Origin of the sequence: Bradyrhizobium sp. CCBAU 21365 (assembly GCF_015291305.1) — a bacterium.
Lineage (GTDB): Bacteria > Pseudomonadota > Alphaproteobacteria > Rhizobiales > Xanthobacteraceae > Bradyrhizobium > Bradyrhizobium elkanii.
In genome coordinates this window covers 7,029,009-7,941,158 of the sequence record NZ_CP030036.1, presented here as the reverse complement: position 1 = coordinate 7,941,158, position 912,150 = coordinate 7,029,009, and the positions used below count along the sequence as shown (strand labels likewise).

Annotated in this window: 854 protein-coding genes, 4 tRNA genes, 20 pseudogenes and 1 riboswitch (2 of these 879 running past the window's edge); of the genes and pseudogenes, 475 read left to right on the top strand and 403 right to left on the bottom strand. The window is 63.7% G+C overall.

Annotated elements, in window-relative coordinates; all coding sequences use genetic code 11:
• The 4 genes in view from ssuD to XI02_RS37380 are tightly spaced (at most 8 nt apart) and all read left to right on the top strand, a layout consistent with a single transcriptional unit that may run on beyond the window.
• Positions 1–869, top strand: the 3' portion of a protein-coding gene (ssuD, locus tag XI02_RS37395) for an FMNH2-dependent alkanesulfonate monooxygenase (RefSeq protein WP_016844330.1). Its footprint begins 313 nt before the window's first position; the window shows 869 of its 1,182 coding nt (coding positions 314–1,182); its start codon lies beyond the left edge, outside the window; the stop codon is at positions 867–869.
• Positions 866–1,672, top strand: a complete 807-nt coding sequence (locus XI02_RS37390) for an ABC transporter permease subunit (protein WP_016844331.1) — start codon at positions 866–868, stop codon at positions 1,670–1,672. Before ssuD ends, XI02_RS37390 begins: the two co-directional genes overlap by 4 nt.
• Before the next feature lie 8 nt (positions 1,673–1,680).
• Positions 1,681–2,520: an ATP-binding cassette domain-containing protein gene (locus tag XI02_RS37385; RefSeq protein ID WP_172649059.1), complete on the top strand. Its 840-nt coding sequence runs from the start codon at positions 1,681–1,683 to the stop codon at positions 2,518–2,520.
• A 7-nt stretch (positions 2,521–2,527) separates the two neighbouring features.
• Positions 2,528–3,118, top strand: coding sequence for a flavin reductase family protein (locus XI02_RS37380; RefSeq protein ID WP_016844336.1), 591 nt, complete (start codon positions 2,528–2,530; stop codon positions 3,116–3,118).
• Positions 3,119–3,144: 26 nt separating this feature from the next.
• On the opposite strand, the gene XI02_RS37375 is transcribed toward XI02_RS37380, so the two are convergent.
• Positions 3,145–3,522 carry a hypothetical protein gene (locus tag XI02_RS37375; RefSeq protein ID WP_016844337.1) on the bottom strand — a complete coding sequence of 126 codons (378 nt, stop codon included), beginning with the start codon at positions 3,520–3,522 and terminating at the stop codon, positions 3,145–3,147.
• A gap of 168 nt (positions 3,523–3,690) precedes the next feature.
• Between XI02_RS37375 and XI02_RS37370 the strand changes: the two genes are divergently transcribed.
• Entirely contained in the window at positions 3,691–3,846 is a 156-nt protein-coding gene (locus XI02_RS37370; RefSeq protein WP_016844338.1) for a hypothetical protein, read from the top strand.
• Between the two features lie 39 nt (positions 3,847–3,885).
• Here XI02_RS37370 and XI02_RS37365 read toward each other — a convergent pair whose 3' ends face one another.
• The 7 genes from XI02_RS37365 to XI02_RS37335 all read right to left on the bottom strand — a co-directional run bounded on the left by XI02_RS37365 (position 3,886) and on the right by XI02_RS37335 (position 10,517).
• Complete coding sequence (locus XI02_RS37365) at positions 3,886–5,271, bottom strand: sigma-54-dependent Fis family transcriptional regulator (RefSeq protein ID WP_172646881.1); 1,386 nt, start codon at positions 5,269–5,271, stop codon at positions 3,886–3,888.
• Between the two features lie 54 nt (positions 5,272–5,325).
• A complete protein-coding gene (gene fliN / locus XI02_RS37360; RefSeq protein WP_016844340.1) occupies positions 5,326–5,676 on the bottom strand; it encodes a flagellar motor switch protein FliN in 351 nt (116 codons plus the stop codon).
• A gap of 20 nt (positions 5,677–5,696) precedes the next feature.
• Positions 5,697–6,320, bottom strand: coding sequence for a FliH/SctL family protein (locus XI02_RS37355; protein ID WP_172646882.1), 624 nt, complete (start codon positions 6,318–6,320; stop codon positions 5,697–5,699).
• A complete protein-coding gene (gene fliG / locus XI02_RS37350) occupies positions 6,320–7,405 on the bottom strand; it encodes a flagellar motor switch protein FliG (protein WP_018273552.1) in 1,086 nt (361 codons plus the stop codon). The genes XI02_RS37355 and fliG overlap by 1 nt, the downstream gene beginning before the upstream one ends.
• A gap of 1 nt (position 7,406) precedes the next feature.
• Entirely contained in the window at positions 7,407–9,032 is a 1,626-nt protein-coding gene (gene fliF, locus XI02_RS37345; protein WP_069276660.1) for a flagellar basal-body MS-ring/collar protein FliF, read from the bottom strand.
• Positions 9,033–9,205: 173 nt separating this feature from the next.
• Entirely contained in the window at positions 9,206–9,481 is a 276-nt protein-coding gene (locus tag XI02_RS37340) for a DUF1153 domain-containing protein (protein WP_002714638.1), read from the bottom strand.
• Positions 9,482–9,656: 175 nt separating this feature from the next.
• Positions 9,657–10,517: a LysR substrate-binding domain-containing protein gene (locus XI02_RS37335; RefSeq protein WP_016844352.1), complete on the bottom strand. Its 861-nt coding sequence runs from the start codon at positions 10,515–10,517 to the stop codon at positions 9,657–9,659.
• Between the two features lie 80 nt (positions 10,518–10,597).
• On the opposite strand from XI02_RS37335, the gene mdcA reads away from it, so the two are divergent.
• The 3 genes from mdcA to XI02_RS37320 are packed head-to-tail and all read left to right on the top strand — an operon-like array spanning position 10,598 to position 14,340.
• Positions 10,598–12,253, top strand: coding sequence for a malonate decarboxylase subunit alpha (gene mdcA / locus XI02_RS37330; RefSeq protein ID WP_172646883.1), 1,656 nt, complete (start codon positions 10,598–10,600; stop codon positions 12,251–12,253).
• A gap of 12 nt (positions 12,254–12,265) precedes the next feature.
• Positions 12,266–13,525: a malonyl-CoA decarboxylase gene (locus tag XI02_RS37325; protein ID WP_172646884.1), complete on the top strand. Its 1,260-nt coding sequence runs from the start codon at positions 12,266–12,268 to the stop codon at positions 13,523–13,525.
• A 35-nt stretch (positions 13,526–13,560) separates the two neighbouring features.
• Positions 13,561–14,340 (top strand): alpha/beta fold hydrolase, encoded by a 780-nt coding sequence (locus tag XI02_RS37320; protein ID WP_172646885.1) that lies wholly within the window; start codon positions 13,561–13,563, stop codon positions 14,338–14,340.
• 57 nt (positions 14,341–14,397) lie between these two features.
• On the opposite strand, the gene XI02_RS37315 is transcribed toward XI02_RS37320, so the two are convergent.
• Positions 14,398–15,618, bottom strand: coding sequence for an OpgC domain-containing protein (locus tag XI02_RS37315; RefSeq protein ID WP_172646886.1), 1,221 nt, complete (start codon positions 15,616–15,618; stop codon positions 14,398–14,400).
• A 123-nt stretch (positions 15,619–15,741) separates the two neighbouring features.
• Positions 15,742–15,924 carry a hypothetical protein gene (locus tag XI02_RS37310; protein ID WP_100213813.1) on the bottom strand — a complete coding sequence of 61 codons (183 nt, stop codon included), beginning with the start codon at positions 15,922–15,924 and terminating at the stop codon, positions 15,742–15,744.
• A gap of 512 nt (positions 15,925–16,436) precedes the next feature.
• On the opposite strand from XI02_RS37310, the gene XI02_RS37305 reads away from it, so the two are divergent.
• Positions 16,437–17,414: an AraC family transcriptional regulator gene (locus tag XI02_RS37305; RefSeq protein ID WP_172646887.1), complete on the top strand. Its 978-nt coding sequence runs from the start codon at positions 16,437–16,439 to the stop codon at positions 17,412–17,414.
• Positions 17,415–17,568: 154 nt separating this feature from the next.
• On the opposite strand, the gene XI02_RS37300 is transcribed toward XI02_RS37305, so the two are convergent.
• From XI02_RS37300 to XI02_RS46515, 3 genes are all read right to left on the bottom strand, one after another.
• Entirely contained in the window at positions 17,569–17,769 is a 201-nt protein-coding gene (locus tag XI02_RS37300; RefSeq protein ID WP_016844357.1) for a hypothetical protein, read from the bottom strand.
• A gap of 196 nt (positions 17,770–17,965) precedes the next feature.
• The gene (locus tag XI02_RS46520; protein WP_018273550.1) at positions 17,966–18,187 is read right to left on the bottom strand and encodes a hypothetical protein; all 222 of its coding nucleotides are present in this window, start codon (positions 18,185–18,187) and stop codon (positions 17,966–17,968) included.
• Between the two features lie 5 nt (positions 18,188–18,192).
• Entirely contained in the window at positions 18,193–18,348 is a 156-nt protein-coding gene (locus tag XI02_RS46515) for a hypothetical protein (protein WP_370142595.1), read from the bottom strand.
• A gap of 214 nt (positions 18,349–18,562) precedes the next feature.
• Here XI02_RS46515 and XI02_RS37295 point away from each other — a divergent pair, with 214 nt between their 5' ends.
• From XI02_RS37295 to XI02_RS37285, 3 genes are all read left to right on the top strand, one after another.
• Entirely contained in the window at positions 18,563–18,697 is a 135-nt protein-coding gene (locus XI02_RS37295) for a DUF3606 domain-containing protein (protein ID WP_069276657.1), read from the top strand.
• A gap of 1 nt (position 18,698) precedes the next feature.
• Positions 18,699–18,875 carry a DUF2934 domain-containing protein gene (locus XI02_RS37290; RefSeq protein WP_172646888.1) on the top strand — a complete coding sequence of 59 codons (177 nt, stop codon included), beginning with the start codon at positions 18,699–18,701 and terminating at the stop codon, positions 18,873–18,875.
• A gap of 115 nt (positions 18,876–18,990) precedes the next feature.
• The gene (locus XI02_RS37285) at positions 18,991–19,335 is read left to right on the top strand and encodes a DUF1236 domain-containing protein (protein WP_016844361.1); all 345 of its coding nucleotides are present in this window, start codon (positions 18,991–18,993) and stop codon (positions 19,333–19,335) included.
• A 103-nt stretch (positions 19,336–19,438) separates the two neighbouring features.
• Here the strand turns inward: XI02_RS37285 and XI02_RS37280 are convergent, their stop codons facing one another.
• The 3 genes from XI02_RS37280 to XI02_RS37270 all read right to left on the bottom strand — a co-directional run bounded on the left by XI02_RS37280 (position 19,439) and on the right by XI02_RS37270 (position 22,349).
• A complete protein-coding gene (locus XI02_RS37280) occupies positions 19,439–19,657 on the bottom strand; it encodes a hypothetical protein (RefSeq protein WP_143029745.1) in 219 nt (72 codons plus the stop codon).
• A gap of 360 nt (positions 19,658–20,017) precedes the next feature.
• Positions 20,018–20,731, bottom strand: coding sequence for a flagellar hook assembly protein FlgD (locus tag XI02_RS37275; RefSeq protein WP_016844363.1), 714 nt, complete (start codon positions 20,729–20,731; stop codon positions 20,018–20,020).
• 10 nt (positions 20,732–20,741) lie between these two features.
• Complete coding sequence (locus XI02_RS37270) at positions 20,742–22,349, bottom strand: flagellar hook-length control protein FliK (RefSeq protein ID WP_172646889.1); 1,608 nt, start codon at positions 22,347–22,349, stop codon at positions 20,742–20,744.
• A 359-nt stretch (positions 22,350–22,708) separates the two neighbouring features.
• Here XI02_RS37270 and mnmA point away from each other — a divergent pair, with 359 nt between their 5' ends.
• The 4 genes from mnmA to XI02_RS37250 all read left to right on the top strand — a co-directional run bounded on the left by mnmA (position 22,709) and on the right by XI02_RS37250 (position 25,181).
• Entirely contained in the window at positions 22,709–23,905 is a 1,197-nt protein-coding gene (gene mnmA / locus XI02_RS37265; RefSeq protein ID WP_069276530.1) for a tRNA 2-thiouridine(34) synthase MnmA, read from the top strand.
• Between the two features lie 25 nt (positions 23,906–23,930).
• Positions 23,931–24,569 carry a class I SAM-dependent methyltransferase gene (locus tag XI02_RS37260; protein WP_016845103.1) on the top strand — a complete coding sequence of 213 codons (639 nt, stop codon included), beginning with the start codon at positions 23,931–23,933 and terminating at the stop codon, positions 24,567–24,569.
• Between the two features lie 53 nt (positions 24,570–24,622).
• A complete protein-coding gene (locus tag XI02_RS37255) occupies positions 24,623–24,988 on the top strand; it encodes a hypothetical protein (RefSeq protein WP_026193332.1) in 366 nt (121 codons plus the stop codon).
• Positions 24,989–25,104: 116 nt separating this feature from the next.
• A tRNA-Met gene (locus XI02_RS37250) sits at positions 25,105–25,181 on the top strand.
• A 188-nt stretch (positions 25,182–25,369) separates the two neighbouring features.
• Here XI02_RS37250 and acpS read toward each other — a convergent pair.
• Entirely contained in the window at positions 25,370–25,732 is a 363-nt protein-coding gene (gene acpS, locus XI02_RS37245) for a holo-ACP synthase (protein WP_244981128.1), read from the bottom strand.
• 132 nt (positions 25,733–25,864) lie between these two features.
• On the opposite strand from acpS, the gene XI02_RS37240 reads away from it, so the two are divergent.
• The 6 genes from XI02_RS37240 to XI02_RS37215 all read left to right on the top strand — a co-directional run bounded on the left by XI02_RS37240 (position 25,865) and on the right by XI02_RS37215 (position 29,530).
• Entirely contained in the window at positions 25,865–26,215 is a 351-nt protein-coding gene (locus tag XI02_RS37240; protein WP_172646890.1) for a hypothetical protein, read from the top strand.
• On the top strand, positions 26,212–26,559 hold the full coding sequence (locus XI02_RS37235; protein WP_172646891.1) for a helix-turn-helix transcriptional regulator: 348 nt from the start codon (positions 26,212–26,214) through the stop codon (positions 26,557–26,559). Before XI02_RS37240 ends, XI02_RS37235 begins: the two co-directional genes overlap by 4 nt.
• Positions 26,560–26,562: 3 nt before the next feature.
• On the top strand, positions 26,563–27,588 hold the full coding sequence (locus XI02_RS37230) for a protease inhibitor I42 family protein (protein WP_172646892.1): 1,026 nt from the start codon (positions 26,563–26,565) through the stop codon (positions 27,586–27,588).
• A complete protein-coding gene (locus tag XI02_RS37225) occupies positions 27,585–28,262 on the top strand; it encodes a C1 family peptidase (protein ID WP_172646893.1) in 678 nt (225 codons plus the stop codon). The genes XI02_RS37230 and XI02_RS37225 overlap by 4 nt, the downstream gene beginning before the upstream one ends.
• Before the next feature lie 34 nt (positions 28,263–28,296).
• Positions 28,297–29,019: a hypothetical protein gene (locus XI02_RS37220; protein ID WP_244981001.1), complete on the top strand. Its 723-nt coding sequence runs from the start codon at positions 28,297–28,299 to the stop codon at positions 29,017–29,019.
• 307 nt (positions 29,020–29,326) lie between these two features.
• Positions 29,327–29,530 carry a hypothetical protein gene (locus XI02_RS37215; protein ID WP_172646895.1) on the top strand — a complete coding sequence of 68 codons (204 nt, stop codon included), beginning with the start codon at positions 29,327–29,329 and terminating at the stop codon, positions 29,528–29,530.
• Positions 29,531–29,622: 92 nt separating this feature from the next.
• Here the strand turns inward: XI02_RS37215 and XI02_RS37210 are convergent, their stop codons facing one another.
• Both XI02_RS37210 and XI02_RS37205 read right to left on the bottom strand, forming a co-directional pair.
• Positions 29,623–30,303 carry a uracil-DNA glycosylase gene (locus XI02_RS37210; RefSeq protein ID WP_172646896.1) on the bottom strand — a complete coding sequence of 227 codons (681 nt, stop codon included), beginning with the start codon at positions 30,301–30,303 and terminating at the stop codon, positions 29,623–29,625.
• Positions 30,300–31,529, bottom strand: coding sequence for a nucleoside triphosphate pyrophosphohydrolase family protein (locus tag XI02_RS37205; RefSeq protein WP_172646897.1), 1,230 nt, complete (start codon positions 31,527–31,529; stop codon positions 30,300–30,302). Before XI02_RS37205 ends, XI02_RS37210 begins: the two co-directional genes overlap by 4 nt.
• A gap of 114 nt (positions 31,530–31,643) precedes the next feature.
• On the opposite strand from XI02_RS37205, the gene XI02_RS37200 reads away from it, so the two are divergent.
• Together XI02_RS37200 and XI02_RS37195 are read left to right on the top strand one after the other, a co-directional pair.
• Complete coding sequence (locus XI02_RS37200) at positions 31,644–33,842, top strand: thymidylate synthase (RefSeq protein WP_172646898.1); 2,199 nt, start codon at positions 31,644–31,646, stop codon at positions 33,840–33,842.
• 81 nt (positions 33,843–33,923) lie between these two features.
• Positions 33,924–34,142 carry a hypothetical protein gene (locus XI02_RS37195; protein WP_172646899.1) on the top strand — a complete coding sequence of 73 codons (219 nt, stop codon included), beginning with the start codon at positions 33,924–33,926 and terminating at the stop codon, positions 34,140–34,142.
• Positions 34,143–34,246: 104 nt separating this feature from the next.
• Here the strand turns inward: XI02_RS37195 and XI02_RS37190 are convergent, their stop codons facing one another.
• The 4 genes from XI02_RS37190 to XI02_RS37175 all read right to left on the bottom strand — a co-directional run bounded on the left by XI02_RS37190 (position 34,247) and on the right by XI02_RS37175 (position 36,658).
• Positions 34,247–35,191 (bottom strand): hypothetical protein, encoded by a 945-nt coding sequence (locus XI02_RS37190; protein ID WP_172646900.1) that lies wholly within the window; start codon positions 35,189–35,191, stop codon positions 34,247–34,249.
• 266 nt (positions 35,192–35,457) lie between these two features.
• A complete protein-coding gene (locus tag XI02_RS37185) occupies positions 35,458–35,772 on the bottom strand; it encodes a hypothetical protein (protein WP_172646901.1) in 315 nt (104 codons plus the stop codon).
• Positions 35,773–35,861: 89 nt separating this feature from the next.
• Complete coding sequence (locus tag XI02_RS37180) at positions 35,862–36,482, bottom strand: ParA family protein (RefSeq protein WP_172646902.1); 621 nt, start codon at positions 36,480–36,482, stop codon at positions 35,862–35,864.
• Positions 36,455–36,658, bottom strand: a complete 204-nt coding sequence (locus XI02_RS37175; RefSeq protein WP_172646903.1) for a hypothetical protein — start codon at positions 36,656–36,658, stop codon at positions 36,455–36,457. Before XI02_RS37175 ends, XI02_RS37180 begins: the two co-directional genes overlap by 28 nt.
• 707 nt (positions 36,659–37,365) lie before the next feature.
• On the opposite strand from XI02_RS37175, the gene XI02_RS37170 reads away from it, so the two are divergent.
• Positions 37,366–38,070 (top strand): hypothetical protein, encoded by a 705-nt coding sequence (locus XI02_RS37170; protein WP_244981002.1) that lies wholly within the window; start codon positions 37,366–37,368, stop codon positions 38,068–38,070.
• A 474-nt stretch (positions 38,071–38,544) separates the two neighbouring features.
• On the opposite strand, the gene XI02_RS37165 is transcribed toward XI02_RS37170, so the two are convergent.
• The 5 genes from XI02_RS37165 to XI02_RS37145 form a co-directional block, all read right to left on the bottom strand.
• On the bottom strand, positions 38,545–39,576 hold the full coding sequence (locus tag XI02_RS37165) for a 3'-5' exonuclease (RefSeq protein ID WP_197971356.1): 1,032 nt from the start codon (positions 39,574–39,576) through the stop codon (positions 38,545–38,547).
• Positions 39,573–41,831: an AAA family ATPase gene (locus tag XI02_RS37160; RefSeq protein WP_172646904.1), complete on the bottom strand. Its 2,259-nt coding sequence runs from the start codon at positions 41,829–41,831 to the stop codon at positions 39,573–39,575. Before XI02_RS37160 ends, XI02_RS37165 begins: the two co-directional genes overlap by 4 nt.
• Before the next feature lie 170 nt (positions 41,832–42,001).
• On the bottom strand, positions 42,002–42,460 hold the full coding sequence (locus XI02_RS37155) for a hypothetical protein (protein ID WP_172646905.1): 459 nt from the start codon (positions 42,458–42,460) through the stop codon (positions 42,002–42,004).
• 116 nt (positions 42,461–42,576) lie between these two features.
• Positions 42,577–43,155, bottom strand: a complete 579-nt coding sequence (locus XI02_RS37150) for a hypothetical protein (protein WP_172646906.1) — start codon at positions 43,153–43,155, stop codon at positions 42,577–42,579.
• Positions 43,155–43,607: a hypothetical protein gene (locus tag XI02_RS37145; protein ID WP_172646907.1), complete on the bottom strand. Its 453-nt coding sequence runs from the start codon at positions 43,605–43,607 to the stop codon at positions 43,155–43,157. Before XI02_RS37145 ends, XI02_RS37150 begins: the two co-directional genes overlap by 1 nt.
• 73 nt (positions 43,608–43,680) lie before the next feature.
• On the opposite strand from XI02_RS37145, the gene XI02_RS37140 reads away from it, so the two are divergent.
• Positions 43,681–43,968, top strand: a complete 288-nt coding sequence (locus XI02_RS37140; RefSeq protein WP_172646908.1) for a helix-turn-helix transcriptional regulator — start codon at positions 43,681–43,683, stop codon at positions 43,966–43,968.
• A gap of 49 nt (positions 43,969–44,017) precedes the next feature.
• On the opposite strand, the gene XI02_RS37135 is transcribed toward XI02_RS37140, so the two are convergent.
• The 6 genes from XI02_RS37135 to XI02_RS37110 form a co-directional block, all read right to left on the bottom strand.
• A complete protein-coding gene (locus tag XI02_RS37135) occupies positions 44,018–44,179 on the bottom strand; it encodes a hypothetical protein (protein WP_172645831.1) in 162 nt (53 codons plus the stop codon).
• 300 nt (positions 44,180–44,479) lie between these two features.
• Complete coding sequence (locus tag XI02_RS37130) at positions 44,480–44,686, bottom strand: hypothetical protein (protein WP_172646909.1); 207 nt, start codon at positions 44,684–44,686, stop codon at positions 44,480–44,482.
• A gap of 8 nt (positions 44,687–44,694) precedes the next feature.
• Positions 44,695–45,207, bottom strand: coding sequence for a hypothetical protein (locus XI02_RS37125; protein WP_172646910.1), 513 nt, complete (start codon positions 45,205–45,207; stop codon positions 44,695–44,697).
• Between the two features lie 16 nt (positions 45,208–45,223).
• Positions 45,224–45,691, bottom strand: coding sequence for a hypothetical protein (locus XI02_RS37120; protein ID WP_172646911.1), 468 nt, complete (start codon positions 45,689–45,691; stop codon positions 45,224–45,226).
• 156 nt (positions 45,692–45,847) lie between these two features.
• Positions 45,848–46,096, bottom strand: coding sequence for a hypothetical protein (locus XI02_RS37115; RefSeq protein ID WP_172646912.1), 249 nt, complete (start codon positions 46,094–46,096; stop codon positions 45,848–45,850).
• Between the two features lie 306 nt (positions 46,097–46,402).
• Entirely contained in the window at positions 46,403–46,630 is a 228-nt protein-coding gene (locus XI02_RS37110; RefSeq protein WP_172646913.1) for a transcriptional regulator, read from the bottom strand.
• Between the two features lie 902 nt (positions 46,631–47,532).
• Between XI02_RS37110 and XI02_RS37105 the strand changes: the two genes are divergently transcribed.
• The 6 genes from XI02_RS37105 (at position 47,533) to XI02_RS37080 (ending at position 53,134) form a co-directional block, all read left to right on the top strand.
• Positions 47,533–47,712 carry a hypothetical protein gene (locus XI02_RS37105; RefSeq protein WP_172646914.1) on the top strand — a complete coding sequence of 60 codons (180 nt, stop codon included), beginning with the start codon at positions 47,533–47,535 and terminating at the stop codon, positions 47,710–47,712.
• Positions 47,713–47,722: 10 nt separating this feature from the next.
• Positions 47,723–47,971: a hypothetical protein gene (locus XI02_RS37100; RefSeq protein WP_162136847.1), complete on the top strand. Its 249-nt coding sequence runs from the start codon at positions 47,723–47,725 to the stop codon at positions 47,969–47,971.
• On the top strand, positions 47,952–48,386 hold the full coding sequence (locus XI02_RS37095; protein WP_014493202.1) for a hypothetical protein: 435 nt from the start codon (positions 47,952–47,954) through the stop codon (positions 48,384–48,386). The genes XI02_RS37100 and XI02_RS37095 overlap by 20 nt, the downstream gene beginning before the upstream one ends.
• A gap of 196 nt (positions 48,387–48,582) precedes the next feature.
• Entirely contained in the window at positions 48,583–49,521 is a 939-nt protein-coding gene (locus XI02_RS37090; RefSeq protein WP_038959692.1) for a class I mannose-6-phosphate isomerase, read from the top strand.
• Entirely contained in the window at positions 49,518–51,803 is a 2,286-nt protein-coding gene (locus XI02_RS37085) for a glycosyltransferase family 4 protein (protein ID WP_172646915.1), read from the top strand. The genes XI02_RS37090 and XI02_RS37085 overlap by 4 nt, the downstream gene beginning before the upstream one ends.
• A 32-nt stretch (positions 51,804–51,835) precedes the next feature.
• Positions 51,836–53,134 (top strand): glycoside hydrolase family 130 protein, encoded by a 1,299-nt coding sequence (locus tag XI02_RS37080; protein WP_172646916.1) that lies wholly within the window; start codon positions 51,836–51,838, stop codon positions 53,132–53,134.
• 60 nt (positions 53,135–53,194) lie between these two features.
• Here XI02_RS37080 and XI02_RS37075 read toward each other — a convergent pair whose 3' ends face one another.
• The 5 genes from XI02_RS37075 to XI02_RS37055 form a co-directional block, all read right to left on the bottom strand.
• Positions 53,195–53,488: a hypothetical protein gene (locus XI02_RS37075; RefSeq protein ID WP_244981003.1), complete on the bottom strand. Its 294-nt coding sequence runs from the start codon at positions 53,486–53,488 to the stop codon at positions 53,195–53,197.
• Positions 53,489–53,879: 391 nt separating this feature from the next.
• Positions 53,880–54,881 (bottom strand): sensor histidine kinase, encoded by a 1,002-nt coding sequence (locus XI02_RS37070; protein ID WP_172646917.1) that lies wholly within the window; start codon positions 54,879–54,881, stop codon positions 53,880–53,882.
• Between the two features lie 977 nt (positions 54,882–55,858).
• A complete protein-coding gene (locus XI02_RS37065; protein WP_038959688.1) occupies positions 55,859–56,536 on the bottom strand; it encodes a Crp/Fnr family transcriptional regulator in 678 nt (225 codons plus the stop codon).
• 182 nt (positions 56,537–56,718) lie between these two features.
• Entirely contained in the window at positions 56,719–57,186 is a 468-nt protein-coding gene (locus XI02_RS37060; RefSeq protein ID WP_225895067.1) for a hypothetical protein, read from the bottom strand.
• 418 nt (positions 57,187–57,604) lie between these two features.
• Positions 57,605–57,769 carry a hypothetical protein gene (locus XI02_RS37055; RefSeq protein ID WP_168388416.1) on the bottom strand — a complete coding sequence of 55 codons (165 nt, stop codon included), beginning with the start codon at positions 57,767–57,769 and terminating at the stop codon, positions 57,605–57,607.
• Positions 57,770–57,941: 172 nt separating this feature from the next.
• Here XI02_RS37055 and XI02_RS37050 point away from each other — a divergent pair, with 172 nt between their 5' ends.
• A complete protein-coding gene (locus tag XI02_RS37050; RefSeq protein WP_244981004.1) occupies positions 57,942–58,946 on the top strand; it encodes an alpha/beta fold hydrolase in 1,005 nt (334 codons plus the stop codon).
• 103 nt (positions 58,947–59,049) lie between these two features.
• On the top strand, positions 59,050–60,207 hold the full coding sequence (locus XI02_RS37045; protein ID WP_244981005.1) for an AI-2E family transporter: 1,158 nt from the start codon (positions 59,050–59,052) through the stop codon (positions 60,205–60,207).
• Positions 60,208–60,270: 63 nt separating this feature from the next.
• Here XI02_RS37045 and XI02_RS37040 read toward each other — a convergent pair whose 3' ends face one another.
• The 6 genes from XI02_RS37040 to XI02_RS37015 form a co-directional block, all read right to left on the bottom strand.
• The gene (locus XI02_RS37040) at positions 60,271–61,362 is read right to left on the bottom strand and encodes a PAS domain-containing sensor histidine kinase (RefSeq protein ID WP_245164226.1); all 1,092 of its coding nucleotides are present in this window, start codon (positions 61,360–61,362) and stop codon (positions 60,271–60,273) included.
• A 29-nt stretch (positions 61,363–61,391) separates the two neighbouring features.
• Entirely contained in the window at positions 61,392–62,183 is a 792-nt protein-coding gene (locus XI02_RS37035) for an alpha/beta fold hydrolase (protein WP_172646919.1), read from the bottom strand.
• 114 nt (positions 62,184–62,297) lie between these two features.
• Entirely contained in the window at positions 62,298–62,696 is a 399-nt protein-coding gene (locus tag XI02_RS37030) for a low affinity iron permease family protein (protein ID WP_172646920.1), read from the bottom strand.
• 86 nt (positions 62,697–62,782) lie between these two features.
• Positions 62,783–63,139: a response regulator gene (locus XI02_RS37025; protein ID WP_172646921.1), complete on the bottom strand. Its 357-nt coding sequence runs from the start codon at positions 63,137–63,139 to the stop codon at positions 62,783–62,785.
• A gap of 121 nt (positions 63,140–63,260) precedes the next feature.
• Complete coding sequence (locus XI02_RS37020) at positions 63,261–63,632, bottom strand: signal transduction histidine kinase (RefSeq protein ID WP_172646922.1); 372 nt, start codon at positions 63,630–63,632, stop codon at positions 63,261–63,263.
• Positions 63,633–63,659: 27 nt separating this feature from the next.
• Complete coding sequence (locus XI02_RS37015) at positions 63,660–64,061, bottom strand: hypothetical protein (protein WP_172646923.1); 402 nt, start codon at positions 64,059–64,061, stop codon at positions 63,660–63,662.
• Positions 64,062–64,477: 416 nt separating this feature from the next.
• On the opposite strand from XI02_RS37015, the gene XI02_RS37010 reads away from it, so the two are divergent.
• Entirely contained in the window at positions 64,478–64,681 is a 204-nt protein-coding gene (locus XI02_RS37010) for a hypothetical protein (RefSeq protein WP_240536842.1), read from the top strand.
• Positions 64,682–64,896: 215 nt separating this feature from the next.
• On the opposite strand, the gene XI02_RS37005 is transcribed toward XI02_RS37010, so the two are convergent.
• The 7 genes from XI02_RS37005 to XI02_RS36975 form a co-directional block, all read right to left on the bottom strand.
• The gene (locus XI02_RS37005) at positions 64,897–65,706 is read right to left on the bottom strand and encodes a transglutaminase family protein (RefSeq protein WP_172646924.1); all 810 of its coding nucleotides are present in this window, start codon (positions 65,704–65,706) and stop codon (positions 64,897–64,899) included.
• A gap of 135 nt (positions 65,707–65,841) precedes the next feature.
• On the bottom strand, positions 65,842–66,726 hold the full coding sequence (locus XI02_RS37000) for a transglutaminase family protein (protein ID WP_194483266.1): 885 nt from the start codon (positions 66,724–66,726) through the stop codon (positions 65,842–65,844).
• A gap of 226 nt (positions 66,727–66,952) precedes the next feature.
• Positions 66,953–67,720 (bottom strand): DUF1236 domain-containing protein, encoded by a 768-nt coding sequence (locus XI02_RS36995; protein ID WP_244981006.1) that lies wholly within the window; start codon positions 67,718–67,720, stop codon positions 66,953–66,955.
• Between the two features lie 86 nt (positions 67,721–67,806).
• Positions 67,807–68,076 (bottom strand): hypothetical protein, encoded by a 270-nt coding sequence (locus tag XI02_RS36990; RefSeq protein ID WP_172646926.1) that lies wholly within the window; start codon positions 68,074–68,076, stop codon positions 67,807–67,809.
• Between the two features lie 48 nt (positions 68,077–68,124).
• Positions 68,125–68,478 (bottom strand): CsbD family protein, encoded by a 354-nt coding sequence (locus XI02_RS36985; protein WP_014493227.1) that lies wholly within the window; start codon positions 68,476–68,478, stop codon positions 68,125–68,127.
• Positions 68,479–68,628: 150 nt separating this feature from the next.
• Positions 68,629–69,135, bottom strand: a complete 507-nt coding sequence (locus XI02_RS36980) for a hypothetical protein (protein ID WP_049803101.1) — start codon at positions 69,133–69,135, stop codon at positions 68,629–68,631.
• A 50-nt stretch (positions 69,136–69,185) separates the two neighbouring features.
• Positions 69,186–70,262 carry a fatty acid desaturase gene (locus XI02_RS36975; RefSeq protein WP_172646927.1) on the bottom strand — a complete coding sequence of 359 codons (1,077 nt, stop codon included), beginning with the start codon at positions 70,260–70,262 and terminating at the stop codon, positions 69,186–69,188.
• 432 nt (positions 70,263–70,694) lie between these two features.
• On the opposite strand from XI02_RS36975, the gene XI02_RS36970 reads away from it, so the two are divergent.
• Positions 70,695–70,895 (top strand): hypothetical protein, encoded by a 201-nt coding sequence (locus XI02_RS36970; protein ID WP_014493230.1) that lies wholly within the window; start codon positions 70,695–70,697, stop codon positions 70,893–70,895.
• Between the two features lie 56 nt (positions 70,896–70,951).
• Here XI02_RS36970 and XI02_RS36965 read toward each other — a convergent pair whose 3' ends face one another.
• Together XI02_RS36965 and XI02_RS36960 are read right to left on the bottom strand one after the other, a co-directional pair.
• A complete protein-coding gene (locus XI02_RS36965) occupies positions 70,952–71,725 on the bottom strand; it encodes a sensor histidine kinase (protein WP_172646928.1) in 774 nt (257 codons plus the stop codon).
• 89 nt (positions 71,726–71,814) lie between these two features.
• A complete protein-coding gene (locus XI02_RS36960) occupies positions 71,815–72,198 on the bottom strand; it encodes a response regulator (protein ID WP_172646929.1) in 384 nt (127 codons plus the stop codon).
• A gap of 854 nt (positions 72,199–73,052) precedes the next feature.
• Between XI02_RS36960 and XI02_RS36950 the strand changes: the two genes are divergently transcribed.
• A complete protein-coding gene (locus XI02_RS36950) occupies positions 73,053–73,343 on the top strand; it encodes a DUF1488 domain-containing protein (protein WP_244981007.1) in 291 nt (96 codons plus the stop codon).
• 223 nt (positions 73,344–73,566) lie between these two features.
• Here XI02_RS36950 and XI02_RS36945 read toward each other — a convergent pair whose 3' ends face one another.
• The 5 genes from XI02_RS36945 to XI02_RS45655 form a co-directional block, all read right to left on the bottom strand.
• Positions 73,567–73,881 (bottom strand): hypothetical protein, encoded by a 315-nt coding sequence (locus tag XI02_RS36945; protein WP_028343627.1) that lies wholly within the window; start codon positions 73,879–73,881, stop codon positions 73,567–73,569.
• Between the two features lie 156 nt (positions 73,882–74,037).
• Positions 74,038–74,241 carry a hypothetical protein gene (locus tag XI02_RS36940; protein ID WP_172646930.1) on the bottom strand — a complete coding sequence of 68 codons (204 nt, stop codon included), beginning with the start codon at positions 74,239–74,241 and terminating at the stop codon, positions 74,038–74,040.
• Between the two features lie 101 nt (positions 74,242–74,342).
• Positions 74,343–74,855, bottom strand: coding sequence for a hypothetical protein (locus tag XI02_RS36935; protein ID WP_039153443.1), 513 nt, complete (start codon positions 74,853–74,855; stop codon positions 74,343–74,345).
• Positions 74,856–75,828: 973 nt separating this feature from the next.
• The gene (locus tag XI02_RS45660) at positions 75,829–76,152 is read right to left on the bottom strand and encodes a hypothetical protein (RefSeq protein WP_244981008.1); all 324 of its coding nucleotides are present in this window, start codon (positions 76,150–76,152) and stop codon (positions 75,829–75,831) included.
• A 317-nt stretch (positions 76,153–76,469) separates the two neighbouring features.
• A complete protein-coding gene (locus tag XI02_RS45655; protein ID WP_338028917.1) occupies positions 76,470–76,799 on the bottom strand; it encodes a hypothetical protein in 330 nt (109 codons plus the stop codon).
• A 105-nt stretch (positions 76,800–76,904) separates the two neighbouring features.
• Between XI02_RS45655 and XI02_RS36920 the strand changes: the two genes are divergently transcribed.
• The gene (locus XI02_RS36920; RefSeq protein ID WP_305826058.1) at positions 76,905–77,345 is read left to right on the top strand and encodes an ATP-binding protein; all 441 of its coding nucleotides are present in this window, start codon (positions 76,905–76,907) and stop codon (positions 77,343–77,345) included.
• Here XI02_RS36920 and XI02_RS36915 read toward each other — a convergent pair.
• Both XI02_RS36915 and XI02_RS36910 read right to left on the bottom strand, forming a co-directional pair.
• A complete protein-coding gene (locus XI02_RS36915) occupies positions 77,269–79,338 on the bottom strand; it encodes a recombinase family protein (protein ID WP_028344307.1) in 2,070 nt (689 codons plus the stop codon). The two genes, XI02_RS36920 and XI02_RS36915, sit on opposite strands and share 77 nt — an antisense overlap.
• Entirely contained in the window at positions 79,331–79,507 is a 177-nt protein-coding gene (locus XI02_RS36910) for a hypothetical protein (RefSeq protein WP_155258785.1), read from the bottom strand. The genes XI02_RS36915 and XI02_RS36910 overlap by 8 nt, the downstream gene beginning before the upstream one ends.
• A gap of 306 nt (positions 79,508–79,813) precedes the next feature.
• Here XI02_RS36910 and XI02_RS36905 point away from each other — a divergent pair.
• Positions 79,814–80,332, top strand: a pseudogene (locus XI02_RS36905) (ATP-binding protein); the annotation flags it as partial.
• 1,125 nt (positions 80,333–81,457) lie between these two features.
• Here XI02_RS36905 and XI02_RS36900 read toward each other — a convergent pair.
• Complete coding sequence (locus XI02_RS36900; RefSeq protein WP_028170261.1) at positions 81,458–81,649, bottom strand: CsbD family protein; 192 nt, start codon at positions 81,647–81,649, stop codon at positions 81,458–81,460.
• 1,000 nt (positions 81,650–82,649) lie between these two features.
• Here XI02_RS36900 and XI02_RS36895 point away from each other — a divergent pair.
• Positions 82,650–83,052: pseudogene (locus XI02_RS36895) on the top strand (transposase); the annotation flags it as partial.
• A gap of 472 nt (positions 83,053–83,524) precedes the next feature.
• Here XI02_RS36895 and XI02_RS36890 read toward each other — a convergent pair.
• Positions 83,525–83,851 (bottom strand): annotated as a pseudogene (locus tag XI02_RS36890) (transposase); the annotation flags it as partial.
• Between the two features lie 58 nt (positions 83,852–83,909).
• Positions 83,910–84,035, bottom strand: coding sequence for a DUF1003 domain-containing protein (locus XI02_RS45650; protein ID WP_244981009.1), 126 nt, complete (start codon positions 84,033–84,035; stop codon positions 83,910–83,912).
• Between the two features lie 414 nt (positions 84,036–84,449).
• Between XI02_RS45650 and XI02_RS36880 the strand changes: the two genes are divergently transcribed.
• Entirely contained in the window at positions 84,450–84,803 is a 354-nt protein-coding gene (locus XI02_RS36880; protein ID WP_232208625.1) for a hypothetical protein, read from the top strand.
• A 100-nt stretch (positions 84,804–84,903) separates the two neighbouring features.
• On the opposite strand, the gene XI02_RS36875 is transcribed toward XI02_RS36880, so the two are convergent.
• Entirely contained in the window at positions 84,904–86,268 is a 1,365-nt protein-coding gene (locus XI02_RS36875; RefSeq protein WP_172646932.1) for a trehalose-6-phosphate synthase, read from the bottom strand.
• A gap of 261 nt (positions 86,269–86,529) precedes the next feature.
• Positions 86,530–86,778, bottom strand: a complete 249-nt coding sequence (locus XI02_RS36870; protein ID WP_018273528.1) for a hypothetical protein — start codon at positions 86,776–86,778, stop codon at positions 86,530–86,532.
• 209 nt (positions 86,779–86,987) lie between these two features.
• Here XI02_RS36870 and XI02_RS36865 point away from each other — a divergent pair, with 209 nt between their 5' ends.
• Positions 86,988–87,263 (top strand): hypothetical protein, encoded by a 276-nt coding sequence (locus XI02_RS36865; RefSeq protein WP_018648614.1) that lies wholly within the window; start codon positions 86,988–86,990, stop codon positions 87,261–87,263.
• A gap of 28 nt (positions 87,264–87,291) precedes the next feature.
• Here the strand turns inward: XI02_RS36865 and XI02_RS45645 are convergent.
• Positions 87,292–87,629 (bottom strand): annotated as a pseudogene (locus XI02_RS45645) (IS701 family transposase); the annotation flags it as partial.
• Between the two features lie 186 nt (positions 87,630–87,815).
• On the opposite strand from XI02_RS45645, the gene XI02_RS36860 reads away from it, so the two are divergent.
• The 3 genes from XI02_RS36860 (at position 87,816) to groL (ending at position 90,523) form a co-directional block, all read left to right on the top strand.
• On the top strand, positions 87,816–88,085 hold the full coding sequence (locus XI02_RS36860; RefSeq protein WP_092216775.1) for a hypothetical protein: 270 nt from the start codon (positions 87,816–87,818) through the stop codon (positions 88,083–88,085).
• A 343-nt stretch (positions 88,086–88,428) separates the two neighbouring features.
• Positions 88,429–88,743, top strand: coding sequence for a co-chaperone GroES (locus XI02_RS36855; protein ID WP_092216776.1), 315 nt, complete (start codon positions 88,429–88,431; stop codon positions 88,741–88,743).
• 139 nt (positions 88,744–88,882) lie between these two features.
• On the top strand, positions 88,883–90,523 hold the full coding sequence (groL, locus tag XI02_RS36850; protein ID WP_172649067.1) for a chaperonin GroEL: 1,641 nt from the start codon (positions 88,883–88,885) through the stop codon (positions 90,521–90,523).
• A gap of 154 nt (positions 90,524–90,677) precedes the next feature.
• Here groL and XI02_RS46510 read toward each other — a convergent pair whose 3' ends face one another.
• The 4 genes from XI02_RS46510 to XI02_RS36830 all read right to left on the bottom strand — a co-directional run bounded on the left by XI02_RS46510 (position 90,678) and on the right by XI02_RS36830 (position 93,993).
• On the bottom strand, positions 90,678–90,938 hold the full coding sequence (locus tag XI02_RS46510; protein WP_172646933.1) for a hypothetical protein: 261 nt from the start codon (positions 90,936–90,938) through the stop codon (positions 90,678–90,680).
• A gap of 193 nt (positions 90,939–91,131) precedes the next feature.
• Entirely contained in the window at positions 91,132–91,296 is a 165-nt protein-coding gene (locus tag XI02_RS36840; RefSeq protein WP_018646276.1) for a DUF3309 family protein, read from the bottom strand.
• 510 nt (positions 91,297–91,806) lie between these two features.
• Entirely contained in the window at positions 91,807–92,166 is a 360-nt protein-coding gene (locus XI02_RS36835) for a hypothetical protein (protein WP_244981010.1), read from the bottom strand.
• Between the two features lie 963 nt (positions 92,167–93,129).
• Entirely contained in the window at positions 93,130–93,993 is an 864-nt protein-coding gene (locus XI02_RS36830) for a transglutaminase family protein (RefSeq protein ID WP_172646934.1), read from the bottom strand.
• Between the two features lie 397 nt (positions 93,994–94,390).
• On the opposite strand from XI02_RS36830, the gene ppk2 reads away from it, so the two are divergent.
• Complete coding sequence (gene ppk2, locus XI02_RS36825; protein WP_370142616.1) at positions 94,391–95,080, top strand: polyphosphate kinase 2; 690 nt, start codon at positions 94,391–94,393, stop codon at positions 95,078–95,080.
• 18 nt (positions 95,081–95,098) lie between these two features.
• Here the strand turns inward: ppk2 and XI02_RS36820 are convergent, their stop codons facing one another.
• From XI02_RS36820 to XI02_RS36810, 3 genes are all read right to left on the bottom strand, one after another.
• Positions 95,099–95,293, bottom strand: coding sequence for a hypothetical protein (locus XI02_RS36820; RefSeq protein ID WP_038935057.1), 195 nt, complete (start codon positions 95,291–95,293; stop codon positions 95,099–95,101).
• Positions 95,294–95,734: 441 nt separating this feature from the next.
• Complete coding sequence (locus XI02_RS36815) at positions 95,735–97,582, bottom strand: site-specific integrase (RefSeq protein ID WP_240536847.1); 1,848 nt, start codon at positions 97,580–97,582, stop codon at positions 95,735–95,737.
• Between the two features lie 99 nt (positions 97,583–97,681).
• A complete protein-coding gene (locus XI02_RS36810; protein ID WP_172646935.1) occupies positions 97,682–99,349 on the bottom strand; it encodes a recombinase family protein in 1,668 nt (555 codons plus the stop codon).
• An 899-nt stretch (positions 99,350–100,248) separates the two neighbouring features.
• Between XI02_RS36810 and XI02_RS36805 the strand changes: the two genes are divergently transcribed.
• From XI02_RS36805 to XI02_RS36790, 4 genes are all read left to right on the top strand, one after another.
• On the top strand, positions 100,249–100,572 hold the full coding sequence (locus XI02_RS36805) for a DUF736 family protein (RefSeq protein WP_018273524.1): 324 nt from the start codon (positions 100,249–100,251) through the stop codon (positions 100,570–100,572).
• Positions 100,573–101,693: 1,121 nt separating this feature from the next.
• Positions 101,694–103,706, top strand: coding sequence for a ParB/RepB/Spo0J family partition protein (locus XI02_RS36800; RefSeq protein ID WP_172646936.1), 2,013 nt, complete (start codon positions 101,694–101,696; stop codon positions 103,704–103,706).
• A gap of 712 nt (positions 103,707–104,418) precedes the next feature.
• Positions 104,419–104,730: a DUF736 domain-containing protein gene (locus XI02_RS36795; protein ID WP_172646937.1), complete on the top strand. Its 312-nt coding sequence runs from the start codon at positions 104,419–104,421 to the stop codon at positions 104,728–104,730.
• Positions 104,731–105,237: 507 nt separating this feature from the next.
• Positions 105,238–106,326, top strand: a complete 1,089-nt coding sequence (locus XI02_RS36790; RefSeq protein ID WP_172646938.1) for an IS110 family transposase — start codon at positions 105,238–105,240, stop codon at positions 106,324–106,326.
• Positions 106,327–106,738: 412 nt separating this feature from the next.
• Here XI02_RS36790 and XI02_RS36785 read toward each other — a convergent pair.
• The 8 genes and pseudogenes from XI02_RS36785 to XI02_RS36750 form a co-directional block, all read right to left on the bottom strand.
• Positions 106,739–108,013, bottom strand: a pseudogene (locus tag XI02_RS36785) (IS66 family transposase); the annotation flags it as partial.
• Positions 108,014–108,017: 4 nt separating this feature from the next.
• Positions 108,018–108,881, bottom strand: coding sequence for an IS21-like element helper ATPase IstB (gene istB / locus XI02_RS36780; RefSeq protein WP_172647601.1), 864 nt, complete (start codon positions 108,879–108,881; stop codon positions 108,018–108,020).
• A pseudogene (gene istA, locus XI02_RS36775) lies at positions 108,778–110,380 on the bottom strand (IS21 family transposase). The gene istB (XI02_RS36780) and the pseudogene istA (XI02_RS36775) overlap by 104 nt, the downstream one beginning before the upstream one ends.
• 102 nt (positions 110,381–110,482) lie before the next feature.
• Positions 110,483–111,682, bottom strand: a pseudogene (locus XI02_RS36770) (IS66 family transposase); the annotation flags it as partial.
• A 48-nt stretch (positions 111,683–111,730) separates the two neighbouring features.
• Entirely contained in the window at positions 111,731–112,078 is a 348-nt protein-coding gene (gene tnpB, locus XI02_RS36765; protein WP_172646942.1) for an IS66 family insertion sequence element accessory protein TnpB, read from the bottom strand.
• Positions 112,075–112,476, bottom strand: coding sequence for a transposase (locus XI02_RS36760; protein ID WP_172646943.1), 402 nt, complete (start codon positions 112,474–112,476; stop codon positions 112,075–112,077). Before XI02_RS36760 ends, tnpB begins: the two co-directional genes overlap by 4 nt.
• 740 nt (positions 112,477–113,216) lie before the next feature.
• Complete coding sequence (locus XI02_RS36755; RefSeq protein ID WP_172646944.1) at positions 113,217–113,519, bottom strand: HigA family addiction module antitoxin; 303 nt, start codon at positions 113,517–113,519, stop codon at positions 113,217–113,219.
• Positions 113,520–113,537: 18 nt separating this feature from the next.
• Positions 113,538–113,816, bottom strand: a pseudogene (locus XI02_RS36750) (type II toxin-antitoxin system RelE/ParE family toxin).
• Between the two features lie 354 nt (positions 113,817–114,170).
• On the opposite strand from XI02_RS36750, the gene XI02_RS45630 reads away from it, so the two are divergent.
• The 6 genes from XI02_RS45630 to istB (XI02_RS36715) all read left to right on the top strand — a co-directional run bounded on the left by XI02_RS45630 (position 114,171) and on the right by istB (XI02_RS36715) (position 118,525).
• Positions 114,171–114,548 (top strand): hypothetical protein, encoded by a 378-nt coding sequence (locus XI02_RS45630; RefSeq protein WP_244981012.1) that lies wholly within the window; start codon positions 114,171–114,173, stop codon positions 114,546–114,548.
• 42 nt (positions 114,549–114,590) lie between these two features.
• A complete protein-coding gene (locus tag XI02_RS36740) occupies positions 114,591–114,962 on the top strand; it encodes a hypothetical protein (RefSeq protein WP_244981013.1) in 372 nt (123 codons plus the stop codon).
• Positions 114,963–115,323: 361 nt separating this feature from the next.
• Complete coding sequence (locus XI02_RS36730) at positions 115,324–115,563, top strand: hypothetical protein (RefSeq protein WP_209944358.1); 240 nt, start codon at positions 115,324–115,326, stop codon at positions 115,561–115,563.
• Positions 115,560–115,736 carry a hypothetical protein gene (locus XI02_RS36725; protein ID WP_172646947.1) on the top strand — a complete coding sequence of 59 codons (177 nt, stop codon included), beginning with the start codon at positions 115,560–115,562 and terminating at the stop codon, positions 115,734–115,736. The genes XI02_RS36730 and XI02_RS36725 overlap by 4 nt, the downstream gene beginning before the upstream one ends.
• Before the next feature lie 429 nt (positions 115,737–116,165).
• Positions 116,166–117,716: an IS21 family transposase gene (gene istA, locus XI02_RS36720; protein ID WP_080650313.1), complete on the top strand. Its 1,551-nt coding sequence runs from the start codon at positions 116,166–116,168 to the stop codon at positions 117,714–117,716.
• Positions 117,713–118,525 carry an IS21-like element helper ATPase IstB gene (gene istB, locus XI02_RS36715; RefSeq protein WP_018269937.1) on the top strand — a complete coding sequence of 271 codons (813 nt, stop codon included), beginning with the start codon at positions 117,713–117,715 and terminating at the stop codon, positions 118,523–118,525. Before istA (XI02_RS36720) ends, istB (XI02_RS36715) begins: the two co-directional genes overlap by 4 nt.
• An 855-nt stretch (positions 118,526–119,380) precedes the next feature.
• On the opposite strand, the gene XI02_RS36710 is transcribed toward istB (XI02_RS36715), so the two are convergent.
• The 4 genes from XI02_RS36710 to XI02_RS36700 all read right to left on the bottom strand — a co-directional run bounded on the left by XI02_RS36710 (position 119,381) and on the right by XI02_RS36700 (position 124,039).
• Positions 119,381–120,127 carry a Crp/Fnr family transcriptional regulator gene (locus XI02_RS36710; RefSeq protein ID WP_244981014.1) on the bottom strand — a complete coding sequence of 249 codons (747 nt, stop codon included), beginning with the start codon at positions 120,125–120,127 and terminating at the stop codon, positions 119,381–119,383.
• Positions 120,128–120,605: 478 nt separating this feature from the next.
• Positions 120,606–120,854 (bottom strand): hypothetical protein, encoded by a 249-nt coding sequence (locus XI02_RS36705; RefSeq protein ID WP_028344055.1) that lies wholly within the window; start codon positions 120,852–120,854, stop codon positions 120,606–120,608.
• 593 nt (positions 120,855–121,447) lie between these two features.
• Positions 121,448–121,708, bottom strand: coding sequence for a hypothetical protein (locus XI02_RS44905; protein WP_209944360.1), 261 nt, complete (start codon positions 121,706–121,708; stop codon positions 121,448–121,450).
• A gap of 936 nt (positions 121,709–122,644) precedes the next feature.
• Positions 122,645–124,039 (bottom strand): carbohydrate porin, encoded by a 1,395-nt coding sequence (locus XI02_RS36700; RefSeq protein WP_172649070.1) that lies wholly within the window; start codon positions 124,037–124,039, stop codon positions 122,645–122,647.
• A gap of 235 nt (positions 124,040–124,274) precedes the next feature.
• Here XI02_RS36700 and XI02_RS36695 point away from each other — a divergent pair, with 235 nt between their 5' ends.
• From XI02_RS36695 to XI02_RS36680, 4 genes are all read left to right on the top strand, one after another.
• Positions 124,275–124,502, top strand: coding sequence for a hypothetical protein (locus tag XI02_RS36695; protein WP_076829459.1), 228 nt, complete (start codon positions 124,275–124,277; stop codon positions 124,500–124,502).
• Positions 124,503–124,989: 487 nt separating this feature from the next.
• Positions 124,990–125,235: a hypothetical protein gene (locus tag XI02_RS36690; RefSeq protein WP_069276484.1), complete on the top strand. Its 246-nt coding sequence runs from the start codon at positions 124,990–124,992 to the stop codon at positions 125,233–125,235.
• Positions 125,236–125,307: 72 nt separating this feature from the next.
• Positions 125,308–125,463 carry a hypothetical protein gene (locus XI02_RS36685; protein ID WP_172646949.1) on the top strand — a complete coding sequence of 52 codons (156 nt, stop codon included), beginning with the start codon at positions 125,308–125,310 and terminating at the stop codon, positions 125,461–125,463.
• 268 nt (positions 125,464–125,731) lie between these two features.
• Positions 125,732–125,935, top strand: coding sequence for a hypothetical protein (locus XI02_RS36680; protein WP_311988211.1), 204 nt, complete (start codon positions 125,732–125,734; stop codon positions 125,933–125,935).
• A gap of 337 nt (positions 125,936–126,272) precedes the next feature.
• Here XI02_RS36680 and XI02_RS36675 read toward each other — a convergent pair whose 3' ends face one another.
• Entirely contained in the window at positions 126,273–127,541 is a 1,269-nt protein-coding gene (locus tag XI02_RS36675) for a DUF892 family protein (RefSeq protein WP_172646950.1), read from the bottom strand.
• 797 nt (positions 127,542–128,338) lie between these two features.
• On the opposite strand from XI02_RS36675, the gene XI02_RS36670 reads away from it, so the two are divergent.
• From XI02_RS36670 to XI02_RS46095, 7 genes and pseudogenes are all read left to right on the top strand, one after another.
• Positions 128,339–128,944, top strand: a complete 606-nt coding sequence (locus XI02_RS36670; RefSeq protein WP_069276647.1) for a cupin domain-containing protein — start codon at positions 128,339–128,341, stop codon at positions 128,942–128,944.
• Positions 128,941–129,288, top strand: a complete 348-nt coding sequence (locus XI02_RS36665; protein ID WP_016841014.1) for a DUF3147 family protein — start codon at positions 128,941–128,943, stop codon at positions 129,286–129,288. The genes XI02_RS36670 and XI02_RS36665 overlap by 4 nt, the downstream gene beginning before the upstream one ends.
• Entirely contained in the window at positions 129,285–129,761 is a 477-nt protein-coding gene (locus tag XI02_RS36660) for a DUF3147 family protein (protein WP_069280627.1), read from the top strand. Before XI02_RS36665 ends, XI02_RS36660 begins: the two co-directional genes overlap by 4 nt.
• Positions 129,762–130,347: 586 nt before the next feature.
• Positions 130,348–130,509: a DUF2934 domain-containing protein gene (locus XI02_RS36655; RefSeq protein ID WP_075968978.1), complete on the top strand. Its 162-nt coding sequence runs from the start codon at positions 130,348–130,350 to the stop codon at positions 130,507–130,509.
• 22 nt (positions 130,510–130,531) lie between these two features.
• Complete coding sequence (locus tag XI02_RS36650) at positions 130,532–131,086, top strand: hypothetical protein (RefSeq protein ID WP_028344071.1); 555 nt, start codon at positions 130,532–130,534, stop codon at positions 131,084–131,086.
• 135 nt (positions 131,087–131,221) lie between these two features.
• A pseudogene (locus tag XI02_RS36645) lies at positions 131,222–131,459 on the top strand (DUF2269 family protein).
• Between the two features lie 372 nt (positions 131,460–131,831).
• Positions 131,832–131,957, top strand: a complete 126-nt coding sequence (locus tag XI02_RS46095) for a hypothetical protein (RefSeq protein ID WP_256438786.1) — start codon at positions 131,832–131,834, stop codon at positions 131,955–131,957.
• 146 nt (positions 131,958–132,103) lie between these two features.
• On the opposite strand, the gene XI02_RS36640 is transcribed toward XI02_RS46095, so the two are convergent.
• The 4 genes and pseudogenes from XI02_RS36640 to XI02_RS36625 all read right to left on the bottom strand — a co-directional run bounded on the left by XI02_RS36640 (position 132,104) and on the right by XI02_RS36625 (position 134,868).
• Positions 132,104–132,664 (bottom strand): DUF4142 domain-containing protein, encoded by a 561-nt coding sequence (locus XI02_RS36640; RefSeq protein WP_172646951.1) that lies wholly within the window; start codon positions 132,662–132,664, stop codon positions 132,104–132,106.
• A gap of 449 nt (positions 132,665–133,113) precedes the next feature.
• Positions 133,114–133,311: pseudogene (locus tag XI02_RS36635) on the bottom strand (DUF6496 domain-containing protein); the annotation flags it as partial.
• A 455-nt stretch (positions 133,312–133,766) separates the two neighbouring features.
• Positions 133,767–134,228 carry an inorganic diphosphatase gene (locus XI02_RS36630; RefSeq protein ID WP_229158072.1) on the bottom strand — a complete coding sequence of 154 codons (462 nt, stop codon included), beginning with the start codon at positions 134,226–134,228 and terminating at the stop codon, positions 133,767–133,769.
• A gap of 124 nt (positions 134,229–134,352) precedes the next feature.
• On the bottom strand, positions 134,353–134,868 hold the full coding sequence (locus tag XI02_RS36625) for a ferritin-like domain-containing protein (RefSeq protein ID WP_016841005.1): 516 nt from the start codon (positions 134,866–134,868) through the stop codon (positions 134,353–134,355).
• A 166-nt stretch (positions 134,869–135,034) separates the two neighbouring features.
• Between XI02_RS36625 and XI02_RS36620 the strand changes: the two genes are divergently transcribed.
• From XI02_RS36620 to XI02_RS36610, 3 genes and pseudogenes are all read left to right on the top strand, one after another.
• A complete protein-coding gene (locus XI02_RS36620; protein ID WP_172646952.1) occupies positions 135,035–136,540 on the top strand; it encodes an FAD-dependent oxidoreductase in 1,506 nt (501 codons plus the stop codon).
• Positions 136,541–136,682: 142 nt separating this feature from the next.
• Positions 136,683–137,797 (top strand): annotated as a pseudogene (locus XI02_RS36615) (NAD(P)/FAD-dependent oxidoreductase).
• A 631-nt stretch (positions 137,798–138,428) separates the two neighbouring features.
• Positions 138,429–139,445, top strand: a complete 1,017-nt coding sequence (locus XI02_RS36610; protein ID WP_069277184.1) for an ATP-dependent DNA ligase — start codon at positions 138,429–138,431, stop codon at positions 139,443–139,445.
• Positions 139,446–139,551: 106 nt separating this feature from the next.
• On the opposite strand, the gene XI02_RS45620 is transcribed toward XI02_RS36610, so the two are convergent.
• Together XI02_RS45620 and XI02_RS36600 are read right to left on the bottom strand one after the other, a co-directional pair.
• Positions 139,552–139,704: a PQ-loop domain-containing transporter gene (locus XI02_RS45620; RefSeq protein WP_244981015.1), complete on the bottom strand. Its 153-nt coding sequence runs from the start codon at positions 139,702–139,704 to the stop codon at positions 139,552–139,554.
• A 188-nt stretch (positions 139,705–139,892) separates the two neighbouring features.
• Positions 139,893–140,393 carry an isochorismatase family cysteine hydrolase gene (locus tag XI02_RS36600; RefSeq protein ID WP_338150463.1) on the bottom strand — a complete coding sequence of 167 codons (501 nt, stop codon included), beginning with the start codon at positions 140,391–140,393 and terminating at the stop codon, positions 139,893–139,895.
• Positions 140,394–140,647: 254 nt separating this feature from the next.
• Here XI02_RS36600 and XI02_RS36595 point away from each other — a divergent pair.
• The 3 genes and pseudogenes from XI02_RS36595 to XI02_RS36585 all read left to right on the top strand — a co-directional run bounded on the left by XI02_RS36595 (position 140,648) and on the right by XI02_RS36585 (position 144,372).
• Positions 140,648–143,131, top strand: a pseudogene (locus tag XI02_RS36595) (excinuclease ABC subunit A).
• A gap of 86 nt (positions 143,132–143,217) precedes the next feature.
• Complete coding sequence (locus tag XI02_RS36590) at positions 143,218–143,484, top strand: hypothetical protein (protein ID WP_225164295.1); 267 nt, start codon at positions 143,218–143,220, stop codon at positions 143,482–143,484.
• A gap of 30 nt (positions 143,485–143,514) precedes the next feature.
• Positions 143,515–144,372, top strand: coding sequence for a glucose 1-dehydrogenase (locus tag XI02_RS36585; RefSeq protein WP_172646954.1), 858 nt, complete (start codon positions 143,515–143,517; stop codon positions 144,370–144,372).
• Here the strand turns inward: XI02_RS36585 and XI02_RS36580 are convergent.
• The 3 genes from XI02_RS36580 to XI02_RS36570 all read right to left on the bottom strand — a co-directional run bounded on the left by XI02_RS36580 (position 144,365) and on the right by XI02_RS36570 (position 147,681).
• Complete coding sequence (locus tag XI02_RS36580) at positions 144,365–144,631, bottom strand: hypothetical protein (protein WP_172646955.1); 267 nt, start codon at positions 144,629–144,631, stop codon at positions 144,365–144,367. The genes XI02_RS36585 and XI02_RS36580 overlap by 8 nt on opposite strands.
• Before the next feature lie 458 nt (positions 144,632–145,089).
• A complete protein-coding gene (locus tag XI02_RS36575) occupies positions 145,090–145,866 on the bottom strand; it encodes an SCO family protein (RefSeq protein ID WP_172646956.1) in 777 nt (258 codons plus the stop codon).
• Positions 145,867–145,890: 24 nt separating this feature from the next.
• Positions 145,891–147,681, bottom strand: a complete 1,791-nt coding sequence (locus XI02_RS36570; RefSeq protein ID WP_172646957.1) for a thiamine pyrophosphate-requiring protein — start codon at positions 147,679–147,681, stop codon at positions 145,891–145,893.
• 213 nt (positions 147,682–147,894) lie between these two features.
• Here XI02_RS36570 and XI02_RS36565 point away from each other — a divergent pair, with 213 nt between their 5' ends.
• Complete coding sequence (locus XI02_RS36565; RefSeq protein ID WP_069277187.1) at positions 147,895–148,035, top strand: DUF3606 domain-containing protein; 141 nt, start codon at positions 147,895–147,897, stop codon at positions 148,033–148,035.
• A gap of 357 nt (positions 148,036–148,392) precedes the next feature.
• Here the strand turns inward: XI02_RS36565 and XI02_RS36560 are convergent, their stop codons facing one another.
• Entirely contained in the window at positions 148,393–148,893 is a 501-nt protein-coding gene (locus XI02_RS36560; protein ID WP_129965244.1) for a hypothetical protein, read from the bottom strand.
• A 1,244-nt stretch (positions 148,894–150,137) separates the two neighbouring features.
• Here XI02_RS36560 and XI02_RS36555 point away from each other — a divergent pair.
• Positions 150,138–150,278, top strand: coding sequence for a hypothetical protein (locus XI02_RS36555; RefSeq protein WP_172646958.1), 141 nt, complete (start codon positions 150,138–150,140; stop codon positions 150,276–150,278).
• Between the two features lie 1,056 nt (positions 150,279–151,334).
• On the opposite strand, the gene XI02_RS36550 is transcribed toward XI02_RS36555, so the two are convergent.
• From XI02_RS36550 to XI02_RS36510, 9 genes and pseudogenes are all read right to left on the bottom strand, one after another.
• Entirely contained in the window at positions 151,335–151,520 is a 186-nt protein-coding gene (locus XI02_RS36550; protein ID WP_069277002.1) for a hypothetical protein, read from the bottom strand.
• Positions 151,521–151,694: 174 nt separating this feature from the next.
• A complete protein-coding gene (locus XI02_RS45615; RefSeq protein WP_244981016.1) occupies positions 151,695–152,261 on the bottom strand; it encodes a hypothetical protein in 567 nt (188 codons plus the stop codon).
• A pseudogene (locus XI02_RS36540) lies at positions 152,258–152,486 on the bottom strand (hypothetical protein); the annotation flags it as partial. The pseudogene XI02_RS36540 and the gene XI02_RS45615, both read right to left, overlap by 4 nt.
• 240 nt (positions 152,487–152,726) lie before the next feature.
• Complete coding sequence (locus XI02_RS36535; protein WP_172646959.1) at positions 152,727–153,776, bottom strand: sensor histidine kinase; 1,050 nt, start codon at positions 153,774–153,776, stop codon at positions 152,727–152,729.
• A 302-nt stretch (positions 153,777–154,078) separates the two neighbouring features.
• On the bottom strand, positions 154,079–154,396 hold the full coding sequence (locus XI02_RS36530; RefSeq protein WP_244981017.1) for a hypothetical protein: 318 nt from the start codon (positions 154,394–154,396) through the stop codon (positions 154,079–154,081).
• A 146-nt stretch (positions 154,397–154,542) separates the two neighbouring features.
• Entirely contained in the window at positions 154,543–154,794 is a 252-nt protein-coding gene (locus tag XI02_RS36525; protein WP_172646960.1) for a hypothetical protein, read from the bottom strand.
• 66 nt (positions 154,795–154,860) lie between these two features.
• Positions 154,861–155,268, bottom strand: a complete 408-nt coding sequence (locus tag XI02_RS36520) for a hypothetical protein (RefSeq protein WP_172645832.1) — start codon at positions 155,266–155,268, stop codon at positions 154,861–154,863.
• A gap of 342 nt (positions 155,269–155,610) precedes the next feature.
• Positions 155,611–155,820, bottom strand: coding sequence for a hypothetical protein (locus tag XI02_RS36515; RefSeq protein WP_172646961.1), 210 nt, complete (start codon positions 155,818–155,820; stop codon positions 155,611–155,613).
• 92 nt (positions 155,821–155,912) lie between these two features.
• The gene (locus tag XI02_RS36510) at positions 155,913–156,326 is read right to left on the bottom strand and encodes a hypothetical protein (protein WP_172646962.1); all 414 of its coding nucleotides are present in this window, start codon (positions 156,324–156,326) and stop codon (positions 155,913–155,915) included.
• Between the two features lie 113 nt (positions 156,327–156,439).
• Here XI02_RS36510 and XI02_RS45610 point away from each other — a divergent pair, with 113 nt between their 5' ends.
• On the top strand, positions 156,440–156,925 hold the full coding sequence (locus tag XI02_RS45610) for a phosphopantetheine-binding protein (protein WP_244981018.1): 486 nt from the start codon (positions 156,440–156,442) through the stop codon (positions 156,923–156,925).
• 98 nt (positions 156,926–157,023) lie between these two features.
• On the top strand, positions 157,024–157,491 hold the full coding sequence (locus XI02_RS45605) for a thioesterase domain-containing protein (RefSeq protein WP_244981019.1): 468 nt from the start codon (positions 157,024–157,026) through the stop codon (positions 157,489–157,491).
• A 1,037-nt stretch (positions 157,492–158,528) separates the two neighbouring features.
• Here XI02_RS45605 and XI02_RS36500 read toward each other — a convergent pair.
• The 3 genes and pseudogenes from XI02_RS36500 to XI02_RS36490 all read right to left on the bottom strand — a co-directional run.
• Positions 158,529–158,885: a hypothetical protein gene (locus XI02_RS36500; protein WP_172645833.1), complete on the bottom strand. Its 357-nt coding sequence runs from the start codon at positions 158,883–158,885 to the stop codon at positions 158,529–158,531.
• A gap of 733 nt (positions 158,886–159,618) precedes the next feature.
• Positions 159,619–160,146, bottom strand: a complete 528-nt coding sequence (locus XI02_RS36495; protein WP_244981020.1) for a hypothetical protein — start codon at positions 160,144–160,146, stop codon at positions 159,619–159,621.
• 392 nt (positions 160,147–160,538) lie between these two features.
• A pseudogene (locus tag XI02_RS36490) lies at positions 160,539–161,196 on the bottom strand (adenylate/guanylate cyclase domain-containing protein); the annotation flags it as partial.
• 194 nt (positions 161,197–161,390) lie between these two features.
• Between XI02_RS36490 and XI02_RS36485 the strand changes: the two are divergent.
• The gene (locus tag XI02_RS36485) at positions 161,391–161,606 is read left to right on the top strand and encodes a hypothetical protein (RefSeq protein ID WP_155258699.1); all 216 of its coding nucleotides are present in this window, start codon (positions 161,391–161,393) and stop codon (positions 161,604–161,606) included.
• Positions 161,607–161,828: 222 nt separating this feature from the next.
• Here the strand turns inward: XI02_RS36485 and XI02_RS36480 are convergent, their stop codons facing one another.
• Both XI02_RS36480 and XI02_RS36475 read right to left on the bottom strand, forming a co-directional pair.
• Positions 161,829–162,023: a DUF3606 domain-containing protein gene (locus tag XI02_RS36480; RefSeq protein ID WP_172646963.1), complete on the bottom strand. Its 195-nt coding sequence runs from the start codon at positions 162,021–162,023 to the stop codon at positions 161,829–161,831.
• 1,509 nt (positions 162,024–163,532) lie between these two features.
• A complete protein-coding gene (locus XI02_RS36475) occupies positions 163,533–163,904 on the bottom strand; it encodes a cupin domain-containing protein (protein WP_016844188.1) in 372 nt (123 codons plus the stop codon).
• Positions 163,905–166,120: 2,216 nt separating this feature from the next.
• Between XI02_RS36475 and XI02_RS36470 the strand changes: the two genes are divergently transcribed.
• Positions 166,121–166,300 (top strand): hypothetical protein, encoded by a 180-nt coding sequence (locus XI02_RS36470; RefSeq protein WP_125459265.1) that lies wholly within the window; start codon positions 166,121–166,123, stop codon positions 166,298–166,300.
• A 36-nt stretch (positions 166,301–166,336) separates the two neighbouring features.
• Here the strand turns inward: XI02_RS36470 and XI02_RS36465 are convergent, their stop codons facing one another.
• The 4 genes from XI02_RS36465 to dctP form a co-directional block, all read right to left on the bottom strand.
• On the bottom strand, positions 166,337–167,866 hold the full coding sequence (locus XI02_RS36465) for a class I adenylate-forming enzyme family protein (RefSeq protein WP_244981021.1): 1,530 nt from the start codon (positions 167,864–167,866) through the stop codon (positions 166,337–166,339).
• Between the two features lie 32 nt (positions 167,867–167,898).
• A complete protein-coding gene (locus XI02_RS36460; RefSeq protein WP_081334537.1) occupies positions 167,899–169,182 on the bottom strand; it encodes a TRAP transporter large permease in 1,284 nt (427 codons plus the stop codon).
• Between the two features lie 110 nt (positions 169,183–169,292).
• Positions 169,293–169,796: a TRAP transporter small permease gene (locus XI02_RS36455; RefSeq protein ID WP_069277011.1), complete on the bottom strand. Its 504-nt coding sequence runs from the start codon at positions 169,794–169,796 to the stop codon at positions 169,293–169,295.
• Between the two features lie 9 nt (positions 169,797–169,805).
• Entirely contained in the window at positions 169,806–170,828 is a 1,023-nt protein-coding gene (gene dctP, locus XI02_RS36450; RefSeq protein ID WP_172646964.1) for a TRAP transporter substrate-binding protein DctP, read from the bottom strand.
• Positions 170,829–171,205: 377 nt separating this feature from the next.
• On the opposite strand from dctP, the gene XI02_RS36445 reads away from it, so the two are divergent.
• The 16 genes from XI02_RS36445 (at position 171,206) to XI02_RS36370 (ending at position 187,719) form a co-directional block, all read left to right on the top strand.
• Positions 171,206–172,393, top strand: a complete 1,188-nt coding sequence (locus XI02_RS36445) for an ABC transporter substrate-binding protein (RefSeq protein ID WP_085964861.1) — start codon at positions 171,206–171,208, stop codon at positions 172,391–172,393.
• Positions 172,394–172,403: 10 nt separating this feature from the next.
• Positions 172,404–173,270 carry a branched-chain amino acid ABC transporter permease gene (locus XI02_RS36440; RefSeq protein ID WP_018273486.1) on the top strand — a complete coding sequence of 289 codons (867 nt, stop codon included), beginning with the start codon at positions 172,404–172,406 and terminating at the stop codon, positions 173,268–173,270.
• A gap of 4 nt (positions 173,271–173,274) precedes the next feature.
• Positions 173,275–174,312, top strand: a complete 1,038-nt coding sequence (locus XI02_RS36435) for a branched-chain amino acid ABC transporter permease (RefSeq protein WP_016844196.1) — start codon at positions 173,275–173,277, stop codon at positions 174,310–174,312.
• Positions 174,309–175,067, top strand: coding sequence for an ABC transporter ATP-binding protein (locus tag XI02_RS36430; RefSeq protein WP_172646965.1), 759 nt, complete (start codon positions 174,309–174,311; stop codon positions 175,065–175,067). Before XI02_RS36435 ends, XI02_RS36430 begins: the two co-directional genes overlap by 4 nt.
• On the top strand, positions 175,067–175,759 hold the full coding sequence (locus tag XI02_RS36425; RefSeq protein WP_172646966.1) for an ABC transporter ATP-binding protein: 693 nt from the start codon (positions 175,067–175,069) through the stop codon (positions 175,757–175,759). Before XI02_RS36430 ends, XI02_RS36425 begins: the two co-directional genes overlap by 1 nt.
• The gene (locus XI02_RS36420; protein ID WP_172646967.1) at positions 175,759–177,153 is read left to right on the top strand and encodes an MmgE/PrpD family protein; all 1,395 of its coding nucleotides are present in this window, start codon (positions 175,759–175,761) and stop codon (positions 177,151–177,153) included. Before XI02_RS36425 ends, XI02_RS36420 begins: the two co-directional genes overlap by 1 nt.
• Positions 177,150–177,959: an SDR family NAD(P)-dependent oxidoreductase gene (locus tag XI02_RS36415; protein WP_016844200.1), complete on the top strand. Its 810-nt coding sequence runs from the start codon at positions 177,150–177,152 to the stop codon at positions 177,957–177,959. Before XI02_RS36420 ends, XI02_RS36415 begins: the two co-directional genes overlap by 4 nt.
• A gap of 79 nt (positions 177,960–178,038) precedes the next feature.
• Entirely contained in the window at positions 178,039–179,202 is a 1,164-nt protein-coding gene (locus tag XI02_RS36410) for a CaiB/BaiF CoA-transferase family protein (protein WP_016844201.1), read from the top strand.
• Positions 179,192–179,986 (top strand): enoyl-CoA hydratase/isomerase family protein, encoded by a 795-nt coding sequence (locus XI02_RS36405; protein ID WP_016844202.1) that lies wholly within the window; start codon positions 179,192–179,194, stop codon positions 179,984–179,986. The genes XI02_RS36410 and XI02_RS36405 overlap by 11 nt, the downstream gene beginning before the upstream one ends.
• A gap of 13 nt (positions 179,987–179,999) precedes the next feature.
• Positions 180,000–180,935: a hydroxymethylglutaryl-CoA lyase gene (locus tag XI02_RS36400; protein ID WP_172646969.1), complete on the top strand. Its 936-nt coding sequence runs from the start codon at positions 180,000–180,002 to the stop codon at positions 180,933–180,935.
• A gap of 11 nt (positions 180,936–180,946) precedes the next feature.
• Positions 180,947–182,149: an acyl-CoA dehydrogenase family protein gene (locus tag XI02_RS36395; protein ID WP_016844204.1), complete on the top strand. Its 1,203-nt coding sequence runs from the start codon at positions 180,947–180,949 to the stop codon at positions 182,147–182,149.
• Between the two features lie 11 nt (positions 182,150–182,160).
• The gene (locus XI02_RS36390) at positions 182,161–183,534 is read left to right on the top strand and encodes an MmgE/PrpD family protein (protein ID WP_172646970.1); all 1,374 of its coding nucleotides are present in this window, start codon (positions 182,161–182,163) and stop codon (positions 183,532–183,534) included.
• An 8-nt stretch (positions 183,535–183,542) separates the two neighbouring features.
• A complete protein-coding gene (locus tag XI02_RS36385) occupies positions 183,543–184,355 on the top strand; it encodes an aspartate/glutamate racemase family protein (RefSeq protein WP_172646971.1) in 813 nt (270 codons plus the stop codon).
• A complete protein-coding gene (locus XI02_RS36380; RefSeq protein WP_038378802.1) occupies positions 184,352–185,239 on the top strand; it encodes an MBL fold metallo-hydrolase in 888 nt (295 codons plus the stop codon). Before XI02_RS36385 ends, XI02_RS36380 begins: the two co-directional genes overlap by 4 nt.
• 220 nt (positions 185,240–185,459) lie before the next feature.
• Positions 185,460–186,467 carry a LacI family DNA-binding transcriptional regulator gene (locus XI02_RS36375; RefSeq protein ID WP_225158765.1) on the top strand — a complete coding sequence of 336 codons (1,008 nt, stop codon included), beginning with the start codon at positions 185,460–185,462 and terminating at the stop codon, positions 186,465–186,467.
• Positions 186,349–187,719, top strand: coding sequence for an NADH:flavin oxidoreductase/NADH oxidase (locus XI02_RS36370; protein WP_244981022.1), 1,371 nt, complete (start codon positions 186,349–186,351; stop codon positions 187,717–187,719). The genes XI02_RS36375 and XI02_RS36370 overlap by 119 nt, the downstream gene beginning before the upstream one ends.
• 281 nt (positions 187,720–188,000) lie before the next feature.
• Here XI02_RS36370 and XI02_RS46505 read toward each other — a convergent pair.
• Positions 188,001–188,155 (bottom strand): annotated as a pseudogene (locus XI02_RS46505) (malonyl-CoA synthase); the annotation flags it as partial.
• On the opposite strand from XI02_RS46505, the gene XI02_RS36365 reads away from it, so the two are divergent.
• The 4 genes from XI02_RS36365 to XI02_RS36350 all read left to right on the top strand — a co-directional run bounded on the left by XI02_RS36365 (position 188,154) and on the right by XI02_RS36350 (position 192,748).
• A complete protein-coding gene (locus tag XI02_RS36365; protein ID WP_244981023.1) occupies positions 188,154–188,564 on the top strand; it encodes a GntR family transcriptional regulator in 411 nt (136 codons plus the stop codon). The pseudogene XI02_RS46505 and the gene XI02_RS36365 overlap by 2 nt on opposite strands.
• Positions 188,565–189,101: 537 nt before the next feature.
• The gene (locus tag XI02_RS36360; protein WP_244981129.1) at positions 189,102–190,391 is read left to right on the top strand and encodes an FAD-dependent oxidoreductase; all 1,290 of its coding nucleotides are present in this window, start codon (positions 189,102–189,104) and stop codon (positions 190,389–190,391) included.
• 15 nt (positions 190,392–190,406) lie between these two features.
• A complete protein-coding gene (locus XI02_RS36355) occupies positions 190,407–191,150 on the top strand; it encodes an enoyl-CoA hydratase/isomerase family protein (RefSeq protein WP_172646974.1) in 744 nt (247 codons plus the stop codon).
• Entirely contained in the window at positions 191,147–192,748 is a 1,602-nt protein-coding gene (locus XI02_RS36350) for an acyl CoA:acetate/3-ketoacid CoA transferase (protein WP_172646975.1), read from the top strand. Before XI02_RS36355 ends, XI02_RS36350 begins: the two co-directional genes overlap by 4 nt.
• 36 nt (positions 192,749–192,784) lie before the next feature.
• Here XI02_RS36350 and XI02_RS36345 read toward each other — a convergent pair whose 3' ends face one another.
• Positions 192,785–193,468 carry a GntR family transcriptional regulator gene (locus XI02_RS36345; RefSeq protein WP_172646976.1) on the bottom strand — a complete coding sequence of 228 codons (684 nt, stop codon included), beginning with the start codon at positions 193,466–193,468 and terminating at the stop codon, positions 192,785–192,787.
• A 237-nt stretch (positions 193,469–193,705) separates the two neighbouring features.
• Here XI02_RS36345 and XI02_RS36340 point away from each other — a divergent pair, with 237 nt between their 5' ends.
• The 7 genes from XI02_RS36340 (at position 193,706) to XI02_RS36310 (ending at position 200,221) form a co-directional block, all read left to right on the top strand.
• Entirely contained in the window at positions 193,706–194,884 is a 1,179-nt protein-coding gene (locus tag XI02_RS36340) for an ABC transporter substrate-binding protein (RefSeq protein ID WP_069277025.1), read from the top strand.
• A 163-nt stretch (positions 194,885–195,047) separates the two neighbouring features.
• Positions 195,048–195,866 carry a branched-chain amino acid ABC transporter permease gene (locus XI02_RS36335; RefSeq protein WP_244981024.1) on the top strand — a complete coding sequence of 273 codons (819 nt, stop codon included), beginning with the start codon at positions 195,048–195,050 and terminating at the stop codon, positions 195,864–195,866.
• The gene (locus XI02_RS36330) at positions 195,863–196,801 is read left to right on the top strand and encodes a branched-chain amino acid ABC transporter permease (RefSeq protein WP_016844216.1); all 939 of its coding nucleotides are present in this window, start codon (positions 195,863–195,865) and stop codon (positions 196,799–196,801) included. The genes XI02_RS36335 and XI02_RS36330 overlap by 4 nt, the downstream gene beginning before the upstream one ends.
• Entirely contained in the window at positions 196,791–197,561 is a 771-nt protein-coding gene (locus XI02_RS36325; protein WP_016844217.1) for an ABC transporter ATP-binding protein, read from the top strand. The genes XI02_RS36330 and XI02_RS36325 overlap by 11 nt, the downstream gene beginning before the upstream one ends.
• Positions 197,554–198,258: an ABC transporter ATP-binding protein gene (locus tag XI02_RS36320; RefSeq protein WP_016844218.1), complete on the top strand. Its 705-nt coding sequence runs from the start codon at positions 197,554–197,556 to the stop codon at positions 198,256–198,258. The genes XI02_RS36325 and XI02_RS36320 overlap by 8 nt, the downstream gene beginning before the upstream one ends.
• A 26-nt stretch (positions 198,259–198,284) precedes the next feature.
• Entirely contained in the window at positions 198,285–199,043 is a 759-nt protein-coding gene (locus tag XI02_RS36315; RefSeq protein ID WP_069277028.1) for an enoyl-CoA hydratase/isomerase family protein, read from the top strand.
• A 35-nt stretch (positions 199,044–199,078) separates the two neighbouring features.
• Positions 199,079–200,221: an acyl-CoA dehydrogenase family protein gene (locus XI02_RS36310; protein ID WP_172646978.1), complete on the top strand. Its 1,143-nt coding sequence runs from the start codon at positions 199,079–199,081 to the stop codon at positions 200,219–200,221.
• 83 nt (positions 200,222–200,304) lie between these two features.
• Here XI02_RS36310 and XI02_RS36305 read toward each other — a convergent pair whose 3' ends face one another.
• A complete protein-coding gene (locus tag XI02_RS36305) occupies positions 200,305–200,514 on the bottom strand; it encodes a hypothetical protein (protein ID WP_244981025.1) in 210 nt (69 codons plus the stop codon).
• A gap of 235 nt (positions 200,515–200,749) precedes the next feature.
• On the opposite strand from XI02_RS36305, the gene XI02_RS36300 reads away from it, so the two are divergent.
• The 5 genes from XI02_RS36300 to XI02_RS36280 all read left to right on the top strand — a co-directional run bounded on the left by XI02_RS36300 (position 200,750) and on the right by XI02_RS36280 (position 206,562).
• Positions 200,750–201,814, top strand: coding sequence for a transporter substrate-binding domain-containing protein (locus tag XI02_RS36300; protein WP_172646979.1), 1,065 nt, complete (start codon positions 200,750–200,752; stop codon positions 201,812–201,814).
• A gap of 774 nt (positions 201,815–202,588) precedes the next feature.
• A complete protein-coding gene (locus XI02_RS36295; protein ID WP_016844223.1) occupies positions 202,589–203,527 on the top strand; it encodes a hypothetical protein in 939 nt (312 codons plus the stop codon).
• Positions 203,528–203,651: 124 nt separating this feature from the next.
• Entirely contained in the window at positions 203,652–204,479 is an 828-nt protein-coding gene (locus tag XI02_RS36290; protein WP_244981026.1) for an ATP-binding cassette domain-containing protein, read from the top strand.
• Positions 204,480–204,519: 40 nt separating this feature from the next.
• On the top strand, positions 204,520–206,064 hold the full coding sequence (locus XI02_RS36285; RefSeq protein WP_172649074.1) for an ABC transporter permease/substrate-binding protein: 1,545 nt from the start codon (positions 204,520–204,522) through the stop codon (positions 206,062–206,064).
• A gap of 234 nt (positions 206,065–206,298) precedes the next feature.
• Positions 206,299–206,562 carry a hypothetical protein gene (locus XI02_RS36280; RefSeq protein ID WP_172646980.1) on the top strand — a complete coding sequence of 88 codons (264 nt, stop codon included), beginning with the start codon at positions 206,299–206,301 and terminating at the stop codon, positions 206,560–206,562.
• Positions 206,563–206,984: 422 nt separating this feature from the next.
• Here the strand turns inward: XI02_RS36280 and XI02_RS36275 are convergent, their stop codons facing one another.
• Complete coding sequence (locus XI02_RS36275; RefSeq protein WP_125459101.1) at positions 206,985–207,200, bottom strand: hypothetical protein; 216 nt, start codon at positions 207,198–207,200, stop codon at positions 206,985–206,987.
• A gap of 481 nt (positions 207,201–207,681) precedes the next feature.
• Between XI02_RS36275 and XI02_RS36270 the strand changes: the two genes are divergently transcribed.
• Positions 207,682–207,894 carry a hypothetical protein gene (locus XI02_RS36270; RefSeq protein WP_245376345.1) on the top strand — a complete coding sequence of 71 codons (213 nt, stop codon included), beginning with the start codon at positions 207,682–207,684 and terminating at the stop codon, positions 207,892–207,894.
• A 20-nt stretch (positions 207,895–207,914) separates the two neighbouring features.
• Here XI02_RS36270 and XI02_RS46090 read toward each other — a convergent pair whose 3' ends face one another.
• The 3 genes from XI02_RS46090 to XI02_RS36260 form a co-directional block, all read right to left on the bottom strand.
• A complete protein-coding gene (locus XI02_RS46090) occupies positions 207,915–208,043 on the bottom strand; it encodes a hypothetical protein (RefSeq protein WP_256438785.1) in 129 nt (42 codons plus the stop codon).
• Between the two features lie 298 nt (positions 208,044–208,341).
• Entirely contained in the window at positions 208,342–209,010 is a 669-nt protein-coding gene (locus XI02_RS36265; RefSeq protein WP_026193306.1) for an outer membrane protein, read from the bottom strand.
• 419 nt (positions 209,011–209,429) lie between these two features.
• Positions 209,430–209,684 (bottom strand): hypothetical protein, encoded by a 255-nt coding sequence (locus XI02_RS36260; protein WP_172646981.1) that lies wholly within the window; start codon positions 209,682–209,684, stop codon positions 209,430–209,432.
• Positions 209,685–209,977: 293 nt separating this feature from the next.
• On the opposite strand from XI02_RS36260, the gene XI02_RS36255 reads away from it, so the two are divergent.
• Both XI02_RS36255 and XI02_RS36250 read left to right on the top strand, forming a co-directional pair.
• Positions 209,978–210,190 (top strand): hypothetical protein, encoded by a 213-nt coding sequence (locus tag XI02_RS36255; protein ID WP_137481641.1) that lies wholly within the window; start codon positions 209,978–209,980, stop codon positions 210,188–210,190.
• A gap of 2 nt (positions 210,191–210,192) precedes the next feature.
• Entirely contained in the window at positions 210,193–210,471 is a 279-nt protein-coding gene (locus tag XI02_RS36250) for a hypothetical protein (protein ID WP_016844231.1), read from the top strand.
• Between the two features lie 13 nt (positions 210,472–210,484).
• Here XI02_RS36250 and asnB read toward each other — a convergent pair whose 3' ends face one another.
• Positions 210,485–212,425 (bottom strand): asparagine synthase (glutamine-hydrolyzing), encoded by a 1,941-nt coding sequence (asnB, locus tag XI02_RS36245; RefSeq protein ID WP_069277032.1) that lies wholly within the window; start codon positions 212,423–212,425, stop codon positions 210,485–210,487.
• Positions 212,426–212,767: 342 nt separating this feature from the next.
• On the opposite strand from asnB, the gene XI02_RS36240 reads away from it, so the two are divergent.
• Positions 212,768–213,985, top strand: a complete 1,218-nt coding sequence (locus XI02_RS36240; protein ID WP_244981027.1) for a glycosyltransferase family 4 protein — start codon at positions 212,768–212,770, stop codon at positions 213,983–213,985.
• Here XI02_RS36240 and XI02_RS36235 read toward each other — a convergent pair.
• Both XI02_RS36235 and XI02_RS36230 read right to left on the bottom strand, forming a co-directional pair.
• Positions 213,921–215,156 (bottom strand): acyltransferase, encoded by a 1,236-nt coding sequence (locus XI02_RS36235; RefSeq protein WP_245163941.1) that lies wholly within the window; start codon positions 215,154–215,156, stop codon positions 213,921–213,923. The genes XI02_RS36240 and XI02_RS36235 overlap by 65 nt on opposite strands.
• Positions 215,157–215,194: 38 nt before the next feature.
• Complete coding sequence (locus tag XI02_RS36230) at positions 215,195–216,343, bottom strand: polysaccharide biosynthesis/export family protein (RefSeq protein WP_307724573.1); 1,149 nt, start codon at positions 216,341–216,343, stop codon at positions 215,195–215,197.
• 593 nt (positions 216,344–216,936) lie between these two features.
• On the opposite strand from XI02_RS36230, the gene XI02_RS36225 reads away from it, so the two are divergent.
• The 5 genes from XI02_RS36225 (at position 216,937) to XI02_RS36205 (ending at position 224,076) form a co-directional block, all read left to right on the top strand.
• Positions 216,937–218,313 (top strand): O-antigen ligase, encoded by a 1,377-nt coding sequence (locus XI02_RS36225; protein WP_244981028.1) that lies wholly within the window; start codon positions 216,937–216,939, stop codon positions 218,311–218,313.
• A 44-nt stretch (positions 218,314–218,357) separates the two neighbouring features.
• Positions 218,358–220,319 (top strand): glycoside hydrolase family 55 protein, encoded by a 1,962-nt coding sequence (locus tag XI02_RS36220; RefSeq protein ID WP_244981029.1) that lies wholly within the window; start codon positions 218,358–218,360, stop codon positions 220,317–220,319.
• A gap of 246 nt (positions 220,320–220,565) precedes the next feature.
• Complete coding sequence (locus tag XI02_RS36215) at positions 220,566–221,549, top strand: GNAT family N-acetyltransferase (protein ID WP_244620865.1); 984 nt, start codon at positions 220,566–220,568, stop codon at positions 221,547–221,549.
• A 121-nt stretch (positions 221,550–221,670) separates the two neighbouring features.
• Positions 221,671–222,741, top strand: coding sequence for an NAD(P)-dependent oxidoreductase (locus XI02_RS36210; protein WP_069277037.1), 1,071 nt, complete (start codon positions 221,671–221,673; stop codon positions 222,739–222,741).
• A 15-nt stretch (positions 222,742–222,756) separates the two neighbouring features.
• Positions 222,757–224,076: a DUF4910 domain-containing protein gene (locus tag XI02_RS36205; RefSeq protein WP_172646984.1), complete on the top strand. Its 1,320-nt coding sequence runs from the start codon at positions 222,757–222,759 to the stop codon at positions 224,074–224,076.
• Between the two features lie 4 nt (positions 224,077–224,080).
• Here XI02_RS36205 and rfbC read toward each other — a convergent pair whose 3' ends face one another.
• Positions 224,081–224,611, bottom strand: coding sequence for a dTDP-4-dehydrorhamnose 3,5-epimerase (rfbC, locus tag XI02_RS36200; RefSeq protein WP_172646985.1), 531 nt, complete (start codon positions 224,609–224,611; stop codon positions 224,081–224,083).
• Positions 224,612–224,819: 208 nt separating this feature from the next.
• On the opposite strand from rfbC, the gene XI02_RS36195 reads away from it, so the two are divergent.
• Genes XI02_RS36195 through XI02_RS36185 form a run of 3 tightly spaced genes read left to right on the top strand, consistent with a single transcriptional unit; the run spans position 224,820 to position 227,559 of the window.
• Positions 224,820–226,109, top strand: coding sequence for a class I SAM-dependent methyltransferase (locus XI02_RS36195; protein ID WP_172646986.1), 1,290 nt, complete (start codon positions 224,820–224,822; stop codon positions 226,107–226,109).
• Positions 226,106–226,900: a glucose-1-phosphate cytidylyltransferase gene (locus XI02_RS36190; RefSeq protein WP_172646987.1), complete on the top strand. Its 795-nt coding sequence runs from the start codon at positions 226,106–226,108 to the stop codon at positions 226,898–226,900. The genes XI02_RS36195 and XI02_RS36190 overlap by 4 nt, the downstream gene beginning before the upstream one ends.
• A gap of 5 nt (positions 226,901–226,905) precedes the next feature.
• On the top strand, positions 226,906–227,559 hold the full coding sequence (locus XI02_RS36185) for a PIG-L deacetylase family protein (RefSeq protein WP_018273472.1): 654 nt from the start codon (positions 226,906–226,908) through the stop codon (positions 227,557–227,559).
• An 83-nt stretch (positions 227,560–227,642) separates the two neighbouring features.
• Here XI02_RS36185 and XI02_RS36180 read toward each other — a convergent pair whose 3' ends face one another.
• A complete protein-coding gene (locus tag XI02_RS36180; RefSeq protein WP_129965243.1) occupies positions 227,643–227,855 on the bottom strand; it encodes a hypothetical protein in 213 nt (70 codons plus the stop codon).
• Here XI02_RS36180 and XI02_RS36175 point away from each other — a divergent pair.
• Genes XI02_RS36175 through XI02_RS36165 form a run of 3 tightly spaced genes read left to right on the top strand, consistent with a single transcriptional unit; the run spans position 227,838 to position 230,718 of the window.
• Complete coding sequence (locus XI02_RS36175; RefSeq protein WP_129965242.1) at positions 227,838–228,680, top strand: hypothetical protein; 843 nt, start codon at positions 227,838–227,840, stop codon at positions 228,678–228,680. The two genes, XI02_RS36180 and XI02_RS36175, sit on opposite strands and share 18 nt — an antisense overlap.
• Positions 228,643–230,214, top strand: a complete 1,572-nt coding sequence (locus XI02_RS36170) for a lipopolysaccharide biosynthesis protein (protein WP_210290998.1) — start codon at positions 228,643–228,645, stop codon at positions 230,212–230,214. The genes XI02_RS36175 and XI02_RS36170 overlap by 38 nt, the downstream gene beginning before the upstream one ends.
• Before the next feature lie 15 nt (positions 230,215–230,229).
• On the top strand, positions 230,230–230,718 hold the full coding sequence (locus XI02_RS36165) for a hypothetical protein (protein WP_172646988.1): 489 nt from the start codon (positions 230,230–230,232) through the stop codon (positions 230,716–230,718).
• An 18-nt stretch (positions 230,719–230,736) separates the two neighbouring features.
• On the opposite strand, the gene XI02_RS36160 is transcribed toward XI02_RS36165, so the two are convergent.
• Both XI02_RS36160 and XI02_RS36155 read right to left on the bottom strand, forming a co-directional pair.
• Positions 230,737–232,293, bottom strand: coding sequence for a hypothetical protein (locus tag XI02_RS36160; protein WP_172646989.1), 1,557 nt, complete (start codon positions 232,291–232,293; stop codon positions 230,737–230,739).
• 109 nt (positions 232,294–232,402) lie between these two features.
• The gene (locus XI02_RS36155; protein ID WP_172646990.1) at positions 232,403–233,536 is read right to left on the bottom strand and encodes a glycosyltransferase; all 1,134 of its coding nucleotides are present in this window, start codon (positions 233,534–233,536) and stop codon (positions 232,403–232,405) included.
• 626 nt (positions 233,537–234,162) lie between these two features.
• Between XI02_RS36155 and wecB the strand changes: the two genes are divergently transcribed.
• From wecB to XI02_RS36130, 5 genes are read left to right on the top strand one after another with little or no spacing between them, the layout of a single operon-like run.
• Positions 234,163–235,335, top strand: a complete 1,173-nt coding sequence (gene wecB, locus XI02_RS36150) for a non-hydrolyzing UDP-N-acetylglucosamine 2-epimerase (RefSeq protein WP_371814008.1) — start codon at positions 234,163–234,165, stop codon at positions 235,333–235,335.
• Between the two features lie 12 nt (positions 235,336–235,347).
• The gene (locus XI02_RS36145) at positions 235,348–237,555 is read left to right on the top strand and encodes an AAA family ATPase (protein WP_172646992.1); all 2,208 of its coding nucleotides are present in this window, start codon (positions 235,348–235,350) and stop codon (positions 237,553–237,555) included.
• Positions 237,556–237,559: 4 nt separating this feature from the next.
• Positions 237,560–238,546, top strand: a complete 987-nt coding sequence (locus tag XI02_RS36140) for a glycosyltransferase family A protein (RefSeq protein WP_016844250.1) — start codon at positions 237,560–237,562, stop codon at positions 238,544–238,546.
• A gap of 4 nt (positions 238,547–238,550) precedes the next feature.
• Positions 238,551–239,531, top strand: a complete 981-nt coding sequence (locus XI02_RS36135; RefSeq protein WP_172646993.1) for a WecB/TagA/CpsF family glycosyltransferase — start codon at positions 238,551–238,553, stop codon at positions 239,529–239,531.
• A 59-nt stretch (positions 239,532–239,590) separates the two neighbouring features.
• Positions 239,591–240,061: a hypothetical protein gene (locus XI02_RS36130; RefSeq protein ID WP_172646994.1), complete on the top strand. Its 471-nt coding sequence runs from the start codon at positions 239,591–239,593 to the stop codon at positions 240,059–240,061.
• A gap of 288 nt (positions 240,062–240,349) precedes the next feature.
• On the opposite strand, the gene XI02_RS36125 is transcribed toward XI02_RS36130, so the two are convergent.
• On the bottom strand, positions 240,350–241,915 hold the full coding sequence (locus tag XI02_RS36125; RefSeq protein ID WP_172646995.1) for a tetratricopeptide repeat protein: 1,566 nt from the start codon (positions 241,913–241,915) through the stop codon (positions 240,350–240,352).
• A gap of 239 nt (positions 241,916–242,154) precedes the next feature.
• On the opposite strand from XI02_RS36125, the gene XI02_RS36120 reads away from it, so the two are divergent.
• Complete coding sequence (locus XI02_RS36120) at positions 242,155–243,747, top strand: gamma-glutamyltransferase family protein (protein ID WP_018273466.1); 1,593 nt, start codon at positions 242,155–242,157, stop codon at positions 243,745–243,747.
• A gap of 54 nt (positions 243,748–243,801) precedes the next feature.
• Here XI02_RS36120 and XI02_RS36115 read toward each other — a convergent pair whose 3' ends face one another.
• The 3 genes from XI02_RS36115 to XI02_RS36105 all read right to left on the bottom strand — a co-directional run bounded on the left by XI02_RS36115 (position 243,802) and on the right by XI02_RS36105 (position 246,970).
• A complete protein-coding gene (locus tag XI02_RS36115; protein ID WP_244981030.1) occupies positions 243,802–244,578 on the bottom strand; it encodes a TetR family transcriptional regulator in 777 nt (258 codons plus the stop codon).
• 126 nt (positions 244,579–244,704) lie between these two features.
• On the bottom strand, positions 244,705–245,916 hold the full coding sequence (locus XI02_RS36110; RefSeq protein WP_172646996.1) for an amidohydrolase family protein: 1,212 nt from the start codon (positions 245,914–245,916) through the stop codon (positions 244,705–244,707).
• Between the two features lie 55 nt (positions 245,917–245,971).
• Entirely contained in the window at positions 245,972–246,970 is a 999-nt protein-coding gene (locus XI02_RS36105) for a polysaccharide deacetylase family protein (protein ID WP_370142687.1), read from the bottom strand.
• Positions 246,971–247,202: 232 nt separating this feature from the next.
• Between XI02_RS36105 and XI02_RS36100 the strand changes: the two genes are divergently transcribed.
• The 9 genes from XI02_RS36100 to XI02_RS36060 all read left to right on the top strand — a co-directional run bounded on the left by XI02_RS36100 (position 247,203) and on the right by XI02_RS36060 (position 257,083).
• Positions 247,203–248,327: an ABC transporter substrate-binding protein gene (locus XI02_RS36100; RefSeq protein ID WP_016840205.1), complete on the top strand. Its 1,125-nt coding sequence runs from the start codon at positions 247,203–247,205 to the stop codon at positions 248,325–248,327.
• A 40-nt stretch (positions 248,328–248,367) separates the two neighbouring features.
• Positions 248,368–249,243 (top strand): branched-chain amino acid ABC transporter permease, encoded by an 876-nt coding sequence (locus tag XI02_RS36095; protein WP_172646997.1) that lies wholly within the window; start codon positions 248,368–248,370, stop codon positions 249,241–249,243.
• The gene (locus XI02_RS36090) at positions 249,240–251,774 is read left to right on the top strand and encodes a branched-chain amino acid ABC transporter ATP-binding protein/permease (protein ID WP_172646998.1); all 2,535 of its coding nucleotides are present in this window, start codon (positions 249,240–249,242) and stop codon (positions 251,772–251,774) included. The genes XI02_RS36095 and XI02_RS36090 overlap by 4 nt, the downstream gene beginning before the upstream one ends.
• A gap of 73 nt (positions 251,775–251,847) precedes the next feature.
• Positions 251,848–252,807 (top strand): DUF2877 domain-containing protein, encoded by a 960-nt coding sequence (locus XI02_RS36085; RefSeq protein WP_172646999.1) that lies wholly within the window; start codon positions 251,848–251,850, stop codon positions 252,805–252,807.
• 107 nt (positions 252,808–252,914) lie between these two features.
• On the top strand, positions 252,915–253,103 hold the full coding sequence (locus XI02_RS36080) for a hypothetical protein (RefSeq protein ID WP_125459098.1): 189 nt from the start codon (positions 252,915–252,917) through the stop codon (positions 253,101–253,103).
• Between the two features lie 10 nt (positions 253,104–253,113).
• Positions 253,114–254,364, top strand: a complete 1,251-nt coding sequence (locus XI02_RS36075) for a DUF1116 domain-containing protein (protein WP_172647000.1) — start codon at positions 253,114–253,116, stop codon at positions 254,362–254,364.
• A complete protein-coding gene (fdrA, locus tag XI02_RS36070; RefSeq protein ID WP_172647001.1) occupies positions 254,361–255,902 on the top strand; it encodes an acyl-CoA synthetase FdrA in 1,542 nt (513 codons plus the stop codon). Before XI02_RS36075 ends, fdrA begins: the two co-directional genes overlap by 4 nt.
• Positions 255,886–256,845, top strand: a complete 960-nt coding sequence (gene arcC / locus XI02_RS36065) for a carbamate kinase (protein WP_016840183.1) — start codon at positions 255,886–255,888, stop codon at positions 256,843–256,845. The genes fdrA and arcC overlap by 17 nt, the downstream gene beginning before the upstream one ends.
• Positions 256,846–256,909: 64 nt before the next feature.
• Positions 256,910–257,083, top strand: a complete 174-nt coding sequence (locus tag XI02_RS36060; protein WP_016840181.1) for a hypothetical protein — start codon at positions 256,910–256,912, stop codon at positions 257,081–257,083.
• Positions 257,084–257,143: 60 nt separating this feature from the next.
• Here the strand turns inward: XI02_RS36060 and XI02_RS36055 are convergent, their stop codons facing one another.
• The 4 genes from XI02_RS36055 to XI02_RS36040 form a co-directional block, all read right to left on the bottom strand.
• The gene (locus tag XI02_RS36055) at positions 257,144–258,496 is read right to left on the bottom strand and encodes a carbohydrate porin (protein WP_026193300.1); all 1,353 of its coding nucleotides are present in this window, start codon (positions 258,494–258,496) and stop codon (positions 257,144–257,146) included.
• 306 nt (positions 258,497–258,802) lie between these two features.
• The gene (locus XI02_RS36050) at positions 258,803–259,861 is read right to left on the bottom strand and encodes an ABC transporter permease (protein WP_018273457.1); all 1,059 of its coding nucleotides are present in this window, start codon (positions 259,859–259,861) and stop codon (positions 258,803–258,805) included.
• A complete protein-coding gene (locus tag XI02_RS36045) occupies positions 259,858–261,384 on the bottom strand; it encodes a sugar ABC transporter ATP-binding protein (RefSeq protein ID WP_172647002.1) in 1,527 nt (508 codons plus the stop codon). The genes XI02_RS36050 and XI02_RS36045 overlap by 4 nt, the downstream gene beginning before the upstream one ends.
• Positions 261,385–261,448: 64 nt before the next feature.
• Positions 261,449–262,414, bottom strand: a complete 966-nt coding sequence (locus XI02_RS36040) for a sugar-binding protein (protein WP_172647003.1) — start codon at positions 262,412–262,414, stop codon at positions 261,449–261,451.
• A 241-nt stretch (positions 262,415–262,655) separates the two neighbouring features.
• Between XI02_RS36040 and XI02_RS36035 the strand changes: the two genes are divergently transcribed.
• Together XI02_RS36035 and XI02_RS36030 are read left to right on the top strand one after the other, a co-directional pair.
• Complete coding sequence (locus XI02_RS36035) at positions 262,656–263,921, top strand: ROK family protein (RefSeq protein ID WP_018273454.1); 1,266 nt, start codon at positions 262,656–262,658, stop codon at positions 263,919–263,921.
• Between the two features lie 80 nt (positions 263,922–264,001).
• Positions 264,002–264,760 (top strand): SDR family NAD(P)-dependent oxidoreductase, encoded by a 759-nt coding sequence (locus XI02_RS36030; protein WP_172647004.1) that lies wholly within the window; start codon positions 264,002–264,004, stop codon positions 264,758–264,760.
• Here XI02_RS36030 and XI02_RS36025 read toward each other — a convergent pair.
• The 3 genes from XI02_RS36025 to XI02_RS36015 form a co-directional block, all read right to left on the bottom strand.
• Positions 264,757–265,578 (bottom strand): MetQ/NlpA family ABC transporter substrate-binding protein, encoded by an 822-nt coding sequence (locus tag XI02_RS36025; protein WP_172647005.1) that lies wholly within the window; start codon positions 265,576–265,578, stop codon positions 264,757–264,759. The two genes, XI02_RS36030 and XI02_RS36025, sit on opposite strands and share 4 nt — an antisense overlap.
• A 70-nt stretch (positions 265,579–265,648) precedes the next feature.
• Entirely contained in the window at positions 265,649–266,989 is a 1,341-nt protein-coding gene (locus XI02_RS36020; protein ID WP_016840160.1) for an LLM class flavin-dependent oxidoreductase, read from the bottom strand.
• A 27-nt stretch (positions 266,990–267,016) separates the two neighbouring features.
• The gene (locus XI02_RS36015) at positions 267,017–268,069 is read right to left on the bottom strand and encodes a class I SAM-dependent methyltransferase (protein WP_244981031.1); all 1,053 of its coding nucleotides are present in this window, start codon (positions 268,067–268,069) and stop codon (positions 267,017–267,019) included.
• Positions 268,070–268,229: 160 nt separating this feature from the next.
• Here XI02_RS36015 and XI02_RS36010 point away from each other — a divergent pair, with 160 nt between their 5' ends.
• From XI02_RS36010 to XI02_RS35990, 5 genes are all read left to right on the top strand, one after another.
• A complete protein-coding gene (locus XI02_RS36010; RefSeq protein ID WP_018273452.1) occupies positions 268,230–269,666 on the top strand; it encodes an FAD-dependent oxidoreductase in 1,437 nt (478 codons plus the stop codon).
• Positions 269,667–269,781: 115 nt separating this feature from the next.
• Complete coding sequence (locus tag XI02_RS36005) at positions 269,782–270,693, top strand: TauD/TfdA dioxygenase family protein (protein ID WP_370169439.1); 912 nt, start codon at positions 269,782–269,784, stop codon at positions 270,691–270,693.
• 25 nt (positions 270,694–270,718) lie between these two features.
• Positions 270,719–271,774 (top strand): ABC transporter substrate-binding protein, encoded by a 1,056-nt coding sequence (locus tag XI02_RS36000; protein ID WP_069277062.1) that lies wholly within the window; start codon positions 270,719–270,721, stop codon positions 271,772–271,774.
• Entirely contained in the window at positions 271,771–272,637 is an 867-nt protein-coding gene (locus tag XI02_RS35995; RefSeq protein WP_172647007.1) for an ABC transporter ATP-binding protein, read from the top strand. The genes XI02_RS36000 and XI02_RS35995 overlap by 4 nt, the downstream gene beginning before the upstream one ends.
• Entirely contained in the window at positions 272,630–273,499 is an 870-nt protein-coding gene (locus XI02_RS35990) for an ABC transporter permease (RefSeq protein ID WP_172647008.1), read from the top strand. The genes XI02_RS35995 and XI02_RS35990 overlap by 8 nt, the downstream gene beginning before the upstream one ends.
• Positions 273,500–273,508: 9 nt before the next feature.
• Here XI02_RS35990 and epsC read toward each other — a convergent pair whose 3' ends face one another.
• From epsC to XI02_RS35960, 6 genes are all read right to left on the bottom strand, one after another.
• Positions 273,509–274,288, bottom strand: a complete 780-nt coding sequence (gene epsC / locus XI02_RS35985; protein WP_246783597.1) for a serine O-acetyltransferase EpsC — start codon at positions 274,286–274,288, stop codon at positions 273,509–273,511.
• Between the two features lie 192 nt (positions 274,289–274,480).
• Positions 274,481–275,053, bottom strand: coding sequence for a flavin reductase family protein (locus XI02_RS35980; RefSeq protein WP_016840141.1), 573 nt, complete (start codon positions 275,051–275,053; stop codon positions 274,481–274,483).
• 138 nt (positions 275,054–275,191) lie between these two features.
• A complete protein-coding gene (locus XI02_RS35975; RefSeq protein ID WP_016840138.1) occupies positions 275,192–276,421 on the bottom strand; it encodes an acyl-CoA dehydrogenase family protein in 1,230 nt (409 codons plus the stop codon).
• A gap of 42 nt (positions 276,422–276,463) precedes the next feature.
• Positions 276,464–277,468, bottom strand: coding sequence for an NrtA/SsuA/CpmA family ABC transporter substrate-binding protein (locus XI02_RS35970; RefSeq protein WP_016840136.1), 1,005 nt, complete (start codon positions 277,466–277,468; stop codon positions 276,464–276,466).
• 10 nt (positions 277,469–277,478) lie between these two features.
• Positions 277,479–278,204, bottom strand: a complete 726-nt coding sequence (locus tag XI02_RS35965; protein WP_172647009.1) for an ABC transporter ATP-binding protein — start codon at positions 278,202–278,204, stop codon at positions 277,479–277,481.
• Positions 278,201–278,956, bottom strand: a complete 756-nt coding sequence (locus XI02_RS35960; RefSeq protein WP_244981130.1) for an ABC transporter permease subunit — start codon at positions 278,954–278,956, stop codon at positions 278,201–278,203. The genes XI02_RS35965 and XI02_RS35960 overlap by 4 nt, the downstream gene beginning before the upstream one ends.
• A 420-nt stretch (positions 278,957–279,376) precedes the next feature.
• On the opposite strand from XI02_RS35960, the gene XI02_RS35955 reads away from it, so the two are divergent.
• Positions 279,377–280,468 (top strand): LLM class flavin-dependent oxidoreductase, encoded by a 1,092-nt coding sequence (locus XI02_RS35955; protein WP_172647010.1) that lies wholly within the window; start codon positions 279,377–279,379, stop codon positions 280,466–280,468.
• A 5-nt stretch (positions 280,469–280,473) separates the two neighbouring features.
• Here XI02_RS35955 and XI02_RS35950 read toward each other — a convergent pair whose 3' ends face one another.
• The gene (locus XI02_RS35950; protein WP_018273450.1) at positions 280,474–281,814 is read right to left on the bottom strand and encodes an LLM class flavin-dependent oxidoreductase; all 1,341 of its coding nucleotides are present in this window, start codon (positions 281,812–281,814) and stop codon (positions 280,474–280,476) included.
• Between the two features lie 27 nt (positions 281,815–281,841).
• Positions 281,842–282,129 carry a hypothetical protein gene (locus XI02_RS35945; RefSeq protein WP_141713381.1) on the bottom strand — a complete coding sequence of 96 codons (288 nt, stop codon included), beginning with the start codon at positions 282,127–282,129 and terminating at the stop codon, positions 281,842–281,844.
• Here XI02_RS35945 and XI02_RS35940 point away from each other — a divergent pair.
• Genes XI02_RS35940 through XI02_RS35925 form a run of 4 tightly spaced genes read left to right on the top strand, consistent with a single transcriptional unit; the run spans position 282,128 to position 285,903 of the window.
• Positions 282,128–283,756 (top strand): FAD-dependent oxidoreductase, encoded by a 1,629-nt coding sequence (locus XI02_RS35940; RefSeq protein WP_172647011.1) that lies wholly within the window; start codon positions 282,128–282,130, stop codon positions 283,754–283,756. The two genes, XI02_RS35945 and XI02_RS35940, sit on opposite strands and share 2 nt — an antisense overlap.
• A complete protein-coding gene (locus XI02_RS35935; protein WP_016840109.1) occupies positions 283,753–284,073 on the top strand; it encodes a ferredoxin family protein in 321 nt (106 codons plus the stop codon). Before XI02_RS35940 ends, XI02_RS35935 begins: the two co-directional genes overlap by 4 nt.
• A gap of 50 nt (positions 284,074–284,123) precedes the next feature.
• Positions 284,124–285,248, top strand: coding sequence for a methionine ABC transporter ATP-binding protein (locus XI02_RS35930; RefSeq protein WP_172647012.1), 1,125 nt, complete (start codon positions 284,124–284,126; stop codon positions 285,246–285,248).
• The gene (locus tag XI02_RS35925; RefSeq protein ID WP_038382360.1) at positions 285,238–285,903 is read left to right on the top strand and encodes a methionine ABC transporter permease; all 666 of its coding nucleotides are present in this window, start codon (positions 285,238–285,240) and stop codon (positions 285,901–285,903) included. The genes XI02_RS35930 and XI02_RS35925 overlap by 11 nt, the downstream gene beginning before the upstream one ends.
• A 13-nt stretch (positions 285,904–285,916) precedes the next feature.
• On the opposite strand, the gene XI02_RS35920 is transcribed toward XI02_RS35925, so the two are convergent.
• Positions 285,917–286,867, bottom strand: coding sequence for an aliphatic sulfonate ABC transporter substrate-binding protein (locus tag XI02_RS35920; RefSeq protein WP_370143888.1), 951 nt, complete (start codon positions 286,865–286,867; stop codon positions 285,917–285,919).
• Between the two features lie 384 nt (positions 286,868–287,251).
• Here XI02_RS35920 and XI02_RS35915 point away from each other — a divergent pair, with 384 nt between their 5' ends.
• Together XI02_RS35915 and XI02_RS35910 are read left to right on the top strand one after the other, a co-directional pair.
• Positions 287,252–288,034, top strand: coding sequence for a MetQ/NlpA family ABC transporter substrate-binding protein (locus tag XI02_RS35915; RefSeq protein WP_172647013.1), 783 nt, complete (start codon positions 287,252–287,254; stop codon positions 288,032–288,034).
• Positions 288,035–288,062: 28 nt separating this feature from the next.
• Positions 288,063–288,839 carry a MetQ/NlpA family ABC transporter substrate-binding protein gene (locus XI02_RS35910; RefSeq protein ID WP_172649078.1) on the top strand — a complete coding sequence of 259 codons (777 nt, stop codon included), beginning with the start codon at positions 288,063–288,065 and terminating at the stop codon, positions 288,837–288,839.
• Between the two features lie 41 nt (positions 288,840–288,880).
• Here the strand turns inward: XI02_RS35910 and XI02_RS35905 are convergent, their stop codons facing one another.
• Complete coding sequence (locus XI02_RS35905; protein ID WP_172647014.1) at positions 288,881–290,281, bottom strand: LLM class flavin-dependent oxidoreductase; 1,401 nt, start codon at positions 290,279–290,281, stop codon at positions 288,881–288,883.
• 417 nt (positions 290,282–290,698) lie between these two features.
• Here XI02_RS35905 and XI02_RS35900 point away from each other — a divergent pair, with 417 nt between their 5' ends.
• From XI02_RS35900 to XI02_RS35890, 3 genes are all read left to right on the top strand, one after another.
• The gene (locus XI02_RS35900) at positions 290,699–292,024 is read left to right on the top strand and encodes an O-acetylhomoserine aminocarboxypropyltransferase/cysteine synthase family protein (protein ID WP_172647015.1); all 1,326 of its coding nucleotides are present in this window, start codon (positions 290,699–290,701) and stop codon (positions 292,022–292,024) included.
• Between the two features lie 33 nt (positions 292,025–292,057).
• Positions 292,058–292,855 (top strand): MetQ/NlpA family ABC transporter substrate-binding protein, encoded by a 798-nt coding sequence (locus XI02_RS35895; protein ID WP_172647016.1) that lies wholly within the window; start codon positions 292,058–292,060, stop codon positions 292,853–292,855.
• A 749-nt stretch (positions 292,856–293,604) separates the two neighbouring features.
• Positions 293,605–294,261 (top strand): TetR/AcrR family transcriptional regulator, encoded by a 657-nt coding sequence (locus XI02_RS35890; protein ID WP_018273444.1) that lies wholly within the window; start codon positions 293,605–293,607, stop codon positions 294,259–294,261.
• An 8-nt stretch (positions 294,262–294,269) separates the two neighbouring features.
• On the opposite strand, the gene paaZ is transcribed toward XI02_RS35890, so the two are convergent.
• Positions 294,270–296,297 (bottom strand): phenylacetic acid degradation bifunctional protein PaaZ, encoded by a 2,028-nt coding sequence (paaZ, locus tag XI02_RS35885; RefSeq protein ID WP_172647017.1) that lies wholly within the window; start codon positions 296,295–296,297, stop codon positions 294,270–294,272.
• 117 nt (positions 296,298–296,414) lie between these two features.
• On the bottom strand, positions 296,415–297,212 hold the full coding sequence (paaG, locus tag XI02_RS35880) for a 2-(1,2-epoxy-1,2-dihydrophenyl)acetyl-CoA isomerase PaaG (RefSeq protein WP_172647018.1): 798 nt from the start codon (positions 297,210–297,212) through the stop codon (positions 296,415–296,417).
• Between the two features lie 444 nt (positions 297,213–297,656).
• Between paaG and XI02_RS35875 the strand changes: the two genes are divergently transcribed.
• Together XI02_RS35875 and XI02_RS35870 are read left to right on the top strand one after the other, a co-directional pair.
• Positions 297,657–297,839, top strand: coding sequence for a helix-turn-helix domain-containing protein (locus XI02_RS35875; protein ID WP_016845189.1), 183 nt, complete (start codon positions 297,657–297,659; stop codon positions 297,837–297,839).
• Positions 297,840–298,196: 357 nt separating this feature from the next.
• Entirely contained in the window at positions 298,197–299,315 is a 1,119-nt protein-coding gene (locus tag XI02_RS35870; protein ID WP_016845188.1) for a branched-chain amino acid ABC transporter substrate-binding protein, read from the top strand.
• A gap of 154 nt (positions 299,316–299,469) precedes the next feature.
• Here XI02_RS35870 and XI02_RS35865 read toward each other — a convergent pair whose 3' ends face one another.
• Positions 299,470–299,874, bottom strand: a complete 405-nt coding sequence (locus XI02_RS35865) for a GFA family protein (protein WP_172647019.1) — start codon at positions 299,872–299,874, stop codon at positions 299,470–299,472.
• Positions 299,875–299,924: 50 nt separating this feature from the next.
• Entirely contained in the window at positions 299,925–300,503 is a 579-nt protein-coding gene (locus tag XI02_RS35860) for a TetR/AcrR family transcriptional regulator (RefSeq protein ID WP_018273440.1), read from the bottom strand.
• An 80-nt stretch (positions 300,504–300,583) separates the two neighbouring features.
• Between XI02_RS35860 and XI02_RS35855 the strand changes: the two genes are divergently transcribed.
• Entirely contained in the window at positions 300,584–300,898 is a 315-nt protein-coding gene (locus XI02_RS35855; RefSeq protein ID WP_016845184.1) for a hypothetical protein, read from the top strand.
• 27 nt (positions 300,899–300,925) lie between these two features.
• Here the strand turns inward: XI02_RS35855 and XI02_RS45595 are convergent, their stop codons facing one another.
• On the bottom strand, positions 300,926–301,174 hold the full coding sequence (locus XI02_RS45595) for a hypothetical protein (RefSeq protein ID WP_244981032.1): 249 nt from the start codon (positions 301,172–301,174) through the stop codon (positions 300,926–300,928).
• A gap of 791 nt (positions 301,175–301,965) precedes the next feature.
• Between XI02_RS45595 and XI02_RS35845 the strand changes: the two genes are divergently transcribed.
• The 3 genes from XI02_RS35845 to XI02_RS35835 all read left to right on the top strand — a co-directional run bounded on the left by XI02_RS35845 (position 301,966) and on the right by XI02_RS35835 (position 306,324).
• Positions 301,966–303,012: an aldo/keto reductase gene (locus XI02_RS35845; protein ID WP_172647020.1), complete on the top strand. Its 1,047-nt coding sequence runs from the start codon at positions 301,966–301,968 to the stop codon at positions 303,010–303,012.
• A complete protein-coding gene (locus tag XI02_RS35840; protein ID WP_016845180.1) occupies positions 303,009–303,863 on the top strand; it encodes an amidohydrolase in 855 nt (284 codons plus the stop codon). Before XI02_RS35845 ends, XI02_RS35840 begins: the two co-directional genes overlap by 4 nt.
• Before the next feature lie 115 nt (positions 303,864–303,978).
• Positions 303,979–306,324, top strand: a complete 2,346-nt coding sequence (locus tag XI02_RS35835; RefSeq protein ID WP_194483264.1) for a Tex family protein — start codon at positions 303,979–303,981, stop codon at positions 306,322–306,324.
• Between the two features lie 162 nt (positions 306,325–306,486).
• Here the strand turns inward: XI02_RS35835 and XI02_RS35830 are convergent, their stop codons facing one another.
• Positions 306,487–307,950 (bottom strand): catalase, encoded by a 1,464-nt coding sequence (locus tag XI02_RS35830; RefSeq protein ID WP_172647022.1) that lies wholly within the window; start codon positions 307,948–307,950, stop codon positions 306,487–306,489.
• Positions 307,951–308,383: 433 nt separating this feature from the next.
• Here XI02_RS35830 and XI02_RS35825 point away from each other — a divergent pair, with 433 nt between their 5' ends.
• The 3 genes from XI02_RS35825 (at position 308,384) to XI02_RS35815 (ending at position 311,102) form a co-directional block, all read left to right on the top strand.
• Positions 308,384–308,899, top strand: a complete 516-nt coding sequence (locus XI02_RS35825; protein WP_194483263.1) for a hypothetical protein — start codon at positions 308,384–308,386, stop codon at positions 308,897–308,899.
• A gap of 150 nt (positions 308,900–309,049) precedes the next feature.
• Positions 309,050–309,742, top strand: a complete 693-nt coding sequence (locus XI02_RS35820; protein ID WP_028338477.1) for a response regulator transcription factor — start codon at positions 309,050–309,052, stop codon at positions 309,740–309,742.
• A gap of 268 nt (positions 309,743–310,010) precedes the next feature.
• A complete protein-coding gene (locus tag XI02_RS35815) occupies positions 310,011–311,102 on the top strand; it encodes a sensor histidine kinase (RefSeq protein WP_370143889.1) in 1,092 nt (363 codons plus the stop codon).
• Between the two features lie 208 nt (positions 311,103–311,310).
• On the opposite strand, the gene XI02_RS35810 is transcribed toward XI02_RS35815, so the two are convergent.
• The 21 genes from XI02_RS35810 to XI02_RS35710 all read right to left on the bottom strand — a co-directional run bounded on the left by XI02_RS35810 (position 311,311) and on the right by XI02_RS35710 (position 334,953).
• Complete coding sequence (locus XI02_RS35810; protein WP_172647024.1) at positions 311,311–311,937, bottom strand: FMN-dependent NADH-azoreductase; 627 nt, start codon at positions 311,935–311,937, stop codon at positions 311,311–311,313.
• A gap of 9 nt (positions 311,938–311,946) precedes the next feature.
• Positions 311,947–313,518 (bottom strand): isochorismatase family protein, encoded by a 1,572-nt coding sequence (locus tag XI02_RS35805; RefSeq protein WP_172647025.1) that lies wholly within the window; start codon positions 313,516–313,518, stop codon positions 311,947–311,949.
• A gap of 12 nt (positions 313,519–313,530) precedes the next feature.
• Complete coding sequence (locus tag XI02_RS35800) at positions 313,531–314,379, bottom strand: MBL fold metallo-hydrolase (protein ID WP_026193286.1); 849 nt, start codon at positions 314,377–314,379, stop codon at positions 313,531–313,533.
• A gap of 51 nt (positions 314,380–314,430) precedes the next feature.
• Positions 314,431–315,321 carry an amidohydrolase gene (locus XI02_RS35795; protein ID WP_172647026.1) on the bottom strand — a complete coding sequence of 297 codons (891 nt, stop codon included), beginning with the start codon at positions 315,319–315,321 and terminating at the stop codon, positions 314,431–314,433.
• Positions 315,318–316,436: a VWA domain-containing protein gene (locus tag XI02_RS35790; RefSeq protein ID WP_018273436.1), complete on the bottom strand. Its 1,119-nt coding sequence runs from the start codon at positions 316,434–316,436 to the stop codon at positions 315,318–315,320. Before XI02_RS35790 ends, XI02_RS35795 begins: the two co-directional genes overlap by 4 nt.
• Positions 316,433–317,314, bottom strand: coding sequence for a MoxR family ATPase (locus XI02_RS35785; protein WP_172647027.1), 882 nt, complete (start codon positions 317,312–317,314; stop codon positions 316,433–316,435). Before XI02_RS35785 ends, XI02_RS35790 begins: the two co-directional genes overlap by 4 nt.
• Before the next feature lie 9 nt (positions 317,315–317,323).
• A complete protein-coding gene (locus XI02_RS35780) occupies positions 317,324–318,346 on the bottom strand; it encodes a xanthine dehydrogenase family protein molybdopterin-binding subunit (RefSeq protein ID WP_018273435.1) in 1,023 nt (340 codons plus the stop codon).
• A gap of 2 nt (positions 318,347–318,348) precedes the next feature.
• Positions 318,349–319,941 carry a xanthine dehydrogenase family protein molybdopterin-binding subunit gene (locus XI02_RS35775; RefSeq protein WP_172647028.1) on the bottom strand — a complete coding sequence of 531 codons (1,593 nt, stop codon included), beginning with the start codon at positions 319,939–319,941 and terminating at the stop codon, positions 318,349–318,351.
• A 12-nt stretch (positions 319,942–319,953) separates the two neighbouring features.
• A complete protein-coding gene (locus XI02_RS35770; protein ID WP_018273433.1) occupies positions 319,954–320,433 on the bottom strand; it encodes a (2Fe-2S)-binding protein in 480 nt (159 codons plus the stop codon).
• Positions 320,434–320,439: 6 nt separating this feature from the next.
• Positions 320,440–321,258, bottom strand: coding sequence for a xanthine dehydrogenase family protein subunit M (locus XI02_RS35765; RefSeq protein WP_018273432.1), 819 nt, complete (start codon positions 321,256–321,258; stop codon positions 320,440–320,442).
• A gap of 13 nt (positions 321,259–321,271) precedes the next feature.
• Positions 321,272–321,715 carry an SRPBCC family protein gene (locus XI02_RS35760; RefSeq protein ID WP_016847815.1) on the bottom strand — a complete coding sequence of 148 codons (444 nt, stop codon included), beginning with the start codon at positions 321,713–321,715 and terminating at the stop codon, positions 321,272–321,274.
• A gap of 3 nt (positions 321,716–321,718) precedes the next feature.
• Positions 321,719–322,156, bottom strand: a complete 438-nt coding sequence (locus XI02_RS35755) for an SRPBCC family protein (RefSeq protein WP_016847814.1) — start codon at positions 322,154–322,156, stop codon at positions 321,719–321,721.
• A gap of 9 nt (positions 322,157–322,165) precedes the next feature.
• Positions 322,166–325,060 carry a flotillin family protein gene (locus tag XI02_RS35750; RefSeq protein WP_172647029.1) on the bottom strand — a complete coding sequence of 965 codons (2,895 nt, stop codon included), beginning with the start codon at positions 325,058–325,060 and terminating at the stop codon, positions 322,166–322,168.
• A 24-nt stretch (positions 325,061–325,084) separates the two neighbouring features.
• Positions 325,085–325,918, bottom strand: coding sequence for a phosphoenolpyruvate hydrolase family protein (locus XI02_RS35745; protein ID WP_016847811.1), 834 nt, complete (start codon positions 325,916–325,918; stop codon positions 325,085–325,087).
• A gap of 3 nt (positions 325,919–325,921) precedes the next feature.
• Entirely contained in the window at positions 325,922–328,132 is a 2,211-nt protein-coding gene (locus XI02_RS35740) for an ABC transporter permease (RefSeq protein WP_018273429.1), read from the bottom strand.
• On the bottom strand, positions 328,125–328,907 hold the full coding sequence (locus XI02_RS35735) for an ABC transporter ATP-binding protein (RefSeq protein ID WP_016847809.1): 783 nt from the start codon (positions 328,905–328,907) through the stop codon (positions 328,125–328,127). Before XI02_RS35735 ends, XI02_RS35740 begins: the two co-directional genes overlap by 8 nt.
• Positions 328,900–329,985, bottom strand: a complete 1,086-nt coding sequence (locus tag XI02_RS35730; RefSeq protein ID WP_069277086.1) for a branched-chain amino acid ABC transporter permease — start codon at positions 329,983–329,985, stop codon at positions 328,900–328,902. Before XI02_RS35730 ends, XI02_RS35735 begins: the two co-directional genes overlap by 8 nt.
• Positions 329,986–329,988: 3 nt before the next feature.
• The gene (locus tag XI02_RS35725) at positions 329,989–330,999 is read right to left on the bottom strand and encodes a branched-chain amino acid ABC transporter permease (RefSeq protein ID WP_172647030.1); all 1,011 of its coding nucleotides are present in this window, start codon (positions 330,997–330,999) and stop codon (positions 329,989–329,991) included.
• A 120-nt stretch (positions 331,000–331,119) separates the two neighbouring features.
• Positions 331,120–331,938, bottom strand: coding sequence for a helix-turn-helix transcriptional regulator (locus XI02_RS35720; RefSeq protein WP_016847806.1), 819 nt, complete (start codon positions 331,936–331,938; stop codon positions 331,120–331,122).
• A 136-nt stretch (positions 331,939–332,074) separates the two neighbouring features.
• Complete coding sequence (locus XI02_RS35715) at positions 332,075–333,325, bottom strand: ABC transporter substrate-binding protein (RefSeq protein ID WP_069277087.1); 1,251 nt, start codon at positions 333,323–333,325, stop codon at positions 332,075–332,077.
• Positions 333,326–333,663: 338 nt separating this feature from the next.
• Positions 333,664–334,953 carry an IS4 family transposase gene (locus XI02_RS35710; RefSeq protein ID WP_194483262.1) on the bottom strand — a complete coding sequence of 430 codons (1,290 nt, stop codon included), beginning with the start codon at positions 334,951–334,953 and terminating at the stop codon, positions 333,664–333,666.
• A gap of 452 nt (positions 334,954–335,405) precedes the next feature.
• On the opposite strand from XI02_RS35710, the gene XI02_RS35705 reads away from it, so the two are divergent.
• Positions 335,406–336,347: an IS110 family transposase gene (locus tag XI02_RS35705; protein ID WP_018271587.1), complete on the top strand. Its 942-nt coding sequence runs from the start codon at positions 335,406–335,408 to the stop codon at positions 336,345–336,347.
• A 554-nt stretch (positions 336,348–336,901) separates the two neighbouring features.
• Here XI02_RS35705 and XI02_RS35700 read toward each other — a convergent pair.
• The gene (locus tag XI02_RS35700) at positions 336,902–337,513 is read right to left on the bottom strand and encodes an SDR family NAD(P)-dependent oxidoreductase (protein WP_244981033.1); all 612 of its coding nucleotides are present in this window, start codon (positions 337,511–337,513) and stop codon (positions 336,902–336,904) included.
• On the opposite strand from XI02_RS35700, the pseudogene XI02_RS45590 reads away from it, so the two are divergent.
• Positions 337,458–337,604, top strand: a pseudogene (locus XI02_RS45590) (LuxR C-terminal-related transcriptional regulator); the annotation flags it as partial. The gene XI02_RS35700 and the pseudogene XI02_RS45590 sit on opposite strands and share 56 nt — an antisense overlap.
• Before the next feature lie 467 nt (positions 337,605–338,071).
• Here the strand turns inward: XI02_RS45590 and XI02_RS45585 are convergent.
• Complete coding sequence (locus XI02_RS45585) at positions 338,072–338,716, bottom strand: hypothetical protein (RefSeq protein ID WP_244981034.1); 645 nt, start codon at positions 338,714–338,716, stop codon at positions 338,072–338,074.
• A 24-nt stretch (positions 338,717–338,740) separates the two neighbouring features.
• Between XI02_RS45585 and XI02_RS45580 the strand changes: the two genes are divergently transcribed.
• Positions 338,741–340,015, top strand: a complete 1,275-nt coding sequence (locus XI02_RS45580; protein WP_244981035.1) for an autotransporter assembly complex family protein — start codon at positions 338,741–338,743, stop codon at positions 340,013–340,015.
• Positions 340,015–344,364, top strand: a complete 4,350-nt coding sequence (locus XI02_RS35690) for a translocation/assembly module TamB domain-containing protein (protein ID WP_172647033.1) — start codon at positions 340,015–340,017, stop codon at positions 344,362–344,364. Before XI02_RS45580 ends, XI02_RS35690 begins: the two co-directional genes overlap by 1 nt.
• Before the next feature lie 19 nt (positions 344,365–344,383).
• Here XI02_RS35690 and XI02_RS35685 read toward each other — a convergent pair whose 3' ends face one another.
• The gene (locus tag XI02_RS35685) at positions 344,384–345,157 is read right to left on the bottom strand and encodes an SDR family oxidoreductase (RefSeq protein WP_172647034.1); all 774 of its coding nucleotides are present in this window, start codon (positions 345,155–345,157) and stop codon (positions 344,384–344,386) included.
• A 135-nt stretch (positions 345,158–345,292) separates the two neighbouring features.
• Here XI02_RS35685 and XI02_RS35680 point away from each other — a divergent pair, with 135 nt between their 5' ends.
• The 3 genes from XI02_RS35680 (at position 345,293) to XI02_RS35670 (ending at position 347,875) form a co-directional block, all read left to right on the top strand.
• The gene (locus XI02_RS35680; RefSeq protein WP_172647035.1) at positions 345,293–346,201 is read left to right on the top strand and encodes a LysR family transcriptional regulator; all 909 of its coding nucleotides are present in this window, start codon (positions 345,293–345,295) and stop codon (positions 346,199–346,201) included.
• Positions 346,202–346,265: 64 nt separating this feature from the next.
• The gene (locus XI02_RS35675; RefSeq protein ID WP_253591077.1) at positions 346,266–346,886 is read left to right on the top strand and encodes a hypothetical protein; all 621 of its coding nucleotides are present in this window, start codon (positions 346,266–346,268) and stop codon (positions 346,884–346,886) included.
• A 215-nt stretch (positions 346,887–347,101) separates the two neighbouring features.
• Positions 347,102–347,875, top strand: coding sequence for an SDR family NAD(P)-dependent oxidoreductase (locus XI02_RS35670; RefSeq protein ID WP_172647036.1), 774 nt, complete (start codon positions 347,102–347,104; stop codon positions 347,873–347,875).
• 12 nt (positions 347,876–347,887) lie between these two features.
• Here XI02_RS35670 and XI02_RS35665 read toward each other — a convergent pair whose 3' ends face one another.
• The 6 genes from XI02_RS35665 to XI02_RS35640 all read right to left on the bottom strand — a co-directional run bounded on the left by XI02_RS35665 (position 347,888) and on the right by XI02_RS35640 (position 356,337).
• Positions 347,888–350,080 (bottom strand): TonB-dependent receptor, encoded by a 2,193-nt coding sequence (locus XI02_RS35665; RefSeq protein ID WP_172649081.1) that lies wholly within the window; start codon positions 350,078–350,080, stop codon positions 347,888–347,890.
• A gap of 619 nt (positions 350,081–350,699) precedes the next feature.
• The gene (locus tag XI02_RS35660; protein ID WP_172647037.1) at positions 350,700–351,374 is read right to left on the bottom strand and encodes an RraA family protein; all 675 of its coding nucleotides are present in this window, start codon (positions 351,372–351,374) and stop codon (positions 350,700–350,702) included.
• 186 nt (positions 351,375–351,560) lie between these two features.
• Positions 351,561–352,586: an amidohydrolase family protein gene (locus XI02_RS35655; protein ID WP_172647038.1), complete on the bottom strand. Its 1,026-nt coding sequence runs from the start codon at positions 352,584–352,586 to the stop codon at positions 351,561–351,563.
• A 22-nt stretch (positions 352,587–352,608) separates the two neighbouring features.
• Complete coding sequence (locus XI02_RS35650; protein WP_172647039.1) at positions 352,609–353,937, bottom strand: MFS transporter; 1,329 nt, start codon at positions 353,935–353,937, stop codon at positions 352,609–352,611.
• Positions 353,938–353,966: 29 nt separating this feature from the next.
• On the bottom strand, positions 353,967–355,298 hold the full coding sequence (locus tag XI02_RS35645) for an MFS transporter (protein WP_172647040.1): 1,332 nt from the start codon (positions 355,296–355,298) through the stop codon (positions 353,967–353,969).
• 52 nt (positions 355,299–355,350) lie between these two features.
• Positions 355,351–356,337, bottom strand: coding sequence for an NAD(P)-dependent oxidoreductase (locus tag XI02_RS35640; protein WP_194483261.1), 987 nt, complete (start codon positions 356,335–356,337; stop codon positions 355,351–355,353).
• A 196-nt stretch (positions 356,338–356,533) separates the two neighbouring features.
• Between XI02_RS35640 and XI02_RS35635 the strand changes: the two genes are divergently transcribed.
• Together XI02_RS35635 and XI02_RS35630 are read left to right on the top strand one after the other, a co-directional pair.
• Positions 356,534–357,469 carry a LysR substrate-binding domain-containing protein gene (locus tag XI02_RS35635; RefSeq protein ID WP_016847659.1) on the top strand — a complete coding sequence of 312 codons (936 nt, stop codon included), beginning with the start codon at positions 356,534–356,536 and terminating at the stop codon, positions 357,467–357,469.
• 189 nt (positions 357,470–357,658) lie between these two features.
• Entirely contained in the window at positions 357,659–358,009 is a 351-nt protein-coding gene (locus XI02_RS35630) for a hypothetical protein (RefSeq protein ID WP_026193281.1), read from the top strand.
• A 22-nt stretch (positions 358,010–358,031) separates the two neighbouring features.
• Here XI02_RS35630 and XI02_RS35625 read toward each other — a convergent pair whose 3' ends face one another.
• Positions 358,032–358,928: a LysR family transcriptional regulator gene (locus XI02_RS35625; protein WP_172649082.1), complete on the bottom strand. Its 897-nt coding sequence runs from the start codon at positions 358,926–358,928 to the stop codon at positions 358,032–358,034.
• A gap of 117 nt (positions 358,929–359,045) precedes the next feature.
• On the opposite strand from XI02_RS35625, the gene XI02_RS35620 reads away from it, so the two are divergent.
• Positions 359,046–359,924, top strand: a complete 879-nt coding sequence (locus tag XI02_RS35620) for an NmrA/HSCARG family protein (protein WP_172647042.1) — start codon at positions 359,046–359,048, stop codon at positions 359,922–359,924.
• Here XI02_RS35620 and XI02_RS35615 read toward each other — a convergent pair.
• The 3 genes from XI02_RS35615 to XI02_RS35605 all read right to left on the bottom strand — a co-directional run bounded on the left by XI02_RS35615 (position 359,921) and on the right by XI02_RS35605 (position 362,320).
• On the bottom strand, positions 359,921–360,631 hold the full coding sequence (locus XI02_RS35615; protein WP_172647043.1) for a type 1 glutamine amidotransferase: 711 nt from the start codon (positions 360,629–360,631) through the stop codon (positions 359,921–359,923). The genes XI02_RS35620 and XI02_RS35615 overlap by 4 nt on opposite strands.
• Positions 360,632–360,716: 85 nt before the next feature.
• Positions 360,717–361,655: a hypothetical protein gene (locus tag XI02_RS35610; RefSeq protein ID WP_172649083.1), complete on the bottom strand. Its 939-nt coding sequence runs from the start codon at positions 361,653–361,655 to the stop codon at positions 360,717–360,719.
• A gap of 176 nt (positions 361,656–361,831) precedes the next feature.
• On the bottom strand, positions 361,832–362,320 hold the full coding sequence (locus XI02_RS35605) for an Lrp/AsnC family transcriptional regulator (protein WP_016847653.1): 489 nt from the start codon (positions 362,318–362,320) through the stop codon (positions 361,832–361,834).
• Between the two features lie 125 nt (positions 362,321–362,445).
• Between XI02_RS35605 and ald the strand changes: the two genes are divergently transcribed.
• Positions 362,446–363,561, top strand: a complete 1,116-nt coding sequence (ald, locus tag XI02_RS35600; protein WP_194483260.1) for an alanine dehydrogenase — start codon at positions 362,446–362,448, stop codon at positions 363,559–363,561.
• 139 nt (positions 363,562–363,700) lie between these two features.
• Here the strand turns inward: ald and XI02_RS35595 are convergent, their stop codons facing one another.
• Positions 363,701–364,471 carry an IclR family transcriptional regulator gene (locus tag XI02_RS35595; protein ID WP_172647045.1) on the bottom strand — a complete coding sequence of 257 codons (771 nt, stop codon included), beginning with the start codon at positions 364,469–364,471 and terminating at the stop codon, positions 363,701–363,703.
• A gap of 145 nt (positions 364,472–364,616) precedes the next feature.
• Between XI02_RS35595 and leuC the strand changes: the two genes are divergently transcribed.
• Genes leuC through XI02_RS35565 form a run of 6 tightly spaced genes read left to right on the top strand, consistent with a single transcriptional unit; the run spans position 364,617 to position 370,564 of the window.
• Entirely contained in the window at positions 364,617–366,020 is a 1,404-nt protein-coding gene (leuC, locus tag XI02_RS35590) for a 3-isopropylmalate dehydratase large subunit (protein ID WP_172647046.1), read from the top strand.
• 3 nt (positions 366,021–366,023) lie between these two features.
• On the top strand, positions 366,024–366,674 hold the full coding sequence (leuD, locus tag XI02_RS35585; RefSeq protein WP_172647047.1) for a 3-isopropylmalate dehydratase small subunit: 651 nt from the start codon (positions 366,024–366,026) through the stop codon (positions 366,672–366,674).
• Positions 366,671–367,804 carry a 3-isopropylmalate dehydrogenase gene (leuB, locus tag XI02_RS35580; RefSeq protein WP_172649084.1) on the top strand — a complete coding sequence of 378 codons (1,134 nt, stop codon included), beginning with the start codon at positions 366,671–366,673 and terminating at the stop codon, positions 367,802–367,804. Before leuD ends, leuB begins: the two co-directional genes overlap by 4 nt.
• Positions 367,804–368,865 (top strand): ABC transporter substrate-binding protein, encoded by a 1,062-nt coding sequence (locus XI02_RS35575; RefSeq protein WP_016843478.1) that lies wholly within the window; start codon positions 367,804–367,806, stop codon positions 368,863–368,865. Before leuB ends, XI02_RS35575 begins: the two co-directional genes overlap by 1 nt.
• The gene (locus XI02_RS35570; RefSeq protein ID WP_069277106.1) at positions 368,862–369,695 is read left to right on the top strand and encodes an ABC transporter ATP-binding protein; all 834 of its coding nucleotides are present in this window, start codon (positions 368,862–368,864) and stop codon (positions 369,693–369,695) included. Before XI02_RS35575 ends, XI02_RS35570 begins: the two co-directional genes overlap by 4 nt.
• The gene (locus XI02_RS35565) at positions 369,692–370,564 is read left to right on the top strand and encodes an ABC transporter permease (RefSeq protein ID WP_016843480.1); all 873 of its coding nucleotides are present in this window, start codon (positions 369,692–369,694) and stop codon (positions 370,562–370,564) included. The genes XI02_RS35570 and XI02_RS35565 overlap by 4 nt, the downstream gene beginning before the upstream one ends.
• Positions 370,565–370,612: 48 nt before the next feature.
• Here the strand turns inward: XI02_RS35565 and XI02_RS35560 are convergent, their stop codons facing one another.
• Positions 370,613–370,789 (bottom strand): hypothetical protein, encoded by a 177-nt coding sequence (locus tag XI02_RS35560; RefSeq protein ID WP_016843481.1) that lies wholly within the window; start codon positions 370,787–370,789, stop codon positions 370,613–370,615.
• Positions 370,790–371,005: 216 nt separating this feature from the next.
• Between XI02_RS35560 and XI02_RS35555 the strand changes: the two genes are divergently transcribed.
• Positions 371,006–371,257, top strand: a complete 252-nt coding sequence (locus XI02_RS35555; RefSeq protein WP_069277107.1) for a hypothetical protein — start codon at positions 371,006–371,008, stop codon at positions 371,255–371,257.
• Positions 371,258–371,349: 92 nt separating this feature from the next.
• Positions 371,350–372,855, top strand: a complete 1,506-nt coding sequence (locus XI02_RS35550) for a CYTH and CHAD domain-containing protein (protein ID WP_172647048.1) — start codon at positions 371,350–371,352, stop codon at positions 372,853–372,855.
• A gap of 28 nt (positions 372,856–372,883) precedes the next feature.
• Here the strand turns inward: XI02_RS35550 and XI02_RS35545 are convergent, their stop codons facing one another.
• The 7 genes from XI02_RS35545 to XI02_RS35515 all read right to left on the bottom strand — a co-directional run bounded on the left by XI02_RS35545 (position 372,884) and on the right by XI02_RS35515 (position 381,382).
• A complete protein-coding gene (locus XI02_RS35545; protein WP_240536873.1) occupies positions 372,884–373,057 on the bottom strand; it encodes a hypothetical protein in 174 nt (57 codons plus the stop codon).
• Between the two features lie 93 nt (positions 373,058–373,150).
• Positions 373,151–374,692: a galactarate dehydratase gene (gene garD / locus XI02_RS35540; protein ID WP_172647049.1), complete on the bottom strand. Its 1,542-nt coding sequence runs from the start codon at positions 374,690–374,692 to the stop codon at positions 373,151–373,153.
• Positions 374,693–374,928: 236 nt separating this feature from the next.
• The gene (locus tag XI02_RS35535; RefSeq protein ID WP_016843486.1) at positions 374,929–376,377 is read right to left on the bottom strand and encodes an aldehyde dehydrogenase family protein; all 1,449 of its coding nucleotides are present in this window, start codon (positions 376,375–376,377) and stop codon (positions 374,929–374,931) included.
• 19 nt (positions 376,378–376,396) lie between these two features.
• Complete coding sequence (gene gudD, locus XI02_RS35530) at positions 376,397–377,752, bottom strand: glucarate dehydratase (protein WP_172647050.1); 1,356 nt, start codon at positions 377,750–377,752, stop codon at positions 376,397–376,399.
• Positions 377,753–377,795: 43 nt separating this feature from the next.
• Positions 377,796–378,737, bottom strand: coding sequence for a 5-dehydro-4-deoxyglucarate dehydratase (kdgD, locus tag XI02_RS35525; RefSeq protein ID WP_172647051.1), 942 nt, complete (start codon positions 378,735–378,737; stop codon positions 377,796–377,798).
• Between the two features lie 126 nt (positions 378,738–378,863).
• Positions 378,864–379,769: a LysR substrate-binding domain-containing protein gene (locus XI02_RS35520; RefSeq protein ID WP_028333278.1), complete on the bottom strand. Its 906-nt coding sequence runs from the start codon at positions 379,767–379,769 to the stop codon at positions 378,864–378,866.
• A gap of 275 nt (positions 379,770–380,044) precedes the next feature.
• Positions 380,045–381,382, bottom strand: coding sequence for an MFS transporter (locus XI02_RS35515; protein WP_172647052.1), 1,338 nt, complete (start codon positions 381,380–381,382; stop codon positions 380,045–380,047).
• A gap of 237 nt (positions 381,383–381,619) precedes the next feature.
• On the opposite strand from XI02_RS35515, the gene XI02_RS35510 reads away from it, so the two are divergent.
• Positions 381,620–382,651, top strand: a complete 1,032-nt coding sequence (locus XI02_RS35510; RefSeq protein WP_172649085.1) for an alpha/beta fold hydrolase — start codon at positions 381,620–381,622, stop codon at positions 382,649–382,651.
• Between the two features lie 14 nt (positions 382,652–382,665).
• Positions 382,666–383,616 (top strand): fatty acid desaturase, encoded by a 951-nt coding sequence (locus XI02_RS35505; protein ID WP_172647053.1) that lies wholly within the window; start codon positions 382,666–382,668, stop codon positions 383,614–383,616.
• A 3-nt stretch (positions 383,617–383,619) separates the two neighbouring features.
• On the opposite strand, the gene XI02_RS35500 is transcribed toward XI02_RS35505, so the two are convergent.
• On the bottom strand, positions 383,620–384,231 hold the full coding sequence (locus tag XI02_RS35500; RefSeq protein WP_016846177.1) for a TetR/AcrR family transcriptional regulator: 612 nt from the start codon (positions 384,229–384,231) through the stop codon (positions 383,620–383,622).
• A 181-nt stretch (positions 384,232–384,412) separates the two neighbouring features.
• Between XI02_RS35500 and XI02_RS35495 the strand changes: the two genes are divergently transcribed.
• The 8 genes and pseudogenes from XI02_RS35495 (at position 384,413) to XI02_RS35460 (ending at position 391,520) form a co-directional block, all read left to right on the top strand.
• The gene (locus XI02_RS35495) at positions 384,413–385,438 is read left to right on the top strand and encodes a histone deacetylase family protein (RefSeq protein WP_172647054.1); all 1,026 of its coding nucleotides are present in this window, start codon (positions 384,413–384,415) and stop codon (positions 385,436–385,438) included.
• A 237-nt stretch (positions 385,439–385,675) separates the two neighbouring features.
• Positions 385,676–386,605, top strand: coding sequence for a Gfo/Idh/MocA family protein (locus XI02_RS35490; RefSeq protein WP_172647055.1), 930 nt, complete (start codon positions 385,676–385,678; stop codon positions 386,603–386,605).
• Positions 386,606–386,607: 2 nt separating this feature from the next.
• Positions 386,608–387,678: an aldose epimerase family protein gene (locus XI02_RS35485; protein WP_172647056.1), complete on the top strand. Its 1,071-nt coding sequence runs from the start codon at positions 386,608–386,610 to the stop codon at positions 387,676–387,678.
• Positions 387,679–387,686: 8 nt separating this feature from the next.
• Complete coding sequence (locus XI02_RS35480) at positions 387,687–388,592, top strand: SMP-30/gluconolactonase/LRE family protein (protein ID WP_172647057.1); 906 nt, start codon at positions 387,687–387,689, stop codon at positions 388,590–388,592.
• 59 nt (positions 388,593–388,651) lie between these two features.
• Positions 388,652–389,389, top strand: a complete 738-nt coding sequence (locus tag XI02_RS35475) for a TetR/AcrR family transcriptional regulator (protein ID WP_172647058.1) — start codon at positions 388,652–388,654, stop codon at positions 389,387–389,389.
• 19 nt (positions 389,390–389,408) lie between these two features.
• Positions 389,409–390,278: an ABC transporter substrate-binding protein gene (locus XI02_RS35470; RefSeq protein WP_172647059.1), complete on the top strand. Its 870-nt coding sequence runs from the start codon at positions 389,409–389,411 to the stop codon at positions 390,276–390,278.
• A 5-nt stretch (positions 390,279–390,283) separates the two neighbouring features.
• Positions 390,284–390,652 (top strand): annotated as a pseudogene (locus tag XI02_RS35465) (DUF1932 domain-containing protein); the annotation flags it as partial.
• An 85-nt stretch (positions 390,653–390,737) separates the two neighbouring features.
• A complete protein-coding gene (locus XI02_RS35460) occupies positions 390,738–391,520 on the top strand; it encodes an SDR family NAD(P)-dependent oxidoreductase (protein ID WP_016846184.1) in 783 nt (260 codons plus the stop codon).
• 194 nt (positions 391,521–391,714) lie between these two features.
• Here the strand turns inward: XI02_RS35460 and XI02_RS35455 are convergent, their stop codons facing one another.
• Positions 391,715–393,100 carry an ISNCY family transposase gene (locus XI02_RS35455; RefSeq protein WP_194483259.1) on the bottom strand — a complete coding sequence of 462 codons (1,386 nt, stop codon included), beginning with the start codon at positions 393,098–393,100 and terminating at the stop codon, positions 391,715–391,717.
• A gap of 238 nt (positions 393,101–393,338) precedes the next feature.
• Positions 393,339–394,151 carry an enoyl-CoA hydratase gene (locus tag XI02_RS35450; protein WP_194483258.1) on the bottom strand — a complete coding sequence of 271 codons (813 nt, stop codon included), beginning with the start codon at positions 394,149–394,151 and terminating at the stop codon, positions 393,339–393,341.
• Positions 394,152–394,529: 378 nt separating this feature from the next.
• On the opposite strand from XI02_RS35450, the gene XI02_RS35445 reads away from it, so the two are divergent.
• A complete protein-coding gene (locus tag XI02_RS35445) occupies positions 394,530–395,183 on the top strand; it encodes a PilZ domain-containing protein (protein ID WP_172647062.1) in 654 nt (217 codons plus the stop codon).
• Between the two features lie 22 nt (positions 395,184–395,205).
• Here XI02_RS35445 and XI02_RS35440 read toward each other — a convergent pair whose 3' ends face one another.
• Complete coding sequence (locus tag XI02_RS35440) at positions 395,206–395,910, bottom strand: hypothetical protein (protein WP_016846187.1); 705 nt, start codon at positions 395,908–395,910, stop codon at positions 395,206–395,208.
• 183 nt (positions 395,911–396,093) lie between these two features.
• On the opposite strand from XI02_RS35440, the gene XI02_RS35435 reads away from it, so the two are divergent.
• The 7 genes from XI02_RS35435 (at position 396,094) to XI02_RS35405 (ending at position 404,239) form a co-directional block, all read left to right on the top strand.
• The gene (locus tag XI02_RS35435; protein WP_069277123.1) at positions 396,094–396,714 is read left to right on the top strand and encodes a trans-aconitate 2-methyltransferase; all 621 of its coding nucleotides are present in this window, start codon (positions 396,094–396,096) and stop codon (positions 396,712–396,714) included.
• 21 nt (positions 396,715–396,735) lie between these two features.
• Complete coding sequence (locus tag XI02_RS35430; protein ID WP_172647063.1) at positions 396,736–397,146, top strand: DOPA 4,5-dioxygenase family protein; 411 nt, start codon at positions 396,736–396,738, stop codon at positions 397,144–397,146.
• A 367-nt stretch (positions 397,147–397,513) separates the two neighbouring features.
• The gene (locus XI02_RS35425; RefSeq protein ID WP_172647064.1) at positions 397,514–399,880 is read left to right on the top strand and encodes a bifunctional diguanylate cyclase/phosphodiesterase; all 2,367 of its coding nucleotides are present in this window, start codon (positions 397,514–397,516) and stop codon (positions 399,878–399,880) included.
• Positions 399,881–400,141: 261 nt separating this feature from the next.
• Positions 400,142–401,131, top strand: coding sequence for a DUF2778 domain-containing protein (locus XI02_RS35420; protein WP_172647065.1), 990 nt, complete (start codon positions 400,142–400,144; stop codon positions 401,129–401,131).
• A gap of 304 nt (positions 401,132–401,435) precedes the next feature.
• Entirely contained in the window at positions 401,436–402,467 is a 1,032-nt protein-coding gene (locus XI02_RS35415; RefSeq protein ID WP_245163943.1) for an aromatic ring-hydroxylating dioxygenase subunit alpha, read from the top strand.
• A 14-nt stretch (positions 402,468–402,481) separates the two neighbouring features.
• Positions 402,482–403,234, top strand: a complete 753-nt coding sequence (locus tag XI02_RS35410; RefSeq protein WP_172647067.1) for a GntR family transcriptional regulator — start codon at positions 402,482–402,484, stop codon at positions 403,232–403,234.
• Between the two features lie 12 nt (positions 403,235–403,246).
• On the top strand, positions 403,247–404,239 hold the full coding sequence (locus XI02_RS35405) for a PDR/VanB family oxidoreductase (RefSeq protein ID WP_172647068.1): 993 nt from the start codon (positions 403,247–403,249) through the stop codon (positions 404,237–404,239).
• Positions 404,240–404,276: 37 nt separating this feature from the next.
• Here the strand turns inward: XI02_RS35405 and XI02_RS35400 are convergent, their stop codons facing one another.
• Positions 404,277–406,238, bottom strand: a complete 1,962-nt coding sequence (locus XI02_RS35400; protein ID WP_069277128.1) for a bifunctional diguanylate cyclase/phosphodiesterase — start codon at positions 406,236–406,238, stop codon at positions 404,277–404,279.
• A 224-nt stretch (positions 406,239–406,462) separates the two neighbouring features.
• On the opposite strand from XI02_RS35400, the gene XI02_RS35395 reads away from it, so the two are divergent.
• From XI02_RS35395 to XI02_RS35385, 3 genes are read left to right on the top strand one after another with little or no spacing between them, the layout of a single operon-like run.
• Positions 406,463–407,500 carry a VOC family protein gene (locus XI02_RS35395; protein WP_069277129.1) on the top strand — a complete coding sequence of 346 codons (1,038 nt, stop codon included), beginning with the start codon at positions 406,463–406,465 and terminating at the stop codon, positions 407,498–407,500.
• A 1-nt stretch (position 407,501) separates the two neighbouring features.
• Positions 407,502–409,091, top strand: coding sequence for a bifunctional 3-(3-hydroxy-phenyl)propionate/3-hydroxycinnamic acid hydroxylase (locus XI02_RS35390; RefSeq protein ID WP_172647069.1), 1,590 nt, complete (start codon positions 407,502–407,504; stop codon positions 409,089–409,091).
• Positions 409,092–409,150: 59 nt separating this feature from the next.
• Positions 409,151–410,764, top strand: a complete 1,614-nt coding sequence (locus XI02_RS35385) for a GMC family oxidoreductase (RefSeq protein ID WP_172647070.1) — start codon at positions 409,151–409,153, stop codon at positions 410,762–410,764.
• A 181-nt stretch (positions 410,765–410,945) separates the two neighbouring features.
• Here XI02_RS35385 and hemE read toward each other — a convergent pair whose 3' ends face one another.
• Positions 410,946–411,992 carry a uroporphyrinogen decarboxylase gene (gene hemE, locus XI02_RS35380; RefSeq protein WP_172647071.1) on the bottom strand — a complete coding sequence of 349 codons (1,047 nt, stop codon included), beginning with the start codon at positions 411,990–411,992 and terminating at the stop codon, positions 410,946–410,948.
• Positions 411,993–412,114: 122 nt separating this feature from the next.
• Here hemE and XI02_RS35375 point away from each other — a divergent pair, with 122 nt between their 5' ends.
• Positions 412,115–412,300 carry a hypothetical protein gene (locus XI02_RS35375; RefSeq protein ID WP_016846201.1) on the top strand — a complete coding sequence of 62 codons (186 nt, stop codon included), beginning with the start codon at positions 412,115–412,117 and terminating at the stop codon, positions 412,298–412,300.
• Positions 412,301–412,423: 123 nt separating this feature from the next.
• On the opposite strand, the gene XI02_RS35370 is transcribed toward XI02_RS35375, so the two are convergent.
• The 3 genes from XI02_RS35370 to XI02_RS35360 are packed head-to-tail and all read right to left on the bottom strand — an operon-like array spanning position 412,424 to position 414,812.
• Positions 412,424–412,711 (bottom strand): PilZ domain-containing protein, encoded by a 288-nt coding sequence (locus tag XI02_RS35370; protein WP_244981037.1) that lies wholly within the window; start codon positions 412,709–412,711, stop codon positions 412,424–412,426.
• Between the two features lie 27 nt (positions 412,712–412,738).
• Positions 412,739–414,397 (bottom strand): pilus assembly protein TadG-related protein, encoded by a 1,659-nt coding sequence (locus XI02_RS35365; protein ID WP_172647072.1) that lies wholly within the window; start codon positions 414,395–414,397, stop codon positions 412,739–412,741.
• A 1-nt stretch (position 414,398) separates the two neighbouring features.
• Positions 414,399–414,812, bottom strand: coding sequence for a TadE/TadG family type IV pilus assembly protein (locus XI02_RS35360; RefSeq protein ID WP_016846204.1), 414 nt, complete (start codon positions 414,810–414,812; stop codon positions 414,399–414,401).
• 380 nt (positions 414,813–415,192) lie between these two features.
• On the opposite strand from XI02_RS35360, the gene XI02_RS35355 reads away from it, so the two are divergent.
• Positions 415,193–416,080: a LysR family transcriptional regulator gene (locus XI02_RS35355; RefSeq protein ID WP_240536876.1), complete on the top strand. Its 888-nt coding sequence runs from the start codon at positions 415,193–415,195 to the stop codon at positions 416,078–416,080.
• Positions 416,081–416,109: 29 nt separating this feature from the next.
• On the opposite strand, the gene XI02_RS35350 is transcribed toward XI02_RS35355, so the two are convergent.
• Positions 416,110–416,325 carry a SlyX family protein gene (locus XI02_RS35350; protein ID WP_057016935.1) on the bottom strand — a complete coding sequence of 72 codons (216 nt, stop codon included), beginning with the start codon at positions 416,323–416,325 and terminating at the stop codon, positions 416,110–416,112.
• The gene (locus XI02_RS35345) at positions 416,318–417,109 is read right to left on the bottom strand and encodes a rhodanese-related sulfurtransferase (RefSeq protein ID WP_172647073.1); all 792 of its coding nucleotides are present in this window, start codon (positions 417,107–417,109) and stop codon (positions 416,318–416,320) included. The genes XI02_RS35350 and XI02_RS35345 overlap by 8 nt, the downstream gene beginning before the upstream one ends.
• 181 nt (positions 417,110–417,290) lie before the next feature.
• On the opposite strand from XI02_RS35345, the gene ggt reads away from it, so the two are divergent.
• From ggt to XI02_RS35330, 3 genes are all read left to right on the top strand, one after another.
• Positions 417,291–418,877, top strand: coding sequence for a gamma-glutamyltransferase (ggt, locus tag XI02_RS35340; RefSeq protein ID WP_172647074.1), 1,587 nt, complete (start codon positions 417,291–417,293; stop codon positions 418,875–418,877).
• Positions 418,878–419,142: 265 nt separating this feature from the next.
• Positions 419,143–419,601, top strand: coding sequence for an FKBP-type peptidyl-prolyl cis-trans isomerase (locus XI02_RS35335; RefSeq protein WP_172647075.1), 459 nt, complete (start codon positions 419,143–419,145; stop codon positions 419,599–419,601).
• Positions 419,602–419,647: 46 nt separating this feature from the next.
• Entirely contained in the window at positions 419,648–420,655 is a 1,008-nt protein-coding gene (locus tag XI02_RS35330) for a D-2-hydroxyacid dehydrogenase family protein (protein WP_172647076.1), read from the top strand.
• A gap of 57 nt (positions 420,656–420,712) precedes the next feature.
• Here XI02_RS35330 and XI02_RS35325 read toward each other — a convergent pair whose 3' ends face one another.
• Entirely contained in the window at positions 420,713–420,916 is a 204-nt protein-coding gene (locus XI02_RS35325) for a CsbD family protein (protein WP_016846210.1), read from the bottom strand.
• A gap of 146 nt (positions 420,917–421,062) precedes the next feature.
• Here XI02_RS35325 and XI02_RS35320 point away from each other — a divergent pair, with 146 nt between their 5' ends.
• Genes XI02_RS35320 through XI02_RS46085 form a run of 3 tightly spaced genes read left to right on the top strand, consistent with a single transcriptional unit; the run spans position 421,063 to position 422,357 of the window.
• Entirely contained in the window at positions 421,063–421,581 is a 519-nt protein-coding gene (locus XI02_RS35320) for a cupin domain-containing protein (RefSeq protein WP_016846211.1), read from the top strand.
• A gap of 51 nt (positions 421,582–421,632) precedes the next feature.
• Positions 421,633–422,205, top strand: a complete 573-nt coding sequence (locus tag XI02_RS35315; protein ID WP_256438783.1) for an enoyl-CoA hydratase/isomerase family protein — start codon at positions 421,633–421,635, stop codon at positions 422,203–422,205.
• On the top strand, positions 422,157–422,357 hold the full coding sequence (locus tag XI02_RS46085; protein ID WP_256438782.1) for an enoyl-CoA hydratase-related protein: 201 nt from the start codon (positions 422,157–422,159) through the stop codon (positions 422,355–422,357). The genes XI02_RS35315 and XI02_RS46085 overlap by 49 nt, the downstream gene beginning before the upstream one ends.
• Before the next feature lie 87 nt (positions 422,358–422,444).
• Here the strand turns inward: XI02_RS46085 and XI02_RS35310 are convergent, their stop codons facing one another.
• Positions 422,445–423,971 carry an amidohydrolase family protein gene (locus XI02_RS35310; RefSeq protein WP_172647077.1) on the bottom strand — a complete coding sequence of 509 codons (1,527 nt, stop codon included), beginning with the start codon at positions 423,969–423,971 and terminating at the stop codon, positions 422,445–422,447.
• Between the two features lie 217 nt (positions 423,972–424,188).
• Here XI02_RS35310 and XI02_RS35305 point away from each other — a divergent pair, with 217 nt between their 5' ends.
• The 4 genes from XI02_RS35305 (at position 424,189) to XI02_RS35290 (ending at position 427,788) form a co-directional block, all read left to right on the top strand.
• Positions 424,189–425,205 (top strand): alpha/beta hydrolase, encoded by a 1,017-nt coding sequence (locus tag XI02_RS35305; RefSeq protein WP_172647078.1) that lies wholly within the window; start codon positions 424,189–424,191, stop codon positions 425,203–425,205.
• Positions 425,206–425,311: 106 nt separating this feature from the next.
• Positions 425,312–425,749 (top strand): VOC family protein, encoded by a 438-nt coding sequence (locus tag XI02_RS35300; protein WP_016846215.1) that lies wholly within the window; start codon positions 425,312–425,314, stop codon positions 425,747–425,749.
• Between the two features lie 29 nt (positions 425,750–425,778).
• Positions 425,779–426,267: a VOC family protein gene (locus XI02_RS35295; protein ID WP_172647079.1), complete on the top strand. Its 489-nt coding sequence runs from the start codon at positions 425,779–425,781 to the stop codon at positions 426,265–426,267.
• Positions 426,268–426,483: 216 nt separating this feature from the next.
• Positions 426,484–427,788 carry a phospholipid carrier-dependent glycosyltransferase gene (locus XI02_RS35290; RefSeq protein WP_172647080.1) on the top strand — a complete coding sequence of 435 codons (1,305 nt, stop codon included), beginning with the start codon at positions 426,484–426,486 and terminating at the stop codon, positions 427,786–427,788.
• 46 nt (positions 427,789–427,834) lie between these two features.
• Here XI02_RS35290 and XI02_RS35285 read toward each other — a convergent pair whose 3' ends face one another.
• A complete protein-coding gene (locus tag XI02_RS35285) occupies positions 427,835–428,467 on the bottom strand; it encodes an OmpA family protein (protein ID WP_016846218.1) in 633 nt (210 codons plus the stop codon).
• Between the two features lie 157 nt (positions 428,468–428,624).
• On the opposite strand from XI02_RS35285, the gene XI02_RS35280 reads away from it, so the two are divergent.
• The 21 genes from XI02_RS35280 to XI02_RS35180 all read left to right on the top strand — a co-directional run bounded on the left by XI02_RS35280 (position 428,625) and on the right by XI02_RS35180 (position 454,619).
• Positions 428,625–429,788: a winged helix-turn-helix domain-containing protein gene (locus XI02_RS35280; RefSeq protein ID WP_172647081.1), complete on the top strand. Its 1,164-nt coding sequence runs from the start codon at positions 428,625–428,627 to the stop codon at positions 429,786–429,788.
• Between the two features lie 239 nt (positions 429,789–430,027).
• Positions 430,028–431,353, top strand: coding sequence for an MFS transporter (locus XI02_RS35275; RefSeq protein ID WP_172647082.1), 1,326 nt, complete (start codon positions 430,028–430,030; stop codon positions 431,351–431,353).
• A gap of 265 nt (positions 431,354–431,618) precedes the next feature.
• Complete coding sequence (locus tag XI02_RS35270; RefSeq protein ID WP_069277148.1) at positions 431,619–432,725, top strand: efflux RND transporter periplasmic adaptor subunit; 1,107 nt, start codon at positions 431,619–431,621, stop codon at positions 432,723–432,725.
• A 55-nt stretch (positions 432,726–432,780) separates the two neighbouring features.
• On the top strand, positions 432,781–435,918 hold the full coding sequence (locus XI02_RS35265) for an efflux RND transporter permease subunit (RefSeq protein WP_172647083.1): 3,138 nt from the start codon (positions 432,781–432,783) through the stop codon (positions 435,916–435,918).
• A gap of 21 nt (positions 435,919–435,939) precedes the next feature.
• A complete protein-coding gene (locus tag XI02_RS35260) occupies positions 435,940–436,548 on the top strand; it encodes a TetR/AcrR family transcriptional regulator (RefSeq protein ID WP_172647084.1) in 609 nt (202 codons plus the stop codon).
• A 159-nt stretch (positions 436,549–436,707) separates the two neighbouring features.
• Positions 436,708–437,331 carry a flavin reductase family protein gene (locus XI02_RS35255; RefSeq protein WP_172647085.1) on the top strand — a complete coding sequence of 208 codons (624 nt, stop codon included), beginning with the start codon at positions 436,708–436,710 and terminating at the stop codon, positions 437,329–437,331.
• Positions 437,332–437,600: 269 nt separating this feature from the next.
• Complete coding sequence (locus XI02_RS35250) at positions 437,601–438,842, top strand: SMP-30/gluconolactonase/LRE family protein (protein ID WP_172647086.1); 1,242 nt, start codon at positions 437,601–437,603, stop codon at positions 438,840–438,842.
• A 209-nt stretch (positions 438,843–439,051) separates the two neighbouring features.
• Entirely contained in the window at positions 439,052–441,319 is a 2,268-nt protein-coding gene (locus tag XI02_RS35245; RefSeq protein ID WP_172647087.1) for an acyl-CoA dehydrogenase, read from the top strand.
• Positions 441,319–442,602 (top strand): acetyl-CoA C-acetyltransferase, encoded by a 1,284-nt coding sequence (locus tag XI02_RS35240; RefSeq protein WP_172647088.1) that lies wholly within the window; start codon positions 441,319–441,321, stop codon positions 442,600–442,602. The genes XI02_RS35245 and XI02_RS35240 overlap by 1 nt, the downstream gene beginning before the upstream one ends.
• A gap of 2 nt (positions 442,603–442,604) precedes the next feature.
• Complete coding sequence (locus tag XI02_RS35235; RefSeq protein WP_172647089.1) at positions 442,605–444,701, top strand: 3-hydroxyacyl-CoA dehydrogenase NAD-binding domain-containing protein; 2,097 nt, start codon at positions 442,605–442,607, stop codon at positions 444,699–444,701.
• A 26-nt stretch (positions 444,702–444,727) separates the two neighbouring features.
• A complete protein-coding gene (locus XI02_RS35230; RefSeq protein WP_172649087.1) occupies positions 444,728–445,159 on the top strand; it encodes an acyl-CoA thioesterase in 432 nt (143 codons plus the stop codon).
• Between the two features lie 165 nt (positions 445,160–445,324).
• Entirely contained in the window at positions 445,325–445,519 is a 195-nt protein-coding gene (locus tag XI02_RS35225; protein WP_016846235.1) for a hypothetical protein, read from the top strand.
• A 136-nt stretch (positions 445,520–445,655) separates the two neighbouring features.
• Positions 445,656–446,486 (top strand): DeoR/GlpR family DNA-binding transcription regulator, encoded by an 831-nt coding sequence (locus XI02_RS35220; protein WP_172647090.1) that lies wholly within the window; start codon positions 445,656–445,658, stop codon positions 446,484–446,486.
• Between the two features lie 274 nt (positions 446,487–446,760).
• Positions 446,761–447,045: a hypothetical protein gene (locus XI02_RS35215; RefSeq protein WP_162136730.1), complete on the top strand. Its 285-nt coding sequence runs from the start codon at positions 446,761–446,763 to the stop codon at positions 447,043–447,045.
• A complete protein-coding gene (glpD, locus tag XI02_RS35210) occupies positions 446,940–448,484 on the top strand; it encodes a glycerol-3-phosphate dehydrogenase (RefSeq protein ID WP_172647091.1) in 1,545 nt (514 codons plus the stop codon). The genes XI02_RS35215 and glpD overlap by 106 nt, the downstream gene beginning before the upstream one ends.
• Positions 448,481–449,620, top strand: coding sequence for an ABC transporter ATP-binding protein (locus XI02_RS35205; RefSeq protein ID WP_172647092.1), 1,140 nt, complete (start codon positions 448,481–448,483; stop codon positions 449,618–449,620). Before glpD ends, XI02_RS35205 begins: the two co-directional genes overlap by 4 nt.
• Before the next feature lie 12 nt (positions 449,621–449,632).
• On the top strand, positions 449,633–450,718 hold the full coding sequence (locus XI02_RS35200; protein ID WP_018273399.1) for an ABC transporter ATP-binding protein: 1,086 nt from the start codon (positions 449,633–449,635) through the stop codon (positions 450,716–450,718).
• Positions 450,718–451,620, top strand: a complete 903-nt coding sequence (locus XI02_RS35195; protein WP_172647093.1) for a carbohydrate ABC transporter permease — start codon at positions 450,718–450,720, stop codon at positions 451,618–451,620. Before XI02_RS35200 ends, XI02_RS35195 begins: the two co-directional genes overlap by 1 nt.
• Positions 451,620–452,426 carry a carbohydrate ABC transporter permease gene (locus XI02_RS35190; protein ID WP_028333212.1) on the top strand — a complete coding sequence of 269 codons (807 nt, stop codon included), beginning with the start codon at positions 451,620–451,622 and terminating at the stop codon, positions 452,424–452,426. The genes XI02_RS35195 and XI02_RS35190 overlap by 1 nt, the downstream gene beginning before the upstream one ends.
• Positions 452,427–452,435: 9 nt before the next feature.
• Positions 452,436–452,762: a DUF2160 domain-containing protein gene (locus tag XI02_RS35185; RefSeq protein WP_016846242.1), complete on the top strand. Its 327-nt coding sequence runs from the start codon at positions 452,436–452,438 to the stop codon at positions 452,760–452,762.
• Between the two features lie 114 nt (positions 452,763–452,876).
• Positions 452,877–454,619, top strand: coding sequence for an ABC transporter substrate-binding protein (locus tag XI02_RS35180; protein ID WP_016846243.1), 1,743 nt, complete (start codon positions 452,877–452,879; stop codon positions 454,617–454,619).
• 188 nt (positions 454,620–454,807) lie between these two features.
• Here XI02_RS35180 and XI02_RS35175 read toward each other — a convergent pair whose 3' ends face one another.
• The 3 genes from XI02_RS35175 to XI02_RS35165 form a co-directional block, all read right to left on the bottom strand.
• On the bottom strand, positions 454,808–455,911 hold the full coding sequence (locus XI02_RS35175; protein ID WP_194483257.1) for an alkene reductase: 1,104 nt from the start codon (positions 455,909–455,911) through the stop codon (positions 454,808–454,810).
• A gap of 85 nt (positions 455,912–455,996) precedes the next feature.
• On the bottom strand, positions 455,997–456,857 hold the full coding sequence (locus tag XI02_RS35170) for an SDR family NAD(P)-dependent oxidoreductase (protein ID WP_172647095.1): 861 nt from the start codon (positions 456,855–456,857) through the stop codon (positions 455,997–455,999).
• 213 nt (positions 456,858–457,070) lie between these two features.
• Positions 457,071–457,574: a DUF1993 family protein gene (locus XI02_RS35165; RefSeq protein ID WP_172647096.1), complete on the bottom strand. Its 504-nt coding sequence runs from the start codon at positions 457,572–457,574 to the stop codon at positions 457,071–457,073.
• Between the two features lie 340 nt (positions 457,575–457,914).
• Between XI02_RS35165 and XI02_RS35160 the strand changes: the two genes are divergently transcribed.
• A complete protein-coding gene (locus XI02_RS35160) occupies positions 457,915–459,000 on the top strand; it encodes an SbmA/BacA-like family transporter (protein WP_016839750.1) in 1,086 nt (361 codons plus the stop codon).
• 65 nt (positions 459,001–459,065) lie between these two features.
• Here the strand turns inward: XI02_RS35160 and XI02_RS35155 are convergent, their stop codons facing one another.
• Positions 459,066–460,382: a lytic murein transglycosylase gene (locus XI02_RS35155; protein ID WP_172649088.1), complete on the bottom strand. Its 1,317-nt coding sequence runs from the start codon at positions 460,380–460,382 to the stop codon at positions 459,066–459,068.
• 35 nt (positions 460,383–460,417) lie between these two features.
• On the bottom strand, positions 460,418–460,732 hold the full coding sequence (locus XI02_RS35150) for a hypothetical protein (RefSeq protein WP_172647097.1): 315 nt from the start codon (positions 460,730–460,732) through the stop codon (positions 460,418–460,420).
• Between the two features lie 201 nt (positions 460,733–460,933).
• Between XI02_RS35150 and htpX the strand changes: the two genes are divergently transcribed.
• Positions 460,934–461,869, top strand: a complete 936-nt coding sequence (gene htpX / locus XI02_RS35145; protein ID WP_172647098.1) for a zinc metalloprotease HtpX — start codon at positions 460,934–460,936, stop codon at positions 461,867–461,869.
• Between the two features lie 204 nt (positions 461,870–462,073).
• Here the strand turns inward: htpX and XI02_RS35140 are convergent, their stop codons facing one another.
• Positions 462,074–463,024, bottom strand: a complete 951-nt coding sequence (locus XI02_RS35140) for an aldo/keto reductase (protein WP_172647099.1) — start codon at positions 463,022–463,024, stop codon at positions 462,074–462,076.
• Between the two features lie 383 nt (positions 463,025–463,407).
• On the opposite strand from XI02_RS35140, the gene XI02_RS35135 reads away from it, so the two are divergent.
• Complete coding sequence (locus XI02_RS35135) at positions 463,408–463,743, top strand: GYD domain-containing protein (protein ID WP_137478188.1); 336 nt, start codon at positions 463,408–463,410, stop codon at positions 463,741–463,743.
• 570 nt (positions 463,744–464,313) lie between these two features.
• On the opposite strand, the gene XI02_RS35130 is transcribed toward XI02_RS35135, so the two are convergent.
• Together XI02_RS35130 and XI02_RS35125 are read right to left on the bottom strand one after the other, a co-directional pair.
• Positions 464,314–465,567: a Spy/CpxP family protein refolding chaperone gene (locus XI02_RS35130; RefSeq protein ID WP_172647100.1), complete on the bottom strand. Its 1,254-nt coding sequence runs from the start codon at positions 465,565–465,567 to the stop codon at positions 464,314–464,316.
• Between the two features lie 467 nt (positions 465,568–466,034).
• Positions 466,035–467,477, bottom strand: a complete 1,443-nt coding sequence (locus XI02_RS35125; RefSeq protein WP_172647101.1) for a short-chain fatty acyl-CoA regulator family protein — start codon at positions 467,475–467,477, stop codon at positions 466,035–466,037.
• Here XI02_RS35125 and XI02_RS35120 point away from each other — a divergent pair.
• The 4 genes from XI02_RS35120 (at position 467,476) to XI02_RS35105 (ending at position 469,470) form a co-directional block, all read left to right on the top strand.
• Positions 467,476–467,718, top strand: a complete 243-nt coding sequence (locus tag XI02_RS35120) for a hypothetical protein (RefSeq protein ID WP_172645835.1) — start codon at positions 467,476–467,478, stop codon at positions 467,716–467,718. The genes XI02_RS35125 and XI02_RS35120 overlap by 2 nt on opposite strands.
• Before the next feature lie 2 nt (positions 467,719–467,720).
• Complete coding sequence (locus XI02_RS35115; RefSeq protein ID WP_016839740.1) at positions 467,721–467,930, top strand: hypothetical protein; 210 nt, start codon at positions 467,721–467,723, stop codon at positions 467,928–467,930.
• A gap of 211 nt (positions 467,931–468,141) precedes the next feature.
• Positions 468,142–468,711 carry a hypothetical protein gene (locus tag XI02_RS35110; RefSeq protein ID WP_172649089.1) on the top strand — a complete coding sequence of 190 codons (570 nt, stop codon included), beginning with the start codon at positions 468,142–468,144 and terminating at the stop codon, positions 468,709–468,711.
• A 21-nt stretch (positions 468,712–468,732) separates the two neighbouring features.
• Positions 468,733–469,470, top strand: coding sequence for a hypothetical protein (locus tag XI02_RS35105; RefSeq protein ID WP_194483256.1), 738 nt, complete (start codon positions 468,733–468,735; stop codon positions 469,468–469,470).
• Here the strand turns inward: XI02_RS35105 and XI02_RS35100 are convergent.
• The gene (locus XI02_RS35100) at positions 469,467–470,354 is read right to left on the bottom strand and encodes a metallophosphoesterase (RefSeq protein WP_172649090.1); all 888 of its coding nucleotides are present in this window, start codon (positions 470,352–470,354) and stop codon (positions 469,467–469,469) included. The genes XI02_RS35105 and XI02_RS35100 overlap by 4 nt on opposite strands.
• Positions 470,355–470,500: 146 nt before the next feature.
• On the opposite strand from XI02_RS35100, the gene XI02_RS35095 reads away from it, so the two are divergent.
• From XI02_RS35095 to XI02_RS35085, 3 genes are all read left to right on the top strand, one after another.
• The gene (locus tag XI02_RS35095; protein ID WP_016839736.1) at positions 470,501–470,989 is read left to right on the top strand and encodes an NUDIX domain-containing protein; all 489 of its coding nucleotides are present in this window, start codon (positions 470,501–470,503) and stop codon (positions 470,987–470,989) included.
• A gap of 39 nt (positions 470,990–471,028) precedes the next feature.
• Positions 471,029–471,541, top strand: coding sequence for a GNAT family N-acetyltransferase (locus XI02_RS35090; RefSeq protein WP_018273390.1), 513 nt, complete (start codon positions 471,029–471,031; stop codon positions 471,539–471,541).
• 113 nt (positions 471,542–471,654) lie between these two features.
• The gene (locus tag XI02_RS35085) at positions 471,655–471,972 is read left to right on the top strand and encodes an EthD family reductase (protein ID WP_016839733.1); all 318 of its coding nucleotides are present in this window, start codon (positions 471,655–471,657) and stop codon (positions 471,970–471,972) included.
• A 58-nt stretch (positions 471,973–472,030) separates the two neighbouring features.
• Here XI02_RS35085 and XI02_RS35080 read toward each other — a convergent pair whose 3' ends face one another.
• The 6 genes from XI02_RS35080 to XI02_RS35055 form a co-directional block, all read right to left on the bottom strand.
• A complete protein-coding gene (locus XI02_RS35080; RefSeq protein WP_172647102.1) occupies positions 472,031–474,391 on the bottom strand; it encodes a TonB-dependent receptor in 2,361 nt (786 codons plus the stop codon).
• 111 nt (positions 474,392–474,502) lie between these two features.
• Positions 474,503–474,925, bottom strand: a complete 423-nt coding sequence (locus XI02_RS35075; protein WP_028338626.1) for a DUF2946 family protein — start codon at positions 474,923–474,925, stop codon at positions 474,503–474,505.
• 162 nt (positions 474,926–475,087) lie between these two features.
• Complete coding sequence (locus XI02_RS35070) at positions 475,088–477,151, bottom strand: hypothetical protein (protein WP_172647103.1); 2,064 nt, start codon at positions 477,149–477,151, stop codon at positions 475,088–475,090.
• Between the two features lie 120 nt (positions 477,152–477,271).
• A complete protein-coding gene (locus XI02_RS35065; protein WP_172649092.1) occupies positions 477,272–480,082 on the bottom strand; it encodes a DUF4159 domain-containing protein in 2,811 nt (936 codons plus the stop codon).
• Positions 480,082–481,020: a DUF58 domain-containing protein gene (locus tag XI02_RS35060; protein WP_172647104.1), complete on the bottom strand. Its 939-nt coding sequence runs from the start codon at positions 481,018–481,020 to the stop codon at positions 480,082–480,084. Before XI02_RS35060 ends, XI02_RS35065 begins: the two co-directional genes overlap by 1 nt.
• Positions 481,020–482,024 (bottom strand): MoxR family ATPase, encoded by a 1,005-nt coding sequence (locus XI02_RS35055; RefSeq protein WP_016839727.1) that lies wholly within the window; start codon positions 482,022–482,024, stop codon positions 481,020–481,022. The genes XI02_RS35060 and XI02_RS35055 overlap by 1 nt, the downstream gene beginning before the upstream one ends.
• 255 nt (positions 482,025–482,279) lie before the next feature.
• On the opposite strand from XI02_RS35055, the gene XI02_RS35050 reads away from it, so the two are divergent.
• The 5 genes from XI02_RS35050 to XI02_RS35030 are packed head-to-tail and all read left to right on the top strand — an operon-like array spanning position 482,280 to position 485,854.
• Positions 482,280–482,921 carry a DUF1285 domain-containing protein gene (locus tag XI02_RS35050; RefSeq protein ID WP_172647105.1) on the top strand — a complete coding sequence of 214 codons (642 nt, stop codon included), beginning with the start codon at positions 482,280–482,282 and terminating at the stop codon, positions 482,919–482,921.
• A 32-nt stretch (positions 482,922–482,953) separates the two neighbouring features.
• Entirely contained in the window at positions 482,954–483,589 is a 636-nt protein-coding gene (locus tag XI02_RS35045) for a CoA pyrophosphatase (RefSeq protein ID WP_370143890.1), read from the top strand.
• A complete protein-coding gene (locus XI02_RS35040; protein WP_016839724.1) occupies positions 483,586–483,849 on the top strand; it encodes a DUF6111 family protein in 264 nt (87 codons plus the stop codon). The genes XI02_RS35045 and XI02_RS35040 overlap by 4 nt, the downstream gene beginning before the upstream one ends.
• A complete protein-coding gene (locus XI02_RS35035; protein WP_018273386.1) occupies positions 483,846–485,102 on the top strand; it encodes a CCA tRNA nucleotidyltransferase in 1,257 nt (418 codons plus the stop codon). Before XI02_RS35040 ends, XI02_RS35035 begins: the two co-directional genes overlap by 4 nt.
• The gene (locus XI02_RS35030) at positions 485,099–485,854 is read left to right on the top strand and encodes a sulfite exporter TauE/SafE family protein (protein WP_172647107.1); all 756 of its coding nucleotides are present in this window, start codon (positions 485,099–485,101) and stop codon (positions 485,852–485,854) included. The genes XI02_RS35035 and XI02_RS35030 overlap by 4 nt, the downstream gene beginning before the upstream one ends.
• 55 nt (positions 485,855–485,909) lie before the next feature.
• Here the strand turns inward: XI02_RS35030 and XI02_RS35025 are convergent, their stop codons facing one another.
• The 6 genes from XI02_RS35025 to XI02_RS35000 form a co-directional block, all read right to left on the bottom strand.
• Entirely contained in the window at positions 485,910–486,182 is a 273-nt protein-coding gene (locus XI02_RS35025; protein WP_172647108.1) for a DUF2158 domain-containing protein, read from the bottom strand.
• A 114-nt stretch (positions 486,183–486,296) separates the two neighbouring features.
• A complete protein-coding gene (locus XI02_RS35020) occupies positions 486,297–487,037 on the bottom strand; it encodes an HAD family hydrolase (protein WP_016839718.1) in 741 nt (246 codons plus the stop codon).
• A complete protein-coding gene (gene hemF / locus XI02_RS35015) occupies positions 487,028–487,924 on the bottom strand; it encodes an oxygen-dependent coproporphyrinogen oxidase (RefSeq protein ID WP_172647109.1) in 897 nt (298 codons plus the stop codon). Before hemF ends, XI02_RS35020 begins: the two co-directional genes overlap by 10 nt.
• A 2-nt stretch (positions 487,925–487,926) precedes the next feature.
• A complete protein-coding gene (locus XI02_RS35010; protein WP_016839716.1) occupies positions 487,927–488,292 on the bottom strand; it encodes a 6-carboxytetrahydropterin synthase in 366 nt (121 codons plus the stop codon).
• Positions 488,293–488,319: 27 nt separating this feature from the next.
• Positions 488,320–488,952: a 7-carboxy-7-deazaguanine synthase gene (gene queE / locus XI02_RS35005; protein ID WP_172647110.1), complete on the bottom strand. Its 633-nt coding sequence runs from the start codon at positions 488,950–488,952 to the stop codon at positions 488,320–488,322.
• A gap of 11 nt (positions 488,953–488,963) precedes the next feature.
• The gene (locus XI02_RS35000) at positions 488,964–489,434 is read right to left on the bottom strand and encodes a tRNA (cytidine(34)-2'-O)-methyltransferase (RefSeq protein ID WP_172647111.1); all 471 of its coding nucleotides are present in this window, start codon (positions 489,432–489,434) and stop codon (positions 488,964–488,966) included.
• Positions 489,435–489,711: 277 nt separating this feature from the next.
• On the opposite strand from XI02_RS35000, the gene petA reads away from it, so the two are divergent.
• From petA to XI02_RS34985, 3 genes are all read left to right on the top strand, one after another.
• On the top strand, positions 489,712–490,242 hold the full coding sequence (gene petA, locus XI02_RS34995) for a ubiquinol-cytochrome c reductase iron-sulfur subunit (RefSeq protein WP_016839713.1): 531 nt from the start codon (positions 489,712–489,714) through the stop codon (positions 490,240–490,242).
• Positions 490,243–490,314: 72 nt separating this feature from the next.
• Positions 490,315–492,387, top strand: a complete 2,073-nt coding sequence (locus XI02_RS34990) for a cytochrome c1 (protein ID WP_026193258.1) — start codon at positions 490,315–490,317, stop codon at positions 492,385–492,387.
• A gap of 183 nt (positions 492,388–492,570) precedes the next feature.
• Positions 492,571–493,245, top strand: coding sequence for a dienelactone hydrolase family protein (locus tag XI02_RS34985; protein ID WP_026193257.1), 675 nt, complete (start codon positions 492,571–492,573; stop codon positions 493,243–493,245).
• 146 nt (positions 493,246–493,391) lie between these two features.
• Here the strand turns inward: XI02_RS34985 and XI02_RS34980 are convergent, their stop codons facing one another.
• Positions 493,392–494,387, bottom strand: coding sequence for a VOC family protein (locus tag XI02_RS34980; RefSeq protein ID WP_244981040.1), 996 nt, complete (start codon positions 494,385–494,387; stop codon positions 493,392–493,394).
• A 357-nt stretch (positions 494,388–494,744) separates the two neighbouring features.
• Here XI02_RS34980 and XI02_RS34975 point away from each other — a divergent pair, with 357 nt between their 5' ends.
• Positions 494,745–496,910, top strand: a complete 2,166-nt coding sequence (locus XI02_RS34975) for an anthranilate synthase component I (RefSeq protein ID WP_069277180.1) — start codon at positions 494,745–494,747, stop codon at positions 496,908–496,910.
• 14 nt (positions 496,911–496,924) lie between these two features.
• Positions 496,925–497,464, top strand: coding sequence for an adenine phosphoribosyltransferase (locus tag XI02_RS34970; RefSeq protein ID WP_018273383.1), 540 nt, complete (start codon positions 496,925–496,927; stop codon positions 497,462–497,464).
• 64 nt (positions 497,465–497,528) lie between these two features.
• Here the strand turns inward: XI02_RS34970 and XI02_RS34965 are convergent, their stop codons facing one another.
• From XI02_RS34965 to XI02_RS34930, 8 genes are all read right to left on the bottom strand, one after another.
• Positions 497,529–498,197 (bottom strand): hypothetical protein, encoded by a 669-nt coding sequence (locus tag XI02_RS34965; RefSeq protein ID WP_172647113.1) that lies wholly within the window; start codon positions 498,195–498,197, stop codon positions 497,529–497,531.
• 60 nt (positions 498,198–498,257) lie between these two features.
• The gene (locus tag XI02_RS34960; RefSeq protein ID WP_016839706.1) at positions 498,258–499,001 is read right to left on the bottom strand and encodes a hypothetical protein; all 744 of its coding nucleotides are present in this window, start codon (positions 498,999–499,001) and stop codon (positions 498,258–498,260) included.
• A 163-nt stretch (positions 499,002–499,164) separates the two neighbouring features.
• Entirely contained in the window at positions 499,165–500,379 is a 1,215-nt protein-coding gene (locus tag XI02_RS34955; RefSeq protein WP_016839705.1) for a M48 family metallopeptidase, read from the bottom strand.
• Between the two features lie 34 nt (positions 500,380–500,413).
• Positions 500,414–500,974: a LemA family protein gene (locus XI02_RS34950; protein WP_016839704.1), complete on the bottom strand. Its 561-nt coding sequence runs from the start codon at positions 500,972–500,974 to the stop codon at positions 500,414–500,416.
• A gap of 164 nt (positions 500,975–501,138) precedes the next feature.
• On the bottom strand, positions 501,139–502,104 hold the full coding sequence (locus tag XI02_RS34945; protein ID WP_172647114.1) for a small ribosomal subunit Rsm22 family protein: 966 nt from the start codon (positions 502,102–502,104) through the stop codon (positions 501,139–501,141).
• A gap of 149 nt (positions 502,105–502,253) precedes the next feature.
• Complete coding sequence (gene smc, locus XI02_RS34940) at positions 502,254–505,718, bottom strand: chromosome segregation protein SMC (protein ID WP_069279611.1); 3,465 nt, start codon at positions 505,716–505,718, stop codon at positions 502,254–502,256.
• Positions 505,719–506,053: 335 nt separating this feature from the next.
• Complete coding sequence (locus XI02_RS34935; protein ID WP_028338651.1) at positions 506,054–506,710, bottom strand: DsbA family protein; 657 nt, start codon at positions 506,708–506,710, stop codon at positions 506,054–506,056.
• Positions 506,711–506,832: 122 nt separating this feature from the next.
• Entirely contained in the window at positions 506,833–507,312 is a 480-nt protein-coding gene (locus tag XI02_RS34930) for a DUF721 domain-containing protein (RefSeq protein ID WP_018273380.1), read from the bottom strand.
• Positions 507,313–507,413: 101 nt separating this feature from the next.
• Here XI02_RS34930 and mutY point away from each other — a divergent pair, with 101 nt between their 5' ends.
• Both mutY and XI02_RS34920 read left to right on the top strand, forming a co-directional pair.
• Positions 507,414–508,526, top strand: coding sequence for an A/G-specific adenine glycosylase (mutY, locus tag XI02_RS34925; RefSeq protein ID WP_069279610.1), 1,113 nt, complete (start codon positions 507,414–507,416; stop codon positions 508,524–508,526).
• A gap of 150 nt (positions 508,527–508,676) precedes the next feature.
• Positions 508,677–509,096: a PaaI family thioesterase gene (locus XI02_RS34920; RefSeq protein WP_172647115.1), complete on the top strand. Its 420-nt coding sequence runs from the start codon at positions 508,677–508,679 to the stop codon at positions 509,094–509,096.
• 295 nt (positions 509,097–509,391) lie between these two features.
• On the opposite strand, the gene XI02_RS34915 is transcribed toward XI02_RS34920, so the two are convergent.
• The gene (locus XI02_RS34915; protein ID WP_172647116.1) at positions 509,392–510,657 is read right to left on the bottom strand and encodes a flavin-dependent oxidoreductase; all 1,266 of its coding nucleotides are present in this window, start codon (positions 510,655–510,657) and stop codon (positions 509,392–509,394) included.
• 171 nt (positions 510,658–510,828) lie between these two features.
• Between XI02_RS34915 and XI02_RS34910 the strand changes: the two genes are divergently transcribed.
• A complete protein-coding gene (locus XI02_RS34910) occupies positions 510,829–511,446 on the top strand; it encodes a glutathione S-transferase family protein (RefSeq protein ID WP_016840899.1) in 618 nt (205 codons plus the stop codon).
• 170 nt (positions 511,447–511,616) lie between these two features.
• Here the strand turns inward: XI02_RS34910 and XI02_RS34905 are convergent, their stop codons facing one another.
• Positions 511,617–512,531 carry a LysR family transcriptional regulator gene (locus XI02_RS34905; RefSeq protein ID WP_172647117.1) on the bottom strand — a complete coding sequence of 305 codons (915 nt, stop codon included), beginning with the start codon at positions 512,529–512,531 and terminating at the stop codon, positions 511,617–511,619.
• A gap of 149 nt (positions 512,532–512,680) precedes the next feature.
• Between XI02_RS34905 and XI02_RS34900 the strand changes: the two genes are divergently transcribed.
• On the top strand, positions 512,681–513,103 hold the full coding sequence (locus XI02_RS34900; RefSeq protein ID WP_028342963.1) for a nuclear transport factor 2 family protein: 423 nt from the start codon (positions 512,681–512,683) through the stop codon (positions 513,101–513,103).
• 78 nt (positions 513,104–513,181) lie between these two features.
• Here the strand turns inward: XI02_RS34900 and XI02_RS34895 are convergent, their stop codons facing one another.
• From XI02_RS34895 to XI02_RS34885, 3 genes are all read right to left on the bottom strand, one after another.
• Positions 513,182–513,868, bottom strand: a complete 687-nt coding sequence (locus XI02_RS34895) for a glutathione S-transferase family protein (RefSeq protein ID WP_016840895.1) — start codon at positions 513,866–513,868, stop codon at positions 513,182–513,184.
• Positions 513,869–514,004: 136 nt separating this feature from the next.
• Positions 514,005–514,331 carry a hypothetical protein gene (locus tag XI02_RS34890; RefSeq protein ID WP_172647118.1) on the bottom strand — a complete coding sequence of 109 codons (327 nt, stop codon included), beginning with the start codon at positions 514,329–514,331 and terminating at the stop codon, positions 514,005–514,007.
• Positions 514,332–514,517: 186 nt separating this feature from the next.
• Positions 514,518–515,651, bottom strand: coding sequence for a site-specific DNA-methyltransferase (locus XI02_RS34885; RefSeq protein WP_172647119.1), 1,134 nt, complete (start codon positions 515,649–515,651; stop codon positions 514,518–514,520).
• 108 nt (positions 515,652–515,759) lie between these two features.
• Between XI02_RS34885 and XI02_RS34880 the strand changes: the two genes are divergently transcribed.
• The 3 genes from XI02_RS34880 to moaB all read left to right on the top strand — a co-directional run bounded on the left by XI02_RS34880 (position 515,760) and on the right by moaB (position 517,703).
• The gene (locus tag XI02_RS34880) at positions 515,760–515,936 is read left to right on the top strand and encodes a hypothetical protein (RefSeq protein WP_172647120.1); all 177 of its coding nucleotides are present in this window, start codon (positions 515,760–515,762) and stop codon (positions 515,934–515,936) included.
• A 96-nt stretch (positions 515,937–516,032) separates the two neighbouring features.
• Positions 516,033–516,974 carry a neutral zinc metallopeptidase gene (locus XI02_RS34875; RefSeq protein ID WP_069279605.1) on the top strand — a complete coding sequence of 314 codons (942 nt, stop codon included), beginning with the start codon at positions 516,033–516,035 and terminating at the stop codon, positions 516,972–516,974.
• 165 nt (positions 516,975–517,139) lie between these two features.
• Positions 517,140–517,703 (top strand): molybdenum cofactor biosynthesis protein B, encoded by a 564-nt coding sequence (moaB, locus tag XI02_RS34870; RefSeq protein ID WP_172647121.1) that lies wholly within the window; start codon positions 517,140–517,142, stop codon positions 517,701–517,703.
• Positions 517,704–517,846: 143 nt separating this feature from the next.
• Here moaB and XI02_RS34865 read toward each other — a convergent pair whose 3' ends face one another.
• From XI02_RS34865 to XI02_RS34855, 3 genes are read right to left on the bottom strand one after another with little or no spacing between them, the layout of a single operon-like run.
• Positions 517,847–518,788 carry a helix-turn-helix domain-containing GNAT family N-acetyltransferase gene (locus XI02_RS34865; protein ID WP_172647122.1) on the bottom strand — a complete coding sequence of 314 codons (942 nt, stop codon included), beginning with the start codon at positions 518,786–518,788 and terminating at the stop codon, positions 517,847–517,849.
• A 55-nt stretch (positions 518,789–518,843) separates the two neighbouring features.
• Positions 518,844–519,119: a hypothetical protein gene (locus tag XI02_RS34860; protein ID WP_172647123.1), complete on the bottom strand. Its 276-nt coding sequence runs from the start codon at positions 519,117–519,119 to the stop codon at positions 518,844–518,846.
• A gap of 7 nt (positions 519,120–519,126) precedes the next feature.
• A complete protein-coding gene (locus tag XI02_RS34855; protein ID WP_172647124.1) occupies positions 519,127–519,696 on the bottom strand; it encodes a glycosyl transferase in 570 nt (189 codons plus the stop codon).
• Between the two features lie 162 nt (positions 519,697–519,858).
• Here XI02_RS34855 and XI02_RS34850 point away from each other — a divergent pair, with 162 nt between their 5' ends.
• From XI02_RS34850 to XI02_RS34835, 4 genes are all read left to right on the top strand, one after another.
• On the top strand, positions 519,859–521,037 hold the full coding sequence (locus XI02_RS34850) for a PA0069 family radical SAM protein (RefSeq protein ID WP_172647125.1): 1,179 nt from the start codon (positions 519,859–519,861) through the stop codon (positions 521,035–521,037).
• A gap of 124 nt (positions 521,038–521,161) precedes the next feature.
• Positions 521,162–521,608, top strand: a complete 447-nt coding sequence (locus XI02_RS34845) for a VOC family protein (protein WP_018273372.1) — start codon at positions 521,162–521,164, stop codon at positions 521,606–521,608.
• A 92-nt stretch (positions 521,609–521,700) separates the two neighbouring features.
• Positions 521,701–522,477 carry a ribonuclease HII gene (locus XI02_RS34840; RefSeq protein ID WP_069279603.1) on the top strand — a complete coding sequence of 259 codons (777 nt, stop codon included), beginning with the start codon at positions 521,701–521,703 and terminating at the stop codon, positions 522,475–522,477.
• Positions 522,478–522,753: 276 nt separating this feature from the next.
• A complete protein-coding gene (locus XI02_RS34835; protein WP_018273370.1) occupies positions 522,754–524,262 on the top strand; it encodes a glycosyltransferase family 39 protein in 1,509 nt (502 codons plus the stop codon).
• A 131-nt stretch (positions 524,263–524,393) separates the two neighbouring features.
• On the opposite strand, the gene XI02_RS34830 is transcribed toward XI02_RS34835, so the two are convergent.
• Positions 524,394–525,218 (bottom strand): uracil-DNA glycosylase family protein, encoded by an 825-nt coding sequence (locus tag XI02_RS34830; RefSeq protein ID WP_026193254.1) that lies wholly within the window; start codon positions 525,216–525,218, stop codon positions 524,394–524,396.
• Positions 525,219–525,411: 193 nt separating this feature from the next.
• Between XI02_RS34830 and XI02_RS34825 the strand changes: the two genes are divergently transcribed.
• The 6 genes from XI02_RS34825 to XI02_RS34800 all read left to right on the top strand — a co-directional run bounded on the left by XI02_RS34825 (position 525,412) and on the right by XI02_RS34800 (position 534,279).
• The gene (locus tag XI02_RS34825; protein ID WP_069279602.1) at positions 525,412–527,070 is read left to right on the top strand and encodes an electron transfer flavoprotein-ubiquinone oxidoreductase; all 1,659 of its coding nucleotides are present in this window, start codon (positions 525,412–525,414) and stop codon (positions 527,068–527,070) included.
• Between the two features lie 539 nt (positions 527,071–527,609).
• Positions 527,610–529,394, top strand: a complete 1,785-nt coding sequence (locus XI02_RS34820) for a tetratricopeptide repeat protein (protein ID WP_018273368.1) — start codon at positions 527,610–527,612, stop codon at positions 529,392–529,394.
• A gap of 278 nt (positions 529,395–529,672) precedes the next feature.
• A complete protein-coding gene (locus tag XI02_RS34815; RefSeq protein ID WP_172647126.1) occupies positions 529,673–530,560 on the top strand; it encodes a 4-(cytidine 5'-diphospho)-2-C-methyl-D-erythritol kinase in 888 nt (295 codons plus the stop codon).
• 446 nt (positions 530,561–531,006) lie between these two features.
• Positions 531,007–531,933, top strand: a complete 927-nt coding sequence (locus XI02_RS34810) for an SMP-30/gluconolactonase/LRE family protein (RefSeq protein ID WP_018273366.1) — start codon at positions 531,007–531,009, stop codon at positions 531,931–531,933.
• An 80-nt stretch (positions 531,934–532,013) separates the two neighbouring features.
• Complete coding sequence (locus tag XI02_RS34805; RefSeq protein WP_172647127.1) at positions 532,014–532,607, top strand: GNAT family N-acetyltransferase; 594 nt, start codon at positions 532,014–532,016, stop codon at positions 532,605–532,607.
• 28 nt (positions 532,608–532,635) lie between these two features.
• Positions 532,636–534,279: a GMC family oxidoreductase gene (locus tag XI02_RS34800; RefSeq protein WP_172647128.1), complete on the top strand. Its 1,644-nt coding sequence runs from the start codon at positions 532,636–532,638 to the stop codon at positions 534,277–534,279.
• A gap of 227 nt (positions 534,280–534,506) precedes the next feature.
• On the opposite strand, the gene XI02_RS34795 is transcribed toward XI02_RS34800, so the two are convergent.
• From XI02_RS34795 to XI02_RS34785, 3 genes are all read right to left on the bottom strand, one after another.
• Entirely contained in the window at positions 534,507–536,009 is a 1,503-nt protein-coding gene (locus XI02_RS34795) for an NAD(P)/FAD-dependent oxidoreductase (RefSeq protein ID WP_172647129.1), read from the bottom strand.
• Positions 536,010–536,099: 90 nt separating this feature from the next.
• Entirely contained in the window at positions 536,100–536,942 is an 843-nt protein-coding gene (locus XI02_RS34790) for a MoxR family ATPase (RefSeq protein ID WP_016847781.1), read from the bottom strand.
• A gap of 183 nt (positions 536,943–537,125) precedes the next feature.
• Complete coding sequence (locus tag XI02_RS34785) at positions 537,126–539,039, bottom strand: diguanylate cyclase (RefSeq protein WP_018273365.1); 1,914 nt, start codon at positions 539,037–539,039, stop codon at positions 537,126–537,128.
• Between the two features lie 165 nt (positions 539,040–539,204).
• Between XI02_RS34785 and XI02_RS34780 the strand changes: the two genes are divergently transcribed.
• From XI02_RS34780 to sseA, 3 genes are all read left to right on the top strand, one after another.
• Positions 539,205–540,380, top strand: coding sequence for a VWA domain-containing protein (locus XI02_RS34780; RefSeq protein ID WP_016847779.1), 1,176 nt, complete (start codon positions 539,205–539,207; stop codon positions 540,378–540,380).
• 55 nt (positions 540,381–540,435) lie between these two features.
• Positions 540,436–540,849, top strand: coding sequence for a rhodanese-like domain-containing protein (locus XI02_RS34775; protein WP_016847778.1), 414 nt, complete (start codon positions 540,436–540,438; stop codon positions 540,847–540,849).
• 99 nt (positions 540,850–540,948) lie between these two features.
• Positions 540,949–541,806, top strand: coding sequence for a 3-mercaptopyruvate sulfurtransferase (gene sseA / locus XI02_RS34770; protein WP_172647130.1), 858 nt, complete (start codon positions 540,949–540,951; stop codon positions 541,804–541,806).
• 18 nt (positions 541,807–541,824) lie between these two features.
• Here sseA and XI02_RS34765 read toward each other — a convergent pair whose 3' ends face one another.
• A complete protein-coding gene (locus XI02_RS34765; RefSeq protein WP_194483255.1) occupies positions 541,825–542,658 on the bottom strand; it encodes a hypothetical protein in 834 nt (277 codons plus the stop codon).
• 328 nt (positions 542,659–542,986) lie between these two features.
• Between XI02_RS34765 and XI02_RS34760 the strand changes: the two genes are divergently transcribed.
• Complete coding sequence (locus XI02_RS34760) at positions 542,987–544,231, top strand: L,D-transpeptidase (RefSeq protein ID WP_069279595.1); 1,245 nt, start codon at positions 542,987–542,989, stop codon at positions 544,229–544,231.
• 75 nt (positions 544,232–544,306) lie between these two features.
• On the opposite strand, the gene XI02_RS34755 is transcribed toward XI02_RS34760, so the two are convergent.
• On the bottom strand, positions 544,307–545,269 hold the full coding sequence (locus XI02_RS34755) for a D-2-hydroxyacid dehydrogenase family protein (RefSeq protein WP_172647131.1): 963 nt from the start codon (positions 545,267–545,269) through the stop codon (positions 544,307–544,309).
• A gap of 118 nt (positions 545,270–545,387) precedes the next feature.
• Entirely contained in the window at positions 545,388–545,633 is a 246-nt protein-coding gene (locus XI02_RS34750) for a hypothetical protein (RefSeq protein ID WP_016843723.1), read from the bottom strand.
• Between the two features lie 273 nt (positions 545,634–545,906).
• Between XI02_RS34750 and ettA the strand changes: the two genes are divergently transcribed.
• Positions 545,907–547,556, top strand: coding sequence for an energy-dependent translational throttle protein EttA (ettA, locus tag XI02_RS34745; RefSeq protein WP_018273360.1), 1,650 nt, complete (start codon positions 545,907–545,909; stop codon positions 547,554–547,556).
• Positions 547,557–547,806: 250 nt separating this feature from the next.
• Complete coding sequence (locus tag XI02_RS34740) at positions 547,807–548,391, top strand: TIGR00645 family protein (RefSeq protein ID WP_016843725.1); 585 nt, start codon at positions 547,807–547,809, stop codon at positions 548,389–548,391.
• A 20-nt stretch (positions 548,392–548,411) separates the two neighbouring features.
• Here XI02_RS34740 and XI02_RS34735 read toward each other — a convergent pair whose 3' ends face one another.
• Positions 548,412–549,503 carry a toll/interleukin-1 receptor domain-containing protein gene (locus XI02_RS34735; protein ID WP_172647132.1) on the bottom strand — a complete coding sequence of 364 codons (1,092 nt, stop codon included), beginning with the start codon at positions 549,501–549,503 and terminating at the stop codon, positions 548,412–548,414.
• 83 nt (positions 549,504–549,586) lie between these two features.
• Between XI02_RS34735 and XI02_RS34730 the strand changes: the two genes are divergently transcribed.
• Positions 549,587–550,819 carry a lytic murein transglycosylase gene (locus XI02_RS34730; protein ID WP_172647133.1) on the top strand — a complete coding sequence of 411 codons (1,233 nt, stop codon included), beginning with the start codon at positions 549,587–549,589 and terminating at the stop codon, positions 550,817–550,819.
• Between the two features lie 95 nt (positions 550,820–550,914).
• Here the strand turns inward: XI02_RS34730 and XI02_RS34725 are convergent, their stop codons facing one another.
• Complete coding sequence (locus XI02_RS34725) at positions 550,915–551,199, bottom strand: hypothetical protein (RefSeq protein WP_016843728.1); 285 nt, start codon at positions 551,197–551,199, stop codon at positions 550,915–550,917.
• A gap of 236 nt (positions 551,200–551,435) precedes the next feature.
• Positions 551,436–551,741 carry a hypothetical protein gene (locus tag XI02_RS34720; protein ID WP_016843729.1) on the bottom strand — a complete coding sequence of 102 codons (306 nt, stop codon included), beginning with the start codon at positions 551,739–551,741 and terminating at the stop codon, positions 551,436–551,438.
• 379 nt (positions 551,742–552,120) lie between these two features.
• Here XI02_RS34720 and XI02_RS34715 point away from each other — a divergent pair, with 379 nt between their 5' ends.
• Together XI02_RS34715 and bfr are read left to right on the top strand one after the other, a co-directional pair.
• Positions 552,121–552,393: a bacterioferritin-associated ferredoxin gene (locus XI02_RS34715; protein ID WP_016843730.1), complete on the top strand. Its 273-nt coding sequence runs from the start codon at positions 552,121–552,123 to the stop codon at positions 552,391–552,393.
• 132 nt (positions 552,394–552,525) lie between these two features.
• Entirely contained in the window at positions 552,526–553,014 is a 489-nt protein-coding gene (gene bfr / locus XI02_RS34710; RefSeq protein ID WP_026193251.1) for a bacterioferritin, read from the top strand.
• A gap of 97 nt (positions 553,015–553,111) precedes the next feature.
• On the opposite strand, the gene XI02_RS34705 is transcribed toward bfr, so the two are convergent.
• The 4 genes from XI02_RS34705 to XI02_RS34690 form a co-directional block, all read right to left on the bottom strand.
• The gene (locus XI02_RS34705) at positions 553,112–553,534 is read right to left on the bottom strand and encodes a hypothetical protein (RefSeq protein WP_026193250.1); all 423 of its coding nucleotides are present in this window, start codon (positions 553,532–553,534) and stop codon (positions 553,112–553,114) included.
• A 174-nt stretch (positions 553,535–553,708) separates the two neighbouring features.
• Complete coding sequence (locus XI02_RS34700) at positions 553,709–554,062, bottom strand: hypothetical protein (protein WP_172647134.1); 354 nt, start codon at positions 554,060–554,062, stop codon at positions 553,709–553,711.
• Between the two features lie 153 nt (positions 554,063–554,215).
• Positions 554,216–554,563 (bottom strand): MmcQ/YjbR family DNA-binding protein, encoded by a 348-nt coding sequence (locus XI02_RS34695; protein WP_172647135.1) that lies wholly within the window; start codon positions 554,561–554,563, stop codon positions 554,216–554,218.
• 329 nt (positions 554,564–554,892) lie between these two features.
• Positions 554,893–555,294, bottom strand: coding sequence for a nuclear transport factor 2 family protein (locus tag XI02_RS34690; protein ID WP_244981041.1), 402 nt, complete (start codon positions 555,292–555,294; stop codon positions 554,893–554,895).
• Between the two features lie 139 nt (positions 555,295–555,433).
• Here XI02_RS34690 and XI02_RS34685 point away from each other — a divergent pair, with 139 nt between their 5' ends.
• Positions 555,434–556,123: a helix-turn-helix transcriptional regulator gene (locus XI02_RS34685; protein ID WP_172647137.1), complete on the top strand. Its 690-nt coding sequence runs from the start codon at positions 555,434–555,436 to the stop codon at positions 556,121–556,123.
• 15 nt (positions 556,124–556,138) lie between these two features.
• Here XI02_RS34685 and XI02_RS34680 read toward each other — a convergent pair whose 3' ends face one another.
• A complete protein-coding gene (locus tag XI02_RS34680; protein WP_016840968.1) occupies positions 556,139–556,384 on the bottom strand; it encodes a DUF2188 domain-containing protein in 246 nt (81 codons plus the stop codon).
• 119 nt (positions 556,385–556,503) lie between these two features.
• On the opposite strand from XI02_RS34680, the gene XI02_RS34675 reads away from it, so the two are divergent.
• On the top strand, positions 556,504–556,770 hold the full coding sequence (locus XI02_RS34675; RefSeq protein ID WP_026193246.1) for a DUF2277 domain-containing protein: 267 nt from the start codon (positions 556,504–556,506) through the stop codon (positions 556,768–556,770).
• A gap of 85 nt (positions 556,771–556,855) precedes the next feature.
• Positions 556,856–557,080, top strand: a complete 225-nt coding sequence (locus XI02_RS34670; RefSeq protein WP_016840966.1) for a hypothetical protein — start codon at positions 556,856–556,858, stop codon at positions 557,078–557,080.
• Positions 557,081–557,135: 55 nt separating this feature from the next.
• Here the strand turns inward: XI02_RS34670 and XI02_RS34665 are convergent, their stop codons facing one another.
• Positions 557,136–557,666 carry a collagen-like protein gene (locus tag XI02_RS34665; protein ID WP_172647138.1) on the bottom strand — a complete coding sequence of 177 codons (531 nt, stop codon included), beginning with the start codon at positions 557,664–557,666 and terminating at the stop codon, positions 557,136–557,138.
• 130 nt (positions 557,667–557,796) lie between these two features.
• Here XI02_RS34665 and XI02_RS34660 point away from each other — a divergent pair, with 130 nt between their 5' ends.
• Positions 557,797–558,792 carry a hypothetical protein gene (locus tag XI02_RS34660; RefSeq protein WP_172647139.1) on the top strand — a complete coding sequence of 332 codons (996 nt, stop codon included), beginning with the start codon at positions 557,797–557,799 and terminating at the stop codon, positions 558,790–558,792.
• Between the two features lie 12 nt (positions 558,793–558,804).
• Here the strand turns inward: XI02_RS34660 and XI02_RS34655 are convergent, their stop codons facing one another.
• Together XI02_RS34655 and XI02_RS34650 are read right to left on the bottom strand one after the other, a co-directional pair.
• Positions 558,805–559,065, bottom strand: a complete 261-nt coding sequence (locus XI02_RS34655; RefSeq protein ID WP_016840962.1) for a helix-turn-helix domain-containing protein — start codon at positions 559,063–559,065, stop codon at positions 558,805–558,807.
• A 169-nt stretch (positions 559,066–559,234) separates the two neighbouring features.
• Positions 559,235–560,002, bottom strand: coding sequence for an SDR family NAD(P)-dependent oxidoreductase (locus XI02_RS34650; protein ID WP_016840961.1), 768 nt, complete (start codon positions 560,000–560,002; stop codon positions 559,235–559,237).
• 124 nt (positions 560,003–560,126) lie between these two features.
• Between XI02_RS34650 and XI02_RS34645 the strand changes: the two genes are divergently transcribed.
• The gene (locus XI02_RS34645; protein WP_016840960.1) at positions 560,127–560,600 is read left to right on the top strand and encodes a hypothetical protein; all 474 of its coding nucleotides are present in this window, start codon (positions 560,127–560,129) and stop codon (positions 560,598–560,600) included.
• A gap of 89 nt (positions 560,601–560,689) precedes the next feature.
• Here XI02_RS34645 and XI02_RS34640 read toward each other — a convergent pair whose 3' ends face one another.
• On the bottom strand, positions 560,690–560,944 hold the full coding sequence (locus tag XI02_RS34640) for a hypothetical protein (protein ID WP_016840959.1): 255 nt from the start codon (positions 560,942–560,944) through the stop codon (positions 560,690–560,692).
• A 272-nt stretch (positions 560,945–561,216) separates the two neighbouring features.
• On the opposite strand from XI02_RS34640, the gene XI02_RS34635 reads away from it, so the two are divergent.
• A complete protein-coding gene (locus tag XI02_RS34635; protein ID WP_172647140.1) occupies positions 561,217–561,657 on the top strand; it encodes a hypothetical protein in 441 nt (146 codons plus the stop codon).
• Between the two features lie 89 nt (positions 561,658–561,746).
• On the opposite strand, the gene XI02_RS34630 is transcribed toward XI02_RS34635, so the two are convergent.
• The 4 genes from XI02_RS34630 to XI02_RS34615 form a co-directional block, all read right to left on the bottom strand.
• On the bottom strand, positions 561,747–562,328 hold the full coding sequence (locus XI02_RS34630) for a GDP-mannose pyrophosphatase (protein ID WP_172647141.1): 582 nt from the start codon (positions 562,326–562,328) through the stop codon (positions 561,747–561,749).
• Positions 562,329–562,347: 19 nt separating this feature from the next.
• Entirely contained in the window at positions 562,348–562,797 is a 450-nt protein-coding gene (locus XI02_RS34625) for a GNAT family acetyltransferase (RefSeq protein WP_172647142.1), read from the bottom strand.
• Positions 562,798–562,811: 14 nt separating this feature from the next.
• Entirely contained in the window at positions 562,812–564,239 is a 1,428-nt protein-coding gene (locus tag XI02_RS34620) for an FAD-binding oxidoreductase (RefSeq protein WP_069279581.1), read from the bottom strand.
• 134 nt (positions 564,240–564,373) lie between these two features.
• Positions 564,374–565,360 (bottom strand): L-threonylcarbamoyladenylate synthase, encoded by a 987-nt coding sequence (locus tag XI02_RS34615; RefSeq protein WP_172647143.1) that lies wholly within the window; start codon positions 565,358–565,360, stop codon positions 564,374–564,376.
• Positions 565,361–565,439: 79 nt separating this feature from the next.
• On the opposite strand from XI02_RS34615, the gene XI02_RS34610 reads away from it, so the two are divergent.
• Positions 565,440–565,516, top strand: a tRNA-Pro gene (locus tag XI02_RS34610).
• 298 nt (positions 565,517–565,814) lie between these two features.
• Here XI02_RS34610 and XI02_RS34605 read toward each other — a convergent pair.
• Both XI02_RS34605 and XI02_RS34600 read right to left on the bottom strand, forming a co-directional pair.
• Positions 565,815–567,071, bottom strand: coding sequence for a tyrosine-type recombinase/integrase (locus XI02_RS34605; protein ID WP_018273353.1), 1,257 nt, complete (start codon positions 567,069–567,071; stop codon positions 565,815–565,817).
• Between the two features lie 1,058 nt (positions 567,072–568,129).
• Positions 568,130–568,612 carry a hypothetical protein gene (locus tag XI02_RS34600; protein WP_125459244.1) on the bottom strand — a complete coding sequence of 161 codons (483 nt, stop codon included), beginning with the start codon at positions 568,610–568,612 and terminating at the stop codon, positions 568,130–568,132.
• A 32-nt stretch (positions 568,613–568,644) separates the two neighbouring features.
• On the opposite strand from XI02_RS34600, the gene sfnG reads away from it, so the two are divergent.
• The 7 genes from sfnG (at position 568,645) to XI02_RS34565 (ending at position 576,049) form a co-directional block, all read left to right on the top strand.
• Positions 568,645–569,745, top strand: coding sequence for a dimethylsulfone monooxygenase SfnG (gene sfnG / locus XI02_RS34595; protein WP_016840953.1), 1,101 nt, complete (start codon positions 568,645–568,647; stop codon positions 569,743–569,745).
• Positions 569,746–569,767: 22 nt separating this feature from the next.
• Positions 569,768–570,685, top strand: coding sequence for an ABC transporter ATP-binding protein (locus XI02_RS34590; protein WP_018273352.1), 918 nt, complete (start codon positions 569,768–569,770; stop codon positions 570,683–570,685).
• The gene (locus XI02_RS34585; protein ID WP_018273351.1) at positions 570,685–571,575 is read left to right on the top strand and encodes a branched-chain amino acid ABC transporter permease; all 891 of its coding nucleotides are present in this window, start codon (positions 570,685–570,687) and stop codon (positions 571,573–571,575) included. Before XI02_RS34590 ends, XI02_RS34585 begins: the two co-directional genes overlap by 1 nt.
• Positions 571,576–571,578: 3 nt before the next feature.
• Positions 571,579–572,649, top strand: coding sequence for a branched-chain amino acid ABC transporter permease (locus tag XI02_RS34580; RefSeq protein ID WP_016848255.1), 1,071 nt, complete (start codon positions 571,579–571,581; stop codon positions 572,647–572,649).
• A gap of 2 nt (positions 572,650–572,651) precedes the next feature.
• A complete protein-coding gene (locus XI02_RS34575; RefSeq protein WP_035632474.1) occupies positions 572,652–573,980 on the top strand; it encodes an ABC transporter substrate-binding protein in 1,329 nt (442 codons plus the stop codon).
• A 61-nt stretch (positions 573,981–574,041) separates the two neighbouring features.
• The gene (locus tag XI02_RS34570; protein ID WP_016848253.1) at positions 574,042–574,827 is read left to right on the top strand and encodes an ABC transporter ATP-binding protein; all 786 of its coding nucleotides are present in this window, start codon (positions 574,042–574,044) and stop codon (positions 574,825–574,827) included.
• Positions 574,828–574,852: 25 nt separating this feature from the next.
• Positions 574,853–576,049 carry an acyl-CoA dehydrogenase family protein gene (locus XI02_RS34565; RefSeq protein WP_016848252.1) on the top strand — a complete coding sequence of 399 codons (1,197 nt, stop codon included), beginning with the start codon at positions 574,853–574,855 and terminating at the stop codon, positions 576,047–576,049.
• A gap of 83 nt (positions 576,050–576,132) precedes the next feature.
• Here the strand turns inward: XI02_RS34565 and XI02_RS34560 are convergent, their stop codons facing one another.
• The 5 genes and pseudogenes from XI02_RS34560 to XI02_RS34540 form a co-directional block, all read right to left on the bottom strand.
• Positions 576,133–577,416 (bottom strand): type II toxin-antitoxin system HipA family toxin, encoded by a 1,284-nt coding sequence (locus XI02_RS34560; RefSeq protein ID WP_016848251.1) that lies wholly within the window; start codon positions 577,414–577,416, stop codon positions 576,133–576,135.
• Complete coding sequence (locus XI02_RS34555) at positions 577,413–577,700, bottom strand: helix-turn-helix domain-containing protein (RefSeq protein ID WP_016848250.1); 288 nt, start codon at positions 577,698–577,700, stop codon at positions 577,413–577,415. The genes XI02_RS34560 and XI02_RS34555 overlap by 4 nt, the downstream gene beginning before the upstream one ends.
• Positions 577,701–578,872: 1,172 nt before the next feature.
• A complete protein-coding gene (locus XI02_RS34550) occupies positions 578,873–579,061 on the bottom strand; it encodes a hypothetical protein (protein WP_016848248.1) in 189 nt (62 codons plus the stop codon).
• A gap of 703 nt (positions 579,062–579,764) precedes the next feature.
• Positions 579,765–580,180, bottom strand: a pseudogene (locus tag XI02_RS34545) (IS5 family transposase); the annotation flags it as partial.
• A 67-nt stretch (positions 580,181–580,247) separates the two neighbouring features.
• Complete coding sequence (locus tag XI02_RS34540; RefSeq protein ID WP_016848245.1) at positions 580,248–580,721, bottom strand: MarR family winged helix-turn-helix transcriptional regulator; 474 nt, start codon at positions 580,719–580,721, stop codon at positions 580,248–580,250.
• A gap of 85 nt (positions 580,722–580,806) precedes the next feature.
• Here XI02_RS34540 and XI02_RS34535 point away from each other — a divergent pair, with 85 nt between their 5' ends.
• From XI02_RS34535 to XI02_RS46500, 6 genes and pseudogenes are all read left to right on the top strand, one after another.
• Positions 580,807–581,187, top strand: coding sequence for an antibiotic biosynthesis monooxygenase (locus tag XI02_RS34535; RefSeq protein ID WP_016848244.1), 381 nt, complete (start codon positions 580,807–580,809; stop codon positions 581,185–581,187).
• A gap of 30 nt (positions 581,188–581,217) precedes the next feature.
• Positions 581,218–581,664: a hypothetical protein gene (locus XI02_RS34530; protein WP_016848243.1), complete on the top strand. Its 447-nt coding sequence runs from the start codon at positions 581,218–581,220 to the stop codon at positions 581,662–581,664.
• Between the two features lie 119 nt (positions 581,665–581,783).
• Complete coding sequence (locus XI02_RS34525) at positions 581,784–584,447, top strand: PAS domain S-box protein (protein ID WP_018273349.1); 2,664 nt, start codon at positions 581,784–581,786, stop codon at positions 584,445–584,447.
• Positions 584,444–585,123 (top strand): annotated as a pseudogene (locus XI02_RS34520) (response regulator transcription factor). The gene XI02_RS34525 and the pseudogene XI02_RS34520 overlap by 4 nt, the downstream one beginning before the upstream one ends.
• 704 nt (positions 585,124–585,827) lie before the next feature.
• Positions 585,828–585,962, top strand: coding sequence for a hypothetical protein (locus XI02_RS46080; RefSeq protein ID WP_256438780.1), 135 nt, complete (start codon positions 585,828–585,830; stop codon positions 585,960–585,962).
• Between the two features lie 679 nt (positions 585,963–586,641).
• Positions 586,642–586,881, top strand: coding sequence for an excisionase family DNA-binding protein (locus XI02_RS46500; RefSeq protein ID WP_035632478.1), 240 nt, complete (start codon positions 586,642–586,644; stop codon positions 586,879–586,881).
• Positions 586,882–586,963: 82 nt separating this feature from the next.
• On the opposite strand, the gene XI02_RS34510 is transcribed toward XI02_RS46500, so the two are convergent.
• Both XI02_RS34510 and XI02_RS34505 read right to left on the bottom strand, forming a co-directional pair.
• Positions 586,964–588,310 carry an IS5 family transposase gene (locus XI02_RS34510; RefSeq protein WP_026191834.1) on the bottom strand — a complete coding sequence of 449 codons (1,347 nt, stop codon included), beginning with the start codon at positions 588,308–588,310 and terminating at the stop codon, positions 586,964–586,966.
• 274 nt (positions 588,311–588,584) lie between these two features.
• Positions 588,585–589,961: a tyrosine-type recombinase/integrase gene (locus tag XI02_RS34505; RefSeq protein WP_018273347.1), complete on the bottom strand. Its 1,377-nt coding sequence runs from the start codon at positions 589,959–589,961 to the stop codon at positions 588,585–588,587.
• A gap of 118 nt (positions 589,962–590,079) precedes the next feature.
• On the opposite strand from XI02_RS34505, the gene XI02_RS34500 reads away from it, so the two are divergent.
• Positions 590,080–590,151: transfer RNA gene (locus XI02_RS34500), tRNA-Glu, on the top strand.
• A gap of 12 nt (positions 590,152–590,163) precedes the next feature.
• Here the strand turns inward: XI02_RS34500 and XI02_RS34495 are convergent.
• Entirely contained in the window at positions 590,164–591,258 is a 1,095-nt protein-coding gene (locus XI02_RS34495; protein WP_244981042.1) for a tyrosine-type recombinase/integrase, read from the bottom strand.
• A gap of 336 nt (positions 591,259–591,594) precedes the next feature.
• A complete protein-coding gene (locus XI02_RS34490; RefSeq protein WP_172647145.1) occupies positions 591,595–592,020 on the bottom strand; it encodes a hypothetical protein in 426 nt (141 codons plus the stop codon).
• Positions 592,021–593,415: 1,395 nt separating this feature from the next.
• Here XI02_RS34490 and XI02_RS34485 point away from each other — a divergent pair.
• The 5 genes from XI02_RS34485 (at position 593,416) to XI02_RS34465 (ending at position 598,535) form a co-directional block, all read left to right on the top strand.
• Positions 593,416–594,615, top strand: coding sequence for an ABC-three component system protein (locus XI02_RS34485; RefSeq protein WP_172647146.1), 1,200 nt, complete (start codon positions 593,416–593,418; stop codon positions 594,613–594,615).
• Complete coding sequence (locus XI02_RS34480) at positions 594,612–595,118, top strand: ABC-three component system middle component 5 (RefSeq protein ID WP_172647147.1); 507 nt, start codon at positions 594,612–594,614, stop codon at positions 595,116–595,118. The genes XI02_RS34485 and XI02_RS34480 overlap by 4 nt, the downstream gene beginning before the upstream one ends.
• A gap of 2 nt (positions 595,119–595,120) precedes the next feature.
• Positions 595,121–597,016 (top strand): hypothetical protein, encoded by a 1,896-nt coding sequence (locus XI02_RS34475; protein ID WP_194483254.1) that lies wholly within the window; start codon positions 595,121–595,123, stop codon positions 597,014–597,016.
• Between the two features lie 227 nt (positions 597,017–597,243).
• Positions 597,244–598,017 carry a hypothetical protein gene (locus XI02_RS34470; protein ID WP_172647149.1) on the top strand — a complete coding sequence of 258 codons (774 nt, stop codon included), beginning with the start codon at positions 597,244–597,246 and terminating at the stop codon, positions 598,015–598,017.
• A gap of 182 nt (positions 598,018–598,199) precedes the next feature.
• Positions 598,200–598,535 (top strand): hypothetical protein, encoded by a 336-nt coding sequence (locus XI02_RS34465; RefSeq protein WP_197971360.1) that lies wholly within the window; start codon positions 598,200–598,202, stop codon positions 598,533–598,535.
• 435 nt (positions 598,536–598,970) lie between these two features.
• On the opposite strand, the gene XI02_RS34460 is transcribed toward XI02_RS34465, so the two are convergent.
• The 3 genes from XI02_RS34460 to XI02_RS34450 all read right to left on the bottom strand — a co-directional run bounded on the left by XI02_RS34460 (position 598,971) and on the right by XI02_RS34450 (position 601,938).
• Entirely contained in the window at positions 598,971–600,467 is a 1,497-nt protein-coding gene (locus tag XI02_RS34460) for a CoA-acylating methylmalonate-semialdehyde dehydrogenase (protein ID WP_172647150.1), read from the bottom strand.
• A gap of 217 nt (positions 600,468–600,684) precedes the next feature.
• Complete coding sequence (locus XI02_RS34455) at positions 600,685–601,341, bottom strand: flavin reductase family protein (RefSeq protein ID WP_172647151.1); 657 nt, start codon at positions 601,339–601,341, stop codon at positions 600,685–600,687.
• A 147-nt stretch (positions 601,342–601,488) separates the two neighbouring features.
• Complete coding sequence (locus tag XI02_RS34450) at positions 601,489–601,938, bottom strand: CoxG family protein (protein ID WP_172647152.1); 450 nt, start codon at positions 601,936–601,938, stop codon at positions 601,489–601,491.
• A 161-nt stretch (positions 601,939–602,099) separates the two neighbouring features.
• Positions 602,100–602,196, top strand: a riboswitch (glycine riboswitch).
• Positions 602,197–602,340: 144 nt separating this feature from the next.
• Between XI02_RS34450 and XI02_RS34445 the strand changes: the two genes are divergently transcribed.
• Positions 602,341–603,570: a D-amino acid dehydrogenase gene (locus XI02_RS34445; protein WP_172647153.1), complete on the top strand. Its 1,230-nt coding sequence runs from the start codon at positions 602,341–602,343 to the stop codon at positions 603,568–603,570.
• 34 nt (positions 603,571–603,604) lie between these two features.
• On the opposite strand, the gene XI02_RS34440 is transcribed toward XI02_RS34445, so the two are convergent.
• Together XI02_RS34440 and XI02_RS34435 are read right to left on the bottom strand one after the other, a co-directional pair.
• Positions 603,605–604,471 carry an alpha/beta fold hydrolase gene (locus XI02_RS34440; protein ID WP_197971361.1) on the bottom strand — a complete coding sequence of 289 codons (867 nt, stop codon included), beginning with the start codon at positions 604,469–604,471 and terminating at the stop codon, positions 603,605–603,607.
• Complete coding sequence (locus XI02_RS34435; protein WP_172647154.1) at positions 604,468–605,787, bottom strand: M20 family metallopeptidase; 1,320 nt, start codon at positions 605,785–605,787, stop codon at positions 604,468–604,470. Before XI02_RS34435 ends, XI02_RS34440 begins: the two co-directional genes overlap by 4 nt.
• A gap of 193 nt (positions 605,788–605,980) precedes the next feature.
• On the opposite strand from XI02_RS34435, the gene XI02_RS34430 reads away from it, so the two are divergent.
• The 4 genes from XI02_RS34430 to XI02_RS34415 are packed head-to-tail and all read left to right on the top strand — an operon-like array spanning position 605,981 to position 610,579.
• On the top strand, positions 605,981–606,454 hold the full coding sequence (locus XI02_RS34430) for a (2Fe-2S)-binding protein (RefSeq protein WP_172647155.1): 474 nt from the start codon (positions 605,981–605,983) through the stop codon (positions 606,452–606,454).
• A 53-nt stretch (positions 606,455–606,507) separates the two neighbouring features.
• Entirely contained in the window at positions 606,508–607,296 is a 789-nt protein-coding gene (locus XI02_RS34425) for a xanthine dehydrogenase family protein subunit M (protein ID WP_244981043.1), read from the top strand.
• Positions 607,296–609,602: a xanthine dehydrogenase family protein molybdopterin-binding subunit gene (locus XI02_RS34420; RefSeq protein WP_210339750.1), complete on the top strand. Its 2,307-nt coding sequence runs from the start codon at positions 607,296–607,298 to the stop codon at positions 609,600–609,602. The genes XI02_RS34425 and XI02_RS34420 overlap by 1 nt, the downstream gene beginning before the upstream one ends.
• 2 nt (positions 609,603–609,604) lie before the next feature.
• Positions 609,605–610,579, top strand: a complete 975-nt coding sequence (locus XI02_RS34415) for a PDR/VanB family oxidoreductase (protein WP_197971362.1) — start codon at positions 609,605–609,607, stop codon at positions 610,577–610,579.
• A gap of 2 nt (positions 610,580–610,581) precedes the next feature.
• Here the strand turns inward: XI02_RS34415 and XI02_RS34410 are convergent, their stop codons facing one another.
• Positions 610,582–611,409: an IclR family transcriptional regulator C-terminal domain-containing protein gene (locus XI02_RS34410; RefSeq protein ID WP_172647158.1), complete on the bottom strand. Its 828-nt coding sequence runs from the start codon at positions 611,407–611,409 to the stop codon at positions 610,582–610,584.
• Between the two features lie 104 nt (positions 611,410–611,513).
• Here XI02_RS34410 and XI02_RS34405 point away from each other — a divergent pair, with 104 nt between their 5' ends.
• From XI02_RS34405 to XI02_RS34335, 15 genes and pseudogenes are all read left to right on the top strand, one after another.
• Positions 611,514–612,311, top strand: coding sequence for a glutathione S-transferase family protein (locus tag XI02_RS34405; RefSeq protein WP_172647159.1), 798 nt, complete (start codon positions 611,514–611,516; stop codon positions 612,309–612,311).
• A 39-nt stretch (positions 612,312–612,350) separates the two neighbouring features.
• Positions 612,351–613,134, top strand: a pseudogene (gene hpaH / locus XI02_RS34400) (2-oxo-hept-4-ene-1,7-dioate hydratase).
• Between the two features lie 119 nt (positions 613,135–613,253).
• Positions 613,254–614,192: a 3-carboxyethylcatechol 2,3-dioxygenase gene (locus XI02_RS34395; protein WP_172647161.1), complete on the top strand. Its 939-nt coding sequence runs from the start codon at positions 613,254–613,256 to the stop codon at positions 614,190–614,192.
• A 55-nt stretch (positions 614,193–614,247) separates the two neighbouring features.
• Positions 614,248–614,907 carry a cysteine hydrolase family protein gene (locus tag XI02_RS34390; RefSeq protein ID WP_172647162.1) on the top strand — a complete coding sequence of 220 codons (660 nt, stop codon included), beginning with the start codon at positions 614,248–614,250 and terminating at the stop codon, positions 614,905–614,907.
• Positions 614,908–614,951: 44 nt separating this feature from the next.
• Positions 614,952–615,734 carry a short-chain dehydrogenase/reductase gene (locus XI02_RS34385; protein WP_172647163.1) on the top strand — a complete coding sequence of 261 codons (783 nt, stop codon included), beginning with the start codon at positions 614,952–614,954 and terminating at the stop codon, positions 615,732–615,734.
• A 15-nt stretch (positions 615,735–615,749) separates the two neighbouring features.
• A complete protein-coding gene (locus tag XI02_RS34380; protein WP_172647164.1) occupies positions 615,750–616,922 on the top strand; it encodes a M20 aminoacylase family protein in 1,173 nt (390 codons plus the stop codon).
• A gap of 43 nt (positions 616,923–616,965) precedes the next feature.
• Positions 616,966–618,327 carry a glutathione-disulfide reductase gene (gene gor, locus XI02_RS34375; protein ID WP_172649095.1) on the top strand — a complete coding sequence of 454 codons (1,362 nt, stop codon included), beginning with the start codon at positions 616,966–616,968 and terminating at the stop codon, positions 618,325–618,327.
• A 203-nt stretch (positions 618,328–618,530) separates the two neighbouring features.
• Positions 618,531–619,661, top strand: coding sequence for a Rieske 2Fe-2S domain-containing protein (locus tag XI02_RS34370; protein ID WP_172647165.1), 1,131 nt, complete (start codon positions 618,531–618,533; stop codon positions 619,659–619,661).
• Between the two features lie 234 nt (positions 619,662–619,895).
• Entirely contained in the window at positions 619,896–621,221 is a 1,326-nt protein-coding gene (locus XI02_RS34365; protein WP_172647166.1) for an MFS transporter, read from the top strand.
• 238 nt (positions 621,222–621,459) lie between these two features.
• Positions 621,460–622,179, top strand: a complete 720-nt coding sequence (locus XI02_RS34360) for an HpcH/HpaI aldolase/citrate lyase family protein (RefSeq protein ID WP_338028920.1) — start codon at positions 621,460–621,462, stop codon at positions 622,177–622,179.
• A 98-nt stretch (positions 622,180–622,277) separates the two neighbouring features.
• Positions 622,278–623,402: a transporter gene (locus XI02_RS34355; RefSeq protein ID WP_172647168.1), complete on the top strand. Its 1,125-nt coding sequence runs from the start codon at positions 622,278–622,280 to the stop codon at positions 623,400–623,402.
• A gap of 198 nt (positions 623,403–623,600) precedes the next feature.
• A complete protein-coding gene (locus XI02_RS34350; protein ID WP_172647169.1) occupies positions 623,601–625,919 on the top strand; it encodes a molybdopterin-dependent oxidoreductase in 2,319 nt (772 codons plus the stop codon).
• Between the two features lie 85 nt (positions 625,920–626,004).
• The gene (locus tag XI02_RS34345) at positions 626,005–627,129 is read left to right on the top strand and encodes a Re/Si-specific NAD(P)(+) transhydrogenase subunit alpha (RefSeq protein ID WP_172647170.1); all 1,125 of its coding nucleotides are present in this window, start codon (positions 626,005–626,007) and stop codon (positions 627,127–627,129) included.
• A 12-nt stretch (positions 627,130–627,141) separates the two neighbouring features.
• Positions 627,142–627,459 (top strand): proton-translocating transhydrogenase family protein, encoded by a 318-nt coding sequence (locus XI02_RS34340; protein ID WP_172647171.1) that lies wholly within the window; start codon positions 627,142–627,144, stop codon positions 627,457–627,459.
• Between the two features lie 44 nt (positions 627,460–627,503).
• The gene (locus XI02_RS34335; protein ID WP_172647172.1) at positions 627,504–628,901 is read left to right on the top strand and encodes an NAD(P)(+) transhydrogenase (Re/Si-specific) subunit beta; all 1,398 of its coding nucleotides are present in this window, start codon (positions 627,504–627,506) and stop codon (positions 628,899–628,901) included.
• Between the two features lie 982 nt (positions 628,902–629,883).
• Here the strand turns inward: XI02_RS34335 and XI02_RS34330 are convergent.
• Together XI02_RS34330 and XI02_RS34325 are read right to left on the bottom strand one after the other, a co-directional pair.
• Positions 629,884–631,059, bottom strand: coding sequence for an LLM class flavin-dependent oxidoreductase (locus tag XI02_RS34330; RefSeq protein WP_172647173.1), 1,176 nt, complete (start codon positions 631,057–631,059; stop codon positions 629,884–629,886).
• Positions 631,060–631,549: 490 nt separating this feature from the next.
• Positions 631,550–632,287: a hypothetical protein gene (locus XI02_RS34325; RefSeq protein ID WP_172647174.1), complete on the bottom strand. Its 738-nt coding sequence runs from the start codon at positions 632,285–632,287 to the stop codon at positions 631,550–631,552.
• Between the two features lie 508 nt (positions 632,288–632,795).
• On the opposite strand from XI02_RS34325, the gene XI02_RS34320 reads away from it, so the two are divergent.
• From XI02_RS34320 to XI02_RS34305, 4 genes are all read left to right on the top strand, one after another.
• Complete coding sequence (locus tag XI02_RS34320) at positions 632,796–635,579, top strand: UPF0182 family protein (RefSeq protein ID WP_172647175.1); 2,784 nt, start codon at positions 632,796–632,798, stop codon at positions 635,577–635,579.
• A complete protein-coding gene (locus tag XI02_RS34315; RefSeq protein ID WP_172645836.1) occupies positions 635,579–635,815 on the top strand; it encodes a hypothetical protein in 237 nt (78 codons plus the stop codon). The genes XI02_RS34320 and XI02_RS34315 overlap by 1 nt, the downstream gene beginning before the upstream one ends.
• Before the next feature lie 431 nt (positions 635,816–636,246).
• Positions 636,247–636,636, top strand: coding sequence for a hypothetical protein (locus XI02_RS34310; protein WP_172647176.1), 390 nt, complete (start codon positions 636,247–636,249; stop codon positions 636,634–636,636).
• Positions 636,637–636,790: 154 nt separating this feature from the next.
• Positions 636,791–637,972 (top strand): radical SAM protein, encoded by a 1,182-nt coding sequence (locus XI02_RS34305; RefSeq protein WP_172647177.1) that lies wholly within the window; start codon positions 636,791–636,793, stop codon positions 637,970–637,972.
• Positions 637,973–638,062: 90 nt separating this feature from the next.
• Here the strand turns inward: XI02_RS34305 and fabF are convergent, their stop codons facing one another.
• The 6 genes from fabF to XI02_RS34275 all read right to left on the bottom strand — a co-directional run bounded on the left by fabF (position 638,063) and on the right by XI02_RS34275 (position 642,721).
• Positions 638,063–639,325, bottom strand: a complete 1,263-nt coding sequence (fabF, locus tag XI02_RS34300; RefSeq protein ID WP_172647178.1) for a beta-ketoacyl-ACP synthase II — start codon at positions 639,323–639,325, stop codon at positions 638,063–638,065.
• A gap of 155 nt (positions 639,326–639,480) precedes the next feature.
• Positions 639,481–639,834, bottom strand: a complete 354-nt coding sequence (locus XI02_RS34295; RefSeq protein ID WP_172647179.1) for a hypothetical protein — start codon at positions 639,832–639,834, stop codon at positions 639,481–639,483.
• Positions 639,827–640,408 (bottom strand): hypothetical protein, encoded by a 582-nt coding sequence (locus XI02_RS34290; RefSeq protein WP_172647180.1) that lies wholly within the window; start codon positions 640,406–640,408, stop codon positions 639,827–639,829. Before XI02_RS34290 ends, XI02_RS34295 begins: the two co-directional genes overlap by 8 nt.
• Positions 640,409–640,850: 442 nt before the next feature.
• Positions 640,851–641,168 carry a hypothetical protein gene (locus tag XI02_RS45570; RefSeq protein WP_244981044.1) on the bottom strand — a complete coding sequence of 106 codons (318 nt, stop codon included), beginning with the start codon at positions 641,166–641,168 and terminating at the stop codon, positions 640,851–640,853.
• Positions 641,169–641,795: 627 nt separating this feature from the next.
• Positions 641,796–642,062 carry an HGGxSTG domain-containing protein gene (locus XI02_RS34280; protein WP_194483253.1) on the bottom strand — a complete coding sequence of 89 codons (267 nt, stop codon included), beginning with the start codon at positions 642,060–642,062 and terminating at the stop codon, positions 641,796–641,798.
• Positions 642,059–642,721: a hypothetical protein gene (locus tag XI02_RS34275; RefSeq protein WP_172647181.1), complete on the bottom strand. Its 663-nt coding sequence runs from the start codon at positions 642,719–642,721 to the stop codon at positions 642,059–642,061. Before XI02_RS34275 ends, XI02_RS34280 begins: the two co-directional genes overlap by 4 nt.
• 415 nt (positions 642,722–643,136) lie before the next feature.
• Between XI02_RS34275 and XI02_RS34270 the strand changes: the two genes are divergently transcribed.
• The 3 genes from XI02_RS34270 (at position 643,137) to XI02_RS34260 (ending at position 647,507) form a co-directional block, all read left to right on the top strand.
• Positions 643,137–645,458, top strand: coding sequence for a molybdopterin guanine dinucleotide-containing S/N-oxide reductase (locus tag XI02_RS34270; protein ID WP_172647182.1), 2,322 nt, complete (start codon positions 643,137–643,139; stop codon positions 645,456–645,458).
• 103 nt (positions 645,459–645,561) lie between these two features.
• Complete coding sequence (locus XI02_RS34265; RefSeq protein WP_172647183.1) at positions 645,562–646,605, top strand: alpha/beta fold hydrolase; 1,044 nt, start codon at positions 645,562–645,564, stop codon at positions 646,603–646,605.
• 26 nt (positions 646,606–646,631) lie between these two features.
• A complete protein-coding gene (locus XI02_RS34260; RefSeq protein ID WP_172647184.1) occupies positions 646,632–647,507 on the top strand; it encodes a PhzF family phenazine biosynthesis protein in 876 nt (291 codons plus the stop codon).
• A 47-nt stretch (positions 647,508–647,554) separates the two neighbouring features.
• On the opposite strand, the gene XI02_RS34255 is transcribed toward XI02_RS34260, so the two are convergent.
• A complete protein-coding gene (locus tag XI02_RS34255; RefSeq protein ID WP_026193238.1) occupies positions 647,555–648,061 on the bottom strand; it encodes a helix-turn-helix domain-containing protein in 507 nt (168 codons plus the stop codon).
• A 205-nt stretch (positions 648,062–648,266) separates the two neighbouring features.
• Between XI02_RS34255 and XI02_RS34250 the strand changes: the two genes are divergently transcribed.
• The 12 genes from XI02_RS34250 to XI02_RS34195 are packed head-to-tail and all read left to right on the top strand — an operon-like array spanning position 648,267 to position 660,694.
• Positions 648,267–648,905: a 2-hydroxychromene-2-carboxylate isomerase gene (locus tag XI02_RS34250; protein ID WP_172647185.1), complete on the top strand. Its 639-nt coding sequence runs from the start codon at positions 648,267–648,269 to the stop codon at positions 648,903–648,905.
• Between the two features lie 59 nt (positions 648,906–648,964).
• Entirely contained in the window at positions 648,965–650,509 is a 1,545-nt protein-coding gene (locus tag XI02_RS34245; RefSeq protein WP_244981045.1) for a class I adenylate-forming enzyme family protein, read from the top strand.
• Between the two features lie 51 nt (positions 650,510–650,560).
• Positions 650,561–651,298: an SDR family oxidoreductase gene (locus tag XI02_RS34240; RefSeq protein ID WP_016845326.1), complete on the top strand. Its 738-nt coding sequence runs from the start codon at positions 650,561–650,563 to the stop codon at positions 651,296–651,298.
• A gap of 12 nt (positions 651,299–651,310) precedes the next feature.
• The gene (locus XI02_RS34235) at positions 651,311–652,492 is read left to right on the top strand and encodes an acyl-CoA dehydrogenase family protein (RefSeq protein ID WP_172647186.1); all 1,182 of its coding nucleotides are present in this window, start codon (positions 651,311–651,313) and stop codon (positions 652,490–652,492) included.
• Between the two features lie 20 nt (positions 652,493–652,512).
• Positions 652,513–653,643, top strand: a complete 1,131-nt coding sequence (locus XI02_RS34230; protein WP_172647187.1) for an acyl-CoA dehydrogenase family protein — start codon at positions 652,513–652,515, stop codon at positions 653,641–653,643.
• A 16-nt stretch (positions 653,644–653,659) separates the two neighbouring features.
• Positions 653,660–654,847, top strand: a complete 1,188-nt coding sequence (locus XI02_RS34225) for an acetyl-CoA C-acyltransferase (protein WP_016845329.1) — start codon at positions 653,660–653,662, stop codon at positions 654,845–654,847.
• A gap of 21 nt (positions 654,848–654,868) precedes the next feature.
• Complete coding sequence (locus XI02_RS34220; RefSeq protein ID WP_069279527.1) at positions 654,869–655,879, top strand: nitronate monooxygenase family protein; 1,011 nt, start codon at positions 654,869–654,871, stop codon at positions 655,877–655,879.
• A 12-nt stretch (positions 655,880–655,891) separates the two neighbouring features.
• Entirely contained in the window at positions 655,892–656,665 is a 774-nt protein-coding gene (locus XI02_RS34215; RefSeq protein WP_172647188.1) for an enoyl-CoA hydratase-related protein, read from the top strand.
• A gap of 37 nt (positions 656,666–656,702) precedes the next feature.
• Complete coding sequence (locus XI02_RS34210) at positions 656,703–657,863, top strand: iron-containing alcohol dehydrogenase (RefSeq protein ID WP_172647189.1); 1,161 nt, start codon at positions 656,703–656,705, stop codon at positions 657,861–657,863.
• A gap of 25 nt (positions 657,864–657,888) precedes the next feature.
• Positions 657,889–658,695 (top strand): glutathione S-transferase, encoded by an 807-nt coding sequence (locus tag XI02_RS34205; RefSeq protein ID WP_172647190.1) that lies wholly within the window; start codon positions 657,889–657,891, stop codon positions 658,693–658,695.
• Positions 658,696–658,734: 39 nt separating this feature from the next.
• The gene (locus XI02_RS34200; RefSeq protein WP_172647191.1) at positions 658,735–659,436 is read left to right on the top strand and encodes an SDR family NAD(P)-dependent oxidoreductase; all 702 of its coding nucleotides are present in this window, start codon (positions 658,735–658,737) and stop codon (positions 659,434–659,436) included.
• Positions 659,437–659,491: 55 nt separating this feature from the next.
• On the top strand, positions 659,492–660,694 hold the full coding sequence (locus XI02_RS34195) for an ABC transporter substrate-binding protein (protein WP_172647192.1): 1,203 nt from the start codon (positions 659,492–659,494) through the stop codon (positions 660,692–660,694).
• An 18-nt stretch (positions 660,695–660,712) separates the two neighbouring features.
• On the opposite strand, the gene XI02_RS34190 is transcribed toward XI02_RS34195, so the two are convergent.
• The gene (locus tag XI02_RS34190; protein WP_172647193.1) at positions 660,713–662,269 is read right to left on the bottom strand and encodes a hypothetical protein; all 1,557 of its coding nucleotides are present in this window, start codon (positions 662,267–662,269) and stop codon (positions 660,713–660,715) included.
• Between the two features lie 15 nt (positions 662,270–662,284).
• On the bottom strand, positions 662,285–663,475 hold the full coding sequence (locus XI02_RS34185) for a glycosyltransferase family 4 protein (RefSeq protein ID WP_172649097.1): 1,191 nt from the start codon (positions 663,473–663,475) through the stop codon (positions 662,285–662,287).
• 279 nt (positions 663,476–663,754) lie between these two features.
• Here XI02_RS34185 and XI02_RS34180 point away from each other — a divergent pair, with 279 nt between their 5' ends.
• Positions 663,755–665,863, top strand: coding sequence for a GumC family protein (locus XI02_RS34180; protein ID WP_370142806.1), 2,109 nt, complete (start codon positions 663,755–663,757; stop codon positions 665,861–665,863).
• 124 nt (positions 665,864–665,987) lie between these two features.
• Here XI02_RS34180 and XI02_RS34175 read toward each other — a convergent pair whose 3' ends face one another.
• The gene (locus XI02_RS34175; RefSeq protein ID WP_172647194.1) at positions 665,988–667,334 is read right to left on the bottom strand and encodes a lipopolysaccharide biosynthesis protein; all 1,347 of its coding nucleotides are present in this window, start codon (positions 667,332–667,334) and stop codon (positions 665,988–665,990) included.
• 597 nt (positions 667,335–667,931) lie between these two features.
• Between XI02_RS34175 and XI02_RS34170 the strand changes: the two genes are divergently transcribed.
• On the top strand, positions 667,932–669,152 hold the full coding sequence (locus XI02_RS34170) for an NAD(P)/FAD-dependent oxidoreductase (RefSeq protein WP_172647195.1): 1,221 nt from the start codon (positions 667,932–667,934) through the stop codon (positions 669,150–669,152).
• A 74-nt stretch (positions 669,153–669,226) separates the two neighbouring features.
• On the opposite strand, the gene XI02_RS34165 is transcribed toward XI02_RS34170, so the two are convergent.
• Positions 669,227–670,357, bottom strand: a complete 1,131-nt coding sequence (locus XI02_RS34165) for a GNAT family N-acetyltransferase (protein WP_172647196.1) — start codon at positions 670,355–670,357, stop codon at positions 669,227–669,229.
• Between the two features lie 463 nt (positions 670,358–670,820).
• On the opposite strand from XI02_RS34165, the gene XI02_RS34160 reads away from it, so the two are divergent.
• The 3 genes from XI02_RS34160 (at position 670,821) to XI02_RS34150 (ending at position 674,062) form a co-directional block, all read left to right on the top strand.
• Positions 670,821–671,675 (top strand): WecB/TagA/CpsF family glycosyltransferase, encoded by an 855-nt coding sequence (locus tag XI02_RS34160; RefSeq protein WP_018273326.1) that lies wholly within the window; start codon positions 670,821–670,823, stop codon positions 671,673–671,675.
• Positions 671,676–671,750: 75 nt separating this feature from the next.
• On the top strand, positions 671,751–673,040 hold the full coding sequence (locus XI02_RS34155) for an O-antigen ligase (protein ID WP_069279517.1): 1,290 nt from the start codon (positions 671,751–671,753) through the stop codon (positions 673,038–673,040).
• Positions 673,037–674,062, top strand: coding sequence for a glycoside hydrolase family 5 protein (locus XI02_RS34150; protein WP_244981046.1), 1,026 nt, complete (start codon positions 673,037–673,039; stop codon positions 674,060–674,062). Before XI02_RS34155 ends, XI02_RS34150 begins: the two co-directional genes overlap by 4 nt.
• Positions 674,063–674,089: 27 nt before the next feature.
• Here XI02_RS34150 and XI02_RS34145 read toward each other — a convergent pair whose 3' ends face one another.
• The gene (locus tag XI02_RS34145; RefSeq protein ID WP_172647198.1) at positions 674,090–675,301 is read right to left on the bottom strand and encodes an amidohydrolase family protein; all 1,212 of its coding nucleotides are present in this window, start codon (positions 675,299–675,301) and stop codon (positions 674,090–674,092) included.
• 187 nt (positions 675,302–675,488) lie between these two features.
• Here XI02_RS34145 and XI02_RS34140 point away from each other — a divergent pair, with 187 nt between their 5' ends.
• Positions 675,489–676,709, top strand: coding sequence for an MFS transporter (locus tag XI02_RS34140; RefSeq protein ID WP_244981132.1), 1,221 nt, complete (start codon positions 675,489–675,491; stop codon positions 676,707–676,709).
• 12 nt (positions 676,710–676,721) lie between these two features.
• On the opposite strand, the gene XI02_RS34135 is transcribed toward XI02_RS34140, so the two are convergent.
• The 5 genes from XI02_RS34135 to clpB form a co-directional block, all read right to left on the bottom strand.
• Positions 676,722–676,913: a hypothetical protein gene (locus XI02_RS34135; RefSeq protein ID WP_016842714.1), complete on the bottom strand. Its 192-nt coding sequence runs from the start codon at positions 676,911–676,913 to the stop codon at positions 676,722–676,724.
• 84 nt (positions 676,914–676,997) lie between these two features.
• Positions 676,998–677,813 carry a family 1 encapsulin nanocompartment shell protein gene (locus XI02_RS34130; protein ID WP_172647200.1) on the bottom strand — a complete coding sequence of 272 codons (816 nt, stop codon included), beginning with the start codon at positions 677,811–677,813 and terminating at the stop codon, positions 676,998–677,000.
• A complete protein-coding gene (locus XI02_RS34125; protein WP_172647201.1) occupies positions 677,806–678,867 on the bottom strand; it encodes a Dyp-type peroxidase in 1,062 nt (353 codons plus the stop codon). Before XI02_RS34125 ends, XI02_RS34130 begins: the two co-directional genes overlap by 8 nt.
• Before the next feature lie 148 nt (positions 678,868–679,015).
• Positions 679,016–679,270: a DUF2171 domain-containing protein gene (locus XI02_RS34120; protein WP_016842717.1), complete on the bottom strand. Its 255-nt coding sequence runs from the start codon at positions 679,268–679,270 to the stop codon at positions 679,016–679,018.
• 101 nt (positions 679,271–679,371) lie between these two features.
• The gene (clpB, locus tag XI02_RS34115; RefSeq protein ID WP_172647202.1) at positions 679,372–681,984 is read right to left on the bottom strand and encodes an ATP-dependent chaperone ClpB; all 2,613 of its coding nucleotides are present in this window, start codon (positions 681,982–681,984) and stop codon (positions 679,372–679,374) included.
• Positions 681,985–682,653: 669 nt separating this feature from the next.
• On the opposite strand from clpB, the gene XI02_RS34110 reads away from it, so the two are divergent.
• The 5 genes from XI02_RS34110 to XI02_RS34090 all read left to right on the top strand — a co-directional run bounded on the left by XI02_RS34110 (position 682,654) and on the right by XI02_RS34090 (position 686,016).
• Positions 682,654–684,069 carry a YXWGXW repeat-containing protein gene (locus XI02_RS34110; RefSeq protein ID WP_081334835.1) on the top strand — a complete coding sequence of 472 codons (1,416 nt, stop codon included), beginning with the start codon at positions 682,654–682,656 and terminating at the stop codon, positions 684,067–684,069.
• Between the two features lie 86 nt (positions 684,070–684,155).
• The gene (locus tag XI02_RS34105) at positions 684,156–684,338 is read left to right on the top strand and encodes a hypothetical protein (protein ID WP_069279510.1); all 183 of its coding nucleotides are present in this window, start codon (positions 684,156–684,158) and stop codon (positions 684,336–684,338) included.
• A 125-nt stretch (positions 684,339–684,463) separates the two neighbouring features.
• Positions 684,464–685,366: a DnaJ C-terminal domain-containing protein gene (locus XI02_RS34100; protein WP_016843343.1), complete on the top strand. Its 903-nt coding sequence runs from the start codon at positions 684,464–684,466 to the stop codon at positions 685,364–685,366.
• Positions 685,363–685,638 carry a chaperone modulator CbpM gene (locus XI02_RS34095; protein WP_016843344.1) on the top strand — a complete coding sequence of 92 codons (276 nt, stop codon included), beginning with the start codon at positions 685,363–685,365 and terminating at the stop codon, positions 685,636–685,638. Before XI02_RS34100 ends, XI02_RS34095 begins: the two co-directional genes overlap by 4 nt.
• 153 nt (positions 685,639–685,791) lie before the next feature.
• Entirely contained in the window at positions 685,792–686,016 is a 225-nt protein-coding gene (locus XI02_RS34090) for a hypothetical protein (RefSeq protein WP_016843345.1), read from the top strand.
• 109 nt (positions 686,017–686,125) lie between these two features.
• Here XI02_RS34090 and XI02_RS34085 read toward each other — a convergent pair whose 3' ends face one another.
• Together XI02_RS34085 and ybaL are read right to left on the bottom strand one after the other, a co-directional pair.
• Positions 686,126–686,359, bottom strand: coding sequence for a hypothetical protein (locus XI02_RS34085; protein WP_016843346.1), 234 nt, complete (start codon positions 686,357–686,359; stop codon positions 686,126–686,128).
• A 62-nt stretch (positions 686,360–686,421) separates the two neighbouring features.
• Positions 686,422–688,143 carry a YbaL family putative K(+) efflux transporter gene (gene ybaL / locus XI02_RS34080; protein ID WP_069279509.1) on the bottom strand — a complete coding sequence of 574 codons (1,722 nt, stop codon included), beginning with the start codon at positions 688,141–688,143 and terminating at the stop codon, positions 686,422–686,424.
• A 113-nt stretch (positions 688,144–688,256) separates the two neighbouring features.
• Between ybaL and XI02_RS34075 the strand changes: the two genes are divergently transcribed.
• The 11 genes from XI02_RS34075 to XI02_RS34025 all read left to right on the top strand — a co-directional run bounded on the left by XI02_RS34075 (position 688,257) and on the right by XI02_RS34025 (position 700,510).
• The gene (locus tag XI02_RS34075) at positions 688,257–688,922 is read left to right on the top strand and encodes an HAD family hydrolase (protein ID WP_172647203.1); all 666 of its coding nucleotides are present in this window, start codon (positions 688,257–688,259) and stop codon (positions 688,920–688,922) included.
• Positions 688,923–688,931: 9 nt separating this feature from the next.
• Positions 688,932–689,885 carry a sugar-binding transcriptional regulator gene (locus XI02_RS34070; RefSeq protein WP_016843349.1) on the top strand — a complete coding sequence of 318 codons (954 nt, stop codon included), beginning with the start codon at positions 688,932–688,934 and terminating at the stop codon, positions 689,883–689,885.
• Positions 689,886–690,129: 244 nt separating this feature from the next.
• The gene (locus XI02_RS34065; protein WP_172647204.1) at positions 690,130–691,443 is read left to right on the top strand and encodes a sugar ABC transporter substrate-binding protein; all 1,314 of its coding nucleotides are present in this window, start codon (positions 690,130–690,132) and stop codon (positions 691,441–691,443) included.
• 135 nt (positions 691,444–691,578) lie between these two features.
• A complete protein-coding gene (locus XI02_RS34060; RefSeq protein WP_172647205.1) occupies positions 691,579–692,451 on the top strand; it encodes a carbohydrate ABC transporter permease in 873 nt (290 codons plus the stop codon).
• A gap of 4 nt (positions 692,452–692,455) precedes the next feature.
• Positions 692,456–693,286 carry a carbohydrate ABC transporter permease gene (locus XI02_RS34055; RefSeq protein ID WP_069279505.1) on the top strand — a complete coding sequence of 277 codons (831 nt, stop codon included), beginning with the start codon at positions 692,456–692,458 and terminating at the stop codon, positions 693,284–693,286.
• A 16-nt stretch (positions 693,287–693,302) separates the two neighbouring features.
• Positions 693,303–694,310, top strand: a complete 1,008-nt coding sequence (locus XI02_RS34050) for an ABC transporter ATP-binding protein (protein WP_016840864.1) — start codon at positions 693,303–693,305, stop codon at positions 694,308–694,310.
• A gap of 11 nt (positions 694,311–694,321) precedes the next feature.
• The gene (locus tag XI02_RS34045) at positions 694,322–695,095 is read left to right on the top strand and encodes an SDR family NAD(P)-dependent oxidoreductase (protein WP_016840865.1); all 774 of its coding nucleotides are present in this window, start codon (positions 694,322–694,324) and stop codon (positions 695,093–695,095) included.
• A 42-nt stretch (positions 695,096–695,137) separates the two neighbouring features.
• Positions 695,138–696,790: an FGGY-family carbohydrate kinase gene (locus tag XI02_RS34040; RefSeq protein ID WP_069279504.1), complete on the top strand. Its 1,653-nt coding sequence runs from the start codon at positions 695,138–695,140 to the stop codon at positions 696,788–696,790.
• A 10-nt stretch (positions 696,791–696,800) separates the two neighbouring features.
• Positions 696,801–697,739 (top strand): carbohydrate kinase, encoded by a 939-nt coding sequence (locus tag XI02_RS34035; RefSeq protein WP_172647206.1) that lies wholly within the window; start codon positions 696,801–696,803, stop codon positions 697,737–697,739.
• A gap of 405 nt (positions 697,740–698,144) precedes the next feature.
• Entirely contained in the window at positions 698,145–699,854 is a 1,710-nt protein-coding gene (locus tag XI02_RS34030; RefSeq protein WP_018273319.1) for a PQQ-binding-like beta-propeller repeat protein, read from the top strand.
• An 89-nt stretch (positions 699,855–699,943) separates the two neighbouring features.
• Positions 699,944–700,510, top strand: a complete 567-nt coding sequence (locus XI02_RS34025; protein ID WP_244981047.1) for a c-type cytochrome — start codon at positions 699,944–699,946, stop codon at positions 700,508–700,510.
• Positions 700,511–700,669: 159 nt separating this feature from the next.
• On the opposite strand, the gene XI02_RS34020 is transcribed toward XI02_RS34025, so the two are convergent.
• A complete protein-coding gene (locus XI02_RS34020; RefSeq protein ID WP_172647207.1) occupies positions 700,670–701,584 on the bottom strand; it encodes an ankyrin repeat domain-containing protein in 915 nt (304 codons plus the stop codon).
• A 208-nt stretch (positions 701,585–701,792) separates the two neighbouring features.
• Here XI02_RS34020 and XI02_RS34015 point away from each other — a divergent pair, with 208 nt between their 5' ends.
• Entirely contained in the window at positions 701,793–703,214 is a 1,422-nt protein-coding gene (locus tag XI02_RS34015; RefSeq protein ID WP_172647208.1) for an amidase, read from the top strand.
• Positions 703,215–703,248: 34 nt separating this feature from the next.
• Here the strand turns inward: XI02_RS34015 and bla are convergent, their stop codons facing one another.
• Positions 703,249–704,148, bottom strand: coding sequence for a class A beta-lactamase (bla, locus tag XI02_RS34010; RefSeq protein ID WP_244981048.1), 900 nt, complete (start codon positions 704,146–704,148; stop codon positions 703,249–703,251).
• 100 nt (positions 704,149–704,248) lie between these two features.
• Between bla and XI02_RS34005 the strand changes: the two genes are divergently transcribed.
• Complete coding sequence (locus tag XI02_RS34005) at positions 704,249–705,211, top strand: LysR family transcriptional regulator (RefSeq protein ID WP_172647209.1); 963 nt, start codon at positions 704,249–704,251, stop codon at positions 705,209–705,211.
• Between the two features lie 188 nt (positions 705,212–705,399).
• On the opposite strand, the gene XI02_RS34000 is transcribed toward XI02_RS34005, so the two are convergent.
• From XI02_RS34000 to XI02_RS33970, 7 genes are all read right to left on the bottom strand, one after another.
• A complete protein-coding gene (locus XI02_RS34000) occupies positions 705,400–706,368 on the bottom strand; it encodes an ABC transporter ATP-binding protein (protein ID WP_069279499.1) in 969 nt (322 codons plus the stop codon).
• Entirely contained in the window at positions 706,365–707,345 is a 981-nt protein-coding gene (locus XI02_RS33995) for an ABC transporter ATP-binding protein (protein WP_085964974.1), read from the bottom strand. The genes XI02_RS34000 and XI02_RS33995 overlap by 4 nt, the downstream gene beginning before the upstream one ends.
• Positions 707,342–708,259 (bottom strand): ABC transporter permease, encoded by a 918-nt coding sequence (locus XI02_RS33990; protein WP_028334911.1) that lies wholly within the window; start codon positions 708,257–708,259, stop codon positions 707,342–707,344. The genes XI02_RS33995 and XI02_RS33990 overlap by 4 nt, the downstream gene beginning before the upstream one ends.
• Positions 708,225–709,181 carry an ABC transporter permease gene (locus XI02_RS33985; protein ID WP_016842735.1) on the bottom strand — a complete coding sequence of 319 codons (957 nt, stop codon included), beginning with the start codon at positions 709,179–709,181 and terminating at the stop codon, positions 708,225–708,227. The genes XI02_RS33990 and XI02_RS33985 overlap by 35 nt, the downstream gene beginning before the upstream one ends.
• Positions 709,182–709,453: 272 nt before the next feature.
• Entirely contained in the window at positions 709,454–711,244 is a 1,791-nt protein-coding gene (locus XI02_RS33980; RefSeq protein WP_018273312.1) for a peptide ABC transporter substrate-binding protein, read from the bottom strand.
• A gap of 445 nt (positions 711,245–711,689) precedes the next feature.
• Positions 711,690–713,108 (bottom strand): M20 family metallopeptidase, encoded by a 1,419-nt coding sequence (locus XI02_RS33975; protein ID WP_018273311.1) that lies wholly within the window; start codon positions 713,106–713,108, stop codon positions 711,690–711,692.
• Between the two features lie 129 nt (positions 713,109–713,237).
• Positions 713,238–714,347, bottom strand: coding sequence for a mandelate racemase/muconate lactonizing enzyme family protein (locus XI02_RS33970; RefSeq protein ID WP_172647210.1), 1,110 nt, complete (start codon positions 714,345–714,347; stop codon positions 713,238–713,240).
• Between the two features lie 324 nt (positions 714,348–714,671).
• Here XI02_RS33970 and XI02_RS33965 point away from each other — a divergent pair, with 324 nt between their 5' ends.
• Positions 714,672–715,022: a hypothetical protein gene (locus XI02_RS33965; RefSeq protein WP_172647211.1), complete on the top strand. Its 351-nt coding sequence runs from the start codon at positions 714,672–714,674 to the stop codon at positions 715,020–715,022.
• 141 nt (positions 715,023–715,163) lie between these two features.
• On the opposite strand, the gene XI02_RS33960 is transcribed toward XI02_RS33965, so the two are convergent.
• From XI02_RS33960 to XI02_RS33945, 4 genes are all read right to left on the bottom strand, one after another.
• Entirely contained in the window at positions 715,164–715,376 is a 213-nt protein-coding gene (locus XI02_RS33960) for a hypothetical protein (RefSeq protein WP_018273308.1), read from the bottom strand.
• Positions 715,377–715,820: 444 nt separating this feature from the next.
• Positions 715,821–716,195, bottom strand: coding sequence for a response regulator transcription factor (locus XI02_RS33955; RefSeq protein ID WP_172647212.1), 375 nt, complete (start codon positions 716,193–716,195; stop codon positions 715,821–715,823).
• A complete protein-coding gene (locus tag XI02_RS33950) occupies positions 716,192–717,058 on the bottom strand; it encodes a S1C family serine protease (RefSeq protein ID WP_172647213.1) in 867 nt (288 codons plus the stop codon). Before XI02_RS33950 ends, XI02_RS33955 begins: the two co-directional genes overlap by 4 nt.
• Before the next feature lie 97 nt (positions 717,059–717,155).
• Positions 717,156–718,178 (bottom strand): AraC family transcriptional regulator, encoded by a 1,023-nt coding sequence (locus XI02_RS33945; protein ID WP_026193230.1) that lies wholly within the window; start codon positions 718,176–718,178, stop codon positions 717,156–717,158.
• Positions 718,179–718,440: 262 nt separating this feature from the next.
• Here XI02_RS33945 and XI02_RS33940 point away from each other — a divergent pair, with 262 nt between their 5' ends.
• Both XI02_RS33940 and XI02_RS33935 read left to right on the top strand, forming a co-directional pair.
• Positions 718,441–718,890 (top strand): cupin domain-containing protein, encoded by a 450-nt coding sequence (locus tag XI02_RS33940; RefSeq protein WP_016842394.1) that lies wholly within the window; start codon positions 718,441–718,443, stop codon positions 718,888–718,890.
• Positions 718,891–719,010: 120 nt separating this feature from the next.
• Positions 719,011–720,504, top strand: a complete 1,494-nt coding sequence (locus tag XI02_RS33935; RefSeq protein WP_172647214.1) for an NAD(P)/FAD-dependent oxidoreductase — start codon at positions 719,011–719,013, stop codon at positions 720,502–720,504.
• Between the two features lie 189 nt (positions 720,505–720,693).
• Here the strand turns inward: XI02_RS33935 and XI02_RS33930 are convergent, their stop codons facing one another.
• Positions 720,694–721,419 carry an alpha/beta hydrolase gene (locus XI02_RS33930; protein ID WP_016842396.1) on the bottom strand — a complete coding sequence of 242 codons (726 nt, stop codon included), beginning with the start codon at positions 721,417–721,419 and terminating at the stop codon, positions 720,694–720,696.
• A gap of 164 nt (positions 721,420–721,583) precedes the next feature.
• Here XI02_RS33930 and XI02_RS33925 point away from each other — a divergent pair, with 164 nt between their 5' ends.
• Together XI02_RS33925 and XI02_RS33920 are read left to right on the top strand one after the other, a co-directional pair.
• Positions 721,584–722,564 carry a helix-turn-helix domain-containing protein gene (locus XI02_RS33925; RefSeq protein ID WP_069279491.1) on the top strand — a complete coding sequence of 327 codons (981 nt, stop codon included), beginning with the start codon at positions 721,584–721,586 and terminating at the stop codon, positions 722,562–722,564.
• 19 nt (positions 722,565–722,583) lie between these two features.
• The gene (locus tag XI02_RS33920; protein WP_016842398.1) at positions 722,584–723,651 is read left to right on the top strand and encodes a maleylacetate reductase; all 1,068 of its coding nucleotides are present in this window, start codon (positions 722,584–722,586) and stop codon (positions 723,649–723,651) included.
• On the opposite strand, the gene XI02_RS33915 is transcribed toward XI02_RS33920, so the two are convergent.
• On the bottom strand, positions 723,652–725,106 hold the full coding sequence (locus XI02_RS33915; RefSeq protein ID WP_172647215.1) for a GH1 family beta-glucosidase: 1,455 nt from the start codon (positions 725,104–725,106) through the stop codon (positions 723,652–723,654).
• Positions 725,107–725,355: 249 nt separating this feature from the next.
• Between XI02_RS33915 and XI02_RS33910 the strand changes: the two genes are divergently transcribed.
• The 7 genes from XI02_RS33910 (at position 725,356) to XI02_RS33880 (ending at position 737,051) form a co-directional block, all read left to right on the top strand.
• A complete protein-coding gene (locus XI02_RS33910; RefSeq protein WP_172647216.1) occupies positions 725,356–728,022 on the top strand; it encodes a M1 family metallopeptidase in 2,667 nt (888 codons plus the stop codon).
• Between the two features lie 78 nt (positions 728,023–728,100).
• Positions 728,101–729,753, top strand: coding sequence for an acetolactate synthase large subunit (locus XI02_RS33905; RefSeq protein WP_069279488.1), 1,653 nt, complete (start codon positions 728,101–728,103; stop codon positions 729,751–729,753).
• A 136-nt stretch (positions 729,754–729,889) separates the two neighbouring features.
• Complete coding sequence (pgm, locus tag XI02_RS33900; RefSeq protein ID WP_172647217.1) at positions 729,890–731,530, top strand: phosphoglucomutase (alpha-D-glucose-1,6-bisphosphate-dependent); 1,641 nt, start codon at positions 729,890–729,892, stop codon at positions 731,528–731,530.
• A 23-nt stretch (positions 731,531–731,553) separates the two neighbouring features.
• Positions 731,554–732,510 carry an NAD(P)-dependent oxidoreductase gene (locus tag XI02_RS33895; protein WP_069279486.1) on the top strand — a complete coding sequence of 319 codons (957 nt, stop codon included), beginning with the start codon at positions 731,554–731,556 and terminating at the stop codon, positions 732,508–732,510.
• Complete coding sequence (locus tag XI02_RS33890) at positions 732,503–733,378, top strand: dihydrodipicolinate synthase family protein (RefSeq protein ID WP_016842404.1); 876 nt, start codon at positions 732,503–732,505, stop codon at positions 733,376–733,378. The genes XI02_RS33895 and XI02_RS33890 overlap by 8 nt, the downstream gene beginning before the upstream one ends.
• Before the next feature lie 97 nt (positions 733,379–733,475).
• Positions 733,476–734,564 carry a S1C family serine protease gene (locus XI02_RS33885; protein ID WP_172647218.1) on the top strand — a complete coding sequence of 363 codons (1,089 nt, stop codon included), beginning with the start codon at positions 733,476–733,478 and terminating at the stop codon, positions 734,562–734,564.
• Positions 734,565–734,723: 159 nt separating this feature from the next.
• A complete protein-coding gene (locus tag XI02_RS33880) occupies positions 734,724–737,051 on the top strand; it encodes a xanthine dehydrogenase family protein molybdopterin-binding subunit (protein WP_194483252.1) in 2,328 nt (775 codons plus the stop codon).
• Positions 737,052–737,148: 97 nt separating this feature from the next.
• On the opposite strand, the gene XI02_RS33875 is transcribed toward XI02_RS33880, so the two are convergent.
• From XI02_RS33875 to XI02_RS33865, 3 genes are read right to left on the bottom strand one after another with little or no spacing between them, the layout of a single operon-like run.
• The gene (locus XI02_RS33875; protein ID WP_172647220.1) at positions 737,149–738,345 is read right to left on the bottom strand and encodes an acyl-CoA dehydrogenase family protein; all 1,197 of its coding nucleotides are present in this window, start codon (positions 738,343–738,345) and stop codon (positions 737,149–737,151) included.
• A 13-nt stretch (positions 738,346–738,358) separates the two neighbouring features.
• A complete protein-coding gene (locus XI02_RS33870; protein ID WP_172647221.1) occupies positions 738,359–739,504 on the bottom strand; it encodes an acyl-CoA dehydrogenase family protein in 1,146 nt (381 codons plus the stop codon).
• An 8-nt stretch (positions 739,505–739,512) separates the two neighbouring features.
• The gene (locus XI02_RS33865; RefSeq protein WP_172647222.1) at positions 739,513–740,367 is read right to left on the bottom strand and encodes an enoyl-CoA hydratase; all 855 of its coding nucleotides are present in this window, start codon (positions 740,365–740,367) and stop codon (positions 739,513–739,515) included.
• Positions 740,368–740,526: 159 nt separating this feature from the next.
• Here XI02_RS33865 and XI02_RS33860 point away from each other — a divergent pair, with 159 nt between their 5' ends.
• From XI02_RS33860 to XI02_RS33850, 3 genes are read left to right on the top strand one after another with little or no spacing between them, the layout of a single operon-like run.
• Positions 740,527–741,138: a LemA family protein gene (locus XI02_RS33860; protein ID WP_016842409.1), complete on the top strand. Its 612-nt coding sequence runs from the start codon at positions 740,527–740,529 to the stop codon at positions 741,136–741,138.
• A gap of 21 nt (positions 741,139–741,159) precedes the next feature.
• Entirely contained in the window at positions 741,160–742,056 is an 897-nt protein-coding gene (locus XI02_RS33855; protein WP_172647223.1) for a YgcG family protein, read from the top strand.
• A gap of 2 nt (positions 742,057–742,058) precedes the next feature.
• On the top strand, positions 742,059–742,553 hold the full coding sequence (locus XI02_RS33850) for a TPM domain-containing protein (RefSeq protein WP_172647224.1): 495 nt from the start codon (positions 742,059–742,061) through the stop codon (positions 742,551–742,553).
• A gap of 86 nt (positions 742,554–742,639) precedes the next feature.
• Here XI02_RS33850 and XI02_RS33845 read toward each other — a convergent pair whose 3' ends face one another.
• From XI02_RS33845 to XI02_RS33835, 3 genes are all read right to left on the bottom strand, one after another.
• Positions 742,640–743,254, bottom strand: a complete 615-nt coding sequence (locus XI02_RS33845) for a glutathione S-transferase family protein (RefSeq protein ID WP_016842412.1) — start codon at positions 743,252–743,254, stop codon at positions 742,640–742,642.
• A gap of 139 nt (positions 743,255–743,393) precedes the next feature.
• A complete protein-coding gene (locus XI02_RS33840) occupies positions 743,394–744,203 on the bottom strand; it encodes an MBL fold metallo-hydrolase (RefSeq protein WP_028334939.1) in 810 nt (269 codons plus the stop codon).
• Positions 744,200–744,574, bottom strand: coding sequence for a Crp/Fnr family transcriptional regulator (locus XI02_RS33835; protein WP_018273297.1), 375 nt, complete (start codon positions 744,572–744,574; stop codon positions 744,200–744,202). Before XI02_RS33835 ends, XI02_RS33840 begins: the two co-directional genes overlap by 4 nt.
• Before the next feature lie 204 nt (positions 744,575–744,778).
• On the opposite strand from XI02_RS33835, the gene XI02_RS33830 reads away from it, so the two are divergent.
• The 3 genes from XI02_RS33830 to XI02_RS33820 all read left to right on the top strand — a co-directional run bounded on the left by XI02_RS33830 (position 744,779) and on the right by XI02_RS33820 (position 747,819).
• Positions 744,779–745,813, top strand: coding sequence for a hypothetical protein (locus tag XI02_RS33830; RefSeq protein WP_172647225.1), 1,035 nt, complete (start codon positions 744,779–744,781; stop codon positions 745,811–745,813).
• Between the two features lie 194 nt (positions 745,814–746,007).
• Positions 746,008–747,555 carry a hypothetical protein gene (locus tag XI02_RS33825; protein WP_172647226.1) on the top strand — a complete coding sequence of 516 codons (1,548 nt, stop codon included), beginning with the start codon at positions 746,008–746,010 and terminating at the stop codon, positions 747,553–747,555.
• A 99-nt stretch (positions 747,556–747,654) separates the two neighbouring features.
• Positions 747,655–747,819: a hypothetical protein gene (locus XI02_RS33820; RefSeq protein WP_016842419.1), complete on the top strand. Its 165-nt coding sequence runs from the start codon at positions 747,655–747,657 to the stop codon at positions 747,817–747,819.
• A gap of 25 nt (positions 747,820–747,844) precedes the next feature.
• On the opposite strand, the gene XI02_RS33815 is transcribed toward XI02_RS33820, so the two are convergent.
• Both XI02_RS33815 and putA read right to left on the bottom strand, forming a co-directional pair.
• Positions 747,845–749,050, bottom strand: coding sequence for a CaiB/BaiF CoA-transferase family protein (locus XI02_RS33815; protein ID WP_172647227.1), 1,206 nt, complete (start codon positions 749,048–749,050; stop codon positions 747,845–747,847).
• A gap of 299 nt (positions 749,051–749,349) precedes the next feature.
• Positions 749,350–752,358, bottom strand: coding sequence for a bifunctional proline dehydrogenase/L-glutamate gamma-semialdehyde dehydrogenase PutA (gene putA / locus XI02_RS33810; RefSeq protein ID WP_172647228.1), 3,009 nt, complete (start codon positions 752,356–752,358; stop codon positions 749,350–749,352).
• A 114-nt stretch (positions 752,359–752,472) separates the two neighbouring features.
• Here putA and XI02_RS33805 point away from each other — a divergent pair, with 114 nt between their 5' ends.
• The 3 genes from XI02_RS33805 to XI02_RS33795 all read left to right on the top strand — a co-directional run bounded on the left by XI02_RS33805 (position 752,473) and on the right by XI02_RS33795 (position 755,943).
• On the top strand, positions 752,473–752,934 hold the full coding sequence (locus tag XI02_RS33805; protein WP_172647229.1) for an Lrp/AsnC ligand binding domain-containing protein: 462 nt from the start codon (positions 752,473–752,475) through the stop codon (positions 752,932–752,934).
• 104 nt (positions 752,935–753,038) lie between these two features.
• Complete coding sequence (locus tag XI02_RS33800; RefSeq protein ID WP_172649101.1) at positions 753,039–753,662, top strand: hypothetical protein; 624 nt, start codon at positions 753,039–753,041, stop codon at positions 753,660–753,662.
• A 208-nt stretch (positions 753,663–753,870) separates the two neighbouring features.
• Positions 753,871–755,943, top strand: a complete 2,073-nt coding sequence (locus XI02_RS33795) for a tetratricopeptide repeat protein (protein WP_172647230.1) — start codon at positions 753,871–753,873, stop codon at positions 755,941–755,943.
• Positions 755,944–756,146: 203 nt separating this feature from the next.
• On the opposite strand, the gene XI02_RS33790 is transcribed toward XI02_RS33795, so the two are convergent.
• The 5 genes from XI02_RS33790 to XI02_RS33770 all read right to left on the bottom strand — a co-directional run bounded on the left by XI02_RS33790 (position 756,147) and on the right by XI02_RS33770 (position 760,498).
• Positions 756,147–756,347: a cold-shock protein gene (locus tag XI02_RS33790; protein WP_016842427.1), complete on the bottom strand. Its 201-nt coding sequence runs from the start codon at positions 756,345–756,347 to the stop codon at positions 756,147–756,149.
• A gap of 284 nt (positions 756,348–756,631) precedes the next feature.
• The gene (locus XI02_RS33785; protein WP_172647231.1) at positions 756,632–756,943 is read right to left on the bottom strand and encodes a cytochrome c; all 312 of its coding nucleotides are present in this window, start codon (positions 756,941–756,943) and stop codon (positions 756,632–756,634) included.
• Positions 756,944–756,954: 11 nt separating this feature from the next.
• Positions 756,955–758,154 (bottom strand): molybdopterin-dependent oxidoreductase, encoded by a 1,200-nt coding sequence (locus tag XI02_RS33780; RefSeq protein WP_172647232.1) that lies wholly within the window; start codon positions 758,152–758,154, stop codon positions 756,955–756,957.
• 208 nt (positions 758,155–758,362) lie between these two features.
• Entirely contained in the window at positions 758,363–758,590 is a 228-nt protein-coding gene (locus XI02_RS33775) for a hypothetical protein (protein ID WP_016842430.1), read from the bottom strand.
• A gap of 162 nt (positions 758,591–758,752) precedes the next feature.
• Positions 758,753–760,498 (bottom strand): adenylate/guanylate cyclase domain-containing protein, encoded by a 1,746-nt coding sequence (locus tag XI02_RS33770; protein WP_370142828.1) that lies wholly within the window; start codon positions 760,496–760,498, stop codon positions 758,753–758,755.
• 220 nt (positions 760,499–760,718) lie between these two features.
• Between XI02_RS33770 and XI02_RS33765 the strand changes: the two genes are divergently transcribed.
• Positions 760,719–762,275, top strand: coding sequence for a glycosyltransferase family 39 protein (locus XI02_RS33765; RefSeq protein WP_172649103.1), 1,557 nt, complete (start codon positions 760,719–760,721; stop codon positions 762,273–762,275).
• A gap of 164 nt (positions 762,276–762,439) precedes the next feature.
• Here XI02_RS33765 and XI02_RS33760 read toward each other — a convergent pair whose 3' ends face one another.
• Both XI02_RS33760 and XI02_RS33755 read right to left on the bottom strand, forming a co-directional pair.
• Positions 762,440–763,471: a YcjF family protein gene (locus tag XI02_RS33760; protein ID WP_172647233.1), complete on the bottom strand. Its 1,032-nt coding sequence runs from the start codon at positions 763,469–763,471 to the stop codon at positions 762,440–762,442.
• Positions 763,468–764,931 (bottom strand): YcjX family protein, encoded by a 1,464-nt coding sequence (locus XI02_RS33755; RefSeq protein ID WP_172647234.1) that lies wholly within the window; start codon positions 764,929–764,931, stop codon positions 763,468–763,470. The genes XI02_RS33760 and XI02_RS33755 overlap by 4 nt, the downstream gene beginning before the upstream one ends.
• Positions 764,932–765,128: 197 nt before the next feature.
• Between XI02_RS33755 and XI02_RS33750 the strand changes: the two genes are divergently transcribed.
• On the top strand, positions 765,129–765,824 hold the full coding sequence (locus tag XI02_RS33750) for a hemolysin III family protein (RefSeq protein ID WP_016842436.1): 696 nt from the start codon (positions 765,129–765,131) through the stop codon (positions 765,822–765,824).
• A gap of 252 nt (positions 765,825–766,076) precedes the next feature.
• Entirely contained in the window at positions 766,077–766,871 is a 795-nt protein-coding gene (locus XI02_RS33745) for an SDR family oxidoreductase (RefSeq protein ID WP_018273289.1), read from the top strand.
• A 263-nt stretch (positions 766,872–767,134) separates the two neighbouring features.
• On the opposite strand, the gene XI02_RS33740 is transcribed toward XI02_RS33745, so the two are convergent.
• Positions 767,135–767,749 carry a TetR/AcrR family transcriptional regulator gene (locus tag XI02_RS33740; protein WP_244981050.1) on the bottom strand — a complete coding sequence of 205 codons (615 nt, stop codon included), beginning with the start codon at positions 767,747–767,749 and terminating at the stop codon, positions 767,135–767,137.
• 91 nt (positions 767,750–767,840) lie between these two features.
• Here XI02_RS33740 and XI02_RS33735 point away from each other — a divergent pair, with 91 nt between their 5' ends.
• On the top strand, positions 767,841–769,370 hold the full coding sequence (locus tag XI02_RS33735; protein ID WP_172647235.1) for a 4-hydroxyphenylacetate 3-hydroxylase family protein: 1,530 nt from the start codon (positions 767,841–767,843) through the stop codon (positions 769,368–769,370).
• A 423-nt stretch (positions 769,371–769,793) separates the two neighbouring features.
• Here XI02_RS33735 and mdlC read toward each other — a convergent pair whose 3' ends face one another.
• The 4 genes from mdlC to XI02_RS33715 form a co-directional block, all read right to left on the bottom strand.
• Positions 769,794–771,422, bottom strand: coding sequence for a benzoylformate decarboxylase (gene mdlC / locus XI02_RS33730; RefSeq protein WP_172647236.1), 1,629 nt, complete (start codon positions 771,420–771,422; stop codon positions 769,794–769,796).
• A gap of 264 nt (positions 771,423–771,686) precedes the next feature.
• Complete coding sequence (gene blaBJP, locus XI02_RS33725; protein WP_172647237.1) at positions 771,687–772,574, bottom strand: BJP family subclass B3 metallo-beta-lactamase; 888 nt, start codon at positions 772,572–772,574, stop codon at positions 771,687–771,689.
• A 128-nt stretch (positions 772,575–772,702) separates the two neighbouring features.
• The gene (locus XI02_RS33720; protein WP_016848571.1) at positions 772,703–773,086 is read right to left on the bottom strand and encodes a tautomerase family protein; all 384 of its coding nucleotides are present in this window, start codon (positions 773,084–773,086) and stop codon (positions 772,703–772,705) included.
• Between the two features lie 103 nt (positions 773,087–773,189).
• Positions 773,190–773,687, bottom strand: a complete 498-nt coding sequence (locus XI02_RS33715) for a helix-turn-helix domain-containing protein (protein WP_026193226.1) — start codon at positions 773,685–773,687, stop codon at positions 773,190–773,192.
• Positions 773,688–773,808: 121 nt separating this feature from the next.
• Here XI02_RS33715 and XI02_RS33710 point away from each other — a divergent pair, with 121 nt between their 5' ends.
• The 4 genes from XI02_RS33710 to XI02_RS33695 all read left to right on the top strand — a co-directional run bounded on the left by XI02_RS33710 (position 773,809) and on the right by XI02_RS33695 (position 776,817).
• Positions 773,809–774,414, top strand: a complete 606-nt coding sequence (locus XI02_RS33710; RefSeq protein ID WP_172647238.1) for a VOC family protein — start codon at positions 773,809–773,811, stop codon at positions 774,412–774,414.
• A 57-nt stretch (positions 774,415–774,471) separates the two neighbouring features.
• Positions 774,472–775,122 carry an isochorismatase family cysteine hydrolase gene (locus XI02_RS33705; protein ID WP_172647239.1) on the top strand — a complete coding sequence of 217 codons (651 nt, stop codon included), beginning with the start codon at positions 774,472–774,474 and terminating at the stop codon, positions 775,120–775,122.
• Positions 775,119–776,486 (top strand): epoxide hydrolase family protein, encoded by a 1,368-nt coding sequence (locus tag XI02_RS33700; protein WP_172647240.1) that lies wholly within the window; start codon positions 775,119–775,121, stop codon positions 776,484–776,486. Before XI02_RS33705 ends, XI02_RS33700 begins: the two co-directional genes overlap by 4 nt.
• Positions 776,487–776,580: 94 nt before the next feature.
• Entirely contained in the window at positions 776,581–776,817 is a 237-nt protein-coding gene (locus XI02_RS33695; RefSeq protein WP_244981051.1) for an antibiotic biosynthesis monooxygenase family protein, read from the top strand.
• Between the two features lie 18 nt (positions 776,818–776,835).
• Here XI02_RS33695 and XI02_RS33690 read toward each other — a convergent pair whose 3' ends face one another.
• The 6 genes from XI02_RS33690 to XI02_RS33665 all read right to left on the bottom strand — a co-directional run bounded on the left by XI02_RS33690 (position 776,836) and on the right by XI02_RS33665 (position 782,438).
• Positions 776,836–777,024 (bottom strand): hypothetical protein, encoded by a 189-nt coding sequence (locus tag XI02_RS33690; protein WP_028334959.1) that lies wholly within the window; start codon positions 777,022–777,024, stop codon positions 776,836–776,838.
• Between the two features lie 109 nt (positions 777,025–777,133).
• Positions 777,134–778,024 (bottom strand): MBL fold metallo-hydrolase, encoded by an 891-nt coding sequence (locus tag XI02_RS33685; RefSeq protein ID WP_172647241.1) that lies wholly within the window; start codon positions 778,022–778,024, stop codon positions 777,134–777,136.
• 94 nt (positions 778,025–778,118) lie between these two features.
• Entirely contained in the window at positions 778,119–779,171 is a 1,053-nt protein-coding gene (gene hisC / locus XI02_RS33680; RefSeq protein ID WP_172647242.1) for a histidinol-phosphate transaminase, read from the bottom strand.
• A gap of 103 nt (positions 779,172–779,274) precedes the next feature.
• Positions 779,275–780,129, bottom strand: a complete 855-nt coding sequence (locus XI02_RS33675; RefSeq protein ID WP_172647243.1) for a MaoC family dehydratase N-terminal domain-containing protein — start codon at positions 780,127–780,129, stop codon at positions 779,275–779,277.
• Between the two features lie 27 nt (positions 780,130–780,156).
• Positions 780,157–781,257, bottom strand: coding sequence for a CaiB/BaiF CoA-transferase family protein (locus tag XI02_RS33670; protein WP_172647244.1), 1,101 nt, complete (start codon positions 781,255–781,257; stop codon positions 780,157–780,159).
• 11 nt (positions 781,258–781,268) lie between these two features.
• Complete coding sequence (locus XI02_RS33665) at positions 781,269–782,438, bottom strand: acyl-CoA dehydrogenase family protein (RefSeq protein ID WP_172647245.1); 1,170 nt, start codon at positions 782,436–782,438, stop codon at positions 781,269–781,271.
• Between the two features lie 122 nt (positions 782,439–782,560).
• On the opposite strand from XI02_RS33665, the gene XI02_RS33660 reads away from it, so the two are divergent.
• A complete protein-coding gene (locus XI02_RS33660) occupies positions 782,561–783,484 on the top strand; it encodes a LysR substrate-binding domain-containing protein (RefSeq protein WP_172647246.1) in 924 nt (307 codons plus the stop codon).
• Positions 783,485–783,497: 13 nt separating this feature from the next.
• Here XI02_RS33660 and XI02_RS33655 read toward each other — a convergent pair whose 3' ends face one another.
• Positions 783,498–784,091, bottom strand: coding sequence for a thiamine pyrophosphate-dependent enzyme (locus tag XI02_RS33655; protein WP_172647247.1), 594 nt, complete (start codon positions 784,089–784,091; stop codon positions 783,498–783,500).
• Positions 784,091–784,651 (bottom strand): thiamine pyrophosphate-binding protein, encoded by a 561-nt coding sequence (locus XI02_RS33650; protein ID WP_141713591.1) that lies wholly within the window; start codon positions 784,649–784,651, stop codon positions 784,091–784,093. The genes XI02_RS33655 and XI02_RS33650 overlap by 1 nt, the downstream gene beginning before the upstream one ends.
• 367 nt (positions 784,652–785,018) lie before the next feature.
• On the opposite strand from XI02_RS33650, the gene XI02_RS33645 reads away from it, so the two are divergent.
• Both XI02_RS33645 and XI02_RS33640 read left to right on the top strand, forming a co-directional pair.
• Positions 785,019–786,737, top strand: a complete 1,719-nt coding sequence (locus XI02_RS33645) for an adenylate/guanylate cyclase domain-containing protein (RefSeq protein ID WP_172647248.1) — start codon at positions 785,019–785,021, stop codon at positions 786,735–786,737.
• Positions 786,738–786,916: 179 nt separating this feature from the next.
• Positions 786,917–787,870: an ABC transporter substrate-binding protein gene (locus tag XI02_RS33640; RefSeq protein WP_016848588.1), complete on the top strand. Its 954-nt coding sequence runs from the start codon at positions 786,917–786,919 to the stop codon at positions 787,868–787,870.
• Between the two features lie 83 nt (positions 787,871–787,953).
• Here XI02_RS33640 and XI02_RS33635 read toward each other — a convergent pair whose 3' ends face one another.
• Both XI02_RS33635 and XI02_RS33630 read right to left on the bottom strand, forming a co-directional pair.
• The gene (locus XI02_RS33635; RefSeq protein ID WP_172647249.1) at positions 787,954–788,757 is read right to left on the bottom strand and encodes an isocitrate lyase/phosphoenolpyruvate mutase family protein; all 804 of its coding nucleotides are present in this window, start codon (positions 788,755–788,757) and stop codon (positions 787,954–787,956) included.
• A gap of 67 nt (positions 788,758–788,824) precedes the next feature.
• Entirely contained in the window at positions 788,825–789,724 is a 900-nt protein-coding gene (locus tag XI02_RS33630; protein ID WP_172647250.1) for an alpha/beta fold hydrolase, read from the bottom strand.
• A gap of 107 nt (positions 789,725–789,831) precedes the next feature.
• Here XI02_RS33630 and XI02_RS33625 point away from each other — a divergent pair, with 107 nt between their 5' ends.
• Entirely contained in the window at positions 789,832–790,341 is a 510-nt protein-coding gene (locus XI02_RS33625) for a MarR family winged helix-turn-helix transcriptional regulator (protein ID WP_028342477.1), read from the top strand.
• A 173-nt stretch (positions 790,342–790,514) separates the two neighbouring features.
• Here the strand turns inward: XI02_RS33625 and XI02_RS33620 are convergent, their stop codons facing one another.
• The 4 genes from XI02_RS33620 to XI02_RS33605 all read right to left on the bottom strand — a co-directional run bounded on the left by XI02_RS33620 (position 790,515) and on the right by XI02_RS33605 (position 795,798).
• Complete coding sequence (locus tag XI02_RS33620; RefSeq protein ID WP_244981053.1) at positions 790,515–792,356, bottom strand: bifunctional 2-polyprenyl-6-hydroxyphenol methylase/3-demethylubiquinol 3-O-methyltransferase UbiG; 1,842 nt, start codon at positions 792,354–792,356, stop codon at positions 790,515–790,517.
• Positions 792,357–792,458: 102 nt separating this feature from the next.
• Positions 792,459–793,733: a cytochrome P450 gene (locus XI02_RS33615; RefSeq protein WP_172647251.1), complete on the bottom strand. Its 1,275-nt coding sequence runs from the start codon at positions 793,731–793,733 to the stop codon at positions 792,459–792,461.
• A 177-nt stretch (positions 793,734–793,910) separates the two neighbouring features.
• On the bottom strand, positions 793,911–795,182 hold the full coding sequence (locus XI02_RS33610; protein ID WP_172647252.1) for a cytochrome P450: 1,272 nt from the start codon (positions 795,180–795,182) through the stop codon (positions 793,911–793,913).
• Between the two features lie 241 nt (positions 795,183–795,423).
• Positions 795,424–795,798, bottom strand: coding sequence for a hypothetical protein (locus XI02_RS33605; RefSeq protein ID WP_172647253.1), 375 nt, complete (start codon positions 795,796–795,798; stop codon positions 795,424–795,426).
• Positions 795,799–796,065: 267 nt separating this feature from the next.
• Between XI02_RS33605 and XI02_RS33600 the strand changes: the two genes are divergently transcribed.
• Positions 796,066–797,205, top strand: coding sequence for a DUF898 family protein (locus tag XI02_RS33600; protein WP_172649105.1), 1,140 nt, complete (start codon positions 796,066–796,068; stop codon positions 797,203–797,205).
• A gap of 4 nt (positions 797,206–797,209) precedes the next feature.
• Positions 797,210–798,334 (top strand): M48 family metallopeptidase, encoded by a 1,125-nt coding sequence (locus tag XI02_RS33595; RefSeq protein ID WP_172647254.1) that lies wholly within the window; start codon positions 797,210–797,212, stop codon positions 798,332–798,334.
• 200 nt (positions 798,335–798,534) lie between these two features.
• Here XI02_RS33595 and XI02_RS33590 read toward each other — a convergent pair whose 3' ends face one another.
• The gene (locus XI02_RS33590) at positions 798,535–799,683 is read right to left on the bottom strand and encodes an ABC transporter substrate-binding protein (RefSeq protein ID WP_069279455.1); all 1,149 of its coding nucleotides are present in this window, start codon (positions 799,681–799,683) and stop codon (positions 798,535–798,537) included.
• A gap of 402 nt (positions 799,684–800,085) precedes the next feature.
• Between XI02_RS33590 and XI02_RS33585 the strand changes: the two genes are divergently transcribed.
• Both XI02_RS33585 and nhaA read left to right on the top strand, forming a co-directional pair.
• Positions 800,086–800,298, top strand: a complete 213-nt coding sequence (locus XI02_RS33585) for a hypothetical protein (protein ID WP_172647255.1) — start codon at positions 800,086–800,088, stop codon at positions 800,296–800,298.
• Positions 800,299–800,541: 243 nt separating this feature from the next.
• Positions 800,542–801,882: a Na+/H+ antiporter NhaA gene (gene nhaA / locus XI02_RS33580; RefSeq protein WP_172647256.1), complete on the top strand. Its 1,341-nt coding sequence runs from the start codon at positions 800,542–800,544 to the stop codon at positions 801,880–801,882.
• 382 nt (positions 801,883–802,264) lie between these two features.
• On the opposite strand, the gene XI02_RS33575 is transcribed toward nhaA, so the two are convergent.
• From XI02_RS33575 to XI02_RS33555, 5 genes are all read right to left on the bottom strand, one after another.
• Positions 802,265–803,260: a LysR family transcriptional regulator gene (locus XI02_RS33575; protein WP_018273276.1), complete on the bottom strand. Its 996-nt coding sequence runs from the start codon at positions 803,258–803,260 to the stop codon at positions 802,265–802,267.
• 87 nt (positions 803,261–803,347) lie between these two features.
• Entirely contained in the window at positions 803,348–804,379 is a 1,032-nt protein-coding gene (locus tag XI02_RS33570) for a MerR family transcriptional regulator (RefSeq protein ID WP_172647257.1), read from the bottom strand.
• Positions 804,380–805,321: 942 nt separating this feature from the next.
• Positions 805,322–806,356 (bottom strand): IS110 family transposase, encoded by a 1,035-nt coding sequence (locus tag XI02_RS33565; RefSeq protein ID WP_172646394.1) that lies wholly within the window; start codon positions 806,354–806,356, stop codon positions 805,322–805,324.
• A gap of 217 nt (positions 806,357–806,573) precedes the next feature.
• A complete protein-coding gene (locus XI02_RS33560) occupies positions 806,574–807,374 on the bottom strand; it encodes a DUF2927 domain-containing protein (RefSeq protein WP_016843691.1) in 801 nt (266 codons plus the stop codon).
• 93 nt (positions 807,375–807,467) lie between these two features.
• Complete coding sequence (locus tag XI02_RS33555; RefSeq protein ID WP_069279450.1) at positions 807,468–808,043, bottom strand: L,D-transpeptidase; 576 nt, start codon at positions 808,041–808,043, stop codon at positions 807,468–807,470.
• A gap of 389 nt (positions 808,044–808,432) precedes the next feature.
• Here XI02_RS33555 and XI02_RS33550 point away from each other — a divergent pair, with 389 nt between their 5' ends.
• On the top strand, positions 808,433–809,980 hold the full coding sequence (locus tag XI02_RS33550) for an acetolactate synthase large subunit (RefSeq protein ID WP_018273273.1): 1,548 nt from the start codon (positions 808,433–808,435) through the stop codon (positions 809,978–809,980).
• Positions 809,981–810,030: 50 nt separating this feature from the next.
• Positions 810,031–810,567 (top strand): hypothetical protein, encoded by a 537-nt coding sequence (locus XI02_RS33545; protein ID WP_026193219.1) that lies wholly within the window; start codon positions 810,031–810,033, stop codon positions 810,565–810,567.
• A gap of 423 nt (positions 810,568–810,990) precedes the next feature.
• Here the strand turns inward: XI02_RS33545 and XI02_RS33540 are convergent, their stop codons facing one another.
• Complete coding sequence (locus XI02_RS33540) at positions 810,991–811,224, bottom strand: hypothetical protein (RefSeq protein ID WP_244981054.1); 234 nt, start codon at positions 811,222–811,224, stop codon at positions 810,991–810,993.
• Positions 811,225–811,404: 180 nt separating this feature from the next.
• Between XI02_RS33540 and XI02_RS33535 the strand changes: the two genes are divergently transcribed.
• Positions 811,405–811,545 (top strand): hypothetical protein, encoded by a 141-nt coding sequence (locus XI02_RS33535; protein ID WP_016843686.1) that lies wholly within the window; start codon positions 811,405–811,407, stop codon positions 811,543–811,545.
• 69 nt (positions 811,546–811,614) lie between these two features.
• Here XI02_RS33535 and XI02_RS33530 read toward each other — a convergent pair whose 3' ends face one another.
• Positions 811,615–811,986 carry a DUF4118 domain-containing protein gene (locus tag XI02_RS33530; RefSeq protein WP_016843685.1) on the bottom strand — a complete coding sequence of 124 codons (372 nt, stop codon included), beginning with the start codon at positions 811,984–811,986 and terminating at the stop codon, positions 811,615–811,617.
• A 166-nt stretch (positions 811,987–812,152) separates the two neighbouring features.
• Here XI02_RS33530 and XI02_RS33525 point away from each other — a divergent pair, with 166 nt between their 5' ends.
• Positions 812,153–812,470, top strand: coding sequence for a hypothetical protein (locus tag XI02_RS33525; protein ID WP_172647259.1), 318 nt, complete (start codon positions 812,153–812,155; stop codon positions 812,468–812,470).
• Positions 812,471–812,561: 91 nt separating this feature from the next.
• Here XI02_RS33525 and XI02_RS33520 read toward each other — a convergent pair.
• The 3 genes from XI02_RS33520 to XI02_RS33510 all read right to left on the bottom strand — a co-directional run bounded on the left by XI02_RS33520 (position 812,562) and on the right by XI02_RS33510 (position 814,875).
• Positions 812,562–812,636, bottom strand: a tRNA-Val gene (locus XI02_RS33520).
• Between the two features lie 113 nt (positions 812,637–812,749).
• On the bottom strand, positions 812,750–814,033 hold the full coding sequence (locus XI02_RS33515; RefSeq protein WP_016843677.1) for a hypothetical protein: 1,284 nt from the start codon (positions 814,031–814,033) through the stop codon (positions 812,750–812,752).
• 236 nt (positions 814,034–814,269) lie between these two features.
• Positions 814,270–814,875, bottom strand: coding sequence for a DUF1134 domain-containing protein (locus tag XI02_RS33510; RefSeq protein WP_016843676.1), 606 nt, complete (start codon positions 814,873–814,875; stop codon positions 814,270–814,272).
• A gap of 153 nt (positions 814,876–815,028) precedes the next feature.
• Here XI02_RS33510 and XI02_RS33505 point away from each other — a divergent pair, with 153 nt between their 5' ends.
• Positions 815,029–815,493: a YHS domain-containing (seleno)protein gene (locus XI02_RS33505; protein ID WP_016843675.1), complete on the top strand. Its 465-nt coding sequence runs from the start codon at positions 815,029–815,031 to the stop codon at positions 815,491–815,493.
• Here the strand turns inward: XI02_RS33505 and cysQ are convergent, their stop codons facing one another.
• Positions 815,494–816,321: a 3'(2'),5'-bisphosphate nucleotidase CysQ gene (gene cysQ / locus XI02_RS33500; RefSeq protein WP_172647260.1), complete on the bottom strand. Its 828-nt coding sequence runs from the start codon at positions 816,319–816,321 to the stop codon at positions 815,494–815,496.
• A 155-nt stretch (positions 816,322–816,476) separates the two neighbouring features.
• On the opposite strand from cysQ, the gene chpT reads away from it, so the two are divergent.
• The 6 genes from chpT to XI02_RS33470 all read left to right on the top strand — a co-directional run bounded on the left by chpT (position 816,477) and on the right by XI02_RS33470 (position 823,071).
• The gene (chpT, locus tag XI02_RS33495; protein WP_172647261.1) at positions 816,477–817,124 is read left to right on the top strand and encodes a histidine phosphotransferase ChpT; all 648 of its coding nucleotides are present in this window, start codon (positions 816,477–816,479) and stop codon (positions 817,122–817,124) included.
• Positions 817,125–817,326: 202 nt separating this feature from the next.
• Positions 817,327–820,038: a hybrid sensor histidine kinase/response regulator gene (locus XI02_RS33490; protein WP_172646072.1), complete on the top strand. Its 2,712-nt coding sequence runs from the start codon at positions 817,327–817,329 to the stop codon at positions 820,036–820,038.
• A 22-nt stretch (positions 820,039–820,060) separates the two neighbouring features.
• The gene (locus tag XI02_RS33485) at positions 820,061–820,531 is read left to right on the top strand and encodes a chemotaxis protein CheW (protein WP_038378930.1); all 471 of its coding nucleotides are present in this window, start codon (positions 820,061–820,063) and stop codon (positions 820,529–820,531) included.
• Between the two features lie 63 nt (positions 820,532–820,594).
• Positions 820,595–820,960, top strand: a complete 366-nt coding sequence (locus XI02_RS33480) for a PleD family two-component system response regulator (protein WP_018273268.1) — start codon at positions 820,595–820,597, stop codon at positions 820,958–820,960.
• 75 nt (positions 820,961–821,035) lie between these two features.
• Complete coding sequence (locus XI02_RS33475; protein ID WP_172647262.1) at positions 821,036–822,202, top strand: chemotaxis response regulator protein-glutamate methylesterase; 1,167 nt, start codon at positions 821,036–821,038, stop codon at positions 822,200–822,202.
• Positions 822,199–823,071, top strand: a complete 873-nt coding sequence (locus tag XI02_RS33470; RefSeq protein WP_172647263.1) for a protein-glutamate O-methyltransferase CheR — start codon at positions 822,199–822,201, stop codon at positions 823,069–823,071. Before XI02_RS33475 ends, XI02_RS33470 begins: the two co-directional genes overlap by 4 nt.
• A 163-nt stretch (positions 823,072–823,234) precedes the next feature.
• On the opposite strand, the gene XI02_RS33465 is transcribed toward XI02_RS33470, so the two are convergent.
• The 5 genes from XI02_RS33465 to ctrA all read right to left on the bottom strand — a co-directional run bounded on the left by XI02_RS33465 (position 823,235) and on the right by ctrA (position 826,474).
• Positions 823,235–824,392, bottom strand: a complete 1,158-nt coding sequence (locus XI02_RS33465) for a glutathionylspermidine synthase family protein (protein ID WP_172647264.1) — start codon at positions 824,390–824,392, stop codon at positions 823,235–823,237.
• 33 nt (positions 824,393–824,425) lie between these two features.
• Complete coding sequence (locus XI02_RS33460; RefSeq protein ID WP_018273265.1) at positions 824,426–824,644, bottom strand: hypothetical protein; 219 nt, start codon at positions 824,642–824,644, stop codon at positions 824,426–824,428.
• A gap of 108 nt (positions 824,645–824,752) precedes the next feature.
• Positions 824,753–825,184: a hypothetical protein gene (locus tag XI02_RS33455; RefSeq protein WP_172647265.1), complete on the bottom strand. Its 432-nt coding sequence runs from the start codon at positions 825,182–825,184 to the stop codon at positions 824,753–824,755.
• Between the two features lie 16 nt (positions 825,185–825,200).
• On the bottom strand, positions 825,201–825,605 hold the full coding sequence (locus XI02_RS33450; RefSeq protein ID WP_016848561.1) for a DUF350 domain-containing protein: 405 nt from the start codon (positions 825,603–825,605) through the stop codon (positions 825,201–825,203).
• Between the two features lie 167 nt (positions 825,606–825,772).
• Positions 825,773–826,474 (bottom strand): response regulator transcription factor CtrA, encoded by a 702-nt coding sequence (gene ctrA, locus XI02_RS33445; protein ID WP_016848562.1) that lies wholly within the window; start codon positions 826,472–826,474, stop codon positions 825,773–825,775.
• A gap of 367 nt (positions 826,475–826,841) precedes the next feature.
• Between ctrA and fliI the strand changes: the two genes are divergently transcribed.
• The 4 genes from fliI to XI02_RS33425 all read left to right on the top strand — a co-directional run bounded on the left by fliI (position 826,842) and on the right by XI02_RS33425 (position 830,375).
• On the top strand, positions 826,842–828,167 hold the full coding sequence (gene fliI, locus XI02_RS33440) for a flagellar protein export ATPase FliI (protein ID WP_172647266.1): 1,326 nt from the start codon (positions 826,842–826,844) through the stop codon (positions 828,165–828,167).
• A 108-nt stretch (positions 828,168–828,275) separates the two neighbouring features.
• A complete protein-coding gene (gene fliJ / locus XI02_RS33435; protein ID WP_016848565.1) occupies positions 828,276–828,695 on the top strand; it encodes a flagellar export protein FliJ in 420 nt (139 codons plus the stop codon).
• A 201-nt stretch (positions 828,696–828,896) separates the two neighbouring features.
• A complete protein-coding gene (locus XI02_RS33430) occupies positions 828,897–829,442 on the top strand; it encodes a sigma-70 family RNA polymerase sigma factor (RefSeq protein ID WP_172647267.1) in 546 nt (181 codons plus the stop codon).
• 3 nt (positions 829,443–829,445) lie between these two features.
• Positions 829,446–830,375, top strand: coding sequence for an anti-sigma factor domain-containing protein (locus XI02_RS33425; protein WP_172647268.1), 930 nt, complete (start codon positions 829,446–829,448; stop codon positions 830,373–830,375).
• Between the two features lie 329 nt (positions 830,376–830,704).
• On the opposite strand, the gene XI02_RS33420 is transcribed toward XI02_RS33425, so the two are convergent.
• The 4 genes from XI02_RS33420 to XI02_RS46075 all read right to left on the bottom strand — a co-directional run bounded on the left by XI02_RS33420 (position 830,705) and on the right by XI02_RS46075 (position 834,349).
• Positions 830,705–830,905 (bottom strand): hypothetical protein, encoded by a 201-nt coding sequence (locus tag XI02_RS33420; protein WP_016848568.1) that lies wholly within the window; start codon positions 830,903–830,905, stop codon positions 830,705–830,707.
• Positions 830,906–831,290: 385 nt separating this feature from the next.
• On the bottom strand, positions 831,291–833,423 hold the full coding sequence (gene flhA / locus XI02_RS33415) for a flagellar biosynthesis protein FlhA (protein ID WP_172647269.1): 2,133 nt from the start codon (positions 833,421–833,423) through the stop codon (positions 831,291–831,293).
• A 405-nt stretch (positions 833,424–833,828) separates the two neighbouring features.
• On the bottom strand, positions 833,829–834,125 hold the full coding sequence (locus XI02_RS33410) for a hypothetical protein (RefSeq protein WP_172647270.1): 297 nt from the start codon (positions 834,123–834,125) through the stop codon (positions 833,829–833,831).
• Between the two features lie 101 nt (positions 834,126–834,226).
• Positions 834,227–834,349: a hypothetical protein gene (locus tag XI02_RS46075; protein ID WP_256438777.1), complete on the bottom strand. Its 123-nt coding sequence runs from the start codon at positions 834,347–834,349 to the stop codon at positions 834,227–834,229.
• Between the two features lie 351 nt (positions 834,350–834,700).
• Between XI02_RS46075 and XI02_RS33405 the strand changes: the two genes are divergently transcribed.
• Positions 834,701–835,168 (top strand): hypothetical protein, encoded by a 468-nt coding sequence (locus tag XI02_RS33405; protein WP_240536885.1) that lies wholly within the window; start codon positions 834,701–834,703, stop codon positions 835,166–835,168.
• Positions 835,169–835,313: 145 nt separating this feature from the next.
• Positions 835,314–836,513 carry an MFS transporter gene (locus XI02_RS33400; RefSeq protein WP_018273260.1) on the top strand — a complete coding sequence of 400 codons (1,200 nt, stop codon included), beginning with the start codon at positions 835,314–835,316 and terminating at the stop codon, positions 836,511–836,513.
• 7 nt (positions 836,514–836,520) lie between these two features.
• Here the strand turns inward: XI02_RS33400 and XI02_RS33395 are convergent, their stop codons facing one another.
• Positions 836,521–836,925, bottom strand: a complete 405-nt coding sequence (locus tag XI02_RS33395) for a DUF4864 domain-containing protein (RefSeq protein ID WP_026193213.1) — start codon at positions 836,923–836,925, stop codon at positions 836,521–836,523.
• Between the two features lie 89 nt (positions 836,926–837,014).
• Positions 837,015–837,563 carry a cupin domain-containing protein gene (locus tag XI02_RS33390; RefSeq protein WP_018273259.1) on the bottom strand — a complete coding sequence of 183 codons (549 nt, stop codon included), beginning with the start codon at positions 837,561–837,563 and terminating at the stop codon, positions 837,015–837,017.
• A 148-nt stretch (positions 837,564–837,711) separates the two neighbouring features.
• Here XI02_RS33390 and XI02_RS33385 point away from each other — a divergent pair, with 148 nt between their 5' ends.
• Both XI02_RS33385 and XI02_RS33380 read left to right on the top strand, forming a co-directional pair.
• Positions 837,712–839,040 carry an aspartate aminotransferase family protein gene (locus XI02_RS33385; RefSeq protein ID WP_069278577.1) on the top strand — a complete coding sequence of 443 codons (1,329 nt, stop codon included), beginning with the start codon at positions 837,712–837,714 and terminating at the stop codon, positions 839,038–839,040.
• A 106-nt stretch (positions 839,041–839,146) separates the two neighbouring features.
• Positions 839,147–840,412 (top strand): D-amino acid dehydrogenase, encoded by a 1,266-nt coding sequence (locus XI02_RS33380; protein ID WP_069278576.1) that lies wholly within the window; start codon positions 839,147–839,149, stop codon positions 840,410–840,412.
• Between the two features lie 23 nt (positions 840,413–840,435).
• Here XI02_RS33380 and XI02_RS33375 read toward each other — a convergent pair whose 3' ends face one another.
• Both XI02_RS33375 and XI02_RS33370 read right to left on the bottom strand, forming a co-directional pair.
• Positions 840,436–843,567, bottom strand: coding sequence for a multidrug efflux RND transporter permease subunit (locus XI02_RS33375; RefSeq protein WP_018273257.1), 3,132 nt, complete (start codon positions 843,565–843,567; stop codon positions 840,436–840,438).
• Positions 843,568–843,952: 385 nt separating this feature from the next.
• Positions 843,953–844,156 (bottom strand): hypothetical protein, encoded by a 204-nt coding sequence (locus tag XI02_RS33370; RefSeq protein WP_016844551.1) that lies wholly within the window; start codon positions 844,154–844,156, stop codon positions 843,953–843,955.
• Positions 844,157–844,302: 146 nt separating this feature from the next.
• Here XI02_RS33370 and XI02_RS33365 point away from each other — a divergent pair, with 146 nt between their 5' ends.
• A complete protein-coding gene (locus XI02_RS33365) occupies positions 844,303–844,638 on the top strand; it encodes a hypothetical protein (protein WP_172647272.1) in 336 nt (111 codons plus the stop codon).
• Positions 844,639–844,758: 120 nt separating this feature from the next.
• Here XI02_RS33365 and XI02_RS33360 read toward each other — a convergent pair whose 3' ends face one another.
• A complete protein-coding gene (locus XI02_RS33360; protein ID WP_026193210.1) occupies positions 844,759–845,406 on the bottom strand; it encodes a TetR/AcrR family transcriptional regulator in 648 nt (215 codons plus the stop codon).
• A gap of 165 nt (positions 845,407–845,571) precedes the next feature.
• Between XI02_RS33360 and XI02_RS33355 the strand changes: the two genes are divergently transcribed.
• The 3 genes from XI02_RS33355 to XI02_RS33345 are packed head-to-tail and all read left to right on the top strand — an operon-like array spanning position 845,572 to position 849,383.
• Positions 845,572–846,069 (top strand): (2Fe-2S)-binding protein, encoded by a 498-nt coding sequence (locus tag XI02_RS33355; RefSeq protein WP_016844547.1) that lies wholly within the window; start codon positions 845,572–845,574, stop codon positions 846,067–846,069.
• A complete protein-coding gene (locus XI02_RS33350) occupies positions 846,066–847,112 on the top strand; it encodes a xanthine dehydrogenase family protein subunit M (RefSeq protein WP_069278574.1) in 1,047 nt (348 codons plus the stop codon). The genes XI02_RS33355 and XI02_RS33350 overlap by 4 nt, the downstream gene beginning before the upstream one ends.
• Positions 847,113–847,115: 3 nt before the next feature.
• Positions 847,116–849,383 (top strand): xanthine dehydrogenase family protein molybdopterin-binding subunit, encoded by a 2,268-nt coding sequence (locus XI02_RS33345; RefSeq protein WP_172647273.1) that lies wholly within the window; start codon positions 847,116–847,118, stop codon positions 849,381–849,383.
• A 60-nt stretch (positions 849,384–849,443) separates the two neighbouring features.
• On the opposite strand, the gene XI02_RS33340 is transcribed toward XI02_RS33345, so the two are convergent.
• Positions 849,444–850,385 carry an IS110 family transposase gene (locus tag XI02_RS33340; protein ID WP_018271587.1) on the bottom strand — a complete coding sequence of 314 codons (942 nt, stop codon included), beginning with the start codon at positions 850,383–850,385 and terminating at the stop codon, positions 849,444–849,446.
• Positions 850,386–850,693: 308 nt separating this feature from the next.
• Positions 850,694–851,353: a cupin domain-containing protein gene (locus tag XI02_RS33335; RefSeq protein ID WP_244981056.1), complete on the bottom strand. Its 660-nt coding sequence runs from the start codon at positions 851,351–851,353 to the stop codon at positions 850,694–850,696.
• Between the two features lie 182 nt (positions 851,354–851,535).
• Between XI02_RS33335 and XI02_RS33330 the strand changes: the two genes are divergently transcribed.
• From XI02_RS33330 to XI02_RS33300, 7 genes are all read left to right on the top strand, one after another.
• Entirely contained in the window at positions 851,536–852,303 is a 768-nt protein-coding gene (locus XI02_RS33330) for an ABC transporter substrate-binding protein (RefSeq protein ID WP_069278572.1), read from the top strand.
• 186 nt (positions 852,304–852,489) lie between these two features.
• Positions 852,490–853,143: an amino acid ABC transporter permease gene (locus XI02_RS33325; protein ID WP_069278571.1), complete on the top strand. Its 654-nt coding sequence runs from the start codon at positions 852,490–852,492 to the stop codon at positions 853,141–853,143.
• Positions 853,140–853,871, top strand: a complete 732-nt coding sequence (locus XI02_RS33320; protein ID WP_172647275.1) for an amino acid ABC transporter ATP-binding protein — start codon at positions 853,140–853,142, stop codon at positions 853,869–853,871. The genes XI02_RS33325 and XI02_RS33320 overlap by 4 nt, the downstream gene beginning before the upstream one ends.
• 194 nt (positions 853,872–854,065) lie before the next feature.
• On the top strand, positions 854,066–855,358 hold the full coding sequence (locus XI02_RS33315; RefSeq protein WP_194483251.1) for an FAD-binding oxidoreductase: 1,293 nt from the start codon (positions 854,066–854,068) through the stop codon (positions 855,356–855,358).
• Positions 855,359–855,438: 80 nt separating this feature from the next.
• Positions 855,439–858,669, top strand: a complete 3,231-nt coding sequence (locus XI02_RS33310) for an adenylate/guanylate cyclase domain-containing protein (RefSeq protein WP_069278568.1) — start codon at positions 855,439–855,441, stop codon at positions 858,667–858,669.
• Positions 858,670–858,717: 48 nt separating this feature from the next.
• Positions 858,718–859,212, top strand: a complete 495-nt coding sequence (locus tag XI02_RS33305) for a hypothetical protein (RefSeq protein ID WP_172647277.1) — start codon at positions 858,718–858,720, stop codon at positions 859,210–859,212.
• Between the two features lie 7 nt (positions 859,213–859,219).
• On the top strand, positions 859,220–859,918 hold the full coding sequence (locus tag XI02_RS33300; protein ID WP_018273246.1) for a trans-aconitate 2-methyltransferase: 699 nt from the start codon (positions 859,220–859,222) through the stop codon (positions 859,916–859,918).
• Between the two features lie 12 nt (positions 859,919–859,930).
• On the opposite strand, the gene XI02_RS33295 is transcribed toward XI02_RS33300, so the two are convergent.
• A complete protein-coding gene (locus XI02_RS33295) occupies positions 859,931–860,323 on the bottom strand; it encodes a PaaI family thioesterase (protein WP_245163949.1) in 393 nt (130 codons plus the stop codon).
• Positions 860,324–860,536: 213 nt separating this feature from the next.
• Positions 860,537–862,126, bottom strand: coding sequence for a gamma-glutamyltransferase (locus tag XI02_RS33290; RefSeq protein ID WP_172647278.1), 1,590 nt, complete (start codon positions 862,124–862,126; stop codon positions 860,537–860,539).
• A 104-nt stretch (positions 862,127–862,230) separates the two neighbouring features.
• On the opposite strand from XI02_RS33290, the gene XI02_RS33285 reads away from it, so the two are divergent.
• On the top strand, positions 862,231–863,004 hold the full coding sequence (locus tag XI02_RS33285; protein WP_172647279.1) for an enoyl-CoA hydratase-related protein: 774 nt from the start codon (positions 862,231–862,233) through the stop codon (positions 863,002–863,004).
• 18 nt (positions 863,005–863,022) lie between these two features.
• On the opposite strand, the gene XI02_RS33280 is transcribed toward XI02_RS33285, so the two are convergent.
• Entirely contained in the window at positions 863,023–864,036 is a 1,014-nt protein-coding gene (locus XI02_RS33280; protein WP_172647280.1) for an NAD(P)-dependent alcohol dehydrogenase, read from the bottom strand.
• Between the two features lie 202 nt (positions 864,037–864,238).
• Between XI02_RS33280 and XI02_RS33275 the strand changes: the two genes are divergently transcribed.
• Positions 864,239–865,108, top strand: a complete 870-nt coding sequence (locus tag XI02_RS33275) for a DUF2066 domain-containing protein (protein ID WP_172647281.1) — start codon at positions 864,239–864,241, stop codon at positions 865,106–865,108.
• Between the two features lie 271 nt (positions 865,109–865,379).
• On the opposite strand, the gene XI02_RS33270 is transcribed toward XI02_RS33275, so the two are convergent.
• Positions 865,380–866,333 carry a helix-turn-helix domain-containing protein gene (locus XI02_RS33270; RefSeq protein ID WP_016846862.1) on the bottom strand — a complete coding sequence of 318 codons (954 nt, stop codon included), beginning with the start codon at positions 866,331–866,333 and terminating at the stop codon, positions 865,380–865,382.
• 457 nt (positions 866,334–866,790) lie between these two features.
• Between XI02_RS33270 and XI02_RS33265 the strand changes: the two genes are divergently transcribed.
• The 17 genes from XI02_RS33265 to XI02_RS33185 all read left to right on the top strand — a co-directional run bounded on the left by XI02_RS33265 (position 866,791) and on the right by XI02_RS33185 (position 886,187).
• Positions 866,791–867,324, top strand: a complete 534-nt coding sequence (locus XI02_RS33265) for a hypothetical protein (protein WP_172647282.1) — start codon at positions 866,791–866,793, stop codon at positions 867,322–867,324.
• Positions 867,325–867,345: 21 nt separating this feature from the next.
• Entirely contained in the window at positions 867,346–868,338 is a 993-nt protein-coding gene (locus tag XI02_RS33260) for a formylglycine-generating enzyme family protein (protein WP_194483250.1), read from the top strand.
• Between the two features lie 17 nt (positions 868,339–868,355).
• Positions 868,356–869,999 (top strand): arylsulfatase, encoded by a 1,644-nt coding sequence (locus XI02_RS33255; protein WP_172647284.1) that lies wholly within the window; start codon positions 868,356–868,358, stop codon positions 869,997–869,999.
• A 90-nt stretch (positions 870,000–870,089) separates the two neighbouring features.
• The gene (locus XI02_RS33250) at positions 870,090–871,100 is read left to right on the top strand and encodes a MoxR family ATPase (RefSeq protein ID WP_018273239.1); all 1,011 of its coding nucleotides are present in this window, start codon (positions 870,090–870,092) and stop codon (positions 871,098–871,100) included.
• An 8-nt stretch (positions 871,101–871,108) separates the two neighbouring features.
• Positions 871,109–872,095, top strand: coding sequence for a DUF58 domain-containing protein (locus XI02_RS33245; protein WP_172647285.1), 987 nt, complete (start codon positions 871,109–871,111; stop codon positions 872,093–872,095).
• Complete coding sequence (locus XI02_RS33240) at positions 872,088–872,579, top strand: DUF4381 domain-containing protein (RefSeq protein WP_016846899.1); 492 nt, start codon at positions 872,088–872,090, stop codon at positions 872,577–872,579. Before XI02_RS33245 ends, XI02_RS33240 begins: the two co-directional genes overlap by 8 nt.
• Positions 872,572–873,570 carry a VWA domain-containing protein gene (locus XI02_RS33235; RefSeq protein ID WP_172647286.1) on the top strand — a complete coding sequence of 333 codons (999 nt, stop codon included), beginning with the start codon at positions 872,572–872,574 and terminating at the stop codon, positions 873,568–873,570. Before XI02_RS33240 ends, XI02_RS33235 begins: the two co-directional genes overlap by 8 nt.
• Entirely contained in the window at positions 873,563–875,083 is a 1,521-nt protein-coding gene (locus XI02_RS33230; protein ID WP_172647287.1) for a VWA domain-containing protein, read from the top strand. Before XI02_RS33235 ends, XI02_RS33230 begins: the two co-directional genes overlap by 8 nt.
• Positions 875,080–876,474: a BatD family protein gene (locus XI02_RS33225; RefSeq protein WP_172647288.1), complete on the top strand. Its 1,395-nt coding sequence runs from the start codon at positions 875,080–875,082 to the stop codon at positions 876,472–876,474. Before XI02_RS33230 ends, XI02_RS33225 begins: the two co-directional genes overlap by 4 nt.
• An 85-nt stretch (positions 876,475–876,559) precedes the next feature.
• Positions 876,560–878,227 carry an arylsulfatase gene (locus XI02_RS33220; protein WP_172647289.1) on the top strand — a complete coding sequence of 556 codons (1,668 nt, stop codon included), beginning with the start codon at positions 876,560–876,562 and terminating at the stop codon, positions 878,225–878,227.
• A gap of 37 nt (positions 878,228–878,264) precedes the next feature.
• Positions 878,265–879,287, top strand: a complete 1,023-nt coding sequence (locus tag XI02_RS33215; RefSeq protein WP_172647290.1) for an HAD family phosphatase — start codon at positions 878,265–878,267, stop codon at positions 879,285–879,287.
• Complete coding sequence (locus tag XI02_RS33210) at positions 879,284–879,523, top strand: DUF3302 domain-containing protein (RefSeq protein WP_172647291.1); 240 nt, start codon at positions 879,284–879,286, stop codon at positions 879,521–879,523. Before XI02_RS33215 ends, XI02_RS33210 begins: the two co-directional genes overlap by 4 nt.
• Positions 879,523–880,464, top strand: coding sequence for an HlyD family secretion protein (locus tag XI02_RS33205; RefSeq protein ID WP_172647292.1), 942 nt, complete (start codon positions 879,523–879,525; stop codon positions 880,462–880,464). Before XI02_RS33210 ends, XI02_RS33205 begins: the two co-directional genes overlap by 1 nt.
• Before the next feature lie 25 nt (positions 880,465–880,489).
• Positions 880,490–881,956: a DUF1254 domain-containing protein gene (locus tag XI02_RS33200; protein ID WP_018273228.1), complete on the top strand. Its 1,467-nt coding sequence runs from the start codon at positions 880,490–880,492 to the stop codon at positions 881,954–881,956.
• A gap of 12 nt (positions 881,957–881,968) precedes the next feature.
• Complete coding sequence (locus XI02_RS33195) at positions 881,969–883,003, top strand: DUF1254 domain-containing protein (RefSeq protein ID WP_172647293.1); 1,035 nt, start codon at positions 881,969–881,971, stop codon at positions 883,001–883,003.
• A gap of 49 nt (positions 883,004–883,052) precedes the next feature.
• Positions 883,053–884,063, top strand: a complete 1,011-nt coding sequence (locus XI02_RS33190) for a transporter (RefSeq protein WP_172647294.1) — start codon at positions 883,053–883,055, stop codon at positions 884,061–884,063.
• A 21-nt stretch (positions 884,064–884,084) separates the two neighbouring features.
• Positions 884,085–886,187: an adenylate/guanylate cyclase domain-containing protein gene (locus XI02_RS33185; protein WP_172647295.1), complete on the top strand. Its 2,103-nt coding sequence runs from the start codon at positions 884,085–884,087 to the stop codon at positions 886,185–886,187.
• 136 nt (positions 886,188–886,323) lie between these two features.
• Here XI02_RS33185 and XI02_RS33180 read toward each other — a convergent pair whose 3' ends face one another.
• From XI02_RS33180 to XI02_RS33150, 7 genes are all read right to left on the bottom strand, one after another.
• Entirely contained in the window at positions 886,324–886,605 is a 282-nt protein-coding gene (locus XI02_RS33180; protein WP_018273224.1) for a hypothetical protein, read from the bottom strand.
• 196 nt (positions 886,606–886,801) lie between these two features.
• Positions 886,802–887,395: a MarR family winged helix-turn-helix transcriptional regulator gene (locus tag XI02_RS33175; RefSeq protein ID WP_172647296.1), complete on the bottom strand. Its 594-nt coding sequence runs from the start codon at positions 887,393–887,395 to the stop codon at positions 886,802–886,804.
• Positions 887,392–888,705 (bottom strand): MFS transporter, encoded by a 1,314-nt coding sequence (locus XI02_RS33170; protein ID WP_172647297.1) that lies wholly within the window; start codon positions 888,703–888,705, stop codon positions 887,392–887,394. Before XI02_RS33170 ends, XI02_RS33175 begins: the two co-directional genes overlap by 4 nt.
• Positions 888,706–888,742: 37 nt before the next feature.
• Complete coding sequence (locus tag XI02_RS33165) at positions 888,743–889,069, bottom strand: non-heme iron oxygenase ferredoxin subunit (protein WP_172647298.1); 327 nt, start codon at positions 889,067–889,069, stop codon at positions 888,743–888,745.
• 8 nt (positions 889,070–889,077) lie between these two features.
• A complete protein-coding gene (locus XI02_RS33160) occupies positions 889,078–889,593 on the bottom strand; it encodes an aromatic-ring-hydroxylating dioxygenase subunit beta (protein ID WP_172647299.1) in 516 nt (171 codons plus the stop codon).
• On the bottom strand, positions 889,593–890,966 hold the full coding sequence (locus XI02_RS33155; RefSeq protein ID WP_172647300.1) for an SRPBCC family protein: 1,374 nt from the start codon (positions 890,964–890,966) through the stop codon (positions 889,593–889,595). Before XI02_RS33155 ends, XI02_RS33160 begins: the two co-directional genes overlap by 1 nt.
• A 244-nt stretch (positions 890,967–891,210) precedes the next feature.
• Positions 891,211–892,107: a LysR family transcriptional regulator gene (locus XI02_RS33150; protein ID WP_172647301.1), complete on the bottom strand. Its 897-nt coding sequence runs from the start codon at positions 892,105–892,107 to the stop codon at positions 891,211–891,213.
• A 109-nt stretch (positions 892,108–892,216) separates the two neighbouring features.
• Here XI02_RS33150 and XI02_RS33145 point away from each other — a divergent pair, with 109 nt between their 5' ends.
• The 5 genes from XI02_RS33145 (at position 892,217) to ilvA (ending at position 899,201) form a co-directional block, all read left to right on the top strand.
• Positions 892,217–893,836 carry an FAD-dependent monooxygenase gene (locus tag XI02_RS33145; protein WP_172647302.1) on the top strand — a complete coding sequence of 540 codons (1,620 nt, stop codon included), beginning with the start codon at positions 892,217–892,219 and terminating at the stop codon, positions 893,834–893,836.
• Between the two features lie 11 nt (positions 893,837–893,847).
• Positions 893,848–894,639, top strand: coding sequence for an alpha/beta fold hydrolase (locus XI02_RS33140; protein WP_069278546.1), 792 nt, complete (start codon positions 893,848–893,850; stop codon positions 894,637–894,639).
• Between the two features lie 18 nt (positions 894,640–894,657).
• Positions 894,658–896,076, top strand: a complete 1,419-nt coding sequence (locus XI02_RS33135; protein WP_172647303.1) for an MFS transporter — start codon at positions 894,658–894,660, stop codon at positions 896,074–896,076.
• Between the two features lie 18 nt (positions 896,077–896,094).
• On the top strand, positions 896,095–897,285 hold the full coding sequence (locus tag XI02_RS33130) for a Xaa-Pro peptidase family protein (protein ID WP_172647304.1): 1,191 nt from the start codon (positions 896,095–896,097) through the stop codon (positions 897,283–897,285).
• Between the two features lie 368 nt (positions 897,286–897,653).
• A complete protein-coding gene (ilvA, locus tag XI02_RS33125; protein WP_172647305.1) occupies positions 897,654–899,201 on the top strand; it encodes a threonine ammonia-lyase, biosynthetic in 1,548 nt (515 codons plus the stop codon).
• A gap of 28 nt (positions 899,202–899,229) precedes the next feature.
• On the opposite strand, the gene XI02_RS33120 is transcribed toward ilvA, so the two are convergent.
• From XI02_RS33120 to XI02_RS33110, 3 genes are read right to left on the bottom strand one after another with little or no spacing between them, the layout of a single operon-like run.
• Positions 899,230–900,258, bottom strand: a complete 1,029-nt coding sequence (locus XI02_RS33120; protein WP_172647306.1) for a class II aldolase/adducin family protein — start codon at positions 900,256–900,258, stop codon at positions 899,230–899,232.
• Between the two features lie 11 nt (positions 900,259–900,269).
• Positions 900,270–901,139, bottom strand: coding sequence for a TIGR01459 family HAD-type hydrolase (locus XI02_RS33115; protein WP_069278542.1), 870 nt, complete (start codon positions 901,137–901,139; stop codon positions 900,270–900,272).
• On the bottom strand, positions 901,136–902,416 hold the full coding sequence (locus XI02_RS33110) for an FGGY-family carbohydrate kinase (protein WP_172647307.1): 1,281 nt from the start codon (positions 902,414–902,416) through the stop codon (positions 901,136–901,138). The genes XI02_RS33115 and XI02_RS33110 overlap by 4 nt, the downstream gene beginning before the upstream one ends.
• Positions 902,417–902,550: 134 nt before the next feature.
• Here XI02_RS33110 and XI02_RS33105 point away from each other — a divergent pair, with 134 nt between their 5' ends.
• The 9 genes from XI02_RS33105 to XI02_RS33065 all read left to right on the top strand — a co-directional run.
• Complete coding sequence (locus XI02_RS33105) at positions 902,551–903,567, top strand: sugar-binding transcriptional regulator (RefSeq protein ID WP_016846934.1); 1,017 nt, start codon at positions 902,551–902,553, stop codon at positions 903,565–903,567.
• A gap of 29 nt (positions 903,568–903,596) precedes the next feature.
• On the top strand, positions 903,597–905,036 hold the full coding sequence (locus XI02_RS33100) for an extracellular solute-binding protein (protein WP_018273210.1): 1,440 nt from the start codon (positions 903,597–903,599) through the stop codon (positions 905,034–905,036).
• Between the two features lie 117 nt (positions 905,037–905,153).
• Positions 905,154–906,083 (top strand): carbohydrate ABC transporter permease, encoded by a 930-nt coding sequence (locus tag XI02_RS33095; RefSeq protein WP_026193201.1) that lies wholly within the window; start codon positions 905,154–905,156, stop codon positions 906,081–906,083.
• Between the two features lie 14 nt (positions 906,084–906,097).
• Entirely contained in the window at positions 906,098–906,955 is an 858-nt protein-coding gene (locus tag XI02_RS33090) for a carbohydrate ABC transporter permease (protein WP_018273209.1), read from the top strand.
• Positions 906,956–906,959: 4 nt separating this feature from the next.
• On the top strand, positions 906,960–908,063 hold the full coding sequence (locus XI02_RS33085; protein WP_172647308.1) for an ABC transporter ATP-binding protein: 1,104 nt from the start codon (positions 906,960–906,962) through the stop codon (positions 908,061–908,063).
• 12 nt (positions 908,064–908,075) lie between these two features.
• Positions 908,076–909,191, top strand: a complete 1,116-nt coding sequence (locus XI02_RS33080; RefSeq protein ID WP_370142870.1) for an ABC transporter ATP-binding protein — start codon at positions 908,076–908,078, stop codon at positions 909,189–909,191.
• A 2-nt stretch (positions 909,192–909,193) separates the two neighbouring features.
• Positions 909,194–910,774, top strand: a complete 1,581-nt coding sequence (locus tag XI02_RS33075; protein WP_172647309.1) for an FGGY-family carbohydrate kinase — start codon at positions 909,194–909,196, stop codon at positions 910,772–910,774.
• A complete protein-coding gene (locus tag XI02_RS33070) occupies positions 910,767–911,807 on the top strand; it encodes a 2-hydroxyacid dehydrogenase (RefSeq protein ID WP_172647310.1) in 1,041 nt (346 codons plus the stop codon). The genes XI02_RS33075 and XI02_RS33070 overlap by 8 nt, the downstream gene beginning before the upstream one ends.
• A gap of 17 nt (positions 911,808–911,824) precedes the next feature.
• Positions 911,825–912,150 carry the 5' end (the start) of a class II aldolase/adducin family protein gene (locus XI02_RS33065; protein WP_172647311.1) on the top strand. Its footprint extends 403 nt past the window's final position, so 326 of the gene's 729 nt are visible here — the first part of the coding sequence; it begins with the start codon at positions 911,825–911,827; the stop codon falls past the right edge of the window.

Genomic DNA, 912,150 nt, shown 5'->3' with positions numbered 1-912,150 from the left:
ACCGGCTGTCGAACGGCCGCCTGCTGATCAACGTCGTCACCGGCGGCGATCCGATCGAGAACAAGGGCGACGGCATTTTCTTAGATCATGACGAGCGCTACGCGGTGACCCGCGAGTTCCTCAACGTCTACAGCGATCTGCTGGCGGGCAAGACCGTCAATGTCGAAGGCAAGCACATCCGGATCGAGGACGGCCGCCTGCTGTTCAATCCGGTGCAGTCGCCGCGGCCGCCGCTGTATTTCGGCGGCTCCTCGGATGCCGGCATCGACGTCGCGGTCGACACCGTCGACAAATATCTGACCTGGGGCGAGCCGCCGGCGCAGGTCGCCGAGAAGATCGCCAAGGTGAAGGCGGTGGCGGCGCAGCGCGGCCGCAAGCTCTCGTTCGGCATCCGCCTGCATGTGATCGTGCGCGAGACCAATGCGGAAGCGTGGAAGGCTGCCGACGAGCTGATCCAGTACGTCACCGACGACACGGTGGCCGCCGCGCAGAAGATCTTTGCGCGGATGGATTCGGTCGGCCAGCAGCGCATGGCGCAACTGCATGGCGGCCGGCGTGACCAGCTCGAGATCAGCCCGAACCTGTGGGCCGGCGTCGGCCTGGTGCGCGGCGGGGCCGGCACCGCGCTGGTCGGCGATCCCGAGACCGTCGCCGCGCGGATCAAGGAGTATCAGGAGATCGGCGTCGATACCTTCATCATGTCGGGTTACCCGCATCTCGAGGAAGCCTATCGCTTCGCCGAATTGGTGTTCCCGCTGTTGTCGCTGGCGCAGGGCGGCAACGTGACGCCGATCCGGGTCAACACCGGGCCGTTCGGTGAGACCATCGGCAACGACTACCGTCCGCAGAAGCAGGCATCGCAATCATGAGCTTGATCGACAGTTTGCCGCGCGTCGGCGCACCAAAATTGCCCAAGGTCGACGGCCTGATCCCCTGGATCGTGCCGCTGGCGATCGTGCTGGTGTGGCAGCTTGCCTGCGTCACCGGCTACGTGCCCTCGCGGGTGCTGCCGGCGCCGACCGACGTCGCACTGGCGGGATGGAAGCTGCTGCTGTCAGGCGAACTGGTCCGCAACATCTGGGTCAGCTTCTGGCGCGCCTCGATCGGCTTCTTGATCGGCGGCGGCATCGGCTTTGCCTTCGGCCTCGCCAACGGGCTGTCGCAGCTGTCGGCAAAGCTCACCGACACCACCTTGCAGATGGTGCGCAACATCCCGCATCTGGCGCTGATCCCGCTCGTCATCCTGTGGTTCGGCATCGACGAGTCGGCAAAGCTGTTTTTGGTCGCGCTCGGCGTGTTCTTCCCGATCTATCTCAACACGCTGCACGGCATCCGCACCGTCGACCCGCAGCTGATCGAGATGGGCCGCATCTATGGCATGACCGACGGCGAGCTGTTTCGCCGGGTGATCTTCCCCGGCGCGCTGCCCTCGATCTTCGTCGGGCTGCGCTTCGCGCTCGGCATCATGTGGCTGACCCTGATCGTCGCCGAGACCATCGCGGCCTCGTCGGGCCTCGGCTATATGGCGATGCAGGCGCGCGAGTTCATGCTGATCGACGTCGTCGTGCTCTCGATCCTGATCTACGCCTTGCTCGGCAAGCTCGCCGACAGCGCCTCGCGGGCGCTGGAGCGGCTGACCTTGTCGTGGCATCCCGCCTTCCAGAAGAAGTGAGAATGAGAATGCAAGAAGCGCTTCGTTTCGAAACCGCTGAAGCCGAGCCGGTCGACCGCACCGAGATCGTCGTGAAGGCACGGCAGTTGCGGCGCGTGCCGGAAGGCGCGGCCCGCGGCCTGTCGCTGACCATCCGCGGCCTGCGCAAGGCGTTCGGCGACAACGAAGTGCTGCGCGGCATCGATCTGCACATCCCGGCCGGCCAGTTCGTCGCGATCGTCGGCCGCAGCGGCTGCGGCAAGAGCACGCTGCTGCGCCTGATCGCCGGCCTCGACGCGCCGACGGCGGGAAGCATCGCCTTCGGCGAACAGCCGCGGGCGCAGGACGTGCGCGTCATGTTCCAGGAGCCGCGGCTGCTGCCCTGGGCGCGCGTGCTGTCCAATGTCGAGGTCGGGCTGGGGCGCGAGCGCTCGTCTGCTGACGCGCAGGCGCGCGCCGAGCGCGCGCTGGTCGAGGTCGGGCTCGGCGACAAGCGCACCCAGTGGCCGTCGGTGCTGTCGGGCGGGCAGAAGCAGCGCGTGGCCTTGGCGCGGGCGCTGGTCAGCCAGCCCCGCGTGCTGGCGTTCGACGAACCGCTCGGCGCACTCGACGCGCTGACCCGGATATCGATGCAGCAACTGCTGGAACGGGTCTGGCGCGATCAGGGCTTCACCGCGATCCTGGTGACGCACGACGTCGCCGAGGCGGTCGCGCTCGCCGACCGCGTGCTGGTCATCGAGGACGGCCGCATCGCCGAGGATGTCGCGGTCGACCTGCCGCGGCCGCGCCGGCGCGGGTCGGCCGAACTCGCCGCGCTGGAGGGCGAGATCCTGAAGCATCTGCTCGAAGGCAGCGAAGACAGTCTGTGAGGTCGCCATGAATTCCGTCGTCCGCAATGTTTCGATCGAGCCCGCGGTTGCGGCCGCCGAATTCCGCGGCGCAATGCGTCACCTCACCGGCGGCGTCAGCGTGATCACGGCCGGTCGGGCTAAGGATATTTCGGGAATGACGGTGACCTCGGTGTCGTCGCTCTCGGTCGAGCCGCCGTCCTTGATCGTCAGCATCAACCGCGCGGCCTCGTCATGGCCGCTGATCGCGCGCCATGGCGTGTTCGGCGTCAACATCCTGGCCGCGGATCAGCGCGACATCGCCGAGCGCTTCACCGGCAAGGGCGGCCTGAAGGGCGCGGACCGCTTCACCGGGGCCGAGTGGACGACGCGTGCGTCAGGCGTCCCGCTGCTGGTCGGCGCGCTTGCCGCGGTTGATTGCGAGGTCGAGGAGACCATCGAACGGCATTCGCACGTGATCGTCATCGGCCGCGTGCTCGACGTGATTGCGTCGGAGCGTACCGCCGCGCTGGCGTATTGGCACGGCGAGTATGTCGCGATCGACCATGAGGAAGACGCCGCACGGCTGGCCGAGGTCAGCCTGCCGTCGCGTCACGTCCATGTGCGAGGGCCGCGCTAGCGCGCCGTGCTTATCCGGATCGGACTTTAGAAAACTGCGCTCAGCGATGCCGGGCTGTCGATGATCACATTGCTGCCGCGGACGCCAGCCCATACAGCCTGGACGGTCTGAGCCGCATTGGCCAGCGGAATGCCAACGACGAGCGTGGTCGGGATACGGCCAAAGCTCGACGGGGTCTCGTTATAGGTGAAGCTTGCGACGACCGGCGAGACCGTGCCATTGACGGTGACGCCGAACACGCCGCCCGGAATATCGTTGCCCGTGGCGTAGGGATTCGGAACGTTAAGGGTGATGATCGCGGTGGTGCCGACGCCCTCCGGAATCGTCAGGCTGAGGCCTTGCATCGGCGTTAAAGTCGCGGAGGTCGTGGACAGGGTGCCGCTGGTCTGCGCATAAAGGGCCATATCACTCTCCAGTTGTCTAAGAATGTAAACGCAATAGGAGATTGAATAAGGCAACCTGCCGCAAGATTCAAGGGATGACAGCGCCGAGGCCGGCGCGGCATGTTGGTCGTGGCGCTTTCCCGGCGGGCGCATTAAAAGCGCCCGAGATTTCGGAGACGTGACGGTTCGATGAAGCGTGTGGGAACCTGGCTGTTCTATCTCGTCGGTGCGATCGCCGTCGCTTATCTCGCGCTCTATGCCTATGTGACGTTCACCGGTCGCGACATCACGCCGGGCGATCCGATCCGGATCTTCCGCAAGCCCGACGCGCCCAGCTATTCGTGAGACGAGGCCGGCGACGGGACTTGCCGCCGCCTGGGTTTCTCAGCCGGCGTTCGCCATGCGCTGATAATCGGGCGCGCCATTGCCGGCTGGGGTGATCGGGATGCCGCCGTCGGCATATTCGTTCAGCTTGTTGCGCAGCGTGCGGATCGAGATGCCGAGGATGTTGGCGGCATGGGTGCGGTTGCCAAGGCAGTGCTTCAGCGTTTCCAGGATCAGGTCGCGCTCGACATCGGCGACGGTGCGGCCGACCAGCGCGCGGGTGACCTGCTCGGCGGCAAGCGTGGCGTGCGCAACCGCGGGGGCGGTCTTGGCGAGGTCGAGGCGGTCGCCGTCGGGGGTCAGGATCGCGTCAGAACCGATCTCGTCGCCCTGCGCCATCAGGACCGCGCGATGGATGGTGTTCTCGAGCTCGCGGACGTTGCCCTGCCAGCGGTTCGCGGTCAGGACGCGGTGGGCATCAGCCGAGATCGGACGAACCGGCATGCCGTTGGCCTCGGCATATTTCCTGGCGAAATGCTGCGCCAGTTCGAGGATGTCGGCCGGGCGGTCGCGCAGCGGCGGAATCTTCAGGTTGACGACGTTGAGGCGGAACAGCAGGTCTTCGCGGAAGGTGCCTTCGCGCACAGCCTCCGAGAGGTTGCGGTTCGAGGTCGCGATGATGCGGATGTCGACCGGCACCGGCTTGGTGCCGCCGACGCGGTCGATCACGCGCTCCTGGATCGCGCGCAGCAGCTTGGACTGCAGCCGAACGTCCATCTCGGAGATTTCGTCGAGCAGCAGCGTGCCGCCGGTCGCTTCCTCGAACTTGCCGATGCGGCGCGCCACCGCGCCGGTGAAGGCGCCCTTCTCATGGCCGAACAGCTCGGATTCCAAGAGGTGCTCGGGGATCGCGGCGCAGTTGATCGAGATGAATGGCCGCTTGGCGCGGGCCGAGCGGGAATGGACGTAGCGCGCCAGCACTTCCTTGCCGGTGCCGGACTCGCCGGTGATCATGACGGAGGCGTCCGAGCCTGCGATCTGCTGCGCCAGCTTGATCACCCGGCCCATCGCCTCGTCGCGCCAGATCAGGTCGCGCGCGTCGTTGGCGACCGCGGCCAGCACCGCTGCGATCAGCTCGGGGTCCGGCGGCAGCGGGATGTATTCCTTGGCGCCGGCGTGGATCGCGGCGACCGCGGCGCGGGCGTCGTTGGAGATGCCGCAGGCGACGATCGGCACGTGGATGTGCTCGGCTTCGAGCCGCATCACGAGGTCGCGGATGTCGAGACCGACATCGACCAGCAGGAGGTCGGCGCCCTTGCCGCCGCGCAGCACGTTCATCGCCTGTTCGGCGGCCTCGGCGTGGGTCACGGAGGCGCCGTTGTCCATCGCGATCTTGGTCGCGGTCGTGAGCTGGCCCTTCAGGGTGCCAACGATGAGAAGCCGCATGATGATCTCCTGTTCGTCTGGTCGCGCAGGTCCCGCGCGTGACCGCCTGAGTTATTAAGAGCGTTCCGCCTTGATGATTTCGGTCATGGTCACGCCGAGCTTGTCTTCCACCAGCACCACCTCGCCACGCGCCACCAGGCGGTTGTTGACGTAGATGTCGATCGCCTCGCCGACGCGGCGGTCGAGTTCGAGCACGGTGCCCGGTCCGAGCTTCAAGAGGTCGCCGACGTCCATCTTGGAGCGGCCGAGCACCGCCGAGACCTGCACCGGCACGTCGAACACGGCCTCGAGATCGGCCGCGATGCGCGCGGCATGCTCATCCTCGTTGTAGCCGATGTCGTCGATCCCGGGCGCCTCGGCGGAGTTGAGATCGGGAAGCGGGACTTGGGTGTCGGTGTCGCTCATGGTTCAGCCCTCAATCGCCTTCAGCCGGCCTGGCCGCGGGACGCCAGATAGCGCCCGACGAGTTCGTTGATCTTGCCTTCGATCGCAGCGCGTTCCAGCACGACGCCGCCATCGGCCCATTCGATCCGGCAGTCGCCGGTCGCAATCGTCGGCTCGGCCAGGATCACCAGCCGGCCCTGAAAGCCGGAATGCGCCGCCATCCGCTCGATATTGTCATGCGCCGCCTCGTAGAGCGCGTCATTGATGCGCACCACGAGATGCGGCGTCGCCACCAGATGCGAGAAGCAGTCGGAGACCAGCGCGGTGATCTCGCCGAGCGGCTCGCGCGCGATCAGCTCGGAGCAAAGCTTGCGGGCGACCGCCACCGCGACGTCCACGGCCTCGGTCTCCATCCGCGTCTCGATGCCGGCGAAGCGCGCCGCGATGCCCTTGATCGCGGTGCCGATCTCCTCCAGCGCCTGCGCGGCGCGGCGGTCGCTCTCGACCTTGGCCTCGCGCAGCGCGGCCTCGTAGCCGGCGCGATAGGCCCGGGCCTCGGCATCGGCGACCTTCTGCGCGACCTCGGCCGGCGTCGGCGCGCGTTCGCGCGTGCGGTCCGGCGCCGAGAAATCCGTGTCGAACAGGAATTTTGCGGGCGCGGCCATCAATACACCAGCTCGTCGTCGGCGCGGTTCTTGGTCAGCGTGATCTCGCCGCGGGCGGCGAGGTCCTTGGCGAGGTTGACCAAGAGCGCCTGCGCCTCGTCGACGTCGCGCAGCCGCACCGGGCCCATCGCGGCCATGTCGTCCATCAGCATCTTGCCGGCACGCGAGGACATGTTGCCGAGGAAGAAGCTGCGCACCTCCTCGTTGGCGCTCTTCAGCGCGACGCCGAGCTTGTCCTTGTCGATGTTGCGCATCAGCGTCTGGGCCGAGGCGGTGTCGAGCTTGATCAGATCGTCGAAGGTGAACATCAGCGCCTTGATGCGCTCGGCGGATTCGCGGTTTTCCTCTTCCAGCGAGGTGATGAAGCGGGTCTCGGTCTGGCGGTCGAAATTGTTGAAGATCTCCGCCATCACCTCATGGGCGTCGCGGCGGCGGGTCTGCGACAGGTTCGACATGAACTCGGTGCGCAGCGTCTGCTCGACGCGCTCGATGACTTCCTTCTGCACCGCCTCCATCCGCAGCATGCGGCCGACCACGTCCAGCGCGATGTCCTCGGGCAGGATCGCGAGCACACGCGCGGCGTGCTCCGGCTTCAGCTTCGACAGCACGACGGCGATGGTCTGCGGGTATTCGTTCTTGAGGTAGTTGGCGAGCACCTCTTCCTGCACGTTGGAGAGCTTCTCCCACATGTTGCGGCCGGCGGGGCCGCGGATCTCGTCCATGATGCCGGAGACGCGCTCGGCCGGCAGGTATTGCTGCAGCAGCCGCTCGGTGGCGTCGAAATTGCCCATCAGCGCGCCGGAGGCCGACATCCGCGAGACGAATTCCAGCATCAGGTCCTCGACCACGTCGGCCTCGACGGTGCCGAGCGTCGACATGTGGACCGACAGCTCGCGGACTTCCTCGTCGTCGAGCATCGACCAGATCTTGCCGCCATACTGCTCGCCGAGCGCGAGCATCAGGATTGCCGCGCGCTTCGGGCCGGGCAGCGGCTTGCCCTTGGGCCGGGCGCTTTGCCGGTTTGCCAGCGTCGAGAGGACGGTGGCGATGTCGTTGGCGTTGGTGGTCTGGGGTACGGCGGCCATGTCAGTTCTCTACCGGCTCGCTCAGCCATTGACGGACGATGGAGACGGTTTCGTTCGGATTGCGTTCGGCGAGCTCGCCGACCCGGTGCACGGCCTGGGCGTGGACCTGGCCCTGGATCTGGGCGACGTCGATCAATTGCGCCGCGCCGCTGCCGCTCGGGATCAGCGCCTGGCCGGGCGTGCCGGTGCTCTCGGGGGCTTCGGCCAGCGCGGGCATGCCCGCGCCGGTCAGCGCCGGAATGACGTCGGCCGCGACGATGCGCTTGACCAGCGGACGGACCACCATGAACAGCACGACGAGGCCAAGCATCATCATGACGCCGAGCTCGATGACGTACATCACGTCATCCTTGGTGAACTGCAGCATGCCGAGCAGGCCGGTCGGCTCGGCGATCGGCTGCGCGGCGGGCGGCTCGGCGAAGCGCAGGTTGACGACCTCGACCTGGTCGCCGCGCTTCTGGTCGAAGCCGATCGCGGAGCGGACCAAGGCGGCGATGCGGTCGAGCTGCTCCTTGGTGCGGTCCTGGTAGACCAGCTCGCCCTTTTCGTTCTTGGAGTAGCTGCCGTCGACCAGCACCGCGACCGAGATGCGGTTGACGCGGCCGGCCTCGGTCACCTCGGTCTTGGTGGTGCGGGAAATCTCGTAATTGTTGGTCTCTTCGCTCTTCTTGCTCTGGTCGCGGGCGCGGGCGGCGTTGTCCTGGTTCTGGCTGCCCGGTAGCTCGTTGGCGACGGTCACCTGGCCGGAATTGTCGGCGGTGAGGCTCGATTCCTCGCGGGTCTGGGTCGAGCGCAGCACGCGACCCTCGGGGTCGAACTTGTCCGAGGTCTGGGTGATCTTGTTGTAGTCGAAGTCGGCGGAGAGCTGGACGCGGGCGCGGCCGGTGCCGACCACCGAGGAGACGATGTCCTCGACCTGCTTGCGCATCCGCTTCTCGAAGGCGGCGCGGCGCTCGTCGCCGACCGCGGCGTCGGCGTCGGACTGGGCGCCGTCGGCGAGCAGCTGGCCGGCCTCGTCGACGATCGAGACCCGCTGCGGCTTCAGCCCGTTGACCGCGGAGGCGACGACGTGGCGGATCGCCCGGATCTGCTGCGGCTCGAGCGCGCCGCGCACCCTGAGCACGATCGAGGCGGAGGGCTCCGGCGTCTCGCGCGAGAACAGCGGCTTCTCCGGCAGCACGAGGTGGACGCGCGCGGCCTGGACGCGGTCGATGGCGCGGATGGTGCGGGCGAGCTCGCCCTCCAGCGCCCGCAGATGATTGATGTTCTGGACGAAGCTCGTGGTGCCCAAGGCATCCGATTTGTCGAAAATCTCGTAGCCGACGCCGCCGCCCTTGGGCATGCCGCCTTCGGCGAGCTTCATCCTGAGCCGCGTCACCTTGTCCTTCGGCACCATGATCGCGGCGCCGTCATTGCGCAGCTCGAACGGGATCGCCTGGCGCTCCAGCTCCTTGATGATGGCAGAGGAATCCTCGGTCGAGAGGTCGGTGAAGAGGGTGGTCATCTGTGGCGTCGTGACGCGCATGATGACGAAGGCGAAGAAGCCGATCAGGGCCGCGGTGACCGCAACCATGGCCGCGAGGCGGGCCGCACCAAGACCTCTCAGGAAAGCAACCAGACTTTGCACCAACGGCCCCCAGGGATTCGGCCCGCGCGGGTCCGACTGGGCAAATATTGCCTAGGGTATGGTTTCCATATGGTTAACGAAGGTTAAGGACCGCGGCAAAATCGCGGACATGAAAAAACCGGCTTCGCAAAGCGAGGCCGGTTTTCGTCAAATGCCACAGGATCGGCGCCGAATTACTGCCGATATTGCTGGATGCGGGTGGTACGCAGCCCGGCCAGACCGTGCTGGTCGATCGAGAACTGCCAGGAAAGGAATTCATCGACGGTCAATGTGTAGCGGCTGCAGGCCTCCTCGAGGGAGAGCAGGCCGCCGCGAACCGCAGCAACGACTTCGGCCTTGCGGCGGATGACCCACCGTTTGGTACCGGGGGCCGGCAAATCCGCAATCGTTAACGGGCTGCCGTCAGGCCCGATGACGTATTTCACCCTCGGGCGATGGGGTTCTGTCATGGCGTACTCACAAACTCTCAACCACTGAACTCGCAAGGGGTAAGCTACGCCTCCCGGTTTAAAATTTGCCTAAGCCCAAGCGTTCAATACGAATCTCGTTGGAACGGCCGGGAACAGGCGGCTCTGCCCGTCGGCAGGCAGACCGGCGCGCGGCGCAATTCGCGGTTCGGCGCGCTCAAATCGTGGGGCGCAGGGGACCGCGCGCCAGCGTCAGCAAGGCATCGGCGAGTGCTTCCGCGGCCTTGTCCGGCCGTCTTTTCTCGTAGATGGCGAATTCCAGATCGGGAAGCGGCGGCAGGCCGTCGCCAATTCCGAGAATGCGCAGGCCCGTGGTGACGGCGCTGAGCGGCAGCGGGGTGACGGCAAGTCCCGCGACGGCGGCGGCGCGGACGCCGGTCAGGCTCGGGCTGGTATAGACGATCTCCCAGCCGAGCTCGCCGTCGCGCAGCGCGGAGAGCGCGGCGTCGCGCGACACCGATCGTTCGCGGTACAGCGCCAGCGGCAGCGGCGCGCCGGGAACGAGATCGAACGTGTCCGCCGCGGTCCACACCAGCGGCTCGCGCCACACCAAGCGGCCTTTCGACGTTCCGAGTGGCCGCTTGGCGAACACCAGATCGAGCCGGCCCGCATCGAGCTGCTCAATCAGTTCGGCGCTGACGCCGATCTGCACCTCGAGCTTGACCCCGCGATGCAGCGCGGCGAAGCGGCCGAGCGCCGACGGCAATGAGCCGCCGGCGACTTCCTCGACAACGCCGAGACGGACCGCGCCGGACAGCCGCGGCGCCACCAGCCGCTGCCGTGCCGCCTCCTCGAGCTGCAGCAGACGCCGAGCGTCCCCGAGCAGCATCTCGCCTTCGTCGGTCAATGCGACACTGCGCGTCGTGCGCCGGAACAGCGGCCGCCGGGTCTCGAGCTCGAGCCGCTTGATCTGCTGGCTGATGGTCGACTGGGTCAGATGCAATTGCTCGGCGGCGCGGTGGAAGCCGCCGCAATCGGCGACCGCGACGAAGGCCCGCAAGAGTTCGAGGTCGAGCATCGATTAATCCATATTCGTAATCAATCATATTATAGAATAGCGTTTCTATTATCAATGTCGGCCGCCTACCTTCGCTTCAGATGATCAAGCAAGGAGAGGCCATCATGTCGGAGACGACCCAACGAACCGATCGCACGGCGCGCCTGGCGCGCGCGCGAGCTGTCTGCGGCACGAACGGAAAGGTCTGTCCGCCCGACCGCGCGATCGAGCTGCTCGAGGCGGTCATCGCATCCGGCGACCGGGTGGCGCTCGAGGGCGACAACCAGAAGCAGGCGGACTTCCTGGCCGCGTGCCTCGCCGGGGTGAACCCGGCGCGGGTGCATGATCTGCACATGGTGCAGTCGGTGCTCGCGCTTCCCGATCATCTCGCGGTGTTCGAGCGCGGCATCGCCAACCGCCTGGACTTCGCCTTTGCCGGCCCGCAGAGCCGCCGCCTCGCCGAGCTCGTCGCCGCCAAGGCGCTGCGGATCGGCGCGATCCATACCTATCTCGAGCTTTACGCGCGGATGCTGGTGGACCTGACGCCGCAGGTTGCGCTCATCGTGGCCGACAAGGCCGATCGCGACGGCAATCTGTACACCGGTCCGAACACCGAGGACACGCCGACCATCGCCGAGGCCGCGGCGTTCCGCGGTGGCCTCGTCGTGGCGCAGGTCAACGAGATCGTCGATCGCCTGCCGCGCGTCGACATCCCCGGCGACTGGGTCGATGTCGTGGTGCCCGGTCCGAAGCCGTACGCGATCGATCCGCTGTTCACGCGCGATCCCGCCAAGGTCAGGGACGAGAACGTCCTGATGGCGATGATGGCGATCGCGGCGGTGTACGAACCTTATCAGGTGACACGGCTCAATCACGGCATCGGCTATGCCACCGCGGCGATCGAGCTGATCTTGCCGACCTTTGCCGCCAAGCGCGGGCTGAAGGGCAAGGTCGCGCGGAATTTCGTGCTCAACCCGCATCCGACGCTGATCCCCACCATCGAGGCCGGCTTCGTCGACAACGTCTATTGCTTCGGCTCGGAGCTCGGCATGGAACGCTATGTCGCCAGCCGTCCCGATGTGTTTCCGGTCGGCGCCGACGGCAATCTGCGCTCCAACCGCGCGCTGGCGCAGGTCGCCGGACAATATGCCTGCGATTTGTTCGTCGGCGGTACCTTGCAGATCGACCCCGAGGGCAACAGCTCGACCGCCACCAAGGACCGCATCACCGGCTTCGGCGGCGCGCCGAACATGGGCGCCGATCCGCGCGGCCGACGCCACGACAGCGTTGCCTGGCTGCGCGCCGGCGAGGAAGCAGGCGAGCGCCTGCGCGGCCGCAAGCTCGTGGTGCAGATGGTCCAGACCCGGCAGCCGAACGGCGCGCCGAGCTTCGTCGAGCGCCTCGACGCGTTCGACCTCGCGGCCTCGGCCGGCTTCGCGCTGCCGCCCGTCATGATCCATGGCGACGACGTCAGCCACGTGATCACCGAGCGCGGCGTCTGCAACCTGCTGCGTTGCCGCTCGCCGCAGGAGCGCGAGGCCGCCTTGCGCGCGGTCGCCGGCGACACCGAGTTCGGCCGGCGGCAGGACGCCGGGACGACCGACGGCCTGCGCCGCCGCGGCATCGTGATGCTGCCGTCCGATCTCGGACTCGACGTCGCGACGGCGACGCGCGACTGGCTCGCCGCGAAATCGATCGACGACCTCGTCGCCGCATCGGGCGGCCTCTACGCGCCGCCCGCCAAATTCCGCCGCTAGAAGGAGGCCCCCATGACCCACGCCGAGCACATCCCAAGCGGCCCGCCGGCCTCGCTCGATCAAGCGAGGCAGCTCGCCGCGGCATTGTTGTCCGAGCGCGGCGAAGCGTCGGGCGCCCTGATCGCGCGCCAATTGCAGCAGACCATGCGCGTGCTCGATGCCGACGGCCGGCACGGCTTTCAACGCTATCTGGCGAGTGCGTTTCAGCCCGACGCGGCGGCGCTGCAGGATGCGGCGACGCGTTATCTTGCCGACAGCACGGCGGCGGCCGCGGCCGCTTTGGCCGACGCCGCCGATCCGCCGCGCCAGGAGGTGTTGCGGCGGATGAACATGGCGCCGGGCGGCACGGCGAGCCTGATCGCGATGCGCAGCGAGATCGCCGGCCGTCTCGGCTCCGAACCGGAGCTGAAGCTGCTCGATGCAGATCTCAAGCATCTGTTCGTCTCATGGTTCAACCGCGGCTTCCTCGAGCTTCGCCGCATCGACTGGCAGTCGCCGGCCGCCGTGCTCGAGAAGCTGATCGCCTATGAGGCGGTGCACGAGATCAAGGGCTGGGACGATCTGCGCCGCCGCCTTGCGCCCGACCGCCGCTGCTTTGCCTTCTTCCATCCCGCGCTGCCCGGCGAGCCGCTGATCTTCGTCGAGGTCGCGCTGGTGCAGGGATTGGCCACCGCCGTGCCGCCGCTGCTGGTGCAGGATGCGGATCAAGACAGCGCAGGCCTCAGGGCCGCGCATGCCGACACCGCGATCTTCTATTCGATCTCCAACTGCCAGGACGGATTGCGCGGCGTGTCGTTCGGCAATTTTCTGATCAAGCAGGTGGTCGAGGAGCTGCAAACGGAATTCCCGCAGCTGAAGCGCTTCTCCACGCTGTCGCCGATCCCGGGCTTCCGGCGCTGGCTCGTCCAGCAGCCGCAATCCGGCGGCAACGAGGTCGCGATGCTGCGCGAGCTGGACCGCGAGGGCTGGTGGCATGACGCCGCGACCTGCGAGACCTGGCGTCCGGTCCTGATGAGGCTGTGCGCGCAATATCTCACGCGCTCGCCGGCGTCCGGGAATCGCGTCGATCCGGTGGTGCGCTTCCATCTCGGCAACGGTGCCCGATTGGAGCGGATCAACTGGCTCGGCAACACGGCCGATCGCGCGATGGCGGAATCCTTCGGCATCATGGTCAACTATCTTTACGATCACGACAGCATCGAGCGTAACCACGAGGCCTTTGCGCGCGTAGGAGAGATTGTCCGTTCACCGCAGGTGGACGCGCTTCTCTGATTTTCAACTCACCATACAAGCAACGGAGCAGTGACATGATGATGAACAGACGCGCCTTCTCGACCGCCTTGCTCGCCGGAGCTGCGGCTTCACTGGTGTCCTCGCGCGGCATGGCCGCCACCACGCCGCCGGTCACGGCGCGCAACGTCGTGCTGGTGCACGGCCTGTTCGCCGACGGCTCGTGCTGGTCCGAGGTCATTCCGCGCCTGCAGGCCGCCGGGCTCAACGTCACGTCGGTGCAAAATCCGCTGACCACGCTGGCCGACGCGATTGCCTCCGCGCAGCGGGTGCTCGATCGCCAGGACGGTCCGACCGTGCTGGTCGGCCATTCCTTCTCCGGCATGATCGTCACCGAGGCCGGCGTGCATCCGAATGTCTCGGCGCTGGTCTATGTCGCGGCGCGCGCACCCGATGCGGACGAGGATTACACCGCGCTGGCCAAGACCTATCCGACCCCGCCCGCGAGCGCCGGCATCGTGTTCGACGGCGATGAGGGCCGGCTCAGCGAACAAGCGTTCCTGCGCGATTTCGCCGGCGACCTGCCGGAGGCGAAGGCGAAGGTGCTCTATGCCGTGCAGCAGCCGTTCCACAAGCAACTGCTGGCCGGCAAGACCAGCCAAGCGGCCTGGCGCAGCAAGCCGAGCTACTACGCCGTCTCGACCGAAGACCGCACCATCAATCCGGATCTCGAGCGCTTCATGGCCAAGCGGATGGGTGCCACCACGATCGAGGTGAAGGCCAGCCATCTCGCGCTGATCTCGCAGCCCGACGCGATCGCCCGGCTGATCCTCGACGCCGCGCGGCAGCCGAGCTGAGCGTCGGCGTACCGTGCGTGGGAGAGCATCCGCTTCTCCCGCGCACGATGACGCGCTCTAGAGGATATGCGCGCCATGACCGTCGAGAATGCCGCGATCGCCGGCGCGCGGCACAAGGTCATGTCCGGCGGCATCGACATCCGGCGGCCGGGCGCGCTTGGCGCCGAGCATGTTCAGCAGCGTCGCGGCCGCGGCCATCGCGACGACACCGGCAAGACTGAGCCCGATCTGCATCGAGAGCTGGTTCGAGATGTCGAACAGGTCGCATTGGCTGGCGAGCGCCAGCAGCACGCCGAGACAATAGATCGGCAGCGAGTTCTCGCCACAACGCCTCGCGCTGCGCAGCATCGGCGTCGACAGTCCCTGCCAGCCCGCGGAAACGAGCCATGACGCCAGGATGGCAAGCGCCAGAAAATGCAGCAGCCGCAACGGACTCAGATTCGACTTGTCCATTGGAAGCAGCAGATCCGTCAGAGCCTGCGGCAGCAGCGGCGGCTTGATGCCGTGGCCGAGCGCAACGACCAGGCCGAACGCGAGATAGAGCGCGGACAGAACAAGCGCGGGGCGCGACGTCACCCATCCCTGGATGGTCTTTCCCTCGATGACGTACCATGCGCCCAGCACGACCGGAAGCTGCCAGGCCAGCGGGTTGAAGAACCAGACGCCGTCAGGCCAGGCAGGAATGTTCCAGCCGAAGACATGCACCAGCGCATAAAGCGACAGCGACAGGCCAAGCGCCAGGTTCGGCGCGCGCAGCAGCAGCCACAGCAGCGGTGCGAACAACACGTGGCAGATCACAAAGACTGGCAGGACGTCGGTATTGACAGGGTGGAATTGCAGGACCGCGGCGTGCGCAAGCGCTGCGCCCGGACGTTCGAACAGAACCCGCGTATTGCTGTCGTCGGCGAGACGATCGCTGCCCGCGAGGTAGACGAGGATCGCGCAGGCGAGCGTCAGCAGCAGAAAGGCGGCATAGATATCCCATCCCCGCCGCAGCGAGCGGCCGATCATGCCGCGCCAGCCGTCGCGCTGACGCGCCCTGCCGTAGGCCAGTGCGCAGGTGACACCCGAGATGAACATGAATATTTCGGCGGCATCGCAGAAGCCGTAGTTGCGCAGGGTCAGCCAGCTTCCGACGTTGTCTGGAATGTGATCGAGAAAGATCCACCATAACGCGATCCCGCGACAGACATCGATGCGCGGGTCGCGGCCGGCCGATCTGAACTCCGGCGGAGTCTCGCCGAGCAATCGCTTCGAGCTGCGGGTTCGATCGTGCATCTTCGATCTGTCTGGCGGGCGCGCGCGGCCTCATCGGACCCAGATCCATGAGACGCTCGGGTGCTCCGAGGCGTGCGCGTGCCGGACTAGCCTCCGGCCAACCTGTATGATGGTGCGCTCCAGCTACCCGAGGGTTGGCGGCGCTTCCGCCGGCCAGCCGCAATCACGGGGGCCGGGAGGATCGCTATCCTCTGACGGCGCCGCCTGCGCGGCGTCGCCGATGGCCGGCAACAAATGCTGCTTTCGCATTTCGGCGAGGCGGGCACGACAGTACTCATGATAAAGCATGTCGAATATGGTGGACATGATCGAACGCCTTCTTGATCACTAGGTTGACTTTCCCACGTGACAGATTTCGACCATTTCAACCGGCGGCGATAACCGACAGTGCCGCAGGCAGTCCGACGCAACCAAAATCGATCAGTCGTTCTACTGAATGACCTGCGCATGGCGCCTTAGCCAGGAGACCGCGTACAGGGGCATGACACTGATTTGCGCTTGCACGCTGCCCGGAATGTCCGAAACGAATCCGATGGCAGCAATTATAAATAGAGCGATCGCGACCGCGTCTTCTTAAAGGGGAAATTTCGCCGCGATTTTCACGAGCATTATACACGTAATATTCAAATCACCAAGTGAACCAGTTCACATCACCATCAATCATAGGCGAATGACACTAGCAGACCGATAGCGTAGCTTCTTGGACTGATGCGCACCGGTCGGGCGAAGGCCGGTGCGTGAATCGCAAAATGCAGATACTGACTGTGGTGTGCCGCAGCATTTCATTCTGGTGTGTTTTGTGAAGGCTGGAGGTCCCCATGCCGACGGACGCAGCCAATTTTGCATCGTATCGATTTTCGACGCGCGACCTTCCGGAACGCATTCGTATTCCGTTATGGCGTGAGCACTTTGGCCGCTGCATCGTGCGCGCCGATATCGAGCCTCTATCGGAGTCTTCCTTCCTGGCCGATGCGTCGCTGCGAGCGGTCCAGGGTTTGCGCATGCTGGCGCTGAAAGGTACGTCGATGCGGTTCAAGCGTCTGCAAGCGAACCTTGCCGATGGCGATGACTCCATCGGGGTGATCTTCTGCTCTCCGGGCAAAAGTCAGCTATCGCAACGCGGCCAGGAAGCCGACCTTTGCGCCGGCAATGCGATCGCAATTCTGCATTCCGAGCCCGCCAGCGTCACCTATATCGACGGGTCGCAATTCGGTCTGGCCGTGCCGCGCGAGGCGCTTGCGCAGCGCGTGGCCGACGTCGAAGGCCTGGTCATGCGGCCGATTCTGCAGCGGACAGAAGCATTCCGATTGTTCACCTCATATATGAAATCGGTGCTTAGAACGAAAGCGCTGAGCACACCGAAGCTTCGCGAAACGGTCGTGACCCATATCCACGATCTCGTCGCGCTCGCAATCGACGATTGTCCTGCACTGGGCGAAAGCAGCGCGAGCGCCGTCGTCGCTGCGCGGCACCGTGCCGTGCTCGACTACATCGCCACTCACTTTCAGGAGCCCGGGCTCAGCGTTCAGGCGGTTGCACGTCGCCAGGGCATCTCGTCGCGCTATCTGCAGCGCCTGATGGCGTCATCGGGACCATCATTCACCGAGCGCATGAATGAATTGCGGCTCCAGCAGGCGCTCAAATTGCTCACGGAGCCCGATGCCGGCCGTCAGCGAATTTCCGATATCGCGCTCGAGGTCGGCTTCTCGGATGTTTCGTATTTCAACCGTCTGTTCCGAACCCGTTTCGGCGATTCGCCACGCGGTGTCCGGCTCGCACGAAAGGGCTCTCACTAAGCCGTGCCGCCCCGACTGGCATGTGCGCGAGATGCTGCCTGGGCCACCGCTCCGGAGCAGAGGCGAGTTGGTTCAGGCCAGCGGCTGTCGAGCGCCTCTCGGGGCTGTGCGCATTAGCTTATGTGAATCGAACCATCTTATGTGAATCGGAGCGCTACGGCGGCGGCTCTGCTCCCGGAGTGGCGAGCCATTGTTCGATCTGGACAGCGCGCTCGGCCTCACGGGCCTTCTTGAGAAGTCGTTCCCGCTCGGTGCCGGGAGGCAGGTGCGAGGCCCTTGCGCGGGCCGCCTCTTCCAGCTGAATGAGGCGGAATGCGAGCGTCGTGGTTTGCTTGAAGCGATTGCGGCGTTTCATTTGTGCAATTGGTGTTTCAAACCCTGGTGTAGGTCCGAACCACGCTCGTCGACGTTTGTTCCTATTGAACGGCGAGGCGTGTCTTGTCTCGGCCGCGTCCTTGAGAGCACCATGCGGCGGGCCGGCGAAGGAGCGACGGGCGTCGGCCGGCGGCGTCGGTCTGCGGGAAGCGAGCCGAGCCGAGAACGACCGTCCGTCAGACGCTCGTCGAAGCCAAGGGGATCCGGAAGAGTTCGCGATCGCCCACATCGCGAACCGAGATGAAATTGCCGTCGCGAACCATCTCCGGCTTTTCAGTCCCGATCCGGTGAGCGATGAAGCTGCCGTGATCCTTGGCGTCCTTGTCGTCGGCACAGTCGTGACCGAGGACGTCATGTGCAGGGATGTCACCGGCGAGATGGAAGAAGTATCTGGGCATCTAGGTCAGCTTGTCCAAATTGCCGAACGGCTTCGCCGGCGGCGCGCGGTCTCGGCCTTCCTGATCTCCTGCGCGCCTTCCTCGGCAAGCCTGCCGTCGTTGATGATCTCGGCGATGAGCTGCTTGACCCGCCCGCCGATCCTGTCTGCAATGTTTGTCATGGCTCACCTTTGTTCATCCCTCACGACTGAAGTATCGCTTGCGGATAATGTTCCTCCGGGGGTGACAGCCCACCCATCCGGAGAAGGAACAAAGAACTGTCCGGAAGATTGGATCGCCAGCAACGGCCGAAGCTCGGGCCGAGCGGCTGACGCGAGAAGTCCGGTGACGAAACGCCTGACCAGGAAAGAGCAGTTCGATCGATCGAAGATCAACATGCACGATCTGCGTCAGGTGAGATGCTGGACGCATGCCCTCGGCGTGTCGCGCGAACAGCTGCGTAAGGCCGTCGAGAAGGTCGGTGACTCCGCCGTGACGGTTCGCAAGGAGCTCGGGATACCCGAGGAATGACATGGCCACCGAACAGCAGATCCGGGACTACGCGCGGCAGCTCTGGGAGAAGGCCAGAAAGCCCGACGGCAGGGACAGGGAATTCTGGCACGCGGCCGAGGTCGAGCTGAATGCGGAGAGCGAAAGTCCTGACGCGCCAACACTGGACCAGCCGAACAAGACGACCATTCCCGGATGAACGCCTTCGCGCGAGGGGCGTGCCGGCGACGCGATTGATCGGGATCCTCCGTTAGGAACATTGCCATTCTGTCGCGGTTCTCGAAAACGCCGCATGGAGCGGTGAGGAGGACGTTATGAAAAAGCTGGTTCTGATTTCTGTTGCCGCCGTATTGGCGTCGACCGGCGCTTTTGCCCAGAGCACGATTGTCGGCACGACCGGTGCCGGACATGCCGCCACCGTGCAGATCGAGCCGCAGTACCGTACGCGAATCCATAGCTATGTGACCGAACACAAGATCCGTCCCGTCGAGACGCGGGAGAGGATCGTCGTCGGCTCGCCTGTGCCGAGCGAGGTCGAGCTTGAAGCGGTGCCTGCCGATTGGGGCCCGTCGCTCACCAGATATCGCTATGTCTATACCGGCCAGCGCGTGATGCTGGTCGATCCCGACACCCGTACGGTCGTGCAGGAAGTCGAGTGAGGCCGCTCTGACGGCGGGCCGCCAGGAACGGCGGCGGCCCGCGCTCAGCAGGAATGTCTGATCCGCGGGGCACGCGGTCAGCGGCCATCGACCGCGTCGGCCGTCAGAGACCGATGCTGGCCACAGCCGCTTCCGCGACGCCCTTCGCGTCGAGGGCGCCGGTCTTGCCGATCTCGATGACCTTGCGGGCCACGATCTCGCAAAGCGGATCGTTCCGATCGACCAGACCCATCGAATGCAGCGCCAGGCTGAACGCCCTGTTGAAGAGCTCGATTTGCTCCGGCGTGTATTCGTCCGTCTTCAGCAAGCGATTGATCGGCATTGTCGAGCCCCACAGCAAGCAGCCAAGTGACGTGGCTATAGCATGGAACCGTCGCGATCGGCACCCGGCTTTCCCTGCGCCCTCTACAACAGAGGCGGAACGAACAGCAGAGCTCGGGCAAATCATGTCGCGAGAATACGATCGTGTGACCCACAAGAAACCGCGCCACACACTCAGTGTCGTCCTGGCGAAAGCCAGGACTCATTACCCCAACTCTCAATTGTTGCGCGACGCTGGGGCCACGATCCCGTTCATCATCAAATGCGGTGGTTATGGGTCCTGGCTTTCGCCAGGACGACGATACAGTGTAGCGTGCGCGGTCGCCCGCTCAACGCGCAGCTACGGATCGTGGCAATGTGCTCAGCTCGAGCCTGTCGCCCCGCGCACCACGCGCTTGATCTTGTCGGTGGTGTAGGTCTGCCCGCCGATCGAGAGCAGCGGCGGGGAGGCGGTCAGGTCGACGGAATCGACGACGCCCTGCACCTCGGTCGAGATGGCGATCGGGTTGCCCTTGGAATCCTTGCCGGTGGCGGTCAGCGTGTAGGTGCCGGCCGGCCATTGCGTGCCGTCGTTGCCCTTGCCGTCCCAGACGAAGCTGGCATTGCCCTGCTTCAGGCTGAAATTGCCGGAATAGGCGGTCTGGCCGGTCGCGCTGGTGATCGTGATGGTGGCGCTGGTGGCTTGCGGGGACACCAGATTCCAGGTCGCGGATTTGTCGAACTGCGTCTTGCTGCCGTCGACCGCGACCGTATTGCCGACATAGACCAGCGCCTGGGTCGACTGCGCGCTCTTCTCGATCTCGATCAGCGACTTCAGCTGATCGTTGGATTTCAGCTGCTGCTCGACGCCCGCGAACTGCACCAGCTGCTGGGTGAACTGGTTGGTGTCGAGCGGGTCGAGCGGGTTCTGGTTCTGCAACTGCGTGGTCAGCAGCGTCAGGAAGGTCTGGAAATTGTCGGCGATGCCCTGCGACGAGGTCGTCAGGCCGCTGCCGCTGCTGCTTCCAGAGTTCGTTCCGTTGCTGGTGCCCGGTGCTGAGACGACGGGCGTCGGCATGGTTGCATCGACTGCCATGGTGAACTCCTTACACTTTGATATCGACGCCGCCGAGGGCGCCGGTTGCGCGGCCGTAGGAGCGGCCCGCCGCTGCGGCGGGAACGCTGTCCTCCTCGGTGACGATCAAACGATGGGCGTTCGGATTGGGCTGGCCATTGTTGTTCTGGCCCGACTGCGACTGGTCGCGCAGGCTGAACTGCAATCCGCCATTGCCGGTCGAGAGGCCGGCATTGTCGAGCGCGCGCTGCAGCTGGTTGGCGTCCTGGCGCAGCATCGAGAGCGTTTCCGGGCGTTCGACGGTGAGATGCGAGGTGACTTGGCCGTTGCGATCGACATCGATGCGGACGTCGATGCGGCCGAGCTCGGCGGGGTCGAGCCGGATCTCGAAGCGACTCTTGCCGCTCTTGGCGGAGGCGGCGATCTGCATCGCAAGCCCGCTGAGCGGCACAGCGGCGCTTTGCGCGGCGTTGGTCACGGTCAATTGTGCGGTCGCCGACGGCGTCGTCTGGGTGGTCGCGGGTTGCGGCTGCAGTGCGTTCGCCGCCTGCGCGGTGGGATCGGGGGTCGTGAGCTGGGCCTGCGCGGCCGCGTGGCCGCCGGCCGCCGGCGTCGGCGCGGCATTGCCGTCGCCGCTCGCGTCGGCCTTGATGGCATCGGCCGCACTGTCTGCGGCGGCCTTCGCCTTGCCGGCAACGGCGGCCGGCTGCGCGGCGGCGGGAACGATGTTGGTCGGAGCAGCCTGCGCGGTGTTGGCGCTGCCCGCCGCGGCGCCGTCCTGGTCGGCCGGCGTCGTCGCCGTCGCGTCCTTCGCGGTGACCTGTGTCTTGGCCTGCATTGTCGTCTTGGTGGCGGGCGTTCCGGCGGCAACCGTGGCGGCGAATGTCGCATCGCCAGTCGCTGTCGCAGCGCCCGAAGCCGTTGCCGCATCGCCGGGGGTGATGACTTGCGCGTCGGTCTTGACGCCGGCCGCCTTGGCGACCTTGTCGGCGTTCGCCGTGGTGGCCGCGGCCGCTGCGGTGTCGGCGCCGGCAGGCGCGCCGCTGCCGCCCGCCGCGCCGGTGCCGGCGATGGCCGAGCTTGCCGCAATGGCCGCTGCCGCGATCGCGAGCGGTGCGGCCGGCTGGTCGGACGGCGCGGTGGCCGCCGGTGTCGGGGCAGTCGCCGGTGTCGCGGCAACGGGAGCAATCACGGCATTCACGGTTGCCGCACCGGGATCCTGCTGCGCAGCGGGCTGCGTCGCGTCCGGCTGGTCACTGGTCGATTTGACATCGGAGCTCGATTTCGAGTCGTCCGATTTCGATTTCGATTTCGATTTCGACTTGGTCTTGGACGGCGCGTCGCTGTCGCTGTCGACCTTGTTGTCGTCCCGCGAACTGCCGGAATCCCGCGACGTCCGGTCGGGGCCCGCGCTGGTGTCGCGGGGGCGCGCGTCGGTCGTCGAGGGCGGATCGTCGGACCGCCGCGAGGGCGCCGGCTGGGAGTCGTAGCGGCTGTCGTTTGCGGACGCAGTGTTGCTGTCGACCAGCGCGGCAAAGCCGTCGTTCCCCGCCTGCGAAGCGGGATCGGGCCGCGACGACCGCTGCGTCGCACCCTGAAAAGACCGGCCTGCCAATGCTTCCGACGTGACGCTGACCACTGCCAACCCTCGTAAATGAGACTTCCGGCGTTTTGTCAGCAAGGAGTGGGCCAACCAGGGATGGCAATAAATAATGAGTTATTTCATATGGTTACTGGCTATCTTGGCCGGCTGGAGCGGGTTCCCGGCGGGTCTCCTTTTTGCCCGGCGGCAAGATTTGCCGTCCACGCGTGGCGCGGCACAGCTTCCACCGGATTGCCTCACCGGAATACGGCCTATATTAAAGGTGGCCTCCAACGCGTCCGAACCGACCGAACCGGCCTTGGATGTGTTCTAAGGCTCTCTGGACAAAAGGCTTTTTCCAATATCGTCGCGGAGCGCGTAAGCTCGCCGCGACAGTGATCAATGACCGCTTAAAGATGCTCAACAGTCTGGATCTCGAAGGCCGCCCTGAAGATACACGGATCGTCGTTGCCATGTCCGGCGGCGTCGACTCGTCGGTGACGGCTGCGCTGTTGAAGTCGCAGGGCTATGACGTGGTCGGGATCACGCTGCAGCTTTACGACCACGGCGCTGCGACCCATCGCAAGGGCGCCTGCTGCGCCGGCCGCGACATCCACGACGCGCGCAATGTCGCGGAGCGGATCGGCATCCCGCATTACGTGCTCGATTACGAAAGCCGCTTCAAGCAATCGGTGATCGACAATTTCGCCGACAGCTACGCGCTCGGCGAGACGCCGGTGCCGTGCATCGAGTGCAACCGTTCGGTCAAGTTTCGCGATCTGCTCGCGACCGCGCGCGAGCTCGGCGCGCAGGCGCTTGCCACCGGCCACTATGTCGCCTCGCGGCGGCTTGCCGACGGATCGCGCTCGCTCACTTGCGCCGCGGATGCCGATCGCGACCAGAGCTATTTCCTGTTCGCGACCACGCGCGAGCAGCTCGACTTCCTGCGCTTCCCGCTCGGCGACATGACCAAGCCGCAGACCCGCGAGCTGGCGCGCCGCTTCGATCTCGAGGTCGCCGACAAGCAGGACAGCCAGGACATCTGTTTCGTGCCGACCGGCCGCTACACCGACATCATCGGACGGCTGAAGCCGAATGCGATCGCGCCGGGCGACATCGTCGATCTCGACGGTCATGTGATCGGCCAGCACCAGGGCATCGTCCATTTCACCGTCGGCCAGCGCAAGGGGCTCGGCATTGCCTCCGGCAGCCCGCTCTATGTGGTCAAGCTCGATGCGGCGACGCGCCGTGTCGTGGTCGGGCCGCGCGAGGCGCTGCGGATGGATCGCATCGCGCTGCGCGACGTCAACTGGATCGGCGACGGCGCGCTGGATCGCGTGATCGGCGAGGGCATCGAGATCTATGTCCGCGTGCGTTCGACGCGCGCGCCGCAGCCGGCGTGGCTCCGCGCCGCCGATGGCGGCTATGAGGTCGAGCTCGTCGCCGGCGAGGAGGGCGTGTCGCCCGGCCAGGCCTGCGTGTTCTACGACGCAGCCTCCGGGCAGGCGCGTGTGCTCGGCGGCGGCTTCATCAGGAGTGCAAGCGCAAGCCGCGCAATACGCGCCGCGACGCAGGACGCGTTGGCGCCGATTGCAGAAGCGGTTCGCGGATAGACAGAAGAAACTTCGGGGCAGGGGAATGGCTGGGGACATCGACCGCGAAGGGGTCGAAAAAGCGTATGGCCGCTGGGCACCGATCTACGATCTGGTGTTCGGCAAGGTGTTCGATCAGGGCCGTCAGTCGACGATCGCGGAAGCCGATCGGATCGGCGGCCGCGTGCTCGATGTCGGCGTCGGCACCGGGCTCTCGCTGTCGGAATACAAGCGCACCACGAAACTATGCGGCGTCGATATTTCCGAGCCGATGCTGCGGCGGGCGCTCAAGCGCGTGCGCGCGCAGGGCCTCAGCAATGTCGAGGCGCTGGCGGTGATGGACGCCAAGAATCTCGCATTTCCGGATGCGTTCTTCGACGCGGTGGTCGCGCAATATGTCATCACCGCGGTGCCGGATCCCGAGGCGACGCTCGACGATTTCATCCGCGTGCTGAAGCCCGGCGGCGAACTGATCCTGGTCAATCACATCGGCGCCGAGAGCGGCCCGCGCCGCGTCTTCGAGCTCGCCTTCGCGCCGCTGGCGCGGCGGCTCGGCTGGCGTCCGGAGTTTCCGTGGGAGCGGCTGACCAATTGGGCGGCGAAGCATGGCGGGGTCAGCCTTGCGGAGCGCCGCCCGATGCCGCCGATGGGGCATTTCTCGCTGATCCGCTTCCGCAAATCGTGAGGTTGCGGCGATTTTGACGGGGAACATCGGCGCGCCGTCATGGTTTTCTCGTCATGAGGATCAATCGAGCACTCGCTTTATCCTGTGTGCTGATAATGGCACCCGCTGTGGCCGTGGCGCAGGCGCCGCCGACATCAGCCACACCGCCGGCCCAGACCGCGCCACCGGCGCCGTCGCGCACCGCCGCAAATTGCGCGCCGCAGCAGCCTTCGCATCCTGGTGCCGTGGTTCCGGAAGGAACCACCACCGGGCAGAGCAGCCAGCCGCTGGGCGACAAGCTCGCCAAATCCGACGGGGTGTTGTGCCCGCCGGCCGGGGTCGATCCCGAAATGCGTGCGCCGACCCCGCAAGGCGGCAACACGCCGGTGATTCCACCGCCCGGCAGCCCCGGCGGCGACCAATCGGTGAGGCCGAAATAGCCTCTGTCTGCAATAAGTTGCTGCCACGTCCGGGTTTGCTTGACAGGCGCGCATGCCACTCTTTATATGCCGCGCGTTCGCACCCGCGGCTCACCGGCCGCCGATGGCGAGCCCATGGCGGGGTAGCTCAGCTGGTTAGAGCACGGGAATCATAATCCTGGGGTCGGGGGTTCGAGTCCCTCCCCCGCTACCAGATCCAGCGTAACCTCTTGATTTCCCAGACTTGACCGATCGATGTTTCGACACGAGGGATGTCTCATTGATACATCCGAGCTGATCGCTGATCAATTCTGACTACTAAAGCAGTGACGCTCGGTTTGCGATCGCGTGGCGGCCCGCGCTCTATGGGTAACTGCGCGTATCGATGATCCTTTGCCTCGTCTAGAGCGATTGATCGCACCAAACGGGTCGGGCCTCCAATACTACGACAGCGACACACAGACCGCGCGCGGTGGCTAAAGAGACATGCGCGTGGATTTCCGTACACTTGGGCGCGAGGCGACGGGCCCTTTGGAGCGCCCCGCCCGAAAGAGCGATTTTGGGCGCACCCGGCCCATCCCGTGTAATCTCGATGTCGTGCCAGTTCACCCGCCCCGTGATGCCGGTGCCGAGCGCCTTCGCGCACGCCTCCTTGGCGGCGAAACGGCGCGCGAAGAAGCCGGCGGCGTCCCGGCGATTTTTCCCGGCGGCGATCTCGTTTACCGTGAACAGCCGCTCCAAATACCCGATGCCGCGTCGCTTTATTGCGTCGGCGGTGCGTTCGAGTTCGTGGATGTCCGTTCCGACGCCGATGATCAGAACTCTCTCCTAAATCGGACAATATATGTTTGATTTTCGGACATCGCATGTTATCTTGTTATTCGGAAGGAGATCGCCATGACGGACACCTCTGCCGGTTCCTCACCCACCAAGGTCGCGCCAGCCTATCCTGCGGCGGGAGTAGCGAGCCTGATGCGCGACGAGCTTCTGAACGCCGTCCGCAGCACCTACAAGCGGAAGGGGCTGCCGCTGCCGCCCGACGACGCCAGCGTTGTCGCCAAACCCATCGAAATCGATTCGCAGCTTGTCGTCGAGACACTGCAGGTGCTCGACGACATCCTTCCCTTCAAGGTCACCGAAAGCGTGGTGAAGGCGGGCGGCTACGGTTCGATCGAGGCTGCGGTCGCGCATGTGACGGGCCGCGTCGAGAAGAAGTGGAGCGAGCACCACACCGGAGCGAAGACATGAGCGACGAAGCCGAGCGACGGAGGCTGGGCGAACGGTTGCGTCAAGCCCGCGAATACGTCGGCTACTCCCAGGACGAGGCCGCCGCCTTCCTCAAGGTGACGCGCACGGCGGTCACCAACATGGAGAACGGCCAGCGCAAGGTCGAGGCGATCGAACTGAAGCGCCTCGCCGAGTTGTTCAGGCAACCCGTCGGGTACTTCACCGGCGAGGACGAGGCCGCGGCCTCGCTGCCGGCCGATGTCGCCCACCTGGCGCGCGCCGCGGCCAAACTGTCGGCGAAGGACCGCGACGAACTCGCCCGTTTCGCGGAGTTCCTGAAGACGCGGTCGGACAGCGGAGACTGACGCATGGCGAGTTACGAAAGCTCGCTTCGCAAGGCGTCGCTCGAGGCGGCGCGCCTTCACCGCGATCTCGCGATCCAGGCCCAGACGGTGCACGGCAACGGGCGCGTCGACGTCTACGGTACGATTGCCCGGCTCGGCGTGCCGCTGATGTTCACCCGCCTCGACGGATTGCTCGGTGCCTACTATCGCGAGCCGGCGCCGGGCATTCTGGTGACGACGCAACGCCCCTCGAGCCAGCAGCGCTACACCGCCGCGCACGAACTCGGCCACCACCATCTCGGTCACTCGCCCAGCCTCGATGACGAGAACATCCTGCGCCGGGCGCAGCGCCGTCCGTCTTCGCGGGAGGAACTGCAGGAGGCCGAGGCGGAGGCTTTCGCCGCCGCTTTCCTGCTGCCGAGATGGCTGCTCGATTGGCATTGCGAGCGTCAGAACTGGAAGGATTCGGACCTCGCCGATCCGGCGAACGCCTACCAGCTCGCGCTGCGCGTGGGGATCAGCTACGAAGCGGCGGTCTGGACGATGCATCAGTACGGCGTCTTCGACCGTGCGATCGCGCGCGCCTTGGCGGACATCAAGCTCAAGTCGGTGAAGCAACACCTGCTCAAGGGGTTCGAGCCCGCGAACTTCCGCGAGACCGACGTCTGGCTGGTCACCGAGCGCGACGCCGATTGCCGCCTCGACGGCGGTCCCAAGGACCTTTTCGTCGTGAAGCTCACCGAGCACAGCGGCTCGGGCTATCTGTGGCGGATCGACGCCATCGACGGCGAGGCGCTCGCCGTGGTGGCGGACGGTCGAGAGGCCATCGGCGTCGACGAGATCGGCGGCCCTAGCATGCGGCTCATCACGACCGCCGCGCAGGATCGGCGCGCGGGAGAGTTGCGGCTGGCCGAAGCGCGTCCTTGGCAGCCCGGCGTGCCGCTCAACACGTTCGCTGTCAGATACGACCTGTCAGGCGCCGAGCGACAGGGCTGGTATCGCGATCAGCGGAAGCAGCACCGCCTGGATCTGGAGGCCAAGGCGGCGTGAGCGATATCGTACCCGAGATCGACCTGCGAGCGAACTTCGGACCGGCCCGCGATCAGGGCGCCAGGCCAACCTGCCTCGCCTTCGCCGCGAGCGATGCCCATGCGGCGCTGCTCGGACCTTGGCGTCCGCTGTCCTGCGAATTCGCGTTCTATCACGCGCAGCGTCGCGCGGGTCGGCCGCCGTCCTACGGAGCGATTCTGCCGGCGATGCTGCAGGCGTTGCAGCACGACGGCCAGCCGCTTGAGACCGAGTGGCCGTACCTGGGCGGATTGCCTGCGGACCCCGACGGCTACGCGCCGCCGGCGGTCAAGCAGGTGTTCCGCCGGCACGGCGAGACGGGCTCCGAAGACTACGACGACATCGTGCGACGCCTTCGCACCGGCGAGACGCCGGTCGTGCTGCTCACCATCTCCGATCCCTTCTATATGCCGGACGCCGCCGGCATCGTGTACGGCGTCGGCGGCGAAGATCCGGTGCGGCGGCATGCCGTGGTCGCGGTTGGTTATGGCCGCGTCGGCGCGGAGGACGCGATACTGGTTCGCAACAGCTGGGGCGCCGATTGGGGGCTCCATGGTCACGCCTGGTTACCCAGATCCTATCTCGCGCCACGCATCACCCGCGTAGCGGTACTCACGGAGGTCGCGGATGTTCCCGCCCCGAATATCGCAGCCTGATTGTGCATCCGCTTGGCTGGAGGCTTCACGCGTCGTGCACGCGCTTTCCAAGCACGAAGGCCACCACGTCGTGATCGACGTCGCCGACCCGGTCGCGATGTCGCCGGTCGCGACCGCGGTCGTGGGGCAGGTCGACGCCTATCTCGGACAGCACAGCGCCAGCGGGTTTCTGGTCAGGACGGTCGCCAACACGATCTTTCCGCAGGCCACCTACGACCGGCACGGCGCTCCCGCATTCTACGACGTCTACATGCGACAGGTCTTTCCGCGGCTGAAGAGGTCGTCGAAGGATTGGGGGCGCTACTTCGAGCGGATGATCGCGTTCCCCGGCGAGGACGGGCCGGTCAACCTCCTGGACGACATGGTCGAGAAGATGAAGCGCAATGTCGCCAAGGACTCGACTTACCGTAACATCTACGAACTGCCGATTTACAACCCGCTGAAGGATGCAAAGGGTTCGCCCCGCGGCGGACAGTGCCTGAGCTTCATGAGCTTCAAGCTCGACAGGGACCACCGACTGCTGCTGTCGGCGGTCTATCGCAACCACTACTATACCGAGAAGTTGTTGGGTAACCTGATCGGACTCGGACGGCTGATGTCCTTCGTCGCGGCTGAAGCGGGCGTCCGCGTCGGACCCCTGTCGGTGTTGTCAACGCATGCCGAAGTGGATACCGCCGGGGCGAGCCGCGAGGAGCTTAAGGCGTTGCATGCGCGTTGTGCCGCTCTGCTCGGGGTCGGCGCGTCGATCGCAGCCTGATCGCCCGCCGGCCTCAGGAACCTGGTGACGCGCCCCAGGTGTGCTCCGCTTCGAAAACGTGAAGCCGTCTCCGCAAGTCGTGATCGGGTTACGATCTTGATCCCTGCCCATGCGTGTAGCAACATGCCGGAACGGGGCCTGGACCTGAATTGTCCAAAGAAGAGCCGCCTGCCGCTTGCAGGGACCTGAACCCTCCAGACCATGGAGGGCCGCCGCATCTATGCGCTGGCTTTAGCGCGGATGCAGTGGCGCGTCAGGTCCAGCCCACTCATCCGACCAGCGCTTTCCGGACCGGCAGGAGAGCGATATGTCAGGTTACAATATCGACCGAGCGATCGGCTGTCGCATCGGATACAACACCGTCATCAAGGCAGTGCGCTATGTCGACGAGCATGAGCGTATTCCGCCTTGGGCGTCCCAACCTCTGCGTCGCGTGTTGAAGGCCATCTACGGCAAGCAGGTGTACAACGCCTATCGGACGAAGCGACCGAAACTTCGTCTTGTCGGGTAATCGCGAACGGGTCGGCCCGCGCCCGTTGCGCGGGTCGGTCACCGTTCTGCGGGGCTGCGATCGCTGGGATCGGATCCGCTGGCGTGGCGTCGCTAGAACAAAGAGCCCTGCGCCGCTCGCGGTGCCGCGCAGATCCCGTAGTGCGCCTCCATGCCGGAAATGAACTCGGCCTGTCCGCCGTAGCTCGGGTGACGGACTTTCTGGGCAGTGATGTCGAGGTCGTCGAGCGCGATCTGCGCGTCGCGGCCGATGGCGACCAACGTCTTGGGCTGTAGCGCCTCCAGCAACCAGATCAGAAGCGGCCTGCATGCCTGGCGCTCGGCGCGAGTATGGCACCGGTTGGACATGGCATCGTCGGGCTCATGAGGGTGGAATGGGAAGACATTCCACAGAAAGACCGGCCGCCGCAGACCGCGAAGCACCTGCCAGATTGTGGTCGCGGTGCGCTCCGCGACCACCGGACCGCGCGTGGCGCGGGCCAACGGTAGGTCTCCGTACAAACCGCCATGCGCGGCCAAATGCACTTCGTCGGTCAACGCAAGTCCGGTCCGCCTTCCGCCGCGATAGCCAAGGTCTCGCGCGATCCAAAAGGAATCCACGCCCGAGGTCAGCGCAGCTTCGAGCACCAACGTAAGATTGCGGCGTCTGATCGCGGGCGCATCGGCCCCGTCGTGGTTCCCGCACGCGTCGGAGTAAGGATTGAAGACGTCGTCGAACTGGCTATTGGCGAGACGACGGACGAAGCGTTGGGCGGAGCGGCGATGGTTGGTCACTTCGGGGCCTCGAATTCGATGCTGCGTTCGACGAGGTCGATCGTGACCACGCCGCCACGATGATACCTCAATTCCCTAAAAATTCGGAAACCGCTGAGAATCGCGCGCTCCCATTGCCAGAGTGGACGCGCTTCGACCTCGTAGCCGCGAACCAAATCGTGTACTGCCTTCAGCAGACCGTAGTCGAGACTCTCGACGTTGCGGAAGTCGTTGTTCCGGACGCCGTGGCCGAAGATCCAGGTCGAGATGCCTTCTTCGACGATGATGGCGCGGGCGCCGTCCTCATTCTCGTCGATTTCTGGTCTGCTCTTGCGCTTCAGCTTGAGAAGTGCGCGAAGAGTCGGCGACCAGCCGAGGATCGCGGCGAAGGCGAGATGGAAGACGTCGTGGAAGCGGTAGTCGTCAGGCTCCAAGCGATTATCGGTGAGACGACTGCCCACGTTCACGCCGTTCAATTGTTGTACCACGTACGGCCGACCGTCGACGGTTCGTTCGGTGAACACCATCGTGAGCCGCCGGGGGAGTTGCTCCTCGACGGGATAATCGGCGTCGAATAGCCGGCCCCAGTCCGGATCGTCTGGCCATCGGCCGAGCGTCTTGACGATGTTTCTCCGCGCTGCCTCGTCCAAACTGACTTCGGCATCCTCGGAGGCGGCGAGCAGAGCACGGAAGATCTCGACCAGATCCGCCGAAAGCACGTCCCGGTTATCTGCGATCCGGCCGCTGCTCCAGTCCTCCATCAGACGCCCCACCTTGCCCGCCAAGGCGAGCAGGCGGTGCTCTACGGCACCGGAAAAGGTAGCTCCACCGAACGTCTGGTTTGGCGGCTGCAACTCTACGAAGGTGAGCGCGCCCGTCCTTCCGCGGTAGTCCCAGTCGTCGAGCTTGGCCGGCGTCCGCTGCGCAATCACCGAGAGCGGCAGCTCCGCGCGCAGTGCGGCGTTCGCGAAGTACCACAGGGTATCCCCGAGTTCTTCGAGAACGACGTCGTGATAAGCGACGAAGGCATCCTTGTCGCGTTGCTTTTTCTTCAGCGCGCTGAGCAAGCCGCCTACCTCGCCGAACAGCCCCAGCAGCACGAATCCGAGCCCTTCGGTGCCCGGCTTGCCGTTCCGGTCGGTCCGGGTCGTGAACTGCTGATATTCGTCTAGCCCCAACGGAGCTTCGGCATCCTCGAACAGCGACCTCTGACGGCGCAGCAACGAAGGTCTGGCCGCGCCGCTCATGTGAAGCCCTTTTCGGTCGGGATCATGGCTCGGCCATCTGGCTATTGATCGGATTCCGGTTTTCGATGCGCCCGCGGTTGTGCGTCCGCCGACAGCCTTGCTATAGTTGAATCTATGTCAAACCGCTCGACTTTTCTTCATCTCACCGACGCTCACGTCTCCCAAGCCGGCGTTGCCTTCGATAGGGACGACCAAAAGGTCGCCATCCCGTCCATTGCGCCTGGTCGACGCGAAGACGCCCTGGACCAGTTGTTCGCGCGTTTGGCGGAAAATCTCAAGGAGGAAGGACGGCGTTTGGACGCCGTGATCTTCTCGGGCGACGCACAGCACCAAGGCGCCCCCGGCGGCCATGAATTGGTCTTTGAATTGCTGGTCCGACATCTCGGACCAGTTGGCGTGACGCCCGAACGCATCGTGGCTACGCCGGGCAATCACGACGTACCGCGCGATACACCACCCGGAAGCGCGGAGCGCTACGCCGACTTCCGCAAGATCTGGTGCGATGCGGGATGCGTCGTGCCCTGGCTCGACGGTATCGACCCGTGGCCTTTGCCGCGGGACAGGATGGGCCGGCATAGGCTGCTGGCCTCCGACCGGAGTTGGGCGATCTTTCCGATGAACACCAGCAACTGGTCCCACGTGAGCTCGGTGCTGCCGAAGCCCCTGAGCGACGTATGGGACACGATTCCGGACGCGGTGGCAAAGGGCGATGCCGAGCGCGCGTCCCGCCTGCGAGCTCAGCTTCAGTCGCTGGCGCGCTACGACATGGCGCGCGTGTCGGAGCGACAGCTTGAGACACTCCGTGCGATCGTTGCCGACACGGTCGCCCCGAATCGCGGCCGCCAGTTGCGCATCGTGGCCATGCACCATCACCTCCGTTCGCCTTCGCTCCGCGAAGAGCTAAAGCCTTTCGCAGACATGTCGAACCTAGAGCAGGTGCGAGCGCTCCTGCGGGATAGCGGCATGGACATCGTGGTTCACGGTCACAAGCATGAATACGCGACGTACTTCGACCACATCTACGGCGATGACGGCGAGGAGGCCCGTCGGACTTTGGTCGTTTCGGGCGCGACATTCGACGTGGGCCGGGAGAAGGAAGCGATGCGGCTTCTCACCGTTGAAGGACTGCCCCATACGCCTCAAGTCACGTTACGACCGCTGCCGTTACCTCGCGCCGGCGCGACGTGGCAGCCGGGTCCACCTACCGTGCGACGCCTCTGGGTCCAGAAGAGCAAGACCGGAGATCCGGTCGTGGTCGTCCCGTCCACGCCGATCACGATCGAAGGTTCCGATATCGACGAGGTTTACGTAAGAGCCTGTGCCGCCGCAAACTCGGACGCTTCTCGGGGCACTTTGATCGTCCATCTCGATCTGCCGGACGATGGCGGTCCCAAACTGCCGTTGCCTGTCGAGTATCCGCTGCCGGAAGCGCTCCGGGACGATGAACGTGACGAGTGGCTCCGCGATCTGGTGAATTGGTGGCAACGGGACCGGTCCCAGCTCGAGCACCGGATTCCGTACATTCATGGTGTGCGTCTTCGCCGCTACGGAGGAAAAATCGATCAGATCAAGCGCATCATCGATTTGCTGAAGGCGAAGGAAAGTACCCGGGCTGTCGCGGTGCTCGTCGATCCGTTCCGGGACTTCAATCCGGCGCCCTCAAAGGAAGAGTTTGCATCGTTTTGTTTGGTCGAGTTTCGCCGTCGCAACCAGGCTGGCGGCGCGACCGTCGTGGATGCGATCGCGTTCTACCGAGCGCAGGAATTCGCGCGTTGGTGGCCGGTCAACATCGCCGAGCTGAGACTTTTGCAACGTGAGATCGGCGAGGCTTGCGGTTTTAAGCCCGGTCGGATCACGACCGTTGCCGCGGACGCCCGGACCATCGCGCGGTCGCCCACCCAGGTCGCGATGCCGCTCATCGACCGTCTTCTCGATCAGGCGCCCGAGAAGCTTCACTTACTGGCCGACGCCATGGTGCGTCGATCGGTCCGGAACGAGCACCAAAAGGCAGCCGTGGCAAGCTGGCGGGAGGCTCTCGGCGAGCTTCGCAACGCGGCGAACGCCTCCTACAACAATGACGGCATTCCGATTGCCATCGAAGGATTACGGGCGTTGGCCGCTTATGTCGAAGTTGGAGCCGACGCCGGCGACACGAAGGCTTCGACCATAGTAGCCACGTTGCGAGACTTGGCCGATCAAAACGAAGGATACGAACGTTCCAAACGAGAGCCGGAAGACTTCAAGCGATGGTCGCGCGGGGCGCTGCAGCGAGTGGCGGAGCTCGAAGCGGTCACCGATGAGCGCACCAAGTGAAGCAGCAGAACAGCCTTTCGGGCGGTGATCGGCCAATGCGGCTCGACAGTTCATGGCGAGCGATCGAAGCATGCGTCGCCGATGAATAGCCGGGACGATATCAAGGAAGAGCGCGGAAGGCTTTCACGCCTGCCTCCAGACGCCGATCGTGCCGAAAAGAAGAATTGCGGCTACGCTTTCGAGCGTTTGTTGCACAAGTTGTTTCTCTTCGAACAGCTCGCGCTGCGGACCAGTTACAAGCCCGATGGCGAGCAGATTGGTGGCTCCATCTATCTGAAGGCGAGACCGACAGCGTCGTGATCGCTACCCTTGGCCGAGCACATCTTGCGCGACGCCTGTTCAAGCCGTTCGACCAAGATCGTTGTCGCGATGGGCAAACTAGCGATCCTGGATTCGGAGCCCAATTACCGTCCAGCATCCCGTCCAAGACCACTTTCATAGATCGCCAGGCGCTCCAGCGCGTGCGCGAGCTGTTCCTCCTGCGCGGTGATGAGCGCGTCCTTCTCTTCGAGTTCGTTCCGCAGGGCCTGCTCGCGGCCGCGCAGGATCGCCATGCGCCTGTTCGCCTCCTGCTTCAGCATCATCATGTCGTGACGCGACTGCGTCTCGATGCCGTTGATCTTGGATTCGGCGGCCGCGTTGGCGGCAGCGGTCTTCTCGACCACGAACTCGCGCGCCTGCCGCTTGATCGTGGCCAAACGGTCGTCGATCCGCGCATGCTCGCGAGCGAGGATTTCCGCCTGGCGCTTCCGTTCCTTCCATTCCTCGCGCGTCAGGCGCTGCAAGCGCGGTCCGATCCGGAAGAGCCCGAAGCAGACGCCGACATCTTCGTAGTAGCAGTCCTGAAAGGCGGTCATCGCCGCCTTGTAGGCCTTGCTCTGCTCGCGGGGCTTCCCGCCGGCATCCGCGCAATTCGCCGCAGCGCGGAAACCGGGATGAACGCTCGCGATGCGGAGGCGGTTGTCCGGCTCCAATTCGGGCAGCACAATGTAGTGCACGTGCGGACGGAGTTCGTCCATGTGCTCAACCACGGTGACCAGCCTGTCGCCCCACTGCGACTGCAGCCAGGCGACGGTCGCGTCGCGCCACTGCACATACAGATCGCGTGCTTCAGCGTCTTGTTGAACATGGGCCGTGAGATCAGGCCATGTGGCGACGCCGACCAGCACGACGAGCGCTTCCGGCCGCAACCTGCGCCCGATCTTGTCGACCGCTTGCGCGGCGCGGGCAGCGGCCATGTCGAATGCCTCGCCCGGCGGCAATCCGAAGATCAGGTTCGGCGGTTGCGGATCGGTCACGTGGTCGCAGGCATGGGGCGCGCGGATCATCTCGTCGCGGATGTCGAACATCGAGCACTTCCGCTTCGTCGAATTCTTCCGATGCGCCCCCTTGCGGCTGTAGGGCTCGACGTGGTTGAATTGATATGACGGAATCAAAGTGGTGCCTCCTCGATCTGGAGGCATACTCGGCGACGCCATGGCAAGCCGGAAGCACTTTCCGTACGAAAGTTGATCCGACCCCACCCCAGGACGCTGATTGAGATACACCAAGTCGGTTCTCTAGGTGTACCTCCACCCCCCTGACGCGTTTCGCTGGGCCATCGCAAATTTCTCCATTAGGACTGGCGAGGGGGCGGATGGTCGTCGGCAAGCCGACTGCCGTGGACGATGCCTGCGCCGCTATTTGCGTCGGAGGTGCTGCCGGGTCCGGACGGCTCGTCTTCCGATCTCGAGAAGCCAAGCCGTCGGCGCAGGTCGTGTCGGCTGGGATTGCCGGGCAGAGCCTGCTTCTTCAGCAGGGCGTCCTCGATCGCGATGACGACGATATCGTTGAACTTGCACCGGGCATCGGCGGCCAACCGACGGACGGCATGATGGATGTCCTCACTGACCGTCAGCGTCGTGCGGCAGGTCTCGGTAGTCCCGGTCACCTGCCTTCCAGGCGCGCTGTCTCGCAGGGCTTTGCGCAAATTCTGCGCCGAGGCCGCAAGAGCGTTCGAAGGATCGGTACGCTTATTCACTAAATCAACTCCAGTTTCTTGAGGATCCAATCCGTTGCCGAACGGACTTCCTGCGCTGCCGGCCCCTCGGGCTCGTACTCGACGACGCCAAGGCCCAGCGCGACGGCGTCCTGATAGGCGACGCGATAGGAAAGGTGAGCGTCGACCACGGTCCCCAACTGGCGATGTAGCGCCAGCCAATGATTGAGGCGCCGGTTCAATTGAGACGGCGTGCGCGTCAAAAGGATCGCGTACTCGATATCTTCCTGGACGAACGCGGCCTGGATGCGGGCGGCCACGGCGTTCGCCAGGTAGGTCGGCTCGGTGACAATGATCGCGAGGTCAGCGAGCTTCGCCGCGTCGGCGAGGGTATCCGTGTCATGGGCCGGGGTGTCGACCAAGGTCAGGTCGAAGGCGGCCTCGTTCTCCGCGAGCCAGCCCGGCAGTTGACGTGCGGCGATGGACGTGACGAAGGGGGCATCACGCCCACGCGCCGCCGCCCACATTGCGCTGGACGCCTGCGGGTCGGTATCGGCGATCGCCACGGAAAGACCCCGAGCTGCCGCGGCCACGGCCGCGTTCAAAATCGCCGTGCTCTTCCCAGTCCCGCCCTTCAACTGCACCGCCGCGGCGACGCGCATGTATGCACCTCCTGCGCTTCCAGCATGAACGCAGGCGCACCAACGATCAAATCGACCGGATTCTCCCAAAAAGCCGGGGGAACGCCGATGGCATCGGCGGTGAGGGCCACGTCTGCCATACGGCCGTCCAAAGTTTTCCACCAGGAAATTTCCGGCTCAATGCTCTTGTACCGCATCGAGACGCCGTAAAATCACTGCATCACTGCATCACTGCATCACTGCACAGCAACGCCGCCATATCATTGCGCCCAGGCGTCATCGTACGATCCATTGTGGCATTCGGCTCGCTGGCACAGTTACCGCTAGACGAGGTCGATAGAGGCGGATCTGGGTGCCGAACCGCAGATGTCCAAAGTCTATGGGTGTGACCTGTACGACAAAGCTCATGGCCCTCGCAGTTCTGCGCGTAATCTCAGACCGGGATCACGGCGCTGCGGGCGCAGACCCGCCATTTCAAGTGCACTATGTCTGGATAGGGCGCGCGGCGTGGGATGACGGATGCTGCTCGTGCGGCAACAGCCAGTAAGGTCGACCCTCTGCGCAGCGGTTAACCGGACTTAACGATGTTTCGTCGTAAAGCTTGTGTCTCGATGGGCACGGCTTATTTTTGGCATGTCCGCCGCTCCTGAGGGCGGTTGCGCGGCCCATGGAGAGGGTCGCCGGACTGTTCCTGTCAGGGCCACCCTGTGGCCGAAACGGCGGTGAAGGCTCTCCAGCAACTGGCCTTCTCCCTGGCAACCCCAATCTGCTTCGCGCACCCCTGAAAAATCATCCGAAACGACGCCTCTGAGGCGTCAATCGACGCGCAGCGTTGTGCTTGCGCGATGCGATTGGCGTCGCAGTCGCCTAGCTAGGGAGACTAGTCTTCAGACTAGTCCTGCGAATGACTGTGCATGCCGACGCCGAGGAAGCATCTGAACGTGGTCCCGACACCTTTGACCAAGGTTCGGGGTCGGACACCTTTGACGAATCTCAATTCGACGAAAAAGCCGCGGAATTGGGCCTTGAACCCATGAAGGCCTACGTCCGCGTCGCCCGCGGGAAGAAGAAAATCTCCGACGCGGCTGAGGCCAAACAAAAGTACCGAGCCCGACGGAAGGCAGAAGGGTTCGAACAATACGTTGTCGAGGTGCCAAAGGAGGCTAAGGACGCCGTCTACGACGTCGCACAGGCGTTCGTCGCCGACAAGGATAACAGCAAAAATGTTCGCTCGACTATTCTGTCGGTCGTTTCAAGCGAAGCCCTGCTCGAGCTGATCCAACTCCTCGTCGAATCCGGGGTGGCCGCGTCGTCGATCATCGAACTGATCAAGCGCGGGGATTTGGCCAAGATGGCCGCGATCCGTGCGGCCCGTCCTGGGCTGCTTGACGACGTCGCCCGCCTAGCGAAGATCCATGACGACTTCCTCTCCGTTCTGGACTGCCTCGTCCGCCATGCGGGGGATATCTCGGACGCTTCCGCCAAGGGCTTGTTGGAGGCGGCCATCGCGGCGTCCGGCTGTCCCGAGGCTCTGCATTTCATCGAGGTTCGCCAGCGTGGTGGCCTCCGTGCTCGATTGCTGGGCTGGGCCCTTGGAGGTGTGCGCTAATAGGGAAGAAGTGTGGCCGCCCCAGGTTTTTTCGACGGCGTTGCTTTACCGGACCCCAGGGTAGGACTAGTCGTGAGACTAGTCCTACATCCAGTCAGACTAGTAGTAGGACTAGTCCTGCGGCTCCTGAGACTAGTGCTAGAGACTAGCCTGTTATGGTACTTCGCGATTCAATTTATGATCACGTCGTTCTTGACGCCAACATGGGTCGGCGCATTAGCTACTCAACCACTAGATCCGGCTTGAAAATCGATCGAGCGACGTGATCGCTCGAACCGCGATCTGGCCGTCTTCCCTCTGAAAAATCTCCTTTCGGAGATAGTCGAGCTCGGCTTCGGCGACGTCGGCGTCCGACGTATCGCCGGGGCTGCATTTGCGGAATGGAGACGTTTGTCTCGGGCGACGCGCGCGCGCGCGTTTTGAGGCCGTCTTTCCTTCAGCGGTTCTGCTCCAGCTCACCGCCGGCCGCGGTGTTCAGGGCAATCGTCTTTTACAAAAAAGATCGCTGGCCTGAAGTCCGATTCCATGATGCGCCTTTCCGGATCTCGCGGAGAGGCTTCCCACCCGATCACCCACTTTCTGAACCGCGCTCAGTATCCGATCCGAGTAGCGTTCGTAGGCGGTCAACTTGAAAAAAGAGATATCGGGATTCGGTTTTCTGTAGACGCGCTCCCGAAGGAAGGCGATCTCCGCCACGACGTCTTCTTCGCCAAGCTCGACGAACCAGCATTTCGGTCTTTTGGGCGAGCCGGGATGCCATCTGTACCCTCGTTGCTTAAGAACTTCCCGTGCGGCGAACGGGGCGTCGCCGGCCGATATGCGTGCGGTCGTCCTCCGCGCCGACGCGAGCAGCGTTGCGAACGCCGCCGAGCCGCTCCTCGGCAGCTTCCGTCGGAGGATCTCGACGCCGGCGTAGCAGTCGTCCGCGGCCCTGTGCGAATCGAAGTAGAACCCGAAGCCGGCGGCGATCTGTCCCAGCTTCGCTCCTTCGAACCCCTCCGCGGACCAGTCGATCTCCTTGAGCGAGCAGGCCCAGGGCTTGTCTCTGAAGACGGGCCAAAGTCGCTCGCAAAAGGTTCGGTCGAAAGCGCAGTTGTGCGCGACGACGACGGCGCACGCGCGTGCGGCGGCCTCGACGGTGGCGGCGTCGATCGACATGCCCTTCACAGCGGCGTCGGTAATGCCCGTAAGGCGCGACACGGCCTCGGGGATGGGAAACCCGGGATCGCGCAAGCCGGAGTAGGCTTGGCCGACCCAGACGATCTCGCCGTCGGCGCGGTAGCCGAACGGCACCATGGCGAGCTCGATGACGGTATCCTTGCCTGCGTCGAGCCCGGTCGTCTCCACGTCGACGAACAGCCCCCGCCGAAAGAGGTCGGCCGGCACCGGAGCGGGGGCGGGCTCCGCCAGCCGCCTCAGAACCCGAAACCGGCCCGAGGATTCAAGCAAGGCTGCGATCTCCTCCAAGTCGCGGTCGCCCATGTCGATCGGAAACTGCTGGCTCATGACCGAATCCTCGACCTTGCGAGGAGATCGGCGACGGCGAGCCCGTCGATGCGGCGCGCCTGCAGCAGGATCTTCACGATCCCTTCGAGAACGGGACGATGGGCTGTCAGCTTGGCGAGACAGCTCTCGGCCGCCTTCTGAAGTTCTTCGTGCGCCGCCCGTCTGACTTCGGGATAGCTCATGAGTTCCTCGGTGTCATCGAGCGATCCGAAGAACAGCAGCGGTACAGGACCGGCCAGCCCAAGCGAGCCGACCATGGCGGCGGCGGTCGTGGTCAGGAGGTGGATATCCGATCCTCTGCGACCGCCGGAGCCGTGCGAATGTTCGGACAGCAGCAAGCTCTCCGCGGTGCGTCCTGCGATCAGAGTTTCCAGCCGAAGACGATAGTCCGAGTAGGTACCTGCGAACGGCGGAGACTTGGTGCGCACCGTGGCGCCGCCGCGCTGGCCGACGGCCGCGATGTTGGCGAGTACGTTCTCCGGCGCGCCGAAATTGAGCACGTCCATGAGGATGTGGCCGGCTTCGTGGATCGCGACCCGCCGTTGCGTGTCGAAATCGCGGTCCTCCTCGGGCGAGACTACGGCGCGAAGGTCCGACAACATCAGATCTCGCGAGGCATGGCGCGCGATGCGCAGCGCATCCTTGACGATGCGTTCGACGTCGGCGCCGGTGCTGCCGAGCGACAGCATGCAAATCTCCTGCAGGTCGTCGTGGACGAGCCGCCCGCCGAGCCTGAAGCGATACATCTTTTCCAGATCGTTCAGGTCGGGCAGACCGATCCTGATGATGCGGTTGAGCCGACCCGAGCGGAGGATCGCGGGGTCGCATCTGCTGAGATCGTTCGACGCTCCAAGCAGTATCAGGCCCTCGCGGCTCGAGGTAGCGCCGTCGCGGCTGCTGGAAATACCGTCTAATTCGGAGATCAGCCCGTTCACGCACGCGGTAACGTAGTCGGCGTGAGAATGACTCGGACGCAATTTGGATCGATCGGCGAAAGAATCGCATTCGTCGATGAAGACGAGAACGGGCCGGGGTTTTGCCCTTGCGGACGCGAAGAAACTGGTCATCTCGCGCATAAAGTGGCCAAGGTGCCCGTCGCCTGCGCCCTGAAACTGGCTGTGCGAACAAGACGCCAGCTCGAGCTTGATGCCCTGCTCGGCGGCCGAGCGTTGCATGGCCATCGGGAGCGTGGTCTTGCCGACGCCGGGCGGTCCCTCCAGGCACGCGCCGGCGTCGATCGCCGACCAGGGCATACCGGCTTTCCACATTTTCAGATCCGCGATCACGGATTTTGCCCAGCGCACCGCCTCGCCCATGCCGTGCAGGTCGTCGAGCGAAATGTCCCGAACGGACGCCGGCACGCGCCTCAGGTCGACGAGGCGTTTGAGTTGGGCGAGGCATTCCTCCGGCGATCGGTCGAACCGGATGCCGATCGATAGATCGGTGGCGGTGAGCAAGCGTGCGGCATCGTCCTCCAGCAGTTCGCGACAAGGTTTGCCGGTGACCACCCGGATCGCCAGCGCGATGACTCGCGCATCGATGGACGGCAACACGAGCCTGATCGGGTCCGACTTCAACACCACGGCCGGCAGGTGCGATTCCGCATCGGGCGAGATCGCGACGAACGGAAGCCCCAGGCACAGAGCGGAGAGTGCCTGCTTCTCGAATTCGCCGGTGTCCTTGGTCTTGCGGGGCTGTGTCATGGCCAGGCTGACCATGTCGAAATCTTCCCGCCGGCCCAAGTTGCCGGTATCCATCACCCGTACGCCCTCCGGAAAGAGGACGTCCTGCCAGTTGCCGATCACGGCCTGCAGCAGGTCGCGCTCGGCGACGTCGATGGTGACCACCGGCGCCGCAAGCTTCAGCCGGTCGAGCACGTCTTTGCGGCCGTCGAACAGACGGGCGAGAAGGAGACGCGCGGCGACCTTGGCGGCGGTCACCGGGTACGAAGGACCGGGCTTGGGCCTCTCGGGCAACGTCTCCACCTCGTCGTCGTCGAGCATCTCGACGAAGCTGTGGCGGCTCAGTTGCGAGAACGTGTTGGAAGGCGCGTCGGACGCCTTCTTCCGGGCTTTGCCGGCCCTCTTCGGAGCCGCCCCACGCTGTTTCATCGCCTTTACGAAAGCGGCGCGCATCCTGAATTGCGCAGCGTCCCGCCAGTCGTCCCGATAGACCGCGAGCTCCAGCGGACCCATGCCCGCGACGTCCTTGGACGGCGTCGTGTCGCCGGAGGCGGCGAGGCCGTCCGACTCCACGGCGATCTTCGGCAGGGTAGGAGACATCGTCAGGTCATCACCTTGGGGTTCGGATGAGGTTGAAGTCGGTGTTGTGAGCCGACGTGGCTAACGACTCGTCGCTCAACGCCGGCGGCGTCCAAGTCACCGACGACGCGAACGGAGAGGCGCTGGTCGCAAGCCTTTGACGCTCAGGTGCCATGCCCCTTGCGGCGCGGCGCGGACCGCTTGAGGGACGACAGCATGTTCGCCACCACCCACGAGGTGGCGAGCTGCTTGCGAAGCCGGGCCGGGAGCGGCATCTGCCGAAGCTTGATGGAGAGCACGAGCGCCGCGGCGGGATCGTCGAAGGCGCAGGCCAGCAGAACCGTCATGGCGAAGTCGACCTTGATGCCGATGGTGTCGGGCGACTTGCAGTGGATCACCATGGCGATGGCGGCCGCGGTGTCGCCGGCGATCGCACGGCGCCACTCCGGAATCGTGGTGGTCGTACCGCGCACGAAGGCCTTCACCTCCGCCTTGGAGGAGTCGTCGAACTCCTCGGCGGGGACGGTCCGCCAATAGCGGAGCGCGGGCGGCCATGCTGGGCGCCGGTGCCGGCCGGGATCGCCGCGTTCGTTGTCGTCGTAGTTCTTCAGGTCAGCCTCCATCGATCGCGCAGTCGACTGCGCGTTCGTTGCGATAGATGATGTTGCGCGGATCTTTCTCCTTAAGATCCACGGCGGGCCATGCCATGCCTCGCCGGGCCACGCCCCGGCACGGGGAGCTATTTGACCACTTCCTCCACCTGGAAGCGGCCGAACTCAGGGGTGTAGTCGCCGAGGCCGTACAAGCCGGCCACGCGGTAGAACGCGACGATGTCTTCGCGGTCGAGCAGCGAGGTCAGGAACGTGCCGTGGATGACGGCGCTCCAGCCGTCGAACATGGGCCGCGTCCTGACGGTGAGCGAACCGGTCCTACGGATCCGGACGGTCGTGCGGTACCGGAACCGCTCATCCTTCCACAACTCCGGCGCGGTCTTGGGACCGTCGTAGTGCAGGAGGGCCGGGCCGTCCGCGCGGAAGGCGGCCTTGGTGGTGTTGCCCATCTTCGTCGGCTTGGCGCCGTCTACGCAGACGCTCTTGATCATGTTCGCCGGCAGGCACGGCGCGCCGTTGTGCAGGTACAGCGAACCGTGGAATTCCAGCTCCGCCACCCGCAGATGGTCGGCCTCGGTCCTCTCGCTTTTGCCGGTCACGGCCTCGATCTGCTTGGCCAAGGGGTCGAGAGGATCGCCCAGGCGCGAATTGCGCATCAGCATGGGGCCGATGCCGATGAGGCGAAGGGAAATGTGCTCGATGCTCATCAGGTGATCTCCAGGGGCGAGCGGTAGTCGAAGAGGGCGGGAGGCGGCGGCGCCGCCGGCGTGGGCGGCGGCGGCTTGAAGGGCGACCGCGCGTACTTGCGGAAGCGCTCCATGCCGGTGACGCCGAGGTGACAGGGATGGCAGAGGGTCGTCAGGTCCTCGGCGAGTTCGCAGCGGAAGTTCCGGTAGGTGCGGTGGTGGACCTCCAGCCTCGCCTCCCGGCGCGAGGCGAAGCACAGCCGGCACCGGTGTCCGGAAGCCTCGAGCTCGGCCAGGCGGGCCGGGCTGGTTTGCCAAGCCGCGCTACTGATGTAGCGTCCGTACACCGATCCGCGATCGGCGGATTCGGCAGGAGCCTCGGAGCAGATGGTGGAGATGGGCGTGTCGTCGGCGGAAATGGCCTGCGCAGGGGTGATCGGCTGCGGCTGGCCGTCGGTGTCGGGGAAGGTCATCAGAGTCCTCGTTCGGATGCGTTGACAGGACTCTAACACCAGTGGCGCACAAGTGCACCAGAAATGCACAATAATGGTTAACGGAAGGCAAATTGCGTCTGCGCGCGCCTGGCTGGAGATTTCTCAGGCTGAACTTGCGCTCGCATCCAAGGTGGCGAAGCGAACGATCGCGCACATCGAGAATGGCGGTCGCATTCCCCACGACCGTACTCTCAAGGCGCTCGTCGATTGTCTGCAGGAGATGGGCGTCGAGTTTCTGATGGACGAGCACAACACCGAGCGGGGCGTGGGCATTCGGGTGAGGGAGGCCAAGCTTCACCCGGTAATCCTCGAGAGCCGAGACGAGGCAACGTCATCGTAGCGGGCCTCTTTTGCGGTTTCGGGCCCACCGGGCCGATCTGCATTCCGTCCTATTCCTCACTCGGCGTGGCGGCCGCGTCTCTCGGCACCAGCAGACTAAGCGCCGTCTCGATTTGCGCGAGCAGCCGTTCGATCTCTTCGCGTTCGTTGTGGCCGGGATCGCGCTCCAGTCGCTCCAAGAGCGCCTGCTTGCGCGCAAGCAGCTTTGCCAAGGTTGACATCGCACCTCCCGCGTGTTGGCGGCTAAGACTTCCACCGCGCTACACCTTGGCCAATCCGAGCCTGGAACCCATGCAGCGCATCGAGCAGGCGGACGCGTTCTTTTGTCCGTAGAGAACCTCGTTGTTCTTGATCGACTTCCATCCCAGCCGGAGCCAACGCGCGATATTCGGTACTGTCCTAATTCGGACAGTCGCGGAGGGGAATTAGGACACCGGCTACCGTTTGACTACGAGCCAGAAGAGGATGATGGCAAGGGCCTCTGACGAAAGAGGCCGCCAACTGAGGCGGCCTTACCAGCCATTCCTTTGAGCCTGATTGGCAAGCTTCTGCCAGCGCTCTGCAGCTTCCAGAAGCGTTTCCTTAGCCGCTTGATCGTCTACGGCTTCGGCCAGTGCCTCGGCTTCTCGCGCTCTGCGACGATATTCTTCCACCTTGGGCGACGCCATGGGGTGAAAACTGCGCTGGGGCGTGATGGTTGCTAAATTAAAGTAGGACACTCAAGGATCTAACTTAGGACACTAGGGCTTAAATACGGACAGCACCCGATATTCTCATCAAACACGTGTGTGCCCGCGCGTTTGAGCGTGCCGATCCACTGCGCAATGATGACCAGATATTCCTTTGATTTGATCAGTCCCTGAATGTCGCCCGCGGGCAGGTCCGCGGCCGCGCCGTTCAAGGCCGCCAGGATGCGATCATCGCGCGATATCTTATGGACGAATTCATTCCAAGTATCCTTGTTGGTGCGACCGATGATCTTGTTGATCTCCCACTCGATCTGTTGCGGCAGGGTTCTGGCCCGCCCCTCCGCCGGAATCTTTCTGACCCCGATGACGCTTCTATGCAGCTTCGCTTCCGACCGAAGTGCGGACTGCTCCACCGCCCACTTCCGTCGGATCTCTGAATCCCAGCTAGTCCGCCGCTGCGCGGCGACAACTTGACTGAACCAAACCATCACCGCGGCGGAACCCGCGGCACGATTCTCGGTCCGGACGCGGCGCCCGCCGCCCCAGATCATCTGGGCATTCGCATTGTTATATCGGCTCACGGCCCAGGTTGCCGAAGAGGAATCGCTGAGCCTCCAGCCGTCCACTCTCGGCAAACGCCTCGCGCGGCGTCGTGGCATGCGTCAAATGGAAATCATGGTAGGATGGACCCATGCTGCCGAGAAACAAATCGGCATAGCGGACGAGCGGGATGGAGCGTCCGTTCCTCTTGCGCTTTCCCTGCATCGGCAGAGCTAGCAGTTTGTGCTCTCCGACAGACGTTGCACCGAACATGGCCTCGCCCTGGTCGGCCACCATTCTGGCCCACAGATGCGCGTTAGCCCTGAATGCCGCGAAATTTCTTTCGACGACCTTGAAGGTGTCGAAGCGCCCGCGACCGGCGGTTGTTCGCCCTTCAACGTCGGTCGCATACCCCCGATTCAGGAATAGCCGCTCGAAACGAGGGCCCCGCGAAATGCTGACCTTGCTCAGTCGATCAGGTTGCAAAGCACGCATTGTACCATGCGGCCTCGATATAGACGCTGGGACTTGATACGACGGTGATGGAAGCGCGAGGGGCATCCGGCATCAAGCGCCGGCGGCGAATTCACATGAAGCGCGACCGGCAGCGGCTGGCTGCCCCTTCCGGCGGGCTTCATCTTTCCCACGAAATCACCTCGATGGGTGCAAATCGCCTTGAAGCCAGCGGCCAAGGGCCTTGGACTTCATGGGGTCTTCATAAGCAGCAAGGGTCTCAAAGACCTGATTGCAGACAGCGCATTTGAACGTATGCAAGTCGACGTCCCTGGCGGGGTCTGGCTCGATGCTGACGAGCATCATCGCGGCGTAGCACTTCGGACAGGCGGGGCGCTCAAATGGAGCCGGAAGAACGGCGGACGACAGGTGCTGAGATTGGGCCATGGGTGCTTCCCCACAAATAGGCGGGAGCACAAAACTCTCGGTCACCGGTAATGCCGAGGTTGCGGGACCGGTGATGGTGCAACTATGCGCCCCAGGGAAGTCAAACGCGAGCTAATTCGAGCCCTGGCACCAGCCGCTGGCGGGCTTTTCACGGGGGCACCGTGGCGCGCGCGAGCTACTGCGCGTCATGGGTGCGGAAAAGCAGAAGCGCGGGTCGCACAGAATGAGCGACTGCCAGCAGCTGGCTGCTCACGCAAGGCGGCGAAAGGCGAAACTGAACAGGAAGTCCCGCTAACTGAATCAGCTTTATCTGGATCGTCCCGGCCTAGGCGCCGGGCGCTGGTTTGCTTTGGAGATTTGCGTTCGAGTCTCTTGTGCTTCCTTGGCCAATCTCAGTTCCTTGAGGCGCGCCATGTTTTCGCGAATATCAACGGCATTTTTTGCCTCTTCTTGCAAGACCACCTCGCGATGCGCGACCGCAAGGCGCTCTCGGTTCGCTTTGGCAGCGCGATGAAGTTCCCGATCGTCACTCATCCTATGGTCTCCGGCCTCGACATGCGGCTTGGAACGGTTAGCGGACCTCATTAGGCGCTCGGTTGAGGGCAGGAAGGCGCCCGCTTAGGGCTTTGCAAACCCGTCCGATGGTTTCACGGGCGTATCTCAATGTCGCGCCCATTGGTGCCTCAGTCCCAGCAGCGTTCTCTAGGGCCACCGGCATCATCCGCCTTCTGTTCGGCGCGGGCGGCCTAATTCGCGCAAGGAAGGCTCCTCTTCCGGAGCAGTCGACGGGTTGATCGTCTGGGCTGTGGTGGCGACCCTGCAACGATCAGCGCCACGAACAATCTCTTCATGGCTCATAGCACGTGCCGGCTGAGAAGTCTGACTTTGTTTCGTCGTCGCCTCATGGGAGTGAACGATTCAATTCAACTCTGCGGGTACGGCGAGGGCGACGACCGCCAACGGAGGCAGCCTCAATGCTGCGGGGTCCCTATTTCGATAGATCAGGGAGGCGCAGAACAGTTGCTTGGTTGTGGAGCGAACCTCAATCGCCATTCGGGACGTTCGTGGAAGCTGCTCCGGACTTCGAATTCGAGCCAACGACTCGCATCACTCGATGACCTCGTCGCTTTGTGCAAGAAGCATCGCCCGGCACTCCGAGGCGGAGAGCCCTGCAAATTCGATCTCGCTGCTGTTCCTCGACGTTTTAGCGCTCGCTATTCCCAGGACGTAAGCGTAGAGTTGCTCATCACCGCCCATCCTGCGGCTTTCACCGGTGACTGAGGGTAACGAACGCTCCCGCCGAAAGAAAGGAAGAGGAGCGTGGATGTCTCGATCTCGTTTGGCAGCCGACTGGATCGTGTCGCCGGTGATCTTCCTGCTGTTTCCTGTGCTCCTGGTATTTGCAGCGGTTGTCCCGCGTGGATAGCGCAACACGAATGCAATACCTGGTTGGCGGCCACAATGGAGCCGGCCGCGTCAATCTGAGTCGCGACACGGTGGCTGCCGCCTTGAAGAAGGCGCGGGAGCTCTTGCAGGAAGGCTATATGGACGTGCGGATCTGCACGCCGCGAGGCCGGATCCTGCTGCCTGACGAGTTCGACAAGCTCGAAGCCTGAGGGAACAGCTGTGCTGCCGCGCCAGAGCAAACGGCGGGCAGACGGTTTTCGCCTCGGCAGAAAGAAAACGTTGCGGGATGATCGGCGTGAATGTTGTGCGGAAAGGCAGCTGGACAAAGAGACGGCGACCTTAGTCGAGGAGCGCGCTGTCGACGCGTCGCTGCCGCTTTGCAACAGCAACTCGGATTTTGCGGCAACGCCGCCGTGTCTGTTCTGGTCGACTATCGAGTTTGATCGTAATGGATGGCTGCGCCTATGAAAGGCCGGACATGTTCAAGTCTAAACAATATCGTGCAGAAGCGGCCAAATACGGCGAACGGGTCAAGGGTTCGACCGATCTGGATGAAGGCCGCAAACTTCAGGAACTGCAGGACCGCCTCGTCTCGCTTGCTGATAACGAGCAGAGACTGGCGGACGACTACCACGACGCAGTTCATGTCATAGGCCCGGACCAATCTCGCGGCGCGGCCCTTGCAAGCGAAGAGGAACGCGTTCTGCGGTGTCTTGGCGCGGCTGTCATCATGCAATGGAACGCTCTGCCGACGACGTTGCAGCGGGAGATCTTCGACACCGCTGGATCGGTCGGCAAGTTGCTGGAGACGGCGGAGCTTCGTGGGCAGATCGCGCGATTTCTGCACAAGCACAAGAATGACGCGAACGGCAACGAACATTGATGAAGGCACGCCCGTCTTTATGAACGCGCAAAGGTTGTTATCGGATGCCGGAGTAGCCACCTGATGGAGGACACGATCGGATCGCGGTGACAGCGCGCGTCGCGAGCGCGACGTTTTTTTAGCCACGCCAGATCTTACCGACCGCACCGACCAACAGCAGTCGCTTCGAGATGCGCGTCAAGGGTAAGGACAATCCATGACCATCGAACATGCCTCGGTGCAGGTTGCGCGCAAACCATGGGGGGTCGCAGACATCCGACCATGGAGCTGCATCGACGTTTCGGGCGACCCCGTCGGGGAGTTGTGGTTCGAGCGCATCGATAAAGATGCACCAGGCTCCGCCCTGCTGCTCAAGCTCCTGTTTACCAGCCAACCTCTGTCGATCCAGGTCCACCCCAACGATGAATTCGCGCACGCCATCGATCTGCCGAACGGGAAGACCGAGGCATGGTACATCCTGTCAGCAGCGCCGGGCGCGCGGGTAGCGCTGGGACTGACGCGGCGCCTCACGCCGCAGGCGTTGCGCGCAGCGATCAGGGACGGCTCGATCGCCGGTCTCGTGCAATGGCGCCCTGTTGCGAAGGGCGACTTCATCTGCGTCCCCGGCGGCACAATCCACGCCATCGGCGCCGGTATCGTGCTCGCCGAGATTCAGCAACGCAGCGATACGACATTCCGCCTGTTCGACTTTGGCAGGCACCGCGAGCTGCACGAAGACGACGCGGTGGCCGCTTCCGACGCCGGGCCATCCCAGGCTCAATCCGCTCCGCGGCGTCTCACGGACGCACGAAGAATTCTCGTCGCGAGCCCACAATTCGTGCTCGAGCGGGTCGATTTCCAGGCCAATTCGCAGTGGGCGCTCGATGCCGACCGGGAAACCTGGATGCTCGTGATCGAGGGGAAGGCGCGCATCGGGCATACGGATGCGACCGTCGGTGACGCGATCTTCATTGAGGCCGACAGCGCCGGCATCGCGATTGGCCTGGACGGAATGAGCGGCCTGGTCGCCTATCCGGGACCGGATCCCATGGTTTCGCTGCTGCAGGACTGCACCGGACGAGCGACCAAGTCTCCCGATGCATCCACCGGCACGGGCTCCAGGAAATCGGGCAAGATCATCGAGGCACAGACATGACGTCGCTCCGCCGCATCGCCCTTATCGGCAACTCGCTGCCTCGCCGTTGCGGAATCGCAACCTTCACGACGGACCTGCAGAGAGCGATATCGGCGTCACGCCCTGATCTGGAAACCTGCATCGTGGCGATGACCGATCGCGGCCAGGCCTACGACTATCCGCCGGCGGTCGCTTTCCAGATCAAGGACGACAATGTCGAAGACTACCTGCGTGCAGCGGATTTCCTGAATGCCGGCCGGTTCGATACCGTGTGCCTGCAGCACGAATTCGGCATTTTCGGCGGCGAAGCCGGCGCCCATATCCTCCCGCTGCTGGCGCGCCTGACCATGCCGGTCGTGACGACGCTTCATACCGTATTGGCCAACCCGTCAGCCAAGCAACGCGCGGTCATGGAGCGCATCGTCGATGCGTCGTCGAAGGTGGTGGTGATGGCTAACAAGGCCCGCGAGCTACTGGGCAGCGTCTACCTCGTGCCGGACGACAAGATCGAGGTGATCGCTCACGGCATTCCCGATGTCGCCTTTGCCGGGCCCGATGCGGCGAAGGCCAGGCTCGGATTTGACGGCAAGTCGGTCATTCTGACGTTCGGGCTGCTGTCCCCCAACAAAGGCGTCGAAGTCATGATCGATGCAATGCCCTCGATTCTGAAACACCGCGCGAATGCGGTGTATGTCGTGCTCGGCGCAACGCACCCCAATCTGGTTCGAGACCAGGGCGAAGCCTATCGCGAAAGTCTGATGGCGCGGGTCCGCGAGCTGGGCGTCGAGGACCACGTGGTGTTCCTCGACCGGTTCGTGGACCAGGCCACGCTGCTCGAATTCATCTCTATGTGCGACGTCTATGTCACGCCCTATCTCAATGAGGCCCAGATGACCTCTGGAACCTTGGCTTACAGTTTTGGGCTCGGGAAGGCGGTGGTGTCGACGCCCTACTGGCACGCACGCGAGCTGCTTACTGACGGATGCGGAGTTCTGGTACCATTCGGCGATGCGGCGGCGATCGGCGGTGAGATCGCCAAACTGCTCACCGACGACGCGCGCCGGCAAGAGATGGGCCAACGCGCATACGCCATGAGCCGGATGATGACGTGGGAACGCACGGCCGAGCGTTACATGTCCGCCTTCGAGGCCGCGCGGCAGGGTCATCGGCTCAAGGTCTTTGCGCGTCCCGATTCCGGCGCGCCGGAACCACGCGGCCCCGCTGCGCCCGACATGCAGATCGGCCATTTCATGACGATGTGCGACGACATCGGCTTGTTCCAGCACGCGGTTCAGTCGGTGCCGGATCGCTCGCACGGCTATTGCGTCGATGACAATGCCCGGGCGTTACTCTTGGCCTGCGCCCTCAACAATCCCGGCGAACAGGCGTTGCCGGAAATCCTGACGACCCGCTTTGCAGCATTCGTGCAGCATGCGTGGAATCCCGACATCAGGCGATTTCGCAACTTCATGGGCTTCAACCGAACCTGGCTCGAGGACAGAGGCTCGGAAGACAGTCACGGGCGGACGCTATGGGCATTGGGCGAGGCGGCGCGCGGAGACGCAAGCCCGTCGCGGCGCAGGTGGGCCACCGATTTGTTCGCCCAGGCTTTGTCGACGGCCGAGAGCTTCAGCTCGCCCCGCGCGTGGGCGTTCATGCTGCTAGGTCTGGACGCTTATTGCACTGTTGCTCCGGATGATCTCCACGCAAGGGAAGTCCGGCACGCGCTTGCTGACAGGTTGATGTCCTGTCTGGCGTCGGTAGAGACGCCGGACTGGGTGTGGTTCGAGGAAGGGCTCGCTTACGACAACGCGCGATTGCCGCAAGCCTTGATACTGACAGGGATGACGACTCAAACGCCGCAATACCGCGATGCGGGATTGCGCTCATTGCGCTGGCTGATGACGCAGCAGACGAGCGTGGCAGGTCATTTCCGGCCGGTGGGCACCGGCAGCTTCGGCGAACAGCGGCAACATCCCCGCGCCTTCGATCAGCAACCCGTGGAAGCCACGGCAACGATCGCTGCCTGCCTGACGGCGTGGCGTGCGGACGGCGATGCCGAGTGGAAAACCATGGCCATGCGCGCCTTCGGCTGGTTTCTGGGCAGCAATGATCTGTCCGTGGCACTGGTCGATCCGCACACCGGGAGCTGCCGCGATGGATTGCATCCCGATCGCGCCAACGAAAACCGTGGAGGCGAGTCGGTCGTCTGCTATTTGCTTGGACTTGCGGAGATTCGTCAGCTCGCGCGCGTCAACACCAGCCTGAACAAGCCCACGGCCTTACGCGCCGTGGGTGTTTGAATTTCCCTTTCATCCAGCGACCTGAGGATACCGTGTCACAAGCTACCTTCCTGAACCGGCAGGCGCTTCATCTGCGTCCCGATCCCGCGCGAGTTATCGTGCGGCCATTCAAGCCGGCGACTGAACCGCGCGATCTCAACCCCACCGACAAGATGCGCGCAAATCATATCGTCGAGCGAGTTCTCGCACTCGATCAGGAAGCCGTTGCCGCTCAGCTCGCGGACGTGCTGGACAATTTCAAGGGGCGACATCGCAACCTGTTGGAAAGATTCGAGGCCCGCGCGGACGAAATGGAGGACGCTTTCGCGACGCATGGCGTCTTCTCAAAGAAGCAGCGCCAGCTGGTCGGCGCCTATTTCCTCAATGAGTATTCATTCGAAGCCTCTGCCTTGTTCAATCCGAGCATCGTGGCGCACCCCGATCAATCGGGAGCGCCGAAGGGCGGCGTGCGCTTCATCCTCAGTCTCCGTGCCATAGGCGAAGGGCATGTATCGTCACTGACGTTTCGAACCGGGACCATCGCGGCTGACGGCAGTCTGGCTGTTGATCCGACGGCTCGGCTCGCGTCGATTCCGAGGATTTGCCATCGCATATCGGGGCCGGACGGCGAGCGTGTCGAGCTGATTTTCAAGCCCGAAGAAGACCTGACCGAGCGCGTCATCTTTCCCGTCACAGAATCCCAATCGAACGGCATAGAGGACGCGCGCTTTGTCGAATTCAGCGACGGCGATCGAAAGACGTATTACGCGACCTATACCGCTTACAGCGGTCGAGCCATCCGCTCCGAATTAATCGAGACCAGTGATTTCATGTCGTTTCGACTGACGCCCCTGCGAGGGGCTGCGGCTCGGAACAAGGGCATGGCGCTGTTCCCGCGCAAGATCGGCGGCCAGCATGCCATGATCGCGAGGCAGGACAATGAGAACCTGTATCTAATCTATTCAGACGACCTCCACACGTGGGATGGCGGTCAAGCCATTTTGAAACCGCAGTTTCCCTGGGAGTTCGTCCAGATCGGCAATTGCGGGTCGCCGATCGAACTCGATGAGGGTTGGCTGCTGCTGACGCACGGTGTCGGCCCGGTCCGCAAATACTCGATCGGTGCGGCGCTGCTCGACAAGCACGACCCATCCAAGGTGCTGGCACGTTCGCGCGAGCCGCTATTGCGGCCTGAACCATCCGAGCGTGAAGGATACGTCCCTAACGTCGTTTATACGTGCGGCGGGATGCGGCACAATAACCAGATCATCCTGCCATATGCCGTGTCCGACACATTCTCAAATTTCGCAACGATCGAGATTTCCGAGCTCATGAACGCGATGAAATGGTAGGGGGCGGCCAGCTGATCTCAGGAGCATACATCCAATTCAATAGCTGCTTTTGTTCCCGGGCTACTCCTGCGCCTTGACGCCAGGCCGCACGCTTATCCGTGCGAGCTCGCGACGCTCGTCCTCTGTCAACTGCCAATCCTCGCACTGGCTGCAAAGCTGCGCGAAAACGTCGTGCAATTGGCTTCGGGCGACCCTGACGATCTCCGTATCGTCGAATTCGCAAGACTTCAGGAAAATTGGCAAGGTAAAACTGGTCTGACGGCTTCCGAAACGAAACGTCAGGCGAATGTCCTCGCCACGTTCATTCGGCAGAATCATCTCGATGCGTGCGATCGTAATCTCGAACATATTCATGCGCATCTCCTTGTCGCCCACCTTTCCGACTTGGTCTCGCGCGGGAGCGAAGCGTTCTGGCTGCTCTCCGGCATGCGCGAGCCGCGCGGTCAATTGGAATTGCGGCTTGAACCTGGTGTGCTTCGTGTTGCGGTTGCTGTGGCATGGTGGGCGACGCCTTGGCGTCGTCCACGGGAAGCGGCATGTCCGCAGCGTCCCGGGCTCAGGCCTTTCGGGCATATTGCCGGGTTAGGCGCAGGCGCTGGCCGCAGAGGTCGAGCCGATGGGCATTGTGCGAGGCCCCCTCATGCAGTCTCCCGGAAGTGCCGGCCACTCTGGAACGCGGACCTGATCTCCGTCTTCAAGGCTCCGCGTTGCGCCGGCCGCTACTATACGAAGATCTCAAGGTTCCTCACCTTGCCAGGCGATCTTTGCTCATGATCAGCGTAACGACCAGCCCCTCTTCCGACCAGTCGAATGCGATAGAGCCACCGAGCTGGGCCGCCATGCTCCGCTGCACCAATTTGCTTCCGAAGCCATTGAGCATTGCGGGGGCCTTGAGAGGCGGGCCGCCCCGCTCGGTCCAGGTCACGACGACTTCGTCGCCATGGGCATTGCACGACACGTCCAAGGTGCCGCTTGCCAGCGACAGCGAACCGTATTTCGCCGAGTTCGTTGCCAGTTCGTGCAGCACAAGAGCGAGCGTTGTACTCGACATCTCGCCGACATTCATCTTCGGCACCGAAACGCGAATGCGGACGCTCGCCTCCCTTTCGTCGTAAGGCGCGAGCAAGATGGAGACGAGGTCACCAAGAAGCGCTCCTTCGCTCTTCTTTCCCGGTATGGGGCGAATGAGATCCTGTGCACGTCCCAAGGCCATCAGCCGATTTGTTAGCTCGTGGGCCATGTCTTCTTTGGTTGCGGCCGAACGCGATGTAAATTGAGTAAGCGCGGTCGCGATAGTCAGAAGGTTCTTCACGCGATGGCTCATCTCACCGGCCAGCAACTCGTTCGCTTCTTCGGCTTGCTTGCGTTGGGTAACATCGAGGAAGATGCCAAACATGGTTCGATCGGCGATGTCCGCATCGTCGCCTTGCCCGCGCGCGGAGATCCAACGGATGTCGCCGTCGAACAAGATGCGAAAGTCAATCTCGTAAGCGCCTACTATTGCGCGAGTAGCGGCAAACGCAGACCTGACTCGTTCCAGATCGGCAGGATGGATGTTCCTGGACAAGATCTCGAATGTGATGTGTTTTTCACTCTTCGGAACGTCCCACAGGTCGTAGGCGCGTTCGTCCATCGTAATAGCGTCCGTATCCACGTTCCAGGCCCACAAGGCCACGCCGGCGGCGTCGGTCGCAGCACGCAAGTGCTTTTCATTCCAAACCGGCATCGATATCTTATCGGACGACATCCGCTTTGCTTCCATCTTGTACACCGATAACGGCTGAGGGGCGCGGTGGTGCCAGGCAGCGCATGTGAGCGGAAGAACGAGGCTTGGCGGAATCAATTTCCGTGATCGGCCCGCGCCGGCCGGCCTGCGCACTCCGACATACGCGCCGCGAGCGGATAGGAATGAGCCTTGCCTTAGTCGGCGTCCGTGATCCTGCCCTTGCCTTTGCATGACTGGCATTTCGCTGGGTAGATCTTTCGGCCCGGTTCCACCGGCTGCATCGTCGGAGCGAAGCCCGTTCCGCTGCATCCAGGGCAGGTATGCTCTTTGATCTTTAGCGTCATATCGACCTTTCAGGTTCCGCGGATCTGCGGCCAACAATTTCATTACAGATCGCGCGCTTCCATGATCGATCACGCTTCAGCGGTCCGTCCTGCTTCTCGCGCTCCTGCGCCAAGCCAAACAAGAGCGGCCCGAGTTCGGCACTGGTCGAGATCTCGGGCCGCCCGAACGGCGCGGGGGCGGCCCGCGACGCCCGGCGTCATCCGATCACATCCAGCTCGCGGTCGCTGTGCAATTTTGCTCACTCTTCGACGCGCCACTTGTTGGTCCCCACCTGCTCACGCGCCCTGATGCCGGGCACGCGAGGTAAGACCGGTCTGAGGTGCCTTCGAATTGAAACGTCGGCCGACCGTCCTCGCCGTGTTCGTTCGGCGGAATCGTCTCGATGCGTGATCTGTATGCTGAATGCATTCAGCGCATCACCTTGCTTGATCGACCTTGAAGCGACTTCCCTCGGCTTGATCTCGATCTCGATCGCGCTCGGCAGCGATGCTGCCGCGATCATACCAAATGACAACCATACTGGATCGCGATCAGCATCGCAGCGATCCAGCGAGAGGGCGAATGCCAAAGACCGGCGAGGGGGCCGACGTGCCCGACCTCCAAATGGCGATGCCACGCATCTGCAGTCGATCAATCGACCGGTCGCGCGCCGGTCAGTCCTTCCGGCCCAGCTCCGACTTCTCAATCAGAACGGCGTTCAGGAGCGAGCTATGGACCTCGATTTTTCCATTGTAGCTGATGAAGCCAAGCCTGCGGAATTTATTCATGAAGAAACTAACCCGCGATCGGGTCGCGCCGATCATTTCGGCAAGTGTTTCCTGACTGATCTTGACCCCAATAGGCTGCGGGCTGGTTTCCTTGCCGAAATTCGCGAGCAGAAGCAACAGCCGCGCCAGACGTTTTTCGCTGGAGTTGAATAGTTGGTCGATCAGATCTTCTTCGATTCGGCTATTGCGCGTGAGCAGGTACGCCATGAACAATTGGGAGAACTTGGGCCTGCCTTCGAGCGCTGAAATCATTGCCAGTTTCGATATTCTAGTGATGATGCTGTCTTCCATTGCCGTAGTCGTCGCGATACGCAATGGCTGGCCGTTGAGACAACCTTCACCAAAGAATTGTCCCGGCTCCAACATCCCGACGACGGCTTCCTTGCCCTGGTCGGAAACGACCGTGAGCTTGATCTTTCCTTTTTGAATGTAGAAAACCGCGTCCGCGACATCTCCCTGCACGAACACGTTCTGACCCTTGCCAAGCTTTGAGATCGATTTTCCTGCCCCAACCTTGGCGAGGAAGGTCTTGGGATCAAACTTGTCCTTCGCGGGCTTGGCCAAATGGACGCTCTCATTCCCTAGGTGTAGTGCCCCGTAATATTAGCAGAATGTCCGCTTCGTGGAAGGCGCAGCGCGGGAGAGCGGGAACGGAAATCACATCAGGGAATTCCGGCCCGCAAGGGGGGGCCAGGTATGGACATCCCGAAATACTGCGCAGATCGCGTCCTGCGCAGGTTCGCCGGCTATCCGCGTTGCTCCACCGCTTTTTCGCGGCCGAGCGATTCGGCACAAGCCCGTGCAACGGCCGAGTTTGGCTCGGTGCTTCCCGGCATCGTGGCCCAACCTCCCTTTTCGACGAACTTGCCTTGTTCCGATACATAGGTCGCCTTCTTCATTTCGGTCAGGTTCGCCGAGGCATCAGCGGTCTGTCGAAACTTTTCAACGCAGATGGGTGTGAGAGCTGCGACGACGGCCGTCGCAGCGCGGCTTGCAGCGAGGGTCTCTGCGGACCCACCGGTCACCCAGCCGCCCCAGCTGAAGCCAACGATCGCCAGGGCCATCGCCCCAGCCACAGCACCCCACAGAACGGAGCGCGCGGTCGCCTTTGTCTCCCGGGAGATGTCCATGATGTCGCCTTTGACTGAGAGGATCGAGATAGCTTGAGGAAGCCAAGCATGTCGATCGCTGGGCGGCTGTACCAAATTGCTCATTCAGCCTGCGTGGAGACCATTCGGACAAATTTGGATGGACACATTGCCGCACGACGTCACCCTAGACGAAGCTTTCCACAAATCGGCTGGATCGCATGCCCTGCGATGCTCAGACCTGTACGACCCTAGCTACATTCCCACGCAGTTGGGCGGCGAGTGCCAGCGGTCCACGCATTCTGTTCCTTTTTGAACAGCCAGCGCTGTCTACGCGTGCTCTGTTCTTTGATTGCCTGACTTGGACTCATACTTCCGATCGGCCCGGCCCTCGTGGCCGGGCTTTTCGTTCCGGTCCATGGATGTCTCTGTTAGCGTAGAACGGTCATCAGTCTGAGTCTGAGCAAAATCACAGCGGCCGTGCCCTCCACCGGCCGCCGCGAGAGAAAGCGAGGCCGCCAATTGGCGGCCTCATCGACAAGTTCTAACCGCCGGGCTCTTCCTTGTGATCATGCGGAGTGCCGCGATTTTTGTCGGTCTGCTCCGCATCCCCCGGCGTTTTCCCTGCCATATTTCCAGGGTTGAAATGGTACTTGCCATCGGGGTTCTCGCCAGGCTGCTTCTCATTCGGGTTCTTCTTGTTAGTCATTGGACCAGTCACTCTTTGGGGAGAGTAACAATGTTGAACGGGACCGAGGTCTCTATGTTCCCAAAGCTGCGATTGACCGCGTGGAACGAAAGCTCGCTCGTCCCCGTTGAGCATCAGCTGCAACATTTCTCATTGGCGTGAGGCGTCGTGCAGACCACTTGAGGTGTTGCACATGGCTTTTTCGCAAACACGTTCTTCCGCATTCCTATCCGACTGTCTGGCCGCCTTCAGGCGATATCCCGCCATCGCCGCGTTTGCTGGGGCCGCTACCCTTGTGGCGGCGACGGCGATCGCGAACCGGCATCTTGCCGATAAAGCGCAGCGTGATAACCCGCCACGGGGTCGGTTCATCGACGTCGACGGGGTTCGGCTGCACTATGTGGAGCGCGGCAATGGCCGGCCGCTGGTTCTCTTCCACGGCAATGGCAGCATGATCCAGGATTTCGAGTCGAGCGGCCTGATCGATCTGGCAGCCGAGAATTACAGGGTCATCGTCTTCGACCGACCCGGATTCGGGCATAGCCTGCGGCCGCGAAATGTGGTTTGGACGCCGGAGGCACAGGCGGACCTGTTCAGGAAGGCATTTGATGGGCTGGGCGTTCAGCGAGCCATCGTACTCGGGCATTCGTGGGGGGCGTCGGTCGCGGTCGCGCTGGCGATAAGGCATCCTTCCTTCGTCGAAGCGCTGGTGCTGGCATCGGGATACTATTTTCCGACCGCGCGAGCCGACGCAGTGGCCTCATCTCTACCCGCCACACCCGCGCTTGGCGATATCATCAGCTACACCGTCTCACCGATCCTGGGTCGATTGATGTGGCCGGCAATGTTGCGCAAGGTGTTTGGCCCGCAACCAGTCCCCGGCAAATTCGCCGGCTTTCCGAAGGAAATGGCCGTCCGGCCATCACAGCTCCGCGCCAGTGCGGCGGAATCGACGTTGATGGTTCCCGCTGCATTTGCTTCTTCGAAGACCTACGGCGAACTCGACATGCCGACGATCATACTTGCGGGCGAGGATGATCGTTTGATCGATATCGATGAGCAATCGGCCAGGCTGCATGACGAGGTCAAGCAGAGCAAGCTGCACCGCATTGCCGGAGCCGGACATATGATCCAGCAATCTGCCACGCGAGATCTAATGGCGGCTATCGACGAAGCCGCTGCCGAGACCCTGCACTAGTCCGTCGGATGCGGCGATGCGCTGGCGCGTACCGCTCGTCATGACCGCGCAGGGATACCTGGCTGCCGGCAGGACAGATTTGCGTGGAGGATGGAGGAGACCCTTGGTTTCGCTTTCGATGTTGCCGCAGGAGCCCCTCTCGTCGCCAGGGCAGGACGCCGGCGCGTCGGAATCGGAGGCCTTGCCAACGCAGGCGGTCGACAATGTCGAGATGCCTCTGCCGTCCAGTCCGCAGACGTTCTTTCTCGGTAGCCTGTTGACACTGGCCGTCCTGGCGGCCGTATACGTGGCAAGCTCGATCATATTGCCCGTGGTGCTCGCCTTCGTGTTGCAACTCATTCTGCAACCTGCTGTGGATCTTCTCGAGCGTATCGGCCTACCCCGTGCCGTCGGCGCGCTCTTGGCGATCCTGCTGGTCGTGGGAGCGCTCGTGGGCTTCGTGGCAGCCTTGTCAGTACCCGCCGCGTCGTGGGCGGAGAAGTTGCCGGACGGCTTACCGCGCCTGGAAACTCATCTGGTCGTCCTGAAGCGCCCGATCGAAGCGCTGCAAAAGGTTGTCCAGCAGGCGGAGCACGTCGCGGACTCTCCCGGGAAAAAGGAGCCCACCGTTTCGGTTCGCCGCGATCTCGGTCTGACCGGCGTGCTCTTTGCCGGAACGCGCGCCGTGCTCGACGGCCTGTTCACGACGGTTCTGGTGCTCTATTTCCTTCTGGTCGCAGGCGACATTTTTCTGCGACGCATCGTCGAGGTGCTGCCGAATTTTGCCGACAAGAGGCAGGCCGTGGACATCTTCCAGCAGATCGAAGCGGACATATCGGCCTATCTGCTCACAATCACGGCCATGAATGCTGCGGTGGGAATTGCGACGGCGGTTGCGATGTACCTCTGCGGGCTTGGAGATCCCTTGTTGTGGGGAGCCGCTGCCTTCCTGCTCAATTACGTTCCAATTCTCGGGCCGTTGTTGGGAACCATCATCTTCCTGCTGGCCGGAATGTTGAGTTTCGACAGCTTGTGGTGGGCCTTGCTGCCGGCGATTCTTTACTTCTGCATCCACCTCGCCGAGGGCGAGACCCTGACTCCCATGCTGCTTGCGCGACGCTTCACCCTGAACCCCGTGCTGATCATCCTGTCGCTGGTGTTCTGGTTCTGGATGTGGGGGGTGCCCGGCGCGATCCTGGCCGTTCCAATGCTGGCCATCCTGAAGATCGTCAGCGATCGCGTCCGTCCGCTAAAGGCTTTGGGGCACGTCCTCGAAGGATAATCGCAGCGTCTTGGTGATGGATTGAGGACGTACCGCCGGCGGGGCACGGCCAGTGCTGGCAGGCTACGAAAGAGGCATAGAGAAGGTGAAGCGGGTTCCAGCGGAGTTCGATGCGACGGTCAAAGCGCCCCCATGGGCCTTTGCGATCTGAGAGGCGATGTAGAGCCCCAATCCAAGCCCCTGCTTGCTCGCACGAGCTTTGCCGCGGAAGAACGGTTCGAACAACTTCTCCATCACCGTTTCCGGAATCGCCTCACCCGCATTGGCTACCCAGAGTTCGAACGATCCCTTTCGCGTCTCGGCGTGAACGACGACGGGTTTGTCGGTTGCCCCGTGCGTCACCGCGTTGCCGAGAAGGTTGGAGAGGAGTTGGCCGATGCGGATGCGATCGCAGTTCACCGGCTCGTGGATGGCAAATTCGGTCTCGATGACCCGGCCGGGTGAGGCCAGTCTCAGTTCGTCGACCACCTGGGCAAGGGCAGGTTCGAGCGGCGCTCTTGCATCGCGTTCCAGGGTAATGCCGCCGCCCAGCCGACCGCGCGCGAAGTCGAGAACGTTGTCGATCATCGAGGCCATTCGCATGACCGTGGTCTGCATCATGGCGATGATCTGGTGTTCCTTTTCGCTATGGACGGTTCGGTCGAGAATTCTCGCGCCGGCGCTAATGGAGGCGAGAGGATTGCGAAGATCGTGACCGAGCACGGCGATGAACTGTTCGCGCAACTCGGAGGTTTCGTGCTCGAGCCGCAGCAGTTCTTGCGTCGCCTTCTCGGCGCCAATCGCCAATTCTCGGTCGGCCAGAAGCTCGTGCTCGTAGCGCCGCCGATCCGTCGCCTTGATCAGGGCTAGACGGATGAGCAGCAGCCTTCCTTCCGGATCGCGGCGCTCGTTCGCGTTGGCGATCATCTGCAGCGGCGTACCGGCGGCGGTTAACACGTCGATGGCGAATTCGTCGAAGGATCCCTGCATTCGGAGCAGCGGCGCGATATGGGTTTCGTAATAGATACGGCCCGGCATGGTCAGGAAATCGCTGAAGCGCTTCCCGGTCATCCGTGGCGCCGTATGTCCGCTCCATTCCAGGAAGGTGAGGTTGACGTACTCGATCCGGCCGTTCGGCTGCAGGGTGACGTAACCGCACGGCGCGTTGTCGATCATGTCCTTGAACTGGGGATCGGAGGCGCGCACTAGACAAAAGGTCGCATCGCCGCGATGACCTCTTCCGGCGCGCTCAGATTTGGGCAATGCCCGGTCGCGTCCAGGACGATCATCCGGCTGTTGGGAATATTGCGGGCGACAAACTCGCCGACCTCCGGAGGGGCGATAATATCCTCGCTACACTGGAGAACGAGCGTCGGAAGGGAGACCTCCGCGAGGTCTTCGCGGTTGTCGGAGGTGAAGGTCACCCGGGCGAACGCTTTGGCGATTTCGGGATCGGTGCTGCAGAAGTTATTGGTTAGCTCCTGACCCAATTCCGGTCGGTCGGGATTGCCCATGATCATCGGCGCCATCTGCATCGACCAACCCATGTGGTTCGAGTCGAGAAACCTGAGCAATTCCTCGATCTGCTGAGCGCTGAACCCACCAACGTATCCGTCGTCGTCGATGTAACGGGGTGACGGACCGATGAGTACAAGCTTGCCGAACATCCCGGGGGCTTGTCGGGCGGCCAGCACGCCGATCATGCTGCTGACGGAATGTCCTACGAAGGCGGAATCCTTCAATCCGAGCTCCGTGCCGATTTCGACCACGTCTTTGGCGTAGCCGGACAGGGTCGAATATTTGGCGCTGTCGTAGGCCGAGAGGTCGGAGCCGCCGGCACCGACGTGGTCGAACACAACGGTCATGAAATCCTTTTCGAACGCGGGAGCCACAAAGCGCCACATGTTCTGGTCGCACCCGAAGCCGTGTGCGAAGATCATCGTCCGGTGGCCGGCGCCGCGAACGCGAACGTTATTTCGTTTGATTGTGCCTGCCATCAGGACTCCCCGTATCGCCCTTTATCGTGCAGTTCCTCTAACGTCGCCGGGCCGCGGTCCGGTTTGCGAGGCCTGAATGCAGTGGAGATGCCCGGTCCTGCGAGCCGATCCGGATCAGCCGGCGCGCTCGAGCATCTCGACTTTCGCTTTCTTGATTTCTTCATCCGACGCCTCCTCGATGCCCGCAATGCGGTTGCTTGCGGCCTTTGTCGCCAGGATCAATTCGTCGAGTTTCAACTGCAAGGCCAGCGTGTCGCGGTTCTGCGTTGCCTGGATCAGAAAGACCATCAGGAACGTCACGATTGTCGTGCCCGTGTTGATGACGAGCTGCCAGGTATCGCTGAAGCCGAATAAGGGACCCGTGATCGCCCACACGAGTACGACGGCAACTGCCAGCAGAAAGGTCGTCGGTCGGCCGGAAATGCGCGAGGTCGCAACTGCCAGCCGGGCGAACCAATTGCCGCTCGGCTGAGCATTCGCGGACGTAGAGCCTATGGGCAGATTTGCGCGCATTGAATGATTTCCTTGGCGAAGCGGAAGCCACACCGCAGATGTCCGCTAGTCAGCTATTGGCGATCGACGGACCGCAAGGAGCGCCGTCAGCTGATGGAAGGAGGCCGTCTTTCTTTTCCCATTTTTCTGACCGCTTCGACGATGCGGTCGGGTTGGTAGGGCTTGTGCAAGGTGAGACTGCCAGGCACCGGACGGGCCTCGACGGGCGAGAAGCCGGTCGCGTAGATCACCTGCAGCTGGGGATCATGCTCCCGACAACGTTCGGCGATCTGCCACCCGTCAACTCCGCCGGGCAGCCTGATGTCGGTGACCAGAACGTCCGCGATCTGCCTCTTGCACAATGCCAGCGCTTGCTCACCATTGGAGGCGTGAAAGACCTCGTAGCCTTCCTCGCGCAGAGCGTCGACCACCAATTCGCGGACAAGTGGATCGTCCTCGACCATAAGTATTCGCACCGGTGGCTCCTCAATACTCTTGACGACTGTTGCAAGTCTGGAACGGCCCAGCCTTGAGAGGGTTCCGCGGCGACGCTGCCAACGTCGCAGCATTCTCGGAATCAGAGACTCAGGCCATCCTGTGAAATGCCGGTGGCAACGTCTCTCGAACCAGTTGACTCAGATCCAGCGCCTCCCCGCTGTCCGCAATGTCGGAGAATAGAACCTCGACGAAGGGATGCTGTCGGTTGAATACCGCGCCTCGCTGGTATTTCGCGCTCACGATCCGCTGAAGTGCGGGAAGGTTCAGTCTGCCAAGCGCATTGTATTGATCGCGAAACAGACTTTGTCGCCCTCCACGATGCTCGATGGAAGCCGCCCAGACGTCCATCACCTTCCGCCCAATGAACGCCTCCACGCATTCATTTCCATCCTGAGCGAGAAGCCTTAGTCCATCCATGACGTGTGGTCCGTCATCGACCCGAAACTGTGTAAGCGACATGGGATTCCTCCTGTTATCGGCGTCCATCTACATCGGCGGGCAGTCGTGGACTGCTCCTCCCTCGTTGTCCCATCGCGACAGCGCCGGGGCACTTGATCTTGCATCGGCAGGCGAGTCTTCTGTCACCGGCAATTTGCCGCGACCGGCATCATCCTTGTGGTTCTGAAGAAACCGGGCGATTTGGCTGCGGAGCGCCGATGTCGCCAGTAACTTGCCGACCGACCCCGCAGTGTCGAAGATCTGCCGTTGCAGCGTTGTCGGCAGGGCGTTCCATCGTATGATGATGGCCGCGCCCAGACACCGCAAAATACGTTCTTCTTGGGCCGCAAGGGCTGCACCGTACGAGCGGTTCTCATCCGGATCGGGCGGGTGCTTGGTCAGTTCGCCGTGCTTGGCTTCTCTCGCCAGAGATTGCTGAGATCTAAACATGCCGGGCCTCTTTCGTTGAAAGTCGCGGCCCCTTTCGAACAAACCCCCGATGGGGTGATCAGACTCAAATAGATATGGGGATCAAAGGTCCGGACAACGAGCCCAAAGTCCAAATAAACTTGCACGATAGTTGGCATCGTTTGGCGTCCAGTTGCGTCGTGCAAAGAGCATTGCCGCGACAGCGGACTGCGGTGATCCCGCCAAACTCCCGGTCGTGAGCAATATTGACCAGCGGGCAGCGCTGCCGGGTCCATACTGCTGCGATCGCCGTGGACACCGATCGGTGAGAGTTCGATAGTGCCGCTGCCCTTATTCCGCAGGGGGCGAGCGTGCTCGGGTCACAAGCCAGGGCCCCTAACGCCTCGCGCGACGTGGCGACCAGTGCTGGCTTTGGAGTGCAAAGTGAGGACGATGAAATGACAACGCTGCCGCGCAACGATCTGGATCGTCACGATTGGGCTACCCGGGCATCCGAGGCTCTGGCGCAAGCAAAGCAGTTGCCGGCCGGAGCGATGCGATTCGAAGCCATCAGAAAAGCGGAGCAACTTGGCTTTGCCGCTGAGATGAGGAAATGGCTGATACCGAAGAAGCCCAACGGCGCCCCGAAAGTGACTGGCTGACGGCGATCTCGGTTTCGAAGCGGTGAAGTGCTGATTTGGGCGAGAAGCCCAGGCCCAGAGAGCAGACCAGAAGGGCTCTCCTAAAGGAACGGCCCCAGGGCGTGGGGGCGCGCTGGGGCCGTCATTTCATCGGATGCGTGGGGCACATGCATCCGGTCGCCCGTTACCAAGCAACGCCGCCGACATTCGTTCCAGGAAAGCCGCAAGTCGCGTTGCTAGGAAGTGATCTCGTCGGTCCACACCTTGAAGCTCACCAGGGTGTTCGGCCCAAACGTCTGGGTAATCGGGACGTCAGCAGCGTCACGTCCCTGGGCAATCAGGATGCGTCCAATCCGTGGCACGTTGTTGCGCGGATCGAACGTGTACCAACGTCCGCCAATGTAGGCCTCGAACCATCCGGCGAAGTCTCCTGGCGCATAGGGGGGCGGCATGCCGATGTCGCCCAAATAGCCGGTGCAGTACCTTGCCGGAATGTTCATGCAGCGACAGAACGTGATGGCCAGATGCGCGAAGTCTCGGCAAACGCCCTTGCCCTCGTGGTACACTTCCCGGGCCGTCTTGGTGGCGCGCGCGTGCTCGTAGCCGAATTGAATGTGATTGTGGACGAAATCGCAGATCGCCTGAACGCGCGCCCATCCGGGCGGCTGCTTCTCGAAGAGCTTCCACGCGGTGTCGGATAGCTGGTCGGTTTCGCAATAGCGACTGCCGAGAAGATACACGATCGTCTCTGCCGGCAAGTCCTCGACCGCGTGTTGGGAAGCCGAGGGCACGGTGGCGTCCGGCAAGCCCGTGTCGCGAATGATGCCATCAGCCGCCAGCCGCAGTCGACCGGCTGGAGCAACGATACGGCTGCACCAGCTACCGAAGCCATCGCGGTATGGGTTGATCGCCACCGGAGGATCAGTGGTCAGATAGTCAGGCACGATAACGTCGGAAGCCCGGGTAAAATGAACGCCCAGGACCATGATCATGGGTGTGGGTTGCGGAAACTCGTAGACCATCTCATAGCCGACCCGGATCTTCACTCGACATCCTCCAAAGTCGAGAAGGCTGCTCGACTACTTCGATCTTGTGTGTGCTCACCCTACACTCGCGACACAGCGCGGCGCGAACCCCAACGCCCTGGTGGTGCTTGTGTTCCAGCCACTTCATCACGGCAGCTACAATAGAGCCGACGCCGTTTTGACGTTGACCTCCACATTCATTCCAAGCTCGTCCTCGCGACTTCCCCAATAGGTGCCGAACAGGGGAATGGCCTGGCTCGGGATTCTGGCCACCGCGACGCGAATTAAGTCCCGGTTTCCGACGATGCCGTTGGTCGGATCGAACTCGACCCAGCCCGAACCGGGGATGTAAATCTGGCACCAGGCATGGGTGGCTCCCCCGCCCAGCCAGACAGGACCATCGCGATCCGGTACGTAGATATAGCCGGTGATAAAGCGTGCGGCGAAGCCCAGGCTTCGCGCAGCTTCAATCATCAAGACGGCAAAGTCCCTGCAGGTGCCTTTCCTCAGTTCAAGTGTGGTGGAGGGAATTTGAGTTCCTGGCGCCGTGCGGCGGTCATATGCGAAGCCATCCGAGATTGCTTCATTGAGGGTCATCAGGAGCTGGCCCGTCGGACGTTTCGTCCCCCGCGTGAGAAAGGTGTCCAGCCACCGGCCAACATGATCTTCCGGGTCGGAGAACCATCTCTGAACATAAGGTGCCAGGTCAGGCGCCTCTTCGTCATGATACGTGAATGGATGGTCCTTCGCGTAATCCTCAATCCTAAAGTCCGGGGCGTTCTCCGGAGTGTGGTCAACCTTGATTTCACAGTCGAATCGCAAGTAATCGCTCGCGCGGTCAAATTCGATGTGTGCGACGCAATTCCCAAAGACATCATGAAGCCATCTCACCTCTGAGGGCTTCGGCGTCACATCGAGCGAGAAGTCAATCAGTCGTTGATCGAAGCTGTCCCGCGGACGTGCCATTAGCTGATGCCGGCCGAGCCTTACCTCGCGCTCGTACCGGTACGTTGTACTATGCCGGACGATGAAGATCGCCATGATGTCGCCGGTCGACGAGGGTTAAGGGCTCACGATTCGCTCGATTGATGGCGACGATCGCATTCCGACGGGAAATGTATCTGAATTTGCCGACAACTGACGAGATCTTCGGAAGGCCGTGGCGCAAGTGATGCCAGGGCAGGTTCGCATGTCTGGTTGACCCATACAACAAGGGCGGCTCTCGAGCCGCCCTCGTAACTGCCAGTCATATGCCCGGCGTGGTCGCCTAGCCTTCGATGATGTAGACGATCTCGTGGGTGCGCGGGCGAAGAACAATGTACCTTCCGTGCACGAGGATGAAATCGTATCCACGCCATTCCGGATAGATCTCGACGATACGTGCCGGCATCGGGTAGTAGCGGACGCCCGCCGGGACGGCCGTTCCGATCGAGAGGTTGAAGTTCACGTTTGCAACTTCCTCGACCTTCTCTTGCTTCATCGCCGAACTGATCTGGGTGCGCTTCTCGGCGGGAGGCGTCGCTGTCGCTGCGGCTGCGGCGTTGCCGGTCGTCTTGTTGTCCGAGGTCGAGGGCTTGGTCTCGGCAGTCGGAGTCTTCAAGTCCTTCGAGGTCGCGGCCGAATCAGACGATTTCGTCTTGCTTTCGGCTTTCATCTCGCTCGCCGCCTTGCCGCCCGAAGGCGACGTCGTTTCGGCGGTCGGATTCTTCACGTCCTTCGTGGCGGCCGGCGTCGTCGACTCCGAGGCCTTCGACTTGCCATCGGCCTTCATGTCACCGGTCGTTTTCGCATCCGGCTTGCCCTGCGCATGTTGGGGCGCCATCTCCTTTGACCCAGCACCTGGGGTAGCCTTCTCGACTCCCTTTGCCGCGGGTGCATCCATCGGCGCCGCAGGATCACCTTTCGGCGAAGCGGCCGTCGGAGAGTCCTTCGCCGCTCCTTGATTGGCGCCTTGAGCTGTCGCAAACCCAGTCGTGGCCAATAGGGCCGCAACGGCCGCAGAAACCATTAATGACTTTCTCATCTGATTTTCCAATTCAAATTGAATCTATGCCGACGGACGCCGGCCATAGGGTGCAACGGCTCCGACCTCCTAGAGTTCCGCTTTCTCCGATTGAGCCATCACGCGAGCTGCGCAAGGCGCCATCGGCGGCGTGCGATGGCAACTCCCAACAGGAAGGCGACCAGCAGAGAGCCAAGAGGGGCTTCGCGCGCGATATTGCTCAGGACGCTCAGCGGCATTCCTGGCTTTCGTCCAGCCTCTATCGCGCCCGCAACCCGATTGGCGGTCCCCTTCACGGCGTCGGAGACTTCCGCGATAGGAGATTTCGGCTCTGAAGCAGGATCCAGGCTTTCGTTGGGGAAGGGGGCGAGCGGGATGTCGTCGCTCATGATTCAATCTCCAATCCAGCAATTGCTCGGCTGCACCCGTCCCAAACGCTATCGCGTGCGCCGCGTCGGGCGCGCCAGCCATTGCGCCAACACAAATCCGATCGCGCCGGCGATCAGCATCGAACCGAGCGGATTATCCTGCACCTTCCTGGCGATCGCTTGTGTGCCCTCGCGGAAGGTATCGCCGCTGTTCTCATAGGCGTCCTTGGCGTAGTCGGCGGCGGCATCCGTAACGTCGCGCGCGGCGTCCTTGGCTTGGCCGTACAGGTTCTGCGCGGTGCCCTTCGCCTCGCGGAACCGGCCCGCTGCCTGGCTCTTTGCATCGCCGGCGATATCGCCGACGGTGCCCTCGAGCTTACCGGCGAATTCCTTCGCCGAGCCGGCAATGCGATCGTTCTCCATAGCGGATACTCCCTGGGGTGAAAGTCTCGGAGAGCTAACTGGTGGGATCACGCGGCGTTCCTGCGCGCACAGAGCGCGGCCTGCAAATGTGGTTGCGATCTGAGCTCCCAGCAGTCCACGCCTGCCGCTCGACCGCGCCGAAGAGACGGATCAAGATCGCCAGGAAAGCCGCTTTCGCTTCTGCGCAGCCTTGAATTCCAGGGCATGTCGTTGAACGGCGTGCTTGGCATTGAAGCTCCAACGACGCACGAGTTGCCATGCCGGCAGGGACGCGACCCAGTCCTGGCCTTGGCAAAACCTATCGTGGCACCAGGCGAAAGCAGGAATTGACATCAGCTTGTCGCGGTTGACGCAGAAGAGCCGCTCGATGAGCAGGAGTTTGAGAAGCTCGCCGACGATGAGGAGCGCAAACCCGCGACCGATGTGCCCGGTCGCCGTCAGGTAAGCCGCAAGAGGCTTGACAGGTTCAAGCAAGATGACCGGCACGAGGAACAGTGCCAGAGCCGGATAAGGGCGAAGCGACTCGATCCACGCTCGCACGCGCTCGAAAAACCAGCAGTTCGCCAACCGGCGAAAGACAGGTTTGAAGAGAGTGAAAAAGACCGCGTCCACCAGGAAGTAGATGGCTGCGATCAGAAACACAAAGGGTTTGAACATGCGGCTCAAGCGGGTTCTCCAATGAACCAAGCGCGAACCCATCGTTAAGTTCACGAATTCAAGCGGCGAATTCCAGGACCCGCAACGGAACCATTGCTCTGCGTCCCCTTATGGCGCGCGACCAGACCTATTTTGGCGTCTCGGAACGAAATGAGCCGTCGCTCCTTCTCGTCCCACAAGGCCTTCGGCACACATCGCAAGCTCTGGACGAGGGTGATTCGGCCCACATTTGCGAGTTCCGGATGATCCCGGAGCACGTCCGGCAGCCGATAGCAGGGAATTCGACTGCATAGATGATGGACGTGGTGGACGCCGATGTTCGCGGTGAACCAGCGCAAGACCCACGGCAAGTGATAGTGCGAACTGCCATAGAGCGCAGCTTCGTGAAAGCTCCAGGCTTCATCGCATGACCATGAGGTGTTCTCGAACTGGTGTTGGACATAGAACAGCCAGACGCCGATCGACGCAGCCAGAACCATGATCGGCAGATGCACCAGCAGGAATGGCCCAGGGCCTACCAGCCGGATCATGCCGACGATCAGAACCGCGATGGCGACGTTCGTGCCCATCGTGCTCAGCCATGGCTGCCAGCCGTTACGCATCATCCCAATCGGCAATCGATGCCGCAAGATGAACAGATATGTCGGGCCCACGCCAAACATGACGATCGGATGCCGGTACAGGCGATAGAGGATCTGGCGCCATCGAGACCGTGCGGCAAACTCACTCACGGTCAATGTATCGATGTCGCCCGAGCCTCTATGATCGAGATTGCCTGAACTCGCGTGATGCCGCGCATGGTTGCGCCGCCAATAATCGTAGGGAGTCAAAGTGACAACGCCGATGGCTCGGCCGATCCAATCGTTTGCAAGCCGGCTGCGAAAGAAAGACCCGTGGCCGCAGTCATGCTGGATCATGAAGAGACGAACGAGCAGGCCTGCCGCGGGCACGGCCAGCAGCAGGCCAATCCCATGGCCGCGGACAACGCCGACGAGCATCAGAGCCCAGATGACAGAAAAGGGTACTGCCGTGATCACCAGCTCGAAAATGCCGCGCGCGTCATCGGGTTGGCGATACCGGGCGAGCAGCGCTGCCAGCGAGCGGGCTTCCGGTGGATATTGAACCATGTCTAACTGCTTTCGGAGTGAGCCGCCAAAGCCAGGCCGCGACATCATCGACGACCGGAATGATCACGACGAGCCCGGGTTCGGCACGAGGTAACCCATGACACCGAGCACCGCGCCGATAAGCGACGCGGGCTACCGCAGGACATGCGATGATCGAACCCAATGCTAATCCGCGTCCGGATGTCTTGCTGAGCAATATTGCTCAGTCCGGGAGCCGGCACTTCAGAAAGGACGCGGGTTGATCGAGGCTACGGGGTGTACGCTTTCGGGATGCGGCGAATGCGGGCCGGACTCCTTGACCGATCTTGCAATCACTTCTCGGAAAATGTGAGCAATATTGATCAGCAGCCGGTCAGGTGGTGCGCGATTTTGGTGCCGTCCGATTCGCTTCACGACCACAGGTGAACGGCCCCGACCCGGAAGGAGCATCACATGCCCGAAATCTTCGCGCGCCCCGAGCCCTCGCTTATTCCGATCGCACGACCGCGCTGTCCGAAGTGCCAGGGCCGCATGACGCTGACCCGGATCGAATCCGACCACGGCAATCCTGACCTGCGGACTTTCGAATGCTCCAATTGCGAACTCGTCTGCCGGCTGCCGGCAGATGAACAAGTAAAATCACTCAAGACCTAAGGGCCCGAAGCCCGAAAAGGGAGTCCACTCACGTCACGCGATACGTCGCGCACAAGCTATGTGGCCGGGGTGCTCAGCGCGGCTATTGGCACGTCGAACGTGTACGAAAACCCCGTCGACGCATAGGCTAGTTGCACGTCACCCCGCAACTGCTTGCCCAGGGTTTCGATCAGCCGTGTTCCGAAGCTGCGCTTTGCGGGCGGCTGGACGATCGGGCCATTCTTTTCGGTCCAGGTGAGGTGCAAGCGTTGTGTCGCTTGGTCCACCGTCCAGATGATGTCGACGCGTCCCTCCGGGACCGACAGGGCGCCGAACTTGGTGGTATTCGTGCAAAGCTCGTTGAGCGTCATCGCGACGGCGATGACGGCACCCGACGCCATCCGGATATCGGGTCCCGCGATCGAGAATTTCGATTCGTCGGGATTGTCGAAGGCTTCGATGGCGCTGCGAACGACCGTGCCAAGATCGGCGCTGGACCATTTTGCCTGCAGAAGGAGATCGTGCGCCCGGCCGAGTGCCAGGAGCCGGCCCTCGATGGCGCGCTGCGCGTGCTCAACCCCCTGCAGGTTGCGCAGGCTCTGGGACACGATTGCGGCGACGGTCGCGAGCGTGTTCTTGATGCGGTGATGCAGCTCTTCGAGGATCAGCTTCTGCAGCTTGTCGGATGCCTCGCGTTCTTTGGCATCGATACCGGCCTTGGCAAGCAGGCTCCTCGTATTGATCTCAGCCTGCGCCAGGAGTAGCCGCAGGCTGACATTCTCCGCCAGAAAGTCCTGGTGGAATTCTGCGCCGCCGGGGCGCTTGTCCGTACGGAGATCAACTTCAAGCATTTGCAATTGTATCACCTTGGGCTGGGTACCGCACTTGATTTCGGCCGAGCATTCCCTCTGGCGGCATCCGGCGCCAAGAACGACGAGATTCAGGCGTGGCCAATCATGCTGCGTAACTCAGCTATGATTTGCCAGGCTTGGAGTGGTTTGCCAAAAAATCTGCTGCAGGGGGGAAGATCGATGCTCGATGGGTTCAATTGTCCCGACACCAGGATGATCTTGATCGCTGGCCAACGCTTATGCACGGTATGCGCAAGACCCAGGCCGTCCATGCTGCCGGGCAACTGAATGTCGGTGCACATGAGCGCGATGTCGGACCTGGATTCCAGGATTGCGACGGCTTCGTCGGTATCCAGAGCTTCAAGCGGCGTGTAACCGGCGTCTTCCACCATGTCGACCGCGCGCATGCGGAGCATCATCTCGTCCTCTACGACGAGAACGACGGCCGGACTGCGTGAAAGATCGGGCACCATCGGATGGGCATCCACGGGAAAACGGGTGTGACTGAAACAAGCGATTGATCTGAGACAAGCATCTCGGTGCCCCGACGATCCATGCCCAGGTGCTGTTTTCCTAAATATCCGAGTTTGGGCCTGAACGGTGGAGCGCGAAAAGAAGATAGCTCTCAACCGTCATTTTGCTGGCACGCCGACCCTGCCGCTGAAATGCTCGAGCATTTCAGCGGCGTTCTCCAGGATCGTAGCCATTTTCATCGCATCCGCACGCTCGTCTCCCGGCGGCATCTTGCGGGCTCTATCCAGGGCGTCTGCCGCCCGGATGTTCAGCTTGCAAGCTAACGAGGATTGGACTCGCTTGACTGGCCGGAATGAGCGGTTGGCTTGAGCTGACGGCGCGGGCCCACCGAGGGAAACTACCACTGAATAAGCATCGCAGCAGCGATCAGAAGCACAAAAAAGACCGGCAGCAGTACCGGAGGCACCAGCCACTCGCGAACGCTGAATTTGGAGATATCTGACATAGTAACCGCCTCTAGGTCGCGGCGGGAGCACAATGCTCTCAGTCACCGATAACAGCCGAGGGCGGGCGGTGATGTCTAGGATATAGTGCCGATCCGCAGAATAACCAGTCCAGGCGCAACTATTTGCTGTGACAGGATCGAGCGGGGTTGTAATCCGCTTCCAGCATAGCCATTTGGAGGCTGGCGCAACCGGATCGCTCCAAACTCCCTCCCTTGGCGCCAAGCTTTGGCTACCGCACATCTTGTCAGCGTATCGACCGGTTGCACGCGAGTGCGTCGGAGACAGGATCGGCTATCGCCATCGAATATGCCGCGACGCAAATCGCGTGCAGCCGGCACGGAGGTCTCGTGCTCCGACAACTGATCGGCCCCGACAACATGATCGAGTTTCCGAACCATAGCCGGTCATATGACCGCACGCGGCGTGCCGTACGATTTTGGGGACACGACAGCGCTATTGAGGCATCGTTTTTCATCAACGAAAATGCGCTGAAGCGAATTCAACCAGATATCGGTTACGACGAGTCGGGTTTTCTGCGCGCGTTCGATTCCAATCGCGACTTGATATGCGCCGCCGCTGCCAAGGTGTACGTCCGCGGCAGCAGGGGCTCTTACGACCTGGTCGCCGCTAATTTTTGAACCGATCGTGCTTCTGGATTTCGCCTGATCGGCCAAACTGCTTGATGTGCTTCGATCTGGCCATCTGAATACTCTCGACTGACCACGAGGGGTAGCGGCAGAGTTTAACCGAGACTGAGCGTCAGACGCCGAGTGAAGCGTTCGATCTATGCCATTTGAAGATGGCCTCAATGAAAATGGCCGCGGAGTACTCCGCGGCCATTCATAGATATCCCGTCGTCTCTCAGTAGCGGTCGGTCCCGATTCCGACGCTCACGCCGGGAGCGCGGAAGCCGACGCCGGCACGGTCGTCATAGCCGCGCCGCTCGATGTAACGCTCGCGTGGAGCGTATCCGTAAGCATCGCGCCCGTCGCGGATGATAACATGGCGTTCGCCGCGTTCACGCCAGCAGCGACCATCTTCATTGCAGACCATGCGAACGTTTTGAATGTTGCTCTCCGGCGCAATCGAAACGCTGGCGGAAAGTGGGGCGGCTGAAGCGGCGGTCACAATAAGCGTACTTGCGGCGGCTACCAGAGTGATTGCGAAGGTTTTCATAATAGCATTTCTCCAAAGGTGATTGTGTCAGTGAGCCAATGGGCTCGCGACAGGATGGTTCCAGGAACTCGGATGCGAATAATATTTAGCGCAGGTGCAGGCGAGGAGCAGGGACTCCAAGTTGAAGGCGGCTTGATACCCACACCCGTCGGCTTGCTAAGCAATTGATGCCAATGCCGCACGCCGCAGTTCGTTCTGATTGCGCTCACCGGTCGCAGCACGAGCGAGGATGCTCTGCGCAACCTGCAAACGGTTGGAGGTCGTGAGCAGAGTGGGTGAGAATGACCCTATCGCATCCTCAAAAATTGCTTTGAAGCTGGCAAGCTCTTCTGGAGAATAGACTACACGTTGATTCATCATCCTAATGACTTTCCCTATTTGCTACGTCTTGTCGGTGTGCCCTCTCACTGTCGCGCGCAAAAAAAATCGGCCAGCGGCGTCGGTCCAATTGCCATCGGAAGTTACTCCCTACCAGCTTCGGCCACGGAGTTGCGCGCGATGGTACCGGCAGAAATTTGAACTAAAGAACCGATTGCCCAACAGCCTGCGATCACAACGATCGAACCGTGAGACACGACCTGATCAACGACAATCATGCTGACAGATAGAAACGCTGCAATCGCGGCAATGAATGTGCCTGCTGCGCTGAAGATCTCAGCCGCATCGGTGTGGCTCCGCTCTTCCGGGAGCCCCTGAGCACGATGGCGAGGTAGGTCGATGCCGATATAGAAGCTAAAAGCTCCGTAGAGCATCAGCAGCAAGATGAACCAGACACTTCCAAACAGTTCGTGTTCGAGGCGCATCAACGCTGCGGCCACGTACATGCCGCACGAGCCTCCAATCGTGGCGAGTCCAATCCTTTCAAGGAAATGCGCCGATTTGATTAGGGGAGAAGGAGCGACCCATATGGTCGCCGCGCCATAAGTGTACTTTGCCGCAGACAGGGCACTGGGAACTACATTGCTCATTTTCATGTCGATCTTCCTTCTGCGATTGCCTGACGCGCGCGACGTGGTCGGCACTCCCGTGTTTGGAACAGCAATTTTGGAAAGAGTTTGCCTACCGACGGCAATGTGCTGCCATTTAGATGGAGGCGAGGAATTCGGTGCGTCGCCGTTTTGGCAGCTGTCGGGCAAGCAATCCGCTTGACCGCTACAAAAACGCTACTCCGTTTCCGGTTCAACGCCTAATCAATAATGACTGGCAATGGAGGCGGTCTGAAAAATCTGCGGTGTTATGCCTCCGACGAAACTCTCTGAGTCGCCGCAATCCCACAAGGGATGGCATCGCAGCGCGAGGTCGTACGCGCTGCGCCCAGCGGCCGATGCGAAGTCAATTGTGGGCTCGCTGCATTCCCGCGATTGGTATTCCCGCCTCTTGGCCTGCGGAATGGATTACGGCAGCGCCACCTACCAATGAGGGGAGCTTTCAAATGCCAAGCAGATTGTGCCGTGGCGAAGCGCGCAGGTGTCACCCGCTTCCCGCAGCTTGTCGCGAGGTCTGTCCGAGGTGCTACTGCACGGGCACTCCTAGGTGACTGAGGGTGTTACGCTCCCGCCGTGATGGCTAAAACATACAGCCAGAACGACGCTGGCGCAGCCAGAGCACTGGATCTCGCATCGGCAGGCGTACCTCCTGTCACAGGCAATTTGCCGCGACCGGAATCATCCTTGTGGTCGTGCAGAAATCAGGCAATCTCCCGCGGAGCTCCGCTGTCTCCACCGGCCTTCCAACCGCCCCGGCGGCGTCGAAGATCTCCCGTTGCAGCACCGTCGGCAAGGCGTTCCATTGCATGATGAGGGCCGCGCCAAGACAACGCAGAATGTACTCCTCGTCAGCCGCGAGGGCTGCGCCGCGGGGATGGTCCTGCTCCGGGATGAGAACGGAGCCGTTGCAAGCCTCCGCGAACCCTCGCTTGTCATCCGTCAAAAAGACGAAGCCGTCCCTTCAGGTCTTGAATTTACGCGTTTCCTCAGCGCTGAGAACCCTTGACGAGTTCGCCGCGCGCGGTTGCCCTTGGGCGATGCTGCTCGGATGTGAACATGCAGAGCCCTCTCGTTGGTTGACCAGGACAGATATGGATATGGGGATCGAAGGTTCGAATAACGAGCCCAGGCGCAAAATAAGATTGCCAACGGAGCGCGCGGATAGGCTTTGCTGTGCGTCCAACCGTCCCGCCTGGCAAAAAGAGCCGCTGCGGCGGACTGCAATCAGGAACAATTCACCACCATCTTCGACCGCATCGTAGTTGCGAGCGATGGCGTCCTTCATCGCGAACCTCTCTGACAGTTTGTCCGCCGATAACTTCGGTCGACATTCAGATCTGATCAGGTAGCCTGCTTAATTCGCCGAGCTGCGCTTTTCCGGTTTAGCTCACTTGACGGACTCTGCCAGACCGGCTCGACCGGTCCGTATCTTCGTTTATGAAAACGGTGCCTCAATAGCGCTGTCGTGTCCCCCAAATCGCACGGCAGGCCGCGTGAACGACTATGGTTCGGAAACTCAATCATGGTTGAGGCCGAATAGTTGTCAGTGCACGAGACTCCGGGCCTGCCTGCGCGCGACTTGCATCGGGGCTTTGCCACAGTCTATCCCATGACGCACTCGCGCGCAGTCGGTCGATAAACTGACAAGAGGCGCGGCTGCACCTTATGGTCGTGTTGCCCGCTGTGCAGCGCGCTGAAGTCGCTGATGCCGTCCACCCCAAGGATCACGGCCTCGCCATCGATCACAAACCTCTTTTGGCGGTTCCTCAGCGCGGCCTCAGCAATCCAGGGATAACGCTTCGTCCAGTCGCTGCCGTTGCGGGAGGGCAGCCGGACGCGCTCGTTTTCCCGGATGACCAGCATCCGATGGCCGTCGTGCTTTACCTCATGGATCCAGTCCGGCCCTGGCGCGGTCCGCCGGGCTGAGATCACGGCGGCGGTGCTGGCGCCGTCCTCACCGCCGTCGTTGTTGCGCCCTCTAGCCGAAATACGAAGCCAGGGTCGGAGGAAGCTTCTGATGGCGCGGCAAAGAAGGTAATGGAAGCAACGACCGATCCGCTCGATGCCATGCTGGCGCGACTGCAGCTCTCCGGCATCTGCGATCAGCTCGACAGCCTGCTCGACGAGGCGGCACGCGCGAACCTGTCGGCGCGTGAGACACTGATCCTGCTGTACGAGCGCGAGATTGCGCGCAAGGCTCATCGCCGTATCGAGATGGCACTAAAACTTGCACACTTCCCGGCCGTGAAGGAGCTTGCGGGCTTCGACTTCGAGGCGCAGCCGTCGATCGATCCGAAACAGATCCGCGACCTGCCCGCGTCACATTGGATCGCCAACGGTGAGAACGTGCTGCTGCTCGGCCCACCCGAGTCAGATTCATACTGCCCATCTCGCTACCCCCTTAGAGTTCAAGTTCTTTTTGACCAGGATCGCCAGACGATGGCCGCCGGAGCCGCCGCGCATGCGCGGTGCGCTTGACATCGGGACGTTCCAGATCAACCACTTTGATCATCCACGGCGCGCCTTTGCACAGCTGCTGCGCAGGCAAGCTCTGTTCTTCGATCAGACGGCGAACCGTCGAAGGGCTGACTTTCAACGCAGTTGCAGCTTCGTCCAAAGTGGCCTCTCCACGCTCGGCGCGCTCGCCCTCTTGGTAGGCCGCGATGGCGTGTTGGTTGCGCAGGCTGCGAACGCGGACACGGGTCCAACTGTTGCCCCGCCCCGTCGACTTGCGGGCGCGGTTGAGAACCGCGGCGATCGTGCTGTCGGGCATCTGACGCGCGAGGACACGAACGAGATCGACCACATCTGCTGCGGTGCTCCAGCGGTGCTCGCCGGTGCGGTTCTTCCTCACTTGCAATGCCGTGTGATCGCCGCCATGCCAGTGGACAACCAAGTCCAGCATCTCGTCGCGGATGCGCACGACGATCTCATGGATCAAGCTTCGGATGATCCTCTTGCGCGTCGCAGCTGTTGCACCCGGACTTTCCCAAGCTCGCTCGAGATCGGCACCAAGCGCAAGCAGCCGATCGCGATCGGTATCACTCAGCGTCGTCTCCGGCGTCGCCAACAACGCCTCGCGCTCGCCCTCAAGCTCGTGGACAGCGAGCAGGCGTTCGTTCCAGCGCCGCTCCAGCTCGCCGGCAACAAGGCGATTGTCCGGATCGACAGTCTCGTATCGCCGACGAGCGCGAGTTGTCTCGTAGCGTGCCTGCTCCAGAGCCAAATCGAGCTGACGTAGCTTGTCGGCGTGTTCACGCCCGCGCGCCTCTATGGCCGCCAGCCCTGCCTGGACACCCAGCGGCTGCACCCGCGCGATGACCTCCGCGCTGATCGCGCGATCCACGCGCAAACCGCCGAATGAGATGCACGGATCTCCGCCATGGTTGATCTGGCTACCGCGGCAATAATAGCGCCCGACAGTGCTGTGCGTGCCGCTGTAGCCAACGTGAAGTTTGCGGCCGCAGTGACCGCAACGAAGGAGCCCTGCAAGAAGGCCTTCGCCGCGGCGGACCGAACCACGACTCATGAAGCTTTTTCCGTTGGCGTTGTCGGTGATCAGGCGCTGATTCCTCTCAAACTCCGCCCAGGTAATGTAGCCCTCGTGGTGGTCTTTGATCAAAACCTCCCAGTCGCGCTGCTCACGGCGGAGGCCACGCACGATCCTCTTGCGGCCGCCCTCGATCGTCACCCGACTACCCGAGCGACCGAAGGCGTAGGCGCCAGCATAGATGGGATTCGTCAGGATGTGGTGGATCGTATTGTAGACGGGCAGCTTCCACTCGACGTGCCGGCCCTCGGCGCCATTGCTGACTGCGGGCAAAGCGATGGACTCCTGCCGCAACCAAAAGTGCACCTGGCGTAGCGTTTGCATCTCGGTAAACTTGGCGAACACAAGCGCCAGCGCTTCCTGGATGCGCCGATCAGGATCCTTCTCAATGCGATCGTGAGAGACCTTGAGGTAGCCGATGGCGACATTCAAAAAGAGCTCGCCCCTGCGTGCCTTCTGCTTCAGGGCCTCGAGTGAGCGCTGACGGAAGATCGACAGCTCCATCTCGCTCATCGTGCCCTTCATGCCGAGCAGAAGGCGGTCATTGGGGTGGCGCGGATCATACACACCATCTTCATCAACGATGAGGGTGGCGACCAGCCCGCAGAACTCCAAGAGCGTGTGCCAATCCCTGCCGTTGCGGGCGAGCCGAGATGCCTCGATTGAGACTACGGCACCAACTCGCCCCTCGCAAATGGCGGCGAGCAACTTCTCGAATCCGGGACGGGCGGTGCCGCCACCAGAGCGGCCGAGATCATCGTCGATCACAACGACTTCGCTCCAGCCCAGCTGCCGCGCCCGGTCGGCCAAGCCGTACTGACGCCGCTGGCTCTCTTTGTTGTGGATAACCTGATCGGCCGTCGACTGACGAATGTAGACCACGGCCTGGCGAGCAAGGTGCACGGACGTGATCTTACTCACCGCCGTTCTCCCCGCCGACGTCGTGTACCTCGGTCGCGCTGTCGGTGAGCGCTTCGGTCAGAAGCTCCTTTAGGAGCTCCAGCATCTGTTGGTGAGCCTCGATTGGAATGCTGCCGTATGTTGGAGGACTCTCGAACAGATCCCCCTGGCGATGTGATGCCGCCACCATGACCGCCTCCTTGTGAATGGGACGATTCCCGAATGGAGGAGGCTAAGAGCGCGTCGACAAGAATGCGCGCCTCCAGTAGGCGATTCACCGGAAGCCTTGGATCAGCTTTGAGTCGGAAGGAAGCGGCGGCGGGAGCCGTCATCCATGCCGGCAGCAACGTTAACGTGCCGTCAGGCTGTCTGATGACAAAATGCGCTTCGCCCCCAAGCTGCTTGCGGGCGACAACGGCCACCAAGGCTCCGCAGCGTGGGTGGAACGGGTAGAGGATTTCAATCTCAGATCCCAGACGCCCGGCATTATGACGCTGGTCCGCCGGGCGTCGGTAAGACGCACCTGTCGATCGCGCTCGGGCGAGAGGCGATCCTGGCCGGTTACACGGTGCAGTTCACAACCGCGACGACGCTGGTCGCGGGCCTTGCCAAGGCACATGGCGAACGGCGTCTGGACGAGAAACTGCTCGCGCTGTCGAAGCCAAAGCTGCTGATCGTCGACGAGCTCGGCTATCTGCCGCTGGAACCTGACGCGGCACATCTCTTCTTCCAACTGGTCAGCCGGCGCTATGAAACTGGCGCCATGCTGATCACCTCGAACCGCAGTGTTGCCGAATGGGGCACTGTGTTCGCCGGTCCCGTGGTCGCCACCGCGATCCTCGACCGGCTCTTGCATCACAGCCACGTGCTGACGATCCGCGGCGATAGTTACCGGCTCCGCGCCAAGCGAAAGAGCGGCCTCATCCAGCCGCCGCCCGCCGGTGACGGCCCTCCGGTCGGCTCCGCCTCCCTCCGGCCCGTCACCGGCGGAAACAACCTTCAACCGAGATCATAACCCAGATGGTGGGGGCAGTTCTTCATGACGCAAAGGGGGCAGTTCCGGATGGCGTTTGACACCTAGGACGCGCGGCAACAAAGTATGGCTTTGGCTGTTCACATGCATGGAAGCGCATCTTCTGCAGGTCACTACTGACGATGGCGAGTGCCGGTTTTGGTTAGCAGCCGGTACGGAAGAAGAGGCCGTTCAGCTCGTCTTGGATGCCATCCCGGAGGGATGGACCGCCAAACTAATCGATCGCGGGGGCACCGCTCTGGAGCAAGCTGCAGCGCTCGGCCTGACTGTTGGACTCGCGCCAGGAGAAGCCCGCGAGGTAAGCAGAGGAGTCGGGCTTAGCTGATACGCAGGCGTTTCTCCGCCGCCTCGATCTGCGAGCGGGGAAACCGGCCAGATGAATTTTGAAGCTTTAGCCCACAAGGAGCGTCAGATGAGCGAACGACGTGAGCTATATCGTAGTACCAACGGCGACGCTTGATTTCTGGGACGCGAGCCGGCCAATGGCCATGCTTTCATCATTCATCAGCCAAATGCGCCTTCTGGCGGCCGACTGACACACATTGAACTCGGCGATTTCTTGCGAAGGGAGCCGAAAGGACCCGAGCACCAGGCTCTTCTGCGCCTGATAGGTACGCTAGTGAACGTGCCACCGTACGCTTAGGGCGTACCAGCAGCGTTAGAGCGGCCTAGCGCTCATTCCACATATACGGGCTGTTCTCCGAGACCATAAGCAGAGACGGATCGGATATCGGCACACCTTGCAGGTCAATCGAGGCGTTTGAAAGGATCTGCGTGTACTCGCCATCAAAGCAATTGACGACCAAGCGCCGATCACCATCCAACGCTCTCTCCGCATGCGAATCTTCCTGAGCAGAGCTCGTAGCGGCCAACGCAAGCATTGACTAGCTGTTCCTACAGGATGCAAACGCTCCCTCACGCTTGGTGGCTGATAACCTCAGTAAGGAAGAGCAGCGAACGGCCGGCGCACACGAAAATTGAGGTTCGGGGCGAGGACGGGCCTTTCCAAGCCTCGCGCCATTCGGGATCAAAAGATCCAAGAAGCCGTCTCCCCACCAGAAAAGAGAGGGCCGCCCGGAGGCGGCTAGTTTTTGTCTTCTCTTCTGCTTATTTCTTGAGGGCGTCAGCGGCGTCCCGCGCTGCATCCTTCACATCTCCCGCCGCATTGTGGGCAGATCCCTTGGCCTTGTCGATCTTGCCTTCGGCTTCCATGTCCTTGTCGCCAGTGAGCTTACCGGCACCTTCTTTGATGGCGCCTTTTGCCTTGTCGGCAGCGCCCTTCACATGTTCGCGGTCCATGATCGTGTCCTTTGCTGCTGGGAGAGCACACAACGAAAGCGTTGCGCAGTGGTTCCTCCTGCGGAGGCCCGCTTAAGGCCGCCGGCGTCGGACGCCTCGGCATATTGAAGGCAAGCCACCACTAAATTCTCGTCGCCTGGCGGGCCGTTCTAACCGACTCGTGCTCTTATGGGGCGCGCCGGCCGGTCGCCGAGTGCGCGCAAGCGGATGGTCAAAATTGCTCAGACCTAGTCTGCGACAAGTGTTAACAACACCCATCACCGTCCGGTGCATGGCTTCTATCGGTGCTGAGAACCCCAGTTGCGCTCCCGCCTAACCGAACAGGGAGCACCCATGTTCAAGCAATCATCGATATTTCAATACCGCTTAGAGGACGAGGCAATTGACTTGCGCAAGCAGGCTGAGGGTATGGCTCATGGCGGTCGACGCAACGAACTTTTACGGATCGCAAGCCGGATCGAGACCTCGGTTAAATGGCTGGATTCACCCGGTCTGCGCGCTCCGACATAGACTACTAGCGCAGAGAGGCGGCACCAGCCGGTAGCCTCTCGTTCACGCGCGTGGCCTTTGTTTCTCGTTTTCTGGAAGGTTCCTATGGGCCGGGCGGCTGGCCTATCTCCGTGGCCTAATTTGATTCTGGGAGTGGCCTGTTTTGAATTTGGCCAGATCTGAGCATGATCAAGGTTTCTTGCCCGCTGAGAACGGAACTGGAATGCAGTTGCCAAGCCATTTGTGGTGCCTTGATCAATTTTGCTCAGTTTTGATCTGCCATGCCTGCAAGGATGCCATGGCCGGAACATAAATCCGAGGGCAATGATGATCAGCGTTTCACTGTGCCAGGAAGCTGCGGACCACTATTCTACACTGTCCCGTCAGGCTAGCCCTTCCCAGGATCGCGCCGCCGTCCTCAAGAACATCGCCCGAACTTTGCGGGGTTTAGCCGGTCAGCTCGATAGGCTGGCGTCTCTTGAGAGAACCATGGGCAAGTAAGGCCGCCTCAGTTGAAAGGATTCCGTCGGCGAGAACCATCGCGCGCCTGATGACCATCGGCCGAGACTTGCTCACGAAAGCGGAGGCTGTCACGGTCTCGGCGATCGAAGCTGGTGTACCAACCCTGGTCGAGGCACGCGAGATCATCGCCGAATTCCACCTGATGATCCGACGCAAGACCGAGGCGGGCCTCATCCCATGGATCGAGCGCGCCCGCGTCAGCGCCAGTCTCGTCGCCTCGTTCTCCAGCGGCGTCGCGAAGGATGAGGCGGCGGTACCGGCGGCAATCACTTCACCATGGTCCAACGGCCAGACTGAAGGTCAGATCACGCGCCTCAAGCTCGTCCGACGTCAAAATGTACGGCCGCGGCAAAATCGATCTGCTTCAAGCCAGACTAATTCGTTCAGAATAGTCGGCGCTGCACCAAACTTGCGTCAGAGCCAATATTGCAGGCCGAATGACAAGCAGGAGGAGCTGGCGCGCGAGGCAGCCGATCGTGGTTCCAGGATCGGCTCATCACCCGTATGGGCGAGATGACTGGTGTCGCGCTCCCCAAGGATTAGGGATCACGAGCTGGGCGTCACCTCCATCCAAACACAGTCCCCCGGATTCCTACGGAGCGATCGCCATCTATCGTTTACGCACTGCTGGTACGATATCTCCTGCATGGGCGGCGACATCGATCCTCAAAATCAGGCTGAGGCGGCGATGAAGGAGGCCGTCAACGCCGATGGTTTCCAACGGCAGCGTTGGATTCAGGTCGCGCAGGCCTGGCTCGAGCTCGCTCGGCCGGCAGAGGGTAGGTACCGTTATGGACGAGAGAAGGGCACGAACGTTTATAATGGCAGCGGCCTTGACCTTGCTCCCAAATCCCGTTTTGAGTTCACCGGCCAGATCGCCCGGTGCTTCGCGATGAAGACGAACTTCATGTCGCTTCCTTCGCGAAGAAAGCTTCGGCCTTTTTTTAGGATATCCCGCTCGGCCTTCAGCTTGGCGACCTCACGGCGCAACCGCTCGATCTCGTGCTGCTCGGGCTTCATCTGCCCATGACCGGGAAAGGCCTGTACCGGATCGGCGCCAAGCTCCTTCACCCACTTGCGCAGAACATTCTCATGAACATCCAGGTCCCGGCCGGCTTGCGCCACCGATACCCCGCGCTCCCGCACCAGCTTAACCGCCTCGACCTTGCGACTGAACTTCCGTCTCTTCATCGCCCACCTCCGGCTTCATGAAACACCTGATCTCGGTGTCCATCAAACCGGCAGCAGCTCAAATCTCAGATTGGCGGTTTTGGCTCATCATGATGATGGGCGCTGCGTAAGCCGCCTGGAAGGAAAGAACCAAGTTCAGCAAAATGAAGGGAAAAGGGTCCCAATGTCTGATGAATGCTATCATGTTCAGCATGATCCAAATGCCAAGAAGGACGCTTGGATGATGATGAAGCACCAAGAACCAACTGTTTCAGCGACCCGGTCAGCAAGCATCGCGCCCGGCGTCAGTGCGAGCTTGGGTAAGTTGCGGGCTGGCTTTTGAGTCCGGAGTTCTCGCAGCCGCTCCTGGTCTTCTGGACTGAGGTGGACTTATGGGTTTGCTCATTGGTCATTTGTTGCATCCACAGTTGAGAAGGGTCTACGGGCCACGGGAGGAAGCTAGTACTACCATCGATGGCTGTTGCCTGATCTCTGTTGCCGAAAATCCGTGAATCTGAATCAGGCGGGCAGTAGCTACAAAGGCGACGAGGCGTCCTGCGCTGGCCGCGACGCCGGGTTCGGAAGGCCGCGTCGGCCAGCAGAGGAAGGAGTGATCCGGATGACTATACCAGCGAAAGCCGAGGCGCCGCCGCCGACTGTCTTCGTTTTGGAGATCGACGGTCAGCCCATTCTGGCGTTCAGAGCTGCGACGATTCGTCAGGCCAGAGAACTCGGCAAGGAGGACTGGCTGCAAGATGATTTGAAGCGAATGATGGTCGGACACAGGCCGCTTTGGAATGGGAAGTCGCCGATCAGGGTGCGTCGCGCCAAGCCAGAAGAAGAAGTGTACTACGTTGACGCGAAGACGGAGAATGCTGCAGGCGATTCGCCTTTGGTCTTTCTGGTTCGGCGGGACGATCAAGCGGATGCAGGTAGTCCCGTCACCCGTGGATCATTTCCGCCCCGGAGATGATTTCGAAGTAACACCTTATCGGCGGACTGGGCGGCCTCGTTGACGAACGAGATTATCGCGACCTGCTGCACCGATGCCACGTCCCGAACGACATCCACAGTTAGCTGCTGAGAGCCCCGAGGAAACTCTCGCGCCACGCCGCAATGCTATTGCGGCGTAGTACCACCATCATGGCCCGCCAACGATCGCATCGCTCTCCAAGTGGCATCCCCAGCGCTGTCTGCAATGCTTCGGCGACGGCGTCGGGGTCATACGGGTTGGCGATCACGGCAGTGTCGAGTTCGTAGGCCGCGCCGGCAAAGGGCGAGAGAACGAGCACGCCAGGGTCATCGGGGTTCTGTGCAGCGACATACTCCTTGGCAACCAGGTTCATTCCGTCGCGCAACGGAGTGACAAGAGCGACGCGGCTGAGCCGAAAGAAGCCAGCGAGCGAACGCTGCGAGAAGCTCCTGTTCAAATACTGGATCGGCGCCCAATCGAGTTCCGCGTAGCGACCGGCCACGTCGCCCGCCAGCGCACCAAGCCTCTGTCGCAACGCACGGTATTCAGGAACGTCGCTGCGCGTTGCGGTGGCGATCTGCAGCAAGCGGACGTGGTTGCGGTATGCGGGATAGCCCTCGAGAAAGGCGGCGAACGCTTTGAACCGGTGCTCGAGACCCTTACTGTAATCCAGCCGGTCCACCCCAATGATGAGCTTGCGCCCCCGGAGACTCTCCTGCAGCCGGCGGGCCGTTCGGGATTTCACAGCGCGACTAGCCATTTCGGCGATCGCTTCAGTATCGATACCAATCGGGAAGGCGCCGGCGCGCAGAACCCGATCGAAAGCGTGAACGTGGCCATCGGACGAAATCGTGCCTCCTGCACGGCGAAGGATGGCGTCATGGAAGGCGGTCAAATCCTCCACCGTCTGGAAGCCGACGAGATCGTAAGCGCACAGTGATTTCAGCAGGTCGCCGTAGTGAGGAAGGGTCGCCAGCACCCCCAAAGACGGAAACGGCGTATGCAAGAAAAACCCGATCCGCTGTGTGGCGCCGGCGCGGCGAAGTTCCTCGGCCATCGGGATCAGATGGTAGTCATGCACCCAGACGAGGTCACTCGGGCTGAGCAGGGGCGCGAGGGCGTCGGCGAGCACGGCGTTCACCCGTCGATAGGCGGCCAAGTCCCGGCGGGTAAAGTTCATGAGGTCAAGGCGATAGTGGAATAAGGGCCACAGTGCCGCGTTGGAGAAGCCGCTGTAGTAGCCGTCATGGTCCGCGCGGGTAAGATCGACGGTAGCGTACGTCACTCCCTCGGTCTCAAAAACGTTCGGCTCTGGTGTTGTTTCTCCAAGCTTGCCACTCCACCCGAACCATAAGCCTCCAGCCTGATGCAGAGCGTCGACGAGGCCGGTCACGAGCCCGCCGCTGCGCTGCGCAGCTTCTGCCGGCAAGGCGACACGGTTGGAGACGATGACCAAGCGGCTCAAGCGGGTTCCCTCCGCACTGTCAGGGTTGCGTCGAGCCGAGCCGCCAAAAGATCTCGGCGAACACGGCAACGCAATGATCGGCGGTGACATCCGCCGGAGCCCACATTCGCTCGGTCCTCGCGCGAAAATCCACAATTCCTTCTACCGGAACTGACGGTCCCGTCATCAGGCAATCTGGGCGGGCGTTACCTGTAAAACATATAGATCTTCCCGCAGTAAATATAGGATACTCTGCCGACGATCTGGATTGTTGGGCGCTGTCTAAAGCTGATCTTCGCCAGGATTTCGACGGCAGACGCCCCGGGTGTGCCTCTCGATCTCAGCCAGTGCGGCGTCGAGCGAGGCGTGCGGCCCTTGCTGTATGCCGGCCATAGTTTCCGATGCGTGGCCCTCCGGATGGATCATGAACTGACGTGGAGCGCTTGCCGTGATGCGCCCCATCGAGCGGCCGAGCAGGTCCGTCAGCTGCCAAACCGTGCCTCCCTCTGCCGGTGTAACGATCACATCCATGGTGAACCTTGAGTCTGTACGCCGCGCGAACAAACCGCTGCAATAACCGATGGGCGAACTACCGAGTTCCGCGGCCGCGGCATTCTCGGTACTGGAAGGATTGGCGCTTCGGATCGCCCCGCGATCGAGCGAATGGCGCTTAATGCCGATATATGCGACTATATAGAATGGTCAAAAAGAAAGGTCGAAGGCCAACGTCGGGAGAAGAAATGGCAACCGCTCTCGACCGTTGGGACGAGGAAGGCGGAGCGCAGGAGTTGGCGTGGCCTTTACCCTATGAAGCCAGCGATTTGCGCGATGTGGAGCGCAGAGTCCTGGAATGTCTGGGTGCCGCCCTTGTCAGCGAATGGAATGATCTGCCTACTGACGTCCAGCGCAGGCTCTTCGAGCACGCGGCCTCGGGCAAATCGCACGACGCCACCGTGTTGAAGACGCGGATCGCCCGTTTCCTGCACGATCATAAAGGTGCTTCGGGTGGGCGCTAACACGACTTTGGCAGATTTGTTCACGCCTTGCTCTTCGCTGACCTGTGTTCTGCAGTACCCGTATCGCGGATCTGATGGCTGAAGAATGAGAGCGACGATGGCGGGACGCGCGGCTGGCAGGTTGGGCTGAGGTGGTGGCCGTCGTTTCATTTTTGCGCCCCGTCTTGGCAATGCGGAAGTGCTGCAAGAAGGCGTAAGCAACCATCGTCATAAGAGCGTGACGATGAAGACCGTGCCAGAACCGTCCCATCGCGACATGACGGTTGTAGCCAACCGCTGCAAGTCTATCTCGGCTGGTAGATTTGCGAGATAGCATTTCTTCTCTCCGAGTCGCGATGCTTGCCGATCGCCAACTCGCATTTTTTCACTTGGCATCAGCAAGCATTTCGTCCGCCGGCATCTATACAAATCCGCGATGTGTATTGCCTTGTGTTTGGTGACTTCGCAGCCATCTCATGATAAAGAGATAGCTAATCTCGGCACAGAAAGCACTGTAAACGGATTGCTTCATTATCGCGCCGATGCAAAGCCGTTTCTGAAGGATAGCCGATCATGACCATGCGCTCCCGACGCGAAACGGTCACCTTCAAGCATCCCTTCCGGATCAAGGGCATCGACCGCCTCCTGCCTCCGGGTGCCTACGAGGTCATCACCGATGAGGAGATGATCGAAGGATTGTCGTTCGAGGCGTTTCGCCGGGTTGCCACTATGATCACGGTGCCGGCGGCGCCGCCGCGCACTTCAACGGTGGAGAGGATTTCCATCAACCCGGTCGATTTGGCTGACGCTCAGCGCATTGATGCCGAAGCGCCTCGCGAGTGACGAGCCACTCGATCTCGACAAGCACCGCTGAATGGCTGCACAAGAAGCGACCGACGTCCGGCGTATTCTGGCGCACGTCGAGAACAACGCAATGCCCCTGCGCGATGGGAAGCTTTCTCAAATTTGATGACGCGGCGTCCAACGACTTTCGCACCACACAGCTGGCCTTCACCGGATCCTTAGCCGCCGCGGTCTTGGCAGCTATTTCGTGATGCTCTGAGCGAATATCGTTTCGGGACGGTCTTGTACGTCCCCTTGCGGCGGCTTATGTGCTGATTAGCACTCGCTGGCCACGACTGCCATTTCGTCCAAAGCAACAACAACAAGAAAACAGGAGGGCAGCATGAAATTCCGTCCGCTTCACGACCGCGTTGCGGTCAAGCGTATCGAAGCCGAAGAGAAGACCACTGGCGGCATCATCATTCCGGACAGCGCCAAGGAAAAACCTTCGCAGGGCGAGATCACGGCGGTTGGCCCAGGCGGCCGCGACGAATCCGGCAAGCTGCCCATCGATCTCAAGGTTGGCGACCGCGTCCTGTTCGGCAAGTGGTCAGGTACGGAGATCGAGCTCGATGATCAGGAAGTACTGATCATGAAGGAAAGCGACATTATGGGCGTTCTCACCGAGCTGCCCGCCGCCAAGAAGAAGGTCGCCTAAGCGCCAGTCTGTTTTCCTTATCCCAAGCAGCCAGCGTCTCGAAGGAGAAGGATAAGGCCCGCAAGTTGAACTCACGTCCCTAAAGAGCTCGCCGAGTCGCGCGGTCTTTCGGATTTGACAGTTGAAAACGGAGATCATGATGTCGGCCAAAGAAGTTAAGTTCGGCGTCGACGCCCGCGACAGGATGTTGCGCGGTGTTGAAATTCTCAACAATGCGGTTAAGGTCACGCTCGGGCCCAAGGGCCGGAACGTCGTGCTCGACAAGTCGTTCGGCGCCCCCCGCATCACCAAAGACGGCGTCACTGTCGCCAAGGAGATCGAGCTTGAGGACAAGTTCGAGAACATGGGCGCGCAGATGGTGCGAGAAGTTGCCTCCAAATCGGCAGATGCAGCTGGCGATGGCACCACCACCGCGACCGTGCTCGCGGCTGCGATCGTCCGTGAAGGCGCGAAGGCGGTTGCCGCCGGTATGAACCCGATGGACCTGAAGCGCGGTATCGACCTCGCGGTGGAAGCCGTGGTCGCCGATCTCGTGAAGAACTCCAAGAAGGTCACCTCGAACGAGGAGATCGCCCAGGTCGGCACCATCTCGGCCAACGGCGACGCGGAGATCGGCAAGTTCCTCTCCGACGCCATGAAGGAGGTCGGCAACGAGGGTGTCATCACCGTCGAGGAAGCCAAGTCGCTCGAGACCGAGCTCGACGTCGTCGAGGGCATGCAGTTCGACCGCGGCTACATCTCGCCGTACTTCGTCACCAACGCCGACAAAATGCGCGCCGAAATGGAAGACGCCTACGTCCTCATCCACGAAAAGAAGCTATCTCAGTTGAATGAACTGCTTCCGCTGCTGGAAGCCGTCGTCCAGAGTGGCAAGCCGCTTGTGATTATCGCGGAAGACGTCGAGGGCGAAGCGCTCGCGACCCTGGTCGTGAACCGCCTCCGCGGCGGTCTGAAGGTCGCGGCCGTGAAGGCTCCGGGCTTCGGCGATCGCCGCAAGGCCATGCTGCAGGACATCGCGATCCTGACCGGCGGCCAGGCGATCTCGGAAGATCTGGGCATCAAGCTCGAGAACGTCACGCTCAACATGCTCGGTCGCGCCAAGAAGGTGATGATCGACAAGGAGAACACCACCATCGTCAGCGGCGCCGGCAAGAAGGCCGACATCGAGGCGCGGGTGGCGCAGATCAAGGCGCAGATCGAGGAGACCTCCTCGGACTATGACCGTGAAAAGCTGCAGGAGCGTCTTGCCAAACTCGCGGGCGGCGTCGCGGTGATCCGCGTCGGCGGCGCGACCGAGGTCGAGGTGAAGGAGCGCAAGGATCGCGTTGATGACGCGATGCATGCGACCCGCGCGGCCGTCGAGGAAGGCATCCTGCCGGGCGGCGGCGTCGCCCTGCTGCGTGCTTCCGAGCATCTCAAGGGGCTGCGCACCAAGAACGATGACCAGAAGACCGGCGTCGAGATCGTGCGCAAGGCGCTGTCTGCGCCGGCCCGCCAGATCGCGATCAACGCTGGCGAGGACGGCTCCGTCATCGTCGGCAAGATCCTGGAGAAGGATCAGTATGGCTACGGCTTTGACTCCCAGTCCGGCGAGTACGGCAACCTGGTCACCAAGGGCATCATCGACCCGACCAAGGTCGTTCGTGTGGCGATTCAGAACGCGGCTTCTGTTGCGGCGCTCCTGATCACTACCGAAGCCATGGTGGCCGAATTGCCAAAGAAGAACGCCGGCGGTGGCGGCATGCCTCAAGGTGGCGGCATGGGTGGTATGGATTTTTAAGTCCTACTCGTTCAGAGCTCAACAATAACGAAGGCCCGGCAGAGATGCTTGGGCCTTTTTTGCAGGAACCAGCAAAAAGCGGCCGCCGAGAAGCGTGATGAATTCTCGCCGTTTCACGGATTTCCGTGAGGACGCCTTGTGCAATATCTCAAAATCAGCACTTTGCATTGCAGCCGGGTGGCGGGTGAGAATTGTTACCAAACCAGTCAGGACGCACCCCACCGTTACTGGATTTTGGGAAGTGCATAGCTCCGCCCTGGTTGGTCGCCCCCGTGATTAGACCGAAGACCGCGATCACCTGGGACGCGGGGATCATGAGTAGCAGGCCGGCTACGATCGAGACACCCGGTGCAATAGCGACCACAGCGAGCAGCAGCATAATAGGGCCGAAGGAGTGCTTGTGTAGGCGACCCATCAGCCAGCCCAGGGTAAAGCGATCTTGCCGGTGCCTCGTCGTGCAGCCGCTGCAGCAGGACCGAGGCAGGCACAAACACCCCTTCATCGGCGGGCATTGTCGGCTTCAGCTGGTCGGGGCTCGTTGGGACCCGGTACGCCGGGGACAGGATATTTTGGGAGGCGCCCGGTCGACACAGCCGACCCTGCGAGGGTCAGAGCCGACCCAGAAGTAGCAATACGACGAGGATGACCAGGATGGTACCGATGACCCCCATCCCACCGTGGCCATAGCCGTAGCCGTAGCCGCCGAAGCGGCCGCTGAAGCCACCAAGCAGGAAGATGATGAGGAGGATGATGAGGATAAGTCCGATCGACATTGTCCGACTCCTTTGGTGGGACCGTGTGGATATTGGGTCTCACGGTAGTCCGAGTTGAGTGCGCGATCTTCAAGCTTCCGGCGACGACTGTCGGCGGCATCACTGGGCAAGTGCTGTGCTACTTCTTCTCGATTGAAATGCCACCCGGCGCGGCGGACGCGGAGCAGGAGGCAGTTTGAGCTTGAGAGAGGCAGCCTTGGTATCGTTTGGCTCGGGGTCGGCGGTGCCCGTGGCGTTGCCGGGACGAGTCAGTCGCTTCGGGATTGCTGGTCGAGCCGATAGACCCGCCCCGCGCTCGCGCCTTTAGCTCCCTGGCGCAAGTTTTGTCTGTCTTGCGATTCGCCAACTCCTGCAAAAGTCCGCAGGCGACCCCGGATGGGAGGGGCCGATGCAGTTGACCGGATCACAAGGGCGCAGCCGCGCCATCGCGCTCGAGTGCGCTCGAGCGCGCGTTGAGTGGGCATGGTCTGTGACAGAGGTTGCCACGCCCAAACAGCGTCGCTCGTGCCCTCAATACGGGGCGTAGTATTGGCGGCGATAGGGATACTGGCCGCCGTAGTAATCTGGCGCATAGTAGCCCGGCGCGTAGCCTGGCCCGTAATAGCTACCACCGTAGGCTCCATAAGCGGCGGCTCCAGCCGCGGCACCCAGGATGCCAAGACCAATTGCGGCCCCCGGAGCGCCGTAGTAGCCGCGACCGCGGTAGTGGCGTCGGTAGTAGACTTCTGTCACTGCGGACGACGAAGCCGCTTGTGTCAGAAGAGCCGTGCTCGGCGAGATCGGAGCTGCCCCCGAAGGCAGCACCGAGGCGAGCGTCGCCGCACCGAAGAGTGCGACCGCAATCGCGTATTTCATTGTCTGCTGGTTCATGGTCGTATCCTCTCCAACTTGGAGCATCTCAAGCGGCAAGTCGATTGCGTGCCGCTGGCCGATAAAGAACCTCGACCCAGGGTGCTTGAAGCGCTGGTGGGGGGGCGGATCCGAGGATTCGTGGTTCTAAGCGAACTCACAGACCCGCCTCTGTACTCGCGCCGCGACTTAACCGATTACTTGGCGCAAGTTTTTTCGGCCTTCAAAGCCGCTTCTGCCGAGGCCTTTGTCGTGTGAGCGGCGCCGACAACCTTCATGCTACCGCCGGCAGCAGGCTGGCTCTCGACGATCTGACATTTCATGGTCGCAGTATCCTGAGCCAGGTAGAACGAGGAAGGCGATTGGCCAACGGTTTTGCCAGTCTCCGCCGCGAATGACGGAGAAGCGAATGCGAGAACAGCGACTGTCGCTAATAGAATTCTTTTCATAGTATCCACCAATTCTTATGCGTCCGGAATCGGACAAAGAATGAACAGGGCAAGCCGACAAGAGTTCCAGCTATCGCCGATTTGTTTGTTGCGTGTGGATCCGCGTGGATCAGTGACAGCCCCGAAAGTCTGTCGACAGATTGTGCCAATCGCCCAATTCCATTCTGCCTAGCGGCGATTCAGCGGGTGTTGCCGTTAGCGGGAATCAATTGGCTATAGCTGCGGCCCTCGCAAACATTCTCTCAATCACCGATGGATGCCGAGAGCAGGGCGGCGAGAAGTATTGTGCCGCAACGCAGCGCGAGCTCATGGTCAAAATTGCTCATTCAAGAAAATTTAACGAAAGGGAATTTGCCATCAGATTAGGACGGCATCACTCATCGCAATGTCACTCTTTGGCCCAAGCCCCACTGACGAGTAGGCGCAATAGGCGATGCCCATCATGAGCAGGAGCCTGAAGGCCCTTCTAGAAAACGTGAGGGCCTTGAAGCTGAACGACTGATCAGAAAGGCTGCCGAAGGTCCAATGCGTCGATCTATGATGTGACAAGAACTTCTACGGACATCCCGGCGAAGGCGCCGATGCTGCCGACGAAGCTGCCGGACACCGGAATCGTCTGCCGGATGTCGCGCGCGACCGCGACCGGGATCAGATTGAAGCCGCCGAGGCTACGATTCGTCGGGTCGAAAGTGATCCAGCCGGCGCCCGGTACGAAGACCTCGGCCCACGCATGGGTTGATCCCGCATCGCTCGATCCGACGCTCTGTTGCTCTGGATTGTAAAGATAGCCGGAGACGATCCTGGCTCCAAACCCGAGCATGCGTGCTGCTTCGGTGAACAGCACCGCGAAATCCCGGCATGACCCCCAGCCACGATTTAACGTTTCTACCGGCGTTTGGGTACCCTCATCCTCACGGCTCTGGTACTGGACAGCTTCCGAAACGCCGACGCTCAGGTCCTTTAGCAGCGACAGCGTATCAGTCCGACTTCCTCGAACGAACATTTGTGCCCAATTTCGTAGGACCCCCGCTGTGTCCGAGTACTGGGGGAGAGCCAGGGCGCCGAGATCGGTCCAATCGTCATCAGAATAGCGGAATGGGTAAGACATGGCCGAGACAGCGATATCGAACACCGGCCATGCAACCGCGTCGAGCTGAAGCTCCGCGACGCTGGCGATCACCAGGTTGGAGGCTGTCATCTGAAACGTGGCCGTCGCGATTGCATTGCCAAACACATCGTGCGCCCAGGTCAAGGCCGCATGCGGCGTCATCGTGACGTTGCTCGAAATCAAGCGGAGCTCGCGGCTTTCGCGCGGACGAAGCATCAAGCGGTGCGGCAACAGGTGCACGTGTTCGTTGAATCGATAAGTCGTCGTGTGAAGAACCTTCAGCATAATCAACGAAAGCTCCGATCGGGGCGGCCTCTGGCCAGGCCCCTTATCCGGTGGTCCCCTCGGGAAGTATGGCCGAGTTGAAGATGCCCATGCAAATGTCGATCCAGACGACCGAAACCGGACGAGGCACCGTGCGAGAACGCTGCGATTCATTCATACGGGCATGTTAACGGGTGTCGATGTGCAAGCACAACATCAGTTCGCGGTGCGATAGGATCCGACAAGTGTGACGTGCTGCAAATGTGTGGACAGCCTCGTGTCGCGCGACATTCCTGGATAGTGAGGCGACTAGGAGGGATCGAACCATGAAGAACCGGCCACCACTTCCGCAACATTTGAGTCGCCATAGGTATCACGCGCTGCTGGTCCGGCTGCAAATCGAGCTCGTCAAGCTGCAGCCTGCGTGATTGAGCGCGGCCAGCGTATCCTTGTCATCGTCGAAGGTCGCGACGCCGCCGGCAAGGATGGCACGATCAAGTGGATTGTCGAACATCTAAGCCCGCGCGATACCCGCGTCGTAGCGCTGGGGCCGCCGAGCAATCGGGAACGGTGTTCATGGTACTTCCAGCGTCACGTTTCGCACTTGCCCGCGGCAAGAGAGATCGTGCTGCTCAATCGCATTTGGTACAACCGTGCTGGAGTTGAGCGTGTCATGGGCTTTTGCACCAAGGAGGAAACCGAGGAATTCCTCGAGACCGTGCCGGGTTTCGAAGCAATGATTGAGCGTTCGGGGATCACCCTGCTCAAGTACTATCTTGATATTTCGAAACAGGAGCAGAAGCGACGGCTCGCCGACCGCCAAAGGGATCCCCTGAAGCAATGGAAGATGAGCCCCATCGATGCCAAGGCGCAGAAGCTTTGGAAAGCTTATTCCGAAGCACGGGACAAGATGCTGGAGCGGACGCACACCGTCACCTCGCCCTGGACCGTGGTCCGCGGCGGTGACAAGGAACATGCGCGGCTTAATATCATTCGCGATGTGCTGTGGCGGCTGAACTATCCGGGAAAGCACCGTCGTCTCCACAGACCCGATCCGGCGGTCGTTTTTCCTTACGATAAAGCCTGCTATGAGCGCGGCCTGATCGAGGCTTAGGTGGCTTACCTTGATGCCTCAGTTTGCATCGAGCGAAATTCTGTAGCCTGCATTTTCGAGAGCGGCGAGGACAGCTGTTGCGATAGTCTTGCATTCGTTGGGCTCTTTGTAAGTTTTCGGCCACACCGTCCCGTTTCCCGCGTCTGGAAAATCAACGAAAGCTGATTGAATAGCGCGTTCGATGATCCGTTGGAGCTTCTCATCCCGTATCATTGCCTCGTCTCCCGCTTCTCGACGATCGTCACAATATCATCATTTTACCTAGAGCCGCTGCGGTGCGCTGCCAATGCGCTGGAGTGCACAATATCCTGTTTGAAGGAGTAAAACGTATTTTCGTTCCTCCGACGATCAGCGCAGGCGAGCGTAGCCCTCACCGATTTGCGACGCTCAAGCCGGGCCTCTTTGCGGCTGGCGACGTGGGGGACGGCGTCTATCGGCAAGCTGTCACGCCGGTCTCGGCTGCATGACGGCACTTGAGGCCACTCGCTTTCTCTTGGCCCAATGTCCTTCCAGCCGGCGCGCTTGTCCTATTGAAGATAGGCTCAACCCTTAAGCGGCAGGTCGAGCAATGTATGGCTGTAATTTCAATTACATACGAGTTCGCAGTTTTGTTCTGAGTGGCGCGCCATTCAGAACAGTCCAACGAACTCTGACTCAGTACGTCTTCAGCATTGTGAGCTCGCCGGCATCGGCTCGGTTTTTGGCGGCGAGCAAGATCTCCCTCATCTGCTTGATCACCTGCGGTTCTAGGGCTTCGATCTTCGCCGCGATCTGCGGATCAAGAATGCCTTTGCGGCCATACCGCCCTCGAACGTCGCTGGCATGTCCGAGAATGCGGTCGCGCGTGCGTTGTGCGATCGCATCATTGTCGAGCCAATCGGCCATGAGGTGCCGCGTCGAATAGAGGGTAAGGTCCGCGCGATCGAGTTTCAGTTTCGTCTTCACGTACTGCCATGCCTTGCTCAGCGGCTGCGACCAGCGGATCGTACCGTCTTTGCGAGTATAGGCGTCCCATTCCGGGAAGAGCCGTTCCTCTTGCTTGTCCATCAGATCCTGCATTCGATCCAGCAGCCCCAACTCGATGAGAAGCGGATGGATCGGAATGACCCGCCCGGCAGCGTTCGTCTTCAGATTGCGCAGATCCTTCACCGCGACGCGGCCATGGCGAGCATCGAACGGGCGCAAGTCGAAATAGTAGAACTCGCCATCGGTTCGGATATCGGCGCATTTGAGCTGGCCGACCTCGCCGGGCCTCATGCCGGTGAGGATGCAGATCAAGAAACCCCAGTAGATGTGCGATTGCACGAAGTACCGGCCGGGCTGCCAGACGTGCACGCGATTCTTGCAGCCGGTGAAGAGCGGCAGGCGCAACAGCGTCAGCAGCTCGTCATCGTCGAAGGCATCGCGCGGCAGCGGCGCCAAATTTTCGGGATCGATGCACACGAACTTGGGACGCGGTCCGCAGTAATGCTTTTCCGCGATGGCGAAGTCGACGAACTTATAGAGCCCGGCCCAGTACCGGCTCTTGATGGTGGTGGTCGTCACGCGCTCGAGCTGCGACCACTTCGTCTCTTCCGCATATTTGTAGCGCTGGAAAAGCGTCTTCGCGAACCGGCGTGGAATGTTATCGCGATTGGGGATATCCGGCAGCGCCTCGTCGAGTTGCTTCCATTTGGCATCGGTCAGTTCATCCATCCGCGGGTTGTCCAGGAAATCGATGGCGAACTGGATGACGGGTTCAGCTTCTCCGCGGCCCTTCGCGGTGTGTTTCCGCTTGCGGTCCAGCGGTTTGAGAAATTCCGCGAGCACGTCGGACATCCGGCAGGAATTGTCTTCGGCGGCCTCCCCGGTGGGGGCACATACCGCGGGCTCGGAGACCGGCGAGATCGAGCCCACCTTCTGCGCCGGAAGCAACGGAAGCCTTTGGGCGACTGCGTCCTGCACGAGGCGATCGATCATCGCGATGGGATCGAACGGTTGTGCGACCGCCGGGGCGGCGGGCGCCGTCCAGCCTTCCTTGACCGCCTCGGCCGCGTCATGCCGGCCGTTTTCATAGGCACGCCGAACGTTTAGGCGGGCGATCTCGCTTTCGGCCGCCTTGTTCTGGTTGACGAAGTCGACCCAGGTGCTCGGCATCCGAGGGAAACGCTGCGGGTAGGCATAGCCGCGGTCCTGCGCCCGGCCGAGATAGCGCCTGACCTCATGTTCGAACGCGCAGCGCTCGGCCAGCAGCCGCTCGTTCGCCGGCACGCCATGCTCGACATAGGCGTGCAGCCGCGCGTCGAGGATGGTCCCCAACGCCTCCAGGTCGGGAGCCGCGATCAGCTCCTGCACCCATCCGAGATTGTCCATCAGCCGCCGCCTAGCCTCATCAAAATTCCCGGTCCTGAGGCTGACACGAAGGAGGGGGAGCCCAAAGAGCTGAGCGGCCTGTTTCCCCAGCCGAATCTGCAGGAAATAGCGTCCATCGCCGCGCCGGGCGAGGTAGGAAGGACGAGCCACGCGTAGGCCTTTCCGGGGGGGCGGGCCGGGTGAGACATCCCCGTGGGATGTAACACCATCAAATCCGCTACCACATTCCGGCCAACGTGCTGGAAAAGCTCAGGATTTCGCTTCGATTTTAGACCTGGTAGCGCGTCCCTCCCCCGCTACCATCTTTCCCCACACTCCTTTGACGCGGTTCGGATAGGCCTTTTCGCCCAGCAGGGCGTTTAGCCGGCCTGCGATCTCCACTGTTACGCCGCCCGGCCGCTCTGGATCGCGGAAAACGGTGACGGTCTCGACGAGGTCCCTGATAGCTTCGGCGGCCTCTCCGTCGCCCGCGCTGATACCCTTCGCTAGCGCTTCCTCAAGACGGCCGAGTTGTTCCTCATACCGCTTCAGAATAGCCGGATGCAGCGCAACTTCCTTTGCGGCCGGCGGTGCATTCTGCAGCTCCTCGGAGATGCGCTTTCGTTCGGCACCCAAGGCCGTCGATCTTGGGCCAAGAATGGATGGGTCTCCGAGTCCCTTTGCGATCGCATCAACCAGTCGGTCGATCTCCCTGTTCAGTTTTCCGAGCTGCTGCTCAAGACCTTGTCTCTTCGCAACTGACGCCGATGCGAGACGTTTCCTTTCCTCGAGGTATGTGCGCACGTACTCGGAAATGACTTTCGGCGCGCGCAACTCGGCCTTCAGGCCACTGAGAACTGCACTCTCGATCCTGTCCAAATAGAAGGTCTTGGCGTCGGGGCACGTTCCGCTCTCCGTGTCGGCCGAGCAGCGAATGCGGACACGCCCCGATTTGTCCCGTCCATTGGTTGCCATGCCGGAGCCACATGAACCGCAGCGGATCAGGCCAGATAGCATCCGACGGGGCCGACGTTGACGACTAGGATGGGTACGACCACGTTCCTCTTTGCGCTTCTGAGCCGCTGTGAACAGTTCCGAACTGATGATTGCAAGATGCGGCACTTCAGCGATCTGCCAGTCACTTTTCGGATTGGGGCGTGACAGGCGCTTTCCAGAATCGGGATCTTTCACCATCCTGACCTTGTTCCAGACGAGGCGTCCTACGTAGAGCTCGTTCTGCAGAATGCCGGCACCCCTTTCTAGGTTGCCATTGATGGTTGAAGCATTCCACGCGCGCCCACGTGGGGGTGATACTCTCTCCTTGTTGAGGTCGTGCGCGATTTCGCGAGGCGTCCGACCGTCGACGTATTCCTGAAAGATGCGCCGGATCACTTGTGCCTCGGCCTCGACGACGACCCGCTCGCCGCTTCTGCCGGCGATCGCCGCGTACCCGTACGTCAAGCCACCTCCAGCCAAGCCTTGCTTGATCCGCCCAGCCTGGCCACGACGCACCTTGTGAGCGTTATCCTCGCGATAGAGCTGTCCGACCAGGCCGCGAAGACCGACCAGTACAGTATTGACCACGCCTTCGTGCACCGCCCGGATCTCGATACCGAGAAAAGATAGCCGCTTATGGATGCCCGCGAGATCTTCCATGTCGCGGGAGAGACGATCAAGTGCTTCGACGACAACAACATCAAAGGACTTCTCTCTTGCATCGTCCAGCAGCTGCAGCAAGCCGTCGCGCCCCATCAACGAGCCGCCGGAGCGGGCTCGGTCTTCATAGGTGCGGATGACGCTCAATCCATCGCGACCAGCATAGGTCTGACAGAGCGAAAGCTGATCCTCAATCGATCGTTCGTTCTGAAGGTCTGTCGAGAATCGGGCATAGATCGCCGCTCTCCTTTTTGCTTCTTCGATTGGCTTGTTCTCTCTCATGATCTTCCCTTGCAGCCAGACGAGCGAGTACGCGTGCAAGCCGCAAGATCGCCTCGGCTGGACTCGGCTGCAAGGGTAATTTCTGACAGGTATCCCGCACGATCGTGCCTCTAGATCGCCGCGCGACCTAACGAAGTGCGCGCACCGGTGCTCGCGCCTATTGATAAAGTGTCGGTGGCAGCGGCCATTCTCGATGTGTTCCTTAGACACTTGCAGAAGAAGTCTTCAGAGGTCCGCCATGCGATTGGACGTCGTTGCAAAGCGAATCCACATAAGGTCCGGTTCGACTACGTATTTGTTGATCACCATGAGACGCGCGATCCTTGACTCTTTCAACTGCAGGCCAAGCAAGGTTGCGGTATCTTGCGCCCAGACGGGGATGCATGCGTCATCTCGGTATGGCCGATGACGGTTTGGTCAAGTCGATCATCTTCGCGTTACCTCATCGCTTGCTGCTCGACGTGTCTTTGCCTCACCAGGACGTGCTCAGCGTAGTCCGCCGATTTCCACGTCCTGGGTCTTTGGTCTGAAGTGCAGATCGGCGTCGGCGAGCTTCCCGTCTGCCGGTGTGGATCGCCCATGGCGAAGGTGCTCCGCTGCCGAGAGCGCCCCGGATGGGGATGTTACCTTTCCTGCAAGGCCTGCGCTTCGCTTTCGCGATGAGACGATTCCCTGCTTATGGCTTGACGACCTATGGCAGCCGTCCCGCCGTCCGAAACCCTCGCACGCTTCTTTTTTCCCCGCCGGCAAGCCGGCTCCTCGCGACCGCTTCGCTGCAAAAAAGACACTAGCTCGGGTGCGCCGCTGCGCTTCGCCCCAAAGGTTCGGCAGCGCTCCGGCCGCCATGACGGTCTCGCCATCGCAGGGGATCGGCCCAGCGGCAACGAAGGAGACAGACCATGACTGCAATCGGATTCGTCACCCGTACGGACAACGGCGGCTTCAGGGGCGAGCTCAAGACCTTGTCCATCCGCGCCCACATCGACATCGTCCCCAACAGCGGCAAGTCGACCGAGGCTCAGCCGGATTTCCGCATCATCGCGCAGGGAGTCGAGATCGGAGCCGGCTGGATCCGGCGCGGCGAAAGCAGCGGCAAGGACTGCGTCAGCCTGTCACTCGCAGCACCTGAACTTGGGTCTCGCAAGCTCTACGCCAACCTTGGCCGAGCCGTCGGCCTGGGCGATGACAACGGCTTCTTCCTGATCTGGAATCCTGGAGACTAGCCCAGGATTTTGGGCTCCCGCGCGAAGCGCGGGAGCCTTTTCTCTAAGCTTCAGGCAGACGCCTATCGACTGTCATTGCCGGTAGCTCGGATGACTTGTTCCTGCCTGATGACGCGCTCTGCGCGCGGGTGCTGCGCGGAGCATCGGTGGCAAGCCGGCCACGAGCCCGCGCAAGGCTGCAAGCGGTCAAAAGGAGATGCTCATGCCGATGGCCCGCAAGCAACCTGCAAAGGAGGCTCCGGCAAAGAATCCCGCAGCCAGGCCGCGGCGGAAGTCAGCTTGGGTTTGTCCTGCCGATGGCGATTCACATCCGCCAGTCGCTCTGATCAGGTCGTAACGCGCCGTCGTTCGAGGTTTGGAGCCAAATAGGCGGCCGCGTCCTGTTCGCTACATGTTGCACGCTCGCAGTGATGGTTGGCGGAAGCCGAAAAATTTGCAGCCTGCGCGGGTTAAGAAGAAGCGCTTCCCAACAAATCAATGACTCGAAGAAAAAAGCGCGCGGTGAGGTCCAGTTTCGTCGAACTAGGTCATCGTGACGGCTGCGATCCCTCGCGCAAACAGATGAGGATCACGCGCGCAATATATCGCTATTATGTAATGTGTCGCTCGCCGGAGGCACTCGCCCGCGGTCCCCGCCGTCATTGCATGCCGGCGTCGCTGTCACTGTCCCGCGTTCGGGTGCCTTGTTAACCGGTCTCGCGACTGCAGTCGCCTCGGTGCCCGCGGGCATTGCATGCCCGCGTCGCTATCACTGCCCAGTCGGCGGCTGCCTCTTTGATCTTGTCACTCTTGGCTTGATTTCACTTCTTCCGGGTTGCTCAGCGCTCTCATCGTCGAGAGCTACGGGGCTCCGCCCCGCGCGCGCGCCAGGGTAGCGCGCCGGCTATGCCGGCGCCGCCCCGAGCGGTCTCCCCGGTCTTCCGCGCTTCGCTCATTTGCCGACCTTGGACGAATTGGGACGCGCTTGTGCAGACCCGCTTCTCGCGAAGCGGCCCTCATCGGGCGGGAGATACCCCTCCGCTCGGGGCGCCCTGGCACTTGCTACCCCCGGCCTCGCCGACGGGCAGGGGCGCAGGCGCGGAGTGCGCCATGCACCCATGGAAGCAAAAGGAAGAATGATCATGTCGGCCAAATCAGTTGAAATCATTCCCGTGAGCGGGACGGAGGTTCTCATTCCGCTCAACAAGCTCAAGAAGTCCCCGAACAATGCGCGCAGGACGCCGCACAGCGAGGCGGCGATCGAGGCTTATGCGGCGAGCATCGCCGCCAAGGGCATCCTGCAAAATCTGGTGGTCGAGCCCGAGTTTGACGGAGAGGGAACGGCCACCGGGTTCTATTTCGTGACCATCGGCGAGGGCAGGCGACTGGCCCAGCTGCTGCGGGTGGAGCGCAAGGAGATCAAGAAGGGCGAGCCGATCCGCTGCATCGTCGATACCGCGAACGATCCCCACGAAATCAGCCTGGACGAGAACGTCACCCGGGAAAGCATGCATCCGGCCGACCAGTTCGAGGCGTTCCGGAAGCTCGCGGACGAGCGCGGGCTTGGCGCGGAGGAGATCGCGGCCCGCTTCGGCGTCACGGCCCATGTTGTGCGGCAACGCCTGCGGCTCGGCGCTGTTTCGCCCAAATTGGTGCAGCTCTATCGCGAGGGCGATCTGACGCTTGAGCAGCTGATGGCCTTTGCCATCACGGACGATCATGCCCGGCAGGAAGCCGTCCATGAGCGCCTGCCCTTCGACCCGGATGCCGGCACCATCCGTCGCCTCCTCACCGAAACCCATGTCGCCGCCACGGATCGCCGCGTGCGTTTTGTCGGGCTCGAGGCCTACACGGAGGCGGGCGGCACGGTGCTGCGCGACCTCTTCACCGAGGATCGCGGCGGCTATCTGGAAGACGTCTCGCTGCTCGATCTCTTGGTGACGGCAAGGCTCGGTCGCGAGGCGGATAACCTGCGAGCGGCCGAGGGGTGGCGGTGGACGGAGGCCCATCTCGACTTCCCGTATGCCCACGGCATGCGCCGGGTCTACCCGCATCCGGTCGAGCTTTCGGCCGAAGATCAGGCCGCGCTTCAGGCGGTCCAGACCGAGTTCGACCGGCTGACCGAGCAGCATCAGACGGCCGAGGAACTGCCCGACGACGTCGACGCGCGGTTCGGCGAGCTTGAGGCCGAAATCGAGCGGCTGGAGGCAAAACGGCAGGCCTACGACGCCGGCGACGTCGCGCGCGGCGGCGCGTTTGTGATCCTCAATCACGATGGCACCGTGCGGGTCGAGCGGGGTTTCATCCGCCCGGACTACGAGAAGCCCGAGGCAGAAACCGGCCCGGAAAGCGATGCCGAGGCGGGGGACGAGGGGGACCGGGAAGGCGAGGAAGCCGCTCCGGATGGCGAGGACGACGAGGGCGCGAGCGACGAGGAGGACGATAACAAGATGCTGTCCGACGCTCTCGTCCGCGACCTCACCGCGCACCGAACCTTGGGGCTGCGGCTCAATTTGAGTGAGCAGCCTGACGTCGCCATTGTGGCGCTCGCCCATGCACTCGCCGCCCAGATCTTCTATGTCGGCGCGGCCGCGCATGTGGTCGGCATCCAGCCGGTGAAGACTGATCTCGCCGCGCATGCGGACGGGATCGAGGACACACCGGCCGGGAAAGCTTGGTCGGATCGCCATGCCAATTGGGCACGGCAGATGCCCAAGGGCGTCGCCGGACTGTGGGACTTCGTGGCCGAGCTTGACCACGACAGCCGCATGGCGCTGTTCGCGCATTGCGTCTCCCTCACGGTCAATGCGGTCAAATTGCCGTTTGACCGGAGGCCGCGGGCGCTGGCGGCGGCCCGCCGTCTGGCCGAGGCCGTGGCCCTCGACATGACCTACTACTGGCGCCCGACGGTGCGGAGTTATCTCGGCCGCGTCACCAAGGCGAACATCCTGGCGGCGGTCCGCGAAGGCGTCGGCGGGGAGACGGCCGAGCGCCTGTCGGCGATGAAGAAGGCTGATATGGCGCAGGCCGCAGAGCAGCTGCTGGCCCCAACTGACTGGCTGCCGTCGCTGCTACGGACGGCGGTGCCGCGGGAGCAAACCGATCTCCAAAGCGAAGCGAAAGGCAGCGAACTCCGGGCGGAAGCCGCGGAGTGAGACCAGCGCCGGGGCCGAGTAGGCGGTCCTTGCGGGCTTCAAAATTGCGGCCGCGCACCAGATGGTGCGCGGCCGATTCCATAGATGCAAAGCGGCGATTCCCCATTCAAGCGCTCCCTCCATCGGGGGCACGATCCGTCCGATCTGCGCCGATTGCTGCGCCAGGGAGGCTGTATCGTGGCTCCTTCGACCTTCACCAGCGAGGCATAGACCGGGTCTGGGAAGCGCGGATCTTGATCGTACGCATCCAGCGCGCATTGGTGCGGACAATTCTAGCGGCGCGATCGGTTCCTTGCGTGCAAATGCGGTTGGGTTCCTAGCGTCGATCTCGCTGCTTCCTCGCGGCGATTGATGCAGGGGCTTCGCTCATCTTCGTCCGATCCGGCCGGTGTCTGATGCTGTGACGGGGCCAGTCGCCATGATAATCTCCGTCAGTTCCGTTGTGGGCTCGCGTCCAACGCAGTCACGATTGGGCTGATCAAGCCCGGGGGACGGCAAGAGCCTCGATCGCCTTCCCGCAACAGCTCATGCCTGCTTTTTTCCCCCGCCGCGAAGCCGCGGCATTCCTCGCGGGAAGACAAAAAAGCAGGCTTATCGCCGTCCTCCGCTGGCGCTCTGGGCCTTAGCGGCTGCGGGCCGATCGCTCCCAGGGCCAGGGATCGCCATCGAGGCTGCGATGGACGCGGCCCGAGCAAAACAGACGGAGATTATCATGGCGACCATCGGCACTTTCACCGCTTCGGACAACGGCTACACCGGCTCGATCAAGACGCTGACGCTCAACATCAAGGCCAAGCTCGTCGTATCCGAGAAGGACAACGACAAGGCTCCCGACTACCGCATCTTCGCGGGTAGCACCGAGTTCGGCGCCGCCTGGAAGAAGACCGCTCGCGACAGCGATCGCGAATATCTCTCGGTCAAGCTCGACGATCCGAGCTTCCCAGCCCCGATCTACGCCTCGCTGGTCAAGGTCGAAGGCGAAGAGGGTTTCAGCCTGATCTGGTCGCGCCGCAACGGCGACTGACCCTGACGGATCATCGGCCCCGCCTCCTCGGAGGCGGAGCGTTTTTTGCGTTTCTCGCCCCACCTTGGGAAGAGCAGGGCAGTACTCTCACGTTCAGAAGAGGGCTTCGCCGCGGGCCAAAATGCGATCGATCGGACGGATTTTGGGGCGGTTTTTTGGGCTCAGCGAACGGAATTGTGCAGCACATCTGCTTCGATTTTCGATCTGGCGGAGGTGCTATTTCGCCTGTTTTACAAGTCGCAATGACGCGTCCGCTGTGGCCTCTAGAGCTCGAATTGCTCTTCGTTTCTTGAACGAAAGTCCTCAAATTCATGCGTTGAGAATCAAGCGCGCCGTAAATCGACTTGGCGATTTGAGCAAAGCCAGGCCAACCAGGCATGAGGACGGAGCAGGGTAGGGCGTAGTGCCGCCCGTAATCGGTCTGCGCCCAAACTTGCGGCAGCTGACGTGGTCCGCGAGCCGAATAACCCGCACACTCCGCCGCCTCAGCAACGCGGGAGGCGTGCGATGGAATGGTTCTGTGGACTGGATGTCGGCATGGACGAGAGCGCGATTTGCGTGGTCGACGACCGCGGCGCGGTGGCGCTGCAGACCACGGTCGTGACCGATCCGGAGGCGATCAAAACGGCGCTCAAACCGTATCTTGCGCGGCTGCGGCGGCTCGGCCACGAGGCCGGGGCGCTGTCGCCCTGGCTGCATCCGGAGCTCGTCAAACTGGGCTTGCCGGCGGTGTGTCTGGAGACCCTGCACGTCCGCGCGGCGCTCAACGCGCAGCGCAACAAGACCGACAAAACCGACGCGCTCGGTATCGCCCACATCATGCGCACCGGCTGGTTCCGCCGTGCCCATATCAAGAGCGAAGCCTGCTACCGGCTGCGGCTGTTATTGACCCACCGGCGCAATCCGAAGCGCAAGTTTTTGGACCTCGAGAACGCGGTCCGGCACTCGCTGAAGGCGTTCGGCATCCGCCTGAACCGGGTCGGGCGGGGCGGTTTTGCGCAAGCGGTGCGCGACGCGGTGGCGCACGATGCGCTGGTCTCTGAACTGATCGACGCCATGCTGAACGCGCGCGCGGCGCTGTGGAAAGAGTACTGCCGGCTGCACAATCTGGTGGTCAAGCTGGTCGCCGGCCACGCGCTGTGCCGCCGCTTCATGCAGATTCCCGGCGTCGGCCCGATCGCGGCACTGAGCTTCATGACCGCGATTGACGATCCTTCCCGGTTCAGGCGCTCGCGCGACGTCGCCGCCTATTTTGGCCTGACCTCGCGGCGCTGGCAGTCGGGCACCTCGATCGACGTCCAGGGCCGCATCAGCAAGGCGGGTGACGCCGATGTGCGGCGCGCGCTGTACGAGGCGGCGAGCGCGCTGCTGACCCGCTACAAGAAGAAAGACAAGGTCAAAAGCTGGGGCCTGGCGCTCGCCAAACGCTCTTCGCACCGCAAGGCAACCGTCGCGGTGGCGCGCAAACTCGCCGTGATCATGCACGCGATGTGGGTCGACGGCACGTTCTATTGTGGTGATCCGGACGCCGCCAAGGCGGACGTCAGCGCACGCGCCGCCGTCAAGGAACGCAGGCTGCTCGCGCCCCTCGCGTGAGGTCGCCGGGCCTGATTTGGGAGATCGATTGTGCTGATCAACGCGACGTTTTGAACACGGAGCTCCGCGACGAGCGGATGAGACCTGGTGCAGATCCACGACGACGGAACGCACGTTATCTTGCGTGTGGCCAGGCCCCTCGCGGGGCGACTGGACCACGCGATAGTGCCTGTGATGTGGCTCCGTCCAACCGATGGAAAGATGCGCCGCGACGGTTATCGGCTGCCTTGTCGCAGCGAATTTATCCCCGTCGATGAGCGCGCAAGAGTGCACGGCGCACCTGGACTCTCGCCTTCGCCAACGCTTCGTGGCGTCGATGCAAGGACCTTGTCACAGCAAAGAGAGGAAGCCAGAATGGGTGAGATGAAGCGCACAACACGACCGAGTAAGCGTCCGGAGCCTGCACCTGACCTTATTCCGTGACGGGATTCTCGGCTTTCCAAGCCCACGGCAGCAACTCGTCGAGGCGGTTGACAGGATATCCATCGACCATGCGAGTGAGCACATCGCGAAGGTAATCGTAGGGTTCGACACCGTTCAATTTGCAGGTTTCGATCAGTGAACAAAGCACCGCCCAACGTGTTCCACCGCCATCGCTCCCGGCAAAAAGGTGGTTCTTGCGCCCGAGTGCGACAGGGCGGATCGCGCGCTCGACAGGGTTCGTATCGAGCTCAACGCGGCCGTCATGCAGGAAGCGTGTCAGTCCATTCCAGCGCGAGAGCGCGTAACGCATCGCCTCGGCAAGCTTGGCGCGACCGGGCAGCAAGGGGAGCTGCGTCTCGATCCAAAGCCGGAAGTTATCGACGTGGGGCTTGGATAACGAGCGCCGCGTGACCAGCCGATGCGCTGGCGATTGACCGCGGATTCTGGCCTCTACGGCGTAAATTTCGCTGATCCGACGAAGCGCTTCTACTGCCAAAGGTGCGCCGTCGGCCTCGGCAATTTCGTAAAACTTGCGCCTGGCATGGGCCCAACAGGCGGCAAGAATGATGTCGCCATTGCTGGTCAACTGCTCGAAGCCGGCATAGCCATCGACGTGCAGAACGCCCTTAAAGCGCTCGAGATGCGAGGCGGGACGCTCGGCCTTTCGATCCGGCGCAAACAAGTAAACTGCTGCCGGCGGTGCCGGTCCACCCCATCCGTGTTGATCGCGGGCATAGACCCATAACCGCCCGGTTTTGGTCCGTCCTCGGCCGGGATCCAGCACCGGGATTGGCGTGTCGTCGGCAAAAAGATGGTCGGAGGCGAACACGTTTTTGCACAGCCGTTCGTGCAAACTCTCAATCCACCAGCAGGCTCCGCCGACCCAGCCAGCAAGGGTCGAACGCTCGAGTTCGACGCCGTGCCGCGCAAAAATCTGCGCCTGGCGATAGAGTGGCGTGTGGTCGCAATACTTGCTGACCAGCACCTGGGCGAGCAGGGCGGGCGTGGCCAATCCACCAGCGATCGGCCGCTCCGGAGCAGGGGCCTGGGTGATGGTGCCGCAGGCGCGGCAGGCAAATTTCGGGCGGCGGATCCGCACGACGCGCAGCTGAGCCGGCACCCAGTCCAACATCTCGCTGACGCTCTCGCCAATGGCATGCAAGGCCCCGCCGCAGCCCGCGCACGCCGCGCTACCGACGCCGAGAACGACCTCTTCGCGTGGCAGATGATCAGGGAGCGACTTGCGTTTCGGCGGTGCATCCGGAGTGTCAATCGGCTTGCAAATTTGACCCCTCATCGGCGTCCAATTTTGACCCCTTCGGGCGGCGGGGTTTGCTGGTAGCGCTCGTCTCGTCGGAGCTGGTCGGGATAGCGGAGGCGAGACGAGCGCGGGTGATGTGATCGTCGTCTCGGCTTTTGAATCGCCAACTGTCGTTGCCGGTCTCGACGATGTCGCAGTGGTGGGTCAATCGGTCGAGCAGCGCGGTGGTCATCTTGGCATCGCCGAACACGCTCGGCCATTCGCCGAAGGCGAGATTGGTGGTGACGATGACGGAGGCGCGTTCGTAGAGGCGGCTAACGAGATGGAACAGAAGCTGGCCGCCGGACTGGGCGAAGGGCAGGTATCCGAGTTCGTCCAGGACGATGAAGTCCATCCGGGTCAGATGCTCAGCGAGCCGGCCCTGACGTCCGCTGCGGGTCTCGGTCTCGAGGCGGTTGACAAGGTCGACCACGTTGAAGAAGCGGCCACGGGCACCGGATCGGATGCAGCTTCTGGCGATTGCGATGGCCAGGTGAGTCTTGCCGGTGCCCGTGCCGCCGACCAGGACGACGTTGCGCTGCTGAGCGATGAAGCCGCCGCCGGCAAGATCATTGACGAGCGTCTGGTTGATCGGCGTTCCGTCGAACTGGAAGTCGGCGATATCCTTGGCGAGCGGCAGTTTGGCGATGGTGAGCTGGTACTTGATCGAGCGAGCCTGCTTCTCGTTGATCTCGGCGTTGAGTAGGTCGCCGACGATGCGCTGAGGTTCATGCTGTCGCTTGATGGCGGTCGCCATGATCTCGTCGAAGGCGGCCTTCATGCCGTAGAGCTTGAGCTCGCCCATAAGGTCGAAGATTTGAGTTCGTTCCATCAGCTGGTCCTCCGGAGGTTGTCGTAACGGGCACAATCGGCGATCGGCGCATGGCGGAGCGTCAGTGCGGCCGGCGTCATGATGTTTGCCGGTGGAGCGGGTTCGCGTTGCCTGGCCAGGATGTTAAGCACGACGTCGGCGGAGTGGACGCCGTGGCCGAGCGCTTCGGCACAGGCGGCTTCCACCGCCGGCAGACCGTCGGTCAGCACCGCGTTGAGGATGTCGACCATCTGCCGATTGCCATCGTCGGTGCTGGCAAGCCTGCGACGGATCCGCTCGATCGCGGCCGGCAGCACCCAGTCCTTGAAGGGAGCGCCATTGCGCAAGGCGCCGGGTTTGCGAGCGAGCACCGGCACATAATGCCAGGGATCGTAGGTCGTCTCGCCGCGTCCGAAGGATCGTGGGTGCTCCGCGACGATGCGCCCATCCTGACGGATCACGATGCGGTCGGCATAGGCCTGAACCTCGACCGGGCGCCCGACTGCGCTGGCTGCGACCGAGTATTTGTTGTTGTCGAAGCGCACCAGACAGGTCTTCGAGACCGACGCCGTCACCGCATGGAACCCGTCGAACCGGCCGGCATAGGGAACGAGCTTGGGGCGTTCGGCTTCGAACACCTCCCAGATCGTCTGGTCGGCCAGCTCCGGATGGCGATGTGCCTTGGCGTAGGCGATGCATTTGTCGAGCAGCCAGGCGTTCAACTCGTCCAGGTTTTTGAACCGCAGCCGCGGCGTGAAGAAGCGCTCCCGGACCAGCCCGACCTGGTTCTCGACCTGGCCCTTCTCCCAGCCCGAGGCCGGCGTACAAGCCACCGGGTCGACCAGGTAGTGGCTGCACATCTGCAGGAAGCGGCGATTGTAGAGGCGTCCTTTGCCGACGAAGATCGTCTCCACCGCAGTCTTCATGTTGTCGTAGATGCCGCGACTGCAGGTGCCCTTGAACAGGGCGAACGCCCGGTCGTGGGCGTCGAACACCATCTCCTGCGTCTCCCGCGGATAGGCCCGCACGAACAGCATGCGGCTGTGGCAGAGGCGGACATGGGCGGCCTTGACCATCACCGTGGTGCCGCTCAACAGCACCACCTCGTGGCTCCAGTCGAACTGATAAGCTTCGCCTGGCGCAAAGCTCAGCGGGACATAAGCCGCAGCCGTCGATTGCCCGCGCTCCTTACCCCACTGCCGGGCGTAACGCCGCACCGCATCGTAACCGCCGTCATAGCCGCGGCCGCGCAGCTCCTCGAAGATCCGGATCAACGTCAGCTGTTCACGTGTGGATTTGACCGCGTTCGCCGACAGCAACCCGTCGAGTTCCGATGCCCATCGCCCCAGCTTTGGCCGCGGCTGCACCGACCGCTCGTACTCGAACGAAGTCTCGCCCGACCTCAGCACCTTCCGGACCGTGTTCCGAGACACCTTCAGGTCGCGGGCGATCTCCTTGATCGTTTTGCCCTTGATGAAGTGCTCGCGCCGAATCCGCGCAATCGTCTCCACGACCAGCATCCCCAACCACCTGCTTCATTCCAAAGCAGGCAGCGCAACAGACCTATCTGTAGGGGGTCAATTTTGGACGCCGATCCCCCGGCTTAGGGGGTCAATATTGCAAGCCGAATGACAGTTAATGGCGCGCTCGATGTCAAACAACACATCCAGGCGCCTGACCGCCTCCAGCGCGATCGGAGAGACCGGTTTACCTCTCTTGCCTTCCCGGGCATTCTTCTCGATGTCAGCCAGCTCGAAGAAGCCCCGCCGCGCATGGGCGAAGCAAAACGCCGGCGTAATCGGCAGCACCTTCTTCTGCGGGTCGAACAGCGGCTCGAAGCCGTTGTAGCAATCGGCTTGCAGGATCCCGGCGAAGGCGGCCAGATGCTTCTGGGGATGCTCGCCTCGTCGGTCGCTCGAGGCGTAATAGACCGCCGCCGGCGGCGCAGGCCCGGCAAAGGGCCGGTCATCCCGCACATAGGTCCAGATCCGCCCGGTCGTGCACTTGCCCTTCGCCAGGATACGGATGGTGGTGTCGTCGCCATGAAGGCGCTCGGCAGCGAGCACATGGCGTTCGATCAAGTGGAAGAGCGGCATCACGGCGAAGGTCCCGTGGCCGACCTGGTCGGCCAGCGTCGACAGCGGCAAATCGATCCTCTCGGCCTTAAAGCGCGCACTCTGGCGGTTGAGCGGGATATGCATGCCGAACTTGTCGAACAGGATCGTCGCCAGCAATTGTGGGCCGATGAAGCCGCGCGGCGTGGCATGGAACGGCGCAGCCGGCTGGCTGATCTTCTCGCAATCGCGGCAGGTGAACTTCTCGCGCACTGTCTCGATGACCTTGAAGCGACGCGGGATCTCCTCCAGCGTCTTGGTCACATCCTCGCCGATCTTCGCCAGCCGCGATCCGCCGCAGCAGGCGCAGCTCGTCGGAGCGTCAATGACGACGCGCTCGTGTTCGATGTCGTCCGGCCAGGGCTTGCGCACCGGCCGCTTGCGCGTGAAGGGGCGGACGTTCTGCGTCTTCGCCGCTGCGGCCTGCGCCGCAAGCTCATCCTCGCTCGCCGCGGCGACGAGGTCTTCGAGCTCTAGTTCCAACTGCTCGAGCAGCCGCGCCGTGCGCTCGGAGCGCTGCCCGTACAGTTCGCGTTTGAGCTTCTCGATCCGCAGCTCGAGATGCGCGACCAGCGCCTCGTTGTCCGACAGCTCCGCCTGCGCGCTGGCAGCCATCGCCTCAGCTCGCAGCCGCGCCTCACGCTCGGCCTGCAGCGCCGCCAGGGCACTCGCAAGGTCCGATGGAAGATCGTCCGGCTTTGATATCATGAAGCCATTGAATCAGATCAAGCAGCAGATTCAAACCTGTAAAACGACCTAACCGACGCGCGTCGGACGCCGGGTTTCTTGAGGGTTGCGCCAATCGATCCCGGACAACAGATAGCTCAACTGCGCCGGAGAGATCGTTACCGATTCACCGGCAACCGATGGCCAGATGAACTTTCCTCTCTCGAGTCTTTTGGTAAACAGGCATGCTCCCTGGCCATCGTGCCAGATCACTTTCACAAGATCACTGCGCCGACCGCGGAAGACGAACAGATGACCGCTGAGCGGGTCTTTGCGCAGCACCTCCTGCACTTGAAGTGCCAACGACGGAAAGCCTCTGCGCATATCCGTGTAGCCTGTCGCGAGCCACACTCGCACGCCGCTCGGAACCGGGATCATCGGCGCACCAGGGCATCGAGAACTCGTCGCAGCGCGTCTCCATCAACGTCACCATCGACCCGGATTCGGTCTCCGCTACCGAGATCAATCTCGATGATGCCCTGGCTCCTCCGTCGACGCGCCGGCGCCGTCGTCAATGGCGCTTCGGCCACATCCCGCGGCGGCACAGACGGCCCAATCTCGACCGGCACTAACGGCGCTACACTCGTTTCACCGTGCTTGCAAAGCTCTTTGCGCCACCTGAACAGCTGGCTCACATGAAGGCCGGCCATGCGAGCCACCTCGGAAACGGTGGCTCCGGGCTCGAGCGATGCTGCAACTAGCCGTTCCTTCTCATCCTGCGACCACCGACGCCGCCGCTCGACCGATGTGATCACCTCTGCCCGCGAAATCGTCATAGCGCTTCTCCTAGGATTACCCCTAGGACCTGCAGCGCTCGCGTCCGTCAAACAAGGCGGCCCTCAACGGAGGGATACTCATTAGGAGACGAATGAGTATTTTGAACCGTTTGAGTATTTTTGAATGAAAACAATTATTTACGCGTGTAACGTGGGATATAGAAGCCCGCCGCTGCCCCTAGTATTTATTCCTCATCACCGCACGGCTTTGGGTATCTATCGGTGATGAGATCGCCGTCACCGCGCTCCCGCCTTCTTGCAACGGAAAGGAGTGCGCTGTGGTCATCAAGCGTCGCAATCGAACGAAACATACCAAGACATTCGAAGAGAGATTGGCCGAGGAGGCCGCTCGCTTCAGGGTCGCTGCTGCGCAGCTCCCGCCGGGCACTCAGCGCGAGCTATATCTCCGCCGAGCGCGTCAGGCCGAAACGGCAGCCCATATCAACGAGTGGCTGACGTCGCCAGGGCTACAGCCGCCTAAGGCGCTCGAGGACGTACACGTGAGGAAGTAACATGACCCCCAGAGAACGCCGTGACATGCCGTGGATTATTGGAGCTGCCACTTTGGTTTTTGTCCTGTCGATCGTCGTTGGCGGCATGACGTACTTCCGGTAAGACAGCCGGCCTTGTGGAGTGAGATCCCCAGTGGATTGACTTTTGCAGTCGTAGCCAATATTCGCCCGCAAATCAGCTTGAGTGAATAGATGCGCCCGGCGGCTCCCGTCCGGGCGTCTCTCGTTTCACGCAGCTTTCGCGTCGATCGGTTTGATCCTTTCCAGGTCGCTGCCAAGTTCTTGTTCGGCCATCTGCACGTCATAGGCATTCTGCAGGTTCAGCCAAAGCTGAGCAGAAGTTTTCAGCGCCTTGGACAGGCGAAGAGCAGTGTCCGCGGTAATCGAGGTCTCCTCGTTCGCAATACGCTCAATCCTGGTACGGGGAACGCCGCAAACCTTGGCGAGCGCACCGGCCGAAATGTCGAGCGGGATGAGAAATTCCTCGCGTAGCACCTCACCGGGGTGCATTGGGGGCAGTTTCTTTGCCATATGACCTCCTTGGTCTGGCTAGTGGTAGTCAACGAACTCGACCTCCTTTGGACCTTCAGCGGTCCATGTGAAGCAAATGCGGAACTTATCGTTCACGCGGATGGAATATTGCCCCTTGCGGTCGCCTTCAGGGCTTCAAGGTGATTGCCGGGAGGGGCCAAAAGGTCGTGTAGGTTCACAGCTGCGTTCAGATACTGGAGCTTACGGCGAGCTAGCTTGAGCAGATCGGCCGGAAAGCCTTTTGGCTTTGCCGTTGAAGGCTGCTTCGGTCAGCTCGTCCTTGAAGCACTTGATCATGATCGGAGTGTATCATGCGGTGATACGCCTCGCAAGAGGTTTGTATCATAATATGATACGTTCTTGTAGATCCGCAAGTTTTCCGATGCGGAATCCTCCTACCGAATAGGTGGGAGCCGCGGGATTACCACGCCGCTCTGGAGTGCGCTTGAGGCCGGGTGTCGGCGCGCGATCGGGATTTGGCATCGTCGAGCCGGCAAGGATGACGTTTGCCTGCACTGGGCGGCCGCGTCGGCATTCGAGCGGCCCGCAGGGGCGCAAAGCGATCTTTTCATTCGGTTCAAGAACGGGGCGACCTGGCAGGTCGTCGGCTCGGATAGCTATAACTCGTCGGTCGGGTCTCCTCCAGCCGGTGTGACGTTCTCCGAATGGGCGCTTGCGAACCCAGCAGCGTATGCGTACCGCGCCCCGATCCTCGTCGAGAATAACGGCTGGGCGCTGTTCATCACGTCGCGCGCGGACGCAACCACGCCAAGTCGATGCTGGAATATGGCGCGCGGGAGCTCGGACTGGTTCGCGCAGGTTCTGACTGTCGACAACACGGGCGCGACCTCGCGTGAAGCCGTTGAGATCCAGCGCAGGGAGTATCACGGTATCTACGGCGACGAGGCCGGCGATGCGCCGATCGAGCAGGAATATTTCTGTCCTTCGAGGCTGCGGTTCTCGGCTTCTATTGGGGCAAGCAGCTCCGAGAGGCAGAGCAGGGCGGCCGGATCCTCGATGTCGCGGTGAATCGCGATCTGCCCGGCGTGGGATATCGGTGTCGACGATGCGATGGCGATCTGGTGCTTCCAAGTCTATTTCATGTTCCTGCACCCGGTGCTCCATGCGATCCCGGCGCTCAAGAGCTTCTACGCTGAAGCCAACACGGTCTGGGGCAAGGTCTGGGCGCTCACGGGGCGTTCGGTCACTGTGCTATGGGGCTTGCTCCTGACCGGCATCGGGACCGTATTTCAGTGGCTTGATCCAATTGCCGCGGCGCTTGGCGATCCTGATCTGAAGGCCCAGGTGATGGAGGCGCTGGAGGACAACCCGCAGCACCTCGCTTACGTGTTGATGGGATCTCAGCCATCACTATCGCGGCGCGGCTTCGGTCGGTTGCGAAGGCCTGACCGATGTGGGAGACCGTCATTGGATGGTTCTTGAAGGGGCCGCTTGACCGCATCTTCAGTACCGTGGACAACGCAATTAACAATGAGACGACCCGAGAGCAGGTCAAGGCCGATCTCGCGAAGTCCTACCTCTCGCCTCAAGTCGCTATTTTAACCGGTCGCGGATGGTGGTTCCCACTACTGTTCATCGTGCCAGCAGGCTTCTGGTTTGCTGCTGTATGCGTCTATTCAGTCCTTTGATGCAAGGCACGCGCCTTTCCACAGTCGTGGACGATTGCGGCGCTTCCCTCCCACTGGATCAATGGATGGGAGCCATCGTTGGCTCGCTGTTCATCGCCAAAGCTGGCGGCGAATATTGTCGCGCGACTTAAGCGGTAGGGCAATGCGAAGTGGACTTGGCACAGGAGCTATTGAAACTCGGCCCTGCGGGCCTGATCTGCGTCATTCTTGTGTACTCGCTTTGCAAGTCCGAGCAACGCGAAGCGAAGAAGGATATCCGAATCCAGCTGCTCGAAAACCAGCTGACCGAAAGCTATGGCGAGCGCGTGTTGGCTGCCGATCGCCTCGCCGAAGCCATTCACAGCACGCGTACCGCGTTTGAAGCCCTGACCTCAAAGATACGGGCAAAGCGATGAACCAGATCATCAATCAGTTTCGACGCATCTTCGCCGACGATGGGCGCGGGGACAAAGATTTCACCCAGCAGGAAGAGCGGTTGAAGAAGGCTCAGGATGAGCTGAAGGAAGCATCCGCTTCATTGGCGCGAGCCGCTAACCATCTCGCCGACTTCATCAAAGCCAGGATGTGATGGAGTTCCAGCCTTTATGATCGTTCTCTCGGTTCTCACCATCGCCATCGCGTTCCAGGAGTGGCGCGAGTGGCGAAAGAATCCGCCTGATCTTCTGGACAGGCGGTAGCTCGGCCTGATGCTTCACGCCTGTTTCCCTCCCTAGACTTTCCCAGCGCCCTTTCGTTCACGCCGGGATGTTGAGGAAGTTACGACCTTGCCCCCGGGTGTGATTCTGATGCTGTGCCCATTAGGGCAGCTGAGATCGGATATCGTCCGGGACGCGAAGGTGCCGCGCGGCAATCAGGGTGACAGTGGAGCGTCAATCAGGATGAGAGAGCTTCGCCGGGCTCGTGACGCAGGGAGGGCGTAGCCCGACCGGAGTTACGAGCCCGGCGTCGGCGCGATCCACAGGGGACCGCGCCGACTGGTGATCGCGGCCGGCTGGTTGTGCAAGTGGTTCTTCCGCCAAGAGGAATCACTCGCTTGCCAGGCCGACACGTTACCGATCACCAGATGAGGCTCTACATGAAGTACCGTCAGACCGATACCCCGCCAGTGGCCGCCGCCAAGGCGTCGTTCAGTACCTCGACCGCGTATCGCTTTGAGAAGGATCGAAGGCTCCCATTGCAGAAGAAGGGAGCCCGCGGCCGGCGCCGACCGGACCCGTTGGCCAGTGTTTTTGAGACCGAGGTCGTGCCGATGTTGAAGGCGGCCCCCGGCGTGCGGGCTGTCGCGATCTTCGAGGAGATGTTACGCCGCCACCCTGAGCTCGGGGCTGGAATCCGCCGCACGCTGGAGCGCCGGATCCGCGCCTGGCGGGCAATCCACGGCGAGGAGCAGGAAGTCATCTTCCGTCAGACCCACGAAGTGGGTCAGGTCGGCCTGTCCGACTTCACCGACATGGGCGAGCTCGGGGTCACCATCGCGGGCGTGCCGCTCGATCATCGCCTCTATCACTTCCGGCTGGCCTATTCCGGCTTTGAGCACGCCCATGTCGTGCTCGGTGGCGAGAGCTTCGTCGCCTTGGCGGAAGGACTGCAGAATGCTCTGTGGTCGCTCGGCGGCGCGCCGCGGGAGCATCGGACCGACAGTCTGTCGGCCGCCTTCTGCAATCTGGACCGGAATGCTCAGGACGATCTGACCCGGCGGTACGAGGACCTCTGCGCCCATTACGGCATGCGGCCTTCCCGCAACAATCGCGGCATCGCCCATGAGAATGGGGCGATCGAGAGCTCGCATGGCCATCTCAAGCGGACGATCGCCGATGCGCTGCTATTGCGCGGCACTGCCGACTTCGATGATCTCGCGGCCTACCGCGGCTTCATCGACGAGATCGTCAGCCGCCGCAATGCCCGCAACGCCAAGCGCATCGACCACGAGCGCGCCACCCTGCAGGCATTGCCAGATCGCCGCACCTCGGACTACGAGGAGGTGATTGTCCGCGTGACGTCAAGCGGCGGCTTCACCTTGCGCAAGGTGTTCTACACCGTGCCGTCACGCCTGATCGGCCACCAGCTGCGGGTGCGCCTTTACGATGATCGTCTCGACACGTTCGTCGGCGGCACCCATCTCGTCACCCTGCCGCGTGGGCGGCCGCATCCCAACGGCAAGCACGACCAGGTCGTCGATTATCGGCACGTGATCCATTCCTTGCGGCGCAAGCCAATGGCGCTGCTCAATCTCGTCTACCGTGATCGGCTGTTCCCGCGCGATGCCTATCGGAAGACCTTCGATCGTTTGCGCGAACGGCTGCCGGACAAGAAAGCCTGCCGGCTCATGGTCGATCTGCTTGCGCTGGCGCACGAGCGCGGCTGCGAGGCCGAACTCGCCGGTCAGCTCGCCGCCGACCTGGACGCCGGCCAACTGCCCGATCTCGGACAGCTGCGCACGCACTTCGCGCCCGATCCTGCCCGTGTGCCGCAGGTCGTGGTGCATCTCGCGCCACTGGCCGCCTATGAGTGCCTTATCGGCACCGCCGAGATCGGAGGTGCCGCATGAACACGGCCAACACCGTCGACACCGCGCGCCTCAATCTGTTGCTCAACGAGCTGCGGCTGCCCGCCATCAAGGTGCTGTGGCCGCAATTTGCTGAGCAGTCCGACAAGGAAGGCTGGCCGGCGGCCCGCTTCCTCGCCACCATTGCCGAGCACGAGATCGCCGAACGCGGCCGCCGTCGCATCGAGCGGCACCTCGTCGACGCACGGCTGCCAGCCGGAAAGACCTTCGACAACTTCGACTTCGAGGCCGTGCCGATGATCTCCAAGGCGCAGGTCACCGCGCTCGCCGCCGGCGACGGCTGGCTGGGCAAGGGCGCCAATTTGCTGCTGTTTGGCCCGCCCGGTGGCGGAAAGAGCCATCTCGCAAGTGCTCTCGGCCTCGCTCTGATCGAGAACGGATGGCGCGTTCTCTTCACCAGAACCACCGATCTCGTGCAAAAGCTCCAGGTGGCGCGGCGCGAGCTCAACCTCGAGGCCGCCATCAACCGCCTTGATCGCTTCGATCTCCTGATCCTCGATGACCTGGCCTACGTCACCAAGGACCAGGCCGAGACCAGCGTGCTGTTCGAACTCATCAGCGCACGCTACGAGCGACGCTCGATGCTGATCACAGCCAATCAGCCATTCGGCGAATGGAACAGGGTCTTCCCGGACCCCGCTATGACCCTCGCCGCCATCGATCGGCTTGTCCACCACGCTACCATCGTCGAGATGAACGTCGAAAGCTATCGCAGGCGGACCGCGCTCGAACGAAAACGCGGACCTGGACGCCCGCCGTCACACGCGACACCCAAAACCGTCTCTGATTGACGCTCCGCGACAATCAGAGTTCAAAAAACTCTTGCGCGCGACAATCAACGCGGCAATCATCACCTCGCCGCGACACCGACTCGCCATCCTGATTGTCGTGCGCTTCCCACCCAGATTGTCGCGCTATACGAAGGCAAGCGTTGCTGCCGAAAGGATCAACGCTAGCTCGCGACAAATCGGGCACAGATACTTTTTGTCTGTAGGCGGTATTGGCGACGCCATCGGGCTCTCCGCCAAAACACTGCCGGGAAAACGCAGGTTAGGATTGCGGGTTCCCGTGCTGGCTCTCCTCTTGCGGGAAAGGATCGTGCGTTTTGCGGTCGAGGAAGGTGTCAGGCGGAGGTAGTTTTTAATAGTTCAGCCGCCTTTGCAATGAGTTCGCGGACGAATGCGGTCTGCTTGGATATTTGGGCGGCTTCATCGTGAACCCGATGAACAGTTTGGATTGGCATGGCTGTGCTCCTTGGCTTTGCAGGCGGGAGCGCTCTCGGTCTCTCAGCCACCGACGCCTACGGGCAGAGCCTTGGCCGGTGCTAACTCATCAACGGCGCTGGAGCGATTTTGCTCAATAGTGAACATAAGCTGGCGCCTAATCGGCGTCGGGCTCTTCTTTGTGCCTCGCCACAGCTTCATTAACTTTGTGGCGGTCGAGCCGACCTTCGGGGGAGAGCATCGAGACAGGGCGCCAGATGCTAACGTTGATCTCCAAGTTTGATTACGTGGCTTCGTGGCCCACTCCCACCCATTGATCAAATGCGTCTTTGGTCCACGACTCCTGCGATATTGCCGGGTGCGTCCGGTTCTTGATCTTCCCCTGCCTGGATAGGGTTCGGGCCGGCGCTGCCTAGCGCCGGTTCACCCGGCTGCCATTATGATCGCGCGCGGACTTGGGACTTTTAGCGCATGGAGATAATCGGCGCTGAACTCGGCCACCGTTTCAAGCTCCTCGCGCCGAAGCACGTAGGCGATTTGTCCGCGCCAATCGAGCAATCCCATCTTTCTCAGTTCCTGAACTGTGCGATTGACATGGACGGTTGAGAGGCCAGAGGCATCCGCAAGGTCTTGCTGCGTTAAAGGAAGACGGAAGGTGTCGTTGTCGAGCAAACCCACCATCTCAAAACGGGTGGCAAGCTCGCAGAACAGATGCGCGACTCTTGGCAGCGCCGCCCTTGAGCCCAGGTTTTCGACCCATTCTCGGTAGATCGCTGCATGGATAAGGGTCTCTCGCCAAAATGCGTTTGTCAGCCCCGGAGATTCCTTCAACATCCGCCGGAGATGCGAATGGGATATGAAGGCCACAGTCGAGGTCCCCTCGCTGCAGAGATCGTGATCCAAAACGGGCAGATGCAGCGTATGGAGATCAGGTACGTCCCCCGGTACGTAGATGGACGATATTTGATTGCGTTCGGAAACAACCCTTCGACGCGACAGCATTCCAGTCATCACGACGGCACAATGCACGGGCACGTCGCCTTGCCGTGCCACGCGGTCGCCGTCTCTAAATGTTTTGATGATGTGAGGCATCTGCTGGAGCCGGACCTTGTCTTGCTCGGACAGCTCAACGACGGACAGCAAACGCGCGATTAGCTTGACATGCGGCATCAGACACTCCCTCCCCTTCGCAGGCGGGAGCACGAGAGTGTCTCTCAGTCACCAGCGCCCACAGAAAAGGCCTTGGCCGATGATGCACAAGCAACGCGGGAAAGGGAACTAAGTTCCCGCGCCATCAGGTGCGTGTTCGCCCTGCGAGAAAGTAGGATTTCTGGCTGTAACAAATCGATACAGAAAGTGCGCTCCCGCCGGGCGCGAGATTCACCTCGGTTATTTCGGGAACCCAACTTTGCCAAGATCCTCAATGGCATGGGGCAGGTGATTTTCATTTCGTATTTTTACAGCCCTAAAATGACGACCGCTGCATCCTGGCGGACAGCGGTTCGGCAATCAGTCTAGGCCCCAGCCAATCCCCTCGCTGGGGCCTTTTTTTGGAACAGGGGGCGGCCGGCGCGGTTCTAGTCTCGCTTTGATGAGGAGTGGGACGAGCCCTCGGCCTCAGTGCTCTTCCCGGGCGTGCAGTTTGAGGTTAGCTCATTTTCTTGCGGCTGATCGCGAAGGAAAAGCGGACCGTCATAACGGGGCCGCTGTCGTCCCGGACCTCGATCTCCATTTGCTCAGCGTCGCTACCGCTGAGGGTCGCTACGGCATCATGGGCCATGCCTCCTAAAGATCGCGCAGCCTCGTCCTGTGCCGCGTCCAGATCCCGAAGATCGAGGCCTTCCTCGTCAGGGGTTGTTCCGTTGCCGTCCTTTAAATCGAAGTAATACCGAGGCATTGAGCGCGCCCATTCATTTCCTAACATTTCAAAGCGAAATTCGGAGGGGCGTTCCTAGTGGCCCCGCTTTTTGAAATGCGGGCGGCCTGTTTGGGGAGCACAGGAACAGGTCCTCATTCGGCGGTTGGGTCATTGGCGGGTCGCACTGCCCGCCGCGGCATTTGGACAACGACGGAAGCCGAGCTCCAGCGACCCCCCCGCGCTGGGGCTACTTCTCTAGGCCATCACCCGAACGGGTCTTTGCCTGGCTGAAGTATCCTCACGAACGTCCCGCTCTCGCCTCGATCGTTTCTTCAGAATTGCTCAGCAACCAACGGACGAGAATAATCGAGAATTCAACCTATACCTTTGGGCGCTTTTCTCGTTGCACTGCGCTAGTCTTTTGCCTCGGAGCAGGGGAATGGCGAGCGAGCTAAGACAAGCGGAGTACCGGGCAGGCGGGGGCGCGCCAATGCTTAGCCGGCTGCGCCGTGTCGAAGAATGGCGCAGGGCGCGCTTCCAGCAGTTGCTGGATGGACCGGACCGAGAATCGGCAATCAGGGCGGCGTGACTCTATCTGGAGCGCGGCGCATGGCAGCTGAGCGGGGGCTTGTTTAGCGAACTCTGGTAGGCTTGCTCATCTCCGCAAGCCCGCCAGCAGTAATGCGATAGCTGACCTTTCCGTCAGCTTCTCGAATCTCAATCCACTGATGGCGAAGTAAGGTCAGTTTCAACTTTGCCTGATCTGGAAGATCGACAGCGGGGACCCATTCACCGCCCCGAAGGTGCTCCAGAAATTGCCGATGGCGATGATTGAACGAAGTGGCCAAGCCAAGCCGCGGGTTGAGAGTGGACGAATCCAGCAGTCCAGACATCATGGGCATCGAAGGCCCGTCCGTCGTGATCCAAATGGATCACTGACTTATCCCGCGCGAGGCCGACCCGTGAAATACAGCGACAGAACGCTCCCGACGCGATAGAGTGAGTTGTTGAACACAACCGAATGCGTCAAGTGGCTCGTATATTGGGAGATCGTTCATGAGATTCTTTTTCCTCGGTATCGCAATGGTCGGAATCGTAGTCGGGACACAAGCAAAGGCAGGCGCGAGCCGAGACTATGAAGTTGACTACTACGCGGAGCGACAGCTTCGGACGCAGGTTGGAACATTCTACAAGCCATGCGGTACCGGCGCCGCCACAATGAACGGGCAGCGAACGCACTACTTCAAGAAGTCGCAATCATCATGTCTGGTCACTGGGGGACATCCGCCGCCAGCGACAATAAGCTGCGAGTTCACCCAAGCGGGTTGCACAGACGCTCTCGCACATGCGTTTCCGCTCATCCCTCACACACCCGGCTTCAGCCTGAGCATGGGTGCTGCACCGCGTTGTTCCAAGCTAGCGCCGCTGACCAGGGGCTTTATAAGCGAAACAAGCGCGATTCCGGCGTGAAGTAAATCGGATTGTAGCTTTACGCGACTTAGGTGGCCTCCGGATTAGCCGCATTTGGGGGCGCCGCCTTTGCCGCGGCCAGTTCATTCGCCTTGTTAGCGCTGAGCGCTTTGATTTCCGCCAGCCGCATTTCTCACTTATGCTTCTCGACGTACCATTCATCAAAAAGCATCTCGATCAAGTCAATCAACATCTGAACCTCGCCGGGCTCGATGTCGACGATTAGATTCACGTCCTTTTCCATGTGGGCGCCAATATTGCCAACGCTGCGAACCGCGTCGATCGCTCTCGCGCGTTACGCCCTTTGGAGCCGTATGATCGTCTAGCTGTTTTCGTCGATTAACGGCGGAATCTGCCTCCTAGAATTTCAAAGTCGTGCGCAGGCCGAAGACTGTTGCGTTCTTGAGCGCTCGGCCCGGGATCGGCCCCGCCGGGTCCGTTGCTCCGCCCCCGGGATGAATGATGTATTGGAAGTTTGGCTGCAGGGTCCAGCCGTCCCGTAACTGATATTGATACACCGCCGTCAACAGTCCTTCGAAGCTGCGCACCGGCCATGTCGGACCAAAGAGTACGCGATAGTCGACGTCCAGTGCCTGAGCCCGCTTCGAGACGTGGGCGTAGCCAGCAGCGATGCCGAATTTGTCGTCTGGTCGTTTGTCGCTGAGGCCGATGAACTCGAGTCCGGCGTCGGCGTAGAGATCAATCAGATTGCGGTCCGCGGGAGCGCCGGAGATGCGAGCGAAAACGCCGATTCCCCGATCATCGCTTTTGGGCACGCGATAAATCTGCTGCTCGAAGACTGCCCATCCGCCGACATCGCCTGCCAACATCAGGGGAGTGCCGCTGCTGGCCGGCGCCGCAAGCGAAACGCCGTTGCTGGCGAGTTGAAGATCGGAGAATGGCCCGAGGTGACGCCACCCGCCGAACTTGATCTGGCCCGTCAGATTGGGATCGCCCTTCGTGTTGTTCCAGGAGTACTGGATTTGGCCCAGCAGAAGGGGCGGATCGTTAATCCGGAAGTTGACGCCATATCGGTTGCGTTGTTGTGGATCGCCTGGGCCCGGACCCGCCTGGTTGCCGTCGAAGACGCCGCCAAGAATGGATAGCTGATCCGTGGCGTTGACCAGCAGCCGGGTGCCCATTGCCGCCAACGGCGGCGACGGACCGCCGCTGGGCAGGTCGAGAGATGTGATTGCCGGCCACCCCATCGATGCGTTGGTGAAGACATCTGTATATTTCGTGTTGAAGAACTCGCTATCGGCGGCGAGCTGCCCGAACTTCAGGGAGACCTTTTTATTACCCCACTGCTTCTCGAAGTAGGCTTCGTAAAGTCGCGTCGACGGCAATGCTTCGATGCCGCTGACGACGAAGAGATTGTCGAGATAGTTGCGCGACAGTCCCGCACCGTGAATCTGGAACATGTTGGCGTGGAAGGTAAGCCTGTCCATGCCGGCGAGCCTCTGCAGGTCGACATCGACGGCAAGGTTCAGCCGGCCTTCGTAGATCGCTCCCTGCTTCAGCCCGCCGGAGACATTTCCGAGCGTCTCGCCGATGTAGGTCGCGGCGAACTTGATCCCGTATTTTTGAAACGGGTTCGGCAGAAGTCCAAGCGTCTTCTCCTCGATGGTGCTCTCGCCGGTGTCCGGATCGGCAGGCTTGTCTTCGTCGGTCTTCTTGTCTTCCTGCGCGAAAGCGTGGGTGCCGGCGAGAAGCCCCGCAACAAGGACCGCCAGCGTCAGGCATCTAACGACCATGTTCAATCGAACCGCATAGCGAGGAGTCCGCAAGACAGGGGCACATTGGGACACGGTCGAATGGCAAACTCAAGAGGGCGCGCGCGCTGGCTGGTTCCGCTCAGGTGATTTTCCAAGCCCGTGATTTTTGCGGCAGCGCGAGAGGCGAGCCGGCTTTGAAAACGGCAACCCCGGGAACAATCGGAACTTTTGCCTTGACGCTGCCGTTCGTGAGTGGGGCCAGAAATGGAGGAGAGTGAATAAGCTGATCGTCTGCGGCGCCCTTGCCGCTTTTGTGCTCGGTGCGCAGGCTGCGAGCGCCGCCGAATTCTACATCGTGCGCGATGCCGCGACTAAGAAATGCACGGTCGTCGACACAAAGCCGACAACTACCACCACGACGGTCGTTGGCGACGGCGTCTATAAGACCAAGACGGAAGCCGAATCCGCCGTGAAGACCACCAAGGTCTGCACCGAACAGTGATGATCCGTCGGCCATGGTTCGGGCCGGTCGGAAGGAAGAGGAGGATGAACGATGCCTGTATTTCTGTTGTGGGCCGCTCCCGCCGTCATCGTGATCGGCGGCGCCGGCTATTGGCTGATTCACATACACTGATCAAACTACGATGATCACGAAGCGGCCCGTCCGGTCATGTCAGGCGAGCCGCTTTTCTGCCGGGCCGGCGCCCTTTTCGGACGGGCAGCGGACGAAGCCAGGCAACCACGCCAACCGCCGTACGTTGACCCTCGAATGGGGCGCAGCTACGGAGCCGCCGATGATCGAAACCGATACCCTTTTGGTGAAGTGCCCCAACTGCGGCGCTTGGCCTATGGCGGCGGGCCCGAACGCCCCCTATTCCCATCAGGACGTTCGGCTGAGATGCGCCAAGTGCGGCCATGGCGAGGATGGCCGGCTACGACGCTCCACGTCCGTCGAACGCCCCCCACAGCAGCCGCATGCCGTTTGAATCATGAAGATACGCGCGCACTTGCAAAGCCACATCGTCGAGCTCGATGACGGCTCGAGATGGCAGATCTTTCCGGGCGATCTCGACTTGACGCTGAACTGGGAGCCCGTGACGGACCTGATGGTTCTCGATGCAGACGACGAAGTTGCGTCTCATGTCCTGGTCGGTAGTGGCGCAAAGGTGCGCGCGAGGCCCGTGGGCGACAGCTGGCCTGCGACGCAAGTCAAGGACGCGCTGAAGGGCGGTTGAGCGCTTTTTTGCAACCCGCCGGTTGGAAGACGAGTTTGGCTCGCGGAGGCGCAGGGATGCCGACGCCTGGCGTTGTCGATCAGCGATCTGGATACTGTCGAGCGGCTAAATGCGCTGGGCAATCCTGCTCCGGAAGAGCGTGACAAAATCGAGAAGCTGCTCGCGAAGATCGACACCGCGCTGAGCTTGCTCGAGCCGCGACATGTTGCCGGACCGAGCAGCGAATGAACCGGCGCTGCCGCCAGTCAGCGCGCGGCAAGCTGACAAAGCGATCTCGGACGATGATCGTCTCCGTGTGGCGCAGGGCTGGCTAGGTCTACTCCGGAGACGCCCGCAGTCGGAGCAAGAGGCGTTCGAAGCCAGAAGCAAAGCCGAGGGCACAGGGCAGCCCGACTCGGAGGCCTCGAACTAGCGATAATTGGTGAACAATTTCCGAGAGGAACGCGCCTTCTGTCCAATAATTAACAGAGCATCGCTAATGGCAGTGGAGCAACGCATGCAAAAGCGGCGTCGTTTCAAACAAGAGCATTCTCTAGAAGTGCGGTTGACAGAAGAGGCCAAGAGCCTGCGCGACGAAGCCAGCGGGCTTCAACCAGGTATCGAGAAAGAAGAGCTGTTGAAGAAGGCCCGACAGGCTGAGACTGGCGCTCACATGAGCGAGTGGCTCCTCTCCCGGACTCCAGCCGTCCACCTAGCTTGACCTACGTCAACGTGGCTTTGCTGCTGGCCTGAGAGTTCCGGCATGGCCGAGCGATACGACCGGATCACTATTGCCGGATACGTCGCCATCGCCTTTGGCGTCGCGGCGTTGATTTGGCTGCTGATGTCGTAGAGGCCGCCTCAGTTGGCGGCCTCTTTCATCCAAGATCCAATTCATATGTTGGCCGAAAATCCGGCGAAGTGCCATCATATTGGGATACTGAATACCCAAAAGATGACCGAGGTATTGGCGCAGCGCTCTCATTCCGGTATCTGACAGGAACTGCTGGTCTTGCGGTCCTTCGGGCCCTGAGCACTTGCGGCCCCGCCAGCCGGCGTTATTCGGCCTGTTCGATCGCGGCTGGCATTTTGGCTACCGACATCAGAGATCGAGCGACTTGGTTTAGCAACTGATCAGAATTCTCCTCTTCCGCAAGTGACTTCGACAACAGCGCGACGACTGCACTGTGGCGTAGCTGCTGGGCGAGATTCTTCGCCATGGTGTAAGCCGAGATTTCATAGTGCTCCACACGCTGTGCAGCTCCGATTAAGGCGAGGTCCGCGGCCGCGTCTTCCTTTTCCTCTCCTTCAGCCATGATTTCCTGGCCTTCCTCGATAAGCCCCATCATGCCCTTGCAAGGCTTCGCTCGGACGGTCTTGCCGAGCAACTCGAAGCATTCATTGATGCGCTCCACCTGGTTTTCGGTCTCGACGAGATGTTGCTCAAACAGCTCTCGCAACTGATCGAAGCGAGCTGCCTCGGCCATCTTCGGAAGCGTCTTGGTGAGTTGCTTTTCGGCATGCAGGATGTCGCGTAGCTCATCGATCAACAAGTCGCCAAGCCCGGCTTGGTCGTCTGGCGGCGAACTTTCCGCGACGATCGCGGCGGACGCGCCGGGCTCAGCCTGGATCGCTGGCGATTCCGTGAAGACCCAGCCATTGCCCTCGTTCCACGGACCGCGGGCGTCGATCTCGCCGTGGTCGCCGGCCCCGGTGGAGTCGTTGAAGAACTGGTCGACCAGTCCCGGTGTTGGGGCGATGCGGCCGATGCTGAAAGCGGGCTTGGCCATGCTCTCGAGCGCCAGCGCGAACGCTCTCATGTGTGTGATTTCCCGAGTCATCAGGAACTGCAGCGCGTCCTTGGTACCGGCGTCGTCGCAGAAATTGATTAGGCGTTCATAGACGATCTTGGCCCGCGCTTCGGCGGCGATGTTGCTGCGCAGATCGACGTCGAGCTCGCCGGTTATCTTCAGGTAGTCGGCCGTCCACGCATTGCCCTGGGAATTGAACAGGTTCACGCCGCCGCCACCAGCGATCGCAATCAGGGGATCGGCTTCGGCGGCCTGGCGATCGAACTTCGCCGGCTTGAGGTGCATCCGGGCGAGTGTCCCCACGACTTCGAGGTGACTCAGTTCCTCGGTGCCAATATCCATCAGCAGGTCCTTGCGATCCGGATCCTCGCAGTTGAGCCCCTGTATTGAATATTGCATCGCGGCAGCGAGCTCGCCGTTGGCACCACCGAACTGTTCAAGAAGCATGTTGCCAAAACGAGGGTCTGGTTCGTCGACGCGGACAGTGAACATCAGCTTCTTGACATGGTGGTACATCGAAAGGCCTTGCAATGAGAGGGGAGATCATCCCGAACGGAGGCCAGGATCGTTTGTTCCTATCGGACGGAGGATTCCTGCCCGGACGCCGAACCGCCGACTTTCCTTGTTGGAAAGCCGGGGGAGGACCTCGACGGCACGTTGAGCGTTGGGGAGGTACTTATCTTTCCGATCGTTGAGACATGTTCAAGATCGCTAGCTTGTCAGCAAGGCGCCTTGGCCGCAGTCCAAGCTTTCCGGTGAATGTTAGACCGACCAGAGCGGATGTCGCGGTGGCACATTCAATCGCCCGCAGCACTGCGCCGGCCCCGGAGCAGGTGGCCCGCGCCCTGACCTGGGGCGTAGATGAGAAGCTTCTTCTGGTCCTGACAGCCGTCGGCTGGCTTGCCTCGCGCGGTTGTGGGGTGCCGCTGCGGCGCGCAGGAAACCATGCTCTGCCAGTGACGGTCACTGCGTCGCTGCTGCCCGATGATTTAAAACTCGTATTCGACCAAACTCGGCCGGATCGTCGGACGGTGATTGGGCATATGCATGGCGTCCCGCTTTCCGGCAAACGAAAAGATGCGTTTCCCTCAGGCCACGCGCTGCACATGGACTGGCACCGGCGGCCAGCGGGTTGCCGGCAGGTCCCCGGCGGGCGATCCGCGCGATTGCGGTCGGGCTGTCGCTCACTCGCATTGCGATCCTGGCGCATTGGGCGAGCGATGTCGTTGCCGGCTTCGCACTCGGGGCGATTCTCGAACGGGGCCTCCGGCATTGGACCGGCTACTCGAACGGAATTTCAAAGGAGGATGATCATGCCGACTCTTGAAGACCTGAAGGGATACGTGGAGCGCGCAACCGGTCTGAAGCGCCCCGGCAAGCGGAAGGCTGTGGATCTCGCGCGAGCGCGAAAGCCTGTTACGGTTCGCTTTAAGGACGACGGTCTCATTCCAAATCACCCGCGATGGCCGCTCGTACTGTATCGAAACGCGGTCGCTTTCGACGAGGACCTGGACGCCGCGGCCGTGATCGAAGACCTATTTGAAGCGAACGGATGGGGAGATAGCTGGCGGGATGGCATCTACGATTACGTGCATTATCACTCCAGGATCCATGAGGTGCTCGGCATCGCGCGCGGCAAGGGCCGCGTTCGGTTCGGCGGCAACAAAGGGAAGATCTTCACCCTGAAGGCTGGGGACATCGCGGTTCTTCCCGCCGGCACAGGACATCAGTGCCTTTCCGCGGGCGATGAGTTCCTCGTCATCGGGGCATACCCGCCGACCGGTACATACGACGAGTGCACGAGCGTCGAAGACCGTCAGCGGGCGCTGAAAGCCATTCCGAAGGTTTCGGTGCCGCGTAAGGATCCGGTCTATGGGGCCGGCGGGCCGCTCTCGAAGCTCTGGAAGAAAGCGAAATGACCGAGTACGTCATCCGCTTCGTCCTCGGGGGCGCCGTCGTATCGGCCTTCGCGATGCTGGGAGATCTCCTGCGTCCAAAGAGCTTCGCCGGCCTGTTCGGAGCAGCGCCCTCGGTCGCGCTCGCGACGCTTGGGATCGCGGTGTATCAGCACGGGGTCAATTACGCCGCCTTGCAAGCTCAGGCGATGATTGCGGGAGCGGTTGCGCTCGCCATCTACAGTGTCGTCGCCTGCCATCTGCTTGTCCGCGCAAAGCTGCGAGCGGTGACGGCGACCTTGCTGTCACTCGTCATTTGGCTGGTCGCCGCTTTCGGGCTGCTGGTTTTCGCTGGAGGTCAGACGTGAGCCCGATCCGCTTTTCAACGTCATCTCTCAAGGAAGGCCGCTGGTACGAATATCTGATTCGCTTCGTGCTTGGCGGCGCTGCGACCGTCTTTACCGGCCTCATCAGCAGTCGCTATGGAGCAGTCATCGGTGGCGTTTTTCTTGCCCTTCCAGCCATATTCTGCGCGAGCGCAACGCTGATTGAGAAGCATGAAATTCGCCGCAAGCGCGAAGCGGGTCTCGCCGGCAAGCGCCGCGGGCAAATGGCGGCCGCCGTCGATGCCGCTGGCGCTGCGCTCGGCGCGCTGGGCATGCTGGCCTTCGCGGTTGGTTTCTCGATGCTAATCCCACGCGGCAACATCCCCGCCGTCTTCGTCGGCGCCTCCCTCGCCTGGTTGACTATCGCGGTAGCGGCTTGGTACGTGCGCCGGAAAATGCGATCGATGCGGACCGTGAAAGAGCCCAGCGGCTCCACCAATTCGCGAACGCGATAGACGGGCTGGCGTCTCTTCATTAGTTCGCAATGAGGAAGTTTGATCTCGTCATGGCCGAGCTACCTTCCGGGCATTCATATCGGCACCCGTCACCGGCCCCAGATATTGATTTCCCAGCAATACGCGGGCTGACGCGACTCCTATTGGGGCACTTGAGGCCGGGCGAAATCCAGCACGGCTTGTCCCAAGATCGTGCACAAGGGAGACCAGAGGAACTGCGGTTATCGGCGCGGGTTGAATGCAAAGCAGCCCAGTTGCTGCCCGCGGCTTGTGCAAGGTTTAGAATGGCCGACGAAACGATCAAGACCACCGGCATAGCCGCACACGGCGCCTCTCGCCTCCCGTCGGGTCGAGATCGACAGTTTCAACCTCGAACTAAAAGATGAGGACGAATTAGGCAAGGTTTCAACGGAGGAACCTCGCTGACTTCGCGGGTTTATCACCGGAAGGAGGGATCGGCGCTAGCGAGTGGAAATGACTGCTGTGATAGCGGCGGCCGAGCGTGTCGCTGACGACTAACCGTCGAAGAGGCCGTGATTAGCGGAAACCGAGCCCACGATCCCTACAGAGTTGAAGGAGGCACGTGGTGACCCAACCGACCGAAAAGGAAATCGAGAAGCGCGCCTACGAGATATGGGAGCGGAGCGGCAAGCCCGAAGGCAGGGAGGAAGAATTCTGGCGGTTGGCGGAGCAGGAGTTGCGAAACGAGGACAAGTCATCTCCCCTCCGCACTCCAGATAGCCTGTAAGCAGAGAAGAAGCGCTAACCGGATGTCTCATTCCGCAGCAGCCGAAACTGTATTGCTGTACTTTGTGCTGCCCCTTTGGTTATTAGCCGGGTTTGCTGATTATCTTTGCCATCGCGCATCTCGGATTGAGACGACAAGCGGCTATAAGGAAACCCTACTTCATCTGCTGATGTTGATCGAACTTGCGATACCATTGCTGGCGGCGATTTTTTTTGAAATCAACGCTCTTATTATTGCGGCTATGATCGTCGGCTTTGTTACGCACCAGCTGACAGCCCTCTGGGATACAACATTCGCCAGCCATAAGCGGAGCATCACGCCCATCGAACAGCAGGTCCATAGTTTTCTCGAACTGATGCCTCTCATGGCGATGGTGATCGTCATCATCTTAAACTGGCCGCAATTCCTCAGCCTTTGGGGACTGGGTTCTGGGCCCGCACGTTACGAACTCGCCCTGAAGCGAGAGCCATTACCATGGACGTATGTGGCGGCGTTTCTATTCGCGGTCCTGCTGTTTGAAGTCCTTCCCTATATGGAGGAATTCGTTCGAGGCTTACGGTCGCGGAAGAGGGCTTAGCTCCGAACGCGGAGCACTTCAATGAAGGTTACCGTCATCGGAGCGACAGGACTTTTAAGGTCCGCTATTGTGGCTGGCTTTCCTCGCACGGCCATTCGGTCCTTTCGATGAGTAGAATCGCCGACATTAGGTGTCCTGGCACGATCTCAACGAGGCGCGGATTGTATCTTCACAGCCACCGCTGTCGTTGCACAGCCCGTCATAGGCTCGCTGCTTGTGCTGCACGTCGGTTACTCCTTCTGGGAAGGATGGATCGTGGTCGATGGTGCTGTATCTCTCGTCTCACCGAATCTGCTGGCTGTGGTTTGCCTTCGGCATTCCAGTGTTCATGGCGGTGGCCGCTATACTCTGGCTGATGATAGCTAAACCTTAACTAGAGGTGTTTTGAAGCGTGATGGCAGTGCCGAGCTCGCCAGGATGCTCCGCTCGCGGTGGCATGCCAGCTTGCAGTAGTTGCCGGGGAGCGCGCAGGCCTCCGGGATGGTCGAGCGGATAGGAGGGGATACCTGTTAGGCCGCCAAAGCGCCTGTTGCTCAGGCGTGCCTCCGTTATTGGCCAAGAACTCTGCGTGCGAGATGAATATACGCAATCGCTCTGGATGAATGTCCCGGTGGTCGACGTTGCTAGCCTGTCGGGATCCGACCGGGCGGACGTGGTCGTGGTCGGTTCTGGCATTGCTGGGCTGCCGGTGGCGTAGAGCTTGCAAGCCGTGGGCGCTCCGTGATCGTGCTGGATCGACACCGGCATGACGGCACGCACGACCGCGAATCTCGCCACAGCGCTGGACGACTATTCCAAGGAGCTCGTGGGCGCGCGCGGCGAGGAATGTGCGCCTTACTACCAAAGCGTCATGACCGCGATTGACCGCTGAAGCTATCCTGGAACTCGAAAACGTCGACTGCGATTTCTGCCGGGTCGACGGAATCTGGGTGCATTGCCGAATCCCAGACCGGGCGGCCAACCGCCAGCGGCAGCAAAAGGGGAAAGGAGCCGCCTCGCAACGGCTCCGTCCTTCCGCTATTTCTTGCCCTCGCCGACCGTAGGCGCGGGCTTCTTGTCGAGATCCTGCGCCATCTCAAGATGATGCTTAAGCGCCGGCAGGGTTTTGCCGGCCCAATTCTTCAGATCCGCGTTATCGCCGCCCTTGGCATAGCGCTCGAACAGGTCGACGGCATCCTTATGAGCGCTGACCTGCATCGAATTGAACTCCGAGCTGAAGTCGTTACCGTTGGCACCCTTCAGCTTGTCGAGCTTGCTTTGGTGCGATGAATCGAGAGCGCTGGGCAACTCGGCTTTCACCTTGCCACTGGTGACAAGTCCCTTCAGCTCGGTGCTGGTTTTGGTGTGGTCCGTTACCATCTGGGAAGCGAAAGTCTTCTCCGCTGCATTTCCCTTCTGCTGTGCGAGCTTGTTAGACTCGATTTCAAACATGTCCGATATCGCGACCTGCTTGACAAAATCCACCGTCGAGGAGCTGACCCCGAGCGCGGAATTGACCCCGGTCTTTTCGCCGACGGATTGCGCCATGACCGGTGTCGCCAGCAAAATGCACGCGATTGCTATCATAGTGCGTCTCATGTGTATCTCCATCAGTTTGCGGTCTTGCAATTGACGCCCTTGCGAGGCGTTAGTTGAGCTTAGTCGCCGTCTGCTCGTCGAATTTGGCGGCGAGGGATCGAACGATATCGTGTGGCTGAGCTTTCCATCCAGGCGATCAAGACGTCGTAGTGGCGACCGGCCGCAACAGGAGACCCGCCTTCGACCGCTCGGGCGGTGGAACGATCCCGTGACCAAACGAGCCAGTTGCGGGTGTAGACCTCCTTGCGGTTGGGGTGGAACTGGACGCAGTAGCCGCCGCATTTGCGCTTTTCGCTGATTCCCGCCCCGTTCTTGGCCAAGCTATCGTCAAAGGCGAGGTGGTGGTTGGCCTACGCACTACCCTGAAGTTTTAAGCCGAGTGCCGGTAAACGTGGCGGAGGTATACGCGTCACTACGCAGTGACCTGTACATCGGCTCCATTACTTCTTTTTCTTGGGGACGTTCTTGCCTTTTTTGCGGGCCTTGGAAAGTCCGATCGCGATCGCCTGCTTCTTGCTTTTTACCTTGCCGCCCTTTCCGCCACGGCCACTTTTGGCCGTCCCCTTCTTGTACCGTCGCATCTCGCTCTTGACGTCCGAGCCCGAGCTCTTCGAGTAGCGACGCTTCTTCTTGGCTTTTTTTGCCATGGGTTCTTCTCTTTCCACTAAAAGACACTGCTAGTTGAACTGCCAGAAGCATGACTTCCGCGCCGTCGGCTTTCCCATCCACCGCATCGACAATCTAGATGGCGCTGGCAAGTTCCAACGCACCATTCCGAGCATCCGTTAGAGGATATACCGAATGCGGTGTCCTCATAGGAACGCTGTCAGATGTTTCACGCTTGATAGGTTGGAGAACCTCGATCGATGCGCCGCACCAGAATTCGGCTCAAGCACCAGCCATCCGACCAAGCCGGCCGACGCGGTTGGCGGCTTAGCACCGAGGAAGATGAAGAAGGTATCGAGGATTGGATGGTCGGCGGAGGCGACAGCCCGTCAGCTTGAACGGCAAATAGTCCCGGAAATTGTTGCTGCATCAACCAAGGGATCAGGGTAGCCACACGATGGTTCGTCCCAAGGGTTCACCTTATTTCGAGCCCGATTCAGCGGGCCAGCCGTTTGATGGTCTTGGCCGCACGGCTGGGACCATGCCAGCCGAGAAACTTCAGCTCCTTGTTCTCCAGCGCATTCGTTGCTCGAAAGAACTGTTCGAGGTCATCGCGTGCATGGGTGGGAAGATCGCGGATATCCTTGAGATCAGTTTCGAGCGGTGATCTATCAGGCACCGCAAACACCCGATCGTTGCGCTCCGTCTCGCCCTTTTTCTTCTGTTCGACTTCGAGAATGCCGATGGGACGGCAGCGCAGCACGACGCCCGGATAGGTCTGCGCGTCATGCAAGATCAGCACATCCAGCGGATCGCCATCCTCGGCCTTGGTCGAGGGAATGAACCCCCAGTCATAGGGATAGGTCAGGCCGGCCATCAGTGGCTTCGCCAAGGCAAAAACGCCAAGCTTCGGATCGAAATCGAGCTTGCACGAACTGCCGCGCGGCGTCTCGACCACGGCGAAGATGTTCTTATCGTCGGCCCAACTCGGCAGTTTTGTCAGATTGGTCATGGCGGACGACTCGGGCCTCGAAAGGAGCAGCGGGCCCGACGGAAATCGATCCGCCGAGCCCTGCCGGGAATCAGGCGGAGGTGGAGGCCTTCTTGTTGACACCCTTGCGCAACGCGACCGTATTGAGCTTGGCGTTCGCGGCCTTCTCTTCGTTTAGGTTCGTGGTAAGGAAGCGCACGATATCGTCGTGGCCGAGCTCCTCCGCCCAGGCGATCAAGGTGCCGTAGCGGCATATCTCGTAGTGCTCGACGGCCTGCGCGTTGGCGACGAGCGCCGCATCCAGCACCGTCTTGTCCTCGATCTCGCCGGCCGTCTCGTCGGCTTCCTTGATGATCCCGTCGATGGCTGGGCATTGCGTGCCGCTTGGCGATTGGCCGAGTTTCTCGAACACCTTTTCGAGACGCTCGATCTGCTTGTTGGTCTCCTCGAGATGGTTCTTGAGGCCCGTGGCCAGATCCCGGTTGGTGGCTTTGTCGATCATCTTCGGCAGGGCCTTGGTGATCTGCTCCTCGGCATAATAGATGTCCTGCAAGCCATGCAGCAGCAGATCATCCATCGTCTTGATGTCTTTGGTGAATAGTCCCATGACGCCGCTCCTCGCTCCTAAAGCGGGGGGAACGCATGCTCGCCGTGCTGGTTCCTGGGCGTGAACGCCAGAGCCGGCCGGGAAGATTATGATGGTGGGGCGTCTCGTGCGTCCGCAGGAACTCGCGCAAACAGGCCGCGTTTTGCCTCTTTGGGTGGAGTTCAACATGGTCAGCACCTCGCTCTGGATGGAGACCGAAATCCTGCCGGAGGCGGGTGCCCTCAAAGGCGATGTGCAATGCGATGTCGCCGTGGTTGGTTCGGGCATCGCCGGACTGTCGACGGCGTACGAATTGATGAAGCGCGGCCGCTCGGTCATCGTCATCGACCGCAAGGGTATCGCAAGCGGCATGACGGCGCGCACCTCGGCGCATCTTGCGCCGCTTTGCGATGATTTGATGAGCGAATTCAGGAAGCTGCGCCGCGCCGAGGTCGCCAAGCTGTTCTACGAAAGTCAGGCCGCCGCCGTGGATCGCATCGAGGAAATCCAGACAAGCGAGAAAATTGCCTGCGACTTTCTCCGTCTTGACGGTTACCTTTTTCAAGGCAATGGCATGCCGGCCGACATATTCGATGAGGAGCTGGAAGCGGTGCGCGAGGTCGGCGCACCGGTGCACCGGCTGGTTGGCGTGCCGCTCAAGGGCTGCGAGAGCCGGCACGTCTTGCGCTATCCGCGCCAGGCAAAATTCCATCCCCTCAAATATCTCGCCGGACTTGCCGCCGCTTGCGCAAGCGGCAGCGTCCGTTTCTTTGCCAACAGCCCGGTCGAGGAAGTCGCCGAACATGACGGCGGCGTCACGCTGCGAACCTCACAGGGGCTGATCACGGCCGTGCATGCTGTCATCGCGACCAACGCATCAATCGCCGACCGCTTTCAACTGCATACCAAGGTTTCTCCTTACCGCACTTACGTGCTCGCCTTTGCCATCGCGCGGGGCGAACTGCCCGACGCGCTCTATTGGGACACCGAAGATCCCTACCATTATGTGCGGCTGCAAACGGGCCCCGAGGAGGATGATTTCGTGCTGGTCGGCGGTGAAGACCATAAAAGCGGTGAGGCCAACGATGCCGACCAGCGCTTTGCTCGGCTGGAGAACTGGGCGCGTGAATTGATCCCGGCTTTGGACCGCATAACCCATCGCTGGTCGGGTCAGGTTCTCGACACGATCGACTATGCCGGCTTCATCGGCCGCGAGCCCGGCAGCGAGCGCATTTACGTTGCGATGGGCGATTCAGGCCAGGGTCTGACCCATGGTGTGATGGGCGCGATGCTGAACACAGCCCTCATTCTGGGGGAAGATCATCCGTGGAAGTCCGTCTATGCGCCGGATCGCAAGCCGCTCGCAGCGGCGCGGAATTTCCTGCGCGAGAACATGACGATCCTGCAAAACCTCACGGAATATGTGGCGCCGGGTGAAATCGCTTCGCTCGAAGAGCTTCAGCCCGGTGAGGGCGCCATTCTGCGGCGGGGACTCGAAAAGATCGCAGCCTACAAGGACAAGGCTGGCGAACTGCATCTTCATTCGGCCAGTTGCACGCATATTGGCTGTCATCTGCACTGGAACAGCTTCGAGAGCTGCTGGGATTGTCCGTGCCACGGTTCGATCTTTGCGCCCAACGGACGGCCGATCAATGCTCCGGCCGTGTCGGCTTTGCGCCCGGTAAAGGTCTAGCGAGATCCGGTCAAGGCTCAGGGAGCGTTCCATCTTCAAGGACGAGGACATCGAGCAGGGCGATCTGCGTAGCCCGCGCACACCGTGGGCCGTCCTACGGCCGCTGCCAATTGAGCCGATCGTTGACAGCTTTCGGTGCAAGGTGCTGATCATCGGTGCCGGCATCACCGGTGCGCTGATGGCCGAGCGCCTGACACGGCAAGGCCGCCAGGTGGTCATCATCGATCGCGAGCTTCCCAGTCTCGGCAGCACGGTGGCCAGCACCGCCATGCTGCTCTGGGAAATCGACCGGCCGCTGTTCGAACTCGCGCAGCTCTATGGTTTCGAGAAGGCGGTGCGCTGCTATCGGGCCAGCCACCATGCCGCGACCTGCCGTCCCTGGTTTGGCAGCATGGAATTGCCTGCCAGATGCGACGGCGTCTCTCGCTCTATCTCGTCGTCGATGACAGTCCGAACCTTGTTCAGGATGAATGTGCGCTGAGGGGCCGCGCTGATCTGCCGTCCCTCTATCTCGATCACGCCGCGCTGCTGAAGCGCTTCGGCATCGCGCGGGCGGGCGCCCTTTTGTCAAGGGACGCGGCTGATGCCGATCCTGTGCTGCTCACACATGGCCTGCTTGATATCTCCCTGCAACGCGGTGCCCGCCTTCACAAGGCCAACGCGGTTGCCTATGACAGCGCGGCCCAGAGCGTCACCGTCGGCCTTGAGAACGGACTTTCGATCGAGGCGCGCCAGGTTGTGCTCGCGACCGGCTATGTGATGCCGGATATTGTGCGGCCCACGGCGCAGCAACCAGCTTCCAGCTGGGCCATCGCGAGCCGGCGGCAGCCAGGCCATCTGTGGCCCGAACAGGCGCTCATCTGGGAAGCGAGCCGGAACTATCACTATGCGCGGACCACCACTGATGGCCGCATCATCCTTGGTGGCGAAGATGACCGTGCGCTCATCGAGCCTCACGCTCGTGATGACGCCACGCCTGCCAAGGTGAGGGCGCTCAAAGATTATCTGAAGGCGCTTTGGCCGCATGCATCGGAAGATGTGGCGTTCGGCTGGTCGGGCGCCTTCGATACCACACATGACGGCTTGCCGTTGATCGGCAGGGTACCCGGCTCCAAGAATATCTTCGCCGCCTTTGGCTATGGCGGCAACGGCATTACCTTCAGCTTCCTCGCGGCGGAACTTATGGCGGCGATGTTTGCCGGAGGTTCTTCGCCCCTGTTCGATGATCTTGCGATTGATCGCGATATTCCCGGCTAAGACGCGCGATCAGGCTGCCCAGCATGAAGGCGACGAGCAGCGAGGGCAGCGGAGCCTCTCGCACCACATCACGCAGAAATGCGAGCGCCTGGCCCGACGGCTGCCCTTCTTCCAGCTTTCGTGCTGTGATTGCGCTTCATCGCTCCGCGCCGCACCTGATCCGCCATTCCCTGCTCCTTCAATCTGGGCAATAGACCGGCGGCGGAACCGTTCCTACTGCGAACGCTGTGGCCGTACCCGGTGCTTTAGCAACGAAGGGGACCCGAGGCCGTTCTGAAAGGACCGACAACGATCGATCAAGGATGGTCATGGCTCAAGATCCGCCGGAGCCTAAACGAGACGGCAAAGGGGCCACATCTCGGGCTCTCGCAAGCCTGCACGGGAAGTTCAGGAGCCCTTCACCATCCGCCCGCCGGAAACCGATCACGGCTCGATGCCCAATCTGAAATGGTCGTTCGCTGCTGAACCAATGGCTTCCACGCGCGCTTGTCGAAGCGCATTTGAAAGTCACGGGTGACGTCCTGGCGCGGCTCCTGACCACCAAAGCGGCGGTGATCGCACGATGGTATTCCCGCGACCAATCATCGAGCAGGAGGTCGAAATGCCGCCGCGTGGCGTCCGTATGGACGCGATGGAGGCACGTTCTGTCGATGCCATTCCAGTCGGAAAGGAGTGGCAATATGAACCCAAATGGGACGGATTTCGTTGCCTGCTGGCGCGGGACCGGGACGCGGTGTCCATGCGCTCGAAGTCCGGCCAGGATCTCGCCCGATACTTCCCGGAGATCGTCGCCGCAGCCCGCGATTTGCGCGAACGGAGGTTTGTGCTTGACGGCGAGCTCGTCGTCGAGGTTGGCGGGCAATTTTCGTTCGATGACCTCCTGCAGCGCATCCATCCGGCCGCTAGCCGCGTTCAGAAGCTGTCCCGGGACACGCCGGCCCTGTTTCTCGCTTTCGATCTGCTGGAGCTGGGCGACAAAAAGTTGGCCGACCAACCGTTGTCCCGACGGCGACCTCAGTTGGAAAAGCTTGCTGGCCGCAATTTTTCGCGCGCGCCGCTATTTCGGCTATCGCCGGCCAGCACGAAGTTCGGGGATGCCGAGCGGTGGCTGCAATCGGCAGGCGGCGGAAGTGACGGCGTGGTCGCCAAGCGGCTCGATCTTCCGTACCAGACCGGGAAGCGCGAGGGCATGCAGAAGATCAAGCGATATCGCAGCGCTGATTGCGTCGTTGGAGGCTTTCGCTACGGCGAGAAGCTGCAGGCCGGCCGCAAAGCTGTCGCCTCATTGCTGCTGGGGCTTTACGATGCAGACGGCCTCCTGCACCACGTCGGCTTTTCGTCAGCCATCAAGGCAAAGGACAAACCGGCGCTGACCGAAAGACTCGAGATGATTGCGGCGACCAAAAGCTTCACTGGCAACGCGCCAGGCGGACCAAGCCGATGGTCGACGAGACGATCGTCCGAATGGCAGGCGGTGAAGCCGAAATACGTTGTCGAAGTGTCCTACGATCACTTCACCGGTGGCCGCTTTCGGCACGGTACGACCATCCTTAGATGGAGGTCCGACAAGAAGGCGGACCAGTGCACCATGGAACAGATGAAGCAAAAGATCGCGCGGGACCTCATGAGGGCGATCGAGCCAGCCTGACGGATACTTGGGGTCTATCGCATGTCCCGGATCTCGCAGGCCAACACGCCCCGATCGCGTTCGCGCCAACGACAACCCAGTCTTGGCGCAGCAGGTCGTAGACGACCTACAACGTAGGCCCAAGGCTGAGGGCTGCGAGCATCCCAAGCGAGAGGTCGCCCGTCCCACGCGGCCAAGCCTTCCTCAACTGAGGGATGTAAGACAGCGATGCGAGAAAGGCCGCGATGCCGCCAATAGAGGATGCGAATTTACCTATCACACTCTATGGCCACTCCTCGCCTGCCGACGGTGCAGATCCTCGGAGCGAGCCGGTTGCTCGGACTGCCGGCCAGCATTCGCGTCGTATCTCCTGTCAATGAATGCCGCACGGCAAACAGTGAGGAATAAGAACCGTTCCTAACGTCCTGCGATCGTCACGCGAGCCACCGGCCATCAGCGTTTCCATCGTCACTCGACCTGCTCGCCGAACCGGTTCAAGTAGACCGCCATCATGGCGTCGTGAGTCTCGTCCGCGGAACTGCAGAACGCGTCGGTCACCAAGACGACGCGAAAAGCCCAATCGATCGCGCCGAGCGCGGTAGCGAGCACGCAAACCTCCGTCTCGCCTCCTGTAACGACGATCGTACCGACCAGCTTCTCGCGCCAGCGAAGATGCAGGTCGGATCCGGTCCACGGAGAGTAAACGTGCTTGTCGTAAATCGTGGCCGGGGGAACGAAGCAGGCGAGCTCCGGAACGAGATCGACTATATCTGGGCCAAGACGATCGATTGTCATCGAGCTCCGTCGCTCGTAGTACCGTCGCCACATCCCCGCACCTTGGCCTGAGGACCGGGCTGGGATGAAGCGGGTAAACGTCGCCCGCTCGGGATGCCTTGCCGTGATGGCGACGATACTAGGAATCACCCGATCGAACCACGGCGTCCTCCATTCGGTGTCCTCTGCGAACATCCAGTGCATGTCGACGCAGATGTGAATCGTGTTGGCGCCGGATGGCCCCAGCCGTAGCACATCTCTCTTGGCCATCCTTCGGTCGTCTCAAGGACTTTGCCGTATCGGACGCAACAAGGGTGTTCCTTCATGGTTCCTTCGTTAACGCGCCCCGGGCGACTCGACCGGATGCCCTCGGGAACCACGAGATGCAGCCGGGCTTTTACCTCTCGATGTTCGAGAAAGCCGATAGAAGTGAAGAACTGACTTCCGCGATGGCCGACGGTTTCGTCCGCGTCCGCGGAGCGCGGGAGCATAACCTCCGGAACGTTTCGCTCGACATCCCACGCAATGAGCTCGTGGTCTTCACAGGCGTGTCCGGATCCGGCAAGTCCTCCTTAGCGTTTGGGACGTTATACGCGGAGGCTCAACGTCGTTATCTCGAATCCGTATCACCTTACGCACGTCGGCTATTCCATCAGATGCAGGTGCCCGACGTCGACGCAGTTGAAGGATTGCCGCCAGCCGTCGCCCTGCAGCAGCAGCGCGGATCGCCGACAACCAGGTCGTCGGTGGGAAGCGTCACGACGCTCTCCAACCTCTTGCGCATACTGTATTCGCGGGCGGGCACATATCTGCGCGGGCAGGCCTTGCTTTACGCGGAGTCCTTCTCGCCTAATACGCCGGAAGGCGCCTGTCCGAACTGTCACGGCATCGGGCGAATTCATCAGGTCGTCGAACGAAGTCTGGTACCCGACGACACTTTGACGATCCGTGAGCGCGCCATTGCGGCCTGGCCTTCGGCTTGGCAGGGCCAGAATCTCCGGGACATTCTCGTCACCTTGGGGTATGACGTCGATAGGCCGTGGCGCGAGCTTTCGAAGAAAGATCGTGACTGGATTCTCTTCACGGACGAGCAGCCAACCGTACCGGTGTATGCGGGATACACGCCAGCCGAGACGCGAAAAGCCCTGAAGCGCAAGGAGGAGCCCAGCTATATGGGCACCTTCACCGGCGCCCGCCGGTACGTGCTTCAGACATATGCCACCACGCAGAGCGTCATGATGAAGCGGCGTGTAGCGCAGTTTCTGTCGAGCGATGATTGCCCGGTCTGCGATGGGAAGCGGCTAAAAGCAGAAGCACTTTCGGTCAAATTCGCAGGAATGGACATTGCCGAGATGTCTCGCCTGCCGTTGGCCAAGCTCGACGAGCTTATCAAACCGTATATTGATGGAAGCAAGAAAGACGGTACCGACGATCATCCCGAAAAGGCGCTTGTCGTTCAGAGAATCGTGGAGGATCTCGTCGGGCGTCTCGAAGTTCTGCTTGAGCTAGGCCTCGGTTATCTCACCTTAGAGCGCACCACGCCGACGTTATCGCCGGGCGAACTGCAGCGTCTGCGGCTCGCGACGCAGGTCCGATCGAACCTGTTCGGGGTCGTCTACGTACTGGACGAGCCCTCCGCTGGCCTGCACCCGGCAGACATTGAGGCGCTCTTGCGGGCACTCGGGCGCCTGAAGGCATCGGGAAATTCGCTCTTTGTCGTTGAACACGAGCTCGATGTGGTGCGCGAGGCCGACTGGATCGTCGACGTTGGGCCCGCTGCCGGGGACTAGGGCGGTCGGATACTCTACAGCGGGCGCCTTGCCGGTTTGGCCAAAGTCGAAGCGTCCCAAACACGAAGGTATCTGTTCGAAGATGCCGCGAGGGCACCACGCAAGATCCGTCGGCCGAGCAGCTGGCTGAAGCTGCGGAACGTGACGCGGAATAACCTGAGCCGTCTCGATGCCGACCTCCCTCTCGGCGTCCTTACATGTGTGACCGGCGTGTCCGGCTCGGGCAAATCCACTCTCATCAGCCAGTTTCTCGTCGAGGCGATCGCGGAGAAGCTAGGTCAGCGCCGCAAATCCGATCTGGACGAAGCTGAGCTGCAGGAGACCGTGCGTACGCTGAGTGGGGAGATTACGGAAGGGTTGGATCGCGTTAAACGTCTCGTTGTGGTCGATCAGAAGCCGATCGGGCGGACCCCGCGGTCCAATTTGGCGACTTACACCGGCTTGCTCGATCACGTGCGTAAACTTTTCGCCGGGACGAAGCAGGCGCGTGCCAGGCGCTACGACGCGGGCAGATTTTCGTTCAATGTGGCCAAGGGCCGTTGCGAAACCTGCGAGGGCGAAGGCTATGTATGCGTAGAGCTGCTGTTCCTTCCGAGCGTCTATACTCCGTGTCCGACGTGTCGGGGCGCTCGCTATAACCCGAAAACGCTCGAGATCAAGATACGGGACAAGTCGATCGCCGATGTGCTGGCGATGACCGTCGACGCGGCTTTCGAGTTCTTTAAAGACGATGACGTTCTTTCGCGCTCTTTGGGCGTTCTGCGCGAGGTCGGGCTCGGTTACATTAGACTTGGCCAGTCGGCCACCGAACTTTCAGGAGGAGAGGCGCAACGCGTCAAACTCGCCACCGAGCTCCAGCGCGCCCATCGTGGCGGCACATTATACGTTCTCGACGAGCCGACGACGGGACTGCATCCGTCCGATGTCACAAAGCTCGGCAATCAGCTGCAAGGGCTCGTCGAGGCTGGCAACACCGTCGTTCTGGTCGAGCATGATATGTCTGTTGCAGCGGAGAGCGACTGGATCGTAGAAGTCGGCCCTGGCGCTGGAAACGAAGGAGGTCGCATCGTGGTGTCCGGACGACCGGATCAAGTTGCTGCCTCCGGGAGCCGGGCAGCAGAATATTTGAAGCGAGCGCTCTAACGAGTTCATCGAAGGCCGCCAGCCCCGATAGGAACACCGGGGGACGCAGTTGGTTGTTTGCCATCGCCTGCCCGAAAGAGACACGCATGGAAAGCATCCTCGTCGCCGAATTCGATACTAGCCGCGCGGCAGAGCTCGCGGTCGAGCACGTTGTGCAGGAGTGCGGAGTCCAGAGAACCGACGTGGTGCAGCCGATGGGCGCCGACAATACATCCGGCGATCGACCCGCGCTCGCCGACGTGAAGGTAAAGCCGAAGCCGGGCGAGAAGCTTGGGGGCCCGATCGAAGACCGTCGACTTCCGTGGCGACGATCCGAAGCGCGTCGCGGACGCGCTGAAATCCGTTGGTGCTAAGGCCGTCCGGATGAAGTAAAGGACAGAATCATGCCCGAATATCCCAAACCGCCGTTTCCCAGCCAGCGACAACCCATGCCAGGCTCGACGGGGAAGATGGACCCGCGCCCGGATCATGGCGAGACAAGCTATAAGGGCTCGGGACGGCTTCAAGGCAAGTGCGCCATTATTACTGGCGGCGACAGCGGCATCGGGCGCGCGGTCGCCATAGCCTTCGCCCGCGAGGGCGCCGACGTCCTGATCGCCTACCTTGACGAAAGCGACGATGCGAAAGAAGTCGCGGCGATGATCGAGAAGGAAGGGCGCAGGGCTGTCCTCGTCGAGGGCGACCTTCGCTCGGCCGACCATTGCCGCACCGTGGTCCGCCGCGCCGTGCAGGAACTTGGCGGCGTCGACATTCTCGTCAATAATGCCGCGCATCAGGCGACCTTCGCCGACATCGGCGACATCAGCGACGAAGAATGGCGCATGACCTTCGAGGTGAACATCCATGCGATGTTTTACCTCGCCAAGGCCGCGGTCCCGCATATGAAGCCTGGAGGCGCCATCATTAACACGGCATCGGTAAATTCCGACATGCCGAACCCGATACTGCTCGCCTACGCGACGACGAAGGGAGCGATCCAGAACTTTACGGGCGGTCTGGCCCAGATGCTGGCGGAGAACGGCATCCGGGTGAATGCCGTTGCGCCGGGTCCAATTTGGACCCCGCTCATTCCCTCGACGATGCCAGAGGAAACCGTAAAGAACTTTGGCAAGCAAGTGCCGCTGAAGCGGGCTGGCCAGCCGGCTGAACTCGCCACAGCCTACGTGATGCTCGCCGACCCGCTATCCAGCTACACTTCGGGCACGACCGTCGCGGTGACCGGAGGCAAACCCTTCATCTGAGAGGTGGCCGGCATAAAGCATCCCGTGACGCCCGATGGCCGCTACTTCGTCGTAAATGGGAAGCTTGGGTCTCAGCAATGCGGACGTTGAGCCGGGCGCCTCCATAGAGCTTGGGAGAGTGCGGCGGAATGCAAGGCAGCCGCTTCAGCAGATCGGGCTGATCACCCTTCGGCTTGGGCTCCGGTTTTGGCATTCGCTTCTGGCCACCGTTCTTGCCGCCCTGATCCTGCTGTCCTTCGAGATCGTTTTCCTTGGGCATGTCGCCCCCTCCCAACCCGCAGGACCCGATCCAGATGGTGGCGGGCGTCAGGCATTGAGCTGCGCATGTGGCTTGCCGGCACTAGGGCCAGCGCCTTGGAAGCGGACTGCAGATTTATGAAGGCTGTCGTTGGACTGCGGCTCCGCAGCAAAGTCCGTCCGGCAGCGGCGGAACAACGGCGGGCTGGCAGTTCGTCCTGTCGCTCCTGGCCGTCGGCCAGCTCGTGTTTCCGTTCTTTGCACTCGTGAACCGTCGCGTCCGCGCCGATCGCCGTTGGCTACTCGGACTATGCGCCCTCACGCTCGCGATGCGGATTTGCGAGGCGTCGGTCCTGGCATTCCCGGCCATTGATGGTCTCCACGGCTGGCTCACCGGCATCATGCTGGTGGCCGGTCTGGCCTTGCTTATGGGGCTGTTGGCCTGGGGCGTAGCGTTCCGCCTGCGCCATGGCAGATGGCTCAACTTCGCGCCGCCTCGCGTTCGTGCCGAAGCAGAGCGACGATGAGCAGACCGAGCAAGACCAAGGTCGCAAGACCGGTCGCCTTGAGCAGGCGACCGACCGCGAGCGTGTAGAGACCGCTTGCGGGATCAAATCCGTAGCACATCAGCCTGACATGATCGGTCCATCCGCCGATGCGGCCTTGACCGGCTTCGACCAACGCGAGGCGCAGATTGGCGGGATCTAGCCCGAGACCGGGCAGGGCGCGCGCAATGCGACCGTCGGCCGTCACGACAAAGGCGGCCGCGGGATGCGCGTAGCGGAGTTGGTCGCGATCGTAGACCGCTTCAAATCCGAATGCTTTTGTTAGTCCCGCGACGTCGCTGGCATCGCCGCGCAGGACGTGGGTGGCATCGCCCCACGCTTGGAGGCCGACTTGCGCCTGCTTCATCTCCTTCGCGTTCTCCGCGGTATCCTGCGGGTCGAAGCTCACGACGTTCAGATCGAAGTCCTGACCGGGACGCAGGCCGGACCGCCGGAGCGCGTCGGAGACGGTGCTGACCACCGACCCGCACAGTGTGTCGCAGGTGAAATCTGCGAGGACCCACACGCTTGGCCCGCCGGTGAGCCATTGCCGGATCGGCCGTGTGACGCCGTTTTCGTCCCGCAGGCGGACGCTCAGCGGTAGCACGGCGCCGGGCCGGGGCGATGCCTCGACCCCGGCGACATCGGATCTGGTCAACTCGGCGCGCGCCGGCGCCAGCGCTGCGCAGACCAAACAGACGGCAAGCATCATCTGATGATGCATCGCTCCTGGCCTTCACTTCTCCTTGCCGGGCAACACGGTCTCGAGCAGCTGACGCGCTGCGCCGCGGATGACGCCGACTTCGTTCGGGTCGCCCTTGGCGAGCGCGATCGAGAAGTTCTTGGCTTGCTCGAGCGTGATATGCGGCGGTAGCGGGGGCACTTCCGGATCGGTCTTGACTTCCAGCACCACCGGAATGTCGCTCGCGAGCGCCTGCTCCCAGGCCGAGCCGAGCTGTGCGGGGTCGTCGACATAAATCCCCCGCAGCCCGATCAGGTCGGCGAAACGCGAATAGGAAACGTTGGGGATGCGTTGCGATGCCTCGAACTTGGGATCGGCATTGATGATGCGCTGTTCCCATGTCACCTGGTTGAGGTCTTCATTGTTGAAGACGCAGACGATCCAGCGGTGATCGCTCCAGTAGCGCCAGTATTTGGCGACCGTGATAAGCTCGGCCATGTTGTTCATCTGCATGGCGCCGTCGCCAACCAGCGCAATGACGGGACGATCGGGCGCTGCATATTTGGCGGCGATTGCGTAGGGAACTGCCGCGCCCATCGATGCCAGGCCGCCCGACAGCGAGGCGATAAGGCCGGGACGCATCTTCAGATCACGGGCAAACCAGTTGGCGCAGGAGCCGGAATCGCTGGTGATGATCGCGCGATCGGGAATGCGCGGCGACAGCTCCCATGTCACGCGCTGAGGATTGACCGGCTTGGCCGGCTGGTGCGCGCGATCCTGCAATGTCTTCCACCAGGTCCGGACGTTGTCCTCGATCGCCTTTCGCCAGCTGCCGTCGCTCTTCTGCTTCAAGCGCGGAAGTAGCGCGCGCAGCGTCTCCGCCGCGTCGCCCACGAGGCCAATCTCCATCGGAAAGCGGATCGAGAGCATGCCGGCGTCGATGTCGACCTGGACGCCGCGGGCCTGGCCCTCCTTGGGCAGGAACTCGGAATATGGAAACGCCGAGCCGATCATCAAGAGCGTGTCGCACTCCATCATCAGGTCGTAGCTCGGCTCGGTGCCGAGCAAGCCGATCGAGCCCGTCACCCATGGCAGGTCGTCGGGCACCACGGCCTTGCCGAGCAACGCCTTGGCGCATCCGGCCGACAGCCGGTCGGCGACGGAGGCGACCTCGTTGGTCGCGCCAAGCGCGCCGGCGCCGACGAGCATGGCGACCTTCTTGCCGGCGTTGAGAATGTCGGCGGCGCGATCGAGCTCGGCCTCTGCCGGAACGATCCTCGGCGGAGTGTATCCGACGCCGGACCGCAGCGTGCCGTGTGCGCGCGGCGGATCCTCGTAATCCTCTTCCTGCAGATCATTCGGCAGGATCAGCGCGGTCACGGTGCGCCGGGCGAGCGCAATGCGCGCGGCGCGGTCGATCAGATGGCGGACCTGAGCGGGCGAGGAAGCCTGCGCGACATACGCGCTGGCGACGTCCTTGAACATCGAGACCAGGTCGAGCTCCTGCTGATACTGCCCGCCCAGCGCGTTCCGCGCCTGCTGGCCCACGATGGCGAGCACCGGCTGATGGTCGAGCAGGGCATCATACAGACCGGTGATCAGGTGTGAGGCACCGGGGCCCGACGTCGCGATGCAGACGCCAAGGCGGCCGGAAAATTTGGCATAGGCACACGCCATGAACGCCGCCATCTCCTCGTGGCGCGCCTGGATGAAATCGATCTTGCCTTCGGCGCGATTTAGCGCACCGAACACGCCATTGATGCCATCGCCGGGATAACCGAAGAGATGCCGCACGTCCCAGTCCTGGAGGCGCTGCACTACGAAATCGCCAACGGTCCTGGACATCGTGCATATCCCGAAAGTTGAATGTGAGCGGTGAACGGCGGGGATTGTCAGCCGTTCCAAAGCGACCGTCCCCTCAAGTAGGAGGTGGCATCGGAGAAGAAATAGGCAGGTGCAATGGTCACCGAACGTGTGAGGATCCGCCGCGACATGCGGTTGCCCATTAGATTGGTTCGATAATAGCCAGAGTTGGCCCTCATCGACAGGAAGGCCGGAATGGCAAAGAAAGCAAAGAAGCAGACCGCGCGCGGTCGCAAGCAGGACCGGGCGCGCGTCGCCGGCGGGCAGGACTACGAGGTGAGTTACGAGTCGAGGAGGACGGGCAAGTCGGAGGCATCGGTGAAGAAGGCGGTCTAAATGGTCGGCACCAGCCGGAAGCGGGGTTGAGCGTCGGCTCAGGGTAGCAAAGAAGAAGTCGCTAGGAACAACGTCCTCGCGGTGAACGTTGACCCGCGCCGCTCGCGGCAGAGCGGCATGGACGAGTGGAGCGTGCCCCGGCTCTCCCCCGAAGACCCGGGGCACATTCGCGGTCAGTTTGGAGCGGCCCAGGCTGGCACCTCGCTGGGGCACCGAATCGGCCTCAGCACGTCCTCTCGCTGGGGCCGTTTCGCTTCGGGAACAAGCAGCGGTCCACGACGTTGCCGGCAGCTTCAGCAGCTCGGCCGAGCTCGCGAATGAACGCACTCTGTTTGGAGATTCTTGGGCGCTCGACCCTTACTCTTCCTCAGCCCAACTCAGCTTCTCGCAGCTTACGCAGCGGCGAAGGCGATAGCTCTTACCTTGGCGACTGTCGAGGATAGACATTGCCGAAGTGACACCGCCGCAGCGGAAGCAGGCATAGGAATCGGGCCGCAGCGGCTTTTGCTCGCCATCAGCGGCGAACGCGCCGTTCTTTTCTATCTGGGCTGGTCCTTTGAGTTCGCTATCGTAGACCATCCATCCGTTGCCACCCTGCCGAACGAGGAAACGTCCCCGCATCGGGCGTCCAATAAATTCCATTTGCATCCACCATCTGCAAAATACGAGCGCGTCGATTAGCTCGAAGGATGGAGCGCCCGGCATTGAACTATGTGAATCGTGACGATCAACTTTGGATAAGCGCCACCTGGCTTTCGCGGCGAACTGAAAGCGGCCCCAACCGGGGGGCCGCCAACCCGAACGATACGGGTTTTCCTCTGGCAGTCGGGGGGCACCTTGGCTGACCAGAAGCGCCAATTAGACGCTGATCTCCTCTCTATGGTTCCTCGCCTGACGTGGCAATTGGACAGGAGCGTATTAAAACTAGCTTCGTCGGATCGCGCGGGAAGAACTAGCAACTTCTGACAGCCGTGTTAGCTTCAAAGCCTCGGGTCACGTCCCGATTCATCATAGGACGACTGGCCTCAGCACCGGCCTCTAGGCCCCCAGAGGTGCTGGGGCCGTTTCTTTGGGTTACCCTCGCTGACATGCATATCTAAATGCGAGAATGGTGCTGCCGGGCGATCCTGCGGGGATGTTCAGTTTCGGTCGCATGGATGGGTGTTGAATACGGCTTTCTCAGCTTTGCTGGAATGTCGTTTGTGGCGCTCATCGTCAGCGTAAGTTGGCTGCTGATCGGCTGAGCGTCCTACCTCTCGTGATGACATGACGACTTGGCCTCGTAACCCCTTCGCTGGCCGTTTCTTTAGTGCCCTTCGTGTCTACATTTTGAGGACCAGGGCGGATATCGGACTTCATCATCTCCAGTTTGATTGGCTTCAGTTTAGCACTCAATCGCCGCAACCTGGCTCGCGCCCGCTTGGCTGGGGTATCAAGTCGCTCGCCCACGGTCCGTTTCTTCGCCATACCTGCTTTCCTCTTGCGGGAAAGGCTCGTGCGTCTTTGCGGCCGATGAACGTATCCGGCGGCGGATTGTCTTTGAGCAGCCGGGCAGCTTCGGCCGAGACCCGGAGGGCCGCGTCAACGATCTGCCCGTCCTGCCGTTGATCGCTGCAATGCGATTGATGACGCGCTGATCGGCCATAGCCGCGCTCCCTCGCTCAATGCAGGCGGAAGCACTTGGTCTCTCAGCCACCGACGCCCACGGGCAGAGGCTTGGCCGGTGATGACGATATAATGTGCCAACTAACATAGGTTGCCAGGCGGCCGATCGATCCTCCTTGTCGAGAGGACGCATTCCGTTCTCAGCCTGGAACAAAAAGCTTGTGTGCTGTTCTGGACAGAATTTCTGGAACAAAATGCCCATTTGCACGTCATGAATCCGTTGCGATAGGAGCAACGGGGAACGACGTGCCGTCCGCAGAATATCACCTACGCCAAGCCGAACTTGCAGCCCGGCTTGCGCTCGCTGAAGCAGAACCATCCAAAGCCGCAGCTCTCCACGTTCTCGCACTAGAGCAGTACGATAAGGCCGCGAAGGCTGGGGCCAAGCCGGATCAGATGTCGCGAATACCGGCCCTGAGAGACTAGATGAGCTGAATATGGTTGACCTGGATCAAGACAAGGCAATCGCATCTGATGAGTGTATCGGCATGGCCGATCGCTACGACTGGATTTCCATCGCCTGCTTGACCGCGATTGCGCTTACGACTGTTGCCGCGACTGCGGCCTTGTTCCTGTAGAACGCGGGGCCGCGCGGTGGCACAAATTGCACTAGCGGTCGCCCAGTATCGAGGAATAGGATTTCAACCCCAAACGCAGGGGTTGTGTCATGAGTAGTGACCTACCTTTTAGCGCGCTCATCGTGGCGCTCGGGCTGAGCCCCATCGCAATAGTGGCTATCGCCTTGTTCATGTAAAAAGAGGCCGCCTCAGTTGGCGGCCTCTTTATCCTGGCAGCTTGCCCTTCCCATTCGGATCGAGCCCGTCGCGATTCGGTGCCATGGAACACCCGCAGCCGCGAATTCGAACACTTGTGGAGTAGTCCACGAGGGTAGCTTTCGTTGCTACTTTATCCCATTACGGTGCATTGCGCTGTGGGGGCGCAGAGAACGGCCCCGGTTCACTGGCCCTGCTAGCCCCAAGATGGTGCCGGGGTCGTTCCCTTGCTGCGATGCGGAACGAGATGGAATGAGCGCGAATAGATTTAAGAGTTGGACTGAAACCGAAGAACGTTTGCTGGTTGCGCTGCATGAGTCAGGGATGGATCACCGCCTCATAGCGATCCAGATGCGCAGGACGGAAGCCGGGATCGATAACCGGCTCGCGGTGATCACCAAAAGGGCTAAACGGGCGGAGAGCGTCAGCCCGGCGTCGCTCGATAGTCCATCGCCGGCCGTTCGCGGATGACGGCAGGGTGCGATACGCTCTGCGACGTGTCGTCGGCTAGGAACGAACGTTTCTCCACGGGGCCCGATTGAGCACAAGTCTTGGTGCTTCAATGTCGGTAGCACCCGACACGGCCTCGGTGCTCTCCTCGTGCTGGGGCCGTTTCTTTTCGGGAACAAGTGGCAATTCTTGACGTTGCAAACGTCGGTCGGGTTGAGGAGTGGGACGACCATCGGCCTCAGCGTTCTCCCCGGGGCGCTGGGGCCGGTTTTTCCGAGGTGCAGTATGACGGACGAACGTCGGGATTGGACCCTGATCATCGGATTTCTAAGCATCGCGGTCGCAGTGCTGATAATCGACCTTGCCTTCTAGGCCGTCCTCGTTGAGCAAGGAAGAGCATGCTCTCCGACCTCAATGCGTGATTTTGAGGTGGCTGGCCACCCGATCCTCGTTGTTCGCTAGCAGCTCATAATCATCTGCCAGCTTGAGATAGGCTCGACGTATTCCGTCGTCCATCGCGTACGACGACAGTGTGCGATACTCTTCTGCTATGCGTCGGTGTCTGGCCGCCTCAGCGGCGTAATCGTCCGAACTCATGGGAGGGGCTCCCTGAGGTGACCCTACCAAATCGTGCCGGCTAGACGAACAGGTCTTTGCCCGACTGCAGCATCCTCACGAACGTCCCGCTTTCGTGGTACTCGAGCCAGCATGCCAGCCCAATACTCAGCCGGCGTCGCCTTGTCCTGGTAGATCGTCGGATAGTTGATCTTCTCAATGTAGATCCGGCCGATCTCGGATCGGCTCAAGGGCGCGGGCATGTTCCATGATCCGGCGCGCGGCTTCCTCCGGGTCCGCCCAGCGACGGTCTTCCTTCATTTTCATCGTCGAATTCCGTTGCGCCTTTGCGCAGCGTAGATGGTGAGGGGTGTGAATCTGGCTTTCGGCCGGACGGTGGCTATCAAACGTCGCGCCATAGGGACAGCGCATCAGCGACGACGGCTGTTGAGACGGCAGCTTTTCGCCGCGATCCCACATGGCCTGCTTGCGTGCGATCCAGTCGCGATGATCGCGCCATGCCTGGAAGTCCGCCTCGGTCAGGGTCGGCAGCAACGCACCCCATGCCGCTTCGAACCCCGCGCGCCGGTCGTCGAACGTCGCGGCCGGTCCGCCGGTCGACCGGTCAGATCCGGGATAGAAGCCGCATTTCCATTCCCATTGGTCCGCGTGGTTCGGCACGCCCTTGCGCAGCCCGATCGAACCAACGACGACGTCGCGATAAAGGATGCTCCATTTCTCGCGGGCAGCTTCCTTGTCGCGCCGGCGCGTGAGCTTGGTCACGTCGCGTCTCCGATCGGGCAGCGCTGCCACAGTTGCAGCAGCTCCGCGGCCGGCCGCTTGCCAGTCGCGCTGCACTTCACGCAGCGCAGGCGGTCGGCGAGATCGTGCACCCTGGTGGTCGGAACGTGGCGCAGGGCAGCCCAGGTCAACCGCGCGCGGCGTCTTGCACCGCGAGCATTTGATCTCAAGCCACGGATAGCCGGCATTGATAGCCTGGTCGATCGAGTGCTCCACCATCATCACCAGCGCCACCTGCCGATTTGCGCTCGACCTGAGTGCTGGACCTGCATATTCCCGTCGAGCCATTTCGGTGAGGGCGCTCCGCTGTTCACGGAGGAAGGCACGTTCGAATCGTGCGGCGGGAGCCAATTTCAATCGAGCAGTGCGCGTCGCAGAATCGAGGAGCGCCAGCGTCATCAATCAGTGTCTGGCAATACTTAGTGTATTGGCCCTTAGATGGCGGCGTCACCGATCGTCGCGCGCGAGCACGACCTTCACTTCGCAGCCGTTCGGGAGCGGGCTGCGGGATACCGAACCCTTCATTTGGGCCGCGAGAAGCTTGATCAGCCGGCTACCCATCCCAGTTTTTGCCTCCGAGGGGCAGCCTACCCCGTCGTCCTTGACGACGATGCTGAGCCTGCGTTCGTCGGCCTTGACATCGACGTCGATGGCGCCAGCCCGCTCGTTCGGGAAGGCATATTTGAAGGCGTTGGTAACCAGTTCGTTCACAATCAGCCCGATATTGGCCGCTTGCACGCTGGCCAGGGAGATCTCGTCGCAGCGCACGCGAACGGCGATCGGCCGCACGCCGCGCTGCAGGTCGCCGAGGCTTCCGCAGAGCGTTTCGATGTAGGGCCCGAGCAGGATCTTGCCGTCGCCGCCCATGCTGTGCAGCCTATCGTGGACCTTGGCGATGACCTCGACGCGCCCGATGGCGGCATGGAGGGCGGCCTGCACCTCCGGATTGACGTCGGCCCGCGCCTGCAGCCGCAACATCGACACGATGGTGGTGAGATCGTTCTTGGTCCTGTGCGCCAGCTCCTGCAGCAACACGTCGGAATAGACCTTGGCTTTGGCCAGGCTCTCTGTGGTGGAGCGCAGAGCTTCGGTGATCCCTGCTAAGCCGAAGCCGGTCAATATGAATACGATCAGTGGTGGCGCCGCCGCAGCGGCGGACCGCGGCAGGAAGAACACGGACGCGAGCACCGCGCTCGCGATCGTGGCGAGAAAGCCGCTCCCTCGGTCAAACAATACGGATGCGAGAAACACGGCGGGTACGAAAAGGAGGAGAGGATAGGCCCCCAAGGGCTCCGGCGCCAAAAGTCGCCCCAGGCATGCGCCTCCCACCAGGGTGAGCGAGAGCACGTAGCGCAGCCAGATCGGATAGCTTGGCACCATGTGAAGGAGCTTGAAGACGAACCGATCCATCTTGGGCAACAGCTGCTCCCGGCTAGCAGTTCCTGCATCGAATTCCATGAGGCCAGCGTTGCGCGTGATGACGTTGGCGTTAAACACTCGCAGCCCGCCAAGAATTAGGACAGGCTGCTTGACTTGCCTATGCGCATGCGTCGACAGCTCGCCCGGCCCATCCTACTAGAATGGGAGCTACTAGCTTTGCTGCCATGTCATTCGTGGCCCTCGTGGTCTTCTCCTCGAATAAGCCGATCCTTCAGGGGATGACGTCGACTCGACCTCAGCGGGAAACCCCCTCGCTGGAGCCGTTTCGTTGGGGCAGCTATCAACGGGCTTATGGCTCAAAAGAAAGAGGCCGCTAAGGAGGTGGCCTCCGTCTTCACATCAATAGGGCGATAGCACTATCACGATGGGCTCAGCCCGAGCACCACGACGAGCGCACTAAACCGCCAGGCCGAGGCGGCCTTACGGCCTTTCTTATCTCGCTGTTTTGCCGCTTCGCTGGGGTATTCAGTCGTTCGCCCACGGTCCGTTTCTTCGCCATACCTGCTTTCCCCTTGCGGGAAAGGCTCGTGCGTCTTGCGGCCGATGAACGTATCCGGCGGCGGATTGTCTTTGAGCAACCGGACAGATTCAGCCGAGACTCGGAGGGCCTCATCAATGATGCGCCGGTCTCGCCGCTGATCGCCGTAAATGAGATTGATGACGCGCTGATCGGCCATGGCCGCGCTCCCTTGCTCAATGCAGGCGGGAGCACGCTCGGTCTCTCAGCCACCGGCGGCCACGGCAGAGCCTCGGCCGGCGAGAGGTACAATGCACCTAAACGCCCATTCGTTGCTAGGAATTAAACGATCCGCAGTCGGGCAATTCAGAAAGTCTTGCCCCTTTTAGTCTGGAGATCGAAGACCAATCTGACCTGCATGATGGGGCCGGCTTCGTCCCTGACATCGATGGTCATGTCGCGCGGCTTTGCCGACATCGAGTGGATCGCGTCACGAGCCATATCCGCCAGCGACTTCGCGGCCTCGACTTGAGCGGCCTCGACACTCTTCAGTTCCATTCCCTCCTCGTCGAGGGCCATTGCCTCTCCCTCGTAGAGATCGAAATAAAAGCGAGGCATCACAGACCTCCAAGACTGCATTCGAATAAAGCAGGCCTATGGAATGTGTTCCCTTGCCGCCGCGGTTTAATGCCTTGTTGCGCGAGGAATGGCCCCTAGCACTCTGCTTCTATCGTCGCGCACTATCACCGCTCGGCCTGTCGCATCTGCCATCTCTCGTGCTTTCCTTAGCGCGGCGTCCGCGTCGGGAAGATCGAGTACTATGCGCTTTCGGCCCTTTTGCTTAACGGACATCGGCCCGACCGAAGCATCCTGTTGGCCTGCGGGGGAAAGTTGCTGGATCGACGGTGGAACGTTGGACATTAATCCGTTCTCGCTTTCCTGCTTTGGGAACGGCTCCTGCGTCTTTCGTCCCAGGAATGTATCGGGAGTCGGTGTCGCCAGCAGCTTCACCGAGGCCGATATTCGACCACGCATGAAAGCGAGGCGCGCTTTGACGGCATCGCCGTCCTGGATGCGATGAACAACCGCCATTGACCGATCTTCCCCGTTTTTTGGCGCAGAGCGCCATTTGGGCCCTAAGTCGGCGGTTGAAGGCCGGGAGCCGATAGCCACTCAGTCATGCGCGCGGCCCTCTCATCCTGGTGGGCTTTCTGCAGAATCGCCTCTTCCTCAGTGCCCGGCGGAAGCCCCTTGGCTTGCGCGCGCAGGCGCAACGCGGTGATGTTCGTTAACGAATCGAAAGGTGCGGCGTTCCAGCCGCGCTGGAACTTCTGTTCATCCGGACGCCATGACCGTCATGGGCTAAAAACTGGCGCCCCGGGAAACCGTGCCGCTACCGAGATGGGATCACCGGCAGCCGAGCCAGCACCCGCCTTATGAGCGAACCGGATTGGCAGGTCGCCTGCCTTCGGGATGCTTGTCGATTGTCCGCTTCGCTGCAGCGATCGCTTCCTGAGTGCGTTGATAAGTCATTGTTCTGATGGTTTGGCCGCCGGCGATCGGCGTGACTTCGACCAAGAACCCACCGCCGGGTTGCTCGATAATCACCAATCGGTGCGCTAGATATTCAAGTTCATCCGTCACGTTAGTGATCTCGTTCTGGATTTCGGAACAAGCGGGTAAGGCCTGGAATGTTCCAGTGGTGGGACTTTCGGGGGCAGCAAGCTCTGCTGGTGTCAGCGCTCTCCCGGCCACAAGGTTGAGGGCGGGTTCATGGCGGAGATCTTAGTCGTCCGCAGTACCACAAGATGGCTGCGCTTGAACGGGTAGCCGGAGCGTCGCGAGCACAGCTTGCAGCGCATATAGCGCTCCAGCTCGTGGATCGGCGTCCACTTCGGCCGCCTCACGATATCGAGCGCGACCGTCTGATGCGTCTCGCAGCCGAGGCACGTCACTTCGAGGTAGTGGAAACCGGCGTTGAGTGCATCGCCGAGCGCGGGCGACGGCTGGGCGGGCCCCTGAAAAGCGAGTATGCGGGCGTTCCATGCTCGGCAGGCCGCGCCATCCGCCACCAGCCGGGCCTCCTTGACGGGCTCAGCCAGATGCCTGACCGTGGCGCCGAACGTGTACTCGCGTGACTTCGATCCCATGGGGATCCACCTCCGGGCCTGTCGCAAATCCGCAAGATGTGGGGTTCGGGACGGCCGACCGCGTGGCGAGGATCCTCGTTACAACCCGGGCGCCTCACGCGCAGACGACAGCCGTGGAGCTTCGTCAGTTCCTGCAACGCGAGTTGGCCTCATTCAAGATTCCGCGTCACATCCTGATCCTCGACCAGCTGCCAAAAGAAGACACGGGAAAGATTCAAAGGCGACAGCTGCGCGAATTGTTCGACGGGCGGTCGGGTCAACAGGTGTCGATGCGCGTGCCCCGCGCCGCCAAAGGACCATTGGATCTGGAAGCAGAATTGCTGATGCTGTGGAGGCGGCTGCTCAAGTCCGATGCGGTGACGCTCGACGATGATTTCTTCGCGTGCGGTGGTGATTCCCTCCTGGCGATGGAAATGCTGCTTCAGCTCGAACAGCTGATTGGCAAGGCGGTCCCGGAAACGATTCTGTTCGGGGCGGAAACCATTCGACAACTTGCCCAGAAATTAGAGACGGAGACTGACGCGCCGCCCGACGCCGATCGCTCAGTTCCATACTGGGGGCCATCGGCCTCCGTTGTACTTTTTCAATGGGGATCTTAGAAACGGCCACACCGGTCTCCGGCGGATGGTCGAACTTTTGCGGTCCGATTATCCGATACGGATTTCGTGGAGAACCGATCCCGGCCTCAATCGAGCAAATGGCCGCCGATCGCCTTCCGCTCATCCTGGAACGGCAGGCCAGCGGTCCTTTCCTTCTGGGCGGCAGGTGCAATGGTGCCATGGTGGCGTTCGAAGCAGCTCGCCAGCTAGTGGCGACCGGGCACAACGTTCATATGGTCGCGATGATCGACCCGCCGACCGTTAATGCCCGTCCGGCCACCCGAGCGATCGTCGGGCTGATGAAGCCGATCGCCTCGCGCCACTTTCTACGCAGAATATTTGAACGTCTGGCGCGGCAGGAGCGAGACGCCAAGCATTCGACGAGCGAACCGGTATGGACCGCCAAGGGCAAGATTTCGCCGGCTCTGTGGGATGCTTATTCGATGGCGATGGCGCGATATCTTCCGGCATCGCTCGAGGTCGCCGTTGCCTTTTACGCGGCCGAACACGAGGGACGGAACTGGCGGCACCTGTGTTCTCAGCTCGAGGTCGTCCAAGTGCCTTAGGGGCATGATGGCTGCATGACTGTCGGTGCGGAGCGGCTGGTTGATCAACTGCGGCAAAGAATCAACGCTCTAGCCTCGCGTGCGCCTCCTTACGGCCGAGCAGATGGAGCGCGCGTCTGAAAACGCGACAAAGCGGGACAAAAATTCAAGGTGAGACATTACCGAACTTAGACACGTGTCAAGTCGAGGTAATCCGGCAGAGCGGTCTAAAATGCTGAGATTTCCCGGTAGACTGACGGTGCGCTCAGCCAGTCGCGCGCTGAGGATGCGGTCCGGGGAGGATCACATCCGGAAAGAAGCCCTGACGCCGCTAGCCCCCGTCGGGGCTTCTTGCTGCTTACGCCGGCTCAGAATGTACGAACGCCGCCCGCTTAAAATGCATGCGGACGGCGTCGGTTCTAGCCCCAGGAAGGATCTGCAAAATCCTGGCTAAGCTAAGTCTGCACAAAGACTTAAAAAGTTTAATACCCCTGAAGGGGTAGCTTGCCGTCAGAACGCGCGGCGCGCCCACGTTGTCGCACGACTGGCGTGGTCTCTGCCGATCAGCCGAACAGGCCTTTGCCAGCCTGCGCCATTCTGACGAAGGTGCCGTTCTCGCGGTACTCAAGCCACTTCATGTTTCCTCGGCATACTTCAGGTCAGCCCAATACTCAGCCGGTGTCGCCTTATCCCGGTAGAGCATTGGATAGTTGATCTTCTCGATCTAGATCCGGCCGCCCTGGATCGGCTCGAATGCGTGAGCGTGCTCCATGATCCTGCGGGCGGCTTTCTCGGGACTGGCGTAAAGGACGATCTGCGGTCAGTTTCATCGGCGGTTTGGAGATTAGCTACTTTTCTGCGGGGGCGCCGTTCCGTGTGCATTCATTGGAAAATATGGCGCTCTCACGGCAATCGAAGCGAAAGACTTGAGATCGACGAAGCTACAGTATTGGTTCGATCGATCGATGCATGGCCGACGTCGATTATACCAGTCACCGAGTCCTACAGCCTCAGCGATGAAGAGAAAGTCAGCCTCGCTTAATTTGAAGGTCAAAGCCCTACCGCTGTTCAACCCTGGTGCGCCACAGGGCATCGAAGGTATTCTGGCGAGATGGCGTCCATTCTTCTGAACCGATCGGATCGCTGGGCTTCTCTATGAGTGCACTTGCAAGCTCCTCGGTGGGACGTGCCCGCGTCGAAATCCGCACGGGCCACTCCAATAATGATTTTGAAAGCATGGGCTTGCCTTCGTACCAGCATTTTCGTCCGTCGATGAGGCGCCAAGACCAATACTCGCGCGGATTTGGGGGCATCACCGCACTGCATTGCTGTTTTGCCTGCGCGGTCGGCATTCCAATCAATAGAAAAGTAGCGATGCGAGCGGCCAAAGGAATAAATGCAAATTGCCTCTTCATCGGAACACTTAGAGACTACTTCGTTGCCGCAGTCGACTTACAGCAACGACCAAGTCGGGCCGCTCAAGAACCTCAACTAACTTGTCGAGTATGCGTTCACTGTCGTGGGGGCGGGGCAGAAGATACTCGTCCAATATGCACAGGGCTTCGCTGACGGCATGAAGAGCCAACTGTTGATCGGTCATCGCTTCTTACCCATTCGAATTGGCGGAGCGTTGCGATTTCAAGGAAGCTTAAAGATCAAGTCAGCTTTTGGACTTATCCCATCAAATTTTATTTCAATCGAGGGTGAATTTAGGTCAGCGCTTCTGTCTCAGGATTGCGATTTGGCTATCGCCTCAGCGCCGCTCCGCGCAAACGCCACGTGCACTTCGATTGGCGTATCGCTACACAAACGAAGAGTCCGACAAGGCGCTGCGCCTCCACGCCCGGATCAGCGCGACGGATCACGCGATGGGAGCGCGAGGATCTGCTCGACGCTTTGCAGCAGCGGCTCGATGCGAACCCGCTTGCTATGCGCCTTCGTCGCGAGACGGTCGAGCATCCGTTCAGCGTCACCTCATCAAGCCGTGCGAAATGAGCCTTCAAATTTTTCAAGTCAGTGAATTTCTTGCATAGCGCCAGCAACTACCACCGTTGCCCGATCTTCTTGACTCCCGATCTAGGAAGAACGGCGCGGGCGCGGGAGTTAAGGCTCAATAGATTGGGGCCAAAAAAGCGAAGTGTGGCAGGATCACTGGCTTGTAGCAGCCACCAGTCGGCGCATAGTCAAGCAATGATCGAGCAGCGCCCAGCCTTCATGGCTTGCAAAAACCCCGGCACCGGCTGGAGAATCGATATTCTGTGGGCCGATGGCGAAACCGAAGTCATCAAAGGTTTTGTTACGGAGCACGACGCAACCAAGTGGATTTCCGAGCATTCGGCGGCGTGCCAAGAAAGCGCTAGCCCACCGCGCTAGCATGGCTTCTAGTTCGGAGGAACGGCGACGATGGATCGCGAGACGGAGGAACTGGCAAGTAAAATCGCAGAATGCGCGAGACAGGCGCGCCATCAAGCCGCGCTTCTGCCGGAAGGTCCAGTCCGCGACGCACTGATAGAAAAAGCCAAGCATTACGAAGCACAAATCCCCGCCGACTCTACGTCTACGACTGTTACGCAGCGCTAATGGGCAGGTGACTGCATTGCTTCGGCGCTCCGACTCATCCGGCAGGCTTCCACCCGAGGATTGCCTTTGAGTTAAGTGTTCTTCCTTCATCTTCATCGTCGAATTGCGTCGTTTTTAGATGTGCCCGCGGTGTGTGCAACTCTCGGCCGGTGGTGGCTATCGACGTTGCGCCGCAGGGACAGCGCATCAGTGACACGGCCTCCCTGAGGGCAGCTTTTCGCCGCATGCCCCATGGCGCTGCTTGCGCAATCCGGTCCGCTGATTGCGCCAGCCTTGGAAGTGCTCTCCGATCAGTATCGGCCGCAACCAAATGGAGACCGACCTCGCCATTGCTCTACAGTGTAAAGACATTGAAAATGAATGATTTGGAATTGCGCTTGATGCTGGCAGGAGTCCGTTTGGTGACGTCAAAGAGCTCTTAGTTTAAGGCCAAATCTGAAATGCGAGCGGGGGCGGGCGATCGAGCTGCTGCCGGGGCAGGCCACGGCGACGAAATAGTCTTGCTCGGGGGCGCCGCTGAGATTGGCGAATGGAAGCACGACCATAGAAAGACGGGGACGACGAATGCCTTGCGATATCAGGCGATGTCACCGTCGTGCTGAACGAGCCACCAGTGGCGACCGCAAAGGCCCGAACCGGACGAGAAATGTTCTTGAGCACTTGCTCGCCAAGGATCGACGACATCGACATCAACCTTTCCTTGGATTTGATCGTGGATAGATAACGAGATGCAGATGCCGCCCGACGCTGAGATGCCTTCAAGACGCGCAGCGATATTGACGCCGTCTCCGAATATGTCGTGTGGCTCGACGATTATGTCGGCGATATTGACGCCGATGCGAAAGGCGACACGGCCATGTTCCGGATCAGCAGCCGCAAATTCGTGGATGCGGGATTGAAACCGTAATGCGGCTCGAACCGCTTCGACCGCGCTCGGAAACTCTGCCAAGAACCCGTCTCCGGTGTTCTTCACGATACGGCCGCCGTAACTGGCAATAGCGGGCTCACTTCTCTTGCGAGAAGTTCGCTCAGCTTGCCGTGCGTGGCCTCTTCGTCATCGTGCATGAGCCGTGAATAGCCGGCGACATCGGCGGCCATTATGGCCGACAGCCTGCGCTCTATCCGACCTGGCCGCTCTTGCACTATGGACCCGCGATCCAAGCGATGCCCGATTGTACGACGGACAAGCCGCGCCCCCAACGGCCTTGACGAAGATGCCCGAGAGGCCGCCGATCAGCTATCGGCCCGAACGGCACAACCTAGGAACAGTCGATATTCGCCGGACGTTAGCGCTCATGCAGCAAGTCCGTTTGGTGGGCGACCGGCGCGAGGAGACTTACATGGCTGACGAAAGCTCAGTTGCACCTACTGCCACGCCCGAGCAGCGAATAGACCGAGCTTCAAAAGCGATCCGGCGGATGGCTGAAGACGATGCGTTGCAACATTTGCCACAACATGATCGGTGGCTGCATCATTTGAGTGAAGCGACCCGGGCAGCTCCATTTCAGTCCCTTGCCGTTGCATTCTTGCTAGGCGCCTTCCTAGCTCGTCGGTAGCGTCCATGCAGCGCAGCCCTACGAATTGCCAGACGGCAATATCTTATTCGGATTGCTCAATGACCTTGCTCACATCAGGCTCATCAATCCCATCCGCCCGATTGCACTCGCAAGGCATGCCGGCGCCGCACTGACAGCCATGTGCCTCCGCCGTCCAAGGCAAGTGCGGATGGTTCTCGCAGACCCAGCCCAACCCCAAGCAAATCGGACAGGTGGGTTTGGTCATTCTTGAGCTTTGTCGGGCAGACCCAATTCCTTGCGGACCGCAGCAGCGGAGTTGCCGACCTTTTCGACGACCTTCTGAAGGTCATTCTTCGACACACCAAGTGCATGGGCCCAATACTTCACCTCGTATGGCTCGTGCATGTTGATCTTCGAGCGATCTGGCTGGACGCGGTTGGTTAAATTGTCCGGCATTGCCTCTATCCCAAAATAAAAGGTCGCGGCCGTTGGCTGGTCCGAAGAAGATCAGGCTATTGTCGGGGCGGTTTGCAAAATTGACCGTCGCGGCAGTAACGTCGGCCACCCAAAGCTAGTTCCTACCAACGCTTCCTTGCCCCCGAAGATCTGGGGTACATTCTCAATCAGTTTAAACCAGTGGCCCCGGCTGCACCTCGCTAGGGCCGTCGACTCGGCCTCAGCGTCTCGCCGGGGCCGTTTCTGTTCAGGGAACGAGCAGCAGTCCACGACGTCAAATCTAAACGATGGACTGGGACTATTACCGCGGCCTTAGCGCTCTCCGCGGGCGTTGAGGCCATTCTAACGTCAGGGGCCGGTTTTCGCGACTCGTGAATAGCTTCGCTAAAATCTCAGCCTGGTCTTTTGTCAGCTTCTCGGCGAACGCGCCGTCCTTTTCTATCTGGGCCGGTCCTTTGCATTCGCTATCGTAGACCATCCAGCCGTTGCCGCCTTGCCGAACGAGGAATCGGCCTCTCATCGGGCGTCCAATAAATTCCATTGCAACACCACCTGTGAAATTGAAGGGTTTCAGGCGTCCAGCGAATTGAAACGGCCCCAACCCGAGGGCCGCCAACCCGAACAATGCGGGTTTTCCTCCAGCAGCCGGGGGGGCCCTGGATCGGCTGGGGGACCTGAGCCGACTCGTTGCCAAGCCGATCGTTCCTATTATCGATCGTTAGGATAAACGGCCCAGTGGTGCTGGTTTTGGCGTGCAGGTGATCGTGGCAACTCGGCCCCTCCGCGCCGCGCCTCACCGCGTTGGGGCCGTTTTTGCAAAGACTACGCGAAAAGGTCTTTGCTGACCTGGTGATCCGCGGAGCGCCAGCGTTATTAGCGAACCGAAATAAAAACTCAGCTGAAGTCGTGTTAATTCGGTTAGCCGAACAGATTCTCGCCGGCCTAGGGTCATGCGATTGGGTGCCGTCCTAGTTAGGACATTCGCTGCGGGCCTACCTTAGAACGCGACAAAGGAAAAACCCATCAGTAGCAGGGCGAGCAAAACAGACGCCCCGGCCGCTATCTTTAGTCCGGCGCTTGGCTTCGCTGATTGGTTCATATTGGGGGCCGTAACCCGCGAGATTGAAGTCACGCGCTCATATGCGCGCCGGTCTCAGCTTGCCGGGTTCTCTTAAGTAGCTGCTCTTTTTCCATACCTGCGGGGAGTACGCTTGCTTCTTCACGAAGACTCTTGGCCTCTTCAGTAAGGCGTTCCTCTAGAGAGTGCTCTTGCTTGAAGTGCCGACGCTTAATGACCATGCGCTGTCCTTTCCGTGGCGGAAGGCGGCGTGTCCCCCGAGCTGGAGCTACTTCGAGATAGCGATGCGGCGTTGAGCGCGTCGCCGAGGGGCGGATGGGCGCGGAGGCGACCATCTGGATTCGAGAATGCCCCGGCGTAGCGTTCTCAAGCAGAAAAAGTGGGTGCGCGTTTGCGACCGCTTTTTCTTGATGTCGGTTTGAGGGGACCTCTTACTTTGCAGGCTCCATCATTGGTTTACCCTTATCGACGATATGGACCGTCAACATCTTCAGGGTTTTGTCGCCTGCCACCTTGAAACCACCGTGGGGCACGTCGCGAATGTTGATTGTTGCTGCTCCCGTAGGAAATGGCACCTCTTTTCCATCGGGTAGCGCCAACGTTGCGCCCTCTAGAACGTAAACGGCTTCCTCGCCATGATGCGTGTGGCGGATGAGATTATTTCCAGGCTGTACGTCGACGACGCTGACTACAATCTCCATATTCGTGCCGCTTAGGTCGGCGCGTTTCAACTCGGTGCGGTTTGTTTGGGCATTCGCGGACCAGGTAAGGGCGAAGAAAATAAGAGCAGTGATCCGAAGCATACTTTCCTCCTCAAATGGACAATGAAATGTTTCGCGACACGCCAATGTGACGCCCACTTATCCAACAGCAACCATTACGAGAGTGCAAGGGAAGTGCAGCATAATCCATCCTGAAGCAGATTGTGGCGATTGAGGCGACGACTACACCACCCCGCCGATCGTGGTATCGACCCGTGATGGTCGCATCGTCAGAGATTACGAAGCAAAGTAAACCTCCGCGCATCGGAAGTTTACCAGTAGGAGAAATCGGCAGGGCCTACCAGAGACGTCCTTGGCGAATTGATCACTTCGCCTCAGTCGACCCGGGTATCAACCCAGCCGACCTTGCCGCAGGCGGTGAACTTGCGGTGCACCGAGATCTCAGCCCAATCCCATCTGCAAGTCGGCAAGCTTCAGCAGCCGCTATGATGTTGGCAGCCGACGCAAGAACACAAGCACCGTCTTGAAACCGGCGTTGCGATCGACAGGGCCAGTCCAATAACGGAGATGACGGGCGGGTTTTCGACGCCAAGGCATGGGCCGATATACTCAGTGCATCGAGTTCATGGCCGGTCGGGCTGCGGAGCGCATGTTGCTAGGCGGCGAACTCGCCGCTCCGGTTGAAGAACGTCCTTGGCGGGGATCGCTTGTGCATTTCCCTGCACGAACGAAAACATCCAGGTCCGGAAGCTTCATTCGCGGCTCCTCAACGAAGAGCGGGCGAGCAAGCGCCGCCGGCAGTCACGCGGTGGCGACAATCCACTCCGAAGAGCTGCAGCAGGCTCGGCGGGGATAGGGCGTCCCCGGCAGATGAGTTCTAGAAGCTGGTTTTGCGAACCGAGCTGACAAGCCAGGATTGGGCTGCGCGGCAGCGGCCCAGCATTGGCTTCCACCGCCCCAGGAGTGCTGGCACCGTTTCGTATTGGGCGAAGGGTCATTGCCCGCCTGAAGCACCCGGACGAAAGTCCCGCTCTCATGGTACTCGAGCCAGGCCCTTGACCGATGGCGTGCTGCAGCCAACCTAATACTTGGCTGGCGTCGCCTTGCGCAACCACTGGTAGAGAAAAAATCCGTGGACGCCCGCATAATCGAAAGTAGTGGGAAGCAGGCTCTCCACGGCGCCGCGCTGGGGACGGCGGCAGCATTTACCCGCGGCGGGGAATTGATTTCTTAACTCAAACCTTGGGTCCGGTGATCGCGAAGCTTGAGAACTTCCGAAGCGGTCCCTTGCCGGAAATTGGGCTTCATCCGCGATAGGTCGGGCCATGGGCTTTGCCGGTCATCATGTCCCGCTGAAACGTAACCCCGCGCCCATTATGCCGGGAGTGCCGCCGTCTCTTAAGAGTGGTCGCTGACAAGAGACGGCAAGGCACCCCTGCTCACGGATATCCCCAGCCTCGTTGTCCACATCCGCAACTCCTTGAAGCTGCAGCAAAGACGAATGCCCTCGGAGCGCGCACCATAAACCCACGTATTGTTCGGGAAACGAATATCGCCGGCGGCCTAGTTTCAAGTGCAGAAGCGATGTTTGCCTTCGGGGTCGATGCCGTAGCCCGTCGACATTCGCCGTCGCCCGCTCGTAACTGGCCTTCAACTGCTTGACCTGCTGGCGTGTTTGCGCGAGCGATGCCTCGAGCTGGTTGACTTTGTACTGGAACTGCGCCGGATCGATACGAAACAGCATCGCGCCGGCGACCGCGGTGGTGTGCCTGGCACATGGGATAGGTTGATTGTCCGGGCGTCATCGACCCGCGACCCGTCTAGAAATGGTATCCGCGCGACAGGGAGAGGTCTGGCGCTTCTGGTAGGTCAAGTTGAGAAATTGGCCGGAGCTGGTCGGAAGGAAGCAGACGAGGAGCACCACGCGCCTACGGCACGATGCCGGCACCGAATACGGGCTTTCGATATTCCGCGACAGAGGTCGATTTCGCCTGACCTACAGGCGAAGGTCTTTCAACGTTCCGCTTTGTTGGGATAAATCTGTGCTCGCCACACGGGCTCATGAACTGCCCTATGCGAAGGATTGGATGATGTATCGTAGGTTTGGTTGGTGTGGGGAAAGGCGGTAGCGCTCCCCCGCTACCATGCGTACGATTTTGCACGCCAGGCTACGATCGTTTGCGATTTCGCACCCTCAATAGTGGCGAATCTCGGAGCCAACCGACCCGTCTTGCATGTACCGAGTGGCTGCGCATCACGCCATTGCCGGCGCCGCATTCGGATCAGGCACATCGAATATGACCAATGCCAAGACCATCGGCCGCCGTGCTGTGATTCCGGCATTCAGCGACGTTGGTCACGAAGTGCGCTATTCCATTCCCGAAAGTCAACGCGAACCTGACGGGCCAATCGCTCAACCGACCAAGCCGAGAACGCGTAACGAAGTGGATGAAGCGACCGATAGCCGTGCTGCGTAGAATATTTGTGACCGAGCTATTGTCTCTGGCGCTGAGCTAGGAGCGCTTTTCGAGCCGCGGCCGTGGCCCTTCGGTGATGCGGAATCGGGACAGCACGTCGGTGCGAATGGCGCCGCGGAGGATCTTGCCGATTCCGTTGCGCGGCAATTCGTCGAGGGCAATCAGCAGGCGCGGGCGCTTGTAGTCGGTCATAGTCGGCACCACGCGATTGATGCGCTCCTCCCAGCCTGGCGCAGGATTTTCCACCGCTGCCAGAATGACCTCGCCCCAATAGTCCGAGGGAATGCCGACCACCGCGACTTCCGATGGCTGCAGCGCCGGCGCAAGCAATCGTTCGACCTCTTCCGGCGCTACTTTGTAGCCGCCCGACTTGATGACGTCGGCGCTACGGCCGATGAGGTGCAGCCGGCCGCGTGCATCGACGTAGCCGAGATCGCCGGTTTCGTGGAATTCATTCGGTGCGAGCGCGCTAAAACCCTCGGTGGTGCGATACCCGGTCATCAGGTGTTGTGCACGGATCAGAACCTCGCCGTTGCCGCCCGCCGGGGCCGGCCGGCCGTCCTCGCCGCGGATGACGATCTCAACACCAGGAGCGGGCCAGCCGACGCAGGCGTCCTCGCCTCCGGATGCATACCAGGACTCAGTTTCCTCGGCTTCAAGCACCGTGATCGGATTGAATACTTCGCTCTTGCCATAGGTGACCCGCACCACGGGGCCGAACATCTCCTTGACGCGCGCGTAGAGCGTGGGCTTCAGCACCGCCGTGCCGCAGAAGATCGTGCGCAGCGACGAGAACTGGCGCGTGCCCGCGGCAGCCACGATCTTTGCCAGCACGGTCGGCGGCGCAAACATCGCATCGCAGGCGCCGCGTTCGAGGATATCAAGTACGCGCGGCGGGTCGACGCCGTCGAGCAGTGTCACGGCCGCACCCGACGACAGATAGGCATGCGTCATCAACGAGGAGCCGTGCGAGAATGGCGTCATCAGCAGGACATTGCTGCCGGCATCCGGGCGGAACGGCAGGTTCGCCCGCAGCAATATGTTGGCCGTCCAGCGGCCGATCTGGCTGTGAACCGCGCCTTTCGGGCGTCCGGTGGTACCAGAGGTGAAGACGATACGCGCCGGCGCGTCGCCGTCGACCTGCGGAAAGGCGGCCGGATCCAACGCGGTCCGTTCGATGCTTTCGACCTCGATGATGCTCGGACCGCCGGCAGCCTTTTCGGTCGCGAGGGCCGCGCCGGTGATCAACAGGCGAGCGTTGGCGACCGCGAGGCAGTAAGCGCGTTCGTCGCTGCTCAGCGCAGGGTTGATCGGGACTTCGACGGCGCCCGCCAGCATAACGCCGAAAGTGGCTGCAACGGCGTCGGCGCTGTTGCGGAACAATGTAGCCACGGCATCTGCCGGGCCGATCTCGGCCTGCATCAGGGCATCCGCAACGCCGGCGGCTTTGGCGAACAATTCCGCATAGGATGTTGTGCCGGCGGCGTCGACGACGGCCGGCCTGTTGCCGTAGCGGAGCGCGAGCGCGGAGAATTCGTCGGCCCAATGGATCGATTTCGATGACATGCTCGAGATCTCCGTCGTGACGATCCGCGATGCTAACCCGCGCCATAGACCAGATTGGGTAGCCAAAGCGAAAGCTGCGGGACATAGGTGATGATCGCAAGGCACAGCAGCAGCAGGCCGAGGAACGGCAGAACGCCGCGCACCACTTCGGTAACCGGCGCCGTCGAAATCGTGGCCAGCACGTAGAGGTTCAGTCCGACCGGGGGATGAACCAGCGCGATCTCCATGTTGTGGGTGAAGACGATCGCGAAATGGACGGGATCGATTCCGAGCGGTTTCAGCGCTGGCGCAAGGATCGGCATCACCACCAGCAGCGTGGCGGCGACCTCGAGGAAGCATCCGAGCACGAGCAGCAGCACGTTGATCGCGAGCAGGAATTGCCAGGGATGAAGCTGGTTGTCGAGCGTGAACTTCACCAGCGACGCCGGAATGCCCGAGTCCGTCATCCAATGGCCGAACGCCAGAGCGGTCGCAACGATGATCATGATCGTTGCGGCGCTCTTGATCGCCTCGGCGATCACCTCGAGCGTCTGGCTGACCTGAAAGCCGCGGTAGAAGAACAGGCTGACGAGAAGCGCCACCGTGGCCGAAACCGCGGCGGCTTCGGTGACCGTCATCAGGCCGCCGTAGATTCCGACCATCACGATGAAAGGCACGCAAAGGGCGGGCAGGGCATTGAGGCTCATCCGCACCAGTTCGACGCGTGGCACGGCCGGCTCGCGCGGCAGCTCGTATTTGTGCGAGTAGTAGAACACCCAGCCGAAGAACATCGCTGCCTGCAGCAGCCCGGGCATGATGCCGGCCAGGAACAGGCGCGGCACGGACTGCTCTGCGATCAGCCCGTAAAGAATCAGCGACAGGCTGGGAGGAATCACGATGCCGATCGTGCCGGAAGCGCCGACCACGCCAAGCGCAAAATGACGCGGATAGCCGCGCTCGATCATCGCCGGCACCAGAATGGTGCCCATGGCGAGCGCGGTCGCAACCGAGGAGCCGCAGATCGCGGCAAACAGGGTGCATGACACCACCGTCACGAGACCGAGCGCGCCCCGCAATCGTCCGAACCAGGCGATCGCGACATCGACCAGCGCCTTGGCGACGCCGCCGCGCCGCATGAATGCGGCGGCCATCACGAACAGCGGCAAGGCCATCAGTGTGCTGGAATTCATTTCATCGGCGATCTTCTGTGCGATCGCAACCAGAGGCTGGTCGCTGAAACCGAACAGGACTGCCGCGCAGAGACCCAACACCAGAAAGATCGGCATTCCCGCGCAGAGCAGCCCGAAGAACATCAGCAGGAAAAGCATCGTCCACATCGTGTCGGTCTCGTTGTTGCTGGACCTGAAGCGTCCCGATGCGGGACCACGACGGTCAGTTTACCGATGGCAGATCGGTCATTAAGACGGCTGACGTCGCCGCCGATCGCTCAGTGATCGTGAACGGCGATGACCATGGTGGCGGGATCGAAGCGGAAGACGAGCAAATAAAGCTTGATGAGGTAGCGCAACAGCATCAGCACGGCGCCGGTCAGGATGGCCGAGTAGTAGATCCACATCGGGAATTCGAGGCCCGTGATGCTGCGCTCGTCGAGGCTGCGGGCGACGTCGGCAACCTGGAAGCCGCAATAGGCCAGGCCGCCACAAAACAAGATCGCGACACAGCAGTTGAATGCCTCGACCCATCTTTGCCCTTGCGGCGGCAACAGTCGCAGGACGACGTCGGGCCTGACATGCCCATCGGTCCGGACCAACTGGCTCGACGCCAGAAACACCGCCCAGACCGTCAGATAGACCACCACCTCCTCGCCATTGATGAAAGCGAAGTTCTTGTTCACGTAACGGCCGATGACCTGAGCGGTCCCGACCGTCAGCGCGGCGGCACCAAGAACTCCTATCAAGAGGAGTTCAAGCCTGTTCCAGATCTTCATCATGGGTGGCAATCAATGGCCGATGGTCGTTACATCCGCCTGCACCTGCTGCAGCAAGGCGGGCGAAATCCGCAACTCCTTCGCGATGCCGTCCTGCAAAGGCAGCATCTTGGCGCGGACCTCAGCGAGCGCGCTCTCGGACGGCGAAACGAACACGACGCCGTTCTTCTCCAGCGTGTGGCGCGCCTCGGTCTGAGCTTCTTCCATGCTCTTGCGGTAGGCATGGATGTTCTCCTGCCAGAGGTCGATGACCAGCTTCTGGAGATCCGGCGGCAGCTTCCTGTAGAAGCTCTCGCTGATCATCGGCACGTAGAACCCGACGAATTCGCGATCCGCAAAGCCATATTTCACGCCGGATTCCCAGAGCTTTGCGCTGGCAAGGCTTTCATCGGTCGAGCTCAGCCCGTCGAACGTGCCTTGCGACAGCGCCAGCGGAACGTCCGGCCATGCCGTCACGTTCGGTGACGCGCCGAAGAATTTGGCGCGCGCCGACTGTCCCGCGCCGCCGGAGTTGCGGATCTTCATGCCGGCCTGGTCGGCGAAGTCGCGGATCGGCTTGTTGGTGCTGTAGGTGTTTTGATATCCGAGCTGCAGCCAGGGGCCGAGCAATTTGACATCGAGCTTGCTCTCGAATTGCTTGTTGATGATCTCGCCGATCTTGCCGTCGGCAGCAGCATAGACGACCGGGTAGGGCTGCCCGAAAAATGCCGGCAGCTGGAAGACGTCTGCATCGGGGACGAAGCCGGTCAGCACCCAGGTGCCGGGGATCGCCATCTCGACGGCGCCCTGACGCAGCGCCTTCACCACGTCGCGGTCGCGAAACAACTGGCCGCTGTGGAACAGCTCGGTCATGATCCGGCCGCCAGATTTTTCCTGCAGCTTCTTCAGGTAGTCGGCGGCAGACAATGTCCGTCCGTGTGTCGCCGACGTGTCCACCGAAGCCCGCAGCTTGAACTGAGGTTCGGCTGCTAGCGCTCCCTGGCTGCACTGAATCGCAAGCACGGCAAGCACGGCCGTCACGGCGCCCCGCATCATCGAGTTTCTCCCCTTGGCCGTCGTCTTCTGTCCGCGACGGGTCACGGAAGCTAACGGGCAGGCCAAGCTGATTCAAGTGGAACGTTTCATTGCAAAGGTGCGTCAGTAGCAGCGCATCGTTTCGAGTTCTAATGGATCGTTCGATCGATATGATAATCTTCTGTTATTGTTTATATTTATTGCATGTCCGGAACAGTGATTCATCTCAAGCATAGCTGATCTGCTCTATTTTTCATGAAACGTTTCATTGACAAGGCGACCTCCGCACGCCTAGCGTCCCGGCGCCGAGCGATACGCGCGGCTCCGGAGCGGAACGCTTCGGGTTTCCACGCAACAAGTGGACGGCGCATGAGCCGCAACAAATTACGGGGGGAGTGATGAGCACTACGCGGAGAGATCTGCTGTTGTCCGGCATCGCCGTCGGCGCTGCGCTTGCCAGTTCGAATGTTTCGGTGATGGCGGCGGGACAGGAATTGACGCTCGGCGTCGTCGGCGTCCTGTCGGGTCCCGCTGCGCAATGGGGCCTCGCGCTGCGCGGCGCGGTCGAACTCGTCGCTGCCGAGGCCAACCGGGACGGCCTGATCAAGATCGACGGGGCGCCATGCAAGGTCAACGTCGTTGCCATCGACAGCAAGTATACGGCCGAAGGCGCCGCCGCTGCGGCCAACACGCTGGCAGGGCAGGGCGTTAAATTCATCATCGGCCCCATCGGCTCGCCCGAGCTCACCGGCGTGAAGCCGATCGCCAAGCGCAATTCGATGCTGGTGATGGGCAACGGCTACGCCAAGGATGCGCTATCGCCGCAGTTGCCGCTGGTCTTTCATATGGGGCCGGGGCCTTCGGGCTGGGCCGAACCGATCATCAAGATCGCCAAACAGAAGTTCGGCATGAAGAGCGTGGTGCTGGTCGCGCCGAACGACCAAGGCGGCACGGATATCGCGAGCGTCGACGCCGACGCATACAAGAGAACCGGCATCACAGCTTCCGAAGAATATTATCAGCGTGGCACCACCAATTTCGCGCCGATCGTGACCCGGATCATGAACGCGAAGCCCGATGCCGTCGATCTCGCTTCATCGCCCCCTGGCGACGCCGGCATCATCGTGAAGCAATTGCGTCAGGCTGGCTTTGAGGGACCGATCGGACGTCTCGGCGGTCCGGGATACACCGAAATCTCCCGCGTCGCCGGTGGCGATGAGGTGCTGAAGGACTTCTATTGGTACGAACCGGTTCTCATCGACGAGAAAGTGCAAATGATCGCCGACGAGTACAAGAAACTGCTCGGTGCCGATCGGCCGGAAAACAATCTGTTCTTTCAGTGGGTCTCCGCCGCCCGCATGGTAACCAAGGCAATCGCCAAGGCCGGTACCATCTCGGACACGGCCAAGGTTGCCGAGGCCCTGCGATCTTTGCCGGTCGAGGATCCCAATATCGGTCCCGGTCACTGGATCGGGCAGGATTTCTTCGGCATCAACCAGGAACTGTCGTTCCCGTTTGGCGTCGGACTCGTGGAAAAAGGCAAGCTGCAACCGACTATCAGGGTCGAAGCGGCCGGCGGCAAGTAGCGGGTACTCCGTGCAAGGTTTTGTCGCCACCAGCCTCATCGGCATCAGCCTGGGTGCGCAGTACGCGCTGCTCGCCCTCGGCTTCACCCTGATCTTCGGCATTCTCGGAGTCGTCAATTTCGCGCATGGCGGCTTCTACGTTCTCGGAGGATATCTCGCCTATTCCGCGGTGACCTATCTCGGCATGCCTTACGCGCTGGCGGTGATCTGCGCGGCGCTGGGTACCACGGTGCTCGGATTCCTGTTCGAGCGCTTCGTGCTGGATCGCGTGATTGACGATCATCTGGCGACGCTGATGCTGACGCTCGGCCTCTATCTGATGATGTCGAGCGGCATATTGGTGGTGTTCGGGCCGCAATCTCCGGCCTTCGCGTTTCCATTGACCGGTGTCATTCATGGCCATGGATTCTTTGTGCCGATTGAGAATCTCGTGGTGCTGGGCGTCTGCATCATCGGGATCCTGTCGATTTACGGCCTGATCTATTACACCGATTTCGGCCGCGCTCTGCGTGCGATGGCCGATGACCGCGCGGTTGCGACGGCGCAGGGACTGCGTCCCGCGATTCTGTTCCCGGCCGCCTTCGCCCTGGCGACCGGGCTCGCCGGCCTCACCGGCGCGCTGGTAACACCGATCCTGTCGCTCGCGCCGCATATCGGCGATCCCGTGCTGGCGACGTCCTTCCTGATCGTCATCCTCGGCGGTCTTGGCAGCGTCGGCGGTGCGACGGTCGCGGCCTTCATTGTCGGCATGGCGGAGGCGTTCTCGGCGGTCTATCTCGGCGGCTCGAAGGGCGCGCTCGCGCTGTTCGTGCTCGTCCTGGTCATGCTGGTGGTCAAGCCATCCGGCCTGTTCGGTCACCGGGTTCGGGGAGCTTGAGCACATGACAGCCCACTCGCTCTCCAAGCGCGGCGATCTGGCCGAGGCGGCAAGCGTCGTGGTCATCGCGGCCGCCTTCGCAGTCCCCTGGCTCAGCCAGAACCCGATGGTCTATTCGCTGGCCAACCAGATGCTGATCGCGATTACGGCTGCCTTCAGCGTCTACATCATGCTGCGCATGAATCTGATGACCTTCGCCGTGCCGACCTTCATGGCGATCGGCGGTTACACCGTCGCGATCCTGGGGCTTCGTCACGGCGTGACCGACGTGCTGTTGCTGGGGCTTGCCAGCTTCGTGGTGCCGGCGCTGTTTGCGCTGCCGCTCGGTGCGCTGGTGCTACGTCTGACCGGCGTCTATTTCGTGCTGGTCACGTTCGTCCTCACCGAGATCACGCAACTGTTGTTGTTCGAAACGCCGGGATTGACCGGTGGGTCCAATGGACTGGTCGGCATGCCGGCGGTGACGCTGTTCGGGCTGGAACTCGCCGACAACCGCGCGGTGCTTCAGGTCACGATCGGCCTGGCGCTCACCGGCGCCATCGTCACCGCTGCGGTGACCCGTACGCTTCGCCAGCACTTCGCGGCGATCGAAGAGAACGAACTCCTTGCCCAGAGTCTCGGCCTCGTTGTTTGGCACTACAAGGCGTTCGGCTTCGCCATCGCGGCGGGTGTGTCCGGGCTCGCTGGCTTCGCTCTCGTCAACATGCTGCTCACCGCCCATCCGACCTCGTTCAGCGCGCTGTCATCGGTCAACTACATTGCCTACGCGATCATCGGGGGAAAGAGCAGCATGCTTGGCCCGGTTGTCGGCGGCGCCCTGCTGATCTGGGCGGGAGACGTCTTCGCATTGCGCGGGGAGTATTCTCAGTTCCTGTTCGGCTTCCTGATCGTGGTCGTGGTGCTGGTCGCGCGCGAGGGCATCGTCGGGACGATCCATCGCCTTGGTGTCCGTGTGTTTTCCCCGCCGCTGCCGTCGCGGTCTTCCACCGTCGCCTCGTCGCCGACGCTGAGCGTGCCCAATGCGATGGAGCCGCTGCAATGACGGCTGAATGCACCGTACGTACCGACGGCGGCGCGCTGCTCGAGGTCGCTGCCATCTCCAAGCGGTTTGGCGGGCTGCATGTCTTCGACAATGTCAGCTTCGCCATCCCGCCAGGCGACGTCCTTGGCGTCATCGGACCAAACGGCGCCGGCAAGACCACGCTCATCAACGTCATTTGCGGCATGCTGCCGCCGACTACCGGCCGGGTGCGGCTCGACGGCAAGGACATGACGGACAAGCCGCTCCATGCCGTCAGTCGCATGGGAATTATCCGCAGCTTCCAACAAACCAACACCTTCCGTACGGCATCGGTCCGCGAGAACATTTCTCGGGTCCTTCGCTTCAGCGGCAGCGGGCCCGGATGGGAGAGCGTCGCGCCGCTGATTGACGAGTTCGAGCTTGAACCGCAGCTCGATGAGCAGAGCGACAAGCTGCCGTACGGGCTTCAGAAGATGCTGGGCCTCATTCTGGCCTGCGCAGCTCGGCCGAAAGTCCTGCTGCTCGACGAGCCGGCGGCCGGTCTCGAGCGGCGGGAGCGCCTACGGGTCGATGCTTTCGTGCGCCACGTAAAGACTGAGCTCGGTTGCGGGGTCCTGATCGTCGAGCATGACATGGATCTCGTGCGCCGCCTCTGTCCAAGAATACTGGTTCTCGATTCCGGTCGTGTCCTGGCCGAGGGCGCTCCGGCCGAAGTCCTGGCACGCAAGGATGTCATCGATGCCTATCTCGGGTCGGTGGACGAGGAGGCGGCCTGATGCTGGCGGTGAAAGACCTCGAAGTCCGCTATGGCGGCATCACGGCGATCCGCGGTGTCTCGATCGATGTCGCCGAGGGTGAGACGGTCCTGCTGATCGGCGCCAATGGTGCCGGCAAGTCGAGCCTGATCAACGCCGTCATCGGTCTGGTCAAGGCCTCGCATGGCAGCGTGCGCTTCGCGGGCCACGATCTCAGCGCCGTATCCTGCGATGGCCGCGCCCGGGCGGGAATGGGTTATTCGCCCGAAGGCCGCCGCGTATTTGCGACCATGTCGGTCGCTGACAATGTCCTGAGCGGCGCCTGCTGGCACGGCGGGGCGGCCCAGCGCGAAGCTTGGGCTTGGCTCTGTGGCATCTTTCCGATCCTGAAGGAGCGCGCCAGCCAGCCGGCCGGACAATTGTCGGGGGGACAACAGCAGATCGTCGCCCTGGCGCGCGCCATGAGTTCGTTTCCCAAGCTGCTGCTGCTGGATGAACCCTTCCTCGGGCTCGCGCCGGTGTGGATCGCGCAGATCAGCGAGGCGATCCGCCATATGCAGCGGCGCGGCACGACCATTCTCATGACCGAGCAGATGGCGCGTCCGGCGCTCAAGCTTGCCACACGCGGTTACGTGATGCGCGGTGGCGAGGTCAGGCGGAGCGGCACCGTTGCCGAAATTCGCGACGTTGCGCTTGCCGAGGAGTATTTGTGATGTCCGCTACGTTGAACGCCACCGCACTGCTCGGGACCTTCGCCGCAAGGACGTCAGCGAGCGAACTGTCCCCGGATGTCGCCACGAAGGCAGCCATTTGCCTGCTCGACTCGCTGGGGCTCGCGCTCGCCGCGCGGCACGAGGCGACGGCCGCGGCCGCGCGTGCGATGACCGCGGAGGTGCTGCCTGGACCGCGCACCGCGCGCATCTGGGCGAGCGGCAAACATGCCGCGCTGTCCGAGGCGGTTCTCGCCAACGGCATTGCCGTTCACGCCTATTTTCAAGACGACACCGACCACGATTCTTGGACGCACCCGGGATCCCTGATTGCGCCGGTCGCGGTGGCGCTTGGCGAAACGCTGGATGCGCCGCTGCGCACCGTATTGACCGCTCTCACGGTCGGCTATTCCGCGCTCAAATGGCTTGGTGCGGGTGAAGTCGTTGCCCGCGGCCTGATCGGCAGGGGCGTGCGGACCAGCCCAACCTTCGGCACGATCGGCGCCGCGGCGGCGGCCGCAGCCGCACTTGGGCTCGATCCACCGAGGTCCACCAGTGCGGTTGCCATCGCGGCCTGCACGACCGGCGGCACGCTGGAGCCGGTGCGCTGCGGCTCCGACGAATGGCGCGTACAGAACGGGCGCGCCGCCCAGGGTGGGCTGGTTGCCGCGGAGCTCGCGGCGCGCGGCGTCCAGGGGGCGCCCGATGCGCTGGAAGGACCGAAGGGGTTGTTGCGCTCGCTTGCCGGGCTCGATCGCACGCCAGAACAATGGCAGCGAGGCCCCGATGTCACGACGATGATCGGCATCATGGCAAAACCGTTCGCAACCCTGGGCGACAACATGTCGGCGGTGCTGGCGGCACATATGCTTCACCGCGACGGCATCGATCTGTCGCAGGTGAAGCGGATTACCGTGACGATCTGGGAGCCCTATACGCAATATCCGGGAACGTCCTTCAAGGGACCGTTCACGCGGACGGTGCAGACCCAGGCCAGCACCGCCTTTGCGGTCGCCGCCATGCTGCGCTACGGCCGCCTCGACTACGAGATGGGCGTCGAGCATCGCCAGGACCGGGAGATCATGACACTCGTCGAAAAGACGATCGTCGAGCCGGACGCGATCGGTACCCATCTCGACGCGACCGTCGAGTTGGAGATCGAAAATGGTGGGCGTCTTCGCCGGACTGCGCGCGAGGCGCCCAAGGTTCTGGTGTTCCAGGACGAAGTCCGCGCCACCGAGGTTTTTGATAGCCGCCTGGCCGGCACCGGAATTCCGGCCGGCGAAGGCGCCAGCCTTGCGGCCGAGGTTTTCGCCTCGGCACGTAGCGGCGGATCGATGCCTGTGCGCAGGCTGCTCGACCGCCTGACCCGATCTCAAAGGGATGCGATCAAATGAAACTTGGACTTGAAGGCAAGACGGCGATCGTCACCGGCGGCAGCAAGGGCATTGGTCTCGAGACCGTACGCTTGCTGGCGGAGGAGGGTGTCAAGGTTCTGGTCTGCGCGCGCCGCGAGGACGCGCTGGCCGAATGTCGTTCTGACGTCGAGCGGAGCACCGGCGTCAAGGTCGAAACGCTGTCGCTTGATGTGACCGATCTGAAGCAGATCGAGCGGCTGCCGGCGCTCGCCCGCGATCGCCTCGGCCGCGTCGACATCCTGGTCAACAATGCCGGCACCGGCACCTACAAGCCGTTCCTCGAAGTCACCGACGAGGAATTGCAATACGGCATGGCGATCAATTTCTTCGCTCAGTTCCGTATCTGTCAGCGCATCATCCCGATCATGATCGAGCAGAACGGCGGCAGCATCGTCAACGTGTCGGGCGAAACCGGGATCATGGTGACGATGCCGCCGTTCCTGTCGTCATGCACCGGTCCGGCCAAGTCGGCCGAAATCCGCTTCTCCAAGATTCTCGCCAACGAATTCGGGCCGCACAACATTCGCGTCAACTGCGTCGTTCCCGGTTTCGTCAATACTCCGGAACGTTTTGCAAAATGGGAGCGCGAACTCGCCAAGCGCAATCTGGGCGAAGAGGAGGCGGAAGCCGAACGCAAGCGCTGGTCGGAAAATAATTCGATGCGCAACACGCGCTGGGGCACGCCGGAGGAACTCGCCAATTTGATCGTCTTCGCGCTGTCCGACCGCGCGAGCTTCGTCAACGGCGCGGTGCTGGTTGCCGACAATGCGCAGGACAAGTCGTGAAAGCGACGCCGCTCGACATGATGAATCGATTGATGACAACAGGAACGGCGGCGGCCCTTGCGGCAGCCGGGAGGATTTGATGGACGTTGACAAGCCGCTCGCTGGTATCACCGTGGTTGAACTCGGACACAGCGTGGCCGCCCCCTATGCCGGATTGATTCTGGCCGATCTCGGCGCCCGTGTGATCAAGGTCGAAAATCCCAAGAGCGGCGATTATGCGCGTGGCTGGGGGCCGCCGTTCTGGAACGGAACGGCAAGTGTGTTCCATAGTCTCAATCGCGGCAAGGAAGGCATCACCGTCGATTTCGGTGCAGCGGAAGATTGCGAGAAGCTGAAGTCGCTGATCCTGAACGAGGCCGATGCCGTCATCCAGAATCTGCGGCCCGGCATTCTGGACAAGTTTGGTCTCACCGCGGATGCGCTCAGCGCCGCGAAGCCATCGCTGATCTGGTGCGACATCGGCGCGTTCGGCGCCAAGGGACCGCTCGCCAGCAAGCCCGGCTACGATCCGCTCGCCCAGGCCAGCACCGGCATCATGAGCGTTACCGGCGAGGGCGGTCGGCCGCCGGTGCGTGTCGGCGTCTCGCTGGTCGACATGGGCTCCGGCATGTGGGCGGTGATCGGCATGCTCGCCGCGTTGGTGGCGCGCAACAAGGGCGGTCAGGGTCGCAGCGTTGCGACCTCGCTTTACGAGACCGGGCTCGCGTGGATGACCGTTCCGCTGGCCGGCTATGCGGCGTCAGGTGAGGTGCGCAAGCCCTATGGATCGGGCACCGCGGAAATCGCGCCCTATCAGGCATTTGAGGCGTCCGACGGATGGCTGATGATTGCAGCCGGCAACGACAATCTGTTCCGCAAGCTGTGCGTGGCGTTGAGTCTCGAGGCGCTTGCGCATGATCCTGACTTCGCGACCAACGCGGCAAGGGTCGTCAACCGCGAACGACTGATCCCGCAAATCGCGGCCGCGGTGCGCAAGTATACGGCCGATGCGCTTGGCGGCATTCTCGACGGCGCCGGGGTTCCCAATGCACCGCTGCTGACCACCGATCAGGTTGCGGAGCATCCACAAACCCGCGCGCTCGACATGATGGTGCGATGTGCTGGCGACGATATCGATCTTGTCGGCGTTCCGCTTGCCTTCGACGGTACGCGACCACGCGCGCGCACCGCTGCGCCGGCGCTCGGCCAGCACAATGCCATTCTTCGAAAGCCTGCGAGCAAGGGAGCCATCAATGCGAACTGATTTCCAAACCATCAAGGTCGAACGGCGTGATGGCGATATCCTGCTGGTGACGTTGCACCGGCCGGAAGCGTCCAATGCGATGAACACCCAGATGGGCCTCGATCTGGTGGAACTGTTCGAGGGCTTCTCGACCGACATCGAGGGGTTGCGCGCGGTGATCCTGACCGGACACGGCGACAAGGCGTTCTGCGCCGGGGGCGATCTGAAGCAGCGCAACGGCATGACGGACGAGGCCTGGCAGGCACAGCATCTGGTCTTCGAGCGCATGCTGCGCGCTCTGCTGGGCTGTCCGATTCCCGTGATCGGCGCGATCAATGGTGCGGCCTATGGCGGCGGCTGCGAGATCGCGGCGGCGCTCGACTTCGTCTACGCCTCGACCAATGCACGCTTCGCGCTGACCGAAGTGACGCTCGGCATCATGCCAGGTGGCGGCGGCACGCAGAATCTGCCGCGCGCCGTCGGCGAGCGCCGCGCCAAGGAATTGATCCTGTCCGGCCAGCCGTTCTCGGCTGCCGAGGCCGAGCGGTGGGGGCTGGTCAATCGGGTGCTGCCGCCAGGGGAATTGCTGGAGGCGACCTTCGCCATCGCCCATCGCATCGCTGCCAATGGCCCGATCTCGGTGCGCCAGGCCAAGCAGGCGATCCATCGCGGTTTGCAGATGTCGCTCGCCGATGGCCTCGCCTTCGAGATCGAGGCCTACAACCGTCTGGTTCCGACCGCGGACCGGCGCGAAGGCGTGCTGGCGTTCAACGAGCGCCGCAAACCCAACTTTCAAGGCAAGTAGGAGGAGGCGCGAAATGCGTGAGAAAGCTCATATTCGCGAGGTCGGACCCCGCGACGGCATCCAGATGGTCAAAACCATCTTGCCGAGCGCGCGCAAGCTGGCCTGGTGCCGCGGCGCAGTGGAGGCCGGAATCCGCGAGATCGAGGTGACCTCGTTCGTGCCGGCCAAGGTGATCCCGCAATTTGCCGACGCGGAGGAGGTGGCCCGCGGCGCGCTGGCGATGCCGGGCTTGCGGCCGTCGGTTCTGGTTCCGAATCTGAAGGGGGCCGAGCGCGCCTTCGCGCTCGGTGTGCCAATCGTCAACTATGTGCTGTCGGCGAGCGAGGAGCACAACCAGGCCAATGTTCGCCGCAGTACCGAGGAGTCGCTGCAGGACTTCGCGCGCATCGCCGCAGCGCGCGATCAGCGCCCCGGAGCACGAATCGGACTTGGTGCGGGCATCGCGACCGCGTTCGGCTGCACCATCTCGGGGGCGGTATCGGAGGCACGAGTGGTCGAGATCGCGGTGCGGCTCGCCGGGATGGGCGCCGACGAGATCATCGTCGCCGATACGGTCGGCTATGGCGATCCGGGTCAGGTTCGCCGCTTGATGGGCGCGGTGATCGCAGCGGTGCGTCCACTGCCGGTCGCCTGCCACTTCCACGACACGCGCGGTCTCGGTCTCGCCAATGTGACGGCGGCACTGGATGCGGGTGTACGCGCGTTCGATGCATCTCTCGCCGGACTCGGCGGCTGTCCGTTCGCACCCGGCGCCACCGGCAATATCGACACCGAGGATACCGTCTTCCTGCTCGAGCAACTCGGTTTCGATACCGGCGCCGATGTCGAGCGGCTGGTTGCCTTGCGACGCGAGGTCGAGAGCTGGCTGCCCGGCGAACGGTTCTCCGGCGCGATCGCCCGCGCCGGCCTGCCCAAAACGTTCCGCGTGTCGGCCAGCGCCGCCGCCTGAAAGGATATGACATGAACTATCACGACGCCGCCCAAACTGCCGACATGGAGGTCACCGTCGCGTTGGGGGAGGATTTCTCCGACCTGCGCAACACGGTGCGGCAGATCTGCAAGGGCTTTCCGGGCGAATATTGGCGCAAGCTCGACGACCAAAGCGCCTATCCGACCGAATTCGTCGCGGCGTTGACGGAAGCGGGATTCCTCGGCGCGTTGATCCCGGAGGAATACGGAGGTTCGGGCCTGCCGCTGCGTGCAGCCGCGGTGATCCTCGAAGAGATCAATGCGAATGGCTGCAGCGCCAGTCCCGCGCATGCCCAGATGTACATCATGGGTACGTTGCTCCGTCACGGCAACGAGACCCAGAAGCGGACGTACCTGCCGGAGATCGCGGCAGGCCGGCTGCGGCTGCAGGCCTTTGGCGTGACCGAGCCCAATACCGGATCCGATACCACCCAGCTCAAAACCCGCGCCGAGCGTCAGGGCGACGTCTATGTCGTCAACGGCCAGAAGGTCTGGACGTCGCGGGCGCTGCACTCCGACCTGATGCTGCTCCTGGCGCGCACCAGTCCGGTCGATCAGGTGAAGCGGCGCACCGACGGACTTTCGGTGTTCCTGGTCGACTTGCGTGAGGCCAAGGGCAACGGCGTCGAAATCCGCCCGATCAAGGCGATGGTCAATCACAACACGACAGAGGTGTTCATCGAGAACCTGAAAGTGCCGGTCGCCAATCTCATCGGGGAGGAAGGCAAGGGCTTTCGCTACATCCTCGACGGCATGAACGCCGAGCGGATCCTGGTCGCCTCTGAATGCGTCGGCGATGGGCGCTGGCTTCTCGGCAAGGGCGTCGCCTACGCCAATGAGCGGCGCGTCTTCGGCCGCTCGATAGGCCAGAACCAGGGCATCCAGTTTCCGCTGGCGCGCGCCTACGCCGAACTCGAAGCCGCCGACATGATGTGCCGCCGCGCCGCCGCGTTGTTCCAGGCCGGGCAGCCCTGCGGAGCAGACGCCAACATCGCCAAGCTGCTGGCGTCGGAGGCCACCTGGAAAGCGGCCGATACGACATTCCAGACCCATGGCGGATTCGCCTTTGCGCAGGAATACGACGTCGAGCGCAAATGGCGTGAGGTCCGTCTTTACCAGACAGCTCCGATCTCGACCAACATGGTGCTGGCCTATGTGGCGCAGCACGTGCTCGGTCTTCCGCGTTCCTACTGAGGAGACGACCCATGCTGGATATCACGCGTCAGACGGCGAATTTTGTAGCCGGCCTCAAGCTGTCCGATCTGTCCGGCCGCTGCCGCGAGGCGGCGCGGACCGGCATCATCGACTGCGTCGGCGTCATGATCGCTGGCGCCGCCGAGCAGCCGGTGCGGATCGTGTCGGCGATGGTGGCCGCGTCCACCCAGAACGATGGCGCGCCCGAGGTTCCGTCGGGCCGCAATCTCGCGGCGCCAGATGCCGCGCTCGTCAACGGTGTCGCGGCGCATGTGCTCGACTATGACGACGTGGCGCTCGCCGGACACCCGAGCACCGTGCTGGTGCCCGCCATCCTGGCCGAAGGGTGGTCGCTCGACTCCAGCGGCGCCGACGCGCTCGCCGCCTATGCCGCGGGCTACGAAGTCTGGGCGCAGGTCATTGCGCTGGAGCCCGGTCACCTCCATGAGCGCGGCTTTCATCCGACGGCCGTGATGGGCGCGCTCGCCACCGCGGCCGCCTGTGCGCGGCTGCGCAAGCTCGACTCCACGAAGACCGCGCATGCCATCGCGATCGCCGCCTCGCTCGCCTCCGGACTGGTTGCCAATTTCGGCACCATGACCAAATCGCTGCATGCCGGCCGCACCGCCCAATCCGGCGTGCTTGCCGCGCGCCTCGCCGATCAGGGATTTACCGCATCGCTGGACGTGCTCGAGCACCAAACCGGCTTCCTGCGTGCCCATTCGCCCTCGGGCACGCCGGAGATCGAAAACGGCACGATCGATATCGGCCGCAACCGGCGGCTTGCCGATCTCGGCATCAATGTGAAGCGCTATCCGACCTGCTATGCGACCCATCGTTCGATCGACGCGATGATTGACCTGGTGAAAGCGCACAAGCTGAAACCCGACGACGTGAAGGAAATTCGGGTCCACACCGGCGTCACCCAAAGGCTGATGTTGCGCAACACCAATCCGCAGACCGGTCTCGAGGCCAAGTTCAGCATGGAATTCGCGATGACCGCCGCGCTGATCGCCGGCCGCGTCGGGCTGTCCGAGCTCACCGATGAGTTCGTCTCGCGGCCCGACGTCGGCGCCACCTTCGCCAAGGTCCGTTGCACGACAACCGATGAAATCATGCCGGGAGATCAGCCGTTCGCGCCGGACGACCGCGTCAGCGTCGTGTTGGCGTCGGGCGAGGTGCTTGAGCACGCGCCGGTGGTTCATGCCAAGGGCAGCTGGCAGCGCCCGCTTTCGCGCGACGAACTGCAGGATAAGTTCATGGACTGCGCGACCCGGGTGTTCAAGCAAGGCCATGCCGCAGCACTGTTCGAGCAGCTCTGGAATATCGAGGATCTCGAGTCGATCCGTTCGCTGCGCCTGACCAACGACCGGGGCGACGCATGAGCGCGGCAATGCCTGGGAAGGGATCGACGCCGCGCATCTGGCACCAGTCGGTCAACGAGCTCGATCATCTCGAAGTCTACAAGCGTGCGCTCGAGGCCCATGCGGCGGAAATCCTTGGCGATGACGCCGAGGTCGTCGTTCACGGGCTTCCGTCCGGATCATACGCCGGCGCTTCGGCCACTGCGGTGCTCGGCAATGCATTCGCCTATCACCGCATTCTCAGCCGGGTGATCGACAATGCGATCGCGGCCGAGCGGCAGGGTTATGATGCCTTCGTGATCGGCTCGTTCAGCGAGCCGTTCCTGCGCGAGATCCGCTCCGCGGTGGATATTCCCGTCGCCTCGCTGACCGAGAGTGGTCTTCTGGTCGGCTGCTCGCTTGGCAGCTATGTGGCATTGATCTCCAATGCGCCGGCGGTGCAGTGGATGACCAAGGTTGCGGTCGACAAGCACAAGCTCGCGGCGCGTGTGCTCGAGGTCGCGGCGATGGATCCGCCGCTCGACGAGCCGCAGCTGGCGCGTGCTTACGCCGATCCGGCTCCGGTCATCGCAAATTTCACAGCCGCGGCCGAGCGCCTGGTGGCGCGAGGGGCCGATGTCATCATTCCGGCGGAAGGCGTGCTGGCGGAACTCCTGGTTCGTCACGGCGTCCACCGCATTGCCGGCGCTCCCGTGATGGACGTGTTTGCCGTCACCTGGGCCTATGCGCTGATGCAGATCAGGCTCTGGTCGAAGGCACAACTTGGCGTGGGCCGGAGCTGGCACCACAGGCGCGACGATGCAGCGATCGTTGCAAGATTTTGGCAAGGGGACACACAATGAGCACTTCAGCCTCAACGCAAGTCGCAGGCGTCTATCACCGCAGGCTTGGCGACGCGCTCGTCACCGGCCTCAGCGACGGTTATGTCGACATGGGATACACGATCTTTCGCAATATCCCCGAGGAGGAAACCAAGGCCATTCTGGCGCGCGATCACCGCACCTCGCCGCCGCGCATCTCGGTCAACGCCTTTGCCGTGCGCATGGACAGTCGGACCTACCTGATCGACTGCGGATCAGCGGATCTGATGGGGCCGACCTGCGGTCGCCTGCCGGAAAATCTCGCTGCCGCCGGCATCGATCCGGCCTCGGTCGACGCGGTGCTGCTGACCCATGTCCATCCCGACCATTCCAACGGGCTGACCGATGCCGCGACCGGAACGCGCCTGTTTCCCAACGCGGAAATCATCGTCCATGAGAACGAGATCAATCACTGGTTCAACGACGAGGCGATGGCCAAGGCGGCCGAGCGGCCCCGGCGCCGCTATTTCGAGGCCGGCCGCACCCAGCTGAAGCCCTATATGGCTGCCGATCGCGTCAAGACTTTCCGGAAGGGCGAGGTGCTCCCGGGCGTCACGGCGATCCCGATCCACGGTCATACCCCCGGCCACGCCGCCTATGTCGTATCGCGCGGCGGCGAATCAATGGTGGTTTGGGGTGACACGGTCCATGTGCCGGAGATCCAGGTTGCACGTCCGGAAGTGACGATGGAATTCGACACCGACCCCGAGGCCGCTGCGGCCGCTCGTCAGATGATGTTCGACATGGTTGTCACTGACGACATGCTGGTCGGCGGTATGCATCTGCATTTCCCCGGGTTCGGACATATGCGGCGCGAGGCAGGCCGATACAGCCTGGTGGCGGAGCAGTGGGCGTTCGAAGTATGAGCCGCAATATCATCGAAGCCGACGCCATCTGATCGGTCCGGAACAAGGAGGGGAGGCCAGGCCGTTTGGATCACGGTGGAGAAATGCACAAATCATTTGCCTTCGGCCGGCGGATAGCACCTGCGGCCGAATTGGCTTCCGCGTAATGTGCAGGGGATTGAGATCTCAGCCCCCGGTGATTGTGATGGCAGAACAGCAAACGGCAGGTCGCGGAAGCAAATTGACGATTCGCGACGTGGCGACCGCAGCGGGCGTTTCGACCGGCACGGTGTCGCGGGTGCTCAATGCCAATGCCACCGTCCATCCCGACATCCGCCGGAAGGTCCAGCGCGCAATCGATGATCTGGGCTATACGCCGAACGCGGTGGCGCAGAGCATGCGCATCCGGTCGACCCACACGATCGGCTGCATCTTGCGTGAGATCAACATTCCGCAACTCGCGGGCTTCGTCAAAGCCGCGCACGACGTGCTGGACGAGGTCGGCTTCTCGCTGCTCATCTCCAACTCGGAAGGCCGCAAGGAGCGTGAGCGAGAGCTGCTCAGCCGGCTGTCGCGGCGGCAGGCCGACGGCGTGATGATGGGACCATACACGCCGGTCGCCGGCGAGTTCGAGGCCTTCCTGCGCGATCTCGATATTCCGATCGTCCTGATCGATCGTGATCAGCCGGATTGGACTGATGCCGTTATGGCCGATCACGCCGAAGGGATGCGTGTCGCGGTCAGTCATTTGCTGGATCTCGGTCATCGGCGCGTGGCGCTGATCACCGGCGACGCCGGACTCTATCCGGCGCGCGAACGCGTTCGCGGCTATCAGGAGGCTTTTGCCGCGCGAAATCTCGAGCCTGATCCTTCGCTCGTTCACGCCGGGAGCTTCCTGCCCGGTGCGGGATTTCGTATCACCTCGGCATTGCTCGGCCAGCGCAACCCTCCGACCGCCATCATTTCCGGCGGCATCGACATGCTGTCGGGCGTGCTGCGCGCGGTGCGCGGACGAGGCCTGCGGATACCGGAGGACGTGTCGCTGATCGCGTCAGGCCATTCCGAGCTCGCTGAGCTCGTCTCGCCGGCGGTCGCCATCATCGGCTGGGATCAGGCGGAGGTCGGCCGGATTGCGGCCGGCATGCTGCTCGATCGCATCCGAAACGACGGTCCGCACGAGCCGCGGCGCGTGCTCGTGCCCAACGAGTTCATCCCGCGCGCATCGCTGGGACCCCCAAGACGTACCTGAAGACTTGCCGTCCATGGCACGACCGGACGGCCATAGCATGCAAGGAGACAGTTCCATGAGTGGCGAAATGATCAACGGCAAAGAAGACGAGCGGCCGATGCTGTTCCAGCCACTCACGATTCGAGGCCTTACGCTGAAGAACCGCCTCGTTGTGCCGCCGATGGTCCATTACAGCTGCGAACCGGGAAATACCTGCGGAGCGTTTCATCTCGTACATCTTGGTCGCTATGCGCTGGGCGGCTTCGGGCTCGTCTTCGTCGAAGTGACGGCGGTGGAGGAAGTTGGACTCACGAACGAAAACGACCTTGGCATCTGGAATGATGAGCAGGCCGAGAGCTTCAAGCCGCTGGTCGCCTTCATGAAGCGTCAGGGGACGGCGATCGGCATCCAGATCGGCCATGGCGGCCGCAAGTCGTCGGCACAGTCGGCCATGCAGGGCATGGGGCCGCTGACCGAAGAGAATCTGAAAGCTGGCGCCAGGATCTGGCAACCGGTCGGCCCGACCGCCGAGCCGGTTGCCAAGGGCTGGTTGACGCCACGGCAATTGACCACTGCCGAGTGCAAGGCAATGGTCGGCACCTGGGCAGCCGCTGCAAGGCGAGCGGTTGCCGCCGGGTTCGACACCATCGAGATCCATACCGCGCACGGCTATCTGCTGGCCTCGTTCCTGTCGCCGGTCTCCAACACACGCAATGACGAGTACGGCGGCGACCGCGCCGGGCGCATGCGGTTGCCGCTCGAGATCGTCGAGGCGGTGCGCCGCGAAATGCCGGCCGACATGCCGCTGTTCGTGCGCGTCTCGTCCGTCGACGGCACCGTCGAGGGCTGGAACATGGATGATACGGTCGCCTTCGCGCACGAGCTGAAGGCGCGCGGCGTCGACGTCGTCGACTGTTCCTCCGGCGGAATCTCCGGCGCGGCTACGGCAGCGCAAGTGCCCCGCAGCCTCGGCTTCCAGGTTCCTTTTGCCGAGCGCGTGCGCAAGGAGGCGGATATCACCACCATGGCCGTCGGCATCATTCTCGAGGCGCAGCAGGCCGAGGCCATCCTTCAGAAAGGCCAGGCCGACCTTATTGCCGTCGGGCGGCAGTCGCAGTTCAATCCCAACATCGCCCACCACTGGGCGCACGATCTCGGCATCAACAGCCGTTTCGAAGATTGGTCGCCGGAGTTCGGCTGGTGGCTCGAGAAGCGGATCAAGACTCTCCAGGGTTTTGCCACGCCGACGGGTGTCGTTACGCGCCACTCTTGAATGGCGCCACACACACATCGCTCGCAGCCGGTGAACGGAAGGCCGTCCGCGGTATCGCCGCGATCCTTGAGAATCCGCAATACCGCGCGACGGATAACATGCGGATGATCACGTCGCGGGTCCCAGCAGCGCGTTTCAGGTTCGCCGCTGAACAAGACAATACGCTTCGGCTGCTTGAATTTTGCCAGCCGTCCCGATAGCGCCGCGAGAATGGCGCGTTCATCCACCGTTGCGCCGGGGATCGCACGGCAGCCGTAACGCCCTCGCCGAAGTCGGCGATTCCAGTAGCCCGCGAACACGTTCGGTCCCTTCACTTCATACCGACCTCGTCCGTGGGCAGCCCGGCACCGCTCTCTGGGTCTGTGATAACCGTGACGGCAGGCAGGGGACGTCCCACCGCGCCCGGGATCCGCGGACCATCATCGGGATTGGACGTGACGCACAAAGCTTGCGAGGTGGCGGCGCGGGAAGGTGACAGCGAGCAATACTACGCGGACAACCGCGATTTTCACGAAGCGATCTACCGCGCGAGCCGCAACAGCTTCCTGGCCGATCTGGCCTTCGCTCTGCGCAAGCGCTTGAGCGCCTATCGACGCATCCAGCTTCGTGCGCGCAACAGTTTGCTGCAGTCGCTACAGGAGCACGCCGGGATTTTGAAGGCGATCCGCGCTGGCGACGAGCAGCTCGCCGCGAGCCGCCTTCACGACCACGTCCTGGTGCAGGGCGAGCGGTTCTCGGACACGGTGCTTGGCCTTGCCGGGGATCGACGATCCGCTTCGGCTGGAAGCAGAAGTGGGACGGCGAAACAGGGGGCGTTGCCTCAAGCCGAAGATAGAAGAAGGTAGCGCAGGCATCGCGGGTGTGAGGAAAGGGCGGTAGCTCTCCCCGCTATCAATCGTACGATTTTCTGCGCCAAACCACGATCTTCTGCAATGCGCGACGCCTGACGGCACGGCTTGGGACCGTGATTGCGAAAACCGTATCGTCAGTGGACGAGATACCTCAGTACGAACCGAGCAAGTCGATGTCTCCGGGCGAGGCATTCCGTTCTTGGGCACCAAGCGGGTCAGCACACTGTCGGGTGCACGAGTCGAAGGTGAAGTGCTGCGGGCATCGTCGACTTTCATTCGGCGATATGCTGCCCCGAAAGTGTGTGCGGCAAGTCGACTTCACCCCCTCTCGTCGCCACCAGCCCGCAGTCGCCGCTGCTGCCTCTAAGCAGCTAATCCTGTCACTCGCAAATCCGCCGCGCGATCGCCGGCAATTTTTTGCCCGAAGGCGCTTGCAAACAAACCTGCATTGAAATAATTGTAATACACCACTAAGATATCACAGGGAGAACACAATTGGACGCCCGTGGGTCTAACCGTGTCGATAGCGATGTGCTCGTCGTCGGAGGGGGAGCCGCAGGAGTTGCGGCCGCTGTAACCGCCGCTCGAAGGGGTCTGAAAGTCACGCTCGTGGAGCGGTATGGCTTTTGCGGCGGCGGGGCTGTGGCTGGGCTGTCGGGCACGGTGTGCGGTCTGTATGAGGCGACCGAAGCGATCAACGCCAAACCGAAGCAGGTTGTTTTTGGTTTTGCCGACGAATTTTGCCGCCGATTGGAAGCCAAAGGCGGGCTTGGCGATCCGCTGCTCTACGGAAAGACGTGGGCGCGGGTCCACGACCCCCTGATTTGGCGCGAGGAAGCAGACGCGATGCTGCGGGAAGCCGGAGTACGCGTCGTGTTCCATGCTGTCGCTAGTGACGTGAGCATGGAGGGCGACAGGATCGGAGGGGTGGTCATTTGGACGAAACAGGGACCCCTCGATGCGCGCGCCAAAGTCGTCGTCGACGCGAGCGGAGATGCCGATGTCGTCGCAATGGCCGGCTTGCCCAGCTTCATTGGCGACAATGGCAGGGTTCAGAACCCGACGATGATCTTTCGAATGATGGGTGTCGATATCGGTCGTTTCGTCACAGAATACGGTGCCGACACCATCATGCCGGAAAAGATATCCGACATGATCCGCGCAAAGCACAATGCGGGTGAATACCGGCTGCCGCGCGCCAAAATCTGGCTATTCCCCACCACTCGACCCAACGAGTTACTGTGTAATTGCACGCGCGTGATCGGGCCGGACGGGCGCGAGCTCAACACGCTCTTCCATCAGGATTTCACCGACGCCGAAATCGAGGGAAGGCTTCAGGCGCGAGAATACGCCCGTTTCTTTCGCGATCATCTCGTGGGATGCGAAACCGCCTTTCTGAACGATACGGGCGTCCAGGTCGGCGTGCGCCAGACCCGTCAGGTCTCTGGTGTAAAGAGGCTTTCAAACGAAGACGTCGTCAAAGGCACCAAGTCGTCGGACGGCATTGCGGTCTCGCCTTGGCCGATCGAGCTGCACTCGGGCGTCAAGCCTCGCGTCGAGTGGCTGCTGAACGACTACTACGAAGTGCCGTATGGGTGCTTCGTGCCGGAGCGCGGGGAGGGGTTGCTGGTTGCCGGCCGCTGCCTCTCGGCGGAGCACGAAGCAGTCGCTTCAGCGCGTGTCACGGCTCAGTGTTTCTCCTACGGTCATGCGATCGGTCATGCAGCGGTGATCGCGGTGCGCGACGGAATCGCGCCAAGGCACATCGACGGGCAGCAAGTGAGAGCAGCGGTGAACGCCGACGGCGCGCGTCTCGATTAACAGGATCGCGAACAGATGATCAAGCTAGACAATCAAGGTCCGATCGCCATCGTTACGATCAATCGCGCGGAGCGCCGCAATGCGTTGGGTTCGCAGCTCATGCAGGATCTGAACGCCGCCCTGGCCGATTCAGAGCGCAATGACGCGATCAGCGCAATTGTGCTGACGGGCGCCCCGCCCGCATTCTGTGCCGGCAGCGACCTCAAGGAGCTGGCCGGCCTCTCTATCGCGGATATGTGCAAGCACGAGGCCGAAACCGCAACGTTCGCGCGCGCGATCGGCTACCGCGCCAAGCCGGTCATCGCGGCCGTCGAAGGATACGCTCTGGGAGGCGGAATGATCCTTGCGGCATCGTGCGACATCGTGGTGGCTGCGTCGAACGCGCGATGGCATCTGCCGGAAGCCCCGAACGGTTGGCTGCCGCCGTGGGGGCTTACGGCGCTCCTGACTCGGGTCGGTCCGGTGCGGGCGCGCCGTCTCACGTGGGGCGCGGCTTCGATCGACACGATCGAGGCGGCGAGGATCGGCTTGGTCGATGACGTCGCCGAGCCGGGCGCCGCGCTTTCTCTGGCAACGGAGATTGCCGTCGGTCTTTCCAAAGTGCCGCCCGAAGCCGTCGCGTCGACGAAGCGCTTCTTCGACCGCTTCATCATGGCGGACGCCGAGCGCCTGGACGAAGTCTCGTCCCGGGAGTTCGCGTCGAACTGCGAAACGCCGAGTTCCCAAAAAACCTTTGAACGCTTTACGGTGAAGTCGTGAACAAAATCGTCGATGCCGCGACGGCAGTTGGATCCATTCAGGACGGATCCTCGGTAGGTTGCGTGGGTGTGATCGGTTGGGTAACGCCCGATACTCTCTTGAAGGCCCTTGGCGACAAATTCCGTAATACAGGCAGCCCGAAAAACCTGACCTTCTACTTCCCGGTCGGGACTGGCGACGCTCAGGGCATCAAGGGCATGGACCACGTAGCGCAGGAAGGATTGATGAAGCGCATGGTGAGCGGTTCATACATCAATCCTGTCGACCCCAAGACGGGAAAGCGACCCGAGCTCATGCGTCTCATCCGTGAGAACAGGATCGAAGCCTACTCCTGGCCGATCGGAGCGACGATGCATTGGCTACGCGAGATAGCTCGTCGTAGTCCAGGTTACATGACCGAAATCGGGATCGGCACCTACATCGATCCCGACAATGGCGGCGGCCGGTTCACGGAAAGAGCACGAGACAATCTCGTGAGAAAAATCGAATTCGACGGAAAGCCGTATCTATTCTATCCGGCATGGAAGTTGGACACCGTGTTCATCTACGCATCGACCTCAGACGAGTTCGGAAATCTGTCTTTCGAGAACGAGGCGCTTGTGTCCTCGAATATTGCGCTGGTGCTGGCAGCCAAGGCCCATGGCGGCCGCGTCGTAGCGCAAGTGCGGCGAGCCGTACCTCACGGCCAGAGAGCCGCATCCGAAGTCCGGATTCCAGGCATGTTTGTCGATGCAGTCGTCGTCGACCCCAAGATGATGATGACGACCGACGTCGAGTTCGACCCGGCTTACTTCGGCGGTGAGCGCAGGGCGCTGTCTCAACTCCCTCCGATCCCGTCGTCCGCCGACAAGGTCGTCGCATCGCGGGCAGCGAAGGAAGTGCGGAAACGCGAACTCTCCATTTTTGGTTTTGGGGCGGCGGCCGATGTGCCGCTCGTAATGGCGGAGCAGGGGCTGCTTCACGGCGACGAGCTCAAGGACTATTGGTTTACCACCGAGCACGGATCCTACGGCGGGATTGTCATGTCTGGATGGCAGTTTTCCGCGAATCTGAATCCCGATGCGATCCTCGACGGCGTCTATCAGTTCGATGCCATTGATGGAGGGTTGTGCAACTTTGCGGCACTCGCCTTCGCTCAGTTCGACCAGCGCGGCCGAGTCAATGTATCGAAGTTCGGCGCCGCCAATCCAGGCGCGGGCGGCTTTATCGACATCGCGCAAAGCGCCAAGCGCTTGGTCTTTACCGGAACCTTTACCACTGGAGGGCTCGATGTCGGCTTTGGCGGCGGGAAACTGAGCATCGTCAAGGAAGGCAAGGTTCGCAAGTTCGCGAAGCAGGTGGAGCACATCACTTACGCGGTTACCGACGGCGTCAAGCGCGGCCAGACCGCCCTGGTGATCACCGAGCGAGCAGTATTCGAAGTTGCACCGGAGGGACTGGTGCTGACGGAAGTGGCGCCAGGTATCGACGTTCGGCGCGATGTGCTCGAGCAGATGGAGTTCGCCCCTTGGCAAGTCGCAGACGAACTGAAGTTGATGGATGCGAGCTTCTTCGTCGATCCCGGTCGGACAAGTGCAGTTCGGGGGCAAGCCGGTTAGGAAGTTCCCCGGTTTCGACGAGACCGGGGATGCCGATCATCTGCCCGCCCCGACGCTGATCTCGAATATCTGTCGTGTGTAGTTTTCGATCTGCTCCATCAGAGCGGTGACGGCAACGAGTGCCCCTTGCTCGTCATGCTGCGAAACCGCGCGTGCTCGCGCCGCGTGAAGGACGCCCATTGCACCGAGGTTCTGCAGGTCGCTCTCGTACCTGTAGTAGAATCTCCGCGACATCGCGTGAAGCGGCGAGATTGAGCGGGTTGCGAATGGGTTGCCGGCAGCCGCGGCGATAAGACCGTTCGCTTTAAAGACCTCACGCAAGTATTTTTCGAGGTTGCCGTGCTTGCCCGCGCTTTCGATTTCGTCGGCAGCAGCGAGAAGGCGCTCTCGGTCGCTTGCGAGGATGCGGCGAGCCGCCCTTATCGAAATGAAAATCTCGAGTTCGCGCCGCAGCTCGATCGCCAACAACTGCTCATGAACATTTATCTCGGTAATCATCAAGCCGTGTCGAGGCAGAATGGTCACGAGACGGTCCGCCTGAAGGCGTTTCACCGCCTCGCGCACCGGTGTGCGGCCGATGCCGATCTCCTCTGCCAATCCCTCCTCAGACCAGTGACTGCCGGGCGGCAGCTGCAGTGTCACGATCATCTCCTCGAGCCGCCGGTGAGCCGTGTCGGCCTGAGATTCGGGAGGGGAAGGTACTCCGACCTTTTTCGCCATTGGACGCCGAGCTCTTAGCGCGCGCAAGGCGCGATGTGGGTGTCTCTTACGAATATCCTCGCTGCGACGTTCGGGACAAGCGCAGCGCGAGCGCATCTCACACAATGCGCACACCTAAATCGACCCCTCCCAGGGCTGAGCGGCCATCATCCAGGAAAACGCAATGATGTGTTGACGAAACTTTTGTAAGATATTACTAGTACAACACAAGCGCAACGACGCCGAGGGAGGATATTCATGTCTTGCTGGAAAGGGGCCCTGATTGCAGGGGGCATCGCTTCCGGACTGCTGTTCGGACCGGCGGCCAAGGCCGAAGACGTCGTCAAGATCGGGCAGATCGAGGCCCTGACCGGCGCAACCGCTACCTACGGCTGGATGTCGGCGCAGGGTACCAAGGTTGCAGTCGAGGAAATCAACGCGAAGGGCGGCTTCAAGGTCGGCGACAGGACTTACAAGCTCGAACTGCAGCAGGTCGATACGCGCGGCGAGCCCCGCGAGGCGACCGTGCAGTTCCGCAAGATGATGGAAGAGAAAGTTCACTTCGTCTTCGGGCCATTTCTGACCAACGTCTTCAACGCCATCGAGCCGATAGCCAATCAGAACAACGGCAAGTTCCTGCTGTTCGCGGGCGCGACGTCGGCGCACGCAGCGCTTGGCAAGCCCGACCATGACTATCTGCTGCGAACCTGGAACTGGGACGCGGGGTCAGCGGGTTTCGGCAAGCTGATGGTGGACTATTTGAAGAAGCTCAATACCAGGAAGGTGGCGATGCTTTTCCAGAACGACGCCTTCGGCAAGACCGCCGTCGATATCTATAGCGCGCTGTTCAAGGATGCCGGAATTGAACTGCAGGTCGAATTGTTCGAGCCCGGCACGAAGGACTTCAGCGCGGTGCTCGCGAAGCTCGCGGCCGGCAAGCCGGACATTCTCTTCCCGGGTTATTCGGATGCCGTCCTCTACGATATCGTGAGGCAGTCGACCGAATCCGGTTTCGGCAATCGTTTCTTTCTCGTCCGTGGCTCCATCGGGCCGGCGCTGAAGAACAAGGACGCAATCGAAGACTATATCGCATACGTTCCGAAGTATTTCGAGGGTGCCGAGAAGACCGAGCCGAAGGTCCGCGCCTTTATCGAAAGCTATCAGAAGCTGTTCAAGCGCGAATTTCCCTACGATCAAGCACCGCTTTGCTCCTCATCTTGTTACGATCATGTCTACATGCTCGTGGAGGCCATGCAGAAGGCTGGCACGGTCGACGACGTGGCAAAGATCCGTGCTGCTCTGATGAGCATGACCTATGAGGGCATGTGGAGAATCAAATACGACAAGACCGGAGAGGCCGTGTTCGGGTTCGATGTCGTCCACGTGCGCAAGGGTGGTGCCATCGAGAGAGTGCCTTACGACCCGACCAAGGAGTAAGGCTCGTTCGTCGCGCTCCGGCGGAGCCGGAGCGCTCTCTCTCTCTCTCTCTCTCTCTCTCTCTCTCTCTCTCCCACTCGGGAAGGCGTCACGAAATGCGCCTCCCGCGGACCTTCGATCAATGACGCAGCTAGTCATCGGACAATTGCTGAATGGCGTAATCGTGGGTACGCTCTACGGCATCATAGCGCTGGGCGTAACGCTCACATTCGGCCTGACCGGCGTGGTGAATTTCGCGCTCGGCGCGTTCATGATGCTTGGCGCCTACGCGACCTGGTATCTCTACGACGTCGCGGGTTTCCCGTACCCCGTGGCCGTCATTGGCGCCGTCGTGGTCGTGAGCATCTTCGGTTACGTTTCGGATCTTGCCCTGTTTCGCTTCACTCGCGGCAACCTGGTCAACGGTCTGCTGGTGTCGATCGGCATGATTTCGGTCTTCGAGGCCTTGGTCCTCGCGGCCTTCACGACCACGCCCAAAGACCTGACTTACGTGCTTCCTGGCGCCCTCAAGGTAACCGGCATCGTTCTGCCGAAGATCAAGGTCGCGGTCGCCGCGGTATTCCTGGCTGTGATCCTCGGCACATATCTCGCCTTGACGCGGACGTGGTTGGGGCGCGCAGCATTCGCCTACGCACAGAATCCCGAAGCCGCGGCTCTTATGGGCATCCGCACGGGAAGGCTCCAGACGATCGTCGTGGTCTATTCGACGGCGTTGGCGGGTCTCGGTGGAGGTCTATACGCGAGCATGTATTCGATCGAACCAACGATCGGATCGGCTTACGTCCTCAAGGCGGCTGAGGCTGCCATTCTCGCCGGCGTCGGCAGCGTACTCGGCGCATTGGGCGGCGGCATCATTCTCGGCATCAGCGAGAACATCGGATCGGTGTTTTTTTCGTCGGCCTTCAGGGACGCTTACGGTCTCGTATTTCTCATCTTGATTCTTCTCGTCCGTCCGGGCGGCCTGTTTGGAGATCGGTCGTGAAGCACGCAATTTTAGTCGGGCTGCTGCTCGCCCTTGCAGTTCCGGCCTTCATTCACAGCGATTCGGTGCTTGCCATTGCGGTCTACGGCTTTATGGCGGCGTCGCTGGCGGTCAGTTTCAATTTGATCTTCGGATTCACCGGCCAGCTTTCCATGTTTCACGCCGCGTCCTTCGGAGTTTCCGCGTACGTGGTCACCATCCTGGTGACTACGTTCGGTTGGAACTTCTGGCTGGCGATCGTCCCCGCCCTGGCCATTGTCGTGATCCTGTCTCTTATCGTCGGAACGATCTGCTTCCGTTTCAAACTCAAAGAATTCTATTTTGCCGTCGTCACCCTGGCATTTTCCGAAGTGCTGCGCTTGATCACACTGAATTGGAACAGCATCACGAACGGCTCCCTCGGCATTACGATCGTCGATACGCCGAAGATCTGGACGCCATCGGGCACGTTTGCGATTGCGGGCGGGGTCGCTTGGTACTACCTGACGCTGGCTCTGCTGGTGGTCGTATACGGTGTGTGCAGCCGTGTCCTGAAGTCCTGGATCGGACGTTGTCTTGCCGCCATACGACTGAACGACCAGTTGGGCGAAACGCTGGGCATCGACGTCTTCAAGTACAAGTTGCTCGGCTTCGCAATCGGCAGCGGCCTTGCCGGGCTGGTTGGAGCTTTCTACGGCTTCTACGCAGGGTTCGTCGAGCCGCATTTCCTCTCGATCTCGCTCGGACTCGACATCATCGCGATGGTCCTCCTGGGAGGCGTCAATTCCCTGATCGGCCCCGTTGTCGGCGCCCTCGTGCTCACCGCCTTGCCGCACGTGATCGAGCTCAGCGCCGAGCTTCGCATCGCTCTGTACGGCTCCATCCTCATCTTCGTGATCCTGGTGATGCCGAAGGGTATCGTCGGCCTACTTACGAGCAGAAAACATGCTGCTTGACGTAAAAAGCCTCACCAAGCGCTTTGGCGGCCTCACCGCCGTGTCCAACGTAGCGTTCGGCATCGAGCGGGGGGAAATCATTGGGATATTTGGACCCAACGGCTCCGGAAAGACCACGACTTTGAGTCTGATCGCCGGGATCCTGAAGCCAACCAGCGGCGTGATTCTCTGGAAAGGGAACGATATCAGCACCCTGTCGCCGTTCGAGGTTGCTCAGCAAGGGTTGGTCAAGACCTTTCAGAATCCGCAGCTCTTTCCTGAGCTGACGGTCGTCGAACACATGCGCATCGCATGTCACCTGCACATCAAGCGCGAGCTGGGAATCAATCGCTTACGGACGCTGATCGGGGGCATGCCCGTCGGTCTGGACCGTCTGCTGGAGCAGAAGATCGACCAAGTCCTCGCGCTTTGCCGCCTCTCCAGCCAGAGGAACGAACAAGCCGCTGCGCTTTCCTATGGTGGCGAGAAGATGCTCGGCGTTGCAATGGGTATGCTTTGTGAACCAGAACTTCTGCTCCTTGATGAGCCGGCCTCCGGCCTGGGTCATGACGAGATCGCGAATCTCGACGCGGTTCTCAGAGACCTCAAGTCTCACGGCGTCACGCTGTGCATTATCGACCACAAGGTCGGCTTTCTGGGCCGGCTTGCGGACCGTTCGATCGCGCTCCACCACGGCGCGGTCATTGCCTCCGGAAAGACCTCCGACGTTCTCGCCGACGAATCCGTTGTCGCGGCTTACCTGGGCAAAAAGCATGCTTGATGTATCGAACCTCAGCGTCAGCTACGGCAAGCAGAAGGTCATCAGGGAGGTGTCCTTCAAGCTGGAGAAGGGCGAAGTGGTCACTTTGATCGGTCCCAATGCCGCCGGCAAATCGACGACGCTGCGAACGCTAGCGGGGTTGAAGAAGTCCGATCGCGGCACGATCCATCTCGCTGGAAAAGATATCACGGAATCCTCCACCGTAGACCGTGTGAGGGCCGGCCTCGTTCTCGTGCCGGAGGGACGCCAGATATTCACCAAGCTCTCGGTCCAGGAGAACCTGATTATCGGCGCCTATCACCGAGCCGATCGCGATCACGCAAGCGCCGACCTGGAGCGAATATTCTCGATGTTTCCGCGGCTCCGCGAGCGACGGGATCAGAAGGCGGGCTCGATGTCGGGCGGAGAGCAGCAGATGCTTGCGATCGGACGAGGGCTGATGTCCCGACCCACGCTGATGCTTCTGGACGAGCCGACCCTCGGTCTTGCACCGATCATCATCGAGGAACTGGGGCGGATCGTTCGAAATCTTGCGCACGAAGGACTGACCATCCTCCTCGCCGAGCAAAACGCCATGATGGCCCTGGGCTGTGCTGACCGCGCCTACGTGCTGCAATCCGGTCGAATCGTGACCTCGGGAAATGCGAAGGAATTGTCCGAAACGACGGAAGTCAAGCAGATGTATCTGAGCGCATAACCCAATGAAGTGCCAGGTGGAACCGAATGAGTAACGAAGAGACGACGGTAAGCGTCGAGAAACGTAACGGCGTCGCGATCATCATGTTACAGCGGTCGGCCCGGCGGAATTCGATGGACCGACCTCTTGTCGACGGAGTTAAAGCCGCCTTGTTGGAGCTCGATCGCAACGACGACGTGGGCGCCGTCGTTCTGGCGGGCACCGCTCCGGGGTTTTGTGCCGGAAGCGATTTGAAGTTCATCGGCCGACTCGAACTCGAGGCAATGGGACGGTTCGAGCAAGAGTGCGGCGATCTCGGTCGTTTGATAGGGTATCTGGCAAAGCCCGTCGTCGCGGCTGTCGAGAAGTTCGCAATTGGAGGTGGACTGACGCTGGCGACCTCTTGCGATGTGGTCGTAGCGGGGCGTTCGTCGGTCTTTAGTCTTCCGGAGGTGCCCCACGGTTGGCTGACCCCATGGGGAATCAGGTCCTTGGTCGCTCGTGTCGGGCTCGTCAAGGCGCGCCTTCTCTGCTTTTGTCTCGAAGCGCTCAACTCCGAAGATGCGCGCGCCATCGGCATCGTCGACTACTGCTGCGAAGACGGCGAAGCGCTGACGAGAGCGATTGCGATTGCGGAAAAGCTCGCGCAACTACCACGTCCCGCTGTTCGTGCGACGAAGCGCTTCTTCTCGAACTATCTTATGGAAGACGCTGAAGCGATGGATTTCGAAGCAAATCGTCTATTTCTCGAGAACTGCCGGGAAACGCCCGCTCAAGCGACCCTCGATAAATTCAGACAACGCTAAACTACATCCGGCTCACCGACATGAGGAGCGGTCCAATGCTCTTGGATCTCAATGAAGACGAAGCTTTGGTAAAAGGCAGTCTCGAGCAATTTACCGCAGGCGCACTGCGACCCAGGATCAAGCCCTTCGCCGACAGGCATGAGTTTCCAATCGAACTCGTGAAGGAATTTCTTGCGCTTGGCTTCATGGGCACGGCGTATGATCCGGCTTTTGGCGGTGGCGGGCTCGGTACACGCGGAGCCGCCATTGTGGCCGAGACGCTCGCTCGCGCAGAGCCCGGCTTTGCCGCCATTTTCCTGTGCAATAGCGCTCCCATGACGGTTATCGCTCGCTACGGATCGGACGACTTAAAGAGCAAATGGCTTGAGCCGCTGTGTCGCGGTGACTTCATCGCGTCATTCGGCGTCACGGAGCCGAGTGGTGGGTCGGACGTCGCGAGCGTAAAGATGCGTGCCGTGGAGGACGGTGATTCCTTCGTCTTGAGTGGCTCCAAGGTGTTTTCCACCAATGCCGGCACGCCGCTCCACGGCATCACGACGTTTGTGGCCGTTACGGACCCTGACTTGGGAGCGAAGGGACTGTCCACATTCGTGGTGCCGGTCGGCACACCTGGCTTCCGGGTCGGAAAAGCGAGCCGCAAAATTGGCTGGCGTGTCGCTGACTCTGTAGAGCTCTTTCTCGACGACTGTCGAGTTCCCAAAGCGAATATGGTCGGAAATCGCGGCGACGGCTTGAGGCAAATCCTGACGACGCTGAGTATCGGACGGATACTCGTCGCGGCAACGGGTCTTGGACTGGCGCGCAAGGCGATCGATCTTGCGAAGGTGTACGGCTCCGGTCGTCAGGTTGGGGGCACGCCGATCTTCCAGCACCAAGGGCTGACGTTTCCGCTCGCGGATGCGCTGACGAAGATCCACGCAGCGGAGCTGATGATCCGGAACGCTGCGTGTCTTGCTGACGCCGATCGGCCATTTCGGTTGGAAACGTCGATGGCCAAGCTCTTCGCAACGGAAATGGCGGGCGAAGCTGCAGATATCGCTCTGCAAGTGCACGGTGGATATGGCGCATTCGAGGAATTCGACGTGTCGAGCCTCCCAGGCGAGGCCAGAGTGCTGCGCATCCTCGAGGGTACCAGCGAGATCCAGAGGCTGGTCATTGCGCGTGAATTCACCGCATAGCGGATGTCTTTCTCAGTACTTCGATCCGGAGCGGCAAAGCAGCGTCGTCACAACGGAGTCTGGTGCAGGTCAAAACGCGGGTCTCAAGCATCCGCGCGTTGATGCATGTTTTGGCGAGCCAACTCAGCCTCGAGTGCCGACAGCTCCTCATAGGGCAGGGACGGATGTGGTCCGCGCACCTTGCTGTTCTCCTTCGTCTTCGGGAGCAGGTGTTCAAGGCGACGCTGCCAGAGCGCCCGGTTCTCTCCGCTGCAGTGTCCGGCCGCCGTGGCGGCCGAGAACTCCTTCGCCATTGTTTTGACGGACAGGTGTGTGACGAAATGCCAAAGGGAGTAGCGGTGCTCTGGTCGGCAATCCCGCTATGCGTCAAGGTGAGCAATGAGTTCATTCGAGGCTTTCCCGGCAGCTCTGCACGACCGCCATTTGATGGGGGAGGTGTCGTGTGAGACGTCTGCCCACAGTGCCTGGCGGGGAAATCCAATCTCGAAGCGCCAGCGGACGTCGATTCGACCAGTCTGGTTAGGCATCTTGGCGCTGGCGGTGCTTGCGTTCGGCTGCGGCGCCCTTCACGCCCAAGCCGCCGCGCCCCCTGACAAGGAATTGGTCGTGGCGACCAAGGAGGCCCCGCCATTTGCGATCAAGCAACCCGATGGGAGCTGGAGCGGTATCAGCATCGCGCTCTGGAAAAGGATCGCCGATCAGGCACACCTACGTTTTCGCCTGGTCGAAACCCAGAGCGTGCCGGATTTGCTGGACGGCGTCGCAAACGGCAGATTCGACGTTGGCGTCGCGGCGGTTACAGTAACTGCCGAGCGTGCGCGCAAGGTCGATTTTACACAACCGTTTTACAACACCGGGCTCGGCGTTGCGGTACCGGTCAACGAAAACCCCTGGGTCGCGATCGGACGGGCGCTTCTCTCTTTCGGATTCTTCCAGGCCGTCGCGGTGCTGCTTGGTTTCGCAATGGCGGTCGGATTCCTCATCTGGATGCTGGAACGGCGCAAAACGGAGCACTTTGGTGGCGGTGCCAAGGGACTCGGCTCCAGCTTCTGGTGGTCGACCATCGCCATGACGCAGGCCGGGGCCGCTCAGAATGCTCCGACAACGCTCCCCGGGAGGATCGTCGCAACGGGATGGATGATTGCTTCCGTGATCGCGATTGCGGTGTTCACCGCCGGTATCACCTCCACCCTGACGCGCCGAGGGCTCGAGGGCGCCGTTCACGGCTTCAACGACCTGCGGTCCGTGCGCGTCGGCGCGGTCGCGAACTCCGCGACTACTGACTACTTGTCTCGTCAGCGGCTTTCGTTTCGAACGTTTCCGGACATCCAGGGCGGCCTCTCCGCGCTGGGGCGTGGGACAATCGATGCCTTTGTTCATGACAAGCCGCTGCTGACCTGGATGGTTCGAAGCGACTTCTCGGCCTCGGCTCGCGTCGTCGATACCAGCTTCAGCAGCGAGAGCTATGCGATCGTACTGCCCAAAGGCAGCGCCTTGCGGCCGATGCTCGATCTCGCCGTACTTGATCAGATCGAAGGTGATTGGTGGCAGCAGACGGTGTTCGAGACCCTTGGAAACGCTCAATCTCGCTGACGATACCGTGCGAGGAGCCAGCCCGTTCAAGGCTGTCAGAGTCTCATCGGCGGGAATGGAACCGACAAAGTTCCGCACATCGGCCTCGCGAGCGATGCAAACCGTCAATAGCCCTGTGCGCATGCGCGAGTTGCTGTTCCACCAAATCAGCTTCAAGCTTCATTCATCCTCGGCGTGGCGGCTTGGCGCATTTTCTAACATGGCCCCCAAACCACGTGCGTGAGCTGCCGTTGCCGAGGAACTGCTCCAGCGCGCCTTGTCCGTGGGCCAAGTTCGATCCATCGGCCAACTACGCAGGCCAATCATTCCCATCTGAGCGGCCTTCCTATTGGCGCGGTCTCAACCTGTTGTCGGCAACTGTGCTGACGCGAGTGCATTCCATGCTTCTGCGAGATGTTCTTCGGCGCTGCGACCGGCGCCACCGGGCACGCAACGTGAGCGTGCCGCGTCCGTGCCTGATTTGCGTTGTGGATTGTCGAGGCCGGCTGTCCGCACGCTTTCATGCGTGCAGCATTAGAATTGATTCTTTTCGCTGCCAAAGCGACTGGCATTTTCGGCATCATCCTGACCGCACATCAAGCCGCCCCTACAGGCGATGGTTTGGAAAAAAGGCCGCGTTACACGCGCGTGCACATCAGTGCTCAGCGCAGTTCCACGACGCGGGATTGAAAAGAGCGCAATGGGTTTATGCGCCGGTCAATCTCTGCAATAGGGCATCAAGCACTTGAACGCAGCAGCCGTCGAGTGGCTTGTAAGTTGAAATAGGAGACCGGGTTGCAAACACATTTTTCGCACATCAATCAGTCCAAGGCCGTCTTCGATGATATTTATGCCCTGGATGATCCCAGGGCATATTTCTCTGTCCTGGGAGATTTGGATTACATGATCCCGGACGTGGCTGAGCCGGTTGTGCGCCAAATTCTGGCAGCGAAGGTTTCGGCAACCGGCGTCAAGCCGACCGTGCTTGATGTTGGCTGTTCATACGGAATCAACGCAGCGGTGCATCGGTTTCCACTGACTTTCGGGGGCTTGCGCCATCGCTACGCGCGACGCGAGATGAGGGCGATCGGTTCTGAGACATTGGTGCGTCTCGATCGCAATTTTTATGCGGCTTGGCCGGATGTCGGTCTGGCGCGATTTATCGGTCTCGATATCTCGGCGCCGGCGATAAGCTATGCAACGGGTGTCGGTCTGCTTGAGCAGGGCATTGTCGCTGATCTTGAAACGGAGGCGCTCTCGGCGGACAGCGCGGATCTTATCCGATCCGCGGATGTCATCATGTCGACGGGGTGCATCGGCTACGTCACCGAGAAGACGTTCAGCAAGATTCTCGATGCGACAGAGAAGCGCCCGTGGATCATTTCGTTCGTGCTGCGAATGTTCCCGTTCGATTCGCTAGCCGCGACGTTCGAGAAGCGTGGCCTCGTGACAGAACGTCTTACCGGCGCGACTTTTATCCAGCGTCGTTTTCGCGATGCCGAAGAGTTTGAAAGTTGCTTGGCCAGCCTGGCGGCTCTTGGCGTCGATGCTACCGGTCTTGAGTCGGAAGGGCTGTTTCACGCTGATCTGATGTTGTCCCGCCCTGAGGCGGATGCGCGCGCCGCTCCCCTGAAACACATTGTCACTGTTGCCAGCGGCAGGGGGCGTCCGATCGGACCCCGTTACGTTCATATTGAGGGCGACGACGGCTTGCAGGTCGCGTTGGAGCCGTGACGGGCTCGCTTTCCGAAGATGGGCGTGGGTGTGACCCGGGGACCTGTGCACCCAAGTGGATCATGCGCTGACTCCTGCATGGTTACTTTCCGCCAGTTCAGCAGTCTACAGGGAGGCCTTGCTCATGACAGCTTCGCCGATTTCGAATCCGTCTGCTTCCGTGCCGTATATCAAGATCGATGCTGTATCAAAATCCTACGATGGAGGGCGGAATGTTGCTGTTTCCAACGTATCGCTCGACGTGCACCAGGGTTCACTGGTTGCGCTCGTGGGCGGCTCGGGATCGGGCAAGACCACGCTGCTGAAGACCATTAATCGACTCGTCGATCCCGACGTTGGAGAAGTCAGGATCGACGGAGTGCCTGTAAGCGAAGCCGAGCCGCCGATGCTCCGGCGGAGCATTGGCTATGTCTTTCAGGGTATCGGTTTGTTTCCGCACATGCGCGTTGCCGACAACATTGCCGTAACACTCAGGTTGCGTGGTTGGCAGGCGAAGGCGATCGAAGCGCGGGTGGCCGAGATGCTGGATATGGTGGACTTGCCGCAGGATTACGCCGGCCGCTTTCCGCACATGCTGTCCGGAGGTCAGCGCCAACGGATTGGCGTCGCGCGTGCAATCGCCGCCCGACCGCGCATTGTTCTGATGGACGAGCCGTTGGGCGCGCTCGATCCTGTCACCCGCGACAGCCTGGGTTCTTCCTACCGCGAGCTGCACGACCGGTTCGGCATGACGACACTGATGGTGACCCATGACATCCAGGAGGCCGCGCTGATGGCTGATCGAATCGTCGTCATGAAGAACGGCCGCATACTCGCCGACGATACGCCGCACGCCTTGATGATGGGCTCTGGGTCTGACGATCCGGACGTTACCGCCTTAATGGAAGTGCCGCGACGTCAAGCGGAACGTATCGCCGCGCTTGCGACCAAGAACGGACCTGTCCGTGCCTGATGCCGGCGCAGAGCTGCTTTCCAGTGCCCGATTAGACGCTTTGTTCGACGCCTGGCGCCTGCTTCCCACCTATCTCACGCCACATATTGTACTTTGTGCCACCGCGCTGGCGCTTGGACTGCTCGTCAGCCTGCCGCTGGCTGCCCTCGCAGCGGATCGACCATGGCTACGCAGGCTGGTGCTTGCCATCGCGAGCTTGATCCAGACCATACCGGGACTTGCGTTGCTCGCACTGTTCTATCCGTTGCTCCTTGCGCTCTCGACATTGACGGCACGGCTCTTCGGCTTCGGCATCCCCGCGCTGGGATTCTTGCCGACGCTGATTGCATTGACGCTCTATGCCATGCTTCCGATCTTGCGCAACAGTGTGGTTGGCTTGAATGGCATCAACCCTGCTGTCGTCGAAGCGGCAGAGGGCGTTGGTATGACGCCTCAGCAGATTCTGACACGCGTCAAGGCGCCGCTCGCCACGCCTGTCATCATGGCCGGAGTGCGGACTGCAGCTGTATGGACGATTGGAGCAGCCACGCTTTCCACGCCCGTCGGCCAAACCAGCCTTGGCAATTACATCTTTACGGGATTGCAAACCGAGAACTGGATTTCTGTGCTGTTCGGCTGCATCGCCGCGGCCGGGCTTGCTCTGATCACCGACTTCTGTCTCGGTCTCGTGGAGACAGGGGCGTCCGAACGCAACAGGAAGCGTGTGGTGTTCGGTATCGCCGGACTTGCTCTCGGCACGCTCGCCGGCCTCGCGCCGCTGCTCTCGAACGAAGCAGCAACCTATGTCATCGGCGCGAAGAGCTTCTCCGAACAGTTCATTCTGGCGGACCTGATGGGTGACCGCCTGAAGGCTGAGGGAGCCGGCGTAACGCGTAAGGATGGGCTCGGTTCGGCTATCGCCTTTCGCGCGCTGGCTCACAATGACATTGATGCTTACGTCGATTACTCCGGCACGCTCTGGCGCAATGTCATCGGCCGCACTGACATGCCACCACGCGAGGAGATGCAGGCGGAAATTGTCCGCTGGATGAAAGCAGAGCAGGGCGTCACGGTACTTGGTGCGCTTGGTTTCGAAAATGCCTACGTTCTCGCGATGAAACGAGAAAGAGCGCAGGCACTAAACGTCACGTCGCTTGCCGATCTTGCTCGTGTTGCACCCCAACTCACCATCGGCGATGATCTTGAGTTCCTGGGACGACCGGAATGGCGCTCGCTTAAGGATGCCTATGGTCTGTCGTTCAGAACGCGGCGCTCGTTCAATCCAACGATGATGTACCATGCTCTCGAATCCGGCGAGGCCGATGTCATCTCCGCGTTCTCCAGCGACGGCCGTATCGTGGCGCTTGATCTTCTCGTGCTGGCTGACCCGAAGCATGCGATCCCTTCCTATGATGCGCTGATCCTCGTCGCGCCAAAGCGCTCCGCGGATGCGCGGCTGAAGCGAGCACTTGTTCCGCTTGTCGGCTCGGTTTCCGTTGAGGCTATGCGCGCCGCTAACCTCATGGTCGACGGCGATACCGACAAGGCTTCTCCGGAGGAGGCGGCGCGAGCCTTGGCAAAGGCCGTGCATTTGCAGTCGCGATAAATCTAAGAACACGATCAAGGGTGTTTTCGTTCGAGGTTCGACCTTCGGCGATGAGTCGTGCTCGAGGTCTCGAACGAAACTGCACGTCTCGCAACGATCAGTTCGGCAGTGCGGTCGGACTCCGTCGGAACGTTTGGCGGTGACGCGAGACCCCGGTCCAAGCTTGGGGCATTCTGATTCATAATGACGCCACGAATCGTTGTCACGAACCTACAGCCGTATTTGGGGATGACAATGCGGGCAAAATGGGTGGAAAGGGCGGTCGGTTCCAACCAATCGCTACTTGAGCTGCTCCAGGCAGAACTTGCAGCCCTCAATTCGCAAATCGAAGCGATTGAAAGGACACGGGCAGAAACGCAATCGATCGATGAGTTGAGGGAGTGTGCGATCCGCGCTTGTCGGCGGATTGACGAGATCCGTTCCGTCGTCGCCGCCGAACAGTCGGACGACGCAGCCAACAGTGCAATTCCTGAATCTCCGTCTACGGTTGCTCGTTGAAGCATGTTCGAGACGCTGTAGGTTCGCCGACCGCGTGGTCGCTCCTGGAATGGCTCTGCGGTGACTGCGTCTAAGTTGCGCGGGTCGCAATCAGCCAACTTCCGGGTGTAGCGCGATCAGCAAGATTGCCACCGCGACCACTGCGAGCCAACATTCAGCGGCGATGATGGCCCATTCGGTGCCTGTTCGATTCTTCATTGGCGCCACCATTTTCGACGGCCCCGACGCGAGTCTGAGGGGTTTCGACGTCGGAACCGTCTTCGCCAGTGTTTCGGACTATCCGAGTTTGATGCGCTGTGGGGCTCGGCCGATCCGAGCGATGATCAGATCACACTCGGCTTTAGATGGAAGTGCACTTTGTGCCAACACAACCGGTTCCGGCACCATGGTTGCATCATAATTCAAACTTAGCCGTGTCGCGCCTATCGTGCGGCACCCAACTGTGTTGCCACAAGCGCATTCCACGCCAAGCCGAAGCTCAATCCGATGGACGACACTTGATCCGCGTTAAGCCCAAGCCTGATTTCCCATCCGCGTCCATGCTGCCGCGAAATCAAAACCTCGGACGACCCAAATCCGCGCACGTCGCGTTTCCATTCGCGCAGCATTAGAATCAATTCCTTCTCTTCCGCGCTCACTTCTATTCTCGACATCGCCATCACCGACCATCAAGCCACCCCAACCGCCAACGCTATTGAGCACCGCAGCGCCGCGTCAACACGCGCGCGTGCATATCCGACAATGACACTTCATGGCTGTCGCCAATCTCGCAAGCTCCGCTGACACAAGCGACGACCCCGACGTGCTGTCTGAGGGCCGCGCCGGAGCCGTCTTTGCCAGTATTTCGGATTGGCCGAGCCGATGCGCGTGCTTGGTCGATCCGATGCACGTATGAGATCACAATCGCCTCGTGATGGGATGTGCAGTCCGTGCCAACAGCACCGGTTCCGTCGTCACGATTGCATCATAATCAATCAACAACCAAAACACTCACGCGTGTTGCTGTTCCATCGAATGCGTCTCACTTTGCATTCTCCTCGGCGGTGGTGGGCGACTCATGATCCAGCACTGGACTCGCAAAGTGTGTCGGCTGGCACTCGCCGGGGAACGGAGGCCATGATGAACCGCTGCGACCGCAAGCGCTCCGACATGACGCCGTGCGTAATTACTGACGGCGCGGATGCTTATAGCTTCGAGAGCGATCACGACACCCACCCGATCTGCGTTGGCTGCGGTCGCAGCCCGCAAGTGACCGGCGTGGCCCCACCCGCCGATTGGGCTGAGCAGGTTGCCGACTATCTGAAGGCCGTACAGATGAGGCATCGGCGCTGAAGCCCCGCAACGCGGGGTGCTCAAGCGGCAAATCCAACCGGCCCGCCCAATTCACCGGCCGAACCAAACCGCTCGCAGCGGGCCTCCTGTTCGCGCTCCATCAGCCCGATGAGCGTGAGCTGCCATCGTCCCTTGGAGGTCAGTTCCATGGTGCATTGATCGTCGTGCGTCATACCGTCACAGATCAGTCCGTCACGCGGCAAGCTCCACAATGCTTTTGGTCAACGTGATCGAGAACTGGGGCCGCCGACCCCACCGACGAGGTCAGTGTCAACGATTGCGGCATGCTTGGAGTAGTGCGCGGTCGCCTCGCATTGGCCTCACAGCGTTGCGTCAGCCCGACGGCGCAGGAGGCTTCCAATTCGGAAGGAACCACCGCTCCAACGAAAAAGCTCCGGGCCTTTGCTTGGCCCGGAGCTTTCATGTCGCTTGGAGTCAAGCGAGCGATCAGTACCTGGCGACGGCCGGTCCGCCCAGGTTGAACCTGTAGTTCAGGCCCGCCTTGATGGTGTGCTGGTCGTTGCGGAAGCTGCCGATAACGCCGACATTATCGTGCACGTTGATGGTGCCGAAGTCATAGTACTGGTATTCGAGCTTGCCCGACCAGTTCTGGGTAAACATGTATTCGAGACCGGCACCGACGGTGTAGCCGTCACTGCCGCCGTCGCCGCCGAAGCCGTTTGAGAAGCGCGTGTCAGCCCAGGCATAGCCGCCCTTGACGTAAAGCAGCGCCGGACCCCAGGTGTAGCCGAGGCGGCCGGTTACCGAACCAAGGCCGCGATTGGCGAAGCTCGAACTGGTATCCAGAAAACTATAGTTGGCTTCAAGACCCATCACCCAGCTCGGCGCGAACTGGTAATCATAGCCAGCCTGCACGCCGCCCATGAACACACCGTCGTTGCCACCGCCGAAGCCGGGGGCGAGGACGTTGTCGCTGCCACCGAACGCACCACCGACGTGACCACCGATATAGAATCCGGTCCAGTTGTAGATCGGAGTCGGAGCAACATAGGGCGGAGCCTTGGTGTAGGGCTGAGGCGCGAGATCAGCCGCGGAAGCGGGCGCGACCGCGCCGAGCGCGATCATGCTTGCGGTGACGAGCAGAATTTTCTTCATGTTTTGCATTCCAACTTTCTTGTACTGGCCCTGCCCCAAGTTCATCGCCTATCAGACACGTGCGGAATTGCTGTAACTTGGCTGCAACAGGTGGTGCCAAACGCGGGCCGCTTACAGCGGGTGCGAGGACGATTGGCGTTAGGCGAGTTTGGAACTTTCGTAACACAGGTGATGTGTTACCGATCACGTCGCGGCGCAGCGCGAGGGCGGATAGATCGTTGTCTTCGCATGGAACTCGGGCGAGCTCTCTAGAACGACTGAGAACCAAGCGCGGGCCGGCAGTGCTTGTCGAGCCAAAAGGGAGAGTCACGACTGCCGCTGACGCACGACGCGAGGTCTGCCGTCAATATCTCTGACGGATTGACCCAGCAGTAATGCAGGGCAGCATCCCGATGATGAAAGTCGTGAACCAGCCTGTGTCAATGACCGGAGAGGATGTAGCGGCAGACTCGGCCGATGAGCCACGAGATGAGGCCGGGGGCGGCGATGACGCCTCCAACAATTGGGGCAAACGCCACGTCAAAAACGCCACCTGAATTGTGCATTACGATCGCCGTGATGGCGCCGGTGGCGATGCAAATGGCCGCAACAATGCACCCGATCAGATAAAGGGCATTCCCAAGTCTCGCTGTCTTCGCGAGCCGTTGTTCCAACTGCTTCGCCTTTGCCTTCAATCCGGTTTCGACCAGGCGGCGGTTTTGCTGCCGGGCAGGTATGCAGATCGTCTTGCCTGATCGTCCAGGAAAAGCCGGCTGGCGATCCCGCCAGGGGCCGATCGAACTTACTTTTTCGCTTTCAGCCGGATCCCGACAAGCGGCGGATTCATTTCGTGGATGACCCGGGCTTTTACGGACTGAGCGTTAACGCTACCGCACGAGCACAAAGGCGGGGGTCTTGTCAGGAAGCGATCTGGCCAGTTTATTCGAGAGATTGCAGTACGTTATTCCTATTGTAGAGCGCATTTCCAATGAAAGCCATCGAGCAGATCGTTGCCGGCTACATTGCGTTGAAGGATCGCCAAGCCCTGGAAAAGCTGAGGCACCATCGTCAGCAATTGCTGGATGATGTTCTGATGCACAGCATACCAGGGTTCAAGCCGTCGATCGTGAGCGATATCCTCCGCGAGGAGATCGAGGTCATCGAAGGCGCGCTCGCGCGCGTAGATGAGGATCGACCATAGTCATGAACAAAAACTTCGACGAGATCGAGACACTGAAACCAATGAACTGCGGTGCCATCACCGACCCCAGCCTGAGGATGATATATGAAGCTATCCGCGGCGCGCTCGAGGCCGACGATGAATTCGAGGCAAGCGGCAGAGATCCAAAATTCCGAGTCCGGTCGACGGCCGAATGGAAACGGCATGCCAGCGATCTTGAGGCGGAGATGCTGAAGCGAGGGCTCGAATTCGACGTGATCGATTGGACGAATGCTCAGAGTGAGCGGCGAGCAAGCCGGTGAGGGCACTCGCTATTCATGCGTAAACACCATTGCGATGGCACCAGCGGACAAACGCATAGATGGACCAGACCCGCGACCAGTACATGCCTGGCGCTCCGTCGAGAAAGGCCCGCCAAAGTCGCTCGACCGCGGCGGGATTTAGGCCTGTAGGTGCGATCGCCTGCGGATCGCGCATGGTCCGATCCATGGCGTCCTTCAAGCCACGGCGAATCCACCGGTCAAACGGCATGACGAAGCCGGTCTTTGGGCGCTCGAAGAGCGCAGGATCGAGCCCGCGCAATCCGATCCGCCGAAGCATGTTTTTGCGCCCCAGGGGCTGATATCGCGCCCGGTCCGACAGGGCGTCGACGCTTTCAAACAATACGTGGTCGACCAGCGGAACGCGCTGCTCGAGCGAACTGGCCATGCTTGCTGCATCGTTGTCGCGCAGGAGGCGTTCACCCAAAAAGAGACGTTGTTCCATCACGCTAATAGCGGAAACTGCGGTACGGCCTGCCGTTTCGGCCATCAGCCGCCGGCGCATCGCGTCGGGAAGACCGTCCACAACCGCGCCCGCGAAATCCGGTGCAAGCAATTCATCTTGAAATCCAGGGAGGAAGAGCGCGTAGGCCATCTGGTACAACGCCAGCAAATCCTCGCTACGATCGACCATATCCGGAAGCTTCGCCCAGCGCGTTTGAGGCGGCACGGGATGCGAGGATTGTCGCAGGGGCCAAGTCAACAAAGCTGCAGCCTTGGCTTGCCATTTTCGGGGAAATGCGCGGCCCCGATGACACCACTGCTGCAAGATCGGAAGATCGCGATATGTCGGATACCCGCCGAATAACTCGTCGCCCCCGGTTCCTGACAGCGCGACGGTAAAGCCTGCTTCGCGAATAGCCCGGGATATGAAATAGGCGTTCAGTCCATCGAAGGTTGGCTGGTCGAGACTATCGAGGGCGTCGTCCAGACTGTCGACGAACCGCTGCTCGGACAGCATCACTTCATGATGCTGAGTGCCGATTGCCGCAGCGGTCTGCTTCGCGAACGGCGCTTCGTTGAACTGCTGGTCCTCGAAGGCGAGGGTGAAAGTATGAACCGGGGCGTCAGCGGTCAGTTGTGCGAGATTCGCCATCGCGGAGGAATCGATGCCGCCCGACAGGAAAACCGCGAGTGGCACATCGCTGGCGAGGTGAAGCTTCATCCCTTCTTCGAGGATCGAGGCAAGCGTCGCTTCGTCCATTGTCGGCTTTGGCGACTCTCCGGGGATGCGCCAGAAATCCTGCTCGCTTATCTTACGGCCTGCCCCGTCAAACTCGGCATAGTGACCCGGCGCAAGAAGTTCAATGCCCTGAACGGCGGTGCAAGGGCCGACAACAAAGCCGTTCCATACGCTGCTCGCAACCGCCTGCGGATCAAGACGTGGCGTTCCGAGCAAGCCTGAGGCAAGCAATGCACGCAGTTCGGATGCAAATATCAGCGACCAGGTCGTGTTCGGATTGCTGGACTGAGCGATATAGAGCGGCTTGATGCCGAGTTGGTCACGTGCAAGCAGAAGTCGTCGCTGTTGCGGATCCCAGCTTGCAAATGCGAACATGCCGCGCAGCCATCCGACTGCCTCCAGGCCATGCAGGCCGAGTGCCCGCAGCATGACGGCGGTGTCGCCGCTCGACCGAAAAGATTGCCCTTCGCTCTCGAGGCTTTTGCGCAGGGCGACGTAGTTGTAGATTTCGCCGTTGAACGAAATCACGTGCCCGGTTGTATCGTCCACCATCGGTTGGGCACCGGCGGACGACAGATCAAGGATCGAAAGACGGCGGTGATCAAGCATGACACCCCAGCCGCGGGCGTCCGGCGTTGAAGTCCACGAGCCGTGGCCGTCCGGCCCGCGATGGATCATGGCCTTGCTCATCCGAGCGAGCGCAGCCCGGTTGTTTTCGTCAAGCCGGCCGATGATACCCGAGATACCGCACATTCAATCGTCGCCTTTGCGGCTTGAGCTGGCCCGCACGAGCTAACGTTGTGGAGGACCTACCAAGACTGCTTCGGCAATGTTTCTAAATCGAAAATCCGAGCGGATAAATGGATACGCCGCCTTTCTATCATTGTTTCGTTAAGAGGAACGAGGCAACTATTAACGCAAAGCTCAGGCTTAAGCATTGAGTAAGCCGAGCTATGTGAATGTGAGCCCCAGCGAGCATCTCAGCACCTGTCGATGTCGGCAGGCAGGTTTGGATCGATGCACTCAGACCGCCTAAATGTTCTCTTCGTGTCACAGATGCCTGCGAGCCCGCCGCGCATAGGCGCGCAGGCACGCATGCACGGCTTGATGACGGAGCTGGCTCGGCGCCATGACCTGACGGCAGCCATGCTCGTGGATGACGAGCACGACATCGAGGAATGCCGAACTGCCATGCAGGCCTACTGCCGCAAGGTGGTGCTCGTGCGTAACCCGTTTGGTCGCGATGGGATGCCGAAGCGCCTGCTTCAACTGCGCTCCCTGGTATCGCCCCTCAGCTTCGAGCGTTTGCGAATCACGGCAGACGTAGTGCGGCAGACGCTGGACGACTTGCTTGGGTCGACGCGCTTCGACGTGGTTAATCTCGAGTTCGCGTTCCTTGGTCACTACGAGCTGCGCAAGGCGCCGGCAGGAGAGAAGCTTCCGGTACTGGTCGTGGATTCTCACAACATCGATTACGATCTTGCCCGCCAGTACGCCCAAAGCGGCGACAGCCTGCCTCGTCGCCTGTATTCCGAAGTCAATTGGCGCAAGCTTCGGAAGGAGGAACTCGGGACCTATCGTGACGCAGATGGCGTCTATCTGTGCAGCGTTGCTGACGAACGACGGCTGCTTGAAGAAGTGCCGGAAGCCAGGACCGCCGTCATCCCCAATGCCGCGGATATCGAGTTCTATCGCCCACGTGCCGACGATCCGAGGCCCGACGGACGCACCGTCGTATTCTTTGGCCTCTTGTCGTATGCACCGAATGTCGACGGTGTCATCCACTTCGTCAACGATATATGGCCGCGGATCGCGGCCAACCATCCGGACGCGCGTTGCAAGATCATTGGCGGGTCGCCGCCACCTGCCTTGTTGGCGCTGGCAGGGCCCCGAATCGAGTTCACCGGGTTCGTGCCGGATCTGAGGCCGCATCTTGCCGAGGCTGCAGTTGTCGTCGTCCCTCTGCGATTGGGAGGCGGGACGCGGCTCAAGATTGTCGAAGCTATGGCGATGGGCAAGGCAATTGTCTCGACAACCCTGGGCGCCGAGGGCATCGAGGCCATGCCGGATCGCGACATCATGATCGCGGACGATGTCGAGAGCTTTGCCGCCCGTGTCAGCGGCTTGCTGGGTGATGCCGATCGCGCTGCGGATCTCGGACGTTCCGCAAGGCATTTGGCGGAAAGCAAGTATGCCTGGAGTTCAGCAGCTCGCGCTCTCGAGAGCTTCTACCGTACGAGACTCGCGATCAGTTGCGGTACGGATGGGAAGGTGCCAACGCGTCGCCAGCAGCAACGGGGCGTCGAGCGTTGAAGAACCGCTTCAGTTCCAGGAAGCGCTTTTCGACGAATTCATAGCTCAGATAGGCGATTAGCAGCGAGACGAGCGCGCCCGCTGTCGCCTGTATTGCCACGGCTGCGCTGTGTGAGCCAAGCCATCCGCCGAGTGCCAGCTCGGTTCGATGAGTCACAAGATAGTACGATATGAAGTGATGGTAGACGTACAGGCCGTAGCTATAGGTCCCGAGAAACATCAGTGGTCGGCTGCAGAAAAGGCGCGATACCAAGGAATACTTTGGGACAACAAGCACCCAGATGAGGAGACAAGCCAACAGCACGGTGATGATGGAAGACCGAACCGGAAGGACGAAAGCGTTACCTTGGTCCGTCACCAGGCGCGTCCAGACGAAAGTCAGGGAAAGCAAGGCAAATGCAGTGGTCGCAACGTAAGGAAGGGCGCCCACAAGTCGCTGAAGTCCGCTCGGTTGTCGGACGACCACGGCGAGAAATGCGCCGAGGGCCAGACCGTCCAGGCGAAACGGTGTCAACACATAGGTTGTCCACCAGCTAAGTCCGGCCAGGGAGCCGCCCAAGCGAGCGAGCATCGCAGCGACCGATAGGCCAAGGCTGACCGCAATCAACTTTCTCGGTTGCTTCGCGACCAGATATACGACGAGCGGCCAGAAGAAATAGAAATGCTCCTCGATGCAAAGCGACCAGAGATGCTCCAGATACGAGAATGACCAGTCACCGTTCCATGCGATGTAGATGTTGACCCCGTACAGCCAGGCCCAGGCCTGACGATCTATCAGATAGTCGAGGGTCGGACCACGCAGCGGGCCCAAAAGCGGAGCGACGAAGAAGACGAGCGCGAGTACGCCATAGTAGAGCGGAAAAATGCGCAGTACTCGCCGTATGTAGAAATTACGAAAGAAGCTGGGCTCCTCCCGTGAATCATAGAGGATGCCGGTGATGAGAAAGCCGGACAGGACGAAGAACAACTCGACGCCATAGGAGCCGTAGTTGGTGATTCCGACGACGATTTTCTCGACAGCGTTGGTCGGCAACGTATTGCCGACGAAGTGCAGTAGCATCACCATCACGATGGCAAGTCCCCGCACTCCGTCGAGCGCAGGAATGTGTCGCTGAAAGCGGGGCCACCGATCGCGGGCAGTTACCTCGGCGGATTCGGTTGCCGGCAGCATACTTGCCGCGGCAGCCGATTCCGCCAGGCCAATTGTTGTCATCGGGACGACGTAACGATGGTTGTCGCGCCGGAGATGCTGCCGTTGGCGAGTCCCTTCAGCGTGTAGGCATCGATCCCGGCGACGATTGGATCGCTCACGGTGCCGATGATCATCCGAAGGTAAGTCATGAACTTGGTCGCTTCGACAGATGTTGCGTTGGACGCGAAGATGACATCTTTATTCCGCATCTCGAATTCTGTCGCGATGAAGTAGCCTCCGGGATCTCTCAAATCGAGAATATAGATAACGGGGACAAGGGGCCCGCTATAGCGAGTGCAGTCGACGCCGAGCTGCTTGGCAACTTCGCGTGGCTCCCCGCGGTAAATGAACACGGACCCAGGGTCGGCGTGATCATCCTTGAGGCCGCCCGCCTTCGCCATGGCCTCGGCTAGCGTCAGGCGCCAAGCCCCAAACGAGAACTGCCCCTGTTGCCCGGAGGCGCCCATCGCGAGGAAGGTCTGCGGCTGCGTGAACACATACACCGTATCTTGCGGGCGAACGAAGATGTTGTTTGCCGGTTGGCTGAGCAGCGATCCGAACGGTGCGGTACCCTGCCGGCCGTCGCGTTCGAGGGTCACCCAGGTATCGAAGCCGGGATTCTTGGGGCCGCCCGCGCGCGTGATGATGTCGAGCAGCCGCTCGCCGCTGGCGCTTGCAGGCAAGCGTGCAGGCGTTCCGACCTCGCCCAGTACGCTGATGGACGTTGCCTTCTGGTCCACCAGCGCAACCACTGCCTGTGGTTCGATCGCGCGGTCCTGCAGGGACTTCACGATCGCATTCTGGACTTCCTCCGGCGTCCGGCCCGCAGCGCGGATCGAGCCACCATACGGAACCGTGATGTTGCCTTTGTAATTCACGGCCTGATTGGGCAACGTGACATAATTGCCTTGGCGTGTGCCGGCTTCGGTTGGAGTAAACAGGCCTCCGGCCATCGATTCAAACAGCGTCACGCTGACCGTGTCGCCGATGCCAAAGCGAATCTCGGGCGGGCCTCGGCGATCCGTGAAAACGCGGTCGATCCGCCTGGAGTTGCGCACCAGGACCCTCTCGGTGTCAGCCGTCAGGCGCACCAGAGCATAGTGCACGCTTTCAGGGTCGGATTGCCCGGCGCGGACATAGGAGCTTGCCGGTCCCGAGGTCGGCATGGTCGAGCAGCCAGCGAGCGCGATTGTCGCTGTGATGGCCAGGGCGCCCAATAGGCGGCCACTGAGACGCGAGGAATTGCCAGCCGAATGCACCGGCGCCACTTCACGAGGGGGCAGGCACGGCGTTCGTTGACTACTCTTGCCTGCACTTCTCGGCACGACTGAACCCTGGTTAACGAAGATTAACGAACGCAGTCTTGGTAAACGCCCGTCTCCTCTTCGCGCTTGCTTGCGCGCAGCTTACGATCGTCGCCGTTCGGCATCGACGGCCGTGCTGCCGGACAAAGGCCTGGACGAAATTTACGTGATTAAACATGCGCTTACGCGACGTCCACAATTTCCCGAATATCAAGCGAGCAAGCGAAACAGCCCGCCCCTTGCGCCACGCTAGGGGACAAGCGTTAACGAAGCGTTCACTATAAAAATTCAGGAAGATTTGACATATCGTTGGTGCTCGGAGCCGTGCCTGAGTACGTGTTGGCGCCAATGCATTGAGAAGCTGATCGTATCGCTGCGCGGCCACGCGATCGGGCAAGGCAGGCGATTAACGGTCAGCGTGCTGCCTTCGCGACTGGAGCTGACGGGCACCGAGCATGTACGAAGCCGTATTGCGTTCTCAGCGACCAGGCTTGGCGGCTCCGTCCGGCCGGGTAATCGACAGATACGCGATCATTCCTCTGCTGGCCTGTGTCTACGCCACGATTGCGTTTCCCCTGATCCTCGTGACCTGTAGTCCAACGGACTCGGCTTGTCTTTTGGAAGCTCGACCCGAGAGCAAAATCTTTTGGCCGATCCTGTCCGCAGTGGCGCTCGTCATTGCGCTGCGCAATCGGTCGCGACTTCGCTTTCCGCCGATCCTGATCATACTGTTTGCCTATCTTGCGCTGGCGGGTGCGAGTGTTGCCTGGGCATTCAAGCCGGAGGCTTCGGGGATCAGGTTTGCGCAGCAGGCCATGATCATTGCCTCGATCGCGCTCCCGGCGATCGTTGCAACTCGATCGACCGACCTGCTGCGGGGCTTGTTCTGGTGCTTCTTTGTTGCTGCCGTGCTGAACATGCTATTCGTCATGGGCCGGCCGCCGATCGATGTGAAATTCGCCACATGGGGCTACCCCGGCTATTTCTCGGGCAAGAACTACCTAGGTGAATGCGCTGCGGTTGCTTTCCTGCTTGCGCTCCATGAACTGCTTCATCCCGGACGGCGACGGATTCTCGGCGTTATTACCGCGCTCATGTCTGTTGCGCTGCTGCTGCTGAGCAATTCAAAGACGGCGCTTGCTCTTGCGCTGCTTGTCCCGGCGTTCGCCTGGACCTTGCTCAAGCTTTCCAGGGCCACCCGCGTTCCGGTGTGGGTGATTGTCGTATCGATACCGATCTGCTGGATGGTTTTTTCGTTCGTCACCGGCTTCAGCATGAATCGCGTGTCGTACATGCTGTACGGCGATTCGACTTTCACGGGCCGTACCATCATTTGGGATTTTGCAAATATGCAAATCGCCAAGAAGCCGCTGCTGGGCTGGGGTTATCAGTCGTTCTGGTTGGTTGGACCCGACGCACCGAGCATCGTGGAAGCGCCCGGTTGGGTAAAGGACATGCCCAACGCCCACAATGGGTATGAAGACACATTGCTTGAACTAGGCTATGCGGGATTTTTCCTGCTTGTCGCGTTCATCCTTGCGACGATACACGGCATCGGTCGCCTGGCGCGTTTTGATCTTTCGCGGGCATGGATCCTGCTGTCGATCGTTCTCTACGTTGCCATTACGAACGGTCTCGAGAGCACGTGGATGCGCGGCTTCGAAATGCTGTGGGTCGTGTTCGTCATAGCCGCGGTTGAAGCTGCCAGATATTGGGGGCAGGCGCGTCCCGCGGCCAACCCGGCGATAGCCAGGCGTCCAGCAATGCGGCGCATACACGGACCGCGGTTCAGGCCGCCGTCCACTCCCGTCAACGTCGTGAGGTCACGCTAGCAAGCGCGAAGCCTGTCGGTTCGGCGCTGCGAGTCAGAGGATGCATGTTCAACCGGAAGGTCATCGTGACGCGGCGCAACCCTTTTCACCAGACGCTGCGAACGGCCCTGCGACGGCCTTGGCGATGCCTGGCTGCAACGATGATCTTCGTTGCATGCTCGAGCCATTCGTCCGCATTTGCTCTCGACTCGATGGAAATACTGCCCTCAGATCGCGCGACGACCTGGCAACCCGGCCTGATGGCCGAGGGTGGGATACCCATCCGAAAAGCCATCTGCGCGACGCTGTCGCCTCGTGGCGGCACACTCGATGACGCTGCAGCAATCCAGGGCGCAATCAACGCGTGTCCGGTAGGGCAGGTCGTGCAACTGGCGGCGGGACGGTTTCTGATAAATGGCGGCAATTTCCTGCTGCTCAACAAGGCAATCACGCTGCGCGGCTCCGGTCCGGGCCGGACGATGCTCGAAAAGCAAGATGGCGCGAAACCTTTCAATGACGCAGTCGGCGCCAAGCCGTCTCCGCTGGTCGTGGTGGGACCGGCGCTTTTCTCCAGCACGAGCGATACGGTCAATGCCGTGCGATCGGTGAACCTTCGCAATGATGCAATCAAGGGCGACAAAACGGTCGAGGTCGACGACGCTGCGGGCTTTGTGCCTGGACAGATCGTGCTGCTCGACGAGGCGTCGGCCGCTGATTGGCGTGTCGACCCGCAGGGGCGAGGGGAGATCTGGGCGTCGGAAGATTTCAGGGTTGTCTGGCAAAAGCACAAACCTGCAATTCAGTATGTCGATGACTTTGCACCCGATGCGTTTCCGTCGACGCCGCAAAGCGCTGGATCATGGTTTGGGAGACCTGATCGGCCCGTCGCCGAGGTCAAGGAGATCAGTGCCGTCTCCGGTTCCAGGATTACCTTCACGACTCCAATTCACATCAGCTATCGGAAAGCGAACGCAGCTCAACTGTCACGGTTCGCGCAGCCGCATGTGAAACACGCGGGCGTCGAAGATCTGGCGCTCAAGGGGGGCGACGCGGGCAATCTTCGCTTCAATTGGGCTGCTTCTTCGTGGGCGAAGAACGTCGACAATTCGGTTTGGCACGGCGAAGGCTTTGCAATTCACAGCTCCTTCCGGGTCGAACTGCGCGAGTTCTACGTGCACGACGCGGCCTGGGCTCAACCCGGCGGAGGTGGATATGCCATCAGTCTTTCCGCCGGATCGTCGGAAGTTCTGATCGAGAATGGAATCGCCGTGAGGGCCAACAAGCTGGTGGTGGCGCGTTCCGCCGGGGCCGGTTCGGTGGTCGGCTACAACTACATGGATATGGGCTACATCAATACGAATGGAGCCTGGATCGAAACCGGGCTCAACGCCAGCCACATGGTGGGCGCCCATCACGTTTTGTTCGAGGGCAACTACGCCCAAAACGCCGACAGCGACGACACTCACGGCAACAGCATCTACCACACGTTTTTCCGCAACTATCTACGTGGCGTCCGGGCGACGTTCGACAATCAGGCTGGCGGGACGATCGATGATCTGTCGCAGCTCCGCAATGGGCCGCGGCGCGCCGCCGGCCTGATGGCGTATTCCTATTGGATGTCTTTCATAGGAAATGTGCTCGGGATTCCCGGTCAGATGAGCGGCTGGTCGTACGAAACTCGGTTTACCGACGCAAAGCCCGGCGTCTGGATGCTCGGCTGGGACGCTGTGAAGCCATATCCGACGGACGCAAAGGTTGCGGCGTCCACGATTCGATATGGCAATTTTGATTACCTCACCAACAAGACGCATTGGGATTCCGGAAGCGGCGATCGCGCCTTGCCTGCTTCCATGTACCTCGCAGGCCGTCCCGCGTTCTTCGACGCCGGGCGCGGATACGATTGGCCTTGGGTGGATCCGCTCGGAGAGACGAAGCTTCATGTGCTTCCGGCCAAGGCGCGCTATGACACCGGCACGCCGTTCGTGCAGCCGAATTTGGATGGATCGGCGCGCAAAAGTCCGCAGTGAATATGTATCGCGTGACAATGATTAAACATGTTTCGAACGGGCGCATCATTGCGTCAATGCGTCACCTGACTGGCGACGAGCTCAGAGGTTAACTAGGCCAGCGCCCCGATTTAAATGCAGCAGACGTCGTTAACTACAATAGAAGCTAGGGCCTTCTGATCCGCGCGGACGTTGGGCATTTCTGCACGTTTTGGTTTAATCAGATTGCCATTTCGCTATCCGGTTAGTCTCCGGAAGAGGAATTTGATGCGCAAATCGGTCTTTCACGAGGATTGGTGGCTGGATGCGCTGGCTCCCGGTAGCTGGCGCGAAGTCACTTGTTCGCGTGGCGGGCGCGTCGTGGGTTCTCTCCGGTTCGTCACGCGTACTGAAGGCGGGATGAGCATCTGCGAGATGCCTCAAATCACGCGCTTTCTCGGACCGACAGTCACGCTGCAGTCCGGCAAGACGGAAGCTCGCATGCGGTTGGCGCATGCGGTCATCACTGACCTGCTCAAGCAGGTCGCGGATTTCGATCACGTCGAGATGACGCTCGATACCGGGTTCAGTGATGTGGCCGCGTTCCTCGCGTGCGGCTACGAGGTGCGGGCGCATCCGACTTTCATGCTGAAATGCACGAGCCCCCGAGACGAGCTCTGGTCGGGATTGCGCGACAAGACGAAGAACGTGATACGACGCGCACGGGAACGGCTCGCCATTCGCGAAGTCACGTCCGCAAAATACTTCGTGAAGTATTACCAGGCCAACCTGGAGGGCGCGAAGTCGTATTTCGACCTCTCGCGATTGGAAGCTGTCTATGCCGCCGCGAGCGAGCGACAGCAATGCAAGATCCTGGCGGCGGTGGACTCGAACAACAACGTTCACGCCCAGGTATTCTTCGTCTGGGACCACAAGTTCGTGCACTATTTCCTGTCGTCGCGGGACAGGAGCATTGCGCATCCAGGCTCGGTAAGTCTGCTCCTCTGGAGTGGCATCGAGCTGGCGCACGAGCGGGGCCTTCATTTCGATTTCGATGGCGGAATCGAAAACGAGGCGCGATACAAGTTCGTTGTGGCGTTCGGCGGAGAACTGGCCAATCGCTTCGACGTCAGCCGTTCCACCATTCGTTACCGGCTTCACCGGCAACTACGCAGAGTTCCCCAAGCGCTGCTGCGGCGTCTCTCGGCTGGCGCCGCTGCCAGCGACGTCAACGATCATGGCGTGCGGCTCAACCATTTCCCGTCGTCTTGAGCGGATCGCTCCTGCAATTTCGACGCACGCCATTAACTAAGGTTTTACAAACACGTGCATCAACGAGCGATTTTGAAATAAGTAAGGGGGATAGAAACACAATAAATTTGGAGGCGTTAAGATGCGCGTTCTCGTGAGCGGACATCTCGGCTACATCGGAACAGTGCTTACCCCGATGCTACGGCGTGCCGGGCACGAAGTCGTGGGCCTCGACAGCGATCTGTACTCTCGCTGCACATTTGCAGAAGGCGGGTCGATCGTGGATGTGCCGGCCATCCGCAAGGACACGCGAGACGTCGAACTTTCGGACCTGAAGGGTTTCGACGCGGTCCTGCATCTTGCTGCGCTGTCGAACGATCCGCTCGGCAATCTGAGGCCTGGCCTTACCGATCAGATCAATCATGTAGCCAGCGTGCGCCTCGCGCAACTGGCCAAGCAAGCCGGTGTGCGACGGTTCGTGTTTGCGTCCTCCTGCAGCAACTACGGCAAGGCGGGCGACGGGATGATCGACGAAACCGGAGCGCTCAACCCGGTGACGGCCTACGGCGAATCCAAGGTACAGTCGGAGCGCGATATCGCCAGCCTCTCCGGTGACGGATTTTGCCCGGTCTACCTGCGGCCCGCAACGGCCTACGGCGTATCTCCCCGGCTCCGATTCGATGTCGTGCTGAACAATCTCGTTGCCTGGGCGGTGACAACGCGAAAGATCCTCTTGAAGTCGGACGGCACGCCGTGGCGGCCCATCGTCCACATCGAGGACATCTCCCGCGCCTTTATCGCGGCAATGGAAGCTCCCGAGGCGGCGGTGTTCAATGAGGCCTTCAACGTCGGCCAGACGGCGCACAACTACCAGATCCGTGATCTCGCGAAGATCGTCGCCGATGTCGTCCCTGGCTGTCAGATCGAATTTGCCGATGGCGCCGGTCCCGACACCCGGTCCTATCGCGTGAGCTTCGAGAAGATCCGAACCCGGCTGCCGGAGTTCAAGCCGCAATGGGATGCGAAGATGGGGGCGGAGCAGCTCTATCAGGCCTACCGGGCCTCGGGCATCACGCTCGAAGAGTTCGAAGGTCCCAGGTATCAGCGCATCAGCCACGTCAACAAGTTGCTGGCGGACGGTGCGCTCGATGCGGATCTCCGCCATGTAGAGTCGAGGCAGAGTGTCGGGCAATCGGCTCTCGTCGCGAACTAATACGCGCCGATCGATTTGACACACCAGGAGGACGGCGTGTCGGCGGCAGACGATGGCACGAGTTCAGGCGCAAAGATCTTTGCGCTTGCGGAAAGGATCTACCCGATCTGCCGCAGCATCACCGGTAACGGTGTGCGGCAGACCCTTCGGGAGATCGGCACGCACATCCCCCTTGATGTCAACGAGGTGCCGACCGGTACACCCGTTCTCGACTGGGTCGTGCCGCGTGAGTGGAACATCCGGGACGCGTACATCAAGGACCCGCGGGGCCGGAAGGTCGTCGATTTCAACGAATCGAACCTGCATGTGATGAGCTACAGCGTGCCGGTGTGTCGCACCATGTCGCTGGACGAGCTTAAGTCCCACATCTTCACATTGCCCGATCAGCCGGACCTGATCCCGTACCGAACGTCTTACTACCAGGAGAACTGGGCTTTCTGCATGGCCCACCGACAGTTGGAGCAACTGCGGGACAATACCTACGAGGTCGTGATCGACTCGACCCTCGCCGACGGGCATTTGACCTATGGTGAGTATTTTCACCTGGGAGAGTCGGACGACGAGGTGCTTCTATCGGCGCATGTTTGCCATCCCTCGCTTGCCAATGACAACTGTTCGGGCCTGGCCTTGCTTGCGGAGCTTGCAAGCCGCATCTCCCAGATGCGAACGCGATACAGCTATCGGTTTCTCTTTGCGCCAGGAACGATTGGCGCGATCACCTGGCTTGCCCGCAACGAGCATCGTGTGTCTCGCATCAAGCATGGCCTCGTGGTATCAATGGTCGGAGACGGCGCTGGTCCGACATACAAGAAGAGCAGGCAGGGCGATGCCGAAATCGACCGTGCAATGACGCACACGCTGCAGCATTGCAAGCTGACGCCGACGATATTGGAGTTTTCGCCCTACGGCTATGATGAGCGGCAATACTGTTCGCCGGGGTTCAATCTGCCGGTGGGATTGTTTCAGCGCAGCCGCTTCGGTGCTATCTCCCAGTATCACACCTCGGCCGACGACCTGAGCTTCATTCGGCCGGAGCACCTCGGGGACTCCTTCCGCATCATTTCCGAAGTCATCGACCTGCTCGAAGGCAACCGCAGCTACTATAACACGTCGCCGAGGGGCGAACCGCAGCTGGGTAGACGCGGACTCTATGGTGCGATCGGCGGCGACAAGGACGCCGCCGCAGCCAACATGGCGATGCTGTGGATTCTAAATCTGTCCGATGGACACCATTCGCTGCTTGATATCGCCAGGCGTGCCGACCTGCCGTTCCCGGTCATTCTGAAGACGGCAAAGGTGCTCGAGCGTCACGGCCTCCTCGCGCCTGTGCGATAAGCGCTCACGCACCCTGAAGCGGCCAGTTCAGGTCTTTATCGGAGATCGTGCTGACGGCCAGAGGCCAGCTGATGCCGAACATCGGATCGTCGTATCGGACGCCGTTAGCAGCCGAAGGCTGGTAGAATTCCGAAATCAGGTAATTGACCTGAACGTTGTCGCTCAAGGTCTGAAAGCCGTGTGCAAACCCCTTGGGGATGTAGAGCTGCGAACCGTTCTCCGCTGAAAGCTCGAAGCCGCGCCATTGACGAAAGGTCGGCGAGTTCGCACGCAGATCGACGATGACGTCCCAAATCGATCCGTTCAAGCAGCGCACGAGTTTAACTTCGCCGTGCGGCTCATTCTGGAAGTGCATTCCGCGCAATGTCGCCCTGCGCGAGGAACTCGAGATGCTGTGCTGGGGAAATCTGGTCACGAGCCCGTGTGCGCGAAACTCGTCTTCGCAGAACGTGCGCGCGAAAAAGCCGCGCTCATCGTGCGCAGCTTCGATTTTGACGAGCCACGCTCCGTCAAGTCCTGTTGCTTCAAAGCGCATGGGACGTATCCACTCCCGACCGAGAGGCCAATTGTCGACGACCAGTTCTATACAATTTTACTAAAATTTTCAGCATCTGCGTGGTTTACCTTGTTGCTCGATATCGCTTCATATTGTTCGCTTTCATACGATAAAATTCGATCTAACAAGCCCGATTTAAGCGCCGGCAATCCTATATTCGGCAATCCTATATTCATGGTACGGCCCAATGAACGCTCACTCGAGATTCGAATCGCTTCGATCGAAATCCTCTCACGGTAACTGCCGGCTGTGCGGCGCGACGTTGAAATCGACGTTTGTCGATCTGGGAATGTCGCCTCTCTGCGAAAGTTTTCTCACGGCCGACCAGACCGACGCCATGGAGCCGTACTATCCGCTGCACACCGTGGTTTGCGAGTCCTGCTTCCTGGTGCAACTCCAGGAATACGTCAAACCGGAGCATATCTTCACCGAGTATGCCTACTTCTCGTCTTACTCGACGTCGTGGGTGGAACATGCGCGGCGCTACTGCGAGATGATCAAGGTCAGGCTAAGCCTTGGTGCCGAGAGCCGCGTCTACGAGGTCGCAAGCAACGACGGCTACCTGTTGCAGCACTTCCTGCCGCTCGGGGTACCGGTCACGGGAATCGAGCCGGCGGCCAACGTAGCCGAAGTTGCTAGGCAGAAGAACGTCCCGACAATGGTCGAGTTCTTCGGCCTGGAGCTGGCGCAGAAGCTGGTGTCGGATGGCAAGCGCGCCGATCTGATTATCGGCAACAACGTGCTGGCACAGGTTCCGGATCTAAACGATTTCACCGCCGGAATGGCCTGCCTGCTCGCGCCGCAAGGCGTGATTACGCTCGAATTCCCGCATCTTGAGCGGCTCATCGACGAAAATCAGTTTGATACGATTTACCACGAGCATTTCTCCTATTTCTCGCTGGTGACGATCGATCGTCTGGCGCGGCGGCACGATCTGAAGGTTTTCGACGTCGAGCAGATCCCAACGCATGGCGGCTCGCTTCGCGTCTATCTATGCCGCGCCGACGCGACTTACGCCGTCTCCGCCGCGGTGACCGCACTGCTGGCGCATGAGCGTCGGGTCGGCCTGGAAGATATAGGTCAGTACGAGCAGTTTACATCGCGGGTTCATCGCACCAAGCGCGAACTGCTATCGTTCTTGATCGCGAGCAAGAACAAGGGGGCGCGGATCTGCGGCTATGGCGCTCCCGGCAAAGGCAACACGTTGCTCAACTACTGCGGCATCGGTACCGACTTCCTCGACTTCACCGTGGACCGCAATCCCTACAAGCACGGCCGCTATACGCCGGGAATGCACATTCCGATCCTCCCGGTCGAAGCCATCGACGAGGTCCGTCCCGACTACCTGTTCATCCTTCCCTGGAATTTGAAGAGGGAAATCGTCGCGCAAATGCGGCATGTCGCGGACTGGGGCTGCAAGTTCATCGTTCCGATTCCTAACGTCGAAATCATTGATCCGCGTGAGGTTGCGCCATGAAGGTTGTCCTTTTTTGCGGCGGTCTCGGTACGCGGATCCGCGAGTACTCGGAGAGCATACCGAAGCCGATGGTCCCGATCGGCCATCAGCCGATCCTTTGGCATGTGATGCAGTATTACAGCCAATACGATCACAATGATTTCGTATTGTGCCTTGGCTACAAGGCGAACGTGATCAAGGATTACTTCCTCAATTATCGCGCGACTGCGAACAGCGACTGCGTGATTTCGGAGTACGGCAAAAAGGTCGAGCTGATCGGCGAACATCAGCCGGACTGGCGGGTTTCGCTGGTGGATACGGGGACATGGCGCAACATCGGGCAGCGTTTGCTGGCCGTCCGCCATCTCGTCAAGGACGAGGAGATGTTCCTTGCGAACTACAGCGACGGGCTGACCGACGCGCCACTGCCTGACATGATCCAGAAGTTCAAGGAAAGCGGAAAGATCGGTTGCTTTGTGGCGATTCATCCGCCGATCAGCTTCCACCTTGCCGAGTTTGATGCCCAAGGGTCGGTGCAGCGGATTCGCTCCAGCCAGGAGTCCGAGATCTGGATTAACGGCGGCTATTTCATCTTCCGTAACGAAATCTTCGACTACATCAAGGAGGGAGAAGAGCTCGTCCAGGAACCGTTCAACCGTCTGATCGAGGGCGGTCACCTCATGGCCTATCGCTACGAGGGTTTTTGGCGCGCCATGGATACCTTGCGCGACAGACAAGTGTTGGAGGACATGGTGGAGCGCGGCGACACGCCGTGGCGGCTGAATCACTCGTCGGTAGCCAGCGCGGCGTAACCGGAATGAGAGCATTGCAGCTTGCCAGGCCCGGAGACCAGCTGTCGATGCTGTGCCTTGGCGCCCATTCGGATGATATCGAAATCGGCGCGGGAGCGACGCTGCTGGGGCTGATCGAGCGCGGTATCAAACTGGACGTGCATTGGTGCGTTCTAAGCGGTGGCGCCATACGGGAGGCTGAGGCCAGAGCATCGGCGGCCGACTTCTTGTGCGAGGCTGCATCCGCGAATGTCGAGGTGCTGTCGTTTCCCGATGGATTCTTCCCGGAAAGGGGAGAAGCCATCAAGGAATGGTTTGAATCGCTGAAGCGGCGGGTCGAGCCCGACGTCATTCTGACGCATCGCAGGGATGATGCCCATCAGGACCATCGCCAGGTCTGCCGCCTGACCTGGAACACGTTTCGTGATCATCAGATTCTGGAATATGAGATTCCGAAGTGGGATGGCGACTTCGGTCAACCCAACGTTTACATGCCGGTATCGGCGGCGGCGCTCGATCGTAAGATTGAACTCCTGCTCAAGCATTTCGGGACGCAGCGATCCAAGCAGTGGTTCGATGCAGACACCTTTCGCGGCCTCGCACGGATTCGGGGCATGGAGTGCAGGGCTACGGAACGCTTCGCCGAGGCATTTTTCGGGCGAAAGTTGACACTGATCTGACGATGGTTGCGCGGACGTCACGCAGCCGGTGAAGTTCTGATTGCAGGATTTATCTCAAGGCGCATGATATGAGCATGTTATTCTCAAGTATCTTTCGCGCTGGTGACCTGGTGGAGGTCAGAAGCAAGGAGGAGATCCTCGCGACGCTGGATGCCAACGGCCGCCTGGAGGAAATGCCCTTCATGCCCGAGATGCTGAAGCATTGCGGCAAGACGCTTCGCGTCGGCAAGCGAGCTCACAAGACCTGCGATCCCGCGCTCGGTATCGGCGGGCGCAAGATGCTGAACACGGTCCATCTCGAGAACATCCGCTGCAACGGCGCGGCTCATGACGGCTGCGAGGCGGCCTGTCTGATATTCTGGAAGGACGCCTGGTTGAAGCCGGCGGGCGAGAAAGGGCCGTCGCCAAATGGCTCGGGCAAGCCGTCCAGGTCTGGCGGCTGCAGCGAGGAAACGCTGTGGAGCACGATCAAGCATCCGCCGAAGGTGGGCGAAACCGAGCCGACCTACGTTTGCCAGAACACACAGGTAAAATTCGCCACGCAACCCCTGAAGTGGTGGGATCCGCGTCAGTATGTCGAGGACTACACTTCGGGTAACGTTCGGCTGCAGGATCTCGTCGCCGGATTGACGTTCTCGGTCTGGCGTACGGTCACCGAAGCGGGGCTGGGCATCGGCACCGCGATGCGCTGGATCTACGACACATTCCAGCGCATGAGAGGTGGCGTGCCTTATCCAATCAGGCCCTTCGGCGTGCCGGAGGGGAGCAAGGTCCCGCAGTCCCGGCTTGATCTGCAGGTGGGCGACGTCGTGCGCGTCAAGCCGTATAAGGACATCCTCGAAACACTGGACTGCAACTACCGCAACCGCGGCCTGTATTTCGATCCGGAGATGGTGCCGTTCACCGAACGCGAGTACGAGGTCGAGAGGCGTCAAAAGCAGATCATCGACGAAGGTTCGTGCAAGATGGTCCGTTTCAAGACGGACGCGATCATCCTGAAGGATGTCGTGTGTGAGGCGCGCTATGCGATCTGCCGCCGCTTCTGCCCGCGCGCCATCTATCCCTATTGGCGGGAAATCTGGCTTGAGCGGGCACCTCAAGGCCAGAATCCAGCGAATTGAACGGGAACGACCCGTGCATCGGAACGAACGCACCGATCAGTATTTTGCGGACAACAAGCCATATTCTGGCCTTGGCCGCAGGTCGCTGCACAGCGGCGTGGCGTTCATTGCTGCGCGCGGACTGAATATCTTCGTTCAGTTGGCCTCCACGATCGTACTGGCGCGACTGCTCGGGCCGCACGATTTCGGGTTGGTGGCCATGATGCTGGCCCTGATCGGCTTCGCGCCCCTTTTCGTCGATCTCGGGATGAGCGAGGCCTCCGCCCAGCGGAGCAGCATCTCGCGCGCCGAGGTCAGCACGTTGTTCTGGCTGAATGTTCTGATCGGCGTCGTGCTGGCTGTCGTGCTGGCTGCGTCTGGTCGGTGGATAGCGCGTGCCTTCGGCGAGCCATCGCTCGCGGGCATGGCGTTGGCATTATCGGTGACCTTCCTGATGATGGCCTTGTCGACGCAACACTATGCGCTGATGCGTCGGGCAATGCAGTTTCGCCGCATCGCGATGATCGACATATCGGCGAACATCATCGGAAGCGCTGCAAGCGTTGGACTGGCGCTTTCGGGCTGGGGCTACTGGGCGCTGATCGCCAAGCCGATCATAACGTCGGCTTTGACCGTCGTCGGAGCCTGGACCGCCTGTCGATGGATACCGGGCAGGCCCAGGCTCACGCCTATGGTCAAGGAACTGCTGCGGTTCGGGCTGGGAGTCACCGGCTTCACCATGACGGATTACTTCGCTCGTTCGGCGGACAGAATCGCGATGGGGTATTTCCTCGGTGCAGGGCCGCTTGGCTATTTTCAGAACGCCTTCACGATCTACAACAACCTGCTGTCGATTCTCAGTGAGCCGTTGCATAACATCGCGGTTTCGGGACTGAGTAAGCTCCAGCACAGTGCGGCCGAACTGAAGCGCTCCTGGGAAGGCGCGCTGTCATTGCTTTGCTACTTTTCGGGGCCTGCCTTTGCGGCCCTTGCCGTGAGCGCTCATGACATCGTGATCGTACTTCTCGGAGAGAAATGGTCTCCCGCGGGCCCCTTGCTCTGCATCCTCGCCATTCGCGGCATTGCCGACTGCATCGAGCGAACTCTCGGCTGGGTGCATGTCGCGGTCGGGCGTCCCGATCGGTGGATGCGATGGGGCATCTTCAGTGCAATCTGCCAATTGGTTGCGCTTGCAGCCGGACTGCCGTTCGGCGTGGTCGGCGTGACGATCGCCTACACAGTCACGATGTTTGTGCTGTTCGTTCCTGCGCTCGTCTACGCCGGCAGGCCTGTCGGGATCAGCGTCGGGGACGTCCTGCGCGCCACAGCGCCGCAGACCATTGCCGCGCTGGTCGCCGTAGCGGTCGCGTTCTCGATACAGGAGGCATTCCTGCAGGAATTGCCGCGGTTGCTGCGAATTCCCGTCGCGAGCGTGATCTGTGTGACGGCCTACCTGACTGTCGTGGTCGGGGTCTTCAGGATCACGCGGCCACTGCAACTCGCGTGGTCCTTGCTGCGCGATTTCGGCATTGTACGACTGCAAGTCAACTCCTGATCCTGGATCACGCCCATGACCTCCTTTGAGCGCTTCCTGATTAACTTGGACACGTGGCCCGCAGGGGCATTCCTGAGGATCGTCCTCGGCCTTTGCATTCTGCCGGTGTTCCGACTGCTGTCAGGCGGCGACGATCGTATCGTGGTCGCGTTGACGATGTTTCTCGCCCTGCTGCTCGCGCTTCGCCTTGTGCCGGCCGTGTGCCGACGTGTTCTTCCGTTTTCGCGCGAAGCGAAAGATCTGTGGCTCAAGCGTCGCAATCTTGGCAAGAGGTACGACTCCTACCAGTGGCAAAAGCTCTTCTGGATGGGGCTGGGCATGCTGCCCTACGCGCTGATCTCTGGAGGATTGGGGCGCGGGGAAATTGTGCTGCTTGCGATCTGTACGATCGGCGGCGGAGCAGGGCTGCTGCTTTGGCGTAGGACCGGCCAGCTCAGCGTCGGTGCCGCCACTGCGAAAGCGACGAAGTTGCCGCCGGCCGCGGTCGCGTCGACGCCGCCCTAGGACCGGGCCGCCCGTACATTACGGGAGGTTGCGGCACTCGGTGAACCTATCGCCGTCCGGCGTTTCCGCCCTCTCGAGGCAATGGGCCTTATCGGTAACCTTGCCGGCTACGACAAAGTCGTAGGCCTGGTTTTTGAAGACCAGCACGTAACGGCCGGGTGAGAGGACGAGATCGGGGTTCACTGGCTGCAGCTCGACCATCTCGCGGCTTTCAGGGACCGGCGCTACGGTCAGGTCGACGGAAACGGACCGGATCGCCCAGGCATCGTTGGCCATAGCGACCGCCGGTGACGACGGTGTTCGTGCCACCTGGGCGAGAATGCGCAATTGTGCGTTGTCGGGCGCGCTTGTCATAAGCTCGCGCTGATACGCGACAAACGAAAGCGGGCCGTGCGGCACCACAACGGTGCGCGGCTTGGTGGTCAATACCGACACGGCGATCCGGCTGTCGGGAAGGCGGATGTTCATCGGCTCGAGCCGGATCATCCGCCCGTTGCTTGACGCAAAAATCCCATACGTCGTCGGCAGTGAACGTGCGGGTGGTGCGCTTGCGGCTGCTTCGATCGGAGCACGATGTACGAACGTGGCAATTGCCGGTTTCAGCTTGCGTCTGCCTTGCGGCGGCGACTGAACGGGCGTCGCGTTCGAATGGCTGACAACCTGGGGTGTTGTATTGAACAGGGATGCAACGTTGCCCCGCATGAGCATACCGGTCCCAATCGCAAGCAGAACCGTTGCTGGAGCGAGGAACCATGCAAAGTTGCGCACTTTCCATTCGCTGGTGACGGAACGTCGGTCTCGCGGCGAGCTCTGAAGTTCTTCGGCGATCAGCTTCTCGATGAGTATCGTCTGCTGTTCCTGCACCGCGACGCTCGCCTCGGCAGTGCTGGTGTGCACGGGCGGTTGCCGCGGCGGCGGCACTGCTGGACCGGTTGACACCGGCGGCACCGAGTTCGGATCTGGGTCTCCGGCCGGACTAAATCCCTCTCCTTCATCTGCCTCAGGCGTGTACGAGGTTACGGCTGTGCGGGCATACGAGCCCGGTGGCGCTGGCTGCGTGCGGCTCTCGCATTCCTCCGCTGAAGCATCGTTTGGATCGGCCGCAGGGGAGACGGACCCGTCATCCGGTCCGGCATCAGGCCGAGCCACGTTCGTCCGGCGTCCGATGTCCTCCGCGGCCTCATTCAGGCGCCGACTGACCTCATCCTGCGGGAGTACAATCGGTTGCAGGGGATGTTCCAGGTCAAGGAGCGGATGAGCTTCATTGGTCGGCCCACCGTTCGGCAAGCTCGGATCGTCGCCAATGATCGTCGGTTGCTTGTCGGTCGGACTGTCTGGCGGCTCGGCGGGATCGCGCTCTGGATTTACGGGCTCGCGCAGGCGGGCTTCGACGAACTGCGTCCAGGCGCCACGCCGTCGCAGAGGTGCGGCAAGCCTGTCTGCCTGACGTGGCAAAGGCGGCGCATTCAGGATGGCCGCCTGAGCCGAGGGGAGCTGACTGGAGCGCTTCATGCCTGGATACGCAGCTTGACGTTTGTCCGCCGTTGCGGACGTTCGCGACACCGTGGCGATCATATGAAAAGGATCGCCAACCTGCCGGGATGTAGCAGCCGCCGCTTAACAGGCCGTTAACCATAAACCGGCGGAAACGCCGCATTGCTCCGCACCACGCGAGGTGACGATTTCAGGCAGCCGCTGGCAGCTCAAAGGATCCGGCGATCTGGCGCAGACGGTCGGCTCGTGCGCGCATTTGATCGGTATGAACAATACCGAGGATGTCGAATACCGCCTGTATGCGGTAGAGCCAATCGTGCCTCAGTGCGGCTTCCCGGACGTTTGCGCTCTGAACCGCTCGCAGTCGCGCCGGCTCTGCGTTCAGCGCTTCGAGGATCTGGCAAATGTCGGACGAATCGAAGGGTACATGAATGACGGCGTCGGGCCAGTCGAACTGCCGTGCAAACTCTTCGGTGCGCGGCGCTTCTCCAACCATCACCGCCCCGGCTGCAGCACCTTCATAATAGCGAGCGGAAATCTCGTCTCGGCCGGCCGTGAATTCCGGGTTGTTGACGTGACTGCGATTGGCAATGAAATAGCGGCTGCGCTGAAGGATATTCGCAATCATGATGCGGTGCTCCTCCGGATTGTCGACCCGGAACGTCCTTTCCTTTCGGTTCGAACCGCTCGCCGCCACGGTGTCGTAGTAGTAGAAGAAGCGCTCTCTCTCGGCGCCGGCCAGCAACGCGGCGTGGGTCGTCGCCGAACGACGCCCGATGTTGCACACGGCGATCGATCGCTGCTGCTCGGGTTTCGGCGCGAACCGCTCCACGTCGACCGCCAGCGGCAGATAGCTGCACGGTCGACCTGCTATTCGCGCGATCTGCGGTGCGCAGTGATGCAGGCCGACAAATATATGATCAAATCCGGATAGGAGCTCGACCAGATACTCCGGGATGTCATCTGCCCAGACTTCAGTGATGAAGCATGCTGCCTTGCGACACCGCTTGCGCCAGTCGGGAATCGCCGTGAGCGCGTGCAGTTGATACGCATTGCTGAAGATCGGAAAGAACAGTTCATAATCGCGTTGCAGCGGCAGCTGCGGCGGGGAGGGTGCCAGCACACCTGCCAGTTTGGTCGATCCTGATGCAAGGCGCGTCCACTTGTAGACACGTCGAGAGAACTCCAGTGCAGCGCGATCTTGAACATCGAACCGATCGGCGCGCGTCATCGCCGCCAAATTGTCCTCGAACTCATAGCTGAGGCAAAATGCGACAAGATCGGAAATCCGACGCTGCGAGAGGAGTAGAACCTTGCCTTCCACGAGGCGTTGTCTCCGACCTATCAAATGCCGGAAAGTGCCGGCCGCACGACTTCCGGAAGCCCTCGACCAGGAGCGAGTTGCGCGCTGATCGTTGTCAAGAACGGCGCCAATCAACGCAAGTCCACATACGCTATTTAATCTTGTTTTGTCCAAATTTTACCGAAATTGGATAATGCGTGCCTGTCATTGGAGTTCGTTGCGCGTGTTCTCGCCGAGCTGTTGCGAATGAAGGCGCGAGGATGCGCCGACGATGATTGCGAACGGTACAGCGAATGCGCGTTAACCTGGAGAAGTTAAATCTGGAACTCGCTGGCAGCAGCGAAGAACGTCAGCGGACAACGACTGAGTGCGCGTTAACCCGAAAAGGTTAAATCTGGAACCGCCTGATAACAACTGGCATCGATGATGCGCAACGCCCTCCGCGGCAACTCCGACAATTAGCTATAAATTTCATTTAACGTGCGCCGAGCCAACGTTGGCGATGAACGCGCCGGGAAAATCCGGTAGCGTGCCGCATCATTTCGATACGGCAAGAATATTCAACACGGCAAAATTATTGAACACAGGCGGCGTCGGGCTTCATGCGTATTCTTAGCGTATTTGGTACTCGTCCAGAGGCGATCAAAATGGCATCGCTTGTGCTGGCGCTGGGCGAAGCAGAGGGAATCGATTCGCGAGTCTGCGTGACGGGCCAGCATCGTCAGATGCTCGACGATGTGATGTCGGCCTTCTCGTTGAAGGCTGACTACGACCTGAACATCATGCGACCCAACCAGTCGTTGAGCGAAGTGTTCAGCGCGGTCATGACCGGAATCGATCCGATCATCGCCGACTACAACCCGGACTACGTTCTTGTACAGGGCGACACCGCAACCAGTACGGCGGCTGCACTTGCCGCGTTCTTCCGGTCGGTTAGTGTCGGGCATGTCGAGGCGGGATTGCGAACCGGCAATCTCATGAGTCCATGGCCGGAGGAGGCCAATCGGCGGGTTACTGCGGTCGTTACGACGAGGCATTATGCACCGACGTCGCGTGCGCGTTCAGCCCTGCTGAAGGAAGGGTATCCGTCAGACGCCGTCATTGTCACCGGCAATACCGTGATCGACGGGCTGCTTCGTATGGCCGCAAATATCGCTCAACCGGGCGAGCTTCGCCGGTCGCTCGAGGTGAAATACTCATGGCTCGACACTTCGAAGCGACTTGTTCTCGTGACCGGACACCGGCGCGAGAGCTTTGGATCCGGGTTCCGGCAAATTTGCGAGGCATTGAAGACAATCGGCAGGCGGGACGACATTCAGATCGTGTATCCCGTTCATCTGAATCCGAACGTACGCGGGCCGGTATTCGATCATCTACGCGATGCGCCCAATGTCTTCCTGATCGAGCCCCTGAACTATCCCGAGTTCGTCTACCTGATGACGCGCTCGTATCTCATCCTTACCGATTCCGGTGGAATTCAGGAGGAGGCACCGGCGCTTCGCAAGCCCGTGCTCGTCATGCGAGATACCAGCGAGCGCATGGAGGCCGTTGACGCCGGCGTCGCTCGCCTGGTCACCACCGACCCGGCTCGTATCGTCGCGGGCGTCGAACGCCTGCTCGATGTGCCAGCGGAGCACGAAGCCATGTCTCTCGGTGCCAATCCATTCGGTGACGGACGTGCCAGCAAACTCATCGTGCATGATCTTCTGAATGTCCGTCGGCCGCAACGTCCAGCTGATCACATCACGAGCGTCAATTTTTTGCCGGCTCCCGAGATGCATTCGCGGCCGACACCACCGCTCTCCCAACCGGCGTACTGATTAAACGAAGTCATGGACACCAGAACCAATCAATTGGTCATTCAGGAATACGGCCAGCCGCTTGCGGAAGACTACGGTCCGCCAGCGGCGGCCCGGCCGACGTTCGGCTTGTGGGACATCATTGACGTTCTGCGCCGCGAATGGCGGTTACCCGTTATCGGACTGTTGATTGGGCTGGCGGCTGCTGTGGCTTCCGTTGTGGTCATGAAGGCGCCCTACAAGAGCAGTGCACGCATCCTCATCGATCGTAGTCTCAATCGTTATCTGCAGACCAACAAGATCGTGGATCAACCGACGATGGACGAAGTGGAGGTCGGCAGTCAGCTTTACGTACTTTCATCCGACAGGGTAATGCTGCCGGTCATTCGTTCGCTGAATCTGGCCGGTGATAGCGAGTTTGCCGGCCGATCTGCGCTTGCGAGCGCCACGGACGGGAGCGCCAGCACGGCGGCAGCCACAACTGCGGCTGAACGAGCTGCTCTCGAAGCTCTGTTGAAGCGCGTAACAATTGCGCGAGAGGATGTCGCCAACGTTATCAATGTGACGGTCGAGTCGCAGAGTGCGGAGAAGGCTGCGAAGATCGCCAACGGCATCGTGGATAGCTATCTCGCGTCCCTGCAGGACGCAAAATTGAGGTCGACGCAGAAGGTGAGCGGATGGCTGCAGGAGCGGCTCATTGAGCTGAAGAAGCAGGTAGCCGACGCGGACAAGGCGCTGCAGGACTTCAAGACGGCTAACAACCTCAGCAGCACTGGTGCGCAGGATACCGAGCTCCTGGCAAGTCTGAGTACCCAGCTGATGAACGCCAAGTTCGCGGCAGTCGAGGCAAAGGAGCGCCTCGACCGTATCAAGCGGACAGAGGCAAACGGGATTCCGTCAGCCGTGTCGACGGATGCGCTATTCAACGACAAGCGGGCGGCAGTCATCAACTTCGCGCTCAATAACAGCGAACTTGCACGTCTCCGCACGCAAAAGCGCGACCTTGCGTCTCGCCTTACGGAAATGGAAGCTCGCGTCGGTCGCAAGCACGCGGCTGTCGTCAAGCTTCGTGCGCAACTCAACAGCGTTGACGCCGCCATTCGGTCCGACGAGGGTCGCATTACCGATTCCTACGCCAGCGAATACGAAGTCGCCAAGGCACGGCAGACCGAACTCGAAGACACGGCCGCAAAGCTTTCCGCGGAAACCGGAAGCCGGCTGCGCGAACTCGAGAGCGCCGCCGAGGCGCTGCGCAATCTCTATAGCGGATTCTTGCAAAAGCATAAGGAGATCGAGGCGGCACAGGCGGAGACGCTTCCGGCCCAGAGTGCGCAGATCATCACAAGAGCAGTTCCGCCGCTGACAAAGAGTTCCAAGAAGACCCTCATCGTGGCGGCAGGCAGCATTTTTCTTGGCCTGTTTCTCGGCATAGGCTCTGCCTTCGGACGTGAATGGATGGCGGACGTGTTCCGGACGCCCAAGGCCGTCGAACAGGTGACCGAAACACGGTGCATCGGACTGCCCTTCGTCTACGCTGGTCAATTGCCAATCGAGGAGCATGTCCTTGCTGCCCCCTTCTCCCGCTTCGCGGAAGGCCTTCGCAATGTGAAGGCGATGCTCGACCGTTCGTCCGCCTCGACCGGGGGCAAGGTCATCGGCGTCGTGTCGGCGGTTTCGAAAGAGGGAAAGACTGTCGTTGCCGCCAACCTTGCCGCGCTCATATTGTCGTCCTCTGGATCGCGCACGCTGTTGATCGATGCCGACCTTCATCTCCGGAATCTCACGACTGCGCTTTCCCCGGATGCGAAGGTCGGGCTTTTCGACGCGCTAGAAGATCCCTCTCGTCTTGACGAGTTTGTTTGCAAGCGGCCGCATTCGGGGCTGGATGTCCTGCCAAATGCGTGCACGGTCAGGATTCCAAACGCCGCGGAGCTCCTGGGCTCGCAGGAAATGGAAAACCTGCTGGCCGTTGCACGGAAATCCTATGACTACATCGTGGTGGAGGTGGCGCCGATCATGTCGGTGGTCGACGCAAGGTTGATCGAGCGCTTCATCGATGAGTTCGTGTTCGTTGTGGAATGCGGTCAGACCAAGCGTACGAGCGTGCTCGAAGCGTTGTCTGTAACGCAGCTCATCCGTGAGCGCGTGTCGACCATCGTGCTCAACCAGATTGACCCTCTTGAGCTCAGAACCATCGAGGCAAGAAACGGGGTCAGGTCCGAAGGATATTACCGGGAGTAGGGCTGTGGACGAGCTTAACAGTGCTTCAGGGTCTCCGCGCAACGCGGCGCCGCGCAGCTATGTGCTGATTTCGCCCTGCCGCGATGAGGGAGCCTATCTCCGCCGCACGCTCGACAGCGTGGCTGCGCAGTCGGTGCCGCCAGCACTGTGGATCGTCGTTGACGATGGATCCACTGACGAGACGCCGCAGATCCTGGAAGAGTATGCGGCGCGGTTGCCTTATCTGCGTGTCGTGCGCCGCCAGGATCGAGGCCACCGGCGGGTGGGGCCCGGCGTGATTGAGGCGTTTTACGATGGTCTCGATCAAGTGTCCCTCGGCGACTTCGGCTATTTGTGCAAGCTTGATATGGATCTCGACCTGCCGCCTCGGTACTTCGAACTGCTGATGCAGCGAATGGAGGGTAATCCACGTATCGGGACGACCTCCGGCAAACCCTGGTTCGTTCATCCCCAAACCGGCGATCTCGTGCCCGAGGTCTGCGGCGATGAAATGTCGGTTGGAATGACGAAATTCTATCGCGTTGCGTGCTTCGAGCAGATCGGGGGATTCGTGCGACAGGTCATGTGGGATGGCATCGATTGCCACCGCGCCAGAATGCTGGGCTGGATCGCCGAGAGCGTCGATTCAGAACCAATCCGGTTCGTCCACCTTCGTCCGCAAGGGGCCAGCCAGAACAGTATCTGGGCAGGCAGAATTCGCGCTGGCTTTGGTCAGTATTTCATGGGCACCTCGCCGTTTTACTATCTGGCGGTGGCGGCTTCCCGTCTTCGCGCGCATCCAATGTTCATCGGAAGCGTCGCGATGCTTTGGGGATACTTCAGCAGCTGGGCAAAGGGGTTGCCGCGCTACAATGACCCCGAGTTCAGACGTTTTCTTCGTACCTATCAGCACGCGTGTCTGAGACTGGGTAAACGAGCTGCCACGGCTCGCCTGGACGCCGAGCAAGTGGCTCGGTGGCAAGCCAATCGGCAATCGCCGCAGGGAAGTTGAGCAGATGAAGCAAAACGTAAGCCTATTGGGCGTCGAATTTGATGCGGTTACGCTCGATCAGGCGGCGCAGCGCTGTGTCGATATCTGTCGCCGCTCGAACAATTCTCACATCGTGATGACGATCAATGCGTCACATCTCTGCATGATGCGGCGAGACGCGGAGTTGGCGCACGCATGTTCCGCGGCCGATATGACGGTAGCGGACGGTATGCCGGTGGTTTGGGCAATACGAGCGTCAGGTCAACACATGCCGGAACGCGTGGCCGGCATCGATCTGATGGAAGGACTTTTAAGGGCCGCCGCGTCCAACGGACTTTGTGTCTATTTTCTAGGGGCGCATCAGGACGTCGTCGAAAAGCTCGTGCGCGTCTGCGAGGCGCGCTTTCCGCAACTCAAGATCGCTGGTTTCCGGAACGGCTACTTCGGTCCGGACGAGCATGACGTTATCGTCGATGAGATACGAGCGAGCGGCGCCCACATTCTCTTTATCGGCTTGCCGTCTCCGTTCAAGGAGGTGTGGAGTGAGCGCTATCGGGAACGGCTGCAAGTTCCTGTCATCCTGGGGGTGGGTGGCAGCTTCGACGTCTTGGCCGGCTTCATCAAGCGCGCTCCTCGGCTATTCCAATCGCTCGGTCTCGAGTGGTTCTGGCGGCTGATGATGGAGCCGCGCAAATTATGGCGGCGATATCTTTCCACCAACAGCGAGTTCATCTGGCTGGCGCTCCGCGAAGTGGTGGCGCGTCGGGCCTATGCCGTCCGCCGGGAGAGTGCTCTTGCCGGATCGGCAAACGCAGTGCGGAGAGACAACCGAATAGTGGTTTCGGAACGCAGGATGGCTGATCGGAGAATTCTTGTCAGGCGAAGGAGCAACGTGCGGAATCCACAAGCTCCGATACCCGATCGCCGGCGCGGCATAGAGCGACGTGTCTCAGAGCGTCGGGCACGGACAGCTAATGCTCCCAAGGGTATCGAGGTGAGCGCCTGACGTATCGGCTGACCTACCAGGATCACTCATTCCGAGCGGGCAGCTCAGCGATTCGCGTCATGGCGCAGGCGCAGGAAGGCATCAAGGTGATTCGACCGCCAAGCAGCACAGATGCCTTCGGGTACGATAACGCAAACCAACCTATAGTCGTTAAGCTAAAGCCTGACGTGTACGTATTTGGGTATGAGTTTTGCCACGTTCTGCAAACGCTGATCAAACACGACTGCGTGCCCGCTGAGCTCATCCATGAGGACGGAGGGGCGCTCATCTTTATTTTTGATCCCAATGAGAAGAAAGCGGAGCTATGGTCAGGATGGTGGAGGTGCGACAAACCCGACATTTACTCCATCATTGAACCAGAGCATCGCGGGCTCGTGGATCAGATATTCGAAACCACGGACGCCTTCATGGAGTTTTCCGATTCTCAATCTCCTCAGATCGACCTGATCCCAGGTCAGATCCAAAAGATTCAAAGATCAGGCGCTGCGTTTCTCCGCGGGGACGCCTCCCTTCGTCCTCGACCTCTATAAAGAGCTGCTACCGCACAGCGCGCATCGGATGCGGGGTAGGAAGGGCGGTAGTGCTCCCTCGCCACCATGGGCCTCGAATTGCCCCACGCCAAACTCCGATCCTGCACCGCTGCACAATCCGGACAGCAGCGGCGGTTCAGCACGCGCAGGCTTCGATCGATTCACGTTCGGATCATCGGCAACTCGACAGGCGTCTCGCTCCAACGTCTGCTCTCCGGCAGCTGATTTGCCAATCGTCTGACTGACACACGACTGTCAGAAACAGCCTGTTGTGATCCTCGTTACGGCTCAGCCCGATAGGCCGGCCTTGCGCAAGCCGTCGAGGAAGTGCTCGCGATCGACTGAATTTCTGTACCTTTCGGCCCGCGCTCGAACGAGATCGAGGGTGTTCGCCGGCGGCGTTGCGCCGTTCGCGCTCATTTCACGACAACGTTCCGTGACGAACGCTTCGGCTTCGGATCGCGCTTCGCTGTGCCGACCCATCTGCGCATAACAGGCGGCAAGCAGACTGTGCGACCAGCGGTCGGGAGATCGCGCCTCCATCAGCGTCTTGACTGCTTCATCGTACCGGCGCCCCGAATAGAGCCCGAGCGCGTGGTACCAGTGGTACAGATTGGGCGGGAAGGGATTTAGTCGTTTGGCCGCATCGATCCATGTGAGTGCCTCTCGCCACCGTCCCCAGTAGACCAGAATGTTCGCGAAAACGGCGGCGACATCGGCGTCGTTTGGATTGAGCGCGAGAGCTCGGCTGAAATGGATTTCAGCCTTGGCATCCTCGCGACGCAGGAACAGCAATTGCGCGAAGACGCCATGGGCCCAGGCGTCGCCGCCGTCGATGTCGAGCGCGGTCTCGATCTCGCTCAGCGCATCGTCGAGCTTCGCCGTGCCGGGCGATTCGAGAAACACGTCGCAGACGATCGTCCAGGCAATGTTGACGTGAGCGCGGGCATATTGCGGATCGAGCGCGACGGCGTCCCGGAAAAACTGCCTGGCTTCCGCCATGCCCTTCACGGTCAATTGACGCCACCGCTCGTTGCCCAGCAGAACGAGGTCATAGGCGGTAATGCTCGGGGTCGGCTTGCGTCTGGCGATCTCGCGGCCGGCGTCCTCGAGCCGGCCCGGAAGGGCCGCGACGATTGCGCGGACGATCTCGTCCTGCAGCGCGAAGATGTCTTCAAGTTCGCGGTCGTAGCGCTCGGTCCAGAGATTGTAACCGCTCGCGCCATCGAGAAGCTGGACGGTCACCCGCATCCGGCTGCCGATCTTGCGCACGCTTCCTTCGGCCACGTACCTGACGCCGAGTTCGCGGCCGACCTGCTTGATCTCGGGCGTCTTGCCCTTGTAGGTGAAGCTGGAGTGGCGAGCGACAACGAACAGCGAGCGGAAACGCGACAGTTCGGCGATGATATCTCCCGTGATTCCGTCGGAAAAATATTCCTGCGCGGAATCGCCGCTGAGATTCGAGAACGGCAGCACTGCAAGCGACGGCCCATCGGGCACCGTTATTGCCGGCGAGGTGGGCAGGCCGGCGCCGGATTCGGCGGCGACCAGTGGCCCGACATAGCGGTAGCCGCGGCGCGGGAGGGTCTCGATCCAGGTCGTACCGCCCTCGACGTCGGCAAATACCCGCCGCAGAGCGGCGATCTGCACCGTCAGATTGCTCTCCTCGATCGCAAGCCCCGGCCACGCCGCCTGCATCAATGCGTCCTTGGAAACCGGCGTTCCGGCCTGCTCGACAAGCAGCCGAAGCAGCGTCACCGCGCGCCGCCCGAGCGCGACCGGTTCGGACTCTCGAAACAACATCACGGCTTCCGCGTCGAGGCGGTAGGGGCCGAATTCGTGGATCGTCGCCATGGTTCGGGAGACTACATTTTTTGCATCTTTTTCGGAACAGATTCAGGACCTCCGGGAATCCGGCGACCCGGCCGCTGCCGCTGACGCGCAGCTTCGCGCGGCCGAGTTCGGCTTTCGCTTCGATCCACCACGCGCGGCACCTCCGCCAGCAGAGTTCGCGCCGCGGCGGCCAGGCGACGGCCGCTTGACAATGTAAGTAAGAACATTATTACAAACTGCAGTTTTCGGGGAACGCGTTCATGCTGCAGACCAAGCGAAGCTATAGCGGAATGGTGACCGCGCCGCATCACCTTGCGGCGCAGGCCGGGCTTGCCGTCCTTTCCGAGGGCGGCAATGCGGTCGAGGCGATGATTGCGTCCGCCGCCACGATCGCGGTGGTCTATCCGCATATGAACGGCCTCGGCGGCGACAGCTTCTGGCTGGTCGGCCGGGCGGGCTCTGCGCCGGTCGGAATCCAGGCGTGCGGACGGTCGGCGAAGGCCGCCAGCCGCGCCTGGTATCGCGAGCATGGCTGCAGCACCATCCCAAGCCGCGGACCGCTCGCGGCACTCACCGCTGCCGGGACCGTCGATGGCTGGCAGAAGGCCTATGAGCTCAGCCGCGATCGCCATGGGGGGCGCATGCCGCTGTCGCGGCTGCTCGAACCTGCGATCGGCTATGCCGCCGATGGCGTCGCCGTGACCCAGACCCTGCACGACAACTCCACGAAGAAGCGCGCTGAACTGCAGGATGTGCCGGGCTTTGCCGAGGTCTATCTGCCGCAGGGCGGTCCGCTTGCGGTCGGCACGCGGTTGCAGCAGCCGCGCGTGGCAGACACGTTGCGGCAGCTGGCGCGAGCCGGCCTTTCCGATTTCTATCGCGGCGACCTGGCGCGTTCGATGGCGACTGATCTCGAACGGCTCGGCAGCCCGCTCCGCCTATCCGATCTGGAGCAGCATCAAGCCTCACTGGTGACGCCGCTGTCGGTCGATGTGGCGGGGCACAAGGTGTTCAACATGCCGCCGCCGACGCAGGGCCTGGCCTCGCTGTTGATTCTTGCGCTCTATGCCCGGCGCATGGCGAAGGAGGCGGATGGGGTCGATCATCTGCATCGGCTGGTCGAGAGCACCAAGGCGTCGTTCCGCATCCGCAATCGCTACGTGACCGACCCCGACTACATGGCGCGGGCGGCTGCCGGGTTTCTCACCGACGAGTCCATTGCGGCGCTCGAAAAGACCGTCGCCATCGATCATGCAGCGCGCTGGCCTGACCCGCCGACCCAGGGCGATACGGTCTGGCTTGCTGCGACCGACCGGAACGGCCTCGGCGTCAGCTTCATTCAGAGCATCTATTGGGAGTTTGGCTCGGGCGTCATCCTCCCCCAAAGCGGGGTCACCTGGCAGAACCGTGGGACGAGCTTCGGTCTCGCCGAAACCGACATCAACCGCCTGGAACCTGGGCGACTGCCGTTCCATACCATTCAGCCTGCAATGGCTGAACTCAGCGATGGCCGGCTGTTGTCCTACGGCACGATGGGCGGCGAAGGGCAGCCGCAAACCCAGGCCGCGATCTTCACGCGCTACGCCTTGCACGGTCAGGACCTTCAGTCGACAGTGACCGCGCCGCGCTGGTTGCTCGGTCGCACATGGGGCGAGGAGAACAACAATCTCAAGGTCGAATCGCGTTTCGATCCTGCCGTTGTCGACGCGCTGCGGGCGCTCGGCCACGACATCCAGGTGGTCGGCGCGTTCGAGGAATTCATGGGCCACGCCGGCGCAATCGTCTGGCATCCGGACGGACTGCTCGAGGGCGCCAGCGATCCCCGCAGCGACGGCGTCGTCGCTGCCCGGTGAAGCGAGCACCCTTAGCTCGCACCAGCAGGCTGTTCGAAATCTGCCGCGCGTGAGCTAGCGTGCGGCGCCGGCGGGTGTTCTGGCTGCCGACGGTTGCCGTTTTCCCTCGCTTGCGGCCGCCATCGCCGTCAACCAGGTCATGATCACGTCCAGCGCGTGGTGGCGACGTTTCTCCAGCCAGTCCGGCTCTCCCAGATCCTTGTCGAACATCGCCGACAGCGTGTAGCGGTTGGAGACGTGAAAATAGCTCATGGCCGTGATCGTGACGTAGAGCTGAACCGGATCGACGTCGCTGCGGAATAGCCCGACCGCTAGGCCCCGGCGAAGGATGTTTTCGATGCTCGCGACCAAGGGCAGCGTGAGGTCGGCGATCTTGCGCGATTTGCGCAGGTTGCGCCCGCGCTGCAGGTTCTCATTGTTGATCAGGGCAATATAGTTCTGGTGCGCCCCGAAAAAGGTGAACGTGAAGTTGATCAGCTCGCGCATGGCCGCGACGGGATCGAGGTCGTCGAGCTTGAGTTGCTGTTCGGCCGCGCGGATCTCGGTGTAGACGTGTTCGAGCACGGCGAGATAAAGGCCGTTCTTGTCGCCGAAATAGGCGTACAGCAACCGCATGTTGGCTTTGGCGCGCTTCGCGATGGCTTCAACCCGAGCCCCGCCAATGCCGTTGCGGCAGAACTCGAACGTCGCCGCGTGCAGGATCGCTTCCTTCGTCAGCGCGGAATCGCGGGCCCGTCTGCCCCGCGTGGCGCTGCGGGCTGGATTGGTCGATGCTGTCGTTTCAGTCACGGGACAAGCTTTTCTCAGGTTGTACGAGCCCAGCGCCGACAATATGTCCCCGCCCATCATGTTCAACGGGATGCGGGGCCTTGCCGTGCAGGCTCGCGGGATTGAGATCGCTATTGCGGTGGCTCGTCAAGGGGTAACCTTCCCGATGTTCCGGTCTCTACATCCACATCAGCGCGCTGCCGTCACGATCGTGCCGCCATGCGCGACGAGGCGCCCGTTCTTGTAGACGTCGCGCGGCCTGGGCCGGGCCACCACCGCCTCTTGCACGTGCTGCGCGTCGAGCACGACGAAGTCCGCCGCCGCGCCCTTAGCCACCCCATAGTCCCGGAGGCCGAGGGCCTGCGCGGCATTGGTGGTTACCATGTTGAAGGCCGCCGCCAGGTCGGCATCGGTGCTGAAGCCGGAGCGGTAGCCGACGATCATGGCGCGCTCCAGGAGGTCGCCATCGCCGTAGGGCCACCAGGAATCGCGGATGTTGTCATTGCCGGCGAACACATTGACGCCGGCATCGCGCAGCAGCAACACCGGCGGAAACGCATGCGCTCCGGGCGCGTTAGTCAAGATCGCGACTCCGGCCTCCGCGAGCAGCTGCGCGGTGCGCTGAACGGCGTCACGCGGCACCTCGCCGAGCGCATAGGCATGGCTGATCGTGACCTTGCCGCCGAGCCCGAGGGCCTTCGTCCGGCGTGCAATGTTCTCGATCTCGAAGATACCGAGCAAGCCGCCGTCATGCAGGTGAATGTCGATGCCGACCCCGCGCCGGTCGGCAATGCCGAAGATGACGTCGAGATGCCCGTCGATGTCGGCATCGTAACCCGCCGGATCGAGGCCGCCGACCAGGTCCGCGCCGGCGCGTACCGCCTCGTCGAGCAGTCCGGCCACGCCCGGCGATGTCACGATGCCGCTTTGCGGAAAGGCGACGATCTGGACCGACACCTTGTCGCGGTGCGCGTCGCGCGCCGCCATGACCTGCTCGAGATTGCGCAACCCGACCTGAAGGTCGATATCGACGTGGCTGCGCATCTGGGTCGTGCCGTGCGCGACGCAGAGGTCGATCAGCGCCGCCGCACGCACCCCAATCGGCCTGGCGCCGGCAAGCGCCTCCTTTTCGAACTTGACGCGCTCGCGCACGCTGAAACCGGCGGTGCAGGGGCGGTGAGACTTCCAATCGTCGCCGACGAAGCCCTTGTCGAGGTGGATATGACCATCGACCAGCCCCGGCAACACCAGGCGTCCGGTCAGATCAAGGGTTTCGCGGGCCGCGACCGGGGATTGGGAGTGCGACGCGATCGAGATGATGCGGCCGTCGCATACGGCGATATCGACGGTGCGCCCATCGACCAGTCGGGCGTTTCGAAACAGCGTGTCGACAGTGCTCACTGGTCGTCTCCGGTTCGTTGCAAAGGCGAGGCGATCGGGGCCCGATTTGTTTTCATCATGTTGGGACGATGCCATCCGGTAGCGCGCGCGAGAACGCGGCTATGCCTCCCGCGGTGGTGATCCAGATCTCGTCACGCCGCGCCAGGATTGTCTGCAGAGCGCGGCGCAGCGGACGCAGGCGGTGCGGCTGGCCGACCAGATAGGGATGCAGCGCAATTCCCATGACCAGCGATTGCCTTTTCGACTGTGCCAGCATCTCCTCGAACGTGTCGGTGATCATGGTGGCGAACTGCTCGCCGGAGTCCTTGCGACCGACGATCGAGGGGATATCGTTCAACTCCTGCGGATAGGGCACTGAAAGGATGCGGCCGCCGTTCCGCGTCGAGAACCACACCGGCTGATCGTCCATGCACCAGTCGAGCAGGTACTCGTAGCTTGCTTCGGCCAGCAGATCGGGCGTGACCTGTGATTGCGAAATCCAGGGCCCCAGCCAGCCGCGCGGCCGCCGCCCTTCGGCTCGCGCGATGACATCGGTCGCTTCCGCGATCAATTGACGCTCCTCGTCGGGCGCAAGCACACCCTGGCGCTCGGAATTGGTGCGGCCGTGACCGACGACTTCGTCGCCGCGGGCGCGAAATGCCTCCATGACTTCAGGGCAGTAGTGATAGATGCTGCTGTTTGCGAGCACCGACAGCGGCAGCTCCAACTCGTCGAACAGCTCGATCAGGCGCCACACGCCGACACGGTTGCCATAGTCACGCCAGGCGTAGTTGAGGACGTCCGGATGCGGACCGCCGGGGCAGAGCTCGGCACCGAGTCCGTCGCCGAATGCGAAATGCTCGAGGTTGAGACCGACATAGACGGCGAGCCGCCGTCCTTGCGGCCAATTGAAATCCGGACGTTGCCCGATCGCGCTGTAGCGATAGCGCCCGTGGGCGGCGAGGGCGGGTCCGACAGAATCCGAGCGCAGTACCGCTTCCCCGCGCGACAGGCGGTCGCCATCTTCCGCGATCGAGATCAACACGTCGCGGGCCTCGACATTCCTTGGGTTCATCGGAATTTTCTCCGCGCGGCTGATCGCTCGCTTGACATCGGAATATTTTTGAAGAAAGTTTTTACTTCCGTCAAGTCCGCGCATAAGCGGCAGCGGAGGAACTGGCGGCTTCGATGCCGAGGCCGCCATCAGCGGAGGAACACCGAAGATGAACTTCAGGAGCATAGTTTCGTCCGGACCTGCGCGTCGTTGGCCGGCTTGGCACGCCGCAGCGACGATCCTGCTGGCCGCGTTGCCGTTCACGTCTGGCGCGCGCGCGGCCGAACCGATCAAGATCGGCCTGGTGACCGCCCTGTCGGGGCAGTCGGCGCGCGCCGGCGAGGCGCTGACCCGCGGAGCGACGATCGCCATCGAGGAAATCAATGCGAAGGGCGGCGTACTTGGACGTCCGCTCGAGCTCGTCCGCCGCGACGACGAGAGCAATCCGGCCAAAGGGCTGATTGCCGCGCGCGAGCTGATTCAGCGCGAGAAGGTCGCGGTCCTGGTCGGCGGCCTCGACACGCCGGTCGAGCTCGCCATCGTGCCGTTCGTCAACAACGTCAAGGTGCCGTTCGTCGTGCCGTGGGCCGCCGGGACCAACATCACGCGGAACGGCGCGCCGTCCAACTACGTGTTCCGCGTCTCGGCCATGGACGATGAGGTCGACAAGGCGATCGTCCAGTTCTCGCGCAAGACCTACAATGCGAAGAAGCCCGGGCTCATCCTCGTCAACAATCCCTGGGGCGAGTCGAACGAGCATGGCCTGAAGGCGGCATTGAAGGCCGCAGGAATTGAGCCTGCCGGCGTCGAGAAGTTCGAAGGCAATGACGTGGATGTCGTTTCCCAGCTATCGCGGCTGAAGCAGGCCGGCGCCGACACGCTCTACCTGGTCGGCAATGTCGGACCGTCCTCCCAGGTGGTGAAATCGCTCGACCGCATGGGCTGGGCGCCGCCGATCGTCTCGCATTGGGGGCCGGCCGGCGGCCGCTTCACCGAGCTCGCCGGGCCGAGCGCGGAGAACGTGATCTTCGTCCAGACCTACAGCTTCTTCGGGAACTTGTCGCCGGTCGGCAAGCGGGTAATGTCGGCCCTGCAGGCGAAGTATTCGGATATCAAGGGGCCTGCGGACGTGACGCCGGCGGTTGGCGTCGCCAACGCCTACGACTCCATCCTGGTCATTGCGCGAGCAATCGAAAAGGCCGGTGGCACCGAACCGACCGCCGTCCGTGACGGTTTCTACGCCATCGACCGCGTGGACGGCTTGATCAAGACCTACGAGAAGCCGTTCGCGCAGGACAAGCACGATGCGCTGACGGCGGGGGACTACATCTGGGCGCGGTTCGAGGACAACCACATCATGCCGTTCGCGCGGAACTGACCGCGCGCGATCGTCCGACAAACAAGCAGGGTAGTCATCGATGTCATTTCTTCCCGCGGTGATAACAGGACTGGCGCTCGGGAGCATGTACGGGCTGCTTGCGCTTGGCTTCCACGTCACCTACGCCGTCTCCGGCACGGTCAATTTCTCCCAAGGCAGCTCGATGACCCTGGGAGCCGTTGCCGGATACTTCTTCCTCGTGCTGTGGGGATGGCCGGCCGCGGCCAACATTCCCGCCGTTCTGCTCGTCTGCGCGCTCTATGGCCTGCTGATTGAGCGCTTTGCCGTCCGGCCGTTCGTGCAGCGCGGCTCCGACAATTGGCTGATGGCGACCGTTGCGGTCGGCATCATCGTCGACAACGTGATGATGTTCGTCTTCGGCAAGGAGCCGCGCAGCTTTCCGTCCGTCCTGGCGGCCAAGCCGATCCAGATCGTCGAGGGCGCGGGGGTCTATCCGTTGCAGCTCCTGATTCCCGTGGTCGGATTGCTGCTGGCGCTGGCACTTCATCTGCTCAGTCGCCGGACGCGCCATGGCGTCGCCATGCTCGCGGTGGTCCAGAACCCGAACGCTGCGCGGCTGATGGGCATCAACGTCAGCGGCGCCATCGCGGCAAGCTACGCGGTCGCGGCGATGCTGGCCGGGGTTGCGGCGCTGCTGATCGCGCCCCTGTTCAACGTGTCCTCCGAAATGGGCACGCTGTTCGGCATCAAGGCCTTCGCGGCGGCGATCATCGGCGGCCTCGGCAGCGCCTGGGGCGTGATGCTGGCCGGGCTCTGTCTCGGCCTGATCGAGGTGTTCGCGACCAATTACCTGGGATCGGTCTACACCCAGATCATCACATTCGCCTCGGTGATCGCGATCCTTGTCGTCCTCCCCCACGGGCTGCTCGGCCGAGCCGGAGTGAAAAAAGTATGACCTCTCGCGTCTCCGTTCTCGCCGCCGTCGCGGCACTCGCGGCCGCCATCCTTTATGCCGCCGTTGCCGACAGCTACGGCGTGTTCCTGGTCGCGACCATCTCGCTGACGGCGATCGCCTGTATCGGCCTCAACGTACTGCTCGGTTTGGCGGGGCAGATCTCGCTCGGCCACATCGGCTTCATGGCGATCGGGGCCTACACGACCGTGCTCCTGATGGAGAAGGCGGGGTGGCCCTATCTTGCGGCGACGGCTGCCGCGATTGCCCTTGTCAGCGTCGTCGGTGGTCTGCTCGCCATGCCGGCCTTGCGCGTGCGAGGTCCATATCTCGCGATGGTGACGATCGCCTTCGGCTTCATCGTCGAGCACGGCACGATCGAGTGGCGCGACCTCACGGGCGGCGGCAACGGCCTGATCCTGACCGCGTCGCCGGAGGTGTTCGGCTTTCCGCTGTCGGAGCGGCATTTGGCGATCGCGGGCATCGTGCTGGTGTTCGCCGGCCTCATCCTGTTCGAGCGCTTGAAGCGGAGCGGCTGGGGCTACGCCATGCGTGCCGCCCGCGACACCGAGGTTGCGACGCGCTCGATCGGCATTGATCTCGTGCGGGTCCGCACCGTGGCGTTCATCATCTCGGCCGCAGCGATGGCGTTGGCGGGGGCGTTGTTTGCGCCCCTGCAAGGCTATATCAGCCCGAGTTCGTTCCCCTTTCTGCAGTCGATCCTGCTGCTGTTCGGCGTCATGGTCGGCGGCGCCGGCTCGGCGCTGGGGCCGGTGATCGGGGCGGCGCTCGTCGTGCTGCTGCCGGAAATGCTGTCCGACCTCGCGGAGTATCGTCTGCTGGCCTTCGGCGTGCTGCTTTTCGCCGTGCTGCGAGTCGCGCCCTCAGGCATCATGGGGCTGATCGAGCAATTCGCGGCAAGGTTCCTGCCGACGGGATCGAAGGCCGATCCGGGCGCGGTGGGCGTCGAGCCGGTCGCCGACCTCGGCATCGGAACCAGCCGCGCGTCGCGTCTTGACGTCACAAACCTCTCGATCTCGTTCGGCGGTGTCCGCGCCGTGCAGGATGTCTCGTTTACCGCCGAACCCGGTACGGTGACCAGCGTCATCGGCCCCAATGGTGCAGGGAAAACCAGCGCGCTGAATCTGCTTTGCGGCTTCTATCGTCCGAAATCCGGCACCGTGAAGCTTGGCGACCGCGACGTCACCGGTTTGCCGTCGCACCAGCTTGCACGTGTCGGAGTGGCGCGGACGTTCCAGACGACGCAGCTATTCGGCTCGCTCTCGATCATCGAGAACGTCCTGCTGGCGGCGACGGCGGGCAAGCTCGGTAACATCGTGTCGGCGCTGCACAATGAGGCGCAGGAGCGCCTCGCGCGGTCGCTGTTGCGCTTTGCCGGTGTCGACGGCGATTTGAGCAGACGCGCGGACTCGCTGCCCCATGGTGAGAAGCGACTGGTCGAGATCGCGAGGGCGCTCGCCTTGCGACCGAAGATCCTGCTACTCGACGAGCCGGCCGCGGGTCTTTCGAAGGGCGACAAGCAGCGGCTGACGGTTCTGCTCCGTCGCATCGCGGAGACCGGGATTGCGGTCATCATCGTCGAGCACGACATGCCGATGATCATGTCGCTGAGCGACCTCATCGTCGTTCTCGATGGCGGCAAGCGCATCGCGATCGGCGATGCGGCGGCGATCCGCAACGATCCGCTGGTCCGCAAGGCCTATCTCGGCGACGCGCCGTCGGGTGAGCGGCGCCGCGCGCCACGCCCGGCGAAACAAGGCACGGCGCTCGAAGTCCGCACGCTCGATGCCTTCTATGGCCTGTCGCGGGCGCTCGGTGGGATCGACCTTGCCGTCGCCCCCGGCGAGGCCATCGCCGTACTCGGTGCCAACGGAGCAGGGAAAACCACCCTGATGCGCTCGATTGCCGGCCTCGAACCACCGCGGTCGGTCGGAGAGATTCGGCTGTCCGGCGCCCGCGTCGACAAGATGCCGGCGCATATTCGCGCCAGGGCAGGCATCGTGCTGGTGCCCGAAGGACGGCAGGTGTTTCCAGAACTGACGGTGCGGCAGAACCTGCGGCTCGGCGCTTTCGCACGCAAGGGCCTCGATCTCGACGCGGAGATCGACGCGATGTTTGCCCGCTTTCCGCGCCTGAAGGAGCGCATCAATCATCGCGCGGGCCTTTTATCGGGCGGCGAGCAGCAGATGCTCGCGGTCGCGCGTGGGCTCCTGACCGCGCCCAAGGTCTTCATGCTTGACGAGCCGTCGCTTGGACTGGCGCCCCTTGTCGTCGACGAACTGTTCGCGTCGTTCGAGCAGCTTCGCGTCGAGGGGATGACCTTGATCGTGGTCGACCAGATGGCCGGGCAAGCCCTTGCGCTTGCCGACAGGGCCTATCTGCTCGAGACCGGCGCCATCCTGAAGAGCGGCGCGGCCGAAATCATCGCGGAGGATCCCTCGCTTGAAGCCGCCTATCTCGGCGGAGAGGCTCACGGGAGTAGTGTGCCGCGAACCGCAGTGCTCGCGTCCTGACGCCATGGTTGCGCAGCGGGAGATCGGTGTGATGCGGCCAGGCAATACGTTTCGTGACCTGCCCGGCGCGCCCGTGTCTGAACGATTCGACGGCGGTGCCGTGATCGAGGTCGGCGTGCTGGCGCGCCGCGCGCTGCGCAGCGGACGGCGCGGCCGCATTGCGGCGGTGTTCGAGCGCAGCCTTTATGCGGTGCTTGACGATTGCTGGATCTGCATCGGTGTCAAAGACCTCGGCTCCGGCCCGCTGCATCTTCTGTGCACCGGGATCGAACCGCGGCTGCTCGTTCCCGGACAAGAGGTTGCGATCGTCGACACGATGCTGCTCGTCGACGGTATGCGGTTTGCCGGTTTCGAGACGGCCTCCGTATGGGCGCCGCCGCCGTCGCCGGAATGGACGCTCGACAGTTTGCGGGCAGGCCTTGCGATGGTCGATCGGGTCTGGCTTCGCTTGCCGGTCGAGCAGGGGCTGGCCGCGTCGGGTGGCGTGCAGCCTCCCGCAAGGCCGTCTCGGGTGCTCGCTGCCGCGGCGCCGGCGCTCGCCGCGCTTAGGCGATTGATCGAGGCCGGGCTTCGCGGAGAGCGATGTGTACCGCGCGACTACCCGGAGATCGTCGAATTGATCGGCCTTGGTCCCGGGCTCACGCCATCCGGCGACGACCTGATCGGCGGTGCGCTGGTCGCGCTCGCCGGCCTCGGCCGTCTCGCGACGCGCGATGCGCTGTGGAAGACCTGTCGCGCGCATCTCGGCCGGACCAATGAGATCAGTGCCGCCCACCTGCACAGTGCCGTGCTCGGCTTCGCGGCGGCGGCGCTCCATGAAGCCATCGACGCGACGATTGGCGGACGGGTGGATCGTATCAAGTCCGCGGTCGCGGCGCTGTCGCGGATCGGGCAAAGCTCCGGTCTGGATGCGTTTGCAGGTGCGCTGATGGTGCTGCGCGCGATCGAGTGCCGGCTGCTCAACGACAGCGCGCTGCATCATGCCGGCCTCGCCGGCAACGGCCCGCCGACGCGATCAATCGCAGGGGCTTAAACGATCATGCGACGCAGCGGGAATTCGGACGACAGGTTGCGCGTGTTTGACAAAGTAAAAACTTTCTTACTAAGATCGATGCATCGGATCTCGGGAGGCCGCGAGTGGTGACCAAGCAGGAAGATACGCCGAGCGGGCGTCTGTTGATGAGCAAGCCGAGCGTGGTGAACGTCGGGCTGGCAGGCTTTGTGAAGGACTTGCGGGATTGCGATATCGAGGTCGTGCAGGTCGATTGGACGCCGCCTGCCGACGGCGATCCCGAAATGGCGGCACTGCTCGCCAAGCTCGGTACGTGAGAGGGCGGCCATGAAGCTGATCGAAGACGCCAACAAGCAGGCGCTGGCACGCATTTTCGAGGGTGAGCCCAGGCTGATCGATATCGTTCCGGCGCGCGACGTGCTGGAAGGGTTGAAGGAACGCATGATCCTTCATGCCGGGCCGCCGATCACGTGGGACCGAATGTGCGGTCCGATGCGTGGCGCGGTAGCCGGCGCCATCGTGTTCGAAGGCTGGGCTCCGGATCTTGAAGCCGCCTTCGAACTCGCGGCCGGCGGCGGCGTCGCATTCCACCCCAACCATCATTTCGGCGCGGTCGGTCCGATGACCGGCATGACCACGGTCTCCATGCCGGTGTTCGTCGTCGAAAACGCCAAATACGGCAACCGCGCCTACTGCGCCATCAACGAGGGCCTCGGCAAGGTCATGCGCTTCGGCGGCAACGACGATAGCGTGCTGGCGCGCCTCGCCTGGCTGCGTGACGTATTCGGGCCGGTGCTCGCCAGGGCGATCCGCGCGCATGGCGGGATCGACCTGAAGGCGATCATCGCGCGCGGCCTCTCGATGGGCGATGAAATGCACCAGCGCAACCTGGCCTGCTCCAGCGTGTTCCTGCGCGAGATCGGGTCGGCGCTGGCGCGCACCTCGAACGACAACGAAGTTCTCGCAAGCTGCATTGGCTTCATCGCGCAGAACGACCAGTTCTTTCTCAACATCGCGATGGCGATGGGCAAGGCGTTGACCGATCCCGCCAAGGGCATTCGCGGTTCGACGGTGGTAACCGCGATGTGCCGCAATGGAACCGATTTCGGGGTCCGCGTCAGCGGATTGGGCGATCGCTGGTTCACGGCGCCGGTGGAGATGCCGGAAGGGCTCTATTTCCCGGGCTATTCGCGCAAGGATGCAAATCCCGACATGGGCGACTCCGCGATCGTCGAGACAGTCGGGCTTGGTGGCTTCGCGATGGCGGCAGCTCCAGCGGTTGCCGGCTTCATCGGCGCTGGCGCACCGTCGTCGGCGGGCAATTTCACGCGGGCAATGAGCGAAATCACTGTCGGGCAGAATCCGGAATGGACGATTCCCGCGCTCGATTTTGCCGGCGTGCCGACCGGCATCGACGTTCGCCTGGTGGTGGAGACCGGCCTCGCACCGGTCATCAACACCGGCATCGCGCATCGCGAGCCCGGCATCGGCCAGGTCGGCGCCGGCGTGGTGCGGGCGCCGATGGCCTGCTTCCGGCAGGCCGTCCTCGCCATTGCGGAAGATCTGGGGGTGTCATGAGCGCGTATGTCCTGAACGAAATTCGCAAGGGCTTCTATCTCGACTCGGTGGCGTTGATGCGGTTGTCGCGCGAGGTCGCGTCGGCGGCGGGCGTCGTCGAAGCCGCGCTGATGATGGGCACGCCGTCCAACCAGGCGATCTTGCGCAACGCCGGATTGCTCGATGGCGAGGTGATCGCGCAGGGCAATGATCTGATCCTCGCGATCAAGGCCGAGAGCGAAGCGGCGGCACGCGCCGCGCTTTCCGAAGCGCAAAAGGCGCTTGACCGTCCCAAGACGAGCAGCAGCGGCGAAGCCGCGTGGCGGCCGCGCAGCATTGCCGCGGCCGTCAAGGCGGCACCCGCCGCCAACCTCGCCCTGATCTCCGTTCCCGGCGAGTTCGCCGCGGCGGAAGCGCGCAAGGCGCTGAACCGCGGACTTCATGTCCTGATGTTCAGCGACAATGTCTCGATCGCGGATGAATTGTCGCTGAAGCAGCAGGCGCGCGAAGCGGGCCTCTTGATGATGGGACCGGACTGCGGCACGGCGGTCATCGGCGGCGCGCCGCTCGCCTTCGCCAACCGGCTGAAGCGCGGCAGGATCGGGATCATCGGCGCATCCGGGACCGGGACGCAGGAGGTGTCGTGCCTGCTGTCCGAGGCGGGCGAAGGCATTTCCCACGCCATCGGCGTCGGCGGACGGGATTTGAAGAAGGAGATCGGCGGCATCACGACATTGATGGCGATCGACGCCCTTGATGCCGATCCCGAGACCGATCGCGTCGTGCTCATCTCCAAGCCGCCGCATCCGGACGTCGCCCGGGCCGTGCTCGGCCGGATCGGAAACAGCTCGAAGCCCTACACGGTTTGCTTCATTGGCGCCGCCTCGGCGGATCTGCCGCCAAATGCACGCTTTGCCGGTACGTTGAGGGAAGCGGCCGAGAAAACCCTCGGCAACGGCCGGAGCATTGGCGGCAAGTTCGACGCTGCCGCCGTGGCTGCGCGTTTGCCGCAGCGACGCAAGGCGGCGCAGCGCATCGAGGGGCTGTTCGCCGGCGGCACGCTCTGCGCCGAGGCGCAGGTGATCCTTGCCGCGGGCGGCCGCAAGGTGGCATCGAATGCCGCCATTCCCGGCGTCCCGCATTTCGGGGAGCCGGAGGCGCAGGGGAGGGACCGCATCGTCGACCTCGGCGCCGACGAATATACCCAAGGCCGGCCGCATCCGATGATCGATCCCTCGGTGCGCGACGATGCGTTGCGGGCGGCGCTCGCCGATCCGGCGGTTGCCGTCATCCTGCTCGATCTCGTGATCGGATACGGCGCACACGACAATCCGGCAGCGCATCTTGCGGCTGTCATGGCGGGCCGCGCGGATGACGCGCCGGTTCTGGTTGCGTCGGTGACCGGGACCGAACTCGATCGCCAGGTGCGTTCGGCGCAGATCAGGCTGCTCGAAGACGCCGGCATCGTGGTGGCGCCGTCGAATGCCCAGGCCTGTGATCTCGCTCTCGCTCTTTCCGTCAACGACGTCAGGATGCCGCGCTATGCGAACACTCAATGAGGTCCCGCGCCGTCTCGTGATCGCGATCGGCGGCAATGCCGTCCACCCCGAAGACATCAGCGGTACCTCGGACGAGCAGAAGGCCGTCGCCCAGCAAACGGCCGAGGCGCTGCTGCCGCTGGCCGAGCTCGACAACGAGCTGGTGATCACCCACGGCAACGGACCGGTGGTGGGCAAGATCATGATGCGCCAGATGCTGACGATGAGCCGGATTCCGCCGATGTCAATGGACATCTGCGTCGCGCACAGCCAGGGCGGCATCGGCTATCTTCTGATGCAGGCGATCGAGAACGTCTTGCGCGCGCATGGCAACGGCCGGCACGTCGCCAGCCTGCTGACCCAGGTCGAGGTCGACGCCAACGATCCCGCCTTCGCCAATCCGACCAAGTTCGTCGGACCGTTTTTCACCGAGCAGGAAGCCCAGCGCATCAGCGCCGAGTTGAACTGGAAAATGCGCGAGGACTCCGGACGTGGCTGGCGCCATGTCGTGCCGTCTCCGAAACCGAAACATGTCTGCGACATTTCTCTGGTCGACGCATTGGTCAAACGCGGCACCATCGTCATCGCAGGCGGCGGCGGCGGTATGCCCGTGATCCGCGACGAACGGGGCGTGCGCACCGGCGTGCCGGCAGTGATCGACAAGGACCTGACCTCGGCCCATATCGCCAACGTGCTTGGCATCGAGGAACTGCTGATCCTGACCGCGGTGCCCCGCGTCGCGATCAATTTCGGCAAGCCCGACAAGCGGGAGCTGGATCAGGTCAGCCTGGCGCAGATCAAGGCGTATCACCGCGAGGGCCATTTTCCGCCGGGAAGCATGGGGCCCAAGGTCGATGCCGCCATCCGCTTTCTCGAGGGTGGTGGAAAGCGCGCGATCATCAGCCATCTCAATTGCGCAATGGCCGCGCTGACCGGCGAGACCGGGACGCACATTGTTCCCTAGCGCTCGTCAAATGCGATGGCGGCGCCATTGATGATGGCCGCCGGGATCCGCCCGGCGGGAACCGATGTCGGTCGGCCGCGAGCACAGGCCCGGCTCCATGCCGTTCCGCTCGGGCTGCCTGCGCGCTTATTTCAGCCGCAACGTTGCCGACCACTTCGCCGGGCGACAGGTCGACGCCATGCAACGCGCGAATGGCGCCGAACTCCTTGCCGATGCCCTTCACCTCCAGGACTGCTAGCCCGGCGTCGTGAGGGGTCACCATGGCTGGCTTCGCTCAGGCATGCTGGCCATCTCCGGCTCAGAAGTGCACCAGCGTGCGCAGACCGAGAATCCAGGCGTTGTCGGTCTTCACGCCGGCGGCGTTGTACCCGCGCCCGCCAGGATGCAGCACATACTGGGCGTCGAATTTCAGATTCATCCAGCCCGTCGCCTGCCACCCGTACCAGGCTTCGATCGGAACCTCGTTTCCTCCGGCATTGGGCGTGAGCGCAGCCGTATTCACATGGGTCGTGCCGACCGCAAAGCCGACTTCGTCCTCCGGGCGCGAGGCGAACGTTCCGGTGTGTCTGAAGCCGAAGGCGATCTGGTAATCCTGGTACGACGTGCGGTGGTCGGCGACGGTCGTATTGAGGAAGGTGTACCAGCCCTGCGCCTTGGGCCCTTCAACCGTCAGCCGCTGCAGGATCGATTCATAGACGCCATAGCGGCCGCGCGAATCTCCGAGATTCTGGTCCGAGACACCGCCGCTGCCCGGCGAGATCGCAATGATCCCCGGCAGACCGCCATCGATGGTCGATGCGCTGTCATACCAGCCGCCGAACCTCCAGGTCCCGTTCAACGGACCGCTCGGCGCCCAGACCACCTCGACCGGCACCAGCACGCCTGAGGCCGGGCTCGAGCCAGGGACACCGGGCAAGAAGTAAGTCGCGGAGTCCGACGTTGTCAGGTAGTTCGGGTTGGCGTCGTAGACGCCGACCGAGAGCTGCCATTCCTTGGCAAAGTTGTAGTGCACCACACCGGCCCATTGGCTCACCGGCCAGTTGTAGATGTAGCCGCCTTGAATGTTGCCGGGCTGGCCGCCGCAGAAGGTCAGGTTGACGAACTCGCAGAGACCAAAGAAGAAGTCGGACCCGACCGGAAGACGGCCGCCCTTGAGTTCAAGGTGGTCATCGAACAGCTTCTGCGAATAATAGAGTTCTGTCAGGCGGAGAATACTGCCGCGGCCGAACACTTCGTTGGTCAGTTGCAGAGCCGGAATTCCCGCCTCGTCATTCAGGTTGCGGCCGAAGCGGTCGACCAGCGTGAGGCCTACCGTGCCGCCCTGGATGCCGGCAAGCTTCGCCATGTCGAACTTGGCTTGAAAGAACAGCTGTCCGGCTTGGGTCGCGGTGTTCCTGTTGCCGCCCGACAAATTGCCGACAGCTTCGTCGCCCAGCGTCAGGGCCAGAGAGATGCCCTGTTCCTTCAATTTCGTCCTGCCGAGATCGCCGAACAGATACGGTCTTGTCCAGAAATCATCGGTCTCGGTGTAAGGCACCGGCGGAGCCTTCGTCATGAGATCGGCCGAATGCGCGCCGCCGCCGCTGAACAGAGATAACAACGCGATCCCCACGCCGCACGCCCGCGCGGTGTTTACAGACCTAAGTGACATTTTCTGCACTCCCAGCGTCCCCGGCTTTGTCTATTTTTGTGCCACGTTCCCGCCCAAAGCCCTTCAGCGGGGAACGCGATAGTTTCAGTTCATCGATCTATCAATCAGAGATAGAATGTGCGCACGCAAAGCCCTTCGAGACGGTCGCGAGGGTCAACCTGCGGCTCACTGGGCAGGCTTGCTGCGCCAAATTGGATACGAGCGCCGCGAGCTTGATCGATCTTGCGCCTCGAACTCCTTCCCCTCGTTCCTTTACTCAAGCCGCCGCGACCATATTCCCGGTCCGGATTCTTCCTTTTCGAGTTGTCATGCCTGATCGCCCGTCGTCGGCAACGCAGCCCCGCTATGTGAAGCCGCGCCTTGCAGAATTGTGCCTTCCTTCGATCTTGGTGCAGTGCGGGCGAGGCCTGCGAGCGCGGCCTTGCGCCGTCGACGGGCCTGCAATTGCTGATCCGCCAGCACACCGATCAGGATCACGGTCCCCATCACCGCGAAGTTCAGCGAATTGGGAATGCCGAGGATGTTCACAAGGTTCTGCAGCACCTGCAGCAACGCCGTCCCCAGCACGATGCCGAGAATGGAGCCCTCGCCGCCGCGCAGGCTGCAGCCGCCGAGAACGGCCGCCGCGATCGCATAGAGTTCGTAGAAGTTGCCGAAGGAACTCGGAGAGACCGAGTTGGTGTAGAACACGAACATCACGGTCGAGACGCCGGCGAGCCCGCCGCTGATGACATAGGCGGTCGCGATCACGAGGTTGGTTTTGATGCCGGAGAAGCGCGCCGCTTCCTCGTTCTTGCCCACGGCATAAAGCCAGCGCCCGTAGACCGAGCGGTGCAACAGCACGCCGAGGATCAGCGCAAGGATGATCAGGAAGATGAAGGTGTTCGGGATGCCCGCAATATTCCCGGAGGCGATGCTGCTCAACGTGCTCGCCTCATCACCGTAGCCGAAGCCGCGCGTCGAATCGCTGGTGTAGTAGCGCGCGGCGCCGCGATAGATCAGCAGCCCGCACAGCGTCACGATGAAGGGCTGCATCTTCAGCCGCGTGATCAGGAAGCCCTGGATGCCGCCCAGCGCAAGCCCGCCCATCAGGACCAGCAGCAGCGCCAAAGGCCAGGGCACGTGATACGTCGTCAGCAAGTCGATGAAGATGACGCCAAGCAGCGCGAACATCGACCCGAGCGAAAGATCAATTCCTCCGGTGATGATGACGAGGCCTTCACCCAGCGCGAACACACCGAACAGGCCGATCAGATTGGCCATGTTCAGCAGATTCACGAACGACAGGAAGGCCGGATTGATCGCACCCGTGATGGCGGAGATCACCGCCAGCAGCAAAAACAGGCCGAGTTCCTTCTTCATCATGGCGCAGCGGCCTCCATGGTTTCGAGCGCTTGGCCGACCGCCAGTCTCAACACGTTGTATTCGCTGAACTGGTCGCGCTCGAGCACGCCGCTGACACTGCCCTCATGCATCACCGCCACCCGGTCGGAGACGCCGATCACTTCCTCCATGTCCGAGGAGATCATCACGATCGCGACGCCCTGGTCGGCGAGGCTGCGCATCAGCGCGTAGATCTCGCTCTTGGCGCCGACATCGATGCCGCGGGTCGGCTCGTCGAAGAACATCACGCGCGGCTGCATGGAGAGCCACTTGCCCAGCACCACCTTTTGCTGGTTGCCGCCGGAGAGCGTCACGGCCTCGATGTCGATGTTGGGCGCCTTGATCGACAGCCGCCTGGTCTGGTCTTTGGCGATTCTGCGCTCGGCCGCGCCGTTGACCAGCCACATCCGCGCATGATCCAGCAGGCTCGCGAGCGTCACGTTCTCCCTGATCGGCAGTTCCAGCACCAGGCCGGATTTCTTGCGGTCCTCCGGCACCAGGTAGATTCCTTGCCTGATCGCGTCACGCGGCGAGGCGATGCCGACCGGGGCGTTGTCGATCCTGATCTCGCCGCCCAGCAACTGATCGACGCCGAACACCGCGCGAGCAAGCGAGGTGCGGCCGGCGCCGACGAGCCCGGCGAGGCCGAGGATCTCGCCGCGCCGCACTGACAGATTGATCTGCCGGTCGGGAAAGGCAGTGGTCACGACGCCGGCGATGTCGCAGCCGCCGGGCTGCGGCGCGCATGCCGGCGGCGTATACAGCGCCTTCAGATCGCGGCCGATCATAAGCCGGATCATGGCGGCATGGCTGAGCTCGTCGCGCACCAGCTCCCCCACGGTGCGTCCGTCGCGCAGCACCACGACGCGATCGGCGCAGCTCATGACCTCGCCGAGCCGGTGAGAGATGTAGATCACCGAGATGCCGTGCGTCTTCAGGTCGGCGATCACCTCCAGCAGCCGCTCCGTCTCCGAAATCGTCAGGCTGGAGGTCGGTTCGTCCATGATGATGACGCGGGCGTCGATCGAGAGCGCCTTGGCGATCTCCACCATCTGGCGCTCCGCGATCGACAAATTCTCGACCAGCGTGCCCGGCGTGAAATCGGCGCCCAGCCGTTCCAGCAGCGGCATCACGCGGGCATGCATCTGCGCATTGTCCACCAGCTTCAGCGGGCCGCCGGCCAGCTTCTCGCGCCCGATGAAGACGTTGGCGGCGACGTCGAGATTCTCGAACAGGTTCAGCTCCTGGTGCACGAAGGCGATGCCGCATCGCGTCGCCTCGGTCACCGTCATCCGGGCGTGCTCGGTGCGGCCGATGCGGATCACGCCGGTGCTCGGCGCGATCACGCCGGCCAGCACGCGCATCAGCGTCGATTTGCCGGCGCCGTTTTCGCCGATCAGACCCAGGACCTCGCCGCGATTGACGCGCAAATTGACGTCGTCGAGCGCCCTGACGCCGGGATAGGTCTTGCTGATTCCGCGGAGCTCCAGCAGCGTTTCCGCCATTCGGCATGTCCTCCTGCACAATGCCCGGCGGCCTGTGGTGGCCGGGCGTTGAAGCCGACTGACGTTACTTCTTCAGCAGTTCCTTCAGATGTGCGGCGAACTCCGCGACGTTGGTTTTGCTGATCACCTTGGTCGGCACGATCAGCTTGCTGTCCTTCGGAATCCAGGACTTGTCGCCGTTCAGCGTCTTGATGATGTTGCTGGCGGAGAGATAGCCGAACTCGTAGGGCTGCTGCACGACCGTGGACTCGATCGTCCCGTCGGAAATGCCGCGCAGCGTCCGCTGATCCTCGTCGAAGCCGACGATCTTCACCTTGCCGGCCTTGCCTGCGGCCTTCACCGCGTCATAGATCAGCGGCGTCTCGTAGCTCCACAGGCCGGACAGCAGCGCGATGTCGGGATATTTGACGAGCACGTTCTCCATGTTCGCCTTGGCCTTGGCGAAGTCCACCTGATCGGTGAACACGTCGACCAGCTCGACCTTGGTGCCGGCGATCGCTTCCTTGATGCCCTGCACCCGCTCGCGGGCGTTGTCGGCGTCCATCGTTCCGACGAACAGGGCGATCTTGCCGCCGTTCGGCAGCGCCTTCTTGATCTCCTCGCCGGCCTGCCGCCCTGCCGCGACGTTGTCGGTGCCGATATAGGCGAGGCGATTGCTCTGCGGCGCGTCGCTGTCCGTGGTGATCAGCACGGTCTTGGCCGCAACCTTGTTGAGTTCTTCGGTTGCGTGCGGTGCATCGTCGACCGAGATCGAGATACCGGCGACGCCGCGCACCAGCAGGTCATCCAGTTCGCGCCGCTGGCCGGCCGCCGTCCCTTCATTGGTGACGATCAATTCGATATTGTAGTTCGGGTGCTCCTTCTGCGCCTTCTCAAGCCCACGGCCCGCGATGGTCCAGAAGTCGGCCGCGACATTGGTCACCAGCGCGATGGTCTTTTTCTGCTGTGCCTGTGCTACCCCCGTCGCCATCGCGAGCGCGGCAGCGCCCGCCAAGAGCGGCACGATCAATTCTCTCGTTGAGACCTTCATATGCACCTCCCTGTCGACGCCCCCGGTGAGGGGATTTCACGTCCGGCGCTTTTCACGCCTTATTTTATTCACGTAACTAATAAATTAGCGCGACAAATTGTCCAGTCAAGGATGTTTATGCGTGCGCATTCAAGCGATAATAGTATGAAGGTGATATATTTCAGCCTCTATCCGCGCTTTTTGGCCCATATCTGAGTAGCTCGCGTTGAATAACTTCATCAAGAGAATTAAAAAAGCCAATATGAACGAACAGTCCGAGCCGTTGAGACGTGCTTCGAGCCTGGCCCGCGGATCGAACCCCGGCCGTCTCGTCGAGGTCTTGCGACGCCAGGGGCCGTTGCCGCGGGTCGAACTCGCACGCAGCACGGGCCTGAGCTTCCCGGCCATTTCGGCCATCACGTCGAAGCTGATGGCGGAAGACCTGCTGTGCGAAGCCGAGACAGATACGGCGACGCCGTGGTCCGACGATGCGGACGAAGAGGATGCGGATGGCGGCCGTCGCCGCGGCCGGCCGGCAGTCCTGCTGACCCTGAATCCCGAGTTTGGCCGCATCATCGCAGTCTCGCTGCGTATGAATCTGGTCGAGACACTGATCGCCGATTTCAGCGGCTCCGCCCTGGCGCAATCGCGACTTGAACTCGCGACGCGCGCACTCGATGCAGGCGCATTATGCGATCTCGTGATCGCACAGATCGACACCATGCTTGAGGCGACCGTCACGCCGCGACATCGGTTGCTCGGAATCGGGATAGCGCTGCAGGGCATCGTCGACGGCGACACCGGCCGGCATCTGTGGAGCCCGGCGTTGTCGATCACCGACGTCGATCTTGCCAAGCCGATCCGCCAGGCGTTCGGTGTCGAGGTCGTGATGGCGAACGACGCGGTCGCGGTCGCGCTATCCCTCGCAGCCGCCGAACCGGCACTGGCGCAGGGCCTCACGGCCACGATCATGGTGGGCCACGGCGTCGGCATGGGCATCATTGTCGACGGTGAAGCGCGCTGGGGTGCCGGCGCGGGCAGCGAGATCGGTCATGTCAAGTTGGGGCTGAACGGCCCGCAATGCCGCTGCGGTCAGCGCGGCTGCATCGAGGCCCACCTTGCCGATTATGCGCTTTACCGCGATGCCCGCACCTTTCTCGACCTGCCGCCGGCGGCGTCGCAGCAACCGTCCGAGGCGCAGATGGCTCTGTTGCACGATCGGGCACGGAGCGGCGATTCCCGTCTCGAGCACTTGTTTCAGCAGGCGGGCCACGCGCTTGCCGAGGCGGTCGCCACGACGATATCGGTGCTGCGCCCGCATCATGTCATCCTCGCAGGTCCCGGTCTGCAGGCATTTGACATGATGCGCAGTGCCTATGAGGAGCGGCTCGACCAGGCGGTGCTGCCGTGGCTGCTCAAGTCCACGGCGATATATGTGCGTCCAAGCGAGTCGGCGACCATCGTCGACGGCATGGTGCGGCGGACGCTGCGGGTCGTGGACCGCAGCCTCATGGAGACGACCGAGTGAACCTCGGGATCTGTGGCCCTTTTGCTTGAGTCGCAGCAACGCAACCGACGCCTTCAGGCGCCAAAATCGAGAGGATGCCAATGCGGGGCGCCATCTATCCAAGTCTCAAGGACCGGACCGTACTTGTCACCGGTGGCGGTTCCGGCATCGGCGAGGCGATCGTCCGCCAGTTCATCGGCCAGGGCGCGCGGGTCGGCTTCATCGATATCGACCTGACGGCCTCGGAGCAGCTGCTGTCCGATCTCGGGGCACAAGCCCGCGTGCACTTCGAACATGCCGATCTGCGCGACATCGGCGCGCTGCGGCGCGCAGTCGCCGGCATCCGCGAGGCGCTCGGGCCGGTCACCATCCTGGTCAACAATGCGGCCCGCGACGACCGTCACGCGATCGAGGACGTCACACCGGAATTCTGGGACGAGCGGATCGCCGTCAACCTGAAGCACCAGTTCTTCAGCGCCCAGGCGGTCGCGCCGGACATGAAGCAGGCAGGCGGCGGTTCGATCGTCAACATCGGCTCGGTGAGCTGGGTGATCGGCCAGGGCAACATGCCGTGCTACACGACGGCCAAATCAGCCGTTCAGGGCCTCACCCGGGCGCTGGCCCGCGATCTCGGGCCGCACAACATACGGGTCAATTCCATCCTGCCCGGATGGATCATGACCCGGCGGCAGCAGGATCTGTGGTTGACGCCTGAAGGCGTGGCCGAGCTGATGCAGCGCCAATGCCTCAAGCGCAAACTCCTGCCTGATGACATCGCTCGCGTCGTGCTGTTCTTCGCCGCTGATGACAGCGGCGCCTGCACCAACCAGAGCCATATCGTCGATGGTGGCTGGGTCTAGCGCTTCAGGTAATCCGGCAGGGTAAACCCGTCGTAGAACCGGTCGGACAGGATCGCGGTCTTGAACGTCTGTGATTTGTAGCCGGCGACGATGTCCTGCGCCCACGGCGAGCCCGCATTGGCCTGCTTCACCGCGACCACATTGATATAGGACGTCGTCATCTTCTCCAGGGCGAATGCGTTGGTCAGCTTCAGGCCGCTGTAGATCGCGAAGTTGCCCTGGATGGCGGCGAAATCAACGTCGTCGAGCGCGCGCGGCGCCTGTGCTGCTTCCAGCGGCACGATCTTGATGCCACCGGGGTTCTTGATCACGTCGAGTTCGCTGACATCGACCGGCTTGGAGTCGCGAATCTCGACGAGGCCAAGATCGCGCAGGATCCAGAGCGCGCGCTGCAGATTGACGGGATCATTGGGCACGGCCACGGTCGAGCCGGGCTTGATCGGGGAGCCGACCGGGTGCTTCTTCGAATAAAGCCCCATCGGGGGCGTCGGGACGTGGACGATGCCGACGAGGTCGGTCTGCTGCCGCTCGTTGTACGAGTTCAGGAAGATCGTGTGCTGCATGACATTGGCGTCAATCTCGCCCTTGAACACCGCGTTGTTGGCTTCCAGCCCGGTCGAGAACTCGACATAGCGGATACTGTAGCCCTTCTTCTCGAGTTCCGGCGCGACGCCAACCTTGAATTCGTCGATATAGGGGCCCGGTACGAAGCCGACTTTCAGATCGGATTTGGCTGATGTCTCCGCATGCAGCGCGGCGCCAGTAAGAGCACCGAGAATGAGCAGGGTCGAAAGGAACAGGACGCGCGCAGTGGTCATTAACTCTTAAATCCTTAGGCTGTGAGCAAACAGCGATCCGGCCGACGCGAGGTCGGCGGTTTCGAGCACATCAGGCGATCGCCTTGATCGATCCGGAAAACACGCTTTGCGGCCGGCTCAGTCCGTAATGGTCGCGCAGCGTCGTGCCGCTGTACTCGTCGCGGAACAGGCCGCGCTTGCGCAGGATCGGCACGACCTGCTCGGCGAAGATATCGAACCCGCCAGATAGCCAGGGCGGCATCACGTTGAAGCCGTCGGCCGCGCCATTCTCGAACCAGGTCTGGATGTTGTCGGCGATTTTCTCCGGCGGGCCCGCGATCACCCAGTGGCCGCGCGCCCCGGCGAGACGCTGCACGAGCTGGCGGATAGTCGGTTGCTCGCGATCGACGATGTCGACCACGAGCTTGAAACGGCTGGCGACCCCGCGGGCGCTGCCGGTGTCGATCAGGTGGCGCGGGAAGGGACCGTCGAGGTCGAAGCCGGAGAGGTCGAGCCCGATCATCTGGCGAAGCTGGGTCAACGAGTATTCCGGCTGGATCAACTCGTTGAACTCGTCCTGCAACCGGTCGGCTTCGGCCTGCGTGCTGGCGATGAACGGGCTGATGCCCGGCAGGACCTTGACCTGATCGGGGCTGCGATCGAAGCCGCGTGCCTGCCGCTTGATGTCTGCGTAAAACTCCTGGGCGCTCGCCAGCGTCTGATGCGCGGTGAAGATCGCTTCGGCAAAGCGCGCGGCAAAGGCGCGTCCGTCATCGGACGAGCCCGCCTGGACATAGACCGGCCGTCCCTGCGGCGTCCGCGAGATGTTGAGCGGGCCGCGCACCCGAAAGTGCTTTCCGACATGATCGATCGGATGGATCTTTCCCGTATCGGCGAAAATGCCGGATGCGGGATCGTTCACCACCGCGTCGTCTTCCCAGCTGTCCCACAGCCGCGTGATGACATCGAGGTATTCCCGCGCCCGCTCGTAGCGTTCGTGGTGAGGCGGATGCTCGGGCAAGCCAAAGTTCTGCGCCGCCTGCGCCGTGCTGGTCGTGACGATGTTCCAGCCCGCCCGGCCGCCGCTGAGGTGATCGAGCGATGCGAACAGGCGGGCCAGGTTGTAGGGCTCGGTATAGGTCGTCGACGCGGTCGCGATCAGGCCGATCCGTTTCGTGGCGACGGCGATTGCGGCCAGCCAGGTGATCGGCTCGAACCGGAAGCGTTGTGCGTAGCGAACATTGTCGGCGAGCGCGGGGCCGTCGGCGAAAAAGATCGCGTCGAACTTCTGGGCCTCGGCGCGCTGCGCCAGCTCCTGATAGTAGGTAACGTCAAGGATGCGATCTGCCGCAGAGCCGTTGTAGCGCCATGCCGCCTCGTGATGGCCGCCGGGATAGATAAAGAGGTTGAGGGAAAGCTGCCGTTTGCTCATCTCGGATCTCGTGAGTTCTGCTGATCGTTATTGGTGGGACGGCGCCTTGTCCGCAAATGCGAAGCGCAGGTACCGCTCCAGCTTCAAACCTTCGGGCACACGTTTTTCTTCGACAAGGCGCGCGAAGGTGCGTCGCACCAGGTCGCGCTCATGAGGGGTGAACGCTTCGAGGAAATTGCCGAATGCGCTCGCCTCCGACCATTGCAGCAGCGATGCGGCATCGTCGTGGATATCGATCAGCGCGCGCAGCTCGCTGCGGTAGCCGACGAAGCCGTGTGCCGCGAACAGCGATTTGAGCTCCTCGTCGGTCGATCCGAGTACCGGGTTGGAGTCCTGGCGATCGCCGGCGAGACCCGCCTCGACGATGGCGCGACGAAGCAGCAGGCGCGACTGGTGCGGCCTGGACGGATCCTGCACATTCAATCCGAGGCGGCCGCCGGGCTTGAGCACGCGCCGGATCTCCCGCAGCGCGCGATCCTTGTCGGAGATCCAATGGAAGACGCTGTTGAGATAGACCGCGTCGAACTGCGCGTCGTCGAAGCGCAACAGATCTTCGGCGCGCCCGGTGGCGAACTGGAGGTTATCCCCCTGTCGAAGGCGCGCAATTTCGATGCGGCCGGCAAGTGGGTCGATACCGATCACGCGGCCGTCCGGGCCGACCAGCCCGGCCACGAATTCCGCAAGCCGGCCGGTTCCCGTCCCGATGTCGAGCACGTGCTCGCCGGACTTGATGGCGAGCGGCCCGATCAGGAACTTGCCGTGGCGAAATTGAACAAGTCCTGCTTCATCATAGGAGCGGGCGAGCTCCGGAGTATCGTGTTCAAGGCTGATGTCGCCAGCAGTTCGCGGCATTTCGAGAGACCCATCGTTGCTCGGCGCGCGTCGACGGCAGGCGCGTGCGTTACGGCAGACTCTATGTCGACGGCGATGAAATGAATTTGCGTTGTTGCACGGCAAGCGAGCATGAACGTGACGAGTTCGTCGTTCACCGGAGATGAGTGCGATCGCGTCGATCCGGGCGAGGCCTGATTTGGGAAGTTTTCCCAATCGATCGCACCGATCCCACTCGTCGCGATGCACATGAGATGATCGGTCAGGCGGCGATCATCGCAAATATTTCAATGCCCGCGTTGTCCACGACGCGAACATTGCCTGCTATCGAAAACAAAGCTGGTTTCGTTTCATTGACTGAATGTCGATCGCTTTTACGATTTGCAACGTCAAAGCGAGGTGGTCATTCATGCCGCAATCCGATCCTGACAGCGTCGCCCGCGAGGCCCTCCGGCTGATCGGGGCCGACCCGCAGAACTGGGTGCCTGATCGCGACGGGATCGATCACAACGTCGTCGTGGTCGGCGGTGGCCAGTCCGGCGCGGCCTTCGCGTTTGCGTTTCGGCGCGCCGGGATCGGCGAGGTTTCGGTGATCGATGCCGCCGCCGACGCCAGCAAGGCCGGCGTGTGGCTCACGAGCGCGCGAATGCACAAGCTTCGCACCCCGAAGACGCTTCCAGGTCCGGAACTCGGTCTGCCCGGTCTCGGTTTCCAGGCATGGTATGAAGCGCGCCATGGCACGGCGGCCTTTGACGCGCTCGATCGGATTCCGCGGCTCGACTGGGCGACCTATCTCGACTGGTATCGCCGCGTGACTGGCGTCGGCATTCGTTACGGTACGCGGCTGCTCCGCATCGAGCCTGCAGCCGATCATCTGCGGGTACATCTGGAGCGGAGCGGGGTCACGACCATCGAGACCACGCGCAAGCTGGTGCTCGCAACCGGTTTTGCGGGTAGCGGGGGCGCTTATGTCCCTGACGTGCTGCGGGCCCTGCCGAAGCGATTCCATGCGCATACTTCGGAGAAGATCGATTTCAGGACGCTGCGTGGTCTCTCCGTTGCGGTGCTCGGGAGTGCTGCGTCGGCGTTCGATGCGGCGGCCGCGGCCCTTGAGGCCGGAGCGCGCGACGTTCATCTGTTTGCGCGCCGGGAGAGCTTGGCCGCGTTGCCGGTCATTCGGATCCGCGGCTACCCGGGAGCCTATGACAATTATGGCAGCCTGCCCGACGCGGTGCGCTGGCATCAGGCGAGCCGATTCAGGCAGGCTGGATCGACCCCGCCGCCGGATGCGATCTCGCGCGCGGTCGCCTTTCCCAATTTTCATCTGCATCTGGGCGCGCCGTGGACCTCGGCACAATTGAAAGGGGTACGGCCGGTCGCCATCACTCCGCAGGGCGAGATCGCGTTCGATTTCGCGATTGCGGGGACCGGGTATTCCGTCGATTTGGGCGCGCAGTCAGAGCTCGGCGATTTCGCCGACGAAATCCTGCTGTGGCGAGATCGCTTCGTGCCGCCTGACGGCGAAAAGGACGATAGCTTGGCAGCCTATCCCTATCTCGGGTCCGGGCACGAGTATCTGGAGAAAGTTCCGGGCCGCGCGCCGTATCTGAAGGACATTCACGTCTTCAACCCTGCAGCATTTGTCAGCTTCGGCTTGCCGATCGGCGACGTTCCAAGCTTCAAGCGCGACATTCCGGGGATCACGGCCAGGATCAGCCGCGATCTGTTCCTGGCCGACCTCGCATCTCACGAGGCGCGCATCAACGGAGAGATCGCGGAGGATTTCACCGCCGAGCTCTATGCGCCGGCTGTCTGGCGGCCGCCGCAGCCCGCCGCGGCGGAATAGCGAGGATCACGACCACATCATTCATCTCCGCCGTCGTTTCCGCGACCGGCGCATGGCGGAGCCTTGTCCAGGGGATCGCGGCGACGAGACCAACATCGTGAGCAACACGACCACCATCGACAACGTCATTCCGCGCGCCGACATCGTCAAGCGCGCTGCTCGGCTTGGTGCCGAGATCAAGAATGTGAAGCTGTCGGGTGACCTTCCCGGCGCGCTCATCCGTGCCATCAACCAGGTGCTGCTCGAGCACAAGGTGATCTTCTTTCGCGACCAGGAGCACCTCGACGACGCCGAGCAGGAGCGCTTCGCGGTCAGGCTCGGCAAACTGGTACCGCATCCGACCATCGGCCCGAGCAAGGGCACGTCGTCGATCCTCGAGCTGGATTCGGGGCGTGGTGGTGGCCGCGCCGACCAATGGCATACCGACGTCACCTTCGTCGATGCCTATCCGAAGATCTCGGTGCTGCGCGGCGTGGTGATTCCGCCCTATGGCGGTGACACAGTCTGGTCGAACACGGCGGCCGCCTATTTCGATCTGCCGGCACCACTGCGCAAGCTCGCCGACGAGCTCTGGGCGATTCACAGCAATGCCTATGATTACGCGGTGAAGTCTCGCGCCACCGACGCCGACAGAAAGCATTTCGACGAGGTATTCACCGGGACGATCTATGAGACCGAGCATCCGGTCGTGCGCGTTCATCCCGAAACGGGCGAGCACACGCTGGTGCTCGGCAATTTCGTTCAGCGCTTTGTCGGCCTGCCGAAATATGACGGCCAGAAGCTGTTCGATCTGTTCCAGTCTCACATCACGGCTCCCGAGAACACCGTGCGCTGGAGCTGGCGGGCCGGAGACGTCGCGATCTGGGACAATCGCGCGACCCAGCATTACGCCGTCAATGACTACGGCGATCAGCATCGCGTGGTGCGCCGCGCCACCATCGATGGCGAGGTTCCAGTCAGCGTCGACGGCCGCCACAGCGTGACGCGGATCAAATCGCCGAAGCCGCACCCGGCGAAGGCAGCCTGAGCATGTCGCCTATTGGAGCAACACCATGAATGCCATCGTTCGAATTCTGCGCGCGCGGCGAGCCGCTGCGCGCCGGGCGGCGCGATTGCTGCTGGCCGGCGCCTTTGCGTTGGGCCTGATCGCTCCGGCCTTCGCCGAGCCACCGCTCGAGAAGACCGAGATCCGCTATCAAGGCTGGGCCGGGCAGGTGACGTTCACCGAGCTCGCCGAGGACCTCGGCTACCTCGCGCCCCTCAAGCTCAAATGGGTTGGCAACACCATCAGCGGACCGCAGGACATCCAGACCGTCGTCACCGGCGACATCGACGTCGGCGGCGCTTTCTACGGCGCGATCATCAAGTTGATCGCGGCCAAGGCGCCGATCAAGGCGGTGGTCGGCTATTACGGTTCCGACGCGAACACCTATTACGGCTACTATGTGAAGGATGACAGTCCGATCAAGACTGCCCGCGACCTGATCGGCAAGAAGGTCGCGGTCAATACGCTTGGCGCCCATCTGGAGTTCGTGCTGCGAGAGTATCTGGCGCGGAACGGCCTTGGCGCCGGCGAGGCCAAGCAGGTGACATTGGTGGCGGTTCCACCCGTCACCGGCGAGCAGGCGTTGCGGCAAGGGCAGGTCGAGGTGAGCGCGCTCAGCGGCGTGTTGCGCGACAAGGCGCTGGAGCGTGGCGGGATCCGCTCGCTCTTCAACGATACCGATCTGTTCGGACAGTTCACCGGCGGTGCCTATGTGCTGCGGGAGAAGTTCATCAAGGACAATCCGAACACCGCCCGCAAGCTGGTTGAGGGGATTTCGCGCGCCATCCAATGGGCGCAGACGACGCCGCCCGATGAAGTGCGGGCCCGTTTCGACCGGATCATCGCGGAGCGCAAACGCAACGAGGATGCCTCCTCGATCAAGTACTGGAAGAGCACCGGCGTCGCGTCCAGGGGCGGCGTGATCTCGGATGCCGAGCTGCAGGTCTGGATCGACTGGCTGGTCAAGGACGGCCTGCTCAAGCCGGGCCAGATCAAGGCTTCGGACACCTACACCAACGAGTTCAACTATTTCCGTCCCGGAAAGACGGCGGAGGCGCGATGACGTCGGTCAAGATTAGCTTCGAGAATGTCCGCAAAGAGTTCGTCACCCGAGGCGAAGGGGGCCGGCCGGCGGGCCATTTCACCGCGCTCGAGGACATCACGTTCGACGTCAGCGCCGGCGAATTCCTCGCCCTGGTCGGTCCAAGCGGTTGCGGCAAGTCGACATTGCTCGATCTGCTCGGCGGGCTCGCAACGCCGACCAGCGGCCGCATCCTGCTCGATGGTCGGCCGATCGTCGGGCCTGGACGCGACCGCGGCGTCGTGTTCCAGCAGTATGCGCTGTTTCCATGGCGCACTGCCGCGCAGAATGTCGAGTTCGGGCTCGACATTGCCGGCCTCAAGCCGAAGCAGCGCGGGGAGATCGCGCGGCACTTTCTCGACCTTGTGGGGCTGTCCGGTTTTGCCGACCGTTATCCGCACGAGCTTTCCGGCGGTATGAAGCAGCGTGTCGCGATCGCGCGGAGCCTGGCCTACGATCCAGAAGTGCTGCTGATGGACGAGCCGTTCGCTGCGCTCGATGCCCAGACGCGCGAAACGCTGCAGGGCGAGCTGCTGCGGATCTGGCGTGCCACCGGCAAGACCATCATCTTCATCACCCATGGCATCGACGAGGCGGTCGTGCTCGGCCAGCGCGTGGCGGTCATGACGTCGCGTCCGGGCCGGATCAAAGAGATCGTCGACATCCCCGCGGCCTTGCGCAGCGAAGCCGAGGATGTGCGCTCGTTGCCGGAATTCGGCCGCGTGCGCCATGAGATCTGGAGCCTGCTCCGCGAGGAGGTGCAGAAGGCGCAGCAGGGGCAATCGGCGGGTAGGGTCAGCGCAGGCCGTGTCGAGCGTGAAGTAGAGGAAGTCGCTCATGTCTAGCCTGGAGATGCTGACATTGCTGGAGCTCGCGCATGGGCGGCGAGACGAGCACGCGCCGGCAGCGCGGTCACCGCTGGTGAGCGCGGTCCGCGCCGCGACCCGCGGTCTGGCAGCTTTCGGGCGCCGCTCCCTGCTGTTGATCGCCCTTCTGGCGATCTGGGAGGCCGCGCCCAGGCTCGGCTTGATCGACGCGGTGTTTCTGCCGCCCTTCTCTCATGTCATCGCCGCAGGCTGGCAGCTCGCGCAAACCGGCGAACTCTATGACGACGCCTCCGCGAGCCTGCTCCGCGCCCTGAGCGGGTTTCTGGTGTCGGTCGTGCTGTTCGTCCCGCTCGGGCTGGCCGTCGGCTGGTACACAAGGCTCGGCGATCTCCTAAACCAGTTCATCGAGATTTGCCGCAATACTGCGCCGCTCGCGCTGTTGCCGGTGTTCATCCTGCTGCTTGGCATCGGCGAGCTCTCGAAGGTCACGATGGTGGTCTATAGCTGCGCCTGGCCGCTGCTGCTCAACACCATCGCCGCGGTGAAGCAGGTCGATCCGCTCTTGATCAAGTCGGCGCGGACCATGGGCGCGACCCCGCAGCAGCTGTTCCGCAAGGTGATCCTTCCGGCGGCGCTGCCGACGATCTTTGTCGGCATTCGCCTCGCCAGTGCGTCAGCCATGCTGGTGCTGGTCGCATCCGAGATGGTCGGCGCCAAGGCCGGTCTCGGCTATCTTATCATCAACAGCCAGTACAGCTTCCTGATCCCGCAGATGTATTTCGGCATAATCGGGATCACCGTGATCGGGCTGGCATTCAATGCCGTCCTGGAGGCGTTGGAACGGCGCTTGATGCGATGGAAGGCACAGGTTGCGGCGTGAGGCCGTGGTTCAGGCGCCGCTCGGACTGTTTCGTGCGGTGGCCTGCGTCACAATGCTGTTCGGCGGCACGTCCTTGGTCAGCCAGACGTTGCCGCCGACGGTCGACCCGCGGCCGATCGTGATCCGGCCGAGTACGGTTGCGCCGGCGTAGATCACAACGTCATCCTCAACGATCGGATGGCGGGCGTCGCCCTTGATCACATGGCCCTCGTCGTCGGTCGGGAAATGCCGCGCGCCGAGCGTGACCGCCTGATAAACTCGGACGTTGTTGCCGATGATGGCGGTTTCGCCGATCACGACGCCGGTGCCGTGATCGATGAAGAAGCCGGAGCCGATCCGAGCGCCGGGATGAATATCGATGCCGGTCCTTGTGTGGGCGATCTCCGACATCAGGCGCGCCACCAGCCGCGCGCCGATCTGGTAAAGCAGATGCGCAAGGCGATGGTGGATGATGGCGGTCATCCCGGGATAGCCGATCAGGATCTCGGGAAAATTCCGCGCCGCCGGGTCTCCAACGAATGCCGCCCGCAGATCGTTGATCAGAAGTCCGCGGACCGACGGCAGTTGGGTGGCGAATGCGCGTGTCAGCTCGATCGCCTCTTCGTGCGCAAAGCCCGGCTCCAGCTCGTCGCCAACGAACAGCGCGCCGCGATGGATCTGCGCGCTGAGCGAATCCAATGCTGTGCTCAGCGTATTGCCGACGAAATAGTCGATGTTCTCGCCGTCGAGGTCCGATTGGCCGTAGTGGCGCGGAAACAGCGCCTCGGTGAGGCCATCCAGGATCGCCACCAACGCGTCGCGCGAGGGGCACGGCGAGCCTCGCCGTCTTGCCGAATGCTGTGGGTCTCCTCCCGCGACGTGCGCAACTCGGCCACGATCCGGTCGAGCTGCCAGCGACCTGGTGGTCTGCTGACCGCGCCGGCCGTTGACGGAGGCGATGCTGGCGGCAATTCGCGTTTCATGCTGCACCCTTTGTCTGTCCTAACGGACATGCGCCAGAGGAATGCTGACTTCGGCCAAGAGGTCGAGATCGGCCTCGTGATCGATCTGGACATACTGTCCGTTCCAGTAGGTGAGGCCGGACAGCCGATGCGACAATTCCATGCTGGCAAGGCGGCCCACGATGATGCCGTGGGAATGCCGCTCGATGATCTCCTCGACCTGGCATTCGATCATCGCAAGCGACCGCTGTAGCAACGGCACGCCCGAAGCTCCATGGGTCCAGTCGGTGCCTTCGAAGCGTTCCCTGCCGTTCAGCCAGCGATTGCTGAAGCGCTCGGCCAAGGCCTGCTGGTCGGAGCCGAGGATGTTGACGCCGAACAGCCGATGGCGGGCGATCGGTGCGAAGGACGATGCCTGCCGGTTGATGCTGACCAACAATCGGGGTGGGCTGGCGCTGAGTGACGTCAGCGAGGTCACCGTCATGCCGGTGACCTCCTCACCCTGTCCTGCGGTGATGATGCAAACGCCGCCGGGGAGGCGGCGCATGACAAGGCGAAATTGACGCTCGATCTCGTGGTCGGCGTCCACAAGATGAATATCCGGCTTGCTCATCGGGATTCTCCCTTGCATTGCCTCGCCGGATTGGACCTCGCCAGAGCGCTTTCGAGCGAAGTGGATACCGGTTCGCGTGAAGAAAACGCATCAAAACAGCAATCCAGAGCTCCGTGCCGATTCGATCGGAACGGAGCCCTAGAAGAAGCCCTTGGCGGGTAGCGGCGTGCCGCTGATCTCGTACTGTCCGATCGAGCGCGCCTTGAAGGTGTTTGGATTGTGCGACGCCAGCGTGCGCGCGTTGCGCCAGTGGCGGTCGAAATTGGTCGCCTTCTTGGTGGCCGAGGCGCCGCCGACGTCGAACAGCAGGCTGCCGCTCCGGATCGCGAATTCGTCCGCAACGATCTTGGCCTTGGCCGACAGCAGCGCGGCCTTGTGCGCGGCATCGACTGCGTTTTCGTCGCCTGCATCGAAAGCGTCGGTGGCGGCATCGAGCGCCTCCGCGGCCGCAAGCACCACGGTCTCGGCGGCGAATGCGCCGCTGGCGATCTGGCCGATGGTCTGTTGCAGCAGCGGATCGTCCGCTGGGACCTCACTCGGCGCGTAATAGAACGTCCGCTTGCGGGTCCGCACCAGGGCGCTGGCGTCGCGCAGCACGGCGCGCGCGATGCCGGCATTGATCGCGGTCAGGAACAGCTGGGCAAATGTGTTGGAGTAGGGAATGCCATAGCCGATGTCCGGTGCATCGAATACGACCTCCTGGCGCTTGACGCGCACGTTGCGGAAGTGAGTGGTGCCGGTCGCCGTCAGCCGCTGCCCGAGACCGTCCCAGTCGTCGATGAGCTCAACGCCGTCGCGGTTGATCGGAATCAGCACGGCGGCATTGGTGGCGGATGCGTCGGCGGTGCGAACGAGGACGTAGTCCGAATACAACGTGCCGGTGCTGTAGTATTTCGTGCCGTTGAGCAGGTAGTCGTCGCCGTCGGCAGTGAGTGCCGTGTTCGGCGTGACGTTGCCGACCTTCGGCGTGTCGAGCTCGGTCGCCGCAAGCCCGATGATTGCGCCGTCGGCGACTGCCTTCTGCCATTGCCTGTGCTGATCGTCCTTCGGCCGGCGCACCACGCGTTCGACGACGCTGAAATGGTTGCGCAGGATATGCGCGACATTGGCGTCGGCTTCGCCGAGACCGATGACGATCTCGAACAATGCGCGAATTGACAGGCCGGCACCGCCGGCTTCGATCGGTAGCCGCAACGCGCCGAGGCGGGCCTTGCGAACAAGATCGACTTGCGCGAACGGCAGGACGCGCTCGCGTTCGCGGTCGGCGGCGCCTTCCGCGATGCAGCCAAGCAGCGCGTCGATATCGGGCGCGTGGCTGCGGAGGCGGTCGGAAGGTTCCAGCGAGGTAGCGGATAAGGGCTTGTTCATTGGTATCACCCGAATGGCGTTGATTGATAGGACGGCTGCTGATCAGACCTGGGCCAAATGGTCGGTGACCTTGATCGGCTCCGGGAGCACCTTGCGCGCGACCAACCAGTCGGCGGCCCGTTGCAGTTCGGCGAGGAAGTTTTCGTCGTTGGCGGCGAAGTAGCGATACTGCCGGTTCAGCGCGATGAACTGGTCGCGGACCTGGTCGCTGTATTTGCCGGCCTTCTGCGCGATGTATTCGGCATCCTTGCTGTTCGCGGAGATCCACTTGCCTTCGGCGCGGAAGGCATCATTGACGGCCCGGACCAGCGCGGGATTGTCGGTCGCGAATTTTCGGGTGGTCAGGTAGGACGTGTAGTCGATCTGGAACTCGAGATCGCGACCTTCCAGAAAGATGTCGTGCGCCTTGTATTCGAGCCGCGCAATGTCGACGCCCGGGCTCCACATCGACCAGGCGTCGACCTTCCCGGAGGCCAGCGCCGGCGCTGCGTCCGGCGGGTTGAGATAGACGAACGTCACCTTGGAGCGGTCGACCTTGTGCTTCTCGAGCGCCGCAACCAGCAGGAATTCGCCGAGACCCGAACGGTTCACCGCCACCGACTTGCCGACGAGATCCTCGACCTTGTTTATGCCGGAGTCATCCCGCGCGATGATCGCAGTGGTGCGCGGCTCGTAGACCACGAATTGCGTGAACACCAGCGGTGAGCCGGCGATGATCGCGGCGAGTGCCGGCGTCGTGCTGCCGCCGAAGCTGAAATCGGCGCTGCCGCCGGTCACAGCCTGCAGCGTCGGTGCATGATTGGGGAACGGCCCGAGCCAATCGACCTTGATGCCGTCCCTGGCCAGCAGCTTCTCGAACTCGCCGCGCTCCTTGGCGATCAGATTGAGGCCGCTCAAACCCCAGGTCAGACGCACCGTGTCGGTGACGCGGCCGGTCGCCGCATGTGCCGGCCCGGACAGGTCAAGGCCAGCAAGCGCGCCGATGCCGAAAGCGGCACCGCCAAGGAAACTGCGACGGGTGGGGTTGGTGAACCGTGGGATAGACATCGATTGGTCCTCAGGCAGGAATGGGGTGAGAGGTGCCGACGCCGAGCTCCGCCAGCAGCTCGGCGCGGCCGATCGGCGCTGCGCCGTTACGTTTCATGCGATGCTCGAACGCGATCCGGCCTTCGCGCATCACCAGGATGCGGTCGGCGAGCGCGATCGCCTCGTCGACGTCGTGGGTGACCAGAAGAACGCCGGGCCGATGGGCGGCGACCAGCTCGCGCACCAGATCGTGCATGCGAATGCGGGTCAGCGCGTCGAGCGCGGCAAAGGGCTCATCGAGCAAGAGCAGCTCGGGCTCCTGCACCAGCGCGCGCGCCAGCGCCACGCGCTGCGCCTGGCCGCCCGAGAGGTTGCGCGGCCAGTCATCGAGACGGCCGCCGAGTCCGACCTCGGTTAGCGCGGTGGCGGCGCGCTGACGGGCGTCGCTCGCATTGAGGCCGAGCGCGACGTTGCGCCACAGACTGTCCCACGGTAGCAGCCGGTGCTCCTGGAAAACGACGGCCGGCCGCCGTGGTGCCGTGATGCGCCCGCCGTCGATCGCATCGAGGCCGGCCAGCGCCCGCAGCAGCGTGGTCTTGCCGCACCCGCTTTCGCCGAGCAGGACGACGAACTCGCCGCGCTCGATGCGCAGGTTGAGGTTCTCGATCACCACGCGGCTGCCATAGGCGCGATGCAGTCCCGTCACCACGACGGCCGGCGCAATCGCGGCCGGTGAGAGCACGGCGTGCAGCGTCATCGCGCGCCTCCATAGTTGGGATGCCAGGCCAATAGCCGTCGCTCCAGAGCGCGCGCGATGCCGTCGGCGGCGACGCCGATCAGCGCATAGATCACGATCGTCAGCACGATCACGTCGGTGCGCAGGAATTCGCGCGCATCCATGGCGAGAAAGCCGATGCCGGACTGGGCGCCGATGGTCTCCGCGACCACCAGTGCCAGCCATGCGGTTGCCAGCGCATAGCGCACACCGGTCAGGATCGAGGGCAACGCGCCGGGCAGGATGACGCGCCGGATCAGCTCGAATGTCCCGAGGCCCTGGACGCGGCCGAGCTCGAGCAGCTTCGGGTCGACCTGCCGGATACCCAGCGTGGTGTTGATGTAGATCGGGAAGGCGACGCCGAGCGCGACCAGGAAAATCTTCTGGGCTTCGCCGACGCCGAGCCAGACGATCACCAGCGGCAGCGCGGCGAGAAACGGGATCGCGCGGATCATCTGGATGCTGCGGTCGATCGCGGCCTCCGCGATCCGCGAGAAACCCACGAGGATGCCGAGCGCGAATCCAACGCTGCCGCCGATCGCAAAGCCGGCCGTTGCGCGCAGCAGGCTGACGCCGAGATCGTTCAGCAGGCTTCCGTACGTCGCAAGCCTGAATGCCGTCCGGACCACCTTGCTCGGTGCCGGCAGCACCTGCGGCGAGAGCCAACCGGCCTGCGCCAGCAATTCCCAGACGATCAGAAGTACGACCGGGGCGAGCCACGACAGCAGCAGCATGCCACGCCGGCCGATCTCCACTCGTGCCTTCCGGGACGGCGATGCGGTTTGATCGCTGCGCGGCGTTGAATCAAACGCGATTGATGACGCAGCCTGTTCGAGGTTGCTCAAGTTTGTTCTGTCCTCGTCCAACATTGCGCGCGAGCCTCATTGATCGCGCGCGGCATAGTCCGCCGTTCTCTCGATCGACGGTTCGTCGTCGTTCGAAAAGGCGCGCGGCTCATGCGACGCAAACTGTCCCACGAATTTTCTCGAACAGAAATAGAGCCGTATTCCAATTGTCGCTGCGTCCGGAGTTTTCTGGTTTATCGGCGCGCGCGGCGCGGCAAGGATAATCTTTTGATGCGCCGCGGCTTGATCTGCCGCCGTGCTTCTTTGAAAACACGCCGACGTAACGTCAGGGAAATCGGAGACACCGGCATGTCGACACGACCGCTTCGCTTTGGCATCTGGGCGCTGGTCCATGGTTCGCGCGCGGCCTATCAGGATCCGGAGGAGCCGTATGACGCATCGTGGGAGCGCAATCGCGACCTCGTGCTTGCCGCCGAAGCGCTGGGCTACGATTCCACCTTGATCGCGCAGCACACCATCAATCCGCATCAGGAGGATCTCGATCAGCTCGAGGCCTGGAGCGCGGCGGCGGCCGTTGCGGCATTGACCAGCCGGATCGAGATCATCGCGGCCATCAAGCCCTATCTCTATCACCCGGTGGTTCTGGCCAAGCTCGCGCTCGGGATCGAGAACATCAGCCGCGGACGCTTCGCGATCAACCTGGTCAATGCCTGGAACCGGCCCGAGCTCGACAAGGCCGGCATCGGCTTTGCCGAGCACGATGCCCGTTACGCCTATGGCCGCGAGTGGATCACGATTGTCTCGCGCCTGATGCAGGGCGAGCGGTTGACCTACAAGGGCGAGCATTTCGACGTCCGCGATTATCTGCTGCGGCCGACGAGCCTCCACCGACCGCGACCGTTGGTCTATGTCGGCGGCGAGTCCGAACCGGCGCGCGCTTTGGTCGCCGACCACGGCGACGTCTGGTTCATCAACGGTCAGCCGCTCGAGGATGTCGCGGGCCTCATTGCCGACGTGGCGGCACGGCCGCGGAGTTCGGCGCCGCTTCGCTTCGGGCTGTCCGCCTTCGTCATCGCGCGCCGGACGCAGGCCGAGGCCCAGGCCGCCTATGAGCGGCTGCTGGAGCTGTCGCGGAAGGACGCCTCGATGAAGGCGATCCGGCGGCAGAACACCGATCCGAAGGTGGTGATGATGCAGACCATGCAGAAGTCGGAGCGGGTCGGCAGCAACGGCGGCACCGCTGCCGGGCTGGTCGGCAGTTATGATGACGTGGCCGCCCGGATCCGGGCGTTCCATGCCGCGGGCATCGAGTTGTTCATGCTGCAGTTCCAGCCTTTCGAGGCCGAGATGGAGCGCTTTGCGAAGGAGATCATCCCGCGCGTCCGCGCAGCGTCATCTGTTGCGAATGATACGCGAGCACTGCTGGCGGGTTCGCAGTAGCTGCGTCACGCGGTTGCGGCGGCTTCCGTCTGACGCGCAAAGCGGCTGATCGGCCGAGGCAAGCCAAAATGCTCACGCAAGGTGGTGCCGGCGTAATTGGTTCGGAACAGACCGCGGCGCTGCAGGATCGGCACCACGCTGTCGACGAAGATTTCGAGCCCCGTCGGCAACACGTCGGGCATCAGATTGAATCCGTCGGCCGCGCCAGCCCTGAACCAGGCCTCGATGTCGGTGGCGATCTGCTCGGGCGTGCCGACGATGATGCGGTGTCCGACCCCACCGCCGAGTGCCCGCAACAACTGCCGGACGGTGAGGTTGCCGCGGCGCGCAATGTTCACCGTGCCCTGGAACATGGTGTGGTTGGCGTTGGACGGCAGTGGCAGTGGATCGGGTAGCGGCTTGTCGAGCTCTAGAATCGCAGAATCGACCTGCAAGGTGCCCGCGAGACGCGCCAGGCTGTACTCGATCGGAACCAGCTCCCACAGCTCATCCTGCCGCCGTTTCGCCTCGGCTTCGGTGCTGCCGATCACGGTGGCAAGGCCCGGCAGGATGACGATGGAGTCGCCGGCGCGGCCGTAGGCCGCAGCGCGGGCGCGCAGGTCGCGCGCATAGGCGACGCCTTCCTCGATCGTCTGGGCCAGCGTGAACACGGCTTCGGCCTGCGCGGCAGCGAGGTCACGGCCGTCGCTCGAGCCGCCGGCCTGCACGGTCACCGGGCGGCCCTGCGGCGAACGCGGCACGTTGAGCGGACCGGCCACGGAGTAATGGGCGCCGCGATGCCCGATCGGATGAACCTTCGACGTATCGACAAATCGCGCCGACGACTTGTCGCCGACAAAGGCGTCGTCCTCCCAACTGTCCCACAGTGCATGGACGACCTCGGCGAACTCCTTGGCGCGCTCGTAGCGGGCCTTGTGCTCCAGCACGTGGCTGAGGCCGAAATTTCGGCTGGCCGACGCGTCGGCCGTGGTTACGGCATTCCAGCCGGCGCGGCCGCCGCTCGCCAGGTCCAGGGTCGCGAAGCGGCGCGCGATGTTGTAGGGCTCGTTGTAGGTGGTCGAGGCGGTCGCGATCAACCCGACATGGCTGGTCGCCGCGGCCACCGATGCCAGCACGATCGTCGGTTCCATCGACATGAAGGAACGGTAGTCGATGCGGTCAGTGATCGCCGGCGTGTCGGCAAGGAAGATCGCATCGAGCTTGCCGCGCTCGGCGATCTCAGCCACGCGCACATAATGGCTGACGTCGAAGCAGGCGCGAGGATCGCTTTCGGGCAGCCGCCACGCCGACGCATAGACGCCGGAGTGCAACAGGTTGACATTGAGGTGAAGCTGACGATCGGACATGGCGGCCACGCATTGAGGTGAGACGATTCACGAAATATCGCCTGTCTGGTCGCATGAAAACGAGCGGCCGGCGCGCGCATGCAAAAAGAAATATCCGTCTCCGCTGCGCGATCTGCGGACAAATCCGGTGTCGATCTTCTGCAATGAACGGAACGTCCTGTCCGTCGCCGCATGAATATTCTTCGGCGCGCAGCGGCGGGGGAAGCTTCGTCCAAGTCTGCGCAAATATCTGAAATTGCCAGGAAAGCCTACGCGCGTAACGATGCTGTTGCGGCGCATTGCAAGCAATCGGTGCCGCCCGGAGAACTGAACCATGACAGTCCACGAGCGACGCGCCGAACAGCGAACCGTGCCAGGCGGCTCGGTCGAATTCGACGCTGATGTGCTGGTGATCGGCGGCGGACCGGCGGGCACGTGGGCCGCGGTGAGCGCCGCGGAGCGCGGCGCGCGCGTCGTGCTCGCCGACAAGGGATTTTGCGGCACGTCGGGTGCCACCGCGGCTGCCGGCACCGGCGTCTGGTATGTCGATCCCAATCCGGCGCTGCGCGAGGCCGCGATGGCCAATCGCGAAAAGATGGGCGGGCACCTGCAGGATCGCCGCTGGATGGCGCGCGTGCTCGACCAGACCTACGAGGACAGCAATCGTCTGGCAGCCTGGGGTTACCCTTACCCGGTCGACGACAGTGGCAAGTCGCAGCGCAACTCGCTGCAGGGGCCGGAATACATGCGCCTGATGCGCAAGCGCACCAAGCAGGCCGGTGTCACCATCCTCGATCACAGCCCGGCGCTTGAGCTGCTGGTGGAGGACGACGGCTCGGTTGCGGGAGCCAGTGGCGTTCGCCGCCAGAAGCACGATCGCTGGATCGTGCGCGCCAAGGCCGTCGTCATCGCGACTGGCGGCTGTGCGTTCCTGAGCAAGACGCTGGGATCGAATGTGCTGACCGGAGACGGCTATCTGATGGCCGCGGAGGTCGGGGCCGAGTTCAGCAGCATGGAGTTCTCCAACCCTTACGCGATCTCGCCGGCGTTCGGCTCTATGACCAAGACGCTGTTCTATGGCTGGGCGACCTTCAGCTATGAGGACGGCAGTGTCGTTCCCGGTGCGGCATCCAAGGGCGGGCGATCGGCGATTGCGCGCGCGCTGCTTCAGGGACCGGTCTATGCCCGCCTCGACAAGGCCGACGACGACGTGCAGCGTCACATGCGCGCGTCGCAGCCGAATTTCTTCCTGCCGTTCGATCGCACCGGCATCGATCCCTTCAGGGAGCGTTTTCCCGTCACCTTGCGGCTCGAAGGCACCGTGCGCGGCACCGGCGGCCTTCGCATTGTCGACGACAGCTGCGCCACCAGCGTCCCGGGACTCTATGCCGCCGGCGATGCAGCGACGCGCGAATTGATCTGCGGCGGCTTCACCGGCGGCGGCAGCCACAACGCCGCCTGGGCGATGTCATCGGGGACCTGGGCCGGATCGGGCGCTGCCGGCTATGCAAGGCAGCTGGGCCCGGCACGTCAGCGACGCCTCGTCTCCGCCGGCACCGTTGCGTTTCGAAGCAGAGCGGGTCGCGCGTTTGAGCCGGCCGCGCTGGCAAAGGCAGTCCAGGACGAGGTCTATCCGTATGAGTTGAACTATTTCCGGCACGCCTCGCGTCTCGAAGGCGCGCTGGCGCGGCTCGATGCGGAATGGTCCGACGCCTCGGCGGCCGATGCGGCGAGCAAGGACGATCTGCTGCGCGCCCGTGAGAGTGCGGCCATGCTGGCGACGTCGCGCTGGATGTACCGCAGCGCGCTGGCGCGGAACGAAAGCCGCGGCATGCATCGCCGCGACGACTATCCCGATCAGGACGACCGCCAACGCCATTACGTGACGAGCGGCGGCCTCGATGAGGTCTGGACCACGGTGCGGCCGCATGCCGATGCCAGCTATGCAGAGGCCGCGGAATGATCGAGGTGATCGACGCCGAGCGCTGCACGTCCTGCGACATCTGCGTGAATGTCTGCCCCACCAATGTCTTCGACAAGACGGAGGGGATTCCGGTGATCGCCCGTCAGGGCGATTGCCAGACCTGTTTCCTCTGCGAACTGTATTGTCCCGAGGACGCGCTTTACGTGTCGCCTTATGCGGAGGAGCCTCGCCCGACCGATGTGGTCGCGCTGCGGCAGACTGCCGCGTTGGGTAGCTACCGCCGCGCGGTCGGCTGGACCGACGAGACACGCGATCTCCGCGGCATCGACCGCAGCTATCTGCTTTTTGGTCATTGAGCCCGGGCGGTGCCCGGCGACCGAAGCCATTTCGCAATTGGACCGACCGAATGAATGTACATCAATCCCTGACGACGGCGCAGCCTGTTGCGCCGCTGCCACCCATTCCGCTCGCATCAAGCGCCGGCGATGCCATGATCCGCTTCGAGGCGGTCTCGAAGGTCTACCCGGCCTATCGTGACAAGCCGAGCGTCCATGCCTTGCAGGCGATCGACTTCGCGATTCCGCGCGGCTCGATCACCGGCGTGATCGGCCGCTCCGGCGCCGGCAAATCGAGCCTCGTCCGCCTCATCAACGGGCTTGAGAAACCGTCGAGCGGCCGCGTCGTCGTCGATAACAGCGAGATCTCGGCGCTTGCCGGCCGCGAGTTGCGCCTGGCGCAGCGTTCGATCGGCATGATCTTCCAGCACTTCAACCTGTTGTCGTCGCGGACGGCGGCGGACAATATTGCCTTGCCGCTCGAGATCGCCGGCTGGTCCAGGGCTGACATTGCCGTCCGTGTGGCCGAGCTGCTCGAGCTCGTCGGCATTGCCGACAAGTACGATCGCTATCCGTCCGAATTGTCCGGCGGCCAGAAACAGCGCATCGGCATCGCCCGTGCGCTAGCGACACGGCCGAATGTGCTGCTGTCCGACGAGGCGACGTCGGCGCTCGATCCGCAGACTACGCGCGCGATTCTGGACCTGCTGGCCAACATCAATCGCGAGCTCGGGGTCACGATCGTGCTGATCACCCACGAGATGTCGGTTGTCCGCCAGCTCGCCAAGGAGGTTGCGGTGATCGACGGCGGCCATGTCGTCGAGCGAGGTCATGTCGCGGAGATCTTCACGCATCCCCGGCATCCGGTCACGCAGGCGTTCCTTTCCGAGGTGATCGGGGACAGTGTTCCGGTCTCGCTGGCGAGCCGCCTTTCGCCGCAACCGGTTGCAGGCGGGCAGGCGGTCCTTCGCGTCCAGGTGCGCGGCACCGAAGCCGGCGACACCGTGGTGGCGCGGCTTTCGCGCGAGTTGTCCCATGACGTGGCGCTGCTGTCGGCACGCATCGATGAGATCGGCGGCCAGCACGTGGGTTCGCTGATCCTCGGCATTCCCGGCGGTGAAGCCGCGGCCAGCCGGGCCCTGGCCTATCTTTCTCAGCATGACATTCTGGTGGAGCGTCTCGGCTATGTCGCGTGAACTCATCAACCTGATCGTTCAGGCCACCGGCGAGAGCCTCTTCATGGTCTCGGTGGCCGCGCTGGTTGCGACCGCGCTGGGCCTTCCGCTTGGCGTCTTCCTGGCGACCAGCCGGAAAGGCGAGCTGTTCGCCGCACCGTCAGCCAATGGCGTGCTCGGCGTCATCGTCAATGCGGCCCGCTCGACGCCGTTCATCATCCTGGTGGTTGCGATCATTCCTTTCACGCGGCTGATTGCCGGCACCTCGATCGGATCGGGCGCGGCAATTGTGCCGCTCACCATCGCGGCGACGCCGTTCATCGCCCGTCTGGTCGAGGCGGCGATCCGCGAGGTCGATGCCGGTCTGATCGAGACGGCGTCCTCGTTCGGTGCGAGCCCGCTGCAGATTGTGTTCAAGGTGCTGATCCCGGAGGCCTTGCCGGGGCTGGTGCTGGCCCTGACGCTCGCGGTGGTCAGCCTGCTCGGCTACTCCGCAATGGTCGGGGCCGTCGGAGGCGGCGGCCTCGGCGACCTCGGCATTCGCTACGGCTATCAGCGCTTCATGCCCGAAATGATGTTGGCGGTCGTCGTCGTTTTGATCGCGCTGGTTCAGACCGTGCAGACCGCCGGCGACTACCTGGCGCGCCGCGTCAATCGCCGCCTGCGTCATCGCTAAAGAGGCAGCGCCGTCACGATCCCTTCGGCGCCCAGATCTTGACGTCGCCGGTATCGACCTTGCGTGGCAGCAGACCTTCGGCCGTGAAGGTATCGGCGATCCGCTGCTGCTCGGAAAGGCCGGCCGCGCTGACCACGCCGACCTTGTAGGAGCGGTGGCTGTTGGCCTCCTCCACCGTGGCGGCGTCGATGCCCCACAGGCCGGCGAGCAGAGCCGCGGCCTCGTTCGGGTTGGCTTTGACCCAGGTGCCGGTTTCGACCAGCCTGGCAAAGATGGCATTCAGTGCATCGGCCCGCTTTTCGGCGAACGCGGCCGACGCGAGATAGTAGCGCTTGTAGCTTGCGAGCCCGCCGCTGCCGTCGGTCAGGATGCGCGCGCCGGACTGGCGTTGCGCGCTGCTGAGGAACGGATCCCAGGCGACCCAGGCATCGACATTGCCGCTGACGAACGCCGCGCGGCCATCGGCCGGCGTCAGATAGGCCGGCGTGATGTCCTTGAAGGACAGTCCGGCCTTGGCAAGTACCGCAAGCAGCAGGAAGTGGCTGCCCGCGCCCTTGGTGACCGCGACCTTCTTGCCCTTGAGATCGGCCGGCGACCTGATCGCGGACTCCTTCGGCACCAGGATCGCCTGCGCCGATGGAGAAGCAGCTTCCTCGGCGACGTAAGCGAGCTTGGCGCCGGCGGCCTGGGCGAAGATCGGCACGGTATCGGCGACGTCGGCCCCGAAATCGATGCTGCCGACATTGATGGCCTCGAGCAGCGGCAGGCCGCTGGTGAACTCATGCCATGACACGGTGATGCCGAGCGGCGCCAACGCCTTCTCCAGCGCGCCGTTGGTTTTCAGGATCGCGGTCAGCGTCGACGATTTCTGGTAGCCGATCCGCATTTCTTCGGCGGCCGCAGGCCGAATCAGCGAGGTCATCGCAAGCAGCCCGATGGCGGCGACAGCAAGACGGCGCGACATCGCAACCGCCGATGATGCGGCCTGTGCTGGCGAGACGGGGCGGGCAAAGATGGGCATGGCAAGTCGTCCTGAGCCGGTTCGATCTGTTGCCATTTGTGTGCAATCGGAGCACCGGAGGCAATCGCGGAGAAATCGTCCGAACGAGTGCAATTTTCTCTGCAAGCGAAGTCCGCGAGAATAGTATTTTTGGCGCGCGCGGTGCGGCCGGCATCAGCAGATAAGCCGCTCGCTGCGCCAAAGTGCCCAGCCGGCTCCATTCTCTTTTCATCGCGGCCACAGCAGCGGCGACTCGTCATGCGGAAAAATTTGGATTCTCATTTCATTGATTTCGTCCCCGGAGCGGGCGATGAGCTTGATAACGATTTCAGTTCCATGGAGACCGGGATGTTGCTTCGATCCATTTTCGCACTTGCAGGCGTTGTTGCGATCTGGTCGCCCGCCGCCGCGGCAGAAACGATCAAGATCGGCGTGACGCCCGGCCCGCATGCACAAATCCTCGAGGCCGTGAAACCGATCGCGGCGAAGAGCGGGCTCGAGCTTCAGCTCATCGAGTTCTCCGACTATGTCGTTCCGAACGCCGCGCTCGACGCCGGCGACATCCAGGCCAACTCGTTTCAGAATCAGCCCTATCTGGACAACCAGAAAGCCGATCGCGGCTACAAGATCGAGCAGGTGGGACTGACGGTTAATTTCCCGATCGGTGTCTATTCGCGCAAGCACAAGAGCTGGGCCGATGTTCCTGACGGAGCCAAGGTCTCAATTCCCAATGATCCGACCAATGGCGGCCGGGCGCTGCTCCTGCTGCGCGACAAGGGCGCGATCAAGCTGAAGAGCGACGTCGGCTTCAAGCCGACTGTTGTCGACATCACCGAAAATCCCAGGAAGCTGAAATTCGTCGAGGTCGACGCAGCCCAGGCGCCCCGGGCGCTCGACGATGTCGATGCGGCGGTCATCAACACCAACTATGCGACGCAGGCCGGTCTCGATCCGGTCAAGGATCCGATCCTGCGCGAGGATCCGAAGGGACCATACGTCAATCTGATTGCGGTTCGCTCCGCCGACAAGGACAAGCCGTGGGTCAAGATCCTGGTCGATAGCTACCACACGCCGGAGATCAAGGAATTCGTCCAGACCAAGTTCAAGGGCGCGGTGCTGCCCGGCTGGTAGTTGCCGATCCAATCGCTGAGGGAAGATGATGCGTATTCTGATGACGGCGGTTGCCGCGGTAACGCTGTTGGTCGGCACCGCGAGGGCCGAGACGGTCCGGGTCGGCGTCACGGCCGGACCACACGCCGAGATCCTCGAAGTCGTCAAGAAGGTGGCCGCGGGCCATGGGTTCGACATCAAGGTGGTCGAATTCACGGACTACGTGATCCCGAACCAGGCGCTCGCGCTCGGGGATCTCGAGGCCAATTCGTTCCAGCACGAGCCTTATTTGAAGAACCAGATATCGAAGACCGGCTGGAAGATCGTCAAGGTCGCCAACACGATTGCGTCGCCGCAGGGTGTCTACTCGTTGAAGTACAAGAAGCTGGCCGATCTTCCGGATGGCGCTCGGGTGGCGATCGCCAACGATCCTTCCAATGGCGCGCGCGGCCTGATGATCCTCGCGCTGCACGGCGTGATCAAGCTCAAGGATTCTAACAACGTCGCGACGAGCATTGCCGACATCGCTGACAATCCGAAGCATCTGCGCTTCGTCGAGCTTGATGCCGCGCAGCTGCCGCGTTCCCTGCAAGATGTCGACCTGGTCTCGATCAACAACAATTATGCGGTTCAGGCCGGGCTCAATCCCGCCATCGATGCAATTGCCCGCGAGGCGGCCGATGGCCCGTGGGTCAACATCATTGCCGTGCGCGAGGCGGACAAGGACAAGCCCTGGGTCAAGCAGCTGATCGATGCCTACCATTCCGAGGAGGTCAAGGCATTCCTCGAGAAGCGCTTCAAGGGCACCTACATCGCAACCTGGTGAGGGGCGTTGATCGCCCATCGCCAGGAGGTTTCCAGGCTGATCTATTCAGCGGCCTCGGTGCGCGCCGCCGCCGAAGCGCGGCGGAAGCCGGCGCCGGGATGCGTGGCGTCAAGATAGGGACCGCGTCCAGGGAACAGCTTCTCGCGGAGCGTGCCTTCGCGATAGGCTGTCTTGTAGACTCCGCGTGACTGCAATTCCGGCACGACGAGGTCGACGAATGACGTCAGCGATTCCGGCGCGACGAGGCGGAACAGGTTGAAGCCGTCGACGTCGGTTTCGTCGACCCAGGCGATCAGCTCGTCCGCCACGTCCTGGGGTGAGCCGACCACGAATGGCGAGCGTGCGCCGACCCGGCTCAGCGTCGCGAGATCACTGACCTTGACCGGCCGGTCGCTCCGCAACGTGAAATTCTCGACCATCGACTGGATCGCGTTGCTCTCGACATACTGCACCGCCTGATCGGGACGATAGTTCGAGAAATCGATGCCGGTCCAGCCCGAGAGCAGGGCCAGCTGGCCGGCTTGATCGACATACCCTGCGTACTCCTCGAGCAGATCGTTCGCCTCCGCGCGTGTCGGGGCGACGATTACGGTCGCGCCGGCGAACAGGCGGATATCATAGGGATCGCGTCCGAGCGCCTTGGCCGCCTCCCTGATCTCGCGTACGGCGCGGGCCAGAATGGGCTTGGTCTGGCCGTTGAGGAAGATCGCCTCCGCGTGCCTCGCCGCGAAGGCGCGGCCGCGCTTCGAGGTTCCCGCCTGATACAGCAACGGTGTGCGCTGTGGCGAGGGTTCGGCGAGGTGGATGCCGTCGACCTGGTAATGAAGTCCCTGGTGCCGCACATTGTGGATCCTTGCCGGATCAGTGAACACGCGCGCTGTCCGGTCACGGCGGACCGCACCGTCCTCCCAACTGCCTTCCCATAGCTTGTAGCTTGCGGTGAGGAATTCCTCGGCCGCCTCGTAGCGTTCATCATGCGCGCGGTTGGCCTCAAGACCCATTCCGCGGGCGCCGCTATCGAGATAGCCGGTGACGATGTTCCAGCCGATCCGTCCGCGAGTGAGATGATCGAGCGTCGAGAAGCGGCGCGCGAACTGATAGGGATGTTCGTAGGTGAGGTTGGACGTGATGCCGAAGCTGAGATGCTTCGTTGCGTAAGCCATGGCGGAGACGAGCAGGGTCGGCTCGGCGTTCGGCAACTGAACGGCGTGGCGCAGCGCGGTCTCGGGACTGCCGCCGTAGACGTCATAGATGCCAAAGACGTCGGCCAGGAAGATGCCGTCGAGCAGGCCGCGTTCGGCCGTTCTGGCGTAGTCCACCCAATAGTCGAGCGAGTTGTAGTTAAGTGAAGTGTCGCGCGGATGCGACCAGGGGCCGGCCCAGTTGTGGCTCGGCGCCATCATGTTGAACGCGTTGAAGCGAAGTTCCTTTGGTCTGGTCATCGCGCGATTCCGCCAATTGAGGACTGAGGGGTGATTTATCACGTCAGCTGCGCGGCTTTATTTTCTATTCGGAGAAACAGGATCAAAATCGTGCTCCGTCTCCGACCCGGCGGAGCAGAGATTCGTTTGTTCGACTTCGTCGTGCTGTTCGAACTGACGGTATGCACGACATTGCGCACTGATTTGCAGGTGCGATCAGCAAATGACTCATCAGCTCCACTGATCCTTTCAACGCGACGGCGCAGTGAAACAAATGTTACGCGATCGGCGCAGCGGCTGAAAAATTAGCGACGCCATCAGACGCGGCGCCAGCACGCCCATCGCTATTTTCTCCGATGTCTCGACAGTCGCGGACGCTGCTGCGCATCATTCTTTGCCTATTGATGCTGGGTCCACGGATTTCAGGAGATTTTCGAGATGCCGATCGAAACCAAGAATGTCGAAACGCTCGCCTTGCACGGCGGATCGTACCGGTCCGACTCGGCGACTGGCGCCGTCGCCGTTCCGATCTACCAAACGACGTCCTTTCAATTCGAGAATACCGATCACGCATCGCGGCTGTTCGCCCTTGAGGCGATCGGACAGATCTACACCAGGATCAAGAGCCCGACGGCTGACGCGTTCGAGGAGCGCTTGGCTGCGCTGGAAGGCGGCGTTGGCGCGCTGGCCGTGGCGTCGGGCCAGTCGGCGACGGCCTACGCGATCTTCAACATCGCGCAAGCGGGGGACAACATTGTCTCATCGACCGATCTGTACGGCGGCACCTGCACGCTGCTGTCGCAGACGCTGAAGCAGTTCGGTATCGAGGTTCGCTTCGTCGATCCGGCCGATCCGGAGAACTTCCGCCGTGCGACCGATGCAAAGACCCGCGCCTACTTCGCCGAGACGCTACCGAACCCCAAGCTCAATGTATTCCCGATCAGGGAAGTCGCGGATATCGGCCGTTCCCTCGGCGTGCCGCTGATTCTCGATAATACCGCCGTCCCGCTCATTGCGCGCCCGTTCGAGCACGGCGCGGCGATCGTCGTCTATTCCGCGACAAAGTATATCGGCGGCCACGGCACGTCGATCGGCGGAGCGATCATCGATGGCGGCAACTTCGACTGGGCGGCGCACGCCGAGCGCTTCCCGCTGCTAACGCAGCCGGACGATGCCTATCATGGCGCGATCTGGACCGAGGCAGCCAAGCCGCTGGGGCCGATCGCCTACATCCTGCGCGCACGCGTGAAGCTGCTGCGCGATCTCGGTGCCGCGGTCGCTCCCCAGAACGCATTTCAGTTCATCCAGGGACTCGAGACCTTGCCGCTGCGGTTGCGTCAGCACAACGAGAACGCGATCAAGGTCGCAAACTTCCTGGCACGGCATCCCGCCGTTTCGCATGTGATCTTTCCCGGACTGCAGAGCGGGGAGGACCGGCGCCGCGCCGATCTCTATCTGAAGGGCGGCTATGGCGGGCTGGTCGGCTTCGAGCTGAAAGGAGGCGTCGAGGCCGGCCGTCGGTTCATCGATGCGCTGAAACTGTTTTATCACGTTGCCAACATCGGCGATGCGCGCTCGCTGGCGATCCACCCGGCATCGACCACCCATCAGCAGCTGAGCGCCGCAGAGCAGCTCGCGGCAGGCGTGACGCCCGGCTACATCAGGCTTTCGGTCGGCATCGAGCATCCGGACGACATTCTCGCCGACCTCACCCAGGCATTTGCCGAGGCTGAGGCGGGAAGCAGCGGCCGCAAGGCGGCCTGATCGATCCCTGATGACGGAGTTGAAACCGAGACCATGAAGACATTTTTGCGCCTGGCGCAGGCAGCTGGCGTGCTGCTTGCCATGACTGCGGCCGCCGTTGCGGACGAACCTCTCAAGATCGCGACCAGCGCCGGCCCGGTCGGTCAGCTGGCTGCCTTTGCCGCCAAGCTCGCCAGGGACAAGGGGCAGGACGTCAAGATCGTCGAGCTGTCGGACTGGGTCGCGTTGAACGAGGTGGTGAACAGCGGCGACGTCGACGCCAATCTGTTCCAGCACGCCACCTATCTCGCGATCCAGAACAAGCAGCGCGGTTTCAACCTGATCCAGGTCGACAAGGTCAGCGTGATCGCGCCCGTCGGGCTGTTCTCGAAGAAGATCAAGTCGCTCGACGAGATCAAGTCCGGCGACAGCGTTGCGATCCCGAACGAGCCGCTCAACGGCGCGCGTGGCTTGATCCTGCTCGAACGCGCCGGACTGATCAAGCTGGCGCCGGGCAAGGGTTTTTCGGTGAGCCGGTTTGATATCATCGAAAATCCCAAGAACCTGAAGGTCGTCGAGCTCGATCCGGCGCAGACCTACCGGTCGCTCGATGACGTCACGCTTGCGCTCGTCAATATCACCTATCTGATACCGGCCGGCGGTGATCCAAAATCGGCGCTGGTGATCGACCGCACGGTCGATGACGGTCTCGTGCTGCGCTTTACCGCGCGGCCGGACAAGAAGGACGATCCGCGCCTGAAGGCCTTCATCCAGGTCTTCAACTCGCCGGAGGTCAAGCACTTCATCGAGGAGAAGCTGCCGGCGTTCATTCCGGCCGGCTTCGGCAGCTAGAGCGTTGTCGAGCGAGGTGGACACCGGCTCGCGCGAAGAGAGCGCGTCAGAGCAAAAGGCTGGAGTTTCGGTTCTGATTTCATCTGAACCGAAGCTCTAGACGCGCGCGAGGGATGCGAGCCGCCGCTCCTCCTCCTCGGCGCGAGCCGACCGAGCGGGAGCTGCCATGCTATCGCTCTGTGCGTGATCCGGCCGCGCGACATGCGGCGTGGGCAGACTGACGTCAGCGTGGCGATGGATCACATCTGCCGCGGTCTCGATTGGGCATGCGTCGAGGCAACCAGCAAATCAGCCGTGAGGACCAAACAGAAAGAGTTCGTGCATGTCCTTGCCGTCCGGGTTGGCAGCGCGGGCCAACCGCCGCTGCCATCTCTTCAGCCGGCGGGCCGCGCGACGAAGGACGTGGAGCCAAGAGGATGTCCGCACCCAGAGCCTCCTTCGCATTCCGAGCCGTTCGACGAACGATAACACGCCCCTGTTCGGGACGCGCGCGAAACTCGGCGGCGCCACGAAGTTTGCAATCAGACGCGCATGGCGAGGCGTTTTGCAGCAGAGAGATGCTCTCGCGACGCGGCGCCAGGAAAATTCATTCCGGGCAATGTTGCCCGATCGCCGGGCTTATGGAATTGTCCGACCGGATGGTCAATAAATAGCGGTTCGGAGGCGGAGCTGTGGTCCCGGAACCTTGCGACTGTTGACGGACATCCCTGGACGATGGCCGAACGGCCGCCTGGTGGAACGGACAAGACATGGCCCGATCGCGCGCCAAAGACTATGACGACAAGCGCCTCTCGATGCTGCATCGCTCGGCCGAGCTGTTTGCCGCATCGGGATATGTCGGCACGTCGATGAACACCATCGCCGACGCCTGCGGTGTCTCGAAGGCGCTGCTCTATCACTATTATCCCGACAAGGAAGCGATCCTGTTCGATATCCTGTCGTCGCATCTCGCGAAGCTCGTGGCGGCGGTCCGCAAGGCGAGCGCACAGGCCGGCGATCCGGTCGCACGCTTCGGGACGATCGTTGCGACCTTGCTCGAGCTCTACCGGCATGCCGACGCCGAGCATCAGGTCCAGATCTCAAGCCTCAAGCTGTTGCCGAAGGACAAGCAGCAGCCGCTGCTCGCAAACGAGCGGATCCTGGTCGGGATCATGTCGGATGCGCTCGCCGCCGCGGTGCCGGCGGCGAAGCAGAAGCGCGTGCTCAAGCCGCTGACGATGAGCGTCTTCGGCATGCTGAACTGGCATTACATGTGGTTTCGCGAGGGCGGGCCGATGACCCGCGCCGAATATGCCGGTTTCGTCGCGCAGCTCGTGCTGGCCGGCGCCGACGATGCCGCCGCCGCCACCCGGCCGCGCGGCAAGGCGAAATCGGCCGGCCGCAGCCGGCAGACCGCGTTGCTCTGACGCACCCCTTAACCCCGCATCGCGTTCATGGTCAGCAGCTCGTAGGTCGCCGCGGTTTCGCCGGTACCGGTCGTGATCTCGACGTCCCAGCGTACCTCGCCATATTGCTTGTTGCGCGGCATCTTCTCCTTCGCGGTCAGCCGCACCTGGATCTGTTCGCCGGGCTGGACGGGTTTGACGAAGCGCAGCGAGTCGAGGCCGTAATTCGCCAGCACCGGCCCGTAGTCGGGATCGACGAACAGGCCGGCGGCAAACGACAGCAGCAGGTAGCCATGCGCGACACGGCCCGGGAAGAATGGATGCCCCTTGGTCGCTTCCTCGTCCATATGGGCGTAGAAAGTGTCGCCCGTGAAATGCGCGAAGTGCTCGATGTCGTCGAGCGTGATCTGCCGCGACTTCGAGACCAGCGTGCGGCCGATCTCGAGATCGTCATAGTGATAGCGGAACGGGTGCAGATCGCCTTCGAGCATCGGGCTGCCCTTGAACCAGCGGCCGGTGACGCCGCTCAGCATCGCCGGCGAGCCCTGCAAGGCGGTGCGCTGCATGTAGTGCTGGAGGCTGCGGACGCCGCCCAGTTCCTCGCCGCCGCCGGCCCGGCCGGGGCCGCCATGAACCATCTGCGGCATCGGCGAACCGTGTCCGGTGTGCTCGCTCGCGCAGTCGCGGTCGATGATCGCGACGCGGCCGTGAAAACTGCCGATGCCAAATGCCAGCTCGGTCGCAGCCGGGACGTCGTGCGTGTAGATGGATGCGACGAGGCTGCCGCCGCCGCGATTGGTCAGCGCGATGGCCTGATCCAGATCGTCATAGCCCATCACGGTGCTGACAGGGCCGAACGCCTCGATCTCGTGGACTGCGGTTGCGGCGAGCGGCTTCGCGCAATGCAGCAGCAGCGGCGGAACGAAGGCGCCGCGCTTCGCGTCGGCATCGAGCAGCGCGAAGTTGCCGGGGTCGCCGGCCACCAGTTCGGCTTCGGCGCGAAGCTTCGCGACATGGGCAATCACGTCGCTGCGCTGGCCGAGCCCGACCAGCGGCCCCATCCTGACCTTGTCGTTTTCGGGATTGCCGATCGTGACCTTGGCCAGACGGTCGCGCAGCGCCGTGATCACGGCGTCGAGCTGCGCCGACGGCACCAGCGCGCGGCGGATCGCGGTGCATTTCTGCCCCGCCTTGACCGTCATCTCCTTCGCCACTTCCTTGACGAAGAGGTCGAACTCCGGGCTGCCCGGTACGGCGTCTGGAGCGAGGATTGCGGCGTTCAGCGAATCCCGTTCGGCGATGAACCTGACCGCCTCGCGCGCGATGACAGGATGCCGCTGCAGCTTTTGCGACGTGTCGGCCGAGCCTGTGAAGGACACCACGTCCTGGCAGGTTAGATGGTCCAACAGGTCGCCGGTCGATCCGACGATGAATTGCAGCGCGCCGTCGGGCAGCACGCCGGATTCGATGATGATCCGGACCAGCTCGTAAGCGACATAGGAGGTGACCGTCGCGGGCTTGGTCACGACGGGCACGCCGGCCAGCAGCGCGGGCGCCAGCTTCTCCAGCATGCCCCAGCACGGGAAGTTGAACGCGTTGATGTGCACGGCGACGCCGTGCAGCGGCGTCACGATATGCTGACCGGCGAATGCGCCACCCTTGGACAGCCCCTCGACATTGCCGTCGAGCAGGAATTTGCTGTTCGGAAGCTCGCGGCGTCCCTTGCCGGCATAGGCGAACAACGTGCCGATACCGCCGTCGACGTCGATGACGGCGTCAGTGCGGGTTGCGCCGGCATGGAACGACAGTTTGTAGAGCCGGTCCTTGTGCTGGGTCAGATAGTCGGCGAGCGCCTTCAGCAAGCCTGCGCGCTGGTGGAACGTCAGTTTTCCAAGATGCTTGCCGCCGACCGCGCGGCCATAGGCGAGGATCTCGCGCATGTCGAGATCGCTTCCGGTCGTGACCGCCACCACATCGCCGGTGACGGCACTGTGAATCTCGGCTGCCGGTTCGCCCGGGCCGGACCATTTTCCGCGCACGAAGCTGTCGAGCTTCATGACGTTGTCCGCCGTCCGTGCACCGCTGGATTGAGGCTGTGTCATCGCAATAGGACCTTCTGACTTGTGATCAATGATGGGTCTCGCCTTGGCGGCGGAATGTTCAATCGGAAACGTTCAATCCTTGGCCCGTCCGACAAAGCGCGGGGCGCGCCTTTCGAGAAAGGCGGTGACGCCTTCGGCATAGTCCGCCGACCGGCCGGCACGGCCCTGCAACTCGCGCTCGAGATCGAGCTGCGCGTCGAGCGTGTTGGTCTCGGAGGCATCGAGCGCCTGCTTGATCAGCGCAAGACCATCGGTCGGCTGTGTCGCGAGCGAGGCGGCGAGGGCGTGGCCCTCGGCCATCAGGTCGGAATCCTCGACCACCTTCCAGATCATGCCCCATGTCTCCGCCCGCTCGGCGGAGATCGGCTCGGCGAGCCTGGCCAGTGCGCGCGCTCGCGCGCCGCCGACGAGCCGCGGCAGCAACCAGGTGCCGCCGGTGTCAGGGACGAGGCCAAGCTTGGCGAAGGCCTGGATGAACTTGGCCGACCGCGCGGCGATCACGATATCGCAAGCAAGGGCCAGGTTCGCGCCGGCACCCGCGGCGACGCCGTTGACGGCGCACACGACCGGCATCGGAATGCCGCGCAGCTTGCGCACCAGCGGATTGTAGAATTTTTCGATCGGTGCGGAGAGGTCCGGCGTTTCGCCCGGCGTGAACACGCCGTCCGAAAGATCCTGCCCGGCGCAGAATCCGCGTCCGGTTCCGGTCAGGATCAGCGCGCGGCAGGACTTGTCCTGCTCCGCCGCGATCAGCGCAGCCATCAGTGCGGCGTGCAGATCGGCGCTGAAGGAATTCAGGCGATCGGGCCTGTTGAGCGTCAGGACGCGATATCCGGCGCGGATATCGGTCAACACTAAATCGCTGACCATGATGACCTCCCGTTGCGGCTTCTGGCGGCCGAAGGTTGCGCGACGTGCGTTTGGATTACTATTGACCGTCCGGTCAGTCAATTATAATCCACGCGACGGCATGGATGACGACGCCGGGCAACATCGAGCGAGCACGATCTCGGTCTCGGTCGCGAATTCAGGCCCGACAAGAGTGTCAGGATGATCCGGCGCGCATCGCGTGTCTGCAGCAAAAGTTCCGACGCGTAAGCACGGTCCCGTGTATTCGAGCGGTGTGATGCTGCCACAAATCGGCCCGCATATCACCGGCGACCTCCCGCCGCCATGAGGATCAGCCGATGACGATGCAGTCGCCGGATATGACCGGGTTTCGGTTCTCGACCGCGGATTTCGGCGAGCGCGACCGCTTGCCGATCTTTCGCGAGGGCGGATGAGCGAAAGCGTCGTTCGACATTCTCGGAATTCGTGCTCGGCCAGCGCCTGGCGCGTGCGCATCATTTGCTGAACGACCCGCGCCACAGCGGCAGCACCATCGGTACGATCGCATTCGAAGTCGGGTTCGGCGATCTGTCCTACTTCAACCGCACCTTCCGCCGGCATTACGGCGTGACGCCGTCGGATATCCGCGCGGTGCCGCGGCGCTCCTGACCGAACATCGCAATTTCCCTGGCAGAGCGGCAGGTCGTTGCCTGCGGTCTGCCGCAACCCGGCACGCGCCGATCATCCGCCGGCGACGCGTCGCAAACAGCGCTCTCCGCCAGCCTGTGTGCTGTCGCGCACACAACATCGCCGCCAATCACGTCCGCTGCGGCGATTTCAGACGTCAATGCACGACAACGTGTTTCACATTGTTGCCCGATGTCGCATATCTCCAATCCCCCGTCGCCCCAGTCCGAGCCTGCCAATCGTCTCGCGCTTAAAAGGCAGCCCCCGGGAATCGTTGCAATCGATGGATTAGTCGACTGCGATGCATTGAGGCGACTTGAGACCATCGAGGAGAATGTGATGAAGTCTGCACTTCGAGGATATTTTCTTGCGCTTGGCGCGAGCCTGGCCTTGTCCGGCGCCGCCATGGCACAGGATATCAGTGTTGCCGTGGTCGGGCCGATGACCGGCTCCGAGGCGAGCTTCGGCCAGCAGTTCAAGAACGGTGCTGATCTCGCGATCGCCGACATCAATGCGGCGGGCGGCGTGCTTGGCAAGAAGCTGAAGCTGGAGGTCGGCGACGATGCCTGCGATCCGAAGCAGGCGGTGTCGGTTGCCGAGAAGATGGCAGGCGCGAGGATTCCATTCGTCGTTGGGCATTTCTGCTCATCGACCTCGATCCCTGCGTCGGACGCCTATGCCGAGGGCAATGTGCTGCAGATCACGCCGGGCTCGACCAATCCGCAATTCACCGAGCGCGGGTTGTGGAACACGTTCCGTGTCTGCGGCCGGGATGACCAGCAGGGCACGGTTGCGGCCGCCTACATTATCAAGAACTACAACACCAAGAACGTCGCGATCATCCACGACAAGACGACCTACGGCAAAGGCCTTGCCGACGAAACGAAGAAGGCCATCAACGCCGCGGGCGTGAAGGAAAAGCTTTATGAGGCCTACACCAAGGGCGACAAGGATTTTGCCGCGCTGGTATCCCGCTTCAAGAAGGAGTCGATCGATTTCGTCTATGTCGGCGGCTATTATGCCGAGGCAGCGTTGATCCTGCGCCAGATGCGCGAGCAGGGCGTCAATGCGGTGCTGATGGGCGGCGACGCCCTGGTCGACAAGCAGTTCGCCGCGATCGCAGGTCCGCTTGCTGAAGGCTCGCTGTTCACCTTCTCGCCCGACCCGCGCAAGAAGGCGACCGCGGCCGCGACGTTGAAGAAGTTCAAGGACAAGGGCATCGATCCCGACGGCTACACGCTCTACAGCTATGCAGCGTTCCAGATCTGGAGCCAGGCCGCAGCCCGTGCCCAAACCACGGACGCCAAGAAGGTCGCGGCGGCCATCAAGGCCGGAAGCTGGGATACCGTGCTCGGCAAGATCAGCTACACGCCGAAGGGTGACATCACCCTGATCGACTACGTCGTGTATCGCCGCGACAAGGACGGCAACTACGCCGAATTGCCGGCCGGTCAATGATCGCCAGAGCGTTTTCGAGCGAAGCGGGTACCGGTTCGCGTGAAGAAAGCACGTCAAAGCAAAATCGAGAGCCTCCGTTCCGATGCAACCGGAACGAAGGCGACCCTGGCCAGGCTGAATCGTTTCCCGCTGCGCCCGTGACCGGCGCATCCGGTCACACGTTCCGGGCAAAGCGCGCAGCGCCGGGGATCGGCGTGAGCCATGCGGCGGCGCGATCGGTATAGATCTCGGCTTGCGGCTGCAGTCCCTCCATGCTGTCGAGCGTGCCGGCTTTCACCACGACCTTGCCGGGCATCAATGCGGTTTTCGCAAGCAAAGGGGACCCGCAGCGCCCGCAGAAATGACGATGGACCGGATGGCCGCTGTCGCCCTTGTCGACGAACACCACCGTCTCGCCCGACTGCTGGTAGTCGGCTTCGCGGATCACGAGGTTGAACGAAAACAGGCTGCCGCTTTGCCGCTGGCAATGTGTGCAATGACAAACTCCGATGCTCCGCGGTTCGCTCTTGAGCGTGTAACGCACCGCGCCGCACAGGCAGCCGCCGTTCCGTTCCTGCATGCTGGTTTCTCCCATACGATGACGCCGTCGCCGGGAACAGGGACGCCGCCTCAGGCGTCGCCAATCACGGCATCGATGAATGTGGTGGCCGATTCCCTCAACTGCTTGCGGCTGTATCCGGCGCGCTCCATCACGGCGAGCCCGCGCGTGAACGTCACGATGACGCGCGCCAGCCGATTTGCATCGGCCGGGCTGCGCCTGTTCGGGGCCGCGCTGATGGCCTTGCCGACCAGCTGCTCGAGGCGGGTGAGCACGTCCTGCACGCGCTGACGCACATCCGCGCTCGAAATGGCGGCGTCCAGCGCGGTGCGCGTCGTCAGGCAGCCCCGCTGCGGCGTGCCGTCCGTCATGTTGACGATGATCATCTCAAAGAAGCTCCTCAGCCTCGCCGAGGTGTCGCCATGCGCGAGCGCGCTGCCGGCCGCGTCCAGGAATTGCGCGGCATACTGATCGAAGGCGCGCAGGAAGATCGCTTCCTTGTCGCCATAGGCGTTGTAGAGGCTGCCGCGCTGGACGCCGGTCGCGGCCGCGAGGTCCTGCATGGTCGCATCGTGCAGGCCCTTGCGCCAGAACACGTCGAGCGCGGTTGCGATCATCTCGTCCTCGTCGAACTGACGCACGCCCACCATTCGATCTACTCCATCGGATCATTCTTGACACAATCGTCAATATTGACAATGATGTCAAGAATGAACCCGAGGAGATCCGGATGATTACCGCTGTCACGACGTTCAAGCTGCCGAAGCCGATCACGCGCGAGGAAGCCCGCAGCATCTTCCTGAGCACCGCGCCGATCTATCGCGGCATTGAGGGGCTGTTCCGAAAAACCTATGTGCTGTCCGAGGACGGGCTGACGGCCGGCGGCATCTATTTCTGGAGCTCGAGGGTGGAGGCGGAAGCGCTGTACACCGATGCGTGGCGCGCCCGCGCCCGGGAGAAATATGGCGCCGATCCGATCGTGACCTATTTCGAGAGTCCCGTGGTGGTCGACAACCTTGCCCAGCAGATTGTCGCCGACGATTAGCAACGATGCAGTGGTGGCGGATGCGCATTACAGCGCATTGAGCGCCTTGCGCGACGGAGCGAGCGGCAGCCATTCCGGAATCTGCCGCCTGGCGAGCCAGTACGGCCGCCAGATCGCGCGCCAGGTCGGCCGGTCGAGAGGCGCGGTGCCCCACCTGCGTTGCTCGATCTCCATCCGCAACAGGTCGTGGCTATGCAGCCATTGGCGCGCTGCCCACCAGACCTCGCGCGGCATCTCGGCGTTCCGGATACCGGTGAGCTCGGCGATACCAGGCAAAGGACCCTCAAAACGCGCCGCAACTCTCAGAGTGGCGACCCGTTGCCCGCTCCGCCTGACGCTCCACAGCCGCGAGCGATGGTTCGCGATCTGCCGGCGAAACAGCTCGTCATCGGGCAGTCCCGTGATCGGAGCGGTGAACGCTTCCGGCGGCAACCTTCGCAGCCACAGCGGAATGCCCGCCGCGGCCGCGGCGTCCGAGAGCGAGCGGCCGTCGATGACGCATGCGCGTGCGCGCGCTGAAGCTCCCGGCTCGCGGGACCGCCAGCGCGAACAGCAGCGCAGGAAAGCTCGCGGCAAGGTCCGCAAGACGCGTGTGCCGCATGGCCAGCGCGCGGACCTTCCCCTGAACGTGCGGATGATACCTCCGCAGCTGACGTTCGAGCAGCACGGAGCGTGTGGCCTCCCGACGAGAGACCACCAGAAGCGTCGAGGTCATGACAAAAGTTCCGCAAGCGCGGAGCCGAAGGCGCGCGGCAGATTCGATTGCGTGTGGGTGTTGCGATTTCACCCGGGATCCGATCCCGGGACGCGCGTCAAATATCGCGCGGCGAACCCGGGAAGCGCACAGACCTGAACATCGTCGCCTCCTGCGTTGAAGTTACGGAGCGCTCCCATAGCCTATTTCCCGCCGCCAGGCAACGTGAAGCTGGGCATTGCATTTTAGCGATGTGGTGCGCGCGCGATGAGAGACCTCACTGCGGCATCGGCCGCCCAAGGTCTCTTCACGATCCCGGTCAACGACGCTAGTCTGATCAGGGGCTAACAAGAAACGTAGGCGGGAGGCGACAATGACCCAGCAACAACCCTCCGATCCAGGCTCCCCGGCACTGCCACGCCGCAGGCTCGGCTGCACCGGGCTCGATGTCTCCATTGTCGGCTTCGGCACCGCGCCGCTCGGCGACCTGTTCGCACGGCTCGACGACACTGCTGCGATCGCAGCAGTGGAGCGGGCGTTTGCGCTGGGCGTCAACCTGCTGGATTCTTCGCCGCTCTACGGCCATGGCCTCGCCGAACACCGCAGCGGCACCGCGCTGCGCCGCGTGGCGCGCGACGACGTCGTCGTCTGCACCAAGGTCGGGCGCTGGATGGACCCGTTCCATGGCCGCGGCGACGGCTCCAATTTCGCCGGCGGCGCGCCGCATCGCGCGGTGTTCGACTATTCCTATGACGGCACCATGCGCTCGGTGGAGCAGTCGCTGCTGCGGCTCGGCACCGATCGCATCGACCTGCTTCTGATCCACGACGTCGACGTCTGGACCCACGGAGCTGACGCGATCGAGGCGCGGTTTCGCGAGGCGATGGAGGGCGCCTATGTCGCGCTCGACAAGTTGCGTTCCGAGCGCGTGGTCAGGGGCATCGGGATCGGCGTCAACGAGGCCGAGATGTGCGTGCGCTTCACCAAGGCCGGAACGTTCGACACCATGCTGCTTGCCGGCCGCTACTCGCTGCTCGAGCAACCCGCGCTCGCCGAATTCCTGCCGCTGGCGCAAGCCCAGGGCATCGGCATGATGCTCGGTGGCGTCTTCAACTCCGGCATCCTGGCGACCGGTGCGATTGCCGGCGCCAAGTACAATTACAAGGACGCGCCGCCCGACGTGATGCGGAAGGTGGCGGCGATCGATCGCGTCTGCCGCGCCCACAACGTGGCGCTGCCGACCGCCGCGCTGCACTTCGCGCTCGGCCATCCGGCGGTGGCAAGCCTCGTGCTCGGCGCGCAGACGCCGCAGGAGGTCGAGCGCAACGTCGCCGCGTTGTCGTCGCCCGTGCCTGCCGCGCTGTGGCGCGACCTGAAGGCAGAGGGGCTGCTCGACCAGCACGCGCCGGTGCCGGCATGATTCGGATCGACGCCCATCACCATGTCTGGACCCTGGCGCGCGCCGATTACGGTTGGCTGACGCCCGAACGCGGGCCGATCTACCGCGACTTCGGCCTGGCCGATCTGGCGCCGCATCTCGCCGCGGCCGGGATCGAAGGCACCATCCTGGTGCAGGCTGCACCGACCGAAGCGGAGACCGCATTTCTGCTTGATATCGCAAAAGGCGCCGAGCAGGTGCGCGGCGTGGTCGGCTGGATCGACTTCGATGCCGCCGACGCCGCGGCGCGGATCGATGCGATCGCCGGGCGCGAACTCCTGGTCGGTCTGCGGCCGATGGTGCAGGACATCGCCGATGACGACTGGCTGCTGCGCCCCGAACTGGCGGCGCCGCTCGAGGCCATGGCGCGGCATGACCTCGTCTTCGACGCGCTGGTGCTGCCGCGCCATCTGCAGCGGCTCATTCAGGTGGTCGATCGCCATCCGGACCTGCAATTCGTGCTCGACCATTTCGGCAAGCCGCACCTTGCGACCGGCGACATCGCGACCTGGAAGGACGACATCGCAAGCCTCGCCACACGATCCAACGTCGTCTGCAAACTCTCGGGCCTTGCGACCGAGGCGGCGCCGAACTGGCAGGTTGCCGATCTCAGCGAGGCCGTGGATCATGCACTGGCATGTTTCGGGCCGCAGCGGATGCTGTGGGGCAGCGACTGGCCCGTCGTCAATCTCGCCGGCGGCTATGGGCACTGGTTCGCGGCGGCGGAGACCTTGCTGGCTGATTTGTCAAGTGACGCGAGGGCTGCGATTTTCGGCGGCAATGCGGCGCGCATCTATTTGTCAAGCTGCGGACGGCCAACATCCCGGAAATAGATTGCGAGTCGCGCCCAATTTGATCCACAGCGCGCCTTGATGAATCAATCCGGGATGGTTCATAAGCGGCGTCCGCGCCATCGGTGATCCGGCGGCGCAATGGAATTTTAGAGAGATGAGCGTGGCAAAGATTCATCATCAGATTGCGCAGGAGCTGGGGGTTCGCGACGAACAGGTCGAGGCGGCGGTGACGCTGCTCGATGGCGGCGCCACGGTGCCGTTCATCGCGCGATACCGCAAGGAGCTCACCGGCGCGCTTGATGACGCCCAGCTGCGCACGCTGGAAGAACGGCTGACGTATTTGCGCGAGCTCGAGGAGCGCCGCACCGCGGTGCTCAATTCGATCCGCGAGCAGGGCAAGCTCGACGCCGCGCTCGAGGCCCAGATCATGGCCGCCGACAGCAAGGGCCGGCTCGAGGACATCTATCTGCCGTACAAGCCGAAGCGTCGCACCAAGGCCGAGATCGCAAAGGAGGCCGGCCTCGAGCCGCTCGCCGATCAGCTTCTGACGCAGCCCGAAAACGATCCGAACGAGGCCGCGACGCCCTTCGTCAATGCCGAGAAGCAGGTCGCCGACGTCGCCGCGGCGCTTGACGGCGCGCGCGCGATCCTGGTCGAGCGCTTCGCCGAGGATGCCGACCTGATCGGCGCGCTGCGCGAGGAGATGTGGTCGAACGGCATCATGGCCTCGACCGTCCGCACCGGCAAGAAGACCGAAGGCGAGAAGTTCAAGGACTATTTCGATTTCTCCGAGCCGCTGCCGAAGCTGCCGTCGCATCGCATCCTGGCGCTGTTCCGCGGCGAGAAGGAAGAGATCCTGGACCTCGCGATCAAGCCGGAGGCGCAGGAGCCGGTCGTAGGCCAGCCCGGCCTCTACGAGCTCAAGATCATGAACCGCTTTGCGATCTCCAACCAGGGCCGCAAGGGCGACAAGTGGCTGACCGAGACGGTGCGCTGGGCCTGGCGCACCAAGATCCAGATCCATCTCAATATCGATTTGCGGCTGCGGCTGTGGACCGCGGCCGAGACCGAGGCGGTGCGCGTGTTCGCCTCGAATCTGCGCGACCTCTTGCTCGCGGCGCCGGCCGGCGCGCGCGCCACCATGGGGCTCGATCCCGGCTATCGCACCGGCGTCAAGGTCGCGGTGATCGACGCGACCGGCAAGGTGGTGGCGCACACGGCGATCTTCCCGCACGAGCCGCAGCGGCGCTGGGATGAGGCGCTCGCCATTCTCGGCAAGCTCGCGATCGAGCATGGCGTCGAGTTGATCGCGATCGGCAACGGCACCGCCTCGCGCGAGACCGACAAGCTCGCCGCCGAGCTCGTGAAGCGGCTGCCCGAGCGCAAGATGACCAAGATCGTGGTCTCCGAAGCCGGCGCATCGGTCTACTCGGCCTCGGCCTTCGCCTCGAACGAACTGCCCGACCTCGACGTCACCATTCGCGGCGCGGTCTCGATCGCCCGGCGCCTGCAGGATCCCTTGGCCGAGCTGGTCAAGATCGATCCGAAGGCGATCGGCGTCGGCCAGTACCAGCACGATCTCGGCGAGTCCAAGCTCGCCCGCTCGCTCGATGCCGTGGTGGAGGACTGCGTGAACGCGGTCGGCGTTGATGCCAATACCGCCTCGGTGCCGCTGCTCGCGCGAGTGTCGGGCATCGGCCAGGGACTGGCGCAAAGCATCGTGCAGCACCGCGATGCCAACGGCCCGTTCAAGTCGCGCAAGGCGCTGAAGGAGGTGCCGCGGCTCGGGCCGAAAGCGTTCGAGCAGTGCGCCGGCTTCCTGCGCATCAGCAATGGCGAGGACCCGCTCGATTCATCCGGCGTGCATCCGGAAGCCTATCCGGTGGTGCGCCGAATCCTCGAGGCGACCAAGAGCGACATCAAGGCGCTGATCGGCAATGCCGACGTGGTGCGCGGTCTCAAGCCGCAGTCCTTCGTCGACGATACGTTCGGATTGCCGACCGTCACCGACATTCTGCGCGAGCTGGAAAAACCCGGCCGCGACCCGCGTCCGGCGTTCAAGGCGGCGGTGTTCAAGGAAGGCGTCGAGGAGGTCAAGGACCTCAAGAAGGGCATGATCCTCGAGGGCACCGTGACCAACGTCGCTGCCTTCGGTGCCTTTGTCGATATCGGCGTGCATCAGGATGGACTGGTGCACATCTCGGCGATGTCGCGGAATTTCATCAAGGACCCGCGCGAGGTGGTGAAGCCGGGCGACATCGTCAAGGTCAAGGTGCTGGACGTCGAGGTCGCGCGCAAGCGCATCGCGCTGACGCTGCGGCTTGACGACGAGATCGGGCCGAAGAAGGACAATGCCGCGCCGTCGCGCGATTTCTCGCGCGGCTCCGGCAAGATGACGTCGTCGGCTCCGCGCCGGCCGCAGGAGCAGTCCGGCGGCGGCGCGCTCGCCGAGGCGCTGCGCCGCGCGGCCGAGAAGAGCGGGCGCGGCAAGCCGACCTGAGTCGCGGAGGAGGGCGGCAAGCCGAGTTCGCCGCCCTGTTTCAGATCGGCCGGGTGACGCGTCTGGCCGAGTTGTCTAAGCTGTCCCCGTCATCCCCGCGCAATGGCTGCGCCATTGCGCGGGGTTGACGGGACGCAGTGCTTCATTCGTCAATGCATTGCGTTACAATTTGTCCGCCGCAAACCTCGGCAGCGCATCCGCGACGCCCTTGCCGTAGGCCGGGTCGGCCTTGCTGCAATTCGCAACATGCCGTTCCTGGATGTGCTTCGACGCCTGGCCGACCTGACGGGCGGTGTTGTCGAACAGGGCCTGCTTTTGGGTGGCGTTCATCTTGCGGAACAGGTCGCCCGGCTGCTGCCAGTGGTCGTCATCCAGGCGATGATCCCAATGCGCGGCCGCGCCTGACAATTCGAGTGGCGGCTCGTTCAGCTGCGGCTGGTCGGTCCACTCGCCATGGCTGTTCGGCCAGTATGTCAGCGTGGCGCCCAGATTGCCGTCGGTGCGCATCGCGCCGTCGCGGTGATAGCTGTGGAACGGGCATTTCGGCGCGTTGACCGGGATCTGGTGGTGGTTGACGCCGAGCCGGTAGCGCTGGGCGTCGCCATAGGAGAACAAGCGCGCTTGCAGCATCTTGTCCGGCGAATAGCCGATGCCGGGCACGACATTCGCCGGCGTGAACGCCGCCTGCTCGACCTCGGCGAAGAAGTTCTCCGGATTGCGGTTGAGCTCGAAATAGCCGACCTCGATCAGCGGATAATCCGCCTTCGGCCACACCTTGGTCAGATCGAACGGATTGAACGGGAATGCCTTGGCCTGTGCATCCGTCATCACCTGGATGAACAGCGTCCAGCGCGGGAAGTCGCCGCGCTCGATGCTCTGGAACAGGTCGCGCTGGTGGCTCTCGCGGTCCTTGCCGACCAGCCTCTCGGCCTCGGCATCGGTCAGGTTCTGGACGCCCTGCCGGGTGCGGAAATGGAATTTCACCCAGACGCGCTCATTGTCGGCATTGATCATGCTGTAGGTGTGGCTGCCGAAGCCGTGCTGGTGCCGGAAGCTTTTCGGGATGCCGCGCTCGCTCATGACGATGGTGACCTGGTGCAGCGCTTCCGGCAGCAGCGTCCAGAAATCCCAGTTCATGTCGGGGTCGCGCACCCCCGTGCGCGGATGCCGCTTGATGGCGTGGTTGAGGTCGATGAAGCGCAAGGGGTCGCGGAAGAAGAACACCGGGGTGTTGTTGCCGACCACGTCCCAATTGCCTTCATCGGTGTAGAATTTCAGCGCGAAGCCGCGGATGTCGCGCTCGGCGTCCGCCGCGCCGCGCTCGCCGGCGACCGTCGAGAACCGCGCGAACATCGGCGTCTGCTTGCCGATCTCAGAGAAGATGCTGGCCTTGGTGTAACGCGTGACGTCGCGGGTGACGGTGAAGGTGCCGTGCGCGCCGGCGCCCTTGGCATGCATCCGCCGCTCCGGGATCACCTCGCGGTGAAAATGCGCCAGCTTCTCGATCAGCCAGATGTCCTGCAGTAATGCGGGTCCGCGTGGCCCCGCTGTCAGGATGTTCACATTATCGGCAACGGGGGCGCCGGAGGCGTGGGTCAGAAACGGTCTTTTGGTCTCGTCGCTCATCGAAAGCTCCTTGCTGAAGGTCAGTACTTCGCCGTCCCGGTGCCCGCAGGGAGGCCAGGCGAAAGGCGATTGCATCGCGGGTTGGACGACGGCCGGCAGGGAGGGGAGAGTCCGGTGATCGACAAATTGTGAAGTGGGTCTGCGATCCCTCGACGCCGTTGTTGTTCTCCGACAGCTGCAGGATTAAGAACCGCGGCCGATCGATTCAACGAGCGCTATCCGCCGATTCCAGCCAAATGTCCGTCGATCCCGGCCAACGCAATCGTGGCCTCCGGTCCGGGCAACTGCCGCTCGGCATGTCGGCACGCGATTCTAAATCCGGTGTCAGAATCTGGCGCATTTGTCAGTTGAAGTCGGGCATCGGCTTGCGTCTTCTGATCATGCTCGCGTGCGGCGATACGAGTTTGCCGCGGTCCCAATCAGGGAGGGTTTCATGAAGAACAGGCTTCTCACGTGTCTCACGGCAGCGACGCTCGCTGTCAGCGTTGCGCTTGCACCCGCTGCCCTCGCCAGAGGCGGCGGTGGTGGTGGCGGACATGGCGGAGGTGGCTTCGGTGGCGGCCACGGTGGTGCCATGGGTGCCATGGGTGGCGGCATGCATGGTGGCGGCTTTGGCGGCGGCATGCATGGCGGTGGTTTCGGCGGCGGGATGCGTGGTGGCGGCGCGGCGTTCGCCGCCATGGGCGGCGGCGGCGGGCATTTCGCTGGCGGGCACGTTGGTGGTCCCCGCTTCGTCGGTGCACCGGCAATCGGTCCGCGGTTTGCCGGCGCCGGATTCCGCGGTTCGCGCTTCTTCCATCATGGCGGCTTCTTCCGCCATCACCGCTTCCATCGCTTCGCGTTCTTCGGCGCGCCGTATCTCTATGCCGGCTATGACTACGGCTGCTACCGCAGGGTATGGACGGCTTACGGTCTGCAATGGGTCAATGTGTGCGGGGACTATTGGTGATCGCCCAACCAACCGCACCGTTGTCGCGGTCGTCGCCAGACGTTCCATCCTGCCCCGGAATGGGATAGTCTGGCGGCGATCGTCGCGGGGCGGCCGCTCGGAGAGTTTGAGAACTCGGAGAGTTCAACACAGCTCGGAGAGTTCAGGAATATGACCGGTGCTCACCGCCGCATTCTCGTCGTCGAGGACGATCCCGAAACCGCGGATCAGCTCGTCGAGGAGCTCACCACCAGCGGTTATGATGTGGATCTGGCAGCCAACGGCCGCGAGGCGCTGAGCCAGGGTGCGGCGCGCGACTATGCCGTGATCACCATCGATCGCATGCTGCCCGATATCGACGGCATCACGGTGATGCGTCAGATGCGCGACGGCGGCATCGCAGTGCCGTTCCTGATCATCAGTGCGCTCGGCGAAATCGACGACCGGGTGCGGGGCTTGCGCGCCGGCGGCGACGACTATCTGGTCAAGCCGTTCTCCTTCGTCGAACTGCTGGCGCGGCTGGAGGCGCTCGGCCGCCGCAGCGAGACCGTTGCCAAGGAGACCATCCTGCGGGTCGGCGATCTCGCGATCGATCTGATTTCGCGCACGGCGAGCCGCCGCGGTCGCAAGATTCCGCTGCTGCCGAAGGAATTCCAGCTGCTCGAATACCTCGCGCGCAACGAAGGCCGCGTGGTGTCGCGCGCCATGTTGCTGCGGCATGTGTGGGACCTGCACTTCGATCCCTCGACCAACATCATCGACGTCTATGTCGGGCGTTTGCGCCGCAAGGTCGACGACCAGCAAGCCTACCCGCTGATCCACACGATCCGCGGCATCGGATACTGCCTCCGTGCTCCTGGCTAAGACCTTCAAGTCGTCGACGTTCCGCCTGGCGTTGATCGCCATCGGGGCCTTCGGCCTGATCGTCTGCGCGATCTTCGCCTATGTCTACTGGTCGACGTTGTCCTATGTGCGCGACAGGTCCGACCGTGCGATCATGACCGAGCAGGCGAGCCTGGCTGACGCCTATGCGCGGTCCGGGCGCGATGGCCTGACTGCGTTGATCGCACAACGCGTCGCGGACAAGGGCTTTGCCGATCATGTGTATTTGCTGGTCGGCCCCGGATCGACCGTGCTGGCGGGAAATCTCAGGCAGTGGCCGGCGGGCGCTGCCGAGAAGGGATGGGCCGAATTTCGTGCCGCCCTGCCGCAGCTCTCCTCGGGAACCTCCCTGCTGCGCGGCGTGACGGAGACGCTGTCAAACGGCGATCGGCTGCTGGTCGGCCGCGACATCAGCGATCTCGACGGCTTCATGGCGCAGATCAGGGCCGCCGGCATTGCCGTCGTCGTGCTGATCATCGGGCTTGCGGCTGCTGCCAGCATCGGCGTCACGCGGCGAACGGTCGGCCGGATCGAGTCGATCAATGCGACCAGTCGCGCCATCATGCTCTCCGGTCTCGACCAGCGCATCCCGCTCCGCGGCAGCCATGACGAATGGGATCGCGTCGCCGAGAATCTCAATCTGATGCTGGACCGGATCCAGACCCTGATGGGGGACGTCAAGCAGGTCAGCGAAAATATCGCCCACGACCTGCGCACGCCACTGACCCGGATGCGCGGCCGGCTCGAGAAAGCCTATCACGCCCCGCGGAGCGGGGAGGGCGATGCCGCGCTGATCGGCGACACCATCGCCGATCTCGACGCGGTGCTCGGGATGTTCGCGTCGATCACGCGGATTTCCGAGATCGAGACGCGAGCCCGCAAGGGTGCGTTCCGCACCGTCAATCTCGTCGAGATTGCGGGCGAGGTGGTCGAACTCTACGACGCCGCCGCCGAACAGGTGACCACGCGCCTCGATCTTGCCGGCGATCAGGCGGTGCTGGTCACCGGAGACCGCGACCTGCTGTTCGACGCCATCGCCAATCTCGTCGACAACGCCATCAAGCACGGCCGCCCGGGCGGACGGGTGACGGTGACTTGCGACAACGACGAGCGAGGCGCGGTGATTTCGATCGCCGATGACGGCCCGGGCATTCCCGCGGACCAGCACGACCGCGTCTTCAAGCGGTTCTACCGGCTCGAGCAGAGCCGCTACACGCCCGGCAACGGCCTCGGCCTCAGCCTGGTTGCGGCCGTCGCGAGCCTGCACGGCGCGCGGATCGAGTTGCGCGACAACGCGCCGGGATTGTTGTGCAGGCTGGTCTTTCCCGCGGCGGAAACGTAGGGTGGGGTAGCGCTGTCGCGAGAATGCGGATGTACGTCCGCCGGCCGGGCAACAAACTTGATGTCGTCCCGGGCAAGCGAAGCGCGACCCGGGACCCATAACCACCAATGCGAATTGCCTTGCGGCGCTGAGCCACAGCTCACTCCGACGATACAACCCTGTGGCTATGGGTCCCTGCCTTCGCAGGGACGACATCATTATTTGCGGCTCAAAACCTCACTGCCATCTCCGCAAGCCGACGGTGCGCCGCCTCGCGGGCGGCGCGGATCGGCTCGGTGGGCCCGGTGGTCGGGCCGATCGGCACGAAGCGCACGTCGCTGATGCCGATGAAGCGCAGCGCTTCGCGCAGATAGGGTGTTGCCATGTCGATGCGGCCGCGGTTCATGCCGGTGACGAAGTCGCTGCCGCTTGCGAGGATCACGATCGTCGGGCGGTCCTTGAGCAGCGGCAGATAGCCCTGCGTCGGGTCGAAGCGGAAGGCCAGCCCGGCCTGGATGATGACGTCGAGCCACTGCTTGAGCTTGTAGGGAATGCCGAAGTTCCACATCGGCGTTGAGATCAGCACACGATCGGCCAGCGACAGCCGCAGCGCGAGGCGCTCGGCGATTGCGAAGGCGTCGTGCTGCGAATTGGTGAAGCTCTTGCCGCCGATCCGGGCGTATTTGGCCTCGAGCAGATAACCCTCGAATTCCGGCAGCGGCTCGCGCCAGAGGTTCATCCCGTCGATCTCCCAGTCCGGCCGCGCCTGACGGAAGCGATCGAGAAAGACACGCGCGCCGGCCGCCGATTCCGAATCGGCGCGCGGTGAGCAGTTAAGATGCAGCAGCTTCGACACCGCGCCTCCCTAGCCGAGCGCCTTGATCACGGTGTCGGCGTTGGTCACGACGGAGACGTTCTGGAGTGCGAAGTTGATCGCGGCGTTGTGCCAGTCGGCATTCATGGTCGAGCAGCAATCCTCCGGCACGATCATGAAATAGCCCTTGTCGGCGCCGGTGCGCGCTGTGTGCTCCACCGACATGTTGGTCCAGGCTCCGGTGTTGATGATCATGTCGCGGCCGATCGCCTTCAGGATGGTCTCAAGCCGCGTGCCTTCCCAGGCGCTCATCCGCATCTTCTCGACCACGAAGTCGCCCGGGCGCGGCTCGAGTCCCGAAACCGGTGCCGCGCCCCAGCTGCCGCGCACCATCGCCTTCCTGTCGACCAGCCCCTCGAACAGCGGCGCGTTCAAGGTGACGCCGGGCGCGCCCGGTTCGACGACGAACCAGACATGGATGATGGCGACGCCGCACGCTCGCGCAGCCTCCGCCACACGACGGACATTGTCGACGACATGCTGCTGGCGGGCGTGCGCGGGCGCACCGGACTCGGCGAACGCGCCGCCGTCCATGATGACGTCGTTCTGCATGTCCTGGATGATCATCGCGCAGCGTTGCGGATCGAGCTGCATCTCGCCGGCGGTCAGGTTCGGCGCAGGCGGAGACGATGTGGCACTCGCGCCGCCGCGCTTGCCGCTCATATAGGGCTCATGGCGCGGACCGACCTTGGTCGGGATCGCATAGACCGAATGGGTGGCGGTCAGATAGAGCGTGCGGAAGTCGGCGCCGCCCCAGGCGAGGTTGGCGACGAGCTCCGGCAGGCGGACCTTGCCGAGCAGGTCGCCGCCGGGTGAATAGACCCAGACGCCGCCGGGCGCGGTGACCCAGACATTGCCGCGCTGGTCGCACTTCATGCCGTCGGGCAGGCCGGGCTCGAGCTCGGAGCGGATGCCGGAGGCGAACACGCGCGGATTGGCAAGCGAGCCGTCGGCGCTGACGTCGAAGGCGCGGATCAGCGCCTGCACGGTGTCGTTGACATAGAGGATGTGCTCGTCGGGCGAGAAGCACAACCCGTTCGGCTGCTCGAACAAATAGCGGTCGACCAGCAGTTTCGGCGCGCCACCGCCGGGCGGCACGCGATAGACGCCCTGGAAGCCGAGCTGGCGCGGCCGCTCGACGCCATAGACCGGCATCCGGCCGTACCATGGATCGGAGAAATAGATCGCGCCGGAGGAATGCACGCAGACGTCGTTCGGACTGTTGAGCTCCTGGTTCTCGTAATGCGAGGCCAGCACCTCGCGCCGCCCGTCGGGCCGCTCGCGGATCAGCGACGACGTTGCGTGCTCGCAGACGATCAGATTGAGGTCCGCGTCATAGGTCATGCCGTTGCATTTGTTCGACGGCCGCTTGACCTCGACGACGCCGCGCCGCGCATCCCAGCGCCGCCGTACGTCGCCGGGCATGTCGGAGAACAGCAGGAAGTGATCGAGCGGATGCCAGATCGGTCCCTCCGTGAAATCAAAGCCGGTCCCGACCTGGCCGACCGGCGCGTAGGGATCGATCAGGCCTTCGAACTCGCTGCGCAGCGTGACATGCGTCATCGCCTCGATCCTCTACGCCGGGAACCAGTTGCGCTGCGGTAGGCTCTGCACGACAGGCCCGGGTACCTGGTCGTGCAGCCGGCCGACCACCATGCCGCCCTCGATCTTGGCCGGGCGATCATGCACCGGCAGCAGATAGCGTGAGCTCGAGAGCAGCTTCTTGATCGCGGCCTTCTCGGCGCGTTTGCTGGTGCCGTGATTGCCGGTGGTGCGCGGCTCGGCGTCGTGGATTTCATTGAAGGGATTCACGATCTGGTCGTTGAAATCATAGATCACGTCGCCGCAGATCGTGGCGATTCCGTCGGCGGTGTGAACATGGATGTTCATCGAGCCTTCGGTATGGGCGTTGGCGGCATCGCAATAGACGCCCGGCATCAGCTCCACCGGGCCAGTGATCTCGAGGTCGAGAAAGCGCAGGGCGCTCTTGGTGTGCAGGCGGTCGATCAGGTGCTTGATGTCCGGCGCCGGATACTGCGGGTGCATCAGGCCGGAGACAGAGTATTCCAGCTCCTTGCGGTTCAGCACGACGGTGGTGTTCATCGGGAACAGGTCGTCCTTGCCGGCATGGTCGATGTGCAGATGGGTGTGGCAGACGAAGCGGACGTCGCCCATCCGCACGCCGTGGCGGGCGAGCTGGTTCTCGATCATGTTCTCGTGGAACTGTAGCCCGCGCATGCCGAGCGTCTCCATGATCTGGTTGGAGCGATAGCCGGTGTCGACCAGCACGGGGTAGGGGCCGCCGAGGATCAGGAAGCCGAGCGTCAGCACGCGGCGGGTGCGGCCGCAATTGTGCCCGAGCACGAGGAAGCTCGATTCCAGCTCGATATCGCCGTAGTCCAGAATCTTGATCTCCAACGGCATCTGTCTCCCTCCCAATTCGTGTTCGTTGTTATGTTCGAGCCCGCGCTGCGCCTACGGCCCCAGCCGATAGACCCGCGCCGCCGTCGTGCCGAAGATCGCATCGCGCTGTGCGGGGCTGAGCCGCTCGGCTGCCGACTTGAAAGCGGCGACGAGATCGCGATAGCTGGTCCACAGCTTCTCGATCGGAAAGTTCGAGCCGAACAGGCAGCGCTCGGCACCGAAGATCGCGACGGTATCGGTCATCACGCCGGCTATATGCGCGGCATCGTTGCGATGGATGAAGGTGCCGAGCCCGGACAGCTTCGACACCACATTCGGACATCGCGCGAGCCGCGTCATCCCGCTGCGCCAGGCGGCGCGGCCCTGCGGTGACAGATCCTCCAGCATGCCGGCATGCTGCAGGATGAACGTCACGTCAGGGCAGGCCTCCGCAAGGCCGGCCGCATCGGCCATCTGCGGCGCGAACACCTGCAGGTCAAAACTCCAGCCGTAGTCGGCGAGATGGCCGACATTGCGCCGGATCACGGGATCGGTGCAGAGATCGGCACGGGCGGCGAAGCGGTACAACGGGTTTTCGTGCCAGTGCAGCTGCATGCGCACGCCGCGCACCAGCGGATAGCGCTTCAACCGATCGAACTGCGGCCGGACGTCGGCGACCGAGAAATCGGCATAGGCGACGAGAGCGTGCGGCCAGCCGTGCGCGTCCGCGGTCTGCTGCACCCAGGCCGCCTCGTCCTCGAACTGGCCGTTCGGCCAGTTGGTCTGGACATAGACCGAGCGGGTGACGCCGGTGCCCTTGAGGTCGTCGAGATATTCCTCGATTGGATAGTCGCGCCGGATCGGCTCGTAGGGGCCGAAGATGCGCGGCTGCATCGGGCCGGACAGCCAGGCGAGGTCGGCCTGACGCCAGATGTGATGATGTCCGTCGACAATACCAGTCACGCAGCTCTCCTTGTTCCAAGCGACAGCAGATGCGCGACAACAGCCGCGCTGGATCCGCCGTCCACGAGATCGTCGACGAAGCGCTGGATCGCGATCAGCGCCTCGGTTTGCGGCGTGAAGCCGGGCGAGGTTGCGAGCGGCGTCAGCCAGCTGACGCGCCAGGCCCGCCGCGACAGCTTGGCGACCGCATCGCGCAGTGCCGCCGGGTCGCCGCGCTCGAGGCCATCGGAGACGATCACGACCGCGGCGCCGCGGGCATACCCGCCGAACCGCGGCACCGCGAGGAAGGCCTGCAACGCGTCGCCGATCCTTGTGCCGCCATCCCAGTCGCTGACCAGGAAGGAGGCCGCGTTCAGCGCCTGCTCGCGCCGCTTCAGCCGCAGCGCCGGCGTGACGCGGGTCAGCCTTGTGCCGAAGGTGAAGACCTCGACATTGCCGGCCGCCTGCACCAGCACATGCGCGAGCTTCATGTTCTCCTCGGTGCGCGCCTTCATCGAGCCGGAGACGTCGATCAGGAACAGGATCTTGCGCGGACGCTGGCGGCGGCGCATCCGCCCGAGCCGCAGCACCTCGCCGTCATTGCGCACGCTGTCGCGTAGCGTGCGGCGCAGATCGGCGAACGGGCCACTCCGTGCGCGACGGCGCCGGTGGCCGCGCCGTCGCGGCAGCCGCCGTGCCGCCTCGCGCGACAGTTTTCGCAGCGGATCGCTGGTCGCCGCCTGTGCAAAGCGGCGCTCGACCAATGCCTCGGCGCGCGCCGCGGCGAGGCCGGACTCATTGGCCTCGTCGGCGAGCGGCGGCTCGTCCTCGCCGCGGCCTTCCTCCTGCAGGCGGACGGTCTCCTCGTCCTCGCCTTCGGCCTGTTCGATCGCCTCGGCGCCGCGAAAATGGATGTCGAACAGCCGGTCATACGTCGCACGGCGTTCCGGCGGTGGCGCCAGCGTCGCTAGCCCGGCCAGGCGGACGTGCTCGAGGCTGCGCGGCCCGAGCAACTCGATCGCCGCGAGGAAGCTCGTCGTCTGCTCCGGCGCGACCGCGAAGCCGTTGGCGCGCAGCAGAGCGACGAACGAGACAAATATCCGCGCGGCGCGCGGCAGCTGCAGGTCGTCGCTCACGCGGCCGCCTCCGCGATGATCGCATCGAGCCGGGGTGAGATGAAATGCAGGTCCTCCTCATCCTTCAGCGCGACGCCGATCGAACGCTTGAACGCGTCCGGCCAGCGCGCGCCGCCCTTGTTGAGCAAGGTCGCGGCCTCCGCCCAGTCGACCGCCTCGGCGATCCCGGGCGCCTTGCTCAGCGGCTCGCGGCGCAGCCGGCCGACCGCGGCGACCACCGCGCGGGCGGTGGCCTCGGCGACGCTGGACGCCCGCATCATCACGATCCGCGCCTCGCGCTCGGCATTCGGATAATCGATCCAGTGATAGACGCAGCGCCGCCGCAGCGCCTCGTGCAGATCGCGCGTCCGGTTCGAGGTCAGCACCACGACGGGATGTTCGGCAGCGCGCACCGTGCCGCGCTCGGGGATAGAGATCTGGAAGTCGGAGAGGAATTCGAGCAGGAAGGCCTCGAACTCCTGATCGGCGCGGTCGATTTCGTCGATCAGCAGCACGGTCGCGTCGGGCGCGCGCAGCGCGGCCAGCATCGGCCGTTCGATCAGGAAGGCATCGCCATAGATGTCGATGCTCTCTTCGCCGGCCTGCCGGATCGCCAGCATCTGGCGCGGGTAGTTCCATTCGTAGAGCGCAGCGGCTGCGTCGATGCCCTCATAGCATTGCAAGCGGATCAGCCTGCGGCCGAGCACGGCGGCGATCGCTTTCGCGGCCTCGGTCTTGCCGACACCCGGCGCGCCCTCGAGCAGCAGCGGCTTGCCGAGCGCCAGCGAGAGATAAGATGCCGTCGCGATGCCGTCGTCGGCGAGGTAATAGGCCGCGCGCAGCGCCCTCTCGAGCGCTTCGGGGCTGTCGATGCCGACGATGTTGCTGCGGATCGGCATGGCGAGACCTCAGCGCCGCGGCTGCGGCCGCGCGCCGCCCTGCGCCTTGATCGCGCGCAGCACCTTCTCCGGCGTGATCGGCAGATCGTCGATCCGTACCCCGACCGCGTTGAAGATCGCGTTGGCGATCGCAGGCAGCACCGGATTGGCGCACATCTCGCCCGGTCCCTTGGCGCCGAACGGACCGTCGGGCGCCGGGCGTTCCAGCACCGCGATGTCGTGCGGGCAGATGTCGCCCGGACCCGGCATCAGATATTCGACGAAGTCGCGCGGACCGTGCACCGGCTCCGGATAATAGGGCTCCGGCGTCTCGTAGAGCGCGTGGCTGACGCCCATCCAGGCGCCGCCGACCAGCTGCTGCTCGACCAGCCGCGGATTGAGCGCGCGGCCGAGCTCATAGGCGGAGTCCATCCGGACCATGTCGACCTCGCCGGTCTCGTCGTCGACCTCGACCTCGGCGACGAGGCAGGCATGCGCGTAGCATGTCGCCGGCGACATCTCGCCGGTCTCGGGATCGACGTCGGACAGCGGCACCAGGAAGATGCCGCGGCCGGAGATCGTCTTGCCCTGCTTGAACTGCGCGGCGATCGCGACGTCCTTGGTCGAGATCGAGCGATGCGGCGCGCCCTTGACGTGGATGTTGCCGCGGCCGTCGGTCTCGAGGTCGGCGGCATTCACCTCCAGCTCCTCGGCGGCCGCCTCCATCATCACCCCGCGCGCCTCGCGCGCCGCCGCCATCACGGCGTTGCCGACGCGATGTGTGCCGCGCGAGGCGAACGAGCCCATGCAGTGCGGGCCGGTGTCGGAATCCGCGGTGTCGACATAGACGTCCTCGACCGGCACGCCGAGCGTCTCGGCGCAGATCTGCCGCGTCACCGACTTCATGCCCTGGCCGAGATCAATCGACGACAGCGCCACGGTGAACTTGCCGCTGGGGTTGGAATGCACCAGCGCCTGGCTCGGATCGCCGCCAAGATTCATGCCGATGGGATAATTGACCGACGCGATGCCGCGCCCACGATGCCGGGTCATGGTCAGCGCCTCCTGGTGCCGAAGACGGAAGAGAAGCGGGTGGCGCCATGCGACGGCGCGGCCGGCCGCGGCGGCGGAGAGGACGGTGGCGGCGAAGAGGGCGGCGGTGGCGGCGGCTCGCGGGTCGCGGCCGGCGCGCGGTCATAGGTCGTGCGTTGCTGGGACGGTGCGGCCGGTCGCGCATGCGGCTCGCGCGGGGTCGGCGTCACGGCGGCGCGGGCGCCGCCGCCATCCTTGCGCGACGACATCCGCTTGAAGTCCTCGCGGAGCGGCCACTTGGCTTTCTCCGCGGCGACCTGCACGCATTCGATCAGCGCCGTGTTCTTGGCCTCGCGGCGGTGCGCTTTCATGTCGCCGTCGCGATACGCATTGAGGATCCGGAACTCCATCGGGTCCATGCCGACGAGATGGGCGAGCTTGTCCATCTGGCATTCGATGGCGAAATCCATCGCCGTGACGCCGAAGCCGCGCATTGCGGTCGCGGGCGTGCGGTTGGTGAAGACGCAATAAACGTCGCCATGGACGTTCGGGATCGTGTAGGGACCGGGCAGATGGGCGGCGCATTTCACCGCCGCATAGCTCGACAGCCGCGTATAGGCGCCGCTGTCGAAATAGGCGCGCACCTTGCGGGCAACGATGCGGCCGTCGCGCATCACGCCGTCCTTGATGTAGATGCGCTCGGCGCCGCGCGGCGGGCCGTACTGCATTTCCTCCTCGCGCCCGAACACATAGCGCACCGGGCGACCGGTCAGCATCGCGCCGAGGATGCAGAGCGGCTCGGTCAGGGTATCGACCTTGCCGCCGAACCCGCCACCGACGGTGCCGCCGATGAAGTGGAAGGTGTTGGACGGCACGTCGAGGATCTTCGCGCAGGTGTCGACCGAGAAGAACAGCGCCTGCGTCGAGGTGTAGACGATGTAGCGGCCGTTGGTATCGGGCGCTGCGATCGAGCCATTGGTCTCGGTCGGCGCGTGCTCGATCGGCGACATCTGGTAGCGCTGTTCCAGCACATGGTCGGCCGTCGCAAGCGCGCGGTCGGCATCGCCGAAGCGCAGCTGCTGGTGGTCATAGGTCTCGTGATAGGTGAAGGTGTTCTTCGGATAGACCTCGTTGACCACGGGCGCACCCGGCTTCAGCGCCTCCTCGACATCGAACACCGCCGGCAGCGGCTCATAGTCGATCTTGACCTTGGCAATCGCCTCAAAGGCCTCGCGCGGGCTGTCGGCGACGATCGCGACGATCGGCTCGCCCTTGTAGCGCACCTTGTCGACCGCGAGCGACGGCTCGTCGTCCTTGCCGAAATTGATCAGGCTGAGCAGCGTGTTCAGGTTGCGCGGCACGTCGGAGGCACGGATCACGCGACGGACCCCCGGCGACCGCTCGGCCTCGGAGGTGTCGATGCGGCGGAGTCTTGCATGGGGATGCGCGCTGCGCACCACCTTCAAATGCAGCATGCCCTGCAGCTTGTGGTCGTCGAAATAGGGTGAGGTGCCGGTGACATGGCCGAGCATGTCCTGGCGCTGCGTGCCTTTGCCGATCTCCTTCAGATTGTCGTCGCGCTCGTCGGCGAAGATGTCCTTGCGCAGTTCCAGCATGGCACTGTTTCCTTACGCGCGCGCCCGGCCGCCGGAAGCGGCAGCCAGCACGGCGTTGATGATCGGCTCATAGCCGGTGCAGCGGCAGATATTGCCGGAGATCGCCTCGACGACCTCGGCGCGGCTCGGCTGCGGATTGCGGTCGAGCAGCGCTTTCGCGGCCATCAGCATGCCCGGCGTGCAGTAGCCGCACTGCGCGGCAAAATTGTCGGCGAACGCGCGCTGCAGCGGGTGCAGATTGGGACCATCCTTGATGCCGTCGAGCGTCTCGACCGAACGACCGGCAACCGTCTCGGCGAGCGTCAGGCAGGAGAGGTGCAATTCGCCGTCGATCAGCACGCTGCAGGTACCGCAGCCGCCCTGGCCGCAGCCGAACTTGGGCGTCATGTCGCCGATCAGCTCGCGCAGCGCGACCAGAAGGTTGGTGCCGCCGTCAACGAAGATCGCGACGTCACGGCCGTTATGCTGGAATTGAAGGGCAGTCTTGGCCATCACGATTTATTCCTGATCGGACAACAGGCGGTGGAGATGCACGCCGACGATCTCGCGGCGATACCAGGCGCTGGCGAGCGCATTGTCGCCGGGCGACGTTCCTTCGACCGCTGCCGCAGCGGCCGCGCTGATGGTGGAGGCGTCGAGCGCGCGGCCTTCCAGCGCGCGCTCGGCGGCGCGGGCGCGGACCGGCGTCGGCGCCATCGAGCCCAGCGCGACGCGGGCGCCGACGATGCGGCTGCCGTTGACCGGCAGGTGCGCTGCGAGCGTGACCACCGCGCCGCCCTTGGGCTTGATCCGCGCGATCTTGCGGTAGCGGAAGGCCTCAGTGCTGCCGGGCCTGGCAAAGGAGATCGCCAGCACCAGCGATCCGGCCTGCCGGTCGCGCGATTGCAGGAACTCCTCGATCGGGATATCGCGCCCACCGAGGCCGCCCTGCACCGACACCGTGGCGTCAAGCGCGAGCATCGCGACCGTGAAGTCGCCATACGGCACCGGCGCGAACAGATTGCCGCCGACGGTACCCATGTTGCGCACCGCCGGTCCGCCGATCGAGCGAGCAGGCGCGTGCAGGAAGGCGAGGTCGCGGTCGGCCAGGACGCGCGCGAAGGTGACGCCGGCACCCAGCGTGATGCGCGAGCCCGTGGCATCGATCCGTGTCATCGCATGGTCGCTGGCGCGGACGACGGTCGAGATCGAGATGTCGCCCTCGTTCAGCGCTCGCATCACCAGCGTGCCGCCGCCGAGATAGCGGGCGCTGCGATCCGAGGACAGCGCCGCCGCGGCGTCGTGGGTGTTGGTGAAGGTCTTCACCGTGATTGGCATGATGTCCTTCCGCTTACGCGGCCTCCTTCAGATGCCGGCGGATGGCATCGAAGCCGGCCTGGTAGATGTCTTCCGAAACCATCTGCGTGATGCGCTTGCTATCTTCGGTCCGCGTCGTGAAGCGCGACTCCCAATGCCAGAAGGTGCGGTCGCCGTCGGTGACCGGCAGCAGGTGGACATGCGCCACGTAGTTGAACATCGGGATCGGCGTATCGAGCAGGCAGTAGCTGAACGATTGCTCAAGATCGGACAGCGCCAGCAATTGCTCGCGCAGCTCGGCGCCGTCCTTCAGCTTGAAGCGCCTGACGCAGCCGATCTTGTCGGACGGCTGTGCGCGCTCGATGCCGCTGGTTGCGACCGCAGGATGCCATCGGTCATGACCGTTGAAATCGCGCAGCACGGCCCACACCGCATCGGTCGGTGCATCCAGAATCGTGCTTTTGACGATATGCGGCACGGCCTATCCCCCGAACGCCCGCTTCAGCGCGTCGAAGCCGCCCTGGAACACGCCGCCGCCGATATTGTTGACGAGCTCCGCCTCGCGTTCCGGCGCGCAGTCGAATTCGGCGGTCCATTCCAGGAAGGTCTGGTCGCCGTCGGTGACCGGCGTGAGCCGCAACGTCGCGACATAGTTCTCGACACCCATCGGCGATTCCAGGATCGAATAGGTGCAGAACATGTCGTAGTCGGACAGCCCGAGCAGCTTCTCGCGGATGCGATCGCCGTTGCGCAGCCGGAAATCCCTGACGCAGCCGATCTTGTCGGAGGGCTCGCCGCCCTCGATCCGGCTTTCCGCGATCGCGGGATGCCAGTTCGGCAGCCCGTTGAAATCGCGGACGCGGGCCCAGACCCGGTCGTTGCGGGCGTTGACGACGGTGGAGACGTAAACCCGTGCCATGGCGTCAGCTCAGTCCTTCTTGCGCGGCGTGCGCTCAGGGCGCGCCGGCTCGCCGCCGCCCTCGGGCGCGGCCGGCTTGGCGTCGCCGCCGCTCTTGCGCGCGGAGTCCTTGATGCCTTGCATGTCTCGGGCTTCGCGGATCAGGCCGGGCATCTTGGCGAGGCTGCCGCCCTCGACGCCGATGTCCGACAGGATCGAGTCGATCAGCGGCGCCTGCACGCGGTAGCGCAGCGCCGAGTCGATCACCTCGTCGGTGGCGCTGCGGCCGGTGCCGTTGCCATGGCCATTGCCGTTGAGGCCGTCGACCTGGAGGATGCGGATGCCTTCGATCTTCTCCATCGGCTTGACGCTCTCGCGCACGATGCCTTCGATGCGGTCGAGCAGCTTGCGGCGGAACAGCGAGTAGCGCGCCTGGTCGGTGAGCACGTTCTCGGCTTCGTTGAGCAGGCGCTGGGCCTCGGCCTCGACAGCGGCGCGAACGCGTTCGGCTTCCGCGGCGATCCGTGTCTCCTCGGCCTGCTTCTCGGCCAGCAGCACCTCGACCGTCTTTCGCCGCTTGGCGATCTCGCTTTCGCGCGCGGTGACGACGCGCTCGGCCGCTTCGGTCGCGCGGATCCGGGCGTCCTCGGCGGCGGCGCGCGCCGCGGATTCCTCCAGCGATTTCTGATGCAGCGCAATGGCCTTTTCCATCAGCGCGGTCTCGACATCCTTCTCGCGGTTGACCTCGAGCTTGCGCAGCTCGCGCTCCCGGCCGATCCGGGCCTCGTCGAGGCCACGGTCGGAGGCGATGCGGGCGCGCTCGACCTCCTCGCGGGCGACGATCTCGGCCTCCTGCAGCGACTGGTTGCGGGCGACCTCGAGCTGCTCGATCGCACGGCGCCGCTCGATGCGGGCCGCCTCCAGCGCCTGTTCGCGCGAGACGTCGGTGGTGTCGATGTCCTTGCGCGCCACAATCTCGGCCTGCCGGACCTGCCGGTCGGCATCGATCCGCTCGGAGCGCTTGGCGGCGAGCGCGATCACGCGCTCCTCGTCGGCGAGCTCGATCGCCTTCTTCTGGTCGATGTTGAGCACCTCGCGGGTCCTGGAGGAGGCGATCCGCTCGCTCTCCAGCGTCAGCTCGACATCGATGCGCTGGCGCTCGACCGTGTCGCGGCGCTTCAGCTCGGCGGCCTCGATCGCCCCGGTGCGCTCGATCTCGAGCGCGCGGGTCTCGCGCTCGGCGCGGATGCGCTGCGCGGCGACCGACTTCTCCTGCGAGATGCGCGCCGCCTCGATCGCCTCGCGGGAGGCGATATCGGCTTCCTCGATCGCACGGGTGCGCGCGATTTCGAGCGCCCGGACGTGCTCTTCCTGGGCGATCCGCGACGCTTCGGTGGCTTCGCGGGCACTGATCCCGGCGATCTCGACCGCCTGGTTGCGCTCGATCTCGAGCTTGCGCGTGGTGTGGTCGGCGGCGATGCGTTCGGCGGCCAGCATCTTCTCGCGGGCGATCCGGGCGGCCTCGACCGCCTTCTGCGCTTCGATCTCGGCTTCCTGGATGGTGCGGACCTGCTGGATCTCCAGCGCGCGGGTGCGCTCGTCCGAGGAGATGCGCTCGACATTGACCGTCATGGTCTGGGCGATCCGCGCCTTCTCGGTGGCCTCGCGGGCCGCGATCTCGGCCTCGTCGACCGCGCGGGTGCGCTCGATCTCGCGGCGCCGGGTCTCCTCCTCATTGGCGATGCGGGCATCGGTGACGACGCGATCCTGCTGGATGCGGGCCTTCTCGATCGCCTCGCGGGCGGCGATCTCGGCCTCCTCGACGGTCCGCATCCGCTCGATCTCGCGCTGGCGCACCTCGCGCTCGGAGGCGATGCGGGTGGTGTCGACCGAGCGCTGGTTGGCGATCCGGACCTTCTCGATCTCCTCGCGGGCCAGCAGCTCCTTCTCTTCGACCGCCCGCGTCCGCTCGATCTCCTTGTGCCGGGTCTCGCGCTCCGAGGCGATCCGGGCCTCGGTGATCGCCTGCTCGTTGGCGATGCGCGCCTTCTCGATGGCTTCGCGCGCCGCAATCTGGGCCTGCTCCGACTCGGTCTCGCGCAAGGCGCGCTCGCGGGCGACTTCGGTACGCTGCAGGGCACGGCGCATCTCGATATCGCGTTCCTGCTCGAGACGGGCGGTTTCGCTCTCGCGCTCGATCTCCAGCGCCTGCCGCTCAGCCTCGAGATTGCGGGAGCGGATCTTGATCATCGAGTCCTGCTCGATGTCGTTGCGCAGCTTGCGCTTGGCCTCGATGTCCTCCATCAGGCGGGTCAGGCCTTCGGCGTCGAAGCGGTTCGAGGGATTGAAATATTCGAGGTCGGTCTGGTCGAGATCGGTGATCGCGACCGACTCCAGCTCGAGGCCGTTCTGCGCCAGCGCCTCGGCGGCATTGGCCTTGACGCGCGCGACATAGTCGCCGCGCTGCTCGTGCATCTGCTCCATGGTCATCTCGGAGGCGACCGAGCGGATCGCGGAGATGAACTTGCCGGAGAGCAGGGTGTGCAGCTGCTGCGGCTCCATGGTGCGGCGGCCGAGCGTGGCGGCGGCGATCGAGACCGCCTCGCGGGTCGGCTCAACCCGGACGTAGAAATCTGCCTCGATGTCGACGCGCATCCGGTCGCGGGTGATCACCGCGTCTTGCCGGGAGCGCACGATCCCCATCGGCAGCACGTTCATGTTGACCGGCGTGTAGTCGTGGATGAACGGCAGCACGAAGGCGCCGCCATCGATCACCACGCGCTCACCGAGGAAACCGGTGCGGACGAAGGAGACCTCCTTCGACGACCGGTGATACAGCCAGTTCACGACATAGACGATGATGACGATCGCGACGATTGCGACGATGAGCCAGAGGATCAATTCACCGACCAGCATCCCCGACATCTCTTCCTCCCTTGGTCACGGCGGCTAGCGTGCGCCGATCGCCTTGAATTTGCGAACCTGATCCGTCAGCGCCCGCTCGACCGGCAGGCGCTCCATCGAGGAGGCGCCGTAGAAGCCGTGGCAGTTGCGGGTCTGCTTCATGATGAAATCGGCATCGGCGGGGTCCGCGATCGGACCGCCATGCGCGAGCACGATAATGTTCGAATTGACGCTGAGGGCGGCCTCGGCCCAGGCCTCGATGCGGGCAGGGCAGTCGGCAAGTCTTGGCGCGGTCTGCGCGCCGATCGTGCCGCCGGTGGTCAGGCCCATGTGGCAGACGATGATGTCGGCGCCGGCGATCGCCATCGCGGCGGCTTCCTGCTCGCTGAACACATAGGGCGTGGTCAGCATGTTCTTCTCATGCGCCTTCGCGATCATGTCGATCTCGAGCGCATAGGACATTCCGGTCTCTTCGAGATTGGCGCGGAAGGTGCCGTCGATCAGGCCGACGGTCGGGAAGTTCTGCACGCCAGCAAAGCCGAGCGCCTTGAGCTGGTCGAGGAACACATCCATGTCGCGGAACGGATCGGTGCCGTTGACGCCGGCGAGCACCGGCGTTTTGGTCACGACCGGCAGCACCTCGCCGGCCATCTCGACGACGATCGCGTTGGCATCGCCATAGGGCATCAGGCCGGCGAGCGAGCCACGGCCGGCCATGCGGTAGCGGCCGGAATTGTAGATCACGATCAGGTCGACGCCGCCGGCCTCCTCGCATTTCGCCGACAGTCCCGTGCCGGCACCGCCCCCGACGATCGGCTCGCCGCGTGCGATCATGGCGTGAAACCTCTTCAACAGCGCCGTGCGTTCAAACCTGGCCATTGGTCACCTCGCGACTCTCCGCCGACCACCGGCGCGTCCGAGCAAGGGGCGGAACGCGCTGACGATGGCGGCGGTGAACTCGGGATCGTTGATGTTGCGCTTGATGCGGATGATCTGCCGGTTGCCGGTCTGGCGCACGGTGCGCTCCAGCGCGCGGAACAACGCCGCATCGGCCTCCGGGTCCCAGAACGGCTGGCCGGGTGCATCGAGCGCGGAGACGCCGCCCTCGGCCAGGAAGAAGCGCACCGGCCCGTCCATCTGGTTGAGCCGTTCGCCGATCCAGCGGCCCATGTGCTCGTTCTCTTCCGGCGTGGTCCGCATCAACGTGACCTGCGGATTGTGGACGTGGAATTTGCGTTGCCGATAGCGCTCCGGGATCGTGTCGGGTGCGCCGAAGTTCACCATGTCAAGCGCGCCGACCGAGCCGACATAGGGCACGCGGCTGCGGATGATGGCGCCGAAGCGATCCTCGGTCGCCGGGAACACGCCGCCCATCAGTAGGTCGCAGACCTCGGTCGTGGTGAGGTCGATCACGCCGGCGAGTTGCCCGGACTCGACCAGCTTCTCCATCGAGCGGCCGCCGACGCCGGTGGCGTGGAAGACGAGGCACTCGAAATCCTCGCGCAGGTCGGCCGCAATCCTCTGCACGGCCGGCGTGGTGACGCCGAACATGGTGATGCCGATCGCCGGAAGATGAGCGCCTGCATCGCGCTGCTTGCCGGCCTGCTCATCGAGCCGCGCCTTGACCATACCGACCAGCGCATTCGCGCCGTTGCCGAGCACCGTGCGCGAAATCGAGTTGAGACCCTGCACGTCGGTCACCGAATACATCATGGTGATGTCGGCGGGACCGACATAGGGACCGACGTCGCCGGACGCGACCGAGGAGATGATCAGCTTCGGCATGCCAACGGGCAGCGCGCGCATACCGGGCGCGACCAGCGATGCGCCGCCGGAGCCGCCCGCGGAGATGATCCCGGCGATATTGCCCTGGCGGCGCAGCCATCGCTCGAAGGCGTCCGCCATCGCCGTCACCGAGGCGCCGCGATCGGCGCCGAACACGCCGGAGCCGCCGCGGCCGTGGTTCAGTGCGATCTCCTGCGCGGTCACATCGCAGCTCGCCGCCTTGCCGCTGGTCGAGACGTCGACCAGTCGGGTGCGCAGGCCGCTGCCGGCGATAATATCGCGGATGAAGCGCAGCTCGGCACCCTTGGTGTCGAGCGTGCCGACGATGAGGACGACCGGAGGCCCGGAAGTTCGGGAGGTCGTCGGTTCGCGTCGCTGCCGCGTTGCCTCCTCGAGCCGCGTGACCCCGGCGGACTGCGTCCGCGCGGCGGCCTCGATGCGGGCGATCGGCACCGGCTGCGACCAGCGGGTCGGCAGCACCGGATTGGAGATGTAGATGCGGGTCGGCCCCTTGCGTTCGGGCTGCGGCGCACCGGCCGCTTCAGCCTTCGCCGGCGCTGGCTCGGCGTCGGTCTCGTCGGCGCCATGGGTGCCGACACCGAGCAACCGCTGCTGCAGCTCGCGGTCGCTTGCAAGGCGCGCGGAATCGATGATGCGGTTGATCCGGCCATTGACCATGATGGCGACGTTGCGCGACACCGCCGTCGCCACGCCGATGTTCTGCTCGATGACCAGGACGGAGATGTCGCCTTCGTCGCCGAGGCGCAGCAGCATGTCCTCGACCTGGGCGACGATCACGGGCGCGAGGCCTTCGGTCGGCTCGTCCATGATCAAGAGATGCGGATTGGTCAGCAGCGCGCGCGCGATCGCGAGCATCTGCTGCTCGCCGCCGGACAGCTGGTTGCCGCCATTGCTCTTGCGCTCGGCGAGGCGCGGGAAGGTGTCGTAGATCCGCTCGATGGTCCAGGCGCCGCGGCGCAATCCGCCGGCGAGGGCAAGGTGCTCGTCGACGGTCAGCGAGCGCCACAGGCGGCGGCCCTGCGGCACATACCCGACGCCGAGCCGGGCGATCCGCGCCGGATTGAGCCGCGTGACCTCCTCGCCGCGGATCCGGATCGAGCCGCCGCTGGCACGCACGAGGCCCATGATCGCCTTGCACAGCGTGGTTTTGCCCATGCCGTTGCGGCCGACCACCGAGAACACGCCGGACTCGAGCGTGAGATCGACGCCCTGCAACGCGTGCGAATGGCCGTAATAGACGTCGAGGCCTTTCACCTCGAGTGCGGGCACGGCGCGACGGTCATTCATGGCCGCCTCCGAGATAAAGCTCCTGCACCTCGGGATCGGATTCGATCTCGCGCGGCAGGCCTTCCTTGAAGATGCGGCCGTTGTGCATCATCGTCACGCTCTCGACGACGCGCAGCGCGACGTCCATGTCGTGCTCGATGATGATGTAGCCGATATGCGCCGGCAGCGAGGTCAGGATCTCGATCAGCTCGCGCCGTTCGGTCGGCGACAATCCCGCCGCCGGCTCGTCGAACAAGATGAAGCGCGGCGCGCCGGCGAGCGCCAGCGCGATCTCGAGCTGCCGCTGCTGGCCATGTGCGAGCTCGGCGACGCGCTGGTCCTTGACGCCGCTGAGGTGCACCGCCTGCACCAGCGTTTCGGTCGCGTGCATCAGCGCATCGTTCTGCCCCGGGCGCAGGAACGAGAAGCGGCCGCGCGAGACGCCGCGGCAGGCGAGGTAGACATTGTCCTGCACGGTCAGGCCGGGGAACAGTGCCGAGATCTGATAGGTGCGGCGCAAGCCCCGGCGGATCCGCTCATAGGGAGGGAATTGGGTAATGTCCTCGCCGAAGAAGCGGATTGTGCCGGAGGAGGGCGGAAAGTCGCCGGTGATGCAGTTGAACAGCGTCGTTTTGCCGGCGCCGTTCGAGCCGAGCACCGCGCGCCTTTCGCCGGGCCGCACCGTGATGGTGACATCGGTCAGCGCCGCCAGCGCGCCGAACAGCCGCGTCACGCCGCGCAGCTCGAGCGCCGCGCCGGCGCCGACCACGGACAGCCGCTGCGCGACGCTATCCATGGCGGCCTCCGCCTGAACGTTGCGTCGAGGATGCGCTGCGGCGCCGCCAGCGTTCCCACAGGCCGATCACGCCGTCGGACGACCAGAACACGATGGCGAGGAAGCCGAGCCCGATCAGCAGCCGGAAGCGGTTGCCGTCGAGGCCGAACTTGATCAGCACGTCGAGCGCGAAGGTCCGCAGCAGCACGAAGATCAGCGCGCCGATGAAGGGTCCGATCGGCCGCGTGATGCCGCCGACCACGGCGATGATCAGGACGTCGATGCAGGCGCCGACGCTGACCGAGCCGGGCGAGATCTGCCGGTAGTTCCAGACCTGCAGCACGCCGCCGAGCGCGGCGATGAAGGCGGCGAAGGCGTAGGCCGCAATGCGGTGCGCATTGGGGTTGAAGCCGAGCGCCGCCATGCGGCGGGAATTGTCGCGGACGCCCTGCAACGCGAGGCCGAACGGCGCGCGCGAGACATACTGGACGGCGAAGTAGCAGATCGCGGCGACGCCGAGCGTGACATAATAGAAGGCGATATCGGCGCGCCAGTCGACGCCCCAGAAATACGGCGTCGCGACGGTGTTGATGCCGGTGTGGCCGTTGAAGATCGCCCAATTCTGGTTGGTGAAGTAGTAGAACGCGGCGCCGATCGCCAGCGTAATCATGATGGTGTAGATGCCCTCGGTGCGCACCGCGAGCGCGCCGCCGAGCGTGCCGAACAGCGTCGCCAGCGCCAGCGCCATCGGGGTCGCCAGCCACCACGGCCAGCCGAGGCTGATATTGGCGTTGCCGCTCACGCCGAACACCGCGACCATGTAGCCGGCGAAGCCCGCGATCGTGAGCTGCATCAGGCTGACCATGCCGCCATAGCCGGCGAGGAACATCAGGCTGAGCGCGATGATGCCGAGGATCAGCGTGGTGGCGAAGATCTCGATCAGGAAGAAGCCGTTGGCGATCAGCGGCATGATCACGAGGATCAGCGCGACCAGCCAGGCCACAGGGTTCTGGAATTCCGGCCAGGCACGGACCAAGGCGCGGCGGGTCGCGTTGGCGGATGGATCGGGGCGGAATTGGGTGCTCTGGAGCAGCGACATCGGTCATCGCCTCGCGAGCAGGCCCTGCGGCCGCAGCGCCAGCACCAGCACCATGATCAGGAAGGTGACGACGATGGCGTAGGTCGGGATGTAGACCGAGCCGAGCTGCTCGGCGAGGCCGATGATGACTGCGCCGAGCGCCGCTCCCGGGATCGAGCCCATGCCGCCGACGATCACGACGACGAGGGAGGCGAGCAGGAACCGCGTATCCTCGCCCGGCGACAGCGACTGGAAGGTGCCGCCGACCACGCCGGCAATGCCGGCAAGGCCCGCGCCGAGCGCGAACACCAGCACGAACACCAGCTGGATCCGCACCCCGGTCGCGGCCAGGATGTCGCGGTCGTCGACGCCCGCGCGCACGATCATGCCGATCCGGGTGCGGTTGAGCGCCAGCCACATCGCGATTCCGATCACGGCGGAGGCCGCGAAGATCACCAGCCGCACCAGCGGATATTGCAGATAGACCGGCTCGCCCGATGATTTGATCGCGGTCAGCAACGGCAGTTGGATCGGGCCGATCAGCCAGCTCGGGGTCTGGATCTGGTAGAAGTCGCCTCCGAACACCCAGAGCATCAGATCGGCGAACACGATCGAGAGCCCGATCGTCACCATGGTCTGCCTGAGGTCCTGACCCTCCATGCGCCGGAACACCACGAGCTGCAGGATCACGCCGACCAGCGCCACCGCGACGAAGGCGACGATGAAGCTGAGGAGCCACGACCCGGTCCAGCTGCTGATCGCGTAGCCGACATAGCCGCCGAACAGATAGAGCGAGCCGTGCGCAAGGTTGACGTTGCGCATCAGGCCGAAGATCAGCGTGAAGCCGCTGGCCACCAGGAAGTACAGCCCGCCGAGCGTGATGCCGTTCAGCACCGCGTTGAGGAACACGCGCTTGCGGCCGATCGCGGCCTCCAGCCCCGGCGGCCAGATCGCGACCACCAGCCACGCGAGCACCGCGACCGCGATGATCACGATCAGCGCCCAGGCCGGATGGCGTTCGATGAACCTAGCCATCTCCGTCGCGTTCCCTCACTGGTCGCGGCCGTCTGCCGGGCCGCGTGTCCAATATCCTATCGAGGGCGAAAGCTCAGGATTTGATCGACAGTATCTTTTATCGTGTGCTCCGGAACTGCTTCACGGCCGCAACACCTTGGCGGCGCGGCGATAGTCGGTCGGCGCCATGCCGACATTGGCGGCGAAGAAGCGGGTGAAGCCGCTCTGCGAGGAGAAGCCGAGGTCGAAGCCGATATCGGCGATCGGCGTCTCGGTCGCCACCAGCGCATCCAGCGCCTGTTCCATGATCAGCGTGTTCATGTAGAGGTGAGGGGTGACGCCGGTCTGGGTGCGGAACAGCCGGTAGAAATGCGGCCGCGACAGCCCGGCCTCGCGCGCGATCGCATCGAGCTCGATCTCGGCGCCGGGGCTTTCCGACATCAGCTTGATCGATTTGCGGACGCGGAAATCGGTCACCGCGGCCGCCGCGCGCGCGTCCTGCGCCGCCTGCCAGCTCTCCTCGTAGCAGGAGTCGATCAGCTGCCGGAGCTCGCAATCGAGGCTGCGCAGCGACGGCGCGCCGCACACCAGTGCTGCGGTGCGGCGGATCAGCCGGTCGAGCGCTTCGGTGCGCGGAAAGAAGGTGCGGCCGAACCGCAGCCCCTGTGCCGTCGCGGGCTGCGGCGCGAACCATTCGGCGTTGACATAGAGCACGAAGAAGATCGCGCCGTGGTCCATGTCGGTCGGCAGAAAATTGTGCGGTTCCCACGGGTTGACCGCGACCACGGTATCGTCCTTGAGCAGCAGCCGTTGCTCCGAGACGTCGATCTGCGCCGGCGTTCCGCCGACATGAAAGATCAGATGCCCTTCGCGATGCGCATGCACGTTGAAGGGACGGTTCAACTGATAGACCGTCGCGCGACCGAACCGGCCGTGGAAGACGGCAAGCGCCCTGCTCATGCCTCCCCTCCCGCGGGATGTTCTTGTCTTTTCGACAAGCGTTCATCATCCGCCCGCGGAAAGCAAGGGCGAGCAGGGCGCATCATGCAACCGCGCGCCGTCGCCACGGTCGCGTGCTTGCACTGCAGCAAATACGTCAGTACTTCTTGCACTCCGGGACCATGCGGCTCGGCAGGCCGATCTTGGCGAACACCGCCGGATCGTAGCCCAGCGTCTGGTTGACGTTCGGGATCACCTTGACGACCTTGCTGAACAGCGCGCCCTTGCCGTCATCGACCACCTCGGTGACGAAATTGGTGCCGATCGCCTGGCGGTTGGAGTCGAGCTTGATCTTGCCGTTCGGCGCGTCGATCTCGATCTTGGCCAGCGCCTCCTTGAGCTTGGCCTGGTTGTTGGAAAGATCGCCGTTGACCTGCCGCAGCGCCAGGATCAGCGCCATGGTCGAGCCGTAATAGTTGGTGGCGAGCAGCGACGGGCTCGGGAAGCGCTTGGCCGGCGGGAAGGCATCCTGATAAGCCTTCACGAATTTCTGCCAGCCCGGATCCTCCCAGGTATCGGCCTGGCCGCTCGCGGCGATGGTGCCGATCAGCGCGTTCTTGGCGTTGCCCTTCGACGACAGGATGGTCTGGTCGATCATGATCGAGCCGCCCATCAGATGCGCCTTGCCGCCGGCCTGCTGATATTGGTTGAGGAAGTTGACGGCATCGGCGCCGCCGAGGCCGAGATAGATCGCGTCGACGTCGTCGGGCAGCGCGGCGATCACCGAGGCAAAGTCCTTGGTGCCGAGCGGCACCCATTGCCGGTTGGTGACTTGGCCGCCGGCGCCGCAGAATTCGAGCACCAGGCCGAACACCTGAGTGTAGATGAAGGAGTAGTCTTCGCCGACGGTCGCGATCTTTCGATATCCCTTGGTCTCATAGGCGTACTTGCCGAGGCCGACCTGCCACTGCGCGCCGTCCATGTTGAAGCGGAAGAAGTTCGGCGCCGGATCGACATAGGTCGTCTCCTGCGCGCCGGAGGCGGCGTTGACGAAGGTCAGCTCCGGATGGGTTTTTGCAAAATTCTTCACCGCGATGCCTTCGTCGCCGGACAGCGGCGACAGCAGGATCTGCACCTTGTCCTGCTCGATCAGCTTGCGCACCGCGCGCACCGCGGAATCCGGCGTCGCATCGGTCGAGGCGACGACGAATTCGAGCTCCTTGTCGCCGATCTTCTTGCCGAGCACGTTGAGCGCCGTCTGGTGGCCGCGCATGCCATCTTCGCCGAGCACCGTATAGGTGCCCTCGAGCGTCGCGGTGACGCCGACCTTGATCTTCTCCTGAGCGAACGCCGTGCCCGAAAGCAACAGGCTGCTCAACGCAATCAGTCCCAAACTGCCTTTCAACATCGCGCTCCTCCCTCTGTGTTGTCGCCGGCGTCCACTTGGCGTGCGAAGGCTGATGGGCGTCCGGTTGTTGCCGGCAAAGCTAGCCGAAGGCGGGCGCGGCGCGGATGTCGTCGGCGCTAGCTGGCTTAACGGGCAGTCTCATTTTGATTGTTGCGCCGCAGCGCGGGTCGCGACGCAATGCCGGTGTCATCACCGCGCATGCGGGTGATCCAGTATTCGAGAGACAGCGGTGCTGGAGCCGAGAGGCTGGGGCGTCCTGGATCGCCCGTCTTCTCGGGCATGATACCGGGGAGAATGAGAGCATACGACTTCCTCCCCACGTCGTCCCTGCTTTCGCACTAGGGCATGCACATATCTCTGAGGCTCCATCCTGCTGCGACGGCCAGGAAGTATTCGAGGCCATTTTTGAAGATGATGGGGCCTGGAGGTTTAGACGACGGGTGGCCGTCCCAACCGCCAAGGCGGCCGATGATCCAGGCTGCCCAGGTGAGGCTGTCGGGCGGATGTGGGTTTTTCAGTCGCTTGCTCCTGGCCTCGAGTTGCCGGTTGAGGGCGGCAAGCGCGTTGATCTCGTTGTCGTTGAAGGCAACGCGAATGGGCTGCTGACCGCCATCGCGCGCTTGCAGAAGCTGGATGGTGATGACGGCTGCCTTGGCGGCGATAGTGACCAGTTTGAGGAGACGATCGGCGGTTCCGATCTGGCTGTCTTCGAGCTTGAGGCCTTGCGTCTTCAGGACGCGGAAGAACTGCTCGATGATCCAGCGCTGCTTGTACCATTCGACGATACGCCAGGCGTCGTCGACGGTGGCGATCTCGTGAGAGGTGATCAGACGCCAGTGCAGCGGCTCTGCGCCGGGCCCGGCATTGATCTCGCACACGTCGACCACCGCCAGCGGCAAGCTTTTCGGCAAATGGCGCAGGAACTTGCTCTGCGGGCGGGCAAGCTCGATTGCGCCAAAGCGGAGTTCGAGATGGGCCTGACGTGCCGGTCGCGCCGCGCGCGCAGGCAGTTGGATCGCCCTCCGATCCACCACAGGCATGGCGTCGGTGGCCTCATACAGGCCGGTGCGGTCGGCAAGCTTGCGATCATGCATGCTGCGCGCGATGACATGGAAGTGCTGCTCGGCCGAGCTGGCATAAAGGGCAAAGATATCGCTCTCGCGATCACCGAGGACCGTCACCGTTCCGGCAGCGGTGAGCAGCGGCTTGGCCGCAATGGCGGTGGATATCCAGCGTTGCGATTCCTTGTCAGACAAGTCACGTGCGTCATGCGTCGTGGTGCGACGCCCCTGGCGCGTCCATACCTGCCCACTCAAAAGTCCAAGACAGCTGCCATCGTCGGCATCCACGGCCAGCAGCGGATGCAGCAGCACGCCGTGGTTATTGCCCTTGCCGATTTCGCCGAGCCCGCGCCGGCGTTGCGGCGTGGTGTTGAAGTGGATCTCGCTGGTGTCCTGGATCGCCAGCACATGGCGGCCCTCTACCGCGGCAACCGTGCTGTCGCCCCAGCTTTCGATGATCCGCTCCGCCGTCACCTTGTCGTGGCCGAGAAAGCGGTTGAACCGCACCTCCAGCGCACGATCACCCCTGGAAAGCCGCCGCAGGCAGACCGTCTTGCCCGCAACCATGCGTTCGACGAGCGCCGCCCCCCTTTATCGAGACGACGATCCCCGAACCGTCCTAACGTCCAGTCAATTCGTAACAACACCCGACACCCCCGTCCAACCTGGAGCGTCGCAATAGAAATCACACGGATCGCCGATTCTGGAATCCCCTGTCTCCATCCCGAGTCAATCCGCCGCACCAAATACGTGCATGCCCTAGTGCGAAAGCAGGGACCCATAACCACAGGGCTGTGTTGTTGAAATGAGCTGTGGCCACAGCTCTGCAACCCAATTCGCATTTGTGGTTATGGGTCCCTGTGTCTTGGAAGTGTGTCAGGATGAGGGTGGGCGGGAAGCCGTTGGGTCCTTGGCGCTTGACGCCGTGAGCCGGCTCGGTCTCCCGCCCGTTCCATCTATCAACCTGAACAGTTGCACGAGGCTGCACCAACAGACCTCGCATCACAGGGACAGGCACCGTGATCATAGCTCTTCGTTACGTCGGAATCGACATCTCCAAGAAACACCTCGATATCTTTGATGAGGCTGACGGCGTGCCGAGGCGCATTGCCAACGCGACACAGGCCATCACACAGCAGGTGGCGCGTTGGCAATGCGATGCGCTGGTGGTCTTCGAGGCGACGGGTATCTATGACCTCGCGCTTCGCGAGGCGCTGCGTCAGGCCGGGATCCAGTTCGCACGGATCAACCCGGCCCGTGCCCGCGACTTTGCACGGGCCAGCGGCCTACTCGCCAAGACCGATCCGATCGATGCGCGGATGCTGGCGGCCTTTGCGCGGGCCATGCAGCCCGCCCCCGAGCAGGTCGCCGATCCTGCACGGGGCGCCTTGGCGAGGCTTGCAAAACGGCGGGATCAGCTGGTCCTCATGCGCGCCCAGGAGAAGAACCGGCGCAGCGAGGCCGACGATCGCGCCATGGCCGAACGCATCGGCCGCCTCATCGAGGTCCTCGACAGCGAGATCGCCGAGATCGAGGCCGACATCAGCGCATTGATTAAAGCCGAAGCGCAGATCGCGGACGATGCGAAGTTAATGCGTTCGCTGCCCGGCGTGGGTCCCGTGGCCTGCATGCAGCTCATCGCGCAGATGCCGGAACTCGGGCGGGTCGGACCGAAACAACTCGCAGCGCTCGCTGGCCTTGCTCCCTTCAACGTCGACAGCGGCACCTTCCGCGGCAAGCGCAAGATTGCGGGCGGCCGAAAGCGCGTTCGTGACGCCCTCTATATGGCGGCCCTCAACGCAGTTCGCAGAGCTGATCCGTTCAAGGCCTTCTATGCACGACTGCGACAGGCCGGAAAACCAGCCAAGCTCGCCCTCATCGCCGTCGCCAGGAAGCTGCTCACGGTCCTCAATGCCATGATGCGAGACCGAAAGCCGTACCTGCAGACCAAACCAACATAACAGTTGCCGGCCTTCGCCGGGACGACACCGAATGTATTGCGCTGCCGGTGAGTCATACATACGCATTCTCGCGACATGATTTGCCCGAGCTTTGCATTTCGTTTCGCCGCTCTGAGAGCAGAGGGCGCAGGGAAAGCCGGGTGCCGATCGCACCCATGGGCCCCGAGCAAAAGGTAGAAAGCTCGGGGGTAGGACCACAGGTGTAACCGGAAACAACCCGGCTTTCCCTGCGCGATGGTTTTCGGCTTATACGTGCTCGCCCCGGTGAGACTGGGCTTTTTTGTCACCGTCTTCACAAGACGCACTCGCGTTTTGTGAAAAGACACCTGCCGCTAGGGCGTCAGGTCTGCACGACTTCGCCGTCCGCCGCATGCGCACTCGTCAGTTGCACACTCGGCGTCCACCGCATCTCACCGCAACACCCGTGACGATGCGCAGCGCCCCTCGATCGGGTGAGACGGGGAAACCATACACCGAGTTGATCTTCGGATAAAGCGAAATATTTTTTGCTGTGGGGCTTGCGTCGTCGGGCAAATCGGTGGCAAGGGGCACGCTCACGCCAGCTCCAGTCCGCCGTCGACGGTCATGATCTGACCGGTCATCCATTGCGTGGCAGGACCGGCGAGCCGCACGATCCATCCGGCGACCTCATCCGGAAGGCCGCGTCGTCCAAGCGGGATGCGTGCGCGTTCCTGCTCCTTGACGGCTGCCGCCTGCTCGTCGCTGAGACCCATCATGCCGGTGAGTGCGCCGGATTCGGTGGGCCCCGCCGCAACCGCGTTCACTCTCACGCCGAGCGGCGCAAGCTCGAGCGCCCAGCAGCGGGTCAAATGCTCCAGCGCCGCCTTGCTCGCCGCATAGTGCGACAGGCCCGCCGCCGGTTTGTGTCCGTAGGTGCTGGAGACGTTGACGATGGCGCCGCGCGTCGCCCTCAGGTGCGGAAGCGCGGCTGCGGCGAGCAGGCTCGGCCCGACCACATTGACCGCGAAGATGTCCGCGATCCGGTCGGCCGTCGCGTCTTCCAGCGGCAGGATCGCGCCGGCGCCGGCATTGTTGATGACGGCATCGAGCCTGCCCCAGGCCTCGATCGCCTTGGCGACCGTGCGCCGCGCCTTCGAGCTCGGGATCAGCGAGGTGACGGTGAAGCTGCATCGCTCCAACGTCATGCGCAAGCTGCAGGCCACTTCGATCGGCGACCTCATCCGGATCTGGGAGGCGCTGCCGAAAGCGGTGCGCGAGACCGCCGTCGACGGATGATCCTGGCGGAAGCGAAGCAGGCACTCTTCCGCCAGGCTGAGCAAGAACTCGATCAGCCGTTGGAACAACATGCCGCCCGATGACGCGGCTCTCGGCTGATCTGCCGACGGCTCCAGCGTCAGTGCCAGGCGATGCTGATTGCGCGACGCGTGTGACGGATTGTTTGCAAGATGTGGTTGCCGGAACCGATGGTGGCGCGCATCGGAGATTGGATAACTGCGACGAACATCGCGGTTCCCTTGGGTTTGCCCAACATTGTCCATCATGAGTCTATCAACTTCGCGTGTGGTGCCTGTTGAACGCGGAGACAGGGGATCGCCGGAACCCGAGGTGCAAAGACTCGGGTCGTGTCAACAGGCAGGCGGAGCGGAACAATCAAGCAAATTGTAGTGCGACGATGCCTGCCATCTTTGCTGGGGCGGGCAAGGCAAAGGTATTTCATCGCTGCAGCGCGACGCGTTCTGCGTTCAACGTGCATCGCTGTCGTCGGTTGCTCGCTGTGCGAGCAGGCCCACGCGCTCGATTTCTTTGGTCTGTTCGGTTCCGACGATCCGCCGCCCGTCAGCGCCACGACGCTGTCCTATCGGTTGGAGATCGAAGCCAAGACGCCGGAGGGCAAGAACGATAGCGACGCCGAACAGGCATTGCGCGATGCCGCCGGCACCTATCGCCTCCGACAGGAACCGCCGCCGGACGGGGAAAGTCTCGCGCGCCGGCTGCAGGCGGATATCAATCCGCTGCTCGATGCCCTTTGGGGGCTTGGCCGCTACAACGCCCAGATCGATGTGACGATAGATGGAGTTCCAATCTCCCTCGACGAGATCGGGCTTGCCGCGGCGGCGCGTCGGGCCGACAGCTTTCGCAATCGGACCGTTGTGCCCATCAAGGTCATCGCGCGACTTGGTCCGTTGTTCAAGCTGCGCGCCGTTGATGTAGACTATCCGCGGGACCAAGCGCCGCAGGGATTGCTGCGCCGCGCGTTTGCGCTGAAGTCCGGCGATGCCGCGATCTCTGCCGACCTGCGCGCCGCGCAGGTGAAACTCGTCGACTGGTTCCGCAGCAACGGACATCCGCTCGCGAAGGTCGCCGATGTCAAGGCCACCGTCGATCATGCCGCCGCCGCGATGGACTTTCGGTTGCGGGTCGAAGCGGGCCCCAAGGCCGGCATCGGCGCCGTGACGATCGCGGGCGGAGACGTCGACCCGCGAGTGGTGGCCACGCACGTCTACCTGAGGGAGGGCGAGCCCTATTCGCCAGAGCGGCTCGCCTTGGCGAAAACCTCGATCGCAAAGATCCAGGCTATCGGAGGAATTCGCGTCCGCGAGGCCGACAAGCTCGATGCCAATGGCAACCTGCCGGTCTTCATCGATTTGACGGAAAGGCCCAGGCACGCGGTGGGCCTCTCGGCAAAATATTCCACCGTCGATGGTCCCGGCATTGCAGGCTATTACGAGGATCGGAACATATTCGGCGGCGGCGAGCGCCTGAGGCTCGAAGCATCCGCCTCGCTCCTGCAACGGATCGACGGCACGTCCTTCACCGGCTTCAATAATCTGAGCGGCTCGGATTTCGGCGCACGGTTTACCGGCACCTTCATCAAGCCAGGCTTGTTCGGTACGGCCAACGATCTTCTGATCGAGGCCACCGCGTTCCGCGAGCGCGTCGGCAACAACGACCTCGGCGGTTACACTGACGACACGGTGCGCGGCACGTTCGGCGTGATCCATCGCTTTTCGGAGGCGGCTTCGCTGCAGGCCGGTCTCCAGGCCGAGCAATCGAAATCGCAGGACGTGCTGGGGCGAGTCGATGCGACATTGATCGGCTTCACGGCGACCGGCCGCTACGACACGACAGACAATCCGCTCGACCCGACGCGCGGTGTGCGCCTCTCGGCGACCGTCAATGCCTATCCGAAGCTGATGGGTTCCACGATCGATCTGTTCGAAGCGCGGGTTGCGGGCTCGGCCTACTATGCGCTCGACGAGCAGGCCGACTACGTGCTTGCGGGGCGGTTGGCCGCAGGCTCGCTTGCGGGCGCGCCGCTCGACCAGATTCCGGATGCACATCGCTTCTTCGCCGGCGGCGGCGGATCCGTGCGCGGTTACGGCTTCAACACCATTTCGCCGATGATGTTCGGTCAGATCACCGGTGGTCGCGGCCTGATCGAGGGCTCCGCCGAGGTGCGGGTCAGGATCACGCCCACCATCGGTCTCGTGCCATTCTTCGACTTTGGCACCGCCTCCCGATCGTCCCTGCCGGGCTTCGACGATTATGTGGGCTACGGCGCGGGACTTGGCTTGCGTTATCTCACGCCGGTCGGCCCGATCCGCCTTGACGTTGCAACACCGCTGAACCCTCGCCCCGGCGACAGCCGCTACGCGATCTATGTCAGCATTGGGCAGGCCTTCTGATGCGCATCCGACGGCTGTTCATTGTCGGTTCCGCCGTCGCGGCCTTGGGCCTCATCGCTGCCGCAGTGCTCGGTATCGTTCTCTACGGAATGGCGGGCGGGAGCGGCGAGAACCAGCAGGATGTGCTGGCTAGTCTTGTCTCGCGGACGCTCTCGACGCCGGCGACCCAGGTCCATGTCGGCGCCGTCGATGGCGTGCTGTCCTCGGATGCCACGGTCCGCGACGTCAGCATCACCGACAAGGACGGCGTCTGGCTGACGCTCGACAAGGCGCGCCTCGTCTGGCGACGCAGCGCACTGTTGCTGGGGCGGCTGGAAATCGACCGCCTCGAGATCGGCACGCTCGAGATCAAGCGAAAACCGCTTCCGTCCGACCAGCCTGCCGCCGAGTCCGATCAGCCGATCCTGCCCGACCTTCCGGTGAAGGTGCAGGTGAAGGCTTTCGACCTGCGGGCCTTGACGCTGGGACAGTCGATTCTGGGTGAAGCTTTGAGTGTCGCGGCGACCGGCAATACCGAGCTCGGCTCGCCCTCGGAAGGGCTCGTCTTCAACCTCGATGCCACCCGCAAGGATTTCCCGGGCCACTTCAAGGCCGCTCTCGCCTACGTTCCGCAGGGAAATGCGCTTACCCTCGACGTCACGCTCGACGAGCCGGCCCACGGACTCATGTCGAAGCTCGGCCATCTGCCGGGCGAGCCGCCCGTCACATTCGCATTGGGCGGCAAGGGCACGCTCGACAGCTTTCGTGGTGCCCTGAAGTTGCAGGCCGGCCCCACGATCGATGCGACCGGCACGATTACGCTTGACCGAAACGGCGCGGCCCGAGTGCTCGCAACGCGCCTTGCCAGCCATCTCGAACCGTTGTTGCCGGCGATCGCCGCGCCGGTCTTCGCCGGTGAAACCCATCTCGACAGTACGACGCATTTTGGTGACGACGGCAGCGTCGCCCTGGACGGGCTGACGCTGACGAGCCGTCTCGCGCGGCTCGACGCGAAAGGTCTGCTCCGAGCCGACAAGGTCGTGGATTTCGCGGCCTCCATCCGCGCCTTGCCAAGCAACGGCGACGTGACCGAGACTGACCAAGGCTCGATCCGCAGCCTCGTCTTCGACGGCCGCGTCAACGGCCCAATCAAGGCTCCCGCAGCATCGATCAAGCTCACGCTGTCGGGTGCTCATCTGCCGGACGGAGACGTCGAGGCGCTTGATGCTTCCATCACGGCCGTTCCTCGTGCCGAGGCCGGCGATCCGGCAACGCGCATCATCCTTGACGCGAACCTGCGCGCTTCCGGCATTGCGCCACGCGACGCGAGTTTGGCGGCCGCGATCGGCGACACCGCGTCGCTTGTGCTCCACGGCGATACGGACCTGGGCGGCCGCGCCAGGATCGAGCGTCTCGAGATCGGCACATCAACGGTTCAGGCAACCTATGCAGGTGATGTCAGCGCCGGTCGCCTGAATGGCCGGGCAACCGGAACGGTGCCCGACCTCGGCGCCTTTGCCGACCTTGCCGGGCTGAAGCTCAAGGGCTCGGTGGCGTTCGGCCTCGATCTCGACACGGATCTCCAGCGTGGCAGCTTTGATATCAGGATGTCAGGTGCCGGCGAGAAGCTTGCGACGGGACTTGCGCCGCTCGATGGGCTCGCGGGGGCGCGGCTCGCACTCGCAGCCGACATCTCTGGCGACGGCCGCGACACTTACACGGTCCGCGGCGCGTCGATCGATGGTGCCCATGTTGCGGTCCGTGCCAAAGGAACAGTGACGCGCGACTCGAGCGACCTGTCGGCGCGTGTGGACCTGCCGGATCTCTCGGCGGCCGATGCGCGCCTCACAGGTGCGGGAGCTCTCGACGTCGGTCTCACCGGCGGGCTCGCGCATCCCGGGGTTTCGTTCGCGGCCTCGGTGGATCGCGCCACCGCCATGCGGCGCCCGATTCCGCATCTGGCGCTCGCCGCGACGGTCAACGACATCAATGGAGCCTGTGCTGTCGAGGCCAAGCTCGACGGCTCCGTCGACGGCAAGCCGGCGCGCGGGATTGTCCAGGTGAGCCGTCGATCGTCGGAGCCCGACGATCGCGCAGCTCCCGCCTTTGCCGGATGGCATGCCAAGACCATCGACATCGCGATCGGATCGGTATCCCTGAAGGGGGCAGCAACGATCGACGCACAGAGATTCGGCAGCGGGCAGATTCGCTTGGCAGCCGGGGCGCTCGCCGACCTCTCGCCGCTTGCCCTCACAGAGCTCGCCGGTTCGGCCTCACTCGATCTTGCCGCTTCGGCCGATGGCGGCCAGCAGTCGGTTCGGCTTGCCGGTAAGGGTGCCGGAATCCGCGCCGCGGGCACGGCCGTCCGCAGTTTCGGTCTGCGCGCCGATGGCGCCGATCTCTACGGCCATCCGGTGCTCAATGCTGATGCGCAGGTCAACGGTGCCGAGTTCGGCGGTCAGACGGTCTCAAATGTCACGCTAACGGCCAAGGGCAATGCCGATGCGAGCACGATCGGCCTGTCCGCCAAGGCTGCCGGCTTCGATCTCGATGCCGCGGGTGCACTGACCACCAGGGAGCGGGTGCGGTTCGATCTCAACCGCTTCACTGCGCGGCGTGGCGCCAAGGGAATCGCGCTGCAGGGCCCCGCGACCTTCACGCTCGACGATGGCACGGTGCTGATCGAGCATCTGGTGCTCGCGATTGGACGTGGCCGCTTCACGGTGGACGGCAAAGCCGGCCAGGTGCTCGACCTCAAGGCCGCGGCAAACGCGATCCCGCTCAGCGAGGCCGATGTCGCGATACCCGGCTTGGGCCTGAGCGGGAGCCTCGACGCGTCAGCCGCGATTGCGGGCTCCATGAGCGCGCCGATCGGCCAGTACAAGGTCGCGGTCAGGCAGCTCGCCGCGCCGCAGACCAGAAGCGCCGGCCTGCCGCCGATCGACGTTGCCGCGGACGGACGGCTCGATGGCAGCCGCGCGAGCCTGAACACCACAATTGCCGCGGGAAGAGCCGGCGCGATCACGGCGTCGGGCACGGTGCCGCTCGACGCCACGGGTCCGATCGCGCTGACCGCGAAGGGCCGCCTCGATGCCGCCATCGCCAATGCCGCGCTTTCCGCCTCCGGCCGTACCGTATCCGGCAGCGTCGCGCTCGATGCCCATGTCGGCGGCACGCGCACCAGGCCTCAGATCGGCGGTGTCGCCACCTTGAGCGGGGGTACCTTCCGCGACAGCATGCTCGGCACGCGCCTCGACGCCGTCGAGGCGAAAATCACCGCCGAAGGAGAGCGCGTCGTGGTGGAGCGCTTGGCCGCGGTGACGCCCAACGGCGGCACGTTGTCCGGCTCCGGTCAGGTGCGGGTCGCTCCGGATGCAGGCTTTCCAGGCACGGTCTCGATTCGTGGTCAGCAGGCGACGCTTGCCTCCAGCGCGCTGGCGACCGCGCAGGCCAATCTCGCCATTGACGTCACAGGCGCCCTGGCGCGCGATCCGCGGATCGTCGGTCGCGTCGACTTGACCCGCGTCAACGTCGATATTCCGGATCGCCTGCCGTCGACGCTGAAGCCGATCGAGGGCATCAACCATGTGAACGCCTCGGGACAGGCCGCTGCACGGCTCGCGGCTGCGCGCAAGGCCGAGACGCCGAAAGGCAACATGAAGCGTCCGGCGCTCTTCAACGCAGCGCTCGACGTGACAGTTTCGGCGCCGAACCACGTCTTCATCCATGGCCGCGGGGTAACCGCGGAACTCGGCGGCTCCGTTCATGTTGGCGGCACGAGCAACGCGCCGGTTCCGAAGGGAGCCTTCTCGCTCTATCAGGGCAAGCTGGTGGTGCTCGGAAAGACGCTGACCTTCACCAAGGGCAATCTCTCCTTCAATGGCGATCTCGCGCCCGAGCTCGATTTCGCGGCGGAGATACAGGCCTCCGACATCACCGCGCAGGTCGGAATCTCGGGCCCGGCGGCCGCGCCGGCCTTCGCCTTCCATTCGCAGCCCGAGTTGCCGCAGGACGAGATCCTGTCGCGCATTCTCTTTCAGAAAGCTTCGGGCAGCCTGACGACCTCGCAGGCCGTGCAGCTCGCAGGGGCCGCGGCTCAGTTCGCCAGCGGTGGCGAGGGAACGGTGGACCGCATGCGCCGCTCGCTCGGGGTCGACAATCTGGACGTCGGCGCCGGGGCGGGCGGCCCGATGGTCGGCGCCTCGCGCGCGATCGGCGACAGGCTGAGCGTAGGCGTGCGGACGGGCGCGAGCGCCAGCCAGTCAGGAGTGTCGGCCAATGTCGACGTGACGCGCCATATCCGCGTCGAGTCGGATGTCGATGCGAAGGGCTCGACATCCGTCGGAGTCGGCACGCGATTCGAATGGTAAAGGTGACCGAGATCGCGCCTCACTTCGTGGTGTAGCCGCCGTTGACGAGGATGGTCTGGCCGGTCATCCACCAGCCGTCCGACACCAGCAGGCGGATCCACGGCACGATATCCTTGATATCGGTGAGGCCGGTCCTGGAGAAGCCCGACAGCGCCGCCGCCAATTTGTGATAGGCGACCGCGTCCGCGCCTTCGGCCGGATAGAAGAACGGCGTGTCCATCGGACCGGGGCCGATCGCGGTAACCGAGATGCCGCGCGCGCCGAACTCCTTCGATGCCGCGCGGGTGAAGTGCTCGACCGGCGCCTTGGTGCCGGCATAGGCGGCATAGAACGGCGTGTAGGCGCCGAGCAGCGAGGTCACCAGCGTGCAGATCTTGCCGTTGTCGTTGACGTGACGGCCGGCCTCCTTGAGGAAGAAGAACGCGGACTTGGCGTTGACCGCGCTCATCGCGTCATATTCAGCCTCCGAGATCTCGACCATCGGCTTCTTCAGCACCTTGCCGACGGTGTTGATCGCGATGTCGGGACGGCCGATCGCGGCGACCGCGTCGGTGAACAGCTTCTCCATCGCGCCCGATGTCGTGAGGTTGGCCTGGAAGGCGACTGCCTTGCTGCCTGCGGCCTGCAGCGCCGCCACCGTCGCGTCGGCATCGGCCTTGGTTGCCGCGCTGTTGTAGTGGATCGCAATCGCCTTGGCGCCGTGGGCGGCGAGATCGCGCGCGATCAAGCCGCCCAGATTCTTGGCGCCGCCGGCGATGATGACGGTCTTGTCCTTGATGCTGTGGTCGGTCATGGCATTCGCCTCTCCAGGTCTCGCGGCCGCGCCCTGCGGCCGCTTTCTGGAGACGACGATATCGTCTAGGATTTGCCGATAAAGCCATGCATTCTGATCTCACTTGTCAGAAATGGCGAACAATCGGGGACGATTTTGGACCGCGTCGACCTGTTCCGTATCTTCGCCCGCGTCGTCGAGTGCGCGAGTTTTACGCGGGCGGCCGACACGCTGGGCCTGCCGCGCTCATCGGTCTCGTCGGCGGTCGCGGAGCTGGAGCAGCGCGTCGGCGCGCGGCTGCTGCATCGCACGACGCGAAAGGTGTCGCCCACGCATGACGGCGCGGCCTTCTACGAGCGAGCCTTGCGCGTCGTTGCCGATGTCGAGGAGGCCGAGACCCTGTTCCGCCATGCCGCCGCTGAACCGTCGGGCAGGCTCAGGGTCGACGTGCCCGGGCGGATCGGCCGCCTGATCATCGCGCCGGCGTTGCCGGCTTTCCTTGATCGCTATCCGCAGATCGACATCGATCTCGGCGTCACCGACCGTGCCATCAACCTGATCGAAGACTCCGTCGATTGCGTCGTGCGCGTCGGCCCGCTGGGCGATTCCGGTCTGATCGCGTGGCCGCTCGGCAATCTGACGCTGATCAATGTCGCAAGCCCCGGATATCTCGCGCGCCACGGCACGCCGCGCACGCCCGACGATCTCGGCGCGCATTGGGCGGTCAACTACGCCTCGCCCTCCACCGGCCGCATCGAGGACTGGGAGTGGAGCGAGCAGGGCGCGTCGCGCAGCATCGCGATGCGCGGCCGCGTCACCGCTAACAGCGCCGAGGCCTATATCGCCTGCTGCCTCGCCGGCCTCGGGCTGATCCAGATTCCCGCCTACGACGTGAAGCGGCATATCGATGCAGGGGAGCTCGTCGAGCTGATGCCGCGGCACCGCGCCGCGCCGATGCCGATGACCTTGCTCTATCCGCACCGTCAGCATCTGTCGCGGCGGCTGCAGGTGTTTGCCGACTGGCTGACGGATTTGCTGAAGCAGAAGCTGCTCGCGGCGGAGTAGGGGGCGCAGGCTGGCGTTCCCGGTCGGTGGGACGTATAATCCCGCCGCTCGTGACGGTAACCTGATGACCACTTTGGTGAGTAAATTCGGCCCCGCAATCGCAGTGTTGGCGCTGTGCCTGAGCGGCCAACAGGCCAATGCTCAGGCCGGCCCGGTGCGCTACTGGACGCCGGGCTCGCTGTTCGGCTTCGGCGGCAGCCTCGCCGACGGCCAGAAGGCGGATACTTACGGAAACTTTCCGAGCTTTGACGCCGCCGGCGCGCAAGGCGGCGATTTCTCATATCTGAACGGCCGGCCCGACGGCTGGTTCGCCGGCAGCGAAGGCGGTCGCGTCGGCTGGAACGCGCTCGGCCAATCGGCGGCGTTCGGCTCGCTGGAATATCAGGGCGCGCAGTTCGGCTACAATTTCAGGGGCGTCGGCAATACGCCCGTGACCTTCTTCGCCGGCTTCGACACCTTGAAGTACAATCCGCCCGGTGCCGGCGGACCGCTGGCGCCGTTCAGCGGCAATCCCGGCGTCAACGCCGGCTATTCTGCGCGCGCGGGCCTCGAGTTCCGGCCGACTTCGAATCTCAGCCTGTCCTTCGGCGCGAGCTTTACCCAGCAGGGGGCGGAGCGCATGGACAGCGACATCCATTCGCAGCTGCTGCCCGGCCAGTCTCCGGTCCTGTTCGGCGGCCGGTAAAGCGCGATGAGAATCGTCATCGCGCTTTAGCTCTTTTTTTGAGCATGATCTCCGCGCAAACGCGTCCCGCGTTTGTCGCGAGGGAAAACCGCTTCGCACTTTTCCGGATCATGCTTTAGCACGTCAGCGCAAGACGGCAGCGCGGCGGTCCTGATTCAACCAAGACCTCAGCACCCAAGAAGGCTCGAAGTCGCGGGCACAGTCAGGATCGAAACATGGACATGCAGGGCAAGATCGCACTCGTCACCGCCGCAGCATCCGGCGCTGGCCGCGCCGGGGCGCGCATCCTCGCGCGCGAGGGCGCGGCAGTCGCGGTGGTCGACCAGAACGAGGCCGGCGCGAAGGCGGTGGTCGACGAGATCAAAAAGGGCGGCGGACGCGCGCTGGCGCTGGCCGGCGATCTGCGCGACGACGGCTTTGCGCGCGATATCGTCACGGTGACGGTGAAGGAATTCGGCGCGCTCGACTGCGTGTGGAATCATCTCGGCATTCCCGGTCCGTCCGTGATCGACGATCTGGAAGGTTGGGATCTCAGCGTCGATCTCAATCTGCGCTCGCAGCTGATCACCACCAACGCGGCGCTCGGCCAGATGACCGCGCGGCGGCAGGGCAGCATCCTGTTCACCGCATCGACCTCGGGCCTGGTCGGCTCGCCGTGGAGTCCGACTTATTCCGCGGCCAAGGCCGGCGTGATCGGTCTTGCGCGCGCGCTCGCCAAGCGCCACGCCAAGGACGGCGTCCGCGTCAACGCGATCTGCCCCGGTGCGATCGACACGCCGATGCTGCGGGTGTTCGTCAACCGCCCGGACCAGCCGGGCCACAACGAGGCCGACGCGGAGGAACTGATCAAGGCCGCGGTCACCCGCAATCCGATGGGCCGCGCGGCGCGCCCCGAGGAGATCGCGGAGGTCGCGGTGTTCCTGCTGTCGGACAAGGCGTCGTTCGTCACCGGCATCGCGATGCCGGTCGACGGTGGGACGGTGGCGTAGCGGGCGACTTACCTAGAACTTCGCCCGGATGCCGGCATAGGCGGCGAGCGGCATGCCGGGCACGAAGGTGCGCGGATCGGTCAGCTGGGCCATCAGATTGGGCGCGGCTCCGGCGCTGGCAAAGCCGCCGGTCTGGTAGAACGCGCCGCCGAGATAATAATGCTGGTTGAAGACGTTGTTGATCAGGCCGAACACCTCGATATTCGGCGCGATCTTGTAGGAGGTGTGCAGGTTTACGACGGCGTAGGCCGGGACCTTCTGGCTCTGGTTGGTGTCGTCGCCGACGAGCCACTGGCTGCCGACGACGTTGACGTCGGCGCCAATCTTCCATGCGTCGGTGGCGAGGTACTCGACACCGGCCTTGAAGCGGTGCGCAGGAATGCCCGGGATATGGTCGCCCGGCTTGACGTTGATGAACCGGACGTCATCGTTGTTCGGGTCGGTCAGGGCGTTCGGGTTGTCGGGAGCCGGCAGCGTGTTTGCGCTTCGATAGGTCGCGTCGATGAAGGTGTAATTGGCATAGGCGTTCCAGCGATCGACGCGGTAGTCGAGCTTAGCTTCGATGCCCTGCCGCAGGGTCTGCCCTGCATTCTGGAAATAGCCGAAATTGCCAGTGCCGATGGGGCTCTGCACCCGGATGATGTCGTCGTCGGACAGAGTGTGGAACGCGCCGATGCCCCAGCTCAGCATGCCGGTCCTGGCATCGCGGCCCCAGCTGCCGCGGAAGCCGGCCTCGACAGTGTGCGACACCACCTGCTTGAGCGGCGGATCGGACACCAGGAAGGAATCGATGACGCAGGGGCGTGCCGGATCGGAGCAGCCGAGCTCAAGCGGCGTCGGCGCGCGGTTGGCCTCCGAATAGCCGGCATAGAAGGTGAGGTTCGGCGTGATCTTGTAGGTGCCGCCGATCACCGGGTTGAACCGCTGGAAGCGATTGTTGCTGTTGAGCTGCGGGTTGGTCCCGGTCTGGTCCTGGAGATCGATCTCGGCATAGTTGAATCGTCCACCTCCGGTGACCGAGAACCTGTTCGTCACGTCGAAGGTATCGGTGAGATAGACGCCGGTGTAGGTGTTGGTGGCGCGCAGGTCGACCGGGGCGAGACCGGCGTCGGGCTGGTCGATGAAAATGCCGGTGCCTGTCACGAACAGGTTGTTCGGATCGATGGTGCCGAGCTCGCTGGTCGCCGTGAATTTCGTATTGCCGTGGTCGACGCTGACGCCCATCACGACGTGGTTGTCGTGCCCGAACAGCTTGTCCGAGTTGGTCAGCTGGGCTGTGCCGCCGAAGCTGTTGGTCGCGGCCCGGTTGCGGTCGACTTCGCCAAGGAAGGCGTTGCCCAGCGTGTTCGGAACCGAGGGACCTCCCGCCGGACCGAAAATCGGCAGGTCGTCGCCGATGCACAAACTGTCTCCCCCGTCGCAGGCATGCACGTCGGTGCCGTTGCCGTCGACATGGGTCTGCCGGAAGCCGCGGAAATAGGCGTTGCCCTGGAAGGACCACGTGTCGGAGAAATTGTGGTTCAACGTCGCGTTGACGAAGGCGAGCTGAAGCAGCGTCGTCTGCGGCCAGGTGTAGACGCTCGACCAGCGTTGATTGAGCATCTGCACCGGCGTTGCCGCGACATTGCCGAGGAGGTTGCTGGCGCCGGTGAAATTGATGTGGAATTCGGTCTGGTCGTTGCGCGCGCCGACGTCGATATACATGCGGTTGATGTGCGACGAATTGGCGTAGTCGCGCCAGCCGCGATCGTAGGCGGATTCGAACGCAGCGTAGGCGGAGATGTTGTCCCTCTGGCCGCCGGCCTGCACGCTCCCCTGCACCCGCCCGTAAGAGCCACCGAACAGTTCAGCCTCGGAGCCCTGATAGGTGAAGCCGTTCTTCATCTGGATGCTCAGCGCGCCGCCGATCGCATTGAGGCCGAACACCGGATTGTTGGGAAACAGCGCAACGCTGTCGATGGCCTTTTCCGGGATGAAATCCCAATTGACGACGTCGCCCCAGGATTCGTTGATGCGCACGCCGTTCTGATAGACCGCGATGCCCTGCGGCGTGCCCTGCACCGGCGAGGCGGTGAAGCCCCGGTAGTCGAGATTGCGCTGGAACGGATTGCCGGTCTGGTCGGTGAGCGTGACGCCGGGCAGCTTGCGGTTCACAGCATCGAGGAAGTTGGTCGAGTAGTTGTGGCTGAAATCCTGCGTCGTCATCACCGCGGTGTTGGACGGGACCTTGTCGCGATCAATCAGGGTGGAGTCGCGGTCGGAGGGGCCGGGTGCAGCGGTGCCGACATCGGGTCCCGCTGCCGGAGCAACAGGTCCGGTTCGGGTTCGCGCGGTTCGCGTGGTCCGAACCACCGGCCGTGCCGCCGGCCTTGCGCTGCGGGTGCCGGCCAGAGGTGTGGGCGCAATCACATTGACGGGCGGCAGTTCAGTGGGGACCGGATCGGCCGTCTGAGCGTGCAGGACAGTCGATGGCAGTGCAGAGCCAATAACGGCCAGCGCGGCCGCAGCGCCGTGCGTATAGACCGAAGAAGACAAAAAACGTGTTGCCGCACGCAACAACGCACCAACCATGACGCCCACCCCTAAGCCGCGGTTCGGCTTGATCCCCCGACGAACCTTGGCTCGGAGACTGCGGGAACGCCCTTGCTTTGGCAAACAAGATCAATCCCGGGGGATCGGGATTCTTTTCCATCTGGAATCGGGAAAAATTCCCGATTTTGATGGACGGGCACGCGAACCCGATAAGGGCAGGACGATTCCGGCCGACTTGGCGCAAATTGGTGCCCAAAAGGCGGGCATCTCCGCCCTTTGGGACCGCCGATCGCTAGTCCTTGAACTCGCAGCCGAGGCGCTGCAGGGCCTCGTCGACCCAGCGGCGGTCGCTGGTGCCGGCGAGGATTTGCTGGATGGCCTTTTCCTCGGTGGCCTTCTTGGCTTCGGTCAGCTTGCAGATCGCCTCGGCGTCGTCATAGGGCACGCAGAGCACGCCGTCGTCGTCGGCCACGACGAGATCGCCGGGCTCGACGATCATGCCGTCGATCGAGATGGCGCAATTGATCTCGCCCGGGCCGTCCTTGTAGGGGCCGCGATGGGCGACGCCGGCGGCGAACACCGGGAATGATCCGGCGCGGATCGCGCCGGCATCGCGGATCGAGCCGTCGATCACGAAGCCCGCGACGCCCTTCTTCTCGGCCAGCGTCGACATGATCTCGCCGATGATGGCGTTGACCAGCACGCCGCCGGCATCGACCACGATGACGTCGCCGGGCTGGGCGAGGTCGATCGCCTTGTGGACCATCAGATTGTCGCCGGGCCGGGTCTTGACCGTCAGCGCCGGGCCGCCGAGCCAGCCGCCCGCGTGCATCGGCCGCAGCCGGTTGGTGCCCGCGATCCGCGACATCGAATCGCTGATATTGGCGACCGGAAGCGTGCGGTAGCGCGCGACGAGGTCAGGCGACACTTTCCGCTTCGTCTTGTGAATAGCAAATCCTATGGCCATCGGTTTTCTCCGAGATTGATTGGTTGAAGTCGATTGTCGGTCTTGCTGCTTGGTTGGACCCTCATGGTGAGGAGCGCGGAACGCGCGTCTCGAACCATGTGGCCCGGTTGGTGGCCTGCATCCTTCGAGACGCCCGCTTCGCGGGCTCCTCAGGATGAGGAGTTGGAGTGCTTGTCTCGGCAACGTTCAATGCGCGCGGCGGTCGAGATGGGCGTTGAGACGAGGATAGACGCGGCGCGCATTGCCTTCAAAGATCTTGGCCTTGTCCGCCGCGCTCAGCGGCAGCGCATCGATGTAGCGGCGGGTGTCGTCGAAATGATGCCCGGTCTCCGGGTCGATGCCGCGCACGGCGCCCACCATCTCGGACGCGAACAGGATGTTCTCGACCGGAATCACCCTGGTCAGCAGCTCGATGCCGGGCAGGTGATAGACGCAGGTGTCGAAGAACACGTTCTTCAAGAGATGCTCCGACAGCGGCGGCAGCTTCATGTCCTGCGCCAGGCCGCGGTAGCGGCCCCAGTGATAGGGCACCGCGCCGCCGCCATGCGGGATGATGAACCGCAGGGCTGGGAAGCGCTTGAACAGATCCGAGGTCAGGAATTGCATGAAGGCGGTGGTGTCGCCGTTGAGGTAGTGCGCGCCGGTGCCGTGGAAGCACGGATTGCAGGACGAGGAGACATGGACCATCGCCGGCACGTCGAGCTCGACCATCTTCTCATACAGCGGGTACCACCATTCGTCGGTCAGCGGCGGATCGCACCAATAGCCGCCGGCAGGATCGGGGTTGAGGTTGCAGCCGACGAAGCCGAGCTGCGTCACGCAGCGCTCCAGCTCCTCGATGCAGTTGGCAGGCTTGACGCCCGGGCTCTGCGGCAGCTGGCACACGGGGACGAAGTTCTGCGGGAACAGCGTGCAGACCCGGTGCACGAGGTCGTTGCAGATCGTGGTCCATTCGCGGCTGGTCGCTTCCTTGCCGACATGATGCGCCATGCCGGCGGCGCGCGGCGAGAAGATGGTGACGTCGGTGCCGCGCTCCTTCTGCAGGCGGAGCTGCGCGCCCTCGACGCTGGAGCGGATCTCGTCGTCGGTGATGCCGAGATTGGTGGTGAGCGGCCGGCGCGACTTGTCGGCGAGGCCGGCGAGCTGCTTGTCGCGGAAGATCTGCAGCTTGGCCGGCTCGGTGGTGTAGTGGCCGTGACAATCGATGATCATGGTTGCTTCCTTGGTAGGGGTGTCAGTGTGCGACGGATGACGGGATCGCGCCCGTCAATTCCGCCTCGCGCGGCTTGACGCGCATGGTGGCGGCGATGGCGGAGGCGACGAGCAGGAAGCCGGCGATCCCGACCAGCGCCCAGGAGAAGCTCCCGGTGGAGTCCTTGATCAGGCCGATGCACCACGGCCCGATCAGCCCGCCGAACTGCGCCAGCGTGTTGACCAGCGCGATCGAGGCGGCGCCGGCCGCGCCGGTCAGCAGCGAGGCGTTGATGCTCCAGAACAGCGGATTGCCGGCGTTGAGGCTGAAGCCGACGATGCAGAGGAACACGAAGGCCAGCACCGGGCTCGCCACATAGGCGCTGCCGAGTATCGCAACCGCGGCCAGCAGATAGACCGCCGCGAGATGAAACTTGCGATCGCCGGTCTTGTCCGAGCTGCGGCTGACCACGATGGTGCCGATGACGCCGAGCAGCGGCGGGATCGCCGAGAGGAAGCCGACCTGGATGTTGCTGAGATTGCCCATGCCCTTGATGATCTGCGGCAGCCACAGCAAGAGGCCGTAGATCCCGACCAATGCGCAGCCGAACAGCGCCGCCAGCAGCCAGACCCGGATATCGAGGACGCATTCGATCAACCTGTGCTGTCCCTGTTGTTCGATCTCGGCCCGCTCGGCGGCGAGTTCGCCCTCCAGCCAGGCCGCCTGTTCTTTGGTGAGCCAGCTCGCCTTGGCCGGGCGGTCGGTGAGATAATAGAGCGTGAACAGGCCGAGCAGAATGGTCGGCACGCCCTCGGCGAGGAACATCCATTGCCAGCCGTGGAGACCGGCAGTGTTATCGAACCAGGTCATGATGCTGGTCGAGATCGGCCCGCCCAAAACCGCCGAGAACGAGCCGGCGATGATGTATCCCGCCACCGCGCGGGCGCGATAGCGTGCCGGGAACCAGTAGGTGAGGTAAAGCACCACGCCGGGCATGAAGCCGGCTTCCGCGACGCCGAGGCCGAACCGCATGACGTATAGGCTGAGCGGATTCCAGACAAAGGCTGTCAGCGCGGCGACGAGGCCCCAGGTGATCAGGATCCGCGCCAGCCAGATTCTCGCTCCGAGCCAGTGCAGCATCAGGTTGCTGGGCACCTCGAGTACCATATAGCCGAGGAAGAAGATGCTGGCCGCGAAGCCGAAGATCGTTGGGCTGAGGCCGAGGTCCTTGTTCATCGTCAGCCCGGCATAGCCGAGATTGATGCGGTCGAGATAGTTGAAGAACATCATCACGAACAGGATCGGGATCAGCCGCCAATAGACGCGGCGGATGGTCTGCTGTTCGAGCTCAGTGACGGACGCTCCGGCCATTGCAATCCTCCCGTTCATTGTGATGGCGTTCATTGGGTCGCGACACCATTTCGGATGTTGTTGGGGTGCTCTACCTCTCGTTCGGCAGGCAGCCGTTCGGCGCCGTCCGAAGCGGCGCCTGTCGCCATTGTTCTGAGATCGATGCCCTGCTGCTCGGGCAGCAGCAATGCCGCGCAGAAGGCGGCGGTGTAGCCGCAGATGGCGCAGATCGCCATTGCGTCGCCGAGATGCATCCGCGTCGAGAGAATGCCGACGGTCGCCGGCACGATCGAGCCGAGGCCGCGTCCTGCGCTCAGCGCAAAGCCGGCGCCGTTGGCGCGGATGCTGGTCGGGAACAGCTCGGCAAAAGTCGGCATCAGGCCGGAGGCGAGGCCGGCCTGCAGCGCGCCGAGGAAGAATCCGAGGATGACGGTGATGCTCTGGCCGATCGGCGCCTGGGTGTAGACCGCGACGTTCAACGCCTGGCAGACCAGGAACAGCATGAAACCCTTGCGGCGGCCGATGCGGTCGGCGATCAGGCCGAAGGCGATCGGTCCGACGAACGATCCGAAGATGTTGACGGCGAGATAGCCGGCGGTGTGCGTGACCGGCAGATGCAGCCCGGTTTGCAGATAGGTCGGCAGCCAGGTGATCATCACATAGGCTGCGCCGAGCGTGCCTGTGGTGAAGAAGGTTGCGACCAGCGTCTTGAACAGATGCTCACCGGTGAAGATGGTCCAGAAGTTGTGCGTCGGCGAGGCGGCGCGCTGTGCCTTCTCCTCGACGAAGATCGCGGATTCCGGCACGAAGCGGCGGACGAAGAAGACCAGCAGCGCGGGAAGGATTCCGATCGCGAAGAACACGCGCCAGGCCATGTCCTGCGACAGCCAGCCGAAGATGACGGGAAACAGCGCCACCGACAGCGCATTGCCGACGGCGTATCCGCTCTGGATCGCGGCGGCGACGCGGCCGCGCATGCCGGCCGAAACCACTTCGGCGACCAGCACGGCGCCGACCGCGGCCTCGCCGCCATAGCCCATGCCCTGGACGGCGCGTGCGACCAAGAGATACCAGAAGCCGTCGGCAAAGGCGGCGGCAAAGGTCGAGACCGCGACCAGGAGGATGGTGAATTGCAACACGCGCACCCGGCCGAACCGGTCCGCGGCAATTCCGGCGACCCAGCCGCCCAGGGCGGTGCCGATCAACGAACTGGAAGCCAGAATGCCGGCGTCAGGCCGCGACAGGCTCAGCGTTGCGATCAGCGCCGGCGTGACCAGCGCGTAGATCGTCGTGTCCATCGAATCGAGCGCAAGGCCGCCGAAGGCGGCGAAGAAGGTCTTGCATTCGACGGCGGACAGCTTGGACAGCCACCCCAGATTCATGTTCGTTTCCCCTGTTGATCTCGGCCTCTTGCCGGGCCGTTGGCTGCGAGATTTAAGGTGGGTCCAGCGCGACCGGATTGACCACATTGGCGCGATCGATGTCGCGTTGCGTGAGGACCGCGACGATGTTGCGCGCGGCCTCGACGCCGGTCCGCGTGATCGATGCGCCGGTTTGGGCTGCGATATGCGGCGTCACGATCAGGTTCGGCGCCTGCAGGATCGGCCTGTCCTGCGCCGGCGGCTCCTCCGCCAGCGTGTCGAGGCCGGCACCGGCGAGATGGCCGCTTCGCAGCGCCGCGCACAGCGCATCCTCGTCGACCAGCGCGCCGCGCGCGGTGTTGATCAGGAGGGAGCCGGGCTTCATGGCGTTGAGCCGCCCGGCATCGATCATGCCGCGCGTCGCATCGGTCAGCGGTGCGTGCAGGCTGACGATGTCGGAAACCGCGAGCAATTCGGCGAGATCGGCGGCTTCGCGCGCCAGCGCCGGATCGACACGGCCGCTGCTCCGGCCGAGCGCGACGACGCTCATGCCGAGCGCGGCCGCCGCGCGCGCGACATGCCGGGCGATACGGCCGAAGCCGACCAGGCCGATTGTGCGGCCGCGGATTTCGCGGCCGCGATAGGTGGCGCGGTCCCAGGCGCCGGAATGAGCTCGCGCGTTCAGGCTGACGACGTCGCGCCCGAGGGCGAGGATCAATGCGATGGTGTGCTCGGCAACCGCAGGCGCATTCGCGTCGCCCGCGACCATCACCAGCACGCGACTGGCGGTCGCGGCATCGATATCGACGCTGTCGACGCCGGCGCCGTGCTTTGCGATCACGCGCAAATGCGGATTGCCTGCGATGGTGGCGGCGGAGAACACCGGATTGCCGCGCATCAGGATCGCCTGCGTCGGCACCCGCGCCATCTCGTGCGCGAGACGTTCGGGCGTGACGGCATCGTGCATCAGCACGACATCTGCACCGATCTCGCTGAGGACATTGACGGCGGCCGGCGCGAGGCTGTCGCCGGTGACGAGAACGCGAAACGAAGCGGTCATCTGCTATCGTCTGCTGCGATATTGCATGGCTGACCCGCTGCGCGCGCCGCGCCATTCTGCCTGAACCTGACGCATTTCGCGCGCTTCTCCCTTCTTCTCCCTTGGAGGACAGGTGATTTCGCGCGAAGATCGAAAAATGGCCCCGTGAGGTCAAATACCTTGTTGACCCCCGACTTATAGGGAATCGGAATAAGCGATGGATTACAGGCAGCTTCGTTACTTCATCGCGGTGGCCGAAGAGCTCAGCTTCAGCCGCGCAGCGAAACGTTTGCATGTCAGCCAGCCGCCGCTGAGTACGCAGATCAAGGCGATGGAGGAAGAGCTCGGCACGCGCCTGTTGGCGCGGACGCGGCGCGCGGTGGAACTGACGCAGGCCGGACAATTGCTGCTGGAACATGCGCGGCGTGCGGTCAGCGAGCTTGATCTGGCGTCGGAGACGGTGCGCCGTGCCGCGCGCGGCGAGGCCGGCATGATCCGCGTCGGCTTCACCGGCTCGGTCCCGATGCTCGACATGTTCGCCGAGCTGTTCCGCAGCTTTCGCGCCAGCTATCCGCGGGTGAAGATCGAGCTCCGGCACATGTCGACGGCGACGCAGCTGCGCGCGCTTGCCGACGCCGAGCTCGATGTCGCGATCATGCGCCCGCCGCTCGATTTCAGACCGGCGGCCGATCTGCAGGTCCATGTGGTCTGGCGCGACCGGCTGATGGTGTTCCTGCCGCTGGATCATCCGCTGGCCGGCGCCAAGGGGGCGCTTGAGATGGCCGACCTTGCCGAGCATGAATTCGTCGGCATGGCCGAGAGCGGTTGCGGCGTCGGCGATCAGGCCGCGATGCTGTGCCGGCGGGCGGGCTTTGCTCCGCGCGTGGTGCAGGAGGCGCATGAGCTGCGCACCGTGCTCAGCCTCGTTGCGGCCGGGATCGGGCTTTCGATCCTGCCGTCGTGCTACCAGCAGGCCGGCGTGATGAATGTGGTGGCGAAGCCGCTGGACACGCCGGATGCGGAAAGCCGCATGCTGGTGGCGATGCGCTCCAGCGCCTCGCTGCTGCCGCGCCGGTTCGTCGAATGCGCGCTGCAGGCGGCGTCGCGCAGCGTACCGCCGCTCGTCCCCGAGGTCGCAGCAGTGCGTCGTTGATCGTGCCGCACGCCCTATACTTTCGTCGGCCGTAGTCTTCCGGCATCCAGTCTGGCCTTGCTCTTGCATCGTTCAACGTCAGGTGCTGGGGCGCGGATGTGTCGTGTTCTCGCCTGCGGCGGCAGCGTCGCAGGCGAGCAGTCCGTGACGCGCGCCCGCAGCTGGATCGACACCTACGGAGACGACGACATGCACGTCATCACACGTGCGGCACTGCTGCTTGGGACGATTTGCCTCGCATCACCGGCCTTGGCGCGCGACGACGGCCGCTACGCCAATTCACCGCTAAAGCCCTGGTTCGAGAGCCTGCGCAGCGGCTATGGACAATGCTGCTCGGATGCCGACGGCTATGTGGTCGCCGATCCCGACTGGGAGTCGGATCACGGCCACTATCGCGTGCTCATCGACAATGAATGGGTTGTCGTGCCGAACGAGGCCGTGATCACCGAGCCGAACAAGGTCGGCCGCACCATGGTGTGGAAGCACTATATCGACGGCCACCCGCGCGTGCGCTGCTTCATGCCGGGCAGCATGACCTGAGGCACGCTATCCGGACTGCAACTCAGGCCGGCGGGACGAACACCCGGTTCGGGAATGCCTGCTCGACGACGTCGAGAAACGCGCGAACCTTTGCACCGACCAGCCGTCGCGAGCTCTGCAGCGCCCAGATCTCGACCGGAGGTCTGGCATCCGTTCCCCAATAGGCAAGGCGCCCCGCGGCAATGTCGTCGTCGACCAGCAGCTTGGGCAGCAGGGCCGCGCCGGCGCCTGCAAGCACCGCATCGCGCATCATCAGCATGGATGAGAGGCGCAACATCGGCCGCGGCTTGAGCATCAGCTCATCGTGTTCATGTCGGATGCGCCAGACCGTGTCCGGTGGCGTCGGCGACATCACAACAGCATCGACGGAGACGCCATCCGGATCGTGCGCGGAGGCCGTCGGTCGTTGCTGGTCGGGATGCGCCACGACCAGCAGTTCGTCATGCAGGAAGCGGCGGCCGACGAGACGTTCGTCCGGTGACGGGTTGATGCGGATGACAAGGTCATAGCCGTCTTCCACCGGATCGACCAGGCGATCCTCGGCGACGATCTCGAGCTGGACGTCGGGAAAGGCGTGCGCAAAGCGTGCACCGATCCGGCCGAACGCGACATGGGCGAGCAAGACCGGCGCACTGACCCGCAAGCGGCCGCGCGGCGTCGACGCGCCGAGCACCACGGCTTCGCCGGCCTCCGCGATGTCGGACAATGGACCGCTGGTGCGCTCGTGCAGCGCGCGGCCCTCGTCGGTCAATCGCAGACTCTGCGAACCCCGTTCGATCAAGCGGACGCCGAGACTCTGTTCCAGTTCGGCGACGCGGCGGGACAGCGTGGCCTTGGCTCGTCCGGAAGCGCGGCTGGCGCGGCCGAACCCGCCATGCGCGGCCACCAGGTTGAAATCGGCGAGTGCCTGAAGGTCCATCGGTCCTGTTCCATATTCGAGACGGTATGTCCAAATAGTGGCATCTTCAAAGTAAAATTGGAACGGATAGCTTCTCGGCGACGGCAGACGGTCTGCCGAAAAGAAGGAGTATTCGACATGGCTATTCTGGTGACAGGCAGCACAGGCACCATCGGCACCCAGGTTCTCAATCATCTCGCCGGTCACGGCGTCGAGGTTCGGGCCCTGACGCGTTCGCCCGGCAAGGCGCAATTTCCGCAGCACGTGACGGCCGTTCGCGGCGATCTTGCCGACGTGGATTCGGTCCGCGCGGCGCTCATTGGCGTCAGCACGCTGTTCCTGCTGGTACCGAACGCCGCCGACGAACTGACGCAGGCGATGCTGACGCTGACCGCTGCGCGCGAGGCCGGCGTCAAGGGCATCGTCTATCTCTCGGTGTTCAAGGGCGAGGCCTATGCCGACGTGCCGCATTTCGCCGGCAAGCACACGGTCGAGCGGATGATCGAGGCGCTCGATCTTCCCGCGACCATCCTGCGTCCGGCCTATTTCATCCAGAACGATCTTCGGCTGAAGGATCCGCTGCTGAACTTCGGCGCCTACGGCATGCCGATCGGCGCGAAGGGCATCTCGATGGTCGACATCCGTGACATCGGCGAGGCGGCCGCGATTGAGCTGCTGCGCCGCGAGCGCGCGTCCGCCCCGCTGGGCCGCGAGACCTACGCGCTGGTCGGCCCCGACGTCGTGACCGGCGCGGGCGCGGCTGCGATCTGGCGCGATGAGCTTGGCCGCGCGGTCAGCTATGGCGGCGACGATCTCGCGGTGATGGAGCAGCGTTTTAAGGCGGCGATGCCGGCATGGCTCGCGCTCGACATGCGCCTCATGTTTGGCCGGTACCAGAGCGACGGCGCGGTCGCGACGGCCGACGAACTGGCACGCCTGACGAAGCTGCTCGGCCGCGCGCCGCGGGCCTATCGCGATTTCGCCCGCGACGCCGCCACGCAGTGGCGCAAGGGCTAGCTGGCCCCGTGCACGAGGAAGCGCGTGACCACGCCGCCAAGCGTGGCGTGGTCGAGCGGCTCTGCGAGCGAGGACTTGGCGGCTTCGATCAGGGCATCCGGCGCGCGGCCGCGATGCAGATCGCAGAGCGCGTCGGCGTAGTCGGCGGTGAATTCCGGATGCGGCTGCACCGACAGCGTCGTGCCGTTGGCATAGAGCAGGCCGGCATGCGGCGTGAACCCGGACGACAGGATGGTGCGCGCGGAGGCGGGCGGGGTGATCACCTGGTCCTGATGCGAGCAGGCGACGGCGATCGTCTCGCCGTCGATCAGCCCGTTGTCCGGCGCGATCCGATAGACATGGCGCCCGATGCCCCAGCCTTTCTCGGATTTGCGCACCGTGCCGCCGAGCGCCTGCGCGATCAGCTGATGGCCGAAGCAGACGCCGACGGTTGGAATGCGCTTGTCATGGGCCGTGCGCACGAAGGCTTCGAGCGGCGCGATCCATTCGACATCGTCATAGACGCCGGCGGCCGATCCCGTGATCAGGATCGCATCCAATGCCGCCGGATCCGGCAGTGTCTCGCCATTGGCGAGGCTGACGACGTCGCAAGCCACAGACGGATCGGCGGTGGCTACCATCCGCTGAAACATCTGCGGATAGCTGCCGTGGCGCTCGCGGAATTGCGGACTGACGAGCCCGGTTTCGATGATGGTGATACGGGGCATGGAACGCGCGGACGGATGAAGGAGGATGACCCTGCCTTTACTCCGAAAGCGCCAATGGCGACAAGCCGTGCGCGGCGGTTACCGATCAATTCCGCGACGGCACCGCCGCGTCGATCGTGGCGGTGTGCTGCGCTGTCGGCGCCGGTGTCGTCGCGACGATCGCGGGCTCGGTGCGGTAGCGCGGCAGCTGATCCTCGAGGGAATAGCCGACGCAGAGTGCGAGGCTCGACCAGACCGCCATGCTGAAATACAGCGACATCCAGGCGATCTCCTCGCGCCACTCGGCGATGTCGTGGGTCACGACCCAGCGCCGGCTGACATCGCGCAGGCCGTCCAGCGGATGCAGCAGCGTGCCGCCGGCGGCGAGGTTAGCGCGCCAGCGGTTCAGATACATCGGGACGTCGACGGTCATCAGGAAGGCGAGGAAGGCGGCGATGCCGAGGATCGCGACGATGAAGGCCCAGCGCACCGGGCCGTGAAACTCCGGCAGCAATCGGCACAGCGCAATCCCGACCAGGAAGAACACCACTGACCAGATCGAGTTCTCGATCGCATTGCAGAGATAATGGGTGGTCAGCACCGCATACCAGGAGAAGCATTCCGCGATCACGATCAGCGGCACGATGATCCAGGCGATGTTCACGGTGGTTTCGGCGCCGGTCATGCTGCCGAGTTGATGCAGGATGATCGCCCATTGCGCGGCGAAGCAGACCTCGGCGACGGTGGCGACGGTACGGCCGACCATGACGCTCGACAGCCAGGTGTCGAACAGGCAGATGCGCTGCACGTCGGCGCGCGGCAGGACCGAGCGGAAGGCGCAGCCGAACACATAGGCCGCGCATAGCAACATCATCAGGCCGATGCCCGAGGTGTTGCTGAAGCTGCCATTGGCCTGTTCATTGAACTGGCGGTAGAGCGCGAACCAGACCGCGATGTTGGCGGCGCTGACGAGGCTCAGGAAGCCCCACCACCGGACCACTGGATTTGACCAAGCCAGCGAAACCGGCCGCGCCCGCCACTCCATGCTCATTCACCGCTCCGCGTGTAACCGAATTGATATTGAACTGTAGCAATTCTGTCATAGAAGACAGCGAATCACGACTAAAAATTGCGTGTGGGAGCGAGCGGGGCAGATCCAGTTGTGACAGTGCCCGATTATGACAGTGTGCGATTGTGACAGTGCGCGGTGGTGCGTGACCGTCAGCCGCGCAGCGCGGTCTCGGGAATGGTGCGGCGAACCACTTCGCGCATCGCGAAGCTGGAATGGATGCGGGCGACGCCCGGCATCCGCGACAGATGCTGCTTGTGGATGCGCTCGAAGTCGGCGATGTCGCGGGCGATCACCTGCAGATGATAGTCGTCGCTGCCCGACATCAGATGGCAGGACACGACGTCGGGGCAGCGCGCGATCGCGGCCTCGAAAGCTGCGAGATAATCCTCGCTCTGCTTTTCCAGCGTGATGGTGACGACGACGGTCGTCACGAGGCCAAGCGCTGATGGTTCGAGGTCGACGCGGTAGCCGCGGATCACGCCGATCTCCTCGAGATGGCGGATGCGCCGGGCGCAGGCGGTCGGCGACAACCCGACCTTCTCGGCAAGCTCGATCTGGCTGGCGCGGGCATCAGCGACCAGCTCGGCGAGGATTCTGAGGTCGATACGATCGAGACCGTCCACGCAGATTTCCTTCAAGAGCTGAGCTGAATGCGAAGGATATGAGCGTATTTGACTGTGAGCAAGCCGGAAATCGCTGAGAAACGCCATGTGACGGGGCATAGCCTTAAGGCTGGCGGAAACGAATCCTCAAGGAGCGGACCATGCGCATCGGCGTGCCCAAGGAGATCAAGGTCGAGGAATATCGGGTCGGGCTGACGCCCGCCTCGGTGCGGGAATATGTGGCGCACGGCCACGAGGTCGTGGTCCAGCGCGGCGCCGGTGACGGCATTGGTGCCGGCGATGAGGTCTATACCCAGGCCGGCGCGCGGATCGCCGATACCGCCGAAGAGGTGTTCTCCGTCGCCGAGATGATCGTGAAGGTGAAGGAGCCGCAGCCGTCCGAATGGATCAGGCTGCGCGAGGGACAGATCCTGTTCACCTATCTGCATCTCGCGCCCGACATGCCGCAGACCGCGGGGCTGATCGCCTCCGGCTGCACGGCGGTGGCCTATGAGACCGTCACGGATGCGCATGGCGGGCTGCCGCTGCTCGCGCCGATGAGCGAAGTCGCCGGCCGGCTCGCGATCGAGGCCGCGGGCGCCGCGCTGCGCAAATCCGCCGACGGCATGGGCAAGCTGCTCGGCGGCGTGCCCGGCGTTCCGCCGGCGCGGGTTGCGATCATCGGCGGCGGCGTGGTCGGCACCCATGCGGCGCGGATGGCGGCAGGGCTCGGCAGCGACGTCACCATCCTCGACCGCTCATTGCCGCGGCTGCGCGCGCTCGACGACCTCTTCCTCGGCCGCGTCCGCACCCGTTACGCCACGCTGGAAGCGATCGAGCAGGAGGTTTTCGCGGCTGATGTTGTGATCGGCGCTGTGCTGGTGCCGGGCGCCAGCGCGCCCAAGCTGGTGTCGCGCGCGCAGCTTGCAGGCATGAAACGCCGCGCGGTGCTGGTCGACGTCGCGATCGACCAGGGCGGCTGCTTCGAGACCTCGAAGCCGACCACGCATCAGGCGCCGACTTACCTCGTTGATGACATCGTGCATTATTGCGTCGCTAACATGCCGGGCGCGGTGCCTGTGACCTCGAGCCACGCGCTCAACCACGCCACCTTGCCGTTCGGCCTGGCGCTGGCCGCGAAGGGGCTGCGCGCGCTGGTCGAGGATCCGCATCTGCGCGCCGGCCTCAACGTGCATCGCGGCCGCATCACCAACCGCGCCGTCGCCGAGAGCCAGCATTTGTCGGCCGTGATGCCGGAGGAAGCGCTGGCGTCGTAGCAGTTTCGGTACGAGGCATTCGTAGCCCGGATGGAGCTAACGGGTCGCGCGAACGCGCCCGATGACAGGCTCCGCGCAATCCGGGGCTGATCTCTCCGCGGAGGGGCTGACCCCGGATTTCGCTTTCGCTACATCCGGGCTACTGTGCTGCATCTGTCAGTTCTTTCAGCCGGCTCTGCATCACTTCAATGATGTGCGCGCGCTTTGCCGCGATTCGTTCGATCGGTCCGCCGATGCCGATCGCGAGCGGAGCGCGTCGCTTCGGCAGGGGAACGAGCATGCCTATCGTGCTTGCGCCCGGCGTCGTGCGGCCGCCTGACTCGGAATAGCCGCGGCGGCGAATGCGCTCGACCTCCTCGAGAAAGGCGGATTCGCGAACGCGCGCCGATTGACTCGGCTCCTCGGCATTGTTGCGGCGGATAATGCCGCGAATTTTGGTGTTCGGCATTTGGCTCAGCAGCACATGTCCGAGCGCGGTCCGCACCATCGGCCGTATTTGACCGGCTTGTGCTGTGTACTGAAGCTGAGAGCCGCCGGGGACAACGTGCAGATATTGCATCCCGGCGGCGCCGGCCTGTTGTCCGAGCATGACGGTTTCGCCGCCCGTCGCGGTCCAGAGTTCCTCCATCAGATCGGTGAGCTTGGTATCACGGAACGGGGAACGACGGATCCAGTCACCCAGCAGATTGACCCGGTAGCTCGGGATGAAAAGCCGGGTCTTTCGCTCGTATTCGAGGTAGTTCAATTCGACGAGACATCGAAGCAACACCGACGTGCTCGATTGGGGCATCTCCAACGCGGACGATATTTCGGTCACGGAAGCAGCCCGCTTTGTTTTCCGAAAGAACTCCAGAACTGCAAACGTCCGCATGGCCGATTTGACGATGGCCGTCTTATTCGGATTCGGCATGGCTGGCTCCTCGGCGGGTCAAGTACCGCACCTCCATCACATATGTGATGTTAGGGCAAAACTGCTTCACTTGACGACAACTTTGGCTCAGATTGGCGTCAATAAGATCAAGCCGCATGGAAACGCACAGAGCAGGGGAAGGCGGATGCCCGGCCGAAGTTTGCTCGAGAAGATCTGGGACCAGCACGTCATTGCTCGACTCAGCGAGGACACTGACCTCCTTCATATCGACCGCCATCTGCTGCACGATCTCGGCGGTTCGCGCGGCCTGCTCGATCTCAAGAGCCGGGGCCTCAAGGTCCACAATCCCGAACGGACCTTTGCGACGCCGGATCACGCGCTGTCCACGGCGCCCGGCCGCGCCGGAACCAGCAAGATCGGACTGGAATTGTTGGCGGCGCTGCGGGTCGAGACCTTGGCGAGCGGCATCACGCTGTTCGATGTCGATCAGCCCGGCCAGGGCATCGTCCACGTCATTGGTCCGGAACTTGGCTTGAGCCTGCCGGGCGCCACCATCGTCTGCGGCGACAGCCACACCTGCACCCATGGCGGCTTGGGGGCGCTCGCCTTCGGCATCGGGTCGAGCGAGCTCACCCATGTGCTGGCGACGCAGGCGCTGATCCAGCGCCGTCCGAAGACGATGCGCGCGCGCTTCGAGGGCAAGCTGCCGCTCGGCGTCACTGCCAAGGACATGATCCTGGCGCTGATCGGCCATATCGGCGCTGCCGGCGGCACCGGCTATGCGGTCGAATATGCCGGCAGTGCGATCCGCGCGCTGCCGATCGAGGGCCGGCTGACGATCTGCAACCTCTCGATCGAGCTCGGCGCCAAGATGGGCATGGTGGCGCCGGACGAAAAGACGTTCGAATTCCTCCGCGGCCGTCCCTATGCGCCGCAAGGCGAGATGTGGAATCTCGCGGTGAAAGCGTGGCGCGAACTGCCGAGCGATCCCGACGCGGTATTCGATCGCGAGGTCGTGATCGACGTCGAGAAGATCATCCCGCAAGTGACCTGGGGCATCAGCCCCGAGCACGTCGTCGGCGTCGACGGCGTCATTCCCGATCCGAAGGCGGTCGACGATCCGTTGCGGCGCGCCGCGATCGAGACCGCGCTGGAGTATATGGGCCTGCAGGGCGGGGCGCCGATCGCGGGCACGCCGGTCGATTGGGTGTTCATCGGCTCCTGCACCAACAGCCGGCTCAGCGATCTGCGCGCCGCGGCCGAGGTCGCCCGCGGCCGCAAGGTCGCGGCCGGGGTCCGCGCCTGGGTGGTGCCGGGTTCGGAGAACGTCAAGCGCGAGGCGGTCGCCGAAGGGCTCGACAAGATCTTCATCGACGCCGGCTTCGAGTGGCGCGAGCCGGGCTGCTCGATGTGCCTTGCCGCCAATGGCGAGGTGGTGGCGCCCGGGCAGCGCTCGGTCTCGACCTCGAACCGCAATTTCGTCGGCCGGCAAGGGCCGCGCGCGCGGACGCATCTGGCGAGCCCCGCGAGTGCCGCGGCATCCGCCATTGCCGGCGCGATCGCCGATGTCAGGATGATGGGACGCTAGAGTATGCCAAAACCGTTCGACAAGCTCACCGCAACCGCCGCGCCGATCATGCGCGGCAATATCGATACCGACGTCATCATCCGCATCGAGCGCCTGGTCGGCAATTCGATCCGCGGCACGCTCGGCAAATGGGCGTTCGGCTCGCTGCGCTATCTGCCCGACGGCTCGGAGAATCCGGAGTTCATCCTGAACCGCGAGCCGTATCGCGAGGCGGAGATCTTGGTGACCGGGCCGAATTTCGGCTGCGGCTCCTCGCGCGAGGGCGCGGTGTGGTCGCTGCAGGAGCGCGGCATCCGCGCCATCATCGGCTCCGGCTTCGGTGACATCTTCTTCGCCAACTGCTTCCAGAACGGAATCCTGCCCGTCATCGTCGACAAGGCGGTGGTCGATCAGCTTGCCGCCGATATCGAGGCGACGCAGGGCGCGGGCAAGGTCTCGATCGACCTCGAGGCCCAGACGATCGTCTCGCCGTCGGGCGCGCGGCATTCGTTCGAGATCGACCCGCGGCGACGCGAGGGGCTGTTGAAGGGGCTCGACGAGGTGGCGCTGACGCTGCAACGCGACAACGAGATCCACGCATTCCAAGCCTCCGACCGCGCGGCGCGGCCATGGATTCATTCGACAACGACACCCGCTTCAAGGACACCGGCATGAGCACGCAATCCAACATGGTCAAGGTCGCCGTGGTCGGCGGCGAGGGCATCGGCCCCGAGGTCACCGCGCAGTCGCGCCGGGTGCTCGACTGGTTCGCGGCGAAGCGCGGCGTTCCGATGACGCTGCGCGAGGCGCAATACGGCCTGATCCCGTATCTGGCGACGGGCAAGGTGCTGCCCGAGGATACCGCCGAGGCGATGGACGAGGCTGACGCGATCCTGTGGGGTGCGACCGGCGGACCGGAGACCACCGAGGTGCCGGCCGCGGCACGCAAGGCCGGCAGTCTGCTGGGCCTGCGCAGCAAATACGATCTCTACGCCAATCTGCGGCCGATCGTGGCGAGCCCGGCACTGTCGGCCTCCGCGCCGCTCAAGGCCGAGGTGCTCGACGGCGTCGATTTCGTCATCATCCGCGAATTGACCAGCGGCATCTATTTCGGCGAGCCGCGCGGCATCGAGACGCTGCCCGACGGCCAGCGCCGCGGTTTCAACACCGAGCAATACACCACGAACCAGATCCGCCGCGTGGCGCGCTCGGCCTTCGAGCTGGCGCGGACCCGGCGCAACAAGGTCTGCTCGGTCGACAAGGCCAATGTGCTCGAGACCAGCGTCGTGTGGCGCGAGGAGGTGATCAAGCTGCACAAGGAGGAGTTCTCCGATGTCGAGCTGACCCATCTCTATGTCGACAACGCCGCGATGCAGATCGTGCGCGAGCCGCGGCAGTTCGACGTGATGGTGACCGGCAATATCTTCGGCGACATCCTGTCCGACTGCGCGGCGATGGCTTCAGGCTCGCTCGGCATGCTGCCGTCGGCCTCGCTCGGCCCGGTCGATCGCTTCGGCCGGCGCAAGGCGCTGTACGAGCCGGTGCATGGCAGCGCGCCCGACATCGCGGGCAAGGGCATCGCCAATCCGCTCGGTTCGATCCTCAGTGTTGCGATGCTGCTGCGACTGACGCTGAACCGGCCTGAGGATGCCGACCTGCTCGAGAAGGCCGTGCAGATCGCGCTGGCCTCCGGCGCGCGCACGGCCGATATCGCCGAGGCCGGAGCGAAAAAGCTGTCGACCGTGCAGATGGGCGATGCGGTGCTCGGCGCGCTCGACAAGATCTCGGCCAAGGAGCACGCGTGATGGCTGGCGTCACCATGCCCCACATTTCGCGGCGATCGGCGCTGACGGTGATCGCCGCCGGTGGCGCGGCGCTGGCGACCGGGCGTGCGTTGGCGCAGGCGGCCGCGGGCCGGGCGATCTATCCGGTCGCGGTGCCGGTCTATCAAACGCAATTTGTTGCCGACCGTATCGGCTACTTCAAGGAGGCCGGGCTCGACTGCAAGCTGGTGCAGGGCGGCAGCGGTGTGAAGACCCGCGAGATCATCGCCTCGTCGCAGGGCGATATCGGCATCGGCGACGTCACCCATCCGATGCAGCTGACCAATCACGGCCGCGCCGCGCGCGTGTTGTTGCCGGTCGACACGCGATCGAACTCGGTGATGTTCATCCTGCGCAAGGATCTGAAGGACCAGGGCATCAACTCGCTGGAGGCCTTCACGCAATGGAAGCGGCCCGACGGCCGCAAGCCGATCGTCTCGGTCTCCTCGCTCGGCGGCACCAACCATGTCTGGTCGTCCTACTACATGGAAACCATGGGGCTCGACGACAAGGTGACCTGGATCGGCACCGGCAATGTCGACACCATGCTGGGATCGCTGAAGTCGAAGCAGGTCGATATCCTCGTCAGTTCGCTGTCGCTGTTGAACGAGGCGCAGCAGCAGGGCTGGGGCGAATTGCTGTTCGACGGCACCGACGAGGCGATCTGGAACAAGCATATCGGCGGCAAGGTGCCGGTGACCGCGCATTTTACGCTGCAGGCCACCATCGACAAGGATCCGGCCAAGATGCAGGCCTACGTCACCGCGCTGTGGCGCGCCTCGCAGTGGATCAAGACCCACAAGCCGACCGAGGTCTACGACGCCATCGAGCCCTATGTCGGCAGCACCTCGCGCGAGGCCAATCTGCTGGAGATCACGTCGATCCAGAAGGTCGCGGACTATGAGGGCTCGATCGACGCCGCAAGCTTCGCGCGCGGCGAGAAAGTCTGGTTCCGCGAGATGACCGGCATCAAGCCGCTCAAGATCGCCGACGTGGTCAATTCCAGCCTGATCGAAGCGGCGCGAAAGGCCTATCCGGGTTGAGCGCGCTCGAGACAAGCGCAACCGTGTCGCCGCGCGCCCCGGCCGATCGCCGCGTCGAGGTCAAGGGCCTGAGCAAGTCGTTCCAGCTTGCCAAAACGACGATCGAGGCGGTCCGCGACGTGACCTTCGACGTCCGCCGCGGCGAGTTCGTCGCGCTGCTCGGGCCGTCGGGCTCCGGCAAGAGCACGGTGCTCAACATGATCGCCTCGCTGATCCGCCCCACCGGCGGCGAGATCCTGATCGACGGCAAGCGCGTCGTCGCCGGCAAGGCGACGCCCAATGTCGGCTATGTCTTCCAGCGCGACACGCTGTTTCCATGGCGGACCGTCGGCGACAATATCGGCTACGGGCTGGAGCTATCAGGCGTGCCGGCTCACGAACGGAAGGAGCGCATCGCCGAATGCGTCGCGCAAGCGGGCCTGAAGGGATTCGAGAACGCCTATCCGTCGGCGCTGTCGGGCGGCATGCGGCAGCGCGCGGCGCTGATGCGGACGCTGATCGTCGAGCCGCAAATTCTCCTGATGGACGAGCCGTTCGGCGCGCTCGACACCCACACCAAAATTGACATGCACGAGGTGCTGCTTCGGATCTGGGAACGCGAGCAGCAGACCGTGCTGTTCGTGACCCACGATCTCGGCGAGGCGCTGACATTGGCCGACCGCATCATCCTGTTCTCGGCGCGGCCGGGCCGCATCAAGGACATGTTCGAGGTCGACTTCGTGCGCCCGCGCGATGCGGTGAAGGTGCGCGAGACCCCGCATTATGCCGAGCTGTTCCAGCACATCTGGCATTCTCTGGGCGAGGAATTCGTCAAGGGCCGCAGCGCATGAAGAGGTACGGCACGCTCGGCACGGTCGGCTGGCAGGTCCTGATCTGCGCCGTCGTGCTGTCGGTCTGGCAATGGGGCTACGACCTCCGCACCAGACTGCCCTGGCTGGTGCCCGACCTGCTCGATCCCTACTTCATCTCGAAGCCGTCGATGATCTTCGACAACTTCCTGATCCAGAGCTGCCTGACCTCGAAGCTCGGCGCCTTCAACAGCTGGTTCAACGGCGACTTCGGAAAGTGTCTGGCGCGCAACGAGAACAATCTCTGGGCCGCGACCGCCATCACCCTGAAGAATACCTTCTTCGGCTTCGTCACCGGCGTGGTCAGCGGCTTCGTCGCCGGGCTGATCCTGGGACGATCCGACCGGCTGAGCGCGATCTTTCAGCCCTTCATCACCGCGGTGAACTCGATCCCGCGGATCGCGCTGGCGCCGATCATCGTGCTGGCATTCGGGATCGGCGACATGTCGAAGATCGTGACGTCCTGGATCGTCGTCGTGTTCCTGGTGTTCTTCAACACTTTCGAGGGCGCGCGCTCGATCGACGAGGGTTTCACCAATGCCGCGCGGCTGCTCGGCGCCAGCGAGTGGCAGATCACCCGGACGGTGGTGATCCCCTCGACGATGGCCTGGGTGTTCGCCTCGCTGACGCCTGCGATCTCCTTCGCGCTGATCGGCGTGATCGTCGGCGAGTTCATCGGCGCCGAGCGCGGCATCGGCCGCCTCATCATCGAATCGGAGGCGCGCGGCGAGGCCTCGGGCATGATGGTTGCTGTCGTGGTGCTGATGCTGGTCGGTGTGGTGCTGTCGGCGATCATCTGGCGGTTGCAGGCCTATCTGTTGCGCTGGCAGCGGCAGCGCAGCGCCGAGTAGGCCGCGGGCCGTGGCGACGTCGCATTTGCCGCCACGGCCGGGCTGGATCTAGGCTGCATTTTCCGCTGGCGAAGTCTCGCCGTCGAGCCAGTCCTGTTCCTTTGCCAGCGCGCGCCAGGCCGCTTCCATTCGCTTGAAGCGCTTGTAGGTCGGCTCGTCGTCGGCACGCTCGGCAAGCTGCGCGCAGTTCTCCGCATTGTCGAGGAAGTGCTGTGACTGTTTCATGGAACGTCCTCCTGTTAGTTAAGGACGTGGGACATCAATTCAGGCTATTCAACGCGTGGAACACGGGTATTTCGCCACACAGATGAATGCCTGTTCAGCGAGTTCCGCGCGCGATGTTTCGGATACGCGTGAGCAACTGCAGCGCATTCGATACAGGAACGGTAGGTCGCACGCGACGTTCCTCCTTCACGTCGCAACTGGAGGAGGAAAGACGGCATGAGGACGTATCTGTTGGCTGCGGCCATGGTGACCGCGATCGCATCGCCTGTGTTCGCCGATGATGTCGGTGTCAGCGTTGGCCCCGTCGGCGCGGGCGTAACGGTTGGTCGGGCGCCTGAGTATCGCGATCGTGATCGCACCACCGTGATCAGGGAGCGTGAGCCGCGCCGTGACCGGACCACGGTCATCAAGAAGCAGGACGAGTTCGGCAATCGCAGCAAGACCGTCATCCACAACGACGACGATTGACGCCAACTCAGACGATCTTGTGTTAGCATGAACGTCCGCCGCTGACCTCGTCACGGCGGACGTTTGCTTGGTACCCAGGCCACGGAGCGACGATGGCGGCCGAGACGGAGCTCAAATTCCGGGTTCCCGCGCGCAAGCTCAAGGGACTGACGAAGCCGCGGATCGCCGGCAGCAAAAGCGGCGCACCATCCGAGAGCGATCTCGTCTCGACCTATTTCGACACGGCGAAGCACAAGCTCAGGCGACACGGACTGACGCTGCGTGTGCGGCGGGATGGCGCCAACTATGTTCAGACCATCAAGTCCGGGGCGGGCCCACAGTTTGAACGGGGCGAATGGGAGACCGACCTTGCGGATGGACACCTCGACCTCGACAAGGCCGTAGGTACACCGCTCGAAAAGCTCGCGTCTGACAGGCTGCGCCACAAGCTGAAGCCGATGTTCGCGACGTCGGTCCGGCGTATTACCGTGCCGCTGCGGACGAAGCGCAGCGAGATCGAGCTCGCGATCGATCGCGGCTACACCACGGCCGGGCGCCGTTCACGCCGAATCGACGAGGTCGAACTCGAACTCAAGAGCGGCCGCCCGCTCGACCTGTTCCGGGTCGCCAGGGCGCTGGAGCGGAAGGCGGCGGCAGAGCTCGATTTGCGCTCGAAAGCCGAACATGGCTATGAGCTCGCCGGCGGTGAGGAGCATGTCGTGGTCTCCGCCGGGAGCATCGTGCTCGACGCCGGGCTTACCGCCGGCGGGGCGTTCCGGGTGATCGCGCGCGCTGCGCTTCGTCACTTCTCGTCGAATGCCGATGCCGTCCGCGAGGGCGAGGCGGAAGGCATTCACCAGATGCGGGTCGGGTTGCGGCGGCTGCGCGCCGCGATCTCGCTGTTCTCGAAGATCCTCACCGTAGCCCCGACGGAAGACGTCAAGACGCAGCTGAAGTGGCTCACCAACGCGCTCGCGCCGGCGCGCGAGCTTGATGTGTTCGTCAAGGAAGATATCGAGCCTGCATCGCATGACGCGCTGCTGCGGCGAGGCGGCAAAGCGATCCGGCAGGAATTCTCCGACCGCCGCGACCGCGCATTTGCCGGCGCGCGGCAGGCGGTCAATTCGCGGCGCTATCGGTCGATGCTGATCGACACGTTGCAATGGATCGAGGCAAGGCAGACCGTTGCCGCGGAGGATGAAGGCGGTCCGATCGAGGAATTCGCCGCCGCGCTGCTGCATCGCCGCCTCAGGAAGCTGCGCAAGAATGGCCGGCGTCTCGACGCGCTGTCGGCCCGGCAGCGGCACAAGGTGCGCATCGGGGCCAAGAAGCTCAGATACGCGATCGACTTCTTCGAAAGCCTGTTTCCGCGCAAGGGTGAGCGCAAGCAGCTCGCGCGGCTGTCCAGGCACCTGAAGCGGGTCCAGGATGCGCTCGGCTCGCTCAACGATTTTGTCGCGCACCGCAAGCTGGCGGTCGACGCGGCGCTGAAGGCCCCGCATCGGAAGGAGCGCGCCAGCGCCTTTGCCTCGGGCGTTGTGCTTGGCCGCGAGGAACAGGCGGTCAAGCCGCTGATCAAGGTCGCCGCCAAGGAAGTGCGAGGACTCGAAAAATTTTGACAAGAGTCTGGTGGCGAACTCCGGACATCTATGCCGCTGGTGATGCCCCCGATTGCCTCTCCCGCTCGGCGGCTGCGATCTGGCTGCGACATTCCTCCGCGTAGGCACGCAGGCGCTCGGCCGTCAACGAGTCCATGCCGGTGCGTGCCAGCCGCTCGGCGCGGTCGGCCTGATCTCTGAGATCATCGGTTGTCCGGGTCATGTGTGCCTCCATGCCCAGACAATTTGAATCGAATTGCGACGTTCCCCGGCGGGTCAGGACGTGGCTAACGGATGGTTAAGGAGCTGCGGATGCTCAGGTCACCGGCGCCGGGTTGAACAGCGTCAGATCATTGTGGATGCCCCAGCGGTCCGACCACGGCTTGGTGCGCCCGCTCGCGACGTCGAGGATCAGACGAAACAGGTCCCAGCCGGTTTCCTCGATGGTCTTCTCGCCGGTGGCGATGCAGCCGGCGTCGAAATCGATCAGGTCCTTCCAGCGCCGTGCCAGCTCGCTGCGGGTTGCGACCTTGATGACCGGGGCGGCGGCCAGGCCATAGGGCGTGCCGCGGCCGGTGGTGAACACCTGCAAGGTCATGCCGGAGGCGAGCTGCAGCGTGCCGCAGATGAAATCGCTGGCGGGCGTCGCCGCAAACAGCATGCCCTTCTGCCGCGCCTTCTCGCCCGGCGACAGCACGCCAGCGATCGGGCCTGAGCCGGACTTGACGATCGAGCCGAGCGACTTCTCGACGATGTTGGCGAGACCGCCCTTCTTGTTGCCCGGCGTGGTGTTGGCGCTGCGGTCGGCGCCGCCGCGGGCGAGATAGGCGTCATACCATTCCATCTCGCGGATCAACGCGCGGCCGACATCCTCGTTGACGGCGCGGCGGGTCAGCAGCGCGATAGCGTCGCGCACCTCGGTCACTTCCGAGAACATCACGGTCGCGCCGGCACGCACCAGAAGATCCGCGGCAAAGCCCACCGCGGGGTTCGCGGTGACGCCGGAGAATGCGTCGCTGCCGCCGCATTGCAGGCCGATCACAAGGTCAGCGGCCGGGCAGGTCTCGCGCTTGCGCGTGTTGAGCACCTTCAGCCGGGCTTCGGCCTGGGTCATGATGGCATCGACGATGGCGCCGAAGCCATCGAAGGCCTCGTCCTGCATCCGCACGATGGCATCGCCGACGCCTTCCGGCACCAGCCGTTCCGGCGCGAGCTTCTCGCAGCCGAGCCCGACGACGAGGATCTCGCCGCCGAAATTAGGGTTGAGTGCGAGATTCTGCAGGGTGCGGATCGGCACCACGGCATCGGGCGCCGTGATCGCGACGCCGCAGCCATAGGCGTGGGTCAGCGGCACGACGTCGTCGACATTGGGATATTTCGGCAAGAGCTCGGCGCGGATGCGCTTGACCGCATATTCCATCGTGCCCTTGACGCATTGCACGGAGGAGGAGATGCCGAGGATGTTCTTGGTGCCGACCGAGCCGTCGGGATTGCGATAGCCCTCGAAGGTGAAGCCCTCGAGCGGCGGCAGCGCGGGCGGCACCGCGGTCGCGATCTCGAGCTGATCGAGCGGCGGCGCGTCGGGCATGCGGATGCGTGCCTCGTCGACCCATTCGCCGGCCAGGATCGGCGACAGCGCCGTGCCGATCACCTCGCCATAGCGGATAATGGGTGCGCCCTCGGCGATGTCTTCCAGCGCGGTCTTATGGCCCTGCGGCACGAAGGCGCGCAGCGTCAGGCCCGAGGCGAAGCGGGAGCCGGCGGGCAGCCCGAAATCATTCACGACGATCGCGACGTTGTCGCGCTCGTTGAGCTTGATGTAGCGGGGCTGCTCCTGCGCGCCGATCGACTGGTCCATGAGGCTTCTCCTGACTTTGCTTCACCTCTCCCGCTTGCGGGGGAGGCGTAGGCCGCCTTCGGCGGCCGTCCTTAAGAACGCCGAAGCGAAGCTTCGGCTGTATCGCATCGAATGATGCGATCCGGGTGGGGGCTCTCTCCAGCATGACTCGTGGAGAGAGCCCCCACCCCAACCCTCCCCCGCAAGCGGGAGAGGGGGCGCAGCGTCTTACGCGGCTGCACTCTGTTTCAACTGCTTCAGCCCGGGAAGGTGTAAGCCGTCTTCACCGTGGTGTAGAACTCGCGGGCATAGGCGCCCTGTTCGCGTGCGCCGTAGCTCGAGCCTTTGCGGCCGCCGAACGGGACGTGGTAGTCGACGCCGGCGGTCGGCAGGTTGACCATCACCATGCCGGCCTCGCTGTTGCGCTTGTAATGCGAGGCGTATTTCAGACTGGTGGTGCAGATGCCCGAGGCGAGGCCGAACTCGGTGTCGTTGGAGATCGCCAGCGCCTCTTCATAATCCTTGGCGCGGATCACGCAGGCGACCGGGCCAAAGATCTCCTCGCGCGCGATGCGCATCTGGTTGGTCGCCTCGGTGAACAGCGCCGGCTGCAGATAGAAGCCGGGCGTCTCGCGGTTGAGCAGCTCGCCGCCCCAATGCAGGCGGGCGCCTTCGTCCTGGCCGATCTTGATATAGCGGAGGTCCTGGTCGAGCTGGCTCTGGTCGACGACCGGGCCGACATGCACGCCGCTCTTCAGCGCGTCGTCCACGGAGAGCCCTTTCATGCGCTCGGTCATCGCGGCGACGAAGCGATCGTGAATTCCTGCTGTGACGATCAGGCGCGAAGACGCCGTGCAGCGCTGGCCGGTCGAGAAATAGGCGCCGTTGACGGCGACCTCGACCGCGACCTTCACGTCGGCGTCGTCGAGCACGACCAGCGGGTTCTTGCCGCCCATCTCGAGCTGGAACTTCTTCATCGGATTGGAGAGCACGCAGGCCTGCGCGATCTTGCGGCCGGTCTGAACCGAGCCGGTGAACGAGATCGCGGCGACGTCGGGATGATCGAGCAGGGTCTGGCCGACCACCGACCCCGAGCCGACCACGAGGTTGAACACACCGGAGGGAATGCCGGAACGCGCGATGATCTCGGACAGCGCGTGCGCCGAGCCCGGCACCAGCTCCGCCGGCTTGAACACGACGGCGTTGCCGTAGCAGAGCGCCGGCGCGATCTTCCAGGCCGGGATCGCGATCGGGAAGTTCCACGGCGTGATCATACCAACGACGCCAACCGGCTCGCGGGTGATCTCGACGTCGAGGCCGGGGCGCACCGATGCGCCCTTCTCGCCCATCAGCCGCAGCGCTTCGCCGGCGAAGAACGCAAAGATCTGCCCGGCGCGCGCCACCTCGCCGATACCCTCGGGGAGCGTCTTGCCCTCCTCGCGGGCGAGCAGGCGGCCGAGCTCTTCCTTGCGGGCGAGGATTTCGACGGAAATCCTGGTCAGCGCGTCGAAGCGCTCCTGCGGCGTCGAGCGCGCCCAGGCCGGGAATGCGGCCTTCGCCGCGGCGATCGCCTTTTCGGTCTGCGCCTTGTCGGCCTTGGCGTATTCGCCGACCACATCCTTGGTGTTGGAGGGATTGATGTCCCGTGTGATGCCTGTTCCGTCGACCCATTCGCCGGCGATGAAGTTCTTCTGGTGAGCGGTCATGTTTCCAACCTTTCTTTTTTTAGCGCACGAGGCAGGGACGCTTGTCGTCGAAGGTCCACCCCTGGATCAGGAACTGCATGGCCAGCGCGTCGTCGCGGGCGCCGAGACCATGCTGCTTGTATAGCGCGTTCGCGGCCTCGATGGCACCGCGATCGAGCTCGATGCCGAGGCCCGGCCGATCCGGGATCGCGATCTTGCCGCCCTTGATCTGCAGCGGCTGGCGCGTCAACGCCTGGCCGTCCTGCCAGATCCAGTGGGTGTCGATCGCGGTCACCTTGCCGGGCGCGGCAGCGCCGACATGGGTGAACATCGCCAGCGAAATATCGAAATGGTTGTTGGAGTGCGAGCCCCAGGTCAGGCCGTTGTCGCGGCAGGTCTGCGCCACCCGCACCGAGCCCTGCATGGTCCAGAAATGCGGATCGGCGAGCGGAATGTCGACCGCGCCAAGCCGCAATGCGTGCGAGAGCTGGCGCCAGTCGGTCGCAATCATGTTGGTTGCGGTCGGCAGCCCGGTGGCGCGGCGGAACTCGGCCATGATCTCGCGGCCGGAGAACCCGGCCTCGGCGCCGCAAGGGTCCTCGGCATAGGCGAGCACGCCATGCATGTTGCTGCACAGCCGGATCGCCTCGTCGAGCGACCAGGCGCCGTTCGGGTCGAGCGTGACGCGCGCCTTCGGAAAGCGTTTTGCAATGGCGGTGACGGCCTCGATCTCCTCTTCGCCCCTGAGCACGCCGCCCTTGAGCTTGAAGTCGGCAAAGCCGTAATGCGCCTGCGTCGCCTCGGCGAGGCGCACGATCGCCTCCGGCGTCATTGCCGCCTGATGGCGCAGATCGAACCAGTCGGGCTTGCCGGTCTCGCCCTCGACATAGGGAAGGCTGGTCTTCCTGCGGTCGCCGACGAAGAAGAGGTAGCCGAGCGTCTCGACGCTCGTGCGCTGCTGGCCTTCGCCGAGCAGCGCTGCGACCGGGAGATTGAGATGCTGGCCGAGCAGATCGAGCAGCGCAGATTCCACCGCGGTGACCGCGTGAATGGTGACGCGGAGATCGAAGGTCTGCTTGCCACGGCCGCCGGCGTCGCGATCGGCGAAGGCCTGGCGCATCGAGGCCAGGATGTTGTTGCATGCGCCGATGGTCTGGCCGACGACGAGGTCGCGGGCGTCCTCGAGCGTCTTCTTGATCTTCTCGCCGCCCGGCACCTCGCCGACGCCGGTGTGGCCGGAGTTGTCGGTGAGGATAACGAGGTTGCGGGTGAAGAACGGCGCATGCGCGCCGCTCAGATTGAGGAGCATGCCGTCGCGGCCGGCGACCGGGATCACCTCCATCGCCGTGACAACAGGTGCGCCGGCAAAGCCGGTGCGGATCGTGTCCTGGATCATCTGCTCCTCCCTTCGTTCTTTGCTGTTTTCGCGGCCGTTCAGCTTATTCTGCCGCCTGCTGCGCGGCGGCCCGCGGCAGCTTGGCCACCAGTGCGGCGAGCTCGGCGGTCTCCTGCGCGGTGAGATCGGTGAGCGGCGGCCGCACCGGGCCGGAGTAGCGGCCGATCACCTTCATGCCGGCCTTGATGATCGACACCGCATAACCCTTCTTGCGGTTGCGTATCGCGATCAGCGGCAGGATGAAATCCTTCAACCCTGCATGGATGGTCTGATGATCGCGCCGGCGCACCGCGGCGTAGAATTTGGTGGCGAATTCCGGCACGAAATTGAACACAGCCGACGAATAGGTGGTGACGCCCATGTCGAGATAGGACAGGGCAAAGGTCTCCGCGGTCGGCAGGCCGCCGATATAGGTCAGGCGATCGCCGAGCCGGGTATGGACACGGGTCATCAGCTCGATGTCGCCGATGCCGTCCTTGTAGCCGACGAGGTTCGGGCAGCGCTCGCAGAGGCGCGCCAGTGTATCGGGCTGCAGGATCGCATTGTCGCGGTTGTAGACGATGACGCCGATCTTGACCGACGCGCACACCGCCTCGACATGCGCCGCAAGGCCGTCCTGCTCGGCATGTGTCAGATAGGGCGGCAGCAGCAGTAGACCGTCGGCGCCGGCCTGCTCGGCGCCAACAGCGATCTCGCGCGCGATCGCGGTGCCGTAGCCGGTGCCGGCCAGCACGGGAACGCGGCCCTTGGTCTCGTCGACCGCGATCTTCACGACGTGGGGAACTTCACTCGGCGTCAGCGAGAAGAACTCGCCGGTGCCGCCGGCGGCGAACAGGCCGGCGACGTCATAGCCGCACAGCCAGTCCATGTTGGCGCGATAGGTCGCCTCGTCGAACGAATAGTCCGCGTTGAACGGGGTCACGGGGAAGGACAGGAGGCCGCCACCGATTCTGGCGGCCATCTCCTGAGGGGTCATCTTGCTCATGGCGCCACTCCTTGAATGTTTCTGGGAACGGGATGCGCGAGCAGCGCGCGTCCATGGCGGAATTTCTAGGGAATGGTTCGATGCGCGTCCAAGCCAAACGCGGTATCGAGCGATGCGCAATCTGCATCAATCGCCGCGCAGATGCGGCGCTGCGATTTCGGTTGCGATCTCGATCAGTGAAGGCAGCAGCTGGTTCTCGTGATCGCGCCGCCACACCATGAACAGCTCGACCGGCACGGGTGATCGCAGCTTCAGCGGCTTCAGCTTGACCTCCGCGATCTTCAGGCTCGCGGCCGCTTCCGGCACGATCGCAACGCCGAGCCCGGCGCGCACCATGGCGAGGATCGAATGGATCTGGCTGAGATGCTGGACATAGCGCGGCAGCACGTCGGCGCGCGTGAACATCGACACCAGCAGATCGTGGAAGTAGCGCGCCTCATAGGGCGAATACATCACGAAAGGCTGGTCGTCGAAATCCTTGATGCTGACGGTCTCGGCCGCGGCCAGCGGATGCTTCTTCGGGATCGCGGCGAGCAACGGCTCGGCCACGACGCGCCGGCTTGCGAATTCCGGCCGCGCGATCGGTGGGCGCAGCAGGCCGGCATCGATCTGCCCGGTGGTGAGCGCCTCGAACTGATCGCCGGAGACCATCTCCTTCAGCGAAAAATCGACCTCGGGCAGGCGCGAGCGGCAGGCCGCGATCAGGTCGGGCAGGAAGCCGTAGGCGGCCGCGGCGGTGAAGCCGATCTTGAGCGAGCCGGTCTTGCCGAGCGCGATGCGGCGGGCAACCTGCGAGGCGGATTCCGCGAGCTTGAGGATGCGCCGCGCCTCGGGCAGGAAGCTGCGTCCGGCCGGCGTCAGCCGCACCGAGCGGCTGGTGCGTTCCAACAGCGGCGCGTCGATGATGTGCTCGAGCACCTGGATCTGCCGGCTCAGCGGCGGTTGCGTCATGTTGAGCCGCGCCGCGGCGCGGCCGAAGTGCAATTCCTCGGCCACCGTGACAAAGCAGCGGAGCTGGCTCAGGTCGAACATCGATGCTAACCCGGAATGGATCGAACGGGGATTTGTACGTTCTAGCATCGATGCCTCCCACTGGCCAAGAAGACAAAAAGCAGACAAACAAAGAGACAAAGACGGCGGCCGAAGCCGCCGTTCCGCGTTTCGAAAATCTCAGACCCTCATGGTGAGGAGCGCGGAACGCGCGTCTCGAACCATGAAGGCCCGGTCTGTGGCCTGCATCCTTCGAGACGCCCGCTGCGCGGGCTCCTCAGGATGAGGGGGATAAGCCGTCGCATGACCCATCGCCTTCAGGCCGCCTTCAGCTGCACCCGCTTGATCTCGCCGACGATGAACAGATAGGCGATCGCCGCGACCAGCGCGTTGGCACCGACGAACACCAGCGCGCCGTTGAACGAGCCGGTGGCGGCGAGGATGTAGCCGATGATGATCGGCGTGGTGATCGAGGACAGATTGCCGAAGGTGTTGAACAGACCGCCGGAGACCCCGCCGGCTTCCTTCGGCGAGGTGTCGGAGACGACCGCCCAGCCGAGCGCGCCGATGCCCTTGCCGAAGAAGGCGAGCGCCATGAAGCCGACCACCAGTGCCTGGCCGTCGACATAGTTGCAGGCGATGATCGACATCGACAGCAGCATGCCGCCGACGATCGGGATTTTGCGCGCCATGGTCAGCGAGCCGGTGCGGCGCAGGATATGGTCCGAGATCACGCCGCCGAGCACGCCGCCGATAAAGCCGCACAGCGCCGGCAAGGTCGCGACGAAGCCGGCCTGCAGGATCGACAGCCCGCGCTCCTTCACCAGATAGACCGGGAACCAGGTCAGGAAGAAGTAGGTCAGGGTGTTGATGCAATACTGGCCGATATAGACGCCGAGCATCATCCGGTTGGCGAGCAGCTGGCGGATGTGGTCCCAGCGCGGGCCGCCGTCATGGGCCTTGCCGTCCTTCGTCGCGTCCATGTCGACCAGCGCGCCGCCCTGCTTGATGTAGTCGAACTCGGCCTCGTTGATCGCGGGGTGCTCCTTCGGCTCGTAGATGGTCTTGATCCAGGCAATGCCCATGACGATGCCGAGCGCGCCCATCACGTAGAACACATGGCGCCAGCCATACTCATGGGCGATCCAGCCCATCAGCGGCGCGAAGATCACGGTAGCGAAATACTGCCCCGAATTGAAAAAGGCCGAGGCGCTGCCGCGCTCATTGCCGGGGAACCAAGAGGCGACGATGCGGGCGTTGGCCGGGAATGACGGCGCCTCGGCGATGCCGACCAGAAAGCGCAGGCCGAACAGCAGGACCACGGCCGCGCCCGCGGAGAGGAACCCGACCAGGCCCTGCATCGCGGTGAAGATCGACCAGACGATGATGCTGAGCGCATAGACCCATTTGGAGCCGAAGCGGTCGAGCAGCCAGCCGCACGGCACCTGGGCGACCACATAGGACCAGCCGAACGCCGAGAACACGTAGCCCATCGCGACGGGATCGAGATGCAGTTCCTTGGAAAGGGCGGGGCCGGCGATCGAGAGCGTGGCGCGATCGGCATAGTTCACGGTGGTGACGAGAAACAGCATCGTCACGATCAAGAGCCGGACGCGGGATCGCCGCGTGTCTGCGGCGGACACAATTGCGCTCATTAGCGCCTCCTCGAAAATTTCCTCGGGGTCTGTCCTAGAGAGATGACGACAATGGGTCCAAGCCGAAACGGGTATTGATCCATACCGATTTTGAATGGATCGGCTGGGTGTCATTCCACCTTCGCCGCTATTGCCAGGGTTTCTTTGCCGCTATTGCCAGGACTTCGTATTTACTGTACTATTAGTACAGTTATTTTGGGCGCAGCATTGCGCCCGGCTGCTCGAGGTCGAATGCCGATGACCACGCCGCGCGACTATGAGGTGTTCGAGGCAGGTGATGTGACGCTGCAGGGCGGCGCCGTGTTTCCGCAACTGAGGCTCGCCTACAAGACCTATGGCACGCCGAGCGCGGCGCGGGACAACGTCATCCTCTATCCGACGTCGTTTGCCGCACAGCACGCGGACATCGAATGGCTGGTGCAGCCGGGCGGCGCGCTCGATCCCGGGCGCTACTTCATCGTCATCGCGAATCTGTTCGGCAATGGCCTGTCGTCCTCGCCGTCGAATTCGGCCGAGGTGCTCGGCGGCGCGCCGTTTCCTGCCTTCACCTATCATGACGCGGTCGCGATCCAGCGGCGGCTGCTGGCCGAGCGCTTCGGCGTGACCAGGCTCGCGCTGGTCTATGGCTGGTCGATGGGCGGCATGCAGGCCTATCACTGGGCCGCGCGATATCCCGACATGGTCGAGCGCGCAGCCGTGGTTTGCGGCAGCGCGCGGTGCTCGCCGTATAATCATGTGTTCCTCGAAGGCGTGAAGGCCGCGCTGACCGCCGACCCGGCCTACCGGGACGGCCGCTTCGTCAGCAAGCCCGCGGCGGGCCTTCGTGCGATGGGGCGCGTCTATGCCGGCTGGGCGATGTCGCATGAGTTCTATCGCGAGGAAGTCTGGCGCGCGGCCGGCTTTAACTCGCTGGAAGACTACCTCGCGGGATCCTGGGACGGTGCCTTCGCACGGCGCGATGCGAATGATCTGCTGGCGCAGATCGCGATCTGGCAGGCCGGCGATATCAGCCGTTGCGATCAATTCGGCGGCGACTTCGACCGGGCGCTGGCCGCGATCAAGGCGCATATCCTGCTGATGCCGGGTCGTACCGATCGCTATTTCGACCCGCGCGACAACGAGGCTGAACTCGGCCGCCTGGTCAACGCGCGCTCGGCCGCGCTGCACGCGATTCCGTCGATCCATGGGCACCGGGCCGGCAATCCCGCCAACAACGCCGCAGACCGCGCCTTCATCAACGCCGAAATCTCGGCGCTGCTGCAACGCTGACAGGTGAGACGACCATGAGCACCGCAGAGACCAGTGACGTCGGACCCCGCCTGAAGCCGCTCAGCCCGCTAACCTTGCGCGATCTGTCGACAAAGTCGAACCTTGCCGGCGCGGTGCGCGCGGCAAGCCATTACGGGATGATCGTCATCGTCGGCGCGCTGATCTCCTTGATCTCATCGCGCTACGATCTGCCATGGGCGCTGCCGCTGATTGCCGTGCAGGGCTACTTCGTCGCGTTCCTGTTCATGGTGGTGCATGAGACCGCGCACAAGACGGCGTTCCGCAGTCCAGTGCTCAACCTTGTCGTCGGCAATCTGTCCGCCTTCATGATCGGACTGCCCTACCAATATTACTGCCTGTTTCACTGGGACCATCACCGCTACACGCAGGATCCGGAGAAAGACCCGGAGCTGATCGTCGGCCCCAAGCCCGCGTCGGACACCCAGCTCGCGATCGCCTATTCGGGACTGCTGCAGGTGTTGGTTCGCATCCGCCTGATGTTTTGGCATGCAGTCACCGGAAAGGTGGTCGTGCCGTGGATTCCGGAGCCCAAGCGCGGCTCGATCGTGCTGGAGGCGCGGCTTTATCTCGCGGGCTATCTGCTGTTGCTCGCGGCATCGTTCGCGCTGCACAGTGCGATCCTGCTCTGGGTGTGGATCGTGCCGCTCCTGGCCGGTCAGCTCATCCTGCGCCCCTATCTCTATGCCGAGCACACCGGCTGCGAGCGGACGCGGAGCGCGTTCGAGAACACGCGCACAACGATGACTGGCCGGATCATGAAATGGTTCGCCTGGAACATGCCTTACCATGTCGAGCACCACGCCTATCCCACGGTGCCGTTCCATGCGCTGCCGAAGCTGAACGCCATCGTCGATGGCCACATCGTGTATCGCGGCAGCAGTTACCGGGCCGTCACGCGCGAGACCTGGGCCTGGTTCCGCCGTCAGCGCCAGCGCTCTGCTTGATAGTCAAGCGTCCGCGCGGGGCCGCAGCACCAGATTGACGAGATTGCGGGCGTAGGCCGGCGTCAACGGCTTGATGCCGAAGACGTAGCGATAGAACAGGCTGCCGTAGATTGCGTCATAGATATCGCCGGGGACGCCCGGCGCGCCGATGCTGCCGTCCTTCTGGCCGGCGGCGATGATCTCCAGCATCTTGCTGCGGCGCAGGCCGAGGTAACGCTCGTAGAACAGCTCCGCCGTGCCGGTCTTCGAGATGCATTCCGAGATCACGGCGAGCTGCACCCGGCCGAACTCGCCCTGCAACGCCTCGACATAGGTCGCAACGTGGCGGCGGATGCGGGCCACCGGATTGCCCGCCTCAGGCAGCGGCACGGCCCGTGAGGCCTGGTCGAGGAAGGCATCGATCAGCAACGCTTCGCGCGACGGCCACCATTTGTAGATCGTCATCTTCGAGACGTTGGAATGTCTGGCAATCGCGTCGATGGTGGTCGCGGCGAGGCCGGTCGTCGCCATCAGCTGATAGGCGCCTTCCAGGATCGCGGCCGTGGTCGCGGCGGAGCGCGGCCGCCCGCGCCGCCCCGTTGCCGCTTCCTCTGTCTCCGTCTTGCCGCTGGCCATGGCCGGACTTCGCGTCCTGCGTCTTTCAATCATTGCGCTGCATGCGGGCATAGCATGAAATCGCGCTCGGTTTCAGACCGTCGCCGTCGCTGATAGTGTACAACGCGCAAGCCAAAGCTTGCGTGCGGCACATTGCCCTCGCTCTGTCCAGCTCAGCCGCCGATCCAACAGGAGTGTCCCCGTGAAGGCCGTCTACAGTGATCTGCACCGCAGCCATGATCCGCAATTCTTCCTGGTCCGCGGTGTGGTCCAGCGTACCACCGAGCAGCCCGAACGCGCCGACCGCCTGCTGGCGGGCCTGAAGGCCGGCAAGCACACGCTGATCGAGCCGACCAGATTCGGGCAGGGGCCGCGGGCGCGCGTGCACAGTCCGGAATATCTGAGCTTTCTCGCGGACGCCTGGGACGAATGGTCGGCGCTCGGCAATGCCGGACCGGAGATGATCGCGAACATCCACCCCGTGCGCAATGCCGGTACGTACCCTGCTCATATCGTCGGCAAGCTCGGCTGGCACACGATGGACACCGCGGCCCCGATCGGTCCCGGCACCTGGGCCGGCGCCTGCGCCGCGAGCGACGTCGCGGTCAGCGCCGCGCAGATGGTGCTGGACGGCGAGGACGCCGTCTACGCGCTGTGCCGTCCGCCCGGCCACCACGCCTATCGCGACCTCGCCGGCGGCTTCTGCTTCCTCAACAACAGCGCGATTGCGGCCGAGCATCTGCGCCAGAAGCATGAGCGCGTCGCGATCCTCGACGTCGACGTGCATCACGGCAACGGCACGCAGGGCATCTTCTATGAGCGGGGCGATGTCTTCACCGTCTCGATCCACGCCGATCCGTCGTTCTTCTACCCCTTCGTTTGGGGCCATGCGCATGAGCGCGGCGCCGGAGGCGGCCTCGGCACCAATCTCAACATTCCCCTCGCCAAGGGCACCGGTGACGACGACTACATGAAGGCGCTCACAGCGGCGGAGAAGGCGATCCGCTCCTTCGCCCCGACCGCGCTCGTGGTAGCGCTCGGTCTCGACGCCTCCGAGAAGGACCCGCTCGCCGGTCTCGCCGTCACCACCGACGGCTTCCGCCGCATCGGCGAGGGGCTGGCCCGCTTCGGGCTGCCGACGGTGCTGGTGCAGGAGGGCGGCTATCTCTCTGACATCCTCGGTGCCAATCTGACGGCGGTGCTCGGCGGGTTTGAGGCCGCATGCTAGCGCAATTTCGGGCGAAGCGGTGACCGGTCCGCGCGAACAAAGCCCGTCAAAACGGGAATCTGGCGCATCGGCCTTGATTGATCAAAGCCGATGCCCCGGCCGCGAGGCGCGCAACAGAGCGTCGTGGACTTGCGTGTTGGTAACCAAAATCACATCATGCCATCGGTATTCGGCGCTGGCTTATGATTCTGCCTGGCGGCTTCAGCCGGCCAGGTGGACAGCAACGCGAGGACGGCCATGAGTGACCTGCTTCGCATCGCCATCGTCGGTTATGGCGAGATCGCGTGCCGGCAGCACGTGCCTGCGATCGCGAAGACGTCAGGCGTGGCTCTCGTTGCGGTGGCTGATCCCGTGAAGACTCCGCCCGGCCTGCCGCATTTCCGCGATTTGCAGGAGCTGTTGCGCGACGGGCCGGAGATCGACGCGGTCGCGCTGTGTACGCCACCGCAGATGCGCCATGCGCAGGCCGCCGCCGCGCTCGCGTCGGGCAAGCATGTGCTGCTGGAGAAGCCGCCGGGCACGACGTTAAGCGAACTCACGCCGCTGATCACGGCCGCGCAGGAGGCGGGCCGGACGTTGTTTGCCGCATGGCATTCGGGCTATGCGGCCGCGGTCGGCCCGGCGCGGCAATTGCTCGCGGGACGCACCATCAACAAGGTGACCATCATCTGGAAGGAAGACGTGCGCGTCTGGCACCCGGGCCAGGCCTGGATCTTCGAGGCGGGTGGCTTCGGCGTGTTCGATCCCGGCATCAACGCGCTGTCGATCCTGACCGAGATCCTGCCGCGTGCGGTCTTTGTCAGGAGTGCTGCGTTGGATTTTCCCTCCAATCGGGAGGCGCCGATTGCGGCAGAGATCGAACTTTCCGACGCAGGCGGCTTGCCAATTCACGCCGAATTCGATTTCCGCCAGACCGGATCGCCGAGCTGGGACATCCTGTGCGAGACCGATGCCGGACCTGTGACGCTGTCGAAAGGTGGAAGGCAGCTGCGCGATGGCAACAGGCTGGTGGTCGATGCGCCGAATGACGAATATCCCGCGCTGTACCGCCGTTTCGTCGCGCTGACCTCGGAAGGAAAATCCGATGTCGATCTCGCGCCCTTGCAGCTTGTGGCCGATAGCTTCATGCTGGGGCGACGGCGCCTCGTCGAGGCGTTCGAGGACTGACAATGACATCAGCCAGCATCGGTCGCGCCCCCTTCGGCAAATTGCACGACGGCACCGTGGTCGAGCGCGTGATCTTGCGCGGCGAACATGGTTTTGAGGCCGCCATCCTTCCTTTCGGCGCCACACTGCAGGCGCTGCTTGCGCCGGATCGTGACGGGACTTGCGACGACATCGTGCTTGGCCACGATGAGCTCGACGGCTATCTCGCACAGCGCAAATTCTTCGGCGCGACGATCGGCCGCTACGCCAACCGGATCGCCGGCGCGCGTTTCGTGCTCGATGGCGAGACCGTGCAGCTCGACGCCAACAACGGTCCAAACGCGCTGCACGGCGGCCTGCAGGGCTTTGATCGCAAGCTGTGGCGGATCGTTGAACTATCTGACGATCCGGGGCCGACGCTGGTGCTGGAGCGCGAGAGCCCGCATGGCGAGGAGGGCTATCCGGGTAATCTCGCGACGCGCGTGACCTGGCGCGTGCGCAGTCCGATGGAGCTCTCGGTCACCTACGAGGCGACGACCGACCGGCCGACCTGCCTCAACCTCACCAATCACAGTTTCTTCAATCTCGAGGGCGCGCGCTCGGGCATGGAGATCCTCGATCACCGCCTGACGATCGCTTCCGACCATTTCCTCGCGGTGGACGCCACCGCGATCCCGCTTCCGGCCCCGCCGCGGCCGGTCGACGGCACGCCGTTCGACTTCCGCGAGCCCACGGCCATCGGCGCGCGGATCAGGATGAACGACGAGCAGCTGCGGCTCGGGCGCGGCTATGACCATAATTTCTGCCTGGCCTTAGGGATGGATCTTCGCCTGGCCGCGCGCCTCGAGGCGCCGCACAGCGGCCGCGTGATGGAGCTCTTCACCGATCAGCCGGGACTGCAGTTCTATTCCGGCAATTTCCTCGACGGCTCGACCGCCGGCAAGGGCGGTCGTCTGTACCGGCAGTCCGACGCGCTCTGTCTCGAGCCGCATGCCTGGCCTGATACGCCGAACCGGCCCGACTTCCCGTCGGCGCGGCTCGATCCGGGGCAGCTCTATCGGCGCAGCATCGTCTACCGCTTCTCAACCGCGTGAGTGACGCCATGACCGACCGTGCCGCCGAGCCGCTGACGGAAGAGGTGCCGACATTGGTGCTGTCGGCGGAGCGGTGCCATCTCGGCGAAGGCCCTACCTATGATGCGGCGACCGACATCGCCTGGTGGTTCGACATCCGCGAGCGCCGGCTGTTCGAGCATCGATTTGCAGGTGGCCGCACCGTCATTCACGCATTGCCGAGAATGGCGAGTGCGTTGGCGCGGATCGACGGCGAGCGGCAGCTGATCCTGACCGAAGATGGACTTTACGTCCGGCACGTTGCCGACGGCCGCCTGGAGCTGTTCGCCGCGCTGGAGGCCGACAATCCGCTGACGCGCTCCAACGATGCGCGTGTGCATCCGTCGGGCACGTTCTGGCTCGGCACCATGGGGCGCCATGCCGAGCAGGGCGCCGGCGCGATTTATGCGCTGCACCGGGGCCGCATCGTGCGGCTGTATCCCGGGATCACCATCCCGAATGCGATCTGCTTTTCGCCCGCGGGCGACATCGGCTATTTCGCCGATACCGCGACCAACGTGCTGCATCGCGTGCCGCTCGATCCATCAACAGGACTGCCGGTCGGCGAGGCCAACGTATTGATCAGGCATCGAGGCAGCGGCGGGCTCGACGGCGCGATCGTCGATGCCGACGGGATGATCTGGAACGCGCGCTGGGGCGGCGGATGCGTCGACGTTTACGATCCCGCCGGCCGGCATCTGCGTTCGCTGCGCGTACCGGCGAGGCAATCGAGTTGCCCGGCATTCGTCGGCCGCGACTTCTCGCGCGTGCTGGTCACCACGGCCTGGCAGGACATGGATGAGGCGCAGCGTGCGGCCGATCCCGAGCATGGCAGGACGTTCCTGCTCGAGGCGGCCGCGCGCGGTCGCGCCGAGCCTGACGTCAAACTATCCTGACGGATGCGTGCAGCGCAGCGTTGTTGACGCGACCGGATTATTTGGACGATAGTACAAATATGGTCCGCAAACCTGCCAAGTCTAACGTGAAGGCCGCCGCCGGCACCCGCAAGCCGAACATGCGCGAGGCGATCCTCGCCGCGGCGGAGGAATTGTTCTCGACCTACGGCTTCAACGCCGTCTCGGTGCGCGACATCGCGCAGGCCGCCGGCGCCAATCCGGGCAGCGTGACCTATCATTTCAGGACCAAGGACGGCCTGCTGCTGGAAATCTATCGGCGCCATTGCGGCCCGATGAACCGCCGGCGCTCCGAGCTGTTGGCGGCGGCGCGGCGGGTGCGCGATCTGCAGGACCGGCTCGAGGCGATCGTGCGCGCCTATGTGTTGCCGGCCTTTACGTCCGGCAGCGATCTTGCCGGTGGCGGAACGCGGTTCACGCGGTTGCGTGCGATCATGTCGGCCGAGGGCAATGAGGTCGTGCGCAAGATCATCGCGCAGACCTTCGACGACACCAGCCATGCCTTCATCGACGCGATTCATGAAAGCCTGCCGCATATTCCGCGTACCGATCTGGTCTGGCGCAGCCACTTCCTGCTCGGCGCGCTCTACTACACGCTGGTGACGCCGGAGCGCGTCACGCGCCTGTCGCGCGGCAGCGCCGACGGCACCGATGCCGGCCACGCCATCGAGGAACTGGTGCGCGCCACCGTCGCGGCGTTGCAGGCCGCGCCGCTCGACGCAGGGGCGCCCGGGCCGCGCATGGTGCCGAGCGCAAATCCAGGGCGAGTGGTGACCTGAAACTCCGGAGCCTGTCGCGATGGAGAAACTTCGGCTACGCGCCGTGCTCGGCAATCATCCGCACATCCGGGCGGTGAAGAACGGCCAGCTTCGCTCCGAGCTGTTCGATCTCGACTTCACCGGATTCACGCCGACTAACGCCGCGTTCAAGCCGATGGTGCGCGAGCAGGCATTCGACGTCTGCGAGATGGCGATCGTGACCTATCTGATGGCAAGGGCACACGGCAAGCCGCTGGTGCTGCTGCCGGCGGCGATGGTCGGCCGCTTCCAGCACGGCCACGCGCTCTATTGCGCCGACCGCGGCACGCTCGTGCCCGCCGATCTCGAAGGCAAGCGGGTCGGCATCCGCTCGTTCACGACCACGACCGGGGCATGGATGCGCGGCATCCTTGCCAACGACCATGGCGTGAACCTCGACAGCATCAACTGGGTCACGTTCGAGGAGCCGCATGTCGCGGAATATGTCGACAGCACCGAACGTGCGCCGAAGGGCAAGACCATCATCCAGATGCTGAGGGACGGCGAGCTCGATGCCGTGCTGGGCGAGACCTCGAGCGATCCGGCGTTCAAGCCATTGTTTGCCGATCCGGCCGCTGAGGCGGCGCGGTGGTATGCGCGGCACGGCGTCGTGCCGGTCAATCATCTGGTGGTGGTGGCATCGCGGCTCGCGACATCGCGGCCGGACGTGGTGCGGAGCCTGTACGATCTGCTCAAGCGCGGCAAGGCGGAGGCTGGCCCGCCCGGCATGCCGGACCTGGTGCCGTTCGGCGTCGCGGCAAACCGCAAGCCGCTCGAACTGATGATCGACTATTGCGTGCAGCAGGCGTTGATCCCCCGGCGCGTCACGGTCGACGAGCTGTTCGACGACACAACACGGGACCTGAACTGATGACAATCTCGGGGCTGGAGGCCATGGTGATCGAGAGCTTCACCACCGCACGCGGCTATGGCGTCAAGGATGCGGTGCTCGCCTCGCTCAAGGAGACCTTTCCGTCGATCGACTGGGAGAAGCAGGGCGCCTATTTCTTTCAGCGGGTGATCGAGCACGGCCGCCGGCGCGCCGAGGAGGTCCGCGAGGTGGCCGAGACCGTGCGCGAGGCCGGGCTGGCGCCATGGTCCGCCTCCGGCACCGCCGAGCGGCAGGGCTGGGTCGCCGATCTTGCCGATGAGGGCGTGTTCGGACCCAGGGGAACGCCGGACTTCGCCCGCAGCGCCGACTGGCGTACCGAGGCCGACCGGATTCTCGCGCGCATCAAGTCCTGAGCTCTCGCCCGGAGAATCCGCCGCGTTCCCTGCCGGCGCGCAATGCGCTATTGCTCCATGAACAGTTTGTTCTGGAGGCACTCCCATGAAGAATTCCGGCAAGGTCGTCGCCATCACCGGCGCGGCACGCGGCATCGGCAAGGCCTGCGCGGCGCGCTTCCTGGCCGATGGCGCCAGGGTCGTCATCTCGGATGTCGACGCGGCAGGGCTCGTCCACACCGCCCAGGAACTCGGACATATCGATCAGCTGCGGGCGGTCGAAGCCGACGTCAGCAAGCGCGCCGATGTCGACCGCATCGTAGCTCACGCGGTGAAGGAGTTCGGCCGGCTCGACGTCATGGTCAACAATGCCGGCGTCGCGCGCAACCGCGACTTCCTCGACATCAGCGAGGCCGAATTCGACGACGTGATGGGGATCAACCTCAAGGGCGCGTTCTTCGGCGTCCAGGCCGCGGCGCGCCAGATGATTGCGCAGGGCAGTGGCGGCGTCGTCATCAACATGTCCTCGGTCAACGCGCTGCTCGCGATCCCCTCGCTTGCGACCTACGCGATGTCCAAGGGCGCGCTGAAGCAGCTCACCTCGGTGGCGGCCGTCGCGCTGGCGCCGCACGGCATTCGCGTCGTGGCGGTCGGGCCCGGCACGATCCTGACCGAGATGGTGGCGACGGCGATCTTCTCGTCGGAGGACGCGCGGCGCAGCGTGCTCTCGCGCACCCCCGCCGGCCGTTGCGGCGAGCCGAGCGAGGTCGCTTCCGTCGTCGCATTCCTCGCCAGCAACGATGCCTCCTACATCACCGGCCAGACCATCTATCCCGACGGCGGCCGGTTGATCCTGAACTACACGGTGCCAGTCAGCGAGAAGAAGTAGGGGCTGGTTCAATCGCGCGCACACCGCCAAAATATCGAAAACAACCCCATGCAAAGTAAGCCGGCGACTGTCGGCCCTCGACACTGCACTGTCCGTAGCGGGTGAAGATGTCGTGTTTTTGTAGCTCGTGATCTGTCGCCTTCGTTTCAGATTTGCAGGGGAGCCGGAAGGCGGGGACGGCTTTCCCTGATTGATCATGCCACGGCTGTTGCGGCGGTTTTAGCCCTGCGGGTGTGTTTCTTTGTTCGACTTGAAGCCCGTTTCTCCGCCCCGACCCGCGCGATCTTGCCGGCGGCGCGCGCAGGAGCGGTCAAGGACGCGCGCTTGCGCGCCCGCAAGGGCTTGTCCTTGACGGCTCCGAGCACGCTGCCAGGCTGGGGCGCGTCGGGGCTGATCTGCTGTCCGTTGGCGCTAAACATTGCCAACCGATGCGGTCCGAGGAACACGCTGACGGTGCCATCGGGATACTCATGTACCCGCACCACAGCCTTGACGAAGTGAGGCCTGAGCCGGCTCTGCGGCAGCTGCAGCCGCCGACCGTTCCATACAACGGTATTATCGTTGGCGACGGTTCGCTCCTCGATCACGCACAGCGCCTCGCGCCAGGCCTCATGCCGGTCGGCCACGAATGCCGTGCCTTCCTGTTCGGGCTTGATCGCAAACGCGGCGTTGTGCCCGGCGATGTAATGCGCCTTCAGCCACGCGTTGGCAGCTTCGAGCGTCGTGATCCCGGCCAGCCGCAGCTCCTTCGGCAGCCGATCCTGCAACGTGCCGAACAGCCGCTCGGAGCGCCCGCGCGCCTGCGGCGAATAGGCTGCGATATGCTCGATCCCAAGATGCGACAAAGCCCGTCCCACCTGGGTTTGTTGCGTCTTCGAGACCTTCTCGCCAGCTTTTGGGGTAAGGAAATAATGGCTGCCGCGGTCGGTGTAGAGCGCGCAGAACAGGCCATGCTCGCCAATCACTTCGCGCAAGGCCTGGAAGGTCGAGGCCGTTCCTTCTTCCTCGACCAGGACCATCGAGTAGACCTCGCTGGTCGCATCGTCCATCGTGACGATCAGGTCCCTCGCGGGAAGACCTTCGATCCAGACGTGGCGCGATCCGTCCTGGTGCAGCAGCATGCCCCGAAGCGGCCGGCGTGGGCGCTTCTTGCGGTGCGCCGAACGCTTCGGCGCCTTCCGCACCAACCCCGCCGCGTGCAAGGCTAGCTTGGTCACCGTATAGCCCAGCATATAGCCATGCCGCTTTTGCAGCTGCTCGTGGAAATGCTTCACCGTGAAGTCCGCGTACTTGTCCCGGAACAGCCCCAGCATCCGCTCAAGTTCTTCCTGCGGCGCTCGCCGTGGCGAGCGCCGACCCATCCGCCGGTCGACAAGCCCGTCATCGCCCTCTGCCTCGTAGCGTTCTGCCCAACGTTGAAATGTCCGCACGCTGATCCCCAGAACCTCTGCAGCCGCCTCCTGCGTCAGCTCCTTGGCCTCCGTCCGCTCCAACAAACTTGAAAACCGCATCCGTCGTACTCCCTCGTGAATGGATGCCGTGCCCATCGTGCCCCCTTTGTTCCGGGGCACCGAAAACACGACACTTCACGAGCTACAAACAGGCGACAGATCACGAGCTACTGACACGTTCGACCAGGCCACTTGACGCGTCGGGCAAATTGGTGGTATTATTCGATTATTCAGAAATCTCGCAATAACCACCCGCGCATACGGGTGATCCAGTATTCCAGAGGCGGCCGTGCTTGAGCCGATGGGCCGCCGCGTACTGGATCGCCCGGTTGAAACCGGGCGATGACGGGTGCGGATGAGGACGCCGCTACCGGCCCTTGAACTGCGGCTTGCGCTTCTCCATGAAGGCGCTGCGACCTTCACGGAAGTCCGCGCTGTCCATGCATTCGATGCCGATCTGCTTGATCGCGGCCATGTCGCGATCGGCGGGATCCTTCAGCGCCTGCGCGATGGTGATCTTGGCGGCCTTGATCGCCAGAGGCGCGTTGCCCGAAATGGTGCGCGCGATCTCCATGGTCGCGTCCCAGAGTTCGGCGTCCGGCAGCACGCGATCGACGAGGCCGATCCGCAGCGCCTCGGCGGAGTCGATCCGCATGCCGGTATACATGATCAGCCCCGCCCAGGACGGGCCGACCAGCGACACCAGATGGCGCAGCCCGTCATAGCCATAGGCGATGCCGAGCTTGGCGGCGGGAATGCCGAACTGGCCGCTCGAGCCGGAGATGCGGATATCGGTCAGCATCGCGACCTGCATGCCGCCGCCGAGGCAGAAGCCGCGGATGCAGGCGATGGTCGGCTTCGGATAGTCGGCGAGCAGGGCGCGCTGGGCGGCGCTGCGCCGTGAATATTCCTCGGAAGCCTCGGCGTTGTGCCTGGTCTTCTCGAACTGGCTGATATCGGCGCCCGATACGAAAGCCTTGTCGCCGGCGCCGACCAGGATCACGACGCGGACGGCCGGATCGTCGCGCAACGTCGTCAGCGCCTCGCCGAGCCCCTCCCACATCTCCAGCGACATCGCATTGCGCTTGTCGGGATTGTTGAAGGTGATGACGCCGACGCCGTCGACGACGTCTTGCAGGATCTTGCCGTCGGCAAGCGATTTGTTCGACATGTTTAGCATATGAGGGGTCCGGTCTGATTTCGGCGAAGGCTAGCACCCGGCCGACAGCCGGGGCAGGCGGTTTGGAGCACGGCGCGATTGCATTGCCGGGCGGCAACTCTCCCGGTAGTTGTACGGTTCGCAAAATAAACCGACGCGAAACGGTTGCGCCATAGAGTGCGCCGCCCGCACTCCGTCCCGGTTTAACTTTTTGCTAGTTTTTCGACGGTATGGCTGTACGCACCTGCGCGCCAGGACCATTCCGCCACGCGCTGGGATGCGTGCCGCAGCCCCTCGCTGCCATCGCGTCGGTAGCGAACTTCCCCACCACCGGACCGGCAGTGAAGCCGGCCAATCCAGCCCTCCGTGCACTCACATCGCCTCGGGCGAGGTTCAGTCGTGTCCGTCGAAAAGTTTCTCAAGCAACGCGCGGTCAAGATCACCGTCAACGGCAGCTACACGTTGCCGAACTGGTACGACGCGCAGGGGAAATTGCGCACCTTCGCCTGCCGCACCACGCGCGTCTCGCCGTTCCGGATGATCGTGGACGTGCCCGTCGTCGGCAAGGTCGGCGACCGGCTGACCTCGTATTTCGAGGAGTTCGGCAAGTTCGACGGCTGCATCACCGACACCATGAGCGGCAGCTTCCTGCTCGAGCTCGAGATGACGCATGCCATGCGTGAGAAGTTCGCCGACAAGCTGACCTGGATCGAGAAGAAGCAAAAGGATCCGAGCATCCGCGAGGCGCGCAACAACCCGCGTTTCGTTCCGGTCGCGCCGCATGCCATGTTGACGCTGGCGGACGGCACCATGCAGAGCTGCTTCATCATCGACATGTCGCTGTCCGGCGCGGCGGTCTCCTCCGAGGCGCAGCCGCCGATCGGCATGCCGCTGGCGATCGGCGCCTGCGTCGGCCGCGTGGTCCGGCATCTGCCGAGCGGCTTCGCCATCAAGTTCGTCGAGACCTACAAGCAGAGCGAGCTGGCTCGCCTGATCTCGCGCAAGTCAAAGGAATTGCAGCTGGCGTCCGCCGACGCGGACCCTGTCGCCTGACGGGTGGACTCCGCCGGCTTCCCTAGGTCAGCTGTTCCGGATCTTCGGCCGCGCGCATCCGCGAGATAGTGTCCTCGGTTGCATTCGGACCGGCCGCCGCGATCGCGATCTCCCGCGCCAAATTGGTGCATTCGGCCCACAGCAGGAAGAACACCAGCGGCGGCCGTTCGCGCGCTTCGAGCAGCTGCCGGCAGCGCTCGGCCGCGCCGTCGATCGCCCACCACTGCTGGGCGACCACCATGACCCTGCGGAAGCTCCGCAATGTGCCGGAGAACTTTTGCGGATCGGCGCCCACGAGGGCGCCGCAATGGTTCAGCCAGTTCAGGCCAGCGTAGATCGCGATCCCGTAGTCTTCGATCGCAGTGCCGGTGAAATCGACGACGGTCTTGTCGTGCGCGCGCTGGCGCAGGAAAGCATCGATCATCTCCGCCTGGCGGGCCGGATCGACCAGCAGCGAGATGTCCTGCCGCGGCACCATCGGGACATAGCGCATCGCTTCAAGCCGCGTGTGCTCCCAGATCGCACCGATGTCGCCGAGCAGATCGCCGGACTTGCGTTTGCAGGCCGGATAGACCAGCACGCCATTGTCGGCGAGATCGAGATAGCGCGGGACCACCTTGTCGAGCGCGGCGAGAAACGCCAATGGATCGGTAAGGCCGCGCAAGTCGCTGGCGGCGTCCTCCGCTTGTGCAGGCTTGTTGCCGCGTGTCCAGCCGAAGTTGGCCATCCCCGGACGCCCTGATCTCAACCCGGCCATCAGGTTAGTTGGAAAATGCGGCGAAGCAAATGCGGCATTTGCTGCTGCGCCGCCGTGCGTGCCCGCCGCTGCCGGTTGACGCGAGAGACCGCCGCGCCTAGCTGATGGTTAATGGCGCAACGCAGGTTGTTGCCGCTTTCGGGACCTATCGCCATGACCGCTTCTGATCGGCAATCGCATTGGCAGACCGTCTATCTGACCAAGGGAGAGCAGCAGGTGAGTTGGTCGCAGGCCGATCCGCAGCCATCGCTGCGTCTGATCGAATCGATCGCACCGGGCCGCGACGCGTCGATCATCGACATCGGCGGCGGGGCCTCGCGCCTCGTCGATGCGTTGCTTGCGGGCGGTTTCCACGATCTGACGGTGCTCGACCTCTCCGAAGCGGCGCTGGCGAGTGCGCGGGAACGGATCGGCACACCGGGCGATAGGGTGCGCTGGGTTGCTGATGATGCGACGGTCTGGCAGCCGCAGCGAGCCTTCGACATCTGGCACGATCGTGCGGCGTTTCACTTCCTGGTCGAGGAGCCAGACCGCGCGGCCTATCTCGACCGGCTGCATCGCGGCGTGAAGGCAGGTGGTCACGCCGTGATCGGCACCTTCGCGCTGGACGGCCCGGAGAAGTGCAGCGGCCTGCCGGTGCAGCGCTATGATCCCGCGACGCTCAGCAGGACCATTGGTCCGGCATTCGAGTTGATTGCAGACGAGCCGCATCGGCACGTCACGCCCTGGGGCGCGACGCAGTCGTTCCAGTTCAGTGTGCTGCGGCGCAAATGACCGGCCAGAAGGAGAGCTGAGATGACGGACGCGCCACGGACGATCGGCGAGATCGCCAGCTTTCACGCCCATGTCTATTACGACCCCGCGACCAGCCGGGGCGAGGCGGAACGGCTGCGCAACTGGATCGGCGAGCGCTTCCTGGTCACGCTCGGACGCTGGCACGACGTCAAGGTCGGCCCGCACGATCAGGCGATGTATCAGGTGGCGTTTGCGGCCGAGCTGTTTCCGACCCTCGTGCCGTGGCTGATGCTGAACCACGGCAGCCTGAGCATCCTGGTCCATCCCAACACCACCAATCCGCGCCGCGACCACCACGACGATCCGCTCTGGATCGGCACGCCGCTCGCCGTCCATGCCGACAAGCTGCCCGAAGAGGCCGAGATGGAGCAGGCGCCGGCGCCGAACACGTCGCCGACACTGCACCCGTGAGCGTCCTCCGGGTTGGCCGCAGGGCAATCGCATGTGACCCTTCGGCGGCTGTGGAAGTAACTCGGCCTCGTGGTTCGAGACGCGCCGCAAGCGGCGCTCCTCACCATGAGGGTCTACTATTGTGCCGCAAACAAGATCCTCATCCTGAGGAGCCCGCCGAAGGCAGGCGTCTCGAAGGATGGCCGCGAGGACGTTGCCCGACAGATTTCTTTCCATATGCAATTGCCCTGAGGTTATCCGGAATGGGTAAAGTTTGACGCAATTGTGCCGCAGCCGAGTCGTTTCAAACTCATCGCGTTTTGCAACGTGAGGTTAAGTCACGGTTCCTACGCTTACCCGATGAATTTGAGGGTTGGGCGCATTGGGCATGTTCTTTTCGTTTCGAAGCTGGGCACTGTGGCGGGTGGTTGGACCTCTGCTGGCCATCGTGCTGCTGCTGGGCGGCCTGTCTGCCGGCAGCCTGCAGGTGATGTCTGCGGTCAGGGCCTATGTGGCCGGCGAAAGCATGTGGTCGAAGGGACAGAAGGATGCCATTCACGACCTGCAGACCTATGTCAGCACCGGCGCGCCGCTCTATCTGCAGAAGTTCGATGCCGCGATCGCGGTGCCGCTGGCCGATCGTACGGCGCGGCGCGCCCTGGAATCGCCCGGCAACAATGACGCCGTGGCGAGGGCCGGCTTCGCCAGGGCAGGCAATCATGATGACGACATCGGCGGCCTGATCTGGCTGTTCAAATATTTCCGCAAGATGCACCACGTGGCCGGCGCGGTGACGGCATGGCGCAATTCGGATGCGCTGCTCGATCAGCTGATTGAAATCCGGAACGAGGCTGCGAACGACGTCGCGCTGCACGATCCGTCGGCTGCGACCATCAGGCACTGGGCCGAGCGGATCGGTGTGGTGGACGCCGCGCTGAGCACGCTTGCGGTCGATTTCTCCGATCATCTGGGCAAGGCGTCGCGCCAGGTCTCCGCGCTGCTGCTGCTGGTCAACCTCGTGATCGCGGCCTGCCTTGCCGGCATCGTGCTGGTCCACACGCGGCGGATGCTGTGGCGGCGCTGGCTTGCCGAGACCGCACTCGCGGTCGAGAAGGAACGCGCCCAGCTCACGCTGGCGTCGATCGGCGACGCCGTCATCGTGATGACGCAGGACGATCGGGTCGACTACATGAATACCGCCGCGCAGCGGCTCATCGCGGCAGGGCAGGAGGTGACGGGACGGCCGCTGGCGTCGCTGTTCAACATTGCCGAGCAGCCGGTGCGCGGATCGTTCGACGCCGACGACGAAAGCCGGCCGCAGCTATTGGTGCGGCCGGACCATTCCAGCGTGCCGGTCTCGGTGGTCGAGACCCCGATCGTGCATGCCGGAGAACCGGCGGGCCGCGTCATGATCATTCACGACATGACCGCCGAGCGGCGGCTGGTCGAGGAATTGGCGTGGGCTGCCTCGCATGACGCGCTCACCGGCCTTGCCAACCGGCGGCAGTTCGAGTTCGAACTGCACAAGGCGATGTCGGGCTCGCCGGCCATGGGCGCCGACCTGATGCTGATCGATCTCGATCAGTTCAAGATCGTCAACGACACCTGCGGCCACATGGCAGGCGACCGGTTGCTGAAGCAGGTGGCGAGGCTGCTGGCGGCCGAAGTCGGCGGCAGCGGCCTTGTCGCGCGTCTTGGCGGCGACGAGTTCGGCATTCTGCTGCATGAGGACGGCTCCGCGACGCACGACGTCGCGGCCGACGTCGCGGAGCGGATCAGGGCGGTGATCGAGCAGTCGAACTTCGTCTATGAGGGGTCGAGCTTCCGGATCAGCGCGAGCATCGGCCTGGTCGGGCTGGCCGACAGCGCCGGCGTGCAGGACGCGTTGCGGCTTGCCGACGTCGCCTGTTTCCTTGCCAAGGACAAGGGACGCAACCGCGTCCAGGAGCACCGCCCGTCCGACACCGGCATGGCCGTGCGTGTTGCCGAGATGAGCTGGGTCAATCGCATTCGCAAGGGACTCGATGAGGGGCGCTTCTGCCTCTACGAGCAGGAGATCCGCCCGGTGAACGGCGCGCTGAAAGGCAACGACCGGCGCGAGCTCTTGCTGCGCCTGCGCGACGAGAGCGGCGCGCTGGTGCCGCCCGGCAGTTTCCTGCCCGCCGCCGAACGCTACGGGCTGATGCCGCTGATCGACCGCTGGGTGGTTCGCCGCGCCTTCGAGATCATCGCCGAGCGCAAGCACCAGCCGCGCAAGATTGCCAGCTACGCCATCAACCTGTCCGGCGCCACCATCGGCGACAGCGACTTCGTCGACTTCGTCGCCGGGCTGTTCGCACAGCTCGACGTTTCGCCGGCATCGGTGTGTTTCGAGATCACCGAGACCAGCGCAATCTCGAACCTCGACGAGGCGCAGAAGTTCATCGCGCGGCTGCGCGAGATCGGCTGCGGCTTCTCGCTCGACGATTTCGGCACCGGCATGTCCTCGATCGCCTATCTGAAGCACCTGCCGGTCGACATCATCAAGATCGACGGTTCGTTCGTGAAGGAGATCTCGAACAGCAAGGTCGATCGGGCGATGGTCGAGATGATCACCAAGACCGCGAAGATCATGCAGAAGCAGGTGGTCGCGGAATTCGTCGAGAACCTTGCGATCCTGGACGAGCTGCGCCAGATCGGGGTCGACTACGCCCAGGGTTACGCCATCGGAAAGCCGGTTCCGGTGCTCACCCTCTGGGAAGAAAAGATCGCTTGAGCCGTTGAAATCGTCCCGAATCGGGACCTTTTCGGTCAATTCAGACCGCCCAAGGCTGATTCTCTGGCACTTTCCATCCGAAAAACGTTTAAAAAACCTCTCGTTGTCGGCTTCGTCTCGATTATGCCTTACTCTAATTCCCTGATATGATGAGTGATCGGTGAATCCCGGTGGGCCGGGTAACAGGCCCCAGAGCACCGAACTTGGGGATTGATGGGTCAACGAACGACGAAACCTGCCCGGCGTAAGTCGAGCCGCGGCATGTCTCTGGTGGGCAGCACGGCGTTTGCCGTGAGCGCGCTTGCCCTGTCGTCTGGCCTTGCCGCCTGGATGGTCGGCATCGACCCCACCGCATGGCTTCACGGTCCGGCGCTCGCCAACACCACCGCCTCGCTGAACTTCGACGATCGCTTCGGCTCTCGCTCCACGATCAATTCGGCCTCACTCTATTATCCACTGCGTCGCGGGTTCCGTTCGAGCCGCGGCGATTTCAATTCCGAGTTCGGCCAGATCGAGGACGCGCTGGCCGGCCAGCTGCGCGACACGCAGACCGAACTGCCGACCAGCCAGTCGGCGACGGCGTCCGTCGCTGCCACGACCACGGCGACGACGTCCACCGTGCCGATGCCGCGGTCGCGGCCGGCGGAGGCCAATCTGCTTGCACGTAACGATCAGCCGCCGCCGCCACAGCCGCCGGTGCAGCAGGGCGACAACCGGACGTTCCTGCAGAAGGTTGCCGACATGATGCCGGGCAAGCTGCAGCTGGCCTCGCTCGATCCGAATGATGGATTGTTGTCCGGTCCGAGCCCAGATCTCGGCAAGCTCGGTTATGACAGCACCACGGCCGTCTACGACATCACCGGCCGCATCGTGTACATGCCCGACGGTACCAAGTTCGAGGCGCATTCAGGCCTCGGCAATCTGCTCGACGATCCCGCGCATGTGAATGCCCGCAACGCCGGTGCGACGCCGCCCGGCATCTATGAGATGAAGCCGCGCGAGAAGTTGTTCCACGGCGTGCCCGCGCTGCGCATGACCCCGGTCGATGGCAGCGACACCTTCGGGCGCGTTGGCCTCTTGGTCCACAGCTACATGCTCGGGCCGAACGGCGACTCCAACGGCTGCATCTCGGTCAAGCACTACGACAAGTTCCTGCAGGCCTACCGCAGCGGCACGGTCAAGCGCATCGCCGTCGTCATCAACATCAAGGATGTCCAGTCGGCCTCGACCCGCGCGGCGTCGAACTCGTAAGCCGACCGCCGGCGCCTCCGGCAAATTGCGCAGGCTCTTGAAGAGTCCAGCCTTCGATCCGCTGACCGCCTCCAGCGCGGCCTAGCCGCTTCTCCCATCGTCTCGGAAAATCGCGCCACGTCGTCGCCAGTTCTCCCTAGGGGCGGCGCCGGCTTGATTGTCTCCGTCGATACGATGCAGTTTTGTATACTGAAAATCGGACATTGATACCTCGATACCTCATAATTGCCTATTTTTCGGATATGATGTATACATAACGTATCCATAGACGCTCAGAGGCGGACCAGTGCCAAAACCCTTTCCAATGAACGCGTGGTACGCGGCCGGCTGGGATGCCGAGATCAAGCACGCGCTGTTGCCGCGGACGATCTGCGGCAAGCATGTCGTGATGTACCGGAAGGGCGACGGCGAGGTGGTGGCGCTGGAGGATGCCTGCTGGCATCGCCTCGTGCCGCTCTCCAAGGGCCGGCTCGACGGCGATGCCGTGGTCTGCGGCTATCACGGCCTGAAATACAATGCGCAGGGCCGCTGCACCTTCATGCCCTCGCAGGAGACGATCAATCCATCGGCCTGCGTGCGCGCCTATCCCGTCGTCGAGCGCCACCGCTTCATATGGCTCTGGATGGGCGATCCCGCGCTAGCCGATCCCGCGCTGGTGCCCGAGATGCACTGGAACCACGATCCGGCCTGGGCTGGCGACGGCAAGACCATTCACGTCAAATGCGACTATCGCCTCGTCGTCGACAATCTGATGGACCTGACGCACGAGACCTTCGTGCACGGCTCGAGCATCGGCAATGATGCGGTCGCCGAGGCGCCGTTCGACGTCACCCACGGCGAGAAGACGGTCACCGTGACGCGCTGGATGAAGGGCATCGAGGCGCCGCCGTTCTGGGCCAAGCAGCTGCAGAAGCCGGGCCCGGTCGATCGCTGGCAGATCATCCGCTTCGAAGCGCCGTGCACCGTCAACATCGACGTCGGCGTCGCGCCGGCTGGTTCGGGCGCGCCGGAGGGCGATCGTTCGCAGGGCGTCAACGGCTATGTGCTGAACACGATCACGCCCGAGACCGAGAAGACCTGCCATTATTTCTGGGCCTTCGTCCGCAATCACCGCATCACCGAGCAGCGGCTGACCTCGGAAATCCGCGACGGCGTCGCCGGCATCTTCCATGAGGACGAGATCATCCTGGAAGCGCAGCAGCGCGCGATGGACGAGAATCCGGACCGGGTGTTCTACAATCTCAACATCGACGCCGGCGCAATGTGGGCGCGTCGCGTCATTGACCGCATGGTGGCGAAGGAAAATCCGCCGCCGCAGCTGCAGGCTGCCGAGTAGGCAAGGGGCGAGCCATGGCGGAACGCGAAATCGATCGTTCAGTGTCGCAGACCGTGCGGGCGCAGCTTGCGCTGCGTGACCTCGTTCTCTCCGGCGGCCTGCGGCCCGGCGAGCGCATCTCGGAACTGCAGGCGGTCGAGTTCACCGGGGTATCGCGCACGCCGGTGCGGATGGCGCTGGTCCGGCTGGAAGAGGAAGGCCTCCTGGAGGCGATCCCTTCCGGCGGCTTCATGGTCAAGGCGTTTTCCGAGCGCGACATTCTCGATTCGATCGAGCTGCGCGGCACGCTGGAGGGCCTGGCCGCGCGCTTCGCCGCCGAGCGCGGCGTCTCGTCGCGCGATCTCGAACCGCTGAAGGAATGCCTCAACGAGATCGACGGCCTGGTGCGGCAGGATCCGATTTCGGTCGAAGCCTTTTCGTCCTATGTCGCGCTCAACGCGCGCTTCCACGCGTTGCTCACCGAGCTGTCGCGCAGCCCGCCGCTGATCCGGCAGATCGACCGCGCCTCGGCGCTGCCATTCGCCTCGCCGAGCGGCTTCGTGATGGCGCAATCGGCCTTGCCCGAGGCGCGCCAGATCCTGCTGATCGCGCAGGATCACCATCGCATTGTGGTCGACGCGATCGAGAACCGCGAGGGCGCGCGCGCCGAGGCGATCATGCGCGAGCATGCCCGGCTTGCGGCACGCAATCTGCGGCTGGCGCTGCGCAACCGCAGCCATCTCGATCTGCTGCCGGCGCTGGCATTGATCAATTCGGCAGCCGGCTGAGCGGAGAACGCCATGCGATTCATCGAGACCTGGACATCCGCTACGCTGCTCGCCGTGCGCGACCTCACGCCCGGCATCCGTGAATTCCTGCTGCGGCCGGATAACTTTGCGGGTGCGCCCTATCCGATCGGCAGCCATATCGACGTCGGCGTCACCATCGAAGGCCAGCCGCAGACCCGCTCCTATTCGCTGGTCGGCGAAGCCGATCCGCAGGGTTACCGGATCGCAGTTCGGCGCGCAGCGGATTCCCGCGGCGGCTCGCGCTACATGTGGTCGCTCGCGCCGGGGGCGCGGCTCAACATCACGCTGCCGACCTCGCTGGTGCAGCTCGACTGGACGCGGCGGCAGTATTGCCTGATCGCGGGCGGCATCGGCATCACGCCGATCGTCGGTGCGGCGCAGGCGCTCGCCCGCCACGACGCCGCCGTGACGCTGCACTATGCCGTGCGCACGCGCGGCGATGCGGTCTATCTCGACGCGCTTGAGCGTGCGCTCGGCGACCGCCTCACCGTTCATGCCGGCGACGAGGGCGGGCGGCTCGACCTCGACGGCGTCTTCGAGGGGTTGCCGCAGCACACGATGACGTTGTTCTGCGGCCCTATGCGGATGCTGGACGCGGCGCGGCGCGCCTGGGAGGCATCCGGCCGCCCACTCTCCGATTTGCGCTACGAGACCTTCGGATCGAGCGGGCTGCTGCCGACCGAGCCGTTCCGCGTGCGGCTCAGGGGCCAAGGCACCGAACTGGGGACCGAGTTCGTCATCCCGCGCGACCGGTCGATGCTGGACGTGCTCAACGAAGCCGGCCATGAGGTGATGAGCGACTGTCGGCGCGGCGAATGCGGCGTCTGCGCGCTCGACGTGGTCGATGTCGACGGCGAAATCGACCATCGCGACGTCTTCTTCAGTGATCACCAGAAGCAGGAGAGTCGCAAGATCTGCGCCTGCGTCTCGCGTGCCCGCGGCACCATCACGGTCGACACCCTGCATCGGTCGGACGCGCTCTGACCCAACCGAGCGGCGCTCGGGCGGCGTTCGATCAGGGCTACGCCGCGTGCACCGAGTGCTGCGGATTGTGATCGAGCAGTGCGGAAATCTCGCTGCCTGACATCGGCCGCCCGATCAGATAGCCCTGGACCTCGTCGCAGCTGGTCTGGCGCAGATATTCGAGCTGATCCGCGGTCTCGACGCCTTCGGCCACCACGCCGATCCGCAGCTCCTGCGCGAGGCCGATCACCGATTTGACGATCGCGGCGCAATCCGGCTGGGTCAGCATGTCCCGGATGAAGGATTGATCGATCTTGATGCGGCTGAACGGCAGCTTGCGCAGATAGGTCAGCGACGAGAAGCCGGTGCCGAAATCGTCGAGCGCAACCGTCAGGCCGAGTTCGAGCAGCGCGTGCAGGATCGCGGGTGCCGATCCATATTTCGAGATCAGCATCGACTCGGTGATCTCGATCTCGAGACGGTTCGGCGCGACGTTCGCCTCGGCCAGCGCGTCGACGATCGTCTGCAGGATGCCGACGTTCTGGAACTGGACCGCGGAGAAATTGACCGCGATCCGGATGTCGTCCGGCCAGCGCGACAGCATCGCGCAGGCGCGGCGGATCACCCACTCGCCGAGTTGGTGGATCAGTCCGCTTTCCTCGGCGATCGGGATGAAGACGGTCGGCGGGATCAGGCCGCGCGTCGGATGCTGCCAGCGCAGCAGTGCCTCGAAGCCGGTGACGCGGCCTTTGCGGATGTCGAGGAACGGCTGGTAGACGAGAAACAGCTCGTCCGCCTCGATGGCATGCTCGAGATCCCGCTGCAGCGCGCGGCGGTCGCGCGCCGACCGGTCGTCGCTGGCCTCGAAGAAGCAGATGGTGCCGGGAGCGGATTTCTTCGCCCGGTAAAGCGCGATGTCGACATGCTTGAGCAGGTCGTGGGACGTGCTGCCGTCCCGCGGCGCCAGCACGATGCCGATGCTGATCGTGCGGTTGACCTCCAGCCCGTCGATCGGGAACGGCTCGGCAAAGGCCGCGACGAACCGTTCGGCGATCGCCAGCGCATCCTCGGGCCGCGTCAGATTCGACATGATCAGGGCGAACTCGTCGCCGCCGATCCGTGCGACATGTTCGGCCGCGCGGGTGCAGCGCTGCAACCGGGCCGCCACCTGCACCAGGAACTCGTCGCCTGCCGGATGGCCGAACCTGTCGTTGACCTCCTTGAAGCGGTCGAGATCGAGCAGCAGCACCGCGAATTCCTCACCCGACCGCGCCAGCCGGTTCAGTGCGCCGTTGAGCGCCTCATTGAAGGCGACGCGGTTCGGCAGATGCGTCAGCGGATCCTGCCGCACCGTCCGTTCGGCCTCGTGCTGGGCGATAATCCGCCGCCTGAATTCGAACGCGTTGACGAACACGCCGCGCAGCAGCACCGAACCGTAGACCAGGACCAGCACCGCCATCAGGAGGTAGACGAAATCGCCGTCCCGGCCGAGGCAGATTGCGGTGCCGACGAAGATCGGCGCGGTGAAAGCAATCGCGGCGATCGGGATGGTGGAGAACGCGAAGGCGCCGCCGGCCAGCATTCCCGCGCACAGGCAGGTGATGACGAGCTGGGCGCCGCTCGATGCGTTGGCGAAGAAGGCGACCGGGACGACGCCCCAGGCCGTCCCGAGCGCCAGCGCATTGCGCACCAGCCGGTACATGGTTCGGCGCGACACGAATTGCGGCTTGGCGATGCGGCGCGCTGCCCGCGCCTGCAAGCCGAAGAACAGCGCCGCGCTGCCGACCGCGGCCGCCCACACCAGCGCAAAGGCCCAGTCCGGCGATTGCCACAGCGCAATCGCGAGCACCAGCGCGTTGCAGGCGTTGGCCAGCATGATGCCGAAGGAGTAGCCGAGCACGAGCGAGACCTGTTCGGCGCGGATGTGGCCGGCAAGCGCCTCATCCGCCGGCGGTGCACCGAAGGCCGCGAGGTCGCCCGCGAACAGGGTCGCGAAATATGATCTCAGATGGGTACGCATCACTACGTTGCCTGCCCGGATTGGCCATGGCGCAGTGGCGAAGAATTCTCTGCAAACCTTTGACAAACTATGAACTATTGGAACGGACCGTGCCGCGGCGGGCCCCTCCTTCGGTTCCACCGGTGGGCATTGCTAACAAATCGATACAAATACGTGATGCGAGGTCACGGAGCGGCAAAGCTTGCCCGACGCTGCGCTGCTTGATCCCCCGCGGGTTTTTCGCAATGAGTCGGGTTCCCGCGAACGGCAAGAACCAGAAGGTGCGCATGAGCCTCCCGATCACGAACCACGATCCCGGGTTCCGGATTACGCGGGCCAGCCATGTCGTCCTGACCGTTCGTGATCTCGCGGCGAGCCGGCAGTTCTACGAAAAGGTGATCGGGCTGATCCTGACCGCGGAGGAGGGTGGCGCGCTCTATTTCCGCGGCGTCGAGGAGGCCTGTCATCACAGCCTTGTGTTGCGCAAAGGGGAGGGCGCCGCCTGTGCGCGGCTCGGCCTGCGGGTCTTCCAGGACGAGGACCTCGACCGGCTCAAGGCCTTTTTCGAAGCCCATGGCTGCCGGGCCGCCTGGGCCGAGGTGCCGCATCAGGGCCGCACCCTGCATGCGACCGATCCGGCCGGCACGCCGCTGGAGTTCTGCGCGACCATGCCGGTCGAGCCGCGCATGATCACCAAGTTCACCCGCCATGCCGGCGGCTCGGCGTTGCGGCTCGATCACTACCAGGTCCTGACGCCCGAAGTGCGCAAGGCGTGCGAGTTCTACACCGCGGCAGGCTTTCGGCTCAGCGAGTATATCGCGCCGGCTGATACCTTCGATCTGCGCGGCGCCTTCCTGCAGCGCAAAGGCAATCCGCACGACATCGTGTTCTTCAACGGCGCCGGACCGCGGCTGCATCATTTCGCGTTTCTCGCGCCCGAGGTCCATCATCTACTCAACGCCTGCGATATCGCCGGCGAGCTCGGTTATGGCGCGTCCGTCGAACGCGGCCCCGGGCGCCATGGGCCGGGACACGCGATGTATGTCTACATGCGCGATCCCGACGGGCATCGCGTCGAGCTGTTCAACACGCACTACCAGATCATGGACATCGAGAACGAGCCGGTCGCCTGGGATCCGTCCGACCACAAGATCTCGTTTCCATGGGGACTGCCGGCGCGGCAGGCCTGGTTCGATGAGGCGACGCCGTTCGAAGGTGGCGCGATCCGCGAGCCGCAAATGAAGCCGAAGCCGCTGACGCTCGAGAGCTACCTCGCGAAGTAGCATGTCATTGTCAGCCGACAATCCCATCCATGACGTGGCCATCGTCGGCCTCGGGCCGGTCGGTGCCATCTTCGCCAATCTGCTCGCGAAATCCGGCTTGAGGGTCGCAGTCGTCGAACGCGTTGCCGACATCTACGACAAGCCGCGCGCAATCACGCTCGATCATGAAGCGCTGCGCGTGCTGCAGGCGGTCGGGCTCGGCGATTTCATGGAGCAGGCGATCGCCCCGCATAACGGCTCGCACTATCTCGGCGTCGACGGCGAGATCATCAAGATCTTCGACCCGATGCCGCCGCCGTTTCCGCTCGGCTGGATTCCGAACGTGACCTTCGTGCAGCCGGACGTCGAGCAGGCGCTGCGCGACAAGCTCGCAGGCTATCCGCATGCCGATATTTTCCTTGCGGCCACGGGCGTGGCGCTGCAGCAGGACGACGGCGCGGTGATGCTGACCGCGCGCCGCGAGTCCGGCGAGGAGCTCCTGATCCGCGCGCGCTATCTGGTCGGCTGCGACGGCGCCAACAGCTTCGTCCGCAAGCAGCTCGGCATCGGCCTCGACGACCTCGCCTTCGATGAATGGTGGATGGTGGTCGACACGCTGACCAGCGATCCCGCCAGGCGGCCGGCCAAGAGCTTTCAGTATTGCCGGCCGTCGCGTCCCGGCACCTTCGTGCCGGGCCCGCGCAATTTGCGGCGCTGGGAGATCAAGTTGCTGCCCGGCGAGGACCCCGAGGCGGCCGGCGCACCCGACAACGTCGTGAAGCTGCTCAAGGGTTTCACCGACATCTCCGACCTCACGATCTGGCGCTCGGCGGTCTATCGCTTTCACGCGCTGCTCGGGCAGCGCTGGCGCGACCGCCGCGTGCTGCTGATGGGCGATGCCGTGCACCAGACGCCGCCGTTCCTCGGGCAAGGGCTGTGCGCGGGTATCCGCGATGCGGTGAACCTGGCCTGGAAGCTCCGCCTTGTGCTGCGCGGCGATGCGGGCGATGCGCTGCTCGACAGTTACGAGATCGAGCGCAAGCCGCATGTCCGCGCCGTCGTCGCCAGCGCCAAGGAGTTCGGCAAGATCATCGGCGAGCTCGATCCGGTGGCCGCCGTCGAACGTGACCTGCGGCTGCGCGCCGACCTGAAGGCCGGCAAGGCCGAAACCATCAGGCAGAAATTCATCCCCGATCTCGTCTCCGGCCTGATCGCGCGCGATGCTGCGCTTGCCGGGCGGCTGTTCGTGCAGCCGCATGTGCGCGCGCCGGATGGGCGGACGTGCCGGCTCGACGATCTGCTGAAGTTGGAGTTCGCGATCGTGACGACGGCGGCGGAGCCGATGGCGTGGCTGTCGGAGGCGTCCTCGAGCGCCTGGCAGCGTCTGTCAGGCGAGCGCGTCGTCATCGCCACATCGGGCGAAAGTGCCGATCGAGGCGGTATCGTGAGCGTGGTGGAGCGCGACGGGCTGTTCGCCGAATGGATGCGGCAACATGGCGCCGCGGCGGTGATCGTGCGGCCCGACCGCTACGTGTTCGGCGCCGCAGGGAACGCCGATGAGCTCAATATGCTTGTCGGGCAACTGCTCCAGAACCTGAGCGCAGGGCGCTAGTCTTTTCAAGCCGCCGCTTTGTCTGTACCACCGGAAGAAAGAAATTCCGGGGGAAACCAGTGAACAACAGCAATGATGCGGCGGAGTATGATTACATCATCGTCGGCGCCGGCTCGGCCGGCTGCGTGCTCGCCAACCGCCTGAGCGCTGACGACAAGCACTCGGTGCTGCTGCTCGAGGCCGGACCGAAGGACAGCAACATCTGGATCCATGTCCCGCTCGGCTACGGCAAGCTGTTCAAGGAAAAATCCGTCAACTGGATGTATCAGACCGAGCCGGAGCCCGGCCTCAACGGCCGGCAGGTGTTCCAGCCGCGCGGCAAGGTGCTCGGCGGCTCCAGTTCGATCAACGGCCTGCTCTATGTGCGCGGCCAGCACGAGGACTACGACCGCTGGCGACAGCGCGGCAATGCCGGCTGGGGCTATGACGATGTCTTGCCCTATTTCAGAAAGGCGGAGGATCAGCAGCGTGGCTCCAACACATATCACGGGGCCGGCGGTCCGCTACCGGTGTCGGATTGGCGGCATCACGATCCGCTGTCGGAGGCCTTCGTGCATGCCGCAGCCGAGGTCGGCATTCCCACCAATCCGGATTTCAACGGCGCGACCCAGGAGGGCGCGGGCTTCTTCCAGACCACGACGCGGCGCGGCCGGCGCGCGTCGACGGCGCGGTCCTATCTGCGGCCGGCACTGACGCGCGGCAATCTTCATGTCGAGACCTCGGCGCTGGCGCAGCGCATCCTGTTCGACGGCAAGCGCGCGAGCGGCGTCGCCTACAAGCAGGACGGGCAATTGCGCAAGGCCAAGGCGCGCAAGGAGGTGCTGGTATCGAGCGGTGCGTACAACTCGCCGCAATTGTTGCAGCTCTCCGGCGTCGGCCCCGCCGATCTGTTGAAGCAGCACGGCATCGACATCGTGCTCGATGCGCCCGGCGTCGGCAACGATCTGCAGGATCACATGCAGGTCCGCATCGTCACGCGCTGCGCGCAGACCGTCACGCTGAACGACGTCATCAATCATCCCGTACGCCGCATCATGGCGGGCCTGCGCTATGCGGCGCTGCGCAAGGGGCCGCTGACGATCGCCGCCGGCACCTCCGGCGCGTTCTTCAAGACCAGCCCGCGGCTGGCGTCGCCCGACATCCAGATCCACTTCCTGCCGTTCTCGACCGACAAGATGGGCGAGAAGCTGCATCCGTTCTCGGGCTTCACAGCCTCGGTCTGCCAGCTGCGTCCGGAGAGCCGCGGTTCGCTGAAGATCAGGAGCGCCGACCCGGGCGTGCCGCCGGAAATCCGCATCAACTATCTGGCGACCGAGACCGATCGCCGCGCCTTCATCGACGGCATCCGCATCCTGCGCAAGATCCTGGCCGCGCCGGCGCTGAAATCCTATTCAGTGGGCGAGGTCGATCCCGGCGCCAAGGTGGTCAGCGACGACGACCTGCTCGATTTCTGCCGGCGCACCGGCAGCACGGTCTATCATCCGACCTCGACCTGCCGGATGGGCAACGATCCGCTCGCGGTGGTCGACCAGCGGCTCAAGGTGCGCGGCATCGAAGGTCTGCGCGTGGTCGATGCGTCCGTCATGCCGGACCTGATGTCGGGCAATACCAATGCGCCGACGATCATGATCGCGGAAAAGGCGTCGGACATGATTTTGGAGGATGCGCGGTAGCCCGCCGTTGTTCAGTCCGTCACCCTGAGGAGCGCGTAGCGCGTCTCGAAGGGTCGACGGCCCCGATGTTTCGGCGCGCGGCCCTCTTCACTCGTGGCGAGACCCGGGCCGTCGACCCTTCGAGACGACCGCTGCGCGGTCTCCTCAGGGTGACGGTGATACGTCCGTAACTCGGGCTACCTCAGCCCTTATACGCGCGCACCCGCGCGACCATCTGCTCGACATGGGCGATCGGCGTTTCGGGGAGGATGCCGTGGCCCAGGTTGAAGATCAGCCGCCCCTTGCCAAGGTTCTCCAGCACATCGTCCACCGCGCGGTCGAGCGCGGTGCCGCCGGCAATCAGGGCCAGCGGATCGAGATTGCCCTGCACCGCGACGCGGTTCTGCACGCGCTCGCGGATCATTGACGGCTCGGTGGCCCAATCGATCGAGACCGCATCGACGCCGGTTTGCTCGACATAGGCCGGCAGCATGCCTGCCGCGCCGCGCGGGAAGCCGATGATCCTGGCATCGGGGACCTGCTTGCGCACGCCGGCCACGATGCGCCGGGTCGGCTCGATCGACCAGCGGGCGAACTCGCGCGGCGGCAGCACGCCGGCCCAGGTGTCGAAGATCTGCAGGCAGTCGGCGCCGGCCTTCAACTGGCCGACCAGATAATGGATCGAGTTCTCGACCAGCACGTCGATGATCTTGGCGAAGGCGTCCGGATGGCGGTAGGCGAGCATCCGCGCCGGTGCCTGGTCCGGCGTGCCCTGTCCGGCCACCATGTAGGTCGCGACCGTCCACGGCGCGCCGCAGAAGCCGATCAGCGCGATCTCGGGGGCGAGTTCGCGACGGACGCGGCGCAATGCTTCAAAAACCGGCTCGAGCTGGTCGAAATTGGCGTGGGTCGAGAGCGTCGCGATCTCGCCGGGCGTTGCCAGCGGATCGAGCCGCGGCCCTTCGCCGGCCTCGAAGCGCACCGAGCGGCCGAGCGCGTAGGGGATCACCAGGATGTCGGAGAAGATGATCGCGGCGTCGAAGTTGAACCGGCGGATCGGCTGCAGCGTGATCTCGGCGGCGAATTCGGGCGTGAAGCAGAGATCGAGGAAGCCGCCGGCCTTGGCGCGCAGCTCGCGATATTCCGGCAGATAGCGGCCGGCCTGGCGCATCATCCAGAGCGGCGGCACGGCCTGCCGGTGGCCCGACAGCACGTCGATGAGCGGCTTCTTGGTGGGATCCTGGGGCACGCGGATGGTTCCTGATCACGATCAAAATTTGCGCCCCTGATACACGCTGCAGCGCAATGGGCCAAGGCGGTTCTGGAACCCCTCTTTGCGTGGCCGCGTTGTCCCCGGAATGGAGGGACGACATGGCCGACAAATTCGATCCTGCCCCGCACGACAAGCATGCCGAGAAGCCGCATGAAGCGCAGGCCGCCGACCGCAAGGCTCGCTCCCGGCTGAAGGAGGGGCTCGAGGATACCTTCCCGGCCTCCGATCCGGTCAGCGCCACGCAGCCCGCGCCGTCGAAGCACGACGGCAATCGGGACAATTAGCCAGTATATCCCAGCGGCTGCTAACCACAATGCCAACTGAGTTCAACATGCGGCGACCTATTCGCCGCGGAGCGGTGGCTCGGAGCGACCGAGCCCGTCCGCGTAGCCTGATTGCCGGGATAACTAGACGGGGCCGCTTGCGGGGCGCTGCATCCTGTCAGATTCGAAGGTCACGCCGAGCCGCCGCTCCAGGCGCCAGGCCACGATGCAGTGCCGCCGGATCGGTTCGCTCTCGATCTCGAGGTCGAATGCGAACGGGATTGTGACGTCGCTTTCCACGGCGAGCCCCGCGCCGCCGGTCGAGATGTTGAGCACAAGACATCCGACACTGGTGTTGCGGAAGAAGATCGTCCCGCGCTTCAACAGGATCGTTCGTTGGCTGTCGGTCTTGTATCTTATTGTTGTGCTCACGGCAGTGTCCTATTCCCGACCGGTCCTCTAGTTCACCAGCACGGCGCCGTCGCAGCGGATGCCCAGCACCCAAACGTCGACCTGGCCGAGCCCGATGCCGAGCGTCGCGAGCAGCGACGCCAGCACCTGATCGACTGAACTCGTCACGCCGTTCAGGATGCTCATGACGAGCGCGCCCAATCCGGGAAGCGGAATGCCGGCGATGTTGATCGAGAGGTCGCCGAGCAGGCTTCCTGTCAGCGACGAAAGGAAGTTGGTCGTCGTCACCGTCTTCTTGGTCCCTGCCTGGATATCGCTGTAGCTGAAATTGACATTGGTCGGCGTGGTGTTGCCCATGCCGGCATGGGCCAGGCCCGTGATCGTGATCCCCAGCAGAGTGACCAGTGTCGCCGGCGGCGGATTGGGTTTGGTCGTGAAATTGGTCATGTCGGCGACCGTGACGTTGCCGATCCATGCATCCACGATCCCCGGCGTCACGCCGACCGTCACCTGCGAGGTGTTGATGTTCGGATGGCCGCAGGATACCGCGTTGAGCGTCGCGGTCCCCGAGGCGACCTCGACATAGACCGGGAGATTGATCGACGCGATGCTGCCGGAGCCGAGAACGTTGATGGTTGCCAGGATCCTGGTCTGAGCGGTGTGGACGCTCACGCCCTGGGTGCCGATCGCGATCCAGCTCGAGCCGACCGGCCGTTCACCGATGGTCATGAGCACGGAGACATTGGCGATGCCCGGCAGGCCGAGGTTGACCGAGGTTGCGATCTGATGGTTGCCGTTGGCGATCTGCGCCACCGTGGAAATCAGGTCGAACACCGAAACACTGGCGCCGACCTTGGGTTTCTGCCCCACCGTGAGATTGGCAAAGGGACCGAGGTCGACCAGCGTGCCCGGCGAAATCTTGGTGGTGGAGCCGGTGACGGCCTGGGAGATCGTCGACAGCGCGGTGGTCGCCGCGTTGGCGCCGTTGGTGATCTGCTGTGTGGTCAGCGCGGACGCGACGATGTCGCCGACCTTGATGTTGCTGCTCAGCAGGTCGCTATAGGTGACGCCGGTCAGGTTGACCCTGGTCGCCAGTGCCGACAGGAAGTCCAGTGCGTCGATCTTCGCGCTGATCAGCGCATTGTAGTCCATTACCGAGAGCGACAGCGTGGTGCCGAGCATCGAGCCGAGCAGCGCATTGAGCGCGCCGCCGTTGACCGAGAGCAGCCTCGAGCCGATCGCGAACGAAGCCATTTCGGTCGATGTCGCGGTGGCGGTTGTCTTGATGGTGAAGCTGCTCGCGCCGGTGAGGTACCGCGCGAAGTAGAGCGGGGTCTGGGTGTTCAGCGTGACCCGCGCGGCGTTGGGAGTGCCGACCGCCGGGGTCACGAAACGGGCCTGCGGCGCGATGGCGCTGTTTGCGGTGTAGGTTCCTGTCTCGACCTTGACCAGCGCGCTGGCCGGGTACTTGTTCTGCGTCACGGTCGCGGTGGCGGCGTTGACCGGATTGTTCAGGTTGGCGGCGGCGACGATCGCGGCGAGATCGGCGGTGCTCTGCGTCTTGCGCCGGTCGGCGAAGATGGTGCCGAGATCGATTGCAAGCCCGGCGCACCCGATCAGGAGCGTCATCAGGCCGGCGCTGATCATCGCGAAATTTCCTCGTTCGTCGGCGCCAAAGCGCCGCATCAGCGTGAGGACGCCTCTCATCCTAGAATCCCCCGTACTGAATCGCCGCGGAGCGGACGATGGTGCTCGCCGGCGCGGGGACGAAGGGCAGCTTGTAGATGAAGTTGCCGGCCGCGTTGTAGTTGACCGTCACGACGTAGACGTTGGCATTCGATGGAGACGGCGCGGCATTGACCGTGAGATTGGCGGCAACGAGCAACGGATAGGTCGACGCGTTGGCGGTGACGTAGTTCGTCGCGAGGCTGTTGCGTTCGGTGTCGGTCATTCCTGCGATGGATGACCGCGCCGCTTCGGCGGCGAGTTGCTGAACGCCATGCACCATGGCGAGATACGAGCCGAAGACGATGATGCCGAAAATGAAGGCAAGAAACAGCGGCAGCATCAGCGCGAATTCGACGGCAGACGCACCGCTTCGGCAGCGAAAAAAACTGGTCATTGCAACACACCTCGAAACGCCAACTACGACGTCACGTTGCGAGGCTTTGATTAAGGAAAACTATGAAAACGCTTTCGCGAATCAGCGGCGCCAATTCAGACTTATCGAGTCAGTGAAACGTTATGGGGCGATCAGAATATTTGATGCGATATCCGCAAAAACCCGGGGTGTGGTGCGGTTGAGCTGCTGCAGCGTGTGGAGATGCAGTTGTTGAATACCGTGATATGCGGAGCAATGCACGTAACAATACATATGGCCTGCAATATCAGTGCCTTGGCGGTAATTGTAGCTAAACGAAAGTGCAACCAAATGTTAGTATAGCCTGATCACATACTGTGGAGATTGGAATTGCGTCCCGTGCTGAGATTGGAGTGCTCGCGATGCATAGACCGCGTCAACATTTGAATATTCCTACTGAAATCGTTCGCACCGTCGTTGCGATCGCGGAGACAGGCAGCCTGTCGAAAGCCGGGGAGCGTCTCGGCCTCAGCCAGCCGGCGATCAGTTCGCAGGTCAAGCGCCTGCAAAGCCTGATTGGTGGCGCACTCTTCGTCAGAACCGCAAACGGCACCACGACCACAGAGCTCGGCAAGGTCGCTGTGCAGCAGGCGAGGCGCATCCTCGAAGCCAACGATCAACTGCTTCGGCTCGGCGGCAATCATGAAGGACCCCAGCCGTTGCGGCTGGGAATCAGCACGATGCTCGCCGAGGAATTCCTGAAGCTGCATCCGTCCGATGCACTCGCCGACGTTTTGCTTCACGCCGACATGTCACCGGTCGTCATCAGGGGATTGATCGACGGCTACATCGACATCGCGTTCGTCTACAGCAACCCTTCGCAGGAGAACGAAGACGAGGTGACGATCGCCGCCGAGGCTGCCGAGCGGTCGGTGTGGGTGCGATCTCGTGATTTTGTGCTGCGGCCGGGCGCCCCGATCCCGATCCTGGCCTGGCCGGGTGACGACTGGATGATCCGGACGCTCACCAAGCACAACATCACGTACAAGATCGTGTTCAGGAGCCCGAACCATCAGCTGCGTCTGGAAGCCGCACGGGCCGGATACGGCCTGACGGCGTGCCCCGAGCGGATGATCCCGTCCTCGCTGATTTCCGCGAAGGACTATTATCTTCCGGAGCTTCCGATGCAGAAGCGCCTGCTGTGCATTCGCCCTGGTCTCGAAGGAAGCCGCGCCACGGCGATGGTGCAGCGGTTGTCCAGCCTGTTCTTCAGCGGCACGAAGCCGATGCGTCAGGTGAGCAACATGTAGCCGGTGCTGCCGCGGTCCGGCGGCGCCGATCAATAGTGCGGTGGGCGCTCGTTGGCGGGGCCGGGCGCCTGGCGTTCGGCCTCCTGAAGCCGGTCGCGCAACTCGGCGATCTGGCGCGTCAGCGCGTCGATCTGCTTCCATTGTGCCGTGATGGTCTGGTTCAGCGTCTCGATGGTTTCGTCCTGATAGGTCAGGCGGACCTCCAGTGCATCGATCCGCTCGCTCAGCTTGGCCGTGTCATTCATGGACGGCAGCCTCGCAGGGGGCATCCGCGCGCTCCACGCCGCTCGAACGCGCTCCCGCGCGCTCGCGCAGGCCGTGACCGAGCGCGACACGCTCGTCGAACACAAAGCAGTCGCCGCGCCAGCGGCTGTCCTGCTGCGGCGTTTCTTCGAGATATTTCAGGATGCCGCCCTTGAGGTGATAGACCTCGGCAAAACCCTGCGCGAGCAGATAGGCGCTGGCCTTCTCGCAGCGGATGCCGCCGGTGCAGAACATCGCAATCCTGCGGTGCTTCGTCGGATCGAGGTTTCGCGCCGTAAATTCCTTGAATTGTCCAAAGCTCGCGATCCTGGGATCCACCGCGCCTTCGAACGTGCCCATCGCGACCTCGAACGCGTTGCGGGTATCGAGCACCATGATGTCAGGCGCGGCGATCAACTCGTTCCAGTCGGCGGCATCGACATAGGTGCCGACCAGCCGCGTCGGATCGACCGTGGTGTCGCCGAGCGTGACGATCTCCTTCTTCAGCCGCACCTTGAGCCGCTGGAATGGCATTTGCGCGGCTTCGGAGAACTTCAGCTCGAGATTGTCGAGGCGGCCGCCGAACAGCGGCCCGCGCCTGAGCTCCGCAACGAAGTCGTCGATGCTCTGGTCGGTGCCGGCAATCGTGCCGTTGATGCCCTCATGGGCGAGCAGCACACTGCCCTTGAGATCGAGCCCGGCGCAGAACGCGCGCAGCGGCTCGCGCAGCGCGCGGAAGTCGGGCAGCGCGGCGAATTGGTAGAAGGCGGCAACCTTGAAGCGCATCGCCGGGGTTTATCAGGCCGGCCAGGCCGGCGAAACCCGCAAAGCCATGCATTGTCGGGATAATTCCCCTGGCATGCCAGGCATTGCTCAGCCGGGGATGAGTGTGCCATGTACTTTGTACTCCCTTGGCATCATCCGCCGCAGCCGCATCAGACCATCACGATCAAGCGAGCACTCCGTTATGAGGAATTTCCATTTCGCCGGCCGTTCCACGGTTCACGCCCAGAACGCGATGGTGGCGACGTCGCATCCGGAGGCGGCGCTCGCGGCCATCGAGGTGATGCGCGAGGGCGGCACGGCCGCCGACGCGGCGGTTGCAGCCTGCGCGCTGCTCGGCGTCATCGAGCCGCAATCGACCGGCATCGGCGGCGACTGCTTCGCGCTGATCCAGCCGAGGGGGGAAGGCAAGATTACCGCCTATAACGGCAGCGGCCGGGCGCCGATGGCGGCGACCGCCGACTGGTATCTCGAGCGCAAGATCCATTCGGTGCCGCTGACCTCGGCACATGCGGTCAGCATTCCCGGCGCGGTCGATGCCTGGGACGTGATCCTGAAGGACCACGGCAAGTTCGGCTTCGACCGGCTGCTGCAGCCGGCGATCAAGGCCGCCGAAGAGGGCTACGTGGTCGCTCCGCGTATCGCTTTCGACTGGAAGAACGGCTTCGAGAAGCTAAAGAACGGCACGAACACGGAGCGCTATCTTTTGCCGCACGGCAAGCCCGCGGTTGCCGGCGACGTGATCCGCCAGCCCGAGCTCGGCAAGACGCTGCGCGCGATCGCGCAAAAGGGCCGCGACGCCTTCTATAGCGGCGAAATCGCCGCCGATATGGTCGACACGCTGCGCGGCATCGGCGGCCTGCACACGCTCGAGGACTTCGCCGCGCATTCGACCGAGGCGACCTCGCCGATCGGCACGATGTACAAGGGCTACGATGTCTGGCAGTGCCCCCCGAACGGCCCCGGCATCACCATGCTGGTCATGCTCAACATCCTGTCGCGCTTCGACCTGACCAAGTTCAAGCCGCTCAGCATCGAGCGCTTCCACCTCGAGGCCGAGGCGGCACGCATCGCCTACATGATGCGCGAGCAGCATATCGGCGATCCCCAGCACGTGCATGTCGACGTTGCCGGCATCCTCGCCAGGGAATTCGCCGAAGAGCACATCAAGAATATCCGGATGGACCGGCTGCTCGAACTGCCGAACGTTGCGCCGCCGATGAACCCGTCGACGGTCTACATCACGGTGGTCGACAAGGATCGCAACGTCTGCTCGTTCATCAATTCGATCGCGCATTCGTTCGGCTCGGCGATCGTCTCCAACAAGACCGGCGTCCTGCTGCAGAACCGCGCCGGCGGCTTCCGCATCCAGCCCGGACATCCGAATTGCATCGCACCGGGCAAGCGTCCGCTGCACACCATCATCCCGGCGCTGGCCACCAGGAACGGCCGTGCGCTGATGCCGTACGGCGTGATGGGCGGTCAGTACCAGCCGGTCGGCCAGACCCGTGTGCTGACCAACATGCTCGACTATGGCTGCGACATTCAGGAAGCCATCGATATGCCGCGCGGCCTGCACTACGAAGGCGTCTACCAGCTCGAGGACAGCGTGCCGGCGGAGATCGTCGAAGGCCTGAAGAAGATCGGTCACAAGACCACCAGCGTGGTCGCGCCGCTCGGCGGCGGGCAGGGTATCTGGATCGATTGGGACAAGGGGACGCTGACCGGCGGCTCCGACCCGCGCAAGGACGGCTGCGCGCTCGGCTACTGATTGTCGCGGACGATCAGGGGCCCGGCGGAAACAAGGTGTTGTCGCGGGGATGGTGCTAGTCCTGCCCCGCGGAAGCCCGTCAGCGGCACCACCTACTCATATTCTGGCGGCGCAACTGATCGGTGATCTGATCGCAGGCGCGTCGTCGCCATTGCTTGACGATTTTGCGCTGGACCGCGACGGCGGCATGGCCGGTCACTGAAAAATGGCTAGGGAATTGGCCCTCGCTGGGCTAGAGACGGCCGTCCTTCACGAGAGGTGCAAGATGCGATCTTCCCGACGCACGATCATCAAGACTGCGTTCGCCGGCCTTGCGGCGGCAGTCTCCACGTCCGTTGTCAACGGGACGGCAACGGCCCAAACTGCAGGAAAGCCCATGACCACAGCTTCAGGCCTTCAGATCATCGACAGCAAGGTCGGCACCGGCGCCTCGCCGAAGACCGGCCAGACCTGCGTCATGCACTACACCGGCTGGCTCTACGAGAACGGCCAGAAGGGCAAGAAATTCGACTCCTCGGTCGATCGCAACGAGCCGTTCGAGTTTCCGATCGGCCAGGGTCACGTGATCAAGGGGTGGGACGAGGGCGTCGCCAGCATGAAGGTGGGCGGCAAGCGCACCCTGATCATCCCGCCGAACCTCGGCTACGGCGCGCGCGGCGCCGGCGGCGTGATCCCGCCGAACGCCACGCTGATGTTCGACGTCGAACTGCTCGGCGTCAAATAAGCTGATGGGCGTCAGGTAACCGGCCCACAACAACAAGGGCGCAGCGATGAAGATTTCGATCCTCGACGATTATTTCGACACGCTGCGCACCCTCGATTGCTACCGCAAGCTCGACGGGTATGACGTCAAGATCTGGAACGATCACGTCCAGGACGTCGATGCACTCGCCGACCGGCTGCGCGATACCGACGCGCTGGTCCTGATCCGCGAGCGAACCCAGATCCGCACGCCGCTGCTCGAACGTCTGCCGAAGCTGAAGCTGATCAGCCAGCGCAGCGTCTATCCGCATATCGACATCGACACCTGCACGCGGCTCGGCATCATCGTGTCGTCGAGCCAGCATGCCAATACGCCGTCCTACGCCACTGCCGAGTTCACCTGGGGCATGATCCTCGCCGCGATGCGCGCGATCCCGCAACAGATGGCGGCGCTGAAGGCGGGCAAGTGGCAGATCGGCGTCGGTCATACGCTGCGCGGCAAGACGCTCGGCATCTGTGGCTATGGTCGCATCGGCGCGGTGGTCGCGGGCTATGGAAAGGCGTTTGGCATGAACGTGCTGGTCTGGGCGCGCGAGCCGGCGATGGCGAAGGCGCGCGCCGACGGCTATGAGGCCGCGGCCAGCAAGGCGGATTTCTTTGCTCGCTGCGACGTGCTGTCGCTGCATATGCGGCTGGTGGACGCGACGCGCGGCATCGTCAAGGCGGAAGACCTCGCGCGGATGAAACAGACCGCGCTGATCGTCAACACCAGCCGCGCGCCGCTGATCGAGCCCGGCGCGCTGGTCAATGCGCTGCGTGCCGGCCGGCCCGGGATGGCCGCGATCGACGTCTACGAGAAGGAGCCGCTGCGCGACACGGCGGACCCGCTGCTCAACATGGACAATGTGGTCTGCACGCCGCATCTCGGCTACGTCTCGCGCGACGAGTACGAGATCCAGTTCACCGACATCTTCGATCAGATATTGGCTTACGCGGCCGGTACGCCGACCAACGTCGTCAATCCGGATGTGCTGACACATCCGGATGTGCTGGCGCATCCGCGCCCGCGCGGCTGACCAGCATCGCTCATGCTCGAACGGCCGGCTCGATGGGGCGGCCGTGTCATCTCCCGTTCAGCGAGGCCAGTGAGCCGCTGCGGTCACCCTGCCGACGATCCTCTTGATGCCGCCGAGTGCCTTCTGTCCCTTGCCCTTGGCTTCCAGGATCGCGCCTCTGCCCTGCATCGCCGGAGAGCCGGTGACCTTGCCAAGACGCCGCTTGAACCTGCCGATCGCCTCGTTGGCCGTGCCCTTGATCCTATCGGTCGTGCTACCCATGAAATTACTCCTTCGGAATACGCTGAGGCAACGCGCCGGAACATGGCGATGTTCCGATTTGGCGATGTTCCGATTTTGCGCTCGCTTGCGGGAGCGCTTTTCGGTAGCGTTCCACGCACGAAACCTGACCAACGAAAGCAAGAACGATGAGCGGTTCCCACGATCACACCCATTCCCACGATCATCACCATCACGACGATGAGCGCTGGAAGCACGACGGCGTCCGCGTGATTCCCGGCAACCAGCTCGATCCGAATGTGCCGTCGACCGCCGGCATGGACCGCAAGGCCGCGATCAATTTTGCCCGGGTCGGCGCGCAGAAATTGTGGGCAGGCACCGTCAGCATCAAGCCGGACGCCAAGACCGGCGCGCATCATCACGGCCATCTCGAAAGCATCATCTATGTCGTGAAGGGCAAGGCGCGGATGCGCTGGGGCGAGAAGCTGCAATTCACCGCCGAAGCCGGTCCCGGCGATTTCATCTTCGTGCCGCCCTACGTTCCGCACCAGGAGATCAACGCCAGTCCCGACGAAGTGCTGGAATGCGTGCTGGTGCGCTCCGACGGCGAGGCGGTGGCGATCAACCTCGACATCGAGCCGGTCGAGAAGCCGGAGAACGTGCTGTGGGTCGACCCGGTGCACCGGCATCCCGACGAGAAGAAATAACGTCGCGGCCTGGCCGCGACGAAACATAATAACAAAAGCAGGGAGGCCAGCATGACGCTCGTTCGCTACGAGAGCGCCGACCACGTTGCGACCATCACGATGGACCGTCGCGAGAAGCACAACGCGCTCAACAACGCGCTGTGCAGCGAATTGCGCGATGCCTGGCAGCGCTTCCGCGACAGCGAGGATCGCGTCGCGGTGCTGGCCTCCGCGGAGGAGAAGTATTTTTCCGTCGGTGCCGATGTAGCCGATCTTCCCGTCAATATGTGGCACGCGGTGCCCGGCCTCGGCGTCGAGCTCGACAAGCCGGTCATCGCGGCGACGTCCGGCTGGGTCGTGGGTGGCGCCTTTGTGCTGGTCCAGATGGCCGATCTATGCGTGGCGTCGGAGACGACGCGTTTCATCTACCCGGAGGGAAAGATCGGCACCACCGCGGGCGGCGTCTCGTCGGTGATGGCGCGGATGCCGCACAAGATCGCGATGGAGTTTCTGTTGGTCGGTGAGGAAATGTCGGCGGAGCGTGCCTTCCAGATCGGCTTCGTCAACAAGGTCAGCACCTCGCGCTGGCGCAGGAGATGGCCGCGAAGATCGCCGGCAATGCGCCGCTGGTGGTTCGCGCGCTGAAGAAGTTGGCCCGTGAAGCTATGCCGAAGGGGCCGCTGGAAACGGTGGCTGACGTGCGGCGGTTGCTCGACGAGGTCAAGGACAGCGAGGATCTCAAGGAGGGCGTGAAGGCATTCAGCGAGAAGCGGAAGCCGAGGTTTACGGGGAAGTGACGCAGTCATTCCGGGGCTCGCGAAGCGAGAACCCGGAATCTCGAGGTTCCGGGTTCGACGCTTACGCGTCGCCCCGGAACGACGGACTCAAGCAAACACCCGGTGATCGATCGCCCCGCTCGGCACCACATAGCCGTAGCGCGTGTTCGACGGCTCTACGCCGGCCTTCTCATACTGCGCCTTCATCATCGCAAAGCGATCGCCCTTGAGGTCGAGCATCGCGCGCTTCGGCTGGATGTTGTAGAGCCGGGCGTTGTTGTCGCCGAAGATCGCCGTCTTGACCGGCCCGTCGGCGGGGCCGAGCGGTGCATAGCCGAACTTCTTCTGCATCGTCTCCGGGATTTCCAGCCGCCGCAGGCCCTCGATCTGCCATTGCGGCGCGCCGGTCCACAGCGCATCGGTACCCCAGCAGACGTGGTCGACGCCGAGGCCCTTGATCAGGGTGCCCATCAGTGCGGCGCAGACATTGGGCTCGGCGACCAGTGTGGTCGCAAACAATTGCCCGACGTCGCCATAGACGTTGTTGACGCCATACTGCGCCGGGATGTCGGCGAGATCCGAGGTCCAGGCGATGCGCCCGGTTCGCTCGAACTCGGCGAGCGCGACCTTCGGATCGCCGCCGACATGGCGATAGGCCGAATGGTAGATGATGAAGTTGAGCTGCGGCCAGTCCTTGGCGGCTTGGCCGACATCGGCAACGTCGGCGAAGCCGCGCAGGTTCGGATACTGCTTCTCGATCCCGGGCGGAAACAGTCCCTTGTGGACGCAGACATTCTTGATGCCCGCCTTCACCATCTTCTCATAACCCTTGTAGGCGACCTTCTCGTCGTCCAGCCGCCAGGGGTAGCGGCTGATCTCCTTGTGGGTGTTGTCGCCGATCGTGTAGCCCTTGCAGGATTCCGGCTTCAGCGCCAATGCGGCGTCGAGCTTGTCGAGCCAGCCGGGCTGCCCGGGCGTGAAGATGGCGTGGCAGAACACGCGCCGCGAGCCGGCCTCGTCGTTCATTTTCTTGCGCGCGTCGGCCATCTGCGCGTTGGTCAGGAACCAGTCCTGCTCGATATCCGACGGCGCCGAGGAGATCAGCGCGATCTTGGTGTCGGAATCGAGAAACATCTCTTTCTTGTAGTTGTTGAACTTCAGATCCTCGATGGTCTGCTCGTGATCGTTGAGCTCCTTGTTCCAGCCGGCCTTGCCGACCGCCCTGCGCATTTCCACAAAACCCATGATGCGGGTGTCGTCGCGCAGGAAATGCGTGTGCATGTCCATGATGAACTGGTCTTTCAGGGAGTTGGCGCGCTCCTGCGCCATCGCCGATGTCGCGGCCTCCGCCGGCGTCACTGCGAACAGCTCCCCGTAAACCTGGTTCATCGCGACGAAGGAGGCGGCCATGCCGGCCGCGGTCTGGAAGAATCTGCGGCGATCGAGGCCCTGCTTGGCGCCGAGATCGTCGGCCATCGCGAGCAGCCGCGCCTCGACCTCGCGTTGACGTTCGTTCTGCGGGTCGGGATAGAATTCGTCGCTGGAGACGATCTGGGTCGGGATCGGTGTCTGGTGCCGGCACAGTTCGGAGGGCATCAAGGCGGCAAGTTCTTCGTCGGTGAGATTGCTGCTCATTCTTCGCTCCCGCTTCTCGCCGGATTTTTCCGGTCGGATCGCGGCGGAGACTAGGACCAAGTCCGTCTGTCGTCCGCGCCGTTTGCCGGAAACCGCGTTCACAAAATCGTGCATCGGATTGGCGGACGCGAGATGCGCCCGTTGCGCAACCGAACATGCGCGCTGCTATGCTCGATCGCACCGGATCGAACGAAGAAATCCGGAAGGGAGCGGACCCATGATGTCATCTGACCATTCGCGGCGCAGCATGATCAAAGGCATCGGCATTGCAACGGCCGCCGGCGTGCTCGGCGCCGCGACGGCGCAGGCCGCGACCGCGGTTCCTTCCGAAGGGGAAATATGGAGCAACGAATACTGGGCGAAGAAGGGTGACATACCGTTGTGGATGTTCCGCAAGCGGATCGGTGCGCCGAAGCCGGGCGAGCCGGCGCGGCCCGTGGTGTTCTTCGTCCACGGCTCGTCGGTGACATCAAGGGTGTTCGACCTCACGGTGCCCGGCAAGGGCGAGTATTCGCTGCTCAACACATTTGCCCGCTACGGCTTCGATTGCTGGACCATGGACCACGAGAATTACGGCAAGTCCGGCCGCACGTCGGGCAACGCGGATATTGCGAGCGGCGTCGAGGATCTGAAGGCCGCGGTCGAGGTGATCGCGCATGAGACCGGGCAGCGGCGCTATCACTTCGTCGGCGAATCTTCGGGCGCCCTGCGGGCCGGCGCTTTCGCAATGGCCGCGCCCGAGCGCATCGACCGCCTGGTGTTCGCGGCCTTCACCTACAAGGGCGAGGGCTCGCCGACGCTGGCGAAGCGCGCCGAGCAACTCGCCTATTACCGCAGCCACAACATGCGCAAGCGCGACCGCGACATGATCCGCTCGATCGCAACCCGCGACAGGCCCGGCACGTCGGATGCTGCCGTGGTCGAGGTGCTGGCCGATGTCGAGATGCAGTTCGGCGACCAGATCCCGACCGGCACCTATCTGGACATGACCGCCAATTTGCCGGTGGTGCATCCGGAGAAGGTGCTGGCGCCGGTGCTGCTGGTCCGCGGCGAATATGACGGCATCGCCGCGGTTCTGGATCTCGAGGAGTTCTTCAACAAGCTGCCGAACGGCGACCGGCAGTTCGTCATCCTGCCCGGCACCGCCCATTCGGTGGCGCTTGCCACCAATCGGGAGCTGTTCTGGCATGTGACGCGGGCATTCCTGACCATGCCGACACCGATCGTGACCTGATGTCACCCTGCGGCAGGACGCCGCAAGAAAAATTCGCACGGCGATGTCGGGACGTGGCGAGGCGGTTCGTCCTCGGGGCGCAACCCCGCGAAAAGGAGCGCCTTTCATGGCCAAGCCGACAATGATCTTCGTCAACCTGCCGGTCAGCAATCTCGCCCACGCGACCGCCTTCTATGAGGCGATCGGCGCGACCAAGAACGCGCAATTTTCTGACCACACCGCCTCCTGCATGGTGATCTCGGACACGATTCACGTGATGCTGCTGACGCACGACAAGTTCCGCGAGTTCACCCCGAAGAAAATTGCCGACACCAAGACCACGAGCGAAGTGCTGATCTGCCTGTCCGCCGACAGCCGCGACGCCGTCGACGGCTATGTCACCAAGGCGAAGGGCGCGGGCGGCAACGCCGATCCGTCGCCGCAGCAGGATTACGGCTTCATGTACGGCCGCAGCTTCGAGGATCCCGATGGTCACATCTGGGAGGTGATGTGGATGGATGTCGAGGCGGCGATGAAGGCGCAGTCCGCCGCGGCGACCGCCTGATCGCATCCTGCCATCACGAGGAGCTCAGCATGTCCAAGGTATCTCCCTGCCTGTGGTTCAACGGCGAGGCCGAGGAGGCCGCAAACCTCTACGTCTCGCTGTTGCCCGGTTCGCGGATCGAGACCGTCCAGAAGAACGTCATCGACAGCCCCGGCGGAAAGGCCGGCACGGTGCTGCTGGTCGAATTCACGCTCGCCGGTCAGCGCTTCATGGCGCTGAACGGCGGGGTGAAGATGGAGCACACCCACGCGGTCTCGTTCGCGATCGACTGTGTCGACCAGGCCGAGGTCGATCGCCTGTGGGACGCGTTGCTCGCGGCCGGCGGCACGGCCGAGCAGTGTGGCTGGCTGCGCGATCGCTACGGCGTCGCTTGGCAGATCGTGCCGGCGGCGGTCCGTCAATATCTCGGCGGGTCCGACGCCGCCGGCGCCGCGCGCGTGATGCAGGCCGTCCTCGGGATGATCAAGCTCGATATCGAAGGTCTGCGCCGGGCCTATGAGGGCGAGGCGGCGGCGTAAGGTAGGGCTTCGCTGGCATCGCCCGGCGGCGATCCAGCATTCCAGAGACTTCGGTGCTCGGCCGACAGGCCGCGGCGGATTGGATGCCCCGCATGAAGCGGGGCATGACCATGTGGGCACGATGGTTCCGTCACATGACCGTAGTGACGGATCGCGGACGCAGCTGATATCGTATAATTGTCGCAAGCTGCGTTCCCCTCGCACCGTGCTTGCCCTTTGAACATCGTATCCAAATCTCCTTCTGCTCCCGAGCGTCCCGCCGCGCGCAGGGCGATCGTCGCGGCCATCATCTTCATCGTCGCCCACGTCGTGCTGCTGCTCGGGATCACGGCGCCGGACAAGCTCTATTTCGACGAGGTGCACTACGTGCCGGCGGCGCGGCAGATACTGCTGCCGGTGCGCGATGGCCCGATCCTCAACCCGATGCATCCGCCGCTCGCCAAGGAGATCATCGCGCTCTCGATCAAGGCGTTCGGCGACGGGCCGCTGGGATGGCGCTATCCCGCGGCGCTGTTCGGTGCGCTGGCGCTGGTCGGCGTCTATCTCGGCGGGCTTGCGCTGTTCGCGTCGCAGCAACGCGCGATCGCTGCCGTGCTGCTCGCCTTCTTCAACCAGATGCTGTTCGTGCAGTCGCGGATCGCGATGCTGGATATTTTCGCGCTCGCCTTCGGCCTGTTCGCGATCGCGGCGTTCGTTCACGGCTTCAGGCAACCAAGACCGCAATCCGCCTTTGCGCTGGCCGGACTCTTCGCAGGGCTTGCCACTGCCTGCAAATGGAGCGGGCTGTTCGTGCTCGCGACCTGCATCGCGATCGTCGTGGTGATCCGCCTGATGCAGGGCTGGCGCACGCGCTTTGCCGACGCCAATGCGGAGGATTGGTACCGGCCGGAGTTGTGGCCGGATTTCCGTGTTCCGCACTTCATGGTCTGCTTCGTGCTGATCCCGGCGACCGTCTATCTCGCGACCTTCGTGCCGCTCTACGGCCTCTCGTTCACGGATATCATGGAGGCGCAGCGCCGCATCTTTGCCGACAACACCACGACTGCCATCGCGGGCCACACCTATATGAGCTCGTGGCCGTCCTGGCCGTTCCTGGTGCGCCCGGTCTGGTACCTGTTCGAGAAGGTCGGCGACGACAGGTTCGCCGCGATCGTGTTCCTCGGTAACCCGCTGGTGCTGTGGCCGGCATTGATCGCGCTGATCATTGCGCTGCGCGACTGGATCGTCGGACGCGGCCGTGACGCATTTCTCGTGCTGGCGTTCTACCTCGGACCGTATCTGGCCTGGGCGCTGCTGCCGCGCACGCTCGGTTTCATCTATTACTATCTGCCCGCGGCGACCACCGCGAGCTTCGTGCTGGTCTACGCCTTGACACGCAAGGGGGCGCCGCGCTGGCTGCTCTGGACGTTCGTCGCGGTTGGATGCGCAGGGTTCGTTGCGATGCTGCCCGTCACGGCCGCTGTCATCGAGACGTCGATGGCGACATTCAACCGGCTGATGCTGTTTCAAGGCTGGATATGATTGATCCGCCTGCCGCACTGGCAGGCGGATCAAGTATGCAAAGAGATTACTGCGATGCGGTCTTGGTATCCATGTTGACGACCTGCACGCGGCGATTGGTCGGGTCCATCGGCGCGCTCGGGTCCTTCGGCCGGGTCTTGCCGTAGCCGACGGTGACGAGATCCGAGCCGTTCAGGCCGTAATGCTCGACCAGATATTTCTTGATGGTGTCGGCGCGGCGCTCCGACAGGTCCTGGTTATAGGCCTCGCCGCCGATCGCATCGGTATGGCCGGCGACGACGAAGGTCGAGCCCTTCATGCTGGCATCCGACAGCGCCTTGCCGAGCTCCTGCACCGCCTGGGTCGAGCCCTTGCTGATGTCGGCGGAGTTGTAGTCGAAGTGAATCTCCAGATCGATCTTCGGCTTGTTCGCCGCGATGTCGGCGATCTCCTGGCGTTCAACGCGCGACAACGAACGGGTCTGCCGGTTGCGGACGGTGTTGAGGAAGCTCGCCTCCTTGGCGGAAGCGGCGGGGTCGACCTGCGTGCCGGCGGCGAGGCTGCGGGTGGCCGGCTTCGGCTTCAGCGCATTGAGGATCTGAGCGGCCGGAACGGCCTCGCTGCCGGCCAGTGCAACGCCCGCCGTCATCGACAGCGCGGCGCCGATTGTCAGAAAAGACCAGGAAAAAGAGCGGGTCATGGTTTTCGTCCTCAAATGTCTGGCTAGCCAATCCGGCTGCTGTCGTTTTGATGCTGGGAGCCTAGAACGGGTTCAACGCCCGGAATGTGATCTGGGTCACGATTGATCGCCGGCCCGCCCTCCACACCGGCGCGAATCTGACTACATTGGCGGGGCAATGTCCCGCGCCGCCGAACCCCTTTCGTTGAACAATGCCCCTGCCCGCCATATCTGGCTGCGCGCGCAGCGGCTCGATACAAAGGCGCCGTTCGGCGAGGGGGCGTCAGCGGTGGCGGCCGCCGTCGATCATCTCGGCTATGTGCAGATCGACACCATCAATGTGATCGAGCGTTGCCATCACCACATCCTGTTCACCCGCATTCCGGACTACCGCCGCGCCGACCTCAAGCAGGCGCAAAGCCGGGACAAGAGTGTGTTCGAGTATTGGACACACGCGCTGTCCTACGTGCCGTCCAAGGACATCGGCATCTTCCTGCCGGCGATGAAGGCGCACAAGCGTGAGGGCCACAAATGGTTCTCGTCGGTGACCCCGGCGGATACGCGCAAGGTGCTGCGGCTGCTCCGTGCCGGTCCGCTGACCATCCGCGACATCGATGACGACGTGCTGACGGAGAAAGAACATCTCTGGCAGAGCCGGAAGCCGTCCAAGCGCGCGCTGCAGCTCGCATTCTATGGCGGCGTGGTCACGATCAGCGAGCGTGCCGGCATGCTGAAGACCTATGAGCTGATGACCCTGCACTTCGGCTGGGACAAGCCGCCGAAGCCGGCCCCGGCCTCGGCCAGGACCGCCTATCTGCTCGACCGCGCGCTGCGCTCGCAGGGCATCGTCAGCCTGGATTCGATCTGCCACCTCGACGCGCCGAGCAAGAAGGCGGTGCGCAGCCTGATCGAGGCGCGCCTGCGCCGCAAGGAGCTGGTGCAGGTCGCGCTGGAAGGTGCCGGCAAGCAGGAGCATTGGGCGCGGCCCGAGGTGCTGGAAGCGACCGGCGAGGGTGATCCCACCCTGGTTCACATCCTTTCACCGTTCGATCCGCTGATCATCCAGCGCAAGCGCACCGAGCTGTTCTTCGGCTATGGCCACCGTTTCGAGGCCTATGTGCCGAAGGAGAAGCGCCTGTTCGGCTATTTCGCGCTGCCGGTGCTGGTCGGCGACGACATCGTCGCCGCCCTCGACCTCAAGACCGACCGGCAGAACAAGAAGCTCCTGATGCAGAAATGGAGCTGGGTCGGCACCGGCAAGAAGCAGGCGGCACGCAAGGAGCTGAAGCGCCGCATCGAGGAAGAGCTCGACCGCTTCGAGCGCTTCCAGCTGGCTGAATAGGGCTGGCTCTCCGTCATTGCGAGCCAACGGGTCGCGCGAACGCGCGCCCGATGACAGGCTCCGCGAAGCAATCCATCGCGCCACACGCGAATAAGTGGATTGCTTCGCTTCGCTCGCAATGACGCCGTGCACAAAACGCACAAGGTTCCCGTTTGCGCTGTGAGCTATGAGTTTTTGCCATTGCTCAAAGCGGAGCCAGCCAATAATCCTCACGGCAAGCAACACCCGGGGGGACGCTTATGAGCCAGACAGCCACCATCGCGCCTGATCGCGGCGCCCGCAGCGAGATCGAGACGTCGACGATCCGCGCGATCTCCTGGCGGCTGATCCCGTTCCTGATCCTGGCCTACTTCTTCTCCTATCTCGACCGCGTCAATCTCGGTTTCGCCGCGCTCACCATGAACAGCGAGCTGAAGTTCTCGCCGGTGGTGTTCTCGTTCGGCGCCGGCATCTTCTTCATCGGCTATTTCATCTTCGAGGTGCCGAGCAATCTGGCGCTGGAGCGGTTCGGCGCCAGCAAGTGGATCGCCCGCATCATGGTGAGCTGGGGCATCCTCTCGGCGTTGATGGCGGCGGTCTATGACGAGCACAGCTTCTACGCGCTGCGCTTCTTCCTCGGCGTGGCCGAGGCGGGCTTCTTCCCCGGCATCATCCTCTATCTGACCTACTGGTACCCGGCCGAGTATCGTGCGCGCTTCCTCGCCGCCTTCGCGCTCGCGGTGCCGATCTCGACCGTGATCGGCGCGCCGATCTCCGGCCTGTTGCTCGGCCTCGACGGCGTGATGGGCCTGAAGGGCTGGCAGTGGCTGTTCGTCATCGAGGGCATTCCCTCGGTGCTGCTCGGCATCGTCACCTGGTTCTATCTGACCGACCGGCCGGAGAAGGCCGAGTGGCTCTCGGCCGAGCAGAAGGCCTGGCTCAAGGCGAAGCTCGACGCCGAAGTCGCGGCCAAGCAGGCGGCGAAGCATTTCACGCTGGGCGAGGCGCTGTCCTCGCCGAAGGTGCTGGCGCTCAGCGCGATCTATTTCGGTTTCGTCGCCTCGCTCTACGGCATGCAGTTCTGGCTGCCGCAGATCGTCAAGGCATTCGGGCTGACCAATGCGCAGACCGGATTCGTCACCGCAATTCCCTATCTGTTTGGCACGATCGCGATGACCCTGTGGGCGCGCCGTTCCGATGCCACGCGCGAGCGCGTGTTCCATGTCGGCGCGCCGCTGCTGTTGACCGCGCTGGCGCTCGGCGTCTCCAGCTATATCACCGATCCGGTCATGACGATGGTGGTGCTGACGGTCGCCGCGATCGGCGTGTTCTGCACCTTCGCGGTGTTCTGGACGCTGCCGACCGCCTGGCTCTCCGGCACCGCCGCCGCCGGCGCGATCGCGCTGATCAACTCGATCGGCAACCTCGCCGGTTTCGGCGGGCCCTATCTGATCGGCTGGGTCAAGGAAGCCACCGGCAGCACGTCGACCGGTCTGCTGGTGCTGTCGCTGTTGCCGCTCGCCGCGGGTCTGCTGGTTTTCCTCGGCAGCCACGAGACCAAGACCGAGTTCGCCGGCGCGAAGTAGCTCGCCCTCAAATCACCTGCTTCCGTAGCCCGGATGGAGCCAGCGCAATCCGGGGACCCGCCACCGGCACGGTCCCGGATTTTGCGGAGCCTGTCATCGGGCGCGCGTTCGGGCGACCGTTGGCTTCATCCGGGCTACGCATTTTCCGAACACGCACCCGCCAAATCCGACCCCGCTCACGAATTGGTTATCACTGACGAATATTGACAATCGTCAGTGATAAATCGATACTCTTCATCAGTCGTCAGCCCGATGGAGATTTCAGATGTTCGTTCGTTCCGTTTTCTCGAGCTATTACAGGCTCTTGACGGGAGCATCGTTGGCTTTTGCGGTGTTCGCGCTGACCGGCTGCAATGAAAAGGCGGCTGAAAACGCCGATCCGGGACGCCCCGTCCTGGTGGCGACCGTCCATTATGAAGCGGAAACCCCTGAGCGCAGCTTTGTCGGCACCATCAAGCCCCGTATCGAAGCCGATATGGGCTTTCGGGTTGCCGGCAAGGTGGCCAAGCGGCTGGTCGAGGTCGGACAGACAGTCGACGTCGACCAGCCCTTGGCCACCCTCGACGAGGTCGACCTGAAGCTGCAGGCCGAGCAGGCGGAGGCGGAATTCCGCGCCGCCACCGGCGTGCTGGCGCAGGCCGCGGCCGCCGAGCAGCGCGCCAAGGATCTGAAGGCCAAGGGCTGGACCACCGACGCGGCGCTCGACTCAGCCAAGGCCGCCGGCGACGAGGCCCGCGCCCGGCTGAACCGCGCCGAGCGTTCGGTCGAGCTGACCAGGAATTCTCTCTCTTACGCAACGCTGGTGGCCGACACCCGGGGTGTCGTCACAGCGACCATGATCGAGCCCGGCCAGGTGGTTGCCGCGGGCCAGGCTTCGATCCGTGTCGCCCGACTTGGCGAGAAGGAAGCTGTCGTCGCGATCCCCGAGACGCTTCTTGCTCGTGCCAGGTCGGGCGTAGCCACGGTGACGCTGTGGTCGGACGCCAAGAAGAGCTATGCCGCCAGGCTGCGCGAGGTCGCGCCGCAGGCCGATCCCGCCACCCGCACCTATCTTGCAAAATTCTCGCTGCCGGACGCCGACGAGGCGGTTTCGCTCGGCATGACCGCGACGCTGACCTTGGCCGACAAGGCGAGCGAGCGGGTAGCAAAACTGCCGCTGTCGGCGCTTTACAGCCAGGGCGGCGATCCCTCGCTCTACATCGTCGACGACAAGGGCGACATCGTGCTGAAGCCGGTCAAGGTGAAGGCCTATGAGAGCAACTCCGTCGTTATCTCCGGCGGCGTTGACGATGGCGCCACGGTGGTCGCCCTCGGTGTGCAGAAACTCGATCCGAGCCAGAAGGTGCGGGTCGTGTCGTCGCTGTCGTTCTAACCCTCGCATAGCAGCGGAAACGGTTCTGGGACTGGTCTAGAACTTGGAGAGTTCGATGAAGCGCTTCAACCTTTCAGCCTGGGCGGTCAGCCATCCGACGCTGGTGCTGTTCCTGATGATCATCCTCGCCGCCGCCGGCTTCTTCTCCTACGAGAAGCTCGGCCGCGCCGAGGATCCGTTCTTCACCGTCAAGGTGGTGAACGTCTCGGTGATGTGGCCGGGCGCGACCTCGCAGGAAATGCAGATGCAGGTCGCCGACCCGATCGAGAAGAAACTGCAGGAGCTGCCGTTCTTCGACAAGGTGCAGACCTATTCCAAGCCGGGCTTCACGGCGATGCAGGTCTCCTTCAAGGATTCGACCTCGCCGAAGGACGTGCCCTATCTCTTCTATCTGTTGCGCAAGAAGCTGGTCGACGTGCAGGGCGAGCTGCCCGCCGGCATCCTCGGTCCCGTGGTCAACGACGAATTCTCCGACGTCGATTCGATCCTCTATATGATGACCGGCGACGGCGCCAATTATGCGCAGCTCAAGAAGGTCGCGGAGGGTTTTCGCCAGCGCCTGCTGAAGGTGCCCGGCGTCACCAAGATCGATCTCTACGGCACCCAGGACGAGCGTATCTTCGTCGAGTTCTCGCATGCCAAGCTGGCGACCCTCGGCATCACGCCGCAAGCGCTGTTCGACTCGCTCGCCAAGCAGAATAACGTCACCCCGGCCGGCACCGTCGAGAGCTCATCGCAGCGCGTGCCGCTGCGCGTCACCGGCGCGCTTGACGGCGTCAAGGCGGTTGCCGAAACGCCGGTCGAGAGCAACGGCCGCGTGTTCCGGCTCGGCGATATCGCGACCGTCAGCCACGGCTATGTCGATCCGCCGAGCTTCGTGGTGCGTCAGGAAGGCAAGCCGGCGCTCGGCATCGGCGTCGTCACCGCCAAGGGCGCCAACATCCTCGAGCTCGGCAAGGAGGTCCAGAAGGCGACCGCCGAGTTCCTGAAGGCGGTGCCGCAAGGCATCGATATCCAGCAGATCGCCGACCAGCCCAAGGTGGTCGAGCACGCCGTCGGCGAGTTCGTGCACTCCTTCGTCGAGGCGCTCGCGATCGTGCTGTTCGTCTCCTTTGTCGCGCTCGGCTGGCGCACCGGCATCGTGGTCGCGCTGTCGGTACCGCTGGTGCTCGGCATCGTCTTCATCGTGATGAACGCGATGTCGCTCGACCTGCACCGCATCACGCTCGGCGCGCTGATCATCGCGCTCGGCCTGCTGGTCGACGACGCCATTATCGCGGTCGAGATGATGGTGGTGAAGATGGAGCAGGGCTGGGACCGCATGAAGGCGGCGTCCTTTGCCTGGGAATCCACCGCGTTTCCGATGCTCACGGGAACGCTGGTCACGGCCGCCGGCTTTCTCCCCATCGGCTTTGCCAATTCGGCGGTCGGCGAATATGCCGGCGGCATCTTCTGGATCGTGGCGATCTCGCTGGTCGCCTCCTGGTTCGTCGCGGTGATCTTCACGCCCTATATCGGCGTCAAGCTGCTGCCCAACATCAAGGTGCACCAGAACCACGATCCGCACGCGATCTACGAGACGCGGATGTATCGCGGCTTGCGCGGCGTCGTGCAGTGGTGCGTCGATCACCGCATCAAGGTGGTGGCGGCGACCGTCGGCGTCTTCGTTGCCTCCATCGTTGCATTCGGCCACGTCCAGCAGCAGTTCTTCCCGCTGTCGGAGCGGCCCGAGTTGTTCCTGCAGCTGCGTCTGCCCGAGGGCACCGCCTTCAACGTCACCGAGAAGGCGGTGAAGCAGGCTGAAGGGCTGTTGAAGGGCGATGACGATATCCAGACCTACACCGCCTATGTCGGCCAGGGCTCGCCGCGCTTCTGGCTCGGCCTCAACCCGCAGCTGCCGAATGAGGCCTTTGCCGAGATCGTGATCCTCGCCAAGAACGTCGAGGCGCGCGAGCGCGTCAAGGCCAAGATCGAGCAGGCCGCCGCCGACGGCGCTTTGAACGAGGCGCGGGTCCGGGTCGACCGCTTCAATTTCGGTCCGCCGGTCGGCTTCCCGGTCCAGTTCCGCGTGATCGGTCCGGATGCCAACAAGGTGCGCGACATCGCCTACCAGGTGCGCGACGTCATGCGCCAGAACAAGAACGTCAAGGACGTCCAGCTCGACTGGAACGAGCAGTCGCCCTACCTGAAGCTCGCCGTCGACCAGGATCGGGCACGCGCGCTCGGCCTGACCCCGCAGGACGTCTCGCAGGCGCTGGCGATGCTGATCTCGGGCGCGCCAGTCACCACGATCCGCGACGGCATCGAGAAGGTCGGCGTGGTCGCCCGCGCGGTGCCGTCCGAGCGGCTCGATCTCGGCCGCGTCGGCGATCTCACCATCACCACGCGCAACGGCGTCGCCGTCCCGCTGCAGCAGATTGCCAAGATCGAATATGCGCATGAGGAGCCGATCCTGTGGCGGCGCAACCGCGACATGGCGATCACCGTGCGCTCCGACGTCGTCGACGGCGTGCAGGCGCCCGACGTCACCAACCAGATCTCGCCGAAGCTGAAGGACATCCAGGCCCATCTCGAGCCGGCCTACCGGATTGAGCCGGGCGGGGCGTTCGAGGAATCCGCCAAGGGCAATGCGTCGATCTTCATCCTCTTCCCCGTGATGGTGATGGTGATGCTGACGCTGCTGATGATCCAGCTGCAGAGCTTCTCGCGCCTGTTCCTGGTGTTCCTGACCGCGCCGCTCGGCATCGTCGGCGCCTCGCTCGGGCTGAACGTCGCCAACCAGCCGTTCGGCTTCGTGGCGCTGCTCGGCCTGATCGCGCTCGCCGGCATGATCATGCGCAACGCCGTGATCCTAGTCGACCAGATCGAGAGCGACGTGGCGTCCGGCCTGACCCGGCGCGAGGCGATCGTCGAAGCCACCGTCCGGCGCGCCCGGCCGGTGGTGCTGACGGCCCTGGCCGCCATCCTTGCCATGATCCCGCTGTCGCGCTCGGCGTTCTGGGGCCCGATGGCGATCACCATCATGGGCGGTTTGTTTGTTGCGACTTTCCTGACCTTGCTGTATCTGCCGGGCCTTTACGCCCTCTGGTTCCGCAAGACCCTCGAGGAAAGCGGCTCCGAGCAAACCGATACTGCGCCGCAGCATGCCGGCGATGCGCAACGCGCATTTCCGCTTGCTGAGGCGGCCGAATAATTGAAGATTGAGCAGGCCAACATGACACTGATCTCGGAACATAGCGAAACCGACACCCGCGAGCGGATTCTCGTGGTGGCGGAGCGCTTGTTCCGGCAGATCGGGTATCAGAAGACGACGGTCGCCGACATCGCCAAAGAGCTGCGGATGAGCCCCGCCAACGTGTACCGCTTCTTCGATTCGAAGAAGTCGATCCACGAGGGCGTGGCCCGCGGCCTGATGGGCGAGGTCGAGATCGAGACCCAGCGCATCGCGCGCTCGGAAGGGCCGGCCGCGCCGCGCTTGCGCCAGATGATGACGACCATCAATCGCATGAACACCGAACGCTATGTCGGCGATTCCAAGATGCACGAGATGGTTGAGATCGCGATGCAGGAGGACTGGGACGTCTGCGTCGCGCATATGGAGTGTATCGCCTCCATTATCGGCGAGGTGATCGCGCAAGGAGCCGCGACGGGGGAGTTCGAGATCAAGGACCTGCAACTCGCCTCGCTGTGCGCCTGCACCGCGATGATGCGGTTCTTCCACCCGCAGATGATCGCCCAATGTGCCACCAAGCCGGGCCCGACCATCGACCAGATGATCGATTTCGTGATCACCGGCCTGTCGCCGCGCAGCCGCGCCAATTGAGCGCCAGCCCTGACATTTTCGTCAGTTGACTCTCCCGTCATTGCAGGCAAATCGAGTTGTAGCCCGGATGGAGCGTAGCGCAATCCGGGGCCATTTCCGCTTGCGAGACTGTCCCGGATTGCGCTGCGCTCCATCCGGGCTACGCGAGAGGGGCTAGCCGTGACCGCCAAAGACCTGCATTTCTACGAGCCGAAGAACGGCCACGGCCTGAAGCACGACCCGTTCAACGCCATCGTGGCGCCGCGGCCGATCGGCTGGATCTCCTCGCGCGACAAGGGCGGCAACGTCAACCTCGCGCCCTACAGCTTCTTCAACGCGTTCTGCTACGTGCCGCCGATCATCGGCTTCTCCTCCACCAACTGGAAGGACAGCGTCGCCAACATCCAGGACACCGGCGAGTTCGTCTGGAATCTGGCGACGATGGATCTCGCCAAACACATGAACGCGACGGCGGCGCATGTCGCGCGCGAGGTCGACGAGTTCAACCTCGCGGGGCTCACGCAGGTCGCCGGCAAGCTCGTCAATGTGCCGCGGGTCGCCGAAAGCCCGGTGTCGTTCGAATGCAAGGTGAGCCAGATCGTCCAGCTCCAGGCCGCCGACGGCAAGAAGGCCGAGGCGTGGCTGACGCTCGGCGAGGTCGTCGCCGTCCACATCGACAAGGCCTTCATCAAGGACGGCGTCTACCAGACCGGCCTCGCGCACCCGATCGTCCGCGCCGGCCGCCGCGGCGACTACTTCGAGATCAAGCCGGAAAACATGTTCGAGATGATCCGGCCGGATTAACTTTACCTTTTCAGCGTTATGTCTCCGTATCGTCATGGCCGGGCTTGTCCCGGCCATCCACGTCTTCGTTCTCGCGAGGTCCCAAGACGTGGATGCCCGGCACAAGGCAGGGCATGACGAGTTTGTGGAGCGACCGATCATGACACCACAACAATGTGAAATTTCCGCGCGCAGTGATGAAAAACCGTCACTCGCAACCTCTCCGAGAGCAGTCTAACCTCCACCCGTCAGGCCGGATCAACGGCCGGCCAACAGAGTGGGAGGATGCGATGACTCGCCAACAGCGGAACAATCAAAAAGAACCGCGGCGTGATCCGAATGTTTCACGACGCACGCTGGTTCAGGGGCTGGCGGCTTCCGCCGCCGCCGTCGCGGGCATCGGCAGCGCGCTGGCTCAGAGCGCCCCCGCGCCGGTCGGGCCGCCGACGACGATCACCAGCCCGCCGCGCGACTTCAGTCCGCGCGGTGCGCCGACCACCTATTTCTGGGACCCCGACATCATCGCGGTCGATCCGTCCTTCAACGACCTTGCCCAGCCCAACACCTCGATCAGGCGCCTCTTCACCGGTGTGCTTTGGGCAGAAGGCCCGGCCTGGAGCTCGCAGGGCCGCTATCTGTTGTGGAGCGACATCCCCAATAACCGGCAGATGCGCTGGTCGGAGGATGACGGCCATGTCAGCGTTTTCCGCATGCCGTCGAACTACTCGAACGGCAATTCGTTCGACTTCCAGGGCCGCCAGCTGTCCTGCGAGCATCTCACCCGCCGTGTGACGCGCTACGAAAATGACGGCACCGCGACCGTGCTCGCCGATAACTATCAAGGCAAGCGGCTGAACTCGCCGAACGACATCGTCGCGCATCCCGACGGCAGCTACTGGTTCACCGATCCGCCCTATGGCAGCCAGCTCTACGAGGGCGAGCCCGATGCCGCCGGCGGCCCGGTCAATCCGGCCGGCAAGCTCAATCCCCGGATCGGCCAGCCGGCGGGCTTCGTGCCGTTCAAGCGCGAGTTGCCGACCAACTGCTATCGCATCGATCCGTCCGGCCGCGTCGATCTCGTGGTGAGCGAGGACCAGGTGCCCGATCCGAACGGCCTCTGCTTCTCGCCGGATTACAAGAAGCTCTACGTGGTCTCGACCGGAAAGGGTCCTGGCGATACCGGTCCGGGCGGCAAGGGCGACGTCTTCGTGTTCGACGTCGGCGCCGACAACAAGCTTTCCAACGGCAAGCGGTTCAGCGATTTCACGATCGACGGCGTGAAGTGCGGACCGGACGGCATCCGCTGCGACGTCAACGGCAATGTCTGGTGCGCGAGCAATGCCGGCCGCGCGGTCGGTTACAGCGGCGTGACGGTGTGGTCGCCCGAAGGCAAGCTGCTCGGCCGCATCCGGCTGCCCGAGGTCTGCGGCAACATCACCTTCGGCGGCCCCAAGCGCAACCGCCTGTTCATGGCCGCAAGCCAGTCGCTCTACGTGGTCTATACCGCAACCCAGGGAGCGGGGCCCGCCTAGCTCGTCCTGCGTGGGGATGGCGTCTGCGCCATCCCCTGCTACCTGATTGTCGCACCTCAGCTTTCGGAACTGAACGCGTGGCCTGCCGTTAACAGAATGGCGCCTGGGCCGCGTCAATTTCGCTTTATTTGAACAGCGAAGTGTTCACCGGTGAACGGCACTTTCCGATAAGATCACCCATCCGCGCCGCCGTTTCATGAGGATCCGCCATGAGCTTCCGCCGCGACTATATGACAAAACCGATCTTCTCCTGGGCGCGTGGCGTGCTGCCGACCATGTCGGACACCGAGCGCGAGGCGCTGGAAGCCGGCGACGTCTGGTGGGACGCCGATCTCTTCACCGGCAATCCCGACTGGTCGAAACTGCTGGCATTCGCGCCGGCCCAATTGACCGACGAGGAGAACGCCTTCCTGCACGGCCCCGTCGACGAGCTCTGCAAGATGCTCGACGAGTGGAAGATCAATTGGGAATGGCGCGACCTGCCGCCGGAAGTCTGGGCCTTCATCAAGGCCAAAAAGTTCTTCGGCATGATCATCCCGAAGGAGTTCGGCGGCCTCGGTTTCTCGCCCTACGCGCATTCCGAAGTGGTGCGCAAGATCTCGTCGCGCTCGCTGACCGCGGCTGTCACCGTGATGGTGCCGAACTCGCTCGGGCCGGGCGAACTGTTGATGCGCTTCGGCACCAAAGAGCAGCAGGACAAATGGCTGCCGCGCCTCGCCTCCGGTCAGGACATTCCCTGTTTCGGGCTGACCAGCCCGGAAGCAGGGTCCGATGCCGCCTCGATGATCGACACCGGCATCATCTGCAAGGGCAATTTCGAAGGCCGCGAGGTGCTGGGCCTGAGGCTCAACTGGCACAAGCGCTACATCACGCTGGGGCCGGTTGCGACGCTGCTCGGCCTCGCCTTCAAGGCCTATGATCCCGATCACCTCGTCGGCAATGAGGACGAGCTCGGCATCACGGTTGCGCTGATCCCGACCCATCTGCCCGGCGTCTCGATCGGCCACCGCCATCTGCCGGCGATGCAGGTGTTCCAGAACGGCCCGAACTGGGGCAAGGACGTCTTCATCCCGCTCGACTACATCATCGGCGGCCAGGAGCGGCTCGGCCAGGGCTGGAAGATGCTGATGACGGCGCTCGCCGCCGGCCGCGGCATCTCGCTGCCGTCGCTGTCGGCGGCTGGCGCGGCCTATGCCGCGCGCACCACCGGCGCCTATGCCCGTATCCGCGAGCAGTTCGGCATCTCGATCTCGAAATTCGAGGGCATCGAGGAGCCGCTCGCGCGCATCGCCGGCACGGCCTATCTGCTCGACGCCGCGCGGCGGCTGACCTGCGCCGCGCTGAACGAGGGGCATCATCCCGCCGTCATCTCCGGGATCATGAAGCTGCACGCCACCGAGCGCATGCGGATCGCGATCGACGACGCGATGGACATCCATGGCGGCAAGGCCGTGATCGACGGGCCGCAGAATTATCTCGGCGGGCTCTACCGCTCGGTGCCGGTCGGCATCACGGTCGAGGGCGCCAACATCCTGACCCGCAACCTGATCGTGTTCGGGCAGGGCGCGATCCGCGCGCATCCCTATCTGTTGCAGGAGATGAACGCGCTCGGCGAGCCCGACCGCGACAAGGGCCTCACCGCGTTCGACACCGCGTTCTGGAAACATGTCGGCCACAGCTTCGCGACCATGTTCCGCGCCTGGGGCCGCAGCTGGAGCTTCGGCCTGTTCGCGCCGGCGCCGGATGCCGGTGACGCAACGGAGTTCTATCGCCAGCTCTCGCGCTATTCGTCGGCGTTCGCGCTGTGCGCCGACATGGCGTTGCTCACCCTCGGCGGCGCGCTGAAGCGCAAGGAGATGCTCTCGGCGCGCTTCGGCGACATCCTGTCCGAGCTGTATTTGCTGTCCGCTGCTTTGAAACGCTGGCAGGACGAGGGCCGGCAGAAGGAGGATATTCCGGCGCTCGAATGGTGCATGGCGTCCGGCTTCAAGACCATCGAGAACCGCTTTGCGGAAATCTTCGCCAATCTGCCGAACCGTCCGGTGGCGTGGCTGCTGAAATTCCTGATCCAGCCGTTCGGCGCACGCGTCACCGGTCCGTCGGACCGCATCGTGCATCTCTGTGCGCAGCTCGTGCTGTCGCCCTCGGCGGCGCGCGACCGCCTGACGCCGGACCTCGCCTTCGTCGAGGATGACGGCGGCATCGCGCGGCTGGAGAAGGCCTTCCGCCTCGTCACCGAAGCCGAGGATGCCGCCAAGCAGCTGCGCGCGGCGCGCCTGCACGACTGGAGGGAGGCGGTCAAGAAAGGCGTCATCACCGAGGCCGACGGCGAGAAGCTCGCGGCCGCTCACGACGCCGTCGCCAAAGTCATCGAGGTTGACGATTTTGCGCCGCAGGCGCTGTCCCCGATTTACAAGAAATCCGCCGACGTGCATCAGTTCTTCCAGGAGCTTGGTGAGCAGAGGGCGGCGAGCTGATGGCGCGACCAGTCTTTATCGTCGACGGCAGCCGGACGCCGTTCCTGAAGGCACGCTCCGGTCCCGGCCCGTTCACCCCGGTCGATCTCGCCGTGCAATGCGGCCGGCCGCTGCTGGCACGGCAGCCGTTCGCGCCCACCGCCTTCGACCAGGTGATCCTCGGTTGCGTCAACGTGATCGCCGACGAGATGAACCCGGCGCGCGTCGCGGCGCTCCGGCTTGGCATGGGCGAAGAGATGGTCGCCTTCACGGTGCAGATCAATTGCGGCTCCGGCATGCAGTCGATCGACACCGGCTACCGCTACATCCGCGAGGGCACCTCCGACCTGATCCTTGCCGGCGGCGCCGAGGCGTTGAGCCACGCGCCGTTGGTCTGGCCCAATTCCGGCGTGCGCTGGTTTGCCGGCTTTGCCGGCGCCAAGGGGCTAGGTGCCAAGATCGCCGCGGCGCTGAAGGTGAAGCCGAGCTACTTCAAGCCGATCATCGGCCTCGAGCGCGGGCTGACCGACCCGATCACCGAGCTCAACATGGGGCAGACCGCGGAGAAGGTCGGCCATCTCTTCGGCATCACCCGCGCACAGTCCGATGCATATGCCGCCGAGAGCCATCAGCGGCTGGCCAACGCGCAGAAGCAAGGCTTTCTCAAGGGCGAGGTCGAGACCGCGTTCTCCCGCGACGGCAAGTTCTACGACCATGACGACGGCGTTCGCCCGGACTCGACGCCCGAGACCTTGGCCAAGCTGAAGCCGGTGTTCGAGCGTCCGTGGGGCCAGGTCACCGCCGGCAATTCCTCGCAGATCACCGACGGCGCTTCCTGGGTAATCCTGGCGTCTGAAACCGCGGTGGCCAAGCATGGGCTGACGCCGAAGGCCGTCATCCTCGACAGCCAGTGGTCGGCGCTCGATCCCTCGATCATGGGCCTCGGTCCGGTGCTGTCGGCGAGCGCGCTGCTCAAACGCAACGCCATGTCCTTGCAGGACGTCGAGACCTGGGAGCTCAACGAGGCCTTCGCCACCCAGGTGCTCGGCTGCCTCGCGGCATGGAACGACGAGAGATTCTGCCGCGAGATTCTCGGGCTCGACGGTGCGGCCGGCGAGATCGACCGCGCGAAACTGAACGTCGACGGCGGCGCGATCAGCCTCGGCCATCCGGTCGGCACCAGCGGCAACCGCATCGTGCTGCATCTGGTCAATGCCATGAAGCGGCTCGGCACCAGGCGCGGCGTCGCCACCGAATGCATCGGTGGCGGGCAGGGCGGCGCGATGTTGATAGAGACGGTGTGATCATGGATTCACGGATCATGGACCTTCTCGCCGATCGCGTGCTCGAACTTGGGCCGAAGCCTGCCGCCGAGGGCGCCTACAAGAACTTCAAGCTGACGCGTGACGAGGACGGCATCGCCTGGCTGCTGTTCGACCGCGCCGGTGCCAGCGCCAACACGCTGTCCGCCGATCTGCTCGAAGAGCTCGACGCCATCGTCGCGGCGCTGGAGAGCCAGCGGCCGACCGGTCTCGTGGTGCGCTCCGCGAAAAAGAGCGGCTTCATCGCCGGCGCCGACGTCAATGAGTTTCGCGGCGCCAGCGATTCCAGCCCGGTCGAGACCGCGATCGGCCGCGCCCATGCGGTGATCGACCGGCTCGAGGCGCTGCGCGTGCCCTCGGTCGCGGTCATCCACGGCTTCTGCCTTGGCGGCGGCCTCGAGGTCGCGCTGGCCTGCCAGATGCGGATCGCGATCGACGACGCGCGGTTCGGCTTCCCCGAGGTGATGCTCGGCCTGCATCCCGGTCTCGGCGGCACCGTGCGCTTCACCGAGCTGGTCAACCCGATGCAGGCGATGACCTTGATGCTGACCGGCAAGACGATCGACGCGCGCCGCGCCAAGTCGCTCGGCCTGGTCGACGCCGTCACCCAGGAGCGCCATGTCCGCAACGCGGTGAAGGATGCGGTGTTCGGCCGGCTGAAACGCGCCAGGCCGGGCGCGCTCAACTCGATCCTCAATCTTGGTCCGGTCAGGGGCTTCCTTGCCTCGCGGATGCGCAGCGTGGCCGAGAAGGCAGCGCCGCGCAAGCATTACCCGGCGCCCTATGCGCTGATCGAGCTGTGGGAGAAGCACGCCGGCAACCGCGCGGCGATGCTGAATGCGGAGAAGGCCTCGTTCGCCAATCTGATGGTGACGCCGACAGCGCAGAACCTGATCCGCGTGTTCTTCCTGCGCGAGCAGATGAAGAAGCTGGCGGGCAGCGGCAACAAGGTTGCGCATGTCCATGTCATCGGCGCCGGCGCGATGGGCGGCGATATCGCGGTCTGGTGCGCCAACCAGGACATGCGGGTGACCTTGGCCGACATGAAGGCCGAGCCGGTCGCGGGCGCCATGAAGCGCGCCGCGGAGCTATACGGCAAGATCATGCGCAAGCGGATCGACCAGCGCGACGCGCTCGACCGCCTGATTCCCGACATGGACGGCGAGGGCGTCCGCAATGCCGATCTGATCATCGAGGCGGTGCCGGAAAAGCTCGAGCTGAAGCAGAAGGTCTATGCTTCCCTCGAGCCGAAGATGAAGCCCGGCGCGATCCTCGCCACCAACACCTCGAGCATCCCGCTGCAGGATCTGCGCATAACGCTGGCACGGCCGGAGCGGCTGCTCGGCCTGCACTTCTTCAACCCGGTGTCGCGGCTGCAACTCGTCGAGGTCGTCAGCCATGACGGCACCGATACCGGCCTGCTCAAGGAGGCGCTCGCTTTCGTCGGCGCCGTCGACCGCCTGCCGCTGCCGGTGAAGAGCTCGCCGGGCTTCCTCGTCAACCGCGCGCTGACGCCCTACATGCTGGAAGCGATGATGATGCTGGACGAGAAGACCGATCAGCGCCTGATCGACGCGGCCGCCGTCGAGTTCGGTATGCCGATGGGGCCGATCGAACTCGCCGACCAGGTCGGCCTCGATATCTGCCTCGATGTCGGCGACATGCTGCGCTCGAAGTTCGGCGATACGCTGCCGCCGGCGCCCGCGTGGTTGCGCGAAAAAGTCGCCAGGGGCGAGCTCGGCCGCAAGACCGGCAAGGGCTTCTACACCTGGAAGGACGGCAAGGCGGAGAAGGCGCCGCTGCCGGAGACCGGTCCCCGGGTCACCGATGAGATGATCGACCGCCTGGTGCTGCCGATCTCGAACGTCTGCGTCGCCGCCTTGCGCGAGGGCATCGTCGACAATCCCGACATGGTCGACGGCGCGATGATCTTCGGTACCGGCTATGCCCCGTTCCGCGGCGGCCCGCTCAACTATGCGCGCAGCCGCGGCGTCGACAATGTGGTGTCGGCGATGCAGGCCTTGATGCGCAAGTTCGGCGGACGATTTGCGCCGGATCCCGGCTGGGAGGCATTCAAGTGACCGATTCGCAAGTGACCGACTCACAAGTGACCGACACCCATGTTCACGCGCCGCTGAGCAATGACGCCGGGCCGAAGGGCGATCTCTGCATCCGCACGCTGGCGATGCCGGCCGACACCAATGCCAATGGCGACATCTTCGGCGGCTGGCTGCTCAGCCAGATGGATCTCGGCGGCGGCGTGTTCGCCTCCAAGGTGGCGAAGTCGCGCACCGTGACGGTCGCGATCGACGCGATGAACTTCCGCAAGGCGGTCAATGTCGGCGATCTCGTCTCCGTCCATGCCAATCTCGTGCGCATCGGCCGCACCTCGATCACGGTGCATCTCGAGGCCTGGGTGCTGCGCCGTCGCGAGCAGCAGTCGATCCTCGTGACCGACGGCAATTTCACCTATGTCTCGATCGACGAGCAGGGCCATCCGCAACCGATCCAGCGCGACGGCGCGACGATCGAAACCTGACATCTTTCGCGCGCCAGTGCCGCTGATTCGGGGCGGGAGCAAACGCGTCGAAACTGAGTCCGGAGCGTGATTTGACTGCAAAAAACCGCTTCGCCGCGCAAAAATAATCTAGGAACAAACAGCAAGCGATTCCGTTGTCGGGCCGGAGTCAAACCGAGGCTGACAATGTCCGACAGTTACGTGATCGAAGTGAGTTCGCAGACGGCGGGTATCGTGGTGCGCGATGCGCGTGGTTATCAGTTCTTTGCTGCATCGCACCTTTTCGACCGCCTTGAAGGCCAGATCTTCCGCAATGCCCGCGAGGCCGAGCGCGCGGCGCGCCGGCTGCTCACCGGTCAATCCATGCAGATGGCGTCGTAGAGCTCCTTCGCGTCATTGCGCGTGGCCCGGGCGAAGCGTCCACCTTCGCCCCGGTCGTCCCCGACCCGGCACTGCACGTTGACCTCCGTGCCGAACGGTCGCACCATGGGCGACTCGCCGTTTCAAGGGGGCCGCCGTGGCCGGACTCTCCCATCGCCAGACTGAAATCCTCAACATCGCGCGCGCGTTCGGGCGGGTCATGGTCGAAGACCTCGCCAAGCGATTCGAGGTGTCGGCGCAGACCATCCGCAAGGACCTCAACGATCTCTGCGACCAACGCTCGCTGACCCGCATCCATGGCGGCGCGATCATCGCCTCGGGCGTCGAGAACCTCGCCTACGAGGCGCGCCGCTTCGTCGCCGCCGAGGAGAAGAAGGCGATCGGCGCGGCCGCGGCAGCACGGATTCCGAACGGCTGCTCGCTGTTCATCAATATCGGCACCACCACGGAAGAGGTCGCGAGCGCGCTGACCTCACATGAGGATCTGCTCGTCATCACCAACAACCTCAACGTCGCGATGCTGCTGTACCGCCATCCGCGCATCGAGGTGGTGGTGGCCGGCGGCACGGTGCGCCGCGCCGACGGCGCCGTGGTCGGCTCCACCGCGACACAGCTGATCGGCCAGTTCAAGGTGGACTACGCCATCATCGGCGCGTCCGCGATCGACGAGGAGGGCGCGCTGCTCGACTTCGACTATCGCGAGGTGCAGGTCGCGCAGGCGATCATCGCCAATGCGCGCAACGTGATGCTGGTTTCGGACTCGACCAAGCTCCGCCGCAGCGCGCCGGTGCGGATCGCCCATATGAGCCAGATCCAGACCTTCGTCACCGATTCACCGCTCCCCGCGGGCCTCGCCAGTATCTGCCATAGCCGCGGTATCGAGGTGGTCGTCGCGATGGACAAGCCGCAAGTCGATCTCGACGACAACGGCCCCGACGCGGCACCCGCGACGCTGCGCAGCGCGTAATTCCGCATCTTCTCGCAGTCATCGCCCGGCTCGACCGGGCGATCCAGTATTCCAGAGACATTCGTGCTTGAGCCGCGACGCCGCGGCGTACTGGATGCCCCGCTTGAAGCGGGGCATGACAGCGGAATGCGACGAAGCCGCTGCACGCAACTCTCTCACCGTCATCCTGAGGAGCGCGCTCTTGCGCGCGTCTCGAAGGATCGACGGCCACACTCGGGCCGCGCACCCTTCGAGGCTCGCTCACGCTCGCACCTCAGGGTGACGGGTCGAACAGGTGGGCATCGGCGCGGAGGTGACGGCGACAGACCTGTTTGCCCTCGCCCGCAATCACCCGCCCAAGAAATCCGCAGCAAAAGTTCCCCGTTTTCACTTTGCTTTCGTTTTTGGTTGTGATTTACTCCAATCCGAAAGTAAAACCGTCAAAGCGAAGGCGGTTGCCGGGGGAAGCGTTCTTTGGACCGAATTTACGACCTCGCCATCATTGGAGGCGGCGTTAATGGCTGCGGCATCGCGCGCGATGCGGCGGGCCGGGGTAACTCTGTTTTCCTCTGTGAAATGAATGACTTGGCCAGCGGAACGTCGTCCTGGTCGACCAAGCTCGTGCATGGCGGTCTGCGCTATCTCGAATATTACGAGTTTCGTCTGGTGCGCGAGGCGCTGATCGAGCGCGAAATCCTCTGGCAGATCGCGCCCCACATCATTCGGCCGCTGCGTTTCGTTTTGCCGCACCACGCCGGCCTGCGTCCGGCCTGGCTGCTGCGGCTCGGCCTCTTCCTCTATGACCATATCGGCGGCCGGCATTTGCTGCCGGCGACGCGCTCGGTCGATCTGACGCGCGACGTGGTCGGCAAGCCGCTGATCCCGGGCCGCTACACCAAGGGCTTCGAATATTCCGACTGCTTCGTCGACGACGCCCGGCTGGTGGCGTTGACCGCGCGCGATGCCGCCGACCGCGGCGCCGAGATCCGCACCCGCACCCGCGCGGTCGAGATCAGGCAGGTCGACGGCGTCTGGCACGTCACGGTCGAGGACAGCGTCACGGGTGCCCGCGACACGATCCAGTCACGCGTGCTGGTCAATGCCGGCGGTCCCTGGGTCGAACAGGTCCTGGCCTCGGGCGCCGGCGTCAACGCGCGCGCCAAGGTGCGCCTCGTGCAGGGCTCGCACATCGTGGTGCCGAAGCTCTACGACCACGACCGTGCCTACATCTTCCAGAATGCCGACGGCCGCATCATCTTCGTCATTCCCTATCAGGACGACTTCTCGCTGATCGGCACCACCGATCGCGACTATGACGGCGATCCGGCCAAGGTGAAGGCGACGCAGGAGGAGATCGAATATCTCTGCGCGTCCGCCAGCGCGTATCTCGCCAAGCCGGTGAAGCCCGAGGACGTGGTCTGGAATTACTCCGGCGTGCGTCCGCTCTATGACGACGGCGCGAGCGAAGCCAAGGCCGCGACCCGCGACTATGTGTTCGAGCTCGATACGCCCGGCGGTGCGCCCTTACTGTCGATCTATGGCGGCAAGATCACGACCTATCGCCGCCTCTCCGAAGAGGCGCTGGAGCGGCTGTCGCCTTATCTCCGCGGCACAAAGGCGCAGGAGGGCTGGACCGGCAAGGCGCCGCTGCCCGGCGGCGACATGGATGTATCTGCGGTCGCGGCGCTGAGCGCCGAATTGATCCGCAACTATCCGTTTCTCGCGCAATCGCACGCCAATCGTCTCGCCCATGCCTATGGCACGCGCGCCAGCAAAGTCTTGGGCGACGCAACATCGACGGCCGATCTCGGCCGGTCCTTCGGCGCCACCTTGACGGAAAGCGAAGTCAGGTACCTGATGGCGAACGAATGGGCTCGGACTGCGGACGATGTCGTCTGGCGACGATCCAAGCTGGGCTTGCGGATGACGGCGGTTGAAATCGCCGCGCTCGACGAGTGGATGCTCGCCAACCGCGTGTCCGGTGAACGTCCCCTCCGCGAAGCGGGAGGACGGGCATGAGCGTCACACTGCAGAATGTCACGCGAACCGTGGATGGCATTCCGACCATCCGCGATGTGTCGCTGACGCTGGAGCGTGGCACGCTGAGCGTGCTGCTCGGGCCGACGCTGTCGGGCAAGACCTCGATCATGCGGCTGCTCGCCGGCCTCGACAAGCCGACCACCGGCCGCGTGCTGGTCGACGGCAAGGACGTCACCGGCGCCGACGTGCGGCAGCGTTCGGTCGCGATGGTCTATCAGCAGTTCATCAACTATCCCTCGCTGACGGTCTACGAGAACATCGCCTCGCCGCTGCGCGTGCAGGGCAAGCCGCGCGCCGAGATCGAGCGGCGGGTGGCGGAAGCGGCCAGCCTGTTACGGCTCGAGCCGTTCCTGAAGCGCACGCCGCTGCAACTCTCCGGCGGCCAGCAGCAGCGCACCGCGATCGCGCGGGCGCTGGTCAAGGGCGCCGACCTCGTGCTGCTCGACGAGCCGCTCGCCAATCTCGACTACAAGCTGCGCGAGGAGCTGCGTGCCGAGCTGCCGCGCATCTTCGAGGCCTCCGGCGCGATCTTCGTCTACGCCACCACCGAACCGTCGGAAGCGCTGCTGCTCGGCGGCGACACGGTCTGCATGTGGCAGGGCAAGGCGCTGCAAAGCGGCGCGACGCCGAAGGTCTACCGCCATCCCGACACGCTGCGTGTCGCGCAGGTGTTCTCCGATCCACCGCTCAACATCATCGGCATCGAGAAGAAGGGCGCGCAAGTGATCTATGCCGGCGGCGAGCAGGCGCCCGCGGCCGGCCTCTATGCCAATCTGCCCGACGGCGCCTACCGGACCGGTTTCCGCGCGCACCAGCTCGAGGTCGGGAATGTCGCGGCCGGCCGCCACAAATTCTCCGCCGCGGTGACGGTGACGGAGATCACCGGATCGGAGAGCTTCGTGCACGTTCATGTCCACGGCTCGAACTGGGTCGCGGTGCTGCACGGCGTGCACGAATATGAACCCGGGCAGGTGCTCGACGCCGCGCTCGATCCCGACAACATCTTCGTGTTCGACGCGGCCGACCGCCTCGTCGCGTCGCCCGCGACCGCGTTTTCCGGCAACGTGCATCGCAGTGCGCGTGCAGCAAACGCGTCAGCCGGCAACGGCAAGTGAGGGAGATGCTTCATGGCCCGCATTGACCTCGTCGATCTCGCGCACTCCTACGGCGGCAACGACGCGCCGCAGGAATCCTTTGCGCTGAAGCCGGTCACCATGACCTGGCGGCAGGGCGGCGCCTACGCGCTGCTCGGGCCGTCCGGCTGCGGCAAGACCACGCTGCTCAACCTGATCTCCGGCATCGTGACGCCGTCGCGCGGAAAGATCCTGTTCGACGGCCGTGACATCACGCCGCTGTCGACGCAGAAGCGCAACATCGCGCAGGTGTTCCAGTTCCCGGTGATCTACGACACCATGACGGTCGGCCAGAACCTGGCCTTCCCGCTGAAGAATCGCGGCGTCGCCAAGGCCGAGGTCGACGCGCGGGTCAGGCAGATCGCCGACCTGCTCGACCTCACGCCCTATCTCAAGCGCAAGGCGACGCGGCTCACCGCCGACGCCAAGCAGAAGATCTCGCTCGGCCGCGGCCTGGTGCGCTCCGACGTCGCGGCCGTCCTGTTCGACGAACCGCTGACGGTGATCGATCCCGAGCTGAAATGGCAGCTGCGCTCCAAGCTGAAGGCGCTGCATCGCGAGCTCGACCTCACGATGATCTACGTCACCCACGACCAGACCGAGGCGCTGACCTTCGCCGACACCGTCGTCGTGATGCATGACGGCCGCGTGGTGCAGAGCGGCACGCCGGCCGAATTGTTCGACAAGCCGGCGCACACCTTCGTCGGCTATTTCATCGGCTCGCCCGGCATGAACATTGTGCCCGCCGAGGTCAGTGGTCACGAGGCGCGGATCGACGGCCATGTCATCGGCCTGCATCGAAACTATGGTGTGCTGCCTGCGGGCAAGAAGATCGAGATCGGCGTGCGGCCGGAATTCGTCGATGTCGCGGCACCGGCGTCAGGGCTGCTGTCGGCCACCATCGAGCGGATCGACGATCTCGGCCGCATCCAGTTCGCCCGCGTGCGGGTTGGCGATACCAAATTCGCCGCGCGCGTGCCGCCGGGCTTCTCGGTCTCCGGCAACACCGCCGGGCTGATCTTCAATCCCGCGCATGTCCACGTCTATGCGGACAGCCATTTGGTGGAGGGGGTCGCCTGATGGACAAGACGGTCAACCAAAAAGCCTGGTTCCTGGTGCTGCCGGTGTTCCTGGTGGTGGCGTTCTCGGCGGTGCTGCCGCTGATGACCGTCGTGAACTATTCGATGCAGGACACCTTCGGCAACAACCAGTTCTTCTGGAACGGTGTCGGCTGGTTCAAGGAGCTGCTCGATCCATCGACCGATCTCGGCGGCCGCTTCCTGGCCTCGCTCGGCCGCAACCTGTTCTTCTCCGCCGTGATCCTCGCGATCGAGGTGCCGCTCGGCATCATCGTCGCGCTGTCGATGCCGCGGGAGGGCTGGAGCGTCGCGGCCTGCCTCGTCATCCTCGCCTTGCCGCTGCTGATTCCGTGGAACGTGGTCGGCACCATCTGGCAGATCTTCGGCCGGCCCGATATCGGCCTGCTCGGCTATGTGCTGAACCACCTCGGCCTCAACTACAATTACGTGTCCAACGAGGTCGACGCCTGGGTCACGGTGATCGTGATGGACGTCTGGCACTGGACCAGCCTCGTCGCGCTGCTCTGCTACGCCGGCCTGAAGTCGATCCCCGACGCCTATTACCAGGCGGCGCAGATCGACGGCGCCTCGCGCTGGGCGGTGCTCAAGGCGATCCAGCTGCCGAAGATGAACCGCGTGCTGCTGATCGCGGTGTTGCTGCGCTTCATGGACAGTTTCATGATCTATACCGAGCCGTTCGTGGTCACCGGCGGCGGCCCCGGCAATTCGACGACCTTCGTCTCGATCGAGCTCGTCAAGATCGCGCTCGGCCAGTTCGATCTCGGCAAGGCCGCGGCGCTGTCGCTGGTCTACAATTTGATCATCCTGATCGTGTGCTGGGTGTTCTACACCGTGATGGTCAATGCCGGCTCCGAGCGTCCGGCCAAGGAAGGAGCGGCGTGATGCATTCGATCCCCGGCCGCCGCCTGATCATGGCGCTGTTCTTGATCTTCCTGCTGTTGCCGATCTACTGGCTCGTCAACATGAGCTTCAAGACCAACGCCGAGATCGTCTCGACGATGACGCTGTGGCCGCATACGCCGACGCTGCAGCACTACAAGCGCATCTTCACCGACGAGAGCTGGTATTCCGGCTACATCAATTCGCTCGAATACGTCGTGCTCAACACCATCATCTCGATCGCGGTGGCGCTGCCGGCGGCCTATGCGTTCTCGCGCTACCGCTTCCTTGGCGACAAGCACCTGTTCTTCTGGCTGCTGTCGAACCGCATGGCGCCGGCGGCGGTCTACGCGCTGCCGTTCTTCAACCTGTATTCGGCGATCGGCCTGTTCGATACGCCGTGGGCGGTAGCGCTCGCGCACTGCATCTTCAATGTGCCGCTGGCGGTGTGGATCCTCGAAGGCTTCGTCTCCGGCGTGCCGCGCGAGATCGACGAGACCGCCTTCCTCGACGGCTATTCGTTCCCGCGCTTCTTCATCAAGATCCTGGTGCCGCTGATCGCGAGCGGCATCGGCGTCGCCGCCTTCTTCTGCTTCATGTTCTCCTGGGTCGAGCTGCTGCTGGCGCGCACGCTGACCTCGGTGCAGGCCAAGCCGATCGCGGCGATCATGACGCGCACGGTCTCGGCGGCCGGCATGGACTGGGGCCTGCTCGCCGCCGCCGGCGTTCTCACCATCATTCCGGGCGCGCTGGTGATCTGGTTCGTCCGCAACTACATCGCGCGCGGCTTCGCGCTCGGCCGGGTCTAGGAGGCGATCATGGAATCCATCGCATGGATGGCCTGGACGCTGCCGACCGCGATCTTCTTCGTGCTGCTGGCCTCGACGCTCGGCGTGATGACCTGGCTCGCGGCGGTCTATCCCGAGGCCGAGCGGGTCGGCGTGCTGCGCATCCCGACCACGCGCGGCGATCGTTTGTTCATTTCGCTGGTGCTGGCGGCGGTGATCCACCTGGTGTGGATCGGCCTCGTCGGCACCGATCCGATCCTCACCCTGCCGATCGGCGAGGGCGTGGAAATTTCGAGCCTGTGGCTCGCAACGCTGATTTCGCTTCTTTCAGCCGTGGCGATCTTTCGCACCGTCTGACGAAAGCGAAGAAGAGCAGATCCGGGGTCTACCCGGGCCTGGGTTTTGTTTGTCGCTGCAACCGGAGGAATCATAATGCGACATTTGAGAACGACAAAGGATAGTCTTTTGACTATGACCAGCGCCGCCGCGCTGATCGCAGCCTCGCTCGCGGTCGCCACGCCGGCCCGCGCCGCCGACGATGCCGTGATCCAGAAGTGGATCGCGGAATTCCAGCCCTCGACGCTGTCGAAGGAAGACCAGAAGAAGGAGCTCGAGTGGTTCGCCAAGGCCGCCGAACCCTTCAAGGGCATGGAGATCAACGTCGTCTCGGAAACGATCACGACGCACGAATATGAATCGCAGACGCTGGCCAAGGCGTTCTCCGAACTGACCGGCATCAAGCTCAAGCACGACATCATCCAGGAAGGTGACGTCGTCGAGAAGCTGCAGACCCAGATGCAGTCGGGCAAGAACGTCTATGACGGCTGGATCAACGACTCCGACCTGATCGGCACCCACTTCCGCTACGGCCAGACCATCATCCTGTCGGACTACATGAAGGGTGAGGGCAAGGACGTCACCGACCCGATGCTCGACGTCGACGACTTCATCGGCAAGTCGTTCACCACGGCGCCGGACGGCAAGCTCTACCAGCTGCCCGACCAGCAATTCGCGAACCTCTACTGGTTCCGCTACGACTGGTTCACCAACCCCGAGTACAAGGCCAAGTTCAAGGCCAAGTATGGCTATGAGCTCGGCGTGCCCGTGAACTGGTCGGCCTATGAGGATATCGCCGAGTTCTTCACCAACGACATCAAGGAGATCAACGGCGTCAAGATCTACGGCCATATGGACTATGGCAAGAAGGATCCCTCGCTCGGCTGGCGGTTCACCGACGCCTGGCTGTCGATGGCCGGCAACGGCGACAAGGGTATCCCGAACGGCCTGCCGGTCGACGAGTGGGGCATCCGCATGGAAGGCTGCCGCCCGGTCGGCTCCTCGGTCGAGCGTGGTGGCGACACCAACGGCCCGGCCGCGGTCTACTCGATCACCAAATATCTCGACTGGCTGAAGAAGTATGCCCCGCCGCAGGCCCAGGGCATGACCTTCTCGGAAGCAGGTCCGGTGCCGGCGCAGGGCAACATCGCCCAGCAGATGTTCTGGTACACCGCCTTCACCGCCGACATGGTGAAGCCGGGCATCGCCGTGATGAACGCGGACGGTACGCCGAAGTGGCGTATGGCTCCGTCGCCGCACGGCGCTTACTGGAAGGAAGGCATGAAGCTCGGCTATCAGGACGCCGGCTCCGTGACGCTCCTGAAGTCGACCCCGCCGGATCGCCGCAAGGCAGCCTGGCTCTATCTGCAGTTCATCATCTCCAAGTCGGTGTCGCTGAAGAAGAGCCATGTCGGTCTCACCTTCATCCGTGAGTCCGATATCTGGGACAAGTCGTTCACCGAGCGTGCGCCGAAGCTCGGCGGCCTGATCGAGTTCTACCGCTCGCCCGCGCGCGTGCAGTGGACCCCGACCGGCAACAACGTGCCCGACTATCCGAAGCTCGCGCAGCTGTGGTGGCAGAACATCGGCGATGCGTCGTCCGGTACCAAGACGCCGCAGCAGGCGATGGACGCGCTGGCCGCGGCCCAGGATTCGGTGATGGAGCGTCTTGAGAAGTCCGGTGTGCAGGGCGCCTGCGGACCGAAGCTGAACAAGAAGGAATCCGCCGAGTTCTGGTACAAGAAGGCCGAGAAGGACGGCACCATCGCTCCGCAGCGCAAGCTCGCGAACGAGAAGCCGAAGGGCGAGACGATCGACTACGACACGCTGATCAAGTCGTGGCCGGCCAACCCGCCGAAGCGCGCCGAAGCGAAGTAAGGCGTACCAGCCCACGCCATCCGAAGACGACGAAAGGCCGGGAGCGATCCCGGCCTTTTGGTTTTCTCCGCTGTCATCGCCCGGCTTGACCGGGCGATCCAGTACGCCGCGGCGTCGCGATCAATCGCTGGCGTCTCTGGAATACTGGATGCCCCGCCTTCGCGGGGCATGACAGTCTTTGGTCCACCTTACTCCGCCGCCTCGGTCGCCTTCAGCGTCGGATAGTCGGTGTAGCCCTTGGCGCCGCCGCCGTAGAAGGTCGCCTTGTCCCCCTCGTTGAGCGGCGCGCCGGCCTTGAGCCGCTCGACCAGGTCGGGGTTGGAGATGAACGGCTTGCCGAACGCGATCAGGTCGGCCGCGCCGGCCTCCAGCACCTTCTCCGCCAGCGCGAAATCGTAGCCGTTGTTGGCGACATAGGCCTGCTTGAAGCGCTTGCGCAGCGAGGCGTAGTCGAACGGCGCGATATCGCGCGGGCCGCCGGTCGCGCCCTCGACGACATGGAGATAGGTCAGCTTCAGCGCGCTGAGCTGGTCGACGATGTAGTCGAACAGCGCTTGCGGATTGGAGTCGGTGATGTCGTTGGCCGGCGTCACCGGCGAGATCCGGATGCCGGTGCGATCGGCGCCGGCTTCGATGGCGACCGCCTTGGACACGTCCAGCATCAGTTTGGCGCGGTTCTCGATTCCGCCGCCATAAGTGTCGGTGCGCTTGTTGGTGCCGTCGCGGGCGAACTGGTCGAGCAGATAGCCGTTGGCGCCGTGGAGCTCGACGCCGTCGAAGCCGGCCGCCAGCGCATTCGCCGTGCCGCGCTTGAAGTCTTCGATGATCCCCGGAATCTCCGACAGCTCGAGCGCGCGCGGCTCGGAGACATCGGCAAACGTGCCGTTGACGAAGGTCTTGGTCTTGGCCTTGATGGCGCTCGGCGCCACCGGTGCGCCGCCGTTCGGCTGCAGTGCGACATGCGAGATGCGTCCGACATGCCAGAGCTGGATGAAGATGCGGCCGCCGCGCTCATGCACGCGATCGGTGACCTTGCGCCAGCCCTCGACCTGTTCCTTCGAATAGATGCCGGGCGTGTCCTGATAGCCCTGGCCCTGCTGCGAGACCTGGCTCGCCTCGGTGATCAGAAGGCCGGCGGAGGCGCGCTGGCCGTAATAGTCCACCGCGAGCGGGCTCGGCACCATGCCGGGCGGCACCGCGCGGTTGCGCGTCAGTGGCGCCATCACCAGGCGGTTCGGCAGCGTCAGCGGGCCGAGCTTGTACGGCTCGAGAAGTTTGGTCGATTGGCTCATGTAAATGTTCCAGAGAATGACTGATGGAGGAGAATTGTGCATTGCCGCGACGAGCGCAATGCCCGAGGCATTCGCGCTCCGCAGGCTAGCTGCGCACAATTCCGCCCATGTGGCCGGCATCGAGGAACAGGGTGTGCGCGTTCACGTAGGAGGATTCATTCGAAATCAGGAACAGCGCAGTATAGGCGACCTCCCAGCCGGTGCCCTGGCGGCCGAAAGGCACTGTCACGGCGCGGTCCGATCGCCTGCGGCTGGCGTCGCGGCCCATCGGCGTGTCCATGAAGCCGGGCGCGATCACATTGCAGCGAATGCCCTTGTCCTCGCCGGCCCGCGCGATCGCCCGCCCCAGCGCGATCTGCGCCGCCTTGGAGGATTCATAGGCCGGGTTGCGGCCGCCGGCGCGCTGGCTCGCCATCGACGAGATCAGGATGATCGCGCCGCCCGGCGCCATCACCTCCAGCGCTTTCTGCGCGAACAGCATGTGGCTGCGCACATTGACGGCATAGTCGCGGTCCCAGGCTTCGGCGGTCATCTTGGGCAGCGACAGGCCGGAGGAGATGCCGACATTGAGCGCCAGCCCATCGAGCCCGCCGAGCCTTTGCGCGCAGCGTTCGACCGCGGGCGCGATCGCCGCGACGTCGGAGACATCGACCACATCGGTGAAGGCCTTGCCGCCTTCGCCTGTGATCTGCGCGACGGTGTCGTCGGCCGCGTCCTTGTTGACGTCGAGGCAGGCGACCGACGCGCCCTCGCGCGCGAACAGCACGCTCATGGCGCGGCCATTGCCGATCGGCGGCGCTTCATCGACGGTTGTGCGCTGTCCCGCGCCGACCACGATGATGCGCCGCCCGGCGAGGCGGCCGTGGTTCTTCGCCAGTCCCAGCGCTTCGGCATGCAGCGAGGCGGACGGATCGATGGCTTTCGGTGCGTGGGTTGTGGTCGACATGGCGTGCTCCCTGACGTCTTGTTGTTGTCAGGGAGCAGTAGCACGGGCGAGGGCGTGAAGCGAAAATCCCGTCGCGGGGAATATCGATCACCCCGACCCTTGTAAGTCCTCATCCTGAGGAGCCGCGAAGCGGCGTCTCGAAGGATGCGGCCCGAGTGGGGCCTCATGGTTCGAGACGCGCGATGGGCTCCTCACCATGAGGGACGAAGCGCGTCAGCTCACGCCGAGAAAATCACGCTTGCCGATCTCGACACCATTGTGGCGCAGGATGTCGTGTGCAGTCACGGCGTGGAAGTAGAAGTTCGGGAACGAGAACGCGCTGAGGAATTGCTGGCCCTTCAGGGTCATGGTGCGATCGGGACCGATCGGGAAGGTGACGTCCCTGGCGTCGGCGCCGTCGAACTGCGCCGGCTTGAACGACTTCACATAGTCGATGGTCTTGGCGAGCCGCTGCTTCAGTTCACCGAAGCTCTTCTCGGTGTCGGGCGTTGACGGCACCTCGCTATGGGTCAGTCGCGCACAGCCCCGTGCGGCGTGATCGCAGACCAGCTGCACCTGCTTGGTCAGCGCCAGCATATCGGGATAGAGCCGCGATCCCAGCAGCACCTCGGGCGCGATTTTCTTCGCCTCGCAATGCGCCTCGGCCTTGGTCAGCTCGCCGGTGAGGCTGTTGAGGATCTGCAGGTAGGCGGGGACGACGGCGTCATGAAAGGACATGTGATGCTCCCTGTTCTGATGAAATCCGGATGTTACCGAACGGCGATGCTGCAAATGGGGCGGCAAGGGGAAGAATACAACTGCGGGCGGCTGTAACACTTGGTCAAATGTTCTGTATGCGACCTCCGAAGCCCGTCATCCCGAGATCTGCTGGTCGGTTGACCGGTCGCCAGTGCCGTCAAGAGGGATCACGATCCTCGCCATTGATGAGGATCAATAGGACGGCGGGCTTGGGGCGGCAGATTGACCGAACCGATGATCGTTCAGGCAAAGGTCCGGATACGCGGGTATCCGGCATGATCAACGCCAACACCGGTCGACGACGATCGACCTCGAGCCAATGCTGACAAGGACCCGTTTCGCTCCGGAAGAGAAGCAGCTGCTGCTTCGCTTCTGGCAGAGCGCCTCCGGATATTGGCGAGGCTCATCGGGCTGGCTCGGCTGGTTTCTGGTGGTCCTGCTGATCGCGAACGTCATCCTGCAACTTCTGACCCAATACGGATTGAACTTCTGGAACCGCGACTTCTTTAATGCGGTTGAACAAAAAAATCAGCCGGAGCTCATCCATCAGGCGTTGCGGTTTGTTCCGCTCGCGGGGGCCAGCATCGCACTGGACGTAAGCTCGGTGTGGGTACGCATGACCTTGCAGCGCTCATGGCGCGCGTGGTTGAGCAGCCGACTCTACGACTACTGGCTCAAGGATGACCGCTACAAGAGGCTGCGCTTCATACCAGGAGACAGCGAGGCTCCCGAGTATCGCATCGCTGAAGATGCCAAGGTTGCAACCGACCTGCCGATCGACCTCGCGGTCGGCCTGCTGCAGTCGCTGCTCACGATCGCAACCTTCATTGGCGTGCTCTGGTCGGTGGGCGGCGGATTGACAATTCATGTTGGCGGCTTCGCTCTGCTTGTTCCCGGCTACCTCGTGGTTGCGGTGATCGCGTATTCGTCACTGCTCGCGACCTTTATTTGGCTGGCTGCCGGTCGACTGACCCGCGTCATCGAAGAAAACAAGCGCATGGAAGCCGAACTGAGGGCGATCGGGACGCATCTACGGGAGAGCGGCGAAGGAAAGGTGACGCTTGCGGCCAACACAGATGGCCGACATGTCATCGGCGCGGCCCTGAAGGCCGTGATCCACGTCTGGCGCATCTATTGCTGGCAACTGATGCGAATGACGCTCGTGACCTACACCAGTCTTCTGATCACCCCGGTCATCGGCCTTCTGCTGTGCCTTCCAAAGTATCTCGCCGGCATGATGACGCTCGGCGAAGTGGTCCAGGCGTCGGCTGCGTTCGTTGTCGTGCAGACCGCGTTCAATTGGTTTACGGACAATTATGCCAAGCTCGCAGAGTGGGCCGCTTCGGCGAACAGGGTCGCATCACTCCTGCTCGCATTGGACCAGGATCAGCCGCCCACGCCATGAGGCGACACTTGCGGCTCACCCGCGCATCTGACGTCACAGTGCGCTGAGACGGTTACGATGATATTTCATCGCGTCGGCAGTGCCGCGGCATCGGCTGCCGGCTGCGTCCGACCGCCGCCGCGCATCCGCGCCAGGAGCTCGGCGGTCGGCCAGGAATCCGCCGGCAGCCCGTATTTCATCTGCATCGCCTTCACCGCGCTGCGGCTTGCCTGTCCGAGCACGCCATCGATCTTGCCGACGTCGTAGCCGGCACGCGCCAGCAATCCCTGCAACTCCTTGATCTCGCCAAACGGCAGCTGCGCGACCGGCGCGTGCGGCCGCTGCATCGGCGGCGCGCCCGCGATGCGGCCGGCGAGATAGCCGGCGGTGGTGGAATAGATCAGCGAGTTGTTCCATTCGGTGTAGGCGGCGAAGTTCGCATAGGCGAGGAACGCCGGACCCATCCGGCCCATCGGCAGCAGCAGCGAGGCCGGCATCTCGTCATTGGCGAGCGGTTTGCCATCGGTGGAGGTAACGCCAAGCGACACCCATTTCGAGCGCGGCAGCTTGATGGTGAGGTCGGCCTGGTCCCAAGGGAAATTTGCCGCCTGCGGCACGCGCACCTCCTGCAGCCACGGCTCGCCGCGCCTCCACTTCAATCCGGTGGCGATGTAGTTCGCGGTCGAGCCGATCACGTCGGGGCCGCTTTGCAGGAGATTGCGATGGCCGTCGCCGTCATAGTCGACCGCGTAGTTGAAATAGTGCGTCGGCAAGAATTGCGTCTGGCCGAGCTCGCCGGCCCACGAGCCGATCATCTCGTCGGGCGTCAGGTCGCCGCGCTCGATGATCTTCAGCGCGGCGATGGTCTCGCCCTGGAACATCTCGGAGCGGCGGCAATCATAGGCCAGCGACACCAGCGATTTCAGCGTCGGCAGATTGCCCATCTGGACGCCGAAATCGCTCTCCAGTCCCCAGAACGCGGCGATCACCGCCGGCGGCACGCCATATTCCTTTTCGGCGCGCGCGAACGCGGCGGCATAGGTCCGGATGTATTGCTGGCCCTGCTGCATGCGATAGTTCGCGGCCATGCGGCCCGCGAACTGGGTGAAGATCTGCCCGAACACGCGCTGGCCGCGGTCGCGGTTGACGATGCCCTGGTCGTAGATCAGGTAGGGCGCGGCCTCCGCGATCGTGCGCTGCGAGACGCCGGCGGCGACCGCCTTCTGCTTCAGCTCGGCGAGGAAGCGATCGAAGTTCTGCCCGTTGTGGCAGGACGCAGCCCGCGGCGAAGCGACGGCGGCCGGGCGCGGCCTGACTGGCGCGGGATTCAAGGGGCTGGGCAGCGGCTGCTGCGCCGAGGCGAGGGTAGAGAGCGCCAGCGCCCCCGCGATCGCTGCGATCATGATCGGGGCGCGGAGGGGAGAGGCTGGCATCGATGTCACCGGCTGGAAAAAAGAGGAATTGAAGCCCGATCTGCATACACCAGGGCGACACCTGGCAACAACGGGGTAGCGCCGGGCGCGACCTCGCCACCGAGGCGCGGAAGCGCCGCCCCGGTCTCCGCGTCCTCTTCACATCGGGCTATACCGATGACGCCATCGACCAGGACGGCAAGCTCGAGCAGGGCATCCTGTTCCTGGCAAAACCCTACAGCCGCGCCGAGCTCGCCCGCATGTTGCGCGTCGCGCTGCGCGAGGACGAAGCGGCGAATCGCACAAGAGCCGGCGGCGTAGCGAAAGATCGTAGCCCGCATGAGCGAAGCGACATGCGGGACCGGTCTTACCTCGCATATCGCTTCGCTTATGCGGGCTACCGATCGCCGCGGCACATAACCGATTGTTAACCCGCGCCGCGGCGCTGCGACGCACTGGTTCCCCTTGCGGCTTCAGCGGCAAAATCCCTACCTCAGCGGCGTCAGTTGTGGCAGCATTCCGCTCGCCGTGAGGGAACCACGATGAACTATTTCCGCACCGCGCTCCTGCTTGCCGGCCTCACCGCCCTGTTCATGGGGGTCGGCTATCTGATCGGCGGCGGCACCGGCGCGGTGATCGCGCTGATCGTCGCGGCTGCGACAAATCTGTTCACCTACTGGAATTCCGATCGCATGGTGCTGTCGATGTACGGCGCCCATCAGGTCGATGCGAGCTCGGCGCCCGAACTCTACAATCTCGTCGCCGAGCTGGCGCAGCGCGCCGCTCTCCCGATGCCTCGCGTCTTCGTGATGGACGAGGCGCAGCCGAATGCGTTCGCGACCGGCCGCAATCCGGAGAATGCGGCGGTCGCCGTCACCACGGGCCTGATGCAGCAGCTCAGCCGCGAGGAGCTGGCCGGCGTGATCGCGCATGAGCTTGCGCATATCAAGCATCACGACACGCTGACCATGACGATCACGGCGACGATCGCCGGTGCGATTTCGATGCTGGCGCAGTTCGGCATGTTCTTCGGCGGCAATCGCAACAACAATAACGGTCCCGGCATTGTCGGCTCGATCGCGATGATGATCCTGGCGCCGCTCGGCGCCATGCTGGTGCAGATGGCGATCAGCCGCACCCGCGAATACGCCGCCGACAATTATGGCGCGCGCATCGTCGGTCAGCCGATGTGGCTTGCCTCCGCGCTCGCGAAGATCGAGAACGCCGCACATCAGGTGCCGAACATGGAGGCCGAGCGCAATCCGGCCACCGCGCACATGTTCATCATCAACCCGCTGTCGGGCCACGGCGTCGACAACCTGTTCGCGACCCACCCCTCGACCGCGAACCGCATCGCCGCGCTGCAGCAGCTCGCCGCCGAGCTCGGCACCCAGACCGCGCCGCGCCCGGCCGGTGGAAGCTATCCGCCGCGCAGCCCGTGGGGCGGATCGTCCGGCCAGCGCGGACCGTGGGGTTAGCTGCGTGTGAGGCGGGATCGGACGCAGCCGCGAAGGCGGTGTGCTCCCTCGCCCCGTTCTTACGGGGAGAGGGCTGGGGTGATGGGCTGTCTCCGCAGATCCGGCGATAGCTGCATTCGCGGAGGCTCCCCCTCCCCCGGAACGCATCTAGCGATGCGTTCCGGCCTCTCCCCGCACGCGGGGCGAGGTGAAGTGGAGCCGCTGCTACGCGCTCGCGGCGTCCAGCCGTTCGACCTGGTCTTTGCTCAACTCAAGTTTGGTCGCCGCGACCAGCGTTGCGACCTGCTCGGGCCTGGTGGCGCTGGCGATCGGCGCGGTGACTGAGGGTTTTGCCATCAGCCAGGCGAGCGCGACCGCGGCCGGCTCGGCGCGGGTTTCCGCGGCGACCTCGTCGAGACCGGCTAGGATGCGCATGCCGCGCGGGTTCATGTATTTTGGAATGCTGCGTGCACCGCGCGGGCTCTTGGCGAAGTCGCTCTCCGAGCGATATTTGCCGGTCAAAAATCCTGCGGCGAGCGAGAAGAACGTGATCACGCCGACGTCGTTCGCCTCGCAGACGCGTTGCAGCGCGCCTTCGTAGCTTGAGCGCTCCGCCAGGCTGTATTCAGGCTGCATGCTCTCGTAGCGCGGCAGCCCGTTTGCCTTGGCAATATCGAGCGCACCTTGGAGCCGCTCCGCCGAGAAGTTCGAGGCGCCGATCGCCCTGATCTTGCCGGCCTTGATCAGCTTGTCGTAGGCCGCGAGCGTCTCTTCCCGCGGCGTCGTCTCATCATCCTTGTGGGATTGGTAGAGATCGATGAAATCGGTCTGCAGCCGCCGCAGCGAGTCCTCGACGGCGCGCGCGATGTAGTCCGGCTTCAGTCCGACATTGCCGCCTCCCATGTCCATGCCGACCTTGGTGGCGAGGATGACGCGGTTGCGGTTGCCGCGCGCCTTCATCCATTTGCCGATGATGGTCTCGGATTCGCCGCCGCTGTGGCCCGGCACCCAGCGTGAATAGACATCCGCCGTATCCAGGAAGGTCAGCCCCTGATCGAGCACGGTGTCGAGCAGGCGAAACGACGACGTCTCGTCCACGGTCCAGCCGAATACATTGCAGCCGAAGCACAGGGGAGGAACAGTGAGGCCGGAGCGGCCGAGCGCGCGATGCTTCATGAGTTTTCTTTCGCTTGTTCTTGGTGGCGGGCGCCGGACACTGAGGCAGATCGCCCTTGTTTGCAAGGCGTTGTGCCTGTCGCATGATGTGAGGCAAAGGGTGCGGGTGAGGTCGGGGTTGGTCGTGGACACACCATGCTCGCTCGTGTGTCAGGCAGGCTGCCCCACAGTGCCGCCTCGATAGAGCGCGATTTCATTTGCCGGATATTTGATGTAGATTGCGCGGCGAGCTGCCACCGGTTGCGCCGAAATCCGGGAAATGAGCGGCAGCGCGACTGGCCATCGGCAGGCCATTTCTTCTCATTTTCCAGTACGTAATGCTCTGCCTGGGCTGCACGCCCGGGTGAATGTTTTTTTCATTCTAGCCAAACGGAGCGATTGCCATGCATTTCTGCTTCTCTGGTGAATACACCCCGCGTTCCCTGAACAACATCATGGAAAACCCCACGACCAATCGGCTTGAGGCCGCGAAGAAGTTGATCGAGGCCGCCGGCGGGAAACTGATTTCGATGTACAGCACGGCGACCGATGGCCCCGGCGTGATGGTGATCTTCGACGTGCCGGATCCGAGCTTCGCGCCTGCGATCAGCGGCGTGGTCGTGGCCGCCGGCGCCATGCAGAATGTGAGGCTGATCCGGCTCTTCACCCAGGACGAGATCAAGGTGGTGCGTCAGCACGCGACCAAGCTCAAGGCTGCCTACACGCCGCCTGGCGGTTAGCAGGCCGAGCGATCCAGAACGGCGCAGATTGATCTGATGGCCGGTGTCACTCTCGCGCGGCGGCGCTAGCCGGCGTCGCGCGCGAAGGCGGGGGCCGTTGCGCGCCGCTGATCCGGGGCGTCAACGGATGGGCATTAGCTCAGGCGGATGTCCCGGCTACGTGCATGCCGGCCACAGCCCCGGCCGGTTGTGCCGTCGCATGACGTCCGCCGCCTCGCTCGGGCCTCCGCTTCGGCAAGACGAGCGCAGTACGCGCTAAGGCGCGATGAGATCAGGGCGTGTACTCATGAATTCTTCGCGTCCGCTTTGATCTCGGAAGCTGACGTTGAGGCCGACATCGCCGTATGTCGGCCTTGGGCCAATAAGCAACATCCAAAGAAGTTCAGTTGACTACGTGCGGGCCTCAAAGTTCATGTTGAACGGCGTCTCGGTCGCGCGACCGAACTACTTAGAGCCCGCCCATATAACGCATGCTCGCATGTCCAGCCCTTCTTGGCGGACGACTAGCAAATGCGACAGGGGATGCGAAGTATCGCCTTGGCCGACCAGCGCCGCTTGGGGATGGAAAAATCACGCCCCCCGCTTCTTCAGACCGAGCCCCTCGAACTGCGTCTTCTGCTCGTCACTCAGGTTCCAACGGAAATCGTCGACCGCGTCGTTCACGCTGATGATCGCCTCTCTCATCGCTTCCAACCGCGCCTTTGCGGCCTTAAGGCGGGCCGGCGGGGTGAGCGCGTCCTTTGGCGGGCATGGGTTTAAGGCTTCCATGGTGCCCATCGTGGTATCCTGCACCACTTCGAGCGCGGCGCGTTGCGTATCGTTCAGTTTCAGGCTGGCGACGATGTCGTCGAGGGGCCATTGCTGGGCGACGAGCTGGCGGTATTGCTTTTCGGCCCGTTGCTCGTCTTGCGGTTCACGGCTCGCCTGGCAGGCGGCGTCCTGCATCTCCTTCAGCTTCGCGGCCGCAGCGTTAGCGCGGCGGTCGCGTTCGGGCGTGTTGAGCTGGGCCTTCTGTTCATCGCTTAGGAGATCGTAGAATTTTTGAAATGGCGGCATAACGGTCGCAACTGCGCTCAGCATCGCGTTGACGCGGCTCTGCATGGCCGCGAATCGCTCCAGCGCGGTGGTTGCGGTCTGTGCTGGACAGGAAGCGCGGATGGTGTTGCCGGCGGAAATCCAGGCGCTCGCGAGCTCGTCGAAGGCTGCGCGCTGCGCCTCGTTCGCCGCGACCGCGAGGCCGATCCGCTCGAGGGGAAGGCCGGTCGTCTCGGCGGTGTCGCCGCTACAGAATTCCTGCACCGAGGGCGCTTTGCGATGCCGCCTCCCGGCGGGGCGCTCGGCCGCAAACGCTGAGAGATCGCTCGCAGCGTAAGGCGAGAAGATCGCAGCGTAGAGATCGCCGTAGCCATAGGCCCAGAAGCCGCTGCCATCATTGAGAAGCGCGTAGTCATAGAGATCGCTGTAGGCAAACGGCCAGAAGAGCGGACCGACCCAGCCGTATGAACCGTCGGAGTGCTGCCACCAGCCTTGCGCAGCTCGGCCGCCGTGCCAGCCGGCCAGCGCGGCGACGGCAGTGAGCTGCGCGCGCTCACTCGGGCCGATCGACTCGGCGGCGGGGCGAAGATCTTGCGGTCTTAGGGCAGCCATGCGGACGCGGCTGTGGCGCGCCGCCATGCGTGCGTGGCGGAGACCTGCGACCGACAGCACGCCGGCCATCGCGAAGCGCGCGACGCTCACGGGGCCGCCAACGCGCAGGCGGAAACCCGCCTCGGCCGCGCTCGGCAGCGCTCCCAGAACGCCAATTGCAACGCCGGCCGCAGCCATTCCAAGGCGGGACTTTGACATGATCTCTCCCTCGGTCTCTCCCTTGGCGGCCCAGGCCACATCGCGTCACAAATATGACTCGCAGCGGAACCGAAAGTTCCTCCCGCCGTTTTCATTAGGTGAACCTGCGGTCAGGTCTCGACGTCAACGGATTAGTCGCGTCGAGTACACGCGCTGGGTCGAATCGTCATCGCGCTTTAGTTTGGTGTGTGATTCGCGCAAACGCGTTGTCGCGAGGGAAAGCCGCTTCGCACTTTTCCGGATCATGCTTTAGCGCACGTCGTCCTCGGTCGAATCCTCCTCCGTTTTCGGCGGCCAGGCGCCGCGCCGGACCAGCGTCTCGTGCAGGAGATGTGCACGCTGTTCGTCGCACCCGATGGCTGCAAGGGGGTCGAGGGCCCGATCAGCAAGGACGGCTGGTGCAAGGCCTTTGCCGCGGTGGATTGATCGGTCGATTGATCCTTGGCTCACAACTCCCGCGCATTCGAGAACGCGAACGACGACACCCGCCGCGTGGTCTCGTCCAGGATCAGGGTGCGCGTGATCGGCGGCTCGGCGCGCTGGCTGCAGTTCTCGCGCTCGCAGAGCCGGCAGTTGACGCCGATCGGCGTGCCCTCGACCTTCTCCAGATCCATTCCGGTCGCATAGATGAGCTTGGCCGCGTGACGGATCTCGCAGCCGAGCCCGATCGCAAAGCGCGGCTGCGGCTGCGGGTAGGGCGCCACCGGCCGGCGCACCATCTGCGCGATCGAGAAATAGCGCGTGCCGTCCGGCAATTCGATCACCTGGCTGAGCAGGCGATCCGGCATGTCGAAGGTCGAGTGCACGTTCCAGAGCGGGCAGGTGCCGCCGAACTTGGAGAACGGGAAGGTGCCGGAGGAAAACCGCTTCGACACGTTGCCGGCATTGTCGACGCGGAGCAGGAAGAACGGCACGCCGCGCGCGTTCGGCCGTTGCAGCGTGGTGAGGCGGTGGCAGACCTGCTCGAAGCCGGCGTTGAAACGCTGCGCCAGCACATGGACGTCGTAGCTCAAGGCTTCGGCTGCGGAATGAAACGCCTGGTAGGGCATCATCGCGGCGGCTGCGAAGTAATTGGCGAGCGTGATGCGGTAGAGCCGGCGCGCAGTGTCGTCGAGCGGGCCGGCGCGGCTGACGATGGCGTCGATCGCGGCGCCGCACTCGACAAAGCCGATCTGCAGCGCAAGCTGGAAGCTGCGGCCGGAGCTGTCGACGAGTTCGGAGATCAAGAGCTGCCGGCGGTGCCGATCGAAACGGCGCAGCGTCTCGCGCATCACGTCGACCGGCATCACGCGGGTCAGAATCGAATGTCTTTCGCGGAGGCGCGTGGTCAGCGCCGTGAACAGGCCTTCGGTCGGCACGTTGATCTCGTCGCGCAGATTCTCCGCGGCGGTCTCGAGCTCCGGAAAATAGTTGCGGTTGGCCTCGATCAGGTCGCGCACCCGCTCGATCGGATTGGCGTCGAATTGCGAGCCTTCGCGGTCGGCCATCTGCGCCGCCACCAGCGTCTCGCCGCGGCGCGCCTCGGTGTAGGCGGCATAGAGCCGCTGCAGCGCATGCGTCACGCCGGGGCAGAGCTCGGCGAGGTCGCGCAGCTCCTGCTTCGGCAGGTCGATCTGGCGGAACAGGGGATCGGAGAAGATCTCGTTGAGTTCCGCGAAGAAGCGGTCCTCGTCGGCGGTGGCGAGGTCGCGCAAGTCGAGGTCGTACGTCTCGGCCAGCCGCAGCAGGATCTGCGCCGTTACCGGGCGCTGGTTGCGCTCGATCAGGTTGATGTAGGAGGGCGAGATGCCGAGCCCCTCGGCGATCTGGGTCTGCGACAGCCCCAATTGCTGGCGGATCCGCCGGAAGCGCGGACCGACGAACAGCTTCTTTCCGGACTCACCGGGCATGGCAGGTTTCCTGACCTATATTGTGACAAAGTTTACAAATCGACATTTATTACAAGTTCAGATGTTACATGACATCACAAATAAAAAACAAGGCATCTATACGAACTTCGCGTTTTCGCGTTTATCTCCTGACACGCAATTCGCAATGCTCTGTCAAGAATGTCGATCCGGCGAGCAGGTTGCGGAGATCAAGGTGCAGGCGGCTGGGCAAAGGCAGCCCCGATTTTTTGAAGGAGACTGACGATGAGCAAGGGCAGCAATTTCTGGGTGATCGGCGGCGAGTTCGGGTCGATGAACTTCCACAAGCTCGTCGAAGGCTCGGCCCAGGTCCGCGGTCCGTTCAAGACCCGCAAGGAAGCCGAAGAGTGCTGGAAGGAAGTTTCGGAAGAAAGCCGCCACAAGGCCGGCGTGCGCTTCTCCATCGTCGAGGAGCCGTCGCGGGTTTCGGCCTGACGTTCAAGATTTTCAGAGCCAAGAAAACGTCCAAGGACGGCGGCCCCATCCGGTTTCATCCGGGTGGGGTCGACCGCTTTTGGGACAGCGTCAGGCCTTTGATCTGGGGATAAGTGGCGGCCTAAGTGCTTGGGAACCAACGCCCTTTGCGGACATCTTGGTTGCTGATAGGTTAATGCGCAGGAAACCCGTCACCACGAGACCGCAAGGCATGTCCGATCCGCAGAACACCGGCAGCGAGGCGCGCGAGATGCGGCCGACGCTGCGAGAGGCGCTGCGGCGGGCGCGGATCGAGGCGGCCGATCGCACCGGCGTCGTCGTCGAGCTGCGCGACGCCGAGGTGGCGCGGCTCGAGATCCTCAACGATGCGCTCGATCCGTTGTTCGCGCAGGTGCCGGACAAGGTCGATCTGTTCGACCGCGGCATCAGTCAGGGCGAGACGCCGCGGCTGTGGATCGACGTCGTCGCGCATGTGCTGATGGGGCGCGACAAGCGCATCTACCGCTTCGTGCAGGACACGAGGTTCGGCCGCATCGTGCTCGCCGAATCGCATGACGTGGCCGCGATCGTCGATGCCGTCACCGACTATGTCGCGCGCCGCCTGATCGAGCGCGAGCATGCGATGGTGGCAACGCCGCTTCCGGTTCCCGAGCCGCCGACGCCCGTCCCGGTGGTGGCGCCAAAGCGCCGCGGCGGGATCGGCATGTTCGTGTTCGGCTTCGTCATGGGTGCGCTCGCGCTGTTCGGTCTCGCGCTGTTTGCGAGCTTGCAAAACTACTAGCCGCTCAAGGGGCGGGGCATCGTGGTCATAACACCCGCCTCGGCATTTTTCGGCGTCCTGGCGGCGGCCGCGGTGGTCGGCAGCGCCGTGCTGTTTGGCAAGTGGCAGACATTGCGGCGCGCCGAATACATCCGCACTTTTCACTGGCCGGCGGGCCTGTTGGCGCGGCTCGAGAAGCGTCATCCCGGCTTCACCCGCAAGGACAGCGCGCTGGTCTCGCGCGGCCTGCGGCAGTTCTTCCTCGCTTATCTGATGAGCGGCAAGCGCTACGTCTCGATGCCGTCGCAGGCAGCCGACGACCTCTGGCACGAATTCATTCTCTACACCCGCGAATATGATGCGTTCTGCCGCCGCGCCTTCGGCGGCTTCCTGCATCACACCCCCGCGGTCGTCCTGGTGAAGGAGCGGCGCAGGAGCAATGAGGGGCTGCGGCGGGTCTGGTGGTATTGCTGCAAATACGAGAACATCGATCCGGTCAGGCCGACCCGGCTGCCGCTGCTGTTCGCGCTCGACGCCAAGCTGAACATCGCGAACGGCTTCATCTATCACACCGACTGCGAGGCGCTGCGCCGCAGCGGCATCGGCGGCAGCAGCCCCTATTGCGGCGGCGATTTCTCCGACTCGTCGATCGACGGATCGTCAGCGGGTTTCGGCGATGCCGGCAGCGACGGGAGCGGTGGCAGCGATGGCGGTGACGGCGGCGGCGATGGTGGCGGCGGTGACAGCGGTGGTGGCTGCGGCGGCGGGGGCGGCGATTAGGACAGTCGTACTTGCTTCAATTCGCGGATGCCGGCGTGATCGCCGAGGCCGCGCACGGTCTGCTCGCAGCGCCAGTCGTTGCCGTCACGCTCGATCGTGAACAAATTATAGGCCGCGGCCGGATAGTGCTTGCGCGCCAGCGCCGATGCCGACGGCACGCCGATCGCCGGGATCTTCCGCTCGGGGCCGTCGAACCACATCGTCGAATGGATGTGGTCGTGGCCGTGCAGCACCAGCTCGACGCCGTGGCGCCTGAGCAGCGCCAGCAGCTGATGCGAATCGGTCAGGCGCTTGGCGCGCCCGTCGGAGTGCAGCGGATGATGCACCAGGAGGACGCGGAAGGCGTCCTCCCGCGACAGCTGCGCGAGGATCGCATCAAGCGCATCGAGCTGAGGATGGCCGAGCCAGCCGGTCGCCATCAGCGGTGGCGTCGGCACCGCCGAGGAGACGCCGATCAGCGCCACAGGCCCGCGGTGGCGCACGAACGGAAAATGCGTTGCCGCGCCATCGGCGTCGCCGCGCAGATAGTCGCCGAAGTGACTGACGAAGCGATGCCGCGTCGCGCGCACATAGGCGTCGTGGTTGCCGGGGATCACGGTGACGTCGGCAGGCGAACCCACGCCCTCCAGCCATTGCCGGGCCGGATTGAACTCGGCATCCAGCGCCAGATTGACGAGGTCGCCGGTCACGGCGATATGGTCCGGCTGCTGCGCCTGCATGTCCGACACCAGCGCGTCGAGCACGTCGCGGCGGTGATATTTGTGACGGTTGCGCGTCCAGTTCAGGTAGCCGAAGGCGCGCTTGCCGGCCAGATCGCGGAGCCGCGCCGCCGGCAGCGGCGGCAGATGCGGGTCCGACAGATGCGCGAGGCGAAACGGCGCCATCATGCGATTCCCTTCGGATTGTCCGCGAAAAGTGGCCGGCAGCCGGTCATGTCGTGCTATCCCGAACGTCCTGCCTGTATTGGCAAGAGCTGCGCAGGCGCGCAAGGATCAAAGCACGGATCAAACACCATGATGTCGAGGGTTCAGTGACGGTCCTGCTCGATTTACGCAAGCGCTACGAGCCGCAGATCAGATGGGTGTTTCATTTCTACTGGCGGCTGGTCCGCAGCATGACGCTCGGGGTCCGTGCCGTCGTGCTCGATGCCGACAACAGGGTGTTCCTGGTCAAGCACAGCTACGTCCATGGCTGGTATCTGCCCGGCGGCGGGGTCGAGGTCGGCGAAAGTTTTATCGAGTCGCTGCGGCGCGAATTGGAGGAGGAGGGGCGGATCGAGCTCAAGGGCGAGCCGGTGCTGCACGGCATCTTCCACAACAGCCACGTCTCGCCGCGCGATCATGTCGCGGTCTACGTCGTCAGGAACTACCGGCAGGACCGCCTGCCGGAGCCGAATCGCGAGATCGTGGCCTGCGGCTTCTTCGATCCGGCTGATCTGCCCGACGAGACCACCCCCGGCACGCGGCTGCGGATCGCGGAGGTGCTCGAAGGCAAGCCGCCCACGGCGACATGGCGGTGATGGACCGCGCCCGCGCCAGATGCTATCCCGCGCCCCACAATGACCGAATTGTCCCTGACCATCCTGCCCGAGACCCCGAAAGACGCCCAGGCGATCGAGCGCCTGCACGAGCGCACCTTCGGGCCCGGCCGCTTCGTGCTCAGCGCCTACCGGCTGCGCGAGCATGTCGATCATCTGCTCGATGTCTCCTTCACGGCGCGGATCGGCACGCTGCTGGTCGGCTCGGTGCGCCAGCTGCCGATCACGATCGGCGATACGCCGGCCCTGATGCTCGGGCCGTTGACGGTCGAGCCGCCGTTCCGCAGCCGCGGCGTCGGCCGTGCGCTGCTAGAGCGTGCGATCAACGACGCCCGCGCCAAGGGCCACCGGCTGATCGTGCTGGTCGGCGACGAGCCATACTATTCGCGGGTCGGCTTCAAGCCGGTCCCGAAGGGGCGAATGACCATGCCCGGCCCGGTCGATTACAGTCGCCTGCTTGTCATGGAACTGGTCGACGGCGCGGCCGAGGGCGTCTCCGGGCCGATCCAGCCGGACTGGAGCAAGGCGATCTGACATCCGCGCGGGCGTCGCCGGAACTGTTGCGCGCTATCGGAAACTAAAGCACAGTTGAGATAAGCGCCGGGACAAGACCGGCGCATGTCATATCAACAGGGAGAGTGCGCGTCATGATCAAGGTCAGTGTGATGTATCCGAACAATCCAGGCGCACGCTTTGATCACGACTATTATCGCGACAAGCACATGCCGCTAGTGAAGGCGCGCCTCGGCGACGCCTGCAAATACTACACCGTCGACAAGGGTCTCGCCGGCGGCGCACCGGGGCAACCCGCCACCTATGTCGGGATGTGCCACATCTTCTGCGACTCGGTTGAGGCCTTCGCGGCCGGCATGGGCAAGCACGCCCAGGAGATCATGGGCGACATCCCGAACTACACCGATCTGCAGCCGGTGATCCAGATCAGCGAAGTCGTCGTCGGCCACTGACGACTCAAGCGTTGGAGTTTGATCCCTCTGCCGCGAACGGCAGAGGGACCCGCTTGGCTCAGAACTTCAGGTTGGCGAACGCCCGCACGCCGAGGCCCGGCATCAGCACCTCGTCCTTGGTGTAGGAGACGGAGTTGCGGATGTTCTGGTTGAGCAAATTGTTGCCGACCAGACCAAGCGTCATCTCGCGCGCGCCGATCCATGACGAATTCAGCTTGGTGTTGTAGGTGATCTCCGCGTTCAAGAGATTGTAGCCCGCCGTCGGGGTCTCGCCGATGACAGCGATGTCGTTCTGCGCGAAGGCGTGCACCAGATTGATGCGGGTCAGCCAGTTGCTGTCGCGCCAGTAGAGGCCGCCGCCAAGCCGCACCGGTGGAATCCGTGGCACGTTGCTGCCGTCGGTGAAGGTGGCGCGCACCACGTCGAACTGGTTCTCGATGCCCCAGATGCCACCGTTGAGGGGGCCAATGTCGAACTGGCTCTGGAATTCGGCGCCGCGGAAGATCGCGTCACGCTGCGAATAAACCGCCTGCCGCGCCTCATTGTTGGGATCGCCATTGCCGCAGGAGTCGAAATCGTCGCCGCACATCACCCCGGTCAGGCGGCGATAGATGAAGTTGCTGAAGCGGGTGTAGTAGGCGGTGGCCTCGAAGCGGAACGGTCCGGTCGCCTTGCGCAGGCCGATCTCGACCGATTTCGCGGTCTCGATGGTCAGGTTCGGATTGCCGATGTCGAAGGTCGCGGTCGCATCGTGCGCGCCGCGCGAGAACAGCTCCGCGGGCTTCGGCGCGCGTTCGACATATTGCGCGGTGATGCTGCCGACGAGATCGCCGGGCAGGTTCTGCAGCAGCCCGATGCTGCCGCTGACCGGCGTGTAGGACGGATTGCGCGCGATCGAGATCTGCGGTGCGCCATCGGGCAGATAATCCGCCGGGAAATTCGGCATCGATCCGTGCAGGTCGACGTGCTCGATGCGGCCGGCGATCTGCGCCTTGGTCGAATCCGTGAACTTGAACTCGTTGAACACGTAACCCGCGACGCGGTTGTTGTTGTTCGGGCTCCACAGGCCGTTGAACAGCGAGCCTGGATCGTCCGGGCTCGGCGCGGTCAGCTCCTGATGCCCGGCCTGCACGCCGAACGCGGTCGTCACCGTGGCGAAGCGTGCGTTGAACGGCATCATCTGCACCTCGACGCGGGCTTCCTGCTCCTTGTTGGTGAAGGTCTGCCGCACGCCGTCGCTGAACGGGTCGGTCGGATCGGCAAGGCCGAGCTCGTTGTGGCGATAGTCGGTCGCGCCGACCCAGAACCGCACCGCTTCGATCGCCGCGGCATCGGGCCGGTACTCGCCCTTGACCGCGATCTTGGTCTGGTGCGCGTCGATCCGGGTCTGGTGATCGGCGCCATCGGTGCCGGGGATATGGTAGAGCGAGTCGTTCTGGGTGATCGCCGCGCCGATATAGCCGCCCTGGAAGAAATAGGAGGCGCCAACCGACGCGCCGTCCGACTGCGTCGCGGAGTTCGGCTGGCGGCCGTTGAATGGCTGGCCGGGCACAAATAAATAAGGATAGCTGGGGATGCTGTAGTCGCTGGTGGTGCGGCCATAGACATCGGCATGCACGGCGACATTGTTGCCGCCGGCGTCCAGCAGCATGCCGCCCTCGACGCCGCGATTGACCGAGCTGACCGACGTGCGGGTCTCGACATTGAGGCAACCCGGCGCGCCGGCGCCGGCCAGCGGAGCCTTCACCGGCAATCCGTAGCTCTGGAACGGCGCCGCCGCGCAGGTCGGCATCGCATCGGGAATCCGGTTGTTGGTGGCGCTGACGACGCCGCCGATCGAGGTCGAGCCGTAGCGCAGCGCTGCCGGGCCGCGCACCACTTCGATCTGGTTGGTCGAGAGCGGATCGATCGGGACGAAATGATCCTCGCCGAGATCCGACACGCCGCCGCCGCCGAGACCGTTTTCGACGATGCCGACGCGGTTGACGTCGAGGCCGCGGATGATCGGCCGGCTCGACGCGCCCGGCGCGAAGCTCGAACCAGTGATGCCGGGCTTGGAGAACAGCAGATCGCCCAGCGTGGCGGCGCCCGAGCGCCGCAGTTCCTCGTTGGGTATCACAGTGACGGTGGCGAACTGATCGGTAACCACGGGCAGCACGCCCTGCTGCGGTGCCGGCGCCGCAGGCGCCGGTTGCACGGCCGCGGCGCGTTCGCGGTTGCGGCTCGGCGCGGCCCGGACAACATGGCTCGGCGTGCGCGTTGGCGCCGTCCGGTGCCGTTGGATCGGGCTCGGTGCCGTCACCGTGATGTCGGGGAGTTGCGTCGGCGTGTCGTCGGCCAGGGCATTGTGGCTCATCGCGCCCAGCAATAGCCAGCTCACGCTCCCGATGTGGAGTGCTCGTTTCTTCTGAAGTGTCATTGTCCCGATCCAGGCCCGTCGAAATGACGGATCGATTCCGATTTGCCCCGCTGGCGCAGGCCGCAAATGTGATGCGGCCGTCCGCTCAGGGCGTGCAGCAATCAGTCGATGTCAGGACAGGGGAGGTGCGCGGGAGTGGAAGGCCGCCGGCGCCGATTTCAGATGGGCGAATTCGGCATTGGTGGTGCGGAACAGAAGCTCGATGGCTTCCGGCAGCAACAGCACCGGCGGCGCCGTGAACAGCATGCTGCTCGCGAGCGAGATGACGGCGCAGATCGCGCAATTGTCGGCCGGATGCCGGTCGTTGTCGTGATTGGCGGGCTGTGGCGTCCCGGTCACCTGGACCGCGAGGTCCGGCGTCGCCGAGGTCCCGATATAGGCGAGATCGACCAGCGACAGCCCGGTCTGGACCGCGGGCGCCGCTTGCGCTGCCGCGATCGGATGGAAATGCCCGAACGACAGCATGAACTGGACGGCGAGCGCGAACAGCGCCAGCCGCGAGCCAGTCTTGATGTGTCGCCGGAACCACTGCATGCCGATAACGCCCACCCGTCGGGAGCGCATCAACACCCCAGCGCCCCGATGTTATATTATAACATCGGATGGCGTGCGCGATGTCAACCAGCGTTCAGACAAACCGTGTCGATGCATTACCTGTGTGTGCTTGATGCAACGCAGACCTGAGCCCGGCCGGGCTCAGCGTCCCTCGCGCAGCCATGTTGCCGCGAATGCGCCGAGCAACAGCAGCAGGCCGACCAGGCCGGCGAACATCGGCAGCACGCCGACACCCTTGACGACGCTGGCGTCGCGCATCTTGACGCCGAGCCAGCCATCGCCGCGGAAGATCGAGGAGGAGCGCACCGGCACGACGCGCGGCATGTCGAGGCTCGAACCGTCGACAGTGCGCCGGGCGTCGCCGCCGGTCGCCTGCGCCAGCGGCTTCAGCATGTCGGTGGTCGAGGTGACCTCCGAGAATTCCCTCGGGTTGGTCGGGCCGACATTGATCAGCGCCTTCAGCGTGCCGTCGGTGGCTTGCCACAGGCCGAGCTCGTTGGCGGGCAGCGTCGCGCGCCACTCGCCGGGATCGCCGGCGGTAAGTGTCAGTTCGCGCGTGGTGCCGCTCGGCGACGTCACGGTGACCGGCGACACGGTGTCGGCCATGGTCTGGCGCACCACCATGAGATCCTTGCCCTGCACCTGCATGCGCAGCGCCTCTTCGTCGAGGTCGGGCTGCTTCATCAGCCAGTGCGACACCCGCCGCAACAAATCGAGATGCGGGCCGCCGCCCTCGTAGCCGCGCGCCCACAGCCAGATGTGGTCGGAGAGCAGCAGCGCGACGCGGCCTTCGCCGAAGCGCGACAGCAGCAGCAGCGGTTTGCCGTCGGCGCCGGTCATGACCGGCGGATTGATCGCGTTGCGCGTATCGACGGTGCGGAAGAACCGGCTCCAATGCGGCGGCTCGGCATTCGAGCCTTCCAGCCCGCGCGTCACCGGATGGCGCTTACCGGCATCGCTCAGATGCGCGTAGAACGGCTTCTCGGTCACGCCGACCGGTTCGGCCGGCAGCACCGAATCCAGCGGCGTGCGCCAGATGCTGGTGGTCGAGGCGTAGTCGGGACCCGCGGAGACCAGCACCGCGCCGCCGGCGCGGACATAGCGCGCGATGTTGTCGAAATAGGCGATCGGCAGCACGCCCTGGCGGGCGTAGCGGTCGAAGATGATCAGCTGGAATTCGTTGATCTTCTGCTGGAACAGCTCGCGGGTCGGAAATGCGATCAGCGACAGCTCGTTGATCGGCGTGCCGTCCTGCTTCTCCGGCGGACGCAGAATGGTGAAGTGAACGAGATCGACGCTGGGGTCGGACTTCAACAGGTTGCGCCAGGTGCGTTCGCCGGAATGCGGCTCGCCGGACACCAGCAGCACGCGCAGCTTGTCGCGCACGCCGTCGATCGCGACCACGGCGCGGTTGTTGACCGGCGTCAGCTCGTTCTCGAGCGGCGAGGCCTCGATCTCGACGATGTTGGGCCCGGCGTGCTTGATGTCGATGTCGACGCTCGAAGTCTGGCCGCTGGTCAGCGTGCGCTCGTTGATCACTTCGCCGTCGCGGCGGATCGTGACCTTGGCGCGCTCGCCGGTGACGCCCTGGTCGTCGAGCCGGAAGGTGATGGTCTGGGTCTGGCCGACGATGCCGAAGCGCGGGGCGGCGGTGATCGCGATGCGGCGGTCGCGCTCGTCCTTGCGGCCGGTGATCAGCGCGTGCACCGGCGCCTGGAAGCCGAGCGCCTGGGCGTTGGCGGGAATGTCGTGCACGCGGCCATCGGTGATCATGAAGGCGCCGGCGACGCGCTCGACCGGAACGTCCGACAGCGCCGACGTCAACGCGCCGAACAGCTTCGTTCCGTCGGTCTCGCCATCGGCCTGACCGGCCTCGACGACGCGGACCTCGAGGCCCTTAATCTGCTTCAGGCTGTCGACCAGCGCCTGGCGCGCCTTGTCGGTCTCCTGGTTGCGCGTGCCGAAATTCTGGCTCGGGCTCTTGTCGACCACGACGGCCGCGACCGAGGACAGCGGCTCGCGGTCCTCGCGGGTGAAGGAGGGATTGGCCAGTGCCAGCAGGATCAGCGCCAGCGCGGCGACCCGCACCGCGGCGCCCCGCGCGCGCGACACGAGCAGCAGCACGGCGATGACGACAATCGCGCCGAGCGCGAGCCACAGCACGAGCGAAGGAACCAGCGGTGTGAACGCGATACCGTAGTTCATGGCGTCACTCCGTCATTCCGGGATGGTTCGAAGGACCAGACCCGGAATCTCGAAATTCCGGGTTCGATGCTTTCGCATCGCCCCGGAATGACGGTGTTGGCAGCTGAATCACTCGCATCTCTACTGTCCCAGCCGCTCGATCAAGGCAGGCGCGTGCACCTGGTCGGCCTTGTAGTTGCCGGTCAGCGTGTACATCACGATGTTGACGCCGGCCCGGAAGGCGAATTCGCGCTGGCGCGGCTCGCCCGGCGTCAGCGGCAGCATCGGCTGGCCGTCGGGGCGGATCGCCCAGGCACCGGCGAGGTCATTCGACGTGATGATGATCGGCGAGACGCCGTCGCCGCCGCGCGCCGGGCGCTGCGCAGCCTCGTCGTCGTCCTCGCGCGGCAGCGCCTCGACCCAGGTCTGACCTGAGTTGAAGCGGCCGGGGAAGTCGCGCAGCAAATAGAACGTCTTGGTCAGCACGTGCTCGCGCGGCACAGGCTCGAGCTCGGGCACGTCGAGGGTCGACAGCAATTCGCGCAGCGTCTGCATGCCGGGCGTCTGCGATGAGCCGTTGTCACCCGGCGGCGCTTCGACGGCGTCACGGGTATCGAAGATGACGGTGCCGCCCTGCTTCATGTAGGCGTCGATCTTGTTGATGGCGTCCTGCGGCGGCTTCGGCGCGCCCGGCACGATCGGCCAGTAGATCAGGGGGAAGAACGCCAGCTCGTCGCGCGCGGGATCGATGCCGACGGGATCGCCGGCCTCCAGCGCGGTGCGCTGTCCGAGGAACAGCGTCAGTCCGGACATCCCCGCCTTGACGATGGAATCGACGTCGGCATTGCCGGTGACGACATAGGCCAGCCGCGTCTGCGACACCGCCTTGATGGCGAAGTCGTCGCTGCCGCTGTTCTGCGCGCGGCTCGGCGAGGGCACCATCGTGGTCGCAAGGATGAAGGCCAACGCGAGCACGGCCGGTGCCGCGCGCCGCCGGATCAGCGCGGCGAGGCCGCCGCCGAGCATGGCGACCACGATCGCATCGAGGAGGAACAGCGCCAGCGCCGTCGACAGCATGATGCCGCGCAGGTCGCGCGGCTCGGCGTTGGTGTAGCTCGCGCGCGTCGCGCGCAGGGCCGAGGTGTCGAGCGGCGCGATGCGATCGGCGGAGGCGAGCGTGTTGACCGCGATCGGGCTCTCGGCAGTGCCGTAGAAGCCGGGCGGATGGTCGGCCGTGCCGCGATCGCGATAGTCTGCCGACATCGGCTTGGCGCTCGAGGGCGGCGGGCCGAAGACGCCGAAGCCGTCGAGCGTGCGCAGCGGCGCAACCGTCTCGGCGTTGGGATCGCTGGCGACGCCGGGGCCGGGCTTCGAGGTATAGCCGGACATGTCGATCAGCCGGCGCAGCATCTCGACGAAGGTGCCGGACATCGGCAGATCCGACCAGCGCATGTCGGCGCCGACATGGAACAGGCTGACCACGCCCTTGCCGCGACGCTCGCCAGTGACGAGCGGCGTGCCGTCCTCCAGCGAGGCCCAGCTCTTGGTCGGGAGTACGGCGTCGGGCTCGGCCAGCACCTGGCGGTTGACGGTGATGTCCTTCGGCACGGTGAGGCCGGCGAACGGGCCGTCGGCGGAGAACGAGGCCATGTGCTGCGGCTTCTCCCAGGTCAGGCTGCCGCCGAGCGTGCGTCCGCCGCGGCGCAGCTTGACGGGAACGAGGTCGTCATCGGCCTGGGCGAGGCGGGGACCGGCGAAGCGCACCAGCACGCCGCCTTGCTCGATCCAGGCATTGAGCCGGTCGCGGATCTCCGGCGACAGCGTGCCGACATCGGCCATCACGATCATCGGCAGCCGCTGGTCGAGGAATTGCCCGATCACCTGCTGCGGCGCGCCGCGATCGCCGAGCCTGACATCGGCGAATGGCGACAGCGCGCGGGAGAGATAGAAGGTCGACGCCAGGAGCGGCTGCGCGGTGTCGTTGCTCGCACCCGAGACCACGCCGATGGCGCGGCGACGCCAGCGCCGGTCGAGCAGCTGCACGGCGCCGGCCGAATGCTCGCCGGAGATTTCGAGCCGTGCGATGTCGTTGCGCAACTCGACCGGAAGATCGAAGGCGGCTTCGGTCTCGCGATCCTGCGGTCCGAATGTGTAGCGGGCCTCGCCGATCGGCGAGCCCTTGGCGTCGACCCCGCGCACCGTTCCCGCCGCGATGCCGCTCTCGGTCCGCAGCACCTTCACCGTCATCTTGGCGGCGGCGTTCTCGGCCGCGACCAGCGCCTGCGCCGACTGCGCTCCGCCCGCATAGATCGTCAGATTGCGGCTCTCGATCACCTTGCCGAGCCCCTCGGTGAATTCGCTGCCGCGGCCGGTGTCGACGCCGTCGGACAGCCAGGCGATGTCGCAGTCGCCGGTCGACTTGAGGAAACGTCCAAGCGCGCCGAGGATTTCAACCCGATCGACCGAGTAGGGCTTTGGCGCGAACTGGCGCAGCGCGACGCGCGCGGCGCCGGCCGACATCAGCGTGATGTCGCGCGCGGGCTCTGACAGCGGCACCAGCGCGACGCCGCGGCGGTCGCTGTCGGCGTTGGCGATCAGTTCGTCCGCGGCCCTGATCCGCGCGTCCCAGCTCGACGCCGCGCTCCAGCCGTCGTCGAGCAGGATCACCAGCGGCAATTTACCGGCGGCGACGCCGGTCTGCGGATTCCAGATCGGGCCGGCGGCGGCGAAGATGACGAGCGCGGCGGCGGCGAGCCGCAGCAGCGTCAGCCACCACGGCGTGCGCGACGGCGTCTCCTCCTTCGGCGCGATGTCGAACAATAGCCGCGTCGGCGGGAATTCAATCCGGCGCGGCCGCGGCGGCATCACGCGCAACAGCCACCACAGCACCGGCAGGCTGACCAGCCCCAGCAGCAGCAGCGGTTCGGCAAAAGAGAGGGGGAGGCCTGCGATCATGCGCTGCGTCCCGCCTTGACTGTTGAGCGGCCGCCGCCCTTGCTCACCATCATGCCGGCATGCAGGAACAACAGCAGCTCGGCCGCGGAGCGGCTGGTGGTGTGGGTCGAGAACAGCCAGTCGAGCCGGTTGGTCTCATTGCGGATCTGGTCGCGATGCAGCGCGACCCGGGAGACATAATCGCTCGCCCAGCTCTCGGCGCGGCCCGCGGTGATGACGCTGCCGGCCTCCGGCTCGACGAACTCCACACGGCCCGAATAGGGGAAGGTCTCTTCGGCGGGATCGACGACCTGGATCATGGTGCCGTGCGCGCCAGAGGAGGAAAGCCCGGCCAGCATCGTCGTGATCTCTGTGATCGGCGACCAGAAATCCGACAACACGACGACTTCGGCCAGCGACGACGGTACGAAGGACGGCGGCAGGCTCGCGCGCGTCTTCTCGTCGTGCAACATCGCTTCGGCCATCTTGTCGATCACGTTGAGGCTTGCGGTCGGGTTCATCAGGCCGGGAATGCCGACGCGTTCTCCGCCCGCAACGAGCAACTCGGCGAGCGCGAAGGCTACGATCAGTCCGCGCTCCAGCTTGCTGTCGCGCGCCTCGCGCGAGGCAAAGGCCATCGAGGGCGAGCGGTCGGGCCAGATCCACACCGTGTGCGCGGCTTCCCACTCCTGCTCGCGGACATAGAGATGGTCGTCGCGTGCCGAGCGGCGCCAGTCGACGCGCTGCGACGGCTCGCCGGAGACGAAGCGGCGGTATTGCCAAAAATTCTCGCCCGAGCCGGCGCGGCGGCGGCCGTGCAGGCCATGGATGACGTTGGCGGCGACACGGCGGGCCTCAAGCACCAGACGCGGCAGCGATGCGGCGAGCGTTCGGCTTTCGCCATCGGCACGTCGAACCGCAAGGATCTCCTCGTTCTGGTGCCTGTCTGCGGCCATCAACCGATCCGGGTCTTCAGTTGCTTGATCACGTCGGGAATGGTGTGGCCCTCGGCGCGCGCCGAGAAGGTCAGCGCCATGCGGTGCTTGAGCACGGGCTCGGCGAGATCGAGCACATCGTCGATCGACGGCGCGAGTCTCCCGTCGAGCAATGCACGGGCGCGCACCGCGAGCATCAAGGCCTGGCTGGCGCGCGGACCCGGTCCCCATGCGATCAGCTTGCCGGCCTCGCCGCCCTCGGTGCCGGGACGCGCGGCGCGGACCAGCGTCAGGATCGCCTCGACCACGGAATCGCCGACCGGCAGGCGCCGCACCAGGCGTTGCGCGGTGAGCAGCGTCTCGGCGTCCATCGACGGCTTGGCCGCGGCCTCTTCGGCACCGGTGGTTTCGAACAGGATGCGCCGCTCGGCGTCGCGATCGGGATAATCGACGTCGATTTCCATCAGGAAGCGGTCGAGTTGCGCTTCGGGCAGCGGATAGGTGCCTTCCTGCTCGAGCGGGTTCTGCGTCGCGAGCACGTGGAACGGTTTTGGCAAATCATGCCGCGCGCCGGCAATGGTGATGTGCTGCTCCTGCATGGCTTGCAGCAGCGCCGACTGGGTGCGCGGGCTGGCGCGGTTGATCTCATCGGCCATCAACAGCTGCGCGAACACGGGACCTGCGATGAAGCGAAACGAACGCTTGCCGGCCGAGCTCTCGTCGAGCACTTCGGCGCCGAGAATATCCGACGGCATCAGGTCCGGGGTGAACTGAATGCGCTTGGCATCGAGGCCGAGCGTGACGCCGAGGGTCTCGACCAGCTTGGTCTTGGCGAGGCCGGGCACGCCGATCAACAGCGCATGGCCGCCGGACAGGATCGTCACCAGGGTGTTTTCGATCACCTGGTCCTGGCCGAAGATGACGGTGGAGACCGCTTCCTTGGCGGCCTTGATCTGGCCCGCGACCTGCTCGGCCGAACGGACGATCACATCCTCCAGTTTCTCGACGCTGTCTGCACCAGCCATTCGATCCGCTCCTTCTTGACGATGCGCGCACATACATTGGCGCGCCGTCATCTGTCGTCATCACCTGTCGTCATCTTGGCCCTCATGCTAAACGTGAGCGAAGGCCATGTATTCGTTGAATTAAACTATCCCCACCTTATCGGTGTTTCAGGGTATGAACGGCATCACGATGTGGCGAGAATGACATCCCGACCACATTTCAGGATATGTGCACCAAACGTGCCAGATTGAAGGTAGGAAACTTTAAGGCAAACAATGGCGAAGCAAGGGCAGAGCGATTCCGGCGGGGAAACTACGGGCCTCGGGAGCAAGGGTCTCGAAGGGCTCACCACGGCCGCCAATCAAGCTGCGACATCGGGTCCGGCCGGACGCAAGGGCCTGCCGCCGGTCCACCTGTGGAATCCGCCATTCTGCGGCGATCTCGACATGCGAATCGCGCCTGACGGCACCTGGTTCTACATGGGAACGCCGATCGGCCGCCCTGCGCTGGTGCGGCTGTTCTCCACGATCCTGAAGCGCGAGGACGGCAAGCACTTTCTCGTGACACCGGTGGAGAAGGTCGGCATCCGCGTCGACGACGCACCGTTCCTTGCCGTGGAAATGCAGACCGGGGAAGACGCGCGCGGCCGCCTGCTCAGGTTCCGCACCAATGTCGACGATTGGGTCGATTGCGAGAAAGGCCACGGCCTCAGATTCGAGGCGGCGGAGGACGGCGGATTGACGCCCTATCTGCATGTCCGCGCCGATTTGTGGGCCAAGGTCACCCGCGCGCTCTATTACGATCTGGTTGACATGGGCGAGCAGCGGATGGTCGATGGTCAAGAGATGTTCGGCATCGAGTCCGGCGGCGAGTTCTTCGCGATGGCCGATGCCAGTCAGGTGAGGGACGCACTTTGAACGAGCCGTTGCTGAAGGTGGAGCCGGCGACGATCAGCTCGACGGAATTCTTCGCGCGGGCCCGCACGCGGCTCACTTTCGATGTGCCGCCGGGCCTGGTCGATCCGAATGTCATTCCGCGCACCGGAGACTCCGGCAACGACCGCATGCTCGAGATCGTGGCGCAGGAGCAGCCGGTGCGGCCGGCCGCGGTGCTGATCCCGGTGGTCGATCACCCCGAGCCGACCGTGCTGTTGACGCAGCGCTCGCCCAATCTGTCGAGCCATGCCGGCCAGATTTCGTTTCCCGGCGGCAAGATCGACGCCACCGACGCATCGCCGCTCGATGCCGCGCTACGCGAGGCCTGCGAGGAAGTCGGGCTGAAGCGGGAATTCATCGACCCGGTCGGCTATCTCGACCTTTATGGCACCGCGTTCGGCTTCCGCATCCTGCCGACGGTCGCCAAGGTGAAGCCGGGATTCACGCTTGCGATCAACGAGGCGGAGGTGGTCGATGCGTTCGAGGTGCCGCTCGCTTTCCTGATGAATCCGGAGAATCATCAGATTCACACCAAGGAATTCCGAGGCATGGACCGGTCCTATTACGCGATGCCGTTCGCCGAGCGCTACATCTGGGGCGCGACCGCGGGCATCCTGCGCGTGTTGTATGAGCGGATCTATCTGTCATGATCCGCACGGTATTGACCGAGATCGGAATCTTTCTGGTCCCGTTCGCGGTCTATGCCATCTTCCTCATCGCGACGCGGTCCGGCGTGACGCTGCCGGCGTCATGGCCGCTCGACATGCTGGCGAAGCTGACGCTGGTGGCGCTGGTGATGGTCATCGTGAGCTTCGTGCTGCTGGCCGAGTTGACCGGCGCGCCGCCGAACTCGACCTACGTTCCCGCCCATATCGAAAACGGCAGGCTGGTGCCGGGAGTTGAGAAATGAGCGAGGTGCGCCTGTTGTCCGACGCGCCATGGCTCGCTTCGGGGCCCGCGGCGCACGTGCTCGGCCTGCTCAATGCCGACGGCGAGGAAGCGCGGGTGATCGGCGGGGCCGTGCGCAACGCCCTGATGCGGATTCCGCTCGCCGACATCGATATCGCCACCACGGCGCTGCCGGAGGAGGTGATCCGCCGCGCCAAGCGGGCGGGCATCAAGAGTGTGCCGACCGGCATCGAGCACGGCACGGTGACCCTGGTCGTCGACAGCCTGCCCTTCGAGGTGACGACGCTGCGCGAGGATACCGAGACCTATGGCCGCAAGGCCAGGGTGGCGTTCGGTCGCGACTGGGTGCGCGACGCCGAGCGGCGCGACTTCACCATCAACGGCCTGTCGGTCGACGCCTCGGGCGTCGTGCACGATCACGTTGGCGGCCTTGCCGACATCGAGGCGAGGCGGGTGCGCTTCATCGGCGATCCCGCGCAGCGGATTGCCGAGGACTATCTGCGCATCCTGCGCTTGTTCCGTTTCCATGCCGCCTATGGCGTGGGCGAGGTCGATCGCGCCGGCTATCTCGCCTGCGTCAGTGGGCGCGCCGGATTGGCCGGTCTCTCGGCCGAGCGGATTCGCATGGAGATGCTCAAGCTCGTGGTCGCGAACGGCGCCGCGAGTGCAGTGGTCGCGATGAGTGACGGCGGCTTGCTGCAGCCGCTGTTCGGCGGCATCGCTTATACCGGCCCGTTCGCGGCGATGATCGAGATCGAGCAACTGATGAAGCTCGCGCCAAGCGCGATGCGAAGGCTCGCCGCGCTGACGGTCGCCGTGACCGAGGACGCGCGGCGCATCGCCAGCCGGCTGCGGCTCTCCAATGCCGAAGCCAAGGCGCTCGATTCGATGGGCCATCGCTGGTGGCGCTTGCCCGGCATGGACGAGGCCCATGCCAAGCGCAGGCTCTACCGGCTCGACGAGGAGCCCTATCGCGACCGGTTGCTGCTCGCCTGGGCGCGCACCGGTGCGGGCCAGGATGTCGATCAATGGCGCGCGCTCGCCACGCTGCCGGAGCGCTGGCGCGCGCCTCACTTTCCCTTGAGGGCGTCGGATTTCGTCGCGCGCGGCATTGCCGAGGGACCGGCACTGGGGCATGTACTGACCCTGGCCGAGGATGCTTGGCTAGCCGCGGATTTCCCGCTGGATCCGCAGGTGTTGTCTGGCATCGCCGACCAGACCGTTTCCCGCTTCACCCGCGATCATCGGCTTTGAATTTCTTCTCCGGCTTCGCAGATATCTCGCTCCTGCAAATTCTGCTTGTCGCAGCCGTTGCGCTGTTTGCTTCCGTGATCGGCGGTCTTGCCGGCTATGGCACCGGCGCCTTGATGCCGCTGGTGCTGGTGCCGATGGTCGGCGCCGAGCCGGTCGTGCCGATCATCGCGATCTCGTCGATCTTCACCAATTCCAGCCGCTTCGTTGCCTTCGTCAGGTTTGCCGACCGCCGCAAGGCAATCATCGTGATCGCGGCGGCGCTGTTCTCCACGGCGCTCGGCGCCTACGGCTATACAAGGCTGACCAGTGCCGGCGCGTCGCTGGTGATCGGGGGCATGCTGATCCTGAGCGTGCCGCTCAGGCGGCTGTTGCGCAAGCACAGCGTCAGGATCGGTGAGCGGGGCCTTGCGGCCGGCGCCGTCGGATATGGCGTCGTGGTCGGCGGCACCGCGGGCTCGGGCGTCATCCTGCTGTCGCTGCTGATGGCGGCGGGGCTCGAGGGCGCCGCTGTGGTTGCGACCGATGCGGTGATTTCGCTGACAAGTGCCGCGGTCAAGATTTCGGTGTTCGGCTTGACCGGCGTCATCACCGCGCAGGTGCTGGCGCTTGCGCTGCTGATCGGCCTGGTCGCCATCCCCGGCGCGTTCCTGGCCAAGGCCTTTGTCGCGCGGATGCCGGTGCATATCCACACCGCGATCCTGGATGCCGCCGTGGTCACCGGCGGCGTGGTGATGATTGCAAGCGCGCTCTGACGGGAAGCGGAGGCGATGCTGCCGGCACTGCCAGTCAGCATCGCGCCAACGGATCTCACGCCGCCTTGCGCTTCTTCTTGCGGTCGCCGTCGTCGTCTTCGTCGTCGTCTTCTTCTTCCTCGTCGTCCTCGTCTTCGTCGTCTTCCTCTTCATCGTCCTCCGGATCGAGCTCGGTCGATTCGAGTGCGACGAGCGGCAAGGTTTCGCGAAACAGATCGCCGTCCGTGCCCATCCACAGGCACGCGACCTTGTCCTCGTCGATTTCGACGACCGTGATCGGATGGCCGCCGGACTTCAGCATGACGACATCGCCTGGTTTCAGTTCCATGATTTTCCCTCCGCGCTGGATGACGCGGACGGCAGGCTAGCGACCGGTGATGACAGCCAAATCACGGCCGGCGTCAGCTTCAATGGAATTGACGTGGAAAACGGCGGCGATGCGCTATTTGCGCGCGGCAGGAACCAGTTCGCTCAGCGAGCGGATGATGCGGTCGGGCTTGATGGTCGATCCCGGCGGCAGCCCGACACCGTGCACGTCCATCCAGATCGCATAGATGCCAAGCCGCTGCGGCGCCACGACTTCCCACTCGAGATTGTCGCCGATCATCCAGGTGTCGGATGCGGTGACGCCGAGCGCTTGCATCGCGTGCAGGTAGGCGCGCTCCTCCGGCTTGCCGAAGCCGTGCTCGCCCTCGATCTGGATGTGATCGAAGCGATGGCCGAGCGCGAAGCGCTCGACCTTGGCGCGCTGCATGTCGGCGGCGCCGTTGGTGACCAGCGCAAGCTTGATGCCGAGCGCCTTGAACGCATCGATCGCTTCATGCGCGCCGGGGAAGACGAACATCTCCTCCTCGCGATAGGCGGTGAAGCGATCGGCGATGCGGTCCGCGAGCTCGTCGGGCAGCGCACGGTGACCGGCCGCCGCGAGCGCCGCGAAGCCGCCCTTCACGGTCAGCCGCCGCGCCTCGCCGAGCCTGATCCGCCAGATCGGCTCGGCAGTCGACCAGAATTGCCGTGCATAGGCCAACAGCGCGGTCGCGACCTGATCCGGGGGCAGGGGTGCCAGCTCCGCGGCAAACTCCGTGGTGATCGTGTTCCAGGCGATCTCGGGGCGTCCATAGGCCGACAGGATGGTGTCATCCATGTCGATAAGCATCGCGCGCGGCAGGTTCATCACGGCCATTTCACCTCCGGCGGCAGCGACGACAGGATCGAATCCACATTGCCACCGGTCTTCAGGCCGAAGATGGTGCCGCGATCATAGAGCAGGTTGAATTCGACATAGCGGCCGCGGCGGACCAACTGCTCGTCGCGATCCTCGGCGCTCCAGGCGGCTTCGAAATTGCGCCGCACCAGGTCGGGATAGATCTTCAGGAAGCTGCGCCCGACGTCCTGGGTGAAGGCGAGATCGGCCTCCCAGTCGCCGCTGTCGTGCCAGTCATAGAAGATGCCGCCGATGCCGCGCGCTTCCTTGCGGTGTGGCAGGTAGAAATAGTCGTCGCACCACTTCTTGTACTTGTCGTAGTCGGCGACGCCGTTCGGCCCGCTGCACGCCTCCTTCATCGCGGCGTGGAAGGCGACCGTGTCGGGGTCCTCCTGGGTGCGCCGTCGGTTCAGCACCGGCGTCAGGTCGGCGCCGCCGCCGAACCAGGCCTTGGTGGTCACGACAAAGCGGGTGTTCATGTGCACGGCGGGCACGTTCGGATTGCGCAGATGCGCGATCAGCGAAATGCCCGAGGCCCAAAATCGTGGATCGTCGGCGGCACCTGGAATCTGCGCGCGGAATTCGGGGGCGAACTCGCCGTGCACGGTCGAGCAGTGCACGCCGACCTTTTCGAACAGCCGGCCCTTCATGATCGACATCACGCCGCCGCCGCCCGGCTTGCCGGTGTGGTCGGTGCGGTCCCAGGGGGTCCGTACGAACCGGCCTGCGGCGCCGGGATAAAGCGTGGATGGGGCGTCGTCCTCGAGCTTCTCGAAGGCCGCGCAGATGTCGTTGCGCAGCGCCTCGAACCAGCCGCGCGCACGCGCCTTGCGGTCCTCGATGATGGCGGGGTCTGTTGGCAGCATGACTAACCTTGCGGGCCGAAATAGGTGCAGCTCTCGTTGCAGCTGTCGCGATGGACGCTGACGCGGGTCAGCCTGCCTGCGTGTTGCAACCGCTCCCAGATGAAGCGCGACAGATTCTCCAGCGTCGGGACGCCGATCGCCTCGATCTTGTTGAGGAACTTGTGGTCGAGCGTCTTCTGCACCTCGGCCATCGCGCGTTCGAGCAGGCCGAGATCGATCACCATGCCGGTTTTCGGGTCGGGCGTCCCGCGCACGGTGACTTCGGCGCGAAAGGAGTGGCCGTGAATCTCCTCGCTGGCGGTGCCAAATGTCGTTCCGGACAGCGCATGCGCAGCCTCGAACCGAAACGCTTTCGTCAATTCCCACATCTCGTTCAACAATCCGATTCTGTCAGTTCATCTAATCCCGAGCGTCTTGTGCGTCTGCACGCTAAGGCGCCATTGCGGGTGCTTCAGGCAATAGGCGATCGCCCGCTCGGTATTCTCCATCACATCGGGGCCGTCCATCGGCTGCAGCGAGAAGCGCTCGAAGGCGAGGCCCGCGAAATCCTCCGGTGTGTTCTCCACCTGCGGATAGACCAGTTTGAGCTCGTGCCCCTTGCGCACCACGAGCTCGGCTGCGGCCTTGGGACTGACGCAGATCCAGTCGAGTCCGTCGGGCGGGGCGATGGTGCCGTTGGTCTCGATCGCGATCGCAAAGCCGTGGCCGTGCAGGGCCTCGATCAGGGCCGCGTCGACCTGCAACAGCGGTTCGCCGCCGGTCAGGACGACGTAGCGGTCAGCCTCGCCTCCTGTCCATTGCGCGGCGATGGCGCCGGCAAGCTCTTCTGCGGTCGCATAACGGCCGCCCAGCGTGCCGTCGGTGCCGACGAAATCGGTGTCGCAGAACTTGCAGACCGCGCCGGTGCGGTCCTGCTCGCGGCCGCTCCAGAGGTTGCAGCCGGCGAAGCGACAGAACACGGAGGCTCGGCCTGCATGGGCGCCTTCGCCCTGCAGGGTGAGAAAGATCTCCTTGACCGCGTAGCTCACCAAAAAGTCCCTTAAGTTGCCGAACCGGCGATTCCTGAACCGGTTTGCCGCAGCGCCTCGCCGACGGCCATGGCCGCCGTGACGGCCACATTGAGCGAACGCATGGTCGGCCGGATCGGAATCGCCAGTCGCGCATCCGCGGCGGCCACCACCGCGTCGGTCACCCCTGCCGTCTCGCGCCCGAACAGCAGGACATCGGAGGCCGTATAGGCGAAATCAAGATAGGATTTCGCCGCCCTGGTCGTGAACAGCACCAGCCGGCATCCGGCCTCGGCCCGCCATTCCTCGAATTTCGACCATGAGTCGTGACGCTTCAACCGCACATGGTCGAGATAGTCCATACCCGCCCGGCGGAAATTCCGGTCCGAGGTGTCGAATCCTGCCGGTTCGATGATATGGGCTGACACGTCCAGGCAGGCGCAGAGGCGCAGAATCGTCCCTGTATTCTGGGGGATGTCGGGCTGGAACAGCGCGATCTGCATGGTGCGGGCGGCCTGTGAAATCCGGATGAAATTGTCTCAATAAAACATCGCTCGGCGCGGATTTCGTGCATTGCACGTGTGCGAGCCGATAGCGGGCTTGCGCTCGTCCGGCAAGGGTGCCAATAGAACGATTCTGGACTGCTGTTCCGCCATTTGGGGTGGGGAATAGCGGTTTTCTGCCGCCGCGGGGGCCGCGGGCGCCGGCAGCCTTTCTTGGGGCGCGTCCTGCGTCTCCGAGGCGGTTCCACCGGCTGCAGAAAAGAAAGGGCTAGGAATCGTGACGACAGCGTCTTCGGCGGACCATCCGACACGCCGTGATTTTCTCTTTGTTGCAACCGGAGCTGCCGCCGCGGTCGGCGCGGCCGCCACCGTCTGGCCGCTGGTTGCCCAGATGAACCCGGATGCCGCGACGATCGCGGCCGGCGCGCCGATCGAGGTCGATCTGACGCCGATCGCCGAGGGCCAGGACATCAAGGTCTTCTGGCGCGGCAAGCCGATCTACATCAGCCATCGCACCAAGAAGCAGATCCAGGAGGCCCAGAGCGTGGCGCTGTCGAGCCTGCCCGATCCGCAGCCCGACTCGGCCCGCGTCAAGGCCGGCCACGACCAGTGGCTGGTTGTGATCGGCATCTGCACCCATCTCGGCTGCATCCCGATCGCCCATGAGGGCAATTACGACGGCTTCTTCTGCCCCTGCCACGGCTCGCAGTACGACTCCTCCGGTCGTATCCGCCAGGGGCCCGCGCCCGCCAACCTGGCGGTGCCGCCCTACGCCTTCCTTTCCGACACCAAAATCCAGATCGGCTAAGTCCCGGCCCCTCCGGGATTTCGGCTTCCACTTGGACCCATCGCGTCGTTTTTCTTCTTCAGGATCGCATCAATGAGCGGACCATCTGATTTCCAACCGAGCAACCCCGCCTTGAAGTGGATCGAACGGCGCCTTCCGATCTTCGGCCTGATCCACTCCTCGTTCGTGGCCTATCCGACGCCGCGCAACCTGAACTACTGGTGGACCTTCGGCGCCATCCTGTCGATGATGCTGGCGCTGCAGATCCTGACCGGCGTGATCCTGGCGATGCACTACACGCCGCACGCCGACCTCGCCTTCAAGTCGGTCGAGCTGATCGTCCGCGACGTCAATTACGGCTGGCTGCTGCGCAACATGCATGCCTGCGGCGCGTCGATGTTCTTCTTCGCCGTCTACATCCATATGTTCCGCGGCCTTTATTACGGGTCGTACAAGGAGCCGCGCGAGGTGCTGTGGATCCTCGGCGTCATCATCTACCTCCTGATGATGGCGACGGGCTTCATGGGCTACGTGCTGCCATGGGGCCAGATGAGCTTCTGGGGCGCCACCGTCATCACCAATCTGTTCTCGGCCGTGCCCTATTTCGGCGAGAGCATCGTGACCCTGCTGTGGGGCGGCTATTCGGTCGGCAACCCGACGCTGAACCGCTTCTTCTCGCTGCACTACCTGCTGCCGTTCGTGATCGCCGGCGTGGTCGTGCTGCACGTCTGGGCGCTGCACGTCGCGGGTCAGAACAACCCGGCCGGCGTCGAGGCCAAGACCGAGAAAGACACCGTTGCGTTCACGCCGTATGCGACGATCAAGGACATGTTCGGCGTGTCCTGCTTCCTGATCTTCTTCGCCTGGTTCATCTTCTACATGCCGAACTATCTCGGCGACGCCGACAACTACATCCCGGCGAACCCGGGCGTGACGCCGGCGCACATCGTGCCTGAATGGTACTACCTGCCGTTCTACGCGATCCTGCGTTCGATCCCGAACAAGCTCGCCGGCGTCGTGGCGATGTTCTCGGCCATCATCATCCTGTGCTTCCTGCCCTGGCTCGACAGCGCACGGACCCGTTCGTCGAAGTATCGTCCGCTGGCCAAGCAGTTCTTCTGGATCTTCGTGGTGGTCTGCATCCTGCTCGGCTACCTCGGCTCGCAGCCGCCGGAAGGCATCTATGTGATCGCCGGCCGCATCCTGACGGTCTGCTACTTCGCCTACTTCCTGATCGTGCTGCCGCTGCTTGCCCGCATCGAGACCCCGCGTCCGGTGCCGAACTCGATCGCCGACGACGTGCTGGCGAAGAGCAAGGGCAGGGCCGCGACCGCGGCCTCTGTGATGCTCGCGATGGTGGTGGCCGGCAGCCTGCTCGTCGGCGGCACCCAGAACGCCAAGGCCGAGGAGGGTGGCAACGCGCCGCCGGCCCAGAAGTGGTCGTTCTCCGGTCCCTTCGGCACTTATGACCGTGGTTCGCTGCAGCGCGGCCTGAAGGTCTACAAGGAAGTCTGTGCCGCCTGTCACGGCCTGTCCTATGTCGCGTTCCGCAACCTCGCCGATCCCGGCGGCCCCGGCTATTCGCCGGCGCAGGCGGCGGCGTTCGCGTCCGAGTACAAGATCAAGGACGGCCCGAACGACCAGGGCGAGATGTTCGAGCGTCCGGGCCGCCCGGCGGATTACTTCCCGTCGCCGTTCCCGAACGAGCAGGCCGCGCGCGCGGCCAATGGCGGCGCGGCGCCGCCCGACCTCTCGCTGATCACCAAGGCGCGGTCCTACAAGCGCGGTTTCCCGCAGTTCGCGATCGACTTCTTCACCCAGTACCAGGAGCAGGGACCCGACTACGTCGACGCCATCCTGCAGGGCTTCGAGGACAAGGCTCCGGCGGGCGTCACGATCCCGGAGGGCTCGTACTACAACAAGTACTTCCCCGGCCACGCCATCAAGATGCCGAAGCCGCTGTCCGATGGTCAGGTGACCTTCGACGACGGTTCGCCGGCGACGGTCAAGCAGTACGCGCATGACGTCACCACGTTCCTGATGTGGGCCGCCGAGCCGCACATGGAGGAGCGCAAGCGGATCGGCATGCAGGTGTTCTTCTTCCTGGTTGTCTTTGCCTTCCTGATGTACTTCACCAAGCGCAAGGTCTGGGCCAACGCCCACTGATCTCGGGTACGGTATAGCGAATTTGAAAAAGCCCCTTCGGGGGCTTTTTTGTTTGCAATCTCTCCGTCATTCCGGGGCGACGCGGTAGCATCGAACCCGGAATGACAGTGTCGTCAATTGCGTCGGCCGCCGAGTGCGGACAAGATGCCGGCCAATCAGCCGGCAAACATTGCGGAGGAACTCATGGGTACCAGCATCAGCTTCAAGCGTCCGGACGGCAAGGAAGCGTCGGGCTATCTCGCCAATGCAGCGCGCGGCAACGCGCCCGGCGTCGTCGTGATCCAGGAATGGTGGGGCCTGTCGGACCAGATCAAGGGCTTGTGCGACCGCTTCGCGGTGGCCGGCTTCGATGCGCTGGCGCCCGATCTCTACAAGGGCAAGGTGGTGCCCTATCATGACACCGATGCCGCGGGCAAAGAGATGAACTCGCTCGATTTCATGGACGCTACAACGCAGACGGTGCGCGGCGCCGCGCAGTATCTCGCCAAGAACGGCGCCAAGGTCGGCCTGACCGGCTTCTGCCTCGGCGGCGCGGTGACCATCATCGGCTCGGTGCATGTGCCGGAATTGACCGCGGGCGTCGTGTTCTACGGCATCCCGCCGGAGCAGGCCGCCAAGCCCGCCGACGTCAGGATCCCGCTGCAGGCGCATTTCGCCAACAAGGACGACTGGTGCACGCCCGAGCTCGTCAGCAATTTCGAGAAGGCGATGAAGGCCGCCGGCAAGTCGCTCGAGCTGTTCCGCTATGACGCCGAGCACGCCTTCGTCAACGAGCAGCGCCAGTCGGTGCACGACCGCGAGGCCGCCGAACTCGCCTGGGGCCGCGCCACGGACTTCTTCAAGAAGCATCTGGGGTAGAGGCATCCTCAAGCGAGATGTCGTCCCTGCGAAAGCAGGGACCCATACGCTGCGGCCGCGGCAATCGGCACAGTGGCAGTCATATCGTCAAATAAACTACGCCCTGTGGCTATGGGTCCCTGCTTTCGCAGGGACGACGGCGAGACTTAACTTTCCTTCACCCCGTCCCACCACGGGCAGGTCCCCGACATCAGCTTGAAATTGCCTTCCATCACCTGCACCGGTGCGCGCTTGCCCTCGGCGGCGGCGCGCATCCGCATCTCGCGCGCGACGGCGCGGTCCTCCGGCGACAGCCAGACCCGCTCGTGGCCCCACAGGCTCGGGCCGTCATGCATCTCGAACGGCGTCCAGTTCACCGGATCGACCTCGCGGCCGCCCCAGCCGCACTCGACCATGAAGGCGGACGGCGACCTGGCGTAAAACGATGTCATCAGGTCGTTGGTGTGGCGGCCGAGCGTGACGTTGACGCGGTCTTCCTGCTGCGCGACGTCATAGGCTTGGCCGACATCGTCGAGCGAGAACAGTTCTACCATCAGATGGTGCATGCCGTTCGTGCCGGTCTCGATCAGCGCCAGCGAGTGGTGGCGGGCATTGACGTGGCAGAAATAGGCGCGGAACGGCTTTTCGATATAGTCGCTTAAGCCGAAGCCGAGCACGTCGACATAGAAGCTCATCACCGGGGCGATGTGCTCGACCGTCAGCACGGCGTGGCCGAGGCCGAGCGGCCCGGTGCGGAAGCCGGAGATCGAGCGCCCCGGCCTGAACGGCGTGTCGTCGATCTCGGCGCCATGAAACGCCTCGAGGCGGTTGCCGGCGGGGTCGCGAAACGAGATCAGGCCACGCACCCGCCTGCTATCTGCGAGCGCCTGCGGCTCCGCGGTCACCGCGACGCCGGCGCGCTCCAGCCGTGCCGCCAGCGCGTCGAGGGCCGCACGGTCGGCCACCTCCCAGCCGAAGAACCTTGTGCCTTCGCCCTGGGCGCGGTCGATCACGATGCGCTGCTTGCGGTCGTCCATCCGGAACGCGAGCAGCGAATTGCCGCGCTCGACTGCCTGCAGCCCGACGAGGCCAGTGCCGAACTGCCGCCAGTCATCGAGCGCGTCGGAGCCGAAGCCAGCATATCCGAGACCCAAAATCGCCATCTGCGCCTCCGCCATCTGTCTGTTTTTTGGGCGGCCAGCCGGCCGCCATTTCAGCAAATCCTACGCGGATTCCCGCCCATTCAAACCCCGAAAATGCCGCCGAAAGGGCGTCCCGCCCTGGGGCAGGGCTGTCAGGCCATCCCTTGACACGGCCCGCGCCGGGTGGTGAGTAACGGGCCATGAGCACCGTTGCCAGCCCATCCCGTCGTTGGTGGCCCACCTTCTCATAGGTGGCCGGTGCGTTTTCTTTTTTCACAAACGTCGAAGGTCGCCATCGCAGTGCGACCGATGGTTAGTTTATTTGCCCTTCGTTTGTCCTGTGTGGCGCTCTCTCGGCAAGTCTCGTAAGAGGATCACATGAACAGGACAGTCTTCTCCCTGCCGGCCAAGAGCGAATATCTGACCAATGGCGGCCTTGCGGTCGCGCGCGTGGTCGAGCAGTTCACCGGCGGCGCCAACCGCCTCGACGATTTGATCGCGCTGCTGGACCGCCGCCGCGGCGTGGTGCTGTCCTCGGGCACGACGGTACCGGGCCGCTACGAGAGCTTTGACCTCGGCTTCGCCGATCCGCCGCTGGTGCTGGAGACGTCAGGCACCAACTTCTCGTTGCAGGCGCTGAACCCGCGCGGCGAGGTCCTGATCGCCTTCCTCGGCGACGTGCTGCGCGAGCCCTGCGTCGTGATCTCAGAGCGGAGCGCAACGCGGCTCGCCGGCTATATCATCCGCGGCGCCGCGCCGGTCGAGGAAGACCAGCGCACCCGCCGCGCCAGCGTGATGTCGCTGGTGCGCGACATGGTGGCGGCGTTCACCTCCAACGCCGATCCGCTGCTCGGCCTGTTCGGCGCCTTCGCCTACGACCTCGTGTTCCAGATCGAGGACCTGGTGCAGAAGCGCGCCCGCGAGGCCGACCAGCGCGACATCGTGCTCTACGTGCCGGACCGTCTCTTGGCCTATGACCGCGCCACCGGCCGCGGCGTGGCGCTCACTTACGAATTCTCGTGGAAGGGCAAATCCACCGCCGGCCTGCCGCAGGAGACCGCGCCGAGCCTCTACGCACGGAACGGCCGGCAGGGCTATGCCGATCACGCGCCCGGCGAATATCAGGCGACCGTCGAGGTCGCGCGCGCGGCGTTTGCCCGCGGTGACCTGTTCGAGGCGGTGCCCGGGCAGCTGTTCGCCGAGCCCTGCGAGCGCTCGCCGGCGGAAGTGTTCCAGCGGCTCTGCCGCATCAATCCGTCGCCCTATGGCGCGCTGATGAATCTCGGCGACGGCGAATTCCTGGTCTCCGCGTCGCCCGAGATGTTCGTGCGTTCCGACGGCCGCCGGGTCGAGACCTGCCCGATCTCGGGCACCATCGCGCGCGGCTCGGACTCGATCGGCGATGCCGAGCAGATCCGCAAGCTCCTGAACTCGGAGAAGGACGAGTTCGAGCTCAACATGTGCACCGATGTCGACCGCAACGACAAGGCGCGCGTCTGCGTGCCCGGCACCATCAAGGTGCTGGCGCGGCGTCAGATCGAAACCTACTCAAAGCTGTTCCACACGGTCGACCACGTCGAGGGCATGCTGCGGCCGGGTTTCGATTCGCTCGACGCCTTCCTGACCCATGCCTGGGCGGTCACCGTGACCGGCGCGCCGAAACTGTGGGCGATGCAGTTTGTCGAGGACCATGAGCGGTCGCCGCGGCGCTGGTATGCCGGCGCGATCGGCTGCGTCAATTTCGACGGCAGCATCAACACTGGGCTCACCATTCGCACCATCCGCATGAAGGATGGGCTTGCCGAGGTGCGCGTCGGCGCGACCTGCCTGTTCGATTCAGATCCCGCCGCCGAGGATCGCGAGTGCCAGGTCAAGGCCGCGGCGCTGTTCCAGGCGCTGCGCGGCGATCCGCCGAAGCCGCTGTCGGATTTCGCGCCCGACGCCACCGGCTCCGGCAAGAACGTGCTCTTGATCGATCACGACGACAGCTTCGTGCACATGCTGGCCGATTACTTCCGCCAGGTCGGCGCCAACGTCACCGTGGTCAGGCACATCCATGCCCAGGACATGCTCAAGAAGAAGGGCTGGGACCTCCTGGTGCTGTCGCCCGGGCCGGGTCGCCCGGAGGATTTCGGCATCGCGAAGACCATCGACACCGCGCTCGAGAACAGGCTGCCGATCTTCGGCGTCTGCCTCGGCGTGCAGGCGATCGGCGAATATTTCGGCGGCCAGCTCGGCCAGCTCGGTCAGCCCGCGCATGGCCGTCCGTCGCGCGTTCAGGTGCGCGGCGGTCGGCTGATGCGGAACCTGCCCAATGAGATCGTGATCGGCCGCTACCACTCGCTGTTTGTCGAGCGCGACAGCGTGCCTGAGGTGCTGGCGGTGACCGCGACCACCGAAGACGGCGTCGCGATGGTGATCGAGCACAAGACCTTGCCGGTCGGCGGCGTGCAATTCCATCCGGAATCGCTGATGTCGCTCGGCAACGAAGTGGGCCTGCGCATTGTCGAGAATGCATTCCGGCTCAACCCGCCGGCCAATTGAGGATTGCGAGACCAATGACCTTCGACCACGACATCAAGGCGACCGTTCGCACCATCCCGGACTACCCGAAGAAGGGCATCCTGTTTCGCGACATCACGACGCTGCTCGCGGATGCGAGGGCCTTCCGCCGGGCGGTCGACGAGCTGGTGCATCCCTGGGCGGGCGCGAAGGTCGACAAGGTCGCCGGCATCGAGGCCCGCGGCTTCATCCTCGGCGGCGCGGTCGCGCATCAGCTCTCCGCCGGCTTCGTGCCGATCCGCAAGAAGGGCAAGCTTCCGCACACCACGGTGCGGATCGCCTACTCGCTGGAATACGGCATCGACGAGATGGAGATGCATGCCGACGCCGTGCAGCCCGGCGAGCGCGTGATCCTGGTCGACGATCTGATCGCGACCGGCGGCACTGCGGAGGGCGCGGTGAAGCTGCTGCGCCAGATCGGCGCCAATGTGGTCGCGGCCTGCTTCATCGTCGACCTGCCCGATCTCGGCGGCGCCGCCAAGCTGCGCGCGATGGACGTCCCGGTGCGCACGCTGATGGCGTTCGAAGGGCATTAGCGCAAATCCCTCCACATGGTCGTCCCGGCTCCCGTGCGCAATCGCGCCTAGGCTGGGACGACAGTCATCCCCGCTGCAGCAGCACGCTCAATTCAAGATCGCGGAACGTGGTGTAATTCCGCCGGATCCATTGATGCAGCTCAGTCGATGAATCCTTCTCCTGGCGCAGATAGCCGGTGAACGAGAAGTTCAGCCGGTCGATATAGGTCTTCAGGAACACCGGCAGCGCGCGGAAGCGCAGCACCCGGCTGGCGGTCATGATAGGCGGCAGCTCGCCGCGCACCACGAACTCGTTGTCGATGACGATCAGCGCATTCGGCGGGATCATGCCGTGCAGCGTCTGGTAGCCCCGCACCGAGGCGCGGTCGGTATCGGCGACGTACAGGATGATCGGCGCGACGCGGCGGCGCAGCGCCTCCTTCATCAGCCCGATCTCGTCGCACATTTTGAAGAATTCGTCGAAGGCGTGGTAGCCGAGGTCGATCACCTTGCCGATGCCGTCATTGGCGATGACGCGGTCCATCAGCTGCATCTTGCCGTAGGTGTCGATCACGTCAGCGGTTTCGGTGATCCGCGGCAGGTAGTCGAGCAGCGACGGCTCCTTCAGATTGATGTCGTAGCAGACCACGTCGCCGTTCTTGAGCAGCAGGAATTCGCCGAGCAGCCGCGCGATCAGCGTCTTGCCGACCTGCGGGCGGGGCGAGCAGATGATGTAAACGGGCGTCGATGACATCGCCCGCTATATCAGGCCAAATTTTCGCCTAATCCAGCCCCATCAAGGTCGAAGGTGCGACTATTTTTCGCCTTTGGCCGACTTGGCGCCGACCAGGTCGGTCAGCTTGATCCGGTCGTACTCGCTCCAGACATTGGCGAGCCAGTGACGGACATAGCCGCGCAGCACGAAGGAGTAGTTGGCGGCGTCGTCGTTGATGCCTTTGTTGGCGACGAATTTCAGGAACGGAACCGAGGAGACCTCGACCTGCTCATAGGCCATTTCGTTGAGCTTCGGGATCGTCAGGTCCACGGCGTCCTTGATGCGATGGAAGTAGGAATTGTAGGTCGCCTGGTCCCACTGGAAGAACTGGGTGTCGTTGATGAAGTTCTTCACCAGGAAATACTTCGCGCCGCTCATGAAGTTGGCGGTTTCCGCGATCTCGTCCAGCGAGGCGATCGACGGGCCGAGGATATGGAACACGGCGAAGGTGATCTGGCCGGAGCGCGCCGCGTCGAGGAAGCCGATATCGCGCAGCGAGGCCAGCGCGGGCGACAGCAGGCCGGCGCGGACGTCGATCACGGTGACCGAGGGCCCCGAGTTCAGCGTATCGAAGATCTTCATCTGGTCCGCGGTCGTCGTCATGTCGACGATCTCGGTGATGTCAGGATGGAAGCGCTTCAGCGTGCCGCGCGGCGATTCGGTGTCGAACGCCCGGGTCTGCACGTTATTGGCACTGAAATAGTCCAGGAGCGTCCGCGAGACGGTGGTCTTGCCGACCCCGCCCTTGTCGGCGCCCACCACGATCACAACCGGCTTTGCCATGGAAGTCCCTTAAAGCGCGCTCCCGACCGCGATGGCGATCGGCAAGTCCCCACATTGCTTTGGGCGCGAACATGGCAGAAACGAGGGAGAATTCAATTCCTTAAGGCGTCCACGATGGGTTTGGTGGGAATTTCCTTAATGGACTGAGTAGGCTAGGGCGCGATTAGCGGTGTCGTCCCCAAGGGCCCTGGAGAGGACCCAATGGTCCCTGCGTGGGGTTGTTGCCCGGCAGCGCTGGCGGATTGTTCGCCGGTGCACGCGGCTTGTCGCCCCACGGCCCATGGGTCGCGGGCGGAGGCTGGTCGCCCGCCGCGGGGGGCTCATCCTGCGGCTCCGTCTCGTCCGGCAGCGCCAGCGGTCCGGGATCGTGGCCGCCGGCGTATTTCACCAGGGCATCGACCCGGGACTTCACCGAGGGATGGGTGGCGAACAGGTCGGCGAACCCCTCGCGCGGATTGTCGACGCAGAGTTCCATCACGGCCGAGGTGGCATCCGGCAGCTCGCCGCGGTTCTCGATCTTGCGCAGCGCCGAGATCATCGCATCGGGGTTCTTGGTGAGCTCGACCGATCCGGCATCGGCGAGAAATTCGCGCGAGCGCGACAGTGCGAGCTTGACCACCTGCGACAGCAGCCAGGCCAGCACGATCAACGCGACCGCGATGATGATCACGATGATCGCGCCGCCGCCCGAGCCCTTGCTGTCGCGGTCCGAGGAGGATGACGACGATCGTGAGGATGACGACCAGCCGCCACCGCCGCCGCTCGAATTCCACGACAGGTTCGTGAACAGGCGGAAGAACAGCTCGCCGAAGAAGCCGACCACGCCGGCGATGATCACGGCGATCACCATCAGCTGCACGTCGCCGTTCTTGATATGGGTGAGCTCGTGGCCGAGCACGGCCTCGATCTCCTGGTCGTTCAGCGCTTGCAACAGACCCGTCGTGACCGTGATGGCGTATTGGCTCCGGTTCAGTCCGGTCGCGAATGCATTCAGCGCCGGGCTGTCCATCACCTTCAGCTTCGGCATCGGGATGCCGCGCGAGATGCAAAGATTTTCCAGCAGATTGTAGAGCCGCGGCTCTTGCTGGCGCGTCACGCTTTCGCCGCCGGTGACGGCGTCGATCATCTTCTGGTGGAAGAAATAGGCGATCACGATCCACGCCGCCGCCGCGATCGTCGCCCACGGCAAGGCCGAGACCAGGTCGCGCAAGGCCCGCGTCAGGTAATAGTCGACCGAACGGCCGCTATCGATCATCACCTCCGCGACCAGCGCGCCGGCATAGACCAGCACGTAGATCAGCAGGAACAGGCCGGCAAGCAGCAGCATCGAACGAAACTTGTTCGATGCGATATGCGTGTAGAGACCATAGGCGGCCATGACGGAGCGGCCTCTCGCCGGCGCGCGTTGCGCCTCAGAACTTCACGCTGGGCGCCGCCTCGACCTCCGTGCGGCTGGCGCCGAGGTCGAAGAAATCCTTGCGGGTGAAGCCGAACATGCCGGCGAACAGCGCGGCCGGCATCTGTTGGATGCCGGTGTTGTATTCTTGGACCGCGTTGTTGAAGAAGCGGCGGCTGGCGGCGATCTTGTTCTCAAGATCGGAAAGCTCGGAGGCGAGTTGCTGGAAATTGGCGTTGGCCTTGAGGTCCGGATAGGCCTCCGACAGCGCGATCAGCCGGCCGAGCGCGCCGGAGAGCTGGTTCTCCGCCGCAGAGACCTGGGCCGGACCCTGCGCCGACATCGCCGAATTGCGCGCCTTGATGACGTCGTCGAGCGTGCCGCGCTCATGGGCAGCATAGCCCTTCACGGTCTCGACCAGGTTCGGAATCAGGTCGTGACGCTGCTTGAGCTGCACGTCGATGTCGGCAAAGGCCTGTCCGACCCGCTGGCTGAGCGCCACGAGGCGGTTGTAGGCGCCGAATGCAAACAGCACGAGAAGCACGATGACGCCGATAACGATCCAGCTGGTCGACATGACGGGGCAGCTCCTGATGGACGAGACGGCGGCACCGTAGCCCAAGATCGGGGCGCAGGGCAGCCCGCCGCGGAAAGGTGGGCAAGCGTTAGTCGAGGGTTGGCCGACATCGGTTCAACTTATTCCGTCGTCCCGGCGTTCGCCGGGACGACGGAAGTAAATATCTAGACCGCATCGCCCCAGCGCCAGCGCCGGGCGCTTGCGTATTCGGCCCTGGCGCGACGCGGGATCTTCGCAACCGATACGCCCTCGGGCGTGCACAGTTTCGCTGCGATCTCGACCTTGCCGACGTCCGGCTGCGCCAGCACGCGCGATGGCCTGTTCTCAACGCGCGCGCGGCTCAGCGCGACATAGGCGAAGCGCTCGTCCTCGAAGGGTAGCTCCGCGCCCTTGACCTGCTTGTGCGCGCGCGAGCGCTGCAGGCGCTGCGAGAAGTGGCACCAGTCGGGCGCGACCAGCGGACAGCCGCCGTCATGCGGGCAGGGTGCCACGACATGCGCCCCGGCGGCGATCAGGCGTGCGCGCAATGCGATGATCCGCGCATAGCCGGCGGGCGTGCCGGGCTCGACGACCAGCAGCGTGTCGCTGGTTTTCGACCACAGCGCATCGGCCAGCGCCCCGCGCTCCGCGTCGCCGAGTTCGCCGATCATGTAGCTGGCGACGACGAGGTCGGCGGGCTCGGCCTTGTCGAGCAGCGCACGCGCCTGGCCGAGTTCGTAGCTGGTGTCGTGCAGGCGAATGCTGCCGTGAAACAGCTCCTCGGCCAATGACCGCAGCGCGCTGTTGGCATCGAGCAGGCTGAAGGCCCGCAGCGACGTGAACGCCTCCGCGGCGGCCCAGGTCGCGGTCCCCGGACCGGCACCGACATCAAGCAGGCGCGCGGGCGCGAAGTCCGGCCTGATCTCCGTCAGCGCGTTGAGACATGCCACGACCGCAGCATAGGTCGCCGGCATCCGCGCCAGGGCGTAGGCCAGCGCATCGGTCTCGGTCCTGATCGTCGAGGAGCCGCCGCCCTCGCGATAGGTCTGCGAGATCACCGCCGCGCGGCCAGCGGCGTCGCTGCGAGACAGGCCTTCGAGCCTGGCGTTGAGGGCCGCGCGCAGTTCGGCGGGAAGGTCGGGTGAGGTCATCGTCTGCCGTCATCCTGAGGTGCGAGCGCTCGCGAGCCTCGAAGGATGACGATCACGAGTCGTCACCCATCCTTCGAGACGCCGCGCGAATGCGCGGCTCCTCCAGCGACAAAGGCGAAGCCTTTGCGCGGGGGTGACGCCTGAGTGCGTTACGCCACGTTCTGGTCGAGGATGTCGACCGCGCCCTGCAGGTCGACCGACACCAGCTGCGACACGCCGCGCTCGGCCATGGTGACCCCGAACAGCCGGTTCATCCGTGCCATCGTGATCGGATTGTGCGTGATGATGATGAAGCGCGTCTCGGTCGAGCCGGTCATCTCGTTCAGCAGGGTGCAGAACCGTTCGACGTTGTGGTCGTCGAGCGGCGCGTCGACCTCGTCCAGCACGCAGATCGGCGACGGGTTGGTCAGGAACACCGCGAAGATCAGCGCGAGCGCCGTCAGCGCCTGCTCACCGCCCGAGAGCAGCGAGAGCGTCTGCGGCTTCTTGCCGGGCGGCTTGGCGATGATCTCGAGGCCGGCCTCGAGCGGATCGTCGCTCTCGATCAGATGCAGCGCGGCCTCGCCGCCGCCGAACAGCTCGGTGAACAGCCGCTTGAAGTGGTTGTTGACGGTCTCGAACGAGGTCAACAGACGCTCGCGCGCCTCGCGGTTGAGGCTCTGGATGCCCTGCCGCAGCCGCTTGATCGCTTCGACGAGGTCGTCGCGTTCGGTGGTCAGCGCGGTGTGCTGGGTCTCGACTTCCCTGAGCTCTTCCTCGGCGCGCAAATTGACGGCGCCAAGTCGCTCGCGATCGCGGCGCAGCTTTTCGAGCTCTTCCTCGACCTGCGCCACCGGCGGCAGCTCCTGGCCGGGCTCGATCTCGGCCATGCCGACGACCGCGCTGGGCTCAACCTCGAGCATGTCGTGGATCTCGCGCTCGATATCGGCGAGGCGGCGGCGGGTGCCTTCCATGCGCTCCTCGGCGCGCGCGGTGGCTTCGCGGGACGAGGAGAGCGCTTCGAGCGAGGCCTTGGCGAGGCGATCGGTTTCCGCCATCGCGGCTTCCGCGGTCGCCAGCGCGTCGGCGGCGATGCGGCGATCGCCCTCGGCGTGCTCGATCTCCGTGATCAGCGCGCTGCGCTTCTCGGCGAAGACTTCCGGCGCATTGGCGAGTTCCTCGCGCTCGGCCGACACCTCGGCGATGCGTGCCTCGACCGTCTCGACCTGCGAGGCGGCGCTGGTCTTGCGGTTCTGCCACTCATTGCGCTCGGCAACGATCGCCTGCACGCGGCGGTCGGCGAGCTCGGCCTCGCGGGCCAGCGCCTGCGCCTCGGCGCGGACTTGCGCCGCGGCACGGCGCTGATTGTCGATCTCGGCGCGAACCGCGGCGAGCTGGGCCTCGGTCTCGACACCCGGCGGCAGTTCGGCGAGCGCGGCAGCCGCACTCTCATGCGCAGCTTCGGCCTCGGCGCGGTCGGCGGCGACGCGGCTGTGCGCCTCGGTCAGTGCCGATTTGCGCGCGGCGTGGCGGTTGATCTCGCGCTCGGTTGCGGCATGGCGTTCGCGTGCGGCGTCGGCTTCGCGGCGGGCGGCGCGGACGGCTTCGCGCGAGGCACCCTCGGCGGCGGACGCCGAGCGCAATTCTTCTTCTGCCGTCTCCAGCGCCTGGCGCTTCGCGGCGGCATCGATGCGGGCCTGTTCCAGCTCGTGCTCGATGTCGACCAGACGGGCGCGCTCGGCGAGGCGGCGGGCGGCGCCGGTCGGGGCATGCGCGTCGGCGACGAAGCCGTCCCAGCGCCAGACGTCGCCTTCGAGCGACACCAGCCGTTGACCGGTCTTCAGCTGCGACACCAGCGCGGCGCCGCGTTCCTTGGCCACCACACCGATCTGGGCCAGGCGGCGTGCCAGTTCCGGCGGCGCCTGGACATGGTCGGCCAGCCGCTCGACGCCATCGGGCAGCGCCGGATCTTCGCCGGCCACGCCGATATTGGTCCAGCGCATCGGCGCGGAGGAATCCACCGGCGCATCGAGGTCGTCGCCGAGCACGGCGCCGATTGCCTTCTCATAGCCCTTGGCGACGGTGATGCCGTCGATGATCGGCGGCCACAGATTCTTGGTCTCGCTGGTGACGAGCTTGGAGATGGTGCGGGCTTCGGTCTCGAGCCGCTGCACGCGCTTCTCGGCTTCGGTGAGCGGATTGCGCGAGGCTTCCAGCGTCTGCCGCGCGGCGGCGTGATGCGCCTCGCTGGTCTGCACGGCGGCCTCGGACTCGGCGAGCGTCTGCTGCGCCATTTCCATGGCGGCGGCGAGCGCGTCGATGTCGCCGAGATTGCCGGTCTCCTGCGCGAGCTTGGTTTCCTCGGCCTGGACGTTGGCGATCTCCTGATCGAGCCGCGCCAACCGGTCGCGATGCGTACGCACGCCGGCTTCGAGCTGATTGCGCTTGGCGGTGAGATCGGCGAGCTGCGTGGTCAGTTCGGAGAACTGACGCTCGGTCGCGGCCAGGATCTCCTCGGCCTCGGCGACGCGCTCGTCGACGCCGGAGCGCTTCTCGACGCGCGACTTGATCTCTTCCTTCAGCTCCGCGTCTTCGGTGTCGAGCCGCTGCAGCGCGATGTCGGCATCGGAGGTCTGCTGCTGCTCGCGCGCGATATCCTGGGCGAACTGGGTGAGGCGACGATCGAGCTCGCCGACGCGCTCCTTGGCGCGCTGCTCCTCGCGGTCGAGCATCTCGCGCGCGTTGGTCAGGCGCTGCAAGCCGGCGGCGGCGCGCGCCTCGGCGTCGCGCAGCGCCGGCAATTCGGCGGCGCGGATCGCCTGGATGCGGGCGGATTCGGCCTGCTCGCGGGTGCGCTCGGCCATCTCGCGCACGGAGATATCATGGGTCTGCGCGGCGTCGTTGACGTCGGCATTGGCCTCGATCCAGCGCAGATGGAACAGCATGGCTTCGGACTTGCGCACCTTGGCCGCGACCTCGCGGTAGCGGATCGCCTGGCGCGCCTGCTTCTTCAGGCCTTCCATCTGGCCGGTAAGCTGGCCGATCACGTCCTCGACGCGGGTGAGATTGGTTTCGGCCGCCTTCAGCCGCAGTTCCGCCTCGTGACGGCGGGCATGCAGGCCGGCCACGCCGGCGGCGTCTTCCAGCACGCGGCGGCGCTGCTCGGGCTTGGCCTGGATGATCTCGCCGATCTTGCCCTGGTGGACCAGCGCCGGCGAGCGCGCACCGGTGGCGGCGTCGGCGAACAGGATCTGCACGTCGCGGGCGCGGACATCGCGGCCGTTGATGCGGTAGACCGAGCCGGCCTCGCGCTCGATGCGGCGGGAGATTTCCAAGAGCTGGCTGTCGTTCACCGCGGCCGGCGCCGAGCGATCGGAATTGTCGATCGTCATCACGACTTCGGCGTGGTTGCGCGCCGGACGGTTGCCCGAACCGGCGAAGATCACCGCGTCCATGTCAGCGGCACGCAGCGATTTGTGCGAGGTCTCGCCCATCGCCCAGCGCAGCGCTTCGACGAGATTGGATTTGCCGCAGCCGTTCGGTCCGACGACACCGGTCAGGCCCGGCTCGATCATGAAATCGGTGGGTTCAACGAACGACTTGAAACCGTGCAGGCGGAGGCGCGTGAGCTTCATGTACACAAATCTCGTTTGGCCGGGCGCGAATCTCCCTGCCGCGACAATACCATGGAAGGCAATGTCGGTGTGTGGGTGAGTTGCTGCGTGCAGCTCTCATGAGCGGCGACAATGGCGATGCGAGTGCGTCAGGGCAACCGCTTGAGCAAGCTTTTCCCAAGGGATTTGCAGGGGTTTTGTGGCCTCTGCATGTCCTCGGAGATTCGCATCGTGCGAATCAGGTTTTCAACAACCAAATAATGCGACGGCCGCATGCCGTGATCGCAAATCATCCACAATTATCGTGCCCCGACTCAAAAGCGGGGCACGACGACGTCAGGCTCAACGGCGCGCAATCAGCTCTTCAGCAGCGGATCGATGTGCTTGCTGAACTCCTCGAACGAGGTCTCGCCCTTCAGCATCTCGCCGTTGACGAAGAAGGTCGGCGTCGAGTTCACCTTCAGCACCTCGTTGGCGTATTTCTGATCGGCGGCGATCTTGTCGAGCAGCTTCTGATCCTTCAGGCAGTCCTCGACCTGCTGCTGGGTGAGGCCGGCCTGCTTGCCGATCCGGGTCAGTGTCTCGGTGGTGTTCTTCACCACCCAGTCGTTCTGCTGGCGGAACAGCAGGTCGATCACGGCAAAATACTTCGGGGCGTCGTCCTTGGCGATGCAACGCGCCAGCATCGAGCCGGCGGCGGCCTTTATGTCGAGCGGGAATTCGCGGAACACGTAGCGGACCTTGCCGGGGTCGATGTAGGTCGACTTGATCTTCGGGAACACGGTCTCGTTGAAATTGGCGCAATGCGGGCAGGTCATTGAGGCGTATTCGACGATCGTCACCTTGGCGTCCTGCGGGCCGAGCCCCATGTCCGGCAGCGACTGCGGCTTGGCGACCTCGGCGGCAGTCTGCGCGAACGCGTCCGTGATCAGGCGCAGCGGCGACAGGCCGGCGAGGGCGGCGAGCCCGGTCAGCGAGAGAGCGGTGGTGAAAGCGCGGCGCGTGATGATCAAGGTCAGCTCCCGGATTGGCGCATTCACGCCACAATGAAGGGGGTTCCGAAAAGAAGCCTTCGCTAGCTTGAAACGGCCATTGTGGCAATGCCGCGGTCTCGCGGCCGGTCTGCCAAAAAGCGTCAATTTCGCTTGATCGAGGCACCCAAACGGGCCAGCGCCGCGCGCAGATCGTCGTCCTCGACGGCGGCAAGGTTGGCCGCCTCCCGGGCCACGGTTTTGGCATCGGGCGGGCGTGGCCGGCTGGGGCGGCTACGGCGCGACAGCGGCGCCTGCCGGATGGTCAGGCGGCCGACCGCATGCCAGCCGAAGAAGCGGTTCACCCGTTCCAGGATGACGTCGGAGGAGTGCTGGATCTCCAGCGCCATCGGGCCTTCGACCCGCAGCACCAGCGTCGCCGGCTCCTGCGGCTGCCCCTCCACCGGTCGCGGCCACTGCATCTTCAGCGGCTCGCAATAGGCAGCAATCCGCTCGCCCGCGATCTCGGTCCAGCGCGTCACCAATTCGCGCGCGGCAAAGCCCTGCTTGGCATACGCGTCGGTGAAGACGTCGCTGAGCAGGATCGACAGGGGTTTTGCGCTGATCGGACCGGGTTTGGACATCAGGGGGTTATAGGACAGCCGTCGGTCCTGGACAAAGAAAGACGTGGATGCCCGGGTCAGGCCCGGGCATGACGCAGCGGGATTTGCCTTAAGATACGTCCATGAGTTCTCGTGCAGCCGCCAAAGCCAAGCCGACCGAAGACGCCGCCGACCGCCCGGCGCGGCTGCTCGCCTGGTATGACCGGCATCGTCGGGCGCTGCCGTGGCGCGCGGCCGCCGGGGAACACGCCGATCCATACCGTGTGTGGCTGTCGGAGATCATGCTGCAGCAGACCACGGTCAGGGCGGTCGGACCGTATTTCGAGAAATTCGTGTCGCGCTGGCCCGACGTGACCGCGCTCGGCCGCGCCTCGCTCGACGACGTCCTAAGGATGTGGGCCGGGCTCGGCTATTATTCGCGGGCGCGCAATTTGCACGCCTGCGCGGTCGCGGTGATGGGCGACCACAGCGGGGTGTTTCCGGACACCGAGGACGGCCTGCGCGCGCTGCCCGGCATCGGGCCGTACACCGCGGCCGCGATCGCCGCCATCGCCTTCGACCGCCGCACCATGCCGGTCGACGGCAACATCGAGCGCGTGGTCAGTCGGCTCTACGCCATCGAGGAGGCGCTGCCGCAGGCCAAGCCGCTGATCAAGGAGATGGCGGCGACTTTGCTCGGCCCGTCCCGCGCCGGCGACGAGAACGCTCGCGCCGGCGACAGTGCCCAGGCGCTGATGGATTTGGGCGCCACGATCTGCACGCCGAAGAAGCCGGCCTGCGCATTGTGTCCGCTGAACGACGACTGCGCGGCGCGCACGCGCGGCGACCAGGAAACGTTCCCGCGCAAGGCGCCGAAGAAGAGCGGCACGTTGCGCCGCGGCGCGGCCTTCGTGGTGACACGCGGCGACGAGCTCCTGGTGCGCTCGCGCCCGGAAAAAGGCCTGCTCGGCGGCATGACCGAGGTGCCGGGATCGCAATGGCTTGCCGGGCAGGAGGACGCGGCGGCACTGGCACAGGCGCCGGAACTGAAGGGCGTCACGCGCTGGCACCGCAAGGTCGGCGTCGTTACCCACGTGTTCACGCACTTTCCGCTCGAGCTCGTCGTCTACACCGCCGGCGTTCCGCCGCGGAGCCGCGCGCCGGACGGCATGCGCTGGGTGCCGGTGGCGACGCTGGACGGCGAGGCGTTCCCGAACGTGATGCGCAAGGTCGTCGCGCATGGGCTCGATCTCTGACGATGCGATGAATCACGTCATCGGCTCATTTTCTTGAGCATGATCTTTTCGGAGAACCGGTTTCCACTTTTTCCGGATCATGCTCTGACCTGCTGACACCATGCTGGCAGCAGCGCTCGGCTATCACCTCCGGCACAACGGAGGCCCGCCATGATAGCAACCGCGCTCGACCACATTCCGATGCCGCCCGTCGCAAGATTGCTCGGCTGGCGCCTCGTTGACGCACGTCCGCAGGAGGGCTGGATCAAGATGGCCTTCGACGGCAAGCAGGAGTTCTGCAATCCGGCCGGCTTCGTCCAGGGCGGCATGCTCTCGGCAATGCTCGACGACACTATGGGGCCGGCGGTGTTCGTGATGACCGAGGGCCGGCTCTTCACCACGACCATCACGATGACCGTGAATTTTCTCGCGCCGGCAAAACCCGGGCCGATCACCGGCGAGGCGACGGTGAAGCAACTCGGCAAGACCATCGCCTTTGTCGAGGGAAGGCTGACTTCAGCCGACGGCACTCTGCTCGCGACCGCGAGCAGCAGCATCCGCCTGGTGGAAGCTGCGCGAGCGCTGCGGTGATGCCGCACGTTAAACCTAGTTCCGTCACCCTGAGGTGCGAGCGCAGCGAGCCTCGAAGGGGCGACGGCCACTATCCGGGCCGTCCATGCTTCGAGACGCGCGTTCCGCGCTCAGCGACATGACGGGAATAAATCCTCGCTTAGTCCATGCTGCCCGCGCTCGTTTTGGCGAATTCGTCATACTGGGGTGCTCGCGTAGCGAACCTCGAAGCATGCACGGCCACCGGCCGGGCCGTGCACCCTTCGAGACGCCGCTTCGCGGCTCCTCAGGGTGACGGTGGGCGCCGCGCTACAACTTAGCCCGACCGCTGCACGATCGGCGGCTTGGCGTTCAGTCCCTCGACCTGGAAACCGGCGACGCGCTTGTAGTTGGCGGCGATGTCTTCCAGCTCCTGCTGCGACAGCACCTCGGTGACGACCTTGAAGCCATCAGGCGCGCGCTCCTCGACCAGCTGCATCACCTGCTCAGGGCCGTTGCGGCGATTCAGCATCACGAGGTCCGTGGTCGCGGGCCGCCGTTCGGCCTCATAGGCCGCGAGCGCCGCTTGCGTCGGGCCATGCGCCAGAATCTCGCGCGTCAGCACGCGCGCATCCAAAATCGCCTGCGAGGCGCCGTTGGAGCCGATCGGATACATCGGATGCGCGGCGTCGCCCATCAGCGTGACGCGGCCGAACGTCCATCGCGGGATCGGATCGCGATCGACCAGCGGATATTCGTAGGCATGCGGGCAGTTCCGGATCAGGCCGGGGACATCGAGCCAGTCGAAATTCCAGCTCTCGAACCACGGCAGGAATTCGTCGAGCCTGGCGGTCCGGTTGTAGTCCTCGCGGCGCCATTGATAGGTCGGCGGCATGTGGCGCTCGGCGACCCAGTTGATGTCGAACTTGCCGTCGGCGCCGGCCTCCTTCGAGATCGGGTAGCAGACGAATTTCAGGATCTCGTGGCCGGCCATGATCATGGTGCGGCCGGTCAGGAAGGCATCGCCGCGGGTGATGCCGCGCCACAGGATGCGGCCGTTCCAGATTGGCGGCCCCTCCTGCGGATAGAGCTTCTCGCGCACCGCCGAATGGATGCCGTCGGCGGCGATCAGCACCGCGCCGTCATAGCTGCCGGCGGGCTTGCCGGTGGCGCGGTCGATGAAATCGGCGCGGACGCCGTCCGCGGTCTCGGTCCAGCCGGTGAGGTGATGGCTGGTGAGGATGTTCGCAGTTCCCAGCCGTTCGGTCGCGGCATCGAGCAGCAGCTGTTGCAGCCGGCCGCGATGGATCGAGAATTGCGGCCATTTGTAGCCGGCCTCGAGCCCGCGCGGCTCGCTCCAGATCGGCTTGCCGTGCTTGGAGAAATAGGCGAGCTCGCGGGTGCGCACCGCTGAAGCGTCGATCACATCGTGCAGGCCGAGCTCGATCAGTTCGCGTACCGCATGCGGCAGCACGTTGATGCCGACGCCGAGAGGCCGCAGCTCGGGCACGCTCTCGAAGACGCAGGCCGGCACGCCGATCTGGTGCAAGCTGAGCGCCAGCGTCAGCCCGCCAATTCCGCCACCTGCAATGAGCACAGTCATGAAAAATCCCCTCAATTGGCATGGTCATCGCACGACGGCACCGCCGTGGGCAAGGTCCGCGGCGGGCGAGGGGTGGACGGCCGATGGCGCTGCCGTTAACCTCCGCGCCGTCTAAACAAGAACCAGAGCCGGGTTCGCAACGAACCGACAAGGCTCGGAGAGGACAGCAACATGCTCAAGCTCTATTTTGCCCCCGGCACCTGCGCGCTCGCGTCCCACATCGCGCTGGCCGAGGCCGGCGCGCCCTACACGACCGAGAAGATCGATTTCAAGACCAACCAGCAGAACAGCCCGGAATACCTGAAGATCAATCCGAAGGGCCGCGTGCCGACGCTGGTGACCGATCGCGGCGTGCTGACCGAGACGCCGGCTATGCTGGCCTACATCGCGCAGACCTTTCCGCAGGCGAAGCTCGCGCCCGACGACGCCTTCGAATTCGCCAGGCTGCAGGCCTTCAACTCCTATCTGTGCTCGACGGTGCATATCTGCCACGCCCACAAGATGCGCGGTGCGCGCTGGGCGACGCAGGAGACTTCGTTCGCCGACATGAAGGCGATGGTGCCGAAGACCATGGGCGCCTGCTTCAACCTGATCGAGCGCGACATGCTGAAGGGCCCGTGGGTGATGGGCGAGAACTACACCGTCGGCGATGCCTATCTCTACACGCTGACCCTGTGGCTCGACGGCGACGGGGTCGACATCGCAACGCTGCCCAAGGTGAAGGCGCATCGCGCGGCGATGGAGAGCCGCCCGGCGGTGCAGAAGGTGCTGGCCGAGCAGAAGGCGTAACGCCGGCAATAACTCGGCGTCGTCCCGGCGAAAGCCGGGACCCAAAACCCCAAATCTCAATTGTGGCACGACGCTGGGGCTACAGCCCTTCGCTCCCAATTTTCAACTGTGGTTATCGGGTGCCGGCCTTCGCCGGGACGACGGGGAATGACGGGGGATAGAGTGTCGCGTTACGCCTTTCTTCCCTCCAGCTCGCGTCCCGTCTCCAGCATCAGCTTGCGCAGCCACAGCGAGCCCGGATCCATCTGGGCGCGCGTCGGATAGAACATGTGCTGCTCGTCGATCCCTGGATCGAGCGGCGGCGTCACCGTCATCAGCGACAATTGCTTCGACAGTGCCGAGATCAGCCGGCGCGGCACGAAGGCGACGAGGTCGGTGCGCGCGGTGACGTGCAGCGCCTCGATATAGCCCGGCACCACCAGCGCGATCCGCCGCTCGATGCCCTTGGCGCGCAGCCAGGTGTCGATCAGGTCCTCGTTCTGGCCGCGGATGATCACGGCGACATGGCGCGCGGCGAGGAACGCTTCGCGCTTCTTCAGCTTCGTGCCGACGCCGTGGCCGCGCCGCACCGCGAGCGCATCGCTGTCGGTGTAGAGCCGCTGGCGGTGAAAGCCCTTGAAGGAGTCGCCGATCGAGATCACGAGATCGATGGTGCGGGCGAATTCGGGCGTGAAGATCGCAGGTCCCCGCCACGGCACCACGTCGATGGTGACGTTCGGCGCGATCAGCGTCACCTTCTCCATCAGTGGCGGCATCAGGAGCTCGACCGCGAGGTCGGGCATCATCAGGCGAAAGTGCCGGTCGCTGCGCGCGGCGTCGAAATCGTCGGAGACGAACAGCGCGCGCACCTGGTCGAGCGCATTGGCCAGCGGCGAGCGCAGCGCCTGCGCCCGCGGCGTCAGCTCCATCCGCGCGCCGTTGCGCACCAAAAGCGGATCGCCGATCAGGTCGCGCAGCCGCTGCAGCGCGTGGCTGGTCGCCGGCTGCGACAGATTGAGCCGCATCGCGGCGCGGCTGACATTGGCTTCGCGCAGCAGGGCGTCGAGCGCGACCAGCAGATTGAGGTCAAGCGAATTCAAATTCATCGGGTGAATATATATCATATCACCTATCGATTGGAAGAATGCGCAGCCAGGCCGCAGGATTGGGCCAAGGCGTTTTCACGCGAGCCGAAGGCCGCATCGCGCGAGGAGACGCCTGAAATCAGGGTCCATCAATCGCAAGGAGACGCGCCATGAGCGCAGCCGACAACAAGAAACTGGTGCAGGAGATGTTCGTGATCGCGGGCAGTCCCGATCCTGCGGTGCGCGAGAATTCGCTGTTCATGGCAACGCTTGCCGACGACGCGATCTGGACCGTGACCGGGCAATATTCCTGGTCGCGTACCTTCACCGGCAAACAATCGATCATCAACGATCTGCACGGCCATGTCCGCTCGAAGCTGGCCGAGCGCGGCCGAACCGTCGCCCATCGCATCCTCGCCGACGGCGACATCGTCGTGGTCGAAGCCAAGGGCAACAACCTCACCAAGCAAGGCCAGCGCTACGACAACGACTATTGCCTGGTGTTCCGCTTCGACGGCGGCCGGATCAAGGAGGTGCGGGAATATTGCGACTCGGTCCTGACCGAGAAGGCGCTCGGCGCGTTTCCCGCGTAGCGGCGGGCCGCTAACGGGCGACACAAACGAAGACGGCGCCGGTCCGGGCGCCGTCGTCCTGCCGTCGTGTGGATCGGCTTACGCCACCTTGGACTTGAGGTGGCCGAACATGATGTCGCGGGCTGCGTCGTCCATCTCGGCCTTGAAGGTGTGCTTGTCCTTCAGCGCGATCGCGCGCGCCGCCGCCGGCCGCGCCGAGATCTCGTCGACCAGCCGCTTGACGTTCGGATATTTGGCGTAGCCTTCCTCACCGAGGATGAACGGCGCCATCCGCGCCCAGCCCCAGAACGCCATGTCGACGATCGTGTAGCTGTCGCCGACCATGTAGCGCTGTTTCGCCAGGTGATCGTCGAGGATCTTGTAATGGCGGTGCGCCTCGTACTGGTAGCGGTTGTTGGCGTAGTCGAGATCCTTCGGCGCGAAGTGCTTGAAGTGCACGGCCTGGCCGGAATAGGGGCCGAGGCCGGTCGCGATGAACATCAGCCAGGACAGCGTCGCGGCGCGGTTGGCCGGCGTATTGGCAGGCAGGAACTTGCCGTGCTCCTCGGCGAGGTAGAGCAGGATCGCGTTCGAGTCGAACACCAGCACGCCGTCATCGTCGATCGCCGGCACCTTGCCGTTCGGGTTGACCTTCAGGAATTCCGGCGCGAACTGCTCGCCCTTGCGGGTGTCGACCGGGATCGCCTCGAACGGCAGGCCGGACTCTTCCAGGAACAGCGCGACCTTGTTCGGGTTCGGTGCACCGTTGAAATAGAATTTGATCATGAAGGGACTCCCTTGGTTCTTTTAGCCGGCGAGGACGGGACGCGGCGGGGAAGGCCGCAGACGATCCCCTCATGCGCAAATTTCGCTGCGCTGCGCAAGCGACGAGTTTGTGAATCAGGGTCGCGTGGCGCGCTGGTCAGCCGGCCCAGAAAAAGCCCAGGATACCCGCGACGATCAGCGCGATGCCCGCGACGTCCAGCACGGCGGCGGAGCGGGTCGCGGCATGCAGGCGGGACGCCTGCGTCGCGCGTTCTGATCCCCGCGCGTAGCCATGGACGATGATCTCTTCATTGAACTCGCCATGCGCCTCGAGCGCGAGCGTCAGCCCGATGCAGACGAGCAGGATGCCGAAAATGATCAGGCCGAAGAAGCCGAGCAGGCCGATCAACAGCATCGGAAACATGCCGAGCAGGAAGACCGGCAGCAGCGGCACCAGCAGCAAGGTCTCGGATTGTCTTCGCATCGGCGACCAATCGAAGCGGCAAGTGACGGGGCCGAGCGTAGGCCCGCTTCGCCGGAGCATCAAGGCGGCCCGCATTCAAGACGGCGTCATCTTTCCCGACGTGTCATTCCCCGCTACGCAATTGCGTATCTGAGGGCGCCGCGAAGCGGCGGGCCCCGAATGACGAGGAAGATTAGTCGGCTTGCCTCAGCCCGCCGCCATCTCCGAGCGGATCTCGGCGCGCAGCTCGTCGATCAGCCGCAGGCCGCTCTTGGTCTCGATGTGCCAGTAGGTCCAGCCGTTGCAGGCGCCCGAGCCCTGCGCGACGGCGCCGATGCGGTGGATCGAACCGACCTTGTCGCCGAGCATGATGGCGCCGTCGGCGCGCACCAATGCGCCGTGGCGTTTCTTGGCGTCGACCAGCCTGGCGCCCGGCACGATCATGCCGCGCTCGATCAGTTCGGAGAACGCGACCCGCGGCGCCTCGCGCGCGGTCATGAACGGCGCCAGCGTCGCGTCCGGCAGCGGCTCAATCGCGGCGATGCGCGCCTCGGCGGCGGCCGCATAAATCCTGTCGCGCTCGAAGCCGATATAGCTGCGGCCGAGGCGCTTGGCGACGGCGCCGGTGGTGCCGGTGCCGTTGAACGGATCGATCACGAGATCGCCGGGCTTCGACGACGACAGCAGCACGCGGGCGAGCAGCTGCTCGGGCTTCTGCGTCGGATGCACCTTCTTGCCGTCGCCGTCCTTGAGGCGCTCCTCCCCGGTGCACAGCGGGATCAGCCAGTCGGAGCGTGCCTGGACGTCCTCATTGGACGCCTTCAGCGCTTCGTAATTGAAGGTGTAGCCCTTGGCCTTCTCGTCGCGCGCGGCCCAGATCATGGTCTCGTGCGCGTTGGTGAAGCGGCGGCCGCGGAAGTTCGGCATCGGATTGGACTTGCGCCACACGATGTCGTTCAGGAGCCAGAAGCCGAGGTCCTGCATGATGGCGCCGACGCGGAAGATATTGTGATAGGAGCCGATCACCCACAACGTTGCCGACGGCTTCATCACGCGGCGGCAGGCAAGCAGCCAGGCGCGGGTGAAATCATCATAGGCAGCGAACGACGAGAACTTGTCCCAATCGTCGTTGACGGCATCGACATGCGACTCGTCGGGGCGCTTGAGGTCGCCCTTGAGCTGCAGATTGTAGGGAGGATCCGCGAAGACCAGGTCGACCGAGCCGGCCTGAAGCTTCGACAATTCGGCCACGCAATCGCCAATGACGATGTGGCTCGATGGGGCACTCTCAAATTTAGTGCGGGGCGCCCTTGCAGACGCCCCGCGACGCGACACTACCATGACTCAAGAACTCTGACTCAGGCGACGCTGTCGGCGACGCGGGACTAAACAACCGACTGGCGTCACATTGACCCGGCAAAGTAAAAATCGACTTAATTGGAAATCTTCATGCAAAAGATTGCAGCATCTTTTGCGCGGCATGGCGCAATGCCGTCGGCGTTGTGCTGCAACATCAGCGCGTTCGGCGAAAAAATTTGCGGATCATCAAACCGGCACGATTTCCGCGGTAGATTCGCCCTCACTTGCAGCCGTTTGCGCCGCAAGGATGCGCGCCTTCCGGACTAGGCAATTATTGCCGGGCAGGATATTGATTAACAGAATGGAAATTTTAAGTTGGAGTGTCCCGCGTTGGGTCGCCGACTGGAATGAAGGGAAACCGCCATGCGCTATGATGATTTCCGCCGCAGCGACGACATCGAAGACCGTCGCGATGAAGGCGGGATGGGCGGAGGCGGCGGTGGCGGCTTCGGCATTCCGATGGGCGGCGGTGGCGGGCTCGGCATCGGCACCATCATCGTGCTCGGCCTGCTCGGCTACGCCTTCGGCATCGACCCGCGCATCCTGATCGGCGGCGCCGAGATTCTCACCGGCGGCGGCCAGGCGCCGACCTACCAGACCGACCGGCAGTCGTCGGGCGGGCAGGCCAAGCGCGGCGCGCCGACCGACGAGATGGGCAGCATGATCGCCGGCATCCTCGGCGAGATCGACGATCGCTGGAGCGAGATCTTCCAGGCCGGCGGCCAGACCTACACCGGTCCGAAGATCGTGCTGTTCCGCAACGCCACCAATGGCGGCCGCTGCGGCATGGCGCAGTCGGCGATGGGACCGTTCTACTGCCCGCCGGACAAGACCATCTTCCTCGACACCGGCTTCTTCCGCGAGGTCGAGACGCGCTTCCGCGGCTGCTCGGGCAACGCCTGCAAGTTCACCGCGGCCTATATCATCGCGCATGAGGCCGGCCATCACATCCAGAACCTGCTCGGGATCATTCCGCGCGTGAACCGGCTGCAGCAGCAGGCCGGCAGCAAGGCCGAGGCCAACGCGCTGCAGGTCAAGGTCGAGCTGCAGGCCGATTGCCTTTCCGGCGTCTGGGTCAACCGCGAGGAGAAGAAGCGGCCGGGCTTCCTCGAGGCCGGCGACATCGACGCCGCGCTGACCACCGCGAACGCGATCGGCGACGACACGCTGCAGCGGCAGGCCACGGGCAGGGTGGTGCCCGACTCCTTTACCCACGGCTCCGCCGCGCAGCGCAAGGAGTGGTTCATGAGGGGCTACCAGCAGGGCACAGTGCAGGCCTGCAACACGTTCGGCGGTAGCTTGTAGCCGTGTGCCGGTAGCGTCATCCCCGGATGAGCGCGACTGCGCTCACTCGGGAGGTGCTCGCCTCTTCGGCGAGCCTCGAAGGATGAAGCGCCCGCGGCCCATCCTTCGAGGCGCGCTACGCGCACCTCAGGATGACGGCGGAACGTGCGGAAGGAGCGCACTACCATGTCTTCGATCGACGAATCCAAATCATTCATCCCGCTCAACATCGCGGTGCTGACGATTTCCGACACCCGCTCGCTGGCGGATGACAAGTCGGGCACCACGCTGGCCGACCGACTCACCGCGGCCGGCCACAAGCTCGCTGCACGCGAGATCGTCACCGACGATGTCGAGGCGATCAGGGCCGTGATCCGGCGCTGGATCGCCGATCCCGCCGTCGATGCCGTCATCACCACCGGCGGCACCGGCTTCACCGGCCGCGACGTGACGCCGGAGGCGGTCGAGCCATTGTTCGAGAAGCGGATGGACGGCTTTTCGATCGCCTTCCACATGCTGAGCCACGCCAAGATCGGGGCGTCGACAATCCAGAGCCGCGCCACCGCTGGCGTTGCGGGCGCGACCTTCATCTTCTGCCTGCCCGGTTCGCCCGGCGCCTGCCGCGACGGCTGGGACGGCATTTTGGCCGCGCAGCTCGACTACCGCACGCGGCCCTGCAATTTCGTCGAGATCATGCCGCGGCTCGATGAACATCTGCGCCGCCCGAAGACGAAGGGCTCGAGCGCGTAGCCACCCTCTATCCCCGTCATTCCGGGGCGTGCGAAGCACGAGCCCGGAATCCATTTTGCCGCAGGTTCTGTGGCCCGATGGATTCCGGGCTCATCGCTACGCGATGCCTTCAGATGCGCAATTGCGCATCGGGGAATGACGGGTCACAGCTCCATCTCCCACGTCTCCCCGACCAGGTCGACACCGAAGCTGTGGTGCTTCTCTTCCTTGATCCGCTGGAAGCCGGCGCGGGCGTAGATGCCGCGCGCAGCGACCAGGATGCTCTGGGTCCACAGCGTCATCTTCTTGTAGCCCATCTCGCGTGCGGCGCGGATGCACTGCTCCACCAGCGCGCGGCCGACACCGAGCCCGCGCGCCTTGTCCTCCACCGCCAGCAGCCGCAGCTTGGCGACCCCATCACCGCCGTTGACCAGGAAGACCGAGCCGACCGGCTCGCCGTCGACCTCCGCGATCCAGCAATGCTCGCGGGCGGGATCGAACGATCGCAGAAACTGCGCGCAGATCTCGGCCACCAAGGCCTCGTAGCTGATGTCCCAGCCATACTCCTCCGCGTAGACGCGACCCTGTTGCGAGATCACCCAGCCCATGTCGCCGACGCGATGGCTGCGCAGCAGGAAGCCGACCGGCTTCCTGGCCGCAGGCTCCAGCGATTGCTCGATCGTGCCCATCGCGCGCACCACCGCCGCGCGACGGTCGCCGTCCATCTGCTTCAATAGCGCCCCGACCTCGCTGCGTGAGCGGCGGTCGAGGTCGGCGGCAGCAGTGCGGCCCTTGGCGGTGAGCGCCACCTCGTTGACGCGCTTGTCGGCTTTCGACGGCTTGCGCGTCACGATCTGGCGCTTTTGCAGCGCCTGTAGCGTGCGGCTGACGAAGCCGGCATCGAGGTCGAGATCGCGCACCAGGTCGGTCGCGGTGCAATGCACGCGATGCGCGAGCTCGTAGATGATCCGCGCTTCCTGCAGCGTGAACGCGGAGTGCAGCAGCTTCGGCTCGATGATGCCGAGCTTGCGGGTATAGAACCGGCTGAAGCCGCGAACCGCGGCGACCTGGCTCTCGAGGGTGGCGTCATGGGAATTTGATTTCATCAAACATATTATTTGACGGAATCAAATAATATGCAAGCCCATCTCGGGTCGAGATCTATGCATCCTTCCGCAAGCGTTTCATGGTTTCAATCAGTCGGTCTCTGATAGTGGCAGTATCCAACAGGAACTCCCCACCCTCAGGCCGGTACATTGCGAGCATCTCGACGGTCTCCTGCACATAATCGTCGTCAGGAAAGCCATCATCGAGTGCCACCTCGATCTTATTGGCAGCGCTGATCGACGTATCTGCCCCCGAAACAAATCGCTGAACCAGTCGTTCAATTTCGGCGTCTGCCTCTCCTCGAAAACACCCCCAGAGAAAACGGGTCAAAAACGCTTCAGGCCACCATGATCCGGCTGCGCAGCATGGTGCGGGAGGAGCGGCCGAGCCGGCGCAACAGGCGCGCCTCGGAGCGGCGGGTGTCGGGCCGGTAGCCGCCGATCCGCTCGTAATGCTCGCGCGCGATCAAAAGGCCCTGTTCGGCCGAAGGCCCGGCGATCATCCGGGCGACGAATTTGAGGCCGTCGCGCAGGCCGGGGTCGGTATAGGGCGCGCGGGCGTAGCGGAAGATGCCGGCGCGATCCTTGCCGCTCGCCGCCACCATCTGGATGAACTGGGTGGTCTCCTCGATCCAGCCGGCATCGAGCACCGCGCCCGGATGCAGGAACATCAGCCAGGGAGAACGCGCCTGCCGGGCGCCGGCCGCAAGCGCCGCGGCGCGCGTGCCCTCGAAACGCAGGAAGCGGCAACCGGCGACGTCGGCGACGCGCTCCATCACGTCGCTGTTGCTGCGATCGACCAGCAGCACCTCGCGGACGATTCCCGCGGCCGCGCCCGGCACCAGCGCAGCCAATGTCGCGACCGCAGTGCGCTCGACCCCATCGGTCGGAATGATCACGCTCAGCATGATTTGAGGCTTCGGTGACTCAAACGGTGAAAAACTCCGGCCGTGTTATCACCTTGTCATATTCAAAGCAGCCTGTTCGCCTGCAGAATTTTGAAGCAAGGTTCTGTGGAATTTCTGCGTTCATGTTCTTGATTTGTTCTCTTGCTGTGTTAACTTCACAGCATGAGCCGAGCATCCTCTCATGCCCTCAAGCACCCGCCGGTAACGGCGCCCTCCGATAACCCGGCGGGTGCACCTTCACCTATTCCTGCCCCCTTTCCCGAGCTTGCGGTCGCGATCGAGCGCGAGCGGCGGCGCGGCCGCGGCGCGCAGTCCAACGCCAGCGGCCGCTACGAGGCGGAGGCGCGCGTTGCCTTCGATGACGGCTGGCAAAGCCTCGAAGATTTGCCGCCGTTTGCGACCAGCGTGGCGCTCGACACCTCGCGCAAGGTGATCACTCGAAACGACTCGCCCGATATCGGCTTCGACCGGTCGATCAATCCCTATCGTGGCTGCGAGCATGGCTGCGTCTATTGCTTCGCGCGGCCGACCCACGCCTATCTCGGCCTGTCGCCGGGGCTGGACTTCGAATCGAAGCTGTTCGCCAAGCCGGACGCACCCGCGCTGCTCGAGAAGGAACTGGCCGCGCCGGACTATGAGGCGCGGATGATCGCGATCGGCACCAACACCGATCCTTATCAGCCGATCGAACGCGACCGGAAGATCATGCGCGGCATCCTCGAGGTGCTCGAGCGCGCCGGCCATCCGGTCGGCATCGTCACCAAATCGGCACTGGTCGTGCGCGATATCGACATCCTGGCGCGGATGGCCAAGCGCAATCTCGCCAAGGTCGCGCTCTCGGTGACGACGCTCGACCCGAAACTCGCCCGCACCATGGAGCCGCGGGCCTCGACCCCGCCGAAGCGGCTCGAGGCGATCAAGCGGCTCGCGGATGCCGGCATCCCGACCACGGTGATGGTCGCGCCCGTGATCCCGGCGCTGAACGACTCCGAGATCGAGCGTATCCTCGATGCCGCCGCACATGCCGGCGCCAGGGAGGCGAGCTACGTGCTGCTGCGCCTGCCGCTCGAGGTGCGCGATCTGTTCCGCGAATGGCTGATGGCGAACTATCCCGACCGCTACCGTCACGTCTTCACGCTGATCCGCGACATGCGCGGCGGCCGCGACTACGACTCGCAATGGGGCACCAGGATGAAGGGCACTGGCCCGATGGCCTGGATGATCGGCCGCCGCTTCGAGATCGCCTGCGAAAAGCTAGGCCTCAACAAGCGGCGGACCAAGCTGACCACCGATCACTTCGCCAAGCCGAAGCGCAACGGACAGCAACTCAGTCTATTCTAGGTGAGGGCGCGTAGCCCGGATGGAGCGCAGCGAAATCCGGGGCTCGTCGACCCCTGGCCAAAGACTTCCCGGATTGCACTTCGCCTCATCCGGGCTACGAAGACGTCAAACAGCGAGTGCAACAATGAGTAACACCCCGACCGCACGCTTCACCGTCCTCACGCTCGGCGTCAGCGACATGCGCGCCAGCATCGGCTTTTATGAATCGCTTGGGTTCACCAGGAAGATGCGCGCGACCGGCGAGGAGGTTGCCTTCTTCGAGACCGGCGGCACCGTGCTCGGCCTGTTCCCGTGGCATCTGCTCGCCGCCGATGCCGGGCTGCCGGATCAGCCGCGGCCATCAGCGTTCCGCGGCGTCGCGATCGCCTGGAACTGCAACGACGACGCCGAGGTCGATCGTGTGATGGCGTTCGCGCTGTCGAAGGGCGCCAGGCTGCTGAAGCCCGCGCAGCCCACCAGCTATGGCGGCTATTGCGGTTATTTCGGCGATCCCGACGGCCACGCCTGGGAGGTGGTGCGCGCGCCGGGCTTTGAGGTTCGCGACGACCGCCGGGTGTCAATTCCCGATTAGAGCGCCGATCCCGATTAGAGCGGCGAATTGAATAACGGGGAAGGGCCAGGTTCCAGGTTGCGCCGCGGGCCGGGCTTGATCACGATCCCCGCATGATTCGGGACAAGTCCAACAGCACGTCAAAGACCGCGTCGAAGAAGAAAGCGGCCGAGCCGGCCAGGCCGGACAAGCGCGTCATCGTGGTGACGCGGCCGAGCTTTCGGCGCGAGCGCGCGCTGATCAAGCGCGGCGTCTGGCCGGTCGCCGGCTGCGACGAGGCCGGGCGCGGGCCGCTGGCGGGTCCCGTGGTCGCCGCCGCCGTGGTGCTGGACCCAAATCGGATTCCCAAGGGGCTCGATGATTCGAAGCGGCTGACCGTCGAGCGCCGCGAGGAACTGTTCGAGGAGATCTGCGTCACATCGGCGTTCTCGGTCGCAGTGGCGTCGCGGGCGCGAATCGACCGCGACAACATCCTGCGCGCCTCGCTGTGGGCGCTCGCGCGCGCCGTGCACGCGCTGCCGGAAATGCCGAAGCACGTCTTCGTCGACGGCCGCGACAAGCTCGCCACGCCCTGCGACTGCGACGCCGTGATCGGCGGCGACGGCATCGTGGCCTCGATCGCGGCGGCCTCGATCGTCGCCAAGGTGACGCGCGATCGCCTGATGTGCGCGCTGGCGCTGGATTGTCCCGGCTACGGCTTCGAGCAGCACAAGGGCTATGCGGTCCCCGAGCATCTCGAGGCGCTCGACCGGCTCGGCCCCAGCAGCCATCACCGCAGCTTCTTCGCGCCCGTCGTCGCCGCGCGGCTGAAGCATTTCCCGGTCCCGGCGGAGCCCGACCTGTTCACGGTTGACGCCGAAAGCGAAGCCGCGGCATCCGAAGCGGCGTAAAGCGCACCGTCTCCAACCACGCGACGCTGTCATCGCCCGCGAAAGCGGGCGATCCAGTATTCCAGAGGCAGTCGTTTTTGATCGAGAGGCCGCGGCGTACTGGATCACCCGCTTTCGCGGGTGATGACAGCGGAAGCGGGGGATGACAGCGGAGACTGACTTTACAGTGCAGTCTGGCGCGACACCGTTGCCTCCACCGCCGCCGCCGTTTATCAAAAACCCTCGGGATCAGATGGCGCCGCTTGATAGGGGTGGCTGGGGCATTTCAGGCGTTTCATGCGGTTTACCTCCCTGGTTGTCGAACTGATCCGCGCCCGGCCGCGCCTCGTGGTCTGGATCGTGGTGCTGGCGCAGGCCGCGATCTGGCTGTTCCTGCCGGCCATCTTCTACGGCAGCCCGCCCGGCAACCTCGCCGCCATCCTCGCCTTCGGCCGCGAATACCAGGTCGGCACCGACATGGGGCCGCCGCTCGCGTTCTGGCTCGCCGACATCGCCTTCCGCGCCGTCGGCAATCACGTGTTCGGCGTCTATCTCCTGGCGCAGGTCTGCGAAATCGTCACCTTCATCGCCTTCTACGCCTTGGCGCGCGCCATCGTCGGCGGCCCGCAGGGCGTGCTGGCGGTGCTGCTGTCGATGACGGTGGTGGTGTTCTCCTCGCCGAGCGTCGAGTTCGGCCCGCTGATCCTGGCGCGCCCGCTCTGGGCGCTGCTGCTGCTGCATTCCTGGCAACTGATCGGGCAGAACCGGCGCAGCGCCTGGTTCGCCTGGTCGATCGATTGCGGCCTCCTGCTGCTGACGACGCCGGCGGCGATCGGCATGATCCTGCTCGTGACAGGCTTTGCGCTCGCAACCGAGCGCGGCCGGCGCATGCTCAAATCGGTCGATCCGATCTACGCGCTGCTGGTCATCATCGTGCTGGCGCTGCCCTACCTGATCTGGCTGGTCCGTGCCGACGTGCTGGCGCTGCCGGCCTTGCCGGCACTGGCCGATCTCAAGGCGCGCGCGCTGCGCTGGGGCGTGGTGCTCGGCGGGCTGATCGTGGCGACCGCCGCGATCGCGCTGCTGGCGATCCTCAATTCGCGCTGGTTCGCCGGCAAGACCGAGGATGCCCCGATCATCTACCGTCCGCCGGTCAGTCCACTGGCGCGGCAATTCGTGTATTTCTTCGCGTTCGCGCCGGCAATCGCGAGCAGCTTCGTCTCCGGGCTGTTCAATCTCGATCGCGCCTTCGGCGGCGCCGGCGTGGCGCTGTTGATGTCCGGGCTCGCCGTCGTCGTTGCGACCGGCGATCTGATCCCGCTCAGGCGGCAGCGGCTGCTGCGTTCGGTCTGGGCCCTGGCGGTCGCGGCGCCCGCCGCGCTGGCGCTGGCGGCGGCCCTGTTCCTGCCCTGGACCAGCACCACGGAAGCGTCCACCTCGCTGCCGGCAGCCGCGATGGGCCGCTTCTTCGATGACAGCTATGAGCGCCGCACCAACCAGCGCCTGCGCGCGGTGGCCGGCGATCCCGAACTTGCCAGCCTGATTGCGATGAACCGCCGCCGCCCGCATCTTTTGCTCGACGCCACGCCGCAGCGGACGCCGTGGCTGTCGGTCGCAAAATTCAACGAGACCGGCGGCGTCGTGGTGTGGCGCGCACAGGACACCGCCGGCACGCCGCCGCCTGACATCGCGCAGCGCTTCCCCGGCCTCGTGCCCGAAGTGCCGCGTTCGTTCGACCGGCTGGTCAACGGACGGCAGCCGGTGCTGCGGATCGGCTGGGCGATCGTGCGGCCGAAGGGGACGTGATTTGATGTGGAGCCGTAGCCCGGATGAAGCGCAGCGAAATCCGGGGCCGCTCTTTCACTCGGCTTGATCCACCCCGATTGCGCGGAGCCTGTCATCGGGCGCGTCCGCGCGACCCGTTGGCTCCATCCGGGCTACGAAGTTATCGCCGCTTGCAGCACCTTCGCGATCGCGCGCAGATCCTGCCACGACAGCCGCTTGTACGACGGCGAGCGCAGCAGATAGGCCGGATGGAAGGTGGCGACGGCGCGGATCGTGCGGGTCCCGGTGTCGTAGTCGATCCATTTGCCGCGCGTGCGCATGATGCCCTCGCGCGTGCCGAGCAGCGCCTGGGTCGAGGGATTGCCGAGCGTCACCAGCACGTCGGGATTCACCAGTTCGATATGGCGCTGGATGAAGGGCAGGCACACCTGCGTCTCCTGCGGCGTCGGCGTGCGGTTGCCGGGCGGCCGCCACGGGATCACGTTGGCGATATAGGCTTTGCTGCGGTCGAGCCCGATCGCGGCGATCATGCGGTCGAGCAGCTTGCCGGAGCGGCCGACGAACGGCAGGCCCTCGATGTCCTCGTCGCGGCCCGGCGCCTCGCCGACGAACATCACGCGCGCCTGCGGGTTGCCGTCGGCGAACACCAGCCTGGTTGCGGTGTGCTTCAACGCGCAGCCGTCGAAATTCTCCATCAGCGCGCGCAGGGCTTCAAGCGTCGGCGCAGTCCGCGCAGCCTCGCGCGCGGAAGCGATCGCGGCATCCGGCGCCACGGTGATTTCGCTGCGCGGAACTGACGGCATCGGCGGCGGACGCAGCGGATTGAGCGCAGCTGATGGGCGCGGTGCGGCAGGGGCGGGAACTGGCTCCGGCTCCTCGAGCCGGTTGATCGGCGCATCGCCAAGCGCGCAGTCGACCCCGGCCTCGAGGTAAAAGGCCAGCAATTGCTGCAGTGTAGGGGTGGGCTCGGGCGGCAGGGCCATCATGGCTGCAATCTAGAGCATGATCCGGAAAAGTGGAGGCCGGTTTTCGGAAAAGATTATTCTCTGCGGTATCCGGGCCGTGCAAATCCATGGAAGCGCAATTCCATGGTTGTCCTTCCGCCAAAAATCGGAAACAACGACTTTTGAAAAGCTTAGAAGCGTTCTCAATGGGCTGAGACCAAAGATCATGAGTGCTGAAGACCTTCCTCCGCGCGAGTCTATGGAATTCGACGTCGTCATCGTCGGCGCCGGCCCGTCGGGCCTGTCGGCCGCGATCCGGCTGAAGCAGCTCAATCCGGAGCTCTCGATCGTCGTGGTGGAGAAGGGCTCCGAGGTCGGCGCGCATATCCTGTCGGGTGCGGTGATCGATCCGGCCGGCCTCGACAAGCTCGTGCCCGACTGGCGCGACGATGCCGACTGTCCGCTGAAGACGCAGGTCAAGCAGGACCGTTTCTACTGGACGACGTCGCAAGGCTGGTTCCGCCTGCCGAACTTCATCATGCCGCCGCTGATGAACAATCATCACTGCTACATCGGCTCGCTCGGCAATGTCTGCCGCTGGCTGGCACCGAAGGCGGAAGCGCTCGGCGTCGAGATCTATCCGGGCTTCGCCGCTGCCGAAGTGCTCTATGACGACAAGGGCGCGGTGCGCGGCATCGCCACCGGCGACATGGGCATCGCCAGGGATGGCAGCCACAAGGATTCCTACACCCGCGGCATGGAGCTGCTCGGCAAGTACACGCTGTTCGCCGAAGGCGCACGCGGCTCGCTGTCCAAGCAGCTGATCGCGAAGTTCAATCTCGATGCCAACTCCGAGCCGCCGAAGTTCGGCATCGGCCTCAAGGAGGTCTGGCAGATCGACCCGGCGAAGCACAAGAAGGGTTGGGTTCAGCACACGCTCGGATGGCCGCTGAACGACAAGACCGGCGGCGGCTCGTTCCTCTATCATTACGACGACAACCGCGTCGCGGTCGGCTTCGTGGTGCATCTGAACTACAACGATCCGTATCTGTCGCCGTTCGACGAATTCCAGCGCTTCAAGACCCATCCCGATGTCTGCGAGCTGTTCGAGGGCGGCAAGCGGCTCGCCTATGGCGCGCGCGCCATCACCGAGGGCGGCTACCAGTCGGTGCCGCGGCTCTCGTTCCCGGGTGGCGCGCTGATCGGCTGCGCGGCGGGCTTCGTCAACGTGCCGCGCATCAAGGGCGTCCACAATGCGATGGGCTCCGGCATGCTCGCCGCCGAGCATGCCGCGGCCGCGCTCGGCGCCGGCCGCGCCAATGACGAGCTCGTCGAGTACGAGAACGCCTGGCGCTCGTCGGCGATCGGCAAGGACCTGTTCAAGGTCCGCAATGCCAAGCCGTTGCTGTCGAAGTTCGGCAATTTGCTCGGAACGGTGCTCTCCGGCTTCGACATGTGGTGCAACACGCTCGGCTTCTCGCTGTTCGGCACTCAGTCGCACGCCAAGCCGGACCGCAAGACGCTCGATCCGTCCAAGCAGCATCAGCCGATCGCCTATCCGAAGCCGGACGGCAAGATCTCGTTCGACAAGCTGTCGTCGGTGTTCCTGTCCAACACCAACCATGAGGAGGACCAGCCGGTCCATCTCAAGGTCGCCGACATGAACCTGCAGAAGACCTCCGAGCACGACGTGTTCGCCGGTCCCTCCAACCGCTATTGCCCGGCCGGCGTTTATGAATGGGTCGAGGAGTCGTCAGGCCCGCGCTTCCAGATCAACGCCCAGAACTGCGTCCACTGCAAAACCTGCGACGTGAAGGACCCCAACGGCAACATCACCTGGGTTCCGCCGGAGGGCGGCGGCGGTCCGAACTACGAGGCGATGTAAGGCCGGGGTGAGCTCGAGGCGGCCGACCACATTTGCGTGAGGTAGATTCCGTCTGCGCCGCAACCTGCGCTGTGCCTCTCCGCTTGTGGGAGAGGCCGGATTGCATCGACAGATGCAATCCGGGTGAGAGGTACCGGTCCATCGAGGGACTTCGATCGACGGATGGACCTGAATCCCTCACCCGGAATTCAAGCTTTCGCTTGAATTCCGGCTTCTCCCACAAGGGGTGAGGTGGAACTGGCCGCGTGGCGAGCCTCCCGGTGCGCTTTTTGCGTCCGCGTGCGAATATGCTTGGGCCGGTCACGATACCGCCATAGTGGAAGCGTCTTGCGGGGGCTGGCTGGATCGGCGGGCCTAAAGGCCTAATCTGCCAATTGATTCGTCATGGATTGCCTTTGGGCGATCCTTGCGGATAAGCGCCAAAAGCGGCATTGTCCCTCGCCGTGATGCCGCCGCTTGGGTTCGCATTTTGAGACTGATCGCAAGATCTTGGCCATAAAATCCATCTTGGCGTAAATCCCTGGAGCAAGGCGACCGTGATGCTGTCCACCCGATTCCACCGCCTGACGATTGCCGTTCTCGCTGCCGCGGCGCTTGCCGTGCCTGCGCAGCTTGCAGCGCAAACGCCGGACCATCCGACCGACAATACCGCGCAATTCCCGTCCAAGAACGACCTGAAGTCGCTGACCACCGCCGGCAGCTATCTCGCCGCCCGCCACGCCAGCGTCGAGCGCGATGCGACCTCGGCCGCGGCGTTCTACCGCTCGGCGCTGCGCACCGACCCGAAGAATTCCGAGCTGCTCGACCGCGCCTTCATCTCCTCGCTCGCCGACGGCGACATCGAGGAGGCGGTCAAGCTTGCCGACCGCATCCTGACCCAGGACAAGGCCAACCGCGTCGCGCGCCTGGTCGTCGGCGTGCGCGATCTCAAGCTGAAGAAATATGCCGCCGCGCAGTCCAACATCAACCAGTCGGTGCGCGGCCCGATCACCGATCTCGTCGCGACGCTGCTGTCGGCCTGGGCCGCCTATGGCGCCGGCGACAGCAAGGCCGCGGTCGCCTCGATCGACAAGCTGACCGGCCCGGAATGGTACCCGATCTTCAAGGACCTGCATGCCGGCATGATCTACGAGCTGTCCGGCAAGGAGAAGGATGCCGGCGCCCGCTTCGAGCGCGTCTACAAGCTCGACGATTCGATGCTGCGCACGGTCGACGAATATGCGCGCTGGACCTCGCGCAACAAGGACGCCGCCGCCGCGACCGCGATGTACGAGGCCTTCGACAAGAAGCTGCCGCGTCACCCGCTGGTGCTGGAAGGCATCAAGGAGACCAAGGCCGGCAAGAAGCTGCCGCCGCTGGTCGAGTCACCGCAGGCCGGCGCGGCCGAGGCGCTCTACGGCATCGGCGCGACGCTGACCCGCCGCGGCGGCGAGGACCTCGCGCTGGTCTATCTGCAGCTCGCGCTCTATCTGCAGCCCAACCATCCGTTGGCGCTGCTGTCGCTCGCCGATCTCTATGAATCGGTCAAGAAGCCGCAGATGGCGATCAAGGTCTACGAGCGGATGCCGGCGTCCTCGCCGCTGAAGCGCAACGCGCAGATCCAGCTCGCGACCAATCTCGACGCTGCCGACCGCAGCGACGAGGCGATCAAGATCCTCAAGGAAGTGACCTCGGATCAGCCGAAGGACATCGAGGCGATCCTGGCGCTCGGCAATATCGAGCGCGGCCGCAAGAAGTTCGCCGACTGCGCCACCACCTATTCGCAGGCGATCGACGCGCTGCCGGCCGGCGGCGACAAGAACGCCTGGGTCACCTATTACTATCGCGGAATCTGCGAGGAGCGCTCCAAGCAGTGGAACAAGGCCGAGGCCGACATGCGCAAGGCGCTCGAGCTGCAGCCCGAGCAGCCGCATGTGCTGAACTATCTCGGCTATTCCTGGATCGATCAGGGCATCAACCTCGACGAAGGCATGAAGATGATCAAGCGTGCCGTCGATCAGCGCCCTGACGACGGCTACATCGTGGACTCGCTTGGCTGGGCCTATTACCGGATCGGCAATTACGAGGAGGCGGTGAAGAACCTCGAGCGCGCGATCGATCTGAAGCCGGAAGATCCGACCATCAACGACCATCTCGGCGACGCCTACTGGCGCGTCGGCCGCACCCTGGAAGCCAAGTTCCAGTGGGCGCATGCCCGCGACCTCAAGCCCGAGCCGGAAGAGCTGCCGAAGATCCAGGCCAAGATCGACAACGGCCTGCCGGACGACACCTCCAACGCCGCCGCCGCCGACAAGAAGAAGGACGACGACGGCAAGGGCGGCTAGACCTCACGTCAGCTTGCTGAGCTCCCACCGTTCCCTCTCCCGCTTGCGGGGGAGGGCCAGGGTGGGGATACCTCCGCAAAGAGATTCTCTCCGTGGGTAAAGCCCCCACCCGGATCGCATCGTTCGATGCGATCCGACCTCCCCCGCAAGCGGGAGAGGTGAAGGCAGGCCGATACGGCACCCCAAATCCCGGAATTTCCATGCAAACAAAGGGATAGGATCGTGAGGCGATTTACGCTAATCGCAACACGATGTTTGTTTTTTAGGGGTTTATCGCCGTGCCGGCGCTGATTGAAGAAGGGCGTGCCAAGGTCAACCTGACGCTGAAGGTTGTCGGGCGGCGCGTCGATGGGTTTCACGACCTGGAGAGCGTCGTCGCGTTTGCCGACTGCGCCGATCGTCTCACGCTCGAGCCGGGCCCCGAGCTGTCGCTCTCGATGCTGGGGCCGCTGGCCGATGCCTGCGGCGATAAGTCTGATAATCTGGTGCTCAAGGCCGCGCGGCTGCTCGGCGAACGCGTTGCGGACCTCGAGGTCGGCCACTTCACGCTGGAGAAGGTGCTGCCGGTTGCGGCCGGCATCGGTGGCGGCTCGGCGGACGCTGCGGCAGCGCTGCGGCTGCTGGCGCGGCTCAACGAGCTCTCGCTCGATGACAGCAGGATCATGGAGGTCGCGCTGCAAACCGGCGCCGACGTGCCGGTCTGCGTCGCCTCGCGCGCCTGCGACATGACCGGGGTCGGCGAGGGCCTGCTGCCGCTCGATTTGCCGAAAATGCCCTGCGTGCTGGTCAATCCGCGCGTGCCGGTTGCGACCAGGGACGTCTTCAACGCGCTAGGCCTGCGTCACGGCGAGCTCCTGATCGGTGCCACCGATGTGATGATGCAGGCGCCGGACTGGCCGGACGCCGGCCGCTCGGTCGACGACTGGATTGCGGCGCTGGAGCGCGGCACCAACGATCTCGAAGGCCCCGCGGCGCGCATCGAGCCCGTCATCAGTGATGTGTTATTCGCGCTGCGTGAGACCAGGGACGTTCGTCTGGTGCGTATGTCGGGCTCCGGCGCGACCTGCTTTGCCGTGTTCGGAACCGACGCCGACGCCGAGGCCGCCGGCGAACAACTCCGCGGCGCGCATCCCGGCTGGTGGGTGCATGCGGGTGCGTTGAGCTAGGGTACTCGTTCTCTCTCTGTCATTCCGCGGCGCGCGGAGCGCGAGCCCGGAATCCATTTCACCATCAGTTTTGCGGCCCGATGGATTTCGGGCTCGTGCTCCGCACGCCCCGGAATGACGACGGAGTCTGACTCACTGACCGTGCCACCTATTCGGTGTCGTCCCTGCCTGGTGCGCAATTGCGCACGGGAGCAGGGACCATAACCACAGGCAGTCATTGTTGAGTGACGCCCGAACGACGAGTCCCGTTCACAATATCCGCCGCGGAGTATGGGTCCCTGCTTTCGCAGGGCATTTGCGGCATCATCCCGCCTCAACGCCGGGCAGCCTTGCGGGGCCATTGCTTGGCAAGCCAGACCCCGTTTGCCATAACAGCATGAAACAACAACGTTGCGCGTGCGGGGCCGTTCGGAATCCGCCTGCAGCCGAAGAGCCGGGAGGATGCCATGGCCAATATCCGAGTTCTCGCCACCGATCTGGAGTTTCCCGAAGGTCCGGTCGTCATGCCCGACGGTTCGGTCGTACTGGTCGAAATCCGCGGCCAGCGACTGACGCGGGTCTATCCCGATGGGCGCAAGGAGATCGTCGCCAAGGTGCCGGGCGGCCCGAACGGCGCGGCGCTCGGTCCCGACGGCAAGATGTACATCTGCAACAATGGCGGCTTCTCCTGGATTCCGACGCGCAACATGATCATGCCGGGACCGCAGCCGGAGGATTATCTCGGCGGCTCGATCCAGCGCGTCGATCTGCAGTCCGGCAAGGTCGAAACAGTTGTGACGAAATGCGGCGAGCATGAGCTGCGCGGGCCGAATGATCTGGTGTTCGACAGGCAGGGCGGCCTGTGGTTCTCCGATCTCGGCAAGCGCCGCGCCCGCGACATGGATGTCGGCGCGTTCTATTATCTGAAGCCCGGCATGAACGAGATCGTCGAGGCCGTGCACGGCATCCTGCCGGCCAATGGCATCGGCCTGTCGCCGGACGAGAAGACCGTCTACATCGCGGAGACGCCGACCGCGCGGCTGTGGGCGTATGAAGTTTCAGAGCCCGGCACCGTCAAGCCGCGCGACGTGATCTATCGCGGCGAACGCGGCAAGCCGATCGCCGGCCTCGGCGGCTACCAGATGTTCGACTCGCTCGCCGTTGAAGCGAACGGCAATGTCTGCGTCGCGACGCTGGTCTCGGGCTGCATCTCGGTAATCGCGCCCGATGGCACCGTGGTCGAGCAGGTGCCGACCGGCGACCGCGTCACCACCAACATCGCCTTCGGCGGCCCCGATCTGAAGACCGCCTACATCACGCTGTCGGGCAAGGGCGAGCTGATCGCGATGGACTGGCCGCGGCCGGGATTGCCGCTGAACTTTCTGAACAAGTGACGATTGCGCAAAAGCGCAGTCGTCATTCCGGGTTCGATGCTGTGCATCGCCCCGGAATGACAAAGATGGAGAGATCTCGAATGCCCTGGCTTGAACCGGTCCCCCTTCGCGGCGCGCATGCGCGGCTGGAGCCGTTGTCACACGATCATTGCGGCGGGCTGGTCGACGCGGTGAAGGACGGCGAGCTGTCAAAGCTCTGGTACACCGCGATCCCGCAGCCGGAGAACATGGCCAAGGAGATCGACCGCCGGCTCGGCCTGCAAAAGGCCGGATCGATGCTGCCGTTCACGGTGTTCGACGCCGAGGGGCGGATCTCGGGCATGACGACCTACATGAACGTCGACGCGCCCAACCGTCGCGTCGAGATCGGCTCGACCTGGTACGCCAAGCGTGTGCAGCGCAGCGCGGTCAATACGCAGTGCAAACTGCTGCTGCTCACCCATGCCTTCGAGAAGTTCGACTGCATCGCGGTCGAGTTCCGCACGCATTTCTTCAATCACCAGAGCCGGCGCGGCATCGAGCGTCTGGGTGCGAAGCAGGATGGCATCCTGCGCAGCCATCAGATCGCGCCCAACGGCACGTTGCGCGACACCGTGGTTTACAGCATCATCGCCGGCGAATGGCCGACGGTGAAGGCGCATCTGACCTATCAACTCAACGAAAAGCCGCGCTGACACGATAGTCGGCGCCAGAAACGAGACGATGGAAACGTTCGATTATGTGATCATCGGCGCAGGCTCCGCCGGGAGCGTGCTGACCAACCGGCTAAGTGAAGACGCGGGCACCAGGGTGTGCGTGCTCGAGGCGGGGCCGAGCGACTGGCATCCCTACATCCATCTGCCGGCCGGCTTCATCAAGACCTTCCATATGAAGAGCGTGAACTGGGCCTATCAGCAGGAGGTGGGTCCCTACACCGGCGGGCGCAGCATCTATGCGCCGCGCGGCAAGACGCTCGGCGGTTCGTCCTCGATCAACGGCCACATTTATAATCGCGGCCAGCGCCAGGATTTCGACACCTGGGCGCAACTCGGCAATCGCGGCTGGGGCTATCCCGACGTACTGCCCTATTTCCGGCGCATGGAGAGAAGGATCGGCGAGGGCGACGACACCTATCGCGGCCGCGACGGCAGCCTCACCGTCACCACGATGGACTGGCAGGACCCGCTCTGCGAGGCCTTCATGGCGGGCGCGGTCAGCCTCGGCATTCCGCGCAATCCCGATTACAACGGCCAGATCCAGGAGGGCGTGTCGTACTGCCAGCGCACCATCCTGAACGGCCGCCGGGTCAGCGCCGCGACCGCCTTCCTGCATCCGGCGCGGCGGCGGCCCAATGTCGACGTACGCACGCATGCCCATGTCACCGGCATCATCTTCGAGGGCAAGCGCGCGGTCGGCGTGCGCTACAACCGCGGCGGCAAGCACGGCGATCCCCTGGAGATCCGCGCCACCAAGGAAGTCATCCTCTCCGGCGGTGCCTACAACTCGCCGCAACTGTTGCAGCTCTCCGGCGTCGGCGCGCCCGAGCTGTTGCAGGCGCACGGCATCGAGGTGCGCCACGCGCTCCCCGGCGTCGGTGAGGGCCTGCAGGATCACTACGCGCCGCGCTCGGTGGCGCGGGTCAAGAACATCAGGACCATCAACGAGCTTCGCCGCGGCTTCAGCCTGTGGGGCGAGGCGATCAAATGGGCGACGACACGGCGCGGCCTGCTGTCGCTGTCGCCGACCATGGTCTACTGCTTCTGGCATTCCGGCGAGACCACGGAGAGCTCCGACCTGCAGCTCACCTTCACGCCGGCGAGCTACAAGGAAGGCGTGCAGGGCCAGCTCGAGGACGAGCCCGGCATGACGGTGGCGTCATGGCAGCAGCGGCCGGAGAGCCGCGGCTATGTCCGGATCCGCTCCGCCGATCCGTTCGCGCCGCCGATCATCCAGACCAACTACCTCGCCGAGGAGATCGACCGCCGCGTCGTCGTCGCCGGCATGAAGCTGGCGCGCCGGCTGCTCGCCTCCGAGCCGCTCAGTCCGTATTACGCCTATGAGGACTTTCCGGGCCCGAAGGTCACGAGCGACGACGAATTGCTCGCGGCCGCGACCCAGCGCGGCACCACCACCTTCCATCCCGGCTGCACCTGCCGGATGGGTCCGGCCGACGCGCCGTGGGCCGTGGTCGACGATCAGCTTCGGGTCCATGGCATGGAGGGCCTGCGCGTGATCGACGCCTCGATCATGCCGCGGATGATCTCGGCCAATCTCAACGCCTCGACCTTGATGATCGCCGACAAGGCCTCCGACATGATCCGCGGCAAGGCGCCGGAGGCGGCCGCGAAGCTGCCGGAGTATGCGTGAGGGGACTAATGCGTACGACGATAATCGTTCAGCGTGGTCCCGGCCTAGTGCGCAATTGCGCACGGGGACCGGGATCCATAACCACCGATGGTCATTGTTGCGCGCTGGTGGAATGACGAGTCCCGTCCACAACATCCGCCACGGAGTATGGGTCCCGGCTTTCGCCGGGACGACAGCAGAGTGTGTGGCCGTTAGCTCCTCAGGATGACGGGACTAATATCAGGAGCTCAGCCGTAGACGAACGCCTTGTCCTTGAGGTCGATTGCCGGGAATTCGTCCTTCTCGGCCCAGTAATCCTGGTTGTGCTGCCACTCCGGCTTGTCGCCGCGCTTCGGCAAGAGGTGCATGCCACGCATCATGTAGCCGGGGTTGAAGTTCTCCGGATCGATCCACGGCAGCAGCGGCATGTTGTGGTCTTCGGGGCGCAGCTCCGGCGTCACCTTCTTCGCGCCGGTCGCCTTCATGTGCTGCAGCAGGCGGCAGACGAAGTCGCCGACCAGGTCGACACGCAAGGTCCAGCTGGCGCGGAAATAGCCGAACACCCAGACGAGGTTCGGCACACCGGTGAACATCATGCCGCGATAGGTCACGGTATCGGCGAAGTCGAGCGGCTTGCCGTCGATCTCGAAGTCGATGCCGCCATTGGCGGAGAGGTGGAAGCCGGTCGCGGTGATGATGATGTCGGCCTCGAGCTGCTTGCCGGACTTGAGCAGGATGCCCGTCTCGGTGAAGCGGTCGATCTCGTCGGTGACGACCGACGCCTTGCCGCCCTTGATAGCGTGGAACAGGTCGGCATCCGGCACGAAGGCGATGCGCTGCCGCCACGGCCGGTAGCTCGGCGTGAAGTGGGTGGCGATGTCGCAGTCCTTGCCGAGAACGGCTTCGACCGCTGCCAGCAGGTCCTTCTTGGCGCCCTCGGGCTCGGCGAAGGTCCGCCTGGTGAAGGCGTCCTGCTCGAACAGGATCTTGCGGCGGGTGATCTCGTGGATCCAGTGCTCGTCGACCTGCAGCCTGCGCAGCTCCTCGGCGATCTCGATCGCGTTGCGGCCGGTGCGGAAATAGGTCGGCGAACGCTGCAGCATGGTGACATGGCCGGCGTCCTTGGCCATCGCCGGGATCAGGGTCGCGGCGGTGGCGCCGGAGCCGATCACGACCACGCGCTTGCCCTTGTAGTCGAGGTCGTCGGGCCAGGTCTGCGGATGCACGACGGCGCCCTTGAACTTCGCCATGTCGGTCCATTCGGGCGTATAGCCCGCGTCGTGGCGATAATAGCCCTGGCACATCCAGAAGAAGTTGGTGGTGAAGCGCAGCCGCTCGCCGGTATCGATGCGGGTCGCATCGATGGTCCAGAGATTGGTTTCGTTCGACCACTTCGCCGCGGTAATGGTGTGGCGATAGCGGATGTGACGGGCGATGTCGTTCTCCTCGATCACCTCGCCCATGTACTTCAGGATCTCCGCCGCGGTCGCGATCGGCGCGCTGGTCCACGGCTTGAAGCGATAGCCGAAGGTGTGCAGGTCGCTGTCGGAGCGGATGCCGGGATAGCGGTGGGTGGACCAGGTGCCGCCGAAAGTCTTCTGCGTCTCCAGCACCACGAAGCTGGTGCCGGGGCATTGCGTGGTGAGGTGGTAGGCGGCGCCGACGCCGGAGATGCCGGCGCCTGCGATCAGGACGTCGAAATGCTCTGTGGTGACGGGCTCGGCGGCGCGGATCTGGGTCTGGACGTTCATCTTCCCTGGTCTTCTTGCTTGTTGGCTTGTTTGTTGAGCTGCAGAAGCAAAACGCCGGAGCCGTCGCCCCGGCGTTTGCCGATATCGGAGCTAGACTTCGCGGCGGCTGAGGAAAGCCAGCCGCTCGAACAGATGCACGTCCTGCTCGTTCTTGAGCAGCGCGCCATGCAGCGGCGGGATCAGCTTGCGCGGATCGCGCTCGCGCAGCATCTCCGGCGTGATGTCCTCGTTCAACAGCAGCTTGAGCCAGTCGAGCAGCTCCGAGGTCGAGGGCTTCTTCTTCAGGCCCGGCACCTCGCGGACTTCGAAGAAGATCCGCAGCGCCTCTTCCACCAGGCGCTTCTTGATGCCGGGGAAGTGCACGTCGACGATCTTGCCCATCGTCTCGTTGTCGGGGAACTTGATGTAGTGGAAGAAGCAGCGGCGCAGGAAGGCGTCCGGCAGTTCCTTCTCGTTGTTCGACGTGATCATCACGATCGGGCGCAGCTTCGCCTTGATGGTCTCGCCGGTCTCGTAGACGTGGAATTCCATGCGGTCGAGTTCGAGCAGCAGATCGTTGGGGAATTCGATGTCGGCCTTGTCGATCTCGTCGATCAGCAGCACCGGGCGCTTCTCGTTGGTGAAGGCCTCCCACAGCTTGCCGCGCTTGATGTAGTTCTTGATGTCGGACACGCGGGCGTCGCCGAGCTGGCTGTCGCGCAGCCGCGAGACGGCATCGTATTCGTAGAGGCCCTGCTGCGCCTTGGTGGTCGACTTGATGTGCCAGGTCAAAAGTGGCGCGTCGATCGCCTTGGCGACTTCCTCGGCCAGCACGGTCTTGCCGGTGCCGGGCTCGCCCTTCACCAACAGCGGGCGCTCGAGCACGATGGCGGCATTGACGGCGACCTTGAGGTCATCGGTGGCGACGTAGTCCTTGGTACCCGTGAATTTCATCTATCTGTTTGCCTTGCTTCGTTCGTCGGCGGCCCGGGCCCCCACACGAAACGACCGCTCTCGCAGCGGTCGCATGTCCTCTCCGATATCTTGTCCGGTACAATTCTAATTGAAAAAGCCGGGCGGTCTAGCGCGGATTCCGCAGCGCAGCGGTACCCCGGACAGTACCGGGCGCATAGTATGTCAGGCGTACTGTTTCCGTCCCGCGGAATGATTGTCACCCGCGAGCGACGAGGCCAGCACCGTGCGGTCGCGTCCCGAACGTTTCGCCTCATAGAGCGCGAGGTCGGCCCGACCGAGCAGCTCGGTCTCGCTCGCGGTCGCGGCCGACCGGCTGGCGATCCCGAGGCTGATCGAAACCACGCCGCGGCGGGCGGCCGGATTGGCGATCGCCAGCGACCGCACCGTGAGGCGCATCGCTTCAGCGACCTTCAGTGCATCCTGCTCGCCGACGCCGGGCAGGATGATCGCGAATTCCTCGCCGCCATATCGCGCCGCCAGCGCGGTGGTGTTGGTCGTGGCGTCCGCGATCACGCGCGCTACTCGCCGCAGGCATTCGTCACCGGCCTGGTGACCCTGCGTGTCGTTGAAACCCTTGAAGTGATCGATATCGAGCATGATCAGCGAGATCTGCTCCCGGTCGCGGAACTCGCGCGGCAGCGCGCTGTCGAAGCTGCGGCGGTTAGCGAGGGTCGTCAGGCCGTCGGTCGTCGCCAGCTCGGACAGGCGGATGTTCAGTGCGTTGAGCTCGTCCTCCATCTTGCGGCGTTCGGTGACGTCGCGCAGCACGCCGACGACCTCGATGGCATGGTGGTCTTCCGCCGCGCCGGCAAGCTTGAAGTTGATCTCGACCCAGACCTCGCTGCCATCGGCGCGGAAGGTCTTGAATTCGACGGTCTTGGTGGTGGTCCAGTTGGTCAATTCCGACGTCGCCCTGGCGACGTCGGCGAGATGATCGGAGTGCACGAACTCGAAGCAGGATTTACCGATCAGATCGTCCGGGTTTCGGCCGAGGATGGTCTCAACCGACTGCGACACGAACAGGAAGCGACCGTTGCGGTCCAGCAGGATCACCACATCGGCGATGTTGTCGGCAAGCAGCCGGTAGCGCGCCTCGCGTTCCCGGAGCATCCGCGCGACCTTGGTACGCTTGGCAAACTCCTTGCCGAGCAGGATCGCGAACAGGATAACGCTTCCCATCAGGATGATGGCGACAAGCAGGTCGTTGCGCAAATCGTCATGCCATGCGGCGAGAACCTGGGCTTCGGGCAAGGCGACGGTGACCACGATCGGATATTGCGAAGCGCGCTCGAAGCCGAGATATTTGACGCGTCCGTCGAACGGCGATGTGGTTTTCGTGTAGCCGGTTCGGTCCTGCTCGATCTTCGCCTTGAATGCCGCGGAAACCTCCTTGTTCCACTTGCCCGCCGGCCAGTGCGCCAACACGATACCGTCGAGCCGAAGCAGGGTAATTCCGGCGTGCGGACCGAATTTGAAGGCTTGGTAGAAGTTGTCGAAATAGCTTGTCTCGATGGTCGCGAACAGCACGCCGCCGAAGCTGCCATCCTCCCTGGTGACGCGTCGCGACAGCACGATGGTCGGCTGACCGGTCAGGCGCGACTGCAACGGCTCGCTGATATGCAGCGATGCATCCGTCGAGTCGCGATGGCCGATGAAATAGCCGCGATCGGCATTGTTGTGCGCCGGCAGCTCCGCGGCCGACGAGTAGATCCGGTTGCCGTCGGGGTCGATCACGCCGATCTCCTTGATCTGCGGCAGCGCGTCGGCGGTCTTGCGCAGCGCCGCGTTGAAGCGATCGACGCGCGGCTTCTGGTATTTCAGCAGGTCGACCATGGCGTTCATGGCCACGTCGATCGCCTGGACCGAATGCGAGGCGTGTTCCGCCAGCGAGTGGGTGAGGTTGCGGATGTCGCGCTCGCCCTGGGCCAGTGCCGTGGTGCGCGCCTCGACCGCCTTCCAGATCAAAAGACCCAGCACGAATATGCTCATCGCCGCCACCACGGCGGCGACGATCGCCGTCGGCGAAAACAGTTTCGGCAGCTTGGCGGGGCTATCGGGCACGTCGATCGGGTCCACTGGCGCGTGTTGCTGCAACGATCAACGTCCGATCTTAATGTCACGTTTCGCCGCCGGGAGCCGAAGCCGGCCGGGGTGGTTAAGTGAAAGTGAATGGCTGATCCGCAGCCGCAACCGGGGGAGGGGCCCTTGACGGCACCGGCAGGGCGGGCGATTTAAGTAAATATGTTCCTGCAGTTTTTCACATCGCTGCGCGACGCCCAGGTCCCCGTGACGTTACGGGAATATCTGACCTTGATGGAAGCGCTTGACGCCGATCTCGCCGAGCAGACGGTCGAGAACTTCTACTATTTGTCGCGCGCCGCGCTGGTGAAGGACGAGCGCAATCTCGACAAGTTCGACCGCGTGTTCGGCACCGTGTTCAAGGGGCTCGAGAGCCTGCTCGATGCCATGGGCAAGGCGGAGATCCCCGAGGAGTGGCTGAAGAAGCTCGCGGAGAAATATCTCACCGAGGAAGAGAAGAAGCAGATCGAGGCCATGGGCTGGGACAAGCTCATGGAGACGCTGAAGAAGCGGCTCGAGGAACAGAAGGGCCGCCACCAGGGCGGCAGCAAGTGGATCGGCACCGCCGGCACCTCGCCGTTCGGCGCCCATGGCTACAATCCCGAGGGCGTGCGGATCGGGCAGGAGAAGAACCGCAACAACCGCGCCGTGAAGGTGTGGGACAAGCGCGAGTTCAAGGACCTCGACGGCAATGTCGAGCTTGGCATCCGCAACATCAAGGTGGCGCTGCGGCGGCTGCGCAAGTTCGCGCGCACCGGCGCGCCGGATGAACTCGACCTCGACACCACGATCAAGGAGACCGCCAACCACGGCTATCTCGACGTGCACATGCGCCCCGAGCGGCGCAACGCGGTCAAGGTGCTGGTGTTCTTCGATATCGGCGGCTCGATGGATTCGCATATCGAGCAGGTCGAGGAACTGTTCTCGGCCGCCAAGAGCGAATTCAAGCACATGGAATATTTCTACTTCCACAACTGCCTCTATGAAGGCGTCTGGAAGCAGAACAAGCGGCGCTTTACCGATCGCACGCCGACCTGGGACGTGCTGCACAAGTATCCGCACGACTACAAGGTGGTGTTCGTAGGCGACGCCTCGATGTCGCCTTACGAGATCATGGTTCCCGGCGGTTCGGTCGAGCATGTCAATGAAGAGGCCGGCTCGGTCTGGCTCGACCGCATCATCCGCACCTATCCGCACGCGGTGTGGCTCAATCCGGTGGCGCAGAAGCACTGGGACTATTCGGAATCGACCACCATCATCCGCCGCCTGTTCTCCGAACGCATGTATCCGATCACGATCGAAGGTCTGGAGAACGCGATGCGGGAGCTGGTGCGGTAAACGCACAACGCGTCCCGTGCCGGCGGGCGCGCCAACAACATCCAGGGAGAGCCCCATGCCCCAGAACATCCACCGCGGCATCAAGGTGATGATCGACGAGGCCAACGCCGAGATCGAGACCATCAGCGCGGCCGATGCGATCACGCTGATCGGCAAGAACGACGTCGTCATCGTCGACATCCGCGATCCCCGCGAGATCGAGCGCGACGGCAAGATCCCCGGCGCGTTCTCCTGCACCCGCGGCATGCTCGAGTTCTGGATCGATCCGAACAGCCCCTACGCCAAGCCGATCTTCCAGGAAGACAAGAAGTTCATCTTCCACTGCGCCGGCGGCCTGCGCTCGGCACTCGCCGCCAAGACCGCGAAGGACATGGGCCTGAAGCCGGTCGCGCATATGGGCGGCGGCTTTGCCGCCTGGCGCGAGGCCGGCGGGCCGATCGAGGCGTGGGAGCCGAAGAAGAAGGGCTAGGCAGGATGTCACGCGCGGGCTTGACCCGCGTGTCCATCGCTTCACAGCAGGATGGATTGCCGGATCAAGTCCGGCAATGACGATGGAGAGACATGCAAGATGACGACGACCGACGATCCGCTCGTTTCGACCGAATGGCTGGCTGCGCATCTCGGCGATGCCAACGTCAAGGTGCTCGATGCGACCTTCAAATTGCCGGGCGTGCTGCCGCTGCCGAAGGATGATTATCTCGCCGCGCATCTGCCGGGTGCTGTGTTCTTCGATGTCGACGCGGTGTCGGACCATTCCAATCCGCTGCCGCACATGTTTCCGAGCGCCGAGCAGTTCGGCCGCGACATCGGTGGACTCGGCATCAGCAATGCCGACACCGTCGTGATCTACGATTCCGGCGGCTGGGTCGCGGCGCCGCGCGCCTGGTGGATGTTCCTGTCCTATGGCCATCGCAACGTGCGCATTCTCAACGGCGGCCTGAAGAAGTGGCGTGCCGAGGGCAGGGCGGTCGAAAGCGGCGAGGTGAAGCCGAAGCCTGCGACCTTCAAGGCGAGCCACGATCCGCAGCGCGTGCGCAGCATCGAGCAGATGATCGCCAATGTCGAAAGCCGTGCCGAGCAGGTAATCGATGCGCGCGCCGCCGACCGCTTCGAAGGCCGCGCGCCGGAGCCGCGGCCGGGCATCCGCGCCGGCCACATCCCCGGCGCCCGCAACGTGCCCTACAACCAGCTGTTCGATGCCGCGACCGGCGAGATGAAGCCGCTCGATGATCTGCGCAAGTCGTTCACGGGCGCCGGCGTGAAGCTCGATGCGCCGATCGTGACCAGCTGCGGCTCGGGCGTCTCGGCCGGCGTGCTGACGCTTGCGCTCTACCGGCTCGGCATCACCGAGAGCGCGCTCTATGACGGCTCATGGTCGGAATGGGGGCAGGCGAGCGGCCCGCCGATCGCGACGGGACCGGCCTGACAGGGTAATCCCTGCTTGCTAGCGTCGGGTGAGCGGCACCAGCGTCGGCTGGCCGAACGGATCGAGCTGCTGCTGAACGACCTGCCGAACCGGCTGCGCGCGGACAATCCGACGCCGCTCCTTGCGGTGGGCCGGCTTGCTGACCGCGCTGCGCTCCGGCTTCTTCGCCTTAATAGCCTTCGGCGTCGCCGGGGCTTCGACAACAACTTCAGGTCCGCCCAGCGTCGCGATCTTGGTCGCGGCTGCGACCGCCTCGGGTGACGGAGGCGGTGCCGGCTCGGGCGCTGCCATCGCGGGTGCCGGCGGAGGAAGTGCGGGCTCGCTGGGGACGGGCGGATCGGCGACGGCGGCGACCTTGGCCTCGGTGGCCGCCGCTGCAGCTTCGGCGCCAGCGGGCGTCGGCTCCGATGCCGGCAAGGGATCTGCGGTCGGAGTCAGAGCCGCAGTGTCGGCGGATTGGGCCGGCGCTGGGGTCGTCGCGGCCTGGGCTTCCGGCTTCGGCGGAGCGGGCGGGACCGGATCATCCGCCGTCACGGCGGCAACCTTCTCCGGCTCGGCTGCAGGGGTGATCTCAGCGGGAGCAGCCGGTTCGGACGCGGCTGGCTCGGGCGGGGGTGCTGCCGGAATATCGGTCGTCACCTTGTCGGCAGGCGGGTCGACCCGCACCATGGCAAGCACTGGCGGGGCGTCGGGCTGCTGCGCGAATTGCGGCTCGGGCGGCGCCCGGAGGGCCGGAATGCTGGCGAACTCTTCATGCGCCGCGCGAAACAGCGCGGCTGCCCCTAACCCGAACACCAGCAGCGAGGTCGCCAGCACGATCGCGGCGAACAGAAAACGAAGGCCGGGGAGCATGGGCGCGGTTCCCCCTTCTGCGGGAGGGTCTTCGATGTCGAGGGAACGCGGTGACCACACAAGAAAGCCGGCGTCGCGAGCGCGAATCAGGCCGATTCGAAGATATCGCAACGTCCCGGGACTGTTTGTTACAAAATGCGGGTGATTGATGACTTTGGCCACGTGGACAAACATTCCGAGCCCGTGAGACATCTTTGCCGCAGCGTTGACGCGAAATCACAAAAGGCCCGGAATAGCCCGGGTTTCGCGGATTTGTCTTGAATGCGCCGCTATCTTCCTGCATTGGGCCGTTAACAGTCCGGTGTGGCTTGGGGACTATAACAGAGCAATGATGATCAACCGCATTCTGACGATTTGCGCTGCCGCGGCTCTCGGCGTGGCAGGAACCTCGCTCGCGCATGCGCAGCAGGGTTATCCGGCGCCCCAGGGCACCGCCTATTCGACGGCGCCCCAGCCCTACCCTCAGGGCAGCATGCCGGATTTCGACGCTCTCAATGACGATGACGGGCAGGATTCGGCTGCACTGCCGCCGCCTGGTCCGGTGCTGTCGCCGAACGACCCGCGCTATGGCCGTCCGGCGAATGCGCCCGCCTATTCCGATCGTGGCGCGCCGACCGGTCCGGTGATGTCGCCGGACGATCCGCGCTATGGCCGACCGATGAATGCTCCTCCGGTCTATTCCGACCGTGGCGCGCCGACTGGCCCGGTGATGTCGCCCGATGATCCCCGCTATGGCCGGCCGATGGGGCCGCCGCCCGTGATTTACGGTGACCGTCCGGGTGCGCAACAAGCCAATCGCGACAATGGCGTTCCGGCCGCCGGCGTTTCCTATGGCGACGACCGCGGCGGCATGCGTCCGCCCGAGGGCGTTACCGGAGCCGTGCCGCAGCAGCAGGCGCCGGTCGATGCCAATGGCAAGCCGGTACAGATCGCGGCGCTGCCGCCGGACGAGCAGCCCGAAGACGCCCCGGCGCAACTGCCGCCGAATCTGCGTCGCCAGGAAGTGTCGTTCGCGACCAAGGAGCCGGCAGGCACGATCGTTGTCGATACGTCGAACACCTATCTCTATTACATCCTGGGCAATGGCCGGGCGGTCCGTTACGGCGTCCGTGTCGGCCGCGACGGCTTCACCTGGACCGGCGTGCAGAAGATCACCCGCAAGGCCGAGTGGCCGGATTGGCACCCGCCGACCGAGATGATCGAGCGTCAGCCCTATCTGCCGCGCTTCATGGCCGGCGGACCCGGCAACCCGCTCGGCGCCCGCGCGATGTATCTCGGCTCGACCGTGTACCGTATTCACGGCACCAACCAGCCGTCGACCATCGGCAAGTTCGTCTCGTCGGGCTGCATCGGCATGCTGAACGAAGACGTGTCCGACCTCTTCGAACGCGCCAAGGTCGGCACCCGCGTGGTTGTGCTGCCCGGTGGTCCGCCGCCGGGAACGGCGACGGCTTCTGCCGCGCCTGCGAACCCGATGGCTCCCTCCGCGGCCCAGGCTCAGGCGGCCGCGCCGCTGCCCGGCACGCAGCCGACCACGGTGCAGCCGCTGCCCGCACCGGTGACGGTGCGCTAGGCCAACAGGCAAACTGATCATTGAAAAAGGCGCGCCAACGGCGCGCCTTTTTTGTTTGCCGATCGATGTCCGATCTCAGGCCAGGCGCCGCGGCGGCTCGTTGCCCTTGGTGAAGGCGTCGATGCACTCGACCATCTGCTGATAATGCGCCTGCAGGCTCTCGCGCGTGGCATAGCCGAGATGCGGCGTGATCACGACATTGTCGAGCTTGCGCAGCGGGTGATCCGACGGCAGCGGCTCGACCGAGAACACGTCGATGCCGGCGCCGGCGATCGTCTTGTCGCGCAGCGACGCGAACAGGGCGTCCTCATCGACGATCGGCCCGCGCGCGGTGTTGACGAGATAGGCCGACGGCTTCATGCGGGCGAGATCGGCGGCGCCGACCAGTCCGCGCGAGCGCGGGCTCAGCACGACATGGATGGTGATGATGTCTGATGTCGCGAACAGCTCGTCCTTGCTGGCATAGCCGACGCCGGCCTCCTTGCACTTCTCCGGCGTCAGATTGGGGCTCCAGGCGATGACGTTCATGCCGAACACCTTGGCCATGCCGGCGACCTTGCTGCCGAGCTTGCCGAGGCCGATGATGCCGAGCGTCTTGCCCTCGATCTCGGTGCCGGCAAAGGTCTGCCAGGCCTCGCCGGCGTGCATGCGCGCATTCTCGCGGCCGATGCCGCGGGTCAGTTCCAGGATCAGGCCGATGGTGAGGGGCGCGGTGGGATCGCGGCCATATTGGGTGCCGCACAACACCACCTTGCGGCTCTTCGCGGCCTCCATGTCGATCGCCGCGTTGCGCATGCCTGACGTGATCAGGAGCTGCAGCCTGGGCAGCGCGTCGAGCAGGCTCTTCGGGAACGGGGTGCGTTCGCGCATCGCGCAGATGACCTCGAAATCCTTCAGCTTGGTCGCCGCTTCCGCCTCGCTCGCGAACGGCTTGTCGAACACCGTGACGTCGACCCGGTCCTTGACCTTTGGCCAGTCCGCCACCGAAAGCGCGATGTCGAAATAGTCGTCGAGGATTGCACAGCGGAGCCGCGTCATCGGGAAAGGTCCATTCAGGGTGAGGACGACGGCGGGAGATCAACCGTCGGGATGCCCGTCATGGTCGCGCGCAATCGGCAGGCGCGCAAGCGGCCGCGGTTTCAAAAAGCGGCGATTGTCACACGCGCGGAGACGGCTTCTTCGCGGAGCGGATATCGGCGAGCATCGAGCGGACCGCCGGCGACAGCGCCATCTGCTTGGCGCGGCAGGCCGGACCTGGGCCGCGCATATAGTGCAGTTCCGGCCGGTAGGGATTGAAAGCCTTGGCGACGAAGGCGCGCCAAAAGGCGCGGAATTCGGCGAACAGCGTCGCCTCGCCTTTGGTCGTCGGGCGCGGAAGGGGTGCTGAAATGATGGTAGCCATGACGTGGCCTCAACTGTTTTGGCCGCGGTTCTGCCGCGAAAATCGCCGTTTTTCGACGTTGAGGACGAGTTTTGGCCTGATTTATTAAAAGATGGTTTCAATTGTCGTGATTCGGCGCACACATGGCGTCGAACCCGTAATCACCCGTGGTGAAGCCGCGAAACGTGGTGAACGGACGGAAAACAGAGGTCCCGCGGTTGCGCTTTCGGGGGCCGGCCGTTACATCGGCGGCAGCAAAATTTCCACAAATCGGATCAATTCCAGGGACAGCGGATGGCGCGCCAGTTCATCTATTTCATGCAGGGTCTGACCAAGGCGTACCCGACCCGCAAGGTGCTCGATAACATCCATCTGAGCTTCTACCCGGACGCCAAGATCGGCGTGCTCGGCGTCAACGGCTCGGGCAAGTCGACCCTGCTCAAGATCATGGCCGGTCTCGACAAGGAGTATAACGGCGAGGCCTGGGTCGCCGAGGGCGCCCGCGTCGGCTATCTCGAGCAGGAGCCGCATCTCGATCCCAAGCTCTCGGTGCGCGAAAACGTCATGCAGGGCGTCGCCAAGCAGAAGGCGATCCTCGACCGCTACAACGAGCTCGCGGTCAACTATTCGGACGAGACCGCCGACGAGATGACCAAGCTGCAGGACGAGATCGAGGCCCAGGGCCTGTGGGATCTCGACAGCAAGGTCGACCAGGCGATGGACGCGCTGCGCTGCCCGCCCGACGATGCCGATGTCACCAAACTGTCCGGCGGTGAACGCCGCCGCGTGGCGCTGTGCCGACTGCTGCTCGACCAGCCGGAATTGCTGCTGCTCGACGAGCCGACCAACCATCTCGACGCCGAATCGGTGTCGTGGCTGGAAGGCCATCTGCGCAACTATCCCGGCGCGATCCTGATCGTCACCCACGACCGCTACTTCCTCGACAACGTCACCGGCTGGATCCTCGAGCTCGACCGCGGCCGCGGCATCCCCTACGAGGGCAATTACTCGTCCTGGCTGGTGCAGAAGCAGAAACGGCTCGAGCAGGAAGGCCGCGAGGACGCCGCGCATCAGAAGACGCTGGCCCGCGAGCAGGAATGGGTGGCGTCCTCGCCGAAGGCACGCCAGGCCAAGTCGAAGGCCCGCTACCAGCGCTATGAGGATCTGCTCAAGAAGGCGAGCGAGAAGCAGACCCAGACCGCGCAGATCATCATTCCGGTCGCCGAGCGGCTCGGCGCCAACGTCGTCGACTTCGAAGGCCTCAGCAAGGGTTTTGGCGATCGCCTCTTGATCGACGATCTCACCTTCAAGCTGCCGCCCGGCGGCATCGTCGGCGTGATCGGTGCCAACGGCGCCGGCAAGACCACGCTGTTCAAGATGATCACTGAGCAGGAGACGCCAGACAAGGGCACCATCACGGTCGGCGAGACCGTGCATCTCGGCTATGTCGACCAGTCGCGCGACGCGCTCGAGGGCAACAAGACGGTGTGGGAGGAGATCTCCGGCGGCAACGAGCTGATCCTGCTCGGCAAGAAGGAAGTCAATTCGCGCGGCTACTGCTCGGCGTTCAACTTCAAGGGCGCCGACCAGCAGAAGAAGGTCGGCGCGCTGTCGGGCGGTGAGCGCAACCGCGTGCATCTCGCCAAGATGCTGAAGTCGGGCGCCAACGTGCTGCTGCTCGACGAACCGACCAACGACCTCGACGTCGATACGCTGCGCGCGCTGGAAGAGGCGCTGGAGGACTTCGCCGGTTGCGCCGTCATCATCAGCCATGACCGCTGGTTCCTCGACCGCATCGCGACCCATATCCTGGCCTTCGAGGGCGACAGCCATGTCGAATGGTTCGAGGGCAACTTCCAGGATTACGAAAAGGACAAGATGCGCCGGCTCGGCCAGGACAGCATCATTCCGCATCGCGTGAAGTACAAGAAGCTGACGCGCTGATTCAAGATGTCGTCATACCCGGCCTTGTGCCGGGCATCCACGTTTTTGCTTTCCGGATGCAAAGACGTGGATGGCCGGGACAAGCCCGGCCATGACGAGTTGATGGCGTCTCTCACAACGTCGGCCGTCTCCTGATTTGCAGGATCGTGACGGCATCGCGGCGCAATCTGCGGCCAGTTGTCGCTTTTCAAGCGCGCGGGATTGCGTAGATAGAGCGCTCCCGCAAATCAAATTCTGCGAGCACTCCACCATGTCCGCACTTTCCGAGGCGCGCGCCCCCGCAAAGGGCCGGTCGCTGCGTCCCGTTCCCATGCTGATCTTCGGATCGCGCTGGCTGCAATTGCCGCTCTATGTCGGCCTGATCATCGCGCAGGGCGTCTATGTCGTGCTGTTCCTGAAGGAATTGTGGCACCTGTTCGCCCATGCCTTCGATTTCAGCGAGCAGCAGATCATGCTGGCCGTCCTCGGCCTGATCGACGTCGTCATGATCTCGAACCTGTTGGTGATGGTGATCGTCGGTGGCTACGAAACCTTCGTCTCGCGCCTCAATCTGCAGGGCCATCCCGACGAGCCGGAATGGCTGAGCCACGTCAATGCCAGCGTGCTGAAGATCAAGCTGGCGATGGCGATCATCGGCATCTCCTCGATCCATTTGCTGCGCACCTTCATCGAGGCCGGCGCACTGTCGTCAGGCAAGGGCAACTACACCGAGACCGGCGTGATGTGGCAGACCATCATCCACTGCGTCTTCATCCTGTCGGCGATCGGCATCGCCATCGTCGACAAGCTGTCGAACGACTCGATCGAAGGCGCCAAGCAGCAGGTTGGGCACTAGGGATGAACGGCGGCGCGGCGTCACCGCGCCGCGCGTGAGCCGAACAATGCCGGCGCGGATCTGCCGAGCCATTCGGGGATCTGCGCCGCGCCGCGCGGAAATCCGCGCGCCATCGCGAGGACGAACGCGGTCTGCCAGACGCCGAACAGCACCAGCCAGCCCAGCAAGGTCGGCAACCTGACGATCGCGCCGTAAACCGTTCCGGCTGCGATGGCCGCGATCCACGTCACGACGACGCTGTCGATCCGCCTGAACGCGGGGTTGGTCAGGAGCACGCCGAGAATGGTGATGGCTCCGCCGACGGCGCCGCCGATGCCGCCGATCAAAAATCCCATGTAGGGATTGTTGCCGAGCGTCTCGGTGATCTGGGCCGGGTTCGCGGCATTGCCCTCGATCGGCACGGTTCTCGCGTACTGGCCGAGCGCCTGAAGCGTCACGGCGCTGGCATCGTAGGCCGCGATCCACGCCGCCCCCGTGATCGCGACCACCAGCGCCAGCTGAAACCGGTCCCTGGCGCCAAACATGACGTTGCAGGCCGCGATCGCGATGCCGAATATCACGCCGGGCAGGATCGTGATGCCGCCGGCGTCGGAGACGACGAACGAATATTGCAGGACGTTGAGCGCATAGGTCGCGACCAGGCTGCACAGGACGGCCGACGCAAGCGACAGCACGGCGAAGGGCAAAATCGATCGGTCGCGCGACTGCTCGCTTTTGGCCTCCAGCATGCGATCGACGGCGGCCCGTGTCTCGGCGGCCGCGCTGCCCTGGGGTTCGAGGATCGTGACCGCCTTGAGATAGGTCGGAACCTGGTCGAGCGGGGTCGGCGCCATCATCACCGGCAGCACGCGGTTGCTCGGGTTCGGCCATTTGTTCCGGGCAAAGGCGAGCTCGCTCAGCGTGTAGCGTCCCCTGGTCACCGATTCCGGACTGATCAGGAACACCATAAAATCGCTGCTTTCGATGGCTTTTTCGACGCGCGCATCGAAGCTGTCGCCCGGCGGAAGATCGTCGTGCGAAAAGAAAACGTCATGGTCGCAATTGCGCAGGGACTGGGCGATGCTGTCAGCCTGCGATTCCAGTTCGGAGGGAAATGACAGAAATATGCGCATGGCAAAACTTACCACCCAGAATTGAATTCTGACAATTGCCGAATCCGCGTTGCAATGACCGTTTCCGCAGGGTGAGATCGATCATGAAATGGCCAGCCACCATTGTCGCATTCGCGGTGCTGCTTTGCGCGCCGCTGCAGCGGCCGGCATTCGCCGCCGATGCTGCGTTCACCCAGTTCATCGCCTCGCTGTGGCCGGAGGCCAAGGCCGCCGGCGTGTCGCGCGAGACCTTCGATCGCGAGACGCGCTCGCTCGAGCCCGACTACAAGCTGCCCGACCTGATCCTGCCCGGACGTCCCAAGACCGGCGCGCCGGCGCAGGCCGAGTTCGTGCAGGTGCCGGCCGATTACATCAGGGAAGCCTCGATCGCGCGGCTCGCCGCGGAGGGGCAGCGTCTGATGCAGAAGTATCGGCCGTCGCTCGATGCGATCGAGAAGCGGTTCGGCGTCCCGGCCACCGTCGTGCTGGCGATCTGGGGCCGCGAGACCGATTACGGGCGCTATTCGCTGCCCTACGACACGCTGCGCGTGGTGGCGACGCAGGCCTATGTCGGCCGCCGCAAGGATCAGTACCGCACCGAGTTCATCCTCGCGCTGAAAATCCTCGGCGAGGGTGCGGTGACGCGCAAGGAGATGCGCTCCTCCTGGGCCGGTGCGACCGGCTACACCCAGTTCCTGCCGTCGGAATATTACAAGCACGGCGTCGATCTCGACGGCGACGGCCGCGTCGATATCTGGCATTCAGTGCCGGACGCGCTCGCCTCCGCCGCGCAGCAGCTGGTCAACAAGGGCTGGCAGCCCGGCGTGCGCTGGGCCTATGAGGTGCAGGCGCCGGCCAATGCCGACTGCACGATGGGCGTGCCTGAAGTGACGAAGCCGATCAGCCAGTGGCTGCGCGCAGGCTTCGTGCCGGTGCGCGGGCAGAAGCTCAGCGCCGCCGAGCAGGCGCAATCGGCGTCGCTGCTGCAGCCGGAAGGCAGCTACGGTCCGGCCTTCCTGACCACGCCGAACTACTTCGTGATCAAGGAATACAATTTCTCCGATCTCTACGTGCTGTTCGTCGGCCACCTCGCCGACCGCATGACGAGCCCGCAGCCATTCGCGACGCCATGGTCGGCATCGAAGCAGCTGCGCTCCGCCGATGTCGAGGCGATGCAGCAGCAGCTGACGAAGATCGGTCTCTACAAGGACAAGCTCGACGGCAAGGCCGGGATGCAGACCCGCGCGGCGCTCGGCGCCTATCAGAAGCAGGCCGGGCTGAAGGTCGATTGCTGGCCGAGCGAGGCGGTGCTGCGCGCGATGAACGGGCAGCGCTGACCGGGCTGGCTCGGAAGACCGCCTGATGGCGCAAAGCAAAAACCCGGCCGCAAGGCCGGGTTTTCGAGTGTGATGCTGAAAAGCGTGTCGGTCGATCAGTCGCAAACCTGGATGCGACGGAAGCGCCAGCCGTAGCCGTCCCAGAAGCGCTCACGAACCATGCGGCACGGGGCCTCTTCGACGTAAACCGGCGCCGGTGCGACATAGACCGGGGCGGGGCGAGCGCCTGCGATCGCGCCGCCCAGCAGGGCGCCGCCGATCAGGCCGCCGGCAACGCCGGCTGCGACGGCGCCGCCGTCACCAGCCTTGGCAGCCGGAGCAACGGCCAGCGAACCGGCAATCGTGGTAACGGCGACAAGGGCAGCTAAAGTCTTCTTCATGTCTTTGGCTCTCCTGGAAGGTGGTGGCGTCGTGGTCCGGCGCCGGGTTGAGGTGACTCGCACGCTGATCTCGAACTGCTGTCTTGCTAAACAGCGCAGAACAGTCAACCGAAAGTAAACGTTCGCAGGCTGATCGCGCAGAAAAGCGGTTTTTTCTGGCCATCTACAGCAGATGTCCCGGAGAAACAGTCGGTTTTCCGGGACAACTGGTTCGATTTAATCGAGATGAACGGCGATCAGTCGCAAACGCGGACGCTGCGAACGCGCCAGGTGTAGCCGTCCCAGAACCGCTGGCGCTGCCAGAAACAGTCGGGGCCGTAGCCGGGTTCGGCGACATAGGCCGGGCCGGGCGCATAGTAGCCGTATCCGGGACCGTAATAGCGGTTCTGCGATGCGATCGCGCCACCGACGATAGCGCCACCGATCAACCCCGCAGCGACGCCGGCGGCGACACCGCGTTGTGCCTGGGCGGGGGCGGGCACCGCCACAGTCGAAGCCGCAACAGCGGCAACGGCGCAAAGCGCCAGCAATGTCTTCTTCATGGCCTCACCTTTCTCACGGCAGCAGGGACAGCGTGCGTTGGCGATCTGTCTCGTCGAAGGGTTCCATATTCAGCTTGAATGATCAATGAACGACGCTGCCGTATTCGCGACCAAATGCTTGCAGCTTTTCGAGTATCTTGCAACGCACAAGCCCGATAGCACCGCAGCAAGGCGCGTGCTCATTTCGGCGGCGAGGGAAGCGCTTATTGGCCCCTTAAGCCACCCGGCGGGTTCGACCTCCGACCGATTTAGACTCATTCCAATATGAATCCCGCATCAGTTTGGAATTGCTACAAAAACAGCTTTTTCCTTTTGCATCGCGCGGGAGCCGACAATATCAATATTGGGAAGCATCACCGTTGGACCCCGCCTCTCTCCGATGATTGTCTGTTCCTGTAACGTCCTGAGCGACCACGATGTCCGCAATGCCGTCAACGGCGGTGGGTCCGTGACACGAAATGCCAAGCAGGTGTACGGCTGCCTCGGCTGCAGTGCCGAATGCGGCCGCTGTGCGCGCACCATCAAGGCGATCATCGACGAGGCGCTCGGTCCTTGCGCCAAGGCCTGCTGTTCCGGCTGCCCCCACAGCGGCCATCCGCACGCCGCCAACGAGGACGCCGAGCCGGCCGAATTCGCGCTCGCGGCCTGCTGATTTCACCAAATCCCTCCGAATCCGGTTGTCCAGGCGCCGCTTCTGCGAAGGGTTGCTCTTGTCGGTAATCTGATTTAGAAGCATTCTAAATTTAGCGCCGGCCAAGGTTGGCCGCGACAGGTGGAGTGGATCATGCAAGGCGACCCGAAGGTCATCGATTATCTGAACAAGGGGCTGCGCAGCGAACTGACCGCCATCAATCAGTACTGGCTGCACTACCGGATGCTCAACAATTGGGGCCTCCTGGAGATGGCCAAGGTCTGGCGCAAGGAGTCCATCGAGGAGATGGAGCACGCCGACAAATTCGTCGATCGCATCCTGTTTCTCGACGGCTTCCCGAATCTGCAGGTGCTCGATCCCCTGAAGATCGGCCAGGACGTCAAGGAGATCATCGAGTGTGACCTCGCCGCCGAGATCGGCGCCCGCACGCTCTACCAGGAGGCGGCGACCTACTGCCACGGCGTCAAGGACTATGTCAGCCGCGACCTGTTCGAGCAGCTGATGAAGGATGAGGAAGACCACATCGACTTCCTCGAGACCCAGCTCGACCTGATCAAGCGCATCGGCCTTGAGCTCTACACCCAGAAGCACGTCGGACATCTGAAGGGCGAGGATTCCTGACCGGCTGTCTGTCGGCGCGCCGAGCGTCGGCCAAAATACGAGAGGCCGTCCTTGCGGGCGGCCTCTTTTGCTTTTGCGAAAGGGATAGAGCTATTCGTCAGTAGCACCGCGTGATGTTGACGGTGCGGTCGCCGCCGCGGCCGGGCACCGTGACGCTCTCGGTGGGGCAGCTCGACACATAGGGGCGATCCGACGGCACCACGGCTGGCGGATAGCGATGCGCCCAATCCCACGGCACATCCTGGGTGTAGGTGTAGCGGACGTCGTTCGAGACCGGCGCCGGAACCTCGGCGGCGAAGGGAACGCTCGCCGCACCATCATAATATCCGCCCGCGTCGGGCAACACGATGCCGGGCACCCGCACATGATGGCGGAAGGCCGGATGGTGCGAGGAGAACGTGCCGCGCGCCGCGGATCCGGATCTCGCATAGGTTTCGGTCGGGGAAGCCAGCAGCAGCGCTGCGACGCCAAGGGAAGCCATCAGCGACGCCATCAGCGCCCCAGTTGTTCGATACGCCATTCTTCGAAGAGCCATGGCACGCACCAACTCGCGGTTACGGAGCATTTCTGCAGACGCTAGGCCGCGCCTCATGGTGCCCGCAAACTCATCCTTAATTATTGGTTGACAAGTAAGGTTAACAGAGAGTAACTGTTTCAAATTGACGCGACCTTCCGCGCAGACGGCGGGCGCCGTTCAGACAGCATCCGCCGGAACGAAGCAGCTGATGATGATGCTGCCGCGGTGGTGCACGTACCACACCACGGCCTCGCCGACCGGATTGCCGCGATCGCGGATCACGGCGCGCTCCGGCACCATCATCCACTCGCCCTCGATCGGCACCCAATAGGCGCCGCCCCGAACGTCGTAGCTGGTGCGATGGCCGTCGGAGATGTCGCAGCACGGCACGCCATTCGGCGCGATCACGCTCTTGAACCAGGCGCGGATATCGGGCGGCACGTTTTCGTATTGGCCGTTGTCGAACGCCAGTGCAGCGCCCGCCATCATGGCGAGCCACGCAAGCACCGCGACATGCGTGAGCCTTCGCATTGCCTTCCTCGGCGAAAACTTCTACGTGACCCGCGCATAGCGTCACGCGAATCCGGTGTTTGCGCGATTAGGCACGAACCGCGCGCGGGATGCATGCTCAAAGAATCGGCGAAGCCGCGCAGTCAGGCGTGATGCAGTGCGGGATGGTTGCGCTCAGGATGATTGCTTCGCGCGCGCCTTCTTCGCGGGTTTCACCGCGATATTGTCCCGCGCCATTTTCAGCACGCTGCGCAGCGTGACCTGATCCGCCTTCGCGAGGCGGACATTGGTGCTGCCGCTCTTGCCCCAGCCGCCCGGCACCGGGCGGAAAATCTCCGGCTCAGCCTCGACCACCATCGCCTGCTGCTCGGGTGTCAGCTTCACCATGCCCCAATCCTGGTCGGGATAGCCGAGCGTCGCGAAGATGCGCTTGCCGACGCGGAAATCTGTTGTGCCGTGATGCGCGCCCTCGATCACCTCGGGCAGGCTCAGCGCGATCTTGCGGAAGCGATTTGCGGACATCACCCAAAACTCGATCGCTACATCGTGCGCTGCGGCGCCGTCTGCAGCAGCTCCTGCAATCGCCTGGCACGGAATTTGGCGTCGCCGGTGGAGACGAGGGCGGCCACAAGCGCCGCGCACAAACGGATCATGCTGCTTCTCCCCATGCGCGGCGCCTTTGTGCAGCCGCGTCGCTGCAAGCCTAGCATGAGGCAAAGCGTTGTCCGAGTGCCGCGCCGCGCGGCAGGCTAAAGCACGATGAGATTGGGTTGAAGCGTCATCGCGCTTTTAGATTCTTGTTTAAGCATGATCCTTTCGGAAAACCGCTTCGCACTTTTCCGGATCATGCTCTAGCTCGCCTTCAGCACGTTGAGCGCATACCAGCCCCAATAGACCCGGTGACGCCGGATCAGCCCGTCATCGATCTCCATGACCTCGACCAGATCCATCTGATCGCCGTCCGGAGACTGCCGCGGATATTCCCAGGTGAGGACGCGGCCGTCGCTGAAGAAACCCTGCTTGAAGCGCCGCCGTTGCGGCGGGTTGGTGCGGAACACGCGCGTGATGAACGCGCGCAGCGCGTCGCGGCCGCGGACGATCCCGTCTTTGGTCTGCATCAAATGCTGGACCAGCGGGCTCTCGATCGAGGCGTCGGCTGCGTAGAGCGCGAGCGCCGCCTCGAGGTCCTTGTTGCCGAGCGCCGCATCCCAGAGCCTGTAGATGCGTTCCGCGTCGTTGCTGCCAGCTGTCATGATGGTTCCCTTGTGTTTGGTCGACTGCCGCCCATTTGAGCGGAAGAGGCCGCCGCGACGTTTCAGGAAAATCTGAAATGAGCTGCGCGGCACGGCGAATGCGGGTAGGACGTTTCGGCGCGATCTGGAGGACGATGCGGTGGGATCATCCCAAGCCTTGCAGACAGGATTTTCGCGGATCGCCGAGGCATTGGGCGATCCGGTCCGCGAGGCGATGGTCAGTGCGCTGGCCGACGGCAAGGCGTTGCCGGCGGGCGAGCTTGCTGCGGTCGCCGGCATTTCGCCGCAAGGCGCCAGCGCGCATTTGCAGAAGCTGGTCGACGCCCGCGTGCTTTCGGTGTGGGCACAGGGCAGGTTCAGATATTACCGGATCAGGGACGACGACGTGGCGGCGCTGATCGAGAGCCTCGTCGATCTTGCGGCCAAGGCCACCGTGGGGCGGCGGCGTGCGATGCCGGCCGAGCAGCTCAGGCAATCGCGCACCTGCTACCACCACCTTGCGGGTCAGCTCGGCGTGCTGTTGTCGAATGCGCTGATCCGACGCCGCCTCGTCGTGATCGACGGCCGCGATGGTCGTGTGACCGAGCAGGGGCTGGCCTGGTGCCGGGCCGAGGCGATCGATTTCGATCCGGCGCGGCAGCCGCATCTGCGGCTCTGCAATGATTGGACCGAGCGCGTGCCGCATCTCGCCGGTCCGTTTGCCAATGCCGTGCTGGCGCGGCTGGTCGAGATGCGCGGCGTTGCGCCGCATCGGATTCCGCGCGCATTGCGGATCACCGATCGGGGGCGGGCGTTCTTTGACCGGCTTGGCGTCCAGGTTCCGTTCTGAAGGCGACGAGGTGAACTAGCGGCCGTCCTCGACCTCGGTCTCCGGGCGGTCGTTGCCGGAGGCGGTTTCGGTCAGCCATTTGCCGTCCGACGTCTCGTACTGGATCGCCTCGGTGCGGCCGGGGACACGCTGCTCGTTGGCGGCGCGTCGGGCAGCGGCAAGTGCCGCGGCGTGGGTAGGAAATGGTTCCGAGAACACCCCGTTGACGGTATAGGCCCAGCCGCCGTCGTGCTGGACGACCTTGTAGATCACGTGGCTCATCCGGAACCTCGCTCCACCGTGGACGATGACACTGCCAGAATAGACCACGATGTCGTATTTTGCAGCAGCCGATCGTCCTTGAGGGAGCCGCCCCGTTGCCGCGGGCGAGGGAGACCGACATGTGCCGCAATATCAAGACGCTGTTCAACTTCGAGCCGCCCGCCACCGAGGACGAGATCCACGCCTCGGCGCTGCAGTTCGTGCGCAAACTGTCCGGCTTCAACAAGCCGTCGCACTCCAATGAGGCTGCATTCAACCTGGCCGTGGCCGAGGTCTCGACCGCCGCGCGCAAGCTCCTGATCTCGTTGCAGACCACGGCACCGGCGCGCGATCGCGAGGTGGAGGCGGAGAAGGCGAGGGAGCGTTCGCGCCTGCGGTTTGGCTGAGGGCGGGGCGTACCGTGATGCAGATCACGGTACGGCGCCGCGCGTCCGGGCATCGGTGCCGTTCACCCGATCCTGGAGCGACGCCATGAAGCCTGCCCTGCTCACGTTCTGTTCGATTGCGTTCGCCGTGCTCTGGACCTGCGGCATGCTGTGGTCGAGCGGGAAGATCGACCTTGCCAACGTCATCATCCTGTCGGCCTGCGGGGCGCTCGCGGGCGTTGCCTGGTACTACGCGATGCGCTGGGTCTTCCAGCTCATGCACCTCGCCCGGCCCTCCGATCCTCCGGCCAATCCGGGCGCGGAGCGGTAGGCATCGGGCGCGACACGGACCGAGCTGGCCGTGTCGTCGCGCGAGGACAAAAGGGTTACTTCTTGTCCTTCTTGCGGTGCTTCTTCTTTTTCTTGTGATCGTCGTCCTCGTCGTCATCATCATCAGCGAAGTCGATGGCGTCGACGTCAAGCGCGATCGCTTCCGCTGCCGCGCGCTCGGCGGCATCGCGCTCGGCGAACTCGGCGGCTTCACGCTCCTTGGTGCGCTTGTAGTCTTCCCAGGCGTCGAAGATCATGTGCAGCCACGGCATCACCTGCTCGATCGACGGCAATTGTCCGGGCGGACCGGCTTCACCGCGCGGGCCGGCCGGTCCCTGCGGTCCCTGTGGACCAGCTTCGCCGCGCGGACCCTGCACGCCCGCCTTGCCTTGCGCTCCCGGCTTGCCCTGGGGACCCGCCTTCCCAACCAGTCCGGGCTTGCCCTGCGGACCCGGCTTGCCGCGCGCACCTTCCGGCCCCGGCCGCCCCGGATGTCCCTGCGGACCGGGCCGACCCGGCTCGCCCTGACGGCCCTGCGGCCCCTGCGCCCCTCGTGACCCCTGGCGGGAGATTGTCTCGTCAGCCACTGATATGCTCCGTCGCGATTTCAAGCCGCTTGTAACAGAGGTTGGATGACGGCTTCAATTCTGCCCGGCGCCGCTGATGCAAGCGATCAACAGTCATAATTCGATGCGAAGATCGTGACGGGAGGACGCGTTGCGGATTCTGAACGACAGGCGCGGGGCAGTTGCAGGCGACGCAACAAAGGCGCTGACGTTCGACATCGTGGTGACGCGGCACGATCTGCGCGATGAAGCGGCGTTTCGCAACACCGGCGTCCTCGACCTTTATGCCGAGCTATTTCCTCCGAACGAGCGCGACGCCCCCGACGACATTGTGCGCTGGGTGCTGTCAGACGATGTCGGCGAGCGACGAGAGTTCAGCGTCGGCGGCCGGAAGCTGTCATATTGTCTCGACTCGCGGTGCTTCATCTTGCGCGCGGAGGGGCGCGCGATCGGCCTCGGTTTCTTCACCTACGATCACGCAAGCGAGCTGATCTACTGCAACTATGTCGGCGTCGCGAAGGCGTGGCGCGGCGGCGGCCTGGCGGGCCGGTTCTATCGCGAGATGATCGAGATGCTCGACGCCCTGTTTCCACGCAATATCGGCGTGGTGCTCGAGGTCGAGCCGTATGATCGCGATCGCCTGGCGGCGGTCATCGGCGATCTCGAACGGACGGGCGTGAGGCAGCTCGCCGCGGATCAACAGACCGGGATTCGCAGATTGCTGCGCGTCAGCTGGTACGACAAGCTCGGCTATTGCTTCTTCTGCGACGCGCGCGGCATGCAGCCGCTTGTGTGTCGCTCGCCATGCCTCGATCCATCGCTGTTGCCATCCGCTTGGGTCGGCGCGGAGGAAAATTATTGGTTGGCCTGGCAGTCGCGGACCGGCGCGCCGTCGGTGCAGGGCGAGCGCGGGGGTGAGCTCTGGCAAAGAGCCGTCGCTGCGATCTATGTCGAGATCCTCGCAAAATCCCTGGTCGACGACGATCCGAAGGGGCGGCGCGACTATTGGGACTATGCGACGGCGCTGGTCGCGCAGACGCTGCAACGGGCCGCGATGACCGAAGTGCGTCTCGCTCGCTGCCTCGATGCCGACGGCAGCAAGCTATTGTCGCGCTGGCGGCGGCTTGCGATCGACCCGCCGATCTAGATCGACGTGCGGTCAGGCTGCGGCGTGCTCGCTCAGCGGCACGTCGATGCCGTCGGCCGAATATTCGCGGATCTTGTTCCGCAACGTCCGGACCGACAGCCCGAGCACGCGCGCTGCGCGGGTGCGATTGCCGTCGCAGCGCGCAAGCGTTTGCAGCACGAGCTCGCGCTCGACTTCATCGACGGTCGCGCCGATCAGCAGTGGGACGATTTCATTTGGAGCCAGCGACGGCAGCAGCGCTTCCGGCGACGGTACGGTGGACGCGTAAGACATGAACTCCTCCCGATCAACGCCCGCTTCGTCGGTGAAGCGAAGACATCGAGAACCAACTACCCCGTAGATCCACGGTGTGCCGGTTTGGTTAACAAGCCCTTAACGCGCTCCTAACTCCCTGCTTTGTAAGCAAAATACCCAGAAATCGCCACGATTGCGGTTCCATCCGTCACAATGTGCGGTATCCGCCATCGACCATCACGATCGATCCCGAGACATAGGCCGACAGGTCCGAGGCGAGGAAGATGGCGGGGCCGACGATGTCCTCCGGCTTGCCGGCGCGGCCGAGCGGGGTGTGGTCCATGAAGACCTTGACGAGGTCGGGATTGGTGGCGCGCACCTTCTCGTTCAACGGCGTCTCGATGAAGCCCGGCCCGATTGCATTGACGCGCACACCATCCTTGCCGAGCTCGGCGGCCAACGCCTTGGTGAAGCCGAGCACGCCGTGCTTGGAGGCGGTATAGGCCGGCGAACTCGGCGTGCGCAGATGCACGAAGGACTGGATCGAGCCGATGTTGACAATGCGTCCCTTGTTCTTGCGCAGTGGCGCGAGGAACGAATGCGTCACGTTGAACACGCCGGTGAGATTGATCGAGATGATGTCTTCCCAATCCTTGATCACGGCCTCGTCGGTGCCGAGCATGCCGTTGCGGCGCGCGATGCCGGCATTGTTGACCAGGATCGAGACCGGCCCGACCTTGTCGGCCACTCGCTTTGCCATCGCGACGCAGGCGTCGCGATTGGTCACGTCGAGCGCAAAGCTCTCCGCCTTGCCGCCGGCATTGCGGATCTCCCTGGCCGCTTCCGCCGCCGCATCGCCGTTCATGTCGAGCAGCACCACGCGCGCGCCCTCGCGGCCGTAGCCGAGTGCGATGGCGCGCCCGATGCCCGAGCCTGCACCGGTAATGACGGCGATGTGATTGTCGAGAAGGGCCATGGCGTTTCCTCGTTCTGATTTGTGAGCGTTGTCGACAACACTATTCAAAACTGCGCCAACCGAAACGCCAAGCCGCGTTTGCGCGTTGCTGTTATCCGGATTCGGATGACAGCACGGACCGATCATGGACCCGCATATCAGACACTGGAAAGTTGCGATCGAGCGCTTCTGCGCGGCGCCGGACCCTGACTATCGCGAGATCGCCAAGATGGTCGCCGAGATCGCCGCGACCGACATCGACGAGACGCTGCGGCATGCGGCCGCACAGGTGCTGCCGATCTTGCGCCAGGCGGCGCTGAAATCGGCCGACCGCCGCACCAAAGCGATGGCGCTGCGCCGTCTCGGCATCGTCAGCGATGCGCTGCACATGCTGTCGGCACCGCGGTTCGGCCGGCGCGGCCTGACGCCGAAGGCGCTGACGCAGGAGGAGCAGTACCGGCAATTGCTCGGCCTGCCGTTCGGCCGCCGGCTCGCAGCGACCGAAGTCCAGCAGGCTTTCAAGCGCGCCGCCAAGACGGTGCATCCCGACGGTGGCGGCAACGGCGCGGCATTCCTCGAACTCGCCGCCGCACGCGACGCCCTGATCAAGCATCACTGACGCTGGATCGCGTCACCACCTGACAGCACAAGGACGGACGCCGCGCTGTTGCCGGGTGTCCGCCCTGTGCGTGATCGAATGGCGTTCGCTCAGAACGAGCAGGTGCCGTTGTTCAGGAGGCCGGTCTTGTAGCTGAACGCGGCGTCGAAGGTCGGCAGCTCCTCGCTGACGATGGAGAAGTTCGCCGGCCACGGCGTGGTCGGGATGCTCTGGTCCCAGATCTGGCAGAAGCCGGTGTCCTGCCAGCGGATCAGATGATAAGGCGTGGCGCTGGCCGGGCTTGCCGCGGCAAGCACGGACACGGTGGCGGCAATGGCGGCACAGGCAATCGCAAGACGACGCATGGCAAATCTCCGGTTTGAAAAATGAATGCTCCACGGGAAATCCTGGAGCTCAGGGGCCGATCGCCCCGGACATGCAGTGAGTGTTGCAACCCCGGGAACAGGTTCAACACTGGTCCTGCGAAAGCACCCGTCAACAAATCGGCCATCGCTGTGCCAAATTGCGCCTGTTTACGCGCTTGCTACAGTCGGCGCATCGCGATTCGCAGCCGTGTCGCGACGCGAGCAAATCGACGAGAGCAAACCGACGTGAGCAATTCCTGGGGAGACCGCACATGAAATTTTCATCCACCCTTCGCGCCGCGCTGGTGGCGCTGCTGGCGCTCACCGGCCTTGCGTTCTCCTCCGCCGCCCGTGCCGACAGCGGCTTCGTGACGCTCACGATCTACAAGGCCGGATGGATCATCGGCGGCTCCGGCGGCGGCGGCGTCTTGACCTTCCGCGGCCGCTCCTACCGGCTCTCCACCGGCGGCCTCGACTACGGCCTGGTATTCGGCGGCTCCAAGACCGTGCTGCGCGGCCGCGTCAGCAACATCAACCGTCCGTCCGACGTTGCCGGCGTCTACGGTGCGGCCGGCGCGGGGCTTGCCGTCGGACGCGGCGCGCGCGCGATCGTGCTGACCAATCAGAAGGGCGCGGTGCTTGAATTGACCGGACACCAGGTCGGTCTGATGGCCAACGCCGATCTGAGCGGCCTTGCGATCACCATGCGGTAGAGTATTTCGTTCAGTTTATCCCCGTCATCCCCGCGCAAAGGCTTGGCCTTTGCGCGGGGATGACGGGGCCAGCTGGGGCAAAGCCGCGGTCACCTGAACAGATGCAGCGCGGCGTATTGCAGCAGCATGATGGTCTTGGCGTCGACGATGCGGCCGTCGCTGATCATGGCGAGCGCGTCGTCGATCGAGAGCTCGAGCACCTCGATGTCCTCGCCCTCGTCGGCGAGCCCGCCGCCGTCACCGACACGCATCGCGGCGTCGTATTCGGCGACGAAGCAATGCAGCTTCTCGGTCACCGCGCCCGGAGACGTGAAAGCCTCGAACACCTTGCGCACATGCGCGAGCCGGTAGCCGATCTCTTCCTCCGCTTCGGCGCGGATGCGTGCTTCCGGCTCGGCATCGTCGAGCATGCCGGCGGCAGCCTCGATCAGGAGATCGTCATAGCCGTTGGCGAAGGCGGGGTAGCGGAACTGGCGCACCAGCACGACGCTTCGGGTCGTCAGATTGTAGGGCAACAGCGCCGCGCCGTTGCCGCGGTCGTAGACCTCGCGCACCTGGGTCTGCCATTCGCCGTTGGCGCGCCGGTAATCGAACGTCGCGCTCTTCAGCTCGTAGCGGCGCTTCGAAAGCAGCTCGACGTCCTTGACGCGGACGCGGTCGGCGATGCTCATGCGTTGATCCTCAACCCTCTCACGGCGTCGCTTCGCGGCCGTCGAGCCATTTGGCCAGCATCACCGAAGTCGATTCGTCATAGCCGAGCGATTGGTAGAACGCGCCGGCCTTGGCATTCTCCCGCCGCACCAGCAGTTGCAGCTTCGGCACGCCGGCGGCGCGCAGCCAGTCCTCGGCCGCCGCCATGATGCTGCGGCCAAGTCCCTTGCCCTGGCGGTTGGGATCGACCGCGACGTAATAGACCCAGCCGCGATGACCGTCGTGGCCGACCATCGCGGTCGCGACGATCGCATTGGCGTCGCGGCCGACCAGCACGGCCGAGTTCGGTCCGCGCCGCGCCAGCGCGATGTCGGCAGCGGGATCGTTCCACGGCCGCGTCAGGCCGCAGGCCTGCCACAGCGCGACGACATCGGCGATGTCGGCGTCGGTGATCGGTGCAATGGCGAGGGAGGCAGGGGAGGAGGGCATCGTCGCCTGCGCGGTCACAGCACCTTGCCCGGGTTCATGATGCCGAGCGGATCGAGCATCGCCTTGACCTGCCGCATCAGCTCGATCGCGACCTTGTCCTTGACGTCGGGCAGTTCGTCGCGCTTGAGCACGCCGATGCCGTGCTCGGCCGAGATCGAGCCGCCCATCCGCAGCACGATCTCGAACACGACGGCATTCACGTCGTGCCAGCGCGCCAGGAAGTCGGCCGCATTGGCGCCGATCGGCTGGCTGACATTGTAGTGGATGTTGCCGTCGCCGAGATGGCCGAACGGCACCGGCCGCGAACCCGGGATCAGCTTTACCACCGCCGCATTGGCCTCTTCGATGAAGGCGGGCACGGCTGCGACCGGCACCGAGATATCGTGCTTGATCGAGCCGCCTTCCGGCTTCTGCGCCGCCGACATCTCGTCGCGCAGCTTCCAGAACGCCTGGCGCTGGCTCAGATTGGCGGCGATGACAGCGTCGTCGACGATGCCGTCCTCCATGCCCTGGGCCAGGATCGCCTCCAGCGTGTCGCGCGCATCGTCGCGCGACGACGACAATTCCATCAGCACGTACCAGGGATGCTTGCTGGTCAGGGGATCGCGGATATCGATGCCGTGGCGGATCGAGAAGTCGACCGCGACGTCGGCGAGCAGCTCGAAGCTCGTCAGCGCACCGGCCGCTTGATCGCGCGAGATCGACAGCAGCTTGAGTGCAGCCGCCGGCGACTTCAGACCGACATAGGCGGTCTCGACCGCACGCGGCCGCGGAAACAGCTTTAGCGTTGCCGCGGTGATGATGCCGAGCGTGCCTTCTGCGCCGATGAAGAGGTTGCGCAAATCGTAGCCGGTGTTGTCCTTTTTCAGCTTCGACAGCGCGTTCAGCACGCGCCCGTCAGCCAGCACGACTTCGACCCCGAGCGCCATTTCGCGCGCCACGCCGTAGGCGAGCGCTCCGGTGCCGCCGGCATTGGTCGAGAGGTTGCCGCCGATCGTGCAGCTGCCCTCGGCGCCGAGCGAGAGCGGAAACAGCCGGTCGACCTCGGCTGCCTTCTGCTGCGCGATCTGCAGCACCACGCCGGCCTCGCAGGTCATGGTGTTGGATTCGACGTCGATGTCGCGGATTTTGTCCAGCCGCCGCAGCGAGACCACGACCTCGCCATTGTGCGGGGTCTGGCCGCCGACCAGGCCGGTGTTGCCGCCCTGCGGCACCAGCGCGATCCTGTGCTCGGTCGCAAGCTTGCAGATCGCAGCGACCTCGGCGGTCGAACCGGGGCGCAGCACCAGCGGCGAGCGCCCGTGGAACAGGTCGCGCTCCTCGGTGACGTAAGGCTTGATGTCGGCGGCGTCGGTCACCGCATATTTCGTGCCGACGATGGCGCGGAATTTTTCAAGCAATTCGGGCGGAAGCGGCGGCACCGCTGATTGGACGATATTCATTTTTTCTTGGTCTTTCACTCAGTCGGGGATCTTTGCCTAAGCGTGCCCTTCGCGCAAACGCTTCGCGTTTGTCGCGAGGGAAAGCCGGTTCCCACTTGGCGATAACGCGGCCGTTCCGGTCCGGGTCATGCTGGTTACCGCCCAACGGCCGCGCGGCGCAGCCGGTCATTGATGGCTTCGCCCAGCCCGTCCTCGGGAATGGGCGTCACCGCGATCGCATCCGCGTTTCTCTTGTCGAGGGTGCGGAGGTAGCCGAACAGATTGGCGGCGGCCTCGGCCAGGTCGCCGCGCTCGGACAGGTTCATCACCACGGAGGCGCATTCGCTGCGTGCGACCTTGGCCGGCCCGAACGCCAGCAAGGCTTCGCCGACATGGACGTCGCTGGCATTGAGCCGGACCGGCGTCCGCGGCGCGTAATGCGAGGCGAGCATGCCGGGGGCAACCGGCTGGGCGTCGGTTTCCGCGTCTTGCGGCGGCGACTGCAAGGGCTGGCCGAGCACACGCTCGATCTCGGCGCGCGTCAGCCCGCCCGGCCGCAGCAGCACCGGATCGGAGAAGCAGCCGACGATGGTGGATTCGACGCCGACCTCGACCGGTCCGCCGTCGACGATCAGGTCGATGCGGCCCGCGAGATCGCCGTTCACATGCTCGGCGGTGGTCGGCGAGACATGGCCGGAGAGATTGGCCGACGGCGCTACCACGGCACCGCCGAAAGCCTTGATGATATCGCGCGCCACTTTGTGGGCCGGGATGCGGATGGCGACCGTATCGAGCCCGGCGGTCGCGAGTTCCGCAACCGGGCAGGAGAGCGCCTTCGGCAGCACCAGGGTCAGGGGACCGGGCCAGAACGCCTCCGCCAACCGCAGGGCCTGCCCGTTGAACAGGGCAATCCGGCGGGCGGCGCCAAGATCGGCGACATGGGCAATCAGCGGATTGAAGGCCGGCCGGCCCTTGGCCTGGTAGAGGCGGGCGATCGCGGCGGCGTTGCCGGCGTCGGCGCCGAGGCCATAGACGGTCTCGGTCGGAAACGCCACCAGGCCGCCCTCGGCCAGGACCCCGGCGGCGGTCGCCGTGGCGGCGGCGCCGGCGGACAAAACGTGCGTTTTCAGACCTGTATCCACTGTGACTAGATTCCTCAATTGGGTGCCTCGTGGTCCCTTGCGGTCCCCGAAACCCGACGCTATAAGCCCGGCTCTCAGTCGGAGTGTGGCTCAGCCCGGTAGAGCACTGCGTTCGGGACGCAGGGGTCGCAGGTTCGAATCCTGCCACTCCGACCATTCTTTCAAGCACTTATAGGTTCTGTGTTTTTTGTGCGCAACGAAATGCGCAACGATTTGAAGCTCGGCAGCCATGTCTGTCGCCCTCGAAGCACCCGTCAAGGACGTCGAACAGCGGTCCGCGGCGGGCTTGTACTGTTCTAAATCGGAAAAAAGACGATCGGGAAGTGCGAGGGAACTAGCCCCTGTCGGGATGTTACATCGAACACCATCGAGCACCACAAGTCCTCCCTTCGGACCTACGAGCTGATTTGGCGGATATCAAAGCACGAATAGCTCGCGCAGAGTAGTGGTCAGCTCAGCGCCTTGCCCCAAAAGCTTCCGCCGCCTCTTCCTGAAAGTCCGGGTGGTGATGGCCATAGTTGGCCTCTAATTGCTCAACGGTCATGCCGAGCCAGCCAGCGGCTTCCCACATGTCGACGCCCGCCTGCATCAACCATGTCGCCGCTGTATGGCGCAGTGAATGCCGGACGACGTCGTCGCCCAGCCCGGCGTCCTCCAGAATACCATTCCAGGCTGACCTGATCTTGCCGGCAAGCGGCTGGCCGTCGTGCAGGCGGTTCACGACGAACCGGATTTGTTCACCGTCTCTCATAACCCCTGAGGCGCGGAGTTCTGCAGATCGAGCTTGGTCGATCCTGCGCCATCGAATCAGATGCGGACGCAGGCGGCTAGCGATCTTTGCCGGCGGCCGCCGTTTCTTGGTCGACTGCTCCAGCGTCCCTTTGCCCTGGTAGACCATCGCGTCAAGGTTCATCCATGGATGGGTCGTTGTTGGCAGCCACTGGGTGCGCCGGATGGTCTCTTCGCGACGAGCACTGTAGATACCGATCAGGCAGAAGCGCGCCGCGGGATAGCGACGACGAATGATCCACCGCTCCCGGCGCGCGAGCTCGCCATCCTCGCTGCGCTTCCACGTTTCCTGCTCCGTGTCCCACACGTAGCCGATTGTTGCTCCGAGTAGGCGCGCTGCCTCGTTGCGCGTTAGCCATCGGTGTCGTCCTTCGGCTTTAGGAGGAAGAGTGACCTTTGGAACGACGGTGAGCGTATGCTCGGCGTGGTAGGCGTTCACGGCAGCGCGTAGATCTTCGAGTCGGCGTCGTGCGGTTTGATCAGAGACTGTCCCGTTGCGTGGCTTGATGCCGGCTTTCCTATGATTGTCGTTCGCAGTACCGGTGGACCAATCGACAAAGTCGCGACAAAGCTGAGCTTTGAGCTGACTGACGGTTTTATCGCCAAAAAAGTTGTTAAGATCGAGCAAGCGAATGAGCAGCAGGTCATGTTGTGCCCACGCGCGTTCATCGCTCGTGTCCTTGGGCCGCTTTGAAATTTCGTAGGCTGTGAGGACGTCGGCTATCGCGAGGACGTTCGGGTCAGTTGCCCCGATGGTGCTGGTATGTCGCTCGCCGATATAGGTCTCGAGCGCCTTCGCAGCTCCGTCAATGTCGTCGCGGCTGCAGCCTGTGCGGATTTGCCGGCCACGATCGAGGATGATCCAGGTTTCATCGTCCTCTCTAAACCAGAGTCGTGGCGGCTTGGCTCTGCGGCCCGGCATGACGGCTTGACCAATTTGCAGATCGCTCGAGGGGTTGTCAGATCCTTGCCCGCAACTTTGGCGATTTCAAGAGTCCCGGTGGCCGCGGCTCTGCGCAACGATGATATTGTCAACGGACCGAGTGGGAAGAACACTGCCGCGGCCTCGACAAGGGTCATTACTTCATCCTCACCCCATTGGGCAGGATCGGGCCGCGCTTTTGCGCGAGCGAGCTTGTCGATCTTGCGCTTCGGCATTCCTTGAACGCGTTGCTCGTGGGGGGGCGCTGCCTTTGGATCAGAGCGTTAGGTCCTAAGTGTAGACGAAAACCACTCGTCGAGCAGTCCTACCGGCGCGTGGATGGGGTAATCGGCGGCTTACGACTGCGAATCGGACAATTTTGCTTGCAGCCCTGAAGCGCAGTGGAGTGGCGGCGGCCCTTTGCTCCGGGGACAGTGGGGAGCAGCTCAATAGGCGGGAGGATCTTATTCGAGCTTGAGGTGGCGCCGCCTTATCGCAGGTTCTGCAATCTCAACAACCTGTGACAGCCGAAGCTTTCCTCTCGGCTGTCTGACATCACACTCGACTGGATGGTGGAATTCAACACCGAACCGCATTCCGTTGGTCGAAAGTGATCCGCGACGTGCTAGAAAACGCGCTACTTCACGAGACGGCCTATCAAAGGCTTGCGATGAGCTCGGTCCGCAACTTTACGAGCTTTGGCCCGTACAGGCCAGTCGCTCTGCGAAATCATCTAAAGGCAAAGGCGTTCTTCGAACCAGCCTCGACGGAGAAGGATCTCACCGCGAGATAGCATACCAAATGAAAAACAAACGTGCCTCGCTTTATGAGGGAGACTCAGCGGCGAAGTAGACCCTCGCTGCCCGACGGCGCCGATCATTTCGTTTCTGAATAGAGGGGGGCAACGTAATCTGTCCAATCCAACCTATCGATCGACGGCGGCCGCAACCTCCTATTGGATAAACTATGCCAGCGACACCGCATCGCAAGGAACTGCTTGGATTTGGCAAATGGATAACCACAGTCTTCGCGCTTGTGTTATTCCGACGGCAGGAAATTCAACTGCTGATGCAATGGAGGTCCAGCGATACACTTGTTGGACGGCTCTCGATTTTGCTATCAAAACCGCTTGCCATTAACTTCAGCAGGTGAGTATTCGCAGCCGAGTTTTCGCCCGCATGGCAACAATCGTCGCGTTTCGCGTCAACAAAAGAATACCGCTTTCCCGGACGCGCTGAAAAAGAGTTTGGCTTGGACTCGCTGGTCCCAACTTTCTCTGACAGTATTGGTTGCTCGCCGATGATGCTTGCGAGGGGAACGCGGATGACTTTCAGGGGCCTCTTTGACCGATCTCGAACCTGCGTTGCGCAGCTGATGTCGTATCGCGCACCGTGTTGTTGACGCACCGATTGCGCGCCGGCGCGGATCAGGGCTGATCGCGCAAAGTTTCCCATCATCCCGATCTCAGTGACGGCTTGAACGAGCTGTGTCGTAACCCGCTGACCAGCCGCAGCGTGAATGCATCGTGCTGCTTGCGTCACACTGCAAATCCAAACTTCAGAAGGACATTCCTATGACCGCGAACCATGATCAGATCAAATTCGCCTATTGGGTGCCGAACGTTTCCGGCGGCCTCGTGATCAGCAAGCTCGAGCAGCGAACCGGCTGGGATATCGATTACAATCGCCGACTGGCGCAGATCGCGGAACAGGCGGGGTTCGACTATGCCCTGAGCCAGATCCGCTTCACGGCCGGCTATGGCGCCGAGTTCCAGCACGAGCCGGTCGCCTTCAGCCACGCGCTGCTCGCGGCGACCACGAAGCTGAAGGTGATCGCGGCGCTGCTGCCCGGGCCTTGGAATCCGGCGGTTGCCGCCAAGCAGATTGCCACCATCAGCCAGCTCACCGAGGGCCGCGTTGCGGTTAATATCGTCTCTGGATGGTTCCGTGGCGAGTTCACCGCGATCGGCGAACCTTGGCTCGATCACGACGAACGCTACCGGCGCTCGGAAGAGTTCATCCGGTCGCTGCGCGGGATCTGGACCCAGGACAGCTTCACCTTCCGCGGCGATTTCTATCGCTTCAGCGACTACACGCTGAAGCCGAAGCCGGCCCAGCCGCTGCCCGAGATCTTCCAGGGCGGCAGCTCACGCGCGGCGCGCGACATGGCCGCGCGGGTGTCGGACTGGTACTTCACTAACGGCAATTCGGTCGATGAGATCAAGAAGCAGGTCGATGACATCAGGGCCAAGGCAAGGGCCAACAACCATTCGGTCAGGATCGGCGTCAATGCGTTCGCGATCGCGCGCGACAGCGAGGTTGAGGCGCGCAGCGTCCTCAACGAGATCATCGCCAAGGCCGATCCGGAGGCCGTCAACGCCTTCGGTCACGAGGTTAAGAACGCCGGCAAAGCCTCACCGGAAGGTCAGGGCAATTGGGCCAAATCGAGCTTCGAGGATCTCGTCCAGTATAATGACGGCTTCAAGACCAACCTGATAGGCACGCCCGAGCAGATCGCCGAGCGCATCATCGCGCTCAAGAAGATCGGGGTCGACCTGGTGCTGCTCGGCTTCCTCCATTTCCAGGAAGAGGTCGAGTATTTCGGCCGCCGCGTCATTCCGCTGGTGCGTGCACTGGAAGCGGACGCGGCGCGGCACGTCCAGGCCGCCGAGTGATTCGGGAAACATTGGCGTGACCATGATCGCAGCAAGCGCGGGTGTGCTTCCATTGGATGGCGCCCTTGTCGAGCCGGCTCTCTCTGCGCCCTTGTCCGCGCGCGCGGACGTCGCGGACCGTGCGCTCGTGAAACGAGGCAGTGGCGAGATCCAGCCGGTGCTCGCGCTTGCTGACATCTCGCTCTCGTTCGGCGGCGTCGCCGCACTGCGCGACATCGATCTCGAGGTCGCACAAGGCGAGATCCGCGCGGTGATCGGCCCCAACGGTGCCGGCAAGAGCTCGCTGCTCAATGTCATCAGCGGGCTCTACCGGCCGGACCGGGGCCGGGTCTGGCTCGGCGAGCATTCCTTCGGCCATGTACCTACGGCGCGGCTGGCGCAGCATGGTGTGGCGCGGACGTTCCAGAATCTCGCTGTGTTCAAGGGCCTCTCGGTGCGCGACAACGTCCTGATGGGAGTGGCGCACCGGGTCCGCGCCGGCTTTCTGCGCCAGATCGCCGGCTCGCCTCTGGCACGGCGGATCGAAGCGGAGAACCGCGCCGCCGCAGAAGACGTCATCGGCTTCCTGCACCTTCGCGAGGTGTGCGACCGCGCCGCCGGAACCTTGCCCTATGGTTTGCAGAAGTGCGTCGAGTTGGCGCGTGCGCCGGTGGCGCGGCCGTCGCTTTTGCTGCTCGACGAGCCCTTTGCGGGCGTCACGCTCGGCGAGAAGCACGAATTGGCCGCGCATGTCCGCAACGCCCGCGACAGCTATGGCGCCACCATCGTCCTAATCGAGCATGACATCGGTGTGGTGATGGGGCTGTCCGATCGCGTCGCGGTGCTCGACTATGGCCGCAAAATCGCCGACGGCACGCCGGACCAGGTGCGGTCCGACCAGGCGGTGGTCGATGCCTATCTCGGCGTCGCGCATGCGGACGAAACGGAGCTCGCACTTTGATGTTTGACTATCAATTCCTCATCGAAGTGCTGGTGGGCGGCCTGCTGTCGGGCGTGATGTATTCGCTGGTCGCGATCGGCTTCGTGGTGATTTACAAGACTTCGGGGGTGCTCAACTTCGCGCAGGGCGCGATGCTGCTGTTCGCGGCGCTGACCTTCGTCAGTCTGGTCGAGCGCGGCGTCGCGCTTCCGCTTGCGCTGCTGGCGACACTCGCGATCATGGTCGCGCTCGGTGTCGCGGTCGAGCGCACGGTGTTGCGGCCGCTGGTCAACCAGCCGCCGATCACCTTGTTCATGGCGACGCTGGGGCTGTCCTATGTGATCGAAGGCGCGGCGCAGCTGTTGTGGGGCACCCAAGTCCACGGCCTCGACATCGGCATCAGCGACGTGCCGCTCGATATCGTCGGCGTCTTCATCAGCCGGTTCGATCTGTTCGCGGCGGCGGTGGCGGGCAGCCTGGTTGCGCTGTTCGCGCTGTTCTTCCGCACCACGCGGACAGGGCTGTCGTTCCGCGCCGTCGCCGACGATCCGTTTGCAGCACTTGCGGTCGGCCTTCGCCTGCCGCGGGTGTGGGCCATCGTGTGGACGGTCGCCGGCATCGTTGCGCTGGTCGCCGGATTGCTGTGGGGCGCGCGGCTCGGCGTGCAGTTCTCGCTGTCGCTGGTGGTGCTCAAGGCGCTGCCGGTGCTCGTGCTCGGCGGCTTCGATTCGATCGCCGGCGCCATCGTCGGGGGCCTCCTAATCGGCGCGATCGAGAAGCTCGCCGAGGTCTATGTCGGCCCGTTGGTCGGCGGCGGCATCGAGGCTTGGGCGGGCTATGTCGTCGCGCTGGTATTCCTATTGGTGCGGCCCTCGGGACTGTTCGGGCAGAAGCTGGTCGAGAGGGTCTAGCACATGGACGCAACCTCGAACCCGCGCCAGACCCTCCCCGTCATCGACCGCATCCTGATCGGCATCGGCGCAGTGATTACGTTCGGCGTGATCCCGCTCGCCGGTTCGGATTATTTGATGGACGCGGTTCTGACGCCGTTCCTCGCGCTGGCGCTCGCCGCGGTCGGGCTCAACGTCCTCACCGGCTATGCCGGGCAGGTGTCGCTCGGCTCGGCCGCGTTCCTCGCGGTCGGCGCCTATGCCGCCTACAATCTGCATCTCCGTTTGCCCGAGTTGCCGCTGCTGCTCGACCTGGTGCTGGCCGGCCTCGTCGCGGCCGCGATCGGCATCGTGTTCGGGCTGCCGAGCCTGCGGCTGCGCGGGTTCTATCTCGCGGTCTCGACGCTCGCGGCGCAGTTCTTCGTACAATGGGCGCTGACCAAGTTCGGCTGGTTCTCCAACGACAATCCGTCCGGCGTGATCGATGCGCCAGCGCTGACCATCGCCGGCTATTCCTTCACCAGCGCGGCGGGCCGCTACCTGTTCTCGCTGGCCGTCGTGACGGTGGCGACGATCCTGACCTTGCTGCTGCTGCAATCGCAGACCGGCCGCAACTTCATCGCGGTCCGCGATCACGAGATCGCGGCAAAGGTGATCGGTGTGCCGCTGCTACGGACCAAGCTGCTGGCGTTCGGCGTATCCTCGTTCCTGATCGGGGTCGCTGGGGTGCTGTGGGCCTTTGCCTACCTGCGCACAGTCGAGCCGGCCGGCTTCAATCTCGATCGCTCGTTCCAGATCCTCTTCATCATCATCATCGGTGGATTGGCATCGCTGCGCGGCGCGTTCCTCGGCGCGGCCTTCATCGTGGTGTTTCCGCTGATCCTGTCGCGGCTCGGCGCGGCTCTGCTCGGTGGCGTGTTCGACTCCGGCGTGCTGGAGATGAGCCAGCGCATCGTGATCGGTGCGCTGATCATCGCCTTTTTGATCGCGGAGCCGCGCGGATTGATCGCGCTGTGGGACCGGTTTCGCGCGGCGTCGGCCGCGTGGACCGGCCTCCGCAAGACGTTTCCTGCAACTGACACATCAAGGAGCTGACGATGAGGTTTCGACACTTGAAATTCGCGCTGGGGGTAGTGGGCGTCCTTGCATTTGCTGGAGCACCGGCGGTCCACGCCGACGAGCAGTTCTTTCCGCTGCAAAGCTATCGGGTTGGCCCCTATGCCGCCGGCGGCACCGGCTTCTTCGGCGGCTTCATCGACTATCTGAACCTAATCAATATCCGCGACGGCGGCGTCAACGGCGTAAAACTGACCTGGGACGAGGGCGAGACCCAGTACGAGGTCGAGCGCGGCGTCGAAGTCTATGAGCGGTTGAAGAACCGGCTCGGCGTCGCTGCCTGGAATCCGCTGTCGGTCGGCATCGCCTACGCCATGATCGACCGCATCACCAAGGACAAGGTGCCGCTGATCACCGTCAACCATGGCCGGACCGATTCGACCGACGGTCGCGTCTTTCCCTACGTCTTCCCGCTGCTGCTCAATCCTTACAGCGAGACCTCGGGTATCGTGAACTACATCGCGAGCCGCGAAGGCGGCGTCGACAGGCTCAAGGACAAGAAAATCGTCGTGCTCTATCACGGCTCGCCCTACGGCAAGGAGACGATCCCGATCTACAAGCTCCTCGCGGACAAGTATCATTTCAGCGTCGAGCAGATCGAGGTGCCGCATCCCGGCAACGAGCAGCAGTCGCAGTGGCTCTCGATCCGGCGCGCCAAGCCCGACTATGTGGTGCTGCGCGGCTGGGGCGTGATGAATCCGGTGGCGCTGAAGACCGCGCAGAAGGTCGGCTTCCCGGCCGACCACATCATCGGTAATGTCTGGTCCAATTCCGAGGAAGACGTGATCCCAGCGGGCGACGCAGCCAAAGGCTATATCGCGATCACCACGCAAGCCTCCGGTGCCGAATATCCGGTGCTGCAAGAGGTGATCAAGACCGTCTATGGCGCAGGGAAGGGCAATCTCGACGACAAGAAGCGGATCGGCAGCGTCTACCACAACCTCGGCATCGTGAACGGCATCCTCAACGTCGAGGCGATCAGGATCGCGCAGGCCAAGTTCGGCGAGCGCACGCTGACCGGCGACGAGGTGCGCTGGGGCTTTGAGCATCTGCAACTGAATCCGGCGCGGGTCGAGGCGCTCGGCGCCAAGGGGCTGTTCCATTCGATCAACGTCACTTGGGACAATCACGAGGGCGACGGCCGCGTCACCTTCCAGCAGTGGGATGGCGCGAAGTGGAAGGTGGTGTCGGACTGGATCGCGCCGGACTGGGCGTCCCTGCGGCCGATCATCGAGAAGTCCGCGGCCGCCTATGCCCAGGAGCATGGCATCACGCCCCGCACCTCCGGCGACGATCCGGTCAGCCAGTAATCGATCGCGCCGCTGCGGGAGCCTTGTGCCTCCCGCAGCCGGTAACTCGACGGATCGAACCATGAGTGAAGTCCTGCTCTCAGTCGACGGCCTGGCCGCGACCTACAATCACGCCATCGGCGCCGTCAGCGACGTGTCGCTCGTGGTGCGGCCGGGCGAAATTGTCGCCGTGCTCGGCGCCAACGGCGCCGGCAAATCGACCACCTTGCAGGCAGTGTCGGCGCTGCTGCCCGCCCGTCGCGGCCAGATCACTGCGGGCTGCATCCTGTTCGAGGGCCACGATCTTGCCGGCATATCGGCCGCCGCGCTAGTGCGGGCCGGCATCGTGCCGGTGCTCGAAGGGCGGCACTGTTTTGCGTCGCTGACGGTCGAGGAGAACCTCTTCACCGGCGCGATCGGGCGCGATGCGACCCGCGCCGAGACCGCAGATGATCTCGACCGCGTCTACACGCTGTTTCCGCGGCTGAAGGAGCGGCGCCGTTCGCTGGCCGGGCTGACCTCCGGCGGCGAGCAGCAGATGACAGCGATCGGCCGCGCCCTGATGTCGCGGCCGCGGCTGCTGGTGCTCGATGAGCCGTCGATGGGGCTGGCGCCGCTCGTCGTGGAGGGGATTCTTCGCGCGCTCAAACAGCTCAATGCCGAGCAGGGTCTGTCGATCCTGGTCGCGGAGCAGAACTCGACGGTGGCGCTACGCTTCGCCGACCACGCTGTCGTGCTCGAGAACGGCCGCAGCGTGCTCGCGGGTGCCGCCGCCGAGCTGCGGCGGCGCGGCGACATCAAGACGCTCTATCTCGGCGGATCGTCACAAGTCGATCCGAGCCGGCAGCCGACCCAGGCTGTCGCTTGACATCAACCCGGACAGGAGAACGACCATGGCCCAAGAAAATCTCGCCCGAAAGATCGACGACGACGTCTATGCAAGACTCGACGCCGCGATCGACGCCACCGTGAAGGTGAACGCCGATCGCAACGACAAGGAGAGCCGGTTTCCGCGCGAGAATCTGCGCGCGCTGTCGGAGGCCGGATGGACCGGCGTGCTGAACGAGGTGCAGCATGGCGGGCTCGGTCTCGCTCACGTCGACTTCGCCGAAGCCGCGTATCGCATCGGGCAAGCCGATGCCTCGACCGGCCTCGTCTATGTGATGCATGTCGGCGCGGCCCAAACTATCAATCTGTTCGGCAGCGCCGACCAGAAGGAGCGCTGGCTCAAATCCAACAATGGTGGTCTGCTCGGCACCTATTCGACCAGCGAGCGCGCCACCGGCGGGCACTGGTGGTACAATCTCTCGGAAGCCTCGCGCGACGGCGAGGATTATCTCGTCAATGCCGAGAAGTCGTTCACGACCAGCTCGGGTCAGGCCGACTACTATGTGGTACAGACGCGCACGCCCGGCGCAAAGGACCAGGCCGATATCGTGTTCTTCATCGTCGACGGCAAGGCCCAAGGGATCGAATCACGGCCTTGGGATGCGCTCGGCGTGCGGGCCAATCATTCAGGTCCGATCCGCTACAGCAATGTGCGGGTGCCACAGCGCGACCGGCTCGGCACCGAGGGGCAGGGCAAGGAGATCATCTATGACGGCGTGTCGCCGGTTTATCTGATCGGGCTCGGCGCGGTCTGGGAAGGCGTGGCGCGCGGAGCGCTGAACGCGGCGGTGGCGCACACCACGAGCTTCGTGCACAAGGATCGGAATAAGAGCCTATCGGATTACCAGGCGATCCGGCAGGAGCTCGGCGCCGCCAAGGTGCTGGTCGAGACCTTGCGGCCGTGGCGCAACGAGCTCGCAGCGCGACTCGACGTGCTGTGGCGCGCCGGCAGGCCGCAGAGCGAGATCCTGATTCCGCTGACCGAATTCAAGGTGCACGCCGCCGAGGTCGCCAACAAGGTCGCGGCCACCGCGCTGACCGTGACCGGGGGCTATGGCTACCATCGCGGTCCGATCGAGCGCTCCTATCGAGACGCGCGCGCCGCGATCGCGATGGGCCCATCCAATGTGATCGCACGCGACTGGATCGGCAAGGCGCTGGTCGGCTTGCCGTTGGAACTGTTCTACGAGGGCGGAGAGTAAAGCCTCGCGGCCTGCACTCCACAGGCTCGGAAATACCGTTCCCTACCGTCGCTAGTCGACCGCGAACCGTGAGTTGTGCAAGCTTAGAGGCCTTTCAGAAGGCGTTGGCAGTCTTTGGTTCGCTCGATCAGCTTTGCGGCAAGGCGCTGGATAACGGCGTTATCTAGCCCTTCCGCTTGCGCGGTAGCGCACACGCCGCTTACGCTGTCCGGAAGCAGATCGGCCAAGGAGTTCAGTCCCGCAATGACTTTTTCCGCATCGAAACGGATTTCGCGGGCGAATTTCCGCCATTCACGCGCACCTATTTGACCAAGCTTGTATTCCCCACCAATCTTCATCGCGAGCTTCATCTTTTGCAGATCAACATCGTCGTAGGGAAGGATGCTGGCGATATCGTAGAGTGGCGCAAGCCGCACCGTTGGGCCGTTGGCTAGCAGTAATGAGTAGTTCTTGGCGTGCGCATCGGTCCCCCCGATGAGCCAATTGAAGCCGAGAGCATCGATGAACGTATCGATATCATCAACGCTCTCGGTGGAATGGGTACGTAAGAGTTCGATAATATCCGTGGCGGACGGGCCGCCTTCGCTTTGATATTTCCTGGTTGGCATGATGCCGCGTGCCTGGCACACGTCCTCTTGATGGACGCGAATGACGTGATTGCCACTGAACTGCCGATCGTAGCGTTCGACGACAATGGCGACCTCATTCTCAAACCGCATGACCTTTGTTTCGGCGACAGGCAAGCCGAGATTACGCGCGAGATTGAGGCAGATATGTTCGTTCTCGGCATGGCCGTCGAAATAGCCGGTCGGCGGCTTCAGGATATGCGTTGTCGGAATGCGTCCGGACGGTATACCCCATTGTCCTCTTTGCAGAAGCAGTGCGGTTTTCGGCTGTGCACCGGCGAGGCTGAATTGCCCCGTATCACGCGGCAGCCGCCACGCGGCATGATCTTCTCTCAATGCTTGCAGACGTTTTGCGACGGCTGCTTCGTCAAGCCACTCAACCTTGTCGTCCGTACCGCTTTGCAATTTCTCCAAACGATCGGGCGTGACGAATTGAATGGCGCCGGCGCAGTCTTCGCCGACATGAGAAATCAGGGCAAACACATTGCGGGCCGAGACCTGAAACTTCTTCGCCCAACGATCGAGAACGCGCTCATTGTCCGGGAGCAGTCCCCATAGAAAGGCCTGAACAGCGGCGGGGCCGTGTTCCTCGGCCGCGAGTGGCATGGAGAGCGAAATGGGGTATGCGTCCCTCGTTTGCCGCCAATCGCTGTCATAGACAAAGGTGAGACGGCCACGAGCGTCGTTGTGCACGCGGCCGACTTCCCTGCCGTCCAGAAGCGCGATGAGTTCGTTGGTCATGGCCTGCTCTTTTTGGCTTTTGACACGATTGCGTTGATATCAACGACTGGCTTTTCTAAACCGCGGCCATGGGGTTGTTCGCTGCCTGCGTCTAGACGGATGCCGAGTGCGTCAAGAGCGCGGAGCACTAGGCCGAGTTCAGCGCGCGCGTGGCCGCGCTCAACCTCAATAACCCACTGACGGCTGACGCCAATGCGCTTGGCGAGGCTCGACTGGTCGAGCTTGAGGCGTTTGCGTGTGCCTCGAATGATGGCCCCGAGATCGGCCGACGTGCGTATGAGCATGGCAATTCAGAATGTTGACGTTCGCTTACATTACCATATGTCACCGTTCGGCGACAACTGAAAATGTCAGCGAACGTCGACTTTTGAAAATGTCATCGTTCGGTAACACGCGCAGGTTTGTGCCTAGACTAGAAAAATATAATCAGATCAATTAATTATCCTTATGAATCGAGCTCCGGAAAAATCTTTTTAACGGCTCCTTGATAGCCTGGGACGAGCGAGAATTGGCCTGTCGAGGAGATAGCGATGCCTGTCGCCATATATGAAAGATCTGGGTCCGAAAGGATTTTCGGCCGAAGGTTAGAGGTCCCGAGGGCGCAGCCGATGGCTACGAAAAAGTCTCACGCCAAAGCAGGCAAGTTAAACCGTTCCGACCTCGTCGAAGATGCCAGATATCCATATTTGGTGGGGCACGACAAAGATGCACCGCAAGTACATCGGTATGTAATCAAAGCCTCGTAGGAGCTCTACGCCGTCCTCCAAAGCGCACCGGACGATCAGACGGCGACATTCCGTTCGCTCATTGGCGCGCGCCTACTCCGACTACAGCAACGTGCTCGATCGCCGCAGCGTCTCCTACAGAACCAACGTCAGCAGCCGCTGTGGTCGGGATCGATCCCGAGTGATTGAAAGACTCCCGACTAAAGGCTGTCGAGACCAGAGCCGACGAATTCTGCTGCTACCAGGAAATCGCCATTGGCCCAAGCTGCCAATTGAGTATGCGCCGCGCAATAGAAGGCGCGCGACGTGATCTTAAAAAATCGGCATTGGGGCGATTCTCTAGGCGAAGGCCTCGTGCAGGAAGAGCGTATCTCTTCCGCTCCGTGTCCGGGAGCACCACGATCATGTTGTCTGGCAGTCCCAAGGCGGTGGCCTGCCGATACGTCTAACGTGCAGTGGTGTCGTTCTCGAATACGGCTACGAGGCCAACGGTGCCCGCGCTGCCGCAAATGCCTTTAGGAATTTCACAAGATAGGCAGCGCCGCCATCCACGCTCAGTTTGGCATGGATAAAGAACGAGAAGTAATCTTTTCGCTTGGAAATAGCGCCGTGAGCGAGCGTTGTAATATCCGAATGTCCGTGCTGCCTTCGGCAAGAATGACCGTTGTTGCCAGCCGACGGGGATCAAGGGGAGCGGAAGCTCTCTTGTCAGCGCAAATGCTGGCGCCCGACTAGATCCAACCGCCGCCGATCAGCGCCGTGATGACGTGCCGCACGTCAGCGCAGGCATCCAACAAAGCCCGAAGGCTCATCAAGGATCCATAGCCGTCGAACCAAAGCCGGCCTTCGCCGTCGCGATCACGCATCCGGCGATCGATCTCGTCCGTCGCCTCCTCGCGCGTGTAGAGGGTCGCCAGCACTTCGGGTGCCCGCGCCGATACCAATCCTCGACAAAGAATGAGCGCAGTGCCGCGGCCGTCTCCTCTGCCCAATCGCCATCGGCGCAGTATTCGTCCCAGTCTCGCGCGTCGCTGCGAGCTAAGCCTCCAGCCGTTCACGCGCCGTACTGGCCGTGGCAGCCCAAGAGATCCAAACGCGACAAGACCGCTCTGGGCGCCTTGTAGACGACGTTGGAACTTTCCGCCTCTTCATCGACCGACGGCCTGATGGCTCGGTCGCTTTCCTAGAAGAGCGCAGAAATGATCGGGAACGACGGACTTTGCGCCATAGACCTCGGTCCGATCGAAATAGATTTTGCAGTAACTTCCTATCCACCGCTCCTACAGGCCAATGTCCAGCATGGTGGTGCGATCGGTGAACGGTCGGCGGCCCTTTGAACTCCGCCGTGTCGACCTCCCAACCGCACATCGACTTACAATCCATTCTAGCCGATCAGCCACCGCACTGTGACGGCAACGACGTTCCAGCCGAGAGCCATGCAGCCCTGACAACCACGCGACTGGTGCCTGTCGGGCGGGGATGGTCCCCGCCTAAGAACAGGAGCCGGATAGATGTCTCAAAGCCTTGCCTTCGCCAATGCATAGAACCTCGCCCACCCTCATGGTCTGCGTCGTTATCTTCCGCACCGGCAGGGGCGGATACGGCGTCATGCCGGCCACCGAATACGACGGCAGGCGTCAGTGGCAGCCGTACGGGGAGGCCATTGCCATCTACAAGCGCACGAATCTTGCTGGTCTGCCGTAACCGTCCTATCGATTGCCTCTGGTTCTTGGCGATGCACGCTCCGTGCTGATGAACGGGGACAATAGAAGTGTCGATCATCTGGACCGCCGCATCGTGAGCAGCGGCGAGTGTATCTATGATTCGGCTCCAGAGACCGGCCCACGCCAGCGAACAAAGCGGTTATAGCAGGTAGTGTAAGGACCAAAATGATCCGGCAAATCGCGCCAAGGTGCCCCAGATCGCACGACGCAGAAGATGAGGACGCGTCAGTCGTTTACCCGAGGAACTCCACGCGTCTTGTTTGGTAGCATAGACTTGATAAGTGCCCATTCGTAGTCCCTTAGGTCATGGCGCAATGATTCGAAGCCCCAGTTTGGGAAGTTGAATCACGGGCGCCGGGCCGAGCACAATGCTTTTGCCATGTCAGGCCAACTTGTCCTCACGGCCGCCCTCAAGCTTATCTCGCAAGGCCGTGATCACGCGATGGACAATCCTTATATCCTTGACCGACAGCCCTTCTGAAAGATCGTTGATCCAGGGAGCCTGCAATTCCATTGCGGCTTCGAAGGCGCGCTGTCCATTCGCAGTGAGCACGACGAGCTGCGCCCGTCGGTGATGCGGGTTGACCTCAAAAGATACGAGGCCCTCCCTGTGTAGATCATTGATAATCCGCTGCACGTTTTGACGATTGCCGCCGAGGTCGCGTGCGAGCCAAGCGACCGGTTGGGGACGTTCGGCGGACACAATGGCGCCAAGCACCTGCCAGCGTGCGCTTGTTAGGCCAAGCGGCGCGACCAGACGGTCGCCGGCCGTCAGAAGTAGGCTGTCGAGCCTGAAGAGATCGAGAACAAGGTCGGTCAGGGCGTCACCCTCGGGGGTTCGCTTGGCTCTTTTCATTTGTCACCATTGTTTTATATTGACATTATAATGTCAATCTGTCATGTAGGCATAATACCAATTAGGTATCGCATGCTAAATAGCAATGGAGCCACTCATGTCGCTGCTACGCGCACTCGACCCTTCCTTCCCGATCGACCGCCAGATCGCTATTGAGGCAAATTCGGTCGTCCTGGTGAACCCATTCACTCTCGACAAAGCCGATGAGGCGGCTTTTCTCAAAACCTGGCAGGACGACGCAGCGTTCATGAAGCGACAGCCGGGCTTCATTTCCACTCAGCTGCACAGAGCTCTCGGCGACAGCTCGACCTATCTGAACTACGCCGTCTGGGAATCCACCGCACACTTCCGCGCGGCCTTCACCCATCCTGACTTTCTAGCAAAAATAGCCAGCTATCCGGCCTCCGCGATAGCTTCCCCTCATCTGTTCCAGAAAGTTGCCGTGCGCGGCATCTGCGTTGCCTAGCCCTGCTGTTTTTAGGAAGGGAAGATACTCATGATCAAGTTGATCCATCCTATCGCTGGTGCCTTGGCTATCGCAACGATCGGCACATTTTGGCTATCGACGGTACTCAGCGAGCTGTTCGCGTCCCATGCCACAGTTGCCGCGGTTAAGAGCACCATACCGTGGGGCTTCTTGTTGCTGATTCCGGCGCTCGCTGCCACCGGCGGTACAGGTGTCATCTTGGCAATGGGGCGCCGGGCCGGACCGATCGGGGCCAAATTCAAGCGCATGCCATTCATTGCAGGAAACGGCATCCTGATTCTTATTCCGTCTGCGCTCTTCCTTGCGTCGAAGGCTCAGGCGGCAGAATTCGATGCCATGTTCTATGCTGTGCAGGCGATCGAGCTCATCGCGGGCGCAACAAACATTACACTTCTTGCTCTCAACGGGCGGGACGGTCTCAAAATGAAGGGATGGTTGCGCCGCAAACCCGCTTAATCACCTGAACCGGAACTGCGCGGACAACCGACCTGACGCCCGGTATTGTCCCGGCTTTATGAGTACGCGCCCTAAAATCTTATAGCTCTCCCGCCGGAGAATAGGCCGGACGTATCACAATGCGTAGCCAAATCAGCAGTTTAGAACGTTCAGCCCTTCAGTTTACCTCCGGCAGCATAACGCTCGCCGTGGTAACACTAGCCTGCTTGTACCTTCAGGCGCATTTCGCCGCGACGGCGTTCGCCTATTTGTTAGTGGTCTTGCTGTTTTCGCTGATGGGCAGCTTCGTCGCGTCGTCCGCGCTTTGCATCGTAGCCATTGCTGCTCTCGCTTATTACTTTGCGCCGCCGGCGTTCAGCCTGCGAATCGATGCCCCCCGAGATCTGCCCGTGGTTGTTGCATTCTTTATTGCCTCGATTGTGGGAGCGCACTTGATCGGTACGCTCCGTCAGGAAAGAGAGGCTGCGCGTGTGATTGCGGCCAAGCTTCAGCGGAGTGCGGCCGATTTGGAGGATCGCGAAAAGCGGTGGCGCGCCATCTTCGAGCACAATCCAGCCATGTACTTCATGGTCGATGAAGCCGGCACTGTCCTCGACGTCAATACATTCGGCGCGACACAACTCGGCTATGCTCGTGCTGAACTGATCGGTCAGTCCGTGCTGGAGGTATTTCTCGAGGAGGATCGCGCGTGCGTTCGGACGTGCCTGAAGGACGTCGGACAAACGCGCACTTGGGACGTCCAGAAGGTCAGGAAGGACGGCTCGGTCTTGTGGGTACGTGAAAGCGCCAAAGCTATGCTCTGGGCGGATAAGCAGCCCATTGTCCTTATCGCCTGCGAAGATATCACGGAGCGAAGGCGGACCGAACTTGCCCTGCAGCGGAGCGAAGCACATTTGGCCCAGGCGCAGGAGTTGAGTCACACAGGCAGCTTCAGCTGGAACCCCACTACGGGCGAAGCCTTCTGGTCACAGGAGACATTTCGGATTTTCCAATTAGATCGCCAGACAGTGCCGCTGGGGCCGCAGCTCGTCGTTGAGCGCACTCATCCAGATGATAGGGCTTCGGTTCAAGAAATTATTGATCGCGCGATGCGAGACCCGAGCGATTTCGAGCACGAATACCGGCTTCTGCTACCGGACGGCTCGGTAAAGCACATCCATGCGCAGGCGCGAGCGACGAGAACAGCCTCTGGTGAGATCGAGTTTGTTGGGGCAGCTACGGATATTACGGCGGCTAGGCGAGCAGAACAACAGCTGCGCCGCAACGAGGCTTATCTAGCCGAAGCTCAGCATCTCAGTCACACGGGCAGCTGGTCCTGGGACGTCTACGGTCTAGATTTCGTGTATCGCTCCGCCGAGGTCGATCGTCTGTTTGGCTTTCGCCCACAAGAGCCGGTATCGATCGAGACCATCCGATCGCGCATCCATCCGGACGACTTGCCACGGCTGGAGGAGGTGCAGCGCCAGGCGATTGAGCACAAGGAGGGGCGGTTCGAATATGATTTTCGTATCCTTCTACCAGATGGCGGGATACGACGCATACACTCCGTTGCGCACGTGGTGGTCGGCAGCGATGGTAAAGTCAGCGAGCTGATCGGAACACATATGGATGTCACCGGGCAACACGCAGCTAGGGAACGCCTGGAAAACACACTTGCCGCGCTGCGCGAAAGCGAACAGCGCTTTCGCGACTACGCCGAAACAGCTTCCGATTGGCTCTGGGAAACTGGGCCGGATCTTCAGGTCACTCGCTTATCCGAGCACACCAGCGCTGCGGGACTTTTGGCGACAGGATTGATCGGCCTGCTTCGCTGTGACCTTGCGTGCGACGTCGAAGAGGAGCCCGAGAAGCGGCGGCAGCATCGGGCGACATTGGAGGCCCATCTTCCGTTTCGGGATCTCGTCTACCGCACCGTGAATCGGACAGGTTCTCCGATCTACGTCCGCACGAGTGGCAAGCCTTTTTTCGATGGAAAGGGGAACTTTCTCGGCTATCGGGGCGTCAGCACTGACATCACCGCGACCATTCGCGCCGATCAAGCCGAACAAGAACTACGAAAGGCACAAGCGGAGCTTGCGCATGTAACGCGTGTAACGACCTTAGGAGAGCTAACAACTTCCATCGCCCATGAAGTAAACCAGCCACTCGCCGCTATTATCAGCAACGCCGATGCGTGCCTCGGTTGGATGGGGCGGGAAGCTCCTAATCTTTCCGCTGCGCGCTCTTCGGTGGAATGGATCATCGAAGACGCAATCCGGGCAAGCGAGGTGATCCGTCGTATTCGCGCGCTCGCGAAGAAAGGCGACATTGAGATGGTGCCGCTCAACATCAATGAGCTCGTTAAGGAGGTCATTGCGCTGGTAACACGAGAGCTGGTGAGCCACCGAGTGACGTTACGCACCGAGTTGACGGCAGGGTTGCCTACGATCCTCGGCGACCGGATTCAGCTACAACAGGTGATCATCAACCTAGTGATGAACGGAATCGAAGCCATGGACGCAGTTACCGACCGGACGCGCGAACTGCTGATTCAATCATCAAAGGACGATCTGGGGCACATCCAGCTTGCAGTGACCGATTGCGGCGTCGGCATCGCCGAGATCGACGCGGACCGCGTCTTGGATCCTTTCTTCACCACTAAATCGAGTGGCCTTGGAATGGGTCTTTCGATCTGCCGGTCGATCGTGGAAGCTCATGGCGGACGGCTGTCAATGGTCCACAAAAATGGACCGGGCGCGACCTTCCAGTTTGCCCTACCGCTGCATAAGGAGGCCGTCTCGTGACAGGACGATTTGACTCGCCGGGTGAAGTCAGCAATGCCGAGTCCTCGACAAAGGCGGTTGTCTTCATCATCGAGGATGACATCTCCATGCGTCGCTCGCTTACGAACCTTTTTCAATCGGTAGGGTTAGGCGTCTTGCATTCGGATCGGTGCGCGAAATGCTGCAGAGCACAATTCCGGACGTTATTAGCTGTCTAGTTCTCGATGTCCGGCTTCCGAGCTTGAGCGGCCTTGACTACCAGACCGAGCTAGCGAGGTTGAACATACATATTACGATCATTTCATTACCGGCCATGGCGACATTCCCATGACCGTCAGGGCCATGAAGGAAGGAGCGGTCGATTTTCTCAGCAAACCGTTTCGCGATCAGGAACTGCTTGATGCCGTGGTTGCAGCGACCGAACGCGATCGCAAAAGACGAGAGGCTCAGCAGATCGTCGCGAACCTCCAGTCTCGATTTGAGAGCTCAAGCCCCGCGCGAGCAGGGGGTGATGAAACTGGTCGCTACCGGCATGATGAACAAGGCAGCCGCCGAGCTTGGGCTCGCCGAGATTACGGTCAAGATCTACCGGGGACACGTAATGAGGAAGATGCGTGCACGGTCGCTGGCCGACTTGATCAGAATGACTGGGACGTTGGGAATTCGCGCCAATCGTCCTGAACAAACCGAAGTATGATTTTACAATTTCATCAGTCGAGCCCATTTTCGCCGAAGGCGGCTAATGCTTGCAGCCGCTATTCCTCCTTCAGGAGGCTCGTCTTACCCATGCCTGTGATTTCCGTTGTTGACAACCACGCCCCAGTCCGTGCGGCGGCAGAGAATCTTTTGAAATCGCGTGGCTACATCGCCGCGACATCTCCCTCCCTCTCTCCCGACCGACCCTGAGGAAGCGCTCGCCGGTGTCGTAGCTTTGCGCCGACTGGCGGACAGGATCGAACGCCAAGCCGTCCGCTCGGCCCTACGCCAAGGTTTGTCGTGGTCGACGATCGCCCAAGCTTTAGGGATCACCAAACAGGCCGCCGACAAACGACTTTCAGACGTGGCGACACGCAACAGCTCTATATAAGAGGATTGTCATGTTCAAAGGCATCGGATCGAAGCTCAACGACATGGGCACCATTAAGTTTCTTTGCGAGAGGGCGGAAACTTACGCCTTGCAGGATCAGCAGCGGGAGCCTGGGGCCGAACACTTCTTGCTGGCCTCACTCGATCTTCCGGACGGCACCTGGGCGGGGGGAGCCCGATGCCCTGAAGGGCGCGATCGAACGGCAGTACGGCGAAGCCCTTCGTTCAATCGGTCTGAAAGCGGATGCCCCGCGCGATATGCCGATGCCGGCAAGTCCCGGTATCTATGATGCCGCCCCCTCTGGTCGGGAGATCATGCAAGAGCTGGCCGCAATCCGGAAAAACCATGGTCCGTTGCTGGTGCTCATGTCGCCGGAATCGTCGCTGGAATGTCGCATGGCGTGGCCGCGCGAGCACTTCGCGCCCTCGGCGTTGATTCCTCGCTCCTGAAATCGACCGCCGATCCGATATCGGCGGTCGGACACGTTCACCGAGACGAGGCCTAGGGGCCGCCAGCTATCGGGAAAGTAGGTTTGAGCGGCTCCGTCAGCACGTCGCTGAAATGGAGCGGCGGGCGACCGAGGCCGAAGCGAAGTTGAAGCGCCTCTATGACGGGATCGAGAATGGCGTGAGTGATCTGTCGCTCAAGGATTGAATCGCCGAGCTAAAGGCGGTACGGGATAGGGCGAGCGGCGACGCCGGTCGCGCTCTCGCGCATATCGAGCGTATCGGCCCCGCGATCACGCCAAAAAGTCTGCGCACGTTCGCCGATGCGGCCCTACGCAAGCCGCGGAGTGACGATGGTACCTTTGCCCGCGCTCACCTGCGCGCCGTCGCGCAAAAGGACGCCGTGTCGAGCAAGCAAGAACTGGGCGATGCGACCCGTCGCCGCCACTGATTCCTGCAATGTTAGTTACGAAAAAAGTCTACGTTGCCTTTCGTAGCCGAGTCTTTTCTGACACTTCCTGACGTTCGCTAATGCCCTCCCTTCTGCTCCTTTGCTTCCGTTGACGTGGAATGCGGCGCGCCTCAGGTTAGCTCGTTCTATTATGGAGGAGACGTAATCTTGATACGGCGTGGTCAGGACTTCGAAAGCAGTGTCCAAGTTGAACGTAGTGCGGTCGCAGATATGCCGGCGCCTAGCCATCTGCGTCGCCTCCCGTTTGCGCAGCGGTTGACCTGCACCGTCGCGGAGGCCTGTGAAGCGACAGGTCTTGGGCGGACCAAGATCTATGAACTAATCGGGGATGGTCGAGTTACCACGACGACGGTCGGTCGCCGTCGTCTGGTCATTGTGCAATCTCTGTTGGCTCTGGTGGGTGTCGATACGATACCAGCCGACACTGGACAGGTTCGCAGCTCCTCATGACGGCCACGCGAGCAGGTGCGGAAGCTGATACTATGGCACGGCTACCGTATCGATCGCGAATTGGCTCCTACACTGTCGTCCGTTAAGAAGCCGATTGCAGCGGTGAACGGTCGCTGATGGCTGCGATGAGGGTGGCCAGGAAGAGGCGCCAAAGACCCCTCAGCCAGGCGAGGATGCGGCGGAAGTTGTGGCCGACGGCTGAGAGGATGACGTTGGCGGCGTCTCCGGCGCGGCCTTTGAGGTAGCAGCGGCCGAGGTGACCATCGGTCTTCAGGTGTCCGATGATGGGTTCGATGGCGGAGCGGCGGCGCAGCTCGCGCCTGATGATACCGAAGACCCCGCGCTTCTGGCCGGAGATGAAGACACGGCGCGGGTTCTGTGCGTCGTGGCCGCGATATCCCTTGTCGGCATAGGCCCGCTCGATCGCGCAGCCGGTGAGTGTCTCGGTGCGGTCGATGACGTCGCGCAAGGTATGACCGTCGTAGGGGTTATCGGGCAGCGCCCTGGCGTGCAGCACGAACAGGCCACCGGGAGCACGGCGGTTGTTGGTGACGATGGAGGCTTTGACACCGAACTCGTAAGGCGCGGCTGCTTTGCCCTTGCCGATGCACTCCACCTCCGGGGCGTGGAAGGAATAGAGCTTCCAGCCGCGCTGGCGCTGCTGCTGCGAGCGGATCTGCGAGGCCCGGCCGAGCGGGAGGGCGAACGCGTTCTCGAGCACGGCCTGACCTTCGATCTTGCGGCGGATATCGCGGATGATCCGGCCCAGCCGGCTGCGCAGGATACGCAACTGCCGCTGATGCCGCTTGAATTGCTTGGCATGGGCGTAGCGTCCCGCCATCATGGCCGCGGTCTTGGCAATGCGAAGATAGGACTGCCGCAGCCTGACCCCGTGCTTCCTCGCCAGGCGGTTGAGCCCCCTGATCGCCGCGTGCAGCAGCTTGGCATCGGTCGGGAAGGCGATGGCCTTCGGCTGCACGGTGGTATCGACCGTGACCCGCTTGAGGTCCTGGCTGCGTAACGCGCCGGCCTCGTGCGCCACCCGCAGGCTCTCGGCCAGCAACAGCTCCAGCTTGTCGCCGAGCCGCTTGCGCCAGTGGCTCAGGTCCGAGCGCTCGTGCGGAAACGCGTGCTGAAAGAACTCTTCGCCGGTGAAGTACTGGAAATACGGGTCGTGGACCCAGCGCTCGCACACCCCCTCATCGGACAGGCCGTAAATCTGCTTGAGCAGCAGCAGCCCGATCACGAAGCGGGTCGCGATCCCCGGCCGACCGTTCTCGCTGTAGAGCGGCGCGATCTCGCCGTCGATCCAGTCCCAATCGACCTTGCCGGCGAGCTGAACCAGCTCGTGCTTCATGTTGATGATCTGGTCCAGCCTGGCCCGGAACAGATCGCCAGATCCCGTCGTCCTTTGCTTCTTCGGTCGCATCGTCACCTCCGACGCGACCACGGAATCATGACTGGCGATTCGACTGAATCCTGAAAATGAAATTGCAAGGTTCCGAGGCTCGAAACATCAAAACCTTGCAATCCAAAAACAGTCCACACCAGCAAATGCGATTCTGCCTCAATCGCTTAGCCGATCTTCACGGACGACTACACTGGCTCAGTCCGAAAAGCCGCGAGTCTTGAAGCCTGATACTATCAGGCGTGTGGTGGAAGCCACTAAGAGTGAGCGTTCGCCGGCGAGCGCGTCTCATTGATCATCCACGCCCAACCGAATTTTCGGCGTGCCGCGGTACTAGGGGGACAACTGCCGCCCGCGCGAGATCTTCCAACGCCGTTGAGATATATTTCGCGTAATGTCGCTCGATCATTTTCACGGAAGTGTTGTGCAGCTTAGCAACGTGTTGAATAGGGAGCCGGTTTCGTAAGCCGCGAACGATGCTGGAATGTCGCAACGCATAGGGAATGGCCCCTGGTAGCGCTGCGCGATCGCGGATGGCGTGCCACGGACGAGTAAGTTCTGCCGTCTTCCAAGGACCGCGTTCTGACTTTCTCCAAACGATGCTGCCGGCCTCCTGCTCGTAGCTCCATCGCTCGAACAACGGCGCCTCTTTTGGGCGATCTAAAATGACTGGCGACAGGAGTTCGATGACATCTTCGCCCACCGGAACTGGAACGGAGCCACCGTTGCCACCACGTCCCTTGTAGGAACCTGGTACCATCAAGCGCTGCTCTTCCCGTTGTGCATCACTGACGCGCATCCGCCTCGCCTGCGCAAATCGCGCACCCGTGGCTGCAAGGCACACGACAATGCGATGTAGGTCGCCTTCAAATCCCTGCTCATCGTCGATCTCGCGCGCGGCTCGAAGTAGGGTGCCGATTTGCGCATCCGTAAGGACCTGGTTATCTCGGGCGACTGATGCCTCATCATCATCATCGATGCGCTCAGCTTTAAACCCGTCTTTCACAATCGAAGGGAATGTCGGGTTCAGCTTCTTTTGTTCCGCCGACAGGCGAGGCCATGCTGCATTCAGCCCGGCCTTCAGGTCGTTTATGAGCCGCTGTTTTGTCGTCGCCTTTAATTCTACAGGAAGGCCCTCGCGCCACGTCAAAAGATCATCTTCCTGTAGCGCGTGTAGATGGACTGCGGCGAGAGAGGCGGCCTCAACGGCTTCCTGGCTACCACGCTGCTCTTGACCAAGAACGTAACGCCGTAAGCGGTGACCAGCATCGGATCGAACCTCGCGACCGGCCCGTCGGCTATCACGGGCATTACGTTCCCTGATGTATGTCTCTACAGCCGTCCGCACGGTGGGTGCCGGTCCGGCGGCTTGGGCCGCCGCTTCTGTTCTGGACCGGGTGACGTGTTCCCGCGCTTGTGTCACCGCCTGCTCGAAAGTCAGCGTGCCTTCGGCAAGTTTGTCGTTGACGTCGTTGGCGATGCCGACCGGCGCCTGCTTGTAGTTGGCTCCTTCATGGTGATTGCGCCAGCGCACGAACCAAACGCCGCTCCGCTTGCCCTTGCGATAGCCAAGATGCGCCCCGGCATCGAGGCGGCGCCAATGTACGCCAAGTTCCAGTTTCGAGCGCGCCTTGGCAGTCGTGATCTGAGCCTCAGTGAGCGTCTTTGTCATGGCATACGAACCCGGAGTCGTCGAATATCCGTCGAATAAGCATCGGCGTACAAAGCCGAACAACGAAGAACGATGTCTATCTAAACTATTGAAAAGGCTATATTATGACGAACGACTGCGAACTCCGGCGGAAACTGTTTCCAGCCCTCTCAAGGCTGAAACAGGGGTTCGATTCCCCTAGGGAGCGCCAGTGATCTTCCCTTCATTTTGATTTCCTTTCGCTTTTTGCCGGTTTCCCCAAACCGGCAGAAGAGGTTTGGGGAATTCTGTTCGCCTTGTGATCTTCGAGCTTTAAGATTGCGCGACGCCCGCCGCGGCGTCGGTCCGCCTCGCGCGTATACCGTTCAGCTTCGGCGAGAGTCAGATGGCCCAGTGCGGCCATGATCTCGTGAGCGGTCGCGCCAGCGTCAGCGAGGAGGCGGCCAAAGGTCTTGCGAAGGCCGTGCGGCCGGCAATCAAGCGGCAGCCCAGCCTCCGCCATCGCATCGCGCATCCACCCGCTGTAGCCGTCGACTGTAAACGGCTTGCCCCATTCGGTGGTCAAGATGCAGACGTGCTTGCGAGGAAGCGCGGCGAGGGCAGCGCGAAGAGACTGCGCTTTCTCAACGAGAACAGAAACTCCGGTTTTGCGCCTCGTGTACTGGAAATCATCGGCGTCGGCCTGCACCCATGTCGTCAGGTGGGTGTCAATACGCGCGGTACCGACATTGAGCATCAGCTCGTAGGCTGCGCGCTGCTTTGTTCCAAACTCCCACCGATCTTCGAAGGCCTTCATTTCGGCATCTGTCCACGCTCGGATTTCCTTCGACTTACCGCGCTTGATCCCCTCGGATGGATCTCGATCAAGCCACTTCAAATCGTCCTTCGCGTGCCGGATCAGGATACGAAGCTTCTTAAGCGTGTCGATCTTGGCGCCGGGCCTATTGTGTAATGGCTTGAGGATTTTTTCTTCGATGCGGTCCTTAGTCAGGCCGGCAACAGCTCGGTGTCCATGATCCCGACGTATCTGGTCCATGCGGCTCCGGTAGCCGTCCTTGCTGCCCGCACCGAGGGACGCGAAACCATCACTGTTCAGATAGGACGTCACCAGCGCACCGATGGACCGCGCCATGTCCTTTTCGACCTTCGGTCTTTTCGCCGCTTCTCCCGCGATAGCTGCAGCATACGCGAACTTGAATTCGTCTGAGGTCGGATCGTTGGGAAGTTTTGTCCTTTCCCCTTTGCCCACGCGATACGAAAGATAAACGTGTCCCTTGACGACGTTCCTTTCAACATTTGGCGGAAGCCTCCGACGCATCACTAGTCGTCCCATCCACGGTCGACGTCGAGAATGTCTTCCCCGTCGAGAGGTAGTTCATCAACAGCCAGATCCAGTAGCCTCACGTCCCAAGCCTTGCGTCCACTTGTCAAAATCCGAGGCTTTGGCATCCGACCGTCACGGACGAGCGAGTCGAAAGTATTTGGTGCAAGGGAAACATAGGCAGCGGCGGCGTTTCGGCCGATCAGCCGCGGCGCAAGGTTCGGTGGAAGCGCATGCTGCCGTGCCATTACACCAATCGCTTGAAGTTGAGAGCGGTGACATGGCCGCACTTGGGGCAGCGACCGAAATTGTGCTTGTTGAAAGGGGAGCTACTCAATTCGAACTCCCGTTTCTTCGGAGAAGCTCACCGAGGCCGAGGATCGTTTTGCCGCTGATACTTGTTGATTGTTCAAGGTCACCGGCTTGCTCGGGTTGGACGTCCAACAATTCATCAGCAGAGTTTTCGTAGCCAATCCAAACACTGATATCGCCAACCAGCTCGATCGATGCGGCTGGTATTGGGCCGTGAAAATCAACCTTGATGATCGTCTGATGAGGGAGCTTTTGCAGTGATCCCGACATGGCGGATGCAATCAGCGCAGTTAAGCCCTCTTGAAAAGAGTGCCCCTGTACCAATCCGCTGATCTCTCTTATCGGATTTCCCCGCCGTTTGTGTATCCTTGTGCAAGTTAAGCTCGAAAATCGCTCCCAGCTCTTCACATAGCTTTGCAACGGAAGATTCCCGATGGTGGCGATCAATAAATTCGCTGCGTCTGAGGGCACGCAGTGAGCTGCGCTCTTGCCCCGCCCTCCTGTCGTGACTTGACGATCCTCTCTCAAAGCCCGCCAGGCAATTAAGGTTGTGTTCGGTTGGAGTCCCAAGAGCTCCGCGGTCTTGCTACAAAGTTCCCCCGGCGTTGCCACCGACTCGATCCTCGCATTTGATCCATAGGAGATTTATCTGATGAAAAAGTCAAGTCATTGGTGAAATAGCTAATGGTGTTCGCCGGCTGGCGGGGTGGCCGCATTGCCAGGGCCGCATTGCCAGGGCCGCACTGCAAGTTCGAGTCTTTGACGATCCGCCACTTCGCACCTAAGTTTCGCACTTAGACACGAAGACAGGCCCGAAAACCCGGCTGTTTTCGCGTGTTTTTTGACCCGGAGAATGCCGGCCGTACTAAAAGCGAGCCGTGAATAGGGCCGGAGAATGCATTTTTCTCCGAATGCTAGAACGTTGGAAATCGGTACGGTACGGAATTTTGCGGGAAATAAAGCCTTTGTGGAGAGCTCCGTTTGAATCTCTCTCGCTTAACCGAGCTAGCAAATAATCCCGAACTGGAGCTTCGTCAGTTCGTTACCTGCCACCCCAGCCACGTATTCCGGCTTCCAGTAAGACCTTTCCAAGTGACGCGCGAATGGGCCGTCCAGCGTGCCCGCTACATGACGCTGTAAATTGTCGCGCCATTGGGTGATGATCCGACCGTCAGCCGTCAGGCTATCGCCAGCTGATCAGGCCAGCTCTCGCCGGCAACGCGGTAACCGCCGCCAGCTACGCCACGCCAGTGGACACGATCTTCTTTCTAAGCGGTTCTCCCGCCTCGAATAGGCAAAGTCTGGGAATACGTCGGCTAAACTGACGCGCGAGGGCGACAGCCCCGATCGCATCCTGATAGTTTTCAACAAATCCTATCCTCGCGAACAGATCAGACGCTGTGGCGGACTACCGCAATCACAAGCTCGCGCCGCCCACGCTCATAAATTTGCGCGGATCGGATTGCTAAGGGGAGAAGAGCGTCGTCAAGAAGTAGCACCCGCCAGACAGGATTGAACTAAGGCGGTGATCTTGGTTCATATTGATTTTATTGTATTTTTCGGTCCGGCGATCTGTGTTTGTGTGGCACTTATGGGTGGCGCGTTGGATACAGATTACCTTTGCAGCCTTAATCTCACAGCTTCTTTCTAGCCGGCGCTCACAATTCGAAGGAAGCCCTATGGTGGCGGCGAGACGCTACTAGCGTTGTTGCCTCAAGTCGGGCTTCGCGTTGAAGCCGGCCTGTGAACGATCCGACCTTAGTCTAGGACAAAACATCTTACGTTACTTGCGGAAACTGCGATATCTCTTAGGTTGCAAATTCCCGATTCAATGAGTTTCGCTTGTCCACTAGCTCGACTTTTTTTGCAACAATTTCAGCAAACGGCGGCTCCGCGGATGTCATCTTCGTGCATGGTCTAACTGGTGATCCTGTCGAAACGTGGTCGTCTAAAGGAACCCATGAAGCTGAGGGACCTTACTGGCCGAAATGGCTAGTAACAGATTTGCCGCATCTCAATTTTTACACGCTGGGCTATCCGGCAAGTCTCTTTGCTCAATGGGCAAAGAAGGAAATGGACCTTTACCAACGCGCGAAGAATGTCCTCGAAACTTTGGCGGGATACGAGTGCGGGAGCCGCCCATTAGTTTTCGTTTGTCACAGCTTGGGAGGTCTTCTCGTCAAGCAAATCCTCCGCACGGCTAAGGAGTCGCCGGACGAAGACTGGCATAAGGTTGCAGACAATTGTTGGGGTGTGCTGTTCCTTGCCACTCCTCATAGCGGGTCCAGTTTGGCTGATGTTCTAAAAACGTTCTCCGGGTGCTTTAGTTCTCCGCATGTTGATAAGCTCCTGGAAGATAGTTCCCAACTTGATGAACTCAACGCCAGCTTCCGGACGTTTTGTCAGACCCGCAACATCCATGTCACCGCTTACCACGAGATGTACAAGACTCATAAGCTGGCGGTTATCGTGGACGCAAAAAGTGCCGATCCCGGCGTCAACGCAAGCATGCCCATTCCGATCGATGCGGATCATTTGAATATCTGTAAGCCGAGCAACCGCAGCAGCTTGGTCTATACGAGCGTTCTGCGAAAGCTAAAGAAGCTGGTGCCCGTGGTCACCGTCGCTGAACTAGACGAGGCTGCGCCGTTTGACGACGACGATCTAGGCGAGGATAGCAGTCGCGATCGGCGAGACCTATTTGAGAAAATGACTGCGGCAGGGCGCGAGCACGAGTACGGCTACGCCAATGATGCACAGAACAAGTTTGCGCGCTCGTTCGCGAAGCACGGACTAAAGACTGCGTCCTCCACTCTGTACAACAATCTACTTGCCGACATTGAGCAGCGTTTTCAGAGCTTGATATTCCATCCGCTAATCTGCGGCGGAGCCGACAACGCAACCGTTCTAGCAGCCGTTCAAACGCATGTGGTGGATCCGCTCAGCGCGAAGTATGCCGACAAGAATGCCACAGCTGTAACGATCATGAATGCGCTCTATTTCCTGACTGAGCGTTGTCATATCCGATGGGACAAGCCATGAGCTATCGCCAGTGGTACGCCCAGCTTGATGTTTATGACACGATACGTCGGTATCTCGCGCTATTGGTCAGATGGAAGGGCACGGCGCCCACTCGCGATCGTCTGTTCATCTCAGACTTTTATCTGGCCAATCCAAGTCTGCTGCACCTCACGCACATGACGGCTGACGTGCGGCGTGCGTTTAATTCCCTAAAAGTCAGGAAGCCCGACCAAACCTTTCTAAATTATCCGTCACCGCCAATCCTTTACGGCAAGATGGGTGGGATACAATCCCAGGCTCTTCACAACCTGACGGGAAAAGGGCTTCTTCGCCTCGAACTTGTTGACAAGGATCAATACAGTCTTAGCGAGACGGGAAGCGCGCTCGCGAACGGTATGGAAGGCCGACTAGCCCTTCCGACTGAAGAAGGTGTGCTTCATTTCCTCACGACAGAGTTCGCATCAATTGGGCAAGGCAAGGGCGGCTTGCGTGCGGTTACAGGCCTTAGGCGTCTGGGGACATAGCATTGGTTTCATTCTTCGCAGTCAACCGTGTACGGATCGCCCACGGAAACAAAGCCGTATACGATGAGGTGTTTCATCGCGGCGTCAACATCATCCGCGGCGAAAACAGCTCCGGGAAATCGACGATATCGGATTTCCTTTTCTACGGCCTTGGTGGCGAGTTCGATCGCTGGAAAGATGCGGCTGCGCAATGCAGCGCTGTCCGGCTGGAGATCGAGACGGGAAGCTCTCTGCTGACCGTTCACAGAAACGTTGGGAGTAGGCAAGAGCCAGTCCTCGTCTTCTATGGAGGACTAGAGGACTCGCTTTCGAGGGGAATTGACGAATGGCAAAGAGTTCCCATTCGGCGTCCGCCCGGAGGCAAAGAGCTATCTTTCACACAAATTCTTTTCAGAGCGGCGGGAATCCCGGAGGCGCCAAACGTCGACAATTCGAATGTCACGATGCATCAGATCATGAGGCTTCTCTATTCTGATCAGCAAACCCCGGCAGGAAAGCTCTTCCGATTTGAGAGCTTCGATACTCGCGATATTCGTGAAGCTGTTGGGCAGCTAGTGATTGGTGTGAATGGCTATGAACTATACGAGACCCAGATCAAACTGCGTCAGCTAAACTCCGATTATGCGGAGAAAGATCGGGTCTACAAAGCCACGTTGCTCACCTTGCCGAGGTCGGAAGGCCTAGCGTCGATCGCTGCATTGGAAACGCGAATTGGTGAGATTGTCTCTCAAAGGACCGTGCTTCAAGACGAGATCGCCAACGTGGATTCGTATGTCGCCAGTGAACAGTCCGATAAATTCGTTGCTGATCGCCGCGCAATGCAAACCAAGCTGCGAAAGTTGGCCTCTGACCTTCAGGAACAAGAGCAGCGTTCAGGTGACCTCGCAGATGAGATTTCCGAAATAGGATTGTTCGTAGAGCACCTCACAAACCAGCTGGCTTCACTAGGTGCATCAGAAGAACTGTCAGAGAAGCTTGGTACGATCGAATTTCAGTATTGCCCGGCATGTCTGAAGCCCCTGGACGGCGCTGATAGTAAGCATTGCCTCGTATGCCACCAGGAGATCGATGAGGATAAGGCTAAGTCGAAGTATTTCGAACTCAAGATAGACAATGAGCTTCAGGTGCGCGAATCCCAGCAGCTTCTGAAGTCGAAAGCCGCGGAGTTCGAGGCGCTGCAGGGTGAGTTGCGAGTCGGGCGGCGCGATTATGCGGTTGCAGTTGCTGAGTTCGCGGGGCGCTACGACGTCAGCAATTCGCCACGAGAAGGTTTTCTAGCTGAGCGAAACAAACGCCTAGGCCGGCTTGAGCACGAAATCGCATATCTTGAAGAATTGCGAGCGACGATACAAAAGATCGATGAACTCTCTAAAGAGCGAGCCAATTTGAATGACGAAATCGATCGCCTGAGGGCGAGATTGAAGACTCTAGAAGCTTCATCTATGGCGAGGACCCGAAAGGCGATGAGCGCTGTTAGCGCGATCGGTCGGCGTCTCTTAACTGAAGACTTGCCGCGAGAAGACAGTTTTGAAAACCCGGAGTCCTTCTCTGTCAATTTTGGCGACGATGCAATGCTCGTCAATGACAAAATGAATTTCGCCGAAAGCAGCAATGTCGTGCTGAAGAACACCGCTATCCTGTCGCTGTTTCTTGCTGCCTGCTATGATGCCGAATTTTGGCACCCAAAATTCTTGCTGATGGATAACATCGAGGACAAGGGAATGGAGCAAGAGCGTAGCCATAATTATCAGCGGCTCATTGTTCGCGAATCGCAGAAGGCGAAGTTCCCGCACCAAATCATCTTTACAACGTCGATGATGGACCCCACGCTTGAGAAAAGCGGTCTCACGGTGGGGCCAAAGTATACGCGCCAAAAAAAGACGCTTGCATTGAGGTAAGTGGCCGGTTGCGACAGCGATCAGCCGTGAGGGCTTTGCTGATGCACCGCGAACACCATCTCGATCTATGGCTTATCGCCAGGGCGATGAGTGGCGCCGGCAACTTCTGCCGCAGGAGTGTGACGTGCTTCCACAGGCGTTCGACGTGCGTGCGCAACTGAATGACCGTATTGGCGAAGCTATTCGGTCGATCAATGACGTTCAAAGTTAACGAGACGAGCTGCAGCATGGATGACACAGCAGTGAGGGGGGCACGACGGGTGCCCGAGGTCGTTATAGGTTGCTTGCTCTCAGTTGCCGCTCTCGCGGTGGGAATGGTGCTTATGTCAGCCGCGCGAGCAGGCGAGGCATGGGGTTGGTTTTCTAAGGATGCCAGTGGCTTTTTCACTGGGCTACAGTTCGTTGTGGCAACAGCCCAAGCTGCCCTTTTCATTTATCAGCTTCGCTTGATCCGTGTCAGCTTAGAAGATGCTAAGGTCGTATCGGCCGCGGCCACGCGCCAAGCTCGCGTTGCTGAAGACACGCTCACTAAAATCGAGCGTCCATATGTCTTCGTCTACAATGTCAGCTCTCTCAAGATCGACCATTGGGAGTATGAAGGGGAAGCTGGAACGACATTGAGTGTCAAATACTCGGTCGCAAACTACGGAAAGCTTCCTGCCGTCATCGAACACATGCAAGTCAGCCTGAGCGTGCACGATGAGCCGCTGCCGCCCGCGAACTACGACTACAACCATCCCCTTGCGGTATCCGCTGTCCTTGTGCCGGGCGAGCCACGGAACGACTTGTATGAAGGGCTTCCTTGGGATCAGGTGATAATTGACCCCTATCAGGGGGACGCCGCGGACCTGGGCGGCAAAGAGCTATTTTTCTGGGTAATCATTCGATATCGCGGCACGTTCTCTGGTGGGCACGTCACCCGAGCATGTTGGCGACACGATGAGCGAACCGGCCAGTTCATCGAATTTAATGGCGGCCCCGAGCATAACAGTCAAACCTGACACGAAATGGAGAGCAAAGGCAATGCCGACTGAGATGGGTGAGTATCTTGTCGGAGCCTATTTAAAGCTCGTGCTCGGATGCAGCGTGGTTGATTACAACGCCCGCCCGCAGGGCGGCGGTCTTCAGGCGCTCGGCGAGCTTGACGTGATTGGCTTTGATTTCGTCAACCGCAACGTGCGAGGTGACCACGCATCTGGATGGATTGCTGATCGGCGGAGGTGGCGAAGCCACCATAGCTAAATTGACCGACAAGCATGCGCGACAGAAATTATATGCTGAGCGACATCTTCACCTTCCTGACTTCAACGCCCGCTTCATGTTCTGGTCACCGGTCGTTCGTCCGGGCTTGATTGCGCCGCTACGGGGTATCGGCTTTGAACTTTTCATAAACAGTATGTACCGGGATGCTATCGACGAACTGCGCGAACTGGCAAGCTCTTCGACATCCGACGCCAACAATCCGGCGTTTCGTCTCTTGCAAATTCTTGAACACATGCGAGCGCCGACGCGCGAGTGAAGTGCACCGTTTGCCAGGATTTCGCCTCTTCGCTGAGAGTTCTGCTCGTGCTGCATACCAGGGCTCTCTTGGCAGTGACGGGGCGCGCACCACGCACATGTAGCAATTGCTCCGTGGATAGTGAAACGCCGCGGATGCCTGATGGCGTCGAGACCGAGTAAAGCGCTGGGCGGATGGAAGCTCTCACGAACTAACGCGGCTTCTTTCGTCTCCAGAGCAGAAGTGGTGATTGTGTTCGTTGGCGCTCCCGCGCTTCAATGCGCAAGCGAGCGCAGATTCCATAACATCCGATGCGCGAACACCACCAGAAGTGCGGCGTAAAAATAGCCCAGGGACTCTTAGAAGCCCCTGGGCTAGTCAAGGGAGGAAACGCCCGAGGGCGATGCCGACATTCACGAGCTCGATGAAGCTCATCCGCTGTCGGCGGCGGATCCGCTAACTCATCGTCGGGATCGAGAACTCCGCACCGTCCTTGACGCCAGACGGCCAGCGCGAGGTCACCGTCTTGGTCTTGGTGTAGAAGCGGACCGAGTCCGGGCCGTGCTGGTTGAGATCGCCGAAGCCGGACTTCTTCCAGCCGCCGAAGGTGTAATAGGCGATCGGCACCGGGATCGGCACGTTGACGCCGACCATGCCGACATTGACCTTGGCTGCGAAGTCGCGCGCGGCGTCGCCGTCGCGGGTGAAGATCGCAACGCCGTTGCCATAGTCATGGTCGGACGGCAGCGCCAGCGCCTCGTGATAGTCCTTGGCGCGCACCACCGACAGCACCGGGCCGAAGATTTCTTCCTTGTAGATCCGCATGTCCTTGGTGACGTTGTCGAACAGCGAACCGCCGAGATAGAAGCCGTTCTCGTAGCCCTGCATCTTGAAGCCGCGGCCGTCGACGGCGAGCGTCGCGCCTTCCTTGACGCCAATGTCGATGTAGCTCTTGACCTTCTCGACCGCCTCGCGGGTCACCAGCGGGCCGTAGTCGGCCGAGGGATCGACCGAGGTGCCGATCTTGAGCGACTCGACGCGCGGGATCAGCTTTTCCATCAGCCGGTCGGCCGTGGTCTTGCCGACGGGTACCGCAACCGACACCGCCATGCAGCGCTCGCCGGCCGAGCCGTAGCCGGCACCGATCAGCGCATCGACCGCCTGGTCCATGTCGGCGTCGGGCATGATGATGGCGTGGTTCTTGGCGCCGCCGAAGCACTGGCAGCGCTTGCCGGTCTGCGCGGCGCGCTCATAGATATACTGGGCAATGGGCGTCGAGCCGACGAAGCCGATCGCCTTGACGTCGGGATCGTCCAGGATGGCGTCGACCGCTTCCTTGTCGCCGTTGACGACATTGAGGATGCCGGCCGGCAGGCCGGCTTCGATCATCAGTTCGGCGAGCTTCATCGGTACGCCGGGATCGCGCTCCGAGGGCTTCAGGATGAACGCGTTGCCGCAGGCGATCGCGGGGGCGAACTTCCACATCGGGATCATCGCCGGGAAGTTGAACGGCGTGATGCCGGCGACGACGCCGAGCGGCTGGCGCATCGAATAGATGTCGATGCCGGGGCCGGCGCCTTCGGTGTACTCGCCCTTCATCAGGTGCGGGATGCCGCAGGCGAACTCGGCGACCTCGAGGCCGCGCTGGATGTCGCCCTTGGCGTCGGGAACGGTCTTGCCGTGCTCGCGCGCGAGCAGCTCGGCGAGCTTGTCGTAGTCGCGCTGCACCAGCTCGACGAACTTCATCATGACGCGGGCGCGGCGCTGCGGGTTGATTGCGGCCCATTCCGGCTGCGCCGCCCTGGCGTTCTCGACCGCGGCGCGGACTTCGGCCTTGGAGGCCAGCGCCACCTTGGCCTGGACGTCGCCGGTCATCGGCTCGAAGACGTCGGCCGTGCGGCACGACGTGCCCTTGACCTCCTTGCCACCGATGAAATGCCCAATAGAACGCATATGCCTTTACCTCGTTTGAAGGCGACATAGAATACCGCGCTGCGTGAGTCCAACGCGAGTTGGTCTCCGTTCGGATCACGAACACCGAAGTTCAGACTCCGCGACACGAAGGTGCCATGCGGAGCGAGATTGCGCCTTGCCGTGAGTCGACTGCGGCTGCTCGACTCTGTTGCCCACTTGCATGCAGGAACGCCAACCTGACTCGGAAGGCGATTCGCTATTTTGAATGAACGTCCTTCAGGTCGGCTCGGACCTGTTCGTAAGACACCCGCGGAGCTATCAACAAATCCCGAGTTGTTGAATACACACCGCTGCCTCCTGCCATTCGAGCCAGATAGTTCAGTCGGTCATACTTAACGTGCATTCGCTTGGGATCGATCAGGTCATCCCTGATATGAATTTCGATGACTTCACCAAACAGTACCTGGTTTTGGCCGATTTCGACCGTTCGAACCAAGACGCACTCTAAGTTCACTGGCGATTCCAAAATCCTGGGGGGCTTAATCTGCCGCGAGGTTGAAAGCGTAACTCCCATCGCTTCTATCTCGCTATGCATCTCAGGAAAGTCGGCGCCGGCGATGTTCATCGCCGTCGTCAGCTCCTCCGTCACCATATTCACGACGAACTCGTTGTTAGCGAGCACGTTGACGCCGGTATCCTTCAACCGTGGTGGCATAGTGTAATAAAAGCCGGGCGTGAACGCGACGATCGGTGGGTCGGCACCAAGTACGTTAAAGAAGCTGAAGGGGGCCGCGTTTACGCCTCCAGATTCATTGATGGTCGTGATCAATGCAATGGGGCGCGGGCCAACTGTACCAGTTATTAAATTGTAACGATCATGAGGAGTCAAACTGCGGACATTGAACTGAGCCAAACTACTCTCCCAAACCAATGGCTCGACGCGAGCCGTAGGCTTTAGTAGAGAGCGATCGGAAGCAGTATTCCAGAAGACATTCGACGCTGTTCTAACACCGAACATCGTTAGATGGCCGCCTCCGTCGTTAACAATCCGAGCGGCCTGCTAGTGAACCTCCAGCTGAGAAAGAGCTGCGAGCTTTGCAAAGAATGCATCAGCTATTGTTTTAGCAGCGCTGGAAATAAGTCGTTGTCCGAGTTGAGCAAGCTTGCCGCCGATCTGCGCATCGACGTGATAGGTCAATAGTGTACCGCTATCTATGTCCGCTAACGTTACTGTCGCGCTACCTTTCGCGAAACCCGCGATGCCCCCTTCTCCTCGGCCTACAATCTTGCATCCGTTCGGCTCGTCCAGATCTTCCAAAGTAACTTTGCCTTTGAATCGCGCTGCAACCGGACCAACTTTGACTTTCGCAGTCGCTTCAAAATTGCAGTCATCGAGCTTCACCAATTCCTCACAACCGGGAATGCAGGCCTTAAGGACATTCGGATCGAGAAGCATTTTCCAAATCGCTTGTCGTGATGCGTTCAGCGCGACGTCACCATTCAAGATCATTGCAAGCTACTTTCTGTCTGGGTTTTGCGATTAAGCGATCACGGAAATTAAGGCCAACCTTAGCGGAGTCCATGCGCATGCCCGCGACGTTCGAAGTGCGAACAGCCGCGTTAAGTTCGGTGCGCCGCGGGTAGAGTTGTGCGAACTTAGACACGTCATCCAAAGGCCTTGCGGGAGAGTCCGATAACTCATTGAGTGTCGGCGCCGACGGAGCAACCACCCCGGAAACTCTCAGGCAAACCGGACCGCCAGGCTCGACGATCTGGAGAGAGGCGCTCAAAGCGTCCACCGAAGGGGCCAGCTGTGCGCAAATTGGCGCGGCGAAACTCTCAGGTACCGCAACAGATGGGGTCACATGATCGGCTGTTCCGATCCATTCAACCAAGTTGCGAGCTGAAACAAATGGCACATGTTCTAGTCATAGGCGCGGGCATAACCGGCGTTACAACGGCCTATTCACTTTTGGAGAAGGGGTACGCAGTCACGATCTTTGAGCGAGAGCGATACGCCGGCATGGAGACTTCGTTTGCAAACGGCGGGCAGCTTTCGGTGAGCAACGCAGAGGTATGGAACCATCAATCGACCCTAATAAAGGGGATGAAATGGATCCTACGAAAGGATGCGCCTCTTCTGCTCAATCTCAAGCCGAGTTGGCACAAAATGTCTTGGCTTGCAGAGTTTATTGCTCAAATTCCCTACTACCGGCGCAACACAATCTCCACCGTACAGTTGGCTTTGGAAGCCCGGCGTGCACTGTTCGCTATCGCCGAACGAGAGGGATTGTCGTTTGATTTGGAGAAGAAGGGTATTCTGCACCTCTATTGGAGCCGCAAGAGCTTCGAGCATGCGAGAAAAGTGAACAAACTACTCACCGCAGGAGGATTGGATCGGCGTGCCGTCACGGTCGAGGAGATCAGCGATATTGAGCCGGCGGTCCGCGGCAACATTTATGGTGGTTTTTTTACCCCATCGGATGCAACCGGCGATATACACAAATTCACACGTGCGCTTGCGATGGTTTGCGTGCGACGTGGAGCTCGCTTCTTTTATGAATCGTCCGTGCAAAAAATCGCGACATCGGCGACCGGCATCGACCTGAGTTGGCTGAATGTGCACGGGGAAGTCGAAAGGATCAACGCGGATGCAGTTGTCGTTTGTGCTGGTGTGATGAGCAGGAAGATTGCCTCAAGCATGGGTGATCGCATCAATATCTATCCCGTGAAGGGATATTCGATCACGGTGAATTTGGATGACCAACAGAGCCAGAACGCAGCTCCCTGGGTGAGTCTGCTAGATGACGATGCGAAGATTGTAACGAGCCGATTGGGCGTTGATCGATTTCGGGTGGCGGGTACAGCCGAATTCAATGGCTTTAACCGTGATATCAGGGCCGATCGCGTACGCCCCCTTGTTGACTGGACGCGTAAGTTATTTCCTGAAGTTTCAACAGCCGAAGTGGTCCCCTGGTCAGGTCTCCGACCGATGACGCCAAGTATGCTGCCGCGTGTCGGCGCAGGGCATCGACCACGCGTCTTCTACAATACTGGTCACGGTCATTTGGGTTGGACGCTCTCCGCAGCAACGGCTGGCATTGTTGCGGAGACTGTTGAGGCCGCCCTGAAACGATCTTGATTCTTGATATTGCCGTAGTCGTCTGGGCTGTTCGTTAGGACAAAAAGCCGAGAACTACCGCATTGTACTCGGCAGGGCACTCCGTTTGCACGTGGTGCCCTGCATGCCCTACTAAATGCAATCTCGCGTCGGCGAACTGGTTTACCATCGTGAGCGGAACGTCAACACCGCCGAAGGCGTCGTGAAGACCGTGGACGATGAGAGTGCGAGCCGTCACTTTTCGGAAATCCTCAAAGAGGCTCTCTGGCTGGCCTCGCTTGGTCGGCTGGGAAATGAATTCTCGAACGTTGGGCGTAATACTCATCTCAAACCGCAACTTCACGTTTAGGTCGGTGATCCTATCCGGATCGTAAAATTCGAGATCCGCCAGGAGTGAACGCATTTGGTCCATCGTCGGTCCTTCGGCAGCGGCATAATAGCGCTGGAGAGCCTTCTTGCCTCTAAGGGCAGAAGCTGGAGCGGTTAGCCCTCCAATAATGGGCCGAGATCCAGTAATGACCAAATGGTCAACCCGCGTCGGCGCGGAGGCCGCCACTTTTATTGCCATTGCTCCGCCGTACGATTGGTTAACTAGATGGGCGCGATCTATCTTGAGGGCGTCCATGAATTTGAGAAACTGCTCGGCGTACCATGAATGAACTGGCCCGCTGATCGGGACAGATTCTGACGCACCAAAGCCAGGCAGATCGTAAAAATAGCAGTTGTATCGACCTGAAAACTCACGGGCGTTGTACAAGAAATTGTTCCAGCTTGTGGCCCCGGGGCCGCCGCCGTGAGTAAAGATAACCGGAGTGTTCGCCGATCCAGCATGTTCGAGCGCATTGTAGTGCACGCGGCGACCGTCGATCGACACGTATCTGCTGGTCTCTGCGGACTCCAGGGGAGTTATCTGCATCGTCATTGGCAGGTCTCCTCAAAGCTGCGCGAGCACGTGTCGATTGCTGATCTAATAATGACATTGATGAGACGTTGGGCGTCGTCGACGTGGAATCGGTTCATTGGCATCGTGTCTTGTGGATTTGCCGTTCGCGCGCGAGGTGGTACACCGAGCCGTGCAGTGGGGATACCCCATTGGCGGATTGCGGAGGCGTCGGTGTAGCCACTGAAATTTTGTGGATCTTGATGAGGCTGCTGTTCGATCGTTTCCCAAGCTCGGATCATGGATTGAACGATCCAATTTTCCTTTGGCGTTGCCGCGCCGGGCATTGCTAGGACGAGCTCAAGATCAGTCGAGATATCCGGGTGGTCACGCGTAATTTCATCAAGACAGTTACGAAGGTCACGATGCACCTGCGAGGGCGACAGCTCGGGCGGCGGCCGGAGATCCACCAGGAGCTCGACGCATCCGGTCGATACGATTGGGGTAAACGTACTCCCGCTACTGATTGATGCGAGACCACCTTGCGGGACAATGGTGCCTCGAGCATACTTTTTTGTGTAGCTCTTGAACCAATCTTCCAAGGCGTTGATTACGTGTGGCAGCTTCGGAATCGGGTTTGGATAATCTGGCACCACGTGACGTGTGCCCGTGTACGAGATACCGCCACGAACGATGACCCTGAAAATGCAGATTCCGACTTCTTCCCATGAGACAGACCATCGAGGTTTGCAGAAGATGCAATAGTCGGGCCGTACTCCTCGTTGGAGCATAAACAGGGCCCCAAGCCCGTGACCAATAAAATGGTTCGACCAGCCAGGGCGTGAAAGCGTGGGCATACCACCGGCTCCAAGCCCGACGGTAATATCTCCGCGCAGCGGAATGCCTGCCTTTGAAATGCTTACCGCGGCCATAATGGCGCACGCCGCGTATCCTTTAGGATTTTCTGCGCACAAGCCGCTGATTTCGTCACCATTCCATACCGCTTGGGATTTTAGGATCTGTGGGTATGGTCGGGCCACCCATCGTTCTTCGTCTTGGCCATAACCGATGTGCGTGTCGATCCCCCCGTAAATCAGCAAGGAGGGACCGCCTCCGGATTTTGAAGGTAAGCGGCCTAGGGCGTTGGCTTGAGTGTCCGAGATGCTCTGGAGTTCGCCGCCGAGACCGTGATTGCACATGAAATCAGCGAGAAACGTCGCAAGTTCGCGCTCTTCCCCCGTAGGGCTTGGTGTACTTACCATCCGGTCGATCAAATGCTTGAACGTGTCACGATCGAATGCCGATTGTGCGGCTTTCACGCTCTCTTCGAACTGATCAGTGCGACTTTTGGAGGCCATTGAACCCTCTCAAGGCTGAACCCGATGCGATTACCCATACGGTCTTCGGAACGCATGGTCCGCTCTTTTCTGCCTCCTGTTCAAGGGGCGAACTATTCGGTCGATCATCTTGCTGTTCCCGGGCAGTTGGGGAAGCATACGGGGGCCGTGGCAGCTGCTTGGCCTAGTTTAGAGCGCTCAGAGGGTTTTCAAGATGGATGAAGTCGAAGCCGTGCAGATCAAATGCATGGTGAATGGCCATCCCGTGACCGCAAATGTTGAGCCACGGATGCTCCTGGTGGACTTTCTCAGGCACGAACTGCGCCTGACCGGGACCCACGTTGGATGCGAGATCGGTGTGTGCGGAGCGTGCACAGTGATTGTAGATGATGATGCCATACGCTCATGCCTCATGTTTGCCGTTCAGGTCGATGGACGCGTGGTGCGCACCGTCGAGGGGCTGGCAAAGGGCGCCGAGTTAACACCTATGCAAATGGCATTCAGCCGCTGTCACGGGTTGCAATGTGGATTTTGCACACCTGGTATTCTGATGACCCTCACTGCCGCGGGAGAACAAGGTATTTGGCCTTCCGATGCTCATGAGGCTCGTGAACTGCTGTCCGGAAATCTGTGCCGTTGCACGGGTTACCAAGGCATGATCGATGCAATCCTGGAGCTGAGCCGCTGAAACCGACGTCCTTTAAATATCATCGCCCGGCGACGCTCAAGGAGGCTCTCGCGTTGCTTGATGCCCATGGCGACGATGCGCGACCATTGGCTGGTGGGCAGAGCCTCGTCGCGATGATGAATCTCAGACTGGCGCGTCCATCGGTTCTCGTCGATCTCAATGCTGTGGATGAGCTGTTTGGGATAAGACTTGATGGAGAGGTGCTCCATATCGGAGCAATGACGCGCCAAGCGAGCATATTGGCGAGCACGTTGGTCGATCAGCGAGCGCCACTTGTTTCGCTGGCCCTGAAGCATGTCGGGCACTTTCAAACTCGCAGCCGAGGTACCATCGGTGGGAGTCTTGCGCATGCGGATCCATCAGCCGAGCTTGCGTTGGCAATGGTGACACTGGGGGCAAAACTCAGGTTACAAAGTGTCGACAACGAGCGGGTCGTTGATGCGAGAGAGTTTTTTGTCGACGCGATGACAACGGTTGTCGGTTCCGGCGAGATTGTCTCAGAAGTCATGATTCCCGTAGAGTCTGGCGCCGCTATAGTCGCATTTCGAGAATATTCGAGGCGTGAGGGGGATTTTGCGATTGTGAGCGCAGCGGCTCACAAATCGCAATCGGAAGACACCCTCCTGGTGGGTGTCGGAGGCGTTGGAGCCGTTCCGCGCTTTTGCAGGCAGCTAAGCATTGCGTTGTCTAAGGCGCAGTTCGACGCTGATGTAGCGGCGGAACTGGTACGAAGCGAACTAGAGCAAATTGAAGCCATCTCGGATCTGAACGCAGATGGAGCATATCGTCGCCATGTGGCGTCGCAGTTCTTGCTCGAAGTCATACGAGAGGTCCTTGAGTGATGACCGGTGATGAGGCGACAAATCCGCTCAGACTCGAGGATCGTGCGTTGCTCACCGGTAGAGCATCGTTTGTCGATGATATTCACTTGGACAGAATGGCACATGCTGTCTTCGTGAGAAGTCCAGTCGCTCACGCGAGAATCGCTTCAATTAATATTCAGCCTGCGCTGGCCGCCGGCGCATGTGCGGTTCTTGTTGGAAGTGACCTTCCCTTCATCGAAAAGCGACTGGCGGCGAGATACTGGCATCCAAGCGCTCGGAAGGTGCTGCCAACGTTTCTTGCCGTAGATGTTGTTCGTTTCGTGGGCGAGGCTGTTGCGATGGTTTTGGCCGAAAGCCGTTACCTGGCTGAAGATATAGCCGAGCTGGTGGAGATCGATTACGAACCGCTGGAGGTCTCGGCAGATGCCAAACAAAGCCTGCTCGCACAGCCGCCGTCCCTACATGCTGAGTGGCCTAACAACATAGCGGCCGAATTCAGGCATATTATCGGTGATGCCGAAGCAGCACTCCGACAGTCGCCAAACCGGATCCGGCGTCGGTTTTGCTTTAACCGGCAAGGGGGCATGCCGCTGGAGACAAGGGGGTGTGTCGCCGACTACGACACTGCAAACGAAAGGCTCAACATCTGGACTTCGACACAGACACACTACGCTGTGCGTGCAAACGTGGCGGACGTTCTGGAACTTCCTGAGCAGAGCGTTCGCGTCCTAACTGGGGATGTTGGTGGAGGTTTCGGCGCCAAATCGCGTCCATACAATGAGGAAGTATTGGTATCGTATGCGAGTCGGCTGGTCGGTCGTCCCGTGAAGTGGATCGAAGACCGCCTCGAGCATATGCAGGCGACCACGCAATCGCGGGGCATCCAGACTGAACTAGAGCTCGGCTATGACTCGGAGGGACAGATAAGTGCGCTCTCCGGCAGGTTAGTCGTCGATATAGGCGCCTACATATTCACCAGCGGCATCATAACAGCCGAGGTGGCCGCTGCACATTGCTGCGGGCCATATAAAATTCCTCACGTTGCTCTCGACGTATTCTGCATCGGCACGAATAAGACGCCGCTTGCTACCTGCCGGGGTGCCGGTCAGCCCGAGGCGACCTTTCCGCTCGAGTGTTTGCTAGATCTCATCGCGACAGAACGCGGGCTCACGGCTTTCGAACTGCGAAGACGAAATATCGTCGCCCCCCAAGACATGCCGTATGATCCGTCAATTTCATACGGAGGGGCGAAAGGGATATTTGAGAGCGGAGATTTTCCACAGCTCGTTAGGAGAGCCGTACAAGCAAGCGGATACCACGAGAGTGTCGAGAACGGACCTGGGCGAGAGCGCATTGCGTGGGGATTGGCTTGCGGCATAGAGGGGACGGGCCTCATCAACTACGAAACCGCTCGCATTCAGATCGATGCGTCTGGCGTCATCCACATTCATTGCGGCTTGAGTTCGCAGGGACAAGGTCAAGCGACAGCTTTGCGCGAAGTTTGTGTCCAGGCGATCGGTGCAGATCCCAGGTACGTAAAGGTGACACTGGGAGATACGGGGCTGCTCGGCTTTGGAAGGGGCACGTTCGCTAGCCGCGGCGCAGTGATGGGTGGGAATGCCACGTTGGGAGCGGCCGAGAAAATTCGGCAAACACTCCTTGCCGGAGCGGGTCAACTGTTACAATGCGCTCCGGAATCCCTTCGGATTTCCAAGGGGCAAGTTCTGCGTTCTGACGGGACGGCGACAACACTGTCCCTTCGAGACCTCGCTCAAGCATATCAACCAAACGGGCCGCTTTTCACAGGAAATGTTACGGCCCTCGACGAGACATTTGTATTCGATAACAAAAACACGGTCACGATGGCTGTCTCGGTTCACGCGGCAAAAGTGGCTGTCGATGAACGAACCGGCGCATGTAAAGTGTTGGATTATCTTGTGGTCCACGATGCAGGACGAATGCTTGTTCCCAAGATCGTTGAAGGCCAGATCGTCGGAGGAGCCGCTGAAGGAATCGGCTGCGCACTGTTTTCGGAGTTTGTCCACGATGACCAAGGTCAGCTGCTTACAGGCTCGCTTTCGGACTATTTGCTCATATCAGCACCCGAAACGCCTCGCATTCGCGTCGATCACTTGGAAACTCACGCCAGTACGAATCCGTTGGGGGTCCGCGGTGTGGGTGAAGGCGGAACCATCGCGGCGCCGCCAGCTATCGTGAATGCAGTAAGACGAGCCATCAATCCAGAAAGCGTCGAACTCGAAGAGCAACTGTTTCGGCTGCCATTGCGGCCTGACAGTGTGCTGCGAGCGATGGGACAACTGTAGTTATGACAACTGAAAGCACCATGATTCATCACCAGGCCGACACTATCGACGTGCGAGTTTGCGAGGTTTTGGAGTGTGGACGAGATACCAAAGCATACAAGCTGCAACCGTTGACGAGCGAGCCGTTACCGATGGCAGAAGCGGGGGCTCACATTGATCTGATTTTGCCGACCGGCCTTATTCGACAGTACTCCGTCATATTGAGACGGCAACGAACCGAGGGTTATTGGATCGCCGTCAAGAAGGACGTGAATAGTCGAGGCGGTTCATTGCAGATCCACGGCAGTGTCATCGTTGGAACGATCTTGAAGGTGAAAGCGCCACGGAATAACTTTCCTCTTGATGAAGGAGCGCCGCACTCCGTGCTTATTGCGGGCGGCATTGGCATCACTCCGATCGTGAGTATGATTAACCGTCTTGTGGCGTTAGGAAAGTCCTGGGAGTTGTACTATGCGTGCCGGTCTCGGGCTGACCTTTCCTTGCTCGAAGAAATACCAGCGGGTCAAAACGCTCATTTCCACCTAGACGATGAGAGCGATGGAAAATACCTTGATCTGAGCAAGATTGTTGGCGGCGCGCCGGCTGGTGCGCATTTCTATTGCTGCGGCCCTTTACCGCTTATGGCTGCATTTGATCTCGCCACGGCGGATATTCCAGACCAAAGAAAGCATGTTGAATACTTTACCGCTCGAGAGAGCGAGCCACCGCAGGGAGGCTTCAGAATTAAGCTGGCTAGGAGTGGCAAAGTTCTCAACGTACCGCAGGGTGGTACGATACTCGATGCCCTCAAGGAGGCCGGAATTCCCGTCGAACATTCTTGCGCAGAAGGCATCTGCGGGACGTGTGAAACAACAGTATTAGCCGGCATCCCGGATCATCGCGATTCTGTCCTGACGCCCTCGGAGCGGGCCGCTAACAACACCATCATGGTGTGCTGCTCAGGCTCAAAGTCAGAAGAGCTGGTGCTGGATCTATAGACTCAATAGGGCGGCGGTTCGTTAAGCGTGCCGGAGTGATGAATGGGACGTGCGAGCGTAAGGGCCTCGGTGATATCATCAACGCACTGTCGCAACTGAGGAAGGTACCGTCTGGCCGCTTCATCAGTCGTCATGGCGCTTTGAAAGAAGATGACGTTTACCGCGGCTATGACCGCATTCGGTGCGCGAATAGGCAGCGCGATGGCGCCCATACGCTTCCCCGCTTCCGCAGCTACAGCTGCAGCATATCCGCGCTGCTGAACCTCGCGAATGATTTTGGAGATCGTTGGTCGGCTTGCCGCAATCGCCGAGTCCGGGCCGCCTTGCCGCGTTGCCAGGCTTAATACCGTATCCAGCTCTTCCGTTCGGAGAATACTTAGTATCGCCTGTCCGAGGGATGAGTGAACCAGCGAGCGCCGCTTCCCGATCATCGCTCGATGCATTGAAAGAGGGCTGACGCGATGCGTCGACTCCAAGATAATAACTTCCCCGGCAATCAGGCCGGCGAAATCACTCGGCCACGATATCTCGCTGGTCAGCTTGTCAATAAACGGCGCCGCAATTTGTGCAGCTAGATCAGTTTGAATGAAGCCATCCGCTATCAGTCCGATTTTCGGACCTAAAGCAAATGATCCATCCGAGTCACGCTTTACGACGTAACCGGCGGTTATCAACGTATTGAGTAGCCGGTATGTCGACGATCGATCGATGGCGGTGAGGCCCGCGAGCTTGCTTGGTTTTGTCCATCCATTCTCGCTTAGAATTTCGAGAATTCGTAGGCCTCGCTCGAGTGCGTGGACGGATTGATACGGCTGAAGAGTCTTGGTCATAAGTGACCTGCAGGTTCGCTCCACGAACAACTTCAATTAGCTGATTGCTGGCCTCTCTTCAACAAGATACTCGATCGTAGCTGTTTGATCGAAAGAAGAAGATCATGTCTGTCATTACGCTATATCACAGTGAAATGTCTGTCTGCGCTGCAAAGGTGCGGATCGTCCTCAGCGAGAAGAACATCGAGTGGACCGGCGTTCTCCTCAACCTAAGAGGCGGAGACGCGCAGAAGCCGGAGTACCTGAAGCTTAATCCGAATGCCGTTGTCCCTACAATTGCGCGGGATGGGCGCCCGTTGATCGAGTCGACTGTGATTTGCGAGTATCTCGACGATCAGTGGCCTGATCCATCGTTGAAGCCAGCATCTGCCTGGGATCGGGCGAAGATGCGATTGTGGACAAAGCAACTCGACGAAGGAGTGCACGCGGCCGTTGGCACGCTCTCGTTCTGCATCGCTGTTCGCCATGAGTTGCTCGCACGGTCGGCGGCGGATCGAGAGAAGTGGGTTGCGGGGATCCCGCAAGCTGATCGTCGTGAAAGATCCAAGACAAATCTGGAAAGCGGTGTTCACTCGCCCTTTTTTGCGCCAGCTGCGCTTAGATGCGCCAGGCTTTTCCAGGATTTCGACGCGTCGCTTGCGGAATCAAACTGGTTGGCGGGAACCGAATTCTCTTTAGCGGATGTAGGATTCGCTCCTTACCTGGTTCGATTCAGGATGTTGGGCCTGGATCTCCTCTTCGAGCGATATCCGCGCGTTGCCGAATGGGCGGACCGTATCTGCAAACGCCCTTCGGTCACCGAGGGGGTAACGAAGTGGATTAGCGAGGGGGCATCAGCCCTCTATTCCAACAGCCGAGAGGAAGGAAAAGAAGCACTCGCGCGGGTTCTTTCACGACATTGATGCCTCTAACGAGGGCATTTTAGGATCAGGGATACGGATATGCTGACAGAAGATGAGCGTCGTCGTGCGGCTGCGGACCTAAATCGGGCGGAGCGGGAGCGATCAATTATTCCGCAGCTTAGTCGATCGTTCCCCACCATCGAACTGGAGGACGCTTACGCAATCCAGAAGCTTTGGGCTGACACCCGAGTTTCTCAAGGTAGCCGCATTGTTGGCCATAAGATCGGCCTTACGTCTCGAGCGATGCAGATGGCGTCCAATATCACCGAGCCTGATTATGGCCATTTGCTCGATGACATGATTTATAACGATGGCGCTCAGATCCCAGCCGAACGGTTTCGCGCACCTCGCCTGGAGGTGGAGCTTGCCTTCGTTCTCGGTCGTCCTTTGCAGGGCCCGAACGCGCGCCTTTACGACGTTATGAGGGCAACGGATTTCATTGTTCCGGCTCTCGAGATTATCGACTATCGAACTGAAGTCCCCCGCGCGATTACAGATACGATTGCAGACAACGCAGCCGCGGCCGCGGTGGTTATTGGCGGCCGCACTATCCGTCCAATGGATCTGGATATCCGTTGGATTGGGGCGACCCTCTCCAAGAACGGAGTAATCGAGGAGTCTGGAGTATCTGCCGCGGTACTTGGGCATCCCGCAGCCGGTGTGGCATGGCTCGTGAACAAGCTGGCCCCGTTGGGGGCCAGGCTGGAAGAGGGCGAAGTTGTATTGGCCGGCTCGTTCACTCGCCCCGGTGTCAGTCGCTGCGGGTGACGTGATCAGCGCTGATTATGGACCATTGGGCGCAATCGGCGTGTCGTTCAACTGAACGTACCATTTAGTCGCCGGCCCGGCGCTGCAACTGTTTGCATGGCGAACAAATGTCAATGCGCCGTTGATGGTCTGCTGGGCAGTTCTTAGTGTCGATGCCGAAACTGGAGTAGCGCCATGATCGCTGGTACGATTTGCATTTCTCACAGCCCTCTTATGGATCGAAAGCGTGCTTCTCCAGATGCTGAAAAGCGCTTCAACGAGGCGCTCGCGGCGGCAAATAGCTTCGCGGCAGAGTTGAAGCCAGATTTGACTGTTCTGTTTTTTCCTGACCATCTGAACGGGTTCTTTTACAACCTCCTTCCTTGCTTCTGTGTAGGCGTCCAAGCGGAGTCCATTGGAGATTACGGTACGGTTCCTGGTCGCCTAGACATTCCCGAAGCTATAGCGATGGATTGCGCGACGCACTGCATTCAGTCCGGCGTCGACGTGGGCATTTCCTATCAAATGAAGATTGATCATGGGGGCGCTCAACCAATTGAGCTGCTTTCAAGTGCTCATCCGTTGACGAAGATTATTCCCATTTTCATCAACTGTGTCGCTGCTCCACGGCCTTCTTTTCAGCGATCTAGGGCATTGGGGCGTATCGTCGGGCAGTGGGCTAAGGCAAGGCCGGAGCGGATCCTTTTCGTGGGTTCAGGGGGCCTTGCGCATGACCCGCCACTTCCAACATTGGCCACGGCAAACGCGCACGTGCGGGAGCGCCTCACAAGCGGGACGATGCCGAGTTATTCTGAGCGAGTTGCGCGACAAAATCAGGTATTCAAGCTCGATTACAAAAAGCCAACGGTACCGATAAGGCCTCTTAATCCCACATGGGATCGCAAGGTGTTAGATGCGTTCTCCAGCGGTGATCTAAGTATCCTTGATGACACCGAGGACAACGCCGTGACGGAGATTGCTGGGTCTGGAGCGCACGAGCTCCGCTCGTGGATCGCTGCATTGGCCGCCTCGGAGAGCGCCGGGCCCACCAACAACCGGGTGGTGTTTTATGAGCCGATCGAGGAGTGGATCACCGGTATGGGAATCATGACTGCTTCGCCAGGCGTGAACTAGGCGATCGGGCCCGATCATTACGTCTCGTTGATACTCAACAAGGACAACAAAAACTATGGAACGATTGCTGCGTAATAGAGTGCCTGAACTCGACGCCATGGATCAGCGAAGAGCCGCGCTCATTGGAATTCATTGGCAAGAAGACGTTGTCGGTGGACGAGGGGATATGCGCGATATCTTTCGATCTTATGTAGAATCGAGCAATATCATCCCTCGCACGGCGGAATTATTTGCTGCCGCCAGGAAGGCGGGTGTGCTGATCATTTTCGCGAATGCAGCCTTCTGGCCCAATCATGTGGGCCTTATCCAAAACAATGCGCTCTTTCGTACAGTTGCTGAACGTGGCGGCGCGTTCATTCGGGGATCCACAGGGGTTTCCGTAATACCGGAATTGGGAGCGGCCGATTCGGATATCGTTGTCGAACACAGCCGCATGAGTGTCTTCCATGGCTCGGATTTGCAGAGCATTCTGATCGGTCATGGTATCGATACGGTTGCGTTCACGGGCGTCGCCACCAACGTAGCGGTGGACCACTCAGTGCGGGATGCGGCCCAGTTGGGGTACCGCACGCTACTCATCGAGGACTGCTGCTGTTCGTCGGAGCCGTCGTATCATGAAGCGTCCTTGAAGTCGCTTCGCGTGATTGCCACGAATATTCTAACCGCCCACGAATTCACTAGACATCTACAACGCGTGCCGAGCGCAGACGTGTGACCCACGTACGTTGCTTGTCTCGTATTGAAAAATGGTGACGACATATGGACCTCGGGCTCTCCAAACGCAAAGTCCTTATCAGTGGCGGTTCGAAGGGAATAGGATTTGCCATCGCTTCCCTGTTGATCAGCGAAGGTTGCGAGGTGATTCTTGCGGCGCGATCTCGGGCCGGTTTGGACGAGGCGCAGCTGAAATTGCGTTCAGAATGGGATGCAGATGTTCAAACAATAGCAGTCGATATTGCCGACAAAGCACAGCGTGACAGCTTGGTCGCTGCGGCGTCCGGCGTGGATATTCTTATCAACAACGCCGGTGCGATTCCAAGAGGATCGCTCGAAGCAACGAACGATAGCTTGTGGCGCTCCCAATGGGATCTCAAGGTGTTTGGATATATCAACCTCACTCGATCGTATCTGTCGCAGATGAGAGAGAGAGGAAAGGGCGTAATATTAAACATCATTGGCATAGCAGGTGAGCTGGTCGATTCCAACTATGTCGCCGGAAGCACGGGGAATGCCGCTCTCATTGCATTTACTCGGGCGGTGGGCGGAACGAGTATATACGATGGAGTGAGAGTATTGGGTATCAACCCAGGTCCGGTCGGTACTGAGCGTCTCATTCGACTTCAAAAGGGAATGGCGCTTGAGAAGTATGGGGATGAGAGCCGCTGGTCTGAATTTTCGGCCAATCTCCCTTATCGCCGACCAGCGACACCCATCGAAATTGCCCACGCGGCGGCCTTTCTGATCTCGGATCTATCCTCATATACGAGCGGCACGGTCATCAACATTGACGGTGGCTTATCAGGTAGACGCTCCTACATCTAATTGGTCGGGTTCAACATGGGCATTCTTGATCAAATCGCTAGCTATCAGCGGACTCTTGCTGACCTTCGCCAGGATCTGCACGCGCATCCGGAAATTGGGTTCGAGACCCACAGGACCGCTGCGGTCGTCGCGAAAGAGTTGTCAGCGTACGGCGTGGCTGTACACGCTGGCGTGGGCGGGACTGGCCTTGTTGGAGTTTTGAAAAAGGGAGCTTCGAAGCGTTCGGTCGGCTTGCGCGCCGATATGGATGCTCTTCCCATTAATGAAGAGTCGGGTCGCTGGTATGCAAGTAAAGAGCCAAATAAAATGCACGCGTGCGGGCACGATGGGCACACAGCGTGCCTGCTAGGCGCTGCCCGCTATCTGGCGGAAGTGGGCAGGTTTGACGGAACTGTTCATTTCATTTTTCAGCCAGCGGAAGAAGTGTTTGGGGGCGCTAAAGCGATGATTGAAGACGGTCTATTTGATCGTTTTCCTTGCGATGCGGTCTTTGGCATTCACAATCGACCGGGGCTTGCTGTGGGCAAGTATATCGTCCGGTCCGGCGCGATGATGGCTGGAGGAGCTTCGTTCGCTATTGAGGTTGTAGGCAAGGGTTCACACGGTGCGCGCCCCGAGGCGTCTATCGATCCTGTATTGGTCGCCTCCCATATCACGGTAGCTCTTCAATCTATCGTATCCAGGAACATTTCCCCTGTTGAGGCCGCAGTGCTAAGTGTCACGCAGATATCTGGCGGTGACGCCTTCAACGTGATCCCAAATAAGGTAAGACTTGGCGGAACGGTTAGAGCCTTCAGCAACGATATCATTGATGCTGTTGAGGTTCGAATGAAAGCGATAGTAGGCTCCATCGCTGCTGGATTCGGCGCTGCAGCTTCGGTTGAGTACAAAAGGTTGGTACCTCCACTTATCAACGCCTCATTGGAAACAGAGGCGCTGATCAGCGCAGCGACTAGCCTCGTTGGCAAAGACAATGTGAGCGCGCATGGCCCTCTGCTCATGGCTTCAGAAGACTTTAGCTTCATGCTCGAGCGTTGCCCCGGTGCGTTCATGAACGTCGGCATCGCGTCCGGTCAAGCTGGTTTAGCGCTATTGCACACGCCATCGTACGATTTTAACGACGAGGCAATCCCTTACGGCTCCGCGCTATTTGCACAATTGGTAGAGCAGCGATTGGCACTCAACTAGGAATGGATCTCGAGGCCACGTAGAAATTTAACTGGAGCCGGCGATAGCTTTGTTCGACGTTGATCTTTTCGTGATCGGAGGCGGTTCGGGTGGCGTGCGCGCGGCGCGTATCGCGGCAGGCCACGGCGCCAGGGTCATGGTCGCCGAGGAATACCGGATGGGCGGCACTTGCGTGATCCGCGGCTGCGTACCGAAAAAGCTTTTCGCGATCGGTTCGCACTTTAGGCACGATATCGAGGACGCCGCCGGCTTCGGCTGGACCGTTCCGTCGGTTTCCTTCGACTGGAGAACCTTGGTCGCCAACAAGGACAAAGAGATCGCACGGCTCGAGCGTATCTATACGACTAATGTCGAGAAGAGCGGCGCCAAAGTGGTCAAGGCTCGCGCAGTGCTAGAGGACGCCCACACGCTGCGCCTGGATGACGGCAAGGCCGTCACCGCGAAGTACATCCTGATTGCGACTGGAGGTCGACCCAATCACGGACCCGCTATTCCTGGCGTGGAACACGTCATCTCCTCAGACGAGGCGTTTCATCTGGAAGAACTGCCAAAGCGCGTCGTGATTCAGGGAGGTGGTTATATTGCGCTGGAATTTGCAGGCATCTTTGCCGGCTATGGTTCGGAAGTGACCGTGGTTTACCGCGGCGATAACATCCTGCGTGGTTTCGACGAGGATGTCCGCAACCATGTCCGCGCAGAGATGGAGAAGCAGGGCATCAATATTCTCACCGGCTGCACCATCGACAAGATCGATAAGCACGCCAACGAATTTACGACATATCTAAACCGTGGCTCGAGCATTGCGTCGCACCAGGTCATGTTTGCGATCGGCCGGCATCCGAACGTCGCCGATCTTGGGCTAGAGGCGGCCGGTGTCGCCATAAACCCGACCAACGGCGGCATCGCCGTCGACGGCTGGTCGAAGACCTCGGTCGATAATATCTATGCAGTCGGCGACGTCACCCATCGCACCAATCTGACGCCGGTCGCGATCCGCGAGGCGCACGCTTTCGCCGACACCGTGTTCGGCAAGCGCCCTGTGCAGGTCGATCACGCCACCATTCCGACAGCGGTGTTCTGCCAGCCGGAGGTCGGCTCCGTTGGTATGACGGAAGAAGAAGCGCGTGCGCAGTTCTCGCACGTCGACGTCTACAAGACCGAATTCCGTCCAATCAAAGCGACGATGTCAGGCCGCGATTCCCGCATCTTGATGAAGTTGGTCGTCCACGGTTCAACCGACCGCGTGCTCGGCTGTCACATCGTGGGCGATACTGCAGCTGAGATCACGCAAGCCATTGCTATTGCAGTCAAGCTCAAGGCGACCAAGGCCGATTTCGATTCCACGATAGCGCTGCACCCCACTGCAGCTGAAGAGCTTCTCACTTTACGGCGTCAACTCGCTTGATTTGCGGGCGGCATTCGTAACCGCATGAGTAATAAAGCGTTTTTATCAGTGCGGCGCGCCGTGTTGGCGACCGTAAAGGGTGTTCGCAGCATGAACTTTTCGCTCAATTTGATGGCTCGCGCTATCGAAGGGGAGTTAGGATTTGCCGATCGATGGCGATCTGACTGCCGTCATCATGAGCCCCAACATCTGGAGCGAAATCCATGAACCAACATTTCCAAGTTACCGGTCTCCAGCGAGGCAAGACTCGTTTTCCTAGATATGACGAAGCTGCTTTGGGGTTTGAAAATTACTGGTATCCGGTAATGCTGTCCAAAGAACTGAAACAAGGAAAGCCAAAGGCGCTTACGCTGTTTGGCGAACGAATTATGTTCTACCGCGATCAAGGGCGAGTTTTCGCTCTACATGATCGTTGTCCCCACCGAGGGATACCCCTTTCCAAGGGAACTCAGGTATTCCCGAAGACGTGGAGCTGCATATATCACGGTTGGACGTTTGATCTTAAGACCGGCAAGGTCGTTGCCGCATTGACCGACGGACCCGACTCTAAGGTCTGCGGCAATGCCCATGTTCGCGTCTATCCAGTTGAAGAACGGATCGGGCTGGTCTGGATCTACAATGGGAAGAATACGCCACCGCCTGTTGAGGAAGACATTCCGAGCGAGATCCTGCGCAAGGATGCCGCCATGATGTGGCGTTTCACCGAAAGGCCTGGTGATTGGCGCTATGGGGCCGAGAACGGCTTCGATGACGGACACGGAAAGTTTCTTCATCGCGCCTCGTGGTTTGCAACCTTCATGCAGCTACCTGGCTGGATCCAGTCGAAAATGGAGCTGGATCATGAAGGCTGGCTGGTTCGAAAGCCTACGAAGGTCGACTTCGAAGGCGAGTTTCCCCGCTTGGGAAAATGGCCAAAGGTACATTGGTGGAAATCAAAGAGAGTGCTTTCGACCCCCTCAATCAAATTGCCCTGCGTGCTGAGGGTTGAGTTGGGGAAGTACATGCACTTTGAATGGTATGTACCCACACAGGCTGGACATCATCGATATGTTCAGCTTCTGGTGAAACACACCAATGCGTTCAATCGTCTCTTCTTGCGCCTGCGGTATTGGGCTTACATTCGTTGGATTTTCCACGTCAGCTTCAACAATGAAGATGCGTGGATGGTCGAGCTGACCAACACTCCACCCGAGCAGCTCTATCGGCCCGATCTGAGCATTATTGAATGGCGTAAGATGTGCGAGAATGCTCGCGGTACCAAGCCCTCCGATCATGAGATCGAAGTAAGGGACGACTTCTCACGCGAGGAGTTTACAAAAGCTACGCAAGCGTAGTGCAGTCCTCATACAAAGCCGCCGCATGTTCTGTGCGGCGGCTTTTGCACGCTTAGCCGCTGCGCGAAGCGCGACATTGTGACGCCGGCTCGAAAGCGAACCCGAATAGGGCATGAACTGGACGTTCGGCGCGCGAACAAGTCATAAAAGTTTCTAGACCGAGAAAACAACCCCTGCTGACCTTGGGCCGCGAGCCACGCCAGAAAATCAACGGGTCAAACGAGGGGACATACTATGGCCGTTGCTGAACCCACCATGCCGAACGAGCACGCGAGAGCAGTAAGCGGACGCGACTGGCGGACGATTGTACTTGCAAGCCTCGGGAATGGGATCGAGTACTACGACTTTATCGTCTATGCGACTTTCGCCTCCTATATTTCGGCAAAGATCTTTCCTTCGACCGACCCCGCCGTCTCCCTACTAAACACGTTCGCCGTTTTCGGTGCCGGCTATCTTATTCGGCCGCTGGGCGGAATGATTCTCGGTAGCTTCGGTGACCGTTATGGCCGACGAAAGATATTCCTGGTCAGCCTGTTCGTTATTTCCATGGCGACGCTGGGAATGGCGCTGACGCCAAGTTACGAGAAAATTGGCATTGTTGCGCCAGTGGTGTTCTTGCTGCTTCGGTTGAGCCAGGGGCTGTGTTACGGCGGAGAGCAAGCGGGGGCGCTAACGTATGTAATTGAAGTTGCACCCCATCGCGCCGGTCTGGCATGTGGTTTTGTCTTTTTCTTGAACGTCGCGGGCGTTATCATCGCGAATGTCATCAGTAATTATATTCACTCGAGTTTCTCGCCGACCGAGGTTGCGGACTATGGTTGGCGCATCGCATTCGCTGTTGGCGCGGGTTTTGGCTTGTTGGGGATGCTGCTTCGCAGACGACTGGATGAGTCGCCGGAGTTTTTGAAAATGCAAAACCATGTTCTGGCTGCGCCCTTGTCGGAATTGTTTCGGAATTACAAATCTCAATTGTTTGTCGGGACTGTTATTGTCGCGCCGTTGGCGATCCTCGGCGGCCTGCTATTCGCCCACATGCCCGTCTACCTCTCGAAGTCAATCGGCGTTACGCCCGCGGCGATACCGAACATCATCGCCACAGGAAGCATAGTGATTGCGACAAGTTCACTATTGTACGGATGGCTGTCGGATTACGTCGGACAGAGAACGCTGTATGCGATTGGCGCGTTGTGCATCCTGGCTGGTGCTTGGCCTGCATATTACTTGCTATCAACGCACTCCGCGGAGCCACTGAAGATCATAGTGATCAGTGGATTTTTCACGGCAATGATCACTGGTACGCTTGGGCCGCTTATCGCGCAGCTGTTTCCTACCCAGGTACGATTCACCGGATACGGATTTTGCTACAACGTGGGTAATGCCATTTTTCAAGGCTTCAGCCCTCTGCTTGCTACCTATCTCCTTCAGGTGACCGGCAACCTAACCGCCCCTTCTTACATCTGGATGGGCGGAGCAATTCTCGCTCTTATTGGCGTGTCCCGACATGTTGCCTTGGGGCGCAAGCTCTCCGCGGCAGATCTGGGGCGGCTGTCGGAAAGGTAGCTGTCGTTCTGCAGTGGACGGCCTCATGCAGATAAAGTCGCTACCGGATGCGGTAGTGAATCGGAACGCGCGAGCCGGGTCTTCAAATCGAATTGTTCTTATGCCGAACGCCGTGGGGCGTGCGCTTGCATCGATTTGAATCCGGAGAGAATGATGCGCGAGAAAACGCCACTCAGGTGCCAAAACCATGAATCCTTTCGTAGAAAATTTGTTTAGGTCTCGCTTGGCGTCCAGGCGCGTGCAAGTTGGTCTGTGGAGCAGTCTCTGCAGCAATATTATTGCGGAGATCCTTGCTCATAGCGGTTTTGACTGGATTTTGTTCGACACCGAGCATTCGCCGAATGAGTTACCGGGGTTGCTTAGTCAATTGCAGGCAATGAAATCCGGACATGCAAGCCCGATTGTTCGAGTGGCATGGAATGATCCCGTCTTGATCAAGCGCGTCCTTGATATTGGATTTACCTCCATACTTGTTCCTTTCATCGAGAGCGAAGGAGAGGCCGAAAAAGCTGTCAAGGCGTGTCTCTATCCGCCCGCCGGCATTCGAGGCGTAACCGGTTCGGGGAGAGCCAGCCAATACGGGCGCCATGCGAACTATCTCTATGAGGCCAACGATTCTATCTGCGTCATCTTGCAGATCGAGTCACTCGCGGGTCTCAACGAGCTCGATCGAATCGCGAAGATGGATGGAGTGCATGGCGTCTTTGTTGGTCCGTCAGACCTTGCCGCGTCAATGGGGCACATCGGCAATCCATCGCACGCAGACGTCCAGAGAACGATCGCAGATGTCGGAAAGAGACTTTCGGAATTGGGCGTACCGGCGGGAATTCTCAGTAGCTCGGAAGAAAGTGCCAAGCGTTATATCCAGTGGGGATACAGTTTTGTGGCGGTCGGCTCGGACATTGGCCTTGTTGCTAATGGAGCAAGCAAACTGGTGGCGCTCTTCGCAGAACAGTAGAAGTTCTCGTTCGTCACCCGAACAAACCTCCTTTATCTATTGTCGATAGCGATCGTCGGTCTCCATCATGATGTGTGTTCATACTCATGGGGGACGCTATGACGAAAACGACGACGGCAATTCTATTGTCATTAGCTGCTGCGCTCGCGTTAGCAGCGAATACGCAAAAGAGCTTGGCGACTGAGCCGGGGAATTTCGGAAACTTTCTGGCCGGCAGCACGATGGGTGCGACGGTCGCGACCGCGCCGCCTCCTGGCGTGTATTTTACAAATACCTTCACTTACATTCCCATGGCATCAGGAAATGGTAACTCCAGCTGCGGGGACGGATGCAAGTCGCGCTACAATGCCGCCATTGACTCAGTCAATTTGACTTGGGGAACGGGTTTGCAGTTCCTAGGCGGAGATTACTTTCCAACTATTCAGCAGACTGGTTATCAAGCGTCGGCCACCTCGCTTCCTTATCCGGCCGGTGGAGGTCCGGGACTTTCCCCGGTCTACGGCAACATTCTCGATTTCGAGATCGGAAATACCTACATTAATCCGCTCAACTTCTCATGGAAGTTTGGTGGCGCATACTATTTTGCTGCGGGATTGGGAGTCGTTGTCCCGTCCGGAACCACTTTTGCCGGTTCATTGGTGCCTGACTATTGGACAATCAGGCCGCACTGGGCGTTCAGTTACCTCGGCGACGGATGGAATTTAACCGCCAGCTTTGTCTACGACATCAATACAGCCTCACGCGGGAATACTGGCCTGTACCAAATCATCGCCCGAAATCCGGCCACGTTGCCGGCTACGTCGCTCTTCCTGACAGGATCAGCCAATCCTGGCCGCGGATATACAACGGGCAATTACCTTTACCTCGATTGGACTGCCACGAAGAAGTTTGACAAATGGGAAGTTGGTCCAGTTGGCTTCTTCAAATTTCAAACAACAGATGACGCGCCGGGGGGGATCAATCCAGCGACGTCCGCGGCGTGGACGTGCCAGGAGCTGAGAAACGCCAAGCTGCCCACATGTGGGAAGGACGTCAATATCGGAGTGGGATTGCTCGTAGGATACAACTTCGGGCCCATTGATATGAAATTAATCTATGCGAACGGCTTTTATTCCAGAGACGCGATCAACGCTCCGACCGGGTCGACGATCTTCCTAAAGACATCGTTCAGAATTTGGGCGCCCGACGAGCCGACGAACAAGCAGCGCTTCGTAAAAGACTAAACCGGCGGCGCATGGGCAACGCAGTTACTTCTGCGTCGCCCATGGTGGCGCTGGTTGGTGATGGCTCCGTTCGAACTCCGTTACAGGTTGCCGCTTTTTGCTGTTCTGCATCTCTTGGCAGTTGGTCCGGGTGCGCATTCGTCGAAATGATAGGCGTACCGGATTGGTCGCATCGCATATCAACTCGAGGAGAATTCAATGTCGGTCGATGGTCGCCGCTTCATTCAAACAGCGTCGCATTGGGGAGTTTACAACGTCGAGGCCGATCCTAAGGGAGAGTTGTTTAGCGTTACACCGTTCGATGGTGATCCATATCCGGCTACGTATCTTCAATGTCTCCCAGAACTCGTTCGCAGTCCTCTGCGCATTGACCAACCCTATGTGAGACTGGGCTATCTCCGCGGCGGTGAGAAAGGAGCCCGGAAGAGGGGAGGCGATTCATTTGTTCCGGTTTCGTGGGACCGTGCGCTCGCGATGGTTGCTGGAGAATTGGGGAGAGTAAAGGCCGATTTCGGATGTGAAGCCATATATGGTGGTTCTTATGGATGGGCGAGTGCCGGCCGGCTTCACCATGGGCCCAGTGTATTGAAGCGTCTCCTGGGGTTGCATGGCGGCTACGTAGACAAACGCGGTAATCATAGCTTTGGCGCGGCACTTGGAGTTATGCCGTACATCCTTGGAAGGTCGGATATTACCGAGCTTTGTTTATCTTGGGAGGAGATTGTCTCGTCGACTGAATTGGTGGTGCTGTTTGGAGGAGCGTCTGCAAAAAATGCGCAGATTGATGCGGGGGGCGCCGTCGTACATGAAGGTGTATCAGGATATGCGCGGGCATCCAGTACGGGCGTCCGATTTGTCAACGTCAGCCCGTCGCGAGCCGATTCACCTGAGGAGGCGTACGCGGACTGGATGCCAATTCGTCCAAATACCGACGTAGCGCTAATGCTGGGGCTAGCCTACGCATTAGTTTGCCGCGATATTCATAATCGAGAGTTTCTATCACGTTATTGCGAAGGCTACGAAAAGTTTGAAGCGTACTTGTTGGGAGAGACAGACGGCGTACCGAAGTCTGCGATGTGGGCCGCGGCAATCACAGGTGTCTCAGCCGAAGCCATCGAGCAGCTTGCGCACAGAATGCTGTCGCATCGAACGTTAATAGCTGCGAGTTGGTCGATTCAGCGAGCTGATCATGGCGAGCAACCGGTGTGGATGGCCGTCACGCTCGCAGCGATCCTTGGCCAAATTGGCCTTCCCGGTGGTGGATTTAGTCTGGGACTCGGAGCTGTTAACGGCCTCACCGCCCCCAGGGTCGAGGGAATGCCTCGTCCAACACTTCCCCTCGGTCAGAACCCTATCAGAAAATTCGTGCCGGTCGGTAGGGTCGGTGACATGTTGCTAAACCCGGGTAAGAAGATCGAATGTTTTGGAGAGCAGATCACGTTCCCGGACATCAAGCTTCTGTATTCGATCGGAGGGAATCCGTTTCATCACAACTCGGATCTGAACAAATTTCTTCAAGGATGGCAGCGTCTCGAAACCGTCGTTGTTCACGAACCGTGGTGGAATCCAGTGGCAAAGCACGCCGATATTGTCTTGCCAGCTACAACGACCATGGAGCGAAATGACATTTTGGCCAACGAACATCAACGGTACTGGATCGCTATGCATAAGGTGGTCGAACCGGTGGGTGGCGCGAGAAACGATTTTGACATCCTAGCGGATGTCGCACAACAATTGGGATTGCTTCGTGAATACACGGAAGGGCGAGACGAGCTAGGCTGGCTTCGTCACATGTATGAAATCGCTCAAAAGAAAGCCCGGGATCGTGGGTTTAGTCCGCCAGAATTCGACCAATTTTGGTCCGTTGGACGGTACGAGTTTCCTGCACCGGCCGTTGCGCCGAGCGTCTTGAGGGAATTTCGGGCGGACCCAGTGCGGAATCGTTTGGCGACAGCATCCGGAAAGATTGAGATATTTTCAGCGACGATCGCTGGATACGGCTACGACGATTGTCCTCCACACCCTATGTGGCTTGAGCCTGCAGAGTGGTTGGGCAGCAGGACGGCAAAGCGGTTTCCGCTTCATCTACTTTCTAATCAACCTGCCACGCGTCTTCATAGCCAACTCGATCCTGGTGCGGTCAGTCGCGCAAGCAAGATCAAAGATCGAGAACCGATAGTAATTCATCCAGCAGATGCCGCGGTACGCGACATTGAGGCTGGAGACATTGTTAAAGTCTTCAACGATAGAGGCGAATTTCTAGCGGCGGCGGCAGTTTCAGATCATCTAGTGCCGGGGGTTGTTCAAATCGCAACGGGCGCCTGGTATGATCCTGAGGAAGGCGGAAAGCCCGGCACGCTCGAGAAGCACGGAAATCCCAATGTTGTGACGATGGAAGTCGGAACGTCAAAGCTGTCGCAGGGATCGGTCGCGCAAACAGCTCTCGTCAATATCGTTAAGTATGATCGCGCGCCTCCAGTAACCGCATTCGAGCGACCGCAAATTGTGAGTAGTTAGCTTCCCAATGAAGGGCAAGATGGCTCGTGTTCTTCACCCGGCTCGTCGGTTCGCTTGGTGGCAATAGTCAAGAGTGTGAAAGAAAATGAAGATTGCCGTTGCGAAGGAAATCGATCCGTCCGAGCCGCGCGTTGCGGTCTCGCCCGACACCATCAAGAAGTTCAAGGCGCTGGGCGCTGAGGTGGTGGTGGAGCCGGGTGCGGGCATCAAGTCGGGACTGCCCGATTCGGAGTTCACCGCGGCGGGCGCCAGCGTCAGCGCCGACGCGCTCAAGGACGCCGAAATCGTCATCAAGGTGAAGCGGCCCGAGGCGTCCGAGCTCGCCAAGTACAAGCGTGGCGCGCTGGTCATCGCGATCATGGATCCCTACGGCAATGACGCGGCGCTGAAGGCGATGGCCGATGCCGGCGTCTCCGCCTTCGCGATGGAGCTGATGCCGCGCATCACCCGCGCCCAGGTGATGGACGTATTGTCTTCGCAGGCCAATCTGGCCGGCTACCGCGCGGTGATCGAGGGCGCCGAAGCGTTCGGCCGCGCCTTCCCGATGATGATGACCGCGGCCGGCACCGTTCCTGCCGCAAAGGTGTTCGTGATGGGCGTCGGCGTCGCCGGTTTGCAGGCGATCGCGACCGCGCGCCGCCTCGGCGCGGTCGTCACCGCGACCGACGTGCGGCCCGCGACCAAGGAGCAGGTCGAATCGCTCGGCGCAAAATTCCTCGCCGTCGAGGACGAGGAGTTCAAGAACGCGCAGACCGCCGGCGGTTACGCCAAGGAGATGTCCAAGGAGTACCAGGCCAAGCAGGCCGCGCTGACCGCCGAGCACATCAAGAAGCAGGACATCGTGATTACCACCGCGCTGATCCCCGGACGTCCGGCGCCGAAGCTCGTCAGCGCCGAAATGGTGAAATCGATGAAGCCGGGCTCGGTGCTGGTCGATCTCGCGGTCGAGCGCGGCGGCAATGTCGAGGGCGCCAGGCCCGGCGAGGTTGTCGACGCCGACGGCATCAAGATCGTCGGCTACACCAACGTCGCCGGCCGCGTCGCGGCTTCGGCCTCGAGCCTGTATGCGCGCAATCTGTTCTCGTTCATCGAGACCATGGTCGACAAGGCCAACAAGGCTCTCGCGGTCAATTGGGACGACGAATTGGTGAAGGCCACCGCGCTGACCAAGGACGGCGCCGTCATCCATCCCAACTTCCAGCCGAAATAAGGAGAGAAAGCCATGGACCATCTCGCGCAGGCCGTTGATCCGTTCGTGTTCCGGCTGTCGATTTTCGTTCTCGCCGTGTTCGTCGGCTATTTCGTGGTGTGGTCGGTGACGCCGGCGCTGCACACCCCGCTGATGAGCGTGACCAACGCGATCTCGTCGGTGATCGTGGTCGGCGCGCTGCTCGCGGTCGGCGTCGGCATGGTGTCGAGCGGTTCGGGCTGGGCCCGCGGCTTCGGCTTCGTCGCGCTGATCTTCGCCTGCGTGAACATCTTCGGCGGCTTCCTGGTCACCCAGCGCATGCTGGCGATGTACAAGAAGAAAGCCAAGTAACGGCAACCACCTCGGGGTGAGTTTAGAATTTGGGGGGACCTGAGATGAGCGCCAATCTCTCTGCACTGTTGTACCTCGTGGCGGGGGTGCTGTTCATCCTGTCGCTGCGCGGCCTGTCGAGCCCGGCGTCGTCGCGCCAGGGCAATATGTTCGGCATGATCGGCATGGCGATCGCCGTCGCCACCACGCTGGCGAGCCATCCGCCGGCCGACGGCGTAGCCTGGCTGCTGGTGATTGTCGCGGTCGCGATCGGCGGCGGCATCGGCGCCGTGATCGCGCGCCGGGTGCCGATGACCTCGATGCCGGAGCTGGTCGCCGCGTTCCACTCGCTGGTCGGCATGGCCGCGGTGCTGGTCGCCGCCGGCGCGTTCTACGCGCCCGAGGCGTTCGACATCGGCACGCCCGGCAACATCCATCCGCAGAGCCTGGTCGAGATGTCGCTCGGCGTCGCGATCGGCGCGCTGACCTTCACCGGCTCGGTGATCGCGTTCCTGAAGCTCTCCGCACGGATGAGCGGCGCGCCGATCATCCTGCCGTTCCGTCACGCCATTAACATCGTGCTCGCCGTCCTGCTGGTCGTGTTCATCGTCGGCCTGGTCATGTCCGGCAGCGCGTTCGACTTCTGGATGATCACGATCCTGGCGCTGGCGCTCGGCGTGCTAATGATCATCCCGATCGGCGGCGCCGACATGCCGGTCGTGATCTCGATGCTGAACTCGTATTCCGGCTGGGCCGCGGCCGGCATCGGCTTCACGCTCGGCAACTCGGCGCTGATCATCACCGGCGCGCTGGTCGGCTCGTCGGGTGCGATCCTGTCCTACATCATGTGCCACGCGATGAACCGCTCGTTCATCTCGGTGATCCTCGGCGGCTTCGGCGGCGAGACCGCGGCGGCCGGCGGCGGCTCGGGCGAGCAGAAGCCCGCCAAGCTCGGCTCGGCTGATGATGCGGCCTTCATCATGAAGAACGCCTCCAAGGTCATCATCGTGCCCGGCTACGGCATGGCGGTGGCGCAGGCCCAGCACGCGCTGCGCGAGATGGCCGACATGCTGAAGAAGGAAGGCGTCGAGGTGAAATACGCCATTCACCCGGTGGCGGGCCGCATGCCCGGCCACATGAACGTGCTGCTCGCCGAAGCCAACGTGCCCTATGACGAGGTGTTCGAGCTCGAGGACATCAACTCGGAGTTCGCGCAGGCCGACATCGCCTTCGTGATCGGCGCCAACGACGTCACCAACCCGGCCGCCGAAGAGGACAAGACCTCGCCGATCTACGGCATGCCGGTGCTGCAGGTCTGGAAGGCCGGTACCGTGATGTTCATCAAGCGCTCGCTGGCCTCGGGCTATGCCGGCATCGACAATCCGCTGTTCTACCGCGACAACACCATGATGTTGCTCGGCGACGCCAAGAAGGTCACCGAGAACATCGTCAAGGCGATGTGATAGAAGTGAATCGAAGTCGTTTGCTTCTTCGATTTTATCCATGAAGAGCACGCCGCTTGCATACCGTTGGGCAGATGATACGAGTCCGCCGCCGCTTTAGTCACTGCGTTTTCGGCGCAATTCAATCTGGTTTGACGTCCGCAATTGCCTCAGCAATCGCTAGCGTACCTCTCCTCTGGCGATTGTTTCGGGCGCGTTTGGGCCGCAGGGATTGGCTAGGGAAGTACCCGATGCAGCCTGACCGCCCACCGGGCTTGCTGCGCTGACATTCACAAGCGCACCCGCCTTTGTCTGGGATGGTCGATCTATCGGTCATCATCGACGCCCATGATGAACGCATCCGGGCAATGCCCGCCAACTTCGCGGAATCAACTTTTGCTTTATTGCCGGTTGGAGGGCGGTGACCAGGTTCGTTGAGGCAGGCAGAATGATTGAGGATGAAAGGTAGCCGGCTTGCTCCATCGAAGCTATCGAAGACTTCGCGATTGGACCGCGACCACAGCCGGGAGACCATGCGGGTGGCAGGGAAGCCGGGCTGTTGCCACTTTTTGCGCTAGGCAAGAATCGTCCGGAAATTTAATGGCGCGAAGTTCAGCTGGGTCGCACGCGCTTCGGTGAAGGTGACGGTCTAAGTATCTAGCTTAACAGCCGTTTTCAGCCAGGATCGGAAATCGCAACGCGGGTTGACCGCTTGGACATCAGCAAAAATCTCGAGCTGGCAGAAAAAAATCCCTGAGTGAGAGTGAGGCCGGTCCGAGGACTGAATATCGCTGAGGAATTACCCACCCCCACCCCTCGTCGGCCATCAAAGTGTGAGGTGGGCTTTTTGTATTTAATTCCACGGTTCTGCGCGCGAACCAGGTCAGCCGGTCGGCCGACATCAAATACTAGAGTTCTGACCGCCCCCCACTCCGACGGCGCGGCAAACCTGTAGATCCGGCGGATGGTGCGTCGGAGTGTGGAAGCAATCCTGTCGAATAACTCAAGCCGGCCGCTTGGCCACCTCCGCGCCATAGCGCGCTCGGGCATCTTCGACGGCTTGCGCCTGTGCCGCCGCGAGGCTTTCGCGGACCTCCTTGGCGCGGCGAGCAGCATCAATCGTCGCCTGCGCGTGCCCCTGGAACTGCGGCATGACCTCGCGTGCGATAAGTTCGTAGCTGCGCATTGTTGCTGAAGGATTGGCCCAGTTGTGCGCCAAGAGGAGATAGGCGCCAAAGCCGCCGTTTGATTGTTGCCACAACCGCTCGATCTGGGCGGCGCACGCGTCCGGTGTCCCGATAGCACCAAGGCCAGAGCCGTTGATAAACTCGATCATTTCGGCAACCGAGTTGCCGACCACTGCCATTTGCGGGAATGCAGCGACCTGCTGGAAGTAGCGGAACCAATGCTCGATGCCGTATTCCACGTCGCGATATGCCTGCTCTTTGGTTTCCGCGATGTGACACAAGCCAACAAGTCGCCACTTGTTCCGGTCAGCGGTCTTGCCATGGGCCTTCGCCTCGGCGGTCAGTACATCCCAGTGCAGCGCCAGTGCATCAAAGCCGGCGGCGGTAGTGGCGCCCACCGACAGCATGCCTAGGCCATATCGGCCGGCAAGCTTGGCGCCAGTAGGAGACGCTACGGCAGCGACGGCAACGTCGAAGAGTGGGTTGGAGTAAGGCCGCAGGTGCAGCCGCGCCTCGCGCAGGTCCCAGCGATCGTTTTTGAATGTGACCGGTTCGTCGCTGGTCAAAAGCTTCGTGATGATGGCAACGCCATCTTCGAGCAGCCCACGTGTCTGACTCTGTTGTAGCCCAATCATGACGCCGTCGGTCGGAAGCGAGCCAGGGCCGAGGCCGAGCATCGCACGCCCGCGCGTCAAATGGTCAAGGAGGACGATGCGCTCAGCGACCCACAGCGGGTTGTGATACGAAATGCTGGTCACGCCGGTGCCGAGTTTGATGTGACGCGTGCGCTCGGCCGCCGTCGCTATCATGATTTCTGGAGAGGCCGAAATCTCAGTGCCAGCGGAGTGATGCTCGCCGAGCCAGGCTTCATCATAGCCGCAGCGGTCCAGCCATTGAATAAGATCGAGATCGCTCTGCAATGCGAGCGTTGGGTTGATGCCGGGCTTATGGAAGGGCGCGAGAAAGATGCCGAAGCGCAGGCGCTGGCTCATTGACACATTCCTCCGTCTCTATGATTGGGCCTTCATTGGCCTTCTGATCCGAGTCAAGCTGCCGCTTGATCCGCCGTTCCCTGACAGGGGATTGGATCGACACGATAACCGTTCCCTGCAGCGTTGTCATCCGGGTCAAAACGGCGGTCGCAGGCTGTTCGCCAGACTGCGGACCAATCTGCCGCGGAAAGCCTCTGGGCCGCCTGTGCTGGATTGTCCGCCGATTGACGGCGACAGCGACGCTACACGCCGAGCGTATGTGTCTCGAACACAGTTTCCTGCGGCGGCCCTGCAAATCCCCTGCGATGATTGCTTCGAACGCGGCATGAGGATCTCTCGCGGAACCGTTCCAGCCGCCTTCGCGTCGCGCACCGCAAGACCAATCCAACCACCCAACGCCGGCCCAGCGGTGTGGAAGATCGGATTCGTCAACCTTCGCCAATGTTTAGACGCGATGCGAGCTTGACCTCCCCCAATGAAGATAGATCTTCTAGAGCAAGCTTCCACCGCATATTACTTGCAAAGCCTCTTCCTTTCTTAAATCTCTGTTCTTCGTGGGGCTCACCATTTTCACCGCTTTGGACCCTATCCGACCAGCTACGGGCAATCCGTAGGTTGCAGGTCGGTGAGCCGCAGGTCCCCGCTTAATCCACGTCACCCATTCGACGCATGTGATGCGGATAAGGTTCGTGAGATTCTTCTGTCCCCTTTGAGGTCGCTCAGTGATGTGAAGGAAGCCCAACCGGCGGGCTTCATGCATGGCTGTTTGCACAGTCGTTCGACATACTCCTGCGACGGCCGCGATCTTGTCGTAGGGCAAGTCACAAACGCCATGATGTTTGATCTCGCCGGCCACGATGGCGAGCACAGCGCGCTGTCCTTCAGTGAACATTGCCCTCATTGCAGGCGGCATGGATGACGAACTGCCCAGCGTGCGCCGCCGGTCACGTGAGGCCTGGCGATTGGATGAACGCGGCCGTTGCCGGGTCGCAAAACGCGAGGACACGCGCGCACGGAGTTCGCCGATGGGCGATTTCGCAACGATCCCGCGGTCTGGTTTCCGCTTCTGAATGGCCTCAGCGAGAAACTGGGCTTCATCACCGGTGAACGTTCCAGCGGGCCAGTGGCGGCGCCAGAGGGCATCCAAAAGCGCATTCAGTTCCTCAGGCGAGGTAGCGGCATTGATGAATGTGTAAAATGCCGCCGCTGCAGTGGAGAGGGCGCTCATTGGGCCGCCCCGGAGGCCGCTTGGCTAACAGCGGACCAAGCGTCGCGGCGCCTAGCGAAGCGCCCCAGTGGCCGGTTCAGCGCATCGTGGGCAGCGTACAGGGTCACCGAGACGCGCTCGTACCCGCCCAACCGCTGACGGCCTAAGTAAACAGAATGCCGTAGCGGTTCGAATTTTAATTTGGGGGTGACCTCAGAAACGCTTTGAGTTTCAATGCTCGAGGAAGTTCCCAAATTATCGGCTAAGTGTTTGTGTTTGCTAAGTTCGCGCCGTCCCCTAGGGAGCGCCAAGTCTGGCGCCATAGCACCACATTGTACGATACGGCTGCGCAGCCGCAGCGCTATCTCGGGCGATGACTGACTGATTGCGTCGGCAGCATCAGCCGAGCTTTCCGCTTTGCGTAGTTCCGCGCGCGCCGGGGCTTCGCCCACATGCGTCCCTCGCCGTGGGGGCAATCCCGGCCCGAATCAAGCGGCGGATGCCCGTCATTTCCGCTATGATCAGGCGCATGACAATCCGGATTGCCGGACCCCAACGCAAGGCACCACGGCTATGCGGCGTGGTCGGGCTGATCGTTGCGGCTGTCGTCATGACGATTTGCCTGATCCTGCTCGCGCTCGCGAGCGATTTCCTGGTCGACTGGCTATGGTTTTCGTCGGTCGGCTATCTGCAGGTGTTCTGGATAACGATCGGCGCCAAAGCCGCCGTCTTTGTCGCGACCTGGACAGCAACTGCTCTCGTACTTTGGGTGAACGGGTGGCTCGCGCTGCGTGTCGCCGGCAAGCAGTCGACACAGCTTGCGGCGGCTGCGGTGTGGCCGGCCGCGGGCAGCGCGCCGCCGGATCCGCTTGCACAGTGGCGCGATCGCTTGCCGTGGCGCTCGATGATCGCGGGCGGGGCTGTCCTGCTCGCCTTTCTCGTCGCAGCGGCCGAAGCGGGCAACTGGGACACCTTCCTGCGGTTTCTCTATCAGGTGCCATATGGCGCTGACGATCCGCTCTACGGCAAGGATATCGGCTTCTATCTGTTCTCGTTGCCCGCCTATATCCTGATCAAGAACTGGATGATGCTCACGCTCGCTCTGAGTGCGCTTGTCGCCGGAGCGATCTACTGGGCTCACGGCGATATCGAATACGACCCTCACCACCATTCAATGTCGCCGACCGTGATTGGCCACGGCTCGGCGCTGCTCGGTCTCTTCTTCGCGGTGAAGGCCTGGTCCTATGGTCTCGATCGCTATCTGCTGCTCTACGGCGACAACGGCGTGGTCGTCGGCGCAAGTTACACCGATGTCCATGTGGGGCTGCCGGCCCTGTGGCTGATGATCGGACTTTCGACCGTCGCGGCTCTCACCGCATGGGCGAACTTGCGGACTCGCAGCTACCGGCTTCCTGTCGCCGCGTTCCTGCTCGTCGTCATCGGCACCTGGGTGCTGTCCGGCTTGGCTCCCGTTCTGGTCCGGCAATTCTTCGTCAAACCAAGCGAGCTGGATCTGGAGAAGCCCTACATCGAGCGCAACATTGCGCTCACCCGGCAGGCCTACAATCTGGACAAGATTGCAGCCAGGCCGTTTGCCGCCGAACAGAAGCTTACCTCCAAGACGCTCGACGCCAACAAGGCGACAATCGATAATATCAGGCTGTGGGACTGGCTGCCCCTGTCGGACACCTACGCGCAGCTGCAGGAGATCCGCACCTACTACAAATTCCATGATCTTGACGTCGATCGCTACTGGCTCGACGGCTCCTATCAAAGCGTGATGCTCTCGGCACGCGAGCTGCGGCCCTCCCTGCTGCCGCCGAACGCCCAGACATGGGTCAACCGCCACGTGCTGTTTACTCATGGCAATGGCGCGGTGATGAGCCCGGTCACGCGCAAGAGCACTGAAGGACTGCCGCTGCTCTATTTGCGGGACATCCCTCCCGTCGCGGATGGAGGCCCCAAGATCCACGAGCCGCGCATCTACTACAGCGAACAGAGCGACAACTACGTCATCGTCAAGGGGAGCACACCTGAGTTCGACTATCCGAAGGGAAAAGACAATGTCTACGCGGCTTATGACGGCACGGGTGGCATTCCGATCGGAGCGGCGGTGTGGAGAGGCCTGTTTGCCTACTATTTCAATGACCCGAACCTGCTGCTCTCAAGCTACATCACCACCGACAGTCGGATCATGATCCGACGCAATATCGGGGAAAGGGTCCAAACGATCGCCCCGTTCCTCAGGCTCGATCACGATCCTTATCTGGTCATCAGCAATGGGCGGATGTTCTGGATGCAGGACGGCTACACGGTCAGTTCCTATTTCCCCGCTTCCCAGCCAGCGCAAGATTTCGATCTCAACTACATTCGCAATTCAGTGAAGATCATCATCGATGCCTATCATGGGACCGTCGATTTTTACCTCATGGACACCGGCGACCCGGTCGCGGCGACCTATCAGCGTATCTTTCCGGGCTTGTTCAAGCCGTTCGAGGCGATGCCTGCGGACTTGCAGAAGCACATTCGATATCCCGAGGACCTGTTCCTGATCCAGGCGCGGCTCTATCAGACCTACCATATGGAAGCCGCGGACGTTTTCTATAACCGCGAGGATCTGTGGCAATTCCCGCGCCAGCCAGGCGGCGGCGGCATTGCAACGATGGCGCCGTACTACATCGTCATGCGGCTGCCCGGAGAGCCGCAGGCCGAGTTCTTCCTCATGCTTCCCATGGTGCCCAGCCGCCGCGACAACATGATCGCGTGGCTCGCCGCGCGCTGTGACGCGCCCGACTACGGCAAGCTGATCGTCTACGAATTTCCCAAGGAGAAGCTCGTCTACGGGCCGTTCCAGATCGAGGCGCGGATCAACCAGAGTACCGAGATATCGCAACAAATCACGCTATGGAATCAGATGGGTTCGCGGGTGATACGCGGCGCGAACTTGCTTGTGATCCCGATCGAGAACTCGATCCTGTATGTATCGCCGCTCTATTTGCGCGCGGAGCACGGACACCTGCCGGAACTAAAGCGTGTGATCGCAGCCTATGGTGAACATGTGGTGATGAAGGAGACGCTCGGCGAGGCCTTGTCCGCGTTGTTCATCGAGCCTGGCGGGGCGCGGCCGGTCTCGAGCACAAATGGGGAAACGCCTGTCGCAGGCCCGTCGACAGGTCAGGCAAGGGAGGCGCTCGATCGCTACAATCAGGCCGTTGAACGATTGCGCTCCGGCGATTGGAAAGGCTTTGGCACGCAGTTCGACGCAATGCGCGAGCTCCTGGAGGAAATGAACCGACGTCCGGTCGGCCATTAGTGCCCAACCCCGTCAGAACGCGGCGCCAGGTCGCCGAAGCGCACAAGAAGGTCTTTCGCAAGCGCCTGCGCGAGCTCGCAGCTAGCATGGGCGCGCGCCACCCGGCCGTGCTCGGCGACGCCCTGCTGTTGCTGATCGAAGGCATCTACGTCACCGGCCAGCAGTCGGAAGAGGGGCCGGCGCAGTCGGCGTTCACGGTGGCCAAGCTGTTGATCGATGCGATCCTGAAGGCGTGAGGTGGATGAAGGCCCGGTGACCTGCGGCAAAGCCAGCGGGCCAGGCCGCTCGAATTTTATATCGCAATTTCAATGATATAAGAGTTCGCAGTTTTGTTCTCAGTGGCGCGCCATTGAGCCCTCATCCGCAAACCAGGAACTGACCCGCTTCGGCACCCAAAAGCGGCGATTTCGAGCACGTGCCTACGGCTCTCGATTCAGATTGCGCGGTGCCGTGGGCCGCGATCACCGGCATGAGCGATTGCGCAGGTCGTTCGGAACGGGCTCGCGCGCGAGCGTGCCCTGGTCGTTCACCCCGTGCGAACCGAGCGGCGCGGACGCGATAGCTAGACTCCGCCGCAAATCCGCTGCTATACTTTCAGTTGCTCGACCGGCGTAAGGCACGCGCCGACATTTCGTTCGATTGTCATATCGCGAAAAGGAGCTCGACGATGGCGATTACGCTGACGGTCTTGGCGAGCCTGCTGCAACTGCACGGGCCGGGTGCGACAATCGAAAGCGATCATCAGGGTATCGACGCATTGCTGAGTGGTGTGCGCGAGCAGAGCCTTCGGGAACAGAGCGCTCAGGAACAGAGCCCTCAAGAACAGAGCTTTCAGGATCAGAGCTCTCAGGACGTCTTGCAGCTGGGGGTGGTTTCCGAACAGCCTGAGGCAACTCAGGTTTATTTCAGACGCGGGGCCTTTGCCAGAGGGCCCTATGCGGGCGGCTTTCGCAGAGGCGGCGGCTACTATCCGGGCGCCGGCGCATTTCGCAGGGCCGGCGGATATTATCCCGGAGCAGGCGCGTTCCGACGAGGCGGCTTCGTCAGGGGCTACTAGAGCATGATCCGGAAAAGTGGAAACCGGTTTTCCCTCGCGACAAACGCGGGACGCGTTTGCGCGGAGATCATGCTCAAGCAAACAAATGAGATCATGATGCGATTCCGTGCAAACGCATCATGATCTAGCCCGATCGCAGCTTGCCGGTATCCGCATGTCGGTTGACGCTTCAAATTCCGTCGCGTTCCAGGAGCAGCCGATCACGCAGTTGCTGGTCAAGGTAGCGGCGAGGTGCAACATCGATTGCTCCTATTGCTACTGGTTTCGCGATGCGGCGGTCTATGACAAGCCCAAGCTGATGAGTGCGGAGGTGCTGCAGCAGCTGTTGCTGCGCCTCGAGCAACACGTCGCCAGATACTCCCTCGTCGACTTTCCCGTGATCCTGCACGGCGGTGAGCCGCTGCTTTGGGGCGTCGACAATTTTCACCGTTTTGCCGAGGCCTGCGAGGGCGTTACATCCCGGACCGGCTGCGAGATCCCCATCGCGGTGACCACCAATGGCGTCCTGATCGACGATGAATGGCTCGACTGCTTCGAGGCCCGCAATATTTCGGTGGCGATAAGCATCGATGGGCCGGCACATATTCACGACGCTCACCGCAGGACGTTTCAAGGCACCGGCACCCATGCCGCTGTGGAACGTGCCGCCCGCATGCTGGTCTCGCGCGACATCGGCGTGATCGCCCTCGCGGTCTGCAACCCGGCCTACGCGCCGCAGGAGTATGCGGATTTTTTCGCGGCGTGCGGCATCTCCAACTACGACATCATGATTCCCGACGCGACGGTGGACGAGAAGCCGTCGTCCATTGCCCCGTTCTATAACGGTCTTTTCGACCTGTGGCTGGAAGCCAATCGCACGACGCCGACATCGAATGTTCGCATCATTTCCGACATGGTCGCGGCCCTGATCGGCAACAACGCGCCGACCGAAGGCGTGGGCCACAAGCCGGTCGAGCTTTGCACGGTCATGACCGACGGCACGGTGGAGGCCCACGACGTGCTGCGAATTGCGGGTGACGGTTTCACCAACACGAGGTTCAACATCTTCGATCACGCGATCGACGACGTCAGGACCGAGCCGCGCTGGAAGGCCGCACGCGATGCGTCAGTCAATCTTTGCGAGAAATGCCGGCAGTGCAAGTTCATGAACGCCTGCGGCGGAGGCTATCTTCCGCACCGCTTCTCCAGGAAGAACGGTTTCGACAATCCGTCGGTTTATTGCGACGATCTCTATTCGATGTTCGAGAACATGCAATCCGTGCTGGAACGTCATCTCTACGTCCGCAAGCAGGACGGGGAACGGATCGGCGTGCGCAACGCGGCGGCGGGCGGTTAAGCAATTCTAGTCAATCGCTAGCTCCGCTTTTCATCCGTCGATGACGCGACACGCGCGGTATCTGTCCATTGCGCGCAAAGCCCGGCCGCCTCAGGACCACCGTCGAAACACCAGGCTGGCGTTGACGCCGCCAAATCCAAAACCGTTCGAGATCGCGTGCTCGATGGCCATCGGCCGCGCAACGTTCGCGACGAGGTCAATGCCCTGTGCTGCGGAATCGGCGTGCTCCAGATTGAGCGTCGGCGGCGCGACCTGGTCGCGCAGCGCCAGGATGGTGAAGATCGCCTCGATGCCGCCGGCGGCGCCGAGCAGATGCCCTGTCGCCGATTTGGTCGCGCTGACCGCAATTCCTCCCGCGCGCCCGAACACGCGCTTGATCGCCTCCAGCTCGGAGAGATCGCCGACCGGCGTCGATGTCGAATGCGCGTTGAGATGCTGGATCTCGCCGGGCCGCAAGCCGGCCTGCTGCAGCGCCGCCTCCATCGCACGCCGGGCGCCGTCGCCGTCTTCGGGACCTGCGGTGATGTGATAGGCGTCCGCCGTCGTGCCGTAGCCGATGAGCTCGGCGATCGGTTCCGCGCCGCGCCGAAGCGCGTGTTCGAGCTCCTCGATGACGAGCACGCCCGCGCCTTCGCCCATCACGAAGCCGTCCCGGTCGCGGTCGAACGGCCGCGACGCGCGGGCCGGCGTGTCGTTGAACGACGTCGAAAGCGCCCGCGCCGCCGCAAAGCCGCCGAGGCTCACGGGATCGATGCAGGCCTCCGCGCCGCCGCAGATCGCAACGTCGGCCTCGCCCGACCTGATCAGGCGCGCGCCGTCGCCGATCGCCTGAACGCTCGCGGCGCAGGCGGTCACCGGCGCGCCGATCGGCCCCTTGTAGCCGAAGCGGATCGTGATGTGTCCGGCCGCGAGATTTGCCAGGAAGGAGGGAATGGTGAACGGCGACAGCCGGCGCAGGCCGCTCTTTTCCGCCGTGCGCACGGCCTCCGCGATCGCCGGAAACCCGCCGATCCCGGATGCGATCACGGTGGCGGTGCGTTCCTGCGCAAGTGCCTCGGCCGGCATCCAGCCGGCCTGCGCCACGGCCTCGCTTGCTGCCAGCAGCGCGAACAGGATGAAGCGGTCCATCTTCTTCTGGTCCTTGCGCGGCGCTGCGGAATCCGGATCGAACCCGCCCTCGGCATCCCCGGCCTTGTCAGGCACCATGCCGGCGACGCGCCCCGGCAGCGCCGCCGCCCACTCCGGCAATGCCGTAAGCCCGGAACGCCCCGCCAGCAGCCTCGACCACACCAGTTCGGTGCCACAGCCCAGCGGAGACACCGTCCCGAGGCCCGTCACAACAATTCGACGCATGGTGCTCCTGTCGCGCCCCTGGTGCGAACCGGCATGGCCAGGATTCGAAACCGCCCGGGCGTCGGGTTCGCGTTTATATGATGATTGTCATCTATTGTCTCGACCGGCCGGACGTCAAGGTATTGACTTCGCTCTCAACGCTCCGGTCGACGGAATCACCTAAACTGATTACTATCGACAATTGGCATTTCCAGATCCGGAAGCGCCTTGCTCCAGCTATCCTCTGCAAACTGCACAAAGCGTCGAACCACATCTGAATCTCGAACTACATATACATTCTCTATATTCTTGAGAAGCGCTCCGTCCTTCAGGTTGGGAGAGCCGCCGAATCCGCCCTCCCGGATGAGATCAAAGTCAATCCCGCTTGGGCGTGGATTAAGTCCTTCATACCATTCGCGCAGTTCGTCCAAAGGGGAGGTTTCCTGACCTGGATCTTCAGGCCAATCGACGCCCTGATCTCCGTCTTCTGCAGCCAGATTCAAGTTGAGATCGCGCAGCGTACTATTCACATCTGCTGCCTCGATCCTTTCGCGCTCTTCCGTCGGAAGAATTGAGATGTCCCGATCTATGCGCCGCTTCATAGTTACGCAAAAGGTTGAACTGATTGACGTCGGGATTCCCATTGCTGTCGACCATTCCAATTTGGGTCAGCAGTGCATCGAGATTCGCCGGGTTGGGGCCAAGAGTCACGGTGAATTTGCCATGAGCCCCTGCAGAGTACTGCAGTCTTGTGCCGTTGGGGTTGGGCACAACCGTTGCTTTGCCGTTAGTATAGGTGATTACGTCCTCAGCGAGGAAGGCGTTTCGATCACCATCGATGTGAATGGCTATCCGAATTTCTGCGTCGACGGTGAACTCGGTACTTCCACCTGCAATGCGGACCTTGATAGAACCGGAAGGAATTTCAGCGGTAACGGCAAGACCCGAATAGGGAAACGGCATGTTTTTTAGGAAAGACCCCTGGGCAACCTTCTGGATCTCAAAGTCGACTGCGTGCTGGAGGAATTCGAAGCTAACGCCAAAGCCAAACTTCATATCACATAGCGCTCTAGTTTCTTGGTGAATGTCCGCAAGTGTCGGCATAGATGCTCTCCATCAGCGGTTGCGCTACCCTGAGTGGAATACTCCCCTAGGTGCAGAGTCAACCCGCAGTTGTCCGGAGTGCCAAACTGCCGCATTACAACTTCCGTCGCGATTTACTGCTTAGTTTGGGGCGACTTAGACCACTGACACATTTGCTTGAGCCCTAGGCGGCGTGAAACCGCGGCTTGCGAGGCCCATAAACTTGGTCGAGCATGAGGCTAAGTTGGTAGGATTCACAGCGCAGCGAAGCCGCTTACGGTTGTATTTGTTGGCCTCTTTCGATTGTCCGCCGCTGCGATCCATCCCAATCGCGCCTTCGGTTCAAGTAGTCACTTTATCTCTTCCAGTAGCTCCGCACCTCCCCCAACAACGCCCGAATCTGCCGTCGCTCCTCGATCGCATCCCTGCTGAACAGGCCGTGCTTGCGCGCGTTCCGGTTTGCTCATGGCGCGCCGGATCCCCTTGCGCCGCCATGCGGCAGCGCGTCTTGCCGTGCACCGCCGGCGCGCGGCAAGATCCGCCGCAGCGGGTCCTGGCGCCACAGCGCGGGCTCGCCAGCATCGGGCCGGCTATTCTGATGTGATAGCTCGTGCCTGCGCGTCTTGCCTGGCATCGGCGGCATCACGCGCTCGCCTGACGCCCGCAGCCTTCGGCGCCGCGCCGCGGATGCCGGCTCTTGGTCCGACACGACCAAGTTCGCATGCTGGATGACGGTGCCGACGATGGCGTTGCCGCCGCCCGCCACCTTCACGTTCTGCACGGTGATAAGCCCGACAGGCCGGCAATTGGCAAGGGAGGGTTACTTCCTCAGTCGGACGCAGAGCCCACAGGGTTGGCGCCGGCAGCTTACAGGGCTAGCCCGGATGGACGGTCCGTAGATCTACCATGACCCGGAATTCCAGCTGCCCGGCGCCGGAGCGGGCGCTAGGTTGATGGTGCGGGGGCGGCGCCTTGAGGTCAGGAGGCCGCAATGGAGCGTCTGTACTTGGGCATCACCGTCACCAGCACTTACGCGCTGGTCACCTTTGCGCTGATGCTGGCTTTCGTGCACTGACCGCCGGGAATCCGGATCCTTGCCCGCGGGGCCGCGAGGGGTGCGTTGTCGTCTTCGCGGAACGCGGCAATGTCGGCAACCGGCAACCTTTTACTGCGTCAGCGGGTTTAATATTCATGCCGAGGCCTGTAGCGATAACCCTGATGAGTTTGGCGGTTGCAACGCTCACGGCGTTCGGCATCGCCGCAGCCCTCATGATCCATTAGCAGGAATGGGCCAGCGGGATTTCACGCCGGGCGGCGGCCTGTCTCCAGATCATGCCTTTGCCCCGAAGCCGATCGCGCCTGCCTGATCCGCTCGCGCGTATGCGCGCGGCCATTTTGCGAAACGCAGTCACTTCATCCCTTCCAGCAGCTTCCGCACCTCCCTCAACAACGCCCGGATCTGCCTTCGCTCGGCGATCGCATCCCCCGTGAACCGGCCGTGCTTGCGCGCATTCCGGTTCGCCCGTCGCGCGCCGGATCCCTTGGCGCCGCCGTGCATGCGGCAACGCGTCTTGCCGCGCACCGCCGGCGCGCGGCAAGAACCGCCGCGGCGGGTCCTGGCGCCGCAGCGCGGGCTCGCCAGCATCGGGCCGGGCGTTTGGATCTGGCCGCTCATGCCTGTGCGTCCCGCCCGGCATCGGCGGAATTCCGCCGTCGGCTCGAACCCGCAGCCTTCGGCGCAGTCCGTGCCGCGGATGCCGGGTTGTTGTCGGACACGATCACGCTCGCATGCTGCGTGACGTTGCCGACGATCGCGTTGCCGCCGTCCTCGACCTTGACGTTCTGCACGGTGATGGCGGGCTCGCCTTGGCTGCGGTGGCGGGTCAGCGCCTCGATCTGGGCGGGGAAGGTGCGAGCGAGCCGGCCCAATGCGCGCGCGGCGCTGTCGTGCTGGGCGAGGTCCTTGGCATGCGCGAGGTGATGGGCGCATCGCATCGCCATCACATGAACCGACACCATCTGCGCCACCAGCATGGCCTCGACGGAATCCCGCGGGCAAAGGCTCCTCACCATCGAGATCATGAAGGCGAGGTTGACCTCGCAGGGCTTGCCGCCGCTCACGCTGGCCTTGACCAATTGCCGCAGGATGCCGTCCATCGCGGCGCGATCGGCAACGCCCAGTGCGTTCGCCATCAGCTGTGCGCCGAGTTCGGGATCAGGATGGTCGATGCAGAAGCCGTGCGGCGAGAACTTGATCCGCGGCGGTGCGGCAGCCTGGGTCGGGCCGGGTGCGGCGGCCATCGTCGGCACGGTGATGTCGGGTGCAGGTGTCATGTCGATGGTTCCTGGAACGCGCGCGGCAAGCGCGCAGGCGATCGCTCGCTGCGCCAGCCGGTGCGATGTCGATTGTGGGGAGGGGTTTCGGTCGCACGTGCATCCGTCGCGCCCGCTGTTGCGGGCGAGGGGGGCTTGCACGATTTCGGAATATTGGAAATGTATCCCTGATTTGCCCGACGCGTCAAGTGGCTCTGTCGGGCGCCGCGCAGCCGCCCGCTCCTTTGCATGGGGTTGTTTTCGATATTTTGGCGGCGCCGCCCCAGTGGCGAGTTCCGCCGCCGTCGCCCGCAGTCATGCCGGCAAGGCACGGTGCGATCCGTGTTAGCGGGTACCGTGCGCCGATTGGATCATTATACTGGCCGGAACGTTGCGAAGGCGTGGCGAGGCGCCGGCCTGGGATGAAGGAGCATCGATGAGCGAGACCATTGGCCACCCCGATCCCGGCCTCGATCTGTCCGACGGGTTCAAGCCGCACACCTCGCATTGGGGCGTGTTCTCGGCGCGGCTCGGCAGGGCGGGTCTCGAAGTCAGGCCCTATGCCGCTGATCCCGATCCGAACCGCATCATCAACAATTTTCCCGGCGCGTTGCGCCACCAGGCGCGCATCGCGCAGCCTGCGATCCGCCGCGGCTGGCTCGAGCGCGGGCCCGGTCCCGATGACCGTCGCGGCCGCGACGACTTCGTTTCGGTGAGCTGGGAGCAGGCGCTCGATCTGCTCGGCGGCGAGCTGACGCGGATCCGCGACACGATCGGCCCCGGCGCGGTGTTCGGCGGCTCCTACGGCTGGTCCAGCGCGGGCCGCTTCCACCACGCGCAGAGCCAGGTGCATCGCTTCCTCAACATCGCCATGGGCGGCTATGTCCGCTCGGTGAACACCTATTCCTCGGGCGCGTCCTCGGTGCTGCTGCCGCAGATTTTGACCGGCTACGAGGATATCACCAAGCGCAACGTCACCTGGGAGCAGATCGCGGCCGAAACCGACATCGTGCTGGCATTCGGCGGCATGGCGCTGAAGAACTCGATGGTGGCGGGCGGCTCGATCAGCAAGCATGTCGAGCGCGGCGCGATGGAAGCCGCGCACCGGCGCGGCTGTGAGTTCATCCTGGTCAGTCCATTGCGCGACGATCTTCCCGTCGAGGCCGGCGCCGAATGGATCACGGCCACGCCCGGCACCGACACCGCGCTGATGCTCGGCATCGTCCACACGCTGGTCAGCGAAGGCCTGCACGATCAGGCCTTCCTCGATCGCTACACCGAGGGCTGGCCGGTGTTTTTGCGCTATCTGACCGGCGAGAGCGACGGTGTGTCCAAGAGCGCCGAATGGGCCGCGGCGATCTGCGGCATCGATGCCGGCACCATCAGGGCGCTCGCGCGCCGGCTCGCCGGGCGGCGCGCGCTGATCACCGTGTCGCACTCGCTGCAGCGCGCCGAGCATGGCGAGCAGCCGGTGTGGATGGGCATGGTGCTGGCGGCGGCGCTCGGCCAGATCGGCCTGCCCGGCGGCGGCTACGCCTATTCGCTCGGCGCGATCGGCTATTACGGCCGCCGCGTCAATGCGGTGCCCGGACCGACGCTCGGGCAGGGCCGCAACGGCGTCGCCGACTTCATTCCGGTGGCGCGCATCGCCGACATGCTGCTCAGTCCCGGCACCAGCTATCGCTACAATGGCGAGACGCGGACCTATCCGGATATCCGTCTCGTCTACTGGGCCGGCGGCAATCCGTTCCACCATCACCAGGACCTCAACCGCCTGCGCAAGGCGTTTGCGCGGCTCGACACGCTGGTGGTGCATGAGCTGGCCTGGACCGCCACCGCGCGTCACGCCGACATCGTGCTGCCTTCCACCATGACGCTGGAGCGCGAGGACATCGGCTATTCCAGCAACGATCCCTTGATGGTCGCGATGCACCGGATCGCCGAGCCGTTCGACCTTGCGCGCGATGACTACGAGATCTTCGCCGACCTCGCCGAGCGGCTAGGGGCCCGCGAGCCGTTCACCGAGGGGCGCACGTCGCGAGAGTGGCTGGAACATCTCTTCGAGCCGACCCGCAAGGCGCTCGCCGCGCGCGGGCTCGAAGCGCCGAGCTTCGAGGAGTTCTGGGCGCGCGGCAGCCTCGTGGTGCCGCAGCATCTCGACGACGGCGGCTCGCTGCGTCGTTTTCGCGAGGACCCCCTCGCGCGGCCGCTGCCGACGCCGAGCGGGCGCATCGAGATCTTTTCGCAGAAGATCGCAGGTCACGGCGATGCGGACTGTCCGGGCCATCCGGTCTGGCTCGAGAAGACCGACACGCCGACATCAGGCGCGCCGTGCTTCCTCGTCGCCAACCAGCCGGTGACGCGGCTGCACAGCCAGCTCGACTTCGGCGGCCATTCGCTTGACGCCAAGCATCGCGGCCGCGAGGTCGCGCGCATGAATTCGCGCGATGCAGCCGCGCGCGGCATCGCCGACGGCGACATCATCCGCATCTTCAACGCGCGCGGCGCCTGCCTTGCCGCGGTGCATGTCACCGACGGCATCGCGCCCGGCGTGGTGCAGCTGCCGACCGGCGCCTGGTACGACCCGATGGACCCCGAGGAGGAGGCGCCGCTCTGCGTGCACGGCAATCCGAACGTCCTGACGCGCGACATCGGCACGTCATCCTTCGCGCAGGGCTGCACTGGCCAGCTCACCAGCGTCGAGGTCGAGCGGTTCAACGGCAATCTGCCGCCGATCCGGGCGTTCGATCCGGCGTAATCTCGCGCGGAGATCACGAACAAATCATCGCTGGGCGCTGGATGGCGTTCAGCCGTTCGGCTACGGCATCACGAGATCGACCCTGATTTTCGGACCTGTCCAGATGCACCTGAAAACCCTGTTTCACCTTGCCGTCGCTGCGACCGTCGCGCTCGGATCGTCCAGCGCGTTGGCGCAATCGGCCGCCGAGCCGGCCTATGGACCGGAACTGCAGGGTTTCGACTATCCCTATCCGGTCGAGCATTATCGCTTCAGCTCGCAGGGGCAGGAGCTCGACATGGCCTATCTCGACGTCAAGCCGGCGACGCCGAACGGGCAGACCGCGGTGCTGCTGCACGGCAAGAATTTCTGTGCCGCGACCTGGGACGGCACCATCAAGGCGCTCAGCGGCGCCGGCTATCGCGTGATCGCGATGGACCAGATCGGCTTCTGCAAATCGAGTAAGCCGGAACGCTATCAGTTCACCTTCCAGCAGCTCGCCGGCAACAGCCGCGCGCTGCTCGCCTCGCTCGGAATCGCGCATTCGATCATGGTCGGCCACTCGACCGGCGGCATGCTCGCGATGCGCTATGCCCTGATGTATCCGGAGGCCACCGACCAGCTGGTGCTGGTCGATCCGATCGGCCTGGAGGACTGGAAGGCCAAGGGCGTGCCGTGGCTCAGCCTCGATGGCTGGATGCAGCGCGAGACGCGCGTCACCGCGGACAGCATCCGCGCCTATGAGCGTGCCACCTATTACGCCGACACCTGGGAAGCGTCCTACGAGACGTGGGTGCAGATGCTGGCCGGCATGTATCGCGGTCCGGGCCGCGCCGCTGTGGCGTCGAGCTCGGCGCGGCTCTATGACATGATCGCGACCCAGCCGGTGTTCTACGAATTCGAGCAGATCAAGCCGCCGACCTTGCTGTTCGTCGGCGACAAGGACACCACCGCGATCGGCAAGGACACCGCGCCGCCGGAGATCCGCAAGACGCTCGGCAATTATCCGGTGCTGGGCAAGGAGGCCGTGAAGCGGATCCCGCATGCGCAGCTGATCGAATTCCCCGACCTCGGCCATTCGCCGCAGATCCAGGCGCCGGCGCGCTTCCACGAGGCGCTGCTCGGCTGGCTGCAGCATCCGGCGACCGGCGCGACGCTGGTCAAGTAGGGACGGTGAAACGAGCGAGCGACATCATGACGACAGCCGAACTGGTCAGCGTGTTCACGGTCGATGGGCAGGGCGGCAATCCCTGTCCGATCGTCGTCGATGCAAGCGGCATGAGCGCGTCCGAGATGCAGGACGTCGCCCGCCGCCATGGCCACGAGTCCGGCTTCGTGCTGCCGGCGCAGAGCGACGATTTCGACGCGACGTTCCGTTTCTTCGTGCCGAACCACGAAATGGAAATGTGCGGCCACGCGACCATCGGCGCGCTCTGGCTGCTTGCGCGCCAGGGGAGATTGCCGGGCGACACGGTCCGGATCTCGACGCGCAGTGGTCCGGTCACCGGCTTCATCAGCCGTGATCGTGGTGGCGAGCCGCGTGTCGAGATCACCCAGCCGGTCGGGAAGACCGTTCCGCTCACCACGGGGCAGCGCGACGATGTCCTGCGGGCGCTCGCGGTCGGGCCGGAAGCGAACGATGCGGCAACACCGTGCAATGCCGTCACATCGCGGATCAAGACGCTCGTTCCGATGCGCTCGCCCGAAGCGCTGAATGCGCTCGATCCCGCCATAGGGGACGTCGAGGCGGTCTGCGGCCGGATCGGATCGACCGGGCTCTATCCATTCGCCGTGATCGACCGAAAGGCTCGCCTGTTCGAGGCGCGGCAATTCCCGCGCTCCTCCGGCTATCGGGAGGATGCCGCAACCGGCATTGCGGCCGCGGCGCTGGCGTTCGGTCTGCTCGACTACGGTTGGGTCGCTCCTGATGACGACGAGATCCGAATCCTGCAGGGCAGGGCGATGAGGCGCCTGTCCGAGATCCGGGTCCGCATCGGCTTCGCTGGCGGCCGTCCCGTCGGCTGCCTGCTTGGCGGCAATGTTGCGCTGATGGCCGCGTCGTCGCTCTGAGCAGCCGCCAGCGCAAGGCGAGCCGGCTTCGTAAACAGGATCCAGGTCTAATCAGCGGCGCGCCTGGCCCGCTCCTGCGCCTTGGCGTGCACCGGTGATGATTTCCGCGCACCGGGGCCCGGATGGACGTGGACCGCCTTCGCGCTCAACGGCTCGCCGCATTCCGAACAGACCATGACGGGATCGAACATCTTCTTGCAGGTCTTGTGTTCGTGCAGCATCGGCCGGCCGCGCGAATCGACCATGTGGACGTTGCCCCAGTGCACGATCGACATGATGATCGGATAGAGGTCGAGCCCCTTCTGCGTCAGGATGTATTCGTAGCGCTTCGGCGCCTCCTGATACGGGATCTTGCGCAGCACGCCGAACCGCACCAGCTTCTTCAGCCGGTCGGCGAGCAGATGCCGGGTGATCCCGAGCGACGCCTGGAAGTCATCGAACCTGCGGATGCGCAGGAAACATTCGCGCAGGACCAGCAGGCTCCAGCGGTCGCCGATGACAGCCACCGTGCGGGCCACCGAGCACGGCTCCTCCTCGAGGGCATCCCATTTCATCAGCATCTCCTGCGGTCGGCGACGACATTGCTGCTTAAATTCTAAAACAGAACTAATGTCATTTCAATAGGATGCCTCGATGGCAGCCGTGACATGGCGATTAGATGACAAATATCATATTGACAGTTCTAAAATAGAACTTAAGGTCCCGACACGATCAACGCGACGGCTGATGGCCGCCGGCAATCGAAGGGAAGGGCGTTCCATGGCTGCTCCGCTCAAGGTCGAATTCCATTTCGATTTTGGAAGTCCGAACGCCTACCTGGCGGAGCTGGCGCTGCCCGGCATCGAGAAGCGCACCGGCGTGAAATTCGACTACATCCCGGTGCTGCTCGGCGGCGTCTACAAGGCGACCGGCAACATGTCGCCCGGCGAGTCGCTGCGCGGCATCAAGAACAAGCCCGAATACAACGCGCTCGAGACCGAGCGCTTCCTGCGCCGCCACAACATCACGACGTTCAGGACCAACCCGTTCTTTCCGGTCAACACGCTGATGCTGATGCGCGGCGTCGTCGCTGCCGATTTCGAAGGGCTGTTCGAGCCGTACTTTCGCGCCGCCTATCACCACATGTGGTCCGAGCCCAAGAAGATGGACGATCCGCAGGTGTTCCGCGAAGCGTTCCTGTCCTCCGGCCTCGATATCGACCGCATCATCGCCCGCGCCCAGCAGGACGAGGTGAAGAAGAAGCTGATCGACAACACCAGCAACGCGGTGGCGCGCGGCTCGTTCGGCTCGCCGACCTTCTTTGTCGGCGACGAGATCTTCTTCGGCAAGGACAAGCTGCGCGAGGTCGAGGACGAGATCGTCGCGCAGCTGGCCGCGGGGCGGCGCAAGACCGCCTGAGCGGGAAAATTCCTCAAGACAACAAATCAGGCCCAAAGGGCTGCCACAGGGAGGTTTCAGTGCAGGCGTCGACCCAGTTTGAAGGAAGTGTGGAAGGCTTGCCGAACCGCATCCACGAGGTGATCGATCACCACGTCGGGGCGGCGCCGGATCATCCGGCGCTGATCGACGACAAGACGCGGCTGACCTACCGCGAGCTCGATCGAACGGTCGGACGCGTTGCCGAGGCGCTGCGGGCACTCGGCATCCGCGCCGGCGACCGCATGATGATCGTGAGCGAGAATTCGATTCCGCTGGCCTGCCTGCTGCTGGCGGCGAGCCGGCTCGATGTCTGGTCCATCGTGGTCAATCCGCGGCTGTCGCCGCGTGAATTGGAACAGATCAGGGATCACAGCGGCGCCCGCCGCGTGCTGCTGACCGCCGAGGTCTCGCAGGAGGCGGCCACGCATGCCGCGCGTTACGAGGCGACCGTGCAGGATGTCGGCCCGCTCCGCGGCATCGCCGTCACCGGCCTGAACCTGGCAACCGTGGCGGAGCCGGTCGAGGCCGACGGCGCCAGCCAGGTTGCGGTCCTCATCTACACCTCCGGCACCACGGGCACGCCGAAGGGCGTGATGCTGACCCATCGCAATCTGTTGTTCAGCGCCCGGGCGACGGCAAGCTTCCGCAAGATGGCGGCCGATGACGTACAGTATTGCGTGCTGCCGATCTCGCATATCGTCGGCATCTCGTTGCTGACGATGACCCTGATGATCGGCGCCACCGTGCGCCTGGTGGCGAAATACGATCCGGCCGCGCTGGTCAAGGCGATGACTGAAGAGGGCATCACGATCCTGAACGGCGTGCCCGCGACCTATCAGCGTCTGCTCGAATACCGGCGCAATGCCGGCCTGCCGAAGCTCGATCGCGGCCGGTTGCGGGTAATCTCGGTGGCCGGCGCGCCGCTCGACCTCGACCTCAAATCGCGGGTCGAGCAGGAGCTCGGGCTGCCGCTGCTCAACGGCTATGGCATCACCGAATGCTCGCCGGGCATCTCCGGCGTCCGGCCCGACAACCCGCGCGCGGATCATGCGGTCGGCACCGTCATGCCGGGCCTCGAGGCAAAACTGGTCGGCCGTGACCTCAAGCCGGTTGGGGCAGGGGAAGTCGGCGAGCTGCACGTTCGCGGTCCGAACGTGATGCGCGGCTATTACCGCGCGCCCGATTTGACGGCGAAGGCGATCGATCCCGACGGCTGGTTCAACACCGGGGATCTGGCCCGCTTCGAGAATGATGCGCTCTACATTGTCGGGCGAACCAAGGAGATGATCATCCGCTCCGGGTTCAACGTCTATCCGGCCGAGATCGAGGCGGTGCTGAGCACGCACGACGCCGTGGTGCAGTGCGCCGTGGTCGGCCGGCCGGTCGAGGGCAATGAGGAGGTGGTCGCCTTTGTGCAGCTGATCAAGGGCTCGACCGCCACCGTACAGGACCTGATGGCGCATATTGCCCCGCAACTCACCTCGTACAAGCGTCCGTCGGAGATTATCCTGATGGACGCGCTGCCCGCGACATCGACGGGCAAGCTGCTGAAGCACAAGCTGGCGGAATCGCTGCGCGGCTGAGGCTGAGCCGTCGCCGCAAGCCAGTCCACTCAAACAAGACCGGAGAACACCATGCAGAAGAGAAACAGGACGGTGGCCGTCATTGGTGCCGGTGATTTCATCGGCGGCGAGATCGCCAAGAAGTTCGCCTCCGAAGGCTTTACGATCTTCGCCGGCCGCCGCAACGGCGACAAGCTGGCGCCGCTGGTCAAGGAGATCGAGGCGGCAGGCGGCGAGATTCACGCGCGCTCGCTCGATGCGCGCAAGGAGGAGGAGATCACGGCCTTCCTCAACGATGCCGACAAGCATGCGCCGCTCGAGGTCTGCATCTTCAATATCGGCGCCAACGTCAATTTCCCGATCCTGGAGACCACCGAGCGCGTGTTCCGCAAGGTCTGGGAGATGGCCTGCTACTCCGGCTTCCTCGCCGGACGCGAGGCGGCGCGGCTGATGATGCCGCGCGGCGAGGGCAACATCTTCTTCACCGGCGCCACCGCCTCGCTCCGCGGCGGCAGCGGCTATGCCGCGTTTGCCAGCGCCAAGTTCGGCCTGCGCGCCGTGGCGCAAGCGATGGCCCGCGAGCTCGGCCCGAAGAACATCCATGTCGCGCATCTGATCATCGATTCCGGTGTCGACACCGAATGGGTGCGGCAGCGCCGTATCGAGGCGCTCGGCCCGAACGCGCTCGACAATCCCGATCTCTTGATGCCGCCGGCATCGGTCGCGGGTGCCTATTGGCAGCTCTATCAGCAGCCGAAGAGCGCCTGGACCTTCGAGTTGGAAATCCGGCCTTTCGGCGAGAAGTGGTAGGGAGCACGGCAGATGGAGCTCGCGCTATCCCCTGAAGATGCGGCGTTCCGCGACGAGGTTCGTGCCTTCATCAAGGACAATTATCCGGCGGAGATGCGCGTCGCCAATCCGGAGACCGATCTCTCCAAGGAACAGATGCTGCTGTGGCATCGGATCCTGCACAAGAAAGGCTGGATCGCGCCGCTCTGGCCCAAGGAATATGGCGGGCCAGGCTGGTCGATCACCCGCCGCTTCATCTTCGAGCAGGAAACGACGCGCGCCGGCACGATGCCGCCGCTGGCGTTCAGCGTCACCATGGTCGGCCCGGTCATCTACACCTTCGGCAACGACGCGCAGAAAAGGAAATTCCTGCCGCGCATCCTGTCCGGCGAGGACTGGTGGTGCCAGGGCTATTCGGAGCCGGGCTCCGGCTCCGACCTCGCCACCGTGCGCACCAAGGCGGTGCTCGACCGCGATCATTACATCGTCAACGGCCACAAGACCTGGACCACGCTGGCGCAGCACGCCGACTGGATCTTCTGCCTGGTTCGTACCGATCCTGCAGCCAAGCCGCAGTCCGGCATCTCGTTTCTCCTGATCGACATGAAGTCGCCGGGCGTCACCGTGCGCCCGATCATCACGATCGACGGTTCGCACGAGGTCAACGACGTCTTCCTGGAGAACGTGCGTGTCCCCGCCGAGAACCTGATCGGCGAGGAAAACAAGGGCTGGACCTACGCCAAATTCCTGCTCGGCAATGAGCGCACCAGCATGGCCGGCATCGGCCGCTCGACACGCTATCTCGAACGGTTGAAGAGGATCGTCAAAGCGGAGATTCCGGAAGACGATCCGGCGCATCTGGAGTTCATCAGGGATATCGCCCGCGTCGAGCTCGACGTGCTGGCGCTGGAGGCGACCGAGCTTCGTGTCGTCGCCCAGATGGCGCGTGGCATCGACCCGGGACCGGCGGCCTCGCTGTTCAAGATCCGCGGCACCGAAATCTTCCAGGATATCACCGAGCTGACGCATCGGGCGATCGGCAATTACGGGCTTGCGATCCGCGAGCATCCGGTCAGCGCCAACCACTTCATGCCGGGCCCCGACTACGGCCACACCGCGTCTGAGAAATATCTGAACTCGCGCAAGCTCTCGATCTACGGCGGGTCGAACGAGATCCAGCGCAACATCATCGCCAAGGCAGTGCTTGGGCTCTAGCAACCGCGCGAGAGGATCGGATGGATATCCAGTTCACGGAAGAGCAGGAATTGTTGCGGTCCAGCGTCCAGCGGCTGCTGCGCGACCAGTATGATTTCGACGCCCGCCGCAAGATCGTCGCGAGCGAGGAGGGCTTTGGCCGCAGGCATTGGGCCGAGTTCGCCGAGCTTGGCCTGCTCGCCGCGCCGTTCTCGGAAGCGGTCGGGGGGCTCGGCGGCGGGCCGCTGTCGACCATGATCATCATGCAGGAGTTCGGCCGGCACCTTGTCGTGGAGCCGTTCGTCGAGACGGTCGTCGTGGCGGGTGGCTTGATCGAGCAGGCAGGTTCCGACGCGCAGAGGCAGGCGTTCATTGCCGACATCATCGCAGGCACGAGACTCTGGGCGCTGGCCTGGACCGAGAAGGGCTCGCGCTTCGATCTCGCGACCGTCACCACCACGGCGCGCCGGGACGGCGACGGTTATGTCCTCACCGGCGAGAAGACGGCGGTGCTCGCGGCGCCGTGGGCGGATTACCTGATCGTCTCCGCGCGCACCTCGGGCCATCGCCATGATCGTGGCGGGGTCAGCCTGTTCGTGGTCGATCGCCGCGCGGCCAATCTCGACCTGCAGAGCTTCAAGACGATCGATGGCCGCCGGGCGGCCGAGATCAGCCTGCGCGGCGTGCGCGCGGAATTGCTCGGCAAGGAGGGCGAGGGCGTCGCCGCGCTGGAGGCCTGCCGCAACCGCGCCATCGGCGCGCTCTGCGCCGAGGCGGTCGGCGCGATCGGCGAACTGAACGCGGCGACCCTGGACTATTCCAAGACGCGAAAGCAGTTCGGCGTCACGATCGGCAGCTTCCAGGTGCTGCAGCATCGGATGGTCGACATGTTCATCGCGCATCAGGAGGCGTTGTCGCTGATGCAGCACCTCAGCCTCAGTCTCAGCGACGACGAGGCCGGCGTCTCCCGGCTCGCCTCGGGCGCCAAGTCGAAGATCGGCTATGCCGGCAAGTTCGTCGCCGACCAGGCGGTGCAGCTCCATGGCGGCATGGGCATGACCGACGAGCTCAATGTCGGCCACTACTTCAAGCGGATTTCCTCCATCAACATCCAGTTCGGCGATCCCGCCTACCACGTGCTGCGCTATGCGCAGCTCGACGCGGTCGCTTAAAGCCAGAGAGGCAAGCATGTCACAGGATGCAGTCATCGTTTCCACCGCGCGCACCGGCGTCGGCAAGGCCTATCGCGGCGCGCTCAACAACACCGACGGCCCGACCTTGGCCGGCCATGTGATGGCCGAGGCGGTGAAGCGCGCCGGCATCGCGCCCGGCGAGGTCGAGGACGTGGTGATGGGCTGCGCCATGCAGCAGGGAACCATGGTGATGAACGTCGCACGCAAGGGTGCCATCCGCGCCGGGCTGCCGGTGACGGTCGCCGGCACCACCATCGACCGGCAATGCGCCTCCGGCCTGCAGGCGATTGCGGTCGCCGCCCGCTCGGTGATGCTTGACGGCGTCGAGATCGCGATCGGCGGCGGCATCGAGTCGATCAGCCTGGTGCAGAACGAGCACATGAACAGGTTCCATGCCGTCGACGACGAGCTGATGGCGATGAAGCCCGAGATGTACATGTCGATGCTGGAGACCGCCGAGGTCGTCGCCGAGCGCTACGGGATCGGGCGCGACAAGCAGGACGAATACAGCCTTGAATGCCAGCGCCGCGTCGGCGCCGCGCTGCAGGGCGGCCGCTTCAACGACGAAATCGTGCCGATCACGACCAAAATGGCCGTGGTCAACAAGGACACCAAGGAAGTCAGCTACCAGCAGGTGACGCTGGCGAAGGATGAGGGCCCGCGGCCGGATACCACGGCGGACGGGCTCGCCAAGATCAAGCCGGTGTTCGAGGGCAAGACCATCAGCGCCGGCAACGCCAGCCAGCTCTCGGATGGCGCATCGGCCTGCGTGATCATGAGCGACAAGATCGCCGCGCAGAAGGGCTTGAAGCCGCTCGGCATATTCCGCGGCTTCGTTGCCGCCGGCGTCGAGCCGGACGAGATGGGCGTCGGCCCGGTCGCCGCGATCCCGCGGCTCCTCAAGCGGCATAACCTCAAGATCGCCGACATCGACCTCTGGGAGCTCAACGAGGCCTATGCGGTGCAGGTGATCTATTGCCGCGACAAGCTCGGCATCGATCCCGAGAAGCTGAACGTCAACGGCGGCTCGATCGCGATCGGCCATCCCTATGGCATGACCGGGGCGCGGCTCACCGGCCACCTCTTGATCGAGGGCCGGCGGCGCAAGGCGAAATACGGCGTGGTGACCATGTGCATCGGCGGCGGCATGGGCGCGGCGGGCCTGTTCGAAATCGTCCACTGAGCGGCAACGCGGGAGAGACTTGTGAAGACAGCAATCACTGAACTGTTCGGCATCCAGCATCCGATCATCCAGGGCGGCATGCATTACGTCGGCTTCGCCGAGATGGCGGCGGCGGTGTCCAACGCCGGCGGCCTTGGCATCATCACCGGCCTGACCCAGCGGACGCCGGAGTTGCTGGCCAAGGAGATCGCGCGCTGCCGCGACATGACCGACAAGCCGATCGGCGTGAATCTGACCTTCCTGCCGAGCTTCACCGCGCCGCCCTATCCGGAATATATCGCTGTTATCCGCGAGGGCGGCGTCAAGGCGGTGGAGACCGCGGGCCGCAGCCCGGAGCAGTACATGCCGGCGCTGAAGGCGGCCGGCATCAAGGTGATCCACAAATGCACCTCGGTGCGGCATTCGCTGAAGGCCGAGAAGATCGGCTGCGACGCGGTCAGCGTCGACGGTTTCGAGTGCGGCGGCCATCCCGGCGAGGACGACATTCCGAACATGATCCTGCTGCCGCGCGCGGCGGACGAATTGAAGATCCCGTTCGTCGCCTCCGGCGGCATGGCGGATGCGCGCAGCCTCGTCGCCGCGCTGTCGATGGGCGCGGCTGGCATGAACATGGGCACCCGCTTCATCGCGACCAAGGAAGCGCCGGTTCATCCCAATGTGAAGCAGGCGCTGCTCGACGCCGACGAGCTCGATACGCGCCTGGTGATGCGCGCGCTGCGCAACACCGAGCGGGTGCTGAAGAACAAGGGCGTCGATGAGCTGCTCGAGATCGAGCGCGAGAAGGGCGCCAGGCTGAAGATCGAGGATATCCACGAGCAGGTCGCCGGCGTCTATCCGAAGGTGATGATCGACGGCGAGATGGATGCCGGTGCCTGGAGCTGCGGCATGGTGGTCGGCCTGATCAATGACATCCCGACCGTCAAGGAGCTGATCGACCGCATCATGACCGAGGCCGAAGCGATCATCCGGCAGCGGTTGACCGGCTTCCTCGACGGCAAGTTCGAAACCACGCCGGCCCGCGCGGTCGCCTGACGGGAGAGTGCGATGACCGAGCATGTCAAGGTTGAGATCGCCGCCGGCGTGATGACGCTGACGCTGCAGCGGCCGGAAAAGAAGAACGCGCTGACCGGCGCGATGTACAATGTCATGTCCGCGGCGCTCAAGCAGGTGGAGGCGGATGCCTCCGTCCGGGTGATCCTGTTCCAGGGCGACGGCGACAGCTTCACCGCGGGCAATGATCTGGCTGACTTCGCAAGCCAGGCGCGCGGTGAAAGCGCTGTCGACAGTCCGGCCCACACTTTCATCGAAACCATCAGCAAGGTCGGCAAGCCGATCGTCGCGGCGGTGCAGGGCAATGCGGTCGGCGTCGGCACCACCATGCTGCTGCATTGCGACCTGGTCTATCTCGCCGAGAACGCGCGGCTGATCACGCCATTCGTCAACCTCGCGCTGGTGCCGGAGGCGGCGTCGAGCTGGCTGCTTCCCTTAAGGATCGGGCATGCGCGCGCCTATGCGATGTTCGCGCTCGGCGAGCCGATGGACGCGCAGGGCGCGCTGGCATCGGGCCTCGCCAATGCCGTGGTGCCGCAGCCCGATCTGCGCAAGAGGGCGCATGACGCGGCGATTGCGCTGACCAGGCGGCCGGCTGGGTCGCTCGGCATGACCAAGAAGCTGATGCGCGAGCAGCAGAAGATCGCGGCGCAGATCGCCGAGGAAGGCGTGCTGTTCAAGGAAAGGTTGACGACGCCGGAGGCGCGCGAGGCCTTCGCCGCCTTCGCCGAACGGCGTCAGCCCGATTTCACCAAGCTGTCGGCCTGACCCCGGGAATTCACGGACACATCGAGGGAGTGAAAGCATGCGCGTCACCGGCAGCCATCAATACCCGACCATGGAATCCGTGATCTACGGCAGGCCGGCGGCCGAAGCGCTGCGCGAGGAGGCCGAGCGGCTGGACGCCAGGCGCGTCTATCTGATCGCCAGCCGGACGTTGAACACCACGACCGACGAGATCGAGAAAATCCGTCAAGCGCTCGGCGACCGCCATGCCGCGACCTTCGACGGCGTGCCGCAGCACACGACGCGCGACGTGGTGACGCAGATCGCGCGGCAAGCCGGCGAGGCCAGGGCAGACCTTGTCGTCGCGATCGGCGGTGGCTCGGTGGTCGATGCGGCGAAGATCGTGCTGATGTGCATGGAGCACGAGATCTTCGAGCCTGATGGCCTCGACGGCTTCGAGACCACGCCGGACCGCCGCTTCGGGCCATTCCGCACGCCGAAAGTGCGCATGATCGCGATCCCCAGCACGCTCTCGGGCGGCGAATACAATTCCGGCGCGCTGGTCACCGACACCAGCCGCAAGCTGAAGCAGATCTTCAATCATCCGATGATGATGCCGCGCAGCATCATCCTCGATCCCGCGATCACGAAATATACGCCCGAGAAGCTCTGGCTCGGTTCCGGCACGCGGGCGATGGATCACGGCATCGAGGCGATCTGCTCCAGCCGCCCCAATGTGCTGGTCGATGCGGTGTGCCAGCAGGGGCTGCGCTATCTGCATGACGGCCTGCTGCGCACCAAAGCTAAACCCGACGACGAGGCGGCGCGGCTGAGCTGCCAGCTCGGCTCCTGGCTGTCGGCGTTCGGATTGCAGTCGCGGGTGCCGATGGGCGCCAGTCACGCCATCGGCCATGTGCTCGGCGGCACCTGCGACGTGCCGCATTATTTCTGCACGGCGGTGATGATGCCGAGCGTGCTCCGCTACAACCGCCCGGCGACGGAAGCCGCCCAGCAATCGATCGCCGCCGCGCTCGGCGCGCCGGGGCGCGATGCCGGCGAAGCCTTCGCGGCGTTCATCGCGGAACTCGGCCTGCCGCGGCGGCTTGCCGATGTCGGCGTCGGCGAAGATCGGTTTGAGCTGATCGGCCAGAACGCCATGCTGTCGATCTTCACGCGCGCCAACCCGCAGCCGATCCGCGAACCCGACGACGTCGTCAGGATCCTGAAGCTGGCCGCCTGAGGCATTAGCACCGGAGCAGTCCACCATGGCCGCCTTGCGCATCTTCTCCTATCTGCCGAACCCGCGGGTCTGGAAGGCAACCATCGCGGCGCGGTTCTGCGGTGTGGATGTCGAGGTCCGGGGCGCCTCCGGCAAGGAGCTGCGCGACTGGTTGTGGGACTATGATGCCCGCCCGCTGGCGGAGCATGAGCGCGCCTCGCTGTCGTCGCTGGCACGAACCGGGCGGGTCGGACTGACCGGCGCGCAGCTGTTCAAGACCGATGCGTTCATGGCGGCACAGCCGTTCGGCAATGTGCCGGCGGCATTCGGCGCCGACGGCGAGGTCGGAATCTTCGAATCGAACAGCATCATGCGCGCGGTGGCGCGGCTCGGCGAGGCAGCGTTCCCGCTCTACGGACGCGACGCCTACGAGGCGTCTAGGATCGACAGTTTTCTCGATGTCAGCCTGGTGTTTGCGCGGGACTCGCAAATCTATCTGCTGGCGCTGTCGGGCGGCACCGTCGATGCGGCCATTCATGCGCGTGCAAAGGATGCGTTCGCGATCTATGCGTCCGGCATTGAGCAGGCGCTGTCGCTACGGCGGGAGGCGCTGGTCGGGAGCGGCATCTCGATTGCCGACATCTGCTTTGCCGCCGAACTCGCGTTGTTCATGAACGAACACGCGCGGACCGAGCAGCTGCAAAAGCAAGGATTGGCGAAAATCCTGCACCCGGGTGTGCAGGACGAGTATCCGCTGATGTTTGCCCACTTTGACCGGCTGATCGCGCACGAGCATGTCAGGCCGGACCTCAAGCCTTATGTCGAGAAGTTGCTGTCGAAGGCGGCCGCCTGACCATGAAGGCCATGGGCCGCAAAGCGGAGGGTTGATCGCATGACCGCACCCGTCTGCCTGATATCCGGGGTTGGTCCCGGCACGGGCTCGGCGCTCGCCAGGAGATTCACCGAGGGCGGCTATCGCGTCGCCCTGCTCGCCAGGAACGAGGCGCGTCTTGCCGCGCTCGAGCAGCAGTTGCCGGGCGCAAAGGCCTATCGATGCGATGTGTCCGATCCCGCGCAAGTCGAGGCGGTGGCCTCCGCCGTGGAGCGCGATCTCGGCGATCCCACCGTGGTCATTCATAACGCCGTCGGCGGGGCGTTCGGCACCTTCCGCGAGATCGATCCGGAGATTCTCAATCGCAACTTCCAGGTCAACACGATGGGACTGTTGTACCTGGCAAGGCGATTTGCCCCGGCGATGATTGGCGCCAGCAAGGGCGCCATCGTTGCGACCGGCAACACCTCGGCGTTGCGCGGCAAGGCCGGCTTCGCGGGGTTCGCGCCGACCAAGGCAGCGCAGCGGATCCTCGCCGAGGCGATGGCGCGCGATCTGGCGCCGCAAGGGGTTCATGTCGCCTACCTCGTGATCGATGCCGTGATCGATCTGGAGTGGACGCGCAAGCGCTGGCCGGATCGGCCGGATGACTTCTTCATCAAGCCGAAAGCGATCGCGGACGAGGTCTGGCACGTCGCCCATCAGGATCGCAGCGCGTGGTCGTTCAACGTCGAGATCAGGCCGTTCGGCGAAGCCTGGTAGCGCCGCGCGCCGGTCGCAAGAGTTGGTCAATTCATAAAAGCTCAGGAGGAATTTCATGCTGTTGAAGACGTTTGCCGTGTCCGTTGCGATGCTCGCGGCGCTTGCCGTGGCTCCAGTCCGCGCCGAAACGCCGGGGGTGTCGGAGTCGGAAATCAAGGTCGGGGCGACGTTCCCGTTCAGCGGGCCGGCGTCGCCGCTCAGCAACACCGGCAAGGGCCTCATCGCCTACGTCCATTCCGTCAATGACCGCGGCGGCGTCAACGGCCGCAAGATCAACCTCATCACCTATGACGATGCCTACACGCCGCCCAAGGCCGTGGAGCAGACCCGCAAGCTGATCGAGAGCGACGAGGTGGCGTTCCTGTTCAGCCCGCTCGGCACGCCCGGCATCGGCGCGACCATCAAATACGTCACTGCGAAGAAGGTGCCGCATCTGTTCGTCGTCAGCGGCGCGACCAAGTTTGCGAACTTCACCGAGTTTCCGCTGACCACCACGGGGCTGCCGAGCTACAACACCGAAGGAAAGATCTACGCAAAATACATCACGCAGACGGCGCCCGATGCGAAGATCGCGATCCTCTACCAGAACGACGATCTCGGCCGCGATTTCGTGGCCGCGTTCAAGGAGGTGCTGAAGGCCGATTTCGACAAGAAGGTGGTGACGTCGCCCTATGAGGTCACCGAGCCGACCATTGAATCCCGCGTGGTGACGTTGAAGGCGTCGGGCGCGCAGGCGTTCCTGATCGCCGGCACGCCGAAATTCGCGGCCCAGGCGATCAAGAAGGCGAACGAGACCGGCTGGTCGCCGCTGACCATCGTCAACTACGTGTCGAGCTCGGTTTCCGCGACCATCGTGCCGGCGGGAGCCGACAAGGCGGTGGGCGTTGTCGTGGCGACCATCACCAAGGATCCGAACGACAGGAAGTGGGCCGACGATTCCGGCATGAAATGGTATCGCGCCCATTTCGAGAAATATCTTCCCGGCGCGGACATCGGCGACAACAATTATCTGTTCGGCACCCAGCAGGGTCAGATCCTGGAACAGGTGCTGAAGCAGTGCGGCGACGATCTGTCGCGCGAGAACATCGTGAAGCAGGCGCGCAACATCAGGGGGCTCGTGCTGCCGACCCTGATGCCGGGCATCACCATCAACACAGGTCCGGACAACAGCATGGCCTATACGCAGCTGCAGCTGCAACGCTGGACCGGAAGCTCGTGGGAGCAGTTCGGCGGCGTGCTGAGCGCCGACCCGAACTGAACCGGGCCGGCCGAGGCGCTAGTGGAGCCGACGTGCGATCGGCTTCGCCAGCGTGCCTTGCCACTCCCGCTGCAATGACTGGTCGCTTGACCGCAGGCTGTTCAGCAAGGCCGCGGTCTTCGGCTGGACCCGCGAGCCGTCGATCACCTCGAGCTGGCCGCAGCGGTTGAGCGTGTGCAGCTTGCGTCCGGTCCACAGCGGCCCGGGTTTGAGCAGATAGCGCACGGCCTGCCGGTAGGTCGTCGGCGACAGTTCGAGCACTTCCGCAAGTCCGAGCGCCGCGCCGTATCCGTTGGTGCAGTCCTGCACCGGCCGCCACAGCTTGCCATTGATGGTCACGAAATTGCCGGCCGGCCGCGTCGTCGCGCGATCCATCAGGATCGGATTGCTTGCATGCGGCCGCCAGGGGCCGAACAACTGCTCGGCGTAATAGATCGCCAGCGTGTCGGAATATCCGCCGGTGCCGTCGCGCCAGGCTCCGAACATGTAGTAGAGGCCGTCATGCCGCGTGATGGTCGCGTCGGCGAGTTCGAGCCCGGCCAGCAGCGTGCCTTGCCGTTCCCACTTGTCGGGAAAGCGGACGCATTTGTAGATCGGGACATCCCGATGCGCGGTGCTTTCCGGGATCATCCACAGTTCGCCGCTGTTCTCGATCAGGAACGGGTAGGACAGGTGCCAGGGCTCTTCGAGCACAGGCAGCACGGTGCCGACCGGTCCGTTGCCGTCGAATTCGATCGCGGAGATGATGCCCTTGCCGGTGCGGTGGTCGAGGTCCTCGAAGAACACGCAGGTCCTGCCCTGCCATTTCACCGGGACGGGATCGGCATAGAAGTGATTGCCGGGATCGCCGAGCACGTTCCAGGCAGGTCCCGACAGGTCGCCGGTCCGCCAGACATCCGCGTTGTCGGCGTAGCGCCAACCGACATGCCAATGCGGCGCGTAGCAGCAGAGACGGTAGATTTCCTTCGCGATCGAGGTCGCGACGCCGCGCAGGACAAAGGGCACGGGATTTTGCGGCGCGCTGCCGGCCGCCGGCACAGCCAGTTGCGGGACCAGCCGCGGAGCGCCCGACAGGATCGGCGGCAGCATGGACAAGGTGCGCGCCATCACCGTTTCGAGCCCGCCGCTCAGGCCGGCGGCGATTTCCGCTGAGGGATGGCCGCGGTCCATCACCGTGCCGCCGAGCTCGTTGACGATTTCAATCACCGGCAGGTCGCCGGCGAGAATGGCGGCCAGTGCGGCGACTTCTCCGACCTGCCCGTTGAAGCGTGGACGGAGATAGAGCCTAGGGGAGCAGTTCGGGTCCCGCTCGGCCGTGGTGAAGTCGACCACCACATCGGGGTTGCCCATGCGCGGCCGTTCCGCAATCGTCTTCAGCCTGTCGGCCTCGCCCGCCTTGCCCTTGCGCAGCACGATGCGTTCGAGTTCGAACAGCATGTCGAGGCCGGCGAGCCTCGGCCCCGGCGTCGTAGTCCAGGCGATTTGAACGGGAATATCCTGATCGCTGACGCGCAGCGTCTCGCGACGCATCCAGAGCCGCGCCTGCGCACGATCGCAGCGAAACTCGATAATCATGTCCAGCCCAATTTCCTAGTGCGCGTCCACTCCCACGGCATTGCCGAGAATGCGGACGTATTCCTCTATCATGGCATCCAACGAATAGCGCGACTTCAGACCCACGGCGCTTTGCCGCAGCTGGTCGCTCAACGAACGATCGGTCAGGACTTTCGACACGGCGGCCGAAAACTCGGCCTCGTCAGAAGCGTCGACGAAAACCGCCGCCGGCTGCCCTTGGTAGGACAGTACTTCGCGCAGCACGGGAAGATCGTTGACGACGCAGGGAATGCCGGCGCTCGCGGCTTCCACCGCGGCAAGGCCGAAAGTTTCGGCCTGCGTCGGGAAGACGAAGACGTCGAGGCAGGCCAGGAAATCGGCCATCTGGCGCGGCGGAATCTCGCCGATGAAGTGCAGCCGGTCCGCGACTTTCAGCTCTTTTGCCAGGGCTCGCAGCCGTTCCTCATCCGCGCCTTGTCCGGCGAGGGCAAGATGCCAGGATTGATCGGCGGCCAGCAGGCGAATTGCCGCATCGAGCCGCTTGTGCGGATGCAGCCTTGCCGCGCAGCCGAGCAGCGTGCGATCCGGCGGCAGCTTGAGCTGCTGCCGCGCGACGTCCTTCGGCAGGCTGTGCGACTTGTCGTCGAAGCCATGCGGGACGTGCGTCATGCGCGAGCGATAGGGCGCGGGATAGCGCGCGTATTCCCGTTCCATGTCGCGCGAATTCAGCGTGATGCACTGGAAGAAGCCGGTCGAGCCCATGATGATGTCGGCGGCGCGCACCGGCATGCTCATCGACATCGCCGAGGACACCTGATTGGCGATCACCGGGGCGCGGCTGACGAGGCGCGACACGCCTCCGCCGATCACATTGCCGAAGTGCTGGAAGGTCAGCACGACATCGGGCCTGATGGTCCTGAGATGGCCGGCGAGCGTCCACAGCATCCGCAGCAGCGCCAGCGGATTTCCCGGGCGGCTCGGCGCGCAATAGAATGTATTGGGCGGCTCGTCGAAGGAATCCGATTTGCGGAAGAAGAACAGGTTGGCGACGTCGTAGCCGCGCGCGGCGAGGCCCGCACCGAGCAGCCGCGATATCTCCTGCGCGCCGGCGTTCTCGGCCTGGGTCTGCACCAGGACGACACGCAGCTTTGGCTTGCTCTGGTTCGATTGATTGCGCGATGCGGTCGATGCCTCGCGCAATTCTGTGCTTGGCCTGTAATGGAGCACGGCTTCCTCACCCATCGAAGGAATGGAGTCGTCTCCCTCGATATTGCGCGCGTGCTTATCACGCGAAGCGTGCTCGTACACCGAGTAGCGCGTGTTGAGGTTACTGCTCATTTAGTGCGGTCAGACATCGCCAGCAATCGAGAGACATTGTCTCACACAAAGGGTACAGCCGGCTCGTTAACTAATTGGTTACGCCCGCATCGAGAGGGGGTAACCGTGGATTAACCATAGATATTTACGTTGGAGCAGTACTGTCAGTTGAATTCGAGTCACAGCCTCATGAAGTTCGGTAACCGCGTAGGCTCGAGACGTTCCGAAGCCACGGAACCCGCCGCGTCGTGGGAAACTGCCGGCGTGCCGGCCAGCCGATCCTCTGCGGAAACCATCAAGGGCGTGCTTAGCATTGCCGGCGTGGTGGCTTTTTTCCGCGAGAACGGTCAGCGCATTCTGATGCTCGCCGCGGTGATCTTCGCGGTCGGCGTCATTCTGCTGATGTTGATTCCGGCGCGCTATGCCGCGACCGCGCTCGTCGTGGTCGACCCGCGCGAACAGCGCGTGACCACCGATCAGGACGTCCTGCCGGGGATCGGTCAGGATGCCGCAGCACTGCAGAGCTATGTCGAGATCGCCAAATCCGACGGATTTCTCGGGCCGCTGATCGAGCAGCTCAAGGTCGCCGAGGACAGCGACATCTCCGGCGGCAGGACCGACCCCACGCGCCTGCTCGACCGGTTTCGCAACCGGCTCGACATCTCCCGGCGCGGATTGACCTATGTCATCGCCATCAAGTTCACGTCCAACGACCCGCAGCGCGCGGCGTATTACGCCAATGCGGTGGCTGAGGCGTTCGTCGCCAGCCAGCGCGGCACGCGCAGCGTGGCGACCGATGAAGCTGCCGACTGGCTGAAGAGCCGGCTCAAGACATTGAACGACCGCTTGCGGTCTTCGGAAGACGCCGTTGCGAAGTTCAAGCTCGAGCACCGGATCGTCAATGCCGGCAAGGAATCGACGACGCAGCAATTGCGCGTCACCGATCTGACCCAGCAGGTCGCCGCCGCGCGCGCCCGCACCGAGGAGGCCAAGGTCCGCTATGAGCAACTGCAACGCGACCTGAAGGCCAACGTCGACGGGCCGGTCAAGCAGGACCTGCTGAGTGCGCTGCGCGCCCAGCGCTCCGCGCTCAACGACCAGATCGCACAGAAGCGCGGGGTGCTGGGCGACCGTCATCCGGACCTCGTGATGGCTCTCAGCCAGCTCGGCGATCTCAACCGGCAGATCGAGCTCGAGCGGAAGAAGAACATCGACACCGCGAAGTCGGAATATGAGGCGCAGCGCGATCAGCAGAAGGCGCTCGAGGATCAGCAGAAGGCGGTCGAACAGCAGATCCTTGTCGACGGTCAGGCGCTCGTCAAGCTGCAGGAATTGCAGCGCGACGCCGATGCCAACAAGAATATCTACGAGCAATTCCTCTCGCGCTACAAGACCACCGACGAGCAGCGGCTGTTGCAGAGCTCGCAGACCAAGGTCGCATCGCCTGCGACGCCGCCGGTGCGTTCGACGCTGCCGCCGCTTCCGCTGTTGCTGGTCGCGCTCGCGATCGTCTCGCTGCTGACGTCGACGGCGATCGTCGCCGTTCCTGGTCTCAATCTGAAGCAGCTCCCGATCAAGGCCATTCCGCCGCTTCGTCGGGCCGAGGCGCCCGCACCACCGGCGCCTGCCGCGCCGCAACCGGCGCTGCCGCCGGGATTGCCGGTGCTGGCCCGCATTCCCAACATGGCGTCGCCGGACGCCGTCAGGAGCGTCTGGCAGACCCCGATCTCGACGACGGCCGAGCCCGATCTCGGTCCGCATCTTCAGCTGCTGATCGAGAACATCGAGCAACTTCCGGGAGACCACGGCAAGGTGGCGCTCCTGCTGTCGGTTGAGGGCGGTGCCGGCGGCAGCACCATCGCACGGTCGCTGAACCGATCCGCCGTCAAGAACGGCATGCTCAGCGTCCTGATCGAGATGGAATCCAGGCGCGCCGAGGCCGCGCCGCCGCAAGGATCGGGGATCATCAAGGCCGATCTGCCGTCCATCGTCGAACTGCTGGGCGCCAGCAGCAAGTCGCCGCCCTATCCGCCGGACGATATTCGCGCCGATTTCGGCCTGATCATCGTCGACGCGTCGTCGCTTGCGCTGCAGCCGGCCGCGGTGGCGCTGGCTGCCCATGCCGACCTCGTGATCCTCGTGGCTCGCGAAGGGGCCGCCAACTCGGCTGCGATCGGCAAGGTGCGCGCCGATCTATCCGGGTATGGTTCGGTCCCGACCGCGCTGGTCGTCAATCGCGTAGCGGTCGATGCGACCGTTCGCGGTGCCCAGGGCGAAACGCTGGGCCTGGCGAGTTGAAAAGGCGGTTCGGCTGAAGCTAGAGCCTTCTTCGTTCCTATAGGATCGGAGCGTGGCTCCAGATTCTTGTTTTGACGCGTTTTCGTCACGCGAACCGGTAATCTTACTTCACTCGAAAAACGCTCTAGTCGTTGCTATCCGCAACGCGGACCGCGTAGGCGTCACCTTTCGACGGCCACAGGTGCGACAGCACCAGAATGGATGGGTCGACGCCGGTCCGCCGCCGGCACAGCACGTTGAGCGCGACGGTGGCGACGACCAGCGAACCCGTCGCAGAGATCGCGGCGCCGAGCACGCCAAGCCAGGGAATCAGCATGACAAATCCCAGCAGCCGCAGCGCCACATTGGCTGCGACAACGGGAACGTAATCGCGCTCATGGCCTGTCAGCTGCAGAACAGCAGCAGAGGGCCCGCCTGCCGCCTGGAAGGCCGTTCCGATTGCGAGCACGATCAACACCCACTGCTGCGCCGCAAAGTGCGGTCCGAACAGGCCGAGCAGATGGGGGGCGCCCACCCAGACAATGACGAGGCCGCTGAGCACGCAGAGCGCGGTCACCTCGGCCATCAGCTTCAGCGTATGTTCGAGCTCGCCGTGGTTCTTGCTGAAGTACAGCGAGGGGAGCCGGCGCGCGCCGAACGTGTACAGCGCAGCCGACAGCATGGCGAAGATGTTGGCCAGCCGCGAGGCGGCGAAATAGACGCCGGCGGTGGCCGGATCCAGCATCCAGTAGACCAGGATGACGTCGAAATACTGGTTAGCCGCTTCGAGAATGGAGGCGAGCCAGAACCGGAATGCGCTCTTGTTCCAGCGCGAGGCCTCGAAGCGCGCCGTCACCGACCGCAGGTTCGGCAGCACCCGTACGATCGATACGATCTGCACGACGAGCCCGAGGGCCATCGCGGCCGACATCGCGCTGAACAGCTCGGTGGGGGTGAGCTGCCGGTGGCCGAACAGCACCGCGATCAGGAACAGGACGACGGCGACGCGCCAGAAGAACTCTCGATTGCCTTCGCCCATCAGGATGCTGACCAGCGATCGCGCGATCTGGCTGCCGAGCATGAGCCCTGCGTTGACCGCGGTGAACGCCGAGACCGACAGGATCAACAGCCACCACTCGCCGCGAAGGCTGGCCACCGCGGCGATCGCGGCGATCGAAATCAGCATCCCGATCGCCGAGTTCTTCAGGCTCGACAGCAGCACACCCTTGGTGAACTCGGTCTGGCCGCGCACTTCATATTCATTGAGAAACCGAACCAGGAGCAGCTCCTGGCCGACCAGGCCCACGACCGAGGCGATCTGGGCGACGGAGAGCAGGGTTGCGAAGTTTCCAAACGCGTCGGGCGTCATCGCCCGCGCGGCGAGCGAGAACAACGCGAATGCGAGCCCGCCGCTACCAACCTTGAGCAGGATGGTCCCGGCAACGCCGCGCGTGACGTCGCGCCGTAACAATTGGAGCACAGAGGCAATCACCAGAGACGTCTCAATATCCAGTCGGGCTGTCGACCGTAGCAATCGGTGAAGCCTGGAGTGTTAATGTTCTCTTGCTAAGATTCCGTTCCTTTCGAATGGCTTCAGGGTCCAACGCAGTTGTGAACGGGGCCAGGTCGCGTTGCTCCATTCTGGAACGGCGCCGTCTGCCCTGTCTCCAAACGGCGCAGGTTGGATTTGCCTCCGGAGCGCGGTCCAGTGGCGCGGACCTTGCCGGATGCGACTGGGCTTGCGCGTCAACGCCATCTGTCGCAGCTTGATGGCCTGGCAATTGCCTCGCCATCCTGCTGCGGAGCCTGCAAAGGTTCAGTTTCATGGCCGACCGTCGTGCAAGCCGTGTGCCGAGAGACCGCTGATCGTGGTCCGGACGTTTTCATTAACCTCGATTCTCGAACTCGCCGTGCTCGATCGGCAAGGCGGCACTGGGGGCAAGGAATTTGCAGTTCTGCGGCCAACTAGAGCTTTTCCCGTTCCGATGGAATCGGAACGGCGTTCTAGATTCTTGTTTTGACGCGTTTTCTTCACGCGAACCGGTATCCACTTCGCTCGAAAACGCTCTAGCCGTCGGAGCGGACAAACATGATTGCCGAGAAAAGTGCGACCAAGCCGATCGTGGCCTGCGAGGCCGAAGTCATCGAAGCGGACGTCGCAATTGTCGGAGCCGGTTTGGCAGGCTCGCTGGCAAGGGCTGTGCTCGCCCGAGCCGGGTACCGGGTCATCCTGATCGACAAGCGTTCGATCCCGCCGGATGAATTCCGCGTCGAGAAGATCGCCGGACGGCAGATCGATATTCTGCGCCGCCTCGGCTTCATCGACGACGTCGAGGCCATTGCCGCGCCCTATGACCGGGTGCTCAACATCAGGAGCGGCAAGCTGGTCGATATCGGCGTCGGCCGGTCCTACGGGATTTCCTATGCCAACCTCGTCAACATGGCACGCGGCCTGACGCCCGATGCGTCGAGCTTCCTGCTCGACCAGGTGACCAATGTCAGCTGTAGCGAGCAAAGCCAGCAGTTGACGCTGGCCTCCGGAAGGCGCGTCGTCTCGCGTCTGGTCATTCTGGCGACCGGCATGACGAACGTGCTCGGCCACAGTCTCGGAATGCGTCGGCGGATGCTTGCTGCGCGCCACTCAGTCTCGTTCGGCTTCACGATCGCACGGCCGGACAATGCGCCGTTCGATTTCGATGCGCTGACCTGCTATGGTGAGGAGGCGGCTGACGGTGTCGACTATCTCAGCCTGTTTCCGATGTCGGGCGGCATGCGGGCGAACCTGTTCATGTTCCGCGATCCGACCGATCCGATCATGCGCGAGCTGCGCCGCGACACCAGACGGACGCTGCTTCGCCTGATGCCGGGATTGCAGCCCTATCTCGGCGATTTCGAGGTGGTCGGCCAGGTGCAGAACTGGGTCATGGATCTGACTGTGACCGAGGGCCATCTGCGGCCGGGCGTCGTGTTGATCGGCGATGCGTTTCAGACCAACTGTCCCGCAGCCGGAACCGGCGTGGGCCGACTGCTGGTGGATGTCGAACGTCTTTGCACGGACTATGTGCCGCGCTGGCTGGAGACCGCCGGTATGGGCGTGGACAAGATTGCGCAGTTCTATTCCGATCGGGACAAGCTCGCCGCCGATCAGCACTCGCTGCAATTGGCGAGCTTCCGCCAGGCCTTGACGTTGAACACCGATATGCGCTGGAACTTGCGGCGGAAGCTGCACTTCCTGCGCCGCATGATCACCCACCGGGTCGACCGCATTCATCCGGGATGGGTGATGCGCGTCCGCAGCGCGCTCCGCTAGGCGAGTGGTCGCGCCAAGATCATGTTCACAATGAGCTGAGGCGCGATGATGATCCGACCCGATCTCATCGCGCTTTAGCGCGTGCCGGTCGAGGTGCGGATCGGTCTGAGGTCGGTCACGCGCTTGGCGGCCTGCTTGATCCAGGGCGCCTGCTTCAAGGCAAACAGCGCCAGCGAGCCGGCCGCGCTGCCGGCCTGCGTCACCGCAGACATCGGCGTCGGCTGACCGCCGAACTGCATTTTGTAGGGTTCGTCACCGATGGTGAAATCGAGCACCCGGTCGCCGCGCTCGATGCAATCCCTGGCGACGCCCTCGAATGTCAGCGCGCCGATCGATTGGCTCTTGTACCCGTCGACATCGAACCCCGTCATGACGACGAGGACGCTGCCACGGTGGACCAGCCCAAGCGCGGTGGCGATGACGATGCCGTCCATCTTCATGGCGTAGAGCCGGGTAAACGAGCCCATGCCGCGAAGCGCCACGCTCGAGTAGAAATCGAAGTACTCCGGTCGCTGCAACAGATCGCCATCACCCTGTTCGTGAAACCGCGGTCCGCGAAACTTTCTCATCGTCTCCATGGCTTCGCCGACGGAGGCGCTATCGTCGCAGCATGAGAAGGTGAGCGTGCCTTTCTTGTGGATCTGGCGCCATTTCTTTGCCAGCTCCTTCTGGTACGACTTTCCCATTGCATTGATCTGCCATTGCTCGAACGGCGCAACCAGGACCGTCGCGTAAGCATTGGTATCCATCAGGCTGCGATGGGGCGCTCCGAGCAGATTCTCGATCGGCATCCTCGCATCGAGCAGCTTGGGTATGCGCAGCAGGTCGAACGGCCGCAGCAGCTGTCGAAGCCTTTCGCAGGCACGCCGGTCTTGCAGCAGGTCGGCGAAGGTCGCGATGCTGCACACCGGCGACAAATAGTCGGACACGCGGAGATCGGCGAATTCGATGGTGCGCATCGGGCCGCGCCGCACGCGCAGCATCGGCAGCACGGCCGCAAGCGACTTGTTCGCACGATGGCGGATGGCGACGACCAGCGGCTTGGCCGACGCGGCGGAAGCGAGCTTGCGATAAAGGCTGTCCAGCCATATCGGATGCTGGAAGGCGGTCGCGTCCGAGCCTTCAAATAACTTCACGTACTCTTCAGACAGGAAGTCGAATGCGTCGTCGATGCTGACATCGAACGCGTCATCATTCTTATTCATGTGAGACCAAACAAATCGACAGTTTCAAAGCGCCGATTGAATCCGGCACGCCGCCCTTATAGCAAAGGTCGATCGGCTCGGGCAGCGGCAGAATACGATTTGTATTAATGCAATGCCTCGACCTTTGCACATTGTTGCTGGGTCGAGCCATTACCTTCATCGCATCGGCTGCGGTCGGCCGTCATCTGAACGTCGCTGCGTCCGAGGGATCTGCATCGTTAACAATCCTTTAAGACTCAGCTCAATCGCGCCGTGGTGAGATATCGCACCCGGTCTGGACCGGATATTGCAGTTAAGGGCTCGCAAGTCCTGGAGTCCCGCCGAAATGCTGAGTCACAGCCAAAAAACCCGCGCTTCCTACGCAATTTCGTTCCCGCAGGCCGACCGCAAGCCGCCTCGGCGTCCCAATTCGGACATGGCTGCGCCGCCTGTCCGGATTTGCGACATATCGCGGGCCGAGCAGATGTCCTCGGCTCCGGCGCAAATCGGATCATTGCCACACGGCGCGCGGGAGCGGCGCATCAATCCTGTCGGCAGGGCTGCGACGGCCGGTGTTCCCCGGGCAACCGTCGGTGGGCTGCGGCTCGCCGTGCTAGATCGCGAGCAGACCGCCGAGTTCATGGTCGAGGCTGTGCATCCGAACCGGCGTGCCAATCGTCCGCTGTATCTGACCTCCGCCAACGGCGAGGTGCTGTCGCGCTGCTCGACCGAGCCGATGACGGACCGGCTGTTCCGTACCGCCGACCTGATCAACGCCGACGGGCAACCGCTGGTCATGGTGTCCAAGCTTCGGTCGCCGAATCCGCTTCCCGAGCGCGTCGCGACCACGGATCTGTTTCACGACGTCGCGCGCAAGGCGGAAGAGCTCGGGCTGACCTTCTATCTGTTCGGCGCCAACGAAGCCGAGAACAAGGCTGCCATTGCCAATGTCCGCCGGGCCTATCCGGCACTCAAGATCGTCGGCCATTCGCACGGCTATCTGCGCGGCGACGCATTGCGGGCCAAGGTCGACGAGATCAATGCCCTGGCGCCCGATTTTCTCTGGGTCGCGCTCGGTGTGCCCTATGAGCAGGCTTTCGTCGACGAATTCATGCCTCGGCTCGGCAATGTCGGCGTCATCAAGACCTCGGGCGGGCTGTTCAACTTCCTGTCCGGCTCGCGCCCGCGTGCGCCGAGATGGATGCAGATCGTCGGCCTCGAATGGGCCTGGCGCCTATGGCTCGAGCCGCGGCGGCTGTTCTGGCGTTATCTGACGACCAATCCGCACGCGCTCTATCTGCTGTTCAACCGGACCCGATCCTCGTCGACGAAAGACTGACGCCTCTAACGAGTGCAATGTGCGGCTCCGATCCACCGGAGCAGCAGGCTCATTCCATGAGCGGAGTACAACCGAATGGACGGACGTGCGATCGACGGTTCGATCTGGCAGGCACCCGGTGTCGGGGCGGAGAATTTCGCCAGGGCCGTCGTCGGTTGGTCGATCACCATCAATGTGATCATGTCGATGGGGACCTTCCACGCCGCGCTGCTTCCGACCGAGTTGACCCTGGTGCAACAGGCCGTCGCCCTGCTGATGTGGGGCGTTCTGATCTACGCAAGCCTGTTCATCCGTCCCTGCCTGCGGCTGGCCCTCAATCTCGATACGCTCGTGATCGTCGCGTTCTACGCATTCGCCACTATCTCCGTGTTGTGGACCAACCTCGGCGTGGCGGCGCTGATGAAGGCCGCTGCGCTCGTAATCACGACGCTTGGCGCGTTCTGCATGATCACCCGCGTCGATATCGATGACATCGTGACATCGGCCACCCGCGGCCTGTTCGTGCTGATCGCCGCCTCTGCGCTCTGTGCGGTGATCCTCCCGGACATCGGGATCGATCAGACCTGGATGCACAAGGGACAGTGGCAGGGCGTCTTCGAGTCGAAGCAAACCCTCGGCTTCGCCGGCGCCTATCTCATGTTCTTCGCCTGCTATCGAAAGATAACGGGACAAGGATGGCTGCCCTTCCTCGTGACGTTCGTGCTGGCCTCCACCTGCGTCATGCTCTCGGAGTCGCGCGGCGCCGGCACCCTGTCGCTGGTTGCCTGCGCGCTGCTGCTCACCTCCCTGTGGTCGGTCCGGTGCATGCAGGTCTACGCGATCCTGCCATCCGTCATGTGCGTCGCGGCAGCGCTATTGATCCTGTATTTCTACACGACCGGATACGACTCGATTCATGCCTTCGACACGACGATCGACTTCACCGAGCGGACCTTCATCTGGCAGTACGCCATCAGCCATTTCGATGACGCGCCGCTGTTCGGATTTGGCATCAACGGATTCTGGACCAATCCGGCGATCTACGATTATTTCAACCAGAACCACGGCTGGGTGCTCGACAATTACCACAACGGCTATATCGCCATTCTCGTCGAGACCGGATTCCTGGGCTATTTCCTGTTCACGGCGAGCGTCTTTCTGTTTTCCTACAAGGTGCTCTGCCTGATCGCAGGGCGGGCAATCGACCGCCTGCACTGCGCGTTGATCATCGGATTTGTTTTTCTCAACTGCCAGACCAATTTCACCGAGACGGTTTTCCTTCGCTCGACGATGTTCACGTCGGTGTTGCTGATCGCCTTCTTCCTCGCCATTTGCCGGCCGGTGCCGTCATCGTGCGCGCAGCCGCGCGAGCCGGAGCGGCCATGACCGCGTTCCGAATACTTCTGCGACGAGCCTTCGTCATGCTGGCGGCGGCAGGGCTTGCTGTCCCGCTGATCGCGCCGGCGAATGCCGCGGGGCAGGGGGCATCGTCGGACGCCGCGACATTGGGGCGCGGCATCAATATTCTCGGCTATGACGGCATCTGGGAGGGCTACCACAACGCGCCGTTCCGCCGGGAAAACCTCGCCGCGATTCGCAGGGCCGGCTTTTCCCATGTCCGGATCAATTTCTTCGGCTTCAGGCATATGGATTCCGGCAACATCCTCGATGATGCCGTCCTGCGGCGGCTCGATGCCGTGATCGAGCAGGTGCTGGCGAGCAGGCTCGTTCCGATCCTCGACGAGCACGACACCGATCTCTGCCAACGCGACGTGGCCGAATGCGGCGTGAAGCTCAAGGCATTCTGGCGCCAGATCGCATCGCGCTATGCGGGGAAATACCCGGCGCTGGTGTTCGAGATCCTGAACGAGCCCGGCGGCAACATGACCTCGGCCGAATGGAACGAGCTGCTCGGCGATTGTCTTGCCATCATCCGGGGTACCAACCCGAAGCGCAATGTCGTGGTCGCGATCCTGAACACCGAGGAGCTGCCGATCGATCAGCTGGCGCTGCCGGCCGGCGACCGAAACCTGATCGTCACATTCCACTATTACCTGCCGCTGCAATTCACCCATCAGGGCGCGCCGTGGTCGCCGACCTTCTCGAAGATCGGTCCATTGCGCTGGGGCTCTGCGGAAGACTTGGCCAAGGCCTCGGCCGATTTTGACAAGATCCGATCCTGGTCCGAGAAAGAGAAGCGCCCGATCTATCTTGGCGAGTTCGGTGTCTATGAACGTGCTCCCGCGGAGAGCCGCGCGACGTATCTGTCGTTCATGGCGAGACGCGCGGAACGAAATGGCTGGGCGTGGGCTTACTGGCAGTTCGACCACGATTTTGCGGCATTCGACGGCGCCCGGCAACGCTGGAAGACGGACATTCTCCGCGCGATCATCCCTCCGGTCCGCTAAGCCCTTCGATTGCACGCCGCGTCCGATTCAGGATCGGCCGGCGGCCTTGACGACGCGATTGTCGCGCGCCGCGAGCACGCCACCCTTGTAGACTGAACGCCCGGACGGCCGCGCGACCACGGCCTCCTGGATATGCACGGCGTTCAGGGTCACGAAATCGGCCTTGGCCCCGACATGCAGGCCGTAGTGCTCGAGCCTGAGCGCCTGGGCGCCGGCCGCGGTGATCATGTCGAACGCGATCGCGAGCTCTTCGTCGGTGTAGAAACCCGAGCGGTATCCGATCATCATGGCGCGGCCCAGCATGTCGCCGTCGCCATAGGGCCACCAGGAGTCGCGGATGTTGTCGTTGCCGCTGAACACCGTGACGCCGGCTTTCCGCAACAGGGCGACGGGCGGGAATGGCCGGCTGCCCGGCGCATTCGTCATGATCGCGACGCCCGAGCGCGCCAGACTGTCGGCGGTCTTCTTCAGCGCGTCGGCGGGAATGTCGCCGAGCCCGTAAGCGTGGCTGACGGTGACGCGGCCCGCCATGCCGAGCGCACGGGTGCGCGCCGCGATCTGCTCGACCTCGAAGGCACCGAGCATGCCGCCGTCATGAAGATGGATATCGACATCGACGCCGTGCTTTTGCGCGACGCCAAACACGACGTCGAGATGCCCTTCGACGTCCCGGTCGAAGCTTGCGGGATCGAGCCCGCCGACGGCATTGGCGCCGAGCTTGATGGCCTCGTCGAGCAGTTGCGGCGTGCCGGGGCTGGTGAGGATGCCGTTCTGGGGAAACGCCACGAGCTGGATATCGATCAAATCCCTGTATTCCTCGCGAACCCCGAGGATGGTCTCCAGCGACTTCAGCCCCACCGAACCGTCGACCATGACGTGACTGCGCATCTGCGTCGTGCCGTGCCCGATGCAGAGGTCGAGCTGGTTCCGCGCGCGCACGTCCATCGGCGCGGCCGCGGCAAGGTTCTCGGCCTGAAACGCCACCCGCTCATGGACGTCGAATCCGTTGGTGCAGGGACGGTGCGGCCGCCAGGCGTCGCCGTAAAAACTGGTGTCGAGATGGATGTGGCCTTCGACGAAGCCGGGCACGACCAGCGCATTGCCGAGATCGACGATCTCGATCCCGCTCGGCCGTTCGCCTTTCGCCTCGATCGCAACGATGCGGCCGCCACGGACCAGCAGATCGCGGCTGGTGCCGTCACCGAACCTGGCATTGATGAAGAGTTTGTCGGCTGGCATCGGATCTGTTCCTCTTGTCGCTTGCGTCGCATGCAGATCGCGCGGCTCTCCATGCCTTGTTTAACATGGTCGGAGGAATAATACTCCGCTCGCACAAGCAGACAAGGAACCGAGAGCGTTGCCGAAGATTGCGAGCAGGGAACAGTTCGACGTCAAGCGCGCGGCCTTTGCCGCGACCATCGGCAACATGTTGGAGTTCTACGACTTCATCACCTACAGCTTCTTTGCGACCGAGATCGGACGCACCTTCTTCCCCGCGCATAGCGAATACGGCAGCCTCATGCTGTCGCTTGCGACCTTCGGCGCCGGCTTCCTGACGCGGCCGATCGGCGGCATCGTGCTTGGCATCTTCTCCGACCGGGTCGGGCGGCGGCCGGCGATGCTGCTGAGTTTCGCCCTGATGGGCGGCGCGATCCTGACCATCGCGCTGACGCCATCCTATGCCGCGATCGGCATTGTGGCGCCTGTTATCGTGATTCTGGCGCGGATGGTGCAGGGGTTTGCGCTCGGCGGCGAGGTCGGGCCGACCACGGCCTATCTGATCGAGATCGCTGCACCGAGGAACCGCGGCCTCGTGGTCGCCTCGCAGCCCGCCAGCCAGGAGATCGCGGCGACGGTCGGCGCGCTTGTCGGTGTCATCCTGAGCAGCGCGATGGCGCCCGACATGCTGCAGGCCTATGGATGGCGCATCGCGTTCCTGCTCGGGGCCGTTTGTCTGCCGTTCGGCATCTGGATGCGCCGCACGCTGCCGGAAACGGTCTCGCATGGGGAGCACGTCGCCGGGCAGGTCGAACGCTCGAGCCATGTGGCGCTGGCGCGCCGGCATCTTCGCGTCATCGTGCTGGCGGTGATGATCCTGGCCAGCGGCACGATCTCGACCTATGTGACGCAATACATGACGACCTACGCCAAGAACACGCTGCATGTGTCGCCGTCGCTGGCGTTCACGGTATCGCTGGTCAGCAACGGACTGCAGATCATCGGCGCGGTGCTGGGCGGCTGGCTTGCCGACCGGCTCGGACGCAAGCCGATCATGATCTGGCCGCAGCTGGTCGTGCTGGTGCTGACCTATCCGGCCTTCCTGTGGATCGTCCAGGACCCCGGTGCGTGGTCGCTGTTGTTCGGCTTCGGCATCCTGTCGTTCATCGGATCGCTGCCGTTCACGGCGTTCTATGCCGCGTTCACCGAAGCGCTGCCGCAGAGCATCCGCGGCGGCGTGTTCGCCACGATCTACGCGGTCGCCATCGCGACGTTCGGCGGCACCGCGCAACTCGTGGTCACGTGGCTGCTGCACGTGACCGGAGATCCGCTGGCGCCGTCCTGGTATCTTCTGCTCGCGGCCGCGGTCGGCATCGTGGCCATGAGCCTGATGCCCGAGACCGCCCCGGTGAAGGTCGGCGAGAAGTAGCGCCCGCGCTTATTAATTCATGTCGCGAAAGGCGTGGCCGTTGGCCTCGATTTCCTTCACGAGCTGCGGCGGCAGATTGGCCTGCGCCGAGGTGCCGTCGAACACCCAGTCCTTGGCATCGGCAAGATCGGGAAGACCCGCGCCCTTGCGGACATAAAGACCGACCGATGTCTTCTTCGGATTGATGTAGAGATCGTAGTCCATTGCGCGCCTCCTCTCCGTTGCAGTTCGACGGACGCTCCGGCACGGATTGGCCGAAGCCTCCTGGAAGAGTGAACGCCGATAGGGCTAAGCGGGTTTCTTCGCCTCCGGCGCAAGCACCACCGACGCCTCGCTCGTCAGCATCAGGAAGGTGATGGTCTCCTGGAAATACAGCTGAACCGATTTCGCCGAGTGGCTGAGATAGCCGATCGAAAGATCCTGGCCGATCGAGAGCTGGAAATCGCCGCCGCGGGTGGTCAGCAGGACGCCGCCCTCGATCGCCGGCGCCCAGATGATCTTGCCGTCGATCAGGCGCTGAATGTGCTGCAGCACCGGATAGCCGTCGTCGGTGGCCCCGCCGATCGCGGTATAGGGCTCGGTGCCGAGCAGCAGCGTATAGGGACCGTTGACGCCGGCAAGCCGCAGCTGGCTGACCGCCTGGGCGACCACGGCGGGATAGTTCTTGACGCTCGACGGCAGCGTCAGCACCGGGTTGCTGGTGCCCTGACGGATGCCCTGAATCCCGGCAACCGCGTAGCCGTCGAATACCGCGCGATCCTCGGCGAATGCGATCTTGCGCGCGGCCTCCTTGAGCGGATCCCAGTCGGAATCATTGGCGCCGCGCTCGACATCGTCGATCGCCTGGCGCGAGAGCTCGAACGGCACGCGCAGCTCGACCAGCGCGCGGACGTCGCGTTGCGTCGCCTCGACCCCGTCGCCCGGCGCCGCAATCTTCTTGAGATGACCGGTGCCGACTGCGGAGAAATCCGTTCCCTTCGGACCGTCGACATCGACGACACGGCGCGCCGCCAGATGGCGCTTCAACGTGCGCGAGGCCTCCTCTTCGATCTGGGCCCATGCCGCATCCGAGATAGGGGCGAGTCCCCGATGAAGATTATTCATGTCCAGCCTCTCCTTTCAGTGAGCCGATCCCGAGCGAGCCGTCGGACGGCGGTATTCCTGGTGCAGGTGTGTCGCCCGCCCCGGCGTCATCCGGAGACGGCTCGGCGGGCGAAGCTGCCGGCGCCTCGCTCGCGACATCCTCCAGGAAGGTCGCCGACGGGACGAAGAACAGCATGCCGGTGACGGCGCGGCTGAAGTCGAGCAGGCGGTCGTAATTGCCCGGCGGCTTGCCGACGAACATGTTCTCCAGCATCTGCTCGATCCGGTGCGGGGACTTGGCATAGCCGATGAAATAGGTCCCGAACTCGCCCTTGCTGATATTGCCGAACGGCATGTTGTCGCGGACGATATCGAGCTCCTCGCCATTCTCGACGATCGTGGTCAGCGCGTTGTGCGCGTAGCTCGGCTTCACCGCATCGTCGAGCTCGATGTCGGAGAGTTTGGTTCGGCCGATGATCTTTTCCTGCATCTCGACCGGCAGCTCGTTCCACTTCTTCAGGTCGTGCAGGTATTTTTGCACGATCACATAGCTGCCGCCGGCAAACGCCGTGTCCTCGTCGCCGATGATGGTGGCGTCGGTGGCCGCCTGGTCCTCCGGATTCTCCGTGCCGTCGACGAAGCCGAGCAGGTCGCGTTCGTCGAAATATTTGAAGCCGTGCACCTCGTCGGAGGTCGCAACCGCATCGCCGAGCCGCGTCATGATCTGGGTCGCGAGCTCGAAGCACAGGTCCATCGGCACGGCGCGGATGTGAAACAGCAGGTCGCCCGGCGTTGCGACGGCGTGGTGGACGCCGTTGATCTCGCGGAACGGATGCAGACCTTTCGGCTTCGGCGCATCGAACAGCCGGTCCCATGCGTCGGAGCCGATGCCCATGACGCATGACAGCCGGCCCTCGAGATCGCGGAAGCCCACGGCACGCAGCAGCGCGCCCAGGTCGGCGCATAGCGACCGCACCACCGCATCATATTCCGGATTGGGCTTGAGCGTGACCGCAAGGAAGATGGCCGCGCGCGTCAGCTTCGCAGCGACCGGTTGCGGAACGGCTGATGGCACGCAGGTCTCCTTGACTAAAACGGCACTTCCACGAGGACAAAAGGCAGGCGCAGGACGCCGGATCGGCGTCCAGACAGGGGCAGAGGAGCATGCCGGTGGAGCCTTTACAAGGGCTCGAATGGCTCACGCGCTTGCAGAGGTGCCTGCCTCAATCGACGGGCTTGCCGGACTTCTCTTCCTCGAGGGTCACCGCAATCGCGGCGTTGGCCGAGAGCCGAACCTTGGAGCCTTCGACACCCGCCACGAAGCCGAGCTCGATGAAGTGGTGATGGCCCTTGTGGAAGCCGTCGCTGTCGTTTTTCTTGAGCTTGATGCGGTTGCCCTCGACGTGATCGACGGTGCCGACATGCACGCCATCGGCGCCGATGACCTCCATGTTGTCCTTGATCTCGTGCTGCGTCATGGCGCTCTCCCTGGTTGCAGGTCAGCTTGTATAGTCGGCTTGCATATGATGCCGGCAGACGACGCGGCGATGACAGCGCGTCGTGGGCAATCCGGGCTGTCTCACACCGGTTCGAATTCGTCCGCCGCCGCGTTCTCCGGCTTCTTGCCGTTGAAGGTGAGGCCGGCCTTGGTGGCCGACAGTCTTACCTGCGACCCGTCGCGCACGTCGCCGGAAAGGATCATCTCCGCAAGCGGGTCCTGTACGCTGCGCTGGATCACCCGCTTCAGCGGACGGGCGCCGTAAGCCGGATCCCAGCCTTTGTCCGCCAACCAGTCGCGCGCCTTCGGATCGAGCTCCAGCTCGATCTTGCGATCCTCCAGCAGCCTGCGCAGCCGCGAGAACTGGATCTCGACGATGCGGCCCATGTCGCTCTTCTGCAGCCGGTGAAACAGGATGATCTCGTCGATCCGGTTGAGGAATTCCGGGCGGAAGTGCGCCCGCACCATGTTCATCACCTGCTCGCGCACCGCGCTCGTGCTCTGGCCTTCCGGCTGGTTGACCAGATATTCGGCGCCGATGTTCGAGGTCATGATGATCAGTGTGTTGCGGAAGTCGACGGTGCGGCCCTGGCCGTCGGTCAGGCGGCCATCGTCGAGCACCTGCAGCAGCACGTTGAAGACGTCGGGATGCGCCTTCTCGATCTCGTCGAACAGCACCACCTGATAAGGCCGCCGCCGCACCGCTTCGGTCAGGGCGCCGCCCTCGTCATAGCCGACATAGCCGGGCGGCGCGCCGATCAACCGCGAGACCGAGTGCTTCTCCATGTATTCGGACATGTCGAGGCGGATCATCGCGGTCTCGTCATCGAACAGATATTCGGCAAGCGCTTTCGCAAGCTCGGTCTTGCCGACGCCGGTTGGACCCAAGAACATGAAGGAGCCGATCGGCCGGTTCGGGTCCTGCAGGCCGGCGCGGGCGCGGCGCACCGCGGTCGACACCGCGCGGACCGCCTCGGCCTGGCCGACGACGCGCTTGCCCAGCATCTCCTCCATGCGCAACAGCTTGTCCTTCTCGCCCTCCAGCATCTTGTCGACCGGCACGCCGGTCCAGCGCGAGACCACCTGCGCGATATTGTCGGCGGTCACGGTTTCGCTGGCGGACGAGGTCTCGCTGGCCTCGACCGCCGCGAGCTTCTTTTCCAGCTCGGGAATGCGGCCATAGGCGAGCTCGCCCGCCTTCTGGAATTCTCCCTTGCGCTGCGCATTGGCAAGCTCGGTACGCAATTGCTCGAGCTCGCCCTTCATCTTCTGCGCGTCGGAGAGCTTGCTCTTTTCCGAGCGCCATTTCGACGTCATGTCCGCCGATTTCTTTTCCAGATCGACAAGATCCTTCTCGAGCGTTTGCAGGCGACTCTTGGAGCCGAGATCGGTCTCCTTCTTCAGCGCTTCCTGCTCGATCTTGAGCCGGATGATCTCGCGGTCGAGCGAGTCGAGTTCTTCCGGCTTGGAATCGACCTGCATCTTCAGCCGCGCCGCCGCCTCGTCCATCAGGTCGATCGCCTTGTCGGGGAGGAAGCGGTCGGTGATGTAGCGGTTCGACAGCGTCGCAGCGGCGACCAGCGCCGAATCCGCGATACGCACTCCGTGATGCTGCTCGTATTTGTCCTTGAGGCCGCGCAGGATCGAGATGGTATCCTCGACCGTCGGCTCCGACACGAACACCGGCTGGAACCGCCGCGCCAGCGCGGCATCCTTCTCGACATGCTTGCGGTACTCGTCGAGCGTGGTGGCGCCGATGCAATGCAGCTCGCCGCGGGCGAGTGCGGGCTTCAGCAGGTTGGATGCGTCCATCGCGCCGTCGCCCTTGCCGGCGCCGATCAGCGTGTGCATCTCGTCGATGAACAGGATGATGCCGCCCTCGGCCGAGGTCACCTCCTGCAGCACCGCCTTGAGCCGTTCCTCGAACTCGCCGCGATACTTTGCGCCGGCGATCAGCGCGCCGAGATCGAGCGCGAGCAGCGCCTTGTCCTGGAGGCTTTCCGGCACGTCGCCATTGACGATGCGCAGCGCGAGGCCCTCGACGATCGCGGTCTTGCCGACACCGGGCTCGCCGATCAGCACGGGATTGTTCTTGGTCCGTCGCGACAGCACCTGGATGGTGCGGCGAATCTCCTCATCGCGGCCGATCACCGGATCGAGCTTGCCGTCGCGCGCGGCCTGGGTGAGGTCGCGGGCGTATTTCTTCAGTGCGTCATAGGCGTTCTCGGCCGACGCGCTGTCGGCGGTGCGGCCCTTGCGCAGCGCGTTGATGGCCGCATTCAGGTTCTGCGGATTGACGCCGCCCTTGGCGAGCAGCCTGCCGGCCTCGCTGTCCTTGTCGGCTGCGAGCGCCTGCAGCAGGCGTTCGACCGAGACGAAACTGTCGCCGGCCTTGTCGGCGGCCTGTTCCGCCGCGGCGAAGGCGCGCGCGGTCTCCGGCGCTAGGTAAATCTGTCCCGAGCCGGCGCCGCTCACCTTCGGCACTTTCGCCAGCGCGTCTTCGGTCGCCTTGAGGATCGCGCGTGAGTTACCGCCGGCACGGTCGATCAGGCCGGCCGCGAGGCCCTCATTGTCGTCGAGCAGCACCTTCAGGATGTGCAGCGTCGAGAACTGCTGATGCCCCTCGCGCATCGCGAGCGATTGCGCCGACTGAATGAAGCCGCGAACGCGATCGGTATATTTTTCTATGTTCATCGTGGCACCTCAAGGCAACGCAGGCTCGTCGAGATCAAGTCAGCCACGCAGTCCCGCCGGCGACAGATGGCGGAACGATGACATCCATCATGCAACGGCCCCGTGCAATTGCGCCGGCGGAAATACCGCGGGCCTGAGGCCGCCGCATCTCGCATCGTGTGGTCCTTTCAGGAGAGTGTCAATCGCGGAGCGCGCACGCTGGGCCGCTGCAGTTAAGCCGTTGCGAGGGCTGACGTTCGTCTTTGGCACTCATCCGGGGGCACTGCTACGGCCGCGCCGGCAAGCCGGATGCACGCATCGCGCTGATTGCGGTTCGATGGTTCGCTGTGCTCGCGAAGCGCGCGCTGGATAGGCACGGATCGCTGTGATCGTACAGAGGCCCAAGTCATGATCGGGACACACTATCGGAATCGATCACGTCGCGTTTCGCGTAGCTCGCTCGATGATGCAGAGAAGCGACGCGCGATGTTCCGCTGAATCGCGGAACGTTGCATCACGGCGCACTCTGAACCGACCATGAATGGCCGCATGAGCGCGCTTCCGTTTGCGTCGCTGCGTTTCAGGCTGGTGTAAGGTCAAGGCGCTAGCGATGCAGTGTGTCGGTGCATTGCCGATGCACGGAACTTTTGTTCCGTCTCACGTTGAACGTGCTCATCGAAGAGGCTCCCAATGACAACTCCTCTCCTTTCGACCGTGTCGTGTGCAGCGATTGCCACGGCGCTGTTCTATGCGACTGCGGTGCCCGCAATCGCGCAGGATGCGGCATGCGCGCCGGTCTCTGCCGTCGAGACCGCGCCGCCGCCGTTGCCGACTTACGATCAGCCGCCGGTGCCTGGTCCCGGCTATATGTGGTCGCCGGGCAATTGGTCGTGGGACGAGGAGCGCGGCGATTACTACTGGGTGCCGGGCACCTGGGTGCAGCCGCCGCGGGTCGGGCTGCTGTGGACGCCCGGCTACTGGGGCGCGTTCGGCGGCGGCTTCATCTTCCATCAGGGCTATTGGGGTGATCGCGTCGGCTTCTACGGCGGCATCAATTACGGCTTCGGCTACGGCGGTTCAGGCTATGAAGGCGGCCGCTGGGATCACGGCGCGTTCTTCTACAATCGCACCGTGAACAATCTGCAGGGCGCGCGGATCACCAACGTCTACGAGAAGAACGTCACGATCAATCAGACCACGGTCAACAACGTCAGCTATAATGGCGGCCGCGGCGGCATCGAGGTGCGGCCGACGCCGGCCGAGCGCGCGGTCGCCAAAGAGCAGCACTTCGCAGCGACGCCGTTGCAACGCAAGCAGGTCGAGACCGCAAGCCAGGATCCGAGCCTGTTCAAGCGGACCAACAATGGCGTGCCCGCCGTCGCCGCAACGGCGCGTCCCGGCGAATTGAAGGGACCGGGCGTTGTCCGCGCGCGCGCGGCCGGCGAGGCGGTGCCTGCCAACGCCGCGCGGCCGGCGGCTGCGGAGCCGGGGCATCCGGGTGCTGCAGCCGCACCCGCAACAGCACCGGCTGCTTCCCACGCGCTGCCGGTCCCGGGAAAGGAGCTTCCGGCGGCACATCCACCCGCCGAGGCGAACAGGCCCGCGGCGGCCGAGGAAAAGCGCGCGGCACCTGCTTCCGAGACCAAGGCCGAGCCGCATCCTGCTACGCCGGCGCCTGCCGGATCCCACGCGCTTCCGGTTCCCGAGAAGGGCGCTGCGGCGCATCCGCCCGCCGAAGCGAACAAGCCCGCGGTCGAAGAGAAGCGCGCAGCGCCTGCCGCCGAGCCGAAGCTTGAGCCGCATCCTGCAGAAGCGGCGCGGCCCGCCGTGCAGGAGAAGCGGTCCGAAGAGGTGCGCAAGGGAGAGCCGCGTCCCGAGCCTGCCGCGAAGCCCGTCGCGCGGCCTGAACCAGCGAAGCCCGAAGCACGACCGGAGCCGGCGGCAAGGCCGCAAGCGCATCCGGAGACGATGGCGCGCCCTGAGGCGCATCCGCAGCCGGCGGCGCGGCCAGAGCCGCACGTTCAGGCCGCGCCGCATGGTCAGGCCGCGCCGCGTGGTGCGCCCGCCGGTCATCCCGCGGAGGAGAAGCGGCAGGAACAACACTAAGGCATGTCCGCGCTCCGCTGGCTCGTTCCGGCGGAGCGCGGTATTGTCCCGCCTGTGCGCAAGCGATCATCACCTGGAGGTTGGTCATGGCACAGAGTCACGCTGGCGATGGACAGCTCGACGATGGCAAGCCGCGCTTGAGCGAGGACGACATGCAGCGCGCCCTGCTCGGTCCGAGGGGCGTGCCCGGCAAGCCGGATGCTGCCAAGATGACGCCGCAGCAGCAAAAGAACATGCCGAACTATCTGGACCCCGGACATACATCCTGACTCGTCATGTGACGTGAGCGCACGCTGCGTCGGCCGTTGCCCGGCGTCGCGCTTGCGCACTTGCAAATCGCCTGCTTTTGCGCCCTGATGATTGCAGGTGCACTCACGGTGTTGCGGAGCAGGTTGTGAGAAATCCGTACGAGGTCCTTGGCGTTGCCCCGACGGCGTCCTCGGCCGATATCCAGAAGGCCTATCGAAAGCTGGCGAAGAAGCTGCACCCGGATCTCAATCCGGGCGACAAGGCGGCCGAAGACAAATTCAAGGAAGTCGCGGCTGCGAACGATCTGCTTTCGGATGCCGAGAAGCGCAAGCGCTTCGACGCCGGCGAGATCGATGCTGATGGCACCGAGCGGCCGCAGCACCGCTATTACCGCGACTTCGCCACCGCGGGTGAGGGGCATCCCTATGCCGATAGTTCCGGCTATGCCGACTATATGGACCAGGACGACGCGTTTGCCGAGTTGCTTCGGCGCACTGAGCAGGCGCGCGCCAACCGGCGCGGCCGCGACCTGCACTATAGCCTTGCGATCGACTTCGCGGAATCGATCGCCGGCGCGAGCAAGCGGCTGACGCTTCCCGACGGCGGCACGCTCGACGTGACGATCCCGCCCGGGCTGATCGACGGACAGGTCATTCGTCTGCGCGGCAAGGGCATGCCCGGCAGCGGCAAGGGCGGTCCCGGCGATGCTCTGATCGAGGTGGACGTTCGCGCCGATCCGCGCTTCACCCGCGATGGCGACGACATCTCGCTGGAATTGCCGATCTCGCTGTCGGAGGCTGTGCTCGGTGGCAAGGTCCAGGTTCCGACGCCGACCGGCGCGGTCACCATGACGGTTCCGAAGGGCTCCAACACCGGCACGACCATGCGGTTGCGCGGCAAGGGCGCGCCAAGGGTCGGCGGCGGTCATGGCGATGAGTTCGTCAAGCTCAAGGTGGTTCTGCCCAAGGGACCCGATCCCACGCTCGAGGCGTTCGTCTCGAACTGGGATCGCAAGGGATTCAATCCACGTGAGGATGGTGCATCATGAACAAGCAGCAGTTCCTCATCGATACGGGCCTGGAGGTGCAGACCCTGGAGTTCTGGATCGAGCAGCAATGGCTCGTGCCGGAAGAGACGGCGCACGAGACCAGTTTCTCCGACACCGACGTGGCGCGTGCGCATCTGATCCGGGATCTGAAGGGCGACTTCGGCGTCAACGACGAGGGGATCGACGTCATCCTGCATCTGGTCGACCAGCTGCACGGCCTGCGCCGCGCGTTCGAGCAATTGCACAAGGATATGGCGTCACCGCCGCGCTAGAGCTTTTCCCGTTCCGATGGAATCGGAACGGGGCTCTAGATTTTTGTTTTGACGCGTTTTCTTCACGCGAACCGGTATCCACTTCGCTCGAAAACGCTCTAGGCGCCTCACTTACGACGAACCTCAGCCTTGGGATCAGCCTGGGAGACGATCATGACGGACAAGCCGACGCCGCTGGCGCATGGCGAGATCGACGTTCTTATCCTGCAGGCGCTGGTGCGCAAGCTGATCGCGAAAGGCGTGCTGACGCCGGACGACGTCCGCTCGATGCTGTTCGAGGCTGCCAAGAATCTCGATCTGGTCGGCAGCGAGCTGACGACGGAAGCCGCCAACATCATCGTGCAGGAAGATCTGGCGCCGGCATTCCTTGGCGGCTAGAGCACGATCCGGACCCGGAGGGCCGCGTTAGCGCAAAGTGGAAGCCGGTTTTCCCTCGCGCGACAAACGCGAAGCGTGCGCGCGGAGATCATGCTCAAATAAGGAGGCGTCAGGTCTGGCCACTGCGGGTGGAGACCAGTCGGATCCGGGTGACCTGACCGGCATTGCCGGCGAGATAGGCTTGTGCGTCGCGCACCAGCCGCTCCACGGCGGCCGCATCATAGCTCGGATGACGGGTGTTCAGATGCAGGTCGGTCTCGACCTGCATGACGTTTGTCGTGTCCGCGGCGCCGATCTCGACGGAGAACGACACCAGCGAAACATGCGGGCTCTTGAAGGCCATGTTTTGATCTCCCCTCATCGCGTGATGCGCGGCGTGCATCGGTCTCGTGGGCGCAGCCTGTCTCAGGCCGCTGAATCCTGCTCGGCCGCTCGCACAGTCCCCGGACGCGCCCTGTCGAGCTCCTCGATCATGCCGCGGGCGATCTCGCGCTCGCCCATGATCACGATGTCGGCGCCAAGTGCCTTGAGATGATCGACCTCGGCGTCGGAATGCGCACGAGCGATGATCTGGATATCGGCATTCGCGACGCGCGCCTGCTCGACGATCTGGCCGGCCTCGAAGGCTTCGGGAATCGCGATGACCAGCGATCGCGCGGCGGCCGGATTGGTCGCGCGCAGCACGCTGGCGCGCGCGGCGTTGCCCATCAGGGCTTCGATGCCGCGCTCCTTGAGCTTGGCGACCATATCGTCGGACGCCTCGACCGCGAGGAACGGCGCGCTGCGTTGATGCAGCGCATCGCCGACGATGCTGCCGACCCGGCCGTAGCCGACCAGGATGGTGTGATCCTGCAATTCGGTGACCGGGATTGGTTCAGAAGCTGCGGCGGTTGGCGAGGAAGCCTGCGGCTTCTCGAGCCGCGACGTCAGCCAGTCGACCACCGCGAACACCAGCGGGTTGAGCATGATCGAGACGATCGCGCCCGCCAGGATCAGGTCGCGGCCGGCCTTCGGCAGCAGATTGAGCGCAACGCCGAGTTCGGCCAGGATGAAGGAGAATTCGCCGATCTGGGCGAGGCTCGCCGAGATCATCAGGGCAGTCGCCATCGGGTGACGGAACAGCACGACGATCAGAAGGGCGGCGAGCGACTTGCCGACCACGATGACGAACAAAGTCGCTGCGAACGGCCAGGGCTCGCGTACCACGCTGAGTGGATCGAACAGCATGCCGACGGAGACGAAGAACAGCACCGCGAACGCATCGCGCAGCGGCAGGGTTTCCTGGGCCGCGCGCTGGCTGAGCGGCGATTCCCGCAGCATCATTCCGGCGAAGAAGGCGCCGAGCGCCAGCGAGACACCGAACAGCTTGGTGGCGCCGAACGCGATGCAGAGCGCGATCGCGAGCACGGTCAGCCGGAACAGCTCGCGCGAGCCGGTATGCGCGATGTAGTGCAGGACCCACGGGATCAGCCGGCGCCCGACCACCAGCATCAGCGCGATGAACACGGCGATCTTGATCAGCGTCAGCACCAGCACGCCGGTCAGCCCGAGACCGAAACGGGCGGCGAGCGGGTCGGAGGTGAGCGCTGCGCCATCGCCGCCCTGCAAGCTCGCCACCGCCGGGAACAGCACCAGCGCGAGCACCATGGCGAGGTCTTCGACGATCAGCCAGCCGACCGCGATCTTGCCGCGTTCGGTGTCCATCAGGCGACGCTCCTGCAGCGCGCGCAACAGCACGACGGTACTTGCGACCGACAGCGCGAGGCCGAACACCAGACCGGCGCCGACGGTCCAGCCCATCAACAGCGCGAGGCCGAGGCCCATCAATGTGGCGACCGCAATCTGCGCGATCGCGCCGGGCACCGCGATCGCGCGCACCGACAACAGATCGTTCAGCGAGAAGTGCAGGCCGACGCCGAACATCAGGAGAATGATACCGAGCTCCGCGAGCTCGGTTGCCAGCGCCTGATCGGCGACGAAGCCGGGCGTGAAGGGACCGACGGCCACGCCGGCGAGCAGATAACCGACCAGTGGCGGAACCCGAAAGCGCTGGGCGATGGTTCCGAACACGAAGGCCAATCCGAGACCCGCGACGACGGTCGCGATCAGAGGTGTGTCATGCGGCATTTCGCCTTGTCGCACAGCATCCCTGGCGGTGCACCGCGACCATTTGAGGCGCGGCATTCCGCGCGAAACTGTGATCTATTGCTCATGTCATGAGCATATGATCTCATGTCCGGATGAATCCGCGGCTTCCCGGGACCGATCTCGTCATCTTCGACTGCGACGGCGTGCTCGTCGACAGCGAGGAATTGAGCTGCCGCTGCCTTGCCGAGGCGATGGTGCAGGCCGGCATCGAGATGAGCACCGAACGGGCGCTCGAACTCTTCCTCGGCCGCAGCACCGCGGCCCTGGTCGACTACTGCCGGGGCGTCGGAAAGCCGTTGCCCGAGACGTTTCTGCCTGACCTGGCGCTGCAGGTGCGTGAGACCTTCCGCTCCCGGCTGAAGCCGATCGCCGGCATCGCGGCGGTGCTCAGGGAATTGCGGCTGCCATATTGCGTCGCCTCATCGAGCGATCTCGAGCGGGTGAAGTTTTCGCTGGAGCTGACCGGCCTCGCCGCCAGCTTCGGACCGCGGCTCTACACCGCGCAGATGGTCAAGCACGGCAAGCCGGCGCCGGATCTGTTCTTGCATGCGGCAGGCGCGATGGGCGCCGTGCCGCGCCGCACGCTCGTGATCGAGGACAGCGTCAGCGGGGTGATGGCCGCGAAGGCGGCCGGCATGAAAGTGTGGGGATTTGTCGGCGGCGCCCACTATCGGCTGGCGGATGGCAGTGCTCTGCTGCGGCAGGCCGGGGCGGATCGAATCTTCGCCGCGATGACGGATTTCTGGATGGAGGGCTGACGCAAGACGATGGCTGCGCCCGACAACGAAAAGTCTCGCCTCGACGATGCGGCGCGCGCCGGCTGGCTGTATTTCATCGCGGGCCACACCCAGGATGAGATCGCCAAAATGCTGCAGGTGTCGCGCGCCTCGGCGCAGCGCCTGGTGTCGCTGTGCCTCGCGGAGCGGCTGATCACGTTTCGCCTCGAGCATCCCATCGCGGCCTGCATGGAGCTGGCGTCGCGGCTGAAGGCGCGGTTCGATCTGGTGCATTGCGACGTCGTGCCGACCGATCCGGCGGCGCCGCTGTCGAATGCAGGGATCGCCGAACGCAGCGCCAATCTGCTGGAGACGACGCTGCGCTCGGAGACGCCCGTGATCGTCGCGCTCGGCACCGGCCGCGCCGTGCGCGCCGCGGTCGAGCGGGTTTCGCCGATCGAGCGGCCCGATCACCAGATCGTCTCGCTGGTCGGCAACATCTCCGCCGACGGCTCGGCGAGCTTCTACGACACGGTGGGGCGGCTCGCCGACCGCACCGGTGCGCGCCATTACCCGATGCCGCTGCCGTTCCTGATGTCGAGCGAGGACGAGCGCAACCGCATGGTGCGCATCGACCCGATCGCGCGGGTGAGGGCGGTCGCCGCCAAGGCCGATCTGCGGCTGATCGGCATCGGCCAGATGGACCAGAAGGCCCAGGTCCATGTCGACGGCTTCGTCACCCGCGAGGAGCTGCTCGAGATGATGCGGCTCGGTGCGGTCGGCGAGGTGACCGGCTGGGCCTATGACGCCAAGGGCAAACTGATCAAGGGCGGCACCAACAAGCGGCTGACCAGCATTCCGCCGCAGATCCCCGCGGAAGCGACCACGATCGCCGCGGCCGTCGGCGCCGCCAAGGTGCCGTCGATCAAGGCCGCATTGGCGGGCCGGGTGATCAACGGCCTCATCACCGATGAGGCCACCGCGCGCGCGGTGCTGGATCGCTAGAAGCCACGAGTCGGGTGCGTTCCCTCTCCCGCTTGCGGGAGAGGTGAACCTTTGGTGCCGCTCCAGCTCAATCCAATTCCAGTCAACCGTTGTCTTCGCCTCCGCAAACACCTCCATTTCAGGCTGTGGTGGAACCCGCAATCGCGCGGGACGGCGTCCCGGCGCGCTTGACAAAATTTGGCGACAGAGTGAACATACGCCCAACACGTGGGCATATGCTCAACGTGACATAAGGGAGGTCACCTTGAAAAACGTCCTTTGCGCCGTAGCGGGCGCGGCTGCTGTTTTGATCTCTGCCCCCTCGATCGCCCAGACCACGCTGACGGTGGCGACCGTCAACAATGGCGACATGATCCGCATGCAGGGGCTCACCAGCGAATTCACCGCGAAGAATCCCGATATCATCGTGAAATGGGTGACGCTCGAGGAGAACGTGCTGCGCCAGCGCGTGACCACCGACATCGCCACCAAGGGCGGCCAGTTCGACGTCCTCACCATCGGCACCTATGAGGTGCCGATCTGGGCCAAGAAGAACTGGCTGGTGCCGCTCGACAAGCTCGGCGCCGATTACGACGTCGGCGACCTCTTGCCGAAGATCAAGGATGCGGTCTCGGTCGACGGCAAGCTCTATGCCGCGCCGTTCTACGGCGAGAGCTCGATGGTGATGTATCGCACCGACCTGTTCGACAAGGCCGGCCTGAAGATGCCGGAGAGCCCGACCTGGGACTTCGTGGTCGACGCCGCCAAGAAGCTGACCGACAAGTCCGCCGGCGTTTACGGCATCTGCCTGCGCGGCAAGGCCGGCTGGGGCGAGAACATGGCGTTCCTGACCGCGATGGCCAATTCCTACGGCGCGCGCTGGTTCGACGAGAAGTGGGAGCCGCAGTTCACCTCGCCGGAATGGAAGAAGACGCTCACGACCTATGTCGACCTGATGAAGCAGGCCGGCCCTCCCGGCGCCAGCTCCAACGGCTTCAACGAGAACCTCGCGTTGTTCAACGCCGGCAAATGCGCGATGTGGATCGATGCCACGGTGGCGGCGTCGTTCGTGAGCAATCCGAAGGAATCCACGGTCGCCGACAAGGTCGGCTTTGCGCTGGCGCCGAACACCGGGCTCGGCAAGAACGCCAACTGGCTGTGGGCGTGGAGTCTCGCGGTTCCTGCCGGTTCGAAGAAGGTCGACGCGGCCGAGAAGTTCATCGCCTGGGCGACCGGCAAGGATTACACCAAGCTCGTCGCGTCGAAGGAAGGCTGGGCCAACGTGCCGCCGGGCACGCGCAGCTCGCTGTACAAGAACCCCGACTATCTGAAAGTCGCCCCCTTCGCCAAGCTGACGCTGGCCTCGATCGATGCCGCCGATCCGAACAAGCCGACGGTGAAGCCGGTGCCTTACGTCGGCGTGCAATACGCGGCGATCCCTGAATTCCAGGGCATCGGCACCCAGGTCGGCCAGCAGTTCTCCGCGGCGCTGTCCGGCTCGACCTCCGTCGATGCGGCGCTCACCGCTGCGCAGTCCGCGACCGAGCGCGAAATGAAGCGCGCCGGCTACATCAAGTAGAGCGCGCCTGAACCAAAGCCAGGGCGCGACAGCCGCCCTGGCCGCCCGACCAGCTTAGACCTCCCGAGCTGGGTACTTGCGACCATCCTGTCCCGCAGCGGGGTGGTCGCTCCTTTCCTTGAGAAGGAGGCGGGGATGGCGACCCAGCAGACCCAACTGCTCGCACGCACGCTGCTCACGCCCGCGGTGGCGCTGCTGTTCGTCTGGATGATCGTGCCGCTGGCCCTCACGATCTATTTCGCGACCCTGCACTACAATCTGCTCGATCCCGGGTCTGAATCGTTCGTCGGGCTGGAGAATTTCCGCTACTTCCTGACCGATCCCGCATTCCTCGCCTCGCTGCAGAACACCCTGGTGCTGGTCGGCTCGGTGCTCGCGATCACGATCATCCTCGGCGTGCCGCTGGCGCTGCTGCTCGACCAGCAGGTGGTCGGGCTCTCGATCGTCCGCCTGATGGTGATCGCGCCGTTCTTCGTGATGCCGACGGTGAGCGCGCTGGTCTGGAAGAACCTGCTGATGCATCCGGTGTCGGGCCTGTTCGCCTGGATCGCGCATCTGTTCGGGCTGCCGGCGATCGACTGGTTCAACGACGCGCCGCTGTTCTCGGTGATCCTGATCATCTCCTGGCAATGGCTGCCGTTCGCGACCCTGATCCTGCTCACCGCGCTGCAATCGCTCGACGAGGAGCAGAAGGAGGCGGCCGAAATGGACGGCGCGCGCGCAATCTCGACCTTCATCTACATCACGCTGCCGCACCTGGCGCGCCCGATCACCGTGGTGATCCTGATCGAGACCATTTTCCTGCTCACGGTGTTCGCCGAGATCTTCGTCACCACCGGCGGCGGCCCCGGCCTGCAGACCACCAACATCGCCTTCCTGATCTATTCGCAGGCGCTGATCCAGTACGACGTCGGCAGCGCGTCGGCGGGCGGCCTGGTCGCGGTGGTGCTCGCCAACATCGTCGCCTTCTTCCTCGTCCGTATCGTCGGCCGGAATCTGGAGGCGTAACGTCATGGCGCGGATGGTCACGACACGGCGCAAGGTGATCTCGACGGTGGCGGCCTGGCTGGTCGGCTTCCTGATCTTCTTCCCGATCCTCTGGATGGTGCTGGCGAGCTTCAAGACCGAGCTCGAGGCGTTCGCGATCCCGCCCTCGTTCCTGTTCTTCCACTGGACCACCGAGAACTACGCCACGGTGCAGGAGCGCAGCGACTATTTCCACCACGCGCTCAACTCGATCATCATCGCCGGCGGCTCGACCTTGATCGCGATGCTGATCGCGATCCCGGCGGCATGGTCGATGGCGTTCTCGCCGACCAAGCGGACCAAGGACGTGCTGCTCTGGATGCTCTCGACCAAGATGATGCCGCCGGTCGGTGTGCTGGTGCCGATCTATCTGATCTACCGCACCTTCGGCCTGCTCGACACCCGCTCCGGTCTGATCTTCATCCTGTGCCTCGGCAATCTGCCGATCGTGATCTGGATGCTGTTCACCTATTTCAAGGAGATCCCGAAGGACATCCTCGAGGCGGCGCGGATGGACGGCGCCACGATCGGGCGCGAGCTGATCTACGTGCTGACGCCGATGGCGGTGCCGGGGCTGGCCTCGACGTTGCTGCTCAATCTGATCCTGGCGTGGAACGAGGCGTTCTGGACCCTCAATCTGTCGACGCTCGAGGCCGCGCCGCTCACCGTGTTCATCGCGTCCTATTCCAGCCCGGAAGGATTGTTCTGGGCGAAATTGTCGGCGGCGTCGACGCTCGCGATCGCGCCCATTCTCGTGCTCGGCTGGTTCAGTCAGCGGCAGCTTGTCCGCGGCCTGACCTTCGGCGCGGTCAAGTAGCAGAAAGGCTTGTCCCATGGGTCAGATTACGCTGCAGGGTGTGCAAAAATCGTTCGGGCCGGTCCACATCATCAAGGGCGCCGACCTCGACATCGCCGACGGCTCCTTCGTCGTCTTCGTCGGTCCCTCCGGCTGCGGCAAGACCACGCTGCTGCGATTGATCGCGGGGCTCGAGGACGTCACCGGCGGCGCCATCCTGATCGACGGACGCAACGTGGTCGATGTGCCGCCGGCCAAGCGCGGGCTGTCGATGGTGTTCCAGTCCTACGCGCTCTATCCGCACATGAGCGTGCGCGGCAACATCGCGTTCGGCCTGAAGATGGCCGGGATCGCCAAGGACGAGATCAACCGCAAGGTCGAGGCGGCCGCGGCGACGCTCAACCTGACGCCCTATCTCGACCGCAAGCCGCGCGAGCTCTCCGGCGGCCAGCGCCAGCGCGTCGCGATCGGGCGCGCCATCGTGCGCGAGCCGAAGGCGTTCCTGTTCGACGAGCCGCTGTCCAATCTCGATGCCGCGCTGCGGGTGCAGATGCGGCTCGAGGTGACGCGGTTGCAGAAGCAGCTCGGCACCACGGCGATCTACGTCACCCACGACCAGGTCGAGGCCATGACCATGGCCGACAGGATCGTGGTGCTGAACGGCGGCAAGATCGAGCAATATGGTTCACCGCTCGAGCTCTATGAGAGGCCGGCCAACCTGTTCGTCGCCGGCTTCATCGGCTCGCCGAAGATGAATTTCGTCACCGGTGAGATCGCGAAGCAGCAGGGCGCCGCGACCATCGGGGTGCGACCCGAGCATTTGAAGGTCGAGCGCGACGGGCAGGGCGGCTGGCACGGCACCGTCTCGGTAGCCGAGCATCTCGGCAGCGACACTTTCCTCTATGTCGACGCCGGACCGCTGGGAATGCTGACCGCGCGCTATGTCGGCGAGCTCGACCTGCATCCCGGCGACCGGGTGTCGCTGATCCCGGATCCGGCGCGCATCCACCGTTTCGAGGACAGCGGAAAATCGATTCACGCGTAAGGAAGAAGAAAATGTATCTCGAAAAATTCAGGCTCGGCGGCAAGACCGCCATCATCACCGGCGCCGGTCAGGGCATCGGGCTCGCCTGCGCCGAAGCGCTCGCCGAAGCCGGCGCCAAGGTCATCATCGGCGACCGCGACGCCAAGGTCGCCAATGACGCGTCAGCTGCGCTGAAGGCCAAGGGCTTCGACGCCGACATCGCGCTGATGGACGTGACGGATTCCGGCCGTGTCTCCGCGGTCGCCGACGAGCTGGTGCGCAAGTACGGCACGGTCGACATCCTCGTCAACAATGCCGGCATCGCGCGCAGCGAGACGCCGGCGGAAACGGTGACCGACGAGCACTGGCTCAACGTCATCGACGTCAACCTGAACGGCACCTTCTGGTGCTGCCGCGCCTTCGGCAATCACATGCTGAAGGCGAAGTCCGGTACCATCGTCAATGTCGGCTCGATGTCCGGCTTCATCGTCAACAAGCCGCAGGAACAATGCTTCTACAACGCCTCCAAGGCCGCGGTGCATCACCTGACGAAATCGCTCGCGGCCGAATGGGGCGCGCGCGGGGTTCGCGTCAACGCCGTGGCGCCGACCTATATCGAGACGCCGCTGAACGCCTTCGTGAAGAACAGCCCCAAAATGTACGACGCCTGGATCGGCGGAACCCCGATGGCACGGATGGGGCAGGTCGACGAGATCGCCTCCGTCGTCTTGTTCCTGGCCTCCGACGCCGCGAGCCTGATGACCGGAAGCATCGTTCTGGTCGATGGCGGCTACACTTGCTGGTAGGCTTGCGCCGGGCGATCATGCTCAACAGCAGATAGAGCGGTCATGCGGCAAGCCTATATCGGGGTGGACGTCGGAAGCACCAGCGCCCGGGCGGGCGTATTCGACGAGTCGGGGAAGCTTTTGGGTTCGGCCCGGCACCCGATCCGGGTCTGGCACGAGCCCGGCGATATCGTCGAGCACTCGTCCGACGACATCTGGGCGGCCTGCGTCGCCTCGGTGCGCCATGCGATGCGGGAGGCTGCGGTTGCCGCCGAAAGCATCAAAGGCATCGGCTTCGACGCGACCTGTTCGCTGGTCGTGCTCGACAGGGCAGGCCGGTCGCTCACCGTCAGCCCGTCCGGCGATCCCGCGCGCAATGTCGTGGTCTGGATGGATCACCGTGCGATGGACGAGACCGAATCCGTCAATGCGACCGGCGACAAGGTGCTGCGCTATGTCGGTGGCGCCATCTCGCCGGAGATGGAGATCCCGAAGATTCTCTGGCTGAAGCGGCATCTGCCCGCGACCTACGACGCCGCCGGGCACTTCTTCGATCTTGCCGACTATCTGTCGTTCCGCGCCACCGGCTCGCTGGCGCGCTCGACCTGCACCGTCACCTGCAAATGGACCTATGTCGCCGGCGAGGGCGGCTGGAGCGATTCCTTTTTCGGGCGGGTCGGCCTCGAGGCGCTCGCGGCCGACCGCTTTGGGCGGATCGGCAGCGAGATCGTGCCGCCCGGCTCGCCGCTCGGCCGCGGGCTGTCCGAGGATGCCGCGCGCGATCTCGGCCTGCTGCCGGGAACCGCGGTCGGTGCCGCCTTGATCGATGCGCATGCCGGCGGCGTCGGCGCGATCGGCGGCCGCGATGGCTCCGGCGCCGAGGTCGATGTCTGCCAACGGCTCGCCTACATCATGGGAACGTCGGCGTGCATCATGGCGACGACGGTCGATCCCTGCTTCGTGCCCGGCGTCTGGGGGCCGTATTTTGAAGGCATGGTGCCGGGCTTCTGGCTGAACGAGGGCGGCCAATCGGCGGCGGGCGCTGCGATCGATCACCTGCTCAAGTCGCATCCGGCGCATGCCGAGGTTGTGCTCGCGGCGAAGCGCGACGGCGTCGACGTCATCGAGTACCTCGAGAGGCGGATCCTGGCGCGTAGCGGCAATGCCGGTGCCGCGGCGTTGCTTGCGCGCGACGTTCACGTCCTGCCGGAATTTCTCGGCAACCGTTCGCCCTATGCCGATCCCGGCTCGCGCGCGGCGATCGCGGGGCTCGATCTCGATACCGACGTGTCGGCGCTGGAGCGCCTGTTCATTGCCGGCCTGTGCGGGCTTGCCTATGGCCTTGCCGACGTCATCGATGCCTTGCAGGCGCATGGCGTCAACGGCAAGACCATCGTGATCGGCGGTGGCGCGAGCCGCAGCCCCCTGGTGCGCCAGATCATGGCCGACACGACCGGCTATACGGTGGCGCTGCCGCAGACCCAGGAGCCGGTGCTGCTCGGTGCCGCGATGCTGGGCGCGGTCGCCAGCGGTGCGTACAACTCGATCAATGCGGCGATGGCCGGCATGTCGGCGCTCGGGCGGTTGAGCGAGCCGACCAGGCCGGAGCTCGCCGATTTCCACCGCAAGAAGCGCCGCGTGCACAAAATGCTGCGAGAGCTGGACCGCGACAGCCGCGAGGCGATGAGGCGGGCGCCCGGCGAAGCGCCGACGTAAGGTTTGTCCCATGCTGCTGAGTTGCGGAGATGCGCTGATCGATTTCCTGCCGTCGAAGACGGCGGATGGACGCGAGGCCCTGACGCCCGCGGTCGGCGGCTCCTGCCTCAACATCGCGATCGGCAGCGCGCGGCTCGATGTTCCGACCGGCTTTGTCGGCGGCATCTCGAGCGACACCTTCGGCAGGATGATCGCCGATCATGCCGCAGAGTCCGGCGTCGATCTTAGCCGCGCCACGCGCAGCAATCGCCAGGCCACGCTGGCCTTTGCGCGCGTCACCGGCACCGAGACGCAATACGCCTTCTACGACGCCGACACCGCATCGCGGAACTGGACCTATCGACGCGATGCGGTCGCGCTTGACGGCATCACCTGCCTCCACACCGGCTCCACCACGCTGGTCCATGACAAGGGTGCGGCGGAGACGCTGGCCTTGATCGAGGATGCGCGGCCGAACGTGACGATCTCGCTCGATCCGAACTGCCGGCCGAATCTCGTCAGGGACGAGGACGCCTATCGCGCGCGCATGCTGGCGTTCTGCGGCAAGGCCGACATTGTGAAAATGTCCGACGTCGACTTCGCTTATCTGTTCGGTGACGAGGCCTACGCTGCGAGGGCCGAGGCGCTGCTGTCGGGCGGCGCATCGCTTGTCGTCATCACGCGCGGCAATGATGGCGCCTGCGCCTGGCATCGCAAGACCGGGCCGATCGCGGCCGAAGCGCCGGCGGTGAACGTCGTCGATACGATCGGCGCCGGCGACAGCTTTCAGGCCGCGCTGCTCGCCGCGTTGCATCGGTTGGGCCGGATCGCGCGACCGCGGCTGCGCGACGTCTCTGCGGCCGAGCTGACCCGTGCGCTGTCCTTTGCCTGCAAATGCGCCGCCTTCACCTGCACGCGGCCCGGCGCCGATCCGCCGCGGAGCCGGGAATTGCCCGCGGGCACCTGGTAGGCCTTGTGCGGTCTCCGCCGGAGCCGCTGCTCGCGCGAAGCCGTCGCTTGACGTCTAGTCTCATTTTGCGTGCTGCGTTTGCGAAGGCAATTTCGTCCGGCGATGTACGAAGGCGTCGGAAGCACCCGATATCGCTTGGATTGCAGCCTGCCCGCGATCGCTGCATTTCGGTCGCGCGAACGCATGCCATTCTCGCTTCGCATTGAGCGCATCGGTTGTCTTTGTGAAAGACCGCGCTAACATGGAACCCATCCATCGATACCTGTCGTCGTCTTTTTTTGATCGTCTATTGCAGCGCAACCGGACCACGCAACGGGTTGCGCGCTCGCCAGGGCGACCGGGCCTCGAAGGGAAGTAGCAGATACGCATCCCTAATATTGCAACCAAGAAATAACGGGGGAAGACATGTATGTGAAAGGGCTTGCGGCATTCGCCGCCGCGCTTGGCGTTGGCCTGTTGTCGGGCGCCGCCATCGCGCAGGAAGTCAAGCAGGAGAAGCAGTCGGTCCTCGGTAACGCCAATGTTTCTCCGGTGACCCAGGAGCAGCTCAACGCCGCCGACAAGAGCACCAGGGATTTCCTCCTCACCAACGGCAACTACGCCCAGACGCGATTCTATCCGGGTAAGCAGATCAGCCGGGACAATGTGAAGGACCTGCACGTCGCATGGATCTTCCAGACCGACGTCAAGGAATCGCTTGAGACATCACCGATCGTCGTCGACGGCGTGATGTTCGTCACGACGTCGTTCAGCCATGTCTATGCACTCGACGCCAAGACCGGTCAGCAGCTTTGGCACTATGCCCACAAGATGGGCCCGATTACGGTTTATTGCTGCGGTCCCAACAATCGCGGCGTGCAGGTGCTCGGCGACCGGGTCTATCTGGCGACGCTCGATTCCAAGCTGATGGCACTGAATGCCAAGACCGGCGAGGTGGTCTGGACCACCAACATCGCCGATCCAGAGCTCGGCTACAGCGAGACGATGGCGCCGACCGTGGTGAAGGACAAGGTCCTGATCGGAACCAATGGCGGCGAATACGGCATCCGCGGCTTCGTGCGCGCCTACGACGCCAAGACCGGCAAGCAGCTCTGGAATTTCCACACCATTCCGGAGAATTCCGTCGGTGTCTGGGCGACCAAGGATGCCACCGGCCGCGACATGCATCGCAATATCCAGGCCGAGAAGGACATGCTCGCCAAGATCGGCGATCCCTATGCCAAGCTCGGTGGCGGCGTGTGGCAGAACCCGTCGGTCGATCTCGCGACCAACCGGATCTACTTCGTCGTCGGCAACCCGTCGCCCGACCTCGACGGTTCGAACCGGCCCGGCGACAACCTCTACACCAACTCGCTGGTCTCGCTCGATCTCGACACCGGCAAGTATGTCTGTCACTTCCAGTACATCGCCCATGACGTCTGGGACCTCGACGCGGTCAGCCCGACGGTGCTGGTCAACGTCAAGGACAAGAGCGGCAAGACGATCCCCGGCGTCATTCATGCCGGCAAGACCGGGCACATCTATGTGCACGATCGCAAGGACTGCAGCCTGATCCGCTTCTCCGAGGCGATGGTGCCGCAGGAGAACATGTGGGTGCTGCCGACCAAGGAAGGTGCGCGCATGCTGCCCGGCGCCAATGGCGGCGTCGAATGGTCGCCGATCGCGACCGATCCGGGACAGGAGCTAGCCTACGCCATCAACCTGCACCAGCCGATGACCTACCACGTCGAGAGCTCGGCCTATCCGAACGGCAAGCTGTGGCTGGGCGGCGCCTTCAAGGTGATCCCGGGCGAGAAGCAGGCGGGCAACATCACCGCAGTGAACTACAACAACGGCAAGATCAAATGGCAGGTCAACACGCCCGAGCCGATGATCGGCGGCATCCTCGCCACCGCCGGCGGCCTGGTCTTCACCGGTGAAGGCAACGGCAAGTTCGCGGCCTACAATTCGTCGAACGGCAAGGAGCTGTGGAGCTTCCGGGCCGGCGCCGGTGTCAACGCGCCGCCGTCGAGCTACATGGTCGGCGGCAAGCAATATGTCGTGGTCGGCGCGGGCGGTAATACCCAGCTCGACTACAAGCGTGGCAACAACATCATCGCCTTCACGCTCGACTGAGCCCGGGCCTGATGCATCAGCACGCGTGCGAACATTGACGGCGAGGCGGGACCGGTTCGGTCCCGCTTCTGTTTTCTACGGATGAGCAGATGTTCAGTAGATTGATGATTTGCGGCGTCGCGCTGCTGCTGATGGCGGTACAGGCGCGCGCGGAGACGATTGAAGACAAGGTGCAGGTCTGCACCGGCTGCCACGGCGAGAATGGCAAGCCGGTCGACAAGACCATTCCGACGATCTGGGGCCAGCAGGCCGGCTATCTCTACATCCAGCTGCGCGATTTCAAGCGCGGCGATCGCAAGAGCGAGATCATGCAGCCGATCGCGGCGCAGTTCGAGCGCGACGACATGCTGGCGATCGCGGAATATTTCTCGCAGAAGCCGTGGCCTGACCTCGGCCAGCCGCGCGCGCCCAAGGACGTGGCGGAGAAGGCGGTCAGTGCCAGCCGCTCGGTCGGCTGCCCGGCCTGCCATCTCGATCGCTTCCAGGGCGACGGCACGGTGCCGCGGCTGGCCGGAATGGGACGGGATTATCTCGCCAAGACCATCGCCGATTTCCGCACCCGTGCGCGCGGCAACAATCCCGGCATGTCCGACCTGATGCTGGCAACGTCGCCCGACGATCTTGCCGCGCTGGTGGACTATCTGGCGGGGCTGTGAGCGGCGGACAGGTTCACCTCTCCCGCTTGCGGGGGAGGTCGCATCGCATCGAAGATGCGATGCGGGTGGGGGCTCTCTCCACCAAATGATTCGTGGAGAGAGCCCCCACCCCAACCCTCCCCCGCAAGCGGGAGAGGGGGCGCACTGCCCTCGCGTCAGCTAACGCGGCGTCAGTTCCTCGCGCAGCGCCGACAGGATGGTGAGATCGGCGGCGTGCTTGCCGGCCTTGTCGGCCAGCGCAGGGTCGGCGCCATGTGCCAGCAGCGTCCTGGCAATCGCCGGATGATTGCCTTCGGCGGCGATCATCAGCGCCGTGCGGCCGCGCGCATCGCGGTCGTCGACCTTGGCGCCGCCTTCCAGCAGGTACGTGACGACCTCCAGCGCCTGCGCCTCCGGCACGGTCTCATCCGGCCCGGCCGCCCACATCAGCAGCGTCAGATCGTTGGCGTAGCGCGCATTGACGTCGATCTCGCGCGCGAGCAGTTGCTTGACGATGCCGAGCTGGCCGCCGGCCGCGGCATAGACGACCGGCGGCTTGCCGGTATCGTCGGCCTTGCGGCCGTCGGCGCCGTGCGCCAGCAGCACGCGCACCACCATGTCCCTGCCGGCATAGGCCGCGGCCGCGACCGGGGAGGCGCCGCTGCGTCCGGTGAGATTGACGTCGGCGCCGCGGTCGAGCAGCCGCTGCACGATCGCGACATGGCCGCGCTCGGCGGCAAAATACAGCGCGGTCGATCCCGCGAGGTTGCGCGCGTCGACCGGCGCGCCGCGCGCGAGCAGCAGGTCGACCATCGCAAGATGGCCGGAGCGGGCGGCGTGGCTCAGCGGCCTTGCGCCCAGCCGGTCCCGCGCATCGACCGAGGCGCCGTGATCGAGCAGCTCGGTGGCAAGGTTGATGCAATCGGCATTGGCGGCCGCAAACAGCGACAGCGAGATCTCGATCGCGCTGAGCTGGGCCTTGTCGGTTTCGTATTTGCGGATCAGCTCGCGGCACCGCGCCGGATCGGCCGCCGCGAGGCTGCCGTGCACGCTGCCGGCAACGATCAGCGCGGCGAGGGCAATGCGGCGATACAAGACGTGCTCCTCCGTATGGGGGATCGAGCGTCGCATGATCCTCCGTCGCTGCCAAGCCGCGCGGCCGGGAACGGACTGCCGGCACGCGGCAGGCCATGCGCCGTCGCGGCGCCGCGGCGTTGCGCCATGCGTCCGAGCCGATGGACTTGCCGCATGCCGCGCGGCACGATGCGGGCGTCGACCATGTCTGACGCGAGTCCTTGCCCGAATGAGCGACGATCTGTGTCTGCTGTCTGCCGTTGAGCTTCGTGGGCGCATCGCCCGCAAGGAGGTTTCGCCCGTCGAGGTTACGCGCGCGGTGCTTGCCCGTGCCGAGCGGCTGCAACCCGAATTGAACTGCTTCATCACGCTGTGCGGCGATGCGGCGATGGCGCAGGCCAAAGCCGCCGAGCGGCAAATCACGGCTGGCGAGCCGCTAGGTCTGCTCCACGGCATCCCCTTCACCGTGAAGGATATCGTCAACACCAAAGACGTCCGGACGACCTTCGGCGCGGTGCCGTACCGGGACAACGTGCCCGACAATGACGCCGTCGCGGTGGCCCGCCTCCGTGCCCAGGGCGGCATCTTGATCGGCAAGACCACGACGCCGGAGTTCGGCAGCAAGTGCCTGACCGACTCGCCGCTGTTCGGGCGGACGCGCAATGCATGGAGTGCCGAGCGGTCCAGTGGCGGCTCCAGCGGCGGCGCGGCGGTGGCCGTCGCGAGCGGCATCGCGCCGCTGGCGGTTGCGACCGATGGCGGCGGCTCCACCCGGATTCCCGCCGCCTGCAACGGCGTGGTCGGAATCAAGCAGAGCAACGGGGTGATCCCGCATAGCCAGGTGCAGGATGCTTTCGGCAACCAGACCTATGTCACACCGACCACGCGCACCGTTGCCGATACGGCGCTGATGATGCAGGCGATGGCGGGAGAGGATCCGTCGGACCCCTGGTCGATCGGGGTGCCGGCGCCCGATTATCTCGGGCTTGCCGCGCCGCGCGGCGACCTCAAGGGCCGGCGGGTGCTGTTCTGCGTGTCGCCGCCGGGGCGTCCGGTCACGTCCGATGTGGCTGCGGCGTTCAAGGCAAGCCTCGACCGGCTGGCGAGCCTCGGCGCTGAGCTCGAAGAGTTTTCCGGCGACGGCTTTGACATCGAGCCGATCTGGCGTGCGATCAATCACACCGCCTGGCGCACCCGCTTCGAGAAGCTCGCGGCCGATCATCCGGATGATCTCAGCGCAACCTTCCTGAAGCAGCTCGCGCTGGCGGCGCAGGTCAGCGGTGTCGACTACCAGCGGGCGATGTTCGAGCGCACCGCGCTGTTCCGCCGGGTGCAGTCGCTGTTCGCGCGCGGCGATCTCCTGGCGATGCCGACCTTGACCAGGTCGGCGCTGCCGATCGACCAGGACCTGTTCGGCACGATCGAGATCGACGGCCGGAGTTTCGACAGCGTGCGGCCGCACTGGTTTCCCTGGACCATGCTGTTCAACATGACCGGGCATCCCGCCGTCAGCATCCCCGCAGGTTTCGGCCGCGACGGCCTGCCGATCGGACTGCACCTGGCCGGCCGCTTCCGGGCCGATGCCGAACTGTTGCGCGTTGCAGCGTTGTTCGAGGCGGCGAGCGACTTGCTTGGTCGCTGGCCGGCCTGATGTTGTTGGCGACGCTGATCGCGGCGTCGCCGGTTTAGCCGGTCTGCCCGGTGCTCGCATTGGCGACGGCGCGCGCGACATTGGCGATCACCTCGTTGCATTTCTCCATGGGGGCACTTGCCCCGGTCAGGTAAACCGTCACCACGATCGGCTTGCGGCCGGGCGGCCAGAACACGCCGATGTCGTTGTAGGTGCCGCGCTCGCCGGTGCCGGTCTTGTCGGCAACCCGCCAGTCGCGGGGCACGCCGGCACGCAGCCTTGCGTCGCCGGTCTTGTTGGCGACCATCCAGTCCACCAGCTTCTGGCGCGAGACGGTCTGCAGAACGTCGCCGAGCACGACGCGCTGCAGGTTCTTCAGCATCGCCACCGGGCTCGTGGTGTCGCGCAGATCGCCTGATACCCCCTCGTTCAGCGCCAGCTCCCAGCGATCGAGCCGGCTCACATTGTCGCCGATGGTGTGGAAGAAGCCGGTCAGGCCGGCTGGCCCGCCGATCTCGCGGAGGATCATGTTGCCCGCAGTGTTGTCGCTCCTTGTGATGGCGGCCTCGCAAAGCTCGGCAAGCGTCATGCCCGAGGCGACGTGCTCCTTGGTGACGGGCGAGTTGGCCAAGATATCCTTGGCCTCGAACCGGATTTGCTGATCGAGGCTGGATTCGCCGCGGTCGACCCGGTGAAGCACCGCAGCCGAGGCCAACGCCTTGAAGGTGCTGCACATCGGGAACCGCTCGTCGCCGCGCCGGCTCGCGCGCAATCCCGTTTCCATGTCAAGCGCGGCGACGCCGAGCCGGCCGCTGGTCGCCAGCTCGATGCGCGCAAACTCCTGCTGCAGCTGCTGCGCCGGCTCGCTTGGTCCTGCCGCTGCGCCTTGCCGCGGCAAAGTGCAGGACACCGCAAGGCCCAGCGCGCGCAATCCAAATGTCCGTCTCGTCAGCATGTCGAATCTCCCGTTGGCGGCGCGAACCTGCCTGGCGGCGTGACGGCGCACAAACAATCATTTATACAGCGAGACATGAGGAAAACTTGGTCATGACGCCGTGCGCCGGCATCTCCCGCTGAACGCGCTGCGCGCCTTCGAGGCCTCCGCGCGGCTGCTCAGCTTCACCCGCGCCGGGATGGAGCTGCGTGTGACGCAGACCGCGATCAGCCATCAGGTCAAGCAGCTCGAGGATCTCCTGGGCACGAGCCTGTTCCGCCGGCTGCCGCGCGGGCTGGTGCTCACCGACGAAGGGCTGGCGCTGCTGCCGGTGCTGTCAGACGCGCTCGACCGGATCGGGACCGCGATCGACCGCATCGAGGCCAAGGGCACGCGCGAAGTCGTCACCGTCGGCTGCGTCACGACGTTCGCGACCGGTTGGCTCTTGCAACGGGTCGACCGCTTCAAGCGCGCGCATCCCTATATCGATTTGCGTCTGCTCACCAACAACAACCGCGTCGACATCGCGGGCGACGGGCTCGACCTCGCGCTGCGCTTCGGCGACGGCTCGTGGCACGGCACCGAGGCGATCCATCTGTTGTCCGCGCCGCTCTCGCCGGTGTGTTGCCCCGACGCGGCCGACCGGCTGCGCAAGCCGTCCGATCTCGCGCAGGAATTCCTGCTGCGCTCCTACCGCGCCGAGGAGTGGCCGCTATGGTTTGCGGTCGCCGGCGCGCCGTGTCCGAAAATCCAGGGACCGATCTTCGACAGCTCGGTGGCGATGGCCGAGGCCGCCGCGCGCGGCGTCGGCGTCGGGCTGGTGCCGATCGCGATGTTCGAAAATGAGCTGGCGTCCGGCCGGCTGCTGCGGCCGTTCGCTGCCGAGGTCCCGGCGGGATCCTATTGGCTGACCTGGCTGAAGTCGCGCGAGGTGACGCCGGGCACGCGCGCGTTTCGTGACTGGCTGCTCGAGACGCTGCGGACGGAGGCGAATGAGGTGGAGGACGCCGTTGCGCCTGCACCGCGGCGGAAGATCAAGACAAAGGCCAGACCAAAGCCGCGGACCAGGACCAAGCGGCGTTAACGTCTGACGACGTGACTTCAACTATCGTCGCCACTATTTCGGAATTATCGAATAATGCCGCTGATTTGCCCGACATGTCAAGTGCCGTGTCGGACGCCCGCAGCCGCCGGCTACTTTGCATGGGGTTGTTTTCGATATTTTTGGCGGTGCGCTGCCGCGCCGGCTGGCTATCGCATCTGGCGCGCGACCTACGCCAGATGGCACGCCACGGAATGTCCGTTCCTGCCTTCCAGCAGTTCCGGCGCGGTCTGCCGGCAGCGTTCCTCGGCGATCGGGCAGCGGGTGTGGAAGTGGCAGCCTTTGGGCGGATTCATCGGGCTCGGCACGTCGCCCTTCAGGCGGATGCGGTCGCGCTTCGCCTTGGGATCCGGCACCGGCACCGCCGAGAGCAGCGCCTTGGTGTAGGGGTGCTGCGGATTGCGGTAGAGATCGCTGGCCTTGGCGAGCTCGACGATGCGGCCGAGATACATCACCGCGACGCGGTCGGAGATGTGCTCCACGACAGAGAGATCGTGGGCGACGAACAGATAGGTGAGGTTGAGCTCGGCCTGCAGATCCTCGAGCAAATTGATGACCTGGGCCTGGATCGAGACGTCGAGCGCGGAGACCGGCTCGTCGCACACGATCAGCTTCGGCTCCAAGGTCAGCGCGCGGGCGATCGCGATGCGCTGGCGCTGGCCGCCGGAGAATTCGTGCGGGTAGCGGCGCATGTGCTCGGCCTTCAGCCCGACCTTGACCAACAGGCTCGCGACGCGGTCCTCGCGTTCGCTGGCCGAGGTCACGAGATTGTGGATGATGAAGGGCTCGCCGAGGATCGCGCCGACCGTCATACGCGGGTTGAGTGAGGCGAACGGATCCTGGAACACCAGCTGCATGTTGCGCCGCATGGCGCGCAGGTCGCCGCCACCGAGGCCGGTCACGCTCCGGCCGTCGAACACGATTTCGCCCGAGGTCGGCTCGATCAGCCGCAACACGCAGCGGCCGGTGGTCGACTTGCCGCAGCCGGATTCGCCGACCAGCCCCAGTGTCTCGCCGCGGTTGACCGAGAACGACACGCCGTCGACCGCATAGACCTGGCCGACCTCGCGCGAGAGCAGGCCGCCCAGCACCGGAAAGTGCTTTTTCAGATTGGAAACCCGCAGCAGCGGCTCGCTCATGACGCGTCTCCGAGGTGGCAGGCCATGCGATGGCCGGGTGCGATCTCGCGCAGCCGCGGCTCCTTTTCGGTACAGATGCTCATGGCGTATTTGCAGCGGGCAGCAAAACGGCAGCCGGGCGGCGGGTTGATCAGGATCGGCACCGAGCCGCCGATCGCTTCCAGTCGCGTCTTGTGCTCGGCGTCGAGATCGATGCGCGGGATCGAGCGGATCAGGCCCTGGGTGTAGGGGTGGCCGGGATTGCCGAACAGTTCGTCGACCGGCGCCTCTTCCACCACCTTGCCGGCGTACATCACGACGACGCGCTGCGCGGTCTCGGCGACCACGCCCATCGCGTGGGTGATCAGCATCACCGCCATGCCGAAGCGTTCCTTCATGTCCTGCAACAGGTCGAGGATCTGCGCCTGGATGGTGACGTCGAGCGCGGTGGTCGGCTCGTCGGCGATCACGAGCTTGGGGCGGCACGCCAGCGCCATCGCGATCATCACGCGCTGGCGCATGCCGCCCGAGAACTGGTGCGGATAATGATGCACGCGGCCCGCGGCGTTGGGGATCTGCACCAGCTTCAGCATCTCGATGGTACGCTCGAGCGCCTGCTTCTTGGTCACCGCCTCGTGGCGGTGCAGGCTCTCGGCGATCTGCTCGCCGATGGTCAGCACCGGATTGAGCGAGGTCATCGGCTCCTGGAAGATGAAGCCGATCTCCTTGGCCCTGATGTCGTCGAGCTGATGGCTGGTCAACGGCACCAGGTCGCGGCCCTCGAAGATGATCTCGCCTTCGACGATCTTGCCCGGCGGCATGGCGATCAGCTTCAGGATCGACATCGCGGTGACGGTCTTGCCGCAACCGGATTCGCCGACCACGCACAGCGTCTCGCCGCGGTTGATGCTGATGTCGACGCCGTCGACCGCCTGGAGGATGCCGTCGTCGGTGCTGAAATGGGTTTTCAGGCCCTTGATGTCGAGCAGCGCCATCAGATCACCTTGCGCGCGTCGAGCGCGTCGCGCAGCCCGTCGCCGATGAAATTGATGGCGACCACCGCGATGAAGATCGCGCCGCCCGGAAACAGCGCCCAATGCGGGCCGATGTCGAGGAAGTCCTTGGCGTCATAGAGGATGCGGCCCCAGGTCGGGGTGTCCGGGGGGAAGCCGAGGCCGAGAAATGACAGTGTCGATTCCGCGATGATGGCGGCGGCGACGTCGATCGTGCCGGCGATGATCACGGGTCCCAGCGCGTTGGGCAGGATGTGGCGCACCACCTGGCGCACCGGGCTCGCGCCGAGCGCGCGCGCCGCCTCGACGAATTCCTTCTCGCGCAGCGACAGGAACTGGGCGCGCACCAGGCGCGCCACCGGCATCCAGCGCAAGCCGCCGATCACCAGCACGATCAGGATGAAGATGCCGCCCTCCGGGCCGAACATCGCCTTCAGCCCGTCGCGGAACAGATAGATCAGCATCAACAGCAGCGGCAGTTGCGGCAGCGACAGGAACAGATCGGTCAGCCACATCAGCGCGTAGCCGAGCGCGCCGCGCGACATGCCGGCGAGCGCGCCGATCAGCGTGCCGACGAACACCGAGACCAGCATCGCGGCGAGGCCGACTGCGAGCGAGATGCGCCCGCCATAGATCATGCGGGCGAGCAGGTCCTGGCCGAGATCGTCGGTGCCGAACGGATGCGCCAGCGACGGCCCCTGCAGGCCGGCCACGACGTCCATGTCGCTGATCGAGACGCGCCAGACGAACGGGCCGATCACGACGGCCGCGATCAGCAGCAGCAGCAGCACGGCGCTGACCACGGCCGGCCGGTGCCGGCGGTAGCGCCGCCAGGTTTCGCGCCAGGGCGAATAGCCGCGCCGCTCAGCGGAAGGAGATGCGAGGGTCAAGCCAGCCATAGAGGACATCTGCGATCAGGTTGAACAGCACCACGAGACACGCGAAGACGAAGGTCACGGCCATCACGACCGGCGTGTCATTGGCGAGGATGGAGGAAATCAGCAGCGAGCCGATGCCGGGAATCCGGAAGATCTGCTCGGTGACGATGGCGCCGCCGAACACGGCGGGCATTTGCAGCGCAATCAGCGTGACGACCGGGATCATCGCGTTGCGCATCACATGCTTGACGATCACCTTGGCCTGTCCGAGCCCCTTGGCGCGGGCGGTGGTGACATAGTCGAGCCGGATCACGTCGAGCATCGCCGAGCGCACGAAGCGGGTCATCGACGCCGCCTGGAACAGGCCGAGCACCATCACCGGCATGATCGCCTGCCGGATCATCTCGAGCAGCCAGGGAATGCCGCTGCCCGGCACGTCGGTGTAGACGAAGGGCAGCCAGTCCAGCTTCACCGAGAACACCAGGATGAACAGGATGCCGGTGAAGAAGGTCGGCAGCGAGAAGCCGATGAAGGCGAAGGTGTTGGCGAGCTGGTCGAAGATCGAGTAGGGCCGGGTGGCGGCATAGACGCCGACCGGGATCGCGATGAGCAGCGCCAGCAGCTGCGCCGAGCCGATCACGTAGAGCGTGGTCGGCAGCCGCTGCAGGATCAGGGTGTCGACATTGATCCGGCTGACAAAGGAGAAGCCCCAGTCGCCCTGGGCCATCGCCGCGAGCCAGTGCAGGTAGCGAAGATAGATCGGGTCGTCGAGGCCGAACTTGGCGCGCAGCGCGGCCTGCACCTCGGGCGGAACGTTCGGATTGGTCGCGAGCTCGCTGAACGGATCGCCCGGCGCGAGCGCCAGCACGACGAACAGCACGAGCGAGATTCCGAGCAGGCTCGGGATCGCGATCATCAGGCGACGCAGGATATATTGACTCATCGAGAGATCATCTAACTTACGCTCGCACCTTGAGCACGTTGATCTTGCTTCCAGTCGAAAGGCGAGCTTCACCTCGCCCCGCGTGCGGGGAGAGGTCGGAATTCAAGCGCACCTTGAATTCCGGGTGAGGGGGACTCTCCACGAACTCATCTTCCAACGCATTTGCGGATAGAGCCTCACCCCGACCCTCCAAGAGCGAGCTCCGCTCGTCTCGACCCGTAAGAACGAGGAGAGGGAGAAGAGTGCCCGTTCGATTCCGAGCACGTCACATCTCAGGTTTCACGATACCAGTCTTGCAGATTGTCGGTCTGGTTGGCCCAGCCGGAGAGCGCGGGCCGCACCGTGTTGGAGCAGGCTTCCACCGCGAGGCGGTGCATCACCGGGATCACCACCGTGTCCTGCCACATCAGATCGTTGCACTTGATGTAGAGCTCGGCCCGCTTGATCGGATCGGTCTCGGTATCGGCCGCCTCGATCGCGGCGTCGAAATCCTTGTTGACCCAACGCGGGAAGTTCTGCCCTTGCCACTTGTTCTCCTTGGTCGCGACATTGCGCGACAGATAGCGGCGCATGTGCAGGCCCGGGTCGGGTTGCGTCATCGGGATCTGGAACATCTCGATGTCGGCGTAGAACTTGGAATAGGTGTCGGGGTTGGCGACGTCCGAGGAGAAGAACACCGAGGCCACCACCGACTTCAGCTCGACGTCGATGCCGGCCTTCTGGCAGGCCTGCTTGACGATCGCCTGGGTCTTCTGCCGCGGGCCGTTGATCGAGGTCTGGTACAGGAGCTTCAGCTTCTTGCCGTCCTTCTCGCGGATGCCGTCGGAGCCGACCTTCCAGCCGGCCTGTTCGAGCAGCGCGCTCGCCTTCTCGACCGAGAACTCCCATTTGGTGTTCTTGGAAACGAACTCCTCGGGGCCGTTGAGATAATTGGCGGTGGTGCGGCCGGCGCGGCCGTAGATCACCTTCTTGACGGAGTCGCGGTCGACTAGCAGCGCCAGCGCCTTGCGCACCGCCGGATCCGACAGGATCGGATGCTTGGTCTTGATCGACGAGCGTTCGCCGTCGACCTCGGTATTCGGGTCGGTGAAGTTGATGGCGATGAATTCGATGTCGCCGCCGACGGCATAGAGCGTCTTGCCCTTGCCGCCCTTTTCCAGCCGCAGCAGCACCTCGTCCTCGACCTGGATGTTCCAGGCGAAATCATATTCGCCGGTCTGGATCACCGCGCGCGCCGCCGACACCGCATCGCCGCCGCCCTTCATCTCGATCGTGTCGAAATAGGGCCGGTTCGGCATGTGATAATCGGGGTTGATCTCGCCGCGCACCAGATCGCCCGGCTTGAACTCGACGAACTTGTAGGGGCTGGTGCCGACCGGCTTCAGATTGTTCGGCGCCTCGCGCGACTTGCTGCCCTTGTACTCGGCGAACAAATGCTTCGGGATGATGCAGCCATAGGCGCCGACGAACGCGTTGGCCCAGAACGGCGTCGGATCCTTGAACTTGATGCGGACCGTGAGGTCGTCGACCTTCTCCACGGTCATGCCGGAATAGGTGCCGCTCGAGACCGCCGCGGTCGCGGGGTCGGTGGCATATTCCCAGTTGAACACGACGTCGTCGGCGGTGAAGGGTTTGCCGTCATGCCATTTGACGCCGGGCTTGAGTTTCCAGACCACCGTCTTGGCATCTTTGGAAAGTCCGCCGTTCTGGATCGAGGGGATTTCGGCGGCGAGGATCGGGTTGAGATGGCCGTCGACGTCCCAGCTTGCCAGCGGTTCGTAGAACAGCCGCGAGCCGTCCTGGTCCTTGGTGCCGGTGGCGAAGTGCGGATTGAGCAAGGTCGGGCCCTGCCACCACAACAGCTTCAGCGGACCGCCGCCGCCGCGCTTGGTCGGCTTGTAGGGATTCGGGCTCTGCGCCATCGCGACGCCGCCGATCGCAAGAATCTGGTTGGCCATCGGCGCGGTGAGGCCGACGGCAATCATTCGCTTGACGAAGGCGCGGCGATCCATCCGCCCGTCCTTCACGTCGTCGATCATGCCACGCAGATTCTTGTCGAACATTGTCCCCTCGGTCCGGCTCAATTGGCTATTGCGGCGGGCCGTGGAACCGGCCGCCGTGTTGGCGGCAGGATGGCACACCGAATGATCGCGAAGGTCAACGCCTCCCGCCCTTCAGCGCCTAGGTCTTTTGGCTATCGCTTGTGCAGAACCTCCCCCCGCCGCACATCGGTTCAGCAGATCGGCGCCAAAAGCGCGCCCGGGCGCGCCTCGCAGTGCGGAAAATTTGTTCGTTATCCTTTGTTCCGAGATGCTTTTTTGCCACGCAGGCCGGAGTCCGCGTCTGAAGCGATCCCTCCCCAAACTCGTCATGCCCGGCCTTGTGCCGGGCATCCACGTCTCCGTTTCCGCGTGAGAAAGACGTGGATGGCCGGGACAAGCCCGGCCATGACGATGCGGATATGCGATTGCTTGATCCCGGAGAGCAGGTCCGGCCTCAATGCGGCTCTCAGGCGATCGACATGTCCAACGGCGGTGCAACATTCGCCGGCAGCGGACTGACATAGGGCGTTCTTGTGATCCGCTTCTTGAGGTCGGCCTTGGCGGCCGCGATCAGTTCCGGCTCCATCAGCGCCTTGACGCCGAGGCCGGCCATCGCCTTGGCGGCCTGCACCATCGCCTTGTGCGCGGCCGGCGTCTTGCCCTGCGCCACAACCTGCCAGGTGTGGAACGGCGTGCCGATTGCAACCGTCGGTGCATGAACCTGCACCGTCGGCACCACCCAGCTGACGTCGCCGACGTCGGTCGAGCCGATCAGCGGATTGCGCTTGGCGTCGATCGGCACCAGGAAATCGGCGAGCGGCCGGTCGGTCGGCTCCATGCCGATCGCGTAATAGACCGAGGCGATGTCCTTGTCGGTCAGGGTCGCGCGGATCTTGCCGGCGAAATCCTTGTCGGCATCGTCGAAATGCGGCGGGCCGAGCTCTTCCATGATCCGGTGCAGCGTCTGTTCCAGCGGCGTGTTGGGCAGGATGTTGGAGACCGCGGAGATGATCTTCATCTCCACCTTGGTCTCGGTCATCAGCGCCGCGCCCTGCGCGATCTTGTGCACGCGCTCGACCAGCTCGTTCATGCCGGGCAGGTCGCGGGCGCGGATTGAATAACGCACCCGGGCATGGGCCTGCACCACGTTGGGCGCGATGCCGCCGGTGTCGAGCAGCGCGTAGTGCACGCGGGCGTCGCTCGGCATGTGCTCGCGCATGTAGTTGACGCCGACATTCATCAATTCCACCGCATCGAGCGCGCTGCGGCCGAGATGCGGCGAGGCCGCCGCATGCGAGGTGCGCCCGGTGAAGATGAAGTCGGCGCGGGTATTGGCGAGCGACGGTGTCACCGCCACCTCCCAGAAACTGTGCGGATGCCAGGTGATGGCGATGTCGGCGTCCTCGAACGCGCCACAGCGCACCATGAAGGCCTTTGCCGCGCCGCCTTCCTCGGCGGGACAGCCGTAATAGCGCACGCGGCCCGGCACCTTGTTGGCCGCAAGCCAGTCCTTCACCGCGGTCGCGGCGAGCAGCGCGGAGGAGCCGAGCAGATTATGTCCGCAGCCATGGCCGTGGCCGCCGCTCTCGACCGGGCGATGCTCCGCGATTCCGGCCTCCTGGCTGAGACCGGGCAGGGCGTCATATTCGCCGAGGAACGCGATCACCGGGCCGCCTTCACCCCATTCGCCCATTACCGCGGTCGGGATGTCGGCGACGTTCTCGGTGATGCGGAATCCCTGATGGCGCAGTTCGGCCAGATGTTCGGCGGATGAGCGCGCCTCGGTGTAGCAGACCTCGGGCATCGCCCAGACCCGGTCGCTCAATTCGATGAAACGCGGCTTGATCGCGTCGACGCCGCGCCAAACATCACTACGGTTGTCCATTTGCTCCGATCCTCAACTAGGGCAATCTGAAGCGCGAAACGCTAGCAGCTTGCCGCGACGCCGCCTAGCGCGCCGCGGCGGACCTGCTTTTCCGAATGTCACGTCTTGGTGTGCAGAAATATTTCTGCGTCAGGCGGCGCTGAGCCGCTCCAGGCCCTTCCAGTCGAAGGCGATGCCGTGCCCCGGGCGATCCGGCGCGATCGCCATGCCCTGCTCCAGAACCAGTGGATGCTCGATATAGCGATCGAGACCGAAGCCGTGCGCCTCGAGATACGACCGGTTCGGGCACGCCGCCAGCAGCTGCACGGTGATGTCATGCGCGCCGTGACTGGTGACGGGAATATTGAAGGCCTCGGCGAGGCGCGCGATCTTCATGAAGCTGGTCACGCCGCCGCAATTGGTGACGTCGGGCTCGGCGTAGGATAGCGCGCCGCCGGCGATATAGGGCTTGAACTCCCACAGGCTGCGCAGGTTCTCGCCGGCCGCGATCGGCACGCCGCCGGCCTGCAGGATGCGGGCGTGTCCCGCGACGTCGTCCGGGATGGTCGGCTCCTCGAGCCAGGTCAGGTCGAACGGTTGCAGGGCGCGCGCGGCGCGGATCGCTTCCTCGACGGTCCATTTCATGTTGGCGTCGGCCATCAGCGGAAACTCGTCGCCGAGATGACCGCGCATCGCCTTCACGCGCGCCACGTCGGACGCAAGGCTCGGCCGGCCGACCTTCATCTTGATGGCACGAAAGCCCTTGGCCAGATTGTCGTCGGTCTGCTTCAGCAAACCATCCAGCGGCAGATCAAGATCGATGCCGCCGGCATAGCAGGGCACGCGACGGTCGAAGCCGCCGAGCAGCCGCCACAGCGGCAGCGATGCCCGCCGCGCCTTGAGGTCCCACAACGCGATGTCGAGCGCGGACAGCGCCAGCACTGCCGGCCCGCCGCGACCGCCATAATGCAGCGCCCACCACACCTTGTGCCAAAGCTGCTCGGTGTCGTCGGCCTCCATCCCGCGCGCGATGTCGCCGATTTCGCGGCTCAGAATATCGGCGACGGCGCCGCCATTGCGGCCGACTGTGTAGGTGTAGCCGGTGCCTTCCGCACCGTCGGCATCGCGGGCGCGGATCGCGACGAGCTCGAACGCCTTGATCTCGCCATGCGTGCTGTCGCTCAGCACCACCGGGAGCGGGATCTTGTAGAATCCGATGCTGAAGTCCTTGAGGATGGCCACGCCGGAACTCCTTGTCATGGACGATGCAATGCGCGGTGCACGATTCCAAAAGCGCCTGCCGGCCGCAACCTTGCGCGTGCGAATGTCTGCCTTGAGCGATCGGCGTGCCTTCGGAGATACAAGGCATATGACCACCGTGCAGATCGGCGGTCATACCGGACATGGGATCGGCCGACGTGCCGTGGCGGTGACACGCGCTGGACGTCGGCGCGGCGGTCGGGCGCGCGTCGATGCCCGCATTGCGGTCGCATTGGCTCCAATGAATAGCCACGGAAAAATCAGACGCCAGCCAAACTTCGCGCGTAGGTTTTATCACTTGCTGACCTCGAAAAGGAATCGACCATGCGCAATCTCACAGCATCCGTCACTGTTGCCGCGCTCGTCCTCGGAACGCCCGCCTTGGTGCAAGCGCAAGGCGCGCAACCCAAGGAGCCGCCGCAGTCATCTGATCAATCCACTGTCATCCGGAGCATACAGGTCGTCGACATCAAGGACCTCAAGCCCGAGATGCGATCGAAGATCGAGGATGCGATGGCAAAGACCAAGGAGGACGACATCCAGTCGCTTCGGAAGTCGATTGACGCGACACCGCAGGCGGTCTCCGCGCTCAAGGCCAAGGGCCTGACTTCGTCGCAGGTCGTCGCCATCAACATTGCCGATGGCGTGCTGACGATGTTCGCCAAAACGGCCTGACCAGGGTCAGCGAATGTCGGTATCGGTGGTTGGACCTCCCCGCGGCCACCGATGCCAACAACTCCCGCAGCCGGCGCTGCGGGAGTTTTCATTTCTCATAGGTACGCGGCCCGTCCAGTGGACGTTCACCGGGGCAAGCGATCAGTCAGGCTGGTTGGGCCTGGCACGTTCCGCGCGTTTCAACTCGCGATCGATCAGCGTGCAGACGCGCCGCCGCGCCAGCAGGTCGAGCCGCGCGCGCGTGGTGCCTTGCCTGGTCTTGCCGTTGATGTCGAACGACCAGGCCCAGAGGTCGGGTTCGATGTTGGTGAGTGTGTATTGAATGTCCCGATGACGACCGATCAGCTTCTTCATGCCGTTTCTTCTTGTTGGCTGAAGATTGCATAGCCAGATCGTGAAGGCGTCTGTATCCGGTCGAATACTGAGTCGGGTGTCCGCAGGGCGGAATTTTTCCCAATCACTGATTTGGGGTCGCTGTTCAGTGGCCGGATGAACAATATTTCGCGTTATCGGAAGAGCAACTCAGTGTATGGTTTGCGCGTCTCACCCGATCGAGGGGCGCTTCTTAGTGTCGTCCTGGCGAAAGCCAGGACCCATTACCCCAAGTACGCATTGTTGCGCGACGCTGGGGCTACGATCTCGTTCACAATCAAATGCGGTGGTTATGGCTCCTGGCTTTCGCCAGGACGACAATGATGAGTCTCGCCTGCAACATCCGCCGCGGCGTATGGGCCTCTGCTTTCGCAGGGACGGCCGAAGGAAAGGTCAACCCATCTCCACCAAGTCCCGCAGTCTACCTCACAAATTTATCACCCCGCGCCGCGCGGCATGGGCGACGGCGTCGGTGCGGCCGGTGGCGTCGAGCTTGTCGAGCAGGGAGCCGACATGAAACTTGGCGGTGTGGACGGAAATTCCGAGCCGCTGTGCGATCATCTTGTTGGATGCGCCTTCGGCCAGCAGCGCCAGCACGTCGAGCTCGCGCGGCGTCAGCTCGAAGTCGCCGGCCCCCGCGGCCTCGCGGTTGCGTGCGACGACCGCTGCCATGGCCTGTTCGCCCGGCGCGGCGAGCCGCAGGTCGGCGACGCTGCCGAGCAGGGTCGCCAGCCGATCGGCGAGGACGGCGTCGTCGACCTCGAGCGCGATGACGATCTCGTTGGCCGGCTCGCCGCTCACGTCTCGGGCCTCTCGCCGACCGTCACCTTGAAGTTCAGCGGCTCGCCGCCGCGATGCACGGTAAGCTCGACCACCATGCCGACGCTCTGCGGTCCGAGGCCGCGCGACAGCGCCCGCACGCCGGACAGCTTCTCGCCATTCACGGCAATGATCACGTCGCCCTGCCGGATGCCGGCCGCGGCCGAGGGGCCGGCCTTGTCGACGTTCATCACCATCGCGCCGAGGCCGTCGTCGAGACGGACCGGCTGCAAGCCGACGCCAAGATATCCGCGCGCGATGCGGCCGCTCTTCTCGAGCTGCGTTGCGACCCGCTCGATGGTCGCAGCCGGGATCGTCAGCACGCGGCGCGGGCCGAGCACGGCCATGCCGAACGGCTCGCCCGCGGCGTTCAGCGCCAGGCCACCCTGCTGGTTGTGCCGCAGCAGGACGTCGAGCTCGATCCGTGCATCGATTTCGCCGCCGCGCAGGCTGCGCCAGGCCGGGCCCGACAGGGCGACCACGCCGAGCCGCGCGGTCGGCGCGCCGCGGTCGGCGGCGACGATCACCGCGAGCGATCCCAGCGCGGGGCTCCCGGTCGAGAGCTTGACGGGGGCGACGTCGCCTTCGACGCGCAGCAGCGCGATGTCGGTGGTGTGGTCGCGTCCGACGACGGTCGCTGGCCTGCGGCTGCCGTCGGCGAACTGGATTTCGATCTCGCCCTCGTCGGCCAGCGCTTCGTCAGCGGTGACGACGAGGCCCGTCTTCCAGACAAAGCCCGTGGCGCGCGCGCGATGCGAATGCACGGAGACGATTGCGGGCGCAGCGCGCGCAATGGTCTCCGCAAGGGCTGACGACAGCGAGGACAGGATATGCGGTTCGGTCATGGGAAACTCCGTTGGCTTCCCTCAATCTGGGACGTCGCGGCTGACGGCGATACTGGCCGGATGGGCAGGGCGTGGCCGGGCCGCCCGGAACTGCCGTTTAGCTCAGCCGCTGCAGGGTCGCCTTCGGGCTCTCGCCGAACTTGGCGCGGTAGGCGCTCGCCATCCGGCTCAGATGGGTAAAGCCGAGGTCGAATGCAATATCGACGATGCGTTCGCCCGGCCGCGCCGTCTTGAGGCGGGCGTTGAGATGGGCGAGGCGGATGTCGAGCAACATCTCGGACACGGTGGTGCCGAAGTGACGGCGGAAGCCGAGTTGCAGCGCGCGGATGCCGGTGCCCGCGATCTCCGCAAGCTCGGCGAGGTCCAGCGGCTCGGTCGCCCGGCTCTCCAGAAAGGCGCGCACGCGTTTCAAGGCGGCCGGCTGGGCCTCAGTGCGGCCGTTGAAGACATCGATCGCCGAACTCAGGCTGTGCCGCTGCCCGTTGAGCAGGACATTGAGAAACGACTCGCGCCAATCAGCCGCCGCGACCGCCGACAAGGTCTTGCGCGGCCCGAGCTGCTCGGCGGCCGTGACAAGATGCTCGATCCTGGCCGAGAGCGTCTGCCCGAGCGGCCCGCTCAGCGCGATGGCCGGATCGAACTCGACCGGCCTCACCGTCACGCCGCCAAGCGCCGCGGCGCGATGCTCGACCAGCTTGCGGTCGAGCAGCAAAATGAGCTGGGCGCAGTCGCCGCGCCAGGTCATTTCGGTCGGAATGGTCGGCGACAGCAGCGAGGCGGTGTGTCGTGGTCCGGTGGTGAGCTCGCGCGCGGCGGTCCGCACCGAGGCCGAGCCGGACAGCGGCATCTGAAACAGGAAGAAGCGGTCGAGGCAGCCGGGATTGATCGCGACCGATCCGCCATAGGCGACATAGTTGACGGAGAAGCCGTCGAAGCCGGCGCAATTGTGATGCGCGGAGAAATCGCTCGCGGAATGATCGACCGGCGTCAGATCGTGCGGGCAGAAGATGCGGCCGATCGCTTCCGCCGCGTCATCGACGCGCGCCGTCGCCACGCGCGCGAAATCCTTGAGCCTTGCCGAACTTGCCCTTGCCGAAACCTCGTTGCCAACAGCAGTCACGCCGGCCGTCCGGAGTTGTTTGAGGTCTAAAACATCGTGCAGCCTAGAGCATCCCGCGGCAAAGGGGAACGCCGTTTCGTCGTGCAATCTGCCCGATCTGAGCGCAGGCGAATGCGGCGGCATTGGGCGGACGCTGCTCGGCGCCGCGCTCCCGCATTGCAGCATGAGGTGCCGGGTGCGGATTCGTTTATCGGCTAGACAGCCTCACCGGCCGGCGACAGGCTCCGTGCCGGCAATGCGCATCAAAACTGGAGAGGCTGACATGGGCACGCTCGAAAAAGGCATTACCCGAACCGGCACCGGCTACGGCGGCAAGACCTGGAATATCCTGGGCCAGGTCTACTATCCGAAAGCGATCACCGACTCGACCTTCGCGTTCGAGACCAACAGCGACCCCGGCCAGTTCGTGCCGGTGCACATCCACCCGACCCAGGACGAGTTCATCCTGGTGCAGGAGGGCGTGCTCGACCTCAAGCTCGACGGTGTCTGGGTGCAGGCCAAGGCCGGCGACCTGGTGCGCATGCCGCGCGGCATCCCGCACGGCTATTTCAACAAGTCGGACAAGCCGGCGCGGGCGCTGTTCTGGGTGTCGCCGATGCAGAAGCTCGAGGCGCTGTTCGAGAAGCTGCACAATCTGCAGGACCCCGTCGAGGTAGTACGTATCTCCGCCGAGCACGAGGTGGATTTTCTGCCGCCGGAAGCCAACGACTAGCCGGCGGCCAAACAGACAATACGCACGCGAGGCGGCAATCGCCGGAGCTGGACTCCGGCGATGACGGGGACGCGTGCGTCTAACGAAATTGGACCTGTTCATTCAATTCGGAGCGGTTTCATGGTCAAGCAGAAGCATGTGTGCGTCATCGGCGCCGGCATTTCCGGGCTCGCCGCCGGCAAGGCCTTTGCCGGTCGCGGCCACAAGGTGACCGTCATCGAGCGCAGCGGCGATCTCGGCGGGGTTTGGGAGCCGGCGCGCTCCTATCCCGACGTGCAGACCCAGAGCCCGAAGGAGCTCTATCGCTACACCGACAAGGCGATGCCGGAGTCCTATCCGGAATGGCCGAAGGGTCCGCAGGTCCATGCCTATTTGCGCGACTACGCCCGCAGCCACGGGCTCGACGGCGCGATGCGATTCGACACCAAGGTCGAAGGCATGAAGCGCCGTGCCGACAGCAGGCCGGGCTGGACGCTGGCGCTGCGCTCGACCGACGGCGCCACCGGCCACGAGGATTTCGACTTCGTCGCGGTCTGCACCGGGCAATTCAACGAGCCGCAGACCTTGCCGCTGGCCGGCGAGGAAGGCTTCAAGGCGCAGGGCGGGCAGATCCTGCATTCATCGCAATACAGCGATCCCATGCTCGCCAAGGGCCGCAAGGTGGTGGTGCTCGGCGGCTCCAAATCGGCGACCGACATCGCGGTGAATGCGGTCAATTCCGGCGCCAGCGAAGTCACCATCGTGTTTCGCGAGCCGGTCTGGCGGATTCCCTATTTCGTCGGCGGCCTCGTCAACTTCAAGCGCATCCTCTACATCCGCGCCCAGGAGCAGATGTTTGCGAGCTGGGGCATCGGGCCGATGGCACGCCTCGCGCATGTCGCGGCAAAGCCGTTCGTCTGGGCGAACTGGCGCGGGCTCGAGAGCATGCTGAAGATGCAGCTCAAGCTGAAGCAATGCGGCATGGTGCCGAAGGAGCGGATCGAGGACGGTGTCAACTGCTCGGTGCCGATCGCAACACCCGGCTTCTATCCGATGGTCGCCGACGGCCGGATCAAGGCAGTGCGCGGCACCTTCGACCATTACGACGGCAAGACCATCGTGATGAGCGGCGGCCAGCGCGTCGCGGCCGACATCGCGGTGCTCGCGATCGGCTACAAGCTCGGCGTGCCGTTCCTGCCCGAGGAGTATCAGAACAAGCTGGTCGAGCCCGACGGGCAGTACCGGCTCTACCGGCTGATCGCCAATCCCGATCTGCCCGACATGGGCTTTGTCGGCTTCAATTCGAGCTTCTGCACCGTGCTGTGCGCCGATCTCGCCGCGAACTGGCTGGTGCGCTACGCCGATGGCCAGCTGGCACGGCAGCCGAGCGCGGCCGAGATGAATAGCAACATCGCGATGATGCTGAACTTCAAGCGCGTCGAGCGTCCGGCAGCGGGCGTCTATGGCGGGCTGTGCGTCGCGCCGTATCATTTCAAGCATTTCGACGAGCTGCTGGCGGACATCGGCACCAAGGCGTCGCGCCGCAACCCGCTGGTCGAAAAGTTCACGCCGCCGGACGCGGACGCTTATGCCCGCTTCCTCGCGACCGCGCCGGCATACAGGGCGGTGGCGTAGCGTGCGATAAGATTAGATTGGGCTGATGCGGCATCAGAGGGTTTACCTCTCCCTTGGGAGAGGTCGGCGCGCAGCGCCGGGTGAGGGGTTACGGTCTCTCGTTGGAACTGCCGCCCCTCACCCGATTTGCTACGCAAATCGACCTCTCCCCGTTGGGGAGAGGTGCAGCCGCTCTCTCGCCGGCATCGATCAATCGCGGCCGGCGTCGAGGAAGGCCTGCGCCAGGCGCTCGGGATTGGAGAAGCACAGTTCGTGGCTGCCGGACACCTGGACCAGGCGGAACAGCCCGAGCTTCTCCGACAACCTCGGATGCCAGGGCAGGCTGTGCGGCATCGCGGTGTCCTCCGTGCAGTTCACGTAGGACTTCGCGATGGGCATCTCGGCCGGATTGGTGCGCAGCGCGATCTTGTCCTGAAAGGTCTTCAGGGGATGCGGGTTGAGCTTGTCATAGGCGCGCTGCGCCGTCTCGAGATCGGCGTCGTTGATGAAGGCTTCGCGCCAGATCGGGAACGGCAGCACCACCGAGCCGTCGCCGCGCTCGGCGTGGATCGCATCGAACAGGCCGCGATAGTGCGGCGGCACCATGTCGTTGAGGCACTCGCCATTGTTTGGCACGAACGCGTTCCAGTAGACGAGGCGGCGGATGCGGTTCATGGCGGCGTCGGCGACGCCCGTGATGACCATGCCGCCATAGCTGTGGCCGACCAGCACGATGTCGTTCAGATTATGCTCGGCGAGATAATCCACGATCGACTGGATCGCCTCGGCAAGGCCCGAGTCCTTCCGGTCGCCGGGCCGGTTGCCCCTGACGGTCGGGGTGTGGACGACATGGCCGGCCTTGCGGATGGCAGCCGCAACCGGCTCAAACTCGGCGCCGGTATGCCAGGCGCCATGGACGAGAACATAGGTCGACATGTGTACCTCCCTGTCTGCTTTGGTTAGATCGATTGCCGCGTCCGGACGGCCCGGGATACATGCAAGTTTCATCCGGTTGCTGATGGATATTGACCTGGATATTGACCTGGACCCGCGGAACGCGCTTGGCTGTGAGCGAACCGGACTGGGCTCGGAGTGAACTGATGCAGCAAATCGCCGCCGCGGATCGCTCGCGCAGGCTGAGCTGGAATACCGCGGACACGAGGCCCGGCGAGCAGTTTGCCTATTATCGCGAGGCGATCTGCCAGGCCTTCATGAACCTGACGCCGGAGCCGCCGGCGACGCCCGGCTTCCTCGCCCGCGTCGAGACCGTTGGACTCGGGGATGGCGCGGTCAACCGGGTCAGCTTCCCGGAGCATGTCGTGCGGCGCTCCGCTGCCGACATCGCCGCGTCCAGCCGGCGCTGCTACTACCTCAATCTGAAGCTCGCCGGCCGCTGCCGGATCCAGCAGGCGGGACGCGAGATCAGCCTGTCGCCGGGACAGGTCGGAATCTTCGACAGCGGCCAGCGCTTTGCGCTGCTGCACGACCGCGGCCCGGCGCTGCAGGTCGCCTCGTTCTGGGTGCCGGCCGAGGCGCTGGATGAACGGCTGCCGTCGGCGCCCGAGGCCGCGCCGGCGCGGGTCTCGGATGATCCCTTCGTCGGCCATCTCATCACAGAAACGGCGCAGGTCCTGAACACGGCGGCGCTCCGCGCGTCCGATACAGACAACGCCCGGCTGTTCGGCGTGCTGCTCGATCTGGTCGCGCTCAGCCTGTCGCGCAGCGGTCGTGCAGGCGTTGCCGAAAGCGCCGGCCTTGCCGATGCGACGTGGCTTGCGCTGCGCCGCGCCGTGGACCGCAGGCTGCGCGAGCCCGGGCTCGGCGTTGCCGCCATTGCGGCTGCGATCGGCATCAGCGAACGCTATGTCCACAAACTGTTCGAGCGCGCCGGCACGACATTCGCCAGCCATGTGATGGATCGCCGCCTCGACGGCGCGGCGCGCGATCTGAGAGACCCCGTGATCGCCGGGCGCGCGATCGGCGACATCGCGTTCGACTGGGGCTTTTCCGACCTGTCGCATTTCACGCGGCGCTTCCGGCATCGCTTCGGCTGCACGCCGCGCGACTGGCGCCGCGGCTGACCAACGCTTGGAAATCGCCATGGCGCAGCCGTTCACCTACCAGGTCAGCCCGATGCGGGTCGTGTTCGGGGTCGGCACCGTCGCGCAGCTGGCGGACGAGCTCGACCGGCTCGGCATCAGCCGCGCGCTGGTGCTGGCTAGCCGGCGGCAGCAGGCCGAGCTCGGCGATCTCGCTGAGCTGACCGGCGGCCGTGTGGCCGGATTGTTCGACGGCGCGGTGGTGCACACGCCGGTCGCGGTGACCGAACGTGCGATGGAGATCGTCCGCGAGCTCAAGCCGGACGGCGTGGTTGCGATCGGTGCCGGCGCTGCGACCGGCCTCAGCAAGGCGATTGCGCTACGCACCGACCTGCCGCAACTGATCGTGCCGACCAGCTATGCCGGCTCCGAGATGACGCCGGTACTCGGCGAGACCGTCGACGGCGTCAAGACCACGCAATCGTCGCCGAAGATTCTGCCCGAGGCCGTGATCTACGACGTCAACCTGACCGTCTCGATGCCGGAAAAATTCTCGGCGATCTCCGGCCTCAACGCCATCGCGCACGCGGCCGAGGCGCTGTACGCGCGGGACGGCAACCCGATCACCTCGCTGATGGCGGAGGAGGCGATCGCGAAGCTTGCCTCGTCGCTGCCCGACGTGATCGCGCGGCCGCGCGATCTCGAGGCACGGTCGGACGCGCTTTATGGCGCGTGGCTGTGCGCGGTCTGTCTCGGCACCGTCGGCATGGCGCTGCATCACAAGCTCTGCCACACCGTCGGCGCGCTGTTCGACCTGCCGCATGCCGAGACCCATGCGGTGCTGCTGCCGCACACCATCGCCTACAACGAGCCGGCCGCGCGTGATTCAGTCAGCCGCGCGGCGAGGGCGCTTGGGACGGCTGACGCCGCCGATGGCCTGTTCGATCTGTCGGCAAGGCTCGGCGCGCCGCGCTCGCTCGCCGAGATCGGCATGCCCGAACACGGCATCGCAAAGGCGGCCGCTCTCGCCACCAAAAATCCCTACTGGAATCCGCGGCCGATCGAGGAGAGCGGTATCCGCGATCTGCTGAAGCGTGCGTGGTCCGGGTCGCGGCCGCAAGCCGGATGATCACACCCCGATCGCGTTGCGCGCGATCACGTCGCGATAGAACGCCGCGCTCAATTTCGGCACGCGGGCCTGGGTCTCGAAATCCACCCGGTAGAGGCCGAAGCGCTTCTCGTAGCCGAATATCCATTCGAAATTATCCATCAGGCTCCACAGGAAATAGCCGTGGACCGGGACCCCGTCGGCGGTCGCGCGCTGCAACTGCGCGAGGTAGTTGCGCAGGAACATGATGCGGTCGAGGTCGTAGATCTGCCCGTCCGGATGCACCTTGTCCTCGCCGGACGTGCCGTTCTCGCTGATATAGATGCTCTTGATGTTCCACAGCTTGGCGGCGATCCGCGGCGCCCAATAGATCGTCTCCGGTGCGATCCGCAGCCATTCCGAGCTCATATGCGGGAAGGAAGCCGGCATCGGCAGCGGCTTCCAGCCGGGGGCATGGTCGGTGGCAAGGACGTAGCATTGCGGCGCGTAGATATTCAGCCCGACGAAATCATTGGGCTGCGAGATGATCTTCAGCTCGTCCGCGGTGAATTTGGGCGCATCCGCGCCGGCATATTGCAGGAAGCCTTCGGTGTACTTGCCTTCGAGGACGACACCGAGAAAGCCTGCGTTGAGCTCGCGGGTCGCGATCTCGGTGGCGCGGATGTTCTCCGGCGTGTTGAAGGCGGGTACGCAGGCGGTGATGTTCTCGGCCGGCCCGACCCGCGTGCCGGCGCGGCCCTTGGCGCGGATCGCCTGCACCGCAAGGCCATGCGCCAGCGCGACGTGGTGGCGCGCCTGGTTCACCTCGCCCGCCGGCAGCTTCAGCCCCGGGGCGTCGACGCCGAGCGCATAGCCGAACGGCAGGAAACGCCCGACCTCGTTGAGGGTGAACACGTTTTTCACGCGGTCCGTCAGTCGCTGCGCCACGTAGCCGGCATAGTCGCCGAATGCCTTCGAGGTGTCGCGCGAGCGCCAGCCGCCGACGCGGTCCTGCAACGCCTGCGGCAGGTCCCAGTGATAGAGCGTGGCGTAGGGCTCGATGCCGTTCGCCAGCAGCTCGTCGACCAGGCGGTTGTAGAAGTCGAGGCCCTTCGGGTTCGGCGCGCCGGTGCCGTCGGGAAACACCCGCGGCCAGGCGATCGAGAAGCGATAGGCCTTGGCGCCGAGCTCCTTGATGAGGCGGACATCCTCCTTGTAGCGGTGATAGTGGTCGTTGGCGCGGTCGCCGGTCGAGCCGTCCTCGATCTTGCCCGATGTATGGGTGAACGTGTCCCAGATCGATGGGCCGCGGCCGTCCTCATTGACGGCGCCCTCGATCTGGTAGGACGAGGTCGCGGTGCCCCAGACGAAGCCCGCGGGAAAGTTCGTGCCGTCCGGCCGCGACGCACGGTTTGCCGCCTCGGCGGGGCCGGTCAAACCGAGCGCCGAGAGGCCTGCAAGGCCCGCAAACTGCCGGCGCGAGAACTTTCCGAACATTGTTGTCTCCCGTCGCCGACGTTGCCGCTGGAATGCGGGCCGTAGGTTAGCCTTCCATCCCGCCGTTGAGCAACAAGGGTCGGTGGGCCAAAGCGCCGTGGCGAACGGCGCACCAATCAATGCGAACCATTGTGATGTCAATGTCGCGGAGTTGGCAGTTTTGTGGCGACATTTTCTCTACTAGATTGCCTGCTACGTCCTTCCGCAATGACATCCGAATATCCCCGAGATTCCCGTGAGCTGGGCGCGATGAACAAGCCTGCAACCCATGTCCGAAGGGCGCTGCTGCGTCGTCTTGCCACTGCGATCGGCCTGGCTTTGGCGATGGCCGCAAGCGCGCAGGCCGAGCAGACATTCTCGTTCGACCGCACGCCCGGAAAGCTGCCGAAGACGGTCGTCCCGTTGCATTACGCGATCGAGCTGAGGCCTGACATCACGAGCCTCGCTCTGCCTGGGGTGGAGACCGTCGACATCGAGGTGCGCGAGGCGACCGCGCAGCTGACGCTGAACGCGGTCAACACGACATTCGCAGAGGTTACGATCGATGACAGCGCGCAGCGCGCGGAGGTCGCGACCGACGCCACCGCGCAGACCGCGACGATGACCTTCGCCCAGCCGCTTGCGGTGGGCCGCCACAGACTGCGCATCGCCTTCACGGCGCAGATCAACAAATTCGGCACCGGCCTGTTCTCGGTCGACTATCCGACCCCGACCGGGATCAAGCGGCTGATCTCCAGCAAGCTGGAGCCGGCCGATGCAAGGCGGATCTTCCCATGCTGGGACGAGCCGTCGTTCAAGGCGAGTTTCGCGCTGACCGTCGTCATTCCGCGCAACCTGCTCGCGGTCGGCAATATGCCTGTCACGAGCGAGGAGCCGGTCGCCGGCGATCTCAAGAAGGTCACGTTCGCGCCGACGCCGAAGATGTCGAGTTATCTGTTCGTGCTCGTGGTGGGCGAGCTCGAGCGGATCACGGCGGCTGCCGGCGGCGTCACGGTCGGCGTGGTGACGACGGAGGGCAAGGGCGGGCAGGGCCGGTTCGCGCTCGACAGCGCGGTGAAGCTGCTCGCCTATTACAACGACTATTTCGGCGTCAAATATCCGCTGCCGAAGCTCGACCTGATCGCCGTTCCCGGCGGGTTCGGCGGTGCGATGGAGAACTGGGGTGGCATCACCTTCTTCGAAAGCCGGTTGCTGTTCGACCCCGCGACCTCTGCGGAGACCGCGCGGCGCGGCATCTTCGCGATCATCGCGCACGAGATGGCGCATATGTGGTTCGGCGATCTCGTCACCATGGCGTGGTGGGACAATCTCTGGCTCAACGAGGGTTTTGCCAGCTGGATGGCAACCAAGGCCTCTGAGCAGTTCCATCCAGAGTGGCAGGGCTGGCTGAACGGCTACGGCGCGAAGCAGTTTGCCATGACGCTCGATGCGCGGCGCACCTCGCATCCGGTGCAGCAGCCGATTGCCGATCACAGTGAAGCAGTCACGGCATTCGACGCCATCACCTACAACAAGGGGCAGGCGCTGATCCGCATGCTTGAGACCTATCTCGGCGAACAGGCATTTCGCGACGGCATCCGCAAATACATGGCCGCGCATGCCTACAGCAACTCGACGACCGCTGATCTCTGGCAGGCGCTCGAGAGTAGCGGCGGCAAGACCATCACCGGCATCGCCGCCTCCTTCACCGAGCAGGACGGCGTGCCGCTGGTCGTGGCCGAGGCAGCCTGCGATGGCGTGGCGCAGCGCCTGACGTTGCGGCAGGATCGCTTCGTGATCGCGCCTGCCAACGATCCGCCGCTGCCGGCCCGCAACTGGCAGATCCCGGTCGCGGTCGGACCGTCGCATGGCAAGCCGTTCGACGAGATATTGCTGAAGAAGAACACCAATATCCCGGCCGGCGCGTGCGGCGATGCGATCAAGGTCAACCTCGGCGACGTCGGCTACTACAGGGTCGAGTACGGTCCGAAGAACCGTGCAGCGTTGCTGAATGCATTTCCGCAAATGCAGGTCGCCGACCGTCTGAATGTCGTCACCGACAGCTGGGCGCTGGTGCAGGCGGGCCGCGCGGAGGCGCCGTCCTATCTCGCGCTGCTCGATGCGCTCGATGCCGGTGACCATCGCGCGGTGTGGGACCAGGTGATCTCGACATTCGCCGCGCTGAACCGCCTGTCGCGCGGCCGCACCGAGCGGCCGGTGATCCAGGCCTATGCCCGCGCCAGGCTGCGCCCGGTGTTCGATCGGATCGGATGGGACGGTGCCGGTTCAGGCGACGATGACACTGCGTTGTTGCGCGCAAGCCTGATCTCGACGCTTGGCGACCTCGGGGATGCGGCTATTGTGGCGGAAGCGAAGCGGCGCTTTGCGGCATTCGCCGATGATCCCAATTCGCTTCCGACCGCATTGCGCGATGCCGTCACGCATGTTGTCGGTGTGACCGCCGATCGGGCAACCTACGACCAGCTGCTGGCGCTCGCGCGCAACAGCACGGCGACCAATGAAAGGCTGCGCTATTATCTCGCGGCGGCAAGCGCCCGCGATGCCGAACTGGCGCGCGCGACGCTGGCGTTGACGCTGACCGGCGAATTGCCCGACACGATCGTGACAGGGATGATCAACGCGGTTGCGTCCGCCAGCGAGCAGCCGCAGCTTGCCTGGGACTTCGTCCGGACCAACTTCGATACGTTGCTGGCAAGGCAGGGGCCGAACTTCCGCGACCAGTTCGTGCCGAACTTCATGACCAATTTTACCGATGAGGCGCACGCGGCGGAACTAGCCGCGTTTGCTCCGTCGCAATCGACCACCGGCGGACGGGTGATGGTGGCGCGATCCGTGCAGGCGATCGCGATCTCGGCCGATCTTGCCGCGCGCGTGCTGCCCGCCGCCGATGCCTGGATCAGGGCGCACAAGCCGTGAGATCGCGAGGGAGTTTCCGGCGGCACGCGATGCGGCTATGCTCCGTGCGCGGCATGCAATCAACGATGCGAGGCTGAGATGGTCAAAGGTTCCGATTTGCTGGTCGCTGCCCTCGAGAACGAGGGCGTGGAGCGGGTGTTCGGCGTCCCCGGCGAGGAGAATCTCGACGTCGTCGAGAGCCTGCGCAAATCCTCGATCAAACTGATCGTCACGCGCCACGAGCAGGCCGCGGCATTCATGGCGGCGACCTATGGCCGGCTGACCGGTAAGCCCGGCGTCTGCATGACGACGCTCGGCCCCGGCGCGCTCAACTTGACCACCGGCGCCGCTTACGCGCTGCTCGGCGCGATGCCGATGGTGATGCTGACGGGACAGAAGGGCATTTTGAGCAGCCGGCAGGCCAAGTTCCAGATTGTCGACATCGTCAACACGTTTCGTCCGTTGACCAAGCTATCGCTGCAGATCGTCAGCGGCGCGACCATTCCGACGCTGGTCCGTGATGCCTTCCGCATTGCGACGCAGGAACGGCCGGGGCCGGTGCTGCTCGAACTGCCGGAAGATATCGCAGGCGAGGAGATTGCGCCGGTCGAAATGATACCGCCGCATCCGATCGAGATTCCGATCGCACACGCGGCCGCGCTCGACCGCGCCGCCGACATGATCCTGAAGGCGCAGCGCCCGCTGATCATGCTTGGTGCGGCGGCATCGCGTCCGCGTTCGACCGCCGGGATCGGCGATTTCGTGCGGCGCACGAAAATCCCGTTCTTCACGACGCAGATGGGCAAGGGCACGGTATCCGGCGGCACCAATCAGTATATGGGAACCGCTGCGCTGAGCGAGCGCGACTATGTGCACGAGGCGATCGACCGCGCCGACCTCATCATCGCGATCGGTCACGACACGGTCGAGAAGCCGCCCTTCATCATGGGTCCGAAGGGCCCGCAGGTGATCCATGTCAGCTACATGCCGGCAACGGTCGAGCAGGTCTATTTCCCGCAATGCGAGGTGATCGGCGACGTCGGTCCGAGCCTTGAGCTGCTGGCCGATCGGGTCGAGGGAAAGCTGCCGCATGCCAGCGCGCTGCTCAGTCTGCGCCAGGGCATTCTGGCGAAGATCACCGATCGCGCCACCGAGGGCCGCTGGCCGCCGACGCCGCAGCGCATCGTGCACGATGTGCGGCAGGTGATTCCGGAGGACGGCATCGTCGCACTCGACAACGGCATGTACAAGATCTGGTTCGCGCGCAATTACCGCACGCTGCTCGCCAACTCGCTGCTGCTCGACAACGCGCTCGCGACCATGGGCGCCGGCCTGCCGTCGGCGATGATGGCCGCGATGCTGTATCCGAAGAACCGCGTGCTCGCGGTGTGCGGCGACGGCGGCTTCATGATGAACTCGCAGGAGATGGAGACTGCGGTCCGCCTCAAGCTCAATCTGGTGATCCTGATCCTGGAGGACTCCGCCTACGGCATGATCCGCTGGAAGCAGGCGGTCGATCATTTCCCTGATTTCGGCCTGACCTTCGGCAATCCGGATTTCGTCAAATACGCCGAAAGCTACGGCGCCAAGGGTTCGCGGATCACGAGCACGGATGCGATCGTCCCGACCCTGGAACGGGCGTTTTCCGGCGGCGGCGTGCATCTTGTCGTGGCGCCGATCGACTATACCGAGAACAAGCGGGTGCTGGTCGACGAATTGCGCGAGAAGGTGCAGCAGATCGATGTCGAATAGCGGATTGTCGCTGACGGCACGGAACGAAATGCCATCGGCTTGATTGAACGTCAGCCGCCATGGTAGCACGCCAAGATATCGCGCAATGGCATCACCATTGCGCAGATGGTCGGCGATACCAGATCTGAGAGGTCACGTGACTGCACCAAATCCTGCCGCCGGCAAACCCATCGATCCCGCCTCGCTAGCCAATGTGCCGCGGCTGGTCACGGCCTATTTTGACGGTAAGCCCGATGCCAGCGATCCTACCCAGCGGGTTGCGTTCGGCACCTCGGGCCATCGCGGCTCGTCGCTGAAGAATTCCTTCAACGAGGACCATATCCTCGCCACCACGCAGGCGATCTGCGATTACCGGCGCGAGAAGGGCCTTACCGGGCCGCTGTTCATCGGCATCGACACCCACGCGCTGGCCGAGCCGGCGCTGGCCAGCGCGGTCGAAGTGTTCGCGGCGAACGGCGTCGAGATCATGATCGATGCGCAGGGCGGCTACACCCCGACGCCGGTGATCTCGCACGCGATCCTGAGCTACAACAAGGGCCGCAGCACGGGCCTTGCCGACGGCGTCGTCATCACGCCGTCACACAACCCGCCGGAGGACGGCGGCTACAAATACAATCCGCCGCATGGCGGTCCGGCCGACACTGACGTCACCGCTGTGGTCGAGAAGAACGCCAATCGCTATATCGAGGCCGGCCTCAAGGGCGTCGCGCGGCTGCCCTATGATCGCGCGCGCAAGGCAGCGACCACGCATCTGCACGACTACATCACGCCCTATGTCGCCGATCTCGGCAACACCGTCGATCTCGCGCTGATCAAGTCTGCCGGCGTCAAGATCGGCATCGACCCGCTCGGCGGCGCGGCGGTGCACTACTGGCAGCCGATCATCGCGCGCTACGGCATCAATGCCACCGTCGTCAATGATGCCGTCGATCCGACCTTCCGCTTCATGACCGCGGACTGGGACGGCAAGATCCGGATGGACTGCTCGTCGCCTTATGCGATGGCGAGCCTGATCGGGATGCGCGACCGGTTCGACGTCGCCTTCGCCAACGACACCGATGCCGACCGCCACGGCATCGTGACCCGTTCGAACGGGCTGATGAACCCGAACCACTTCCTCGCCACCGCGATCGCCTATCTCTTCGCGCACCGCCCGCAATGGAGCAAGGACGCCGCGATCGGCAAGACCATCGTGTCGAGCTCGATCATCGATCGCGTGGCGAAGAAGCTGAACCGCAAGCTGGTCGAGACGCCGGTCGGCTTCAAATGGTTCGTCGACGGGCTCGGCAGCGGCGGCTTCGGCTTTGCCGGTGAGGAGAGCGCGGGCGCCTCGTTCCTGAAGCGCGACGGCTCGGTGTGGACCACCGACAAGGACGGCATCATCCTCGGCCTCTTGGCAGCCGAGATCATCGCCAAGACCGGCCGCGATCCGAGCGAATTGTTTGGCGAGCTGACCGCCGAACTCGGCGTTCCCTATTACGAGCGCATCGATGTCGCGGCGACGCCGAAGCAGAAGAACGCGCTGAAGGCGCTCGGGCCCGAGCAGCTCAGCATGACGCAGCTCGCCGGCGATGCTGTGCGCGCGGTCAGGACCAGGGCGCCGGGCAACGACCAGCCGTTCGGCGGCATCAAGGTCGAGAGCGAGGCGGGCTGGTTCGCCGCGCGTCCCTCCGGCACCGAGGACGTCTACAAGATCTACGCCGAAAGCTTCCGCGGGCCGGATCATCTGAAGCAGATCCAGCGCGATGCGCAGGCCGCGATCGCCAAGGTGTTCTGAAAGGCGCGGGCCGGGCGGAATTCATGCGAATATTGTTGACCGGCTCCTCCGGCTGGCTCGGCCGTTTCCTCGCGCCGCGGCTTCGACAGGCCGGCCATGACGTGGTCGGCCTCGACGTCGTCCCGGGCGAGGCGACCGATGTTACAGGTTCGGTAGCCGAACGATCGGTGGTCGATCGCGTGTTCGCCGATCGCGGCATCGAGGCCGTGATCCATGGCGGCGCGCTGCACAAGCCCGATATCGCGCGGTTCGCGCCGCAGGCCTTTGTCGACGTCAACGTCACAGGCACGCTCAATTTGCTGCAGGCAGCAGTGGCTGCCGGCCACGACCGTTTCGTCTTCACCTCCACGACCTCGCTAATGATCTCGCAGGCGATCCGCGACGAGGAAGGCCATGCTGCGGTGTGGCTCGACGAGACGACAGGACCGCTCGAGCCGCGCAACATTTACGGAGTGACAAAACTCGCCGCCGAAGGGCTGTGCCGTCTGTATAGCCGCGAGCACGGGCTGAACTGCGCGGTGCTGCGCACCAGCCGCTTCTTCCCCGAGGATGACGACACCATCCGCGACATCCATGGCGAGAACCTGAAGGCGACAGAGCTGCTGTACCGCCGCCTCACCGTCGAGGACGCCGCCGATGCCCATGTCGTGGCGCTGGACAAGATCCGCGGCTTCGAGGTCTTTGTGATCAGCGCGCCGACGCCGTTTGCGCGCAGCGATGTCGCCGACCTGAAGACGGATGCGGCCGGGGTGATCGGGCGCACCTTCCCCGATGCGCCGGCGCTGTTCGCGCGGCGCGGCTGGCACCTGCCGAAATCGATCGGCCGGATCTACGACGCGAGCAAGGCCGAGCGCCTGCTCGGTTTCCGCGCTGGCACGGATTTCGCAGCGGTGCTCGGCGCCTTGCGCAGCGGTGCGCCGCTTCCCTTTGCGCACGATCCCGACTATGTCTCGCCGTCAACGAGGCTCGCAAATGGCTGATTTCCACGGCGTCTTTCCGTACCTGGTGTCCCCGGTCGACCCCGCCGGCCATGTCCGCACCGAGGTGCTGGGCCGGCTCTGCGACGATCTGATCAAGGCCGGCGTCCACGGCTTGACGCCGCTCGGCTCGACCGGCGAGTTCGCCTATCTCAACAATGCGCAGCGCATGCAGGTGGTGGCGACCACGATCGAGGCCGCGCAGGGCCGCGTGCCTGTGATCGCCGGCGTTGCCTCGACCTCGACGGCGGATGCGGTGGCGCAGGCCAAGGCCTACCAGAAGCGCGGCGCGACCGGCATCCTCGCGATCCTGGAGGCCTATTTCCCGGTCGCTGATGCGCAGGTCGAATCCTATTTCCGCGCCATCGCCGATGCCGTCGACATTCCGGTCGTGATCTACACCAATCCGAATTTCCAGCGTTCCGACCTCACGCTCGACGTCATCGCGCGGCTCGCCGGGCATCCGCGCATCGGCTACATCAAGGACGCCTCGACCAACACCGGGCGGCTGCTGTCGATCATGAACCGCTGCGGCGACAGCCTCAAAGTGTTCTCGGCCTCGGCCCATATTCCGGCCGCGGTGATGTTGATCGGCGGCCACGGCTGGATGGCGGGCCCGGCCTGCATCATCCCGCGGCAGAGCGTCGAGCTCTACAATCTGTGCCGTCGCACCCGCTGGGACGAGGCGATGACCTTGCAGCGCAAGCTGTGGCGCATCAACGAGGCGTTTGCCCGCTTCAACCTCGCCGCCTGCATCAAGGCCGGGCTCGCGAGCCAGGGCTACGACGTCGGCGATCCCGTGCCGCCGCAGGCGCCGCTCACGGCCGAGCAGCGCAAGGTGGTCGAGGCGGCGTTGCGCGATCTGGCCTGAAGCCGTCGGGGGCTGCGCGGCAAAATGCCGGGCAATCCGCCTTGGCTATTCCGGAAACCTCCGCTTGGTCAGCGCGTTTGTTGCGTGGAGCACACCAATGAATCGGCGTACCGTCCTTGTCCTGGCCGTGATTGCGGCCGTTCTGCTGATATTCGCGGCCGGCAGCATCCGACAGGCGCCGTGGAGTGGCCCGGTTGCCCGCGCGGTCGCCGAACGCGGCGCGCTGTCGGATGCCGAAAAGGCCAATGTCGAGATCTTCGAGAAGGTCTCGCCGTCGGTCGTGCAGGTGGTGACGCAAAACGCTGCCAATCCGCTGAGCGAGGAGCAGGAGGGCGGTGCGGCGTCGGGCACCGGCATTGTCTGGGACAATGACGGCCACGTCGTCACCAACAACCATGTGGTGCAGAACGCAAGCCAGGTCGCGATCCGCTTTGCCTCCGGCGAAGCGGTACGCGCCGAAATCGTCGGCACGGCGCCGAATTACGATCTGGCCGTGCTGCGCATCCGCAGCGCGCGCAAGCTGCCGCCGTCGTTGGCGCTCGGCAGCTCGTCCGATCTGAAGGTCGGCCAGTTTGCCTATGCAATCGGCAACCCGTTCGGGCTCGATCAATCGATGTCGAGCGGCATCATCAGCGCGCTCAAGCGCCGGCTGCCGACCTCGAGCGGCCGCGAGATCTCCAACGTGATCCAGACCGACACCGCGATCAATCCGGGCAATTCCGGCGGCCCGTTGCTCGATTCCGCCGGCCGGCTGATCGGCGTGACCACGGCGATCCTGTCGCCGTCGGGCTCGAATGCCGGCATCGGCTTCGCGATCCCGGTCGACATCGTCAATCGCGTGGTGCCCGAGCTGATCCGCAACGGCCGCGTGCCGACGCCGGGAATCGGCATCGTGACCGCGAATGAGGCGGTCGCCACCCGTATCGGTGCCGAAGGATTGATCGTGGTGCGCACGACACCGGGGTCGCCGGCCGAGCGCGCCGGGATACGCGGCGTCGACATGTCGACCGGTGAGCTCGGCGACGTGATCACGGCGATCGACGGCAAGCCGGTGCATCGGCTCTCCGATCTGGCCGACCAGCTCGAGCAGATCGGGGTCGGCAAGAAGGTGCGGCTCAGCGTGAACCGCGACGGCTCGGCGCGCGATGTCGAGGTCGCCATCGTCGATATCGGCCGGGCGCAATAATGTCGTCACTGGCCTGACGCGTGCCACCGGATTGTGCTTTCGCGCGCCGCGCGACGAGGCGCCTGTCCTCCGGCCGGCGCGTGGTTGTCAGGCCGCCAAAATCCGCTAAAACCCCCGCCAAATTCTCTGGAAATTCTTGGAAGCTCGAAGGACCCTCTGATGAACATTCTTCCCGGCAATATGCGTTTTGGTGCGGGCCAGCCAGTCAAGCGTCTGGAGGACCAGCGGCTGGTCACCGGGAAGGGGCATTTCATCGACGACAAGCCGCAGGACGGCGCGCTGTGGCTGCACGTGCTGCGCTCGCCGCACGCCCACGCCAACATCAAGTCGATCGACGCCAAGGCGGCGCTGGAGATGCCCGGCGTCAAGGCCGTCTATACCGGCGCCGACCTCGTCAAGGACGATATCGGCACGCTGCCGACGCTTGCGATCTTCAAGCGGCCCGACGGCTCGCCGATGACCGTGCCGCCGCGGCGCCTGCTGGCGCATGAGGTGGTGCGTTACGCGGGCGAGGGCGTCGCGGCCGTGGTCGCGACCTCGCGCGTGCTGGCGCAGACCGCGGCCGAAGCGATCGAGATCGATTACGAGGTGCTGCCCTCGGTGGTCGATCCGGTCGAGGCGATCAAGCCGGGCGCGCCGGCGGTCTGGCCGGAGGCGCCCGACAACATCGTGGCCGCGATGAGCTATGGCGATGCCGCCAAGGTCGAGGAAGCCTTCGCCAATGCCGCGCACAAGGTGTCGCTTGATCTGGTCAGCCAGCGCCTGGTGCCGTCGGCGATGGAGCCGCGCTCGACCATTGCCGAGATCGAGAAGAAGACCGGGCGGCTGATCCTCCACGTGCAATCGCAGACCCCGGGCTCGACCCGCGACCTGCTGGCGGAATCGATCCTGAAGCGTCCGAAGGACAGCGTGCGCGTGCTGGTCGGCGACATCGGCGGCGGCTTCGGCCAGAAAACCAGCCTGTATCCGGAAGACGGCATCGTCGCCTATGCCGCGACCAAGCTGAATGAGAAGATCCGCTGGCGCGGCGACCGTACCGACGAGTTCGTCGGCGGTACCCATGGCCGCGACCTCACCTCGACCGGCGAGTTCGCGCTCGACGCCAAGGGCCGCGTGCTGGCCTATCGGGTGCGCTCGATCGGCGGCACCGGCGCCTATTCGTCGGGCACCGCCAACATCATCCCGCTGGTGCTCGGCCCGTTCGTGCAGACCGGCGTCTACGACCTCCCGCTGGTGCATTTCGAGGTGAAGTCGGTGATGACCCACACCGCGCCGGTCGGCGCTTATCGTGGCGCCGGCAGGCCCGAGGCGGTGTTCATCGTCGAGCGGCTGTTCGACGCCGCCGCGCGCCAGATCGGCATGGACCCGCGCACCATCCGCAAGGTCAACTACATCAAGCCGGCGCAGCTGCCCTACACCAATGCGGTCGGCCAGGTGTACGATTCCGGTGCCTTCGCGCATATGCTGGAGCGCGCGTCCGATTTGGCCGACTGGAACGGCTTTGCCGCGCGCAAGAAGGCGGCGAAGAAGAAGGGCCTGCTCTACGGCCGCGGCCTGACCAGCTACATCGAGTGGACCGGCGGCCGCGCCCACACCGAGAAGGTCTCGCTGCACGCGACCGCCGAGGGCCGCGTGATCCTCTGGTCCGGTACGATGGCGATGGGGCAGGGCCTCGCGACCACTTACACCCAGATGGTTGCCGATACGCTCGGCATCTCCATGGACAAGATCGACGTCGTCCAGGGCGACACCGACCTCGCCACCGGCTTCGGCAGCGTCGGCTCGCGCTCGCTGTTCGTCGGCGGCACCGCGGTTGCGGTCTCGACCAACGACATGATCAACAAGGCGCGCGACAAGGCCTCCAATTTGCTGGAAGCCTCCGTCGAGGACATCGAGTATCGCGACGGCTTCCTCACGGTGGTCGGCACCGACAGGCGCATCAGCCTGTTCGAGATCGCGGCCAAGGAGAACGGCGCAAAGCTCTCGGTCGAGAGCGAGGGCAATGTCGACGGGCCGAGCTGGCCGAACGGCACGCATATCTGCGAGGTCGAGATCGATCCCGAGACCGGCGTCACGCGGGTGGTGCGCTACACCACGGTCGACGACGTCGGCGTCGCGGTCAATCCGATGCTGGTGACGGGGCAGGTGCATGGCGGCGTTGTCCAGGGCATCGGCCAGGCGTTGTATGAAGGCGTGGCCTATAGCGAAGAAGGCCAGCTGCTGACCGCGAGCTATCAGGATTATTGCATCCCGCGCGCGGACGACATTCCGCCGATCACGGTGACGCTCGATGGCTCCGCGCCGTGCAAGACCAATCCGCTGGGCGCCAAGGGCTGCGGCGAGTCCGGTGCGATCGGCGGCCCGCCCTGCATCACCAACGGCGTGATGGATGCGCTGAGCGAGGTCGGGATCACGCAGCTCAATACGCCGCTGACGCCGGCCAAGATATGGCAGGCGATCCGCGACGCCAAGGTGGGGGCGGCGTAGTGTCATTCCGGGGCGCGCGCCAGCGCGAACCCGGAATCTCGCCACAACATCGAGGTTCCGGGTTCATCGCTCTGCGATGCCCCGGAACGACGGTGCCCTACAGCCCCAGCACCATCTTCGCGATGATGTCGCGCTGGATCTCGGACGATCCGCCGAAGATCGTATAGGCGCGGCCGTTGAGATATTCCGGCACCACCGGCAGCAGTTCTTCGGGGATCGCCGGCTCGTGGTTGAGCCGGTAGAACGGCCGCGCCGGCTCGACGGCAAGCCCGTCCTGGCCGATCACGTCGACGCCGAGCCGCGTCACCGCCTGGCGGATCTCGCTGACGCGGAGCTTGATCAGCGACGACACCGCGCCCGGATTCTGCCCGGTCTGCAGCGCCGACAGCACCCTGAGCTCGGTCATCTCGAGCGCATCGATATCGACCTCGGCCTCCGACATCCGGATCGCGATATCGGGATCCTCGATGGCGCGGCCGGTGACGTCGGAGCCCGCGAGATCGGAGATTGTTTTCAGCGCCTCGCGTAGCTTGGCCGACGCGATGCCGGAGCCGCGCTCGAATTCCAGCAGATATTTGCCATAGGTCCAGCCCTTGCCTTCCTCGCCGACGCGGTTGGCGACGGGCACGCGGACATCGTCGAAGAACACCTGGTTGACCTCGTGGTCGCCGCCGATGGTCAGGATCGGGCGCGTGGTGATGCCCGGCGTCTTCATGTCGATCAGGATGAAGCTGATGCCGTCCTGCTGCCGTTCGCCGTCATTGGTGCGCACCAGCGCGAACATGCGGTTGGCGTGGTGGGCGTGCGTGGTCCAGATCTTGGTGCCGTTGATGATGTAGTCGCCGCCGTCGCGCACCGCGCGGGTCTTCAGCGAGGCGAGGTCGGAGCCCGAGCCCGGCTCGGAATAGCCCTGGCACCAGTAATCCTCCCCGGAGAGGATTCGCGGGAGGTAGAAGTTCTGCTGCTCGGGCGAGCCGAACCCGATGATGACGGGGCCGACCATCTTCACCCCCATCACGTTGACATTGGGCACGCCGGCGCGGGCGCACTCGGCCTCGAAGATCCAGCGCTGCGCCGGCGTCCAGTCTGGTCCGCCATGCTCCACCGGCCAGCCCGGCGCACCCCAGCCCTTTTTGTGCAACGCGCGCTGCCAGGCCATGCCGATATCGGGGTCGGAGAACACCGACGGCGTCAGCGCGGTGGCGCGCTTCATCTCCGGCGTGAGGCTTCCGGCAATGAAATCGCGGACTTCCTGCTCGAAGGCGCGTTCCTCGGCGCTGAAGGTGAGATCCATGGTGCGCTCTCTGTTAGGCGTGGGCGCGGCCGCTCAGCGCGGCGTGGCGGCGATAGTGATGGGCGCTGTTGCCGAACAGCGTGTCGAAGGCGAGCAGCCGCTTGAAATAGGCGCCGATGTCGAGCTCTTCGGTGACGCCCATCGCGCCGTGTAGCTGCACCGCCTGCTCGGCGACGAAGCGCGCGCATTTGCCGATCTTCGCCTTGGCGCCGGACGCCGCACGGCCGCGGGCCACGGGCTCGGCATTGGCCATCAGCGCGGCGCGCAACGCCATCGAGCGCGCCTCGTCGACCTGCATCGCCACGTCCGCGAGGCGATGGCGGATCACCTGGTTGGCCGATAGCGGCCGGCCGAACTGCTTGCGGATTTTGGTATATTCGAGCGTGGTGTCGAGCAGCGTCTGCATGATGCCGACCGCCTCCGCGCCGAGCGCGGCCATCGCGCGGTCGACCACGGTTTCGATCGCGGGCAGCGCATCGCTGCCGTCGCCGAGCAGCGCATCGGCGGGCAACTGCACGTCCTTGAGATCGAGATTGCAGCCGCGCCCGCCGCCGAGCCGCGCGTAATCGCGCAAGGTGAGTCCGGGCGTTCCCGCCGGCACCAGGAACAGGCCCAGCTTGCCGGATGCACCATTGGCGTTGGCGATACGGGCCGAGACGATGATCCGGCTGGCCGCCGCGCCGTCGAGCACGGCGATCTTGCTGCCGTTCAACCGCCAGCCATCGGCGGTCTTGCTGGCCGTGGTGTCGACATAACCGAGGTCGAAGCGCGCGGCGCGCTCGGAATGCGCGAAGGCGAGCGTGAGCGCGCCCTCGGCGATTTTGGGCAGGGTCGCCTGCTTCTGCGCCTCGGTGCCGCATTCGGCGACCAGCGCGGCGCCGATCACGACCGTGGAGAGGAACGGCTCGGACACCAGCCCGCGGCCGAACGCTTCCATCAACAGTCCGATCTCGATCGCGCCGCCGCCGAGCCCGCCATGGGCTTCGCTGATCGGGAGCGCCAGCCAGCCGAGCTCGGCGAACTGTTTCCAGATTGCGGGCGAATAGCCCAGCGGATCGTTCGCCGCTTTCTTGCGATGCTCGGGGTTAAAGGTTTCCGCCACGAAGCGGTCGGCACTTTCGCGCAGCAGGCGCTGCTCGTCGCTGAGGGTGAGGTCCATCTGGCTGACTACACGTTGGCGGTTTTCTTGACGGAGGGATGCAGACCCGCGGGGTCCACCACCATGCCGAATTCCTGCAGGTTGTGGGCGTGGCAGAGCTGATGCAGCGCGAAGGCCTGATCGATCGCGGCAGGCTGCCCCATGATGTCGATCGAGCGGTTCACCGCTTCCTTGGAAAGCTTCAGCGCAAAGGCGGGCTTTGCCGCGATCCGCCGCGCCAGCGCCAGCGTAAAGGACGAGAGATCGCCGCGCGGCACCACGTGATTGACCATGCCGAGGCGATGCGCCTCGTCGGCGCTCCAGACGTCGGCGGTGAACAGCATCTCCTTGGCCTTGCGCGCGCCGATCTCCCAGGGGTGCACGAACCATTCGACGCCGCAGACGCCCATCGTCACCACGGGGTCGCAGAACTCGGCATCGTTGCTGGCAACGATCAGGTCGCAGGCCCAGGCCAGCATCAACCCGCCGGCAATGCACTTGCCGTGCACCTCGGCGATCGTCGGTTTTGCCAGATTGCGCCAGCGCCTTGTGATCTGCAGGTAGATCTCCTGCTCGCGCGCGAAACGGCCATGGGCGTTCGGCTCAGCGAAGCCGCCCCAATTTCCGACTGGCGGGAAATCGACACCCGCCTGGTTCTTGGCCCCTGGCCTGAGATCGTGACCGGCCGAGAAGTGCGGGCCGTTGCCGGCGAGGATGATGACCTTGACCGCGTCGTCCTGCACCGCCCGGTCGAAGGCAGCGTTGAGGTCGTAGGTCATTTGCAGGTTCTGGGCGTTGCGGGCCTCGGGGCGGTTCATCACGATCCGCGCAATCGCGGGCTCGGGCCGTTCGACGACAATCGTCTCGAATTGTTCAGACGCCAATGGATCCTCCCGCGATCGATTTTTTTGCCATGATGAACGGCGCGGGCAGGGATAGGCAAGCGTCATCATCCGCAAAAGAAGCCGCGAAATCCGCCGCACGGGATTATCCGGCGAAAATCTGTTAAGCTGATGCAGAATCCACCGGGGAGGACCATCTTCATGCGCAAGCTTTGGACCGTGCTCGCAGCGCTGGCGACATTGAGCCTGACCAACTGCGGCTACAACGCGATCCAGACCAACGACGAGCAGGTCAAGTCGAGCTGGTCGGAGGTGGTGAACCAGTACCAGCGGCGCGCCGATCTCGTGCCCAACCTGGTCAACTCGGTGAAGGGCTTTGCGCAGCAGGAGAAGGACGTGCTGCTCGGCGTCACCAACGCGCGCGCCAAGGTGGGCAGCATCCAGGCAACGCCCGAGGTGCTCAACGATCCGGCAGCGTTCCAGAAGTTCACGCAGGCGCAGGGCGAATTGACCAGCGCGCTGTCGCGGCTGCTGGTCGTCACCGAAAACTATCCGCAGCTGAAATCGGATGCGCTGTTCCGCGACCTGATGGCGCAGCTTGAGGGTACCGAGAACCGCATCACGGTGGCGCGCAATCGCTACATCAAGACGGTGCAGGACTATAACGTCGGCATCCGCACCTTCCCGAACAATCTGACCGCGATGGCGTTCGGCTACAAGGAGAAGCCCAACTTCACGGTCGACAATGAAAAGGAAATATCGACCGCGCCGAAGGTCGATTTCAATAATCCGTCACCGGCGCCGTCGAAATAACGCCGGAGTGCGCGCATCGCGATGACCGCCGCACGCGTTATCCTGCTCGCCTTCCTGCTGGGCTTCGTGTGCCCGGCATGGGCCGAGGTCGCGGTGCCTCCGCTCACCGGCCGCGTCGTCGACCAGACCGGGACGCTGTCCGCCGGCGATATCGCATCGCTGACAGACCGGCTGAAGGACCTGGAGGCCCGCAAGGGCAGCCAGATCGCGGTCCTGATCGTGCCGACCACCGGCGAAGAAACCATCGAGCAGTTCTCGATCCGCGTGGCCGAGGCCTGGAAGATCGGGCGCAAGAAAGTCGATGATGGTGCGCTTCTTGTCGTCGCCAAGAACGACCGGCATTTGCGCATCGAGGTCGGCTACGGCCTCGAAGGCGTGCTGAGCGATGCCGTCACCCACCGCATCATCGACGAAGACATCACGCCGAAATTCAAGGCCGGCGATTTCGCCGGCGGCATTTCGGCCGGCGTCGACCGGATGGTCCGCCTGATCAATGGCGAGCAGTTGCCGGCGCCGGAGCCCGAGCATTGGCAGGCGCCGAACCTGGTCGATTTCGCCAATCCGGTCGTGATCTTTGGCGTCATCATTGTGGCAGGTTTCCTGCGCGCCCTGCTGGGGCGGTTGTTGGGCTCGGTCGCGACCGGCGGCATCGTCGGCGTCTTCACCTGGATGATGGCCGGCTCGCTCGCCACGGCGCTGGTGGTCGGCCTGTTCGCCGCCGTTGCGGCGCTGATCTTCGGCGGATTGAACTTTGGCGGTCCGGCGGCAGGCTCGGGACCGTACCGTCGCGGCGGCGGTTATTCCGGCGGCTGGTCCGGCGGCGGGGGCTGGAGCAGCGGCTCGAGCTCGAGCGATAGCGGCGGCTTCAGCGGCGGAGGCGGCAGCTTCGGCGGCGGCGGCGCCTCGGGGAGCTGGTAGGCATGGGCATCAAGCGCATCGGCAAGCATCTGCTCGAACACCGCTGGCGGGTGCGGCGTGATTTTCCGCCGCGCGTGCTCGACGCCATCGAGCGGGCGATCAAGGCCGGCGAGGCCACTCATTCCGGCCAGATACGTTTCGTCGTCGAGGGCGCGCTCGACGGCGTGCCGCTGTTCCGCAACCAGCCTGCACGGGAGCGCGCGCTCGACGTGTTCTCGCATTTGCGGATCTGGGACACCGATCACAACAATGGCGTCTTGATCTATCTGTTGCTCGCCGACCGCGATGTCGAGATCGTCGCCGACCGCGGCGTCGACGCGAAGGTCGGCCATGCCGGCTGGGAGGCGATCTGCCGCACGATGGAAACGGATTTCCGGGCAGGCCGCTTCGAGCAGGGCGTGATCAAGGGGATTGAGGCGGTGTCGCGCGAGCTGGCGAAATATTTTCCGCCTCCGGCCGGCCCGAATGAGCTGCCGGATAAGCCGGTGGTGATTTGAGCGCGTCATTCCGGGGCGATGCGAGAGCATCGAACCCCGAATCTCGCGCTACAACATCAGGATTCCCGCAACGACGAGTGGCGCGCTTACGCCTTCACCGATGGCCGCGCGCCGACGCGGTTGAACCAGGCGACGATGTTGGCGTTCGACTGGTCGAGCGGCTGGCCGACCTGGTTGCCGAAATCGAGCCAGCAATAGAGCAGCATGTCGGCGAGCGTGAAGCGCTTGCCGCAGATGTAGTCGCGGCCGTCGCCCATCTGGTCATCAAGCCACTTGATGCGGTTGGCGGCGATCATCTTCAGGCCGGGCGAGGCTTCGGGCGCAACGGGAATGCGCTTCTCGAAGAATTTCAGCGCTTCGCCGAAGCGGTAGCCGTTGGCGAGCGGCTCGGCGATGTTGAGATCGACGCGGCGCGTCCACATCCGGCATTCCGCGCGCTCTTCCGGCGTGGTGCCGATCATCGCGGGCGAGGGGTGCTTCTCCTCGAGATATTCGCAGATCGCGGTGATCTCGGAGAGGTAGTTGCCGCAGTCCAGCTCGAGCGCCGGCATCTGGCCGTGCGGATTGCGCTTCAGGTGTTCCGTCTCGCGGTTCTCGCCCTTGCGCAGGTCGACGGTCTGCTTGGGTATCTCGATGCCCTTCTCCGCCATGAACATGCGCACGATGCGCGGATTGGGTCCGATCGAGTCGTAAAGCTTCATGGTCCTCGCTCCCTGTTTCTTCAGCGTTGTTGTTGCCGCTGTTGAACAGGCCGCGCGCGGATTTGTCAAATGTGAAGGTGCTCGGTCGCCCGAACGTCATTGCGACCCGTTGGCTCGCAACGACGGGGAAGGATTGAGCTCAATCGTCGAGCTTGTTGAGGTCGCGCACCGACTGCATGATCGGCTCGAAATTCGAGCGCGCATCGAGCGCGTCGAACAGTTGCGCGGTGTCCTCGAGCAGGCCGTGCGAGCGCTGCAGCGCGATCCGCACATCGTCCTGCGGTGTATCGGACAGCCGGCCATGACCCGACAGCAGGATCTTCGAGTTGAGGCCCTTCAGCCGCTCCAGCGACTGGATGTAGTCGGCGATCGAGCCGGAGCCGAACACGCCGCCCATCACGCCGCCAGGCATCAGCGTGTCCGCGGCGAACAGCAGGCCCTTGTCCTGGTCGAACAGCGTGATGCAGGCCGAGGTGTGCCCCGGCGTGTACATCACGTTGAGGCGGAAATTGCCGAGGTCGATCAGGTTGCCTTCCTCGAGCCAGATGTCGATATCGATCGGTACGTTCGGCTCGTTGAACATCTTGCGCAGCATCGAGAAATCGTCGCGCAGCATGATCTTGTTGGCGGCGAGCCGGTGCGCGGCGATATAGGCGCTGCCGTGGAAATGATAGGCCGCGCCGATGTGGTCGAGATGCTCATGGCTCAGCACCACCATGTCGATCATCTCGGGCGTCACCCCGAGATGGTTGAGACAGGCGACGAGCGATGGATAATTGCTCGACAGTCCGACGTCGATCATGATCGTCCGCTTGCTGCCGCGCACCAGATAGGCGTTCGCCGCACGGTTCTTGAAGCGGATCTGATAGACGTCGTCGGCGGCCTGGATCAGCGTTGCGACCTCGGCGTCGAACAGCGTCTTGAACGGACTTGGCTTGCGGTCGCTCATGGGGTTGCCGCCGTCCGGTAAGTGACCGCGTTGGATGCGCGCAGGCGCTTCGAGAGCGCATCCATCACCATCAGCGCAAACGCCGGTTGCTGGCTGACCAGATAGACGAAGCGGGCGTGGTTGATCCGCATCACCCGCGTTGCGGGCGCGGAGGCGATTGCGGTCGCCGAGCGCGCCGAGCCGTCGATCACGGCCATCTCGCCGAAGAACTCGCCCTTGCCGAGGCTGACGATAACAGTCTTGTTTCCGCGATCGATCTTGGCGATGTCGACCTTGCCGTCGAGCACGACAAACAGCTCGCGGCCGGTCGAGCCTTCCTCAAAGATGACGTCATCGACACCAAATTCCTTGATGCATTTCTCGATCGTCATTGCGCTCTCCTGCCTTCTGGCTGGAAGATGGCGGTATGTTAATCGGGAAAGCGCCGCGCGCAAACGGAAGTGGCGCAGATTGCCGCAGGGCAGCATCGCCCAAATCCGGCCCGGAAAACTCCCTAAAATTTAGGTAATGGCGGAGCGGGGTAACCATTTCGCAAGCAATAAAAGTTACCGAATTGTCAACCTAGTCTGGAGACTTTGAACGTGAGTGAGCAGCAGAGCGAGCCGGTCAGCGGTCAAACCGGCGCCGAAATGGCGGCGAAAAGCGAGCCTGTGATGGCCGCGGCCGGTGTCGAAGCTCCCCGGCTTGCGCCCGAGCAGGAAGAGACGTCGCCGAAGGCGGACGCCCCCCGGATGGACGCGTCCAAGATTGAACCCTCGAAGGTTGAACCGCCCAAGATCGAGTCCATGATCGAGCCGACCAGTATGGACGTTCCCAAGGTCGAGACCGGCAAGCGGGAAGAGCCGCATTTTCCGGGCAAGCTGATGATCATGGCGCCGGGTGACCGCACCTGGGACCATGAGGCGACCGCATCCAGGCCGGGCGCCGAACAGGCGGCCAAGGCGGCAGGCAAGCCGGCCGGCACGCGCCGGATCGGGGCAATGGCCGCGGTGATCGCGCTGGCGACCGTGGCCGGCGCCATCGGCGGTGCGCTCGCGACCGCAGGGCTCGGCCATCTTGCCACCCCCGCCGTCGCCTCCGCGACGGATACGGCTGCCAGGGACGCGGCGGCGAAGGAAGCGGCCGATGCCGCGCTCGCCCGGATCGAGTCCGAAATCGCCGCGCTGAAGGCCAGCGTCGAGCAGACCGCCAAGGCCGGCCAGGCCCAGTTCAGCAAGGCCAGCGACCGGATCGAGAAGGTCGAGAAGGCCCAGGCCGAGCCGATGGCCAAGCTCAACAAGCTCAGCGAGGCGGTCGACAAGCTTCGCGCCACGCCTCAGACGACCGTCGCCGCGGCGACGCCCGCCCGCGAGGTCACGGGCTCGGTCACCCCGGCGACTGCCGCGGCGGCGCCCGCCGCGCCCAGGCCCGAGGTCGGCCGCCTGCCGGTGGTCGACGGCTGGGCGCTGCGCGACGTCGGCAATGGCGGCGCGCTGATCGAGGGCCGCGGCGGCATCTACGAGGTTTACGCCGGCGACCCCGTCCCGGGCCTCGGCCGTGTCGACGCCATCCGCAAGCAGGATGGGCGTTGGGTGGTCATCACCAGCAAGGGCCTGATCGTTTCGCGCTAGAGCATTCTCGATTCTGATTGAATCAGAACCGAAGATCTAGCTCGTCGCTTGGACGCGTTTTCTTCACGCGAACCGGGGTCCACTTCGCTCGAAAACGCTATGATCTCCGCAACACGACAACACCAAGGCGCTTCACCACGATGTGAAGCGCCTTTTTTCTTGAATAGGGTTTGCCGCGCGGTGTTAGTGAGGGCATGAGCCGCGCGCTGAAATGCCTCCTGCTGATGTCCGTTCTGCTCTGCGGCGCCGTGCCCGCGCGTGCCGCCGAGGATCGCGCGCTCGAGCGCGGCGCGGCGGTGATCGATCCCGCCATCCTGCGCGCGCTCGATCACGGCCGCTTCAACCTCGGCCGGATGCTCGCACCCGAGCGTTCCGCCGACACACCGCCGTCCAACCGCGATCTGTTCGCTTTGCCTGCGATGGTGCCGGTGCGCGAGGCGCTGGATCGCGAATTCGATCGCTACGTCGCAAAGCATGAGTCAAGCCTGCCGAATGAGAGCATCGGTGTCGGCGACGGCTTCGCGTTTCAGCTGTTCGACCGCGCGCTGCTTGAATCCGCCGACGTCCGCTTCGTGCTGTCAGGCATCGTCAACCGCATGGACCGTGCCTATGTGGCGCCGAAAGACTGCGGCGAGATCCGGCTGATCTACCGATTGACCCGCACCGATGTGCCGCCGATCGGCGAGAACGCGGTGTCGCAGCGGCTGCCGATGACGCTGAACCTTGTGCTGAAGGCGAAGGGCGACGGCAACGACGCATCGCTCGGCTGCCGCGACATCGCGCGGCGCTGGCTCGCGACCGGCAGCGCGCCGCCGGCGATGGAGAAACTGTCCGGCAAGGATGGTCCGCTCGACCTGATCGATGCGCGCAATATCGATCGCATCGAGACCAATCTGCAGATCGCGCACGCGCCGAAATCCGCGGTGCGCGATTTCCGCACCGACTATCTGCTCAAAGTGTTCGACTATGACGGCGCGGCAAAGCGCTTTGCCGAAGCGCCGCTGGAGAACCAGATCGATCGCGACCGCATCTTGGCCGACGAGGCGCTGAGGCGCGACTTCAAGGCGTGGCTGCTCGATCCCAGGCATTTTGCCGAGCTCGATCGCGGCACCTTGCTGATCCCGGATCGCTTCCTCGCGACCGCAGCGGTCGCGCCGACGCCGACCGGTTTCGATGTCAGCGAGTTGGAGCCCGAGTTCGGCATGGTGCAGGGCGACAGCACGGCCGGCAATGCGGTGTTCTCGGACGGTGACGTCGTCGGCGCCCTGCAGAAGGCTGCGGCCGACGGAACGAAGCTGCAAAACATCCAGTCGCTGGCCGGCTTCGAGCGGCGCCTCAACGATGTCACCTGCGCCGGTTGCCACCAGACTCGTGGCATCGGCGGCTTCCATTTCCCCGGCGTCGACTGGATGGCGGCAAAGCCGTCGAACTCCACCGTGGTGCCGGCCTCGCCGCATTTCTTCGGCGACCAGCCTCGCCGCCGCGATATCCTTGCAAGCTTCCGCGACGGCAAGGCGCCGGACTTCTCGCGCGGCTTCTCCAACCGGCCGCAGCCGCGCGGCAGCACCGAGCTTGCCGGCACCGAATACAGCGACGGCTGGGGCGCGCACTGCTATCTGCCGGGCGCGAGGCCGGCCGAGAGCGACCGCAGCTTCCGCGGCTGGACCTGTGCCGAGGGCCTTGCCTGCCAGGTTGCCGGGAAGGCCTCGCGCATCGGCATGTGCTTCGTGAAAGGCCGGTGATTTCAGCCGGAACCGAAGCGGCTGCGCGTCATTATTCGATGCTACATTCCACGTCGCGACCATATCCCGAACAGCCCAGCCTTGAGCGGAGACCGGCCGATGAGTGCTCCCGAGGACGACAAGCAGCGCGACCGCGAGATCGCGGCCAACGAGGCCGAGCGTCAGGCGGTCAGCGCCGTCCGCGTCAGCAGCTGGGCGATCGGGCTCGCGGTCATCGTCGGCATCATCGCGGTGGCCCTGGTCTGGGCCTGGATGACGCGCTGAAGCGACGCTCGACGGGGATCGTCCGCTACGCCACTGCGCCGGATGCACGCAGCTTCTGGATCGTGGCTTCGTCGTAACCGGCCTGGCGCAGGATCTCGTCGGAATGCTCGCCGACCTCGGGCGGCTTGCGCGGCTGCACCTTCCTCGCGCCGTCGATGAAGATCGGGCTGTTGACGGTCAGCATGGTGTCGTTCTCGAAGCGCACCAGCACCTCGTTCTCGATCATCTGCTTGTCGTTCGGGATGTCGTCGAGGATGCCGACGACGCCGAACACGAGACCATTGCCGTCGAGGATCTTGCGCCATTCGGCGAGGTCCTTGCCGGCGAACACCTCGTCGAAGATCTTGATCAGCTCGACCGAGCGTGCATGGCGGTCGGCCTTGGTGGCGAAGCGCGGATCGGCGACGAGGTCCTCGCGGCCCATGCAGCGCGCCAGCGTCGGCCATTGCCGGTCTTCGTTGAGCAGCGACAGGATCAGCCAGCGGCCGTCCTTGCACTTGTAGTGGTTGGTGACCGCGTTCAGCGCCTCTTCGCGCGGCTTGCGCTTCTTGAACTTGGCGCCGGCGAGCTTGGCCTGCGCCAGCACGCCGTTGGCCCAGACGCCGTTGGCCATCAGATTGGTCGAGACGTGCGAGCCCTTGCCGGTCTTCTCGCGCTGGAACAGCGCGGTGACGATCGCGCCGTAGAACGCCATCGCGCAGGGGTGATCGCCCATGCCGGCGACCGAACGCGCCGGCGTGGTCTCCTCGTCGGCGCGCACCAGATCCATCAGGCCGGAACGGGCCCAGTAGGCGTTGGAGTCGAAGCCGGGCTTGTTGGCCTCTTCGCCCTTCTCGCCATAGCCGGTGAAGGAGGCGTAGATCAGCCGGTCGTTGAGATGGGCAAGATGGTCGTGGGTGATGCCGAGCTTCTGGCGTACCTGCGGCGGCATGTTGGTGATGAACACGTCGGCCTCGGCGACGAGCTTGTACAGCACCTGCTGCGCGTCGGGCTTGGTGAGGTCGAGCGCGAGGCTCTTCTTGTTGCGGGCTTCCAGCATCCACGCGAAATTGTGCTCGCTCGATGGATAGCCGGGCAGGTTGGGCAGATTGCGATAGGGGTCGCCGGCGCCGGGTGGCTCGATCTTGATGACGTCGGCGCCGAAGTCGGACAGCACGGTGGCGGCCGCGGGCGCCGCGATGAAGCTCGCGCAGTCCAGGACCTTGAGCCCGTCAAAAATGCCTTTTTCCATCGTGCCGTCGCTCCCGTGGCGCTTGTTGGTGTTTTTCCGGTAGCTGGAATTATCGTAAGCAATGATCCCGATCGGACCGCCATTTGACCCATCTGGGGGGCACGATGCAACGGCACTTTCTTACCCTCCCCTGGAGGGGGAGGGTCGGCTCACATTGAGCGAGGCGAATGTGAGACGGGGTGGGGTGAATCTCTCAACACGGGCAGCGTTCGCGTGGAGGGACCTTCACCCCACCCCGCGCCGCATCTCGCTTCGCGCGATGCGACACGACCCTCCCCCTCCAGGGGAGGGTGAAGCGCTTACTCCACCCCCGCCATCAGCGCCGCATTGCCGCCGGCGGCGGCGGTGTTGATCGTGATCATCTGCTCGGTGGCGAAGCGCGCGAGGTAATGCGGGCCGCCGGCCTTGGGGCCGGTGCCGGACAGGCCGCTGCCGCCGAACGGCTGCACGCCGACCACGGCGCCGATCATGTTGCGGTTGACATAGATGTTACCGACCTGGAGGCGGTCGATCACGTGCTCGATCGTGTCGTCGATGCGGGAATGGATGCCGAGCGTCAGCCCGAACCCGGTCGCCTCGATCGCGGTCAGCACCTCGCCGAGCTTGTCGGCGCGGTAGCGCACCACGTGCAGGATCGGGCCGAACACCTCTTCCTTCAGTTGCCCGGCCGCCGACAGCTCGAAGATGTGCGGCGCGACGAAATTGCCTGATGGCGCCTCGCCGGCGAGATGGACCTGCGCCTCCTGCTTCATCCGCGCGATATGCGCATCGAGCCGCTGCTTGGCCTCGGCATCGATCACCGGTCCGATATGCGTCGACGGCTCGGAGGGATCGCCGATCTTCAATTCGCGTGCGGCGCCGGCGATCATCTCGATCATGCGGTCGGCGACGTCGTCCTGCACGAAAAGCAGCCGCAGCGCCGAGCAGCGCTGGCCGGCGGAGCGGAACGCCGAGGTCACGACGTCGTCGGCGACCTGCTCGGGCAGCGCGGTGGCGTCGACGATCATGGCATTGATGCCGCCGGTTTCGGCGATCAGCGGCACGATCGGGCCGTCCTTGGCCGCGAGCGTGCGGTTGATCGATCGCGCGACCTCGGTCGAGCCGGTGAAGACGACCCCGGCAATGGCAGGATGCGCCACCAGCGCGGCGCCGACCGCGCCGTCACCCTGGACCACATGCAGCGCCGATGTCGGGACGCCGGCCTGATGCAGCAGGGCGACGGCTTCGGCTGCGATGCGCGGCGTCTGTTCGGCCGGCTTTGCGATCACCGCATTGCCGGCCATCAATGCCGCCGTCACCTGGCCGAGGAAGATCGCGAGCGGGAAATTCCACGGCGAGATCGCGACGAACGCACCGCGGCCGTGCAGCTCCAGCACATTGCTTTCGCCGGTCGGGCCCGGCATCGTCTCGCCTTCGCCGAACAGCTTTTGCCCCAGCGCGGCATAATAGCGGCAGAAGTCGATCGCCTCGCGCACTTCCGATAGCGCGTCGTCGAGCGTCTTGCCGCCCTCGCTTTGCAGCAGAGCGAGGAAGTGGGCGCGGCGCTGCTCGAGCAGGTCGGCGGCCTTGTCCAGGATCGCCGCACGTTTTGTGGCCGGCGTAGCATTCCAGGCCTTGAAGCCGCGGCGCGCCGCGGCAACGGCGGCATTCGCCTGCTCGGTGGTTGATGGGGTGATGGAAGGCGGGGCCTTGCGCTCGGCCGCGATCGCCGATGTCGTCGTGTCGAGCGCCTTGCGTTCGCCGAATTCGATGCCGTGCGAATTCTCGCGCTGCGGCCGATAAAGCTCGGCCGGCAACGGAATCGCGGCGTGCGACGCCTTGTCGTCGGTGCCGACGATCTCGGCCGGGCGACGCAGCAGGTCCACGATGGACACGCGATTGTCCGCGGCCAGCGCCACGAAGGACGAGTTGGCGCCGTTCTCGAGCAGCCGCCGCACCAGATAGGCGAGCAAATCACGGTGGCTGCCGACCGGCGCATAGGTGCGGTGGGCGATCTCGGGCCGGTCCTCGCCGAGCTGCGCATAAAGCGCTTCTCCCATGCCGTGCAGCCGCTGGAATTCGAAGCTCGAGGGATCGTCGGCGAGGTCGAGGATGGTTGCGACCGTCAGCGCGTTGTGGGTGGCGAATTGCGGAAACAGCCGCGGCCGCAGCGCCAGCAGCTTGCGCGCGCAGGCGACGTAGTTCAGGTCGGTCATCGCCTTGCGGGTGAACACCGGATAGCCGTCGAGCCCGCGCTCCTGCGCGCGCTTGATCTCGGTGTCCCAATAGGCGCCCTTGACCAGGCGCACCATCATCCTGCGGTCCAGCGCGCGCGTCAGCGCATCGACATAGTCGATGACGTCAGCGGCGCGCTTCTGATAGGCCTGGATTGCGAGGCCAAAGCCGCTCCAGCCGGCGAGCGAGGGGTCGGCGAACGCGGCGGCGATGACGTCGAGCGACAGCTCCAGGCGGTCGGCCTCCTCGGCATCGACGGTGAAGTTGAGGTCGAACGCCTTGGCGCGGCGGGCGAGATCGATCAGCTGCGGCACCAGCTCGGTCATCACCCGCGCGTGGCTCACCGCCTCGAAGCGTGGGTGCAGCGCGGAGAGTTTCACCGAGATGCCGGGCCGGTCGGGCAGGGGCTGGTCGCCGGCCGCCTTGCCGATCGCCTCGATCGCGCGGGCGTAGGATTCGAAATAGCGATGGGCATCGTCGGCGGTGCGCGCACCCTCGCCGAGCATGTCGAACGAATAGCGCGAGCCGCGCGCCGTGTGCGATTGCGCGCGCGACAGCGCCGCCTCAATGGTCTCGCCGAGCACGAAATGGCTGCCCATCAGCCGCATCGCCTGCCGCGTCGCGGCGCGCACCGCCGGCGCACCGAGCCGCTTGGTCAGCCGCCCGATCGTGCCCTGCGGCGTCTCGCCGGGCTGGATCACGCGGGCCGACATGCCGAGCGCCCAGGCCGAGGCGTTGACCAGGAACGCGCTCGATCTGGTCTCGTGGTTCACGAAGTCGCCCTGGCCGAGCTTGTCCTCGATGAACTGGTCGGCGGTGCGCGCGTCCGGGACCCGCAGCAGCGCCTCCGCCAGCACCATCAGCGCCAGCCCTTCCTTGGTCGAAAGCGCGAACTCCCGCAGCATGTCCTCGACCCCGCCGAGCGGATCGTCATTGGCCCGGATCGCCTCGATCAGGCGGGTTGCGGTGCGGTCGATCTGCGCCTCCGCCTCCGCGCCGAGCTTCGCGTCCTGGCGCAGGCGGGCGGCGATGGCGGCGTCGTCGGGCGCGTAGGGCGCGCTGAACGGGGACGGGAGCAGCGACGGGTCTGGCATGGCGGTTCCTTGAGATTGTGTGGGAACACGTACGCGCTAGCGAACCGTAGTTCGATAGACAAATTAGCAGATTTGCCTTAGAAAATCAGGATCAATTCGATAATTGCCGTAGATATGACTGATATCGACAAGATTGACCGCAAAATCCTCTCGATCCTGCAAGGGGATGGCCGGATTGCCAATGTGGAACTGGCCGAGAGGATCGGCCTGTCGCCGACTTCGGTCGGCGAACGGCTGAAGCGGCTGCAGCGCGACGGCTTCGTCGAGGGCTATGGCGCGCGGCTCAATCCGCACCGGCTCGGGCTTGGCCTTCTGGTGTTTGTCGAGGTGCTGCTCGACAAGACCACGCCCGATGTATTCGAGAAGTTCGCCAGGGCGGTCCAGACCGCGCCGGAAGTGCTCGAATGTCACATGGTGGCCGGCGGCTTCGACTATCTGGTCAAGGCGCGGGTCGCCAACATGACCGCCTATCGCAGGTTTCTCGGCGAGACCCTGCTGGCGCTGCCGGGCGTACGCGAGACGCGAACCTACGCGGTGATGGAGGAAGTCAAGCGCGACGCGCCGCTGCCGGTCTGATCCACAGCCATGCGCCGGATGTCTTGGCATCGTGGCGCACCCGCGATAATCCTTTGGTCGAGTTGGGGCGGTGGTTCATGAAAGACGCTGATCAGCCGATACGAATGAAGCGGGCCGGATTTGCCGGCGCGCTTGCTGTGCTCATGCTGTCGTTGCCGTCAGCCATGCCGGCCCGCGCGGCCGAACTCAGCTCCGGCATCATGCAGCTCTACACCTCGGTCTCGATCTATCCGCCATCGGCGACGGGGATGACGGTCTGTTACGGCTTCGTCTGCCGACGTCGCGAGATGCTCGACTTCAGCGCAGCCGACCGAGCGGCCCTGGCCAAGATCATGGCCGCGGGCCGCGCCAATGCCGCTGCCGAACGCGCGGCCGTGCAAAAGGCCGTGATCTGGTTCGACCGCCGCATGGGGCCGATCCTCGGCACCGACAAGCGCGTGGCGAAAGCGGATTTTCGCGCCAACGACGACAAGCATAATTATGATTGCTGGGACACCACGCGGAACACGACCAGCCTGATGCTGGTGATGCAGGCGTGGAACCTGTTCAGGTTTCACGACGTCGGGGATCCCCACTACCGCGGATTTTCGTTGGCGCAAACGCCGCACAATACCGCCGTTCTCGTCGAACGCGCGAGCAAGGTGGAATGGGCCATCGATCTGTGGCCCCGCGGCTATCTGCAACCGCCTGACGTCATGACCATCGCCAAATGGGTGACGGAAGATTGAACGGCTGCGCATTGCAGCTGCGCGTTCCGCGCCGTTCCAACCTCATTGATCGCAGCGATAGCGTTCCGCGTGACGCTGGAACCGAACGTCAGGATTCGAACAGTAAGCTTCGAACGATATGGTTCCAAAAAATACGTTCAGCGCCCATCACCATAAGAACCAAGTGACGCGTTAACACCGGCAGCATTCGGTCACCCGAGGCTACCACATGCGTTCACGCTCGATCTGCATTGACGCCGCCGCCGGCGGCGTTCGTTTCCCACAGCTGCTGGCGCTTGCGTTGCTGCTTGGGCCTGTGTTCGCCGGCCCGGCCCGCGCGAGCGATGTCGAGGATTGCGGCGGGCCGCCGACGGACAAGGCCGAGGCGGCGTGCTCGGGCATCATCAACGATACCGCACGCTCCACGGAGGATCGCACCAAGGCCTTCACCGGCCGCTCGCGATTTGACATCGCGCGCGGCAAGATCGATCAGGCCCTCAGCGATGCCGATGCGGCGGTGCAGCTGAATGGACAATTCGTGCCGGCGCTGATCGCGCGCGGCTATGTCCAGCAACGCAAGGGCAGCCCGGATCAGGCCCGCGCCGATTTCGATCGCGCGATCGAGCTCGAGCCGAAGAACCCGTTCGGCTTCCTGGCGCGCGGCAATCTTCGCGCCGACCAGCACGCCTGGAGCGATGCGATCTCGGATTACGGTCAGGCGATCACGTTGCGGCCGGATCTCCCCGCTGCCCATGTCGGGCGCGCGCGGGCTTATGTCGAATCCGGACAGCCCGATGCGGCGCTGGCCGACGCCAACACCGCGATTGCCGTCAACGCGAGCACGCCGAATGCGTTCTACTGGCGCGGTCAGGCCTATCGCCGCAAGGGCGACATGGATCGCGCGATCGAGGATTTCTCGCGCGCGATCGCGCAGGCGCCGCAGGCCGAGCGCAACGCCTATTTCGCCCGTGCCCAGCTCTACAGCGCCAAGGGCGACTATACCCGCGCGATTGCCGACTTCGACCGGCTGTTGACGGCTCTTCCCGACAACAAGGAAATCCAGCAGCAGCGCCAGCAGGCGGTCGCGATGCAGGCCGAACTCGCCAAGGCAGCAGGCGGCGCCGCGCCGCCACAGGCCGCACCGCCGCCAGGTGCAATGGCGGGGCGGCCAGCCGCGCCGGCGGCGGGTAACCAGCAGGTCGAGCAGGCCAAGCAGTTCGTCGCACAGGGCAACAACGCGGGCGCTGTTGCCAATCTCACCCAGGTGCTGGGCGGCGACCCCCGCAACGAGGCTGCGCTGCGCCTGCGTGCACTGGCCTATTCAAGGCTCGGCCGGTTGGCGGACGCGCGCAACGATCTCAATGCCCTGCTCAAGCTCAAGCCGGACGATCCGCAGCTGTTGGCGTCCCGCGCGCTCAATGCCGCCGGCATGCGGCAGTTCGATGAGGCCATGGCTGATGCCGGACGTGCCATCACGCTCGATCAGAACAATTCGTTGGCCTATCTGGCGCGCGGCCTCGTCAAGGCAGGCACCGGCAAGGTGCAGGACGCACTCGCCGACTACGATCATTCGATCTCGCTGAATCCCAAGGAGACGCTCGCCTTCACCGAGCGCGGGCTCGCCCATATCGGTCTCAACCAGCTCGACAAGGCGCTGCTGGATTTCGATCAGGCCCTGGCGCTGGTGCCGACCAATCTGGTCGCCAAATCGTGGCGCGGCCTCGCGCTGATGCTCAAGGGCCGTGCCGATGAGGGGCTGGTCGATATCGACGCTGTGCTGGAGCGAAGCCCGAACAATCCGACGGCCCAACTCGGCCGCGGGCTCGCGATGCTGACCTCGTCACAGTACGACCGCGCCATCGCTGCCTTCGACCAGATCATCACGCGGGCGCCCAACGATGCCTTCCCGCATGTGCTGCGCGCCCGGGCCTATCTCGGGCTGAAGAAGCCGGATAACGCGATGAAGGATCTCAACTTCATCCTCTCTGCGCGGCCCGATTATCAGCCGGCGCTGACATTGCGCGGCATCACCTGGTCGGCGTTGCGCAACTACGACAAGGCGGTCGAGGATCTCGACCGGGCGATTGCGCAGAAGGAGACGGTGGAGGGCCTGTTCGCCCGCGCCAAGGCGCAGGAGGCGCTCAACCATGCCGACAAGGCGACCGAGGACTTCCGCAAGGCAACGCAGCTCACGCCGGCAAGCGTGTTCGACGTGCTGGCGCAGGCCGAGTCGAAGCGCAAGGTTCAGGAGCTGTCGAAGCGGGTGCCGTGCGGCAACGGCCAGAGCGGCACCTGCCTGTGACGCGGCAACTCAGCGGCCGCGCGCTTTGCTGGAGCAAAGGATGAACGTCGGCGCGCGCTGGCGATGGCGGCCGAAAAAAAGCTCAACGGCGTGGCGCGCGGGCATCGTGCCCGCCCCGCCGAACGTCACGTTGTCTGATGTTGGGTCGGCCCCCACTCCCGGACGGTATCCGAGAGTGCGCCGCCGGATCTGGCGCTGATACGCTAGACCTTGAGATTCTCGGCTGACGTCTTGCCGCGATTAGCGATCTCTTCGTACTCGACGGATTGGCCTTCGTTCAGGGTCTGAAGACCAGCCTTCTGAACTGCTGAAATATGCACGAAAATGTCCTTGCCGCCCGTTGCGGGCTGGATGAATCCATAGCCCTTCGTCGGGTTGAACCACTTCACTGTACCTTTGGGCATTCCAGTCGTCTCCGCGGAAGCAATCGAAAACAGACCAGCCGGCCCCCGCACAAACCGGCTTGTCCGCGACGACAGGATAGCAGTTTGAAAAAAGCTGGGTAGATCAAACGACGGTGTGTTTTTGGCCGGAAACAACCCGCTTTGCGGGGGTTTGACGCCGGATTGCCCGTTTCGTGGTCAATTGATGCGCTGCAAAAACGGATCGGTTCCGGTGTACCGAATTGGATCGATCGTCCTGCGCGCGGCTTTTTCGGCCGGCGCGCGGGGGATCGACCGGCCCTCTCTCAATAGGTCGCGGAGAGGTATTCGACGATCTTGCCGACGTCAGCTTCGTCGATCGGCGCACCGTAGACCTTGATCATCTTGGTCACCTCGGCCTGCCAGAAATCCTTCTTGAACTTCTCGCCCTGCGGCTGGGTCTTGATGTAGTCGGCCGAGTGGCAGGCGGTGCAGTTGTTTTGCACCACCTCGAGGTTGGGACCCGGCTTGAAGGCCGCGGTCTCCTCGGGGACCGTGTAGTTCACGGGCGCGGCGACGGCGGCGCCGATCGACAGCGCGGCGATCGTGGTGAGGGATGGAAGCAGCTTGCTGGTCATGATGCTTCTCCTCACGCCGCGGTGACGCGCACGGTTTCGACGACGTTGCGCAGATAGCCGGCCGGATTCCACAACGGATCAATCGGCTGGGTGTCGCCGGCATTGTTGGTGGCGCGCACCTTCAGCTCTGCGGGACCGGCCGCGAGCTTCACCGGCAGCTTCCATTCGCGGAAGGCGTATTTGCCGAGGTCCTTGCCGAGCTTGGCCGGCGTCCAGTTCTTGCCGCCATCGGTCGAGACCATCACCTCCTTGATGCCCTTGCCGCCGTCGAAGGCGATGCCGCGCAGCATGGTGCGGCCGGCCTTCAGCTTGGCGCCGTCGGCAACGCTGGTGATGAACGAGCGCACCGTGAAGCGATTGATCGGGATCGTCGCCTTCGGTACGGTGCCGGGCTCGACCGCATTGTTCGGCGTATCCGGTATCCGGTAGGCGGACTTCATCCAGAAGCCCTCGAACACGTTGTCGATCACGGTGATCTCGTTGAGGTGCTTCACCCAATAGGTGCCGTAATAGCCGGGCACCACGAGGCGGAGCGGGAAGCCGTTGAGGAACGGCAGGTCCTCGCCGTTCATGCCCCAGGCCAGCATCACCTCGCCGTCGCGTGCGTGGTCGATGTGGAGCGCCTTGACGAAATCCGGCGTCTTGTCGCTGACCGGGCCGTCCATGCCGTTGAAGGTGACCTGCTTGGCTCCGGCCTGCACGCCGGCCATGTCGAGCACGGTCTTCAGCGGCACGCCGTGCCAGCGCGCGCAGCCCATCGCGCCGTTGCCGAGCTGGCCGCCGGCGACGCGCGGACTGAAGAAGCCGCGGCTGTTGCCGGAGCACTGGTTGACGGCCACGATCTCGGTCGCCTTCAGCTTCCTGATGTCCTTCAGCGACAGCTTCAGCGGCTTGTCGACCGTGCCCTTGATCTCCAGCGTGAACTTGTCCGGATCGAGATTGTAGGGGAGGTCGGCGAGGTGATAGCGGACGAAGAACGCATTGTTCGGCGTGATCGGGCCGTCGTTGAAGATCGCAAACGGCGTTTCCAGCTGCGGCGGGCGGGCGGTCAGGCCGATCATCGGGCGCTTTTGCGGGTAGCGCACCAGCGGCCGCTCGCCATTGCCAAAGGGCAGCGTCACGGTGTCGAGGGCGAATGCACCCCTTGATCCCAGCCCCGTCACCAAAGCGGCCAATCCGGCGCGCTTCATCAAGTCTCGTCGATCGAGCATTCCGCTTCCTCCGAAGCTGTTCTGTCGTGAGCCGGTCATCACCAGGCCCAGATTGCCTTGCGCGCCTTCGCATCATGGAATGCGCGCGGTCCAAATGTCGCACCTGACAACCGCGAGTCAATTGAGCTTTCGCAGCGTTGCGTCGCAACAACGAAAAGCCCCGGTCGCGTGGACGACCGGGGCGTTTCCATCCAAGTAGAAGGTTCGATCAGTAGCAGACGTTCACGGTGCGATAGCGATAGCCGTAGGGCGTCAGCACCAGGCGGGTGGCGTAGCAGCCGGAGTCGACGAAGCCGACGGCAATGCCCGGGCCACCCCAGAAGTGATGATGATGCGGATGCCAGAAGAACGGCTTGGCGGAAGCTGCGGTCGGCGCCAGCGCGGCGGCACCGAGGGTTGCGGCAGTGGCGAGAGCGAGCGTGACTTTGCGAAGCATGGTCTTCTCCTTCGGATGCGCGTTGAGCTCTGTCGCGGCGCGGTTGCAGTGTTACCCATCGCCAGTCAGTCGCATCCGGCACCGGGCACGTTCGAGCATCCCTGCTGAACGCGCCGTCGGACGTGCGGCAGGTCACATTGGGCTGGAGCGGAGATGAACCAGTCAGGCCGCGACGGCACGCCGGTCGTCGACCAGCGTTGACAGGAACTGCGTCTTTTCGACCGTGCGCACGGTCATCGGCTCGTTGCGGCCGCGGATCGCGACCTCCTGCGCCGGCAGGGCATCGTCGGCCAGCCCGGCGGTGACGCGCACCTCGTCCGAGATGATCGCCTCGCAGGCCAGCGCCTTGGTCATGTCCTGCAGCCGTGCCGCGACGTTGACGGCATCGCCGAGCGCGGTGAACACCATGTGGTCGCGATAGCCGATATCGCCGACGATCACCTCGCCGCCATGGATGCCGATGCCGAAGCGGATCGGCTCGCGCAGATCGTGGCTCAGGAACTGGTTCAGCTCGTCGATATGGGTTGCGATCAGCGCCGCCGCGCGCAACGCCTGGCGGCAGGCCACCTGCCGGTCGGTGGCAAGCCCGAACAGCGCCAGCATGCCGTCGCCGATGAACTGGTTGGGCCGCCCGCCGGCCTCCAGCACCGCCTGCGACACCGCGCCGAGGAAGCGGTTGACGATGAACACGGTGTCGAACGGCAGCCGCTTCTCGGCAAGCTGCGTCGAGCCGCGCATGTCGACGAACATGCTGACCAGATAGCGCTCCTGGCCGACCCGTGCCGGATTGGCGGCGTGCGCGTTGGCCGATGTCGTGCTCGGCAGGAACAGCTGGAAGAAATTCAGGTCGGCGGTGGGCCGCAACTGGCAGGCCAGCCGGATCGACGGATCGTCATTGCCGACCCGGTGCAGCACGAAGGCTTCGCGCGGCGAGGGCTCGGGCAATCCGGCGTGATCGCCGATGATGCGGATGCGGCAGGTCGAGCAGCGCGCGCGGCCGCCGCAGACGCTCGCATGCGGCACGTTGTAGCGCAGGCTCGCTTCCAGCACGCTCAGTCCCTTCGGCACCCTGAGCGTGCGGCCGTTGCCGTAGGACAGTGCAATCATGCCGCCGCGGCGTTCCAGCAGCGCACGCGCGCCGCGCGCCAGCAGCACAAGGCCGAGCAGGCCGAGATAGCCGATCGTCAGGTCATCCGTGATCTTCTCGAGCGTGGTCCCCTGCGCCGCGGTGCCGAGCTTCTGTACCGAGAGCTCCTCGCGCCGCCAGTCGGCGTCCTGATAGTCGGCGATCGTGGCGCGGCCGCCCTGATAGATGCCGAGCATCGCCAGCGTCGGGATCAGCACGGCCGTCGCGAGCAGGAACGGCGCGGCGCGCTGGAAGAACGGGCGCAGCCGCAGCCAGAAATACAGGCCGATGCAGCCGTGCACCCAGGCGATCACCAGCACCGCCAGCATCGTCCACAGCCGGTTCGGCGCTGCGATGAAGAAGGTGTATAGCTCCTGCGGGTAGAGCTTCTCGTGCCCGTACAGGGTCTGGCCGAGCCGCACGCCGACGACGTGCGCGACGATCAGCATCGGGATGCTGAGGCCGAGCGTGAGCTGCAGCGGCTCGATCGCCTTCCAGTGGAACTCGCGGCGCTGATAGAGCGCCCAGATGCCGAGCCCGGTATGCACCAGGCAGGCGCTGTAGAACACGATCGCGACCGGCAGGAACTGCCAGAACTCGGTGTGGTAGTAGACCCCGATCGCCAGCGCCTGTGTCGAGATATTGCCGAGCGCGTGGTTGAGGAAATGGCTGATCAGGTAGGCGAACATGATCGCCCCCGTGACGATGCGGACCTGCCGCAGGCCGATACCGCGGGCCATGTCCTGCAAGTGCTCGCGCGAGGGGGAGGCCATGTGATTCATGATCGGCAAGTCTAGTGGTTAATTCCCGCGCTGAACACCACCGCGGGTCCGGACCAGCCGCGAGAGCGGGCCGCGCGGCACGTTGACACCCCGTTAAGAGTCGAACAAAAAGCGCGCCGTGACGATAGCCCAAGCCGAACCTGGAGCCGATAACAACAGCGTTAAGCCGGCCCGTTCGCGCGCGCCGGATTGGCGGGGCGTCATCGCCGTGATCGTTGCCATGACCGCGATGCGGCTGGTCTACGCCCATGCGCTCGATCTGCGCACCGACGAGGCCTATTACTGGACCTGGTCGAAGGAAAACGTGCTGTCGTTCCTCGACCATCCCCCGATGGTCGCCTGGTTCATCCGCTTCGGCACCGCGATGCTCGGCGACACCAATCTCGGCGTCCGCCTCGGCGGCATCGTGGCGATGCTGGCCACCCAGCTCCTGCTCGCCGACATCGTCCGCCGCGTGACGGCCAACAACGTCCGCGCCGTGATGCTGGCGCTGCTGCTGCCGGAGGCGGCGCTGTATTACGGCCTCTTGATGGCCAAGGTCGCGCCCGATACGGCGCTGATCCCGTTTTCGGTGGCGATGCTGTGGTCGCTGGTGCGGCTTGCGCAAAGCGGTGACGGACGGTGGTGGCTCGCGGCGGGGCTGTTTGCCGGGCTGGCGCTGCTGTCGAAATTCACCGCGATCATGTTCGCGCCGGCAGTGCTCGCCTTTGCGCTGGTGCCGGACTGGCGCTGGCGCTGGTTGCGCAGTCCGTATCCGTATCTCGCCGCGTTGATCGCGATCGTCGTGTTCGCGCCGGTGCTGATCTGGAATGCCGGGCACGACTGGGCCTCGTTCCGCTTCCAGGCGGTGCGCGCCACCGCCGAACGCGCCTTCACGCTGCGCACCGTCGGCGAGTTCGTCGGCATGCAGTTCGGCCTGGTCGGCTTCGTGCTGCTGCCGGTGACGCTGTTCGGCACCGCGCTGACGGCATGGCGTGGCTATCGCAAGCGCGAGCCCGTCGCGATCCTGCTGGCGACCGCGGTGCTGGTGCCGTTCATCTACTTCCTCTGGAAGTCCCTGACGCTGCGGGTCGGCGACACCTGGCCGATGTTCCTGTGGCCGGCCGGCCTCGCGGCAATTGCCATCAACGTCACGCGAATGCCGTTCGAGGGCTGGTCGGTCGGGCTCGTCAAATCGACGGTCTATTGGGCGCGGACCGCGATCACCACCGGCATCGTGTTCGTCGTCTGCGTCTTCCTCTACTACATGTTCGCGCCGTGGAATCTGATCGGCCGCACCGATCCGATCGGCACCGAGGCAGGCTACGATGTGGTGGCTGCGCGCGCGCTGGCGCAGGTTGAGGCGACCGGCGCGACCTGGGTCGCGACCACGGATTACCGCACCTATGCGATGCTGCGCTGGTTGCTGCGCGGGAAGGTGACGGTCATCGAGATCAACGAGCGCGGCCGCTTCCAGGGCTTTGCCGATCCCGGCATGAGCAAGATCCGCGATCACGCCGGCATTTATGTCGGGCGCGAGCCCGAGAACAATCTGCCGCTGTGGAGCGAGACGACGGCGGTGCGCCAGCCGCTGGAGCGCGTGACGCGGAACTGGCGCGGCATGGTGATGGACACCTATTCGCTGGAGAAGATCAGCGGCTGGACGCCCGATCTGTCGCCGCCGCCGGACACCACCTTCTTCCGCTGGCGCGTGCTGGCGATGCGTCTTCCTGCTCCCCTGGCTTTCGCCAGGACGACGGACGGAAACGTGCAGCCGTCTCCCACCCCGTCATCCTGAGGTGCGAGCGGAGCGAGCCTCGAAGGATCGACGGCCACCAGCCGGGCCGTGCATCCTTCGAGACGCCGCTTCGCGGCTCCTCAGGATGACGGGGCGTGTACAGCCTAACGACCCTTAAAGGCTCCCCTTGTGGGAGAAGGTGGCGCGCACAAGCGCGCCGCGCGCTATTCCTCTTCCTCGCGCTTGCGGATCAGGTCTTTCGCCAGATCGGTCAGCGCCGGGCGCGGCAGGGCGTTGAAGGGAAGCGGGCGGGTGACGTCGATCGCGGCGAGGCCGAGGCGGGCGGTCAACAGGCCGTTGAGCATGCCTTCGCCGAGGCGTTGCGACAGTTTTGCCGCGATGCCGTGACCGAGCATCTGCTGGATCAGGCTGTCGCTCGCGGCCATGCCGCCGGTGATGGCGAGATGCGCGATGACGTGGCGCAGCAGGCGGATCATGCCGAGCGCGCCGGGCCGGCCGCCATAGAGCCGCGCCAGCTGCCGGATCATCCGCAAGCTCGCCACGAACACGAACAGCACGTCGAACAGTGCGCGCGGGCTGACCGCGGTCACGACCGAGACGCGTTGCGCGGCGGTCGATACCAGCCGCCGCGCCTCCTCGTCGAGCGGCGTCATCAACTCGCGCTCGGCGAGGCGGATCATGTCGGCGCCGTCGATGATGTCGTCGGTGTGGCTCTGCAGCGTGCTGCGGGCACGGGCGAGCTGCGGGGTCTGGTGCGCGAGCTTGAGCAAATCGGCGACGATCACCCGGCTTGCGGCGCGGTCGTCGCTGATCAGCACCTCGGCGGCGCGCAGATGCAGCTTCTCGATGGTCGCAAGCCGCGCCAGACCGACCAGCTCGCGCGTCGTGACGACCGCGAGCGCCACCGCGGCGATGACGGCCAGTCCCAGCCCGAGGACGCCGAGGCCTTCATTGCGCGCGAACAGATCCTCGACCAGATTGATGACGCCAAGCCCGGTGCCCAGCACCACGAGGCCCGCGACCGCGCTCCAGAACAGCGTGCCCCAGCGGAAGCCGCGGCGCGCCGGCACCAGCGGCGTATCAAGCGGGACCGGAAGCTGCGCGGGCTCGGCCTCGGGCACGATCTGGATCGTGCCGCGGGTGAGGCGGCCGCCGTCGTCCGGATCCATCACGACCACGCCGGGATCGTCGAGCTTGAACGTCGTCGGCCGCCGCGGGGGCGTCTTCTCGTTCATTGCAGTTTGTCTCCGATCAGGAACTGGAGGGCGCGGTCAAGGCGGATGTGAGGCAGCGCCGGCTCTGCATCGCCGTTTCGTTCCAGCTTCGGCGGACGGAAGCGCAGGAAGCGGTAGTCTGCGGCTTCTGTGTCTGAGTTTGAGAGACCGCGGAATCCGCCGTTGAACAGCTCCTCCGGATTGTCGGGCAGGTCGCCCGGAAAGGTCGCGACCTCGGTCTCGCCGTCAAGCCGCTCGCCATTGGCGACCTCGCCCGGCGCCGGGGTGCCGAGGATCGACGGCAGCCGGTCGCGCCCGCGCTGGACCTGCGCCTCGCGCGTGGCGCGCACCGCGGCGAGCGCGACGACGTCGATGTCGGCGCCGGCATATTCGGCGCGCTCGGCGGCCTTGGCCACGATCCGCCGCAGCACCGCTTCCAGCCGGTCGTGGCTCAGGTGGTGCAGATGGTCGGCCTTGGTCGCCGCGAACAGGATGCGGTCGATGCGCGGCCGGAACAGCGCGCTCAGGATCGTGCTGCGGCCGATCCGGAAGCAGTCGAGAATGCCGGCGAGCGCGGCCTCGAGATCGTGCAGCGCCTCGGGGCCGGCGTTGAATGCGGCAAGCGCATCGGCCAGCACGATCTGGCGATCGAGCCGCGCGAAATGGTCGCGGAAGAACGGCCGCACCACGACATCCTTGTAGGCCTCGAAGCGCCGCCGCATCATCGCCCACAGCGAGCCGTCACCCGCGCTGCCGCCTGCGGGCAGGTCGAGCGGTGCAAAGGTCAGCGCCGGCGTGTCGGCGAGATTGCCGGGCATCAGGAAGCGGCCGGGCGGCAACAGGCTCATCGCGAAGCGCTCGTCGCGGCAGGCGCGCAGATAATCGGTGAACAGGCGTGCTTCGCTGAGCGCGGCCTGCTCGTCCTCTCTGGCCTCGGGCTTCAGCGTCGCGAGATGGGCGTGCCAGGGCGCCGCGAGTTTGGCGCGCAGCGGCTCGCGGGACAGCGCAAGGCTCTCCGCCGACCATTGCTCGTAGCTCTTGTTGAGCAGCGGCAGGTCGAGCAGCCACTCGCCGGGATAGTCGACGATATCGAGGGTCAGCGTGCGGTCCGCGCCATTTTGCCGCTGATACTCGATCACGAGACGGAGCTCGGAGATGTCGGTGGTCGAGCTCGGCCAGGTCCGCTCCTCGACCAATGTCCGGACATGGTTCTCGTAGGCGAAGCGCGGCACCGCATCGTCGGGCTGCGGGGCGAGATAGGCGCGCGCGATCCGCCCCGAGGCATAGGCCTCGAACACCGGGAAGCGGCCGCCGCGGGTCAGGCCGTGCACCAGCGCGGTGATGAACACGGTCTTGCCGGCGCGCGACAGGCCGGTGACGCCGAGCCGCACCGTCGGGTTGAAGAAGCCCTCGCTATAGTCGAGCAGCGCCCGCGCCGAGAGACGGGCTTCCTCGACGATATCAGTGAAGCTGGGGGGCATGGAGGGGTAACGAAAAACCCGGCAGGAGGGACCAAAAGTGGCGGGCGATCACCCGCAAGGTGGCGATTATCGGGCCAAAATCAAGCTTCACATTTCCGGCGCCTTTGCAGGCGAGGGGATTGTCGGGGGTGCAAGGGAATTGAACGCCTCACCATGCCCGCGCTACCCATCGTCCATCGGCCCACGGGAAAGCCTGCATGACGGTCTTCCGCCTGAAGCAACTTGCCTCGACCTCGATCCACGCTGCCGGCGCCGCGCTGTGGAACTACGACCGCGCCGAGCTGATCGCCGACGGCGTCGTCCATCTCGTCGGCGTCGCTTTCGGGCTCGTGGCCGCCACCGCGCTGATCGTGCTGACCGCGGTCTATGCCGGCCCGTTCGACATCGCCGTGGTCTCGGTCTATGTCGCCGGCCTGCTCGCGATGCTGGTGCTGTCGGCGACCTATAATCTGTGGCCGGTGTCGCGCGCCAAATGGGTGCTGCGGCGCTTCGATCACTCCGCGATCTATCTGCTGATCGCCGCGACCTATACGCCGTTCATCGTGGAACTGAAGGACAGCACCTTCGCGATCGCGCTGCTGGCCGGGGTGTGGTGCGTGGCGATCGTCGGGATCTGGCTGAAGCTGCGCTATCCGGGCCGCTTCGACCGGCTCTCGGTCGGGCTCTATCTCGCGATGGGCTGGAGCGGCATCATGCTCTACGACGCCGTCGTCAAGGCGCTGCCGGCGATGGCGCTCGGTTTCGTGCTGGCCGGCGGTATTCTCTATAGCCTGGGGGTGATCTTCCACTCCTGGCGCCGGCTGCGCTTCCAGAACGCGATCTGGCACTGCTTCGTGCTGCTCGGGGCCGCCTGCCACTACACGGCGGTGTTCGACGTCGTGCTGGCGAGCTGAAGTTCTCGCCATCCGCGGCGAATGAGCTATCATGTTTCGTGATACGCCCGTTGCGCTTTGTCCCGTCATCCTGAGGAGCGCGGAGCGCGTCTCGAAGGATGCACGGCCCGGCTGGTGGCCGTTGACCCTTCGAGACGCGCGTGCCGCGCTCCTCCAGCGACAACGGCTTCGCCGTTGCGCGGGGGTGACGGGGCACGCAGGAGCGAGTGGGTAAAGCGACAGTGTGCAAGCAGAGATATCGGGAGGATGGCCATGCAGGTGGCAGGTAAGGTTGTGGTGGTCACCGGCGGTGGCAATGGCATCGGCAAGGCGTTGTGCGAGGCATTCCACGCCGCGGGCGCATCGAAGGTCGTGGTCGTCGACCTCGATCACGGCGCGGCCGAGAAGGTCGCGGCCACGGTCGGCGGTGCCGCCTTCAAATGCGACGTCGGGCAGGAGAAGAACATCCTGCATGTGATCGACGAGACCGAGCGGATGTTCGGCCCGATCGCGCTGTTCTGCTCCAATGCCGGCATCGGCGGCGGCTTCGATCCGTTGTCGGTGAACGCCGGCGGCACCTCGGACGAGCCGTGGTCGCGGAGCTGGGCGATCCATGTGATGGCGCATGTCTACGCGGCGCGGCATCTGGTGCCGCGCATGAAGACGCGCGGCGGCGGCTACTTCCTCAACACCATCTCGGCCGCGGGCCTGTTGTCGCAGGTCGGCAGCCCGGCCTATTCGACCACCAAGCACGCCGCGGTCGGCTTTGCGGAAAACCTCGCGATCTCGCACCGCGCCGACAACATCAAGGTTTCGATCCTCTGCCCGCAGGGCGTCGACACCAACATGCTGCGCGCGATCCCGAAGGGCCCGCAATCCGGTGACGGCGATCTTTCCGCGGAGCAGGTCGCGCAGGATGCGCTGAGGGGCATCGAGCAGGAGACCTTCCTGATCCTGCCGCACCCGCAGGTGCTCGGCTACATGCGCAAGAAGACCGAGAATTACGACCGCTGGATCGGCGGCATGGCCAAGATCCAGGCCAAGATGCGGGAAGCGCACGGGAAGTGACTCGCGGGAAAGACTGACCGCGCATGTCGCTGCGATGTGAGGTGAGCATGCTGGTCAGGCTCCCTCCCCCCTTGCGGGGGAGGGTTGGGGAGAGGGGTAAGCCCCGGGCGAGATCATTGATCGAGTCTCGCCATCGCAATTTTCGGTCACGCTCCGTTGGAGCACATTGAGAGAGCACGCCGTGTGGCACCCCTCTCCCTAACCCTCCCCCGCAAGGGGGGAGGGAACCCCTCCGCCGGTGCCTTCCTCACATGAGGTAGACGTCACACCTTCGCGAGTTGCGCGATCCTGTCGCGCAGATATGCGTCCATCAGGTCAGGAGCGGACGCGCCGAACATCCTGATGCGGCCGGTGTGCAGCAACAACAGCAGGCCGGTCGCATGCGCGAAGCAGTCGACCATCGCCGTGTTCGCCTTCTGCCTCGACGCGCCGAGCGCTTCAGCGGCTTCGGCGATCGGGTGCAGTGCGGCCTCCAGTGCGGCGTTCAGCGCGTGGTCGCGGTCATGGCCGAGCCCGGCCGGCTTCATGCCGCCGCGGAACAAATAGAAGCCGAGATCGAGGTCGCGCGGGTGTTCCGCATAATAGCGGAAGAAGCCCATGCCTGCGGCGTGCAGCTTCTGCTTGGCGCCGCGCGTCGTTGCGACCGCCGCACTGACGGCTTCGCCGAGCGAGACCAGCGATTGCCGCAACACCTCGGCGTAGATCGCCTCCTTGGAATCGAAATGGAAATACAGCGCCGCCGGCGTGTAGCCGGCCCGCGTCGCGATCGCCCGCAGGCTCGCGCCTTCGAGGCCTTCCTCCGCGAACACGCTGCGCGCGGCGTCGAGGATCAGCTCCCGCTTGTGGCGGCTGACCGCTTCCTTCCTGCTCTCGCGCATCTGCATGGCCCGGCGAATCCGTTCTTGACTCAATTCTGACAGCGTTAGATAATTTAACAGTGTTAGAATAAATGAGCAAGGGAGAAGCGCCATGCTGATGACGGCTGCGGACTACCGGGAATCCCTGCGCCGCTACAAACCGCGTGTGTTCGTCAACGGCGCGGCCGTTGCGAGCGTCGCGGACGAGCCGCTGCTGGCGCCCGGCGTGGCGGGCGTCGGCGTGACCTATGATTTCGCGCTGCAGCCCGAGCATGTCCCGATCATGACGGCGCGGCAGGGCACCTCGGGCAAGACCGTCAACCGCATGCTCCACATCAATCGGAGCTCGCAGGACCTGCTCGACAAGCTCGAGGCGGTGCGGCTGGTGTGCAGGACGTCGGGCTGCGCGCAGCGCTACCTGAGCCATGATGCGCTGAACGGTCTCTATCAGGCGACCAGGCTGACCGACGATCGCCACGGCACCGATTACAGCCAGCGCTTCCTCAACTATCTTCACGAGGTGCAGGACCAGGATCTGACGCTCGGCGTCGCCATGACCGATGCGAAGGGCGACCGCTCGAAGCGTCCCGGCCTGCAGGCCAACACGGACGTCTACGTCCATATCAGGGAGCGCCGGCCCGACGGCATCGTGATCCGCGGCACCAAGGCGATCGTGACCGGCGCGCCTTACATGCACGAATTCCTCGTCATGCCGTGCCGCACCCATGTGCCTGCCGACAAGGATTTTGCGGTCTGTTGCGCCGTGCCGGTCGATGCGCCCGGCGTCACCATCGTTGCGCGTCCGGCCGGCCGGCCCGGCGATGCCGCGGCGAAATTTTCCGCCAAGTACGGCCAGTCGGTCGGCGTCGTGATGTTCGACGACGTGTTCGTGCCGCATGATCGCGTGTTCCTCGCCGGCGAGACCGAGGAGGGCGGCTTCCTCACCACGTCCTACGCCACGCATCACCGGCATTCCTGCATCGGCGCCCGTGCCGGCTTCGGCGATCTCTTGATCGGCGCCGGTGCGTTGATGATCGAGGCCAACGGGCTCGATGCCGAGAAGCACGCGCATATCCGCGAGGCGATGGTCGAGCTGATCACCATCACCGAAAGCTTTTACGCCTGCGGCGTCGCCTCCTCGGTCTACTGCACGAAGGACCCGGCGGGCTCGGTGATGCCGGATGCGGTGTTCTCCAACATCGGCAAGCTGCTGCTGGCGACCAAGATCTACGACATGCACCGCGTCGCGCATTACGTGTCCGGCGGCCTGATCGTCGCGCTGCCGGGTCCCGACGAGGATCACAATCCGGAAACGCGCGCCTCGCTTGCCGCTGTCATGGGCGGACGTCCCGATATCCCGGCAGAGCAGCGCGCCGAGGTGGCGCGGCTGATCGAGGACCTCACCGTCTCGCACGAGGCCGGCTGGTATTCGGTGATCTCGTTGCACGGCGGCGGCTCGCCGGAGGCGATGAAGCGCGAGATCTGGCGCAACTATCCTGTCATGGAGAAGGCCGAACTGGTCGAGAATCTGCTCGGCCGCGACCTCGTCGACCAGGGACAACGGGTGTCGAAGCAGCCCGGACGCTGCTGCGCAACCGGCTGTGAGGTGCCGGCGCCGTCGGCAGCGGAATCGCTCTTGTGAGGTGAGCACGCTCATCAGGCTCCCTCCCCCCCCTTGCGGCAGGGCAATCGCATATGGCCGTTTGAGGTAATCGGAGTTCCCACAAACTCGTCATGCCCGGGCTTGTCCCGGGCATCCACGTCTTCGTTTCCACGCGAAGAAAAGACGTGGATGGCCGGGACAAGCCCGGCCATGACGGCGCGGAAGAATCGGTTCATTCCATATGCGATTGCCCTGCCCCTTGCGGGGGAGGGCTGGGGAGAGGGGTAAGCCCCGGGCGAGATGACTGAAGTGAGTCTCGCTTTCGCAACTTCGACCGCGTTACGTTGAGACTCGTGTTGAGAGAGCGTGCCGTGTGGCCCCCCTCTCCCTAACCCTCCCCCGCAAGGGGGGAGGGAATCCGGCCGCCGGTGCCTTCCTTACCAGTCGTGGCGAGATTGCCGCTCAGCTCTTTTGCGCGTAGAGCAGCGGCACCGCAGAATCCACCATCACCTCGATCAGGCTGGTGCCTTGATGCGAGAGGGCGCGCTGGTAGGCGCCGGCGAGCTCGGCTGATTTCGTCACCCGCACGGCGTCGCAGCCCATGCCTTCGGCGAGCTTGACGAAATCGATGCCCGGCAAATCGAGGCCCGGCACGTTGCGCACCTGCATCACCTGGCTGAACGAGCGCATCGCGCCGTAGCCGGAATTGTTCAGTACGACGACGGTCAGCGGCAGCTTGCGCTGCGCTGATGTCCACAGCGCCTGGATCGAATACATCGCCGAGCCGTCGCCGATCAGGCAGACCGTGCGTCCCTGGCGTCGACCGAGCGCCATGCCGACCGCGGCCGGCAGGCTGTAGCCGAGGCCGCCGCTCGCCATGGTGTAAAAGCTGTCCTGGCCGTGCATCGGCATCGCCTTCTGCATCAGCGGGCGGTGCGACGGAATTTCCTCGACCAGCGCATCGTGGGGGCCCATCGCGGCCGAGAGCGCGTGCAGCGCATATTCGGCGGGGATCGGGTCGCCGGCCGCCGGCGCCGGCGGCCGGACACGGCCGGCCGGCGCAGTGCGCCTGGTCTCGGGCAGCATCTCGAGCAGCGCCGTCAGCGCGGGCTTCATCGTCGCGACGATGCTGTGGCCGGTCGGCGTCATCGCGGCGGCATCCGGATCGTCGGTGATCTGGAAGATCGTGGTCGAGCCGTCGAAGATCGCGGCATGGCCCTCGACATGGAAGGTGAAGACCGGCGCGCCGACCACGACGACGAGATCGTGATCGCGCAGCGCATCGGAGAGTTGGCCCGGTGCAGCGTGCAGAAAGCCGGCGAACTGCGGATGCCGCTCGGGGAACGAGCAGCGCGCCGAGAACGGGCTGGCCCAGACCGCGGCCTTCAACTTCTCGGCGACGTCAACCATGAGGTCGACCGCCTCGGCACGATCGACGGCCGGGCCGACGACGAGGGCAGGGCGCTTGGCCTCGCCGAGCGCGGACACCAGCGCCTGCATCGCCGACAGATCGGGGCCGATCTCGCGGCTGACCTGGCGCGCGTCGAGCGGCTGCGTCGCATGCGCCCAGTCGTCGATCGGCACCGAGACGAAGGTCGGCCCGCAGGGCGGCTGCATCGCGACATAATAGGCGCGCGCGATCGCGGCGGGCACGTCTTCGGCGCGCGCCGGCTCGACCGCGAATTTCACGTAAGGCCTCGGGAATTCGGAGGCCCGCTCGGCATAGAGGAAGGCCTGCAGCGGCATGATCGAGCGCGCCTGCTGGCCCGCGGTGATCACCAGCGGGGTCTGGTTGCGATAAGCGTTGTAGATGTTGCCGAGCGCGTTGCCGACGCCGGCGGCCGAGTGCAGATTGACGAAACCGGCATTGCGCGTCGCCAGCGCATAGCCGTCGGCCATGCCGACGACGGAAGCCTCCTGCAGGCCGAGCACGTAGTCGATGTCGTCGGGCCAGTCGCTCAGGAACGGAAGCTCGGTCGAGCCCGGATTGCCGAACACCTTGTTGATGCCCCATGCGCGCAGCAGGCCGAAGGTGGCGTCCTTGACGGTGACGGTCTTGCCTTTGCTGGCGGCGGGTTTGCGCGAGGACATCGGGCGGCTCCCATTTCTGTCTTGTTACGTTCCGTCATTGCGGGCGGCAAAAGCGGAAAGGCAATCCACCTGTCGATGGATTGCCCGACGATGTCAAGCCGCTGGGCCCATAGTTGCCGCGGCAACGGCTGCAAGTTTGAGTGGGCGGCTATCCCGTCATCCTGAGGAGCGCGCTTGCGCGCGTCTCGAAGGATCGACGGCCACGGCCGGGCCGTTCATCCTTCGAGACGCGCTACGCGCTCCTCAGGATGACGGGGTGACTACCTAATTGGCCTTCTGCAGCGCCGCGGTCTGCTTGGCCAGCTGCTTGTCGAAATCCTGCTCCAGCCCCGCCACATAGGTGGCATTCTCGCCCGGCTTGGCGAACGGGTTCGGCGCGCCGTCCTTCATCTGCGCCCGCTTGGCCTGCATGTCGTAGACCTCCGGATGCGGCCCGAGCAACACGTCGACCTTCATCGCCTTGACCTTGGTGAAGGTCGAGCGGTAGTCGTCGACGATGCCGGGATAGGTCGGACGGCCGACCAGCCGGTTCAGCGCCACCGTTCCGCTGCAGAAGAACAGCACGTTGCGCGCCTGGCTGCCGTCCTTGACCGTCATCTCCCAGCTGGTGCAGCCCGGCGAATGGCCGGGCGTGGTGTGCGCGGTGAGCGTGACGTCGCCGAGCGTCACCTTGTCGCCTTCCTTGACAGTGCGGTCGACTTTCACCGGCGTAAAGGCGAGATCGGCGTTGTTCTCGTCGCCAGGATAGTAACCGCCCTCGAGCAGCGGCTTGTCGCGCTCGCCGGCGATCAGTTGCGCGCCGGTCTCCTTCTTGATCTCGGCAAAGCCGCCGGTGTGGTCGAGATGGGCGTGGGTGTTGAGGATGATCTTGATGTCGCCCTCCTTGAAGCCGAGCTTGGCGATGTTGTCCTTGATCATGCCGGTCGACTGCTGCATCGCCGTGTCCATCAGGATCAACCCCTGCGAGGACTTGATGACGTAGACCGCGATCCCGTCAGTGCCCACGTAGAAGATATTGTCGATGAGTTGGAACGGTTCGAACGGCGCGGTCCATTTCTTCATGACAACGGCCATGAAATCCTTGAGCGTCTGTGCCTGCGCACCGGTTGCGATCAGCGTGAGCGCGCACAGCGCGGCTGCGATCGTCCTCATGGTTGCCTCCCTGCTTGTTGTTGTTCGTGCATGGGCGGCACTATGCGTGCTGGCAACGCCGACTGCAAGCTGCGGACGGCAAGCCGCCGGGCAGGCGACCGTCCGTCCGGCGCATTCCTGTTCTGCGTTCAGCTCGCGTATTGGGCGATGCCGTGGCCGAACGACCAGTTCTCCTTGGCGACCTCGACGAGGTTGATGACGACATCGTCCGGCCGGCCCTGCAGCTGGCTCTGATAGTCGTCCACGATCCGCTTGTAGAACGCCTTCTTCATCTCGACGGTGCGCCCGGCATTCATGGTGATCTGGATGAAGATGAGATCGTCGCTGTAGGTATTGCCGAGATAGTTGTCGGCGTAGTTCAGATCGCCACGGTCGTGCTCGGTGATGACCTGAAACTTGTCGTTCTCGGGGACGTTGATCACCTCGCGCATTGCCTTGTAGACGATCTCGCCCAGCGTCTTGCGATATTCGGCGGACTTGCCGCGCTTCAGGTCGATGCGAACGAATGGCATGGTGGTCTCCTGTGTTGTGCGGGGCTCGGCCCCGCGTTGATCGGGATGTGCGACGGTGCGAAGGCTCTCGCGTCGTCCGCTTGCGCCGGCGGCGTCGAAGAATTCAGCGGGTCGCCTTGAAGGCCTCCCAGCGCTCATCGCGCTCTCTTTGGTATTTGGGCGTCCGCTCGCCCACCATGTCGGCGCGATGGACCGGTTCGCCGCAGGACTCGCAGACCGGACCGAGCCCGGCCGGCTTGCCGCAGACGAGATGGGTGTAGCTCATTGCGCGGCCTTCCCGCGGTGACTTGCACCAGGTTTCGCCCCAGGCGCGCAGCGCCATCAGCACTGGAAAGAACGCTTCGCCCTTCTCGGTGAGGTGATATTCGTGGCGCAACGGGCGCTTGTTGTAGACTTGCCGCGTCACCAGACCGTCCGCTTCCAGCTTTTTCAGCCGTGCCGTGATCATCTGCGGCGTGCCGCCCGACTGTGCCTGGATCTCCTCGAAGCGATGATTCCGCGCGAACAGTTCGCGCATAACAAGTACTGTCCAGCGGTCGCCTACGACGGTTTCGGCGCGAGCGACAGGGCACAGCGTTTGGTCAGCCGTGTTGTCCTTCATTTTGGTCATCACGTTTTCTTCATCAGGCTTGTTACTATGATTTTCATAGCAATATGGCCCGACATCATCGCAAATGCAATGGGCCGCTGATGGCCCGGTCTGCATCACCAAGGAGCGGGTCATGACCACCGAACAGGGGCCGACAGCGGCCAAAGTCGATTTGAAGCTCGAAGTCGTCGTCATTCCGGTCTCGGATGTCGACCGCGCCAAGCGCTTCTATCAGGACCTGGGCTGGCGGCTTGATGCCGACTTCGTCAGGCCCGACGGTTCGCGCGCCCTGCAGCTGACGCCGCCGGGCTCGCCGACCTCGATCCATCTCGGCTCGGGACCCGCGCTGCCGCGCTTTCTGATCGTCAGTGATATCGAAGCGGCGCGCGCCGAGCTGATCGCGCGCGGCGCCGATGTCAGCGAGGTGTTTCACCGCGGCGCGGAAGGCCGCATCAAGGGGCCGGATCCGGAGCGGCCGAGCTACGGGTCGCTCGCCACCTTCAACGATCCCGACGGAAACGTCTGGCTGCTGCAGCAGGTGACGCAACGCCTGCCCGGGCGGGTCGACGGCAACAGCACGAATTTCTCTTCATCGGCGGATCTCGCCGCCGCACTGCGCCGCGCGGCTATGGCCCATGGCGAGCACGAGAAGCGGACCGGTGGCCACGATGCGAACTGGCCCGATTGGTACGCCGAGTACATCGTCCGCGAACAGGCCGGCAAGCCGCTGCCCGAGTGAACGGAGCGCGTCATTGAAGCAAATCCAACCGGGCGCCTGATGGCCAAGGAGCGATCGATGACCCAGATCATCTATCCACGCGAGCGAACTGCGCTGCTTCTCGTCGATCCCTACAATGATTTCCTCTCCGGGGACGGCATGGTCTTTCCGCGCATCAAGCCGATCGCCGACGAGGTCGGGCTGCTCGACAATCTGCGCCAGCTCGACGGCGCGGTCCGGGCCGCTGGCATCCAGGTGGTGATCGTCCCGCACCGCCGCTGGGAGCCGGGCGATTATGAGGATTGGGATCATCCCAATCCGACTCAGCGCTTGATCATGCAGCGCCATAGCTTTGCGCGCGGCGAATGGGGCGGGGATTGGTATCCGGACTTTGCGCCCAAGCCCGGCGATCTGGTCGCCCAGGAGCATTGGGGGCAGAGCGGGTTCGCCAACACCAACCTGGATTTCCTGCTCAAGCAGAAGGGCATCACGCATGTGATCGTGGTCGGGCTGCTGGCCAACACCTGCATCGAATCGACCGCCCGCTTCGCGATGGAGCTCGGCTACCACGTGACGCTGGTGCGCGATGCCACCGCCGCCTTCTCGCACGACATGATGCACGCCGCTCACGAGCTGAATGGCCCGACCTACGCCCATTCCATCCTGACGACCACGCAGGTGATCGCGGCGTTGCCGGCGGCCTCTCATTCCGAGGAGGCAGTCAAATGACCACGACGCCGAAGACACCAGCTGCAACCGCAATAGGCCAATCGACCCAGGAGGCCATCGACCAAACCCGGCGCAAGCTGCTGACGGGCGCGGCGCTCGGCCTGGCTGCTGCCAGTGCGACCAGCGTGTTCCCCGCGCATCTCGCCGCGGCAGCAGAGAATGATGCGATCCGGCCATTCCACATCAACATTCCAGAGGAAGACCTTGTCGACCTTCGCCGCCGTCTGGCCGCAACCCGATGGTCCGACAAGGAGACCGTCAATGACGACTCCCAGGGCGTTCCGCAGACGATGCTGCGCGATCTCGTCCGCTACTGGCAAACCGATTACGACTGGCGGAAGGTGGAGGCGCGGCTCAACGCCCTGCCGCAATTCATCACCGAAGTCGACGGCGTGGACATCCACTTCATTCACGTTCGTTCGAAGCACGACAATGCATTGCCCCTGATCGTCACGCATGGCTGGCCGGGTTCGGTCATCGAGCAGATGAAGATCATCGACCCCCTGACCAATCCCACCGCGCATGGCGGCAGCGCGTCGGACGCCTTTCATCTTGTGATCCCGTCGATGCCCGGCTACGGCTTCTCCGGCAAGCCGACCACGGTCGGCTGGGATCCCAAGCGCATCGCGCGCGCCTGGGCCCAGTTGATGAAGCGGCTCGGTTACAGCAAGTTCGTGGCGCAGGGCGGCGACTGGGGTTCGCCGGTCTCCAATGAAATGGCCAAGCTGGGTGCGCCGGAACTGCTCGGCATCCACGTCAATCTGCCCGGTGTCGTTCCGCCCGAGGTCTTCGAGGCAGTCACCACCGGCGGCCCTGCGCCGGACAATATGTCGGCGGAGGAGCAGCACGCTTTCGAACAGATCAAGCTTCAATTCGCGAAACGGCGCGCTTACGCGCAGATCATGGGCACGCGCCCGCAGACGCTTGCGGCCTTTGCAGATTCGCCGGCCGGCCTCGCCGCCTGGCTGCTCGATCACGGCGACGGCTATGCCCAGCCGGCCTCGGCGATGCAATCAGCCGTGCTCGGGCGCGAGGTCAACGGGCATTCCGCCGGCGCACTGACCCGCGACGACGTGCTCGACAACATCACGCTCTACTGGCTGACCAACACGGCGATCTCTTCGGGCCGCCTGTACTGGGAGAACAAGGCCAACCTCTATCTGCCCGCCAATGTCACGATCCCGGCCGCGGTGACCGCGTTTCCCGGCGAGAGCTTTGTGGCGCCGCGGAGCTGGGCGGAAAAGGCCTATCACAAGCTGATCTACTTCCATCAGGCCGAAGCCGGCGGCCACTTCGCCGCATGGGAGCAGCCGGACATTTTCAGCCGAGAGGTTAGGGACGCGTTTCGGTCTCTGCGCCGCTGATCTGAACATTCAAAGGGACCGAAAGGAGTATTCGCCATGCCGAAACTCGCACTCATCGCCACCCCTCGAAGTCGCGCCGGAAAAGCGGGATCAGGTGCTGCCGCTGCTCTCGGCGCATCGCGCCCGGTCGCTCGGGGACGAACCGGGCACGCTGCAGTTCGAGATCCTGGTGCCGCGCGAGGATGCCGCGAAGCTCCTGATCTACGAGGTCTACCAGGATGACACCGCGTTCGAGGCGCATCGCAACGCGCGCTCGATCGCGCAGTTTCGCGAGGAGTCTGCAGGGCTCGGTATCAAGATCACTGCGACACGGTGCACGCCCGCCGCGTAAGTTTGGCCGCGAGCGGCGTCACGCCTTGAGGCTGGCGCCGCGCTCGGACAAAACCTTCTCGGCCTTCGGCGTCAGCTCGTAGAGGTCGCCGTCCTTGGCGACGTATCCTTCCCTGATGAGCCGGTCGACTTCGCCTTGCACGTCGTCGGCGAAGGCAATGGATTGGGCGATGTCGCAGAGAACCGCGACCTGTTCGTCTCTAAGCATGGCGTCCTCCGTCAGGGCGGGGAACGCGCAAGCCCGGTTTCGGTTCCAATGGACTGGATGATACGCCCGGCCTTCACGCGGTGTGAGCCGCGGCGCCGGGTGTTGCTTCTCACCGATGCCGGGCGTCGAACACCGGTGTATAGCCACCGCCGTCTCGACGAATATGGGCACGGCGCGGGCCGCGGAAGTGGGCGGGTATGACGAGACGGCCGCTATCCGCCGCCTCTGCCAGGATCTTCGCGCGTGTCTCGCCCGCGAGCTGCGGGTCGGTACAGGATGATGTCGACAGACCGGGCTGGAAGATCTGCACCGGATTGTGCACGGCATCGCCGCAAAAGATCGCGCGATGTTGTGCGTAGTCTACCATCAGCCCCATCTGGCCGCTGGTGTGGCCCGGCAGCGGGACCAGCCGAAGGCCCGGTCCCAACTGATGGCCATCGTCGACCAGATCGACACGGCCTGCATCGACGATCGGTATGACGCTCTGTTCGAGGGCGCGGGCGTGGATCGGCGGCGCACGCCCGGCATCATGCTGCGTCATCCAGTCGGCAAGCTCGCGGCGGCCGAACAGATACCGCGCGTTGGGAAAGGTCGGCTGCCAGCGGCCGTTGTCCTGGCGCGTATTCCAGCCGACGTGATCGACATGCAGATGGGTGCAGAATACGACGTCGATGCCGGCCGGGTCGACGCCGCATGTGCGCAACCGATCGAGGAAGCCGCTGCCGCGCCGCCGATGCCAGGCGGGAATCTCGGGGATGTCCTTGTGCTCGCCGATGCAAGCGTCGATCAGCAGCGTTCGGCCGCCGGTTCGCACCACAAAACTCTGGATCGCGTGTTTCGCGACGCCCCGGGCGAGGTCGATGAACACCGGCTCCAGCGTGGCACGATGCGCTTCGATCAACCCCCGATCGTATCCGGGCAGGAATTCGGCGAGCGGAAGGCCGAAATCGTCGTCGTCGACGATGACGTCGACGGTCGCGTCGCCGATCGCAAATTGCATGACCGCTCCTTCCCGGAGAACCGTGCATCCCAACGCGCAGTCACTATGCAGGTTGGCGCCGTCGATCGCAAGTTGCGTCGCTTGTGAACGGCTATCAGACCATGCCGCGCAGCAGGCCGATCAGGCGGCCGCACTCATCGTCGGTGCCGACCGTGATGCGCAAAAAGTCCTCGATCCGCGGCTTCTGAAAATGCCGCACCAAAACGCCGCGCTCGCGCAGCTTCGCGGCGAGATCGGCGCCGCGATGGCTGGGATGGCGGGCGAACACGAAATTCGCCTGCGACGGCAGCACCGCGAAGCCCAGCTCAATGAGGCCGCGGACCAGCGCCTCTCTGCTCCGGATGATGCGCTGCCGCGTCTCCTCGAACCACGCCTCGTCCTCGATCGAGGCGACCGCGCCCGCGATCGCGAAGCAGTCCAGCGGATAGGAGTTGAAACTGTCCTTGACCCGCTCCAGCGCCTCGATCAGCGGGCGCTGGCCGATGGCGAAGCCGACCCGCAAGCCGGCCAGCGCGCGCGACTTGGAGAGCGTCTGGATCACGAGCAGATTGTCGTGGCGCGCGACCAGCGGCACGGCGCTCTCGGCGCCGAAGTCGACATAGGCCTCATCGACCACCACCAGCCGGTCGGGATGCTCGGCGAGCAGCGCCTCGATCGCGGCGCGCGGCAGCGCGGTGCCGGTCGGTGCGTTCGGATTGCACAGCAGGATGGCGCTGCCGGGCCGCCGGTAGTCGGCAAGCTGCACGCGCATCGCGGCGTCGAGCGGCACCGTCTCGTAGCTGACGCCATAGAGGCGGCAGTAGACCGGGTAGAAGCTGTAGGTGATGTCGGGAAACAGCAGCGGCGCATCGTGCTTCAGCAGCGCCGGGAACGTGTGGGCGAGCACCTCGTCCGAGCCGTTGCCGACGAACACCTCGTCCGCCGTGACGCCATAGCGCCTCGCGATTGCCTCGCGCAGGGCGGTTGCGCGCGGATCAGGGTAGAGCCGCAGGCGATCCGTGGTCGCCGTGATCGCCGCCACCGCGCGTGGCGACGGCGGGTAGGGATTTTCGTTGGTATTGAGCTTGATGAGGCCGTCGATCTTCGGCTGCTCGCCGGGCACGTAAGGCGACAGATTGTGGACGACCGAACTCCAGAAGCGACTCATGATCTGCGATCCAGGGATGAACGCGATCACAATAAGGAATACGAGGCGCCGATGAAAGCGCCTCGTTATTCCCTCGCATCATGGCACGCGTCGGGCTCGTGCGTTACCAGGTCGCCGTGCCCTTCATGGTCGGCTGGCCCTCGGCATTCGCGGTCCACAGCTCCATGCCGCCGTCCTTGTCGCTGGCATTGATCGAGAACTCGCTGCCCTCGAACAGCGGCTGCACGCCGCGATAGGCGAGCTTCTTCGGCGGCTTGCCGCCGCGCAGCCTGGCGGCGAACTCGACGATGAAGGAAGCCTGCAGCGGGCCGTGGAAGATCAGGCCCGGATAGCCCTCGACCTTGGTGACGTAATCGCGGTCGTAATGGATGCGATGGCCGTTGAAGGTCAGCGCCGAGTAGCGAAACAAGAGCACCGGATCGGAGACGTGGCTCTCGCGATGCTGCGCGACCGGGGGAGGCGGCGGCGCCTTGGCCGGCGCTGCGCCTTGCGTGCTCGTCATCTCGCGATAGACGATGTCCTGCCGCTCGCGCACCGCAAGCCCGCGCGACGTCGTGACCTCGTGATTGACCGAGACGAAGCACAGTGTGCCGGTCGAGCCCGATTTGACCGTGACGTCGGCGATCTTCGAGGTGCGTTTGGCCTCGTCGCCGATCCGCAAGCTGTCGAAGAATTCGAGCTCGCCGCCGGCCCACATCCGCCGCGGCAGCGGCACCGGCGGCAGGAAGCCGCCGCGGGTCGGGTGGCCGTCGGGGCCGAGCTGCGACATCGGAAACACCGGCTGCGCCAGGCACCAATGCGTGGTCCACGGCGCGGCGTCACCGGCCTTCGGCTCGCCGATCTCCTGGAACAGCGTCGCGCGCAGCCCCATCACGAGATATTTGGTGACGACGTCGGAGGCCTCCGTGCTGCGGCCGATCCACTGGCGGAGATGATCGAGGTCGAGTTTGTCGCTCATGATTGTGTTGCCCGGGCAGGAGGGATTTCAGGAACGTCTGGTGCGCTCGCCGATCGCGGGCACCTTGCCGTAGTGCCTGTCCTCGCCGACCACGATCGCGGCCGGCGCCGGATAGCTGACCTTGCCGTTCGGCGTGTCGACCTCGATGCGGCGCAGATGCGGGTGTTTCGCGAGGTCGTCCATGCTGTTGACCTCGGCAAAGGCGATGTCGGCCTCGGCAAGCTTCGCCAGCAACTCCTCGCGCGTCAGCTTGCCGAAGCTGTCGCTGACGATTCCGTCGGTCAGCACCCGGTTGCGCACGCGCTCGACCATGTTGGCAAAGCGCGGGTCGTCGGGCAGGCCGGGCTGGCCCAGCACCTTGGCGCACAGCGTCTTCCACTCGCGCTCGCTCTGGATCGAGATCAGGATCTCCTTGCCGTCCCTGGAGCGGAACACGCCATAGGGCGCGATCGAAGGATGGGCGAGGCCGATCCGTTTCGGCGACTTGCCGTCCTCGGCATTGAGCAGCGGCACGGTGAGCCAGTCGGCCATCACGTCGAACATCGAGATCCGGATGTCGGCACCGTCTCCGGTGCGGCCGCGGCCGATCAGCGCCTCGAGGATCGCGGCATGCGCGGTGGCGCCGGTCGCGACGTCGACGATCGACATGCCGACGCGCGAGGCGCCTTCGGGGCCGCCGGTGATCGAGGCAAGGCCGCTTTCGGCCTGGATCAGCAGGTCATAGGCCTTGCGGTCGGCATAGGGCCCGGTGTCGCCATAGCCCGTGATCGTGCACATGATCAGCTTCGGGTAATCCTTGCGCAGCCGCCCGCGCGAGAAGCCGAGCTTGTCCATCGAGCCCGGCTTGAGGTTCTGCAGCAGCACGTCGGCGCCGGCGATCAGCGCCTCGAGCTGCGCGCGGCCTTCCTTGGTGGCGAGATCGACCACGGCGGAATCCTTGCCGCGGTTCAGCCAGACGAAGTAGCTGCTCTGGCCCTTCGCCGCGGCGTCGTAGCCACGGGCGAAATCGCCCTCGGGGCGCTCGATCTTGATGACATGGGCGCCGGCGTCGGCGAGGCGTGACGAGCAGAACGGCGCGGCAACCGCCTGCTCGACGGCGATGACGGTCAATCCCTCAAGCGGCAGCATGATCAAGCAACTCAGTAGGAGCGGGGCATGCCGAGCACGTGCTCGGCGACGTAGGACAGGATCAGATTGGTCGAGATCGGCGCCACCTGGTACAGCCGGGTCTCGCGGAACTTGCGCTCGACGTCGTACTCCTCGGCGAAGCCGAAGCCGCCATGGGTCTGCACGCAGGCATTGGCGGCTTCCCAGGAGGCGTCCGCCGCCAGCATCTTGGCCATGTTGGCCTCGGCGCCGCAGTCGAGCCCGGCTTCATATTTGCGGGTGGCTTCCTTCACCATCAATTCCGCCGCGCGCATCGAGGCATAGGCTTTTGCGATCGGGAACTGGATGCCTTGATTCTGGCCGATCGGCCGGCCGAACACGCTGCGCTCCTTGGCGTAATTGGTCGCCTTGGCGATGAACCATTTGGCATCGCCGACGCACTCGGCGGCGATCAGGATTCGCTCCGCATTCATGCCGGACAGGATGTAGCGGAAGCCCTTGCCTTCCTCGCCGATCAGATTCTCCGCCGGCACCTTCATGTCGGTGAAGAACACTTCGGTCGTGGCGTGGTTCATCATGGTGCGGATCGGGCGGATCTCCAGCCCCTTGCCCTTCACCTCGCGCATGTCGACGATGAACACCGAGAGACCGTCGGTGCGCTTCTTCGACTGCTCCTTCGGCGTGGTGCGCGCCAGCAGGACCATCAGGTCGGAATATTCGGCGCGGCTGGTCCAGATCTTCTGGCCGTTGACGACGTAATGGTCGCCCTCGCGGCGCGCGAAGGTTTTCAGTGACGACGTGTCGGTGCCGCTGGTCGGCTCGGTGACGCCGAACGCCTGCAACCGCAATTCGCCGGTCGCGACCTTCGGCAGATACTTGGCCTTCTGCGCGTCGTTGCCGTGCCGCAGCACGGTGCCCATCGTGTACATCTGGGCGTGGCAGCCGCCGCCGTTGCAGCCGGCGCGCTGGATCTCTTCCAGGATCGCCGCCGCGGCCGACAGCTTCAGGCCGGCGCCGCCATATTCCTCGGGGATCAGGACCGAGAGATAGCCGGCCTCCGTCAGCGCATCGACGAACTCCTTCGGATAGGCCATCTGGCGATCGAGCTTGCGCCAGTATTCGCCGGGAAACTGCGCGCAGAGCTTTGCCACCGCGTCGCGGATGTCGGAATGGTCGTCGGTGTGTTGATCGTGTGAGGTCATCGGTTCTTCTTGTCGCGAGGTTGCGCGGATGCCGGGTGAAACGCCCGCTGTTGTGGGGCCCCGGTAAACTCCCTATGCTGTTTTGTTATAGCGTATGAACCTGCCTTCCAGGATTGGCAAGTATGGATTTCCGCCAGCTTAGGACCTTTGCGTGCGTCGCGGAACTCGGGAGCCTGAGCAAGGCATCCGATACCTTGCGGGTCGCGCAGCCGGCGCTGAGCCGGCAGATCAAGCTGCTGGAACACGAGCTGCGCACCGAATTGTTCACGCGCAACGGCCGCGGCATGGTGCTGACCGACGCCGGCCGGCTGCTGCTGGCGCGCACCAGCGGTATCGTGCGGCAGATCGACCAGATCCGCGACGACATCCAGTCCGCCGGCGGCGCACCGTCCGGGCGCGTCGTGCTCGGGCTGGTGCCGACGGTGAGCTGCGTGCTGTCGGCGCGGCTGGCGCGGCGCACGGTGGAGCGCTATCCCGGCATCTCGCTCTGCATCGTCGAGAGCTACAGCGGCCATCTGATCGAGTGGCTGCATCGCGGCGAGATGGACCTTGCCGTGATCTACGGGCCATCGGTCGATCTGCATCTGGCGGTGCAGAGCCTCGGCCGCGACAGCATCGTCGCGGTCGGCCCGCGCGGCAGCGGGCTGAAGCCGAAGAAGCAGGTCGACTTCGGCTGGCTGATGCGCCAGCGCCTGGTGCTGCCCAGTCACTCGCACGGCCTCCGTGCGCTGCTCGAACATGCCGCGGCCAAGAAGAAGATCGATCTCGACGTCAAGCTCGAGGCGGATTCGTTTCGGGTGCTGACCAGCCTGGTCGAGGAGGGGCTCGGATATACCTTGCTGCCGCCGTCCTCGGTCCGCGCCGAGGTGGCGGAGGGCCGGCTCGAGACCGCCGCCATCGCGCGGCCGGCGCCGCGGCGCGAGCTGACGCTCGCCTCGCCGGTCGAGCATCCCGGCTCCAACGCGATGACGCTGATCGCGAAGCTGTTGCGCGACGAGGTCGCCACGCTGCGCGCCGAGGGGCTCTGGGATATCCAGCTCGCCTGAGCGCGGCTTCGCATCAGCTGACCTTGAAGCCGAGATGGCCGCGGAAGCGGTTCTTCAAATAGGTGCCGTCGCGCGGCGGCAACGCGCGCTCGACCTCGCCGGCGGCGATGCGGATGCGCGCCAGCCGCGGGCCGCCGCCGAGATCGCGCAGGCTGGTGCGGAAGTTCTCGATGCCGGCCATGTCGGCGATCTCGGAGACATTGCCGATGCCCGCGCCATCAGCGATCACCTCGAGCCTGGCGCCGAGGCCGGAGTGACTCGGCTGCATGCCGGTCTCGCCGAAATGGCCGTTGTCGAGCACCGCGATCGAGAGATTGCCGGGCTGCTTGGTCGCGATCGTCAGCAGGCTGCCGATCCCCATCAGCTGCTCGCCGTCGCCGGTGATCACCAGCACCGGGCGCTTCGGCTGCGCCAGCGCGAGGCCGAGCCCAACCATCGCTGCGCCGCCCATCGCGCCCCACAGATAGAAATTGCCGGGATGCTCGCCGGCGTCGAACAAATCGTAAGAGGAGGAGCCGAGCCCGGAGATCACGAGCAGCTCGCCGCGGTCGGCAAGCAGCGCCTTCACGGCGGCGCGGCGATCGAGGGGGCCTGTCGATGCTGACATCAGTGCGTCTCCCTGGTCCACTTCTTGCGGCCGATCATCCGCTGCGAGATCAAGACCGCGACCTGCTGGTCGCCGTCATAGGCGAGCGAGGCGGCCGCCGAGATCACCTCCTCGGCATCGTCGGGGTTCTCCAGCCGCAGCACGGTGGTGCCCATGATCTCGAACGCCTGCGGCGTCGCCCGGCCCATAGGAATCTGCCAGGGATTGAACTCGGCCCATTCGCCGCGCATCGTCACCAGCGTCAGCAGCGGGAAGCGGCAGCTCGCCATCAGCGATAGCATGTTGACGCAATTGCCGACGCCGCTCGATTGCATCAACAGCACCGCGCGGTCGCCGCCGAGCCAGGCGCCGGCCGCCATCGCCACGCCTTCTTCCTCGGTCGTCAGCACCGTGGTCTTGATGTCGGCATCGGCGTGCGACAGCTTGATCAGCTTGGAATGTCCCGCATCGGGAACGTAGGACACCTGCGCCACGCCAAAGCTCTTCAGCGTGCGGTAGATCGCAACCGGCCAGTCCCGGCTGGTCGCGCTGTCCTGGTGAACGGCAATCTGGTCCATCATGGCCTCGGCGGTAGCGTTTTCGAACGAACCGGGTACCGGTTCGCGAAGAAAAACGCGTCAATACAAGGGACGCGCATTGGCGCGTCCTCACACCGATAGGCTTAGGGCAGGCGGGGGCTTAATTCTCTTCGCATCTGGCTCGCCCAGCTATGCCGGAATTTTATAGGGCCAAGGTTTGCGGGGCCGACGCAAGCGAAATGGCGGCCGGAGCCGACTGCGTCCTTTGGCCGGGTCGAACAACAGCCCCATTACGGCCTAAAACGACGCTCTATGCTGGAAGATGCCGGTTGGCGGCAGCGCCGGGGCTTCATTTTCAAGGCTTCATTTCGCATATCGATATATCTGTCGCATTTTCAGGGATCAGGGCATGATTGTCCGAGATCGGTTTCGCGGCCTCTTCCCAAAGTATTTTTTCGCACTGTTCCTGGCCGTCGCGCTTCCGCTCGTGATCAACGGGTCGATCGAGGCCTGGTTCGGTTACCGCGATCAGCGCGCGAGGCTGGACCAGTTGCTTGGGGTTCAGGCGACGTCCGCGGCCGCTGAAATTCATAACTTCATCTCCGGCATCGCAAGCCAGCTGGGGTGGCTGGTCCAGCTTCCCTGGACCGACGAGGCCGATGAGGGACGCCGAACCGATGCGTTGCGTCTGTTTCGTCAAGCACCGGCCGTGGTCAGCCTGACACTCATCGACAACAATGGGTTGGAGCGTCTCTACGTCTCACGGGTCGGCCTCAATCGAATTGAAAGTCGTATCGACCGATCGGCTGAACCTGCGCTGGTCGGCGCCCACGCGCGCCAGGTTTGGTTCAGCGATGTCAGCTACAACAGAGGCTCGGAACCATATTTGACCATTGCGCTCGTGGGTAACCGATCCGCGGTCGGCGCAGTCATCGCCGAAGTCAATCTCAAGCTGATCTGGGATGTCGTATCGGCGATCAAGGTGGGAGAGACCGGCCTCGCCTTCGTGCTGGACCGGCCGGGCCGTCTCATTGCCCATCCCGACATCAGCCTTGTGCTCCGCGGGCTGGAAGAAACAACCTCTCAGCCGTTTCGCGCCATACGCGACGCAATCGGCCCGGGAGCGGGCGTTGCAACCGGCCGGGACGGACAGGGACGTCGGGTTGCTGCCAGCGCGGCTCCTGTGGCGGGGCCCGATTGGACCGTGGTGGTGGCGCAACCGCTCTCCGAGGCTTACGCCCCGATCTATGCCGCGTTGCGACGGACGACAGTGCTTCTCGCGGGCAGCACCGTATTTGCAGGGCTGCTCGCCTATGCATTCGCGCACCGGATGACCGAGCCGATCAGGCTGCTCGAGGAGGGGACGGAGCGGATCGGCGCCGGATCATTCGAACACCGCATTGCGATCCAGACCGGGGACGAATTTCAGCGTCTGGCAAACAGCTTTAACAGGATGGCCGGCGAGCTCGCGCTGGCGCAGCAGCACCAGGAGCGGATCGCGAAGCTCAAGCGGTTTCTCGCGCCTCAAGTCGCCGATCTCGTCGATCGTGCCGGCGATGACAGCGTGCTGGATGGTCGCCGCACCGACGTGGTCGTTGTGTTCTGTGACTTGCGCGGGTTCACCGCGTTTTCCGCGGGCGTCACTCCCGAGGAAGTCATGAGCGTGCTGTCCGAATATTATGAGGTTCTGGGCAGGGTCATTGCGCGGTTCGAAGCAACGCTCATCAGCTTCTCGGGAGACGGGCTGATGGTGCTGGTGAACGCACCCGTGCCGGTCGAGGAGCCGGCGCTGAGAGCCGTCGACCTTGCGACCGAAATGCAGAAGCACGTGCAAGGCTTGATCGGCGGCTGGCGGTCACGGGGCTATCAGGTTGGCTTTGGAATAGGGCTTGCCAGCGGATCGGCGACGGTCGGGCGGATCGGCTACGACGACCGGCTCGATTACACGGCCATCGGCAGTGTCGTGAATCTCGCCGCCCGCCTGTGCGCATCTGCCGCAGATCGGGAGATCCTGATGGACGCAGGGACCGCCGCAAGCGTCAGAGGCAAGCGCTCCCTGGAGGATATCGGGAGTCGACAAATCAAGGGCTTCGATGACGCCATTCCGGTGTTTGGAATATCTTCTTGATGCGTTGGGGCTGATGCCGCGAGGAGCGGTTCGGTGCAGTCCATTGGCGACTGGTTTCGGATCGTGGGATATACTTCCGCCGACGGCGAACGCCAGCGGATCGATAGAGCATGAGTTGCGCTCACTCTCGTGCAGCAACATCGCACGGACGCGCCGGCCGGCGTGAGGTCCTGTTGTGGATGGCCGCCGCCGCGGCTTGGACCACATCCTCGCACGCGCAGAAGCCGTCGATGCCTGTGATCGGCTATCTTTGTCCGGAATCGCCGGAGTTGTTTGGCAGCCGGCTGAAGGCTTTCCACCAGGGACTTCGTGAGGCCGGCTTTGTCGAGGGCCGCGATGTTGCGATCGAGTATCGATGGGCCAATGGGCAATATGCCCAGTTGCCTGCGCTGGCCGGCGAATTGATCGCGCGTAACGTCGATGTGGTGGTGGCGCCCGGCGGCGCGCCCGTCGCGCTTGCCGCCAAAGCTGCCGGCGTCACCAAGACAATCGTCTTCGAGATGGGCGGCGATCCCGTTCAGCTGGGTGTGGTGGACAGCCTGTCGCGGCCGGGAGGCAACATCACGGGAATCTCGAGCCTGAGCGTCGACGTGTCGCCGAAGCGGCTCGAGTTGATGCACGAACTCCTGCCGGCGGCGACGACGTTGGGGGTCGTGACCAACCCGACAAGTCCAACCGCCAGCTCGCAACTGCAGAGGCTTCAGGCCGCTGCCGAAACCTTGGGGGTCCATCTGCAGATATTGAGGGCAAGCAAGGAGGACGAGTTCGAAGCCGTATTCTCTTCGGTAGCGAGAGAGTCGGCAAACGCGCTCGTTTTCACCTCCGATCCCTATTTTGCATTCCGCAGCCGGCGCTTGGCCGATCTCGCGCTGAAGTATCGTGTGCCCGCAATCACGCAGACCCGAGATTTTCCGACGGCCGGAGGCTTGATGAGCTATGGCGGAGATTTCGTGCAGTCGCATCGACGCGCGGGCGTCTACGCCGGCCGGGTTCTGAAGGGTGAGAAGCCCGCCGATCTTCCGGTCCAGCTGGTCACCAAGGTCGAGTTCGTCATCAACCTGAAGACCGCCAAACTGCTCGGCCACGAGTTCTCTGCGTCAGTCGTCAGCGGCGCAGACGAAGTGATCGAGTGAGGCATCCGTTCATGAACCCGGTAGTCCGGCCGGCACGGACTGAATGGTCCGGCCGGACGGTGGCATCGCGTGCCCTCACGGGCTCAACCGTTGGGCTGCAGAAACGGGCCGTATTGCTTGCTGGCGGCGACCGCGGCTGCCGCCTGTCCGATGACGCGCATTGCCGCCATCATCGGCCACGGCCCAAGGCTCACCCTGCGAACACCGGCACGGGCGAGCTCCCCGATTTCGGGCACGCCTTGCGTCACCATGATGTTGACCGGCAGCGGCGTCAGTTGAACGAACCTCTCGATCAGCGCGAGGTCGGTGAGCCCCGGCACAAAAATTCCGTCAGCGCCGGCCTCGGCATAGACCTTCGCACGCCCTGCCGCCTCGGTCAGGCATTGCTCGGGTGAGCCGAACTTCAGCAGAAACGGATCGGTTCGCGCATTGATGAAAAGATCAATCCCGAGTTGTTGCGCGGCGTCCCGCACCGCCCTGATCTTCGCGGCATGCTGCTCGGGAGTGGCGAGCTGCCGCTTTCCGCCAACGAGTCCGTCCTCGATATTGATGCCGATCGCGCCGGCCTTCAGGATCCTCGCCGCCGAATGCGCGGCGGCGTCCGGAGTGTCGCCATATCCCGCCTCCAGATCGATCGATACCGGAACCGAGACCGACGCGGTCATCCGCGAGACCAGGCCTTCGACCATCTCGAGCGGGGCATTTTCGCCGTCGGCGTAGCCGAGCGCGGCCGCGACCGCGCCGCTGCTGGTCGCGATCGCTCGCGAACTCTTTGCGATGGCCTTGGCGGTGGCGACGTCCCAGGCGTTGAACAGGACGAGCGGATCGCCCGTTCTGTGCAGAGTGTGAAAGGCTTCGGCATATTGCTGCTGTGTCGTGGCGTCCATGGCGCGCACTCCCTCTCAGAAAAATTGATAGATTGACTGACGTAGCCGCTGCTTGCGGCGCGGCCGATCAGCCAGCGGCGTGCGTTGTGAACCAGTCCATGATCAGACCTGTGACCTCGGCCTCACGCTCGAGATGCGGGAAGTGCCCGACATCGGGCAGGACGATGCGCCGATGTGGCCCCTTGAAGAGCGGCTCTTCCTTGATCGAATACCGCGCCGTCGGATCGTTGCCGCCATAAATCGTCATTGTCGGTGTGTGCATGTCGTTGATCGGCAGCCGGCCTGCAACGCCCGCATCGACCAAGCCGTTATAGTATTTCAGCGCCGCCTTCATGGTGCCGGGAGAGCTGAGCGTCTGCTTGACCGAGCGGAGATGCTCGTCGTTCTGCAGGGTTGGCGACCACAACTTCCAAAGGTAGTCGACGAAGGGAAGCCCCTCGATGTTGACCGCCGAGTGAGCGCCAGGCACCGTGAAGAAATAGACATGGAAGACCGATCGAACGGCGTCGGGATCGCTCCTGAGGCTCGGGATCGTGATCGGGTGTGCGGTGTTCATCACCACCGCGGCCTTGATCGCCGAAGGCGCCGTGGCCAGCGCCTGGAAGGTCGAGGTGCCGCCCCAATCCATACCGACGACGTAGGCCCGTCCGTCGTCGCTCAGCGCCGCGATCAGCGCTTCGAGATCCTGGCCCAGCGCGATCGGATCGAAGATGCCGTCGGCCGGAATCTCGGTCGGCGCATAGCCGCGCAGGAACGGCGCGACCGCGCGATATCCCGCATCTGCGAACACCTGCAGCTGCTTTCGGTACGACCAGGCGTTGTCGGGAAAGCCGTGCATGAACATGACAAGCGGCCCGCTGCCCTGTTCGAGATAGGCAAACCGCACGCCGTTGGCCTGCACGTATTTCAGGGCGGGTTCGCTGCTGGATGCGTCAGGCGTTGCCAGTGCGGCGCTTCGGATCGTCATCGCTGCCCTCCACTTTTTGTCGTCGTTGCTCTCCCGATTAAATATGTGCGCAGCGCACATATCTGGTCAAGTTGTTTTTTGTGCGCAGCGCACATATTATTCGGCGCATGGAGAACGGAATCGCCAATCTGCTGGGCGCGCTGTCGCTCGCCGTCATGGATCGGATCGAGCAAGGCGCGCGCGAGGTGGTCGGCCGCGGCGGCGAAACGCCCGCGGCGCTGATCGTCATCGGCTATGGCCAGGGCATGACCAACGACAAGCTGAGGCGAATCCTCGGCCTATCGCATTCCGGAACGGTCCGGCTGGTGGATCGGCTGGTTTCGGATCGGCTTGTCGAACGCCGGGCAGGCAAGGACGGCCGCGAGGTCGCCCTGCACCTGACGGCGTCAGGCGCCGCGTCCCGGAACGAATTGTTGGCCTCGCGGATTTCCGCCGTGACGTCGCTTCTCGACGTGCTGTCGTCGACGGAGAGGAAGCAGCTTGCAACGCTGATCCGCGAATTGCTGGCAAGGCAGGACACCTCCGAAATGGATCGCTTCACGATCTGCCGGATGTGCGACGACCGGGTCTGCACCAACTGCCCGTTGCCGACCAGCAAGGGCCAGCACGCCCGCTAGCGTTTTGCCGTGTCGGCTCAGCTCTCCGTCATGGCCGGGCTCGTCCCGGCCATCCACGTCTTTATTGCGTGGCCGAAGCAAAGACGTGGATGCCCGGCAAGAGGCCGGGCATGACGAGCTAGCCAAAAGTGCCTTATCTTGTTGGCCGCGCTCTATAGGCCGGGCCTTGGCTCTCAGCGCGCGCTCTTGCCCACCATGAAGACGTACATGTCCCAGAACGTCTCTGGATGATCGACCTCGAAGCGGTGCCACTGATCGAGATTGGCCTCGTCGGCCGCGCTCGGAAACTGCTTGCGGAATTGGTCGAGCACCGCCGGATCGTCAAACGGCTCGAAGCCCCCAAACGTCAGGCCGTGTTCGCTGAGGAATGCCGCAATCTCCGGAATCGTCAGCCGGTGTTCCATGACGTTGAACAGCAAATCGCGGCAGCCGCTCATGCTGTAGAAATCCTTGGCGCCGATCAGCGGTTTCCATTTGTCGGCTTCGCGGAAGATGTCCTGCCGGCAACGCCTGATGTCCTCAGTGGTGGCGCGATAATTGCGCGCCGCGATGCGATCGCGGGCCTCGACGATGACGCGGCGCGCCAGATGGCTGTAGAGCCCGATGCGCATCGTGCCGCCCGGCCGCAGCAGCGAGACCAGCACGCGCCAGCCGGCCAGGGGTTCGGCAAGATGATGCAGCACGCCGACCGACTCGATGCTGTCGAAGGTCCGCCCGATCGAGCCCAATTCCAGGATGTCCGCCTGCGCATAGTCGATGTTGCGCAAGCCGAGCTCCCGGGTCTTGCGGCGCGCATAGGCGAGGCTGGTCATGCTGATGTCGACGGCGAGCAAGCGGGCATTGGGATAGACCTGCGCGATCTGGATCGCGTGCGAGCCGGTGCCGCAGCCGGCGATCAGGATATCCCGCTCGGCTTGCTGGTCCGCGGTCGCGACGGTTCGTCCCCGCGCCCGATCGGCCGCGAATGCCGTCAGCGGGTTGACGGTCCAGCGCGGATAAGGATTTTCCTCGTATTGGCGCATCACGTCGACCGACACGCTGTTCTTGATCGGTGTGAGCCCTGCAATAGCGCTGCGCTCCTCCATCTCCTCGCGCGGCTCGCGAAGCTGCACCCGCAACAGGCCAGCGACCGTCGCGGGCCAATCCAGGCGCAGCAGCGCGTCCGCCGCGGGCAGGGCATGAAGCGGGAAATAGGCGGCCACCACGGCCAGCGTGAGCGGCGAGATCGCGGCGCCTGATGTCAGGTCCTGCAGCAATCGATCGCGCAGCGCGCCGGCACCTTCGCTTTCCGCCGCGGTCTGCGCATAGACATATTCGTTGATGAAACATTGCCGTGCGAGCGCGCAGGCAAAGGCTACGATCTCGTCGTCGACTTCATCCTGACCCTGCTCGCCCGCGAGCTGCAGCAGCTCGGCCCGCGCATATCCGAGCAGCACCTCGAGCTGCATGCTTGCCAGCGTCGTCGCTTCCATCGCCGAGCGCAGGAACAGGTCGCGCGCAAGCGGCGCGACGCCCTCGCTGCCGAACAATTCGGAGCTTGTCACCGGGAGCGGCCACTTGCTTGCAATCCGCCCGGCATAGCTGGTGACGACAGGACTTTGCAGGATGAAGCCGACCGCCTTCGCATCCATGCCGAGCGCCAGCGCCTTGCTGAAATGCGCGGCCGCCTTGGCGCGATTGCCCAGCGCCTGGTACGAATTGCCGGCATTGTAGTGGCAGGCGGCGTTGACGTCGTCCGCAGCAATCGCTTTCGTGAACATCTTCGCAGCAGCCCGGTGATCGCCGGATGCCTGCGCCATCAGGCCGAGGAGATTCAGGCCCTGCACATGGCCAGGTTCGCGCGCGAGAATCTGCCGGCAGATCTGCTGCGCCTCGTTGAAGCGGCGCATCCCGTAGAAGCGGCTGGCCTCGGCAACAAGGTCGGCGATGCTGACGCCTGCGGAGGCGAAGCCTGGTGCATTCTTGGCGGACTCATCCTGTCGTTTGCCAGCCGCCCGCCGCTCTTTTCGGTTCATGTTCCGTCAACTGGCCCAAACTGCAAGACGCGGTGCATCGACCCACTACGCCCGGCAAAGACATAGGGCCGATCGCGCTTGTGGCCAAGGACAATCTAGGCTTCAGCCCGGGATCCGCACCGGCAGGTTCTCGATGCCGCGGACGAAGCTGGAATAGACCCGCTTCGGCTCGCCGACCACCTCGATGCGGTCGAAGCGCTTCAGCATTTCTTCCCAGACGATTCGAAGCTGCAGCTCGGCGAGCCGCATGCCGACGCAGCGGTGGATGCCGAAGCCGAACGACAGGTGGATGCGCGGCCGCGGCCGGTCGATGATGAACTCGTTCGGACGGTCGATCACCTCGTCGTCGCGGTTGCCGGAGACGTACCACATCACGACGCGGTCGCCCTTCCTGATCGTCTTGCCGCCGATCTCGGTGTCCTGAAGCGCGGTGCGCCGCATATGCGCCAGCGGCGTCTGCCAGCGGATCACCTCCGGCACCATGGTGTCGATCAGCGCCGGATTGTCCTTCAGCTTCCTGAACTGATCGGGATGCTCGTGCAGCGCCAGCACCGAGCCGCTCATGGTGTTGCGCGTGGTGTCGTTGCCGCCGACGATCAGCAGGATGATGTTGCCCATCAGATTATCGGGGTCCATGTGCCGGGTGGCGTCGCTATGCGCCATCATCGACAGCAAGTCGTTGCGCGGGGCCGAGTTGACGCGCTCGTTCCAGAGCTTGGAGAAATAGGCGTAGCACTCGTCCATCTCCTGCCGGCGCTGCTCCGGCGAGTCGACGATGCCGCTCTTCGGCAGCGCGGTGGAGACGTCGGACCAGCGCGTCAGCTTGCGCCGCTCCTCCCAGGGAAAGTCGAACAGCGTCGCCAGCATCTGGGTGGTCAATTCGATCGAAACGCGCTCGACGAAATTGAAGGTCTCGTTGCGCGGCAGATTGTCGAGCACGCCGGCCGAACGCTGCCGGATCAGCTTTGCCAGCTCGTCGAGATGCGTGGGCGTGAACATCGGCGACACGGTCTTGCGCTGATGGGCGTGCCTCGGCTGGTCCATCGCGATGAAGCTCGGATAGTCGTAGCCGGGCGGCACGTCGCGGATCGAGATGCCGCCGAGCGTGGAGTCCGAGGAAAAGATGCCGTGGCTGGTGTCGACATGCATGATGTCGTTGTACTTCACGACAGACCAATAGGGTTCGATCGGCGCATTGGTGCAGTAGTGCACCGGCTCTTCCTTGCGCAGCCGCTCGAACCACGGCCACAGCGTGTCGTTCTGGAACAGTTTTGGCGCGCCAGGATGAAAATCCCTAAGCGGTGTCGAATAGGCTTCCTCGCGGGCCTGGCGCAGCAGCTCGGCCCGGTCGGCACGGATAGCGGTCTGGACGTTCATCTCAGCTAGCTCCAGTGAATGTTCTGACTTCCACCTCTCCCGCTTGCGGGGGAGGTCGCATCGCATCGAAGATGCGATGCGGGTGGGGGCTTTCTCCACACGAAGAGTGTCACTTGCGGCGACACCCCCACCCCAACCCTCCCCCGCAAGCGGGAGAGGGGGTAAACCTTCCATGCGTCAGGCGGCGATGCGCACTGGAAGCGTCTCGTAGCCCTTGATGAAGCTGGAATACACCCGCTGCGGCTCGTCCACCACCTCGATGGTGTCGAAGCGTTTGAGGATCTCCTCCCAGATGATCTTGAGCTGCAGCTCGGCAAGCCGCAGGCCGACGCAGCGGTGGATGCCGAAGCCGAACGAGATATGGGTGCGCGGCCGGGCGCGGTCGATCAGGAACTCGTAGGGCTTCTCGATCGCTTCCTCGTCGCGGTTGCCCGAGACGTACCACATCACCACCTTGTCGCCCTTCTTGATCTGGCGGCCGCGGAACTCGTAGTCGGCGAGCGCGGTGCGCCGCATATGGGCGAGCGGCGTCTGCCAGCGGATCACCTCGGGCACGAAGCTGTCGATCAGCGCCGGGTTCTCCCGCAGCTTGCGGTACTGCTCCGGATGCTTGCTCAGCGCATAGATGCTGCCGGACAGCGTGTTGCGCGTGGTGTCGTTGCCACCGACGATCAGCAGGATCAGATTGCCGAGGAAGTTCTTCGGGTCCATGTTCCGCGTGGCATCGCTGTGCGCCATCATCGAGAGCAGATCGCTCTTCGGCGGCTGGTTCGCGCGCTCCTTCCACAGCCGTGCGAAATAGCCCGCGCATTCCATCAGCTCGGCCTGCCGCTCGTCCTCGGTGGCGACGAGGCCGCCGGCGCCGGGCAGGGTGGTCGCGACGTCGGACCAGCGCGTCAGCTTGCGGCGGTCTTCCCAGGGGAAGTCGAACAGCACCGCGAGCATCTGGGTCGTCAGCTCGATCGAGACCTTGTCGACCCAGTCGAACACCTCGCCGCGCGGCAGATTGTCGAGGCACTCGGTCGAGCGCTTGCGGATGTTGGTGGCGAGCTCGTCGAGGTGCGTCGGCGTGAACATCGGCGCCACGGTCTTGCGCTGCGCGGAATGGCGCGGCTGGTCCATCGCGATGAAGCTTTCGCGGCGCAGATCCGGCGGCACGTCGCGGATGGTGATGCCGCCGAGCGAGGCGGCCGAGGAGAACACCGAGTGGTTGGTCTCGATGTCCATGATGTCGTTGTAGCGGGTGATCGACCAGTACGGACCGAACATCGAGTCCTTGCAGTAGTGCACCGGATCCTCGCGACGCAGCCGGTCGAAATACGGCCAGAAGGTATCGGTCTTGAACAGCTCGGGATTGCCGGGATCGTAGTCCGAAAGCGCAAGCGAGTTGGCGCGTTCGCGTGCGGCGTCCAGATTCGTGTTGTCGACGAGATCGATGGTCCCGTGCATGAGCGGCTCCTCAACCGTTTGAGCTGCCGGGGCATGGCCGGCGCGGCATGTTTTACCGAATTACATTCCCATTCGGCGGTTTGCGCAAGGGCTCTCGACGCGCATTTGGCCGCATTGATGTCAGGCCAAAGCGGCCGAATCCGGGCCTTTCCGGTGGCGAGGGGGCTGCGGCCGCGACTACGCCTCGTTTGAAACGGCGTTTGATTTGGTCGGGCGGCGGCGCGAACGTTGCGGGCGCCGTTTATTGATTGCCGGTTTTCTCGCCGGCGGGTTTTTCGCAAGGATAGGTGTCCTGCATGCCCCACAGCAGCAGGAGAGCGATCACCATCTCGCCTTTCGCCGCCCGCTTGTCGGCGGACCTCAGCATGATCTCTTCGGTCTGCTCGCTGCTCAGTGCAAGGTCGTCGGGCATGCAGAACAACAATTGGCCGCCATGCCGTTTCAGCCAGGCATTGGAAGCCATCAGGCCGCCCCTGACGCCGTCGAGGTACATATGATTGAAGATGCGGAAGTTCTCATTCTTTGGATTGCGATAGGAATCCAGCCGCACGTCGACGGCAGCAGCCGGAGCTGCCGTGAGAGCCAGAAGACATGCCGACAGGATCCATCTGTTCATCGCTGCGGTTTCCTCGCTTTGCGGTGGCGTCTTCGCCTCGATCGCCTGATCGTTAAGTATGTCATTGCCGCCCTGGGGTTCGACGCCGGCGGTCGATCGAGGCCTGCGCGGTTTCCGGCAATCCCGTTAAGGCAAAGCCAACCGCACCCCGCCAAAAATCGGCCGGCGATCTCGACCTTGTGTGAAACCTGGATCACACTCGCGACGACAAATCTGTGCTTTTGATACCCAGAGATTGTCCCGTCCAGGAGCTATCCCGTGAACGACATGAGCTGGACCCCGCTGGGGCCGCCGCAGCCGGCCCCGCCGCCGATGCCGGTGGCGTTCTCAGGGAACCGGAAGGAGTTCTTTCGCCTCGTCGCGCGCGGCGCCGGGCTCGAGCTGGTCACGGTCGGCTTCTACCGGTTCTGGCTCACCACCGATATCCGCCGTCATCTTTGGTCGAACAGCCAGATCGATGGCGACGCGCCGGAATATACCGGCCGCGGCAAGGAGCTCCTGATCGGCTTCCTGGTCGCGCTCGCGATCCTGGTGCCGATCTATCTCGGCTATTTCCTGATCGGCATCGAGGCGGAGCATCTCAAGGCGTTCGCCTCGCTGCCGCTGGTCGCCTTCTTCTATTTGTTCGGCCAGTTCGCGATCTATCGCGCGCGGCGTTACCGCTTGACCCGCACGGTGTGGCGCGGCGTCCGCTTCTGGATGAGCGGCTCGGGCTGGGTCTATGCGCTCAAGGCCTCGCTCTGGGGCGTGCTGGTCGTGATCACGCTCGGCCTCGCGCTGCCGTGGCGCGAGGCGGCGCTCGAACGCTACAAGATGCGGCATTCCTATTACGGCGACCTGCAAGGCTCGTTCGAGGGCCGCGGCTGGGAGTTCTTCAAGCGGGGCTGGTGGCTCTGGGTCCTGATGCCGTTCGCGCTCTACAGCACGATCTTCGCCCCGTTCGCCTATGCCGCGTTCAAGGCGGTCGAGTGGCGCTGGTGGCTGTCGGGCATCCGCTTCGGCGAAGTGAGGCTGGAATCCACCCTCCGCCGCGGCGCGCTGATCGGCCTGTACTGGAAGGTGATCGGCTGGGTCGTGCTGCTCGGCGTGGTGTTCGCGGCCTATCTCGCGCTCTGCACCTTGCTGGTCGCCAGCATGGACGGCTCCTCGATCGCGGACTTCTTCAGGACCGAGGCGTTCGCCAAGAGCATTCCGCTGATCGTGCTGCTCGGCATCGGCTATCTCGCCTTCGCGCTGGCGCTGAACGTGGTGTTGCGGGTCTATCTGATGCGCGATCTGTGGGTCCGGGTGCTGTCGTCGACCATCGTGCACAACATCGGCGCGGCGGCCAACGTCACCGCGCGCGGCGAGCTCGCCAACGCGCTCGGCGAAGGCTTTGCCGACGGCCTCGACGTCGGGGGGGTCTAGCTACATGGAATCCGATTCCGGCCAGACCAGTTCCGCGGCGCTGCCTAATCCCGGCGGCGTCTTCTTCGACGGTCTGTCGAACCGGCGGCGCATCGTCGCGCTCAGACTGTCCGATGCGCTGGAGATCCGCGAAGACGGCGCGCTGCTGGCGCGCTGGGCGTTTCACGACATCCGCCGCGCCGACAGCCCGTCCGGCCTGTTGCGGCTGAGCTGCCTGACCGCGCCGCCTCTGGCGCGGCTCGACATCCGCGATGCCGGGCTGATCGCCGCGCTCATCGCGCGCTGCGACACGCTCGAGGAAGGGCTGCCGAACCGCAGGGGCGTCGCCGCGATCGTCGGCTGGTCGCTCGCGGCCGCGGTGTCGATCGTGCTGGTGGTGCTGTTCGGCGTGCCGCTGGCCGCGGAGCGGCTGACGCCGCTGGTGCCCGACTCGTTCGAGCGCCGCATCGGCGATGTCGCGGAGGCGCAGGTCAACGTGCTGTTCGACGGCAAGCCCTGCAGTAACCCGGCCGGCCAGGCGGCGTTCGCGAAGCTGGTCGGCAAGTTGCGGCAGTCCGCGGGCTTCGACAATTCGGTGCAGTCGGGTGTGCTGGCGACGTCGGTGCCGAACGCCTTCGCGCTGCCCGGCGGCAAGGTCTATCTGTTCGACGGGCTGCTCGAGAAAGCCGAGAACCCCGACGAGATCGCCGGCGTCCTGGCGCATGAGCTCGGCCATCTCCGCCACCGCGACAGCATGCGCGAGCTGATCCACAATGGCGGCACCTCGTTCCTGATCGGGCTGTTGTTCGGCGACGTCACCGGCTCCGGCGCGCTGATCTTCGCCTCGCGCTCGCTGGTGACGTCGTCCTATTCGCGCGACGCCGAGACCAATGCCGACAGCTTCGCGATCGAGACCATGCACAAGCTCGGCCGTCCGGCCAAGCCGATGGGCGAACTGATGTTCCGCGTCACCGGCAAGGAGGGCGGCACGGGGCTCTCGCTGGTCTCCAGCCATCCCTTGACCGAGGACCGCCTCGCGCGCATGGACAAGGCCGATGCCGCCCGCCCGGCCGGCGGCCAGCCGCTGCTGTCGTCGGCCGAATGGCAGGCGCTGAAGGGGGTCTGCGGATCGGGCAAGGGTAAGCTGTGAAGCGGGCTGGCAGGGCTGGTCGGTTGTCGCTGGATTTGTCGCGCTGATTGCGATCGTCGCCGCGACGATTCTGCCGCAGTCTCCGGGGCTGGAAAGGTAAGAAGCAGTAGCCCGCATGAGCGAAGCGACATGCGGGTCGGTCGCCCCCGGATATCGCTTCGCTCATCCGGGCTACATCTTTGCTGGCCGACGGTCCCTCGCTACTTCACCAGCCGGAACTTGCCGCCCTCGACCTTGATCAGGAACGCCGAGCGCTCGTCATAGCCGTTGTGATCGGTCGGGCTCATCGTCGAGAGGCCGTTGTTGAGGTAGACGTCCTTGCCACGTTCGAGCTCGTCGCGCAGCGCGGCGCGGAATTCCGCCGTGCCGGGCTTTGCGGTCTTCAGCGCATTCGCCGCCGCCCGCTTGAACAGCGTGACGGCGTCCCACAGATGCGCGCCGAAGATGTTCGGGCTCGCGCCGTTGGCCTTCTCGTAGGACGACACGAACTCGTCGCGCACCTGGCGGAACGGATCGTTCGCCGGCAGGTCGTCGGCGATGGTGAAGGCTTCGCCGGTGAAGATCGCGCCCTCGACATTGGCGCCGCCGAGCTTGATGAACTCCTCCGACGCCACGCCATGGGTCTGGAAGATCTTGCCGGCATAGCCGCGGCTGCGCAGCGCCTCCTGCGGCAATACGGCGGGCGTGCCGGCGGAAGCGATGAACACCGCTTCCGGATTGGTCGCGATCACCTTCAGCGCCTGGCCCATCGCGCTGGTGTCGGCGCGCGCATAGACCTCATGCGTCGTCACGGTGAGGCCGAGCTGCGGGGCGAGCCGCGACACCTCCTTGTAATAGCCTTCGCCATAGCCGTCGGAGACGCCGATATAGCCGAGCGTCTTGATGCCGGACTTGGCGATGTATTTCAGGATCGCCGCCGCCATCAGGTCGTCATTGGGCACCACCTTGAACGCCCAGCGGCGGCGGTCGTCCATCGGCTGCACGATCGCGGTCGCCGCCGCCAGCGAGATGATCGGCGTCTTGCTCTCCACGGCGACGTCGAGCATCGGCATGGTCACCGGGGTGAGCGAGGAGCCGATCAGGATGTCGACGCCGTCCTGGATCACGAGGCGCCGGGCATTCTGCGTGCCCTTGGTCGGATCGGACTCGTCGTCGAGCGCGATATAGGTGACCTTCTCGCCGCCGATCTCCTTCGGCAGCGCGGCGATGGTGCGCATCTGCGGCTGGCCGAGCGCCGAGCCCGGTCCGGATCCGGACACCACGACGCCGACCTTGATGTCGGCACGCGCGCCCGGCGCAATCAGGATCGCGCTCGCAAATGTCAACAGTCCGGCCATGGCCAGCTTCATTGCAAATCCTCCCAGCAGGTTCTTTTTATCTGCGGCCGATGACGGCCGACCGCCGTCCGGTCGCGCATCATATCGATTCCGCCCGATCCGTCTGTCCCCCTGATTGGGGACATAGAGGTGCCGCAACGACGAACGGAGATGGCGAGGCCGACGCCGTCCGGAGCACCTGATCGGGCTCCGCCGGTCGTGAACCTCGCGTTTACCAATCCCTTAAAGGCCGTGAGAACCAGTTTCCCTAATCGGGCGGCAACGACCTCCTGTTATTGAAGAACCGGAAAAGGGAGTACGAACCATGTTCAGCATTGTTCGGATCCTCGTCTTGATCGCATGTGCACATGCGGGATCCGTGGTTGCGGAAGTGCAGGGGGACGGGCGCGCGGCCATCGCCAGCGGTCCACGTCCATGATTGAGTCTCATCCGATTGCGTCCGAGCACGCGCGCGCCATCTGCGAAGAGATCGGCGAGCGGCTGCGCCATGCCCTGCGCGGCGATTACGCCGATCTGCCGCCAAGGCTGCGCGCGCTGGTCGACGAGCTCGCTCTGCAGGATTGTGAAGCGCCGTCGCTGGTGCCGACACTGGCGGAGATGACGCGGCCGCTGGTCGTCGCAGCCTAGGTCCTCGCTCCGCTCCATGTTCAACGCGTGTCCCAACGTCCAGGGCGGCATAATGGCCCTGAGCCGACATCGCGGCAGTGCGGAACGGATGTCACCTTGGCCGAGGGCAAATATTCGCGTTGGCTCATTCCTGCACGGTTGAATTGTCGCGGTCGCGATATATAACGGTGCTCGGGTGCTTGCCGCATTGCGCGGCGACAGGTCAAGCGATGGTCGGGCCGCCACGCGGAGAGCGTGCGCCCCGTGAACGATCACCCCTTATTCGACGACCTGCCGCGAGCCCAGAGGCTGGCTGAACAGGCCCTCAACACCCTTCAACGCTTCCTGCATGTCGAGGCCGTCAGCGGCGCCACGCTTCTTGCCGCCGCCGCCGCTGCGCTGATCCTGGCCAACTCCCCGTTCGCCCATGACTATCACGCCTTCTGGAACCTGCCGCTCTCAATCGGGGTCGGGGATTACGTCTTTTCACGGTCGCTGCATTTCTGGGTCAACGACGTGCTGATGACAGCCTTCTTCCTCGTTGTGGGCATGGAGATACGGCGCGAGATTCATGAGGGAGCACTGAGCAAATTCGACCAGGCGATTCTGCCTTTGATCGCGGCGACCGGTGGCGTCATCGTCCCCGCGCTGATCTATCTCGGCATCAACAGCGATCCGGCCCATGCACAGGGCTGGGCTGTACCAACCGCGACGGACATCGCCTTTGCGGTCGGGGTGCTCGCGCTGCTTGGACGATCGATCCCGGTCAACGTGAGAGTCTTCCTGCTTGCTCTGGCGATCATCGACGACATCATCGCGGTGCTGATCATTGCCGTGTTCTACACGCCCAGCCTTCAGTTCGGCGGCTTCGCCGTCGCGTTGCTTGGCGCTCTCGCTGTCTTCGGGTTTCAGCGAATCGGAATCGGTTCTGCTCTTCCCTACTTCCTGCCGGGTGCCCTGGTTTGGATCGGGTTCATGATGGCCGGGGTCCATCCAACACTCGCAGGTGTCGTGCTCGGGCTGATCACTCCGGCGCGTCCGCTACCCATGCGGGAACAGCCGCTGGACGTGGTGTCGCGCGTGCTCAAGCAGTTGCGGAGCAGTGATGCGGTGAGTGCAGGAGACTCGCACCGACTGGAGCGGCCGCTGCGCGAGCTTCGCGTCGCACATCGCGAAATATTGCCGCCGGTGTCGCGGGTCCAGATGGCGATGCATCCGTGGGTGGCCTACGGCGTGATGCCGACTTTCGCGCTGGCGAATGCCGGCGTCGGCCTGAACGGCGCGGACCTCTCCGCTGGGGGCCTCCTGGTCATGCTGGGCACCGCGCTTGCCCTGATCGCCGGGAAACCGCTCGGAATCGTCGGCGCGACATGGGTCGCGGTGCGGCTGGGCTGGTGTCGCCTTGCTCCTGGCGTTTCGTGGGGCGGAGTTTGTCTGGTCGGCCTGCTGGCCGGCATCGGCTTTACCATGTCAATCTTCATCGCGATGCTCGCCTTCTCCGATGAGGGAGCATTGCGGGCCGCGAAACTGGGCGTACTCTTCGGCTCGCTTGTCGCCGGCACACTCGGTCTTGGCTGGGGTGTCGCCTACGCTCGACGTCAGTGAGAGCGGCCCCAAATGCCTTTCAAAGCTCCGCACGTATCCTTCGTATCATTCGCCGTTGAAGTTCTACCCTCCGGGACGATTCAGGTGATGATCGTCGAAACTGACTTGCACCTGAATCCGCAGCATCCTGCGTACGATCAATCCGCGGTGCAAACTCTCATTTCGGCTGCACAAGAATATATCGGCGCCAATATGGCAGGTCCTGCCTCAGTACGGCTTGTTTCGACAAGAAGCGGGGAGTTCGATGGGGCCAGCCACCATTGCTTTGTCGGCAATTGGCTCGTAGCTGAATCGCGGCGCCGCCGACGTGCGTCGTCTTCGACCGGCGCAGTCTTCCAGACGCAGCATCCTGCGGTGCCAGCCTGGCAGGTCCGTGCGCGGTTTAAACGTTCTTCGCGACCTTCCGTGTCCGCGTCGGACCGGCGCCGGCGATCGCCGGCTTGATATTCCACACTGCGCGCACGCTTGCGAAGGCGTGCGCGATCACCGGCTCCTGGCGGCGGGCGGCGAGGCTGGCGAAGGAGAGATCGCAGGTCAGCTTCACCTTGTCGGCGACCACGAACTGATGCGGCCGCGCCATCCGCGGCGCCAGCACGTTGTCGCGTGCGAGGCTGAGGCAGAGGCCGGATTCGACGAAGTCGATCATCGCCTCTTCCTGGTCGGTGTAGCCGATCCGCTTCGGCAATGCGCCGAGCGGGCGGAAGATGTCGTCGAGCAGCCGCCGGTGGCCGGAGTGCGGCGGTGTCGCGAGCCAGGGCAGCTCGGCGAGCTCGGCCCAGCCCTTGCCCATCACCCGGTCGCGCCAGGCGATCGGTGCGATCACCCGGTAGTCGTAGCAGAGCAGCGGGGCAAGCTGGTAGCGGCCGTCGGCGATGGTCCGTTCGGTGAAGCTGTGATGGGCGAGCTGGTCCTGAGGCGTGGCGTCGACATAATAGCCGACGTCGAGTTCGCCGCGGCCGATCTGCGCCAGCACGTCGTCGCTCACGCCATGGCGCAGGAAGACCTCGGTGCGCTGCGAGGACATCGCAAGGCTGCGCACGAACGGTCCGAGCCGGGTGAATTCGGGGTCGAGGATGGTGCCGACGCGCAAGGTGCCGCGCTGCGCCTCGTTCAGCGAGTCCGCCATCGCCTTGAAGTCGGAGGCCGCCGCCACCGCCCGGTGCGCCAGCGGCAGCAGCGCGGCGCCGGCCTCGGTCAGGGTGAAGCCGGCAGGGGTGCGGTTGAACAGCTGCAGCCCGGTGCTTTCCTCGAGTGCTTTCAGCTGCAGGCTGACCGCGGGCTGGGTCAGTTTCAGCATCGCCGCTGCGCGCGATACCGTGCCCTCACGGGCAACCGTGATGAAGCAACGCAAGGCCTGGGTACGGGGAAGCTCGATCATCGCACGCGCTTATAGCACACTTTTTTGGCGCGCATCCGACCTGCGTCGTGCATTGTCATGAGATTATAATACAACCAATGCGAGAAGTCAGGACGGCCGCCACGCGATCGTGCCTTCGGTGCGCGCGCGGACTTCGGGCGAAGCGAGGCAGGTCGCGACCGCTTCATAGCCCGCCGCGCCCGGGACGGGCGTCACGCAGATCGGCCGGCTGTGGTTGGCGGGGCACAGGATGATCGCTTCGTCGTCGCCGACCGCGTCGAGATCAAGGATCGCGTTGGAGCGGGTCAGGAAGAACAGCGGCCGGGCCTCGGGTCCGCGGCGGCGCAGATGCGCGACGATCGCTTCCTGGCTCGCCGGGTCGAGCCCTTGCTCGAGCATGTCGATCACGAGAATCGCGTCGTCGCCGGCCTCGAGTGCCGCGAGCAGGGCGGTCAGCGCCGGCGAGTCCACAGCGCCGTCGGCCAGCAGGGTGGCAAGGCTGGCCGCGACCCTGGCGTTGTGCGCCGGATCGGCGTCGAGGCGCGCGCGCACGGCCGCGCCGCCGTCGGCTGCGCGGTCCAGCCCGACGAAGCTGGCGCCGGGCAGGGCTTCGGCGAGCCGTTGTGCAAGGCGCGTCTTGCCGCTGCCGAGCGGGCCGACGATGTAGTTCAGCCGTTTGATGTCGCGCAGCTCGAAGCGCTCGCCGCCCCACGGCCACGGCAGATCGAACGCGACGCCGATCGCCGGGCGGGTCCGGACCGCACCGATGATGTCACCCGTCGCGGGCATCTTGCCGCCGCCGAGGTCGGCGCGCAGCCGGCGCAGTTTGGCGATGCTGTCGCCGCATTGGCGGATGCGCGCTTCGAGCGCGGCCTCGTGCGCGGCCAGCACGCGGCCGAGGACGACGGCATCGCCGTTCAGGATCCGCGCCACTTCACCGACGCCAAGGCCGAGCGCGCGCAGCGCGACGATCTCGGCGCCGCGCGCCATCTCGGCCGGACCATAGGCGCGCCATCCCGCCGGCGTGCGGCCGGGTGCAATCAGGCCGCGCTCCTCGTACAGGCGCAGCGCTTTCGCGGAGATGCCGAGCTGCCTTGCAGCTTCGGACGGGCTGAGGAAACGGGCGGCAGCAGCATTCATCGAATCGCCTCGCATCGTCTGACCGCGCCTCTATGGAGGCGGCCGCAGGGGCAAGGTCAAGCGGGGAGGACGGTGATTCCGTATCCTGGGGTGTGAGCAGTGAGGTGAGCACGCCGGTCAGGCTCCCTCCCCCCTTGCGGCAGGGCTATCGCATATGAGCTCGGTCGCTCCACAAACTCGTCATGCCCGGGCTTGTCCCGGGCATCCACGTCTTTGTTTCCAGGTGAAGAACGACGTGGATGGCCGGGACAAGCCCGGCCATGACGGTGCGGACAAATCCATTTCCTCCCATATGCGATAGCCCTGCCGCTTGCGGGGGAGGGTGGGGAGAGGGGTGAGGCCCGGGCGCGATGATCGATGGGTGCGTCGCTCTCGCAACTTGTTCGCTCGTCGTCGAGACGCATTCGGAGAGCTCACGTCGTGTGGCACCCCTCTCCCTAACCCTCTCCCGCAAGGGGAGAGGGAACCCTGCTGCCGGTGCGTCCCTTACGCGGTTGAGTCCGCGCGAGAATGCGGAAGTCTGACTCACAGCTCGCGCAACAAACTCGATGTCGTCCCGGCGCAGGCTTGGCTTTCGCCAGGACGACGATTGGGGAGATCGCACGCTTATGTCGCGAGAATGCGGATCAGTGACTCACAAGTCGCGCAACAAACTCAGTGTCGTCCCGGCGCAGGCCGGGACCCATATGTGGACGGCCCCCGTGGCACAAGAGCTTTTTGGTGAGATCGGATCGCTTGCATCCATATGTCCGGCCTGTTGAGTGCGATCGGGTCGATCGCTGGCCAAGATGGGTTGCGCGATGCGAGTTCCAAACAACCAGGCGACCTGTTGACGGCCGATGGGTCCCACGGATTGTCTCGCATCGTTGCTCGATCGATCGCTCCATCTGCTCCTGCAGCTCCGGGTCGACCGGCGAGCGAGCCCGCCGGCCGGCCAATCTGTTAGGTGGCCGGAATGGGATTCATCCGTGCCACATCGTAGCTCTCACCTGTTGCCATCAGCTTCCAGGCGATGCGGGCCACCTTGTTGGCGAGCGCCACGGCCGCAAGCTTCGGCGGCTTGCGCTGGATCAGTGCCAGCAGCCAGCGCGAGTGATGACCGCGCCCGCGCCTGGCCTGCTGGATCACCGCCGTGGCCCCGATCACCAGCAGCCGTCGCAAGTCCTCGTCGCCCGCCCGCGTAATCTTGCCGAGCCTGGTCTTGCCGCCGGTGGAATGGTCTTGAGGTGTGAGGCCGAGCCAAGCCGCAAAGTGCCGGCCGGAACGGAAGGCAAGCGGATCCGGCGTCTTCATCACCAGCATCGTCGCAATGATTGGACCGATCGAGGGGATCTGCGCCAGACGCCGACCCGTGGCATCGGATCGGTGCCAGGCCATCAGCTTGGCTTCGATCTCCCCAAGCTCGCCCTCAAGCCTGGTGTACTCGCGGCCCAGCACGACAAACAACTCGCGCGCCAGGGCGGGAAGCGTCTCGTCCTGCGCAATCCGCGCCAGCAGCGGCTCGACCTTGTCGACCCCTTTGGCTGCGATCAGGCCGAACTCCGCCGCATGGCCACGGATCGTATTGCCAAGCTGGGTGCGCCGGGCGATCAATCCATCGCGGATACCCGTCAGCATCAGCGCGGCCTGTTGCTCGGCCGTCTTGACCGGCACAAAGCGCATGCTCGGCCGGCCCATCGCTTCACACAGCCCTTCCGCATCCCGCCCGTCGTTCTTGTTCCGCATCACGTAGGGCTTCACCAGTTGCGGGGCCATCAGCTTCACCTCATGGCCGAGCTTGCCAAGCTCTCGCGCCCAATGCTGCGAGCCTCCGCAGGCCTCCATCCCGATCACCGTCGGCGGCAACTTGGCGAAGAAGTCCAGCACCTGCTTCCGCGACAGCTTCTTGCGCAACACAACCTGCTCGGCCGCATCAACCCCATGCAGCACAAAAATATGCTTCGACGTATCCATACCGATGCGGATAATCTCTCTCACGGACGGCTCCCTTGTCTGAGATTTGCAACAACCTCATTCTGGCACAACTGATGCCGTAGGGGGCCGTCCACCCCATCAACCACGAATGCGAATTGTTGTAGGACGCTGGGGCCACTGCCTGTTTTCAACAACGCGACCCTGTGGTGATGGGTCCCGGCCTTCGCCGGGACGACGGTGTTGTGTGCGACGAGCATTTGCACACAAAAAAGCCGCCCCCTCACTCCAGATGGTTCACCTTCGCCACCCAGGCGCGGGCGTCGGCGAGCACGGCGGGCAGCACGGCCTTGACCTCCTGCACGGTCATGCCGGGCTTGATGCGGGGGTCGTAGAGCAGGTTGAGCAGATATTGGTCGTAGACGTCGAAATAGCCCATCGAGACGTTGTCGTTGAACATGGTCCAGGGCACGGTGGCGGTGTCGTTGATCGGGCCGAGCGACTGCAACAGCTCCTCATAGGCGCAGTCGAGGAAGACGAAATCGCCGTTGTCGACGGTGAGGATCACGTCGGAATGCTCGATCTCGTAGTTCTCGTTCTTGCGGAAGCCGGACAGGCACTGCGGGTCGAGCGAGGACCGGATCTCCCTGGCGCGCTCCTGGCCGTAGAAGGTCGCGATGGTGCGGTACAGCTCGCGGTCGCGCACCAGCTTGACCACGACATTGGCCGCTTCGCTGTTCTCGGTCATCGCGATGTCGAGATGCTGCACCTTGGCGCGGATGTCGGCGACGACCTTGGCGAGCTGGGTCTTGCGGTCGGCGCGGCTGCCGTCGGCGAACACGCGCACCGGACTGTCGTATTTGCGGATGCGGTCGACCCGTCCGGCGAGATGATATTCGGCGCCGAACGCGGTTTTCAGAAAGCCCTCGACGATCTCGGCGTCGGTGAAGACCTTCTTCTCGTTGCGCTGGCGCGCGGCGATCGCCGGTACCTCGGTGGCAGCCGCGGGCACCGCGGCATCAGCGAGGCAAGCGGCGAGCGCTGCGGCGAGAAGGACGAGGATCGAGGGACGGTGCTGGGGCATTGTGACAACGCTGCCGCAAGGTTTGCGGCAGCGCAAGGCGGGATCAGCGATCTTCCCGAATGGCGGCGCCTGGTTCCGTTGAAATCGACGCGATCAGTTGTTCTTCACCACCACGGTGGTGCCGACCGAGACGCGACCATAGAGATCGGTGACGTCGTCGTTGGTCATGCGGAAGCAGCCCGACGAGACGGCCTGGCCGATCGTCTCCGGCTCGTTCGAACCGTGGATGCGGTAGAGCGTCGAGCCGAGATACATCGCGCGCGCGCCGAGCGGGTTCTCGATACCGCCGTTCATGTGGCGCGGCAGATCGGGGCGGCGGCGCAGCATCTGCGACGGCGGCGTCCACGACGGCCATTCCTTCTTTGCGGAGATGCGGTGGACGCCGCTCCAGCGGAAGCCGTCGCGGCCGACGCCGATCCCGTAGCGCAGCGCCTGGCCGTTCGCCAGCACCAGATAGAGCCGGCGCTCGGCGGTGTTCACCACGATGGTGCCGGGGGCGTAGTTGGTCGGGTAGTTGACGGTGGTGCGCGGGATCGGGCTTGCGCCGCCGCCGCCGAAGAAGCTCGGGGGCTCGGCCTGGTAGCCGCGGGAGTCGAAGAACTGGGCGTGGGCCTGGCCGGCACCTGCCAGGATCGTGAGCGCGGCAAACATCAAGGCAATCGGGCGCATGGTCGTCGTCCTCGCGAACAATCAAATATGCAGTCAGAGAGGCCATAATTGCCGGCGTTTCGCAAGCGACGAAGCCGTGACCTCAGGCATTTTCGAACAACACGGTTTAAAAAGGCAACAGATCGGAAGCGATAGCTGCATTGTCCGGCCAAGCCTTTGACGAAGCGGATGAAGAATGGTTGATCTGGAGCGTCTTCAAGCGAAGTGGGTACCGGTTCGCGTCGAGAAAACGCGACCAAACAAAAGCTGGAGCGTCTTCAAGCGAAGTGGGCAGCGGTTCGCGTGAAGAAAACGCGACCAAACAAAAGGATACGAGCATGATCCGATCCAGTCGGATCGGATCATGCTCGGAAGCGACCTCAAGAACATCTCGAAACGGGAGCGAGAGCATGAACGGTGCGGAAAGTCTGGTGCGGACATTGGTCGCAGGCGGCGTGGATGTCTGCTTTACCAATCCCGGCACCTCGGAGATGCATTTCGTCGCGGCGCTGGACAAGGTCCCGGGCATGCGCTGCGTACTCGGTCTGTTCGAAGGCGTGGTGACCGGTGCGGCCGACGGTTATTTCCGCATGAAGGGAACGCCGGCCTCGACGCTGCTGCATCTCGGGCCCGGCCTCGCCAACGGCCTTGCCAATCTGCACAACGCCAAGAAGGCGCATTCCGGCATCGTCAACATCGTCGGTCAGCATGCCACCTACCACATCGGCTACAACGCGCCGCTGACATCGGACATCGAGGGCCTGGCGCGGCCGATGTCGTCCTGGGTGCGCACCTCGCCGGATGCCAGGTCGGTTGCCGCCGACGGCGCGGCCGCGATCGCCGCCGCCAGGAGCGCGCCGCCGCAGATCGCAACCCTGATCCTGCCGGCCGACACCGCCTGGAACGAAGCCGACGGCATCGCCGAGGTGCCCGTCGACACGCAGCGCCCGAGCTACTCGCCGCAGGCGGTCGATACCGCGGCGAAGATCCTGCACGGCGATGCCGCGCATACGCTGCTGCTCGTCACCGGCAGCGCGCTGACCGAGCACGGGCTGGCGCTCGCCGAGCGCATCGCCGGCAAGACCGGCTGCACGGTGATGGGCCAGACCTATCACCCGCGCATGGCGCGCGGCCGCGGCCGCTTCTCGGTCAACCGGATTCCCTATGTGATCGAGCAGGCGCTGCCGATCCTGAAAAATTTCCGTCACATCGTGCTGGTCGAGGCCAACGATCCCGTCGCGTTCTTCGCCTATCCGAACAAGCCGAGCATGCTGAAGGCGGAAGGCTGCGAGGTGCATCGCATGACCGCCTGGGGTGAGAATTCGGTCGCGGCGCTCGAGGCGCTCGCCGGTGCGCTGCATGCGACCGCGCAGGACGTCAAGCCGCAGCAGCACCAGGAACTGGTCAAGCCGACCGGCGCGCTCAACCATGCCACGATCGCGCAGGCGATCGCCTGCGCGATCCCCGAGAACGCCATCATGGTCGATGAATCCGTCACCACCGGCCGCGGCTTCTTCCCGCCGACCGCGGCGGCCGCGCCGCATGACTGGCTGCAGAACATGGGCGGCTCGATCGGCTTCTCGACCCCCGTGGCGACCGGCGCCGCGGTCGCCTGTCCGGACCGCAAGGTGATCTGCATGGTCGGCGACGGCAGCGCGATGTACACGATCCAGTCGCTGTGGACCCAGGCGCGCGAAGGGCTCAACGTGGTGACCATCGTGTTCGCCAACCGCATCTATCAGATCCTGCGCGGCGAGTTCGACGGCGTCGGCGCCGGCGAGCCGGGCAAGCGGGCGCAGGATATGCTGAAGATCGACCGGCCGACGCTCGACTTCGTCGCGCTCGCCAAGGGTATGGGAGTGCCGGGCAGGGCGGTGACGACGGCCGACGAGTTCAACAAGGCGCTCGCGGAAGCCGTTGCGGAGCCGGGACCGCGGCTGATCGAAGTGCAGATGTAAGGACGTAGTTGAAAGGCCGCGGCGGCGGCCCAGTCCAGTCGGAGGCGTCGATGCAGACCGAGCTGAACAAGGTGATCGCCGCGGTGGAGGAATTCTATGCGCAGGAGATGTTCCTGCTGGAGCGCGATCTCGGCGAGCGAACGCTCACTCACCGGCTGGCGGTCTATGTCGAGCGGCAATTTTCCGGCTGGCAGGTCGATTGCAACTACGACCGGCTCGGCGAGCGCACGCTGCGGCTGCCGCGCGGCTCGGGAAGCTCGACCGACGACCATCTCGGCAAGTCGATCTATCCCGATATCGTCGTGCATCAGCGCGACATCCCGAACAATCTCCTGGCCATCGAGCTGCGCAAGGACAGCAATCACCAGCCGATCGAGCACGATCAGCGCAAGCTGCAGGCGCTGACCGATCCGAATGTCTGGTTTGCCTATGCGATGGGTGTGCTGGTGATCGTCGGACAAAGCGGGGTGAGCTTTACCGAGGTCTATGTCGGCGGTGCCATCGATAGCGCGACATCGCTCTGGTTTGCCGAGCGGCTACGCGAGAGCGGGCTCGCGAGCGGGCGCGACCATGGCGCTCCGCATTAAGTCTATCGATGAATCTTGCTCCGCGTTGCAGTGATAGCCCGTTTGGATCATGCGTGGCCTCTGCACGCGCGGCACAACAGAAGTGCGGGAGGTGGAGCAATTACTGGAGCTGGTGGTCAATTTTCAGAACGATCCGATGGCGGTGCGGATTATCAGCTCCGCAACTCTTTCGCTCCCCCTCCCGCACTTGAATTCGCTGGTCCAACTCTCGCTGGTCCAGCTTGCACTGATCCAAACTTCCACTGATCCAACTTGCACTGCCCGAGGTGGTCGGCGCACTTGATTGCGACGTGACAGGCCGAGGCAGCATCCGCACCGAGACAGTAAAAAGGCCGCCTTCGGGCGGCCTTTTCCGTGATCGCCAAGTCCGTGCTCGACAAGTCCGTGCTCGACAAGTGGATCACCGAGCGCGATTGTTTCTGTTTATTGCTTGGTGGCATCGCTGCCGGTTGTGGCGGCACCGGTCTTGGCACCGGTCTTGGCGCTCGATTTCTTGACGGTCTTCTTCGCTTTCTTCGGCGCCTTGGCGGCCTCGCCCTTGGTCGCGGTGTCGCCGCTTTGCGCGGTGGGGGCCGGGCTGCCGCCCGCCTTGTCCTGCGCGAGCGCGGTGGACGAGACGAAGGCAAGGGCGGTGGCGGCGAGGATCAGTGTTCGCATCGGATATTCTCCCAAGTTGGTTTCCGGCGAGCCTCAACGGGACAGAATGTCGCAGGGTTCCGCGGCGCCGATCAGCAGTCCGTGAGCTGTGCGTGAACGGCATGGCCGCCGCGAAGCCGGCGGAACCGGGAACCGGGCGCCGCGTTATCTGGCCGGGCAGGAGTTCCGAGGAGAGACGCCATGCGCTGGCGGTCAATGACGGAAACCACCAATACGGTGCTCGACACCGCCCCCGAGGACAGCTTCTACGCGGTAGGCTGGACCATCAGCGGCGTGGCGACGCTGGCCACCATCGTCGCGATCTGGATGTTCGGGATCTGAGGGCGAACGAGCCACGGCAGGAAGCCGGCGCGCTATCGCCGGCGGCCGGTCGCGACCTGCGCCGTTCGCTTACTTCCGCAGAATTGCCAGCGCTTCCCGATAGAGCTGCGAGAAGCAGACCAAGAGCGCGCTCGACAGCAGGAACATCGCCAAGCTGTCATAGTCGTCGGCCGTCGGCCAGGAAAACTCGAAATAGGGCGGCATGAACGCCCACCAGACGATTGGAACCGTGATGATCGTGGCAAAGGCGCCGGCGGGTGCGCCGCCCATCAGGCCGGCGATCAGGATCGCCGGCACGAAGCCCGCGAAATAGAACTGCATCCCAAAGCTCGCGAACATCTCCTGGGTCGCGGTGGCCAGCACCACCGCAAGCAGGGCGACGACGAATGTCGACAAGGACCAAGGCCGCAGCTTCAAAATGTAGTCGTTGCCCTTGCGCATCGAGACTCCCGGCCCCCGCGAGTTCCCGGAAGGTAGCCGAGGAGGCCCGCAAACAAAACCCCGTAGGACTCCGTGGGGCGGCGTTCTGCTCGACACCGTGAAAAGGAACCGTCCCGGTCAAGCCGCCGCCGCATTGTCGCGCTTATTGCATCGCAGCAGGGTGATTGTGGGGCACCGCAATGCTGGAATTTCTGATTGTCGTCCTCGTCGCCGGGATCGGGTTCGTATCGGGGTACGCGTCCGCGAGCTGATCTCGCGCCGCCGGCGGCGGTCTGCCCCGCGCGTTCGCATTCGCGCGCCGCAGGTTCGTGCCGCCAATGACGACAGCTCCGCCCGCGGCTGGTATCGGCCGACCGGCACGCAGGGCGCGGATCACGCCATCCCGCCACCCGATGAACTCGACGGCGCGGTTCGCGACCTGCTCGGCGAGCTCAGCCGCCGCACCGCCAAGCCGCCATCCGCACCGCAGCGCCGCCGGCAGTGAGCCGGAAACGCCGGGCCGCCGCCGCTAAGGCGTCGGCTACTTTGCATGGGGTTGTTTTCGATATTTTTGACGAGGCGGTCCCGAAGGGGAATGGTGGACGCACAAGGGATCGAACCTTGGACCTCTCCCGTGTGAAGGGAACGCTCTCCCGCTGAGCTATGCGTCCGGGATGTGACGTGCCAACGGCCGCTGGTCGGCGGCCGGTCGAGTGCGGCGCTTCGTCAGAGCGTGCGATTTACGAAGTGCCGGGCAGGGGTGTCAAGCCAAACCCTGCGGGAATCACGCCCCTTGCTGGCGGGCGCGGGAGGCATGTGACTGCAGCGCCCGGATGCGCTCGGCGAGCGTGCCGCCGCCCTCGGGCATCCCGCTGCCCGGCGAGGCGCCGTTGGCGGGCTTGGCCGCCGCCTTGGCCGGCACCGTCGGCTCCGCCGCCAGCATGGCCTCGATCGCCGAATTGGGGCCCTCGAGCTGGATCGCGAGCTTGGCCACCTCGGCGGCGATGTCGTTGATGCGCTCGCGCAGCAGCGCATTCTCCATCCGCTCGGTCGCCCAGGAGCTCTCGGCCTGCTGCTGAATCGCGTTGATGTCGCGCTGCAGCTTGCCGCGCTCGTCGCTGACGGTGCGCAGCTGCTCCTCGACTTGAGCCTTCTCCTGGCGCAGCTTGTCGAGCGCGGAGGATTTGCCGCCGCCCACTGCTGAGATCTCCTCGCGCAGCTCCTGCACGGTGCGCTCGGCGGCGGCGTTGGCCTGCTTCAACTGGCCGTTCTCGAATTCGCGCTCGGCCAGCAGCTTGCCCTGGGTCGCAAGCCGCGTCTCGAGGTCGTTGACCCGGTTGCCGAGCATCTCGGCTTCCTTGACCTGAGCGACGAGCTGGTGGTCGAGATCGGTGACGCGCTGGCTCAGATTCTCGACCCGGCCGCGCGCGTCGGTGAGATCGCGCGTCGCGGTTTCCGACTGGCTGCGCTCCTGGGCGAGGCGGGCTTCGGTTGCCGCGAATTCCCTGGCGGCATCGCCGACCCGGTTCTTCAACTCCTCGACCTGGGTCCGCACCGCGACCAGTTCGATCTGGCGGCTGTCGGCCGTCATCGCGCGGTCGTTGAGCTCGGCGTTGATCCTGCCAAGCTCGCCCTGCTTGTCGGTCAGCGCCTGCTCGGCGTTGCGCAACAGCTCGGTCTTGGCCGAGAACTCTTCCTCGGTGGCGCGAAGCTGCTCCTTCATCGCCTTCTCGCGTGCTTCCAGCGCGAAGATCGCGGCATTCTTCTCGCCGAGCTCGATCTTCATGCGGTTGATCGCATCGGTCTTCTTGCCGAGCTCGGCGAGCTGGCTCGTGGTCTTGCTCTTGAGCTGGTCGACGCTCATCTCGAGCCGGCGGGCCGACATGGCGAATTCGGCGCGGAGCTGGTCCTTGTCGGCCTGGATCTCGGCCATCGACAGCGGGGTGGCCGCCTCCATGCGACGCGTGGTCAGCCGCACCGCCCGGTTATGCACCAGCGGAACGATCATCAGGCCGCACAGCATCGAGATCAGGAAACCGATCGCCGCGTACATGATCGGCTCGATCATGAAGGGTCACTCCAAGGAAAGAAGGAATTTGTTAATCACAATGCCACGGCGGGCCGGCCGAAGGCCAGCCCGATTGCCGCGTTAACCTGAATTGCCAACCGTGCCGGAGCGCCGGCCTCATCGCCCGATCAGGCTGCGACCTCGAGCTTCGTTCCGATTGAGTCGGAACGAGGCTCTGGATTCTGTCTTGACGCGTTTTCGTGATGCGAACCGGCGTCCACGTCGCTGGAAACGCTCTAGAACGGGTTCCAGGTCGCGCGCGGGGTGAATTTGAGATAGCCGACGCTGGCGCCGAGCCGCAGGCCGATGCCCGAGCGAATCGGGACCAGCACGATGTTGTTGGCGGTCAGCGCCGTCATGCCGAAGCCGCCGACGATATAGGCCGAGCCGTCGATGCCGACGAAGCGCTGATAGATCGCCTGGGTCGAGGGCAGGTTGTAGACCAGCGTCATGGTCCTCGCGCCGTCGCCGCCCCAGTCGAAGCCGACCGAGGGGCCCTGCCAGTAAACCCTGAGGTCGCCGGCGTTCTTGGTGTAGAGCGTGCCCTCGCCATAGCGCAGCCCGGCCACGAAGGCGCCGGAGCCTTCCTCGCCGAGCACATAACCATTGGGCAGGCCCCACTGGCTGACGGCGCGTTCGATGACCGAGGCGAGTCCGCGCGAGACATTGCCGAAGAACTTGTGTCCGGCATTGACCAGTTCGTCGGGCCCGTAAGTATACGGGGTCGGTTCACGCTGTGGCGGCGGATATTGCGGTGGCGGGCCCTGCTGCGCGGACGCCCCTGCGCTCCAGCACATCAGCGCGGCAAACGCGACCGCGGCAAGGCGTGATGCGAAAGTCATTAAGAACCCCTGCTATCGAAATCCGGGCGCTGCCCTTTAACCTGATGCCAACAGGCACGGCTCTAGGTTGCGCCCGGTGTCCCCTCGACTCGGATGTTATCGGTATCAACTATGACGGCACAACGGCAGGAAAGATATGGATCGCGCCGGGGGATGGCGTTTTTCGGCCTGTTGGCGGGCATTTTGGCGGCCGTCTGGCCCTCTTTGCCTGTCGAGGCCACCACAACCGAGCGCGTGGTGACGAACCGCTACTCCGGATTGGCGATCGAGGGATTCGATCCCGTCGCCTATTTCACCGACGCCGCCGCCACCCAGGGGCGGCCCGAATTCGAGGCTGCCGAGAGCGGCGTGGTCTGGCGTTTCCGCAACGAGGGCAACCGCGCCTCGTTCGTGGCGCATCCGGAAATCTATGGCCCGCAATTCGGCGGCTACGATCCGACCGATCTGGTGCGGGGCGTCACCTGCGCGGGCAATCCGCGATTCTGGGCCGTGGTCGGGAACAGGCTTTATTTGTTCAACCGGGAACGCAGCCGTGACGCGTTCGCCGCCGATCCCGCGCGCTTTTTGAAGGAAGCCGCGGCGCGTTGGCCGGAGCTGGAAGACAATCTCGCGCAGTGATCACGGCGCCGCGGCCGGATCGCCCCAGGCAATGAATTCCGGCACCAGAAAGTCTTCGCGGCCCAGCCCGAAATGCAACGGGCTTCCGTTCGAATCGGTGACCTTGCCGCCGGCCGCAACGACGACCGCGTGACCGGCCGCCACATCCCATTCCGATGTCGGCGACAGGCGGGGATAGATGTCGACTTCGCCCTCGGCGACGCGGCCGAATTTGACGGCCGAGCCCAGCACGGCGCGGACCGCGCCGCCGCGCGCGTCGATGAAGGCTTCGGTGCGCGCATCGCCATGTGAGCGGCTCACTGCCACCGTCCACGGCGCGCCGCGCGGCGGGCAGGGGCGGGTCCTGATCGGCACCGCCTGCGAAACCGCGCCGCCCTGCAGCGTCAACCGTTCCGCGCCCTTGCCGACGATGCCGCGCCAGATCAGGCCGAGCGCCGGCGCGCCGACGATGCCGAGCAGCGGCACACCTTGCGTGACCAGCGCCACATTGACGGTGAATTCATTGCGTCCGGCGACGAACTCCTTGGTGCCGTCGAGCGGATCGATCAGGAAGAAACTGTCCTTGTAGGGCGGCGTCGCCAGATCGACGCGCTCCTCCGACAGCAGCGACACCTGCGGCGCAAGCCGCGTCAAGCCTTCGACGATGATGTGGTCGGCGGCGAGATCGGCCTCGGTGACCGGCGACCCGTCGCCTTTGCCGGCAACATTCATCGTCGAACGATTGACCGCAAGGATCGCCTCGCCGGCGCGGATCACCAGTTCGGTCAGTGATTCGAGCAGCGTCGTGGCGCCCTCGCAGCCGATCAGGGGCGGCTGTGCCTTATTCATGTGCGGGTCTCATATCAACGGGTCGCATATCCTGTTTGTGTTCCCTTATCAGCCCCGCCGCAAGCTGGCAGCATCCGTCTGCGCGGTGTATCAAGCCGACAGGCATGCGTGATTCGCACTCCTCGGTCGGCGTGCGGCTTTCCAGGAAACAATTGATGTCTGGCACTTCGTCTCCCGGTCCCGCTCCCGATGCGCTCGAACTCGCGGCGCTGTTGTGCTCGCGGGTCTGTCACGATCTCATCAGTCCGGTCGGCGCGATCGTCAATGGGCTTGAGGTCCTTGACGACAATCCCAAGCCGGAAGACCGCGACTTCGCGCTCGATCTGATTCGCAAGAGCGCCAAGACCGCTTCGGCGCGGTTGCAGTTCTGCCGGCTGGCGTTCGGCGCGGCCGGTTCCTCCGGCGCGCAGATCGACCTCGGCGATGCCCAGAACATGGCGAAGGGGCATATCGAGGACGGCAAGGTGACGCTGACCTGGAATTTGCCGCGGCTGCTGCTGCCCAAGAACCGGGTCAAGCTGCTGCTGAACATGCTGGTCATCGCGCAGCAGACGATCCCGCGCGGCGGCACGCTCACGATCGATCCGGTCGGCGAAGGCGAGGCGATGAGCTTCCGCATCACGTCCGCGGGCCTCAATGCGCGCGTGCCGCAGAACATCGTCGACCTCCTCAATGGAAGCTCGTCGAACACGGTCGACGCGCATGCCGTACAGCCGCACTACACCCGCCTGCTTGCGGAAGCCTGCGGGCTGAAGGTGACGCTCGCGCTCGACGGTGAAAAGGTCATCGTCGCCGCGTCCTGAACGCGGCCGCGCCGACATCATTAATCAAAGGTTACGACCGGCCGCGCGATTCGATCGCGCGGCCTTATCTCTTTGTTGATCCCGTTCCTTTCCATTTGCTCAACCAAACTTAAACGCTTTGCGGAGAAGCTGACCGGGTTCCCGTCAGGCGCGTCGATGTCGCGCGCCGCAGCGTTTTCGGCGTTTTTCGAAGGTTGGTTTCATGGACGATCTGTTGCGCGAGTTCCTGACGGAGAGCAGCGAGAGCCTGGATACGGTCGACAACCAGCTGGTGCAGTTCGAGCAGGATCCGAACAACGCAAAGATCCTGGATAACATTTTCCGCCTTGTGCACACCATCAAGGGGACCTGCGGCTTTCTCGGGCTGCCGCGGCTCGAGGCGCTGGCGCATGCCGGCGAGACGTTGATGGGCAAATTCCGCGACGGCATGCCGGTGAGGGCGGAAGCCGTGACGCTGATCCTGTCCTCGATCGACCGCATCAAGGAGATCCTTGGCGGCCTCGAGGCGACCGAGGCCGAGCCTGAAGGCAACGACCGCGACCTGATCGATCAGCTCGAGGCCATGGTCGAGCACGGCATGGCGGCGATGTCTGCTGCTGAAGAAGATGTGCCGGTCGTCGAAGCTCCGTCGGTGCAGGCGGCAATGACCGAAGGCACGCTGGTGGTGCAGACCCTGGAGCGTCCGCTGCGTCCGGGCGAGGTCTCGCTCGACGAGCTCGAGCGCGCCTTCCGCGAGACCGAGACCGAAGTCGCCGCGCCTGCGCCGGTCGCCAAGCCCGCCGCTGCGGCGCCCGCCGCCGAGCCCGCTGAGGCTGTGAAGAAGCCCGCCCGCAAGGCCGCGGGTGAAGACGTCCAGGAAGGCGACAAGATCGCCAACCAGTCGATCCGGGTCAATGTCGACACCCTCGAACACCTCATGACCATGGTCTCCGAGCTGGTGCTGACCCGCAACCAGCTGCTGGAGATCTCCCGCCGCAACGAGGACACCGAGTTCAAGGTACCGCTGCAGCGGCTCTCCAACGTCACCGCCGAGCTGCAGGAAGGCGTCATGAAGACACGCATGCAGCCGATCGGCAATGCCTGGCAGAAGCTGCCGCGCATCGTCCGCGATCTCTCCGGCGAACTCGGCAAGCAGATCGAGCTCGAGATGCACGGCGCCGACACCGAGCTCGACCGCCAGGTGCTCGACCTGATCAAGGATCCGCTGACGCACATGGTGCGCAACTCCGCCGATCATGGGCTCGAGACCACCGCCGAGCGGGTCGCCGCCGGCAAGCCGGAACAGGGCGCCATTCGCCTCTCCGCCTATCACGAAGGCGGCCACATCATCATCTGCATCGCCGACAATGGCCGCGGGCTCAACACCGAGCGGATCAAGGCCAAGGCGCTCCAGAACGGTCTCGTCACCGAGGCCGAGCTGGAGAAGATGACCGAGGCCCAGATCCACAAGTTCATCTTCGCGCCGGGCTTCTCGACCGCCGCGCAGGTGACCTCGGTGTCCGGCCGCGGCGTCGGCATGGACGTGGTGCGCACTAATATCGACCAGATCGGCGGCACCATCGACATCAAGAGCGTGGCCGGCGAGGGCGCCTCCGTCACCATCAAGATCCCGCTGACCCTGGCGATCGTCTCCGCGCTGATCGTGGAAGCCGGCGGCGACCGTTTTGCGATTCCCCAATTGTCTGTGGTCGAGCTGGTGCGGGCCCGCGCCAACTCCGAGCACCGCATCGAGCGGATCAAGGACACCGCGGTCTTGCGACTGCGCAACAAGCTGCTGCCGCTGATCCACCTCAAGAAGCTGCTCAAGATCGACGACGGCGCGACCTCCACCGACGCCGAGAACGGCTTCATCGTGGTCACGCAGGTCGGCAGCCAGACCTTCGGCATCGTGGTCGACGGCGTGTTCCACACCGAGGAGATCGTGGTCAAGCCGATGTCGACCAAGCTGCGGCACATCGACATGTTCTCCGGCAACACCATTCTGGGCGATGGCGCCGTCATCATGATCATCGACCCCAACGGGATTGCGAAAGCCCTCGGCGCGTCCGGCTCCTCGGCCCATGACCTCGCCGACGACAGCGCGAGCGCGCACGCCAATAGCGGCGAGCAGCTGACCTCGCTGCTGGTGTTCCGCGCCGGCTCCAGCCAGCCCAAGGCGGTGCCGCTCGGCCTCGTCACCCGGCTGGAAGAGATCGCAACCGACAAGATCGAGCTCTCGAACGGCCGCTACATGGTGCAGTACCGCGAGCAGCTGATGCCGCTGGTGCAGATGGCCGGGGTCGAGGTGCAGAACCAGGGCTCGCAGCCGATCCTGGTGTTCGCCGACGACGGCCGCTCGATGGGGCTCGTGGTCGACGAGATCATCGACATCGTCGAGGAGCGGCTCAACATCGAGGTCGCGGGCAGCCAGGACGGCATCCTCGGCTCGGCGGTGATCAAGGGCCAGGCCACCGAGGTGATCGACGTCGGCCACTTCCTGCCGATGGCGTTCGCCGACTGGTTCTCGCGCAAGGAGATGCGCCCGTCGGCCTCGGCGCAGTCGGTGCTGCTGGTCGATGACTCGGCGTTCTTCCGCAACATGCTGGCGCCGGTGCTGAAAGCCGCCGGCTACAAGGTGCGGACCGCGGGCGGCGCGCAGGAAGGGCTCGCCGCACTGCGTTCGGGGCAGAGCTTCGACGTCGTGCTGACCGACATCGAGATGCCCGAGATGAACGGCTTCGAGTTCGCCGAGAACATCCGCAGCGACCACAACTTCAACCAGCTGCCGATCATCGCGCTGTCGGCGATGGTGTCGCCGGCGGCGATCGAGCGCGGCCGGCAGGCCGGCTTCCACGACTATGTCGCCAAGTTCGATCGTCCCGGGCTGATCGCGGCGCTGAAAGAGCAGACCGCCGAACTGCGCCGCGCGGCCTGACCGGATGCAAGGAACAGAATTGATGACCAGCAAGACCGAGACCAGCGAAGGCGCCATGGCCGAATACGTCACCGCCGTGATCGGCGGGCAGCTGTTCGGCCTGCCGATCTCGCGGGTGCAGGACGTGTTCATGCCGGAGCGGCTGACGCGGGTGCCGCTGGCCTCCAGCGAGATCGCCGGGGTGCTCAATCTGCGCGGCCGCATCGTCACCGTGGTCGACATGCGCGCCCGGCTCGGGCTGCCGAAGGCCGACGACGGCCAGTTGCCGATGGCGGTCGGCGTCGACCAGCGCGGCGAATCCTATGGCCTGTTGATCGACCAGATCGGCGAGGTGCTGCGGCTGCCCGACGACAGCCGCGAGGACAATCCGGTCAACCTCGATCCCCGCATGGCCAAGCTCGCCGGCGGCGTCCACCGCCTCGACGGCCAGCTCATGGTCGTCCTCGATGTCGATCGCGTGCTCGAACTGGTGCCCGATGCCAAAGCGGCGTGAATAGGGCCGCCCGAACTGAAGAACTGAAACATCCCACCGGGGATGAGGAAGTAGAGGTCGCAGATGAGAACCTGTCTTGTTGTCGATGACTCAAGCGTCATTCGCAAGGTCGCCCGCCGCATCCTGGAAGGACTCGACTTCCAGATCGTCGAGGCCGAGGACGGCGCCAAGGCGCTCGAGGCCTGCAAGCGCGCGATGCCGGAAGCCGTGCTGCTCGACTGGAACATGCCGGTCATGGACGGCTACGAGTTTCTCGGCAATCTCCGCCGCATGCCCGGCGGCGATCAGCCCAAGGTCGTGTTCTGCACCACCGAGAATGACGTCGCGCATATCGCACGCGCGCTGCATGCCGGTGCCAACGAGTACATCATGAAGCCGTTCGACCGGGACATCGTCACCGCGAAGTTCCAGGAAGTCGGACTCATTTAGGTCTACGTTCGGTCCGGCGGCAGAAGCCTTCGGCTCAACGGTTGTTGTGCGTCGTGTTGCGTCGCTGGTGAAGTCATGAGTGTTGCGTTGACAAGTACTGCGGTCCCGACATCGACCCGTTCCGACAAGGTGCGGGTGATGGTGGTCGACGATTCCGTGGTGATCCGCGGGATGATCTCGCGCTGGATCGGCGCCGAGCCCGACATGGAGGTCGTCGCCTCGCTGCGCACCGGCCTCGACGCCGTCAACCAGCTCGAGCGCATCAACCCCGATGTCGCGGTGCTCGATATCGAGATGCCCGACCTCGACGGCATCTCGGCGCTACCGCAGCTGCTGGCAAAGAAGCGCGATCTCGTCGTCATCATGGCCTCCACGCTGACCCGCCGCAACGCGGAGATCAGCCTGAAGGCACTCTCGCTCGGTGCGTCCGACTACATTCCGAAGCCGGAAAGCACGCGCGAGGCCACCGCCGCGGAAACCTTCCGCCATGACCTGATCCAGAAGATCCGTCACCTCGGCGCCAAGGCGCGGCGCAGCCCGGTGCATACGACGGCAAGCCCGCCGCTTGCGCCCGGTCATGACAGACCGCGTCCGCTGGCTCCCGCTGCCGCGCACCCGGCGCCGGCCCAGGCCACGCGCCGTTCGTTCGGCCTGCTGCCGCCCAAGGTGCTGCTGATCGGCTCCTCGACCGGCGGACCGCAGGCGCTGATGACGCTGGTCGCCGAGATCGGTCCGGTGATCGATCGCTTCCCGGTGCTGATCACCCAGCACATGCCGCCGACCTTCACGACTATTCTCGCCGAGCATCTGGCGCGCACCAGCAAGCGGCCGGCGCATGAGGGGATCGACGGCGAGAGCATCAAGCCGGGCCAGATCTATCTGGCGCCGGGCGGGCGCCACATGCGCATCGCGCGCCACGGCGTCGATGCCACGATCGCGCTCGACGACGGGCCGCCGGTCAATTTCTGCAAGCCCGCGGTGGATCCGATGTTCACCTCCGCGATCGATGTCTGGCAGGGCAGCATCATGTCGGTGATCCTGACCGGCATGGGCTCCGACGGCATGCGCGGCGGCAAGGACATCGTCGCCGCCGGCGGCAGCGTGATCGCCCAGGACGAAGCAACCAGCGTGGTGTGGGGCATGCCCGGTGCCGCGGTCAATGCCGGCATCTGCGCCGCGGTGCTGCCGCTCAACCAGATCGCACCGAAGCTTGTTCGGGTGTTTGCGGGAGACCGTTCGTGACGCCGCTGGACTACGAGTATCTGCGCAAGCTGCTGAAGGAGCGTTCCGGCCTCGATCTCTCCGCCGACAAGCAGTATCTGGTCGAGAGCCGCCTGCTGCCCCTGGCGCGCCGGTCGAACCTCGCCGGGATTCCCGAGCTGGTGCAGCGGATGAAGGGCGGTGCGGAGCCGCTGACATCGGAGGTGGTCGAAGCGATGACCACCAACGAGACCTTCTTCTTTCGCGACAAGATCCCGTTCGACCATCTGAAGGAAGCGGTGCTGCCCGCGCTCGCGCAGGCGCGCGCGGCGCGCCGCAGCTTGCGCATCTGGTGCGCGGCGTCGTCGACCGGGCAGGAGCCGTATTCGATCGCGATGCTGCTGAAGGAGATGACTGCGCTGTTTGCCGGCTGGCGCATCGAGATCATCGCCACCGACCTGTCGCAGGCGGTGCTCGAAAAGGCCAAGGCCGGCCTGTTCAGCCAGTTCGAGGTGCAGCGCGGCCTGCCGATCCAGCTGCTGGTCAAGTATTTCGTGCAGAAGGGTGAGCTCTGGCAGCTGAACGCCGATATCCGCGGCATGGTGCAGCATCGCCAGCTCAATCTGCTGCAGGACGTCTCGCATCTCGGCACCTTCGACGTGATCTTCTGCCGCAACGTGCTGATCTATTTCGATCAGCAGACCAAGGCCGGTGTCTTCGGCAAGGTGGCCCGGATGCTCGAGCCCGACGGCGTGCTGGCGCTTGGCGCGGCGGAATCCGTGGTCGGCATCACCAATCTGTTCAGGCCCTATCCCGACCGGCGCGGGCTGTATCAGCCGAACACTGCGCCAGTCGCGCGCGCCGGCGCCGCGCTGCACGTGCTGAAGGCGGTCGCGTCCGCTGCGCGGTGAGTGCGTTTCCTGAACGATCGTCAATTGTTCGTCCGTCATCCTGAGCGCGCTCTTGCGCGCGTCTCGAAGGATGCACGGCCACCAGCCGGTCCGTCGATCCTTCGAGACGCCGCTTCGCGGCTCCTCAGGATGACGGGGTTGAAAGCGCAACCGCGTCAACGCGCTACAAAATCGCGTGCGGCAGGAAGCGCGAGGTGTTGCCGGTGATCGGATTCTCGTCTTCCCGAATCGACAGTCCGCAGGGCGTGCCGTCGACCAGCCAGCTGCCGAGCACCGGATACTGCCCGGAAAAATTCGGCAGCGGCGCCAGTGCCTGGCGGATGAAGCCCTCGGCGCCATAGGGGCCTTGCTCGGCGATCAGCGTGACGCCGGCGCTGACCAGCTCGACATTGGCGCCCTCGCGCGAATAGATCGGCTTGCGCACGAACGAAGTGCCGAGCTGGGCGGCCTGCGGGTCGTCCTCGAAATAGGCCGGCAGCAGATTGGGGTGGTCCGGGAACATCTCCCAGAGCAGCGGCAGGATGCCCTTGTTGGAGAGGATCGCCTTCCATGGCGGCTCGATCCACTGCGTCGGCGCGCTCGAGAGATTCTTGCCGAACGCGTCGTGGAACATCCATTCCCATGGATAGAGCTTGAACGCGAGCGCGATCGGGCGTTCGTCGAGGTCGACGAACTGACCGTCGTCGCGCAGTCCGATCTCTTCGATGTCGAGCAGCGTGGTCTTCAGCCCGGCCTGCGCCGCGGTGTCCTTGAGATAGGCGAGCGTGCCGGCGTCCTCGGGATTTCCGGTCAGTCCGGTGAGATGCAGCGGGTGGGTCGCGCCGATCCTCTTCCAGGCCTCGATCAGCCGGTCGTGGATCGAGTTGAACTGGTCGGCGCGCTTCGGGATGATGTTGCGTTGGATCGCCTGTTCGAGCCAGGTCCATTGAAACACCGCGGCCTCGAAGATCGAGGTCGGCGTGTCGGCGTTGTATTCGAGCAGCTTGGCCGGGCCGCGGGCGTCGAAGGTGAGATCGAGCCGGCCGTACAGGCTCGGATTCTTGCGGCGCCAGCTTGCCGCGATCAGATCCCAGAACGCATCCGGTATCTTCAGCCGGCGCAGATAGCGCTCGTCCCTGACCGCGCGTCCGGCGAGCTCGAGGCACATCGCGTCGATCTCGCCGGTCGGCGCCTCGATCGAACGCTCGATTTCGTCCAGCGTGAAGGCGTAATAGGCGCGCTCGTCCCAGTACCGTTCGCCGTCGATGGTGTGGAAGGTGAAGCCGGCGTTCTCGGCAGTCGTCCGCCAATCGTCGCGTTCGGGACATGCGATGCGTTGCATGAGGGGAAACCGAGCTCGCTCGTCAGCCTGGTGTCAGCTTCCGCCATGCGACGGATCGTCATCGCCGTAGCGCGCGATGGTGCGCGGCGCGCCGCCGAAGCCGCCGGAGGGTGACCGTTCCGCCGATTTTCCCTTTGTTCCGTGTCCTGCATGGTGGTCGCTGCGGGCATGGCTTGGCGTCGGGCCGATCGACGCCGCGCCGATCGCGATACTTCCCATCAATTTCAGCCATACGCGGCGCGAGCGTTTCATGGACGCAATCCCTGCCTTGCCGTCTGCGGAGCCATGCCGAGTTTCCATCAGCTGCGTTCGCCGGGCAAGCGAAAGCGCGATGACACGGCGATGACACGGCAACAAGCATCAGCCGCCGCTAAAGCCGAACGCATGCGCGAATGAACCGAAGCCGCCGCGGCTCACCGACGAGCTTGACGATGAGCTCGAGGAAGAGGAGGAGCCGCTCGACGACGAGCTGCCGCTGTAGAAGCTGCTGCGCGAGCCGCTGCTGCCGCCCGATCCGGACGACGAATTGCGCGCCGTGCAATCGACGCCGGGTTGTGGCGGGACCGGCGTGGCGACGCCCGGTGCGGTGACGCCCGGCGGCGTCGGCGGCACCGGCTGGCAATTCGGCCGCGGCATCAGCGCGTAGGCGCTGCCGCCGACCGCGAGCGTACCCATCAAGAGCAGCGCGACGTGGTTGGAGCGCTTGGATGGCGCATCCGGCCGCGGCGGCGTCGGCACCGCCGGGACGACCGGTCGCCGTTTGCCGAAGTCCGGGTTCGGTTTGCGCGCCATGGTTTGGCTCAACGGCTCAGTAGATCATGCAGGCCGCGTTCAGCGCGCCTGCGGCCAGCGAGGACAGCCCGAGCCAGATCGCCGGCGCCATTTCGCCGGAGGCGATCCGCGCCGACAGGTTCGGCACCGGGATCTTCACGATGTAATAGACGATGATCTGCACGATCAGCGCGATGATGCTCCAGATCAGGCAGTCCACCACATTGGCGGAATGGGCGATGGCGCTGACCACCGGCAGCACGAAGCCGAGCAGGCTCAAGCCCAGCGCAATCGCCGCCGCCGGATCGTTGTCGCGGATCAGCTGGAATTCGTCATGCGGCGTGACGCGCGTGTAGACGAAGAGGTAGGCGACCACGGCGATCAGCGCCGTGCAGAAATAGACCAGGAACGCCGGCAGCCCGGCGAGGGATTGCAGGATCATGTCGGGGCGGTCCGGGAGTTCGTCGGGATTCGCGCGAGGCAGGATTGCACGTTCCCTTGGTCGGCGCATGCCGACAGCCGGTTCAATCCCAAACAAAAACCCCGCCATTTACGGCGGGGTTCAGGTCGAAAGGAGCGAACCTTGCGGTTCTCTGCGGGCCAAGAAGGTCAGGCGGGAATGCGTTCGTCGGCCTCGTGTGGCTCGCGCAGCACGTAGCCGCGGCCCCACACGGTCTCGATGAAGTTGCGGCCTTCGGAGGCGTTGGCGAGCTTCTTGCGGAGCTTGCAGATGAAGACGTCGATGATCTTCAGCTCCGGCTCGTCCATGCCGCCGTAGAGATGGTTGAGGAACATTTCCTTGGTGAGGGTGGTGCCCTTGCGGAGCGAGAGCAGCTCCAGCATCTGGTATTCCTTGCCGGTCAGGTGCACGCGCTGGCCGCCGACCTCGACCGTCTTGGTGTCGAGATTGACCACGAGATCGCCGGTCTGGATGACCGACTGGGCGTGGCCCTTGGAGCGGCGCACGATCGCGTGGATGCGAGCGACCAGTTCGTCCTTGTGGAAGGGTTTGGTCATGTAGTCGTCGGCGCCGACGCCGAGACCCTTGACCTTGTCCTCGATGCCGGCGAGGCCGGAGAGGATCAGAATGGGAGTCTTGATCTTCGAGACCCGGAGCTGCTTGAGCACGTCGTAGCCGGACATGTCGGGCAGGTTGAGGTCGAGCAGGATGATGTCGTAGTCGTAAAGCTTGCCGAGATCGACGCCCTCTTCGCCGAGATCCGTCGTGTAGACGTTGAAACTCTCGGATTTGAGCATCAATTCGATCGACTGCGCGACGGCGCTATCATCTTCAATCAGCAAAACGCGCATGCCAGTCCCCTATAGTCGCCGCTCCGGGCGTCAGGTCGGCCGCACTTGCGGCACTCACAAAACGCCTTTGAACAACTGATTCGGATCCTGACGAGATATGGTTAACAAAAACTGATTCCTCGACGCAAGCTCTAACCGTGCAATTTTTGTCGAATCGCCCTAAGATATTGCGTAGAAGAAGCTTTTCCTAACCGCGCTCGTTCAGTTTCCACATTAAGAGCCGGGCCTAACCGACTCTCGCGACTCGCCCTTCTTCTGATGGGCAAGCGACCTCAGTCACCAAAGACAGTGACGCAATGATTAATGATGCGGGTAAACACGAAGTTAAGCGGCCGGAGCAAAATCGTGGAAACTTAAGGTTTTCGCAATGAAGGCGCTCGCGGAGCAGATCGGCGACATCGACGGCGTCAATATTTATGGCCGCGTGGTCGGCGTCCGCGGGCTGATGGTCGAGATCGCCGGCCCCATTCACGCGATGTCGGTCGGCGCCCGCATCGTGATCGATGTCGGCGCGGGCCGCTCCATCCCGGCCGAGGTGATCGGCTTCTCCGGCGAGAACGCGGTGGTGATGCCGTTCGGCGGGCTCGATGGCGTCAGGCGCGGTTGCCGCGCGGTGATCGCCAATGCGGCAAGCCAGGTGCGGCCGTCGCCGGCCTGGCTCGGCCGTGTCGTCAACGCGATGGGCGAGCCGATCGACGGCAAGGGCCCGCTGGTGCAGGGCGCCTCGCCGATGTCCTACCGCAACTCGCCGCCGCCGGCGCATTCGCGCAAGCGGGTCGGCCCGCCGCTCGATCTCGGCGTGCGCGGTCTCAATACCTTCCTGACCTGCTGCCGCGGCCAGCGGCTCGGCATCTTTGCCGGCTCCGGCGTCGGCAAGTCGGTGCTGCTGTCGATGCTGGCGCGCAATGTCGATGCCGCGATCTCGGTGATCGGACTGATCGGCGAGCGCGGCCGCGAGGTGCAGGAATTCCTCCAGGAGGATCTCGGCGAGGAGGGGCTGGCGCGCTCGGTCGTGGTGGTCGCGACCTCGGATGAGCCGGCGCTGATGCGGCGCCAGGCGGCGTATCTGACGCTCGCCATCGCGGAATATTTCCGCGACGAGGACCAGGACGTGCTGTGCCTGATGGATTCGGTGACGCGCTTTGCGATGGCGCAGCGCGAGATCGGCCTCTCGGCGGGCGAGCCGCCGACCGCCAAGGGCTACACGCCGACCGTGTTCACCGAACTGCCGAAGCTGCTCGAGCGGGCGGGGCCGGGCACCGGCGACGGCACCATCACCGCGATCTTCACGGTGCTGGTCGACGGCGACGATCACAATGAGCCGATCGCGGATGCGGTGCGCGGCATCCTCGACGGTCATATCGTGATGCAGCGGGCGATCGCCGAGCGCGGCCGCTATCCGGCGGTCAACATCCTCAAGTCGGTCTCTCGCACCATGCCGCGGTCGGCCGACCCCGACTTCCTGCCCTACATCAACAAGGCGCGGCAGGTGATGGCGACCTATGCCGACATGGAGGAATTGATCCGGCTCGGGGCCTACCGGCCGGGTTCCAGCGCGGAGGTCGACGAGGCGATCCGGCTGCATGAGCCGCTGGAGGCCTACCTGCGCCAGGCCAAGGACGAGGCGACCAGCCTTTCCGACGGCTACCGGCAACTGGCTCAAATCCTGTCGGGTTTGGAAACGGAACGCTAACTTTGTCAGGCCATCATCGCCGGAACACCATAGCTATGCCGGCGGGGCCCAGCGGGGAGCCGGCTCTGTCCCGCGTTCAGATCTGGGACTTCTGGGGAGTATGAGTCGATGAAGTCACGTGAAACGCTGATTCGCCTGAAGAAATTTCAGGTCGACGAAAAGCGCCGTCGGGTTACCCAGATCGAAGGCATGATCGCCGACTTCCAGCGCATGTCGGTCGAGCTCGAGCGCGAGATCCAGACCGAGCAGGAGCGCGCCGGGATCAACGACCCCACGCACTTCGCCTATCCGACCTATGCCAAGGCCGCGATCCAGCGCCGCGAGAACCTGACCCGTTCGGCCGACGAACTGCGTGCCCAGCTCGACGACGCCAAGGCGCTGCTGTCGGAGGCATTCGAGGAATTGAAGAAGGTCGAGCTGCTCGACGAGCGCGACCAGGCGCGCGAACGCGCGGAGGAGAGCGCTCGAGAGCAAGCCGACATGGATTCGATCGGCCTGATGCGGGCCCGTCTAGGCGTCATCGCCTGAATCCTCGCTCCCTCCGCTGACCAGATTGAGAGCCCGGGCCGATCGCCCGGGCTTCTTGCTGGGCGCTGTCCACAAGCCGGCGGCCTGTCGGCCATTTGGCGGATCGTGGTGTCCCAAAATATGCTACCACCGGTCTGGACGGGACGATCGGCGGCACGGTGGCAATGACGCGATGGGGGATCGAGGCTTGGAGGGCGCAAAGTGCTGACGCCGGCTGAGCTGGTCTGGCTGATCGCCGCCGTCGCCAAGGGGGATGAGGCCGCCTTTGAGCGGCTGTACGCCGCGACCCGCGCGAAACTCTTCGGCGTCGTGCTCCGTATCTTGCGGCGACAGGACCTCGCCGAGGAGGTCATTCAGGAGGCTTACGTCAAGATCTGGAACAGCGCCGGGCAGTTCAACCCAGCCCTGTCGTCACCGATCACGTGGATGACGTCGATCGCGCGCAACCGCGCCATCGACGTGGTGCGCAAGCGCGGCGAGGCCTCGCTGGAGGACGAGCCGGCGGCGATGGAGGTCGCCGCCGACCAGCCCGATCCGCTGGCGCGACGGGAAATGACGGAAGAGTTGAAGCGATTGCTGGAGTGCGTCGGTCGTCTGGAGCCGGATCGTCAGAAGCTCGTGCTGCTCGCCTATTACAACGGCTGGAGCCGCGAGCAACTCGCCGCAAAGTTCGAGACGCCGGTGAACACGGTGAAGACCTGGCTGCGCCGCAGCCTGATGGATATCCGGGAGTGTCTTGAACTCTGATTGATGGCCTATAGCGAAGACCATATCGCGCTCGCCGCGGAATATGCGCTCGGTACGCTCGATGCCGAGGAGCGCGCGCAAGTCGAGACCATGATGGCCGTCGACAGCGAGTTCGCAGCGCTGGTGCAGGCCTGGCAGTTCAGGCTCGGGCCGCTGAACCAGATGGTCGGCCTGGTCGAGCCGCGTCCGGTGGTCTGGGACAACATCAAGGCGGCGATCGGCCACACAAGCGCGCCGCAGGCGCCGCCGCCTTCGCCAATCACGGACGATCCCGAATTCGGCTCGGCGTTCGATCCGGAGCCTGCGCAGTCGCCCGAGCCCCGGAGGCTGCCCGAGGCCCGACCGCCACGGGTCATCTTCGACGAACGCAACGTGACCGCGCTGACGGGCCGCGTGAAACGCTGGCGCGGCATCGCGTCGGCCGCGACCGCGATCGCGGCCGCGCTGCTCATCACGCTCGGCCTGCAGATCTACAAGCCCGATGCTCTGCCGAATGCGATCCGACCGAAGCCGCGCATCCACACCGTCGAAGTGAAGACGCCGGCGCCGGCGTTGACGCCGTCGGCGCAATATGTCGCGCTGCTGCAGGGGCCGAATGGCGGGCCGGCCTTCATCATGACCATCGACGGCGCCACCAAGAATTTTACCGTCCGCAAGGTCGGCGCTCCGTCGGAGCCCGGCAAGAGCTTTGAGCTCTGGCTGATCTCCGACAAGCTGCCGCAGCCGCGCTCGCTCGGCGTGATCGGCGCCGATGATTTCACCGCGCGCCCGGTGCTGTCGGGCTACGATCCCGACGTGATCAACGGCGCCACCTATGCGGTGACCGTCGAGCAGGCCGGCGGTTCGCCGAACGGCCAGCCGACCTCGGCGCCGATCTTCACCGGCAAGCTGATCGAGACCGTGCCGGGCGCGTCGGGTTCGCCGCCGCGATAAAAGCCTTGGCCTTCGTCGTTCTCGGCAGATGCCGATATTTCTCGTCATGGCCGGGCTTGTCCCGGCCATCCACGTCTTTCTTGAGATCGGGGCCGAAGACGTGGATGCCCGGGACAAGCCCGGGCATGACGAATTGGAGAGTTCGCGCCGATCGGGCCTGCCGATTTGTTCGTCCAAACGACCGTGATGCGTAGCGCAAAAAAAGAAAACGCCCGTGGGGAGCGGGCGTTTTCGATAGTCAACTTGGGGGTAGTTGGGGGTCTTAAATATCCACGCAGCGACTTTGGGGGGCTGTAAAGAACACTACGTGAATTCGTGAAATTCTCCTGTTAGCGGACCAGCGAGTTGCTGGAGCTGGTGATCGCGACGGGCTTGCCGGCCTTCATGACCCGCGCCGTCTGCGTGTATCCCTCATCCGACGAATTATGTGCCGCGATGCCGAAGCCCGCGACCAGGATACCGGCGAACAACGCCACAACCACAATCTTCAGGTGCGTCATACGATCGGCGCTGTAGATCGAGTGGTTCATGGAAGTCTCCTGCCGCCTTCCTGCTCTCAGTAAATCTGTCGGTTCGGTCTGTTGTCCGGTTCAACGTCTCGTGCCCCGCTAACGTAGGATTTGCCGATTCCGTTCCCTAGAGGCCATCACAAGGCCGTGATGAGACGTGATCTGGCGCGATCAAAGATGACCCTTTGGTAACCTGAGACGCATTAAAGTTATTTAATATCAGTATCTTGAGCTCGTGCTGGAATGCTGCATCCCAGATAGGGCCGTTCCGGCCTGTTCCACATAAATCAGTTGCCTGTGGCGAGAAAACACAGACGAAAACGCAAGTGATTTGCGGCCCCTAGCTCGTTTTCGCGCGAAGTGGACGCCCGGCTCGCGTGCAGAAAACGCTTCCGAACAAGAGACTCTAAACGCTGCCGACCGTCTTCAGCCGGGCCCTGGGATGGATCTCGGCTTGCGACAGGACGGTGGTCTGCGAGCGGAACCGTTCCACCAGTGAGCGAACGAACGGCCGGATCGCGGCCGACGTCACCAGGACCGGCGCCTCGCCCTCGCGCGCCGCCTGCTCGAAGGCGTTGCGCACCGCGGTCATGAATTCCGACAGTTTCGAGGGCTGCATCGCCAGGCTGCGGTCGTCGCCGGTGCCCACGATCGACTCCGCAAACGCCTGCTCCCAGCGTGCCGACAGCGCGATGAGCGGCAAATAGCCGTTCGGCGAGGTGTTTTGCGCGCAGATCTGGCGGGCCAGTCGGGCGCGGACGTGTTCGACCATGGTGGCCGGATTGCGCGAGAACGCCAGCGCGTCGGCGATGCCTTCGAGGATGGTCGAAAGATCGCGGATCGAGATGCGCTCGGCGAGCAGCAATTGCAGCACGCGCTGGATGCCCGACACCGTGACTTGGCCCGGCACGATGTCCTTGATCAGCTCGCCTTGCTCCTTCGGCAGGTCCTTCAAGAGCTTCTGCACCTCGCCGTAGGACAACAGGTCCGCCATGTTGGTCTTGAGCAGCTCGGTCAGATGCGTCGACAGCACCGTGGCGGCGTCGACCACGGTGTAGCCCTTCAGCGCGGCCTCTTCCTTCAGGCCGGCGTCGACCCAGGTCGCCGGCAGGCCGAAGGTCGGCTCGATGGTGTGGATGCCGGGCAGTTGCACCTGGTTGCCGGCCGGGTCCATGACCATGAACTGGCTCGGCCAGATCTTGCCGGTGCCGGCGTCGACTTCCTTGATCTTGATGACGTAGCTGTTGGCTTCGAGCTGGACGTTGTCGAGGATGCGCACCGCCGGCATCACGAAACCCATCTCTATGGCCAGCGAGCGGCGCAGCGCCTTGATCTGCTCGGTCAGGCGGTCGGTGCCGTCGGGGCCGTTGACCAGCGGTAGCAGCGCGTAGCCGAGCTCGATCTTGAGGTCGTCGATCTTCAGCGCGGCGGCGATCGGCTCCTCCGCGGCTGCAGCGGCGGCGGCCGCGGCAGCAGTCGGGGCGGCGGCGGCCGCCGTTTCGGCCGCCTTCGCAGCCCGCTTCTGCTTGCGTGCGTTCCAGGCCAGCACCGCGGCGCCGGAGCCGAGCGCCAGGAACGGCAGCGTCGGAATGCCCGGCAGCAGCGCCAGCACCAGCATCACGCCGGCCGACATGCCGAGCGCCTGCGGATAGCCCGAGAGCTGGCGCATCAGTGCCTTGTCGGCGGCGCCGGTGATGCCAGCCTTGGAGACCAGGAGGCCCGCGGCGGTCGAGACGATCAGGGCCGGCACCTGGGTGACGAGGCCGTCGCCAACCGTCAGCACGGTGTAGGTGCGGGCGGCTTCGCTGAAGGAGAGGCCCTGCTGAGCAACGCCGATGATGATGCCGCCGACGATGTTGATGCCGACGATCAGGAGGCCGGCGATGGCGTCGCCGCGGACGAATTTCGAGGCACCGTCCATGGCGCCGAAGAAGCCGCTCTCGTCCTCCAGCGCCTTGCGGCGTTCCTTGGCGGCCTTCTCGTCGATCAGGCCGGCGGAGAGGTCGGCGTCGATCGCCATCTGTTTGCCGGGCATCGAGTCCAGCTGGAAGCGCGCCGCGACTTCGGCGATACGGCCCGAACCCTTGGTGATGACCACGAAGTTCACGATCACCAGGATCGCGAACACGATGATGCCGATCACGAAGTTGCCGCCCATCACGAAGTTGCCGAACGCCTCGATGACGTGGCCGGCGGCCGCCGTGCCCTCATGGCCGTGGCTCAGGATCAGCCGGGTCGAGGCCATGTTCAGCGACAGCCGCAGCATGGTCGAGATCAGCAGGATGGTCGGAAACGACGAGAATTCCAGCGGCGCCTGGATGAACAGCGAGGTCATCAGGATCAGGATCGAGACCGTGATCGAGACCGCCAGGAAGAGGTCGAGCACGATCGAGGGCAGCGGCAGGATCAGCACCACCAGGATGGTGAGGACGCCGATCGCCAGCGCGATATCGCCGCGCTTCAAGATGTCGCCGATCTCGCCGAGGCTCGGCAATCCGCTCTTGCCTGCCGTGCCCTGACCCGCCGTGACGTCGACCATGGTAGCCGCTCTCCCCCGCGACTGGCGGCTGCGGCCGCCAAGCGTCTGCGCGACGGCCGCAGGGCCGCCGTTCCGAAAGTGAGGCACCGCGCTGGCGTTCACGGGGATCTCCGCCCGTTAGACGCGTTCGACGACACTCGACTTCACTCGGCAATTCTTGCCGGGTGTATGGTTAGCAAAGGGTTAATAAGTGCTTTCGCGCGGCCGCACGGGTCGTCGCAGGCGCCGGGCAGGGGAGTCTGCTGGGAGCAGGGGCGATAAGGCCTCGTGGTTCGAGACGCGCCGCCCTCACCATGAGGATCCAGACCACGATTTTGCCGAGCAACACGGCGTCATCCTGAGGAGCTCGCCAAAGGCGGGCGTCTCGAAGGATGGCCACGGATGACGCCGCCGGCCTTGCAGCCTCTATCTGAGCGCACCGAGCACGACGCCCGATGCGGCGATGATGCCGAGCGTGATGACGCTGACGCGCCACAAGAACTGCTGCCGGGCGGCGCGCCGGTCATGAAAGGCCAGCCAGTCGTGGACAAAGCCCGCGGGGATGTCGAACACCACCGCCGACTTGTTGCGACGATGCGTTTCATGCTCGCAGTACATCGTCCGGACCGTCGGCACGCCCAGCCGCTCGAGCTCGCAGTGCCATTCCCAGGCATGCTTGCCGTTGGTCCAGCGATTTTCGAAAGGGACCACGTGCGATTTCATGACGAGCCTCCTGGCCCACCCTGAACCCACGTCACCATTCTAGCCCAAGGTGCGGACCGGCGCGAGATCGGCGCCGGCCGCCTCGGCCGATCGCAGCGGCGCTAGTTGGCCGACTGCGTCCATCTGCGCCAATGCGTCGGCTGGATGTCGAGGTGCCTGCTGCCGGCATGGTCGACCCATTCGGCGCCGTCGCGGTGGCACGGGAACATGAGCGCGTGGACCATGCCATCATAATCGAGAACACAGACCTCGAGCTCGCGGTCCGAGGGCGCTGATGCAACGGGTAACCACTCTGCTGACGACGAATGCATGATGACCCTCCGACAGTATGCGCTTCGATCCTTTAACCTTGTGAACTGCAACCTTGCGAACTGCGCGCCATCCGGCGGAATGATAGGTCCGGATGGCGGGCCGCCAGTGTGAACCGGCTCGCATTGTAGCAGTTTCTTCGTCAACATGGATCACCGTTCGACGGCCGGTATTCCCGGGTTCGTCAGGAACCGCGCCGGAGGTTGAACTTGCCGGGACCGGCGTCCGACCAAACGCAAATTGAATGTCTTGGTCAGGGATGCCTGATGTCAGAACCGATGCTTCGCAGCATTGCAGTGCTTGACGGATACACGTTGGTGCGACGCGGCCTTGTCGCAGCCATTTCCGTTTGCTCGATTTGCCTTGCGACAGCCGCGGCCGCCAAGCCGCCCGGCGCCGAGGCGGTGATGATCCGCATGATCACCTGCGACGGCGAGGGCGTCCGGATGGAGGTCTATCTGCCGCTCTCGGTCGATCGCCATATGCGGGGCGGACAATCCGTCATCGGCTACTACACGCTCGATCTGACCGACGTGAACAAGGGCAAGCCGCTCGAGCCGGTGCGTGTCACCCTGAGCACCGACCAGAAGACCGTGACCGTCGATCAATACCTCCGGAGCCTGCCGCCGACCCGCATTCCGGTCACCGGCGGCACCGTCGATTTCGACCAGCGGTTCGCAAAGCACGCGAAGTGCGGCCCGTTCCAGTCGCAGGATCCCGATTTCGGCAATTGATTCGGTTCATTTTACTGTCGCAGAACGCGCGTCCCGTTGTTCGCGCATGCCTAATCTCTCGGCAATGTGGCTTGACCCGGAGGCAAATGCCGACGAAGTTCCGCCTGCCGTGGTAATTTCTTCTGAATTTTCCCCTGAAGTCGCTATGTTCATTCCCGACTCGCGCCGGGCATGGCTGCGCCTTGTCGTGGCCGTGGTGATCGGCTCGCTCGGCAGCGTTGGCATGTGGTCGGTCGTGGTGGCGTTGCCCGTGGTGCAGACCGACTTCGGCGCGACCCGCGGGACGGCCTCGCTCGCCTTTACCATGGTGATGCTCGGCTTCGGCCTCGGCCAGGTCGTGACCGGGAAGATCAGCGACCGCTACGGCATCGTCGCGGCGATCGGCGCCGGGATCGGCATCCTCGGCCTCGGCTATGTCGGCGCCGGCTACGCGCCGTCGATCTGGGCCTTCATCCTGCTGCATTTTGCCATCGGCCTGTCGTCGGCCGCGACCTTCGGCCCGTTGATGGCGGAGGCGTCGCACTGGTTCGAGCGCTACCGCGGCCTCGCGGTCGCGATCGCCGCGAGCGGCAATTACGTCGGTGGTACGGTGTGGCCGCCGCTGGTCAATTTCGGCATGCAGAGTGTCGGCTGGCGCACTACCCATATTGCAATCGGCATCTTCACCGCGATCGCGATGCTGCTCGCACTCATGGTGCTGCGCGTGTTGATGGGCGCAGCGACCAGGCGCAGCCATGGCAACGCGGCACCGCCCCGGGTCGACCTCAAGCTTTCCACCAACGCGCTGACCGCGATCCTGTCGCTCGCGTCGATTTCCTGCTGCGTGGCGATGTCGATGCCGCAGGTCCATATCGTCGCCTATTGCGGCGATCTCGGCTACGGCGTGGCGCGCGGCGCCGAGATGCTGTCGCTGATGCTCGGCTTCGGCATCATCAGCCGGATCGGCTCCGGCTTCCTCGCCGACCGGATCGGCGGTATCCGCACCCTGCTGATCGGCTCGATCGCGCAAGGCGCGGCGCTGTTGTTCTATCTGTTCTTCGACAGCCTGACCTCGCTCTACATCATCTCGGCGATGTTCGGCCTGTTCCAGGGCGGCATCGTGCCGAGCTACGCGATCATCGTGCGTGAGGCGATGCCGGCGTCGGAGGCCGCGACGCGGATCGGCATCGTGATTTTCGCCTCGGTGTTCGGCATGTCCTTTGGCGGCTGGATCTCGGGCGTGATCTTCGACGCCACCGGCTCCTATGCCGCCGCATTCGCCAACGGCCTCGCCTGGAACCTGCTCAATGTCAGCATCATCCTGCTGCTCATGATGCGGGTGCGGCAGCGGGTGGCGCTGGCATGATTCTCGGTCACACCGACTGGCCGGCCTTGAGCAACGAGCAGCCGGTGATCTTCAGGCTGCCGTCGGCCTGCCGCTCCAGCGTGTAGAGCGCCTCCCACGCTTCGCCCTTGGCGTCGACGATATGGACGCGCTGCGCGATCCGGTCGCCGTCGCTGCGCGCCTCGCCGAACTCGAAGCTTCTGTGCCGATAGACCGGCGCATATTGGTTCTGCACCATCGACATGAAGATGTCGGCTTGCGGAAAGATCTGCCGGATCGCGGGCGCGGCATGGGAATAGGCCGCCGCGGCGTCGTCGCGGCCGAACGCCTGCTCCTGCGCGCGGATCACGGCCTGCGCGGCGCCGACGTCATCGGCCGCTGCCGGCGAGGCGAGGGCGAACAGGATGGCGGCAATGAAGGCGATCGCGCGCATGCGCGGCTCCATCTCGGATACCAGCAGATACGTATCCTAGCACACGCCGGTTTCGGCCGGTTGGACGTCGCCCGCCGCGCGCGCCGGGTTCAAAATGTCGGCGGCGTGCAGGCCGAGATCACCTCGCACGGCTTGGCGCCGATGCAGCGGAAGCGGTGCGGACGGCGGCTTTCGAAGTAATAGGCGTCGCCGGCGTTGAGCACCCGCCGCTCGTCGTCGACCGTGACCTCGAGCCGGCCCGAGACCACGATGCCGCCTTCCTCGCCCTCATGCACCAGCGGCACCCGGCCGGTGTCGCTGCCGGGCTCGTAGCGCTCTTTCAGGATCTGCAACGCCCTGCCGAACAGACTGTCGCCGATCTGCAGGTAGGAGATCGGCTTCTTGCCGATCTCGGTCAGCTCGTCGGCGCGATAGAACGCCTTGCGCGGCCGCTCCGGCTCGATTGCGAAGAATTCGGCGAGCCCCATCGGAATCCCGTCGAGGATGCGCTTGAGGGCGCCGACCGACGGGTTCATCTGGTTGGATTCGATCAGCGAAATCGTCGAATTGGTCACGCCGGAGCGTTTGGCGAGCTCGCGCTGCGACAGCTTGTGCCGCGCGCGGATGAATCGAAGCCGACCGCCGATGTCGACGCTCATGACGAATCCCTGTTGCAGGTGTTGCGGATCGAACAAATCTTGGCAGACCGCTTCAACAAGATCAATGGCTTGCGGTGCGGCAGAAAAGGACTTGTTGAGTGCCTGGAAGAGTGGTCCGACTAGCATCAGTCAGCAATGGAGCGCCGCCGTGACCGTTCATCAGATTCCGAACACCATCAAGACCGACTCGTTCTGGATGCCATTCACGGCCAACCGGCAGTTCAAAAAAGCGCCGCGGCTGTTCTCCTCCGCCAAGGGCATGTACTACACCTCGGTCGACGGCCGGCAGGTGATCGACGGCTCCGCCGGTCTGTGGTGCGTCAACGCCGGCCACGGCCGCCCGCAGATCGCGGCCGCGGTCGAGCGGCAGCTGTCGACGCTGGACTTCGCGCCCTCGTTCAACATGGGCCACCCGCTGGCGTTCGATTTCGCCGAGCGGCTCGCCGAGATCGCCCCGAAGGGGCTGGATCGCGTCTTCTTCACCAATTCGGGCTCTGAATCGGTCGATACCGCGCTGAAGATCGCGCTGGCCTATCACCGCGCCGCCGGCCAGGCGAGCCGCACCCGGCTGATCGGCCGCGAGCGCGGTTACCACGGCGTCGGCTTCGGCGGCATGTCGGTCGGCGGCATGGTCGCCAACCGCCGCCAGTTCGCGACCCATCTGCCGGGCGTCGACCACATCCGCCATACCCACGATCTCGCCCGCAACGCCTTCGCCAAGGACCAGCCGGACCATGGCGCCGAGCTCGCCGACGACGTTGAGCGGATGGTCGCGCTGCATGGCGCCGACACCATCGCGGCGGTGATCGTCGAGCCGGTGCCGGGCTCGACCGCGGTGCTGCCGGCGCCGAAGGGCTATCTGCAGCGCCTGCGCGAGCTCTGCACCAAGCACGGCATCCTGCTGATCTTCGACGAGGTCATCACCGGCTTCGGCCGACTCGGCACCCCGTTCGCCGCCAACTTCTACGGCGTGACGCCCGACATGATGACGACCGCGAAGGGCATCACCAACGGCACCGTGCCGTGCGGCGCGGTGTTCACCAGCCGCCAGATCCACGACGGGCTGATGGTTGGCCCGGACAACGCCATGGAGCTGTTCCACGGCTACACCTATTCGGCGCATCCGGTGGCCTGCGCGGCGGGTCTTGCCACGCTCGACATCTACAAGGACGAAGCTCTGCTGACCCGCGGCGCCTCGCTCGCCGACTACTGGCGCGATGCCCTGCATTCGCTGAAGGGCCTGCCGAACGTGGTCGACATCCGCAACCAGGGTCTGATGGGCGCGGTCGAAGTCGCGCCGCGCGATGGTGCCGTCGGCGCGCGCGGCTACGACATCATGGTCGATTGCTTCAATCGCGGCCTCTACTTCCGCATGAGCGGCGACTCGCTGGCATTGTCGCCGCCCCTGATCGTCGAGAAGTCGCATATCGACGACATCGTCTCGATCCTCGGCGACTCCATCAAGCGCGTGGCCTGATAATTGCTAGCTAGATATTAGCTGGCTCTACAAATTGCTGTCGCCGTTGCGAAGCAGAGTGGTTTCGCAGCGGCGATTGCGTTTTCGCTGCAGGATGTGAGGAAAAGTGAAGGTCCTTGTTCTCGGCAGTGGCGTGATCGGCGTCACCTCTGCCTATTACCTTGCGCGCGCCGGCCACGAGGTGACGGTGATCGACCGTCAGCCGAAGCCCGCGCTGGAAACCTCCTTTGCCAATGCCGGCGAAGTGTCGCCCGGATACTCATCGCCCTGGGCCGGCCCCGGCGTGCCGGTCAAGGCGGTGAAGTGGCTGTTGATGAAGCACGGCCCGCTGGTGATCCGCCCCAAGCTCGATCCCGTGATGTGGCTCTGGCTCTTGAAGATGCTGCGCAACTGCACCACGGCGCGCTACGCGGTGAACAAGAGCCGGATGATCCCGATCGCGGAATACAGCCGCGACTGCCTGCAGGCGCTGCGCAGCGAGATCGGCATCCGCTATGACGAGCGTGCGCGCGGCACGCTGCAGCTGTTTCGCGAGCAGGCCCAGCTCGATCACACCGGCGACGACATCGCGGTGCTGAAGCAATACGGCGTGCCGTTCGAGGTGCTCGGCCGCGAGGGCTGCATCGCCGCCGAGCCCGCGCTGGCCGGCGTGAAGGAAAAGTTCGCCGGCGGGCTGCGGCTGCCGCATGACGAGACCGGCGACTGCCATATGTTCACGCAGGCCCTGGCGCTGGAAGCCGAGAAGCTCGGCGTGCGCTTCAACTTCAATGTCGGCATCGACGCCCTGAATGCGGACACGACGCGGATCACCGGCGTCGCGACCAGCGCCGGGATGATGACGGCGGATGCCTACGTGCTGGCGCTCGGCAGCTATTCGCCGATCCTGCTGCGGCCGCTCGGCATCTCGCTGCCGGTCTATCCGGTCAAGGGCTATTCGATCACCGTGCCGATCAAGGACGCGTCCGGCGCGCCGGAATCGACCGTGATGGACGAGAGCTACAAGGTCGCGATCACCCGGCTCGGCGATCGCATCCGGGTCGGCGGCACCGCGGAGATCTCGGGCTATTCGACCAAGCTCTACGCCGCGCGCCGCGCGACGCTGGATCATTCGCTGACCGACCTGTTTCCGCGCGGCGGCGACCTTCCCAGGGCCACCTTCTGGTGCGGGCTGCGTCCGATGACGCCGGACGGCCCGCCGGTGATCGGCGCGACGCGCTTTGACAATCTGCACCTCAACACCGGCCACGGCACGCTCGGCTGGACCATGGCCTGCGGCTCCGGCCGGGTGCTGGCGGATATGCTTTCCGGCAAAAAGCCCGAGATCGACACCAAGGAGCTGTCGATCAAGCGCTACGACCACCGGTTCGGTTAGACCTCATCGTCGCACGCGAGCTCCTATTCGGCGGCGTTCTTCACGGGCGATTCGACATCGTCGTCTCGCTTCGTAGCCGTCCAGTTCGACAGCGCATTCGAGAACCGGTCGAGGTAGAGATAGACGACCGGCGTGGTGAACAGCGTGAGCGCCTGGCTCACGATCAGGCCGCCGACCATCGCATAGCCGAGTGGCTGGCGGATTTCCGATCCTGTTCCGGTGCCTAGCATCAGCGGGACGCCGCCGAGCAAGGCCGCCATCGTCGTCATCATGATCGGGCGGAAGCGCAGCAGAGCCGCTTTCCGGATCGATTCACGCGGCGACAGATGCTCCTCGCGTTCGGCGGCGATCGCGAAGTCGACCATCATGATGCCGTTCTTCTTCACGATTCCGATCAGGAGGATGATGCCGATCAGCGCGATCAGGCTGAAATCGAACCCGAACGCCATCAGGATCGCCAGCGCGCCGACCCCGGCCGACGGCAGCGTCGAAAGGATCGTCAGCGGATGGATGTAGCTCTCATAGAGTATGCCGAGGATCAGATAGACCACGACCAGCGCGGCCAGGATCAGCAGCGGCACCGAGCTCAGTGATTGCTGGAAGGCCTGCGCGGTGCCCTGGAAGCTCGAGCTGAGCGTGGCTGGAGCACCGAGATCGGCGACGGCACTCTGGATCGCGTCGGTGGCCTGGCCGAGCGCCACTCCTTGCGCGAGGTTGAAGCTGATCGTGGTCGCAGGAAACTGCCCCTGGTGCGCGATCGCGAGCGGGCGCACCGGAATCGTGGTCCACTTGCAGAACACGGAGAGCGGCACCTCGTCCCCGGTGGTCGGCGACTTGATGTAGAGCTTGTTGAGCGTGTCGAGCTTGCCCTGCAATTCGGGGAGGATCTCCAGGATGACGTGGTAGCTGTTGAGCTGGGTGAAGTATTGGGTCACCTGGCGCTGGCCGAACGCGTCGTACAGGGTGTCGTCGATCAGTTGCGGCTGGATGCCGAAGCGCGACGCGGTGTCGCGATCGATGGTCAGTGTCAGCGTCGTTCCCTCGGTCTGCTGGTCGGTGGCGACGTCGCGCAGTTCCGGCAACGTTTTCATCCTGGCCAGAATCTTCGGCGCCCATTCGTTCAGCTCGTCGAGCTTCGCGTCCTGCAGCGTGTATTCGAATTGGGTCCGCGTGGCGCGGCCGCCCAGCCGGACGTCCTGCGAGGCCTGCATGTAGAGGCGTGCTCCCTCGACGGCCTCGAGCTTCGGCCGCAACCGTTCGATGATCTGCTGCGCGCTCGCGTCGCGTTCCTCGCGCGGCTTCAGTGTGATGTACATGCGACCCGAATTGAGCGCGGTGCCGCCGCCGCCGATGAACTCGGCCATGCTCTCGACCGCGGGATCAGCCCGGACGATGCTGCTGAGTTCTTCCTGATGCCGCTTCATGTCGGCAAACGAGATGTCCTGGGCCATCTGCGACACGGCCATCAGGAATCCGTTGTCCTGCTGCGGGAAGAATCCCTTGGGAATGATCACGAACAGGTAGACCGACAGTGCCAGCGTCGCGAAGAAGATGCATAGCGTGGTCCTGCTCCAGCGGAGCGCCAGATCGAGGCCCCGTTGATAGCCGTGCAGCATCCTGTCGAATGCCGCTTCGCTCCATTGGTAGAGCCGGCCGTGCCTGGTTTCGCCGTGCGCGCGCAGAAAGCGCGATGCCATCATCGGCGTCAGCGTGAGCGACACCACCAGGGAGACGAAGATCGCCATCGCCAGGGTCACCGCAAACTCGCGAAACAGCCGGCCGATGACGCCGCCCATCAGGAGCAGCGGGATCAGCACCGCGACCAATGAAATGCTGATCGACAGGATCGTGAATCCGATCTCGCCGGCGCCCTGGAACGCCGCGGCGAGCGGCCGGGCACCCTGCTCGACGTATCGCGTGATGTTTTCCAGCATGACGATGGCGTCGTCGACCACGAAGCCGACCGCAATCGTCAGTGCCATCAGCGAAAGATTGTCGAGCGTATAGCCGAACACCCACATCAGTGCGCAGGCGCCGAGCAGCGCGAGCGGCACTGTCACGGCCGGAATCACCGTGGCCCAGAAGCTGCGCAGGAACAGGAAGATCACTATGACGACCAGGACGATGGTGATCAGCAGCGTGATCTGCACGTCCTCGACGGCGGCGCGGATGGTCAATGACCGGTCGCTGATGATCTTGATCTTGATGGCGGGCGGGATGGCGGCCATGAGTCTCGGAAGTTGCTCCTTGATCCGGTCGACCGTTCCGATGACGTTGGCACCGGGTTGCTTGAAGATGACGAGGAACACGCCGCGTTGGCCATCCGCCCAGGCGGCCTGCTTCATGTCCTCCGGCGCCGCGACCGCCCGACCGATGTCGCGAATCCGCAACGGGCCGCCGTTGCGGTAGGCGATGATGACGTCATTCCAGTCCTTTGCCTCCACCAGTTGATCGTTGGCGTAGATCGTGTAGGCGCGCGTCGCGCCGTCGATGTTGCCCTTCGGACCATCGACCGTCGTAATGGCGATCTGGCTGCGGATATCTTCCAGCGAGAGCCCCTTGGCGACCAGTTTGGCGGGATCGACCTGCACGCGGATCGCGGGCTTCTGCTGTCCGCCGATGAATACCTGGGCGACGCCCGAAATCTGGCTGATCTGCTGCCCGAGCTGGGCGTCGACCGCATCGCTCACCTTGATCAGCGGCAGGGTGTCTGAGGTCGCCGACAATATGAGGATGGGCGAGTCCGCCGGGTTGACCTTGCGGTAGATCGGGGGCGTCGGCAGGTTCTTGGGCAACTGACCGCCTGCGGCATTGATCGCCGCCTGGACATCATTGGCGGCTCCGTCGATGCTGCGGTTCAGATCGAACTGAATGGTGACCGCGGTCGAGCCGAGCGAGCTCGTCGAGGTCATTTGAGCGATGCCCGGAATCTGCGCGAATTGCCGCTCCAGCGGCTGCGCGACGGAGGACGCCATGGTTTCCGGGCTGGCGCCAGGCAAGCTTGCGGAGATCTGGATGGTCGGAAAGTCGACTTGCGGCAGCGGTGCGACCGGCAACAGCGGATAGGCGACCATTCCGACGAACAGGAGGCCGGCCATCAACAGTGAGGTGCCGATCGGGTAGCGGATAAACGGAGATGAGATGCTCTCGTTCATTTCTGCGATCCAAATGAACGGCAGGCGCATCTTTTCCCGAAAGTCGGGAGTCGTCCTCGAAAGCTCGAGCGCGAACGCGCGTTTTCCTCGCCATGGCCAATCGGCAGATCGCGGAGTTTGCCTCCGCGCCTACCTGTTTTTTGCCAGCATAATCACTCTGGAGCACGCCGCGCGAATGGAATCGTCGGATCGCGCATTCGACGTTCGTTCAATGGCCGGAATTCGCGTGTTGTTATCGCCGCTTGGGAAGCGTCAAACATGTCCCTTGGCGCATAATATATCGTGGGACGATATATTATTGCACGCGCGGTTGGCTCGACGCCACGAGGGGCGTCATGATTGTTCAGGCGCGGCTCGTCCAGTGCAACGTGCTCGTGCGGCGGTCCTAGGCGATGTCGAACTCGTCCTGCATCCTGGTCACGATGTCGCGAAGCTCTTTTTCCTTCGCCTCATCCAGTGCGGTCTCGCGCGTGCCGCCGAGATCCCAGCTCGGAGTATAGCCCTTGAGCCGGATCAGCTTCAGGCCTGTGACACCCGACCTTCTTTCCAGTTCGGCAGTGATCTCGTGCTGCATCTGGAGTGTCTTCATCGCGCATCTCCGGGAACGCTATCCCGCTCAACAGGACAGCCAGCATCATGTTCCTCGCGAGCCCGCGCCGGATGCGTGTCCCGCCGTCCTGGAACGTCCGCCTTGCGGTCCACGTTGCTTCCGGTCGAACCAGGAAAGGACCTCACATGAAGAAACTGGCAACGATCGGATTGGCTGCGGCCATGATGCTGTCGACATCGCTCGCCTTCGCGCAGGGTGGCGGCGGCGCCGGATCGGCCGGCGGCGCGAGTGCAGGCGCGGGGACCGGAAGCTCCGGCACAGGAACCGGCACCGGCGGCACCACCGGGATGGGAACCGGCTCGGGAATGAGCAATCCGCCCGGAAGCACGACTGGCAACATGAACAACCCAGGCACCTCGACGCCGAACTACTCGACCGACCCGAACAACAATTCGGCGACCGCGACCGGGACCTCGAACCTGCCCGGCAACAACAGCGGAACGCGGACCAATCCGCGATGATCGCGAAAGCCCCGCCTCAGTGCGGGGCTTTTCGTTACGCCCCGGATCGCGAAGACCAACAATGGACGTAGAGGCGATCGGCAGAACCGGCGATTGTATCGGACCGCTCTTGGCCAGTAACTATGCCTTGCGCGGGGCTTTTCGCGCGGCCTTGTTCGCAGGCTTTGCCGCGGAGGCTGCCGTGCCGACCGGCTGCACCCGCAGGCCATCCACGAATACGTCCAACAGCCTGAGCGCGGTGGTCTGCCAGCCGGGCTGGTCGTGCATGTAGCACATGCCGATCAGCGCGCGCAGCACGTCCTCGGCGCTGATGTCGCCGCGGATCGCGCCGGCCGCGACCGCGCGCGCGAGCAGGGTGCCGATCGCCCTGGTCAGGCGGTCGAACGAATAGGCGTGCAATTCGGTCGAGCCGTGCGCGACCAGCGCCAGTGCCGCGACCATGCCCTTCTTGGTGGCGACGAATTCCACATTGGCGCGCAGCCAGCGCCGCAGCGCCTCGACCGGCTCGGGTGCGCATTGCAGTTGCTCGGCCAGATCGCCGAGCTGCTCGACCTCGCGGCGATAGACCGCCTCATACAGCGCCTCGCGGGTCGGAAAGTGGCGATAGAGCGTGCCGATGCCGACGCCGGCATGGCGCGCCACTGCCTCGAGGCTCGCCTCGCTGCCGCCAGCCGAGAACACGGCCTTGGCCGCTTCCAGCACGCGCTCGCGGTTGCGCACGGCGTCGGCGCGGGGCTTGCGTGCAATTTCTGGTGATCGAGCGGCCATTAGTTTTTTCATTGGCTTTTTCTTTTCACCCTCCCTTGTAAACGGAGGATGCCTCCGTATATGGCGACCAGCACCGGACCTGACAAGGCGCGCCGATCCTGCATCGGTGGCCACGGGTTTCCGTTGCCTCGATTCAACCCGACCATACACGGATCGGAGCCCTGCATGAATCTCCCACTCAGCCTCACCATCAACGGTGTCCGCCGGGAAATTGTCCTCGACGACCCCCGCGTGACCCTGCTCGACCTGTTGCGCGAGCGCCTCGACCTCACCGGCACCAAGAAGGGATGCGACCGCGGCCAGTGCGGCGCGTGCACCGTCCTGGTCGACGGCCGCCGCATCAATTCCTGCCTCGCGCTTGCCGTCAGCCATGACGGCGCCGAGATCACAACCATCGAAGGCGTCGCGCGCGGCGACCAGCTGCATCCGGTGCAGGCCGCCTTCATCGCCCATGACGGCTTCCAGTGCGGATTCTGCACGCCGGGCCAGATCATGAGCGGCATCGGCCTGATCCAGGAGGGCCAGGCCGGCGACGATCCGGAGCGCGTGCGCGAATGCATGAGCGGCAATCTGTGCCGCTGCGGGGCCTATCAAGGAATCACCGAGGCCGTGCTCGAGGCGCAGGCCGGCATCAACGCGACCAAACAGAGGCGCTCCGCATGATGAACTTCGATTATGTCAGGCCGGCCAGCGTCGCGGACGCGATCGCGGCGGCATCCGAAAAGGGCGCGAGCTATCTCGCCTCCGGCACCAATCTGCTCGACCTGATGAAGGGCGGCGTCAGCCGGCCGAGCCTTCTCGTCGACGTCACGCGTCTGCCGGGGCTCGACCGCATCGAGCATCCGGCCGACGGCGGCTTGCGGATCGGCGCGCTGGTGCGCAATGCCGATCTCGCGCATGACGCGGAGTTTGCGCGCAACTATCCGGCGGTTGCCGAGGCGTTGCTGTCGGGCGCGTCCGCCCAGCTGCGCAATGCCGCGACCGTCGGCGGCAATCTGATGCAGCGGACACGCTGCGCCTATTTCTACGACGCCGGCAGCGCCTGCAACCGGCGCTGGCCGGGCGCCGGCTGCGACGCCCTGAAGGGCGAGAACCGCCTGCACGCGGTGCTCGGCTGGAGCGAGGGCTGCATCGCGACCCATCCGTCGGATTTCTGCGTGCCGCTGGTCGCGTTCGACGCCGTCGTCGAGATCGAGGGCAAGACCGGCCGGCGCGAGCTGCCGCTCGAGGCGCTGCACCGTCTGCCGGGCGAGACGCCGGAGCGCGAGACCGCGCTGGAGCGCGGCGACCTGATCGTCGCGCTGCGGCTGCCGGCCGAAGCGCAAGGCTTCTCCGGGCATGCGCGCTACATCAAGGTGCGCGAGCGCACCTCCTATGCGTTTGCCGTGGTCTCGGCTGCGGCCGGCTTGCGCATCGAGGATGGAAAAATCCGCGAGGCGCGGCTTGCGCTCGGCGGCGTCGCGGCAAAGCCGTGGCGGGCGCGCGAGGCCGAGCAGGTGCTCGCGGGCGCCGCGCCGGATGCGGCTAGCTATCGCGAGGCGGCGCGCGCCGCGCTCGCGGGCGCAAAACCGTCCGGCGACAACGCCTTCAAGATCGAGCTCGCGCAGCGCATCGTCGCGCGCGCGCTCACCCTTGCTGCCGCAGGCACGCCGGATCGCATTCCCGCGCTGCCGGGCTCTCCCTTCTCGTCCGTTGCAGGAGCGTAACGCATGACGGCTGAACTCAATCTCACCCGCGACCCCGCCCATGTCAGGCACGGCTCGAATATCGGCCAGCCGCTGACCCGCACCGACGGCACCCTGAAGGTCACCGGCAAGGCGCGCTATGCCGCCGACAATCATCCGCCCGGCATGGTCTATGCCGTGATCGCGACCAGCTGCATCGCGCGCGGCCGCGTCACCGCGCTCGACGTCGCTGCCGCCAGGCGCCACCCCGGCGTCCTCGATGTGATGACGCCGGCGCACAAGCCGGAGCTCGCGGAGGACCCGGACGCCAAGGGCAATCCGTTCGCCTTCCGCATGGAGCTCCTGCAGAGCGACGAGGTGCGCTACGCCAACCAGGCGATCGCGGTGGTGATCGCCGAGACGCTGGAGGCCGCCACCGAAGGCGCCGCGCTGCTGTCGCCGCGCTATCAGGTCGAGATCGCGCGCGTCGGCCTCGACGCCGGCGAAGCCTATGCGCCGCCGGTGGTCGGCATCGGCAATCCCGCCGAGGTCCGCCACGGCGATATCGATGCGGGCCTTGCCGCGGCATCGAAGCGGATCGACGCAACCTACGAGACGCCGGCGCAGTATCACAACGCGATGGAGCCGCACGCGATCGTCGCGGTGTGGGACGGCGACCGCTTGTTCCTCGACACGCCGAGCCAGGGCATGGCGATGGCGCAGATGCGGATCGGCGGCCTGTTCGGCATTCCGCCCGGCAACATCCACATCAACAGCCCGTTCCTCGGCGGCGGCTTCGGCTCCAAGGGCCTGGTCTCCGGGCCGCAGGTGCTCGGCATCATGGCGGCGAAGCTGGTCGGACGTCCGGTCAAGCTGGTGCTGCGGCGGAGCCAGATGTACGGCCCGGTCGGCCATCGACCGCAGACCCGCCAGCGCATCCGGATCGGCACCGGTGACGACGGCCTGCTGACCGCGCTCGATCACGAAGCGCGCGTCACGACATCGAGCTTCGACGATTTCTACGAGCCGGCGGCGGACGCCTCGCACACGCTCTATGCGAGCCCGGCAATCCGCACAGCGCATGAGGCGGTGCGTGTCGACACCGGCACGCCGCTGTTCATGCGCGCGCCGGGCGAGGCCACCGGATCGATCGCGCTGGAGAGCGCGATCGACGAGGCGGCGTTCGCCTGCGGCATCGATCCCCTGGAATTCCGGCTGAAGAACTACGCCGAGGTCGAGCCGACCACCGGCAAGCCGTTTTCCTCGAAGGCGCTGCGGCAGTGCTACGCCAGGGCCGCCGAACGTTTCGGCTGGGCGGGGCGTCCGCTGCAGCCAAGGCAGATGCGCGACGAGAACGGCTTTCTGGTCGGATGGGGCATGGGCACCGCGACATTCCCGGCGCTGATGTTCCAGGGCAATGCCCGCGCCGTGATCCGCGCCGACGGACGCGGCGTGATGGAGAGCGGCGCGCACGATATGGGGCAGGGCGCCTGGACCGCGCTCACGCAAATCTCGGCCGACGCGCTCGCGCTCGATCTCGAGCAGATCTCGTTCCTGTCGGGCACCTCGGATCTGCCGGATGCCGGCATCGCCGGCGGCTCCGCGCACACTGCAACGGTCGGTGCCGCGATCCACAATGCCGGCGCGGCGGTGATCGCAAAGCTCGCCGAACTTGCGACCTCCGATCAGCGCTCGCCGCTGTTCGGCGCCGGCAATGCCGGCGTGGTGGCGCGGGCCGGGCGGCTCTATCGCCGCGACGATGACGCGCGCAGCGAAAGCTACGCCGAGATCCTGGCGCGCGCCGGCGTTGCCGAGGTCGAGGCCTCTGGCACGGGTGCGGCTGATCCCGCGGCGCAATCGCAATATGCGATGCACGCGCATGGCGCCGTCTTTGCCGAGGTGAAGGTCGATCCGGAGCTCGGCCAGATCCGCGCCACGCGGCTGGTCGGCGCGTTCGCCGCCGGCCGCATCATCAATCCGTTGATGGTACGGAGCCAGCTGCGCGGCGGCATGATCTGGGGCCTTTCCTTCGCGCTGCACGAGGAGGCGGTGATGGACAAGAGGTCCGGACGCATCCTGAATGCGAACCTTGCCGAGTATCATGTGCCCGTGAATGCCGACGTGCCGCCGATGGAGGTGATCACGGTCGACGAGCACGATCCGCACGTCAATCCGCTCGGCATCAAGGGCGTCGGTGAGATCGGCATCACCGGCAGCGCCGGCGCCGTCGTCAACGCCGTCTTCCACGCCACCGGCATCCGCGTGCGGAATTTCCCGATCAAGATCGAGGAAGTGGTGATGGGGTTAAGTTGACACTGCTCGATGCGATCGCGGTGTAACCATCGATGTCGTCCCGGCGAAAGCCGGCAACTGTTATGTTGGTTTGGTCTGCAGGTACGGCTTTCGGTCTCGCATCATGGCATTGAGGACCGTGAGCAGCTTCCTGGCGACGGCGATGAGGGCGAGCTTGGCTGGTTTTCCGGCCTGTCGCAGTCGTGCATAGAAGGCCTTGAACGGATCAGCTCTGCGAACTGCGTTGAGGGCCGCCATATAGAGGGCGTCACGAACGCGCTTTCGGCCGCCCGCAATCTTGCGCTTGCCGCGGAAGGTGCCGCTGTCGACGTTGAAGGGAGCAAGGCCAGCGAGCGCTGCGAGTTGTTTCGGTCCGACCCGCCCGAGTTCCGGCATCTGCGCGATGAGCTGCATGCAGGCCACGGGACCCACGCCGGGCAGCGAACGCATTAACTTCGCATCGTCCGCGATCTGCGCTTCGGCTTTAATCAATGCGCTGATGTCGGCCTCGATCTCGGCGATCTCGCTGTCGAGGACCTCGATGAGGCGGCCGATGCGTTCGGCCATGGCGCGATCGTCGGCCTCGCTGCGCCGGTTCTTCTCCTGGGCGCGCATGAGGACCAGCTGATCCCGCCGTTTTGCAAGCCTCGCCAAGGCGCCCCGTGCAGGATCGGCGACCTGCTCGGGGGCGGGCTGCATGGCCCGCGCAAAGGCCGCCAGCATCCGCGCATCGATCGGATCGGTCTTGGCGAGTAGGCCGCTGGCCCGTGCAAAGTCGCGGGCACGGGCCGGGTTGATCCGTGCGAACTGGATCCCGGCCTGACGCAGCGCCTCGCGAAGCGCGAGGTCATAGATACCCGTCGCCTCGAAGACCACCAGCGCATCGCATTGCCAACGCGCCACCTGCTGTGTGATGGCCTGTGTCGCGTTGGCAATGCGCCTCGGCACGCCGTCAGCCTCATCAAAGATATCGAGGTGTTTCTTGGAGATGTCGATTCCGACGTAACGAAGAGCTATGATCACGGTGCCTGTCCCTGTGATGCGAGGTCTGTTGGTGCAGCCTCGTGCAACTGTTCAGGTTGATAGATGGAACGGGCGGGAGACCGAGCCGGCTCACGGCGTCGAGCGCCAAGGACCCAACGGCTTCCCGCCCACCCTCATCCTGACACACTTCCAAGACACAGGGACCCATAACCACGAATGTAAGTTGTGATGCAACGCTGGGGCCGCAGCGGTCTTCAACAACACAACCCTGTGGTAATGGGTCCCGGCCTGCGCCGGGACGACGCGGGATGGCCTTCGCCGGGACGACGAATGGAGAGAGCGGGGCCTCACCCCGCCGCCGTCACGCAGTTCACCCACAGCACCATAGCCTTCGCATCGCGCGCCGGGTTGGAAAACCGGTGCGGGCGGCGGCTGGCGAAGCGGAAGCTGTCGCCCTGCTTCAGCGTCCAGGTCTCGGTGTCCACCGTCAGCGTCATCTCGCCCTGGAGCACGAGGCCGGCTTCTTCGCCGTCATGGGTATAGAACTCGTCGCCGGTGTTGCCGCCGGGCTCGAGATGCACCAGGAACAGATTGAGCCGGCTCTCGCTGCCGGCCGGACTCAGCAGCTGCTTTGAGATTCCGGTGCGCCACAGCTTCAGCTCGGCGCGCTGCACCTCGCGGGTCACGACGCCCCCGGCGCCGTCATCTTTCGGCGTCGCGCCGAACAGCGCGGCGATGCCGACGCCGAGCACGTCGGCCAATGTCGCCAGCACGCGCAGCGAGGGTGACGACAGGCCGCGCTCGATCTGGCTGATGAAGCCGATTGACAAGTCGGTGCGCGCGGCAACCACCTCCAGCGACATCTCCTTGCTGCGGCGCAGGTCGCGGATGCGGCGTCCGACCGCGAGATCCATCGCGGGCTCGGCCGGCTTGCCGGCCGGTTTCTTGGCCGGAGTCCTGGCCGCGCGGCGTGCCGTCGCGGGCCTTGCTGCCGTGCCTTTGCGCATTCTGTTGCCGCCGCTCACGTCAGTCCGCTTCCTTCATGTGCATGAAAACCGCTTGCATTGGCCGCGGTTTCGTGACCACAATTTCATATTGGTGAAAATAGGCCGGAACGGCGTCGACCGCAACCAAAAGCCCGAAACGCGCGGGCGATGCGGCGCCAGGGCCAGCTTCGGGAGGTGTTGCGATGTCGTTTCAGCGTCTCGTCCAGGCCGCGGTGGCCGCCCTTGCCCTTGCCTTGACCGCGCCGTCAGGGGCGCAGCAGGTGCTCAAGGTCGGCTCGACCCCGACCGGCATTCCCTTCACCTTCCTCGACACCAAGACCAACTCGATCCAGGGCATCATGGTCGATCTCGCCACCGAGATCGGCAAGGACGCCGGCTTTACCGTGCAGATCGAGCCGATGCAGTTCTCGGCGCTGATCCCTTCGCTGACCGCGAACAAGATCGACATCATTGCGGCTGCGATGTTCGCCACCGCCGCGCGCAAGGAGGTGATCGACTTCTCCGAGCCGGTCTACACCTACGGCGAGGGCCTCGTGGTGCCGAAGGCCGACACCAAGGCCTATGCCTCGCAGGAGGATCTGAAGGGCACCGTGGTCGGCGCCCAGGTCGGTACTGCCTTTGTCGATGCGCTGAAGAAGACCGGGCTGTTCAGCGAGGTCAAGGTCTACGATACCATTCCCGACATCCTGCGCGACGTGAATGCGGGCCGCCTCAAGGCCGGCTTCGCCGACTATCCGATCCTCGCCTACAATCTGCAGCAGGGCAATTTCGCCGACGTGCGGCTGGTCGACGGCTACAAGCCGGTCACGGTGGGCACGGTCGCGATCGGCGTCCGCAAGAGCGACACCGAGCTGCTCGCGAAGATCAACGCCTCGCTGGCCAAGCTGAAGGCCAACGGCACGATCGCGAAGATCCTGGAAAGGTGGGGCCAGAAGGCCAACGCATCGTGACGCGCGTGTGCTGCTATTGGACTTGCCGGGCCACGCAAGCTCAGTGACCCGTCATCCTGAGGAGCGCGTAGCGCGTCTCGAAGGGTCGACGGCCACCAGCCGGGCCGATTCATCCTTCGAGACGCGGCGAAGACGCCGCTCCTCAGGATGACGGGAGCGGGTGACGGGACGGGATAAATTTAGCCGATGCAAAAATTCTTCCATGACGCCGTCGAGTTCGTGCCAATCCTGCTGCAGGGTGTCTGGCTGACCATCGTCGTCACCGTCGGCTCGCTGTTGCTGTCGACCGTGCTCGGGCTGGTGTGGGCCTTGATGCGGGTGTCCGGAATTCGCATCCTCGTCGGCTTCAGCGCCGCGCTGATCAATGTGATCCGCGGCATCCCGATCATCGTGCTGCTGTTCTACATCTACTTCGTGATGCCCGATTTCGGCATCGCGCTGTCGGCGCTGCAGGCCGCGATCATCGGGCTCGGCATCGCCTATTCAGCCTATCAGGCGGAAAATTTCCGCGCCGGCATCGAGGCGATCGACAGGGGGCAGATCGAGGCGGCGCAGACCATCGGGATGGGCTGGTGGCTCACCATGCGCCGCGTGGTGCTGCCGCAGGCGGTCAGGATCATCCTGCCGCCCTACGGCAACATCATGATCATGATGCTGAAGGATTCCTCGCAGGCGTCCACCATCACGGTCGCCGAGCTCGCGCTGCAGGGCAAGCTGATCGCCTCCTCGACCTTCAAGAACACCAGCGTGTTCACGCTGGTGGCGCTGATGTACCTCACCATGAGCATTCCGCTCATCCTGCTGGTTCGGCACTTCGAGAACAAGGCGAACCGCAAATGATCGCGCTCCGCGACGTCCACAAGAGTTTTGGCAAGGTCGAGGTGCTGAAGGGCATCACCGCCTCCGTCGCGAGGAGCGAGGTGGTGTGCATCATCGGCCCGTCCGGCTCCGGCAAGTCGACCATCCTGCGCTGCATCAACGGGCTCGAGAGCTACGATCGCGGCGAGATCAGCGTCGAGGGCGCGCGCGTCGACAGCAATGACCGCTCGATCGTGGCGATCCGCACCCAGGTCTCGATGGTGTTCCAGCGCTTCAATTTGTTTCCGCATCGCACCGCGCTCGAGAACGTCATCGAGGGGCCGCTTTATGTGAAGAAGGAACCGCGCGAGCAGGCGGTCGCCCGTGGCCGCGCGCTGCTCGCGCAGGTCGGGCTCGCCGACAAGGCCGAGGTGCACCCGCCAAAACTCTCCGGCGGCCAGCAGCAGCGCGTCGCGATCGCGCGGGCGCTGGCGATGCAGCCGAAGGCGATCCTGTTCGACGAGCCGACCTCCGCGCTCGATCCGGAGCTGGTCGGCGAGGTGCTGTCGGTGATGCGCAAGCTTGCCGACGACGGCATGACCATGGTCGTCGTCACCCATGAAATGGGCTTTGCCCGCGACGTCGCCGACCGCGTGCTGTTCATCGACGGCGGCGTCATCGTCGAGCAGGGCTCCGCCAAATCCGTCCTCAACCAACCCCAGCACCCGCGCACCCAGGATTTCCTGCGCCGCGTGCTGCATCCGCTGTGATCGGTTCATGATGCCGCTTGGTCAGGCCGTTTCAGCATCGATGGTCCACCTCTCCCCTTGTGGGAGAGGTCGGATTGCATCGTTAGATGCAATCCGGGTGAGGGGTTACGCTCTCTCGTGGGACCTGAACCCCTCACCCGGCGCTGCGCGCCGACCTCTCCCCGATGGGGAGAGGTGAAATACGAGCTCCTCCCATGACCACACCCACCCGCCTGCCGCTGCCACCGAGTCTCTATGCCGACACCGCGGTGGAGGCGACGCCGACGCCTCCGCTGACGTCGGACAAGAGCGTGCCGGTCGCGATCATCGGCGGCGGCTTCACCGCCCTGTCGACCGCGCTGCACCTCGCCGAGCAGGGTGTGCTTGCGACCGTGCTGGAAGCGCAGGAGCCGGGCTGGGGCGCCTCCGGCAACAATGGCGGGCAGACCAATCCGGGACTGAAGCACGACCCGGATCAGATCGAAGCGGATTTCGGCGCCGATCTCGGCCGCCGCATGATCGAATTCTCCTACGGCACCACCAACTTCACGCATGATTTGATCCGCCGCTACCAGATCCCCTGCGAGGCCAGGCAGAACGGCACGCTGCGCGCCGCCTACAACGAAGCCAGCGCGGCGGCGCTCGAGACCACGGCAAAGCAGTGCATCCGGCGCGGCATGCCGGTGAAGCTGCTCGACGCCGCCGAGATGCGGGCGATGACCGGCAGCGACCGTTACCTCTGCGCCATGCTGGATGCGCGCGGCGGCGACTTGCATCCGCTGAGCTATGCGCGGGGTCTTGCGCGCGCCGCGATCGGGGCCGGCGTCGCCGTCCATGGCGAGACCCCGGCGCTGTCGCTCCGCCGCGACGGCGGCCGCTGGCGGATCGCGACGCCGCGCGCGGTCGTGCTCGCCGACAAGGTGCTGCTCGCGACCAACGGCTTTACCGATGATCTCTGGCCGGCGCTTCGCCGCAGCATCGTGCCGGTGTTCTCGTCGATCGCGGCGACCGCGCCGCTGTCCGACGAGATCGCGCGCGCGATCATGCCGACCCGCCCGGTGCTCTACGAAAGCGGCCACATCACGGTCTATTACCGCATCGACCAGCACAACCGCCTCTTGATGGGCGGCCGCGGCCCGATGCGCTGGATCAGCAAGCCGACCGACGTCGCCTATCTGATCCGCTACGCCGAGCGGCTGTGGCCGCAGCTCAGGGGCGTCGGCTGGACCCACGGCTGGAACAGCCGTCTTGCCATCACCGCCGATCACTACCCGCATGTCCATGAGCCCGCGGAGAATTTGCTGATCTCGCTCGGCTGCAACGGCCGCGGCGTCGCGCTCTCGACCGCGATGGGCGCAGAGCTGGCCCGCCGCCTGATCGGCGGCCCCAAGGCCGGGATCGACATGCCCGTGACCGGTATCAAGCCGATCCCGATGCACGCCTTCTGGCGGGTCGGCGTCACCACGGCCGTGCTGACCGGCCGGGTGCGGGACCGGTTTGGTGTGTGAGGCATTTAACACAATTACAGAATGTGCTGGGCTAATCTCGTGCGTCGGATATATTCGCAGTCTTTACTGAAAGGCTGTTCATGCAGTGCGAGCGATGCGGTCATGCGAACCGGGCTGGCAACGATTATTGTGAAGATTGCGGTGCGCCGTTAGGCCTCAAATGTGACTCCTGTCAGCATGTGAACGGGCCCTCCAGCCGCTTCTGCGGCCGCTGCGGCACCGCGCTCGCCGCGGGCAGCGTCCGTCCCGATGCGCCCTCGCAGCGGCTGCTGCGTTCGCTCAGCACCAAGGGCGGCGAGCGCAAGAACCTCACTCTGCTGTTTGCCGATATCCGCAACTCGACCAACCTGATTGACAGCCTCGGCGATCCCGAGCTCGGGATGCGGCGCCTCGAGCCGGTGCTCGACCTGATGAAGGAAGCGGTCCACCGCTACGACGGCATCGTCAACAAGATCCAGGGCGACGGCGTCATGGCGCTGTTCGGCGCGCCGCCGCGCCCGCATGAAGACCATGCGGTCCGCGGCTGTCTCGCCGCGCTCGCCATGCAGGATTCGGTCGCCAGGCTCGCCGATCCCGGGATGCAGATCCGGGTCGGGCTGCACACCGGCGAAGTCGTGGTGCAAACGGTGGAAAACACCATCTATCAGACCTACGACGCCGCCGGCGCCAACGTCCATATCGCCAACCGGATGGAGCAGATGGCCGATGAGGGCGCGATCCTCATCACGCGGGACACCTATGTCGGCGCCAGGCAATTCGTCGAGGTGTCGCCGCTCGGCATGCAGACCATTCGCGGCATCTCCATGCCGGTGGAGGTCTTCAAGCTGACCGGGCTGCTCAGCGCGCCCGCCAGCGACGTTTTCCGCAGCGGCCGCCGCCTGACCTCGATGGTCAACCGGACCGAGCAGATGGCGGCGCTGGAGCATGAGCTGTCGCGTGCGGTTGGCGGCGACGGCCGGGTCGTCGGCATGGTCGGCGATGCCGGCATCGGCAAGAGCCGGCTTTGCTTCGAGTTCGCCGAAAATTGCCGCCGCAAGGGCATTCGCGTCTACGAGGCGCGCGTGCTGGCGCATGGCCGCGCAACGCCGTTCCAGCCCGTGCTCGAGCTGTTGCGCGACATCTTCGGCATCCGCGTCAAGGAGCCGATCGAGACATCCAGGCGTCGCGTCATCGATCGTTTCGCCGAGATGGCCGCGTCGGAGCAGGAACTGCTGGTGCTGCTCGAATTCCTCGGGCTTGCCGATCCGGAGCATCCGGCTCCGAAGCTCGATCCGCGCGCGCTGCGGCTGCAGTTGCTCGATCTCGTTCGAACGCTGGTGCGCGCGCGCCCCGGGGACACGCCGGCGGTCGTCATGATCGAGGACCTGCACTGGATCGATGCCGCCAGCGAAGAGTTCGTCGAGACGCTGGTCGATGCCATCGTCGGCACCGCGACGTTGCTGGTGGTCAATTTCAGGCCGGGCTTCACGGCACCTTTCATGCAGCGGTCGCACTACCGTCAGATCGCAATCCCGCCGCTGCCGTGGTCCGATTCGAACGAGCTGCTCCGCGAGCATTTCGGCAGGCATCCCTCGCTGGCCTCGCTGAGCAGCAATGTCATCGAACGCGCGCAGGGCAATCCGTTCTTCATCGAGGAGCTTGCCAACACCGTCGTGGAGCGCGGCAATGTGGAGGGCGAACGCGGCAACTACCGGCTCAAGCATGGCGTCGATGCGGTGCCGCTGCCCGCAACGGTGCAGGCCGTCGTGGCCGCCCGCATCGATCACCTCGAGGATATCGCCAAGCAGGTGCTCGAGACGGCGGCGGTGATCGGCCGGCTGGTCGCGATGTCGGTGCTGCGTCCGGTCGCGGCGCTGCCGAACGACGATTTGCAGAACGCCATCGCGCAGCTCCGCCAGGCCGAACTGCTGTACGACCTGCCGCCCTACGACAAGGGACTGCTGGCGTTTCGCCATCCGTTGATCCAGGAGGTCGCCTATGCAACCCAGTTGCGGTCGCGGCTGACCACGCTGCATGCGACCGTCGCCAAGGCGATCGAGGGCTTCGACTGGGGCAAGCTCGACGAGTTTGCCGGGCTGCTCGCCTATCACTACGAGGCCGCGGGCCAGCCGCTGGAGGCGGTGACCCATTTGCAGCGCGCAGCGCGCTGGATCGGCAAGACCAACTCCGCCGAGGCAATGAAGAGCTGGAAAAAGGTTCGCGCCCTGCTGCAGGACCAGCCCCCGTCCGAATATGTCGACCGGCTGCGGGCGATGTCGAGCGGCCAGATCCTCAACTTCGGCTGGCGTGAAGGCATGTCCGCCGAAGAGGTCAAGCCCTACGCCGAAGAGGCGATCAAATACGCACGCGCGGCGGACCCGGTGCACGAGCCGATCCTGCTCGGAGCCTACGGCAGGATCCTGGCCGCGACCGCGGCGGCCGACGACTATGTCAATCTCGTGCAGGACGCCTTGAAGCTCACCTCCGGCACCGGGGACGTCGGACGGTTTGCGACGGTCAATGCCATGCTGAGCCAGGCGTTCTTCCTGTCGGGCCGTCTTGCCGAGGCGCTCGACGCCGGGCAGGTGGCGGTTGCCGCGATTGCCGAGCAGGGCGGTTTTCACAACAACGTCACACTCGGTCTCAACCCGAACCAGATTCTCGGCTTCGACGTCGAGCACTGGATCAGGTGTCTCGGCACCAGAATTCTGGTGCGGCTGGGCCGGTTCGACGAGGCCGAGCGGCGGATCGCCGAGGTGCTGCGGGCCGAGCCGGAGCGCTTCGCCGCCGTCGTGCAGTTCATTCCGCATTTTGCGATGGTGGAGATGGGCTGGAGCCGCGGCCGGCCGGACCTCGCCAAGCCGCATGCGGCGAGAATCGCCGAACTGGCCGAGCAGTCCGGCACGCCCTATCTGCGGGTCGCGGCGCTCGCCAGCGCCGGCCTCGCCAGCGGCGCCGCAGGCGACTTCAAGGTTGCCGCCGCCCAGCTTCAGGAGGCGATCGACTTTGCGCGCTCTGCGCGAGCCGGCCTCGAATTCGAGGCGCGCATGCTGGCGGATCTGGCCGAAGCGCTCTATCGCGCCGCCGACCACCATGCGGCCCTGCAAGCGGTGGACGAGGCGCTGATGGTCGCGCGGCGAAGGACCGATCGCGTCGCCGAGCTGCACGCGACCGTGCTGCGCGGCCTGATCATTTGCGCTTTGGGCAGCACGTCGCATGATGAGCTTGACGAGATTGTCGGCGGCGCTCAGAATTTGCTCGATGTCTCGGGGGCAGTCTACTTCACGCCACAACTCGATCAGCTTCGATTGCATCTTGAGCGACGTCGCTAGACGCGACGATTTTTTCATTTCTGGAAACAAGGTATTGAGGGGGTTCTAATGGGACGGATGATTCAAGACGATACGACGCGCGATGTTCTGGATCTGCTGAACAAGCGGTTTGGTCCCGGCGGGATCATGGAGATGGTCGAGCTGCAAAAGGAGTTCGACATCTTCTCTCCCAATCATCCCCTCGAGCAGTCGTTCAGGCTGATCGGGATCGAGCCGGCCGACCGGGCCGAGCGGAAGCGCTGGTACACCTTCCTCGGCACGCTCAAGGACTATCCTTCCGATCAGCCCAATGTGAGCGGATACAAGCGGGTGGTCCAGGCGTTCCGCCAGGCGCTCACGCAGAGTCCGTATCTGCCGGTGCTGGTTAGCGTTCACGCCATGAAGGAAAATCCGAAGGTGACGTTTGCGGCCGACGGCCACACGCCGCTGATCTACTCGACCCAGTCGTATCGGGTTCTGTCGATCCCGACCAAGCCAAGCCAGGTCGCCCGCAAGGAGCTTGCTGCGATGGCGAAGCAGCGGCGGGCCAAGGCCAAGAAGTGAGCAAGACGTGAGCATCGCAGCGGAGACCGCAGGTTTCGGCGCCGAAGGCGACCGGGCGCGGTTCTCCGTCCTTTATGCCGATGTCGAATCCTACTACAGCGCGCGGGTCGCCAAATACGGCGCCACCCCGCGCGGGGTGGACTGGTCCTGCCAGGCCACCCAGGACCTCCGCTTCGTCCAGTTGCTGAAGCTCTGCGACTTCTCCGCGCCGTTCAGCCTGAACGACATCGGCTGCGGATACGGCGCGTTGTGCGCCTATCTCGCAAGGCGCCATCCGCAAGCGGAGATCGACTATCTCGGGATCGACCTGTCGCGCGCCATGATCAGCCGCGCGCGCCGCCGTTTCTCGGCGCCGGGGCGCCGCTTCAAGGTCGGCAAGGGCAGCCCGCGCCGCGCGACCTATTCGGTCGCGAGCGGCATCATGAATGTCGATGTCGGCGGTTGCCGCCGATCCTGGGAGGCATTCGTCGCCGGGATGCTGGCCGACCTGCGCCGCGCCAGCCTGCGCGGCTTCAGCGTCAACTTCGTCACCGGGGAGGCGGACCCCACGGCAGCCGCCAATGCAGTGCCGGCGCACCAGCTTTACTGCACGAGGCCCGAGCCGTGGATCCAGTATTGCGAACGCGAGCTGGGCTGCACCGTCGAGACCGTCGACGGCTACGGAATGAACGAAGTCACCCTGCTGGCGCGATGCAGGGATTGCTGATCGAACTGCGGACTATCGCTTGTCCAGAACCCGCAACTCGGCCGTGGCGCTGGCGACCGTCACATCGTTGGCGTCGATCAGATCGGCTTCCACGATCATGTCGCGGTCGGTCTGCGAGATGACCTTCGCCTTGGCCGTGATCGGGCCGATGCGCGCTGGTTTGAGAAACCGCGTGGTCAGCGTCCTGGTCACGACGGTCCGCGTTGCGGGCAGCGCTGCGAGAGCGCCGAGGCCTGTCGCTGAATCCAGCATCGCGGCAAGGAAACCACCCTGGATCGTTCCATGGCGGTTGGTGAACAAGGGTTGCGCCTCGAAACGGACTGTGGCGATTTCACCGTCGAAGCCCAGCCACTCGCGTCCAAGAAGTTGCGCGCCGGGTGGCATGTCTGCGCTTGCTTCACTCAAGCCGGTCACCGCGATTGTTGTCGGTCCAAATGTATCGGCCCGTTCGGGTCATGCAACAAACTCAGTGTCGTCCAGGCGAATGCCGGGATCCATAACCACAAATGGTCATTGTTGAACGACGCTGGAACGACGAGCCCCTTCACAACGCCCGCCGCGGCGTATGGGTCCCGGCCTGCGCCGGGACGACGGTGGGAAGCGAGTCGTGAGCACATCTCACCCCTCCGCGACCGCATCGCCCCAGGGCTGGAACGGCTCGGTGACGCCGCTGTTGGTGGTGCCGTCGCGCAGCACGACGCTCGGGCAGGCGAACTTCATCGGCAGGGTCTGGATACGGGCCTCCTCGAAGTCGAAGCGGCCGCGCAGCGCCTCGCGCACGCTGGAGGGCAGGCGCTTGTCGCCGATCACCACGGCGCCCTCGCTGGCGTCGATCCGGGGCTGGTGGATCGCGGCGTCGAGATCCATGCCGAAATCCATCACGAAGGAGAGCAGTTGCGACACCGCCGGCAGGATGCGGCGGCCGCCCGATGCGCCCGCGGCGAGCGTGCGGCCGTCGGCCGCCTGCGCCACGACCGGCGTGTAGTTGGTGAGGCAGCGCTTGCCGGGCGCAAGCGAGTTCGGATTGCCTTGCGTCGGATCGAACCACATGATGCCGTTGTTCATGGTCAGCCCGGTGTTCGGCGTCACGAATTTGGAGCCGAAGGTCGACAGCAAGGTCTGCGTCACCGCGGCCATGTTGCCGTCGCGGTCGACCGCGGAGAAATGCGTGGTGCAGCTTGGCGCGATCGCTTCGGCGCCGAGCGCGCGGCGGCCGTCGACGTCGCCCATGTCCTTCAGCCGTTCGCGATAGGCGGCTTGCAGCGCCTCGGCATAGGCAGCGTAGGCCGCCGCATCCGGACCGCCCTGCGCGGGCGCCAGCGCCTTTTGCAAAAGGCCGAGCGTGCGCGCCATGGTCGGACCCGCGGTCAGCTCCGGCGTCGCATAGACCGTGCCGCCGCGGTAAGGAATCTTCAGCGGCTCGCGCAGATGGGCGCGGAAGGCGGCGAGGTCGCGCACCGACAGCGCGCCGCCGGCGGCCTGGATGTCGTCGGCGATGCTGCGCGCCAGATCGCCCTCGTAGAAATCGCGCGGACCGGCGGCAGCGAGCTGCGCCATCGTGGCCTTCAGCCTGTCCTGCGGCATGCGGACCACCGACCTGATGCCCCATTGCGCATTCGGCGGCAAGCCGTCCTGCAGATACGCCGCCGCGCTGGCGGGATAGCGCCGCAGATCGGCGGCGGAGCTTGCGATCATCGCGGTGGTCCACCAATCGACCAGAAGGCCTTCGCCGGCGAGCTTGACGCTCGGCGCCAGCAGGTCCTTCCACGGCATTTTGGCGTGGCGGCGATGCGCTTCCTCCATGCCGGCAACGACGCCGGGCACCGCGATCGAGCCGGGGCCGTGCAGGTTGCGGTCGTCCTTGACCCGCGCCCAGGGGAACAGGTCGGAGGCCGCCCCGCCGGTCAGCGGATAATCCTCGATGCGCAGGCCGTCAGGGGCGCGCATGCCGTAGTCGATCACCTCGACGCGGTTCTCCTTGGCGCGATACAGCACCATCGCGCCGCCGCCGCCGGCGCCGCTCATCCACGGCTCCACGACGCCAAGCGCGAAGGTGGTCGCGATCACGGCGTCGACGCAATCGCCGCCCGCGGCCAATACCTCCGCGCCGATCTCGGCCGCCTTGCGCGACTGTGCGGCGACGATGCCGCCCTTGGCGCTGACGGCCGGCTTGCGGATCACTTGCGAGTTGGAGAATTGGTCGGACATGGCGTTGCTTTCGCTGTTCTTGTTGCGGGTGGGGCACGTTGGCGTAGCATGCCAAGCATGGCACTGTCAGTGCAACAACAAGAACCAATTTCAGGGAGCGGAAAATGACTGGTGTGAAGCGTGAACGGGACGGCAAGGTCGGCATCCTGACGCTCAACGATCCCGCGAGCCTGAACGCCATGACGCCGGAACTGCTCGGCGATCTCGCGCGCGCCGTCGGCGAGATGAGCCTCGACCCGGACATCCGCGCGCTGGTCCTGACCGGGGAGGGACGCGGCTTCTGCTCGGGGCAGAACCTCAAGGCGTTCCAGTCGCTCGGCGACAACATCTACACCGGCGTGATGAGGCATTATTGGCCGGCGATGCAGGCGTTGCGCGAATGCCGCGTGCCTGTCGTGGTCGCGGTCAACGGCGTCGCGGCCGGCGGCGGCTTCAGCCTCGCGATGTCCGGCGACATCATCCTCGCCGCGCGCTCGGCGAGCTTCGTCCAGGTGTTCAGCCGGATCGGCCTGGTGCCCGATCTCGGCTCGACCTGGCTGTTGCCGCGCCTGATCGGCCGCCAGCGCGCGCTCGACCTGATGCTGCTGAACGAGCCGCTGCCCGCCGAGCGGGCCAAGGAGTGGGGATTGGTGCGCGATGTGGTCGATGATGCCAAACTGCTCGACGAGGCGAAGGCGCTCGCCGGCCGTCTCGCCGACGGACCGACGCGCGCGCTGGTCGCGACGCGGCAGCTGCTCGAGGAGAGCGAGCACGCCAGCTACGCCGATCCGTTCCGCCGCGAGATCGAGCTGCAGCAGGTGATCCGCGAAAGCGCCGACGCGAAGGAAGGCCGCCAGGCCTTCGTCGAGAAACGCAAGGCCCAGTTCACGGGACGGTAATCCTTGATCGCAGGCACGCTAGCCGATCGCAATCGCGACCTTGCCGAAATGCGCGCCACTCGCCATGTGGGCGAACGCGGCCTTGACCTGGTCGAACGCGAACACCTTGTCGATCACGGGCTTGACGCCGTGCAGGCTGATGCCGTCGCACAGCGCCTGCAGATCCTCGATCGAGCCGACGGTGACGCCTTGCAGCCGCTGCTGCTGCATCACCATCAGCGGCAGCCGCGTGTCGGACGGGGCGGGACCTGCGAGCACGCCGATGAAGGCGATGGTGCCGCCGATCCTGGTGGCGCGGATCGATTCGTTCAGCGTGCCGACGCCGCCGACCTCGACGACGAGGTCGACGCCGCGCCCGGTCAGTTCGCGTGCCTTCTTGCCCCAGTCGGGCGTGGACTTGTAGTTGAGCGTGACATCGGCGCCGAGCTGCTTCAGCCGCGCGATCTTGGCGTCGCTGGAAGAGGTGGCGATGACGCGGGCGCCGCACATCTTGGCGAATTGCAGCGCGAACAGCGAGACGCCGCCGGTGCCCTGGGTCAGCACCGTCTGTCCCGGCTTGAGGTCGCCGAGCTTGACCACCGCGCTCCACGCCGTGAGGCCGGCGCATGGCAGTGCCGCGGCCTCGATGTCGCTGAGGTGATCCGGCGTGCGCACCAGCGCATGCGCCGGGAAGACCCGGTACTCGGTCAGCACACCGTCGACGCTGCCGCCGAGCGCCGCGCGCATCCGCGCCTCGCTCGGCTCGCCCCCGAGCCAGCTTTCGAAGAAGCTGCCGATCACGCGATCGCCGGGTGCGAAGCTCCTGACGCCGGCGCCGACTGCCTCGACCACGCCGGCGCCGTCGGAGACCGGCACCAGCGGAAATTTCTGGCGCGAGCCGTATCCGCCCTTGACCGTGAGCAGGTCGCGATAGTTCAGCGTCGCCGCCTTCAGCCGCACCAGGACTTCGCCGGGGCCGGCTTGCGGAACCGGCTTGTCGACCAGCGCCAGCGCGTCGACGCCGCCGGGGCCTTGCAACTCATAGCATTTCACGGAACGTCTCCTGCTCGGTGCTCTTGTGTTGGGCAGCGCTTGCGGCGCCGCCGCGCATGCTCCGAGCATATGTCAGGCCTGCCGCGCGTGGCCATAGCGCGTAACGGGGCCGATGGAATGGCGCCCATGTCCGAACGTGCTGGCGCTGCCCGAAAATACCGCCAATCTGTGCCGTCAATGAAGTGACCGAGCGGAGGTGACCATGGCTGCCTTGCTTGAGACGAGGCGCGATCTGATCGCCACGCTCGCACGCGGCGCGGTTCGCGTGCTGCTTGCCGCTGCATGGATCGCTTGCGGTGGCGCGATGGCCGCAGCAGACGACAGCCTCTACCGCGCGCAGACCGTCGTCACCGGCCAGGGCGAGCCGAACCGCATCATAGGCTTCGGTGCATGTCTGGAGGACGTCCTGATCAAGGTTTCCGGTCAGCCAATGCTGGCAGGCGACCGCCGGCTTGCCGCATACAAATCGAAGGCCAAGGCGTTCGTCAGCAGTTTCGACTATCACGATCAATATGCCGGCAAACCGCATCATGACGAGCAGGGCACCCGCGACCGGCCTTACGACCTGACGGTGGATTTCGACGAGAGGAAGATCGACGGCATTCTCGCCAGGCTCGGTCTCAAGCCGTGGCGGTCGCAGCGGCCGGTGCTCGGCGTCTTCGCCGAGATGCAGCACGGTCCCAAGGACTACATCGTCACATCCGACGGGACGCAGTCCGACCTGCAACGCGACGCGCTTGCGGCTGCGGCCGCCAAACGCGGCATGCGCTTCGTGCTGCCCGATACAGCGGCGTTGACGAGCGCGAGCGTCACCGCCGCCGAACTGTTGAAGACGCCGCCGGCGAAGCTGAGTTCGATCGTCGCGCCGCAAGGCGGCGAGGCCACTCTGCTCGGTCGGCTGGTCTGGGACGACAAGGATCTCGGCTGGGCCACGCAATGGCGGATGGCCTGGCACGGCAAGGATTACAAATGGCAGTTTCGCGGCGTCACCTTCGATGAAGCCTTCCGCCGCGGCATCGGCGGCGCCGCGCAGGTGCTGTCGGGCAATGGCGATCCGGGACGACCGAAATGATGAACTTGCGCGGGCGTAGCGGCTGGTTTGCGCGAGAGCCTGATAAGATCAGGTTGAGCTGGAACGGCGTCGAAAGTTCACCTCTCCCTTGGGAGAGGTCGATTTGCGCAGCAAATCGGGTGAGCGGTTACGGTCTATCGAGAGAGCAAGAGCCCTCACCCGGATTGCACTGGACGATGCTTCGCATCGCCAGACGCAATCCGACCTCTCCCCAACGGGGAGAGGTGAACCGAAAGCGCGGCAAGCCGATTCAACCAAAACTCATCCCGCTCTACCCGGCGTAGCCGAGCGTTTGCGACGGGTATTCCCCGAACATCGCGCGGTAATATTGCGAGAAGCGCCCGAGCTCGATGAAGCCCTGTTCGATCGCAACCTTGGAGACGGTGGTCTGGTCCGGGGTGCTTTCGCGCAGGATCGAACGGATCATGCAAAGCCGCTTGTAGCGCAGGAACGTCACCGGGCCGACCCCGAACACTTCGTGGAAGGCGCGGTGCAGGCTGCGTCGCGACAGCCGAAGCTCGGTGCAGATTTCCGAGACATGGACCGGGCGCGTGCCCGCGGCGTGCAGATAGTCCTCGACATGGCGCACCAGTCGCATCGCCGACGGCAGGTAGCTCGTTCCATCGGGCGGCAGCGATGTGACGACCGTCGCGGTCACGCAATCGATGATCGCGCGCTTCCAGAAGTCGGCCGACGCGTCGGTCAAGGCGTCCGGATAGCGCGCGAGATGCGCGACGATCCGCGGCAGTTTGTCTGCTGCGCCCATGCCGATCGCGGGGTCGGCGCGAAAGTGGTTCTTCGCTTGCCAGGTTTCGGCGTCGGCGAGCCGCGGCTCGCCGCCGAATATGTCGGGCAGATCGGCAAGGTCGAAGCGGATGGCCGCGTAGGACGAAGCGCTGTGAAAGACCCCGTCATGCTCGACCGAAGGAGGGATCACCAGCACATCGGCCGGCTGCATGTCGAACGCCCAATGCGTGACGCGGTCGGTCGCGTTCAGCAGCATTCCGATGATCAGCTTGGGATCGGTCGAGATGCGCTGGGTGCGGACCCCGACATTGAACGCGCCGATGCTGAGCGAAAAGTCACCGATCCCGACGTGAGACAATGTGCCGCGCAGCTTGCCGCGCTCAAGCTGCATGACTTCGACATGCGAACCTTTGACGGCATCGTGGAGACCCTCGAAGCCATCAAGCTCGCCGGTGCTGACCGTCAGGTGCTGGCCCATATCCACGTTCACAACTGTAGCGCGATTAATCCACTAAAACCAAATGCTTGAAGTCGGTACAAAAAGTGCGGCCGCGACAATGTGCCTAAATTGGTTTGATTCGCATGGCGAGATCGTGGTGGTGGATTTGCTAACGCACGGATTTTCGCTTGTTTTTCCGAGAAAGCAATAAGGCCGACCGGATCGGATTGATCGAATTGGAGCATCTTTCGTTAAGCCTGCACGCCTCGGGGTTGAGATTGGCACAAAGTGCACATCACTTGTATAGTGTGTTCCGCTATCGTTTGAACTGACAGCAGAATTCGCTCGTGACAACGTCCAGTGGAACGAGTCACGATGGAGAAATCCTGTGCACGCAAGTGTGCACATGGATTGGCAACGGAGGAGAAAAGGGAAGAAGGCCTGACGGATCAACGCTGCCGAAAAGTGCAGCACAGAAAAATGGAAGGGCGCGACAATGCACTCAGGCAAGACGCAATCATTGACGACGTTCGGTCACCGAGATCGTAAGGCTGCGATCTTCAACAGGATTTTCCGTCTGGCGCTCGTTGGAGCAGCCGCGATCCTCGCGCAAGCCGGCCCGGCGTCGGCGGTCAGCATCGGCTCTTCCGCTTCATTGCCGCTCGTTCAACAGCAAGAAGGCAGCGGTAACGTTGTGCAGGTGCGCGCCGTCGCGCGCCGGGGCGGCGTTGCCGTCGGACCGCGCGGCGGTGCGGTTGCCTATCGTAGCCGGACGGTGGTGCGCCCGGGAGTGAGGCCAGGCTGGCACGGCGGCGGCACGCGCTGGGTTGGACCACGGCCGGGAGGTTGGGCGCGGCCCGGCTGGTACGGTTGGCCGATCGGGGGCGCGGTCGCGGCCGGCGCAGCGATCGGTTTCGTCAGCGCGGCGAGCGCAGCCGCCTGGGCGGGACCGCCGCCGGCAGCGGGCATGTGCTGGTACTACACCGACCCGTCGCGAACACAGGGCTTCTGGGACTACTGCTCGCGGTAATGTGCGAAGAGGTGCATCGCCATGTCCCGGGTAGAGATCGCCTCCACTGAACGAGAGGGTGCGGACCGCGTCCAGACCGACGACATGGTCTGGATTCCCGGCGGCACGTTCCGCATGGGCTCCGACCATCACTATCCGGAGGAGGCGCCGGCGCATCGCGCGTCGGTCGACGGCTTCTGGATCGACCGCACCCCGGTGACCAACGCTCAATTCCGCGAATTCGTGCGGGAGACCGGGCACATCACGGTCGCCGAGCGACCGCCGGATCCTGCGCAATATCCGGGCGCGCTGCCGCATATGCTCTACGCCGGCTCGCTGGTGTTTCAGCCGCCGCGCCGGGTCACCACCCTGCGCGACTGGAGCCAATGGTGGACCCTGATGAAGGGCGCGAACTGGCGGCGCCCCTACGGCCCGCGCAGCAACATCAACGTGCTCGGCAGCCACCCGGTCGTCCACGTCGCCTATGCCGATGCGCTCGCCTACGCCAAATGGGCCGGCAAGGACCTTCCGACCGAAGCCGAGTGGGAGTTCGCGGCGCGCGGCGGGCTCGAGGCCGAGGAGTTCGCCTGGGGCAATGCCTTGACGCCCGGCGGCAAGCACATGGCCAACACATGGCAGGGCAATTTCCCTATTCAGAACCTCTGCGAGGACGGCTTCGACCGGACCTCGCCGGTGACCGCGTTTCCGCCGAATGGCTATGGCGTCCACGACATGATCGGCAATGTCTGGGAGTGGACCGCCGACTGGTGGTCGGCCCGTCATGAGGCCGACGCCGCGAAGCCCTGCTGCATCCCGCAGAATCCGCGCGGCGGTCTCGAGGAGGCGAGCTACGACCCCGCCCAGCCCGCGATCAAGATTCCGCGGAAGGTGCTGAAGGGCGGCTCGCATCTCTGTGCCCCGAACTATTGCCGCCGCTATCGCCCCGCCGCGCGGCATGCCGAACCGGTCGACACGTCGACCAGTCACGTCGGGTTCAGATGCGTGGTGCGGTCGCGAACGTCTCAGCCAGCTTAGAGAGTAGGGAGCGACGAATGAGTGATGAAGCCGAATTGAAGAACAATGGGGCGGCCAAACTCAATGGTAACAGCCGCGGTTCGTTACTTCGCAGCTTGTTCGCGGCGGCGTTGGTCGCGACAAGCCTGTCGCCATTGGCCAGGTCGCCCGCGCTCGCGCAGCAGCCGGGCACGGCGAAGCCGAACATCCTCGTCATCTTCGGCGACGACATCGGCCAGTCCAACATCAGCGCCTATACGCGCGGCGTGGTGGGCTACAAGACGCCGAACATCGATCGCATCGCCAATGAAGGGATGATGTTCACGGACTATTACGCCGAGAACAGCTGTACGGCCGGCCGATCCACCTTCATCACCGGGCAGGCTTGCCTGCGCACCGGCCTCTGCAAGGTCGGCATTCCCGGCGCGACCGTCGGCCTGCAGGATCGCGACGTCACCATCGCACAGGCGCTGAAGCCGCTCGGTTACGCGACCGGTCAGTTCGGCAAGAACCATCTCGGCGACCGCGATGAGTACCTCCCGGTCAAGCATGGATTCGACGAGTTCTTCGGCAATCTCTATCACCTCAACGCCGAGGAGGAGCCGGAGCGGCCGTATTATCCGAAGAACGACACCGCATTCACGAAGAGCAACACCCCGCGCGGCGTGTTGAAGGCGTCCGCCGACGGCAAGATCGAAGATACCGGCCCGCTGAACCGGAAGCGGATGGAGACCGTCGACGACGAGACCACGGCGGCGGCGATCGATTTCATGCAACGTCAGGCGAAAGCGAACAAGCCGTTCTTCACCTGGATGAACACCACGCGCATGCACGCGTTCACCCATGTCCGCGCATCCATGCAAGGTCAGAGCGGCATGCCCGGCAACGAATATGCCGACGGCATGATCGAGCACGACGGCGATGTTGGAAAGCTCCTGAAGGCACTGGACGACCTCGGGATCGCCAACAACACCATTGTCGTCTACACGACCGACAACGGCCCAAACCAGTGGTCCTGGCCGGACGCGGCCACGACGCCGTTCCGCAGCGAAAAGGATACCAACTGGGAAGGCGCATTCCGGGTGCCGGCGATGGTTCGTTGGCCTGGCCACATCAAGGCCGGTGAAGTGTCGAACGAAATGATGTCGGGCCTGGATTGGTTCCCGACGTTGCTGGCTGCGGCGGGCGAGTCCGATGTCAAGGATAAGCTGCTGAAGGGCTCCGATATTGGCGGCAAGTCGTTCAAGGTGCACCTCGACGGCTACAACCAGTTGCCGTACCTGACCGGCCAACAGCCGAAGTCCGCGCGCAACGATTTCTACTACTTCAACGACGACGGCCAGGTCGTCGCGTACCGCTATAACGACTGGAAGATCGTGTTCTGCGAGCAGCGTGAACCCGGCGGATTCGTCGTCTGGGCGAATCCGTTCACCTGCCTGCGCGCGCCGAAAGTGTTCAACCTGCGCATGGATCCCTTCGAACGCGCCGATGTGGTCTCCGACCAGTACTACGACTGGTTGGCCAAGAACGCCTATCTCATTCAATACGGCGTATGGCGGGTCGCTCCGTTCCTGCAGACCTTCAAGGAATTCCCGCCGAGCCAGCGGTCGGCAAGCTTCAGCATCGACCAGATGGTCGATGCCCTGATGAAGACGCTGGACAAGCAACCGGGTGCAAAATAGCGCGAGCAATGCGCGGATCCGGCCGCCGCTCGCCGGCGGCCGGACCCTTTTTCAGGTTCAGTCCACATGCCGGATCTTCGATCGAGTCAGTTGAAAGCCGCGACGGAGCAGGAAGGCGCAAAGAGCTCGGCGGCCCGCGATGCGGTGCTCGATCTCAAGGCGCGCATCGGCAAGTCGGTACTCGGGCAGGATCACCTGGTCGAGAGCATGCTGATCGGGTTACTCGCCAACGGCAATCTCCTGATCGAGAGCCTGCCGGGGCTTGCCAAGACGCGCGCGGTAAAGACGCTGGCGAAGAACCTTGCCGCGGACCTGTCGCGCGTGCAGTTCACGCCGGACCTGCTGCCGTCGGACGTGACCGGCGCGGAGATCTACCTGCAGACCGAGAAGGGCGGCCAGTTCCAGTTCCAGAAGGGGCCGATCTTCGCCAACCTCGTGCTGGCGGACGAGATCAACCGCGCGCCGGCCAAGGTGCAGTCGGCGCTGCTGGAAGCGATGGAGGAACGTCAGGTCACCGTTGCCGGCAAGACCTACAAGATGCCTGACCTGTTCATGGTGCTCGCGACCGAGAATCCGATCGAGCAGGAGGGCACCTATCCGCTTCCCGAGGCCCAACTCGACCGCTTCCTGATGCATGTCGTGATCACCTATCCCGACGAGGCGACGGAAGGCGAGATCATCAAGCTCAACCGCGCCGAGAATGCGCGGAAGCCGGAAGCCGGTGCTGCCGAGCCGCCGCCGGTGCCGCAGCAGGCGGTCCTCGATGCGCGCGGCGAGCTCGACGGCATTTTCGTCTCCGACCTCGCACAGAAATACATCGTCGACCTGATCTACGCGACGCGGTTTCCCGGCCGCTACGGCGAGCCCCTGAGCAAATGGATCCAGATCGGCGCCAGCCCGCGCGGCAGCCTCGCCATCGACCGCTGCGCGCGGGCGCGCGCATGGCTCGACGGGCAGGACTTCGTCACGCCCGACCACATCCGCGCCGTCATCCACGACTGCCTGCGGCACCGGCTGATCCTGAGCTACGAGGCCGTATCGCAGGGCATCAGCCCCGACCAGGTGATCGACAAGATCACCGAGCTTGTCGCTGCAGCGTGAGGGCCGTGATGACGGAGACATCAGCCAGAACGCCCGGTGTCTACGTCAGTCTCGACGATCTGATCGCGCTCGAATTCAGGGATCGCAGGGTTTCGTTCCTGCCGCGCCAGCCGGTGCATAGTCTGCTGTCGGGCCGGTTCGCCTCGCGCATGCGCGGCCGCGGGCTGAACTTCGAGGAGATCAGGGACTACCGCCCGGGCGACGATGTCCGCGAGATCGACTGGAAGGTCACGGCGCGGCTGCAGAAGCCGCATGTGCGCGTCTTCAACGAGGAGCGCGACCGCCAGGCCCTGCTCGTGGTCGATCAGCGGCTGTCGATGTTCTTCGGCAGCCGGCGCGCCATGAAGTCGGTCACCGCGGCCGAGACCGCCGCGATCGGCGCCTGGCGTGTGCTCGGCGTCGGCGACCGGGTCGGCGCGATCGTGTTCAATGACAGCGATGTCGTCGAGCTGGCGGCGCGGCGCAGCCGGGCGACGGTGTTGCAGATATTGTCCACCATCGTCGCGCAGAACCAGGCGCTCGGCGTCGGCCGCAGCATCGTTCCGGCGTCAGGCATGCTCAACCGGGCGCTCGAACATGCCGAGCGGCGGACGATGCACGACGCTACCGTGATCCTGATCAGCGATTTCGATGGCGCCGATGCCGCAACGCGCCGGATGATCGGGGCGATCGCCCGGCATAACAACGTGGTCGCGGTGCTGGTCCACGATCCCCTGCAAAGCGATTTGCCGGCCTCGAGCCGGATGACCGTCACCGACGGCGAGCTGCAGATTCAGCTCGAAGTCGGCCGCGAGAGTGTCCGCAAGAGTATCGCGCAGGCATCGCAGGAGCGGCTGCGCGGCGTATTCGCGTGGACGCGCGAGCTCGGCATTCCGGTGCTGCCGCTGAGCACGGCCGAGGAAACGGCGCCGCAACTCCGGCGTCTCCTGGGTGGGCTGCCGGCCCGGCACGGACGCGGTGGCAGTCACGCCAGAGCGGAGGCGGCCCTTGGCTGACACCCAGCCGGTCATTGTGGATCCCGTCGCGGGCCTGATCGATATCCCGCTGCCGCCGTCGGTGAGCCTGCTTCCGGCGACATGGGCGTCGCGGATCGTGATCGTGCTGGTTGCCGCGGGGGTCGCCGTTGCGGCGTGGCGCCTGCTGCGGCGTTTCCGCGCCAACCGCTATCGGCGCGCGGCGCTCGCGGAGCTTGACCGGCTGCTGCAGACACAAGGCGGCGTCCCGGAGGGAATGGCCGCGAGCCTCGCGCTGCTGGTGCGGCAGACTGCGCTCGATGCCTTTCCGCGCGAAACCATCGCGCCGCTTGCCGGCGCGGGCTGGCTTGCGTTCCTCGACCGCAGCTATGGCGGGGACGAATTCTCGCAAGGCGCCGGACGGCTGCTCGCGACGGCGCCGTACGGGCGGACGACGGCCGATGCCGGCGATCTAACGGCGCTGCAGGATCTGGTGCGGCGCTGGATCAGGGGGCACCATGTTTGAGTTCGCATGGCCCTGGATGCTCACGCTCCTGCCGCTGCCGATCCTCGTGTGGTGGCTGCTGCCGCCGTATCGCGCGCGGCAGGCCTCGGTGATGGTGCCGTTCTTCGACCGCCTTGCGGCGGCAACCGGACAGACCCCGCAACGCGGCGCCGTCGTGCTGCAGCGCCGGCGCATCCAGATGGTGACGGCCGCATTGATCTGGGCGCTGGTCGTCGCAGCGCTGGCGCGGCCGCAATGGGTCGGCGATCCCGTCACACGCGAGGTTTCGGCGCGCGATCTGATGCTCGCGATCGACATCTCCGGCTCGATGGACCAGCGCGATTTCCGCAACAGCGACGGCGCGATGCTGACGCGGCTCGACGGCGTCAAGCGCGTGGTCGCGGATTTCATCGCGCGCCGGCATGGCGACCGCGTCGCGCTGGTGCTGTTCGGCACCAGGCCCTATGTGCAAGTGCCGTTCACGCAGGATCTGCAGACCGCGACCGCGCTGCTGGCACAGACCGAGGTCGGCATGGCCGGACAGCAGACCGCGATCGGCGACACCATCGGGCTTGCGATCAAGACCTTCGAGGCAAGCAAGGCGCGCGAGAAGCGTCTCGTCCTGCTCACCGATGGCAACGACACGGCGAGCCGCGTGCCTCCGGAGCATGCCGCAGACATCGCACACCAGAACGGCGTCGTGATCGACACGATCGGCGTCGGTGATCCGGCCGCGACCGGCGAGAACCGCGTCGATCTCGGCGTGCTGCGGTCGGTCGCCGCCACGACGGGCGGCCATTTCTACCGTGCCGAGGACGGTGCGCAGCTGCAGGCGATCTACGCGGATATCGACCGTCTCGCGCCGGCCAAGCTCGATACGCTGTCATGGCGGCCGAAGCAGCCGCTGTTCCAGTGGCCGCTCGGCGCCGCCGTGGTGCTGTCGCTGCTGCTGTGGCTCGGCCTTTCGCTGGAAGGCGGGCTGGGACGCAGGGGAGCGATCGGCCATGCATGACGCGGCCGCCATCCCGTTCCATCTGCTGCGGCCGCTGTGGCTGCTCGCGCTGATTCCCGTCGCTGCTGTATTCGCATGGGTGCGGTGGCGGCAGAGCCCGCAGGCGCAATGGGGCGGGGTGATCGCGCCGCATCTGCTCAACCATCTCATCATGCAACCGGGGACGGGACGCGGCGTCAGCCCGCTTTATCTGGTCGCCGCCGCACTGTCGCTCGGCATCGTCGCGTTGTCGGGCCCGACCTGGCGGCGCGAGCTGCCGCCCTTCGTCGAGGACAAGGCGCCGCTGATGATCGCGCTGTCGCTCGATGCAACGATGGGGCAGAGCGACGTCGCACCGACGCGGCTCGAACGCGCCAAGCAGAAGATCAGGGATCTGCTTGCGGCGCGTGCCGGCGCGCGCACGGGGCTGATCGCCTATGCGGGCACCGCGCATCTGGTGATGCCGCTGACCGACGATCGCGCCGTCATCGAACCCTTCCTCGCCGCGCTTGCCCCGGGCCTGATGCCGTCGCCCGGGAAGAACGCGGTCGCGGCGGCGGCGCTCGCCGCGGAGGCGCTCGCGACCGAAACGGTGCCCGGGACGATCCTGCTCGTCGCCGACGATCCCGGTGACGAGGAAGCAGCGGCTCGTCAGGCTGCCGGACGGAACGGCCTGGTCAAGCTGAGCGTCACGCCGGGCGAGCGCGAAAGGTTCGCGCTCGGTTCGGACGTCGTCCAGGTCAGCATCGACGACGCCGACATCGCGGCGCTCGAGCGCCGCATCGAAACCCGCTATCAGGCCGCGCAGGGTGCCGCGTTCGGTACGCAATGGCGCGACGAGGGCTTCTGGCTGCTGCTGCCGATTGCACTGCTCAGCCTGCTCTGGTTCCGGCGCGGCACGACGGTGGCCTGGGTTGTCGCCTTCGTCTGTCTGTCGCACGTGTCGTCCGCGAGGGCGGAGGAGCCGCGCCGTTTTGCCGACCTGTGGCTGACGCCGGATCAGCAAGGACGCATCGCCTTCGATCGCGGCGACTATGCGACCGCGGCCAAGCGCTTCTCCGATCCGATGTGGCGCGGCATCGCCGCCTATCGGGCGTTCGACTTCCTGACCGCCGCGCAGGAATTCGCGCATGTCGATACGCTCGAGGGACGCTTCGCGCTGGGCAACGCCCAGGCGCAGAACCACGCCTTTGAGAAGGCGATCGCCGCCTATGACGAGGTCCTGAAGATCGCGCCCGGCCATGTCGCCGCGACGACCAACCGTGCCATCGTGGTGGCGGCGCTGCAGGCGAAAGAGGAGAAGCGGAAGAAGCAGGAGCAGGACGACAGCGCGCCGCCGGACGAGAAGGCCGACGAGATGCGGGTCGACCCGACCCAGAAGGGCGGCAAGCGGATCGAGGTGAAGCCGACGGATCTCACCACGGCCGGCGCCGCCGAAGCCTGGATGCGTCAGGTCCAGACCACGCCGGCCGACTTCCTCAAGCTGAAATTCGCGATCCAGGATGCGTCGCGACCGGCGGGAGCAAAGCCATGAGGCATCCGCTCGCCGCCGTAGCCCTGTTGCTCGGACTGCTCATACCCTGCGCGGCGCTGGCCCAGCAAAATCCGCCGGAGCCGATCCTGCGGGTGGCGATCGATCCGCCGCGCGTCGTGGTTGGGCAGGCGGCCACGCTTCGGATCGACGTGCTGGCGCCGAACTACATGACGGCGCCGCCCGAGTTGCCCGACTTCCAGGTCCGCAATGCCGTGACCCGTCAGTTGCGAAGCGTCAACGAGAACGAGCAGCGGGACGGCGTCAGCTATGCCGGCGTCAGGTTCGAATTTGCCATCCATCCGCAGGAGCCGGGCAGCTACGCCATCGCCGATCAGACGATCACCATCAAATACGCCGCCGAGCCGCCGGCGACGCGCGAGGCCACGCTCGCGCTGCCGCCGATCGCATTTGAGGCCTTCATCCCGGACGCGGCCTCCGCCCTGCAGCCGTTCCTGGCCGCGCGCAATCTATCGATCGAGCAGACCGTCAACCGACCGTCGGATCAGCTCAAGACCGGGGATGCCGTGACGCGAACCGTCACCATCAAGGCCGAAGGCATTCCGGCGATGCTGCTGCCGCCGGTGAAGTTCGCCGCGATCGACGGGCTCAAGCTCTACCCCGCGCAGCCGTCGCTCCAGGACAAGACTGATGGACGCACCGATGTGCTGTCCTCGGCGCGCACCGACAGCGGCGTCTACATGCTCGAGAAGGCCGGCGACTATGTGCTGCCGCCGATCGACCTCCGCTGGTGGAACACCGGCGCGCAAAGCATCGATGTGGCGCATCTCGACCCGGTGACGCTGCACGTGGAGGCGAACCCCGCAGCCGGCGCCGCGTCGTCAATCGGCACCTCCGGCGCGCGCCGGTCATGGGGCGCGCTGCGCGATGTCATCGCCGATCGCTGGAAGTCGATCGCGCTCGTGCTGCTGGCGCTTGCCGGGCTCGGCTGGCTGATGCGGCGGACGATCCGCGCGATCGTGGCGCGTTATCGCCGGCATCGCGAGGCCTATCTGCGCTCGGAAGCGTTCGCCTTCAGCGAGCTGCGCCGCGCCGCGCGTCATGGCGATGCCAAGGCGGTCTACTTCGCGCTGCTCGACTGGCTGCAGCGGTTCGAGCCGGTCGCGCCGCAGCACACGCTCGAGGCGTTCAAGGCGGTCGCCCATGATGCCGCGCTCGATGACGAGATCGGCGCGGTCGAGCGCGAGCTGTTCGCGCCGTCTGCCGGCGCGGCGCGCTGGTCACCACGTCGGCTGCTGCGCCAGGTCGGCGGCGCCCGGCGCAACTTGAGTCGGCGCGCGAGACGCCACGAACACACGCGTTTACTTCAAAACCTGAATCCGGTCGGGCCTTCCTCCACCACGTCCTTTGGTCGACCAAAGCCCGCCAGATGAACGAAGCACATTGAAACCGATCGAGCAGAACGCATGATTCGTAGTCACCGAAGCGAGCGATCCTAGAGTAACTCAGGAGTGTCGAATGAAGAATGAGACGAAGAAACATGACGCCGGCGCCAATTCCGATTGCGGTGCCTCGACCATTGATCGCCGGGCCGTTCTGCTCGGCACGTCATCGCTTGCTGCTACTGCCGCGCTGACGTCGCAGGCTCTCGCGCAGGCCCAGAAGGCCGCGCCTGCCGCGGCGCCGGCCGGTGGCCGCAAGCCGAACATCCTCGTCATCTTCGGCGACGACATCGGCATCCCGCAGATCAGCGCCTACACCATGGGCATGATGGGATATCGCACGCCCAACATCGACCGGATCGCGCGCGAGGGTGCCATCTTCACCGACGCCTACGGTCAGCAGAGTTGCACCGCCGGCCGCGCCTCCTTCATCCTCGGCCAGGAGCCGTTCCGGACCGGCCTGCTCACCATCGGCATGCCCGGCGATCCCCACGGCATCCAGGACTGGATGCCGACCATCGCCGATGCGATGAAGACCCAGGGCTATGCCACCGGCCAGTTCGGCAAGAACCATCTCGGCGACCGCGACGAGCATCTGCCGACCAAGCACGGTTTCGACGAGTTCTTCGGCAACCTCTATCATCTCAACGCCGAGGAGGAGCCGGAAGGCTATTTCTATCCGAAGGATCCGAACTTCCGTAAGCAGTTCGGCCCGCGCGGCGTGATCAAATCGTCCGCGGATGGAAAGATCGAGGACACCGGTCCGCTGAACACTGCGCGCATGCCCACGGTGGACGAGGAATTCCTGGGCGCTGCCAAGGACTTTATCGGCCGCCAGGCCAAGGCGGACAAGCCGTTCTTCGTCTGGTTCAACTCGACGCGCATGCACGTCTTCACGCATCTCAAGCCGGCGTCTCTCGGAAAGACCGGCAAGGGTATCCATGCGGACGGCATGGTCGAGCACGACGGAATGGTCGGCGAATTGCTCAAGCAACTCGACGATCTCGGCATCACCGACAACACGATCGTTCTCTACACCACGGACAACGGCGCGGAGATCGCGCTCTGGCCCGATGGGGCGATGACACCGTTCCACGGCGAGAAGGGCACGACCTGGGAAGGCGGCATGCGCATTCCGATGATGGTGCGATGGCCGGGCGTGGTGAAGCCCGGCACCGAGTACAACGAGATCATCTCGTTGATCGACTGGTTTCCGACGCTTTGCGCCGCGGCGGGGATGAATGACGTCAAGGAGAAGATGAAGACCGGATTTGCCGGCGCAGGCGGCAAGACCTTCAAGGTTCATCTCGACGGCTACAACTTCATGCCGTTCTTCAAGGGAGAGGCAAAGGAGCCGCCGCGCGACTCGATCTACTACTTCGACCAGGGCGGCAATCTCAATGCGATCCGGTGGAACGACTGGAAGCTGAGCTTTGCCTCGTCAAAGGGAAACATCGCAACCGGCACACGTGAGGTCACGGCGTGGTCGCTGATCACCAATCTGCGCATGGATCCTTATGAGCGCGGCCTGGAGGAAGGCGGCGAGGCGATAAAATTCCTCGCCCAGAACATGTGGCTGATCGTGCCGGTGCAGGGAAAAATCAAGGAATTCTTCTCCGACTTCGACCAGTTCCCCTATCAGGAGGGCAGTTCGCTGAACGCGGGCGGCATCAATTACGGACTGCTTCGGCAGCAGGCGGCATTGAAGCGGCTCAATGACCTCGAACGCTTGAAGCCGCAGTGATGCAGCAAGAGCAACGGACAGAAAGAGGGAAAGTGCGATGATGGTTCGGCTTGCCGCTGTGCTGCTTGCGTGTCTTGTGGCCATCACCGTTGCGGTGGCGCAGCCGGCGGATCCTTTGCCATCCTGGAAAGACGGCGCGGCGAAATCGGCGATTGTCGATTTCGTCGCGCGCGTCACGACGGAAGGCGGGCGCGACTTCGTGCCGCCGGCCGAGCGGATCGCGACGTTCGACAATGACGGCACGCTGTGGACCGAGCAGCCGTTCTATTTCCAGCTCGCCTTCGCGTTCGACCGCGTCAAGACGATGGCGCCGCAGCACCCCGACTGGAAGATGCGGCAACCCTTCAAGGCGCTTCTCGAGAAGGACACCAAAGCGTTGGCCGCGAGCGGCGAGAAGGGCCTCTTGCAGATCGTGGCGGCGACGCATGCCGGCATCACCACGGATGCGTTCGCGCAGTCCGTCCGTGACTGGCTCGCTTCCGCCAGGCATCCGCGCTTCAACCGGCCGTATGACAGCCTGGTCTATCAGCCGATGCTGGAGCTGCTGGCCTATCTCAGGGCCAACGGCTTCAAGACCTTCGTCGTCTCAGGCGGCGGGGTCGAGTTCATGCGGCCGTGGATGGAGAAGGTCTACGGCATCCCGCCGGAGCAGGTGGTCGGTTCATCCGGCGTGGTCAAATTCCAGATCGGCCCCGACGGCAAGCCGGTCCTGATGAAGCAAGCCAAGGTCGAGTTCATCGATGACGGCCCGGGCAAGCCGGTCGGCATCAACCGCTTCATCGGCCGCCGCCCGATCTTCGCGTTCGGCAACTCGGACGGCGACCTGCAGATGCTGCAATGGACCGCAGCGGGGCCGGGCGCGCGCTTCGCCGGCATCGTGCACCACACCGACGAGGTTCGCGAATACGCCTACGACCGTCAATCCAAGGTCGGCAAGCTCGACAAGGCGCTCGACGCCGCCGCCGCGGGCGGCTGGACCGTGGTCGACATGAAGCAGGACTGGAAGGAGGTGTTTCCACCTCTGGCCACATCCGGTACCGCGAAGGAGACGAAGCCATGAGCGGATACGACATCTTCGCCTGGATCGTGCTGGTCATCCTGCTGGCCAGCGCGATCGGTGTGTTTTGCATCGCGGGCTGGCTGCCCGGGCATATCGCGAAGTCGCGCAACCATCCCTACGTGCAGGCCGTGACGGTGGCCGGCTGGGTCACGCTGCTGTTCGGCTTCGCGCTGTGGCCGATCGCGCTGATCTGGGCCTATGTCGACGTGCCTCAACGCAAGAGTGGAGCGGTGTGATGGGCGTCGCGATCATCAACACCTATCTGGTGCTGCTGTTCCTGCTGGTGCATTTCAAGATCGTGCGCTTCAATTTGTTCTGGAAGCTGTCGCCGTTCATCGTGCTGGTCCTGGTGATGTTCGGTCTCCTGGTCCCGATGAACTGGGGCGCACCGCAGGGCTCGGCGCTGGTGGTGCGCAATGCGGTGTCGGTCGTGCCTAGCGTCGCGGGCGAAGTGACCGAGGTGCCCGTAGTCGCCAACGCGCCGCTGAAGGCCGGTGATGTTCTGTTCAAGATCGATCCGACCCCTTACGATGCACAGGTCAAGGCGATCACGGCGCAGCTCAAGCTGTCGAAGACGCGGCTGACGCAGATGACGACGCTTTTCGAGCGCGACGCCGGGCGCGGCTTCGACGTCGAGCAGCGGCAGTCCGAGGTCGACCAGCTCAGCGGCCAGCTCGAGGCCGCGCAGTGGAATCTCGACAAGACGGTGGTGAAGGCGCCGGCCGACGGCTACGTCACCAATGTTGCGCTGCGCAAGGGCGCGCGGGTAGCCAATCTGCCGCTGTCGCCGGTGATGGCGTTCATCGATACCTCGAACACGATCATCGGGGTCGAGATCAACCAGATCGATGCCCGCTACGTCGCGCCGGGGCAGGAGGTCGAGGTCACTTTCAAGTTCGCGCCCGGGCAGATCTATTCCGGCAAGGTCGAAAGCGTGCTGCAGGCGATCGCGACCGGCCAGGCCCAGACCTCGGGCACCGCCGTGGCGCCGAAAGCGATCGAGGCGGCACCTTTCGTCGTGCGTGTAAAGCTCGACGATGCTACCTTCGTCAATCGGCTGCCTGCGGGCAGCGCCGGGACGGCGGCAATCTATACGGAGCATTTGAAGCCGACGCATGTGGTCCGCCGCGTGCTGCTGCGGCAGGTTGCGATCATCAACTATGTCAATCCGTTTTGAGTGAGCAGGAAGGGGCACGATATCGATGAAGAGGTCATTTGCTGAAGACGAAGCGTTGCCGCGGCGCGACGGGCGAGGCGTCGTGAACCGGCGGCAGACGCTGCTCGGCGCTGCCGCGCTCCTGACCAGCGGGCTGCTCGCGCCGTCTCGCGCCTGGGCTCAATCCGTGTCGGCAGACGATGCGCGGGCGATCGCCAAGGATGCCTACATTTACGGCTTCCCGCTCGTCGACAGCTACCGGATCCAATACTCCTACTTCGTCGATCGTGGCGGTGCCGAATACAAGGCGCCGTGGAACACGATCTTCAACAACGCGCGGGTCTACACGCCCGACGACAAGGCGATCCAGACTCCTAATTCGGACACGCCGTATTCCTATGTCGGCGCGGACCTGCGTGCCGAGCCGATCGTGTTCACGGTGCCGGCCGTCGAGAAGGGCCGCTACTACTCGCTGCAATTCATCGACATGTACACGTTCGACTTCGCCTATGTCGGCAGCCGCGCCACCGGCAACGGCGCAGGGAGCTACCTGCTGGCGGGGCCAACCTGGAAGGGCCAAAAGCCGAAGGGGATCAGGAAGGTCATTCGCTGCGAGACCCAGTTTGCCTTCGTGCTTTATCGCACCCAGCTCTTCAACCCCGGCGACATCGAGAATGTGAAGAAGATTCAGGCCGGCTACAAGGTGCAGACGCTGTCGCAGTTTCTCGGCAAGCCGGCGCCCGCGGCTGCGCCCGAGGTTGCGTTCATCAAGCCGATCACTGCCGAGCAGGAGCGCAACTCGCTCGAATTCTTCGGCATCCTCAACTTCCTCCTCCAGTTCTGCCCGACGCATCCGAGCGAGAAAGCGCTGATGGCGCGCTTTGCCAGGATCGGGATCGGTGCGGGGAAACCGTTTGACGCTAATTCGCTGTCGCCGGAGACCCGCAAGGCTTTGCAGGACGGCATGGCCGATGCCTGGAAGGCTTTTGCCGAGTTCAAGGAGACGAAGATCGATACCGGGAAATCGTCGAGCGCCGACGGGTTCGGAACACGAGAGTATCTGAAGAACGACTACATGCAGCGGATGTCGGCGGCGGTGCTCGGGATCTATGGAAATTCGAAGCAAGAGGCAATGTATCCCGCTTACTTCGTGGATGCTGCCAAACGGAAGCTCGACGGCGCCAATCGCTACACGATGCGCTTTGCGCCGGGTCAGCTGCCGCCGGTCAACGCGTTCTGGTCGCTGACGATGTACCAGCTGCCGGCGAGCCTGCTCTACGCCAACCCGCTCAACCGCTATTTGATCAATTCGCCGATGTTACCGAACCTGAAGCGCGATGCCGACGGCGGGATCACGCTCTATGTCCAGAACGAATCGCCTGGTCAGGACAAGGAAGCCAACTGGCTGCCGGCGCCAAAGGGGCCGTTCTTCGCGGCGATGCGCTTGTACTGGCCGAAGCCCACGGCGCTGTCCGGGCAATGGAAAGCGCCGCCGATCCAGCAGATTTCGTAGGGAAGCCGACAGATGATGATCAGAGAAATTGCTTTTGGCTTGGTAACATTTGCGGTGGTCACGAGCGCACACGCGCAATCACCCGCTGGCGGCACGGTGCCGGTCACCGTCGACAATTTCGCCCGCGCCGAATCCGATCTCTATTTCGGCGGCAACGTCAAGGATGCGGGCGGGACCGGCAAGCTGTTCCATCACCGCGAGCCGATGTCGATCGACAAGCAGGCGGTGATCCGGGCGAATCGCGATACGCTTTATTCCTCTGGTGTCTTCGACCTCGACGCCGGCCCGGTGACCATCACACTGCCGGATGCAGGCAAGCGCTTCCGTTCGCTGATGGCGGTCAATGAAGATCACTATGTGGTCGGCAACATCGAATATCGCGCGGGTAGCTTCACCTACGACAAGGCGAAGGCCGGCACGCGCTACCTGCTGCTCGCTTTGCGCACGCTGGTCGATCCCAATGATTCAAAGGATGTGGCTCAGGTTCACGCGCTGCAAGACGCCATCAAGGTCAGCCAGAAGGCACAAGGCAAGTTCGAGGTGCCGAACTGGGACCAGGCCAGCCAGAAGAGCATCCGCGATGCGCTTCTGGTGCTGAATGACTACACCGGCGGCTTCGCCCACGCGTTCGGGGCCAAGGGGCAGGTCGATCCGGTCAGGCACTTGATCGGCACCGCCGCCGGCTGGGGCGGCAATCCCGACAAGGACGCGTCCTATCTCAGCATCACGCCTTCCCGGAACGACGGCACCACGGTCTACAAGCTGACCGTCAGGGAGGTGCCGGTCGATGCATTCTGGTCGATCAGCGTGTACGACGCGAAGGGATATTTCGAGAAAAATCCCTACGACGCGTATACGCTGAACAACATCACCGCGAAGAAATCCGCCGATGGGTCGATCGCGATCCAGTTCGGCGGCTGCGACGGCAAGATCCCGAACTGCCTGCCGATCATGAAGGGCTGGAACTACACGGTCCGGCTCTATCGGCCGCGCCCGGAGATCCTGAACGGGAAGTGGAAATTCCCGGAGGCGCAGGCGGTGAACTGAGACGCCCGCGAATCCGCTATGATGTCTTGGACGAAATGGGAAACTCGGGATGAAGACCGTCAAGAATCGCAAGCGCGCCGCACTGGGCATGGTTGGCGCGCTCGCGCTGTCGGCGATGCCGCAAGCCGCGTTCGCCGACGAAGGCGGCATCAGCTTCTGGCTGCCTGGCAATTTCGGCAGTCTTGCCGCGGTGCCGGGAACGCCGGGCTGGTCGTGGGCGACGGTCTACTACCATACCGAGGTCTCCTCTGCCGCCGGGGCACGCTTTCCGCGCGGTGGGCGCATCGATCTCGGCATCGGCGGGCAGGGCGATCTGGCGATCTTCGGACCCACCTATACTTTCGCGGTGCCGGGCCTCGGCGCGGTCGGCTCGGTCAGCCTGCTCGGCTTCGGCGGGCGCAACAATGCCTCGGTCGCCGCGTCCCTGACCGGCCCGCTGGGCAACACGATCAACCTGTCGCGCTCCGAGGCGCTGACCGATATCGGCGACGTCATTCCGCAAGTCACGTTGAAGTGGAACAAGGGCGTCAACAATATCATGGTCTATGCGACCGGCGACGTCCCGGTCGGGGCCTATGATCCGGTGCGCCTTGCCAATATCGGCATCGGACATGGTGCGATGGATTTTGGCGGCGGCTACACCTATTTCGACCCGCACAGCGGCAACGAATTCTCCGGCGTTGTCGGCTTCACCTACAACTTCAAGAATCCCGACACCCAATACCAGAGCGGCGTCGACTTCCATTTCGACTGGGGCGCGTCGCACTTCTTCACGCCGAACGTCCAGCTTGGCCTCGTCGGTTACGTGATGCAGCAAATCTCCGACGACACCGGCCCGGGCGCCACGCTTGGAGGCTTCCGCTCGCGCATTGCCGGCGTCGGACCGCAGGTCGGCTTCATGTTCCCGGTGGGCGACATGCAAGGCTATCTCAACATCAAGGGCTACAAGGAGTTCGCGGCCGAGAACCGTCCCGATGGCTGGAACACCTGGGTTACCTTCGCGATCTCGCCGGCGCCACCCGCGCCGGCCTCGGCGAAGCCGATCGTGCGCAAGTATTAGCGGAGGCGAACGACGAGCCTGATGAGTGATGCGCGCGAGGCCGGCCGGGGGCCGGTTCGTATCGGCTTCCGCACCTCGATCGTCACGGCGGTCATCGCCGCGGTGCTGGTGGTCGGACTGACGCTGGTCTATCTCAGCTTCAGGCGGGTCTCGTCGATCACGCAGATGGCTGCGAGCACCTTCATCGACAAGGTGGGCCAGATCGGCGCCGATCGCATCGACGCGCAGTTCAAGAATGTGCGCGACAGCCTCGAGATCCTGGCAGGAATACCGGCCATCCAGGAGGCCGACGTCGCCGACAATGTCAGGCTCTACGCCCTGCTGGCGTCGATGCTGCGCAACAATCCGCAGATCTTCAATCTCTATGTCGGCTATGAAGACGGCTCCTTCCTGGAGATGGACGTCATCGATCGCGCCAAGCCGCAATTCCGCACGGCGCTGAATGTTGCCCCCGACGCCGTCTACCGCGTCGTCGTCATTGCCCGCTCCGGCGTGGCCGCCGCGGCGCCGGTGACGCTGTTCCTGTCGGAAAGCCTGACCCAGGTCGCGAAGGTGGCGGGGCCGCATAGTTACGACCCGCGGCAGCGTCCCTGGTATGTCGACGCCCTCAAGGATCGCAAGACGCTGCTCACCGGGCCCTACGTGTTCTACGCGACCGGGGAGCCCGGTTACACGCTGCGCACGCCGCTTGGGGAGGGCCGCCGCGGGGTGGTGGCCGCCGACCTGCTGCTCAATCGCCTCGAGGAGATGCTGAGCCGGCAAAAGCTCGGAAAATCCGGGCTCGCCTTCCTGTTCAACGACGCCGACCGCATCGTCGGCCATCCCGAGATGCGCGAGCTGATGACGGAACGCAGCGACGCATTGCCCCGGATCGATGCCATCAAGCTTCCCGGCCTGTCCGCGGCGATCCAGTCCTGGCGCAGCGACGGGCTCGCCCAGCAGTTCTTCACCGACGCCGACGGACGGACCCTTGTCGCGGCCTTTCACCGCATCGAGACGGCCGGTGCGGCCAACATCCACCTCGCGGTGGTCGCCCCGCTCGACGAGTTTTTTGCCAAGATCATCTCGGAGCGGCGCGCGCTGTTCGCCATCGCGCTCGGCTTTGTGATCGCGATGCTGCCGTTCGCGTTCTGGCTCGGCTCGCTGCTCGCCCGGTCGCTGCGCGAGCTGGCGCGGCAGACCGACGAGATCCAGCGCTTTCAGCTCGCCGACCGGCCGCGGATGCAATCGGCCATCGACGAGATCGATGAACTGGGGCGCTCGGTGTTTACGATGCGCACCGTCGTACGCAACTTCTCAAGCTTCATTCCGCAGCCGATCGTCCGTCAGCTGATGCAGTCCGGAGCCTCGCTGCAGCTCGGCGGCATCAGGCGCGAGGTCACGGTTCTCTTCACCGACGTCGCCGACTTCACTGCGAAGACCGAGAAGGCGGACCCCTCGCAGGTCATGATCTTCACCTCGCGCTATTTCGCCGCGATGTCGGAGGCGATCATGAAACACCATGGCACCATCGACAAGTTCATCGGCGATGCGGTGATGGCGCTGTGGAATGCGCCGGACGAGGACCCCGATCACGTCGTTCATGCCTGCGAGGCCGTGTTGGACTGCATTCACCGCAACGCAGAGCTCAACCGCGCGTTCCGGAGCGAAGGCTGGCCGGCCTATACCACGCGGTTCGGCCTGCATCTCGGCGATGCCGTGGTCGGCAATGTCGGCTCCGCCGCCCGCATGAGCTACACCGCGCTCGGCGCCACCATCAACCTCGCCTCGCGTCTCGAAGGCCTCAACAAGAATTACGGCACGCAGGTCCTGGTGAGCGCAGCCGTCAGGGCGCGCGCCGAACACAGATTTGCGTTCCGCAGCGTCGACCAGATCCGGCCGAAGGGCTTTGCCGACGCCATCACGGTCTACGAGCTGTGCGGCGAACGCGGCGATTCCGAGCTGACGTTCTGCGCGCGCTGGGAAGCCGTCTACAGCTCGATCCGGTACGCGGAGCCCGCCGCGGCGGCGCTGCGCATCGCCGATTTCCTGGTCGAGTACCCCTGGGATTGTGTCGCGCAATACCATGCCGAACGACTGCGCAATGCCGCTCAGCAGCCGCTGCTTGATCTGCCCGTGCCCTGAGATGCAGGGGAGGAATTTTGATCCGACCCTCGAGCTCTCGATGGTCCAAGTCGCTTCGGTCATCGATCGGGACCCTGCGATCCGCCGATGCGATCGCTTCAGCCGCCCCGCAAATGCGGGAGCGCAACGCCGGTGGCTAGGCCGCCATCAGTTGCTGAAGCGCAACAGCCTGCTCACGGGTCTGGAATGCGATGGCGGTGTGGGTAAAGCCCGACGAGGCCTGGGTCTGCGCGATGTGATTGAGGACCTCAGTGCCCTTGACCACGTGAAGATCCATTCCCGGGCCGGCCGGGAAAATCCCCAGAACGACGTCGTAGGCCTCGACGATGGCCTTCAAGGCGCCGCCCTTGTCTTCCGACGCGTCGATAAAGATACGAACATCCGCTGCGATACTACGAAGTTCGTCAAAGTCGATCACTGGAAGTCTCCCATACGCAACTCACTGATCGATCCTAGCTACAACTTGCTTACTGAAACATAAATTACGCGGGTTCCTCACCGGACAAGTGTCGCTAGAGCGTTTTCGAGCGAAGTGGATACCGCTTCGCGTGAAGAAAACGCGTCAAAACAAGAATCTAGAGCCCCGTTCCGATTCCATCGGAACGGGAAAAGCTCTAGGCGCCGGTCGGCGGTCTCCGCTTCACGATGCGCTTGACCGGCGCATGGGCCGGCACGGCCTTCGAGGTCTGGTCGGCCATGTGGGGAATGCGGTGCTCGATATGCGCCACGACGCGGAAGAAGCTCTCCAGCGCCCTGGCGTCGAGGCCGGCCGTGAGGTTGCTGTGCCGGCGCAGGATTTCATCCAGACTGCGGTCGAGCAGCGCGACGCCCTGCGATGTCAGCCGGATCTCGGTCCGGTTCCGGGCGCTGCCTCGCACCGGCGTCAGTTCGATCAGCCCCTTCTTCTTCAGCGAGGTCGTCTCGCGGCTGACGACGGCCTTGTCCAGTTGCGCATTGGTCCAGATGTCGTAGGCGCTTGCCGGTTCGTGCTCCCTGAGAAAGGACAGCACCCGCCATTCCGCGAGCGACACGCCATAGGCCTGCGGGAAGAAGGCATTGGCGTTGGCGCGCAATTTCGCGACCAGGCTGGACAGCACCGTCGGCACGTAGCGCTCGAAATCAATCACCAGTTCCGAGCGCGTATCCTCCTGGGCGGCGCGGCGCGGCGCAGGGGTCTTGGTACGATTTATGGCGGTCCGACTGCTCATTCTTTCACGAGTTGGGTGCGTGCGATCAAGACCAGCGTCGCCGCGACCAGGAGAACGCCTGTCACCACGAGGAATCCGATGGTGAAGCTGCCCGAGGCATCCTTGGCGCGTCCGATCACGATCGGGATCGTCGCGCCTCCGATGCTGCCGATGGTGCTGACCAAGCCGATCGCGCCCGGCGCGCTCTGCCGCGACATGTAGGACTGCGGAATGGTCCAGAACACGGCCTGCGTACCATAGACACCGACATTGGCAACCATGAATCCGATGATGATCCAAACCGGCGATGTTGAAAAGGCCGCTATTGCGAAGCCGGCCGCTGCGATCACGAAGGTCATGGCAGCATAATAGAAGCGCTCACCGACATGGTCGGAGTGCCGCGACAGCGCGATCATGCCGATCAGGCCGGCGACGGGCGGGATCGCGGTCACGAAACCGACCTGTGAATTCGGCAGCCCGAACGATTTGATGATTTGCGGCAGCCAGGGAAACAGCGAAGCCAGACCGCAGAACAGGCCGAAATTGCACAGGCCGAACAGCAGCACCATCGGCTTGGTGATGGTCCTGAGCACGCCTTCGGCATGCACCACCCCGGTCGCCTTGGCGTCGCGCTCCAGCGCGCCGATCAGCCAGTTGCGCTGCGCCGTCGACAGCCAGCTCGCCTGCTGCGGGCGGTCGGTCAGATAGAAGATGCCGACGATCCCGAGGATGACGGGCGGCAGGCCTTCGAGGATGAACAGCCATTTCCAGCCCGAGATGCCGAACACCCCGTTCAGCTCGAGGATGGCGCCGGAGATCAGCGAGGCGAAGATGTAGGAGATCGGCACCGCATAGTTGAACATCGCGTTGTAGCGGGCGCGGTAGCTGAACGGAAACCAGAGGCTCAGCAGCAGCATCACCCCGGGAAACAGGCCGGACTCGGCAAAGCCGAGGAAGCCGCGGAATGCATAGAGGCTGAGCGGGCCTTGCGTGAATGCCATCAGCACCGTGGCGATGCCCCACAGGATCGCGATCCGCGTCAGCGTGACGCGGGCGCCGTATTTGCTGAGGATGAGATTGCTCGGGATCTCGAAGATCGAATAGGTGAAGTACATGATGCCGACCGCGATGCCGAACTTCTCGGCATTGAGCCCGAGCTCCTTGTTCATCTGCAGCGCCGCAAAGGAGATGTTTCCGCGGTCGAGAATGGCGAGGAAGTACATCGCCATCACGAACCACATCAGGCGCAGCGCGACCTTGCGGATCGTGCTGCGCTCGATCTCCGGATCGGCGGTGGTTATCGCCGCCTTGTCCATCACGACTTCGGTCATCCCTGTTTCCCCCGATTCTTGATTTTTGATGGTCGTCCTATGCGGGCAGGCAGACTTCGAGCCTGTCGCCCGCCACGCGTACCGGATAGGTCCGGATGTCGATCTCGACCGGGCTGGTCAGCGCCTCGCCGGTGCGGATATCGAAGCGGCCCATGTGCAGCGGGCATTCGATCTCGCAGCCCTCCAGAATGCCGTCGGACAGCAGCGCCTCCGCATGGGTGCAGATGTTGCTCGTGGCGTAGTACTCATTGCCGACGCGATAGAGCGCGACGTGGTGGCGGCCAATTTCGATGCCGTAGGGCTCGCCCTCGGTCAGCGCGCTGAGTGCGGCTGCTTCGTGCCAGGTCCCCTGATCGTCCGTCATGTGCCCTCTCAAATGCTGTAGAAATCGAGCACGGTCGGGACGCGGTCGTTGACCAGCGTGATGACCTTGCGCGCGATCTTCCAGGTGTCGCCGTCACGCCGCAGCGTGTGCTGGTAGCGGCCGTGCCGCAGATGCTCCTTGGCCACGCGCGGGTCGTAGACGTGGACCGAAAACACCGAGTGGCAGGTGATCTGTTCAGGCCCGGTTTCGGACGCTTCCAGGTTCGAGATCTGGTGCACGGTGCGCGGCAGCGGCAGCGCGGTGATCGATTTGCGCGACTCGATTCGCGCGATCCGCTCTTCCAGCCCGCGCCGTGCATCGTGGTAGAGCAGCGAGACCTGCGTGTCGGGATCATTGGTGGTGGTGTATTCGTCGAGCCATCCCGGCACCCAATAGACCGCATCCTCGCTGTACATCGCGACCCAATCGGCCCATTCGCCGGTATCGAGCAGGCGGGCCTCGCAGAAGATGGTTGCGGCCGCGACCGCGTGGGCATCGGTTTGCCTGATTGCGCTGGCAGCCATCACGCCGTCTCCCCGGCGGCATGCTGCAACAGCCTGCGCCACTCGCGATAGCCGGGATGGAAGTTCGTCTCGCCGCCGAAGCTGGTGGGGCCGAACGACCATTCGGAAGCGGTGATGCCGAGCTCGCGCGTGTGTGCGCTCTCGCCGTGGCCGACCTCCGCGACGCCGCGCAGATAACCTTGCGTGGGCGCGGCGGTGGTCGCGTCGTAGCCGGTCTGGCAGAACTCATACATGACGTTGTCGTCCGAGCTTGCCAGCCCGGAGGCATTGAAGAAGTCTTCGTAGTTGCGAATGCGAAGCGTGCGCGCCGCGGCGCTTTCGCCGACCGGGGCAAGGCAATGCGACACCATCTCGGTCTTGTCGGGCGCCAGTGGCCGCCAGGTGCGCACCTGCGCTGACAGGATGTCGATGACCTGCAGGTTCGGAAAAATCGTGAGGTTGCGTTGCCGAAGCATCCACTTGGCGCGCGTGCTGCCGACGCGCTGCCGCACGGCGTCGAGGCGCGCCGGGTCCATGCCGAGCGGCCGGCCATAGAGCTGCGTGCGCTTGATCGACCAGTTGACGGCGTGGCCGTAATCGAAGCTGAAGCTGCCTTGTCCTTCCTGCTCGCCTTCCGGCTCGACGGTGAATCCGGCATCCGGTCCGGCACCGGCATTGCGCTTCTTCAGGATATCGACGTAGGAACTGTGCGTGGTCGCGAAGTGATAATAGTCGAGACCGTTCTCGAACTGCAGCTTCCAGTTTGCATCGAACGTGTAGGTGCTGGCGCCGGGCACGAACTCGACCTCGCCGCTGTCGCTCTGATCGATGATGAGGTCGAGGAACGCGCGGGTGTCGCCGAGAAATTCCTCCAGCGGCGGAACGTCGGCCGAGAGGCTTGCGAACAGGAATCCGCGATACGAACCCAGCCGCGCGACCGGAAGAAGGTCGTGATTGCTGTTCGAGAACGACGGCGGATATTGCCCGCTCGCTTCCTCCGTCACCGAGATGTTGCGGCCGCCCGAATCGTAGGCCCAGCCGTGATAGCGGCAGACATGGAATTTCTGCCGGCCCTGCTTGAACGGACAGACGATCGTTCCGCGATGCCGGCAGGTGTTGAGGAAGGCGCCGACTTTGCCCTCAGTGCTCCGCATCACCAGAATGGGGTGGCGGCCGATATGGGTGGTGACGAAGTCGTTGGGCCGGGCGATCTGGGATTCCAGGCCGATGAAATTCCACGTGGCCTCGAAGATATGCCGGAGTTCGGCGTCGAACACCGCGGGATCGGTGAAGATCCGGCGATCGACTTCGAAGATGCGTTCGCCGGGGCGGTCGTCGATGAGCCGGGAAATCTCGCTCAGCCTTGCCGCGTGGGTCTGCGGAGCAGCGTTCATAACGTCCTCCCTTCGACTAACCGCCGGCCGTGCAAAGTCGCCGCAGAGCCGCATCACGGCTCGCGTCTTCTCACGGCGGGAACAGCCGGCTTGATCGCCAATCTTGGAATGACTCTATAGTTGTCATGACAACTATGGTCAAGCCGATTGGTCGATCGGAAGCTGGAGCCGGACGCAACGGATACGGCTCGCGCGTCGGACTACAGCGAGGAATGAGCAGACCGCTTGGCGTGGAGCGGCGCGTTCAGGCTTTGCGCGTCGCCACCGTCAGGATAATTCCCTCATCGATCAGGGCGCGGCAGATTTTCTTAAGAACGGCAATTGCTTCACGCGTTGCCCGGCTCACCGGCCGCCCGCGCGGAAGCGCCAGCACGCGCTCGGCGCGCATCCAGGGCAACAGCGCCGCCGACAGCGCGCCGGCGGCCACTTCCTGGTGAATGCCCGAGAAGGGCAGCAAAGCATAGCCGAGGCCTGCGGCCACCATGCGCTTCATCGGTGTGCTGTTGTCGACCCGCACCGCGCATAGCATGGTCGACGGGAACGGGTTGCGGCTGAGCGGGGCGACGGCGGATGGCAAGGCGTCGAACTCCTTGCGGGTCAGCCGGCCGCGCTTCAGCAGCGGGTCGCGCGACGGCCCGATCAGGAACACCTGCTCGACGATCAGCAATTCATAGTCGAGGTGGTCGTTAGGCGGCGGCGTCGTCACGATCGCCAGATCGAGCTCACCCCGCAGCAGGCGCTCGGATGCGCTCTCGGTCAGGCCCTCGCTCAGCTCGAGCCGCACGCGTGGAAATTGCTTGACGAAGGTCTGGGCCAGCGGCGGGTAGAGGATATCGCCGAGGCTTGGTGGCGCGCCGATCCGCACCGTACCGCTCGGCTCCCGATTTTCCGTGCGCACCTCGGCCTTGATGTCGTCGATCGTCCCAAGCAGCCAGCGCCCGCGCGCAAGCAGCACCTTGCCGGATTCCGTGACCGAGACCCCGCGTGCGCCGCGTTCGAGCAAGGCGCCGCCGAGTTTGTCTTCGAGTTCCTTGACGTGGCGGCTGAGCGCCGACTGGGCGACATTCAGCGTGCTCGCCGCCGCGGCAAAGCCGCCACGCTCGGCGACGGCGACGAAATAGCGGATCTGCCGCAGGTCCATGACGGGCACTCCATCTCAAATCGAGATGGATACCATATCAAACATATTCTTGTGAGATACCAAAAAAGGAGCAGTCTCCTCGCAACGATCAAACGGAGGAGAGACGAGGATGGGCATCGCCACCGATGAGGCACGCCAGACGTCCGTATTCATCGCCGGCGGCGGGCCGGTCGGCCTTGCGATGTCGCTGCTGCTCGATCGCTTCGGCATCGACTGCGTGGTGGTCGAGAAGAGCGCGACGACGACGGATCATCCCAAGTCGCGCGGCTGCTGGGTCCGCACCATGGAGATCTTCCGGCAATGGGGGATCGAGCAGGCGATCCGCGACCGCGGCCTGCAGGACAACTCCGACATGTTCGTGTTCCTCGACAGCATCGCGGGTCACGAATTCGGCCGCACCCGTCCCGAACCGAATGTCGGTCATACCCCCGCCTGGAAGAGTCTGGTCGCCCAGGACGCCGTCGAGGAGGAAATCCTGCGGGTGGTCGAAAAGTCCAAACACGCCACGGTCCTGTTCAACACGGCCTGTGAATCGTTCGAGGAGACCAACAGCGGGGTCAACGTCACGACGCGTTGCGAAAAGACCGGCGAAGTGACGCGATGGACGGCGACATATTTGATCGCAGCCGATGGCGCGGGCAGCCAGACGCGGCGCAGCGCCGGCATCGAGATGGTCGGGCCGTCCACGCTGGCGGTCATGTCGAACGAGTATTGGCGTGCCGATCTTTCGCGGCTTCCGATCGCGCGCGAGGCCGCCGGCTTCATCATCGTCCCGGACAAGCCCGATCTGCCGCGCGCCGGCATCCTGAACACCAATGGCCGCGATCGCTGGCTGACCGTGACCCAAATCGGCCTGACCAAGGACGATCGCGAGCGGCCGTGGACCGACCAGGAATTCATCGAGATCGCGCGCGGCCACGTCGGCATTCCCGACCTCGATGTGACGCTTCTGAACCGCTCGATCTGGCGTGTCAGCATGCAGGTGGCCGAGAGTTTTCGAAAGGGCCGGGTGTTTCTCGTCGGCGACTGTGCGCACCGCTTTCCGCCGACCGGCGGATTCGGCCTGAACTCCGGCGTTCAGGACGCGCATAATCTCGCCTGGAAACTCGCCTTCGTGTTGAAGGGTCTGGCGGATGAAAAGCTGCTCGACAGCTATTCCAGCGAACGCCGCCCGATCGCACAGTCCAATGCCAATTTCAGCTACGGCAACAGGCTGCGTTTCGGGCTGACCGACGACGCGGTGCGATCGCGCAATCCGGACCGGATCAGGTTCTGGATCAACGATATGGACAATCATCTGCACAGCATCGGCCAGAACCTCGGCCACAATTACGAGGAGGGCGCGGTGATCCCCGATGGCACGGTCGCGAAGGCGTTGAACTCGCGCTACTACACGCCGACCGACCGTCCCGGCGCGCGCTTTCCGCATATGTGGCTCGAGCCTTCGCGCAAGAAATCGACGCTCGACTGGTTCGACAAGGCGTTCACCGTCGTCGCGGGCCCACTCGGCCACGAGTGGCTGGAAGCGGGAAAACAGGTATCCGAGAAGACCGCCTTGCCGCTGTCGCTGAAGCAGTTGCCCTCAGCCGATCCGGCGGACGGATTCCAGTTGGGCATGCGCGGCGCCGTGCTGGTGCGCCCCGATGGACATGTGGCGTGGCGGATGCCGTGGCTGCCGTCGGATCCGGCGAAGGAACTGGCCGGCGCGCTGTCAACGCTGCTGCATTGACGGAGGCTCCGATGCAATCGTTCGAAGCGAGCGGCGTCGTCACGGCGTTTGAGAAGACCGGACATGGCGAACCGATTGTGCTGCTGCATGGCGGCGAGGCCGATCATTCGATGTTTGACGGCCTCGCGCCTGTCCTTGCGGCGAACTTCACGGTGATCGCCTATGACCAGCGCGACTCCGGCACCACCAGGAATCCTGCGTCGGCCTATTCGCTGGCCGATTTGGCTGACGATGCCGCGGCCTTGATCACGGGCCTCGGCTACGATCGAGTCCATGTGTTCGGCGCCTCGCTGGGCGGCCAGATCGCGCAGGTGCTGGCGGCTCGCCATCCCGGCCGTATCGATCGCCTGATCCTGAGCAGCACATGGAAGGTCAACAGAAGCCCGCTCGACGTCAATGCGGAGGCCTTCCGCACCCTCGCGTCCTACCGCGCGGACACCGCCGGCAACGCACCGAAGATCGCCGAGTTCTTCTTCCCGCCGGACTATCTGCGCACGCGGCCAGAACTCATCGACATCTTCCGCGGCTCCAGCCGCGACGAGGGTCAGAAGGCACGACGCGGCGCCTTGCTCGCACAGCCTGTCGCTGCCGATCTGACCGGCTTCGATCGCCCGACGCTGCTGCTCGTGGGCAGCGACGACCGGCTGATCCCGAATCCAGAGACATTTGCGCTCGCCCGCGACCTTGCCTCCGTCGAGATGAAGGCGATCGCGGACGCCGGTCACGTCGCGTCGATCCAGGCCCCCGAGCGGGTTGCGGAGGCGGTGACGGCATTTCTGAATTCAAACAAGAAGGCGGCTTGACAACAACAGGGGGAAACCATGGCTGAGCAAGCGAACGCAGTGCCGTTCGATGAAGCGCCGGTGACGGCGCGCTATTGGCTATCGATCATCATCTTCGCCGTAACCGGCGTGGTCGATTTCTTCGACTTCTTTGTGGTCGGATTCCTGGTCTCGGTGCTGGCGCCGAAATGGCACCTGACGTTTGGGCAGACCTCGATCATGCTGATGAGCGCCGGTATCGGGGCGATGCTGGGAGCGTTCGTCGCGGGCGTCCTCGCAGATCGTTTCGGGCGCAAGCCGCTGGCGATATCAGGCGTTCTGCTCTGCGGCCTGACCTCGGGTGCGATCGCGTTCATTCCGGAAGACGGCTGGGTTGCGTTTGCGATCCTGCGCTTCTTCGTCGGCTTCGGCCTTGCCGCGGGCGCGGCGGCGGCGGTTCCTGCCATCGTCGAATTTGCGCCGACCCGTCATCGGACGCTGGTCACGAGCCTCGTGGTCGTTCCGGTCGCCTTTGGCGTGCTTTCGGCATCGGTGACGGCGAGCTTCCTGCTGCCGCTGGTTGGCTGGCGTGGATTGGCGGCGGTCGGCTTCTTGCCGATCATCCTCGGGATTCTGACCATGATCATCATGCCGGAATCGCCACGCTGGCTCATCAGCAAGGGTCGCGTCCGCGAGGCGCAGGCGAGCATCCGAAAACTCTATCGGGTCGGTGGCGATGCGTTCGTCCTGCCCACGCTGCCGCCGGCGAGCTCCGCGACATTTGCCGATCTCTTTGCCGAGCAACGGCGCTTCTGGCTGACCGTCCTGATCTGGTTCGGCGCCAGCACGGCGAACTACGGTGTGTTCTTGTGGGGACCGACGATTGTGGCGCTGCTGCTTGGCGTCTCTCCCCAGGATGCGGCGAAGATGTTCATCTATGTCAGCCTCGCCGGCGTGTTCGGCCGGACCGGCTTCGCCTTCCTCGCCCATCGGATCGGCCGCAAGCCCTGTGGCCAGTTGATGGGCTACGGCACCGCGGTTTCGCTGGCGCTCGCCGCCTATTTTCACAACGACTTTGCCGGCACGGTACCGTTGTTTCTGGTCTTCCTGATCGTCGGCGCCGTGTTCTTCGACGGTGGGTTTTCGAACATCGGGCCCTATCCGGCGGAAATCTTCCCGGTTCAGCTTTCGGGACGCGCGGTCGGCCTGGCCCAGCTCTCGAACGGGATCGGCAAGATCGTAGGTCCCCTGTGTCTCGCATTGATCGCCGGTGCGGACAATCTCGTGCATCCAGGTGCGACCGCCGCGGCGGTGATGCCGGCGTTCTGCTTTCTTGCCGGCGCAGGCCTCTTGATCGGGCTCGCCTTTACGTTCCTCGGCGTCGAGCCGCACGGGCGTCCGGTCGCCCTGTTCGGCGAAAAAGCGGGAGCGAGCGCCGCACCGAAGTCGCTGGCCGCAAAAGCGGCAGCGGGACAGTGAAGGACGAAAGGGCATACGATGGATCATGCGCTGGATACAATCGCAACGGCAGCGCCGTTCGATACTGCAAAGCTCGATCGGCTGATGGATGAGGCAGGGCTCGACATCCTGATCGTCACCTCGCGTCACAATGTGCAGTATTTGCTCGGTGGATATCGTTTCTTCTTCTTCGACGTCATGGAGGCGATAGGCACCAGCCGCTATCTGCCGGTGTTCGTCTATCAAAAGGGACACCCGGAGAATTCCGCCTACATCGGCAACCGGATGGAAAAGTTCGAGCACGCGCTCGGACGGATATGGACGCCGATTGTCAAGGCGGAGGCATGGGGAACGATCGATGCGATCGGCCTCGCCATCGATCATGTGAGGAAGCTCGCGGGCTCGGCCAGGCGCATCGGCAACGAGGCAGCCTTCCTGCCGGCCGACGCTAGGGATCATCTGCATGCCGGCCTTGGCGACGTCGAGTTCCGCGAGGCCCATTTCACGCTGGAACGCCTTCGTGCCGTCAAGTCTCCCGCCGAACTGGACCTCATCAGAGAGGCTTCCGAACGGGTCGTCGACGCGATGATGGCCACATTCAAGGGGTGCGCACCCGGTATGACCAAGAACGACGTCGTCGCTCGTTTGCGCCGTGAGGAGCAGGAACGTGATCTGGTCTTCGAATATTGCCTGATTGCCGCAGGCAAGAGCCATAACCGCGCGCCGTCGAACCAGCTTCTTGCTGAGCGCGACGTGATCTCGATCGATTCCGGAGGAAACTACCGGGGCTATATCGGCGACCTCAGCCGCATGGGCATCCTGGGTGAGCCCGACAGCGAGCTGAGCGAGTTGCTGCAAGAGATCGAGGATATCCAGCAGGTGGCCCGGCGCGCGATCCGGCCGGGCGTCATGGGGGGCGACATCATTGCGGCGGGGGAGGCGGTCGTCGGATCCTCTCCGCATCGTGCCGTGCTCGACTTCACCGCACACGGCATTGGGCTTGTCAGCCACGAAGCGCCGCGCCTGACTGCAACAGGTCCGGTGCCTTATTCGCCGTATGACGCTGATCGGCCGCTCGAACGCGGGATGGTGATCTCGATCGAGACCGCGCTGCTGCATCCGGTGCGCGGCTACATCAAGCTCGAGGATACGCTGATCGTCACGGAATCGGGCTGGGAGGCGCCCGGAGACCATGGCAGGGGATGGAATTCGTCCACTCTTATGGCGTGAAGCGGTCAGCGCGAGGGCGGCATTCTTGGCTGGGTCCCCGATTCAGCCGAGATGGAGGCGCTCGCTGACGATTTTCGGAATATTAGAAATATATCCCTGAGTTGCCCGACGTGTCAAGTCGCCCGGTCGGCGCCGGCCGCCGCCGGCTACTTTGCATGGGGTTGTTTTCGATATTTTTGCAGCGGCTTCATATGCGCTCGGCCAGGCGATTGACCCGGCGGTCTTTTGCTTCACGCCAGCTTCCGGTCATGCGATGCTTCGAACCGGATGCCTGCGACCGGCTTCGTGCCGTCCGCTCGCCGGGTCGGCGCCGACGATGGGGAGGTGCAACCGATATCGATTGCCTCCCCATCGACAGCAGCGACCCGATGACCACCGCCGCCAACGCGCTCCGTGACTACGCCCAAAGCATCCTGACCGCCCGTGTCTACGACGTGGCCGTCGAGACGCCGCTCGATCCCATGCCGCGGCTCTCCGAACGATTGTCGCGCACGGTGTTGCTGAAGCGGGAAGACTTCCAGCCGATCTTCTCGTTCAAGCTTCGCGGCGCCTACAACAAGATCGTCAGGCTGCCGGACGCGCAGCGCAGGCTGGGCGTCATCTGCGCCTCGGCGGGCAATCATGCGCAGGGTGTGGCGCTGTCGGCGCGCAAGCTCGGGATTCCGGCGACGATCGTCATGCCGAGGACGACGCCCGCCATCAAGGTCGAGGCCGTCCGGCGTTTGGGCGGTGACGTTGTCCTGCATGGCGATACGTTCGACGACGCGCAGACCAAGGCCAGGGAGATCGAGGCCGCACGTGGTTTGACCTTTGTGCATCCGTTCGACGATCCCGATGTGATCGCCGGCCAGGGAACGGTCGGGATGGAGATCCTGCGCCAGCATCCCGATCCGATCGAGGCGATCTTCGTGCCGATCGGCGGAGGCGGACTGGCGGCCGGCGTGGCCGCCTTCGTGAAATTCCTCAACCCGTCGATCAAGGTCGTCGGCGTCGAGCCGGCTGACGCCGCGTCGATGGCGGCCGCGCTTGCCAAGGGCAATGTCGTCGCGCTGGATCAGGTCGGACTGTTCGCCGACGGCGTCGCGGTCCGCAAGGTGGGAGCCGAGACCTTCCGGCTCTGCCGCGACCTGCTCGACGAGGTCGTGACGGTGGACACCGACGCCATGTGCGCCGCCATCAAGGACATCTTCGACGACGTGCGATCGGTCGCCGAACCCTCCGGGGCATTGGCGCTCGCCGGCCTCAAGGCCTACGCCGAGCGCGGCGCGCTCAGTGACGGCAGCCTGATTGCCGTCAACAGCGGGGCCAATCTGAATTTCGACCGGCTGCGCACCATTGCGGACCGCGCTGAGGTCGGCGAACATCGCGAGGCGCTGCTTGCCGTGACCGTGCCGGAGAAGCCGGGCAGCTATCGGCACTTCATCCGCATCCTCGGCTCGCGCGCGATCACGGAGTTCAACTACCGCTTTGCCGAGACCACCGCGCCGGCGCAACTGTTCGTCGGCATTGCGCTGAGCCGCGGCGAGGTCGAGAAGCGGGAAGTCATGGAGCTGCTTCGGCGCGAAGGCTATCCGATCCTTGATCTCAGCGAGAACGAGATGGCCAAGGACCATGTGCGCTACATGGTGGGCGGTCGCGCGCCGCTGCTCAAGGACGAGGTCATCTACCGCTTCGAGTTTCCGGAGCGTCCCGGCGCGCTGCTGAAATTCCTCGAGAGCCTGGCGCCCGACTGGAATATTTCGCTGTTTCACTACCGCAATCACGGCGCCGACTACGGACGCATTTTGGCAGGCATCGAGGTCAAGCCTCGCGAGCGCACCCGGTTCGTTCAGGCGCTGGATGCGCTCGGCTATCCCTACTGGAACGAGAGCGAAAATCCGGCCTATCGCCTGTTTCTCTCCGCCGAGAAGGGATGAAGCACCGAGCGCTTCGGTGGACCGACGGTCAGCGATCGGCGGTCAGTTGTTGGCGGTAGCGCTCGGCGTCCCAGTTCAGCAGTGCATGCTCGCTCTCTGCGGTCAGATAATTGACCCGTGCGGTCAGGGCCAGGCGGCAGGTGACCAATGCGAGACAGCTCAGCATGGCTTCCGCGCCGTCGCTCGCATCCTCGCGGATCAGGCTGCCGAGGTCGGGGACGAGGAGGGCCACCGGCGGCGGCAGGCCGTTCGCGGTGGTCTGCGTGATCATGACGCTCAGCTTCTCGCGATGCTCCAGGATCGGCAGGCCTGGGCCAAGGAAGACGACGTGATCGGGATAAAGCGAGCCGCTGGTCGCGATCGCGCGGCTGTAGCGGTCGGTGGCGATGTCGTGGCCGCGAGGATCCCGCGGCAGGCGATAATTGGTGCCGGCGCAGATCGTGCGGAGCGCGTCATGATCTGCCGCCGGTGCGCCGCGCTGCTCCAGCGCGAGGCGTTGCTCGACCTCGGCGACCAATGCCTCCGCCGCGTCGCAGGTAGCCGCACCGACCACCAATCCGTGATTGCCGAGGATCAGGACGTCGACCGTATCCTGCGCGATCGCTTCGCTGACCGCGCGCGCGAGCGGCAGCCCCGGGTGGTGATAGTCGAGATAACGCCACGCCAGTCCGTCCAGGCGCCGGGCAAATTCGTCGCGGGCGTCGGTACGCACCGCCCATGCGATGGTGTTGACGGAATGGACGTGCAGCACGATCCGCTGCGGCATCAGCGCATGCAGCGAGGTCTCGATCGAGGCGCGCAGCGTTGTCCCGGCGTTCGGCGCCAGCGGCACGCGTTCGTCGCCATGCATCAGCGCCGCGCGCGCGGCCGACAAGGCGACCGGGACGAAAATCTCCTTGTCCTCGGCATCGGCGAGCCAGGTGCCTGACGCCTTCACCCACAGCACGTCGCCATCCTTGACCGACGAATTGCCGCCGGCGCCTTGCACGAGCAGGATATTCCTGCCGACGCGTGCCGACATGCGGCGCAGTTCATCCAGCATTTGAGGCGGTCGCATCGGGGCTGTTCTCACCAGGTCAGATGGTCCATCGTCCAGTGCGGCATCCGCGCCGCCGTGCCGGCCACGGTCTTGATGGCCCGCGGCAGATCGCTCGCCTGCGCAAGCGTCGCGCGGTGGGCGCCGGAACCGATCAGCAGGGTCAGCATGCCGGCGGTCCGTCCACCGGCGATATCGTGATCGAGGGAGTCGCCGATGACGAGGACCCGGTCCGGCGGGGGATGCCCCAATTGATCGCGCGCGGCGGCAAACATCGGCGGATACGGCTTGCCGACGAACAGCACGGTGCCGCCGAGCGAATGATAGAATGCGGCGAGTGCGCCCGGCGCGGGGATCAGGCCCGCGACTCCGAACATCACGAGATCGGGATTGGCGCAAAGCATCGGCAGTTGGCGTGCGGCGGCCGTGGTCAGTTGCGCACGCCACCGCTCGGGCTCTGCTGCATCATCGTCGAGCCCGCCGAGCAGGATGAAATCGGCCTCGCGCATGTTCGAGACCACCACAAGGTCGGTGCCGTCGACGATCGAGCGGTCGCCGTCGCGCGAGATCAGGAAACAGGCGCGTCCGAGTTCGGCAAAGGGAGCCTGCTCGCGCGTATGCAGGCCGCGCCAGGTGACCTCGCCCGAGGACAACACGCCGTCATAGGCATCGCGCGGCAGGCCGAGCGTCGCGAGCCGCCGCTGGTTGCTGGCGGCGCGCTTGCCGGAGTTGGACAGGATCAGGATGCGCTTGCCGGCTTCGCGCAGCCGCGCCACGCACTCCAGCGCTGCGGGGAACACCGCAAGTCCCTCATGCAGCGTGCCCCACTGGTCGAGCAGCACATGATCGAAGCGGTCGGCGATGGCGTGAAGGCCGGCGATCGCGGTCGCGTCGGCCTTCATGGCGGACCTCCGTTCAGCGCCAGCAGCGCGGCACCGTAGCTGGCTTCGGTCTGCTCGGCGACCGAGACGGGAACGCCGAGCACGCGGTGCCGGATCCGGGTCCATGCGTCGTTCTTCGCGCCGCCGCCGATGCCGATGACGCGGCGCAGGCGCGGCGCCCCGAGCCGCGCCAGCTGGCGGTAGGCGAGGGCTTCGACCGAGGCGATGCCCTCGAGCAGACCTTGGAAGAAGCGGCCATCCTCCACTGGACGCGGCGTGACCCGCGCGGCCAGCGTTGGATCAGCGATCGGAAAGCGTTCGCCGGGCTTTGGCAGCGGATAGTAGTCGAGCCCGGTCGGCTGGTCCGGCGTCAGCTGCGGTGCCAGCCGTTCCATCTCGGCGGCGGTGAAATGCACCAGCAGCGCGGCGCCGCCGGAGTTCGAGGCGCCGCCGGCAAGCCAGCGCTCGCCGAGCCGGTGCGAATAGACGCCCTGATCGGCCGCGAAGATCGGTTGGGTCGCAAGCTGCTTGACCACCAGCGTGGTGCCGAGCGAGGTGACAGCATCGCCCGGCTGGTCGGCGCGCGTCGCGATGAAGGCCGCAACGCCATCGGTGGTGCCGGCTGCGACCTGCGCTGTGGGCGGCAGTCCGAGCGACCGCGCGATCTGCGGATCCATCTCGGAAAATGGCGTGCCAGGCACCAGCACTTCGGGGAGCAGATCGTCGCGCACGCCGAGCTGGTCGAGCCAGGGCGGCCAGACGCGCGCGACCGGGTCGTAGCCGAGCTTCAGCGCGTTGTTCTCGTCGCTGATGCCGTGATGGCTCGCGAGCCGGCCGGCGATCCAGTCCGCCTGGTGAACGGCGTGGCGCGCATCGCCGATATAGTCATGGCTCAGCAGATAGAGCAGCTTGGCCAGCGCGCTGCTCGCGCCATGCGCGCCGCTCTCGCGCGGGGCGACCGCCGCGACGCGCGTCGCCTCACGCGTGGCGCGTGCATCATTGTACATCAGACCCGGCGAGCAGGGGCGGCCAGCGGCGTCGACCAGCAGCAGCGTGCCCGACGTGCCGTCCACGACGATGCGCGTGACGTCGCCGAGACCGACGGTGTCGCCGAGCTTGCGGATGGCCGCCAACGCGGCCTGCCACCACAGCTCCGGTGTCTGGTCGATGGCGTTGCCGTCGACGCGCGGTGCGGGCAGCGCGACGGATGCGAAGCCGCGGATGCCGGCCTGCGCATCGATGGCACAGGCGCGCACGCCTCCGGTTCCGACATCGATGCCGAGATACAAACCTCCCATGCGACCTCATCGCTCTCTGGTGCGCGCGCGTCGATGTTGGTTGCGCTGCAGCACGTTTGGGGGATTGACGCCCCGTTCGGCCTCTGCAATTTTTTGCAGGACGTGAAGAAATTTGCAAGCGGACTTTTCCTGATATGGCACCCCCGCCCGACAGGCTGCCGGTGATCGACGGCGAGGCGTCGCTCGCGACGCGCGCGGCGTGGCTGTATTTCGCGGCGGGGCTCACCCAGTCGGAGGTCGCCGACCGCCTCAACATCCAGAGCACCAAGGCGCATCGCCTGATCGCGCGCGCCAGCCGCGAGGGCATGATCCGCGTGTTCGTCGAGGGGCCGGTCGCCGAATGCGTCGCGCTCGAGAACGATCTCGCGCAGCGCTTCGGCCTCTCGCTCTGCCGCGTTGCGCCTGATCTCGGCGAGGGCGATCTGCCGCTGAAGGCGCTGGCGCTGGAGGGCGCGAGCTTCCTGCGCCAGATCCTGGAGCGCGGCCAGGACAAGGTGATCGGCTTCGGCCATGGCCGCACGCTCGCGGCGGTCGTGGAGCAGATGCCGCAGACGCCGGCGCGCGACGCGCAATTCGTGTCGCTGCTCGGCGGATTGACGCGGAAATTTGCCGCCAATCCGTTCGACGTGATTCACAAGCTCGCCGAGCGCACCGGCGCGGAAGCCTATCTGCTGCCGGTGCCGGTGTTCGCCAATTCGGTCGCCGACCGCGCCGTGCTGATGCAGCAATTCGGCATCGCCGACGTGTTCGCGCTGGCGCGCAAGGCCTCGCTGCTGTTCGTCGGCATCGGCCAGGTCAGCCGCGACGGCTTCCTGGTGTCGAGCGGCATGATCAAGCCCGACGAGGTCGTCGAGCTGAAGCGCGTCGGTGCCTGCGCCGACCTGCTCGGACATTTCTTCAGCGCCGACGGAACGGTGCTGGACACCGATCTGTCGGCCCGCGCTACCTCCATGAGCATGGCGGATCTCAGGAAGCACCGGATCGTCGCCATCGCCGGCGGGCCGGCCAAGGTGACCGCGCTGCGCGGCGTGCTGCGCAGCGGCGTGCTGCACGGCCTCATCATCGACGAAGCGACCGCAAAGGCGCTCGCCACCGACAAGCCGGAGACCACATCCGGCAAGACAAGAAGCAAGACCCGGAAGGACACATAAAACAAAGCGTCAACAAGGAGAGGAAATACATGTTCGATCGCGAGAAGAATCTGTTCGACTCCTACGCTGCCAAACGCATCAGCCGCCGCGATCTCCTGGACGGCGCCGCCAAGCTCGGCATCGCGGGCATCGCCGCCAACGCCGCCTTCGCCTCCTCGATGTCGAAGGCGATGGCCGCCGACTTCAACTGGAAGGCGCAGAGCGGCAAGAGCGTCAAGCTGCTGCTCAACAAGCACCCCTACGTCGATGCGATGATCGGCGACATCGAGGCGTTCAAGTCGCTCACCGGCATGAACGTCACCTACGACATCTTCCCGGAGGACGTCTATTTCGACAAGGTGACGGCGGCGCTGTCGTCGAAGTCGGACCAGTACGATGCCTTCATGACCGGCGCCTACATGACCTGGACCTATGGTCCGGCGGGCTGGATCGAAGACCTCAACACCTACATCAAGGATCCGGCCAAGACCAGTCCGGCCTTCGCCTGGGACGACGTGCTGCCGGGCCTGCGGGCCTCGACGGCGTGGGACGGCGTCGCCGGCTCCGAGCTCGGCTCGGGCAAGGCCAAGCAGTGGTGCATCCCCTGGGGCTATGAGCTCAACAACATCACCTACAACCGCAACGTCTTCGACAAGGTCGGCGTCAAGCCGCCGAAGAACCTCGACGAGATGCTGGAGGTCGCGGCCAAGATCACCAAGGACGCCGGCGGTCCCTACGGCGTCGGCGTGCGCGGCTCGCGCTCCTGGGCGACCATCCATCCCGGCTTCCTGTCGGCCTATTCGAACTTCGGTCAGAAGGATTTCGTGATTGAGGGCGGCAAGCTGAAGGCCGCGATGAACACCAAGGCCTCGAAGGATTTCCACGACAAATGGGTCAAGATGATCCAGACCTCGGGCCCGAAGAACTGGTCGACCTACACCTGGTATCAGGTCGGCACCGACCTCGGTGCCGGCGCCTCGGGCATGATCTTCGACGCCGACATTCTCGGCTATTTCATGAACGGCGGCGACAACAAGGAGAAGGGGCATCTCGGCTACGCGCCGTTCGCGGCCAATCCGGCCGCCAAGGCGCCGACCCCGAACGTCTGGATCTGGTCGCTCGCGATGTCGAGCTTCTCCAAGCAGAAGGAGGCGGCCTGGCTGTTCATGCAGTGGGCGGCATCCGTCGAGCACGATCTGTTCGGCGCGCGCAAGATGGACTTCGTCAATCCGGTTCGCGCATCGGTGTGGAAGGACAGCGAATTCCGCGACCGCATCGCGAAATCCTATCCCGGCTATCTCGAGCAGCACGACATGTCGTCGCCCGGCGCCAAGATCTACTTCACGGCGCAGCCGCTGTTCTTCGACCTGACGACCGAATGGGCCGCCTCGCTGCAGAAGATGGTGGCGAAGGAGGTCAGCGTCGACGAGGGGCTCGACAAGCTCGCCGACAGCATCAACCGCCAGCTCAAGCAGGCCGGTCTCGGCTGACGGATCAACTGTGCGGTGCCTGATCCCCCGCACCGCACCCATCCGCCGGCTCGGACCCTTGTCCCATCCGAGCCGGCGGCGTTTGCCAGCCGAACGCGATCTCTTATCATCATGAGCATGGTCCAACTTCTCCAGACGAACGCGCAGGCAGCGCCGGCCAAACCAAGGCCGCGCGTGCGCCTCTTGCCCTATTTGCTCAGCCTGCCGGCGCTACTCGTCTGCGTGGCGATCCTGGTTCCGTTCGTGACCGCGGCGGTCTACTCGCTGCAGCGCTACCGGCTGAACCTGCCTTATCTGCGCGGCTTCATCGGCGCCGGAAACTATATCGACTTCCTGTCCGACCCGGCGTTCTGGAATACGTTCCGCGTCTCGATCACCTATACTGCGCTCACGGTCGTGCTCGAGCTGCTGCTCGGTCTTGGCATCGCGCTGCTGCTGCGCCGGCCGACCCGCTTCCACAACGCCGTGTCGATCATGCTGCTGCTGCCGCTGATGACGGCGCCGGCGATCGCCGCGCTGATGTGGAAGCTGATGACCAATCCGAGCTTCGGCATCCTGTCCTATCTGGTCGGTCTGTTCGGCGTCACCGACTTCAAATGGGCCTCCGATCCGTCGAGTGCGCTGTTCACGGTCGTGCTGGTCGACGTCTGGGTCTACACGCCCTTCATCATGATCCTGCTGCTGGCGGGCCTGCGTTCGCTGCCGCGGCAGCCGTTCGAGGCCGCGGCGCTCGACGGCGTGCCGGCTAGCTTTGTCTTCTTCCGGATCACGCTGCCGATGCTCGCGCCCTACATCATCACGGCGTCGCTGTTCCGCCTGCTCGATTCGATCCAGCAGTTCGACATCATCTATGCGATGACGCAGGGCGGGCCGGGCGACCGGCTGATGGTGTTCCAGGTGCAGGCCTATCTGGAATTCTTCCAGTACACCAATGTCGGCCGATCGGCGGCGCTGCTGATGATCCTCTGGCTGATCACCAACATCCTGTCGAATATCTTCATCAAGAACTGGCTGCGGTTGCGCGCGCGTGCGCACGGCCACGCGTGACGGGGAGGGGCGCGATGGAACATTCCAGCCTTGCCGGTCGCATCTTCCGCGGCGTGGCGCTCACGCTGATCCTGATCTTCTTCATGTTTCCGATCGTCTGGATCTTCCTGATGTCGTTCCAGACCAACGAGCAGATCCTGCGGATCCCGCCGCGAATCCTGTTCGAGCCGACGCTTGCGAACTACGAGGCGCTGATCTCCGGCCAGCTGCGCACCGCGGCCGGCAATCTGCAGATCTCCTTCATGCGCAATCTCTTCAACAGCGTCGTGCTGTCGAGCGCAGCGGTGCTGCTGGCGCTGCTGCTCGGCGTGCCGGCGGCCTACGCCTTTGCGCGCTTCAAATTCCGCCTCGGCGAGAGCATCGCGTTCACGCTGCTGTCGTTCCGCTTTGCGCCGCCGCTGCTCGTGCTTCTGCCGCTGTCACTGTACTACCAGGAGCTCGGTCTGAACGACACCTACTTCGGGATCGTCTGGGTCTATCAGTTGATCGCGCTGCCGCTGATCCTGTGGATCGTGCGCGGCTATTTCGAGGATATCAGCCCTGATATCGAGCATGCCTACCGGCTCGCCGGGCATTCCTGGCGCGAGGCCTTCACCCGAATCGCGGTGCCGCTGGCAGGGCCGGGAATCGCCGCGGCGGGGCTGCTGTCGTTCATCTTCTGCTGGAACAATTTCGTCTTCGCGCTGATCCTGGCCTCCGCCGACAAGCAGCCGGTGACGGTCGGCGCGCTCGCCTTCGTCACTGCGTCCGGTATCCAGTACGGCCAGATCGCGGCGGCGATCGTGCTGTCGGTGACGCCGACGCTGTTGCTTGCGCTTTATGCGCAGCGCTACCTGGTCGAGGGTCTCTCGCTCGGCGCGGTGAAAGGCTGATCCGATGGCGCGTCTCGAGATCAACTCGGTGAGCAAGGCATTCGGTGCGGCACGGCCCGCCGACGGATTGTCGCTGGCGGTCGAGCCCGGCGAGATCGTGGCGGTGTTCGGACCGTCCGGCAGCGGCAAGACCGTGCTGCTGCGCATGATCGCGGGCATGTTCGAGCCCGACGACGGCGACATCCTGATCGGCGGCCGCTCGGTCGTCGGTGCTCCGCCGGAGCGGCGCGGGATCGGCATGGCATTCCAGAACTTTGCCTTGTTCCCGCACATGACCGCCCGCGACAATATCGCAAGCGGCCTGCGCGCCAGGGCCGGCGGCGGCGATGTCGCCGGACGGGTTGCCGCGATCAGCAGGCTGCTCAAGATCGAGCACGTGCTCGGCCACGCGCCGCGCGAACTGTCGAACGGACAGAAGCAGCGCACCGCGCTGGCACGGGCACTGATCGGCAATCCGGATGTCCTGTTGCTGGATGATCCGCTGCGCAATGTCGACGCCAAGCTGCGCTACGAGATGCGGCTCGAGCTGCCGAACCTGCTGCGCCGCGGCACTGCGGCGGTGCTCTACGTGACCCAGGACTATCGCGAGGCGATGGCGATCGCCGACCGCATCGCGGTCTTGATCGACGGCCGGCTCGCGCAGGTCGCGACGCCGACCGATATCTATGCCCAACCCGCATCGGTCGCGGTCGCGCGCCTGTTCGGCGATCCGACCATCAACCTCGCCGAGGTATCTCCAGTGGCGGAGCACGGCACGTTGTCGGCCACGGTCGCCGGCGCCAGGATGCGGCTCGGGGCGGCCGATGGCGCGGCGCCTGCCGGTGCATGTTGGCTCGGCGTCCGGCCCGAGGATCTCGCGGTCTCCTCCGCGTCCACCGATGACGCCGTTCCGGCGCGCATTCTCGCGATCACGCCGATGCACGAGAAGGCGGTGCTGCTGCTCCGTCTGGCCGACGGAACGGAATGGCTGGCGGCGCTGCCGCCGGATGCGCCGCAAGGCGCGGCCGACGATGCCGTTTTCGTTCGCTTCTCGCCCGACGCGGCGATGCTGTTCGATCGCGCGACCGGGCTGCGGATCGGGGCGTCGCACCGGCTCAAGGCGGCATAGGAGCGGATGGTCATGGACATGCTCGAGCTACGAGGCATCGACAAGGTCTATCGCAGCCGCGGCAAGGAGCCGGTGCATGCGGTGCGCGCGCTCGATATGGCGGTCGAGAAGGGCGAGATCGTCGCGCTTTTGGGATCGTCGGGCTGCGGCAAGACCTCGACATTGCGCATGATCGCAGGGTTCGAGGACGTCTCGGCCGGATCGATTGCGCTCGGCGGACGGCGGATCCACGAGCTGCCGCCAGCGCGGCGCAAGGTCGCGATGGCCTTCGAGGGCTACTCGCTCTATCCGCCGCTGACGGTCCGCGAGAACATCGCGTTTGCGCTGAAATCCGCGCAGCTGCCGCGCGCTGAGGTAACGCGCCGTGTCGACGAGATTGCCCGTCTGGTCGAGATCGAGGACATCCTCGACAGCTATCCGCGCGCGATCTCAGGCGGCCAGCAGCAGCGCGTGTCGCTGGCGCGTGCGCTGGTGCGGGACGCCGATCTCTATCTGCTCGATGAGCCGATGGGGCAGCTCGAACCGCAGCTGCGCGCGGTGTTGCGCGGCCGGATCAAGAGCCTGCTTGCCGAGCGCGGCATGACCGCGATCTTCGTCACCCACGACCAGACCGAAGCGAGTGCGCTGGCCGACCGCATCGCTGTCATGGAAGGCGGCGTGCTGCAGCAATTCGCCAGCGAAAAGGAGCTGAAGGGCCGGCCGGCCAATCTGTTCGTCGCGAGCTTCATCGGCGAGCCGCCGATGAACCTGCTCGACGCGGAGGTGACGCGCTCGGATGGCGGCTTCCGCCTGTCGGTCGGAACCGACATGCGTTTCGATATCGCCGGCGCCGGCCTCGACGTTGAGGCGGCGAAGACGCTCGCTGCCGCGCCGCAGGTCCGGATTGGCATTCGTCCGCAGAAGATTGTGGTCGGAACCGGTGACGTCAGGGTCAAGGTCGTCTCCAACCAGTGGCTCGGCGATCAATCGCATGTCGCGGGCGATTGCGGCGGCCGCATGCTGATCGCGGTCACGCCGGGCCGCGTCGCCGCGCGGCCGGGAGACGTAATCTCGTTCGCGCTGGAGCCGCGTCACCTGCACATCTTTGGCAGCGACGGGACCTGCATTCGCCATGCGGAGGGAGCGTGACGATGACCGCTTCCGCAAGCCGCGACGTCATCATCGGCATCGATGCCGGCACCTCGCTGATCAAGGCGGTGGCGTTCACGCTGACCGGCGAGCAGCTTGCCGATGTCTCGCGGCCGAATGCGTATAGCAGCCTGGCCGGCGGCCATGTCGAGCAGGATATGGCGCGGACCTGGAGCGACACGGTCGCGGTTATTCGCGCGCTGGCGAAGTCAGTGCCCGACCTGTCGGCGCGGATCGCGGCGATCGCGGTGACCGGGCAGGGCGACGGCACCTGGCTGATCGATGACGACGGCCGGCCGGTTGCGCCGGCGTTGCTGTGGCTGGATTCGCGCGCCGGCCGGCTGGTCGAGGAGATCCGCGGCAGCGAGCACAACGCGATCCTTTACCGTCGCACCGGTTCCGGGCTCAATGCCTGCCAGCAGGGGCCGCAACTGGCGTGGCTGCAGGCCCATATGCCCGACACGATCGCCAGCGCGACCACGGCCTTCCACTGCAAGGACTGGCTTTATTTCCTGCTCACCGGTGAACGCGCAACCGATCCGTCGGAAGCCACCTTCTCCTGCGGCGATTTCCGCAGGCGAGCGTTCGATGCGGAGACCGCACGGTTGATCGGTATCGCCGACCTGACGCGCCTGTTCCCGCCGGTCGTCGACGGCGCGGTAATGACGCATCCGCTGACAGCGGCCGCCGCCATCGAGATCGGCCTGCCGGAAGGTGTGCCGGTCTGCCTCGGCTATGTCGACGTGATCTGCAATGCGCTCGGCGCCGGGCTCTACGATCCGTCACCCGATGTCGGCTGCACGATCATCGGCTCGACCGGCATGCATATGCGGCTGGTTCCGAGCGCCGACGCGGTGACGCTGAATCGGGAGGCAACCGGCTACACCATGCCGTTCCCGGTGCCAGGTCATTATGCCCAGATGCAGTCCAACATGGCGGCGACGCTGAATATCGACTGGATGCTCGATCTCGCCCGCGACATGCTGGCGGCGGAAGGCGTGACGCGCACGCGCACAGAGCTGATCCGCCGGCTCGACGATCAGGTGCTGCGAGCGAGGCCCGGCGAGGTGCTGTTTCATCCCTTCATTTCCGATGCCGGTGAGCGCGGTCCGTTCGTCGCGCATGAGGCCAGCGCGCAATTCTTCGGCTTGCGCTCGCGCCACCGCTATGGCGACCTGATGCGCGGCGTGATGGAGGGCCTGGCCTTCGCCGCACGGGATTGTTACGCGGCGATGGGGTCGCTGCCGCGCGATGTCAGGATCACAGGCGGCGCGGCGAAGAGCCGTGCGCTCGGCGCCATCCTCGGGGCCGCACTGGATTGCGACGTCCGGATTTGCAGCCGTGCCGAGGCCGGCGCGGCGGGCGCTGCGATGATCGCGGCGGTCGCGATCGATGCCTATCCCGACATGCGCGCATGCGCCGAGCAGTGGGTCGCGCCGCATCTAAGCGCGCCGCAATCGCCGGACGCAGCGCTGGCGAAGCGCTATGCCAGCATCTTCCCGACCTATCTCGAGGCAAGGCTGGCGTCGCGGCCGGTCTGGAAGCAACTCGCCGCGCTGCGCGCCGGAGGCGATCATGTCTAAGTCCATCGCCATCGTCGGCGACCGCTTCATGCTGCCCTCGGTGTTCGCCGAGCACATCCGATCAGCCTGCGGCGATGGCGTCGACATCCGCACCCTGGAGCAGCCCTGGCCGGACGAGCCGATGGAGCACGGTTACGCCGGCTCGAAGCTCGATGGCCTGAAGGAGTTCATGGGGCAGCCCGACGAGATCATCGGCTTCATCGGCGATGCCGAGCTGCTCGTCACGCATCTGGCGCCGATCTCGCGGTCGATGCTGGAGCGGCTGCCGAAGCTGAGGTTCATCGCGGTGTCGCGGGGCGGCCCGGTCAACATCGACATGCAGGCGGCGCGCGACCACGATGTGCTGGTGGTCAATACACCCGGCCGCAATGCGGGTGCGGTCGCAGAGTTCACCATCGGCGCCATTCTGGCGGAGACGCGCCTGATCCGCAGCGGTCACGAGGCGCTGCGAGGTGGGGAATGGCGGGGCGATCTCTATCGGGCCGACCGTACCGGGCGCGAGCTCGGCGAGATGACGATCGGCATCGTCGGCTATGGCGCGATCGGCAGCCGCGTGGTCAAGCTGCTGAAGGCCTTCGGCTGCAAGATTTTGGTCGCCGACCCCTATGTCCAGCTCAGCGCCCAGGACCGCAATGACGGCGTCGAGCATGTCGCGCTCGGCGAATTGCTCGGCCGCGCCGACGTCGTCACGCTGCACGCCCGGGTGACGCCGGAGACTACCCGTTTCATCGGGCGCGAGGCGCTGACGCGGATCAAGCCGGGCGCGTTCCTGATCAACACCGCGCGCGGTCCGCTGGTCGACTATGATGCGCTGCATGATGCGCTGGCATCGGGGCATCTCGGCGGCGCCATGCTCGACACCTTCGCGGTCGAGCCGGTTCCGGCGGACTGGCCGCTGCTGCGACTTCCCAACGTCACGCTGACGCCGCACATCGCCGGCGCTTCCGTGCGCACCGTCACCGTGGCCGCCGGGCAGGCGGCCGAAGAGGTTCGCCGCTTCCTGGCCGGCGAGCCGCCACGCAATCCGTGCTGAAGAGAAAGGCAGTTCGTATGACCCGTGAGGAACGACAATTGCGCGAGGCGATCATCGCCAAGTGCCGGTGGATGAATGCGTCGGGTCTCAACCAGGGGACATCGGGCAACATCTCCGCCCGCTACAAGGACCGGATGCTGATCACGCCGTCGGCGACGCCCTACGATTCGATGAAGCCGGAGATGATCGCCTCGATGCCGCTCGAGGGCGACTATGGCGCGTGGGAGGGGCCGCTGCAGCCGTCCACCGAATGGCGCTTCCATCTCGACATCACGCGCGCCCGGCCCGATGTCGGCGCCATCGTCCATACTCACTCGACCTACGCGACCGTGCTCGCGATCGC

Coding starts and splice junctions, on each gene's coding strand:
- XI02_RS37390 (WP_016844331.1), top strand. CDS start 866: ATGAGCTTGATCGACAGTTTGCCGCGCGTCGGCGCACCAAAATTGCCC.
- XI02_RS37385 (WP_172649059.1), top strand. CDS start 1,681: ATGCAAGAAGCGCTTCGTTTCGAAACCGCTGAAGCCGAGCCGGTCGAC.
- XI02_RS37380 (WP_016844336.1), top strand. CDS start 2,528: ATGAATTCCGTCGTCCGCAATGTTTCGATCGAGCCCGCGGTTGCGGCC.
- XI02_RS37375 (WP_016844337.1), bottom strand. CDS start 3,522: ATGGCCCTTTATGCGCAGACCAGCGGCACCCTGTCCACGACCTCCGCG.
- XI02_RS37370 (WP_016844338.1), top strand. CDS start 3,691: ATGAAGCGTGTGGGAACCTGGCTGTTCTATCTCGTCGGTGCGATCGCC.
- XI02_RS37365 (WP_172646881.1), bottom strand. CDS start 5,271: ATGCGGCTTCTCATCGTTGGCACCCTGAAGGGCCAGCTCACGACCGCG.
- fliN (WP_016844340.1), bottom strand. CDS start 5,676: ATGAGCGACACCGACACCCAAGTCCCGCTTCCCGATCTCAACTCCGCC.
- XI02_RS37355 (WP_172646882.1), bottom strand. CDS start 6,320: ATGGCCGCGCCCGCAAAATTCCTGTTCGACACGGATTTCTCGGCGCCG.
- fliG (WP_018273552.1), bottom strand. CDS start 7,405: ATGGCCGCCGTACCCCAGACCACCAACGCCAACGACATCGCCACCGTC.
- XI02_RS37340 (WP_002714638.1), bottom strand. CDS start 9,481: ATGACAGAACCCCATCGCCCGAGGGTGAAATACGTCATCGGGCCTGAC.
- XI02_RS37335 (WP_016844352.1), bottom strand. CDS start 10,517: ATGCTCGACCTCGAACTCTTGCGGGCCTTCGTCGCGGTCGCCGATTGC.
- mdcA (WP_172646883.1), top strand. CDS start 10,598: ATGATCAAGCAAGGAGAGGCCATCATGTCGGAGACGACCCAACGAACC.
- XI02_RS37325 (WP_172646884.1), top strand. CDS start 12,266: ATGACCCACGCCGAGCACATCCCAAGCGGCCCGCCGGCCTCGCTCGAT.
- XI02_RS37320 (WP_172646885.1), top strand. CDS start 13,561: ATGATGATGAACAGACGCGCCTTCTCGACCGCCTTGCTCGCCGGAGCT.
- XI02_RS37315 (WP_172646886.1), bottom strand. CDS start 15,618: ATGCACGATCGAACCCGCAGCTCGAAGCGATTGCTCGGCGAGACTCCG.
- XI02_RS37310 (WP_100213813.1), bottom strand. CDS start 15,924: ATGTCCACCATATTCGACATGCTTTATCATGAGTACTGTCGTGCCCGC.
- XI02_RS37305 (WP_172646887.1), top strand. CDS start 16,437: ATGCCGACGGACGCAGCCAATTTTGCATCGTATCGATTTTCGACGCGC.
- XI02_RS37300 (WP_016844357.1), bottom strand. CDS start 17,769: ATGAAACGCCGCAATCGCTTCAAGCAAACCACGACGCTCGCATTCCGC.
- XI02_RS46520 (WP_018273550.1), bottom strand. CDS start 18,187: ATGCCCAGATACTTCTTCCATCTCGCCGGTGACATCCCTGCACATGAC.
- XI02_RS46515 (WP_370142595.1), bottom strand. CDS start 18,348: ATGACAAACATTGCAGACAGGATCGGCGGGCGGGTCAAGCAGCTCATC.
- XI02_RS37295 (WP_069276657.1), top strand. CDS start 18,563: ATGCACGATCTGCGTCAGGTGAGATGCTGGACGCATGCCCTCGGCGTG.
- XI02_RS37290 (WP_172646888.1), top strand. CDS start 18,699: ATGGCCACCGAACAGCAGATCCGGGACTACGCGCGGCAGCTCTGGGAG.
- XI02_RS37285 (WP_016844361.1), top strand. CDS start 18,991: ATGAAAAAGCTGGTTCTGATTTCTGTTGCCGCCGTATTGGCGTCGACC.
- XI02_RS37280 (WP_143029745.1), bottom strand. CDS start 19,657: ATGCCGATCAATCGCTTGCTGAAGACGGACGAATACACGCCGGAGCAA.
- XI02_RS37275 (WP_016844363.1), bottom strand. CDS start 20,731: ATGGCAGTCGATGCAACCATGCCGACGCCCGTCGTCTCAGCACCGGGC.
- mnmA (WP_069276530.1), top strand. CDS start 22,709: ATGCTCAACAGTCTGGATCTCGAAGGCCGCCCTGAAGATACACGGATC.
- XI02_RS37260 (WP_016845103.1), top strand. CDS start 23,931: ATGGCTGGGGACATCGACCGCGAAGGGGTCGAAAAAGCGTATGGCCGC.
- XI02_RS37255 (WP_026193332.1), top strand. CDS start 24,623: ATGAGGATCAATCGAGCACTCGCTTTATCCTGTGTGCTGATAATGGCA.
- XI02_RS37240 (WP_172646890.1), top strand. CDS start 25,865: ATGACGGACACCTCTGCCGGTTCCTCACCCACCAAGGTCGCGCCAGCC.
- XI02_RS37235 (WP_172646891.1), top strand. CDS start 26,212: ATGAGCGACGAAGCCGAGCGACGGAGGCTGGGCGAACGGTTGCGTCAA.
- XI02_RS37230 (WP_172646892.1), top strand. CDS start 26,563: ATGGCGAGTTACGAAAGCTCGCTTCGCAAGGCGTCGCTCGAGGCGGCG.
- XI02_RS37215 (WP_172646895.1), top strand. CDS start 29,327: ATGTCAGGTTACAATATCGACCGAGCGATCGGCTGTCGCATCGGATAC.
- XI02_RS37205 (WP_172646897.1), bottom strand. CDS start 31,529: ATGAGCGGCGCGGCCAGACCTTCGTTGCTGCGCCGTCAGAGGTCGCTG.
- XI02_RS37200 (WP_172646898.1), top strand. CDS start 31,644: ATGTCAAACCGCTCGACTTTTCTTCATCTCACCGACGCTCACGTCTCC.
- XI02_RS37195 (WP_172646899.1), top strand. CDS start 33,924: ATGAATAGCCGGGACGATATCAAGGAAGAGCGCGGAAGGCTTTCACGC.
- XI02_RS37190 (WP_172646900.1), bottom strand. CDS start 35,191: ATGTTCGACATCCGCGACGAGATGATCCGCGCGCCCCATGCCTGCGAC.
- XI02_RS37180 (WP_172646902.1), bottom strand. CDS start 36,482: ATGCGCGTCGCCGCGGCGGTGCAGTTGAAGGGCGGGACTGGGAAGAGC.
- XI02_RS37175 (WP_172646903.1), bottom strand. CDS start 36,658: ATGCGGTACAAGAGCATTGAGCCGGAAATTTCCTGGTGGAAAACTTTG.
- XI02_RS37170 (WP_244981002.1), top strand. CDS start 37,366: ATGACTGTGCATGCCGACGCCGAGGAAGCATCTGAACGTGGTCCCGAC.
- XI02_RS37165 (WP_197971356.1), bottom strand. CDS start 39,576: ATGAGCCAGCAGTTTCCGATCGACATGGGCGACCGCGACTTGGAGGAG.
- XI02_RS37155 (WP_172646905.1), bottom strand. CDS start 42,460: ATGGAGGCTGACCTGAAGAACTACGACGACAACGAACGCGGCGATCCC.
- XI02_RS37150 (WP_172646906.1), bottom strand. CDS start 43,155: ATGAGCATCGAGCACATTTCCCTTCGCCTCATCGGCATCGGCCCCATG.
- XI02_RS37145 (WP_172646907.1), bottom strand. CDS start 43,607: ATGACCTTCCCCGACACCGACGGCCAGCCGCAGCCGATCACCCCTGCG.
- XI02_RS37140 (WP_172646908.1), top strand. CDS start 43,681: ATGGTTAACGGAAGGCAAATTGCGTCTGCGCGCGCCTGGCTGGAGATT.
- XI02_RS37125 (WP_172646910.1), bottom strand. CDS start 45,207: ATGATCTGGGGCGGCGGGCGCCGCGTCCGGACCGAGAATCGTGCCGCG.
- XI02_RS37120 (WP_172646911.1), bottom strand. CDS start 45,691: ATGCGTGCTTTGCAACCTGATCGACTGAGCAAGGTCAGCATTTCGCGG.
- XI02_RS37115 (WP_172646912.1), bottom strand. CDS start 46,096: ATGGCCCAATCTCAGCACCTGTCGTCCGCCGTTCTTCCGGCTCCATTT.
- XI02_RS37110 (WP_172646913.1), bottom strand. CDS start 46,630: ATGAGTGACGATCGGGAACTTCATCGCGCTGCCAAAGCGAACCGAGAG.
- XI02_RS37105 (WP_172646914.1), top strand. CDS start 47,533: ATGCAATACCTGGTTGGCGGCCACAATGGAGCCGGCCGCGTCAATCTG.
- XI02_RS37095 (WP_014493202.1), top strand. CDS start 47,952: ATGGATGGCTGCGCCTATGAAAGGCCGGACATGTTCAAGTCTAAACAA.
- XI02_RS37090 (WP_038959692.1), top strand. CDS start 48,583: ATGACCATCGAACATGCCTCGGTGCAGGTTGCGCGCAAACCATGGGGG.
- XI02_RS37085 (WP_172646915.1), top strand. CDS start 49,518: ATGACGTCGCTCCGCCGCATCGCCCTTATCGGCAACTCGCTGCCTCGC.
- XI02_RS37075 (WP_244981003.1), bottom strand. CDS start 53,488: ATGAATATGTTCGAGATTACGATCGCACGCATCGAGATGATTCTGCCG.
- XI02_RS37070 (WP_172646917.1), bottom strand. CDS start 54,881: ATGTCGTCCGATAAGATATCGATGCCGGTTTGGAATGAAAAGCACTTG.
- XI02_RS37060 (WP_225895067.1), bottom strand. CDS start 57,186: ATGAGCAATTTGGTACAGCCGCCCAGCGATCGACATGCTTGGCTTCCT.
- XI02_RS37055 (WP_168388416.1), bottom strand. CDS start 57,769: ATGACTAACAAGAAGAACCCGAATGAGAAGCAGCCTGGCGAGAACCCC.
- XI02_RS37050 (WP_244981004.1), top strand. CDS start 57,942: ATGGCTTTTTCGCAAACACGTTCTTCCGCATTCCTATCCGACTGTCTG.
- XI02_RS37040 (WP_245164226.1), bottom strand. CDS start 61,362: ATGATCGACAACGCGCCGTGCGGTTACGTCACCCTGCAGCCGAACGGC.
- XI02_RS37035 (WP_172646919.1), bottom strand. CDS start 62,183: ATGGCAGGCACAATCAAACGAAATAACGTTCGCGTTCGCGGCGCCGGC.
- XI02_RS37030 (WP_172646920.1), bottom strand. CDS start 62,696: ATGCGCGCAAATCTGCCCATAGGCTCTACGTCCGCGAATGCTCAGCCG.
- XI02_RS37025 (WP_172646921.1), bottom strand. CDS start 63,139: ATGGTCGAGGACGATCCACTTGTCCGCGAATTGGTGGTCGACGCTCTG.
- XI02_RS37020 (WP_172646922.1), bottom strand. CDS start 63,632: ATGTCGCTTACACAGTTTCGGGTCGATGACGGACCACACGTCATGGAT.
- XI02_RS37015 (WP_172646923.1), bottom strand. CDS start 64,061: ATGTTTAGATCTCAGCAATCTCTGGCGAGAGAAGCCAAGCACGGCGAA.
- XI02_RS37010 (WP_240536842.1), top strand. CDS start 64,478: ATGACAACGCTGCCGCGCAACGATCTGGATCGTCACGATTGGGCTACC.
- XI02_RS37000 (WP_194483266.1), bottom strand. CDS start 66,726: ATGGCGATCTTCATCGTCCGGCATAGTACAACGTACCGGTACGAGCGC.
- XI02_RS36990 (WP_172646926.1), bottom strand. CDS start 68,076: ATGAGCGACGACATCCCGCTCGCCCCCTTCCCCAACGAAAGCCTGGAT.
- XI02_RS36985 (WP_014493227.1), bottom strand. CDS start 68,478: ATGGAGAACGATCGCATTGCCGGCTCGGCGAAGGAATTCGCCGGTAAG.
- XI02_RS36980 (WP_049803101.1), bottom strand. CDS start 69,135: ATGTTCAAACCCTTTGTGTTTCTGATCGCAGCCATCTACTTCCTGGTG.
- XI02_RS36975 (WP_172646927.1), bottom strand. CDS start 70,262: ATGGTTCAATATCCACCGGAAGCCCGCTCGCTGGCAGCGCTGCTCGCC.
- XI02_RS36970 (WP_014493230.1), top strand. CDS start 70,695: ATGCCCGAAATCTTCGCGCGCCCCGAGCCCTCGCTTATTCCGATCGCA.
- XI02_RS36965 (WP_172646928.1), bottom strand. CDS start 71,725: ATGCTTGAAGTTGATCTCCGTACGGACAAGCGCCCCGGCGGCGCAGAA.
- XI02_RS36960 (WP_172646929.1), bottom strand. CDS start 72,198: ATGGTGCCCGATCTTTCACGCAGTCCGGCCGTCGTTCTCGTCGTAGAG.
- XI02_RS36945 (WP_028343627.1), bottom strand. CDS start 73,881: ATGAAAACCTTCGCAATCACTCTGGTAGCCGCCGCAAGTACGCTTATT.
- XI02_RS36940 (WP_172646930.1), bottom strand. CDS start 74,241: ATGATGAATCAACGTGTAGTCTATTCTCCAGAAGAGCTTGCCAGCTTC.
- XI02_RS36935 (WP_039153443.1), bottom strand. CDS start 74,855: ATGAAAATGAGCAATGTAGTTCCCAGTGCCCTGTCTGCGGCAAAGTAC.
- XI02_RS45660 (WP_244981008.1), bottom strand. CDS start 76,152: ATGAAGGACGCCATCGCTCGCAACTACGATGCGGTCGAAGATGGTGGT.
- XI02_RS36920 (WP_305826058.1), top strand. CDS start 76,905: ATGGAAGCAACGACCGATCCGCTCGATGCCATGCTGGCGCGACTGCAG.
- XI02_RS36910 (WP_155258785.1), bottom strand. CDS start 79,507: ATGGTGGCGGCATCACATCGCCAGGGGGATCTGTTCGAGAGTCCTCCA.
- XI02_RS36900 (WP_028170261.1), bottom strand. CDS start 81,649: ATGGACCGCGAACATGTGAAGGGCGCTGCCGACAAGGCAAAAGGCGCC.
- XI02_RS45650 (WP_244981009.1), bottom strand. CDS start 84,035: ATGATAGCATTCATCAGACATTGGGACCCTTTTCCCTTCATTTTGCTG.
- XI02_RS36880 (WP_232208625.1), top strand. CDS start 84,450: ATGACTATACCAGCGAAAGCCGAGGCGCCGCCGCCGACTGTCTTCGTT.
- XI02_RS36870 (WP_018273528.1), bottom strand. CDS start 86,778: ATGGATGTGATCGTTACACCGGCAGAGGGAGGCACGGTTTGGCAGCTG.
- XI02_RS36865 (WP_018648614.1), top strand. CDS start 86,988: ATGGCAACCGCTCTCGACCGTTGGGACGAGGAAGGCGGAGCGCAGGAG.
- XI02_RS36860 (WP_092216775.1), top strand. CDS start 87,816: ATGACCATGCGCTCCCGACGCGAAACGGTCACCTTCAAGCATCCCTTC.
- XI02_RS36855 (WP_092216776.1), top strand. CDS start 88,429: ATGAAATTCCGTCCGCTTCACGACCGCGTTGCGGTCAAGCGTATCGAA.
- groL (WP_172649067.1), top strand. CDS start 88,883: ATGTCGGCCAAAGAAGTTAAGTTCGGCGTCGACGCCCGCGACAGGATG.
- XI02_RS46510 (WP_172646933.1), bottom strand. CDS start 90,938: ATGGGTCGCCTACACAAGCACTCCTTCGGCCCTATTATGCTGCTGCTC.
- XI02_RS36840 (WP_018646276.1), bottom strand. CDS start 91,296: ATGTCGATCGGACTTATCCTCATCATCCTCCTCATCATCTTCCTGCTT.
- XI02_RS36835 (WP_244981010.1), bottom strand. CDS start 92,166: ATGAACCAGCAGACAATGAAATACGCGATTGCGGTCGCACTCTTCGGT.
- XI02_RS36820 (WP_038935057.1), bottom strand. CDS start 95,293: ATGATACGGGATGAGAAGCTCCAACGGATCATCGAACGCGCTATTCAA.
- XI02_RS36810 (WP_172646935.1), bottom strand. CDS start 99,349: ATGAGAGAGAACAAGCCAATCGAAGAAGCAAAAAGGAGAGCGGCGATC.
- XI02_RS36805 (WP_018273524.1), top strand. CDS start 100,249: ATGACTGCAATCGGATTCGTCACCCGTACGGACAACGGCGGCTTCAGG.
- XI02_RS36800 (WP_172646936.1), top strand. CDS start 101,694: ATGTCGGCCAAATCAGTTGAAATCATTCCCGTGAGCGGGACGGAGGTT.
- XI02_RS36795 (WP_172646937.1), top strand. CDS start 104,419: ATGGCGACCATCGGCACTTTCACCGCTTCGGACAACGGCTACACCGGC.
- XI02_RS36790 (WP_172646938.1), top strand. CDS start 105,238: ATGGAATGGTTCTGTGGACTGGATGTCGGCATGGACGAGAGCGCGATT.
- istB (WP_172647601.1), bottom strand. CDS start 108,881: ATGGAACGAACTCAAATCTTCGACCTTATGGGCGAGCTCAAGCTCTAC.
- tnpB (WP_172646942.1), bottom strand. CDS start 112,078: ATGATCCCGGTTCCGAGCGGCGTGCGAGTGTGGCTCGCGACAGGCTAC.
- XI02_RS36760 (WP_172646943.1), bottom strand. CDS start 112,476: ATGACGATTTCGCGGGCAGAGGTGATCACATCGGTCGAGCGGCGGCGT.
- XI02_RS36755 (WP_172646944.1), bottom strand. CDS start 113,519: ATGGCAAAGAAACTGCCCCCAATGCACCCCGGTGAGGTGCTACGCGAG.
- XI02_RS36740 (WP_244981013.1), top strand. CDS start 114,591: ATGGCGATCTGGTGCTTCCAAGTCTATTTCATGTTCCTGCACCCGGTG.
- XI02_RS36725 (WP_172646947.1), top strand. CDS start 115,560: ATGAACCAGATCATCAATCAGTTTCGACGCATCTTCGCCGACGATGGG.
- istB (WP_018269937.1), top strand. CDS start 117,713: ATGAACACGGCCAACACCGTCGACACCGCGCGCCTCAATCTGTTGCTC.
- XI02_RS36710 (WP_244981014.1), bottom strand. CDS start 120,127: ATGCCGCATGTCAAGCTAATCGCGCGTTTGCTGTCCGTCGTTGAGCTG.
- XI02_RS36705 (WP_028344055.1), bottom strand. CDS start 120,854: ATGCCTCGGTATTACTTCGATTTAAAGGACGGCAACGGAACAACCCCT.
- XI02_RS44905 (WP_209944360.1), bottom strand. CDS start 121,708: ATGTCTGGACTGCTGGATTCGTCCACTCTCAACCCGCGGCTTGGCTTG.
- XI02_RS36700 (WP_172649070.1), bottom strand. CDS start 124,039: ATGGTCGTTAGATGCCTGACGCTGGCGGTCCTTGTTGCGGGGCTTCTC.
- XI02_RS36690 (WP_069276484.1), top strand. CDS start 124,990: ATGAAGATACGCGCGCACTTGCAAAGCCACATCGTCGAGCTCGATGAC.
- XI02_RS36680 (WP_311988211.1), top strand. CDS start 125,732: ATGCAAAAGCGGCGTCGTTTCAAACAAGAGCATTCTCTAGAAGTGCGG.
- XI02_RS36675 (WP_172646950.1), bottom strand. CDS start 127,541: ATGTACCACCATGTCAAGAAGCTGATGTTCACTGTCCGCGTCGACGAA.
- XI02_RS36670 (WP_069276647.1), top strand. CDS start 128,339: ATGCCGACTCTTGAAGACCTGAAGGGATACGTGGAGCGCGCAACCGGT.
- XI02_RS36665 (WP_016841014.1), top strand. CDS start 128,941: ATGACCGAGTACGTCATCCGCTTCGTCCTCGGGGGCGCCGTCGTATCG.
- XI02_RS36650 (WP_028344071.1), top strand. CDS start 130,532: ATGTCTCATTCCGCAGCAGCCGAAACTGTATTGCTGTACTTTGTGCTG.
- XI02_RS46095 (WP_256438786.1), top strand. CDS start 131,832: ATGACGGCACGCACGACCGCGAATCTCGCCACAGCGCTGGACGACTAT.
- XI02_RS36640 (WP_172646951.1), bottom strand. CDS start 132,664: ATGAGACGCACTATGATAGCAATCGCGTGCATTTTGCTGGCGACACCG.
- XI02_RS36625 (WP_016841005.1), bottom strand. CDS start 134,868: ATGGGACTATTCACCAAAGACATCAAGACGATGGATGATCTGCTGCTG.
- XI02_RS36620 (WP_172646952.1), top strand. CDS start 135,035: ATGGTCAGCACCTCGCTCTGGATGGAGACCGAAATCCTGCCGGAGGCG.
- XI02_RS36610 (WP_069277184.1), top strand. CDS start 138,429: ATGGAGGCACGTTCTGTCGATGCCATTCCAGTCGGAAAGGAGTGGCAA.
- XI02_RS36600 (WP_338150463.1), bottom strand. CDS start 140,393: ATGTTCGCAGAGGACACCGAATGGAGGACGCCGTGGTTCGATCGGGTG.
- XI02_RS36590 (WP_225164295.1), top strand. CDS start 143,218: ATGGAAAGCATCCTCGTCGCCGAATTCGATACTAGCCGCGCGGCAGAG.
- XI02_RS36585 (WP_172646954.1), top strand. CDS start 143,515: ATGCCCGAATATCCCAAACCGCCGTTTCCCAGCCAGCGACAACCCATG.
- XI02_RS36580 (WP_172646955.1), bottom strand. CDS start 144,631: ATGCCCAAGGAAAACGATCTCGAAGGACAGCAGGATCAGGGCGGCAAG.
- XI02_RS36575 (WP_172646956.1), bottom strand. CDS start 145,866: ATGATGCTTGCCGTCTGTTTGGTCTGCGCAGCGCTGGCGCCGGCGCGC.
- XI02_RS36570 (WP_172646957.1), bottom strand. CDS start 147,681: ATGTCCAGGACCGTTGGCGATTTCGTAGTGCAGCGCCTCCAGGACTGG.
- XI02_RS36565 (WP_069277187.1), top strand. CDS start 147,895: ATGGCAAAGAAAGCAAAGAAGCAGACCGCGCGCGGTCGCAAGCAGGAC.
- XI02_RS36555 (WP_172646958.1), top strand. CDS start 150,138: ATGGTTGACCTGGATCAAGACAAGGCAATCGCATCTGATGAGTGTATC.
- XI02_RS36550 (WP_069277002.1), bottom strand. CDS start 151,520: ATGAGTTCGGACGATTACGCCGCTGAGGCGGCCAGACACCGACGCATA.
- XI02_RS36530 (WP_244981017.1), bottom strand. CDS start 154,396: ATGGCCGATCAGCGCGTCATCAATCTCATTTACGGCGATCAGCGGCGA.
- XI02_RS36525 (WP_172646960.1), bottom strand. CDS start 154,794: ATGCCTCGCTTTTATTTCGATCTCTACGAGGGAGAGGCAATGGCCCTC.
- XI02_RS36520 (WP_172645832.1), bottom strand. CDS start 155,268: ATGGCGGTTGTTCATCGCATCCAGGACGGCGATGCCGTCAAAGCGCGC.
- XI02_RS36510 (WP_172646962.1), bottom strand. CDS start 156,326: ATGGGATCGAAGTCACGCGAGTACACGTTCGGCGCCACGGTCAGGCAT.
- XI02_RS45605 (WP_244981019.1), top strand. CDS start 157,024: ATGGCCGCCGATCGCCTTCCGCTCATCCTGGAACGGCAGGCCAGCGGT.
- XI02_RS36500 (WP_172645833.1), bottom strand. CDS start 158,885: ATGAAGAGGCAATTTGCATTTATTCCTTTGGCCGCTCGCATCGCTACT.
- XI02_RS36495 (WP_244981020.1), bottom strand. CDS start 160,146: ATGAAGATGAAGGAAGAACACTTAACTCAAAGGCAATCCTCGGGTGGA.
- XI02_RS36485 (WP_155258699.1), top strand. CDS start 161,391: ATGGCTGACGAAAGCTCAGTTGCACCTACTGCCACGCCCGAGCAGCGA.
- XI02_RS36480 (WP_172646963.1), bottom strand. CDS start 162,023: ATGCCGGACAATTTAACCAACCGCGTCCAGCCAGATCGCTCGAAGATC.
- XI02_RS36475 (WP_016844188.1), bottom strand. CDS start 163,904: ATGCTTCGGATCACTGCTCTTATTTTCTTCGCCCTTACCTGGTCCGCG.
- XI02_RS36470 (WP_125459265.1), top strand. CDS start 166,121: ATGACCAATGCCAAGACCATCGGCCGCCGTGCTGTGATTCCGGCATTC.
- XI02_RS36465 (WP_244981021.1), bottom strand. CDS start 167,866: ATGTCATCGAAATCGATCCATTGGGCCGACGAATTCTCCGCGCTCGCG.
- XI02_RS36460 (WP_081334537.1), bottom strand. CDS start 169,182: ATGTGGACGATGCTTTTCCTGCTGATGTTCTTCGGGCTGCTCTGCGCG.
- XI02_RS36455 (WP_069277011.1), bottom strand. CDS start 169,796: ATGATGAAGATCTGGAACAGGCTTGAACTCCTCTTGATAGGAGTTCTT.
- dctP (WP_172646964.1), bottom strand. CDS start 170,828: ATGATGCGGGGCGCCGTGACGGCCGTGCTTGCCGTGCTTGCGATTCAG.
- XI02_RS36445 (WP_085964861.1), top strand. CDS start 171,206: ATGAGCACTACGCGGAGAGATCTGCTGTTGTCCGGCATCGCCGTCGGC.
- XI02_RS36435 (WP_016844196.1), top strand. CDS start 173,275: ATGACAGCCCACTCGCTCTCCAAGCGCGGCGATCTGGCCGAGGCGGCA.
- XI02_RS36430 (WP_172646965.1), top strand. CDS start 174,309: ATGACGGCTGAATGCACCGTACGTACCGACGGCGGCGCGCTGCTCGAG.
- XI02_RS36425 (WP_172646966.1), top strand. CDS start 175,067: ATGCTGGCGGTGAAAGACCTCGAAGTCCGCTATGGCGGCATCACGGCG.
- XI02_RS36420 (WP_172646967.1), top strand. CDS start 175,759: ATGTCCGCTACGTTGAACGCCACCGCACTGCTCGGGACCTTCGCCGCA.
- XI02_RS36415 (WP_016844200.1), top strand. CDS start 177,150: ATGAAACTTGGACTTGAAGGCAAGACGGCGATCGTCACCGGCGGCAGC.
- XI02_RS36410 (WP_016844201.1), top strand. CDS start 178,039: ATGGACGTTGACAAGCCGCTCGCTGGTATCACCGTGGTTGAACTCGGA.
- XI02_RS36405 (WP_016844202.1), top strand. CDS start 179,192: ATGCGAACTGATTTCCAAACCATCAAGGTCGAACGGCGTGATGGCGAT.
- XI02_RS36400 (WP_172646969.1), top strand. CDS start 180,000: ATGCGTGAGAAAGCTCATATTCGCGAGGTCGGACCCCGCGACGGCATC.
- XI02_RS36395 (WP_016844204.1), top strand. CDS start 180,947: ATGAACTATCACGACGCCGCCCAAACTGCCGACATGGAGGTCACCGTC.
- XI02_RS36390 (WP_172646970.1), top strand. CDS start 182,161: ATGCTGGATATCACGCGTCAGACGGCGAATTTTGTAGCCGGCCTCAAG.
- XI02_RS36385 (WP_172646971.1), top strand. CDS start 183,543: ATGCCTGGGAAGGGATCGACGCCGCGCATCTGGCACCAGTCGGTCAAC.
- XI02_RS36380 (WP_038378802.1), top strand. CDS start 184,352: ATGAGCACTTCAGCCTCAACGCAAGTCGCAGGCGTCTATCACCGCAGG.
- XI02_RS36355 (WP_172646974.1), top strand. CDS start 190,407: ATGATCAAGCTAGACAATCAAGGTCCGATCGCCATCGTTACGATCAAT.
- XI02_RS36345 (WP_172646976.1), bottom strand. CDS start 193,468: ATGGCGAAAAAGGTCGGAGTACCTTCCCCTCCCGAATCTCAGGCCGAC.
- XI02_RS36340 (WP_069277025.1), top strand. CDS start 193,706: ATGTCTTGCTGGAAAGGGGCCCTGATTGCAGGGGGCATCGCTTCCGGA.
- XI02_RS36325 (WP_016844217.1), top strand. CDS start 196,791: ATGCTGCTTGACGTAAAAAGCCTCACCAAGCGCTTTGGCGGCCTCACC.
- XI02_RS36320 (WP_016844218.1), top strand. CDS start 197,554: ATGCTTGATGTATCGAACCTCAGCGTCAGCTACGGCAAGCAGAAGGTC.
- XI02_RS36315 (WP_069277028.1), top strand. CDS start 198,285: ATGAGTAACGAAGAGACGACGGTAAGCGTCGAGAAACGTAACGGCGTC.
- XI02_RS36310 (WP_172646978.1), top strand. CDS start 199,079: ATGCTCTTGGATCTCAATGAAGACGAAGCTTTGGTAAAAGGCAGTCTC.
- XI02_RS36305 (WP_244981025.1), bottom strand. CDS start 200,514: ATGGCGAAGGAGTTCTCGGCCGCCACGGCGGCCGGACACTGCAGCGGA.
- XI02_RS36290 (WP_244981026.1), top strand. CDS start 203,652: ATGACAGCTTCGCCGATTTCGAATCCGTCTGCTTCCGTGCCGTATATC.
- XI02_RS36280 (WP_172646980.1), top strand. CDS start 206,299: ATGCGGGCAAAATGGGTGGAAAGGGCGGTCGGTTCCAACCAATCGCTA.
- XI02_RS36270 (WP_245376345.1), top strand. CDS start 207,682: ATGAACCGCTGCGACCGCAAGCGCTCCGACATGACGCCGTGCGTAATT.
- XI02_RS46090 (WP_256438785.1), bottom strand. CDS start 208,043: ATGGAACTGACCTCCAAGGGACGATGGCAGCTCACGCTCATCGGGCTG.
- XI02_RS36265 (WP_026193306.1), bottom strand. CDS start 209,010: ATGAAGAAAATTCTGCTCGTCACCGCAAGCATGATCGCGCTCGGCGCG.
- XI02_RS36255 (WP_137481641.1), top strand. CDS start 209,978: ATGAAAGCCATCGAGCAGATCGTTGCCGGCTACATTGCGTTGAAGGAT.
- XI02_RS36250 (WP_016844231.1), top strand. CDS start 210,193: ATGAACAAAAACTTCGACGAGATCGAGACACTGAAACCAATGAACTGC.
- asnB (WP_069277032.1), bottom strand. CDS start 212,425: ATGTGCGGTATCTCGGGTATCATCGGCCGGCTTGACGAAAACAACCGG.
- XI02_RS36240 (WP_244981027.1), top strand. CDS start 212,768: ATGCACGGCTTGATGACGGAGCTGGCTCGGCGCCATGACCTGACGGCA.
- XI02_RS36235 (WP_245163941.1), bottom strand. CDS start 215,156: ATGCTGCCGGCAACCGAATCCGCCGAGGTAACTGCCCGCGATCGGTGG.
- XI02_RS36230 (WP_307724573.1), bottom strand. CDS start 216,343: ATGCCGACCTCGGGACCGGCAAGCTCCTATGTCCGCGCCGGGCAATCC.
- XI02_RS36225 (WP_244981028.1), top strand. CDS start 216,937: ATGTACGAAGCCGTATTGCGTTCTCAGCGACCAGGCTTGGCGGCTCCG.
- XI02_RS36220 (WP_244981029.1), top strand. CDS start 218,358: ATGTTCAACCGGAAGGTCATCGTGACGCGGCGCAACCCTTTTCACCAG.
- XI02_RS36215 (WP_244620865.1), top strand. CDS start 220,566: ATGCGCAAATCGGTCTTTCACGAGGATTGGTGGCTGGATGCGCTGGCT.
- XI02_RS36210 (WP_069277037.1), top strand. CDS start 221,671: ATGCGCGTTCTCGTGAGCGGACATCTCGGCTACATCGGAACAGTGCTT.
- rfbC (WP_172646985.1), bottom strand. CDS start 224,611: ATGCGCTTTGAAGCAACAGGACTTGACGGAGCGTGGCTCGTCAAAATC.
- XI02_RS36195 (WP_172646986.1), top strand. CDS start 224,820: ATGAACGCTCACTCGAGATTCGAATCGCTTCGATCGAAATCCTCTCAC.
- XI02_RS36190 (WP_172646987.1), top strand. CDS start 226,106: ATGAAGGTTGTCCTTTTTTGCGGCGGTCTCGGTACGCGGATCCGCGAG.
- XI02_RS36185 (WP_018273472.1), top strand. CDS start 226,906: ATGAGAGCATTGCAGCTTGCCAGGCCCGGAGACCAGCTGTCGATGCTG.
- XI02_RS36175 (WP_129965242.1), top strand. CDS start 227,838: ATGCTGAACACGGTCCATCTCGAGAACATCCGCTGCAACGGCGCGGCT.
- XI02_RS36180 (WP_129965243.1), bottom strand. CDS start 227,855: ATGGACCGTGTTCAGCATCTTGCGCCCGCCGATACCGAGCGCGGGATC.
- XI02_RS36165 (WP_172646988.1), top strand. CDS start 230,230: ATGACCTCCTTTGAGCGCTTCCTGATTAACTTGGACACGTGGCCCGCA.
- XI02_RS36160 (WP_172646989.1), bottom strand. CDS start 232,293: ATGATCGCCACGGTGTCGCGAACGTCCGCAACGGCGGACAAACGTCAA.
- wecB (WP_371814008.1), top strand. CDS start 234,163: ATGGCATCGCTTGTGCTGGCGCTGGGCGAAGCAGAGGGAATCGATTCG.
- XI02_RS36145 (WP_172646992.1), top strand. CDS start 235,348: ATGGACACCAGAACCAATCAATTGGTCATTCAGGAATACGGCCAGCCG.
- XI02_RS36135 (WP_172646993.1), top strand. CDS start 238,551: ATGAAGCAAAACGTAAGCCTATTGGGCGTCGAATTTGATGCGGTTACG.
- XI02_RS36130 (WP_172646994.1), top strand. CDS start 239,591: ATGGCGCAGGCGCAGGAAGGCATCAAGGTGATTCGACCGCCAAGCAGC.
- XI02_RS36125 (WP_172646995.1), bottom strand. CDS start 241,915: ATGGCGACGATCCACGAATTCGGCCCCTACCGCCTCGACGCGGAAGCC.
- XI02_RS36120 (WP_018273466.1), top strand. CDS start 242,155: ATGCTGCAGACCAAGCGAAGCTATAGCGGAATGGTGACCGCGCCGCAT.
- XI02_RS36105 (WP_370142687.1), bottom strand. CDS start 246,970: ATGAACCCAAGGAATGTCGAGGCCCGCGACGTGTTGATCTCGATCGCG.
- XI02_RS36095 (WP_172646997.1), top strand. CDS start 248,368: ATGTCATTTCTTCCCGCGGTGATAACAGGACTGGCGCTCGGGAGCATG.
- XI02_RS36090 (WP_172646998.1), top strand. CDS start 249,240: ATGACCTCTCGCGTCTCCGTTCTCGCCGCCGTCGCGGCACTCGCGGCC.
- XI02_RS36075 (WP_172647000.1), top strand. CDS start 253,114: ATGAAGCTGATCGAAGACGCCAACAAGCAGGCGCTGGCACGCATTTTC.
- fdrA (WP_172647001.1), top strand. CDS start 254,361: ATGAGCGCGTATGTCCTGAACGAAATTCGCAAGGGCTTCTATCTCGAC.
- arcC (WP_016840183.1), top strand. CDS start 255,886: ATGCGAACACTCAATGAGGTCCCGCGCCGTCTCGTGATCGCGATCGGC.
- XI02_RS36060 (WP_016840181.1), top strand. CDS start 256,910: ATGTCGGTCGGCCGCGAGCACAGGCCCGGCTCCATGCCGTTCCGCTCG.
- XI02_RS36055 (WP_026193300.1), bottom strand. CDS start 258,496: ATGTCACTTAGGTCTGTAAACACCGCGCGGGCGTGCGGCGTGGGGATC.
- XI02_RS36050 (WP_018273457.1), bottom strand. CDS start 259,861: ATGATGAAGAAGGAACTCGGCCTGTTTTTGCTGCTGGCGGTGATCTCC.
- XI02_RS36045 (WP_172647002.1), bottom strand. CDS start 261,384: ATGGCGGAAACGCTGCTGGAGCTCCGCGGAATCAGCAAGACCTATCCC.
- XI02_RS36040 (WP_172647003.1), bottom strand. CDS start 262,414: ATGAAGGTCTCAACGAGAGAATTGATCGTGCCGCTCTTGGCGGGCGCT.
- XI02_RS36035 (WP_018273454.1), top strand. CDS start 262,656: ATGAACGAACAGTCCGAGCCGTTGAGACGTGCTTCGAGCCTGGCCCGC.
- XI02_RS36030 (WP_172647004.1), top strand. CDS start 264,002: ATGCGGGGCGCCATCTATCCAAGTCTCAAGGACCGGACCGTACTTGTC.
- XI02_RS36025 (WP_172647005.1), bottom strand. CDS start 265,578: ATGACCACTGCGCGCGTCCTGTTCCTTTCGACCCTGCTCATTCTCGGT.
- XI02_RS36020 (WP_016840160.1), bottom strand. CDS start 266,989: ATGAGCAAACGGCAGCTTTCCCTCAACCTCTTTATCTATCCCGGCGGC.
- XI02_RS36010 (WP_018273452.1), top strand. CDS start 268,230: ATGCCGCAATCCGATCCTGACAGCGTCGCCCGCGAGGCCCTCCGGCTG.
- XI02_RS36000 (WP_069277062.1), top strand. CDS start 270,719: ATGAATGCCATCGTTCGAATTCTGCGCGCGCGGCGAGCCGCTGCGCGC.
- XI02_RS35995 (WP_172647007.1), top strand. CDS start 271,771: ATGACGTCGGTCAAGATTAGCTTCGAGAATGTCCGCAAAGAGTTCGTC.
- XI02_RS35990 (WP_172647008.1), top strand. CDS start 272,630: ATGTCTAGCCTGGAGATGCTGACATTGCTGGAGCTCGCGCATGGGCGG.
- XI02_RS35980 (WP_016840141.1), bottom strand. CDS start 275,053: ATGAGCAAGCCGGATATTCATCTTGTGGACGCCGACCACGAGATCGAG.
- XI02_RS35975 (WP_016840138.1), bottom strand. CDS start 276,421: ATGAACAAGCCCTTATCCGCTACCTCGCTGGAACCTTCCGACCGCCTC.
- XI02_RS35970 (WP_016840136.1), bottom strand. CDS start 277,468: ATGTCTATCCCACGGTTCACCAACCCCACCCGTCGCAGTTTCCTTGGC.
- XI02_RS35965 (WP_172647009.1), bottom strand. CDS start 278,204: ATGACGCTGCACGCCGTGCTCTCACCGGCCGCGATTGCGCCGGCCGTC.
- XI02_RS35960 (WP_244981130.1), bottom strand. CDS start 278,956: ATGCTGCTGCTGTCGTGGCTCGCCCCGGTCGTACTTCTGATCGTCTGG.
- XI02_RS35955 (WP_172647010.1), top strand. CDS start 279,377: ATGTCGACACGACCGCTTCGCTTTGGCATCTGGGCGCTGGTCCATGGT.
- XI02_RS35950 (WP_018273450.1), bottom strand. CDS start 281,814: ATGTCCGATCGTCAGCTTCACCTCAATGTCAACCTGTTGCACTCCGGC.
- XI02_RS35940 (WP_172647011.1), top strand. CDS start 282,128: ATGACAGTCCACGAGCGACGCGCCGAACAGCGAACCGTGCCAGGCGGC.
- XI02_RS35945 (WP_141713381.1), bottom strand. CDS start 282,129: ATGGTTCAGTTCTCCGGGCGGCACCGATTGCTTGCAATGCGCCGCAAC.
- XI02_RS35935 (WP_016840109.1), top strand. CDS start 283,753: ATGATCGAGGTGATCGACGCCGAGCGCTGCACGTCCTGCGACATCTGC.
- XI02_RS35930 (WP_172647012.1), top strand. CDS start 284,124: ATGAATGTACATCAATCCCTGACGACGGCGCAGCCTGTTGCGCCGCTG.
- XI02_RS35925 (WP_038382360.1), top strand. CDS start 285,238: ATGTCGCGTGAACTCATCAACCTGATCGTTCAGGCCACCGGCGAGAGC.
- XI02_RS35920 (WP_370143888.1), bottom strand. CDS start 286,867: ATGTCGCGCCGTCTTGCTGTCGCCGCCATCGGGCTGCTTGCGATGACC.
- XI02_RS35915 (WP_172647013.1), top strand. CDS start 287,252: ATGTTGCTTCGATCCATTTTCGCACTTGCAGGCGTTGTTGCGATCTGG.
- XI02_RS35910 (WP_172649078.1), top strand. CDS start 288,063: ATGCGTATTCTGATGACGGCGGTTGCCGCGGTAACGCTGTTGGTCGGC.
- XI02_RS35905 (WP_172647014.1), bottom strand. CDS start 290,281: ATGACCAGACCAAAGGAACTTCGCTTCAACGCGTTCAACATGATGGCG.
- XI02_RS35900 (WP_172647015.1), top strand. CDS start 290,699: ATGCCGATCGAAACCAAGAATGTCGAAACGCTCGCCTTGCACGGCGGA.
- XI02_RS35895 (WP_172647016.1), top strand. CDS start 292,058: ATGAAGACATTTTTGCGCCTGGCGCAGGCAGCTGGCGTGCTGCTTGCC.
- XI02_RS35890 (WP_018273444.1), top strand. CDS start 293,605: ATGGCCCGATCGCGCGCCAAAGACTATGACGACAAGCGCCTCTCGATG.
- paaZ (WP_172647017.1), bottom strand. CDS start 296,297: ATGAAGCTCGACAGCTTCGTGCGCGGAAAATGGTCCGGCCCGGGCGAA.
- paaG (WP_172647018.1), bottom strand. CDS start 297,212: ATGGTCAGCGATTTAGTGTTGACCGATATCCGCGCCGGATATCGCGTC.
- XI02_RS35870 (WP_016845188.1), top strand. CDS start 298,197: ATGAAGTCTGCACTTCGAGGATATTTTCTTGCGCTTGGCGCGAGCCTG.
- XI02_RS35865 (WP_172647019.1), bottom strand. CDS start 299,874: ATGCAGGAACGGAACGGCGGCTGCCTGTGCGGCGCGGTGCGTTACACG.
- XI02_RS35860 (WP_018273440.1), bottom strand. CDS start 300,503: ATGGTGGGCGTGCGTCAGTTCGACGAGGACGAGATGATCGCAACCGCG.
- XI02_RS35855 (WP_016845184.1), top strand. CDS start 300,584: ATGATTACCGCTGTCACGACGTTCAAGCTGCCGAAGCCGATCACGCGC.
- XI02_RS35845 (WP_172647020.1), top strand. CDS start 301,966: ATGACCCAGCAACAACCCTCCGATCCAGGCTCCCCGGCACTGCCACGC.
- XI02_RS35840 (WP_016845180.1), top strand. CDS start 303,009: ATGATTCGGATCGACGCCCATCACCATGTCTGGACCCTGGCGCGCGCC.
- XI02_RS35835 (WP_194483264.1), top strand. CDS start 303,979: ATGAGCGTGGCAAAGATTCATCATCAGATTGCGCAGGAGCTGGGGGTT.
- XI02_RS35830 (WP_172647022.1), bottom strand. CDS start 307,950: ATGAGCGACGAGACCAAAAGACCGTTTCTGACCCACGCCTCCGGCGCC.
- XI02_RS35825 (WP_194483263.1), top strand. CDS start 308,384: ATGAAGAACAGGCTTCTCACGTGTCTCACGGCAGCGACGCTCGCTGTC.
- XI02_RS35820 (WP_028338477.1), top strand. CDS start 309,050: ATGACCGGTGCTCACCGCCGCATTCTCGTCGTCGAGGACGATCCCGAA.
- XI02_RS35805 (WP_172647025.1), bottom strand. CDS start 313,518: ATGACGCATGTCACGCTGCGCAGCGAGTTCGAAGGCCTGATCGATCCC.
- XI02_RS35800 (WP_026193286.1), bottom strand. CDS start 314,379: ATGCCGTTGGAGATCAAGATTCTGGACTACGGCGATATCGAGCTGGAA.
- XI02_RS35785 (WP_172647027.1), bottom strand. CDS start 317,314: ATGCCGATCCGCAGCAACATCGTCGGCATCGACAGCCCCGAAGCGCTC.
- XI02_RS35780 (WP_018273435.1), bottom strand. CDS start 318,346: ATGACCCGGCATCGTGGGCGCGGCATCGCGTCGGTCAATTATCCCATC.
- XI02_RS35775 (WP_172647028.1), bottom strand. CDS start 319,941: ATGCTGGAACTGCGCAAGGACATCTTCGCCGACGAGCGCGACGACAAT.
- XI02_RS35770 (WP_018273433.1), bottom strand. CDS start 320,433: ATGGCCAAGACTGCCCTTCAATTCCAGCATAACGGCCGTGACGTCGCG.
- XI02_RS35765 (WP_018273432.1), bottom strand. CDS start 321,258: ATGCCAATCACGGTGAAGACCTTCACCAACACCCACGACGCCGCGGCG.
- XI02_RS35755 (WP_016847814.1), bottom strand. CDS start 322,156: ATGGCACGGGTTTACGTCTCCACCGTCGTCAACGCCCGCAACGACCGG.
- XI02_RS35750 (WP_172647029.1), bottom strand. CDS start 325,060: ATGTCGGGGATGCTGGTCGGTGAATTGATCCTCTGGCTCATCGTCGCA.
- XI02_RS35745 (WP_016847811.1), bottom strand. CDS start 325,918: ATGGCCAGGTTTGAACGCACGGCGCTGTTGAAGAGGTTTCACGCCATG.
- XI02_RS35740 (WP_018273429.1), bottom strand. CDS start 328,132: ATGAATGACCGTCGCGCCGTGCCCGCACTCGAGGTGAAAGGCCTCGAC.
- XI02_RS35735 (WP_016847809.1), bottom strand. CDS start 328,907: ATGGATAGCGTCGCGCAGCGGCTGTCCGTGGTCGGCGCCGGCGCGGCG.
- XI02_RS35730 (WP_069277086.1), bottom strand. CDS start 329,985: ATGTCGCTGCTCCAGAGCACCCAATTCCGCCCCGATCCATCCGCCAAC.
- XI02_RS35725 (WP_172647030.1), bottom strand. CDS start 330,999: ATGGCTAGGTTCATCGAACGCCATCCGGCCTGGGCGCTGATCGTGATC.
- XI02_RS35720 (WP_016847806.1), bottom strand. CDS start 331,938: ATGAGCAGGGCGCTTGCCGTCTTCCACGGCCGGTTCGGTCGCGCGACG.
- XI02_RS35715 (WP_069277087.1), bottom strand. CDS start 333,325: ATGTTGAAAGGCAGTTTGGGACTGATTGCGTTGAGCAGCCTGTTGCTT.
- XI02_RS35710 (WP_194483262.1), bottom strand. CDS start 334,953: ATGGTTGCGGGCAAGACGGTCTGCCTGCGGCGGCTTTCCAGGGGTGAT.
- XI02_RS35700 (WP_244981033.1), bottom strand. CDS start 337,513: ATGACGTTGGAGCGATGCAGCTTCACCGTCACCTCGCTGATCCCGAGC.
- XI02_RS45585 (WP_244981034.1), bottom strand. CDS start 338,716: ATGATCGACGGTGGCCTTGACATCGGCGACCTTCGCGAGCGGATGTCC.
- XI02_RS35690 (WP_172647033.1), top strand. CDS start 340,015: ATGCGCATCCGACGGCTGTTCATTGTCGGTTCCGCCGTCGCGGCCTTG.
- XI02_RS35685 (WP_172647034.1), bottom strand. CDS start 345,157: ATGACCGACCACAGCATCAAGGACAAGACCGTCATCATCGCCGGCGGC.
- XI02_RS35675 (WP_253591077.1), top strand. CDS start 346,266: ATGACCACTTTGGTGAGTAAATTCGGCCCCGCAATCGCAGTGTTGGCG.
- XI02_RS35670 (WP_172647036.1), top strand. CDS start 347,102: ATGGACATGCAGGGCAAGATCGCACTCGTCACCGCCGCAGCATCCGGC.
- XI02_RS35665 (WP_172649081.1), bottom strand. CDS start 350,080: ATGACGACGCAGGATTTCAGCCACAACTACTCGACCAACTTCCTCGAT.
- XI02_RS35660 (WP_172647037.1), bottom strand. CDS start 351,374: ATGGCCATAGGATTTGCTATTCACAAGACGAAGCGGAAAGTGTCGCCT.
- XI02_RS35655 (WP_172647038.1), bottom strand. CDS start 352,586: ATGATCATCGATTGTCACGGCCACTACACCACCGAGCCGGCCAAGCTG.
- XI02_RS35650 (WP_172647039.1), bottom strand. CDS start 353,937: ATGGCCGGAGCGTCCGTCACTGAGCTCGAACAGCAGACCATCCGCCGC.
- XI02_RS35645 (WP_172647040.1), bottom strand. CDS start 355,298: ATGAATCTGGGGTGGCTGTCCAAGCTGTCCGCCGTCGAATGCAAGACC.
- XI02_RS35640 (WP_194483261.1), bottom strand. CDS start 356,337: ATGACCGCTTCGTTTCGCGTTCTCGTCACCGGCGACAGCCTCGCGCCG.
- XI02_RS35635 (WP_016847659.1), top strand. CDS start 356,534: ATGGATTACAGGCAGCTTCGTTACTTCATCGCGGTGGCCGAAGAGCTC.
- XI02_RS35630 (WP_026193281.1), top strand. CDS start 357,659: ATGCACGTCATCACACGTGCGGCACTGCTGCTTGGGACGATTTGCCTC.
- XI02_RS35625 (WP_172649082.1), bottom strand. CDS start 358,928: ATGGACCTTCAGGCACTCGCCGATTTCAACCTGGTGGCCGCGCATGGC.
- XI02_RS35620 (WP_172647042.1), top strand. CDS start 359,046: ATGGCTATTCTGGTGACAGGCAGCACAGGCACCATCGGCACCCAGGTT.
- XI02_RS35615 (WP_172647043.1), bottom strand. CDS start 360,631: ATGCCCCGTATCACCATCATCGAAACCGGGCTCGTCAGTCCGCAATTC.
- XI02_RS35610 (WP_172649083.1), bottom strand. CDS start 361,655: ATGGAGTGGCGGGCGCGGCCGGTTTCGCTGGCTTGGTCAAATCCAGTG.
- ald (WP_194483260.1), top strand. CDS start 362,446: ATGCGCATCGGCGTGCCCAAGGAGATCAAGGTCGAGGAATATCGGGTC.
- XI02_RS35595 (WP_172647045.1), bottom strand. CDS start 364,471: ATGCCGAATCCGAATAAGACGGCCATCGTCAAATCGGCCATGCGGACG.
- leuC (WP_172647046.1), top strand. CDS start 364,617: ATGCCCGGCCGAAGTTTGCTCGAGAAGATCTGGGACCAGCACGTCATT.
- leuD (WP_172647047.1), top strand. CDS start 366,024: ATGCCAAAACCGTTCGACAAGCTCACCGCAACCGCCGCGCCGATCATG.
- leuB (WP_172649084.1), top strand. CDS start 366,671: ATGAGCACGCAATCCAACATGGTCAAGGTCGCCGTGGTCGGCGGCGAG.
- XI02_RS35575 (WP_016843478.1), top strand. CDS start 367,804: ATGGCTGGCGTCACCATGCCCCACATTTCGCGGCGATCGGCGCTGACG.
- XI02_RS35565 (WP_016843480.1), top strand. CDS start 369,692: ATGAAGAGGTACGGCACGCTCGGCACGGTCGGCTGGCAGGTCCTGATC.
- XI02_RS35560 (WP_016843481.1), bottom strand. CDS start 370,789: ATGAAACAGTCACAGCACTTCCTCGACAATGCGGAGAACTGCGCGCAG.
- XI02_RS35555 (WP_069277107.1), top strand. CDS start 371,006: ATGAGGACGTATCTGTTGGCTGCGGCCATGGTGACCGCGATCGCATCG.
- XI02_RS35550 (WP_172647048.1), top strand. CDS start 371,350: ATGGCGGCCGAGACGGAGCTCAAATTCCGGGTTCCCGCGCGCAAGCTC.
- XI02_RS35545 (WP_240536873.1), bottom strand. CDS start 373,057: ATGACCCGGACAACCGATGATCTCAGAGATCAGGCCGACCGCGCCGAG.
- garD (WP_172647049.1), bottom strand. CDS start 374,692: ATGGACCAGTCGATCGGCGCGCAGGAGCAGCCCCGCTACATCAAGCTC.
- XI02_RS35535 (WP_016843486.1), bottom strand. CDS start 376,377: ATGACCGCTCACCAGAAGAACTTCATCGCCGGCGAATGGGTCGACGGA.
- gudD (WP_172647050.1), bottom strand. CDS start 377,752: ATGATCCAGGACACGATCCGCACCGGCTTTGCCGGCGCACCTGTTGTC.
- kdgD (WP_172647051.1), bottom strand. CDS start 378,737: ATGAGCAAGATGACCCCTCAGGAGATGGCCGCCAGAATCGGTGGCGGC.
- XI02_RS35520 (WP_028333278.1), bottom strand. CDS start 379,769: ATGTTCGACCTGAGCCAGCTCCGCTGCTTTGTCACGGTGGCCGAGGAA.
- XI02_RS35515 (WP_172647052.1), bottom strand. CDS start 381,382: ATGAGCGCAATTGTGTCCGCCGCAGACACGCGGCGATCCCGCGTCCGG.
- XI02_RS35510 (WP_172649085.1), top strand. CDS start 381,620: ATGACCACGCCGCGCGACTATGAGGTGTTCGAGGCAGGTGATGTGACG.
- XI02_RS35505 (WP_172647053.1), top strand. CDS start 382,666: ATGAGCACCGCAGAGACCAGTGACGTCGGACCCCGCCTGAAGCCGCTC.
- XI02_RS35500 (WP_016846177.1), bottom strand. CDS start 384,231: ATGGCCAGCGGCAAGACGGAGACAGAGGAAGCGGCAACGGGGCGGCGC.
- XI02_RS35490 (WP_172647055.1), top strand. CDS start 385,676: ATGAGTGACCTGCTTCGCATCGCCATCGTCGGTTATGGCGAGATCGCG.
- XI02_RS35485 (WP_172647056.1), top strand. CDS start 386,608: ATGACATCAGCCAGCATCGGTCGCGCCCCCTTCGGCAAATTGCACGAC.
- XI02_RS35480 (WP_172647057.1), top strand. CDS start 387,687: ATGACCGACCGTGCCGCCGAGCCGCTGACGGAAGAGGTGCCGACATTG.
- XI02_RS35475 (WP_172647058.1), top strand. CDS start 388,652: ATGGTCCGCAAACCTGCCAAGTCTAACGTGAAGGCCGCCGCCGGCACC.
- XI02_RS35470 (WP_172647059.1), top strand. CDS start 389,409: ATGGAGAAACTTCGGCTACGCGCCGTGCTCGGCAATCATCCGCACATC.
- XI02_RS35460 (WP_016846184.1), top strand. CDS start 390,738: ATGAAGAATTCCGGCAAGGTCGTCGCCATCACCGGCGCGGCACGCGGC.
- XI02_RS35450 (WP_194483258.1), bottom strand. CDS start 394,151: ATGCTAAACATGTCGAACAAATCGCTTGCCGACGGCAAGATCCTGCAA.
- XI02_RS35440 (WP_016846187.1), bottom strand. CDS start 395,910: ATGGCCAACTTCGGCTGGACACGCGGCAACAAGCCTGCACAAGCGGAG.
- XI02_RS35435 (WP_069277123.1), top strand. CDS start 396,094: ATGACCGCTTCTGATCGGCAATCGCATTGGCAGACCGTCTATCTGACC.
- XI02_RS35430 (WP_172647063.1), top strand. CDS start 396,736: ATGACGGACGCGCCACGGACGATCGGCGAGATCGCCAGCTTTCACGCC.
- XI02_RS35425 (WP_172647064.1), top strand. CDS start 397,514: ATGTTCTTTTCGTTTCGAAGCTGGGCACTGTGGCGGGTGGTTGGACCT.
- XI02_RS35420 (WP_172647065.1), top strand. CDS start 400,142: ATGTCTCTGGTGGGCAGCACGGCGTTTGCCGTGAGCGCGCTTGCCCTG.
- XI02_RS35415 (WP_245163943.1), top strand. CDS start 401,436: ATGAACGCGTGGTACGCGGCCGGCTGGGATGCCGAGATCAAGCACGCG.
- XI02_RS35410 (WP_172647067.1), top strand. CDS start 402,482: ATGGCGGAACGCGAAATCGATCGTTCAGTGTCGCAGACCGTGCGGGCG.
- XI02_RS35405 (WP_172647068.1), top strand. CDS start 403,247: ATGCGATTCATCGAGACCTGGACATCCGCTACGCTGCTCGCCGTGCGC.
- XI02_RS35400 (WP_069277128.1), bottom strand. CDS start 406,238: ATGCGTACCCATCTGAGATCATATTTCGCGACCCTGTTCGCGGGCGAC.
- XI02_RS35395 (WP_069277129.1), top strand. CDS start 406,463: ATGAGTCGGGTTCCCGCGAACGGCAAGAACCAGAAGGTGCGCATGAGC.
- XI02_RS35390 (WP_172647069.1), top strand. CDS start 407,502: ATGTCATTGTCAGCCGACAATCCCATCCATGACGTGGCCATCGTCGGC.
- XI02_RS35375 (WP_016846201.1), top strand. CDS start 412,115: ATGGCCGACAAATTCGATCCTGCCCCGCACGACAAGCATGCCGAGAAG.
- XI02_RS35365 (WP_172647072.1), bottom strand. CDS start 414,397: ATGAGAGGCGTCCTCACGCTGATGCGGCGCTTTGGCGCCGACGAACGA.
- XI02_RS35360 (WP_016846204.1), bottom strand. CDS start 414,812: ATGACCAGTTTTTTTCGCTGCCGAAGCGGTGCGTCTGCCGTCGAATTC.
- XI02_RS35355 (WP_240536876.1), top strand. CDS start 415,193: ATGCATAGACCGCGTCAACATTTGAATATTCCTACTGAAATCGTTCGC.
- XI02_RS35350 (WP_057016935.1), bottom strand. CDS start 416,325: ATGAATGACACGGCCAAGCTGAGCGAGCGGATCGATGCACTGGAGGTC.
- XI02_RS35345 (WP_172647073.1), bottom strand. CDS start 417,109: ATGCGCTTCAAGGTTGCCGCCTTCTACCAATTCGCCGCGCTGCCCGAC.
- ggt (WP_172647074.1), top strand. CDS start 417,291: ATGAGGAATTTCCATTTCGCCGGCCGTTCCACGGTTCACGCCCAGAAC.
- XI02_RS35335 (WP_172647075.1), top strand. CDS start 419,143: ATGCGATCTTCCCGACGCACGATCATCAAGACTGCGTTCGCCGGCCTT.
- XI02_RS35330 (WP_172647076.1), top strand. CDS start 419,648: ATGAAGATTTCGATCCTCGACGATTATTTCGACACGCTGCGCACCCTC.
- XI02_RS35325 (WP_016846210.1), bottom strand. CDS start 420,916: ATGGGTAGCACGACCGATAGGATCAAGGGCACGGCCAACGAGGCGATC.
- XI02_RS35320 (WP_016846211.1), top strand. CDS start 421,063: ATGAGCGGTTCCCACGATCACACCCATTCCCACGATCATCACCATCAC.
- XI02_RS35315 (WP_256438783.1), top strand. CDS start 421,633: ATGACGCTCGTTCGCTACGAGAGCGCCGACCACGTTGCGACCATCACG.
- XI02_RS46085 (WP_256438782.1), top strand. CDS start 422,157: ATGGCCGCGAAGATCGCCGGCAATGCGCCGCTGGTGGTTCGCGCGCTG.
- XI02_RS35310 (WP_172647077.1), bottom strand. CDS start 423,971: ATGAGCAGCAATCTCACCGACGAAGAACTTGCCGCCTTGATGCCCTCC.
- XI02_RS35305 (WP_172647078.1), top strand. CDS start 424,189: ATGATGTCATCTGACCATTCGCGGCGCAGCATGATCAAAGGCATCGGC.
- XI02_RS35300 (WP_016846215.1), top strand. CDS start 425,312: ATGGCCAAGCCGACAATGATCTTCGTCAACCTGCCGGTCAGCAATCTC.
- XI02_RS35295 (WP_172647079.1), top strand. CDS start 425,779: ATGTCCAAGGTATCTCCCTGCCTGTGGTTCAACGGCGAGGCCGAGGAG.
- XI02_RS35285 (WP_016846218.1), bottom strand. CDS start 428,467: ATGACCCGCTCTTTTTCCTGGTCTTTTCTGACAATCGGCGCCGCGCTG.
- XI02_RS35280 (WP_172647081.1), top strand. CDS start 428,625: ATGTCCCGCGCCGCCGAACCCCTTTCGTTGAACAATGCCCCTGCCCGC.
- XI02_RS35275 (WP_172647082.1), top strand. CDS start 430,028: ATGAGCCAGACAGCCACCATCGCGCCTGATCGCGGCGCCCGCAGCGAG.
- XI02_RS35270 (WP_069277148.1), top strand. CDS start 431,619: ATGTTCGTTCGTTCCGTTTTCTCGAGCTATTACAGGCTCTTGACGGGA.
- XI02_RS35265 (WP_172647083.1), top strand. CDS start 432,781: ATGAAGCGCTTCAACCTTTCAGCCTGGGCGGTCAGCCATCCGACGCTG.
- XI02_RS35260 (WP_172647084.1), top strand. CDS start 435,940: ATGACACTGATCTCGGAACATAGCGAAACCGACACCCGCGAGCGGATT.
- XI02_RS35250 (WP_172647086.1), top strand. CDS start 437,601: ATGACTCGCCAACAGCGGAACAATCAAAAAGAACCGCGGCGTGATCCG.
- XI02_RS35245 (WP_172647087.1), top strand. CDS start 439,052: ATGAGCTTCCGCCGCGACTATATGACAAAACCGATCTTCTCCTGGGCG.
- XI02_RS35240 (WP_172647088.1), top strand. CDS start 441,319: ATGGCGCGACCAGTCTTTATCGTCGACGGCAGCCGGACGCCGTTCCTG.
- XI02_RS35235 (WP_172647089.1), top strand. CDS start 442,605: ATGGATTCACGGATCATGGACCTTCTCGCCGATCGCGTGCTCGAACTT.
- XI02_RS35225 (WP_016846235.1), top strand. CDS start 445,325: ATGTCCGACAGTTACGTGATCGAAGTGAGTTCGCAGACGGCGGGTATC.
- XI02_RS35205 (WP_172647092.1), top strand. CDS start 448,481: ATGAGCGTCACACTGCAGAATGTCACGCGAACCGTGGATGGCATTCCG.
- XI02_RS35200 (WP_018273399.1), top strand. CDS start 449,633: ATGGCCCGCATTGACCTCGTCGATCTCGCGCACTCCTACGGCGGCAAC.
- XI02_RS35195 (WP_172647093.1), top strand. CDS start 450,718: ATGGACAAGACGGTCAACCAAAAAGCCTGGTTCCTGGTGCTGCCGGTG.
- XI02_RS35190 (WP_028333212.1), top strand. CDS start 451,620: ATGCATTCGATCCCCGGCCGCCGCCTGATCATGGCGCTGTTCTTGATC.
- XI02_RS35185 (WP_016846242.1), top strand. CDS start 452,436: ATGGAATCCATCGCATGGATGGCCTGGACGCTGCCGACCGCGATCTTC.
- XI02_RS35180 (WP_016846243.1), top strand. CDS start 452,877: ATGACCAGCGCCGCCGCGCTGATCGCAGCCTCGCTCGCGGTCGCCACG.
- XI02_RS35175 (WP_194483257.1), bottom strand. CDS start 455,911: ATGAGCCAATCGACCAAACTTCTCGAGCCGTACAAGCTCGGCCCGCTG.
- XI02_RS35170 (WP_172647095.1), bottom strand. CDS start 456,857: ATGTCGACCACAACCCACGCACCGAAAGCCATCGATCCGTCCGCCTCG.
- XI02_RS35165 (WP_172647096.1), bottom strand. CDS start 457,574: ATGTCCTTTCATGACGCCGTCGTCCCCGCCTACCTGCAGATCCTCAAC.
- XI02_RS35160 (WP_016839750.1), top strand. CDS start 457,915: ATGCTGACAAGGACCCGTTTCGCTCCGGAAGAGAAGCAGCTGCTGCTT.
- XI02_RS35155 (WP_172649088.1), bottom strand. CDS start 460,382: ATGATCGCAGCGATCGCGGGGGCGCTGGCGCTCTCTACCCTCGCCTCG.
- XI02_RS35150 (WP_172647097.1), bottom strand. CDS start 460,732: ATGCGGGCTACGATCTTTCGCTACGCCGCCGGCTCTTGTGCGATTCGC.
- htpX (WP_172647098.1), top strand. CDS start 460,934: ATGAACTATTTCCGCACCGCGCTCCTGCTTGCCGGCCTCACCGCCCTG.
- XI02_RS35140 (WP_172647099.1), bottom strand. CDS start 463,024: ATGAAGCATCGCGCGCTCGGCCGCTCCGGCCTCACTGTTCCTCCCCTG.
- XI02_RS35135 (WP_137478188.1), top strand. CDS start 463,408: ATGCATTTCTGCTTCTCTGGTGAATACACCCCGCGTTCCCTGAACAAC.
- XI02_RS35130 (WP_172647100.1), bottom strand. CDS start 465,567: ATGGCTGCGGCCGGCGTTGCAATTGGCGTTCTGGGAGCGCTGCCGAGC.
- XI02_RS35120 (WP_172645835.1), top strand. CDS start 467,476: ATGGCAGGTTTCCTGACCTATATTGTGACAAAGTTTACAAATCGACAT.
- XI02_RS35125 (WP_172647101.1), bottom strand. CDS start 467,477: ATGCCCGGTGAGTCCGGAAAGAAGCTGTTCGTCGGTCCGCGCTTCCGG.
- XI02_RS35115 (WP_016839740.1), top strand. CDS start 467,721: ATGAGCAAGGGCAGCAATTTCTGGGTGATCGGCGGCGAGTTCGGGTCG.
- XI02_RS35110 (WP_172649089.1), top strand. CDS start 468,142: ATGTCCGATCCGCAGAACACCGGCAGCGAGGCGCGCGAGATGCGGCCG.
- XI02_RS35100 (WP_172649090.1), bottom strand. CDS start 470,354: ATGGCGCCGTTTCGCCTCGCGCATCTGTCGGACCCGCATCTGCCGCCG.
- XI02_RS35090 (WP_018273390.1), top strand. CDS start 471,029: ATGACCGAATTGTCCCTGACCATCCTGCCCGAGACCCCGAAAGACGCC.
- XI02_RS35085 (WP_016839733.1), top strand. CDS start 471,655: ATGATCAAGGTCAGTGTGATGTATCCGAACAATCCAGGCGCACGCTTT.
- XI02_RS35080 (WP_172647102.1), bottom strand. CDS start 474,391: ATGACACTTCAGAAGAAACGAGCACTCCACATCGGGAGCGTGAGCTGG.
- XI02_RS35075 (WP_028338626.1), bottom strand. CDS start 474,925: ATGCAGTGGTTCCGGCGACACATCAAGACTGGCTCGCGGCTGGCGCTG.
- XI02_RS35070 (WP_172647103.1), bottom strand. CDS start 477,151: ATGAACTACGGTATCGCGTTCACACCGCTGGTTCCTTCGCTCGTGCTG.
- XI02_RS35060 (WP_172647104.1), bottom strand. CDS start 481,020: ATGGCCGCAGACAGGCACCAGAACGAGGAGATCCTTGCGGTTCGACGT.
- XI02_RS35055 (WP_016839727.1), bottom strand. CDS start 482,024: ATGGCTGGTGCAGACAGCGTCGAGAAACTGGAGGATGTGATCGTCCGT.
- XI02_RS35050 (WP_172647105.1), top strand. CDS start 482,280: ATGGCGAAGCAAGGGCAGAGCGATTCCGGCGGGGAAACTACGGGCCTC.
- XI02_RS35040 (WP_016839724.1), top strand. CDS start 483,586: ATGATCCGCACGGTATTGACCGAGATCGGAATCTTTCTGGTCCCGTTC.
- XI02_RS35035 (WP_018273386.1), top strand. CDS start 483,846: ATGAGCGAGGTGCGCCTGTTGTCCGACGCGCCATGGCTCGCTTCGGGG.
- XI02_RS35025 (WP_172647108.1), bottom strand. CDS start 486,182: ATGGAACTGAAACCAGGCGATGTCGTCATGCTGAAGTCCGGCGGCCAT.
- XI02_RS35020 (WP_016839718.1), bottom strand. CDS start 487,037: ATGGCCGTGATGAACCTGCCGCGCGCGATGCTTATCGACATGGATGAC.
- hemF (WP_172647109.1), bottom strand. CDS start 487,924: ATGCTGCCAACAGACCCCGCCATCATCGAGGACCGCAAGGCGCGTGCG.
- XI02_RS35010 (WP_016839716.1), bottom strand. CDS start 488,292: ATGTGGGAATTGACGAAAGCGTTTCGGTTCGAGGCTGCGCATGCGCTG.
- XI02_RS35000 (WP_172647111.1), bottom strand. CDS start 489,434: ATGCAGATCGCGCTGTTCCAGCCCGACATCCCCCAGAATACAGGGACG.
- XI02_RS34990 (WP_026193258.1), top strand. CDS start 490,315: ATGAGCGGACCATCTGATTTCCAACCGAGCAACCCCGCCTTGAAGTGG.
- XI02_RS34985 (WP_026193257.1), top strand. CDS start 492,571: ATGGGTACCAGCATCAGCTTCAAGCGTCCGGACGGCAAGGAAGCGTCG.
- XI02_RS34980 (WP_244981040.1), bottom strand. CDS start 494,387: ATGGCGATTTTGGGTCTCGGATATGCTGGCTTCGGCTCCGACGCGCTC.
- XI02_RS34975 (WP_069277180.1), top strand. CDS start 494,745: ATGAACAGGACAGTCTTCTCCCTGCCGGCCAAGAGCGAATATCTGACC.
- XI02_RS34970 (WP_018273383.1), top strand. CDS start 496,925: ATGACCTTCGACCACGACATCAAGGCGACCGTTCGCACCATCCCGGAC.
- XI02_RS34965 (WP_172647113.1), bottom strand. CDS start 498,197: ATGTCATCGACGCCCGTTTACATCATCTGCTCGCCCCGCCCGCAGGTC.
- XI02_RS34960 (WP_016839706.1), bottom strand. CDS start 499,001: ATGGCAAAGCCGGTTGTGATCGTGGTGGGCGCCGACAAGGGCGGGGTC.
- XI02_RS34955 (WP_016839705.1), bottom strand. CDS start 500,379: ATGGCCGCCTATGGTCTCTACACGCATATCGCATCGAACAAGTTTCGT.
- XI02_RS34950 (WP_016839704.1), bottom strand. CDS start 500,974: ATGTCGACCAGCTGGATCGTTATCGGCGTCATCGTGCTTCTCGTGCTG.
- XI02_RS34945 (WP_172647114.1), bottom strand. CDS start 502,104: ATGACCTCACCCGACCTTCCCGCCGAACTGCGCGCGGCCCTCAACGCC.
- smc (WP_069279611.1), bottom strand. CDS start 505,718: ATGAAGCTCACGCGCCTCCGCCTGCACGGTTTCAAGTCGTTCGTTGAA.
- XI02_RS34930 (WP_018273380.1), bottom strand. CDS start 507,312: ATGTCCAAACCCGGTCCGATCAGCGCAAAACCCCTGTCGATCCTGCTC.
- mutY (WP_069279610.1), top strand. CDS start 507,414: ATGAGTTCTCGTGCAGCCGCCAAAGCCAAGCCGACCGAAGACGCCGCC.
- XI02_RS34920 (WP_172647115.1), top strand. CDS start 508,677: ATGATAGCAACCGCGCTCGACCACATTCCGATGCCGCCCGTCGCAAGA.
- XI02_RS34915 (WP_172647116.1), bottom strand. CDS start 510,657: ATGACTGTGCTCATTGCAGGTGGCGGAATTGGCGGGCTGACGCTGGCG.
- XI02_RS34910 (WP_016840899.1), top strand. CDS start 510,829: ATGCTCAAGCTCTATTTTGCCCCCGGCACCTGCGCGCTCGCGTCCCAC.
- XI02_RS34905 (WP_172647117.1), bottom strand. CDS start 512,531: ATGAATTTGAATTCGCTTGACCTCAATCTGCTGGTCGCGCTCGACGCC.
- XI02_RS34900 (WP_028342963.1), top strand. CDS start 512,681: ATGAGCGCAGCCGACAACAAGAAACTGGTGCAGGAGATGTTCGTGATC.
- XI02_RS34895 (WP_016840895.1), bottom strand. CDS start 513,868: ATGATCAAATTCTATTTCAACGGTGCACCGAACCCGAACAAGGTCGCG.
- XI02_RS34890 (WP_172647118.1), bottom strand. CDS start 514,331: ATGCGAAGACAATCCGAGACCTTGCTGCTGGTGCCGCTGCTGCCGGTC.
- XI02_RS34885 (WP_172647119.1), bottom strand. CDS start 515,651: ATGGTAGTGTCGCGTCGCGGGGCGTCTGCAAGGGCGCCCCGCACTAAA.
- XI02_RS34880 (WP_172647120.1), top strand. CDS start 515,760: ATGCAAAAGATTGCAGCATCTTTTGCGCGGCATGGCGCAATGCCGTCG.
- XI02_RS34875 (WP_069279605.1), top strand. CDS start 516,033: ATGCGCTATGATGATTTCCGCCGCAGCGACGACATCGAAGACCGTCGC.
- moaB (WP_172647121.1), top strand. CDS start 517,140: ATGTCTTCGATCGACGAATCCAAATCATTCATCCCGCTCAACATCGCG.
- XI02_RS34865 (WP_172647122.1), bottom strand. CDS start 518,788: ATGAAATCAAATTCCCATGACGCCACCCTCGAGAGCCAGGTCGCCGCG.
- XI02_RS34855 (WP_172647124.1), bottom strand. CDS start 519,696: ATGCTGAGCGTGATCATTCCGACCGATGGGGTCGAGCGCACTGCGGTC.
- XI02_RS34850 (WP_172647125.1), top strand. CDS start 519,859: ATGAGCCGAGCATCCTCTCATGCCCTCAAGCACCCGCCGGTAACGGCG.
- XI02_RS34845 (WP_018273372.1), top strand. CDS start 521,162: ATGAGTAACACCCCGACCGCACGCTTCACCGTCCTCACGCTCGGCGTC.
- XI02_RS34840 (WP_069279603.1), top strand. CDS start 521,701: ATGATTCGGGACAAGTCCAACAGCACGTCAAAGACCGCGTCGAAGAAG.
- XI02_RS34835 (WP_018273370.1), top strand. CDS start 522,754: ATGCGGTTTACCTCCCTGGTTGTCGAACTGATCCGCGCCCGGCCGCGC.
- XI02_RS34825 (WP_069279602.1), top strand. CDS start 525,412: ATGAGTGCTGAAGACCTTCCTCCGCGCGAGTCTATGGAATTCGACGTC.
- XI02_RS34820 (WP_018273368.1), top strand. CDS start 527,610: ATGCTGTCCACCCGATTCCACCGCCTGACGATTGCCGTTCTCGCTGCC.
- XI02_RS34810 (WP_018273366.1), top strand. CDS start 531,007: ATGGCCAATATCCGAGTTCTCGCCACCGATCTGGAGTTTCCCGAAGGT.
- XI02_RS34805 (WP_172647127.1), top strand. CDS start 532,014: ATGCCCTGGCTTGAACCGGTCCCCCTTCGCGGCGCGCATGCGCGGCTG.
- XI02_RS34800 (WP_172647128.1), top strand. CDS start 532,636: ATGGAAACGTTCGATTATGTGATCATCGGCGCAGGCTCCGCCGGGAGC.
- XI02_RS34795 (WP_172647129.1), bottom strand. CDS start 536,009: ATGAACGTCCAGACCCAGATCCGCGCCGCCGAGCCCGTCACCACAGAG.
- XI02_RS34790 (WP_016847781.1), bottom strand. CDS start 536,942: ATGAAATTCACGGGTACCAAGGACTACGTCGCCACCGATGACCTCAAG.
- XI02_RS34780 (WP_016847779.1), top strand. CDS start 539,205: ATGTTCCTGCAGTTTTTCACATCGCTGCGCGACGCCCAGGTCCCCGTG.
- XI02_RS34775 (WP_016847778.1), top strand. CDS start 540,436: ATGCCCCAGAACATCCACCGCGGCATCAAGGTGATGATCGACGAGGCC.
- sseA (WP_172647130.1), top strand. CDS start 540,949: ATGACGACGACCGACGATCCGCTCGTTTCGACCGAATGGCTGGCTGCG.
- XI02_RS34765 (WP_194483255.1), bottom strand. CDS start 542,658: ATGCTCCCCGGCCTTCGTTTTCTGTTCGCCGCGATCGTGCTGGCGACC.
- XI02_RS34760 (WP_069279595.1), top strand. CDS start 542,987: ATGATGATCAACCGCATTCTGACGATTTGCGCTGCCGCGGCTCTCGGC.
- XI02_RS34755 (WP_172647131.1), bottom strand. CDS start 545,269: ATGACGCGGCTCCGCTGTGCAATCCTCGACGACTATTTCGACATCGCG.
- XI02_RS34750 (WP_016843723.1), bottom strand. CDS start 545,633: ATGGCTACCATCATTTCAGCACCCCTTCCGCGCCCGACGACCAAAGGC.
- ettA (WP_018273360.1), top strand. CDS start 545,907: ATGGCGCGCCAGTTCATCTATTTCATGCAGGGTCTGACCAAGGCGTAC.
- XI02_RS34740 (WP_016843725.1), top strand. CDS start 547,807: ATGTCCGCACTTTCCGAGGCGCGCGCCCCCGCAAAGGGCCGGTCGCTG.
- XI02_RS34735 (WP_172647132.1), bottom strand. CDS start 549,503: ATGCGCATATTTCTGTCATTTCCCTCCGAACTGGAATCGCAGGCTGAC.
- XI02_RS34730 (WP_172647133.1), top strand. CDS start 549,587: ATGAAATGGCCAGCCACCATTGTCGCATTCGCGGTGCTGCTTTGCGCG.
- XI02_RS34725 (WP_016843728.1), bottom strand. CDS start 551,199: ATGAAGAAGACTTTAGCTGCCCTTGTCGCCGTTACCACGATTGCCGGT.
- XI02_RS34720 (WP_016843729.1), bottom strand. CDS start 551,741: ATGAAGAAGACATTGCTGGCGCTTTGCGCCGTTGCCGCTGTTGCGGCT.
- XI02_RS34715 (WP_016843730.1), top strand. CDS start 552,121: ATGATTGTCTGTTCCTGTAACGTCCTGAGCGACCACGATGTCCGCAAT.
- bfr (WP_026193251.1), top strand. CDS start 552,526: ATGCAAGGCGACCCGAAGGTCATCGATTATCTGAACAAGGGGCTGCGC.
- XI02_RS34705 (WP_026193250.1), bottom strand. CDS start 553,534: ATGGCGTATCGAACAACTGGGGCGCTGATGGCGTCGCTGATGGCTTCC.
- XI02_RS34700 (WP_172647134.1), bottom strand. CDS start 554,062: ATGCGAAGGCTCACGCATGTCGCGGTGCTTGCGTGGCTCGCCATGATG.
- XI02_RS34695 (WP_172647135.1), bottom strand. CDS start 554,563: ATGTCCGCAAATCGCTTCCGCAAGATCGCGCTGAGCCTGCCCGAGGTG.
- XI02_RS34690 (WP_244981041.1), bottom strand. CDS start 555,294: ATGACAGCTGGCAGCAACGACGCGGAACGCATCTACAGGCTCTGGGAT.
- XI02_RS34680 (WP_016840968.1), bottom strand. CDS start 556,384: ATGAGCCACGTGATCTACAAGGTCGTCCAGCACGACGGCGGCTGGGCC.
- XI02_RS34675 (WP_026193246.1), top strand. CDS start 556,504: ATGTGCCGCAATATCAAGACGCTGTTCAACTTCGAGCCGCCCGCCACC.
- XI02_RS34670 (WP_016840966.1), top strand. CDS start 556,856: ATGAAGCCTGCCCTGCTCACGTTCTGTTCGATTGCGTTCGCCGTGCTC.
- XI02_RS34655 (WP_016840962.1), bottom strand. CDS start 559,065: ATGTCTTACGCGTCCACCGTACCGTCGCCGGAAGCGCTGCTGCCGTCG.
- XI02_RS34650 (WP_016840961.1), bottom strand. CDS start 560,002: ATGGCCCTTCTCGACAATCACATCGCCGTCATTACCGGTGCAGGCTCG.
- XI02_RS34645 (WP_016840960.1), top strand. CDS start 560,127: ATGGACCCGCATATCAGACACTGGAAAGTTGCGATCGAGCGCTTCTGC.
- XI02_RS34640 (WP_016840959.1), bottom strand. CDS start 560,944: ATGCGTCGTCTTGCGATTGCCTGTGCCGCCATTGCCGCCACCGTGTCC.
- XI02_RS34635 (WP_172647140.1), top strand. CDS start 561,217: ATGAAATTTTCATCCACCCTTCGCGCCGCGCTGGTGGCGCTGCTGGCG.
- XI02_RS34630 (WP_172647141.1), bottom strand. CDS start 562,328: ATGAGCATCGCCGACCGCGTCCGCGTCAAGGACGTCGAGCTGCTTTCG.
- XI02_RS34625 (WP_172647142.1), bottom strand. CDS start 562,797: ATGCCCTCCTCCCCTGCCTCCCTCGCCATTGCACCGATCACCGACGCC.
- XI02_RS34620 (WP_069279581.1), bottom strand. CDS start 564,239: ATGAATATCGTCCAATCAGCGGTGCCGCCGCTTCCGCCCGAATTGCTT.
- XI02_RS34605 (WP_018273353.1), bottom strand. CDS start 567,071: ATGCCGGGCCGCAGAGCCAAGCCGCCACGACTCTGGTTTAGAGAGGAC.
- sfnG (WP_016840953.1), top strand. CDS start 568,645: ATGACCGCGAACCATGATCAGATCAAATTCGCCTATTGGGTGCCGAAC.
- XI02_RS34590 (WP_018273352.1), top strand. CDS start 569,768: ATGATCGCAGCAAGCGCGGGTGTGCTTCCATTGGATGGCGCCCTTGTC.
- XI02_RS34585 (WP_018273351.1), top strand. CDS start 570,685: ATGTTTGACTATCAATTCCTCATCGAAGTGCTGGTGGGCGGCCTGCTG.
- XI02_RS34580 (WP_016848255.1), top strand. CDS start 571,579: ATGGACGCAACCTCGAACCCGCGCCAGACCCTCCCCGTCATCGACCGC.
- XI02_RS34575 (WP_035632474.1), top strand. CDS start 572,652: ATGAGGTTTCGACACTTGAAATTCGCGCTGGGGGTAGTGGGCGTCCTT.
- XI02_RS34570 (WP_016848253.1), top strand. CDS start 574,042: ATGAGTGAAGTCCTGCTCTCAGTCGACGGCCTGGCCGCGACCTACAAT.
- XI02_RS34565 (WP_016848252.1), top strand. CDS start 574,853: ATGGCCCAAGAAAATCTCGCCCGAAAGATCGACGACGACGTCTATGCA.
- XI02_RS34560 (WP_016848251.1), bottom strand. CDS start 577,416: ATGACCAACGAACTCATCGCGCTTCTGGACGGCAGGGAAGTCGGCCGC.
- XI02_RS34555 (WP_016848250.1), bottom strand. CDS start 577,700: ATGCTCATACGCACGTCGGCCGATCTCGGGGCCATCATTCGAGGCACA.
- XI02_RS34540 (WP_016848245.1), bottom strand. CDS start 580,721: ATGAAAAGAGCCAAGCGAACCCCCGAGGGTGACGCCCTGACCGACCTT.
- XI02_RS34535 (WP_016848244.1), top strand. CDS start 580,807: ATGGAGCCACTCATGTCGCTGCTACGCGCACTCGACCCTTCCTTCCCG.
- XI02_RS34530 (WP_016848243.1), top strand. CDS start 581,218: ATGATCAAGTTGATCCATCCTATCGCTGGTGCCTTGGCTATCGCAACG.
- XI02_RS34525 (WP_018273349.1), top strand. CDS start 581,784: ATGCGTAGCCAAATCAGCAGTTTAGAACGTTCAGCCCTTCAGTTTACC.
- XI02_RS46080 (WP_256438780.1), top strand. CDS start 585,828: ATGCAAGAGCTGGCCGCAATCCGGAAAAACCATGGTCCGTTGCTGGTG.
- XI02_RS46500 (WP_035632478.1), top strand. CDS start 586,642: ATGCCGGCGCCTAGCCATCTGCGTCGCCTCCCGTTTGCGCAGCGGTTG.
- XI02_RS34510 (WP_026191834.1), bottom strand. CDS start 588,310: ATGCGACCGAAGAAGCAAAGGACGACGGGATCTGGCGATCTGTTCCGG.
- XI02_RS34505 (WP_018273347.1), bottom strand. CDS start 589,961: ATGACAAAGACGCTCACTGAGGCTCAGATCACGACTGCCAAGGCGCGC.
- XI02_RS34495 (WP_244981042.1), bottom strand. CDS start 591,258: ATGCGTCGGAGGCTTCCGCCAAATGTTGAAAGGAACGTCGTCAAGGGA.
- XI02_RS34480 (WP_172647147.1), top strand. CDS start 594,612: ATGAGCTATCGCCAGTGGTACGCCCAGCTTGATGTTTATGACACGATA.
- XI02_RS34470 (WP_172647149.1), top strand. CDS start 597,244: ATGGATGACACAGCAGTGAGGGGGGCACGACGGGTGCCCGAGGTCGTT.
- XI02_RS34460 (WP_172647150.1), bottom strand. CDS start 600,467: ATGCGTTCTATTGGGCATTTCATCGGTGGCAAGGAGGTCAAGGGCACG.
- XI02_RS34450 (WP_172647152.1), bottom strand. CDS start 601,938: ATGATCTTGAATGGTGACGTCGCGCTGAACGCATCACGACAAGCGATT.
- XI02_RS34445 (WP_172647153.1), top strand. CDS start 602,341: ATGGCACATGTTCTAGTCATAGGCGCGGGCATAACCGGCGTTACAACG.
- XI02_RS34440 (WP_197971361.1), bottom strand. CDS start 604,471: ATGACGATGCAGATAACTCCCCTGGAGTCCGCAGAGACCAGCAGATAC.
- XI02_RS34435 (WP_172647154.1), bottom strand. CDS start 605,787: ATGGCCTCCAAAAGTCGCACTGATCAGTTCGAAGAGAGCGTGAAAGCC.
- XI02_RS34430 (WP_172647155.1), top strand. CDS start 605,981: ATGGATGAAGTCGAAGCCGTGCAGATCAAATGCATGGTGAATGGCCAT.
- XI02_RS34420 (WP_210339750.1), top strand. CDS start 607,296: ATGACCGGTGATGAGGCGACAAATCCGCTCAGACTCGAGGATCGTGCG.
- XI02_RS34415 (WP_197971362.1), top strand. CDS start 609,605: ATGACAACTGAAAGCACCATGATTCATCACCAGGCCGACACTATCGAC.
- XI02_RS34410 (WP_172647158.1), bottom strand. CDS start 611,409: ATGACCAAGACTCTTCAGCCGTATCAATCCGTCCACGCACTCGAGCGA.
- XI02_RS34405 (WP_172647159.1), top strand. CDS start 611,514: ATGTCTGTCATTACGCTATATCACAGTGAAATGTCTGTCTGCGCTGCA.
- XI02_RS34395 (WP_172647161.1), top strand. CDS start 613,254: ATGATCGCTGGTACGATTTGCATTTCTCACAGCCCTCTTATGGATCGA.
- XI02_RS34390 (WP_172647162.1), top strand. CDS start 614,248: ATGGAACGATTGCTGCGTAATAGAGTGCCTGAACTCGACGCCATGGAT.
- XI02_RS34385 (WP_172647163.1), top strand. CDS start 614,952: ATGGACCTCGGGCTCTCCAAACGCAAAGTCCTTATCAGTGGCGGTTCG.
- XI02_RS34380 (WP_172647164.1), top strand. CDS start 615,750: ATGGGCATTCTTGATCAAATCGCTAGCTATCAGCGGACTCTTGCTGAC.
- XI02_RS34370 (WP_172647165.1), top strand. CDS start 618,531: ATGAACCAACATTTCCAAGTTACCGGTCTCCAGCGAGGCAAGACTCGT.
- XI02_RS34365 (WP_172647166.1), top strand. CDS start 619,896: ATGGCCGTTGCTGAACCCACCATGCCGAACGAGCACGCGAGAGCAGTA.
- XI02_RS34355 (WP_172647168.1), top strand. CDS start 622,278: ATGACGAAAACGACGACGGCAATTCTATTGTCATTAGCTGCTGCGCTC.
- XI02_RS34350 (WP_172647169.1), top strand. CDS start 623,601: ATGTCGGTCGATGGTCGCCGCTTCATTCAAACAGCGTCGCATTGGGGA.
- XI02_RS34345 (WP_172647170.1), top strand. CDS start 626,005: ATGAAGATTGCCGTTGCGAAGGAAATCGATCCGTCCGAGCCGCGCGTT.
- XI02_RS34340 (WP_172647171.1), top strand. CDS start 627,142: ATGGACCATCTCGCGCAGGCCGTTGATCCGTTCGTGTTCCGGCTGTCG.
- XI02_RS34335 (WP_172647172.1), top strand. CDS start 627,504: ATGAGCGCCAATCTCTCTGCACTGTTGTACCTCGTGGCGGGGGTGCTG.
- XI02_RS34330 (WP_172647173.1), bottom strand. CDS start 631,059: ATGAGCCAGCGCCTGCGCTTCGGCATCTTTCTCGCGCCCTTCCATAAG.
- XI02_RS34325 (WP_172647174.1), bottom strand. CDS start 632,287: ATGAGCGCCCTCTCCACTGCAGCGGCGGCATTTTACACATTCATCAAT.
- XI02_RS34320 (WP_172647175.1), top strand. CDS start 632,796: ATGACAATCCGGATTGCCGGACCCCAACGCAAGGCACCACGGCTATGC.
- XI02_RS34310 (WP_172647176.1), top strand. CDS start 636,247: ATGGCGATTACGCTGACGGTCTTGGCGAGCCTGCTGCAACTGCACGGG.
- XI02_RS34305 (WP_172647177.1), top strand. CDS start 636,791: ATGTCGGTTGACGCTTCAAATTCCGTCGCGTTCCAGGAGCAGCCGATC.
- fabF (WP_172647178.1), bottom strand. CDS start 639,325: ATGCGTCGAATTGTTGTGACGGGCCTCGGGACGGTGTCTCCGCTGGGC.
- XI02_RS34290 (WP_172647180.1), bottom strand. CDS start 640,408: ATGCCGACACTTGCGGACATTCACCAAGAAACTAGAGCGCTATGTGAT.
- XI02_RS34280 (WP_194483253.1), bottom strand. CDS start 642,062: ATGAGCGGCCAGATCCAAACGCCCGGCCCGATGCTGGCGAGCCCGCGC.
- XI02_RS34275 (WP_172647181.1), bottom strand. CDS start 642,721: ATGACACCTGCACCCGACATCACCGTGCCGACGATGGCCGCCGCACCC.
- XI02_RS34270 (WP_172647182.1), top strand. CDS start 643,137: ATGAGCGAGACCATTGGCCACCCCGATCCCGGCCTCGATCTGTCCGAC.
- XI02_RS34265 (WP_172647183.1), top strand. CDS start 645,562: ATGCACCTGAAAACCCTGTTTCACCTTGCCGTCGCTGCGACCGTCGCG.
- XI02_RS34260 (WP_172647184.1), top strand. CDS start 646,632: ATGACGACAGCCGAACTGGTCAGCGTGTTCACGGTCGATGGGCAGGGC.
- XI02_RS34255 (WP_026193238.1), bottom strand. CDS start 648,061: ATGAAATGGGATGCCCTCGAGGAGGAGCCGTGCTCGGTGGCCCGCACG.
- XI02_RS34250 (WP_172647185.1), top strand. CDS start 648,267: ATGGCTGCTCCGCTCAAGGTCGAATTCCATTTCGATTTTGGAAGTCCG.
- XI02_RS34240 (WP_016845326.1), top strand. CDS start 650,561: ATGCAGAAGAGAAACAGGACGGTGGCCGTCATTGGTGCCGGTGATTTC.
- XI02_RS34235 (WP_172647186.1), top strand. CDS start 651,311: ATGGAGCTCGCGCTATCCCCTGAAGATGCGGCGTTCCGCGACGAGGTT.
- XI02_RS34230 (WP_172647187.1), top strand. CDS start 652,513: ATGGATATCCAGTTCACGGAAGAGCAGGAATTGTTGCGGTCCAGCGTC.
- XI02_RS34225 (WP_016845329.1), top strand. CDS start 653,660: ATGTCACAGGATGCAGTCATCGTTTCCACCGCGCGCACCGGCGTCGGC.
- XI02_RS34215 (WP_172647188.1), top strand. CDS start 655,892: ATGACCGAGCATGTCAAGGTTGAGATCGCCGCCGGCGTGATGACGCTG.
- XI02_RS34210 (WP_172647189.1), top strand. CDS start 656,703: ATGCGCGTCACCGGCAGCCATCAATACCCGACCATGGAATCCGTGATC.
- XI02_RS34205 (WP_172647190.1), top strand. CDS start 657,889: ATGGCCGCCTTGCGCATCTTCTCCTATCTGCCGAACCCGCGGGTCTGG.
- XI02_RS34200 (WP_172647191.1), top strand. CDS start 658,735: ATGACCGCACCCGTCTGCCTGATATCCGGGGTTGGTCCCGGCACGGGC.
- XI02_RS34195 (WP_172647192.1), top strand. CDS start 659,492: ATGCTGTTGAAGACGTTTGCCGTGTCCGTTGCGATGCTCGCGGCGCTT.
- XI02_RS34190 (WP_172647193.1), bottom strand. CDS start 662,269: ATGATTATCGAGTTTCGCTGCGATCGTGCGCAGGCGCGGCTCTGGATG.
- XI02_RS34180 (WP_370142806.1), top strand. CDS start 663,755: ATGAAGTTCGGTAACCGCGTAGGCTCGAGACGTTCCGAAGCCACGGAA.
- XI02_RS34170 (WP_172647195.1), top strand. CDS start 667,932: ATGATTGCCGAGAAAAGTGCGACCAAGCCGATCGTGGCCTGCGAGGCC.
- XI02_RS34165 (WP_172647196.1), bottom strand. CDS start 670,357: ATGAATAAGAATGATGACGCGTTCGATGTCAGCATCGACGACGCATTC.
- XI02_RS34160 (WP_018273326.1), top strand. CDS start 670,821: ATGTCCTCGGCTCCGGCGCAAATCGGATCATTGCCACACGGCGCGCGG.
- XI02_RS34155 (WP_069279517.1), top strand. CDS start 671,751: ATGGACGGACGTGCGATCGACGGTTCGATCTGGCAGGCACCCGGTGTC.
- XI02_RS34150 (WP_244981046.1), top strand. CDS start 673,037: ATGACCGCGTTCCGAATACTTCTGCGACGAGCCTTCGTCATGCTGGCG.
- XI02_RS34145 (WP_172647198.1), bottom strand. CDS start 675,301: ATGCCAGCCGACAAACTCTTCATCAATGCCAGGTTCGGTGACGGCACC.
- XI02_RS34140 (WP_244981132.1), top strand. CDS start 675,489: ATGTTGGAGTTCTACGACTTCATCACCTACAGCTTCTTTGCGACCGAG.
- XI02_RS34135 (WP_016842714.1), bottom strand. CDS start 676,913: ATGGACTACGATCTCTACATCAATCCGAAGAAGACATCGGTCGGTCTT.
- XI02_RS34130 (WP_172647200.1), bottom strand. CDS start 677,813: ATGAATAATCTTCATCGGGGACTCGCCCCTATCTCGGATGCGGCATGG.
- XI02_RS34120 (WP_016842717.1), bottom strand. CDS start 679,270: ATGACGCAGCACGAGATCAAGGACAACATGGAGGTCATCGGCGCCGAT.
- clpB (WP_172647202.1), bottom strand. CDS start 681,984: ATGAACATAGAAAAATATACCGATCGCGTTCGCGGCTTCATTCAGTCG.
- XI02_RS34110 (WP_081334835.1), top strand. CDS start 682,654: ATGACAACTCCTCTCCTTTCGACCGTGTCGTGTGCAGCGATTGCCACG.
- XI02_RS34105 (WP_069279510.1), top strand. CDS start 684,156: ATGGCACAGAGTCACGCTGGCGATGGACAGCTCGACGATGGCAAGCCG.
- XI02_RS34095 (WP_016843344.1), top strand. CDS start 685,363: ATGAACAAGCAGCAGTTCCTCATCGATACGGGCCTGGAGGTGCAGACC.
- XI02_RS34090 (WP_016843345.1), top strand. CDS start 685,792: ATGACGGACAAGCCGACGCCGCTGGCGCATGGCGAGATCGACGTTCTT.
- XI02_RS34085 (WP_016843346.1), bottom strand. CDS start 686,359: ATGGCCTTCAAGAGCCCGCATGTTTCGCTGGTGTCGTTCTCCGTCGAG.
- ybaL (WP_069279509.1), bottom strand. CDS start 688,143: ATGCCGCATGACACACCTCTGATCGCGACCGTCGTCGCGGGTCTCGGA.
- XI02_RS34075 (WP_172647203.1), top strand. CDS start 688,257: ATGAATCCGCGGCTTCCCGGGACCGATCTCGTCATCTTCGACTGCGAC.
- XI02_RS34070 (WP_016843349.1), top strand. CDS start 688,932: ATGGCTGCGCCCGACAACGAAAAGTCTCGCCTCGACGATGCGGCGCGC.
- XI02_RS34060 (WP_172647205.1), top strand. CDS start 691,579: ATGGCGACCCAGCAGACCCAACTGCTCGCACGCACGCTGCTCACGCCC.
- XI02_RS34055 (WP_069279505.1), top strand. CDS start 692,456: ATGGCGCGGATGGTCACGACACGGCGCAAGGTGATCTCGACGGTGGCG.
- XI02_RS34050 (WP_016840864.1), top strand. CDS start 693,303: ATGGGTCAGATTACGCTGCAGGGTGTGCAAAAATCGTTCGGGCCGGTC.
- XI02_RS34045 (WP_016840865.1), top strand. CDS start 694,322: ATGTATCTCGAAAAATTCAGGCTCGGCGGCAAGACCGCCATCATCACC.
- XI02_RS34040 (WP_069279504.1), top strand. CDS start 695,138: ATGCGGCAAGCCTATATCGGGGTGGACGTCGGAAGCACCAGCGCCCGG.
- XI02_RS34035 (WP_172647206.1), top strand. CDS start 696,801: ATGCTGCTGAGTTGCGGAGATGCGCTGATCGATTTCCTGCCGTCGAAG.
- XI02_RS34030 (WP_018273319.1), top strand. CDS start 698,145: ATGTATGTGAAAGGGCTTGCGGCATTCGCCGCCGCGCTTGGCGTTGGC.
- XI02_RS34025 (WP_244981047.1), top strand. CDS start 699,944: ATGTTCAGTAGATTGATGATTTGCGGCGTCGCGCTGCTGCTGATGGCG.
- XI02_RS34015 (WP_172647208.1), top strand. CDS start 701,793: ATGAGCGACGATCTGTGTCTGCTGTCTGCCGTTGAGCTTCGTGGGCGC.
- bla (WP_244981048.1), bottom strand. CDS start 704,148: ATGCTGACGAGACGGACATTTGGATTGCGCGCGCTGGGCCTTGCGGTG.
- XI02_RS34000 (WP_069279499.1), bottom strand. CDS start 706,368: ATGAGCGAGCCGCTGCTGCGGGTTTCCAATCTGAAAAAGCACTTTCCG.
- XI02_RS33990 (WP_028334911.1), bottom strand. CDS start 708,259: ATGGCTGGCTTGACCCTCGCATCTCCTTCCGCTGAGCGGCGCGGCTAT.
- XI02_RS33985 (WP_016842735.1), bottom strand. CDS start 709,181: ATGAGTCAATATATCCTGCGTCGCCTGATGATCGCGATCCCGAGCCTG.
- XI02_RS33980 (WP_018273312.1), bottom strand. CDS start 711,244: ATGTTCGACAAGAATCTGCGTGGCATGATCGACGACGTGAAGGACGGG.
- XI02_RS33975 (WP_018273311.1), bottom strand. CDS start 713,108: ATGGACAACCGTAGTGATGTTTGGCGCGGCGTCGACGCGATCAAGCCG.
- XI02_RS33970 (WP_172647210.1), bottom strand. CDS start 714,347: ATGACAAGGAGTTCCGGCGTGGCCATCCTCAAGGACTTCAGCATCGGA.
- XI02_RS33965 (WP_172647211.1), top strand. CDS start 714,672: ATGCGCAATCTCACAGCATCCGTCACTGTTGCCGCGCTCGTCCTCGGA.
- XI02_RS33960 (WP_018273308.1), bottom strand. CDS start 715,376: ATGAAGAAGCTGATCGGTCGTCATCGGGACATTCAATACACACTCACC.
- XI02_RS33950 (WP_172647213.1), bottom strand. CDS start 717,058: ATGACCGAACCGCATATCCTGTCCTCGCTGTCGTCAGCCCTTGCGGAG.
- XI02_RS33940 (WP_016842394.1), top strand. CDS start 718,441: ATGGGCACGCTCGAAAAAGGCATTACCCGAACCGGCACCGGCTACGGC.
- XI02_RS33935 (WP_172647214.1), top strand. CDS start 719,011: ATGGTCAAGCAGAAGCATGTGTGCGTCATCGGCGCCGGCATTTCCGGG.
- XI02_RS33930 (WP_016842396.1), bottom strand. CDS start 721,419: ATGTCGACCTATGTTCTCGTCCATGGCGCCTGGCATACCGGCGCCGAG.
- XI02_RS33925 (WP_069279491.1), top strand. CDS start 721,584: ATGCAGCAAATCGCCGCCGCGGATCGCTCGCGCAGGCTGAGCTGGAAT.
- XI02_RS33920 (WP_016842398.1), top strand. CDS start 722,584: ATGGCGCAGCCGTTCACCTACCAGGTCAGCCCGATGCGGGTCGTGTTC.
- XI02_RS33915 (WP_172647215.1), bottom strand. CDS start 725,106: ATGTTCGGAAAGTTCTCGCGCCGGCAGTTTGCGGGCCTTGCAGGCCTC.
- XI02_RS33910 (WP_172647216.1), top strand. CDS start 725,356: ATGAACAAGCCTGCAACCCATGTCCGAAGGGCGCTGCTGCGTCGTCTT.
- XI02_RS33905 (WP_069279488.1), top strand. CDS start 728,101: ATGGTCAAAGGTTCCGATTTGCTGGTCGCTGCCCTCGAGAACGAGGGC.
- XI02_RS33895 (WP_069279486.1), top strand. CDS start 731,554: ATGCGAATATTGTTGACCGGCTCCTCCGGCTGGCTCGGCCGTTTCCTC.
- XI02_RS33890 (WP_016842404.1), top strand. CDS start 732,503: ATGGCTGATTTCCACGGCGTCTTTCCGTACCTGGTGTCCCCGGTCGAC.
- XI02_RS33885 (WP_172647218.1), top strand. CDS start 733,476: ATGAATCGGCGTACCGTCCTTGTCCTGGCCGTGATTGCGGCCGTTCTG.
- XI02_RS33880 (WP_194483252.1), top strand. CDS start 734,724: ATGAACATTCTTCCCGGCAATATGCGTTTTGGTGCGGGCCAGCCAGTC.
- XI02_RS33875 (WP_172647220.1), bottom strand. CDS start 738,345: ATGGATCTCACCTTCAGCGCCGAGGAACGCGCCTTCGAGCAGGAAGTC.
- XI02_RS33870 (WP_172647221.1), bottom strand. CDS start 739,504: ATGGACCTCACCCTCAGCGACGAGCAGCGCCTGCTGCGCGAAAGTGCC.
- XI02_RS33860 (WP_016842409.1), top strand. CDS start 740,527: ATGCGCAAGCTTTGGACCGTGCTCGCAGCGCTGGCGACATTGAGCCTG.
- XI02_RS33855 (WP_172647223.1), top strand. CDS start 741,160: ATGACCGCCGCACGCGTTATCCTGCTCGCCTTCCTGCTGGGCTTCGTG.
- XI02_RS33850 (WP_172647224.1), top strand. CDS start 742,059: ATGGGCATCAAGCGCATCGGCAAGCATCTGCTCGAACACCGCTGGCGG.
- XI02_RS33845 (WP_016842412.1), bottom strand. CDS start 743,254: ATGAAGCTTTACGACTCGATCGGACCCAATCCGCGCATCGTGCGCATG.
- XI02_RS33840 (WP_028334939.1), bottom strand. CDS start 744,203: ATGAGCGACCGCAAGCCAAGTCCGTTCAAGACGCTGTTCGACGCCGAG.
- XI02_RS33835 (WP_018273297.1), bottom strand. CDS start 744,574: ATGACGATCGAGAAATGCATCAAGGAATTTGGTGTCGATGACGTCATC.
- XI02_RS33825 (WP_172647226.1), top strand. CDS start 746,008: ATGAGCCGCGCGCTGAAATGCCTCCTGCTGATGTCCGTTCTGCTCTGC.
- XI02_RS33820 (WP_016842419.1), top strand. CDS start 747,655: ATGAGTGCTCCCGAGGACGACAAGCAGCGCGACCGCGAGATCGCGGCC.
- XI02_RS33815 (WP_172647227.1), bottom strand. CDS start 749,050: ATGGAAAAAGGCATTTTTGACGGGCTCAAGGTCCTGGACTGCGCGAGC.
- putA (WP_172647228.1), bottom strand. CDS start 752,358: ATGCCAGACCCGTCGCTGCTCCCGTCCCCGTTCAGCGCGCCCTACGCG.
- XI02_RS33805 (WP_172647229.1), top strand. CDS start 752,473: ATGACTGATATCGACAAGATTGACCGCAAAATCCTCTCGATCCTGCAA.
- XI02_RS33800 (WP_172649101.1), top strand. CDS start 753,039: ATGAAGCGGGCCGGATTTGCCGGCGCGCTTGCTGTGCTCATGCTGTCG.
- XI02_RS33795 (WP_172647230.1), top strand. CDS start 753,871: ATGCGTTCACGCTCGATCTGCATTGACGCCGCCGCCGGCGGCGTTCGT.
- XI02_RS33790 (WP_016842427.1), bottom strand. CDS start 756,347: ATGCCCAAAGGTACAGTGAAGTGGTTCAACCCGACGAAGGGCTATGGA.
- XI02_RS33785 (WP_172647231.1), bottom strand. CDS start 756,943: ATGACCAGCAAGCTGCTTCCATCCCTCACCACGATCGCCGCGCTGTCG.
- XI02_RS33780 (WP_172647232.1), bottom strand. CDS start 758,154: ATGCTCGATCGACGAGACTTGATGAAGCGCGCCGGATTGGCCGCTTTG.
- XI02_RS33775 (WP_016842430.1), bottom strand. CDS start 758,590: ATGCTTCGCAAAGTCACGCTCGCTCTCGCCACTGCCGCAACCCTCGGT.
- XI02_RS33770 (WP_370142828.1), bottom strand. CDS start 760,498: ATGAATCACATGGCCTCCCCCTCGCGCGAGCACTTGCAGGACATGGCC.
- XI02_RS33765 (WP_172649103.1), top strand. CDS start 760,719: ATGACCGCGATGCGGCTGGTCTACGCCCATGCGCTCGATCTGCGCACC.
- XI02_RS33760 (WP_172647233.1), bottom strand. CDS start 763,471: ATGAACGAGAAGACGCCCCCGCGGCGGCCGACGACGTTCAAGCTCGAC.
- XI02_RS33755 (WP_172647234.1), bottom strand. CDS start 764,931: ATGCCCCCCAGCTTCACTGATATCGTCGAGGAAGCCCGTCTCTCGGCG.
- XI02_RS33750 (WP_016842436.1), top strand. CDS start 765,129: ATGACGGTCTTCCGCCTGAAGCAACTTGCCTCGACCTCGATCCACGCT.
- XI02_RS33745 (WP_018273289.1), top strand. CDS start 766,077: ATGCAGGTGGCAGGTAAGGTTGTGGTGGTCACCGGCGGTGGCAATGGC.
- XI02_RS33740 (WP_244981050.1), bottom strand. CDS start 767,749: ATGCGCGAGAGCAGGAAGGAAGCGGTCAGCCGCCACAAGCGGGAGCTG.
- XI02_RS33735 (WP_172647235.1), top strand. CDS start 767,841: ATGCTGATGACGGCTGCGGACTACCGGGAATCCCTGCGCCGCTACAAA.
- mdlC (WP_172647236.1), bottom strand. CDS start 771,422: ATGTCCTCGCGCAAACCCGCCGCCAGCAAAGGCAAGACCGTCACCGTC.
- blaBJP (WP_172647237.1), bottom strand. CDS start 772,574: ATGAGGACGATCGCAGCCGCGCTGTGCGCGCTCACGCTGATCGCAACC.
- XI02_RS33720 (WP_016848571.1), bottom strand. CDS start 773,086: ATGCCATTCGTTCGCATCGACCTGAAGCGCGGCAAGTCCGCCGAATAT.
- XI02_RS33715 (WP_026193226.1), bottom strand. CDS start 773,687: ATGAAGGACAACACGGCTGACCAAACGCTGTGCCCTGTCGCTCGCGCC.
- XI02_RS33710 (WP_172647238.1), top strand. CDS start 773,809: ATGACCACCGAACAGGGGCCGACAGCGGCCAAAGTCGATTTGAAGCTC.
- XI02_RS33705 (WP_172647239.1), top strand. CDS start 774,472: ATGACCCAGATCATCTATCCACGCGAGCGAACTGCGCTGCTTCTCGTC.
- XI02_RS33700 (WP_172647240.1), top strand. CDS start 775,119: ATGACCACGACGCCGAAGACACCAGCTGCAACCGCAATAGGCCAATCG.
- XI02_RS33690 (WP_028334959.1), bottom strand. CDS start 777,024: ATGCTTAGAGACGAACAGGTCGCGGTTCTCTGCGACATCGCCCAATCC.
- XI02_RS33685 (WP_172647241.1), bottom strand. CDS start 778,024: ATGCAATTTGCGATCGGCGACGCGACCGTCGACGTCATCGTCGACGAC.
- hisC (WP_172647242.1), bottom strand. CDS start 779,171: ATGAGTCGCTTCTGGAGTTCGGTCGTCCACAATCTGTCGCCTTACGTG.
- XI02_RS33675 (WP_172647243.1), bottom strand. CDS start 780,129: ATGAGCGACAAACTCGACCTCGATCATCTCCGCCAGTGGATCGGCCGC.
- XI02_RS33670 (WP_172647244.1), bottom strand. CDS start 781,257: ATGCTGCCGCTTGAGGGATTGACCGTCATCGCCGTCGAGCAGGCGGTT.
- XI02_RS33665 (WP_172647245.1), bottom strand. CDS start 782,438: ATGACCTCACACGATCAACACACCGACGACCATTCCGACATCCGCGAC.
- XI02_RS33660 (WP_172647246.1), top strand. CDS start 782,561: ATGGATTTCCGCCAGCTTAGGACCTTTGCGTGCGTCGCGGAACTCGGG.
- XI02_RS33655 (WP_172647247.1), bottom strand. CDS start 784,091: ATGTCAGCATCGACAGGCCCCCTCGATCGCCGCGCCGCCGTGAAGGCG.
- XI02_RS33650 (WP_141713591.1), bottom strand. CDS start 784,651: ATGATGGACCAGATTGCCGTTCACCAGGACAGCGCGACCAGCCGGGAC.
- XI02_RS33645 (WP_172647248.1), top strand. CDS start 785,019: ATGATTGTCCGAGATCGGTTTCGCGGCCTCTTCCCAAAGTATTTTTTC.
- XI02_RS33640 (WP_016848588.1), top strand. CDS start 786,917: ATGGCCGCCGCCGCGGCTTGGACCACATCCTCGCACGCGCAGAAGCCG.
- XI02_RS33635 (WP_172647249.1), bottom strand. CDS start 788,757: ATGGACGCCACGACACAGCAGCAATATGCCGAAGCCTTTCACACTCTG.
- XI02_RS33630 (WP_172647250.1), bottom strand. CDS start 789,724: ATGACGATCCGAAGCGCCGCACTGGCAACGCCTGACGCATCCAGCAGC.
- XI02_RS33625 (WP_028342477.1), top strand. CDS start 789,832: ATGGAGAACGGAATCGCCAATCTGCTGGGCGCGCTGTCGCTCGCCGTC.
- XI02_RS33620 (WP_244981053.1), bottom strand. CDS start 792,356: ATGAACCGAAAAGAGCGGCGGGCGGCTGGCAAACGACAGGATGAGTCC.
- XI02_RS33615 (WP_172647251.1), bottom strand. CDS start 793,733: ATGAACGTCCAGACCGCTATCCGTGCCGACCGGGCCGAGCTGCTGCGC.
- XI02_RS33610 (WP_172647252.1), bottom strand. CDS start 795,182: ATGCACGGGACCATCGATCTCGTCGACAACACGAATCTGGACGCCGCA.
- XI02_RS33605 (WP_172647253.1), bottom strand. CDS start 795,798: ATGAACAGATGGATCCTGTCGGCATGTCTTCTGGCTCTCACGGCAGCT.
- XI02_RS33600 (WP_172649105.1), top strand. CDS start 796,066: ATGAGCTGGACCCCGCTGGGGCCGCCGCAGCCGGCCCCGCCGCCGATG.
- XI02_RS33595 (WP_172647254.1), top strand. CDS start 797,210: ATGGAATCCGATTCCGGCCAGACCAGTTCCGCGGCGCTGCCTAATCCC.
- XI02_RS33590 (WP_069279455.1), bottom strand. CDS start 799,683: ATGAAGCTGGCCATGGCCGGACTGTTGACATTTGCGAGCGCGATCCTG.
- XI02_RS33585 (WP_172647255.1), top strand. CDS start 800,086: ATGATTGAGTCTCATCCGATTGCGTCCGAGCACGCGCGCGCCATCTGC.
- XI02_RS33575 (WP_018273276.1), bottom strand. CDS start 803,260: ATGATCGAGCTTCCCCGTACCCAGGCCTTGCGTTGCTTCATCACGGTT.
- XI02_RS33570 (WP_172647257.1), bottom strand. CDS start 804,379: ATGAATGCTGCTGCCGCCCGTTTCCTCAGCCCGTCCGAAGCTGCAAGG.
- XI02_RS33560 (WP_016843691.1), bottom strand. CDS start 807,374: ATGCCCCAGCACCGTCCCTCGATCCTCGTCCTTCTCGCCGCAGCGCTC.
- XI02_RS33555 (WP_069279450.1), bottom strand. CDS start 808,043: ATGCGCCCGATTGCCTTGATGTTTGCCGCGCTCACGATCCTGGCAGGT.
- XI02_RS33550 (WP_018273273.1), top strand. CDS start 808,433: ATGAACGGTGCGGAAAGTCTGGTGCGGACATTGGTCGCAGGCGGCGTG.
- XI02_RS33545 (WP_026193219.1), top strand. CDS start 810,031: ATGCAGACCGAGCTGAACAAGGTGATCGCCGCGGTGGAGGAATTCTAT.
- XI02_RS33540 (WP_244981054.1), bottom strand. CDS start 811,224: ATGCGAACACTGATCCTCGCCGCCACCGCCCTTGCCTTCGTCTCGTCC.
- XI02_RS33535 (WP_016843686.1), top strand. CDS start 811,405: ATGCGCTGGCGGTCAATGACGGAAACCACCAATACGGTGCTCGACACC.
- XI02_RS33530 (WP_016843685.1), bottom strand. CDS start 811,986: ATGCGCAAGGGCAACGACTACATTTTGAAGCTGCGGCCTTGGTCCTTG.
- XI02_RS33515 (WP_016843677.1), bottom strand. CDS start 814,033: ATGATCGAGCCGATCATGTACGCGGCGATCGGTTTCCTGATCTCGATG.
- XI02_RS33510 (WP_016843676.1), bottom strand. CDS start 814,875: ATGACTTTCGCATCACGCCTTGCCGCGGTCGCGTTTGCCGCGCTGATG.
- XI02_RS33505 (WP_016843675.1), top strand. CDS start 815,029: ATGGCGTTTTTCGGCCTGTTGGCGGGCATTTTGGCGGCCGTCTGGCCC.
- cysQ (WP_172647260.1), bottom strand. CDS start 816,321: ATGAATAAGGCACAGCCGCCCCTGATCGGCTGCGAGGGCGCCACGACG.
- chpT (WP_172647261.1), top strand. CDS start 816,477: ATGTCTGGCACTTCGTCTCCCGGTCCCGCTCCCGATGCGCTCGAACTC.
- XI02_RS33490 (WP_172646072.1), top strand. CDS start 817,327: ATGGACGATCTGTTGCGCGAGTTCCTGACGGAGAGCAGCGAGAGCCTG.
- XI02_RS33485 (WP_038378930.1), top strand. CDS start 820,061: ATGACCAGCAAGACCGAGACCAGCGAAGGCGCCATGGCCGAATACGTC.
- XI02_RS33480 (WP_018273268.1), top strand. CDS start 820,595: ATGAGAACCTGTCTTGTTGTCGATGACTCAAGCGTCATTCGCAAGGTC.
- XI02_RS33475 (WP_172647262.1), top strand. CDS start 821,036: ATGAGTGTTGCGTTGACAAGTACTGCGGTCCCGACATCGACCCGTTCC.
- XI02_RS33465 (WP_172647264.1), bottom strand. CDS start 824,392: ATGCAACGCATCGCATGTCCCGAACGCGACGATTGGCGGACGACTGCC.
- XI02_RS33460 (WP_018273265.1), bottom strand. CDS start 824,644: ATGAAACGCTCGCGCCGCGTATGGCTGAAATTGATGGGAAGTATCGCG.
- XI02_RS33455 (WP_172647265.1), bottom strand. CDS start 825,184: ATGGCGCGCAAACCGAACCCGGACTTCGGCAAACGGCGACCGGTCGTC.
- XI02_RS33450 (WP_016848561.1), bottom strand. CDS start 825,605: ATGATCCTGCAATCCCTCGCCGGGCTGCCGGCGTTCCTGGTCTATTTC.
- ctrA (WP_016848562.1), bottom strand. CDS start 826,474: ATGCGCGTTTTGCTGATTGAAGATGATAGCGCCGTCGCGCAGTCGATC.
- fliI (WP_172647266.1), top strand. CDS start 826,842: ATGAAGGCGCTCGCGGAGCAGATCGGCGACATCGACGGCGTCAATATT.
- fliJ (WP_016848565.1), top strand. CDS start 828,276: ATGAAGTCACGTGAAACGCTGATTCGCCTGAAGAAATTTCAGGTCGAC.
- XI02_RS33425 (WP_172647268.1), top strand. CDS start 829,446: ATGGCCTATAGCGAAGACCATATCGCGCTCGCCGCGGAATATGCGCTC.
- XI02_RS33420 (WP_016848568.1), bottom strand. CDS start 830,905: ATGAACCACTCGATCTACAGCGCCGATCGTATGACGCACCTGAAGATT.
- flhA (WP_172647269.1), bottom strand. CDS start 833,423: ATGGTCGACGTCACGGCGGGTCAGGGCACGGCAGGCAAGAGCGGATTG.
- XI02_RS33410 (WP_172647270.1), bottom strand. CDS start 834,125: ATGAAATCGCACGTGGTCCCTTTCGAAAATCGCTGGACCAACGGCAAG.
- XI02_RS46075 (WP_256438777.1), bottom strand. CDS start 834,349: ATGGTCCACGCGCTCATGTTCCCGTGCCACCGCGACGGCGCCGAATGG.
- XI02_RS33405 (WP_240536885.1), top strand. CDS start 834,701: ATGTCAGAACCGATGCTTCGCAGCATTGCAGTGCTTGACGGATACACG.
- XI02_RS33400 (WP_018273260.1), top strand. CDS start 835,314: ATGTTCATTCCCGACTCGCGCCGGGCATGGCTGCGCCTTGTCGTGGCC.
- XI02_RS33395 (WP_026193213.1), bottom strand. CDS start 836,925: ATGCGCGCGATCGCCTTCATTGCCGCCATCCTGTTCGCCCTCGCCTCG.
- XI02_RS33390 (WP_018273259.1), bottom strand. CDS start 837,563: ATGAGCGTCGACATCGGCGGTCGGCTTCGATTCATCCGCGCGCGGCAC.
- XI02_RS33375 (WP_018273257.1), bottom strand. CDS start 843,567: ATGAACGAGAGCATCTCATCTCCGTTTATCCGCTACCCGATCGGCACC.
- XI02_RS33370 (WP_016844551.1), bottom strand. CDS start 844,156: ATGAAGACACTCCAGATGCAGCACGAGATCACTGCCGAACTGGAAAGA.
- XI02_RS33365 (WP_172647272.1), top strand. CDS start 844,303: ATGAAGAAACTGGCAACGATCGGATTGGCTGCGGCCATGATGCTGTCG.
- XI02_RS33360 (WP_026193210.1), bottom strand. CDS start 845,406: ATGGCCGCTCGATCACCAGAAATTGCACGCAAGCCCCGCGCCGACGCC.
- XI02_RS33355 (WP_016844547.1), top strand. CDS start 845,572: ATGAATCTCCCACTCAGCCTCACCATCAACGGTGTCCGCCGGGAAATT.
- XI02_RS33350 (WP_069278574.1), top strand. CDS start 846,066: ATGATGAACTTCGATTATGTCAGGCCGGCCAGCGTCGCGGACGCGATC.
- XI02_RS33345 (WP_172647273.1), top strand. CDS start 847,116: ATGACGGCTGAACTCAATCTCACCCGCGACCCCGCCCATGTCAGGCAC.
- XI02_RS33335 (WP_244981056.1), bottom strand. CDS start 851,353: ATGCGCAAAGGCACGGCAGCAAGGCCCGCGACGGCACGCCGCGCGGCC.
- XI02_RS33330 (WP_069278572.1), top strand. CDS start 851,536: ATGTCGTTTCAGCGTCTCGTCCAGGCCGCGGTGGCCGCCCTTGCCCTT.
- XI02_RS33325 (WP_069278571.1), top strand. CDS start 852,490: ATGCAAAAATTCTTCCATGACGCCGTCGAGTTCGTGCCAATCCTGCTG.
- XI02_RS33320 (WP_172647275.1), top strand. CDS start 853,140: ATGATCGCGCTCCGCGACGTCCACAAGAGTTTTGGCAAGGTCGAGGTG.
- XI02_RS33315 (WP_194483251.1), top strand. CDS start 854,066: ATGACCACACCCACCCGCCTGCCGCTGCCACCGAGTCTCTATGCCGAC.
- XI02_RS33310 (WP_069278568.1), top strand. CDS start 855,439: ATGCAGTGCGAGCGATGCGGTCATGCGAACCGGGCTGGCAACGATTAT.
- XI02_RS33305 (WP_172647277.1), top strand. CDS start 858,718: ATGGGACGGATGATTCAAGACGATACGACGCGCGATGTTCTGGATCTG.
- XI02_RS33290 (WP_172647278.1), bottom strand. CDS start 862,126: ATGTCCGACCAATTCTCCAACTCGCAAGTGATCCGCAAGCCGGCCGTC.
- XI02_RS33285 (WP_172647279.1), top strand. CDS start 862,231: ATGACTGGTGTGAAGCGTGAACGGGACGGCAAGGTCGGCATCCTGACG.
- XI02_RS33275 (WP_172647281.1), top strand. CDS start 864,239: ATGGCTGCCTTGCTTGAGACGAGGCGCGATCTGATCGCCACGCTCGCA.
- XI02_RS33270 (WP_016846862.1), bottom strand. CDS start 866,333: ATGGGCCAGCACCTGACGGTCAGCACCGGCGAGCTTGATGGCTTCGAG.
- XI02_RS33265 (WP_172647282.1), top strand. CDS start 866,791: ATGCACTCAGGCAAGACGCAATCATTGACGACGTTCGGTCACCGAGAT.
- XI02_RS33260 (WP_194483250.1), top strand. CDS start 867,346: ATGTCCCGGGTAGAGATCGCCTCCACTGAACGAGAGGGTGCGGACCGC.
- XI02_RS33255 (WP_172647284.1), top strand. CDS start 868,356: ATGAGTGATGAAGCCGAATTGAAGAACAATGGGGCGGCCAAACTCAAT.
- XI02_RS33245 (WP_172647285.1), top strand. CDS start 871,109: ATGACGGAGACATCAGCCAGAACGCCCGGTGTCTACGTCAGTCTCGAC.
- XI02_RS33235 (WP_172647286.1), top strand. CDS start 872,572: ATGTTTGAGTTCGCATGGCCCTGGATGCTCACGCTCCTGCCGCTGCCG.
- XI02_RS33230 (WP_172647287.1), top strand. CDS start 873,563: ATGCATGACGCGGCCGCCATCCCGTTCCATCTGCTGCGGCCGCTGTGG.
- XI02_RS33225 (WP_172647288.1), top strand. CDS start 875,080: ATGAGGCATCCGCTCGCCGCCGTAGCCCTGTTGCTCGGACTGCTCATA.
- XI02_RS33220 (WP_172647289.1), top strand. CDS start 876,560: ATGAAGAATGAGACGAAGAAACATGACGCCGGCGCCAATTCCGATTGC.
- XI02_RS33215 (WP_172647290.1), top strand. CDS start 878,265: ATGATGGTTCGGCTTGCCGCTGTGCTGCTTGCGTGTCTTGTGGCCATC.
- XI02_RS33210 (WP_172647291.1), top strand. CDS start 879,284: ATGAGCGGATACGACATCTTCGCCTGGATCGTGCTGGTCATCCTGCTG.
- XI02_RS33205 (WP_172647292.1), top strand. CDS start 879,523: ATGGGCGTCGCGATCATCAACACCTATCTGGTGCTGCTGTTCCTGCTG.
- XI02_RS33200 (WP_018273228.1), top strand. CDS start 880,490: ATGAAGAGGTCATTTGCTGAAGACGAAGCGTTGCCGCGGCGCGACGGG.
- XI02_RS33195 (WP_172647293.1), top strand. CDS start 881,969: ATGATGATCAGAGAAATTGCTTTTGGCTTGGTAACATTTGCGGTGGTC.
- XI02_RS33190 (WP_172647294.1), top strand. CDS start 883,053: ATGAAGACCGTCAAGAATCGCAAGCGCGCCGCACTGGGCATGGTTGGC.
- XI02_RS33185 (WP_172647295.1), top strand. CDS start 884,085: ATGAGTGATGCGCGCGAGGCCGGCCGGGGGCCGGTTCGTATCGGCTTC.
- XI02_RS33175 (WP_172647296.1), bottom strand. CDS start 887,395: ATGAGCAGTCGGACCGCCATAAATCGTACCAAGACCCCTGCGCCGCGC.
- XI02_RS33170 (WP_172647297.1), bottom strand. CDS start 888,705: ATGACCGAAGTCGTGATGGACAAGGCGGCGATAACCACCGCCGATCCG.
- XI02_RS33165 (WP_172647298.1), bottom strand. CDS start 889,069: ATGACGGACGATCAGGGGACCTGGCACGAAGCAGCCGCACTCAGCGCG.
- XI02_RS33160 (WP_172647299.1), bottom strand. CDS start 889,593: ATGGCTGCCAGCGCAATCAGGCAAACCGATGCCCACGCGGTCGCGGCC.
- XI02_RS33155 (WP_172647300.1), bottom strand. CDS start 890,966: ATGAACGCTGCTCCGCAGACCCACGCGGCAAGGCTGAGCGAGATTTCC.
- XI02_RS33150 (WP_172647301.1), bottom strand. CDS start 892,107: ATGGACCTGCGGCAGATCCGCTATTTCGTCGCCGTCGCCGAGCGTGGC.
- XI02_RS33145 (WP_172647302.1), top strand. CDS start 892,217: ATGGGCATCGCCACCGATGAGGCACGCCAGACGTCCGTATTCATCGCC.
- XI02_RS33140 (WP_069278546.1), top strand. CDS start 893,848: ATGCAATCGTTCGAAGCGAGCGGCGTCGTCACGGCGTTTGAGAAGACC.
- XI02_RS33135 (WP_172647303.1), top strand. CDS start 894,658: ATGGCTGAGCAAGCGAACGCAGTGCCGTTCGATGAAGCGCCGGTGACG.
- XI02_RS33130 (WP_172647304.1), top strand. CDS start 896,095: ATGGATCATGCGCTGGATACAATCGCAACGGCAGCGCCGTTCGATACT.
- ilvA (WP_172647305.1), top strand. CDS start 897,654: ATGACCACCGCCGCCAACGCGCTCCGTGACTACGCCCAAAGCATCCTG.
- XI02_RS33120 (WP_172647306.1), bottom strand. CDS start 900,258: ATGCGACCGCCTCAAATGCTGGATGAACTGCGCCGCATGTCGGCACGC.
- XI02_RS33115 (WP_069278542.1), bottom strand. CDS start 901,139: ATGAAGGCCGACGCGACCGCGATCGCCGGCCTTCACGCCATCGCCGAC.
- XI02_RS33110 (WP_172647307.1), bottom strand. CDS start 902,416: ATGGGAGGTTTGTATCTCGGCATCGATGTCGGAACCGGAGGCGTGCGC.
- XI02_RS33105 (WP_016846934.1), top strand. CDS start 902,551: ATGGCACCCCCGCCCGACAGGCTGCCGGTGATCGACGGCGAGGCGTCG.
- XI02_RS33100 (WP_018273210.1), top strand. CDS start 903,597: ATGTTCGATCGCGAGAAGAATCTGTTCGACTCCTACGCTGCCAAACGC.
- XI02_RS33095 (WP_026193201.1), top strand. CDS start 905,154: ATGGTCCAACTTCTCCAGACGAACGCGCAGGCAGCGCCGGCCAAACCA.
- XI02_RS33090 (WP_018273209.1), top strand. CDS start 906,098: ATGGAACATTCCAGCCTTGCCGGTCGCATCTTCCGCGGCGTGGCGCTC.
- XI02_RS33085 (WP_172647308.1), top strand. CDS start 906,960: ATGGCGCGTCTCGAGATCAACTCGGTGAGCAAGGCATTCGGTGCGGCA.
- XI02_RS33080 (WP_370142870.1), top strand. CDS start 908,076: ATGGACATGCTCGAGCTACGAGGCATCGACAAGGTCTATCGCAGCCGC.
- XI02_RS33075 (WP_172647309.1), top strand. CDS start 909,194: ATGACCGCTTCCGCAAGCCGCGACGTCATCATCGGCATCGATGCCGGC.
- XI02_RS33070 (WP_172647310.1), top strand. CDS start 910,767: ATGTCTAAGTCCATCGCCATCGTCGGCGACCGCTTCATGCTGCCCTCG.